We start from the raw sequence: 922,746 nt of genomic DNA, 5'->3' as shown, positions 1-922,746 counted from the left end.
TTTGTCTGGCGACTGTACCAATCGACGGTGATATTCAGGGCGTTTTTCAACAGGCCAATATCCAGACCGATGTCGGTTTGAAGCACCGATTCCCATTTTATATCCTGATTGGCCAATTGAGCCGTCAGGGCATATCCCTTAAAACGGGAGCCATCGGGCAGACCCATGCTGGTAATGGCATTCGTGCCGCCGTAGGAGTTCTGATAGGTGTATTGAGGAATGCTGCTAGTACTTCCCAGTTTTCCGTAGCTGGCACGAAGTTTTAGGTTCGAAACGTAGCTCAGATTCTCCTGAATAAACGCTTCTTCGTTTAGTTTCCAGCCAATTGAGGCAGACGGGAAAACACCGAATTTGTTGGCAGGGCCGAATCGGTCAGAACCATCCCGGCGAACCGTAGCCGTCAGCAGGTATTTGTTGGCGTAGGTGTAGTTGACCCGGCCAAACTGGGAGAGCAACCGGGTCTGGGGGAATTCGCCACCGCTGGCTACGTAGCTGCTGGGGTTAGAGGTCAGACCCAGGTTATACGTAACGTAGGGAAAGCTCTGAGCCTCACCATGTAACGAGCTGAGGTCTGATTTGTAGGCTTCATATCCGGCCAGTATTTTGAAATCGTTCTGACCAATCGTTTTGCCGTAGGTCAGCACAAAGTTGGCCGTCAGGTTCCGCTGGTTATTGACATCGCGACTCAGGAATGCATTATGATTCGCCACCGTGCCGTAGTCGTAGGCTTCCGTGAATTTGTAATTCTTTACGTTATAGATCGAGGCTCCGAATGTGGAGCGAAGGCTGAGCCCGCTAAGAATTTCCCATTCTGCATAGATATTCCCTTCCAGTGCATATTGTTCGTTCAGCATGTGGTTCTGGTATTCCTGCCCGACGAGATTGGGACCGGTAAAAAACGTACCGGTTTTGGCCCAGCCACCATAGGCTGAATTGGTAGGATCATAGATGGGAACAACGGGGGCTGAACGGAACGGAAACGTGCTTGTTTGAACCGGGTTATTGCCGGTTTTCCAGGCATACAACGTTTCGCCGACCTTTAATTTTTTATTGATCTTGAAATCTGCATTCGAACGAAGCCCATACCGATCAAACCAGTTGTCGATCAGGGTTCCTCCTTCGCGCTGGTAGTTGGCCGATAAATAGTAATTGGTTTTGGCCGTAGCACCAGACAGGGAGAGCGAATAGCTCTGATCGGAGCCATTCGTATACAGATCTTTCACCCAGTCGTTATCGGGCAATGTAGTTGGATCGCCCCAGCCGGTAGTACTCACGCCAAATGCTTTCTTGGCCGCAATGTAGTCGGCCGTGTTCAGCATTTTATACAGGTTTCGGGGTTGCCGAACACCGTAATAGGCATTGAAATTGATTTTCATTCGGTCGGTACCGCTTCCCCGCTTGGTAGTTACCAGTACAACCCCGCCAGCCGCCTGAGCACCATAAATGGCGGCAGCACTGGCATCTTTCAGAATCTCAATCGATTCGACATCCTGTAAGTTGAAGTTATTGCCAGCCGACATACGAATCCCATCCACGATATAGAGGGGAGACATACCACCAATGGAGCCCACGCCCCGTATGACAATGTCGGAGCTGGCCCCCGGCGACCCGTCATTCCGGGTTACCTGAACGCCCGCAGCCCGACCTTGCAGGGCTTCGTTTATACTCCGAACCGGCAGGTTTTTTACATCTTCCGCTTTTACGGAGGAGATGGAACCCGTTAAATCTGACCGTTTTTGTGTGCCGTAACCAACGACGACGACTTCGCTCAGGTTTTTGGTGTCGGTGGCTAGTCTGACGGTTACGGCTGTCTGATTTCCTACCGTAACCTCCTGAGACAGGTAGCCAACAAAGCTAAAAACCAGAACATCGTCGCCGGTGAGCAGCGTCATGCGAAACTGGCCGGTGGCATCCGTGGTTGTACCGCGCTGGGTTCCTTTTACAACGACACTTACACCCGGAAGGCCGACACCGGCTTCATCAGTAACCGTTCCTGATAGGGAGCGATCGTTGAACGCTTCATCGTTTGTTCGCGTGGACTCTTCGGGCGCTCTAGGGGCTGCTGGTTCTTGATTCAGGATAATCTGACGCCCTTTAACGTAATAGGTAACTTCAAGCGGTCTTAGCAATTGATCGAGAATTTCACCTAATCTCTGATTGGTAGCGTTTAGTGAAACGTGACTATTCAACTGCTTAAGAGCTGATCGGTAGGCAAAACGTACGTCGGCCTGGCGTCCCAATTGATTGAGCACAGATTTCATCGTCAGGTTATCGGCGCGGAGTGTAATGCGCTGATCCATGACTTGCTGTGCTTCAACCGGGCGGGCCGCAGCCAGACCGGCTACCATAGCCGCTATTAGTAACTGATAGACAGTAAATTTCATAAGTCTACGCAACAGGCTAAGCGGTTGTCGAAGTTCTTTCATACTTTTGCTTGTTTTTTGGCTATTTGAATTTTGGAATGGACAAAGAACCCCCTGCCTCATGTAAAATGAGGGTATCAGACAAGGGTGCTTTTTGAGTCAGTGATGCCGGAATCATCACTGGCTTTTTTTTGTGAATAGGTTGGCTACTGCTTCATAGGCGGGCTGTAAAAAAGTGGGGTTAAAATTCGTATTGCTTCAGGGTTAAAGGTAATTGGACTATTGACTGACTAAGGTAGTTTTGATAACGCTATTGTATTGATTAATAGCTTGATACTTATTTGCAGCCTTTACTGGTAATGACGATCTGCCCATCCAGCACCTCATACGTAGCGCCAATGGTCTGACAAACGACATCGAGTCGTTCAAGCAGGCTTTCAGTCGAAAACGTAAGATTCACCAGGCAAGTTGACAGATCAGCTTCGTTGTAAAGCAGTTTCACGCCATAGGTATGCTCAATGGTTGAAAAAACCTTAGCGACGGGAGCATCCTCGAATATCTGCTCGCGGCTAATCGTTTCGGGCATCAATGCTTTAGGCTTCTCAACCAGTGCCTTCATCAGCTGATTATCGGCCAGATTGTATGTCATTTGTTGATTTGGAGTCAGGATGACGCCCTGAATCTGTCGCAGGCCGGATCGCTGAGCTTTCTCGAAATCCTGTTGCTTAAAAACCGATACCCGTCCAGTTCTTACCGTTACAATTACGGCTTTTTCGTTTTCAAAAGCCCGTACCAAAAAGCTCGTTCCCAGGACTTTAGTGACCGTTTGGTTGGCGTAGATCAGAAACGGTTTAGCGGGGTTTTTGACCACGTCGAAAAAAGCTTCCCCATTCAGGTAAACCGTTCTGTTGCTTGATCCGAACTGTTTGGGGTAACTTAAACGGCTCTTTGGGCGTAGGGTTACAACACTACCATCGCCAAGTACGACATTGACAACCCGATTGCTGTCATTTACTTTTTCCTGGAGCAGAATGCCGGCTGCTTTTGTCAAGTGGGCGTAAGGTGCCGGTTGTGCGTGCTCATACGTATACCGATACAACCAAATCCCTAACCCAACCGTAACGAGAATAGAAGCGGCTGCTGCCCACCGCCACCAGGATTGTTGCCAGATCGATCGCACAAGTGTTTCTACTTCAGCATCCCGACGCTCGGAGGCCCGTTGCATCAACTGGCTGAGTTCGCTATCGATACGGTCTTTCGTTGCATTATCGCGGTATTCATTGGTTAAGGCACGTACAAGTTCCTTCGCCTGCCTGACTACATCGGCCCGATCCGGATTTTCTATCAGCCATTGTTCCCAGAATACAGTAGCCTGGGGAGATGTTCCACCTACCCATTGGCGAAATGACTCGTCGAACAGAAAATCTTCAGCGTTGTAAATCTTGTAGTCCATAGCAGCGCAGAAAGCACACGGTTGCTTCTAACCCTATAGTGCTATTCTTTGCCTGCCAATACTCAAAAAAATGTAAAATTTTTTTCGCCTAGAATACAATTGTTTGTTTGCTACCGTTTTGGGAGGAGTAGCAGCAAAAGCGAAAGGAGCAAATCAGGAGACCAGTGGCTTCTGAGTTCTTTAAAGGTCCGATGCAGAAGGTTGGCAACGCTTTGTCGTTCCATGCCCATAATCTGGGCAATTTCGTGATTATCCAGATTCTGATAGAATCGTAGATAAAGCACTTCCTGCTGACGCTTGGTGAGGCCCGCCATCAATTGATGCAATAGCCGGGCCTGTTCCGTATGCACCTCCTGATCAATTATTTCATCTTCAATTGATACCGAGAACGGGCCAACCTGGTCTGAATCGTCAATATGGATTGGAGATTGATGTGCCCTCGTCTTCAATAATTTATAGCGGAGCGCTTTGAGCAGGTAGGTTTTAACGAAAACGGCATTTCCGACCGTTTCTCGGTGATCCCATAATTCCAGAAAAAGATCCTGAATCGTATCCCAAACCAGTTCGGAGTCGGTGGTTAAACGCAGGCCATAGTTATACAATCCAGGATAATGCTCCCTGGCCAGCTCTCCCAAAGCCCGTTCGTCTCCTGCTTTGAAGCGTTGCCATAGCTCCTGAGGAGATAAATCCCGATAAGTGGCTGCTGTAAAACGTTCCAATGGTTATTGACCCTAGTATACAAACGCTAAAGACGACCCATGTGATTTTATATTGATCAAATCTGGTATTTATTGAACAATTTTCGTCATTAGTCGAAGCTGACCTTTACGAGTATACCAAAAAAGCTGGCTAAGTGTTTTGTGACAACTGACTTAGAGCCGCTCGCGCTTTATTGTCGACACTGTTTTTATACTCGTGGTGCTTGAAACTAAGTGCTTTCTGGAAAAATGACCGCGCCCGAATACGGTCGCCCTTCAGTTGATAGATATACCCTAATTGTAGAGCCGCCGTTGCACCGAAGGATGATTGCTCCCGGCTATCATCGCGGGATTCGCTAAGAACTAATGCCCGGTTAAGATAAGGAAGGGCCGCATCGGCATCGTTTCGGCGCTGGTAGATACGGCCAAGACGGTAATTATATTCGGCTTTCTCGACCGTCAATGAAAAGCTGGCTTCACTGAAAGGACGAAGATAAGCCAGCGCACTATCCGTAAATCCACCGTCGGAGGCAAGCCGGGCTCGCATCAATACTTTCTGATTGGGCGATCCGCCCCGCTTCAGAAACGCTTCGGCGAATTTCTGCGCGGCCTTATCCGATTCAACTGTCGTTCGGCCGACGGTTATCAGTTTTTGTAGAAATAGCCTTGCTTTACTATCAGGCGAATTGGCCAGCCAGTGGCAGAGAAATAACTTATAATATGAATCTTTCAAAAAATTCTGGCCTTTATACGTAGTCAGAAATTGCTGGAAGTGATTGATCGCCGTTGAATTCTGCCCCTTTTGCAGGTAAATATCGCCTAAAATATTTTCGATGACTGGCATTGACGGATAGGCTGACCCAGTAGGACGTGTCAGTAAATAAGTAAGCGCCTGCTCGCTATGGCCATTTTTCTGCTCGATGGTTGCCCCGAAAAAATGCAAAAGCAGATTATCCTGATTGTCGCTTACCAACCGCTGTAAATCCTTACCGTCGGCTTCCGAGAATTTCAGGACGTATGCTTTCACCATCAGCGAAATAAGCTGGGCTTCGAGCCTGAAGGTAGGGTCCTGTTCCGCTTGCTGCAACTCCTGCTGACCCTGTTGAACATTTCCATGTAATCCAAGCAGGTTGGCCACCCAGACGTAGTTGTCCGGCACTGACCCAATCATGATATGCAGTGTTCCCAGCGATTTATAGGTCGGTAGAAAATGGGGAAATTTTTTCTGGTTGGCGGCCAGTAACTTATAGGCCCGGATAACATCCCAGCTCGCACTGAGTTCTTTGCCAAATTTCAACTTTACAAACGCCCAATGGAGCCGGACTTCTGCCTGAATGACACGCTGCCACGGCGAGTTTTCATCTAAGGCATTAAGCGCATCCAGTCGCTCATCTTCGCGGTCGCTCATGTCAGCATAAGCCCGGTCATCGTCGGAGGTGACAAGGGTGAGCATATCTGCGTAATCATCCAGAAAAATGCGGACACCGTTCTGGCTACTTTCTTTCACTAAAGCCTGCCGGGCCGACTGGAGCTTCAGTTTTTGGAGATCCGTATAGGCACGCTGCAAACCTGGTGTCCAGACGAAATCCTGTGCATGAACGCAGCAGGACACTAAAAATAGAGCGGCTGTTAATACCGAAATAGGTCTGACGATCATCAGCATAGCAAACGCAGTATAGCAAAAAAGGTCGCCAGTTAGACGACCTTTTTTGCTAATTAGATTAATCACCTACCGACCCCGGCCAACTGGAGCTGGTTCGGGCACGCCTTCTACATCGGCAAAAATGCGGCCGCAATGTTCGCAAACGATGATTTTTTTCTTGTCTTTAATGTCGGCCTGACGCTGCGGGGGTACTACATTAAAGCAACCACCACAAGCACCCCGTTTCACCATAACGACCGCAAGGCCATTGAGGGCATTGCTCCGGATTTTATTGTAGGAGTTCAATAAGCGCGGTTCGATGGTTGTTGCCTGCTGGTCGCGCTGCTTGATAATCTCCTTTTCTTCTTCCTGGCTTTCCGACGTAATCTGATCCAGTTCCTGCTTCTTTGCCTTCAGATCTTCTTTCCGTTCGTTAAGCGCAGCCTGCGTAGTCTTAATTTCTTCTTCCTTGCCCCGAACCCGAAATTGTGCTTCGTTGATTCGCTTGTCGGCTAGTTCGATTTCGAGCGATTGCAATTCGATTTCCTTGGAGATGGCATCGAATTCGCGGTTGTTGCGCACGTTCATTTGCTGATCTTTGTATTTGGTAATCAGCTTTTCGGCGTCTTTCTTGGCAACCCGGTTGCGCTCAATATCGTCTTCCAACGTCTTGATTTCAGCCTGGAACTTACCTATCCGAGTTTCGAATCCGGCAATATCATCTTCCAGATCACGGACCTCTTCGGGCAGACCACCGCGAATTTTTATGAGTTCGTCTAGTTGAGAGTCAAGGGATTGCAGTTTAAGAAGAGCGTCTAATTTTTGCGCAATCGTCAGTTCCATTCGGAGATTTTTGTTTTAAAGTATAATGCCTAATCTGGACCGCCCATGCGGTTTAATGTATAATGGGGTATATACTAACGAGCTGAAAATTAATCAATTCAGAGTCCTTACATTATACATTATTCATTAGTAATAGCTAACCGGATTAGTGTCAGTTTCTGATAAAATTACCGCAAAAGTAGTGAATTTTTTTGCCAAATGCTGGCTAATTAACTCTTTTGTAAAGACTTCACTTTCATAGTGCCCGATATCGCAGATGACAATGCGTCCGTCGGCATCAAAAAATTCGTGGTATTTATAGTCTGCCGTCACAAAAACATCGGCGTTTGCCCGTATCGCATCGGGCAGCAAAAAGCTTCCGACGCCCCCACATACCGCTACTCGCCTGATTGGGCGGTTGGGTAAGGGTGTATATCGAATCAGATTAAGACGCATTTTGTCTTTCAAATAGCTTAGCCAGGTCTGACCATCCAGTGGCTCCGGCAAATCGCCAACGGCTCCCGAACCAACTTCCTGATTTGTATTGTCTAATGCGGTTAAATAATAAGCGACCTCCTCATAGGGATGTGCCTGTCTAAGAGCCGTCAACAATTGCCCCTGCTGATGCGCCGGAATGATAACCTCGATCCGGTTTTCAGCCTCTTCGTGGTATTCACCTACCTCACCAATTGCTGGTTGTGCGGTTTCGCCCGGCTGGTAGGTACCCATGCCGCTTACGCGAAAACTGCAATTTTTATAATCGCCTATCTGGCCCGCTCCGGCGGCATAAAGTGCGTCCAGAATTCGTTGCGTATCGGCCACAGGAACAAACGTGACCAGTTTGCTCAACACCTGCGATTTAGGTGCCAGTACGTGTACATTCTGTAGGTTCAGTTTTTCAGCAATCTTGAAATTAACCCCACCAACTACGTTATCCAGGTTTGTGTGGGCAGCATAAATCGCTACGTCATTTTTGATGGCCCTGATGACCGTTCGTTCAACATAGTTTTTCCCATTGAGTTTCTTAAGCCCTTTAAAGACAATCGGATGGTGAGCCACAACAAGATTACAACCTTTGGCAATGGCCTCGTCTACAACAGCCTCAGTCGCATCCAGCGTAACCAGAACGCCCGTAATTTCGGCAGTAGGATCGCCAATGATCAGACCGGAGTTATCGTAGGACTCCTGATAAGCAAGCGGTGCTAATGCTTCAAGATAAGTGGTCAGTTCGCGAATTTGCGTCATAACGAATGGATAACAGAATCAACGTATCAATGGCCGAATCTATACTAGCTGACCAGTTATTCCTAAAAATCTGATTTTATAAATGGGTCGATGAAAATCAGGACTTTCGCAAAACCCTGTGCCACGGTTTTTTTATGCATCACCAGCAACAGTGGCACGGGGTTTTGCGAAAGTCTTGGAAAATACATCATCAGGTTATTTTGTGTCATGCGAATCGGTACGGCATCGCTGAGCCAGCGTGGTCGCTTGGAGGCTAAACGTGGTTGAAGCGTAGACGACATCGCTTTTCAGGTCAAGTAAATACGACCTGCTTTTCACGCATGCGAAACCTTCGGGATGAACGAACTGAGGGGAATATCGTTGTTAAACAGATGACTGGTTTGTCTGAAAGAGCCAGACGAAATAGTTCTTTATTTGTCCGCTACCAGACAGGGCATAGTTGGTACTAACCACACAATTCGGTCGAAAATGGGCCGCGTTGTCATTAATAATTGTTAATAAACGGTTGGAGGCTTTCCCCGAAACCAAAAATAGTTGGCAGTAGATGGTATTAGCCCGAACTTTGCAGCAGCCATTAACGCATGAAGGCAATTCGGTACTGACCGTTTTTCGATAACGCATCAGAATGATTCTTAGAACTGAAAATTTAATAAAGAAATACGGGTCGCGGCTGGTCAACAATAACGTGTCGTATCAGGTGGCCCAAGGCGAAATTGTAGGATTGCTTGGCCCAAACGGTGCCGGAAAGACTACCTCGTTCTACATGGCTGTTGGTTTGGTGAAGCCCAATAGTGGTAAGGTTTTTATTGATGATATCGATGTTACAGACCTGCCCATGTATAAACGGGCACGGCTCGGCCTTGGCTATCTGGCGCAGGAAGCATCCGTATTTCGGGATCTATCGGTCGAAGAAAACGTGCTTGCCGTTCTCGAAATGAGCGACTTGCCGAAAAGTCAACGCAAAGAAAAAGTAGAAGAACTGCTCGCTGAGTTTAGCCTGACGCATGTTCGCAAGAGCAAAGGCAAGGTACTTTCCGGGGGCGAACGCCGACGCACTGAAATTGCCCGTGCGCTGGCTGTTGATCCTAAGTTTATTCTGCTCGATGAGCCTTTCGCGGGCGTTGACCCGATTGCCGTAGAAGACATTCAGAGCATTGTCGCCAAATTGAAGCACCGCAACATCGGTATTCTCATTACAGATCACAATGTGAATGAAACGCTCTCGATCACGGACCGGGCCTATCTGCTCTTTGAAGGTAAAATTCTTAAGCAAGGTACTGCCGAAGAGTTAGCCAGTGATGAACAGGTTCGGCGACTTTACCTGGGTCAGCATTTTGAGCTAAAACGGAAAGTTTAAGTACCCATTACGGCAAATAGGAGCTATCCCTGCAAAATTCGGGATGACTCATGTTTTATCGACACTTATTATCCCAGCACTTCCCGTAATACGGGTAACGACTTTACCTCACCGATTGAGTCAATATGAATCTGGTAATACGCCACCAGGGCATCCAGCAACTCGTTACGGGCCGAGCGCGAAATCCGGATTGCCGTTCCATACGGCTGGCGAAGCATGCTATTGAGCGCAGCATCCATCTCATCGTCGGGTAAGAACGGATAGGAGTTTTCCCGGAGCTGGCTCTCGAATTCGCGGGCACTTTCGGGGCCAAATCCCAGAAAAAACGAAAGTTTCAGCAGAAACGTCAGGTGAAAGTTTTCGTAGTTCGTGCGGGCCTCTTCCAGGAATAGTACTGAATCGACCAGAAACCGGAACAGGATCGGGCTGCTCGCTTCTTCTTTCAGCACTTTATTCAGCATTTCCGTTACGAACATGGCAATCGTTGATTTGCTTACCTCAAAAGGCAGGCTCTGAAACGGATGGCTGGTCTTGATCTCCGAAAGCCGGTGTAACTCGCGGTCGTGCTTGTTATAAACAACCATATCCAGCAACGTTAATGGCTGAAACAGGGCGATTTTATTGTTTTTACTCCGGGCTGTCCGAACGCTATTGACAATATAGCTCTGTAAACCAAACTCTTCGGTGTAGACGCGGGCAATTATGGACGTTTCGCGGTAACGAATATAACTAAGGGCAATACCCCGTGTTTTTTGCAGCATTGTTGTCGAACCGCCGATGCGGTAGTAAGCCTACTAAGTTAGTTCTTTTTTGCTGAATTTTTGACTGCATTTCCTGATTTCATGGCGCAGGAACCGATACGTCTGGTAGCTCAGCCGCACGGATTAAAAGATTCGCTGCTCAGCCAATTTTTAACGAAGCAAAGGCCATTCTTAGCTTGTTTCCTTATTTTTGACCGATAACATATGCGATTGATCACCCCATCAATCAATGCATTTCGATAAAGCTAGGACTTTCACTTCAAGCCGTACCACCGCAACCGCGAACGGTGGTTATTACAAGTAGCATCAGTAACCGTGTTACGGCTCTGAGCGAAAGTCCTAAAAGTAAAACGCAGTACAATCGTTCTTTACAAATGGTATTCAATCTTTTCGCATGAAACTCTACAAAACCGGCTCCGGCATCGTTCTTGAATCGAATAATCTGTTTTATACTGTTCCGGCCGACAACTGGGATGATTTAGTCAATCAGGATAATCTGTATGATGTTCTGCTTGAGGTAACCAAATCGGTAGCGCCCGCAGACGATCACCAGCAATGGGCACAAACGGGCTTACTGGCTCCGATCGGTCGGCAGGAAGTCTGGGCATCGGGGGTTACGTATCTGCGTAGCCGCAATGCCCGCATGGAAGAATCGAAGAAGTCGGGAGGAGATAATTTTTATGATCGGGTTTACGATGCCGAACGCCCTGAATTATTCTTCAAATCAACGCCGGAACGTGTAGTAGGACCAGGGGCGAATGTGCGCATTCGGGCCGACTCGACCTGGAATGTACCGGAGCCTGAGTTAACACTATTTATTACATCGTCGGGAAAAATCGTAGGCTACACCTGTGGTAATGATATGAGTTCGCGGAGTATTGAGGGTGAAAATCCGCTCTATCTGCCGCAGGCCAAAAGCTACGACGGTAGCGCGGCTCTTGGCCCATGTCTATACGTTCCAGAGACGCCAATCTCGCCCGATTCGCAGATTAAACTGGAAATCATCCGGGAATTTCAGGCTGCCTTTACCAATAGCATTGCCATCAGCCAGATGAAACGGCAGCATACGGAACTCGTTTCGTTTCTCTTCCGCGAATGCTCATTTCCTTTCGGCTGTTTCCTCATGACAGGTACTGGTATTGTTCCTCCCGACGATTTCACACTTCGATCAGGTGATGAAATTCGAATAACGATCGATGGAATCGGAACGCTGGAAAACGTTGTTGGTTAGTGTAGAGATGTATCGTTTGTGTCTTCAATGAGGTTGTTTTACTGACGCATTTTCGTTCAATATGACTGCTCACCTGATTATGATCAGGTGAGCATGAACTTCCCTTCTTTTCGGCCATGCGATCGCTGAACGGTGCTGACAAACGGGTAATTTATCCGGGTATCGGTGGTCATTACGAAGAATGGATACCTGTTAGACAGGATGTTGACTAAGCAGAATGTCCCAAACCGTACGATGCGGTTTGGGACATTACAGCTATCTTTTTTTGGTTGGTTTGACTGTCTGGCGTAAGCTGTTGACTTCTTTCTTTAATTCGATAATGTAAAGCGTGAGTTCTTCGATCTTTTCCAGCAGTTTAGCATTCATTTGGCCCACATCCATTCCATCCTTCACAACTTCTTCTGCCGAAGGTATGCCGGGCAAATGCTGGTATTGTTGAATGTATCGTTCCACTTCAGCTAACGGGCGCAACTGGTAGGTCTTCCCGAGTACGTGATCGCTCCAGTCGTCCGTATTTTTGATCGCAACTTTAACTTTCTCGGTCAAAATACCTTTAGAAACAAAAAGGTTATAATCGGCCGGTGTCTTGCTAACGCCCTGGCCAATAATAATGGCCTCGCCCTTTACACTTTGCAAAAAACGGCCATTACGTTGCCAAAAGCCATCTTCTGAAGAAGCCGCAGCCCGGCTACCACTGGCGTAGTTTGCCAGATATACATCGCCTTTCGCATTGACAGTCAGAAATTTACTGGCACTTCCAAGGGGCGTCATGGCCGAGGTAAGCTGAGTTAATCGGAGACCGGATTGTCCACTGGAATCAGCTCGGATCTCCAGCTTATTTCCGGGGCTACCAGTACCAATTCCGACATTGGCACCGTTGCCCAGCACGATCGCATTACTAATATCCACTCGTGCATTGTTACCAATAGCCGTAGCATTAGACAGTCCTGCTTTGCCCGCATTGGCCCGGTAGCCCAGAAAGGTATTATTAAGGCCATTCTGATTGCTTCGTCCACTTTCAGAACCAAGGGAGACATTATTGGAGCCGTTCACACCAGCTCCATTCCCCGCATTAGTCCCCAGATATACATTGTTATTTCCTACTTCATTGGCACTGCCCGCGCTATCACCCAAAAAGACGTTGGCTGAGCCAATCGTATTGTTAAGCCCGGCCAGCGTACCCAGAAAGGTATTAAAATTTCCAGTGGTTGTATTTAGCCCCACCTTATACCCAACAAAAGTGTTGGCCTGTCCACTGCTGAAGAAACCCGCCCAACTACCCACAAATGTTGACTGATTGCCGGTCATATTCGAATAACCCGCATTTGGCCCTAATGCGACATTGCCGCAACCTGTCGTATTCGCGTATCCGGCCCCTACACCGACGAAATAATTGCCACAATCAGCCGCTCCGCCTGTTACGGTTACAGAAGTTATGGCCGTGGCCGTCTGGCTCACCGCATCCGTGACAGTAACGCTAAATAGTTGAACGCCCGCCGTCAGACTTGTCACTCTGGCGGTATTACCCGCCGTTGTACTAACACCGGGACCACTGAATGTGTAACTAAACGGAGCCATGCCCCCCACCACTTTTGCGGACAGGTTGGCCAGGCCCGGACTTACGGATGGGCTGGCAACAAGCGTTACGGATACTGGATTGGCTGTTGGTTCAGCGCCATTCAATGCACCGCCAATGCCGCCACTACCCAAACGGGCAGTCAGAAAATCGGCCCGGAAGCTACCGCCATCCCCTGAATTCGCCCAGCCGGTGACCGAAGGTTTGGCGCTATACGTAAAAATTGATGCGCCACTGCCTCCCGGCGACGAAGCTTTTGGAATAGCCGTATGCCCACTGGCCGGATCAGAATTGAACGTGGTCGGCCCATCATTGATCGTGAAGACCTTCAATTGCTGTGGCGTTAACACCTGACCCAGTTTTCCATTAATAGCGTCTACATCAGCCTGCGTATAATAAAACGACACCGCAACGGGATTGCCTGCCGATGGCTCATTGGTCGGTTTCAGCGTATAATAGCGGTTTGCAACAACCCAGCCTGATGGGAGAGTCACGTAATTAGTCGGACTATTGGAGGCTATAACCGATGCGCCAGCAGTACCTTTTAATTGCAGACTGAACGTTCCATCGCCAACACGGCCGATGTTCTGCCCATTTTTGCTGATAGAAAGTAACTTATTAAGTTCGGCATCGGTATAATGCGTCTGGTTATTGCCATCCGTGCACTCGCAGGTTGCGCTACGGGCAATACCGTTAGTAGAAGGAACTGAAAAGCCGTCTCCATCTTTAATAATGGTAAATTGATCCTGAATGGAACCATCTCCGGCAATCAGCTTCGAGACCAGTTTCCCGCCTTCAATTTCAAGGTACATTGATCCCCCGGCATCGTCGTAGGCAACTTCCATGGCATTATGCGGCCATTGAGCCGTTCCCGATAAGATACGCCCGCCCGGCGCTCCGCCGTGACCATTCACTACGTATACCGTGCCTTCATTGGTGGCGGAGTTGCGACTTTTGAAATAATAGCAGGAATTAGGCGATCCATCGAACTTGCCACTTGATTTGGCGTTACTGCCATCAACGGAATTATGCAGCTTACTATCGTACGTAAGGGCATCGCCATAGTGTCCTTTCATAAGCCTCGACCGCTCGTAGACGTGGCTGTGACCGCACATGACCAGATCAACTTTATACTGTTCCAGTACCGGCAATAGATTCATTCGAACATCCCGAAGTTGTTTGTTGGTATCCGAATCGTGCGTGCCCTTGGTATAAGGCGGATGATGCCAGAAGGCAATGATCCATTTTACGTTTGGATTCGCCTGGGCAGCAGCCAGATCCTGTTTGAGCCAGGTAACCTGCGGCTTCGACTCAAGAAACCGAACATCGGAGGCCGCATCGGTATTGTCTTCATAGCGGTCCGAATCCAGGCTGACGAAATGAATGTTACCATAATTAAACGAATAATAGGACTCCGTACCCGAGGGTACTCCTCCCGCTTCGGCGTTGGTTGGATGCGAGACAACACCGTAATAGGGAATGTTCAGATTTACCCGTAGCTCATTGGTCACATAATCGTGATTGCCCGGTGTCGAAAAAATGGGCGTCTGCTTCATGTACCGATCACCCCCATAACCAACGTCCGAACTGAAAACATATGCCTGGTATTCATTATCCAGACCCTGATTGTATGCATTATCGCCCAGCCAGAGCCAGAGATCGATGTATGGATCGCCAATGCTCTTCATATAGTTTTTGAACGCATTTTTTACATTGGCCTGCCGTGCAGAATTGAGGTAGCCGAAATCACCCAATGACCAGATGCGGGTCTTTTTTGGCGTGCCCTCAGCCGGGAAGGTGTAGAAATAATTGGCTCCATCGCCCTGTAATGACCCCGTTGGCGTACCTACCGAATAATAGTATTGTGTATTTGGGGTTAAGCCCGTCACGGTTACTTCATGATCTGTAACCGCCGTTGTCTCACTTACCGACCCGGACAGACTACTGGCTGATGCCCCAAAACGAACTACACCGATCGAAGCGGGGTTGGTACGCCAGCGGAATGTCATACTGGTTGGGGATGCCTTCTGTAAATAGGGGCCTCGCACGAGCGTTTCGCCATCGTTGCGTATAGTAAGTTTGCCCGCTGAGATAGACTGTATTCCAGCGGTCAAATAGAACACCAAAGCACTAATTTTAACCAGCTGGCCTATAGGTAATAATTGTTTCATTTTCAGTTAAAGAGGCATTATGAACAAACAAAGCTATCACCGTAACTTGAAAGCAGTGAGAAATCTACAAATAATTGGCTAACTTTCAATTAATTGGCGCGTAGCAACGCTCATAATCTTAGCATGAAGGCATGCCATTAAACAGGCGGGATAACCTATAATCGGAGTACAGGCCCGGCAAACGTTATGCTTCGGTTACCTTGCAAATAGGTGCCCATTTGCTCTTATTTTTGTCGAAAGCATGGGCGCAACTTTTTCCCTTATGAAACGATCTGTATACCGATCAGCAGTTTTACATGGCTCCGTGGCCTCCCTACTGCTCATACTGGTAGCGGTTCTGGTTCAATCATTTACCCCAATTCAACCGCATAAGGTCGTTAAAACAACGTACCTGACCGATCTTGCCCGGCTCGATTCAGCGGTAAACAAGCTATATAGTACCATTGAGAAACGCCAGCCTGCACCGATCGTTCAGGCAGCGTTCCGCCAGTCGAGACTGGCTTACAAACGGATTGAATTTCTGACTGAATTTTACTTTTCGGGATCGGCCAAATCGCTCAACGGGCCCCCTTTACCCGAAGGTGAACTAGACGATGGCATTGGCATTGTTATTCAGCCTAATGGGTTTCAGGTAACGGAAGAAATGATTTTTCCGTTAGATGCTTCCCGTCGAACCGATTTACTCCGGCAAATGGCTTCCATCAAAACTACGGTCAGCCAGTTACGTCGGGTCGCAACCTATAATGAACTAACAGATAGCCAGATCTTTGACGCGATGCGGCTGGAAGTGATGCGCGTGATTACACTGGGCATTACGGGGTTCGACTCGCCGGTCTCACTGCACTCCCTACCCGAAGGTATTGCGGCTCTCGAAAGTCTGGATCATACCCTGCTGGCTTATCCGATTGCCACCCAACAGGCGACTCTGCTTCACCAAACAATCACGAAAGCCATTCAGGCCATACGTGGGCAAACGTTCAACCAGTTTGACCGACTCGGCTTTATACGACAATATGCTTATCCACTGAGCCGTCTGCTCATGGAAACGCAACTTGCTCTTGGTTACCCGCTGGCAACCGACAAACGGATGCTGCGGCCTACCGCCCGAACGCTTTCGGATACCAACGCTTTCGACCCAACTTTTTTTCTACCCTATAATCATGCCACGCCCACTGCCGATCGGGTTGCACTCGGTAAGATGCTTTTTTTCAATCCCATTCTGTCGGGAAACGGGCAGCGTACCTGCGCAAGTTGCCACCAACCCAATCGCGCCTTTACCGATGGCGAACCGTCGCCATTAACGATTGACGCAAAACATCGCATTGGCAGAAATACACCGACCTTAGTCAATGCGGCCTTTCAGTCGTTCCAGTTTATGGATTCAAGAGTTTTTTTTCTGGAAGATCAAATTACCGATGTCATTCACAATTCGCAGGAAATGGGTGGCTCTCTGACCAGTGCAACCGCAGCTCTACAAAAAGACTCAACATTCCAGAAACAGTTCGCGCAGGCCTACGCCGACGGCCTAACGGAAACAAACCTGAAAAACGCTCTTGCGTCTTATGTACGGTCATTGATCAGTCTGAATACCCGTTCGGATCGTTATCTGCGTGGCGAAAAAGTAGCCCTGACTGCTCAGGAAAAAATGGGCTTTAATGTATTTATGGGTAAAGGGAGATGCGCTACCTGTCATTTTTTTCCACTGTTCAATGGCACGATACCACCGGCTTACGTCAAAACGGAAAGCGAAGTACTCGGCGCTCCTGCCACTGCAACTGAACGACAGCTCGATGCCGACGAAGGTCGCTATCGATCAACCAAGATTGGCATTCATCGCAATGCATTCAAAACGCCCACTATCCGGCAAGCGGCCCTTACGGCTCCCTACATGCACAATGGCGTTTACAAAACACTGGATCAGGTTGTCGAATTCTACGACAAAGGGGGAGGAGTAGGGTTAGGATTTAGGCTGGAGAACCAGACGCTTCCCTTCGATAAACTTAACCTGACAATCACCGAAAAGCGAGCTTTAGTCGCTTTTATGAAGTCTCTTTAAGAGAATCGGCATGTATGTTCAGCGGCCATTTCTCGAGGATAGAACCGATGAATATACATGCAAATACCTGAAAGTCAGGGCTTACGGGCCAGCTCATGCAGATCCAATTGCTGAATCAAAGCTGGATTTTCGGGCGTCAATGTAAAAAATACATCCACGCTGGATTGCTCACCCTCGATCACAAAATGACCACGCAACTGATTTTCGGGAATCAATTCGCCAACACGAATCACTTTGCCAATTTTGGCGAATAATGCCTGCGCCACTTTTCGACGGGCCTCCAACGATTGATCAGGGAAGAAGTTTTCGGCAAAAATCGGGCTCTTGTCTGCATTCGTCCAATTTGGCAGCAAACTGACCAATTCAGCTTTACGCTGGTTGAGAACAGCCGAAACAGGCAACTGGCGGGGCTTCAGTTTAGCCGTTGACAACAGCGTATCCAGTACAGCCCAGTTCACTGTTCCCAGATTGGCATACGTCAGGTTTCCGTAGGCAATAATGCCGATACCATAGTCGGGAAGGATTCGCCATTGGCTACCAAAGCCAGGAAGCCCTCCACTGTGAGCAACATAGTCGCGGCCGTCGCCGTCGCGGCTCCAGCTTAAGCCATACGCATAGTGGTTGATCATTGGGCTAACCCGGCCGCCGGGAAATCGAAATCCCGGATTCAGATCGCGGAATGTTCGCGGTAGCTGCATCTCCCGGACTGAGCTTCGCTTGATCGGCCCTGTTTCGGCATCATTACGTGGAGGCCACGCCGATAGATGAAACGCGACATACCGGCTAAAATCCTCAATGGATGTAATCAGGCCACCCATGGCCCCGTAGATACCATCGTGCAGTAGGGGCTCTTCAACCCATTGTTCGTTAAGCCAACGGTAACCATGCGCCAGTTGATCGGCTGGCACTTTGGTATATTCCCATTCGGTATGCGTCATGCCGAGTGGTTTCAGAATGGTTTCGGTGATGTATTGCTGATACGGCTTGCCCGATACTTTTGTAATAATCCGCCCCAACATGGCAAAAGCAAGGTTGCTGTATTCATAGGCCACACCAGGCACATTGGAGAATGATACATCTTTTTTGAGGAGCGCCAATAGTTCGTCATCGGTATCGGCCAACTGACGGTCACCCCACGGATTATCTTCAGGAAAACCTGCTGAGTGTGTCATCAGGTTACGAACCGTCATAGCTGGCGCATCGGCTGTTAGATACGTAAGTTTAGCCGCTTCCGGAATATAGTTCGAGACAGGCGCATCGAGCAGGAGTTTTCCCTCATCACGCAGTTTTAAAATGGCCATTGCGGTGATGCTCTTGGTCATAGATGCAATGCGAAATGCGGACCTGGGCGTTGCGGGTGTTTTACGTGCTACTTCCGTATAGCCAAATCCACCGGAATGCACCAATTTGCCATCGACCACCAACCCATAAGCAAGACCCGGATAATGATTTTTAGCGGCATAGTCCTGGTAAATTTTGTCGATTACTGGATAAAGCGATTCAATTTTAGCCAGCCGATCGGGGTCCGTAAAGATGGGTGGTCGGTAATTTTTCTGTTGCGACGATGCCGCAATAGAGCTTCCGTTAGGCATTGACTGGCTAAACGCAAACGAAGCCCAGAAGAAGGTGACAAGTAGAGCGATACGGTTCATAAACAGTTCAGGTTGATCGGATAAAGATAGTACTTTCGCGTTGATCGGAGTTATGCTTCTGGTTCAGGATCGGAGCCTTTTAAACGACACCCAGATCAACCATTCATTCCATTCTAAACCCATTCTATTTATGAAAGCAGTTTTGTGTAAACAGTTTGGACCGCCCGAAACACTTGTTGTTGAGGAAATTGAATCGCCCAAAGCCGGTAAAGGGCAGGTTGTCATCAGCGTAAAAGCCTGTGGTGTCAATTTCCCAGATACGCTCATGATTGAAGGCAAATACCAGTTCAAGCCGTCATTCCCCTTTTCGCCGGGTGGCGAGGTGGCCGGTATCGTGAAAGAAGTGGGGGAGGGTGTGACGCATCTGAACGTAGGGGATAATGTTTTTTCACTGACGGGGCATGGAGGGTTTGCTGAAGAAGTTACTGGTAACGCGGCAACGACCTTGCCCATGCCTGCTGGTATGGATTACATCACGGCTGCTTCGACAATGTACACCTATGGCACCTCCTATCATGCCCTAAAAGACCGGGCGAGCCTGAAACCAGGCGAGACATTGCTGGTGCTCGGAGCCGCTGGCGGTGTGGGGCTGGCTGCCGTTCAGTTGGGGGTACTGATGGGGGCAACCGTCATTGCTGCGGCATCGAGCGACGAAAAGCTCCAGGTCTGTCGCCAGATGGGCGCTACCGAAACCATAAACTATACAACCGAAGACCTGCGCGAACGACTCAAGGCTCTCACCAACAGCAATGGTGTCGATGTTGTCTATGATCCGGTTGGTGATCGTTATGCCGAGCCGAGTATCCGGTCGCTGGCCTGGAAAGGCCGGTATCTGGTTGTTGGGTTTGCGGCTGGTTCCATTCCGAACATTCCTCTGAATCTAACGCTCCTGAAAGGAGCTTCCCTCGTAGGTGTGTTCTGGGGAGCGTTCGCGCAACGGGAGCCAAAACTAAGTATGAGCAATTTCGGGCAGATTTTACACTGGATAACCACCGGACAGTTGAAACAGCATATTCACAGTACGTACTCACTCGACGAGTCTCCGCTGGCTCTCCGTGCCCTGATGGATCGAAAAGTTGTAGGTAAAGCCGTACTTGTACTGTAGTGGCTATCAGAACTTTATTTAATCAAAATGTACCGGTTCGGAGCAGGAGGGTACTGGCTTTTTTTGTAAAAAAGTTATTTTAGTTCACTTACACCGTATTTTTACAAACGTTTGGCAATAGAAGGAAAAATAATCTATTGCTGGTTGGCCTTATTGGTACAATTAATGGTCACCCCTTACACCCCCTACTTACGTAACATTCTCTATGCAACTTGACGATTTCAGAGAAGTAGCTGCCAATTATAAAGTAATTTTCTTCGATGCATTTGGCGTTCTGAAAAATTATGAAGGTTTATTGCCCGGTATTGAAAGCACGTTCAACTGGCTTCAGGAAAATGGCAAAGAATTTTACGTACTGACCAACGATGCGTCACGCGGACCGAAAGAATTAGCCGAATCATACCATCGGCAGGGACTTTATGCCATTACGCCTGAACGAATTATTTCGTCGGGAATGCTGGCGCGTGAGTACCTCGATCTAAAAGTAAATCATGGCAGGGTTGCTTATCTGGGCACTGAAAGTTCGGCACATTACATCGAAACGGCTGGCCTCAAAACGCTTCCTATCAGCCAACTGGACTTGTCTGATATTGCCGACATCAATGCCCTCGTTCTGCTCGATGATGAAGGCTTCGACTGGAATACGGACCTGAACAAAACGGTGAATTTGCTTCGAAAACGTAATATTCCGGTCATTGTGGCAAACACGGATGAGACCTACCCCGTGTCGAAAACCCGGATTGCCATTGCCATCGGGGCCGTGGCCGAAATGATCGAAATGATCGTTGGGAAGCAATTTATTCGATTTGGTAAGCCTGATGCCCAGCTGTTTATGTTTGCCTATGAGCGGCTCGAAAATGTGGTTCCCCGTGGCCTGGAAACGCCGGAAGATGGGCATGTCAGCAAGCGTGATGTCCTGATGGTAGGTGATACCTTACGCACCGATATACTCGGCGGGAATAAATTTGGTCTGGATACCGTACTGGTTCTGAGTGGCAACACGCAGGCGCAGGACGTGGAGGTGCAGATTCGCAGCACTGGTATTATTCCTACCTACATCTGTGAGTCTGTATTGATTTCGTAATGGTATATTTTCGGCCTTTGTCATGGGTGCCGTGCCACCGCTCTGGTAGTGCTCGGTCCATTTAAACCTATAAGGTTTTTGAAACCTTATAGGTTTGTAATCAACCAAAAAAATTGGGGAACCGGTAAAACCAGCTCCCCAATCACCATTCTCTTTTACCTTACTACACTTGCGTTGCGGTTACAGGCTCATCGGCAGGTTGTGTTTCCTGGCCAAACGTTGGAGCCAGCAATCGATCATATAATCTCAGCAATTTGCCTCGTTCATGCGCCCATGATAGTTCGTTGGCAACACGTCGATAGCCAAATTCACCCATTTCCGTACGAACGGTCTCATTATCGAGTAAATACGTGATTTTGTCCGCAAAATCGTCGAGATCATTTGGACGAGCGTAAAGCGATGCTTTTTGCGCCGAGAATCGCCCTTCTTTCAGGTCGAACTGAACAATGGGTTTCTTCAGAGCCATATACTCCATGATTTTATTCATGGTCGAAAGGTTGTTCATTTCCGTAGGCCGGTCAGGATTCACGCAGACATCGGCGGTATTGAGCACTTCCAGCAGCAAATCGTCGGGAACGCGACCATAGAAATCGACATAATCCGATACGCCCAGTGTTCCGGCCAATACTTTCATCTCCTCCAGGCTGGTGCCGCCACCGACAATGGCAAACTGCACATCCTGACGTACGGCCGTAATTTTTCGAACGGCTTCGAGCAATAAATCAATGCCTTCACTCTGGGCAATCACACCCAGATAACCAACCAGATAGGTTCGCCCTTTCTTGTAAGCATTGTTGCCGGGAACAATCCGGAGCCGCTCCAGTTTAGGGCCACTCCGGACGATCGTTACATTCTCGGGCTTCATTTTGCCCCGACGAATCGCAATTTCTTTATAGGATTCATTCGTAGCGATACTAACGTTGGCCACCCGGTAAGTAATCCGCTCGAAGAATAGCATCAGTCGATAGAAAAAGTCTTTCTTGTCGAACTTGGCCAGATAGAACTCCGGGTTGATATCGTGGTGATCGAAAACGTATTTAACTCCCAGTAATTTAAATGGCAGTGCTACGGTAAAGATCAGATCCGGCGGATTACAGCCATGAATAACATGAAACCGCTTTTTGGCAAAGATTTTTATCGCATACCAATACCACCAGAAAATCGATGTACCATATTCGACCAGGTAGCCGAGTGCTCCTGATGCTTCAACCGGCAGTGGATGACGATAGATATCGATGCCATCGAGTTGCTCGAATGCATCCGTATAGCCTTTCATCTGGGGGCAGATAATGCTAATTTCAGCACCGGCCTCCCGCAGTGTGGTTGCCTCCTGCCACACCCGACGATCAAATGGAACCGGAAGATTTTCAACAATAATTAGAATATGCTTACCTACTAAATTTTCGAAGCTGGATGTATTCATGAGGGATACGTTTGCGATTTATAGCGCACAGTGGATAGCGCTCTTCTACTAAATCCACGAGCCTATCTGAACGTTAATTGGGCAGGTGACTCGGCCGCGTCCTGCGACCAGTTTATGCCTATATATTGGTTAGCTGGATCTATTTCGGCCTGAATACGAACCAGATCCAGAATGATTTTATTGCTTGCTTCGCCCAGGACCTGAACAAACTCAGCCTCTTTTGTACAAACGACCAGTACATCACTCCATTCGACCAACTCCTCAGCATCCTGTACCATCAGCCGGGAGAGGTGTGGAATGTGCTGGTCTATGTATTCTTTATTGGTACCGGTCAGTTTTGAGGTATGCACATTACGGTCATAAATCTTGAGCGTAAAGCCTTTCCCCAGAAGGGTTTCTGCCAGTTCAACGGCAGGGCTATTCCGTAAATCATCGGTACCGGCTTTGAATCCAATTCCCAGAAAACCGATGTTCCTATGGCTGTGGCGCATCAGTACGGCAATGGCTCGCTGCATCTGAATTTCGTTGGTGCGATGAATGCTGCTGATAACCGGTACCTGTAGATACAGGTCATGAGCCAACGTTTGCAGCCCTTTCAAATCTTTCGGCAGACACGAGCCGCCGTAGGCAAAACCTGGCTTGAAGTAGTATTTGGAGATATTGAGCTGTTTGTCTTTACAGAAAATATCCATCACCTCATGCGAGTCGATACCCAGTGACGAACAGATATTTCCGACTTCATTGGCAAAAGAAATTTTCAGTGCGTGATACGTATTGTTCACATACTTCATGATTTCGGCCGTTTTGGTTTCGGCAATGACTACCTCGGCGGGTAATTCGTCATATAACGTACGGACAATAGAAGCCGCCCGTTCTGACTCGGTACCGATCAACGTGAGTGGTGGGTGATAATAATCATGGACAGCCGTTCCTTCCCGCAAAAATTCAGGGTTACTAACAACGGCAAAGTCTACATCGCGGGTTTTCCCTGTGCGGTCTTCGATCATAGCCGCAATCTTTTCGCAGGTGCCCGGCATGACCGTTGAGCGTAGGGCGATAACATGAAAACCATCTTTCTCCCGAAGCACCTCACCGAAATGCTCAGCTACACTCAGAATATAGGTCAGGTTCAAATGCCCCTGAGCGGTTGAAGGTGTTCCGACCGCTATAATAGAAAGGTCTGTAGCAAGAATGGCCTCCCGAAAATTGGTTGTTGCCCGTATCCTCCCCAGTAAGTGCTGTGTGGCAATGATCGCATCAATGTCTTTTTCAACAATAGTTGCCCGACCATCATTGATCTGATCGACTTTCGTTTTGTTGACATCTACGCCTACGACCTGGTGACCATTCTGGGCAAGGCACCCAAGGCTAACGCATCCTACGTAGCCAAGTCCGAAAATACTAATGTTCATGCTTACAGTCAGGTTGAAATACTATTAATTATCTAAATTCTGCATGTTCTTGAATCCCTTTTTGGCCGCTAGCTGCAAGCCATAATGAGCAACTGCTCATCAGGCATTCAAAAAAATGATTTTAGTTGCTAATGTGTTTATATCAGCTAGAATAGCAGAAAATATAAGTTTACCATTGCAATACCTGTTGCAATATAATAAGCAGTAGTTATTAAATATTATTTTTCAGTAACTATTAGTTAAATTTAATTTTGCGGAAGGAGTTTTTTGTACATATATAGTATTGAACTGTTTTATTCTTAGAGATTGACTGTAAACGAACAATTTGGTATTTATTGGTGTCGCTCAGTCAGCCTGGTCACTTGATATACGAAGGCCAATAACAATATTTTACATAACAATTAGTTACCTATATTGGTATTGATCGAACATAAATAACCAAAATGTTGCCAACAAATGATATTGGTGTATTTTTGTAGATAGCTATTGGAAGTAGGCTGCCAAGAAGCGATGTGGATGTGGTATCGAATTGATGCTCCCAATTAGCCGAAGTCCTGATAACCAGGGATCTGATTAGAGCAACGATTCATTGAGAAGTGGCTGTTTTCTGAGCAACTCATAATCAGAGGTTGTAAACAGCGCAGCAAGAGCGGTGAAGTCAGCGGGTCTGTGCATATCACTACCAATAAAATCGAACAGGCCTTTTTTTAGAAGAAACCGAGCCTGAGCCTGAGCTCGCTCGCCATAACGGCCGGTAAGCGAGGCCCAGTTTAATTGAAACAGACAACCTTTCTCCCGCAGATTCGTGAGTGTGGTTTGGTCTTCATAGTAAAACGAGTAACGTTCCGGATGAGCCAATACAGGTGTGTAACCTCGGGTTTGTATGCGAAAAAGCAAATCGTCCAGCTGCCGGGGAGCAGCTGCCCAGCCTACTTCAAAAAGGAGGTAACGCGACGAACCAAAGGAAAGAAGATCATCAGTAGCCAAAAGTTCGGGAAAAAACTCGTCGAGCAGGTATTCAGCGGCTACTTCGATCTGCAACGGCAGGTTGTTTTCAGCGGCAAGCGCCTGAAGAGTAGCCTGCCCGGCGCGCAGGGTGGCCGATTCGGTAGGATACCAGTCACGGCTCACGTGTGGTGTTGTGATAACTTTCTGGATACCCCAGGATGAAAGTTGTTTCAGGCACGCAACGGCTTGCTCAGGATCTTTGACTCCGTCGTCTATGCCTGGAATTAGATGGGAATGCATGTCGACCCGCCAAAAGCATGGTTCAGTCATGGCTTCCTGTGTTTGAGAAGAGCGCGACGTAATTGTCTGCCGAATAGTTTGCCAGAAACGCATACTAGTAAAGTAGGAGTATACTCATGCTCACTGATTTTGCTGAATGCCCAAAACTAATACGCTTTTTTATGGAAAGCTACCGTAAAATTTAGATTTGAACAATCAGAATGCCACACCTATGTTTATTCTGAAACAATGTCCCTTACCGGATCTTCCAGTGGTTCAACCTGATAAGCATTCCTATCTATGAGAATTTTACTCACAGGTGCAGCTGGTTTTATTGGCTCACATCTAACCGAACATCTGCTTACAATTGGTCACACCGTGATTGGGCTGGATAATTTTGATAACCAGTATGACCCCGGCAGAAAGCAAATAAACCTACGCTTATTTAAAGAGCATACTAATTTCGGATTTGTCCAGGGTGATGTGCGCGACCAGGCCTTGTTGACGGATATACTCCGTCAATATACGTGCGATACGGTTGTGCACCTGGCTGCCCGGACGGGTGTTCGGGATTCGGTTCGCGAACCGGCTTTGTGTATCGATGTCAACGTTAACGGTACGTTATCGCTACTCGAAGCGATGCGGAAAACAAACGTCCGGCGTTTAGTGATGGCCTCCTCCTCATCCGTTTATGGTAACTCCAGTTTTGTACCATTCCGGGAAGACGACGAAGCAAATCGGCCTTTGTCACCCTATGCGATGTCGAAGCGGTCAGCGGAATTATTGGCACATACCTATCATCATCTGCATGGCTTTGATGTAGCCTGCCTCCGATTTTTCACCGTTTACGGTCCTCGTCAGCGCCCCGAAATGGCCATTAGCCGATTTACTGAGAAAATGTATGGAGGACAGCCCATTACGATTTATGGCGATGGGAGTACGTCCCGCAACTATACCTATATATACGATACAGTAATGGGAATTAGTCAGGCCATCAACCATCTGAATGGCTTTGACCTGTTAAATATAGGTGGTGTCGCTTCCGTTAATCTTCGCGATCTGGTTAGTCTGATCGAACAGGCTGTAGGTAAAAAGGCCGTTATTGATTGGCAACCCAATCAGCCTGGCGACGTGACACTGACCTCAGCAGATTTACATCGAGCCAGTAACCGAATAGGTTATCTACCATCGATTCATATCGAAGAAGGTATCAATCGCTTCGTTCGCTGGTATCGGCAAAGCGTGCTTTGTTTGTAAATGCCAATTCAACTGATTCGAATCATGGCCCTGAAACTTACCAGAGTCAGGATTCAGATCAATTCATAATACTGTTTTTCTCCTATCGGAGAATAGCTAATAACGCTCTATCTGGAAACTGTTTTTGCGACTTTATTAAACGAAGGAAAATATATTAGTATGAGGCTTTTCGTTATTACGGGAAGAAGTGTACATTTACCACAACTACTGAAGACCTTCTCCGCACCGCTCCTGTTAATTGTGCTACAATGCCTTAAGCTGGCCCTCCAGAACCGAGTTAGTAGTAGGAATTAGCGTATCATTTCATCACTTACTAACTACTAAGTCCCGATACACTCTTAGTCTTAAGCATTGATTTGCAGTAAGGTTAGACACTTATCAATTGGCTTTTGAGCTAACGTTTCGTACAAATAGGCAAAAAGTCATGTATCTGTTATATGATATCAACAATTTATTTTTTTATGATATTGAAATATGGTTACATAAATTTTATTATGTCAACTTATATATTAAATAGATTCTTTATTATTTTAAATAAATACCAAAAAAAACAATATTATAACTTGTGGATACTATTTTGTTTATGAAAGAGAGAAAAACATACTAAAAAATTAATTAAACGGCCCGTTTAGTCTCCTTCCCAGTATTATATTTACATGTCTATCTCGTTATATACAAGCTTCTTTCCCTATGAAGATTTCAGCACTTAATAGGTTACTCCAGGAAAAAGGTTGGGAAGTTATCCAAAAGCATCAAACCCATAGCCTGTTGGGACACTCGACCAGAAACCATGCTACCTGCTTTATTATTCCTGCTACTGGTTTAGAGCAAGTGCCAACCGGTACGCTTAATGCTACCGTACGGGCAGCCCATAAGTCAGGAGGCACCAGCCATTGGACGACGGTTCTTCGTCACACCAAGGCGTTTAATGTTATTCTGGAAAAGCAAGGAAAATCCATCTGGGGTCGTATAGAAACCCCCTGTCTATTAGCGGCAACTCGCGGTAATAGTGTAGAAAATGTAATAAATACCTTGCGGACGGTTCTTATCGACTGTGCAACCGATGAAAACGTATGCTATCGCTCGACATTTGAGTCGATTATATTCGAGCCCGTGTATGACACAACCGCCGTTTGGGATCTATTTAAACAGCTGAAAGCCAATCACATTGCTGGCCATGCTGGCATTGATATGGAGTCGATTAATCGATTCATGACAGGTTCGAGATTTCCTTCCGTCGAGCAGGCAGAACGGCTGGAGGCCTCAATTCATGAATTAGGTCGCCAATTGCTACAAGTGTCTATTCGCTGATCCACAAATTCAGGCAGGCATTCAGTGCCAGAAACACATAAACTCGATCTGGGTCGGCCTATAACTCGATTAACCCGTTACGTACGGCCTCTATAACCATACCGACCCGGGTTCGAACCCCCATTTTTTGGAAAACAGCCTCGCGGTAGCCATCTACAGTTCGTGGGCTCACACACATACGATCGGCTATTTCGTTGTATGTGAGCTCACTACACGCCAATTTCAGGAAATCATATTCACGACCATTAAGGTTGAAATAGGAAGATGAGCTTCCCGATTCGGGTGTATTTAAACTACGAATAAGTTGTGAAGTCAGGAAATCAGAATAATAAAACCCTTTAGCCATAACCTCATCCAGAGCCTGGCGAAGCTCAGCAGGTCGGCATCCTTTGAGGAGATAACCACGCGCGCCGTTCCGAATCATGCGAACGATATGTTCTTCACGATCAGTCATTGAAAGAGCCAGCACACGTATTGCCGGGTAATGCTGACGAAGTTGTACGGCCGTTTCAAAACCATCCATTTCGGGCATATTCAAATCAACCAGTGCAATGTCTGGTACAGGTCCTTGGTGCAGTCGGTTTAACAGGTCACGACCGTTAGCGGCTACATAGAGGACTTCGTAATTATCATATTTCTGGATTAAGTCGGAAAGGGCCTCGGCCAATAGACGATGATCATCGGCAATAGCAATGGAAGTTGGCATGGGTACGATGGCTGGATGTGGTTTGATCCCTGAAAAGTAGGTAGTTACACCATCGTAGACAATACCCGGATGTAAGTATTTTTAGAAAAACAACCGTTTATATTTTAAACGGTTTACGTACGCGGTAGCTTAATTTCGACGCGTGTACCAGCACCGGGGTGGCTAACGATACTACAGGTTCCTCCTAACAGCCCGGCCCGTCGATAAAGATTGGTCAATCCTACACCAGCTTTATCAAGGGCACGTTTAGCTACATCCTCTAATTCAAATCCACGACCATCATCGGAAATTGAGAGTATAAATAGGGTCGGCTGATAGTCGACTGAAACTGTTATGCTCTGAGCCTGAGCATGTTTGAGCGCATTGTTCAACGATTCCTGAGTCATGCGTAATAACACTGTCTCGGTCTGTTCACCAAGCGAATACGTCTCACCACTCGTCTGAAACTGTATCTGGATACGCCCAGTCCGTTGAATCCGTTCGAGTTCAAGGGTCAGACTAGCCAATAGCCCAAATCGTCGAACCGTATCGTGATCAAGTGTTTTAGCCAGCGCCCGCACATCAGTGATGATCGTTCTGATGATCTCACGGGTCTGCTGTACAGACTGCTGAGCATCTGGGTCGATAACCTCGTCTTCGAGTGTATTTAGCCGCATGAGCGCTACCGTAAGCAGTTGGCCTATGTTATCATGAAGTTCTTCGCCAATCTGTTGAAAAGTCTGATTCTGGATTTCTAATTGAGACTGAAGAAGTTCGCGCTGGTTTAAGTTTTTAATCTCCTCTTTATCAGATAAGTAGCGATGATATTGACGTTGATGCATAAGCACGAATAAAATAGGAGCGACCGTTATTAAGAGCAAAAAAAGAGTTGCTATAATGACGATTCCGATTTCTCCAGCGAAGGCTTGCATTGTAATCCAATGAAAAAATAAATGCACATCACCAGAAAAACAACGTTATGAATTTTCCATATTATACCGATATTGGTATAATGTCTGTTCACTAACGTATTGAATGTCAGAAAGATAAAAAAATTACTGGCGTAGTAAGTAAAGATACCGTTTACGTACCAAAAATTACGAACATGTAAGATGTTTTCTTTAGGCTGTGTAGATAACTGTTTGGTATAGTAGAGTAAGCAATAAAAGGTGATTAACAGGCTAATAATCCCAAAAGAGATGCTATTGAATGTCATCTCAGAAGTAACCTGCTCAATGTTGAACAGCGAATCAACCTGGAATAATACAACAATAAACAGTATAAGTCTGGTTAAAACAGGGGAATTATAAACTTCAATAAAATAGAGTGAAAGGATAAAATAAGACCATGTAAAATTGAGTGAGTAGACAAACAGGTTATCTCTTAAAAGTTCATTCAGGAGATTGGCATAGCCATTGAATATGAACTGACAACAGATGTAATAAAAAACATAGTCCCTCTTTGGCCGAACCATCACGGTTATAGCCAGGATCAGTAACAGCAAAGGAGGGACCGTGTCGAAGTAATCAATGGCTCTTCTAATAACTGGCCACATTATAAGCGAAATCAGGTATCAACATTTCTTTTTTGTAATTACTCGCAGCCAGGAGGCCTTGGGCAACCGCTAATCTCATCGTCACCCAGAGCTTTTCCACCAGCATCCTCGCAAAAGGCGGTCACACGCGCCGGGAATACTTTATTATCACCCGGTGAAAACGCCAGCCGAATAACAACATTGCCGTCAGCAGGGGCTCCCGACGACTGGATCAAGTCGTTTAGTTCTGTCCGTTTGAATACGAATTCTAGCATAATGGTATGAATAAATAGTGGGAAATTTCTATCAGGGCTAAGGTAATTCATATTGAGGTAAATAGAAACATCACTACCGATAAACACCTTATTTGTTTAATGTGTAACTATTTAATAATCAATTATCTAAATTTTAAAATACGGGATTTTACTCTAAAATACGGGAAAATACCTTCCTCTAAAACCGTATATTCCCCGTATAGCTTTGGGTGAATTCCCCCTGAATAAGTAGTTGTTAGTGAGCCAATTTTGTATGGCTGATTTATCCGCATATCCATCCACATGCACCCTTTAAAAGGATCCTTCCGCCGGGACACAAACCCGGCGGTTTTTTTTATGTCATTCAAGCCCCATTAACGTCCCATTACTCACCAGATAACCCACCTTTATTGACGCTTACGTAAAAATCTTTTGCCGGTTTAAATCCAAAGCCCTGCCTACCTGCGTAAGTCTTCACGTCGATCGATCACACAGTTCATTTACAGTAATCATTTTTTTTCAACTGAACTTACGACATGAAAACGTTCAAATTATTTGTTTCTCTAATTACCTTTTTAACGATCGGCCATCTTTCTTTTGCTCAGGAAAATTCCGTTATGGTTGGTGGAGCTCCCATGTATCCTTCGAAAAATATCATCGAAAATGCAGTGAACTCAAAGGATCATACGACACTGGTAGCGGCTGTTAAAGCAGCTGGCCTTGTTGAAACACTGTCTGGTCCTGGCCCATTCACGGTGTTTGCACCAACGAATAAAGCCTTCGACAAACTTCCAAAAGGTACCGTTGAGACATTGGTCAAGCCAGAAAGCAAAGCCATGTTAACCAGCATTCTGACGTACCATGTAGTGGCGGGCAAAATGAGTGCTGCCGATTTGATGAAAGCTATTGCAGATGGTGGTGGAAAGGCAACCCTAACTACGGTTGCCGGTGGTACACTCACAGCCATGCAAAAAGGCAAGAAAATTGAGTTGACAGACGCTAAAGGTGGCGTAGCAACGGTTACGATTCCAGATGTGAATCAGTCAAACGGCGTAATTCACGTTATCGATACAGTATTGATGCCTTAATAATTCGATTCTGGTTAAAAAGCAGATGCCCCAAAGATTTTTCTTCGGGGCATCTGCTTTTTTATTTTTTATAGACTAGTTGATTTTCTACGCATCATAGCTCAACACCGGAGCCAGCCAACGTTCAATCTCTTCTACGGGCATATTCTTCCGTTGCGCATAATCCAGAATCTGGTCTTTATTAATTTTGCCGACCGCAAAATACCTTGATTCGGGGTGTGAGAAATAAAAACCACTCACCGAAGACGCTGGGTACATAGCATAGCTTTCGGTTAGTTCAATATCGATTTTGTTGGCGTCCAGCAGATCGAACAGCTTACCTTTTTCAGTATGGTCAGGACAGGCTGGGTAGCCCGGAGCAGGGCGAATACCCTGATATGCTTCCTTAACCAATTGCTCATTACTCAATTTTTCACCAGCGGCATACGGCCAGAATTCTGTTCGTACGCGTTCGTGCATCCGTTCCGCAAATGCTTCAGCCAACCGATCAGCAATCGCCTTCACCATGATGCTGTTATAGTCGTCATGGTCGCGCTCAAACTTGTCGATCAATGCTTCGATACCGATTCCAGCCGTAACGGCAAACCCGCCGATATAATCTTCCCGACCGCTTTCTAAGGGAGCGATGAAGTCAGACAGGCAGAAATTTGGCAATCCTGGCGCTTTCTGGTTCTGCTGGCGCAGGAAATGAAGCACCGTTTTAGTATCATATATTAATTCCCCTGCCGGACTCACTGCCGTCTGCGACTGAGCTTTGCTGATTTTATACTCGATGTGCCGATGTGAACCATGACGTTCGCAGGGAACATCGCGTACGTTCTCTTCAAAATCGTGCAGCAAGACGTCGTCATCGGCCGAGTTAGCCGGATAGAACCCAACCACAGCTTTGGCTTTCAGCAGCTTATTGTCGATGATTTCCTGCAAGAGCTGATTTGCATCGTCGAACAGCTGACGGGCTTCTTTCCCAACGACAGCATCGTCGAAAATGGCCGGATATTTACCGTGTAATTGCCAGGTCTGGAAAAAAGGCGTCCAATCGATGTAATTGGCTAGTTCTGCAATCGAATAATCATCGAAATAGCGATTGCCCAGGAAAGTTGGTTTGGTCGGCTCGAAGTTCTGCCAATCAATTACGGTACGATTAGCGCGCGCTTTTTCGATTCCCAACAAATTTTTCTCCTTCTGACGCTTGGCATGGTCATCGCGGAGTTTGGCATATTCCGCTTTAATTTGAGTAAAAATCAGCTCGCGAGTAGCATCGGTTTCACTAACAAGCCGACCGGCAACCGGAACGCTCCGGCTGGCATCGAGTACGTGAATGACCGGACCCGAATAATGCGGATCAACTTTAACCGCCGTATGAATACGTGACGTTGTGGCTCCACCAATCAGTAAGGGCAGGGTGAATCCCTGGCGTTCCATTTCCTTAGCCACTCCAACCATCTCGTCTAAAGAGGGCGTAATCAATCCGCTCAGCCCGATAATATCAACGTTATGTTCGCGGGCGGCATCCAGAATTTTCTGCGTTGGGACCATCACGCCAAGGTCAATGATCTCGTAGTTATTACAGCCTAATACGACACCAACAATGTTTTTGCCAATGTCGTGAACATCGCCCTTGACGGTTGCCAGCAGGATTTTTCCGGCCGATGATGAGCCTTCTCCCGATTTTTCGGCTTCGATAAAGGGCGTCAGATAAGCCACGGCCTTTTTCATGACCCGTGCCGATTTTACAACCTGTGGAAGAAACATTTTTCCAGCGCCAAACAGATCGCCCACAACGTTCATCCCATCCATCAATGGGCCTTCAATGACGTGCAATGGACGCTCAACTAGCTGACGTGCTTCCTCTACATCCTGATCGATATAGTCCGTGATTCCTTTTACAAGCGCATGTTTGAGCCGCTCATTGACAGGTTCGAGCCGCCAGCTTTCGTCCTGTATGATCGCTTTGCCCTTTGCTTTTACGGTTTCGGCGAAATCGACTAACCGTTCCGTGGCATCGTCCCGACGGTTTAACAGCACGTCTTCGCAACGTTCCAGCAAATCTTTTGGAATATTGTCATAAACCTCTAATTGCCCGGCATTGACAATACCCATGTCCATCCCTGCCCGAATTGCATGGTACAGAAAGGCCGAGTGCATGGCTTCGCGTACAACATCGTTACCTCGAAAACTGAACGAAATATTCGATACACCCCCGCTGACTTTAGCCAGCGGCAGGTTTTGCTTAATCCAGCGCGTAGCATTGATAAAGTCAACGGCGTAGTTATTGTGCTCCTCAATTCCCGTTGCAACAGTCAGAATATTGGGATCGAAAATAATGTCCTGCGGGGCGAAATGAACTTTATCGACCAGAATTCGATAAGCTCGTTCGCAGATTTCAATACGACGCTCGTACGAATCCGCCTGACCGGTTTCGTCGAATGCCATCACAACCGCAGCTGCACCGTAGCGTTTAACCAATTGGGCCCGTTCAATGAACGCTTCTTCGCCTTCTTTGAGCGAAATAGAGTTTACGATGGCTTTTCCCTGGACGCATTTCAGCCCTGCCTCAATGACCTCCCATTTCGATGAGTCGACCATGATGGGTACACGGGCAATATCAGGCTCGGCAGCAATCAGGTTCAGGAAAGTCTTCATAGCTTCTGCCGAATCCAACATGCCTTCATCCATGTTAATGTCGATCACCTGCGCTCCGCCTTCAACCTGACCACGCGCAATGCTCAGTGCTTCGTCGTAATTACCTTCTTTAATAAGCCGGGCAAATTTCTTAGAACCGGTCACGTTGGTTCGTTCACCAACGTTCAGGAAATTCGTTTGCTCCGTAATTTTGAGCGGCTCCAGGCCGCTCAATTTCTGATAGGGTTCAGGCTCTGGGAGTTGTCGTGGCGGATATTTGGCCGCTACGTTGGCAATGGCCCGAATGTGATCAGGTGTAGAGCCGCAGCAACCGCCAACAATATTGACAAAACTACTTTTAATGAAATCTTCGATTTGCAACGCCATCATGTCCGGCGTTTCGTCGTATTCACCAAATTCGTTGGGCAGGCCCGCGTTCGGATAGGCCGAGGTAAAGAACGGTGCCTCTTTCGAGAGCGTCTGAATATAAGGCCGCATCAATTCGGCCCCCAATGCACAGTTGAGCCCTACACTGAGCAGGGGCAAATGTGAAACTGAATATAAAAAAGCTTCGGTTGTCTGACCCGATAATGTCCGACCACTGGCATCAGTAATGGTGCCGGATATCATGATTGGGCGAACAGGCTGCTGCGGGTTTAAATTGAAATACTTGTCAATGGCGAACATAGCCGCCTTGGCATTCAGTGTATCAAAGATCGTTTCGACCAACAGCAGGTCGGCGCCCCCCTCTACTAAACCACTTACCTGCTCATAGTAGGCATTCACCAGTTCATCGAACGTAACAGCCCGATACGCCGGATTATTTACGTCGGGCGAAAGAGAAGCAGTCCGGTTTGTAGGCCCCATTGCTCCCGCAACAAAGCGCGGTTTATCCGGATTTTGCTTTGTTAATTCCTCAGTTACTTCCTTTGCAATGCGTGCTGACTCATAGTTCAGTTCATAGGCCAGCTTTTCCATGTGGTAATCCGCCATGGCAATGGATGTACCACTGAACGTATTGGTTTCGATAATATCGGCACCTGCCTCCAGATATTGTTTATGGATTTCCTGAATGATCTGCGGCTGCGTGATCGACAGCAAATCATTATTTCCCTTTACATCGTGCGGATAGTCTTTAAAGCGCTCACCCCGATAATCGGCTTCAGTCAGGTTATACCGCTGGATCATCGTTCCCATGGCACCATCGAGAACGAGAATTCTTTGTTTCAGAAGGTCTGTAATCAGTTCCAATTGATACAAAATTTATAGAGTTAAAAGCACGCCAATAGCGGCCTTAAAATAGTATAGCGTAAAAACCGGGGCTTATCAAAACAGGGGAAGGAAGCAGAAACGCTAACTTATCTGTCCCCAAAAAATTGGGGTGGAATGCGGCACCTTTTCCTACTTGTATAGTAAGCGGCTGGTTGCCAAGACATCGTTGGGTCCAATCCCTCCGTCTTTCTTGATAAGCACTTATGCAAAGATACATATTCTACCCATAGTCCCAAAAATAGCTTACTTTTGGGCGAATTTTTGAATGAGCGAATTAATGAATAGGCGACTAGTTTGTGACTAATCCCGTTCACTGGTTCGCTCATTCCCCACTCCGGCGAATTGGTCACTACCTAACTATAGTTGATGAAACTAGCAGCCATCGATATCGGTTCCAATGCAGCTCGTCTGCAGATCTCAACGGTGTTACATAACGACAACGTTGTTAGCTTCAAGCGTGTCGAATACGTACGGTTCCCGCTTCGGCTGGGGCACGATGTATTCAATTTTGGCGAGCTTACTCCTGAAAGTGAAGCCCGAACGGCCAAACTCATGCAGGTTTACAAACTGCTGATGGAACTGCATGAAGTGGAAGATTATATGGCCTGCGCTACATCGGCCATGCGCGAAGCCTCCAATGGGCACGAGGTCGCTAAACGGATCGAAGCCTCAACAGGCATTAAGATTAACATTATTGATGGGAGCAAAGAAGCAGAACTTATTAATAATGTAGTAGTTCAGGCGCTTGATGAACGGCAGTTTCTTCATATTGATGTGGGCGGTGGCAGCACCGAACTGAATCTCTATGAGAATCGCCAGAAAATCAATTCCAAATCGTTCAAAATCGGCTCGGTGCGGCTACTGGAAGGCAAAGAAACCAAAGGGGCCTGGCGAAAAATTGAAGACTGGGTTGAGGATAATATCGATTCGACTAAAGAAATTATTGCTGTCGGCACCGGAGGTAACATCAGTAAATTATTCAACCTGGCGTCTAAAACCTCTGAATTAGAAACAACCCTTTCAGAAATTGAACGGATTCGTGATTACATCGCTGGTTTTGACCAGGAAGACCGTATCAACAAACTCCGTCTGAATGCCGACCGTGCTGATGTGATCGTACCAGCCGCCGGGATTTATATTTCCGTTATGAGATGGGCTGGAGCCGATAAGATTATTGTTCCAGATCTGGGTTTGAAAGATGGTATCATTCAATTAGTATACGCCCAGCTAGGGAAGAAAAAACACGTTCTCTAAACAAATTGCCCGTAGACGCATTAACAAAAAATCCCGGCGAAATAAGATCGCCGGGATTTTTAATTTGACATATTCTCTCTTACAATCGGTGGGCCGAATACTATTTATTGTACGAATAGTAATCGGTACATATTTTGGTTGACAGGTATACATTGAGGATGTTCACCAGAGTGACAATCTTTTTTGTATAACCACCAATGAATTGCGCATCGACTCAGCCCAAAACAAATGTATACTGATTTCGACTTTGTTCCGGTTACTAAGTCACCCTGTTTTAAAGATCATTCCTGTTGCCGATTATTTTATTTTGACTATTTATGATCTAAATAGTATAGCAAAAATCAATATATATTACAGTATTTCAATTATTATCATATAAAAACTACTATAAAGACTACAAAAATTTGAGGTTTTGGAAAAATGTACAATCTGTTTTTTTATTATTCTTGACATTAAAACAGTGTAATATGGTACTACTACAACCTGATATCACTTTATAACCAACCTTTACTTGTCACTCCCGTTTCAATTAAATTTAATTGTTGCCATAGAAATTCGAATCAGCTCAATTAGTTTTGTATTCATTAAAGGTTATTTAATCTACTAAAGTTCAATTGGGCTAAAGGAGCCTATGACAGACTATATTATTATTAGCCAGCAAAACCCACCAACTGCCGACATTTCCGAGTTTTGCCAGCCTGGCTTTTTCTTTAATGAAAGCGAACACTTGAGACAGCAGAAGGGAATGTTTCATCTACTCACGGCTCTTAATCAACGTACTGGCCGGTCTGAAGCCCGATGCGCCTTTTTTGTTGGTACAGAGGGGGCAATTAGTCCTAAAGCTGCTCCATTTGGGTCCGTCGAATTCGCAGAAAATCTGCCAGATACTGTATTAGACGAGTTGCTCCAATCGCTTCAGGAGACAGCTCGTTTCGCGGGGGCTTCTACGCTGCGTCTGGTCAATTATCCGCATTGTTACGCACCTAAACAAGCAGAACGCCTTACAGATACATTAGTCAAGCAGGGGTTCAGAGTGCTCAAAAAAGATCAGAATTTCTTTTTGTCTATTTCCGAAAATTCCTTTGAAGAGAACATTGATGGATCTGAACGCCGACGATTACGAAAATGTAGAGAGGCTGGCTTCCAATTCGCTCATTGGGCAACGCCCAATATTGACAAAGTGGTAACTTTTTTACAGCATATATGGCTTCAAAAAGGGTATAGGCCAAGCTTAAGTCCTGAACGATTAACATGTTTGTTGACCGATTTCTCCAATCAATTCGATGTGTTCACCGTAAAAGACGGTGCTAAACTAGCCGCCCTAACCGTAGCAGTACGAGTACGGCAGGATATTCTTTACAATTTCATGCCCGCATCAGACCCCGATTATCAATCGTTTAGCCCAATGGTTATGCTTATCGATGGGCTATTTACATATTGCCAACAACAGGACATTCAGTTGCTCGATCTGGGTGTCTCACTGGATGCCGATCGTCGGCCAAAACCCAGCCTTATACGGTTCAAGCAAAATCTCGGTGCCCAGTCTTCACCAAAGCTTATCTTTGAGAAAACACTATAACCCCTTTTCTCCATAAAAACCAAGTATTAACAGGTAGGCATCAATCATGAGCTGGTTAATCCTGTATTCCATGTATATAGCCATCTGATGTGGCATTTTTTTCGTTATTTTGTCGAAAAAAGTGGCTCCCGTCTGGTGCCGACCGCATGCTTGAAGCTGGTTTTAATTCTGTAAATCAATTCCTGAGCGAATTCGTCAAATCGCTTCTGTCATTGGTAAAAGTTGTCATTCGTGGCCGCCATATGGCTCGATTACCTATCCGGCAGTTGCCTGTCTGCTCCGTATTGGGAAATGGCCCTTCGTTGAATGAGTCGCTGGCTGACCATTTCGACTTCATCCAACAAACAGAAGTAGTTTGCGTCAATAATTTTGCCCACGCCGATATCTTTCTCCGCCTTCGCCCGCAGGATTACGTCATTTCGGACCCTAATTATTTTGTTTTTACCGAACAAACCACCGACCGCGACGATATCCGCCGAACCTTATCGATCTTTCTGGAACATGTAAACTGGCCAATGTCGCTATACGTGCCGCATTTTGCAAAGGGATCTTATCTGCTTGGGCAAATTGAGCGCGGGAACCCCCAGATTAAGGTCGTCTATTTCAATTATACCGTTGTCAGTGGTTTTCGGTGGCTGACCTACTGGCTCTATTCAAAAGGACTGGGAATGCCTCAGGCACAGACCGTTATTATTGCAGCACTCACCCTGATGATCAATCGCCGGTTTGAGACCATTTATCTTTTTGGAGCCGACACATCCTGGCATGAACAGATCCGGCTAAATGATCAGAATCAGTTACTGATCAAACAGATTCACTTTTATGACAAGCCCAAAGATGTAACCCACCAGCCTGTCTATTCAGATAAGTACCGCCAACGCACGTTTTCGATGGCTTCGCAGTTCTTATCCTTACATAAAGTTTTCAGAGGTTACGAAGTTATCCGTAACTATGCCGATCACAAGGGCGTCACGATTTTGAACGCCAGTGCGAAAAGCTATATCGATGCCTTTGAACGAACACAAATCAAATGGCCTGTAGCGAGCAAATAGAGCATTTTAGGACTAACTATCAGCCGCTTATCATTACCTACTAACAATGCTTGATCTCACAAATAAATCGATTCTCATTACAGGGGGCACGGGCTCTTTCGGCAAGAAATTCATTGAGATGGTATACCAGCGTTATCCGAATATTAAACGGCTGGTCGTGTACTCCCGCGATGAGCTGAAACAGTTTGAGATGTCGCAGTATTATCCGAATTCAACATATAAGTCCATTCGCTTTTTCATTGGCGATGTGCGCGATAGTGAGCGCCTGAAGCGGGCCTGCGAGGGAATCGATATTATCATTCACGCAGCCGCACTCAAGCAGGTACCTGCCGCCGAATACAATCCCATGGAATGCATTAAAACTAATGTTTTTGGGGCGGAGAATGTAATCAATGCGGCTCTGGACAATGGTGTGAAGCGTGTCGTTGCTCTTTCAACGGATAAAGCAGCTGCGCCCATTAACCTGTATGGGGCTACCAAACTGTGCTCCGACAAACTGTTTGTGGCGGCCAACAACATGAAAGGTAGCCGTGACCTTCGGTTCTCGGTTGTTCGCTATGGTAATGTGATCGGGTCACGGGGTTCAGTAGTGCCGTTCTTTCTGGAAAAACGAAAAGATGGTGTGTTACCCATCACGCACCCGGAAATGACACGCTTCAATATTTCGCTGGAAGAAGGCGTAGACATGGTTCTGTATGCATTGGAGCATGCCTGGGGTGGAGAGATTTTTGTGCCTAAGATTCCATCATACCGCATTACCGATGTAGCCACGGCCATCGGTCCAGATTGTGAGCAGAAGTTAGTCGGTATCCGGCCCGGCGAGAAGCTTCACGAGGAAATGATTACTGAAACCGATTCGCTCAACACCGTCGAGACGGATAAATATTACGTCATTACGCCCTCAACACCGACCTGGAGTATGGATGACTACATGAAGGCATTTGATGGTCGGCAAGTAGAGATGGGTTTCAAATACAACTCAGGCACGAATACCGAATGGCTCAACGTCGATCAGTTACGGGATCAGATTCGGGAGCATGTCGATCCAAATTTCAGTGTATAATGAACAGTGAAGGAGGTGGAATGAGGTTTTGCCAGGTAAGGCTCATAATCCATGCTTTATTATCCATTTATCCAGAATGAATCACCCCATTCCATACGGTCGACAGCATATTGCAGACGAGGATATCGCTGCCGTTGCCGACGTACTGCGCGGCCCTTTTCTGACGCAGGGGCCCCATATCGGCGCCTTCGAAACGGCTTTTGCCAGCTATATCGGCAGTCAGTATGCCGTTGCAATCGCCAATGGCACAGCCGCACTGCACCTCTGCTGCATGGCGCTTGGCGTCACTACGGAAACGCGGGTGATTACTACACCCATTACTTTTTCGGCATCGGCCAATTGTGTGCGTTACTGTGGTGGCGAGATCTATTTTGCAGATATTGATCCAAAAACGGCTCTGCTCGATATAAATGCGGTGCGGGCTGTGCTCGAACAGCATCCTAAAGGATACTTTTCTGGAATCATCCCGGTCGATTTTGCGGGTTATCCGGTCGATATGGCTGCTTTTCGTGACCTGGCTGATGATTATGGTTTATGGCTTCTGGAAGATGCCTGCCACGCACCAGGCGGGTCGTTTATGGATCAGCATGGAGTCATCCATCGTTGTGGCGACGGTTCGCTGGCCGATCTGGCCATTTTTAGTTTCCATCCAGTCAAGCACATTGCGGCTGGCGAAGGAGGCATGATAACAACCAATGACGAAGCCTTGTATAAGCACCTGCTCCGGCTCCGTACGCATGGCATTACCAACAAGCCAGCTGAATGGACAGAACCATACGTCGGCGAACCCGAGCGTGGTGGCTGGTATATGGAGTTGCAGGAGTTAGGCTACAATTACCGCCTTACCGATATGCAGGCGGCTTTGGGAACCAGCCAACTACAGCGTGTTGATGCCATGTTTGCTCGTCGGCAGGAAATAGCGAAACGATACGACGAAGCGTTTTCTAACACCAATGTTTCAATTATTATTCCACCCATTAGCGTAAGCCATGCGTATCACTTATACGTGATTCAGGCCGATGATCGAAAAGGGTTATACGATTTTCTGCGAACGAAAAATATTATAGCCCAGGTACATTACATACCGGTGCATCTGATGCCCTACTACCGGCAATTTGGCTGGAAACCGGGCGATTTTCCGAATGCAGAACGATACTACGCCCGTTGCTTAAGTCTCCCCATGTTCCCGACATTAACAACTGATGAGCAGGATTACGTTATTGCATCGGTGAAGGAATTTGTAGGCGCATGAGCAATATAGCCATCATTCCGGCGCGGGGCGGCAGTAAACGCATCCCCCGCAAAAACATCCGGCCTTTTCTGGGCAAACCTATCCTTGCTTATGTAATCGATGCTGCTCTGCAATCTGGTCTGTTCAGCGAGGTAATGGTGTCTACGGATGATGAAGAAATTGCCAGAATTGCCCGGACCTATGGCGCATCTGTACCGTTTATGCGTCAGGCGGAAACGGCAAATGACTTCGCAACCACTGCCGATGTGTTGCGTGAGGTGCTGAATCAATATGCACAGAAGGGATCAGCTTATGACTATGCGTGCTGTCTTTATCCTACTGCACCATTTATAACACCAACTCTGCTTCAGCGGGCGTTTTCAATCCTTACTGATAAGCAGTTCGATACCGTGTATCCGATTCAGCGATTTGGTTTTCCAATTCAGCGGGCGGTGTTGCTAAACGATGAAAAAGTACAATGGTTTCAACCAGAACATGCCCTTACCCGGTCGCAGGACCTGGAACCGGCCTACCACGATGCAGGTCAGTTTTACCTTTTCAACACAAAAACGTTTGAGCAGACTCTACGTCTGATCACTGACCATTCGGGCGGTATTATCGTCCCGGAGATGGAGGCTCATGATATCGACACGGAAGAAGACTGGCAGGTTGCCGAGTTCAAATTTAAACTACGGCTGATGCAGGATGTATAATGTATCCAGTCATTGCTTAGCAAACACCTGATGAAACGACTGCTATTTCGCGCCGACGGCAACGCACAAATTGGGCTGGGACACGTGATGCGTTGTCTGGCCCTGATCGAGATGCTAAAAGGCGAATTTCTGATACGATTCGCCATTGTCGAGCCAACCCCGGATGTTCGTTCATTGATCGGGAAAGCAGATGCCGAAGTTATCAGCTTACCCGAATCGTCGTCTCTTGAGTCATTTCTGAAAGTCATTGAATCGCAGGATATTGTCGTGCTGGACGGTTATTCGTTCGACGAAGCATTTCAGCAAACAGTGCGCTCGCGGGCGAAACGGCTCGTTTACATTGACGATCTGGCGATAGGGCATCAGGTAGCCGATGTTATCATTAATCATGCCGGTGGCATTGTGCCCAATGATTATGAGACTGAATCATATACCCGGTTTTTCCTGGGACCACACTACGCCCTTCTTCGGCCTGAATTTCTTCGGCCAGAAGGCTTTGGCGAAGCTCCCCTCGCCGGACCCATCTTCGTTAGTTTAGGTGGTGCCGATCCTCAGAATATATCGCTAACTGTACTGGAAGCCATTCGACAGGTAGATGCATCGCTACCTGTCCATATCGTTTTAGGGCCATTTCATCCCGACCGATCATCGATTGAGGCTTTCCGTACTCAATTGCCTGAGCTAACAATTCGACAAAACCTCAGCGCTGGTCAGATGACTCGGGAGCTGTATCAATGCAGTCTGGCCATTACAGCCTGTAGTACGATTTCCTATGAAGTCTGTGCCGTAAATCGGGCCTTGATTGCCGTCGTTACTGCCGACAATCAGGCGCGGCTGGCGCAATTTCTTTCGGAAGAGAAACTGGCCTTGTCGGTCAACTTTCCTACCTTGCTGACCCGGTTAACACCCGTTCTTGGTCTGGATCAACTGTTGAAGCTATCCATACAATCGTTTCAGTTCTCGCCCGACACCGTAACCGAGTCGCTGGCCAATCAGCGTCGCTTTTTCGATGGTCGCTCGCCCGAACGGTTTCGCGATTTGTTTCATCAGTTGACGCGTTAACAGGGCAAACCGTTTTCAGCATTACGCCTATGCTTACCTGCCGAAAAGCTAAACCTGCCGATGCCCGGCTTTATTTCGACTGGGCCAATGATCCCGAAACTCGTCGTCAGTCGTTCAATACTACGCCCATTACGCTGGAGACGCATACGACCTGGTTTTCACGCAAACTGGTCAGCCCTGACGCATTGCTCCTGGTTTTTGAGAATGAAAAGAGTCAGGCCGTTGGCCAGGTGCGATTCGAGCGAATTCCCATCGCCGATATGCCCGACGAGATTATTGTTGGGGTATCGGTCGATGTCCGATTCAGAGGTCAGGGATTTGCCAGCCAGATCATCAGTCAGGGGTGTCAAAGCTGTAAAAAGCAGTGGGGAGCCATAACCATTCACGCCTATATCCGACCTGATAATCAGGGCTCCATTCGTTCGTTTACCAAAGCAGGATTCAAATTCTCGCATGAAAGCGGTAAATTTGGCGTTCCAAGTTTCGTTTATAGTAAGACCGTATAAGCCCGAACCGCTATTCAATTACCTAAAAACGGACTTCGGGAGCTATTAAACGATTCATACGGTTTCAACAATTATGACAGCAAATCAACCGATTCAGGTTGCCCAATATACCATTAGCCCAATGCATCGGCCGTTTGTTATTGCTGAGATGTCGGGGAATCATAATCAATCGCTCGATCGGGCGCTCGAAATCGTTGACGCTGTGGCCGACTCTGGCGCTCATGCGCTCAAGCTACAAACCTACACTCCGGACACGATCACGTTCAACGGCGCTTCCGAAGAGTTTTACATTCGGGATACCAAGTCGCTTTGGGCCGATAAAAATTTGTATAAACTCTACGCCGAGGCCTATACGCCCTGGGAATGGCACAAACCGATTTTCGAACATGCCCAAAAAAGGGGCATGATTGCCTTTAGCTCACCATTCGATACAACCGCCGTTGACTTTTTAGAATCGCTCGATGTTCCCTTATATAAGATCGCGTCGTTTGAGAATACGGACCATATCCTGCTGAAAAAGATTGCCCAGACCGGAAAGCCGGTTATCATGAGTACGGGGGTTGCTTCGGTGGCAGACCTCGATGAGTCGGTAAAGGTATTACGCGCAAATGGTTGTAAAGACCTGATCCTGCTCAAGTGCACGAGCACTTACCCGGCTACGCCCGAAACGACAAACCTCGTCACGATTCCGCACATGCGCCAATTGTTTGATGTTCCGGTTGGTCTTTCGGATCACACCATGGGCATTGGCGCAGCGGTAGCAGCGGTGGCTCTAGGAGCGGTTGTGCTTGAAAAACACGTTACGCTACGGCGCGCCGATGGTGGTGTCGATTCTGCATTTTCGCTTGAACCCGACGAACTGAAAAATTTAGTCATCGAAACGGAGCGGGCATTTCTGGCAATGGGCCAGGTCAGCTATACCCTAACCCCTAAAGAGGAGAAAAGCCTGCAATTCAAGCGCTCACTCTATGTCGTGAAGGATGTAAAAGCGGGTGACTCGTTTACGCCCGAAAACGTGCGCAGTATCCGTCCCGCAAACGGTTTACACACGCGCTACTACAACGATGTTCTGGGCAGAACTGCCACGACCGACATTGCTGCCGGAACGGCTCTCCAGTGGAGTTTAATGAGTGAAAGTGTGAAAGAACAAGAGCACGTAGACTAATGCACGGGCCACTCATTCATACTTTTATGCTTTCAACATTCACTACGTGGGTATAATTAAACGACAGACCATTCAGAGTTCGATTTACTCCTATGCTGGGGTAGGGGTCGGCTTTCTGACACAGGGTCTATTTTTTCCGTATCTCTTCAGTAAAGAACAGGTAGGCTTACTGTCTTTGCTTGTCTCGGTGTCGCTCGTTCTGGCTCAGGCATCGAATCTGGGATTAAATAGTGCTGGTGGGCGATATTTTCCGTATTTCCGCAATATCGATCGGCAGCATAACGGCTATCTATTCATCGCGACCCTGACAACCATTCTTGGCTGCTGCCTCTGCGCACTGGTTTTATGGCTGGCCCGTCCGTGGGTAATTGAGCAATATCAGGCTCAGTCAGCGCTGTTTGTCGACTATTATTATCTGCTCATTCCACTGATGCTGTTTACGGTTTTTTTTGCCGTATTCGACAACTACGCCCGACTCCTGTATGACCCCGTTACAGGCACCCTGCTCCAGCAACTAGTACAGCGCGTGCTTATTTTGCTGGCAGGCATTCTCTACTGGTTCGGCTGGGTTACGTTTCCCCAGTTTCTGGGCGTTTGGCTACTGGCCTTTCTGGTACCTATGATATTGATGATTTACAGCGTAGCCCAGGATGAGTCGCTCTTCCTCAACCGCCGTTTCATCGCTGTTGGCCCCGAGCTGCGAAACAATCTGATTCGCTATTCAGCCCTTACTTTAACCACGGCATTATCAACCCAGATCATCTGGACCATCGATAAAGCCATGCTCAGTACCAGTAAAGGGCTCGACGATACGGGTGTATACAGTACGGCTTCCTACTTTGCCAGTGTGATCGCCTTACCCGCCACGGCACTCTACAAAGTATCGGGCACACTTATTGCCGAATCGTGGAAGGCCAACGATATGGACAATATTATGACCATCTACCGCAAAAGCTGCCTTAATCAACTCATTGCGGGCTGTCTTGTCTTTGTTGGTGTTGCGGTCAACTTGCCCACTGTTTTTGCCGTACTACCGGCCGGTTACGAAGCCGGTTATTACGTGATCTTATGGCTGGGTCTGAGCAAACTGATCGATATGGCGACCGGCGTTAATGGTGTAATTTTGGGCACATCACGGTATTATGCCTACGATTCTATCTTTTTCGTATTGCTGATTTTCGTTACTATACTGGCCAATAAACTGCTAATTCCACAATACGGTATGAATGGAGCGGCCGTTGGTGCGGTGCTGGCCACATTCTTGTATAATTTTGCCCGGACAGTGCTGGTGGGCATCAAATTTGGCCTTCAGCCATTTACCTGGCGTAACCCAGCCGTTATTGCACTAGCTGCCCTGGTCTGGTTTCTGGTTGAGCTGGTGCCACATACTACGGGCTCATGGTTGCTATTAGGCATCGATGTTGCAGTACGTTCGTCGGCCATAACCGCGCTGTTTCTGGCAGGCGTTTATGTGTTCAATCTATCACCCGATGCCAGCGAATTGATGAATTCCGTCTGGCAGCGCATCAAAAAATTAAACGCTTAACAAAGCATACCCTCCCGTTATACCATGCGGAAACTCCTTATCCAACTATTCGGACTCGATCTTCTGTATAAAGTTCGTAAATCGCCCGTCGTTAACTTTTTGCCCCGAATCAGACAGGCCAGCCGAAGTTATAATTACCGGTACGGACAAATTTTGCGCTGGGGCGTAACCTCACGAGAGGATACCAACTTCACCTACGAATTAACGGAGGATAACATTCTGTATCTGGCTCATACGGTGGCCGTGGTGGCCAATGTTAAACCAGAAACCGTGTTAACCTATATTCGGGAAGCCCAGACCGATGATGTGCTCCGTCAGTATATTCTGGAAAAAACCAAAACCTCGTCCTATCGTCGGGTGGCCGACCTGCGCGTCGAATTTGGCCGGCGGCTGGGTTGGTATGCACTCGTACGGATTCGCAAGCCCGGTGTCGTGATCGAAACGGGAGTCGACAAAGGATTAGGAGCGGTTTTGCTTTGCTCGGCACTACTTCGTAATCGCGCCGAAGGCAAACCGGGTCGTTACTATGGCACTGACATTGCGCCCAAAGCAGGTTATCTGCTCGATGGACAGTATCGGGAAGTTGGACAGGTGCTTTATGGGGACTCACTCACAAGCCTGAAAGCCTTCAGCGACCCAATTGATCTGTTCATCAACGACAGCGACCATTCGTCGCAGTACGAACACGATGAATACCGGGTTGTATTGCCAAAGCTGAGCCCGACCGGAATTCTTTTAAGCGACAATGCCCACGAAACGGGCGTACTGTCGCGGTTGTCGCTTGAGGTAGGGCGTAAGTTCGTTTATTATCAGGAGGTTCCAAAAGAACACTGGTATCCCGGAGCTGGCATTGGTTTTTCGTATTCCTAGGTATTTATGTGGCTTTTTCGCTATCTCTTCACGAACCTGTACCGAGCGATCCAGACGCCTAACGGACGCCATCTGTTGTGGCTATTTTTTCGGTATGCCGGTCGACCGCGTCACCAGAGCGGTATGATTCCGTTTCTGCATTACCGTTTTCAGGTGCCGGATGCACTTTCATTTGTGTGGCAGTTCAAAGAGATTTTTGCCGACGAATCGTACCGTTTTCAGACAGATTCGGCTGAACCAGTCATTCTGGATTGCGGGGCTAATATTGGCTCAAGCCTGGCTTATTTCCGGCAGAATTACCCCAAAGCCAGGATTATTGCTTTTGAAGCCGATCCCGACATTGGTGCTGTACTCAGCCAGAACTTAACGTCCAATCGGATCGAAGGCATTGAGGTTGTTAATAAGGCGGTTTGGGTCAATGATGAAGGGATCGATTTCGGGAGTGGCGAAGCCGATTCGGCCTCACTATTCTCAGAAACCAATCGTCGACGGGTGCCGTCGGTTCGTCTTCGGGACTACCTGCTGCGGGAACTCCGTGTCGATATGCTGAAAATTGATATTGAAGGAGCCGAGACCGATGTTCTGATGGATTGCCATGATGCATTGGCCCATGTTCGTAATCTGTTCATCGAATATCATGCCTACATCGGGCATCCACAAACCCTCGGGGCGGTTGTGCAGATTCTGGAAGAAAATGGATTCCGTTATTATATAGACAGCAACCAATCGCGCATTCGACCGTTCATCAATCACCGTTACCGCGGCAATGATGTGATGGATCTGCAACTAAATATTTTCGCTTATCGCCCGTGAGAGTTACGCACCTGAGCACCTACCATCTTTTTGGCGGAGCAGCCGTAGCTGCCAACCGGTTGCATCAGGCTTTGTTGAAAGCTGGGCAGTTCGGCGGATCAGTCGAAAGCACGCTACTGGTCGGCACTTCGAACCGTCAGGAAAAACACCGCCCGGCGCCGGGCGTTATGTATCTGGCCAATAATTTCCTGGCTGAACAAACTGCGTTCGGTCGATTTGTGGCCGAACGTTTGTATTTTCTTCCCTACGAACGCGACCACTCGGTTCGGTTTCAGTTCTCACCAGCCGCATTTGGGGCTACTCTGGACTTCCATCAGGCTATTCAGCAAGCGGATATTGTGCATCTGCACTGGATCAACTTTGGCTTTCTGTCCCTCGATGGCCTGCGTGCGCTGATCGATCTGGGTAAACCCATAGTCTGGACGCTTCATGATCAGTGGGCGTTTACGGGTGGGTGCCATTATTCGCGTGGCTGTGATCACTATCTGACGCACTGTCGGCAATGTCCTTATCTTAAAAAACCGGGCGAGCACGATCTGTCGTACAAAATCTTCGAGAAGAAAAACGCGGCTTTCGCTGATGCTAACATCCATTTTACGCCCCCAAGCCGGTGGTTATCAGATGAAGGTATCCGCAGTAAGCTGCTACGATCATTCCCGTTCACGATCATTCCCTACGCAATCGATCAGGAGATCTTTCAGCCTATTGATCGTTCGGTAGCCAATGCCCGGATTGAAATTCCAGATACAGACATACCCCGGCTCTTATTCGGCAGTGCAAACGTAACAGATTCACGCAAGGGATTCCGGTATTTCGCGGAAGCGCTAACCCTGCTTCATCAGCAGCAACCCGACCTGGAACTCGAAGTGCTGATCTTTGGGAAGGGCCGTTCCTATCTGTTCAATGAATTGCCGTTTACGGTACGACACCTCGGCATTCTGACGACTGAAGACGCTATTGTAGCGGCCTATAATGCAGCCGATGCGATGGTTGTACCCTCGCTGGAAGACAACCTACCTAATACCGTTATTGAGGCTTTGTCCTGCGGAACGCCAGTTGTTGGCTTTCGGACTGGGGGCATTCCCGAAATGATCGACCACCAGCAGAACGGCTATCTGGCAGATGTCGGGTCAGCACAACAGCTGGCCGATGGTATGGCTTTTGTTCTGACTCATCAGCACCCGGAAATGTTACGTCAGGCTGCCCGTCAGTCGGCAGAATTACGCTTTTCAGAGGACGTAGTCGCCAGACAGCATATAGAGTTATATAGCCAATTAATGAGTGAATGAGTGAAAGAGCGAATGAGTGTAAAAACGACAAATCTCATTCACTCTTTCACTCTTTCACTCACTCTTTCACTCATTAAAAAATGCCAACCGTTTCCATCATTACCATCACTTACAATGCCGAGCGGTTTCTGGAACGCACAATCCAGAGTATTGTGACGCAAGAGGCAACCGATTATGAATACATTGTGGTTGATGGAGCCTCAAAAGATGGAACTCTGCCCATTATTAAGCGTTATGAGCGTTCTATTACCCAATGGGTATCAGAACCCGACAAAGGGCTTTACGACGCCATGAACAAGGGTTTACACCGTGCTACCGGCGAGTATGTATGGTTCATGAATGCTGGCGATGAATTATATGATGCACAAACACTAGCTAACCTATTGGCACGGATTAGAATCAGTCAGGCAGATGTGTATTACAGCGACGCGCTCTTCGTCCGTGACAATGGTGGACAGCATTCGGGGGCAGCGGTTGGCCTCAGGAGTGAAGTTACACCGCATGCATTACCGAAAAAATTAACCTGGCAGGATATGAGCATGGGTATGAAGGTCTGCCATCAGGCCTTTGTAGCCCGGCGATCCATTGCGCCAGATTACCCGGCCAATAACCTTAGCGCCGACCTGGACTGGGAAATAAACTGTTTGAAAGCGGCCCAAAAAATAGAATTCCTGCCTTTTGTGTTATGTAAGTATTTGGTAGGTGGCTTATCGGTGCAACAACATCGGCAATCACTTCTTGATCGCTTTTCGGTGCTCGTGTCGCATTTCGGGTTATTTCCAACTCTTTTAAATCACGGCCGTATCGTATGGCGCTCTCTGGTTTATAGAGCCAGGCAGACCTGATAAGGGTTTCAGGGTTTTTAAAGGCTTCGGCTCATTTGCCCTCTATTCTATGGTTTTTATGAAAATTACAGGAATGAAAGGGGAAATTGTCAGAAGCATGCCTTTAGATTGTGAAATGCGGATAAATTTGCGGGGTTTATTACAAGAAAACCCTAAGTTCTTGTCCTTTTCCTGTAAAAAATAGACTTGATCAATGAAACGAATTGCTGTTTTTACCTCGGGTGGTGATGCGCCGGGTATGAACGCCTGTATCCGGGCCGTTGTCCGGGGAGCGGTCTATCACGGTCTCGAAGTATTTGGTATCCGCCGGGGGTACAGCGGGATGATAAATGGTGATATTTTTCAGATGTCCTCCCACTCGGTGAGCAACATTGTTCAACGAGGAGGTACCATCCTGAAATCGGCCCGTAGTAAAGAATTTATGACGCCCGAAGGCCGCACCAAGGCCCACGAGCAACTGCAAAAGTTTGGTATCGAAGGATTAGTCGCGATTGGTGGGAATGGTACATTTACCGGAGCCACCATTTTCTACGACGAATACGGTATTCCAACAGTTGGCGCCCCCGGCACCATCGACAATGACCTTTACGGAACAGACTATACGATCGGTTTCGATACGGCTGTGAATACAGCGCTGGAAGCTATTGATAAAATTCGCGATACGGCCGACTCGCACGACCGCATCTTTTTTATTGAAGTAATGGGCCGAGATTCGGGTTACATTGCTATTCAGTCGGGTATTGCGGGTGGTGCCGAGCTAGTGATGGTCCCAGAAGTACTGACGCCTATTTCGGAAGTTGTTGAAACGCTCAAATCGGGCTGGAGCCGCCAGAAATCATCATCCATCATCGTTATTGCTGAAGGTGAAGAGGAAGGAAACGCTACCGAAATTTCCGAGAAGATTCGTGCGCAGGTACAATCGGACATTGATATGCGCGTAACGACGTTGGGGCACATCCAGCGCGGGGGTGTTCCAACCGCCTATGACCGCATTCTGGCTAGTCGTCTGGGTCTTGGTGCCCTGGAGGGTTTAATGAACGGCGAAAAGAACGTTATGGCCGGTATTGTGAATAACGAACTGGTTTACACGCCCTTCCGCGACACGATCCGTTTGCCAAAGCCCATCAACGAAGACTTGCTTCGCATGGTGAAGATACTGAGTGTTTAAATAAGTCAGGACTTTCGTTGAGAAGTGTGCCACGGTTATTTTGGGCTCATAGTAACCGTGGCACGCTTCTTAACGAATGCTCTGCAAGTAATGATGCATGATGCGGGAATAACTGAGTTATGCATTATCCCATTAGATATAGCCGACTACCCAATACATAGAATACCCCACTAGTTCTTTCACTAAAAAGTAAGAATCAGAGAAGGCATCTTCATTGGGGAATAGCCATTCGCTAGGCATAAATGAACGTCGACCGCTCATAAAAGCGCCCGGAAAAGGCAGCACTGGAATGCCTTCTTTCCGAAAACAACCGACTGCCCGGCGCATATGAAAAGCGGATGTTATCAATACATATTGGCTTTTCGGAAATCGTTCGCGTAAAATTTTCGCCGAAAACAGAGCGTTCTCGTGCGTGTTTCTCGATTTGTTTTCTAGTACGATATCTGCTGAGCGAACGCCCGCCAACACAAGAAATTGAGCCGACAGCTGACCTTCATTACTAACGCTTTTCACCTGAAACGGTAAATCGCCCGAACCACCGCTGATCAGAATTTTCTGAACAGCCCCTTTCTTATACAAATACAATGCCTGCCCAAGCCGATCGGCCTCATGACTCAATAGAAATCGATGATCAGGGGTTTCTTTTGAAACGTTGATTATACCCCCTGTCAGCACAACAGCTACTTTTTGGGTTGAATCCAAAGGCACAGTTGCTGGCGAATATTCCCAGCACAATTCCAGTTCATTGATCAGGAAAGCATTACCGAAACAATAAAATACAACAAGCGTAACAACAATCATTCGACGGCGAACGACCGGCTTTTTCGTAACCAATGCCAGCACTAAGGCAGCCAGGAGCCAGCCCGCTGGCGTCAGCAGGTAATAAAGTGTTTTAGAAAAGAAATAAAACATAGACTATTGTTAGCGTGGCAGGCGTTTTGTAGAGGATAAATTCCTGAACTAAATCATGTAAATTTGTCTCTATTCAGCCGCGAAGATACACATCCGCTTGTATGAAAAATCTCCTACTTACCGCTCTGTTTGGCTTGTTTCTCACAACCTGTCTACAGGCGCAATCTACTAACCCTCCGGCTCAATCTGAGGGTTTCAAAATCACAGCCCATGTTCAGGGAATAAAGGATACAACCTGCGTACTGGCTCACTACTTCGGTGCTGGTCAGTATATTCCGAAAGATACTGCCCGCGTCGATGTCAACGGCAATATGGTTTTTGAAGGCAAGAAGCACCTTCCGGAAGGGCTATACATCGCCGTAACACCCAAAAATCGCTACATCGAATTGTTGATGACAAACGATCAGGAATTCTCGTTCGCGACTGATACGGCCAATGTCATCAAAAATATGAAAGTTACCGGCTCCAAAGAGAACGAACTGTTCTACACTTATCAGCAGGGGCTCGGAAGTTTTTATGATGAAGCAAAAGCGCTGGAAGTAGAGAAGAAACTCCGGAATGATGCCACTTCGGCCGCCATGGTAAACCAGAAAATGAGCGATTTGCAGAAAAAGGCGCAGATGTACCGCGAGCAGTTCTTTAAAGAAAATAACAACACGTTTGCCGTTAAACTGATAAAAGCATCGGCCGAACCCGACGTACCACCAGCTCCCAAACTGGCTAACGGTCGGCCCGACTCGGTATGGGTTTTTAATTATTTCAAAAGCCACTTCTGGGATGATTACGATTTTGCCGATGAGCGTTTTGTGCGTACGCCCATTCTACAGAAGAAAATTGACCGCTACCTTAAGGAACTGACTGTACAAACGCCCGATTCGCTCATCAAAGAAGCTGACCTGATGGTAGGAAAGGCAAGAGCAGGCAAGAGTAAGGAAGTACTATCATACACTGTCTGGTATATAACCAGTCAGTATGAACAACCCAAAGTAATGGGCACGGATGGTCTATTTGTCCACATGTTCGAGAAGTACTACGCTACGGGGATCATGCCCGTATCCGATTCGTCAACGATCAAGAACATTGGCGATCGCGTCAAGACGCTGAAACCGTTGTTAGTTGGTAAGATTCTTCCGGCACCGGTGGTCAGCGATACACTACGTCGGCCGGTCGCCTTCCAGAACATCAAGTCTGATTACACCGTCGTTTTCTTTTATGATCCGCATTGTGGCCATTGCCGTGAGAGCGCGCCGAAACTCCAGAAATTCGTTGATACCTATAAAGGCAAGGGCGTAGAAGTTGTCGCCATCGCCATTGATCAAAGCCCGGAAGAATGGAAGAAATTTATCCGCGAATTCAAACTGGGGAATGCCATCAACGGCTATGATTTTGCGTCACGCACGGACTATCGGCATCAATATGATGTCTGGACAACGCCGACAGTGTATGTGCTCGATAAAAATAAGAAGATCATTGCCCGCAAACTCCCTGTTGAGCAAATTGAAGACTTCGTGCTTTTCCACAAACGCCAGCATGCTGCCCAAGGTGCGCCAAAGCCTGCTGTTGCTCCAGCCAACGCAAAGGCAAGCGTAAAAAAATGATTGAGTGATTAATTGATAGAATGATTGAATAGCCTGGATTTACGTTATTCAATCATTCTATCAATTAATCACTCAATCTTCCCGCCGGGTTATTTCATTTTCGTTCGCTTCACCAGATAAGACGTCAGGATCTGATCAAATCCTTCGGCAATATCGGCCTCGATAAAATCGATTTTATACTGCCCACAACGCATTTTCAAATCCTGAAAATACGATTTTACGGCCTGCTGATAGGTTTCGCGAACCTGATTCGGCTGAAGCTTTACTTTCTCGCCTGTTTCGAGGTCAATAAATTCATAGGGACGTTCCTCGAAGGCAAACTCTTCTTCTGTTTTTTTGTCCGTAACGTGGAATAAAAGAACCTCATGGAGGTTATGCCGAAGGTGCTGTAAAGCAGCAAACAACGTATCGGCCTTATCGGCATTTTCAAACATATCACTAAAGATGACCACCAGCGACCGTTTGTTAATTTTTTCGGCAACCTGATGGATGACGTCAGCCGCCGATGTTTTGCGAAGGGGCTTAGGCTGTAACATCAATTGATCCAGTTGCGTAAACAGCTTATGAACGTGCGAAGGTGTCGATTTTACCGGCGTCTGCAAGTCAATCGTATCGGCAAAGGTAGTCAGGCTAACCGCATCCTTCTGTCGCTGAAGCATATACGCCAGGCAGGCAGCGGCCATGACACTGAATGTCATCTTACCATAATTCGACTCTGGGTAGTACATCGACGACGATGTATCGATCAGAAGGTGGCAGCGCAGATTCGTTTCTTCCTCGTAGCGTTTAACGAAAAGTTTTTCGGTTTTTCCGTAGACCTTCCAGTCGATGTGGCGAGTTGTTTCGCCGGTATTATAAAGCCGATGTTCGGCAAATTCGACCGAGAACCCATGGAAAGGCGATTTATGTAGACCGGTAATAAATCCTTCGACTAGCTGACGAGCCAGAAACTCGACGTTGCCAAACGAGCGGACCTGCCCCAGATTAAGCGTTTGTTTCATAATTGTTGTCGTTGATTAGCTAACGAAGCAATAAACTGCCAGCGTGTCTACAAGCTACAAATGATATGCCGGATAACAAAAAAACCGTTCAACGCCCGCGTCAGGAATTGCACGGATGAGCGTTGAACGGTTCGGCAGCAGAATGCGGACCTCAGGTCCGCACCGGATCACAACACAGGCTCCAGCAACGGCTGGAAAGCATCTGGTGTGTTGAAGGGTGATGAAGGCACTAAGGCAGCTAAAGCTTGTCCTTTGCCAACGACACGAAGCGATACATTGGCAACACCTTTAGAAACCATGCCCAGTGCCTGGGCAGCTGCGTGCGTGAGATCGATCACACGGCTTTTTGAAAATGGGCCCCGATCATTGATTCGTACAATTACCGAACGGTGGTTGTCGAGGTTAGTGACCTCGACTAACGTGTTTAATGGTAGTGAACGGTGGGCACCTTCGAGGGCTAACGCGCTAACGCGCTCACCATAAGCGGTCTTACGACCATTGAACTTCTTGGAATAAAAAGACGCTTTGCCTTTCTGTATGAGGCTCGGAAGAGCCTCAGCCGATTTTATATTGCTAAAAAACAACATAAGGGACATGATATAACTCATACAGCTTTTGGTTACGTGAAAAAATAAACGAAGGTCAATCAGTTGTAAATTCCGATCTCCTCCGTCCCCAAAAAGTGCAATTCCTATAAAACAAAGATAGCTCAAATGAACCTAACTACCAAGCATTTAGTCAAAAAACTGTAGAATGGACTCTACAACCTTACCGCTTTTCGGGGCAAAATGACCCCGAAATATATTTACGGCCATTATTTTTGTTCTGCCTTGATTGCCCGTATCTTTAGCCTTTACGATGTACTAAACCTCACTGATTGTGGACGAAAGAGAACGGGAAAAGATCTATTCCAAGCGGGTTCGGGCGGGTAAACGGACGTATTTTTTCGACGTCAAATCGACTCGTGCCAACGATTATTATTTGACCATTACCGAGAGCCGACGACACCCGCAGGGCGATGGATTTGTGTATGAAAAACATAAGATCTTTCTTTATAAAGAAGACTTCGATAAATTTATCGAAGCCCTTCAGGAAACAGTGGAACACGTTAAAAGCGAACTCATGCCCGATGTCGATTTTTCGCAGTTTGCACAACGCGATGAACAGGACGACTTCGCCAGCGAATTGAAGTGGGAATAAATGAATTTTTTATCGACAAACTTTCGTTTATGAATTAACTATACACGCTTACTTTTGACCAGTACCAGGCTCATTACCTGATTCATCAGCCTTGGCTCCGCGCCGAAGGCTTTTTTTGTTGTAATTTTGCAAAAACAATGAGTGAATTGTGAATGAGCGAATGAGTGAAGCCTATACGATAGGATAGTCACTTATTCATTCATTCACTCATTTTTAATTGACTATGGGACTTCAATGTGGTATCGTGGGTTTGCCAAATGTGGGTAAATCAACGCTTTTTAACGCGATTTCGAGTGGGAAGGCCGAAGCCGCCAATTACCCATTCTGTACAATAGAACCAAACGTTGGGGTTGTAACCGTACCCGATGAGCGTTTGGATACGCTCGAAGAACTGGTGAAGCCCCAAAAGGTGGTACCAACCATCATTGAGTTTGTCGACATTGCCGGATTGGTTAAAGGAGCCAGTCAGGGTGCCGGATTAGGCAATAAGTTCCTGGCAAACATTCGGGAGGTTGATGCCATCGTTCATGTTATCCGGTGTTTTGAAGACGACAACATCGTGCACGTGGAAGGTAAGGTTAACCCCATATCGGACAAGGAAATTATTGATGCTGAACTTCAGTTGAAGGATCTGGAATCGGTCGATAAGAAAATCCAGCGGATCGATAAAGCGGCTAGGGTAGGCGATGCCAAAGCAAAAGCCGAACTGGAGATTCTGAAACTGTATAAAACGGCCCTCGAATCGGGCAAAAGTGCCCGGACGGTGCAGGTTTCGCCCGAAGAGCGCGAAACAGCCATTAGCGACATCTCTCTGCTGACGGTGAAACCGGTGATTTATGTTGCCAATGTAGATGAAGGGTCGCTGCCCAACGGTAATGCGTATTCTGACGCGCTACGGGAAGCGGTTAAAGACGAAGGGGCTGAGGTCATTGTGATCAGCGCAGGAATCGAATCGCAGATCGCCGAAATGGAAGATCCCGAAGAACGCGAACTGTTCCTGGGCGAATATGGCTTGACGGAATCGGGTTTGAGTAAACTCATCAAAGCCTCTTATCACCTGCTTGGTCTGATTACGTACTTCACAGCGGGCGTTAAGGAGGTTCGTGCCTGGACGATCCATAAAGGCTGGAAGGCACCACAGGCCGCTGGTGTGATCCACTCCGACTTCGAGAGGAAATTTATACGGGCGCAGGTGATGAAACTCCCCGACTTCAAGCAGTTCAAGACCGAATCGGGTGTTCGCGAAGCGGGCAAGTTAGCCGTTGAAGGCAAAGAGTACATCGTTCAGGACGGCGATATTATGGAATTCCTCCATAGCGCTTAACTGGACAGATAGGGCGGATAGCCACAGCCGTCCGCCCTGCTTTTACTTTCGCTTGTTTACGCCTACTTTCTGATACGAAACCAGTTGATCGGCACGAGATGCGGGCGGACGGTGGTAGACAAATACTTCGTAGTCATTTTCGGTCGACGAAAAGCTCCCTTCAATGTAATTCTCATCGACCTTGGGCTGTCCGGTCGTTGTCTGCACAATGTAATCGTAGTTATATACGCCCTGCTTAAGCAGAATCGAAGCCCGATAAGCGCCCAGAACCGAATCAAACGACATACGATTTCGGTCATTTAACTCCCAGAAATTGAACGCGCCATTGACGTATACATTCACGCCCGGCGCTTCGGGTATGCGTAATGTAAAGACCGTCTCAATGTAGTCGGCACCTGTTTGTCCATTACCCGTTTCGCGGTGATCGATCACGAAAAAGCCATTGAAATCATCACTCTGGATGTAAGGGCCCCGGCTTCGTGGCTGATCGACTTGGACATACGCAACATTGTGGTCAGCATTCCGGTCGATTCGTTCGATATAATTGGCACGAGATAATACGGTTCGCGTATCGAAAAATCGAAATTCATTGCCTCCTGGCATTGTATTACTTAAATCGATCAGACGATACTCGATAACCTGGTCAAAAGCCTGCACATTGGTCGGGCGAAGGCCCCGAATAACCCGATCATCGCGGTAATTCTGGCGAATGACTACTTTAAAATCGTCCTGCGGAGAAATAACCTGATAGCCTTTGTAATTAATGGCCAGATCGATCTGCTGATCAGAAAACTGCCGGGATGGGTCCGTTGAAAATCGAACACTGGCCGCTATGGCTACCCGGTTTTGATAGGTGCAGAATCGACGCGTCAGAATCGTATTATTTCGATTCCGTTCATCATAGATCACCAGCAGATAATTGCCGGGCAGTTTCACTCGGGGGAGGGTGAAGCGATAGTGATAATACGGAATTTTAGTATTCAGCGATACCTGGTAATCGGTGATTGGATTGTCGTTATATTCGTAGGTAAACTCGATGTCATTCAGGACTGACTTTTGCCAGTCGGCATTACAGTGAACAAGGCGGGCACGAAATGACCGGTAATCAGCCGTCAGATCGTCAAATTCCAGTTGCAGGGCTATCTGTTCGTCAAGCGAAATAACGGGAGGATTTAAGGCCAGCGACGGATCGTTTGGGTTTGCACTAACCTGCGGAAACAGTAATACGGTCTGAACTTTAGGGTCATAAATCCGGTCGATTGCCTGGAGTTGTTGTGCGTGGAGAGCCGTAGTCGACATCCAGACAAACAGAATCGAAAGGACTCGTTGAAAAACAGTCATTTAATGAGTTTTTAATGGGACGAACTAGGAATATGAACGATACCATGCCGGAATGATTATGTAAAGATGTCAACCTTAGGCGAATTTAAACGTTGATATTTTTGTCAAAACCTCGTAAGATTGAGGTTTACTCAACCAAACCACTGTATGGTCAACTATAACCCCAAGGATTGGTTCCGGTTCATTATCACCTTCAACCGGGCCGACACTGTGCGTAAACTCCTGCCCGTTTTGATCGGGGTAGGTGTTTACTCGTTCATTATTGTCCATATTCTTGAACTATTCGATTTAAGCGAAAACCCTCACCTTAAGAACCTCTCGCTCATGCACACGTTGCTGAGCTTTGTGATATCGATGCTGCTTGTCTTTCGCACCAATACGGCCTACGACCGCTGGTGGGAGGGGCGGAAATTATGGGGAGGGCTTGTAAATAACAGCCGAAATATGGCGCTCAAGATGGACCAGCTACTCGATACGGACCAGGTCGAAGCGCGTGAGTTTTTCCGGGCAATGATTCCAAACTTTGCTTTTGCGTTAAAAAATCACCTGCGTCAACACGCCATCGAGAAAGAATTTACCGAAACCAGGTCATTCAGTATCAGTAATCTGCATTTGAGCGAACACGTACCTCAGCAACTCGCGCTATCAATTTTTGGAAAGCTTCATGAGCTACAACGACAAGGTGTTTTGCTACCTGAACACCTGATCATCCTCAATCCGGAAATACAGTCTCTGATGGATACGTGCGGAGCCTGCGAACGGATCAAAAACACCCCGATTCCGTTTTCCTACAGTTCATTTATCAAGAAGTTTATTTTTACGTATTGCCTCACCTTACCACTGGGTTATGTGTCAAACCTGCACTACCTGGTTGTTCCACTGGTCGTATTTGTCTTTTATGTACTGGCCAGCCTTGAAATCATTGCCGAAGAAATTGAAAATCCGTTCGGTACCGATGATAATGATCTGCCACTCGACACAATCTGCAAGAACATCCACAAAACGGTAACCCAGTCTTTTGACCATACGGCACTGCTGGCCCAGACCGCTCAAATCAGCGAGAAGCAAAAGGGATTTTCGTATGAAAAATAGTAGCCGGACGGCATAGTAGTTCAATAGATTCAGTACGCTCCGAAGCCATACACTGGCAGGTTACCGCCTGCTGTTTATTTTCCATTGCCTACAGTAAGAGTTCGGATGGTTATTGCGCCATTCATACCGTTTTTTTACCAATCATGGATCGGTACAACCTTTTAGCTAAATAACACAACAATCGGTAGTACACGTTAGTCTTTAGGCCATCGGGCGGGGTAACTCGACTGAAAAATCATCTACAAACGTCAACACTACTGCCATGAGGACATTTACTATTTCCTTATTAGTTGCTTTGGTCGTTAGTTTTTCAGCATTTGCTTCACCAATTCCACAGGCAAAGCAACGCACTCGTCCGACAGAATTGGCGCATTACAAAGTGGGCGCCTATGTGTCGATGGATCAAACAAAGTTGCGCGTTAATGTAGACAAACAGTTGGGCGGGCAGGTCAGTGTGCAGCTCAATGACCTCAAAGGTAATTTACTGTTTGAGCGACTTATGAACCAAACGGATACAACGATGCGGCTCAATATCGATCTGACCGAATTAGCCGATGGTGATTACCAGCTAAAAGTGTCCAATGGTCTCGAAATTATTGTTCGGGACTTAACGATTTCTACCCCAAAAACGATTCCGGCGGTCCGTACTCTAACGCCATTGTAGCCTCCTCTACCAGCCCGTTAACGGGTTTAACAAGCTTTAATTCTACCGTTCATACACTTTCCGCTGCTATCCAGTGGTCTCTATCCACATATAGTATTGTAACTATTATTCTAAAACAACAACTTACCCATGAAAAAACTTTTCTTATTACTCGTGCTGCTTGGCTCGACAGGCTTTGCATATGCACAGGAACGAAGCGTGACGGGGAAAATCACCACAGCGGAAGATGGGAAGGCTCTGCCCGGTGCCAACATCCAGATAAAAGGAACGACTCGGGGGACGAACTCGGATGCCGATGGAAACTACCGTATCAACGTATCTGACGATGCGACGCTTATTTTCAGTTTCATCGGCGTCGAATCGCAGGAAATAGCGGTCGGTTCACAATCAACGATCAATGTATCCCTGAAAGCCGATACCAAACAACTACAGGAAGTAGTCGTAACAGCCCTTGGCGCGCAACGCGAAAAACGAACATTAGGCTACTCGGTTTCCAATCTACAGGGCGATGCCCTTACCCGATCGGGCGAAGCCAATGTAATTCAGGGGCTTGCGGCTAAAACCGCTGGCGTTCTGGTTACCAGTTCGGCCGGTACTCCGGGTGCATCCAGTAAGATTGTACTGCGGGGCCCCTCAACGTTTACGGGTGAACAACAGCCGTTGATTGTTGTCGACGGAGTTCCAATCAATAACGAAACGGTCACTTCGTCGCCACCGGATTATCCATTTAACGCCAATTTGCAGGGCGTCAATAACTCGAACCGGGCGCTGGATCTCAATCCGGACGATATTGCCTCTGTTACGATCCTGAAAGGGCCAGCAGCTTCAGCACTTTACGGGGCAAGAGCCGGAAACGGGGCCATTATTTACACAACCAAAAAAGGACGCAATCAACGCGGTATCGGTGTAACGGTCAGCTATCGTCTGGAGCTTTCTCAGGTTAATAAACTACCCAAACTGCAATCGGATTATGCTCAGGGATCGGGCGGAGTGTACCAAACAGCCGACGCCGGTCCCGACCAGCGCCTGGGTACCGACGACGACGTGGCCGCCGGTACGCCTAATAGCTGGGGGCCGAAAATTTCGGGCGACCCTACCTTGCAGGCCTATGACAATCCGGGGAATTTCTTCAAGACGGCCGTGTCGCACACAACAAACGTTGCGCTGGCCGGTGGCAACGACAGGGCTAATTTCCGCATTTCATTCGGTAACCTGATTCAGAACGGTATTGTGCCGAATACGGACTACAAACGGAACACGATCCGGTTAACGGCGGACGCCAACATGACTGATAATCTGAAGATTGGCGGCACCGTTAGCTACATTAAATCGGGTGGCATCAAAGCGCAGAATGGTAGCAATGTTGCCGGGGTAATGCTAAGCCTGATGCGGGCACCTGCCTCTTATGACCTGCGGAATTATCAGTACGGCAATGGCTATAACCGCAACTATTATGCGTTTTATGACAATCCGTTCTATAGCGTTTACAACAATCCATTTACGGACGATATTAACCGGGTTCTGGGCAACGTTTACCTGAATTACCATCGCTCATCGCATCTGGATCTGACCTATAAAATCGGGGTCGATGCCTATTCGGATGCCCGGCGGCAGGTCTATTCGATCAGCTCCAATGGTGATGACAATCAGCAAACGTATGGCCAGGTAAACTACGATAATATCACCAGCCGCGATGTGTATGCCGATTTACTGCTCCGGGGCGAACACCGATTCAGTGAAAAATTTGGGGTTAATTATACAGTTGGCCATAACATCACGTCATTTAATTTTACCGATAACTTCTCCCGCGGTCGTAACCTCTCGATTCCCGACTTCTACAACCTGGGAAACGCGGCTGAGTTGTACGCATCCAATACGGGCACCCGCCGATTGACAACGGCTGTTTTTGGCCAGGCCGATTTCGACTACGCCAATCAGTTGTACCTCTCCCTAACGGGCCGAAACGAATGGTCATCAACATTTGACAGGACGCAGAAAAATAATTTCTTCTATCCCTCGGCTTCGCTATCGTGGGTATTTACGGAGTCGGTGCTGAAAAATACGCCCGTATCGTTCGGTAAACTACGATTGGCTTATGCCGAATCCGGTATTCCTCCGGTTCCCTATCGGACCCGAACTTACTTCGGGAAACCGTCTTTTACGGATGGCTTCACCAATGGGCTGATTTTTCCGTATGGAGGAGTGAACGGGTTTGCTTATTACAACCAGATTGTCGGTACGCCTAACCTTCGGCCAGAACGCGTTAAGGGACTTGAAGCCGGTTTGAACGTCAAATTTCTCCAGAACAAAATTGATCTGGACGTAACGGTTTATAGTCAGACAACGGTCGATATTCTGCTGCAACGTCCAACGGCTCCGGCATCGGGTTTCACCGCCAGTTACACCAACTCAGGCCAATTGCGTAACCGGGGAGTTGAGGTTATGTTAGGCATCAATGCCATCAAAACACCATCTTTTACCTGGGATGTAAACCTGAACTGGTCCATGAACCGTAGTAAAGTACTCAGGCTAACGGAAGGCGTAACCGAGCTAAGTCTGGAGTCGGCCTTTAACGGTATCGGTGGCTATGCCATTGTTGGCCAACCACTGGGCGTGCTGTACGGAACGAAGTGGGAACGCAACGACCAGGGGCAGCTGATCATCGGAACAAATGGTTTGCCAACCTTGCAGGGAGCCCAGCAAAACATCGGCAACCCATATCCGCAATGGCTTGGCAACCTTCGTAATACGTTCACGTTCAAGGGTATTACATTAACGGCATTGCTTGACGTTCGCCGGGGTGGGTCGATCTGGAATGGAACCTATGCCCGTCTGCAACGGATCGGTCGGACGCAGGAATCTGCCGACCGCGAACATACATATGTCATTCCGGGCGTAATGGCCGACGGAACGGCGAATACAAAAGCCATTTCGGCACTTGACTATTTCGGTCGGTATCTGGGTGATAACGGTGGGGCTGCCGAGCAGTTCGTGGAAAACGTCAACTGGTTCCGTCTACGCGAAGTTGGGCTGAGCTATCGGATCAAGCCGAAAAAATACGTCGATTACGTAGACATATCCTTGACGGGCCGAAATCTATACCTCAACACCAACTACAAAGGCGTCGATCCGGAAACGAGCCTGACCGGTGCAGGATCAAACCTGCAAGGGTTCGATTATTTCAATAACCCTGGCACACGTTCCTACATCTTCGGCATCAACTTCGGCTTCTAATCACCCTAAAGACAGACAAAACATGAAAAAGATATTTCTTGGGGTTCTGGTGTTGATCGTGGCTACCAGCTCCTGCACAAACCAGTTTGATGAGTACGGCGTTAATCCAAACTCGCCGGAAACCGCATCCGCAGCGTTGCTGTTATCGGGCGCTGAAGTGTCGACATTTGCAACCTATGGGGGGCAGCTCGGTCGCATTAGCAGCGTATTGGCCCAGCAGGCAGCCGGAAACCAGTTCCAGTACCAGACCTTTGGGCAGTATGTCATCACCGAGGCAGACATAACCAATGAATGGGCAACGATTTATAATGGCACACTCATTAATACCAGAACCCTGCTCGATAAATATGGTACCGGGAATCCGTATTATTCGGGTATGACGAAGGTACTGATGGCTTTGAGTTTCGGTGTTGCAACGGATTTCTGGGGAGATGTTCCATTTAATGAAGCGGCTACAGGTTTGCAGGGAAATTTCCAGCCCAAATATGATAAGCAGGAAGATGTCATTAAAGGCATTCAGACCCTACTGGATGGGGCCATTACGGACCTGAGTCAACCTCAAACGGCGAACCAGTTTCTGCCCGGTACGGATGACATCATCTTCAAAGGGGATGTAAAAGCCTGGATCAATGCTGCTTACATTATCAAAGCCCGGTATGCCAATCGGCTGAGCCAGCTTGATCCAACGGGTAGCGCCACGCAGGTAATGGCATCGCTGAGCAAAGTATCGGCTGATCAACCCGATATGAATGCCGTCTTTTACGACATTGCCGGTAGCTTCAACCAATGGTACGATTTTCTGTCGAACCGCGCGGGTTACATCAAAATGGGTAAGTTTTTTGTCGATTATTTGAAAACGAATGCCGATCCGCGATTACCCTATCTGGTGGCCAAAGATGAAAACAATGGCTATTCGGGGCTGGCCCCCGAAGAATCGGACAACACGGCGGCCTCTGATCCGGGACCGGCGATCGCATCGGCAGATTCACCTACACCCATCGCGACCTACGCCGAAGCGAAATTCATGGAAGCCGAAGCGCAACTGCGATTAGGAAAAGCGGCCGAAGCAGCAGTGGCTTATAACACAGCCGTTACAGCATCGGTCAAGCGGATCACAGGATCAGATATTTCGGCCGATTTTAAGCAAAAAGCAGCCAGTGAAACGGCCAGTACGATCTCCCTGCAAAAAATTATCAACCAGAAGTATGTGGCCTTATTCACATCGCCGGAAGGCTACAACGACTGGCGCCGAACGGGATTTCCGCAACTGAAAGCGAATCAGGATTCGCAGAAAAAAGCAATTCCTGTGCGGTTACCAACATCGCAGGATGAACGCAATTACAATTTGAATGCAACGGTTGTCGATGATATTTATCAGCCTGTCTGGTGGGATAAATAGCGTCAATTTGGCCACTGGTTCGTTTCGGTTGGGTAGGAGGGAGCGTTAAAGGATAACGTATCCACTATCCAACCGGGACGAACCAATAGCGGTCAACGTAAGTAAACAATAAAGGCGAACGGACTTTTAGCGCTGAAACCTTCCGATTTCCAATCCGTCGGGGTTCATACATTTAAAACGCAAGAAAGATGTACGCTAAAAAATTGTTGTTTTTGCTCGTTGCTCTGTGCACGATGATCTCCGTTGAAAGCATCGCCCAAAATCAGGATCAGGCAGTGGCTCAGGCCGTTGAAAAGCTTCGCAAGCTGATGATCGATCCTGATAAAGCAGGTTTGGACGCTATTGCCGCAACCCAGCTTAGCTATGGGCACTCGAATGGAAAAATTGAAGATAAGGCTGCCTTTATGGAAGCGCTCATCAGCGGTGCATCTGATTTTAAAACAATTGATCTGGCCGATCAGACAATTTCGGTTACGGAGAATACCGCTCTGGTACGTCATAAACTGTCTGGCGAAACCAATAACCAGGGACAGGCCGGACAAGTTAAGCTGGCCGTGCTGTTGGTATGGGTCAAACAGAAAGGCGATTGGAAATTACTGGCCCGGCAAGCTGTAAAAATTTAGTAACTACGATCAGATAGTTCAAGGCAACCTTGAAGGCTCATGATGAGTCTGTTCATGCTATTCAGGCGTCGGTATTTCAACCCATTAGCTGCCTGACATACCAATGTCCCCGGTCTTTCCAAAAGGGAGGCAGGGGACATTGGTATATTATAAGCGCGTAATTTGCCTAATTTATAGGTTCACACGAATTTAAGAAACCAATGTGCCTTAAATCGGCACTTAATTTGCAGTAGGGTTAATCTGGTTTATAAATCACACGACCATGCGCGCCCTGCTCATTCTATTCGTCTATCTGGCAATCGCTACAGTTGGTTACAGTCAGCAGCAAAAAACACCCGTTAAACAGCAAAAGACGTTGTTTACAATTAGTGCTATCGACGGCAAGACGTTGGAAGAGATTCCGGCCAGATTCAAGATACACGCAAAACGGGCGAACCGGAAATTTGACGGGCAAAGTCAGCTCGGTCAGCCTTATGCATTTGTCCTGACTGGCACCGATACGTTGACCGTAATCACAAAAACACAAACACCTGGTTATTATGAATCGGAAGAAGTAATGGTCATCTCGTGCGATACCTGCCCCAATTATGGCTATGCCGTCCGACTTGAAAAGGAAGATCCTAAAGCCGATAGTATATTCAGGGGTTTACAGGTTAATCAGACTTTCCGGCTCGACAATGTTTATTTTGATCAGAGTAGTTATGTACTGAGGTCAGAATCGTATCCACAGTTGAACAAACTGGTAAAAACGCTTATCACGACCCCCAGGCTCGTCATTGAAATCGCGGGGCATACCGACAATGTTGGCGACCGACGCTTAAACGTCTTACTTTCCGAGAACCGGGCGAAAGTTATTCGAAGTTATCTGGCCAGAAAGGGCATTGCCGAAAGCCGCCTGCGAGCCAATGGATATGGTGATACACGACCGGCTGCACCGAACAATTCGGAAGAAAACAAACGACAGAATCGACGGGTGGAGTTTGTTGTTTTAGCCCTATAAACCGCTCAATGACCCGTAGGCACGAGCTCATAAGTCAAAAAAAAAGCCACCGATCGTGTGGTTGGAAACGATCGGTAGGCTATCATCAGGGCAATAATCTCTTCAGAATTTGGCAAACGTTTTTATGCTACGTGGCCTGATTCTACTCCAGCGCGGCTACTCCTGGCAGCACTTTACCTTCCATATACTCCAGAAGCGCACCGCCACCAGTCGATACGTAGCTCACCCGGTCGCCGTAGCCAGCCTGATTAACCGCAGAAGCTGAATCACCACCCCCGATGAGTGAGAACGCACCGTTTTCTTCAGTAGCTTTCACAACAGCTTTGGCGATGGCATCGGTGCCAATGGCGAAATTTGGAAATTCGAATACGCCCATCGGGCCGTTCCAGAGAATGGTTTTCGAATTGAGAACAACGTCCGTAAATAACTTAACGGTCTCAGGACCAATATCCAGTCCTTCCCATCCATCAGGAATAAAGCCAGTAGCTACCGTTTGGCGGTTCGCATCGTTTGAAAAACTATCCGCGCAAACATTGTCGACCGGCATATAAATCTTTACTCCCTTTTCTTCTGCTTTTTTGAGCAATTCAAGCGCCAGATCCTGCTTATCGGCTTCGAGCAGTGATTTGCCGATCTGGCCACCCTGTGCTTTGGTGAAGGTGTAAGTCATACCCCCGCCAATGATGAGATTATCGACATTGTCGAGGAGTTTTTCGATAATCAGGATTTTATCAGAAATCTTGGCTCCGCCCATGATCGCCGTGAAAGGCCGTTCGGCTTCATCCAGAATCTTTTTGGCATTATCCAGTTCTGCCTTCATCACATAACCGGCTATGCGATCTTCGAAAAACTGGCCCATAACCGCCGTACTGGCGTGAGCGCGGTGAGCGGTTCCGAAGGCATCGTTAACCCAGACGTCGCCGAGTTTCGACAGTTTTTCAGCGAATGCAACATCACCTTTTTCTTCCTCTTTATAAAAACGCAGGTTTTCGAGCAGAAGAATTTCGCCAGGTTGAAGGCTGGCCGCCAGATCGGTAGCTGACTGACCAATGCAATCATCCGCAAATTTTACATCGCGACCAAACGCTTCTTTCAGCGCAGGCAACAAATGTTTGAGTGAATATTTTTCTTCAGGGCCACCCTTCGGCCGACCAAGGTGCGACATCAGGATGGCGGACCCACCGTCATTCACAATTTTCAGGACGGTTGGTATGGTCGCTTTAATGCGAGTATCGTCAGTGATGTTGAACTCTTTATCGAGCGGAACGTTGAAGTCTACCCGAACGAGGGCTTTCTTACCAGCGAAGTTATAAGAATCTACGGTTTTCATGCGACTGCGTATGGTCGTTGGTTTGCGGGGCCAAACTTAGCGGTTTTTCGGCAGAAGCGGGCAGGATATATCAATACTTCCCCTCACTTCCTGCTCCGCCAAACGATCCTCCCCCAAATCGAACATCATCATTTGTGTTGTGATGCGTATTGGCCGTGGCCTGAATCGCCGTTAATGCCTCCGTATTGACGAAAAATTCATCCGGTGAATCATCGTCCGGCGCATCGGTAAACCCATGTTTAGGTTGCCGGAAATAACGGATACCAAGCACCGCAAGCCCGATCAGGGTGAGTCCGCCAATTGTTAGGGCCATATTGAGCGGTACAAGCGCAAAATAGTCATGAAACGTCATGACGCCTGCAATCAGGCCCAATACACCCAGAATTAACAACATTCGATCTTTCTTCTGTAATCCCTGCCACAAATACGTGATCGGAATGGCAAAGGTTAGCGTCCAGAACAGGAAAGACAGGTCGATTTCCGGCGCATGGGCTGGACTAGGTTTCAGTAGAAGACCGTTTAATTCACGAACCACGAAGTAATTTCCGCTTGCCGCTAAAACAATCAGCGTAACCCATTGAACCAGATTCTGTGGATCGGCATAATAGGCCTCACGAATGGGCGACTTCGACCATAGTAAGTTTGGGTTTCGGGCCAGAAAATACAATAGCCCAGATACGGTCATCATCACAAAAGGCAGTGCCCCTCTTCCCCAACTGAATTGCAAGAGGCCGTCGAAGACAAAGGTGTAGAAGGTGGCCAGCGTAAAGAATGCAATCAGTGTGTCGCCATAGTACCACAGCACGGTCAGCAGCAAGGGTAAGGTCAGCAAACAATGTGTTGAGATGGATAAGCCATTTGGCAGCAACTGGTTAAAACCAAATGCCAGAAATCCGGCTAATGTAACGACAAAGGCATTATCGATTCCATTTCGATAGAGGGAACGCTTATTGATGAGTTGATGGCCAACAATACCCACCACGACGCCGAAAGCGCTATTGAACAGACCATAAACAGTCTGATTGTTCAGCAACATTGAGAAAAAGCTGGCAGGCAATAAATAACTACCCAAAATGGCAACGGTTGTAAATAAGAACAGCCCGATTTCGATAAAAGCATTTGTCTGGCGGAAATCAACGGGATAGGCCTGTCGAACAGCAGCTATCTGTTTATCAGACAATAAGCGTTTGCGATACCAGCGTTCGGCCTGATCGATTATAGTGCGGTTATAAATCCACGCTTCGTTATAGGCTTTCATGCGTTACTTCGTTTAGGAATCTGACTCATCAGGTAGGCTACCAGCGCAATGCCTGTCAGAATGAAATACCAGTAATATAAACCATCAGACCAGTTTTGGGGGCTGATATAGTGGAAAAATAAATATGTGACGCCAATGTAACCGTATACCGCACTCATGAGCAGAAACACAAACGACTTGGTGCGCCTGGCGTATTGATCGAGGATGATACAGGCTACCGCAAGACCCAACGCAAACCAAAGGCGTAATTCCTCGAAATTGAATAACCCGCCTAACAGAGCAATCAGCAGCAAATTGCCCGCAATAGTCAGATAGGTATAGGCAAAATGAGGTTTAATACGCTGGCGCTCTAAACCAAATGACACCCCGATGAGCACAAGCGCCAGGGCAATCGCCGAGAAGACCGTTTCGCGATCAAAAAAGTTAGTTTTGAAATACAGCTCAAGGGGACGTACCGTAACACCAACCCACGAAACAAGCGCGGCAAGAGCCATGCTTAACACCCCCCGATGATCGAAACGATAAGCCAGTGGCAAAAACAGCAAAGCCGGAAGCAGAGTTACCAATCCATAGCGGGTGCCAAAAATGGTGTATTGATACTGGGCATACCCTTCGAGTGTCAGAAACAACAGACAGGCCAGCAGAAGCGAATAATCGCCATAGGGCGAACGATTTTTTGTCTGGTTCACTGTCCATTCCGGCCTGAATCGCCAGGCAAACAGAAAGCAGGCTGCGCAGGCAATTGCCATAGCTGTGAGCAGTGCACTATGCCCTATCTGGTCGAAGTTGTCATAGACGAGCAGGCCAAGGCCCGAGCTCAGTAACAAAATGCCAACATAAAGCAATGAACGCAATTCCCAGTGCAACGAGAATGGTCGTTTCTGCTCAAAATCACTGATTTTATCTTGCTGCCCGTTTAGCAAAATACCTTGTTTCTCTAACTCGTTAAGAACGTCAGCTGGGGACATAAATGACTGTTTTTTTGTTCTTATAATACGGGTGAAAACCCATGGTATTGACTAATTATTGCGGGTTTCCACGGAAACGTGCATCACCATAAGACAGATGGTTGGACGCCAGAAAGTTATTCTTACGCCCCGGTATTACCTCGACAATTTCCGCTACGTGCTGGATTTTGTCAAACGCCTGTACGGCAGCTTATTAAACGAGGCAGAGTGGGATTTCGTACGGCGGTTTGACGCCTTAAGTATCGATGCCCAGTGCCTTTATGTCCGATTCAGCAACCGCAAAGGACTCTTTTTTCGTATTAACAAGCTACAGTATAACGAAATAAATGACCTACCGGCGGCTGTTGGTGAATTAATAACCGCTGGATTTATCGAACGACTGGCGGCTCATCATAGCAATAGGGGGGAGGCTGTACTGGATGTTTTTACAAAACCCGAGCTGCTTGAGCTTCTACCACTGGAGCCGGAAGAAATTAAGCCACTGGGCAAAGAAAAGAAAGATGGCGTTGTTCGGTATGCCCTGCGCGAGCTCGATTTTGGCGAAATTGTCGGTGGCCTGACTACGCACGAAACGGTCGTTAAGATGAACTTTGAGGCCGAAGGTATGATGTTTAAATACCTGTTTTTTGGCAACCGGAGTGGCAATATGACCGAGTTTGTGGTGCGCGATCTGGGTATGGTCAATTTTGAACGGTATGATGAAAGTAAGCTAACGGCCCGTTTTCGAACTCGTAAAGAAGTTGAAGACAAGCTACTGATCTCACTGACCTACGAAGAGTTTTATGAGCTTAAACAAGCCGAAACGCCCGCAGAAGATATTTATAACTGGTTTCTGAATTGGAATGAAACCAGGCCCGAACTGACCAAAATAGCTATTCCTGGCTATCAGAAGCTCATTGTTCGTGTGGGTGGTTATCTGGAACGGCAGAAATTGCCGGAACAGGCACTCGCTGTTTATGAACTCTCCGACCACGTACCGGCGCGGGAACGACGAGTACGGTTATTATTCAAAAATGGCTCCATTGATGAAGCGCTGGCCCTCTGCGACGAAATTGCCGTCAGCCCACTGAATGCAGAAGAACGCTACTTTGCTACTGATTTTCGCAACAAAATTCTGGGCGTCGGCGAAAAGAAACGTACCCGTAAAGCCACAACTCGTTTTTTGTCCGATGCCGAAAGTGTGAATATCCCGGCTGCTTACCGACATCATGTCGAAGCGGGGGTGATGAATGATTACCTGGAACAGGGCTACGACGCGGCTTTTACCGAAAATTATCCCTGGCGCGGACTATTTGGGCTTGTCTTTTGGGACATCATTTACGATGCCAATGTGCAGGCTATTCACCATCCGCTGCAACGGGCTCCGTCCGATTTTTATCTTCCTGACTTTTACCTCAAGCGGGAGGATCTGCTAAAAAAACGACTCTGGGAGCTCGAAACAAAAGATGACTGGCGACGGCATACGGGCCGGATGTTCAACGCTAAATATGGCATTACCAACGTGTTGGTCGATTGGTCCGATGAACTGATGACGCTCGTCAAACGGATGATCGATTTGCTCGATGTTGATCAGCTAAGACTGATTTTGCTTGAGATGGCCCGTAACGTTCGTGAACATACGCGCGGTTTTCCGGACCTACTGGTCTGGAATGAGCAGGGACAATATGATTTCGTGGAAGTAAAATCACCCACTGACCATCTGGGTCCACAACAGCTTCACTGGCTGGAGTTTTTTCAGACTATTGGTGTACACGGCAAAGTTGTGCGTGTCATTTGGGAGCTGTAGAACCCAATCGGAAGCGTGCCACGGTTCAAAACAGTGGCACGCTTCCGATTGAGAGCGAAAGTCCTAAAAATATTTCCTGATATATTTTTATAAAACCACCCCATCTTTGCGTTCTAAAGCCGCAAACAATTTTCTATCATGCAAAGACGGAGTTTTCTTAAACAGTCTGGTCTGCTCACGGCCGGAGCTTTTGCCTTTACCCAATCTGATTTACTCGCTAGTGCGCCTGCTAAGGCCATCAATCCCTTTGGAGTACAACTTTACAGCGTTCGCGATGTACTGCCTAAAGACCCCAAAGGCGTTATGACCGAGTTAGCGAAAATGGGCTATAAACAGTTCGAGAGCTTCGGTGGAGCGAAGGGTTTTTTGTGGGGAATGGAGCCTAAAGAAATCAAATCGTTTCTTGATGATCTGGGCGTAAAAATGATCAGCACGCACTTTGATTACCGGGGACAGGCCGATAAACCGGATCTACTCAAAAAAAGCATTGAAATGGCCCACGACGCAGGCTTATCTTACCTGCTTTGCCCCTATATCGGCCCCCAGAAATCGTTTGACGACTGGAAAAAAATAGCCGACCAGTTCAATACCGTTGGCGAACAGGTAAACAAGGCCGGTCTGAAATTTGGTTATCATAACCACGATTATTCGTTTAAACCCCTCGATGGCAAACTCCCTCAGGAGTATCTGTTAGCGAACACTGATCCTAAAAACGTCATGTTTGAATTAGACCTGTGCTGGATCGACGTGGCTGGGGTTGACACAACTGATCACCTTAAAAAATACGGCAAACGGTATGAACTCTGCCACATAAAGGATTACAAAAAGGAAGGTGGCAAGCCTGTCCAGAATGACCTTGGCAAGGGGAGTGTTGATTTCAAGACGACATTGCGCGTGGCTATGGATAGCGGTATCAAATACTTCATTGTCGAGCAGGAAGAGTATCCGGAATCGCCGATGGTCAGCATGAAAAACGATGCTGAATACATGAAAAAACTAACGGTATAAAAAGAATAGGCCTTTCGCGGAGAAGTGTGCCACGGTTTTGAACCGTGGCACACTTCTCCGCGAAAGGCCTAAAAGAAATAAGTCCCGGTGAAAACCGGGACTTATTTTGTTAAAGAACAAGTAGATCTAATTAAGAATTAGAAAGTTATTTATGAAAGTAGGCCCAATAGCGGCCCTGCAACGCTGATCCCATTTTTTTTATTCTATACCGAAACGTTATTTCCTGAAAAGGAATACTATACCGGTTCAGTAAGTCCAACAGTTTCGATTCGCTAAGTAACGTTCCATCAACATCCGCAGTGAGAATATTCTTACCATTGCTTTCATCGTCCACTAACCGGGAATTGTAACGGTTTAATTCGAAATCCAGAGCGGTGATTTGGTCATTATGCATTTTTATCAATTGCTATAGTGAACGTATAATAAAGTCGTAACGCGTTGACCGTCGAGGTATTCATTCGGCAATTAAATGAAGAGTAATGGCAATACTGCTCATTAGGCAGCATATAGCTGCACTAATCCGACAGGTAATGGCGCCGGTTGGCATTTCAGGCTCGAAAGGCAGGCAAGGGTAGGCTATTGTAGAGCCGGTTCTCTCAAATATAACTAATAAAGAGAGGTAATCCTAACCTGACCGCTGAGTTAGGGATACGATAAACATGCACCGGAGCTTAGGGGACATTCTGATGGTTTGTTAATAAATGGGTAAGCCTAAAATGTAGATTATTTTAGCCGTTACGAATATAAACTTTCGGCGTTCGTTCTTTTTATAATAACCTTAATTAGGAGAGGTCATCGACAGCCAGCCCCGCCAGTGGAGACTGGTTGTTTTGCTTGTAAGCTAGAACAAGTGAGTCAATAGGTGATTTGGTTATGTTACTGGTCCTCTAGCCGCTCTTTCAATCTTATTAATTTATCTCTGGCAGAACCAGCACTCATTCCGCTGCGCAGATGACTAAACTGAACGGCTATAAAGCCGGGTAGGTCGTTGATAATTTCACTGGCACTCAGTCTAAAGGGAGGCTTTGGTAAGTGCCGATTCTCAAAATAGTTCATTAATTCCAGGTCATCGTCTTGCATGCAATAAAGCTACGCTTTTAGTAATAAGTTGGGGTAGTTTTGTGAAGCTGCTTTGTTTATGAAGTAACTGGTTTTAGGAATGACCCCGGTAATTACCAGGCAAATAACGCCTGATCTGATTTTAGTTGAACCGAATTGCTTTCAGACAATTCACGGTTACAAGTTCAAAATGCATACATTCAACCAAATTTTCACTCATGGCAGCCAACATTTTAGTAATTGTTACCGGATACGGGTCGATCACCCCGAAGCCATGGAAGACCGCTTATTTGAATATTAGCGAGGATAATGCTCGTCAACGATTTCTAAAGGAGCACCCCGGCGTAAGGGATGCAGCTGTTGTCAGCGTCAAATTTGATGATGAGTTTACCATTGGCTCTCATGGAGAAATCTCATCGACTCATTATTAATCATCTTCACTTTAGCTCACGATTTTTATAGTTAACTAATTTGTTGCCCTTCCTTTGGCCAATTGTGCTTCGCGACTACAGATATGCGAACGTTAGGTCAAGTGGGACAGGGACTTCCATCATCATTTGGTCGTGTTCTATCACTACTAGTTGTGCTATTTTGTGGATAGTGGCAACCATCTTTCCTATACGGTCATCTCAACGCCTATTCGTCCATGACAATACTATAATCACAGAATGGACTAAGCCCGACCTTTAACCTATTACCTGGCTTATCCTGAAAACCGCCAACATGTACGATTCATTTGCCGCTAAGCCAAGACTTAGACGGGTTTTCTTTGCCTTATCGGTTCGTAATGCCCCCGACCCAAATTAAAATTTCGGACTTTCATCGTGGGCCATTGACGCAAAAAGCTACTTAATAAGCATAAGCTTACTAGTTGTATTATTTATGGATAGATAAGTGTTTTAGGTAAAAATACTTATAAGTATAATGTATTGTTAAGCAAAACTAAGTAATTGTAGTAAGAAATATAGAAAAACTGAAATGCCTGAAAACAAAATAATATTTTGATTTAATACATTAAAATAGAATTAAAGATCATAATATTAAAATTGTACAAAAAGTTTGTATTGATTTTTTGACTTATATAGATTTGCTCACAGGAATACTTTCTTAACCAAACTAAAATCAGTTATGAGCAAATCTCTATATGTGAGCATGCTATTGGTGTGTTCACTCTGGACCATGGCATGGGCTCAGGAGCGAAGAGTAGTCGGTAAGGTAACATCGGCTGAAGATGGTTCGCCCCTCCCAGGGGTTTCGGTTGTCTTGAAAGGAACAACTAAAGGTACCAGTACCGACGCAGGTGGAATTTTTGACATCTCAGTACCATCAGCCAAAGGGAGTGTATTAGTATTTAGCTTCGTCGGTGTTACCACCCAGGAAATTCCAATTGGGAACCAGTCTGAATTGAACGTGAGTCTCGTGTCTGATTCGCGAATTCTTACCGAAGTCGTTGTAACGGGTAGCGGGGTTGCAACGAGCAAGGCCAAGCTAGGCATTGCCGTTGAAAGTGTGACGGCGAAGAATCTGCCTCAAACTCCCACAGCGTCTATCGATCAGGCATTGATTGGTAAAATACCGGGTGCACAAATTTCCTCGGTCAGTGGTAACCCCGGCGACCCGGTTAATATATTGCTTCGAGGAATCAATTCCGTTCAGGGGGGCACTAAACCGCTGATCATGGTGGATGGTGTTCAGGTGGCGGCAACTGATATTAACTCGCTCGATTTGAGTAATGTCGATCGGGTCGAAGTGGTTCAGGGTGCCGCTTCGGCTTCTATTTATGGAGCGCAGGGTGCCAATGGGGTTATTCAGGTTTTTACCAAAAAAGGCAAGAAAGGCCGGGTTGCGGTCAATTTTTCCAGCAGCTATTCGGCTAACCAATTCATTAACAGTGGCAATGTCCACAAGGCAGAGTTGCATCCTTATCTGACAGATGCAAACAATAATCTGATCGATCCTTCAGGGAAACCATTGGCCTATAATGAGGTTGGCTCGATTGAGGGTATATCCTACAGATATGGTGGGGCAACTCGATATGCCATTCTGGATACCCGAAACGTTGCTGATAAACCCTACGGAGCTAACCTGCAATATTACGACCACTTCAAGCAGGTATTTCAGACGGGAGGAACGACCAACAACAACCTGAATATTTCGGGCGCATCGGAAAAAAGCGATTTCTCCCTGGCGTTTGCCAATAATCATACCGTTTCTTCCATCATGAAAAACGGTTATATCGACCGAAGCAATCTCTCGGCTAATCTGGGTACGGAGCTGTTCAAAGGGTTTACGATACGATCTACGACTCAGTTAGTCTATACCAAAAATACGCTTCATCCAGGATTGGGAGCCGCTGGCGGCTATGATTATGGCAAAGGCAATTCGTTGGGAAATGTTGGCTCGGTTTATAGCTTTTTAAATACATCCCCATTCTTTGATCTGAGGTATAAATTAGCCGATGGTACTTCTCCGCTTTATCAGACAGCTGATTTCCTGAGTGTCAATGCCGGTAACCCATACTATACCCAGGAATATACGACGGGTCTGGACAACAAAATTGACGTTATCCAAAATTTTGACGTCAACTATAACGTCAATAAATTTTTGGAGCTGGATGCCAAATATGGAATCAATTACCGGACCGAAAACGCCAGGTGGACTTACGCCAATCAGTCACAAAATATAAACGCCACGTATTACCCCACCTGGATCAGTAATTTCGCCCCCGACGATAAAGGCGAGATCGATAACTGGCAGTATAACACGACATTCCAGAATTTTTTGGGAACGGCCTATATCCGGACTGATTTTGAAAATGACTTTCATATCAAATTGCCAATTCAAACCAGCACGCAGATATCCTTCGACTATCGAAAGAAGAAATACAATGAATACGATACCTATGGTTTAGGGTTAGGGCTGGCACCGCCTTTCAACATATCGTCTACATCATCGCAGGGGGTTGCTTCCTACAATACGGCCGCCAATCATAACGGTGATTACGTAGAACCCTTTGTAACCTATGGGTATCTGGTTAATCAGAAAATCGATTTTGGCGATTACGGTGGAGTGACAGCCGGTTTTCGAACCGACTGGTCTTCGGCATTCGGGGCTGGTTCTACACCGTTTACCTTTCCGCACTTCGATGGGCACATTTTACCGTTCTCGTTCATGAAAAACAGCGGTGTGGCCAATACAATCTCGTATTTTAAGTTAAGGGCCGCCTATGGCGAAGCCGGTATCCAACCCGGAGCCTTCGATCGTTATCCAGTATTGAGCCAGCAAAATCTGGGCTCGTCGTTAGTATACACGATACCTACCACCAGCAATAATGCGAACTTAAAGGTAGAAGTATCGAAAGAATTTGAAGCGGGTACCGATTTTACGATTAGCGCCAATCAGAATAGCTCGTGGTTTAACTCAATCAATGGTTCGTTTACCTACTGGAGACGGAAGAGCGCCAACGTGATTTATACCGTTAGCGTTCCGCCTTCGCTTGGCTCAACGGGCCAAAAGACCAACGCCATAGATATGTCGTCTAACGGGGTTCAATTCTCCCTGAACCTGCCGGTCTACAGTTCCAAAAATCTGAAATGGGATTTCACCACCAACTTTGGTCACCAGATATCCAGGATCGATAAAATTTCGGGGGGAGCTGATATTATCCTGACATCGGGTGCAGGTGATGCCTCACTGGTCTTGACACCTGGGCAACAGATAGGTCAAATCTATGGCTATAAAGCCTTGACCAGCACGGCATTTACGCGGATGGATGGTGCCCGGTACATAGCAGAAGGCGATGCATCGAAGTATGCGATGGTTGATGGACGTGTTGTCGATAAAACAACGAAAGCGATCCAGTTTACGGATGAAAAATATCCTTTGGCCAACCCCAATCCAAAGTTTAACATGTCGTTCATTAATAGCCTGGGATTCAGGGATTTTCTGACGTTGTCTTTCCAGTTCGACTGGGTATATGGCAGCCACTTATACAACCAGACGAAAGAATGGATGTATCGGGATGGTATCAGTGGCGATTTTGCTAAACCGGTAACCATTGATGGGCAAACCGGTGCTTATTCGGCTTATTACGCCAGTGCTTACTATGCACTTTGGGGCAGTTTGTCGGGAGCCGGAAACAATGCCACTAAAGACTATTTCGTTGAGGATGCTTCCTTTTTACGGCTTCGGAATGTTTCACTGGCCTTTGACCTGGCAAAAGTTGTCAAATTACCCTATCTCAACAGGTGCCAGCTGGTCTTGACTGGCCGAAATATCCTGACGGTCACCAACTATACCGGGCTCGATCCTGAAATCAGTTCAGGGTCGTCTAACTCATCGTTTGACAGAGGTATTGACCACAGTACGTTGCCTAATACAAAGTCGTATCAGGTTGGACTGAATATAGGTTTCTAATTTTTAACTTCTCTTCAAGATGAAACTTATTAAAAAACATAGCTTTCTTTATACGATTTGTTTCACGGCAATTTTGCTTGGAACGGTTTCCTGCAAAGAACAATTGGATGTTGGCAATCCTAACTCGCCGACCGTAACCGCCAATGTGAACACCGAAACGGGTCTTATCTCGCTGGCTCAGGGCGGGGTGTATATCAATGGCTTTCTGAATGGGGATAACTGGCTGGGAAACAGTCACTTTTCACTACCCTGGGGGTATAACGAATTAATGGCCGATGTGCTGGGTGCTGATGCGTCTAACAATCAGATTACAACAATTGGTGTGCCTGATTACATAATTCTGGATGATGGGACAAAACTAACAAACAAGTCCCCGTCGATAGGCATTATCCGGTCGTACAATAACCGTGCATCAACGGGTGCGGGCAATAATGCTATTTACTACCAGTGGCTAAACATGTATGCGATGAATAATGCCTGCAATAACGTGTTGAGTCTGGTCGACGGTGTAAAGTTCACGGGCGATGCAGCGACAAAGGCTAATACGGTTAAAGCCTGGTGTTACTGGTGGAAGGGATATGCCTACGCGTCGATTGGATCGATGTATTATTCGGGTCTTATTATTGATGATGCCAGTGCTACGAACAACAAATATGTGCTGCATGATGAGTTGATCAAACAGTCGAATAATTACCTTACGATGGCCGCTACTACGTTGGGCAGCATTACCAGTCAGACTGATTATCAGGCTGTTTTGGGTCAGCTGATTCCTGCTTTTACGCAGGTGGGCAATGGCGGGGTTCTTACCGTAGAGATGTGGAAACGGAATATCAATACCATGCTGGCCCGGAATATTCTGCTGAATAAACTGGCCCCCTTTGTCAACGGGAACCCAAACGCTACAATCGCCAAGTCTTCTACAACGGCAATGACGGCCGCCGACTGGAACAGTGTATTAACACTGGTGACAAACGGTATTCAGAAAGGCGATTACGTTTTTACAGGAAGAAGTACGGCTTCCAATTATTTCTTTTCGGCTTCGGGTGGAACGGTTACGTCCTTAACGACGGGTGTAAATACGGCCACAACGTTTAAAATCAGTGAACGGTTTATTCAGAACTTTGGGGCTGGAGACAAACGACTGGCCAATAATTTTAACACGGCTACCACCTATAAAAACAACTATACATTTACCACTCGGTATAGCATAACGGATGGTGGTAACGGTATGCCCGGAGTGTACATGTACGGCAGTAAATCGGTTGGCGAATATGAACTCTTTATTGCTGGTAGCTACGAAGAAAACGCGTTAATGCTGGCTGAAGCGAACATCCGCCTGGGTAATATCGAAGCGGGTCTGGCTTCGATCGATGCCGTACGGAATTACATGGGGGCTGGCGTTCCGGCGGTTGCCGGTACTAAACTGACGTTAGCAGGTGCACTTACCGAACTGACAAAAGAAAGACGGGTAGCCCTTATCGGCCGGGGACTGTCATTCTACGATAGTCGGCGATGGGGATGGATCTATGATATCGCCAATGGTGGAGGAAGTTATGGAAATACGGTTGTGACTACAGCTGGTGTCGTCAACAAGAACGTTACGATCAACTATAACTTTCTGGATTACTGGGATGTACCTGCCGATGAATCGGTATTAAACCCATCGACAGGTAGTGTAGCCACCAAAAACCCTAATTTTTAATTTCCTGACGAAGGCTTAAACTAAAAATGGACTGCTATGGCAGTCCATTTTTAGTTTAAAGTATGTGAGATTCAAGCCGTACAGTTGTTGTGATGACTACTCACTTTGATCAGGCTTTGCGGGTAATGGTGAAACTCATGTACTACCTTCGTTGAATAAACTTCCAGGTGTGACTGCTCGAATGCTCTTTTCATAAGCTTCCTGATCGATATGGGTTGAAATTCAGCCATCAATGGGGCCAACGGTAGACATTAGTCGAAAAAGACTTTTTCGTTGGGATTGGATGCTGGCTTTTTTTGCGCAGAACCCGAATCCGCGATAATCGCTAATCAACAGTTTCTACATCGGAGCTGGCAACAACCCTTTACACAACTCGCTATCTATCTTCAACCCTTATTTACCAGAACCTGTCGACGCATGCTTAAACAGTGGTGGAAAGCCTTAACCGTATTTATTTTGGCGTATGTCTTTGTTGCGGGCCTGATCAATCCTGTCCCTAAATTGCCTATTCTACACGAGGCCATCCGCAATACATTCTTTCATCCGCCCCTTTGGATTGCGATGATGGCCATGCTACTTTCATCCGCCATCTTTTCGATTCGCTATCTAAGAAAAGGTAAACCTGATGATGATTTAATCGCGGTAGAGCTGGCTAATACCGCACTTCTTTTTGGCATCTTAGGCTGTATTACCGGGTCGGTATGGGCTTATTTTGCCTGGGGCGATCTGTGGCCAAATGACCCAAAAACCAATGGAGTCGCTGTTGGTATGTTGATGTATCTGGCCTATTTTGTCTTACGCCGATCATTTGATGACGAAATGCGTCGAGCCCGAATTTCGTCGGTTTATAACATCTTTGCCTTTGCCATTTTTATTCCTCTTATTCTCATTCTGCCCCGATTTACCGATTCACTACACCCCGGTAACGGCGGTAATCCTGGATTTAATCAATACGATTCGGACAATTCGATAAAAATGATAATCAGACCCGCCTTTGTGGGATTTACCTTATTGGGATTTTGGATTACCCAGCTTCGGGTCAGATTGCGTCGGTTAGAAATCGATTTAGACGAGCAGGAAGAATCAACGAAATCAGCCAGTACGCACGCCTAAGATCAAAACCATACTTTTAAAAAATTGAAAATGAATCAGTTGACGGAAATTCTTAGGGCGGATGGTAAAATCTGGGTCGTTGTCGTTGTCATTGGGGTGGTTTTGTCAGGCTGGCTCTACTATCTGCTTGGAATAGGAAACCGGGTTCATAAAATTAAACGTAGAGTCAGAACGTAGCTTTTTCTATGATAAGATGATAGGCCTGTTGGACGCTCGCTATGACCAAACGCCCATCTGCAACGGTCGTTTTGGGTGGAAAACAATACCGATCAGACCATTATCTTTACAGTAGTTTCGTTTTTTTAACTCCATCAGCTCCATGAAGAAGTGGCTATACTGCCTGCTTATCCCTGCCTTGTCTTCATTGGTCAGGGCGCAAACAACCCCTGCCGCTAATCACGTTCGCGACAATTACCAGAAAGTTGAGTACAAAATTCCCATGCGCGACGGAACAAAGCTGCATACAACGGTCTATGTTCCTAAGGATGCTTCGCCAACGAATAAATACCCATTTATGATGCAGCGGACGTGCTACAGTGTAGCGCCCTATGGACCCGACACTTACCCGAATCAGGTAGGGCCATCGGGAACCCTGATGCGTGACAAATACATTTTTGTGTACCAGGATGTGCGTGGACGCTGGGCTTCGGAGGGGACCTGGACCAACATGACGCCGACTGTAACCGACCAGCAACCAGCGGTTGAGGCCAATGCAAAGAAGAAAGGAAAAGCGCCCGCCCGTCAGTCGGCGCTGGCGGTTGACGAAAGCTCAGACACCTATGATACGATAGACTGGTTGCTTAAAAACGTGGCTAATAACAACGGACGCGTTGGGCAATGGGGCATTAGTTACCCTGGTTTCTATACCATTGCCGGGGCTGTTGCGGCTCACCCTGCCCTGAAAGCTTCGTCGCCCCAGGCCCCCGTATCGGACTTTTTCTTCGACGATTTTCACCACAATGGTGCGTTTATTCAGGCGTATCTGTTCACCTATCCGGTGTTTGGTATTCAGCACCCACAACCAACAACAGAAGCCTGGTATAACAATGCGTTTATTCAAACAGGCAGCAACGATGGTTTTCAATGGCAATACGATCTTGGCCCGTTGAAAAATGTGGATAAATATTACAAGGATAATTTCTACTGGCAGGAGACCGTTGAGCACCCAAACTACGACGAGTTCTGGCAGAAACGCAGCATTATTCCACACCTCAAAAACGTAAAACACGCCCTGATGACCGTAGGCGGCTGGTTCGATGCCGAAGATTTGTACGGGCCACTGAACATCTACAAGACGGTTGAGAAAAACAATCCCGGCACCTACAATACGCTGGTAATGGGACCATTTGGGCATGGTCGATGGTCGCGGGAAACAGGTCATACACTGCACAGCAATATCTATTTTGGCGATAGCATCGCAACGTTCTATCAGCGGAATATCGAAGCCAAATTCTTCAATCATTTTCTGAAGGGGACAGGCGATGGTAAAACCGGTTTGCCTGAAGCGTACTTGTTCAATACGGGCCGCAATGAGTGGAAAACGTTCGACAAATGGCCTGCTGCCGATGCCCAAACGAAACAATATTACCTGATGTCGGGCGGTCAGCTGGCCACGAATCGGGTTATGGGTTCTACAGATGCGGGCAACGGTTCGACGCTCCGGTTCGCGGAATTTATCAGTGATCCCATAAAGCCCGTTCCGTATACCGAAGACATCACAACGACGCAGGGTTTCACACCCTTCAACTACATGTCGGAAGATCAGCGGTTTGCCAGTCGACGGCCCGACGTACTGACCTTTCAGACGGATGTTTTAACCGAAGACCTGACCCTTGGTGGTGAAATAACTGCCAAACTGAAGGTCAGCACGACCGGCACCGATGCCGACTGGGTAGTGAAACTGATAGATGTTTATCCGCCCAATGAACCGAACCATCCGTATATGCCGAACAAAAATATTACGCTTGGCAACTACCAGCAGATGGTACGTTCAGAAGCCATGCGTGGCCGGTTTCGTAACTCGTTCGAGAAACCTGAACCATTCAAGTCGGGCGAAGTTACTGATGTGACATTCCGTTTGCAGGATGTGCTCCATACCTTCAAAAAAGGCCATCGGATGATGATCCAGGTGCAAAGTACCTGGTTTCCGCTCATCGATCGTAATCCCCAGAAATATGTAGAAAACATCTTTAAAGCGAACGCCGACGATTTTCAGAAGGCCACACACCGGGTCTATGACAACTCGATCATTGAGGTACAGGTATTGAAATAAACACAAATCGTTGGGTGTTACGGTTATAGGCCTTTCGCTTCGAGCCGTGCCACGGTTGCCATATCTCATCCTCAAACCGTGGCACGGCTCGAAGCGAAAGGCCTGAATTATCTAGTTTATAGAAAAGTACGGGCAGTAAATGCCCAGGAACAGGGTTGTTGCCGAAATGCATGACACGGTTTTGGTAATAACCCTGAAGGATTCAACGCTATAACTTCACCACGAATGAAAGCAATCTGGAACGATAAAATCATTGCTGAAAGCGACGATACGGTCGTTGTTGAAAATAATCATTACTTCCCGAAAGGTTCGGTCAATACTGACTTTTTGCTGGATAGTTCAACGCACACCACCTGTCCCTGGAAAGGGCTGGCGTCCTATTATTCGCTGACTGTAGACGGTAAAAACAATACGGATGCGGTTTGGTATTACCCCGATCCGAAACCGGCCGCCAGCCAGATTAAAGACCGGGTGGCATTCTGGAAAGGCGTTCGGGTGGTTGAATGATCGATATAAAAAATCTGACGAAACAGTTTGGATCACATCCGGCGGTTAATGATGTATCACTATCCATTGGACGGGGCGAAAATCTGATTTTACTGGGTACAAGTGGTTGCGGGAAAACGACTACCCTAAAAATGATTAACCGACTGATCGAACCCACAAAGGGCTCGATCAGTGTCGATGGCGTGGATGTGCGGCAACAACCCGGCCCTGAACTCCGTCGACGCATTGGTTATGTCATTCAGGACGGTGGCCTGTTTCCGCATTACACCGTTGCCGAGGCCATTGCTACGGTGCCTAAACTGCTCGGCTGGAATCTGGCTGCAACGCAGCAGCGAGTACGCGAACTGATCGACAAACTTCAATTGCCCGCATCCTTGTTGACCCGGTATCCGGCTGAATTAAGTGGCGGACAGCGACAGCGTGTCGGTTTAGCGCGGGCTCTGGCCGCCCGCCCACCCGTCGTGCTGATGGATGAGCCATTTGGCGCATTGGACCCCTTTACACGAAAGCACGTTCGGCGCGAGCTATTTGGGCTGAATGAGTTACAGGAAACCACTGTCGTTTTGGTTACGCACGACGTACGTGAAGCCCTCGAACTGGCCGATCGCATTGCGCTCATGGATAAAGGGCGCATTGTACAACTTGGAACGCCCGGTGAATTGCTGAACCATCCGGCTACTGATTTCGTCCGTGATTTTATGGAAATATAGACGAAGCCTGCTTTTATCAGGCTGGAACGCCAATCCGGTGCCAACTAATGACCGACTTCTTTGCTTTTATTCGTGACCATGCCGATAAACTGCTGGAGCAAACCCTGACGCATATTGGGCTAACCTTTGTCTCGCTACTGGTTGCCTTGCTCATTGGGGTGCCGTTGGGTATTGTGATTGCCCGTCGGCCGAAGCTGGCAGGTAGTGTATTAGGTATAGCCGGTGTGTTGCAGACCATCCCAAGCGTTGCCCTGCTGGGATTTCTGATTCCATTGCTGGGTATCGGTGTTGGCCCTGCTCTGGTTGCCCTGTTTCTATATGCTCTTCTGCCGATTATTCGGAATACTTATGTAGGCATTATTGAAGTCAATCCATCGGTAAAGGAAGCAGCGCGGGGCGTAGGAATGACCGATAAGCAGGTGCTGAGGAAGGTAGAATTGCCGTTAGCATTGCCCGTTATTTTTGCGGGCGTTCGTACGGCAACCGTGATCAACGTGGGCGTAGCTACGCTGGCTGCTTATGTTGCTGCGGGTGGACTGGGCGAATTTATTTTTAGCGGTATCGCCCTCAGTAACGTCAATATGATGCTGGCGGGTGCCATTCCTGCCGCGCTGCTGGCGGTAGGCTTTGATTCAGGGTTGGCCCGATTACAGCGATTATCAGGGGAGAAACTGCGGGTAGGAACACTAATTTTTCTGATACTGGTTCCTTTCCTGTCGGCGTTTTACCTGGTGCCTGGTCGGCAGGATAAACTGGTTGCTGGTTTTGCGCATGAGTTTTATGGTCGGGCCGATGGCTATCCTGGTCTGACGAAAACATATGGCCTGAACGTGCGCCCCCGGCTGATAGACCAGAACCTGATGTATGAAGCAATTCATCGAAAACAGGTAGACATCATCAGCGGTTACTCGACGGATGGACGGATCAAAGCCTATGATCTGCTCGTGCTCGAGGATAATCATCATGCTTTCCCGCCCTACGATGCGGCTCCAGTTGTGCGGCAAACTACGCTGAATCGCTACCCGGATCTTGGTCCAACGCTTGATCTGTTGACCGGGAAATTGACCGACTCGGTTATGACCGCCCTGAATTATCAGGCCGACTACAAAAAACAGTCACCAGAAGCCATAGCGCGTCAGTTTTTGAAACAAACGGGTTTGGATAAAATGCCTGAATCGGCAGATCGGACAGAGACGATCGTCATGGGATCAAAAGTGTTTACGGAACAATACATTTTGGCTGAGATTTACCGGCAGCTAATTGAAGGACATACGCGGCTTCGTGTTGCGACGCGCACGGGTCTGGGAGGAACACAAATCTGCTTCGACGCCCTACGAACGGGTGCCATTGATTTTTATCCTGAATATACCGGTACGGGTTTGCTGGTTATTCTGCAACCATCGGCCACGCGTCTGAAATCGTTGCCCATGAAGCCGGATTCTGTTTATCAGTTCGTTCAACAGCAGTTTCGTGAGAAATATCAGCTGAATTGGTTAAAACCGCTGGGTTTCAACAATAGCTATTGCCTGATGATGCGTCGCGAGCAGGCTCAGCAGCTGGGTATTCGGTCGATTGAGGATTTGGTGAAATTTCTGGATAAAAAGTAAAGCGGTATCCCTTCGACGAACTGATCGGCCGTTAGTGTAAACTATAGCCTGATCCATACGCCAGGTTGGTTTTTATGTCAATAGATCCCAATCCAGCATCTTTCTGGCAAAAAAATCGCTGGAACCGCCTGTTGCGGCTAGCTGGCTAAGCTCACTTTTTACTGATATACCGATTCCCGCTTACATAAAACCGATACGGCAAATCGGCCCCGCGAGTGAGGCCAATGCGGGTTGTTGTTACCATATCGAAATCATGAAATACCGGTCCGCGAATAAACAGTTCGCCCGTTGTTAGCGAGTAGGAGTTATGCTTCTGCCGATCAATACCCATCGCGATTGTCAGCTTTCCGGGGCCGTTGCAAAGATTACGCTGACCGTTAGCACTTGAGGAGTCTATGGTATTATTTCGGTATCGTTCAAAACCCGTTTTAAACGCGTCATTGCGCCGAAGTCCCATCAGTTCAATGCCTTCGGTAGGTTCTAATGCTCGAATAAGCACCGCTTCGCCAACTCCCACTGGCCCGGTAACGACGTTTATGCAATTGTAGTGATTGTAGATCTGATAGACATACAACGTTCCGGCCGGACCAAACATGGCCGCATTGCGTGTTGTTTGCCGTCGATAAGCATGGCAGGCCGGGTCGTCGGTAAGGTAAGCTTCTGTTTCAACGATAACCCCTGCGGTTATGCCTTCGGGGTTCTCATGCACAAGCTCGCAACCAAGCAGAAGCTGGGCGAGCCTAAGTGTATCGTGGGATTGATAAAAATCCAGGGGCAACTTTTCCAATACTGCTGCGTCGGTTATGTCAATGGTTTTATGCTGTCCCTGACCGTTTTATGGCCAGAAAATCGCTGGTCGGACACTAAAGCTGATAATGCCGAACTAACTGATTATTGTAGGTCATTCACGTCGAGCCGTGCCACGGTTGACCATATCTCATCCTCAAACCGTGGCACGGCTCGACGTGAATGGCCTATATTGATTGCATAACCACTGGTTTCACTTTCTGTTCATTTCTTGTCCGGAGTTGGCGAACTACCCGAACAATCAGCGGGGCTCCAACCAGAGTAGGGGTTAGCCAGACGGCTATGGGCGGTAAAAAATGTACATTGACGACCAGAAACGCCGTCAGAGTAGCGATATAGCCTGCCGACATGCCAATAATGTGCGAATAAAGCCAGTATGCTTTATCGTCGGGCGGGGTTCGAAAACGATCAATTGTCTGCTTCACGCGAATCAGGGCAATACCACCGAACACAATGCCAACAGCGCCAAAATAATAACCATTGATTACCTGCCAGATACCCCAGCTTAACAGCACAACCGCCGTAATGCCCGCTCCGATCTGGATAGCCCAATCCAATCGAACTACCCGGCCATCTATGGATAAACGTTTCCAGCGAAGGGCGCGATAGCCAGAAAGGACCAGATAAAAACTAAAAAAGGCAACCATAAACAGAAAGGTCAAATCTTTCAGGTAAGCGACAACAACCGCCGTTACAAAAACACCCGCCATACTGTACGTGTAATAGCGGCCTGCCCGACGGTGTAATGGTCCACCCTTTTTCGTAAGCATAGCCACAGGACCGGCTAGCAGGGCGACTGTACCCGCTGTAGCGTGTACAATGATGAATAGCTTGATAAATAAGGCAAGAGACATGGCTTTGCGGGCTTTAAGGCTTTAGGTTGAATGACTAGACAAACCTAGAATGATCCGCTTCCCGCTACAATAATGGGTGGTTATAAACTATGCGATACGGTTATAATTTACCCCGGCTTACTACAGAAAGATCACCTGATCGACAAACTGAATGAGCCGGTTACCTGAATTGGTAAATCCAGCGTGAATTTGACCCAGTCAGGCGAGTAATCCATCTTCTCCTCATTGCCAGCTGCCTGCTCATTAGTAATGTCACAATCCAAGCCACTTTGATTGGTCAGTAAATGCTCAATGGTCAGTTGCTGCTTCAGTTCTGACTGATTTTGTAGGATATATTCAGGGGAAAAGGGCAACACCGGCTCATGGCTACATTTTTTGCCTTGTAATCACCCAAAAGTCTTAAGAACAGGGCCATGTTAGCTCTTCTTTTCGAAAACTATCTCAGTCAACTGCTCGGCAAATGGCCTGAAACGGGATGCCAAACCTGTAGGAACGGCAAAAATTTCGTTTTGACGCCCAACTGCCGGATTACATTCGACAAGCTGGCTTTTTCATTGGTCGATAGATAGTGGGCATCGGTCGAAATAAGTTGAAATGCCCCCCTCTGATGCCCCACATTTGTATTGTTCAAACGAAAAAACAAACCAAATCATACACCATGAGCGCCATTGCCATCAAACTCCGCAAACTCCGTGAAATCTACGGCTACCCACAAGAGTACGTTGCCTATCAGATGGGCATAAGCCAGGCAGCCTACAGTAAAAAAGAAAATGGTAAAACTGAATTGTCGCTAACAGTGCTGGAACAATTAGCCAGCCTATATCAGATTTCAATGCTCGATCTGATTGCACTTAGTCTGTCAGACCTGCTCATTATGGCGGTTCAGAAAACCACCAACGCCAGCTCTTAATCTGTCAGTAACGACTCTTGTCAATTATTCACTTATAACCGATCAATTTCCAATGAAAACCAAACAACACATCGGCTCGCTAATGGCCGCTACGCTACTTACCGGCTCAATGGCCATGGCTCAAACGACCGATCAGTACAAAACCGCCATGACTGGGCTGATAACCCGGATGGATACAACCCAAAGCGTAGATGGCAACCTACAAACGGCCAATGCTTTCTCCCGCGTTGCCAACGCCGAAAAAGACAAGTGGTTGCCTTATTACTACAGTGCACTCTGCACGGTTACAGCGGCCTTCAGTGAGCCAAGCATTGAAAAAATAGATCCGCTCTGTCAACAGGCTACACAATTGCTCGATGAGGCCGACCGTATTTCACCCAACAATTCGGAAGTGTATTGTGTCAAAGCCATGATCGTATTGGCCGGAATCAAAGTAAACATGATGCAGCGGGGCATGCAGGGAATCATGAAGGCACAGGCCAATCTTGAAAAAGCCGTTCAACTGGATGCCGAAAACCCCCGCGCATATTATTTAATGGGTCAGCAGTCCTATAACACACCTGAGAAATTTGGCGGTAGCAAGAAAGAAGCACTTGCATTTTTTGAAAAAGCGGTTGAACTGGCCGAAAAACAGAAGGACCGTGCCAATACGATCGACGTGAACTGGGGACGCAAACCAGCCGAACGTCAGGCCGCTAACTGCCGGAAACTTCTTCAGCTTGCAGCTAAGTAATACCCCTTCGACTACTTGTTACGCTTGCCCGAAACGGGCTGTAAACCGATAAAAATACTAATCTTTCCCAAATCCTTTTTCCTTTCTGTTTCATGAAAAAATCTATTGTTCTGGTCACCGGCGGCTCGCGCGGGATTGGCCGCTCTATATGCCTGGCGCTCGCTGAGCGTGGTTGCACCGTTCTCTTCACCTACCTCAGCAATGACGTGAAAGCTGGCGAACTTATCACTGAGATTAATCAGATCGGAACGGGTGGGGCCTATGCCTACCGCTGCGACATGAGCAGCTTGCCCGATGTGCTGGCTTTAGCAAAACGTATACGACAGGACGTTAGCTATCTGGACGCTATTGTCAACAATGCGGGTATCGTTGGTGATGGAAAACCCTTCCTGTTTGCTACCGACGAACACTGGTGGGATGTGATTCGGACGAACGTGGGCAGCGTGACAAATACCTGCCGGGTTCTGCTACCCATGATGATTGCCCGCAAAGCGGGTCGGATTATCAACATCACCTCATTGTCGGGTCAGAAAGGCAACGCAGGCCAGTCGGCTTACTCGGCCTCGAAAGCAGCAGTGGTAACATTTTCCCGGTCGTTAGCCAAAGAAGTAGGGCGGTTCGGCATTACGGTGAACTGCATTTCGCCGGGACTTATCGATACCGATATGACCCGCGACATCAGCAACGAATACGTGGCCAATCGCCTGGTGTGGTCTCCGCTGAAACGCAAAGGTGGCGCTGATGAAGTGGCTAATCTGGTAACCTACATGCTCTGCGATGCGCCCAGTTACATTATCGGTCAGGAACTCACCATCGACGGTGGACTGGGTGTATCCTGAGGTACATCGATCTGATCACTTCATTTTTCCTAAACCCTTACTTTTATGGAACGAGTTGTTGTTACTGGCATTGGCGTATGCTGCTCTATTGGCCAGACAAAAGATGAATTCAAGGATAGTGTCTACAACGGGAGGCTGGGGCTCAAACCCATCGATGCGAAACGCTTCCCAACAGATAGTGCGTGCTATGCCAACAAGCAGGCTTGTGTACTCGACCAGGACCTGTATGCCGATATTGAAGCGTCTGATGAAACCGTGCTAACCTACCTGGGTAATCGCGTTATTGCCGAAGCACTGAATGACGCGAGTCTGGTGCCACAGGAGTTGAATCCTCACCGGGCGGGGCTGTTTGTAGCCACCACAATCGGCGGTTCGTATGCGTTCATGGACTTCACCAAAAAGCGAATCCAGGAAGGTATTGAGGTTGCGGATTATGAACTGCTCTTCAAGGCATCGACCCCCAACATAACGGGCTCCTTTATGCGGGCCTTGGGCTGGCGAGGGCCATCATCGACCATATCAACGGCCTGTGCCGCAGGTACGAACTCAATTGGCCGGGGATTTGATTTTGTGGCTGGAGGTCGGGTAGATGTAGCCGTTGCCGGTGGAATCGACATTTTTACCGAACTGAGTTTTGCAGGGTTCAACTCGCTTCAATCGTTGTCGAAGTCCATTTGTCAGCCTTTCGATAAGAACCGGGACGGCCTGACACTGGGTGATGCGAGCGCCTTTGTCGTGCTCGAAAGCCTGACCCATGCTCAGGAGCGGGGTGCCCGTATCTACTGCGAGCTAAAAGGGTATTCGGCCAATAATGAAGCGCACCATCCAACGGCCCCTACACCCGATGGCAGCACGGCGTTCCTGACCATGAAGCAGGCACTTCAGCATGGCAACATGACCGCCGACGAATTGGATTATATCAATGCACATGGTACGGCAACCGGCGTCAACGACAGCATGGAACTGAACGGTATCGGCCGATTGATGAATGACCGGCCCGTGTATATCAGTTCAACCAAGTCAATGATCGGTCATACGCTGGGAGCGGCCGGGAGCATCGAATTCATCACAACGGCGCTGGGGATCTACCATAGTTTCGTGCCCCCTTCCTGCAACGTTCAAACCACAATGGTCGCCGATGAAGGGCCAATCCGGCTCGTACAGAACCGCGCCATTGACCAGCCAATACGAGCTGCGCTGTCTAATTCCTTTGGCTTTGGCGGCTGTATGGCCTCCATCGCGCTCCGACGCTTCGATAACTGATTACGTACGCCAAGACCCTTTTCCTCATGACTTCAGTAACGCTATTTAATCAGATACAGGTCGATCAGATTCGTCCGCAGGATCTGCTGCCACATCGCCCACCCATGCTGCTCATCGATCGGGTGATCGAGTATTTGCCCGGTGTGTCGGTGCAGGCCGAAACGTTCATAAAGCCCGATACGATGTTTTTTCAGGGGCATTTTCCGGGCGAGCCTATTCTGCCTGGGGTAGTGCTGGTCGAAATGATGTTTCAGGCCTGCGGGATTTTCGGCCGGCTCGAAGCGCTTAACGTCGTGGATGTGAGTTCGATACAAAAAGACTATCGACCCCGTTCCGGGCGGGCGATCAAAATCGATAACATGACGTTCAACAAGCCTGTATTGCCTAATGATACCGTACGCATTCGGGCGGTGTTCGACCACCGGATGCTCAATTTCTCGGTCTTCAAAGCGCGCGTCGACATCGAAGGTCGTGGGCTGGCCGCCAAGGGAATCGTTACGGTACTCATCAACGCTTAACTCCAACCCCGATCATGAAAACCAAACCATCTGTAGTGCTGACCGGGGGCGGAGTCCTGTCCGGTCTGGGTGTTGGCCTGGAGCCATTCTGGGAGGCTCTTCGCCGGAATGAGTCGGCTGTCACGGTGAAAGATACCTGGAATGTTCCCGATCTGGCCACCAATGAAGCCATTTTCTACGCACCCTGCGCTGATTTTACACTGACCGATCACGTCGGTAATTTACGCCCCCCGTTTCCGCTTCGCTATTCGCAACTGGCTATGGTCGGCTGTCGCCTGGCCATCGACAATGCCGGGCTGGATCTGACCGGACTCGTACCTGAGCAACTAGGATTGATCCTGGATACTACGCTCAGCGCCAATGCCGCAGCCGAAGCCTTTTTGTACAAACTCTATACCGACGGCCCGTCGAAGGTAAGCCCCTTCGTATTCACCAAAACAACCACCAACTGTGCTCTCGGCGACGTAGCCCGTGCCTTTAAACTCAAAGGACCAAGCTCGATCCTGCTCGGCGAAAACAGTGTTTGCTATGGGTATGATCTCATTCGGGATGGCAAAGCAGATGTGGTCATCTGTGGTGGTTTCGACGAAATCAGGGAGACTACGCTGCTGGCGAACCTGTACCGGGGCTACCTGCCTTCTGTAACCGACTCGTCGGGCCAGCGCCGGACGTTTGCCGAGAGTCTCCATGATGAACAGGGAGTTATCGTCTACGGCGAAGGGGCTGCGTTTGCGGTACTCGAATCGGCCGAACACGCTCAACGTCGGCAGGCTGCGGTACTGGCCGAAATCGTAAATTACCAGGTGTCGGGCGATACGTCCTACCGGGATTTTATCTACGAACGCAGTGCCGACGACCTGCTCGATCACCTGACCGAATTCTGCCAATACAGCCAGATTGACCCATCGGGCGTCGATTTGTTCGTGGGTGGGGGAGGATTGCCCTGGCATATTCGCGATTACGAAACGCCCGCTATTCAGGATCTCTGGGCCGATAGCACACTACCCGCTTACGCCAATATCAAAGGGCAAACGGGCGAAACTTTCAGTGCTTCGCCGATAATGTCATTGCTGGCCGGAGCCTTGTGTCTGCGCGACAATGTGGTTATTGGAACAGGCTACGAACCGGCGCAGGTTGGATTGCCTACTGCGGCTCCAAAACTCACAACCCATCGGGTTTTTGGCGCTGGCGCAACGGCCTTTGTTCATTCGCTGCATGTGGGCGGTAATGCCGTGACACTGGCAATTCGTAAACCCTAAATCGTCCCTTTGTTATGACCATGCAATCGTCTTTTTGGGAAACCTACGGCACCGCGTTTCGGCAGACCTACGAACGGGCTTATCAGGAGGTAAGCGAACGCGAAAAGCAGAAGAAAAAAGCACACCAGCAAAAAGATCTGCATTTTCTGCGGGCCAATCTGAGCCATTTCTGCCCCGATGTTCCCGCCGAGCGACATGAAGCGATCTACTTCCGACTACTGACGAATCACTGGCTGAGCGCTCGCAGTTTTCGCTACGTCGATTTTGGTTCGCTGGCTCACATGGGTATAAACGGTGATACCGATTTTCTGAAGCCGACCGATTCACCCCGACCGTCGCGCATCTTCTGCACGTATCACCTGGGGGCTATCGGGCCGTGCTGGCCATGCTGCTGAACGCGGGTTACCCGCTCACGCTGGTGATCGATAACCGCACGCTGAAAAGCCAGAAGGACTACATCGAAAACATTTCGGCTCAGCTGAATCAATACAACCAGGCGTCGGCTTCAATCGACATGCTGGATGCCGAAAGTCCGGCCATTGGCCGGCAGATGGCCGGGGCTTTGCATAAAGGCCGATCTATTCTGATTTTTCTGGATGGCAATACGGGCGTTGGGGGCATTTATCAGCGTAATAACCGGCAGCTGCGGGTTTCATTCCTGAACAAGACCATCGTGTCTCGGAGCGGAATTGCTACGCTGGCCCATGCGACCCGAACGCCTATCATTCCGATTATCTCGTATTACAAAACGGTGGATGGTGTCGAGATTCCGTACTATGACTGCCTGCCTGCCATAGCGCCTAAAGCTATTCCGGCCGAGGTGTTTGTACGCGAAACGACCCAGCAACTGTATGATCTGCTGGCCGACTATGTCCGGCGGTATGTCGATCAGTGGGAAAGCTGGTTTTACTTTCACAAATTCCTTGATTTTGATGCCCTGACGGCTACGTCGTCGGACGAAGAACCTGTTGTGGATGCTCCAGTTACGGCCTTCCGATTCAACGAAGAACGGTACAGTCTTTTCAAAATAGACCAGACCGGCTACCTCTTCGACCGACAGACCTATCAGGCCTTTCCGCTGACCGACGATGCGTTTGACTGGTTGCATCAATTGGAACAGTCCAGCGATTCAACCTCCGTCGAGGGTGATTCAGCATCAGATGGTACGTTTATCGATCACTGGTGGAGCCAGGGCGTGCTGCAATCGGCCGAATAAAGCCTAACTCAATCGTACCCATATCCTCTCATCGCTCATGACCTGAACTATGCCTACTCCGAACAAGCCAAAGCTCCTGTCGCCGGTGCTGCTGCGCGTAGCCGGATTGTCTATCGATGTGCTCGACGGGCTGCGAGCACCCGTAATCACCCATCGACTGCATCAGTATGAACATCGGCGTCGGCGGGTGGAAAGCCACAAAGAACCCTTACTGGCCGATTTGTTTTCGGTAATCGAGAAGCATTGTCCGCCCGGAAAACCGCAGCAGCAACTACAGCAATTACGTCGTGATCTGCACAATGATCGGGTAATTCGTCCCAAAGATATAGCGCAGTCCCAACACTGGCTATCCGAATCGTTACTGAATCGATTGGTAACGTATATTGATAACCGTAAGGCGCTGGAACGATACATGAACACAACCGCGAAACTCTATCGTCAGCAGGCGATTCAGGGTCGGCAGCATTTTCAGCAACTCGTCGGAAATGCAGCTTTTCAGCGGGGACTGGCTTTGTCGAGCCTATCATTGCTCCGTCAGGTTGCGGCTTATCAACAGACGAACCCGGCCCGTTTTCGGAAGGATGATTTTCAGATTGAAAACGGGCTGTTGCGCTATCTCTCGAGGGCGGCTACCAAAACCACACCCTACAGCACCTTAACCCACCTGGCCACAATACCCATACATGCCGGCGAAGCGCTGGACTGGAAAGCAGGCTCACCCCGTTCGCATGTGCGGCTGTCGGTTCGATTGTTGGGCGTATTCGACGCTATGCTACGAACCAACCGGCGGTTATACGAACAATGGCCTGTAACGGTGAACCCGAGTGTGCTGATTTCGGGAGAGAGCCTTAGCTACATCCGTCAGACGAATGGTCAGGTAGCCTGCGTTAAAATTTCCCTTAACCCCGTTCTCCGGTGGGTAACGTCAGCACGTCGCCCGACGCGAACGTACAAGGATTGGGTCGACCGGATTCAACAAAAATTTCGATCAACAAGCCTGGAAGCGCATCAATACATAGACAAACTGATCGAACTGGGTCTTTTGCAGCATCCATTGCCTGTGTCGGCGGCAGATGCTGACTGGGCAATACGGTTGCAGGACTGGCTGACTCAGTACCGATGGATGGCACCCAGGTTTGTCGATAGCCAGCTTAGTTTGCTCCATGCCCTGCTGGCCACGGCCACTATGTTGCCAATGGCTACGCCCGGTCAGCGACTTTCGCTGTTATCGAAAGCACAGGGTGTGCTGGCAGAGCATATTGGGCAACTTCCAGCTCCACCAGCGCCTGATTTCTGGCCGCTGCGAGCCGAACAGTTATTTTTTGAAGACGTTACCCGTTCGCTACAGGGGCATTTATCTAAGCCTGATGTAAAACGCCTGATTACCAGTGTTGATCGATTGACGAGGCATATGGTGGAGGTTTGCACACCGCCTGCTTCTTCATTGGTAAATCTGTTCAAAACTACTTATCCGACAACCGAATCGGTACCCGTAACCACGTTCTTTGCGCATTACCTGAGCCAGCCTGAACCGTTCCAAGAGCGCGCAGTAATTACCCCTGATATTCGACAGCAATGGGAGCGCTGGGCCGCTGAAGGGCTACGTGCTGACACGGTTCAGCTACGAAGTGAATGGATTCCGGATTCGTCGGATACACTTCTCAGTCAGGCTGTTTTCTGGCAATCGTGGACCGATAGCCGAGGGCGACTTTGTGCCGCGCTGAATGAATTAGCTGGTGGCTTTGGGCGACTTTATGGGCGATTCCTGCCTTACTTTAACCATAGTCTGACGCATGAACTTGTCAAGACAAACCACAGTGCCACTCCTGCCGATTGTTTGCTGGTAGAAGCTACCGACGACCATTACCATAACGCAAACTTCCATCCTGCATTGGTTGAGGGATCTATTTTGACGCCGGCGGGCCATGTGCCATCCTCATCGGTACAAGCCATTCCGCTCAGCGACTTATCGGTGCGCTTATCGGACGACGGCCAGCGGGTTGATCTCTGGCATGCGCCAGGCTATAAGCGCGTGCAGGTTGTCGACATGGGCTTTCAGGCAGATCGGTCCCGCTTATACACGTTTCTGTGCCAGTTTGCTCCGTTACCGGAGTTGAGTCTGTCCGTGTTCAACTCGGTTATCAATGCGTGGTACGCTGAGCAAAAACCTGCCGGAACGATACGGATAGGACCGCGCATTGTGCTGGACCGCCGGTTGATCATTCAGCGAAAGACGTGGTGGTTACCCGTCGGGGCCGAGGCCACGCTGCCCATCGAAGGGGATTCGTTTTCTTTTTTTCGAGCCGCTCATAGCTGGCAACAACGCTATCAGTTGCCCGATGAAGTATTTGTCAGTTTACCCGATGCCCCCAATCCCGACGACCATAAACCCCAGTACATCCGCTTTGACAATGCGCTGCTGGTGGATCTGTTTCGGCGGTTAGTGCGGAAAGCCGTTGCGGTAGGAGCCCTCCTGAAAGTGGTAGAAATGCGACCGACATCCGATGAACTAATCTGTATCGAAGGGAAACGCTATGCGGTAGAAGCCGTGCCGCAATGGTATGCTCCGAAGCCTGTCAGCTCTGTTGTAGAACCGTTGCCCGGAGCGGCTATCAATCAGCCTTTAGTAACCGTGAATAAGTGAATACAAACGTAACCCTGTTTTATTTTTTAATCCTTTAATCCCTGTTTAGTATGAAAAATGTACTCCTTGCCGCCACCCTGCTGGCTGGCTCATTTGCCGCAAAAGCGCAACATCAGTCCACTGCACACACCGTAACGGTCAACGTGACCGACCTCAAAACGGAGAGTGGAGCCGTGTATGCGTCGCTTCAGGACCCTGGCCAGAAGGCTGTTCAGAAACAGACCGCCCTGGTTCAGAAAAACAACGCCCAACTCGTTTTCCAGAATGTTCCGCCGGGAACCTATGCCGTCCGGTTGTTCCATGATGAGAACGATAACAAGAAAATGGATACGGGTATTTTCGGTATTCCAAAAGAAGGCTGGGGTGTTTCAAACAACGTAAAGGCCTCTTTTGGCCCTCCCAAATTTGACGCTATGCTTTTCACGGTCAATAGCGACAAGTCCATTACCATCCATATCAACTAATTTCACTCCTATGTCTGCTTATTCGCTGACAGACTCTCTGCCAATCTCCCCCCTCATGCCTAATCCCGCTTCGACCAGGAGCGGGCTAGGAGGGGAGACGCTGGCCAACGTGCTGCGAAGGCGACACGAGCGACATCCCGATAAAACGGCTCTTATCGAAGGAAAGCGCAGCCTGACATATGCCGACATGTGGCAGCAGGTTAGCTACCAGCAGCGAATGCTGAAACGGGCTGGTGTTCAGTCCGCCGATGTGGTGGCTATCTGTTCGCCGAACAGCCTCGATATGAGTACGTTGTTTCTGGCTGTTTTGTCGCTGGGGGCGGTGCCGTTCGTGATCAACTATCGAATTGAGGTGCTGGGCGATTTGAGCCAGTTAAACATTGCCTGGTTTGCCGTACCTCGTAGCAGCCTTGCGATCCGAAAGCAACTGGCCAGTGAGTCCTACATGACGCAACGGCCGTTCGACGCGGGATTCGATTTGTTCAGTAATAATTGTGCCACGAGTTCAACGCACGGCGATACGGCCCTGTTAGTGACCAGTTCGGGTAGCAGCGGAGCCGCCAAAGTCGTTCAACTCACCAATGCCGGAACGCTTTTCAACATTCGGGCTAACGTGGATGCGCTCAAGCTACGTTCAGACGACGTAACTGCCATCGCCTTGCCCATGGGGTATTCGTACGGACTTATTGGGCAGTTTTTAAGCCATTTGTACGTTGGGGCGACCATTCTGCTGCTCGATCCGCTGTTTTTTCTGCACCAGATGGTCTGGCTTTTTGGACGCCATCGGGTTACGACCCTGTTCCTGGTCCCACCGATGGTTCGCCAGTTGAATTACCTCCATGACCGGAAACTGTTGCCCGCCGATTTCTCAACCCTGCGATTCGTGGCTGTGGGCGGTAATCGCATCGAAACGACGGCGATCCATAAAGCGATGCAGGTTTTTGGGTGTCCGGTTGTAAAAACGTATGGCCTGGCTGAGGCTGGCCCCCGTGTTGCCACGCATCCTGTTCATCATCCGGCCGACCCGGACGTAGAATCGGTTGGGCGACCCAATCAGGGCGTGCGTGTGCAGATTATTGACGAAGAAGGAGGTGAATTGCTGCCCGGCAACATTGGTACGGTTCGGATTCATAGTCCATCGGTCATGATGGGGTATTTTAATGCACCCGCCTGCCCTTCGCATCGACCCCATTCGACCATTACGACGAAGGACGTGGGTTACCTCGATTCGCAGGGCCGATTGTTTGTGCTGGGCCGAAAAGGCGATCAGTTTCGGGTCAATGAACAAACGTACTGGTTCCGTGAAGTCGAGAATGTGCTGTATGCCCACTTTGCGTTCCTGAAAGTTGCGTTGCGGCATACCGACCAGCAGATTCATATTGGCGCCATTGCCATGCGGGATTATCCCGTTCAGGAAACCGATGTCTATCAACGACTCCGCGACGCTTTTGGGTCACCCTGTGATCAGTTGTTTGTGTTCACGTTAATGCGTACCAACACGCTTTTAAACGAAAAATAAGCTATGCCGTTATCTACTCTCTCTGTCTATTGGGCTGACCTTGCGGCTGAACATCGGTCTGAGGCTGACCTAGCCCGATTACCGGTCCCCGTGCGACCCTATCGCACGGCTCAGTCCCGGCAACTGTCGATGTTGAGTAAGTGGCTATTGCATTACGCGCTTCACCATCACCCGCCCCATCCCGACGAACCGCTGGTCAGTTTACGCTACCATGTGAACGGAAAACCTTATCTGTCGGATAGCCGGTATGCGTTCAGTCTGTCGCATTCGGGGCAATTGGCCGCCTGCGTCATTGCTCCCCGACGAGCCGTAGGCATCGACATTCAAAAACGCGTTCGATTACGGCCTGGGGTCGAAGGATTGTTTCTGTCAATGGCCGAGCGGGAGCTCATGACTGGCGAAGACGTACTGGCTTTATGGTCGCAGAAAGAGGCCGCTTACAAGGCGCTTGGGCATGAACTGGATGCGCGCCTGACCGACTTTCAGTTTGATCATATTCAACAGCTTCGGTGCCGCGATGTCATCATACGACTGATCCCGTTGCTGATTCAACCAAACTACATTGGCTACGTTGCCTACGAAGCCAGCGATACGAACGACCACGTGACCGTACAACTCGAAAGCCTCTGATTTTATACCTCCGTCGATTATGGAAGCCCTTCGTCTGTTCTGCTTTCCGTTTGCGGCTGGCAGCTGCTATTCGTACCAACCCCTGATCCGGCAGGCTCCGCCGGGTATCATATGGATACCGCTTGATTATCCGGGTCGGGGTCGTCGGTTGTTTGAATCCTCGCTAGACACGCTCGATGCGGTAGCCGATGATCTGTTTCAGCGACTCAAAACACAACTGACAGGCCCCTTTGCCTTTTTCGGGCACAGCATGGGCAGTTTAATCGCCTATCGACTCAGCTGTCGGCTTCGGGCCGAAGGAATGACCCCACCCCTGCATCTCTTTCTGTCGGGGCGGGGTGGGGCCAGCATTCCCGAAAAGCAACGAAATGCGAAGAACATGACCCGCCAGGAGATCATCCAGGAAGTACAGGAGATGGACGGTGATGTGTCGGCTTTACTGAAAAACCCTCGATCGTTCGATCTGTACGAAAAAGTGTTGCGGGCCGATATGATGGCGCTTGAAAGCTACGATTATGCACAAACCGGCCCCGCCAGTCTGACCATTCCGGCAACTGTATTTATCGGCGATCACGACATTTATACACCAGTGGAGGCTGCCCGCTGGCAGGAAGAGTTTACCAGACCGATTGATTTGCACATACTGCCCGGCGGCCATTTCTTTCTCTTCGACAATGCGCCGTTCATCCACCTGTGCGTACACGATGTGCTTATCCCTTTTTCACTTTATCCAATCCAGCGACATGAAACCCTTTCTCCTTAGCCTTTGTCTGCTCTATGCCTCGCTCGTGAGCGTTTGTGCCCAGACAATTCAGGGAACGTTGTTTCAGGAACGAACTCAGCGGCCCATTGCCCATGCCGAAGTACTCCTGGCCAACGGTTCAGACCAGCGCGTCTGGTCCGATAGCACCGGCCACTACGTCATGACAGTGCCCGAACCGGGCCGCTATCGGTTGTTGATCAAAGCCGAAGGGCACCATCTTCAATTGATCGATAATGTGCTGGTTACTACTGGCAAGGAAACCGTAGCCGACGTTGTGCTGACCGAATCGACACAGCAGTTAAGTGAGGTAAACGTGCGGGGCAGCCGGCCAGCAACGGCCATTGCAAACGGTTATGTGTCGGTGAGCGGTCAGATAATTGATCTGGAGCAAACGACGCGTTTTGCCGGAAGCCGCAATGATCCATCCCGAATGGCCATGAACTTTGCCGGTGTGGTCGGTAATAATGACACACGAAACGATATTGTCGTCCGGGGAAATGCGCCGAATGGTCTTTTGTGGCGAATCGAAGGTGTCGACGTGCCGAACCCGAATCACTTTGGTGCCATGGGCGCTACAGGTGGGCCCGTTCCTATCCTGAATAGCCAGACACTCAAAACATCGTCGTTCCTGACCGGAGCCTTTCCGGCCGCTTACGGGAATGCCTTATCAGGCGTGTTTGATCTTCAGCTGCGTAATGGAAACGAGCGCAAACGAGAGTATACATTTCAGGCTGGGTTTACGGGCTTTGAAGCTGGTGCCGAAGGACCACTTTCTAAAAAGAACAAGTCGAGTTACCTGGTTCATTACCGGTATAGTGTGCTGGGGCTACTCAGTAAAATCGGGCTTCGGTTCGGAACGGGTGCGTCGGCTCCTCAGTACCAGGACCTGACTTTTAAACTGAATTTTCCGATGGCTAAAGGTCATACAATCAGCATCTTCGGCGTCGGCGGGAAAAACGGAACGGTCTTCGACAATACGGTTAGCGCCTACAGTGATGCGGGCACCTACAATGACTATCGGACGGCAATGGGCGTGATAGGGGCAACCTACAACAGCCAGCTAACCACCCAGACAACGTTCCGTCTGACAACTGCATTGACAGGGACACAAGTCGCGAACCGCTATGATACGCTCGGACGGGATGAAACCCTGCACGCAAACTACCGCGATCGGTCGCACTACACAAAAGCCACTGCTCATGCCCAACTGACGCACCGGTATTCGATACAGAGTAGCCTGCTGGCTGGCGTGATTGCTTCCAACTACTGGTTTTCGTTTCACGACAGCGCCCAGTCGGCGTCGGGCATGAAGCCGCTACGGAACGCCGATGCGTTGGCACAAACCTACCAGGGTTATCTTCAATGGCAGTATACACCTACCGATCGACTGACGCTTAATGTAGGGCTGCATGCCACGCACCTGAGCCTTAATCAGCACGGAGTTGTTGAACCAAGGGCGGGGCTTCAGTATCAACTTACGCCTAAAATAACACTCAGTGCTGGTGTGGGCAACTACAGCCGAATGCAGGATTGGATGCTGTATTTTAACGAACCAACCGCCGATAATCAGGTGGGTCGTTTGCCGAATCAGTCGCTTGGTTTCTCAAAAAGTCGACAGGCTGTGCTAGGCTGGACCCAACGCATAGGCACCGACTGGCTCCTGAAAGCAGAGACGTATTATCAATATTTATACGACATTCCGATTGACCAGAAGCCATCGTATTATTCTGCGCTGAACGAAGGAGCCTCGTTTTTTACAACCAACCGAACGGGCCTGATCAACGCCGGAACCGGACGAAATTATGGCGCTGAGCTGACCGTCGAGAAGCCTTTTAGCAAACAGTATTACGTGCTCTCGACACTATCCATGTTCAACAGTCAATATCGAACCTTGCTGGGTGCATGGAATGCTACAGCTTTTGCCAATCGGTTTGTCTGGAATGCGCTGGGAGGTTATGAATGGACGGTTGGGTCCCGCAATTCGCTGGCTATCGATGTTCGAAATACCCTGGCTGGCGGCCGACGATACACCCCGATCGATCTGACCCGTTCGCAGGATATGAACAGGACCGTTTTTGACGAACAGCGACCTTTTTCCGGACAATTGCCGGTCTACAGTCGAACAGATATCAAGCTTACTTACCGGCGTAACAAGCCTCGGGCCACCTTCGAATGGTCGATTGATGTACAGAATGCATTTAACCATTCGAATGCCTATCAGATGCTCTATAGCAGTCAGTTGAATTCATTGGCGTATTCGCTGCAGATGGGTCGTTATTTTGTTGTTAATCAGCGCATTGTGTTTTGATTTTGCCCGCTGTTATAGCTTATAACCTACGCAATTAAAGCAGTCCATTAGGTTTTTGATTCGGAGCCATTTAGCCGCCAACTTTGTCTCAGTAATTAATTCACAAACAAGCCAAAACATATTGTTTCACCCCTTTAACTCTTTTCAATTATGTCAGCTTTAGCAAACATCCAGGACCGTATCCGTGAAATCGTAATCGACGTATTACAAGCCGATGGTGAGCTTGTCGAACTAACCAACGAAACCCCATTCTTCGGCACTGAAGATCATCCGGGCGTTATTCAGGATTCACTGGCTATTCTGGAGATTGCCTCCCGCCTGGCCGAAGAATTTGGCCTGATGCCTTCTGATTTAGGCGAAGAAGCTTTCCAAAACCTGGATACGCTGAGTGAGCAGGTTGCCCTCAAGGTTCAGGAGAATGCACTGGCAGTCGTTTAGTTGACGCAACCAGTTTATGCCCGAACGGATTTGTCGTATAGAGATACCCGTTCGTTAATCGAAGAACTAAAAAAAGACGCTGTGCACGGCGGAAAGGCAGTCGCGAACCTTTCATTTAGTTACCCATATAGTTTTCATTTTATCACCCTGTTTCTCTTATTTATCATGAGCGCACAAGTTTCTACCCCAGCCCTGTCAATTGTTGAACTCGAAGAGCGTTTCGAAACGACCGTAGCAGCCGCCGATTCAGCCCGTTGCAGCGGCAACACGGTCACTGTTTCAGCAGTTTAGTTCGTGTAGCAGATCTGCCCTGGGAGGCATTCCAAAAACGATCCATGCACAGCCCGCACCACTTAACCAACGCCTAGTCGTGCACTTCGGGACTTGTTTTTCGAATCTGCCAGAAAATGGAATCTGCGTTTCAATGGTCTTTACTCAGTTATCAATCGAACAGTTTCTCCCTAAATCAAACTCTGTCATGAAATCACAACTTTCTACCTCAGCTCTGTCAATCGTTGAACTCGAAGAGCGTTTTGAAACTACGGTTGCCGCTGCTGATAGCGAGCGTTGCAGCAATAACACGGTTAAAGTACCCGTTGTAGCAGCCTAATTGCCAAACGGGTAATTACGCCGGATAGATAGCTATCAGGGGTTCATCCATCAACTGGCCTGGCACTCTCCAACGAACGTAGTGCCACTCTGGACTTGTCTGTTAGACTACATTCTGAGCGAAATAGTACCCCTTTAAGCTATCTCCACTGGATTTTTCGTAAAGAACAAAGCTATGAACACGAAAATCTTTGCCCCGGCTCTCTCGATTGTTGAACTCGAAGAGCGTTTCGAAACGACCGTTGCGGCCGCCGATACCGATCGTTGCAGTGGCAATACCGTTAAGGTAAATGCGCCAGCCCCGCCCGATGGTGTAGTCTACTAAGACAGACTCCCTAATCCATATGATTCATCGGAAAATCATGGAGACTTTGCCCGTTTATCACGACGAATCGCTAACGATTGTTGAGCTCGAAGATCGCTTCGAAATGACCGTTGCCGCACTCGATTCAGCCCGGTGCAGCAACAACAGTGTCCGGTCCCTTTAGGATGTATTTACCTCTATAATTCACTTTTCAATTTTTTTCACTTTTCAAATCAAATCAATCATGAACAACACAGCACCCCAAGCCGAATCATTGACAATTGTTGAACTCGAAGAGCGTTTCGAAACCACTGTAGCAGCCGCTGATTCAGCTCGTTGCAGCGACAACAACGTCCAGGTGTAGGGCTATTGGGTCAACTGATTTTTTAAATCCATTTTTTCACTTTTCAAATTAAAATCAATCATGAACAACACAACTTCTCCAGCCAAATCTCTGACAATCGTTGAACTCGAAGAGCGTTTCGAAACCACAGCTGCTGCTGCCGATGCTGGCCGTTGCAGTGGCAACACGGTCGAAGTATAGCCTAAGGCAATTACCAATTGATTTCCCTTTTTCAACTTTTCACTTTTCAAATCAAACCAGTCATGAATAACACAACTCCAGAAGTACTGACGATCGTTGAACTCGAAGATCGCTTCGAAACTACCGTAGCAGCCGCTGATTCGGCTCGTTGCAGCGACAATAGTGTTAGCGTTTAGTCGATCTCGCTGATGCACATGCCGACGCTCCCGCCCCGTTTGTGGGGGCGTCGGCTTTTTCTCTCCCCATAACTTTCCTAAACCGACTTGACCATGATCGCCTTAGAAACCGACTCGTTCCGAATAGAAGAGATGGAGCGCTCGGACTCCAACCGACAGTTTTTGCTGACCGTAAGTGGGCGGCCTTATAAAGTCGGGGAATTTGTGTACCTTATTTTGGATGGCGTCAGCCGGAAGCTTACCTATCAGCAAATCAGCGAAACACTCAACGCCCGCCAGAGCGAAACGCATTTTGCGGCCGACGATGTGGCCCGGCTGGTAGAGGATAAACTCCGGCCAATGGGTGTTTTCGACGCTCCTCAGGCAGAAACAAGCCAGGCCAGCAATCCGGCCCTTGGCAATATATATGCCCGGTATACACTGCTTCGGTTTAACCAGTATGCCTGGTTGCTTCGCATCATTCAGTACGTTTTTTCGCCCGTATTCTTTGGCATTACGTTCGTGGTGGCGCTGGCCGCGAATACGTACCTGATGCGTGAATTGCTGGCCCTCGATCATTATGTGCAGAACCACAACGCGGCTACCCTGGCTACGGGTGACTGCGACCGGGGGCTGTGGCATATGCTCGTTTTTTATCCCGTCGTACTTGGTATTCTATTAATTCACGAACTGGGCCATGCCGCAGCGGGTTATCGGTTCGGGATCAAACCTAAAGAAATTGGAGCGGGCTTATACCTGATTTTTCCGGTACTCTACACCGATGTTACGGAGGTCTGGCGGCTTGGAAAACTCAAACGAACCATCGTCAATCTGGGGGGTATTTATTTCCAGCTCCTCATCAACCTGATCCTGATCGGTTATCTCGTCAGTCACTTTGGCGATTTCGGCCAGATCAATACAACCCGCTACCTTATTCAGCTCAATGTGGCGACGATCATTATCAACGCCATTCCATTCCTCAAATTCGATGGGTACTGGATCTACAGCGATCTGTTCTCGCTGCCTAATCTGCGTCGTCAGTCAGTTCTATATGTTCGTAATCTGGCTGGTAAAGTGCTTCCGTCACTTCGGAAACCGGCAAAGGCGAACGATCCGGAAGTCGATCTGAAAAATCCGTTTCTGCTGGTATATAGCCTGGGGCGGTTGTGGTTTCTGGCCTATTTTTTCGTGTTCGCTTTCAAAACATTCTTCGAGGTTGTACTGCATTATCCACAGACCACCTATCAGTTCTTCATGGATTTCTCGGTCTGCTCGGCTGAGCCGTTTCTGAAATCGTCACTAACGGTCGGGCTGTTTGCTTACTTCTCGCTGGGATATGCCCGCCAGAGCCGACAAGCTATCCGAACGGCTATCCGTAGTCGATTCGCTCACTAACTAAACTCCATCGCCATGATAACCGACGTTTCTGTTTCGCCCCTGTTGTTAAAGTCGCCTTATCTTGATATCACCCTGTCGAATCAAACGGGTAAAGGCACCATCTTCAACATGATCAGTGGAAAGAGCTACGAAGTTAGCCCGGCCATTGTTTCGATCCTTGATTTCTTTAGACAGCCTGCCACGACCGACGCGCTGTTTGACGAAATGGACATAGAGAATGATCAGCTTGAGCTAGCGATCGCCTATCTGCAACGAAATGGATTGCTGCTCGATCCCAGCACCGAAGGGTGGGAGCGTTTTACGGCCGATGTGATGGCGGTAAAAAACCGAATCTTTGGGGTAGATGCCTACCACGAGCGGGCCGAAGCCGTTATTGTCGGTATTCCGTTTGGCAAGGGAAATGGGAAGTCGATGGGCGGAGCGAAGTTTCCGTTTCACATCCGGGAGTTTAGTCAGAATAATAATCTTCTGCTGAAAGGGGCTGATTTCCTGCTTTTTGATGAGCTGACCGCCACACGTCTTCAGCCCCTGTTTCAGAACAGTAAGCTGGTTGATTACGGCAATCTGTTCGTGAACGCCAATGAGTCGACGGCTTTTGTGTACGCCAAAATTCACCACATGGCGAGCCAGCTGTTTAAAGCCGGTAAAATTCCGGCCTTTATCGGGGGCGATCACTCCATCAGCTATCCACTCATTAAAGCAGCCTCTGAGACCTATCCCAATTTACACGTCATTCATTTCGATGCACACACCGATACCTACGGCTCGCGGTACGACAGCATAAGCCACTGGGGGAAGGTGCATCACTACGGCAACTTCATGACGAAGTGCCTGGAATTGAGCAACGTGCAGCAAGTCTATCAGTTTGGCATTCGCGGGTTTGCCAATGCCGGAACCAGGCCCCGCCCGAAACAACACATTCACTGGTGTCATCAGGTAAGCGAGCAGTTACGGCAGGGCAAACGGTTCGATTTGCCCGACGATGTTCCGTATTACGTGACGTTCGATGTCGATGTTCTGGACCCGACGGTTCTGCCAGGCACCGCAACGCCGATACCAGGAGGCTTTTCGCTGGAGGAGATCAAACAGCTTTTTAGCCAGCTCCTGCCAGGACGTCAACTAGTAGGCTTCGATCTGGTAGAAGCCAATCCCGACTTCGATTCAACGGATCTGACCACGCAGGTGGCTATGGAAATCTTGCTTCGCCTAATGAGCTATCTAACTATTTCGTAAAGACATGAAAACACGTCTACAGACATTCATTTTAGGGCTGCTTCTGAGTAGCCCTGCCTGGAGTCAGGTTGTTGTGCAGGGTAAGGTGTTCAATGCACAGATGAAGCCACTAGCCAGTGCTAATATTGGGATATTGAATTCGTATGCCGGGGCCACCACCGACGCCGATGGCTCCTTTTCGTTCACGACCGATGGACGGGGAACCGTTCAGGTGGTGGCGCAGATGTTGGGTTATGCTCATCTGCCGATGACGGTTACCATCAGCGATACGACACGGCAGATAACGCTGAAGTTCGTGCTCAATGAAGAGTCGATCAATCTGGATGGTGTCACCGTTAAAACCCGGAAAACTGATTTTCTGGGCCGGGGCGGATTGCCCAGCCTGAAAGCGCTGGAGGTTCGGGCCATGGGGGGCAGCAATGCCGATATTGCAAATGGCATTCGGACAATGCCCGGTGTACAGGCCACTTCGGATGCTACCGGGTTGTTTGTCAGGGGCGGCACTAGCGATGAAACAAAGGTGTATGTGGATGGGCTGCTGGCCAATAATTTTTTCTACAACGGTAGCCCTGGTGTGTCGCAGCGAGGCCGGTTTGCGCCAGAGCTATTTTCGGGAAATTTCTTCAGTAGTGGTGGTTATTCGGCCCTGTATGGTCAGGCATTGTCGTCGGCTTTGATTCTGGAAACCAACGATGTGGCCGACCGTTCGTCGATAGGTGGCAACATCAGCACAACGGGTGCAATGTTCGAAATGAACCGCGTTATCCGTCCTGAACGGCTGTCGGCAGGTGGTTCGATCACCTACACGAACATGAGTCCCTACTATCGCGTTGTTCCGCAGCGTCGCACATTTACCGGTGGCCCGGAATACCTCGACGGCCTGTTTCACCTCAAATACCGGGCTGGCGATAAAGGGGTGCTGAAAATTCTTGGAACGGTTGGCCGCAATAACGTCCAGTTTTTGCAGAATACCACCGGCCGAACCGCTCAGTATGGGTTGGTGAGTAGCAATGGATTTGTGAGTGTTTCGTATGCAGGCAGCGTGGGTAAGGAATGGACGATGAATGCCGGATTTGGCGCCAGTTTGTCTAATAACACGGCATCAATTGACTCTTTGCCAATGATCGATGGACAGGTATCGCTGCGTCGGTCGCGCCAGGTTGCCCAGCAGGTTTATAATACGCGGGTTGTCTTTCGGCGGTCGATCGGGAAAGGATCGGATCTGTACCTGGGTATGGACCATGTCATGACCGGAACCGACATGCAACTGGCTCAACAGCATCTAATTGCGCCTGTTCAGCATCTGAACGAACAATATGGAGCTGTTTTTGCTGAAAGTAACGTGTCGCTGAGCCGGACGCTGAGTACCCGGTTGGGGCTTCGGGCCGAGGGGGCATCGGCAATCAGTCGGCTGGCCGTAGCACCGCGTATGTCGCTGACCTATGCGCCGGGAAAGGTTCATAAGTTAACCCTTAGCTATGGACAATTTTACCAGCAACCGACCTACGATTACCTGATCAGCAATACGAACCGCAACTCGCTGCGTTTTCAGGAAGCCACCCACTACATCGCGAGTTATCAGATGGTACGGACCAATCAGCTGCTTCGGGTGGAGTTGTATCAAAAAACATACAACCGGCTGCTTCGGACAAGCCCTGATACCAGTTCGACCGGCAAAGGTTATGCACGTGGGTTTGAGGTACTCTGGAAAGAGGAAAATCGTCTTCCTAATGTAAACTACTGGGTATCGTACTCATACCTGGATACAAAACGGCAATATCTCGACTATCCGATGCTGGTGCAGCCCAGTTTTGCGGCTACGCACACGCTGGCTACCGTTGTCAATGTGCTGATTCCGTCGATACCGCTCAACATCGGCCTGACCTACACCTTTGCATCAGGACGGCCCTATTATAACCCCAACCGGAAAAACGACCAGTTTATGACCGATCATACACCGGCCTATCATAACGTAGGTGCCACGGTGGCTTATTTGACCCGCATCGGTAAGGCTAATTCAACGCTTGCTTTTTCGGCCAACAACTTGCTCGGTAATCAGCAGATATTCGGTTATCAATACAGCTCTCTCACAAACAGGGAAGCTTCGATGCCGCTGGCCAATCGCTTCTATTACCTGGGTCTGTTTATAAACTGGGGAATTGATAAGCGCAGTAAAACTCTTAACGATCTGTTACAGAATTAATTACGGTATATAATTATGCAAAACACGCAAGTTCGACTCATCAACCGGCCGCTTGGTTTGCCTAAAGCAACTGATTTCTCGGTAGAAACGCAGCCTTTTCAGCCACTTGGCGTCCATGAAATACGAGTTCAGAATCGGTACGTATCCATTGATCCGGCCATGCGAAGCTGGATGGCCGGAGGCCGATCTTACATAAATCCCGTACCCGTTGGGGCCGTAATGCGGGCATTGGGAACGGGTATGGTCGTGGAATCGCGCCACCCTGACTACAAAATTGGCGATTACCTCTATACGAATCTCGGCATTCAGGACTATGCCCTGCTCACTGAAGAACACCTCAAGAAACCCGATTACGGAAATAAACCGTATCGGGTCGATCCGGCCGTGGCTCCATTGCCAGCCTACCTTGGTGCCTTAGGACTTCCAGGTATGACTGCCTACTTCGGACTGTTACGGGTGGGCAAGATCCGGGCTGGAGAAACGGTCCTGATTTCGGCCGCTGCGGGTGGTGTGGGAAGCCTGGCCGGACAGATTGCCAAACGGCAGGGGTGCTTCGTTGTGGGAATTACCAGTAGCCCGGAAAAATGCCGGATTGTTGAAAAGGAGTTTGGGTTCGATACCTGCCTGTCGTATAAATCGCCGACCTGGCGCGACGAATTAGCGGCCCTTTGTCCCGACGGCGTTCACGTATTCTTCGACAATGTTGGCGGTGACGTGCTTAATGGAGCATTGCCACTGATGGCCAGAGGAGGCCGGGTGATTTTGTCGGGGGCCGTTTCGCAGTACAATAACATGCAGTTTATGCGTGGGCCAGCCAATTATCTGACCCTCATCTCGACCCGTGCGCGTATGGAGGGCTTTGTCGGCATCGATTTTTACGATGAGTTTGCGGAGGCACGTGCCGAAATAGCGGACTGGATTCGAGAAGGATCAATTCGATCCGATGTTCATCTGGTTTCGGGGCCGGTCGATACATTTGTCACGCTCCTGGGCCAGTTGTTCGGCGGGCAAAATACGGGCAAACTCGTGCTGGAAATTGTTGCAGACTAATTTGACGAGTCATTGAACGGCGGATTCGCCGGTAAAAACGTATACAATTTCTAAATTGCCCAAACTCCCTGGAGCCGGAAATTATCACTTTCCGGCTCCAGGGAGTTTTCGTGTTGGAAACTGGACGGATTAGTTCAGAAGCCTGTTACTTCTATGGCAGGATCGTAGCAGTTGACAAGTTAACGCAATCTGGCTATAGGAGACGTCCTTATTTTTACTGATTAAAATAGTTATAATAAATCAATAAACATAAATAAAATTAAATATTAATGAGAAATTTTGGTAAATCGGTAACAAAATTTCTATGATTTCTGACTAATAAGGCCCTATTTAGCGGTCTGAGAAGTGGGAAGTCTTTAGAGACGAATCCGCTTAAAAACACACCTGTATGGCAATGAGTGACTGGACAGAAAATCTGGAACGACTAGTTTATGTGTCTATCTATTTTTCGGGTCATACTATGGCTAGTCCTGATGGGAACATCCCTGCAAGTACTGGGTGCCCATCAGGTAGGAGGGCAACTGGAAATGCAGGCGATTGGTGATATCCCCGGCCATTATCGGATTGTCCTGACAAATTACTTTGAAGCCGGGCCACGCGCTGATGCCCAGGCAGGTGGCGGATTAGGCGTATTCAGGAAAAGAGACAATGTCATGTTGTTCGCTTTTTACGCGAAACGAACCGGGCCAGGCGAACCGATCGTGTTTAGTAATGAGTTTTGCGCCAAACTCCGAAATCTCAATTTTATTACGGTAAATTTTGAAGCGGAAATTCAACTCGATCCTTCCGAATATAGTGACAGTCAGGGTTATTATATCTCATATCAGGGGCGGAACCGAAACGTTAGCATCAACAACATTAAAAAATCATACGATACGGGATTCACCTATTACCTGGAATTTCCTCCGTTGCAACAGAGTGGCAAGCCGATTAAGTATTCATCGCCCCATTTCCCACCCATGACCGGAGAGTACATCTGTATCGGTGAGCCATTCCGATTTCCCTTTGGCGCAACCGATCCCGATGGCGATCAATTGCTCTACTCACTCGTTACACCCCTCGACCAGAAAATTTATACGCAGGCTATTTCACCCGGCCCTTATCCGGGCGTTGCCTGGGTGCCGGGCTATGGGCCTACCAATGCCATTCATGGCTCACCTCCCCTTGCTATTAATCCAAAAACGGGCGAATTATCAGTAACCGCTACGCAAGCAGGCTTATTTGTGTTTGGGGTTAAAGTCGAGAAATACCGAAATGGCAAGAAGCTCGGTGAAGTCAGACGTGATTTTCAGTTCTTAGTGATCGATTGTGCATCCGAAACTATACCAAGTCCAGTTGTAAAAGCTGAGAATCAACCATCGACAGCACCGGAAGCAACGATCTGTCAGGGAGGGTCACTTGTTCTTCAAACAACAGTTGATTCGAACTGGAACTACCAGTGGTATCGGAATGGCAGCAGCATCCAGGCGGCTAACAAACCCTCACTAACGATCTATGAGCCTGGTAGTTATAATGTTGTCGTTTACTCGAAAAACGAGTGTTTAAAACCCGGAACGTCAACGAATATCACGGTCAAAACCGCCACGCTAACCAGCTCAATAAAGGCAAGCGGATCGCTCTGCGCAGTAGATGGTTCTGTGCGGCTTCAGGCGTCGGCAAACCTGGCTGTGCGCTATCAATGGTATCAGAATGGACAACCGTTGACGCAGCAAACTGCCGACACCGCGCGAGTTAGCCAGGAAGGAACGTATTGGGCAGTATTAACGGATACCGCTTTTGGTTGCGTTTTCAGGACCGATACGCTCTCACTTGCACGCTTGCCAGCCCTACCCGCTTCCATTCGATCGGTCAGCGGCTCACCTCGATTATGCCCGGAAGATTCACTGCTATTGGAGAGTAGTAAGGGGAAAAGTTACACATGGCAACGAGACGGTCAGCCGATTCAGGGCGCAACGGGTGCGCAGTATCAGGCGAGAACGTCGGGAAGTTACGTTGTCAGGATTACGGACGATAGTGGCTGTTCGCACGTTTCAGAACCATTTCTTGTGGAGGCCATTCCTCCGCTGAACGTTCTATTTGATTCGATACCTGCCATTTGTGAAGCCAATGCGACAATAATCACTCTGAACGCCAGCCCACCAGGCGGAACGTTTTCCGGCGATGGTGTTGTCGGAAATGAATTCGATCCACGACTCGCCGGAATTGGTAATCACCGTCTGTCGTATGCAATCAAGCCATCGCCCGAATGCGCCGATGCGGTCGTTACCCGAACTGTTGTTGTCGGGAAATCGCCCAGTATTGAATTGCCCGATAGCATCATCACGAATAAGGGGAATACGATTCTGCTGACACCTTCAATCAGCACTAACGCCGTTTTTTTTCAATGGACGCCAACTACGTATCTGGATAATCCGTCGATTGCGACCCCATTAGCCCTATCGGTCCTGAATGATATTACCTACATCGTTAAGGTATCAGACAGTTTAGGATGCGCTAGCGAAGATTCCGTCCGAATTAAGATCATTGATCAGATCTGGGTGCCCGATGCCTTTACACCCAACGGCGATGGTATGAACGATGTACTGGCACTGCCTGGCATCGAAGCTTTTCCTGATGCAGTCATTACCATTTTTAACCGGTGGGGCGAGGTGATTTATCAATCCGCCAAAGGTTATCCAACCCCCTTCGACGGTACGCTAAATGGCCATGAGTTGCCCATAGGCGTTTATTCCTACAGGTTACAGACGGGCTCCGGCAAGCCACAAAAGGAAGGAAGTATTCTACTACTTAGAGACAAATAGGCATTCTACAGTGGGCAGATTTGGTTAACTGCCTACTGTAGAATGCCTATTGCTTACAAGTTAATACCGGCTGTCGTCGTCTTCCTCGTCTTCATCCTCTCCCCCAAAATTACTGCCGGGGTTGAACATGGAACCTAACAGATCTTTAAATTGCTGACCTGTATCAAGCGCTTTTTTGCCGATCAGTGAATGTTCAGCCAGACCATGAAGCGCGAATTCCATCATGAATAATTTTTCAGGCTTACTGAGTCGCGCGTGGAACAGATCGACTACATCATCCAGGCCGTCAATGGTGCGCAGTCGGGCTTCGTAGTCACGATTGGTTAGATCGCTCAGAATTTCCATGATGTTTCCGTCGCCAAACCAATCGGTGATCTTCTTGTATGGATTGCCGCGTTTGTCTTTCTTGGCTTTTTCCGGATTCGGGAAATATTGCAAAAACTGATTCCGGACCGCTTTGCCAATCAAATTCTGAGCCACAATAACCGGACCTTCCACTTCGCCTTCGTAAACCAGCTCAACTTTACCACAAATGGCGGGTATAACCCCATACAGATCCGCAATGCGGACGTGGGTGTCTTTTTCGCCGTTCAGCAATGCCCGCCGTTCGGCCGAAGACAGGAGATTTTCGTAGGCCGAAATGGTCATCCGGGCCGATACGCCACTCTTCGAATCAACATATTCGCTTTCGCGGGCTTCGAGTGCTATCTGTTCGATAAGGTCGGCAATGAGATCGTTGGTTTTCACCATTCCCTTCTGCTCGGTCTTAACGACGGCTTCCTGCATTGTGATTTTTTTCCCGATTTCAATCGATTTCGGATAGTGTGTCACAATCTGCGAATCAATCCGATCTTTCAAGGGTGTTACGATGCTACCCCGATTGGTATAATCTTCCGGATTGGCCGTAAAGACGAATTGAATATCGAGCGGCAAACGAAGCTTGAAGCCCCGAATCTGGATATCGCCTTCCTGCAAAATATTAAAGAGCGATACCTGAATACGGGCCTGAAGATCAGGTAATTCGTTAATGACGAAAATGCAGCGATGGGAGCGGGGAATCAGACCAAAGTGAATGGTGCGTTCGTCCGAGTATGGTAATTTTAGCGTCGCAGCCTTGATCGGATCTACATCCCCAATAAGGTCGGCCACCGACACGTCGGGCGTAGCGAGTTTTTCGGTGTATCGACCATTCCGATGCATCCAGGCCACGGGTGCCTGATCACCTTTTTCGGCAATGAGGTCCAGGGCAAAACGAGATAGGGGCTGGAGCGGATCGTCGTTGAGTTCAGACCCGGCAACCACCGGAATATACTCATCTAAGAGATTGACCATCAGCCGGGCGATCCGGGTTTTGGCCTGCCCGCGCAACCCCAGTAGGTTTATGTGGTGCATGGACAAAATAGCGCGTTCCACATCCGGAATGACGGTATCTTCATAACCCCAGATACCAGGGAAAACCACTTCTTTATCCCGTATCCGTTCGATCAGATTTTCTCGTAATTCCTGTTTAATAGGTCGGGGAATATACCCTGCGGCTTTCAGTTCGCCGAGTGTAGTAATTTTTAATAAATTTGATGACTTCAGGCTGCGGTAGTTCATTCGCGTTTTTATAGATAACGGATACTGTACAACTAACGATGGATTAGCGATTTATGAGTTTTCAGCTTGCCAAAGCTAGCGTATTTGCTGTACACTATTCCTAACAGGCTTTCGCGAGAAATGGTTTTTAGACACTAAAATTGGCTACTTTTACTACACCGCAACGAATGTTTGCTCCGGGCGAAAGAGCCCTCTGCCAGTTATGAAGTTAGTTTCCGTTGTTTTTGCTTTCCTTTTTTTAGTACTCGGGATATCGGCTTGCCGTGTCAAAAATGCCCCGCCAGAACTAGCGACACTGTTGCCCAAGGAAGCCTATGTTGGTCAGGAGATTACGCTGGGAGGCTATCAGTTCGGCGATGAACCCGTTGTCACCTTTGGGGGAGCCGGTTCGGCGGTTGTTGGTCAGATTCTGGGCTCATCGGAACAAAGCATTCGGGTAACGGTGCCGCTGATAGCGCCGGGTATTACGCAGGTCAGGGTACAAACCAGCGAAGGCACATCAGACCCCCTGCCACTCAATGTGTTGCAGCCACCACCTGTGATCACGTCGATAACGCCAAGTAACGGTTTGCCGGGAACAGAAGTCGTCATAACCGGCAGCTATTTAAACCAGATTCAGTCACTTCGGTTCGAACAGACTCCGCCCATCGTTAAAGACAGTACGGCCAACAAACTGACACTGGTCGTGCCGGAAAAAATACCACATGGGCCACTCAATATTGTTGTTACGACCAAAGGCGGAGAAACCTTCACTGGATTTATTGTAGCCGGGACACCGCAAATCACCAGTATATCAACGAAAAGAGCAAAACCTGGTTCTGAACTTATTATTCAGGGGCAAAACCTCCTGGATGGTCTGGTGCGTATCAATGGATTAACGACCGACCGCAATCAGACAAGTATTAAAGACACCGAAATCCGTACGGTAATCCCAACAAATGCCACATCTGGTAAAGTTACCGTAACGGTATTTGAAAAGCTGGTGGCTACCAGCGCCGATAGCTTACAAATTGTGTTGCAGCCAGCTGTGGCTAACCTGAGCGCACGAGACGGCATTACAGGCGATAAAATTATACTGACCGGGCTTAATTTACGTGATGTATCGAGCGTATTGTTTGGGACCGCATCCGTTCCCTTCCGTGTCATCAGTGATACGCAACTTGAAGCAACGGTGCCGAATCTGGGATCGCCGGGGCAAGTAACGGTTTCAGTGACCAGTGTTGGCGGGAACGCTACCGCAGCCGATCCATTCTTCTTTTACGTGGCTCCGTCAAATCTGGTGATAACCCCAGTCCGCCAGCTGCGTCTGCAACCCATTACGATAACCGGGCAGTATTTGTACAGGACAACAGAAGTTCGGGTTAGTGGACAGGTCGTTTCCATCAATAGTAGTATTGAAGGCTCGCAGATTATTGTCAGCATACCGGCCAATGCGGTTAGCGGTGTGGTTACGGTCACGAACCGGGCCGGAACTGCCACCAGTCAGCCGCTGATAGTGGTGCAAAAAGCGGTTATTACCGACTTTATTCCGGCCAAGGCACGTTCCGGCGAACGCGTCGTTGTGCGGGGCAATTTCCTGCTGAACGCTCAGTTTTACTTTACCGGTACAACAACCCCGGCTGCTGACGGGGGCAAGAATGAAGATACGGAGCGATGGATTCTGGTACCATCGGATGCTCAGACCGGCCCGATTCGAGTGCTCAATGCAACCAATGAGTCTGTACTTACGGATACATTTACCGTTCTTCGACTGGCAACTATTGCCGATTTTACGCCCAAAACGGCTAAAGCAGGTGAAGAAATAACCATTACGGGTCAGAATCTGGCGAACGTGACAGCCGTAAAATTCAATGGCGGTGTTTTACCCGCTACCTTCAAAATTTCGGGTAGGTCTTTAGTCGTAACTGTTCCAACGGGGGCTGTGGCGGGGCAGATTTGCCTGACTACGGAGGCCGGAGCGTCCTGTACGAGTGCGAATTTTACGCCCGAAAAATAAATAAACACCGGGGTAGTATCAATTTTAGAGTCCGACACTACCCCATTCAGTTTTACACGTTCATCAAATCTTTGACCAGCACTTCATTGATTCGGACATAGCTTTCATGCGTCCATCCGGCAATGTGAGGGGTCAGAACGACCCGGTTCGACTGACGCAGGTAATCGAACGAAGCCTGCTGCTCGGAAGTGAGCTTCGCTAATTTTTCATTCTCCAGTACATCTAGGCACGCTCCCCGCACTTTACCACTTTCCAGGCCGCGAACCAGTGCCGACAGGGAGGTGATTTCGCCCCGTGCAATGTTGATGAGGTAAAACGGTTTGGCAAATTGGTCGATGAACGCATCGTTAATCATCATCCGTGTATCGTCGGTTAATGGCACATGAAGACTAAGCACGTCGGCCTCGGCAATAATTTGTTCGAGCGTAGCTTCCTGGACAAACGCATCGCCGTAATTTGTCAGGTATTTGTCATAAGCCAACACCCGGCAACCGAAGCCGCTGAGCCGACGGGCCGTCGCACTTCCATTATTACCATAGCCAACCAGACCAACCGTCAGACTCCCCAGTTCATAACCCCGATTGCCTTCACGGTCCCAGATGCCCTGCCGAACTTCATGGTCTGCTTTCAGAATGTTGGCCAGTAAACCGAGTAGCATACCAACCGTATGTTCGGCCACCGCATCCCGATTTCCGGCACCCGCATGAAACACGCGAATATTCCGGCGTTCAGCTGCATCGAGATCAATTAAATCCAGACCGGCACCTGCCCGGCCAATAAATTGCAGATTCGGAGCCTTACTTAAAATCTCTTCGTCTACCGTTGTTTTACTTCGAATAATGAGTCCATTGAAAGGAGCTAACTGATTAAGTAGCCCTTCTCTCGTGATTTTTGGTTGATAGTCATACATAAAGCCTGCCTCATCGAGCATGGCAAAGAGCGACGGGTGCATTTCGTCGGCAATGAGAATAGAACGCTGATTCTGGGACATCCGTGGGGTTTTCGTAACTTGCGTCAATTACAGACATTGGACGCTGAATCTTAACGAATGGATTGAATGAGTCCAGTAATCAAGATCAAGTTTCCAACGTCCTTTCAAACTAGTTGGCGAAACTAACAAAAGTAGATGGAACAACGCCAATCCGACGATCCAAACGAAGCTCGTACACCCCAATCAACCGGCCCAAAATCGGGTGATCGGCCAGCCAATACCCCCCCATCAGCCAATGCAAAGCCATCGGCCGATCAGCGTGAAACGCCCCAACGTTCAGCAAATCAGCGGGATGCGAATCAGCGTAACCAGAACCAGCGGGAGAATCGCCAGCAAAATGGCCGTACAGGCGGACAGCGGGACGAAAATCCAAAGAACAACCGCAACAATGAGCGGGATGCTGGACCACCAGACCGAGGGCCACGTGATGCGGGATCGCAGGAACGGGTATCGCGCGAGGAAGGCCAAAATCCTCGTAACAATTCTCGCCCAAACGACAGAGACCGTGCCAATGGAAATCGTGACCGAAATGCGTCAGAACCCCGTGAATCAGTGAATCAGGAAAGCCATCAGCCCGAAAATATAGGGCGTACGGACCGGGATGGAGGATTGCAGGATCGTACACCCCGCGATGGGAGTGTCGTCGGCCGTGAGGATCGTCTGGTTATCGGCATCAGCCTGGGAGATTACAATGGCATTGGTCCGGAGGTAATTCTGAAAGCTCTGCAATACAATCGGCTGCAAAAAATCTGTACGCCCGTTATCTACGGGTCGATGCGGGTTTTGAATCGATACCGTAATCTGCTGAATCTGAAAGACTGGAACCTGAACGGAGCACCGACGATTGGGCAAATCAGCCACAAAATGACGAACGTCATTACGTGCTGGCCCGATCAGAATCAGGACATTCAGCCCGGTCAGGTAACGGCCGATGCCGGACAAGCCGCGCTGGCCTGCCTGCAACGCGCCGTCGACGACCTGAAAGATGGTAAGCTGGATGCCCTCGTAACCGCGCCGATCAATAAATACAACATCCAGTCGGAAGAATTTAAATTTCCGGGCCATACTGAATATCTGGCGCAGGAGTTTGGTGTTCAGGACAATCTGATGTTTCTGGTCAGCGAACGGCTTCGGGTCGGTGTTGTAACGGGACACGTTCCCCTTGGTCGTGTTCGGCAGAACGTAACGAGGGAGCGAATTGCGCAAAAGTTAACCCTGATGATGCAATCGCTCAAACAGGATTTTGGCATTGAAAAACCGAAAATTGCGGTACTGGGCCTCAATCCACATGCTGGGGAAGAAGGTTTACTGGGCAATGAAGAACAGGAAGTAATTAAGCCACTTATTGCCGAATGGCGTAATAAAGGCCAGTTGGTGTTTGGCCCCTACCCAGCCGATGGTTTCTTCGGAACAAGGGGCTATACCAAGTTCGACGCCGTATTGGCTATGTATCATGATCAGGGGTTAATTCCGTTCAAGGCTATTGCCTTTGAGGATGGGGTAAACTTTACGGCTGGAATGCCTGTTGTCAGAACCTCCCCCGACCATGGAACCGCCTATGATATTGCGGGTAAAAATCTGGCTGATGAGACATCGATGTTACAGGCTATTTACACGGCTGTTGACGTGGCCCGTCAGCGAAAGGAGTTTGCTGATTTAGAGGAAAATGCACTTAAAAAGCAACCCATAGAAAAATAATCGTTGATTTACGGTAGTTGGTTTACAGGTTTGAATTTACGGTAAACTGGCGCACTACTTATTGCCTGCGTCGGCTTACTGTGAACCGAGGATCGCAAAACTAACTACCGCACGTACTAAACTCTTTTCAAATGCTTAAATCCATGACCGGCTTTGGCAACGCAACAGTAGAAGCTGGTAGCTTATCTGTAACGGCTGAAGTTAAAACACTGAATTCTAAATTTTTAGATATTTATTGCCGCCTTCCCCGGCAGTTCTCCGATAAAGAAATTGACTTGCGGGCCTTGCTGACCCAACAGCTGGAGCGTGGCAAAGTTGAGTTATCGCTTAATCTCACCCGCACGAGCGGATTACGACCGGGTGTGACAATTAACCGGCCATTGGTAACGGCTTACGTTCATGACATAAAAGAAACCGCCAACGGCATGCTGATGAGTGTTTCTGACAGTGATGTGCTTCAATTAGCATTGCAGCAGCCAAATGCTTACATGACCGAGTCGGCCGATCCAACGGCTGATGTATCGGACTGGAATACGGTGCTGGCCGCGGTGCAGGCAGCTATTCGTCGATGCGATGAATTCCGCCGGCAGGATGGCGCTGTGCTGGAAAGTAAATTTCAGGAATACATTCAAACCATTACCGACCGGCTGGACGACATTGAACAGCAGGACGTTCGACGGATTCCGGCAGTACGTGATCGGATGCGTAATTCGGTGAAAGAGCTTCTGGACAGCGAAACATTTGACCATAATCGCTTTGAGCAGGAACTGGTCTACTACGTCGAAAAATTCGATATTTCAGAAGAGAAAGTCCGGCTCAAGAATCACCTTGCTTATTTCCTGGAAGTGCTTTCTACCGAAGAGGCAAACGGCAAAAAATTGAATTTCATTTCGCAGGAAATTGGCCGCGAAATCAACACGATAGGGTCAAAAGCCAATGACGCGGCCATTCAGCGGTTTGTGGTACAGATGAAAGATGAACTGGAAAAGATCAAGGAACAGACGATGAATGTGATCTAGAATAGATCCTTTGTTTGTGAAATTGAACCTGTTTGGTGACCGGTGGCCGATACACCCTACTGCGGGATCAGGGTGTATCGGCCACGGAATAAATGTATCTGGTAGAGGCTGAATACCAGTGGGTTATGATCGAAAAATGATTTCTATTCCCGTTATGGATTATTTAGTTACTTATAGCTATTTTAGCTAGTCTATTTTTATAATAAGCCTAAATTTTGTATCCTTTTTATAGTATTAAGAATTACCTTGCTACTTGGCTACTAATTCTATGGCATTGACTCTGAAATGCTTTATTATTGATGATGAACAACCAGCGCGGGCTGTACTGGAAAAATTTATTCAGCGCGTTCCATTTCTGGAACTGGTTGGCCAAAGTTACAATGCCGTCGATGCGCTCTGGGAAATACAACAGGTGCAACCCGATCTGATCCTGCTCGATGTGGAAATGCCCGAAATGACAGGAATTGAATTTCTCCGATCCCTTAGTTTGCCCCGCCCCCAGGTTATTATGGTAACGGCTTCTCCGCAATATGCGGTAGAAGGTTTTGAGCTTGAGGTGCTGGATTATTTGCTGAAACCCGTTGCTTTCGACCGCTTTTTAAGAGCCATCAACAAAGCCGTAACTAAACTACAGCCCTCGGCCGCACCAATGGTCAGTCTGCCTTCATTGAACCCGCAACCGACCAGCCGAACCACAGAAACAGTTACTAATCAACCGGCACCGGCTAATTTCTTCCTGGTCAAAGAAGATAAAAAGCTGATTAAGGTCTTACCGGAAGAAATTGTGTTTGTAGAGGCCATGAAGGATTATCTTACCATTCACCTGCCCACCCGCACCATTGTCACGCACATGACCATGACAAAAATTGAGGAGATGTTGCCATCTGCCCAGTTTCTGCGTGTAAACCGATCATACATTGTCCGAAAAGGGGCCATTCGGGAAATAGATGGGAATCTGATCACAACAACTGATGGGAAACGCGTACCAATTGGTGTCACCTACCGGGAGTCTGTATGGAAAGCCATGAAAGAGAATCTTATGTGAAAAATCTACTCGACCGGGCGATTGCTACGTTTATTCGACATCAACGCTTTTTTCGTAGCGTCGGTCGAATTCTGATCGTTAGCTTAATTGTTGCCGTTGCCCTGAGTATGGCCTCATTATCAGTCGGTAATGACTGGCCAACGTTCACCTGGTTCAGCGTTAACCTGCTTACGCAGCACCTGCTTATTTACTATTTGATGGGGTACTGGTTGCTACCCCGTCTGCTGTATAAACGTCGCCTGGGGTGGCTGCTACTCTGGATTATGCTGGGTTTCTGGGGGGCTTACCTCATTAATCGGGCTGTTGTTCTTGCTGTTGAGCCAACGCAGCCCAAAGCCATTCATTATGTTAGCCAAATTCGAACATTTCTCGATGGGCGCGGCTGGTTCGGGCCGTTTGTATCCCTACGCGTATTTCTGTGGAATTTTGTTTTTAGTATTTTCTCCCCCTTTATTTTTCTAACGATCAAAGTCATTAAAGACACGATTGTTTTACGGCAACAACAATTCCAGTTGACCCGGAATCGATTATTGCTCGATCGTGATAATGCTGTTCTAAAACAGGATTTTCTGAAAGCGCAGGTGAGTCCCCATTTCCTGTTTAACACACTCAACAGCATTTATTCGCATGTGGTAGGTACTGACGACGGAGCCGCCGATATGGTATTGCGCCTGGCTGAACTTATGCGCTATAACCTCGACACGGCGAGCGCAGCGCAGGTATTGGTACAACAGGAAATCGACTACCTTCAAAGCTATATTGTGCTTGAACAGGCCCGGCATGGCGATCGACTCTTTATAGACGTAGACGTGAGTGGGAATCTGGCAGATTACCTGATTGCTCCATTGCTGCTGGGTACATACGTAGAAAATGCCTTCAAGCATGGAATCCGGTCGGGTACCGAAGGGTCTTACGTACTGGTGAAAGTTGCCTTAGAAGCTGATACGCTACTCTTTATGGTCGAGAACAGCATCAGTCAGGGGCCAACCGTTGTTGTTGCCAGAAAGGCGGGGGGCGTCGGTTTGCCGAATGTTAAGAAACGGCTGGCTTTGTTATATCCGGATCATCATAGCATTGAGCACGATATTACGGATCAGTATTACCGGGTCACCTTACGTATCGATTTGACTCGGGTAGGTGCCCCTCGTAACTTAGCTCAATCAACCGCCCAATGAACAGAGCAGCCGATCGTTCCTGGCTACGCCAGACAGCCCGTCGCGGATTAGTCTGGCTACTTATTTTAGGGCTGACACCAATCATAGAAGCACCAACGTTTAAACCAGCTGAGAAGCCTTATTTCTGGATCATATCCTTATTGACTTCCTGCTTAACCATACTGACCTATGAACTCTATGCGCACTGGCTATTTCCCCGATACCTGTATCGTGGCCGACTGCTATGGCTTACGGGCTTGTCGATCGCTGTTTTCGCACTGATTTACTGCCTGATGTATATAAGCTATCCCCTTATTCAGCAGACAGCCCGAATACCTGAAACTATACTGACAAAAAGCGTATATCCTCAGTTAAACTATTGGTTTTCGATCTATAAGGCCGGTATGGCTGGCTGGCTTCATACGCCCAGGACAATTGCTATCGTTCTGGGGACGCCCTACTTTTTTGCAAGCCCGTTCCTGTTTGTACAATTGATTCGTTACTACCTGAACCAGCGCCAGAACAGCCAGCAAACAGAGTTAGATAATCTGCGTATCAACAATGAAAATAAGCTGCTTGAACTGGAATTACTCAAAGCTCAGCTCAATCCGCATTTTCTATTCAATTCGCTGAATAGCATCTATGTTCGGATTATCGACGTAGACGAAGAAGCTGCCGACCTTGTATTGCGTCTGGCGGAGTTGATGCGCTACAACCTTTATGAGGCCGATGCCCAGATCGTAACGCTGGATCAGGAACTGGAATACATCGAAAATTACCTCCAGCTGGAGCAGACCCGGCATGGAGAGCGCATTGAGATCCTGTTTAGTAGTGAAGGGGATTTTAGTGGGTTGACCATTGCCCCACTGATTTTGCTGGCTTTCGTCGAAAATGCCTTTAAGTACGGAATTGGTGGAACACAGCAAGGTGCCTACGTTTGGGTCGAAGCCCACCTTGACCAGTCGGACACGCTGGTTTTTACAGTACAAAACAGTTTAGTGACGTCTGGTAATCGATCGGCTTTCGATCGTCAGCCAAGTGGTGTAGATCTGCCCAATGTGCGTCAACGGCTTGCGCTTCTTTATCCGGAAGCCCATCGTATCGAAACGGAACAATCAGAAGATAGTTATTCCATTTCGCTCTTTATTCAGCTCGCGCCTGTCCAATACATGTAGGCGATTCACTTCATCCAGTATTCCAGTGAAAAAGCTCCTCAGTATACAATTGAGGAGCTTTTTGTTCGTAAAAGGATTAGTAGTCATGCGGCCCGATCGTAGAAGGTGATCATATCAGGTCCTTCGCCAATTGGGTTAAAGGAGCCAAAAAGATCGTTCGCTGAAACGATCCAGTTGTCGTCGAAAATGCCGTCACTCTCGTCGATAAACAGGAAATCACCAGACCGGGATGCACTATTTTTCTGCTTGTTAAGGATTACTGTTTTCATGGCTATCAGGGGTTTATGTATAGCCAAATTTCGCCCTTATACAGTGTCTGTTCAATAAGCCCCGTGACTAACTCATTCGCTGTCCGAATAATTTAGGAGTCTGTCAACTGGCGCGTTGCGGTTTGTTGTCGTGCTCGTTGCGAATCGTAGAATTTAGCCAGACAATGGTAAAGTACCAGTTCGTACGCCCGTTGTTTGGAAGGAAATAACCGATTGATTGTCATGTGGATCAGGCTTCCGGCCAGTGTCTGAAAATGAGAGCTGGACTGATTCGTCTGACCCAGCGTAACCAGTAAAGGCTGCTGTTGGTCGGCCCAGTCTTCCAGGCCGTTCGCCAGTGGAAATGGGCGGCTCAATGCCTGTTCAAGAAGTGGCTTATATGTTCTATACCGCTCGTTTAGTTGCTGACGTAGATTGGCATCGCCGTTAAATTCCACGAAAAAACGCTCCTTCAAAAGGTTGAGAAGGGAATGACAATCGTCCATTGTGGTATTCATGCCTTTGAGCAGCCGGTCTATTTTGTGAGCGGCAAAAGCAAAGCGCAGATTTTCGTCGAAGCTGTCGCCGGTCTGGCTCATAAACTGAAGCGTGCTCAGACTGTCGTGGTGGAAAACGTGTTCGCATGTAGCAATCGTTTTCATGCCATACCGTTCCAGTTCCCGCTGGTAGGTATCGGTCTGAATTTTATGAACAATACCACTTTGTACGTAAGGTTGTAATGCTTTCTCGATACGCCGGATTACATAATGATAAAACTCAATAAACGGGTTACCGTGGAACCGCAGACGCAGGTGGGGGTCCTGATCTTTATATCGGATAAAAAAGAACTTTGTTACAATTTGCTGCTCAATCAGCTCCTGAATAGCCGGGTAAAGGGCATCAACCAGCAGAATGTCAGACGCTTTTTCACCAGCGTAAATTTTTAGATAGAGCCATTCACTACCCACCGAGAATCGGCGCTGGGGTATGTCGGCCGTTGCCGCATCGATTGGCGCGTAGGGCAATGCCGATGAATTCCGAAAGGGAAGAACCAGTTCATGAGTAAAGGCCTGATTGTCGGAATCGCGTACAGGACAGCTTTCTGGCGTAGTCAAACACTCGACCAGACGCAGTGTAATTCCCCGCCTTAACTCCTGAATTAACAGTTGAACACAGGCGTCCACCCGAAGATCGATACGAAGTTCATTGTCGCCACTGACAATCATAAACTCCTGCGGCAGACCAATATCGTTCAGTTGTTCGCGTAGCCGGTTTGGGTCGTTGAGCGTGAATTGTTTGGCCATTACTTGCCAGGTCGCTCTGCTCAGCACAATGTGGTTATACCGAACGCGGGGCAGGTAAGCCTGTTGTGCCAGCAAGCCCCAGTTCCAGTGCAGATCAAGATACGCGTCCTGGTATTGAAGATTGCACAGAAATTGATAAACTGGCAGCCCACCCTGGTAATTATGAGCGTTAGATAAACGCGGAATGACTCGTTTGTTGAGCCGCTTTGACCGTAGAATCAGCCGGTTATTGCGAACGGATACATAGAGATCCGACAGTGGAATCTGGTGGTCGGCATCAACCGAAGCCCGGCCTAAGTAGGGGATTTCATACTGGTGCAGTGCCGGCCGCACCAGAATATTACCGGCTCTGGATTCGGGGAAGTGCACAATTTCGGCCAGAATTACATCCGGATGATGGTCTTCTTCCTGCCGGGCGCAGTTTCGGATACACTCAGCCAGAGCAGGATCGGACTCACTAAACCGGCTCATTAGATTGACGGCCGATGGGCCTCTAAAACCCGATAAAACAAATAAATAATCGTCGTTATCGATTGCCTGAGCCGAGGAAGCTACCAAAGTACCAAACGCATAACAGCTCGAAGGAAGCGTCTGTTGCCTGTTGCCCTGATCGCCAACTTTCTGGAGGTCAGAGTCGGTTAGTACGATCTCGCCCTGCCCATAACGAAGCACTTCTGTATAACGGGTTAAAACGAATGACTGCCACTCCGTTAACGAGGTAGCCGGATGAACCGCGCTGCCGGGTAACGACAGACTATCGATCATCGGAGCACTGCCTACGCCTAAGGTCGAGCTGTTGCCATAGCCTATTCCCATCTCATGGTCCAGAGCAAGGGCCAGCGGCACTTCTTCTTCCTCGTAACGGGTATAAAAACGATGCCTGAAATCATCGAGATCGTTACTATGAAAGGGCTGGTTTAGAACCAGCAATACATTTAATTGGCGTTGAAGGTTATTGAGCCAGCGTTCGCTTAACTGGTACTGGTCGCCAGCGCAGGCTGTGTCAATCTGAATCAGGTCGCTGCCAGGCTTGTTGATACCCTGCTCGTCGAGGTAATTTAGTAAAGTCGGCAGTTGAAGAGGTCGGGTCGTTAACAGGCTAGTTACTTCCTCGATAACCTGTTGGCTATATAAAACAGAGAGCGACCGGGAAAGCGTAGCTAACCGATTTCGCATCGCAGTCAGGTAGGGATCGCCGGTGAGCGATGGCTCCAGTTCAAAAACAAGAAGCTGACTGTCAATTAGTTCACTCACATAATGTGCCGCATCATCGGGCGTAACCTGGTATCGGGTATTCAGAAAATCGACAATGTCATCACCCGTTACACCCTGCTGAGCAAATGAAAACAGGTCAGCCAGTAAATCATCCCGGCCAACGGCGCTGATAAAGTAAGTACGGCCGGTTGTTTCCAGCTGTTGCTCGATAAAGCGAAAGTAATTGCCAGCCAGATAAAGCGTTGAATTGGTAAAAAGCCGAAGCTGGCGCCTGATATCAGGCTGGTCCAGAAGCCAGTCTTTAATGGATTGTAAATAGTCGATGTCTAAACGAACGTGGGGGGCGATGGTTGCCGATGATCCAGCCTGAAATTGAGTGGTACTACCGATCGAGCCGATTGTGCACCCGGCAAATAAGCCATAGGGCGTACTCCGGGTAGTCATTCTGATTAAATACTTATGGAGCGTATTGATAATTTTTGCTTCGTCGGATAGCGACTCGCCCGCCAGCCATCGCTGAACTCGGGCAAACAATTGGGGAGAAGCTGTTTCTAAAGCTTGCTGCTGAAGCGGAGAGCTAAACCAGTCACGGAGTAGATCGGGTAGAGCAGCGGGATTGTCCCGAAGTAGCTGGTAACGGGAGTGCAGGGAGTCGACAGAAAAAACCGGGCGTCGTAGGACAAAAAAATCTAAACGTTGGATCATATACTAGACGGTCTGGTATTACCCTCTAATATATTTCTTTCTGCTTTAAGAGTTTAATAAAAACGCACTTTGTTAATAAAAAATTAAACTAGTTGGAATTAACTAGTCGCCTGACAATAAGCGGTTAAACATTTGTTGAACTGAGCAAACGAGAAAGGTTCTGTCAGAAAGGCAAAGGGTTGGGTAAACAAATCCGGAAATTGCTGTCTGGGAAATGGCGATGTGATCACCACGCCCTGATGCTGTTTCAGCCGGACGGCTAAGTCATTTTGCACCAACTCTTCGGGCGAGGCCAGATGCAGGAAAATTAAATCTGATTCGGTAACAGGGCTGATTTCCTCTGGGTATGCCATCAGACTGGTTGTCAGGGTTAATTCCTGACAACCAGCCCGACGAATATACTGCTGAAGCAGCGCCTGGCTACCCCCGTCGTAATTGACCAGTGAGCAGCGAATAGTATTGATCATTAGCGAGCCGTGCCAATCGTGAACCAATCGCAGATTTGACCAGATTTGGTCGATGCTGTATTTGTGCCTATCGCATTCAGGTTGACTACGCGTTGCACTTTAACTGACAGGCGGTTGTTTTGAGCTGGAGCTTGCATGACACAAAAAGTTAAAAGTTAGAAATAGATTAGTTAACGGGTTGGCTATCTACCGGCTTGGTTGATGATTCAAATGTAATAGCCTGAAGAGGGGGTAATCAACTAATTTAGACCGGTGGGTTGGCAACCTTCGATGAATGCTCGGTTTTTATAGACGAATAGAAAATAGAAAAATTCAATAGGTGCTTAACCCGTAAAAAGTTCTAGTACAGTATGGCTTTAAATTCCATCGAAGCAACTGGAAAATTGACCGCACTATTAAAATAGGATATTAAAAGGGCAGAAGCAAAAATGCTCTTAGCCGATCCCGATAAATTGGTATTTCACTTGTATTTGTACGTTGAGCGATGGGTATCCCCACCACGGAATCCAGCGAGGCCGCAATTTTTATGATTGAATGAAGCCCCAATAGTGAGTACGTATCAGGAGGGGAGCCTGAACATAACGGAGAACCAATGTTCTTCGATTGGCGGAATTTTGGTAGGAGTTTACGATTTCCAGTATGAAATGAACAGGCTTTAGGACACAACCCCTGGCTCTTTTTTGCCCGATACAGATCGTTCGGGTCCAGTATTATGTCGACAGCTCTGGTTCTTCAGGACTAACGTTTTCCAGTTAATTTACTTTCATGAAGTTAGTTTCTGGTTTGGGGCTGACGCTGGTCGCTGACGGAACCGCCAGGATTTCATGCATATTCCGCTGGATCGTTTGGGCAATCTGGTTAAGCGGTAAATCATTACAGTCCAGGCCAAACGGATCTTCAATTTCATCGCCGATCATTTCGACACCCAGTAGCGCATAGGCCGCCAGGATGGTGGCCACGATAATATAATATTCGTACTTATCGACCAGTACCAGTGGCAACAACAGCAAATAAAGACTGATAAATAATTTGATAAAAAAGCTGTAAGAAAAAGGAATTGGCGTTTTTCTGATCCGCTCACACGACCCCGTTATGTCAAGCAAGGCCTGGTGGTAAAGCCGGACGGTAATCAAATCAACATCACTGACGATGCCTTGTTGTTTCAACACCTGAAACCGACGCATCAGCAAAGCGGCAATTCGGCTCGGAATGTGTGCATACTGTTTCAGGGCATCAGGGTCCTGGTCGTCGGTTTTTGCCAATTCACCCATGTCTACGCCCGTTCGTAAATGCCCTTTGAGTACCAGGGCAAAGTTGGATAAAGTACGGGCAAAGAAGAGCCGGTTTATCTTATCGCTGTCAGGCAGCAACGAATCGAGCAAAACCGCCAGATTGCGACTGGTGTTAACGAGCGCACCCCATTGGCGACGCCCTTCCCAAAAGCGGTCGTAGGCCGTGTTCGTTCGAAAAACTAGCAGCAAGCTTAAAAGGATACCTAATAATGAAAAGAAAATGCCATCGATAGGCACCTCAACGTTGACCACGTATTGATCGACCAGCGTGACAACTACGCCATAGCCGCCAACGTAGGCGACTCGTCGAAGAAGAACCTGAATGACATAACTTGTGTGGAAATGCTTGATTGCCTCACCCCAATCTTTCGCGTCGTAAATAATCATTACCGTTTCAGGAAAAACGAAAGATAATTGCCGAATTTCTGATTACCACTATGGGTTTGCCCAAAAATGTGGTCATACGCCCATAAATGGCTATTGTTGGGCTTCGTAGTCAACTAAATGTAGACGTGAGTTTATTGTATGCCTGGTCAGAATTGACTGTACTTAGCCCGCAGCCGTTAACGCTTTCTTCACCCTTTCGAAAAAGGCCGGCACTTTTACACGTGGATCGCCCTTGCCAAGCGTCTCGATGGGGAGGTAACCTTTGTAGCCCGATTCGCGAACAATTTGCATAATTTTGTTCAGATCGGTTTCCTGTTCCTGACCGTTCACAAACAGTTTTTCCTTGACCTGCCAGGTAGCGGCATAGGGTGCCACAATGGCAATCTGCTGGTAAGGATCACCAATTTTAAAGCTGCCAATGTCCAGGTTTACCGCCAGCCATTCCGAATTAACTCGGCGCACAATATCCAAAACATGATCGGCCGTCTCAATAAAATCGGCATGGTTCTGTAACACGATCATGACGCCCTGAGTAGCGGCATAATCTGTACATTCGCGAATGGCATCAACGACCCAGGTCGTGACTTCCTGCCGATTGTATCCGGTTGGGAGTTCTTTTCCCGTACCCGAAAATATACGTATAACAGGCGCGCCCAGCCGGGCGGCTGCTCCAGTCCATTTTTTGACCAACTCTATCTCCGCTTTTCGGCGGGCCAGATCAGGTAGCGTAAAATCATTGCGTACGCCGGTCCCGCTTATATCGAGCCCCAGCCGAAACGCTTTTCGTTTGATCTGGTAGAGATAACCATCATCGGGTAACGCCGGATATTTGGGGAAGTAATACCCGGTGGGATCGACGGCGTCGAAGCCAAGCTCAGAACAAAATGTCAGTACATCGTCGAGTGTCATCTGGCCGCTCATGAGCGGTTCATTGAACGAATAGAGATTACAGCTTAACCGGATGGGTCCTGATTTACCAGTTTTTTTACCAGCAATTGCTTCCTGTGCCGACGCTATTGTTTGCGCTGTTGCCATGAGGGGTAAACTGGCAACGGCGGTTTTAAGAAAAGTTCTTCGGCCTGGGTTATTCATAGGGGTGAGGAGGTTAGCGTAAAAGCGTGATTTCAAAATATATGATCAAGGTCAATTTATGGTATTGATTTTCTGGATTTTACAGGCGTAAAACAAAGTAAGACTAAAACAACTTTTGCTAATCAGAAGTATTTGTATGGAAAGGCTAACAAATTGAAAGCCATTGGATCTGCTTTTATTGACTAACATAGCCTTCGTAGAAAACATGAAGATAGTACTCAACATATTCCCCATATGGCTAATAACCGTGTTTGCGATGGCTCAAACAAAGCCTGCCTCATCGACATCGCCAGCACCATCTGCCATCGTTTCGACCATTCAGGACATCACGGGCAAACGTTTCCAGCCCGATACGGTCTTCACCGCCCTGTCGGAGGAAGACGAAACCTTGCTGGAGAAGGAGCCCATTGCCAATTGGGGACTGGCTCAGGAATCGGGTCAGAATATGACCTACTATAATCTGGTCATTGGCACACGGTCCTATCAACTGCTTATCACCAAATCGCCCAAGGCTGAGTTCCCAACGGCAACCTTGCTTCGATTTATCACACCAAAATCGAAGCCGGAACCCATTGCCCGAGGTACGCTCAAACCGAAGGAAGAAAAACCTAAATAGACCATCTATTTTCGATTCCTGTTGTTACTTTGGCAAAAGACATCAACTAACCAGAATTACCCCCTTGACATACTATCAGCAGCAATTGGTGAAAATCAAGGAAGCATGCTTTCTTAAGGACTATATCTACGATCAGCTCATTCAGGCAAAGCAATTTATTGACCTGAATTATGCTCAATCGCTCAAACTGACAGATATAGCCGAGAAAGCCTTCCTGTCGAAATACCACTTTGCCCGGCTTTTCAGAAATGCGTATGGCCGAACACCCCATCAGTATCTAACCACTATTCGGATTGAGAAGGCTAAAAAACTTTTGATGACAGATAGTACGGTGATGGACGTTTGCTTTGCAGTTGGTTTCAATAGTGTTAGTTCGTTTACCGGCCTGTTTAAACGAATTACTGGCACTACGCCTGCGGCTTATCAGGCAAAAAAAGCAATTTTGAAGAAGTGACTCCTGAAAGCGTACCGTATTCTTGCATCGATTGGACTATAGGCAAATACGATGAAAATAAAGCTAACCAGTATATTGGTCGATGACCAGGAGAAAGCGTTAACATTTTATACCAATGTGTTGGGCTTCCTTAAAAAGACAGAAATACCAATGGGCGAGCATAAATGGCTCACCGTTGTTTCTGCGGAGGAACAGGATGGGGTTGAAGTAGTTCTGGAACCAATGGGTTTTGAACCGGCTAAAGTCTATCAGCAAGCCCTTTTTAAAGCAGGCATTCCATTAACAGCTTTTCACGTCGACGATGTTCAGCGAGAATATGAACGATTGGTGAATTTAGGAGTCGTTTTTAGCATGAAACCGACGCAAATGGGGCCTGTTACACTGGCTGTCTTTGATGACACCTGTGGTAATAATATTCAGTTGGTACAAGTATAGTCGTCATGATAGCCCGGTATCATGACGACTATAAGGTTAGGAGTAATACGCCTGCTCTATCATCAGGGATGGTCCCGTATAAGCACCAAACGGCCCTGAATCGGCGGCTTACCAGGAATGGGTCGCAGACTGTATGGATAAACACCCGTAGGTAACTCACCGCCATTAAACGTACCATCGAACGGCGTCGCATAGCCATTTCTGGACAAATAGACTACTTCGCCCCAGCGGTTGAAAATGGTTACTACAGCATCAGGAAAGGCTTCAATACCGGGTAAGCGTAAAAAGTCGTTCATACCATCGCCGTTGGGCGTGAAGGCGTCGGGCACGTAAACACGTTCATAAACGGTGATGTGAATGGTGTCTTTTGCCTCGCAGCCACTCTTGTTTTTAACATCGATTGTATACGTTATATCATCCTGAATAGCCGTTATGGTCGGATTGGCAGTAGTATCGTTATCCAGATAGGTAGACGAAACCCATTGGAACTGGTTTGGATTTCCGGTGTAAACCGGGTTGAGATTGAATGTATTCCCTTTATAGGTAATGAGCGAGTCGATGAGCTGGATTGTTGGGATGGGTGCCACAACAGCCATGCGGCTGGCTACAATACCGGTACATTCAGGCGCTGCTTTTACGGTGTAGGTTACGATATGTTCACCAACGCCCGCCGTTCGGGCATCAAATGCGGCTTCGGTTACACCTGGCCCGTTATATTCTCCACCCGGTGGGCTACCCTGTAGGGTAACTACAGGTACATTGGTGCCGCACATATCCGGAATCGTATCCAGCCTGACGGTTATAGGTGGAATCTGTTCAACCACAAAGTTAGCCGATACGCCTGTGCAGCCGTAGGTGTCCGTTGCCGTGAGGCTATAAACACCAGCGGCTATTGCTTTGTAGTTTGGGTCGGTTGTACCCGTAAGAATCTGCCCGTCTTTTTGCCAGCTATAACTAACACCGCCACTGCCCACTAAGGCCAGTGATTCCTGTGGACAGAGCCGGTGGGAACCGGTTGCCGATTGTAGGACAGCCTGCACCGCTGGTGAACGCTCAATAGAAAGCGTATCGGTCCGTGAAATACATCCTAATGGTTGCAGAGTCAGCACGGTCCAGTATTTACCGGGCTGACTTATTACCATTGAGTCGGTAGTTTGACCAGAAAGAGATTGCCCATTTTTATACCATTGGTACGTGACATCCATGCTTCCTGCAACCTGCATTCGGACTGAGCCAGTCGTAGCGCACAAATGCCCGGTTGAGTTTAGTTTGCCATCGGCTCCAGCCACAGTGATAATTACGCTCTCTGAATTTCCCGTTTTGCTACAGGCTGCTTTCTGCGAAACAACAAGGGTATATTCGCCTGCATCCCGCACCGTTATCGATGTGCCGGTTGCATTAGCCAGATTAATTCCATCCCGGCGCCACTGGTAATTCCAGTTTGAATTAGCGGTGGCCTGAATAACCGCCGAATCGCCCCGACAGATGGTAGCATCACGGATTCCCAGGGCCTGGTTTTTGATCTGAACGGCTGGATCGGGTGTTGTGGTAGGCGGGCAATCGATAACCAGAAACTGAAAATCCCGCCGGACCTCACCAATTTTTGTACCGTTGCGGTACTCCTCAACTTTTACGGCAAACACAAACAGCCCCAATTGAGTAGCCGTTACCGAAAGTTGCCCGGTTTGTTCATTAATTGACAACGTCGGGCTGCCCGGTATGGCATTATTGGCATTGAAACCCGATAGCCAGTTTACGTCGGGGTAGGGCGCTGGCGAAACGGCATTCTGGGTATTTCCGGTTCCTTTCTGATTGAGCGGTGTCACGAGCGAGTAGCGGAGATCGTCGCTATCGGGATCGGTTGCGCCAAATGGAAATGTAAAAGGGTCGCCGAGGCAGATGTATTCGCCATTGATGGGCGCAAATCGGGGTGAAGAGTTATCGAAGACTTTCCCGTTCTGTTGTAACGCCGGAAATTCCAGATAAAAGGTAAACCCAGTTTGTGATGGATCATTAATGTTATTGATACCCGCGTTGCGATTGCGGGTTTGATACGAAATATAGTACCCTCCCGCGTCAGAGTAAGCAGACGGTGTTAGTTGAATATCGGCCTCGTATGTAAGCACCACAAATTTCAGGTTACGCAATTCGGCGCAGTATTCATTGCTGAATATAACGGGCTGGCGCGCTGCCGTTTCGCGAACGGTAAAAGTTAGCATCAGCATATTATCCCGCTTCCGGAAAACACCCAGATTGCCCGTATTTGCCTGCCGGGCTATGCCGGGAGTGCCATCTTCGAGATAGTTTGTTACAATGATTCGGTAGTGGCCAGGTACATCGCCAAGGGCCCGCATTTCCAGCTGTCCACCCACCTGATGAGTAGCCCATGCGGTAAACGAATACCCCAATGCCATAAGACTAAGTATAATCCGGAAAGTAGATGTACGCATAAACAAGTTGCTCTAAAATCACCTGCACTCTTACTCGTCACTGCTATGCACGATTAGGGAATTCTACCCGGTCGACATTGGGAATAGGTCATTTATTCTACCCGTTAGACCAGTCTTTATGAATACATGAAATGTGTCTTTTCTATTTGATCTGTATATATAGATCTTTAAAAGATAAAAATACACACTTATCTGACAATCAAACTACTAGTTTTTGATTTTGCTACGAGACCGGTTGCGCTCTATAACAAATTATTGTAAAAAAGCAGTCTGGCTGTCAGCCAATGGCATTGTTATTAGTACAAGTCAAAAAGAGCAAGACCCCGTTCCGGCTACTGTGGTAACTACTTCAATTTTGCTAATAGGGTAATGTTATTAGCCACCATGCCTGTACTTCGGATGTAATGCCCATAACGTAATTCAATGCTCTGCCAGTGACCAATACCAAATAGACCACCAGGAGGGGCCATTCGTAGCCCTGTACCCAGAAATTGGCTGTTGAATCCCGAGATATCGTAGTCGCTGGTAAAATAGCGATCTGTTAGCGCATGCTGGCCGTATGGAGCAAAATACCGCACGGCTGTTTGGTGGCTAAACCGATAAAATGGACTGACCGATACGAACGAGGTTAGCTTGATAGGGGCTTCCAGATTAATGGTATGGGCCTGCATTCCCCAGTCGTCGATATAATAGCGATAGAATGTTCGCAGAATGACCCTGTCTCCGGCAAAATAATGGAGCCGTAGGCCAATAGGTAACTTTAGCCGGGAGCCGGGTAATCGCTCCACCGTTTCGGAACCGTCTTTAAAGTAAATGCGGTGAAACGGAGTGCTCAACAATCCCTGCTGAACAGCCGGTTCGACAGTGAACAGTAGTTGTAAGCGCTTATTGATCACCTGTGATAGCGACAGGCTGAGGTTGTATGAGTTTCGGGGCTTGTGATCAACAGGATCGGTGTCGCCATGTGCGCCGGAACCGTAGCCATCCGGCCGCAGCTCGGCTGGCAGAATCACTGTCCAGGTATCAAAAAACGCGCCCGCTTTGAGGCTTACTTCACGGTTGTTATCCGCTGAGGCTTTAGCCCAGTTCAGGTTTATACCATAGGATTTATAATCGTATTCCGTTGAATAGGCAAACGACATTCCTTTTGTTGTTCGCTTTTCGTCGTTATGGACATTCCAGGATATGGACGGGTAAACATGGGTATCACTTCGGGAAGCCGACGAAACGGTTAATGGATCAATCTTGTCGGAAGAGGCTGATGTATAGTGATCAATGTTAAAATCGAATGCAAGCGTATGTTGCCGGTTTCGGCGGTCTGTGGTTTTCAACACCAGATCGAATGATTGGGCCAGATCGGTTAGCTTTTCAGATCCTATGCCGCCGGTAACGGCCGAATTATTGCCGTCCTGCTGGTAATAGCTTGATACCAGATTAATTTCTTCAACTTTAAGTTTTCGCTTTTCGTAAGCCGGTTTTTCACTGGATTGGGCATAGCCAAACTTCATCAGACTGAGTAGTAATCCAACGGAAAGGCAAATCTTTTTCATGAATTTCGATGATTAATTACAGCCACAGCCACCGCCACTTTTGCCTCCATTGGCCCCAGCCGCTCCTTCGCGGTAGAGATAGAAGTTCTGTTCGAATTTCTCGGATTTGCGCGCCGATAATTCCATTTCGGCATCGTTGATACGGCTTTTCTGATACTCTTTGACCGTAACGCAGGAGGTCATGCCCAGTACTAAGATACTGGCCGATATAATAGCCTTGAATGAGGTTCGTATAGTCATCGATACGGTGATTTACAGTGTAATAGCTTTAGCTGACTATGTCTGGTGAATGCAATCGAATAGTTTTTGAGGTGTAAATCACATCGGCATCGTCGATAATAACGCAGGCAATATTTTTCATTTGATTGATCAAATCGAGCCCTACCCGAACGCCCATTACCATAACCGGGGTAGCGAGTGCATCGGCCAGTTCAGCATTTGGAGCAATGATCGTTACACTCTTGATACCCGATACAGGGTAGCCGGTTTTGGGATCAATCGTGTGCGAATACCGTTTCCCGCCAATTAGAGCATACTTTTCGTAAGTGCCCGAAGTGGCTACAGCCGCATTGCTGATGGTCAGATAAGAAAATGCCTGTCTGGTTCCGGCCAGAAGGTGCGCATCCGGATCAGCAATACCGATCGTCCAGGGATTGCCGGTTGGCTGGTTTCCCCAGGTTGTCAGATCACCCGCTGCGTTTACGATACCACTGTCGACTCCCTGTTCACACAGGAGCTGTTTTGTCCGTTCGGCGGCATATCCTTTTCCAATACCGCCAAAACCAATACGCATTCCTTTTTCTTTCAGGAACACGCTACGATCAGCGGCATTAAGTTGTACGTTCCGATAGTCGATGAGCCTTACCAGTCGACGGGCTGTTTTAGGGTCGGGTAAGGCAGTCAGATTGGTGTCAAAATTCCAGAGCCGTTTATCCATCGACCCGTAGGTAATATCAAATGCACCCTGCGTTAGCTCCGAAAGCCGTAGCGAGCGCTGAATCAGAGCAAATACTTCTGCATCAACCTGAACGGGTCTGATGCCTGCATTCGCATTGATTTGATTGGTCTGACTCCGCTCGTTATAGGTAGTCAGCAATGCCTCAATTCGACTGATTTCCTGAATGGCCTCATCGATTCGAGCGTTGGCCCAGTCTGAATCCTCACCAACAACGCTGATTTCGAAGCGGTTGCCCATCAGCCGCTGGACTCGTTTGTGGATACGCTTGTCTGATTTCATTTGGCCGGAGGTGTCAGGGACTGAATGGTTTCCATAAACGACGACGGTGTCAGCGATTGCGGATAGCCATCCCATTCTTTCAGGACTTTTCCATTGGCGTCGAGCAACAGGGTAAGCGGAAACTTACCCTGCCTATTGTATTTTTCTGCCAGTGCTTCGTTATGAGCGATCTGTTTGGCCTCTAACTGATTCTTCGATAGACGGGGGAAGTCGGCTCGGACGAGTATTAAGCGATTCGTCGCAAACTCCTGAAAAGCGGCTGATTCAAAAATGTCTTTTTTGAGCTTAATACATGGGCCGCACCAATCGGAACCCGAAAAATTAAGCAAAATCAACTTATGACTTTGGCTGGCTTCAGCTTTGGCGTGCTCAAAATCGAGCTGCCAGCCAGTAGTCGAGAGAATAAATGATGTTAGAAGAGTTATGAGCAGCAATTTCATACACATGTTGTTACGAACGGGAGATAATTAACTGTAAACGACAAGGGTTTTGCCATCGGTAGCTACTTTATAAACCGTTAGTCCACGGCTTCCAAAGCTGTTTTTGCCTTTGCCCGTCAGGTCAAAGCGGGCACCATGCTGGGTGCAGTAGAATTCTGTTTTATTGAAGATAATGGCTTTCTTCGGCTCATGGCTACACGTTTGCGTGACAGCAACATAGGTGCCTGCGCTAACCTGAGCCACAACGATTCCGCTCTGCGCCAGGTAACCACCGATGCTCTTCAGCGCCGAAGCTGTCGAACTGGTCAGGTCAATGGTTAACAGACGATTGGTAATTGTGCTCAGGTCGGTTGAGCTGCTGGTTGTACTGGTTACCGGTTGTGTTGTGGAGCCACTGCTGGCTGTCGTGGTTACGGGCGGTGTAACGGCACCGGTTGGCGTAAGCGTCAATGCATTAACGACAGAGTCTCCTTCATGGACACAGGATGTGAGCGCGGCCATCAGCGCTGCCCCTGTGAATCCTATTGATTTCAGAAAATCGTAACGAGTCATAGGTGATAAACTGCAAGTACTGGAGATTACTGACCAATACGCGAACTCGTTCGGAACTGTTGCAGAAATTACTCAAATTGACTGGGCGATTTCCAGACCGTATAACACATCGTTTATTATGAGCGAGTTAGAACTGAGGTCGATGGTAAACCCTGAAAAGCAGTTGATCAGCAATCGACACGATCTACTTACAACCAGCGGACTGTCTACTAAAACTCTTGCATGGGCGATTACGATTGGCGGCTATTTTCAACTCATTTATCCCCGTAGCATCAGCCATTGGTGAGCCTCTTCGTTGCCAACAAAATAGCGGCTGACTAATGTATCATTCTGTCGGGCGGAGGCTCTCAGGATCATATCGGCACCTAACTTCCCGAACTGATTGAGGTCATTGAGAATAATGGCTACCCGGATGTTGTGCGGTAAATAAAGAGTCGCTCGGGGTAGCCATTCCTGTATGAACCACTGTAAATCAATTGGATTAAATAATCGGAGCGCCTGGAGGTCAATCAGCCACCGTTTAGGCTGATGTTTTCTGGCCAGAGCCAGTATGGCCAGAGAGCCATTCTGGAAGCTTTCGCTGGTGGGTAAGCCCGTCCAGGTTTGCTGGATGAAGTGCACTCCACAATCGACAATCACCGTGACGTGCTCATTCCGGTAGGTTTTCATAGTTACTGAAGAGCGGAATCGACTAAAATTTACGGGGAGCTATAACGACTACTTCTTTTTCAGAATAGGCCCGCTGTAATTCGGCTTCAGCAAACCGGTACGCATAGATAAACTTGTCGTTCTCGTTATGAATAATGCCCATATCTTCGAGTTGCACAACGTTATTCCAGATTCGTTGGAGACTACCGTAAAACTCATCTTCTGACTGCGACAGGAGCGCCTGTAGGGCTGGCTGCGGTGTTGGAATTGCCCGATTTACTTCCGATTTCATGAATGTACGTTGCATCTTCTGACTTATTCAGTTTGGCCGCTGTCTCACGGTTTAAGAAGGTAACGTACATCTGGCGCATCTGATATTTGATTTCTGGCCTTTTAACGCGGTTTTTAAGCTCTTTTAACGTCAGTCCAAGGTAGACCTCTGCCTATTGGCTGCAGACCCCATTGCAAGTAGAAAGCCATCGGTAGAGAAAAAAACGAGCTGCTGTGTCCAGAAAAACAATGGGCTTTTACGGGTTCAACCTGGAAGTTATAGCTATAAAACAGGAAGAGTAGTCAGTAGCTAGAGAGTGGTATGTATAGAATTATAAAGGCCAGCAAAATTCTATTTTGCTGGCCTGCTGAATAAAGTTGTAGTCAAAGACCGAAATGCCTGACAGGGAGCTTACAGACTGGACGTCATGTACAGTTGCAATTTCATCGGATCGTTTTGGCGTTGCTGATTACCGAGCGTTACCCGCTGAATCAATTCCCGCAACGTAGGGGTCCCGTTTTGTGGGTTTGGATATGTGGTCAGTAATAGCGCACGATTCGGAATTTTCCGCTTAATGATCTGACCAATGTAATAGGTCAAATCAAAGGTGTACGTATCATCCAGTAACGGTATATATGGATTTAGGAGATACTGGGCGATAGCTTGTGTTGACCCTGATGAGGTACCCGGTACGGTTGCTATAATATCATTCTGACCGTTGACTTCATAAATAGCCAGGTTTAGTACTGGAGCCGCATTATCCAGAATGCTTTGCCGAACCGGTTTTATAACCAGTAAAGCACTGTTCAGATCGACAAACTGGTCAGGGCGCGCAAACTCACCCAGGAAGGGGAATTCGATGCGGGTTTGCAGACCAGCTCCCCAGGATATAGATGTCGTATTGTCGGTTTGGCGGCTGTTTACCGCATCGGAACGGGTCTTTAACGAACTTAAGACTGTGCCACTGCGGTCATTCTGCAATTGGGTAAAATGCAGACTGCTGAGCGGGAACAGCACGTTTGATGCTGTCTGGTTAATATCCGTATCGTGATAATAGAGCCGTAAACCGCTTGTTGAACCCGTTGCAAACGCCAGAAATGTATTATTGGCCGTTGATTGACTCACAAAGGCAAAACCAGGAAAAAACTCTTCTAATGTAGTTGAATTGTTAATTTCACCACTCACAAGCTTTGCGTAGAATGCCTGTGCGATGTCGGCCGGAATCCGCATACGAACGGGCCTTGTACCGGTTACCGGCCTGGGTATAATTGCCTGCTGTAAAAAGGGCTTCGTTTCGTAGCTAGCAGGCGTGGTATTATAAAAGAGTTGAGAAGCCAACGGCCGATTCAGGCGGTACACACTCATATTAAATACTGAAGCAGTATCACCATAGGTATAGGCATAGCCTAATTCAAGCACTAAAGAATCTAAACGCAATGTCGTTTGAGTCGTAAAGGAGTTCGATGCATAGTCAAGTGCCGCGATTCCTCGTGCCGTTAACCGACCCGTTTTTGCATCAGTCCACTGCCCAATCAGAATATTTTGGTCGGGAGACGTTGGGAATGAGTCGGTCTTCAACACCGTTGATGTCTGAATTGTAACAGAATCAATGGATTGAACCAACAACTCCTGCGGGTTGATGACCGATTGCCCCACGTTAAGATCGCCTGATTGACAGGCGAAAAGTACAATACCGGTCAGCAACAGCAAACCGGCGTACCAGAAAGTACGCATCATAAAAACAGATCAGGGAATTGTTACGCCTAACTGGCGCAATTCGTCATGTGTCAGAGTAGGCATTGCCTGTTCCTCCTGTAATTTCTCGACAACCCGCTCACCGACCCGTTGGGCCTGCTCACTGTTGGTAAAGCCTACCACACCAGGTACGCCCGGTATGGTAGGCTGGTGAATAAACGGTTTGCCGTTATCCAGTATATCGTAACCCCAGCCACTTGATGTGTTAAAAACCTGAACCTTGTAGTGAGGCTGCCAACTGTAGAACAGGTAGCCAGTCAGGATTGCAAGGCCCGCCATTACCAGTAACAACCCTTTGCGGATCAGCGCTGGACGGGAACGTCGTTTCTGTGGCTGTATGTTTTTAGTTGGTGTCAAGGTCCTGTGCTATGGTTGGGTCGAACTCCCACAGGTCATCAAAACGAGCTGTACCACTCAGACCTGTTGTAACGTACCCTTTACCGCCGATCGCAAAGCCAATCGCGTAGGTTCTTCCCGAACCTTCAAATGTTCCCAGCGTTGCCCAGATGTCCGTAGCTGGATTGTATTGCCAAACGGTTGTGCTGCTGGCATCACCGGATGTAATATAGCCCAGATTGTTGATGGCGAATCCAACCGCATAGCTCCGGGCAATGGTCGACTGATCGGTCGTAAACTGTGCTTTTTCAACCCATAAATCCTGCGCCGGATCATAAGCATACCAATCTCTCAGGGTGCTTCCGTTGTTGTTGCCCGTTCCAACATAAGCCAGTCCGTTGAGCACAATGGCTACGGCACCAACCCGCTTCGATCCGCTGTAGCTGCTAACTTTTGCCCAAGCATTTTGAGCTGGATCAAAAGACCATATATCTTTCAAATAGTTGCCATCATTACCGGTACCCACGTAGCCTTTGTTACCAAGCGAAAAGGCGACAGCAGCGTAACGGGCTGTACCACCAAAATCAGCCACGGCTTTCCACTTGTTGGTTGCCTGATCGTATTCCCAGAAGTCTTTCAGTTTGTCATTGTTGGCGTTCAGACCGGTTCCGATATAGCCTTTGGTACCAACCGAAAAACCGACAGCATTTGTGCGGGCAACTCCACCAAAATCGGCCAGTTGCACCCATGTATTTTTTGTCTGATCATACGCCCAGAAATCTTTCAGGCGATTGTTGGAAGCATCGTATCCCGTGCCCAGGTAGGCAAAATTACCGATAACGAAACCGGAAGAAGAAGCACGAGCCACACCTTCAAAATCGGAACGGTGTCTCCAGTCGCCTAGTGTTGATGCCGTGTCGGAGCTGGAGCAACCGATAAGTGCGCTGGCCCAGCCTACGCAAACCAGACCTAATGCCCAGTTAATGAGCTGTGACCGGCGGTGATTTTTAGTATCCTGATCTGCTTGTGAGAGAGAAGCCGTTTGGGATATAGATTTCGGCTGGAACCCAGTTGCCGAACGAAATCGGATTGGTAAATTAATCATGAAAGATAGCGTAAACGAAAGAACTGAACCGTAAAGTTATATCAATTTGAGTTAAGACCGATGCTTTTGAGGCTTCCGCCGGGGGAATTAGCCGAGACGAACGATTAACGTATAAGTGGTTAATTTGTCTTTCCTGGCCAGCTCGCGCGGGCTTGAACCTTAAATGCGTTCTGCAAAATTACTTTAAACGGACCTTACTTACTAACGAGGGGTATTCATAAAAATTCTTAATTCTTGCCGACCAGTCAAAACTTCATTTGCCGAAACAGCTAAAAGACCTGTTTAACAAGCGCGCTGGCACCTCTGATTCAGAGGTGCCAGCGCGCTTGTTAAACAGGTCTGTATCTACAGATTGAGGTTTTTTATTGGTCGTACCATCTGGCTACCACCGGCTTTTCGCTGGATCGATGAGCCCAGCGCTTTCAGCGGGTTTTGGGTAGCACCCAGGCGGCTACTGGCTCCCGCACCCGTTATCTGACCGATAGCAGCATTTAAAAGAGCGTCGCGGGTGTCGCCGAGCGGATACAGGGTGATGGGTTCCTCTACTTCAACCGAGGGTGTAAAACCGGTGGCATAGTCGGATTGGCCCAGGCTATTGAAGGACTTGAACACAATCGGCTGCATACCCCACTTAATTTTGCCGGTGTCGTCGGTAATCGTAATGGAACCAACGTTCTTGCCATGCGTAGTCGTACCAATTGTTGTAACCGTCATGTAAGGGCGCAGGCCGTTGATAATCAGTTCACTGGCTGAGGCTGTCCAGTCGGTTGTGAGCACAAATACCCGCGACAGATTGCCACCAATGTTTTGTGCCTTCGTACTGAATTTTTGCAGAAAGAAATCGCTGCCGTATTCTTTTTGTAATTCGGGTGTAATGGTTGCGTTCCATTCTTCCCGGAAGTACAGTTTGCTGGCATCGACACCTTTTCCAATCAGGCTGGCCAGATTCGCCGAAGAGGACGTATAACCGCCCGGATTGTAGCGCAGGTCAAGAACAAGTTCATTAACGCCCTGGGCCTTGAATTTGCTGAAAATTGCATCGACCTGATTGTCATATTCAGTGCCATTGCTGCCGTTTGGCGCCGGTACGAACTGATTATAAACCAGATAGCCAATGGTTTTGCTGCCAATTGTATACACTGAATCCAGAAAGACCGGGTTTTCCTGATAAACAGCCGTTGTTACGGTTTTTGTGACGTCGGTATCCACCAGCGCCTGATTACTGACCTGAGCCATTCCGAACGCATAGGTCGTGGCATCGCCCAATAACAGTGACTGGTAATTGGTAGTAGACAGTGATTGACCGTTTACTTTGCTGATGATGTCACCCCGCTTCAGCCCGGCCTGTTCGGCGGGGGAGTTCGGTAGAACATACAATACTTGGGCAATCACATCGGTGGAGCCGGACGTACGCAGATAAAGTGTAAACTCCATACCGGTTGTTTTGGTCTGACCACTTAATTCGGCTGTCAGATCGGTCGCATTTTCCTCAATCCAGGAAAATCGATCCCCATCGGGTCGTAAGGTTGCATCGAAACTGTATAGGATGGAGTCGAAAAAGTCGGAAGGAGCCAGGGTGGTGTCTGGATTTGCCGGAATTTTATCGTTCCAGTAATACACCTGACGCATGTTCTCCAGAATCCAGTTATCAATCGTTGAGTTTTCACTGGTCGTTCCTGTGGTTTGCGGACTGACGTCGTCGACTTTCTTATTGCATGACGATAAGGTTAGCACGAAACCGGCCATTAGCCACAAAATTGGTTTCTGCCAGATAGGCTGATTGTGAGATGCGTTGGTCATACCGTATTTTCTCATCTTGATCTGTATAGTTGGAAGACTATAGGCCGCCTTCTGTAATTATGTACGTCGATGTCAAATCAAATGTTGCATACGGTATACAACGTATTGGCAGAATCCGGACTGTATTGAGGAAAGAGTACACACTATCAGGTGATTACAGAAAGAGCCTAATCACTTTTTAATCTAAAACAGCTATTGTCTGTAAATTCTCTCAAGTGGTACATAAGCAGAGCGAGTCACCGGGAGAACAGAGAAATACTCCGTTGACTCAGTGACTCGCTCTGGTTACGCTGTAAAAAAACTGGATCGGCTACTTGCTGAACCGTTCAGGAGCAAATGGCTGTAGTGAAAGGCTGGCAGTTCTACCCGTAATGGTCTCGGCAACCAACTGACCAGTTGCCGGGCCAAGGCTAACGCCCATCATGCCATGCCCGGTGGCGAGTGTCAGATTTTGCAGATGCTTCAGGCGACCAATGTAAGGGAGTCCATCGGGGGAGCAGGGACGAAGCCCCCGCCAGACCGTTTCAGTCGCGGGCATTGTAACGGCCAGATCCGGATAATACTGATTGATCGACTGTACGATACCCCGAACCCGATTCGGGTTTACCGACAGATCGGTTCCGGCAATTTCGAGCGTTCCGGCCAACCGGAGCTGACCGTTCATCGGTGTAGCCGTAGCGCGTGCTTCGAGCATAATGGCAGGCACCCGAATGGTTTGATCCTGCTTCGGAAGCATGAAGCTATAGCCCTTTCCGCCCTGTAGGGGTAGCGATAACCCCAGCTTTCGGGTCAATTCAGGCGACCAGGCTCCGGCTGCAACGACCACTTCATCGAATGAATAAGCATTCGTAGTCGTAATAACCTCCTGAACACGAGCGTTTTGGAGTGAAAAATCAATTACTTGCTGATTCTCGAGCATCGTTACGCCTAGTTGTCGCAACCGAATGACGAGTGCCTGAATCAACTGATTGGGGTAGATCTGTGCATCGCCGGGATAATAAACAGCCCCGCGTACTGTGACCCTAGCTGTCGGTTCAAGATCCTGTACCTGCTGACCTGTCAGGATCTGTGCGTCAACACCCGCCCGATTGGCTACATTGGCTTCATCAGCCATTTCGTGCTCGTTGTCGGGAGTCTGATAGAGCATCAGTAAGCCACGTTCCTGCCAGCCGAAGTCGAGATTGCCCGTTGTGGCGAGTTCCTGATAGAGTTTTTTGCTCAAAAAACTCAGATCGCGTAGCACAGGAATCGCCCGTTCTACGTGCTCGGCGGTAGCATGTTTATAAAAAAGCCAGCCCCACTGCAGCAAATCGCGGTTGAGCCGTGGCTTTACGTAAAATGGACTGGTCGACCGGAACATCCACCGAATCCCTTTGGCGATCATGCCCGGTGCCGCGAGTGGAATAATGTGACTGGGCACAATCATACCTGCATTGCCGTGCGAGCAACTATCGGCAAACGTACCGTTTTCCAGGAGGGTCACCTCATGCCCTGCCTGTCGTAAATAATAAGCTGAAAAGAGACCGCTGACGCCCCCGCCGATGATTCCTACGTTCATGATCAAATCACTTGAAATCCGTGCTTATACGGGTCGTCCTCGTCGAGTAAAATCTGATTGAATCCGTGAATAATCGCCCACCCTTCAACGCTGGGAATGATGGCAGGCTGGCCATTAAGCTCCGTTTCGGCCTCAATGCGACCAATGAATTTTGAGCCGATTATGCTTTCGTGGATAAAATCCTGACCGGGTTTTAGTTTGCCTTTGGCATACCATTGTGCTAATCGGGCTGAGGTTCCGGTGCCGCAGGGCGATCGGTCAATTGCCTTGTCGCCGTAGAATACAGCGTTGCGGGCTGTTGACGTAGGGTCAAGCGGTTCACCAGTCCAGAGAATGTGGCTTAGTCCATTAATGGTGGCATTTTCGGGATGTACAAACGTGTACTGCTCGTTCATCCGCTGCCGCATCGTTCGCGCCCACGCAATGAGTTGCTCGGCCTTGAATTGCTCTATCCCTGGGAAATTAGGTTGCGGGTCAACAATGGCATAAAAGTTTCCGCCGTAGGCTACATCGACGGTCAATGTGCCTAAGTCGGGGCATTCAACCGTTAGGTTTTCAGCCGCGAGGTACGATTTGATGTTCGTAATCTTTACCGATTTGACCTTTTTGCCTTCCTGCCGGTACTCAGCCCTAACGAGTCCGGCGGGAACTTCCAGATTCAGCACGCCTGGTGTTTTGGGAGTCACCAGGCCCTGTTCAATGGCAACGGTAACTGTACCAATGGTGCCATGACCGCACATGGGCAAACAGCCCGACGTCTCAATGAACAGAACACCCACATCGTTGGCGGGGTCACTGGGCGGATAGAGTATACTGCCCGACATCATATCGTGGCCGCGTGGCTCAAACATCAGTCCGGTCCGAATCCAGTCGTATTCGCGCAGGAAATGCTGACGTTTTTCGCTCATCGTTGCCCCATGCAAATACGGAATACTACCGCCTGTCACTACCCGAACGGGGTTACCGCAGGTGTGTGCGTCAATGCAAAAAAAAGACTTCATGAACTGGAATATAGAATGGGAAATGAAGAACTGACCGGATCATGTCAACGATCGACACCTCAGTCTACATGAACCAACTCTTCCAGTGCGGGTAGTTTTGGCCGGTTGGCGAGACCTGTGTTTATGACATTCAGGATACGCTCGCGTTCAGAGCCGACGAGCGGTAAGCGGGGAGCGCGTACGTACTCTGTACCTAGCCCAGCGGCTGTTTCGGCTAATTTAATGTACTGCACGAGTTTCGGATGAATGTCCAGTTCCAGCAGGGGCAGAAACCAGCGATAAATGGCACGGGCTTCGTCGTAACGGCCTGCTTTGACGAGTCTGTAGATGGCTACAGTCTCGCGTGGGAACGCACAGACCAGCCCGGCTACCCAGCCGTCGGCACCCATAACCAGTTCTTCCATGGCCAGCGTATCAACCCCGCACAGAATTTTGATCCGGTCGCCAAATCGGTTGCGGAGCCGGGTAACATTCGAGATATCCCGGGTCGATTCTTTAACGGCCTGAATGGTCGGCAATTCAACTAATTCTTCGAACATGTCGAGTGTCACTTCGATTTTATAATCAACCGGGTTGTTATAAATCATGATCGGCAGATCGGTGGCTGCGGCAATGGCCTTAAAGTATGTGCACGTTTCACGTTCATCGGCTTTGTAGCGCATCGGCGGCAATAACATTAACCCACTAACGCCCATCCCGGCAGCACGTTCGGCAATGCGGACGGCTTCCCGAGTGGCTCCCTCTGCAATATTTAACACCACCGGAACCTGTCCGTCAACATAATCAACGGCTGTTTTGACGAGTGTATCTTTCTCGTCATTGGAAAGCGTACTGGCTTCGCCGAGCGAGCCACCCAGAATAATGCCGTCTACGCCAGCGTCGAGCTGTGCTGCCAGATTAGCGCTGAATGCAACCAGATCGAGTTCTTCGTCTGCTGTGAATTTGGTCGTTAAGGCCGGAAACACGCCTTGCCAGTTGATTGCCATAGTTGAGGTTGGTTAAAATTAAAGACTACTCACTAACTTACTCAATACATAATAATTTGCATCCGGGATAAGCGTTACTGCTCCCTTGGCTGCCAACGTTTTCCATTGTGCGGTTGGCGCTAGCTGCTTATACGGCCCCGATTCATCGAGACATACGCGCACGGGCATGTCGAATCCAGCGACGCAATTTGTCCAGCGGTATTGAAGACCGCCCGCAACCGGGCGATATTCGAGTACTGGAATTCGGGTGTCGCGCAAATATTGATCGAAAATAGGTTTGAGATTCAGGCCAGTCTGCTGGATCATATAGTCCTCAATTTGCTGAGTCGTAACGGTCTGATGATAGAACGTCTTGTTCATCCCACGCAGCAGTTGCCGCCATTTCTCGTCGTCGTTGACAAGCTGCCGGATGGTGTGAAGCATGTTGCCTCCCTTGTAATACATGTCGCCGGAGCCGCTATGATTAACATTGTAGATACCGATAATGGGCTTGTCGTTCCGGATGTTACCACGACAGCCGATCACGTATTGTGCTCCGGCATCTTTGCCGTAATAATATTCCGTGAACAGATTTTCGGAGTAGTTCGTAAAACTTTCATGAATCCACATATCGGCTACGTCTTTGTAGGTAATGTTGTTGGCAAACCACTCGTGCCCCGATTCGTGGACAATGATGAAATCCCAGAGCAATCCCCAGCCTGTTTTAGATAAATCGCGGCCCAGATACCCATTCCGAAATTTGTTGCCATACGTGACCGAGCTTTGGTGCTCCATACCCAGATAAGGCGTTTCGACCAGTTTGTAGCCGTCTTCGTAGAACGGATAGGGCCCAAACCAATGCTCAAACGCTTTCATCATCTGGGTAACCTGTTTGAATTGTGAACGAGCAGAATCGACGTCGTCGCGCAGGGCATAGAAGTCGATGGAAAGCGGCCCTTTCTCACCCGCATATTTCTCACTCCAGTGTTCATATTGCCCGATGTTCAAGTTTACACCGTAGTTGTTGATCGGGTTGGTTACGTACCAGTTGAAGGTGCGCGTGTGATCCGGATTCGTTATTACCTGCCGTAGCCGACCATTCGAAACATCGGTTAACCCTTCAGGAACCGTCACGCTGATAGCCATCGAATCCGGCTCGTCGTACATGTGATCTTTGCAGGGCCACCACGCGCTGGCTCCCAGGCCCTGGCAGGCAGTGGCAATGAACCAGTTTCCCGATTTATCCCGCGACCAGACCATGCCGCCATCCCAGGGGGACGTTTGGCAATGCGTGGTTTCCCGGCATAATGCACCGTGATGGATTCCGTCTGGCCGGGTTGTTGCCGCTTGGTCAAGTCAACAAAATACGCGTTGCCATCCTGCCGAAATTTGAGCAATTCACCACCCTGTTCAACTTTTACCACTCGTAACGGCCGCTGGAGATCTACCTGCATGGTTTGCCCCGGCTTCAGAACGCGATACCGGATCATTGTAGAGCCGCTAAGCGTGCTATCCGTAGGCTGAACCCGGACTTTAAGATGATAAAAAGCAAGATCCCACCAGGCCCGTTCGGGCGTGATGGAGCCGCGCAGGGTATCGTCATGGGTAAATTCATACTTTTGGGCTGATACCAGAAGTGGCAATGTAATCAGTAGCAGGACTAATGTCAATCGGGTCATAATCGAAAAGACGCTTAACGAGGGCCCGGAGGGCAGTGTTGAAGCAGATAATTGGTGTACAACGTGTGCAGATGTTGCGATGTGCCCGGTCCTTCCGAAATGCTGTGTGTCCGGTTTGGATAAGGCATTACCTGAAACTGCTTATTGTATTTGATCAACTCATTGATCAGCACTTCAGCATTGTCGTAATGGACATTATCGTCGCCAGTGCCGTGAATATAAAGTAGGTTTCCTTTCAGGTTTTTGGCGTACGTAATGGGTGATCCGGCTACAAAATCCTCGCGATTTTCCTGAGGAAGACCCATATAACGCTCCTGATAGATGTTGTCGTAGAAGAGCTGGTTGCCCACAGCGGCAATGGAAATACCCGTTTTGTAAACATCCGGGTATTGAAACAACAGGTGTAAGGTTGTAGAACCACCGCCACTCCAGCCCCACACCGCCACGCGGCTGGTGTCCATATAGGCATGTTGTGCCAATAATTTCTTAGCCCCCATCGCCTGATCGCGGATGTTGATGCGGCCAATCTGGCGGTAAATAGACTTGCGCCAGGCAGCACCTTTCAGGTTGGGCGTTCCCCGGTTGTCGAGGGCAACGTAGATGTAGCCCGCTTTGGCCATATCGCCCACGAACATGTTGTTGCTCCCCACCGAAAAAACATCGTTGACTGTGCTACCGGCTGGTTCGCCATAGACGTAAAAAACGACCGGGTATTTTTTCGTGCTGTCGAAGTTGGTTGGTTTAGCCATCCACCCATCGACCGTAACCCCATCTTCGGTGGTCAGGTTGAAAAAGCTGACGTTTGATTTCGGAACGGGTTTAACCCGAGCAGCAATACTCTCCGATTCAATGACCGGCTTGTGGTCGGGGAGGGTTATCCATTCGCGCGCTGGGGGGGTCTGGTAGCTTGTAAATGTGTGCGTCGCCAGCCGGCCGTTGGGCGAAATCGTATAGCCGTGCGTACCGGCCAGTCCGGCGGGTGTTACTCGTTCTGCTTTTCCCTTCCCATCCAGACGAGTGCGGTACAGATACCGCTGATTGGTATTTTCAGGAGACGCGATGAAGTAAATTTGATTACTTGCTTCGTCGATGTGGCTAATTGACGAAATATCGTAGGAACCGGGCGTTAGCAAAACCTCCTGTTTGCCATCGGCACTAACGCGGTAAATATGCCGCCAGCCATCTTTTTCGGATACCCAGACGAACGCTTTGCCGCCGTTGAGCCACTCCCAGCCAGCAGGGCCAGCAGGATTCCAGCGGTCTTTGCCATCGATCCAGGCTTTGTCTGTCTCCGTTGCGATGAGATTGGCCGAACCGTTGGTTGGATTGCAAATAAATAACTTACTCTCGTTCTGTTTACGGTTCAATTGCTGGACAATAACAGCGTCCGTATTCGGGAACCACTCCATACGGGTGAGGTAGTGCTGCTGCGGATCGCCGGGAATAGCCAGCCAGCTGGTGGCTCCGCCAGTTGCTGCCACGATCCCAATCCGGGCAGGAGAAGGGTTCTCGCCAACTTTAGGGTATTCAACGGGGACGATGTGCGAATAACTGGAGTCAGTTGTATTCAGCATCAGGTAGTCCCTGATTCGGGTGGCGTCAATTTGCCAATAGGCAATGTGTTTGCTGTCGGGACTCCACCGAAAACCGTCACGGCAATCGAACTCTTCTTCATAGGCCCAGTCGAAGGTTCCATTAATACGCTTGCGTGTGCCATCGGTCGTGAGTTGGGTTCGCTTACCCGTTGCCAAATCGTCTACGAACAGATTGTGATCGCTGACATAGCCTATTTTCTTGCCATCCGGAGAAAATTTCGCGTACATCAACGATTGAGCGGGTAAAGCCGATGCACCGGAACCTGCACCGAGTTGCCGGAGTTGGCCACTTGTCCGGTTCAGCAAGTAGTAATCGCCCCGTGTGTTGTATCGCCAGACCCGTGCGGTGTTCGTAAAAATCAGAAGCTGACTGCTGTCGGGTGTGAACGCAAAATCCGTAATGACCAGCGGTTGATCAGAACCTGACTTACGGAATTTGTCTTTCGTGATTAATGGCGTTTTATGGCCAGTACGAATGTCGGTTTTAACCAGGTCGCCCTGTTCGATTGATGCGTAGGCATTGCCATCCGCTGACCAATGGGTTTGACGACCGGGGATCTGAGCCAGTGAAAGGGATACAGATAAACCAAGCCAGGCTGTCAGCAGGGTTTGGCGAAATGAAAAGGGTGATGAAGTCACGAAAAAAGCAGCTTGTTTCGGTTAGCCAGTAAAGTTACACGAAATTCAGTATGCTGCCAGAAAAGAGGCTCTATTCAACGATAACCGCCGTGCCATTGGCGCTAACCATGAGCATAGCACCGTTGCTACCGATGGTCTGATAATCCAGGTCGACACCAATCACTGCATTGGCTCCAAGCCGGGTGGCCTGATCGATCATTTCCTTGATAGCAATACTTTTTGCTTCGCGGAGCGCCTGTACGTAGGCTCCGGAGTGGCCGCCAACTACATCCCGTATCGTAGTAAAGAAATCCTTGACGAGATTCGCGCCGATAATGGCTTCCCCGTTGACCAGACCGACGTATTGTGTAATTTGTTTGCCTTCGATGTTAGGAGTAGTGGTTATGAGCATTGACAGGAAGCGATGAGTGGTAAAGATCGTAAATATACAGTTGTCTGTTTATTCAACTGCGTGTTTCACGCCAATTAATACATAGACGGTCGTAGTTCAGGCATCAATTGGCGTGAAACGATCAATATCCGGACTGGCTGGCTGGCAAGGTAGTACTATTCCAAGTTATATATTATACGTACTAGTCATGAATGTGGCCAACTTAAACCGATAAAGTTTCAAAAACTTTATCGGTTTAAGTTGGCCGAGCAGTAGTCACAAGTTCAGTATTGGGCAAGTAGGCTGTCACGCTCTAATGGTTTAGTTACCAGTACAATACGATCGGATGACGATGGCTCAATCCGGAATATCTCTGTCTGCTTAGCTGATTGGGTGCTTAGCTCAATAGCATATACGCCATACGGTAAGGTTGACATATCGAACCGGCCGAAAAACTTGTTCTTGGTGACGTAATTATCATACACAATTTCTTTGCTTTTTACGCTAAAAAGCCGAATCCGAAGGGCTTTGGCGTTCTGCTTTTCAACGCGAACATTGATGGCCGATCTGTTTTTATCCGGAATGATTATAGCCCGGAAACTGACTGGATCAGTAGTGAGAAAAGGGTTTCCCGCAAAGGTCTGGGCATAAAGCGAAGGGGAGGCCAGAAGTAAAAGGCCAAAGAGCGCCCGGCCGATGCTGGAATACCAGTATCGGTTTGATGGAAATAGTCTTGTTTTCATGGTGTGGATAGTTTTGAGAATGCTTTGTTTAAGCGTAGCATCCTTATTTAGAATTTATTCTACAGACATTGTCTGGTTTCTTAATGAGTCGCTGTTAGTCAGGACTTTGGCAACAAGCGTAGCAATTAATTTATCTATGTGATCAGGCTAGCTGTAGATCAGTAAGCTATTGCCAATTTAGCCCTGTTGAATGGAGGGAATCGTGAAGCGAACCCACAGCGAAGCCATGCTCATAGACTCCTTAACGTCGGTCGTATTGCGTAATATGGCTGCCTTAACGTTGTGCTGTTGCGGGTTAATACCCTCAGGACTGTGTTCAGTTTAGACCCGTGCCAAGGTTATTAGGGACAACAGTAGAAACCGTGGCACTGGTCTGAACTGAACAACAGCGTATTCGTATTAAATGAAGCGTAGTATAGTTAACGTTCCGAAACAGTACCGGGCGGCACTGTTTCGGAACGTTGAGTTTATTGGTAGGCGAAAAATGAAGGAATCCGGGCGTTAAAATTGAAAATAGATAAACGATCCGCTACTTTTCTGGGTCAGAATAACCAGAATCAACATGGCTGCCCAGCCCAGACTGATTGCCCACCAGGGCAGGCGTTTCGACAACTGTACCAGCGAACTATTGCGCATAAACCAGTGACAGCCAATCAATACCACGGTGATGATACTGACGGTCAGAATGGCCAGATTCGTGAGCATGGTCGCACCATTGGGAATGATGCCAAACATGGCAAGCAGGAGCAACATGGCTCCTTTAAACGTAGGAGCCCTAAAAAATACCCAGGTTATATTGACCAGAAAGAGTGTCAGCAAGGCGAGGCCAAATCGGGTGAATGAATTGGAAATGGCTATTGGTGGAATAACCGAAGCCCGGCTAATCATCGAGCCATCGACCACCAGCTCAGCCACTTTCGCACGTCGGCGGGCCGACCAGTCGCGCCATAACCGTTCGATGCACAGAAACAATCCGTGTAATCCGCCCCACATCACAAATGTCCACGATGCTCCATGCCACAGACCACCGAGTAGCATGGTAATCATCAGGTTAACGTATGTTCTAACCGATCCATGCCGATTGCCACCTAACGGAATGTAGAGGTAATCGCGCAGCCAGGTCGAGAGGGTAATGTGCCACCGGCGCCAGAAATCAGAAAAACCAATGGCTGCGTAGGGATAGCGAAAATTTTCAGGCAAAACAAAACCCAGGCATAGCGATACGCCGATGGCACAGGTCGAATAGCCCGCAAAGTCACAGAATATCTGCCCTGAAAAGGCTAGTACGCCCATCCACGCGTCGAGTGTCTGTACCGGGAACGGCAGCGAGAAAATCAGATCGGCCGTTTCGGCCAGCAGGCCATCGGCTATGGTGACTTTCATAAATAAGCCAAGCGATAGCAGAAATAACCCCCAGCTTAGTTGTTCGGCCGTTGCCCGACGTGGTGTTTTGAACTGAGGAATCAGATCTTCAGGGCGTACAATCGGCCCCGCAACCAGGTGCGGAAAAAAGGTTACGAATAGGGCAAAGTTCAGGAACGAGGGTTCAGGAGCAAACTTACGACGGTAGACATCCAGCGTATAGGAGAGTGTCACAAACGTGTAAAACGAAATGCCGACCGGCAGGATAATATCGGGTTTAGCTGCCTGAAAAACGATACCTACGGCTGCTAATAAGGCCGTAAAATTCTCCAGCAGAAAGCCGCCATATTTAAAATAACTCAGCATGCCCAGATTCAAAACGAGGCTAACCGTTAGCAGGAGTTTCCGGCGAAGAAGACGCTGTTCGAGCGAAATCAGCCGGGCCATGTAGAAATCAACCACGGTCGAGAGCCATAACAGCAAAATGAACGGCGGATTCCAGAGAGCGTAGAACAAATAGCTGGCCAGCAGCAGATTGATCTTTTTTGCCCGCCACGAAAAAGGTAAATTATGCAGCCCTAATAGTACAGCAAAAAAGATAATGAATGTGTAGGAATTAAAGACCATGAGTTGAGTGCGCTATAGAGATGACATATTTTTTTTAGTCGGGTTGAACGAACTTCGGGGGATCGACCAGCTCATTTTTTTCTCAATAATCGGAATCAGATCTTCCGTAAAACGAACAGCATCTTTGGGCGTCAAATGTGACCATTCCGGGCAGTGAAAACCAGTGAGAGCTGGGTAGTCTTCGAAAAAAATGCCGGGTGTCTTTGTGTGAGCCAGGAGTCGATCCCAGTACAATTCACGAGGGAACATCTGTTTTTCGATCTGGCGAAAAGGGCCATCCGACGGTGTTCGGATAAACACAACCTGACCACCACGCGCCCGAATCTGATCGACCGACTGCTTTGTCGAATTGAGTATTTCCAGCAAAGGAGGTCCGGCAATTGCCTGTTTGGGGCTATGTGCTCCAATATCCAGCCAGACCGCCTTTACCTTATTTTGAATCGTTGTATCGGCCACAAATGCATCAGTCATTTTCGTTTGCCGGTCAATATCGATTACTGCAAACTCAGGCGGGAATTTTGGGCCGCCCCAGGCACCGGGTCGGGGTGGAATCGGCAGTAAATTCAGCAGCGGATTCAGGGCTAATCGCTCGGCATCCAGGAACAGGAAATTAGTCTCCAATACACGATTGATCTGAAAACTAATCTGTTGAGACAATGACCATTTAGGATAGGCTGTAACCCGATTAATTGCCTCTTTTTCTGGAAACGAACCGGTTGGCGTAAAAAACAGCCCTTCTGTTACGTCGATTAAGACCGTTCCTTTGAAGTCTTTGTCGTTGCCCAGATCGGTCAGCATGGGGCGAGGTGACGTGCCGACCATCGATAGCTGAATAGGTTTTTGGCCGGTTATTCGTTCCCAGGTGCTCAGATCCAGGTCGAATTTGATGCGCGACGAGCCGATCAAAACAGGCCGTGCCGGACTGCTCTGGTAAATCAGTTTCCGTTTACTGGCCCAAAGACTTTCGTCATCGTTGTAGGATAATACGTAGTTCTCGTGCCGCCAGTACAGTTCCCAGCCTACAATGAAGGCTGATACGAGCAGCAGCGTAAGCCAGGCTGCTTTTGGATAATCGGTTGTTTTCATGAGCATGGTTAATAAATAGAGAATAAAAAATGTCGATAGCGTTAATTGGCCCGACGGGTCTCGTCATCAGAGCCGGTACGCCGTTGACGCTCGCCCTTCAGCTTCTGGTTGCCAAACGAATAGGTCAGGTTCAGCAGGGCAATACGTGTGTCGAATGTCAGAACGCCTGCCTGTCGCCCATTCACCGTTTCGACAGATGGGCGGAAACGATTGGTATGAAACACATCCTGCACACTGAACTTAAGCTTGAGCGATGACGAGACAGTTTTTTGCACGCCAGTATCCATAGCACCAAGCCAGGGTGTGCGCCAGATACCGTTTACAGCGGGCGTACTGATCCATCCATTGAGTTCGGCGGTCCAGCCGTGGCCCAGCGTAAACGCATTGTTGCCGTTCAGCCGCCCTGCTATGTTCTGTACCTGCAGAACGGTTCCTTCGTAGTCATATTCAAAGCGGTTATAATAGCCCAGTACATTGGTTTGTAGCTGCCAGCCTTTCACAACGGTCAATGGCCAGCTCAAGGTCAGGGTGTAGCCCTGGGCACTACCCAGATTTTCCGTTGTGACGTAGGTTTTATTGCCTTCCAGGGCATGAATCGTAAAGAACATCAGGTCGGTTGTGTAGTTGGCTCCCAATGACCCGAACAGGCCGTTTTTTAGACTTAGCTTGCCTTCCAGCGCGTGCGTAAACTGCGGTCTCAGGTAGGCGTTTCCCTGGCTATAGGCGTATGGATCGACATACCCCCGCGCTGGATTCAGGTTCTGGTAGTTAGGCCGGTCGATCCGATAACTATAGGAAAAGGTAAACGTCTGGTTTGCCGACAGGGGCCGTGACACAAACAGACTCGGAAACCACTTTAAGTAATCCCGAACCACAATTTGGTTCAGCGTTAGTGAATTGCCTTCTGAATGGGTGTGCTCGGTTCGTAAACCCATCTGGACATCTGACTTGCCCCACTTCCCCGACACGCTGGCATAAACCGCATTGACACGCTCGGTATACTGAAAATGGTTCGATAGTGTAGGGTCAGGCATCAACACTCCATCTGGGCCGCTGCTCAGGCGGAGATCATTGTCGGTTTGTACCGATGCACTTTTCAGGCCGGTTTCCAGTTTCCATCCTTTCGATAGTGGACGGTTATAGTCAGCCTTCACCGTACGGATGTCCACTGTAGAGGGCTGTGTGATCAACAGCCCGCCCGTTGGTGGATTGACGTCGGTGGTGGCAACAAGTGTTTCGGTTAAGAGGCTGTTCGAATATTGACGATTAAAATGGCCAATATCGAAGTCGGCCGATAGCTGACCGCCCTTTTCGCCGAACGAATGTTGCAGATTGAGATTGCCAATCTGATTTTGCGAAACCGTTGAATACGTTTTTTCGGTCGATGTTTGCAGGTAAATCGGTTGACCATCACCCCGCCGGAAACTTGCCCCCGCCGGTCCATGTTCGTTATGATCGCTCCAGAAACCCGTCCACACCACGCCTATTGTTGTCGTTTTAGACGGCGAAAAATCAAGCCCTGCTTTAGTATTCTGGCCCAGGTCGCGAAAAATCAGGTGCGTATATTGGCTGACCACATTCCGCCGTGCCGGATCAGTCGCACTGGGATCAGGCTGATTGCGATCCAGCTTAAAATCCCAGTAATTACCGCCCCGGTTCAGGCTGTAATTACCAAACAGGTTCAGTTTAGACGTGCGGTGATTGAATTGCAGGCTTCCCCGTTCGCGATCAAATTGGCCCGTGCCGCCAGCCACTGATACCGAGCCATTGGTGCCAACGCTGTTATTCTTTTTGAGCCGAATGTTGATAATGCCCGAATTTCCAGCTGCGTCATACTTCGCCGAAGGATTCGTAATGAGCTCGATTTTCTCAATATTGTCACTCGACATGCTCCGCAGCAGCGCAATGACATCCTGTGTCGAGAGATAGGTCTGTTTTCCATCGACCTGAACAATAACGCCATCTTTTCCCCGTAGCTGGAGCCGCTCGTTTTGATAGTCTACCGTTACACCCGGCGACTTTTCGAGCACTTCGAGCGCTGTACTGCCGCTACCCACAATACTGTTGGCAACGTTGATGACCATGCGATCGAGTTGCTGCTCAACGAATGGCTTTTTGGCCGTTACCTGTACTTCGGCCAGTTTACCCGTAATTTCAGACAAGGCCAGCGTCGGAACATCGGTTGGTGTATTGCCGACTTCCAGGATCACTGAATGCATTTTCTGATAGCCAACGGCTGTAGCCCGCACGATATACCGCCCAATCCGAACATTCTCAAAGGCATATGCTCCCCGCTGATCACTGGCAGTGCCTTTGGCAGTACTCGAATCACGGGCGTTTAGCAAGGCCACACTCGCATAGGGCAGGGGTTTGCCCACACCGTCGCGAATGGCTCCTGTAAGTGTTGTTTGTCCGGATGCCTGGCTAACCAATAAGCTGATTATGGCAAAAGTCCATTGTGCTGATTTCATGATGATTAGGTGTGGATAAACGCTTCCTGTCAGGATGGCGCATGGATTTGTTTACTCCTGAAAACTGTGCGAATGATCAGCTCTACAGTATGTACCAGGCAGGTACTGTATAAAACTGAGATCGTAGAGAGGTCGATCGTGTAGATCAGAATCCTTATGCCGATTTTACCGATCTAAGGATTAATTTCTCGACCCGGCCTTGCTTATAGAGTGGTTTTATTCGCTTGCTCATTTTTACGAGCGATACCTATGTTCAGCGAAGGAAAGTATATGTTCATAATGGTGTGGTTTACGTGTGCTTAATCCATTCAGTAAATGGATTTTTTTGTTTTCTGATGAGTCGTTGAAAATCAGGTTGTTGGTAACACGGCTGTTCCAGCAATGCACAGTAGAGCTACGACAATTTGGCAATTGGCCAAAAGAAAAAAGGAAATGACAGCTACAACGCTACCGGCCAGGCTCAACAAAGAGCTTGGAAAGAGCAATTGGATTAAGTCATTACAAAACAGAAGAGCCTTAGCTCGACAAGGTGTTAGGAGCCTGAATCGTTATTCGCGAAACCAACAACCATTTCAGGTTTTGGAGAAGGTAAAGACCACTCAGCCAACCGGCTACAGCAAGTCTCCAGACAAGAGTAGGCGCCGGCATACTCGTTTAGTTGTAGAATAAAAATAGGTATTTTTACGGATATTTACTGAGTAGTTTGAGCGAACGGTAAGTTCAGTAAACCTATTTATGAAAACCTACCGTTTACTCAATAAATTGGAACTTTGATAACTTAATTATGGATGTTTATTTTTATTAACATACTTATAGTCAGACATTTAATCGGATGATGATCCGATTGCCACGCGAACTAAATCAGCTCAATTTGACGTGTCTTTGTGGGTGATTCACCACCCTGTTATTTCTGAAGCTTACTCATTCAGAGCGGTATCATTACCAATCAATTTCCAGGCGTTGTCGAAGAAACCTGCCTGCTTTATACTTTTACTGCCGGTCTTTAGCATGTCCAGACTGAAAATCATAAAATCAGGGAAACCGCTTGCTCCGGCGAAGTATTGATTCGCGGAAGCTGCTTTCAATCCTTTCAGGCCTGTTCCTCCAATCACGGCCACCGACGCCATGGGCGATCCTTTGATGGGCCAGACAAAATACGTGGCCAGATCGTCGCCTTGCCAACTCTGGTTCCCTGCGCGAATCGAATTGTGCTCGACCTGAATTGGACAGTCATTTAAAAGTAATTTCCAGGCAGCATTTGTGCTGGCGTTACCGAAGACAATAATTCCCCGGTCGGCATATTTCTGGAGCGAAAACTCTTTATCAGCTATAATGTCGACAGCACCATTGCCCCGATAATACCAGGTTTCGGCATCATAGCGGGCTTTTTGGCTGCTCCACTCGTTTTCTTCTTTGGAGCCAAGTGTACTATACACAAAAACCATTCGGTTTGTAAAGGCATCTTTGAACGTTCCATAGCGATGCGGACCTTTTTGAGCTAAATCGGGTTGTTGAGCGATCAGCCATTGACCATTTTCGCGACGCAGAAATAAACTATCGTGTGTGCTTTTCGTCGTATAATCAACGGCAGCCATCCCGTCGAGTGTGAGTTTGATGCGGGTATTTGCGCCAAAATCAGCCAGCTTTAGTTTCAGCAGATGGACGTTCTCAGTCGAACCCGTAATCGTGGCTTTCGTCCGATTGAGTTTTATTCGACTGTATTGCAAGGGCTGATTTTGCTGTTCGATGGAAGCCCAGTAATAAGCGGACGAAATCCCTGGACTGGACGTCATAAAATCAATGGCATTCACCGTCGAATCGACGGGTCGCTGATGCCATTTGAAAAAATCGAATAAGGGTTTCCAGTCTACACTCTGGTCGCCAAACCAGTGTTCGCCGTTAGGATACTCATAATAACTCAGATCTGAATGAAAATTGCCCAATAGCTTCCGCATCTGGCGCGCATACGTTACGGGCACTGTTTTATCGGCATCGCCATGAAGGACATAGATACCCAACGGTTTATAGTTACTAACCAATTTTAGTACATCGCTCTGATTGCCCGCCCGCAACAACATACGCTCCATCGGATTATTGCTGCTATCGGGAATAACACCGTCGGCCGAACCGTATTCTTTTAAGGTCGGATAGCCCGCACAGGGAGCGATACCTGCCCATTTATCAGGGTAAGTCACTCCCAGAAACCAGGTACCATGCCCTCCCATCGAGTGCCCGGTCAGGTAGATGTGTTGTGGATCTGGTTTAAATCTGTTTTTGGCGATCGACAGCACTTCCAGTGCATCCAGTCGTCCCCAATCTTCCCAGTTGAAGCCACGTGGACGCCGGTTCGTAGCCGCCACTAAGGTGCCCCAGTCCTTGGGTTTATAGGCTCTGGCCTGACCAATTGCTTCGACACCAGCGCCATGTACGGAGAGAAACAACGCAGCATTCGTTGTGTTGGTGGAAGACTGTGGTGTAACGGCGTAATATTGCAGACTGCCATCGATTGTACTGATAAAGGTGCTGCTGTATGACTCGCCGGGAGCAACGGCCTCAACAGTCACCTTCGATTCGTCGATGGATTTACCCTTTTTGACCAGCGTAATGGCGCAATCATACTTGCCTTTGGTGCTCACACCACTGCCATCAAACGTAAATGGAACCTTTCGAATCGATAGGGCCGGAATCGATGGGAGGAGCGAGGTAACTTCTTTCCCTGCCAGTTTACTCGTTAGCTGCAAACCTGTTAGGGGCTGATCAGACGTATTGACGACAACCACGCCCCCCTGCAAGTTCGCGTTCTGACCTCCCGGAACGATACTGGGAAGCGTAGGATCATCGGTATTGAACAAAACCGATTTTTCGGGGAACGTCAGACTGGCAACGATCGCCATGCCGCGTACATAAAATTCGTTGAGGCCTTTTTTGAGTTTTACCGGTAAGGCCAGATAGCCCATACTATAGGCATCGCCCATGTGTAGTTCTCCATTGACATACACATTGCTGTTGCCTTTGATATTTAGCAGAGCCGTTTGCTCTTTGGGAGAGGAGTAGGTCAGGTAAATATAACCACCGCCATTTCCAATACCTCCCCGACTATTTCCGGGTATAATTCCTGGCCCGGCGGGACCACCCTGTCCACCTCTAAATCCATTTCGACTCCGAAGCCGATTCAGACTATCGGCTACAATTGGCTGCCATTTTATTTCCTGACCTTGTTCAGTTGTGCCGAATACCGATCCTTCCGTTGGCTGTTTAAGCGTATTTGTATAGAGCTGGTAGGCTAGTGGGTCCATATAAATGGCTTCCCGACCATATCGGCTCCCCGTGTTGGCTAGTAGACCTTTGGTGAACTGATAGACGTTTGGCCCTGATTTTAGCGTAACGGGAACCTGTGCCTGTATGAAGTAAAACGTAGAAAACAGGAGGCCGATGGTGTTTATTAACCTATGCATGTTGAGAAGTATCAATCAATCTCTGAGGTAGATTCTGAACGGTAATACTACAATCAGGGGGAAGATTTTACAAATAAAACCCATTTTGCCGCCGATTTAAGCCAGTCAAAATGCCGATGGCCGCAGTATTTTTGCGGCCATCGGCAAAAAAATAACCCATACAAATGCTTAGCGGTTTCTACAGAAAACGAAAACCTGCCCACTTATTTCTTAGCTACTTCGGGAGCCATTTCCAGTTCAATGATTGTATCGGTGGCATCAGCTGAAGGGCCCGAATTCATGGTTAACACAATGCCTTCGGGCGTTTGAACGACCTTAACCGGGCTCTTGTCGGCAAACAGTTTAGCCGAGCGGATTTTGCCGGATACGGGCGGGAGCGTTAGCTGGCGATCTTCCCAGTTGAGGATATGGACAAAAACGCGGTTGCCTACGGCTGTCGTGACACCCCAATCCCTGGCAGGAACCGGTCCTCCGCGCGTACCATAGATGGTTTCGCCATTCTTCTGCATCCACTGCCCCACTTCGGCCAGCGTTTTGACAAATTCCGACTGAATTCTACCATTGGGCATCGGTCCAACGTTTAGCAGAAAATTGGCATTATGACCGGCGGCCTTCACCAGGTACTGCACCAGATCTTTTGTGCTTTTATACCGGTTGTCTTTGATGTTGAAACCCCAGGCCCCATTCATCGTTTCGCAGGTTTCGAGCGGCAGCTGCCCAATGACTGACTCTCCGCTAAAACCAGTCTTGTTTTGCCCCGGCAGGTCTTTCTCAAACATCTGGAAATCTTCGCCGGGGAACGGGGCAACGTGGTGGTTATTGCCAATTAATGCGGCAGGCTGAAGCTTGTGAATGAGGGAGTAAGTCCGATCGAGTTTCCAGTCGACAACGGTTTTATGCGGATCATTTTTATCATGGGCCGACTGATCCCACCAGCCATCGAACCAGATGCCACCAACAGGACCGTAGTTGGTCAGCAGTTCGGATAGTTGCGTATCCATGTAGGTGAGGTACTTATCGAAATCACCACTTTCGGGGCGGCCTGCTGTTTTACCGGTCTGACCGCGGGGAAGTAGTCAGGATGGTGCCAGTCGAGGTGGGAGTGGTAGAAAAACAGTTTGATGCCCTGCACACGGCACTCATCGGCCAGTGCTTTCAGCACATCTTTTTTGTAGGGTGTTCGGTCAACGATGTCGTAATCAGACACTTTGGAATCATACATCGCAAAGCCATCGTGGTGCTTGCTCGTAATAGTGATGTATTTCATGCCCGCATTTTTAGCCATAGTAACCCATTCTTTGGCGTCGAAGGCAGTGGGGTTAAAAAACGTCGGGAGTTTTTCGTAGTCTTTGATCGGAATCTGCCGCTGGTTCATCACCCATTCTCCATCGCCCAAAATACTATAAACACCCCAGTGAATGAAGAGACCAAATTTATCGTCCTGAAACGCTTTCCGGGCAGCCAGATTGTCGGGCGTTGGTTGATAACTGGTTTGGGCTAATGGCTGGCTGAACAGACCGAAAGACAGAAGTAGAATGAATAAAATACGCATGCGTCAGAAGAATTACAGTTACGTTATACAGAATTTGTTGACTTTAAAAGAAATGGGCTAATGGCTTTTACTATAACAATAACCGCGCAATCAATTCATCCTACTCTTATGACACTTCGTTAATAGGATTTTACGATTCAACCCGATTGCCCCTGTCGATCATCTGTAGCCCCGATACTTTTGTTTCGAAACTGAAAAAAACTCAAGCAGTAGAAACAAATAAACATGATGAAATTAGGTCGTTTACTCACATGGGCATTAGTACTGGCAATGCCACTCTGGTTCGGAAGTTGTAAGAAAGAAAATGGCGGTGGTGATGTCGTGACGCCAAATTCGGTAGAAGGAAGCTGGAAAATTTCCGGCATGAAATTGAAACAGGGCAACCAGACTGAAGATTACCTCGAACTTATTAAGCAATATGTTGGTGCTGACGCGATTACCTGCCTGACCGACAGCAAGATTACGTTCAACAGCAATGGTAAAGTGACGGGCGTTGCCTCACCAAAATGTCAGTCGGGCGATGCCGACGATTTCAATCCGGCAACGGATAACTCAACCTGGAAAGTGACGGGTGATAAATTGACAATTACTGACAGCGACGGTCCACAGGTATATGATTTGACCGTGGGTGGTAACACAATGACCTGGAGCGTTACCGAACAGGATGATCTTGATGGCGACGGGAAAAACGAAACCTACACAACCGTCATCGAATTTAAGCGCGCATAAGGCATATTCTCTCTTTACTGAAAAAAGCAGTCCGTTCTCAAATGGGCTGCTTTTGTGTTTAGTCGGCGGTAGATTCAGACCTTTGACCAGCATCGTTTGCCGTAGCACGAACTGAGGCTAAAGGCCTGAGATCGATTGTGTTGGCCGAATAGAATTTGACGTTGGTTTTCACTTGCCTGAGAATTAAGTTACGTTTGTATCTCATCTTTAGCGATACAGAAAATGGCTGTTGTTTGTGGGAATTCACTTATGAATAGATACAGATTACAGCGCTGGTTTGGTTGTATTCTTGGTCTGTCTGTAATAGGGTGGCTGGGAAGTTGTAGAAAAGATGACGGTGACGTTATAAAAGCTTCATCAATTGAAGGAAACTGGACTATTTCGGCCTATAAGGTAGACCCAGCTGTGGATTTGCTGGGAAATGGGCAAAAAACAGCCGATTTGTTCGTCTATTACGGTGCCTTTTTGGGAGATGATGTAATTAAATGCGTCAAGCAGGCAAAAATTACGTTCAACGCTGGAGGGAAAATAACGACTACACCAATTGCTTCCTGCTCAACCGTAAGAGAAGGACCCATTGAAGATGGCTCTACCTGGACATTGACCGGGCCAAAACTGACAATAACCAATAGCCGTACTACGAAATCGTACGATGCCGTAGTAAGCGGTAATACGCTGAAAATGTCTAAAGCAGAAAGTGATGATTTTGATGGTGATGGGAAACTAGAGCCTGTTGTATTTATTCTGGAACTGATCAGGTTATAAAATCAGGGCTTACGCTGAGAGCTGACAAACGTATAAGCGAAGTACGTTTATAAAACGACTGGTAGCCGGTTTCAGGCCCTATTCCAGGCAGTCGTACAAGGTTGAAATATAGTGTTCGAGATAAACGGGAACAACTTTCGTTTTATACTGTAGAATGTAACGCGGGTGATCGAGCGTAACAATACGGTCGAAGAAATGCTGCTGGTCGTTCAGGCGACGCAGATACGTCTCGTTTTTGCGCCCCAGGCACACGGCTACCCGCCTATCGTAGCCAAAGTTGATCTGCGTTCGAACGGTTTCAGTAATCGCGGGCCAGAGTGCTTCGGTTGTCATTCGGTCATCGTAGAAATTGTAATTTTTCCCTGATTTGGTCAAGGCGAGCGGAAACAGAGAGGTCAGAAAGAAACGGCCATAAAACGCTGTTGCGCCACCAAAGGCTTCGACAACCTGATAAATAAACCGGCTTGAAAGTTCGGGGGTATCGGGCAGGTTGTTGTCAATACCACAATACCGGCGGAGATTCTGGGGTGTTGTGAACGAAATCCCCGTTACACCCGCACCAAATCGGCCAGGATTAATACCCAAAACGAAAATGCGGGGCCTGTTATCATGGAAAAAACGGCTGTAAAATTCGCTGACCAGATGCTGCACTACCGGTTCCTGATACGGATTCATAACGCCAATGTCGGGTGGCAGATTGGTGGGAGCAGCAAGCGAATTGTAATAAGCAATGGCTTTATCGGCGAAGTTGATCATTGGTGGGAATAATAGCTATAACAGATGAACGCGACCTCGCCAATAATTCGCTCCGCTTCTGGTTGGGCGATGCCTTCTACAAATATAGACAGCAAAAACGGCTTAGTCTGATTGCCCGATTTTGCATACACAACACCAACGTCACCCCGGACGTTGGTCAGCGTGCCGGTTTTGTGCGCTACAACCGTTCCTTTTGGCAACAAACTGGGGATCGTCTTCGTATCTTCGTTTTGCTTCAAAATATCGATCATCTGATCGCAGAGTTCGGGCGTTGCGACTTGTTTTCGGTAAATTTTCTCCAGCAACTGACCCATTTCCCGCGCTGTCACGTAATTATCTCGGCCTTGCCGGGCAGCCAGCGTATCCATCATGACCCGGTTAAGCTGGCTTTTGGTAAGACCAAGCTGGCGAATGCGCTGGTTGATAGCATCGCGGCCGAGTTCGTTGATAAAGATGTTGGTTGCCGTGTTGTCGCTAAAAACCATCATGAGCCGGAGCATGTCGCGGTAGCTGACGCGGCTACGGTGTGAATAGGTTTTTAAAACCCCATCGCCACCGGTTTTTTCGGAGTCCGTCAGGATATGAATCTCGTCCAGATCGAGGGTTCCGGCTTTTACCCGCTCCATCGCTTCGATCATGATCGGCAGTTTGATCACGCTGGCAGATGGAACCCGTTCATCGGCTCGCTCATAAAATGACAAACTGCTGTCGGCCAATGATTTAGTGGCGATGCTGATGCGGGCGTTTTTGGGTAATCGATGGATATAGGCAGTCAGCGAGTCGGTTAGAGGTTGGCTAAGTGCATTCGTGACCATACTGAGGAACAAAAACAAAGTCGGGAGGAGTGTCCCGACTTTATTCGATACGGCTGATAGCATACGGCTTATTTGATATTCTTCCGACGGTTTCGCTGAAAATCTTCAAACATCATGTTGCCAAGACCCTGCAAGCCACTGTAGTAAGCCCGTCCGTTGTTAACCTTCGTAAACTCCTGCACAAATTGTTTCAGATACGGATCGGAGGCAATCATAAAGGTCGTGATCGGAATTTCCAGTCGACGGCATTGGGCAGCCAGAGTCAGGGTTTTGCTGACAACCTTGCGGTCAAGGCCAAATGAGTTTTTATAATATTTGATCCCTTCTTTCAGACACGTTGGTTTTCCATCCGTGATCATGAAAATCTGTTTGTTCTTGTTTTTCCGCCGACGCAGCAAATCCATGGCCAGTTCCAGCCCGGCCACGGTGTTTGTATGATACGGGCCAACTTCCAGATAGGGAAGCTCTTTCGCCTGAATCTGCCAGGCATCGTTGCCAAACACAACAATATCCAGCGTGTCTTTCGGGTATTTCTGTTTAACCAGTTCGACCAGCGCAAGGGCTACTTTCTTGGCAGGTGTAATCCGATCTTCGCCATACAGAATCATCGAATGGCTAATGTCGATCATCAATACGGTCGATGTCTGTGTTTTCTGCTCTTTTTCGGTTACCTCCAGGTCGCGTTCCATCAGATGGAACTCTTCGACACCGCTATTGATCTGGGCATTTTTGATCGATTCGGTCATCGAGATTTGCTCAAGCGTATCGCCGAATTGATACGAACGGAGATCGCTGCTGAGTTCATCGCCAGTACCTGTGTAGGGTGTGTTGTGATTCCCGCCCGACTTAGAGCGTTTGAGTTTACCGAAAATTTCTTCCAGCGCACTCCGGCGAATGGTTTGTTCGCTTTTAGGCGTCATCACAATGCGACCTTCTTCATTTTCTTCGGTCAGATACCCTTTTTCTTTCAGGTCATCGAAGAAATTGCCAATCCCGTATTTGTCGTCGGTAAGGCCATATTGCCGATCGAGCTGGCTCATCCACGACATAGCCTGCTCTACATCACCAGAGGTAAGCAGCAACAATTGCTGGAAAATATTGAGCAGTTGGTCGAATTTATTGCCTTCCTTCTGTTCGGGTGGTACGTAATCGGAAAATTGAAAGCCTTTCATCAGTAAAGTCGTTTTGTGTCAGTGAAGAAACGTAAAGTAGTACTTCGCTAACGTATCAGCAAGGTATTGGGTCTCGTTGTTCGCTAAAATTGGTGAGAAGAAGGCCTATTTTAGTACTCAGAGAACAGCGAGGTTCACGAATTTGTTCGCTCGGTTGCCGGGACAATGAGTTTGGTCGATTGGTAAATTCAGAAGCTCCCTTTTATGAAGCTACCGGTTCACTTTTTTACAATCGGCAGGCGTATCTGCGACGGATACTGGGCTGAATGAAACACCTGATTGTGTGCTACTACGCCTTTCGATTCGCTGTAATTATCACCACCGGTGTTCATGTTGCGATCAAAACGGGGAAAATTACTACTCGACACTTCAACCCGAATCCGATGACCCGGTGCGAAATAATTACTTGTAGCCATCGGGCTTAACGTAAGCTTGTACACTTTACCCTTCTCCATCCATGCCTCTTTGTCGAACCCATCCCGATACCGGGCGCGCAGGATTGTTTCGTCCAGGTTATAGGCTTTTCCATCGGGGTAAACGTCGATCAGCTTAATCGTAAAATCCGTGTCTTTGGCATCCGACGAAACGTAGAGCGTTGGTTCAATCGACCCCGTCAGTTCGACTCCATCGGCAAAAGGCTCGGTTGTATAGACCAGAATATCCTGCCGGGTTTCCATCTGGTGCTGGTCAAATGAGCCACCCTGAATGGCTGTGCCCGTACAACAAACGTTGCCGCCATACGAAGGAACCGGATACGCTGGGTCATAGGCGAAAGCATCCGGTTTTTCGTCTTTCCCCAGTGGTTTGGTCGTGAGTTTACCGTCGCCATAGAGGCTATTGGCATGGCCACCTCCAGACAGGAAGTAGGTAGTCATTTCTGTATTGGCGGGAGGCCATGTATCAGAGGTCTGCCATTTGTTAGAACCCATCGTGTAGTATTTGACGCGGGGTGTATTTTTCAGGATATCATTGTTTTCACCCTTCAGCCAATGATCAAACCAGCCGTAGATGAGCGCATCGTAATCCAGTCGTGCATCGCCCACGCTCCGTTCACCAACAACGGTGTTTTCGGTGGCCCGTTTGTAAGCACAGTGCAGTGTCGGCGCAATGACCAGATACTGATTATCGCGAACCTGCGGATCAGTCGCATTTTTGCGAACGTGGTTGAATAAGGCCAGATTCGGTCCGTTCGAGACATCATACCAGGAGACAAACCAGAAACTCGGCACGCCAAAGGGCATATTATCGTGATAAAGTCCGCCCTTGTACCAATCCGGATCGTTCGGTTTGCGAACGATCATCTTTTCGTAAATACCCTTTTGACCATTCACATTCTTGATGATATCCTGAACCGGTAAGTGTTTCAGCCCCTGCGCCCAATCGACTTTAGGCATTTCGGGGGCCAGGTCATAAAACCGGGATACGCGCGTTAAATCATCACTCGTGGCCGTTTTTGGGAAATTCGGGCGGGCAAATGCATCCGTTTGAGTGCCATATAGCCAGGTTGTAAAAAGCATCTGTTGTGCCCCACCCCTGTACCAGTTGCCCTGCTCCATAAATGGGCCAACGCGACCCACTCCAGCCCCAAAACCCATAGGCACCATCGCTGCGTGAGCCGGGTGATCTAAGGCGGCTACGGCCATTTGCCATTCGGCCGTGGAGGAACAACCAAATGTCCCAATTTTACCATTCGACCAGGGCTGTTTTGACATCCATGAAAAAGCATCATAACCATCCGTAGTGGGTGGCCCAAGAATGTCCCAGTCTCCTTCCGAAAAGAATTTACCCCGTTCATTTTGAACGACATAAGCATACCCACGTTTTACGGCGTCGAGCGCTGTCTGATAAGAATTCTGCCGGAGTTCACCATCGCCCCAGGCATTGGCATTGTAAGGGGTTTTTGAGAAGATTATTGGGACCGGTTTGTCGGTTTTAGGTCTATAGATATCGGTTGCCAGCCGAACGCCATCGCGCATCGGCATCATCACTTTTTGCTCGATGATGGCAATTTCCAGGAGCTTTTTTAGGATATCTTCCTGTGCGTGGGCGTAGTGCGTGATGCACAGGGCAAGAAAAAGCACTGTTCGAATGAACGTAGAGGGGTATTTCATTGACGAAGTAGTATGATTAACAGGCGAGGGAGTGAAATAACGTATTTAAGCCCATAAAACAAAAGCAGCATAGTTCTGGGCTACGCTGCTTTTGTTAAGTGCAGGACATCGATCACAGCTCAATCTGGATGCTCAAATCGGGCAGAATGTCTTCACCAGATAAACCGGCGGACGTTCCCTGTTTAATCTCGATGGAGCCGTTTTCGCGATAAATAAAAACCTGCTTCCCATTCCGATCAATGAGCCAGCCTAGTCGGCAACCATTGTCGCGGTATTCTTCCATTTTCTCTTTCAAATCCTTTAAATCATCACTCTTTGAGCGAATTTCAACCACAAAATCCGGGCAAAGCGGGGCGAAACCCTGTCGGTCAGATTCGGGAATTGCCTCCCAACGGTCAAGACTGACCCAGGCTACGTCTGGTGATCGAACAGCAGAATTTGCTAATTTGAACCCAGTCGACGAATCAAATGTGTAGCCTAGTTTGTTACGGCGATTCCAATTCCAAATTTCGCCGGATAAATCGGCGTTATAACGTCCTGTTTGTGTTCCGGCGAGGGGGATAATAATGATATTTCCATGAGCATCCCGCTCCAGCCGGGTCGTTTCATTTGCCTGACATAAGGCGAAGAAAAAATCGTCATCAAATTTCTGGTACCGGGGCGGGTGCAACGTTCGGAGTTCCAGTTCCATTGGCTGTACGCTATTTTATCAACTATAACAAAAAAAGCTGTTAGTGAGGTCTTACAACTGCGCCAGCAAATAGAGCACCGCCATCCGAACCGCAACCCCATTTTCGACCTGATCCAGAATGATCGAATGCGATGAATCGGCGGCATCGGAAGTTAGTTCGACGCCCCGGTTGATGGGGCCAGGGTGCATGAGCACAATGGATCGGTCCAGCTCATCGAGCATTTGCTTTGAGATACCGAAATACAGCGAGTATTCACGCAGGGATGGGAAGTATTTGATCTGTTGCCGCTCCAGTTGAATACGGAGTACATTCGCAACATCGCACCAGGCGAGAGCCTCCCGAACGTCGTGGCCGACCTTTACACCCAGCGCTTCAATGTATTTGGGAATGAGTGTTTTAGGGCCGCAGACCATTACCTCGGCTCCTTGCTTTTGTAAACAGAAAATGTTGGAAAGTGCCACGCGTGAGTGCGTTATGTCGCCGATGATGGCAATGCGCTTCCCCGCAACATCGCCGAGTTTTTCGCGAATAGAGAAAGAGTCGAGCAGCGCTTGTGTGGGGTGTTCGTGCGTACCGTCGCCCGCGTTGACGACGTTGGCTTTGATATGCTTCGTGAGGTAGTGCGGAGCGCCGGGGCTACTGTGGCGCATCACGACCATATCGACCTTCATCGCCAGAATGTTGTTGACCGTATCCAGCAGGGTTTCGCCTTTCTTAACCGAACTGCCCGAAGCCGAAAAATTGACTACATCGGCCGATAATCGTTTCTCGGCCAGTTCAAACGAAAGCCGGGTACGGGTCGAATTTTCAAAAAAAACATTGGCAATCGTCACATCACGCAGCGACGGCACTTTTTTAATGGGGCGATTAATGACGTCTTTAAACTGCCTGGCCGTTTCCAGAATGAGCTGAATGTCAGATTCGGTCAGGTCTTTAATACCCACCAGATGGCGGACGCTGAGAGATTGGGCCATGGAAGCAGTAGAACTATAAATTGGGCAAAGATAGCGTTCCTCGCTGCCGAATGGACAAAAATCAGCCTAGTTTTTTCACTCCTTGCCAAATGGAAAAATAGCCGACTCTACGTGTGAGGCATTCATCAGCTGGGCAAGTTGCTTCGCTTTGTCGGGAAATTGGGCTGCCAGATTACGGGTTTCAGCCGGATCTTTTGTCAGATCATACAATTCAACAGGACCGTTCGGGTCTTTGGCTACCTGCAACCTAACTGCTTTCCAGTTTCCCTGACGAACCGCCTGTTTGCCGCCCCCCTCGTGAAATTCCCAATAGAGATAATCGTGCTTTTTCTGGGTGCCTTTTCCCGTTAGTGAAGGCACGAACGAAAGACCGTCAATTCGGGCGGGCGCCTTGGCTCCGGCTAGTTCGGCAAAGGTGGGCATCAAATCCCAGAAAGCACCAATGTAATCGCTTTTGGTGCCGGGCTTAATGACGCCCGGCCAGCGGGCCACAAACGGTTCGCGGATTCCTCCTTCGTATAAGTCACGTTTTACGCCCCGAAAGCCACCGCTGCTCGTAAAAAACGTTGGATCGCCACCGCCTTCTATGTGTGGACCATTGTCGCTGGAGAAGATCACGAGCGTATTCTGATCGAGACCACTGGCTTTCAGTTTAGCCATGAGCTGACCGACATATAAATCGAGACGGGTTACCATGGCTGCAAAGGCCGCATGTGGATAAGCCTGGGAGGTATAACCGCCGTTTTTGGCATTTGGCCCATAATCAGCTCCTTTGAACGGTTTTTCGGAAAACCTGCCTTTATATTGCGCGAAAATGCTGTCGTTGGGAACGGCCAGTTCGGCATGGGGCAGAATGTAAGGCAGGAATAAAAAGAACGGTTTCGTTTTATCCTGAGCATCCAGGAAATTAAGCGCCTGGTTCTGAATCAGGTCGGGTGCATACTCGTTCGTCTGTTGTAAATTCTGGTTCGATTCCAGTACGATCTTCCGGGCATTATCCCAAAGGTGATTCGGGTAAGCCCGATGAGCCAGTGACTGACAGTTGTAGCCGTAAAATCGGTTGAACCCCTGCTTATTGGGATCGCCTGCTGAGCCAACCGGGCCTAAGCCCCATTTGCCGAAAGCTGCGGTCGTATAGCCAGCCTGTTGCAGAATTTCGGCCACCGTAACCACCGAATCGGCAATTGGCTCTTGGCCTTCCGGGTCTACGCCCTTGTTGCCGCGTATATACGTATGGCCCGTATGTTGCCCCGTCATGAGCGAAGAACGCGAAGGGGCACAGACCGATGTGCCCGCATAGAACTGCGTGAACTGCATTCCTTCTTTCGCCAGGCGGTCTATATGCGGTGTTTTGATGAGCTTCTGTCCATTGATGCCCACATCGCCATAGCCCAGATCATCGGCCAGAATAAAGATAATGTTAGGCCGGTTCTGTCCTTTTGACGACAGACAAAAAACCATAAAGGCAAGAACGTAAAAGAACTGTTTTAGCATGTTTTTTACTAGGTTAAGCGATTTCGAATAGCGTTACTTCACCGCAGTGAATGATAGTTTGGGTTGTTGCATGGCGTTTTCGAGAATCCTGATTTCCAGCTTAAGAATGGCTTCTTCGGCTTTGGCATCAATTTTATCCGGGTCGTCGCTGGGTTTATGGTAATCGGGGTGGCCACCGGTATGAAAGAATAGAACCGGAATCTGCTTGGCGTAGAAAGACGCATTATCCGATCCACCGTTGCCGGGTCGATCGGTAAAAAATTTAATCGTACTGTCGACACCCTTGAACATGGTCGGCCACGCATCACTGGTGCCGTAACCACCAATGCCCACACCCCGCTCCGGGTTATATCGGCCGATCATATCCATGCAAACCATAAAGTTCATTTTTTCTAAAGGCAGCGTTGGGTTGTTCAGAAAATAGCGAGAACCCTGTAAGCCCAATTCTTCTGCACCAAAGGCCATAAACAGGAAATTGTACGGTTCTTTTACCCCGTTTTTAGAAAAATACTGTGCTAATTCCAGCAACCCAGCCACGCCCGATGCATTGTCATCAGCCCCGTTGTGAATCTTTCCCGCTGGCTGCGTTTCCAGAGAGCTTCCCTGCCGACCGATACCCAGGTGATCGTAATGAGCGCCAATAACAATGGTATAAGGCGCACCATTATCCAGAAAGCCAATCACATTCGTTGCCTGCCGGAGACTATCAGGAACCACAACACGACTGATTTTCGCCGTAAAGGGTTGATTGTAGCCATCGGTTCCTAAAGGAGCTAATCCGTATTTTTTGAAGTATCTGGCGATGTAGCTGGCCGCTTTTGCGTTTTCTGGGCTCCCTGTTCCACGTCCATTCATCTTGTCGGATGCCAGTTTTTCAATGTGCCGCTTAACTCGTCCGGCAGATGGCGTCTGACCAAACAGGTAATTCGTAAGAAGGAGCGACAGGAAAATAAAGCGTATCATAAAAGCGTAATCGTACTTGGTCGGCCAAGATAGGCTGACGAACGCATATGCACAAGTGCACGGAAAAGAATGCACTAGCCGCGAAACCTATTACAATCAAATTGTGCACTTTGGATCATACTTTGCCAGATCCGTAGTTTATCGCTACATGATCGGCCTGGTTCCTATCAGGCAAGTTGTGATTACCAGGATTCTAGTTTTTCGTACTGTCCACTCATGGACAGGGATTCGTCCGTTTCTGGACAGTGCACGTAGTAGCTGGTTGGCTTAGCGTATGTTAAAGGCACTTTTTGACTCTGGCATCAGATTTGATTTAAGATATTGTATCTAATTGATTAGCCTGACACGCATATGAAAAAGACCATACTGGGAGAACTGGAAGAACTGGTACTATTAGTGGTGGCTGCCAGCACCGAGGAGGTCTACGGGGTGCCGGTTATGGAGCAACTTCAGGAGCAGACGGGTCGAAGCTTCACGGTTAGCGCCGTGCATACGACCCTGTATCGACTCGAAGAAAAAGGCTTTTTATCGTCCTCTATAGGAGGGGCTACGGCTGAGCGAGGAGGGCGAAGCAAGCGATTGTTTGCCCTGACGGCTGAAGGAGGGAGGGTGTTGCTGGAGATCCAACAGATGCGCACCCGGCTTTGGGAGGCCATTCCTACTGGAAAGCTTCAGCTATTAGGGGTCTTATAAGCAAATTTTTCGCTACCGATGAAGAATAAACCCAACCAGCACCACTTGCCAGGAACTGATTCAGGTGGTTTGCCGCAACCGCCCCGCTGGGCTGACGGGCTTCTCAAGTGGTTTGTGGCCCCGCACCTGCTGGAGTACGTGCAGGGAGATTTGCACGAGGTGTTTTACAAGCGTCTCAAACAGGTAAGCCCAGCCCAGGCTCGACGTGAGTATGTCTGGGCTGTTTTACACTGCCTGACTCCATTCTTTTATAAATCCCTCCGACGTACAGATGCATCAACGGTCTCGCTCCCAAAGGCCGGATCTCGATATGCCAGCCGTCGCGATGACTACCCAAAACCAATGCTAACTGATATGTTACGCAGCTATTTTAAAATCGCTTTTCGCCACCTGGCCAAGAACCGGGTCTATTCCGTTATCAACATTGGTGGTCTGGCTACGGGTATGGCCGTGACTATGCTCATTGGGCTCTGGATTTACGATGAGGTTTCGTTTGATACGTATCATAAAAATTATGATACCATCGCCCAGGTGCGGAGGGTGTACACAGACCCAAATATCCAGAAAACGGACGGAACCGAGGCCATGCAATTCCCCATGAGGGCAGCGCTGAAAAGTAATTACCATCAGTATTTTAAGCACATTTTGATGGCCTGGTGGGTTGGCGATTATACCCTTTCGACTGAGGATAAAAAAATGCCCAAAAAGGGCGAATTTATTGATGCAGGCGCTTTAGAAATGCTTTCGCTAAAAATGCTAAAAGGAAGCTATGCCTCGCTCAATGAACTTCACTCGATTGTGCTGTCGAAATCAGCATCGGAAGCGATTTTTGGCGAAGAAGACCCGATCAATAAACAGCTGAAAATTGATAACCGTATTGATGTAATCGTAACGGGTGTTTATGAAGATATACCCCGAAATACCCGATTTGGGGAAGTGCAGTTTTTTTCGCCCTGGGATTTATGGGTTGCTTCAAATGATTGGATAAAAAAGAATGAAAATGAATGGGGTAACAGCTCATACGGTATTTATGTGCAGTTGAAGCCCAATGTATCGATTGAAACAGCCAACGCCAGCATAAAGGATTTTTATCAGAAAAGCACGCCAAAAGAAGTGGCCGAACGATCAGCAAAATACGCCTACGAAGTTTTTTTATATCCGATGAAAGACTGGCATTTGTATTCGGAATTTAAAAATGGCAGACCGGCTGGCGGGCACATCACGTTTGTCTGGCTATTTGGTATTGTTGGCCTTTTTGTATTGCTGTTGGCTTGTATCAATTTCATGAATTTGAGTACGGCAAGGAGCGAAAAACGAGCTAAGGAAGTGGGTGTTCGGAAAGCCATTGGTTCGTTAGAAAATCAGCTTATTCAGCAGTTTTTGAGTGAATCCTTCCTGGTAGTTATCTTGTCGTTTGTGCTGTCAATTTTGCTGATTTCAGTGTCAATTTCCTGGTTTAATCAAGTGGCAGACAAAGACTTATCCCTGCCATTTTTAAACCCGTTTTTCTGGTTAATCAGTATCGTTTTTATTACTATTACGGCCTTTATGGCCGGGGCTTATCCTGCATTTTATTTATCCGCTTTCCAGCCAGTAAAAGTCCTGAAAGGCACGATTCGGTTGGGACGCTTTGCGGCTTTACCTCGAAAAATTCTGGTGGTCGTTCAATTTGTTGTTTCGGTGGTTTTGATAATCAGCACCATAGTCGTCTATAAACAAATTCAATATGCACAGGACCGACCCGTTGGCTATAATCGGGAAGGGTTGATTACGATTCCGAAAAATGACCCTAATTATTTGGGTAAGCTGGATGTGTTGCGAAGCGAGTTGCTGAATACAGGCGTGGTGGCAGGTATGGAGCTTTCGTCGAGCCCACTGACAGCCATTTGGAACAACATGGGTGGTTTTACCTGGAAAGGCAAAGACCCTGAATTAGCCGACGATTTTTCGATAACCGATGTTTCGTATGGGTTCGGTCAGGTGGTGAATTGGCAGTTGATTGCTGGCCGGGATTTTTCCAAAACATTTGTCACGGACACTACTAAAATGATCATCAATGAATCTGCCGCTAACTATCTTGGTTTTAAAAACCCGATTGGAGAGTTTGTGAAATTTTATGATGGCAAAACATCCCGGCAAATTATTGGCGTGATCAAGGATATGGTCAGAATCTCGCCCTATGAGCCAGAGAAACGTGCCTTTTTCTTTTTAGATGCAACCTATGATGCTGCCAGCCAAATAGATATAAAAATCAAACCGACTGTCAGTGCTAATGAAGCGCTGCCCAAAATCGAAGCAGTTTTCAAGAAAATAGTCCCATCGGCGGCCTTCGATTACAAATTTGTTGATAAAGAATACGCTAAAAAATTCAGTAATGAAGAACGGATCAGTAAGCTGGCTTCGTTTTTTGCAACGCTGGCCATTTTTATCAGTTGCCTGGGCCTGTTCGGACTGGCTTCGTTCGTGGCCGAACAACGAACCAAAGAAATTGGTGTTCGCAAAGTGCTGGGCGCTTCGGTTCTGGATCTATGGGGATTGCTTTCTAAAGACTTCGTGTTTCTGGTTGTCATTGCGCTGGCAATTGCTACCCCAACAGCCTGGTACTTACTGAACGGATGGCTTCAGAAATATCACTACCATACTGAAATTTCCTGGTGGATTTTTGTGGTGTCGGGCGCAGGCGCTCTGTTGATTACGCTGCTGACGGTCAGTTTTCAAAGCATCAAAGCAGCTTTGGTAAATCCCATCAAAAGCCTGCGTTCAGAATAAATTGGTGAAAAGACGATTACTAAAAGCACCGTAATGACACGGTGCTTTTTTTATAACCCAACTCGTGTCATGAAGACAAGCAAGCTGTTTTATCGCCAATAAGCATAGATTTAATTTTGACAATCAGCTAATTGCCTACAACGCTTTCTCCCCGGAAACTGTCTATTCGAATAAATCTTGCAGAGTGGCAGGCATACAGGAAAAACCTCTGAAAGCTGAGTATTTTTCTGCCTCCTTTATCTCGATTACTCAATAGGTTTTAGCTGGCAAATGGCGGTACAGCGCGAGTGTTATCATAGAAAAGTTACGCTTCACACATGATTAGCCAAGCGGTTGAGCATAAATCGTTGATTGGGGTATAATCGGTTGATTATCTGATATTAAAATAAAAAAAAACTAACCAACAAAGTAGGAAGATGAGAAGTCTAGGCGGTTGAAATTTTAGTCATCTGTGTGATAAAACAGTAGTAAAGAATAAAATTAGCTTTTGCAAAGATTAAATAGTTATTTTTCACTACATTTCTCTTGCTTTTCCAAGACAGTATACTAAGCCCATGTTTGTTATGAGAAAGCGATTGGCAAGCACAAGGCAATTAAAACTATATCTCTGGTTCCTGGGTATCAGCCTGGTTTCTGGTTGTGAAAACTGGGATTTGCCGCCTTTACAGGACAGTGTGACGAATGGATTGATTGCCTATTATCCGTTCAGCGGTAACACACTCGATGGAAGTGGTAATAACCTGCGGGGAAATACGGTCAATGGAGCCTCGTTTGGCCCTGATAGAAATGCGTTGCCAAATTCGGCGTTACTTCTGGATGGAATCGATGATTATTTCGAAATACCTGATGATGGTAAACTTCGACCAGCAACTATGGCTATAAGCCTCTGGATCAAGCCGGTACAGGTGCTATCCAGTAGTCATATTTATGAAAAATCGAATTTTAAAGATGATCTGAACCATCAGTACAGCGCTAAAATTAAGCCACACATAACGGGCGATATAAGCGGTGGTTACGATTTTCAGGCAGATGTACATCGCGACAATCTTTGCGACAAATTTGAATCTACGATCCAGTTAACGGCCTATGAACCAACATTTAAGGTGAATCAGTGGCATCATTTGGTTGCCATGTACGACGGGCAGACAGTAAAAATTTACCTAAATGGTGTAGCAAGAGGCCAATCCGAATCGCAGACGAAACCAATCGACAACTGCCCTGGTGGTTCGTTGCGGTTTGGGAGTGCCTGGATGGGTGATATTAACGCCTTTAATGGGTTGATGGATGAGGTGCGAATCTATAATCGTGGTCTTACGGAAACGGAAATTAACGCTTTATACCAGAGATGATAAAACCCGTTTATTGCTCCATTGGGCTCGTTTATTTACTGATAGCCTGTCTGGCTCATAGTCATGTCTATGGACAGTCTTTGGATAATAAAGTAGCTACGGTTTCCGGCATTCGGCTTTCTCTTGACTCCGAACGGGTAAAAGTCCTGTATGATGTCTCGGGTATAACCAGTCGAGATTCGATCTACCTACAAGTCGAAAGCCGTACCAGAGGTTTATTAAATGCATCGACCGTAACAGGTGACGTAGGTAAAGGCGTGCTGCCCGGAAAGAACAAGGTAATTTACTGGGATTACCGGCTGGATGGTCTGACCATCGATGATGCGATTCGGGCAACCGTTCTCGTGAAGCAACCGCCCAAACCGGCTCAACAGAAAGCGATTGGTGGTGGGCCTGCAAATGCGCTTATCTCGGTTTTAGCACCTGGGGTTGGTACTATTTTCGTTCAGCCAAACCACAGGATCGGTCTTCGGCCTTTAATCACAGGTGCCTATGTCGGGCTGTTAGTGTATGGCTTTTGGCAGAATAGCCGCTCGAAGCAACAGTATGATCTGTATGCCAGTCAACTGAACGAATCCGATTATACCGAAGCGAATCGGCTGCATCATAACTATCTGGTTGCTACCCGTCTGGCCCTGGCGCTGCTGATAACGGATGTGGCCTACACTTTTTTGAAAGGAAGAAAGAACGTCAGGCAAAAGCAGGGTACGAGCCAGCGGGTTGTTTTTAACTACGTCGGCAATTCACCAACGATTGGGGTTCAGGTTCATTTCTAACCAATGTGGTCATGAAAATAAGTTTACTTTTTCTCCTGCTACTTCTGTTCGTGTCAGACCCACTGGCCGCTCAGCAGCCCGTAACGATTTCCGCCCGCAGCGATTGGGTTTCCATGCAGAAGGGGCCATCGACTGCACCGACTATAGCCTGGAAAACTCCGCAGCCAAAACAGGTAACCGTGCATACATTAGTCTTTACTGCCACGGTCTTTATTCAATCGGCCGACGCCGTAACCCAGTTGCAGTTTGTTCATAATGGGAACGAATTGGCTGGGCAACAGCGTGGATTTAAGCGATTTAGTGGCAGTCAGGAGGTGTCGGATGTAATTCCATTGGTTGTTGGATCAAACGAAATCTACGTTAAAGCGACCAATGCCATTGGAACGACCATTTCCGAACGGCGCATCATCATTTGTCAACCCGAAATAGCCTCAAAAAGTGTTCCTGTACAAAAACGACTGGCACTGATTGTTGCCAATGGGAATTATACGAAATACCCGCTTAAAAATCCGCCGAACGACGGCCGGGCTGTCAGGCAGCAGTTGGAAAAGCTTGGTTTTACTGTGGTCTATAAAGAAAACCTGCCCTTGCGTGATCTGAAACAAACTTTCGATTCATTTGTGACGGATCTCGGCTCCAATAATGTAGGGCTTTTTTATTATGCCGGACATGGGCTTATGGTCGGCGGAGAGAATTATGTGCAGCCGGTAGATGCCGATCCCAAAGCAGAACCTGATGTTGAATTTGAATGCTATCCTTTACGACAGATTATAAGCCGTATGGCCTATGCTAACCCTAAAGGTGCGAATCTGATTTTTTGGGATGCCTGCCGAAATAACCCGTATCGATCCTGGCGAAGGGGAGCCGGCGAATTGACGTTTGCTCCCGTTCAGCCCGCTGTGGGTACGATGATCGTTTTTGCCACCGAACCCGGAAAACAGGCTTACGATGGCGATCAGGAAAACGGCCTTTTTACGAGTGAACTGGTAAAACATATTAACCAGCCGAATGTCGATATTTTTGAACTGGTCGACCGGATCGATCAGGGCCTTGAGAACCGTGGGTTTAAGCAGCCTCCTTACCTCGAAGGTCGTTTGAGAGGCAAGTTCATGTTCAAAGCCGATTAAGCCATGCCAGCCGTCTTCGCTCTCCGGCAACAAAAACGAATGGCTATGTTCGTCATTGGATTTAGCCTGTTGGCTTTTTATTGTCATGCTCAAACAGTTCATGCCATTTTGGTGGCCGACACCAAAGACCCGTTGCTGTATAAAGCCTGCAAACGGGATGTCGAGATCATGCACCGGCAATTCGTTCAATTGGCGGCCGCCATTCGCTACCAATTGAGCGAACAGGTGATCTGGGATGAGGAGTTTAGCCGCAAGCGATTCGACGACGTATTACGTGATCTATCCCCTGAGCCGAACGATATACTCTTTTTGTATTACACCGGACATGGCTACAATGCCAGTCAGCGTACGGGCCGTTTCCCGGTTTTGCTGCTTGAAAAAGATGAGCAGGCAAGTGAGCAAAATCCTGGCCTGATGGTTGTCCATCAGGCGCTTAAAGCCAAGCATGCACGACTGTGTATTACAATGGGCGATTGCTGCAATAATCTGGTCAATAACATGCGCGGCATGGTGAAAAAAACAATTGCGCCAAAGGCCTTAACGCTCACCGACGAATTGATGAATGAAGCCTATCGAACGCTTTTTCTAAACATGAAAGGCGATGCGCTCATTGCCAGTAGCCAGCCTCCGCAACAGGCCTGTGCTCATCCCGATTCCGGGAGTTTTTATACCCGCTCGTTCGATGAAGCGCTGGAACTGGCCAGTCGTTATAATAAAAACATCAGCTGGTTAACATTGCTTCGGGATGCTCAGACCCGACTGACGCGGCATCAGGCAACACGTGCTAAACAATCCATTTATGAAATAAATGTAGTTGGTATTGCACCAACAGAAACAGCATTGGTCACAACTCCGGCCCCTGATGTGAGCAAGTCCGACAGTTCCGGAAGAATCAGTACAAGTCTTAGCTTCGATCAGATGAACCGTCATCTGAACGAGTTGACGGATAAAACACTGTCTTCTCAGCAGCGATTGACGGCTATGAGTCGCCTGACGGGTTTCTTTTCGAAAAACGCGCGAATCGATATTTACGTAAATTCGACATTGGGCGACGTGCAGCCCATCGAAACGTTTGTTCGGCGATTATACCTGAATGCCGATCGTATTCAGCAAATTAATCTCATTGAGCGACTCTCGGAAGTTGCAGCCGACGGGTTACACTACAAACGGGCAGCGATTCAGGAAGTGTGGTAATGGGATTATTAGTGATTTTTTTTAATCGACTAATCAGAAATCAAAGTAGTAATGGGCAGTTCAATACGATTGATTATGAGTAGGTTAGTGTTTCATTGTTTGGCATTGGCGCTCAGTATTTTTCTGCCTGATCACTCATTGGGGCAGGAGTGCCCATTGCCGCTTGATGACCACCAGATTGTGGTAGAAAGCCAGCTAAGCGATAAGCAACTGCGTGACTTCCGACAGTTGACCGGGCAGAAAGTGTCCGAATTTCAACGCTACTTAACTGTAGTGGCCGACCCCGACCAGCAGGACAACATCCGTGAGCTGGCTATTGAAAATGCCCTGATGCTTTTTTTGCCCGATGCCACCATGCAGGTTGGTTCAAACAAAATAACCAGAGAGTATCCGTTGGCTATTTATTTACGCAGACTGAAGAATCTGGACAAAAAATACTTCGATATCGCCATCACCTTCTATGACCTTGCCTTACTGGGTGACTGGACAGAAACAGATCGGGGCTATCTCACAACGGCTACTTACTTCCAGCAATTTCAGGCCTTTAACCGTAAAGGTCAGCCTGTCTATAAAGCCAAAACAGCGAAACAAATGGATGTAGACCTGCGCAACCGGAAAGATCCTTTCTATGAAGAACATCGCTGGACGGTGCTGCTGGGTAATGTCCGGTTAGCGGAAACAACGCCCAGAAAGGCAATGCACTAAAGCACTCGCTGCGTAATCGTAATCCAGTATCAACGAATAGACTGTATGAAGCCAGTACTTTCCGCAATAACTGCACTCCTTATGTTGGCTGGATTTGTGGCCGGGGCGCAGTCATACACGCAAAACGAACGGGTACTGATTGCTGAAAGCGCCCGTCGACTGGTGAAGGACAAGTACCTGCCGAATCTGGAAATTCTGACGCATTACGAAGCAAACCAGCCTTTTGAAGCGCTGCAAAATCATATCAGAGGATTGGTGAGAGACGCCTTCCGCAGCCGGGAAGTACTGGTCTACAATGAGTACAGAAATCCGGCAAATGCCTATACAACTATCGAGGAGTACGTAAAAGACTGCCGCATATTTGCCGGTGGAAAGCCAGTTGTCAATACAATGGATTTCGGTAAGGCCCGCTACGATATCCAGCAAACAAAAGATGGGCAGCCGTTTATCAATTTGTACCTCAGCAAACAACTACAAGGTACTGATAAACAAGGGCGGCCATTCCAGTTTCAGTATTTGACCGAGTTCCGGGTTATGTTCGTATTTGACCGCCAGTTGGCTATTTATCGTGATTTTCGAATAGCCGGAATCAGTAAAACAGACAAATGGCCGGCAACGGCTTTTACGGCCACTGCCGCCGATGCCGAACAGGCTGCAAGCGAACAGAAAGATCTGCTGACTGTGCTGGCTTCAGTGGCAAATCAACTTAAAGAAAGCCTGCCGGTCAACGGCCAGCAAATCACACTGGAGATGTTTACCTACAAACGGTGTGGCGTGAACAACGCTTTGTCGGACCGGATTTTTGCCACGCTCGGTAGTCTCCTTCAGAAGATTCCGTCGATTGAGGTTCTTTCACCAACGCAACATACAGAACGTTCGCTGCTGGTGGGTGGGTCTTTTCAGGAGGATCTAAACAACCTACTGATTACGGCAGAGCTTTACGATCCTCACACCAATCGGGTCCTGAAAAAGCTGACCAATGCTGACCTGCCACTGGCCTGGCTTAGCCAGCAGAACCTGAAACTAAAGCCAGATAATTATCAACAGATTGTGGCCATACGGGATACCATCCAGCAGAAAATCTCGCCTGAACAAACAACGCTGAGCGTAGCTATTCGGACAGATAGGGGCCGGACAAATGTGGAGTATTGGGAAGGAAGTCAACTACTCGTGGAAGCAAAAACGAATCGCCCCTGTCATTTACGACTGGTGTATTTACTGGCAGACGGCACCAAAACACTGCTCGAAAACGATTTCGAAATTAAGCCTGGGCAGGAGAATCAATACGTCCGTATTGCGCCCGATGTTCCACTTGTCTGTTCGGCACCGTTCGGTATGGAGTATCTGCTTGTTTACGCTGTCGAAGAAGCGTTTTGTGCGCTGCCAACGAAACCCAATTCGGAGTTATATGTCAGAAAAGACAATGGATACACCATTTTTGTCGGTTCAATGCTGAACATGATCGAGGCTGTTACCTGTACGAAAAACCGCAAAGAAATAGCCGAAGACCGAATCCAGATAACGACGCGTGGTCTTCATTGAGGTTAGGTTTGCTAACTAATTTTAAACCCATAGCGCGTAAAACGGGCCATGTCATGGTAGCTGATCCAGCAGAAACCGCCATCGGCCCAGGCTTTCCCAAAACTGTTTATAACCCGGAAAGCCCCGCCATGCCGTTTGTCGTCATAGCCAATTATGCACAGCGCATGCCCTTTGAGTCGCTTATCCTTTGGGTCGTCGCCAGAAGCAGGTTTCCATACTTTACCCGCAAAGAAAAAGGAAGCTGGAACAACCATACCGACCACCACCGGACTACCCGCAGCCAGTGCTTTTTTTAGATTGTAAATTTTTTGAGGCTCCTCATCCTGTACATTGAACAGCCGTTCGTATTCACGGATTCGATAGCGAGAGGCAACCGCATCGACGGGCACGGTTTGTTGACCGCAGGCTGGATAAGGAAAATGCCTGAACGGTACGACTCCGACCTCTTTCAGGATACTAAAAACTTTAGAAAGGTAGACCCCTTCCGTACAGGCGTAATCACGGTCGGACTTGGCTTTTTCGTACAGGTAACCCGGCGAAAAGGCCAGCTTGTTAATATCGGTCGGTGCGGTTATTTGTCTGGATTTTGCTTCCAGAATCGTGCGCAGGTAATAACCACACGCAAATCCGGTGCAGGTACTATAAGCTCCCTGTGCCTGTACTGCTGGGCAAAATGACTCAAATGAAACCTGGCTGGGCAGTTTCTCCTTCGTTACAATTTCCTGGTAAGGTACTTGCTCATACCCAGCATCATCCAGCAGCAAACCTGGCGTAATATCGGTTTGCGCTGATGCCGAAAAAGTCAGCGATGCGACAAGAATACCGGTGAGCCAGCTGATTTTCATGGTCGATCGGGTACGGAAGACCTTAATTGATTAAGCAAACGCCTGGCTTCCTGCTGGTACGGATGGCCGTTCAGCTGGCTAATTTTTTGCAGGCGAATCTCAGCCTCAGTCTGCTGATTATTTTTCAGATAAGCCAGCGCCAGATACCATTGCGCACTGGCGCTCCAATGGCCGGGGTTGCTGGCCGAGAGGGCGGTAAGTTCGCCAATTACTGGCTGAGGATTCACTCGTTGCAACCTTTCGACAAGAGCGTGTAACCGTGCTGAATCCGCTTTCGTCTGGCCATTGTCTGGGGAGGCCGCTACCCGATCCGGATCATCAGCAAGGGGTGGTGCCGATTTGATCTCCACCGTAAAGAAATCATTAAAAATCCGCTCATTCTTCGCCAGTTCATCCTGTTTTTGAGTCTGGTTCCGATAAAGCACCCAACCGATGCCAAGCACAAGGACGACAGAAGCCGCCATGGCCCAGCTTGCCCAGCCATAGCGAAATGATCGTTGTAGAGTTTGTGGGCGCTCCGGAAATGGGGCCAACTTTGTGTCGGGAATTGGCAAGTCTGTTCGGTTTGGCTCACTTGTCCCTGATTGTATTTCGTTGAGCAGGCCACGCTTGTCAAGATCAGCGTGCAGTTGTTTAAACCGATCTTTCTGCGCCAGAAATGATAGTCCCTGTTTCAGTTCCCGCTGAATGGCCACTTCTTGCTGAAGCAAGGGATCAATTGCCAGCCGATCGTCAAACCGGTCTTTTTCCTCGGCCGATAGCTTCCCTGACAGGTAAGCGCCGATTTGTTCAAGAAGCTCATCCGATAACTCCATGACTACTCTAGTTTATACTGAATGTATAAGGTCTTCAGTCGCTGAGCGCACCGAAATCGTTTTACTTTGGCAGAATTTTCCTGCAAACCAATCTGGGCTCCGCACTCACTCAATGATTTTCATCGACATAAAAGCAATGGAGCATTGTGCGACAATCGTCACTTACTTCGGAGAACGCCCGCCCAACAGCCTCCCAATCGACCTCATTATCTTCCCAGATCGCATCGCGATCGGATGATCCGGCTTCGTTTTCACCATCCTGATCCGTATCATCCTGAATGAACAAGCTGAAGGAAGATCTGGAACTTTCAGTATCATCGGGCAAATCACTTTCTTCTGTAGCCGTCTCCTGTGTAATATCGACCTTCTGAATGTGATTTTTTCTCAGGAAACTAACCCATCGGTTTCGGCAAACAGTAAATACATAAGCCGCTACCGGTCTTCCCTGAAAGACATATTTCCTACTTTTCAATTTAAGCGCAAACTCCGCCATTCCCTCCTGAAGAATGTCCAGCGCGTCGTCCGTAGAAATGGCGCTTCGCTGGCGGGCATAAGGCACGAAACTACGGAAGGCGCTCATATACAAGCACTCCCAGGCCTGTTTATAATCGGCTAATAACGCCTGATAAAATTCCAGGCTACCCTGCTCAATGTTTTGGCAAGGGTTATCAATATCCGTGGTCATACTGCCCGGCTTTACAATGACTACCGGAAGGGCATAGGTAATGATTTGATCGCCAAAAAGCAATGAACCCGCTAACTATTAGGCTGGTAGGTCAGTTCATCGTTGGCAGAAAATCGTATGACGCAACCCATCGAAAGGACTACCTAGCCTACGCAATCAGAAACGTTTCAGTGAATGGTTTCGGCTACGCTTCAAATGGCCCATCGTTAATGTTTTGTCCCTGAACTCATCAAACAGGCTATCTGTACGAAAGAAATAAACTGGGCTATAGTGAACCAGGATGCCGTTGTAAGTAAGTGCGTTATGCGTCAGTTTTAGTTTGCCGTACCGGATCGATTCGCACTCAACATAAGGCTCCAGCCAGCTATGATTATGATACGTACAGTTCGCATTTTGCAAGTTCGAGGTCAATTCCAGATAAGTCTGATTTGATAATTCCCGTTCAATTTCGTTCTGAGCCGAATAGGTCTGCCATCGAAGCGATAACCCTATCAATAAGGCAATTGCTACGCAGCCAGTTCCTCCTTGTAGCACAGTACGGATGATATTCGAAATAGTTACGGTCGGGTATTTCATTTGTCGGATAGGAACTTTCGTTCAATAATACTATCCAATAATATGCCAAATAGTGACTTGTTGGTATTCGTAATCTGTCAAATAGTTGAAGAAGTGGTTTAAAACTGATTTTCTTCCAGTATAACAGCCAGGAGGTATTCGGCTAATTGTCGGCCTCTCCTAATCTGGTTATCGCTGTTTTACCGTCTTCGTTATCAATTCATTTCTTTTTTTTCTGCGCTGTTAACCTTGCTCACCCTGCTGCGATACACAGATGAGACAAACTCATAATCAGTTCACCTTAAATCAATCAATCATGAAAAAGCTCATCTTATCGTTACTGACAGCAGCCAGTGTAGGTGCTGTTTGTGCACAGTCGAACACGTTGTCGCTCAGTCAGACGGGTGATGGAAACAGCGCTCCGGTTTCGCAGGGAGGCAGCGGAAACGTAGGAACGATCACAACTACGGGCGACAATAATCAGGTTTCCTTTGCGCAGAATGGACGCGGCAATATCGGGACTCTTTCGACTACGGGTAACCGGAATACAGCATCTCTACAGACCTGGAGCACAGAAAATCAGGTGTCAATGACACAGCTAGGCAATGATAATACGGCAACTATCAACAGCTTTATATCGAATAATAACCAGTTCAGTATCAATCAGAACGGTGAGGGAAACAGTGCCAGTACGGTATCAAGCTGGGGAGGTAATCATCAAGTATCAATCACGCAGACCGGAAATCACAACCAGAGTTCGGTCAGAGCATCTGGATACGATGGGCAGGCCGCTCCATTCGATAGCTACAATAACCAGGTCTCGATTACCCAAACCGGGAATGATAACGTCAGTAATGCGAATATTCAGTACAGTTCAGACAACCAGATTTCAATAAGCCAGACAGGAAATGGTAATAACGCCCGCACAAACCATACTGGCGGGATTAATCCAGGTAATGGAGATTATAACCAGGCGACGATTTCGCAAACCGGCGATGCTAACCAGGCCTTGATTGACCAGCAGGGTAATGAAAATCAGGCCACACTGACTCAGTCAGGCATCAGCAATGAAGCCCGACTTTTACAGGGAAGCTCACAGAATATAGCCACAATTGTGCAGGAGGGCACCAGTAACGTTCTCACGGGGCTGGAGTCAATGTCTACGAGTGCTTTGCAGGTTCAGGGTACGAGTAACTCATTACTACTCAACCAAACCGGCGATGGTAATGTGCTCCGCTTTGGGCAGTTCGGTAGCAATAATACCGCTACAGTTACACAAAGGTCCTATTAAACGGTGAGTATATACGAGGCCATTCTATATCCAGTCACGCTCAATTTTTTATCAATCATGAAAAAACTCATAGTATCGGTATGGGCAATTGCATCACTGAGTGCTGCTCATGCACAACCAAACACCTTGTCACTTAGCCAGTCGGGTAGTGGAAACAATGCGCTGGCGACCCAGCAGGGCCGAACAAATACAGGTACTGTTTCAGTAGCAGGGGATAATAACTACGCATCTTTCGAGCAATCAGGAGACTATCTCAGTGGGGGCATTTCGATTGTTGGCAGTAGAAACAACGCGCTTGTTCAAGCCGATCATTACGTAAATGAAACCACCATTTCGCAAACGGGTAATGACAATATGGGCATTACTTTCTCAACATTTCGCAGCGATCACAACCAGGTTAGGCTAACTCAGGCGGGCGATCGCAATACAGGTCTGGCATATTCAACCGACCATAGTGACGACAATCAGATTGGGTTAACACAAACGGGAAGCGGCAATACGGGCGAGGCTTATTCATCGTATCATAGTACGCATAACCTGATCAGTATCAGCCAGACCGGCGATGCCAATACGGGCACGGCTTATGCCCTGAGCAGTGATCGGAACCAGATCAGCCTTAGCCAGACCGGCGACGGAAATAGAGGGTATGCCACTGCTTCGAGTAGTGATCGAAATCAGATCAGCCTCGCCCAGAGTGGCGATAACAATATCGGCCTGATTTCGTCTAACGATGGCAGTTATAATCGCGGAAGCATAAGCCAGATCGGTTCGAATAACGACGCACAGCTTTCGCAGGTTGGTTCCGTCAATACGGCCTCAGTAATGCAGGAAGGAAACGACAATACGTTGTCCGATCTGGAACGAGATCCTAACGTTCGTTACCGTATCCGCTACTTTGGTGCCCTCCAGCAAGGATATGGAAACTCATTTTCGCTTACTCAAGCCGGCGATGGCAACACGCTCCGCTTTGGGCAGTCGGGCAATAACAACACGGCAACGGTAACACAGACTTCCTATTAAGCTTTGCCCATCCAGTCCGCAAGGTTGATTGCGGACTGGATAACGCATCTTTCCATCCAATCTACAATCGCCATGATACGACTTGTTGTTATGCTGTTAGTTGGTCTGCCACTGGCCACTTCAGCTCAGTCGGAGGTGTATTACCGACAACCCCCGAATGAACGGAATAGAATGGGACTGACTTCCGGCGAAATTGCTCTTGTGCAAACGGGGCAATTGAACCAACTACACTACCAGGAAACGGGGAGAGGCAATGCCGCTAATCTGGTTCAACAAGGCTCCAATAATGTACTGGATGTAGCAATTTCTGGCTCCGACAATCAATATTCCTTCGTTCAACAGGGCGATAATAATGCCGCACAATGGCGGTCGCGGCAAACTAACGGCCAGTTGGAGGTGATTCAGCGGGGTAACAACAACCAATTGATGCAGGAGGGCAATATACCAGCACTGGGGGTGCCGATGCGGATTGAACAGAACGGAGGTATGCAGCTCCTTATCAAAAATAATTTCTAATCATGAAAACGCTATTCGTACTTCTTCTGGCAGTAAGCCCTTTTCTGGCGCGTGCACAAGATCCGGATTCTGGCGACGAGTTTGACCTGGACGGGAAATTGACGGAATGTTCGCTGAGCGAAACTGGCGGTACCAGCCTGATCCTCGATAATTCACGCACCAAGGTCGGCAAGGATTTTTACGATCTGTTCTACAAGTATTGGACCGCGTTGCCAACCCAAGCCGATACGACTCAACAACGCCGATTGACTTCGGTTGTTCCATCCGTCGATGTGGTCATCATGATCGAAGAAATACCTTCACCCGGAACCGCCAACCAGATTCTTATCAGTATCGACGATGAGCCTGTCTGGCAGCAATTTGTGCAGGCCCGCTATGATTTGCTGGAGTCAGATGCTCAGTACGCTCTGAATACTGTGCGGCAATATCTGGTCAGTTATCAGGAAACACAACAGCAGCTTGGCAGTAAAGACCAGAAAGGTTCAGGAGTGCATTAGCAAGTAACAATTCATTATTTGGGCGTAGCTCAGGAAGTCTGTTCAGGCTTTCCGGGCTACGCTTTATTTTTTTGTTAGCTGCTTCTGCGACTGTTAACCTTTCCGATTCTTTGCGATATACAATCAGAACACCTTTTACTTCTGATTGTATATGAAAAAGTTATTCACCATCGGACTGCTGCTTCTGGCAGGGCTAAATCAACTTCGGGCACAGGGGCTTGTCTACCATCCCAATAATCCGGCTTTTGGCGGAAATACATTCAACTACCAGTGGATGCTTAGCTCCGCGCAGGCACAGGATACGCATAAAGACCCTGCGGCCAAAAGCTCCTCATCGGCAAGTGGCCTGAATGGGCTTTCCAACAGCTCGTCGCTCCAGAGTTTTTCGGACAATCTGCAACGGCAGTTGCTTAGCCGATTGTCGCAAAACATTCTCAATAAGCAATTCGGCGAAGACGGACTCAAAGAAGGCAGCTTCACCTTCGGCGATATGAATGTGGTCATCAGCAATGCCGCTGAGGGAGTTATCATTCGAATTACGGATGGCAAAGGCGGAGAAAGCTCCATCACAGTGCCTTATTTATGAATTTCCTCACCTCATCGATCAACCATTAACCTCATTCGCCATGTTTCATTCAGGATTAAGAATTGGTGCCATACTGCTGATAGCCAGTAGTTTTATGTGGCTGCTAGCCGGTTGCAGTGCTTACTTCCACCAGCCAACACGTACTCAATCGGCCCGCTTAGGTGAAGAAACCTCGATTACGGCCGAACTACGAAATCTGCCCGCTCCCCACGAGAAAATAGTAGCCGCCGTTTATAAATTTCGGGATCAGACGGGTCAGTACAAACAGACCGAAACAGGCTCTGGTTTTTCGACAGCTGTCTCGCAGGGAACCACCAATATTTTGCTGAAGGCGCTGGAAGAAAGTGGCTGGTTCGTGCCAATCGAGCGCGAGAACGTCAGCAATCTGCTGAACGAGCGTAAAATTATCCGTTCCAGCCTGTCGCAGTATAAGAGCGAAGCCGAAAATCTGCCTCCCCTGTTGTTTGCGGGGGTTATTCTGGAAGGCGGCATTGTTTCCTACGATGCCAATACGATTACCGGCGGAGCGGGTCTGCGCTTCTTTGGCACCGGCGGTTCCAGCCAGTATCGTCAGGATCGGGTAACGGTTTATTTGCGGGCTGTAGCTACCAAATCGGGTAAGATTCTTAAAACGGTCTATACATCCAAAACCATTCTATCGCAGGCGATTGATGCCGGAACATTCCGGTATGTGAGTTTCAAACGCCTGCTCGAAGTTGAAACCGGCTATGCCACGAACGAACCTGCCCAGATGGCCGTCACGGAAGCCATCGAAAAAGCAGTTCAGTCACTTGTTCTGGAAGGCATCAAGGATAATCTGTGGACGGTTGACGAAAAAGGTGCTGAGCAGGCTCAGAATGCACTGTCGGCTTATGCCCGAGAGAAAACCGAAATGAGCCAAACCGACATCCACGGAGCGCGTAATACCGTTGAACCATCCCGATTGACGGTTCAGCCTTACGCATCGGTCTGGCGGTATTATGGTGATTTTGCCACCCACGGAATCCGGACGGGCTATGGTCTAACCGCCGACGTTTATCTGTCCAACTCCTTTGGTATTCAGGTTAATGCGAGCGTTGGAACGCTCGCCAGTGATCAGAAATTCAGTTGCCCGGTTAGTACCCTCCAGGGCAATCTCATTTATCGATCCCTGCCTTTCCGGCGAATTACGCCACTCGTCTTTGCAGGCATCGGCGTTATCGGATGCCGTACTGGAAGTTCGCCGGTCGATATCGGTGGCAAACAGTACATTTTGCTGAATGGCGGGATCGGCACCGAATATGCCATCAACCACGTATTTGGCCTTCGAACGACGCTGGATTATCAGCAACCCATGACCGATGCGCTGGACGGAATCATGGCTGGAAACCACAGAGACTATTATCTGCGTGGCTCCGTTGGTCTGTCTTTCTACCTCGGGCGCTCCGTTCGGCGTCCTGCTCCTCTTCATCGATAAAAATACTTCTCCGCTAAACTGATCAACCAAAGTCATGAAACGTTTACACAATTTTATTGTCCTGATTCTGCTGCTAACCACTATTTGGGGCTGCAATGAAGAGATTTACGTAGAGCCGCTACAATATGGGTCTATCAGCGGTCAGATCCTGCGCAAGAAGGATGGTAATCCCGTTCATAAAGCATCCGTTCGCCTGAATCCGTCGGGTAGAACCGTACAGACAGACACAACCGGCCGGTTTCGCTTTGATACGGTTCTGGCGGGCAAATACACCTTACAGGCCACCAAAGAGGCATTTCGCGATGAACTAACGACGGTTGAAGTAGGTGGTAATTATGGAACGGCCACGGTAATGTATATCGTGAACGAAAATCCACTTCCTACAGAACCTGCTCTACTTAATCCAACAACAGGGACTAGCTCGGTATCGACCACAACCGTTTTAAAGTGGAAGTCCACCGATCCGAATAAAGATCCACTTACCTACGATGTTGCCATAACGCGTGAAGGAAGTATGGTACCTACGCAAACGGCTACAGGTCTTACTGCCGATTCGCTCGTGCTGAAGGGGCTGGATTATGGAACCACGTATTATTGGCAGGTAACCGTTTCGGATGGGGTGAATTCAGTAACCGGTAAAACGTGGAGTTTTCGGACAAATTCGTTTCCTGATGTCGCCTACGTGTTTGCCCGGCGTGTAGAGGGTCGTTATCAGATTTTTGCTTCTTCAGACGGGATAAGCTGCATTCAGCTTACTCACTCTGGCAGCAACTGGCGACCCGTGGTCAGTCCCAACCGGAAACAGATCGCCTTCATTTCCAATGCCGAGACTGATTTACACCTCTTTGTCATGAATTATGATGGCAGCAACTTACGCCGGGCTACAAGCGTGCCTGTGTCGGGCCTGATGCCCACGGACTTGTCATTCTGCTGGTCGCCCGACGGGACGCAGTTGCTCTACCCAAGCAACAACAAGCTGTACGCGGTGCAGGCCGACGGTTCGGGCAATGGCTTACGACTGGTTTCGCAGGCCCCCGCCGGGCGATTCTTCGCTGGGTGCGACTGGACAATGCAGGGCGACCGAATTATCGCACGAACGACTGGCTCCAGCGTTTATGACAATCGGTTTGTATTGATGGCGGCCTCGGGTAAAGACACCTCAACGGTATGGACTCGGGTAGGCGGCCGCGTCGGAAATCCGGTTTTTTCGATTACCGGTGAAAAGATCCTCTTTTCGTATGACAAAATTCCTTATCAGAATTCGCAGGGGCGTCAATTGAATGCGTTGATCGCTTTGCTGACGCTTGGCGAGAAGCAACCCCAGGATGTGATGGCTTTGGGAACCGATACCAAAACAAACAAACCAGCCGGAACGAATGATCTGGAACCCCATTTCTCGCCAAACGGTGCCAAAATAATATTCACCAATGTTAGCAATACCGGAACCGGTGAAGCGACAGTAACAACGGTCGATTTTAATGGACAAACTGGTCAAAATCGAGCATCACTGATCAATGTCGCAGAAATGCCCTACTGGCGATAATATAGCTCACACGACTAACGTATAGTCTGGGCGTCTGCCTGCTGGCCAAAACCACATTTGGCCAGCAGGCAGACGCCCAGAAATGGGGTCTCAATTACAAGTAATTAGAGCTTAATGAGGTCCGCGGGGTGCGCCTTGCGGACCATGCTCACGTCCACGCGGATTACCGCCATTGGATCGACCCGTCTTATCGTGTTCCGGGCGGGCATTACCGTTACCTCGCCGATTTCCTCGAACCGCCTGATTATGAAGCGGATGGTTGTTGATCACAAAATACTTGGAATCACGACTGTCGCGGATCGGTTGCTGGTCGTAGCGACCCTTAAATGACGCATATTGGGACCGATAAACGGAGTTACGTAAATAAGGCTGTTTGTCATTGATGACAACCTTGTGCAGACGGTATAAATCGTACTGGCTGTAGCGAGGTGGGAGCACAGTCGTGGTAATCCAGCGTCTACCGTCAAAATAAATCCACTGCTGAAGCGGAACGTAATAATAAATATCCAGGTCTGGCAAGTAGTAGTAATTGACATAATCATAGCCAGTAGGACCCCAAAGTGGCTGACTGCCAATATTGATGTTGACATTTACCTGTGCGTAACTGGTCGAATACATACTCGTACCAGCCATCAGGCCCAGCACAAGCAGCAGATTTTTCATAACGGAGATTACTCGTAATTTCTTCATGATTTTACACGGATTTTAATTTATTCACGGCATTATTTTCCCATCTGTACTCAGCCGTTGACACCAGCGTTGCTAAGGCGAGTGTAATTGGCTTTGTTTCTTATCGCCAGCCACCTCCTAGTGCCCGATAGAGGGCAACGGTCGCCTGGAGTTGCTGCAATCGGTCGTTGACGCCGTTGAGTTGAGCCGCCAAAAGGTTCTGCTCGGCGGTTAGCACATCGGTGAAATTGGTGTTCGCGGTGTATGTCAATAATTCTTTCGTGAACGAAACCGCCTTTTGCAGAGCAGCCAATTGTTGCTGTCGGGCATTGGCTTTGTCGACCGCCATCTGGTATGAATACAAGGCGTTGGAGACTTCCTGCCCGGCTTTCAGCAGGGTAGACTCGTTCGTATAAAAGACTTCTGACGGAGCGGCTTCGGCTCGGTTAAGTCGTTGACGGTTAATGCCCTGATTAAAAATAGGTTGTGCCAGTCCGCTAATCAGACTGCCGTAGAACGTTCCGGCAAAGAACCAGGTCAAGGTGTTCGCCGTTGCAAAGCCAGCCGTGCCTGTAATGGTGAGGGCGGGGTAGAAATAGGTACGGGCAACGTTCGTTAGTTCGAAGGTATTCCGGAACGAAAACTCGGCTTCCTGCACATCGGGCCGATTGCCCAGTAGTTTTGTAAATTGGGTAGCATAATTCGTCAAAACCTTCATAACGCGTCCTGCCCTGATGGGCATTAGGTACGCCACAAAAGTCATCGCGGGCCGTTACTTCGGGAAACGAAAGTCTTGGAATCCGGGATTTTTCAGCGTGAATCGGCAATTTTAGCCGCTGAATGACGAAACTATGTAGGTTAAAATTCGATTAATAGTGACTTGATTAGCTTGGTGCTCAAGTTATTTCTCACTTCTCCTTATTAAAAGCTATAATCATAGATTTTACAGAGCGGTTAGGAGCATCTATCTTATTCTCCGTCCGAGTCCAGTAGTAGGCGTGAAATTTTACTCCGTTCGCAATGATATAAGGCTTTTCAAAATGTACCTCAGAAGTCAAGCAAGTCGTAACTGGAGGGGTAACGAATTGTCCTTTATCTTTTAATTTCCAATAAAAATTGATGGGGATGTCAGGCATATTTCTAATTTCTTCCTGTATGATTAAAAAGTGCTCATCAGTTTCAGATTGGAATATGCCATGTTTCTCGCATGAGAAACAAAAAAGAACGGAAATTATAATAACAAAAGCTCTCATTTGTTTAGTTATTTTTACAGCTATTTGAACAACGGAACCGAGACTCAGAGAGGGTAATATAATTGTATGTTATACTGAGTGAATTCAGTTACTTCTCATGATTAAAAGCGATAAGTATTAAGTCTACTTTAAGATTATGCCCAACTAACTTGTTCTGTGTACGAGACCAATAGTATGCATGAAATTTAACGCCGTTTGCAATAATATAGGGATACTCAAAACGGACTTCCTCAGTTGAACAAGAAGTAATTTGATTAGTTTGGAGAGAATCCCATGAAGCAGGCTCCCAATAAAAACTAATTGGAGTTTGTGGCATGCTGGTAATATCCTCTTTTATGATAGAAAAACGTTCATCCGTTTCAGAACGAAAAATATCTTTCTTTTCGCATGAAAAGAAAAAAAAGCAAAAAAAGAAAATAATCACAATTGACCTCATTGTTATGGGAATTTTACAGTAAAATTCGATAAAGTGTCTAAGAAAAATTATTCTCTTAAACACTTTATTCTTTAATTAATACACGCGTAAAATAAACTCTGTGTTGCCAGTGCTAACAGGTGGTTTAAATGCCCCATACTGCCCGTTGTAATCAATTTGTTGCTCGAACACATTGTCATCACCATCTAACCAACTCACCGTAGATTTGCCTCCAATATTCCCAGTGAAACTTAGATTGCTGCCATCTTTTTTGGCAGGTGCTGCTGTAAGGCCAACTGACCAAGTTCTTTCTTCAGTGTGAGTTACATTACCATCTTTTTCTAATACAAACAGTATCGCTTTATTACCATAATCTTCAGCGTCCCAAGTAAATATTTCCGCACCTCTCCAATCTAACCATATTCCACTATTTGCTGATGAACCACGGTTGTCAAACAAAGTATTATTATTTCGATACTCATTAAACTTATCCTGATATGGATTAACAGTATGGCAGCCCCAAAACGTATTGGGTACACAAACGCTACCCCATCCTGATTCGACTTGTTCAGCAAAGCCAGGGACAGTGAACTGTGCAGCTAGCCGCTCGAATGAAATATTTCCAAATGAACGACTTGTGAAAGATTCTGGAACTCGACCAGCGATAAGTACTCGACCAGTCAGTTCTAAGTTACCTTCTGCCCAGTTTTCACTAATGTCCTGTATTTTTCCATCAGTCAAAAATCGCAAAAAACCTATTCGATCTTTCACCGTATAGTCTAGCTGTCCAGGAAAGAGTTCACTCATATTGGTCATTAGTTGACCATTACTATAATAAGTCTTATAATAAGCATATCCACGGGGTGCTTCAGGACGGTAAAGATGAGAGCGATACTCAGGAGAATCTGATCCCACATTAAAATCAATACCTATTGCTTTTAACTTGGCTCTCTTATTAATTTGAGACCGTAGACTTCTTTTCGATTTGTTGAAATTGATACTTTGATAATAATAATACCGACCGTTATCAGTCATTAAATAATCCCATTGAGCCTTTTCAGTATACTTGTTTGAAGACACACGGAGACCACTTGGACTAACATCAGATACTTCAATCCTTTCATTATCTTTAACAACTAGTATTAGTTCGTCAGGATCTCCTTTCGCCTTGATTTTATGGCCCTTTCCTTTGCTATCATAAGCTGTTACATCGTGCCGGTCGTCATTTATATGAAAAAAGGCCACTTTGGGTATGAAATGCTCAGTATCCCATGTTGCCGCTGAATTATAATACCTTTCGTTTAAAAGCTCAGGAATAAGAATAGTCAACTTAGGGAGGCTTTCAGTAATGTCAATAAGATCTTGCTTTGAACTATTGTAGGAAGCGAGGATATCAAAAAAGGTAGTATTATCTGTTACAATCTGGTTTTTCTGAGCGTGAAATAAAATGTCATAATCTTCATCAAACTGTTCTAGGGCTTTAGCTTTTAAAAAATCTCGTAACTCTTTTCTTACAAGTGCCTTTGCTAATATTTGTGCAAAAGCGTCTCTGGCTTCTTTCTCATCCTTTTTGGAGAAAGAGATACGTGCATTTGAGGTATCAGCTACTTCAACTTCTGGGGCATTACAGGCAGCCATTAATGTGACAACCCCGATACTGAGGTAATACGTAATCTTTTTCATTAACTTTACAAAGTTTAGTGTTTGACATTAGACAATTGATGAAAGCCCTACTTTCGGTCGCCAAACTGCTGTTGGGCTTTCTTTTTGTAACAATATTTGCTATGTTGTATATAAATAACAAGCTAGATTTGCTCGTTATTAGAAAATTTATAAATTGTAATCGTAAATAGAATTAATGTTACAATATATAATTGCCTTAAAAGATCAAGCATAATGTATCTTTATGTTCATTTAAGGTACTTATCGTGATGGCTTTCTAAGTGATGTTTTACTATAATATATTAGTAAGTTCTTTAAAAAGAACAATTTAATCTGCTGAACAAATATGGCTATGGTCGCTGAGAATGATAAAGCCTATTCGACCCTCTCGTCAGCCATGCTTCGTTCACAAATGTAATTGTCAGGTATGTGCTCGTTGGTGAGTAGAGCCGTAACGTGAAGGGTATCAAAGCCTTTGGTTTGGAGCCAACTGGCGAGTAGATGAGGTAGCTGCTCATCGAAAAGAAATGTCATGCAGCTAATGACAGTGTACTAAAATGGACCAACTGAACGGCATAGGTCAGGCATTCCTGAATATCGCCGTATTCCAAACCTGGGTAATCTGCCAGAATTTCATCCCATGTCATCCCACTTGCCAGCAGTTCCAGAATGGTTGTGACCAATAACCGGGACCCACGGATAGTGGGTTTGCCGTGGCATACAGTTGGATCAATGGTGATGCGTGTAAGCATTGTGTTGATTTTTGGTAAAGCTAAGCCTGGGAATACGTATTCACAATCGACCTTACTCGACCACAACACAACCATAACCCGGTACTGTAATCCGACCATCGGCGAAGGAGCTACCCGGCAGCGTTTCGAAAACAATACACCGACACCATTCCTCCGTTGGCGAAAATACGACGTCAATGGGTTGGCTGGTCAGGTTGTGAACCACCAAAATACATTTACCATCGGTAGGTTCCTGCCGAATAAAAGCAACGATACCATCCTGGCGAATACCAGCCTGAAGCAGTCGACTAAGATTATTATTCAGAATGGAATGACTATTCCGGTAATGAATCAGGCGTTTGTAATGGTTCAGGAGCGAATACGGATCGGGTTGCTGTTGCGCCACTGCACGAATCGTCCGGCTGGTGCTGTATTTGCCCCGACGCCAGCGCGTCCGTTGGGTATCGTGTTCTCGCGTGTTCCATAGAAATGGTTCGCGTATGTTTTCGTCGGGTTTCTTGCCCAACATTCCGATTTCTTCACCGTAATATAGATACGGTAAACCGGGTAAGGTCAGCAGCAAATTCGCGGCTACCTTTAAATGATCTAGATTGCCGCTGAGCAAACTTCCAATCCGATTCTGATCGTGGTTCGACAGCAACAGTGCGTCAATAAAGTTCGGGTTGATGGCTCCAAAGCTGGCATGTACATACGACAGAAATTCGACCAGATCTTCCGTATCATTTTCATTCCGAACTATTTCCGGAATCATCAATTGAAGATCAAAATTGAAGTTGGCTTTCAGGCCTCGAAAATAAGGCGCAATTCGATCAGGGCGCGTCCAGACCTCGCCAACCGTGTAGGCACCGGGTTTAGCGGCTTCGACCACCCGCCCGAACTCTTCCCAGAACTCATAGTTTTTTGACTCTTCCGACTCGCGGTAAAGATGACGGGCTGCATCGAGCCGGAAACCATCTACTCCCATCTCGTTGAGCCAGTAACGGGCGATCTTGAACACTTCATCGCGTACGGGCTGGTAATCGAAATTAAGGTCGGGCATCCCGCTCCAGAACATCCCATAATATTGTTCAACGTAGGTTGCTCCACGTACTGAATGCCATGGACTGCGTTCGCCTGAGTCGGCTGTAATGTCGCGGGTGGCCAGGTTACGCCGTTTGATTTCGTCGGGACGGAGCCATTTGTAATAGTTTCTGTATGGATTATCGAGGCTTTTGGATGCTTCCTGAAACCAGGGATGGCGGATACTGGTATGATGCAATACCAGATCGATGATAACGGCAATACCCCGTTGATGGGCTTCGGTCACCAGGCGTTTAAAATCATCGATGGTGCCATAATCCGGATCGATTCCGTAATAATCGGTAACGTCGTATTTATGGTAGGTCGGCGACGGGTTGATGGGCATGAGCCAGATTGCCGATATACCAAGATCCTTTAAATAATCGAGGTTATTGGTAACACCGTCGAGATCACCGATACCATCGCCGTTCGAGTCGGCAAACGAGCGAACGAAGATTTCGTAATGAACGCCGGTCCATCCTGTAGGAAGTTTAGGGATTGGAAATAAGCCGGGCTTAATTGGAGCAATTGATCGATTCGATTGAACGGAAGCTGTTGCCGTCATTAGTATGGGTTAAGCAATTTTAGAACAGAACAAGTACGACAGGTGATGAGTTTGGCAAAGAGCATGAAACTTGGATAAATTTGGTTATAGTGTCTGTTGATTTGCACAAGGAATGTCTAGAATTGAATTATTCGTAGTCAGCTGTGACAGAGTTACAACATGGCATCAATGGCTATACGGTTTCAACGCCTGATAAACCCGGTGTGTTGGCAGGCCCATTACAGTATAAAATGAACCTTCCAGCCGTTCAATGCCAACTAACCCAATGAAATCCTGCGCCCCATACGACCCGGCCTTATCGAATGGTTTACAAACTCGAATGTAGTAGGAAATTTCTTCATCGCTGAGTGCCACAAACCGAACCGTTGTTTCGTCCGTAAATGAGTGTACTTCCGGCGTTGTCGAATCGCTCGATGGAGCCAGAATCGCAACACCCGTTCGCACTCGGTGCATTTGTCCCGAAAGAGCACGAAGCATCTGGCGGGCATGTTCTTCGTCCTGGGGTTTGTTCAGAATCTGATTGTCCAGAATTACAACTGTATCGGCGCACAGAATGATTCGATTTCCGGTATCGGCCATAAACTGTTCGGCTTTTTGCCGGGCCAGGTATTCAGCGACCTCGTCGGCAGGCATCGTTTCGGGAAAAGTTTCGTCGGTGGGCCGTGTTTCAATCGTGAACTGAAAACCAGCATCGTTCATGAGCTGTTTTCTGCGGGGTGACCCCGATGCCAGCACGAGTGGGAAGCGTAAGGTTAGCATGTACTGATTTATACGATAGGAGTGTACGATTTACGGGTAAATTTCGGGCTATATTCGTAAATCGCATGTTGTAACCTTTAAATATCACGTCACTTGCCGATCCGAATTGCTACTCTTGCTGATGCAATCCTGCTTTCTGAGCTTGCTTCTACAACTATGCGTGAAGCATTTGGCCCGCCCTACAACACCGCTGAGCTTGTGGAGGAGTATATCCAATCGTCTATATCACCAGCTATCCTTGCAGACGAACTGGCCGATCCCAATTCGATATTCTTCATCGTCGAACAGGTCGATAAAACACCTGTTGGCTACGCAAAACTTCGACGAACGAAGCCACCCCGGCAAATGACTTCAGGGTTCCGGCGAAGTGGCAAGGCGATTGAAATTCAACGTATTTATTTAGTACAAACCCAGGTAGGGCAGGGGCAGGGCCGACAATTAATGGACTATTGTTTAAACTGGGCACGCCAGGCCGGTTATATAGCTGTTTGGCTCGGTGTTTGGGAGCGTAACGAACGCGCTCTGGCCTTTTATCAAAAAATGGGCTTCGAACGGATTGGGTTTCATTATTTCCAGTTTGGCTCCGAACGACAGCGGGATTTTTGGTTGCAGAAACAGTTATAGTCTAATAAATCGTTATAAGGAATGTGTATTGACGCAGCGGAATCGGCGATAATAACGTATTGAAGATAATTCGCATCTTATCTAAACGAATCGCAGTTTTAACACTCTAAGTAAAAAAGTTACGGTGAACCGCTCCTATCTGAACCTGTTACTGCGTATGCCAAGCCATTGGGTGGTATGGTGTGTGGCATTAATGGGAATAGGCGCTTATGGACAGAATGACTCGACGCGCTATGTATCGAAAAAGACGAACGATTCACTGGCGACGAAGATCTCACCAGCAATAATTGACACCGCCCTGATCCAGCGCGATAGTCTGTTTTACAATCGCCTGAAAGCGAAAATGTATAAACATCGGATGACGCGGCAACTGTATGATCTGATTTTTCAGGATGTTTATAACAGCCAGGCAAGAACGGGGGAGGTTAGTCAGATTGAAGTAAATCCATTTAAACCCTTTGAAGGGCGGATCATTGGGGATATTTACATTCGTCGGCTGGGGGTATTTGGGCAATCGGTTTATGATACGCTTCGGCAGCCCGGTAACTGGGTAGAACGAACCGGTAACCGACTGCACACCAACACGCGCGAGAATATTATTCGCCGATCGTATTTACTGTTTAAAGAAGGCGATGCATTAGATCCGACCATATTGCGCGATAATGAGCGGCTGTTGCGTACAACATCAATTTTCCACGATGCTCGTATTTTGGTATTGCCGCGTCCGGGAAGCCGACAATTTGTGGATGTATATGTGATCACACAGGATGTCTGGTCGCTTCTGCCTACCGGCGGTGTTGGGTCGCTGAACCAGTTCAGTCTGGGATTTGAACAGAATAACTTCCGGGGACTCGGTCATCAGCTCCATGCGCAGGTGGCGTATTCCGGGGCCGACCCACGCCAGAAAATAGAATATCAGGGTCGATACACTGTGCCGTTTATTGGCAAAACATTCCTTACGGCTCAGGCAGATTTTATTTATTTACGTGATCTGAAACAGATCGCGTTTCGTCTATACCGCCCCTTTCTGACGCCGGATACCAAATATGCCGGGTCGATTGAAGTAAACCATACGCGGGTAAATAACCGGCTGGTTGCCCGTAATGACAGTGTGCTGCTGGTGCCGCTGAGTTATAACTATTCTGATATCTGGATCGGCCGATCGTTTCGAATTTTCTATAGTCCGAATGACGCCGAAGGGAAGGGCCGATCAAGGCTGGTTTTGGCCATTCGCAATACCAATTATGAGTATTTTGAGCGGCCGACAGTTACTGCCGACACAAATCAGCTTTATCAGGATAGTCGCACAACGCTCTTTACTATAGGGTATTCCCGGCGGAAATACGTTCGTGACGTACTCATTTATGGATTTGGTCGTACGGAAGACGTCCCTGTCGGTGAGGCTATATCGGTTGTCGTTGGGTTCGATAACGCGGAGTTAGGGCCAAGGAAGTATGCCGGTTTGAATTTCTCGCAGGGCAAATACCTCAATAAGTCCGGCTACCTCTATGCGTTGGCCAGCCTGGGGGGGTATACTCGTAATCAACGAATTGAACAGGGTGTGCTCTCGTTGGAAGGAAATTATTTTAGTCCGCTCATGACCACCAAGTGGGGAAACATGCGTCATTTTTTCAATAGCCGATTCACCGTCGGCATTGACCGATTCGATAACGAATACATTACACTGAATAGCAGTAGCGGAAGCGGTATCAATACCGACGGAATAGGAATTAACAATGATGCCCTGCGTGGAACAAATCGCTGGTTGATTAACTATGAAAACATTCTGTTCTCGAAACTGAATCTGATTGGGTTTCGGGTCGCTTTTATTTCATTCGCAAATTTAGGGCTGGTCAGCTTTCAGGATCGATCGCTTCTGAGAGGACCTATTTATCAGGGATATGGAATCGGGTTTCGATTACGAAACGAAAACTTGACATTCAATAGTTTTCAAATTAGATTAGCCTATTATCCAAACATCCCGAATAATGCCTATCCATTCCGATTCGCTTTCGAGGGAATACCTGTTTTACGCTTCAGAGACTTCGATTTATCAGCTCCTCAACTTATTCCCTACCGGTAGGGAACTAATAAAATTGTATATAATGTTGCTACATTAAATGTTGTTGCATTATATTTGCACCATGTCAATAGAAACCGACATCAAACAGACCACGCCGTTTAAGACGCCATATCATCGGGTAATGGTCAACCTGATGTATACCAGTAACTGGGTAGCCGATGCTCAGATGCGCGTGTTAAAACCATTCGGGTTAACCTTGCAACAGTACAATGTCCTGCGAATATTGCGGGGCCAGTATCCTAACCCGGTGAAAGTAAGTGACATTACCGAACGGATGCTCGACAAAATGTCGAACGCATCGCGATTGGTTGACAAACTGGTCGCTAAGAAGTTTGTGTTAAGAACCGAATGCCCGAGCGACCGACGGGCAGTCGATGTTGTCATTACCGACAAAGGACTGGCATTACTCAAACGGTTGGATATCCATCAATCTGATCTGGACGAAAACCATCGTAGTAAGCTTACAGAAGAAGAGGCTGTCTATCTCAGCCAGTTGCTCGATAAATTGCGGGCATAAGTAGCATCACTTTCAATTCAATATACAACCAATAAACAAAACAAGTAGAATGAAAACGCGTCAATTTTTAGTAGGGCTGGTTGCCGTAGCAGTAATGGCTGGAACATCGGCTTTTGTTGGCCCAAAAAAGGTATCTACATTTAAAGTAGATACACAGAAAAGTGTTTTAAACTGGAATGGTAAGAAAGTAACGGGTGAACACTCTGGAACGGTTAAATTAACGGATGGTTCGTTGGCAATAGATGGTGGCAAACTAACGGGCGGAACGTTCACGTTTGATATGAACAGCATCGTTTGTACGGACCTGACCGATGCTGGCTACAATGCCAAATTCATCGGGCACATGAAGTCTGAAGATTTCTTTAACACCGCGAAATTCCCGACGTCAACGTTCAAAATCACGAAAGTAACGCCAAAAGGTGGTGACGCATACGACATTACGGGCAACATGACCATCAAAGGCATTTCTAACGCTGTTACATTCCCGGCAACGGTTAAAACAACCGCCAATGGTATTGAGGCCAGTGGTAAAGCAACGCTCGACCGGACGAAATATGACATTCGTTATGGTTCGAAATCCTTCTTCGAAAACATTGGTGATAAAGCGATCTACGATGATTTCACGGTAGAAATTAAAGTTGTTGCTGCCAAATAAATCCGGCTCGGCATTAGACAGACCCTGTTTAAACTGAACCTCAGTAAAATAAGCTGAAACGGTTAAATCGTAAAAAGTCCCCGACGCTCAATAGTGTCGGGGATTTTTTGTGGCGTTTTGAAACGGAATTGTATCAGGAACCATACGGAAAAGCTGGCGGGTGATGCCCAACAGTTTATACAAACGCCGGAAAATCATCCAGAAACCGGACTTCGGATGTGGTATAATCGATACCGCAGCAGTAATGCGTTAGCCCATTCGTAATCACCAGATAAGGAGCATTGTGAACGTGGTTATACCGGGCAATCTGGTCAAATACGGCCTGGGTCAGTGGAATGTGAGGAGCTTTGCATTCAACGACCAGAAAAGGCTGTCCCTGTCGGTCAAAGGCTACCACATCGGTGCGTTTTTGGGTCATGTTCAACGTCAATCCACCTTCGGTACGAATCAATGCTTTGGGGTAGCTATAATGCGTAAGAAGCAGGTTGACGATATGTTGTCGTACCCATTCTTCGGGCGACAACCGGACATACTTTCGGCGCAACAAATCGAAAATATACGGTTTCCCGTCGACTTGTTTAGTTTTGCAATCAAAATCAGGCAGGTTCAGCGTAACCATGTTCCAAATATAAAAGGCGGAAGAGTGAATGAGTAAAAGATATATTCTTTTTATCATTGCTTTTGCTTCGGCCCGGCGCACCGGTTTCACTCATTCACGTTTACTAGGATGAAGACCAAAGAAGAAATAGTCCAGAACTGGTTGCCACGTTATACGGGCACCCCAATCGAACAATTCGGTGAGTATATTTTGCTGACCAATTTTATCAATTACGTCGATCTGTTTGCCCAGAAATTTAACGTAGAGATATTTGGTATGGGGCGAGCCATGCAAACGGCAACGGCCAATAACATCACGATCATTAATTTCGGGATGGGCAGCCCCATGGCGGCAACGGTTATGGACCTGTTGTCGGCTGTCGAACCGAAGGCCGTTTTGTTTTTAGGAAAATGCGGTGGCCTTAAAAAAACGCAGATTGGCGACCTGATTCTGCCCATTGCCGCCATTCGTGGCGATGGAACCAGCAACGACTACATGCGACCCGAAATTCCGGCATTGCCGTCGTTTCGATTGCAGCGCGCGGTTTCGTCAACCATAAAAAAATACGAACTGGATTACTGGACGGGTACGGTTTATACCACCAACCGGCGTATTTGGGAACACGATGAGGAGTTTAAAAACTACCTCCGCGAAATTCGGACGATGGCTATCGACATGGAAACCGCCACTATTTTCACCGTCGGTTTCGTAAATTCTATCCCGCACGGAGCATTGCTGTTGGTTTCTGACAACCCCCTCGTGCCAGAAGGGGTTAAAACGGAAGAAAGCGATAAACGAGTAACCGGGCAATTCGTTAACAAACACCTCGAAATTGGGATCGATGCCCTGCTTGAACTCGAATCATCCGGCGATTCGGTTAAACATTTAAAGTTTGAATAGAGCCTGATTGGATTGCAATGTCTCAACAAAGAGCCTTGCTGCGTCTCCTGTGCATTAACTCTACTTGCCAGTAGCAGAGCTAATGCACAGGAGACGTTTCGTTTAGGTACTTAGGTGCATCGTAAACCAATTGATCAATCACACCGAAAAAAAAGTTTAGCCATATTGTCCAATTCAGAAAACTCGATTGTCATTGGTGTGTACAAATTGACTTTTCAACGAAATGGAACAGCGACTGAACGTCCACGAAAAAGGGCAAAGTGCCCTGAAAACACTTTATGGTATGGGTGTTTATTTGAAAAAATCACCCCTTGAGCCCGCGCTTAGAGAACTGGTCTATTTCCGGGTATCACAACTGAATGGTTGTGCTTATTGCCTTGATATGCATTATAAAGATGCACGGGCCAAAGGCGAAACCGAACAACGGTTGTATGGTTTAAGCGCCTGGCGCGAAACGCCCTATTACACCGACCGGGAAAGGGCGGCATTAGCCTGGGCAGAAGCTGTAAACCAGTGTCATGTACCTGATGAGGTGTACAGTCAGGCCAACGAACAATTTTCGGAGGAAGAACTGATCGATCTGACGCTTGCTGTTACCAGCATCAACTCCTGGAACCGTTTTAACCTTGCCTTCCCCAATACGCCGGGTACTTATCAAGTCGGGCAATTTGGGTGATTCAACCCTGCTTTTCGAACTCGTCGGTGGCATTGCCCGAATGTTCGACCGAATCTCCGGATTCCCGCCAGATACAGGCATCCTACTTTGGTGTAGCATTAACCGATCGATCACTTATCTAATCCACGCATCGGAACAATCCGGTAAGGAGGCTGGTTATGCCAATCTTTGTGAAGACGTAAACTGATAAAACCGGGTGAATCTATAGTTTGCCGAATCGGCCATAAATTATGCGTTCACCCGGTTTATATCTTTCCTGTTTGATAAGACTTTAATGAATTCCTATCGCTAAAAAAACTTGACATGAACGAATTCTTAATAGTAATCCATAGAGATCTGACCAGTAAAGACGCTACGCCATCACCAGAACAGATGCAAGCTTCCATCAAGCCGTTTCAGGATTGGATCGGTGGAATTGCGGCTCAAAACAAACTGGTTAATCCACCCAAACGCTGGGACCTGGGTGGCCGGGTTATAAAGCAAAATAATACCGTAATAAATGGACCTTATGCTGAAATTAAAGAATCGGTTGGGGGACTGTTATTGATTCGGGCATCGGATTATGACGAAGCGGTCGAAATTGCAAAAGGCTGCCCCGTTTTAAAATGGGGTGCCGTTGTGGAAGTGCGGATGGCAATGCCAACTGCCTAATGGATTGACTTAAACAGACCACTGTCTTTTGTAAAAAGACAGTGGTCAAATAGGTATGGAAGCGAACGAACTGTTGCCCCATTTATTTAGAACAGAGTACCAAAAACTAGTATCTGTGCTCTGCTATTTATTTGGTATTGAACATATTGAGCAAGCTGAAGATATTGTTAGTGATACATTTCTTTCGGCCACTGAATCGTGGAGTCTGAAAGGATTGCCCGAAAACCCGACAGGCTGGCTCTATACTGTGGCAAAAAATAAAACCAGGAATTATCTAAAACGGAATACACTTTTTGAGCAGAAACTTTCTGCCGACCTGAACTATAATGCACCGCAGGGCGAAGAAATTGATCTTGACCTGTCCATTAAAAATATTGCCGACAGCCAATTGGCTATGATCTTTACGGTTTGTAATCCTTGTATTTCCAGTGAGTCACAAATTGCCCTTGCTCTCAATTTACTTTGTGGCTTTGGCATTCAGGAAATAGCTGACGCCTTTTTAACGAGCAAAGATGTTATTTATAAACGCGTAAACCGGGCGAAGGAAAAGCTGAAAGAAAGCCAGATAAAGATTCAGCAACCAACTCTATCTGAAATAAATGACCGACTGGAAACGGTTTTGACAACCTTGTATTTATTGTTCTCCGAAGGCTATTACTCAACGTCTCAAAACATCCCCCTGCGTAAAGATCTGTGCGCAGAAGCCATGCGTTTAACGCAGTTGCTGGTCGAGAATGAAACCACGGCTAAGCCTGCCGTTAATGCATTATTTGCCCTGATGTGTTTTCACGCGTCCCGCTTTGAAGCACGAACCAATGAACAGGGTGAAATTATCCTCTATCAGGATCAGGACGAAACCCTCTGGAATCAGGATCTGATTGACCAGGGCACGTATTATTTAAACCAGGCTTCGATCGGTACAAAACTATCAACGTATCATTTGGAAGCGGGCATTGCTTATTGGCATACTCATAAAGAGGATACCCCTGAAAAGTGGGAAAATATATTGCAGCTCTATAATCACCTACTCATTTTAGAATACTCACCCATTGCAGCCTTAAACCGGACGTTTGCCCTGGCCAAGACCAACGGAAAACAGGAAGCGATACGTGAAGCCGAGAAACTAAAGCTCACGGACAATTATTTTTATTATTCATTGCTGGGAAATCTGTATACCAACCTGGATAATAACAAAGCATTAATACAGTACGAAAAAGCCCTGACGCTCGCCAAATCCTCGGCCGACAAGGCACTTCTACTTAAAACTATTTCTAGCCTAATCGATTCTTGAATTCGGCTGAAAAACAGTTGATATGATGGCCATTTCTTAAAACCTACAGGGCGAGGACGGTTCGCCGATGCGTTTCTCAAAACAGCAGAGGGCAGGTTGAAGAACCTGCCCTCACTCCACTACGCGCTAAACGGTCTCAACTGGTAGCCATGAATTGCAAGGCTTTAGACCGACATTATTTTTTATCGACTCGATATAGCCTGCCCTGGTCTGTAATGGCATACAAGGCGCCATCCTTACCCTGAGTAATATCGCGGAAACGCTGAAAGTCAGCCGATAATAACCGTTCTTCGCCCACTACTTTGTCATTTTTAATGATAAGCCGCAGGATGTGCATCCCGCTCAGGGTCCCAATAAAAAGGTTGTTCTTCCATTCAGGGATGTGGTCGCTATTGTAGAACGTCATACCACTGGGCGATACGACCGGGTCCCAATAATAAACGGGTTGTTCAAGTCCTTCTTTTTGCTGAATGGCATCGCCAACTTTTTCGCCACTGTATTCGATCCCGTAAGTAATGGTCGGCCAGCCATAATTCTTGCCGGGCTTAATGTGATTCAGCTCATCACCTCCTCTTGGACCGAATTCAGCTTCCCACAGGTCGCCCGTTGCTGGATCAAAAGCAAGGCTTTGAACGTTACGATGCCCATAGGAATACAGTTCGGGTCTGGCTCCTGCCTGACCTGCAAATGGATTGCCGGGAGCGGGTTTGCCATCTTTGGTAATTCGGATGACTTTTCCCAGACCCGAATTGAGCGATTGAGCCTGCGGGCGTGTTACTTTATCCGAACGCTCTCCTGTGCTGATCAGCAGATTGCCATCTTTATCGATCAGAATGCGTCCGCCGTAATGCAGATTACCTTTGTAAGCTGGTTTTGCCTGATAAATGACTGTTGCTCCTTCAATCTTTTTTTCATCTGCCGACAATTTTCCTTTGGCAACCGCCGTCAGATTTCCCTCAGGAAGGGGTTCTGAAAACACCCAGTATACCATTCGGTTTGTCTCGAAAGCTGGATCAACCCGAATACCCAGAAGTCCGCCCTGGCCGGAGGGATTAACTTTCGGAATACCGGTAATGGCTTCTCCAACTTTACCCGCTGGTGTGACGATGCGCATCGTGCCTTCCTTTTCTGTAATGAGCAGTCTGCCATCTGGCAGGCTTGTAATACCCCAAGGGCTCTTAAGCGCTTCCGTCAATACCTTCCCTTCGTAATTGGTAGCTGATTTTACCCCTGCAATTCTGGTTTGGCCTGGAAATGCAGATTTATAGGCTGAATTTGGTTCCTTCGTTTCTACGGGAGGAAGAGAATTTCTGGTATCAGTCGTCGTTTGGCCAAAGGATGCTAACGTTAGCGAGGTGCTCGCCAGGGTTAGTAGAATACTAGTTCTCATTTTTTTCGGTTCTTGTGCTTATTTAAGGTGAATTAGGGGTTATCTAGTAATGGACTGGACAAACATACGAAGCCCAACGCCAAATTATAGTAGGCTTATTTAAAACAAAGGGCCAGGATCAATCTCGCTGGAGTACTTCCTCCAGTTTGGCTTTATAGATTCGACCAATGGGAATTTCCTCATTATTGATTCGAATATACGTCGCGCTAACGGCCTGAATATGGTCCAGTGCTACAATAAACGATTTATGAATGCGGGCAAACCGATCCGGAGGCAATTTCTCTTCCAGATAGCTGATTCGCAGATAAGATACCAACGTGCCCGATACGGTGTGAATCTTTACGTAATCCTTGAGTCCTTCGATCCATAAAATATCCTCCAGAAAGAGTTTGACCATCTCTTTGTTAACCTTGAAATACTGATAGTCTTTACTGGCTTTGGTCGGCTCCGGCGATTCTGCAAGCATAGGAACCACTGGCGAAAATCGGTAAATTTTGCCAACTGACTGGAGGAACCGCTCGAACGAAATGGGCTTTACCAGAAAATCCAGCACGTCAAATTCATAGCTGTCGAGCGCATACTCCCGAAAAGCCGTTGTAAAGATCACTTTCGGCCGGTAGCCCAATGGACGCAGTAAATCGAATCCACTCAACCGGGGCATCTGAATGTCCAGAAAAAGCACATCGACCGGCATTTGCTGCAACGTTCGTAAGGCTTGAGTAGGACTGTTGGAAACACCAACCAGTTCCAGATCAGGCAACCGACTGATGTAATCTTTCAATAAATCAGTTGCCAGGGGTTCATCATCCAGCACAAAACAACGAATCGCCATCAGTCTACGTTAAATTTCAGGACAGCCAGAAACTGGCCGTCTTCCTGGAGTGTAACTAATTCATAGTTGTCGGGAAAAAGAATGTCCAGTCTTTTTCTTAGGTTAGTTAAACCTAAACCCGTTGTTACCGGGCTGGACACTCCGTCGGGTATCGAGTTTTCGGCCGAAAAAATCAGGCGCTTACCACTTCGCGAGAGCTGCAATTGAATCCAGCAGGCTTCTTCGGTTTGGGCGGCTCCATGCTTAAAAGCATTCTCCACAAAGGGCAGCAACAGCATCGGCGGAATCATCAGATTCGTCAGATTGGTCAGTTCACTGAAATTCGTCTGTACATCCAGGCGATCTCTGTAACGAATTTGTTCCAGCGAAATATAGTCCGTCAAATACGCCAGTTCTTTGGTGATCGCTACTGTTGGGCGATGGCTTTCATGCAATTGATAGCTGAGTAATCCGGCCAATCGCTGGAGTAAGTTTGGCATCTGGGCCGGTTGATGTAATGAGACCGATATCAGGTTATTGAGCGTATTGAACAAGAAATGGGGCTGAACCTGCGATTGGAGCAGACGGTATTCGGCCGAGAGTTTTTCCCGTCGATAGGTCTCGCTTAACTGCTGCTGGTGAAGCGCGTGCCGGACCAGATTCACCGCCACAAAGAGGGCAACCACTAAATGCAATTGCACGGCTTCCGCCAGAATTTTAGGCCAGTACAAGTAAGGTTTAAGCAAGCCTTCCGGATAATAGACGGGATAGTACCAGGTATAATTGATGGCACGCCGGAACAGGCCGAAAATCAGTAAGCCACCGATCAAACTGATCCAAAAACCAGTCAGGCGATTCGACAACAGAAAGTGACGGACCGTAATTAGAAGATGCCAGTAGCCTGCAACTATTAGCAGCGGTAAATTCAATGTAATGTGACAAAGGCTTTGCTGGAAATTATCCGTATAGGCTCCGGTATTGAGCCATTCGAACAGGAAGTAACCAAGCCAGAAAAGCCCTTGCGCCCCTATTTCCCGGTAAGGCTTAAGCATACTAAAACGGGCCATTATTCATCATGTGTTTCACTGGGAAAGGGTAAATTTACGTTCTCTCCTAATTAGAAACCAGCTAATTAGCTCAACAACGTCCGTAAGCTCCTCAACAGTGGAAGCCTTCGACCAACAACGAATTTTCTCGACCAACTGCGCTGAGTGAACACAAACTGTTATGTGAAGGAACTAGCCGGTCGTACGTCTAAAAAACTGAAGACCTATTGAGCCGATCTATTTATTTGTTGTCAGCAAGGCTCATCGCACTATGATCAACTGAGCTTGCACAGGCCACGGTTCATGAAAAAATACTCAACAGAAATATAGATAGCTATGCCGAAACCCAGAAAATATCCCATCCGGATTTTTGTCAATGGTAGTCCTGTGCAAGTCCGATCGGTAGAAGGAAATTTATTTCAATCAAAAGACAAGTACTACCGAGCTTATTACCATCCTTCCGGGCAGCTAATGGTGATGAAGGAATTTTTCATTGACCAGCCAATCGGAATAAACGCGCTAATCGAATAGTCTGATCATTCCGTGCAAAACAAAGGCTCGATCAACAACGGATTTTCTCGGCCAACTGCGCTGGGTAAGCCTAAGTTCTCATGTGAAGGAGCTTTCGGGTCGTACCCCTAAAATCGCTGACGGAAATAGTCAATTGCTTTGCTACTACTACAACCTTGACTTGTGTGTTTGTTAAACAACTCCCTGCTATGCTACTCCATCGAACCACTTCATGCCAATTGCTTGTTCACTCTGCCTGTTTTGTTTCAGGTTTCAGCCGGACCTGTTTTGCATGGATTCCTGTTTTCATATTGCTGCTGCAAGCCCAGCCCGGACATGCTCAAGTCGACCAGACAACTCCGGAAATCGCTGCCGGAACCGATCCCGACCGAGGTTATTGGCGCCTTAAAACGCAGGCAGCTACCCGAAGCACATTGGTTCAGTTTTTTGGGACGAATAAACAGCTCCTTTATGAAGAAATCCTACCTGAAAAGTGGGTCAAACTCAGCCGGAAAAATCAAAAACAGTTTGACCAGTTATTAGCGCAGCTGCTGGCGAATCAACTCCTGGCCGACCGAATCAAAACCGAACCCATGCCCCCGACACCGGTAGAACCAGTTCCACCCCGAGTAACTGCCCGGTCGAATAGATCTCAATATTATTCGTCGACAATGGCGGCTTATCGAGTCCATGCCTATGTCAATTCGACGGGTAAACTGTACCTTATTGTGGATAATCCCGACCGGTTGCGCTATAAAATCCTGGTGGCTGATCAAAATAATCGGGAGGTCTACGAGGAGTTTACCAATCACAATAAGTACATGCGAAAGCTGGATTTATCCGCCCTCCCTTATGATTCCTATCAACTCATTGTCCAGATTGATAACAAGCCGTTTATCTATAAAATAAGCAGACAGGATACCCGGTTCGTCTATAACATTCAGCCCTCTCCTTTGGTGAATCAGCAGATGGCCAACGAACAGAATCGAGAAGTTAATAAACCCTCGCTGGCACCCATTAAGATCGATTTATAATTTTTAGGCCTTTCGCATAGAGCCGTGCCACGGTTCAAAACCGTGGCACGGCTCTATGCGAAAGGCCTAAAAATATCAGATTCAAAAAGAGTTTGCGCCATTCGCCGTTCGTGTGCGGTACTCACTCACCCTCGATTAATTTGACGATTAATGGTTGAGGACATTTGCTTGAAATCGGTTGCTGCTTTTAGCGATGGCCATTTTTTAATTGAATGACTGTCTGAATTCCAATGGCGAAACATTGGTTTTTATCTTGAATAGTTTGCTGAATGACTGTGAATGTTCAAACCCTAATTCAAAGGCGATTTCGCTAATTGATAAATCGGTGGTAGACAGTTTTTCTTTAGCCTTTTCAATCAGTTTGTCGTGAATGTGCTGCTGCGTGCTTTGCCCCGTTAATACTTTAAGTAGCCCACTTAAATAATTGGGTGAAACATTTAATAGTTCAGCAATATAGTGAACGGTTGGCAAGCCTTTTTGAGCCAATGAATCACTATTGAAATAAGTCGCAAGTATATCTTCCAGGCGATTGAGGATGCTGTGGTTCGTAATTTTCCGTGTTATGAATTGACGATGATAAAATCGCTCCGAATATGAGAGCAATAATTCCAGTTGAGCGATAATGATGTTCTGGCTGAATTTGTCAATAGTTGAATGATATTCCTGCCCTATATTCTGCATAATATCGACAATGATTGTTTCTTCTTTCTCTGAAAGATGTAAGGCTTCGTTGGCCGAATAGTCGAAATATTCGTATTGCTTTATGGCTTTTGCCAAAGGAGTATTCCATAAAAAATCAGGATGGATGAGTAAAATCCATCCTGAATGTTTTGATGCGGACTCTTTATTAACCTCAATGCTAAAAACCTGACCGGGTGATATGAAAAACATAATACCCTCATCGAAGTCATATTCCTGCTGGCCATATTTCATTTTAGCATTGAAATCCCGTTTAAGCGAGATTGAATAAAAATCGAATACCCAGCTTACCGGATTGTTTTCAGGCGAATGTTTGATCGACCCATAATCGATCAAACTGATTAACGGATGTTCGGGTTTGGGTAATTCCCTGAGCCGATGATATTCGCTTATCGTTTTAATCCTGTGAAGTTGTTTGGTTGCCATGTTACAATATACTTATTCCTGCTTAAACGAGGCAGCAAATTCCTTCGCAAAATCCGTCAGCTTTACATTGCCCATAACCGCTGGTTTATTGCAATAATAATCCTCGGTTAATAGACCACTATGCTGGCTTTCAAACATGGCAACCAAACCGGCAGCGATGCGCGGATTCATTCCGGCCGCTTCTAAACCACGCTGCCATTGTTCACCAGGAATAAGTATCCATGTCAAATCAGGCTTCCCGATAGCCGCCCCTAAAATTCGGGCCGTTTCGTTGCCAGTAAGTTCATCGCTTACCACATACCGTACCTTTCTGCCAACCAGTGGTGTTTCGAATTCTTCAGCAATGGCGGCAGCAATATCGATTGGAGAAACCCATACCAGCTCTTCCTCTGCCCCATAATTTGCCATGATAATGCCTTGCTGGTTGATCATCGGCACGAAGCCATACAAATTGTAATAGAAGCCAACGGGCCGCATATGCGTAATCGCTAGGTCAGGTAATTGGTTGTTTAAAATTTGCTCTACATCGTGAGCACCAATTAAAATCCCATTGCCTTTGTCTAAATGAGCCCCAACGCTACTGAGATTAACCACACGCTTTATGCCCGACTGCCCGATAGCTTTTGCATAATTATTGCCGATTCGGTGATAATACGCCGTCAAATCGAGGGTATGATCGAAATAGTTGGCTGGCGGTACCATTGTATAGATGGCATCTGCATTCATAAAAGTAGTTGTAAGAAAATCAACGTCTTCCAGTGAGCCGATGGCTGCTTTGGCTCCCAATGCGTCGATCTCTTTTTGTTTTTCGGGCTTGCTGCTGATAACCGTTACAGCATGTCCTTTTTGAACCAATTCTTCGGTCAGTGGCTTGCTGATGTGCCCTGTCGAACCCGTCACTATGATTTTCATTTTTCGATTTTTTATTTCTGCAAAATTCAGCAGTCACAAAAAAATCGACGTAGCCAAATCTATGGTTGTTGTAGTCAAAAGAACCCACTTTAGCAGGAAATCACGATTTTAGCGGTTCCCATTATAGTAGGCATTACACCCGTTTCAGTGAGCCTAATAAAAAACCGGAAATAATCGGGCTCTTAACAATTGTTGTCGTTTGTCGCGACTAGATGATGGATGTTTGTGTCAATTTATTCAAACCGATAAGTCGTCTTTTGGAGCTGTAGTTGCGTCTGCTACAAGCACTGGATCGATGAACCGATTCCGAGAATTTTATAACCAGGAGCGGAAGAAGTCCGTATCAATTCCTAATAGTCAGGGAGGGGATATGCACGAGCAGGAAAACAGAAATTGTGCCAACTAATAACTGAGAAATTCTGCTCAAGAATTAGGGAGATAAATTAGTTCAAATTACTGATAATGAGTTGATTGTTTACTATATTCGAAGCATTTACTACTTTTACCGCAAACTCCTTACCTGGATGCCAATTTATATGGACCGCCACGATGTCTCCGAGCTGGTAACAGCCGAGCATGTAGCTCAGCTTCATCAGGAAGATTTAAAGATTCAGCATCAGTTTGGGTGTAGAGCTTTAACTTATTGGTTCGATAACCAGCGAAAAACGGCATTTTGTTTAATTGAAGCCCCGGATAAGGCGACTATTGAAAAAATGCATAATAAGGCTCATGGGCAGATTCCCCATAGTATTATTGAAGTCGAAGCAAACATTGTTGAATCATTCCTGGGTAGAATTGAAGATCCACAAAAAGCAAAAGATTCAACCCTGAATATTATTAATGATCCAGCTTTTAGGACCATCATGGTTATCCGGCTGGACTATTTTTCCCTGATAGATCAGCCTGATAGCTTACCCATTAAATCGTTCTTAGCCCAATTCAAGAAGTCGGTCAGTAACCTACTAACTTTGCATGAGGGGAAACTGGCTAAACAACAGGAACCGTACTTCATCATTTCATTTACATCGGTTTCCAGGGCTCTTCAAGCTGCACTAACGATAGAAACCCTGGTTACCGAGGTGAGCCGGTCAAGTGGTCTGAAAAAAGTCCCATTGAAAATAGGGATTAGTACTGGTGTACCGGTAACCGATAAGAATTTAATTTTTGAGGATGCTATTAAACTAGCGCAACGGATGTGTAAAGTTATCCCCGGAGAAATTATTGTTTCGTCGGAAGTTAAGCAACTATTCACTAGCGAAAATTCAACAACTTTACCAGAGGGCGGAAATATCGTGGCCCTCACGCAGGCAAATGAGAAATTTCTAACCTATTTAATGGATTATGCCGACTCCGCCTGGCAAAATTCGACTTTTACCGTCGAGGATTTTAGTAAACATATGGGATACAGCAAAGCGCAATTGTATCGTAAACTAACAGACCTTACCGGTACATCACCGAATGCATTCATCAAGGAATACCGTCTACAAGAGGCCTTGACTTTATTGAATAAACAAACAAGCAATATTTCAGAAGTTGCCTTTGCTACCGGCTTTAGCAGCCCCGCTTACTTTTCTAAATGCTTTCAGAAAAGATACGGCTATTCGCCCTCTGACTATGTGCATTCAAAACTAGCTAATAGCTAAATCAGTTGACAGATTTACTAAGGTAAAACACACCTTTTCCCTTTAACAGCTAGATAGGGGATGAACTGCTCCAGCTCGAAAATGCTCCTTACTGCTGGTTGGTCGATAAATCTGATTGCCCTTAGTTCGCTTCTGGGTTAGCCCAGTGTGTCATATGGCCAGATCAGCTTCCCCATGCCAATCAACCCTTAGCGCTTATCTACTCGATGAGGGCCACAGAAGTCTGCTCATAGAATAGGGTCAACCAGCTTCTGCTAAACACTTATGAATCAAAATTACCAGTATTTGAATGAATTGTTATCGCCTTCCGGGTTACCCGTTGCTACTTTTGCCCTGTAACATACCTGGTTACTAGTTAAACTAAATCCTCATGGCTATACTTCTTTTTGATCGACTTGGTGGCACCGAAGGGATCACGAGCCTGGTTGATGCGGTAGTAGAGGCTCATATGAGCAACCCCGCCATCAATGCCAGATTCTTACCTTACAAAGAGCAGCCGGAAAAATTAGCCCTTATCCGCCGGCATACGATTGATTTTTTTTGTGCCGGCAGTGGTGGACCAGTTACCTACGCGGGAAGAGATATGCCTACCACCCATAACGGGATGAATATCACTCCAGGAGAATATATGCATGTAGTGGATGACATCTTGATGGTGCTGGATAAGCATCAAATTGATGATGAATCGAAAAAAGATGTATTGGCCATTTTGTGGTCATTAAAAGGGATGATCATTGGTCAGTAACTAGTTACCCAATCACCCGCTTCGCATAAAGGGCGGGATTATCGGCGTTACTCAGCCAGAGTTGACTGTCACCCTGATAATGCATCTGCCTTGATTTTCAAATGGGCAGAATTCAGACCATTTGTTTAAAAATATACGGTTGCCTTTCGTAGTCAGCTTACTAGTTGGCTAGCTTCTTTTACTTCTTACAACTTTAAACCCGAACGACTATGCCTAAGTATGTCATTGAACGAGAAATCCCAGGAGCAGGAAACTTAACCCCCGACGAATTGAAAGGGATTTCACAAACCTCTTGTGATGTTCTAAGAGCGATGGGCCCAGAAATTCAGTGGGTAGAAAGCTACGTCACGACGGACAAAATCTATTGTGTTTATAATGCCCCTGACGAAGCTCTCATTCGGGAACATGCAAAACAAGGCGGGTTTCCGGCCAATGTCGTTAGTAAGGTCTCAGCGATTATCGATCCGACAACGGCAGAATAATTCAGTTCATAAATAGCTAACTTGAAACGGGTTGCCACAAACAAGTAAAACGATATTGTCTAACTGGCTGATGCCCCCGGTGATGCACATTACAAGAAGTAACGTTTCCCGGTTTTCACAATCCTACTTCACTGGAAGCTGATAAAACCCCTGGAATGGGCACAAGCGTTAGCCCTTCAAAAGCAGCTTTCATGATTTGTATTGTGTGACAGTGGACCGTAGCCACAGAAGTTATAGAACCGTGTTGGGAAAAAGCCAGTAGTGAACTAGTTTATCACTACTGGCTTTTTTATACGTTGCTATTCATCGCTCTCATCATGCGACTTTGCATTTGCTGATCGTTCCTGATCTGCTTCTAAAGCGTTCTCAGCTTCTGTTTGCTCCCGTGAGAGTTCCTGGAAAAGCTCTTTCTGCTGGTGTTCAAGGTCTTGCTGCTCCTCTGGCCTTGTTTCTTCTTTCCCCTCGTTGTCAGACATAGCTATACAATTTTCGTGTACAATTGACTAAATTAAAACAAACTAATGCACTTACACAGTAGATTAAGTGATAAAATACAATCCTGGGTATTTAAATAGTCCGTTTGTAAGGACTTATCCTTCCGCACAGCATTCGACAAACTGGTTGACTTTCATTGTTAAACGATTTGCCGCCACAGTAGTTTTGTAGTGTAATTAATAGACATCGTTATGAGTACAACAATGCAAAAGCGCAAACTGGGAAATAGCGGTCTGGAGGTATCTGCCCTTGGTTTGGGCTGTATGGGTATGAGCTTTGGCTATGGCCCCGCTAAAGACACTAAAGAAATGATTTCACTGATTCATGCCGCTGTGGAACAAGGCGTTACCTTCTTCGATACGGCTGAAGTCTATGGTCCGTTCACAAACGAACAACTGGTCGGCGAGGCCCTTGAGCCGTTCAAAGGCAACGTAGTGATTGCTACGAAATTCGGCTTTAATTTCCAGGATGGGAAACAGGTTGGATTGAATAGCCGTCCAGAAAATATCAGAGCAGTAGCCGAAGCGTCGATGAAGCGGCTCAGAGTAGACGTGATTGACTTGTTCTACCAACACCGGGTTGACCCGAATGTACCAATCGAGGACGTAGCGGGAACCGTGAAGGACCTAATTCAGGAAGGGAAAGTGAAATACTTCGGCCTATCGGAAGCGGGCGCGCAAACCATCCGTCGGGCGCATGCCGTACAGCCGGTTAGCGCTCTGCAAAGCGAATACTCGCTCTGGACCCGCCAGCATGAAAAGGAGATCATTCCAGCGATCGAGGAATTAGGCATCGGTTTGGTGGCGTATAGCCCGCTTGGAAAGGGCTTTCTGGCCGGTAAAATTGATGAAAGCACCAAATTTTCCGAAGGCGATATTCGTAATGTTCTGCCGAGATATACCGAAGAAGCCCGTATGGCTAATAAAGCCCTGCTGGATTTGCTGTGCAAGTTTGCTGAACGCCGACAGGCTACACCCGCTCAAATTGCCTTAGCCTGGGTGTTGGCGCAGAAACCCTGGATCGTTCCCATTCCGGGCACCACGAAGCTGAACCGCCTGACGGAAAACAACGGAGTCGCTGCGATTCAGCTAACGGCGCAGGAACTTCAGGAGATTGAGGATGCCTCTGCTCAGATTGATGTTGTCGGGTCTCGATACACCGAACAAATGGAGAAATCGACAGGACTGTAAGGTATAGAGTGAAAGTAGTCACGTAAGCATCAACGAAGTTCCTGAAATCGAAGTGCAGAGGGTGGTAAAGTAGAAGGGGTGGGTGAACCGGGATTGCCTGCTTTGGCTCCTGCACGGGCCAACGACATTTTTGCTGCTACGGCTAAGCGTTACCGTAAGATGCACTTTGCGTTTGATGCTGTTTAGAACAATCTGATTCGATCGTTTCTCAATCTTATTTTAATGATTTCTTCAAAAAAATAACCGGAACAACTTCCGGAGCATTGCATGTGCAAGTTGTTTGAAATTCTTAAGTTTTGGTTTGATAATCTTTACCTGCACATGAATGGGCTATGCTAGTTTTGTCCTGGTTTTAACCAAGTACTCAACTAAACGTTAAAGCTGTTACGGTAAACGTAGCCAAACCATAAGTTCTTTATTAACTAACTAATAAGTATGATAGCTGCAAAAAGCTATGCCGCTCAAACTAAAGATACCCCATTGGCCCCCTGGAATTTGGACCGACGCGACGTTGGTCCACAGGATGTTCAATTCGATATTACGCATTGTGGCGTTTGTCATTCTGATCTTCACCAGATACGGGATGAGTGGGGCGGAGGTATTTTTCCGATGGTTCCCGGACATGAGATTGTAGGCAGGGTAGTTGCAGTCGGTAGCCAGGTGACTAAATTTAAAATTGGTGATTTGGCTGGTACTGGCTGCATGGTCGATTCATGCCGCGTCTGCGCTAATTGCCAACACGGATTGGAGCAATATTGCACCAACGGTAATACGCTCACGTATAACAGCCTGGAGCAGGATAAGAAAACGCCTACCTATGGAGGCTACTCGAATACCATTGTGGTACATGAAGATTTCGTTCTCCACATTGCTGAAACCCTGGATCTGGCGGCTACGGCTCCACTGCTTTGTGCGGGTATCACGACTTACTCTCCCCTTCGACACTGGAAGGTAGGCAAAGGGCATAAACTGGCCGTTCTGGGCTTGGGTGGCCTTGGGCACATGGGTATAAAATTCGGCGTGGCATTCGGTGCGGAGGTGACCGTTCTGAGTACCTCACCCAAAAAAGAAGCGGATGCCCGAAAGCTGGGTGCTCACAATTTTATCGTCACCAGCGACCCAGCCCAACTGGAATCTGTAACGGGTTATTTCGATTTTATTCTGGATACTGTTTCAGCTGAGCACGATTATAATCAGTATCTCGCCCTTCTGAAAACCGACGGTGTACACATTTGTGTCGGCGCTCCTCCAACTCCGTTTGCCCTGTTGGCATTCAGCCTGATCCCTGGCCGAAAAAGCATCGCAGGATCGAGTATTGGTGGTATTGCAGAAACACAGGAAATGCTGGATTTCTGCGCTCAAAACAATATCGTATCCGACATTGAACTGATTAACATAAAAGACATACACCCGGCTTACGACCGTATGCTGAAAGGAGATGTCCGATACCGGTTTGTGATCGACATGGCATCGCTGTAAAATCAATAAAAGCTGCTTCACCCGGTGAGGCAGCTTTTATTGATTTTACAGATTAACAAGTTGACAATGAAAAACGTAATTATTCTGGGTGCTAATGGTACGATCGCGAAACAGGTAATTGATCTGTTAGCAAAAAAGGAGGATATCAACCTCACATTGTTTCTACGGAATGCCCGCCGTTTAGGGAGCAGGGATATTTCCCGCTACCGCGTCATTGAAGGCAATGTTCTGGAATATGATCAGCTAAAAAAGGCCATTTCCGGTCAGGATGTCGTGTATGTGAATCTGGCCGGCGATCTGGAAGCAATGGCTAAAAACATCGTAAAGGCCATGAAGGAAGAAGGGGTCAAAAAAGCCATCTTCATCAGCTCGATTGGTATTTATGATATGCCCTTAAGACCCGTTTTGGAACCTTACCGCAAAGGAGCCGATGTGTTTGAAGCCTCAGACCTTGACTATACGATTTTACGCCCAACCTGGTTTATCAGTGCGAATGAAGTAGATTACGAAACCACCCGTAAAGGCGAACCTGAGAAAGGTTCGGTCATTTCCCAAAAAAGCCTCGCAACACTGATCGTCGATATTATTGATCATCCTGAAAGGTATGTTCGTGAAAACCTGGGAGTAAACAAACCCAATTCGTAATCTCGACTGATAGGTTTAATACAGTTCCCCCTACTCATTGCACGATACCACACCCACAAGCAGCCTTACATATATAGCAATTATCACCAAGGATGAATAGGTGGGAGTATGATTGCAAATAGTAACTGACTAGGAATACAATAACGTAAAAGAGAATTATCATCCGGATGCTACTGCGGATTGAATTGGGCAGTTATTAATAGCATCAGGATACTGCCGCGCCACATGGCTTCGTGGTACGCACTTCTGTACCTCACATTCTTATACAGACACCAGCGTATACCTCCGACTGTCGTGATCGGCAGACTGTTGAGGAAAATAATGTAGATAGGCCAAAATGAAGGCTTATCCATATCGATGAATAAGCCTTCAGAGATCAGTTGTAAACTAGCCAGGGTTCGTTGAAGGACGTACGGAGGGAATCCGATGGTTTGTTATCCCGGAACTCTGTTTAAGGACAGGTGGAAAGCAGCGCTTGGCTTCTACTCCTTTGACTAATCTGATCTTGTAGTCCGGCAAACTTTCGGTCTTAATCCGATTTGTAATGGATTTCCGCATAGGGGCTCTGCACTCGGTAACATCAATCCGGCCCGATACCAGTCCATTAATCGCATGAAATTGCTCCACGTAGTGATGCATACGGCTATTGTTTTGAGGATACTAATACGATCAACCGACTCCAGTTAGAATAAAAGATTAAATAATTGTTACAACTAACAATTATTATAGACGAAAATTACGCAAATATAACAAATAAACCAAATTCTTTTTGTTAGATTTGCGTAATTCTTAGGCAACGACTACACCGTTAGTCCGACTCAACCGGTTGCGAGCATGAAAAGTGATCCTGAAATTCGGAGCAGACTGAGGAAAGAATTTAAACGCATCGGCGTTTCCATCGAGGATGTCGCCGTGGCATCGGGTATTGCCAAAGGCACGCTCGATAACATTATGATTGGCCGGGTGGAATCGATGAAAGATGTTCACCTGAAGGCGCTATGGCAGGCTTATCCTATGTTGCGGGTTCAGTATATCCTGACGGGTAGACTGGAAGAACAACTGGCGCCTTCGGTCTACATTTATAAATCGGGGGTTGTCAATGTCGAAATTCGGGGTGAGCATTAACATGTGGTAATCAGCATGGATTACGCTAAGATGCTGACTGACTTGCTGCACAATCATAACTTTCTACTTAATTTTCTGCTTTATTAGTTAAATCGCTGTGATCATCCTTATGAAAAAGCAAGCAGACATTGAGAAAGATCAGTTAGCTAAGCCGATTGGATCGGATAATTCGGGCACACCAGAATCTGATCAAGTACATTATCCTGATCCTAGTGATGGTATTCCCATGCATATCGAAGAGTTGAAAGAGAGCCTGGAGGCAATTAAGGAAGAGACGGGTGTCGACCCGAATCTGCTCCCGGAAATCGATCAGGAACAACCATAGCTGATTTGTTGCAGGAGTATATTGCGGATCAATACCGGGCAAACCGGTGATTTAAGACGCAAAAAAGCCCATCATCCGGATTGGAAATGGGCTTTAGGCATGGTGATAAAGATTGATAATCTCGAGTTGTGGGCCATATATAGGGTTGTAAAGCTACCTTTAAGCAAATATTACCCCAAATATTAGTCTTTCTTAAAAAGATTTTCTCTTTCCTTTCGACCACGTTTCATCGATTAATAGCTACTCTAATTTTATGTTACAAAAAGTGATACAGTAAAACACAAAAAAGCCCCAAATCGTAAGATTTGAGGCTTTTTGCTCCCGAAGCTGGGCTCGAACCAGCGACCCTCTGATTAACAGTCAGATGCTCTAACCGACTGAGCTATTCGGGAATCGTGGTGCAAAAGTAGTGTAGAGAACGACACCACGCAAGAGATTTTTGTAAAAAAATGCGATTTGACGCCAGGAAAATAGACGCCTATGGCGCAACTTAATGACAGTCAGAGTAAAACATTACGTAAAAAAATAGTCGTTAGCGCGTTGGATAACCTCCCTGTGCCGGGCCACCGAATGTGTCAGGACGATTACTGGGAACATTCTGCAAGATCAGATCCTTGATTCGCCGGGCGTCTCCCTTTGTGAAATTCTTAATGACAATCTCGGGACGGGCACGGGGAATAACCCGAACTGTCGCGAAGAACAAGCCATTATCAATCTCTACCCCTGAGATATCAGAATAGAAGACAAAATTGTCAGTGCCGCCTATCAATTTACGCACACGAAATGTTACCCCTTTATCGCTAAATTCAACCTCGTCGCGGTTGATGGGATCTTTAAAACTGCTGCTGTGAAATTTTTCTGCCATAGTGTGTGAACCGGTATTTAGCTGATTAGAGGATTAACTGGATTTTGTAACAAGCTTCCCATGAAAGCAAAATCTGATTAATCCCTGAATCAGTTAAATCCCGGTTATTTTTTAGGGATGTATATTACTTTTTTAGTTTCAAAAAACGGCTCATCAAAATAATCCGAGAGGTCGTAAACCCGGTAACGATCAGGTACTTCCGCAAGCTCTTCTGCTAGATCACCCCCTTTCAGGTACAAAACACCATTGGGGCGGTCGTTGTTGCCCGACTTATGAATTTTGTAGCGCACCCAACCCAGAAATGGTTTTAGCCGTGTTACGGCCCGGCTTACCACAAAGTCGTACGTTGTGGTTAATTGTTCAACGCGGGTTTGTTCGGCTTTGACGTTCGATAGCTCTAAGGCAGTCGATATCTCCTGTACCACTTTTATTTTTTTGCCAATGCTATCTACTAAATGGAAATCGACGAGCGGGAACAAAATGGCTAGCGGTATTCCCGGAAAGCCACCACCGGTTCCAACATCTAAAATCTCGGTTCCTGGTTTGAATTGCACGATTTTGGCAATTCCGAGTGAGTGCAGGATATGCTTTTCATAGAGCGCATCAATGTCTTGCCTGGAAACTACGTTAATTTTGGCATTCCAGTCACGGTAAAGGCCATCCAGAGCCTCAAAGCGTTCTTTCTGTTGGGCCGTTAAACCAGGAAAATACTTCAATAAAAGGTCTATATTCATGCTGTCTGTACTTTGAGCAGTTACTGTCTGGACTACACTACATAAAACAATCTTATGCCCTGACCAGACTGCCTTATCGCCAGTAAATTCGTTTTCTACGCCGTGTAATTAGCGTTTTTACGCCCGCAATGGCAAAATAAATCGCCAATACCAGGTCCATCAAGGGCACAAGACCCCAATGCACTGTGTGGGCCAGCCGGTAACTAATACGTCCGACGATACCCCAGAATGCCAATATCCGAAACGCAAATGCGCCTGTACTGACTAGCAAAAGTAGCCATTCATTGGCTGTAAACGTTGAAGAGCGGCTTACACACCATAAAACGATCAGGCCTATAAATAAGCCAATAATCCAGGCCAATACATGCGAACCTGTCAGTAAACCAAGCCGAAGTTTATTACCCGGTTTATAATAGTTGCCTACGTTGAGATGCCTGCGTTTTTGGAGCCGCCATTCAGCCCATGTCTCTTTTGGCTTCGACCACATAAACGTGGCCGGGTTCAGGCAAACGGCGGTGTTTTGACCAGTTGCTACTTCATTGATGAAGAGGTCATCGTCGCCACCAACCACATTCATGTGCGTGTAGAACCCCCGGTTAGCAAAGAACAGTTGTGTGCGATAGGCCAGATTACGACCTACTCCCATATAAGGTCGGCCGGCCAGCGCTAACGAGAAGTATTGTACGGCGGTAAAGAGGGTTTCGAATCGAATGAGCAGATTTAACAATCCTGGCTGATAATCGTAAGGTGAAAAGCCCAGGACAATCTTTTTCGCTTCGTCTGCCAGCGGAGCCACCATACCCGCCAGCCAGTCTGTTGAAACAGGACGGCAGTCGGCATCGGTTATAAGCACAGTAGAGTAGAGGGCTTTTTTCAATGCAATGGTGAGGGCATATTTTTTGGGCGTTACGTGTTCGTACTCCTTATCAATGCGTATAGACCGCACTCGGCTCAGGTCAATAGCCGCCTGTTCCAGAAATTCGATAGTGCCGTCCGTTGAGCGATCATCCATTACCAGAACTTCAAATGCCGGGTAGTTCTGGTCGTTTAACAGGGGTAATAGTTCAACTAGATTTTCCAGTTCGTTTCGGGCACAAACGATAATTGTGACTCCCTGAAGTTCTGAAAAGCTTGCCGACTCATCAGGGTCATTGCTTTTGCTGAGTGCTGTGCGGGAAAAGACAAAGAGAATATAAATAAGCTGAATACTGACCATGACTAGCCAGAGTATCAGCAACGCAGTGATCACAAAGAAAGGAGAGGTTTACTCGTTAAGTGAATGGTTTTCTGAATCGAAGCGCAAAGATATAGGAGCTGCGAGCAGGGAGCAAGGGTCTGGAGTATATTGTACAATGCCTGTGCACAAAGTCAGCTCCTTGCCCCTTGCTCCCTGCTCGTGTATCTTTGTGGTATGACATTTTCTATTACTGCCCACGATCCGCAGTCGAAAGCCCGTACGGGTACACTCACTACTGATCATGGACCAATTCAGACACCAATTTTTATGCCCGTTGGGACGGCCGGGACGGTGAAAGCCGTTCACCAGCGTGAACTCGAAACCGACATCAATGCCGAAATTATTCTGGGCAATACGTATCACCTTTACCTGCGGCCAGGTCTTGAGGTAGTAGGTCAGGCAGGTGGTTTACATGCGTTCAACGGCTGGCGTCGGCCAATTCTGACTGATTCGGGTGGTTATCAGGTGTATTCGCTGTCGAATACGCGAAAAATTAAGGAAGAAGGAGTTACCTTCAAATCACACATTGACGGTTCGAAACACATATTTACACCCGAGGGTGTAATGGATATTCAACGAACTATCGGAGCCGATATCATGATGGCATTCGACGAGTGTACGCCCTATCCCTGTGAATACACCTACGCCCGGCAGTCGATGGAGATGACACACCGCTGGCTTGACCGATGTATTGACCGTTTTGATACGACTGAAGGGCATTATGGCTATCGGCAAACCCTATTCCCAATCGTTCAGGGGAGTACCTATTCGGATTTGCGAAAGCAGTCGGCTGAAGTGATTGCATCAAAAGAACGCGAGGGAAATGCTATTGGTGGATTGGCGGTAGGAGAGCCCGCCGAAGAGATGTATTCAACTATTGAGCTGGTTAATAGTATCTTACCTATCGATAAGCCCCGATATTTGATGGGAGTTGGAACGCCCGCTAACATTCTGGAGGCAATTGCCTTAGGCGTCGATATGTTCGATTGCGTGATGCCGACTCGGAATGCCCGACACGGAATCTTATTCACGACTGAGGGTATTATCAATATCAAAAATGAAAAATGGAGCCGTGATTTTAGTCCACTAGACTCCGGCCTTGGGGGGTATGCCAGTACATTTTACTCTAAAGCATACCTACGACATCTTTTTAAAGCCGAAGAGTTGCTTAGTGGGCAGATAGCCAGTTTACATAATCTAACCTTCTATCTTTGGCTTGTTCGGCAGGCACGTGCGCATATTGCAGCAGGCGATTTTTTGTCCTGGAAAAACGGCATAATTGCTCGGTTAATGCATCGCCTGTAAATAGAACTGAAACCTGAAAAATCAAGTATTGAGGAGATGCCCGCCTGTGTAAATGAGCGGGCATTTTTATTTTTTATACTTATATGTAGTCAAAAAATTTAATTAAATTTATATGTTTGTGGCCAGATAAGGAAAAAGTTATAAAAATTTAACTTATTAATCTGACTCAAGTGCTGGGTATTTGTTTTAGTCTCTTACGATCTCGTAAAGCCCTATTTTTAATTGGATTTTATATAACGCTCAATGGATCAGCGCAACAGGTAGAAAATCTAACCGACGGACAGATACAGCAGTTTGTCCAACAGGCGCAAAGCACGGGTATGTCGGAAATACAAATCGAGCAAATGGCACGAAGTCGGGGCTTTACGTCAGCTGATATCGATAAAATGCGTCAGCGTATTAGTCAGCTAACGGACGAAATGCCTAAATCAACGACAATTTCTACCGGACATAGTCCTGCCGAAACAAATGTAATTCGTGAACAACCTGCACTTCCCGTGTCCGTTCCGGTTTTAGTTGAATCGCCCGTTTTTGGGGCATCCTTATTTACAAATTCCAGCCTGACGTTTGAGCCAAATTTGCGCATTCCAACACCCCGCAATTATCAGCTTGGCCCTGAAGATGAGCTTATTGTTGATGTATATGGCAATGCGCAACAAACCTACCGTCCTAAGGTAAGCCCCGAAGGAAGTATTCGCATTGAAAACCTGAGCCCTATCTACGTGAATGGGCTGACTGTTGATCAGGCAGAACAGCGAATCGTTGGGCGGCTCCGGACACTTTATCAGGGCTTAAACTCGGCTGGAAGTGGTATTGGGGCTCAGGTTACGCTTGGTAGTATCCGGAGTATCAAAGTAACACTGCTGGGGCAAGTTGTGCGGCCCGGAACATACACATTGTCATCACTGGCAACGGTTTTCAATGCCCTTTACGCCTGTGGAGGGCCTTCGCCCGACCGGGGTTCGTTTCGGACTATTCGGGTCTACCGTGGCAACCGGCTCGTGCGTACCCTCGATGTATATGATTTTCTACTCAGAGCTGACCAGAAGGATAATATTCGACTGCTCGATCAGGATATTGTATTCATTGATCACGTCAGCACCCGAATCGAACTGTCAGGAGAAGTGAAACAGCCTGGCATTTATGAAACCAGGCCAGACGAAACGTTCCGAACCATTCTGAATTTTGCCGGAGGGTATACAGATCGAGCGTATACGGCCTCTATGAGTGTGCGCCGAAATACATCAACTGAGCAGCAACTACTGACGATCGCCGGGAGTGAAATTGGTAGTTTTCTGCCGAAACCGGGCGATCACTACACGATTGGCTCGATTCTAAACCGGGTTGAAAATAAAGTAACGATTACTGGTGCCGTTTTTCGACCAGGGGCGTTTTCGCTGGAAAATAACACGACGCTGCAACAACTTATAAAGAGCGCGGAAGGACTGCGCGAGGATGCTTTTCTGAACCTTGCCGTTATTCGTAGGCTTCGCCCTAACCTCGACCCGGAAGTGATTTCAGTTGATTTGGGGAAAGTGTTACGGGGCGAACAGCCTGATATGGTGCTCCATCGAGAAGACGTTATACAGATTAATTCTATCAGTGAGCTTCGCCAGGAACGAACCGTTTCGATTAAGGGGGCCGTAAATAAAGGGGGAACGTTCCAGTTTGCCGATAGCATGACTGTTGCCAATTTGATTGTTCTGTCGGGTGGTTTTTCAGAAGGTGCTATTTCATCACGCATGGAAATTGCCCGACGTGTCAAAAATGATACGGCCGGATTACCGACCGGGCAGAATATTCGCATCATTGCGCTTGAGATTGACCAGAATCTACGGCTTAGTCCGGCTGATGCCAAACTCATATTAATGCCTTTCGATCAGGTGTTTGTCCGAACATCGCCCCGCTATGAAGTGCAGAAAGGAGCTACCATAAATGGGGAGATACGCTATCCCGGACCTTACGCAATTCGTACCTCTGCCGATCGAATTACGGACCTGATTGAACGTGCTGGTGGCCTAAAGCCTGAGGCCTACTTATTGGCAGCCCGTTTGACACGTAGGGGGGAGATTATATCCATTAATATGCGGACAATCCTTGAAAATCATGCTGATCTGGGGAATCTCTTACTCGACGATGGCGATTCATTAACGATTCCGCGTCGGGTCGAATTGGTTCGAATTCGTGGCGAAGTGCTGAATCCGGCTACTGTAGAATATGATCCGGCAAAATCGTTTCGAGATTACATTGCTGAAGCGGGTAATTTCACGAAAAAGGCCTTACGTCGGAAAACCTATGTAATGGATGCTAACGGCAAAATAAGACCGACTAAATCATTTCTGGGCATTCATCAATTTCCAAAGCCGGAGCGCGGCATGGAAATCATAGTGCCATCCGAACCTGAAAGGGAACAGGGCAAAACGTCACCAGCTGAACGGGTAGCGACACTCAGTGTAATTGCTTCAGCGGCAGCGGTCGTATTGTCAGCCTTACGCATCTTCATGAACTAATCGCCAACGAACTAAAGATGGTAACGCAAGCGCCTGAAAGTGCGAAACAGAAAACTGGTAACTGGCCTGATCTATCGCTCGAAAATAGTATTCGCATTGCCTGGCAAGGACGGCTTCGTCTGGTAATCAGTACAATGCTGTTCGTGACATTGGGCGTATTTATTGCGTTAGTAACGACTCCGGAGTTCGTATCCGATGCCCGAATTATGCCGGAAATGAACAGCGGTACGGGTGGAATATTTAAGCGGTTAGCCTCCGTAGCCGGATTTGCAGGCATGGACTTGTCGGATGCTGAAGGTGTTGATGCTGTTCGTCCTGATTTGTATCCGAATGTACTGCAAAGCACGCCTTTTGTGCTGTATCTGCTCGATCAGGTTGTTGTCCAGACAAATGGAGAACGAACTACGGTCGCCAACCTGTTGATGCCTCCTGGCGACTGGTCGTTCATAAACTGGCTCCAGAGAGATCAGGAAGATAGCGTAGCCCCATTCAAACAGATGGCGGGCAAACCAGTAAAATTGACGAGAAGGCAGGAGAAATTAGTAGAAGAAATTGGTAAACGGGTGAATGCAAAACTGGATACACGCTCTGGCATAATCACCATAACCGCTAAAATGCCCGATGCCAGTGGGGCAGCTACAGTAGCGCAATTATCGATGGATTACCTGACGCAGTATGTGACCAGTTATCGCACCGAAAAAGCCAGGCAAGACTTGCAATTCTATACGCAGCGATTGACTGAAGCTCGTCAACGTTACCAAATGGCACAGTATTCCGTTTTTCACTATAACGATCAACACAAATACTACGTTGTACAGGCGGCAACTATGGAAAAACAGCGTATGGAAGCTGAATTAGCTATTGCCCAGACAGTTTACACCGAATTATCCCGGCAGTTTGAGCAGGCAAAGCTCAAAGTTCAGGAGCAAACACCCGTTTTTAAGGTGCTTGAACCGGCTAAGATACCTCTCATACGCGTATCACCAAAGCGATCTATCCTGGTTTTAGGCTATGCTATTGCCGGATTCCTGTTGGGGATTGTTTATCTGATTACGCAACGAATTAACCTGCTTCACAGGTTGAAAGCAATCGTCAGGGACTGATTAGTCTACTACCAACATCTGCTGTCTACTCTGGAATTTACCTTTAATAAACCTAATTGATATACCTTGTTCAACGTACTTAAACAGAAGGAAAAGCAAATTGCAGTGATCGGTTTAGGGTATGTTGGCCTCCCGATTGCACTTGAATTTGCCAGGCAGTTTCGTGTTATCGGCTTCGACATCAATGAAGATCGTGTTGCGATGATGCAGCGCGGAGAAGATCCTTCGCACGAGATTTCATCGGATGCTTTTTCCCACGCAGACATTACCTTCACCGCCAACCCTGATGATTTGAAATCGGCAAACTTCTTCGTTGTAGCGGTTCCAACACCCGTTGACGATTATAAAGTGCCTGATCTGAAACCACTCCAACGGGCTTCTGAACTAGTTGGTCGGGCATTAAAACCAGGCGATTATGTCATCTATGAATCTACGGTTTATCCGGGATGTACGGAAGATGACTGCGTTCCCGTACTGGAAAAAAACTCCGGCCTAAAGCTGGGGAAGGGCTTCAAAGTCGGTTACTCGCCCGAACGCATCAATCCTGGTGACAAGCACCACACACTGACGACTATCCTGAAAGTTGTATCGGGTAACGATGCCGAAGCATTACGTGAGATTGCGGCTGTTTATGGCGCTATCATTCAGGCCGGAGTTTATCAGGCTCCCTCTATTAAAGTGGCCGAAGCCGCTAAAGTGATCGAAAATGTACAGCGCGATCTCAATATCTCGCTGATGAATGAATTATCGATCATTTTTGATAAAATGGGAATAGATACACATGAGGTACTGAAAGCTGCTGGTACAAAATGGAATTTTCTGCCCTTTACACCCGGGCTGGTGGGCGGTCATTGTATTGGTATTGACCCTTATTATCTGCTCTATAAGGCACGGCAACTGGGATATGATCCACAGGTGATTAATTCGGGGCGTCGCATCAACGATGGGATGCCTGCCTATATCGCTACCAAGTTGCTTCAAATGCTGCTTCAACGGGGAAAGAATCCTCGTCAGACGAAGGTGCTGGTGATGGGGCTGACCTTCAAAGAAAACGTGTCAGATATCCGTAACTCGAAGGTGGCCGATTTGGTGCGCGAATTGATGAAGTACGCGATCAATGTGCACCTGGTCGATCCGCATGCGTCGCCAAATGAAGTTGCTCAGGAATATCGAATGACATTGATGGATACTCCATCAAACCAATATGATGGAATAATTGTGGCAGTAGGCCACGATGAATACAGATCGCTCGATGTGTCATACTTCAAATCGCTCATGAACGGGGCACCGATTCTGATGGATCTGAAAGGCTTATTCAAAATAGCAAAAGGGGATGGAATCGAGTATTGGCGGATGTAAAAGATTTTTTCATGAAGATTAGTCTCATCGGCAGTAGGGCTTTCGATTCACTTGAGTACCACGTAGGTGAATCGTTACGGGTGTTGGGGCATGAAGTTCTACAGTTCGACGTCAGTGATGTATCGTTTTTATCGGCCAGAGCCAATTATTGGGTTTCCCGCTTTAGCGAATCGTATGATCGTCTTATCGGACTACGGTTGGCAGGTAAGGTGATCGCCGAGAGACCCGATCTGGTGTTGGTCGTTTACCGAAACCTGCACCCTATATTGGTTGATGAGATCAAAAAAGGATTACCTGGCGTGTCGATTGTTCAGATAAATCCAGATGCTTTGTCCAATCTTGAGAAACAGCAAATCATTGCGGCCAATTTTGATCATTACTTTTCCAAAGAGCCCTTTATCGTTGAATTTCTCCGGGATAAAGCTGGGATAAACGCCCATTATCTGCCCGAAGGTTTCAATCCACGCGTTCATCAAAGACCAGAAACTGAAAAAGCTGTTGCGGAACGGGAAACGAATATAGATGTACTGGTATTTGGCAGTTTGTATGCCTATCGTGCCCGAATGGTTGATCAGTTGATTCGGGCAGGAGTCAACGTAGCTGTCTATGGAACCACAGGACCGTATCTACTTTCCTCGATCAAATCGGCTTTTCGCGAGCAGTTGCTTATCGGCGAGCGGAAAAATCGCATTCTCTACGGTGCTAAAATTGTGTTCAATAATTTTCACTACGCTGAGGTCACATCCGTAAACCAGAAGTACTTTGAAATCAACGGCATCGGGGCGTTTCAGCTCTGCGACTACAAACCTGCTCTGGACGAATATACCGCCGTTTCAGCCGAACGCGTCACCTATCGGACAATGAACGAAGCGATCGATAAAATACGCTACTATCTGGCCTACCCTTCGGAACGTTACCAAATCGCCGATCAACAATATCTTCATTTTCAGCAAAACCACACTTTTGATCTTCGTATGAAGGAGATGCTTTCTGTAATAGGATACGCTGAATCGATACGAAATTTAGAATCCAGTCAATTACCGTAGGCCATGAATACAGCGTTGACTTCGCTCAAGTTCAGGAATAAACCATTGTCCATATTAATGAGTGGACAGGGCTTGGTCGCGTTGGCTAATCTGATGTATGGCAAAGCAGTTGCACTCTATATTTCGCCAATCGAGTGGGGGAAGTATAGTGTCCTGTTAGCCGTCATGCTATTGTTTCACAGCCTGATGGTAACGCCAACCATTCAGTCTTTTAAGGCTGAGTTGACAAGTTCGGATTACCGGCTGGTTGTAAATTTTTATGGCCGGATATTAGGGGTAATCTACATTGGTGTTTTCGCCTTAATGGCTATTGGTGCCATTATTTATACACAAAACATAATCTGGGTACTGGTGTGGATAGCTTTTGTGGCGCAGGGGCTCTATTCCCTGAGTAACGACTCCCTGAACTTTACTGGCAAACATAAAACCTACTCGTTGCTACTGATCGGTTATGCGTTCTTTAATCTCCTGTTATTTGGTATCGTTGTTTGGGGTTTTGGGCAGAACAAAGCCATAAATCTATGGCAGATACTAGCCTTATTGAATGGCGTATTTGCTGTCGTATCAGTATGGCAGTCTATTCGACTCATTAATGGATTCCGGTTTGATAATCAGGCATTTTCTGACTGGTTTCCTGCTGAACTTCTGCGCAAATACCAGTGCTATATATGGCCTTTGGTAAGCCTGGCTGTCTGGGGTTGGCTCATCAATTATGCAGACCGCTATCTTATCAGCTTTTATATGACTGATGCTGACATTGGTCAGTATACACTGGGCTATGGCATAGGGTCGAAAATGCTGCTAGTTGTAGCTCCCCTGATTGCGCTTCTGACGCCATTGATTTTTCAGTTAAAAGCCGACAGTAAACCGTCAAAAGAGGTGGATAAATTGCTCTGGCATTACCTCAAACGGTATATTCTGATCGCGAGTGGACTGTGTATCGTGTTCTGGGCGACATACAACTGGATTGGTCTGTTGCTCCTGTCGATGACTTACAAACCGGCATTTGTTATAGGGCCGATTATCGCATCAGGTTATCTATTTCTGACTTGTATTCATATTCTGGAAATCAAATGGTATGCATATGGCCTGACCCGGTTTGTTTTATGGCATAACAGTATGGGGGCAGTTATGAATGTGGTTCTGAATATCGTTCTGATTCCTCGTTTGGGGATCGTGGGGGCCGCACTGGCAACATTGCTGGGATTTGCAGGACAGTTCCTGATCGTGTTATGGTTGTTTCAATATGATGCTAAGTCCTGACAATAAGAAATTTATACGGTATACGTGTCTGGCTGGGGGAAGTGCACTGATCTCGCTTTTTCTGCCATCCAATTATCTGCTGGTTTGTACCGGACTTCTGTCGCTCACGGGTGGGCTATATGGTTTTGCGACATTACTGAAATCACCCGAAAGTCGATTCAATTTTTTTGTCGTTGGAGCAGTCGTTATCGTGCTGGGAAGTTCGCTGGGAATGTTGCTCAGTTTTGCCTCGATCTCACTAGTGTCTTCAGATATTTGGGAAATCACAATTGAGTATGCTCATGCTACAACAGCCGATATAGCTCTAGCGCAGACTTATGCCAATGCATTTGCTATTGCGTTTCTGCTGATCGGCAGTCGCTCCCAACTACAAAAAACGATAACGCTCATTAATCAGGATTTTCGTTACTGTCTGCAAGAGCATAAAAAAATTATATATGCATTTGTCGTGACTATTCTTATTTGCCAGATTTATTTGCTGAATACAGGAGTAATAGTATATGGCGGTAAAAGTTTAGCTGATGAAGGTCAACCAACACATCCGTTGTTAGCTATAATTTTGCCAGTGGTTCCTGTTTTACCTATTGTGCTGGCTTATTATTTGCGTGAAAATTTTTTTGCTGGCCAGAAGCTAGTTGTAATACTATGCCTCATTTTTTTATTAAACGAATTAGCATGGTTTTTCCTCTTTGGCAGGCGTAGTGTTATCTACTTCTTTTTGCTGTCATTTGCTGGTATTTTCTTTGATAAATCATTGGGTAAACGATTCTTATTTAGGAATATGATCCCAATTCTTATTTGCTGTTATACAGCTGTTAAGATTGCCGATTTATATCATAAGATGCGTGTAGTTTACAGCTTTGAGCAAGCTCAGCGGATGAGTATGGTTGATGTGATTTTAGGTCTCGAAAGTGCTGATAGTGAGAAGTATAATCAGATTAGGAATATGAATGTTGCCGCTCGTGCGGCTTATAGCTCACTTGCACTTGCTCAATTTGTGAATTTATTCAGAACAACAAATGGCGCCCCGCTCATGGGGCAGGAACTTATTAATAGCATTCTATTTGCGACGCCAAGTAATTTTTTGGTGGATAAGAAAATGATACTGGCTAAGGAAGCACTTTATTCAAAAGCCTATTCATTGGATATTACGGATATAAGTGAAACACTTTATCTGGAATCATTTATTGACTTTAGTTGGAGTGGTTTTTTTATATATCCGCTCTTTATTTTTTTATTATTATCGCTTGTGTATGCTTTACTAATTAGCGTAAGAAATTCCTTATTTTCATTGCTAGTCGCATGCGTATCGTTATCATTGTCACTAATGATGATTGAAGTTGATATGATAATATTCCTGTCGACTATTCGAGCGCTTTTTAGTTGTTTTTTATTGGTAATTATTATCAAAAAAACAGTGTACAATCGGTACAGTAAAGATGTATCGCCCACTATTTCTGACGAAAAAACCGCATGACCATTACCTACCTATTTCGGAGTCTCGGTACTGGTTATAGCATCGAAACTCTATTCGGTGTTGTTCAGCAGGAGGTTGGCAGGTCGTTGCCTGTAAGCCATATTCGATTACCACACATAAGCCAGGGAATTCGATCTGTCAGGAAAAACCTTCGATTTGTGATCCGGCAACGATTCAATGGCATTGTACACATTACCGGGGATGTCCATTATACAGTTCTGGCCTTATCGCCTTCCCGAACAATATTGACTATTCATGACTGCATCACGCTGGAAAAACATAGATATTCGCCCTTACATTATGCGTTCTTTTGGTGTTTTTGGTTTTACCTGCCAGTGCGCCGGGCTGCTGCTGTAACGGTCGTTTCTGAGAAAAGCAGACGGGAGCTGATTCATTACTTAGGACGAATTGCAGAAAAAGCTATCGTTGTACCAAACGCATATCAGCCTGCATTTACGTATCACCCGCGTTCATTCAATAAAGAGCAGCCAACACTTCTGCAGATTGGTACTGCTTCTCACAAGAATCTGCTCCGCTTAATGGCTGCCCTGGATGGGATGGCCTGTAAACTAATTATTGTAGGTCCCTTGCCAGAAACCGTTACTGATGAGCTGATTGCTCGTCAAATAGCGTATGAAAATTACACGGACTTAAGCCAGAGGCAGATTCTACTGATGTACGTCAGATGTGATATCGTACTTTTTGTCTCGACTTATGAAGGGTTTGGGATGCCTATTCTGGAGGCCAATGCAGTCGGTCGGGCGGTTGTTACATCGGATCGATCACCCATGCGAGATGTAGCCGCAAACGCAGCTGTGCTCGTTGATCCAACTGATGTTGCAGCAATTCAAAAGGGTATTCAGCGAGTCATTGACGACGACGATTATCGGCAGGAATTAATTGAAGATGGGTTGCGAAATGCTGCGAATTATACAGCTGACGTTGTAGCTGCCCGCTATTTATCTATTTATCAGAAAATTGGGTGTAAACCCACTTAACAGGAAATCTGATATGCATATCATGATGTCAGCAGACTGGTTTTATCCATCCCAAATGGGCGGTCCAAGCAATGGCATTTACTGGCAGGCAAAAGCGATGAGGCAGGCCGGGCGACAGGTAACGGTGGTGGCTACTTCACAGGATCTGCCACCGACGGTTCCCATTGACCGTTGGCTGGAGATGGATTGTGGCCAGGTTATCTATACAAAAAATCCTCATTTCTATCTTCCGTTCAAACACATCTGGTATGCAATTGGCGCTATCCGTAAGGCCGATATAGCTCATATCAACAGCTTATTCTACCCTAGTTCAGTGCTTCTGGTAATGGCTGCGCAACTATTGGGCAAACGAATTATTTGGGCACCACACGGAGAGCTAAGTCCTAGTGCGCTAATTTATCGACCAAAATTGAAGCAACTCCTGCTTCGTTTGTTTCGGAGCATAAGTAAAGGAATTGTGTTCCATTCCACTTCGTTAGCCGAAACGGATCACATTCGAAAGCACTTTGGCCCGAATGTAGCCATAAATGAAATCGAGAATATGATGGAAATGCCGCCCAAAGTTGAACGGAGGGCACGTAACTATCTGCTTTTTATAGGACGCTTACACCCAATTAAGGCCATTGATCACCTGATTAAAGCACTGAGCGAATCAGTTATTTTTCGGAGGAGCAATTTTGTTTTGACAATTGCCGGACCTGATTCGGATGGCTATCTCCAGCATTTAAAAACACTTGCCAAAAACGTGAATCTAACGGATAAGATAAACTTTGTTGGGCCGGTTTGGGGTACCCAAAAAGAACAATTGTATGCCGATGCACGGATAACCATTCTGCCATCGCATGCCGAAAACTTTGGGAATGTCGTAATCGAATCGTTAGCGCAGGGGACACCTGTTGTGGCCTCGACAGGAACGCCCTGGCAATTGCTTGAAAGCGAACAGGCGGGAAGTTGGGTCGACAATACACCCAATGAGCTACGGCAGGCGATTGAATACTACCTACAAATGCCTTCTGAAACATATCACGTTTATCGTAAACAGGCGACAGAATTAGCGCATAGGAGGTTTAATATTTATGCAAATGTAGCGAAGTGGGAGCGGTTTTATGAGGAGGTAGCCAGATGAATAAACCGCTAGGCCACAGCGGAGAATTTAAGAAATTACTGCGTTTTGCCGGCATTTACGGCTGGCCACGGGCAATTAATAAAGCGATAGCCCGAACTCGCCCTCCGTGGTTACGACCCCTGGTTTTTATCCGTCGAAAACCAGCTATTTCGGTAATTGGATGCGGCCAGTTTGCCTTTAGTTGTGTGTGTTATTATCTGCAAAAACAAATCGGCACTGCCTTTCTGAGCGCATTTGATACCGATTGGCAGCAGGCACAATCGCTGTGTCGGTACTATGGTTTTCGGGAAGTAACAACCACGCCGGATGCCTTACTGAATAATCCGAAGCTGGAGGTTTTGTATGTGGTATCGAACCATGCATCGCATACGGACTATGCTGTAGAAGGATTGACCCGAAACAAAATCGTCTATGTTGAAAAGCCTGTTTCAGTCACCCGACACCAACTGGTTAGGCTTTGCCGGGCGGTGCGGCAATCATCGGGTCAGGTGTTTGCTGGCTATAACCGACCTTACTCGAAAGCAATCCAATTGCTTCGAAAACGTGTGGATTCGTCGCCAGTAGCGGCTGGTTTCAGTATCAGCTGTGTCATTAACGGGCACCGTATCCCGTCCGAACACTGGTATAGAAATCCTGAAGAAGGTACTCGGATCTGCGGCAATCTGGGCCACTGGATTGACCTGACCATTCATTTATTTTCCTGGCGAAGCTTACCTGGCTGGATTGACATTCAGATCGCTTATGCCAATCCGAATGAGCCGGACGACGATTTGACGGTAACGTTTACAACCGATCGTTATGACATTGTTTCGATTCTGTTAACCTCGCGGTCTGAGCCGTTTGAAGGCATTAGCGAATTTATCAATATTCAGTATAACCACATCATCGCCCATATCGATGACTTTCGGCGGTTAACGATCTGGCAGGGATCCATAAAGAAAGTCTGGCGATTCTCGACCAAAGATGTTGGTCACCAACGGGCAGTGATGCAGCCTTTTTTGGAAAAGAACCGAAACTGGTCGGAAGTGGAGTTGTCCACCTTATTGATGCTGTTTATCCGGGACATGGTATTGAAACGGCAAACAGGCTTACGGTTTAATACGCATCAGGAACTAACACGCTTTGAGGCTGACCTTAAGTCAGTTAGCCTATTATACCCACCGTTTACCCATGAAAAAAATTCTTAGCATTGTTGGAGCACGCCCGAATTTTATGAAGGTTGCTCCTTTACATCGCGCTTTTCAGCACCATCCGGCTATTGAGTCGAAAATTATTCATACGGGCCAGCACTACGATGCGCGTATGAGCGATATCTTCTTCAATCAGCTCAACCTGCCTCAGCCTGATTATTACCTGGGCGTTGCAACGGGGACGCATACGCAGCAGACCGCCGAAATCATGCTGAAGTTCGAGGAGGTTATGGGGGTTGAGCAACCAGATTGGGTGCTGGTTGTTGGTGATGTGACCAGTACAATTGCCTGCGCTCTGGTAGCTGTAAGAATGGGCGTTCGAATTGCTCACGTGGAGGCTGGCTTACGTTCCGGCGACCGCCGAATGCCCGAAGAAATCAACCGAATCCTGACTGATTCTATTGCCGATACGCTGTTTGTGACGGAACAGGCAGGTGTCGATAATCTGAAGCGTGAAGGGGTTGCGGACGAAAAAATTCAGTTCGTGGGTAACGTCATGATCGATTCACTGGTGCATTATCGCAAGAAAGCCAATGAGTTAACTAGCATAAAAAGTCTGGGGCTGAGCCCCCAGGGTTACGTACTGATTACGATGCATCGACCGGCCAATGTCGATGCAGAAACGGGACTCCTACGTATGATCGAGATAGTGGCCAATACGGCCCAGTATAAAACGGTCTTATTCCCTATGCACCCACGTACGCGCACTCGCCTGACGGAGTGCGGACTGATGGGCCAGTTAATGGCTATCCCGAATGTTCAGTTGTTGGAACCACAAGGTTACCTGGAATTCCTGAACCTGATGGAACACGCAGTTCTTGTGATCACCGATTCGGGTGGCATTCAGGAAGAAACAACATATCTAAGAGTGCCCTGTCTGACGTTCCGTAATTCAACCGAACGACCTGTAACCGTCGAACTGGGAACCAATCAGTTAGTAGCTGATCTAAATGCGCAAACCGTACGCGAAAAAGTACTGGATGTGCTTAACGGTAGAACTAAGCAGGGCGCCATCCCACCTTTATGGGACGGACAAGCTGCTGGCCGTATTGTTACAAAACTGATGGAAACATAAAAGCAGGAAAGGCTATCCTGTTCAGAACTTGCTCAGGACACATTGTGAAGGTCTCTATTCGCTATTTATTCCCACCGTCATGAAACAACTTATTCAGAATCTTAAAACGGGCGAAACGTTGCTCGAAGAGGTCCCTGCTCCTCAGGTACGTCGAGGACAAGTGTTGATTCAAACGCATCGATCGTTAGTCTCGCTTGGCACGGAGCGAATGCTTGTTGAATTTGGGAAAGCCAATCTGATTGCCAAAGCCCGGCAGCAGCCTGATAAGGTGAAACAGGTGTTGGAGAAAATCCAGAGCGATGGCTTGCGGCCTACCCTCGAAGCCGTATTTCGTAAGCTCGACCAACCCCTGCCACTCGGTTACTGCAACGTCGGAACAGTATTAGCCGTAGGGGAGGGCATTACGGATCTGCAAATTGGTGATCGGGTGGCATCGAATGGTCCTCATGCCGAGCTTGTTTGTGTGCCGCGCAATCTGGTTGCCCACGTTCCCGACGGGGTGAGCGATGATGAAGCGGTATTTACCGTGATTGGCGCTATTGGCTTGCAGAGTATCCGGCTATTGTTGCCCACCTTAGGTGAAACAATAGTCGTTGTTGGCTTAGGGCTTATTGGGCTCCTCACTGCCGAATTACTGCGACTAAATGGATGCCGCGTTATTGGCCTCGATGTAGACGAAGCCAAACTTGAACTGGCCAGGCAACGGGGTCTTATAACGCTGGATCCGGCCAGCATTACCGATCCGGTGAAAGCTGTGCTGTCGATTACAAACAATGTTGGTGCCGATGGGGTGCTGATCACGGCTTCTGCCCGAACGGATGAACTCGTATCGCAGGCTGCTCGTATGAGCCGAAAACGGGGCCGCATTATCTTGGTCGGTGTGGTAGGGCTAAACCTGAATCGTACTGAGTTTTATGAGAAGGAATTGTCGTTCCAGGTGTCTTGTTCCTACGGACCTGGCCGCTACGATGAGGTATATGAACAACAGGGCCACGATTATCCCTTACCCTTTGTCCGTTGGACGGAGAACCGCAATTTTCAGACAATTCTACAATTGATCGCCAGTGGTCAGCTCAATGTAAAACCGCTTATTACAGAGGTTGTTCCCTTTGCTGATTACCATAAAATCTATTGTACGATAGGGCAGGCAAATCGGTCTGGCATCGCATCGGTAATGTGCTACTCCGAATCGGTTAGCCTGAACTCGACAGTAAAGCTTTATGAGGCTAAATACGGGCCGAATGCTGGTACGGTTGGCATTATCGGCGCCGGAAATTTCACCGCTGCAATTCTTCTGCCTGCGCTAAAGTCGGCTGGTGCGACAATCAAAGCGATTGCTAGCGCCGGTGGACTAAGTGCTACATTACTGGCCAGGAAATATGGTGTCAGTGAAAGTACATCGGACTATGGGCAACTTATTAATGACCCTGACATTGACCTCTGTGTTATCACGACCCGGCACAATAGCCATGCCCGTATGACAGTCCAGGCGTTACGGGCTGGCAAGCACGTATTTGTTGAAAAACCACTGGCGATTCACAACGACGAAGTAACACAGATCATTGAAGCCCAGCAACTGGCTGGACGGTTGGTTATGGTTGGTTTCAATCGACGATTTTCGCCCTATTCCCAGAAAATGAAATCGTTGCTGGGTGGGGATCTATCGGGCCAAATCCCGATGAATATTATAGCCACAATGAATGCCGGGGCAATTCCTGCGAATTCGTGGGTTCATGATCGGGCTGTGGGTGGTGGTCGAATTCTGGGAGAAGCCTGTCATTTTGTTGATCTGATTACATTCCTGACAGGTAGCCGAGTGATCAGTGTATGTATGAATGCAATGGGGACGCAGCCTTCCGAAACCAGCGATTCGGCTTCGCTACTATTACGCTATGAAAACGGGTCAATAGGGGTTATTAATTATTTTGCCAATGGGAGCAAAGCCTATGCAAAGGAGCGTATAGAGGTTTATTCGCAGGAACGGACCCTGATACTCGACAACTTTAGTAAGCTGACAGGATTCGGCTTCAAGAATTTTTCAAGTATGTCTGGCCGGCAGGATAAAGGCCATGTTGAGCAGATGAAACGGCTGATTCTGCAACTTCGAAGCGGAAAAGTTAACCCCACAGGAGAGCAGCTTATTCCATTTTCTGAGCTTATTAACACAACCCAAACAACGCTGGCTGCGTTGCAAAGCCTGCGCGAAAAGCGTTGGATAGACGTAAGTCGTATCGAGTTTTTTCAGGAGCATGAGTAAGATTGGCCTTATCTGGCGGACCGTTCGCTATTTGCGCGCCAGGCAGATTGTGTATCAACTCGTCAATCGTCTACGCAAACGACCGAAACTTCGCTTACCGAAACAGGCTCCAAGTGGGCATTTTCTGGCCGTTCCGGCTGTGGATAAACCGGTTTCTTATAGAGATGGAACATTCACATTTTTAAATCAGCCGGTTCTGTTTGCGTCTGCTATTGACTGGAATTATGCGCAGAATGGGAAGCTCTGGACGTATAATCTCAATTATTTCGATTACCTGAATCAAGCCAGTCCCGGTCTGACAGCTAAAGAAGGTCAGCGATTGATTCGCGGTTTTATTACCCATACTGATTCGCTCAACGATGGTTTGGAACCCTACCCAACATCATTGCGAATTATAAACTGGATGCAATTCCTAAGCCGACACCAGATTCAGGATGATGACATAGAAATTCATCTGTTTGCTCAGATTGACTTATTAAATAAGCGTCTGGAATATCATCTTGCTGGCAATCACTTACTCGAAAATGGCTTCGCCCTTCTCCTCGGAGCATTGTATTTTAAGCAGAAACACTGGTTTCGTCGAGCCTCGAAACTAGTTCGGCAAGAGTTAGCCATACAGATACTGGCCGATGGTGCCCATGATGAACGTAGCCCCATGTATCATCAGCTATTGCTCGATCGACTGCTGGATGTGTTGATCGCTTTACAGGTAAATTCATGGCATAACGACGCCAGCCTTGTTGAATTCTTGGCCGGAATAAGCACGAAAATGCTTGACTGGTTGAAGGCGGTCACGTTTGCTAATGGTGATGTGCCCTTGGTTAATGATGCCGCTTTCGGGATTGCACCGACCTCCGCGCAAATTCTGGCAAAGGCACAGAGACTACCATTTCGGGAGAAAAGCAAACGGGCTGAAATGTTAATCTCCTCACTTCCTGCAGGAAGCCAGACCGGCCAGGATAGCGGCTACCTAATGTACCGTTGGCCACATTTTGAGCTTTTTGTAGATGCCGGAGCCGTGGGGCCTGACCATCAACCCGGTCATGCTCACGCTGATACATTTTCGTTTGTACTCCACGTAGATGGGAAACCTGTCATTGTAGATAGCGGCACATCGACCTATCAGATTGGGCCGCGTCGAACCTGGGAGCGGAGCACAGCTGCCCATAACACTGTAGAAATCAGTGGATATGACTCATCAGAAGTTTGGGGCGGTTTTCGGGTTGGACGGCGGGCTTACGTAACAACACGCAGGGAAAGTGACGTGGGAATTTCTGCTCACCATGATGGCTACACTAACATTGGAATAACACATGTCCGGGCCTGGCACACAGAATCACTAAAATTTAGTATCTTGGATCGAATTATAGGTCACAAATCCGATTGTGAAACTAGGCTATCCTATGTTGCCCGTTTGCATTTTCACCCCGATGTGTTAGTGCGATCATATACTGACCATGTCATGGCCGGGCCGATAGCAATAAGGTTTTTATCAGATACAAGGCCGAAGCTCGTGCTAAAGCCTTATTTATTGGCTGATGGCTTCAACAAATTGCGGCCTGGTCATTGCCTGGAAATTACGTTTACGAATTACCTGAATACCATCGTAACCTACAATGAATGAGAATTTTATACCTAACGTATTATTTCGAACCTGATCTCTGCGCTGGCTCATTTCGAAATACGCCTTTAGTGGAAGAACTGGCTAGCCAGCTTTCCTCGAGCGACCTGATCCACGTAGTTACGACGCAGCCGAACCGCTATCAGTCGTTTAAGCTGGCCGCTCCCGACCATGAAGAAAGAGGAGAAAACCATAACTGCCGGGTACGAATCGATCGCGTTGCTGTTCCGACTCATGCCAGTGGATATGCTGACCAGACGCGTTCGTTTCTAACTTATTATAGAACAGCCCATCGACTGACAAAGGAGCAGCAGTATGATTTGGTGGTTGCGTCTTCTTCGCGATTATTTACTGCTTTTCTGGCAGCGCGATTGGCACGCAGTAAATTCCTGCCCTTGGTCCTCGACATTCGGGATCTATTTCGCGAAACAATTCTGGAGATGGTCAAAAATCGTTGGGGTCAATTTGGGCGATTCGGCCTGAACCTGGTCCTGAGCATTGTTGAGCGTTATACATTTGGCTATGCGAGGCACATCAATCTGGTTTCGGAAGGGTTTCAGTCTTATTTTAAACCCTATTCGCAGGCAACATACAGTTATTTTACGAATGGAATCGACGATGAGTTTCTTTCACTTCCCCCATCGGCAGGTCGGATTACCCCGGAAAAATTAATTCTTTATGCCGGTAACCTTGGGGAAGGACAGGGGCTACATAAAATTATTCCGCAAGCAGCCCGACTGTTGGGTGATAACTATCGATTTGTCATCATTGGCGACGGCGGAGCAAAGGCTAAACTAGAGACAATTATTCAGATTGAGGGTGTTCTGAATGTCGAATTACGCAAGCCTGTAAGCCGGAAAGAGCTACTGCGCGAGTATCAAAAGGCTGATTATCTGTTTGTTCACCTTAATGATCTTGATGCGTTTAAACGTGTTCTGCCTTCTAAACTATTTGAATATGGAGCCACAGATAAGCCGGTTATAGCTGGTGTAGCAGGCTATGCCGCCCAATTTGTGCGGGAATACATCGACAACTGCATTCTGTTCGACCCCGGTAATGTGAATAAGCTGGTGAAGCAACTGCGCGAGACTCCTTACCGAACGGCCAATCGCACGGCTTTTGTGGCCAGATTTCAGCGACGGGCAATCATGGCCGCTATGGCGCGCCAGATTCTCAACGTTGTGCCTTCTGTTAATCATTCTGAAACGTCGGTCCTATGACTATTTTGCTGACAGGCGCTTCTGGTTTTCTGGGGAGCCGGATTTTGAACGAACTTGAGTCTAATTACACTGTAACGACACTGGGTCGTCAGACTATTGGCAACCACCATATTGTTTGCGATTTGGCAAAAGAAGCTCCTGATATGACAGGCTATTCCTTTGATTTTGTCGTTAATGCTGCCGGGAAAGCTCATTCCGTACCGCGCAATTCACAGGATATAGCCGATTATGAACAAGTAAACGTGCAGGGAACGGCCCGGTTACTGGCTTCACTTGAAAAACTACCGGTTTTGCCCAAATCTATTGTTCATATCAGTACTGTTCTGGTGTATGGACGCCTGGAAGGGAAGAGCCTCGACGAACAGACACCACTCGATGCCAACGACGCTTATGGCTATAGTAAAGTTAGGGCAGAAGATGTGGTACAGGCATGGGGTAAAACGAATGGTGTTCGGGTAACAATTTTGCGATTGCCGCTCGTAGTAGCTGAACAGTCTACCGGTAATCTGGCTGCTATGGTGAAAGGTATACGCCGAGGCTATTATGTGCGGATCGGCGATGGCTCAGCCTGTCGGAGTATGGTTCGGGCCGATGATGTGGCCGCTGTTATTAGTCGGGCTGCGTGTGTTTCTGGTATCTATAACCTCACCGATGGGCGGCATCCAAGTGTTCGCGAACTCGAAAACGCTATTGCCCATTCCGTTGGCCGAAACTGTATTCTGTCGATTCCACTGGGATTTGCCAAAGCGATTGGTCGCTTTGGTGATGGCATAAATGCGCTTATTGGTCGCCGGTTTCCACTTGACTCCATTGCTCTGCAAAAATTGACGGGCTCGTTAACGTTTTCGGATGTAGCCGCTCGTCAGCACCTGAACTGGAATCCACGTTCTGTACTCGATAGCTTCAAATGACTCTAACTGGTTATGTATTCCTGATTACTTTGCTGGTCGCCAGCGAAGTATCCTACCTACGTTTAGCGCAGTATTTTGGCATTGTCGATAAGCCCAATGAGCGAAGTTCACATACTGGTCAGACGATAATCAGGGGTGGGGGAGTTCTTTTCTGGATTGCTGCCTGGGGTGCGTTCGTCTTTACCTATTTTGACTTTCCCTACTTTTTCGCGGGGCTGTCGTTGGTAGCCGCAATAAGTTTTCTGGATGATCTTCACTCGCTGGCGAATCGATACCGGATCAGTATACACTTCGTCGGGATTGGTTTGATGCTTTACCAGGCAACTGGTTTCGAGGTCGAATTCTGGATAATGGGAGTCCTATTGATAATGGGCGTTGGCATTTTGAATGCATATAACTTCATGGATGGCATCAACGGTATTACAGCTTTTTATAGCCTTGTTGCAGTTGGAACCTTCTGGTATAGCCACATGCAGTACGTGCCGGAAGGGGCTATAAACAACGCACTGCTCCCATTTACCCTCGTTGCATTGCTCATTTTTAGCTATTTCAACGCACGATCCAGGGCCATCTGTTTTGCTGGGGACGTCGGTAGTGTATCCATCGCTTTTATTATCCTATATGCGTTAGTCGTGTTTATAAAGGCTAGTCATACCTATCTGCCAATCCTGTTTTTAGCTGTATATGGTATCGATAGTGTTCTGACCATTACGCACCGGCTCTATTTGAGGCAGAATATTTTTCAGGCTCACCGACTACATCTGTTCCAACTGCTTGTGCATAAAAAACAATGGTCTCACCTGCGCGTGTCTGCTTGGTATGCTCTCGTACAACTAGGAATAAATGGGTTGATATTGGCCACGCTCCATCGGCCTTTAGTCGCTCAGCTAACCCTTACAGCTGTCATTTTAGTGGTACTGACCAGTATGTATGTGATTGTGAAATCGCGATTGATGAAGGTGAATTTAGATACAACAGTCCTAAAAGCCAAAGGGCCGATTTACTAAAATCGGCCCTTTGGCAAATGATAAGTGAAACAGCGTTCTGGTTACTTCACGCTCTTACCAATAGCAATCAGATTTTCAGGAGTTTGAAGCCCAATTACCTTTTTCAGTATTTTACCATTGCTATCAATGAATAATAAAGTTGGATAAGCTTCCAGCGGATAAACCTGCGATAGAGCAGGCCCTTCCCCTTTTTCCATATCCATTTTTACGTTGATAAACTTGGCGTTATAGACTTCACCCACCGCTTTTTTGGTAAATACATTCTTCTGAAGAAGCTTGCAGGGACCGCACCAGCTTGCATAGGCGTCCAGAAAAATTACTTTTTTTTCCGCTTTTGCCTTCTTAAGAATGTCTTTCCACGCAGCATCGGTAAACTGGATTCCCTCACTATCTTCTTTAGGAGCTGGTTTATGATCCCCAGCAGAAATGGCCTGTGTGGCTGAATAACTAAATCCGACGAATAGAATGGTTAATAACCAAATAACTTTTTTCATGCTCGGACCGGTACACCGGTGATTTTTGAGTTTCGGATGAATAACGCACCGGATGGGCATTTTCGTTTCTACCGGTGTTGAATAAGCAAATTAATACGCACTTACTCAAAAGGCAAACAGTGTGCCATTTTCCTTATTCTTTCCGACCTTTGTACTCGTTTCAGCCATCTTTGCTATGCCCGTTAAACAAGCTGAGTTCTTTGTCAGTAATTCTGATCCAGCCAAATGCCCTAAGCCAGACCGGCCCGAGTACGCTTTCATTGGCCGTTCTAATGTAGGGAAATCGTCACTGATTAATATGCTGACGGGCCGCTCATCGCTGGCTAAAATTTCAGGAAAACCAGGTAAGACCCAGTTAATCAATCACTTTTTGATCGACAATGAATGGTATCTGGTCGATTTGCCTGGCTACGGTTATGCACAGGTAAGCAAAACGGAGCGCGAGAAATTTGCGGCTCTGATTGATGGTTATCTGACCAGTCGACCCAATTTGCTGTGTATTTTTGTGCTGGTCGATTCTCGCATTGAACCGCAAAAAATTGACCTCGATTTTATGTATAATCTGGGCGAGAAAGGATTGCCATTTGTGATTGTTTTTACCAAAACAGAAAAACTCGGTCCGACCAAGTTGCAGGCAACGCTGGATACCTATCGGGCTAAATTGCTGGAAACCTGGGAGGAAGCCCCCCAGTTTTTTGTTACCTCTGCTGTTACGGCTGCCGGGCGTGAGGAAATCCTGTCCTTTATCAGGCCGCTGAACCAAGAGTATAGGAAATAGGTAAGTAAGCGAGCTGGACTAGCCAGATTAACTTCATCAATCCGGATTCTTAATTACCATTTAACCTAATTACCCACTAAAAAAGGCAATACGTCGGCCTAAACAGGCGTTACAATTTTACAAAGTATCTATGGAAGCATTAAAACAAATTGCCAACATTGCCGGTCAAAGCGGCCTTTTTCGGATTTTGAAACCTAGCCGAAATGGTGTTATTGTTGAATCGCTGGACGACAAGAAGGCTAAAACAATGATGGGCCCAACGGCTCGGGTGTCGGTTCTGAACGATATTTCGATTTACGTCGATACACCCGATCAGTCGATTCCGCTTGCTGATGTGCTGTTGGCTGTCAATGATAAATACGGTGAAACGCTAACTGTCGATCCAAAAGGATCACCCAGCGAACTAGCCGATTTTATGGCGTCGGTTGTGCCTGATTATGACCGCGAACGAGTTCGTCAGGCCGATATTAAAAAATTAATTGTATGGTTCGGCATTCTGCGCCAATACGCGCCCGAAGTATTCGAAAAACCAGCTGACGAATCGGTAGAGGCAGCTACAGAAGAAACTCCTGCTGAGGCATCAGCCGCCGAAACAGAAGAAGAAAAAGCATAAATGGGTTTATGTTTTTGGGTGATTGGTTTCTGGAAAGTAGGCATCCAAGAACATAAACTAATAAAAATCTCCATTTTCAGTGAGAACGGAAAAGCCGCGATGACCCTTGGTTTCGCGGCTTTTTAGTCGTTAGAGCCAATCCGAAAATTGGCTCTAATTCATTAATCGACAGAACTTAGCTTCACCGTATTGGTTCGGCGAGCCTGTGTGAGTGGCATACTAAGGGTATTGATAAAAATATCGCCGGAAGCCAGCTTGCCCTGGCTAATCAGCGTCTGTTTGATACCTTCTACAGTCTGATCGACCGTCAGCTCAGGGTTTGGCTCGTAAGGTAACACCTGAACACCCCAATACAACCCAAGCGTATTGCGCAGTTGCGGATCGTTGGAGAAGACAAACAAATCGGCTTTAGGCCGGTGGTGCGATAGCCGTACTGCTGTGTAACCCGAATTGGTAATGCCGATAACCGCTTTCGCCTTGGTGTCGCGTGCCAGACGGCAGGCACTCATAACAACGTTGTCATTAATGACATTTTCGGTCGGATGTTCATTAACATAGGCGTGATACCGATAATAAATCTTGTCGGTTGTGTTTTCAACCTGCAAGATTGTATTAGCCATACTCTCGACCGCCAGAATCGGGTATTTACCAGAAGCTGTTTCGGCACTTAGCATCACGGCGTCGGCCCCATCGAGAACCGAATTGGCGATGTCGTTGATTTCGGCGCGGGTTGGGCGGGGAGCATCGATCATACTTTCGAGCATCTGCGTAGCAACAATGACCGGTTTTGCGGCTTTGTTACACTTCTCAACGAGCATTTTCTGAATCATCGGTACTTCCTCGGCGGGCAGTTCGACGCCAAGGTCACCGCGTGCCACCATCAAGCCGTCAGTTGCTGCAATAATGGCATCGATGTTCTGAATGGCTTCAGGCTTTTCGATTTTGGCAATAACGCGGCAGTTTTTACCCTGAGACTTGATGTATTCTTTGATCTCGATAATTTCAGAGGCTTCACGAACAAAAGACAGCGCGATCCATTCGGCATTGTGCTCGAGACCGAACTTGAGGTCTTCCCAGTCTTTGTCGGTTACGGCAGGCATCGATACCCGCGTATTGGGCAGGTTGACGCCTTTTTTAGACTTCATGGATCCACCATAAACAACTTCAGTGACTACGTCGGTGCCTTCGGTACCAATTACCCGAACCTCCAGTTTGCCGTCGTCCATCAGAATACGCTCGCCCGCATGGACATCTTTGTACATGTCTTTGTAGGGGGTACTTACACGCTCCGCTGTACCTAGTACATCATCGTTTGTAAATACCAGTCTGTTGCCAGGCAGAATCATGACGCCGTCTTTATTCTCGACGTTACCGATACGAATCTTCGGCCCCTGCAAATCCTGTAATACGCAGAGGTTTAGGTTATACTCCGCATTGATTTCACGGATACGGTTAAGTCTGATAAGGTGATCGTCGTGGGTGCCGTGGGAAAAATTAAGCCGGAATACGTTTACACCGGCTTTGGCTAATGCCAACAATTGTTCTTTCGTTTCGGAAGCCGGGCCGATAGTGGCCACGATCTTGGTTTTCTTAGACATGAGGGACGGGAAAATTGGGCAAAAACGGCCAAGAGCCGGTGCAAAAATAACCGGCAGGGTTAATAAACAGTTGTGTTTACTGAAATTTTACGACTTATATCGTAACTGTTGGGTCTGAGAATCGGGGCTAGTAGCCAAAATGGGCTTGGCTACTAGCACTTAAGAACTTCTGTATTACGCGAAGATAATCGCTAACGGCTGATTGTTAATGGTGTGTTAAGCCAGGGCAATTTTGTAAATGATTTCCAGAGATTTGATCGTTTTTTCAATCTTCTTTCCCATTTACGAGTTTATTTAAAATACCCGATTTTAAAGGGTAGACCAGGATACATTGTTTTAACCTACTTTCTCTCCCGCTATGGCGATTAAGACCAGTGACCTCGACCAACTTAGTATTAATACGATTCGGCTGTTGTCGGTAGATGCCGTTCAAAAAGCTAATTCCGGCCACCCCGGACTACCACTGGGTGCGGCACCGATGGCCTACGTGCTCTGGTCGCGCTTCTTACGATTCAATCCTAAGGACCCGCATTGGCCCGATCGTGATCGATTCGTTCTGTCGGCAGGCCATGGTTCGGCGCTGCTTTATAGCCTCCTGCATCTCTATGGATACGACCTGACGCTCGATGATCTGAAGAGTTTTCGGCAACTCCATTCCAAAACACCTGGTCACCCCGAATCAAACTTAACGGCAGGAGTTGAAGTAACAACCGGGCCGTTGGGGCAGGGGTTTGCCAATGGAGTGGGTATGGCAATGGCCGAAGCCTTTCTGGCAGCTACCTACAACAAAGAGGAGCATACGGTGGTCGATCATTATACCTATTCGATTGTAAGTGACGGTGATCTGATGGAAGGAATTGCATCGGAAGCGGCTTCGCTGGCGGGGCACCTTAAATTAGGAAAGTTGATTTATCTGTACGATGATAACCTGATTTCGCTGGATGGGCCAACCAATCTGGCCTTTACCGAAGATCGGATGGCTCGATTTGATGCTTATGGCTGGCATACGCAGCAGGTCGCTGACGGAAATGATCTGGATGCCATTGAGGCAGCTATCCGGGCTGCTCAGGCCGAAACAGAGCGCCCATCGATCATTGCTGTCCGAACCATTATCGGGTATGGTAGCCCGCAGGAAGGCACCAGTAAAGTACACGGTAGTGCGCTGGGTGAAGAGAATGTCCGGAAAACCAAGGAGTTTTTCGGATGGGACCCTGATAAGACATTTGTTGTGCCGGAAGAGGTTGTACCTCATTTGCTCGAACCCGGAAAACAGGGCGCTACGTTACAGGCCGACTGGCAAAAACGATTTGACCACTATAAAGCTCAGTTTTCTGCGGAAGCCGACAATTTCAGTCGGTCGTTTGCCGGTAAACTTCCTGAAAACTGGGATGCTGATCTGCCTCAGTTCAAGCCCGAAGATGGTCCTCTGGCAACCCGGCAGGCATCGGGTAAGGCTCTGATTGCGTTAAAACAGCGGGTACCTTATTTATTTGGAGGATCGGCCGATCTGGCGTCATCCAATGAAATGCCAACGAAAGGCGACGTTAGTTTTCAACCTGGCCATTATGGAAATTCGAATATCTGGTTTGGCGTTCGCGAACACGCTATGGGAGCTGCGCTCAATGGTATGGCGCAACACGGTGGCGTGCACCCATATGGTGGAACATTCCTGAACTTTTCTGACTACATGCGTGGAGCCATCCGCCTGACAGCACTCGCCGAATCGTCGGTAACGTTTGTCTTTACACATGATAGTATCGGGTTAGGCGAGGACGGACCTACTCATCAGCCCGTTGAGCAATTTGTTTCGCTCCGGACCATTCCGAATAGCATTGTTATCCGGCCTGCCGATGCCAATGAAACTACAGAAGCCTGGCGGGTGGCTATGACCCAGCCCAAAACACCCGTTATGCTGATTCTAGGCCGTCAAAAACTTCCAGTGCTCGACCAGAGCAAATACGGATCGGCACGTGGTCTGGAAAAAGGGGCTTACATTCTAAGCGAAGCCGAAGGATCTCCTCAATTGATTCTGATCGCTACGGGTTCCGAGGTTTCCTTAGTGTTGGATGCCCAGACCGAACTTAAAAAGGAAGGCATTCAGGCGCGGGTTGTCAGCATGCCTTCCTGGGAGTTGTTTGAAAAGCAGGACCGAACGTATCAACATGAGGTCTTGCCGCCTTCTATTCGGAAGCGACTGGCTGTTGAAGTGGGTTCACCGATTGGCTGGCATAAATATGTAACAGATGAAGGAACAACCATCAGTATGAATCGATTTGGATTATCTGGCCCCGGCGAGGAGGTGATGGCTTATTTCGGGTTTACAGTCGAAAATGTGGTTAAAAAGGCAAAAGCCGTGTTACAGGGACAACCCGAAGACATTGAAAAAAAAGAGATCTTATCCTGATGAATAACATGAGTCACTACGTTTCACACAGAAGTTGGCGGATCTCGAGCCGATTTCAGTGTGAAATGTAGTGACTCAATAACTTGTAATTACGGACCTGTATGTGTACTCGTAAAACTAATTTTCATATGCCACCCAGGCTAATTCTGTACCAACGATCGTAACGTAGTTCGTTCATAGACAGACAGGTTTGCATCACGAACACGCTCCATAATAGGTCGGATTTTACAGGTTTCTTCATCTTCGCAGTCGTCGCAACGGACATAAAAGTTCAGGGAAACGCAGGGTGTGGGAGCAATTGGACCGTCAATTATTCGAACAACCTGGGCCAGATTCACCCGTTCGGGCTCAACCCGGAGCAGGTAGCCTCCTCCTTTCCCTTTCTGACTCTGAAGAATACCATGATTGCGTAATTCCAGTAGAATGGCTTCCAGAAATTTTTTCGGAATGCCTTCCTGAGCTGAAATATAGGAAATCAGCACAGGACCATTTCCGAATTGTTCGGTTAGCACCTTGAGTGCCTTAATGGCATATTTTGCTTTCTTCGAGATCATTTTTACTTGTTCTTATTGGTGAATGGTAGTTTATGAGTCAATGGCGGTAGTGTTCTATACGTCTATAAGCTGTTAATGGGCTAAGTCTCGTCGAATTCTGGCAACTACTCTACAATAGTTATAGCTATTGGGTCTGCATAGCATAAATCGTAACTTTTATAGGCTTTAATCTGAGACTATGCTACCAACTAGTTGTTGCAATTGGCTAAAAAGCAGCATTGCCTTCATTGCCTGGTTCTGATTGCAAAGAACGATTAATAAATTAATACTTCCTACTTAACCTATAGATATTATTCAATTTGGAAGTAGGTTAAGCTTTGTACGCAGGACCAACTTATCCAGGTATAAGCCAGGAAAGACGACAAAAGGTAAATCTACCGCAGCAATAGCTTATTGTGTTAGTCTGTCAAATTTTAGTCAACCATATGCTGAACTGATAAAACCTTGTCTTCTGCTGGAGGAAATTGCTAATATTAGCGATACTGCAGATAGAATTTCTGCCAGTACATAGCGCTGGAAATTAACTGAAAATCAACTGTTTAAAGCGGAAAATCTAATTGGATGAGAAAACACTTTGTGGGGTACCCATGGAGTCGTGCTGACTACGAAATTGAGCCAGTCCTTTAATTTTTCCCCCTGGTAAACTATTAAGTTGTCGAACCACCGGAGTAACACGACGCCGACTTACCGGAAGCCAGATATCGGCAACCAGCACATCCGCCGAGCGATCATTATTCCGGCGAACCTGTACAATGTGAGTCGGATTTACGGCCAGGCTCTTGCTCAGACGAATAAAGCCAGGCAGCATAGTGACACATTTTTTGAGCGTGGTGGAGTTGAGCTCCGGTGATGCGTCAGTCAGAAATATACGGGTGTAGTTTCCCCAACCCATTAAATATAAAATGCGGCAGGTGTTGATAGTCAACTTACTAAATTTCATGTAAATTTTGTGGCGATATGGTAACTATTAGTGATGTAATAAAGATATGAGTAAATTTAAGAATTAATAAAATAAGGCAACCCTAAATGAGAAGCCTTATTAACTATATTTTGAAAAGAAAAGTCAAGGGTATATACGCGAGCGATTGCCGAATGGATTTGTGGAAATGTGGTATAGTCATCAAATCGACAGGGCAATCGCTAAAGTGACTTTCGTACGATAAGCTGAAACGGGTTTTCGATGTGCTCTACACTGGCGTTGAGTACCAATTGAGCTGCTGTGCGGCCCATTTGAGCAAAATCGGTGGACATGACCGTAATACCTTCCAGCAGGAATTCTTTTAGCGGTGTTTCATTGTAGGACAAAATGCCAACCTCCTGACCAACAATGTACGTTGTCATCTTGATTTTCTTGATAAGTTCAACAAGGTCATCTTCCATTAAATTGATGTAGGCTTGTTGCGGATAGATCACCTCCTGTTGAATGTTATCAATCACACGGGTATTAAAATTATGCTCGTAGCAAAACTTATAGAAGCCATTAAGAATTGCTTTCGGGTGATAGGTATATGAGGGAAACAGAATACAAAGTGTCGTGTATTTCTTTAATAAAGGGAGCGCATCGGTCAGGGCCTGATAGAGATCTTTTTCAAAATTCTGAAATACCGCAGCATACGTTCCTGATACCCCTTCCAGAAGCTTATCCAGAATGATTAGCTTATGTTTTGGTAAGCTATTGATCAACTCATTTGCTTTTTCGCCCCCTTCATAAAAATGGCCAATGATCACATAATGAGTATGGTTACGGGCCTGACGCTCAATCAGATCCCGAAATAGCCTGAAATCATTGTTATAGATAAAGAAATCGATCGCAACCCCAGGCCCCAGCAGTTCAACAAATGAGTCGTAAATGATTTTTTTGTGAGCACTCAGTTTGTTGAATAGTAAGAATATTTTCAGGTTCTGGCCAGTCTTGGTATAGTTTATGTAAAATCCTTTTCCTCGAACAGCCTCGATAATTTCTTTTTCCTTGAGGAGCTCGTAGGCTCGCTCAATGGTTCCTTTGGCTACATCGAATTCGGCACATAACTCATGAATGGACGGCAATTTGTCGCCTGGAATTATATCCCGATTTTCAATACCCTCTACAATTGAGTTATAAATCTGCTGATACTTAGGGGTATTCGAATAGTCGTTGATTTTAATATGTCGGAGCATGTTGGATTAATTTAGACTGAACTAGTAGCAGCATCGAACTGGCTGACTAAATTCATTATAGCATGGCTACCAGCAAAAGCGCAGTCCATAGTAACAGGCAATCTGGATAATAAATAATTCCAGAAAAAACGTAAGACGAATTTCTCTATAAAAAGGTCATTTTTCCTAATCCTACTACCCGAATTCAGAATGTTTATGCGGTTAAGCTACGAATGAATAAGTGATATAATAAATAAATTATCATATGTAATATTAGTAATAATTAATCCATTTTTTTCGATCGAATATATTCGAGGAAATCAGATAACGGTTGCCTTGCTCACAGGTAGGATAGCAATAAGGGTGTTAATTAGGTTGGCTTTCCTGTCAGGCTTTTTCAGGCTTTGGCTAAAGGGAAAGTCAGTCCCGGTAAATGATTACTATAAAAACTATAGGAAATGATCTATGGAATCCTTCAATCTACTTTCTGCCCTCATCTACCGGGCAGAAATAATGAATGGTGGCTAATGAGAATTGTAGATTAATTTATTTAAATAATTATGAAAGTGGGTAAGTATGGGAAAGTTGGCGGCACTGAGATGGTAATATTTGGCCATTGAATTGGTTTTTTGAAAGCCAGTTCAGCTAGTTCTTTAATCCTAATCTCTTTTGTTAATCTCATGAAAAGACTCTATCAATTAGCAGTGCTAGGTCTGATAACGGGCAGTTATTCAGGCTACGCACAGGAGGTAATAGTGCAGAAAAGTAATGCAGTCAAAAACGGGCTTTTGATCGCCAGGAATGTTACAATGAAGGATAAGTCGCACATAGTTACCGCTCTGGCAGACATAGCCGTATCGGGTAAGGTGATCGACGAGAAGGGGGCCGCATTGCCGGGCGTGAGTGTCATTGTTAAAGGAACTACCCAGGGAACCAACACCGATGGTACGGGCAGTTTTAAAATTACGGTGCCGAATACCAATGCCACACTGGTTTTTAGTTTTGTGGGCTATGGCCGAAAAGAGGTAGTGGTAGGTAGTCAAACGTCGATAACGGTTACTCTGTCTCCCGACGACCAAACGCTGAACGAAGTGGTAGTTGTGGGCTATGGTAGCCAGTTGAAAAAAGAAATAACCGGGGCTGTTCAAACGGTAAGTGCAGCAGAAATTAAAGATTTACCTGTTTCACAGATTGGCCAGAAATTACAAGGTCGTCTGGCGGGTGTGCAGATCAACCAGGCGACTGGTAAGCCTGGTCAGGGTATTAGTATCCGTATTCGGGGTCAGGTATCGGTTTCGGCTGGTAGTGACCCGCTTTACGTCATCGATGGTTTCCCGATAACGGGGAACATTGCCCAGCTTAACCCGGATGAGATTGAAGATCTTTCGGTTTTGAAAGATGCTGCTTCGACCTCGCTGTATGGTTCTCGGGCGGCAAACGGAGTTGTACTGATAACAACGAAAAAAGGGAAACCTGGCCAGACAAACATTAGCTTCAGCGCGTATGCGGGGGTACAGAAGGTACCTATGCGAGGTCGGGTGAAAATGCTGAACGCCGTTGAGTTCGCCCAGTTCAAGAAAGATTTCTATGAAGATCAGTTGCAGCCCGTACCGGCTGAGTTCCAGAATCCCTCGCAGTATGAAGGAAAAAACAACGACTGGTATGATGCGTTACTGCGGCAGGCCCCCATTCAGAGCTATAATCTGAGCATTTCTAATAATACAGGCAAGGCCAATACGTCGTTGGTAGCCGGTATCTTCAACCAGGATGGGGTAGTCTTGAACAACAAGTACAAACGGTACTCGCTGCGCCTGAACTCAAACTATAACCTGTCGGATAAGGTAACCGTTGGCTTTAACGTAGCACCTTCCTACGTGTTCGACAATACGCCCCGGACAGATGGTGACCGTGGAACCGGGATTTTGTTCAACGCGCTGCACACATGGCCGGTGATGCCCATTTACGATGCCAATGGTGAATTAACCAAATTCAACCAGTTTCCGGCTAGCACAGGTAATATTTTTCAGTATCCGAACTGGCTGCGAGCTGCTAAAGAACTGATTAACGAAACCAAGAATACAAACCTGCTGGCGAATGCCTATGTGCAATACCGACCGATTAATGGGTTAACCCTCCGGTCGACAATGAACATCGAATACCAAAATTCGAAGTTCTTCTTCTTTAATCCGTCGACGGCTACCAGCGCCATTAACGTGCCGATCCCCACCACGGCGGTTTCGATTCGACAGGGATTGGAAAATACATCCTGGCTAAACGAAAACCTGGCGACTTACACCCGTACCTTTAATGATCATAGCTTTGAGTTGCTGGCTGGTTTTACGAACCAATGGTACCGTCAGGAATTCAGCCGTATTCAGGCTGATACGTACGCCGATGACCGACTACCAACGATTCAGGGAGCACTTAATATAAACCGGGGTGGTACGAATAACGGCATAAACCAATGGGCTCTGACCTCTTATCTGTCTCGCCTGACGTATAACTACAAAGGCAAATACCTGTTTACGGCGGCTGTACGGACAGATGGATCGTCACGCTTCGGAGCGAACAATCAGTTTGGTACGTTCCCATCGGCTTCGGTAGGCTGGGTAGTGTCGGATGAAGATTTTCTGAAACCAATCCAACAGATTTCGTTTGCCAAAATTCGGGCTAGTTATGGCGTAATCGGCAATAATAACATTGGTAACTACACATCGTATGCCTTGGTTAACAATACGACCAATGCGGTATTTGGTAGCACGGTTGCTACAGGGGCTGTCGTTACATCGCTGGCTAACCCTAATTTAGGATGGGAAACGACCAAGCAGTTTGATATAGGGCTTGATCTGGGGTTATTGAATGACCGGATTCAGTTCATCTACGATTTTTATACGAAACGTACAACGAACCTGCTCTACGCGGTACAGGTTCCGCAGGAATCGGGTTTCACTAACTTCAATGACAACATTGGTGAAATTAAGTTCTGGGGGCATGAATTCTCGCTGACAACCAAAAACACAACGGGTAAACTGAAATGGACAACTAACGCCAATATCTCCTTTAACCGAAATCTGGTTGTCGCGCTGGCTCCGGGGATCGATCGGGTGTATAGTGGTGTGGGCTTCCACATTACGCAGGTCGGTAAGCCCTTCGGCCAATTCTATGGCTTGGTGAAAGAAGGATATTATAAGACTGCTGAAGAACTCAGGAGTTCACCCGTCATCCCAGGCCGTTCAGCCATCGGTACCATCAAGTTTAAAGACATAAATGGCGATGGGGTTATTACAAACGGTGGTGATGCTGATGACCGGACCATCCTTGGAAGCCCATTCCCGAAATTTACCTACGGGATTACCAACGATTTGAAATACGGCAACTTCGATTTCTCGATAACAGGTTCCGGCTCCTACGGTAACCAACTCTGGGTTCGCCACTTATACAGCACAGCCAACCTGGATGGCGTATTCAACATGGTAGAAGGCGTAAAAGACCGCTTCCGGGTGCAGAATACCATGGTTAATATTAACGGTACTCCTACTGGGGTAGCAACCAATGTAATTACCCAGGGAGCAGGTCAGTTCGGTGCAACGAACAATGGCGGAAACTTTACGGGTATTGAGCGCGACTGGCATAGCTCGCAATTCCTGGCTGATGCGTCATTTTTCACCATCAAAAACATAACGCTGGGCTATAACATAGGGGCTGTCAATAAGCTATTCAAATCAGCCCGGGTTTATGCGTCGGCGCAACAGGTCTATATATTCACGAAATACTGGGGCGGTCCAAATCCGGAAACCAGTGGAAACCAGGCAGGTGATGGGCCGGGCGACAATTTGAGCCAGGGCGTCGATTACTCAAACTACCCAGTTCCACGCACCTTCACGCTAGGCGTTAACCTGAATTTCTAAATCAGACCAGCATTTCTAAATCATATTTTCAACATTCTTATTTTATATATAGAATGAAAACAAAACTTATTGCGACCTGGCTTTTAGGAATTGCCCTAACCGGTTGCCAGAAAGATTTTCTGACTGTAATACCCGAAACGGCGTTGAGTTCGGCAACATTCTTCAAAACCGAAGCCGATTTCCAGCAGGCTGTCAATGGTGCTTATGTACCTTTTCGGCAGATGTATAACGAACGGGCCTGGGTTCTGGAGGAAATGCACTCCGACAATACGTATTATGCCCGCAACACGCTCTATGGGGCTGTTGACCCGACAGAGAACGTGGCTGATTTTGCCGTTCCGACCGCTAATGGCGTTACCGCCAATGATAACGTGCTGGTACAGTATCGGTTGAATTATGTGATTATTGCCCGTGCCAATCAAATTCTGGCGCTTATCGATGGTACCGGAATAACGTTCAGTACGCCCGCAATCAAAGACAATTTGAAGGGCCAGGCACTGTTTCTAAGAGCCTTTGCCTACTTCGACCTGATTCGGTTATTCGGTAAAGTGCCACTGCATTTAACGCCCATTACGGGCCGGGAAGATGCCGCCTTACCACTTTCGACAACGGAACAAGTCTATGCTCAGATAGAAAAAGACGCGACGGATGCTAGTAAGCTTCTGCTGAATAAAGCAAAGCAGGAAGCGGGTCGGGCAACCTCGGGGGCTGCTAAAACGCTGTTAGCGAATCTCTACCTGACTCAGAAAAAATGGGCCCAGGTTGAATCGACAATGAAAGACGTAGTAACCAACGATGGTTATGCGCTGATGCCTGATTACAACAATGCCTTTTCATTTACCAGCACGAACAAGAACAATCAGGAGTCCGTGTTTGAAATTCAGTACATGGAAGGCTCGGCCGGGTATAACGGTAACCAGATTTACCGCTTTCTGCCGTCGCCCATAAGTGCAGCGGAGATCGCGCCAATTACCGGTACATCGAACCCGCAGCCTACCTCTCAGGAGAGTAATAACATTCCGACCCCGGATCTGATTGCGGCCTACGAACCCGGCGATAAGCGGAAAGATATTTCCATTGGAACCGTTGTATTAAGCGGTAGCCTGCGAGCCGACAAAAACTATCCGTATATCAAAAAATACGCCCGGACTCACTCGTTGAACCAAAATACAGGTCAGAACTGGCCCGTTTATCGTTATGCCGAAGTGCTGCTGTTTTTAGCGGAGTCGTTAAACGAGCAGGGTAAAACAGGTGAGGCTGCTACTTACCTCAACCAAGTGCGTACCCGTGCAGGTTTGGCTGCTACAACGGCATCATCTCAGGCCAATATGCGGGAGGCTATTTTCAAAGAACGGCGCGTTGAACTGGCCTTCGAAAACAAACGCTGGTTCGACCTAACCAGAACTGGCCGCGTGAAGGAAATCATTGGCGCGTATGGTGCGAAGGTAAAAGCGAATCCGGCAGCCTATTATTTTCCGGCTGGTGCGGTTCCTCCACCGAATGCATTCACCGTCCTGGATGATTATTATGGTCTGCCTGCTGTCGAGGCTGCTCTGACGCCCAATTTCTGATGAATTACCTGTCGGGGTGTCGGGTTGCAAAGCCCGACACCCCGATATATAAATGAGTGAACGAACAGATATGCATAATGCGAAATATGATTAAAAATCAGCCAAAGCCGTAAGGTAACTGGCGAATTGTTACAACCTGGACAATTGAAAGCCACTCGTTTAGGCTCGGCAAAATCAACGACATTATCAATTATCTCGCCCTTTTCGTTGTCAGCAAAATGTATGATTACCTGATGGGCGAGTAGAAACCAATACGCAACTGAAGCCATGAAATTGGAAAACTGGATGATCACAACTAAAGAAAAAAACTGTTTCCATGCGACCAGTTCGTATCCTGAGTATTCGCCAGTTAAATCAGTAGAATATGCCAGAATATTGCCTCTTATTAACTGACAACAACAAATGTGGTATCGGTTGGGTCTAAATCGAAGGGCATCAACAATATCCATCAAACCTTTATCTACGAATTACTATGTTTTCTCAATTCAACGTGGCCAAACTTGGATTAGCGGTTGCGGCAATCGTTCTGATTGGTACTTCCTGGATCACTATGCAGGGGGCAGAACCCGTCGGAACTGGCCTTGACGATCCAAAAATTGACAAACTGAAGCTACTACCAGGCTTTAAAGCCGAGCATTTATACAGCCCATCCGACAACAAACAGGGGTCGTGGGTTGCAATGACGTTTGATGATAAAGGTCGAATGATCACATCCGATCAGTACGGCTTTTTATATCGCCTTGAGCTACCTCCAATTGGTGCCGGATCGCAACAACCTAAAGTGGAGAAGCTCAATGTTGGCGTCGTTCAGCCCGGTGATACCACCAAAAAAGTGGGGATGGGATACGCGCAGGGCCTGTTGTATGCCTTCAATAGTCTGTACGTGATGGTTAACAACCGAACCAATAAGGACTTTGATAAAGGCAGTGGGCTGTATCGCTTACAGGATACGGATGGCGATGACCAATTCGATAAAGTAACTCTGCTGAGAGCCCTGAAAGGCGAAGGAGAGCATGGCCCGCATAGCATTGTATTGTCGCCAGATAAAAAATCCTTGTATGTAATGTGCGGTAACTTTACCGACGTTCCGAAAATGGATGCTTATCGGTTACCTCCGGTCTGGAAGGAGGATAATTTATTCCCGGCTATTAAAGATCCCCGTGGGCACGCTGTAGACCGGATGGCCCCTGGCGGATGGCTTGCCAAAATTGATCCTGAAGGACAGAAGTGGGAGCTGGTTGGTGCAGGTTTCCGGAATACATTCGACTTCGCATTCAACGATGCCGGTGATATTTTAGGCTATGACTCTGATATGGAGTGGGATTTCGGCCTGCCATGGTACAAACCTACCCGTATCTGCCACATAACCAGTGGAGCCGAATTTGGCTGGCGTACAGCTGCCAGTAACTGGTCGCCAACATTTGCCGATTGTTTACCTGCTGTTTTAAATATGGGGCAAGGATCACCAACAGGTGTTTTTGCTGGTAGAGGTTCCCGTTTTCCGCAAAAATACCAGAAGGCTATTTATGCGTTCGACTGGAGTTTTGGGATTATGTATGCTGTCCATCTACAGCCTAAAGCATCGTCTTACAGCGCAACGGCTGAAGAATTTATTTCGGGTTCACCATTGGCGCTGACCGATGGCCTGGTTGGGCCTGATGGCTCGATGTATTTTCTGACGGGTGGACGTCGACTGGAATCCGATTTGTATCGGATCACGTATACCGGCACGGAGTCAGTTTCACCAGCTACACAGGCTCCTACACTGACGGCCGAACATGATATTAGAACGAAACTGGAGCAATATCATGGCGAGCCCATGGCCGGTGCTGTTGATGCTGCCTGGCCTTACCTGAATCATGCTGATCGCTTCATTCGTTACGCGGCTCGTATTGCTGTTGAACACCAGCCAGTTAGTCAGTGGCAAGACAAAGCACTGGCCGAAACAGATCCGATCCGTGCTACGTATGCAATTATTGCCCTGACTCACCACGGCGATCCAGCCCTGAAGAGCCAGATGCTGAATACGTTGCTGAAGATAAAATTAGACCCGCTTACTGAGGAGCAACAATTGGCTGTCCTTCGGGCCATTGAGTTGGTTTGCACCCGAACAGGAATACCTGAAGGTGCCGACAGAGACAAAGTCATTGCATATCTGAATCCACGTTATCCAGCCAAGTCTGCCGTGTTGAACCGTGCATACAGCAAATTACTGATTTCGCTGGAAGCTCCTGGTGTAGTTGATCGGACCCTTACGTTGCTCGATAAGAAAAACGAAGATGGAACGGGACCAGTAGGTGGCGAAACCGTAACGGCATCCAGTGACCTCATCCTGCGTAATCCGCAATATGGATTAGATATCGCCAAGATGCTGGAAAAACTCCCGCCCGCTCAGCAGACATACTATGCGACTATGCTGAGCAGTGCTAAAAATGGCTGGACACCCGCGCTTCGGGATAAGTATTTTACCTGGTTTGCCAATGCGTTCAAATATCAGGGTGGCCGCAGCTACATTGGCTTTATCGACAAAGCTCGAAAACTGGCACTGGCTCATGTGCCTAAAGAACAGTTTGACCGTTATAATAAACTGTCGGGCGCTGAATTACTAACCGCTTCTGGAAACGACATCGTTAGTAGCTACGTTCCAAAAGGCCCAGGCCGGCCCTGGAAGCTTGATACGGCGGTGGCAATCGTTGATAATGGTCTGGCGGGCCGCGATTTCGAGACTGGCAAAAAAATCTATTCGGCCATTCTGTGTAGCCGATGCCACTCCATGCGGGGTGAAGGTGGAGACATAGGGCCTGATCTGACCCAGCTCGGAACCCGGTTTTCGAACAGGGACATTCTGGAGGCAATCATCCTGCCCAATAAAACAGTTTCCGACCAATATGCGTCTACGATCTTTTACCTGAAAAATGGACAGTCGGTGTTGGGTCGGTTAGTCAATGAAGATAAAACAACTTATTCGATCTCTCAAAATCCATTCGCGCCAGATTTCCTTCGGAAGATACCAAAGAAAGATGTTACGTCTAAGAAGTATTCGACGGAGTCAGTGATGCTACCTGGGCTTATTAATGGGCTTAATCCGAATGAATTGAAAGATTTGATGGCTTACCTGAAATCGGGAGGAAACCAGGATAATGAGATCTACAAAAGCACTCAGGGAACCTCGAAAGGGAAATAAATTTAAGTGCCAAACCGCATGATTACTATGTCGATAACAAAGTTCAAGCTTACTCACGTTGGACTAGTACTGGCCATATTACTGGCTGGTACTAGTGAGATTTCCTGGGGACAAACGAAAAAACAGAAGTCTGGTAAAGATGGCTTTGTCCAGATATTCGACGGTAAATCGCTTAAAGGCTGGGATGGTGATCCCAACTATTGGCGCGTTGAAGATGGGTGTTTAACAGGTGAGATAACGCCCGACAAACTTCTGAAAACCAATTCGTTCATTATCTGGCGGGGCGGAGAGCCCGGCGACTTTGAGTTTACGGGCGAGTTTAAAATCACAGAAGCAGGGAACTCCGGGATCAATTATCGGAGTGATCAGTTAACGGATGTGCCGTTTGCGCTCAGAGGGTATCAGGCCGATATTGATGGGAAGATGCGTTATACCGGTCAGAATTATGAAGAACGGAAACGGACAACCCTGGCCTATCGTGGTCAGAAAACAACCATCGGAACCTACGCGGGAGAAAACACGCCGGAAGCCATTCGAGCCAATGTGAAAAGTAATGCCTGGAATGGGTTGAATGTGACCGGTTCGCTGGGTAGCTCCGATTCGCTGAAGACTTTTATAAAAAGCGAAGACTGGAATACCTTTCATTTAGTTATTAAGGGTAATCGATTACAGCACTATATCAATGATGTGTTGATGAGTGAAGTAACGGATGATGACACTGTTAACCGAAAAGCGAAAGGATTACTTGGCGTGCAGGTACACGTAGGACCACCCATGAAGGTGCAATACCGAAACCTGATGCTGAAACAACTGTAGATCGTAAACCGCCAACCTCCCAAAATGAGCCAATTGTTTTGGGAGGTTCTGACATGAGCTTATTTTGACACTACAACCCTGGCATAATAAAATAGGGAATCCAGCCCAGTTGGGTGGTATTGAAACCGCGGTACTGGATAATGGGGCCGGAAGAGGTACCCGTATTGCCTGGATCAATACCGGAACAGGTCTACGCTATAAAGTGGTCATTGACCGGGCAATGGATATTGCCGATGCATTCTATAACCAGCACAGCCTGGCCTGGCTGAGTCATTCAGGTATCACCCGGCCCGAACCGTTCTCAGATCGGGGAATCGACTGGCTCCGGACCTTTAACGGCGGCCTGCTGACAACCTGCGGACTGACGCATGTGGGCGGACCTGAGCAGGATTCGTATGGTGAGCGCGGTTTGCATGGGCATATCAGCAATATTCCGGCAGAGATTGAATCCATAATTCAGCCCGATCCTGCTATGGGACGGCTTGAGATGAGCATTACGGGCCGGATAACAGAAACCAGAGTATTTGGACCTAGCCTGGAACTACGGCGAACTATATCGGGCACCCTCGGCCATCCCTCCATTCGAATTCATGATGAAGTGATCAATCGGGCCAACACACCGGCTCCGCATATGCTGCTTTATCATGTCAATTTTGGATGGCCTTTGGTCGATGAAGGAACGGATATTATCTGGAAGGGCAACTGGCAAACCCGCGAAGGTGGCATCAATGGCGAGATCTTTTGGGAAGGTAATGATTTTCGGAAGTGTCCGGCACCGCTGGAAACCCATCGAGGTACGGGTGAAGCCGTTGCGATAATTGATATCGTTGCTGATGAATCAGGCCGGTGTAGCGCCGGGTTGTATAACGCTAAACTGGGGGTAGCGCTGGCCCTACGCTTCCGGAAGGAGCAACTTCCCTGGTTAACCAATTGGCAGCATTGGGGAGCAGGTGAGTATGTCACGGGCATCGAACCGGGTACACATCCACCCATTGGACAGGCCAAAGCCAGAGAAGAGGGTTCTCTGCTGTTTATCGCGCCGGGCGAACACCGTGTCTACGATCTGGAAATCGAGGTATTGACCGACCAAACGGCAATTAGTGACTTTGTGAGCAATTAGTAAAAGTCGAGTAACAATAAATCTGTATGCAAACAACCGAAAAAGTAACCGTAGCTGAAAAAGCTTTAGAACAGGGGAAAGGAATTTTGCGGCTAACGCCGACCTGGGTTCCGCGTTCATTCTGCGTACCAGGAAGACGCATAAAACTACACCCAGACGATTATTATGTGCTGGGTGGAGAGCGGGGCGGTATTGATGAGCGTTGGTTCTCATCGACTACACCCGCTAAAAACGGCCCATTGACAGGTGAAAATGAGGGGCTGAGTCACATCGTTTTTCAGGACGAAGACGGTACCGAAACGCTGTTTTTGCTCAAAGATGCCGTTGACGAATTAAAGGGAGAACTGATCGGCGACCGCTTATGGAATGAGTATGGTGCCTGGCCAATGTACTCCAAGTTTTTCGACAATATGGGCCCCTTGCCCCACCATCTTCATCACAACGATGAACAGGCGGCATTGATCGGTCAACTGGGCAAACCTGAAGCCTATTATTTCCCCCCTCAGGTTAATAACCACGGCGGTGATTTCCCGTATACCTTTATTGGTATTGCGCCGGGTACCACGAAAGAGCAGATAAAAGAATGCCTGCAAAACTTCACCAAAGGCGATAACAAAATCACCAATTATTCGTCGGCCTATCGGCTCGAACCTGGAACGGGCTGGGATGTTCCTCCTGGACTGCTTCACGCGCCGGGAAGCCTATGTACTTACGAACCACAGAAAGCGTCTGACGTATTTGCGATGTATCAGTCGCTGGTTAACGAAGCCATAATTCCGGAAGAGTTACTGTGGAATGGTACACCCAAAGACCGGATCGGCGATTACGATCAACTGATGGAAGCCATTGATTGGGACCTGAATACCGATCCGCAAATGATGGCCAATCGGTTCATGAGCCCAAAGCCAGTTAGCGATGTAGACGAAATGAAGGCTAAGGGTTATAGTGAAGTTTGGGTTTGCTACAAATCGGATGCGTTTAGCGCGAAAGAACTCACCGTTTTACCGGGAGCGACCGTAACCATTAAAGATAGTGCGGCCTATGGTCTGATCATGATGCAGGGACATGGTAAATTAGGGGTCTGGAATGTGGAAACACCCGCCCTGATCCGGTACGGACAATTGACCAACGATGAGTTTTTTGTGAGCGAAAAAGCAGCACTGGACGGCGTAACGATTGTAAACCACTCGACCACCGATCCAATTGTCATGCTCAAGCACTTCGGCCCGTCTAACCCAGATCTGACGTTGTAGGGAGTTTTCAGTTTTCGGTTTATAGTTTTCAGTTTGAGCCCGGAGCGTTACTCCGCAAACTGAAAACTGAAAAAAATTAAATCTTAAATTTTCCCTTTTCATGAACGAGAATAACTATCCTAAACTCCACAATGCCATGTGGCCGGGAGTAGTTGGCAAAGGCCCCGGCTCCGAACCCATTATTCCTTTCGATACCATGTTGGAAAAGACCGCTGCCGCTGAGGTAGATGGGGTCAAATTCGATGGCGTCGATCTGGCTCTTTTCGAACACCTCGACATCAATATGTCGGATGACGACATTAAACGATTAGCCGATAAAGTTGGTGGCTATGATCTGAAGATTGGCTCGCTGGTTGCACCCATTTGGGGTGGCCCTGCAATGGGGACAAAAGAAGAGCGTGCTCAGTTTGTCGAAATGGTGCGTAAATCGTGCCATATTGGTCAGAAACTTAGTGAAATTGGTATACGGCCCAGCGGGGTTGTTCGTATCGATTCGGCCAGTTCGCCAACGGCCTGGGATGCTGATCCAGCCGGAAATTCTAAGTTGATCGTACAAACCTTTCAGGAAGCCTGCGACGTAGCCGCTGAATACGGCGAGAAACTGGCAGCCGAGGGCGAAATTTGCTGGGGCGGTATGCACAGCTGGAAAACAATGCTCGAAACGCTGGAAGCCGTTGATCGCCCGAACATGGGTTTCCAGGCCGATATGGCCCATACCTTGTTATACACGATGGGGTATAACCGGGAACAGGATCGCATCCTTCCCGAAAACTTCGATTGGAGCGATCGGAAAACGCTGAATGATGCGCTGAAGACCCTAACGAAAGCGTTGCGACCCTGGACAATCGACTTCCATGTTGCCCAGAATGATGGAACTGTATTCGGTTCCGGCTCCCACGATAAAACAGGCCGCCACTGCCAGGCACTGGACCCAAATGGTAAACTCGACGTTGCCCATGATGCAGGCTACTGGCTGCGGGACGAAAACGGTCAGCTTACCAAAGCATTCAAGCATATTTGCTGGGATGGTTGTATGTTCCCGAATGAGGTGATGACGCGCCCACAAACATGGAACGATATCCTGGCTACCATGATAAAAGTCCGGCAGTTACACGGCTGGTACGAAGCATAAATTAAGTTTTCACGGGGTTGCCCGTGCGTTTTCAACTACAGTCTTCAGTGATTGACACATCGAATCCAGGTGCGTTGATCCTGACAGGAGCTCGTATTGTAAATTGAAAACTGAAAAACTGAAACCTATCTTAATAATGGCAAACAAAAAAGAATTACGCATTGGCTTAATTGGAACTGGTTTTATGGGCCGGACACACTCCAATGGATATAATCGTGTACCTAATTTTTTCCCTGAACTGGCTTATACGCCCGTATTGAAAACAGTCTGTTCACGCAATGCAGAAAAAGTGCAGGCTTTTGCTGACCAATGGGGCTATGAATCCATTGAAACGGACTGGAAAGCTGTCATTGCCCGCGATGATATCGATGCGGTTGATATTTGTACACCAAATGATACCCACGCCGAAATTGCCATTGCGGCTGCAAAGGCAGGTAAAATGATTCTCTGCGAAAAACCGATTGCCCGCAATATTGCTGAAGGTCAAAAAATGGTCGATGCAGCAGAAGAAGCAGGCGTTGCAACAACCGTTTGGTATAACTATCGGCGTATTCCGGCAGTTACACTGGCCAAGCAAATTATCGATTCGGGTAAGCTGGGAAAAATCTTTCATTACCGGGCCAACTTCCTTCAGGACTGGACCATTAGTGCCGACGTACCACAGGGTGGCACCGGCACCTGGCGTATGGATGTCGAGGCTGCTGGTTCGGGTGTAACCGGTGATCTGCTGGCTCACTGTATCGATACGGCTATGTGGCTTAATGGCGGAATCAAGGATGTATCGGCTGTTACAGAAACCTTCGTTAAAGAACGAATGCACCAGCTGACAGGTAAAGTGGAACCCGTCGGCATCGATGATGCCTGTATTTTCCACTGTCATTTTGAAAACGGCTCACTGGGGCTTTTCGAATCAACCCGCTACGCTCGCGGCCATAAAGCTTTATACACGTTCGAAATAAATGGCGAAAATGCGTCCATCCGCTGGGATTTACACGATCTGAACCGGCTGGAGTATTATGATTATGCTGACGATTCGATCGTGCGCGGCTGGCGGTCCATTCACGTTACCGATGGCGACCAACCCTACATGAGTAAATGGTGGGTTCCCGGATTAGGCATTGGTTACGAACATAGCTTTATCCATCAGGTAGCCGATTTCCTCAAAAGTCTGGAAACGGGCGAACCCTGTGCGCCAACGTTTAAAGATGCACTGGAAACACAGAAAGTTTGCGAGGCCGTTCTTGACTCTGCAGCCTCTAAAAGCTGGAAGGAAACCGGCGTTGAGTGGACTATGCCCTAAGTCCATAAACGAATGAGCTTACTTCAGTAGGTTTCAGGTTAGTGTGGTGTTTTTGTGCTGTCAGTCTTTCGAACCTGATAGCGCGAAAACACCACATATTTGTATCAGAACCTATCCCGATTTATCGAATATGAGCCTAGATAATGAGTATATTCTTCAGGTACGTGGGCTGACAAAGACGTTTTCTGGTGTTACAGCGCTGGATAATGTTCAGTTAAACCTCCGAAAAGGAGAGGTTCATGCGCTGATGGGTGAAAATGGAGCTGGGAAATCGACATTCATGAAGATTTTAATCGGCCTGCTAAGGCCGGATTCCGGCGAAATTATCTTTGAAGGCGATCAATTGAGTACTAAAAATGTCAGCGAATCCCTAAAGAAAGGTATTTCGATGATTCATCAGGAAATTCTGATTGTGCCTGAGCTGACGGTTGCCCAAAATATTTTCTTGGGGCGAGAAATGACCCGCCTGATGCCTGGCTGGCTTGATGATCAGCGCATTTATAAACAGGCTGAGGTTATTTTGAGCCAAATGGGTGTTGCTATCAATGCCAGGACGAAAATGAAATACCTGAGTGTGGCCGAAATGCAAATGGTCGAAATCGCTAAGGCCATTTCCAACGACGCCAAGGTAATTATCATGGATGAGCCTACGTCGGCCATTTCGGATAAAGAAGTAGCTACCCTTTTCGCGATCATTAAAGAACTCACCCGAAAAGGCGTTGCCATCATCTACATCTCGCACAAGATGGACGAAATCTTCGCCATATCCGATACCATTACTGTTCTGAGAGACGGCCAGTATATTGCGACAAAAAGTGCATCAGCCATCGATACAAATAGCCTGATAGCCATGATGGTTGGCCGCGAAATCGATAGCTTGTTTCCGGTTACGACCGCCCGGAAAGGGGAGGAGATCTTATCGGTTAAAAATCTTAGCCGGGACGGAAAATTTTCGGGCATCAGTTTTGCCGTTCGGGCCGGGGAAATTCTGGGCATAGCGGGTCTGATGGGAGCGGGCCGAACCGAAATTGCCCGTGCCATTTTTGGCCTCGACAGGCTTGATCATGGTGAAATTCGCGTCAAAGGCGAACTGGTCAATATAAATTCTCCGCAGGATGCCATCCGACAGGGTATCGGCTACGTCAGCGAAGACCGGAAAGGGTTAGGATTCGTGCCGAACTTATCGGTTAAGGATAACATCACATTATCTAGTCTACTGAAACACAGAAAAGGACTATTTATTCAGAAAAAAAGCGAACTTGGGGCCGCATCAGACATGGTCGGGAGTCTGCAAATCAAAACGTCCAGCATCGATCAGAAGGTTGCTAACCTGAGTGGAGGTAATCAGCAAAAAGTAGTCATTGGAAAGGTGCTTCTTTCGTCGCCGGCGGTCATCATTCTCGACGAGCCGACCCGAGGCATTGACATAGGGGCGAAATTCGAGATCTACAAGCTGATCAACCAGTTGGTTGCAAAAGGATTGGCCGTTATTATGATCTCTTCTGAATTGCCCGAATTAGTAGGAATGAGTGATCGAATTCTTGTGCTGTCGATGGGGGAGCAAACGGCTGTTCTGTCGAAAGAAGAAGCTACTCAGGAAGCGATCATGGCTTATGCAATGCCACAATAATATGTTCCAATAATACGGATGAAAAACGGACTAACTAGCTATTTTAATCAGGTTGGGGGCACTTATACACTACGTACGCGAGGCATTGGCCAATACGGCATCATTCTCGCCTTCATTCTCCTGTGCATCATTCTGGCCGTAATCACGCCCAAATTTCTGACGCTATCAAACCTGACCAATATAGTAACCCAGGTGTCCATCAATGCGTTACTGGCTTTTGGGGTCACGTTTGTTATCATAACGGGTGGCATTGATCTGTCGATTGGATCAATGGTTGCGGTTACTGGCGTCGTTGCGGCTTTATTTGCGCATCCCGACGATTATCCGGTGGTGGTCCCCCTGTTGATGGGCTTACTCAGTGGATTGCTACTGGGCGCTTTCAACGGATTCGTCATTACCCGAACCAAGGTTCCTCCCTTCATTGTAACCCTGGGCACAATGACAATAGGAAGGGGGCTGGCGCTCATACTCAGCAAAGGGCGACCGATCTCGAATTTATCGGATTCATTTAATTTCATTGGCGGAGGCAAACTGGTGGGTATACCATCGCCCATTCTGATACTGATCCTTGCGTTTGTGGGTTGCTCCGTCATTTTAAAGAAAACAATATTAGGTCGATACATGTATGCGGTTGGGGGCAACGAGCAGGCGGCTGAAGCCTCTGGTATTCGACTGAACAAGGTAAAAATGGTCGTGTACACGCTATGTGGTGGACTGGCGGCACTGGCTGGAATTTTACTGACGTCCCGCATTACGACGGGGCAGCCAAACGCTGGTGTTGGCTTCGAGCTTGACGCCATTGCGGCTGCGATCATTGGTGGAACCAGCACCTCGGGCGGAGTAGGAACTATAACCGGTACGTTAATTGGTGCGCTATTAATTGGCGTGATCAGTAACGGGCTTGACCTATTGAATGTAACCTCGTATTACCAGCAGGTCGTGATGGGGGTTATCATCATCGGGGCCGTTGTGCTGGATAGTTTGAGTCAAACCAATAAAGCATAATCTAACTGAATAATCGAGTCGAAATGATGCGCATACAATCAACTTTAATGAACTACACGCTTATACTGGCGGTCTTGCTTACGGGCTGTAATCAATCAACTTCCAGCGAGAACGGGCAGGATAATCAGGATAAAAAGCTGGTGGTAGGGGCGACAATGCTCAGTATGCAAAACGAATTTATTGTCAATGTAAACGACGAGATGGCCAAAAAGGCCGAGGATAGCAATGTTGAATTCATTACAGTAGATGCCGAACGATCGGCTCTGAAACAGATTGAACAGGTCGAAAGCTTTATTGCCCAAAAAGTCGATGCGATCATCATGAATCCCTGCGAGGTAGAAGCCAGCTCTCCGGCTGTCACAAAAGCGTTGGCTGCTCATATTCCAATCATCAACGTGAATTCGGCTACCAGCGCAAAACCAACGGCTTTTGTTGGCTCCGATGATGTTGAATCGGGGCGTATTGCCATGAACTACATTGCAAAGCGATTAGGCGGCAAAGGTAACGTGGTTATGATGCATGGCTACATGGGGCAGGCCGCGCAGATACAACGGGAACAGGGAGCCCGCGAAGTGCTTAAACAATACCCTGGCCTGAAGCTGATTGCGCATCAGACTGGCGAATGGGACCGGGCGAAGTCGATGGCGTTGATGGAAAACTGGATTCAGTCATATGGGGCCGAGATCAATGCTGTTTTTGCCCAAAATGATGAGATGGGGATGGGCGCAGTAAAGGCGCTGACGAGCGCAGGCCTAAAAGATAAAGTTGTCGTTGTCAGTATCGATGCGATTCCGGATGCGTTGCAGGCAGTCAAAAACGGCACCTTAGACGCAACTGTCTTTCAGAACGCCGAGCAGCAGGGGGCAAAAGCCATTGAAACCGCCATCAATATCGCTAAAGGCAAGCCATACGAAAAAGAAACGCTGATCCCGTTCGAACTGGTGACCAAGGACAATTTGACTAAGTACATGAAGTAAACGATCCGGGTTGCCAGCGTCCGAAAGTGTGAGATTTGGTTGGTCCACCAAAGTACCTGTTTATTACCGGCTTCCTGTCAAACCAGCCGCTCCTGGCAGTTTATCTTCCATAGTAATACTTCAGACGTAACTGCCTGTGAAGAGGTTGGCTGTATGTCCATAATAATGTCCGCAAGTGAACAGCCATTGTCCAGTTGCGGACATTAATTGTTTTTGGTGCGACTGATAACTGGTTGATAATCAATAATAATATTTATTGGCACAACCTTTGGCTTATGTATGTCGAACAGGTAAACAACTGAACACAACAACTCAATCTCTGGAACACTAAACACAAATACTACTATGTTAACGTTAATGAGCAAATTGGCCGTTTCTATTCTGATGAGTGCAGCTACGCTGGCCAACCCAACAACACCCAAAACAATGTCGTTCGACGCCAGTGCCTTCGTAACCATTGATAACCAGATTCGGGTATCGGTTAGTAAGACCGCTGAGGTGCCGGTCGAAATTGTACTGCGCAATGCGGAGAATCAGGTAATCTTCCGTCAGGATATCAGCAAGAAGGAAGCCAAGTATGCGGTTAAATTGAATGTCAACGAATTGGCCGACGGTAAGTATGAACTGGAAGTTAAATCAAACGAAGGAAGCATTCGGAAGCAGTTGAATCTGTCAACCCGACCTGTAGCACAGACAACCCGTATTGTTGCCATGCAATAGCAGTTAGGTTCTTTCCGTAACCAATGAAGCCTGGCGTGAGCCGGGCTTCATTGGTTTAAGCCAGACAAAAAGCAACCGAAAATTAGTCAGTTTTTAAAATACCTTTCTCTTTTAGAAATTGAATGCTTTTGGCGTGGTTGTCGAAGCATTGTTGCCTGTCAGTAACAGGGAGCAATTCAATGGTCACAAACCGTACGTTTTGCTTCGCCATCAGCTCAACGACTTTATCGACCTCAAGCGGATTGCTGGTAAGCGTTGGTTGAGATTCGCCTTCTTTTAACGTTTTTAAATGAGTGGTCACCCAGCGATTTCCCATCGTTGCCAGAAAGTCGGCTACTTTTTGTGGATCAGCTTTTGCTCTTGATGTATTTCGAAACGGATTGCCTATATCGAATTGTAAACCAGTACCAGTAGTATTCCTGAAAAAGCTATCCAGCCCTAAATAGGCATTGCCATCACTAAAAAAAGGCTCATTGAGGTTTTCAACAATAAATTGAACCCTGTTATTTTTTGCAACGCGAGCACAGCTATCGGCCAGATTACTTAATTGAATCATTTCTGCCTTATTCCATCCTTTTTTGGTGCTATCAAGCTCAAATTCAGATTTTGAAACCAGTGCCCGAAGAATACCTGGACCCGGAAAAAGTAATGTATTGGCTAAACCTCGTTTAAAGACGTCATAATAACCCGTATCAAGGAGATTTTTTTGGATTTCATATATCACATCTAATTTGTTCTTTCTGGCCAGTTCAGCCAATACCTTACATTCGTCCTGAGAAAGACTTGCCTGATCATCACGTAGTTCTATAAAATCATAACCTTCTGTTGATGCATAATCAATAATCTCACTCAGGCTTTCCACATTAACAGGCATGGCCTTTTGGAAATTTTGTGTTGAAAACCCAATTTTTAAGTTTGGATATTTACTGAAGGCTAGTGATTTATTTTCAGTATGTTTTGTGCAGTTAGCAAACGATATGCAAATAAAAAGTAAAGAGAATAACCTCATTTTAAACATAAATTTTTCGGTAAAAATGGTTGCTAGCGTACCAGGAAAACGTTGTAGCTGTGATTAAAAAATAAATCTATTTGTTGAGCTATGTGTTCAAACAGATCATATATGGTAATGTGCTGGCCCAGGATAAACTGGACCGTAGAAAAAAGCATAGTAGATATTCTACTATGCTTTCTATAATCCAACCTATCTAATTAAAAACATTACCACGAAAAAATTTGCTTATTTTTTTAATTTATTCCCCTGAAAAAAGTGATTATGGTACGGAGATTTGTGTTGATTTTTTGCGTTACCTAATTACTTTTTTTGCCTTTATCTGGCGTTGCCTGTAGAATAAATTCAATAAAATCAACACGGGCCGACTCGCTGCCGTTGGCCATGCCTATTAATTTTATTTCGTCACCACTGTTGATTTTAATATTGGGAATGGTTTTTCGTCTCCAGCAGCCTACATCTTCAGTTAATTTCCAGGTAGCTTTTTGTTTGCCACCCACATACAAAGCTAAGTTCCCCTGACCCTCTTTTTCGTCAGCATAAGACACCACAATCGTATATAGTCCCGATGGATTCGCGAATGAAGAAGTTGCCGTTCCTGTGCCGGTTGTCTGTACGCATTGTTCGATCAGAAACTTGTCAGGATTATAGCCTGAAAGGTTCATGCTCTCAACCTCCATGCCCATAATTGGCGTAAATCCAGGAACACCGGCTTCACTGATGCCATTTCGGACAGCACGTAGCAAAGAATAAGGCGAACCGTCGTAATGCTTAACACCGATTCCCTTAGCCCCACCATCAACCGAGATTTTGATACTTGACTTGACAATCGGGACTGTTGTTAACAAACGGGTAGGAACGCCTGGAATAATAGGAACATCGTTACCCATAAAATACTTTGTCGTGGCTATTCTGGATTTTCGATCCGATTTCTGATAGCCATTTTGCTCCGTATGCGTGGATAGGTGAACCGAATTGATATTATTTTTTAACTCTTCAAGTGCTAATCCCGATGTGCGGTCATTGAGGTCATTCAGGCGAAAATCAATTTTAGGATTTTCCTGATGGATTTTATCGGTGACCAGCTTATAGATTTCGGTCGTACACGCTTTTCTGAAATTGCGCCAGTTATCCAGTTGAGGCTGAGCGTACGGATTGTCTTTTAAAACGGGGATTGCTGCTTCCATATCAAATCCCATTGATTTTGCCTTGTGTTTACAGGATTCGCAAAAGCAGGTTCCACCGTGGATGGGATCGTCGGACCGACTGAATAACAGCATGCATGTTTGAATGTAGTCAACGTCATAATTTTTAGCTAGATCGCCATAAAGTGCCAGTAAATATTCCCGTACTTCAGGGTTATTGGTGCAGGGTCGATCAACTGTTTTGTCATTTATATCGCGTTGTTTGTATTCCGGATGATTGGTTAGAACCTCCACCGGAATATACGTATGTGAAACCTCTACCCCGGCTCTAAGGCCGCGTGCATGCGCTTTATCGAGTACTATTTTAAGCCAGTCCGTATTGTTGAGCCAGGGCTGATTTGACATCAGTGGTTTGATGCGTCCGTATAATTCCAGGTGAGGTTTAAAATAGGCCCGGGAATCTTCGGCATCCCATTCTGTTCGAACGGGGTTATGGATAAAATTAAACGTACCCGGTAATTTATCGTTGTTAAAAGGACGATGCTCCTGGTGCATTACGGCAATTAAATAAACCGAATTAATGCCGGCAATACTGGTCATGTTATCGAGTATGAGGTCGATTCCTTCATCATGTACTTCCCAGGGATAAATGCTGCCGGTAACCTCAAAATTTGGAGCCGGTACATTCGATCGTTGTATCGATTGAGCATTCAGATTTACCAGGCAGAGACACGAAATGAATGCCAGAAAACACTCCTTTTTCGTAATGAATAATTTCATGACGTTTACTTTATTAATGGGAAAATTTGATTTCAAATTTTGTTTCTCAGGTACGATTTGTAGTCGCTGATATAGCTTTTCACAGACACCAGTTTTAATTAATTCACTAAAGTTGGTGTCTGTTTTTTCCGTCTGGCAATAACCAGAATAGTAGATGCCAGCGTGACTAACAGGACGGCTAATACAATCAGATAGATATAGCCTCGGGATGCGTCGGGGGCTGCAACCAGTTTTTTGCTGTTGATCATTTCATAAACTGGAATTATCCACTTTACTGCGTAAGCCTGTGCCAGGGTAATAAAACAGATGACAATCAGCATGATGAAACTGTGCTTCACCGTAAAGCGGAAGAGTTGTGATTCCTGCCCAACAAGATCACCGGCAGCCGCTGCCACCGCGATCGATTGCGGGGAAATCATTTTGCCCACAACTCCTCCCGACACATTGGCCGCCACCGTCACCACCGGATCTACACCAATCGATGTTGCTGTAGCATACTGGAGTTTACTGAACAACGCATTCGCCGACGTATCCGAACCTGTAATGAAAACACCCAGCCAGCCGAGTACGGGTGCGAAAAATGGAAATAAATAGCCCGTATTAGCCAGCACTTCGGCCAGGGTTAGGGTTATGCCCGAATCATTGACGATGTAGGCAAAGCCTAGCACGGCAGCTATCGTCAGAATGGGGAATTTTAACTGATTTAACGTGGCCGCAAAAACTTTGGCCCCATCACTATATGTCAGCCCGATCATGGGTATCGCAACCAGGTCGGCAATTAAGATGGCTGTTCCGGCAGCAGATAAATAATTGAATTTGAATATTTTGGGTAGAAGTGCACCGTCCTTATCCTGAATAACGTTATGAAGGCCAGGCACTTCGAACTGAAATAACCCCAATGAATTTAGGGCGTCCTTAATAGGCTGCATTCCCCAGGCAATAACCATAATGGTCAGGACGATAAAGGGCGACCAGGCTCTTACTATTTGCCCACCCGTATACGTAATATCGGTATTGAGCGTAGGGGCGGGTTCGTTGGCAAAGCGCCAGATAGTTTTCGGTTTCCAGAATCGGAGAAAAACCATTAGACAAACAATTGATCCAAGGCCCGCAATGACATCGGGTAGGGAAGGTCCCAGGAAGTTAGAGGAGAGATACTGGAGTAAGGCGAATGAAACTCCCGAAACCAGCACTGCCGGTAAAACTTCCTTTGCCTTTTTAAAACCGGCAATGATGGTTACCAGATAGAAAGGGAGTATGATGGACAGAATGGGAAGTGTACGCCCGACCATTTGCGAAATAGGCATCTCAGGAATGCCCGACACTTGTGAAGCCACCGTGATCGGAATGCCGATCGAACCAAAGGCAACAGGGGCCGTATTGGCAATGAGGCAAATGCCCGATGCATAGAGCGGATTGAAACCCAGCCCGACCAGCATCGCTGCCGTGATGGCGACGGGTGCACCAAAACCCGCCGTTCCTTCCAGAAATGAGCCGAACGAAAACGCGATCAATAATGCCTGCAAACGCCGGTCGGAGGTGATCGACGCCATGAAGTGTTTGATGATTTCGAACTGCCCACTTTTGACGGTTAGATTGAAGAGAAAAACCGACATGATCACCAGCCAGCAAATAGGGAACAGGCCATATAAACTCCCATGTGCAATAGATAAAACGGCCAGTTTTACGGGCATGCCATATACTAAAATAGCAATGACGGTTGCAATGGCTATGGCGATCAAACTGGCCTGATAGCCTTTCATTTTTTTGATGATCAATGCCCAGAATATAAAGATAATGGGCATTGCCGCTATCAGAACGGACAAGGTGATGTTATTAAGTGGATCAATAACCTGTGTCCATTTCATAGTTGTCGAGCGTTTGTGTGTTCAATGGAAAGTAGAGAAACCATGCTTGTCAGAATAACGATAGTGTGTATACGTATTTGATTGAAAAGAGGAAGTCGTGCTTGTCAACAGACTCGAAAAAATGGCAGTCGCCTGATCGATGATTAGTTTTGGGCCACCCACTTTTTATCGGTTTTCTCGCCCATTTCCAGCACCAGTGTGCCGCCATCCATCAGCTCCTGGTGCGAAAAGGACAACGAACTCAGGGGTTTGCCGTTCATACTCGCCGACTGGATGTATTTGTTGGTGCGGGACGAATTATGGGCAATCAGGGTGAACTTCTTGCCATTGGGCAAATCGATCGTCACCTTGCTAAATAGTGGGCTGGTGATGCTGTAACGGGGAATACCGGGTGTAGTGGGGTAGAATCCCATGGCCGAGAAGACCACGAAGGAAGACATCGAGCCGCCATCTTCATCGCCTGGCACACCGAAGATGTTATCCTGGAACCAGGTGTCGAGCAGGAGCCGGGTATACTTCTGGGTTTTCCAGGATGCGTTGGTGAAATTGAAAATGTAAGGGATAAAGAAGGTGACCTGATTGCCCATCGCAAACTGACCGATCATGCCCGTCTGGTTGGGCCATTTTTCCCAAAAAACAGGTTTGCTACGGTCCATTCCTTCGCGGAAAAGCTGGTCGAGATTTCGTTCCATCTTATCGGCTCCGCCCATCAAATCCCGTAATCCTGCAAAGTCCTGCTGTGCATTCCACATATAACTCCAGGCATTGTTTTCATTGTAATAATCGAATCCGTTGTGCCCGCCATCAAATTTTGGGTCGATCTCAATCCAATCGCCTTTCGCATCTTTTGGGATAAACAGATTATACTTTTCATTCCAGAGATTCCTGTAATTTTTTGTTCTTGGTGCATAGCGTTTATAGACGTCCTGATTGCCTAATTCCTTCGCTAGTTCACTCAATGCCCAACTATCGTAGGCATCGCCCAGGGTTATGGCAACGGCAGACCGCTTCTGCCCCGGTTTAAGTGAAGCAAATGCATCGGTTTCTGTTTCGCCGGGATGCAGCGCCGGATAGTAGCCATTCTTGACGTAAAAATCTTCGAGACCTCCTTTAGGACCATTTCTGAACGGAAGCATCGTTGCTTGTTCTGCGTTTTTGAGCATTCCGTCAAAAGCCGTTTTTACATCGAAATTTCGGATTCCTTTCCGGTAGGCATCCAGAAACATGACCGTTGATTTGAAACCAAACATACCCGGCCGATCACCAAAGGGCCGTGGATACTCGGGCATCCAACCGCTTTGCTGGTACATCGTTACGTAGGATTGGAGCATGTCCGCTTCCCGTTTGGGGTCGAGAATTGTCCGGAGGGGATGCAGAGCCAGATAATTGCCCCAGGTATAATCATCGGTGTAAAACGGCCGCTTATCCTCATGCGCCTTTTTGTCATAGCCGCTGAAGTAGGTCCCGTTTTCATTGACATCGATCATCCGAACGTAGCATCGGTAGAGGGCGGTATAAAAGCTACGTTTCTGAGCTTCGGTGCCGCCTTCTACCTTGATCTGGCCGATGGTTTTTTCCCAGGCCGCTTTGCCTTTGGCCTTCAGCTGATCGAAACTAACGGAAGTGAGCTCTTTCTCGAAGTTCTTTTTGGCCTGCTCCCGACTGACGAAGGAAATGGCATACCGAAACTCCACCACCGGGCTATCCTGTTCGCCATAACTCACCCAGGCACGTTCGCCATCCATTTTCTTTGGCTTTTCAGGGGTTCCGCTAACGGTATATTTACCCCAGTCTTTCTCGCCGGTTTTTTTGCCCGTTTGCGGCTTCCCCGTGAAAACGCCATATATATAGGCGACGCCCTGCTGCTCATGAATCGCATCGACAACGAACTCCGTTCCGACCAGTTTATTACCGTCCTGGAATTCATATTGTCCATTTTTATAATAGTGCGACAGCAACAGATTTTTGCTGACACCAGCCGGAAAAGTAAACCGATAAATGCCTGTCTTTTCGCCAGCCGTATATTCAGTTAGAATATCATCGTCAGTCAGTTTTACGGAATAATACCAGGGTTGTGTTACTTCCAGATCGTGATCGTAGGTCAATCGTCGATACCAGGCCGTATCGGTCACCGCACCTTTTGAAGGCTTGATGGAAAAAATCATTTGAGGAGTAATGATATTCTGGGCCAGCATCGGAAAATCGGTAATCTGCATGTCCAGATGATCCTGCCGTTTGGGAAACACCCTGATCATTTGATTCGGCAAATGAACGATTGGCCGATTCGTATTCAGTAAAGGGGCGACATTGCCAATTGTGGGATCAATATACTGGATACCAGAGCCGCCTGCCTTGCTCGTTTGTCCAAAGCTGTATTGACACAAACTGATAGCAGCAACTACCGTAGTTAAAACCGTTTTAAGAAAACTAGTAATGAGCCTGGACATAGTTATGTTGCAATTGATTGAGTCTGACTAAATAAATTCAATCTATTAAGGGTACAGTCTTGCCTAAAAGTACTAATAGGTTATGTCCCATTTTTTGTCGGTTTTCTCGCCCATTTCCAGCACCAGCGTACCACCATCCATCAGCTCCTGGTGCGAAAAGGACAACGAACTCAGGGGTTTGCCGTTCATACTCGCCGACTGGATGTATTTGTTGATTCGGGACGAATTATGGGCAATCAGGGTGAACTTCTTGCCATTGGGCAAGTCGATTGTCACCTTACTAAACAGGGGGCTGGTGATGCTGTAACGGGGAATACCGGGTGTAGTGGGGTAGAATCCCATGGCTGAGAAGACCACGAAGGAAGACATCGAGCCGCCATCTTCATCGCCTGGCACACCGAAGATGTTATCCTGGAACCAGGTGTCGAGCAGGAGCCGGGTGTATTTCTGGGTTTTCCAGGGTGCATTTGTGTAGTTAAACAGGTAGGGGATGAAAAAGGTGACCTGATTGCCCATCGCAAACTGACCGATCATGCCCGTCTGATCCGGAAATTTATCCCAGAATACGTACTTGGGGCGGTCCAGCCCTTCGCGGAAAAGCTGATCGAGGTTTTGCTCCAGTTTATCGGCTCCACCCATCAGTTCCGTAAATCCTTTGATATCCTGCTGAACGTTCCAGCGGTAGCTCCAGCCGTTATTTTCATTGTAATAATCGTTACCGGCATGGCCGCCATCAAATTTTGGGTCGATCTCAATCCAATCCCCTTTCGCATCTTTTGGGATAAAAAAGCCGGATTTGGCATGCCAGAGATTCTTATAGTTTTGCGCTCTTGGCGCATAGCGTTTATAAACGTCCTGATTGTTTAATTCCTTCGCCAGTTCACTCAACGCCCAACTGTCGTAGCTGTTTCCGAGGGTAACGGCTACGGCCGATCGTCGCTGACCATTGCCGCGTAGTTTCGCCACCGAATCGGTTTCGGCTTCACCGGGACGTAACGCCGGATAGTAGCCTTTCGCATAATAAAAATCATCCAGCGCCCCTTTGGGGTCATTCCGATGCGGAAGCATTGTTCGTTTTTCGGCGCTTTTCAGCATACCTTCCAGTGCTTTATTTGAATCAAAATTTCGGATTCCTTTCCGGTAGGCATCCAGAAACATGACCGACGATTTGAAACCGAACATGCCCGCACGATCGCCATAAAATTTAGGGTATTCGGGTATCCAGCCACTTTGCTGGTACATATTTACGTAGGACTGTAAAATATCGGCTTCCCGCTTGGGGTCGAGAATGGTTCGCAGGGGATGCAGAGCCAGATAGTTTCCCCAGGTATAGTCATCGGTGTAAAACGGTCGCTGGTCGTCATGCACCTTTTTGTCGTAGCCGCTGTAATATTTCCCATCTTCGGAAATGTCGACCATGCGGGCGTAGCATCGGTAGAGGGCGGTATAAAAGCTACGTTTCTGAGCTTCGGTGCCGCCTTCGACCTTGATCTGGCCGATGGTTTTTTCCCAGGCGGCTTTGCCCTTGGCCTTCAGTTGATCGAAACTAACGGAAGTGAGCTCTTTCTCGAAGTTCTTTTTGGCCTGCTCCCGACTGACGAAGGAAATGGCGTAGCGAAACTCTACAACCGGACTATCCTGTTCGTTATAGCTGAACCAGGCGCGTTCGCCTTCTACTTTTTTGTGTTTTTCCGGAATGCCTAAGACGGTATAACGCCCCCAATCTTTTTCGCCCTGTTTTTTGCCGCTTTCAGGCTTGCCCGAAATTTTTCCATACAAGTACGCAATACCTTTCTGCTGGTGATTCGCATCATTGACAAACTCCTGGCCAACGAGTGCATTGCCATCCTGGAGTTCATATTGCCCATTTTTGTAATAGTGCGAGAGCAGAATATTTTTTTTGACGCCCGCCGGGAAAGTAAACCGATAGATTCCCGTTCGTTCTCCGGGCGTGAATTCAGTCAGGATATTGTCGTCAGTCAATCGTACCGAATAATACCAGGGCTGAACTGTTTCAAAGTCATGGTCATAGGTTAAGCGTCGATACCAGCCCGTGTCGGCTAAAGCCCCAGCGAACGGTTTGATCCCGAAAATGACCTGGGGTGTAATAATATTTAGAGAGGACATCGGGAAGTCAGTAATCTGCATATCCAGGTGATCCTGACGTTTGGGAAACATCCTGATCATTTGATTGGGCAGATGAACAACTGGCCTGTTGGTGTTATATAAAGGAGCTACATTGCCAATGGTCGGGTCGATGTAGTTGATGCCCGTTGCTGAGCTAGCCGGACTGGAACTCTTTTTTTGCTGAGAATAGCCAATTTGTATTCCTGCAAGCGAAAGAAGGGCCGACAGGGTCAATAGGATACCGATTTTTATTTTCATAATTGAGAGCGGAAATACGACAACAAATTGGGCCATCTGGTTGCTGGATAATCAGACCATTCGCAGCCTGATTATCCAGCAAAGAATAAGAAGAAATTTGTTATTAATTATACCCCGGATTCTGAGGTAATACGGTGGGATTATTGATGATTTGTATTTCAACCAGCGGAATCGGAAACAGCGCCATATAAGGTTTCAGACCCAGGGGTTGCATCACGCTTACCAAACGATCTGTTCTGGCCAGATCAAACCACCGTACACCTTCCATGGAGAGCTCATAAATGCGTTCGTCATAGATTTTGGTCCGCAGCTGATCCTTGGGCAGAGCCGTAAATTTGGGCATGTTCGCGCGGGTGCGTACCTGATTCAGGTAGGTAAGGGCAGCATCCGTTTTGCCATTTTCATTTAAGGCTTCAGCATACATTAACAGAACATCGGCATAGCGAATGACTTTCCAATTTACTTTGCTGTCGTTCAGCGAGTTTGTAATCGCTAAATACTTTTTGGTGAACGTCGCAATCTGCAAAAAGCCCTGGAAAACACCGTTATTGTCCGTATACCCTTTGGCAACGGTAACGTCACGCCGGGGGTCGGTCGGATCGAATGAATCGAACAGCGCAAGGGTAGGGGTATTCTGCTCGCCCGCTCCGCCTTTTATGCCATAAAATGTTTCCGCTAATGAATTGGCTGATTTCGGTAAAAACTTATTAGAGAATCCACTGCCAGCACCGAGGTTACCATCCTGATATTCAATGTCGAAGATATATTCGGCATGGTGCTCATCTTTTGTATAGTCGAACAGGTCTTTATAATTGGGGAGGAGCGAATAACCCAGCGTTGTTACTTCCTGTAATTTAGCTTCGGCTTTTACAAAATCCTTGCGGGTCATATACACTCTGCCCAGTATGGCTTTGGCTGCCCCTTTTGTAGCTCGTCCAACGTCGACACCTGTGTATTTGGCTGGCAATTTTGCCTCTGCATCGAGTAAATCCTTGATGATTACCTCATCATAGATCTTATCGACCTTTTCGCGTGTTTTTGTGTAACCCTCCTCAATTGTTGTTGGCTTTGTATTCAGAGGTACATCTCCAAAGATGCGTACCAGATCAAAATAAGCAAATGCGCGTAAAAATTTAGCTTCGGCAATGTGTCGGTCTTTGTTGGTCACAACAGCCGGATCGGCCGAAGCTATTTTATCTAATATGAGATTGGCCCGACTAATGGCACTGTAATAATTCCGCCAGGTAGATATCATTAAGGCCGCATCGCTATTCATGTTGAATTTATCAACCGATACTAAAAAGGCATCATTACCGAGCGCATGCCACGAATCATCGGCGCGTAAATCGCCAAATATCCAGAAATCCTGATACTGGTTTCGCAGCATACTGTAAATACCGACTACCGCATCCTGAAAATCTTTATCCGTTTTATAGACGGCGTCAACACTAACGGTGGATATGGGATTTAATTCAATAAAATCCTTTTGGCACGACATGGTGAGAAAGGATGCCAAGGCTAGTATGAAGGCTATTTTTTTCATCTTTTTGAGTTTTTTTATTTGTTGCCTTACATTAAAATCCCACATTTAAACCGATTATGATGCTTTTGGGCAATGGATAATCATTAGCCTCTACACCGGGTGTCAAGGGGTTATCCGTCGTGCTGACATCCGGATTAAACGCCGTGTTTTTGGTGAAAATAAACGGGTTCGATGCGTTCACATAAACACGGAGTGAACCAAGCCCGATCTTTTGCACAATGTTGCCCGGTAATACGTAAGCCAGTGATATGTTGTTGATGCGGAGGTAAGATCCCGTATCAAGAAATAACTGGCTTGGCAGGCGCACACCACCTGTAGGGGTATCGTTGGGGCGGGGTGTTTTTCCGTCGCCGGGGTCCTGTTCCGATTTCCAGTAGTTATTGCTAAATGCGTAACCTCTTACACGGGCCCGGCCGCTGTTTCCACCACCCCTTGAGGTGTTATAGACCTGGCTTCCCTGCGAACCCTGTAGCGTGACACTGAGGCTGATATTTTTATAGCTAACCCGGTTCGTCATGCCGTAATAAAAATCCGGATAGGGAGACCCCATGATTGTTTTATCGGCATTGGTAATGACGCCATCGCCGTTGATATCGACGAACCGTATATCGCCCACATGCGAGCGGTCGCTCCCCGTTGGATTGTAAATCGGACCCTTATCCAGTTCGGCCTGGGTCTTAAAAATGCCATCGGTCAGCCATCCATAAAACATACCGATCGGTTGCCCGATCTGCGTGACATTATTGCCCGAGTAAATAGGATCTCCCTGTGGTCCTAACTTAACTACTTTATTCCGATATGTAGACAGGTTAAAGTCAGTCGACCACTTAATTTGTTTGTCGACATTGACGGTGCTTAGTACAAACTCCCAGCCCGTATTTTTCACTTCACCGATATTCTGTAATGCCGTACTAAAACCGGTATTATTTGGAATATTTACGTTCAGTAATAAATCCGTATTCCTCGATTGGAAATGGTCTATCGAAGCGCTGATTCGGTTGTTAAAGAAACTTGCATCGACGCCAAAATTAATGGAGGTCTGTTTTTCCCAGGTTAAGTTGGGGTTGCCGATTCGGCCGGGTGCAATGGCAGTTGCTACTGCGTTACCCAAGCCATAATTTTCGTACGTGATGGTTCCGTATTGATCATAATTGCCAATGTTATTATTGCCTGTTTCGCCGTAACTCGTTCGTAGTTTCAGTTCGCTGATACCGCGTATATTTTTCAGGATATTTTCGTCCGAAATACGCCACGCTAACGCTACAGATGGAAATAGACCGTATTTATTTTGAGTCCCAAAACGAGATGATCCATCCGTCCGAATGGATGTTGTTACGTAATATTTGCTGTTGTAATTGTAGTTAACCCGTGCCAGATACGACAGCAACGACCACTCATAGATATTGGATGTTCCATTCGTGATCAGACCACCAACGGCGCTTAATGTAGGCACTAAATTATTGGGGAATTTATTGCTGCTGATCAGATTCGATTCCCCGCGTTCTTTCTGAACAGTATAACCAGCCAATGCAGAAATAGAATGTTTATTGATGCTTTTAGTGTAATTCAAGGTATACTCAGTCAGCCAGTTCGTAATCAGCGACGCATTATCTGTACCCAATGCCAGTTCATTGGCGAAATAAGGACGTTGCGGTCTGAAGTACATTCCCTTGCCGCTTAACAGGCTGCCGCCAATCAGGACATTGAATTTCAGGTCATTAAGGATTTGGTATTCGAGCCCGATATTCCCCAGCAGGCGCAATCCTTTTTGGGAGGTGATGGTTTCCTGAGCTACGGCTAACGGGTTATAAATGTCGGCCATGTCGGCCAGACCAGCATAATTAAAATAGTTGCCATTGGCGTCTAACAATGGCCGAAAGTTATGAATCTGTAAAGTAGAAGCGACTATTCCCAGCGTACTGGCCGTACCGCCACTGACACCGGTAGATGGTAGTGAACGCTGATCTGTATACGATGGATTGAAGTTTAATTTCAACGAAAACCGTTTTGACAACTGAGCGTCAATGTTGGTTCGTAAGGAATACCGTTTGAAACCGCTATTAATGATAATGCCATCCTGATTGAAATATTCCCCACTGACGGCATAGCGTATATTCTCGGAACCTCCCGTAGCTGATAATTGAATCTGGCGTTGGGGCGCCGTAATCAATACTTTGTCCAGCGAATTTTCGTCGGTCTTGTTCCGACCTTCCAGAACATCCATAATAATGGCCGGTACTGGCGTAAACCATGAAGTTGCTGGTCCCGTTACATCCTTACCTGCATCCAGGTTTTTATTGCGCATGCCATCATAGAAGAAATTTGCCTGTTCTAGCGAATTCTTCATGATGGGCACTTTAGATACCTTTTGCCAGCCGTAGTAGGTATCGAGCGTAACAGTTGCTTTGCCCGATTTTCCCCGCTTGGTATTAATGATTACGACCCCATTTGATCCCCGCGATCCATAAATGGCCGTGGCGGAAGCATCTTTCAAAATATCCAGCGTTTCAATATCATTTGGATTCAGGGTTTGAATGTTATCGGTCGGAAATCCATCGACAACATACAGTGGCCCGGCCCCTGCCGAAATACTGCCGATACCGCGCACTCTGATTTGTGGTGCTGCACCGGGTTCACCCGAAACGGCTTTAACCTGAACCCCGGCCACGCGACCCGCCAATCCTTGTTCAATACGGGTTACTCCCAGGTCTTTTACTTCTTTACTGCTGATGACACCAACTGAACCAGTCAGGTCTTTTTTCTTGACAGTTCCGTATCCCACAACGACAATCTCATCGAGGGTCTTATTATCGGTCTTTAAAGCAACATCGACGATGGTGCGGTTTCCTACATTAACCTCCTGTGGCAGGTAGCCAACAAAACTAAAGATGAGAATGGCTGATTCAGTCGGCACATCCATTTTATAGCGTCCATCTGCATCGGTGGTCGTTCCTTTTTGAGTACCTTTTACAACAATACTTACCCCCGGTAGATTCTCCCCTTTTTCATCGGTTACTGTGCCCTGAACAGCAATATCAGTGCTTTTGTCGATGGTTAAATCTCCTCCGCGATTCAGTAACAATTGCTGATTGTCCAGTTCATTATCAGCTCTGTGAGACAAAACAGTAGCGATAACAGGCATCTGCACGGTGCTGGCCTGTATTCTTTCCGCTGATTCTTTAACGACAACGACATAGCCACCATTCTTTACTTTTTTGTAAAGTAGCCCCAATGGTTTCAGGATCGCATTAAGATTCTGCTCAATGTTCGCATTGAAATTAATGACATCGCCATCTACGGTCAGACCTTCTACGTTCCGATCCAGAAACAGGATATCGACGGAATAGTGATCCTGTAACTTTTTCAGAACATCTTTCAGCTTTTTGGTGGATGTTTTGAGCGTGCCTTCTTTTACGTGTATTGGCTGGACACTGGCTATTAGTTGCGAAAGTCCAGGGCGTACTCCTCCCAGCGCCACTCCAACCAGGAGTAGCACGCGTACAATTTTCTTCATAGTTTGTAGTAGGTTTTGGGGTTAATGAGCTTGGGTTATGATAATCGTATCTCCTTGCTGTCGATAACTCAGATTGGACGCACTCGCCAGGGTCTCCATCAACTCGGCGGCACTGTAGGCCGTGAAGGCCCCCGAAATCGTCCACTGCGTCAACGCTTTATCCGGGATCTGAACCTGGATGCCATAATTGCTGGCAAACAAACCGCTGATCTCGGCCAACGTAGTGCCATCAAAGACAAACCGATGCTCCTTCCAGGAGGTATAGTCCTGCGGTTTAGGGGTTTGCCGGAGGCTGATATGGCCTTTCTGATCGAAGGTGACCAGATTGCCGGGCTTCATGGTCAATTGCTTGCTGGTGGTGCCTTCCTGATACTTCAGCCGGACTTTGCCTTTGTTGAGTACCACTTTGGTGCCTTGCTCGCGGGTGTTGACCAGAAACTGAGTGCCCAGCACCAGTACTTCGAAATTTTTATTGGTCTGTACCACAAAGGGTTGATTGTCAACCAGGTGTTTGATGTCGAAATCAGCCTCGCCCACTAAGGCTACATGGCGGGTTTTGTGGCCAAAGCCAAATCGGGGTACGCGTAAGGAGGAGTTGGCATTGAGCGTGACGTGGCTGCCATCGTCGAGGGTGAGGCTACGGGTTTCCCCGAAATCGGTTCTATGGGTGGCAAACAGGAGGGTATCTTTAAAGAGAAGTCCGCCCAGCAGGAGGAGGACTGCACTCACAGAAGCGGCTATCATCCAGCGAAGCCAGTTAGGATTTAACCGACGTGTTGTGGCAGTATCTTTTGCCAGTAGTTGAGTCGTATCTGTCTGAGCTACAGGTTGAGTCGCCATCCGTTGCCGATGCCGTTTGAAGGCGGCATTGGCATCAGCCATAAATTGTGGATTCTGACTTTCCCAACTAGCCAGGCACTCGAAAAAGAATTCACGATTATTTTCCTCTTTAGCCCACTCATCTATGGCCTGTTTTTGCAAAGCCGTTGCCCGGCCAGCAAAGTAGTTGAAGAGCATTTCTTTCGATACCTGATTTTTCATGTTGAGATCGTTAGTAGCATCATGACGGTTTTATAAGAAAAAATACTTAGTCATGTGGCTAAAAAATAGGTATTCAGCTCAAAAACTGGACAATTAGATATAAAGTGAGTAGCCATTTGTCTTTTAGGGTGTTCTGAATCTGGCGCATGGCCTGATAAATATGGGCTTCGATGGTGCGGAGCGACAGATGCAGCTCATCGGCAATCTCCTGGTATTTCTTCCCTTCAAAACGGTGCATCACATATATCTGACGCCGTTTGAGTGGCATGGCATTGATGGCGTTCTCCACATCGTGGTACAACTCTTCATACTGGGTGATCGAGTCGGGGCTTTGGGTGATGTGGGCGGCAATCGAGTCGGCTTTATCCAGCGAGGTGGTGTGGCGCATCTCAGCCCGAACGTGATCGAAGGCCCGGTTTCGTACGGCCGTAAACAGGTAGGCCCGGTAGGAAATGGTAATGGACTGATAGCGCAGATTGGCATGAAACTCGTAGAAGATATCCGAAACGATATCCTCAGCGATGGCTTTGGAGGAGACATACCGAATAGCATGGCTGCACAAGAGGGCATAATACTGGCGGAACAGGAGGCTAATGCCCGCGTCAGGGTTCTGCTCAAAGGTTTTCCGAAGAAACAATTCGTTGTCCCATCGTGCCTGCTGCTCAGGGTCCTGGCCTGTCTGTTCTCGTGCCAAACCGGATGGTTGTTCTGCTGATTGATGCTGAGTTAGTTGCCAGATTTGTCCCATCTCTGTTGGTGAATGAAGCCGATCGTTCATTTCTGTACCCTCTCTTAGTCAATAACACGGAGTTGTCTATTTCCGAGAGCGGTATTTATTACTTAGAGACTGTAAAGAACACAAAAACACTTAGTCTTTTTTTGATTATTTTTTTGAAAAATTGAATTATAAGTTGGGCGATAAAAATAGTAGCGTTATTGTGCAGGAAGAACGATGCCTCCTAAACAATCAAAATGTCTTTCTAATGAGTTATGATGTCTGTACAACCGTCACTTTCCAGTTGATAGAAACGAATTTCTGAAAATTTTATCCGCTTTTCCTTAATAGGTGTAATTAAATTCAAGCATGGTTATTGCAGTTTCATATGTTGCCCAACTTTTAGTTTAATCTTGGTCAAAATAGACTGTTTTGGCAACTAGTTAAGATTCTTCTTATTGAATTAATAATGTTTATTTTATATGTATAGTGAAAATAAAATATTAACATTTTATGAATTATTTACTTCCTAGATATTAAATATAAGTAAAATATCATTTAATAGTTACTTAAGGTATACATTTCGCGGATTAACACAGTTAACCTCTGAAATATTTAGTAAGCAATATATGCTAGAATGGTACACTTTTATTCTATAGTTCTGATGATTATTTAGTGTGGAGATCGAAAGTTACTGTTAAGGAAATTGCGACTTGTTTATGTGTCTATATAAATAAACTAAAAGCTATACCAAATCATATAATCCATTAGTCATCCATAAACCTCATTATCGATAATTTGTCGCTGACAACTGAATTAAGGCGAGGCTTATCGAGTACAATCGATGAAAGAGTTACGAAAGTCCACGCTTGAGGTGCCAACATTGATAACCATACTGAACCGTCTGATGCTGGAGTTACACATTTACTAGTCGTCAGCAATCATAAGATAGTGACTGTAAATAAGTTACCGAATAATTAATATCAATTCTCATAAATTTAAATAATACGGAATAGGGATATTTTTGTGATATTAATAGTGGCTACTTTTGAATGTGGCTACTGTGAAAGGAAATCAACCACAGTTCAACTTTTAACGATCTCATCCAATGGACAAACAGTTATTGGCCACGGTAGTTTCTGAGGCAAAACCAGAATCTGGCCAACTTCATCGGTCGAGCGGCAATTTCTCGACCGATTCTATCACACCCGGTGCGCTCTACGTAACGTTTGAAGTAGTGGATAGCCCCAATCCCGATGCGATTCATTTTGACGTTATGCGGGATAAAAGTGTTGGTTTTGATCCCATTGAATACAAAAATGCGTACAGCGGTTTTCAAAGTAATAATGTTGAGCCGTTTCGGTCTTTGTACATTGCCAACCCTGAAAATGCTTCAGCACCTTTTACCGTGAATGTTTACAGCATTTCATAGCGAATTTTAGGAAGATTCAGGCTAAGTTTCTATGTGGCCTAAACAGGCAAGGGTGCCGTAAATAAATTTATCATCAAATTTATTTACGGCACCCTTGCCTGTTTAGGCCGTCTCGATAGTCACAACTTATTGGCCTTCAGGAATAGTTGTAGGAAATGACGTACATGGGCCGGTTTATTTTAGTATGATCAGTATGACCTGGCAATTTGATACTTAAGTGAATATATTGTCCGAGTGGGAAATCTAAACTGTCATTTGTCGTAGTATATAAGCCTCTTTAAAACATAGTCGCTATGAAAACCTCTAAAAATAGACAATTTGTTAAACCTGTGCTTGGTCGAAGTCTGGTGGCTCTGGTTTTGCTACTAGCGATGGCCTGTTCCTCTCTGCTCTCTGACCATCTACCGCCTGATTCTCAGGCCGATCGCCGAAGTAATGTTCAAAAAACTGTCGATAGCGTTCGGACAGCCCTGGAAAAAGACCTCCAGAATTCGGTTCCTTCACTAAATGTGTTGATTCAAACACCTACTGAAAAAATACTGGCATCTTCGGTTCCTCCAGGTAACACCCCCGTCCTGGAAACGACTAATTTTCGGTTCGCCAGTAATACAAAAAACTTTACGAGTACTGCCATTCTGAATATGCACGAAGATGGTTGGCTAGATTTTAAGGCACCTATTACCGGCCTTATACCTGGCACCAGCGTGCCTTATGTTCCCAATACACCCGCGTGGGATTTCCCGTATAAAAACTCGATTACCATTGAGCAATTATTGCAACACAGTGCCGGTGTTTTTGATGTCGATAATGACCCCGTTCCTGGATTCAACGGAAAAACATTTACTGAAGCGACTCAACTGGCTGATCCTACACACCAGTTCACAACAGAAGAAATGATTCACCAGTTGATCATTAACAATCTTTCCTATTTTGCGCCGGGCACCGGTTATCATTACAGCAATACGGGCTATGCAATTCTGGGGAAGATTATCGAACGCGTTTATTCAACAAAAAGCGGCAGTGCTAAAACTTATGGCGATTACCTGAAAGATTATGTAGTTGGGCCGAACGCGCCTGTACCCGTTGCCATTCATTTTCCTGTCCGGGCTGATGATACGGTGTTGCCGAGCCCTCGTGTAGAAGGTCTTGAATTGCAACCAGGAAAGGCCATCAAGTACGGTGATTACAACATGAGTGCCCAGGTAGCTGAAGGAAATGGTTACGGTACAATGGCTGCTCTTAATACATATATACGCTCATTGATGAAAGGGCAAAACGTTTTAAAACCCGAAACCGTGACGATCATGCAAACGGATGCGTCGTCGACTAATCCAACCTATAGACTGGGTTGCACGTTGACAAAAAATCTGGGTTATGGTCATAACGGCGCGCGTATCGGTAATTTGGCGCTGATGGCTTACGATCCCCTCACCGACGTATCGATCGTGGTTTATTTGCCATTATGGGATCTTACCAATGGGCTGGATTCATTTACAAAGTGCTTTAATGCTATGTATGACGCGGCCTATGCCGCCAGAGCGACGTTAGGTTATCCAGGCAAACCCTGACCAGGGCACGGTGCTTTAAAAGGTTTATGCGCAAACAAGGGCACTCTACTTGGGTATATACACGAATGGGTAGGACTTAGATTCCTACCCATTCGTGTAAACTGATAAAGCTGAAAGGGAAATAGACCGGGCTACTGGCCGGTGCTCCGATTGACTACCGACCCAATATCGTCCGGTAAAATCCAGGCCAATGACGAGCCTGTTCGGAGGTTAGTTGCAATAATCGCTAATTGCTTTATAAGCGGGATTGTAGCCTAATTCGCCTGCTTTGGAGAGGTCGAGACAGCCACCATTTTCATCGCCAAGGCTATGTCGAATAATGCCGCGCACATAGAACGCTTCGCTGTAACGAGGATTTAGCTTGATCGCATCATTGCAATCGGTGATAGCGCCCCGCTGATCACCCTGGGCCGATTTGATCAATCCCCGCGAGAAATAAGCTTCGGCATAGGTAGGGTTCAATTCAATCGATTTGTTCAGGTCGGCAATGGCTCCCCGCTGATCGCCCTGCTTGTTTTTACTGACACCCCGCGAGAAATAGGCTTCAGACCGTTCCGGAGAAAGCTCGCTGATACGATTCCGCTCCTGAACCAGGTTGCGGAGGTTATCGAGGATGGGGCGGGTAATGCGACCGCTATATACCACCTTTGCGTCGGTATTCGAGTTGTTCATCTCGATGGCCTGCGTGAAATCCTGAAGCGCTCCCTTCTGATCACCAAGTTTGCCACGACAAAATCCGCGACCGTAATAAGCTTTGAAATTATCGGCCTTTAGGGTAATAGATCGGTCGTAGTCGGCCAGCGCGCCTTTAAAGTCTTCCAGCTTTCCTTTTGCGTAGCCCCGATAAAAATAAGCTTCGGCATCTTCCGGGCTTAATTCAATGGCTTTGTTGAGATCAGTAATCGCGCCGTTGAAATCGTTCAGTTCAACTTTCGAGATACCACGCCCTGAAAACGCCTGGGAACGTTTGGGCGTCATTTCAATCACTTTCGTAAAATCGGCCAGACTACCCGAAAAATCATCAAGTTTCTGTTTGGTGATGCCACGGGCATAGTAAACCAGAACGTTGGCAGGGTCAAGCTCGATTGCTTTCGAGAAATCGGCCAAAGCACCCCTGTATTGCTCAATTCGGCTCCGGCTGCTGCCACGGCTATAATACGCCTGAGGGTCGTCGGGGTTTAATTCGATCGATCGGCTGAAGTCCAGAAGGGCGCCCCGATGGTCATCCTGTTTACTTTTACTGGCACCTCGGCTCAGATAGGCCATTGCATCTTTGCCATTCAGTTCAATCGCCCGATCATAGTCCAGAATGGCCCCCCGGTGATCTTTTAGACTTGCTTTGGCAACACCCCGATTATAATAGCTTGCTGCATTTTCGGGGTTCATCGTAATGGCCATACTAAAAGCCTGTAGAGCACCCGTGAAATCGCCGGATTTACTTTTACCAATACCACTTTCGAAAAAATCGACGGCGGTTTGTTGGGCTGATGCCACAAATGGTACACAGAAGCACAGTAGAATAACTAACGGCAGGAAAGGTCGCATCATAAATTAAGGAAAATTAGTACTTGGTGAGTCGATTACTAATTGAGGGCCTAAAATTAGGCTTTCAAAAGAGATAGGCAAAGTAATGATACTGTTAATTTTCTGTAAGTCAGTTCAGTGAATTGTATTGGATTTAATCTTCTTCTTCAATAGAGCAGACATAATGTGCACATTTCGGCAACCATTTATTTTTTATTCTGCCATTTTGTCTTTATTTTCATCGCCATACCCGTCAAATAGTGACAAGATGTCGTAGTTGAGATTGTTTTTTGAATTGGTATGCTGTTTGCCATTAGGAGTATGTGTTCAAACAAGAACGATCCAAACAACAGAAAAAAAAATGGCAACTTTAGTTCGATATAACCGCATTCCAACTTTCTTCAACCCTTTTTACGGTCGCCCTGTCATTGACCGGTATCACAATACAAGCCCAAACGTTCCGGCTGTGAACGTAAAGGAAGTTGAAACAGCCTTCCAGCTTGAACTGGCTGCACCTGGTTTGAAAAAAGAAGATCTGAAAATTAACGTTGAGAACAATACGCTTACGATCGCTTACAAACCTGAAGCAAAAGCTGACGAAACAGGCCCTAAATTTACCCGGCATGAATTTGGCTTTAACGCTTTCGAACGGAGTTTCCGCCTGCCCAAAACAGTAAATGCCGACGAAATTAAGGCTTCTTATACCGACGGTATCCTGACGGTCGAATTACCTAAAATTGAGGTGAAAGAAGAGAAAGTAGTGAAAGAAATTGCCATTGCTTAATTAAGTAATCAGGCAAGTAGAGTCGACAGGGAATTGGTAGCTACCAATTCCCTGTTTTGTTTTTATCCCAACACGATACGAACAAAGGCCTCCAGTTTTTTTTCGTCTAATTGGCCATTTGTCCGGACTCCACTACAAATGTCGAGGCCAAACGGTTGTACGGTTTCGATTGCGTTCCGAACGTTTTCGATAGTGAGTCCACCAGCCAGAAATACGGGTACGGTCGACTGGGCAACAATCTGCCGACTGACTGCCCAATTGTGCACTCGTCCTGTGCCACCCAGCTCTTTTACGGCCAGGTTTGGGTTCCCTGAATCGAGCAGCAGGGCATCGACGCCGTTCTGCACGGCCTGTAGTGCTTCATCAATATTTTTCTCATCGATTACATGAATAACCTGCACCAGTTTAAGGGCGGGTAATGCGTCACGAAGTTGCGCGTATGTTTCGGGTGGTACGGCATCAACGATCTGGATCGTATTGGCACCTACGCGCCGTTGATGCGCAATGATATCGCCGGTATTGGTTTCGCTTGTGAGCATAAACGTAGCGATGGGTGGAGGTGTTGAGTCAACAATCAGGGCGGCTAACTCGTCGCCAACGACACCGGGGCCACTGGGCATTCGACCTACCAGCCCAAGGGCATCGGCACCGAGCCGAATAGCCAGACGAGCCTCTTCGGGACTGCTGATACAGCAAATTTTAATCCGTGTTCTGAACGGAGATTCCATTGGAAATTGCGCTTTTCTTGATTTGATAATTGAAAGTAGGGACAAAAAATAAAATTAATGGGTTAATCAGACAAGCAGCTTTCCAAAATATGGTTACCGACAGTTCCCCGACTGATACCTACGCATCCTTACGCATTCCAGACTTTCGCTATTTTGTAATGAATAGTTTCCTGATGACGGTTACATTATTGATTCAGGAAGTTATTCTAGGCTACGAACTCTATAAAATTACACACGATCCGCTGGCTTTAGGCCTAGTTGGACTGGCTGAAGCCCTGCCTTTTATTGCCATATCGCTTTTTGGTGGCCATCTGGCCGACCGGCGCGATAAAAAGCGGATCCTTCAGTGGAGCTCACTGGTTATCCTGTTTGGTTCAGTGATTTTATACCTTGTTTTTCAGCCGTCGGTTGTGGCGGGGTTGTCGCAGACGGCACGATTAGCCACGATTTATGGTGTACTGATGCTGATTGGTACGGCCAAAGGATTTTATTCGCCTGCCAGTTCGTCGCTAAAACCGTTTTTAGTACCACGGGAATTGTATACCAACTCGGCTACCTGGAGCAGCTCATTCTGGCAGGCAGGAGCAATTGTGGGGCCGGGTGTGGCTGGATTTATTTACAATTGGGTGGGTTTCGATAATACATTGATCGTAGTCATTGGTCTGTTTGCCATTTGTTTAGTCCTCATCAGTTTTATTAAGCCTAAGCCCGTACCCGTTACGAATGTGCCCGCTCAGCGGCTGACCGATAGCCTTAAAGAAGGTTTTCGCTTTGTCTTTAAAACCCAGATTGTTCTGTATGCGATCTCTCTTGATTTGTTTTCTGTCCTTTTTGGGGGCGTTGTGGCCATTTTGCCGGTTTTCGCCGAAGATATTCTAAAAGTTGGCGCTGAAGGGCTAGGGTTTTTGCGGGCGGCTCCTTCTGTTGGAGCGTTACTTACCATGGCCTTTATGACGAAATATCCACCCACGCATAATGCCTGGCGTAATATGCTATTGGCAGTAGCTGGTTTTGGGATTACAACGATTATTTTTTCGGTATCAACAAATTTTTACCTCTCCCTTGTCATGCTGGCGTTGACCGGAGCGTTCGATAGCGTGAGCGTGATTATCCGACAAACGATATTGCAGATATTTCCGCCCGACCACATGCGTGGACGCGTGGCAGCCGTGAATGGTATTTTCGTCAGTTCATCCAACGAAATAGGTGCTTTTGAATCGGGATTGATGGCCCGATTGCTGGGCACAGTGCCTTCAGTAGCATTGGGGGGTGTTGTTACGCTGGCTGTCGTAACGTACGTATATGCCAGATCGAAGGAGTTATTTGCCGTGAGGCTGGGCTAAGTTGCTCTGATAACAGGTTTGACAACAATACAGGCACTCGCCCGGCCACTGGCTGGCTAACGAGTGATCGGGCGAGTGCTGCGCTGATCGTTGTGTTTTAATGCGGGACAGGAGAAGGTATAAAGTCGCGAACAAACGCATTTACATCGATCTGCTTATCGAGAAGAACGCGTTCGTTGAAAATCTCCCAAAAGAGTTCGTCAGAAAGCTGATAATTACGCTGTAACTGGACCATATCGCGGATGCTTTCCTTGAGTTCCCCGACTTGCGGTTGCACCTGAGAAGTGCGGGATTGGTAATTTTCCATGACTTTTGCTTTTAGCGTGCGAGATTCTAAACACCCTCTATTTTATATTGTTTTGCCTTTGCGAGGAGGTGATTGACAAGTGATTAGAATAATTATATTGTTTCCGTTTATTTTAAGTAGTAAACCAAAACTTACCCCGCCATCATACAACTAAAATTTTTTCAATTAATTTAAAACCCTTGATTGTCAAGTTGAATTATGAAAAAAGCGCTACTTTTTTCGATGTCGTTGCTCGTAGGGGCTGGCCTGGTTGCTTTAAGATCTTCTACTGCGCCAAAGCCCATCAAACTGGTAAAAGTTTGGGAAACCGACACAACGCTTCGAACTCCCGAATCCGTCCTTTACGATGGACATAATACACTATATGTGGCCAATATTGACGGAAAATCGGATTCGCTCGATGGCAGCGGTTTTATTTCTAAAGTGTCACTCGATGGTAAGGTAGAAAATCTGCGCTGGACGTCGGGACTCAATGCGCCAAAGGGAATGGGATTGTTCAAAAAAAGACTTTATGTGACGGATGTTTATCGGTTAGTGGCCATTAATACGGAAACAGGACAGGCCGATAAGACCTGGGATGCGGTTGGCAAGGGGGCTTTTCTGAACGATGTAACAGTCGATAAAGATGGAATTGTTTACGTATCAGACAGTCGTGCCGATAAGTTGTATCGCCTGAAAGACGACAAGTGGGAAGTGCTGATGGAAGGCGAACAATTGAATAAACCAAATGGTGTGCTCGCTGTTGGTAAGGATAAACTGATGGTGGGCAGTACTAAAATTGGTGCCTTGCGAACATTGGATCTGAATACCAAATCGTTGACAACCGTAGCCGATGGCATGGCCAATACAGATGGAATTGTTCCAGCAGGAAAGGGAAATTATTTCGTCTCAGACTGGAATGGGCAATTGTTTCATATTAGCTCAGATGGAACAAAACAACAACTGTTGGATACCCGAGCTGATAAAGTTAATGCGGCTGATATTGAGTACGTTGCCAAGAAGAAATTATTGATCGTACCGACTTTTTTCAAAAACAAACTGATTGCCTATCGGGTCGAATAGATCGCAGCACTAATCAACGCCCGACCGCACTGGTCGGGCGTTGCTGGTTAATAGGAAATGTCTTCTTCGTCCAATAGGTTTTTGATATTTATCACACAGTCCTCCATAACCATTACATCATTGGCCCAATCCGTAATGATCCAATCCTGATTGGGGAGAAGAATAATAATTTTCTGAATTTTTGAAAGTACCCATAACACGCGCTCAACGCCAAATGTGAACAGTTCCCGGGTTTTCTCGGAAATGTAAGCCACATCGCTCCCAATCTCGTTCAGGTCAATTTTGATGTCTACTTCCACAACAACCTTGGGCGCTACATCAAAATATTTACCTTTTAATGGGCCTAATTTCGCTTTTTCAAAAATGGCAATGTCAGCGGATAAATTATCACCAACGGCTACATGTAAACCCGATTCATTAGTTGCCGTAATAAACCGCTTCCTGTCTCGATTAATGGTGATATGCGTATTAATTAGCGATACCAGAATCGCCTGTAAATCACTGCTGCCCATGATATCCTCGGGTTTGAGAATGCCTGCTACTACATTGCGATAGTCTTTGTAGTATAGCGGGCGACCATTGAGCGTCTCGTAAATGAGCGCATCGGGAATGGCTTCCGTTTGGACGGTTTCTTTGTCAGAAGATACCATAGTCGTATTAATTTTTAGAAAGTTACAGAATTAACGGCTTCTCCCCAACAGGGTTTCAATGGCGTTCTGGGCCCGATCAACGCCAAAACCAGCAACCGCTTTAGCCATGTGATCGACAATGAGTTCGGTCCCTAAATTGCCAATACTGCCCTCGTGCGTATGGTGCAGGGTGCGAGGAGGGTTATACGTATGTTCGGCAATCTCTTTGCCAACCGTCTGGTAGGCTTCACGAAAAGGTACGCCTTGTAAAACGAGTTCATTTACCCGCTCTACACTGAATAATAGATCATACTTTGAGTCGTCGAGCAGATTTGTTTTCACCTGAATATGCTCCAGCATGAACTCGGTGATATCCAGACAATCCAGGAGTTCATCGAAGGCTGGCATCAGAATTTCTTTCAGCAGTTGCATATCGCGGTGGTAGCCGGAAGGCAGGTTGCTCATCACCAGCGTCACCTCCATCGGCAGGGCTTTCAGTCGGTTCGTTTTAGCCCGCAGCAGCTCGGCTACATCGGGGTTTTTCTTGTGGGGCATTATGCTGCTGCCGGTTGTGAGTGCATCCGGCAAGGTCAGAAAACCGAAATTCTGGCTGTTATAGAGGCAAATATCCATTGCCATACGGGAGATCGTTGCCGCTATTGCTGCCAGTGCGGTCAGGGCGGTTTGTTCTGTTTTTCCCCGGCTCATCTGCGCATAAACAACGTTTACGTGCATTCCCTCAAAACCCAGCAACTCGGTTGTGAGCGTGCGGTTGAGCGGGAATGACGAACCGTAGCCAGCTCCCGAACCAAGCGGATTCCGATTGGAAAGACGGTAGGCTGTCTGTAGCGTCAGCATATCGTCGGCCAGGGCTTCGGCATAGGCACCAAACCAAAGGCCAAATGACGATGGCATGGCAATTTGCAGGTGTGTATAGCCCGGCAGCAGGTCATTTTTATGCTGTTCGGAACGGTCGATGAGTCGATCGAATACACGCTGGGTAGCCTCCGCAACGCGCCAGAGACGATCACGGGTAAAGAGTTTCAGGTCTACCAGTACCTGATCATTGCGTGACCGGCCCGAGTGGATTTTCTTGCCGACGTTGCCCAGGGTGCGTGTTAGCAATAATTCAACCTGAGAATGAACGTCTTCAACGCCCTCTTCAATAACAAAACTGCCTTCCTCAATGTCCTGATATATGGCTTTTAATTCATCGTTTAACAAGCTCAATTCATGGTCGGTGAGCAGGCCAATTGTCTCCAGCATCTGCGCATGGGCCAGGTTACCCAGTACATCGAAAGGAGCGAGGTATAAATCCATTTCGCGGTCTCGCCCGACCGTGAAGCGTTCAATTTGTTCGGCTGTTGTGACGCCTTCTTTTTGCCAGAGTTTCAATTTCTTAACGAGCGAAAGAGTGAATGAGCGAATTGATGAATAGCTAACGCGAACAATATGCACTCATTCGCCATTCACTCTTTCGCTCATTAAATATGGACAAAGTTCGTAAAGAAAGTTGGTTGGAGCGTATGAACTGTCAAAGACTGTTCAGGATTGGGCCAAAACTGTTTCGTTCAGGTAAGATTAAAGATGGAATTAAATGCCGGAAAACAGGCGAATGACGGCAAAACTGAGTCTTAACTACGACTTGGCAACGCCAGCATTCTATCGTCGGAATGACATAAAACGTTCATAGCGCTCTTTTTGAAAAGTATAAACAGCTTCGTAGTTTGTCTTTCTGATTGGTAAGGTTACTTGAATGCGAGATTTAAGTTAGCGTTTAACGAATTGAATAGCGCAGCCACCTCCTTTGGCCAGGTGAAGCGACAGGGTAGTTTTAGAGGTCACCGTTTTCTTTTCAATGAGGTACGTTTCCGGGTTTGTTTGCCAATCCGTGTTGGCTGCATCGCGATAAATCGTTGCTTCATAGATGTTGCCAAGCTCTAAAAAGCTCAGACTGAGCGATAAGTCACGGCTGTTTTCGTCGGTGATAGCTCCGGCAAACCAGCTAGAACTACCTTTGGCTTTACGGGCAATTAGCACATAGTCGCCCGGCTCGGCGGCTACTACTTTGGTATCGTCCCAGTCAACCGGCACATCGCGAATAAACTGAAAAGCGTCCAGGTGCTTTTCGTAGTTCTCGGGCAGATCAGCCACCATCTGGAGCGGACTGTACAGCGTAACATATAAGGCAAGTTGTTTTGCCAATGTTGTACGAACGCGTTGCGTCCGTGTACTATCAAATTGATTCAAACGAAAGCGAAACAAACCGGGCGTAAAGTCCATAGGGCCGCCCAGCAGGCGGGTGAATGGTAGAATGGTGGTGTGCTCAGGTGTAATTCCCAGCGTTGGGGCGTTATTGAATTCACTACCCCGAGCCGCTTCGCTGGCCATCCAGTTGGGGTAGGTACGATGAAGGCCGGTTGGGTGGGCCGATTCATGGGAATCCAGCATAATTTTATACTCAGCCGTCTTTTCGGCAACCCGCTGGTAGTGATTGATCATCCATTGTCCATCATGATGTTCGCCCCTCGGAATAATACGACCGACATAGCCCGTTTTAACGGTGTTGATACCCTTTTTCACCATAAACTGATAGGCCGCATCCATTCGGCGTTCGTAGTTCGTAACCGAGCCCGATGTTTCATGATGCATGATGATTCGAACTCCTTTCTGACGGGCATAGCTGGTGAGCGAATCCAGATTGTAATCCGGGTAGGGGGTAACAAAATCGAAAACGTCTTCTTTCCAGTTTCCAAACCAATCCTCCCAGCCAACATTCCAACCTTCGACCAGCACGCCATCAAAGCCATATTTGGCCGCAAAGTCAATGTATTTCATGACGTTTCGCGTGTTGGCCCCATGCTTACCTCCGGCTTTTTCCCAGGTCGCTTTGCCGATGTGCATTTCCCACCACATACCTATGAATTTCTGGGGTTTGATCCACGATGCATCGCCAATTTTTGATGGCTCGTTGAGATTCAAAATCAGTTTTGACGCCAGTAAATCGGTTGCCTGATCACTGACAATAATAGTTCGCCAGGGTGTTTGGGTGGGCGTTTGAAGATAGGCTTTATTGCCCACCGCATCCGGCACTAGTTGAACTGTGAGGATACGCTTGCTTTTGTCTACCCTCAGATGCATGACCGGGTAGTTTACTAATGCGGCTTCGTAGATGCTGATATACAGGTTGTTGTCTGTTTTGAAAAGTAAAGGAGTTTGAACAGCGTCGGGACCGATTACCGATTTTAAGGCCGTATCTTTTTCCCGATCGGCCGCAGCGACAGCGTCAATTTCGCTCAGTTTGGTCGTGTTATAGAGGTATTCATTCGAGTCATAATCACCCGGCATCCAGAACGTTTTATGGTCAGCTGCCAGAACAAACTGGGTCAGTTCATCGGCCACAATAAAGTGAGTAAGGGTTGTCTGTTCGGGAAACTCATAGCGGAATCCCAACCCATCATTAAACACCCGAAATCGTATGCGCAGCCGGATGTTTGAAGCGGATTTGTCCTGTAATGTGAGCACTAACTCTTTATACTGATTACGGATTCGGTTGGTTTCTCCCCAAACGGGCTGCCAGTTTTCATCGACTGTAGAGGAGTCTGCTGCAATGATGGTAAATCGAGATAGCGATACTTGTGGTTTGCTCAGAATAAATCCCAGGCCAGCGGGTTCAATGACGGCTTTCCCTTTATAGGAGACCTGATAGGAAATATTGCCTTCCGAGGTGTTTCGTATAACAAGGTTAATGGATTGGTTTGGCGAGGTCGTGGAAATCAGTGGCTGGGCATACGATTTCGCCAGCAAAAGGCCAGATAAAATTGTGATTAGTAGATAGTTAGGCATAGCTGTTTCGAAGTTTAGGAAATAGCAGGCAGGACGCGAGTTGAACAAATTTTACCAACTCGCGTGAAGAGATGTGTAGAAGACCGATGTCTACCCGTTTTTGTTATTGAAAAGTATAAAATCGATCAGAAAACACAAGCGAATCAGTAACCGGTCAGTCTTTCTCAACGGAGCAGTTCTATGGCTCCCTTGTTTCTAAACGTTGTCGAAGTAACCAGAAACCGCATGCTCCTACTAAACTTAGTAGCGTAATGGTTAGCCAATGTACAGAAAAACCGAAATGAGCGACCATCTGTGAGCCAAAGGCTGGAGCTGTGGTCTGGGCCAGTGCACCCCCCATCGAGTACAAAGCCAGGTATTGCCCTCGTGTAGCTGGATTGGATCGTTGTACGGTGAATGATTGAATGAAAGGCATCACCAGCATTTCGCTGATCGTAGCGAATATGATAAAAACCAGCGCGATAGCTATTCCTGATAACCCTGCCCAGCCAGTTACAGCCAGGGATAGATAGGAGACCGCCGTCAGAATAACGCCCGTTATGATCAGGTTAATTTTCGATAGTTTACGTTGCTCAAGTTCATAGACCAAGGCCATTTCAATTACGACGATAAACACGCCGTTTAGTGCCATCATCAGCCCGATTGTACTTTCCGTCATCAGGAGCACTCGCTTGAAAAATAACGGGACAATGGAGAACAACTGCATGAATACGGTCAGATATAAGGCCGCACACAGCACGAATGCAATGAATAATGTATCACGGTAGGGTGATGCCGAAGAACATGTCTTCGCTGGTACATCGTTGATAATAACATGGTTAGCCTTCGCGACTAAAGATGTTTCTGGAACAGGCAAGTACAGCCAGAGAACGAAGCCTGCTACCAGGCAGGTCAGGCCGTCGGCCCAGAAAAGAAGGCTGTAATTAATTCCGGCCAGCCAACCACCCACTGCGCCACCAACGGCCCAGCCAAGATTGACGGCTAGCCGGTTGAGCGAGAACGCTCGCGTGCGGGTATCCGGATCAGAATAGTGGGCTATGGCAGCCTGATTAGCTGGCCTGAATGAGTCGCCGAGAAGTGTAAAGGTAAAGACGCTACTACAGAGTAGGTAGAAGCCTGTAACAAACTGAAGTAGCAGCAGAAAAGCTCCGCCGAAGAGCAGGCTGAACAGCTGGACATAATAAAACCCGAACCGGTCGGTTAGCCGACCGCCGATAAACGTGCCAACAAAGGCCCCCATCCCATAAACGGCCATCACAATGCCCGCTTCTGTGACCGAATAATGTAACGACTGGGTAAGATAAAGCGTCAGAAAAGGCAGAACCATTGTGCCACAACGGTTGATCAGCATGACTCCTGCCAACAGCCATACCGATGGTGTCAGGCCCTGATAAGCATTTCTGTAAAGCCGAAGCGTATGCTGAAACATGACGCGAAAGTACGACGAATCGGAACCCTGCGGAATTTCTTATTGAGGTAGCGGAATGATATGTTTACAAAATAGTGGGACTTTTGTTGAAAGCCGTCCTACAGTTCGCCAGGGCAGTGGCTTGCGGCAAAAAATTTTACATAAACTCCCCGTTTTCCTGACGTATAGCCAGGGAGTTTTTTTCGCTTCAATCAATCGAGGATATGCTATCCAGTTTATTACTTAAAATCACTCGTTTTGATCTCAGCCATCGGTTGATCATTGCTTCGATAGCTGCCCTGTTCGCCTACTTCTGGATGACAGATGTAGTCAGTGGCGCAGCTTGTACAACCATTATTTGGGTGGTTTTTGCGCTAACGATGCTGTTTCTGATGTGGCTGACTATTTTTAACGCGCACCCCCGCGAATTACCTCAGCTTTCCCGCCTTGAAGATTCCAGCCGGGTCATGATCCTGATTTTTGTGCTTGTGGCCGCTATCGCCAGCTTATTTGCTGTTATTGTTTTACTGGATTCCATAAGCGATGATAACCGGTCACAGAGCATTATACTGGCCATTCTGGCTGTAGCGAGTTCCTGGACGCTCGTTCATACACTGTTTACGATCCGATATGCTCACCTGTTTTATGGCAATGATCCAAACCAGAAGAAACGGCCCGGTGGGCTGGAATTTCCCAGTGATCCAGAACCAGATTATCTGGATTTTGCCTACTTCGCATTCATCATCGGTATGACAAGTCAGGTATCTGACGTAGCCATCAGTTCGAAACGCATACGCCGAGTGGCTTTAGCGCATGGGGTGCTGTCGTTTCTGTTCAATACGATCATCATTGCGCTAACGGTTGGGGGCCTTTCCGGGAAGCTTTAATGAGAGCGTCCCCGAGTCTGTTTTTTTTCGTCAGACCGAGCCTGTTCTTTCTCGTAATCTTCACGTTGTCGTTTGTCGGAGAGCAGCGTGCGATACAGGCCATTGAGTACATAAATGTCGTCTACTTCGTCGATCAGTCGATGAAGATGTTCGCGGACTTGCGTAATATTCATGTAGATTAATCTGTTGAGCTGGTTTTGCTAATGGTATAACACCGTCAAAGGTGTTTTTGCTCAGTGAAAAAAGAAATATCCTAGTGCAATACCTGCGATAACGCCAACTAAATCGGCAAATAATCCGTAGGGTATGGCATGGCGTGAATTACGGATGCCCACCGAGCCAAAATACAGGGCTACGATGTAAAAAGTGGTATCGGCCGACCCCTGAAAGATGCAAACCAGTCGACCGACGAAAGAATCCGGCCCAAATTGTTTCATGGCATCGATCATCAAAGCCCTTGCGCCGGCGCCACTCAGGGGTTTCATCAGTGCCACGGGGAGCGCATCGGTAAAGTCGGTATTCATGCCCGTTAACGCAAACAGGTATTTCAGACCACCAACCAGATAGTCCATGGCTCCGGCGTTTCGGAAGGCACCAATAGCTACCAGCATTCCCACCAGATAGGGAATGATCTTTACCGTCGTTTCAAACCCGCCTTTCGCTCCTTCAATGAACGTCTCAAAAATGGGAACCTTTTTCCAGATGGCCCCGAGAAGAAACGAAACAATGAGGGTCATCAGAACGACGTTGCCAAACACCTTCGAAAAGGTTTCGATTTCTTCTTTGGGTCGGCCGGCCAACAGCCATAAGGCTCCCCCAATCACCGCTGTAACGCCACCCAGCCAGCCCAGCACAGTTGCATTGATGAGGTTTATCCGCTGCTTAATGGCAACGGCTACCAACGCAACAACTGTGGTTACATAGGTGCCAATGACACAGGGAATAAACACGTCCGATGGATCTGTAGCGCCCAGAATGGCCCGTTGCGCCATGACACTGAGTGGAATGATCTGTAGGCCAGATGTGTGTAATACCAGAAACATAATCTGGGCGTTGGAGGCTGTGTCTTTACTCGGGTTCAGCTCCTGCAAACTAGCCATTGCTTTGAGGCCGAATGGCGTAGCGGCATTGTCGAGGCCAATCATATTCGCCGAGAAGTTCATGATCATCTGGCCGTTTGCCGGGTGATCTTTGGGAACTTCCGGGAACAGTTTATGGAAAAAAGGGCCAATGATTCGGGCCATAAAATTAATGGCTCCCGCTTTTTCGCCGATGTTGAGCAGACCAAGGAAAAAGGTCATAACCCCCGCCAAGGGCAGTGCAATATCCATAACGGCTACTTTCGACGAATCGAAGAGTCCCTCTACAATGATTTTAAAAATTTCGGTATCGCCCAGGAAAATCAGTTTGGCTAGGGCAACCAGAAAAGCAATGACAAAGAAAGCAACCCAAATGTAGTTAAGAGCCATGCGTTGTTAATGAGCGAAAGAGTGAACGAGCGAATTACCTTCGTTTATTCATTCTTTATAGCTTGGTTAGAAATGCTGTAAGTTTACTGGATCGTTTGGCATAAACCAATTTTGACGCAACGTAAGTCGATGAAGATACACATTCCAATTTTTGCAGTTACTTTTTCACTCGTTCATACATTCGCTCTGTCGCTCTTTGCGCAGAGTTTCGAACAGGCAATGGTAAAACAAGGCCTGGTTGATGTGCAAAAAATAGACCCATCCATTCTGGTTGAGCTTAAATACTCAACGACCGACAACTTTGTCGGCAAAGACGTATATGGTGACCTCACGCGGGCGTATATGCAACCCATGGCCGCTAAAAAACTCGCCAGCGCCAGTAAGTATCTTCAGGAACATCATCCCGATTTACGGTTACTGGTTTATGATGCTGCCCGGCCCCGTACAGCCCAGTGGAATCTCTGGAATGCATTGCCTGATATGCCCGAAAACGAACGTCAGAAATACGTGGCTGATCCACGAAAGGGTTCCATTCATAACTACGGATGTGCCGTCGATTTAACCGTTGCTACTCAAGATGGTAAGCCACTCGATATGGGTACGAAATACGATTTTTTCGGTGAACTGGCCTATCCGTCCCGAGAAGACGAATTACTAAAAGCGGGCAAATTGACCCAGAAGCAGATAGATAACCGCCAGATCCTTCGGACGGCCATGCGACAGGGTGGATTTAGTTCGATTGAATTCGAGTGGTGGCATTTCAATGCACTATCGCGTGAGAAGGCAAAAATGGCATTTCGAATTGTGAACTAATCTAGTAATCAATTATTTAACATTTATTTACTTATGATAAATTTACTACAAGTTTATGTTTATATTTATTTAGTTAACTGGCTGATGCGATCACTATAAAGAGGAGGTTAAATTGATCGTGTGAACCCATTATTTAATGATCAGATAAAACCAAAGAGCTGGGTTTAGACTAAATTTACCTCAGTTTTACTAATCCAATTTATATGATGTTTCGATGTTTACGTAAAGTAAGCCAGCTATGGCTGTGGCTTATGGTTTTGCTCTTTGCCCAAGGGGCGAGGGCTCAACTATTGACAGAGGATTTTAGTGCTACAACACTACCTTATTCCCTAACCTCGCAAGGGTGGTCTGCTCACAATGCGGGTGGTACAAATTCTATTATGGCTACTTCGCCAAGCTTAACCTACACGGGTTTAGCGACAACGGGAGGAGCTGCTACTTTAACAACATCGGGAGAAGATATTAACCGAACGTTTACTCAGCAAACCACGGGTTCGGTCTACGCGTCTTTCCTCGTTAATGTTTCGTCTGCCCAGTCGTCGGGAGATTACTTTCTGCATTTTGGGGCGACTTCAATCGGGTCTGTTTTTGGCGGTAGGGTCTGGGTTAAAAGTACAACAGGAGGAATGCAGTTTGGTATTTCTAAAGCGACAGACGCAGCTGGTCCCGTATATAGTCCGACTGTTTATGCGCTCAATACGACGTATTTTCTTGTCCTCAAATACACCATAGTTGCTGGTACGGCTAATGATATTGCGGGTTTATTTATAGAGCCAGTTCTAAATCAACCTGAACCTACAGTAACGGCTACAACATCATCAACAGCAGGTGATGTATCGAATGTCGGTAGCATTGCTCTCCGGCAGGGAGCAGCAGGAAGCGCGGCTAATTTACGCGTCGATTACATTCGGGTGGGTACAGCCTGGGGTGATGTGACGAGTAGCTCAACACCTGTAGCCACCTTATCGACTACACCAACTTCATTAACAGGATATGCTGCCACACAAGGCATCGCTTCATCATCGCAAACGTATACACTGACAGGAAGTACATTGGAATCGTCTCCAGTGTCTGTTTCTGCGACCACCGGTATTGAATTAAGTACCGATAATTCTTCGTTTGGCCCTACCTTATCCATTTCGCCTTCATCGGGGAGTGTATCTCAGGTAGTTTATGCCCGGATAGCTAACACTGCTGCGACGGGCGCATTTAGTGGTACAATTACCAATACGTATGCCGGAACACTAACGGCTTCTGTATCGGTTAGCGGTCAGGTCAATGCGCCCAGTGCGCCAATATTAACGGCGGCTCCGACTACATTAACAGGATTTTCGACTACACAGGGCACGCCATCGGCTGAACAGTCTTATACACTGACAACGGCTAATCTCACGAACGATATTACGGTTACGGCTCCGTCGGGGGTTGAAGTGAGCACAACATCGGGAAGTGGGTTTGGCGCGTCGGTGTTAATTCCGGCCGCTACGGCCTCACCGGTGGTTTATGCCCGACTGACGGCTACTTCGGCCGGCCTGGTAACGGGTACAATTACGAATGTATCGGGCAGCCTTACCGCTACAGTGTCGGTGAATGGAACCGTCAACTCCAACAGCCCATTTACACCCATCTCGATTGCACGGGCTAACATCGGCCAAACCTATACGATTCAGGGTCGGGTAACGGTTACGAACCAACTCGGTGCCCGCCAGATTTACATTCAGGACGCAACGGGTGGTATCGTCGTGTATAGCGGTCCTTCCGGTACTGATCTGACTACACAGGTACAATTGGGTGATTCGGTTCTGGCGCGTGGCCCGATCAGTGTCTTTAATGGCTTTACCGAAATAACCTCGCCTGCTGCTACCAGTTTCACCATTGTTTCAGGAGCTGGCACGGTTATGCCGACGCCTATTGCCATTACACCCGATCAACTGGCCAATTATCAGGGACGACTTGTGTCCATTGCGAATGCTGATATTAGCGGTTCCGGGCCAACGTTTGCCGGTGGCGCAAGCTATACGATAACTGCAGGCGGACAGTCGGGGGTATTACGGATTAGTGCCAATTCGCCATTAGCTGGAGCAGGACGTCCTAGTAACCCTGTCAGCGTAACGGGTATTTCCGATCGTTTCGCATCAGGAGCGACAACGCCCGGTACAAATGGGCTTCAGTTTCAGCCACGTATTTTGGCTGATATTCCGGGTAGTACAGCTGCACAGGATGCACAGTGTGGAGGAACGGAATCGACTACCTTGTCCCGTGACCAGACGCTGGATATTGCCGCCTGGAATATGGAATTCTTTGGTGCAGATGGTGGTACGATCATTTGCCCCAATGGTAACCTGAATTATAATGATATGGGGCCAACCAACGAGGATCTGCAGCAATCGAACGCGGTAACAGTCCTTAGTAAACTGAATGCCGATATCATTGCAACTGAAGAGATCAGCGACATCGATCGGTTTAAGGCAGCCGTTGCCGCAATACCTGGCAGCTATAGCTACGTATGTTCGGATAAGTTTTCGTATTATTTTCAGGATGAATGTACACAAACGCCTACCGGAAATCCTCCCACAGTTTTCGGCCCGACAAAATATGCCCAGAAAGTCTGCGTAATTTATAACAAGGCCACAGTAACACCAGTACTGGCTGAAACAAAGGCTTTGCTATTTGAGTCGTCACCGCTCTATACATACCCAAGCGGTAATGGCTGGTCATCGGGACGTCTGCCGTTTATGTTTGTGGGTGATGTAACGATCAACGGTACAACACGCCGAGTGCACGTTGTTGCGCTTCACGCTAAATCAGGAGATGCAGCCGATGATTTCAACCGTCGGAAGCAGGATTTCACCGATTTGAAGACCCTGCTTGATAATCAATACCCGAACGCGAACGTCGTAATTTTGGGGGATTATAACGACAAGGCAACGACATCGATCTATACAAGCTCACCGGTTTCGTCGTTCAACAATTTCGTAACAGATGGAACGAATTATAACGTTATAACGAAGCCACTCGAACAGCAGAATTGCTCGACCTTTAATTCGTCAGCTAGCTTTATCGATCACATGATTGTTTCGAACGATCTTAGTGCTGGCTATATCGATAATTCGACCTATGTTATTCAGCCGTTCAGTATTCCAAACTACGGGAATACAACATCCGATCACAATCCGATTGGGGCTCGTTTCGATCTGACCAAGTTGTTTGCTCCCAACACGGCACCGTCGGTAGCCAATGCGATTGCTCCTCAATCGGCCACAGTAGGCACTGGTTTTACATTCGTGATTCCAGGCAATACCTTTACCGATGCCGAAACACCAGCCAGCTTAACGCTGGGTGTGAGTGGCCTGCCTGCTGGGTTAAGCTTCACGGCTCCGGCTACCATTTCGGGCACGCCTTCGACGAGTGTGGGTTCACCCTTCACCGTTATCGTAACGGCTACCGATCCGGGTAGTCTGTCGGCCAGCACCAGCTTCCAGCTGACGGTCAATCCGGCAGGAGGAGGCACGCCGGGCAGCTTTACCATCGCATCGGTGACGTCCATCAACTGTGTTACTCTCTCGGCGGGTGAACGGAATGTGACCTTCAATCCGGTCTACAGCGGTGCCAGCGGTTCACCGATTGCCTTCTCGGTGGTCAACGAACGGGCTGAAACCACTGATGCAGGGCCTTACACGCTGCGCTTGTACACCGACAATCCGGTGATCACCCTGAAAGCGGTTCAGGATGGCACTCAGGCTAGCTTCAACTACAACTGGCTGGCGGCCTGTGGCACGACGCCACCTGCCAACACGGCACCGACGGTAGCCAATGCGATTGCTCCTCAATCGGCCACAGTAGGCACTGGTTTTACATTCGTGATTCCAGGCAATACCTTTACCGATGCCGAAACACCAGCCAGCTTAACGCTGGGTGTGAGTGGCCTGCCTGCCGGCTTGAACTTCACGGCTCCGGCTACCATCTCAGGTACACCTTCGACCAGTGTGGGGTCGCCCTTTACCGTGACGGTAACAGCTACCGATCCGGGTAGTCTGTCGGCCAGCACCAGTTTCCTGCTGACGGTCAATCCGGCAGGAGGAGGTACACCGGGCAGCTTTACCATCGCATCGGTGACGTCCATCAACTGTGTTACCCTCTCGGCTGGTGAGCGCAATGTGACCTTCAATCCGGTCTACAGTGGCGCCAGTGGTTCACCGATTACCTTCTCGGTAGTCAACGAACGGGCTGAAACCACTGATGCAGGGCCTTACACGCTGCGCTTGTACACCGACAATCCGGTGATCACTCTGAAAGCGGTTCAGGATGGCACTCAGGCCAGCTTCAGCTACAACTGGCTGGCAGCTTGTGGCACGACGCCACCTGCCAACACGGCACCGACGGTAGCCAATGCGATTGCTCCTCAATCGGCCACGGTGGGTACAGGCTTTAGTCTGGTGATCCCAGGAAATACCTTCACCGATGCCGAAACACCGGGCAGCTTAACGCTGGGTGTGAGTGGCCTGCCTGCCGGCTTGAACTTCACGGCTCCGGCTACCATCTCGGGTACACCTTCGACGAGTGTGGGGTCGCCCTTTACCGTGACGGTAACAGCTACCGATCCGGGTAGCCTGTCGGCCAGCACCAGCTTCCAGTTGACAGTGAGTCCGGCAGGAGGAGGCACACCCGGTTTCGCCATTACGAGTGTCAACACGATCAATTGTGAGACGATCTCGGCTAGTGAGAAGAATGTGACGTTCACTCCGGTGTATAGCGGAGTAACCGGCGATCCGATTACTTTTTCAGTAGTCAACGAACGGATTCCCACCACGAATCCTGGCCCTTACACGTTGCGGTTATATACGGATAACTCGACGATCACCCTGAAGGCCGAGCAGTTGGGCGTAGTATCGACGTTTAGCTATAACTGGCTGTCGGCCTGTAACTCGGGCACTCGAATTGGCGTTAACGAGTCAGGAGAAGCCTTGTCTGTGCAAATATTGGGCAACCCTGTGGCAAACGAATCCGTAGAGGTTGAGATTCGCGGAGCGGCTGGGCAGAAACTACACCTGCAAACGCTTGACAGCCGGGGACGTAGTGTAAATGTGACGACCATTGAGCAGGCTTCTACTATTGAGCGGACTACACTATCGTTAGGCCGGTCGACAGGGGTTTATTTCTTACAGGTAACGAGCCCAACGCAGAAGCAGGTGGTGAAACTAGTTAAGCAGTAAGCTTACCAGAAGACGAATAAATAAAAGAAGGGCCACTCATCTTGGTGGCCCTTCTTTCTGTTTACAAGCTAAAGATTGGAGTAGCTAAGCCAATTTATCCCGAATCAGTCGGTTTCTTAATCTACATACTTAAAACACCAGATTGTCGATTAATCGAACTCTCCCCAGGTGAGCCGCCAGACAGATCGCTGTCTGGCCTGGGGCCAATACTTCGCCAACGGGTTGCATGGTATCCGCGTTGACAACCTCAACGTATTCCAGTCGAAAATTAGGATTACCACTGAAAAAGCCCGTCACGGCAGCTTTCGCCTGGGCTGGGCTCTGGCCTTCTGTCAGTAAGTCGTGGGCGAGGGTAAGCGCCTGAAATAGGGCCGGAGCCTGTTCGCGCTCGTCGGAAGAAAGGTTTCGGTTTCTGGAAGACATAGCCAGACCGTCGGCTTCGCGAATGGTTGGACATCGAATCAGCTCAATGGGAAAGCTCAGATCATGGATCAGGCGCCGGACAACGGCTACCTGTTGCAGATCTTTCTGGCCAAAATAAGCCCGATCGGGTTGAATAATATTAAACAGCTTTCCCACAATAATGCCAACGCCGTTGAAATGACCCGGCCGGAATGCGCCCTCCATCAGCGTTTCCAGATCACCAAAATTTAAGCGCATTGTGGGCGACTCCGGATAAATTTCGTCGACCGAAGGCGTGAAAACGATATCGCAGCCAGCAGCTTCCAGCTTTTGAGTGTCGGTTTCCAGCGTACGCGGGTAGCGGGCCAGGTCGTCGGCATTTGTAAACTGAACCGGATTGACGAAGATGGTGCTGACAACCAGACCATTTTCATGTTTGGCATTTTCAACAAGCCTGATGTGACCTTCATGTAAGGCACCCATCGTGGGCACAAGACCGATTTTGTGCGATGAGCGGAGCGTAGAAAGATGTCGGCGAAGGTCGACAATGGTATCGAAGCGAATCATAACAGTCGGCAAGTTTTTTCGGCTGCAATGATACGGGATTGGTATCTTTTTTGGATAAAATGTATTGAAATACGGGAAAAAATTGTATAATTTTGCAAGTTTTTTGAGAGTCTTAACAACACACCCCGCCCGTTTTTATGAGCAAATTACGCATCCTTTACGTGGCCAGTGAAATCAATCCTTTCCTGAAAACGTCCGACGTTGCCGATTTCGTCCGCAAATTGCCACAGGCTATGCAGGAGCGAGGAATGGAGATCCGAATTTTAGTGCCACGCTTCGGGCTTATTAATGAACGCAAAAATCGGTTGCACGAAGTTGTGCGGCTATCGGGGATCAACATCGCCGTTGGTGATGAAGAAAAACCGTTGATTATTAAAGTTGCGTCAATTCCAACGGCCAAATTACAGGTTTATTTTATTGATAACGAAGACTATTTTCAACGTAAGTATGTCTTCCACGATAAAGAAAATCGATTCTATGACGATAACGACGAGCGGGCCATTTTCTTCTGTAAAGGGGTTCTGGAGACAGTGAAGAAACTCGGTTGGGCACCCGATATCGTTCACTGTAACGACTGGATGACCGCCCTGATTCCTCTTTACCTGAAAACGACCTATAAGAACGATCCGATGTTTAAGGACACAAAGTCGGTTTTTACGGTCTATAATAACTCGTTCGATCACCGTTTTGAGGGCGACATTATCGAAAAAGCCCGCATGATGGATATCGATGATTCCATGTTGGCTGAACTGAAAACCGCCGATTTTCAAGGGTTTATTCGGATCGGTTGTGCTTATGCCGACGCCGTTGTTCGGGCTGAGGAAGAAACAAGCGAGAGTCTGAATGCCATTCTGAATGATCTGCCTGAACACAAGTTCGACGCTACTGAAGACGAAGATGTAACAGAACGGTATTACAATCTGTATACACAACTGGCAGGCTAAATCTAAAACCGCTTCATTTAATGCGCAAAAACGTGTTAAATGACTCGATAAGTTGATAAAACTCATGAACTCAAAAGCCGGACATTCCGGCTTTTGGCGTTACTTTGCCCTAAGTCATTGCTCACCGATAGAAATAAGTCTTTCATTTGGCGTAGTGCCATCGGTCTATTGGGCGGAACTAGTAGCCGTGGCAACCTATCAAATAGAAGTCCTAAAAAGGGATAATACCAAAATCGTAAACAGAACCGAACTATGTGCGGCATTGTGGCATACGTTGGGCACCGTGAAGCGTGTCCATTAGTGATCAAAGGGCTGAAGCGACTCGAATACCGAGGCTACGACAGTGCGGGCGTTGCCCTGATGAATGGAGATGGCCTGCGGGTATACAAGAAAAAGGGGAAAGTAGTGGCCCTAGAGCAGGAATTGGCCGGTAAAGACGTTCACTCGACAATTGGAATGGGCCACACCCGTTGGGCTACTCACGGCGAACCAAACGATATAAACGCTCACCCGCATTACTCCTTCCATCGAAAACTGGCGATTATTCACAACGGTATTATCGAAAACTATGCAGCTATTAAGCAAGCCTTGCTTAAAAAAGGGCATACGTTCACCAGCGAAACCGATACCGAAGTCTTAGGGCAGTTTATTGAAGATATCTGGGAAAATAATGGCGGCACGCTGGAAGATGCCGTACGGCTGGCTTTACAGGAAGTTGTTGGCGCTTATGCCATTGTCATCATGAACGAGGCTGATCCTACTCAGCTCATCGCGGCCCGTAAAGGATCTCCGCTGGTGATCGGCGTGGGAGAGGGCGAATATTTCCTGGCGTCGGATGCAACGCCGATCGTAGAATATACCAAAGACGTCATTTACCTTAACGACTATGAAATCGCAGTTGTCAAAAACGGTGAATTGACCGTTGTAACGCTCGATAATGCGACGACAACGCCTTACGTCCACAAGGTGGAACTGGAACTGGAAGCCATCGAAAAGGGCGGATTTGACCATTTCATGCTCAAGGAAATCTTCGAACAGCCGCGCTCTATTGCCGACTCCATGCGGGGCCGGGTTCAGGCCGACGAAGGGATGCTGCAACTTGGGGGACTTCGCGATTATCTGGATAAACTGGCCAAGTCGAAGCGGATCGTGATCATCGGTTGTGGTACATCCTGGCACGCGGGTTTGGTAGCTGAGTATATTTTTGAAGAACTGGCCCGGATTCCGGTTGAAGTCGAATATGCGTCGGAGTTTCGCTATCGGAATCCGATCATCAAAGAAGGCGATATCGTGATTGCCATCTCGCAATCGGGCGAAACGGCCGATACGCTGGCTGCTATCGAACTGGCTAAATCGAAAGGGGCAACCATTTTCGGGGTCTGTAATGTTGTTGGTTCATCGATTGCACGGGCAACAGACGCAGGTGCTTATACCCACGCAGGACCAGAAATTGGCGTTGCCAGCACGAAGGCGTTTACGGCGCAGGTAACAGTATTGACACTGATGGCCCTGGCCGCTGCTAAACGTAAAGGAACGATCTCCGACTCGCTGTTTCGGCAGTTATTGGCCGAATTGGAAAGTATTCCGGCCAAAGTTGAGCGGGTACTGCAGGCTGCCGATAAGATTAAAGAGATTGCTTACATCTTCACCTACGCCCGAAATTTTATTTACCTCGGCCGGGGCCTGAACTTTCCGGTTGCGCTGGAAGGTGCGCTGAAATTGAAAGAAATCAGCTATATCCATGCTGAAGGGTATCCGGCAGCGGAGATGAAACACGGTCCAATCGCGCTTATCGACGAGGATATGCCCGTGGTAGTGATTGCCACAAAAGATAGCTCCTACGAGAAAGTTGTTTCGAATATTCAGGAAGTAAAGGCTCGCAAAGGCCGCGTCATTGCAATCACGACCGAGGGCGATACACATCTGCCGGGTATGGTCGATTTTACCATCGAAATACCAAAGGTGCACGAGATGCTGATGCCTCTGGTATCGGTGGTTCCTTTGCAACTACTTGCTTACGACATTGCGGTCATGCGTGGGCGCAACGTCGACCAGCCACGTAATCTGGCGAAGTCAGTAACGGTAGAATAAGTAAGCAATTGTAAGTTGAAAAGTTGGAGTTTCGCTCCGAATCGTACGACCGTTCCATGTTTACAGTGTTTATCATCAAAACCGTGGCACGGTCGTACGATTCGGGACAAACGTGTTGAAAATAAAGCGTATAATTTTTAAAGAGTTCACTGTTCCCTTTTTGTAAATACATGAAAAAAATAGTTTTACTTTTCGGATTACTGTGTTTTACGCTTGTTGCGGCAACGGCCCAAACCTTCAGAGGGCTCGACAAATCGCCGATGGATATGGCCTATTATCCCGATGACTACGCCCATGATCGCAAATTTGCACCCGCCAAAATTGGTACTGATAAGGCGATGGTTCGGGTTACCTACACACGGCCTGCCAAAAATAATCGTGAAATTTTCGGCAAATTAGTCCCTTACGGTAAAGTCTGGCGGGCAGGCGCCAATGAAGCGCCCGAAATTAAGTTTTATCAGGATGTTACCATTGGAGGGAAGAAAATTCCCGCTGGTAATTACGCATTGCTCACCATTCCAAATGAAAAAGAGTGGACGATCATTCTCAGTTCCGATCTTGATCAATGGGGTGCCTACAGCTACAACGAAGCGTTGGATGTAGCCCGCGTTAATGTGCCTGTACAGAAAATCGACAATGCACTCGAAAACTTCTCGATTCAGTTTGCCAAGAAAGATGATAAAAATGCCATTATGTATTTGGGTTGGGATACGACAGCCGTAGCGGTCCCCATTTCGTTATAATGGTTTTACCGACCCGTTCGAGTCGGCCAGGGTTCATGAGTCGAAAAGGCGTCTGTCGTTGTAGTTTGAAACCGCAACGGCAGACGCCTTTTCAATGAAATCCTATCGACGAAAAACGCTTCTATCGTTTTTTCTTGCCTGAATACTTGCCCGGAAACGCAGGCTTACCCGTATTTTCATTCTTTGGACTACCCAACAGCCGCTCGACTAAATCGGGACGATTGAGCTTGTTCAGACGATTTCGAATCCAGTTTTTGTATTCAGGTTTATACCAGAAGAAAAAGTTGTTCTGTGCCTGTTTTTCTTCCCGCGTTTTGGCTGTTTTGACTGGCTTCAGCGTATAAGGATGAACACCGGAATAGTAGATGACTTCGGCCACTGTCATGGGCGTAGGCGTAAAGTCCTGCACCTGCTCGAGTTCGAAACCCAGATCTTTCGTTTCTGCCGCCAGATTGGCCATGTCCTGCTCCTCGCAGCCGGGGTGCGACGAAATGAAGTATGGAATGAGCGGTTGCTTAAGATTATGCTTCTCCTGAATCTTGTCGTACTTCTGCTTAAACAACTTGAAATATTTGAACGACGGCTTTCGCATAACCCGCAGCGTATCGTCGGATGTGTGTTCGGGAGCGACCTTCAACCGGCCTGATACGTGGCGCGTAACCAGTTGCTCCATGTATTCGTCGTGATTTCCGTCGGCGTTGTTTTTGTTGAAATCGTCGACGAGCAGATCATAGCGCACCCCTGAGCCAACAAACGCCTTTTTGATGTTTGGATTGGCATCGACCTTGCGGTATAATTCGGTCATGGGTTTGTGCGACGTATCGAGGTTCGAGCAAATGACCGGGTGAATACAGCTTGGGCTTTGGCAACGGGCGCATATCGATTCGTCTTTGCCTTTCATTTTGTACATGTTGGCCGATGGGCCACCCAAATCCGAGATATAACCCTTGAATTCAGGGTGTTTCGTGATTTCATCGACTTCTTTCAGCACCGACTTTTCACTTCGGGATGCAACGAACTTGCCCTGATGGGCCGAAATAGTGCAGAAACTGCAACCGCCAAAACAGCCCCGGTGCATATTGACCGAGAATTTAATCATGTCGTAGGCTGGAATTGGTCCTCGCTTTTTGTATTTCGGATGAGGCATTCGGGTGTATGGCAAATCGAATGACTTGTCGATCTCGGCCTCGTCCATCGTCTTGAAGGGTGGATTAATGACCAATAGCTGATCGTCCACTTTTTGGATAATCCGGTTGGCCTGCCACTTATTCGATTCAACCTCAACAATCTTGAAGTTGGCCGCATATTTAATTTTATCCTTCAGACATTCCTCATGGCTGGCCAATTCGACCGAATTCCAGTTATTATACTCGCGCAGTTCGGTGCTGGCATCGTGCATAAACGCCACCTGATTGATGTTTCGCATCGACGAAAATGGTACACCTTTCTGCGCCAGTTTCAGGATTTCGCGGAGGGGTTGCTCGCCCATACCATATACCAGCATGTCGGCACCCGCATCCACCAGAATGGAGGGCATCAATCTGTCCTGCCAATAGTCATAATGCGTTACCCGGCGCAACGAAGCCTCGATGCCGCCCAGTAGCACCGGCACATCCGGGTAGAGTTCTTTCAGAATTTTGGTATAAACAATCGTGGCGTAGTCGGGGCGGAATCCTGCTTCACCGCCGGGCGTATAGGAGTCATTGGAGCGCAGGCGTTTGTTGGCCGTATAGTGATTGACCATCGAGTCCATGCAACCCGCTGTGACGCCAAAAAAATATTTCGGCTTGCCAAATTTCTTAAAATCGCGCAGATCGTCTTTCCAGTTGGGTTGGGCGATAATAGCTACGCGAAACCCTTCGCTTTCCATGATTCGGCCAATCACAGCGGTTCCAAAAGCTGGGTGGTCTACGTAGGCATCGCCCGACACCAGTATGATGTCAACTTCGTCCCAGCCTCTTTTCTCGACTTCTTTCATCGTCAGAGGCAACCAGTCTGTAAGGGGTCTTTCAATCATGAGTAAATAAGATTGTCTGCGTAAAAAACATCGAATTTACGAAATAATTCAATGAACGATAACGAATTCTGCAAAAGAGACGACTAAAGAGATTGCCGATAACCAGACGGTTACCTGTATCTGGTCAGTAATAATGACAACGAGCGAACTACGAATGGTTTTTTGCGAAAAAGCCAGAATATCCAGCGTTCTGAATATTCTGGCTTTCAAAAATAATTGTTCTTAAGGTTTCCGAGTGGCTGACGTTAGGGCAATTGGTGGTAGCGTCCGGCAAATTGGCACCGCGTTCGTGGCTAATAATGCTACATTTAAATCGGCTGACCCTGGCGTAATGGCACACAACAAAAGCAACAACTGACTTGCGCAAAGATGATCAACAATCAAGTACAGTGTCGATTATAACAAACTACACTGTTCGAAGTTATGGGTACAAACCTTTTGGTTTATAATACTGCCAAGCCGTTTGAATCCGTTAAGCGAAGTCTTCCTGATCTATTATTGTTAGGTTACAATTCCGTCAATTAATTTAGTAGAAACAAACACCATTTATTATGCAAAACGCTGAAAGTAATGATGCCGTCCTGAACAATCAGGGAATGATTCTGGATAACCAGAACATGATTTTGGACAATCAGGATACGATTGTGAAAAACCAGGATTCCCTCCTGAACAACCAAAACACGATTATCAAAAACCAGGATGCTATCCTGAATAACCAGGAAACTATTGTTAAGAACCAGGCAAGCCTGGACGCAATCATCGCTAATCAGGAAACTATGCTCAGTCTGTTAAAAAAGATAGCTGGCGAAGCATAAATTACGCACCATAGTAACTCTTTGGGAAAGGCTGAAACCGCACAGGTGTCAGCCTTTCCTGTGCTCAGCAGCCAGCTTCCATCGATTTGTTTTCATTGGCGTATCCGTTTAAAGTGCTTTGTTAGGCTGCCATGACGAGAGTAACTTTGGTCTATGATTCATCATACTGTTTGGTATCGGGGTGGAAGCTACGCCAGGAGTGCCAGAACTCCTGATACGCTTTCGGAATCGGAATGAGTCGCCGACCCGTCAACGGACCAGCTATACAATGACCGCGCCATGTCCAGACGGAATGCGTTTCAAGATCAGTGAGCCGTTTGTTGGCGAACTGGAAGTTAAGCGTTTGCACACCTACGCGTCGACTCCAGGCGCCAAACGATACGCTATCGGGGGCCATCGCTAGTAATAACGGCTCACCACCCACCACGTCGCTAAGGATACGATTTGTTTGGAGCTGGTTCCAGTCGTAGGCCTGGGTAAAACCAGCCCGCTCGACACCAATTACCCATGATTTTGGTTGCCAGGAGCCCGAATCGCGTCGGGTGAGCTTCCCCTTCGACAGACCACGATCGTAAGTCCTCATACTCTTGAATTCGTCGGCAAAAGCCGGATCGGCCTGTAACACGCGCGTGTTAGGGTGTTCGGCAGCCCACTCGCCAAGTGTCATCTGGCGGGCAGCTAGTTCGAGCATCGTTTGTCCTCGTAAAGGACCCACTACGGCTTCTCCAGTGGCTTGTCGCCACCAGGTTCCAGTCCGCTTGTCTTCGAACATCGCATTGAAATGGTCCATGCCGACTAACCGGAATTCATCGGCTTGCCCCTGTACCATCGGACTAAATACCCGACCCGTGCGACAAACTGTGCAATAAGTTATCATAACGGGCTGGTTACCTACTGTGTCGCGTACCTGGTGATGATAGCCAATTAGCTGCAACGGGTACGCCGTAGCCTGACCAACCGATTCGAAACCCAGCACGAGTTTCTGAAGCGGAATTTTATTCTGACTCATCGGAACCACCCGCTTCGTTGTGGGTTGCTTAAACATTTGGTCAGCCATCATCTCCCTGTTGACCATATACAGCACCACCCCGTAAATTACCAGTAGCCCAACTCCAATGTAGCGGTGCCAGGCCCGATGAGGTCTGGTTAGGAGCCAAAACGCCGGGTAGGCTAATAACAGAAGCCCAACTGCCCGCAGCCAGATGATGTTGTTATGAAGCCAGTAGGCCAATTCAACCCGCGCGAGGGATGCCTGCTCTGTACCGTCCATCGCGAGCCCAAGTTGACTACCCGGAAACGGCATGATGAAATAGACACTCAGGACCTCAACCGCAATAAGCAGTAAAACCGGGAGCAGAAAAAATAGAAAAGAGCGCTTCATAGATAGAAATCAGGTAGTTAATTCGGCAGGTGGCATATAGGCATCGCCCGAAACGTAGCCGCCTTCCACGATTCGTTTGGCCCGATAACGATACAGATCCGGCGCGTCGGGTGCCCAGGTCGCCAGACCATCGACATACCGGTTGAACATACAAAAAGCTGCCGCGATCAGCACCGTATCATGAATGTTTTTGTCGGTGGCTCCCTCAATGCGGGCCGCTTCAACCTGTTCGGCCGTAACGTGTTTGCCGCCCTGCTGAACACTGGCTGCAATGGCCAGTAAGGCTTTTAGTTTGCTGCTGATGGATGTTTGCTGGTAATCGGATTTTACGGCCTTGATCAAACTCCAGTCGTCATCGCCAAGGTGATGACTGGCCACAGCCCCGTGGATGGTCTGACAGAAAAAACAATCATTCAGGGACGACACGTAGGTGGCAATGAGTTCTCGTTCTCCCCAGCTCAATCCTGCCGGATCATCGGGACGAAGCAACGCGTTGGCTAAACCATTGAGTGGATGAGCCGTTTCAGGGCTAAAAGCCATTGGCCCGCGAATGCCGGGCAGTCCTTCGGGTAATTGAATGTGTGCCATATTGATGAGTTCAATGTTTACAATATGTCCCCGGCCGCAACGCAGCCGGGGTATATGTACCTAACCTATGATAAAATCGTTAATAAGCCGCCGAAACGGCTTTTCCAGTGTAGCCCGGAGTTAAATCGGGTTGTAATTCATTAAAAAGAGCATACCCCAAATTAGCTATTTCATAAAAAGTGGGATTCTGTAAGGCTCACCTATGAAGCCAATTGGCTTTTGTGCTGTCTAGGAGGATGCCAGTGCATTTTCTGCTAGTTTGGTCCCATCGATACGGGCACGAATTTTTGCGAATGCAATGTCTCGGGCTGTCGATGTATCGTCTCCAAAAGGCGAAAACCCGCAATCGTCAGTAGTGCCAAGCTGCTCAATTGGAATAATGGCTGCGGCCTCAACGATTAAATCTCTGATTTCTTCGGCTGTTTCTACCCGTGGGTCAAGCACGTTGGTAACGCCCAGAAAGACCTGCTGATTGGGTTTCAGGTTCTCCTTTATGGATTCGAGTACTGCCTTCTTATTGGTCTCGGCTGCATATTCCAGATAAAAGCTATCGGCTTCCAGTTGAAACAGAAAAGGCAATAAATCGCTATAGCTAATGTCGGCGCTGTGGGTCGAATCGTGATCACCACCGGGGCAGGAGTGGACTCCAATCTTCTTTTTTTCGTCGGCGGTAAATCGATTAAGAACCTGATTGTTCAGATCAATAAAAGCCGCCAGTACCTGTTTGCCAGGATCTAATTTGAGGGCGAGCCGTGCTTCTGTAAAATCAATTTGCACTTTATAAGCTCCATTGTTCAAACAGGTTCTGATATCGGCTTCGGCATCGTCGACAAGATCGGCTAAAAATTGCTCCCGTGAATAGCCCTCAATTCCTTCCTGTGGATACAATAAGCTAATGGCCGAACAAGAGATGACGGCTTGCTTTATGGGGAGAGCCGAATATTGCTGTGCTTTCCGAAGATATGAATTGGCAAAGGCCGTGTAGTGAAACGGGCCAGCCGTTAGTTTGGGCAATTGCCGGGTATGCCCATCGGCAAACGGAATAATTACACCATCGGGTGCCAGACTCGATAAGCCTTCAAGCGGGTAGGTAACAAAACTCGGCTTGGCCTGTTCACCGTCTGAAATTACGGGAGAGCCCGTTTTTTCGAGTTCCTGAATGGTTTCCTGCGTTGCCCTTGCAACTAATTTCTCTAATTCGTTTGCTTTAATTTGCCCATTTGCAAAAGCAGCCATAGCCTGTTGCAGGTATAAGGGCCGTGGAATACTGCCAATTGGTTCCGTTGATATTGTCATCGCTTTACAGGAATTTAGAAATTATGAAAGCCTGTTTGACTAAGCACCTGTATCAGTGGGATTTCCAGTCAAACCGGTTAAGATAGATCACCACGGTCGCGTTTCGATCCGCCAATGGTAATCGGCAGAAGCGCTCCTTAAGGCAATAAAGATTCGACAAAGCAGGCTGGCAGACTCTGGTTCCGTGGAATATAAACACAAGAATTCAGGTCAATCAACATCAGCTGATTGTTTGTCGTCGAATGGGGCGTGTTGATGCTCGTTTGGCTTGCGCTTTAGTACTAAAACAACGGTGAACCAGTGCCGCATGAGCAGGCAACTATTGCTTGCGCCTATTCAGCGTTTTCGTCCATCAAAGTGATTATGCTGAAAATTATGGCGCTGTTCAACCAGACCGAAAAAAAAGATCGGCGGGCTGAAATGTAAAGCATAAGCTATACGATTAATGTATCACCATAAGCCAGAGTAAACGAGAAGAACCAACCGCTAGCTAGCTGTTTCTGGAGGGGGCGAGTGAACCGGTAAGGAGCGCAATGGAATAATGAAGGACTGATCGGGTATCTCCACCGCTTCGCGCCAGCCGTAATCCGGGAAATGAAGAACAATTTGGGAGGTAATGGAATATTCTTTTAGCAGAAACTTGAGCCATTGGCTGGCTTTACGATTGGCCGCATCTGAATTGGTGAGGTGATCGTGTAAAAACGTTAGCAGATCGCTTTGCCAAAACGATCGTTTGTTTGTTTCCAGACCAGCAATGAGCAAAGTGTCTCCCTGAATTTGCAGGCTTACCACATCGTAGTAGCGGCCCCGGTAACCAAAACCATTCGTCGTTGCGTCGATCAGGTTTGTCCCGTTCAGTTTATCCTTCAGGGGAATCTGGAATTCAACGATGCTGTCGACAGACCGGTACACAACCAACTGTTTGGACAGGTCATGCTGTTCCTGCCACTGGACACTGATAAATACGAGCACGTATCCCAGTGTGTGGTAAAGTAAAAGCAGGAACAGACCTAAGCCGACAACACGTTTCACGGTTGGTAGAGAAGATAATGACTCAAATGTAATCGTTTTTAGAAAAAATAGTATTGCTGTGTAGGGAAACTATTTTCGTGAGTAATTTACCAATCAGATCAAGGTTAGCAAGCGTAAAGGCCAGCAGTATGTAATCGTATCGTTCCGGGCAGGTAACCAAAATGTTTTTTAAATGCTGCTGAAAAGCTACTGATGTTGTTGTAGCCAATGTGGAAAGAAACCTCCGAAACGTTCATTTGCTCTGAAACCAGCAGTCGCTGTGCGGCCTGCATGCGTAGTGTATGAATATGGCCAAAAACAGTACTGCCGAAAAAATGCTTGTACCCTTTTTTGAGTTTAAACTCGTTGAGCCCAAAACGATAACAAATGCCCGTCAGCGTTAAGGGTTCCAGATAGGTCTGATTGATGAAATCGTGTACGGCCTTCAGACGCTCGCGGTCGGCGCGGCTCCATTGCTCTCTTATTGCATGGCCAGCCCCGGCATTAAGCTGCTCTAGTTGCAGCGCAAATAGTTCGAGCGTTTTCGCTTCAATGAACAGGTATTTGGTCAGTCCCTGAAAGTTACATGTCGCTATAGCATGCAGTAATTCGGCCATACGGGGCTGCAAGGCCATTTTGCCGGGGGGCACCAGCAAGGTTTGACCACGTTCCATGCTGTTCAGAACCTGATCCAGGTAGTGCATACCTGCCGATTGCGCTATGGTTTTAAAATACGTACTGTTGTAACAAAGCGAGAAGGCCTGTAGCTTTTGGTTAAGGATAATGTGTTCGCCCTGAAAATCGGGTGTATACTGAAAGCCATGCGTATTTCCCCAATGACGCACCGAATTTTTGTTCAGGGTGAATTGCGATTCTACCTCACCACTCAAAATAAACGAAGAGCTTATACTTTCTGAATTTTCGGGATCAACCAGTACCAGCTTGCGTTCGGTACTGAAATTGGCATACACTAACTCGATTCCTGGTGTTTGAATGGTCGTGATTTGGGCATGAGCAAGATTCGGCTCGTTGAAGTTTGCCAATACTTCAACGTAACGATCGTTGCGGAACACTTCCTGTTGTGAAATGTCACGGAAAATATTGCCCCAGTTATGATTATCAATTTTATCCATTTTGCCGCAACCAAAATCCGTTTATCCTTAACAGTATCGCCGACTTAAGGTGAAAATTTGCAATACAAAAAACAACATAAATGGACAACATGAACACTATATTTGAACCAGCGGCTAATAAAGTTCGCTTATGGAAATGGACCTCTCTTGTATTTTACCCAATTGGCGTAGTTCGTATCTGGAAAGGTAATCACCGCCTTTGGGTCAGACTACTCTACACAATGGTTGGCCTGCCTTTGTTTCTGCTCATTTTTCTCTTTCTGGCACTTAGCGGATTTGCCTTTTTTCTGCCCCCGCTTGATATGAGTGTTGGCAATCGTAGCGATCGTACCATCATTAACAGCGATGGCAATTACAAATCAACGTTTCTTAAAACCGGCAACGAAACGGGTGGTGCCTACGAACTGATTCAGGTAGAAGTGGAGCCGCATGGCGGAAATGGATGGCACTACCATAAATCCTTTGACGAGTATTTTACTGTTTTAAAAGGTACAGCTCTGGTAGGTAATGGAGGAAAGGAATACAGAATAAAAGAAGGTGGTAATGCCGTTGCGCACAAAGGGGCATTACATTATTTCGCAAACCCAACCGATTCTACAATTCTCCTTTTGGTTAAAGCGATGCCGGCAAGAGGGTTGGAAAAAAGCATCCGAATCGCTTATGGCCTGGCCAACGACGGGCAATTTGAAGGCGAAATCACGAAGAATCCGTGGCATATGGCGCTGTTGCTGGGCTATAGCGGCACTTATCTTCCCGAAATCCCTGGTTTTATACAGGAACCTCTTGTGAACGCACTGGCAAAAATTGCGCAATGGAAAGGGGAGGATAGGGATTTGGAAAAGTATTACCGTTAACTACCGCAATACTAAAAGATAATGCACCAGGCAAACTCCCGCCCGGTGCATTATCTTTTAGTTGCTTACAATGGCTGTTTGCCAACGCGTTTCAGCCAAAATAACCCGCCTAAAACAGAAACAGGTGCAAAAATAAAAATAGCCAACAACTGTGTCCAGTGACTCCCTGTTGCCTTGACCAATGAAAAAGTAGCGAAACCTGTAATAATTAACCCAAGTGCATAGTTTACCGCTAACGTTTTATGCTTTGCAATTATCTGTACGACGAAGCCACTTAAAAAAGAAAAGACAATACCATATAAAGCGGTTATAATCTGAAATCCAGTAGATGCCTGTGCATGTGGCTTTTGACCAGATAGGTTAAAAAGCAAAAGGGATGAGACGACAAAATGGCGTACCCTACGATTACTCCCATTATTCTTTTTGCCATACAACTTTTTAAGATTCGTGGCTACCACTTGAGTTGACTTTATTTGACTATCGAACTGCGTGATTTATAGCCGATAAACAACCCTGGCAAAACTTTCGGACTATAATTTTGTCCCCTGAATTAATATGGATGATGTTATTGATTGTTCTTTAAGATGCAGGAACTTCTTCCGTTCTTCGTCGTGCATGAAGTTTACAAAATCTTGCTCGGAGTCAAATTTTACAAGGTGGATCTCATAGGGTTTATCAATTTGATACGCAATGAAAGAGCTGTCCGAAGGTCTCACCCGTAGCAAAAGTTGTCCATTATATTTTGCGATTGTTGGAATCGCGATGTCTTCAAATTGATGAAATACACGTTCCTGGCCTTCTTTGATGTAGATTAACTGAGTAATGTAAATCATTTCTTTTTATGATTAATTTGGGTTCTATTTGGTAAAGAAACCAACGAGTTGACCATTTACTTTTCCCCCGGATGATAGGTCTTCTCAACATGCTTTTGCACATCTTCCGGATAAAACAACACATCCTTAAATTTCCCTTCACAGTATAGGGGAGCCTGATCCATGAAATGGGTTTCGCCGGGTCGGCTGCTTTGGCCACCTGTAACCACCGAACGGGCTTTTACGCGTTTGCCAAATTCGACAACGGCTACAAAACTATTGCCCACGCTGCCGTACCGTTTTTTAGTGCCGGGATAGGTTCTGGCTGCAAAAGCCGCCAGCGACCCCCAGGCTGATGACGTAAAACCAACCGGAATACTAGCCTTCTGGTCGTCGTAGGTCTCCTGGATTTTTCCCGTTAGCCGCTGGTAGCGATTAATGTCACCCCAGGGCGTTTTCCAGGTCCCGAAATCGCGGGTCAGTTCAGTCAGTACGTCGGCTAAGGCTGTTACTTTTTCCTGTGGGGAGGTTTGGCTGATCGTAAACGCCGTTAGGCCCAGATTATCGAAACGCTGGTCGGTGGCCGCGCGACTACGAGCCAGTTTCTGTATTTTTTCGCCCCAATAAATGGCCAGCGTCTGACCGACAGACTTAACACCATACGATTTGTCCCAGTCTTTCAGGATCTGAACGGCTTCGGCCAGATCTTTCGATTGATTCTGCACATCGCTGGAAACAGTTTGATAGGCGCTCAGCAAGGCAGGCAGCAGTTCGTCAAAAGCGGCCAGATGGGGGTCGTCGGCAGCGGCAATGAGGGTATCCAGAGTGAACATCGATTTTCGGCTCAGAACGCGAACAGCATTGACACCCCGGTAATTTTCGGCATCGGGAGCCATGTAGGCCGGATACTTGTTTTTCTCGGGGCTACTTGTACCCGACACAGTAAACGGAGTGGCATTGCAGTTCTGAATCCAGCCACTGGCCGGGTTCTTTACCTGAACAATGTCATCGACCGAATGCAAACCCTTCCAGTCGGTTTCGGGATTACTACCGTCTACCGGCTGGCTCCAGTCAAATTTGGGATCTCGTTTTGGCATGAAATTGCCATGCCAGTAGGCAATCGTGCCGTCGCGATCCGCAAAAATCGTATTGTTGGACGCATTGCCATTGAGTTTCATGACTTCCTTGAAGCTTGCATACCCGGTTGCCTTCGTGCGTAGATACGACTGTTCCAGCGCATTCAGGGGGGTATTCATCATATCGATCGCAATCCACTTACCCTCTTTTTCGCCAGCAATGGGGCCATGCTGGGTGAAATACATCGTAAAATCTTTGTACTGCACTCCGTTTCCTGCTTTATAGGGTAACCGTACTTTTTGCGTGCGAACGGCCTTGAGGCCATTCCCATGTTTATAAAAAAGGGCGTTATTCTTTTTCTCGATCGTTTCCAGATATTCATCCATCGAATCGGCATAACTGGTTGTGTGCATCCAGCCACAGTTTTCGTTAAAGCCCTGATAGATAAAGAATTGCCCCCAGGTAACGGCCCCATACGCGTTTAAGCCACTCTGACTGACCATGTGTACCTCCGACCGGAAATAAAACGATGTATGTGGATTGATCAGTAACAGCGCGTTTTTCGTAGCACTTTTGGCAGGGGAGATAGCAAACCCGTTCGACCCGACCGATTCACGTTCGTAGTGGTCGAAATTGTTGAGCCACGATGTTGATTTTCGCTGTTCATAAAAAGCCTTCAACCGCTCGGTGGATACTACACTGATGTTGCCACCAATACTGCCTTCACTGAACATAAGCGGCATCCAGGGCTGGAAGCGTTTCAGCAATTTGGGCGTAACGTTGGGATGGGTGTAGAGGTAATAATTGGTGCCATCGGCAAAGGCGTCCAGCAACTGCTTCATCCAGGCCGGGCTTTTTTTGTAGATCGCTATGGCCTGCGTACTATCCATAAAGAGCCTCGCCCGCAGATCATGGTAGAGGGCCGACTCACCTTCTACTTCGGCTAACCGACCCGTCGACGTGATGTAATTCTCTTCAACACGGGCAAAATCATCTTCGCATTGGGTATATAGTAAACCAAAGACTACATCAGCATCGGTTTTGCCGTAAATGTGCGGAACGCCCCAGGTGTCGCGGGTAATCGTGACCTGTTTGGCATGCTGTTGCCAGCGTGTAATTTCGGCCTTGCTGAACGGCTGGCCCTTGACAACAAAGGAAGATAGTGCAACTACAAGAAGTATAAAAAAATGGGTTGTCTGGGAAAGAAAGCGATTCATTGACGAGGAATGTGATGGAGTGAAAAATAGTAATGCGTTAGGTTGATAGAGGGTTTATTTTATTGGCCAAGCGCCATAAATCGCTTTGGGGCGATCCGATGGTGAGTTCCATGTTCATAGGCATACGTCAACCGGATTAAAGTTGGTTCAGCGAACAGACGACCCAAAAATTGAATACCAGCGGGTAAATCGCCGGTCGTGTATCCCATTGGAACGGTAAAAGCGGGCTGGCCGGTAGCGGGAGCAATCAGTTGACTGTTATCCCCTTTATAGCCTTTTGCATCCCCAACCTGAGCGGGCGGATAATTCCAGGTTGGGTAAACAAGGGCATCGACATGCAGCCGATCCATTTCGGCTTCAATCGCTTTGCGAAAAGCAATCCGCAATGGATCGGTAAACGCATCACCACACGGAATTTCGGGATGCCTGGTGCGACCCGAATGCGTTTGTTGGTGGGTTAGCCGGTCGCGCACAATGTCCGAATAACCGCCTATTCGAATGATATCTTCCAGGGTTTTCAGGGAATCCAGTTTAACAAAGGTGCGAAGGTAGTTTTCAATATCGGCTCTAAAGTCGGCGCACCCCTGGTTGGTGCGTAACGAGTCAAAATCAGGAATAGTAACATCAACGACCTGCGCACCCATTCGGGTCAAATCCGCCAGACCCTGGTCGAAAAGCTGCTTGATTTCCGGGTGGATCGATTTGTCGCTTACCTGACGAAGCACCCCAATTCGGGTACCTTTCAAGCCATCGTTGCGTAGAAACTGGGTATAGTTTTTAGGGATTTTGCCCTGGCTGTTTTTAGTAATCGGATCGTTAGGATCGTAGCCCGCCGTAACCTCCAGCAGCCGAACGGCATCTTCGACCGTGCGGCACATCGGCCCACCAACATCGTTGCGGGTATAGAGCGGAATAATACCGTAACGACTGATCAGGCCCAGCGATGTTCGGAAGCCCACCAGTGCGTTATGCGACGACGGCCCCCGGATTGAATTGCCTGTATCGGAGCCTACCCCAACTGCGCCTAAGTTAGCAGCCACGGCTGCTGCGGTACCACCACTCGATCCGGCTGGCACATAGGCCAGATTGTAGGGATTCAGCGTTTCGCCAGCCATTGAACTTTGCGAATGCATGGGCGTAAAAGCCCATTCCGCCATATTGGATTTAGCCAGTACAATGGCCCCGGCTTCCCGCAGTTTACGAACCTGATAGGCATCTTCAGTCGGCACAAATCCTTTCAGTGCTATGGAGCCGCCCGTTGTTTGTAGCCCTTTTGTGTTAAAATTGTCTTTCACGATAACCGGAATACCGTGTAACGGGCGCAGCCTACCCGTTTTTCGAAATTCCGCATCCAGCGCACGGGCAGTATTGATTGCTTCCGGATTGACAATAATAATGGCGTTGAGCTTTGTAGGCTGATCGTAAGTCTGGATACGTTTCAGGTAAGCATTGACCAACTGTTCGCTCGTCAGAGAACCTGTGCGGAAAGCTTTGTGGATGTCGCTGATCGTGGTTTCAATCAGTTCGAACGTATTCGTAGAGGACGTTTTGGGCAGTGGCTGAGCAGACACTGTCCAGGTATAAATCAGCAACCATAACAACGTATAAATCCGTGACGGATGACAGAGACGAAAAGCTCGCGGCATACGATAGTGTATAAACAGTATAATCGTATGGTAAAAATAAGCTTTCCTGATGGTATTCAGCGAATAAAGATGTATTCAGTCGGTATTTGTACTATTTATTGACTAGTTCGCGAAATTAAGTTGAAGATAGTGTACTAATCACAGATAGAATTGGCTCTTAGCGTACGGATACAAAGATGTTACGCCGAATAACTGATAGGAACAGCCATCCGGCGTAACAAATGATTTTAGGCCAGGTTTTTCAGAAAACTGTCCAGACTAACGGGTTCGCGACCCAACAGTTTTTCCAGTGTTGAATCGGGCTGATTAAAGTCATTTTCCTTTATGCCTTCGGCCATTCCTGCGTAGACTTTGGCCACCGGAGCGGGCAAGTGCTTGACGAGTTCGGCTTCGTAGGCACTATTGGGAATATCGATGTAGTCAACGGACTTATCATTATGACTCAACGCCCTGGCAATATCACCGAATGACCAGGCAGTAGGCGCCCCAATGTCATACACCTTATTCTCATGACCTTCGCTGGTCAGCGCAGTAGCGAGGGCTTCGGCAATGTCTGTTCGCAGTACAAAGCTGATTTTTCCATCACCACCCGGATAGTAGAGTTTCCCCGATTGAGCCGCATCGCCAATCAATCCCGGTACTACATCCAGATATAGATTATTGCGGAAGATAGTATACGTCAGACCTGATTCTCTCAACAGGTTTTCGGTCTGGAAATGATCAATAGCTGGCGCAAAGTGTGCTGTTGGGGATGGATTCGGGGCACTGGTATAAAAAATATGCTTCACACCGGCTTCTTTGGCCGCATTGATCACATTGGCGTGCTGGCGAACACGCTCCTCCCCCAGTGCAGAACTGGAGATTAACAGTACTGTACTAACACCTGCCAGACTGGCTACGAGCGAAGCCGGATCACCATAATCTCCCTGACGAACGGTGATTCCTTTGCTGGCCAGATCAGCCACTTTTTCGGGATCTCTGGCAATGGCAACCAGTGAATTGGCATTTGTTTTAGCTAGTAAAAATTCGAGCGTGGCTTTTCCTAGATGGCCAGATGCTCCGGTAATAGCGATCATTAGATTCTTGGTTTTTATTCGTTACTTAGTTACTTTTGGTAACTCAAAGGTATTTAGTAACTGAAACCACCGCAAGAAGGCATTTTTTTGTGCGTCAGGAACATGGACAGAACTATTGTTGATAATCAGCAGGATAGGCTGCAAGAAAAATTGCAGAAAATTTTAGGAACGACAGGTCGTGTGGTAGGAGGGTGCCCAACCCGGAATATTCTGGACCGTTTCAGCGATAAATGGTCGATATTGTCTATTTTTCATTTAGGCAATGCCGGAACCCTTCGATTCAATGAACTCAAGAAACGGATCGATGGCGTTTCTCAGCGAATGCTTACAGTAACGCTGCGCAATCTGGAACGCGATGGTCTGGTTTCGCGACGGGTGTATCCTGAAATCCCGCCAAGGGTCGAATACGAACTGACAGAGCTGGGTTATAGTCTATTGGTGCAAGTCATTGATCTGGGTGAATGGGCCACCGATCACAGCGATCAGATTATGAATGCACGACAACGCTATGATACGCGCGAACACAGCACTATGCTGGTTAATTGAGCCCAAAACCATCTACTATTCAGGCCATTGTTCGAACAGATGATGGCTTTTTTTTTGCCTCAGGCAACCCTTTAGCCAAACACGGCATTTCTGTCATTGAAAACGATCCGAAATCACCAGTCACCAGTATGTCGCAGCAACTTGTTGAACAATGTCAGAAGGGTAATGCGTTTGCCCAGAAACGACTGTTCGATCAGTTTGTTAACCGACTGTTTCGGGTTAGTCTACGCTATGTCCGGAATGAATCAGATGCTGAAGAGGTGTTGATGAACGGTTTCCTGAAAGCTTTTCGCTCGATTGTAGGCTTTACCTATCGGGACGATAATGGTCTGGAAGCTTGGCTTCGGCGTATTGTGGTCAACGAAGCATTGCAACACCTGCGGGCTAATCGAAACCTGCCTCTTTTTCAGGCCGATGAACTCGCCGAGATTCAGCCAGATACCGGGCAACTCCCGGATAGCATGCTCGATGCTGAACGCATTCATCAGCTTATTCTGGAGTTGCCACCTGGCTATCGAACGGTCTTTAACCTATACGCTATTGAAGGATATACACACCGCGAAATTGCCGATCAGTTACGCATCTCCGAAAATACCTCAAAATCGCAGTTAAGCAAGGCGAGGGCTTTATTACAAACCTGGTTGATACAATACGGTTATGAAGCAGAAACTCGACGAATCTCTTGATCGGTGGGTACGGCAGTCACTCAGCCGCATGCCCGATACGCCCCCACCCGGATCTTCGTTTGACGCCGAACGATTGTGGCAACAGATGCGTCCCGAGCTTCAGGTTGATGAACCTCGTCGACGAACTGGCCTGATTGGATGGGCAATGGCAGCCTGTCTGAGTGGGTTGATTTTGGGCTGGTTTGCGTTACATCAATCAACTGACGAACAGACTAAAATTAGCATAGCTCGCGCTAACCGTAAAGGACCTACAACTTCAGAAGCCGGTCGTAAGGCGAGGCTGGTTAACGAGGTTATCGCTCCGAAAATCGTATTTTCTGGAAAAAGACGATCAGCCGTACGACTACAAACGACTAGTCATTCCAGAGAAATTCCGAACCAACTAGCAACGCCAGTCGATCCAGAGCCAATTGCGGTATTACCCCCAATTCCTTCTTTACCAATGGCTGATGAAGTTCTGCCAGTTGTTGATAAACACATCGTATCCGGTAAGCCGACTGTGGCGACGACTACGCCAAAACGAAGATTTCGGGTCGTTCACGAAAACGAACTGCGGGCTGAAGAAGAAACTCGCCCCAAAGTTTACCGTACTGAAAACTTTGTCCGGTTAGGTATCGGGCGGAGTGAAGAATCAGTACCGGAAGAGCGTCGTTCCACCTTAATAATGCCCCTAACGAGTAAACCAAACCAATAAACATGCGTCTATTTTGTTTGATTACTATGCTCATGCTGAGCATAGTCGGGATTGTCATATCTCAACCGACCAACCCACGTTTAGCGAAACAGGAGGCTCGACAGAAGTTTCCGGGTCTTAGCCGTATCGAAATTGATTTAGGTCAGCGAAACAAACTGCTTGTCGCATTCGATCAATATGCACAGGTTCTGGCCCGAAAAAATATTGATTCGGTATTACGCCTGTTCGTGACTGACTATCAGAAAGTGGAGGATACAACGCAAAACCCGACTCGGGCCACCCATGCGCTCTTTCGGCTTGGCGAAACCAGTCAGTCTCTGGCGTTGCGCTACACTCCCCAGCCAACAACTAATTTCCAGTTTCAGGAGGATGACAAGCCGGTTGAGGTAAAAACACAGCAGGATACTCTCCAGATTATATGGACATCACTGGAATCGCAAGATACACCCACTACTTTTAGTGTGTATCTGTTGGTCAATAGCCTAAGCGATATTGAACGCTTGCTGAAGGCAGGAGGAATTAATCAGAAACTGCATCAGGCACTCGAATCGGTGCGCGAATACAAAAACCATGACCTGACCAGCCCAAAAATGGCGTTTACTCTGCTTCAGAGCGCCGACAACAAAGCCAGATTCCTGAATCCGGGTTCGGCAAAAAATCCGTTTCTCGAAATTACGCCCGGTATTGGCGTTGGCCTGATTCGGAACCAATGGGTGCCGTCGCTCAATTTCGATATTCAGTTTATTCCCAGTCAATTTCAGCGGGTAGGGTATGTTGTTGGTTACACGTCTAATTTCTTCTTTGACAGACCCACTGCCACCGATCGATTTTCGATTTTCAGAAACGACTTTCTGAATGTTGGCGTCGTCTTTTATCATAAAAATAAAACGGGTCGGACCACCGATTTCAATCGCCAGATCGCTTCGTTTTATGTTGGCATTCCGGTTTATCGGGAAGGATCGTATTTTGAGTCAAACACGATCCGACTGGGCGGTACAGTTTTTCAGAAAGGGTTGTTTAAGGTGCAGCCTGAGTTGTACATGAATGGGTTTTTTAAGAAAGTGTATCCAGGGTTACGATTCGTAGTTGGCCTCTGAACAAGTACTGGTCTTTCCGTTGCTGTGCCGGATCAGATCAGTAATGATTTTTTGCGTAAACAACCATGGACTGGCCGCTGGATCAACGTAAGTTTGGTCGTAAAATTGATTCGGTAAGTTGTCTGATATTGTTGGCGTTAACGCTTTGTTTTGCGTGTTCTGTTGTGTATATTTACCTCCCCAATTTCCAACAGACAACCATACTAATGATGCCGGTTTGGGGCTATTGAAAAGCAATTGACCGGCAAGCCAACCGCATGAAGCGACGCTCAAATTCGAACCAACTCCAGATCGATTTTCTGGCGGCTTTCCGCCGGATACTCATCAGTCTTGGCAGCCCTGAAAATCTGCCAGTCAACGAAAGCCTGTTTATGCGCATGACCGACCAGTGGGAAAGCACTCGGGTCTTGCCTGCCGATTTATTATTTACCAAAAGCCCCGTTGAAGCGGTCGTTTTCCGGCTACAGAAAACCGACGAAAGACTTCGTTTTCCCACTGAGCTTGTTGCGGGTGAAATTCGCGGGGAGCAGGGATTAACGGGCTTCTCGGCAAAATTCCGCGAACAGGGCTGGGTAATCATGCCTGCCGAACTGTCGGCAATGTATAAAAACCTGTTCCTCAATATTCTGTCAGCATCCATTGGATTGGAGTATTTATATCCATCACGACTGGAATTACTGGCCGAAGCAGAGCGTGTCGCATTGGCGGCTATGCTGCCAGAAGATGAAGTCCGTAAGTTTTTTGGCTTGCGTCTGTCAAAATTTCCCGAAAGCTTCCGGAGCGAAGTGGCTAATTATTTTAACCTGCCCTTTGATTATGTGCTGAAACGTGCCAATCACCTTGGGCTTGTTTCGGAGCAGGTAATTGAAGAAGCACGGAGCAATACGCAGTCGCTTCGTACAACAACGCTACGCCGTCCGCAGAGTAGCCGGGCCGCGTAGGCTGTAAGAAGCCCTATTTCCTGATTTTTTTTGGAATAGACGCTGGAAACTTCATAAACTTTATTTATTATCAGCCGGTTAAGGATGCGAATGTACCTAGCCGGCTTTTTTATGCGTATAATTACTCGGATACTATTTGGCTTGATTGTGCTTTTCGGGCTATTTATGATAGTAATGCACTTTAGGGCAAAGTCTCAGCATGAAGACGAAGAAGCTTACCTGACCACATTACGAAAAAGCATCACTGTTTCCAGCGGTTCATTCCCGCCCAACGGCGATATGCCTGTCAATTGCAGTTGCCGTGGAAGCAGTGTATCACCGGCGCTTGCGTGGGAAAGCAATCAGGCCGATGCGGAGACTTACGTTGTTCTGGTAACTGACTACGATGTGCCAACCCCCACTTTCCCAATATTCAACCTTTCGCACTGGGTATTGTACAATTTACCCGCATCAGTTCGTAGCCTTCCGGAAGCCCTAACTACCGAGCAATTGCAGTTGCTGGGTGGTAAAATTGGGAAAAGCTCGACTGGTAATCTAAAGTTTATCGCCCCTTGCCCACCAGCAGGGCGCCATGCTTATGTATTTCGTGTCTATGCTCTCGATGAAGCGCTTTCCTTTACGGATGTGCCCAATAAACAACAGGTTATAGATGCAATGAAAGGCCACATTCTGGGTTATGGCGAATTGACTGGCTATTTTGAATAGAAACAGGCCTGCTCCGGCCGCTATCTGAAATCAAGATCGTGGTAGAGAAACAGCCTTAGAACGTGCTTGTTCTGAAATTCATTCCCTTCTTCCTGCTGCTGAAACACGTTCATATAACCTGCCTGAAGCCGTAGCTGCTCCGAAAATGGGTAGACGATCCCCAGAAATAACCGGTTCTGATCGAAGTAATTATAAACGATTTCCCCACCTGCGTTAAACCATATTTCGTTCTGGACAAGTACGGACGGGACACCCGGCTTCGCTTCTTTACCCCAGAGTGGCAATTGGGCGGATACCATGATCCGAAATCGAAAATTGAAGCCATAGCCGGGGGCCAATTGCTCATTGACCAGATTCCGGCGAAACCGTTCCTCGATTCGTATCCAGTGATTGGTCTCAAATCGACCCAGTTTACCTTCCCAGTTTATCTGCTGCCACGGGCGGTGCTCTGGCTGAACATCACCCCCTGGTTCAGTGGAGTAAAAACGGGCATAAGCGTATCCAGCCATCAGTCGCGCCTTATCGGATAAGTGATAAACGGCACCAGGTCTGAAAATCTGCGTCGCCCAGCGTCCCAGAAAATCAGTACGTCGCGCGTGCGTGTCGAACCAGATACTCCATTTATCACTTAGCCGGGTTTGATTGTAATAGGCAATCCATACCTGATTAGATGACGTGACATCTTTAAGTACCTGACCCCTGCTCTGGCTACTGATCAGTAACAGACTACAAAGCAGAATGTAGAGTTTCTTCAACGGGTTGTTGCGACTAAATGAAGTTCTTAAGTATAGAAAATCATCAGGTTAAGTATTTTTTCAAGGTGAATGTTTGGAAAAGAGAGGGAAGTGGTTGTTCCTTTGTAAAGTCTATAATATCAATAGATTATAAGTACTAATAGTCTATCCAGTACCGGGAGTATAGGGAGAATACATAGACAACACTAAAATGAACTGGCACGGAAGTACGCGCAACTATTGAGATTTCGTCAATTAAGCAAGGCTAACATCGTGGCATACTAATCACATTTATTACCACAAAATCGGAATGAAACAAGTTTTAAAGTCAATGTTTCTGATAGGGGTTATTCTTTTACCCTTATTCGTATCAGCTCAAAATCCCCCCGTTATCAATTCCACTATTACTGGGAAAGTTATTGATGCCCGCACGAAAGAACTATTAATTGGCGCCACTGTAACAATTAAAGGAACAACCAACGGTGGACCAACGGATCAAAATGGTCAATTCAAGTTACTGACAGCTCAAAAGCTTCCCCTGGCAGTGGTTGTGTCTTTTCTGGGTTATCAGACCAAAGAAGTGGTGGTATCTGATGACAACACAGAAATTCAACTTGAAGAGGGAGCCAATCAATTGGCCGATGTCGTGATAACGTCCCGACGCCGTCAGGAGTCGGCACAGGACGTTCCTATCCCGATCTCGGTTGTCAGTGGTAACCGGGCAGAAGATGCTGGTGCTTTCAACGTGAACCGATTGAAAGAAATGGTACCTACCGTTCAGTTGTATGCCTCCAATGCCCGAAATACAACGCTTAATATTCGTGGCTTAGGCTCTACGTATGGCTTAACGAACGATGGTATTGATCCAGGCGTCGGATTTTATGTAGATGGTGTTTACTACGCCCGTCCAGCGGCTACAGCACTCGATTTCATCGATATTGAACAGGTAGAGGTGTTACGAGGGCCTCAGGGAACGTTGTTTGGTAAAAACACAACAGCTGGAGCCTTCAACATTACCACGCGTCCTGCCGGTTTTACCCCAAGCGGTAGCTTTGAATTAAGTTATGGCAATTACGGGTATATCCAGGCTAAAGGCTCACTCACGGGACCACTGAGTAAAAAGCTTGCCGCGCGGGTATCGTTTACGGGTACACAACGGAACGGGACTTTTTTCAATGTACATACCCAGCTTCCAATCAACGACATTAATAATATTGGTGTGCGGGCGCAACTCCTGTACACGCCAAGCGATAATGTAAGAATTACCATAATCGGGGATGTTTCTGATCAGAAACCGAATGGTTATGGCTGGCCAGTAGCCGGTGTTGTTCCCACCAAGCGGGCTGCCTATCGACAATTTAATGCCATTATTGCTGATTTAAATTACAAACTCCCGTATTCAAGCGCTTTTGAACGGATTGTTGACCTGGATACGCCATCAAAAGCAGATAATCAGCTTGGTGGCGTATCAGTGAACGCCGATATTAAAATAGGAGGTGGTACCCTAACCTCTACAACAGCCTGGCGTCACTGGAAATGGACCCCGCTGAATGACCGCGACTACATCGGTTTACCCGTCTTTACGATTTCGGCAGGTAATTCAGTTCATGACCAGTGGTCGCAGGAAATACGGTATGCGGGTAAAGTTTCATCCCGGTTGAGCGGTGTTGTTGGCTTATTCGGCCTTTGGCAGGATTTGAAATCTGACCCCGTACAGACCGAAGAAGCCGGTTCTGCCCAATGGCGCTTTGCCCAAAGCTCGACAAGTGCCCTCTGGAAAACGCCGGGCCTGTTCGATAACTTCGGTATTCGGACAACCAATAGAATCAAGAGTACGGGCTTGGCGGTATTTGGACAACTTGACTGGGCTTTAACAGATAAAATCCACGTTTTACCAGGTGTCCGGTATAATTACGACAAGAAAGTAGCCAACTATAAACGGGAAACCTACGGAGGTCTGCAAACGACCGATGCGGCTTTGATCGCCTTAAAGAACGGGGTTTATACCAATCAGGCGTTCGATACGGACGTATCAGAGGATAATTTTTCCGGACAGGTTACTCTGCAATACAGAGCAGGAAGTGCGATCAATGCCTTTGCAACCTATGCTATAAGCTACAAACCCGTCGGGATTAATATTGGTGGATTACCAACAGCCAATGGACAGACATTACTTGACCTGGCCAGAGTGAAGCCCGAGCATGTAAACCACGTCGAATTTGGCCTGAAAACAAAACCATCGCCTAACTCGATCCTGAATCTGGTATTCTATAATACAGAGATTAAAGATTATCAGACACAGGTACAAACGCCTGAACCCGGCGTGAACAGAGGCTATCTGGCCAATGCTGAGAAAGTGCGCGTAATGGGTGTGGAGATCGATGGAAATGTACGGATAGCCAATCGGTTAACCCTGAACGCAGCCTTTGCCTATACAGATGGCAAGTATGTGACATTTAAAAATGCGCCAGTGCCGCTTGAAGAAACGGGGGGAGAACAAGCTTTTAAAGATATTTCAGGCGGGGTGTTACCCGGTATCTCAAAATGGTCAGGTTCGGTAGGGGGCGAGGTCACCGCTAAAGGAAAGCTCATCAGTTTAAAAGGAAATTACTTTGTTGGCTTAGATGCTTTTTATCGCTCCTCTTTTTCGTCGAGTCCATCACCGTCTCAGTATTTAAATATTGACGCTTACACCCTGGCAAATGGACGGCTTGGTTTTAGAGCTTCTACCGGAATTTCGATTTTTGTCTGGAGCAGAAACCTGTTCAATACCAATTACTTTGAGCAGTTACTGGCGGCTCCCGGAAGCGCAGGCCATTATGCAGGCATTGTAGGTGACCCACGTACCTATGGCGTTACGTTACGGTATACCTTCTAACGGGGTCAATCAGTTAGTTGGGAATAGAAGAAAGTGGTTCCGACGAAGCTAAATTTGTTTCGTTTCTGACCATTAGTAACCTGGCAGACAGCGTAACGGAAGATGTTAAATGTATCAAAAGCCACCCGCTTGTACCGAATGACATTGCCGTTTAGGGCTACATCTACGACGTTAGAACCGGAAGGTTGATTGAAGTATCGGCGGCCACGGCCGCAGGAGCCATTGCTGAGCACTAGAGCATAAATAGATTGACTTGATTTTAGAAAGCTGACCACGTTAAATTTATTTAACGTGGTCAGCTTTCGTATTTTTGTGTCATTTGTATCCAACTTTAATAAAAAATTACACTTTTAATAACTCAGCTATGAAGAAACTACTTTTACTTGTGATATTTCTGCTGTTCGGCCTGATTGGTGTCCGGGCACAGACAAATATCGAGGGCCGAGTTACTGACGAAAACGATCAGCCTTTAGCGGGCGTGACCATTATTATTCGGGGCACGAATACAGGTACGGTTACGCAGCCAGACGGGCACTTTAGATTACCAACCACAGAATCACTACCACTGACCATTAGTATTTCGTTTATCGGATACCGCCGTCAGGATGTGACGGTAAGAGGAAATAATTTCCGCAGTATTTCAGTAACGCTCACCGAAGAAGCGATCACTGCCGATGAGGTGATAGTATCGGCCAGTCGCGTTCCTGAAGATATTCGAAAAGCTTCCGTAACGGTCGAAAAACTCGGTGCAAGACAGTTTCAGCAGTCGCCAGCAGCCAGCCCGTTTGATGCGTTGCAAAATGTGAAAGGAGTCGATTTGCTGACGCAAAGCCTGACGTTTAAATCGGTTAATCTGCGTGGCTTTGGGGCTAACAACAACAATCGCTTTCTGCAACTGACCGATGGCATGGACAACCGTTCTCCAGGATTAGGGTTTGGCTTTGGCAATGTAGCCGGTATTTCTGATCTGGATGTGGAGAGCATTGAACTAATTCCGGGAGCGTCGTCGGCACTGTATGGGCCTGACGCCTTGCAGGGACTCATGCTAACATCCAGCAAGAATCCATTTACGTATCAGGGCCTGAGCGCTCAGGTAAAAGTAGGCGTCAATAATGTCGGTAAATCAGGGTTTGGGCCAAAAGGGTATGGTGATTTTGCCATCCGATACGCCCAACAGCTCGGAACACGCTTTGCGTTTAAAGTAAATTTCCAGCGATTAAGTGGGACTGATTTCATTGCCGACGACTACAGCGACCGCTCGACCCGTGCGCGGGAGAATTTTTTTGCAACTGATGCCACTCGGGGAAACATTGCCACCGGAATCGGTTTTGTGCCAAACAATGACTCCAATACGAACCTTCAGTACGATGGCGTGAACGTTTATGGTGATGACATCAATGCGGGAGGTGCTTACACATTTCCTGCCAATTATGGCAATTCATCCTTGCAGAACAAGCTGGTAACCCGCACTGGCTATACCGAACTGGCCCTATTGGGTAACAATGGTAAGGTATTTAATAATCGCGCCAACGTATCCCTGCATTATAAACTGTCGAGCACTATTGAAGCCTCGTTGGGTTGGTATTACGGCAATGGCAATTTTATTCGTACGGCCGGTTTCCGGGAGTATTTTCCGGACTACCAGCGACATCAGTTCAAGGCTGAAATCCGGGGCGAAAATTTCTTTCTACGGGCGTATACCACCCAGCAGCGAGCCGAAGGCTGGAACATTGGTCAGACCGCCGTTGCGATTAATAATGCCTGGAAGCCACTGACGCAGTGGGCCACAGAGTTTGGGCAGGTATACGTAGAAAATAAAGTAAGCGCCGGGCTGGCTCGGAATGAGGCTGATCGTGGACGTTATTTGCCCGGTTCAACGAGCTTTAATCTAGTGCGGGATCTGTTTGCTAATGCCTTCAACACCGATACGGTTCCTGGCTATAAAGGTGCGAAAGGGACACGTTTTCGCGATAATTCAGCCCTTTGGCACTACGAAGGTATGTACAACTTCACAAATCTGGTCGAAGTAGCTGAGGTGATTGCAGGGGGCAGTATCCGGCATTATGCCCTGAACACCGGTGGGACCGCCATTACGCTGAAAGCAGATGGTTCAGAATACACCATCAACGAATATGGGGCTTATTTACAGGTTGCCAAAGAAGTAAAGCTTGGCTCGTCGCTAACGATAAAGCCAACAGTGGCCATCCGATACGATAAGAATCAGTATTTCAGTGGTGGTTTTACGCCCAGAGCCTCGGCCGTGATAAGCGCTGGTGTTCATAATTTCCGGGCTTCGTGGCAATCGGCTTTCCGGAACCCATCACCGGGTCAACTGTTTTCCGTTCCGGCGGCTGGCAAAGGGGGCGAAGTCGGTGGGGCACGTCTGGCGGCTGAGTCAGCCGGATTATTTTCCAATCCGGCTTATCTGGATAGCGACGTTAAAGATTTTGCGGCTGGGCGCATTACAGAAGCTCAACTGCGTAGTCGGGCCTATAATCCGGCTAATTTTACGACCGAAAAAATCAAAACCTGGGAAGTTGGCTACAAAACCCTGATTCAGAATAAACTGTATATCGACGCCTTCTATTTTTACAGCAAATACACCGATTTCATTGCCGCTCAGAGCTTTTATCAACCAACCAATGGCCAGATTGCTGATTTTGCGACGAATGCCTACCGGACACTACAGATCAATTTCAACAACTTCAACGAGATATTCGTAACTGGCTCCGGGTTTGGTCTGGAGTATGGACTAGGTCGGGGATTTACGCTCAGTGGTAATTACACCTATCAGGTTGGCACCGTAACGCTTCGCGATGCACAGGGCAACATCATTAAAGACAATGCGGGTCTCGATATCGTAAAGCGGAAAATGAGTAACCCTGAAGTGTCACAGAAAGGTCGAAACTTCTTTATCTCGCCCGAAAATCGCTATAACCTTAGCCTGAACAATGCACGCCTGACCGATCGGATCGGAGCCACGATTACCTATCGCTGGACGGATCGGATGTGGGTTGAGCAGGGAACTACAGCGGGCGACGTCTGGCTTCCATCGTGGAGCAGTGTCGATGCGCAGGTATCGTATAAAGTGCCGGACTATAAATCGACGGTTAAACTCGGTGGTACGAACGTTCTCAACAAATACTACGCTCAGGGCTATGGCCTTGCCCGGATCGGCGGGTTGTATTACGTGAGCGTTACGTTTGATGAGTTGTTTCGATAGTAGACGAGCCGGTATCAAGTCTCGACCCATGGAGTTGGGGCGGGTAAGCAACCGATTATGAATTAATTGTATGATCGATTCTATAAAATCTGTCGCCGTTCGCACTGCCGATCGCGTGGCTGAAATTGCCTGGTTCTGTGATCTTTGCGGGGGAGATACTGAATTTCTGGGCCAACTTGACCCGGACCGTCGCAGTAGTTTTGAGCATTGTCGCGACATCGTACTGACCGCCGAAAAACAGGGCTTCAAGAATATTTTGCTACCGACCTCCTACGTCGTTGGGCAGGAGCCGATTGCGTTTGCATCGGCAGTGGCTCACCTGACGCAGGATATTAGTTTGCTGGTTGCGATTCGTACCGGAGAATTCCATCCACCCATGCTGGCGCGGGCTATCAGTACACTCGACCATCTGCTCGAAGGACGGCTGACAATCAATATTATTAACTCCGACCTTCCCGGTTATAAAGAGGATGGAGCACTTCGTTACCAGCGATGTTCTGAAACCATTGAGATTTTGCGCCAGGGCTGGACTCAAAATCAAATTATACACAATGGACCGGTCTATGGGCAGTTTACGATGGCTACCGATCCCGTTAAGCCCTATCAGCAAAAGGGCGGGCCGCTGTTATATTTTGGTGGAATAGCTGATGGGGCTCGTGAAGTTTGTGCGCAATACTGTGATGTATTTCTGATGTGGCCCGAGAAAGAGGAAAGCCTGTATGCCACCATGCAGGATGTGTCGGCTCGGGCGGCACGCCACGGCCGGACGATTGATTTTGGCCTGAGGATTCACATCGTTGTGCGCGAAACGGAAGCTGAGGCCCGTGCATACACCCGACGATTAATGAGCAAATTTAATGCGCAACAGGCTGAAGCGCTGAAACAACGTACCCAGGACGGTAAATCTCTGGGTGTGTTGCGGCAGGATGAGATGCGGCAGGGAGCCGATGAGGAAGGTTTTGTGGAGCCAATTCTGTGGACGGAAATAGGGCGGGCACGGTCGGGGGCTGGTGGCGCATTGGTTGGAACGCCAGAGCAGATTCTGGCCCAGCTCAGCCGCTACATGGACATGGGTATCCGGTCGTTTATTTTCTCGGGTTATCCACTTATTGAGGAGTGCGAATATGTTGGGAAATTGGTTTTGCCGCATCTGCCAACAGTACGATTGAGCGATGTTCAGGGCCGTCGGCCTACACACGTACCCGAAACACCGTTGACGTTTGGCGCATTGACTTATTCGTAGCGAAAGACCCGGGACTAGCCTGGTTAAAGGTGAGTAGGTTTGCCTGAATCTGGCCTTACCTGATGGATCTCATCTACCGATTTTGTATGCGCTTAGTTAGCAGTAAGGAGCTTATAGCCATTGTTTTTTGCCACATTTGTTTCATCTCCACTATACAGGCGCAGAGTAAGGCGGGCAAGTTTAACGTGATCGCTTTTTATAGGGCCAAAAACGATCAGGCGCACATTAGCTACGTACACGAAGCAAATCGGTGGTTTCCTAAAGAAGCTGCCAGCCATAATTTTAACTACGATTCGACCGACAACTGGACGAATCTGAATGCTGATTTTCTGGCCAATTATCAGGTTGTTTTGTTTTTAGACAGCCGGCCGGAGGAGCCTGCCCAGCGGCAAGCATTCCAGCAGTACATGGAAAAGGGCGGTGCCTGGATGGGTTTTCATTTCGCGGGGTTTGCCTTGACTCCATCCGCTTTTCCGCAGAACTGGGACTGGTATCATAACCAGTTTTTAGGATCAGGTCAATATAAAAGCAATACCTGGCGACCCACCCCGGCTATCTTACGGGTTGAGGATCGGAAACACCCGGCCACCCGGCATTTACCCGAAACATATAAATCGACACCGAATGAATGGTATAGGTGGACGAATGATCTGCGTACGAATCCGGATATTAAAATACTGCTTTCCATTGACTCAACGAGTTACCCATTGGGAACGGGCCCCAAACCGCACGAAATATGGCATAGCGGTTATTATCCGGTAGTCTGGACGAATAGAAAATACAACATGATTTATGCAAACATGGGGCATAATGATATTGATTATGAAAACAAAACCAATAAAGAGCTGTCATTTACATTTACGAGCGAAACGCAGAATAAATTGATTATCGACAGCTTATTGTGGCTGGGCAAAGCGTCAAAAATTAAAGCTAAAAATTAGTCTTTCTTTATTAAATACTGAATGGAAACTACAGTGCATAATTTTCTTGATGCAATCAAATTAGTTTATTCAGAATTATCTACCGATGCCGCTCAGGATTTAATTGATCGTTGTAAAGTTATTCAATATGGGAAAAATAGAATCCTGGTAAAAGAGGGACAATATTCAGATAAAACGTTTTTTATTGCTGAGGGCGCAGCCAGGGCATATTACTTAAAAGGCGGTAAAGAAATTACCGATTGGTTTGCTTTTGAAAACGATTTTATTTCGTCCATTAATAGCTTTTTTCTCGATGTACCAAGCCCTCATTTTATTGAACTAATCGAGCCGTCAATACTAATAGAAGTTTCCCGAGATACGATGCTTGAGTTATGCGATAAGCATCATAGTTTTGAGCGGTTATGCCGGGTTATAGTCACCAAAACGATGTTACAGCTGCAACAACGGATTGTGTCTGTTCAGTTTGAGCCAGCGCACCAGAAACTCGAAAACCTGCTGGCAATCCGCCCCGACATCACGAATCGGGTTCCTCTTGGGCATATTGCTTCTTATTTAGGAATAACGCTGGAGACGTTAAGTCGAATTAGACATCCGAAAAAACGAATTTGATCTGGATCAAATGAAGCCCCTCATTTTAGCCCAACCTTTGTGAAAAAATGAGATCCAATGGACTGGAAGCGAATTCATTACATATCGGGGATAACACTATCAATTTTTATTGGCATTCACCTGGCCAATCATGTTGTCAGCATACTGGGCGAAGAAGCGCATCTAAAGACAATGGCGTTTCTGCGCCATCTATACCGGAATCGTATTGTTGAGTCATTTTTATTACTGGCTGTAGCGGTTCAGATTACGTCAGGTTTGCGCTTGTTTTTTCGTAAACGAAAGGTCGTAAACGGCTTGTTTGATAAGCTACAGGTATGGACTGGCCTCTATCTGGCTTTTTTTCTTCTGGTTCATGTATCGGCCGTTTTGATCGGGCGGCTTGTTCTGCATCTTGATACAAATCTATACTTTGGTGCAGCCGGCATCAATACATTCCCGTTCAACCTGTTTTTTATTCCTTACTACAGTTTCGCTATTATGGCTGTGTGGGGGCACATTGCAGCCGTACACAGAAAGAAAATGACAGCCAGTATAGTTGGTTTATCCCCCCAAATTCAGGCAAAATTACTCGTATATACCGGGTTTATTCTGGCACTTCTGATCCTATACGGATTGACGAATCAGTTTGCCGGGATGACAATTCCTGAAGCGTATAACGTATTAGTCGGTAAATAGAAAATAGTAAGTTTTTTTTGATCGTTGCCTAAACCTGTTTGTAAAAAAATGATTCCGTTGCGAATGATCTTTTAAATAAACGATAAATGGATTAGAAATAGGCACATTTTATTAAGGAAATACATTTGCTTTCCCTGTTTTGATAGAGCTATTTAATTGTCCCGATTGAACCTGTAATAGAGGTTGGCAACCCATTGTCAGAGATAATTGGCGGCAGCGAATGTCGATTGCGCACAAACTGTTTATTTTGTGTCCTTGTCTACATCCCTCAATGCTTTCCCAACTTCAAACCATCGATATTGTCGTTCTGGTGCTTATGCTGGCCATTATGCCGATGGCTGGTATCGTTATTGCCTTACGGAAAAAGAGCGCTGAAGATTATTTTCTGGCTGGCCGCTCTATCCGATGGTGGGCGGTGGCAGGATCGGTTTTTGGTACCAATATCTCGTCGTTTCACCTCATCGGGATGCTTGGTATCGGTTACTCGATTGGCTTTGTACAGGCCCATTACGAAATTGTCTTTCCGGCTATTCTACTGCTGTGTTTTGTCTTTCTGGGTTCATACCGGCGACTCGATGTATTTACGCTTTCACAATATCTGGAGGTTCGTTATAACGATAAAGCCCGGCTGCTTTATACCATTTTACTAATTCTGATTATTCTGGTACAGTTAGTGGGTTCATTTTATGTGGGCAGTATCACGCTGCAATGGCTGTTTGGCGGACCGGGATTCGAGATGTCATATGCCACAGGTCTCCTGCTAATTGGCCTGATTACGTGTAGCTATACAATCTGGGGCGGCATGGAGTCCATTGTCGTTACCGATACCATTCAGACCGTGATGATGCTGGCGGCTGGTACTGCCGTTGCGTATTTCACGCTTAGTCAGCCTGAAATAGGGGGCTTTACAGGCTTGTTACACCTCGATGCCGCACAGCCTCGTACGTTGCAGAAGATGCATCTGTATTTGCCATCAAATCACCCAAATCTGCCCTGGACGGGTATTTTCACGGGGCTGCTGCTCCAGCACTGCTTTAACTTTTCGACAAACCAGTTTCTGGTCCAACGCGTACTGGCCGCTAACTCCGACACTGATGCCCGGCGCGGGGTAATTGCCAGCGGATTTCTGAAACTGACAATTCCTTTCTTCAGCATTTCGGCCGGTGTAGCGGCCTATTACCTGTTTCGGGCCCGCTTTGGAGAAATGGACTTTATCCGAATGTCGGCTCAGTCCGACAATGCCTTTTTGAAACTGGTCGAAACTGTAATACCGCACGGTACGGGTCTGGTCGGTATGATTCTGGCTGGATTGACTGCGGCTACATTTTCGTCGGTGGATTCGATGATGAACGCAGCTACAACCCTGCTGACCGTTGATGTGTACCAGAAATACATAAACCCAAAAGCCAGCGATAAACAAATTGTTGGCTTCGGTCGGTTAATGATCGTGGTGATGGTGCTTGCCAGCATTGGGCTGGCGTTATGGACCTATACCCCCGACCGCACGAACAACTTCATGCTGAAGGTGTCGGCCCAGTTATCCTACTTCACACCGGGCATTATGGTCGCCTTTTTTCTGGGCATTCTCTGGCGTGGCGCTTCGGCGCGGGCAGCTGTGATTGCCATGGCCGCTGCTCCGTTCTATGGCTTATTGGTGGAATTTATCTATAACAATTTCCTGGGTACAAACGCCACTGTTGCCGCCTTTTTTGGTACGAATCTGAATTTTATGCACCGGGTCTTTCTGACATTTGTGCTCAGCCTCACAACACTCATTGCGCTCAGCCGAACGCTATTTCCAAATCGCAACCCTGAAGGCTTCGAACGATTACGCGTCAGCATAAAGGCCGGACAACTGGTGCGGGCAGTTGGTTTATTTCTGGCGTTGCAGAGCATATTTATTGGGTTGATTTTTCTGACTGGCGTCTCACCCAAAAGTGTAGCTGTCTGGGCTGCATTGTCCACGTTTGGCTTATTCTTTCTGCACAAACGGCCCGCTTCTGAACTGGCCACGCTAACTAACGGTCAGAACGCCGTCCGCGCCCGTTTCGGCCTTGACGGTGACCTGCTATGGGCGGGCTTGCTGACGGGGGCAAGTGTATGGGTGCTGTATTATTTTGCGTAAATTGGTTTGTGTCGACTGGGCAACATCTGAATGTTTGATTTGCATAGTAAGTCAAGGCATCATAAACAACTGTAGTTACTTACTGTCGATATAACGATTGATTAGGGGATTCAGGTCGTTTATAGCTATCCTGAAATCAACGACCCCACAAACCCCGGCCGCTCCCGCTTTTCAGAGGCCTGTTCATAGTTATAACCCATTGCTAATAACGCGCCTTCCTGATACGCACCGGCGATGAGTGAGAAACCGACCGGTAAGCCATGAACGGTTCCCATGGGGATGGTCAGGTGAGGGTAGCCAGCCATGGCGGCCGGTGGGCAGAAGTAAAAGCCGGTGTCGTAGTCGCCGTTGATCAGGTCGATGCAACCGGCTGGGCCGATGCTGGTTCCGCCAATCGCATCCAGCTTATTAGTCGCCATCAGCCGGTCGATGCGTTGTTGCCAGTTTCGTGTTTTGGCGAGCGCTTCGGTGTATTCTTTACTGGTCAAATCGCCTTTGGCTTCACTGCTTTCAAGCGTTTCCTGTTTAAAGAAAGGCATGGCTTTTGCCTGATTCTTTTGATTGTAGGCAATCACATCGGCTAAGGTCTTTACCCTGGCATTGGCTGTCGATAAGTAGCGGTTTACGCCATCTTTGAACTCAAATTGCAGCACGGTAAATTCGGCCCCGCCCATGCCCTGAAGCTCTTTCATTAACTCGACTTCCACGATGGTAGCTCCCTGCTTTTTCAGAACGTCAATGGCTTCTTTGTATAGAGCAACAACACCTTCGTGCCCCTTTAGGAACGATTTCTCAATCCCGATCCGTTTGCCTGACAAACCTTCTTTTTTCAGAAACTGTGTGTAATCGGTGGCACTCTTGCCACGGCTTTCGAGCGTCACGGCATCGTCGGGATCGACGCCCACCAGCGCACCCAGCAAAATAGCCGCATCGGTTATGGTGCGGGTCATGGGTCCGGCAGTATCCTGCGTGTGGGAGATGGGAATAATGCCACTGCGACTGACCAGCCCTACCGTTGGCTTGAGGCCAACCAGACCACAATGTGAGGAAGGGGCAATGATAGAGCCATCCGTTTCGGTGCCCACCGCTACGACGCATAAATTTGCAGAAGCTGCTGAGCCGGAGCCCGAACTGGAGCCGCTCGGATTGCGATCCAGAATGTAAGGGTTTCGGGTTTGACCACCTCGACTACTCCAGCCGCTGCTGGAACGGGTCGATCGAAAGTTTGCCCACTCGCTGAGGTTGGTTTTTCCCAGAATGACCGCGCCAGCCTTCCGCAATTGGGCAACAATAAAGGCGTCTTTAGCCGCTTTATGGCCTTCCAGCGCTAAGGCCCCAGCGGTTGTCATCTGTTGATCGCCGGTGTCGATGTTATCCTTGATCAGTACCGGAATACCATGCATGGGCCCACGGAGCTTACCATCCTTTCGTTCCTGATCCATCGTTTTGGCTATGGCCAGGGCGTCGGGGTTGATCTCAATGACGGCGTTCAGGCGGGGACCGTTTTTGTCTATAGCCTCAATACGGTCCAGGTAGAGTTGGGTGATGGCTGCGGAGGTGTATTCTCCCGACTGCATTTTTTTCTGCAGGTCGTTGATGGTAAGTTCATTGAGCGCAAACTCGTCCACAAAAGGGGCGGAGTCGGTTTCGTTACCTGCTGATTTTGGTGATGAGCAGGCTGTCAATGTTGCAGCAGATGCTGAAAAGACTGAACTGGCTTTAACAAAACTCCGTCGGTTCATAAAAAGAGTGGGGCGAATGCTGGACCTATCTGTTAACTAGCCCTGAAGTTAAGCACCCTTTCGCATAAGGCCGTTTAAGAAGCGTTATTTATTACCCCAATCCATTATTCCACAAAATGCCAGCAGACGCCAGCCAGATCAATTAGGTTCACTTCCCGGCCGTAGGGCTGGTCGATTGGTTTACTGAGTCGGATGCCAAACGTTTCAGGGAGCTTTTTCTCCGTTACCTCCCGCCAGAATTTATCGGCGTCGCTGATCCGTACATTCACCATGAGATTTTGAGCAAACTCGACGTTGTCAAATTTCTGTAAAATGAATTTACACCCGTCTCGCTCAAAACCAACATAGTCACCTGCATCCCAATTGATGGTGAACCCTAATTCCAGAAAAAGTTGCTTAGTGCCTTCAAAATTATTCCCTGATGGAATGAAGGGCTCAAGTGATAGAAACTTCATGATAAAAGGCGATTAGTTCGATTTGTAAACTTGGGTAAAATCTCCCCGGCGGTTGCGGTTTCCTAGGCCAGCGCATCCTGAAACAGGCTCAGGCGCTCGCGCATGACGTAGCTGCTGACGTCGGGATTCCAGCCACCACCGCCTTTCAGGGAGTAAATCCGTAATTCCGGCGATAAAGTAGCGTATTTGTCCAGGGCTTTAAACCAGACCGCCCGGTCGCGGTAGGGAGCCAGCAGTACCCGCGCCTGACTCAGGGTGCGGTGTTGTCGGGGCGACCAGATGGTGCGCTGACGATAGGCCGGACCCTGACCGTTGAGCAGGTCGGGGAGGGATACCGCCGGAGCCAGGGGTAGCAATTCGGCCATCATATACAGGCCCAGTTCGACGTTGAGCAGCCGGTTGGCTACCATGCCAGGCAGCGCATGGCGGTAGCGTAGCCGAGTCGCCAGCGGCTCCTGCCAGCGCAAAAGGCTGGACAGGGCCGGGCGGGCTGTGGTGGGATAGGAGGTTAATTGCGCGTTCATTAGTTGATCTTGTTGTTCGTTGTTCATGTCAAAGTTGCAACTAGAAGAACGTAAATTTCTTACGTTGTTCGGCTAGTGCAAAAAAATATTTTTCGCCCCAATCTTACCAGGGTCTTGCAAGCTTTTGAGCAATGGATCGTAACCTCGGCTGATAGGCCCAGCAGAGCAGGCTGGATTGGCAAACCACTGATCCACATACTGCCAGGTAATGCCAATAGAGGTGGCGACTAATCGTTAGCCCCCATAGTAGTAGTCCTATATGCATGCGTAGTGTCCAACAAATCATCATGATTGCACTCCGTACCGCCGGAGCATTTCTTCAATACGTATAGCGACTAAAATGTGGTTTCATCACCCATGAGCATTGCTTCAATGGCTGATTCGAACTGCCACACCACCGATTGCGCCTTTGTTACCTGATCGGCATCATTAGCCAGCTCTTTACCGTTCTCGAATCCGTAGACATGGGCAATGAACTGCTGAGCGTCGGCGCGGGTAAATCATTGCCCGTGAAAGCCATCTCCCGGCAAGTGACGAAAGGTTAGTTTAGGTTTCTGGATCTATTGAATTGATTGATTATCAGTAAAATGGCGGGATTTTTTGAGTGTCTCGGTCTGATTCTGATAGTGCTCAAGATGGGCATTAAACGATAGTGGCTGAATAGGCGTCATGAGTAAAAATCGTTTAAGGTTGAGATAGCTCACCCAATAAAATGGACGAAAAGAACAGGGACGTTTACTCTTGACGGCCGGCGTTTCAGGCCTTGCTTCGTGTTACTGGGGCAATGCCTTGAGCGTGGGAAAGTAGTAGACCCGAAACATACCGTTGTCGTTGATGGCCCAGCCTTCCTGCAAGGCTACTGTAAACAACCAGTTCGATATCTCCGACTGATAGGCCCGGTAGCCCCGATTGCGCAGGAATTGCTTTACAATGAGCGAGCTGGTTGCCCCTTCAGCCAGGATCAACGTAGTGGCTGCCAGACAGACGACAGAGGGTGTTATTTGCTTCAGTGATGCGTTCATGTCAGATCTTAATTTTAACCATGTACCGAACCGTGCATTGAGCCTGGTTGTAAACAATGAACTCGTTTTTCAATAGACTGACCCCACGTTGGGCAAAGACCGAATCGTAGGCTGGATTAATGCGTTTAAGGGTGTCGCTGTCGAGCAGTTGATACCGGGCTTCGTGCTGGCTTACCACCATTTGTTCACCCACATGTACCTCATAAATACCGAGATAGCCTTCTCTTTGCTTCCCATTGGCCCAGACCGAGCCATGCAGGGAAGTATAGTTCAATGATTTGCTGAACTGATCGGCGAAATAGATGCCATAGCCAAACATTTTGCCGGTAATGACTGCATTGGCCGGACGCAGCACAAGGCCCGTTTTTAAAATAGACATCCAGTTTTCGCTGCGGCTTCCGTGCCACAGAAGCTGTGTTTTGGGTTTTTTGGCCTGTTTTATGTGGACGTCGAAAGCGGCCTGAGTTGCCGCCTGCTGAACACTGAAGGCCGCATCGAACTTATCGACATCTGGTCCCATCATCTGCTTGATGAGATTGAGCACGCGTTGGTCAGTGACCGGTTCGACCCTGAGGTTCATTGTTTCCAGCAGGCCCGGCGGAGGTAGGTTACTGTCCGTTTTCGACTGGGCTAGTTCGACCTGTCCACGCATAACGTCGAGCGTATCCTGCTCGCTGGCTAACTGGGTATGCAATGTCTGTAACTCATCCGCCGTTTGAGGGACCTGAGCAACCAAATGCTGACCGACTTTCCCCATTTTTCGGGGAATGACTTTAAAGAGATCGAGCAGTTTGCTGTTGTAGGCCGATATGTCTACGCCCAGCGCAACCAGTTTAGCTAGCTCATCGAGTAGTTGCTGGGCCGTTTCGACTTGTTTACGCGTTACCTGCTGGGCTGTAACAACGTAGTTCTGGTAAATTGACTGGTTTGCGAAGTCCATCAGCCGACTCATCAGGCCGCGCACCAAAGGATCGGCAATGGTACTGGCATCTGAGGTTACCGTCGTATCGGCATAGAGATGAGTCTGATCGACGTAGCCTTTCGCTACTTTCTCGCGAAACTTTTTATTCCATTGCGCTATAGGATAGGTGGCTACACTTTTTGTGCCGCCCACCCGCCCATAGTGAACAGTAAACGTATCATTCTCCTGCTCGTGCATTTCATAGTATTTGTTGTTGTTTTCTGCCGTTACCATGATCAATTTCAACGTGCGGAATGATTTAGTCGGTGGAGGCAGCTGTGTGGGTTGTGATGTTGGACAAGCGGTTGTGGGTTGTAATTTTTTTAGAGATAGTGATGGATCGAAGTAATTCTGGACACGCTGGAGCAGGTTCGTGAGCATAGAGAAAGGGAATTGAAGGCAGGTGAATGGGCAATAAAAGGCCTGTCATCGCGTAAAACAGCAATGCAAGGGATAAAAAAGGGAACCGTCGGTTAGTGGTTAGCTCACAATCTGCTTCAACGTAATAATCCGGTTACGGAAAAAGCCAACCGTCTTTTCGCAGAATCGGCTGCGATCGGTACTGATGTCATAGGCTTGTAACCGGTCGGGGATGGTGGTGTAGGCATCCAGCAACGCTGTCCATACATTGCGTTGCTGAATATGGCTTAGCACAACCCGGCCCCGGTTCAGTAATTTGAGTTGCTTGGGAGTCCAGGTTGGCCGCTCCAGAAACGACGAATCGGTGTCGGTCAGTAAACCCGGCAGGGCATCGGGAGGGGCCGTTGGCAGAAGTTGTGATAACAGAAACAAGCCCAGTTCGATGTCGAGTAGCTGTCCTGCCGACAACGTAGCTCGTTTCGATGGTCGGGGCGTAACGGCTGCCGCTGTCCATTGAGCAGCGGTGTTAAGCGCTGGAAAAAGAGATGGTGCTGAGCTGGCAGCGCGATTCTGATTGGGGCGAAAGAAAGTGTTCATTAGTATGGTTGTTTAAAAATTCACAGAACAAAGTTCTATCGGGTAAAACGTAATCTTTTTACGCCCTTCTTTTTTTGTGAAAATATTTTTCTCTTTTTTGTGCCGGGCTTTGCACCCTGACTGTCTGTCTGGATTTTAATTCTGACAAACGGAGCCGATTTTTCCAGATGATTTATCTCATTCATCATTCGTATGCCTATTACCCGATCAGCCTTTCAGCGTTACCGACTCATCGACGAAATCATCAGCCGATATCCCCGCCAGTTTTCCAAACAGAAACTGTTCGATCTCTGCCGCGACAAGTGCGGGATTCGCTCCATTTCATCCCTGGAGAAAGACATTCAGCGATTGCGCGAAGATCATGATGCGCCCATTGCCTACGACAAACGGCGCAACGGCTATTACTACACCGATCCGCAGTTTCGGTTGCTCCGGCTGATGCTCTCGCCCGACGACATGGAAGCCCTCGATTACGCCCGTGAGGTGCTGACAGCTACACAAGGGGCATCGGTAGCAGGTGAGCTGGCCAACGCCCTGCAGAAAGTGCGGCAAAGCCTGGATATTATTCGAGAGGTAAAAACAGAAGGTCTGACGCGACGCGTTGTGTATGTTGAAGAGCGTGTGCTGGGCGGGAATCGCCATTATGTACCGGTTCTGATTCGGGCCATTAACCAGAACCGGCAGATTACCTTTCGCTATTTAAAACACGAAACGGCAGTCACTATGCCCGATCCATTGGCTGAGGTACCGAAACTACGAACGCTGCACCCCATCTTACTGCGCGAAGTGGCCGATAGCTGGTACGTGATTGGCTATGACGAACCTTCGGGCAAAGAGCGAACCTTTGCGCTTGATCGAATGAGTGATCTGGAAATTGCGGATGATCTTTGCGCTGTTCCACCCGATGTGTTAACGAATGTCAGTGAATTGTTTGAGCATATTTATGGCATTACGGATAGCAGCGGGCCGGTCGAAGAGATTATATTGTCATTTTCTCCCCTGTTTGGTCGCTATGTAACGGCAAAACCGATTCATCAGACGCAGGAGGTTATCCGTGACACGGATGAAGAATGTGTTGTCCGGCTGCGACTGGCACCCAACCGCGATTTGCTGATGCATCTACGCAGCTATGGCGAACACCTGACCGTAATACAGCCTGCCAGTTTAGCTCAGGCTATTAAAGAGTCGCTAATGGCTACACTGGCGCGGTATTGACTTATCGATAACTTGACTATGCCCACGTTTACAACCATTCTTCAGAAGTTTGACAAAAAAGGCGAGAAAACCGGCTGGACATACATCGAACTGCCGATTGATGTGACGGATGTGCTAAAACCCGGACAGAAAACGTCTTTTCGGGTTAAAGGAACGCTGGATAATCTGGAAATTAAACAGGTAGCCCTGATCCCGATGGGGCGATCGGGCGATTCGGAAGGGGCGTTTATTATGCCCGTTAACGCAACCATGCGCCGTAGTATTCGGAAAGAAGAAGGCGCATCGGTGCGGATTACCATTGATGTAGACGATTCGCCGTTACCCTTATCCGCCGACTTTCTGGCGTGTTTGCAGGATGATCCTGATGCATTCAAATTCTTTGAAACGTTGCCCAAAGGCCACCAGAACTACTTCAGCAAATGGATCGAAGACGCCAAAACTACCGAAACCAAAGCCAATCGCATTACCAAAGCCTTGAGGGGATTGTCGATGGGAATGGGGTATGGTGAGATGATTCGATACTTTAAAAATCAGCAGTAATTAGTTGTCCTGCTGACGAAAATTTCCTTCATCAGCAGGACAATTAAGTTACCTGGCTTATTCAGTTAAACGGAATTGTTACTTTCACACACATGTTCCGGCCCATGCCGTATATGCCCAGATGCCCATTGGGCGAATGCGTAAAGTATTCGAAATACTTCAATCGGCTCAGATTGGACTGATAAGCAACATCGAACAAATTATTGACCTGGAACAAAACGCGTAGCGCGGGCCGGTTCTGGCCAATATGAATCGCACCATCGATCCCGGCATTGACGAGCGTATAGGCTGCTGTGGCTGTTTCGGTATTGTTCAGGCCCAGATACCGATCCTGACGGGCATTGTGATCGACATCCGCTTTAACCGTCAGTTCCGAGAGCCACTGACTTTTCGTCGGAATGAGCTGACTAACACCCGTCGAGATGCGCAGCGGAGGAATAAAAGGTAAATATTCACCATGTACGCCCGTTTCTGCAAAACGGCTCCCACGATTGAAACCATAGACAACAGCTATACTATTATCGAAACTGAAGCCCCGCCAGCCGGTTGGATGAATACTGAACTGGGTTTCGAACCCATAAAGTTGTGCCGATGCCTGCTGATACTGAAACGTTTTGTTCCCCGGCACAATGACCACCGGGTTGCCTTGTGCATCAACTAACTGCGCCAGCGATATGTAGTTCTGAATGTAGTTGTTGAATACACTGACCCCCACATTCACATCGGGAAGGGTGAGCGTCAGGCCAATATCTTCCTGTAAGCTGAATTCGGGTTTGAAATTTCGGTTTCCCATATACACAATGTGGGCACCGGGATCGAGCCCATTCGATGCAATTTCGGTAATGCTGGGTGCCCGATAACCCCGTGCAATATTGGCTTTTAGAGCCAGTTTGTCGGAGAACTCATAGGTGAGCCCCACGCTCATTGAAACACCGGTAAAGGACTGATGCAAACGAGGGAATTGTAAGGTTGCCCCGGCTGTATCGGGGAGGGTAACATGCTCATCGAAGCCATCCCGAACATTGGCACGAACGTAAAAATCATCGCCACGTAGCTGACGCTGGTCATAACGAGCACCCCCGCTCAAGGTCAGTTTATCTACCTGCCATTTCAGGAAAACGAACGTGCCGACATCGAAGAGCGTATAGTCTGGAATCGGGAAGTTGGTGCCATTCTTGTTTTTATTGCTCTGATACATACCGTTTACCCCCACTGTAGTCGAAATGTTCGACAGGGTAGGCAGGTTGTAGCGAACACCATAGTTGAGGGTATTCAGGCGTACATATAGCCCCGGCTGATCAGGTTGCGTAGGGTGGTTGTATTCCCGACGTACGTTTTGCTGGAAGGCCAGCAATACATCGATTTCGCCGTTACCGATCTGGTAGTGATTGTTGGTATGGAGCCGGTAGTGCTGAATACGCTGATGTAGCGGGCCAAGCTTATACGGAGACAGATCGCTGGCTGGCACAATAGGCCGATTTTGAATATCATCCAGGCCCGATTCGGCGACCTGCTTCGTAAATTGACGGGTCAGCGAATCACGGCTTCCGTCTGGAATACCCTGCAAATTGTCGTAGAGTGAAGCCCCGAAGCGCGAGTAGCCGCGTTGCCCCGAATAGCCTAGCATTGCCGTCAGCGTTTTTTCCGAAAACCCGGTGTTATAGACGCGCCCGTCGATTTTATTCTGATAATTCGTAGCGGCCCGTAGCGAACCACGCAGATTCCAGGCCCAGCGAGCTCCACCGGATGCTAAACTCATCGACTCACCCAGCAATCGGTTATTCGACTGGTATTCAGTCACAATGCCTACTTTGATTTTCCCTTCTGTGTCTTTCGGATAGTTCGGCATCATACTGACCACACCCGCCAGCGCATCGGAGCCATACATCAGGCTGGCTGGCCCTTTAATGACTTCAGCGCGGTCAATATTGTAATTATCGACCTCAATACCGTGTTCATCACCCCATTGCTGGCCTTCCTGCCGAACGCCATCGTAGAGTGTCAGGACCCGGTTATAGCCTAGTCCCCGAATAAAGGGTTTTGAGATATTAGGCCCGGTTTTAACCGCGTTCAAACCGGGGGCATTCTTAACGAGTACATCGATAATATTACTACTGGCAGTGCCTTCGATTGCCCGGCGCGAAATAGCGAGAACGGCCACTGGATTTTGGCGAAGCAGTGTGCCCCGCGTAACACCCGTAACGACTACCTCATTGAGTGTGTTTGTATTGGGCAGCATGTCGACCGAATACGAATCGGTGCCGGGTTGGATCAGTAACGTATCCGATTGAAAGCCGACGCAGGAAATAACCAGTTTATGAGTTAACGAATCAGCTTTTATCGATAATGAAAATTGGCCTCTGGCATCGGTCAAAGCTCCTTTTGTGCTTCCGATGAGGGTAATTGTACCAAAAGGAATTGGCTTCCGGTTATCGGCATCAATCACCGATCCGCGAATAATTCGATTGGGAGTTGGCTGTGCATATGCAAGCCTTCCCATTAGCCCTATGCTAATGAACAGGAAAAATAATTTCATTCAGGATGTCTTCGTTTGGTTGAGTGCTCTGATGGAATGCAGCAACATGCACCGGTTGAGAAGCCGGTGAGCGCCAATCAGGAAATTACCAAACGATCGGTGGGCCCCGATGCGAGAAACAGTAAAAAGAGGAGACTGTGTGATACGTACGATCAGCAAACCGAAAAACAGCCTGGTGATAGCTTCGTAGTAGAAAAAGAAAAGCAAAAAAAGCACTGACAACAATGGGGAGATGCCCTGCCAAATCAAGCAATAAAATCTCCTGGGCCGTATGGGAATTTGGTAGAATCGGGCCTTTACCAAAGGGCCAGTAAGGGTGAGCATGAACGATCAGCCGCCCATCCGTTAACCGGTGTGCGTGGCGAAACACCACCCCGTTAAGCCACATGGCCAGAAATAGGCCAAGCAGGATACGGGCTACCCGGAATCGATGTATATGAAGCCAATCGATCATCTTCCTTGTACGCTAGTAGCTATGCTTCTGTGCGTCAATTTTCTACCAAATATAAGAAACATACGTTAGTAGACGTCGTTTTATTTATTTTTAGGCTCGTCTAAAAAAAATGTTGACTTCAGTAGAATAATGCCTGTAGTTTTTTGTATTTATAATGGTTCGGGCGGGCTTGTCGACTGACCCCAGTTACTTAATTCGTCTTCTGTCCAGAGTTCTGGAAAGAAAACGATTTGCTGTTGTCTGGGCGGCAGGTACGTTTGCCAGTTCGTTCCGCCCGTAGCACGGATGTCTTCCGGTTGTTTGTGCAGGTATTGCACCGCCGATCGCAAATGGGCCAATTTCCAGCGCACATTTACCCGCCAGTCATATTCACGCAGTGCTGTGACTAATTCAGATGTACTTTGCCCATCATGTTCCAGTTTTTGATAACGATGGAGTACGTTTTTGAATTGATAGTCTTCTGCGAGCCGAATCAGATGCGAGCTATTGTGTTGATCGAACTGTCGGAGGGTAAGCGTTTTTTGCTGAGTTGCCAGCTCAGTAGCTCCCAGTTTCCAGTACATAAACTCATACAGATCCGAAATATACGCTGGTTCCTCAGGAGCAGCGATCAACAGGTTTCGGAAGTCAGTCGATACGATCTCGATCTGCCGGAACTGCACCGACTGAAACCCACTCGATGGCAAAAGCGCCATTCTGAATTTCAGAAACTGGTCGCGTTCCATACCCGTAATCATAACGCTGAACGATTCTTCCAGCAGGGTAAAATAACGGTTCAGTCTCCCCATTCGGGCAACGAAAAAATCAGCGGTCAACGGCTCGGCATGAGCGATCTGGTCAATTTCGTGCAGAATAAGCTTGAAGTATAATTCGGTAATCTGATGATAGGTAACGAAGATCAACTCGTCGGGGTAGGCTGTTTTGGGGTTTTGCAGAGACAGCAGCGTTTCGAGGTGGATGTAGTCCCAATAGGTCAGGTAATCGGCCTGGAGCAACCCTTCGAGGTATGACGCCATATCCTGCCCCATAGCCGCAAATTTCTGCTCGAGCTGATTTAGTTTGTCGGTTAGTGATTCGTGCATGGCGAGTGAGTTTTGTCGATGGCGTAAAGGTCGTAAGCCGATAACTTCTTTGCGAATTTTGTGCGATCTCTTTACGACCTTTGCGCTGGCCGCTACTACGGCTCAACTGAATGCGTATGAACGTCGAAAACAAAACCATTATTATTTCAGGGGCATCGCGGGGTATTGGCCGGGCAACGGCTTTATTGCTGGCCCAGCACGGTGCCAATGTTGTTGCTACCGCCCGTAATGCTGACGATCTTAAACAACTCGAAGTGACGGCGACCGAAGGCTCTGTTCGGGGAAAGATCGTAACAGTTCCGGGCGATGTCGCCAATGAAGCCGATATGGCCGAAGTCGTTAAGGCCGCGCTCGATCAGTTCAGGCGCATTGATGTTGTGATCAACAACGCAGGGTATGGGGTTTTCAAAAACGTCGATGAAATCACGGTCAGTGAGTGGGATGACCTGATGGCTACCAACGTGAAAGGGACGTTTATTCTGACAAAGGCTGCGCTTCCGTCGATGAAAGCACATGGCTCCGGTCATATTGTTGTCGTGGCATCGGATGTAGCCAAGCGGACCTTCGCGGGTGGATCGCTCTACACGGCCAGCAAGTACGCGCAGGAAGCGTTTATGGGGGCGTTGCGTAAGGAAGTCCGGCCGTTTGGTATTAAAGTGACGGGCGTTTATTCGGGCCTGGTCGATTCGCACTTCCACGAAAAAGGTCATGGTCACGAAACGTCACAAAACTGGCTCAAAAACGAAGACATGGCCGAATCGATGCTGTTCATCGTCAGCCGCCCGGCTCACGTTGTGATTGATGAATTTATGGTACATCCGCTGGAGCAGGAGTATTGAGGGATGTAGTGTAAGCTATAAGGTGTATCCTATAGCTTACACTATCTACCATCTATAGTTCAACGTCAGCTATACAAGTTGGCCTTCGAGGGTTGCCCAGGTAGCCTGGTACAACCGCTCAAAGCTCTACTGACTCCAGTCCGTTGGTGTCCGATCCCAGCGATGACCTTTTAGTTCGTGCAGTAACTCCGGCGACAGGCCGCGCCCGTCACTAACGGCCGTGTTTGCCTCTACGTTTCGGAGTTGACGCATGCCCGGAATCGTCGTATGAACATCGGGGTTGCTTAAAATGAACCGCAGCGCCATTTCGGGCATTGTCATATCCGCCGGGATCAGGGGTCGTAACGCATCGGCATGATCGACACTGCTGTTAAGGTTTTCAGGAACGAAATAGGTCGAACGCCAGTCGTTGGCCGGAAAGGTGGTTTCTTTTGTAAATGTGCCGGTAAGCGTACCTTCATCAAAGGGTACGCGGGCAATAATGCCGAGGTTCAGTTGTTTACAGAGGGGAAATAAATGATCTTCCGGATTTTGATCGAAGATGTTGTAGATCACCTGTACGGCGTCGATCAGGCCGGTTCGAAGGGTGTTCAGACTATTGTCTGGCTCCCAGCGATTAACAGATAGGCCCCAGGCCCGCACTTTGCCTTGCTGCGTCAGTTTCGTGATCGCTTCCTGCCAGTCGTCGCGGTCGGCCCAGGCATCTTCCCAGACGTGAAACTGCATCAGGTCGATGGTTTCGACACCAAGGTTTTGCAGGCTTTTTTCGGTATATTCAACAATGTAGTCGGCCGGGAATACATCGTCTAACTGGAAGTCAGGTCTCGAAGGCCAGATGCGATTTTTGGGTGGAATTTTGGTGGCTGTATAGAGAATTTTGTCAGGGTTCCGTTTGAGCAGATCGCCCAGAATCTGTTCGCTCAGACCGGAGCCATAGCCCCAGGCCGTATCGAAAAAATTGCAGCCCCGTTCAACCGCCAGATCGAGTGCTTTTTCGATTTGTGGCCGTTCTGAACCAGTCCAGTCGGCGAGGCCCCACATGCCATAGCCAATTTCAGAGATTTCCCAGCCCGTGCGGCCGAATGTACGATAATTCATTTGTTAGGGGTTATTAAACACAGAGACACAAAGAACACAGAGTTTTTTGATTAACCCAAGATGGTTTACGGTTGAGATTCGAAAACAAGCCACTGGCCATTGAGGTTTTGATCAATCGTCCGTTGGCTGTTTTGATAAACCGGAGCCAGGATCAAATTGATTCGCAATCCTGCTTTCCAGGCGGCTTAATGGCGATAAACCCTACGCTGTCAATTGCTTCGACTTCTGATCAATGGCAGTATCAACGAGCGAATCCGCGAAAAATGACTTATAGATTTTCTTGCCTTTATAAACAACCGGAATTTCAACCTGACGTTCCATCGATCGCTACTAAGTAATTCGTGAGTAAGGCATTCCTTAAAAACACTTTCCAGAAAAAACAGTACAGGCTTGATCGATGCTGAGTTTTGCGATTGCTGTAGCAGGGTTGTTTAACTGAATGGATGTTATAAGTACAGAATAAATACTAAAAAAATATGCTTGTTCGCATTGTTCGCATGACATTTCAGGAAGATAAACTTGCCGATTTTCATGCCATTTTTGATAACTCCAAGTACCTGATCCGGGCCTTTCCCGGAAACCGGCATCTTCAGCTTCTTAGCGATCCCGATCGGCCCGACGTACGAATGACCTACAGCCTCTGGGACTCAGCCGATGCGCTTGACGATTACCGGCAGAGTGAGCTTTTTCGTTCAACATGGGCTGCTACAAAAGTATTGTTTGCCGAACGGGCTATTGCCTTCTCGGGCGAAAACCTGGAAACAGTAACACAGATCGATATGGCTTAAGCGCAAGTAAATCAGTAGCTTTTGAGCCTTTTGGTTTAGGGGATCCGCTCACCATAAAACCCCTGAACTGCCATGTATCGTTGGCTAACTGTCGTTGGGTTGATTGCCTGTCTGACGTTCGGGCTGGTTTCGGGGGCGTATGCACAAATGACCACTACGCTATCCGGCTTTGTGACCGACGCTACGACCGGTAAGCCAATGCCTTTTGCCAATGTATACCTCAACGGTTCTACGCGGGGTTCCATTACCAATGAGCAGGGACACTTTTCATTAACGGGTGTTCCGTTGGGGACAGTAGAGGTTGTGGCTTCTTTTGTCGGCTATCAGCCAGCGCACCAGACATTACGACTCAACGACGACCAGGCGAAGACAATCAATTTTCGACTGAAACCCGGCGGACAATTACTGGCTACCGTAACTGTTCGGGGCAATCTCAAGAAGTGGGAGCGGCATCTTCGTCAGTTTAAAAAGCAACTGCTTGGCGAACCATTTGGCGGGCAGTGCGAAATCATGAACACTGATGTACTCAGTTTTTCCGAAGAAAACGGACATCTGAAAGCCGTTGCTACTGAGCCGCTTGTTATCGAAAACCATGCGTTGGGTTATAAGCTCTGGTATGAACTGGCCTATTTTGATGGGACGTTCCAAAAGGTCTTTTATGCCGGGTCGACGCGCTTCGAAGAGCTAAAAGCAGCCGATGAACGACAGGCTAATCGATTTAAGCGAAATCGGATGCGTGCCTATCTGGGCTCGGTCCGGCATCTGATGGTCACGCTGATCGACAGTACCTATGAGCAGGAAGGCTTTCTGGTCTATCAGGAAGACTTAACTGTACCGATCGCCAGAGGTAAAGATAATCGGGCAACCTTGTATGGTTCAATAAGAGGGCACCTGAAGCCGCTGAGCATAAAAAAACTGATCCAGCCAGGTCGATTACCGTTTGAGCGCCGGCTGGTTTCTGACCGGCAGCTGATCGTTTTTTACACCAATGCGATGTCGCCTTACTCGCCCTATAGCGATGCCAGGTACGCTTATTCGCAAATCAAACTTCCTGCGGGACAAATGCAGATGACCACCGATGGCGTCATTACGCTACCTTATGGATCGGAAATACAGGGTTCACTGGCCGACGATCGCCTATCGACGATGCTTCCTGCCGACTGGAAGCCCGATCAGGAGAAGACAACTACCCCAACAAATGTCCCGGTGGCTGCACAGGGAAAGCTATTGCCACCCGATGCCCGAATGGAGCGAATTGTTACGGCTTTTAAGGAGCGTTTTCATGCGCTGGCACCGGTTCTGTTTGTGCATACCGATAAGCCATTCTACGCGACGGGTGATCGAATCTGGCTAAGTGCCTACCTGCTCGATGCGGCTACCAATCGCCGACCCGTTGGCGAAACGGCAATTCATGTAACCCTGATGACGGCTACCGGGCGGCTCGTTCAGCATCAGTGGCTGAAAATATCGGATGGTCGGGCGGCTGGTGATTTTCGACTGTCGGATTCGCTGGCTTCAGGAACGTATCATTTGAGGGCTTATACCGACGAAGACGATGGGCAACATCGACCTGCTTTTGAACGATCCATTGCCGTATATAATCTGATTCAGTCGCAAAATCAGGCAATAGCGGACACAGCACAAAAACCGCTGGACGTACAACTGTTGCCCGAAGGCGGTCATTGGGTGGTTGGGGTCCGGTCTCGATTTGGAATAAAAGTGGTAGCACCTGATGGCCTTGGTCGGCAGGTGGCAGGCCGAATTATTGATGATGCGGGTGCGGAAGTGGCTCGATTTACAACAAATCCGATGGGGCTTGGCAGTGTGGTGCTGGCGCCGGTTCAAGGCCATACCTACCGGGCACAGGTAACGGCTTTACAACCGGAAGCGAATAACCGGTTGACCGGCTCAGCTCAGCTACCTCCTGCCGAAGCCGATGGATTGCTGCTATCAGCCGATGTTGTTAGTGATAGCAGTCGGCTGATTATCACGATTACGGGAACAAATCGTCCGGCCGTCGATTCGGCTTATGTGTTGATACAGCAACAGGGCCGGGTAGTCGATCAGCGAAAATTTCAATTGCAGAATGGCGTGGCACGGATCAGTTTACCCATTGCCGCTTTGCCACCCGGACTGAATCAACTCACCCTTTATGATGCCTCTGCCCGTCCAAAGGCCGAGCGACTGGTGTTTTTGCCAGAACGATTAGCCGCTGTTCGTGTGCTGATGTCTCTCAACAAAACCCGTTATCAACCGCGCGAACAGGCTATTTTGAGTGTTACGCTGAATGACGATGGGCTTCCTGCTGTTGCCGTATTGTCTGCTTCAATAACCGATGCCGGACAGGTTCCCGACGATACCGCTGCGGCTACCATCCAGACGCATCTGCTGCTGAGCGGTGAATTACGGGGGCGGGTTGAGCAACCCAATGTATACCTTAAAGACAACTCGGCTGAAACACGTCGGGCTTTAGACGATCTGCTGTTGACTCAGGGCTGGCGTCGCGTAAGCGGCACACCCGATAACGAACTGCTGGGAGGGGTGTCGTTGATTGGACGAGTGCTGAACCAGAAAAATGAGCCTATTCCTGGAGCGCAGGTCATGATTGCCTCAATGGCTACGCAGAAGTCATTCCTGAAGTCAGCGGGGGCTGATGAAAAAGGATGGTTTCGATTAGCGGGTTTAGATGTTGCCGATACGATGCAGCTGTTAGCTCAACTGACTAACCGGGAATTGAAGCCGTTTCTGAATGATGAAGCTCATTTTGTGCTGAGTGGACCTGGTCGAACGTGGGATGTAGACACCAGCCGTATACCCTCAAATTGGCAGGCTTTACACATGCAGATAGCTGCAGCGAAAATCCGTCAGGAAGACGATGCCGCTTTTTACCGGGACAAAACCGTTAAACTCCTGAAAGAAGTCATTGTCCGCGCCCGAAAAGTTGAAGAACGTCCGGATGACATTAAACGAAGGAGTTTGCATAGTAATGCTGATGCTACGCTTGTGTTCGACGAAAAATCCCCCCGATTTCCGAACCTGTATGAAATGATTCGCGGGCGGTTTGCCGGAGTAGGTGTCACACAAATGTTGACTGGTGGTTATCAGGTAGTTGTGCGAGGATCGGGGAGTATTATGAGCGGCTCACAGCCCTTGTTTCTGATGGACGGAATGCCCGTTCAGGATATGGATGGAACGGGTTTGTTAAATTTCAATCCCAGTGATATTGAGCGCGTCGAGTTGTTGAAAAATGCTGGGACCGCTGGCATTTATGGCGTTCGGGGTGGAAATGGCGTCATCGCTTTTTACTCGAAAGTGTTTCGGCCCGATAAATCATCGACCAGTAAAAAAACGGGAACAAAGCCCCTGCAATTGATTGGGTATCCATCGGTGCTGCGGGAGTTCTACGTGCCGCGCTATGACAGTAAACCTGATGAAACAACACCTCCCGAAGTTTCGTCGCGGGTTGATCGCCGGGATGTTTTATACTGGAAACCACTGATTCAAACGGATGGGCAGGGACATAGTCAGTTGCAGTTTCCACTGTCGGATGTAGTCAGAACGTTGCGCATAACGGTGCAGGGCATCACCGCCGAAGGTCGGCCGGTGGTTGGTTCAGCGCTGATTCGGGTTCAATAAGGAGCCCACTGACTCCCTTCAAAAGTGTCTTTTGATAGTCAAATCACAAACGAATCGAGTTTGCTATAACTGACTCGCCCATCGTCGAGAAGCGCATAGGCTCGGTAATAGTACGTTCCTTTTGCTGTAAGGGTAATGCCTATTGAGCTGGGTAAAGTCAGATCTTTAGCTTTTGCAAGGGCTGTTGTTCCTGATGCATCGGCCAGCGATGGAGTTTTATTCGTAGTTGAATAACAAACACCCAGCTCTTTGACGGTTACGCGGGGTACCGAGGTTACGTTGAAGGTAAAGGTCACCACAGTACCACGTCCGGTTATCGAAAAATTATCCACGTTCGTAATGGTTACGGTGGGAAGGGTCGACGACGAAGTGGGTGTTATTTCTTTAGGCTCCAGATTCCATTTCGAACACCCGGATATTAACAGGCCGCCAAGTAGGGCAATCATTACACTATAAACTAGCTTGTGCCGGTAAGTTCGCCAGTTAGTCATGTTGTTGAGAATAGTGACTATATAAATAATTGTTGATTTTTTATAAAAATAATGAATCGCTTACTCGGAGTATACGGCTTTTGAGTGAACGGCTATAACCCGGAAATTGAAAATGGGCTGTATGGGTTTGATTTATAGTTTTTTGAGTTTCTGATTCGCCAGCCAGGCTACAATGGCCAGACAAACGGCAAACCACGCAAACGGTAGCCGCAGATCGAGTAGTGACAAAGCCCCAAAGATCAATGTGGTAGCAAAGCTCCCCAATCCCTGCAACGCCTGATTGATACCGAAAACTTCGCCCCGGTCTTCGTCGGTTGTTAGCTGAGCCATTAGCCCTTCGATCAATCCCTGAATTAGCGATAAGGTCAGGCAGTCTATGGTAATCAGGATATACAGCCAAACCAGTGATGAACCAACCAGCCCGTAGCCACCCAGCACGGGGACTCCGATAAATGCCAGCCAGAAAATGGCCCGCTGCTGGTTAATCCGGTCGGCAATGTAGGCGTAAAAGACATAACTGATGACCACGCTCAGAGCGCCGAAGTACATGAAAAAGTAAGAGATAGCCTTCGCATCCATTTTCAGTTCCCCGAAACTGGCGAAGATTACGAAGTAATTGTAATAACCAATGCTGAAAGTTAGCGCTAATTGCATGAGCACTAGTTGTTTCAAGCCCAGGTATTTGCTGTCTTTCGCCGTCAGGCGACTCCAGAGCAAATGCACATTCAGCGATTGAATCAGTTCGTTTTTGAGCGCTGATGTGTCAACGCCGGGCGGGTTTGGGTGAGTTTCGCGAAGCGTCCAGCTCAGGAGCATATTCACGCAAGAGAGCGTGACCGCCATAATCGCTACAACCTTTGCCTGATTGCCCTGAACGACATCAAACGTGGTCAGAAGCAGACCTGATACGGCTGGCCCAAGGACAAAACCAAGCGAGATTATAGCTCCTTCGATGCCGAGGTTTTTGAATAGCTGATCTTTGGGGGAAATGTCGGTTATCGCCGATCGCACCGTTGCATACATGCCGTTGGTTGTGCCGTCGCTGATGCGGTTCGCAAAATAAAAGCCTACCCGAACAGGCAACAGAAAGCAATCGGCCAGAAACGTACCGACCGATGAGAGAATAAAAATAGGTCGTCGGCCGTAGCCATCTGAGAGCTTCCCCAGCAAAGGAGCGGAGAACAATTGCATGCCTAAAAACAAAGCCGTACCAGCAGAAAGCCATAATTGTGGGCGTTGCAGGCCTTTTACGAATTCGGGTAAAATTGGCCCAACGGCTGAACCAACAATGACGTCGATCAGGATAATGGCATAAATCTGAGGCAGTCGAAAGTCACGGACTTTCCGCTGGCGCGGTTGCGTCATGGATGAACTGATTAATTGGAACGCAAAAGTCCTGTTTTATTTGGCCAAAGCTAGTTTTGCCTGGACTTTCCAGGCCGCGATGTCTGATTAAAACGTCATGATGTAAAACTGACAGGTAAACGACTTGCCGAATTCGCTCATATCATGCTGATAAGTAGGCTGAAATCCATATCGTTCGTAAAACTGCATGAGTTTAGGTCGCCCCGCGTCGGTTTCAAGCTGAAGCGTGTAAATACCTCGTTTGAGGCATTCCTCCCGGCTAAACTCCAGAATCAGCGCGAACAGGTTTTGCCCATTAAACGGACGCCTGATCGCTAATTTATGGATAAAGCCCGACGTGTTGGCCGGAATATCGGGCCAGTAATGCGGGTCTTCCCATTGAAGTATGAAGGCTGCTGCTGGTTCTGGTGCTGTTCCGTTACCGCGGTCGGTATACATCACATAGAGCTTATCGCGGGTAAAATCGTCGATGAGGTTGTCGAGTGTCAGGGCGTCAACAGTCCAGAGTTCGCGATCATTGTCAACAAGCCATTGACCGACTTCGCGTAATAGATCAACGGCCACTTCGGGCTGGTCGTTTCGGAAGAAGAATTGCATGGGTTGAATCTATCACTTTTTCCCCAAACCCGATCCATCATCTGTGACTTTACTCAACACGGATACGCCATTTTCGTCGAAGGCTTCGATCGCAAAATAATACGGTACGTCAACGTTTAGCGCCCTAAGTTCGAAGCTATTGGCCTCGTCGTTCCAGAACTGGTAGTTCTGATAAAGTTTGTCGGGGGCAATGCCCCAGCGGATGTTGTAGCCGACAACACCGGGAACCTTACTCCACGACAGGTCGGCATTGCGCTGGTCTTTCTGCCGTTTAGCGGTAAGCGTAGCGGGCGCTGCCGGGGCTTTCCCGAATCCATTGCCAAATATGCGGAATGCATTGATGGCCAGATGCGAACCCGCAACGTAAACGTGCTCGTATCGCACAAACCGCGCCCGAACGGGTTTGTCCAGCTGTACATAGGCGCAGGCCCGGTCGCGTTTGGGTTCTTTCGTGAGATCGGCAACAACATCCCACTTTTTATTGTCGGTTGAGGTCAGGATTTTGAACTGCGTGTACACGGTCGAATCGGAATCATAAACGGTTTGTTTATAGTCGATGTAATCGACCTGAACAGCCCGTATCTCACGTTCCGTTCCTAAGTCAGCGGTTAGGGTTTCACCTGGTTTGTTCTGAGCTGCGACCCAGAATGTGCGCGGATTTTCGTCGGCTACATTTGCTGCAACTCGAACGGTATCGGTGGGGGTCGATAGGGTCGAAGAAGCGACGACCGGTTTTTTGTAGTTGAGAAGCATCCAGCCCGTAAACAGTGCATCACTTTCCGTACCGTTCTGGTTGGGAATTTTTTGGGTAGGTAGGTAATGCGGAAAGTCGCCAAACCGCGTGTTGGCAAACATATGGTCGTCTTTGTCGAAACCTGCCGGATTCATCACAATTCGGCGTTCCATGCCCCAATTGTAGCCAATCCAGGTGGTGCCCGTATTCCAATAGTTACCGAAATTGTCCTGGAACGTATTGCCATGTCCGCAACCGGTAGCGAAACCGCCCGGCTTGTAAGCAACCGGATTATAAGGTGCATACTCAAACGGCCCCAGCGGATCGTTGCTAACATAAGTACCATTGCCATATACGTTATACTCAGTGCCGGGCGCGCCATATTGCAGGTAATATTTGCCCTTATATTTAGTCATCCAGGCGCCCTCCGTAAAGGGTTTGAACGGGTCGGAATGGTTAGGGCCGAAGCGTTCCCAGCCGTGTTTATACGGGTCTAGCCAGAGCATGGCTTTATAAGCCTGGGCTGGATTGTTGCCTGCATAGGTCAGATTGCGGCTCTTATCCAGCTCGGCTCCGAAAATCGGGTATACATTCGATGATCCCCAGTACATATACCATTTGTCGGTATCATCGTCGTGAAACAGAGCCGGGTCCCAGGGGCCAATGTCTTTGGGTAGACGGGGTAGCCAGCGATTATAAAATTTGAGTTTTCCTTTTTCGGGTTCCGTCGAAATAAAAATGGGCCGTTGCTCGAAGGTAGACTGAAACAGATACAGCGTATCGCGGACCGACATGGCCGCCGGAGCACACATGTCCTCCATTGGCCATTTGTCAGGTACGATATAGTTCCAGTTAATTAGGTCTTTGGAGTGCCACCAGCCACCCTGGATGGTGACGAAGAGGTAATATTCCTTCTTGTGGTTAACAATGACGGGATCGGCGCCGGACCGATACGAAATTTTCTCGTTGAGCTGCTCGAAGTTGTACCGATAACTGATGTCCATCGGGTTGCAGTAAGTTCTTTGCTGAGCGACGGACGGATAGGAAGAAATGAACAGAAGAACCAGATAGAGCGATAAACGCATAAAAATCAGTTGTTATTTCAGGGTTAAAGATAATTTGTTATTGTGAAAGTATAATTACCCTTAACTCTGAAATAGCAGTGAACAGTGTCTTGTTCTGGATGCCCATCACAACTGATTATGTACTTATCGCTTTTGGCTAATAGCGCAGCTATCTGGCAACGAAAATGCACCAGGTGACGTCTATGAACAACTAATCCAAAACGCTGGTATGCAGCCGGTGAGCAATATCTTCATCGATCAACTCATGGTTCATCCAGACTCCGGCTTTACCTCCGTTCGTCGCAGCGATCGACACCTGCCGAAAGGGAGTGCTATTATCTCCGGCTGCAAACAAACCTGGTATGCTGGTTTGGCCGAATTCACCGACCTTAATCAGGCCAGATTCGTCGAAATCACACCCAAGTTGGGCTGCCAGATCACTATGTTGCCGAAACGGAATAGGGCTGAAAATGGCGTCCACTTCATGGATCGATCCGTCTGGAAAGCGAAGGTTTTTTAGCTGACCTTGCTGATGCTCGACAGCCGCGATTTCGGTTTCAATAACCGGTATGCCAAGCTGTTGTGTCGTTTGCCATTGCTCAGCTGTTAGGGTGGCAGGGCCGTTTGTAAACAGCGTTAAATCTGAGCTCCAGTGTTGAATAAGCCGCACCATTTTGTGGGCAACATCTCCGTTGGCGATTATGCCAAGTCGTTGACCATGAACTTCATAGCCATGACAATAGGGGCAGTGCAAAACAGATCGTCCCCAGCATTCGGCAAACCCGTCGATTGCTGGCATGATATCGTAAATACCAGTTGCCAATAGCAGTTTGCGCGATCGGACCTGATGCCCGGTTGCGGTTTCCACGGTAAACTCGTTCGACTCGGCTCGGGCTTCTGTTGCCAGATCATTTACGAATGAAACCGTTGGGTAATGCAGCAGTTGCTCTTTGGCGATGGATGCAATCTGGGCGGGCGTTTCACCGTCGCGGGTCAGAAAGCTATGGGAGTGAGGTGTCTGCTGATTGCAGGGCTGGCCACTATCGATGACAAGCACTTTTCTTAACGATCGTCCGAGAAGTAAAGCCGCACTCAAACCAGCATAACTCCCCCCAACAATGACAACGTCGAATGTATCTGTTGTACCCATGATTTCTATATTGTTTTAGCAAAAATACAGCATCGGGTCTACTTATGCAACAATGTTGCATAAGTAGACCCGATGAGCCAACGATTCTGGGTTACTTAAAATAAAAAAAAACGGATTAATTGTATGATTTTCAGTAGTTTAGCTTGTTGTGGCGATCGCCACAAGTATTTGAGATGGTAGTACGAAAACGAATAAAGTTTCTGTTAACGCTTTACAAACCGGGAGTCATTTCCTCGTCAACAGTCTTCGGCTCCGCAGTCAGCCTCTGTCGTTACTTCTGTTTCAAGCGTGGCATGGCCAATGTTACGGTGTAATAATCGATGGCGAACATCAGCCTTAAGAGCCGTTTCGGCACTGTCGGACAGACCGGGTTGTAAGACAAGGTGAGCCGTAAGCGCATTTTCGGTCGTACTCATAGCCCACACATGAACGTGATGCACATCGCGCACACCTGCAACTGTGCGCAGATCGGCCAGCACTGCAGGTAGGTCGATATCGGCCGGAACGCCATCGAGCGAGAGCCGCAAACTATCATTGAGTAGCCCCCAGGTCGAACCCAGAATGACGGCAGCAACAGCCAATCCAATAGCCGGATCGAGCCAGACCCAGCCCGTATAACTGATAACAACACCGGCTATGACCACGCCAAGCGACACCAGCGCGTCGGCTGCCAGATGCAGATAAGCGCCTTTAACGTTCAGATCGTGGTCTTTATCCCGGAAGAACAACAAGGCCGAAGACGCATTGATGAGTATACCAAATCCGGCAACCCAGGCAACGGGTCCACCGGCAACCGGCTCCGGGTGCTTGAAACGCTGGATACTTTCCCACAAAATAGCCCCGATCGTAACCAGCAAAATGACGGCGTTGGTCAATGAAGCCAATACCGTGCTTTTCCGGTATCCATAGGTGAAACTCGGTGTTTGCCGAACACGCGCAAGGCGAAAGGCCAACAGCGAAAGAAGCAAACTGGCTACATCACTCAGATTATGTCCCGCATCAGCAATCAGTGCCAGCGAATTGTAATAGAATCCCATACCGAATTCAACCACTACATAAACCGAATTTAGCACAGCCCCGATAATCAACGCCCGATTAACGGATGTCAGAACCGTAGGGCCGTGGCTATGGCCTGCGTGACTAGGGGCAGAGTCGTGGTGATCGTGAGCCATACTTATAGTTTCAGTTTAATACCTCCGTTGATAATTCGGCCATCGGTTGGCGCATAAATATCCGTTACAAATGTTGGCTGCGTGGGCGTACCACGAACCATCGGTTCAAAACGCGATTGCCGGACATCCAGGAAGTTCTCGAAGTTAATAAAAATGCTCCCAAAGGACCATTTCCGTTCGATCATATAGCCCATCGTCCAGTATGAGCGCGTAATGGAGCCATCCGTGCGTTGTTGCTGACCTGAATAAAATGCTTCAAAGCCGGTTTTCAGCTTATCCGTCTCGTAGAGCGTTGTAAAGTAAAGCCGGTGTTTGGCCGTTAATGGAATCATGCCCGTCAGATTATCGTATCGGCGCTGGGTGTCAATAAATGAATAGCCCAAAAACGCATGAATGTCATGATAGACCAATCGAACATTCGTTTCGAAACCCCGCGTGTTGAGGTGACCTGCGGCCGTACGAAAGGCATAGCCATCGGTCTGGGGACTCAGCACCGTCAGGCGATTCAACTGCGTATAGAAGAACAACTGATTGATCGACAGTGTGGTTTCGTTTCCTAGCTCTGTGCGGTAATTTATATCCCAGTTCAGACCGATGGATGATTCGGTCTGATTGCTCTGGATAGAGCGCAGGTTGACTCCCCGGAACGATAACCGTTCGGCATCTTCCGTAAAAAGGGTTGGGGCTTTGTAGCCCAATCCGCCCCCCAACCGGCTCGACCAGTGTTCTGTAGCGTGGTAGAGCAATGAAAAGCGGGGCAGTAAAAATGCCTTTGGTGAATCTGAATCAGTCGTTCCGCCAACGCGTGTGGTAACAACGTCTCCACGTAGACCCGTTTCCAGGCTCAAGTGTTCCGAGAGCGTCAGCGTATTCTGCACGAACACACCGACAATACTCTGTCGATAGACGGAAGGATCGGCAAAGGTCGACTGAGGGCTGTTGTCGCGAAAACCATCGGTCCAGACATTTAAACCCACGATCCAGTCCGATTTTGGCTGATGTTTGAAGTAACTGAGTTCAGTGAACGATGAATGTTGCAGACCATCGAACCGATAATCGGGCAGAACAATGGCTCGGTTAAAGCTGCTGTAACTGTTTTTTACGGTCAGCACCGCATCATTGGTAAATCGCTTTTCCAGCCGGAATTGCGTCGCTAACCGTCGCGAATCATTGGCCTCCGTATAGCCAGTTGCCGATTCATTCCGGATAGTTGGCAGATAACCACCCGTACGCTGTTCATTTGACCAGATCAGCCCCGCCGATACAGTCATGGTGGCGTTTGGATACCAGAATAGTTTGGGTTGCAGCGTAGTACGGGCCGTTTGGGGCAGATCAGAAAACTGGTCGTGGTTCGGGTCGAAAGCACGTTGCAGATTACGGGTAGCATAAAGCGTAATCCCAATTTTATCGTTTCGCTGGGCATAATACCCATTCAGATCAAGGCCCAGCGCCGACGTGCCGTTGATCAGGAATGACAGGTCGCGTTGACGAGTCGGTTCTTTCGTAACCAGATTGACCAGCCCCGCAATGGCTCCACTGCCATATAACGTAGACTGACAGCCTTTCACCACTTCCACCTGTTTCAGGTTAAGGGGTGGCACCTGCATAAGGCTCAACCCACTCGAAAAACCGCTGTAAAGTGGTAAGCCATCCTGCAACAGTTGCGTGTAGCGACCATCGAGCCCCTGAATCCGGAAGGTTGCATTGGCCGACATAACCGATGTCTGTTGAACCTGAATGCCCGGACTTTCACGTAGAATCACGGCGATGTTGGCCGGTTGCATATTGGCTTTTTCATCGAGTTCTTCGCCGTCAATAACCTCAACGCGAGTTGGTTCGTCGGCTACCGTTCGGCCGCTGCGGGTAGATGAAACGGTAACCTCTTCCAGGGCTTCTTCGGAGGTTTCGAGCGCAAAACGAATTGTATCGCTGATGGGTAAATTAATCGTTTGCGTAACAGACAGGAAACTCACCGCCGATGCCCTGATTTTATAGGAGCCAGCAGTTGGTAGCCGAAGCTGGGCGTTTCCGGCCGTATCGGTAACTGCGCCGTTTGTGGTGCCTATGATCAGGACGGTAGCACCGGGAATCGGTTGGTTTGTGGTCGCGTGGCGTACCGTAATGTGTAATGTATCCTGCCCCTGAGAAGCCGTGGTTCGGAAAACAGCTGCCAGAAGCAATAGGAATAGAAAAACGTTTTTCATGCTGTCGGATGAATACAATGGAACAATTCAGCCAATGGATGATTGGCCGTGATGAAATCCATGAAAAACGGTTATAATTTGGGCGGCTGCCAGACGGATTGAATTACATCCGCATGATTGGGAGACTGATACGCAAAAAACTGACGGATGGGAAAAAGGGTCGTCAGCTTAACCGACAGGCTGTAGCTGAAAATCCGGGGAATGGAAAAGCCAGCGCAGGTGGCGCAGTGGCAAAATGGACTGCAAGGTGCTTTGTGCCCATGATCATGATCGTCGGCCGGATGAGGAACTTCAGTGGTAGACGCGATACGCTCATGCGCATGGCAGTCGGCATCCGGACAGGGGAGACCCGCCAGCAGCAACAGCCAAAACGAAAAAAGGTATACGACCAACTTCATACGCATAAATGTAAAGCATGAGTTAATGCAACAGGTAGTCAAAAACGTTAACAGAAGCAGATAGGGGGCATTATGTTGATTTATTCCTTGTTTTTACCGGGCCAATCCAGTTAGTTTGCCCCAACGTTCTTTGTTTTCCGTCAAACAGGCTATGGTTTTCCTGAGAGCTTCAGGAAATTAAAAAGGAATCGTGTGAGAATCACGAGCAGACGTTGCTACTGTCAGTGACCGTTAGAAAAGGGTTTGCCCTCGATGTCCATTGTTCCAACAGCGGTTCGCCGTTGTGAAGGGATGAGAAGGACGGCAAATACCGTCACAAGCCAGGAGACTTGCCTTAGCCCTGCTGATTGCGCCTACACGCTATTAGGCTTCATCAAGATTGACCGCTTCTTCTTTTCTCTTCTTACGGCGGGGATGGGGGTGGTGTGTCGTGTTGATAAAGTACTGGTAAAGTGATAGGCGTATGGAGTTCGGCAACGAACGCGATCAATCATTTTTATCAATTAACAACATGATCGCACACAATCTCGGCTATCCACGAATCGGTAGCCACCGCGAACTCAAAAGGGCCTGTGAACAGTTGTGGGCTAACAAAATCACGCGTCAGCAATTGCAGGAAATCGGTCGGCAAATCCAACAGACCAACTGGCTGACTCAACAGCAGGCTGGCATTACGCTGGTTCCCTGCAACGACTTCTCGTTCTACGACCAGGTACTGGATATGTCCCTGACCGTAGGAGCCATTCCGAAGCGGTTTCAGCCGCTACTCGACCGGCCCGACGTTGACCGGCTGACGCTTTACTTTGCCATGGCACGCGGGTATCAGCAGGATGGTCTGGACCTGAAAGCGATGGAAATGACCAAGTGGTTCGATACCAATTATCATTACATCGTTCCGGAGTTTACCGCCGATCAGTCGTTTGAACTCTTCTCCAATACGATTTTTACTGACTTTGAAGAAGCGCAACAAACACTCGGCACAACGCCCAAACCCGTATTGATCGGCCCAGTGTCGTACCTGCTTTTGGGTAAAGAAAAAGAATCTGGTTTCGATCGGCTGGATTTGCTGGATCGGTTGTTGCCGGTTTATGAACAGGTATTGACCCACCTTCAGGCGCTGGGAGCTGACTGGATTCAGATCGATGAGCCTTGTCTGTCACTCGATCTGACCGATCGGCAGCGGGAAGCCTTTGCTGTAACGTATAATCGACTGAAAGGCCAGTTTTCCCAACTTAAATTCCTGCTGGCCTCCTACTTCGAATGCTATGGGGCTAATCTGAATCTGGTGGTTCAACTGCCCGTCGATGCCCTGCATCTTGATCTGGTCAGGTGCCCAAGCCAGCTGGAGGACTTATTGAAAACCGATTTCGTCAATCAACAGACCCACCTGTCATTGGGCGTGGTAGATGGGCGCAACATCTGGATCAATGATCTGGAGCGGTCCCTGACTATGATCCAGCGGGCAGCCGCTGTGATAGGAGCAGAGCGCCTGTTACTTGCGCCATCCTGTTCGCTGCTGCATGTTCCCTGTGATCTGAATTCAGAAACCAATGGAAAGAGCCTGACGCCCGAAATAAAGCAGTGGCTGGCCTTCGCCCGGCAAAAGCTGGATGAGGTTTCCACGTTGGTTACACTGTTCCGGGAACCGAATAACGGGCAGGCAACAGAAGCCCTGGCCGCCAATCAGGCCGCTTTGTCTTCCCGCCGACAGTCTCCGCTAATCAACCGCCCAACCGTGCAGGCTCGTCTCGCCTTGATGACAGATCAGGATGCCCGTCGGCATGGAGCGTTCGCCCAGCGCCAGGCTCTGCAACATCATCGACTCAAATTACCATTATACCCAACAACGACGATTGGGTCGTTTCCGCAGACGGATGCGGTCCGGACCAACCGTGCCAAATTCAAAAAAGGCGACAGGACGTTGGAACAGTATGAAGACTTTATTCGAGCCGAAACTGAGCAGGCGATTCGATGGCAGGAAGAAATTGGCCTGGATGTACTGGTTCATGGCGAGTTTGAACGGAACGATATGGTCGAATATTTCGGAGAACTGCTCGATGGATTCGCATTTAGCGAAAACGGATGGGTACAGAGCTATGGGTCACGCTGCGTGAAACCACCTATCATTTACGGAGATGTGTATCGCCCCGCGCCAATGACCGTGCGCTGGTCGCAATATGCCCAATCGCTGACCAATAAGCCGCTTAAAGGAATGCTTACCGGGCCAGTTACCATTCTGCAATGGTCGTTTGTGCGCGACGATCAGCCGCGTCGGGATACCTGTCTACAGATTGCACTGGCGATTCATGATGAGGTTGTCGACTTGGAAGCGGCTGGTATCGGCATTATTCAGATCGACGAACCTGCGCTGCGGGAAGGACTTCCGCTGCGTCGGGAGAACTGGGACGCTTATCTTGCCTGGGCGGTTATGGCTTTTCGGGTGGCGGCTTCGGGTGTTCAGGATCATACGCAGATCCATACGCATATGTGCTATGCCGAGTTCAACGATATTATCGGTGCGATTGCCGGCCTGGATGCTGATGTGATCACCATTGAAACGTCCCGATCGCAGATGGAACTGCTTGACGCGTTCGGGAAATTTGCTTATCCCAACGAAATAGGCCCCGGTGTTTATGACATTCACAGCCCACGTGTGCCAACGGTTGACGAAATGGTTGAGCTTTTACAAAAGGCAACAAATGTCTTACCTGCCCGCAATTTGTGGGTGAATCCAGACTGTGGATTGAAAACACGCCGGTGGTCAGAAACAGCCGATGCGCTGAAAAATATGGTTCAGGCTGCCCAAACAGCCCGCGATTTAGTTACAGAGACAGTGTAACTAGTCATGGCCTTCTGTCCAAACGGGCAGAAGGCCTTAATCGCCCATATTATGGATTTTTGCGGACCATACGACAAACAAGTAGCGAACACCTATCGAGTAACCCAGATCACACCGTTGTGGGGTGGTTGGGAGTTCAGACAGAAGCCAGCGTTATCGACTGGTACAGCGGGTTGGCTGGCGTTGGCGAAAACGTATGATTGGGAGTTGTCAGCTCCAGTCCGTCGTGATTTGATAAGTGGTGAATGGGCCATTGTTATAACGGATACGTCGCAGATTATTCGCTATGTAAATAACCAGTTCGAGCGAATGACGGGTTACAAAAACCACGAAGCAATGGGCCGTCGACCCGATTTTTTGCAGGGAATCAAGACCGATCCCGTGTCGAGGCAGCGGATCAGGAAGGCGATTGACCAGCAGAAGATCGTTGACGAACGAATACTGAATTATCGCAAAGACCAGACAGCATACTGGTGTCATATCATTATCCGTCCCATCGTTAATCGACAGAGACAAGTAGTTAATTTTGTTGCCTTTGAACAGGAAATAGAATCAGATGACCGCTATAGCCATCAATAAACATGAGCATACGACTTGCCCACGCTGTCAACGCTCTTTCGAGTGCCGCGTAGGCAGTATCAACCTGTGTCAGTGTCAGACGCTTACGCTAAGCGATGACCAGCGACAGTATATCAATTCGCTGTATCAGGGGTGTCTGTGCGCAGCTTGTTTGCATGTTCTTCGATCAGAATATAATCAACTTAACCACCAGAAGAAAGTAAATCGACTGCTGCATGGGCATTGACGAAACAACCGCTATTGCGGATCGAATTTCAGCGGCCGAAACGCGCATATTTAAAGCTGTATTTCCCAGTACGACGAACCATTACGACACGCTCTTTGGGGGTACTGCCATGCAATTAATGGATGAAGTTGCCTTTATCACGGCTACACGGTTTGCGCGTAAACGCATGGTTACCGTGTCGTCCGATAAAATCAATTTTACGAAGTCCATCCCGGCGGGTACCATTATTGAACTCGTTGGCCGGGTTGATTATGTCGGCAATACCAGCATCCGAATCGCAGTCGAGATTTATGTCGAAGAGATGTACTCGATGGAACGTCACCAGGCCATTCATGGTACGTTTACTTTCGTTGCGCTGGATGAAGATAAAAAACCAATCCGCATTTTGTAAAACAGGCGATACCGGCAACCGGAGCTTATGAATTATAAAGCCATTACAACCCTCAAGAAAGCGGATACAGAGGGGAGAGTGCCTGAGCACACACTGGATCAATACATCCGAAGCGAACTATCTCAACAGTTAATCAAAGCCCTGACACCCCATTTGCCGATTAATCGCAATGATCATATGCAAGTGCCCAGTGAGAACACGGTCGATTTCAGTACGGAGCTAATTTTTCTGCAACCGCACCAGTGGGAGCAGCTTAAACAATCACTGAACGGTAGTCTGGATTCGTTGTTGCCTGAACAGCAATTCGCGATTCGGCAACTTATCGATGAGGTTGAGAAAGAGTAGACAGGATAGTTTACTGTTCATTATGATGTACTGGATGTCAGCCAGGATGCCGCCAGCATGAGAACCAGGTATTCCCCCTATCAATAGACTGAGTTTCTAGCGCATACTTTAATTTTTCTCCACTTAAAACAGCCAGACCAAAGCGATCATGCTCTATATTTGCTCATCATGAAAAACGTACTGGTCTTTGTACTCCTCGTTGCAACACTGCTGCCAACGGTCAGTCAGTGGGGGACCATTGCGTATTATCATGCCAATAGAGACTATATCGCCCGTGTTTTGTGCGAAAATCGCGATAAGCCCCAACTCCACTGCGATGGCCAATGCTATCTGGCTAAGCAGCTAAAAGCCCAACAGGACAAGCAGGATAAGGAAACCACCGAACGAGTTCAAAATTCGCCCGTTTTGCAGTTGTTCTTTGAGGTTAGTCAACAGTATTCGTTTGGCCCCGTCTGGACGGAGGCTCAGTCAATAAATTTCTTCGAGTATACACGTTCGATTGCTCTGACCCCGTTGATGGGGTTCTTCCGCCCTCCGCGGTTTTAAGTCAAGTCGTTTATCTATCCGTCATTTGGAGCAATTTTTGTCGTGCAGACGCAGGAGCTATTCCTGTCCATGAACTACAAGTGGTTTCTAGTGCGGAAATGATACAAATGGCATCCCTGGGCTTCATCCCAGTAGCCTTCTCCATTTTATTTTCTTGACTTAAACTAGCTTCTCGTGAAAACGTATAAGTTGCTAATAGCCATTGGCATATGGGTTGCGATTGCCTTGGGGGCAACTGCTCAATCCAATCGTCAAGGGCTGATTTTTGACGCACAGACCAAAGAACCCATACCCGGTGTAACCCTGGCGGCTCCCGATGGAAAATCCGGTGTCGTTACGGACGCAAACGGACGGTTCTCACTTACGCCCACTGTTAACGAGGTCATTGTGTCGGCTGTGGGATATCGCCGACAACAAGTGACGTTAACGCCCAATCAGCCCCTACACATCGCTCTTGAACCAGCCGTTGAAGACTTACAGACGGTTGTGGTAACAGGCAATCGGGAAGCCGCGTTGCGTACCGAAACACCGATTGCTATCTCAAAACTGTCGCCCAGACTAATCGAAGAGACAAAGCCGACCAGTATTTATGAGGTGATCAATAAAACACCGGGTGTGCTGATGGTTAACCTGAACAATGAGCAGCACATGATGGCGATTCGGCAGCCGATGACCACCAATGCGTATTTTCTATACCTGGAAGATGGCGTTCCGATTCGGCCAATGGGCGTGTTCAATCACAACGCCTTGCTCGAATTGAATCAGTTTACGGTTAGCTCCATCGAGGTAGTGAAGGGACCAGTATCCTCAATTTATGGGCCAGAGGCAGTGGGCGGAGCCGTAAACTTCATCACCCAACGCCCAACTGCTGTGCCAACTGCCCGAGTGGGCATCCAGTTCGACCAATGGGGATACCAGCGGCTTCAATTTGGTACGGGAGTTCAACAGGGTAAATTTGGTATTTATCTGGGAGGGTTTGTGTCCCAGCAGCGTGATTCCTGGCTGGCCAGCTCTGACTACGACAAGTCTTCTTATTTTGCCCGGCTCGACTATGCGTTTACACCCCGTACGCGCCTGACGGGAACGCTCTCCTACAACGACTACAATTCGCAGACTAGCGGTAGCGTCGATAGTACCGCGTTTTTTGCCCGTCAGTACGTCAGCACAACTGACTTTACCTATCGAAAAACGTTCTCACTCCGTAGTCGCCTGACGCTCGAACAGGATTGGAAAGATGGATCACAATCGTTCATAACGGCCTTTGTGCGGAATAACAGTGTGGGGCAAAACCCCGCCTATGCGATTCGCTGGACAACGGGTTCTTCAACCGCTACGGGGCAAATTAACAGCAACGATTTCAAGAGTTATGGCTTCATTGCCCAGCATACACAAAAGCTAAGTTTTCTGAACAGCAAGCTACTTGTCGGGGCCACACTCGACCTGTCGCCAAATACATATTATGCCTATCAGACCGATATGGCGGCTGAATTACGAGCCGACAAAAAATCAGTTGCGAAATACACGCTGATAAAAGAAAGACCAGACATTCAGCTCGCTAATTATCAGGCCGATATTCACAACATAGCAGCTTATCTGCAATATGATTTCGAGCCATTGCCCAAACTGCGGGTATCGGCGGGGCTCCGCTACGACCGGATGGCCTTCGACTATATTAATGCACTGGATAAGAGTTCAGGCGATAAATCATATAGTCAGGCTACGCCAAAAATCGGGGTCACGTATGATCTGGGAAATGGGAAGGGACCATCCAGTATGGGTCTGTATGCTAATTATTCGAAGGGTTTTTCGCCCCCGGCCCTTACGTCGATTTTCATAAAGCGAACCGTACCAACGGCTTCCGGCGATTTGTTCTACTACAATCTTCAACCAGCCACCTTCGACAATACGGAAATCGGCGGCTGGGCTTCATTGTTCAACAATAAGGTGTACGTTGATGGAGCGCTCTATCAGATGAACGGCAGGAACGAACTGCTCAACATCCGCCAGCCCGATAACTCAACCGACTACCAGTCAGCGGGCCGGACAATGCATCGGGGTGTTGAACTGGGCGTCACGTACCGGCCTTCAAAACAGGTATTCTTCCGGTTTGGAGGGACGCACGTTGTGCATCGGTTTGTGGAATTTACGCTTAGTCAACGGGCATCCGATGCGGTGCAGAACGTTGATGGTAAAGATATGCCTTCGGCTCCTCGCACCCTCTGGAATACGGAGATCAGTTACTATCCGGCCTGGCTGAAAAACTTCCGGATGTCGGTAGAATGGCAGCACGTGTCGAGCTGGTTTCAAAATCAGACCAATACGGTTAGCTATGGTGGCTATGACTTTGCCAATGCACGAATCGGGTATCAATGGAAGGGTATTGAACTGTATTCGAACCTACTCAATGTTACCGATGCGCTATTCGCCACAAATGCAACACGGGGCAATAATGCCACTGATCGAACCACCTATACCCCGGCAGCTCCCCGCACATTTGTGTTCGGCATTCAGTATAGTTTTTCCGGTAAATGACAATGCGGCCGGTTCGCTTGGACTGGCTTCCATAAACCATAAACAACATGACATACTCATTTCTAATCGCTCTTCTTGGTTGGTTGATGGCCTTTGCACCGGCTACCGAAACAACCGTTTCTAATCCACAATTCGTTGGTGCAACCCCTCGTCTGACGACCGATGCGGTCGGAAATCCACTCCTGAGCTGGGTGGAAAAAGACGGGGAAAAAGGAACTGCATTCTACTTTGCTATATCGGCGAATGATCGTGGCGACGGAACGGCCCCCGCATTTGGTCCGAAAATTCGTGTGAAAGCGCCGGCAAACATCGCTGCCCACGCGGAAGGAATGCCTAAAATTGCGGTCAAAGCAGATGGTACGCTCATCGCCATTTTTGAAGTACCGCGCCCTACGTCAGCGTCGCGCTTTGCTGGTGATTTACTGTACACCATGTCAACCGATCAGGGCAAAAACTGGACGGAACCGAAGCCAGTTCATCAGGATGCAACGCCGGGGAAAAGCCATTCGTTTGCGGATATGGCGCGTCTGTCTAACGGTGAAATCGGTGTAGTGTGGCTTGATGAGAAATTGCCCGGTCTGGAAGGCCGTCCGGTCGTATTTGCTCAGACTGCCGAAGGCAAAGGGTTCGGCCCGGCTGTGCTGGTGGATAATAATGCCTGCCAGTGTTGCCGGACGAACGTATTTGTCGATGCCAGGAAAAACATTCATCTGACGTATCGCGACCTGATCCCTGCCACCAGATCGGGTGAGGTTGCTTCCCGCGACATCAGTACGGCTGTTTCGACCGACGGCGGCAAAACGTTCAGCAAACCGCAGCTTGTATTTGCCGATCATTGGCAGGTGAATGCTTGTCCACACGCGGGGCCGGTAGTAACTGAATTGGGCAATGATCTATTGATGACGTGGTTTTCGGGAAAAGAAGACGCGCCAGGACTTCGATTGGCCCGGTTAGGTTCCGAAAAGTTGGTGGCAAGCGTATTGACGAGCCGGGCGAAACATCCGCAGGTAGCAACGGCGAATGGGCGAATCGTTTGGCTCTGGGATGAATCGGTTTCTAAAGACGGCTCTGGCGAAATGGGGTCATTTGTTCAGCGGATCGGGATGCGAACGGTATTGGGAAAGGACGTGGGTTCAACAACGTACCTGACAACCGAAACTGCCGATGCGATGTATCCGGCTGTGCTGGCCACGAAAAGAGGTCTACTTATTGCGTATGAACAGACAACAAATTCGCAGAATACGCTGATAGTGACCCGGTTAGTGGATACACTATAGAATTGGTTCTGGCAGGTTGGTAAACAGGCAACCGATAGTCGAAATACATGCCGGACAATTTCTTCCTGAACGAACTGGTGAACACTAAAAATAGAATAGTAACCGGTTCGTTATTCTTACGTCCCAACGGCTATGCTGCGTCGATTACCGCCCATTATTCAGTTTATTTTCGTTTGTATGATTGGCATCTGCATGGGTACCCTGGCAGGCTTTCTGAACGAATGTACACAACAACCCTTTAGTGCAGCGAATGCGCTTATCTGGCTGTTCCTGATGATCGTTAGCGGGAGTATCGTGACATTAATTATCCTTTATAGCCGCAACGGGTTAAGGTAAATCAACGTATTGCGAGTAAAGTAACCTCGAAACTTGGCGTCATGAAAAATTATTTCCTTTTATCACTGGTGTTGATGGGGACAATTGGATTCGCCGTCTTTTCCTGCGACACAACCAATCCCTATGTTCCCCCTGAACCGATTGGCTCATTATCGCTGACATTCGACAACATTGCAGGTAATCAGGACCTTAAGCTAAACGCCACCACCTATCAGAATGCAGTCGGAGAGTCGTTTGTTGTTACGAAATTCAATTATTTTGTAAGTAACATTCAGCTCAAAAAAGAAGATGGCAGTACGTATACGCTACCGCAGGCAGCCAGCTATTTTCTGGTTGAAGAAGAGAAGCCCGCTTCACTCTCGCTGACGCTGGCAAGCATACCATCCGGAAACTATACGGGAATGACATTTGTGGTGGGTGTAGACAGCCTGCGTAGTCTGGCCGACATTAGCCTGCGAACGGGTGTGCTCGACCCTGCTTTAAACGATGGGATGTACTGGGAATGGAATTCAGGATATATTTTTATGAAACTGGAAGGTACATCGCCACTGGCACCGGCCGCTCAGAATAATACCTTCTTTTACCATATCGGTGGTTTTGGCGGAGGATTCAACGGGAAAAAGACGATTAATAACCTACGTACGATCTCGTTATCGTTTAACGGCGATGTGGTAAAAGTTGACCCTGCTGTCAAACCTAAAGTTCAACTGAAGACCGATGTATTGAAGGTATTTAATGGCTCGACAAAACTGAGTATTGCCCAGAATTCATCAGTTATGTTTGATCCCTATTCGACAAATATTGCCAATAATTACGCAGCCATGTTTAGTTACGACCGGATTCAGGCAAACCAATGACGCGATGTACTTTTCATAGCGCTAAAAAGCTAGGACTGGTCATCAGTCTCTTTTTGTTTGGGCTTGCCGTGGCCTGTCAAACAAAATCGGGCGGTAGTGATGACCCCGCTCCCGATACGACAGATACGGGTGGTGTGCAATTTCATACTACGCCGGTTCCGTTACGGAAACCGGCCAATTTTCCCAGTCCCGTTTACGACCTTAGTCAGAACCAGCTCACGGTTGAGGGCGTAGCTCTAGGAAAGTCGTTATTTTATGACACCCAGCTGTCTCGCGATAGCACGGTCAGTTGTGGATTCTGTCACCAGCAGTTCGCCGGTTTTGCCCACTCCGACCATGCGCTGAGTCATGGAATAGACAATAAATTTGGAACGCGTAACGTGCCCAGTCTGCAAAATGCGGCCTGGGGGCGCGAGTTTTTCTGGGATGGTGGTATCACGGATCTAAACACACTGTTTATTGCCCCGCTCACCAATCCGGTTGAAATGGACATGAAGTTTGCCAATGTCCTGGCGCGGGTGCAGCAAAGTCCCAAATATCCGCAAATGTTTAAGTCCGCCTTTGGTTCAGACACCGTTACGACGGCGCAGTTCCTGAAAGCGATTTCGCAGTTTGTCCTGACGCTCGTTTCCGCTGATTCGCGCTATGATAAATACGTACGGAAAGAATCCGGGGGCGATCTGACAAGTGATGAACTGGCGGGACTGACGCTATTCAAGCAGAAGTGTGCGACCTGTCATGCCACCGATTTATTCACGGATTACAGCTATCGCAATAACGGGCTTCCTGCAAGTAGCATCAACGATCAGGGGCGTTATACAATTACGCTCAATGAAGTCGATCGGCTGAAATTTAAAGTGCCCAGCCTGCGCAATGTTGAACGCACATTTCCTTACATGCACGATGGACGCTTCACAACTTTGGAGCAGGTGCTCAACCACTATTCTACAGGAGTGAAAGACAGTCCTACGCTCGATCCGGCTCTGAAAGCAAGTGGTCAGCTCGGCATTGCATTAACTGCCACCGAACAGCAACAGGTGATCAGCTTCCTGAAAACGCTGACCGATAACACGTTTATAACCAATCGGGCATTCGGGCCGAATTAGTAAGGTCAGAACCGGGATTACGCAGATTTGAGGATTTTCGGGATTTTGCTTTCAGCAAATTGATTAACAAAATCAGATTAATCCTCAAATCTGCGTAATCCCGATTCAGATTAATGAACGTGCTGTAAACGGTGCTGGCGGATGTTGATCAGATGGGTAATCACCAGACCCGCCGACGCTGCATAGCCTATGTATTCAAAGATTGGGCTAACGTCTTCCATCAAAATGGCGATGGTGAACAGGCTTAGAAAGCCCCAGAGTGATTTTTTGACGGCTGGTAGCGCATAATGGCGTGTTGCCGAATAAACGGCAACAATGTTGACGCCGATAAAGAGGTAGTCCAGGCTCAGGTAACCGAAGCGAAGGTGTTCATCCTGAAGCAAAGCAGTGGACATCAATAGAATAGGCGTAATCAGGCAGTGGATAATACACAATACCGACCCGGTAATGCCAATGTAGTCAGCTTTGCGAGAGAGAATATCTGTTTTCATGGGCAAACGCAAAAGTACGATGCTTCGGTCAATCGTACCTTCTCTTAACCGGCTTTTTTGCAACAAAGTTGCGCAAATATAATTTTTTGTTCTACATCTACCAGAGGCCGTACGGAAATAAATTAGTTCACCTTGCTTAACAGCGTGTAACCCATCAGTTTACCATTCTTGTTGTAGGTTTCTGACTTAATGTCCAGCAGCTGATTGTTGGCCCGGTAGCTTACCACACGCATGGTGCCCCGGATAGGAATGCCCATCATGCGGTTCTCAAAATTCATGTCGGACGTGACTTTGTAGGTATCGAACGTACCGGCGGGTGTGGTGACTGATTGCTGACCTTCGACCTGCCGGTTACTCATCGTCATCGACATTGTCATCATCGTATTCCCATTGCTCAGCATATCAGCGTCCATTTGTCCATCTGATAGTTTCTGGCCGACGCTGAGTTTGCCCGGATAAACCAGTTTGTTTGTTTTCAGCTTCATTTCCATATCCTTCATACTACTCTGCATGCCCTGCGCCATGCCCGATAAGTCGGCCACCAGCTCATCGCCCGTGCAGGTATAGTGAATCGGATACGAGGGCCGTTGATTGCCTTTTTCGTCCTGAAACTGAGCCACTATGTCCATAATAGTTGAACTGCCTTCTTTGTGGACATCTTTTACCTGATAGATGATTTTGCCCGTAGGTTTATCTTTACCGCTGAATGTGCTCATTTCAAAGTTCATTCCGGCTTTAAACGTAATGCCCATACAGTCCTGCGACTGGCTACGGCTTATGGTCATGCAAATGGCGAGCAGTGCAAAGGCAAGCGTTTTCATACAAAAGACGAGTTTAGTTGGAATAAGCCTCAGGCAGAATCCGTGCCACGGTTTATTGATCGTCAGGCTTAACCGTAGCACGGATTCTGCACAAAGCCTGATGAAAACAAATGTATATGTAACTAACAATTAATAGTCAGGCTCTTGAGTAAACGGTAGCAGGTAGTTCTCAGCAGGCGGTATTTCGTGAACAACCTGTCTTTATGCCCATACCATGCTTACAACACCCAGAAGCATAATAAGCTTACAGAGGTTGCTCAGGTAGCCGAAGTCACGTCGGGTGTCGGCAAAAACAAGACGGTAGGTGAGCCAGATGAGCGGAATCAGAAGTACTAGGAAGATCAGGCCAAGACGCAGATTACTAAGCGAATCGGCAATAAGAAACATACAGAAAATAAATGACCCGATGAGTACGTAGAGCAGGTATTTGGTTCGGCGCAGGCCCCAGACGATCGGCAATGTGCGGCACCCGAACCGGGCATCCCCCGAACATCCTGCATGTCTTTGATGATTTCACGGACAAGCGAAATGCCGAACGAAAACAGGGCATAAATAAGTAGCATTTCGGCATTCTGACGGTAATAAACCGCCAGAACGATAAGCGACAACGCAGTTAACAGCGAAACAACAATGTTTCCGATGAAAGGCTGTCGCTTTAGCTGGGCTGAATAAAGCCACAAAAGTGATACCGAAATAACATCGGTCAGAAATACCCACTTACTCAGATATAAGCCAATCAGACAGCCGATTATGTTGAGGAGTTGATGCGTGCCAATGGCTACCCGACGCTTCAGATAACGACCTATGACCACGCGGTCGGGCTTATTGACGAGATCAATCTTGATGTCGAAATAGTCGTTGATGATGTAACCCGCTGCTGCAATACAAACGGTCGATAACGAAAGGAGCCAAATGGTTGGGTCGGTCAGAAGCCGGGGCCAGGCTTCGCGAGGGCCAACCAGAACAAGCCGGGCCAGAAATTGCGTCAATACCACAATCAGCAGATTCTGCACTCGGATCAGCCGCAGGAATCCGAATGCGAAGGCCGAAAAGGGGATAGGCTGACGCGTAGACATGGCGTTTTTTTGCAAAAATAAGGGTTTTCGTGATTAGGTAACTACCGGAATCTGGTGATTGGTGTAATTCGGTAATTGATTCACGCAACTGGGCAGAGAACCAATCGGCCAATAATGTATTTACCCGGATTAGGCCAATTACCAAATCCTAGCCTTCGGGATTCTTTTGGTATATGTTTGGTGTTGTTCGAACAAATCGTTCCCAGCCCACAGGGCTTAATACATGAAAATCGGTATTGTATGCTACCCGACTTTTGGGGGCAGTGGCGTTGTCGCCACCGAACTTGGTAAAGCACTGGCTAAAAATGGCCACCAGATTCACTTCATCACCTATCAACAACCACCTCGGCTCGATTTTTTCAACGAAAACGTTTTTTATCACGAAGTAAATATACCATCATATCCGCTCTTTCAGTACGCTCCCTATGAGTCGGCTCTGGCCAGCGAAATGGTTAATGTAGTAACGAACGAAAACGTAGATTTACTACACGTTCACTATGCTATTCCGCACGCATCTGCGGCTTATATGGCTAAAATGATTCTACGCTCGCAGGGGCGGAATGTGCCTGTTGTAACAACACTTCATGGTACTGACATCACACTTGTTGGTAAGGATGCATCGTATGAGCCCGTGGTGACGTTCAGTATCAACGAGTCGGATGGTGTTACGTCGGTTTCCGAAAATCTTCGGCAGGATACGTACGCACATTTTAAGGTTCACCGCGATATTGAAGTCATTCCAAACTTCATTGATCTGGATCGATTCCGGCGTCAGCAGAAAGAGCACTTCAAGAAAGCGATCTGCCCGAACGGTGAAAAGCTGATTGTGCACACGTCAAACTTCCGTCGGGTAAAGCGGATCGACGATGCTGTTATGATGTTTTTTCATATTCAGAAACAGATACCGGCAAAGCTATTGCTGGTTGGCGATGGGCCCGAACGTGCGCGAATAGAGCGGTTGGTGCGCGACCTGGGGATCTACGATCAGGTGCGGTTTCTGGGTAAACTGGATGCGGTCGAAGAAGTGTTGTCGGTAGCCGATTTATTCGTGATGCCTTCTGAAAACGAGAGTTTTGGCCTGGCCGCCCTCGAAGCAATGGCGTGCGAAGTACCGCTGATCACATCAAACGCCGGAGGGCTTCCTGAATTGAACGTGCAGGGCGTAACGGGTTTCCTGAGCCCGGTTGGCGATGTAGATGACATGGTCAAAAACGCACTCTATGTTTTAGACGATGAACATCTGCCTACTTTCAAGGCAAATGCGCTGGCAAGAGCCAAGGAATTCGAGTTATCCCGTATCTTGCCGCTTTATGAAGCTCACTATGAGCGGGTGTTGAAAGAGTCCCGGCTGGCAGTGTAGTGAACAAACAGAGTGGCAGAACGATTTATGAGGGACGGCAGGCCATTTAAATCCCTTTAAATCGTCATAGACCTCTTATAAATCGTAACTCAATCCATGAACCCAAACATACCCCAAACGGATAGGAAGCGCGTTGTTATTGTCGGCGCAGGCTTTGGTGGCTTGAAACTAGCCCGTAAGTTATCCCGAAAAAAAGAATTTCAGGTCGTACTGATCAATAAGCAGAACTACCATGAATTTCAGCCCCTGTATTACCAGGTGGCTACGGCCGGGCTGGAGGCCAATTCTATTCTGTTTCCGCTACGGACGGTGTTTGGCAACTGCAAGAACGTACACATCAGGGTAACTAGCGTAACGGGTGTTCGTACCGTCGACAAAACAGTTGATACCGAACTGGGACCGATTACGTACGATTACCTCGTCATGGCTACCGGTGCCGACACTAATTTTTTTAATCAGCAGAACATTATTGAAAAAGCGCTGTCAATGAAGTCGGTTTCGGAAGCGATTGCGTTACGCAACCGGATGCTGCAAAACTTCGAAGATGCGCTGAGTGTCGAAACCGAGGACGAAAAAGAGGGGCTTATGGATGTGGTCGTCGTTGGGGGAGGGCCAACGGGCGTGGAGCTTTGTGGTACACTGGCCGAAATGCGTCGGACCGTTCTGCCCAAGGATTACCCAGAATTGGACTTTAAGATGATGGATATCTACCTCATCGAGTCGGGCGGGGAGCTATTGGGGCCAATGTCGGTCGAATCACAGGAGCACTCATTGGCCTATCTGAAAGAACTGGGCGTGAATGTTCGGCTGAACACGCGGGTAAAAGATTTTGACGGGAAAATCGTTACCATGAACGATGGGTCGACATTGCGAACGAATAACCTGATCTGGGCAGCTGGCGTTAAGGCGAATCCCCTCGCGGGGCTTCCTGCGGAGGTCATTGGGCGGGGTGGACGCGTGCTGGTCAATCGCTATAACCAGGTTCAGGGCTTTACCGATATATTTGCCATTGGCGACGTGGCGCTGATGACTGAAGAGAAATGGCCGAATGGGCATCCGCAGGTGGCACAACCGGCTATTCAGCAGGGACGCCATCTGGCTAAAAACCTTTTTCATCTGATTCGGAACGAACCGTTAGAGGAGTTTACCTATCATGATCTGGGCACAATGGCTACTATCGGTCGTGGACTGGCTGTAGTCGATTTGCCATTTTTTAAGTTTCAGGGATTTTTTGCGTGGCTAACATGGTTGTTTGTTCACTTAATGTCAATAGTTGGTGTGAAAAACCGTCTGGCTATATTCCTGAACTGGATGTTTAACTATCTGACCTATAGTAATTCACTACGATTAATAATCAAGCCTAAATTGCCTAAGGGAAACCTGATGGCGATGCAGGAAAAACTATCCGACCAGTTGGAGGTTAGCAAAACATGAATTGAGATAGTAAACCAAATTTACTATCTGGGATGACGAACCCAATTTTCGTTGTAATTTTGCACTATTACTTTATTGTCAACGTATCTGCTCTATGGAATCAACTACCGAGAAGTTGCAAACAATGGCCGGCCATGGTAAAACCCGACCAAAAAACAGCGGCACGAAAAAACTATTTGATAACCCAATACTTGAAGCACTTTCGCGTACCCACATCATGGTTCCTATCTCGATGTGGTTGGTTCTGTCCGTCTTTCTAGGTTGGTATGCTTTCACGTATACAGCTATGAGTACGAGCACTATTGCTACGCTATTCATAACGGGTTTACTGGTATTCACCCTGTTTGAATACGTTTTACACCGCTACTTATATCATCTGGCACCTACCACGCCGAAACGCGCTAAAATTCAGTACACATTTCACGGTATCCACCACGAATATCCGAAGGATAAAACCCGGCTGGCCATGCCTCCGGCTCTGGCTATTTTTGTGGCTGGCGCTTTCTTCGGCCTATTTTTCCTGATCATGGGTGAAGCCGCTTATGCGTTCTTCCCTGGTTTTCTGGTAGGTTATTCGGGCTATCTGGCGGTACACTTTATCGTTCATGCCTACGCTCCGCCCAAGAATTTCTTTAAGCAGCTGTGGATCAATCACAGTGTTCACCATTACAAGAATCCTGAAAGCAATTACGGCGTTTCGTCGCCAATGTGGGATTATATTTTCAGGTCGTTTCAGAAGTAATCGTACGAATCAATCACCAAAAAGCCCTGCCGGAACAGTCCGGCAGGGCTTTTTGGTAGCAGGCAATTGGGGCATGACTATATTCCGACTCACTTATCGTCGTCATCATCGTCGGCTTCAGCCACCTGCAAGAAGGCGCCCCGTCTGGGTGCTGGCATAATCGAGTGTTCACCTTTAACCGCCTTCCAGATGATCTCGTTAAACAACCGATCGTCGATTTTGTCGGCAAAACGCAGATCCAGTTTTTCGGACTGGCGCGCCGGCTCAGTCATGGCTGTGTTCTTGGCATCGAGATCAATATTGGCAGGAATGTGTGTATAGGGGGTCAGGGTAGGGGTATTGGTGAAACAGGCAAACATGGGGGTTGCGGCCGCATCGTACTGGCTCATGGGCGGGAGACCTAAAATTAGCTCCATTGTGCGCAGCATTCCTGAGGTTGAGTACATGGTATGTTCTACGTGTTTCCGTTTGGTGTAAGGACTGATTACCAGCGCGGGTGATCGGTGGGCGTCAACATGATCGGCCCCATTCTGGGCGTCGTCTTCGAGCACAAATACGGCCGATTCTTTCCAGATTGGGCTCTTGGACAGGTACTCGATAAAACGGCCTAACGCCAGATCATTATCCGCCACGTGGGCAGCTGGCGTTGGTGCGCCAATTCGGGCACCGCTGGTGTGGTTATTGCCAAGCCGGATGCTGCTGAAGTGCGGAACCGCATTGGCCGCAATCAGTGAGTCAATGTCTTTCTTCCAGACGTCTACCCGGTCGATATCTTTGATTTTCAGATCGTAGTCGGGATAATTTGGTGCAAACCGGCCATCTAATGCTGACCCTTTTCGTTTCGAATAGGCTTCGAACTCACCGTAGCTTCGGTAACGAACACCCGCCCGCTGGCAATAATCCCAGATGAAGCCTTTCTTTGGATACGCGATCGGACGGCTTCCTTCAAAATCGTAAGTGCCACCCCGGCCGCCATAGCTGGTAGGCCAGTTCTTTTCAACATAATCATTGGCATAGGCAGCTGTTGACCAGTTGTGTCCATCGGCGCTCACTTCGGCATCGACGTAGAAATTGTCGAGCAGAATAAACTCGCGGGCCAGCGCATGTTGATTAGGCGTAACTTTCTCCGGAAACAAACACAAGGAAGTGTCGCCATTACCGCCCGGCATATCTCCGAAAACCTGGTCGTAGGTGCGATTCTCCTTGATAATGTAAAAAACGTACTTGATTTGCGCTGATTTTTCGCCCACCCGTTTCGGAATTGGATTATTCTGCTCGCCAGCTGCCAGTTTTTCCTTCTCCTTTGTGTAGGGCGTATTCTGGTAAACCAGCTTAGTCAAGCTTGTCAGTTCGGCGGGTTTGGGTAAATCAAACAAAGACAGCGTGCCTTTAAAAAGACCAGCGATGTATTCCGTTCCACTTTCACGCCGTTTGTAGGGGTTTGGCCCATTCGGATTTGCTTTAGACGAAAATCCTTTGCCATTGGCAACCAGCACCTTTTTGCCAACGACCTTCACGGCCGTCGGGTACCAGCCGGTCGGAATGAATCCGAGTGACCGGCTACGGCCGGGATTTGATACGTCGAATACGGCCAGGCAGTTATTATCGGCGTTGGCAACCAATAATGATTTCTGGTCGCTTGAGAGGGCCAGTCCATTGGGTGTACTACCTGCTGGTGCGTCTGGATAGAGTGCCGTCGTGACGGTTTCCAGAACCTTCCGGGTCTTGACATCAATAACCGAAACCGAGTTTTCATTGGCATTGGCCACAAACAGGAATTTGCCATTTCGGGTAAAAACGAGGTCATTCGGGCGACTGCCGGTGCTAATTTCCCCGGTTATTTTCTGCTGTTTGGGATCGTAAATCAATACTTTGTCGCCACCCCATACCGTAATAAATAGCTCGTCGGATATCGGTGAGCGCAGGCAGGTATACGCTTCGGCAGGCAACTTTATACGGTTTTTAACCTGCTTTGTCGCCAGGTCGCAGACATACAGCATACTGTCATCTTTAGTGACGGCATAGAGCGTTGATCCGGTTTTGTCTGTTTCGATGCCGGCTACCGAAATACGGTTTGGCCAGGGTTTTCCGAGTACAACTGAATCTATTTTAGTAAGCTTGTCGCCCGTTACGTCGTAAATAAGCACGCGGTTATCGTTGCCACCCGACGCGAGCAGTTTTTTGCCATCCGGACTGAACCGCAGGCCAACCCACGACTTCGCAATCTCTACCTCACTCAATACTTTTTCTTCCGATAGATCAATCAGCTGTATGCTCTGCGTGCTTTGTCCATTGTTTGTGACCGCCAGTCGTTTGCTATTTGGTGAAACTGCCAGATTGAGTGGCAAATCACCCAGCGGTATCGATCTACCAACAGGGGTTAGTCCCCACCCATTGGGTAGCGTCAGACGGGAGACCGTCTTGGGCGTTTGGGCAAGGACGAATACATGCGTACTAATGAGAAGAAATGCCGAAAGTAGAATACGCATAACAAAGGATGTTTTTGGCAAAGTTAAGATTGATTCGAATCTGGTATGTTATGGTCTTGTTAAGCAACTATGGTTAATCAACTACTCATCTTTTTTGATTGTATAAATCTTTCAAAATATTTTGAAAGATAAAAAACTTTGACCTACCTTTGGGCATGACATTCGAAGAAGCAAAAGACAAATTTATACACACCTGGGGAACGTTGGCGACCCAGTGGGGTATTAATCGTTCGATGGCGCAACTCCACGCGTTGCTGTTGATCTCGCCCGATCCGCTGGCGACGGAAGATGTCATGGAACAGTTGCAGATCTCGCGGGGTAATGCCAGCATGAACCTGCGCGATCTGATGGATTGGGGGTTAATTTACAAACACCTCAAACCCGGTGAGCGTAGGGAATTTTTTATTGCCGAAAAGGACATCTGGAAAGTAGCGCGTCAGGTGGCTAAAGAACGTCGACGCCGTGAGATTACGCCAGTTGTTGAGGTATTGAATGAGCTTAAATCGATACCGGCCGACACACCCGAAGCACAGGAATTCCAGCGGGTAATGACAGGTTTAAGTAGCGTGGTTGGCTTTGCGGATAACACCCTCAACGCGGTCATTAAAGCAGAAGAAAACTGGCTGATGGGGCAGTTTTTGAAAGTATTCCGATGATTTTTTTGCCCCTATATTTCAATTGTTTTTGAAAATTTAAAAACAATAAGTTATGAATAAACTAATTATCTATGACGGAAGCTGCCCGATGTGTCGACTTTATACGAAAGGCATGGTAGCCGCCGATCAGAGCGGGAGCTTAACCCGACTAAGCAACGACCAACTGGTGCAACATACTATAATCAGTCGGTTAGACCAACAACGGGCCCGTCACGAAATACCCATGGTCGACCTGGATGGCGGAGAGACATTATATGGAGTTGATACCTGGATTTACGCGTTTGGCCGACGGAGCGATCGGATCGAAAAGCTGTTGTCGTTTACATTGGTCAAGGTGATTTTGCAGAAACTATACGCCTTCATTTCCTATAACCGTCGGATTATTATTACATCGGCACCCGGCCGGTGGCAGTTACTGGATCTTCAGCCGGAGTTTCACATTGGGCAACGGCTTGCCTTCATCCTGGTCATCTTTGGCCTTGTTTCCGGCCTTTTCGCTACAGGATATGTCCATGTCTGGCCACCCGCATTTTTAGGATTGGTAGTCGGGCAACTGACTTTAGCCGGGCTATACTTTATCCTTACGCACCGCCATAACCTGCTCGAAACAATGCTGGACTATACAGGCCATTTAGGAATGAGCCTGCTGATAGGAGGAACCATTACTATACTGGGAGCAATAACAGGCTGGGCGATTCTGCCTCTGGTTGGCTTTGCTCTCCTGATTGGCCAGCATTTTATCCGGACCTACCGACTTGGTCTAAGTCCCTGGCTAAGCGTCTGCTTCACGATTTTAAGTCTTTTACTACTGGACAGTTATGGCAGTCCTATGCATTTTTGATGATCGAATGTATCAGCGCTGGGTCTTACTACCCGTGTTGGCTCATATGCTGAGCTGGATGACGGGATTAATGGGTATATTACTCTTCCCCATTCTGGTAACGGTAGCACAATATCTGGTTTTCAGAAGTCACCCGGCCGTTGCCCGACCCGGTCTGTGGTTCATTACGATTCCTGTTACATTTTTATCTGGGTGAAATTGGGACCCTATTTAGTGACCGTAAAACAGCAAACGATCCATAATGGCGTTGTTGCCTATTATGTGGGCCAACTCATTAACACCCTATTCATCCCGCTGATAATCAGAGCGGGAAAGCCAGAATTTTTGCTGAAGTGGATCCTGAGTAATGTGGTTGCTGGTATCGTTTGGATAATCCTGTATGACTTTGCAACGAATTGGTTAGGTCTTCCATACAACATTGAGGGCAATACGGCGCTGTTTATTCTGTATCCGACGATCGCTTTGCTGGCCAATTCTGTAAGTGGATTGTTCTTGATAAATCGTATGATCTATCAATCATGAAACAGCAGATGTGGCTGTTTACCAGGTTGATATAGTAGCAGCCAGTATACAGTTTGAGGGGTTGATCATACGCGTAGATTGCCCGTTTGCTTCTGCGAATTAATCAATAAAAATTCTGATTTAACCAGCAATCAATCAACTGGTTAAATCAGAATTTTCCAACGAAATGTCGAATGAATTTTACTTATCCTCCTTCAATGTCGACAGGAAACTAACCACATCCCGAATTTCCCGCTTTGTCAGTAGGTATTTCATTTCGGGCATGCTCGATGGAGCGGTTGTTCGCTTCGCAACCTGATCTTTACGGATGGCGGTATCTGGCTGATCACCCACTTTTACCTTGATCTCAGTGCTGGTCTCACCCTGCAAAATACCGCTGACTGTTTTGCCATTTTTAAGCTTGAGGTTGACCGTACCAAATCCAGGTGCTAAACGGGCGCTTGGGTTGATCAGGGCTTCGAGCAGTTGTTCACGAGTGAGCCGGCTTGCAACGCCGTTCAGACGAGGACCAGCATTGCCCCCAGGTCATCATAGGCATGACAGCGGATGCACTGCGCTGTTTGGTGACGGAAAAAGATTCGTCGGCCTAAATCGGGTTCACCTCCGAGTAAACTCCCTTTGTAGGATGCGGCCAGAGCATCTGGTGACAGTTTAGACGTGATTGCTTTATAGCGGGCAGCCAATTGAGGAGAATGACTGCTTTCGATTGCCTCTTCTAATTCCAGTTGAAGTTCGGCGGGCATCGTACCTGCGGTCATTTTAGCCAGAAATTGATCGAACGCCTTCTGTGAACTGGCAATTGGAAGTTTTCCCAGCGTAAGCAGAGCTGCCTGCTTTTCTTCGGTTGTACGGGTATTGATCACCTCTGTCAATAAACTCACCATCCTGTCTTTGGGCATGTCGGATTTGGCTAATAAATCTAACCCTGCTACCCGTACGCTTTTTTCGCTGTCGGCCAGGGCTGTTTCAATGGCTTTACTAACTTGTTTATCGTTCATCGAAGCCAACGCCCGCAAAGCAGCGATCCGGACAGCCGCTTCTTTGTCGCCCGTCAACCGGCTGAACAACGGCTCAGAAGCTTCAATCAGGTTTAGCTTCGTGATGGCTTTGATCGCACTCAGCCGTAGCGTCAATTCTGGATGAGTCAACAACTTGATGTAGCTATCGGCAGTTTTCGTTTTGAGCATAGCTGCATCTCGCTCAATGACACCCCGGTAGCGCCCATCAACCCGATCCAGTACGGAGGGTTTAGCCCAGGTACTAAGCGCTTCCAGCGCTTCGGCCCGCATGGCTAGTGGGTTGCCTTCTTTCTGGGAATAGTCAATTAAGGTTTGCATCGCTTCAGGGGTGCCTACCCGCAAATTCGCATTGATGACGCGTCGTAGCAGGGCTTCGTTCGTGAAGGTCGTCTTTTGTAGCACCTTGCCCAACGCAGGCAACGCATCTGGAATAGACAGGTCATCGTTGATGCCCCGAGCGGCTTCGGTCACGACAAACTCATCTTTATCGTCCAGGAAACTGGCGATACCCGGATCGCTCATGCGCCGAAGTGCCACCACGGCAGCAATTCGCACCGCCCGCGACGAATGACTGGCCAAAGCCACAACAGGAGCTGCTTTCCCGATGCGGGCGAGCGCGAGGCTACCCGCATGGCGGATGTACGCGTCTTCGTCGTTGTTAGCCTCCAGCAGTTGAATAATAGGCTGAATGGCAGGCTCATGAGCAATGCGCCCCAGGGCCTCGGCAGCAAAGAAACGGGCCCGGCTGTTGGCATCTTTCAAGAGCGGAATCAGGGCTGCGCCAGCTTCTTTATAACGAACATCGCCTAACCACTTGGCTGCCTGGGCACGAATCTCAGGGTCTTTATCTTCCAGTAAAGGCATCAGTAACTGGCCATATTGCTTATCCTGACGAGTTAGCTGACTAATACCCCAGATACCGTGTACACGGGCCAGCTGATTGTCGGTTTGTTTGATCGCCGTAGAAAAAACAGCAGCGCCATTGGCACCCCGTTTGGCTAATTCAAACTGGGCTTTTTGCCGAACGCGCATATCCGGATTCTTCAGTAATTCACCTAAATCAGTTTCTGATCGCTGACCAAACTTTTCGGCCAGTAAGGCTTTGGTTCGCTGCCGATCAGCCGATGAAGCGCCTGCTTTATCATCCAGTTTCCAGATGCGGCCATAGTCTTTGGCATCCCAGCCATTGATCCAGTCGGCTACATAGAGTGCACCATCAGGGCCGAAATCAATACCAGTCGCCAGTACGTTGCCTAGAATTTTTTTCTGTTCGCCCAACTCAAAGGAGGCTCCTTTCGGTTTCAGCTTAAAGGAATGAATGCCTGAGCGAGCGGGATTGCCCACAAATTCCGCTATGAAGAACGTGTTTTTGTAAGCTGGGCTTAAAGCCGTACCCGGATTGTAGCGCATTCCCGCCGGACCACTCACAAAGTTGGCGATCGTTGGCGTAATGTAAGCGGCCTGACCCTCAAAGCGAGGCTTATACATTTGTTCGTCCATCCAGACTTTATAGGTATTGTTATTCGGGTCGCGGTATTTACCGTACTGCCAGTTGCTGCGCCAGCCCGTATCTGAGCCGTTAACAATGTAAACCAGTCGCTCTTTCTCGCCCGGATGATCGCCGTCATTGTCTTCGCTGATCAGGTTGCCGTATTCATCAAATACGAATTCGTGGGTATTGCGGACACCATGAGCAAATACTTCAAAATCGCTACCATCGGGATTCGATCGCACGATGACGCCACTGTTGGGATACGCCCATTGTTGTCCATCGGGCCCTTTACCATTGAAGCCAATATCACCGATCTGCCAATAGATCTTGCCGTCCGGCCCCATCTCGATACCCGACATGCCATGGCCGCCAAAGCCTACATGAACGCCGTAACCATGTGAAATAGAGGTTTTTGTTTCGGCAATACCGTCGCCGTCTTTGTCTTTCATGCGCCACAAATCGGGAGCTACGGCCACAAACAGATCATCACCATTGCTTAAAACACCACCGGCCACATCGGTTACTTCGTCGTGAAAGTCGTCGACAACCAATTGTGTTAAATCAGCGACGCCATCACCGGATGTGTCTTCGATTCGGTAAATATTTTCCTTCTCGACCGTCATGTCCCGCCAATCGTGGGAGCCGTCGCCGTTAAGGTCTTTTAACCAGTCATTTTTTGCACTGTTTTCGGGCGACAGGACCCGGTGCAGGAAGGCACGTTTATCTTCAATGCTTTGCAGGCGGTTCGATTCGATCTCCCAATCCTGGTGGCTCCGAATATCAAATTCGGAATTCTTCTGTCGATTGGTTCGGGTATAATACAGTCTACCAGTATCGTCAATATCAATGGCAATCGGATCGGCCACTAACGAATCTACGCCCCACAAACGCAACGTCAGCCCCTCGGCTAATTCGGGGGTGACCGTGGCCTCGATCGCTTTTGCCAGCTGAGCGGCTTTTTCGGGAGCCATGCGTTTGATCCGGCGATCTATTGGGTCTTTCTCGACCTGGTAGCCCACTAAGCAGAGCGTGGGGGCCAGCGCGAGGAGCCAGAGCCGTTTCTTGTTTTTCAATAAACTCATGGTACTTTTTCTCATATACTTTCTAATAAATAGGGAATGTCGACAATAAGAAGGCGTTAGCTGCCAACTCTACTTATTTTCTATGGAACTACTGGTAAAAGTAATACCAGATTGCACGTTCCGCATTGACCACCAGATTTATCTATTGACGTGAGTCCCAATGTAAGCAGTACTCCAAACTTTTTTGACGGCGAATCTGACAGATTCTGTAAGTCTCGGTCTGCTACACATCACAGACGCAACCATTTCCCCGTCGTAAAGCTTAAAGGAGGAACAAGTTGCTGAAAAATCAGCGATCGCCAAAATACGGAACGGCCTGAACCTGGAGGATAATCGTGTAGTCGTTTGGGGAGAAGTCAGTATTAAGTATATACGACGACTTTTAGTTGGAAGCCTATTCGTTTCAGTCTGATCAACAAGTTACTTACTTTGGGGCTTCAACTTAAATTCCTGACTTAAACCATGGACTACTTGGACAAGATCCTTTTCGCTTGTTTATTGCCTAAACTTATTTATTCTATTGAACTCAGGACTTTCGCCAAAACCCGTGCCACGGTTAATCATGACGATCTAAAATAACCGTGGCACGGGCTTTGGCGAAAGTCCTGGTTCCAATACTCATTCCTTAACCAAATCATTTGTCATTGATTCGCATGCAACCGGAAAACCATACATCCAGAAGAAATTTTATAAAATCTGCCACTGGACTTATAACCGGACTATCCGGTATTGACATACTGGCTCGACAAACGAGCTTCGATCAAGCCAGTGCTGGCTTTTCGCTGCCGTTGGGTGTTTGTACCTCTTATGACAAGGCCAGTCTGGTAAAGGGTTTGGGGTATTCATTTGTCGAGGAAAGTGTGGGTCGGTTTCTAATACCAGATTTGGGGGATAGTCAATACGAAAAAAATCGGCAGGCGCTGAAAACAGAGAACATTCCGGTTCGATCCTATATCTATTTTTTTCCGGGAACGCTAAAGTCAGTAGGGCCAGAACTGCATCATGAGGCTATTTTACAACGGGCCGAACTGGCTCTCAAACGAGCAAAAGAATGCGGTTCGAAGAATATCGTGTTTGGTAGTGGTGGTTCGCGGGCTATTCCTGATGGGTTTGACCGGGCCACCGCTAAAGCACAACATATCGCTCTGTGTCAGAAGATGGCTCCCATAGCCGAAAAATACGGGGTTACGCTGGCCGTTGAACCCCTGAACCGGGGCGAGACTAATTTTATCAATAGCCTGGCGGAAGGGGTAGAAATTATTCAGGCCGTTAATAATCCCTGGTTCCGGTTGCAATGTGATATCTACCACATGCTCAAAGAAGACGAGAAGCCAGAGGAGATCATAAAATACGGTCAGTACATAGTCCATTGCCATATCGCAGAAAAACAGAGCCGCACACCACCCGGTGTAAAGGGGGATGATTTCAAGCCCTATTTCCGTGCTTTGAAACAAATAAAGTACCAGGGAGGATTGTCCCTGGAATGTGTCTGGGCCGATTTTGACAATGAAGTAAAGCAGGGGTTATCGGTTGTCAAGCAACAGTTGGCCGAAGTTTGAGGACGCTGAACCGTTTCGGGCGAAAGTCCTGCTTATTTTTCTTTCAAAAATGCTACCACCGCTGTGGCGAACTCTGGGGTTCGCATCGCTCCACCATGATCGCCCGGCACGATCACCAGATGCGAACCCGGCACCGCATCGACCAGCGTTTGCGGATCACCGTTATCTTTATCCTTGTCGCCGTTGACAACGAGTAAGGGGACTTTTATTTTCCCTAACTCGGCCCGCGTGGTAACGGGCTGAAACTCCTGTAAACGAGCCAGTACCACCGTGTCGGCTCCAGATTTTTTGGCGTAATCAATAGCTCCCTGCAATTCGGGATGGCTGCCCGGTTTGGTCAGGGCTTCATGGAAATTTTTGCGTCGGTACCAGTTTGGGTCGGAGAAATCGACACTGATGCCCCCCATAACGGCCCGGTGCACCTGCTTATCCATCGTCAGTAATTTTGCCGTTAAAATAGCCCCTCGTGAATAGCCAACCACATCATAGTTTTTTAGGCCGAGGTGGTTCATCAGGGCCATGACATCTTTGAGTTCGGCATTGTCGCGATAGGCTTCGGCCGTGTGGGGTTTGTCAGACAGGCCATTCCCGCGCAAATCGAGCATGACGACTTTGAAACCCGCATCGACCAACGCCTGCCGGACAGGCGCTCGTTTCCAGCTTTCGCTGGTGCTGATGAAGCCGTGCAGCAGCACCACTGGTTTGCCTTCACCCAGAATATCATAATGAATTTTCGTGCCGTCGAAGGATGTAAATAGGGGTTCCCGGCTTGTTTGGGCATCTACTCGACTGCTCAGGAAAAGGAGCGTAATTAACAGTTTATAAATCATCTGCATCAACGGAGCCAAAAGAGATAAGTAGTTAATCTATAAGGCTAACAAGGGTTTATTCTACCGCGTTTGCCGACTTTAGATGACCTGATAAAACTACCGTATAATAAAAGGATTATATTCTTCAATAGAGCTTACTTCCTAACTCTGTACCCTTAGCATGTATTAGTTTATTAGTATTGATATAAAAAAAATACTAAGTAAATATACTTAAAATAATGCGAATCAATTATTTATTTTAAGAAGTTGTAAATAGCTGAAAATTAGTAATATATCATGTGATATAATGTGAAAAATACAACTAAATATTGAAATTACCTTATAATATATTTTGGTAAAATTACTATTGTTAACTGGTAGGTTTACAGCTTCCTGACTGTTTGTCGATACCTGAAAGAAGGCTTTGACTTCAATAAATTATTCATCTATCCTTTACTATGATCATGAAAACACTCCGTAATTCCGCCTATTTACTGCTAGTAAGTATGACACTACTTTTTAACCAGTGTCAGCCTGTAACAAAAGATCTGGCTCCAGTTCAATCGAAAGGAAACGCAAAATCATCAGCCCGTATTGACCCATCTTCCTGTTCATCTGGATTGTCGTCGATAAACGCAACGGTTGGTAATTACAGTGTTACCTTTAAGTCTGTCACCCAGCAAGGGAGTACTTATGTTTGGGAGTATGATATAGCTAAAGTTGGCAATGGTGGTGGACCACTCTATTTAAGTATGGGTTGTGTAACAAAAGACGATTACGATTTTGTAAGCATTGCCGACAACAACCTAAACAGCAGTGAAGAAGGGTTTACACATGGTAAGGATTGTAGTGATAATGATGGTAATTTTTTAAAAGTTGCGGGTCTGAATAGTGCTTTTAATGGCAGTAATCCGCCAACGGTAGTTAGTTTGAAGATTGGTTTAAAGGTTGATGTGGATCAGAATGCAGGCCATGTGTCCAGTATTGCTGTCGGCAGCTGTGATCTTCAGCCTATGGTAACACCAGGATGTTATCACCTGTGCGGAATTGTCAAACAGGCTCAATGTGATGATCTTCCCCCAACATTTGTGGTGGGCGCTACGGTCACAATCACAAATGGTACGAGTAGCTTCACGGCCGTAACAGATGTAGATGGAACCTATTGCTTCTGTGGAATACCAGCCGGTAGTTATATCGTCTCGGTACTTGACCAAACAACGGATGTAACAATCCAGCCAGCGTCGGTAGATGAATTGGTGATTACAATACCCGCCCATTGTAATGCGTGTTCGTTCAGCCAGGGGTATTATTTCCGGTCGCCGGTTGGTACTGCAGCGTCGGTGAGCTACTGGCCATTGAGCATTGGCGGAAAGTCTTATTCACAGGCACAAGGTATTGCCATTTTCAATGCCCGTGCCGGAGGGTATGCTAACATCTCCAATTGTTTCACGCAGGTTGCCGCCATTAAATTAAGTGATGCTATAGGCCACCTGACACTGAGTGGTGCTCTACAGGCAAATGTCACCATTGTTGAGACCTACCTGGCAGGGCTGGGCTATCAATTGGATCCATCCAATAGTCTGGCTTTTCCCTCAAATACGAAACTGCCAAAAACAAGTGGAGGTATCTCGTCGTCTGCTGCCGTAACAGCAGCGGGGGCCATAAGCAATTGGATTGAAGCTAATCATTGCACAGAAGTGCCATTTTGAGATTTTTTCCTGAAATTGTAAAAAAAGCCGACCCATCAGGGTCGGCTTTTTTTTGGCAATAAACTTTCCTTATTTAACCGGGTTATCTCCTAAGCAATCAAAACTCAACGATCATGATAACGCTCTTAAAACCAATGTCCGGCGACGTAGAACTTATCGGTTCACGGCTTGACCGGATCAATCCCGACAATTTTCGGAACCAAAGCAGCAGTGAAGATGCGGATGACGAAGATGAAGTAGTCAACGAGGATGAACTGTATGACGAACCAACTGATGAAGATGGTGATCCAACAGGTGAGCATGATCACCATCAGGACGATAACTATGCATTAGGTGGTCACGTTACGCGCTCAGGTAGTTAGCGCTACAGGCAGATTAAGAATCTTACGGAGTTTCATAACTTATTAATAAAAACGGGATGAATGCTGACAACGATCCAGATGAATATAATGCGGCCGAAGATGACAATCAGGGTGTTGCTCAGTTAATGGCGCAGGGCGAAGAGGCAAATACGGGTGTTCCGCAGGCCGGGTATATGGACCTGGTCAGGGCGCAAGGCCCTGAACCAGAAAAGGCGGAAGTGAATGATTCAGATGTCGATGCCAATGGAATCAATGACGATTTACTAACCGAAGAAGAAGTAGAAGACGGCGATGTGTATGAGGAAGAAGAATAATTCAGTGAAAAATGGGTAGTGAATCAGCCGAATTCTGCTTCTTATAGCAAAAACTTATGCTGAATCGTGCAGGCGATTCATGATTCTTTTCAGTGACGTTATGACCAATAATCAATTAGCTCAGCTCGTAATGCGTATTGGGTTGGGTATCAACATGCTCATGCATGGTCTTGTGCGAATTCCCAAATTGACAACGTTCGTGGCTAAGACCGGAGCTGGATTTTCCAAAACAATTCTTCCTGAAATACTAACGCATGCTTTTCTGTATACCCTTCCTTTTTTAGAGTTCGCCAGTGGAGTCCTGATTCTGATTGGCGGGCAATTTGGTCGATGGGGCTATGTGCTTGGTGGAGCAATTATTAGTATATTAATGTTCGGAACTACGCTTAAAGAAGATTGGGCTAGTGCTGGAAACCAAATGATCTATGTCATAGCTTTTTACCTGGCCTTACGCGGTCTGGATGGCGGTAGCCGCAATCGGTATCGTTGATTTTTTTCGATGATGTTCCAACGCTTCCGTTTACACGGGACTCAGTATGGGAAACAAATCGAGTTAATAATGAAATCAACGTTGTTGTTAGTTTCCGTTCTGACGGGCAGTTTATTTACATTTTCCGCTTGTAATAAAGACGACATTTCATCACAACCAGGTCTTCCTTATCAATCTAACTTGCAGCGCGACCAGGATGGCTGGGTAGCCGACATTGTCGATTATGGCGTAGCGCAGGACACCTCAATGCGGTTTAAATCTGGCTGGAAAAGCCTGCCTTCTCCATTAGATACAACCCGTAAATCGTTGATGCTGGAAAGCATGAATCGCAGCGACGATGCCTTCATGTTCCTGAAAAAGAAGGTTACGGGGTTACAGCCCAATAAAGATTACTCGCTGGTTTTCGATATTGAATTAGCCTCAAAATACCCTACCAATTCAGTTGGTATTGGTGGTTCGCCGGGAGGGAGTGTTTTTCTGAAAGCTGGTGCTTCGGCTGTTGAGCCGGTAAAAGAAAAGAAAAATGATTTCTATTCGCTCAATATCGATAAAGGAACTCAGAATGATAACGGTAAGGATGCCATATTGCTGGGAAATGTTGGCATTGGTGATGATGAGCCAGATGCGTATAAACTCATTACGCGTTCAAATGCCGATAAGCCCTTTACGGCTCGTAGTAATGCCAATGGCGAACTCTGGTTGCTGGTTGGTACCGATTCCGGATTCGAAGGATTGACAACCTTATATTACAGTCAGATTAAAGTAACAGTGAAATAACAATTTTGGAGTTTTTGCTGGTTCGAAGGCGTGCCACGGTTCGTTTGCGTAAGCCTACTAACCGTGGCACACCTTCGAGCCAGAAAAAGCCCTGAACTGATTTACTCAATGAACATGACGAATGCCATTACTCCGTGTGATGGTATTTGTTGTTTTTAGTCTGGGCATTTGGCCATACCGATACCTGTTGTTGCTCGCTGGCAATCTTTGTTTGAAAGATAGAGACAGCAAGAGCCGCTAAACGCAGAAGCGTGGCTGATAGGCCAGATAACAGTTCGATCTTGGCTTGCTTTTTATGGCTGTTGAGGAGGGCATTTTGCTAGTTGAACGACCTTATTCCGATTAAGTTTATGGGTCATTTGCCAGCAATTGTCATATACATCGCTATAGGTAACCTTAATTTGATAGGTACTGTCGATAAGTAAGTTTTCCATCCATTTAATGAATGGACCGCCGTTTTGGCCCTCTTTTTTAAAGGAAAATATCATTCGGTTGTCGCCTTCTTTAACGGCGCTTCCAGCATAGATGACGTCGGCATCTTTCCCGGCCTGAATATAGTCCTGACTAATGCGAATATTCTTATTGGCTTTAAGAAGAGAGTCATACTTCTGTTGAGTTAACTGCTCATCGGGTATTGCCGTTAAATCGACGCTTAGATCGTCCATCGCATCTAGAAGGAATTCAGTATAGCCCGCCAGACTCTTTTTATTATAGGAAGTCGTGATTGATTTGATAAAAGCAGGACCAACCCCTTCATTTTCAAGGAAAACGGTCATTTGATTGTCAACGATCTCGTGCCGGATCTGCAAATAGGGCAATACTGACTTTTGCTGTTGCTCCCGGGCGATCTTGGTTTGGAAAATAGAGACAATTAATGCGGCCAGACTTAGAAAGGTAGCTGAAACACCAAGAAGCAGCTCGATGTTGATCGATTGTTTGGGAGAACGCATTCTGGAGGGAATAGATTAGCTAAATGCCCGAAATAACGGAAAGTTTCCGATATTTGTCCAACCTGCCCGGAACATACCCACCCGGCCTTTTGTTGAAAATATAACGCAACGGTACAACAAACCACGCGGCTAACCGAGACTATGAGCAAGGACGCTGACATTTTAGAAAGCATAACCAACGCCGAATATAAATACGGATTCGAAACACTGATCGAAGCTGATGAAGCCCCCATGGGCCTTGATGAGAGCACGATTCGTTTTATTTCCGCCAAGAAAAATGAACCAGACTGGTTACTCGAAAACCGGCTGAAAGCGTTTCGGTTATGGCAGGAGATGATTGAACCACATTGGCCGAATGTCAAATATCCTAAGATTGACTATCAGGCCATTAAGTACTACTCGGCTCCCAAACAGAAGAAAACGGTTAATTCTCTCGACGAGATAGACCCTGAATTGCTCGATACGTTCAAGCGGCTAGGTATTTCGTTGAACGAACAGAAACGACTGGCTGGTGTTGTCGACGGCGATTCGGGCCAGACGGAACTACCCCGCGTAGCCGTTGATGCGGTAATGGACTCTGTATCAGTGGCCACAACGTTCAAAAAAGACCTTGCTGAGCGCGGTATCATTTTCTGCTCGATTACCGAAGCTGTTCATGAACACCCTGAACTGGTAAAAAAATATCTCGGTTCAGTTGTTCCTGCGAAAGACAACTACTTCGCGGCCCTCAATGCAGCGGTATTTACCGACGGTTCGTTCTGTTACATTCCAAAAGGCGTTCGTTGCCCAATGGAATTATCGACCTATTTCCGTATTAATGCGGCTGGTACGGGCCAGTTCGAACGGACACTGATCATTGCCGACGAAGGTTCGTATGTGAGCTATCTCGAAGGCTGCACAGCGCCCATGCGGGACGAGAATCAGCTCCACGCAGCTGTAGTCGAGTTAATTGCGATGGCCAATGCCGAAATTAAATACTCGACGGTGCAGAACTGGTATCCGGGTGATAAAGAAGGCAAAGGCGGAATTTACAACTTCGTGACAAAGCGGGGTATCTGCGATGGGCCGAATGCCAAGATCTCCTGGACACAGGTTGAAACGGGATCAGCCATCACCTGGAAATACCCTTCAGTAATTCTGAAAGGCGATAATTCAATTGGTGAGTTTTATTCGGTGGCTGTCACGAACAACATGCAACAGGCTGATACAGGCACCAAAATGATTCATATCGGCAAGAACACCAAGAGCCGGATCGTGTCGAAAGGCATATCGGCCGGTAAGAGTCAGAACTCGTACCGCGGCTTGGTGCAGGTGATGAAACGCGCCGAAAATGCCCGTAACTACTCGCAGTGTGATTCGCTGTTGCTCGGCGATAAGTGTGGTGCCCATACCTTCCCGTATCTGGAAGTAAACAATCCCTCAGCCACCGTTGAGCACGAGGCCACAACCTCTAAAATCGGCGAAGATCAATTGTTCTACTGCAACCAGCGCGGTATTCCAACCGAACAGGCCGTAGCGCTGATTATCAACGGTTACGCTAAAGAAGTGCTGAACCAACTGCCCATGGAGTTTGCCGTGGAAGCACAAAAACTGCTGGCAATCAGTCTGGAAGGCAGTGTAGGGTAATTTAAAGAATTCTTTATAGATTAAGCCTCGGCGGAAACGCGGAGGCTTTTTTGCTTGCAGCACCGGGGCTATTTGTAAACATTCTCTGGCCGAAATACTGATTGAAACCAGACAAAACGATTATGTTTATTTGTTAGATTATGGTTGGTGTGAACCTCTTATAAAACATACTATGACAGTAGCCGAAGAAAAAATTAAAGTAATTGAGAAGGTCCTCGAAACGGACGATGCCCATCTGCTCCGTGAAGTCGCGAGTTTACTGAACATTCCTTCATTATCAGACTATCCAGGTCAGCCAATGAGTATGGAGAATTTTTTGGGTAAAATTGAACGTGCTGAAGAAGCTGCTCGCCAGGGAGAAGTGACCGATCATGAAGATGTGAAAAAATTGATTGCTACGTGGAGCAAAAAGTAAGTATTACGTGGACAAATCCTTCTCTAGAGGATTTGCAGTCCATCTTTGATTTTTATGCTGCTTATTCTAATTCACTGGCTGACCGAATTGTTAGTCGAATTGTAGATCGGGTTGATTTATTAAAAAAAGGCTTCCTGGAAATAGGTCAGATTGAGCCGCTACTTTTCGATCATCCGGGCAAACCTCGTTATTTGTTGGAAGGATACCACAAAAGAATCTATCGAATCATTGACTCTCAGCACGTTTTAATACTTACCGTTTTCGATGTTCGGCAAGATCCTGGCCGTCTGACAGAGCGGTTTGAGTAACTATAACCCAAGTAATCGAAGTTCTGCTCATAAAGCACCATACCAAAGAACACTAGTGTATCTTTGTCGTGTTTTTTGAACACGAATGTCATTTACTAAAATATATCTACAGGCCGGGCGCGATGAAGCCGTTCGGCGATTTCATCCCTGGGTCTTTTCACGGGCCATTGGGCGTTACGAAGGAAACCCTGAAGACGGCGATGTGGTTGAAGTATTCGACCGAAAAGGACATTATCTGGCCAGCGGTCATTATCACGACGGTAGTATCGCTATCCGTATTTTCTCGTTCGGGGCTACGACTGGTGGGCCCGTAACGCCTGATGTAGCCTACTGGACTGACAAATTAACCCATATCCGTAGCATTCGGCAGGCAATTGTAACGGGCGACACAAACTGTTACAGGCTCGTTCATGGTGAGGGCGATGGCTGCACGGGCCTGATCCTGGACATGTATAATGGCGTTGTTGTCTTGCAGGCACATTCGATCGGCATGCACCGCGAACGCCAGCTGATTACCGAAGCCTTGAAAAATGTATTTGGGAATGAATTGCAGGCTGTATATGACAAAAGCGCTGATACACTTCCCGACGAATACGGAGCCAGTGTTACAAACGGTTACCTGTATGGTCGAACGCCCGTGCCGCATCCGGTGCAGGAAAATGGAAATACCTTTCTGATTGATTGGATTACAGGGCAAAAAACCGGTTTTTTTCTCGATCAGCGCGACAATCGCCAACTGCTGGCGCAATACGCTCCCGGTAAGAACGTATTGAATGCTTTTTGTTATTCGGGCGGTTTTTCGGTATATGCGCTCAAAGTCGGGGCGAGTCTGGTTCATTCGGTCGATGTTTCGCAGAAGGCCATCGACCTGACGAATCAAAATATTGCCGCTAATTTTGGTGAAACAGATAAGCATGAAGCTTATGCCGAAGATGTCATGCATTACTTGAAAGCCCACGATCATCAGTATGATGTTGTGGTGCTTGATCCACCGGCGTTTGCGAAAAGTTTGTCAGCGAGGCACCGGGCTGTGCAGGGATACAAACGACTGAATGCAGAGGGGCTACGTCGGGTGGCAAAAGGTGGTATCCTGTTTACATTTTCCTGTTCACAGGTTGTGGATCGGGAACTGTTCTATAACACCATCGTGGCAGCTGCCATTGAAGCCGGTCGGCAAGTACGTGTTTTACATCATCTGAGCCAGCCTGCCGACCACCCTGTGAGCTTATTCCATCCAGAGGGTGGTTATCTGAAGGGGCTGGTATTGTGGGTTGAATAGGACTGCTTTTTACGAATGCAACAAATCGGGATTACAGCATTCAGCGCTTAACGAAATGTCTTTATCAATTGTTGATAGAGAAAACTCAGTTCGGCGATACAACATAGAACCCTTTCCGTTAATTTTGGCCCTCAACCGCCCCGGCGGCCCGGCCGGTCTTTTTACAACTCGATATATACCCTAGCTGGATATGGCTGAATTAATCCGAATGCCCAAGATGAGCGACACAATGACCGAAGGCGTCATTGCGGAATGGCACAAAAAAGTGGGCGATAAAGTAAAATCCGGCGACGTGCTGGCTGAAGTCGAAACTGATAAGGCAACGATGGATCTCGAATCCTACGAAGAAGGTACGTTGTTGTACATCGGTGTCGAAAAAGGTGCATCAGTACCTGTCGACGGTGTTTTGGCGATCATTGGTGCCGATGGCGAAGACTACAAAGCATTGCTGAATGGGTCTAGCGGGGGAAGCCAGGAAGCGGCAGCTCCCAAAGAAGAACCTACGCCTGCTCCATCGTCAAATGGAGCGTCTCCAGCGCCGAGCGGGGCAGCCAGTGGCGAAACTGCTACGCAATTACCGACTCCCCAGGCTGTTGCTGCTGCCCCGGCAGAGAATGTTAATGCATCGATCATTCGGATGCCGAAGATGAGCGATACGATGACGGAAGGGACCATCGTAGCCTGGCATAAAAAAGAAGGTGATACCGTTAAGTCGGGTGATATTCTGGCAGAAGTCGAAACTGACAAAGCCACGATGGACCTGGAAGCTTACGAAGAAGGTACACTGCTGTACATTGGTGTGAAAGAAGGCTCAGCAGTAGCTGTAGACGATATCATTGCCGTTGTCGGTGAAAAGGGTGCCAACTTTAAAGTATTGCTGGATGGTGGTGCTGCTCCACAAGCTACTGGCCAGCAGGCCGCTACTGGCGAAGGTGGTTCCCAAACAGCTCAACAGAATCCACAGACCAGCGTAGCTGCTAACGCCGATACCGATCTGTCATACGGTGGTGGAGCAGGTGATGTTTCTGAATCGAACGGACGTCTGAAAGCGTCGCCACTGGCGAAACGGATTGCAGAGGAAAAAGGAATTAATCTGGCTCAGGTTCACGGATCAGGCCCTGAAGGGCGCATCGTGAAAAGCGATGTTGAATCGTTTGTTCCGGGTACGCCAGCGGCTAAGCCGGTTCCTGCTCAACCAGCAACCCCCGCAACGGCACCAGCTCCTGCTGCCCAGGCTGCGCCGGCACCTGTCGCTGCTCCCCAGCCACAAGGCGAATACGAAGATGTGCCGGTCAGTCAGATGCGCAAAACGATAGCCCGTCGGTTGAGTGAAAGTCTGTTTACGGCTCCGCATTTCTACCTGACCATGGAAATCAACATGGACAAGGCGATGGAGTTGCGCGGAACGGTCAACGGTGTCAGCCCTGTAAAGGTGTCGTTCAACGATTTCGTCATAAAGGCAGCCGCACTGGCGCTGAAACAACATCCGAATGTGAACTCATCGTGGTTGGGCGACAAAATCCGGAAGTACAAATACGTTAATATTGGCGTAGCGGTGGCCGTTGATGAAGGCTTATTAGTGCCGGTTGTTCGTAACGCCGACCAGAAAACACTGTCGACGATTTCGGGTGAAGTGAAAGAAATGGCCGCTAAAGCGAAGGACAAGAAGTTACAACCGAAGGATTGGGAGGGAAGTACATTCTCAATTTCAAACCTGGGGATGTTCGGTATCGAAGAATTTACGGCGATTATCAACCCGCCCGATTCGTGCATTCTGGCCGTTGGCGCAATCAAGCAAACCGTGAAAGTAGAAAACGGTGAGATCAAGCCGACCAATGTTATGAAAGTAACGCTCTCCTGCGACCACCGCGTGGTTGACGGCGCTACGGGTTCTTCCTTCCTGCAAACGGTTAAGCAATTGCTCGAAGATCCGATGCGGATGCTGGTTTAAATCGGGTTTTGATTTAAACCAACTAGATCAAGACTTACGTGCCACGGTTATTCGAAGCGAAGTAGAAATCGTGGCACGACATTGTATCGAAGATCTGTAGATATAAGAAAGCCCCGCCTGAGCTTCAGGCGGGGCTTTCTTATATCTATTATTGGGGAATTATACCGTTGTTGGTTCCAGAGCAGCCTGTAATTTCTGCTCAAGGACGTTGCGTGGAACGGCACCGATAACTTTATCGACTAATTGGCCGTTTTTGAACACCATCAACGTCGGAATGCTACGAATGCCAAACTTAGCTGGAATCTGGGCGTTCTGATCAACGTCCATTTTAGCCACAACGGCTCTGCCTTCGTATTCGCCAGCGAGTTGCTCAACAACTGGTCCGATCATTTTACATGGACCGCACCATTCGGCCCAAAAATCTACTAAAACCGGCTTATCGGAATTAATCAGTTCGTTGAAGTTCGCATCGGTCGCTTCGACGGCATGTGATCCTGCTGCCATGAGTGAAATCTGTTTATTTAGTTTAACTTGTTTCTCCCACATAAACCGTTTTCGGGGGGATTAGTTCCGGATTGTGCTATCCATCGGACTTGTTATAGAATATAAGATAAATAGACTAATTCACGATTGGAATTCTTTTTCGCGTGGGGTTAACTCGCCCACGGGCGGGCGATATTTCTGAAATGGAATCGCCAATAGATTGCCAATACGCGAATGTTCACGGGGCTTCAGGTGCGTATCGATACCATACTGAATGTCTTTGCCTTCCATTTTATGGAAAGTGCCAAACAGCCGATCCCAGTACGGAAAAATATTGCCATAGTTCGTATTGGTAACTGGCAAAACATAATGATGATGAACGTGGTGCATGTTAGGTGTCACGATGATCAATCCTAAAAGCCGATCGGCCCAGCGGGGCAACTCAATATTGGCATGATTAAACTGCGACAAAAGCACCGACAGAGCCTGATACAAAAAAACAAGCCACATGGGCGCGCCAGTAACTAGTATAGCCAGCGTTGTGAAGGCGAACCGAATTACGCTTTCGCCGGGATGGTGGCGGTTAGCGGTGGTGGTATCGACGTAGGTATCGGTATGATGAATGAGGTGAAATCGCCACAGAAATTTAACCTTGTGCTGAATCCAGTGAGGCAGCCAGGCGCCAACCAGATCTAACGCCATCAGCCCGACAAGTGCTTCGGCCCAATGTGGCAGAACCAGCCATTGTAACAAACCGACATGATGTTCTACAGCCCAGTCGCTGGTGCGCAACAGGAGAAAAGCCAGGCAGAAATTAACCAGAATTGTTGTAACTGTAAAGAAAATATTAATGCCTGCATGGGCAACCTTCCGGTAGCCGGGCGCGGTCTGCGAAAACTGAAACAGGGGAACTGCACTTTCGATCAGCCAGAAAATAGTGATGCCACCTACCAGAATCAAGCTTCGATGTAGCGACGGAATGTGCTCAAAGTAGTCGACTAAACGCTCCATAGGTTTTGTCTAATTATTTGATGTTATAAGTCAAATATACGATTCCTGCCAGATATATTTTCAGCTTCTCATGTAAGTTCTGGATCACGCGACGGCGGTGATGGATTGGCTACATGAGTTACTTATCGAAAACGAAAACGATACGTGTAGTCCACTGCTTGCTTAACAATTCGATAATATAACAGCACGCGAGTTCTTGTAGAATCCGACGCAAACGAAAACTAGATCGGCAAATCGACTATTTGCCTGTTACTCCAGATAACCAAATACAATTTTGACGCGCCAAATTTTATTTGGTTAAAGAAACACCTTCCTATTAAAATTAGTCCAGATGTTGATGCAATAGTCTTTACAGAATGATTATTCAGTTGATTATGAGTGCGAAACCCCTTCAACTACTTTTGCCATGTCAACAACCAATCGACAATAATGCTTCTCAACACAATTCAAAAAGGCGCACTAATCTTGTTCGTCTCAGTAAGTAGTCTGCTGTCGTCAAGCGCACAGGCTGTTCAGGGAACGCTTGAAATGGCCGTTTTTCCAGCAAAAGCTCCGCTTAAAATTTGGCTCGTAGTAGTAAAGCCAGCAACCGACAAAATCGCCCGTATCGAATTAGTTAATGGGTCTCAACAGGCCTTATACGTTAATAACCTGTCTAAAAAGGAGCAACGGATCAATCAACTCTTTGATTTAAGTGAAGTCGCTGATGGTACGTACACAATTCGGGTGACCACTGGTACTGAAACGGTAGAAAAAACCTTTAAGGTGCAAACGCCTGTTGTAGAGGAACAAATGACAAAGCGTTCGCTAACGTTCGCACAAGAGCCTAAAGTGGCAGTAAGTGGTCTGTAATTAGAATAATCGCTTAGTTCTTTCAGCTATGACTCAACCCCAGCACTAGAATGCTGGGGTATTTTATTTATTGATCGGTGCGGCTGACCCCGCATGAGTTCGTCTGCACCAACTGGCAAAGAAAACCAACTATCTTTACTCGAGTCCCGACCCGGCTCGCCCTGGGACTCTAATCGGGTTGCGCTTTATTGTCCCAAGTTAGTTGCCAATCGCTCGAATTCGCTTTTTTGTATATGAGACGACTACTCCCATTTTGTATTTTACTACTGCTTATTTCATGTACCGCTAAAAGACAAAGTGACAAAATAGAATTTGACGATTTACCTGTCTCGAGGCTCTCCGGTAAAGAACTGTCGATAGCGCATTGCAGCCGGTGCCATGCGTTTGTGAGTCCCGAATTACTGGCAAAAACGAATTGGAGAGATGTGCTTCCCGCTATGGGGCATCGGATGGGCATCTACAGTAACGGATTTCGACCCGACAGTTTGTTTGATCCTGGCCTAAGCGGGTCAATTGTAAGGGATGCCAATATCTTTCCGGAAAGGCCAATTTTGGCAAAAGCTGACTGGCGCAAAATAGAACAGTATTATCTTGAGAATGCCCCGGATACGATCTTGCCTCCCCTTCGCAAAAGTAAGATTCGGATCGGGCTGAAGCATTTCAAATACAGGGAACCGGCCTTTTCTCACCGGCCCTCATTGACCACAATGGTCAAAATTCTTCCTGATCATCGAGGTATTGTATTTAGTGATGGAAAAAGCAGACGCAATATCTTAACATTTCTGAACCCCGATCTTCTGGAGAATTATAGTATGCCTTTAGAGTCAACGCCTGTTCATTTTTACGAAAAAGCCAATGAGCTATACCTGACAACGGTTGGGAAAGGAGTTTTTCCAACTGATGCGCCCAATGGTGCATTGCAACGATTGGTGAAAAACGGCTCGGAACCAGGCTATAAACCAGAGAGCATAGCTATTCCAGATTTACGACGGCCCGTATATATGGCTTATGGTGATTTGAATCAGGACGGGGCTGAGGATGTTGTAGCCTGTGAATTTGGCAACCAAACCGGGCAATTGGCCTGGTACGAAAATAATGGAAAAGGAAGGTATACTAAGCGTATCCTGCGTGAGAAACCCGGTGCGATTACGGCCATTATTAAGGATGCTAACAACGATGGTTTGATAGATATTTATGTGCTCATGGCGCAGGGCGATGAAGGGGTTTTTCTTTATGAAAATCAAGGATCGGGTAAATTTCTGGAAAAACGCCTGCTAACCTTCCTGCCACTGAACGGGTCACAGCATATTGAATTGGCTGATTTTAACAAAGACGGTTTTGATGATATCGTTTACGTTTGTGGAGATAATGCCGATAAAACACCGATTTTAAAGAATTATCACGGGGTATATATTTTTCTGAATGACCGGAAATCCAATTTTAAACAAGCGTATTTCTACCAGTTGAATGGTGCTTATAAGGCGATGGTACGAGATTACGATCTGGATGGTGATCTGGATATAGCTGCCATTTCGTTTTTCCCGGACTATCTTCGCTATCCGGAGGAAAGCTTTATCTATTTGAACAACAAGGGCAAGCTAAAATTTGACGATTATTCATTTCCTGAAGCCTCGAAGGGAAGATGGGTGGTAATGGATGCCGGTGACATGGATGCCGATGGTGATATTGATCTTGTGCTGGGGTCATTTGTGTATTTTATACCAGAAGGTGATACCACCGGACTAGGTAAAAAATGGCTATCGACAGGGCCTTCAGTCATTGTTCTGGAAAACACAATTCGGTAGGCTTACCGATTAAATCACATCATTTTGGGCAACCAACCTGGCTTATGGGCAAGATTTATTCATATCGTGTGCAGAGATGGATACGTAGCTGCACAATTACGTTCCTGACTGATCTGGCGTGGAAATGATTAAAGGTATAGCTCGCCAGATTGACCTATAACTTCATGTTCTTTGCGTTCCGTACTTGCCCATGTCGGTTTTCGGTAGTTGGTTTGCACAAACGCATACCTGTTTATTGATAATAGCTCACGGAAAAAATGCCTCAACCCAAACTTGCCCGCGATTCCATGACGGTTATGACCGAAATGGTACTGCCCAATGACACCAATACGCTGAATAACCTGATGGGCGGGCGATTATTGCACTTCATGGACATTGCTGCGGCAATTGCTGCTCAAAAACACTCCAATCGTATTGTCGTAACGGCTTCTGTTGATAATGTGTCTTTTTCTGAACCGATCCGGCTGGGCAATATTGTAACGATGAAAGCCCAGGTAACCCGTGCCTTCAGTTCGTCGATGGAGGTATTTATTGAAGTCTGGGCCGAAGATATTCCCGCTGGCATACGGGTTAGCACAAACAGTGCATTCTATACGTTTGTGGCTGTTGATCAGAGCGGTAGGCCCATCGAAGTTCCGGCTGTGATACCCGAAACGAATGAGGAGAAAGATCGTTACGAGAGTGCGTTACGCCGACGTCAACTACGGCTGGTGCTCGCTGGTCGAATGAACGCGCAGGACGCAACTGAACTGCGGGAGTATTTAAAGGTATAAGCTAAACCCCATCGATAACGCCGATGGGGTTTAGACTACTGTGCCATCTTGAACGACTGCCACGTTACCATCTGCCATTGCTTGCCATTTCGGACATAGACATCGGTATACTTTAAGTGCGTATTGATCGTCTCTCCGTTATTCAGCGCTTTAACCATGCAAATACCATTGATAATGGCCGTGTTGCCATACACACGTACCTTTTGTTCCTCTACGTTAATGGCGTCGTATTTCGATTTGCCATCGCGGATCGACTGGATGTACGACTGTTTTGTATCGGTGTTGCCGTTTGAATGTGTATAAACCAGATCATTGGCGAGTACCTGATCAAGTACCGCATAATTTTTACTGACCTGGGCCTCAAAACGTTGTTTTTCGGCGGCAATGACCGCTTTTTCGTCGGCCGACTGAGCTCGTACCAGTTGAACAAGGAAGAAAAGGGAGAGAGTAAGGATGTATTTCATGCTGTAAAAAGAAATGAATGCCGGATTCCTACCGTACTTATTTTACCTGCATTTGTGTGATCGCCTGGTAGACCAGTATTTTGAATTTATCGTTCAGATCGCCAAAGCTATTCGGGACTTTCTGGGTGTACAGTAGACCGACAATGCCTTCTTTGGGATCAACCCAGTAGGTTGTGCCGAAGAAACCTCCCCAATCATACGAACCCTGCGATACCGGCAAGCGAGCAGCACTGCTCTCCGAAGTGATAGAAAATCCTAATCCGAATTTATTGGCTCCCTGATTCAGTGTGCCAATCTGATTTGTCGTGATAAGCCGTACTGTTGTCGGGCTGAGAATTCGTTTACCATTGTATTCGCCACCGTTGAGCATCATTTGCAGAAAGATAGCGTAGTCATACAACGTAGAAGTCAGACCAGCTCCTCCAGAATAATATGTACCCATTTTATTTGGATAATCGGCCGATATGCCATTTTGAGACGGCATTTGCAGAACAGACTTCGTAGAGTCTTCGGTATACACTTTTGTTAGACGATTCTGCTTCGGAACGGGCAGATAAAAATAAGTGTCGTTCATGCCCAATGGATCAAACAGCCGTGTTCGCAGAAACTGATCGAGCGACTGGCCCGAGAGTACTTCTATCAGGTAGCCGACGACATCAACGCTGAGACCGTAGCTCCAGCGGTCGCCGGGCTGGTAAATGAGGGGTAAAGTTGCCAGCCGGTTCATGGCATCGGCAAGGGTTCCGTCAGGTGTCCCGATACCGCTCGGAATTTTATTCTTGGCATAAATCGCAACCGCTTCTTTCGTGCCAATACCGGGGTAACTGATGCCCGACGTATGCGTGAGCAAATGCCGGATGGTAATTTCGCGTTTGGCCGGAACGGTCGTATACGTCGTATCTTTCTCGTTATACTTGTCAAGTACTTTCGGGTTTTTAAAAGCCGGAATGTACTTCGAAATGGGGTCATCGAGCAGAAATTTTCCTTCTTCAAACAAAATCATCAACCCGATGCTCGTCAGTGCTTTGGTTTGTGAGGCAATCCGAAAAAGGGCATCCCGTTTGAGGGGCGTTTTCGCCTGAATATCATCCTGTCCGTATGCCTTGTGATAAACGATTTTACCGTTTCGGGCCACCAGTACTGCCACACCCGCCTGACGCCCCTTAGCGATGTAATCGTTGATCACGGCATCCATTCGCTGAAGCCGGTCTGTACTCATACCAACAGTTTCAGCCGGAGCATCCTGCAAAAGAGAAGACCTGGGTGCTCCGTTTGCCGATGCAGCGAGCGTGGTGGTATTCTGCGCGGAGGAAGACAGAAAAAAACCGGCCAGCAGGCCGGTTAAAACGAATGTTTTCATGAAAGAACCGGAGTTAGGAACTGGCACGAAGATAGTTATTTTCGTGAGCCCGTATAGATCTCGGTCTTTCTGATTGAGGAACCGTCTTTCAGCGTTTCCGTCGTTGCCGTAATGGCAATCGCGTTCTTGCCAGATGCCTGATCGACGCCGAAGACGCCCGTTGCTTTATACGTACCCGTGTATGTATTGCTGGGCGGGATAAAAATCTGGCTGCTTGACTTATCGATTACCGTGAAATTAGCGCCATCGAGTTCAGCGGTCACTTTATACGATTGCTGCCCTGATTCAATATACAGTTCTTTAGGATTTGACCCCTTCGTAACGACAATACTCGCTGTTCCATATTCGGGATTGAATGTTACCGCTCCTACAGTAATAATACTTTGGTAACCTTTGTCTCCGCCGTCATACGTTCCTACGTACTGATCGCGTGGATCAACGTCGGAGCCTGAGCTGGATTTCTTACAGGCGGTCGTAAAACAGCCAATAATAGTTACAGCAACAAGCATTGTGCGGAGTGATCGAAAGGCATTTCGATTAGCCATGATTAAATTTAGATATGGGTTATATTTACAAGCTGTCTATCAAACGCCGTGCCGGGTTTGTGAAGTATAGACTACTACAAAAAGAGCAAATTTAGATACGTTTACGATACGGTGTCATTTCAATAAAATTTTTGAGTCACTTCCTGTTCGTCTATACTTCGAGCCTGGCTTATACACTTATTAATAAATATGGCAGTCTAGCATAAAAATTTGATGAGTTGATATTTTATTTTGATTTATTGGTTTATTATAGAATTTTATATATAATAAAAGATAATAAACTAAAATAATATTGCGATACTATTTTGAATAGCCTACTTTTCACCCTTGTTCAATTGCTCCTGTTTAGCAATAGTATTGATCGCTGTCCATTTGGCTAAACAAATCAGTTAGTATAAACCAAAACGCAGGAAAATAAACTTGAATCGAAGAGATTTTATGCACGTAACGGGAAAAGGTATCAGTGCATTAACGCTGACCCAAATTCCTGTTTTTGGTCGTCAGGTATCGCCCGAAGCTCTGCTGAATCCGGGCCTGGATGTATCCGTAAAAAAAAGGCTGGCCGATGCTGCTCTGAATGCCGCCAAGTCGAAAGGGGCAACGTATGCCGATGTCCGCATCGGCCGCTATCTCAATCAATTCGTGGTTACCCGTGAAGATAAGGTTCAGAGCATTACCAATACGGAGTCTTATGGTGTAGGTGTTCGTGTCATTGCCGATGGCTGCTGGGGTTTTGCTGCTATCGGTGATGCGAAGACAGAAGCCGAATTGGCAAAAGCCGCCGAAAAGGCCGTAGCGATGGCAAAAGCCAATGCCATGCTTTCGGAAGAGCCTGTGCAACTGGCTCCTCAGAAAGGCTTTGGCGAACGAAACTGGAAAACGCCGATTCAGAAAAATGCGTTTGAGATTCCCATCAAGGAGAAAGTGGAACTGCTGATGGCGGTCAATGGGGCAGCGTTGAAAAACGGAGCCAACTTTGTGAACTCCCAATTATTTCTGGTTAACGAACAGAAGTATTTTGCCTCCTCCGATGGTACTTATGTCGATCAGGATATTCATCGACTTTGGCCTGGCTTTACCGTAACGGTTATCGATCCCAGGAGCGGTAAGTTTGAAACAAGAGATGCCCTCAGCGCTCCAATGGGAATGGGTTATGAATACCTGCAGGTTAATCCGAACGATAAAATAACGGGCATTACGACCCGGTATAACCAGGGCTACGACATGCTGGAGGATGTTGTAGCGGCTGCCAAACAGGCCAAACAAAAACTCACGGCTAAATCGGTTGAAGCCGGCAAATACGACCTGGTACTCGATCCATCGCACACCTGGCTGACCATCCACGAATCAGTTGGGCACCCCCTCGAACTAGACCGTGTCTTGGGCTACGAAGCCAATTTTGCCGGAACCTCATTTGCCACCCTTGATAAATGGAAAACAAAACGTTTCAATTACGGGAGCGGTCAGGTCAACCTCTTTGCCGATAAAACACAGGTAGGTTCGCTGGGAGCGGTTGGTTATGACGATGAGGGTGTGCAAACAAAGCGTTGGGATCTGGTCAAAGATGGGATTCTGGTTAATTATCAGGCTATTCGCGATCAGGTTCATATGCTGGGCGAGAGCGAGTCGCAGGGGTGCTGTTATGCCGATAGCTGGGGGTCTGTTCAGTTTCAGCGAATGGCCAATGTGTCGCTGGCGGCCGGGAAAGAGCAACTGTCGGTCGATGAATTGATTAAAGATGTTAAACGGGGTATCTATATTATTGGCGACGGTTCGTACTCAATTGATCAGCAGCGGTATAACTTCCAGTTTGGAGGCCAGCTATTCTATGAGATCAAAGATGGTCAGATTGCCGGCATGCTCAAAGATGTGGCCTATCAGTCAAATACGCAGGAATTCTGGAACTCCTGCGTCAAGGTCTGCGATGAACGTGACTATCGGTTGGGCGGGTCATTTTTTGATGGAAAAGGGCAGCCTATCCAAATCAATGCCGTTTCTCACGGTAGCGCAACGGCTCGTTTCAACGGTGTCAATGTGATTAATACCGCCAGAAAAATCTAATCGCTTTCCGGAATGTGGTTTACGATAGGGCTTATTGCGTTGGCTGCTCTAAACCAGATTCCGTAAGACTCAAATCGACAACCATGTCTATAATTCTTCCCGAAGCTGACGTAAAAGCCCTGTTGACTAAAGTGTTAACGTATTCAAAAGCCGATGAATGCGAGGTGAATTTACAGGGCGAGGAATGGAGCAATATTCGGTATGCCCGTAACAAAGTCTCAACCTGTGGCTCATTGGTTTATAAGCGGTTAGCCGTACAGTCGGCTTTTGGTAAAAAAGTTGGAGTGGCCACCATCGATGAATTTGACGATGCCTCGCTGGAAAAGGTTGTGCGTCGATCGGAGGAACTGGCCCGGCTGGCTCCCGAAAATCCCGAATACGTCGAACTGCTGGGGCCTCAGCCCTATTTACCACCAATCGGCTTCTTTGATTCGACGGCTACCATTTCAGCGGAAGCTCGGGCCAAAGCCGTAGCCCAAAGTATTCAGATTGCCCGTTCGAAAAACCAGACGGTAGCCGGTTATCTCGAAGATCGGGTTGGCTACTCAGCCATGATGAATAATAAGGGCCTGTTTGCCTATTACCCCCGAACGATCGTAAACTTCAGTTCGACGATTCGTACCGAAGACGGAACCGGCTCGGGTTTTGCCGCTCAGGGGGTGAGCGATTTTACGAAGCTGAATACCAACTCTGCAACCCAGACTGCCCTTCAGAAAGCCCTTGGCTCCGTAGGAGCACGAGCCATTGAGCCCGGCAAATATACCGTTATTCTGGAACCGCTCGCAGCTGCCGTACTGCTCGAACACCTGTTCCGTAGTCTGGATGCCCGTAGTGCCGACGAAGGCCGATCGTTTCTGAGCAAACCAGGCGGAAAAACGAAACTCGGAGAGCGAATTATGGACGAGCGGGTGACGATTTATTCGGACCCGACTAATCCGGAGTTACCCGCTTCGCCCTGGTCGTCGGATGGTCGGACCCAGGAGAAAATCAACTGGATCGAGAAAGGGGTGGTCAAAAATTTATCGTATTCACGTTTCTGGGCACAGAAAAAAGGCGTAAAGGCGGTTCCACCACCGACCAATTTCATGATGGCAGGAGGGAGCGCTACGCTGGAAGAACTGATCAAAACCACACAACGGGGTATTTTGGTAACCAAGTTCTGGTATATCCGCTCCGTTGATCCGCAATCGCTGTTGGTCACCGGGCTGACTCGTGATGGGACGTTTTACATTGAAAACGGTAAAATAAAGCATCCTGTCAAGAATTTCCGCTTTAACGAAAGTCCGGTTATCATGCTCAACAATCTCGAAACACTCGGGAATGTAGAACGGGTCGTGAGTAGTGAGGGCTCGTTTGCCAATTACCTCATTCCGGCCATGAAAATCAGGGAGTTTACGTTCACATCCCTGTCCGATGCTGTCTAGGCGCACTACGTTAATTTCCTTTCGCTTATAATCATAGGACTTTGGCTTCGAGCCGTAGAGCCGTGCCACCGCAGCCGCGGACGGTGGTTACTAATGCTGCTCCTGATAACCGTGGCACGGCTCTACGGCTCGAAGCCAAAGTCCTAAATCAATGAATTAATAACATGGCAATCAAGAGCCAGAATGAAGTTAAGCCAGGGCACATCGACCGACGCCAGTTATTGAAGTATGGTCTCCACGGCGCAACGCTGAGCGCCTTAGGCACAACCTTGCCTTTAGAGTCGCAGGCGGGTGCTGCATCGTTCATCAAACAGCCTGCGAAAAATGGGAAGATTGTGGTTGTGGGTGCGGGTGCGTTTGGTGGCTGGACGGCTTTGCATTTAGTGCGAAAAGGGTATAAAGTAACGCTCGTTGATCAATTCGGACCGGGTAACAACCAGTCAAGTTCGGGTGGAGAAACCCGCTTGATTCGGGCCTATTACAGTGACCCCATATACGTGGAGATGGCGATGCGCGCCATCAAGCTCTGGAAGGAAAACGAGCCTCGCATGGGGCAGAAGCTTCTGCATCAGAATGGATTGCTACTGTTCAATTATCCATCCAGTAAAGCCGAGTCGGAGGCCGCTGTCGCCATCTATAAAAAGGCTGGCCTGCCTCTCGAGAAAGTAAGCCTTGATGATGCCGTCAAACGATGGCCGCAACTAGGAACAGAAGGGCTGGATCATGTTATGTATGATCCAACAGCGGGTTATCTGGACGCCCGCAAGGGATGCCAGGCAGTGTGTGATTTGTTTGTCAAAGAAGGCGGCACGTTTCTACAACAGCAGGTAAAACATGAATCCATTAAAGGCGGCAAAGCAACGTCGGTGACCCTTGCCAATGGGAATGTGCTGGAAGCCGATCAGTTCCTGTTTGCCTGTGGGCCGTGGTTGACGCGTCTTTTTCCGGAACTGACGAAGAAACTCGCCGTGACCCGAGCGTTAGTTTTCTTTTTTGCAAGCCCGGCGGGTCAATCCGACCTTATGGAAAATAAACTGCCGACCTGGATGGATCGGGATATGACCGGCCCATTCCGCTCCTTTGGCGTGCCGGGAAGTGATTTTCGCGGGTTCAAACTGGGATTAACACCACCAGACAATAACGTTACGGATCGATTTGATACCTACAATCGCTCTATAAAACCGGAAGAACTGGATATGGCATTAAACGTAATTACCAGACGGTTCCCCAAAATAGTTGGCCAGCCCCTAATCGAGCAACGTGTTTGCCAGTATACCAGCACACCCGACACCGATTTTATTCTGGATACACATCCAGAAGCCAATAACCTGTGGGTAATGGGGGGCGATTCTGGCCACGGTTACAAACAGGGGGCTTCGTTTGGCGAAATAGCCGCCAATACCGTTTCCGGAGAGAGGGAGAAATTAGAAAAGTTTGGCCTGAAACGATTGATCGGATAGCTAGTACTTTTTCATAGCCTTTACCAGTTTACGACTAATCAGGTCATATCCTTTATCGGATGGGTGCAGGCCATCATACGTTCTGTCTATCGCGTCAACCGGATACGGATACTCGTCCTTTTCAGGATCAAAGGGAACATCGATGAATTTGGGATACGGATAATTGGTGTAAACACCCGTCTGCGGATTTTTTAGCCGCTTGTACTTAACAAGCTTTTTTAACTTTAATCCATTCAGGTGATACAGGTCAACGACCTCAAATTTTTCGTGACGACCAATGGTGTCGATGGCATTGGCAATGGATTCGAGATATTGCCCGTTTTTGGCTTTATAGGACCCAAAAGCGTTGTTTTTCATGTTTGCCAGATAGACAAAATCCACCCGTTGCATGGGGGTGATCAACAGGATATGCGCTTGCGGATTAAGACTGCGTAGTTTGTCGATAATAATCCGGAACGAGCCATACACCGTCGTGTTTCCCGTATTTCGTTGATAGTCGTCAAAACGACCCAGGGGTCGGCCAGCCCACCAATCGTTGGTACCCAGAAAGACCGAATAAATATCAGCTTTTGTCAAGCCTAACTTCTCAATTTCCTGTGCAATCCGAATAGCAGTCCAGCCATTGTGGCCTTGATTGGTGTAATGAATGTAAGGGAGTTGTTCTGTAACTCGGGTCATGTAGCCTTTCGTAATCCGATTCCCGGTTTCGTCCCGATGCTCATTTAAATACGTGATCGAATCACCTATTGCAACCCAGGTAAGTTCTTTGGGCTTAAAGGAGCTGATTAGACCAATCAGCGCAATGAATATTATCCAATTTCTCATGTCGATTTGATTGCATTTGGCATGGCCATGCCAATAATCCGTTTTTATCTGATTCCTCCTACAAAAAGATGGGTTAATAAACCATTTACTATAGGTTTTGCTAATCTTACTTGCCAACGGTTAAACCGACTAGTATGCTAGAATAGATAAAGTTGGGCTAAGTCAATTCTCTGTCAGGCTTTTACCAAATTCTTTTCAAAAATCCCCACTCTTTGTTACCTGTTGCCCGCGCAGTTTGCCTATTTTTACAGAGGAACGGAATCCCGTAAATCAGGGAAATCGACAAATATCGGCCGCATCGGCGGTCTGATCAGACTATGCAATTCTCTCATCTCCACTGCCATACTCAATACTCGCTGCTCGATGGGCAGGCCGACATTAAAAAGCTGATTAAGAAAGCTAAAAATGACAACATGCCTGCCGTTGCCATCACCGACCACGGCAATATGTTTGGCGTGTTTGAGTTTGTGGCCGAAGCCAGCAAGCAGGGTATCAAACCCATTGTTGGCTGTGAATTCTATGTGGTAGAGGATCACACCATCAAACAGTTTACGAAAGAAAAGAAAGACATTCGATACCACCAGCTTCTGCTTGCCAAAAATGCGCAGGGCTATAAAAATCTGGCAAAGCTCTGCTCACTAGGCTACATTGAAGGGCTCTACGGCAAATATCCCCGCGTTACGAAAGCGCTCATCGATCAGTACAAAGAGGGATTGATTGCTTCTACCTGCTGCATCGGCGCATCGGTGCCGAAAACCATCCTGAAAAAAGGCGAGGAGGCCGGTGAAATAGAGTTTAAATGGTGGCTTGACCGCTTCGGTGAAGACTATTATGTCGAATTACAACGGCATGAAATTCCGGATCAAATCAAGGTCAACGAAGTGCTGGTGCGGTTCGCCCGGAAATATAATGTCAAAATCATTGCCTCGAACGATTCACATTACGTCGATCAGGACGACTGGGTAGCGCATGACATTCTGTTATGTGTGAATACCAACGAAAAGCAAAGTACGCCGTCGATGAAGGAATTCAGTGACGACGAGGTAATGCCCAAAAATACCCGCTTTGCCTTCTTCAGCGACCAGTTCTATTTTAAGAACACGCAGGAGATGACGACGCTGTTTAAAGATCTGCCCGAAGCGATCGATAACACCAACGAGATTGTTGGGAAGGTAGAAACCCTGAAGTTGAAGCGTGACATCATGCTACCCAACTTCCCGATTCCACAGGAGTTTCAGCAGCATACCGACGATGTGCTGAACCAGTGGGAATACCTGCGTCACCTGACCTATACAGGAGCCAAAGAACGCTACGTTGATATACTTCCGCATATTCAGGAACGCCTTGACTTTGAGTTGTTTACGATCAAGACAATGGGCTTCGCGGGGTACTTCCTGATCGTATCTGACTTCATTAAAGCCGGGCGTGATCTGGGCGTGATGATCGGGCCGGGTCGTGGGTCGGCAGCTGGGAGTGCGGTGGCTTATTGCACAGGTATCACCAATATCGACCCCATTAAATACGACCTGCTGTTCGAGCGGTTCCTGAACCCCGACCGGAAGTCGATGCCCGATATCGATACGGACTTCGATGACGAAGGCCGTCAGAAGGTGATTGATTATGTCGTGCAGAAATACGGCAAGCAACAGGTTGCCCAGATCGTCACCTATGGCACAATGGCGTCTAAGTCGTCGATCAAAGACGTTGCTCGTGTCATGGATCTGCCCCTTCAGGATGCCAACGCGGTTGTGAAGCTTGTACCCGACAAGCCGACCTACAATATGACGCTCAAGCGCATTTTTGAGGACCCGATTGACGGGCCGGGCGGCTTAGCGAGCGTTATTCAGCCCGAAGAGGTCGATAATGTGAAGCGAATGCGTGCGCTCGAATCAGGTGACAAGAGTGCGGCTCAGGCTATGCGGATCGTCGACTATGAAAAGGTATCGGCTGTACTTAAACAAGCCCGAAAACTTGAAGGTACGGTTCGTAACACGGGCCTGCACGCGGCTGGAATCATCATCGCGCCTAGTGATTTATCGGACATCGTACCGGTGTCAACCTCGAAGGATACGAACCTCATTATTACCCAATATGAAGGTAAAGTCATTGAGGATGCGGGGGTTATCAAGATGGACTTTCTGGGTCTGCGCAACCTGACGATCATTAAGGAATGCCTTCGGCTCATCAAGCAAAATCATGGCGGTTTTTTCATTAATGGCGTGGAAACCGGCATTGATGATATTCCCTTGGATGACGAAGAAACGTACAAACTCTTCCAGCGGGGCGAAACCAATGCCGTGTTTCAGTTTGAATCCGACGGCATGAAAAAGCACATGAAGGATCTGAAGCCTGACCGCTTTGGCGACCTCATTGCCATGAACGCCCTTTACCGACCGGGGCCGATTGCCTATATCCCGAACTACATCAACCGCAAACATGGGCGCGAAGAAGTTAAGTACGATATGCCAGAAATGGAGGAGTATCTGGCTGATACATATGGCATTACGGTTTATCAGGAGCAATTGATGCTGCTCTCGCAGAAGCTCGGAAACTTCACCAAAGGTGATGCCGACGTACTGCGGAAGGCGATGGGGAAGAAAGACAAAGCCACGCTCGACAAGATGAAAGGGAAGTTTATGGATGGCTGTACGGCCAATAATCTACCCCTGAAAGTCTGTGAAAAGGTCTGGACCGACTGGGAAGCCTTTGCCTCCTACGCGTTCAACAAATCGCACTCGACCTGTTATGCGTTTGTCGCCTATCAGACGGCCTATCTTAAAGCTCACTACCGGGCCGAATACATGGCTGCGGTGTTAACAAGCTGCCTGGGCACAATCGACAAGATCACATTCTTCATGGAAGAATGTAAAAATATCAACATTCCGGTTCTTGGTCCTGACGTAAATGAGTCCGAGCGGTTTTTCGGGGTAAACCAAAAGGGCGAGATTCGATTCGGGCTGGGTGGTATCAAAGGCGCGGGCGACGCGGCCGTAGAAGCCATCATTGAGGAGCGCAAAGCGGGCGGACCATTTAAAGATATTTTCGACTTTGCGATTCGGGTCAACCTTCGAACCGTGAACAAGAAAACGTGGGAATCTCTGGCTTACGCTGGTGCTTTCGACAGTATCGACGAATACCACCGCGCGCAATATTTTGAGATGGCAGATGGCGACACTTCCCCATTTCTTGATAAAATTATACGCTACGCCAACAACTACCACGCCGAGAAAGCGGCCGCTCAACAGTCGCTGTTTGGCGCCATGATGAATGGCGAACCAATGCTAGCCCGACCCAAAGCGCCAACTGTTACGGAATGGAATCAGATCGAAAAGCTGAAATTTGAGAAAGACGTTGTTGGTTTTTACATCACTGGCCACCCACTCGATGAGTTTAAGCTCGAAATGGAGGGGTTCTGTAACTGTACGCTGGGCAATATTTTCGAGACAAAACAACCTGAAATTAAAGTTGGAGGCATTGTATCGGCTGTACAAATGCGCATAACGAAAAGCGGCAATCCGTTCTGTATCTTTAAAATAGAAGATTATAACACGTCCCTTGAAATGGCCCTTTTCGGTGATGACTACGTCCGGCTGGTGCAATACATTGAGGTTGGGCGTTTCCTGCACATTACGGGTAAGACCCAGAATAAATGGGGCTCTGAGCAGTTAGAATTTAAGCCGGTAAGCATCCGGTTGCTGAACGATATGCGCGAAAAGTTCTGCAAGGAACTGCGTGTATCCTTAACGATCGACTCATTGAATGCGCAGGTTGTCGCCAAAATAAATGAGCTTGTCAATGCGCATCCCGGCACTTGTACGCTCTCGCTCAACGTAGTTGATCACGCCGAACGGATCGAGGTCAGTTTGCAGTCGCGTACGCTGAAGGTCTCACCGGCTAACTCGCTGCTCCGATCGCTGGAAGCCATGGAGGGCGTAACCTGTAAGGTGGCGTAGAGGTCAGGGGCAGTTTGTCTTATTCAATACGTATTCATAGCCGCGTGTGGGTTGTTTGAGCACCCATACGCCCTGTTTTTTAACTCGCTCACCTTCATGCCAGGTAATGGCATCAGCTTTGAGATGTAGATCGAGTGTGTAGCGTTGAACGACGCCTTCGCCCGAACGATCCCAATTGACCTCGATCTGATTCCCCTTAATCGTTCCCTGAATAGGCCCGCGTGCCCGATCTTTTTCATAGGGATTAATGTCCAGATAGCCAGTGGCCTTCGTTCCATTCATAATTAACTGAATTGTTGTCGTATCGCGTTTTAGTATCTGTTGAAAACAGAGGGTGTCAGCGGCTACTGCTGTTTCAGCGGAAGAAGTACTTGCTGATTCCTGCGAAGAACGGTCCTGACATCCGAAAAATAGGCCTGTTGAGATAATAAGCAAGGCAATACGCATGGTACGTCAACTAATTTGGACGATTGAGTTTTCTGAATAACGGTGAATATTCCTGATGGTTTATAGGGTAAGAGTGATATAGTAGAAAAAATGATTTAGTTGCGCCATATGAGAGCCCTTAAGCCTACTTTTTGCTTAGTAGACGAAGGGAAATTATAAATTGCTTATTCGTTTAACGCCTGATAAATATTTAAGAACAAAGTCGATAATTAGTCGTTTTTTTGCAGGACGGGCTAAACAATGGTGCCCTGATCCTTTTTTGTACACCAACTCCCAATCAATCATGACTAGTAATCAATACCCGCTCTCCAGGCGAAAGTGGGGTCTGTTATCTGCACTGTTCGTTGCGCTGATTTTTACGTTCTCTGCCTGTAAAAAAAATGATGATAACACACCAACCGTCCCAACGATTTATGATTTAATTAATAATGGCAATGGGACCACGAATCAGTTTACGCTATTCAAAAAAGCCATTACCCGTGCCAATTTGGCTGGTGCTTTGAGACAACCAGGTGCCTACACTGTTTTTGCACCAACTGATGCTGCCTTTAAGTTATTAGGTCCTGCTTACGCCGATACAGTAGCCATTAATAATATTCCTATACTGCAGTTAACAGCAGTTCTTCAGTACCACATACTCAGCACAAAGACGGAGTCTGCGGCTATACCAACGGCACTGCTAACACCCGTTCCCACGCTTGGTGGCTCATCGTTGTATCTATCAAAAGTAGTCTCAACATCGGGGACCTCCAGCAGTATATCTGCCAATGGCGCACGAATCGTTCTGGCAGATCAACAAGCCAGTAACGGTGTAGTGCACGTCATTGATCGGGTATTGGTTCCACCGATTCTGGGCGATCTGGTTGGTACTATTCAGGCTATACCAGGATTATTCCCAACCGTATCATTTACGTTCCTACAGGCGGCTGTAGCCAGAGTAGGGGCGGCTAGTTCCTTAACTGGTACTACACCATTAACTGTATTTGCGCCAACCGATGCCGCCTTTACCGCTGCTATACCCACTATTAAAACAGTAGCAGACATAAATGCGCTACCAGTAGCTACATTAGGCCAGATTCTTCAGTACCATATTGTACCGGGCCGAGTGTTTACACCGCTGATTTCCAGTGGATCAAGTTTGACAACTGCCCAGACCGGTACAATTACTTATACTGCCAGTACAACGGCTATAACCGTAACCGGTAAAGGAAATGGTGGTACGGCATCGAATATTATATTTCCTGACATTCCGGCAACCAATGGCGTAATCAATGTCGTCGATCGATTGTTGCTGCCTCAGTAGATAAGTTAGTATCCTTTTCTTCCTGCACAAGCCGAGCTCATATCAGAGCTCGGCTTGTGCGTTTTTGGCGTTTTAGAGCTGTTTGGGAGGAATCAAAACCCTGCACCAACTGTTTTGTTTATAAGGATAACGCATCAAATTGTTAAGCCGAAATCGCGGGATTGTCCGTAAGACTTTCGACCTTTGGCACCTTGACTTGTGACCTGTATCGAATGGCTAAACCACAAAAAAAACTCTTTCTGTTAGACGCGCTGGCTCTGATCTATCGCGCTCATTTTGCCTTTAATAAATCGCCCCGTATTTCATCGCGGGGCGTGAATACGTCAGCGATCTTTGGGTTCATGAATGCCATGATCGAGGTATTGACCAAGGAAAAACCCACCCACATTGGTGTCGCATTCGATTCATCGAAGAAAACGTTTCGGCACGAACAGTTTCCGATGTATAAGGCCACCCGGCAGTCGCAGCCCGAAGACATCAGTGTGGCTACACCGTATATCAAGCAGATTGTTGAGGCCATGCATATTCCGATCCTGATTCTGGATGGTTACGAGGCCGACGATATAATTGGGACTATCGCCAAAAAAGCGGCTCTGGCTGATTTTGAGGTCTATATGATGACTCCCGATAAGGATTATGGGCAATTGGTTGAAGAGCATGTGCATATCTATAAACCTGCGTTCATGGGAAAGCCTGCCGAAAAACTGGGCGTAAACGAGGTTCTGGAGCGTTGGCAGATTGAGCGCATCGATCAGGTAACAGATATGCTTGGCCTTATGGGCGACTCGGTCGATAACATTCCGGGAATTCCGGGAGTTGGCGAAAAAACAGCACAGAAACTCATTGCTGACTTCGGTTCAGTCGAAAATCTGATTGCCAATGCCGACCAGCTAAAAGGTAAACTTAAAGAAAACGTTGTCAATTTCGCCGATCAGGGCCTCCTGTCAAAGCAATTGGCAACCATCCATCTGGATGTACCGGTTACCTTCGATGAAGAGCATCTGCGCCATACAGAATACGATAAACCCCGGCTGGCCGCCCTGCTGGACGAACTGGAGTTCCGGCAGATGAAAACCCGCTTACTGGGCGGTAATTACGACGAAAAACCACTCCCCGAGGCCTTCAAAAATACGGCACCAGCCCAAATGAATCTGTTCGATTCACCCGGTGGGGACAGTCCTGCGTTTCTGCCTTTCCCCAATATGGGAGCCCTGAAACCATCAGGTGCTGGTGATTTGCCGTTTGATTTTGGCTCTGGTACTGTTGCGCCTACACCAACGGGAAAACCGAAAGAGAAACGGACCAGCGTTAAAGCGCCCGCTGCTTCTGCGTCGGCTGCAACGCCGGATGTCGTAACCGATTCAGCCACGATTGAAGGTGGTGAAAATAGTACATCTGAGCAGGACCAACCCGCTTATCTTGATGTATATCCCGACTATGAGATCGACGAGGTACAGCCTGAGCGCCGGAGGAATATATTGTCAGTAAAGCACGATTATCGCCTGGTCGATACCGCCGAACTACGGGCCAGCTTGGTGCATTATCTGAGCCTTCAGGAAAGCATCTGTTTTGACTCCGAAACGACTGCAATCGATCCGGTGGAGGCTGATCTGGTTGGTCTATCCTTTGCCTATCGCACCGGCGAAGCGTTTTATGTGCCCGTTCCGGAAGGTCGTGACGAGGCTCAGGCCGTGGTCGATCAGTTTAAGCCGGTATTCGAAAATCCGAATATTGGCAAGATCGGGCAGAATCTGAAGTATGATCTGTTGATGCTTAAAAAATACGGTGTCGAAGTGCAGGGCAAGTTGTTCGATACGATGATTGCCCATTACCTCATCGAGCCGGAGATGCGCCATAACATGGATATGATGGCGATGACGTATCTGAACTACCAGCCCGTTGAGATTGAAGAGCTGATCGGCAAGAAAGGTAAAGGCCAGTTGACGATGCGGGAAGTCGATGTGCAGAAAGTGGTCGACTATGCAAGTGAGGATGCCGATATCACCCTTCAGCTAAAAGAAGCCTTTGCACCCCGACTTGAAAAGGATAGTCTCTATAAGCTCTTCGACCAGGTCGAAATGCCGCTTGTTCAGGTACTGACTGACCTTGAATTGGAAGGCGTTACGATCGACACCAACGCTCTGGCTGAATTGTCAGCGACGCTTGAAGTAGACATGCGGCAAGTGCAGCAGGAGATCTTCGACATTGCGGGCGAGTCATTCAATATCGGTTCGCCGAAGCAACTGGGTGAAATTTTGTTCGATAAACTCAAGCTCGATAAGAACGCCAAAAAGACCAAAACCGGCCAATATGCTACCGGCGAGGAGATTCTGTCGAAACTGGAAGCCGAGCATGAAATTGCCCGCAAGATTCTGGATTACCGCGAATTGATCAAACTCAAAAACACGTACGTTGATGTGCTGCCGTTGCTGATCAGTAAACGTACCGGGCGGATTCATACGTCGTTTAATCAGGCTGTTGCATCGACCGGGCGCTTGTCGTCTGTTAATCCTAATTTACAGAATATACCGATCCGGACACCACGCGGGCAGGAAATTCGAAAAGCCTTTGTGCCGCGCGGGCCGGAGTTTGTGATTATGTCGGCCGATTATTCGCAGATCGAATTGCGGATCATGGCGGCCTTCAGTGGCGATCAGACCATGCTGGATGCCTTCAACAACGACGTAGATATTCATACCCAAACGGCCAGTAAAGTCTTTCACGTGCCGATCAGTGAGGTGACGACCGAGATGCGCCGGAAAGCCAAGACCATCAACTTTGGAATTATCTATGGTATTTCGGCCTTTGGGCTGAGCCAGCGCTTAAAAATTCCGCGCAAAGAAGCGGCTCAAATCATTGATGAGTACTTTGCCGAATTTCCGGCTGTAAAATCTTATATGGACCAGAGTGTCGAAAAAGCACGGGGGTTTGGCTATGCCGAAACTATTCTGGGCCGCCGTCGGTATCTGCGCGACATCAACTCACGGAACCAGACTGACCGGATGTTTGCTGAGCGGAATGCGGTCAACGCGCCGATCCAGGGCAGTGCGGCCGATATGCTCAAGATTGCCATGATTCGTATTCATGAATTCATGCAGGCCGAGCGGTTAAAGTCGAAAATGATTCTGACCGTTCATGATGAACTGGTGTTCGATGCGCACCGTGACGAAATCGACCTGCTGCGTGATCGTGTTGCCGACATCATGAGAAATGCGATTCCAATGGCTGTGAAAATGGAAACCGGAATTGGCATTGGTGAAAACTGGTTACTGGCTCACTAACCTGTTTTATGCTATAAGCAACTTTTTTGTGTGTTGGTTAAGCGACACAACCAAACAGGTAATCATACAAAATCCCCAGCCTGACGCAGGCTGGGGATTTTGTTATTACACCACTTCTGATCACGAATTTTCTTCGGGAATGCGAGATAAATGACAAATATTACATACGTTCAGTGTGTTTATATAGAGATTAGGAATTGAATAATACGAAGATTGTACTTTAATGCGTCTATATAGTTTAAAGGATTCTGTCGCTTGTTATTTATCATGGACAGCCATTGTATACCACGCAAAGTAGCCTTATGGGATTGGTCTTATTTAGATAATTTTGCCATCTGGGGCTAAATGAAGGTGCTGCACTTTAGGTAAATAAATACTAACCCTGTTTTATAATCCATTCAATTGCACCTGCTGGCTAATAAATTAGATCATTTGTAGAACTGGGAACGTTTTTGTACTTTTTTTATTTGCCTGAAAGAGTAGTCTTCGCTTTGTGGAGGCTACGGTGCGTTTTAGAGGTAAAACGCACGAGCTGTCAGAAAAAAGTAGCTGCAAATGAAAAAGAGTTTATTGCCTCTCGCCATCGGAGGCTTCGGCATTGGAATGACCGAATTTGTCATGATGGGCATTCTGCCTGATATTGCGAGTGCACTACGCATCTCGATTCCCGTTGCTGGTCATTTAATCTCGGCTTATGCACTTGGTGTCGTGTTAGGCGCTCCGTTGCTGGTTGGGATTGCCGGAAATTATCCCCCTAAAAAGATTCTACTCGGCCTGATGGCCATCTTTACCTTTTGTAATATCCTGTCGGCATTTGCACCCAATTATGAAACCATGATGATAACCCGGTTGTTATCGGGGCTGCCTCATGGTGCGTTCTTCGGGGTTGGTGCCGTAGTGGCGAGCCGATTAGCGGGTAAGGGCAAAGAAGCACAGGCCATTTCGATGATGTTTGCCGGGCTTACCATTGCCAATATTATTGGTGTGCCGCTGGGCACCTACATTGGTCATACCATGAGCTGGCGCATAACATTTGTGGTTATTGCGGCTGTTGGGCTGATCACCATGTTCTGCATCCAGAAACTGCTTCCAGTTATGCCGGTCGTAGGCGAATCCAATCTTCGCAAAGACCTTAAACTGTTCACCCATGTAGAACCCTGGCTGATTCTGGGCATTACGGCAATTGGTACAGGCGGACTATTTGCCTGGTTCAGTTATATTGCTCCCTTATTGACCGAAGTTGCTCATTTTAGCAGCGACCAGATCACCTGGATTCTGGTCCTGGCCGGTTTAGGGATGGCTGTGGGTAACCTGATCGCCGGGCGTATGGCTGACTTTATTTCGCCCATCAAGGCTACGGCCTTATTCCTGTTGCTGATGGTTATCTGTCTGTTGCTTGTCTATGCGGTTGCGCCTTTTAAGGTGCCGCTGCTGATCATGACCTTCATTACGGGAGCCATTGCTTTCTCGTTGGGTGCACCGATTCAGATTCTGATGATCCGCGCTTCCAATGGGTCAGAAATGCTGGCCTCATCGGTTAGTCAGGCGGGTTTCAATATCGGTAACGCGTTGGGCGCTTATCTCGGCGGTATACCAATTGCAGCCGGTTTAGGCTATTCATCTCCTCAATTGGTAGGAGCGATGCTGGCCTTTACCGGGTTTGTGCTGGCTATGATGGCCTACTTCCGGCAGAAGAGTGTCGTTAATTATGAATTAGCGCCCGGCAACTAGGAACTGACCGATCTAACAAATTTTTCATACGTGTATTCGCGGATTCTGTACCTTAACACAGAATCCGCTTTTTTGTGTTTAACCACGTCACTATATGAGCTTTTTAGGCATTTTTGCCGTCCTGGCAATCATTATCATTTATTTGTCCATCGTTATCGTGCAACAGGGTACGGTGGCTGTTGTAACAATTTTCGGGAAATATGCCCGTGTTCTGGGGCCGGGTCTGAATTTTAAAATTCCATTTATTGAGGTTATTTACCGACGTATTTCTATTCAGAATCGCTCCGTCGAACTGGCTTTCCAGGCAATCACGGCCGATCAGGCAAACGTGAATTTTAAAGCAATGCTGGTCTATTCGGTACTGAATCAGGGCGAAGAAACCATCAAAAATGTTGCCTTCAAATTTATCGATGAAGCTTCATTTATGCAGGCGTTGATTCGAACCATCGAAGGATCGATCCGTAGCTTTGTCGCCACCAAACGCCAGTCAGAAATTCTGGCACTACGTTCTGAAATCATCGAACACGTTAAGGCTCAGCTCGATACGCTTCTTGAAAGCTGGGGTTACCACCTCACTGATCTGCAATTGAATGACATTGCCTTCGATGAGGTAATTATGCGGTCGATGGCGCAGGTAGTGGCTTCCTCCAATTTAAGAGCAGCTGCCGAAAACGAAGGCCAGGCCTTGCTTATTACAAAAACGAAAGCCGCTGAAGCTGAAGGGAATGCCATCAAAATCTCGGCTGAGGCCGAAAAAACAGCTTCTCAGTTGCGCGGTCAGGGTGTTGCCCTGTTCCGGGAAGAAGTAGCGAAGGGGATGGCCGAATCGGCTAAGGTCATGACCGAGGCTAATCTGGATGCATCACTGATTCTATTCTCAATCTGGACCGAGGCAATCAAGCATTTTGCCGAAAATGGCAATGGTAACGTCATTTTTCTGGATGGGTCAACTGAAGGCATGGACAAAACCATGAAACAGTTACTGGCTGTCGAGAAAATGAATAGCGGTAGCGGAACAGGCCGGATTATAACCCCACCAGAAGAATTAAAAAAGTAGCCGTGCACTGAAAAAGCAATAAAATTGGCTGATTGTCGGGAACGTTGAGCCTTTCGTTTGTTCATCTAACAAACCCCTGTTCACCGAGTATGACAAACCTGCTTTTTCCTACCGATTTTTCGATAACTTCTGCTTCAGCCCTCAACTGGGCACGGCTATTTGCTCACAAAACTGGTGCAACCATAACGCTGCTGCATGTCAATCAGCCTATGATTCCTGATTCGACCCTGCCAACGATGGGTGAACCTGGTCTGGGGGTGCTGGCTGCACAGGAAGTGGAACAGATTAGCCAACAGCGATTACAGCAACTCGAAACCGATTTAAAACTGGAAGGACTATCGGTGCGAACAGAATGGCGGATCGGCTTAGTCGATGACGAAATACTGGATGTCGCCAAAGAAATTTTGGCCGATCTGATTGTGATGGGTCGAAGCGATTTAAGCACATTTTTCGATCGGCTGGCGGGTAGTGCCGCAACCGACGTCGCCGACGAAGCCATTTGTCCGGTGTTAATTGTGCCGATTCCGCCCGAAGGAGAACCTGTTCGACCGGCTCAGGTACGAACAATTGCCTACGCCATGCAGTCGAAAACCACGCAAAGTACAGTATCTGAACAAACAGACTCGCTGATCAAGGCCTTTGATGCACAGCTTTCGGTTTTAACGGACGATCAACTCGATAACGCACATACTGACCTGATCGTCATGCAGCTATATCCGCAGTCGGGTTTTCTGGATAACCTGCTCCATCCGAATCATACCGCGCGTCTGATCGAAAAATCGACAGTACCCGTACTCATCTATCATAAGTAGGCATTCTTCGGTTTGCGGTTTGCAGTTCTCTGAAGACTGCTTACTGCAAACTGAGTGTCATGAAGTAGAGATCAAGACCCGGAGCCCAGACATTAGGCACGGTATACTGAAGCTGAAAACCTGATTTCTCGAAAAATTGGTACGCGACCTGAGAGGTTCGGCATTCGACAAGCTGACTACCTGATCGCTGGCGAATAAGCCTAAGGTTATGCGCTAATAAGGCTGTCCCAATTCCTAAACCCTTCGCATCCGGATCGGTAAGAATCCAGCAAATCCGGCTAACCTGTCCATCCGAGGTTATATAGTGGCCACAGGCACCAACCACTTGCCCGTCGTGGTCGGCCACGAAATAAGGATCCGTATTTGTTCGGAGAAATTCGGCGTACTCATCCAGTTCATTTACACCAAATGCTGTTGGTATGTTCTTGCGGAACGCAGTTAGCAATTGGTCGGTATCGGTGCTTTTAAAAGTACGGATCAACATTAGTGTACTACAACGATGTCGTTTAGTCAGTTTTGCAGGTTATGCAAATTTACCTAATGTTACTGTTCGCATGATTTACTCTGGAACGTTTATTGCTGATAATAACTCAGATATGGCCATGTTTACGTATTATTGGTCGCAAATTCAGCATTGTAAATGCGTCTGGTCTTCTTCCTCTTTATTCTTATTCCGTTTACTCTGTTTGCCCAGCCTAAAGGCTGGCAGGAGCTTACCATTTCGAATGGTCTGTCGCAGGGAATGATCTTCGATCTGAAACAGGATCAGAAAGGGTTTCTGTGGATAGCCACTAAAGACGGGCTCAATCGCTACGACGGACATAATTTCAAGGCGTTCACTCATGACCCTTATAATGACTATAGTATTTCCGACAACGCCTGTTCGGCTTTATTACTGGATAGACACGGACGGCTTTGGATTGGTACACTAAACAAAGGTCTTAATCTCTACGATGACCGTACCCAGCGATTTTACCACATTACGCTCGGTGATCAATCGCCAACAAAGGCCAACAATTATGAAATTCAATTGCTTGACGAAGATCCCGAAGGTAATATCTGGGTAAGCACTTCTGTAGGAGGGTCGTTCAAAATCCAGTTACCAGCATCGCTTCAGCATGGTTTCCCCGATCAGGCCAACTTTACAAAGCAAATCCAGCTAATTTCCCTTCGCCTGAGTAGCGACCAGATCAATCAACCCCACTTTCATTTCAGTTTTAAAGCCAATGGACAGGGAATAACCGGTGTGGATAATGGCGTGTATGCGTTTAATTGGCGTAAACCTGCTTCATTCTCGAAACTTAATCTGTTTGTCGGCGAGACGCCAACCATTTTTGAGATTTATGAAGATCCCATTCAGGATTTTCTGTTTGTCAGCACCAGCCAGCAAATCAAATGCTGGCATCGGGGCCATTCAAAAACGATTACGTTACCCAACTCGTCCTCCTATGGCGTACGTATCAAACCTATAGATAAAAACACCCTGGCCATCACAACGGTCAGTCACTTGTGGCTATTGTCAGCTTCGCAACTGTTCGCGAAAGATAGCCTGACTATTGGCGATTCGTTTGTGGAGTTTCCCCCGAATTTGTTCGCGATTACTACTGTCCTCCAGGATAGGACGGGTAATATCTGGGCAGGAACCAGTGGCTACGGTCTCCGAAAATTTAATCCTCGCGTAAAACAGTTTCATTCATACCTGCCCAAGACATCCCTGTCGCAGCTGTTTGTCGATCGGCAGGGACGGACGTATGCCCGCTATCAATTCGCCTATGGACAGCTGGATCGGTCAACGGATCGGCTGTTGCCGTTTTTAGATGAGCGCCTTCCGGAGGCCGACAGACGGCAGCGCAATATCATGCAGGATCGACAGGGCATTTTCTGGGTGTCTAATACGCATTTTAAAACCCACGAACATCACCTGTTCAAATTCTCCAGTACGTGGCAACTGCTCAAAAAATATCCGCTGCCTGCCGGAATAGAATTCGGTTTTTGGGTCAATCAAACACTCGAAGACCCATCCGGAAACCTTTGGATCGGAGCCATGAAAGGGAAGTTGCTGCGATTTAATCCACAGACAGAAACGTTTCAGGTATTCAGCTACCTGGCTCAGAATGAAACGGAAACCTACGCCCTGTTGCGGGAGCCCGACGGATCATTCTGGATCGGTACGCAGCAGGGGCTCATTAAAGCCGACCATCTGCTAACAAAACCGACGTATGTATATTATAGAAACTCGACCACGAATCGGCAGAGTTTAAGCAATGACTTTGTATCCAGCCTGGCCAATGATCCCAGCGACCCTGCCCGCTATTTATGGGTGGGTACGAAAGGAGGGGGGCTTGAGCGACTCGATAAGAAGACCGGGCAATTCGAACACTTTACCGAAGTGCAGGGGTTGCCTAATAAAGTGATCTACGGAATTTTAACAGATTCATTTGGCCATCTCTGGCTAAGCACCAACCGGGGGTTATCGCAGTTCAACCCCAGAACAAAACAGTTCCGTAACTATACCCAGAAAGACGGGCTTCAGGACGATGAATTTAATACGGGCTCCTTTTTCAAAACCGCGTCGGGCGAATTACTGTTTGGTGGTGTCAATGGCCTGAACAGTTTTCGACCCTCCGAACTCGCAGGAGCAAGCCAATCAATACCCAATGTGAATATTATTGGGCTGAAGGTAAATAATAAATCCGTTGAGGCCGGAGGATCGGATGACCTGCTGACGCAGGGAATAGAATATGCCCGGCAACTCGACCTGTCGCATGACCAAAACCTGCTTACGTTCGAGTTCGGGCTGATGGATTACACCAATTCTGACAACAATCGGTATCGCTACCGGCTGGAGGGAATCGACAACGATTGGGTGGAGGCTGGAACGAATCGCTTTGCCAATTACGCTCAGCTACCTGGCGGCAAGTACGTGCTGGCGGTGATGGGTTCGGCGGATGGCGAAGTCTGGAGCAAACCCGTTGAACTCCTGATTCGAATTCATCCGCCATTCTATCGAACCTGGTGGGCTTATTTACTGTATGCGATAATAATTGCGATGGTGGGCTGGCAACTCTACCGGTTCCAGACCCAGCGACTATTACTTGAGCAGCAGGTTGTTTTTGAGCAGAAAGAAGCCAGTCGATTGTCGGAGCTGGATGCGCTCAAAACGCAGTTTTTTACCAACATATCCCACGAGTTTCGAACTCCGCTCACGTTGATTCTGGGCCCATTGAGTAATCGAAAAAACAAACTACTCAATGAGCCCGAATTGTCGATGATGGAGCGAAACGGTCATCGGCTGATGACCCTGATCAATCAACTGCTGGATTTGAGCAAACTGGAAGCTCACGAATTGACTGCCGAATCGGAGCCAGGTGACATTGCATCCTTTTTTCGGATTATGGCCAGTTCATTCAGTTCGCTGGCCGATAGCCGTTCCATTCAATTCAGTTTTGCCCAGAGCCGATCCACTTACTGGGTGAATTTTGACCGGGATAAGCTGGAAAAAATTGTGACGAACCTGCTCTCCAACGCCTTTAAATTTACCCCCAATGGGCATACGGTACGCATGGACGTTACGTATCAGAATGAAGGTAAAGCGGGTTTTGTGACGCTACGGATTGAAGATACGGGTATTGGCATCGACTCGGCCAATCTGCCCAAAATCTTTGATCGGTTTTATCAGGTCGATAGTAAGTACAACCGGAACTATGAAGGAACAGGAATCGGCCTGGCGTTGGTCAATGAGTTGGTGAAGGTTCTACAGGGCTCGATCTCGGTAACCAGCACCGAAAGCATGGGAACAACATTTACAGTTCGTTTACCATTGGTGGTACTGGATGAATCAGAACATGCCCCACCTGTTACGACCCCACCCACGGCTAATCTATCCCAACGGGTGCCTGGACCGACAGCATCTGGCACTCCAATACCAACTCTGGTCCAGGAACAGGCGCTGGCTCCTGAAAATGTGTTACTGATCATCGACGATAATGCGGATATAAGGACCTATATACGGCATATTTTTGAGGCAGATTTTCAGGTGATCGAAGCCGAAGATGGACAGGATGGGCTGGAAAAAGCAACGGCCGTAACGCCCACAATTGTTATCTGCGACCTGATGATGCCTCGACTGGATGGATTCGGCTTTTGCCGGATACTGAAAAGCCAGGAAGCTACCAGCCACATTCCGGTGGTGATGCTGACGGCTAAAGCTACCCTCGAAGATCGCCTGGAAGGTTTTGAACTGGGGGCCGACGATTACCTGACGAAGCCCTTCAATGCCGACGAGATCCGGGTACGCGTTCGTAACCTGCTCGATAAACAGGAGCGGTTACGGCACTATTTTAGTCATAACCTCATCCTTTCGAAAACTCCGCCGATCCCTATCCGCTCGCAGGAAGAAACGTTCCTTCAAAAGGTCCGTGAAATAATCGACCGCCATCTGGACGACAGTAGCTTCGGCGTTGACCAATTGAGTCAGCATATGCACCTGAGTTCGTCACAACTACTCCGTAAACTCAAGGCATTGACCAGTCTGACCACCGTAGAATTTTTGCGGCAGTATCGGCTGGAGCGAGCTGCCGTTTTGCTGGCAGAACGGTCAGGGACCGTCTCTGATGTTGCCTATCAGGTAGGGTTCGAGAGCCTGCCCTATTTTACGAAGGTGTTTCAGGAACAGTTTGGCGTACTTCCTTCTGAGTATACTACATAGTGCGTATCAGCGCCCGAAACGACCAAAAATGCCCAATAGAGGCCTTTTTTTGGCTCATGCTGGAAATGAGGAAAAGAATGCTGGATTTGTGCTAACACCTGCACTGACTAACCAATCACATTTGTGGCTGGCTTATTACCAGCCTCTAAAACAAAGCCAGCCCTTTACTATACCATGATGAAATCTGACTAGTCCGTTACCGCCGGTTGACCCATTGACGGCCAGTTGGCACATCAATAGTCTGCACATATAGTAGCGATTTCACTATTCATTGTGTTGATCCAACCATTTTTAGCATAGAAACTTACCTCAATCTTTATGAAACTAAACGTTTACTTTCTCTTTCTCGCACTGAGTTTATGTTTGTCCCACAACCTCTTTGCCGGTAACAAATTCTGGACAGGTAATACCAATACGGATTGGAATACGGCCAATAACTGGAACCCTGTGGGGGTACCCACTGCATCCGACAACGTTTTAATTAGAGATGGAACCGGAAACCCTGTTATTGCAACCGGAACAACCGCTACGGTAACCAGTATACTTATATATCAAAAAACGCTGACAATAAGCTCAGGGGCAACCCTCAATGTGAGGGGTGATGGAACCTTGTATCGGTATGTTGACCTGAATATAAACTCAACACTGATCAATCATGGCACCCTTGCTATGGAATCCGCTGGAGGTGGGCCTGTTGCCGGTGTATTCGGCCCCGGCGATGACCACTCACTCGTAGAAAATTATGGTCTTATACGGATAAATTCGTCTAATAATAATACGGCGGTTGAAATGGGGGGGGTGTTTCAGGAACTCACTCTTCTGCTATAATCAACAATTATGCCTGTGGTCAGTTTATAGTGGTTTCCTATAATATTTTAATGACCGATATTGCTAGATTTAACAACAGTGGCTATACGTTTGTAGGTGGAAGCATTAATGTTTTGAGCGGTGGCGTATTTACCAACAATGGTGTATTAAAGTACGGCTCGGCAGGGACAATAACCAATAACAACGGCTCGGTGATTGTCAATGATAACCCGACTAATAATACCATCTTCACCTATACCGGTACATTTTTGGGAACAGTGAATGGTATTTATAAAAACGCGAATGCCACCGCATCGGCGGGTACATTCACTGCACCCAACACGTTTACACCTTCGGGTCTATCTGCCGGTGAACAAACACTCTACGCCAAAATTACCCCGTCGGGAGGGGGGTGCACCTATATTGTTTCCTTTACCTATACTTATACTGCCCCGCCTAATTTCACAACCAGTCCTACTACAAAAAGTGTTTGTTCGGGCAGTAGTACTACCTTCACCGTTGCGGCATCTAATGCCACAAGCTACCAATGGCAGGTCAATACTGGTGGTGGTTTTACTGATTTGAGTAATACGACTCCTTACTCCGGTGTCACAAACACGACCTTAAACATCAGCAATGTAGCGGGGCTCAATGGTTATCAGTATCGCTGTGTTGCTACGGGCGCTGGCGGCTCCACCAACTCCAATGCGGCTACGTTAACCGTCAATCCGCTACCGACAGCTACTATACTCACTCCTTCAAGCACAACGATTACCTGTAGCACACCGAGTCTGTCATTGACGGCTACGGGGGGCGGTACCTACCGCTGGGATAACAACTCGACCAGTGCCACCCGCACGGTCACCACTGCAGGCACCTACTCCGTAACGGTCACAGCAACTGGTAGCTGCACCGCCGTAGACAGTCAGGTCATCACAAGTAACACCACGGCCCCCACGGCCAACATTCTGGCTCCGGCCAGCACCACCCTGACCTGCACGACCACCTCGATCAGCCTGACAGCTACGGGGGGCGGTACCTATCGCTGGAATGACAACTCGACCAATGCCACCCGCACGGTGACCACGGCGGGCACGTATTCGGTGACAGTGACGGCGCCCAACGGGTGTACGGCGGTAGACAGTCAGGTCATCTCGGGCAACACCACCGCTCCGACGGCCAACATTTTGGCTCCGGCCAGCACCACCCTGACCTGTACGACCACCAGTCTGTCATTGACAGCCACGGGCGGGGGCACCTATCGATGGGATAACAACTCGACCAGTGCCACCCGCACGATCACCACGGCGGGCACGTATTCGGTGACGGTGACTAGTCCCAACGGGTGTACGGCGGTAGATAGCCAGGTCATCTCGGGCAACACCACCGCTCCGACGGCCAACATTCTGGCCCCGGCCAGCACCACCCTCACCTGTACGACTACCGCCATCAGCCTGACAGCTACGGGGGGCGGTACCTATCGCTGGAATGACAACTCGACCAATGCCACCCGCACGGTGACCACAGCCGGCACGTATTCGGTGACGGTGACTAGTCCCAACGGGTGTACGGCGGTAGACAGTCAGGTCATTTCGGGCAACACCACCGCTCCGACGGCCAACATTCTGGCTCCGGCCAGCACCACCCTGACCTGTACGACCACCAGTCTGTCATTGACAGCCACGGGCGGGGGTACCTACCGCTGGGATGACAACTCGACCAGTGCCACCCGCACGATCACCACAGCCGGTACCTATTCCGTAACAGTGACTAGTCCCAACGGGTGTACGGCGGTGGACAGTCAGGTCATCTCGGGCAACACCACCGCTCCGACGGCCAACATTCTGGCCCCGGCCAGCACCACCCTCACCTGTACGACTACCGCCATCAGCCTGACAGCTACGGGGGCGGTACCTATCGGTGGGATGACAACTCGACCAGCGCCACCCGCACGGTGACCACGGCGGGCACGTATTCGGTGACAGCGACTAGTCCCAACGGGTGTACGGCGGTAGACAGTCAGGTCATCTCGGGCAACACCACCGCTCCGACGGCCAACATTCTGGCCCCGGCCAGCACCACCCTGACCTGTACGACCACCTCGATCAGCCTGACAGCCACGGGCGGGGGTACCTACCGCTGGGATGACAACTCGACCAGCGCCACCCGCACGATCACCACAGCCGGTACCTATTCCGTAACAGTGACTAGTCCCAACGGGTGTACGGCGGTGGACAGTCAGGTCATCTCGGGCAACACCACCGCTCCGACGGCCAACATTCTGGCCCCGGCCAGCACCACCCTGACCTGTACGACCACCTCGTTGAGCCTGACAGCTACGGGGGCGGTACCTATCGGTGGGATGACAACTCGACCAGCGCCACCCGCACGGTGACCACGGCGGGCACGTATTCGGTGACAGTGACGGCGCCCAACGGGTGTACGGCGGTAGACAGTCAGGTCATCTCGGGCAACACCACCGCTCCGACGGCCAACATTTTGGCTCCGGCCAGCACCACCCTGACCTGTACGACCACCAGTCTGTCATTGACAGCCACGGGCGGGGGCACCTATCGATGGGATAACAACTCGACCAGTGCCACCCGCACGATCACCACGGCGGGCACGTATTCGGTGACGGTGACTAGTCCCAACGGGTGTACGGCGGTAGATAGCCAGGTCATCTCGGGCAACACCACCGCTCCGACGGCCAACATTCTGGCCCCGGCCAGCACCACCCTCACCTGTACGACTACCGCCATCAGCCTGACAGCTACGGGGGGCGGTACCTATCGCTGGAATGACAACTCGACCAATGCCACCCGCACGGTGACCACAGCCGGCACGTATTCGGTGACGGTGACTAGTCCCAACGGGTGTACGGCGGTAGACAGTCAGGTCATTTCGGGCAACACCACCGCTCCGACGGCCAACATTCTGGCTCCGGCCAGCACCACCCTGACCTGTACGACCACCAGTCTGTCATTGACAGCCACGGGCGGGGGTACCTACCGCTGGGATGACAACTCGACCAGTGCCACCCGCACGATCACCACAGCCGGTACCTATTCCGTAACAGTGACTAGTCCCAACGGGTGTACGGCGGTGGACAGTCAGGTCATCTCGGGCAACACCACCGCTCCGACGGCCAACATTCTGGCCCCGGCCAGCACCACCCTCACCTGTACGACTACCGCCATCAGCCTGACAGCTACGGGGGGCGGTACCTATCGGTGGGATGACAACTCGACCAGCGCCACCCGCACGGTGACCACGGCGGGCACGTATTCGGTGACAGCGACTAGTCCCAACGGGTGTACGGCGGTAGACAGTCAGGTCATCTCGGGCAACACCACCGCTCCGACGGCCAACATTCTGGCCCCGGCCAGCACCACCCTGACCTGTACGACCACCTCGATCAGCCTGACAGCCACGGGCGGGGGTACCTACCGCTGGGATGACAACTCGACCAGCGCCACCCGCACGATCACCACAGCCGGTACCTATTCCGTAACAGTGACTAGTCCCAACGGGTGTACGGCGGTGGACAGTCAGGTCATCTCGGGCAACACCACCGCTCCGACGGCCAACATTCTGGCCCCGGCCAGCACCACCCTGACCTGTACGACCACCTCGTTGAGCCTGACAGCTACGGGGGGCGGTACCTATCGGTGGGATGACAACTCGACCAGTGTCACCCGCACGGTGACCATGGCGGGCACGTATTCGGTGACAGCGACTAGTCCAATTACTGGATGCTCAGGTACGGCCAGCACAACCATATTTAGTACCACGGCTTCGATATCAGTTAATAATCCGATCGTTACCACGGCCACCCTGAGTACAGCCTTCAGTCAAACCTTTACCGCTTCAGGTGGAGTGGCACCCTATAGCTTCAGTCTAGCCAGCGGCAGTTTGCCTACAGGATTAAATCTGAGTCCTGAAGGTGTGTTATCGGGTATTCCTACCCAGAGTGGACCTTTCACGATCACGGTCCGGGCTGCGGATTCCAATGGGTGTTCAGGTGAGGGAGCAAACTATCCGCTGACCGTGCTTGATGCCACGCCGACGATTGCCGACTTGACAGCAAGCCCTGACCCCATTTGTGTAGGGGGCCAGGTGACTTTCAGCGCGAACATTGCCAATATAACAGGAACTTATGCGTACACGCTGACAAACGGCAGTAGTACGACTACCGGAACCAGCTCTAACACCAGCTTCAGTCAGAATTTGACGACCCTGGTGGCTGGCATCCAAGCCTTCACGTTGACAGTGACCAGCAGTGGACAATCGGCTACGGCTACTTATGAACTGACCGTCAATGCTCCTCCTGTGCCAACGCTAACGGCCAGCAATGGTGGTGTGTTGACATGCGCTCAGTCTAGCCTGACGCTGACTGCCGAGGGAGGAGATGACTATACCTTTAGTGGACCCGGTATTCTGAGTCAGAATGCTGAAACAGGTGTCGCGGTAGTCAACGCATCCGGCGTCTACTCAGTAACAGTGACCAATACTGAGACGGGTTGTTACAGTACGACAACGACGACGGTGAGTAGTTCGACGGCAGCCCCTTCGGTGAGTATCACTCCCTCGTCAGCTACGCTAAGTTGTGCCAGTCCAAGTGTGAGTCTGACGGCAGTGGGCGTAGGCAGTGTGTTGTGGAACACAGGCTCGACGAGTCCCATCCTGACGGTGAGTACGGCGGGAACGTATTCGGTGACCTTGACCTCGGGCAGTGGCTGTACGGCCGTGACCAGTGTGGAGGTGAGTGCCGATCAGAGTGCGCCTTCGGTGAGCATTAATCCTTCCTCAGCTACGCTAAGTTGTGCCAGCCCGAGTGTAAGTCTGACGGCGGTGGGCGTGGGCAGTGTGCGGTGGAACACGGGCTCGACGAGTCCCATCCTGACGGTGAGTACGGCGGGGACCTATTCGGTGACCTTGACCTCGGGCAGTGGCTGTACGGCCGTGGCCAGTGTGGAGGTGAGTGCCGATCAGAGTGCGCCTTCAGTGAGCATTAATCCTTTCTCAGCTACCCTAACCTGTGCCAGCCCGAGTGTAAGTCTGACGGCGGTGGGCGTGGGCAGTGTGCGGTGGAACACGGGCTCGACGAGTCCCATCCTGACGGTGAGTACGGCGGGGACGTATTCGGTGACCTTGACCTCGGGCAGTGGCTGTACGGCCGTGACCAGTGTGGAGGTGAGCGCCGATCAGAGTGCGCCTTCAGTGAGTATCAACCCCGGCAGTGCGACCCTGAGCTGTGCCAGTCCAAGTGTGAGTCTGACGGCGGTGGGCGTGGGCAGTGTGTTGTGGAACACGGGCTCGACGAGTCCCATCCTGACGGTGAGTTCAGCGGGGACGTATTCGGTGACCTTGACCTCGGGTAGTGGCTGTACGGCCGTGACCAGTGTGGAGGTGAGCGCCGATCAGAGTGCGCCTTCAGTGAGTATCAACCCCGGCAGTGCGACCCTGAGCTGTGCCAGTCCAAGTGTGAGTCTGACGGCGGTGGGCGTGGGCAGTGTGTTGTGGAACACGGGCTCGACGAGTCCCATCCTGACGGTGAGTTCAGCGGGGACCTATTCGGTGACCTTGACCTCGGGCAGTGGCTGTACGGCCGTGACCAGTGTGGAGGTGAGCGCCGATCAGAGTGCGCCTTCAGTGAGTATCAACCCCGGCAGTGCGACCCTGAGCTGTGCCAGTCCAAGTGTGAGTCTGACGGCGGTGGGCGTGGGCAGTGTGTTGTGGAACACGGGCTCGACGAGTCCCATCCTGACGGTGAGTTCAGCGGGGACCTATTCGGTGACCTTGACCTCGGGCAGTGGCTGTACGGCCGTGACCAGTGTGGAGGTGAGCGCCGATCAGAGTGCGCCTTCGGTGAGCATTAATCCTTCCTCAGCTACGCTAACCTGTGCTACTCCGAGTGTGAGTCTGACGGCGGTGGGTGTGGGCAGTGTGCGGTGGAACACAGGCTCGACGAGTCCCATCCTGACGGTGAGTACGGCGGGGACGTATTCGGTGACCTTGACCTCGGGCAGTGGCTGTACGGCCGTGACCAGTGTGGAGGTGAGCGCCGATCAGAGTGCGCCTTCAGTGAGTATCAACCCCGGCAGTGCGACCCTGAGCTGTGCCAGTCCAAGTGTGAGCCTGACGGCGGTGGGCGTGGGCAGTGTGCGGTGGAACACGGGCTCGACGAGTCCCATCCTGACGGTGAGTACGGCGGGGACCTATTCGGTGACCTTGACCTCGGGTAGCGGCTGTACGGCTGTGGCCAGTGTGGAGGTGAGTGCCGATCAGAGTGCCCCTTCGGTGAGCATCAACCCCAGCAGTGCGACCCTAACCTGTGCCACTCCGAGTGTGAGTCTGACGGCGGTGGGCGTGGGCAGTGTGCGGTGGAACACGGGCTCGACGAGTCCCATCCTGACGGTGAGTTCAGCGGGGACCTATTCGGTGACCTTGACCTCGGGTAGTGGCTGTACGGCCGTGACCAGTGTGGAGGTGAGCGCCGATCAGAGTGCCCCTTCGGTAAGCATCAACCCCAGCAGTGCGACCCTGAGCTGCGCCAGTCCTTCGGTGAGTCTGACGGCAGTGGGCGTGGGCAGTGTGCGGTGGAACACGGGCTCGACGAGTCCCATCCTGACGGTGAGTTCAGCGGGGACCTACTCGGTGACCTTGACCTCGGGTAGTGGCTGTACGGCCGTGACCAGTGTGGAGGTGAGCGCCGATCAGAGTGCGCCTTCGGTGAGCATTAATCCTTCCTCAGCTACGCTAAGTTGTGCCAGCCCAAGTGTGAGTCTGACGGCAGTGGGTGTGGGCAGTGTGCGGTGGAACACGGGCTCGACGAGTCCCATCCTGACGGTGAGTACGGCGGGAACGTATTCGGTGACCTTGACCTCGGGCAGTGGCTGTACGGCTGTGGCCAGTGTGGAGGTGAGTGCCGATCAGAGCGCCCCTTCGGTGAGCATCAACCCCAGCAGTGCGACCCTAACCTGTGCCAGTCCAAGTGTGAGTCTGACAGCAGTGGGCGTGGGCAGTGTGTTGTGGAACACGGGCTCGACGAGTCCCATCCTGACGGTGAGTTCAGCGGGGACGTATTCGGTGACCTTGACCTCGGGCAGCGGCTGTACGGCCGTAACCAGTGTGGAGGTGAGTCAACAACCTGACCAAACCATCGTCTTCACCCAGCAGCCCGCTTCAGCCTCCACGGTTACGGTGGGTGCTAATGTCACCACTGCCATTGCCGTCAGTGGCAATCCTACCGGCTTCCAATGGTTCAAAGACAACCTGAGCAGCCCCGTTGGGGGGCAAACCTCGGCTACGCTGATGCTGACCAATGTCCAGATCGCCGATGCGGGTAGCTATATCGTGGTCGTCAGTGGAGCCTGTAACAGCCTGACCTCGACGGCCTTTGCCCTCACCGTCAATCCCGTGCAGACGGCCCCCTTCGCCATCACGGCCGTGACGACTCTGAGTTGCACACCGATTCTGCCCAACCGCTTCAGTGTCAGCTTTACGCCCCGCTACAGCGGTCTCAACGGTCAGCCCGTGTCTTTCTCGGTGGCCAACGAATTGCTGCCCACCACCGAGTCGGGACCCTATACCCTCCAGCTCTATACCGATAATCCAACGCTCACGCTGAAGGCCATTCAGGGCGGTACGCCACCCGAAGCCAGCTATGTCTACAACTGGCTGGCGGCCTGTCGCACCTCGGAGTCGCCTAATACCCCCCCCGGGTGGTAAGTAGCCTCAGCAGCCAGACGGCCACGGCGGGCACCTATTTCACCTATGTGATTCCTGAAGGCACCTTCACCGACACCGAGACCCCCCTAAGTCTGCGTCTGTCGGCCAGTGGGTTGCCAGCAGGCCTGGGTTTTGTGGGAGCCACCCTGAGTGGAATACCCTCCACGACCGTAGGCTCTCCCTTCACGGTGAGTATTACGGCGACCGATCCGGGTGGACTCTCGGTGAGCACGCCGTTGTTACTTACGGTGCTGCCGGCCACGACGACTCCACCGCCGACTCAGCCTTTCGCTATTACGGGGGTAACTACGATCAGTTGTACACCGGTAGCGGACCGGATCAACATCAACTTTGCCCCTCGGTATGCCGGATTGACCGGTCAGTCGATTGCCTTTGAGGTGGTCAATGAACTGGCTCCCACGACCGATCCGGCTCCCTACTCGCTGACCTTATACCGGGACAATCCGGTGCTGAGCTTAAAAGCGACGCAAACAGGCAGTGTGGAGGTGGCTAGTTTCAGCTACAACTGGTTAGCGGCCTGTGCCAGTGCAGGCCAGGACAACACGCCCCCTCGCCTGAACAGTCCGGTGGGTAATCAGACGGCAGTCGTGGGTCAGGGGTATAGTCTGAATCTGGCTAATACCTTTGCCGATCAGGAAACGCCGAATCAGATCACACTGGTGGCCAGTGGCCTGCCGGCAGGGCTGAGTCTGGTGGGTACCCAGCTATCGGGTACGCCGAACGGGAGTGGAGTCTCGACGGTGGTGCTGACGGCGACCGATCCGGGCAGCCTGAGCGCGAGTACGAGTTTTGACCTGACCGTCTTACCGGCGGTGGTGGGTCCGCTGACGGTGAATCTGACAGCGACTCCAAGCCAGCTAGTGACGAGTGGATCAACGACGTTGACCGCGAGTGTATCGGGTGGGACGGGTCCATACAGTTATGTGTTTACGGGTCCGGGTAGTATCAATCCTGGCGGGAATTCCGCGACGGTGTCGGGATTGAGTGCGGGTGTACAGACCTTTAGGGTGGTGGTGAGTGATGCCACATCGCCGGTGTCGCAGACGGTGGCAGGCACGGTGAGTGTAACGGTAAGCGAACCGAGCAACCCGCCATCCGGATTCAGCATCACAGGTGTGAACACGGTGAGTTGTGAGGTGCTGAGTGTGGGTCAGCGTCGATTGAGCTTTACGCCGATATATGCAGGGGTGAGCGGTCAGCCGATCAGTTTCTCGGTGGTCAATGAGTTGCCGGCGACGACCAACGCGGGTCCCTACAGTCTGAATCTGTATACCGACAATCCAAGCATCACCCTGAAAGCGACCCAGAGTGGGAGTGCCGGTGAAGCAAGCTATGTCTACAACTGGCTGGCGGTGTGCTCTACGGGTGCACGGGTAGGGGTTGAGGCTGTAGCGCCATTGGTTGTAGAGGTGCTGGGCAACCCGGTGGTAAGCGACCGTGCAGATGTTCTGATCAAGGGTTCTGGTAACCAGGAGGTTAAACTTCGGGTCGTGGATGGCCAGGGGAATGTGGTCAGCGAGCGAACAGTCGGTTCAAGCGAGTTGTCTCAGCCTCAGGCAGTGGAGTTAGGTCAGCCCGCGGGTCAATACATCCTACAGGTTAGTACACCTGCTCAGCGTCAGACGGTTAAGATTCTCAAACGGTAATCCTGATGGACTGATACCGGCACCAGCGTGCCCAAATTGATTAATGAAGACTGCTAGTACTGACTTGATCTGGTCAGTACTAGCAGTCTTTTTTTTGCCCTTTTCTCTGGTTGAGCATATAGGAGAAAGGGACTGGTGCAATTTATTCACTAATCATCTCATCATTGGATCATCTACATCCCTTCTATTTTTTCGTATTATTGACTATAAATTGAGCATTTTAAATGCGGGTCCTCTACTTTCTGATTTTACTTCTTCCTGGTGTACTCCCTGCCCAGCACAACGGCTGGCAGGAATTAACTATTTCCGATGGTCTGTCGCAGGGGATGATTTTCGATTTAAAACAGGATCAGAAGGGATTTATCTGGGTAGCTACCAAAGATGGACTAAACCGCTTCGATGGGTATAACTTCAAGGTATTTACCCACGACCCCTATAACGAATACAGCCTTTCGGATAACAACTGCTCAACGATGCTGGTCGATAGCCGGGGGAGGCTGTGGGTGGGTACACTCAATCAGGGACTGAATCTCTTGGATACACGCACCCAGCGGTTTTATCATCTCGATATTCGTGATCAGTCGTCTTCCAATGCAGGAAATTATGCCATTAACTGGCTGTTCGAAGATCCACAGGGTGCTATCTGGGTGATTGCGGAGGAGACTAAATTGATAAAAATCAGTTTAGCTGCTTCGCTTAAAAACAGCTTTCCCAATCACGCTAATTTTGCTGATCAGGTTCAACTCACACAAATTCCGACTGATGAGAAGAAGACTGGTGGCCTTGGGCAAATTAGTTTCCGGCCCGACGGTCAGGCTATGTTGGTATGCAATACGGGTTTACTGTCATTTAACTGGCAATATCCTCAGAAAGGAAGTACGTTCACTCTTTTTACGGATGAATTCCTGGGGGCCTATACTGTATACACGAATATAAATCAGGATGCGTTGTTTGGCCTTAAAGACAACAAAATCCTCTATCGTCATCATGGCAGGCTGAAAACTATTTATCTGCCAAAAAATGAGGATGCCGTCATTAGAGAGATCAATCCGAAAAAAATGTCTATTGCTCAGGGTGGGCTCTTGTGGTTGATTTCGCCTGACGATCTCATGGAGCAGGACAGCCTGACGGCACATAATGCGTTTACCGCCCTGCCCGGCAATCTCTATGCCATTACTACGCTGCTCGAAGATCAGACGGGCAATATCTGGCTGGGAACAAGTGGCTATGGTCTTCGAAAATTCAACCCCAAAATAAAACAGTTCCATTCGTTACTGCCTGCTAAAACCCTTTCTTATCTGTATGCCGACCGGAAGGGCCGGGTTTATGTACGGCATGAGTTTGTGTATGAACTTCTTGATCGGGCTAATAACCGGACACACTCTTTCCTGCCTGATAGGTTGCCGCCCGTTGATAAACGGCAACGCTATATGATGCAGGATCATCGGGGTACGTTCTGGGTATCGAACACGAACTTCCAGACGCACGAAATGTATCTGTTTAAGTTTAGTGCCGATTGGCAACTCCTCAAAAAATATCCTCTGCCCCCCAATACATCATTTGGTTTCTACAACAACCAGACCGTTGAAGATAAATTCGGTAAGCTGTGGATTGGAGCCATCAATGGCAAACTGCTTCAATTCGATCCCCAGACTGAAAAATTTCAGATTTTTTCGTATCAATCCCTGTTGCCGCAGAAAGGAGCCGAAATAGAAACCTATACGCTCTACTTCGATCAGGACGGTACGCTCTGGATCGGTACCCAGCAGGGGCTGGTACGGGCCGATCACCCGCAGACAAGGCCGGTTTTTTCGCTCTATAAAAATAGCCAGACGAACCGTCGGAGTTTGAGCAACGATTTTGTGTTAAGCCTGCTTAACGACCCAAACCAGCCAGCCCGCTACCTCTGGGTGGGCACCAAAGGCAGCGGGCTGGATCGCCTGGATAAACAGACGGGCTACGTCGATCATATCACTGAAAAACAAGGACTGCCCAATAAAGTAGTGTATGGAATACTGGCGGATGAGTTCAGGAATCTCTGGCTAAGTACCAACCGGGGCTTAGCACAGTTCAACCCAAAAACTAAAACGTTTCGCAACTTCACCAAAGCCGACGGCCTACAGGATGATGAGTTCAATACGGGTTCCTTTTTCAAAAGCCAATCGGGTGAGTTGATGTTCGGGGGCATACATGGCTTAACGACGTTTCGGGCCGCCGACATGGTTCGGGCCAATGGCCCAACTTCACGAGCACATTTGATTGGTTTGAAAGTCAACAATGAAACCGTTGACGTGGGCAGCTCCGATGGGATACTGACCGAAGGGATTGAGTACAGGCAACAGCTTGATCTGTCACACACCCAGAACCTGATTACGTTCGAATTCGGGCTGATGGACTTTGCAAACTCAGCCAAAAATCAATATCGCTACCGGCTTAATGGAATTGATCAGGGTTGGGTATCGGCGGGTACCAACCGCTTTGCTAACTATGCTCAATTGCCACCAGGGAACTACACTTTTCGGATGATGGGTTCGGTTGATGGTGAAGTCTGGAGCAAACCTATCGAGCTTCAGGTACGAATTCATCCGCCATTTTATCAAACCTGGTGGGCTTATTTGCTTTATGCGATAATAATCGCGGTGGTGGGCTGGCAGCTTTACCGGGTTCAGACCCAGCGACTATTACTTGAGCAACAAGTTGTTTTTGAGAAAAAGGAAGCGAATCGGTTAGCAGAGCTTGATAGTCTGAAAACCGAGTTTTTTACCAATATCTCTCACGAATTCCGTACACCCCTAACCCTGATTTTAGGTCCACTGGACAACCTGAAAAAACAATTTCCCCATCATCCTGAACTGATGCTGATGGAGCGAAACGGCCATCGGCTGATGACCCTGATCAATCAACTGCTCGATCTGGGGAAACTGGAAGCGGGGGAATTAAAGCCCGAATTGGAGCCGGGTGATATAGCTGCTTTTTTTCGAATGATAGCTGGTTCATTCAGCTCCTTAGCCGAAAGCCGGGGAATTGCGTTTTCATTCGATCAAAATCAAGCGACGTGGTGGGCTCGTTTTGACCGGGATAAACTGGAAAAAATAGTGACGAACCTGCTTTCCAACGCCTTTAAATTTACCCCGGCTGGCAACAACGTCAGCATGGACCTGCATTATCCTGGCGAAGGGGCTGTGAGTCAATTGCTGGTAACGATTCAGGATACCGGTATTGGCATTCCGCCCGAACATGTGCCTAATATTTTCAACCGATTTTATCAGGTCGATGGCAAGCTAAATCGTACGTACGAAGGCACCGGTATTGGGCTGGCACTGGTCAATGAACTGGTCAGGGTGCTGAATGGTACGATCGACGTTGTCAGCGCTGAAGGGCTTGGTACTACCTTTACGGTTGCACTGCCGCTGATGACGATCGATAGGACGCCGACATCCTGGACTGAACTCGCTCTGTCAGCTCCTATTGCATCCGTATCCATACCAGCGGAAACCGGGAATCTGGACCCCTCCGCGCCTGGAACTGCTAACATTCTGCTGATCATCGACGATAACGCAGACATCCGGTCGTATGTACGTAGCATTTTTGAGCAGGATTATCAGATCATAGAAGCCATTGATGGACAGGACGGCCTCGAAAAAGCGACCACTACACTGCCTGACATTGTTATCTGCGACCTGATGATGCCCCGGCTCGATGGATTTGGCTTCTGTGAAGCCCTGAAAATGCAGCCAGCTACCAGTCATATTCCTGTGATCATGCTGACGGCCAAAGCTACTGTCGAAGACCGAATTGCAGGCTTTAAACTAGGAGCCGATGACTACCTGACCAAGCCATTCAACCGGTCTGAAATTCAGGTCAGAGTACGCAATCTGATCGGGCAGCGCGAACGCCTGTACCAATGGTTTTCTTCGAGCCAGCCCACTCCGGATAGCCAGATAAACATTCCGGCTCCATTAACGGCTGAACAGCAGTTTATCGACCGGCTGACGGCGCTTGTTATTCCGCAAATAGATAATACCGGATTTACCGTTGAGGAACTGGCCGATGCAGCCAATCTAAGCCGGGTGCAACTTCACCGTAAACTCAAAGCGTTAACCAACAAACCTGCTACCTCCTTTATCCGGGATATCCGGCTTGCCAGAGCCGCCGAACTACTGACCGAAGGCCAACAGAACGTAACCCAGGTTGCTTATTCAGTTGGTTTCGACAATCTGTCTTACTTTGCCAAAGTGTTTCAGGAGCGTTATGGCGTGTTGCCTTCCCAATATGGCAAGCCCACATCAACGTTGGGTTAAGCCTGTTCACAGAACATAGTTTTGCCATTAAAGCCCGGATTTCCGGGCTTTTTTATTGTCATGTAACATAAGTGCTAATGAATGCAACGAGTGTGTTAGCAGGCCAATCATCAGTGCCGCAACTTGCGGACTTATTGACAGGGTTGATTGATCCATTGAATCGCTTCATGTCTTCTACTGACTCACTTTATAGAATTTTTCTGCCACCATGAAAAAAAAACGTTCAGCCGACAACCAGATAATCGATACGTTTCAGACCAGTTATTCTGACAACAGCTTTGAAGTACTCTATAATCAATATGCCCATAAAGTGTATCGGACCTGCCTGGCTATGACTAATGATTCTGCCGACGCTCAGGACTATACTCAGGACATCTTCATCAAGGTATTTGCCAAGTTGAACTCCTTCCAGAACCGCTCCTCGTTTTCTACCTGGCTGTACGCCATTTCATACCATTATTGTCTGGATCGGCTTCGGTTAAACAAGCAGCTTAAAACCGAGCCCTTGTCCTATGATTTATCGGATACGCTATCGGACGAGGAGCTGATTGATGGCATACCAGGTATACGCCTGAAGGAGGTGGTTGAACGGCGGATACAAGCTCAGGAACTGGCCCTTATGAAATTACCCGACGAGGAGCTAACCTTACTTCGACTTAAGTATGAACAGGGCTTATCAATTCGAGACCTCAGCGAACACTACAAATTGTCGGAAAGTGCGGTAAAGATGCGTCTGAAGAGAACGCGTGATAAACTACAGGCAATACAGACTGGTATAGATTACTAATAACTCAGTCAATATGAATAAAATAGCGAAATGTAACATGAGTGTTAAAGATTGCAACACTTGTGGTAGCAGACGTATATAGATTGACTTTATTTAGCAGCCAATTTCAAGCCCTCAATTTACTCGACGATTCTTTTCAACCTTCCTTTTTTTTGTATGTTATGAAACAGTCGCTCCTACAACCCGGAGACATGCTCAAAATGCACGCCCATAAAACGGGCAAAATTAGCCGTCCGATTGCTGATCTCATGTTTTTACAGGCCACCGGTAACTACAGCTGGCTTCACTGGAAAGATGGGCAACGGATGCTTCTTCCCCGCACCTTAAAATATTACGAACCCCAGTTGCCTAGAGAGTGGTTCATACGGACTCATCGCAACTGCATCATCAACCTCCAGTACATAGCTTATCTGGGACCTGTCCAGCCGGACAATACCGGACTGGTTTATCTGCATTCGGGTGATGTGCTGCCGGTTTCGCGTCGTCGGTGGGCGGCAATTCAAAAAATTTATCGGAAACTGTTTGACAACGATAATGGCTCGACGACCGAGGTGAATGGTATTTCCCTCGATTCGATCGTTCCGGATTAGCTGCTCGTCGATCACTAAAATTTGCTGTCGTTTTATACTTTTTTCAGCCCAAATGAATACAAAATTTACATTTCTTTCTTTTCCTGGATTTAGTCTGTAGCCATACTTATTGGTCGGCCCATTTAAACCGATAAGGTTTTAAAAACCGCACCGGCGGACCAGCTTATCGGTTTCTAATTAACCACATTCATGACTGGTATGTATTCTGGAATGATTATTTTTCTGCGACTCTACAGATGGGTTTATGATAAACCGGGAAATTACAGGAATTGGCAATAAAGCATAATTTGTTGGCCTGATGATGCAACTCGTTGGCTTTGGCAATCATTGATTCGTGGGTGACAAGTACAGCTGGCGAAAGCGTTACTTCACTGAAATGGCCACCACCGTCTGGTGTCTCTATCATTGTTCCTGTTGCCTGATCTGTATAGTCGACAACAACAACGCCTGCTTCGGCACACAAATGCAGGTACCAGAGCATATGGCAGCTTGACAGCGAAGCAACAAGCAATTCTTCCGGATTGTATCGGCTTTTATTACCCCGAAACGACGGGTCCGATGAGGCTGGAATGTCGGGTTTGTTTTCGGCCGATACAATATGATCTCTGTCGTATGCCCGGTAATTCGCGGTTCCCTCGCCTTTATTGCCAGTCCATTGAGTGGTTAACGCGTAGGTGTGTTGCTTTGCCATAATGCATTGGTATTACTTGTCAATCGTAGGTCGTCGGGTAGCCATTACATTGGCCATTTTTTCTGCGTCAGCATTACCTGTCTGACGTAGTTCGGCAATAATAGATTGGTAGTTTTTGTCATCTCGATTTTGACTGAGCTTGGCCGCCCCCTGCATCGTATCAATCGTCATTCTGAAAGCGACCACACCACTCATCTGTTTCCGAACGTAGTCCACGGTCATACTTTCAACGGATACCGGATGTGCTGAATGAGCCTCATAGCGATCTACCTGCTGGCGCAGAAAATCAAGGGTTTCACCGTCGGTCAGCATCGTTGTTCGACCCGTGATTTGCACCGACAGATAATTCCAGGTGGGTACGTTAACATGATCGTACCACGAAGAGGAAATGTAGCTATGCGGTCCCGAAAATACGGCCAGTGCGGGACGATTCTGTCCCAATAATTTCCATTGCGGATTGGCTTTGGCCAGGTGGCCAACTAATTGAAATTGGCCATCGGTATCAGCCAGGAGTTCAATGGGCAGATGAGTGGCTACCGGAATACCATCGTAGCCCGTCGTAACAAGTAATGCAAAGGAGTTATCACGGACGAACTGCAACAGGGTAGGGCGGTCGGTTTCCTGAAAGGCGTGTGGTATATACATTGTCGTGTAGTTGTTGATATCGGCTATTGATTATTGCAGGACTTTCACAAAAAGCCGGACCACGGTTAACTATCGGGATAAATCATACCGTGGCACCGCACGGCGGACCGTGGCTTTTTGTGAAAGTCCAGTATTGTTTATTTCCCTTTGTCGATGGCCATGCGCACAGCCAGCCCTGTCAGAATACTGGCCATAAACCATTTCTGAACCCGAATATAAACCGGACGAGCCTGAAACCAACTGGCCATCCTGGCGGCTGATAGTATGATAACCATATTGACGGATCCACTAATGGTTAGCTGAGTCAGGCCCAACTGAACGTTTTGAGTCAGTAACGAACCGTATTCAGGGTGCGTAAACTGCGGAAAAAATGATAGGTAAAACAGGGCTACTTTCGGATTGAGCGCATTGGTCAGTAGACCCATCCGGAAAAGCTTCCAGTCAGAATCATGCGACAGGTTGCGCGTCTGGAAGGGGGAGGAGCTGCCGGGTTTAACGGCTTCCCAGGCTAGGTAGAGCAGGTAGCCAATACCGAGCCATCGTAGGAGGTCATAAGCCAGTGGAATTGCCAGAAACACAGCTGATAATCCAAAAGAAACCAGAAAAATATGGCCCAGAAACCCAGCCAAAACACCGGCAAGCGACACTAAACCTGCCCGTCGTCCCTGGGTGATGGAGCGGGAAATCAGGTAAATCATGTTCGGGCCAGGGCTGAGTACGAGACCCAGTGCAGCCAGCGCAAAAAGGAGTAATTCGTTGGCAGGAATCATTTGGTGTCAAGCGGTCTGTAAATAATCAGGCAATGGTGTCCCTAGGCTATTTTCGGCTGTAAGCGGGGTTAATCGGACTGTCTGCATTGGAATTACACCCGCCCAGGTTGGCAGGTCTTCATCTTCAGGGTCGTCATTGGGACCACCGGTGCGTATTTTGGCCGACGCTTCGGCCAGCGAAAAAGCCAGCACGGTCGTTTTCCGCATTTCACTGCTGGTCGTTGGGCGAAGATCGTCCCAGCGACCAGGAATCAGGTGATCGGTGATCAGTGCCAGCGCTTCCATGCGTTCGTTCTCGTCGGTTACTTTCTCGGCAGTTGCAAAAATGACCACCGAACGATAATTGACCGAGTGATGAAACGCCGATTTGGCCAGAACAAGTCCATCCGTCAACATCACTGAAATGCAGACCGGCCCGCCCTGTTCGATTGTACGAATGAAGTGGCTGCCAACCGACCCGTGAATATAAACCCGGTCGCCTTTTCGGGCGAATGCGGTTGGAATGGCCATCGGCTGCCCATCGATGGCGAAGCTAACCGTGCAGAAAAGTGCTTCGTCCAGAATTGGGTGAATTGTGGCTTCGTCGTAATGAGCACGCTTGGCTAAACGACTGGGTGTTGTGCGGGCGGTTTGCATCGTTGGTGATTTTTAGGCAGGACGTTCGATACGGATAAGTAGACAACAACTTTCCCAAAATCAGATGCCCTGTTCATTTTCAAAACAAATGTCGTTATTTGCCGGCCTACTTAAGTCGTCCAGTTTTTAGATTTCTGCTAGTCCAGTTATGCCACCATTCAAATCGCTGATTCAGGTTGACAAGACATTGCCAACCCCAGTTTTTCTACAGTTAAGCGAACAACTGGGCCAGCTTATTCGCGCAGGAACGCTCGTGGCGGGCCAGCGATTGCCCGGAACACGTCATCTGGCCGACTTACTTGAGTTGAATCGGCAGACGGTTGTAGCCGCTTATGATGAGGGTTTGGCGCAGGGCTGGCTCGAAAGCCGGGCTGGCAGTGGCACCTATGTGGCCGCTCATTTTCCTGAAATCAAACCGCAAGTATTGGCGAGCAACGATAATACAGCCAGCGTTTTGGGAACGGATAGCACCGGAACACTGCCGGGTTATGCCTTCGATTCGCTCAATTTTCTGATACGGCCTGTGTTGACTAACTCGGCTGGTTTACACCTCGACGATGGGTTCCCAGATATTCGACTGGCTCCAATGGACGAATTAAGCCGGGCTTATCGCTCGTATTTCCGGTGGGGAAATCCACAGACCCATTTCGGTTACGGCGATACGAAAGGGCATCTGCTGTTACGAGAACAGCTTTCTCTTCATCTGAACGAAACCCGAGGGCTGCGGACTACTCCCGAGAACATACTCATTACTCGTGGAAGCATTATGGGTTTGCATCTGACGAGCCAGATTTTACTGCGATCCGGCGACATCGTCGTAACGGGCGAAACGACCTGGGCAGGTGCTACGATGAATTTTCGAAAAACCGGCGCCACGATTCTGACCGTTCCGGTCGATCAACATGGTTTAGATGTTGATGCACTGGCTCGTTTATGTGAGCAAAAGGGCACTATCCGGATGGTATTTGTGACTCCGCATCACCATTATCCAACCACGGTTACACTCCGACCCGATCGGCGTATTCGGCTCCTGCAACTCGCTGAACAATACCGGTTTGCCATTCTGGAAGATGACTATGATTATGATTTTCACTACCTGAGCCGCCCGATTCTCCCACTGGCGAGCGCTGATCGGGAAGGAATGGTTGTTTATGTCGGTTCGTTGACGAAGTCGGTTGCTCCGGCTTTTCGGATCGGCTATGTGGTGGCCCCAACCGCACTGATCGACGAACTGGCCCGGCTACGGCGTATCATTGATCGACAGGGCGATCCCATGCTGGAGTTTGCTATTGGACAGTTATTTAAATCCGGCGATTTGAAACGTCATTTTCGCAAGGCTCTACGCACCTATCACGTTCGTCGGGATCGGTTCTGCGAGTTGTTAACCAGTGAATTGGCCAGTACTGTCCAGTTCACGAAACCCGATGGAGGTATGGCCGTCTGGGCGCGTTTCGATCCGGCGATTGATATGGATGCTTTGGCTACCCGTGCAGGCCAGAAAGGTCTTTTTCTGTCGAGCGGTGTTTTTCATAATCCACCCGGCCATCACTTGAATGGTACTCGGCTGGGTTTTGCGTCGAGCACAGAGGAGGAACTGGAACGAAGCGTGATGGTGCTCAGGAATGTACGTTGAGCTAATGTGTAATTTCCTCGTCGTCAAGTAATTGCTTTATATTCAAAATGCAATCGTCGAGCACTGATATATTCTCTGACCAGTTAACTACGTACCAGGTTGGATCATTGCGGTCAATGACGTAAACCTTTTGGGCACTTGTAATAACCCAAAGAACTTTATCGACCCCAAACTCAATTAATTTCTGTGATTTCTGAATCAAGTACCCATCCAATTTACCCTCGAACTCAGATACATCTGCTTTGATATCAACCTCGATAACAACTTTAGGCGGTATGTCGAAGAATTTACCTTTTAGCTTGCCAACTTTCTCTTTTTCAAAGATGACCAGATCATTGCCGAGATTATCATTATGGGCTAAATGGAGACCGGATTCATTCGAACTGATCAGATATTTCTTACGATTTATAGTATTCCCAATATAAAGACCTAGTAAATACACTAACACTCCCTGTAAATCGGAACACGACATAACTTCTTCAATTGTTTTCTTGCCCGATAAAACGTCTCGATAACCCTGATAATAGACGGGTTTTCCACTCCACATTTCGTAAACGAGGGCAGGGGGAATGTTTCTGGTAGACAGGCGATTGGTCCGACGTTGGGACTTCCCCTCAGCAACAGATGACATACATTTGTTGAATTTGTGACTAGACAAGTTTAATGTAAAAAAATGGTATTGGCAAGTTACTTATCGCTTTCTTTCCAGGCTTTATAGGCTCCTGGTAAACACACGGCGCACGGTCTATAACGTAGTTCAAGTGCTTCGGTTTCATTCCGGAAAAACACTCGGTTTTCGGGCTTCATGCGTTTCCCTGCCCGGCAGTCCAGCCGACCGTAGATCTTACCGGGACGGTTGCCGCCCAACGTAATGAGTCCCTGCTGGATTAAGTCTGTTAGTTTTCGGCGTTGGGCAAATGGAGATGATCCTAAATCTGTATGTCGAATCATGCGGCATCGTGAAAAATAAGCCCCGCATTGACGCGGGTTCCCGTTCGCACTTCACTAACTCCGTGCCGCATGGCCACGCGGTAGTAGCCCCGAGTGCCCTGAGCGGGTCTGTATTTAGTCGTGAACAATAGAACCTGCCCTTGTTCTGGCAGTAATACCGTTGCTTTTGACTGCATCCTTGGGCGCTGTTCGAGCATAACGAACTCCCCGCCCGTGTAATCCTGGCCCGGCTGGCTCAGAAAAAGGACAGCCTGAAACGGGAAATAAAGCACACCATACATATCCTGGTGAAGCGCGTTCCAGTCGCCAGGGCCGTATTTCAGAATCAATGGCGTTGGGCGGGTTTGTCCGGCTGCGTGGCAGGTGGAAAGCCATTCGTCAAGATCGGTCGGGTAGCGCAGGTTAATTCCCAATTTTTCATTCCAGTTGTTGGCAATGGGCGACAATTGAGTGAACAATTCATGCCGAAGCGTATCGACGACTGATGGGAGCGGGTAGCTGAAATATTTGTATTCGCCACTGCCATAGCCGTGATTCTGCATGACAATGCTTTTTCGATAGAGGTTTGGCTCGTCGAACAAGTTTGCCAGCTCACGACATTCTTCGGATGAGAGGAATGAGGGTAGTAGAGTGAACCCGGTTTGGGATAGGTCAGACTGGTAATAGGGCCAGTCAATTGTTTCTTGAGTCATCATATGAGTTACACCAGGAGCCCAACGTAGCGACGGAAATCACAAAATCCTTGACGCTTAATTATGGTATTTTCGTCACTACGTTGGGCTTTCCTTATTCTACAAAATCTTAACTGTCAAGCCGTGCAGCTTCCCAGCCGAGCATGGCCTGTTTGCGTTTCGTTCCCCAGCGATACCCGCCAAACAGCCCCGTTTTTTTGATGACCCGGTGACATGGGATCAGATAACCGACCGGATTACTACCGATGGCCGTGCCGACTGCCCGCGAAGCTGTGGGTTGACCAATGGCTTCGGCAATCTGGTCGTAACTCGCCAGTTTGCCTTCCGGGATTTTCAGTAATGCTTCCCATACTTTTAGCTGAAAGGCAGACCCGCGTACAAGAACAGACAGCGGTTTGTCTGATTTCTGGGGGATGGCTTCCGTGGTCATACCATCGGTTGTCGGAAAAATCTGGTCAGCCAGAAACTGAACAACTGTTGGATCGTGATGCAGCGATGCTTCGGGCCATGCCGATGCCAGAATGCTTTCGGGATCGTTTTCATCGTTCAGGAAATGCAAAAGAGCGATTTTTCCATTGATAGCCCCTAATACATACTCGCCAAATGGACTATCGAACACGCCGTATAACAGATCGAGGCCAGAGCCTGCCTGTTTGAATTGTCCCGGTGTAACGCCTTCGATGGTTACGAATAGATCGTGCAACCGGCCCGTTCCGGAAAGGCCGGAATCATAAGCGACATCTGCCAGAGGATCACCCTTACGAAGCCGGGTTTTGGCATGTTCGAGGGTTAGGTATTGGCTAAATTTCTTGGGGCTTACACCAGCCCATTCTGTGAATAACCGCTGAAAATGAAATTCGCTCATATTCACTTTCTCCGCCAGTTCGCTTAAGGACGGTTGTTCCCGAAAATGGGCCGTCAAGTGTTCGATGGCGCGGGCAATCTGCTGATACGTGTGGGTGCTGTTCGTTGTCATAGTATTTGTGTTTTGACTATACAAAAGTCGCCATAACCCAACGGGTAGCAAACCCGATTCTTGCGGAGTTTTTCGGGTGATTGTTTCACGGAAAAACCAGCTATTTTAGCTACTTTGCTGATCATACCGACTCATAAACAGATGGATATACTCCGGGAGTTTCTTCAGGAAAGTGGATTCGATACCGTGGAGCAATCGACTATTCTTAGCCAGTTTCATCGTCGGGAATTAAGTAAAGGTAATCTCTTTGCCGAGGCTGGCCGCATTTGTGATCAGCTGGCATTTGTCGAAAAGGGATTGTTCCAGTTTTTTGCGGATCGCGATGGCGACGAAATTACAACGTACACGGCTGGTACGGCCGATTTTGTTGTATCGCTGGGTAGCTTTCTGAAACAGCAACCTTCCCGCGAATCCATCCGTGCCCTGACCGATAGTGTGCTTTGGAGCATTAGCCGACACTCGTTCAATCAATTACGGCAGACTATTTCCTCATTTGAACTGTTCTATATGGGCTTGCTCGAAGATCAGATCAACTGCATCGAAGAGAGTCGCTATAATCTGCTGACACTCTCTGCCGAAGAGCGCTATCAGAAACTAATGACCGATGAGCCACATCTGTTGCAGGAAGTGCCTCTTCAATACCTCGCTTCCATTCTTGGTGTTACTCCCCGTCACCTGAGCCGTATCCGTGGTCAGATTCGACAGCTAACGATCAATCATCAGGGCTGGCTCACTGAGCGATCTGGACATTTGTCTAAGAGATTGGCTTATCTCACAGACCACCTTTGTATCGTCAACCAATTAACAAAAAGACGATATGAAATTGCCACTAGCAATCGGGTTATTATTTCTGAGTTATTCCACATTAGCCCAGCGCTTTCCGCGTAATGAATTCAGTATTAACGGCTTTCGGAACCCATCCATTGGGTTGGAATATCGCCGGGGTCCTGTCTCTGCTCATGCGGGCTACTACATAACAAGCTTCACCGCCGGTATCACGACGCAATTTGCCAAAACAGGCCTTACCTATTGGTTTCTGCCGGTTGGTCAACGCGAAAACCCATCCTCGTTTTATGCATCGATGTCGTATCTGCGCGGCCTCAACCGGGACTATGAGCGTCAGAACGCAGCTTCGGCGGAGGTTGGCTTTCGATGGATAGTCTGGCGCGGACTAAATCTGCGCCTGGGTGTAATAGCCTTAGCCAGTGCTGGACAAGACCTTAAAATCAATCCTACACCTGGTATCAGCTATTCTTTTCACTGGTAGTCCGAACAAGCCTTTCCAACATACATAGATGAAAACATCCACAATGCCTGCTAATCGACTCATTGGAAACCGGCTCATTCTAGGCGTTATTCTGGTGATGATTCCCTACACGACGCTAACGATTGTGTTCGATTATCCGGATATTCTTCGCCAGGAACCTGGTATTGTTCTGACACGCTTCCATACTGGGGGAGCCTCCCTTATTGGTGTTTGGTGGCTATTCGCTATCGGCGGATTTCCGTTGCTGCAAGCCTATGTGCTTATTGGGCAGAAATTTGAGAAGCAGGTATATGCCCTGCGATGGGCTACAACTCTGGGCGTCATTTCGGCTATTGTTCAGCTTATAGGTCTTCTTCGCTGGCCGTTTGTCGTGCCCGTTTTAGCGACTCTGTACGTTACTACCACCGATCTGGCTACCCGGCAGGCAATAGTTGTTGTCTTTACTGCTATTCACCAGTATGGCGGTGTGGTTCTGGGCGAACATCTGGGGCAATTGCTGACCATTGCTTACACACTATTGCTCTCCAGAGCTTTTGCGCAGATGACCTTGTTTCCAAAGTGGATAAGCTATTTAGGTTATGTTGCTTCGGGTATTTATTTGCTGGCCCAAGGAGATTTATTCGCTACCGTAATTCCGGGCTTTCCAACCTGGGAACTGGCTGGTTTACTGGGAAGCAGCCTGTGGTTAATCTGGCTACTGGTTGTTGGAGTCTGGTTCCGGCGGTTAGCCGATGCCGCCAATGAATGAGATCAGTCGTATTTCTTGCCAAAATACCTGCATAAAAAATAACGGCGAGTCCATGTTATCATCCATCCATTTTAAAGCCTAAACGAATTAAGGGCCAGTGTTTTACATCAGCTGAGCGGATCTGCGATTCGTTGAACGAGATGAGTTATGCAACCTTGCCCCTGAAAACAGCTATGGTCTGGGCCGATTTGACCGATAATTGTTTAGTAAATAGATCGACTTCAGGGCTTTAGACTGGAAGAGAGCCTTAGCAAACCTGATTCTATATTATTTTATGACTGTCGGACTTTTTATTCCCTGTTACGTAAACCAGTTTTACCCCCAGGCAGCCATAGCAACGCTTCAGTTGTTGCGGAAAGTAGGGGTCGAAGTAGTCTATCCATCCAAACAAACCTGCTGTGGACAGCCGATGGCTAATTCAGGGTTTGAGCACCTGACGCAGGAATGCAATGATCTTTTTCTGGAAAATTTTTCCAGATTCGATTACATCGTAGCCCCTTCAGCGAGTTGTGTACTACACGTTAAGCAACACCTGCATTCGGCTACCGATCCGGCGGAAGCAGACCGTATTCGATCAAATGTGTATGAACTGGTCGAGTTTTTAACCGATGTATTGAAAGTAGAAAACTTGCGGGCCCGATTCCCTCACAAAGTAGGAATTCACCAGAGTTGTCATGGATTGCGTGGTCTTTATCTGGCCCAGATGAGCGAGCTCAATACCCTGCCTTTTTCCAAACCTGTCCACTTGTTGAATATGGTAGAAGGCCTGGAACTGGTTACGCTGGATCGCCCGGATGAATGCTGCGGTTTTGGCGGGACGTTTTGCGTGGCCGAAGAAGCCGTATCGGTAAAAATGGGGAAAGACCGGGTAACCGATCATACCAAAAATGGGGCCGAGTACATTACGTCCGTCGATCTTTCCTGCCTGATGCATCTGGAAGGGATTCTGCACCGGAATAAGAGCGCCATTAAAGCCGTACACATTGCAGAAATATTAAACTCGACCTTGTGATGGAAAAAGGAATGAAAGATCATGCCGCTTTAGCCGAGGCTTTTATCAACGACGAAGAACGGGTCGACTGGCACGACGGAGCCCTCTGGTGGATCAGGCAGAAACGGGACATTGCCTCCAAACAAATTCCGGAGTGGGAGGATTTACGCGAAACCGCATCCCGAATAAAAAACAATGTACTGTCAAATCTGCATGACTACCTGTTGCAGTTTGAAGCCAATGCAACCTTGAATGGGATAAAAGTGCATTGGGCCGCCGATGCCGAAGAACACAACGCAATTGTGTATTCCATCCTGAAAGACAAAGACATTAAACAAATGGTAAAGAGCAAGTCCATGCTCACCGAAGAATGCCATCTGAATGAATACCTGATTGAACGTGGTGTCGATGTCATTAACTCCGATCTGGGCGAATACATTCAGCAACTGGATAATGAGCCACCCAGCCACATTGTGCTGCCCTGCATTCATAAACGAAAAGAGGAAATCGGTGAGATTTTTCATGAACATCTGGGTACAGAGAAAGGCGTGTCGGACCCGACTACGCTGACGCGATTTGCCCGCCGACACCTGCGCGATGTTTTTATCACCCGACGAGCGGCCCTGACTGGAGTCAATTTTGCCGTGGCCGAAACCGGCGAGTATGTTGTCTGCACCAACGAAGGAAACGCCGATATGGGTGCCCATTTATCGGAAGTGCAGATTGCCTCTATGGGGATCGAAAAAATCATTCCTCAAAAGGCCCATCTCGGCGTGTTTTTACGGTTACTCGCCAGAAGTGCTACCGGACAACCCATCACCATCTATTCGAGTCATTTTAAAAAACCACGTGAAGGTCAGGAAATGCACCTGATTCTGGTCGATTTGGGAAGAAGCCGTCAGTTGGGCCGGGTCGATTTTCGGGATTCGTTGAAGTGTATCAAATGCGGAGCTTGTATGAATACTTGCCCCGTTTACCGGAAAAGTGGTGGTCTTAGTTACCACAATACGATTGCCGGACCTATCGGCGCTATTCTGGCTCCTAACCTGGACATGAAAAAGCACGCCGATCTGCCCTTTGCGTCGACGCTCTGCGGTTCCTGCTCGAATGTCTGCCCTGTAAAAATTAACATTCACGATCAGTTGTACCAATGGCGGCAAGTTATTGTTCGGGAGGGTTATGCGGCCAATACGAAGGTGCTGGGTATGAAAGCAATGGCCTGGACGTTATCGTCGCCGACATCGTATTCCACGTTGGGTAAAGCCGGGCGCTGGGTTTTAAATAACATTCCGTTCGCTGTAAATAACAAATTCAATCCCTGGTATAAACAACGTGACATGCCAGACGGACCCAAAGAGTCGTTTGATGTGTGGTATGCTAAAAACAACGGCCATGATAGCGAAAAGGATTAAACTCTCGTAACGGTCTGGGAATATCTCTTTGATAATCAATAGAGTATTGTAATATTTAACTGATAATATCTGAAATGAGCAGCAGAGAAAACATTCTGGCCGCTGTTTTGAAAAATCAGCCTCCCGCCAGCCCTTTGCCCGATATTGGTTTTTTGAAAGGCAACGCGGTGGACGTCGTGGCTCAGTACAGTGGTGTTTTTGCCAGTATTGGCGGGAATGTATTTTTGGTAAAAGACCTGGCAGCCGTTGATGCCCTGATCAGGGAAAACTTCGATGCCACAAAGCGTATTATAACCACGCTGCCAGAACTAGGTAATTCGTTTGAACTGCTTTCTGCCACTGCTGATCCGCATACGTTTGATGATGTGGAGGTAGCCGTGATCGAGGCCCAGTTGGCAGTTGCTGAAAATGGTGCGGTCTGGCTTCCGGAGCAACGCATGGGGCAACGGATTGTCCCCTACATCTGCCAGCATCTGGTGGTGGTGGTAGCGGCCGAAACCATCGTGCCTACGCTGCATGAAGCCTATGGTCAAATTGGGTTGGGGCAATACGGTTTTGGGGCTTTTATTGGAGGACCGTCCAAAACGGCCGACATTGAGCAGGCGCTGGTGATGGGAGCACACGGCCCAATCACGATGACGGTGTTGATTTTGGATCAGGTCGGCTAGGTCTTTATTTGCTGCCCCGTGTTTTAGTGACATAATTATGAATCCTCGTCTAATCCGAAACGAATCACTGTCACTTACAGAATGGAGTCTGTATGAAACCTATGGCCCAGTTGGGTGTAAGCAGTTCATACACTCAGGTTACTGTTCATATTGGCTTTCGACCGTTGAATCATATTTTTTTTGTGTATAGAAGGTAGGATAATTAATTTTGGCCGCAAGTATAAACCCGGGCATTTTTGAACAAGTCATGAGTGTTGTCATCAAACCAACCGTCAGCAATATTATCAATCTATGGTTTGGCGCTGATACGCCGATTCGGCAGTATAGAATTAAATTGAATCCTGATTTATGGGTAGCCTGCCAGAACATCGATCAGGATTTTTGTCCACCCTCAAAGATACAGCAGACGGAGAATTACCGGAAGTCGGATAAAGTAGCGTTCGCTAAGGCAGTGCAGGAACAATTAGGGTATATCGCAGGGTCAAACGATAACTAATCCAACTCTTCAGGTAAGTGAAAAAAGCCAGGATCGAATCCTGGCTTTTTTCAGTTCTGGTCGAATCTACCTGCAATAAGCTGGCAAGACACTAAAATTATTAGTTAATGTAAAGCTTTTTGTAAGCCACAAGTCTGGTATAAGTTACTGACTATCTGACTATTTGCCTTTACTGTGAAACTTGTGTGTTTTGCTATTTATTTTTTTTTTTTTTTCTTTAAAATTTAAAGACTTGCAGAAATCCGCCTGTAGAATATATTCGTATATAGGCGCAGATAACAAAGAGTGTACGCCTATGCAGTACGTATCCGTATTTACGTTATTCGCTCTACCTGTGGCCAAAGGGTTCTCTTCGCTACAGCAAGCGACAGACTATCTTCGAAGAGCCAATGCCGATCAGGACCTTTCACCACTTGGAATCTATGATGCCAAAATGGGTCTGGTAATACCCTATATGAATGACGGTTATTCACTCATTGATACCGATGAAAGCCTGATTATTCGACTGGCTCAGGAGCATATTGAGCATATTGCCTGACAGCAACGATCACTGACCGTAGATTGTCCCTATATGGTGAGTCGATTGATAATCAGATCGGGGTTTTCCCGTTCGTATTCTTCAATGCAGTCCAGTCCAGCGTCGGTTAATTCATAAAACGTCTGCTCTTCATTTCCTTCATTACAGATGTTTAGCAATCCACTGCGAACCAACCCTGTGATAAGGTAGCTAACCAGCGTACGATCAAAATTGGTGTGCTCAGATAATTGAGTTCGGTTCACGCAGTGACGTGTAGCTGTAAGAATGTTGTATTGGCCAAACGTAAGTATCATGGTAGTTGCCAAAGTAATATATAGCGTTAAAAAGGGAGGTTAAGTATCTATCTATAGAATAACTCGACAAAATGCGGGCCAATGTATGCTGTGACGGAGAAAATTATAAAATAAGATCTTTTGCTAACTTTTTTTCAACTGGCTCAGGCTACTGAAGGCACCATTTTAACTTCCTTTTTTCTTGAAGTCTGCTACAATAGGGGTAGCCCATCCTGCAAAATTTGTGCAACTTGCTGATTTACCAATTGCCATTTTTCTGAAAAGTCCATAAAAAAATCTGCCAGGTTTTGGCCTGGCAGATTTAAATAGAATTCTAAAAACAATCACACGTTTTCAGGGGAAGATATAGCTCTTCTCAAACTTACTTAGTGCCGTAGCGCTTGCGGAACTTGTCCACACGACCAGCTGTATCGAGCAACACGTTCTTACCTGTATAGAATGGGTGCGACTGCGAGCTAACTTCAATTTTAACGAGCGGATAGGTTTTTCCTTCAAACTCGATAGTGTCTTTTGTTTGAACCGTCGAACGTGTCAGGAATTTGTAATCGCTCGACAGGTCGTGGAATACCACTTCGCGGTATTCCGGGTGAATGCCCTTTTTCATGATTAATCTCAGTTTCTTGTCATCTTCTCGGTTTCCGACCGAAAAGGATTGCAAAGGTACAGCGTTTCGGGCGGATTGGCAAACAGTTTTAACGGTTCTTTTTGTGTTTGATTATCAACCGGATAGATGTGTCCCGTTGCCTAATAATGGCATAATAAAGGATTGTTACTATTCCTTTTTTTGCTTATCTTTAAGAACGTTTACGCTTCTTCATTCCGACTCGCTTCACTTGCCTTGGGCATGAACCGGTCAGTAAAATCGCTCTTTTATTTTTTTTAGCATAGCTCTCCTACCGGGTATTGTTAAGTCGCTAAGCATTACGGCTTAACAATTTCTTAACCTGTCTGGTAGAGTTGCACGTTTCAATGAATTGCGAAAACACCCGAACCTTCGGGGTTGCTTTTCCGTCTATTTCAATAGAACTTTAAAACTCCGGCCCAATTTAGCCTCGGTTGAACAAAATGGTTTTATGCTCCTGGTTACTTCTGTGTTCTCCTCATTGGAATCATACGTGTCAATCTTAGCTTAAGTGAAACCACTGAGTCGGTGTTTTTAATTGCATTCAACATTTTTTACTATATAAAAACTAACCCAAACGCTCATGTACGTAATCAAACGTGACGGACGCCGGGAGTCGGTCAAGTTCGACAAGATTACCGCCAGGATCGAAAAACTGTGCTACGGCCTTGATCCGGCTTATGTTCAGCCTGTTGAGGTCGCCATGAAAGTGGTTAACGGTCTCTACGATGGTGTAAAAACCACCGAGCTGGACAATTTAGCCGCCGAAACAGCCGCTTCGATGACCACAAAGCACCCCGATTATGCCATTCTGGCCGCTCGGATTGCTATTTCGAACCTGCATAAAGAGACGAACAAATCGTTCTCCGGAACCATCAAACGGCTATATACGTATGAAGACTCTAAAACCGGCGAAAATGCAGCACTGATTTCGAAAGAGGTTTATGAGGTTGTACGCCAACATGCAGCTCTGCTCGACTCAACGATCATCTACGATCGGGATTATGGCTATGATTATTTCGGCTACAAAACCCTCGAAAAATCGTATCTGCTGAAAATCGACGGTCGCATTGCCGAACGTCCGCAGCATATGCTGATGCGCGTAGCTGTGGGTATTCACATGGAGGATATCGATGCGGCTATTGAGACCTATAACCTACTGAGTGAGAAGTGGTTTACGCACGCAACGCCAACGCTGTTCAACGCCGGAACACCAAAGCCACAGATGTCGAGTTGCTTCCTGTTGACGATGAAGGATGATTCCATCGACGGGATCTACGATACATTGAAGCAAACCGCCAAGATTTCGCAGTCGGCGGGTGGTATTGGGTTAAGTATCCATAATGTTCGTGCTACAGGAACGTATATCAAAGGCACTAACGGAACATCCAACGGGATTGTGCCGATGTTGCGCGTATTTAACGATACAGCCCGCTACGTAGATCAGGGGGGCGGCAAACGTAAAGGTTCGTTTGCTGTCTATCTGGAACCCTGGCACGCTGATATTTATGACTTCCTCGATCTGAAAAAGAATTCGGGTAAGGAAGAAAACCGTGCCCGCGACCTGTTCTACGCTCTCTGGACGCCCGATCTGTTTATGAAACGGGTAGAAGACAATGACGTTTGGTCGCTGTTCTGCCCGCACGAGTGCCCCGGTCTGGCCGATTGCTATGGCGACGAATTTGAAGCGTTGTATACGCGCTACGAACGCGAAGGTCGTGCCCGTCGGACAATAAAGGCACAAGATTTGTGGTACAAGATTTTGGAGTCTCAGACCGAGACTGGCACGCCTTATATGCTATACAAGGATGCTGCCAACAAAAAATCGAACCAGAAAAACCTCGGTACCATCAAGTCGTCAAACCTGTGTACCGAAATCATCGAGTACACCGCTCCCGACGAAGTAGCGGTTTGTAATCTGGCGTCGATTGCCCTGCCGAAGTTTATCAAACGTGATCCGGATGGTGTAATGCGGTTCGATCACCAGAAACTATATGAGGTTACGAAAACGGCCACGCGCAATCTCAACAAGATCATCGACATCAACTACTACCCAGTTGAAGAAGCGCGTCGGAGCAACATGCGTCACCGGCCGATTGGGTTGGGCGTACAGGGGTTGGCCGATGCATTCATCATGCTGCGGATGCCGTTTGAGTCGGATGAAGCGCGTCGCCTGAACGAAGACATTTTCGAAACGATCTATTTCGGTGCTATGACTTCTTCGATGGAGCAAGCTAAAGAATACGGTCCGTATGAAACCTGGAAAGGTTCACCGATTTCGCAGGGGCAGTTCCAGTTCGATATGTGGGGTGTAAAACCTAAATCAGGACGCTGGGATTGGGAAAGTCTGCGCAAAGAGGTTGTCGAACATGGTGTTCGGAACTCGCTGCTGCTGGCGCCAATGCCGACCGCATCGACCTCACAGATTCTGGGCAACAACGAGTGCTTCGAACCATATACGAGTAATATCTATACGCGTCGCGTGTTGTCGGGTGAGTTTGTCGTGGTCAACAAGCACCTATTGAAAGATCTCGTGAAACTAGGTCTGTGGAATGATGCGATGAAGAATAACCTGATTCTGGCTAACGGCTCGATCCAGGCTATTCCGAACATACCGCAGCATATCAAAGATCTCTATAAAACGGTTTGGGAGATCAAGCAGAAGCATATCATCGATATGGCTGCCGATCGGGGTGCGTACATTTGCCAGTCACAATCGCTGAACATCCACATTCAGGATTCGAACTTCGGCAAACTGACATCGATGCACTTCTATGCCTGGAAGGCGGGTCTGAAAACGGGTATGTATTACCTGCGGACGAAGGCTGCTGCCGATGCGGTGAAGTTCACGGTTGTTCAACCACAAGCCGAGCCACAACTGGAGCCCGTAATGGCCGAAGCGGTAACCGTCGAAAAACCTCTCGATTACGTACAATACGCTAAAGAGCACGCTCAGAACACAACGCCTACACCCGTACCGATGGTGACGGATCTCGAACAGCAGTATGCGGCCATGACCTGCTCACTGGATGATCCGGAAGGTTGTGAGATGTGTGGCTCATAAGAGTCTGATTTGATAAACTAATAACCTATAGCGCCCGGCTGTGTTCGACATGGCCGGGCGTTTTGGCGATAAATCTTTTTTAAGTCTGATGGAGACCTTTAGCTACTGGTATCAATCAATGGCTATCGATACTATTCCATTAAATCAAGGTGACCTGAACGTCTCATTTTCTAAAGGCTGCCTAATAGCGGCTTAAGATCCAGTTTGTCATTCAGTTGCTGTTGCTGCTGGATGAGTTTCGCTTTCAGTTTCTTCATAATTGGTTGACTGGAGGGAAGCTGGGCGATGTCCTTCCTTTCTTCAGGATCGTCTTTCAGATTGAACAATAGCATTTTCCGGGCAGCCGGATACACAATCAGTTTATACTGTTCTGAGCTTACCATCCGCTGAAGGTCGGTGTAGCATCCATAAATACTTGGATAGTTGCCAGGAGCGGTATCGCTTTTTAGCTGTGGCAGCAGGCTGTTGAAGAAAATCCGTGATTGCTTTTCTATGCCCGCCAACTCTAATGACGTAGCCATGATATCCTGCAAATACACGGCCTGATGTCTTTTTGCGTTCTTTGCGATGGCCGGCCCACTAATAATCAGCGGGGGGCGGACACTATGTTCGAACATATTTTGCTTACCCATCAGGCCGTGGTGTCCTATCGAAAGACCATGATCGGCGGTAAAGAAAATATAGGTATTTTCGAGCTTGCCACTTTTTTCCAGAGCCCCCAGAATCCGCCCTATCTGTTCGTCCATGTATGAAATACTGGCGTAGTATTCCTGGATATGCTTTCTGATGGCATAAGGAGTTCTCGGAAAAGGAGCCAACGCTTCATCCCGTAAGTCCTTTCCGCAGCCTATTGCGTCTTTATACGGATACTCTTCTAGATAACTCGCTGGTAGTTTAATTTGGTCTACGGGGTACTTATCAACCCACCTTTTAGGGGCTTGCCTGGGGTCGTGAGGGGCATTGAAGGCCAGATACATGAAGAAAGGAGCCGACTTTTTTGACGCGCCGTTCAGGAAACCGACTGCATCATCGGCTACTACTTCGCTCCAATGTTTGCCACCTTTCCAGTAGCCGCCGTACTCCTCCTTCCAGGGTGCCCATGTCGTGTCCTGCTTCGACAGAGGGCGGTTATAACCCTGGGGAGTCTGGTTCGGCATACCCGGCCGTTCGTGTGCAACATGGTCGAAAAGTTGGGTTACGTCTGTTTGTACGTGCCATTTCCCGGTCATGTAGGTTTCATAACCGGCCTGTTTCATCTGCTGGGGCCAGAAGCCCTTGGCCTGTTTCAACGGTTCATAATCCTTTTCCTGTTGCTGCGCATCCCAAATCGATAACCCTGTAAGCAGCATGGCCCGGCTCGACACGCAAACGGCTCCCTGCCAGGCACCCATATTATAGGCGTGAGTAAAGGTGGTGCCGTTATTGACAAGCCGATCCAGATTAGGGGTAATGACCTGTTTATCGCCTAAGGCATGAATCGTGTTGTAGCGTTGGTCATCGGCAAAAATGAACAGGATATTTGGTTTTGGTGAAGGAGGATCAAGGGTATTTTTAGAAATTCCTCCCCAAATAACCAGGGACAGCGCCCCCAGTAAAGGTATCTGGCAGTATAGTTTAAGAAAGTTTGGTTTCGAAGCCATAAAAAAGTAAGGTGGGATAAATTACCAACCGGGATTTTGTTTCAAATTGGGATTAAGCGTAAGTTCATCGAGGGGTAGGGGCAGGAAATAGTTTTTAGCCTCGTCGAAGGTGCGGCCGGTGGGCAATGAGGTGGCATAAGGTAAAATGTACCCTTTGTCGTTAAGAAAAATGGATTTGCCCACCACCGCTTTTGGATAGTGTCTCTGAACGAACTTCATCCCAAGTACAGGGTTATTCAGGAGTTTACCAGCCTTCCAGCGAACCAGATCATCGAATCTTAATCCTTCAATAGCCAGTTCAACCCGGCGCTCCCGTCTTATTTCATCGATCAATACGGGGATGTCCGGGAAATCAGACCGCTTGTCTTTGACTAACTGACTTATAATCATGTTCGGCATGCCCACCCTTTTTCTCAGCAGATTAATCGTATTGTCGATTGTTGTCTGAGTCGCTAAGCCCAGTTCTGCGTTGGCCTCGGCGTTGATGAGCAGCACCTCAGCAAAGCGATAAATCGGTGCATCAAGTAGCCCATTTTGAATGCGGACAAATTCGGCCTGGTCAGCTACCCAATACTTCTGCAACTGATAGCCGGAAGGGACTATACCCACTCCGCTAAAGCCCGAACCCGGAATCGCGGCCCCCCCGAAACCCGCCTGGATACCCGTTCCCGGATAAACGACCGTTTGCGTCAGCCGGGGGTCTCGATTTTTCATTTCAACCTGAACACTGTCATCACCCAGATACAACAGACTCTGCGATATTGGCTTCCCGTCGATCGCTAAATACGACTCAATCAATGATTTCGAGACACTGGTGTTGAAATTGTTCAATTGAACATTCCAGGAAGTAGCCGTACCACTAAGACCAGTCATGTAGGCCCGGTAGAACATTATCTCTTTGTTCGTACTCAAATCGAGCGAGTTGAAAAGTGCTGCATAGTCGGCATTGGGATTCCCCGTGGCGTTTAATTGATACCCTTTTTCAGCCATGAGCTGGCCCGAGGCAGCTACTGCCTCCTGTAGAAATTTTTCGCTGCCAGCCAGGTTGCGGTACTTTCTGAACGTTCCTTCGTAAAGACAGATCCGCGCTTTAAGCAGCAGAGCTACATCTTTATTGATGCGCCCTGACTCAGCGATGCTTCTTGGTGGCAGGTTGGCAATAGCGGTATTGATGGTGGCCAGTAACGAATCCATAACGAGAACCCGGCTGTCGCGGGGGGCGTATAACTCAGCGGAATTGGTCGCTAAATCTTTAGAAAGCCAGGGTACATCACCAAAACTTGTCACCTTTTCGAAGTAATCCTTTGCTTTAAAAAAGCGGACTTCACCGGCATACCTGTCTTTGATATCCTGACTTATCGGCGTTCGATTGTATCGGGTCAGAAAATAGTTACAGGTTCTAATTACACTCCAGTCCCAGCCACCACCTGATGCTGGGACTATATTTTTGCCCGCAGCGACCAGGTCAAAATTTAGGGGAACCATATTGTCGCTCTGACTATCGCCTAAAATCAATGGGCTTGGAGATGTGCCAGTGGCATGTCCCACAAAGGTGCGATAGAGGTCGTTGGCATACTGTTTCAATTCATTTTCATTGTGCCAGAAGTTATTCTCTCCGAGCGAATCGGTGGGAGTAAGGTCCAGAAAATTATCTGAACAGGATGAGGATAACAACACAATGGTGGCCAGCAGAAGCCTTGAGACGTATTTTTTCATGAGAAGGAGCACCTTATAGAGACAGTTGAACACCAAACGATACCACTCGCTGCAACGGATAAAATACCCCCACATCACCGGTTCCGGCCCCGCTTCCGGTCACCTCGGGGTCGAAATTTCCTTTCAGCTTCGTCCATTCCCAAATATTTTGTCCGGTTACGTATATACGAGCCTGCGACAGTTTTATCTTCTGAAGTAGCGTTTGGGGTATTGAATAGCCCAGTGAAATATTTTTCAGGCGCAGATAAGCCGAGCTTTGCAGGTAGCGGGTTTGGGGCAATATGTTGTAGGTAGAATTGGAACGGTATATGGGGTAATAGGCATCCGGATTTGCTGACGACCAGGAATTTCGGTACACTTCCTTCGTGCCGACAGCCGCTCCACTATTGATGGCACCCCAGAAATAATTACCCTGGGGAACAAAGTCCCGCTTGCCAACGCCTTGCAGCAGTAGGTTCAAATTGAAATTGTGCCAGGTAAAATTCCCCGTTATACCATACTGATACTTAGGTGTCGTGTTGCCGATAATGCGCTGGTCGCCCGGATTGTTTACGGTATTGGCTCCTCGGGTAATGATTTTATCACCATTTAAATCAGCGTAATGGACATCACCCGCTCCCCATTTGCCTGAGTTGCCAAGCTGGTCCTGATTGGCGGCAGCCGACACTTCACCATTAGCCTGAAACAGACCTGTCGATTCAAACCCCCAGATTTCGCCTACTTTCTGACCCACATAATAGTTGTTGATCAGCAGGCTTGGGTTGTTGTCAAACTTTGAGATAACTGCCTGATAATTGGACAGCACGACGCCAAAGTCGTACCGCAGCGGGTGAGTTGAGCCAACCTGATCGCTCCATTTCAGGCTCAGTTCAAATCCGGTGGTTTTCAACTCGGCACCGTTGCGTTGAGGAGCGGCTGTACCTAAAACGGCCGGAAGTCGGTCTCCAGCAACCAACATCCCTGATGTGATTCGTCGGTACCAGTCAAAGCCGACGTTTAATTTGCCCCATAGGTTGGCATCTGCGCCAAAATCAAGTGTAGATACCTTTTCCCAGGTTAAATCTGGGCTAACCAGGCCCGGAGCCTGAACGCCTGAAGGCAATGTACTACCGATGATGAAAGGCACTTGCAGGTTAATTCCAAAAAGGGAAACATAGGGGAAGTTGTTAGCCAGCAGTTGATTCCCTAAACTACCGTAAGAGGCCCGGAGTTTGAGGTCCTTAAGTCCTCGGCTTAGCGGTTCCATAAATTTCTCTTTGGACAACCGCCACCCTATCGAAACGGACGGGAAGTAGCCAAATCTGCGACCGGTTGGGAAACGGGAAGTGCCATCGTAACGGCTGTTCAATTCAACTAAGTACTTGCTTCGATAGTCGTAGTTGAATCGTGCAAATACACCCCTGATGGCCCATGCTGTCTGTTGATCGGAGGTTGTGATGATACCTGTCGCCAGGTTCAGAACGGGGACGCTTTCGCTGATCAAATCCTGCTTTTTGACAGTGGCAGCTGTCAGATTATACCATTCCTGGTTATAGCCAATCAGCGCAGAAATTAAATGATCCTGCTTTATAGATACCTTGTAGTCTGCAAATAAATTCCCAGCAAAATAACCGGAAGAAGTAAAGTCCCGTTGCACGAATGAGGGAGAGGTGCCAGATATCTGAGGGATCCAGGTATCCCGGATGTAGGGGAATGCCACCTGGGTTTCTTTGATATCCTGCCGCATGGATGTATAAGCGAAATTGCCGCTGATTTTCAATCCATCTGAAACATAGGCGTCAGCATTTACAGCATAAACGCCTGTCGACGAGTTGGTTATTTTACGAGAACCACTTTCCAGAAAGTTAACGAAGTTTTCTGTCGCGATAACTTCACCTACCGGAGAATTAGCAGGTGTTTTAGCCGGAAATAAAACCTGCGGCTCACCCCGAGTCATCTGCTCCCACCAGTCTGACCCCTTATTAGGGTATTTATGTGGTTCATCGTAGGTAGTGGATACATAGTTAGCTTTGGCGCCAACGGTTAGCCAGCTTGTTAGTTCGGTACTGACGCTCGTTGTAAAATTATATCGTTTGAATACATCAGTAGCTGTTTTGAATAAACCATCCTGTTTCAATGAACCGGCCGAAACGTAATACGAGGTTTTTGCATTTCCCCCGTTTATGTTCAATGTGTGGGTTTGTCCAGGTGCCCACGGCTTCACCATTGCCTCGATTACATTATTGGAAGCGTTCCAGAAAATCTTGCCGTTTGGCAGAATGTGATAGGTGGGGTTATTGACCGGATCGCTGCTATAATCCTTTACCCATTTTAACTGATCATCCGTATATTTCTGGGTGCCGTTTAAATTTAGTTGAGCAAGATTCTGCGACTCTATGTATTCCTGAGTACTCAGTAGGTCAGGCAGATAAGTCGGTCGGTTAAATTGCAGGCTGCCTGCATAACTAATAACTGGTTTTTTATCTTTACTCCCCTTTTTCGTCGTTACTAAAATAACCCCAAATGCCCCGCGTGCTCCATATATGGCGGCAGAAGCTGCATCTTTCAACACGGTAATTGTCTCTACATCAGCTGGATTTAACAGGTTCATGTCCATCTGAATGCCATCAACTAACACCAGGGCGCTACCGCCCGACAAGGATGTATTACCCCGCACATTAAAAGCCGGGCTTGCATTGGGATTACCGTCAGGGTTTGTTACGTTCAGGTTTGGGATTAATCCCTGCAATGCCTGCCCAAGTTTTGTGATCGGTCGACTAGTCAGAGCCTCGCTACTAACCTGAGCGATAGCGCCCGTCACGTTTTCTCTCTTTTTTGTTCCGTATCCGACCACAACTACCTCATCGAGTGACTTATTCGTCGTCACCATATGAATATCGACCGTTGTCCGGTTTCCCGTCAATACCTCCTGCGATACATAACCGACAAAGCTGAAAACCAGTGTTACAGTAGTGGCTGCATCGTTACGGCCAGGAATAGTCAGCTTGTACTGTCCGTTGGAATCTGTTGTCGTACCCCGCTGAGTCCCTTTTACCACAACGCTTACGCCTGGCATGGCCTCATTTTTTTCGTCGGTAACGGTACCCGTGATTGTAAGGTCAGCCAGAGCCATGTGTGCTATCGGTACAGGTTGTGGCTGAGCCCCATCCAACTGGTTCAGGGCAGCAATAGTCGTTTGACCAATACCTGGCAAGTCCATATCGGTCGATGCCGAGTAGCGCTTTTTATTAGCACCATTCGACAGAATAACGTAGTTGTTTTTCACTTTCCGATAGTGCAGGCCAAACGGTTGAAGCAGCGTTTGCAAACTGGCTTCGAGTGTTGCCTGTGGACGAGCTGCTTCCGCTGGGACAGTTAGGCTTTTCAGGAAACTTTCTTCGAATAGAATATTGACGTGATACCGTTCTTTCAATTGTTGAATAACATCCGACAGGCGATAGGATTCGGATTGGTAAATAGCCGTACGGTGCGTATTCTGGGCTAACATCTGCGCCATCAGGGGCAGTTTTCCGATCATCAATAAACTCAACAATAAAAAACGAAAGGTTTGGCTATATCCCTGTTTACCACGAAGTTGGTTCATACGATACTGCGATTAGAGGGTGATTGGGAAGCAGTAAACACTATAAAACAAGTATGTTTATAGCTTTACATTTGATAAATAGATACAAATGACGTAACCTACCCTAATGAAAAAGTGTAATTTTTTTGAGAAAAAAAATAATATAAACAGTGAAAAAACAGGGTGTCTTACGGCCGACCTGTCGATGCACGGAAACAACTACTTCGCCAATTACTGGGTGAGTACATATACCGTTTTAGATTGGTCGATATGCAGACCCATCATCAATGACAATGCCTGGAGTAAATCATCGGCAGTCTCGGCCTGGAACGTTCCAGACACATGACGGGCCATCAGGTCGGATTGAGGAATTTGCACCGTCACACCGAAGATGTCATGCAGTTGATTGGCAACATCCGCTAGCGGAGTATCGGCGAAAACGAATCGGTGGTCGTGCCAGGTTACGCGAGTGAGGGTATTGGACGGATGCTGCATTTTCAGATGCCCCTGGGCAGATACGGTTGCCATGTCGCCTGGTGCGAGTACGACTGGACGGACCGTGCGGGGAGTGTTTAATTCAATGCGACCACTTTCCAGGACAATTCGTGTGCTGTTCCGGCGACTGTTGATGACAAAAACGGTACCCAGTACCTCCACGATAGTCTTGTCAGGTGTTCTAACGATGAATCGCTGTCTGTTGGGTCGATGAACGATTCTAAATTCAGCTTCACCATCCAGCCAGACCCGTCTTGCCCCTCGTGAAAAGCCAAACCGGGCGTACTTTACCGAAGAATTAGCCCCTAGCAAAACTCTCGACCCATCTGGAAGCGTTAATGACTGGATTTGTTTATATCCATTGCTCCGAGTCGTGTAATACCAATAGTCGGTAGTGATCAATAAGCTGCTAATAAGTAGGGCGACTGAAGCGGCCACCCACCAGAACCAGTGCGACTGAAGCCAGTGTGTTGGTTTATGAGTGGAAATGGATTTTAAATAAGCTTCATGTCGACTGAGCTCGGTTGGTTCAACCGAAACGGATTGCTCCATAAATTGGGCAAAATGGTGATGAGCTGCATCGATGTCCGGGTAAAACTGCGGATGTAAGCGTTCCCATTCGTCTAAGTATGTATAATACAGCGTATTGCCTTCGTCGGTCTCTAGCCAAGCTTCGATGGCCTGACGTTCTAAAGGAGTGGCCTGCCTGGCAAAGTAAGTGAATACAATGGCTTTGGTTGGCCCTGGTTGAGAATGGTTCATGGCTGTAGAACTTTGCGAAAAAGGACCAGAGCTTTGGTCATATGGGCCTCGACTGTTTTGATTGATATATGAAGTTCGTCGGCAATTTCCTGATTTTTACGACCCTCAAACCGACTCAACAGAAACACCTGTCGAACAGAGGGGCTAAATGCATTAATTACTGCTTCAATCTGAGCATTGAGTTCATCGAACTGAATCTGTTCGTTGGGCAGTGTAGTCAAACCTATTCGATCAGTTTCCGAAATAGATTCCTGCGAGATTATTCGGCCTGCTTCCCGTTTTAGATAAAGTAAACAGTTTTGACGAACGGCCCGATAGAGGTACGCCCTGTATGAGAACGTAATACGCTCGAAAAGCCGCTTCTGCCAGAAAACCTGAAACAGATCGGCCACAATATCTTCGGCCAGCATCTTTGAATAAACGTATCGGACGGCATGACTGCAGAGCGGCTCATAATACCGACGGAATAGCAGATCGCAACCCTGATAAGGATCGCTTTCAAAAGAGCGCCGAATAAGCAGTTCATCGTCTGGACCAACCGATATGTTTTGACTACCCGCATTTGAGTCTACAGAACAAATGGACAAACTGTCCTTCGGCGAAGGATTGGAAGATATCATAGTTCGGCTGTTACGTGGGTTCTCTGAAGATACCATTTAGACGAGTTACCCTAATGGCTCGTAAAAAGTATGGATCAGGCCTACTGTTAAAAAGTGAAACAATAACTGGTAAGCGATTTAGCCGGTACATTGAAACGGATAAAAAGCCACGTTTAGACGATCAAGTGTAGCTATTGGACAACATGATTTTTTGGATACACTTTTGGGGTGGTAGTTATCAGCCACCTGAGCCTGTTATTACCAATGTTTGGGTTAAACTAGACGAGAATACAATGATGGGAACCGCCAGGGCTCGAACGACATATCACTACTTTTTTTGCCAGCTGGCAATAAGTTCGCTACTTCTGGTACAGACTTCAAGTAAGAGTATACGGCTGTAATCTGCTCGCCGAATGATCCGGAAGGTTGTGAGAAGGTTGGTAGTTAACAACTAGTTCTATAAATAAAAAAACCGGCTCCTGAAAAGGAGCCGGTTAGTTGTATTGTTCTATTTATGGTTTAGGGGAAATAAATAGTAGCATTCAGAGAAACGTAATAAAGCTTATTTGGATAAAGCTGAAAAAACATTTAAACGTCCGCCTGTAACGGTTTTTCCACTTAGGGAGGCTGTTGGCACTGCGCTTGACAGAATTGCATTTCTAATCTGAGCTACGGATGCGCCAGGATGCGTTGAGGCATATAGTGCAACTGCTCCTGTTACATGTGGTGTAGCCATAGATGTTCCATTATAAGACGAGTAAGTATCAAATGCCGTTGTTGAATAAATGCCAACGCCAGGTGCGCCGATGTCAACCGTATTAGCCCCGTACTGCGAAAAACTGGCCAGGCCTCCGTTTTGATCAATGGCCGCTACAGCAATAACATTCGGTAAGTTGTAATTCGATGGATAGCTAGGCGATGTATCGTTGTTGGTTCCACTGTTTCCAGCAGCTGCAATAAACATTATACCCGCATCATTGGCCCGGCTAATCGCATCATACAGGGCCTGTGAATAGCCGCCACCACCCCATGAATTGTTACTGGCTACAACGTTAATGCCCCGACTTTTTAAGTTTGTCAGATAATCGACGGCTTTAATGGCGTTGGCTGTGGTGCCTCCCTTACGACCCAAAAACTTAGCCGAAATCAACCTGACGTTCCAATTAACGCCAACCACTCCTATCGTGTTTGCCTTACCACCGATGGTTCCTGACACATGAGTACCATGGTCATCTAACGTGCCTCTGCTACCCCCATCGTAGATTGTGTTATCATTATTGGCAAAGTCCCAGCCATTGGTATCATCCTTATAGCCATTGCCGTCATTATCTACCCCATCTACTCCATCATTTGGATTGACCCAGACCTGGCCGCTCAAATCGGGGTGAGTAAGCTGGATACCTTCATCGATTATCCCGATATGAACAGAAGTAGACCCTGTACTGCCAGCTGCCCAGGCCGCAGCAGCATTACTACCGTATTGGTTGGCAGGAGTGGTCGATGGACCATACATACCCCACAACGACCCATTTGTAAACAGGGGATCTGTTGACGTTGCCGTATGCTCATATATAAAATTGGGTTCCGCGAACTCTACCCCGCTCGTATTTTCTAACTCTGCGATGGCTTCCATCACATTTTTATTGACTTTGATCAATAACACACCCTCATGTTTACCAGCGCGCTCCATGACTTTTGTAAGGATTTTTTCCACTGGCTGGCCTTTCACTTTATCGAATGCTTTTTGCTTTTCGTCATCGGTGGTTCCTTCCACGAACTGAAGAAGTAGTTCGCCATCAACGAAATCTTTATCGGCGGTCAGCCTGGCGTTGGCGTTAGATCCGTTGGCCGAAACAGGAGCTTCCGGTTCTACTGGCTGGCAGCTAGCCAATGCAAGTGAAGCCAGAATCGCCAGAGGTAAAGCCTTTGTTACTAAATACCCGTAGGAGTTTTTCATGTGATTTAATAGTTAGATTTATTGGGCTAATAATAGTAAATTTTCAGTATGATGGCAAATTAATAAATATATTTTTTTCTGATAAGTATATATATGAAAGAATCTAAATTCTGTAAAGATGCCGGAAACCGGATCGTTCGAAACCATATTTTATCGGCTTAGAATAGTTAATAGAACTTGCTGATTCACTTCGCTTTCAACCAGATATTGTGTGAGACCTGAGGTTATCAGATAACAGGTTGTGACCTTATACGAACTAGTTATTGCCGCTACGTAAATACAGAAGTAAGCAAAAGTGATTAATCGCTAGCTTTGATTATTGACACCAGAGTCGGTTTTAAAGGGTCGACATCCTATAAAAACTATTAAAACCTACATGTTATGGAATTGTACCAGATTGATGAAAGAGGTTCTTTATTCATTTCGCCTTCCATCGATAATTGGGAACCAATATCGAAGCTTACTATTGACGTAGTATTTAATCTGGATTATACACTGGATCAGAATATTCCGGAGGAAATGAATAAAACACTTTATATCTTTTTTCCATTCGAAGATAGAGAGTTACCCGATCTCCAGAAATTGCATGGCCTGGCACAATTTGGGGCCAGTCTGATTAATGAGGGCCATCAGGTTTTGTCACACTGTGGTATGGGCCATAATCGTTCTGCTCTATTGGCAGGTCTCATCCTGACATACCTGGGCTTCAGTGGAAAAGATGCCGTTCGTATGATTCAAGCCAGAAGACAAGGTGCTCTGTATAATAAAATGTTTGCCGCTTACCTTGAAACGATACCAGCCTCCGAAACAGAACCTGTTTCAGATCGCCCGATTTCGTTGTTTAATTAACGTATCAGTTTCTCGCAGTTTTCTGTGAATGGTTAGAGGACAGTTTTTAACTAGTCTGCTTGTTAAGTCGGAAATTTGACGGATTATTTGAAATTATATACTGGAAATTGAAAAATTGTTGATATAATATTTGTGTATAATGCCTTTTTGTCTTACTTAGCAGTATTCTTCCTGAAAGATTCCTCCTAAGAATGGCTACCAGACAAAAAGAATCAGCACCCCGACTCATCGTTCATGTAATTACGGCCGCTTTCTGGCTGGGTCTCATCCTGTTACCATCGAGCCTTGTTGCCCAGAAATTAAGTCCCCAAAAACTGGATGCCCTTGTCGATAAACAGATGTGGCTGGCTATTGATGAACTCAGCGAATATGTGTCCTTGCCCAATGATGCCGTCAATCCCGCCGATATTCTTAAAAACATAGTCTGGACTGAAAAGGCGTTGACGAAGCGGGGTTTTCAGACAACGGTGCTTAAAACCAATCAATTGCCCTTGGTTTTAGGAGAGAAAACAGTCCCGAAAGCCACTCAAACGGTTTTGTTCTATTTCCACCTGGATGGCCAGCCTGTTCGAGCCAGCGAGTGGAATCAGAAAGATCCGTTTGTGTCGGTACTTAAAGAAAAAACCAGCACGGGAGAATATAAAGACTTGAGTGGCAACTTGCCCAAAACAGGGGTTAATGACGAGTGGCGCCTGTTTGGCCGCTCTACATCGGATGACAAAGGGCCAATTATTATGATGCTCAATGCGCTCGATATTCTCCAGACTGAAAAGCAAACCCCGCCTTTTAACATCAAAATCATTATTGATACGGAGGAAGAGAAAGGATCGGGTGGGTTGAAAGGAGCGTTGGCCTCCTACAAAAACAAATTGCAGGCCGATTTTATGATTGTGATGGATGGTCCCATGCATTCGTCTAACATACCGACTCTAACGTTTGGTTGCCGGGGTAATGCGGGTTTCACCATAACTACTTATGGGCCGGTTACCCCACAGCACAGCGGGCATTTTGGCAATTATGCACCAAATCCGGCATTTCGGCTGGCCCGGCTGATAACGTCAATGAAAGATGAGCAGGGACGGGTTTTGATTCCAGGATTCTACGATGGCATTACGTTTGACGACGAGACCAAAAAAATCATGGCAGCTGTGCCCGATAATAAACAGGATATCAACAAGGCACTGATGATCGTTGAGGAGGAGAAAGTAGGCAATAACTATCAGGAGTCTCTGCAATATCCATCGCTCAACATCAAGGGAATGAAGGCGGCTGTAGTTGGTAAAGGGTCTGGAACCATCGTGCCCGAAGAAGCTGTTGCGACTTTCGATATTCGCCTGGTGCCCGAAACCGACGGTAAACGGATGGTCGAACTGGTTAAAAAGCACATTGAAAAGCAGGGCTTTACGGTGCTGGATCATGCACCGACGCCCGAAGAACGGCTAAAATATGCTCAGATCGTTTTCTTTGAAGGTAATGCCGGAACGCCCGCTTTTCGCACAAATATCAACGAACCGATGGGCGTTTGGTTACGTAAAGCTGTATCTGATGGATTCGGGAAAGAGCCGGTCATAATTCGGATTATGGGCGGAACGGTGCCTGTTGTGCCATTTATTCAGGCACTTCAGGTTCCTGCTGTCATTGTTCCCTTAGTAAATATGGATAACAATCAGCATAGCCCGAACGAAAACCTAAGGCTTGGCAACCTGCGAACCGGTATAAAAACCTGCCTTTCTATTCTTACTGAACCACTTCAGCAAAGGGCTCATTAATTCAGGATAGTGTTGTCGAAAGATGAATCTTAACGGGCCTGGCTTACCGGAAAAAGAATCGGGTAGGGGCAATGTCGGCCTTAATCGAATCGACCACTGCACCACTTGGCTGGTAGCGTACTACATAACCTGGCTGATTCGCTGAAGGGGTTACGGCTGCATAAACCAACCCATTGGCATCAACACCTAAACCACTAAATAACCGACGAATAAAAGGCGTATTGGCCTGAATAGTTACATCGTTGATTGAAAAGCGATAGGTTTCGCCTTTTAACTTACCGTTGTCGGCCGGATCATTGAAAGAATTGACGAAGAAAAAAATCGTTTTGTCGGCGTTTAAGGTAATCGCACTGGGTGTTTTTGGACCGCTCCCTACTTTAAGCCGGGTCTCGACTAGTTTGCTCGTCGGGTTAATCCGAACCATCTCATTGGTTGATGATGCATAGGCCCACAGTTTTTTATTGGCATCAAAGGCAATCGGGTTGGCATTTACGCCCGCGTCAATGCCCGGCTGAACCACTTCATCCGTATCCGTATTAATAACAGTCAGAACCTGCTCACCCCCGACGCTGCCCACAAAGACCTCTTTGTTGACAAGTACCATACGTTCGGCACCTTTCGTGACTGGGATTTTCTTTACAACGGTCCGGGAACCCAGATTCAGAACCAGAATATAGCCAGATTTGGTATACGTATTTGCCCCGCTGCCGGTTGCATCCCAGCAACTGATATACGCTTTATTGGGACCAGCATAAATAACGAAGCGTGGATTTTCAACATCAGGAGCCTGGAAGGTTGCCAGCGATTTGAACGTGCCTGACTCAACAATTTCAACTTTGTCTTGTCCGGCCGCCATATTATCGACCAGAATGACACCCTTACCATCAATTTCTGTATAATCCCGAACGCTGCCACCCAGCGCTCTGCCATTGGCAGCGTTAAAAATATCTACTGTTGGCGTGGTGGTATTGCGGGCTATGAAGGAAATAGATCCGTTGCTGGCACCAGGAGTGCCTGCATTTACGATATAAACACCTTCTTCATAGGGTAAAGGTGGAGTATCCTCAACTTTGCAGGCTCCGCTTAAAAGCGTTAATAAGGCAACGCTAATACCGCTGAGTAAACGATTAGTACTTGTCATGAAACTGGACAACTGGGCTCTTTTTATTCAACAAAGAACAGATTTATTGAGAATAAACCCTATCTGAAGCCTTTTTTGTTTTTAACTGATCATCCGAAGTCCTGTCAATTCAGTTGCAGATCAGCAAAATAATAGGTCGATGTTATCTGTTCGCCAGTGGCCGTTTTAAACGAATACGTTTTGGTTACCGTACCGACAACCTGTACGTTTATTGGCTCAGCAAAATAGGGAGCCTGATAGACGAAGGTATGGAATTCACCATTTTCTCCGCAGGGATCGACGTTCTGCGGAAGGTCATCGACAAACGACTGATCGAGGATGCGTCCACAAAAGGACTCGTCGAGGTATTGGCTATTGACACTAACAACGATCGTTGAAAAGCCTGCTGCCCAGAATTTGTCGAGCAATTGATGGGATGGAATACGCCAGAGTGGAAAAACTCCGGTCAGGTTCTTACTGGCCAGTTGGGTTTCACGCCACTTTCGTAAGTCCTCCAGAAAGATATCGCCGAAAATCGCATGAGTGACCCCAGCGGCAACAAGCGGTTCCAGTGTGTTGGCCATTCGTTGCTCGTAATCGACCATTGAGCTTTCTTCAGGCAGATAGAGTTTAGTCTGCGGCAAACCCAACTGCTTTGCCTGTGCGTCAAGTAATTGCTCAGGTACACCGTGCATTGAAATGCGTCGGTTAGCTTCGTTTAATGTCGTTAATAGCGTTTCGATCTGATAATTTCCGGCCTGAAGTAGTTGCCACAAGGCGAAGGCCGAATCTTTCCCGCCCGACCAGTTCATGATTGCTTTGGTCATAAAGCAGGTATTTTGACAGGTAGAGGCAACCCACTAACCATGAGCGTAACGGCATCTGCCTGGCTGGCTACATACTGATTCGCCCACCCCTGTAGGTCGGTGAACGCCCGGCCAATAGCCGTTTCGGCGTGTACGCCCATACCTAGCTCATTGGTGACGATAATAAACCGACCCGGTAGCTTTACCAGTTCGTCGACCTCTTTCTGAAAGAGCCGCAATGACTCGGTAACATCGCTTTTTGTATCACCAAAAAAGTTAGTAAGCCAGAGCGTCACACAGTCAATAACGACCGTCTGACCCGAAAGAGGAAGCTGACTAACCTGGCGAAGCTCTTCAAATACGGTCCATTCCGGGCCACGATCCTGCTTGTGGTGCGACACCCGCTCCGCAAACTCATCATCCCAAACCCTGGCTGTTGCTACGTAAACCGGCGTCGGACTCCATTCGCGGGCCAGTTGTTGGGCGTAGCGGCTTTTACCGCTCCGTGCTCCGCCCGTAACCAGATGCAGGTACGCCTGCCGTGGAGGCATATAAGTCATAAACTTTTGATTCTAAAGCAGCCGGTATGGCGAATATATCAGGGTGGAAGCAAGCTGCCAGCAGTTCGATACCATCGACTAGTGTAGCCGGTGAAGGCTGGGTGAATAAGTCATAGTCTGCAATGTAAACCGCTTTGTTGGCTACTGCTCGTAAGCTATGCCAGCCGGACTGTTTCTCAAGTATAGGCAGCTCCTGTAGGGTGCGCTCGGTAGTGAAGCCACACGGAGCAATGACCAGTACTTCCGGATCATACCGGCGTACTTTTTCCCAGGATGTAACGATGCTATCGCCCGATGGATTACCCAGCATATCGATGCCGCCCGCATACGCAATCTGATGTGGAATCCAGTGGCCACAGTTGTAAATGGGCGCCATCCATTCCATAACCATCACCCGTTTGGGCAACACCCGACCTGCCCGTAGTCGGTCGATGACAGCGTCAATTCGGGTGCGTAGCCCGTTCAGATAGGTGTAAGCCGCTTCTTCGTGGCCAAGCGCTGTTGCAATTGTTGTTGCGGTGTCGAATACATCGGTGAGACTCTGCGGAGTCAAAGCCACGACGTTAGGCATGTTGGGCAAGCGGTCGAGTACTGCCTGCGTACATTTCGTATCGATCTGACACACCTCGCAGACATCCTGTGTGAAAATTATATCGGGCGCGATCTGATGCAGCTTCTCTTCGTCAACGTAATAGAGGCTTCTTCCTTCAGCTTTTGAGGCTGAGAAAATCCGGTCGATCTCTTCGCTACTGTAATCGTGGCCTTCGAGGACGCATCGAACCAGAATTTCGTTTTCGGCGCGAGAGGGCTCCGGGCATTCAAACGTAACCCCATACAGCAAATCCTGTAGGCCCATGTCATAGACCATCTGCGTGGCTGCGGGCAGAAAAGAACAAGCTTTCATCTTTATAAAAGAGCGAATTAGTGAATGAGGCTGGAATGTAGCTATGAGCGATGCAATAGCAACTCGCATCCTGCTGTCGTGGTCAACTCTAAGTTCACTCAAAACAACAGGATGCGGGCTATTCCTGAACCATCAGGCTATAGCCAGTTTGGGGTAGCGTGTTTGTAGCCATTCGAATGCACCGAAGAATAAGGCGCTGTAGGCTAACGTACCTGCCAGAAAATTCCGCATGTACGGAAAACCTTGTGTAATGCACTGCAACCAACCGGCGAAGTCTTGTGAGAGGGGTAGGTTGGTGCGCAGATCCAGACCACCAGCCAGCCAAACGCTGGTATCGGCCAGGAGCCAGTGCGACACCGACCCAATCAGAGCCGCTATAAGTACGTTCTTAACCGACACTTTTTGCAGCAAGACCTTTCCGTACCAAACGATCAGGGCAAAAATGCCATAAATCCAGTACCAGCCATTATACATTATGCCGAACTGCCCTTGGTAAAGAACGATATTGATAACCAGATCGCTCAGAAATAACGTCAGCAAAGGGAGTCCGAACGCTTTCCAGTAATTTTTGAAATACGAGCCACCAAAGAGTGCCATCGCGCCAATGGGCGTAAAATTGGCAAGTGGAGAACATTGCGCTGAGTTGGCGATTCGGAGAACAGCCGCCAGCACAATGAACAGCAGCAATACGGTAAAACGAGGGTTAAGTTGTTGCTTCATATGCATTTACTTCTATTCTTTTCTGTAAACAATAAGCCTGATAGTCCTCTGAGTATTTACTTCTCAATGTTTACCAGGTAAAGCGAACGCCAACGCTGGCGTTTCGACGGCGGGTGTTGTAGCCGTAAATATCGTAATACGTTTGGTCAAATACATTACGAACGTCGGCATACAGGCGCAACATGGGGGTAAGTTTCCCTTCTGCATAGAGATCGACCGTTGTATAAGCGGCCAGCGTTATGTTGTCGGTATTGAATGTTTCGCTGTTGTAGAATCGATCGGTACGTTCTCCAATCGACCGAATTGTTGCTGAAACGAACAGTTTCGGAATGAACCGATAACCTGCGGTTAGATTCACCTGCGTTTTCGGACGCCGGAACAGGTTATTATATGTCGTATCGCGACCCGCAACGTTTGTCTTCACCTCACCTGTGAGCAGCATAACGTTCCCTGATAGCGTCAGTTTGTTCAGTTCGGTTTGCGCTTCTACTTCCAAGCCATGATCATGTTGGCGGTCGAAGTTGATGTAGCGGCCATACGGAGCTGAATTCAGCGATTCAAAGAACAGTACGTCTTTGATCTGCCGGTCGAAATAGACGGCACGTATCCAGGCGTTTCGGCTACGGGTAAATAGCTGTACGCCCGCTTCCGTCGACCAGCTATGTTCGGGACGAAGCGCTTTGTTGCCATAGGGCGAAAACAGCTGGTATAACGTCGGAGCCCGGAAACCGGATGACAGATTGACAAATACTTTAATCCGGTCAGAGATCAGGTACGACGGATTGAAGGAATACGTAAATACGTTACCATACAGCGAATTGCGGTTAAACCGGCCACCTAATTCAACGGATAAACCCTGGTAAGGTGTCAGAATCCCCGTAGCATAGACGCCTACCTGCCCGATCCGGGCGGTGTCGGCACCGATAGGGGGCGACTGATACGGCCCAAACGAGCTGATCGACAAGTAGCTTTGATCCGTATTGCTGAACCGATAATCGGCCCCCGTCAGCAATTCGCCCCAGGAACCCAGTTTGAGGTTATGATAGATCTCGGCAAAATGAGCAATGCCGCCATACTCCTGAGATGAATAAAGTTCAGAAGCGCCCGACTCAACTTTTGTTGAATCGTTTTTATACGTTCGACGACTGTCGCTAAGGCCATAATTGATCATCAATCGGCCATGTTTGTGCTTGTATTCCAGACCAGTAGCCAATCGCTTAAACTGGTTCTTGTAGATATAATCTTTTTCGTCGGCGAAAGCACCGTTGTCAATATCAGCCGTATAGCCTGTTGTCATGCCCTGTAATTTCCAGCTCAGACGCGATGTGAGTTGTAGGGTCAGATTGGCCAGTAGCGCATTCTGTTTATAACCGTCGTTGTCGAAATTCTGATTGCCCGTGCGGTCGGTGGCAGCCGAAAACCCGTCTGAAGACAGCCGTGTGTATTGGACGTTATAGGAAAGTCGGCTTGTCTGACCGCTCACGCCAACCGTTCCCCGGAAGGTATTATACGTCCCGTAATTGACCGAAGCCGTAACGCCAACCGGTTTGTTGCCAACGGCATTGTTCCCTGCCCGTTTCGTAAAAATATTGATTACGCCCGCCACCGCATCGGACCCGTAACTGGTTGACTGCGCTCCCCGTAGAATTTCGATCCGGTCGCATTCTCCGACCGTAAGCAGATTCAGGTCGAATGTGTTGGCGGTTCCGGATGGGTCATAAACGGGCAGGCCATCTAACAGAATCAGCGTATTTCCGGCCGAAGCGCCCCGCAGATAAATGTCAGGATTGGTGCCTAATGGCCCATTAGAACCCACAATTTGCAGACCAGCCTGCCGGGAGAGCAGTTCACTGACCGATTGCGTGGCGTAACGTTGTAGCACAGAATCTGACAATACCGTAACGACCTTACCGGTTTGCGAGAGTTTTTGCTCGATCTTGTTGGCCGTTACCGTTACGGCATCCAACTGAAGCGAACGGGTTGTAGACGATGGAGGAATTTCCTGCCCCAATGCAGGCAGACAGGATACGGCCAGACAGGCCGAGAATAAAGTAATGATTTTGCTCATCATTAATCAGCTAAACTGAGATTAAGTAATGAGCTGTCGGAAACTGAAATAAAAGACAAACAGCGCTTTTGGCCCGTTTGTGACCGCATAGGTGATCAGACCACCCAACCGAAACATGTCTTTCATCCCCGGCTTTTTACCCGAAAGCTCGAATCATGAATTCGTTTGAGGCAGGTCTTCTGGCTCGTTCTACCAACAAGGCCTTCCCGTCGAGAGACAGTGGCTTTTGTCTTGCTGGCTGGTCACTAGAACTTACAGCTACGGGAATAGCCCCGGATTTACACCGGTGTTCCCTTTTAATTACCCTTTCTGATCGGGTAAACCTTAAACGCGGGGCAAAGATAGAGAAATTGGATGAAAGTAGGCATTGAGTAGTCTTCAGTGGGCAGTAGGCAGTCTACAGTCACTGCGCTCTGAATAGCTGCCTGCCGTCAACTGCCCACTGAAGACTACTCACTGAAGACTTTCCTAAAATCCGTCGGCTTTTATTTCTTTCTCCGTGATGGTTCCGTATTTTTTTACTTTCTCCCGAATTGTATCGGCTTTGCCAATGAGTACGAATTGAAGGTTTGTTTTAGGGAAATACTGGTCAATGATTTGCCGGGTTTTGGCTACGGTCAGTCCGTCGACGTTCTTCTGGAAGTTGTTGATAAACGACTCATCGAAGCCCAGACTGAACATATCCGTTAGCAGATTCGCTAGCTCACTGGCCGATTCGTAGCGGGGTGGGAAGTCGGCTTTTACGTAGTTTTTCGCCGAAAGGAGTGTTTTTTCGTCAATACCTGTTCGATGTAAACTGTCCAGAACCTGGAGGGCCATGTCGATGGCCTCGGTGGTGGTGCTGACCTTTGTAAACGTCGAAATGGCAAACGTTCCACTGTTGCGGAAGGTGCCGAATCGGCTTCCGGCTCCGTAGGTAAGGCCTGAATTGACGCGCAGTGCGTCGTTTAGCCAGGACGTAAATCGGCCGCCCAGAATGGTGTTGACAACCGTTACCGGAATAAAGTCGGGGTTATTTTGCGTAATGCCTTTACCGCCAATCAGAAACGTTGTTTCGCGGGCATCGTCTTTGTTGACCAGCAACACCCGGTTCTTATCGAAGGCAACCGTCGGTTCGGTTAATTTGGGCGATGTAGCGGCCACTGTTTTCCAGTTGCCGAACAGGTCGGTTATCCGTTTTTTCATCGCTACCGTGTTGAAATCGCCCACGATGGCAATAGCGGCCCGATCGGCAGTATAATTCTTCTGATAAAACTGTCTGGCATCATTAGCCGTAATGGCCGACACGGCCGTTGGCGTTCCCGTAATAGGGTTTGCATATGGATGACCCTCAAATACAAACCGATTGAAGTACGAGTTGATCACTCCTCGCGGGCTCTCTTTCTGCTGGGTTAACTGGAGGAGTTGACGCTGTTTGTATTTGTCAAATTCGGCCTGATCAAACGTAGGTTTCGTAATGACATCCTGAATAATATCGAACAGTAAATCCTGATCTTTTACGGCAAACGAAGCCGTCAGTTTGGCCACTTCCTTACTGCCATACGTATCGACACTGGCTCCAACGTATTCGGTTTTTTCTTCGAGTTGCGCTTTGGTATATTTTGAACTGCCAAACAACAGGGCATCAGCGGTCATATTGGAGAGACCATATCGATTTTCATCCTGAACAGCCCCGGCATCGAATACGGCCGAAACGTTGATGAGTGGCACCTCATGCTGCTCCATCAGGTAGATGGTCAGTCCATTTTTGAGCTTGAATTTCTGGTAGGGCGGCACTTTAAACGTCTGCGCCACCGACGTGCCTACTATCAGCAGGGCTATAAAAATAAAGGCTATGGATCTCATTCGTAAAGTCTTTAGGGTAACACAGTGCAGATCTGGAGCGCAATCTTTCGGTTGAACTCGTTCTGGCTCTGTGTTTAGAAAAATCAATTGTTTTTCGCCGGATTGGCTTTTGGTTCTGGCAATAGATAGCCTACCGTACGATTGCGGGCGGTCAGGTACGTTTTGGCTACGCGCTGCACATCTTCTTTGGTCACTTTTTCGTAAAGGGCCGGAGCTTCGTACAGCTTTTTATAATCACCAAAAAACAGCTCGTAGGTGCCGAGGGAGTTGGCCTTGCCATTGATGCTTTCCATCGTGCGGTAAAACTCCATCAGCTTCTGATTTTTCAGTTTCTGTAATTCAACATCTGTGATACCATCCTTGATAACCTTATCGATCTGGTTAAGCACTGATCGCTCCAGTTGTTCCGCCGAAATGTTGCTGGCGGCAATGGCATAGACCGAAAAGAGGTTCGGATCGAATGATTCACCGAAATTTGAAAACGCCCGCGACGCAATCGTCGAATCCAGAACGAGCGATTTGACCAGACGGGATGAGTTTCCAGAACTCAGGACACCGCTTAGCAGGTCGATTGCGTAATAGTCGGGGTGGCGACTTTCGGGCGTGTGGTAAGCCAGCAGAATATTGGGTGTAGCCACGTCTTTATAGGTCGTGGCACGCCGTTCGCCATTTTGCGGTGGTTCGACGGTGCGCAGACTGTCGGGTAGTTTCTGAGCTGGAATGGGTTCGATGTATTGTTCTGCCAGCTTTTTTACCTGAGCTGCCGTTACATCACCGACCACGACGGCCACCGCGTTATTGGGAGAATAATACGTTTTGAAATACTTCTCCAGATCGGCCTGCGTCCACTTTTTGATGTCGGACTCGAAGCCAATGACCGGAAACATATACGGGTGTTCGGCAAAAGCTACCGACTGAACCAGTTCACTAATGACTCGGTAGTTGCTGTTTTCCAGGCCCGTACTTCGTTCTGACAAAACAACACCCCGTTCGCTCTGTACCATTTTAGGGTCGATGGCCAGATCGCGGATACGGTCTGATTCGAGATCAAAAATTGTTTCGAGTGCACCGCTCTGAAACCAGTCGGTGTAGACCGTTGTGTTTTCGGTGGTATACGCATTGTTCGAGCCGCCATTGGCCTCCATAACCCGGTCGAACTGCTTGGGACCGTATTTTTTAGCCCCATTGAACATCATGTGTTCAAAAAAATGCGATAGGCCCGTAATGCCGTGAACCTCATTTCGGGAGCCTACTTTCCAGAAGGTGTAGAAGTTGGCATTGGGAATAGAATGGTCTTCGAGAACCATGAATTTCATGCCGTTTTTGAGCGTAAACGTCTGCACGTCTTCTGGCTTGGGCTTGTTCTGCGCCAGCGCAACACCCATTAGTAGTGTTAACCCAGCGAGTAGCCCGATTCGTTTGTTTATGAGCATGGTTTTAATTGGTAAATGCTAAAAATAACACCGGTAGGGCGTAATACAAAAGCGGTTACAAAATGCAACCATTAAGTTGTAAGAATTGGCGTAGTTTGGGTGAGTTAGTATGCGTTTATCTAACTTTTCGTACCTTTTAGCCCCTGTTTATCGCAACTGTGCATATCCTCAAAAAATGACAAAAGTTAGCCTTTCGATCCTTTTTCAATTCCTTCTATCACTCTCTTTTGCGCAGCAGAATCTGGTTCCTTATGTGCATCCGTTAATTGGCACAGAAAAGATGGGACATACGTTTCCGGGCGCTACCGTACCGTTCGGAGCTGTTCAGCTAAGCCCAGATTCGGATACGCTGTCTTACGAATTCAACGGCAAGTATAACGGGACTGTTTATAAATACTGCGCGGGCTACAAATACGAAGACAAAACGATTGTTGGGTTCAGTCATACGCATTTTAGTGGTACGGGACACTCTGATCTGGGCGATTTTCTGATTATGCCGACACAGGGCGCTTTGCAGCTCAATCCGGGCGTGGCTTCAGATCCGAAGAGTGGTTATCGGTCTGCATTTTCGCACACCAATGAAGTAGCCGAAGCGGGTTATTATAAAGTCAAACTGGATGACCACGCGATTTTGGCCGAATTAACCGCATCCAGTCGGGTTGGCTTTCATCAGTACACGTTTCCCAAATCCGACCAGTCGCACATCATCCTGGATTTGACCCACGGCATTTATAATTATGAAGATAAAGTTGTGTGGACGTACGTGCGGGTCGTAAACGACACATTGATAACGGGCTACCGCCAAACCAACGGCTGGGCGCGCACCCGAACCGTCTATTTTGCCCTGTCGTTCTCGAAACCATTTAAATCATACGGCCAGAAAAATCTGGATAAAGCGCAGGTATACAAAGGATTCTGGCGGAAGTTCGATCAGACCCGGAATTTTCCGGAAATAGCAGGCAAACGGATACGGATGTATTTTGATTTCGACACGGAAGATGGCGAGAAAGTAAAGTTAAAAATGGCCTTATCGCCGGTAAGTCAGGAAAACGCGCTGGCCAACATGCGGGCTGAGATCCCGCACTGGAACTTTGAAAAGGCAAAAACGACGGCGCAGGCCAACTGGAACCGGGAATTAAACAAAATCCAGATCGATGCGTCGGAAACCGATAAAGTGAATTTCTATACGTCACTCTATCACTCGTTCATTAATCCGACAACCTACATGGACGTAAATGGCCAGTACAAAGGCCTTGATCAGGGCGTTCATCAGGCAACCGGATTTACGAATTACACCACGTTTTCCTTGTGGGATACCTATCGGGCGCTGCATCCTTTTTTCAATCTTATTCAGCCGTCCCGTAACAACGACATGGTACAGTCCATGTTGAGCCATTACGACCAGAGCACGCTCAAAATGTTGCCCATCTGGTCGCACTATGCCAACGATAACTGGTGCATGAGTGGTTATCATAGTGTGTCGGTGCTGGCCGATGCGGTGGTCAAAGGGGCTTTCCGTGGCGATGCGCAGAAAGCACTGGATGCCTGCATTGCGACTTCGAACCATCGCAGTTATGAAGGTATTGGCGAGTACATTGATCGTGGTTACGTACCATCGGCCTCAAGCGGCACCTCTGTATCAAATACGCTCGAATATGCGTATGATGACTGGTGTATTGCCCAGTTAGCCAGGAAACTAAATCGACAGGACGTATACGAAACCTACCTGAAACGCTCAGAAAGCTGGCAAAATGTGTTCGATAAGTCGATTGGCTTCATGCGTCCACGGTTGGCCGATGGTTCGTTTAAGAAGGAATTTGACGTTTATAAAACAGACGGCCAGGGTTTTATTGAAGGAAACTCCTGGAATTTCAGCTTCTTCGTGCCGCAAAATCCAGCCTCGCTGATTCAGTACATGGGCGGCCCTAAAAAATTTGTGGCCCGGCTCGATACGCTTTTTTCGATGCACTTGCCAGACGAGTTTTTCGCCGAAACCGAAGACATTACCCGTGAGGGTATTATTGGTGGCTACATTCATGGGAATGAACCGGCTCACCATATCGCCTACCTGTACAACTGGGCCGGTCAGCCGTGGAAAACGCAGGAACGGGTTCGCATGATTCTCAACATGCAGTATAAATCGACGCCCGATGGCCTGGGTGGCAATGACGATTGTGGCCAGATGAGCGCCTGGTATATGTTTTCGAGCATGGGTTTCTATCCGGTCGCACCCGGCTCGGAAGACTACTCATTAGGTAGCCCATCCGTTAAGAACGCCCGCCTGAATCTGGAAAATGGCAAGACATTTACCATCGAAGCTATTAATCAGGGCGATAAGAATGTGTACGTGCAGAAGGTGCTTCTAAATGGCAAACAGCTTACTCAGCCAACGATCACCCATACTGACATTATGAAAGGCGGTACGTTAACCTTTTATATGACTGCCAAACCGGTGAAGAAATAGACCAAAACCTCAAAGCAGGAAGAGTAACTGGAAAGAGATGTTCCAGCTTCCCAGTTACTCTTCCTGATTGGCAAAAACCTACTCCGTTCGTAAGCTTTTAGCGGGATTCATTAGGGCCGCTTTGAGACTTTGGAAGCTGATCGTTACCAGCGTAATAGCCACGGCTACTAAACCGGCCAGCACAAACACCCACCACTCAATATCGACCTTGTAGGCGAAATCCTGCAACCATTTGTTCATAGCCCACCAGGCAATCGGAGAGGCAATAATCAACGAAATCAAAACCAGTTTCAGGAAGTCCTGAGACAATAGGGCAACAATGCTCGAAACGGATGCGCCCAGTACCTTCCGAACTCCTATTTCTTTGGTGCGCTGTTCGGCCGTGAACGTGGCCAGCCCGAACAAACCCATACAGGAAATCAGGATCGCAATCGCCGTTGCCAGATTGACAAGCTGAGCTGTTTTTTGCTCTTTCTCATAAAGTTTGGCAATGGAGTCATCCAGAAATGAGTAATCAAACTTATTTTCGGGATATACCTCATTCCACTGTTTCTCAATACTCGCCAGTGTCGTTTTTAAATCGTCGATCTGGCGGCCTTTTGTAGCCAGTTTGACCCCAATATTCTGGGCCTGCCGGGGCATATAACTAATAAACACGGCACCAATTTTCTCGTGAAACGATTGCTCGTGAAAATCGGCCACGACACCAACAATTGGATATTGCCTCCCTTGAAAATCAATGAGTTGATTGATGGCGTCGGCTGGTTTTTTGAATCCAAGCGCTTTGGCATACGTGGCATTGATGACCATTTCGCGTAGTGAATCGCTTTTGTGGTAGTTTCGCCCAGCCAGCAGGTGAAGTTGATACAACGGAATGAAATTCTCATCGCCAACCTTCGCCGAAACATCCATCTCCACCTCTTTCTTGCCCCGGTATTTCAGCTTGGTTACCATATAGCTCTGACCCATTGGCGGAAACCATTGCATGGTTACTCGGTCAACATCGGCCAGTTGTTTGATCTTCTGGGCCAGTACCCGACTTTTATCATCGTGGAGTGTATGTACGTCGATGATGGCATCCGTCGAAAAACCGAGGTCTTTATTGCGCATAAAACTAAGCTGACGGCCAACGATCAATGTTCCGATAATGAATGCCAGCGAAACCGTGAACTGAAACACAATCAGACCTTTACGCAGATATCCTTTCTGACCTCCCTTGAGCGCACTTTGTCCTTTTAGAGTCAGAGCGGGCAGGTACGAAGACAGTAACCAGGAGGGATAAAATCCGGCCAGCAACGACGTAATGACAACAAGCCCTGTCAGGAAAAGCAACGTCTGGAGACTGATGAGGTTGAACGTCAAGCCAGTGGGCGTCAGCGACTGCATAACCGAAAGAATAGGCCCGACGATCAGTAACGCAATAAGAACTGCCAAACAGGTTAACAGAGCCGTTTCGCTGAGGAACTGAAAAATCAGGCTCGTTCGGCTACCGCCCATCACTTTCCGAATGCCAATTTCTTTGGCCCGCTGGATGGATTGAGCCGTTGAAAGGTTGATAAAGTTAACGGCAGCAATCAGCAGAATAAACGCAGCCACGGCCATCAGCCCATACAAGGTCGGCAAGTGTGCTTTTCGGGAATAATTATCCTGGTAATTTTCATTGAAATGCAGGTCGGAGAGCGGTTGCAGACCCGGCCAGAATTTCATTTCCTTCGCAAAATGCTGTTTCGAAAATTGCTGGAATAGGGGTTTTAGTTGAGCGGGCGTTGTGCCCTGGGGAAGTTTGACAAAAGCCTGTGACGCCGACCAATTGTCGTTCCATTCGTCGAGATTGATCTCACCCTTTAACTTGCTGGCCCGAATCGTTGCCATCGAAATAAAATCGGTGAATGTGAAATCGGTTGGCTGTTTCCAATCCTTCACGATACCCGCTACACTTACCCGCACCGAGTCCCGATAAATCACGTCCTTGCCCATGATTTGAGCAAGTGGTAAATCACCAAAATATTTACGCGCCTTTAGTTCCGATAACACCACCTTAAGGGGCTCGTTCAGTGCTGTTTTGGGATTGCCAGCCAGCCACTCATAGCTGAAAATATCGAAATACTGGGGGTCTACAACCACAATATCGGCGGTTCCGCCGGTACGTCTTCGGCTTTCGAAATGCTTTGGCTTTTCGTTCCCATCGGGCACAAGAACGTCTGTTTCAATATTGTGAAAAGCGGCTACCGTTTCCAGCCCCGCAATCTCTTTTCGGACAGCAGCCGGAACCGCGTTCGGAATGAAACCAACGGAATGTTTTTCGTCAGTTGCGTTATATTTTACATCACCAACCAGCCTGTAAATTCGCTCCTGGTCAGGATGGAACGAATCATAGCTCAGTTCGTAGTTGGTGATCAGATAAATGACCAGACAGGCCGTTACGCCCAGGGTGAGACCAAATAGGTTGATTAGCGTACTGACTTTATGTTTCGTCAGATTACGGAATGCGATTTTAAAGAAATTGCGTAGCATGACAGGACTTGCGAAAAAAGGTGACGGATATTCATTTGGTTTACGCTTTATAGCAAAAGGCAATCCACGGCGGGGTTTGAGAAAACCCAACACTTCTCTGCCATATTGCCGCCGGGCCGACTGAACTCCAAACAGGCGACAATTCCGCTCAAACCGCTCCTGTAAATCACCTTCCAACTCTTCCAGCAAATGAGGAGCACAGAACCATTCGAGCAGCCGATTGGCCCAGCGGGGCGGTCTGACCGGTCCGTCGGCGCGGTTTGGGGGAATGTTCATAGGAGCGAATGACTAATGGAAAGCAATGGATTGATTGGCAATTCTGAGGGCGCAGCTTTTTAGTCCGACCTCAAAGAAGTAACTGGATTCATTAAGGCGGCTTTGATGCTTTGAAAGCTCACCGTCAGTAGGGTTATGGCAATAGCTACCAAACCGGATACGGCAAAAATCCACCAGGAAATCTCAGCCCGATAGGTATATTTCTGAATCCAGTTACCCATGAAATAGTAAGCAATCGGGATGGCGATAAAAAGCGAAATGAATACTAAGACGACAAAATCTTTTGACAGAAGCCGCCATAAATTAAAAACAGATGCACCCAGTACTTTCCGAATGCCGATTTCTTTGGTGCGTTGTTCGGCAATGAACGACGACAGGCCGAAAAGACCTAAACAACTGATGAAAATGGCCAGTACGGCAAACAGGGAGGCCAGTTTGCCGATTCGGTCCTCGGCGGCAAATTTCAGCGCGTACTCCTGATCCGCAAATTTGTACTCGAAAGGAGCCGTCGGAATTAGCTTTTTAAATACCGCTTCGATTTTAGGTAAAGCTTCGTTTGCACTGGCATTTGGATCGATTTTGATGTGTATCCAGTTCGTTCCTCCGTGTGCTCTGATCATAAAAATAGTAGGGTATATGGGCTCATAAGGCGACTCCATCACCATATCTTTGACGACCCCTAAAATGCGATAATGCATCAGCTCCCGATCCCGAAATTTCCAGCTAACCGCTTCTCCAACTGGATTTTTCAATCCCATGTATTTGGCGGCTGCTTCGTTGATGACCATTCCTGATGAATCCGACCTGAATTCTCTCGAAAAATCGCGCCCTTTTACAAATTGCCAACCTACCGTTTTCCCATATTCAGGTGACACGACCAACGTGCCAAAGCTGTCTTTAAAGGAGGGACTTTTTCCCTTCCACGTAAACCCATCGTTTCCCGACCAAACTTCGGTGACCCTGCCCATCGATTCAGCCATTTCGGCTACAACACCCGTCCGCCTTAACTCACTTCTGAGCAGTTCATGTTTGCCATAAAAATCGCCTGATTTCATTTCTACCATCAACAGGCCATCCCGCGAATAACCGACCGGCCGATTTTTGGCAAACTGAATCTGGCGAAAAACAACGATGGTGCCGATGATCAACGAAACCGAAACAGTAAACTGTAAAACCACCAACACTTTGCGGGGCATAGAGGCAAAACGACCGATGATAACAGTTCCTTTGAGTACGTTAATGGGCTGAAAAGAAGACAGATACAGGGCAGGATAGCTTCCTGCGAGAATCCCTGTGAAACTGATAAAGAGTAAACTAGCTATCCAGAACCATTGGTTGGTCCAGGGGATAGTCATTTGCTTGGCTGCCAGGTCGTTGAACCAGGGCAGGGAAATCGTAGTCAGCAAAAGGGCAAGTAAGAAGGCGAGAATGACCACTAAAAATGACTCGCTAAAAAACTGATTCACCAATTGCATCCGTACCGAGCCGACCGCTTTGCGAATACCGACTTCTTTAGCGCGTTTTTCGGAACGGGCCGTACTCAAATTCATGAAGTTAATGCAGGCCAGCAGCAACACAAAGGCACCGATGATACTGATTAGCCAGACCATTTGCATCGGCCCGTTGTCGAGGGCTCCTCGTTTGTAATTATGCAAATGCCAGTCGCGCATGGGAAGCAGAAAGACTTCCGGGGCTCGTTTGGCTTCTGCCGGAAAATTGACAAGGTTTTTCAGCTCAGCATCTTTGATGTCGGCAGAAACTTTGTCAAAATCAGTGTCTGGATTGATTTCAGCGTAGATTTTAAGAAAATGATTTTGCCAATCCGTCATGGCCCGTTCTTTTATCCAGGGATTATCGGATACCCACAGGTCGAATGGGGCCAGAAATTTGACCTGATTGAATTGCGTATTCAACGGCAAATCCTCATATACACCCGTAACCTTTACGTCGAGTTTATTATTGATTTTCATCAGCTTATTCACGGGGTCAGCATCCCCAAAAAGTGCTTTGGATGTCGATTCAGAAAGCAGGATCGAATGCGGGTCCTGTAAGCCTGATCGAGTGCCGTAAATCATCTTCAGCGTGAGCATTTCGGGTGCAGCTGCATCCATGAATAAGCCTTTTCTGGACACTTGCCTTTCGCCCGCCGAGAGAACATTGTCAACATCCCACGAAGCTTCAACAATGTGTTTAAAGTTGGCTTTATAGTTTCTTTTTAACTCCGAAATCAACGGGTATTGCAACGACGAATTAATCCCGACGCCATTTTCTCCATATTCACGCGATCTTACCTGAGCGATATGGTCGTAATTCTGGTGATACGTGTTGAACGATAGCTCATCCCATATCCAAAGCCCATTCAGCATAGCTACGGCCATGCCGGTTGCCAGACCGAAGATGTTGATGAACGAATAACCTTTGTTTCGGGCGAGGTTTCGCCAGGCGATTGTCATATAGTTGCGTATCATAACAGGGCTGAATAAGGAATAAGAAGAATAGGTATCAACACGGTGAACTGGCTGTTTTCGTTTCAGGAAAAAGGGTAATCCGGCACGCGGTCTGAAAAAACCAATCACCTCCCACCCATATTGTCGCCGGGCCGACTGAACTCCAAACAGCCGACAGTTTCGCTCAAATCGCTCCTGCAAATCGCCCTCCAACTCTTCCAGCAAATGAGGGGCACAGAACCATTCGAGCAGTCGATTGGCCCAGCGAGGTGGTCTGACCGGTCCGTCGGCGCGGTTTCTGGGGGTGTTCATAGGAGCGAATGACTAATGGAAAGCAATGGATTGATTGGCAATTTTGAGGGCGCAGCTTTTAGTCCGAGCGCAGGGAAGTAACCGGATTCATCAGGGCCGCTTTAATGCTTTGGAAGCTCACTGTCAGTAGGGCTGTGCCCAGGGCCAGCAAACCAGCCAGCGCAAATACCCACCACTCAATATCGACCTTATAGGCAAAATCGTGCAGCCATTGGGTCATGCCATACCAGGCGATGGGTGTCGCAATCAGAATGGCAACCAATATCAATTGTAGAAAATCTTTGGAAAGCAAAGCCACAATATTCACCACAGAAGCACCCAACACTTTCCGGACACCGATTTCTTTGGTACGCTGTTCAGCCGAAAAAGCAACCAGTCCAAACAATCCCAAACAGGCAATCACAATGGCAATGAGGGTGAAATACAACACGATGCTGGAGGTGCGTTGTTCTTTTTCGTAGTTCCGTTGAAAATCCTGATCAAGAAAAGAGTACGAAAAAGGCGTATCCGGATTTACCTTTTTCCAGGATTTTTCAATAGTTGCCAGTAATTTGGTGTACTCTTTTGTGTGAACATTGGCAATAAAATAGCGGTGTTTATCGCCAATTGTGGTCGTTAACCCATAAGGTTTGATGGTCTGATGCAGGCTCTGGAAGTTAAAATTTCTGACAACCCCAACGATCTGCATCGGGTGGCGCACATTCTGCCAGTCGAAGTAGATGCTCTTTCCAACAGCTGTTTTAGCATCATAGCCCAATTGGTTGACAGCAACTTCATTGAGTATGATACTCGTTGAGTCGGCCGTGAAGTTTTTTGAGAAAGCCCTGCCATACAGCAGTTTAAAACCCAGCGTTTCGAGATAATCGTTCTCGACTGTAGCGAAATTTATATCAACGGCCTCGTGTACTGATTTCCCTTCCGCATAAAAAAGCAAATCATCAGAAGCTTCCAGGCCAGGGTAGGTTGAACCGCTTGCAGCCGAAACCACTTGCGGGTTCTTAAGTAGCTCATTTTTTAACGTCGTGTAATTGCCGGTCGCCTGGCTGCTTTGAAGAGGTATGACAAGTTGTTGGGTTTTGGTGAAGCCCAGGTTCTGGTTCTGTACAAACGACAATTGTTGCCAGATGACGATGGCTCCCAGGATCAAAACAATTGAAACTGTAAACTGAAAAACCACTAAGCCTTTGCGGAGAGCAGTTGCCGAAATAGTGGTAATAAGCCTTCCTTTGAGTACAGCAATTGGTTTAAAAGACGACAGATAAAAGGCTGGATAAAAGCCTGCCAGCAACCCTGTCAGCAGCGTTATTGCTACGATCCAGCCCAAAAAAGTGGGATTTTGAAAAACACTCAAGTCCTTTTTGGTGAGGTCGTTAAAGACTGGAAGGATCAGCTGCATAAAGGCCAGCGCGAAGCAAAGAGCCAGTATGGACATCAGTAAGGATTCGCCCAGAAACTGACCAATCAATGATGTTTTAAAGGCGCCCATTGCCTTGCGAATACCGACTTCTTTAGCCCTCTTTTCAGAACGTGCCGTGGATAGGTTCATAAAGTTGATGCAGGCGATCAGTAATAGAAATACCGCTATCGAGCCAAAAACATACAAATACGTCGTGCTTCCACCAGACATAAGCTCATTATCCAGATCAGATTTTAGATAGATATCGGTTACGGGCTGAAGAAACAGGCTTTTAGAAACGCCCAACGCTCTTAAATCTGCCGCACCGTGGCGGTTCAAAAAAGCCGGTAATTTTTGTTCAAACGACAGGGCATTTGCGCCCGCACTCAATTTTACGTAGGCGTAGAAAATATTATTTGTTGCCCAGTTGTTTTGTTGATCTACCCAATTACCTACATCACCATTGCGCATTGACAGAAAGAAATGGGCGTCGATGTGAGATTTATGACTTTCTCTAAATACACCTTTGACAGTATAGTTGAAATCACCAAAAGGTAGCCCGAGGTTGATGACTTTGCCGATTGGATTCTCGTCACCGAATAGTTTATTGGACAGGCTTTCAGAAAGAACTAAAGTGTTGGGTTGATTGATGGCATTTTTGGGATTCCCGTATTTGAAGTTGTACGTAAATAGTTCGAAGAACGTGGAATCCACATAATAGCCGTTGGTTTCAAAAAAATGCTTTTGTTCATGGTTATGACCATACTTCAACAGCATTTTTTCCATGTTAGGCATCTTCAGTAGCCGGGTAACCTGTTCGACTTCGGGAAAGTCGTTTTTCAGTCCCCAGGCTGTAGGAGCCGCTGTCGCTGCCCAATTCTCCTGTTTGGTGGCAGTAGCAACACGATAAAGCCGATTCGCACTTTCGTGATGTTTGTCGTAACTAAGCTCATCGAAAACATACAGTGTAATCAACAGGCAAGTGGCCAAACCGACCGCTAATCCAAAAATATTGATGGCAGAATACGCCTTATTATTAATCAGGTTCCGCCAGGCGATTTTAAAATGATTTCTGAGCATAACAGGGCTTAATAAGAATGGGGCAGTCCGGTCGGTTTGCTGGATTGATTCCGGAGATACATAGTCACTAGATTGTCTTTGCAGGGCAAACGATCTGAGAAACCCCAGCACACTAAGCACATAATTTCGATTCGCGCTCGTAATCCCTCGTTGCCCTATATCCCGCTCGAATCGTTCGTGCAAATCACCCTGAACTTCCTCCAGGAGATGTGGGGCGCAGAACCATTCGAGCAGGACGTCAGCCCAGCGGGGTGGACGTTGAGGGCGTTTGGGAGCGTTCATAGACAACCGGAGTTAGTCAATTTTTAAACTTTTTACCGGATTGGTCATCGCGGCTCTTAATGATTGCCAGCCAACGGTTAAAAAAGCGATAGAAATTGAAATGAAAGCCGTCAATAAGAATACGCCAATGCTGATATTGACTCGATAGGGGTAATTTTCGAGCCATTCCTGCATGGCATACCAGGCCGCCGGAAAAGCAAAAATGAACGAAATGGAAACCAGCTTCAGAAAGTCGGTCGAGAGTAGTTGAACAATGCCGGTTACGGATGCACCCAGCACTTTCCGAATGCCAATTTCTTTGGTTCGTCTTTCGGCCGATAGGGTAGCTAAACCGAATAGGCCAATGCAGGAAATAAAAATGGTTAGGATGGCTCCGAAGAGCATCATTTGTTTCCACTTAGCCTCCGACTCATACCGTTTTATGTTTTCCTGATCCAGAAATTTATACGAATAGGGATTGAGCGGGAATAGCCTTTTTACCGTTTTTTCGATGTACTGAAGGCTGGCTGTTTCCGTGTTGGGCTTAATCTTGATAAACACTTTTCCGTAAGGATTACTAGCCTTCATGGTAAATAATTGCGGCTTGATTTCACGGTTCAATGCTTCAAAATGATGATCTTTTACGACACCAATAACATGGTATTTTTCGGGCTTTTCGGACCAGAAAAAATTAACGAGCTGTCCAATTGGTTTTTTCCAGCCCGCCTTTTTGACAAATGTTTCATTGACCAATACCGACTGCGATGAATCAGACGGAAAATCCGGTGAAAAATTTCGACCTTTTAACACTGGTATTTTGAAAAGCGGCAAATAGGTTTCATCGACGGTTTCGTAGGCGAAACTTAATTGCGTTTCACCATTAATTTTAGCAACAGTGCCCCAGAATCCTCCATTTTTTGGTGCCACATCGATAATGTCCGGATTTTTGGCCAGCTCTTCTTTTACTAATTTTGCCTCGCTCCGTTTTAAGTTCGATTTGTCTATAATAATCAGATTTTTATCATCGTATCCGAGATTTTTATTGGTCAAATAATTGAATTGCGAATAAATAGTTAATGACGCGATAATCAGAAAGGACGCAAGCGTGAATTGTAAAACAACTAGTGACTTTTGCAGGTAATTTTTGCCTGAAAGATTGAAGCGACTGTAGAGTGTTTGAACGGGATTGTAGCCTGATAAAACAAGTGCTGGATAAAAGCCAGATAGCAAGCTTGTTATAATAAAGAGAGCGGCATAGCCGGCAACTAATTCAGCATCAAATAAATACGAAAGGGCAAGGGCTTTGTTAGCAAGTTGATTGAACGTCGGTAAGGCTAATTCGATCAGAATAATACCCAGCAGAAAGGCCGCAAAACACAGGATAAACGATTCGCCCAGAAACTGAATAATGAGTTGTGTTCTGGCTCCGCCGACTACTTTTCTGACACCAATTTCTTTCGCTCGTTTCAGTGAGCGGGCTACAGTCAAATTAACAAAATTAATGCAGGCGATCAGCAAAATAAATAGGGCGATTCCCGACAAAATATAGGAAAACGTAGGGTTACTTTCGTCGACAAGCCCATTACTTGCCGGAAGCTCTTTACTGAGATGCATATCGGTAAAAGACTGAAGTGCATATACCGTCCTACCGGTCTCGTTAAATTTTTCGGCCATCTCTTTTATACTTTCCCGCGCATCGGCTACATAAACCCGGTTCATTTTTGACTCTACTGCCTTAACGTTGGCATTGGGTTTGAGAATGACAAACGTATTCATAAAGACACTGAACCAATTCTGGTTTTTTGCCATGTCTTCGCCTTTAATGACTAAGGGCATGAGTACCTCGAATTTGATGGAGGAGTTCTGGGGACATTTCTGCGCTACACCAGTTATGATATATGGCTCAAATTTTTCATTTTCCTTAAATAACATGCTCCGTCCCAGTACGTTTGTTGTACCAAAATTTTTCTCGGCCATTTCTTCTGAAATGACCACCGATTGCGGATTTTGCAAAGCCGTTTTTGGATTGCCACTAAGTAAAGGGAAAGTGAAAACAGAAAAGAAGTTCGTATCCGCAAAATGTACGGTCTGACTCTTTACCTCTGTGCCCAGTTTGAGGTCTTTTCGGTTTTCCTTAAATCGAACGAACGAGGTTATTTCCGGTACACCCGCATGAAATTTCGGACCTGGGAAAATCCCCGTGTAAGGCTGTAGATTTTCTAAAACACCGGCTGCTGTCAGGTGTTTGCTGGTGATTCGATAAATCGATGGGTTGTTGCGATGAAAGCGGTCGTAACTGACTTCATCTTTGGTATAAAGCATAATCAGCATGGCTGCAGCCAGGCCAATGCTCAAACCGATGATGTTAATGGCTGAATACGCCTTGTTTCGGGCCAGATTTCTAAAGGCTATTTTAAGGTAATTTCGGAGCATAGCAGGGCTGAATAAAATAGGTTGAGGATATTCACTGGGTTGTCTTTTCAAGGCAAACGGTCGAAGAAAACTTAGCACTTCTCGTTCATACTGCCGCCGGGCCGATTGCATGCCATATCGCAGGACGTTCCGTTCAAAACGCTCCTGCAAATCACCCTCTACTTCTTCCAGAAGATGAGGGGCACAAAACCATTCCAGCAGGCGGTTGGCCCAGCGAGGTGGCATGGCAGATTTCATATACTGATAGCTGGTAAAGCATTTGGGGCAATGGAACTCCACAACTGATCGCGCGTTGCCCGTATGTCGTGCAGGGTCCGGCTGCCCAGTACCGTAACTGTGAACAGACGCTTGCGTCGGCCACCGCGTTCTGCCGTTGCATCGCCCATTCGCGAGGATAGCATGCCTTTTTCTTCCAGCCGGTGCAAGGCTGCATGAACGGCACTGATGCTTACCGAGCGCCCGGTCTGCCGGTCCAGCTCGTCGGTAATCGCTACACCGTAAGCGCCTTCGCCGAGTACAGCAACAGTCAGTAAAACAACTTCTTCAAACTCACCTAAATAAGATCGTCTCATAAGAAAGAGATATAATCAATTTTTGTAGAACAAATGCCTTGCCAAAACATCAAATCGGCATCTGGAGCTAGATAGGCTGGTTTTCATGGACCGAACTGTACGATTTCGGACAATCAGATTGTCCGAAGCCGAACAGATAAATTTTGTTCTAGGTTGGTTTATCCGGCTATTTGGGTCGGTTACCGGAATCCGCTTAAGCTGTGCAGTCATTGATACCATTCGATTTGTTAGTTTGCAGCATGAACGGTCAACAGGCGATAACTTCAATATTTGTAGAATAAATAAAGCCAGACAACATTCCATTCTTTAGGTCAACCTAATAGAGCGATAAAAATGGAAATTGTTGCATACTCAGAAAAGAAAACGTTTTATGAACCAACCTCTCTGGTCGCTCAGCGGCCAACGTGCCCTAGTTACGGGCGGAACCAAAGGAATTGGTGAGGCCATTGTCCGGCAATTTCTGGATCTTGGAGCCGCCGTATTTATCGTTGCCCGCAACAACGAATTACTTCAGAAGCAGTTGGTCGAATACCGCCAGCAAGGACATACCGTCGAAGGGATTGCTGCCGATGTAAGCCAGCCTGGCGTAGCGGCCCAGGTAATCGAAGCTGTACAAACAAAGTGGAATCGTCTGGATATATTGGTCAACAATGCCGGAACAAACATTCGAAAACCTACCGCCGAGTATAGCCCGACCGAGTATGATTATATTCTGAATACAAACCTGCGTTCGGCTTATGAACTAAGCCAGGCGGGTTATCCGCTGCTGAAAGTGGCAGAAAATGGTTCTTCGGGTCAGAGCAAGATCATTTTTGTTTCGTCGGTATCGGGTCTGACCCATACCAGCAGTGGGTCGCTCTATGGCATGACCAAAGCGGCAATGCTGCAACTGACTCGTAATCTGGCCGTTGAATGGGCTCCCGATGGTATTCGAGTTAACGCGGTTGCGCCCTGGTATATAAAAACGCCTTTGGCTTCGCCGGTTCTTACCAATCCCGAGAAATTAGGCGGTATTCTGAAGCGGACGCCGATGAATCGAGTGGGTGAACCGGAAGAGGTCGCGTCAGTCGTGTCGTTTTTAAGTATGCCCGCATCCGGTTATGTCACCGGTCAGATCATTGCTGTCGATGGCGGATTGATGGCCTGGGGGTATTGAGGTTAGTGGGCTTTTCCGTACGTTTTTTCACCGGCTTCAATAGGCACTGTCAACACGTTGTTTTTGGGTGGAATCGGGCAGGGGTAGCCTTCACTGAAAGCACAATAAGGGTTATAGGCTTTGTTGAAGTCAATAGTCAGCTGCCCGTTTTTGATGTCGCTCATACGAAAGTCGAGATAGCGACCTCCACCATAGGTGGCAAATCCTGACGTAGCATCCTTGAAAGGCAGGAATAGGTAGTCGCGATATTCGGGCATTCGAATTAGGTTCAGGTTGCGGTAAAGAGTCAGCTTCTGCGGTTTACCATACAACACAAACGATACGACGCCATATTCGACGTGTGGCCTGGTCATGCCGTTATACGTGGGCATCTCGAAGGGTTCGGCTTTAGGCGTTAGCTGTATGGTTGCTACGATCCGAAAGGTCGAGTCGGGCTCGTAAAATCGCAGATACGATACATCTTCTTTCGATTTCAGCGGACTTCCCTTTGACGCCATAAAGTCGTTTTTATACGTCTCCCGGTGTTTCGCGATTTCTTCCGTAAAAGGAGTTTGGGCAACGACCACTGTCGATAAAAAACCCGTTAGTAGGAGTAACAGGAAGCGTATAACCATTAGGACGAAGCTGAGTTTATAGAGGTAAACTGATAAGTGGGTAACTGGCTTGATTAACCCGGTTACCATTTACACAATTACTTTTCATTACGGCTTTTATCGTGAACTGCCCTGAACTGGGTTATGTTCTTAATGTACGAAAGAACCACATCAGAACAACAAACGCAATAAAACGATGGATCAGGCTAAAGAATCATTCAACGATATAATTAAAGGCGATAAGCCCGTGCTTGTCGATTTCTACGCCGACTGGTGTGGTCCCTGTAAACAACAGGCTCCCATACTGAAGCAACTCACCGACCGTGCTGGCGATAAAGTCCGGGTCGTAAAAATCAATGTAGATAAGGCGCAGAAAGCCGCCGACCAGTATCAGATTCGGAGTATTCCGACGATGATCCTATTCAAAGAAGGCAAAATTGTCTGGCGGCAGTCGGGCGTTCAGCCGCTCCATACACTGGAAGGTTTAGTGAAGCAATTTAGCTAACTGACAGGTCATGCCTAACAAAAAGCCCACCCGGTCTCAAAACCGGGTGGGCTTTTTGTTACTTCCGATTCTTACTTTGTTTTTTGCGCCAAACCGAAATTTTTCAGGTTCGTGAGTGCAATGACATTAATGATCTTCCATTGACCATTGAGTTTTTCAACTACCCGTGTCTCTTTCGAACTTGTCTTACCATGACTGTCCAGAAGAGTCTGATCGTAGGTAACAAAGGCCATATTGCCGTTCTGATGAATGGTATAATTGGCATTCTGCACCGTTACATTATCCGTTACTTTTGAGCTCTTGAACTGGGTGGAAAATTGTTTTTCCAGATTATCCCAGCCCTTGATCAGCATAAAATCTCCTCCGTACAGATTAGCAGCAAAGTTTACGTAAGGCACATGTGCCCAGGCGCTGGCCCATCTTGCTTTATCTCGTTTGAAAAAGCCTTCGGTCTCATTAAACAGCACGCGCTTGATCGCTTCGTTGTCGGTCTGTGCCAGACTGGTCGAAACAGCGCTCAATACAAGAGCGACTACCAAAAATGACGTTTTCATGGCCGGTAAATGTTGATTTACTGGTCAATGTAGATAACTAAACTGTAATAATCAACTAATTTTTTGCACTTTTAGCAATAGTGTAACTATTGCTATTTCTGTCGTTTCTTTTGCGAATAGTACGTAAGCGATCAATGATTTTCGGCAGGTTCCAACTGTATTCTCAACTTGTTCAATTAGTTTCGCAGAAACCCTGTAACCATGAAAAAAAGAACCTTTCTTAAACTATCTTCAGCCTTAATGGCAACTCCAATCATATCTCCGCTGGCGCATTTGGTCCCTGGCGAAAAGTTGAAAAATTGGGCCGGAAATTACACCTACAGCACCGATCGGCTCTATTCGGCCAAGTCAATAGAACAGGTTAAGGAAATCGTAAAGAAGTACAATAAACTGAAGGTGCTGGGTACGCGTCACTGCTTCAACGGAATCGCCGATAGTACCAATAATTTTATTTCGCTTCGGGAAATGGATAAGGTTTTGTCCCTGAATGCCGCTGCCCATACCGTAACGGTTGATGCGAGCATGCGCTATGGTCAGCTGGCCCCTTATCTCGACAGCAAAGGATACGCCTTGCATAACCTGGCTTCCCTGCCTCACATCTCCATTGCGGGAGCCTGTGCAACGGCTACCCACGGTTCGGGGGTCAAGAATGGTAACCTGTCAACTGCAGTGGCAGCACTGGAAATTGTTACGGCCAATGGCGAAGTACGGACATTATCTCGCGCCAAAGACGGTGATACGTTCCGGGCAGCTGTCGTTAATCTGGGCGCACTGGGCGTGGTCACTAAGGTTACACTCAATCTTCAGCCAACCTTCAAAATGCGTCAGTACGTGTATGAAAACCTGCCGCTGGATCAAGTGAAAGCACATTTTGATGCCATCATGTCGGGTGGTTACAGCGTCAGCCTGTTTACCGATTGGCAGAAGAAACGAATTAACGAAGTCTGGATAAAAGAGCGCGTTGAGGCAGGGAGTAAACAAGCAGCCAAACCGACGTATTTCGGGGCGACTCTGGCGACTAAAAACCTTCACCCAATTGCCGAACTATCCGCCGAAAACTGCACCGAACAGATGGGCGTAGCAGGTCCGTGGTATGAGCGATTACCCCACTTCAAGATGGGCTTTACTCCCAGCAGTGGCAAAGAGCTGCAATCGGAGTATTTTGTGCCCCGAAAGAACGCTGTTGAGGCCATTCTCGCTGTTGAGCGGCTTCGCGATCACATCAGCCCTCATCTGATGATTTCGGAACTACGAACCATCGATGCCGATGATTTCTGGATGAGTACGGCTTACAAACAGCCAAGTCTGGCTATTCACTTTACCTGGAAACAGGACTGGGCATCGGTGAGTAAGGTATTGCCGATGATCGAAAAAGAACTGGAGCCGTTTCGAGCACGACCACACTGGGGTAAGCTGTTTACACTTTCGGCTTCGAAGCTTCAATCCCGGTACGAAAAACTCCCCGATTTTAAGAAACTGGTGAAAGAATATGATCCTCAGGGCAAGTTTCGGAATGCCTTTCTGGACTCGACTATTTATGGTAGTTAAGAGCGAAACAGGTCATTTATAGTACTAGGCCATGACTTGACTAAATGGCCTAGTACTATAAATGACCTGTTTCGCTCTTAGCGCATTGTCTCCAGGAGTAGCCTGGATTCTTCGAGGTCTAATTCATACAAAATAGTTCGAAGCACCTCATCATCCTTTTGCCCCTCCCGACGCAAACGAGTGGCTAGCTCACGCTCGACCCGAATAATCTCAAGCTGAATACGCATTGTTTCCCGAACTTCGGAAGCATTGACGTTTGTGCGACGGCCATTCTGATGTAGCCGGAGCCTGTCGATACGCGTTTCATACTTGTGTTTGAGCAAAGCCAATGCCTCGTCGGACACCTCTTCACTAAGCGAATAATTAGCTTCCAAATGTTCAATGGCCATACTGGCCAGTTGAATCCGCAGGTTGATTTCTTCCTGTTTTGCCCGTTGGTCAGGCGTGATGTTCAGCCATCGAATCAGGTAGGGTAAGGCCAGGCCCTGTAAAACCAGCGTCGAAAAAATGACGCAGTAGGTAAAGAAAATGATCAGATCACGTTGGGGAAATGGCGATCCATTTCGTAGAGTCAGGGGTAAAGCCAGGGCTGTAGCCAGCGATAATACACCGCGCATACCCGTCCAGCCAATAACCGTATTTAACTTTCCGCTGAAAAGAAGGCTGGGTTTAGCTGTTCGATTGGCAACTAAACGGGGGAGATAACCCGCTACAAAAACCCAGATAAATCGGCTTAAAATCACGGCCAGACTGACCAGGGCACCGTAGATAAGTAGTTTACTGGGGGAGTAGCCAGAGGTGGTCAATAAGATCCGGCGCAACTGTAATCCCATGAGCACAAAAACAATACTGTTTAGCAGGAATGTGACAACGTTCCAGACATTAATGGTTTGTAAATGGGCCTGACGGGATAAAAACTCCGACGACCGCAGCGTCAGAAACAACCCTGCCGACAGTACAGCCAATACACCCGAAACGTGCCATTCTTCGGCTATAAGATAGCCCGCAAACGGCGTCAGAAAAGTCAACGTTGTCTCCACAACGGGTGTATCGTCGGTTAGTTGATGAATACTTTTGACGACCCACGCTAAGGCCAGCCCGATCAGTATACCACCCAAAACGACCACAAAGAACTGTTCGCCCGCTTCAATCAGGACAAACTGCCCGGTAGTTACGGCGGCAACCGCATAGCGATATACGATTAGCCCAGTCGCGTCATTCACCAGACTTTCGGCTTCCAGAATAATAACTACCCGGCGGGGGAGTCCCATCTGTTTAATGATCGATGTCCCGGCAATGGGGTCTGTGGTTGATACCGTTGCTCCCATAACAAATGCCAATGGCCACGAAAAACCCGGAACGAACGTGTGCACAACCCAGGCAACGCCCACCGTTGAAAACAGGACCAGGCCCAGCGCCAGAAGCATAATAGGCCGGAAGTTTGCTTTGAAATCGGCCCAGGATGTGTTCCAGGCAGCCGAGTAGATCAGTGGGGGCAGAAAAACCAGAATAACAATATCTGGTCTGAGTACAATGGATGGTAGCCCCGGAATCAGACCAATGGCAATACCCGCCAGCACCAACACGATAGGTGAGGCAATACGGACCCGCTCGGCCAGAGCCGCCAGTGCAGTGACAATGGCTAACAGGGTAATAAGTAAAGCGACACTACTCATACCTTACACAACCGCATGGCTGATCAGTGTGTTTAACGAATCGTGACAGCCTAAAGAGTTTCTCCAGTCTGGTAATGACTGCAAGTCGCAACAATTTTCGATAATATATGAGGATATTTAACTCTTTTTCGGCTTTTCGGGTGAACGCCATTCTGTGTTTGAAAAATATAGATAATTTGCTGGGTAAAGGCATATGTTTTCGAGCACCCTATTTTCGTTTTACCTCTGAAAAACTCACTTTAAAATCACTTTTACTTACCTGTCTATGAAACGTAGAGAAGCCATACAGCAAGCAGCCCTAATGATGGGAGGTTTGTTGTCGGCACCCACACTGGCGGGGGCAATGGGGCGTATCACCAACACTGGCCCTAGTGTAGTTGTAACAGCCGAACAGGAAACCCTGCTGGCTGAAGTAGCTGATGTGATCATCCCGACCACCACAACTCCGGGCGCCAAAGCCGCTGGGGCCGAGAAATTCATCGTTCGTGTCATGCGCGATTGTTATCCCAAGAAAGATCAGGATAGCTTCTATGCCGGTCTGGCTAAACTGGATGCCAGTAGCAAAACCAAGTTTGGGAAAGGATTTACGGAGCTGGACCTGCCTCAGAAAAACGAAATGGTAAAGCAGACCATGACCGACGACAAACCGTTTTTCCTTCGGATGAAGGAACTAACGACGACCGGCTATTTTACATCCGAAATAGGAGCGACTAAAGCACTGGAGTACCTGCCCGTACCTGGTCAGTTCAATGGTTGTATGCCCCTCAAACCCGGCCAGAAAACGTGGGCCCTATAAGTACAATGAATAATTGAGATTGGAAATGACTCCCTGCTGGAACCGTATCCATTTTGCCGCACTGGCGGCCCCGATTATTCACTATTCAATCAAAAAAATATGTCTTATCTCAATATTGATTCCATAAAAGAACAGAGTTACGATGCCATTGTGATCGGATCTGGAATATCTGGCGGCTGGGCCTCCAAAGAACTGACGGAAAAGGGATTACGGGTACTGATGCTCGAGAAAGGGCACCAGCTCGAACACGTATCCGGTTATGAAAACGCGATGAAAGACCCGTGGCAGACCAAATACAACGGTCGGCTGACGGAAGCACAGAAGGAGTCGCATCCAAAACTGGCGCGCGATTACCCCTATAATGAAATGACTGAAAAATACTGGATGAACGATTCGGATTCGCTTTACAAAGAAGTGAAACGTTTCGACTGGTATCGGCCGAATATTGTTGGTGGAAAGTCGATCATGTGGGGGCGGCAGTCGTATCGGCTAAGTGATATTGATTTTGAAGCTAATCTTAAAGACGGTATCGCCGTCGACTGGCCAATTCGCTACAAAGATGTGGCTCCCTGGTATTCATACGTCGAAAAATTCGTCGGAATTTCGGGCGAGAAACTAAACTTACCCCAACTGCCCGACAGCGAGTTTCTGCCGCCAATGGAGATGTATTGTGTGGAGAAAGAAGTTCGTAAACGGATCGAAAAGAACTTCCCCGGTCGTACGATGACCATCGGACGGGTAGCCAACTTGTCGAAAGCGGGTGAGGCCCAATTAGGAGTGGGCCGTGCGCCCTGTCAGTACCGGAACAAGTGTTCGCTGGGTTGCCCCTACGGCGCTTATTTTAGTACGCAGTCGTGTACATTGCCCCCAGCGGCCAAAACAGGCCGGTTGACACTCCGTCCCGATTCGGTCGTTACCGAAATTATTTACGATGATAACCAGAAGCGCGCTACGGGTGTACGCATCGTTGATGCTGTGACGCTCCAGAGCCGGGAATATTTTGCCAAAGTTATTTTCGTTTGCGGTAGCACACTGGGGTCAACATCAGTGCTGTTGAACTCAAAATCGAGCCGCTTCCCGAATGGTCTGGGTAACGATTCGGAGCAACTAGGCCACAACCTGATGGATCACCACTTCCGCATTGGTGCCTCGGGCGATTGGGAAGGTGATCTGGACAAATACTATATCGGTCGTCGGGCCAATGGCATTTACGTACCTCGTTATCGTAACATTGGTGCCGATAAACGCGATTACGTGCGTGGTTTTGGTTATCAGGGTGGAGGTAGCCGGCAGGGCTGGCAGCGCAACATCGCTGAAATGAGTTTCGGGGCCGATTACAAAGAGGAACTGACCAAGCCGGGCCCCTGGACAATGGGTTTAGGTGGATTCGGGGAGACCTTGCCTTATTACGAAAATCGCATGTATCTCGATAAAAACGAGAAAGACAAGTGGGGTATGCCGCTGGTCGTTTTCGACGCAGAACTCAAAGAAAATGAGAAAAAAATGCGCGTCGACATGATAAACGATGCCAAGGAGATGCTGGAATCATCAGGCGTCAAGAACGTTAAAGGATACGACAGAGGGTCTTACCTGGGTATGGCTATCCACGAAATGGGCACCGCCCGTATGGGTCGTGATCCGAAAACGTCGGTTCTGAATGGCAATAACCAGATGCATGCTGTCAAGAACGTCTTTGTTACAGACGGAGCCTGCATGGTTTCTGCGTCGTGCGTAAATCCGTCGCTTACCTACATGGCCCTAACGGCGCGGGCGGCTGACTTTGCCGTGAAAGAGATGAAACGGAAAAGTATCTGATTTCGAAGAATAATACGGAAAAACGGCCGGATCGAAAAATCATCGATCCGGCCGTTTTGTTTTGAGTGATTTGGCACGTTCACCAAATCCTGTGCTCCGGTTAATAAAAGATTCGTCTCAACAGGAATTGCGATTTAGAATAGCCTTCCTAAAAAAATGAGTACAATTGCCCCGCCTACTGCAATCAGCAGGTTCATGACTAAGCCATCGTTGTCGGGGTCATTGCCAAGGCGACGGGCGATAAAACCGCCTATAAATCCGCCAACAATACCGAGGATAATGTTAACCAGGGCTGAATGATGGCTGCCCATAACAACACTGGCCAGATAACCGGCGATTCCGCCAATAAGAATAGAATATAAAAAGCCCATAGGAAAAAAGTTAACGGTTTTAAGTATAGTGTTGTAATGGTACGGGAAATAGAAATACTTTGCTACTAAAGCAGGAGAAAATGATGACAAAATTTAATGGGCAATGGGTATAAACACCTGCTTCGGGCGTTTATATACCAATGGAGTATCACTACTTTTACGTCGTATAATCCAACCCTCTTGCCTGTTTAATTATGAATCCTTTTCGATCGGCTAAGCGATCCCTGCTGTCCCGCCGGGCGATAGCCCTCTCCACTGCTGGTTTAGTAATAGGTGCTGCTTTTGTTGGGGCATACCAGAACCGAAATCTCAATGCCGCTTCGGGAACTTACCTCTCAAAGCTGTTTGCCCAACTCAGTGACGACGATAAACACGATCCTAAATATGCTGTTGGTAGTCTGAATGTTGCGCCGGGTCTGGAAGCTACTCTTTTTGCTGCCGAACCGATGCTGAGCAATCCAACGGATATTGATGTCGATGCCAGAGGTCGCGTATGGGTGTGTGAAGCCTATAACTACCGGCCTGCTATCAACGGTAACCCAACCCGTAAAGAAGGCGACCGGATCATCATTCTGGAAGATCAGAATGGCGATGGTAAAGCCGATATTACGAAAGTGTTTTATCAGGACCCAAGCATCGAATCACCACTGGGTATCTGGGTACAGGGCAACCGGGTAATAGTTGCCGACAGCCCCAACGTATGGGTATTGACAGACGAAAACGGCGATGATAAGGCCGATAAAAAAGAACTACTCTTTACAGGAATCGGTGGTGAGCAGCACGACCACGGCATGCACACGTTTGTGTTTGGTCCTGATGGTAAGTGGTATTTCAACTTCGGCAATGCCGGTGAGCAGCTCCTTGATAAAGATGGAAAACCAGTTGTTGACATCGCAACCGGCAAAACCATCGATAAACAGAATTTTAAGCAGGGCATGGTATTCCGCTGTGATCCTGATGGGAAAAATGTTGAATTGTTAGGCCAGAATTTTCGCAATAATTACGAAGTGGCGGTTGACTCATACGGTACGCTCTGGCAGTCAGACAACGATGATGATGGCAACAAGGGCGTTCGCATCAACTACGTAATGGAGTACGGAAACTACGGCTATACCGACGAAATGACGGGTGCGGGCTGGCAGGCAAACCGTGACAATCTCGAACCCGAAATCCCACGGCGACACTGGCACCTCAACGATCCGGGTGTTGTGCCAAACCTGCTCCAGACCGGTGCTGGCTCACCAACGGGTATTATTGTTTATGAAGGTAAACTTTTGTCCGAAGTGTTTCGGAATCAGGTGATTCACTGCGATGCCGGGCCGAATGTTGTGCGTTCCTATCCCGTACAGAAAGATGGAGCGGGTTATAAAGCCGAGATTGTAAACGTGCTGGAAGGCGCCCGCGATCAGTGGTTTCGGCCGGCCGATATTTGCGTAGCTCCCGATGGGTCGCTTATTATTGCGGATTGGTATGATCCCGGTGTAGGTGGCCACCAGGCTGGCGATCAGAACCGGGGCCGTGTTTATCGCGTAGCTCCGCCAAACTCGCCCTACACCATGCCGAAAGTAGATGTTTCGACCACCGAAGGGGCTATCGAAGCACTCCAAAGTCCGAACATGTCGATACGGTATGCTGGATGGCAAAAACTACGTGAGTTAGGCACCAAGGCCGAAAAACCCTTGGCAAATCTCTATAAAACGTCGACTAATCCCCGGATGCAGGCTCGTGCGCTCTGGCTGCTGAGCAAATTGGATAAAGGGCAAAAATACATCGAAACTGCTCTCAAAAGCGATAATCCGGATTTGCGCATTACGGCGCTACGGGCCGCCCGTGAACTCAAAATAGATATTATTCCCTATGTGAAGCAATTGGTCAACGATCCCGATACGCAGGTTCGCCGGGAGGCTATTATTGCGCTTCGCCGGAACCAGAACGCCGGGCCGTCTTCACCTGAAGCACCGGCTCTGTGGGCGCAACTGGCTAGTAAATACGACGGCAAAGACCGCTGGTATCTGGAAGCGCTTGGTATTGGGGCTGATGGTAGCTGGGACAGTTACTACACGGCCTGGTTGAAGCAACAAAGCGGTGATCCATTAGCCAATGCGAGTGGCCGTGATATCGTATGGCGTGCCCGCACCAAGGAGTCTGTACCGCTGCTGGCGAAACTGGCTGGTGATCAGGGAACAGAGCTGAGCCAGCGGTTGCGTTACTTCCGGGCGTTCGATTTTAATCCCGGTGCTACCGAAAAATCAGCCGCCCTACTGGGTATTTTGCAGGCGAATAGCGCATCGACAGATGTGACGAAACTAGTATTACGCCACCTCGATCCGGCCTATGTCAAAAATTCAGCCGTAGCAACAACTGCGCTGAATAAACTCCTTACTGATGTATATGGAACACCCGAATACATCGAGCTGATAACCCGTTATGAACCTGCATCAGAGAATGCTAAGCTGAGCCAGCTGGCACTGGCCAAGTATAACGATGCCATGGGTCGGGATGCAGCCCGGCAATTGATCAAACAAAATGGTAGCTCATTGATCTTGGCCGTTATCAATGGGTCAAATGCCGATGAAGCGTCGCAAATGGTAACGGCCTTGCTGCGGGTTGGTAACAAAGAATCACTCGATATTCTGAAAACCGTTGTTCTTGATGAGAAGCGTTCACCGGCACTACGGATGACGGCTACACGGGCATTGGGTGGCAGTATGGATGGGGCCGACCAGGTGATTGCTCTGTTGAAATCAGGCGATATCAAAGGCGATTATAAAAAAGCTGCCGTTCAGGGAGTCAGCAATGACTGGCGTAAAAACATCAGGCAACAGGCCGCCAGCTTCTTAGACGGTGTGCAGGGAGCCGAAGGGAAAAAGCTACCCGGTCTGAATGAATTGATGGCCATGAATGGTGAGGCTACAAAGGGTGTAAGCGTATTCAAAAACAACTGCGCCATCTGCCATCAGGTCAATGGAGAGGGGATGGATTTTGGTCCGAAACTCTCCGAAATAGGTTCTAAATTGCCAAAGGAAGGCCAATATCTGGCTATTTTGCATCCAGATGCCGGTATCAGCTTCGGATTCGAAGGCTGGGAGGTGAAGTTTAAAGATGGCAGTACCATGTCGGGGATTGTCTCCAGTAAAACTGAGACTGATTTGCAAATGAAATTTCCAGGTGGTGCCGTACAAAACTACAAAATGGCTGATGTTGTCTCGATGAAAAAAATGGACAGTTCCATGATGCCATCGGGCCTACAGGAAGCCATGAGTACGCAGGATCTGGTTGATCTGGTCGCATATTTAATGAGTTTGAAGAAAAAATAATCCGAACCCGGATTATGCTGATTAACGGATTAACAGGATTTTGTTAGCCACTTCAATAAAGTGGCACATAGCTCAAAATCAAGGTAATCAATTAATCCGTGTAATCCGGGTTCAGAAATTAACCACTATGCAACGACGCAATTTTGTAAAATCGACAGTTGGGTTTGCTGGAGCCGCTGTTTCGGGTGAATCATTCACCACAAACTGGCATTCGCAGCCTAATTTTCTGGCTAAGAACAATTTTAAACTCAAATATGCCCCCCACTTTGGTATGTTTGAAAACAGCGCGGGTAAAGATCCCATCGACCAGTTAAAATTCATGGCCGATATGGGCTTTACGGCTCTGGAAGATAACGGAATGATGGGTCGCGACCCGGCTCTACAAACCAAAATTGGGGAAGAAATGGCCCGGTTGGGTATAACAATGGGGGTGTTCGTTCTAGACAAGGGAGGAAATTCACAGAATTCCCTCGCAACGGGAAAGCCAGAATTCGTTGAGATTTTTCTGAACGGATGTCGGAAGGCAGTCGAAACCGCTAAACGCGTCAATGCCAAATTCACAACGGTTGTTCCCGGAGATTTTGAACGGAATTTGCCAATCGGTATTCAAACGGGTCACGTTATTGATGCCCTGCGCCGAGGGGCCGATATTCTGGCTCCGGCTGGACTGACCATGGTGCTGGAGCCTCTCAGCGATACGCCAAATCTGTTTTTACGGACGTCTGACCAGACCTACGAAATCTGCCGGGCTGTGAATAGTCCTTCCTGCAAGATTCTGTTTGATATTTATCACATGCAGAAAAACGAAGGGCACATTATTCCGCATATTAATTGGTGCTGGAGTGAAATCGGGTATTTTCAGATTGGCGATAATCCGGGTCGCAAAGAGCCGACAACGGGAGAGATTAATTATAAAAATATATTCAAGCACATCTACCAGAAACAGAAAGCCGAAAACAAGGAGTTTATTTTTGGGATGGAGCACGGAAATTCGCAACCAGGAAAAGATGGCGAGGTTGCGCTGATCAAAGCCTATGTTGAATCCGATAGCTTTACAGTGTAGGTAAGCTACTAACCTTAAAAACAGTTAGCCCCGACAGAAAACACTGTCGGGGCTATTTTAGTAATGTCCCTTCATAGGTAGACGAATGGTTGATCTGGCTTACAGAACGACAACCGAATTTTCTTCACCCGCAACGCCACTGGCTACGTATTTGTCAGCGGCCCAGTCATTTGTCCAAATTGTACCGTCCAGAACATAGCGGTACTGATATTCGCTACCAATCGGTAGTTCAACCGTCGTTTTGTACGAACCATCCTTTTGCTTTTTCAGAACCTGGGCAGAACTATCCCAGCTATTGAATTCACCGGCCAGGGCGACCGTTTTTGCACCGTTGACAGCTTCAGCCGGCAACTCAAACGTAACTTTTGCAATAGGCTTGCTTTTGAGGAATTGTTTGGCAACCGCCATAGTAGTTCAATTATTTGGTTTGCAATGCAAAATTATATTGAAAAAAAAGTAATATCATAGTTATCAATTCTTTAAGTGCCAATATTCTTTAAATAATTATGTTCATTGTGTTAAGTTTTATAGTTGAATCTAAAAAATGTACTATTTTTAATTTGTTGGCCGGGAACCATTAAGTAATTTTTCGATGGCCCTTTTGATCGCCTTAAGCCGGTCAGGATAAGAACCGTTAATCACTATGTAATTCAGCCCTCTCTGGTCGAGTTCATCACGAAAGCGAGCCAGCATTTCGGGACGACGATTGCCCTGATCGCGTAAATCGTCGGCAACCCAGGGCACATCGATATCGAGTAAAAAATAGATGTCATAATGGATCTGCAGTTCCAGTTCCCGCAAAACAGGGGGTACTTCCTGCAGGTATAAATTCGAATAAATCTGGGTTGTTATGATGTCAGTATCGCAAAAAAGAAGTCGATTGGCCTGACGTTCGGCAGTTTGCACCGCCTGCGTCTGAGCCTGACCAATACGGATAAAATCATTGATTGTGAACTCGTTGGAGGTAATAAGGCTGCGAGCCATTTCGGGTACAAAAATGGTTTGGTAGTCAATCGCCAACTGTTTGGCCAGCGTTGTTTTGCCAACACTCTCGGGGCCGTATAGGCAAACTTTTTTGACGAAATAGGGTCGGACAACAGCCGGTATATAATCCCAATACTGAAACGGGTGCTGTCGAATCAGGGTAGCCGATACCGGAACCTGCTGTCGGGGCGGATCAAATGAAACATGCTGTAAGCCAGAATGATAGGCTAAGGGGATTGCGTATGCTTCGGATGAAAAAAATACACTCACAGCCGGGAAACGACGTTTAATGAAAGCCGCCCATAATTTTGTGGCTTCCCAGAGTGGTAAGTCTGGATCATGAAAATCGTCGGGCTCAGCCACCACCTCAATGGTAGGGTAGGGCGCTAGTAATTCGGTTAGCCAGCGGAACCGTAGTATAGGCGAAATTGGGTCACCCGGAGTGATACTCATCGATACAATGAGCCGATCACATTGACGACGGGCAAACTCAATAAGGGCCAGGTGCCCATTATGTACGGGCATAAATTTGCCGAAGATTAGCCCTGTAATCATGCTAATCTGGTTTGTTGGTTTTATTCAATTTGTAGCACAAACCCTATTTTTCATTAAAATCCAATTTTTTTAGAACCCCTAAAGAGGGTAAATTATAAGCATCGGCCAGCGCCAGGTCAAAGCTAATCACATAGATGCGAAAGTCCTGTAGCTACGGTATTCCCGCGTCCAGTGCCAGGCTCCAATGGCAGCAATAAAGCAGAAGGCAAAATACTCTACGCCAACAAACTTTACGCCTTTTACAAAATACATATACGTCAGAATGGCATCTACGCCCAACCAGACATACCAGCATTCTACGCGTTTTTCAATCATTAAAAACGTAGCGACAATGCTCATGACGGTTGTGAACGAATCGAGGTATGGGAATGCACTGGGCTTGCTGAATAGGACGGGAAACCATTCGTGCAGGTTGCTGGCAAAAGTGCCAAGCAGCGCGGTCGCTACTACACCCGCCAGTGTCCATATGAGGAATTGTTGGGCAGGCATTCGACTAATACGAAGCTCTTGTTTCGTATCCGCTTCATTTTGTTTCGGGTGGGTCCATCGCCACCAGCCCTGTAGGTTGGTGATGAAGAAAAACACCTGCAAAAACATATCGGGATACAATTGAACCTGATAAAACAGGAAGAAAAACAGGAAAACGCTAGCCGCCCCGATCGGCCAACTCCAGATGTTGGCTCGCGCTGATAACCAGACGGCTACAGCACCACTTACCGCTCCGAAGAACTCAAGATAGCTCATTGAATAGCCCCACAGCGTAAAGAAAATCGTATTGATATCGAAAAAATCAGCCATGAATGGAAGTAATCGGCGGGAAATCTTACCTTTCTGCGAAAGTACGGATTAACCCTTTATCTCAACCCTACTTATGCAACGTATTGCCATGCTCGGTGGTGGCTTCATTGGCCGCTTCTATGCCGAATCCATCCACGGACAACGCAGCCGCGACAGAGTTGTCGCCATTTATGCCCGTCGGGAGGAAACGGCTAAAAAATTTGCAGATGACTATGGGTGCGACTTCGCTTCGACCAATATGGAAGAGGTAATTGCCCATCCTGACGTCGATATGGTTTGTATTGCCCTTCCTAACAACATTCACGAAACGGCTGTAAACCTGTGTGCGAAACACAGGAAATCGGTGGTATGCACAAAGCCGCTTGGCCGGAATGCTGAAGAAGCCTTACGCATGATGCAGACGGCCGAAGAAGCTGGCATTTTCGCGGGCTATCTCGAAGATTTGTGTTACACCCCTAAATTTCTGAAAGCAATAGACAGTGTGAAAAATGGCGCACTGGGCCGGATTCTCTGGGCAAAATCGCGCGAGACCCATCCTGGGCCACATTCCGACTGGTTCTGGGATAAGGAACAGGCGGGGGGCGGTTGTATGCTTGATCTGGGTTGCCACTGCGTTGAAATTGCCCGGAATTTCATCGGTAAAGATGTAAAACCGGTCGAAGTAATGTGCTGGGCTGCCACACAGGTAAAACCCATCGATGCTGAAGACCATGCGATTGCGCTGGTAAAATACGAGAATGGCGCCATTGGTCAGTTTGAAGTAAGCTGGACGTTCCGGGGGGGCATGGATCTTCGCGATGAGGTAATGGGTACCGAAGGAACGATCTGGATTAACAACTTTCTGCGAACGGGTTTCGAAATGTTTACGACCGGTAAAGGGGCTGATTATGTGGCCGAAAAGGCCGAATCGACCACGGGCTGGCTGTTTCCTGTTGGTGATGAAGTTAATGATTTAGGCTATAATCACATGTTTACCGACATGTTTAAATCACGGGAGGAAGGTCGAGAACCCGCCGAAACCTTCTATGATGGTTACGTGGTAAACGCGGTGCTGGATGCTGCCTATAAATCAGCTGAAACAAAGCAGTGGGAAAAAGTCATTCTGCCGGTCTGGCGTGGACAGGAAGGGCTAAAACCGCAGACAACACTGGTCGATTACGACGAGCAGCACTATCTTATTAAAGAAGAAGTAACTCACGACGGTCGCCATAAAGTCATTCTGAAAGACAAGCAGACTGGTAAGATCAGCGAACGTGATCTGGTGAAGTGAAAAAAATAGTTCAGTAATGATCATCGACGATAGTTCATAGACCTAAACCTGTTGATTGCATGAAACCGCTGTATGCAGAGCTATTTCTGGGTGTTGGCCTGGCGATGGCGATAGAAGATGTGAAGGGTCAGTGTATCGTGTCCCAGAATTCGCAGGGGCAGCTAGTGACCACATGTACTGTAACGGAGTCACGCGGTACAACGGTTGTTCAAAAGCTATATCTGGGCAGCGAGTTTCTGAATTTCCCTATCTGGCAATTTGGATCTGTTGATATCGACGGAAATAGCAAAGGACAGCCCTGTGAGATTGCCTTTAATGTGAGTAGAGACGAGGTTTCATACCGGCTTCCGTCCGACACAACGCGAATCATAACAGGACACCCGGTGGCTTTTACAATCAATGGCGCGAAGTTCAGCAGTCAACCGTATAATGTTTTAGGAATAAGGCAACGGATCTATTTTATGCATCTGTATGAAGGAAAAGTGAAATTGCTCCGACATACAAAATGTACATTAAAACAGTCGGCTGATACGAATAATGGCTATAATATTGCCAAACAGGATAGCTATGTCGGTTATTACGAGATGATCGACGAATATTTTATTCAGCAGAAATACAAACCTCTTCAGAAGGTCTCTCTGACCAAAAAGTCGCTGCTTCGTACATTGGGCGATAACGCAAAGAATCTGGAAGAACACATACCCAAGGGTCAACTGACAGTTAATCAGGTCGTTAATTTGCTGGCTCAGTATGATGGATTAACGACACAGTAAGTATCAATTACGTAAAGGAAGTATCTCGAATACTGCCGGAAAATATCCTGTGAGATTATTGAGTTGCCTTGCCGTCTGGGATTTCTCTCATTCGTTTACTAGCAACCAAGCAGGCCTTACGCTTCGGGCCGTGTCACTGTTATCAGGAACCGTGGCACGGCCCGAAGCGTAAGGCCTACCATGGTAAACCCAATCATAGTTACAAAAATGGGTAAGGCTAAATCCTTAAACCAATAGATTTCTGAAAGGGCAAGAAACCGGTATACGTTTTTCATAGAAGCAAATTATATAGGATCTATCGACTGAGAAATAGAAATTAGGCTATATATTGGACGACTAATATATCCATTTGCAAAAAATACTTGCTCTGGATGATACAGAATTTTATTGGGAAACGGAATGTGGCTAGAGTCGAAAAAAATCGTTGTTATCGGAGGCACGACCGGCATGGGCCTGTCAGCTGCACTGGCGTTCGTACGGGAGGGTGCACAGGTTGTCGTGGTAGGACGAAACCCCGAAAGCTGTACAATAGCGGAACAGCAACTCGATGGTAATGGATTGGCCATGTCTGGCGATGCTTCAGACCCACAAACGGCACCCAAAGCCATTGCGCTTTGTCAGCAGATTTTCGGTGGGTTCGATGGACTATATCATGTGGCAGGTGGTAGTGGTCGCCGTTTCGGTGACGGGCCTCTTCATGAACTTACCCTGGACGGCTGGCATTATACGGTCAATCTTAACCTGACATCCCTGATGCTGTCGAATCAGGCCGCTGTTCGTGCATTCAGAGCACAGGGAGAAGGGGGCTCTATCCTGAACATGGGGTCTGTGCTGGGGTCGCGACCATCACCAGCTTACTTCGCTACGCATGCCTATGCCGCAATGAAATCGGGTGTAATTGGCTTTACCAAATCGGTGGCTGCATACTATGCCAACGACAACATTCGCGTCAATGTGATTGCCCCAGCCCTGGTCGAGACGCCAATGGCACAGCGAGCAACCAAAGATGAAACGATCATGGCCTTTACCCGAACCAAACAGCCGCTCGATGGTGGCCGGATCGGACTTCCTCATGATCTGGATGGGGGGGCTGTTTATTTCATGTCCGACTATTCGGCCTTTGCCACAGGGCAGGTTCTGACTATAGATGGGGGCTGGAGTGTGAGTGATGGGCAGCTTTAAATGGTAATTGTGTACCCACTTGCTTTTTGGTGATGACCGGGGAAACCGGGGTACGAATGACCACTAAAAACAGGTTTCTATAAAAAATAGAGTTCGGATAAATGAACGCAATCGGCATTGACCTCGGTGGGACCTGGATTAAAGGCGTGCTGATGGATATAGAAACGGGTGAAATCGTCAAGCAGCTCTACCATCCTACCAACGGCGAGAAAGACTGGAAGCTGGCGGTTGCCGAAACCGTTGCCGACTTAAAGGCGCTTTCATCAGGACCAGTCAAAGCTACGGGCCTGTCTGCTCCCGGATTACCAAACGAAACCAATCAATACATCGCGTTCATGCCCGGACGGTTGAGCGGCCTGGAAGGGTTTCATTGGGGCCATTTTCTGAATGATTCTGTCCATATTGTGAATGATGCTCACGCTGCTCTACTGGCCGAAAACCGCTTTGGTGTCGCCAGAAAGCAACGTAATGTGGTCATGCTGACGTTAGGAACGGGCGTTGGGGGAGGAGTTCTGATTGACGGCCGATTGTATCAGGGGAATTTTCAGAAAGCAGGAAGTCTTGGTCATATCGCGGTCGATAGTGAACGGGATCGGGACATTACCGGAATGCCGGGCAGTCTGGAAGATGCGATTGGAAATGCAACCGTCGAAAAACGATCACTAGGCCGATTCACTTCGACCTATCAATTACTGGAAGCCTATAAACAGGGCGATTATTTCGCGCAGTGGGTCTGGCTATCATCGGTCCGGAAGCTCGCGGTCGGTGTCAGCTCGCTCATTAACTGCTTCTCGCCTGATCTGGTCGTTCTGGGCGGGGGCATTACGCAGGCTGAAGATGATTTACTGTTGCCGCTGGCCGAATTTATGAATCTATACGAATGGCGGCCGGGCGGTCAAACCACACCGATTAAAATTGCTCAGTTTGGCGATATGGCGGGGGCTATTGGAGCCGCAAGTTTCGCTATCCAATCAGAGCCAGGATTCCTTTGATGTTGTAACTACACAATTGACCGAACTAAATAGGCTTAATCCGATGAATCTCAACGGGAAACCCGGTAGTATAGAAATGACACACCAGTATATTGCCAGGTGTCGCCAAATTCTGGATACAATCGAAAGTCAGACTCCTCAGATCCAGCAGGCCGCTAGGTGGTTTGCCGACACGATTCTGGCCGGACGGATGGTTCATGTGTTTGGGTCGGGCCACAGCCGGATTATGGTCGAAGAAATGTGGCCCCGTTATGGCTCTTTTCCCGGCTTTAATCCAATCGTCGAACTCTCCCTGACCTTTCATAATCTTGTGGTCGGGGCAAATGGGCAGAGGCAGGCTATGTTTCTGGAAAATGTACCGGGACTGGCTGACCGTATTCTGCGAAATTATACGCTAACGGATCAGGATGCTGCGCTGATTATTTCGTCATCTGGTTGTAATGTTGTGCCAATTGAAATGGCAGAACTTTTTCAACGACAGGGCGTAAAAGTGGTGGCGCTGATTACGAAAGAGCATTCTGAAAAAAGCACGAGCAAACGGGCAGATGGCAGGAAGCTCAGCGATTTTGCTGACTTGATTCTGGACACAGGTGCACCCATTGGCGATGCCATGTTGGCCATACCCGGATTGGATACGCCCGTGGCACCCGGAAGCACAGTAGGAGGAGCTGTGCTCGTCAATAGTATCAAAGCCGAAATTGCGAAACTGCTAACCGAAGCCGGACGACCGCCCAAAGTTCTCAGCGCGGGCGTTGTGGTGGGAGCTGAGCGCGCTGTCGAACTATTTGAGTCGGCTTACGATGAACATGCCCATCGATTGGCAAAGCTGTACGAAAATGTAGGCATTCCGAGTTACGTTAGCGAACCGAATCAATAGCAAACCAATGATTGAAACCCAGCGCCTTACAATCGTTCCCCTGACGCTCGATCAACTTCGCCTTCATATCGCCGGCCGTTACCAGTTAGAGAATGAATTTGGTCTAAAAAAGGGACATCGGGAAGTGGTTGAGCCCGTGTTGAGCATCATCACTTACTTTGCCATTCCACGCGTGCAGGATCCGGCCAATGATCCACTTTACCATACTATGTGGCTGGCTATCGATCGCCAGAAACAACAGTTTGTTGCGGAGGCAAAATTTAAAGGGGAACCCGATGAAAATGAGACTATTGAGATCGGTTATGGTACCTACCCTGCCTTCCGTCGGAATGGCTATATGAGTGAAATGGTTGGTGGTTTATTGACATGGGCAACAAAACAACCGGGCGTTGGTCGAGTAATAGCGGATACTGAAGCTGAAAATGTAGCCTCCCAGAAAGTGCTGGAAAAAAATAAATTCAGATTGTTCGACCGAGTAGAGGATATGCTTTGGTGGGAGTATAGGGTCTACCGTTAACAAAAAACACGTCATTTTTTACCCCCATATAGTATCATATTTTGGGCTGGTACATCATAATTAATTGGAGAATTTATACCTTTAATCGCATTTAAGTAAAAGGCACTAACACAAAAAATCGCTTCTGTAATTTATTGATAGGCAGCAGGTTTATTTGATGTTGTCATTTGATTTACTTGGCCTCTTTTGAAAATTATTTTGCTATTCAATAATCCTGAAAAAGAAAAAATCATGAAGAACGTCTCCTTAGCTGAGAAAATGAATTTGCCATGGGTCGAATCTCCTTTTTTTAACGATTTATTACAAAAAAAAGAGCTGACACCCGAGCAACATGAAATGGTTACGCATTATAATCGCGAAGGATTTTTGTTGTTGCGCCAACAGGTAAGTCACGAATTGATTGATCGAACTCTACAGCAGATCCAGAACGAATATCCAGCCAAGGTTGGCGAACAGCCTTCCCGTCATCAGGATCTTTGGAAAAAATATTCAACTGTACGCGAGATCGCGAGCGTACCACAGATTTTTGACGTACTACGGCTGCTTTATGAGCGTGAACCAATACCATTTCAGACGCTTAATTTTAAATTCGGCACACAACAGCGGGCCCACTCCGATACCATTCACTTTAGCAGTACACCCGCCCGGTTCATGTGTGGCGTATGGGTAGCGTTAGAAGCAACAAATGCCAATAACGGCCCCTTATTTTACTATCCACGTTCGCAGCGGCAGGAGGAGTTCAATTATTTTGATATCGGTATAGAAGCAGAAGAGAACTACGCTGAATATCCGCATTACGAAGATTTTATGGAGGAATTCATGGAAGCTAAAGGATATCAGCGTCAGGAAATTCATATGGAAAAAGGCGATGTATTGATTTGGTCGTCAAATCTGGTGCATGGTGGTATGCCAATTAAAGGGGGTAATGTGACACGCTGGTCGCAGGTTACGCATTATTATTTTGAAGGGTGCATGTATTACTCGCCCCGTTTTTCAGACATGTTTGCCAATAATCTGAATCTGCGCCATGTCATTAATATTGCTACCGGAAAAGTAGTACAGCACAGCGAGAATGGAAAGCCAATCGAAACCATCAATACGGGTAGCTTTCGTTATGCCGTTAGTCACAATTTTACCTTACCGGTGTTGCTGAAAGAGGTCTTCAAAAAAGTAATCGGTAAAAAGCCATTCTAGCAGAAAATAAAATGAATAATGTGAAATGTAAAAATTGTTGCGAACTTACAACAAGGTTTATAGTACACATTATTCATTGAAAAATGCAGTCAGTTCCTGTTAAAACTACGGTTGTCGGATCGATGCCGTTTCCGGGCTGGCTCGAATTTTCGAGCCAGAATCTAGCTCAGTTTGGCCCTGCCGACATCAACGAAATGATTGAAGACGCCGTAGTAGCGTCTGTTCACGATCAGGTCGCGGCCGGTTTAGACGTTATAACCGATGGCGAACAAACCCGGTTTGATTTTAATCTGTCGTTCTATGGATACATCAATGGGATTCAGAATAACGATACCGAACTACGGCGATTTGGGCCTCCTGCTCACGATCAGCGGGGTAAACACAACATTGTTGAGCCACTTACGGCTCCTAAAGGCCTTGGCGTAGTAGATGAATACCTGCGATTGAAACGATTGGCTCCTGATGGTCAGGGTCTAAAAGTTTCGATCCCCGGCCCTTATACACTCAGCGGACGGTTGCTACCCGGAGGTTTATACAAAGATCGCTGGGAGGTGACTGAAGCCTTATTGCCACTCGTCAATAAGGAGATTGCCGATTTGGTTGCCCTTGGCGTTCCGGAGATCTGCGTCGATGAACCGTCAATGTCCTGCTATGCCTACCGTGAGGATACAAAACGGTTTGTCGATATTTTCAATCGGACAGTTGCGCCGGGGGTTGGCAAAACCCGGCTTTCCATGCACCTCTGTTTCGGAAATTACAAAGGCCGGTCGGTTGGTAAGAAAACGATTGCCCCCATGCTCCCCGATTTTCTGGATATGACCGTAGACGAGCTTCACTCCGAGATGACCATCCTGAATTTTGCCGAAGTTAATCTGTTAGAACGATTTGCCGAGAAATTCGATGTTGCCGTCGGAGTGATTGATGTAAAAAGTTATTACATCGAAACTCCAGACGATGTCGCTGAGCGTATTCGGAAATGTTTACCCTACGTTCCTGCCGAAAAACTGGCCGTTGCGCCCGATTGTGGTCTTAGCCAGACAGCCCGATGGGCAGCAAAACAAAAATTAGCCAACATGGTGGCTGGAGCAAAAATTGTTCGTGCCGAATTGTAGGGTCAACGCCTGCCGGTTCTACAGATTTTTTTTCAGCTCATCGGTGAGCTGACAACGCTCGCCGGTTAGCTGATCAATATTTTCGTTATGTAACATCCGAAGGCGGGCATTATCGAAGTGTTCGCTGTAAGCCGCACGGAGTTCTTTCCGCTTCATCGCTTCCAGAAAACGTCGAACATCGTCGGGTGTTTCGAGCAGGAGAGGGGGTACTTCCGTTGGGCGGTCGAGATCGTCTTTGGCGACCATCGTAAAATAGCTGGTATTCGTATGTTTTACCGTGCCGACTTTTACGTTTTCAGCGATAACTTTTATGCCAACGACCAGCGAAGTCCGACCAACATAATTAACCGATGCCATAAGTGAAACCAGCTCACCAACTTCAACCGGCTGGCGAAAGTTGACGCCATCCACAGAGACCGTTACGCAATACTGTCCGGCATGCTTTGCTGAACAGGCGTAGGCAACTTTATCCATCAGCGATAGCAAGGTGCCACCGTGAATCTTACCGCCAAAGTTGGCATAAGCTGGAATCATTAACTCAGTCAGGGTTGTGCGTGAATGACTGACGGGCTTGGCTTGAAGTGACATGGTAAGGAAAAAGTGGGGTCATAAAAAAACACCGTCATCATACGGACGGTGTTTTTCAAAAGTAGTATCGGAATGTTATACGGCAAAACTTTCGCCACAACCGCAGGTGCGACTGGCGTTCGGATTTTTAAACTGAAATCCTTTGCCATTCAAACCGTCCGAAAAATCAAGCTCAGTGCCGGCCAGATACAACAGACTTTTACGGTCTACCAGAATCTTAATGCCTTTATCTTCAACGACATGGTCGGTTGGCTGCTGTGTTGCATCAAATTGTAGATCATACATCAGACCCGAACAACCTCCGCCCTGCACAGCCACCCGAATGGAGTATTCGTCGGCAAGGCCATCTTTCTGGCGTAGTTCAACAATCTTATTTTTAGCGATTTCTGAAACAGTAACCATAGTCGTAATAGAATCGATTTTGACGCGAATTAATGCTGATCTATTAACTTTCTGCCAATCGGAAAAGTTCTGTTTACCCAGCGTAGTCGCTCAACTTACCAACTAATTGGGCGTCAGTCCAGATAAAAATATGCTCACCAACGTCGAACACATCGGTATTGCTGTCCGCGACATTGCCGCGTCCAATGATTTATTTACAAAGCTTCTAGGCATAGAGCCCTATAAATCCGAAATAGTGGAAACGGAAGGAGTCGCAACGTCTTTCTTCCGAATCAATCAAACCAAAATTGAGCTACTGGAAGCCTTAACTCCGACAAGTCCGATTGCCGGATTTCTGGAAAAGAAAGGGGAAGGCATCCATCATATTGCCTTTGAAGTAGATGATATCTATGCAGAAATGGATCGGCTAAAAGGCGAAGGCTTTACGTTGCTGAGCGAAACACCCAAAACGGGAGCCGACAATAAGCTTGTCTGTTTTTTACATCCGAAAGGAACCAATGGCGTATTAATCGAACTATGTCAGGAGCGCAAAAATAGTGACTAAGCCTTTTCTATGTAGCCATTAGATTAAGAAGGCATTGATCAACTAAACCCTCATGAATACTGTTATAAAACGAAGGGTGTCGTTACTAGCAAAGACATAGAATAAAAACCAAAAATTTTAGGGCCAACTGTTTGGCCGATACGTTACCTTTGCGGGTCAAAACAACGACGCGCCCCCGTCATGGATCAGTACTCATATATCGCCAATTCCGACGCGGCTTACGTAGATCAACTCTATCAGTCTTACAAGCAAGACCCCCAGGCAGTTGACGAAAGCTGGCAGCAATTTTTCAAAGGATTTGAATTCTCATTGACCTATGGCGAAAACGCCAATGGGTCCAATGGTAAAACCAATGGCGCTTCAGCCAATGGAAACGGGCAAACCGCCCATCAGGCTGATGTTTCGGCAAAGCCGGTTGACGCCAGCCACGCCGAAAAAGAAGTTTCGGTCGCTAGTTTAATTAAAGCGTATCGGTCTCGTGGCCATTTGCTGGCCAAGACGAACCCGCTGAAAGCCCGTAAAGACCGCCAGCCTCGGGTCGATCTTCCCGATTATGCGCTGTCTGACGCGGATCTGGACACCGTATTTGAATCGGGTAAATTACTCGGAATCGGACCCGCTACGTTACGGGTCATTATGGATTCGCTTCGGAAGATTTACGCTGGTGAGATCGGTTTCGAGTATATGTACATCCGCGAACTGGATGTCAAGAACTGGCTCCGGAACAAAATTGAGAAGGAAGCACTCGTGTTTATGCCTTCTCTCGATGAGAAAAAACGCATTCTCGAAAAACTGAATGAAGCTACCGTTTTTGAAAACTTCCTGGCCACAAAATATTTGGGTCAGAAGCGGTTTTCGCTCGAAGGTGGTGAGGTAACTATTCCGGCGCTGGATACAATTATCAATCAGGCGGCCGACATGGGCGTTGAGGAAGTGATGATCGGTATGGCCCACCGGGGGCGCCTGAACGTATTGGCGAATATTCTGGGCAAATCATACGAATCAATATTTGATGGGTTCGAAGGAAATGTGCCCGATCAGGTACATGGTGATGGTGACGTTAAATACCATCTTGGCTATTCCAGCCTGATTGAAACCAAATCGGGAAAGCAGATCAGTGTCAAACTGGCTCCGAACCCGTCGCACCTGGAAGCCGTCAATCCGGTAGTTGAAGGGTTTGTGCGGGCACAGGCCGATGAAGAATACAAAGGCGACTTTACCAAAATAATGCCCATCCTGATCCATGGTGATGCTGCCGTGGCCGGGCAGGGTATTGTCTATGAAGTGACACAAATGGCTAAGCTGGCGGGTTACAAAACCGGCGGTACAGTCCATTTTGTGATTAACAACCAGATTGGGTTTACGACTGACTTTGAAGATGCCCGGTCGTCGATTTACTGCTCCGATGTGGCTAAAATTATCGATGCGCCGATTTTTCACGTAAATGGCGATGATCCCGAAGCGGTAATTTTCTGCGCTAAACTGGCGGTTGAGTTTCGTGAGAAGTTCAATCGTGATGTCTTCATCGATATGGTCTGCTATCGTCGCTACGGTCATAATGAAGCCGATGAGCCGAAGTTTACCCAGCCAACGATGTATAACATCATCGATAAGCACGCCAACCCGCGTGAGCTCTACAAAGACCTGCTTATTCAGCGGGGCGATGTAGACGCCGAACTGGCAACGCGCATGGATACGGAGTTTAAAAAGCAATTGCAGGATCGCCTTGATCGGGTGAAACAGAAGGCCGAAATTCCCTATAAACCACTGCGCCTTGACCTTGACTGGGCTGAGCTTCGGTTTAGTGAGCCGAGTGATTTTGATAAGTCGCCCGAAACGAAAATTTCGCCCGAAACGCTGGAATTGGTCGGTAAAGCTCTGGTGAAAATTCCGGAAGGATTTAAGCCGTTGAAGCAAATTGACAAATTGCTGAAAGATCGGCAGACCATGCTCAACGATACGAAAATGGTGAACTGGGGAACGGCTGAATTGCTGGCCTATGGTTCACTGCTGCTCGAAGGAAAGCCCGTTCGGTTGAGTGGTCAGGATGTGCAGCGTGGTACATTCTCGCACCGCCATTCCGTGCTGCATGATGCTGAAACGAATCAATCGTATTCGTCGCTCGATTTCATTCAGGAAGGCCAGCAGAAGTTTCAGGTTTACAACTCGCTGCTGTCGGAATACGGTGTGTTGGGATTTGAATATGGTTATGCCATGGCGAACCCCCACGCATTGGTCATTTGGGAGGCACAATTTGGTGATTTCTCGAATGGTGCCCAGTTGATCATCGACCAGTTTATCGCGGCTGCCGAATCGAAGTGGGGTATCCAGAACGGTTTGGCGCTCCTGCTGCCGCATGGGTACGAGGGTCAGGGACCTGAGCACTCGAATGCCCGTCCAGAACGCTATTTACAGCTCTATGCCGAACACAATATGGTCGTGGCCAACATCACGACGCCAGCCAACTTCTTCCACCTGATGCGTCGGCAACTGGCATGGGCATTCCGTAAACCACTTGTGGTTATGTCGCCTAAGTCGTTGCTACGTCATCCCAAATGCATTTCGCCTGTGGATGAACTGACGCAAGGTAGCTTCCAGGAAGTTCTTGGCGATAGTTATGCACAGGCTAAAAAGGTGAAACGCGTCTTACTTTGCACGGGGAAAGTGTATTATGACCTGTTGGACAAGCAGCAGGCTGATCAGCGTGATGATGTAGCTATCGTTCGGCTGGAACAGCTGGCTCCATTGCCTAAAAAACAGTTGGATGCTGTACTGAGTCAGTACAAAAAAGCGGAGCTATTCTGGGTACAGGAAGAACCAGAAAACATGGGATACTGGTCTTACCTGTTGCGTGTCGGCATGGGTCTGCCGATTATCTCACGGAAGGCTGCGGCTTCGCCAGCAACGGGTTACCCCAAAATACATACCCAGGAACAAGCAGACATCGTTCGCAGAGCGTTTGAATAACAAGGAGTTTTGCCATTTGTGGTTTATCGTTTTAATAGAACGATAAACCACAAACCAAGAACCACAAACTATAGAAAAATGGCCGTTGATATGAAAATTCCTCCAGTGGGGGAATCCATTACCGAAGTTACTGTTGGCACCTGGTATAAGAAAGAAGGTGATCATGTAAAAATGGACGACGTTCTCTGTGGACTCGACTCCGATAAAGCGACGTTTGAATTAACGGCCGAAGCCGACGGAATCCTTCACATTCTGGCACAGGAGGGCGATGTGTTGCCGATCGGCGCCAGCATTTGCACAATTGATAACGGCGGTAGCGCACCAAGTGCGGCCCCGACACCTGAGCCAGCCAAGGCTGAAGTGCCTAAACCTGCAGAACAGGCGGCTCCTGTTGCCGAATCGACTCCGGTTTCACAACCAGTTGCCGAACCTGCAGCGGCACCAGTCGCAGCAGCCACGGGTGGTAGCGTTGTGGAAATGAAAGTCCCTGCTGTTGGTGAATCAGTTACGGAAGTGACTATTGCCTCGTGGAGTAAAAAAGACGGCGATCAGGTTGCTCTCGACGAAGTTTTGTGCGAACTCGAATCTGACAAAGCCACGTTTGAACTCCCTGCCGAAGCGGCCGGAACGCTCCGGATCGTAGCCCAGGCAGGCGAAACGTTGCCCATTGGCGCATTGATTGCGAAGATTGAAACGGGTGCCGCAACTGCCCAGCCAGTAGCCACACCACAACCTGCTCAACCCGCGCCTGCCGCTCAGCCTGCAGCACCTGCTGAAGCCGTCAGTAATGGTCAGAATGGTTATGCCGCTCATTACCCTTCACCGGCTGCCGCTAAAATTCTGGATGAAAAAGGTGTCAGTGCGCAACAAGTGCAGGGAACCGGTGTTGGTGGACGTGTAACCAAAGAAGATGCGCTGAAAGCGTCGCCTGCTCCGGTACAACCCGCAGCACCTGCTGCACAACCTGCACCTCCGGCCCAACCTGCCGTGGCTAAACCCGCAGCACCAGCACCGGTTGTCGCTGGCGAACGTGGTCAGCGCCGGGAGAAAATGACCTCCCTGCGCCGGACAATTGCCCGCCGATTGGTTGCTGTTAAGAATGAAACGGCTATGCTGACTACCTTCAATGAGGTGGATATGAAGCCGATCATGGATCTGCGGAACAAATACAAAGACAAATTCAAAGAGAAACATGGCGTAGGGCTTGGCTTCATGTCCTTCTTTACGAAGGCTATTTGTGCCGCTCTGAAGGAATTCCCGGCCGTAAATGCTCAGATCGACGGAGATAGCATCATTTATAACGATTTCTGTGATGTTTCTATCGCTGTTTCGACGGAGCGCGGGCTTGTTGTACCCGTTATCCGGAATGCTGAAAAGTTAAGCTTTGCGCAAATCGAAAAAGAGATCGGCAGGCTCGCCGGGCTGGCCCGTGACAATAAGCTGACCATTGAGCAGATGACCGGCGGTACGTTCACTATCACCAACGGCGGCACATTTGGTTCAATGCTTTCGACGCCAATTATTAACGCACCCCAGTCAGCTATTCTGGGTATGCATAATATCGTTGAGCGGCCAGTTGTCGTGAATGGTGAAATCGTGATTCGGCCAATCATGTATGTCGCTTTATCGTACGATCACCGCATCATTGATGGGAAAGAATCGGTTAGCTTCCTTGTCCGTGTGAAGCAGATTCTGGAAGATCCCGCCCGTCTTCTGCTGGAGATGTAGTAGAAACGAAAAAAGTATAAAAAAGCCCTGCCAGGATTCCTGGCAGGGCTTTTTGCGAATTGAAGATTACTCCTTGATCAAACTCACTCCCGTCATTTCTGGCGGTTGGGGAATACCCATGAGTTGCAGGATGGTTGGGGCGATATCAGCGAGTTTGCCATTGTTTAGTGCTAGATGATAGTCTTTATCAACCAGGATGCAGGGCACCAGATTGGTCGTATGCGCTGTGTTAGGCGTACCGTCGTCGTTACGCATGTACTCCGCATTACCGTGGTCGGCGATGATGATCGTTGCATAGCCATGTTCCAGCGCAGCTTCTGTAACAGCTTTGGCGCAGGCATCGGCCGTTTCAGCAGCCTTGACTACAGCCTCAAAAACGCCCGTATGACCAACCATATCCGTATTGGCAAAGTTGAGACAAATAAAGTCGGGCTCCTCGCTCATCAACTCCGGAATGATGGCATCGCGGATGTCGAAAGCAGCCATTTCGGGCTTCTGATCGTAGGTTTTTACCGGTATTGTGGTCGGTACGCCTTGTTCGTCGTAGATAACCATCTCTTTAGGGGATGGACAGAGTAGACGCTTTTCGCCAGCAAAAGGCTCCTCGCGACCACCCGAAAAGAAGAACGTTACGTGCGGATATTTTTCCGTCTCGGCAATTCGAATCTGTTTTCGGCCTGCCTCGGCGATCACTTCACCCAGTGTTTTTTCCAGATTGTCTTTATCAAAAATAACTTTTACGCCCACAAATTCGCTGTCGTAATTGGTCATGGTGATATAATCCAGTGCCAATTTCTTCATGCCCTGTTCGGGGAAGTCTTTTTGGGTAAGGGCTTGAGTGATTTCGCGGCCACGGTCGGTGCGGAAGTTGAAGCACAATACCACGTCGCCCTCTTCAATAAGGGCCACCGGAGATCCATCGGCTTTAGCGACAATGATCGGTTTCACGAATTCGTCTGTAACGCCAGCGTCGTAGGAAGCCTGTAACGCACTGATGGCTTCGTTGGTGAGAAGTCCCGTTCCATGAACCATAGCATCATAGGCAACTTTAACGCGTTCCCAGCGATTATCGCGATCCATGGCATAATAGCGGCCAATTACGCTCGCGATTTTTCCCGTTGAGATCGCCATATGCGCCTGCAAATCGGTCAGATAGCCAACTCCACCTTTAGGATCTGTATCGCGCCCATCCGTAAAAGCATGGACGAATACATCCGTCAAGCCATGGGCTTGAGCGATGGAAAGAAGACCTTTTACATGGTCGATGTGTGCATGAACACCACCGTCTGAGACCAATCCGATAAAATGGACTTTCTTGCCCTGTGTTTTGGCATAGGTCAGTGCATCAACCAGTACAGGCTCATGATCAAGGGTATGCTCATCAACGGCTTTATTAACCTTAACGAGATCCTGATAAACGATTCGGCCAGCGCCCAGATTCATGTGACCTACTTCCGAATTGCCCATCTGCCCGGCTGGCAAACCAACCGCCAGTCCTGATGCTTCCAGTGTACTGTTAGGGTACTTCGGATACAGCGAGTTCATGAAAGGCGTACTGGCCGATTCAATGGCCGATACGTCGGGTTTGAGCGGGATACCCCAACCGTCGAGGATGATGAGAATGACTTTTTTGTTCATAAGTTCAATGAGTGATTGAGCGAAAGGGTGAACTAGTAAAAAGTGGACGCTTTATCGTTCACTCATTCGCTAATTCACCCTTTCGTTCACTAAGATTATGCTGTTGAATTAAGTACGTAAGCAGTTGGCGGCAGCAGCGTAACGTGATTTGATAGACTTCTTCGAAAACTTCGGGTCCTTCGTAGTAGGGGTCTGGAACATTCGGTTCGTCGTTGACGTCGGGGTCAAATTCACGTAGCAGAAAAATAGTGTCGTTGGAATACAGTCCTGTACTACGGTAGTTTAGCTTTTCAATGGCTTCCAGATTAGTCTCATCCATCGCCACGAAATAATTGAACAGGGCCAGATCGTCGCCAGTGATGCGCCGGGCGCGGTGGGTGAGTGTCAGACCATGTTCGAGGGCGTTTTCCCGTGTTCGACGATCAGATAGCTGACCAATGTGAAAAGACGCCGTGCCAGCCGAATCACATTGAATAAGTTTGCTTAATTCCTGTTCTTCGACTAACGTCCGGAATACGCCCTCTGCCACTGGCGACCGGCAAATGTTACCATAACAAACGAAGAGAACGTTTATCATAAAGGATGAATGCTGAACGCTACAGAAACATCATGTCGCTTTCAGCATTATTTTTCAATCGGTTCATTTTTCTCGTCAACGATGACGAAAATATCTTCGGTAGGCTTTTTCATCAGGTATTTTTCCCGTGCATACTTTTCCCGAAGCCGGTCATTGCCCAGCACTTCGCGACGTTCGGTTTGGACTTTCTGGATTTGGGTCTGGTAGAAGGTCGCTTCTCCTTCCAGTTCGCGCAATTTCCACCAGTTCCGGATTTGCATCGGAAGGTCATTCGCATCAAAAAACGTCATCCATGCCAGCAGGCTTAAGCCAGAAGCAACATAAAAATTGCGCAGATAATGGAGGAGACGGTTTAGCATAGGGTAGGAGCAAGGGGTGCGGGGCGCAGAGCCGGGTTGTCAGTAACCTCCCGGCTCCGTGCCCCTTGCTCCCTGCTAAAATTTAAGTCCTGGGAAGTACGCAGTTTCGCCCAATTCCTCTTCAATACGAAGCAGTTGATTGTACTTGGCCATCCGGTCAGAACGTGAAGCTGAGCCCGTTTTAATCTGGCCCGTATTCAGCGCCACGGCGAGGTCCGCAATCGTTGCGTCTTCGGTTTCGCCGGAACGGTGCGACATGATGTTTTTGTACGCATTGCGTTTCGCCAGATTTACCGTATCGATTGTTTCGGTCAGTGAACCGATTTGGTTTACTTTCACCAGAATGGCGTTGGCTATACCCTTATCGATACCTTCCTGCAGGCGTGTTACGTTCGTCACGAACAGGTCATCGCCAACAAGTTGAGTTGGAGTGCCTTTCAGCGCATCGGTATGTGCTTTCCAGCCTGACCAGTCGTCTTCGGCCATGCCATCTTCGATCGACAGAATTGGGTATTTGCTAACCCATTCTTTCCAGTAACCCGCCATTTCGGACGAAGTCAGCTTGTCGCCGGTCGATTTTTTGAAATGATAGACGCCTTCAGCTGCATTGTAGAATTCGGAAGAAGCCGCATCCATAGCAATCCAAACGTCTTCGCCTGGGCGATAGCCTGCTTTCTCGATGGCTTGCAGAATCGTCTGGATAGCCTCTTCATTCGACTTGATGTTCGGAGCGAATCCGCCTTCGTCGCCCACATTAGTCGCCAGTCCCATGCCTTTCAGCACTTTTTTGAGCGTGTGGAAGATTTCTGTACCCCAGCGCAGGGCTTCCGAGAAGCTTGGTGCATTGGCGGGCATAACCATGAACTCCTGGAAATCGATGGAGTTATCGGCATGGGAGCCGCCATTGAGGATGTTCATCATAGGCACTGGCAACGTGTTGGCATTAACTCCGCCAACGTACCGGTACAGGGGCAGACCTGCTTCCTGAGCGGCTGCTTTTGCCACGGCCAGAGACACGCCGAGAATGGCGTTGGCACCCAAACGGCCCTTGTTTGACGTACCGTCTAATTCGAGCATAATTTTATCAATCATGCTTTGCTCGTAGACCGAAATTCCAACCAGTTCGGGGAAGATAAGGTCATTTACGTTCGAGACGGCTTTAAGGACACCTTTACCGACGTATATTTTTGGATCGTCGTCGCGGAGTTCGACAGCTTCATGGGAGCCAGTGGATGCGCCCGATGGAACGGCCGCACGACCCAGATATCCGTTTTCTGTCCGAACGTCTACCTCAACGGTCGGGTTGCCTCGCGAATCCAGAATTTGTCGGGCATGAATGCTTTGAATGGTACTCATCGCAGAAAATAAGAAGGGTTAACAACGAAAAAGCCAATTTTTTCAGCCATGACTACCAAGTCGTTAGGCCGATTGGCGAACCGGCAGCAAAGTAACGAAATACAAGGCAAAACTTTTTATGTATGATAGAGGATGTATGATACAGTCTGGCAGAACTACCTACATCCTCTATTATTTTACATAGCCAGGCCCCATGAGGAGCTGACCGGGTCGCTGATTTGTCTGTTTATTGTTTTCAATAACAGGGGTTCCATTAACCAGCACCCACGAAATACCAGTTGTGTAGGCATGAGGCTGGTCGTAAGTGGCCCGGTCAGAAACGGTTTTTTCATCGAACAGAACGATATCGGCCGCATAACCAGGACGAATTAACCCCCGGTCGGTTAATCGGAAACGCTGGGCCGGCAGTGACGTCATACGTCGAATTGCTTCTTCGAGCGGAATAATATGACGCTCGCGGACATAACGGCCTAAAACACGGGCGTTTGTGCCATAAGCACGCGGATGTGGCATGCCTGATCCTAATTTAGCGACCCCCGCGTCCGAGGCTATCATGGTGTTCGGATAACGAAGAATGGTTTCAACGTCGGTCTCCGACATTGTATGATATACCATCTGAATCCGTTTCAGGTTGGCCTTTTCCATCAAATCCATCACAAGATCGGCTTCGGTTTCAGCGGAATTTTTGCGCCCTAACTTCTGGTTAATTTGATTGATACTGAGGCCATTGAACGTTGTATCGGGTTTGTAATTCGCCACGACCGCATATTCGTAATTCTTGCGCAGGTTTTTTTTGAGGCTCTCCAGCATTTCGTTCCGGATTTTGGTTCGGCTGGCTGAATCCCGAAAGCGCGCCAATACGGCTGAATCGCCATCGGCTAGTGCCCACGATGGTATGATGCTTTCCAGCGACGTACTCGAAGCCGTGTAGGGATACTGGTCTACTGTCACATCCAAGCCCTCGCGTCGGGCGGCTTCAACCATAGCCACTGTTTCGGTACTATTGCCCCAGAGCGGTTTGCTGGCCACTTTAAAATGTGAAATTTCGACGGGAATGTGCGCTTCGCGGCTAATCTGAATCGCTTCTTCCACGGCTTGCTTTACATTCTGCCCTTCATTGCGGATGTGTGAAGCATAAACACCGCCATAACGGGAAGCCATTTTTGCCAGGTTGACAACCTCGGGTGTACGGGCATAGGTGCCGGGCGTATAGATCAGCCCGGTTGACAGACCAACCGCTCCGTCTTTCATAGCCTGCTCGACCAGTACTTCCATGTCGGCCTGTTCGCGGGCGGTTGGTTCGCGGAAAGCCATTTTCATCACTTTCATACGGACCGTATTGTGGCCGATCAATGACCCCACATTCACCGAAATGCCCTGCATCCGCAGGGTGTCAAAATACGTGCGCAGGTTTGTACTGGAACCTCCACAATTTCCTGTAATCATGGTTGTAACGCCATCGTAAACGAAATTTGGAGCGCCGGGCTGCGCTTCTAAACTACCTTCTACATGGGTATGAACATCAATAAAGCCAGGCGCTACAATTAGTCCACTGGCGTCGATTGTTCGATTGGCATCGGTTGATGGTATAGTGCCAATCCGCACAATACGCCCATTCTGAACGGCAACGTCGGCATGTATCCACGGATTGCCCGTGCCGTCGACGACACGACCGTTTTTGATAACGAGATCGTAGGGTTGTGCATTGGCAAATAACGAAATCAAAATAGATAGAATTAACGAGAGAAAACAGTGCTTCATAGTTTGGATGAACTTGTTCAAAGAGGTTGATTCACTAATCAATATGCGCGTTTTTTGGGGGAGAACCAAATCGTCTGGATGGCTACCCAGAGCAGATTGATTGATGGGATCGATTAAGCATTATATTTGACTAGTTCAAATCGCATAAGTAGCAGTAACCGTCGATCTTGCCTGTTCGCCAATCCTTTCCCAGTTGCCTGATGAAACACTTCCTGACTTATCTAACTCTATGTGGTGCTGTACTGAATGGGTTTGCTCAGCCAGCAAAGACCATTTTTTCGACACCCCTTAGTCCGCGTCTGGCTAATTATCAGATTGACGTGAAACTGGACCCAATCACGAAAAAACTCGATGGGCAGGAAACCTTAACGTGGCGCAACGCATCCAGCGATGTTATTCGGGAACTGCAGTTTCACCTCTACCTGAATGCCTTTCGCAATGATCGGTCAACGTTTATGCGCGAATCGGGTGGGCAGTTGCGGGGAACCGAAATTGACCTTAGTTCGAAAGAAGATCCGTATGGATCCATCGAGGTTTTATCGATGAAAACCAAAGAAGAGCCGCTGGCCTATAAATACATCCAGCCTGATGACCAAAACGAAGACGATCACACGGTTATTCGTGTACCCTTATCGAAACCCGTTGGGCCGGGCGAGACGATTACGCTCGATATAAAGTTTCGGGCCAAGCTCCCAAAAATATTTGCCCGTACGGGTTTCAGCCGCGACTTTTTTCTGGTTGGTCAGTGGTTTCCTAAAATCGGGGTGTATGAGCCTGCCGGAACGCGTTATGCCACAAAAGGCCAATGGAACTGTCACCAGTTCCATGCTCATTCGGAGTTCTACGCCGATTATGGGGTTTATGACGTAAACATTACAACCCCGAAAGAATATTGGGTTAGTGCTACGGGGCTCTATCAGTCCGAAAAATTATTCTCAAATGGCACCAAAAAGATTCACTACCACGCCGAAGATGTAGTCGATTTTGCATGGACGGCCTCTCCTCATTTTCAGGTGGTGAATGATACCTGGAAACGACCGTCTGGTGGGGAGGTAAAGCTGGAACTGGTTATGCAGCCGGAGCATCGACACCAGGCCGAGCGACATTTGACGGCAGCGAAAGCAGCGCTGGCCTACTTTGATAAGCATTTGGGGAAATATCCGTTTCCCAATTTAACGATCGTTGATCCACCCTTGCACGCCAGTGGGTCGTTTGGCATGGAATACCCAACCTTCATTACGGCCGGCTCGGCCTGGTTTCTACCTGCCGGAGCCCGATTCCCGGAAGAGGTAACGATTCATGAATTTGGTCATCAGTATTTTATGCAACTCATAGCGTCCAACGAGTTTGAGGAAGCCTGGCTGGATGAAGGGTTTAATCAGTACTACGAGGGTCGGATTATGGACGCAACGTATGGAGTCCGGTCATCGCAGTTCGATTTGCTGGACTTTAAAATGGGCGATATGGAAAGTTCACGGTCGAGTTATGTGCATCAGGATAACCCGGCCATTGGCTCGTCGTTTGGTAATACGTGGCAACTTCCGGAGGGGCAATACGGCGTTCTGACTTATTCCAAAACGGCAACCTGGCTGAAAACACTGGAGGGATTGGTTGGTCTGCCGGTGATGGACGAAATCATGCAGACGTATTTTATTCGCTGGAAATTTAAACACCCTGATGCCGATAACTTCATTGCGATTGTGAACGAAATTGTGACGAAGCGACTTGGTACCAAATACGGGGCCGATATGAACTGGTTTTTCGATCAGGCATTATATGGCGACAATGTTGTCGACTATGAACTGAGCTCGCTCAAAAACCGGAAGCGCGATGGCCAGCAACAGGCCATCATAACGGTTCAGCGTAACGGCGATGGAAAAATGCCTGTGGATGTGCTGGTTCATTTTGACAATGGAAAAGAACTCATGTTGTTCTGGGATGGTAAAGCGCGTCAGCGGCAGTTTACGCTCACCGAAAAAGCCAGAGTTTTGTGGGCAAAAGTAGATCCGAAGCAGAAAATCTACATGGATACCGACCTGAACAACAACAGCCTCACGCTTGAACCATCATCGGCCCCGGCGGCTAAATTTGCCACTAAGTTTTTGTTCTGGATTGAAAATTGGATGCAATGGCTGGCCTGGCTGGCCTAATTTTACGCTTTTTAGATAATGACCTTCTCCGAAATAACCAGTACGTTAACTGCCCGGTTTGGTCTGGAACTACAGGCCAATACGCAAAATCTGCAACCCTATCTTACCGTTCCAGTCAGTCAGCTGGTCGAAATCTGTCAGTTTCTGCGCGATGACGACCGACTATTTTTCGATCTCCTGGCCTGTGTTACGGCTATCGACAACGGTTTGGAGGCTGATACGATGGAGGTCATTTACAACCTTACATCAATTCCCTACGAGCATAATCTGATGCTGAAAGTGGTTGTGCCGCGAAAGACGGCTGGTAACCAACTGCCATCTGTGCCGAGTGTTGCGCACATCTGGCGAACTGCCGATTGGCATGAGCGGGAAGCATTCGATCTGGTCGGTATTCAGTTTGAAGGCCATCCTGATCTGCGCCGAATTCTGTTGCCAACCGATTGGGTTGGGTATCCATTGCGCACCGATTATCAGGAGCAGGATCAGTATCACGGCATAAAGACGAAGTAAGAATCTGGCATTTTTTTGCCGAAAGTTGACATTTTGAGGGTTCAGTTAGTTATTGCTTTATCTTGTTCCTCTTGAAGCAATGGAAAACCCTTTTCGGCTCCTGATTAGCCTGCTGTTTACTGCCTGTTATTTGCTCCCAGGTCTGTCTCATGCCCAAACGGATCGCCAGTCTGTAGACTCGGTTATCGTAACGGGTCGAATCCGAAACCTATCGGCACGCCTGTATCGGGAATCCCCGACGGTGCTGGTCAGCCGAAATAATATTTTGCAGGCCAGCCGGGAATTGGTACGTCCGGCACCGTTGAATGTAGATGGTACGTTTCGGGTGTCGATGCCCCTCATCTACACGCAGGAAGAAATGTATTTTACGTATGGGCGTATCTCAACAGCTTTCCTGGCTTCAGCTGGTGCCTTAAGTATTGAACTGGATGCCGATTCGCTATTCACGGTGGCGGTGCCGTTTCGGTTTGGGGGCGTTAATGCGCAGGTAAATCAGCAATTTGCCCGTTATAAGGCCTTTGAAGCCACCTATGCCAATAAGCCGGATGGCCAAAAACTGTCGGCAAGGGTTAATGGAATGGGCGATGAAAACGCATACCGAATTATTTCGAGCGCCTATCATATGCCGTTTCTGGCCTTTGCGGCCAAAGAGAAAACATTTCCTCTCCTGAATCGATGGGTTGGCTTTACGGATCGCTACAATGCGGCCGCATTTATGTACGATAAAGCCACTTATGAAAATGAAGAATTAGATAAAGCATTGAGCGATTCACTCCGGCCAGCCCACGATCAGGTATTGACCGCTGCCCGTGCATCGGCCATGAATCGCTTCGCCAGTTATGTGACGCAACGCATTTCGGCCCAGGTTAGCAACGGCCGCTCAAATGGCCTTACGGTACGGGCTTTGTCGATTTTGCTGGAGCGTTACGGTAAAAACCTGACAGCTGAAGAAAGGCTTCGATTAAACGACTATGCCCTGAATAACTCGGCCCGCGCATCAGACCTTAAGTTTTTCGATGGGCTGGTTAAACGGAATCCTGACACATTACAGCGGCTGGTGAATTACGAGACGCTGATTCAGCGCAGTATTCGGCTGTATGATAGTTCGTCCGTAGATTACCTGGCGGCCTATTGGCTGGCTACTTCGCTGCCCGGTCTGACACTCGACTACGCCCGCTTGCTTTATGATTATGCCCGGCCGCAGGTAAACGAACCCGATCTGGAGCGATCGCTCGATGAATTGTATCGGTTGGAAGTGAAAGACAGTACCCGCATTCGGTCAGCCATGAAAACTTTACGAGATGCCGGCCGTAAGGTAAGCAGCCTGGAGATTTCGCCGGGCGTGTTTGTAACGCGCGACGATTTGGGCAGCGGCTCGTCGTTACTTGATCAGGTTATTAATGCCAACCGGGGTAAAGTTATTTACCTGTTGCTAACATCGCCTTCCGATGAAGCCGGTCGGCAAGCCGCACTCGATGCCCAGCGTTTGCGAAATTCTTATAGTTCCCGAGATTTTGCGCTGGTTTATCTGCCCATGTCGGGTAATGATAAGTCGTTATGGCCAGAGATGGCTACCCGCTATAATCTTTCGGGCGATCACCTGTTGCTGACCGATTCACAGCTTTTCGATGCCGTTGAACGGATGCGCGCCGAGGGCGAACTGTCTGTGACCATCATTAATCGGGTCGGCAAAATCGACAAACGAAACGCGCCATTACCTGGGGCGTTTGATGAAGCACGAAAGGCAATTAATAAAAATTTATAGAACGTGGATTGCTTCGGGAGCTGCAACACAGCCCTCCTAAAAACAAGTTTGGTTAACCAGTTTTTAATGATATTTTAATAATTCAAAACTATTGGAGCGATCTTCGAGTAAGACTACTGTAATTGGTTGATCAGGCCAAAGCCTTGCCAGGAATTACAAGGCGCAGTTCTATGAGCAGATCACAGAATAAAATCAAATCAGGCTTACTACTTACCACCGGGTTCCTGATAGGGCTAGTTCAGCAGTCAGTAGCCCAGAACATAGTCCAGCGGGCGTATAACCGGTTTTTTAATGATACAACTTCGGCGGCAAACCCCCATGTATCGTTCTATCCAACATTTAGTTATGCACCCGAAACTAGTTTTGAATTTGGGGTTTCGGCGCTGTATCTCTATCATGCCAATAACGACGTAACAAATAACCGTCTGAGCGAAATTCAGGCGTTTAGTTTTGTCACACTGCGCGGGCAATACGGACTGAATATCGATCATACTATTTATGGCGACCATGATCGCTGGTTTTTTCTGGGGCGGGGACGACTTCAGCGGTTTCCGTTGTTATACTACGGCATTGGCCCCGATACCAAACCCGACCATCCGGCTACGATCGATGCCTTGTCGATTCAGCTTCGGGAGCGAGCCATGCGCCGAATTGCTCCGAATCTATTTGGCGGTATCGAGATTGATTATCAGCAGCTAAGCCGGGTCGAATTCAAACAGTCGGAGACGATCACACGTGAGCTACCGTTGGGGAGTAATGGAACCACTAATCTTGGGCTGGGGGCGGGGTTTGTTTATGATAGCCGCCCTAATGCGCTGAATGCCCGACGGGGTATTTTCGCTGAACTTGCCTATCTGAATTACGGAAGATCGCGGGGAAGCTCGCTGTCGTTTTCGAATCTATCCATGGATATTCGACTCTTTCGAACCGTTCGACCCGGACAGGTATTGGCCTGGCAGACTTATGGTGTTCTGACCAGCGGCAATGTACCCTTTAACCAGATGGCACTACTGGGTAGTGAGATTATCATGCGAGGATACTATCCGGGGCGCTTTCGGGATAAAATGTACCTGGCAACACAGCTTGAGTATCGCTGGTTGCCGTTTCCATTTAGTCGACGGTTCGGGGCCTCGGTATTTGCGGCTGTAGGTACGGTCGGAGCATCGCCGGGACAGATTCAGCTTGACAAACTGTTGCCTACGGGTGGTGGCGGAGTTCGTTACTTATTGTTCAAAAAGAAAGACGTGTATCTGCGAGCCGACGTTGGCGTGACCCGCGAAGGACTGGGTTTTTATATCCTTACGGGGGAAGCTTTTTAAAAGGAAACCACCTCCCCGAAAGTGCAGAGCCAGCGAGAAGGTAGTTTGTAGGATATTAACCTGGAATCGTTCGATTACAAACCGTATTGATCCAGCAAATAGATTAATGAAGCCATTGACGCGGCTCCCAGTTCAAGTTCACGCTGGCTGACGGTTTCAAAGCGATCGACCATGGTGTGATGGTAATCGAAATAACGCTGCGAATCGGGTTTAAATCCGAACAATACGGTTCCTAGTTGAGCCAGTGGGCCAATGTCGGCACCCCCACTGCCCGCACCGATGTCTGTCAGGCCGTAGGGCGCTAACAGCGGTTTCCAGGGCATTACTTTTTCCCGTTGCGCTGGCGTTCCAACGATGCCAAAGCCGCGTGGTGTAAAGCCGCCATTGTCAGACTCGACGGCAGCAATATGTTTTTCGTTGTTTTTCTTCGCCAGATCGGCATATTGAACACCACCCCGCAAGCCGTTTTCTTCGTTCATGAACATCACGGCCCGGATGGTACGTTTTGGCTTGATCCCCAGTGTTTTCAGTATCCGCAGCACTTCAATAGACTGAACACAGCCAGCTCCATCGTCGTGGGCTCCTTCGGCCAGATCCCATGAGTCGAGGTGTCCGCCAACTACAATAATTTCATCCGGTTTTTCGCTGCCCTTGATTTCGCCAACTACGTTATACGATTTTGCATCGGGCAATGATTCGCAGTTTTGTTTGAAATAAAAGGTAAGGTTCGGATTCTCAGCCAGCGATTTACTCAACAGGTCAGCGCCGTTTGTGCTGATAGCCGCAGTCGGAATCAACGGAACGCCCGTCGCGTAGCGCATACCGCCAACGTGCGGGTAGTCATCGTGACCATTCGTCATCGAGCGGACAATGGCCCCCACGGCTCCGAGTTTGGCAGCTTCGGTGGCACCATTGGCCCGTTGCTCAACGGCTCCACCGTAGGCTTCAAAGGTGTTGATTTTGGTCGGATCCATCGGGCGATTGAAAAACACAATTTTGCCTTTGACCTTTTCGGGACTCATTGCCCGTAGTTCCGGGAAACTTTTGACTTCAATGACACCCGCTTCAACCCCTTTGGGAGCGGTCGCTACTGATCCGCCCAAGGCTGCAATCGGGACCGTGACTTTCTGATTACCGTTATGGATGAAGGCTTCTTCTTTGGCACCACGCACCCAATGCGGCACCATGACATCCTGCAAAAAGACTCGGTCGAACCCTTGCTGTTCCATTACCTGTTTGGTCCAGTCAACGGCTTTTTGCGCGCCCTCCGAACCACTCAGTCGTGGCCCAACCTGCTTGGTCAGATAGCGCAGCCACTCGTAGGATTTGCCATTGGCCAGCGCTTCGTTGTAAATCTTTCGAATGGTAACAGAGTCTGCATTTTGGGCATGGACACAGGCAACAGACAGGCTCAAAAGAGCTGTAAACAATTTCTTCATGGCTGGGCGGTTGTATTGGTTAAGGGAGCAATATACAGAAAAGCCCGGCCGCTTTCCAGCAACCGGGCGTGTTTCCTTCGTTCGCTTAACGCATCACATATTAATGGCCCGGTTGTCGGTAGCGGCAAGGCAGGCTTCTTTAAACGCTTCGGTATAGGTCGGGTGAGCGTGCGACATGCGGGATACGTCTTCGGCTGAGGCCCGGAATTCCATGGCCGTAACCGCTTCAGCAATCATATCGGCGGCACGGGCACCAATCATGTGAACACCCAGGATTTCGTCGGTTTCTTTGTGGGCAAGTACTTTCACCAGCCCGTCGACGTCCATACTGGCCCGCGCGCGGCCCAACGCTTTGAACGGGAATGAACCCACTTTATAAGGAATACCTTCCTGTTTTACTTCTTCTTCCGTATAGCCAACGGAAGCCACTTCAGGCCAGGTATAGACCACGCCGGGAATCAAACGATAATGGATGTGGGGTTTCTGACCGACAATGGTTTCGGCAATGAATGTACCTTCTTCCTCGGCTTTATGGGCCAGCATTGCTCCGCGAATGACATCGCCAAGTGCATAAATGTGCGGAACACTCGTGCGCAGGTGGTCGTCTACTTCTACCCGCCCCCGATTGTCAGCTTTCAGGCCAGCCGCTTCCAGGTTCAGACCATCGGTATAAGGGCGCCGTCCAACCGAAACCAGGCAGTAATCGCCGGTTAGTGTAATCTGTTCACCTTTAGGAGTATCAATGCTGAGAACGACTTCGTCGCCCGTGTTTTCCACTTTCGTGACTTTGTGGCTGAAGTAGAAATCGGCACCGAGTTTTTTGACTACTTTCTGGAGTTCTTTGCCGAGTGTTTTATCCATGGTTGGAATCATGGAGTCGGCAAACTCAACGAACGATACTTTGGCGCCAAGTCGTGCCCAGACCGATCCTAATTCAGCACCGATCACCCCTGCACCAATCACGATCAGATGCTTGGGTACTTCCTGTAGGGTCAGCGCTTCGGTTGACGTAATGACGCGTTTTTTATCGATGGGCATCGATGGGAACGACATGGGTTTCGATCCCGTAGCGATCACAATATTCTTTCCTTTGATGACCTGTTCAGAACCATCGGCTTTGACGATTTTCACCGTATGGGGATCAACAAACGAACCAACGCCATGAATTTCGTCGATTTTATTTTTCTTCATCAGAAAGTTGATGCCTTTGGTCGTCGCATCAACAACTTCCTGCTTGCGCTTAATCATTTGTCCCAGATCGACCTGTAAATCCGACAACTTAATGCCGTGTTCGGTAAATGTATGGGCTGCATTATAAAAGTGTTCCGACGAGTCGAGGAGCGCTTTCGACGGAATGCAACCAACATTTAGACAGGTGCCACCCAGCGAGGGGTATTTTTCGATAATGGCTGTTTTGAGTCCGAGTTGAGCACAACGAATTGCACCTGTATAGCCGCCTGGCCCCGAACCAATGATAATAACATCGTATTCCATGAAGATGATTGTTATGTCTGAATACTGGATGATAGACAATAGACAGTTGACTTAAAACGAAAGCATCCAATGCCTAAAATCTGCTATCCAACATCTATAAGTAAAGCATTATGACTGCAAATTTGGTTCAGAATTTGATTACCCAAACCGTTTTGCAAAAAAAGGTGTTGAGGATGCGATAAGGTGCTCCCCATCCGGTGCCGTTTAGTATAGATTTATGCGTTTCGTTTATTCTTGTTGCCTGTTGTTGACTCTACTGACCAGCAGTTGTACCGACTCTGTTCAACAGAATCAGCCGATAGTGTATTACGACGTTTTAGGCTTCGTCAAACGTCAGATCGCCGAACTTTCGGCTAAAAAACCACTCGTTCATAAAACGGTGGCTGTCAATAAAAAGCAGAGCCAGGAGAACAAGAACGATGTTAACTGGAGCCGCGAACTTGAATTATTTACCCAGGCTGATATAAACAAGCCTGCTCTCCGAAGTAGCTATCAGATTGTTCGGCCCGATTCGCTCACTTACCAGTACACGCTGAAAAATTCGGAGGAGCGCCTGACCGTACGATCATTAAAAGTGCGTCTGGATTCTGTGACACACCAGCCCCGGTTAATCGAAGCTGTTTTGCAGACCGATAACCCACTATATTCGTCGGAACGGCATTTATTGCTCGAAAGTGGTCCGGCTGGAGGGCAGCTATGGCGCGTACAGCACTATAAATTATCGGGCTATCAAAAGCTGCCTTATTTCGATAAAAACGAGTTTCTGGTCGAAGGTCAGGTACAGTAAAGAATCTTTCTTTTGGTCGATATTCGCTTTGTCCGTTCCCCTTCTTATATCTTTTTCTATATTTGTTCAAGGCTATTGTCGAACGAAACCCGCCAGTAGTCCGTTACCTTTTCATCAACCAATACTCAATTGCCTCGGCGATTTTTGCCGGTACAACGGTCCTTGTTATGAGCGACGCTATTAAACACGAGTGCGGAATTGCCCTTATTCGACTCCGCAAACCGTATCAGTATTACATCGATAAATACGGTACGGCTCTCTACGGCGCAAACAAACTGTATCTGCTGATGGAAAAGCAGGTCAACCGGGGCCAGGATGGAGCCGGTATTGCCAACATCAAGATCGACGTACCACCCGGTCACCGCTACATTAGCCGCTACCGATCCGTTGACCAGCGACCTGTAACTGACATCTTTGAGAAGGTAAACAAGAAATTCCGTAAAGCCCTGAAAGGCAATCGGGAAAAAGCAAAAGACGCCAAATGGCTCCAGGAAAATATCGCGTTTACGGGCGAAGTCTGGATGGGACACCTCCGATACGGCACCCACGGAGCTAACGAAATTGAAAACTGCCATCCTATGCTTCGGCAGAGCAACTGGCGGAGCCGGAACCTGGTCATGGCAGGGAATTTTAACATGACCAATGTCGAAAGCCTGTTTGATAAACTCGTTTCGCTTGGCCAGCATCCGAAGGATAAGGTTGATACCGTTACGGTAATGGAAAAAATCGGTCACTTTCTGGATGAAGAAAACCAGCGCGTTTTCGACCGGTTTAAAGGCATCTACGAAAACCCCGATCTGTCGGACATTATCGAAGATAATCTTGATCTTCAGCGCGTTCTGCACCGCTCGTGCCGTGATTTCGACGGAGGATATGCAATGGTCGGTATGACCGGTTTTGGAGCCGCATTCGTTGCCCGGGATCCCGCCGGTATTCGGCCTGCTTATTATTATGCCGACGATGAAGTGGTGGTGGTAGCCTCCGAAAAGCCCGCCATCAAAACCGCTTTCAACGCCGAATACAGCGAAATTAAAGAAGTACAGCCGGGCCACGCGCTCATTATTGACAAATACGGCGAATACAACGAACTCCAGTTTGTAAAGCCGATCGAAAAGCGGTCCTGCAGTTTCGAACGCATTTATTTCTCCCGCGCCACCGATCCCGATATCTACAACGAGCGCAAAACATTAGGTAAGCTCCTCGTTCCGCAGATTCTGAAAGAGATCGATTACGACCTCGAAAATACAGTTTTCTCCTACATCCCGAATACGGCCGAAACAGCATTCTTTGGAATGGTCGAAGGACTGGAAGAATACCTCTATAAACAGCGCAAAAAAGCCATTATGGAGGGGATTCTGTTCGAGGAAGAACTGGATCGGGTGCTTTCATTCCGGCCCAGAGTTGAGAAACTGGTTTCCAAGGACGTGAAAATGCGAACGTTCATTGCCGAAGATTCTCAACGCGATGACATGGTGTCGCATGTGTACGACACTACGTTTGAAGTCATTAAGAAGGGGAAAGATAACGTTGTCGTTGTCGATGACTCTATTGTTCGGGGTACGACGCTGGAGAAAAGTATCCTGCGCATGCTCGATCGGCTTGGCCCTAAAAAGATCATCATTGTGTCGTCGGCCCCGCAGATTCGTTTCCCGGATTGTTATGGTATCGACATGTCGAAATTTAAAGAGTTTGTCGGTTTTCGGGCCGCTCTTGAACTGCTCCGCGAACGTGGACAGGACTACATTGTCGATGAAGTGTATGCGCAGAGTGTAGCAGCCATTGAGTCGGGTAATTCGTCGCAGCAGAATTACGTGAAGGCAATTTTTGAGCCATTCACCCATGAAGAATTGTCGCGGAAGGTGGCCCAGATCGTTACACCTGCTGATCTGAATGCAGAAGTAGCGGTTGTTTATCAAACCGTAGAAAACCTGCACCGTGCCTGCCCCAATCATTCCGGCGACTGGTATTTTACGGGCGATTATCCTACACCCGGCGGTAACAACGTAGTGAATAAAGCATTTGTAAACTTCATGGAAGGTCGTTTAGTGCGGGCCTACTAACTTGTAACTGATTAGTAACTGAAAGAGACGCAATCAACTTGCGTCTCTTTTTTTGTATTATTACAATCTGATACATGCGTTGAGGAGTGGAATCTGTAGCAGCAAAGTCGGCATATGTGCAGGAATGCGGTAGTCGGTGAAGGTTGCCGGTTTTTCCTCGTTGTCAGAAGTGGAACGCATAGCAGTATTCTACAGGCAGCGTTGTCTGGGTAGATAAATCAATGTCTATTCCCGTTACTTTCTCAGCAAAAACAAGGTATGGCCTGAGTTGCCTTCTGGAATAAAATCGCTGTGCACAACTGTAAAGCCCATTGCTGAAAACCAGGATAAATAAGTGCTGGCATCCGTATGGCTCCAATACATTGATGCACCGGGTGCTATCCAGTTTTCGTCAGTGCCTGTCCATTCGTCCGTTCCAACGCTACAGAGCAAATAGCCATTGGGTTTAAGCCAGTTATACAACGATTTTAGTAAGGCTGGCTGTTCTGGTAGCGGAATGTGAATAATTGAATAGAGCGCCACGATACCACTGAACGTCTGATCCGGAAACGAGAGTGCTGTCATGTCGGCTACGGCAAACTGAGCCGCCGGAACGTTCTGCCGGGCTAGCTTAATTTGCACAGGCGACAGATCAATGCCCAGATAATCGAATTGCTGGCTAAGAATGTGGGCAGTTGGTAGCCCATCGGCGCACCCCAGTTCCAGCACTTTACTGGCTGGTGGTAAGAGCAGAGCTAAACTGGCTAACCAATTCGGGTAGTTCGTTTCGTGATCCGATTGATAGTGTTTACGATAAGCGCCGGCCAATCGATCATAACCCTCCCGAACGATGTCTTTTGGCGTTTTCATTCCCATAAAACGACTCTCAAAACTTCTGGCAGCTACTCTTCCCTGACCCAGACAATGAAGTCTGTGATGGGCGCTTCCTTCAACATCGGGCGTATGAGTTGCACTACCTGTCCCCGGTGATAAGCCGCATGATGGCTCATGTGCGTCACAATGTCGATCAGGGTGCTTTGAAATGGTTGGTCTTTAGACGTAACGTAATCAAAAGATTGTAACAATTCCGGTTCGGCAAGAGCGTTGATATAACTGACTATTTTTCGATGTTGACGCTCGGCGGTTTCGCCCATCCAGCTTACCGGAATATCCTCCCAGATGGAAACAAATGTCGTCTCTTTTGTCACTCGGCCAAACCAGACCTGTTGCGCGGATAAAATGTGCCCCATCACGGCAAGTGCCCGCGCTGGTGGATTGTCAATACCTTCTATCGCTTCAATGACACGTTGGTTCGCCCAGAGCTCGTAGTTCAGTAAGTGGATCAGGTAGTTTTTCATTGAATGCCACGTTTAACCGCCCGATATAACGCTTCAACCACGTTGGTTCGCGTGTTCAACTCGCTAATTCGATTATTGTTGCGGGTCGGATAGACGCGATTCGACAGGAAAACGTAGGCCAGATTGTAGGCCGGTTCAACCCAAATGAACGTACCCGTAAAGCCTGAATGCCCAAAACTGTCCTTAGTGGCCGATTGGGGGGCATTACCAGAGTATTTGAACGATGGTTTATCGAACCCAAGTCCGCGCCGATTGCCCAGTTCAGGGAACTGATAACGGGTAAATTCATTCATCGTTTTGGTTGAAATAAATTGCTGACCCGCATAATTGCCTTTCTGCAAATACATCTCTACTAATTTCATCAGGTCATTTGCAGTTCCGAATAAGCCCGCATGGCCCGACAGGCCGTCGAGCATGGCAGCTCCTTCATCATGAACGCGCCCCCAGATCAGTGTTTTGCGAAACAATGAATCATACTCAGTCGGCGCAATGCGATTGAGCGAATAGAAATTTCTGGGATGGTAGGTTAGCGTCGTAGCGCCCAATGGCCGATAGAAATTTGTTTTGAGGTAATCTTCGAAATTCGTTTTCGTTATTCGCTTCACTACCTGTGGATACAGAATGAACGATAGGTCAGAGTAGACATACTCTTTCTTTTCGTTCAGTGGCGAATCTTTAATTTGCTGGTAGATCGTTTTCGGGTATTTCCTGAATTCAAACAGGCTATCCGTCACTTCAATGGGATAGCGGCCGGAGCGCTCGGCTTTGAACGTTTTGGGTTTCCAGGAATCATCTTCATTTTTAGTGTCTTTCCAGAAAGCAATCCAGGCTTTCAACCGGGCCTGATGAGTCAGCACATCGCGCCATCGTAAATCGGCTTTATTCGATTTCTTGAGCCAGGGCAGGTAATCGACCATCTTACCGTCGAGGTTGAACTTACCTTCATCGACCAGCTTCATCAGGGCGGGTGTGGAGGTACTTACTTTCGTTACGGATGCCATATCGAACAGATCGTCTAACTGCGTTGGCTTAGGCTCAGCACCCAGTGATGCATCGTATGTATGTGTACCATACGCTTTGTGAAAAATAACTTTGCCATCTTTAGCCATTTGTACCACACAGCCCGGAAACGCTTTCTGGGCAAGCCCAACATTAACCAGTGAATCAACCTGTTGCATCAGGTAACGGCTATCGATGCCAACCTCTTCCGGAATCGTGTATTTCAGACGGCCAAGTGGTTTGATCGCCAGTCCATCGCCCACACGGAAGCGTTGGTTAACCGTTACGGGGAGTTTGCCCGATGCACCAATCGCGCCGAAAATCAACTGGGCCGAGAGTTCTTCGGCGTAGGTAGTCAATTGATAGGGCATCAAAATGGCCCGAGCCTGCTCGATGTTGCGGCTAGCAAGAACAGTATCGGCCGGAAAGGTCAACTTATCGAGCGCATAAACATTGCCAAAGACTGTAACCACGGCTTTGCCCGTCGCCACTAACTCACTGACCAAACCAGCGGTTTTAGACTGGAGGCCATACTTGACCGCAGGCCGAATGTTATTCAGATGCACATCGACCAGAATCAGATTATAATTTTTGAGCGAATCCCGAACCTGAGCCAGTGTCGAATCGGGGGTTTTGGAGGTAATATTGAAGTGGTCAACCAGTGTGTAGTTGGCGGCCATTTTCTGAAAAGCCGTTACCTTATCGCTTTCGATGGCTACTGATGCAATCCGTAATGTATCCAGCCGTTGCAGGGGCAACAGGTTATTGGTATTTTTCAGAACAGTCAGGCTCGCTTCGGTGAGTTTGCGGTTGAGCAGGTCATCGCTAACCGGATTCAGGTCGCTGACCAGATTATCGAGCACAATGGGTTTATATTGATTCAAACCAACCCACGCCTTCGCGCGCAACACTTTCAGACAGCGGGCGTCCAGCGATTCCTGGGTCATGCGACCGGTGGCTATTGCCTGTTTAATCTGAGCCAGAGCCGCCGGAACATCTTCGGTAAACTCCAGGACATCCATGCCCGCTTCCAGACCAAGCTCATCGGCCTGACCAGACGGGAAATATTTTGTAACGCCCTTCATGTTCATCGCGTCTGAGAAAATCAATCCCTGAAAACCCAGTTCGTTTTTGAGCAGGTTGGTGACGATGGCGGGCGAAAGCGTTGAGGGGCGGTTACGGGTTGTGTCGAGGGAGGGGATGCTCAGGTGAGCGATCATCACACCGGCAGCCCCGGCGTTGATCAACTGTTTGAACGGATACAATTCCAGCGAGTCGAGTTGCGCCCGGCTTTTATTGATCAGGGGTAAATCATAGTGCGAATCGGTACCTGTGTCGCCATGGCCGGGGAAGTGTTTCAGGCTGGTTAACAGATGGTTATCCTGCATGCCCCGCATATAGGCAAGGGCTTTGCGCGCAACCGCATATTTATCTTCTCCAAACGATCGAAAGTTAATAACCGGGTTATTGGGATTATTATTGACATCGACCGAGGGGGCAAAGTTGACATGAACACCTAACCGACGGGCTTGTTTCGCCAGATTGGCCCCCATGGTATAGATGAGTGAATCGTTGCCCTGCATGGCTCCGAGGGTCATCTGATAGGGGTAGCGAACCGTACTATCCAACCGCATGGCCAGACCCCACTCGGCGTCCATCGCAATTAAAAGGGGCACCGTCGAAAGCGCCTGTAAGCGATTGGTGAGTTTTGCCTGCCGGATTGGCCCTCCCTGAAACATGACTACTCCGCCAAGCTTGTAGGTTCTAACCAGATTGACGAGCGAATCTTCATAGGCGGGTTTTCGGTTCGAGTAGCCCGAAACCATGATCAACTGACCGATGCGTTCATCGGGTGTCAGCGTTGCAAAGACCGAGTCGGCCCAGCGGTTCTGACTGGCATTAAGTTGCAGGAAAGAAGGGGTTGTTGACTGCGAAAAAGCCTTTGTGAGAAAAATAACGTTGATGAAAGTAATAATCAGGAGCCGACAATAAGGCATGAGCGAAAAAATTGGGTCGTGAAGGGTCAAAAATACGAAAAGGTATGCTACAACACACTCCTTACGACTTGCTCTATGTGCTGGATTAATTTACTGGATGGTTTAAATCTGTATTTGTATCGCTTCTGTAAACAAAATTGCGCGGGCCAAACGAACGGTTCGACCTACACGATTTATTCACCGGCAACGAATAGCCGGTTTTTGTACCTTCTGATTTCAGGCTTACGTAAAGTGAAGGCCATTACTAGTTGGAAAAATAAAAAAATAACAAAATCTATAGGAGAAGTTTGCTTTTCTGGAAACGAGTCTTTTATCTTTGAGCGATCTTACACTTACTACCTGCAAAGTAGCTGTGGATTTATACCGAAAGGGGGAGAGACAGGCTCTTTGAACCCTTAGCAACTTGCCAGTTGGCGATAGTGCTAACCTGCCTACTTCGATAGGAACTATAAATTTACATTCCATGATTACGCACGCCAAACGCTGCTTTTCTCATTTTCCCGGAACTGTCTGCTTCCCAAATCTCATTTCCTGTTGAGTCGTTCTATTCGGCTGATTTCGCTTTAATCAGAAAATTCTAATTATTGATGAGTCACCATATCGGTATTCACTACTATATTCTATAAATTCTATAGAACAAATAGATAATATGAATTTTGTCATGACTCGATGACCACTTGTATATCTATCTGTTGGCTAGGACTATCGGGTAGGGCCAAAAGTTTCGTGTTCCGATATATCAAATCCAGAAACTAAATACAAAAAAATGCCGCTTCGGAAGATCGCTATGAAAAAGACAATCCAACTCCTGTTTGGCCTGACGGCCCTCTCGCTGATTTCGGTTGCAAACCCGACTCCGCCAAAATCGAAAGAAGTCACGTATAAAGTCGATACCCAACAGAGCAAACTAATCTGGACGGGTAAAAAAGTAACCGGTGAGCATACGGGACTGGCTCCCATCAGTAGCGGTTCGCTGTTGCTGACAGGAGGGAAATTGAAAAGTGGTTCGTTTGAGGTTAACCTGAAGGCGTTGACCGTGACTGATTTAACCGATGCGGATAAGAACGCCAAGTTGGTAGGGCACCTTAAAAATGACGACTTTTTCGCGGTAGAAAAGTATCCGACGGCCCGATTCGTCATCACGTCGGTAACGCAAACGGGCATCGGGAAATACGATGTGGAGGGGAAACTGACCATTAAAGGCATTACGAACGAAATCAAATTTCCGGCTCAGTTTAAAACAGAAAATAACAGGCTGACCGCAACGGCCAACGTAACGGTTGACCGGACAAAATATGGCATCAACTATGGCTCAAAAAGCTTCTTCGAAACTATTGGCGACAAAGCGATTTACGACGACTTCTCACTCGACATAACGCTGGTAGCTATATCGTCGAGTGCAGTCGCGAGTCGGTAAAAACGATAATCAGGTGATTGTTACGTGTCCACTTCATCAACAACTAGAAATCAACTTTCATCAAGCTACACTATGATACCTTCCCAGTTTTTCACCACCGGGCTTGCCTGGTCGTTAGCCCTTGGGCTTACGGCCAGTGCACAGCAAGTTCCGGTCAAGTCAGACTCCCTAACCGATGCGGTCGTGCGTCGGGTGCATAAATACGCCCTAACCATCGATCCGCATCTGGATATTCTTGCTGATTTTAACACCGCCGGTAATGATGCCGGAACGGAAACAAAAGGCCAGTTTGATCTGCCGAAACTGGAAAGGGGCGACCTTGACGTTGCGACGGTGGCCTTGTTTGCCGGTACGGCCAAAAAGACCCCGGAAAATATTGCCACAGCCCGAAAAGAGGTCGATACGAAGTTGGCCGCATTACGTCGGTTTGTGAGCCAGCACCCCGACCGGCTTGAATTTGCCTACACGGCGGCCGATCTGGAACGGATTCCGGCAAAAGGGAAACATGCCATTTTACTAAGCTTTCTGAATGCTTTCTCGCTCGGTAAAGACCTGACTCAGTTGTCATTGCTTCACCGGGAGGGTGTACGGGTGTTTGGTCTGACGCATGCCGGTAACAACGACTGGGCTGATTCATCACGGCCGTCGGTGGGATTTGACGACAAACCCGACGAACTGGGTGGATTATCGGCGTTGGGCAGGCAATCGGTTTCGGACCTGAACCGACTCGGCGCTATTATCGATGTGTCGCAGTTGACACCAGCAGGCGTTTTGCAGACAATTCAGTTGAGTCGTGCACCTGTTATTGCTTCTCATTCGGCGGTGCGGGGGCGGGTCGATGCTACGCGTAACCTCAATAATGACGAACTCAAAGCCATTGCTGCCAATGGGGGTGTGGTGAGTATTGTCGCCTTTTCGGCCTACTTGCACCCATCGGCAGAGCAGTTAGCTAACTACAAAAAGAACGTTTGGGAGCCGTTTGGTCTGCAACCCGGCGACGATGCCAAGTCGAAACTCAATGCAGCCGATTATCAGAAATTTCAGGCTGCCTATCGTGAATTCTCGAGTAGTGGCTACAAATACACCAACCTGGCCGATTACCTGGACGCGGTCGATTACGCCGTTCGACTGATCGGCATCGATCACGTTGGCCTGGCTTCTGACTTCAATCATGGCGGTGGCGTAACCGGCTATGCTCATGTTGGCGAGTTGCCTAATGTGACCCGCGAATTGCTCAAACGCGGTTATTCGGAGGAAGAGATTCGAAAACTCTGGGGCGGAAATTTCCTGCGCGTATTTCGCGAAGTAGAAGCGACAGCAAAGGAATTGCAGCGGGAACATAAACTGGCCGCTAAACAATGAAACGCTTCCTGCATAACCGCTGATCTGATTCATGGGGCAGATAAATGACTATAAGCCAGTAGTAAACGAAAAAGCATTGACCGATCTGGACACGCTAATCAACGACCGATCGGGTGAAAACAGTAGATAGCAGGAAGTAGCCGTTCGAGCAACGTAAACGTCTTGCACATGATAGGTGAGTAGTACCCACTGCGTCAGCCGACCCTTCCCATCGGGGGTCGGACTGACAACAGTATTACTAATGCCGACAATCCAAACACCTGATCGCATTTTTACATCGTGCGAATCAGGATAAGCTAAGTATACATTTTGAGTGCCCAACAAGCCCTACAATTCCGGCCGGCCATTGATCAGGGCTGGCCGGGTAGGCACAAGCAGATTATCCATTCAGTATAAATGGCTGGTTAGTGTCGTCGGGCGTCGGCATCGTCGCCTGGTGCTACGAATATTTTTTTATCTGTAATCAGCGGTCGGTGTTCTTCCAGAAATGCCTTGAATAAACGAATATCCTCCAGTTGCTTATCGATCGGGTGGGTCAGGGTATAACTCTCGACATATGCTTCGGTACGGCCACCTGGCTGAAATTCAGCAATCACGTATTCCATGAGTTTGATCCCTTTGCGCTTAAGGGCGTGGAGGTACAGATTCTGGTGGTTATGAACATAGCGGCCGGGCTGGTAAGAGGCCGTTGTCTTTATATCGACGGCCTTGAATTTTCCGATTAGATCGACATAGCCGTAGAATAACACATCGTCAATCTGCCATTGGCAATAGACCTGCGTTTCGACAATAGGGCGGGGGAGAAGCTTACGGACTTTTCGGAGAATTTCGGCATCAAAACGATCTTCGTCGGTACCTTTTACGACCGCTTCTTCAAAAGAAATACCACGCTCCTGCGCTGCTGTGGTCGGTGTTGGCACACGATTGATCGAGTCGATCAACTCCTGTGCAGAGAGATTCCCTCCGCCCAGATAATGCGAAAATACATTCAGGAGGGAAGGATAGAAACGGTAATTTATCACAGTTCTCGGTTTACGGTTGATGCGCCAGTCTACTGAAATCTGTAAACCGAAAATAGCAGACTTAGTTTTTCACCACCAGTAATACTCCGGCCATGATCAGCACCAGGCCGAGTAATCGCCAGCCGTTGGCGGGGTGGAGTGCAAAGCCCATAAAACCGTAATGATCGAGAATTACAGCGGCCAGTAATTGCCCCGCTACGCTCAGGCTAACGAGGTTAGCCGTACCGATTTTGGGTACGCTGACAATCACTGTGATCATATAAACGGCTCCCATTGCGCCCCCCATCCATTTCCACCAGCTTACTTGTTTGACCGTATCGAGCGGAGGAACCGAGCCACCCGAAGCCAGTAAGAGCAGCACCAGCACGATAAAGCCGGAGCCGAACGAAATGGCTGCTGCCAGAATAGGACTGGCCATTGCCTGCCGCAAATTTGCATTCACACCTGCCTGAACAGTAATGGCTAAACCGACTAGAAAAGCAAAGAGAATATAGATGTAATTCATGACCACAAAGGTAGGCAATAGGTGGCTGTAGCTTTGTCTTTAAGCCTGCTTTTCTGGCAACTTATCGCGTTGTGGTAAAGAGGGCATTTTTGTAGCTTGCCCAGACTCATCCTAAATCCTCTTGTTGGTTATGTTTATTATTACACACTACCCACTGGCCGTAGTTGTCTGTTTTGTTACGATGCTTTGCTGGGGCTCGTGGGCGAACACACAGAAATTAGCAACTCAGTCGGTGCCGACCACGATTTTCTATCGCGATTATACCTATGGTATCCTCTTTCTGAGCCTGTTACTAGCGTTCACGCTTGGTAGCTCGGGCTCGGCCGGTCGGTCTTTCCTGACTGACATAGGGCAGGCCGACAGGCAAAATCTGCTCTATGCCTTGGTGGGCGGTTTTGTGTTTAATATCGCTAATATCCTCATTGTTGTTGGCATCGAACTCGCGGGGTTATCGGTCGCTATGCCTGTAGGCATTGGGCTGGCTTTGATTTTGGGCGTAGTGGTCAACTATATTTTATCACCGATTGGCAATGTCGGGTTGCTGTCGGGTGGCGTATTTGCCATCTTTCTGGCAGTTGTTTTCAGTGCATTGGCCTATCGATCGAAGAGCACCGTTGGGCAAACGGTGAGCACAAACGGGTTGGTGATTTCGCTGGTTGGTGGTTTCCTGATGAGTTTCTTTTTCTACTTCGTGGCACGAGCAATGGCTACCGATTTCGCCAATCCTGCACCGGGGCTACTAACGCCCTATACGGCGCTGGTTTTATTCGGCCTTGGTGTCGTGATCAGCACACCCTTGTTTTTGCCCATTCTGCGTCGCTTTACGGGTAAAGCAGCCAATAGTACAGTGCGATATGGCGAGGTGAGTACTCGTAATCACGGCATTGGCATGCTGGGTGGTATGATCTGGTGTCTGGGAATGGCATCCAGTTTGCTGGCTTCCGGCGAAGCGGGGTATGCGATCAGCTACGGGCTTGGTCAGGGGGCAACCATCATTGCGGTTTTATGGGGTGTATTTATCTGGAATGAGTTCCGGGGTGCACCGGTTACATCCAGTCGCTATCTGACCCTGATGGGCCTGTGTTATGTGCTGGGGCTAGTGCTTATTATTGCGGCCAAGTGAGCAGGTAAAGGCAATCGTTATTTTTCGGGCTAAAGGAGCTGGACTTCTGCTCCTTATCAGCCAATTTCTTAAGATCAGAATCGGATTAAATAACCTGGCGCGGTTAAAAAGACATAAAAATAGCATGAACATTGCAACGGTTTGAGACCGTTGAGGGTAACAGCAGTAGAGCCTTGTTCTGGTTGTGCAGCTCATTCCGGGCTTGGCACGACGTCCTAAGGCGTATTCTTATTTACTGTATTCACCACGTTCCCTCAATTGCCAAACCACTATGCACAAGTCGCTATTTGCTCTTTTTTTTCTTGTATCAACCGTTGTTTCTGCCCAACGTCTGGAGCCTTTTAAATTAAATCTGTCGGTGGGCTACGCGTCTCCTGCCGACCGGTCTGGTAACAAAGATGGAAGCAGCCCAGGGTTTGTCTATAGCATTGAGCCGCAATATGGAATTACGAATCACTTCGATATTGGAATCCGGTTTGAACAGGCTTTTATCCAGCGCCCCGAAGTATTGGGGAATCTCATTTATTTTAACACACAGGCTAAATCAATTATGTCGGGGGCGTTGACGCTCAATTATGTAGTTGGTAAAACCCCTGCCTTTCGCCCTTACATCGGTGCCGGTGCCGGATTTTTTCGGGCCGCACAGAGCGACCAGCAGGTAATGGGCGCAGGCAATACACCACTCTATTATTCGCTGCCTATCACGAATAAATGGGGAGCTCTGGTAAGAGCAGGTGTTAAAATTTTCCAGTTTAACGTCGAAGCAGCTTTCAATTTGCTGGAGGATACAACCGTCACCAACGAATTTACCAATGCTAAGTTGATTGGGAAAAATGAATATTTCAGCGTGAAGGCTGGCTATACACTTGGCGGTAGCCGGCATTAAACGGGCTGGTAACTTATTGACGGAAGGCGTCCTATCGGTAGAGAAAACTCGCCGATAGGACGCCTTTTTTTCTTTCACCCTAACCGTGAGTATAAGTGGATAATCACTCGCCTGAGTAACGAGAAAGGCAATCGGTTGAAAAGGTGACAAGTGCTGTTGTTGACCCAGTTACGGTCTGCCGTCGCGGTCGAAAGCTTACAAAATTACTGTAGGATGCCACTCCGGCCGACCCTTACTAGCCGGTCAAACTCAATTAATAATGCAGCGTAAGTCGGAAACATAAGTCAACAAACAGGTAAACAAATTATCAGTTTGCTCCGGAATAGGTTGGAAACTTTATCGCAATAAAGGGTATTAGAACTAGGATAAGTCTAGTCGATTATTGCTTATGAATCATTCGATTCGCCATTATTTAAAGGCTCTTGGTCAATTTCTGATCTTTGGCAATGCTTATATCGCACTTTGTGCCGTAGTGATGTGCCAGACTACAGCCGACTTATTCGCTATACAACTACCTAACTCGTTTTTACTTTTCATTTTTGCGGGTACACTGGGGAGCTATTCGCTGCACTGGTTTCTGACCGATACGACAGCCTCTACGCAACGAGGGAGATGGAATAAGGAGAATAAACTGACACTGCTCATCTTGTTTATGAGTGCGGTTTTGGTCGGAGTCTGGCAGTTAAGCCACTTGATGCGCTACCTGATCGATCTATTACCGGTTGTCGTGCTTACTTTTTTGTATACCGCCCCTAAAATCAATTGGCCGCCATTTCATGCCTTGCGTCGGATTGCTGTGTTAAAGACGACTTATCTGGCCCTGGTCTGGACTTATGGAACGGTAGCCGTACCTCTATTGATCGTACCACCCGTTGGCGATCCTGACTGGCCCCTGATAAACGTTTTGCTTCTGAATCGATTCCTGTTTATCTACAGTGTTGCCTTATGTTTTGACTATCGTGATCGTGATCAGGATCGTCACTCGAGGTGGCTGACCATTGTGTCGATGCTAACCAACAAGCAGCTACGCTTATTTAGTGTTGCCATTACTCTTTGCTTCTGGCTATCGATTGCCCTATTGTATGTAAATGGCTTTGATTGGCGGCAAGTAACCTGCTTAAGCCTGCCCATGGTGTTGTTAGCACTATCAGCGGGCCGTATCGTCAGGACTGAATCTGATTATAGCTATTACATTTATTTAGATGGCTTGTTGATGTTGCCCGGTATATTATTGAAGTTCCTGCCATAGTGCTTTAGTTGGCGTACCGGATGAGTTCTTATGCAAACGTAATGACAGGCGATTGTCTGTCATTACGTTTGTATTAACCAGAGTGCTTATAGGACAAGTATGGTACGCCAGCCCTATGAAGCCTTTATTCTGTGTATTCCAGCTTTGCTATTTATGCCTATTCTTCTGCTTATCAGCTAAATTTACGGGTCAACTAACGTCCTGTTTCCAGATGCCAGGATAAAACGGATGGTAAGAAAAATATGCTTTAATGATTTATTCAGCCAACGTTATTTCTACGATTAATTTTCCCTTATCGCCATATTTTTTAATTGCCTCTGCTTCAGACAACTTGACCAGGCTATATTTCTTGTCAGATAACTGTATTGTTTCATTTAACTTCATTGGAGTTCCATTAATTACCAGGTAATTTATTTTGTTTATAAATGAAAAGGTACCGCTTCCGCTAAACTTTTGTGAATTGAGGTTGACCTTTACGTGCTTTCCCATGAGGTAAAGCCCATTATTTTCGGCTGACCAAAACAATGTTGAAGCATAAAACGTACCAGACATTTCAGAAGAATCTACTTTGTTATCTGATTTGATTAGTTCTGTTGGTATCGTCGTTTTCGATGCATTATTTTCGATTATTTCCTGATTTTTTACTTGAACGGGTTGCTGGTGTTTGTTCAATACGTTTGTCGAATCAAAAGCCAGTGTCGAGCCTGTAAGGAGCAATGTGGCTAAAGTGTTTACTGTTTTCATCTTCTCGATAGTTTTAGTTTTTTCACTTGATATGATGCCATTACCTGAAAAGGTGGCAGTTGTTGTATCAAAAATTAAAACTTTTTTATCGTGATTCTTTTTTGAATATGCATCGGAAAAACCGCCTGACTGTATAGTAGAATTTTCTAATAGCGCAGGAGCTTTTTCCTTATAAGAATTAAAATGCAGGAACAAAACCACGGCTATATTCACCACAATTGCTAAAGTTGAGATGTCAGTATTTAGGTAGTTTTCCGGGAAAATGGTTGATGACTTGAATTCTGGTAATGAAATTCCACTAAAATCGATTGTATCGATTGGGGCTGTTTTTCGAGGCTGTATCTCGAAGTAATTTAGTTGTCTGGTAAACAAATCATCTATAGACCAAAGCTTATCCGGGATCAAAAGTAATAATGCTAACTTCTGCCTTTTTTTGTCCCCTTTTACCTTCTTCGTAAGAATTTCCCGAATCGACTTTCGGGCTCTTGCCAAATGTGATTTTGACGTTCCCTCACTAATTCCCAATTCGGACCCGATTTGAGCATGCGTGAAATTGTCGAATACGTATAGATTAAAAACGAGTTTATGGTGCTCGGGCAGATGCTCGATCGCTTCCAGGAGCTCAGCCTCAGAGAAGTTTGTTTCCTCATTGCTTTGAATTTCATCCTGAGATTCGGTTGAAGCCATAACGTAGGCAATCCTGTCCAGATGGCTCTTCTGTTTTTTTTGCTCCCGGAGGTATTGCAAGGCTATATTGACCACTATACGCCTTAACCAGGCTTCAAAAGAACCTTTGTTTTCAAAGCTTGACGATTTATCGATAGCTACCAGAAAAGCATCATGAGCTAAGTCTTCTGCGATCTGCCTGTTATAGGTGTATCGATAGCAGACGCCAATCATTTTAGCTATGTTATGCTTATAAATAGTTTCCCAAAAACTCTTCGGTACATCATTCATAGTGACAATGATGCTTTTTTTTCAAATGGTGGCAGTTTAAACAGGCAAATTGTTGATTGGTAAATTCGTCAATAAAGGAATCGATAGGTATGGCTTTGTTAACGATATGGTGTCGGTTTCTTCAAACCGACACAGCGAGGAGGTTATAGCTGTTGCACGGGTTGCCTTCCTCCGGTCGAAACAGATCATACGTCTCGTCTGAGGATTGGCACAGAATGATTACTGGCAAGCACCTGCTGTCTCTGATCGTATTGTGGGGCTGATGAATTAGACACGATTTACATGATCGCGTCGTTGAGCGAATCAGGAAATGAAAAAGCCCCATCTGTTGAACCAGTGGGGCTGAAGAAACGTAACAGATCAAAAACGCCGATTTGACTGGTTTATTGTACACCCTGAAACAGGAAGGGCCTTATTTTTCACTTTTTTCCATTTACTCGGTCGTTTGATTAAGCGCTTTCGCTTCCCGTTTGGGTTGCACAACACTGAGCGAAAGACCTAAGAAGGACGCGTTATCTCAATAATTTCTGTACTATTCTATTGGTTTGGTCGAGTGGCATGGCTCGAAGCCAAAGACCTGAATTTGTGGAGCAGTGTTTTGTGCGTTGAATAATGGTTTATAGCCGGAACTTACAACGGCGCTGCATAAACATTTTCTTATTTTACTGGTCTACTATGTTTTAGCCACATGCCCTATCTTTGATCGATCAGTTTCTAACCACCTGTGTAAGCTATGGCATCTCTGGAGAGGATAGCCTGGCACACGAACTAGCCTACTTTTCTGCCTTGAAACCAGCCGACTTCAGTAATAACTATCTTTTTTTGGCCGGTGGAGGTGAGATGGGAGAACTCACGCGCAATCATGACTGGTCGAAAACGGTCGTTGGTACGCCTGATCAATGGCCCCAAAGCCTGCGGACAACCGTTAGCACCTTACTCTCGTCAAAATTTCCCATGTTTTTATGGTGGGGACCTGAGCTGATTCAATTTTACAATGACGCCTATCGGCCTAGCCTGGGTAATGAAGGTAAACACCCAACCGCTCTCGGACAGCGTGGACAAGACTGCTGGCCTGAAATCTGGCCTACCATTAAGCCCCTGATCGATCAGGTGATGGCCGGTGGTGAATCGACCTGGAGCGAAGATCAACTCATCCCGATTTACCGAAATGGTCGATTGGAGGATGTATACTGGACCTTTAGTTACGGGCCAGTTCGCGATGAAACAGGTAAGGTCGCCGGTGTACAGGTCATCTGTCAGGAAACCACTCAACAGGTCATTGCCCATCAACGATTGTCTGAAAGTCAACGTCAGGTGTTGGCCTATTTTGAGCAATCACCCGTGGCGATTGCCATCATCAGTGATCCAGATCTGACCTTCCGCATGGCAAATCCCTTTTATGGGCAATTAGTAGGTCGTCGACTTGATCAGATCGTTGGCAAACCGCTACTGGAGGCTTTACCCGAACTTGGCGGTCAGGGCTTTGACCAGCTACTCAGAAGTGTGCTGGAAACGGGTGTTCCGTTTATTGCCCCGGAGGTAGCGGCCGATATTGTCCGCAATGATCAGCTGGAAACTATTTATGTCGATCTGGCCTACCAGCCGCTTCGAGAAGCCGATGAGCGTTTTACCGGTATTTTGGTAGTAGCTACCGATGTCACCCAGCAGGTGCGAAGTCGCCAGAAAATAGCCGATCGGGAAGCCCGGTTTCGTTCCCTGATCGAGCAGGCACCCGTGGCCACCGGCTTGTTTGTGGGTCGGAATCTACTTATCGAGCTGGCCAATGAACCGATGCTCCGGTTTTGGGGAAAAGGCCCGGATGTATTTGGCAAACCCTTAGCCAGCATCTTGCCTGAATTGGCCGATCAGCCCTTCCTTCAAATTCTGGATCAGGTATACACCACGGGGCAGGCTTATCAAGCGATGGCAGATCGCTGTGATCTCGTTATCGATGGTGAGCTGCGTACGTTTTACTTTAATTTCACCTACCAGCCAATTGTTGATGAGCAGGGGCAGGTGTATGCGATTCTGAATATGGCGGTCGATGTGACCGAACAGGTACTGGCCCGACAGGCTCTGGAAGATAGTGAGCGGTTTTCGCGCACCGTCTTCTACAATTCACCCGTCGCGAAACTGGTGTATGTAGGACCGGAAATGATCCTGCGCGAAGCCAATGAAAAAATGCTCGCCATCTTTGGACGTGATGCTTCGATCATTGGAAAGCCAGTCATGGAAACCATACCCGAATTGAAACGAACACAACTTTTTGACCAATACCAGCGGGTACTGGCTACCGGCGAGATCCATGTGGCATTGGCAGAGTCCATTGAATTGATCAGACAGGGCGTTTCCAATGGGGGCTATTACGATTATAACTACAAACCGTTGTTTGACCATACAGGTAAAGTCTATGGGGTCATCTGTACGGTTATCGATGTAACCGAACAGGTACTGGCTCGCCAAAAGCTGGAAGAAGCGGAGGCAGGCCTGCGTGGGGCGATCGAACTGGCGCAGCTGGGCACCTGGAGTATTGATGTAACCACCAACAGGCTTACTTACTCTGACCGCTTAATCGAGTGGTTTGGGTATGACCCACAAGGAAAGGACTATCAGGAAATGATTCCGATCCTTCAGCCTGAAGATCAACAGCGGGTGGAATCGGCATTAGCCTGGGCCTTAAATCCTGAATCTGACGGAGTCTACAATGAAATCTATACCGTCATTCATCCCAGAACGGGCCAGAAACGTATCCTGCATACGCACGGTAAGGCTGTATTTGATGCCACCGGTAAAGCCATTCGGTTGAATGGCACCGCTCAGGATATTACCCTCCAGCGGGAGCTTCAGCTGGCCCTCGAAACCGAAGTGCAGCTCCGCACCGAAGAACTGGAGGCCGCCAATGAGGAATTAGCGGCTAGCAATGAGGAATTGGCAGCTAGCAATGAGCAATATTCAGCCATCAATGAAGAATTGGAAGAAACGGTCCAACAACTGAATCGATCCAATGCTAACCTCCAGCAGTTTGCTTACGTAGCCTCTCACGACTTGCAGGAGCCGCTTCGTAAGATTCAGCAGTTCGGCGATTTACTCAAAATGAGACAGACTTCATTATCGGGGGATGAGTTGGTTTATATTGAGCGAATGCAGTCGGCGGCCAGCCGAATGGCTACATTGATCCGGGACCTATTAAATTTTTCACGCATTTCCATGCAGGGTAACACCAGCGTAGCTGTACCACTCAATGGGATTATTGAGCAGGTGTTGACTACCTTGGAACTGACGATTGCGGAAACGAAAGCGGAGGTTAATGTGGAGCCATTACCTACCATTGAGGGAGATTCGTCACAGCTGAACCAGTTATTCCAGAATCTACTAGGTAATGCCCTCAAGTTTCGTCGGCCATCGGTTAACCCGGTGATTCAAATCACCGCCCATACCCTACAGGCGAGTGAGTTACCACCTTCAGTAAAGCCAGCACGAATGGCCAAAAACTACTACCGGATTGATGTAGTGGACAATGGAATTGGGTTCGATGAAAAATATCTGGATCGCATCTTTCAAGTGTTCCAGCGGTTGCATGGCAAAAGCGAATTTGCCGGTACGGGTATTGGTCTGGCTATCTGTGAAAAGGTGGTGGCTAATCATGGCGGAGCCATTACCGCCAGTAGTCAACCAGGTCAGGGCGCCACGTTTAGGATATACTTTCCCGTTTAGAATCGTTTGATGGATGACCCGTTACCGGGTAATAAGGTACCAGTCCCCGGTGACTGAGGAAATCAGACCGACAATTTGCAAAGAAATCACTAGTTTGGCCGCTCAGATAGCCTCCATTGCTCAAGCGCTTACACATTCATGGCAATAGATTTTGGGGCAAATTTTACGTTTTATAAGGAAGTGGAGGGATTTTTTTGATATGTTTACGCATAGTATCCTGAGCGATTGATTGCCTACATCCCATCCCTTATCGCCACGAATGTCCAGTATTAACCCTGCTCACGTTTGGATTGTCGATGACGATACGGACGACCAATACCTCTTCGAGATTGCCCTTCAGCGAGTAAATCCATCAATAGCCATCAAACTGTTGAGTGATGGAGAGGAGTTGTTGCCTGCCCTCCGGCAAAGCGTTACGTTACCTAACCTGATTATTCTGGACTTGAACATGCCACGGGTGAATGGATTTGAGGCTCTGGAACAACTGCGGGCGGATGCTGTCTATCGGGAAATACCGGTCGTTGTTTTGACTACTTCGTCGAGCTATGACGATCAGGAGCGGGCGGGCAGGCTGGGGGCCAACGGTTTTTTGACCAAGCCGCCTTCCATGGACCTGCTGTTGGTCCTGTTTGGCCAACTGGCTCAGCAGTGGGAGCTTCATCAATGAACTTCCCTGAAAGCGCACTCTCTTCTGAAGGCGATTCCCAGTATCAATTGGTCGGTCGCTGGTCACTGATATGATCAGACAGTGCCAGGAAGCTGGTGCTACCTCTCTGCTACTTAAGTCCAATAGTCTGGCTGATCCACCGTGGATCATCGATCAATTCGTGGCTATTGGTTTGAGATGGTGTAATTGCCTGTTGATAACCGACAGTATCCCTTAAAAAGTTAGCTGGTTAACAACTGCTGTAAGCGTTGTGCATTACGCACGGCATGGCCTGCTCCATCGTTGTTAAAGTACACATACACGTCTTTACCCATTGTCGCCCATTCCCGGATTCGGTCTGCCCACCAACCCAAATCTGCATCAGAATAGCTACCTCCATACAGATACTGGAAGTCTGGACCATGCAAGCGTACATACACAAAATCTGCTGTAGTCCGCAGGATGCAGGGCAAGTGAGCGCCACTCATGATACAATAAGCGACCTGGTGTGCTTCCAGTAGACGAAAGATAGCTTCGGTATGCCAGCTGGGGTGCCTAAGTTCAAGCGTTACCCGCATCCAGTTCGGAATCTGGGCTAAGAAATAAGCCAATCGGTCATAATCATACTCCTGTTGAGGGGCCAGCTGGACCAGCAGAACGGCTCTTTTTTGGTGGAGCTGGTGCCAGCAAGCTTTGATTCGTTCCATCCAGATTTCGGGTGCATAGAGCTTTTTGGCATGCGTGAGTCCTCGGGGAGCCTTGACCGACAGGCGGAAATCGGCAGGTAAGCGTTCATACCAGTTGGTGAAGGTGGCCTGTTTAGGCCATCGGTAGAAGCTGCTGTTGAGTTCGACGGTCTGGAATTGTTGGACGTAGTAGCCCAGCCGCTGATGGACAGGGGTGGGGTAGGGGTATAAAACCCCTTGCCAATGATCGTAACTCCAGCCGGAAGTGCCAATGTGGATGCTCATAGGAAAAAGGCTAACAGGAACGAAACCGTGGGAAAAACAATCGGTTAAGAATCGATAAAGAATCTGATTGTAGGGTTACCAAACCTTTTTATCGGTACATACTGGTTCGTATAGCATCATCTGAGCCCCTGGAACAAAGCGTTAAGCAACATTTCTGGCGGGATGACAATCGCAATAAAACACCGCCGACAATTTCTAAGGTTTTTCTAATCGATTCCAGGCCAATCCTTTCCGGGAATATGTCGAAGTTTGCCCTGATCCGTTTGACTACCACCGGATACCAGCCTACTTAAATCAATCTCATTGCCATGTTTGTCAGCTGGGAATTCATCGCTGATCCAGATGCGGGTGTAAATAGCCATTTGTCGATGGCAGGTGGCTATTTTGTTGAGCCTTACCCAGGCCCAGGCGAAACTATGTACAGGCAAATGCCCGTCAATTTCAGAAGATCAACTGTATTGCCGGCTTAATTCATGGAGGAAGCTATCTTTATCTTTCAGACACCCAGTCGAATGGCCAGCACCTGCCTGATTCGAATTGACCGCGAGTTGCAAATCGTGATCGCAACCGAGACGCAGAAAAGAATCAGTATTACAACAACATCTGAATTGATGGCTACCGAACTCGTGAAGCAGTACCAGCTGATGCCCCAACGGCTGCTGTTGATTGAACATTATCCTGAGTCAACAAGACCTCAACTCTATGGCGAATCATACTATCTGGTCACCTTTACCTGGGTGGGGCAACAGGCCAGTAAGGCGATACGACAACCCCTCCCGTTGTCTGAATTTAAGGAAGTATTACAGGCTATAGAGAGCTGAGCCGACAATGCCCTATTCAGGTTTGGTGCACGGCTTCTGATGGGCTCATTCTGGCGAAGTCCTACTCAGTATAAATGGCTTGCAATGAGAAGACTGGTTCTTTATGAAGAAATAGAATTACGCTGGTAGTAACCGAAATTTTCAACCACACGATGACCATGCCACAACGACAGCAACTTAATCAGCAACTACAACTACTCGAAGCCGACATCGCTCGTAGCCGCCAGGCTATCCAGGCTTACAAGAGCCTTTTATTTAGTTATAGTCAGCTCTCTGATCTGGAAGCCGGAAGTCGCTTAATTATTGATATGACAGATCGACTCGTTGCGGAGCGCCAGCAGTATGAAACGATCACTGCCCACCATGATGAGCTACTTCGTCAGCTAGGCAGACTAACCAGTTAAGCAGATTAAATTTTGTAAGTCAACTGTGACTTAATGCGAAACGATATTGATCAGAGCGGGGAGGACGTTTTCTGCCAAAGCAAATAGCTACTGCTTTCCCGATTATGACTAATACGGGAAGGATGTTGAATATAAGTTTGACCAATAGACCAGTGGTTACGAAAGATTAAGTATATGGTGAAACGGTGTAAACCCGGTTAGATAAACGGTTGGCGTATCCATTGCCGGAAGCGCTCCCCGCAACTGCACACCTTTGTGTTCGGCTTTCCCTGGCCCAAAATTGATAGTATCGGAACCAACTGTATATGAGCCCGATTCACCCGATAAAAGGTAAGCATTGTCTTTCTTCGGGTGTTTGATCACACCCGCCAACGTACCACCCGCCCGAAAGATGAGTTCAAAAGCTACAGGTACACCTTCCGTACCTGTAATGTCAATAGCTATCTGGAGCCCATTGGTTGCCTCTTTAACTTTTACCGTCGTATCAAGCTTCTGGACTTCACTCAGTTGGCGGTCGGTCCTTGGCATTTTGTCCCAATCACCCTCAGGGTCGATCTTGTCGGCAGAAATTGGCTGATAATATGGGCTGTCGAGCGATTTCTGCATAACCCACGTATCGCCCTGCTGCTCAATTTTTTCGGTTTGAAACTGCCCTTTCCCGAAGAAGGAAGCCGCAACTCGCATACCTTGTAAAACCGCATTTCCTTTATGAAAGGTGAGCCAGCTGGCATTGTTCGACAGGAGCGTGGTGTCCCAGTTCGTTCGCCGGATACGCACGACACCTGAGTACGGAAAAGCTTTTGCGTAGCTGGTTGGTAAGGGCTTGCTGGCGGGTAGTTCGTTCCAGAGTGCTGGGTCTTCCAGGAAATAATCGAGATAGCCCGCCAGTTGCTCTGAGGGACAAGTCTTCTCAATTAACCGACATATGGCTGCCATTTCACCGTTTTTGTCGAGCAGGGCCATGTAGCGATAGCAGTAGTAATACCTGGCCATAGTGCCGATGGTGCCCTTGTCCTGTCGATTCGAAGCCTCCGTCACGACCTCGCCGTTCGGGTGAACGTAGTAAAGCGTCATCATCAGATTTTTGCGAACCGGTTCATATAGCTCCGGCTTTTTCAGGCCTCGGGCCATGATGATCAGCGATCGATCAACGATGGGCGAATAGGTATTGGTGCTCTTTTCATTGAATTGGCCGTCGGGGTCCAGGTCAATATGCTCGCTCAGCCATTGGTCGATGCGTTTGGTGTACCGGGGATCAGGAAACACCTCGTTTAATTTTGTCAGTGCAGCCGATACCACCCACCGGTGGTTGGGCGTATGGATGCCTCCTACACTGAGGGCGTCACCCGCCTTTGTCAAAAATGTCTTTAGTAATTCGATGGCTGTTTCCGAACCGTTGCTATTGGCTTGCTTCAGAAATTTATACGCCGGAATGATATTCTCCAGCAGGAAAGCGGTGTCGGGCGTTGAATGGAAATTGGTTTCCAGCAAATCAATCGTGCCATCGGTATGCTGCATCTTAAGCAAAGCCCGAGCCGCATCTTCCACCTCTTTTAGAACCTCTCTGGATTGATAATGAGCGGATTCCGGGCAGGCAATCAAAGTGCTTGCCCGCATGATAAACCCACTCGTAGAATGCGGATTCGGCATGTCCATATCGTTCATATACCCCCAACATACCTACTAGCTGGGTCTGTAACCTTTATCGGTTTATAATTGGCTAATTGCTGATCGTTGATTTTTATCCAGTCAAGTAACCAGGCTGGTTTGGCGGGAACTCTATGGATAATCCCCTTAAATCCCAGTGCCGGAATCAGGCAAAGGGATGAAGCACTGAGTGTTACAAAATTCCGTCTGTTCATTGCAGCGTATCGTACATATATCGGACAGCATACCTGCTGTCCAGCCGACAGATTTTCGGTCGTAATGAAGCCATAAAAGAGCCAGCTTTACGGTTGCCAATTACGGCAATGGCTCAACTTTCTGTGGGAAATACATTGCCGTGGACCATTCGCCGGCCTTGCTGTTTCTTGTTTTCAGAAAGTGGGTTGAGTAGTTAATTTACTACTACAACGCCATCTTGACCTGCCAAACGGCATGGTCCCGGTTTTCGGTAGCGATTCTTATGTTCCGCCACAAAATGGATGTTGGGGAGGTATAAATCTTCTCCTTTTGGTAGAAACTGACAGCTATTTTGCAAAAACTGACCATCTCATGGAGTAAATTTTCTGATTATTATCATCTTAGATTATGTAGGGACAGGTGGTCAGTTTGTTACGCAATCCACTGACCAATACCTGTTAAGCCTCCAACTAAATGCGCGAGTTTGCCTTTGACAAAGCTTTAAACCGCTCTGTCAGCCTGATCGGTGAAGGATGATAATTAAGTAGGCTGACAGGCTTTACAAACGTATTCAGGGGTCAATAATTTTTACCATTAATCCATCGTCATGCAATATTTAAAAAGTTTAGCCTTCTTTTTTTTCGTTATACTAATCAAGGGGCACGCCCAAAATGGTTTTCAGGCAAATTACGACGAATCGAAAGTTCCGCCTTACACGTTACCCGACGTTTTAAGAACAACTGGTAACGTAGCTGTTAAAAGCAAGGCGATCTGGGAAAAAGTAAGGCGCCCGGAAATAATTAAACTTTTTGAAGAGAATGTGTATGGCCAAATGCCTAGATCCTATGGACAACTTACTTACTCGATAAAAAATGAAAATGCTGGCGCAATGGGTGGTAAAGCAACCTTGAAAGAAGTACTTATTGAGGTCGTAAATAATAATAAGCCGGTAAAAATAAATCTTGTTCTTTTTGTCCCTAACAAGCAGAAAAAACCAGTTCCGGTTTTCGTGCTGATCAATAATCGGGGTAAAAATAATACGGACCCGACCCGAGCGGAAAAAAGTGACTTCTGGCCGGCAGAAATGGTAATTGACAGCGGGTATGCAATCGCGGCATTTCATGTCAGCGATCTGGCTCCTGATGATACGGCTAAATACGTAGACGGAGTGCTCCAGTTATATCCTGAGCAATTGACTGCAAAAAACGGTATGCGGGCCATTGGTGCCTGGGCTTGGGGTGCTAGTCGCGTACTGGATTATTTTGAAAAAGATGCCGATATAGATGCGAAAAAGGTAGTCGTTGTGGGGCATTCACGGGGTGGCAAAGCGTCTTTATGGGCGGCTGCCGAGGATCAACGTTTTGCAATATGTGTTACTAATTGTTCGGGTAACACAGGTGCTGCTCTATCCCGCAGGCGATTTGGCGAAACAGTTGGTCGAATCAATACCGTTTTCCCGCACTGGTTTACAGGACATTATAAAAAATTCAATAATAACGAGGATTCGTTGCCCATAGATCAGCACATGCTGATTGCCGCTATCGCACCAAGACCGCTTTATGCGACGAACGCTTCGAAAGATCTTTGGGCCGACCCTAAAGGAACATTTTTATCGTTAAAAAATGCCGAGAAAGTGTATGCTTTATTCGGCCTCAAATCAAATCTAAATTCAGATCCTCCTGCTATAAATCAACCCATTATTAACTCACAATTAGGCTACCATATACGAGAAGGAGAACATAACCTGACGGCCTTCGATTGGAGCAATTTTATAAAATTTGCAAACGCTCATTTAAAAAAGTAAGAAGTTGGTTAGTTGTAAGTTCTCTCGTATGTATTAAAATTGTTGAGATAAGAAATAGAACGAAATCTGGCTAAAAAGAGAGAAAAAGAGATTGTCGACGTGCAGTACTGACCAGCATCCTTAATTAATCTGTAAAGCAGCCGATGTGGTGGCGGTTTCACAAAACCGCCACCACATCGGCTGCAACCTTATGAGTTAAGCGCCCACGGCTATTTATAATTTAGCGATGTCGTCGCATCGCACGTTTTGTCCGTTTTAAAGCGAATCCATCTGGCTTGAAAATCTTTCGGAAATTCATAGTCGATCGCTTTTCCGGGTGCGACAGTAAATGACTTATATGTCATCCAGACGCCCGTGCCGACCGGGTCTGCCTCGATGGTAAAGGTTACTGGCTGGTCAGCTTTGTGCGAAAGTTGCAGACTACGTTGGTCGTAAAAGCCGATCAGATAGGGATCAGAGGCTTCATTGGCTTTCACCGATGCGTTTTTCCAGGGGCCACCATGACCCGTTGGTTTGCCCAGTTTCCAGAGGTCATCGATGGTTCCTGCCCAAACGGCCGCCTTTTTATCGTCCGAGACAATAATGTGTTCATTCTTTCCGGCTGCACTCATATCGACACCTGTCATGACCAGTAGCCCACGGTATGACGCATAATCATTGATGCGCAGATTATGAGACGAAACGGGACGCATTTTAGCATAACCATCGGCATTTTCGGCGGGCAATTCATAGAACGTCCCGTGGCAATTGAGCAGGTCGCGTTCTGTCGCTACTTCGCGGCAGATTCGGAGAGCGGCCTGATTTGTCAACGCAGTATAGGCATTATTGCCGAGTGGCAGCCGCCAGCGCCGTCCCTTGTCGTCAACAATCAAAACACTCGATTCGTCAATCGTCACAACGTTCTGAGGAATAGCAAACTTGGTTTTGATAACGTTTACCGTTCCGGCATCCTCTTTCCGAACGAGTTGCATGTTGGCATTCAGTTCATAATAACCAACATCAGTCGATTGCCCCCCTTTGTAAGTCGATGCCGCCATGCCCAATGCCCGCCGATTAGCACCTAATCCATACATCAAACCACCGGATGTATTTGCCGTTGAAACAGTGCTGAGCCCGGCAAACAGTGAACCGGCGGTCGTAGAACGCGTATCGTTCGCTGAATATGAGAAGTGCGCCGATAAATTAGCGGCTTTGTCCGATTTAACCCGAATCCATTCGCCGGGTGTATCTGCGCTAAAGGGTACGTGCGTAGACTTGTGCCCACCAACGGTCACCGTTTGCAGTGAAACCCAGCTACCCTTTCCGGCTTTATCCACCTCGAACGTAATCCGGACATCGGTATCGCTGTTATTTTGAATCCAGGCCGAGCGATTGGTCCAACCGGCAAATAGAAACGGCTCGGAGGTTTCATTGGCTTTAACCGGTTCGTTTAGCCAGACCGCTCCCTCGGCTGTGTTTGGGCCAAGCTGATCGGGTAAGTTCAGGGGGGTGAACCACAGATTTGAGTTCGACTGGCCGGGACCTTCAAGGCTACCTTTAACTTTGCGTTTATTCAGAAATTCTTTTTGAGCAGAATCATCGCATCCGAAAACTAACTGATCGTTCCAGCGAGTGTAATCACCGATCACTTTCAGATACGCTGAGCGGGGTCTGATACCGGCCGTATTCGCTGCAGTGAAACCACCAGGAAACCGCCAGAACATACCGTGCATGGTCATCAGGTAGTCAGGTTGCTGCGTTGTGCCGACATCCCGGATGCGGGGCCACTCGGTATTCCAGCCATGAGCACCATCGTACGAATGACTGGCTTTAGGAAGTCGAAAAAAATGCCAGCCTGTCGCTTTGTCACGCACACCCAGCAGCACGGATTTATGATCCCAGCCGGTAGCCCAGATTGGATCAGTTTCCGGGTTTTTATTCCCGTAAATACCACCCGGACCAGTCACCTCAACAAACTGATTTCGTCGGACTACTTTCCAGTCTTTACCGTTCCATTCCGAGAGTGAGCCCGCATCAATGTCGAACTGGACCAATGCTTTGGCACCTGGCTCGCCATTATTGGAATAGACCATAACGCCCTGACCAGAATAAAACCCCTTGCCGTGTGCACCCGGCAACAACGTGTTTTGCAGATTATTCGATTCATCCGATTCTTTTTTTCGATTGACATTACCATCCTCATAGAGCATAGTCGGAGCCAGGGTATTGACATCTACTTCATAAAAGCCTTCTTCCATCGTTCCGTAATAGATCTTTCCTGTCGGATCGGTCAGATGGCGGGCATTTCCCGTATGACGTCCAGGCATCGTTTTATAGGGAATTACCCGAACGTTTGCCTTGCTGTCGATGGCATAGGGACCAATAAATAGTTGATTACTCTCCGGATGGATCATCCGGTTGGCGGGGGTACCGCCGATGCTTTCTGACCGGACGATCTGCTTTAAATCGGGGGTTATTTCGTATAATTTATCGGACGACCCAAACGGTAAATGCGGGCCGTAGGTTACAACCCAAAGATTACCCGCCCACGGGACAACAGCTCCTGTACCACATTCACCTTCGTTATTATACATGGCTAATTGTGGGTAAATTCCGCTGTAAGACGGCAACTTTTTAGACTGGGCGATGGATAAATCACCTTGTGAAAGCAGCCATCCAATAAGGCAGACAGAAAGAAAATACGTTTTCATTGAATTAATAAAAAGTTGATAATAGAACAGTATCCTGCATTGATCTACTCCCAGCCAGGATTCTGTGTCAGTTTCGGATTGGCCTGAATTTCTTCCAGCGGAATAGGGTAATACCGGTGTTTTGCCAGCGGAGTACGAGTGGGATAAACATCGTTTACCGCTTTAGGAATTACAGTCAGGAAGGTGTTCGTTCTGGTCAGATCGAACCAGCGGTCAGCCTCAGCAAACAGCTCCCACGAACGCTCCTGGAGAACAGCGGCAATAAAAGCGTCTTTGCCAAGGCCGGGAGTCAGGTCTCCCAGCCCCGCCCGTTTTCGAACCGTATTGATGTACCCGTACGCTACGGCTGTCGCTCCATTCTGACGCGCTTCGGCTTCGGCGGCAACCAGGTATACGTCGGCCAGCCGGATAATGGGGAAATTGCAGTTGTTGGCTTCTGCGATGGAGTTCGGATCGCGGTATTTACGAATCAAAACACCTTTTGGCGTTACCGGTGTGATATCTCGCTGCGGAACGATTTTACCTGACACATCCCGATAGGTCGTGTCCAGCAACTGACGTCGTTTGTCGCTGGGCGAAAACGAGTCAAAGAAACCCTGATACGCAAACCACGACCCGAAGGATACTTTGGCATAATCCGGGCCAGAACTGTTTCGGGGCCCGGCAATACCCATGACGGTTAACCAGCGGCTGGGCGTTACCCGATCGGCTTCAACGGCCCACATATTCTCGATACGGGCCGCATCTTCCTTGTCCACATCGAACACGTCAAGCACGTTTGGCATCAGCGCGTATTTGCCCGAGTTGATCGTCGTCTGCGCCATCTGTAATGCTTTTGGCCAGTCTTCGTTGTACAACGCCACTTTAGCATAGAGGCCTAGAATCGCTTCTTTGGAAGGCCGACCTTTCACCAGACTGGCTGAGTAGGAGGGCAATCCGGCAATGGCCTGCTCTAAGTCGCTGTAAATCTGCTTATAGATGTCGGCCCGTGAACTTTTGGTAACGAGCGCTTCAGTTTCGCTGCTACTTGCTCTGGTCTTTACTGGAATCTCGTTAAACGTTTTGGTGAGCGTCCAGTGGTATAATGCCCGCAAGGCATAGGCTTCGGCAACGATTTCCGTCCGGCGCTGGGGATCCATCTGAATGGCAGGAACTTTCTCAATGACCCAGTTGGCATTTTCGATACCCTTGTAGCTAAATCGCCAGACACCCTGTGGGCCCTCGGTTTCATGACGTCCTGAGTTACGCTGGGCTGTGTAGTACGGATCATACGAAAACAGTGTAATGGTATTTCGACCCACAACGGCACGAGGATAAGCCTGATCGGCCGCGAAATCCGACGCGGCCACTAACGGAAAGCCATACAGGTTGATCAGTGAACCAGACACCGACGCGATTCCCGCTTCGGCATCGGAGGCTGTTTTGTAAAAGTTGGTCGTAAAAATGGATGAATACACCGATTCATCCAGTTCGCTGCACGAAATCGTCAGGCCCGACAAAGCCATCAACAGCAGAATTTGTTTCTTCATGATAGAAAAATGAATGAGTGAAAGTGTGAATGAGTGAATGAATGGTTTTGCGGTAGCATTTCATCGCTCTTTCGCACATTCACTCTTTCGCTCTTTATAAAGTGATTTGAAGTCCGCCCAGAAACGAACGGGCAATTGGATACGTACCATTGTCGACAAACTGCGTGGTGGCATTGCCGAAGTTGTTGACTTCCGGATCGAAACCCGAGTACTTCGTGATCGTAAACGCGTTGTTGGCGCTGACATAGATCCGAATCTGGTTGATGCCTTTCATTTTAGGAAGCGTGTAACCCAGCGAAATATTTTTCAGCCGAACAAACGATGCATCTTCCACGTATCGATCTGAAATGGGCAAGCGTCCGCCCTGAAATCCACTGGAATACTCATTGTTAGGGTTCGTCGCCGACCAGCGATTGGCCATTCCCGCCAGCACATTCTGCTGACCAAGCGCCGTTTCGAATGTATACCGGAACAGGTTCATGAGTTTGTTCCCCTGTACGCCCTGGACAAACAGATTCAGGTCAAAGCCCCGGTAGCGGAACGAAGACGAGAAACCAAAGATGTATTTGGGTTGTGAGTTACCCACGATGAGCTGGTCAGCAGCCGTAATCGTGCCATCGCCGTTAATGTCTTTCACCTTCTGGCCACCAAGACGGCCGTCATAGCCGGGTAGAATTGTCTCACCGGTTTGACTAATTCCATCGAAGATGTAGGTCCGGTAAAGTCCCATCGGATAGCCGATCTTGAGCAGCGCGAAAGCCGAGCGGGGCAGTTCATCCAGAATGCCGTCGAGTGCCAGCACCTCGTTTTTATTGAACGTGATATTCGCCGACGCATCCCATTGAAGCCCTCTTCTGCCACCGGGTAAAATCCTGCCATTGACGGCCAGTTCAACGCCCCGGTTTTGTATCGACCCAAAGTTGCCGGTGATGAATGTATAGCCTGACGACATGGGCAATACTTTCTGAAACAAAAGGTTATCAGTCCGTTTGTTGTAATAATCAGCCACAACGGACAGGCGGTTATTGAACAAACTGACGTCGATACCCACATCGACCTGCGTAGAGCGTTCCCATTTCAGATCCGGGTTAGGAATAGCATTCGGATTGATACCCGTAACCGGATTGTGGTTGTAATTGTAATTCAGACCCGATGCCCCAACCGTGGCCAGCGATTGGTAGGGGTCAATAGCACCCGCGTTTCCGGTAATGCCCCAGCTACCACGTAGTTTCAGATCAGAAACAACCGGAATCGACTTCATAAACGGCTCTTCCACTAGCCGCCAGGCTCCGGCGATAGCGGGAAAAAAGCCATATTTGTTGTTCTCACCAAATTTGCTGGACCCATCGGCACGTGCCGTCAAATCGAGGAAATATTTGTCTTTGTAGCCGTAGTTGATCCGCCCCAGATACGAGTCCAGTCTGGATTTGCTTTTGTCGCTGCCAAGGCGCTGATTCACCGCTAATCCCACAGAATTATTTTCGGTTATATCGTTCGGAAAGTTAGAAGCTGTCTGCGTATAACTCTGATTTACATTGGCCTGGGTGGCTAAAACCGCTGTGGCCGCCAGGGTGTGATGCTCCGCCAGGCGGGTTCGGTACGTAAAAATACTTTCGTGCAACAGCGTCCGGCCGTATGACGTAATGTTGGATGCACTACCACCCCCCGATGCTAACTGCGACTGACTCAGGAGCGACAACGGCGAGTAAAATTCCGATAATGTGTTACCCAGATCGACATTGAAACTAGGGCGGTAGGTGAATCCTTTGAACAGAGTAAAGTCGACGTAGATATTGGCCAAAATCCGCTGGCTCGTCTGCCGATTGATGGGCGTGATGAAGTTCAATGGGTTCGTTACTTCCTGATATTGCCCATTCATCTGGTCCTGAAACGGATATACACTGCCATCGGCCCGGTAAGGCACCAGCGTTGGCGGAGCCGCAACGGCTGCCCCCAGCACACCTGCCCGGCTGCTGGTTACGTCAGAACCCGTACCGCCCACACTTACACCATTATTAACAGAATAGCCATAGTATAAACTGGTACCAATCTTCACCCGGTCAGTCAGTCGATGATCGATGTTTGAACGAAACGAGTAGCGATCAAAGCTGGAGTTTTTAATGATACCATCCTGATTGAAGTAATTCAGTGAAAGCGCCAGTTGCGTTTTCTGATTACCGCCCGTAACAGAAAGCTGGTGGCTCTGGATGGGCGCTTTTCGGAAAATCAGATTCTGCCAGTTGGTACCTTCACCCAGACTCGAAGGGTCAGCATAGATCGATCGTTTGTAGACTTCATTTTCGAGCTGGGCAAACTGCCGGGCATTCAGTACGTCCAGCGTTTTGTTCACCTGCTGCACCCCGCCGTAGCCATCGTAGCTAATGCGGGTTGCCCCATCTTTGCCACGCTTGGTCGTGATCAGAACGACGCCGTTTGCGGCTCTTGCTCCATAAATAGCCGTCGATGAGGCATCTTTCAGCACTTCAATCGACTCAATATCATTCGGATTAATCTGTGAAAGCGGACTCACATCGGTGATGCCCCCCGAGTTGGCAATCTGAATGCCGTCAATAACATACAGTGGTTCGGAGCTGCCATTAATTGAGTTTGTTCCACGAATACGAACGCTGACGTTACCTCCCGGCGCACCCGAATTCTGCGTGATCTGTACACCCGCCACCCGCGCCTGTAGCCCCTGCGCTACGTTAGCGACGGGTGTTTGCAACAGGTCGGCGGCTTTGATCGAAGCAATAGCGCCCGTTGTTTCAATTTTCCGCTGTGTTCCATAGCCCACAACAACAACCTCTTCCAGTGCTTTCGTGTCGAGTGCCAGCTGTACGTTAACCGTTGACCGGCTGCCAATAACAATTTCCTGAGTCAGATACCCGACAAAGCTTACAACCAGCGTGGCTCCATCTGGCACCGTTAATTGAAACACGCCTTTTGCATCCGTAACGACACCGCGTTGCCGATTCGCCTGGCCGGTCCCTTTCAGCAGTACACTTACACCCGGAAGCGGTGCTCCTTTTTCATCGGTGACGGTTCCCGTAATAAGTCGCTCATCAACCTGATGTTGATTGATCTTTGTTAAGTGGGATAACTCTTTTCCAGTCCCCTGTTTCGTGCCTTCAACGATGGTGCTGAAAAGACCTTCTGACGTTTTGCCTGGACTATAACCACTCCTTTGCCGACCCGGTGCCAGCAGAGGTGACAGAGACCCGGACAAAACGAGGTAATACAGTAAAAGCTTTTGTCGCATATTATTTAGATATTTATAGATTATAGGAATATTGGTCCCCTACAGTGCTCACATCAAATGCGAGTATACAAAGGTAATTTTGCATTATACGGCGAAAGCATGCTACGCCTGACCATTTTGTTTGACAAAATTCTGGACAAGTTAATTAGTAGATTTACAGACTATTACGCTGAATGATCACGGAGAATGGACAACCCGGCAAGGCCGAAGTTTTCGCTTTTTTAGACATTAGCTGTCGAAGGGTTAGCGAAACGTACGGCAAGCCTGACTGGGACACGTGGACTAACAGTGACTACGTTAGTCTAAGTCATATACTTTTCAGGCAGACCCGCGTACGGATTAGCCCGAATACGCTGAAACGTATTTTTGGTAAGATTAAAACCGATTCCCGGTATTACCCTCAGAAAGCCACCAGGGATGCGCTGGCTGTATACATTGGCCATCCCGACTGGGACCATTTTGTGAAAATGCAGGAATGGACGGCCCGGCATACCGAGCGGATACCCAATGGGTTTATCCGGGACGAGAATCTGCCACAGCCATCAACGCCTGCTGATCGGCCAACTCGTTCTTCCCGGAAAAATACGAAGCGTAACCGGCGATTGCCTTTGCTGATCGGTTGTGCCATTTTACTTGCTGTTCTCCTTTTGGTTATACAGCAGCGAAGCGTGAGTAGCGAATCGGCTCAGCTTATTTGTCGAAACCCCCTGGGCGAAAACCCGCACTCAGCTGTGTTTCAACTCAGGCACTCAGGTTCCAAGGGAGAATCGGGCGCTTATACCATTCTGTTTGGTGATGGCAAACGGGAGCGGCTCAACGCAAATGACAGTCTTGCCACGCACTATTATGAACGGCCGGGCCGCTATTTTGCCATACTACAACGGGATGGTGTAAACTGCGATACGTCGACGGTTTATTTACAGACAAAGGGCTGGACCGTTACCGGCAACATGATGCACGATACCAGCCGGGTTTACCCTATTGAGGTCGCGGATTTGTTTGCTAAAAGACGCCGTAGTGTTAGCGCCCCTGAAGCTGCCCGCGCCGGTATTGACACGAACCGAACGTTCTTTATGGAGTTTATCAATAGCCATCCGACCAGGATTGATGGGGATAACTTTGAGCTAACGACCCATCTAAAAACCTCTCCTGACAGAGCAGGCGTTCGCTGTTCACAGGTCGGAATTACGGTGTGGGGTGAGTCGTCACAACACATGTTTGAAGTGATGAGACCGGGTTGTGCTCACTGGATTTTGCTACAGAATTCAGATATCCAAAAAAGTGGGCTGCGGGATGATTTGAGTTTTATGGGCGCAGATATGCGATTTGGCGGAACATTAACGCTGCGGGTTATCGACAAACAGGCCGTTATCTTTATTAACAATCGACAAGTCTACAAAACGAGTTACACGCAGCCCCTTCATCAGATTTATGGTGTCAAAATCCGTTTTGCCGGAATTGGAACCGTTGATTCTTTTTCGTTGAAAGATCTAAAAACAGGTTCAATGTTCGATGGAAACTTTTAACGTACTGACTAGCAAAGCGCCGTAGAGTTTCAAAAAAAGCAAGATTTAAGGGCGGATACCCAATGCTTGCTATGGGACTGATTTCAATGGGAGCGGGCTGTGTTGGTGAGGATCAGAGCCACTAGTTTATCCAGCCAGGGTTCTGCGATCAGATGACCCATGCCGTCGATGAGTTCAAACTGGGCATTCGGAATGCTGGCTGCCACATTTCGTCCCGCATCAGGTATCACCAGCGGGTCGTCGCTACCATGAATGACAAGGGTAGGAACCCGAATCGTTTGTAGTTCTTGCGCACGACCGGCGTAGAAACCGGCCATTGATGCGGCTCCCTGTCGCTCGTAGCCATCCGGATAAAACGAACGTTGAACATCCGCTTCGACCTGCCTCCGGATTTGCACTGAATCGGCCCTGTATGCCTGACCTCCCAGCGTCCGGAACACCTTGATTTCCCGCTGAATGTAAGCGGTCGTATCTGCAGGTAGCGCTGGTGGGGGAATGCTGGCCATCACGGCCGGCTTGGCAAGAAGTGGAAAATCTGACTTACCACCCCCTGCCATGATACTGACCAACGACAGCACCCGGTTTGGATAGCGGTAGGCTACCCGTTGCGCAATCATGCCGCCCATGGATGCCCCGACAATATGAGCCTTGTCAATGTGCAGATAATCGAGTAGGCCAGCCGCATCGTCGGCCATGTCATCCAGAGTATACAGTAACGGGATTGGCTTTTTGGCCTGTATTGCCTGACCAATTGCCGCCCAGTCCGGGCGAGATGCCTGTGTAAATTTGGTTGACAGGCCGGTATCGCGGTTATCGAAACGAATTACCTGATACCCACCACGTGCCAACTGTTCGCAAAAAGAAACCGGCCAGGCGGTAAGCTGACTATTGGTCCCCGCGATTAACAGGATCGTTTCGTTTTTGGGTAGGCCAAACCGTTCATAAGCGATGGTTATATGATTGGAGCTGGCCAGCCCACTTTGTCGGGTTATGTCCGGGCGACTTATCTGTTGCGCGCTACAGGCCCATAATCCCACTATCAGACAGAAGCATATTACAGTTTTCATCGGCATAACGTTGTTTATTGGTTATTGGTCAAACTCACTAAGCAGTTGCCGCAGCCCTTCAATGGGCCGTTCGAACTGGTTACGGTTCTCCCGCCGGATTGCCCACCCGCACGACAAAAGGGTAAGCACAAAGAGCCAGACCGCTGAGGATATATGTTGCTCAAGGCCGCCAGGCACATATAACTGGAAAAGGAGAGCGATACACAGGGCGGAGCTAGCCGGAATCAGCATATATTCATATCGTTTCTTGAACTGATAGAATGAGACCAGATTCAGATATTGGTACTCGATACGTTTCTGAACCGAATCGTCCGGCACTTTCCGGCCAGGGCTGGCCAGGGCGATCTGCTTAAATTTCTTCAACAGCATCACCGTAAACGGCAGATAGAGAAGTATACCTGCCAGGCAGAGCCACTGGTTACGAGGCTCTCCCCAGGATCGTATCCAGACATGGCTAAACAAGGCATACACGATGATTTGAAGCGTCAAAGCGCCCCAAAAATAGTGCATCGCCCGGCTGACCTGATGGCGGGCTCTCGTCCGGGCAATTTCCGAAAGAGCTGATCGGTCGTAAGTTAGTAGGACTGAAGGCGTGTGATTACCTTCGTTCCATTGGCTCTTCAAATCGTCGATAACTGACATGGTTACATGGTTTTAATTTATTTCTTCAAGCGTATTTCCAATTCCTTTCTGATCCGTACTAATCGTACACTCACGTTCGAGATGGTTATGCCCATAACCGTGGCGATCTCTTCATAACTTAGCCCATCCAGATAGAGGATGATAACCGCTTTGTTGAGGGGTGCCAGACCGGCAATTGCTTCAAAGAGCTGCGAAGAGGTGTCCTCCTTATCGTTGGGTGCCGAGTCTGGTAACTGCTCGTGGGTAGGCATCAGGGCTTCGTGTCGCCATCGTTTCGCGTTGCGGTGGTAGGTAAGGGCGGTGTTGAGACAAACGCTGTACATCCAGGTGGAAAATTTCGATTGTCCGTTGAAAGAAGGATACGCTTTCCATAATTGATAGATCATTTCCTGGACCAGATCAGCCCGCTCGTCAGCATCTGGTTGATAAACACGGCTGATTTTGTGAGCAATCGCCACATGCTGATTAAGTTGCTGAAGAAAAGTGTCTTCCGTGGAGGTACTCATTTCGGTTGTATGGATGCTCTTTTTCAATAAGTAGCAGAAAGGAGCAAAAAACTACAGGCGATCACGAAAATTGTTATAAAAATTGCGGCCATGCGCAATTGAATCCGCCTGCCTGCCGCTCCCGGATCTATTTTTCTCGATCCATACTGAAATGAAAGGAACCGCCTGTAGCTTGGTAATGGCGTGAGGTCAGAATGAAGTACCTGACCTCTGCGGTTTTGAGAAACCGCTTCACATTTTAGGCTGAGTAGCTATTGACTAGTGAAAGCTCTACGACGCACCCATTATGAAAAGTAAATCTACTACGGGTATATTGGCCTTCTTCCTGGCCATTGGCATGCTGTTTACAACGGTTGCCTTCAGGCAAACGCCTTCATCTCGCCCCTATCACAATAGATATACTAACAAACGGCCAGCCGTTTCGACTGTATTAATCTGTGGAAGTCGAAGTGCGTATGCCTATCACCGCTCTGAATGTCATGGCCTCTCACGCTGCCGGTCAGAGGTAAGCAGGGTGAGTGTTAGTGAAGCACGAAATATGGGGTATCGACCCTGTAAGATATGTTATTGAGGCTGGCTCCTCATTTATAAATAACGGGAAAAGACGATCCGGGCGGTTGCTTAACGGCTCGGGTGGAGCCTGTTTCTTTTGCAAAAAGACGAAAGAAAAATGAATCGGGTTTGCCAATTCGCTGCTCAGTGACGTAATATTGGCCGTAATCCCGAAACTCACGCGGAACCACGTGCACATTGATCGAAAAGCTTTGAAGGGCAACCCGTAGTTCTTCTCCTGCGGTAAAGGTCGATACGAACAGGAGTAAAATCGATACAATCTGTCTCCAGAGCGGTAGACCCTTGCTTACGGCATTTTTTGTGGCCAGAAAACTAACAACAAACAGTGCTGCCATCGATGTTTTACTACACCAGTCGTTCCAGATACCAAGACGGACAAACGGAATAAGCAGAAGCAGAGCGTAGGCCAATAGGATAAAGTAGGTCTACCGGCTCGTACTTCTCGACCGAGTCAACAGGAAAACACCAATCGTGGTGATTAACTCTGTTCCTAGAAATAGCAGATATTTAGGGGTAAAACGAGGCAGCCAACTGGCCGTTGGTAACCACTCTACGGGAAAGGTGAATGAATTTGAGGTGATAAACGTGGCTAAAAGAAGGCCCGTAACGATAGACAAGCCCACAGACCAACGATTGAATAGATTCGATTTCTGCTGGCTCGTACCTAGTAATAAATAAAGTACACAAAACGGTATGGCCCCAATTAAGCCAATGGGTGTCCAGATTAAGACCGATACGAAAGCCGGACCCAGGAGTTTGGTTTGACCCGTTTCGGGTACATGCTCTAGCAACAGGGCCATCAATAACCAAACCGGTAGACTATTGTGAGATGACCAGTAGAGTAAACGGGTATTCGAGAGAAATAGAAAAGGAACATCCCATAACTCTGCCCGTTCTGTGGTTGCGTGGAGCCAGGAGTTTGCCCACCAATCTAATCCACCAAATAAACAGAACAAGAACAGAAACAGGCCATACAGGTAGATCTTCGGATAAATCTGTTGCCGTTTAATGTAAAGCAGAGCGTGCAAAACCACTAGTAAAGTGCACCGCCAGGTCCACAAAAAAAGACTGAGCTCGCCTAAAGTCCAGCCCAATAATTTGCCCAAAAGGGCTGCGGGCAGATAATAGCCAATATAATAGACAAAGGGTCTGGATTCCTGATATGTAAATTTATCGCCTAAATACTCGGTGGTAAACCAGATTGGCCAATCATCATAAATCAAATGATAAAACGTCGTGTTGGTCATGTTGGCATCATGATGAATATAGCCGATGCCGCCAATGCCGGATGGCGCTAGCCAGAGAGTGGTGGCCAGTACAGCTATCGTTAATTCAGGAAAATATCGTTTTAGACCATTTATTTTTTGCCTGAATGGCCTGTGCCATTTGAGCAATTGGTGCATCTGAATGCCTAGCCAATAAGCATAAACAATCAGAACCGGAACGGAGATAACAGGTTTGGTAAAGCCCGCAATGAAAATGAGTGCAGGGAGTAGTAAAATAAAGCAGGTGATAAACGGAATACTAGCCATGACCAAACGAATTTCGAGCTTCTGGTTGACGTGATTGAGGGCTTGAAAATCAGTTGGACAATTCGCTTTTACGAAACCTGCCTGTTAGCAGGGGTTGCCTTGAGGCTATATAAAAGTAGAGTTAATTTTAGTCAGGAACTGGTCAAAAACTATCAATTTTGGGTCGTTACTGGCTGATAGTCAGTGCATAAGATTTTATCTGTGTGCGAATGGAGTCCTTTGTAATGAGGGTTCATAAGACCATTTCAAAAAAGACGTTTTAAATGAACGATTATTGGGTTGGCCTGCCCTGAAATCACCCGATCGTGCAGGCAGAATTGAATACTAAGGCCGAGCCAGTGGCAAAGCCGGTTGACTGACTGTTTAGCTCGAATTAGTACAGGTATACATGTTTCGGCATTTCGGGCGCGCTCAATCGATCCCGAAGCCAGCGCAGGCAGGCCTCTCGGTTTGATTCTGTATGAGTTCGCAAACGAATGGCACTATATAAATCCAGCCTGCCTGATACTGACTTGGCATATACGTCGCAGTCAGCCACCAGTGGACATGCTTCGATGACTCGCCGAATATGAGAGAGATGAACGTTCACCCCAGCAATGGAGACGGACTCATCGAAGCGCCCCAAAAGCCGGATGGACCGGTCCGTCACTCGTTCGAGTCGATCAGGAATGTAGTAGGAAGCGCCGGTGTCAGAACGGACGATGGTTGGAGGCTCGTCAGGTAGTAGCGTTATGTAGGGAAATAATGCAAACGGAGCCTCATGATGATAACGATAGGCTATTCCACCTGTATCCGTCGAACCGTAGATTTCCGTCAGGAATACGTCTGCCTGATTGAGTTGATTAAACAGATCAGGTAACATAGTGGCAGTTGATGTTATGCCACGGCAGGAAATCGATGCGCCCTTCCTTAGTGATTGATACAATAACTCCCAGGTGAAGGGCGTACCAATGATCAGGGAATTGGCGCTGATATCAGCCACTGTTACCTCCGCTAGCAACCTCAGGGGACGGCTCCAGAGCGCTGGCAGCAAAATGGTGTAAATGAAACCATAGATGTGATTGGCGCCAACCAGGCTAATAATCTGATCGGGTATGGGTATGAGCTGCGCTAAATAGTGAGCTTCTGCCAGCAACGATATCATACTGTGTCGCACGGGAGCCGCTTGCCCGCTGGTACCCGATGTGCGAAACGTCAGCGTGTCATCGGCCTCCGTACGGGCTCGTAAAATACAGTTCGTCCAGTAGTCTAATCGGGTGCTGGCCAGCAAATAGTTGTCGGCCGAGGTTTCGAAAAGACCAAAAAACTCATTTAGATGGGCCGCCAGTTCCATCCGTTGCAGGGAATTCATGCCCAAATCGCGATACAGGTCCAATGCGGACGAAACTTTTGTTGGTAACCCGGCATGCTGCTGCTGGAGAATTCGACCCGCCATATCGAGAACAATTCGTTGTACATTACCCGAATTCCAGATCATGAGCGTTGGTGAAGGAGATTAACTTTGATTAATGAATCCGTTACGTCGTCAACGTAAACAGTAGACTATAGGGCGGGATTTTCTCGATCATCAGGCTGAACTGCCGTTCGATTAATGCCGAGCCCATTGATGAACCGGATACGGTAAGATTCCCGTTCAATGATCAAGCCTGATTCGAGCTTGGCGCCGATAATGGCCCCTCTGACCGACGGCAGCAAGCCGATAAATGTATCCAGCAGGTTATGGCCAGACAGGCCCGGATGTGTCACCAATGGCCACCGCTTAAAAAGCAGTTGTTGGGCGTTTACTCCCGTCAAGCCACGGCCTTGAGATTAACCAAAAAATATTGATAGCGGCTCGTAGGCGATTTAAGCAGCCGTAAGCGAACCTTAACTGGTTCGCTTACGTAAGTCAGGATATAGTCTAATTCCTCATCCAGTGCAGGTTGGGCAAATTTGGCTGCGATCATCCGATTGTTGGCACAAGGCGCAATCTGTGTAAAATAATACTTACCCAGAGCATATTCCTTCGAAATACCGGTAATATACGACTCCAATTTGCCATAGGCGACCACGATGCCCTCCCGGCTCATGCGAACCAGTCCAAAGGGAGCTTCTTCCACTTGTTCATGGGTTTGCTGTTCCAGCGATTCAAGCAGGTCCTGATCAGAAAAAGTGAGTATTTTGTTCACATTTGGTTGGTTAAGTAGTGGTGCGTATGGCAATGGGATATGCTATGCCGGTGAAATGGGCAGATAGACACTAAAGGTTGCGCCCGCACCGGGTTGGCTGGTGGCCGTCAGGGCACCCCGATGGTTTTCGGCCACCTTCTGACAGATAGCCAGCCCGATTCCTGTACCGGGATATTGATCTTTACCATGTAAACGCTGAAAAACCTGGAATATCCGGTCCAGATATTTTTCGTCAAACCCTATCCCGTTATCAGTAATATTGATTTCGTGAAACAAGTGGGGTGCCCCAGTGTGATTCGTGGAGGGAATGGTCTGAACGACCAGAATGGGTAAGTTCTGTGCATCTACCGTTCGACAGGTAATCTGAATGTTGGGCGACATGCCAGGATGACGGTACTTGATGGCATTTGAGAGCAGGTTATGAAACAGTTGCTCTAACTGCCCTTCATCACCCTGAACAACAGGTAGATCCCCCCATTCAATGCAGGCATTCGACTCCTGCATCGCCCTGGATAGATTACCAGTTACATGGGTTAGCAGATTCGTTAGCTGAATGGATTTTGTCTGAACCTGTTGGGTGGATAAACGGTAATAGGTGAGTAAATGCCGGATCAGCCTGGACATCCGGTTGGCTGATCCCTGCATCCGGGCAATAATATCCAGAGCCGTTTCATCCAATCCCTGGCCGTAATTCGTAGCCAGCATATCACCGAACGATTGAATCTTACGAAGCGGCTCCTGTAAATCGTGGCTGGCCACGTAGGCAAATTTCTGCAGACTCTCATTGCTCCGTCTAAGGTTCTGATTGGTATGCTCCAGTGCCTGCTGCTGACGCTTGAGTTCCGTTACGTCCAGGAACGTAAAGAGCACCTGATTACCGTGACGAACCAGGGACGCCTGAAACCAGCCTCGTATGCCATCACTAAAAAAGGGGAATAACCACTCTTTTGGCTGGCCGGTTTCAGCGACTTCGGCCAGAATGGCAAAGAATTCCTGTCCCTGTTCGCTGGGAAAAAGCTGCTTCATTCGATGGCCGATTAATTCGCTGTCTGACCGGCCGGTCAGCCGACGTTCGGTCTCGTTCACCAGTACATACGTAAAATCAATAATCGGCCCGGGCTGGCCAAAAATGGTTTGCTCTCGAACCGGTTCATATAGAACGATGCCTGCCGGTTGAGCATTGATAACCAGCTGCATCAATTCGGCATGTTGCTTTTGGGCAAGTTGAGCCTGATGCGCTTCGGTGACATCGATATAACTCATCAATACGCCATCACCGACACGGATAAACTGGGTATCAAACCAGCCCCCATTAGGCTCGATGTAGTCAGTGAACATCATCCATTGCGTTAGGCCTGTTTCGACAGTTTTACGTAGGGCTTCTTCCAGTAGACTTCCGCGGAAACGGGGGAAAAGACTGAGCAGATCCTGACCGATCAGCGTTTCTGCCGAATATCCTGTCGTAATAGTGTTCATCTGGTTACTCAATTGGTAGCGGAAATCAATTAGCTGATTCCTATCATCTCGTACGGCTTCCCAGAACACTAAACCCGAAGGGGTGTTATTGATAATGGTTTGAAGCAGCTCGGAATTGGTTTGTAATTGATGAAAAATCTGCTGTTCAGCTGTTTTTTCCTGAATGGTGAGTACCAGGCCATCCCCATATTTCACTGCCGACAAATCGTACCACCCCAATTTATTGCCATAATTAAATTCCGTCTGAGTCCGCAGTGGATAGCCAGTTGTGACGACATCGATATAGCGATCCAGCAACCCTTTTTCCCTGACCTGCGGAAATACCTCCAGCATTGTACGGCCCAGAGTCTGTTCATCGGTGCGTCCTGCCAGCTGCCGCTTGGCTTCATTCTGCAGGACGTAGCGAAAATCGACTATTGCACCATGAGCGTCTCGAACCGCTTCAAAAGCTAGAATGGCGTTTTGTGAACCGCTAAGAACCGAATCAAGCAGTTCCGTCTGGTGCTGCTGGGCATGTTTTAGCGGAGTAATGTTGGTGAAACTGACAATCAGTTGTTCGCCTTTGGGAGCCACTGATAACTGATACCAGCGCGAAGAGGAACAGGTAGTCAATTCCAGCTCAATGACTTGGCTTTTTCCGCTTTCCAGTGCTGACAGGCCACAAATCAGCAAATTTTCTGCATTCGTTTTGGAAAAGAGCCGATCGGTGAACTGACCAACTGTTTGGGAGGCCGCAAGGCCAATCACTTCTTCAAAGAGGGAGTTAACCCGTACCACCTGAAAATATACCTGGCGTTTGCCAACATTGCTTTCATGGGTTACCGGTGTTAGAACGGCTATCCCTACAGGTACCCGCTCTAGCAGATCATCGACCAGATGAGCTTGCTGTCGTGCCTGCTCCTCCGATTTTTTTAGGGCCGTAATGTCAGCATAGCTCACTAATACGCCCTGCTCGACCCGGACGATTTTGACATCCCGCCAAATATCGTATTCGGGGTAATAATGTTCCGATGAAAACAGGACACCTGTTTGCCAAACTTGGACATATCGATCGAAAAGACCATTAATTTTGGTGGCCGGGTACATTTCCCAGAGCGTCTGTCCTATTAATTCCTTACCCAGCGAGCCACTCATTGCCCGGCCCGCCTTATTGAGCATAACGAGCCGAAAATCGCAGGGATGACCGCGTTCGTCCAGCATAACTTCAAAGACGGACAGGCCATTGGCTGATTCATCGAAGGCCTGTTGCAACAGTGTAGAACCGGATTCGGTCGCATCCGCATTGGAAGGTGTTTGGGGCATTTCTGTATATGTTATCAATAGACTGTGTTGGATTGGAACGACCGATACGTCAAAGATGCTAGCCGTGAATTGGCCAGAACGAATGCTGGTGATCTCGAACTGATCCGGTTGGCCGGTATTAATGACATTCCAATAGCGGTCCATGGCTTCACTGTCAGCCAGATGGGGGAAAAATCGAGCGAGTGACTGCCCCAGCACTTCACGGGCCGGACAGTGCAGGTCTTCCTGGGCTGCTGCATTAATGGATGTTAGAAACAGATCGAGTCGTCTGCCTTTGATGCTAAAAATTGGCTGAAGAACCAATACCCCATTTGGTGAGGCCATTAACACGCTCTGCACTAGTTCTGAAGCTTCTACAATAGAATTATCCATGATAGTCTAAGGATTTTCACTGGGCATATTAAATGCCTTATTTTAGTTTACCGTAAGTGGATGGGTAGGTACTCTGATTCAGGCGTTCAATAGCTGTAGTTTTACTTTACCGGCCAAATCTGGTCGATTCTGGAAGATTTCTGTAAAGAGCAGTTAAAGGCTACAGCTCAATCAACCTTTAACTATGTCACGATAATGGAACGTTCACGATAGCCCTGCCACGATTTTTCGTAGATCCTGGCAAGTAGTAGAAATTGACAACGCAGTGCCCGTATTTATCTAATAATTGATTAAATAGGTACTTAACTAAAGAGGGATTCATGTTTGGTTTCATAGCTATATAGTACTATAAAAAAATATGGGTAATTATACTTAAAAAATAGTATTCAATTCATTAATTTCTCGTTAATGTAGTTGATTGATAATTAGACAATTTATAAATAAAGGGATTAATATATTATTTTGTTATATTAGGTAATTATCGCTATATTCTATGCCATTATTTTTAGGCCCGCTTAGCCAGCAATTTATTATGATGCCTACCTGTGTTGCAAAGCCTTCATTAATTACTAAACTTGTTGCAGGAACAGAAGTAGTACTGTGATTGCTCTTAAAACCAAGTGATTAGGCATTTAGCGGTTTATTTGACTGATTCAGTCGGAGAGGCTAAATGTGATTGTACATGATTAGCCATTAATCGGTCGCTCGAAAACCAGAAAGCCCTAATCCTGCTTGTAGTTCAGTTTATGGTAAAACGCCAAAAACAGCTGTATGGGTGAACGGGTCGATTTTGCCGTGTACCGAAAAGGGAATGAGTGGCTTTACGGCCGTAGGATGGTCCGTCAGTGCAACATAGAGGAAAACCATGTAGCTTTCTGTCATGTCTCCTCAAGAAGACTCTCCCTGTAAACCCTTTCCTGTAAATTCCCGGCCTATAAGTTTAGATTGGCAAAAGCATCGGTGAGCCGGTTTAAGATTTGTGCCATACTACAGATTTAAAGCAACATACGGTGTCGTTCCAGAACCCTTGCTCATCTATTCATCGTGCTGTAAGTGACTATAATCTTTTTTTACTTTTGTGTTAATAACGGCTGGGTTGCAGCCAATAACTCTCCTTAACGGGGCTCATCTTACCATCTACCCGGAAACGCCATGCAGACTCGTTGGCAACGCATCCGCAATCGGCTGCATACAATTGTCTTTGAAAATGATACATGGGCTGGACGGCTCTTCGATATAGCTCTATTGCTACTTATTTTGCTAAGCGTTGCCGCTGTTATTGCCGAAAGTGTTCCTGCTTTAGCCAACAAAGAAATCTTCCAGATACTGGAGTGGGCGTTCACGGTTGTGTTCACCCTGGAGTTTATTCTTAGACTGATTGCCGTACGTAACCCACTTCAATATCTATTCAGCTTCTTTGGGCTGGTTGATTTTCTGGCTATTCTGCCCGCCTACCTAAGCCTATTTTTACTCGGTTCCCATGAACTCGTGGTAATCCGAATTCTGCGGCTATTGCGCATTTTTCGTATATTAAAATTGCAGGAATACACCTCGGCGGCTGATCTACTAGCAGCCTCCCTGCGGGAAAGTCGGGCTAAAATCACCGTGTTCTTCGTGGCCATCTTTACCCTGGTCATCACGCTGGGAGCAATGATGTACGTTGTTGAAGGCCACAGTAATGGCTTTAAAAGTATTCCAGCTAGTATTTATTGGGCAATCATAACGATCACCACAGTAGGTTATGGCGATATTGTACCCAGTACCTGGATGGGGAAGCTGATTGCCAGCCTGATCATGCTGTTGGGTTACGTGATTATTGCCGTTCCGACAGGCATCGTTGCCGTCAGCTTAACGGGGATAGCCAATCGGCGGGAAATTAACCCGCAAGCCTGTCCCAATTGTGGCCGTCAGGGGCATGATTCGGATGCTAAATATTGCAAGTACTGTGCTGAAAAGCTATGACATATGACATTGCCTCGGCGATTTTTGCCGGTACAACAAACAGTCATTGATACTGGCTTATGTAAAATTATCCAAACAGAACAAGCTGACATTCAATTGTTTGGCTTTTGGCGATTTCATCGCCGGATTTATGCCGATAGGTAGTCCATATGGTATCCAGATCGGATCACGATTAATTGATTGGCTGGCTTTGCAAAATATTCCACTGCACTTGTCCCGGTAATAACCGATAAACGGGGATCTGAACCTTATACTGTTGGCAGTACCGTTTGATGGCCGAATCGATCTCTTCAGCTGAGTAACGGGAAGAAAAGTGACCCAGAATCAGGGTGTCGATCTTTAGTTGAGCCACTTCCCTTAACACCTCTTCTAAGGTGCTGTGACGATTACGGTTCGGGTCAACTTCTTTGATGTCCTGACGGTTCAGAAAAGTGGCTTCGTGAATTAGGATACCCGTGTGGTTCCATTGTGCCAGCAGGTCTGCCGGAGTGTCGCCCGAATAACCTAATAGATTCAATCGGATCTCCTCTAACATTATTTCCCGGCCGCCCGTCAGAGCCATCTGGGTCAACTGTTCCTGGGGTAGACCTGCCAACTCGGCTTTGAGCTTGTGTTTGAGTTGATAGAGCTGATAGCTTACGCTTTTTATCTGATGCGGTTGGGCATTAGCCACATGGTTGTTGCGGAGAGCCTGCACATACATGTCTTTTTGAATCGCGACGTTTTGCTGATGGGTCAGACCGAGCCAGCTGGTTTGACCGACACGAGCATCAAATTGCTTGGAAAATACCTCCAGCGCCGAAATTGACCGTGCGTCAGTCGGAAAGTAAAGGTGTGGTAACCCTTCTCGGGCAATAAGTTCATTGAGTCGCAACAAACCGGTCAGGTGATCGCGATCGGCGTGCGAGAGAAAAATGTGATCAATTTTACGGGATTTTTGCAATAGGGTAGGGGCCACACCGTCTCCGGCATCGAACAGTAGTCGGAGTTCTTCGATGAAATACCAGGTAGAGAACAGAGCCGTCGAATAGCCTGTGATGGTTAGATTCATAGGTTGACTGAAATACTCCTTTAGTCAGGGTTAGTTCTTTAACTACCGAAAGAGGAGGTTTGTGCCATGACTATGAACAAAAATAGAGCTACAGTTCGACCGTTTTCGGCCGCTCTCAGGAAAGTAGTAGATATGGACATGCTGGCGGCTTCAACGGCATTCATGGTAGGGCCGTAGTAGTTTCTGAATATATTAGTCCGGTGTATTTCGTTGCCAGTCCATATTCTGCCTGATCGTTTTTCGCGACAATTCATCAACCAGGCAGGGCAGTGGGCACACCTGGTGGCAAAAATAGAATCTGATCAGCAATGCCCAGCGTGGCAAACGATTGCTGGAGAACTTCTTTGTTTTCGGTATAGTGCGACCAGCCTTCGTAATGAACGGGAATGATTTTCGATTCAGGAAAGGCGGAAGCTGTATCGAGGGCGTCATTTGTTCCCATCGTAAGATTAAAGGGCCCCCTGGGTTTGGCTGCCCCTGCAAAGATGAATACATACTGCGGCCTGAACTTTTGGGCAACTTCCTGGACGCCATCATAAAAGACCTTGTCGCCGGTCAGGTAAATCTCAATCGGCGTGTTGCCCGAGAGGGACAGTAAAAAACCCGTTACGTCCCCGGTAATTGGCTCAATCCCGGCTGGTCCGTGCCGGGCGGGCGTGCTGGTAATGGTCAGTACATCGCCTTCGGGTGTGGGTAGCACAATGTTTTCCCAGGGAGATAAACCAATGGCAGTCCCTCCTAATCGTTCGGCTGCTATGTTGGTGGTTAGCGTTTTAGGAACTCGTTTCAGTAATTCACGACCCGCCCGATCTAAATTATCGCCATGTTGATCATGACTTAACAAGACCACATCAATTCGACCAACGTCCTGAATTGCCGGTCCGTCCAGTTTCCAGTACATCGGTTTCTCTGGTGTCGGGAATGCTGCGCCTGCCGGATCCAGTGTCGGATCGGTCATAAGCCGTAGTCCACCCACTTCTAGAATGACCGTTGGGCCACCCAGATATGTGGCAGTGATTATATTTTTCATGGTTTCAGGAGTTTAATGGTACTTAATTGTCATTAGTTAACACAGTGTTATCAAATAATTGGTACTAAAAATACCCCGGCCAATAACTTTTACTCACCTACTTAATTGGTCGAAATAAGCCGTTGTTTCTGCCAGAATAGCCTGCATCAGTTCGCCTGCTTTCCGGTGCTTCAGCACAGGTGCAATCTGTCCACCCCAAAACAGGATCATGTCCCATTTCTCCTGATCAATAGCCGCTTTTCGCAGGGAAGACATGAATTGGGTTTGCAACGGAAACGGCAAAAATTGCTTCTCTTTACCGAGCATATCGCTGGCGATCCGGCTGGTTATGCCCCGTCCAAGCCTGCCCGTAAATGCCCGCGTCAGAGAGGTATACCGGGCTGCATCCGAGAACAGCATCTGCCGGTGAATCGGTGTCGCGTTCGATTCTTCGCAAGCCAGAAAGGCAGTTCCGATCTGCGCGGCACTGGCTCCCAATGCCATCGCAGCAGCCACTCCTTTTCCATCCGCAATGCCCCCAGCCGCGATAATGGGCGTCTTTACCTTCTCCCGAATTAACTGGAGTAGCACAAACGTACCCGTAATCGAAGATTCTGACGACGCTAAAAACGAAGGCCGGTGGCCACCCGCTTCAAAACCAGAAGCAATGATCAGATCAACCCCGGCGGCTTCTAAAACCAGAGCCTCATCCAGCGTAGTTGCCGCACCGATCGTTACGATGCCCAGCTTTCGGCATTGATTCAGGATCTCTGGGGAAGGAACGCCGAACATAAAGCTAAAAACCGGCGGATGCAGATGCAGCAGCGCATCGACCTGATTCTCGAATCGGGAAGCAAATGGAGCAGGCTTGTCGGGCAGAGGAATGCCCAGTTCATCGAAGTACGGTTTGAAGAGTTGTTTAGCCTGCTCAAAGTGCTCATCCGCTGTCGTCCCGTTCGGTGCGTCTGTATCTGAAACCCATAAATTGATATTATAAGGCTGATTGGTAGCAGCCTGTATCTGTCTGCCCACACTGATGATTTCTTCTGGACTTAACGTATAAGCTCCGTACCCACCGAGTCCGCCCGCATTCGAGACCGTAGCTACCAGATCGACCGATGACAGATTACCGCCGAATGGTCCCTGCAGTAAAGGATATTGAATACCGAGCCGCTCGGTTGCTTTTGTGTTGTACCACATACCGGTATGGGTTATTCGTTAACGTGCGTAATCATTTTATTGACAATGAGCCAGTAGCCATCCAGCTTATGAAATGACAGGAATTCGTGGTAGTTGAAGTCATACATTTTTACCCTGACTTTGGCCATCGCGATGGAATGGATGACATCAATAGAGGTAATTTCACCTTTAAAGGGCTTCCCGGACACTTTTGGGCTTTGGCGGTTCTTTACTCCATCCAGATATTGATCCAGCAATCTGGCGTAAGGCTGTCCGTTCACATCCCCAAAAAGTAGTGTTCCGGCATTAAACGTACTCCCTAAAAGCACGACATCGCCTTCATAAATGCCGTTAAAATAATTGTTCAGCGTATTCGTAATCGCTGCTATATCCTCTTGATTGGTTTCCATGGTTGTTCCGTTAAGCAGCGATTATTTTTTTCAGATCAGCCTATAGATTGTAAAACAGGTTTGCCGTCACCAGAATGACCTGAAAAAATAGTTGCCAGAAGCGTTTATAAAGAGTCTATTTTTTATCCGCCGTTATCCCATTTTTCCGTAGGATGGATACCTGCTCGCCCGCGTAACCCCAATCATCGAGGTCAATTTCCTGAATAACCACGTGCGTGAGGTGCGGATCTTTATTCAGCACATTCGTGATGAGTTCGGTTACGCCTTTGATCAGCGCCTGTTTTTTCTCCCGCGTAACTCCTTCGCGGGTTACTTCGATCTTTACGTAAGGCATGGCTGTATTGTTAAGCGGGGCGGGTCTCGTGAGCAACGTTCGCAACCAGATTGACGGTCAGATCGATCTGGTTGTAGATAAGCGTATCGCCCAGATCCTTGAAGAAATTACCAGAGCGAAACTTCATCCCGAATTTGGTACGATCAATCACGATCTTGCCAGATGCGCCGACGGTTTCGCTATTGGTCGTGACATCCGCATCAAAATCAATCGGATGTGTAATTCCTTTGATGGTCAGATCGCCCTGAATATGATACGTTGTGTCGGTAGTGCGATCGGTTGACGTAATCTCAAACGTGGCGGTAGGGTATTTTTCGGAGGAGAAAAAATCATCCGAAGCGAGGTGGCCCGCAAATTGAGCATTGGTAGCCGGATCGGCAATGTCCAGTATTTGAATTGAAGTTGTGTCAATACGGAAGGTTCCACCAATAAGCTGGTCGCTTTCGTTCAGAAAAAGCGCCCCTTCTTTAAGCGCAATTGTACCATTGTGCGATCCGGTAACCTTCCGGCCGATCCACTCAATCTGGCTTTGTGCGCTAACTATATCTAACTGTTTCGTTTCCATTTTGTGCTACTTATCGTTAAGTACAGCACAAAGGACGGGGTGAAATTCCAGCTGGTTACGTGATCTACATCACTATTCATAAAGGCTATTTATGAGCCAGGTAAAGCCGGCTCAAGGTTTCTCTGGATACGCCCAGGTAAGCGGCTATCAGGTGTTTAGGCACGATGTCGTATAGCTGAGGATACTGCGCCAGCAATTCTTCATACCTTTTTTGGGTATTCTTGGTCATGAGCGATAAAAGCCGCTTTTGCACCGCGATATAGCCTTTATTGGTTCGCCAGCGAAAGAAGTGTTCCACCTGATGCAGTTCCTGGCAGACTTTTTCCCGATCCTGATTCGAGATGGAGAGTACCTCGGCATCGGTAATACAGTCGATATTTATCGTAGCTCGGGATTGGTTGTACAACGCATCATAGTCCGACGTCCACCAGGTTGGCATGGCGAATTGCAGAATGTACATTTTCACTTCATCGTTAATGAAAAAGGCTTTCAGGCATCCCGATAACACAAAGAATTCATTTTCGACACGTTCACCTTCACTAACAACCACCTGCCCTTTCCGGAAGGAATGGCGTTTAAAGTGCGAAAAAAAATAGTCGAACTGGTCATCGGTTAGGGTAGCTGTTTTAGCAATATGTTGTTTAATGATCGTCTGGGCGTCCATCCTAAAGAACATTTATCGATTACAGATCCTTGAATTAGTCTGACACGGGGGCAAGCCATGCTTAGCTCGCCCCGTCTAAATGTACAGTCAGCATTCCAGCGGTAATTCCGTTTTACCATCAGCCATTTTTGCTTGCGTTGACGCGGGGGATAACTTCCTTACCGATTAGTTCAATCGATTTCATTAGCTGATCATGCGTTAACCCCGCGTTGTCCATTTGAAAGGTAAACCGGTCAACGCCCCCCAATGCCTCACTGTGCCGGAGCAGTTTTTCGGCTACCTGCTCTGGGCCGCCCAGCACCAGCACACCCGTTGGTGACATGAGCGAATCGAACTGAGCCTTTGTAACGGGTGGCCAGCCGCGTTCGCGACCCAGTTTCGTCCATAATTCCGCGTAGCCGGGGTAATATTCGGTAATTGCCTGTTCAGTAGAAGAGGAGACGTAGCCCGGCGAGTGTAAGCCTACAGTCAACTGATCAGGCGTAAACCCGGCTTTCCGGCCAGCCTCCCGATACAGATCGACCAGGGGGCGGAACCGGGCCGTGTGGCCGCCAATAATGGCCACCATCAGCGGCAGGCCCAACTGCCCCGCCCGAATGAATGATTCGGGTGTGCCACCTACGCCGAGCCATATCGGCAGTTTAGGTTGCACGGCTCGCGGATATACCGGCAGATTCGGAATGGCAGGACGGAACCGGCCCGACCAGTTAACGAACTCGTTATCCCGGATTTGTAGCAGTAGGCCCAGTTTCTCCTGAAACAGGGCATCGTAGTCGTTCAGACTAAATCCGAACAGTGGATAAGCTTCTACCGACGAGCCGCGCCCAACGACGAGTTCTGCCCGCCCTTTGGAAATCAGGTCTACGGTGGCGAAATTCTGATAAACCCGCACAGGATCAGCAGTGCTCAGTACGCTTACGGCGCTGGTCAGACGAATGCGTTTTGTCCGACTGGCTGCTGCGGCCAGAATCACCGCCGTTGCCGAATCCAGAAATTCTTTTTTATGATGTTCGCCAATACCGAAGACATGTAGCCCCACCTCGTCAGCCAGACTAATTCGGTCGAGCAGTTGCTCCATGGCGTCCACGCTACTCAGTGAATGGCTTCCGTACAGGGCCGAAGCGAAACTGTCAATTCCTATTTCCATTGTAATTTCCTGATTGAATGCACTTCGACAAGGCCTTCGGAGCAGAATGACCGATTGGCCAACGTTTTAGTACAGGAGGTGACTAATTTGTCCTTTTTTGATTTACTCACATTTATTTCCCATTGATTATATGCTTTTTTAAAATCTACGGATGGGAAACGGGTATAGGCTGCCAATGCCACAACATATACGGCATCAATTCTAAAATTGTTAAACCAGTTCCAATTTGTAAAGCCCAGATACAACCTGTTTGGGGAGTTTGCGAAATGGGCTGCTGGCTTTCGACGTAGAGAAATAAGCGTTTAGGAAGCTTGTTTCTTCGCGACCGAATTCACGACCTTTTTCAGGGTGAGCCCCTGACCAATGATGGAGAAAATAACGATGCAGTAACAACTCGCCAGAATCAGTTCCCGGTAAGGCGAATCGGGGAGCGATAGGGCAAGCGCCACGGATATGCCTCCCCGAAGCCCGGCCCAGGTAAGAATCCGAAGGCTGCCCGGTTTGAGCCTTGACAATTGAAACTGAAGCAGGTAGGGCAGAAGAATGCTTAGACTTCGGGCTACGATAGCCAGCACTACCGTGGCCAGACCAATTAACAAGTAGTTGTTCAGAAATGGCAGTACAACGATTTGCAAGCCGATCATCACAAACAAAATCGTGTTCAGAATCTCATCCATCAAGTGCCAGAACCGATCCAGGTAAAATTTGGGGGAATCGATTTTGTCGGCGCCCGATAATCGACTTCCTAACAGCAACCCAGCCGAAACTTCGGCCAGCGGAACCGACACGTGCAGTGCATTGGCAACTACCGAAAGAATCATAACCAGAGCCAGCGATAGCAGAACAACGGTGTGAAAATCGTCGGAGACCTTGATAAGCCGATAAGCGACAAATCCCATCAGCAGCCCTATTGATATGCCGCCAAATACCTCGCGACAGAACAGAAGGATGGCGTCAGACAGAAAAAAATTAACGCTGGGGTCAGCTACTTCCTGTAGCGAAATAAACAGTACAAGGCCAACGCCATCGTTGAACAGCGATTCGCCGGTAATGATCGTTTCCAGGCGCCGGGGAATGGGCGAGTCCTTTAGTACAGCGCCAACAGCTACCGGGTCAGTGGGCGAAATCAGCGCACCGAACAGAAAGCAGTAGACAAGTGGAACGGGAAAGCCAAAGGCATTCGTCAGAAAATAGAACCCAATGCCGAATAGGGCCGTGGAAAACAGTACGCCCACCGTACTCAAAATCAATACCGGCCGAAATTGCTGCTTCAGATCATCGAGGTCGAAATGCAGGGCAGCCGCAAAGAGCAGAAAACCCAGCATCACATCGAGCAGCGTTTTCGAAAAGTCAATTTGCTCCGTAATACCAATCAGCATTCTGGCAAAACCCGAAGAGACATTGCCAATGATCAGGACTAAAACGATTAAGACCAGCGTCAGTACAACAACCCCGATCGTTCCGGGTAGTCGCACAAATCGGGCATTGACGTATGAGAGCAACGCACTGATTCCAACCAGTGCACTGGCAGCAGTGAAAATATCCATGGAATGAACGGTGTATTCGTCTGGTGGTAAAAACTCAACGACCAGCGATTAATTCGAATTATATCAGAGGTGTCTTCACTAGTAACCGCACATTTCTACCGGGTGTTTTGGTAAATAGCTATGAGCGGTATTATGGAAACTGAATTTTTTGTTCTTTCGTAGCCTGATGTTGCCTCAAGTGTTAGACAGAGTCGGGGCAAAGTTGCAACCGTGGCACGACTCCCGACTCTGTCTAACATCTGTTCTGGCTACTTTTTGGACTTGGGAACTACGTATGAGATACCTATATTGCCTTTCGGGATTGCTTTTCCTGGCCATTATTGGCCTGTTTTCCTGCGAAAAAGACGCAGTGCGTCCGAATATTCTCTTCATTCTGGCCGATGACTGGAGCTATCCATATGCCAGTATTTACGGCGATAAGTCGATCAAAACCCCTAATCTCGATCGTCTGGCTGCCAACGGCACCGTTTTTACCAATGCTTATTGCGCGTCTCCATCCTGCACACCATCGCGGGCGGCTATGTTAACGGGGCGTTACCCGCATAATCTGGGCGAAGGGGTTAACCTGTGCGGCAGACTTGAACACCGGATTCCAACTTACGTACAGTTACTGGAAAAAGCAGGTTACGCCGTTGCTTTCGATCGGAAAGGCTGGGCTCCGGGCGATTTTCATAAAATGGGCTATACCGAAAATCCGGCGGGAAAACCGGCCGTATTTGCCCCTTTTATTGACAGCATACCGAAAGGTCAGCCGTTTTTCTTCTGGTTTGGCACCAATGATCCGCACCGCCCGTTTGACCTGAACAATGGTAAAAAAGCAGGAATTGATCTTCAAAAAATCAATCTGCCAGCCTTTCTGCCGGATGTGCCGGAAATCAGGGGAGACGTTGCCGATTACCTGTCGGAGGTGGAGCGATTTGACCACGAGATCGGTGATTTGCTCAGGAAACTGGAAAGCTCCGGCCAGCTCGAAAATACGATCATTGTGGTGGCATCCGACAATGGAATGCCGTTTCCTCATGCAAAGGCCAACCTGTATGATTATGGAACGCATGTTCCGTTGCTGATCAGTCGCTTTTCGAAAAGCAATAGTTTGCCCAAACGCAACGATTCATTTGTGAACCTGATCGACTTGACACCAACGTTTTTAGATTGGGCAGGAGTTAAACAACGGCCTGAAATGGATGGTATTAGTCTATTGCCAATACTGAATGGCGAGAAAACAGTTCATCGGTCGGAGGTTTTTCTGGAACGCGAGCGGCATTGCCTGTGTCGGGCCGAATTTGAGTACGGAGCCGGTTATCCAATGCGCGCCATTCGAACGAAGGACTATCTGTACATCCGGAACTTCCGGCCTGATCGCATGCCTGCGGGCGATGAAACGATTCCGGGCACACCTTCCGTATTTGGCGACGTCGATGGGGGGCCAACCAAAGTGTATATGATGGATCACCGCAACGACGCAGCCGTGAAACCGTTGTTTACACTTGGCTTCGGCAAACGCCCGGCCGATGAATTGTACATCCTTAAAGATGATCCCTATACGATTCGTAACCAGACAACTAATTCAGAATACGCACAAGTCAAAAAGGATTTGCAGAAACGATTAGACCAATGGATGCAAGCGGAAAATGATCCACGTCGAAACGATGGTGGCGACCAGATAGACAAGTACGAGTCGACAACCCACGCCTGGATAACCCGCACCGGTATTATTTTTCTGGATGAGTGAAAAAGAAGAATGACTCCACCTCGTTTGCAATACACCAAACGAGGTGGAGTCAGTAATATACCTCATAAATCCAAGGAGCCGGAATGGTTTTTATTTGATATCCTTACTCCGAAGATTAAATTTCTTTTCCAACTGATCGATTCGTTTCTGCTGCTCAATGGCATATAAGGTCAGTTCTTCTATTTTCTGGAGCAGTTTTACATTCATTTCTCCCAGATTTATACCGTTGGCTTTGACTTCGTCGGCTGATGGAATGTTTGGTAAATGTTTCTCGGCTTTAATGTACAATTCAACGGTTTCTAACGAAGGCAGTTTATACGCTTTGGCGAAGACGAAATCAGCCCAGCTTCCTGTTTTTACTTCTACCTCACGAGCTCCAATCTTGCCTTCAACCGCTAATTTATAGGTGCCTGGGTCAGTGGTACCGATGCCAATTCTGTTCGCTGCGAAGACAGTCCCATCTGTAGCAATTTGGAAAGGAACTGTGCCACCCGTATGCATGCGAAACGTGTTGTGGTACAAATCCATATACCAGTTTGGGTTCCCGGCTGAGCCTTTCAGCGAAATTTCTCCTCCCTCTCCATTTGTAACATCCTGCGGATTCACGTTTAAATAATCAACTGATGTTTCTCCGCCCCTCACGTCTAATTTTGATACTGGATTTGTGGTCCCTATACCAACATTACCATCTCCTCTCACATACGCTAAAAAACGCTTTGAATTAGCTCCTGTCATTTGCCAGAACGTAAAACCTCCTCCCGATGGATTAGCAATGTTGCTGTTAATGAGCGATAAGTCTGACAGGCCGCCCGTCCAGTTGGCCCCAATTGACAATTGAGCATCCCCAGATAAATTGGCCGAGTTGTTGGGATATATACCATCCGTATTCTGAGAATAAATGCTACTGAATCGGCCAGTTGTTGTTCGGAGGTCACCATATACTTCGAGTTTCGAGGTAGCTGGCGTATTTGTAGATGTACCCACCGCCATATTACCCGAAAAGATGACATCTCCATTGGAGCGGAACTGGGTTTGGGCCCCAAAATCCCAGAACTGTGTGCCTGGGTACCAGGGTGCTATAAATAAGGTTTTACGACTGTCTTCGGGATTGTGAAGTATCCACTTGTTTGTTGGCGAGCCACTATCAATAATAGTGCCCTGGCCCCAGGCTACTGAACTGCTTACGAGGCAGCTTAACAGAACAGGTGTATAGAAATTGAGCAATCGTTTCATTACGGTGGTTGGTAAAATGGTTGTAGATTGATTAATTAATTGCAAGGCCCATTATAAGCCCGGAAGGTAGCCCCCGGCTTAATGGTGAAGCCCGGTTTAAGTTGAATAAGTTGTCCGGCTTTTAACTGTACTGTTGCTTCTGGATTTATCGTAACAGGCTGATTCGCATCCGTCTCCATCCGATTAATGGCGTTGAGTGATACCGGTGTAGACGACGAAAACGTACCCGTTACGATGTAAGGATCGATGCCGGAACAGTTGCTAATTCGGAGTATATATGAAATAGTCGTAACAGACCCGTTACTACCTGTTGCCCGTACATTTATGGTGTATGTATTTCCGATAGCATCGGCTGGTGGTGTGCCGCTTATTGTATTAGCCGTAGCTACCAACCAGCTAGGTAGTCCTGTAGGGTCGATTGTAATTGAAGTAGAATTTTCAGAGGAATAATCAAATAAAGAGTAGGGAGCTGTATAAGAATATTGCTGGCCAACCGTCCCATATTGGCCCGGAATTGTGCCCACAACGGCTGGACCAAATGCGACTGATTTAAAATTGTAAGCATATGTTTTTAAAACATCATTATTATGATCCTGTATTGCTTTAGGTCGTCCCAACTCATCATAGGTATAATTAACCACAGAGTTATCCGAACTGGTTATCTTACTGGGTCCCCAAAGAGGAACATGGTATTCATATTTTTGGATATACTGCTTGGAACCAGACCTATACTTTGTTTCAATTGGAAGGAAATTGTCACTGCCAAAAGTAAACAGAGATGTTCCACCTTCATTTATTTTCTTCGTAGAGGTTGCCAGGCCCCCGTTGTTATACTCATTGATCTGATATTGAATTTTGTAGTTAGCATCTTTACTAAATGAGCATGAGGCATCTGAATTTGAGATAGCAAATGAAGCCGATGGTATTGGAGAACTTAGTTCCAGCGCATATACCGCGCGTAATAATCCTTCTTTGCCGGATATACCATAGTATTGGAAATAGTGCCCTCCAATTACTCGGCCATTCCGTTTATTAACCACCTCAATCGGAACAAGTGCTTTCCGGCTCTGTAAGGCTATTATACCTGCCAGATCTTCGCTGGAAGTAGTAATGCAGGAAGAGCCAGTAAGGTAGTCTAGTGAATATTTTACTAGCTGTTCCGATAGCAAATTGCCAGGATTTGCAGTATTGTAGGTCTTCGCAGCGGTTACCTGCTTATGGAGCGAGCTACCATAAACATAATCAGTAGCAATTTCAATCGGTGCTGCACTGACATTCGATGGATTGAAGGTACGCGCTACGCTCTTAACAAGTCGGATTTCACTTACAGGAGTTTTATATTTTTCAATGTAATATTGGCTATCATCTTCTATATAAGTCGTAGAGAATACGCTCAACCATTGAATAATAAAAGCGGCATAACTCAATGCAAACGAGGCAAAACCTAAAGCCGTAGTAGCAACTGTAAATGCTGGAGCAAAAAGCCCTGTACCTGTTTGGGCATATCCTGAAATAGATGAAGCTGAATTTAGTACTTGTGCAATAGGCTGCGGATTAATACCATTGGTGATTGTACCTATTTTAATGTAAGTAGGGGCCATAAACAAGCCGCCCTCCAACCCTTCACAATCCGTTTTTTCAGTTAGTAAATAATTATAAGTTGTTTCCTGAAGCAATTCGGCCTGACCAGATGAGACGCGGTATATACGCACACTTTTTAGCTTTCCCTGCCAGAAGGCATACCTGGGGGCATTTAAATTAGATGGGACATAGGGGTAAGCTACTGAAGGGGATTTGAAAAATCCAAAAAACTCATCGTCGCAGGCATTGATAGGTAAATTGGAGAATGGATTGTTATAAATCTCTTCCCCACTCTGAATGGAACAAGTATTTACGCTTTGGCTATCGGACCAATTCAAAAATTCATAGTCCGTATAGCCAAGCGTCTCGTTGCTTTCATTGACCATTTCTTCCCGAACGTTCTCATAAGCGATGTAGCTGCCGTATGTGAATCGAGATAGTATAGTTGAGTAGATGTCTGGTTGTACATAATAGTCAGTAGTCCACTGTAAATTGTTATCCAACCTTGAACGCTCTAGTCCATAAAGCGGACATACAGCCAGATAACCCGAAGAAGCTGTGTTACTCTTATTTTTATAAGTGTAAGTGGTTCGGCTTTCCTTACCGCTAATATTTTCAATTGTTCGAACAATTTTCGCCCTTAATCCACCAATCGGCCTGGCGAAGTTATAGCTATCATGTAACTCATATTCATAGCCTTGTTGTCCTCCGGTCGGAAAGCGTATATACTTCAGAACTCCTACTGTGGCAGACGACGCTACTGCATCTAGATTGGCGGATTTTTCAGGGCATGAAGGGCCCGTGTTAGTACTAGTTGTAAAATTATAAAGAGTCCCATTAACGTTGTTTGCATCTTGCCCGTTATAATACCCCCAATGATCTCTGGCTAGTGAGGTTACTTTAGGTAGTGGGCCTGCCTCATAACCAAACGTATAACCTGGCATTAATTCGGTAGTGCCATCACTATTGAATTTAATTGGGTAAATTCCTTTTAAATTTAAGCGGGAGTTTGGCTGAATGTCTGTGGTCGAGTTTGACAGATTGCGCGTATACGAGTCAAAATAATTATGGTGTAAATACATTCCATTTTTTTTGCCACTCGTCAAGTCGTTAATGATAATGTGATTGATGGATTGTGTTGGTGGGCATATAAATGGGTTTGCTATGACTTTATCAGTTACTTTAAAATCAGGTTCTTTAGGGTAACACCAGGTTTTTATCGTTGACGGCAAATTAAGTGGTAGTAAATCATACCGCGCATAGATCGAAAAATCACTACCAGTATTGCCTGAAATTACGGACGAGATGTTTGTCGGTGTTGGAATATTGGTGTCGTTGATAGTGATTTCAGAAAGCGTACCTTTTATTGATATCAAATCACATTTGTAAGCGAAATATTCGTCATCACTCGACGTGATTTTTGGTAAATCCTGGCACGAACTTGATACCGGACTAAATGATTTATTATAAGCACTTAGTTGAATACGCTGGTGTGTTCTTTTATAGGTAAATTTTATAGATTGATATTCTTGTGTATTGTTATTTTTAGGATTAACAATTCTTGATATTCGCCATGTAGTAGGGGTTGTAGACGGGTATATATTTAGTTGTTTTTCCGAAAAGCTATTTCTTCGTAAATCATATTCCTGAAGTTCCAGCTGCTTCTTTGAAAAACTGTATTCCCGCTCATTGGCAGTCTCTCCAAAATAGTATTTTAGGCCATCAGTAGTCGTAACGACAAAACTGGAGAAGCCCCCATACGAACTGCTCTCAGCAGCTTGATGCCCCAGCTCCCAAAAAGCCAGGTCGATCGGTTCATAGCAGTTATCAAACGTACCTTGTGTAGTTTTTACTATTTGTATATCTATATCAACATCATTGTTGAGCAGAACAGCTTTGATCGTATTATCCTGCTGTTTTAGCATGAAGCTGATAACCAGCCCATTTAATGACAGGGTAAATACGTCCGGTTCGAAATCTTTCAGAAAGGCAAAAGCCGAATCGGAAGGATAACCGGATAGGAGATACCCTTTATATATATTCACCGATCCTGCCTGTGGGCTCATTCGTATGTTTCCTTCATCAGCATAGCCACGAACCTGCCTGCTAATGAAGCCGCCCGCATTAAGTTGCCAGTTCAGTCCTACGCCCGAAGCAGCAGCATCTACCGCAATACCGGACCCATCGTAGCTAAGGGTTACAGGAACGCTAAGATTCCCTTCCGTTAGGGTATAAATAGGCATGTTAACACTTAGTCGACCCGTTGACTGATCGACGGTTGCCTGGGCATAAGACGTAGCGCCCCCTAGCTGCCAGAAGGCAGCGATAAATAAAGCAAGAAAGTACTTCATGGGATTGGTTATGGTGTTCTACGGTGGATGACCACTGAACCGGACAGGTAAACCTGCTTATCGACCAAGCTGGTACTGTACCGACAACTGCAGTGAGCGATTCTGAATCTTTTTATAGCCTGGAGGCTCATGATTTAACATATTGCCGAAGCCATATTCATAACGAAGATCAGTACTCCAACGATTATTCAGCTGATACGATAGCCCAGCCATTGCCGAAATATCCCAACTGGAGATATAGAGAAGGCTCCGCAATAAATCAAACGTGATGGTTTTTGTAAGCATGTAATTGACAGCAGGGCCAGCCTTGATACTAAGCTTTGGCACTAGCTGATAGCATAATAGAACGGGTAGCGTCAGACCCAACGTTCGTTCCTGGTGTGACTTGTCTTCGTCATTCAATATGTAATTAAATGAACGGCCTTTGGTGGCAAAATACAACTCGGTGGCCACTGCCATCTTTTTTGATAGCGTGAACTGGTGCCACACGCCAATTTGCAGGCCCGGAACGTTAGAGTTAAACAACCGATAGCTGTAAACCGGGTAACTTTGCCCGTTACCACCCTCTGCCCAACGGGAGAGGTTAAGCCCCGCTTTGAGGCCCGTTTGATGAGTGATGGTGCTTGCCTTCTGCGCAACAGCGTATTGTTGGACCAGCCAGAAAGTAGTGAATAAGGTAAAAAAATAAAACTTTTTCATTGGATATATCGGTGGGTAAAAAGTATTTTAAATTAAGCTGTATTGGCAGGTAATCAACTACTATTAACTCGTATTATCCATCTGGTCTTTCGGTAAATTTGGGTAAACTGTCTCGGTTTTATCGAAGCTAATAAATGCTTTTTCCTTCCCAGAATTTGCATCCTTGAAACGACGGTTACCGGTTTCGAAGGAGAACTTTTTATTAGCCAATTCAGGTGTTTTTTGGTTGCTATACATTGATAATCAAATCCAGTGCCATTATATACTGAAAATTCAATATAATCCGATCATTAATCTATGCTGCCTTATGTTCGCCAATGATTTTCACGACGGCAATGCTAAAGGAATTTCCACAAATTGGGCATCGTAATAAGTGCCTCTGTGTTTTTTTTTTCAATAACAAACCTGGTGCTCCAACATAATCACCTCTCGATATAGCTAATGATTCCCATATATGATTACAGTTGAAGCATATTGTATTGACAGGATAAACATGAATGGAATTGACAAATTGTGCATCAGAATAAGTTCCAGCTAATACGCCAGCATCAAGCTGAAGTAAGTCAGTGGAATCATCCCAAAACAAAATATCAACAACCCAAAACCCTTTGCTGAGCCTAGTAAGAACAATGCGTGTATCTGGACCACTCCGCAAGGCTGTAATAAGTTCACGGCGATCCAGAAAATAATCTTCCACAACATCCCCCTCAAATTCGATTGGAATCTCATCTCTCGACAAGAGATAGCCATAATCCACATTTTCTGCTTTTATTTTTTTCATACATCTTTTATTTGCGAATAACTTTAGCTCGTACTCCATGTTTAATCAGATACTCTCCTTCATTCGCACCAGGTAATGTCTGCTTTAAAGCCTTCCAGCGTCCTACTGTCGTCCTGAACAACTTTCCTCCATTCATATACGATTTTGCTACACCTAAGTTATCAGTCCATGATGTCATACTACGTGGCCCGAATACATCAATTTCTTGCGAGAAAGCCGAATGGGCCTGTACATAAGATGATTCTTCGCCCCACCAGGTAGCTACTTGACGTGCATGAGCAGCACGAGACGCATTCATACCTGCATTAATGGCCTCTATCCTCTGTGATATGTATGAAGATTCAACATAAGCATTTGTTGCAGCATCACTCATAATCATTCCTGTTTCATTGAATGCCCTCAGTTCACTGACTGTACTTGTACCTCTATATAAAGTGATAGTGGATCCTTTCCAAATGTAGCTTCCTACTTTAGCTATTGCCTGACCTGTCAACTCTTGAGCTACCCCAGCACCAGCACCATACATCGCAAAGAACGCTCCACCTCTACTCCCCATGTTAGTTGGATCAGCCATGATTTCTGCTGCCAACTTGTTCTGATTATACGTCCTTTTGCCAAGGCTCCGCTGCTGGGGTGATGATCTATTAGCCCCTATATAAGTCTCCGACATCGTCACCTTTCCAGACGAAGAGCTAATTGTAGGCGTTTGGATACTACCAGCTAATAGGGGTCTGGCTACACTCAACGCAGAGGGGAGCATGGTTAATCCTCTCCCTACTATACCAGGTCCGCTTTTTGCTGTTACATTGACAAAAACATTAAGGGTACCTCCATTTATTGGTCCTTCTCCAAATAGTCCAGTCGGATCGTTAAAACCAGCCGGACTATTAAAGCCAAACATATATGGGTTAATGCCCGGCAACACTCCTGCTAACCCATCTGCCCCGCCAAATCGCCCGATTGTGGGGTCATACTGGCGGAAATCTGTGTCATACTGAAAACTGCCATCGGGGCCAAATGCTTTTTCACTACCGCGGTTAAACTGCCACCAGTCCAGACCACTACTGGGCTGGGTTTCAATATCGGCTAAGTTGAGGCCCCATGGGTCGTAGTGGTTTTCCTGCACCACCGTGCGCTGGTCTTCAATGCCCTTTGTGGGTACCAACTTGCCAGTCTCATCAAACTTCTCTCCGCAATGGCAGGCCGAGCGCAGGTTGCCTAAATGGTCGGTCTGCTGATACTCGTATCTATACTCAACAGAGACTGTATCGGTAACTGGTGGTAAAGCGCGCCCTTCAGCAGTCGGAATAAAACTGATCGCCTGATCGGTATATACAACACCAGACGAATAGTCAATTTGTTTCTGACTGTACTGTTCGGCCTGGATTGGTCCGGCTTGTTCACTTGGTAGGTACGCCCCCTGTTTTTGCAGTTTGTCACCTCCGCTCGTATAAAGGTAATATATTTTGGTTTGATTACCGAACGTAATCGTTTCGGGTAAGCCCAGCACGTTGTAATCAATACTACGGATGTCGCGGTTCAGGTCGCGGATGAGATTACCCGCAGCGTCGTAGGCATAATCGTCGGCGTCCGTAAAGTCAGTGCGGTTCCCATCGTCGGCAGTTTGATTCCGGTCGTTAAAGTAGTGGGCTTTTTTAGGATTTGTTGGGGTCGCCACTCCTGCATCCTGCACGTTCCTAAGCTGGTTCGAGTTAGGCGCGTAGGTATAGCTCAGGTTATCTTCATTCGGGCTATCGCCCAGCGAAGGCGTACTTACCCGGCGGACCATACTCAACAAGTTGCCATTGAGGTCATAATTAATGCCACTAACCGAGAAGTTTTCACTGGCTCCCGTGTAATTAGCACCCTTAAGCCGTCCTATAGGATCATAACTATATTCGTAGCGTCGTTTGGCAGGTAAGGTAGCCCCGGTCCGCAGGTGCGGTACACTACCCCATACCTGAGCAGAGACGTTATCGTCAATGGTATATTCCAGCTTCATCCCGAAGAACTGCTTATTCGCCTTTAGCTGTACCGGGTCCGATGAATTAATGCTCGTCAACCGTCCGCGAATGTCAGTCTGGTAGGTAATCACCTGCATTTTACAGCCCTGCCATTTTTCGGTTACCTCACCCAGTTCGTTGTATGTAAACCGCCCGACCGGTTCCTTTTTACCATCGTTGATACGCTGGCAGGTCATTTTGAGTCGGTTACCCCGATCATAGGTGTTGCGTGTCCATACATGGGTTGTCTTGTTGAAGGCATTCGTTGTCAGCTTGGTCTCTAAAGTGCGTCCAGCAAAGTCGAGCCGTACTGATGAGAGGTCCTCACCGCCCAGATGGTTCTCCTGCCGTGTTTGGACCACCCGGCCATATTGGTCATAGTAGTACGTTGTCAACAGGTCGGTTTTGGCTGTTGCAGCCGCGCCCGATGCTTTCAAAATAGTTTCTTTGGTACCGGTCAACTTGCCAATCAGGGTGATGGGTCCACTTTCGGTTGCCAGTGTACCTAATCCAAACTCAGTAGGCTGATCGGGTGACTTTTTGCCAGTAAAGGCATAGTCATCGTAATAGTTTTTGCTTAACTCCGTAACCCCGCTGGTTGGATAGGCAGCATCGCCAAATTCGGGAACTGGTGAGAAACTGTTCGTTACGGCGGCTTGCTCTACGTCTCGGCTGTTAGCACTGGCATACACGCCTTTGCTAATTATACGGCCCACTTCATCGTACTTGGAATACATCCATTGGCTTTTACTACGGTGCATCCCATTCCGATACAGCACTACCTGATCGTGTAGGTTATAAACCATCTCTTCAAGGGCTGCATCTGGCGTTTTCTTTTCAACAACCCGCCCGCGAGCGTCATAAACGTACCAGAAGATCTGGTCTTTAACCGTGGCTGTGCTGGTGAAATCTACTGATCCATCAGCCTGGCTTTCCAGCTTTTGAGCGGCTTTGGGTGGGAACGTAAAGCGTAGTCGACCGAAGTCATCATAGGCATAGTAAGTCGTCAGCACTTCCGCCCCGCTATATACTTTTTTGCAGATAGTCTGGCCAAATAGGTCGGTAAACTCCTCTACCTTATTATTTGTCGCATCTTTAGTTTCGTTGACAAATAACTGATTAGCAGCATAGCGAGATAAAGTCCAGTTGTTGCCGCTGTAGGCACTGGTTAGCTGGGGTATATTTGTTTCGGTATTGTGTCGGTAAGCCTCTTTAATTACTCCGGTTTTGTTTGCATCAGCACCATTGGGCTGCCAGGCTGCTCCAATGGATCCCTGCTGAGTAAGCCGTTGCAGCGGAGACTGTTCCAATAGCGTTGTTGAGAAAGCCGCTCCGTCTCCCTTCAGGCCCTGATAGAAGCTGGATTGAATACTGACGGCATTAGCCTTAAAGCCTCCTCCTGCTGCATCGGTATAAGGCAGATAGTTTTTGATAGCTCGACCAAATCCATCGTACTCGATAGGTAGCACTATATCTTTTCCAGAAGGACTGGCACTGGTTTGATTGATCTGTATCGGTCTGCCAAATCCATCTAAATAAGTGATCTGTTGCCTAATTTCCGTAGTTCCACCAATTGATGGTGTTGGAGCCAGATAGGTATTTTCTACGATGTTGGCATAATCAGTTCCCGTATTATCGGGGCCGACTGAAATAGTTTCAGATTGCCATTCTGGAGCATCACAGTCCTGACAACTACAGGAATCTGGGATTATTTTTACTAACAGACTGGCACTGATCGTACAACCACTGGGTATGGTAGCCACTACTGTATAAGAGCCAGCCATAGCTGTAGTAGCTTTAGGAACTGTTACCTTTTGGCCTGTACCGGTATAACTGTTCGGACCCGTCCAGTCGTAAACAATTGGCCCAGCCACAGTAGATGACATAGCCGCTGTCAATGTCAGACTTTCACCCTCCCGGTAAATAGCTTGTGGAGAGCTGACTGACAGGCTAGGGGCACCCGTCAGTACTACACTAACCGAACCACTGGTCGTGCAGAAACCCTGCGTAGCCGTCACGGAATAAGTGGCTACACTCGATCCCGATGTTGCTACGGTCGATATGCCCGTTGTTGAGGTATAAGTAGTCGAAACGCCGGCGCTGGTCGTGGCAGATGCCGGAACTGTTGTGAAACTCTGACCACTTTGTGTGAAGGACATCAGACTGTCAGGGCCCGGACCACTCCATGCATATGTAATAGTACCCGCCGTAGCGCTTACTGGCCCACTTGGTGCCACTGACAAGCTAACCGGGCTTCCGCACGAAAGCGATGTTGGTGTAGCACTGCCCACCAGTGAAAACGAACAGGGAAGAATTCCTACCGAGATTCCCACACTGGTTGTACAGGTCGGATTACTACTCCGACTTACTACATAGGTCGTGCTTTTAGCGGGTGTAACAGCAATGGTGTTTCCCGTGAAGGTTTGTCCACCAGGCAATGCTGTCCAGCTCACCACATCCGTTTGGATAGCAGTCGCGGTATTGATGCCTGTTACCAGCTTATAACTATCGGACGATCCTCCCAATGCCGCCGAAAGCGCAGCTGTGCCGGTTGTCTGAGTTTTGTTATCGGCAATCGACTCGAATTGCCAGTAGGAGAGTAATCCTGCTTCCTGACCCGTCAACAGTCGTTTGTAATCGCGGGCGATGTCGGTCGTTGAGCGAGCGGTGTTCCAGAGTCGTACTTCATCGACAGCTCCCCAGTAGCGACCATATTCCCCATCGGGAACCCCTGTGATGTAGTTATAGGGGTAAATAATCTTGTTCTGAGGGGGACTCATGTTGCTCACCTTAGCTATGCCATCGATAAGCAGAGTAGCCACATTATTCTGGAAGACAACAGCCACATGGGTCCAGTCCGTGATGGGCGTACGGTAGTCAAGAATCTGCTGAAGATAATTGGCGGTGTGTCCCACTAGCCGAATACCATCTTTACCTGCGGCTATACCTAGTCCGGCATAAGTTGAGGAGTAGACAGAGCCATCATAGCGGGGATACAGCACATAGCGTTCGTTGGTGTTATCGCCCGAGAGATTAACGTCGGGTTTGATCCAGGCTTCCCAGGTAAACGTTCCGGTCAGGCTTTGCGGTTGGCTGGAAGGCGTAAAAGTAAGCCCCTGATTCGTATAGAGGGCATTACTGCTATTAAAGGGCGTACCTTCGATCCACAATGAAACGGGACTACCAGCTACAATACTATATGAGTTGGCCACAGCTGTCAGATTACACGGCGCCTGAACGACGCTTATCGCTATGGGTACTGAGCAGGCCAGGTCTGACCGGGTCACGGTATACGTTGTACTTTGGGTCGGCGAAACAGAGATAGTATTGCCCGTAAAGGTCTGACTACCGGGCATGGCTGTCCAGGTAACGACACTCGTCTGAGCGGTAAGGTCTGTGTTGACGCCCGGAACCAACGCATGTGTTTCTGGATTGCCTCCTACTGTCGCCGATAAGCCAGAGTTGCCTGTGGCCGGGGTGACACCTGCCTCATCAACGAATTCAAAACGCCAGTAGGCAAGTAATCCTGTTTCCTGCCCACCCAGGACCTGTTTGTAGTCGCGGGCTATCTCGGTCGTTGAACGAGCCGTATTCCACAACCGAACTTCATCGACCGCACCTTTGTAGCGACCAAAATCTCTGGACCAGGGCAAACCGGTGACATAGTTGGAAGGGTACATGATCTTACCCTGAGGAGGAGTCACATTACTGGCTTTAACCTGTCCATTGATCAACAGAGTTGCTACATTATCCTGAAACACAACGGCAATGTGGGTCCAGTCCGTGATGGATATACGGTAATCGAGAATCTGCTGAAGGTAGTTGGCTGTGTGCCCAACCAGACGAATCCCATCTTTCCCGGTGGCAATACCCAGGCCGGCATAAGCTGATGAGTAATTGGCTCCATCAAACCAGGGGTAGAGTACGTAGTTTTCGTTGGTGTTATCGCCCGAGAGGTTGTTGTCGGGTTTAACCCAGGCTTCCCAGGTAAATGTATTGGTAAGCCCCTGTGGTTGACTGGAAGGGCTGAAGGTAGCCCCTTCATTGGTCCAGAGGGCATTGCCGTTGTTGAAAGGAGTTCCTTCTACCCACAATGAGACAGGGCTGCCCGAAGTAGTGCTATACGAACTGGCCCTGGCAGACAAGGCGTCGATACGAATCGATTTTGTAACAAGTCCACAACTAGTCGTTGGCTCTGGAACGTCCTGATTGACTCCCCGCACTGATAAACGGTACTGACCAACCGGTAGATTAGTTAGTGTTGCGGTGCTACTGCTCCACGGGCTAACGACCGAATACGAGTCAGGAGTCTGTTGACTTTCGAGCTGATACTGAACAACGAGCTGATTCGGTTGGCTAAGCGTAGTGCTGACTACGATGCTTCCGATAGCTGTCGTACTGCTTGACGTGCAAATGACCAGTGGTTCACCAATGGTTAGCGAACCGATAGTCGTTAGACTAACTGATGCCGGTAAACTGACGCAGTAAGTAGACTGCTCGCAGGTTGCGCTATAGCTTTGATTGCTGGTAAGCGCCGGAGTAATCAATACCGGTCCACTATCATTGGTAGACCAGCGGACAGTACCCGCCGAACAAGTGGCAGTTAAGGTAACACTTGTTCCTGAGCAAACCTGTGTACCTGAAGTCATTAGCGTAGGCGCCGTTGGGAGCGCATTAATAGTTAACACAGTTGGACTAACTTCGCCTTCAGTTAGTGGATTACTACTGATAACCCGAATCCGATAGCCATTGCCTGGTGGGACACTGGCTGGGAGCGTTGCGCTAATAGGGCTACTAGTGTCGCTGCCTGGTGTGGTTTCGCCGATGGATAGGGGTGAACTAAAGCTGCCACTACTATCTGATAACTGGGCAGTAAATTTATTTCCTGCATCAAAATCACCGGTTGTAGAGAACGGTATACTCAGAATAGATTCAGCGCACACAATGCTGGGAGTGATAGTCTGAGTCTGAATAACAGGGCCGTTTACCGTAATAATTACCTCTGTTGACGGCGAGCAACCCCCTTCAGCATAACTGGCTACGACCGTATAAGAACCGCTCATGTTGGTATTGGCACCAAAAATGCGCAAGTGGGCACCAGTCGACGTGAAGCCGGCTGGGCCATACCAGATGTAGCTTGTAGCATCAGCCGCTGTTGCGGTTAAGGATATTGTCTGGCCGGTCGTATAACTCCGTATGCCGCTCACCGTTGGGCCAGGACGAACCATAATCTGAACCTGATTGGAATTACTACTTTCAGCACAGTCTAGTTGACAGATTGCATAATAGGTGGTTGTAGTTGCTGGATTGAAGGTGATTGATGATCCGGTCATACCATTCGACCATTTGATCGTAGTTCCGCTTTCGCAGCCATTAGCCGAAAGGGTGACGGATTCACCACTGCAAATTGCTAGTGTTGAGGTAGCAACAGTTGGGGCCTGTAGATTTAGAAAATGAACGGTCACTGCGGCCGTATCGCTTTGGCAATTTGCTGCATTGGTGCAACGAGCCCCAAAGGTTGTTGTCTGACTTACATGTACGACTACTGCTGGTCCTGTCGATGTACCCGATGACAACTCCCATTTTACCATATCTGAGCAGCCACTGGCTGTCAGCGTAACACTGCGGGCTGTTGATATGGCACCACAGGACGCTGTGACCACTACTGGTTTTGCCGGTGTGGGTATGATCTGATAGAATAGAGTTATTGAGTCGCCGGTACAATCAATATCCGAATCATACTGGTTATTCCCGTTCGTGTCAACATAGGGAGTGAATGACTCTATGATTGTTCCCTCTATTCCAGTAGTATCTACTGTATAGGGGCCGTGACGTTGATTGAAGATCGATGCCGCCGTGGCAGCATCAAGATCATTCATTGGCCTGGTTGTAGGTAAACCTGCCACGCCATTCGACATGAAATGTTCTATGAGCCGGACGTTTGACGAAGGCCAACTGAGGTCACTTAATGTCAGATAGTCTCCTGAACAGATGATAGCTGTCATATTAGCTGGCCCATTAGTCGTGGAAGCGGCTACAGGAATGAGGTTTGACCCAGCGGCCGAGAATCCAAAAACAGGTCTTTGAATAACTACAACAGTGACCGTCGCCGATGGTGATAAGCACCCCTCTGCATTACAAGTGGCAGTGTAGCTAATCGTTGCCGTTAAATTGCCAGTAATAAGTACATTACCTGTGCCTCCGTTCGACCAGACAACTTCGCCAGCGGTACAGCCAGCTGTTAAGGTGGCGGATTGTCCAGCACAAATAGTAGTGGAAGTAGGCGTTAAAGTAGGTGCATCTGCTCCGAAGAACAACGGATGAGAGGAGAACTCCCAGTTACCGGTTGTATCGGTTACACGCACCTCATGCCGTCCCTGTTCGAAAACTGTTGGAACTGCCCAGTTAAATTCAAACTTGTCGTATGTACCCGTTGCGCCGTGTACCTGATTTATATAAGCCCTAACATCTGGGCGGGGGCCATCAGCCCAAACTGTTGCCTGAAGAACGCCATCAATATAAATTCTTACTTTTTGCGACTGTTCGTCATTATTCACATCCACTAGCCAGCCCCGGATTCGTGTACAGGTTGTTTCATCGACAGTACCTGTCAAGGCACTTGGTTCCTGACAACTTACCGTGATTTGAGTTGTTGCCTGTACCGTGTTAGAACAGCCAGATTTGCCTAATGTAAGCGTGTATTCATACGTCCCGGTCGTAGCTGGAGCAGTTAGTGTTAAACTGGACCCAGCTTGTTCGGTTACTCCCTGCCCCAACCATGTGTAAATGACGTTTCCGCAGTCAATTCCCTGACAATCCCCTGACAAGGTTATTGGTTGACCACAGCTAATTGACTGTGGTGATGCCGAGGCTGTAGCCGTGAGGCTACAGGTTGTTTCTGTACAGGTATCGATGGTGACCCAGGTCTGGGTGTAATCGCAACTCAGGCCGGAGGAGCCGTAACAGAAGGCGGTATAAGTCCCTGCTTGGTCGATTTGTCGGCTGTCATACCCATTTAAGTTGGGGGTATTGTAGGGGCTATCGGCCCAGGCGATGGCGCCCGTGCAGCCGGTCAGGGTCAGCATGACGCTGCCGTTGCAGAGCGTATAGCTGGAAGGGGTGATAGTGATGGGGCTGGCCTTAGGGTCGCTGTTCCGCCACTCATCAGTATAGGTGGGACAATCGAGGTTAGTATTCGTCCATTTTCGTTGGAGTTGTCCCTCTTCACAACGGTAGTCGGAAGTTACCTCCCAAGTGGGGGTACACCCACAGGAAACATTGAGTTGAGCGGTCGCGGTGGCTACATGGGCGCACCCGAGTTTACTAATCGAGAAGGTATAGACGAAAGTCCCGGCCGTATTGGGCGTCAGGGTTAGGTCGGCATTGGTTTCTCCATTGAGGTTGGGACCCTCCCACTGGTGGGACACTCCCCCGCACTCCCCGCTGCAGACTCCCTGCAAAATGGTGGTGGTGTTACAGAGAATGGAGGAATTGGCCGGGTTTACTGAGGCTGAGAAGGCACAGGAATCAGAGGTTGGGGTACAGTTAGATCCATTGGTTATGGTAATAGATTGTGTGGTTGTGTTGCAGGAGCCGATGCAGCCAGCGGTGTAAATGCCTGCACTGACCTGTCTGGGATTGGTGGTAGACGCATCCTCAACCCAGTAAAAATAACCGTTGCAGTTGCTCGCTTGTAGCGTGGCGGTCTCAGTTCCACACAAATCTGTTTTGTTGGCACCCACACGTACCTGCGTTATAGGTCCACTCAATATACTCCCTGGCCGCTCATCTCCATAGGTTGGCGAGCATGGTTTATTATCCCGTTCATACCAGCGGTAGTTATTTAGTGTATCACATTCTTTATAGTGGTTTTCCCAGAGAGGGGTACAATCCTCACAGCTAACCTCGACTGATGTAGTTGTACTTTGGTTATCGCAGCCTGCTTTAGCCATAGTCAGGGTGTAGATGTAAGTACCTGATGCGCCAGGTGTGGTGATCGTGTTGTTAACATTTGATCCCGAGATACCATTTCCCGACCAGCTATAGGTAACTCCGTTACAACCAGCACCTGAACAACTTCCGGTTAGGGTGATGGAGGAGTTACAGAGGGCCGTAGCGGGAGTAGATGCGCCTGAGGTAAAATCGCAGGGATTGGCAGGAGAAGTACAGCTAATGGTAATAGCGACTGAAGTAGCATCTTCGGCCTCGTTGGGGCAGTTGTCTTTAGTCAGCCCAAGCTCATAGTAGAGGGGTTGGTTGGCATTGGGGGCTGTTAAGGTGAGACTGGCCTGTCCCGTAAGGTCGGTCCATCCGGTGGTCGACCACCTGTAGACGACTCCGTCACAGCCGGTACCCTGACAGCCTCCTATGAGGGTGATGGGCTGACCACAAGTAACGGTTTGGGGAGTTGCCGATGCCGTTGGCGCGAAGTCACAGGGGTTGGCGGGTGGCGTACAACTGACATCGAGTTGAGCGGTCGTGGTGGCTACATTATCGCACCCGAGTTTACTAACTGAGAACGTATAGACGAAGATTCCGGCCGTGTTGGGTGTCAGCGTGAGGTCAGCATTGGTTTCTCCATTGAGATTGGGTCCATTCCAGTTGTAGTAGACTCCCGCACATTCTCCTGTGCAGACTCCCTGAAAAGTAGTTGTATTGGAGCACAGGACGGTAGATCGGGCCGGGGATACTGAGGCTGAGAAGGCACAGGGGCCGTTTGTGGGAGTACAGCTATCGATGTTGATCGAGGTTTGGGTGTAATCGCAACTCAGGCCGGAGGAGCCGTAACAGAAGGCGGTATAAGTCCCTGCTTGGTCGATTTGTCGGCTGTCATACCCATTTAAGTTGGGGGTATTGTAGGGGCTATCGGCCCAGGCGATGGCGCCCGTGCAGCCGGTCAGGGTCAGCATGACGCTGCCGTTGCAGAGCGAATAGCTGGAGGGAGTGATGGTAATAGGGTTGGCCGTGGAACGGATGGCTAGCCACTGCTCCTGGTACTGGCCACAGTTGGTGGCAGTTTGTTTCTGCTGAAGCTGATTGTCGGTGCACTGGTAAGTATTGGTCGTTTCCCAGAGGGGGCTACAATCACCACAGGTAACATCCACTGCTGCGGTCGCGGTGTGATTGGATTGGTTGGGGCAATCGGGCTTCGATAAGGTAAGCTCGTAGTAAATGGTCTGGTTGAGTTGGGGGGCTGTGACGTGGATGGTGCTTTGGCCGTTGGGGTCTCTCCAGTCTGTGGTTGTCCATTGGTAGCTGACATCTGCACAACCAGTCCCCTGACAGCCGCCCGACAGGGTGATTGATTGGCCACAACTAACAGACTGCGGGGATGCTGAAGCGGTAGGGGCGAAGTCGCAGGGATTAGAGGTTGGGGTACAGTTAGATCCATTGGTTATGGTAATAGATTGTGTGGTTGTGTTGCAGGAGCCGATGCAGCCAGCGGTGTAAATGCCTGCACTGACTTGCCTGGGATTGGTGGTAGACGCATCCTCAACCCAGTAAAAATAACCGTTGCAGTTGCTCGCTTGTAGCGTGGCGGTCTCAGTTCCACACAAATCTGTTTTATTGGCACCCACACGTACCTGCGTTATAGGTCCACTCAATATACTCCCTGGCCGCTCATCTCCATAGGTTGGCGAGCATAGTTTATTATCCCGTTCATACCAGCGGTAGTTATTTAGTGTATCACATTCTTTATAGTGGTTTTCCCAGAGAGGGGTACAATCCTCACAGCTAACCTCGACTGATGTAGTTGTACTTTGGTTATCGCAGCCTGCTTTAGCCATAGTCAGGGTGTAGATGTAAGTACCTGGAGTGGAGGGCGTAGTTCCAGTCCCATCGGCATTGATGCCATTGCCCGACCAACTGGTGGTGATACCCGTACAGTCGCTACCGGAGCAGCTACTGGTGAGGGTAATTGGAGTACTGCAATTTGCTGTGGCGGGAGTCGATGCGGTCGGAGTAAAGTTGCAAGTGGTAGAATCCGCTGAGCCGGCTGAACACTCATTGCCGGTAATGGTTCTCTGGTTATTGCTAGGATTCATTGAGCCACACGAGCAATAAAATTGATATGTGCCTAAGCTTGGATTATGTATATCTCCAATGTTATCATAAGAAGGGTCATAAGAGCCATTTATATACCATTTTATGAAGATAGAAATTCCGTCAGGATAGCAGTTATCGGCAGATATGATACTTGTTCCTCCATCACAGCGTAAGCCTACGCTCAAATTTGGATCATAGCAGCTTTCGTCATTGTCAGTTGATAGAGACGCGTTTTGAAGAATACTTTTCAGGTGTTTTTTTTGCTTATACCAATAGGGAATTCTTATAGTACAGGTTTTATCAAGAGTATCGCGTATAAAAATGAATCCTGTTGTATTGGATATAGAGAATAGATTGTTTTTTTGGAAATTAATACTATCTAAACTATACTCATATCGTGTGGAATCTTTGATTTTTACGATAATTGAGTTGGTCTCACTAGACCGAAGCCTCTTGGAATTAGTCTTCTTTGTTTGATAAATAATTCCTATCGGCTGGGATTGTAGGACGCAGCCAGTAGCGGTTTTAGCTTTTGCTAAACTAACGGGAGTATTAGGTACGACTTTTATGTAGAGTTGTTGTTTCTTTTCAAACAAATCAGAGCTGCCCGCATCTTTCACTCCACGTAATAAAATAAACGGCTCATTGATAGGTTCTGAGAAATGTCCTTTTATAGTATACTCCTCTTTTTTACTTCTATCAACTGACAATGATCCAGTAAGATAATCATAATAGTTGCCGCCCGTCTGCTCAAACCCGTCTGGCATAAGCACCTTTAAGCTGAATGATCGCTGCGACTCAAAAAAGAACAGTTGATTAGGCAGGATCGGCGGTAATTCGGCAGTGATTGTTATCTCAAGCTCTTCGCCAATGCTCACACTCGTTTTATTGGCCCGCATCGAAAAGTGGATTGGGTCAGGTCCGGCTAGTTTCTGAATCGGAAGAGACGCTGACTTTAGTAAATGCCCAGTTATAGACAGGTTATGAGGTCCATCTGTAATAAGCTTAGCTGGTCCTGCTATTGATATCTGCGTCCCCTTATTCTCCATCGGTTTTCGGAAAACACGCTTAACGCTGGTGCGTAACGTTGGAGGACGAACAGGTAATTTAGCCGTAAGCGGAGGACGGCGCTTCAATTCATCTATAACGTGTATTGTAGAAAACAAAGAAACGCTGCATCCTAAAAGTGTGAACAGAAGTAAAAATTGTTTCATACGGCGGTAAGAAAAGCTGCTTATGCAGAGTTGCTTGACTGAATACGGGCAGAGTATCGTGGCTGTTAGTCATCTGATAGTCCCATCCAATAGGATCGAATACTAGATAAAACAGCTTTATTGAATCTCTAAGTAATCAATTAATGTGTCGAAGTATAATTTTATATATACAAATAGGATATAATATTATATATAAGCTTGTTTGTGTTTGAAAGTAGATCTGTAAGTTTCTTATAAATAGGTACTTAGCAATAAAGGTGGCTATAGTGTTATAGTCACCTTTATTGCTATTGATCGAATTGAAATTTTATATACTTTAGAAAATATTTGTGGTGATTATAAATATATAAAAATGGTATAATTGTTGATAAAATTCCTGAAAGCAAGCTACAATTACCACAAAAAAGAATCCATTTCGTGACTGTGGTAACTACCTGTCCAATAATTGCAAAAACATCTCGGCTGCGTGCCAGCTGTGTGGGAAGGCTAATTTTTGCTTAACAAAGCCTTTGTCCAGGACGGTTAAGCCGGGGTAGTGGGCCTGACTGGCTTTCTGCTCCCAACTGAGCGGATAATCAATTGAGCTGAGCATACCGCGCTTCTCCGGTTTTTCTGTCCGGCTGTAAAAATGATCTTCGGCCCAGATCAGGTACGGATAGTTATTGCTGGATTCCTCGTCGAACTTCTTGCCCGCAACATGTTCGGCTGTAAAATCCCACCAGAAAAGGGAAGAATAACTGTCATACTGTTTGGGTATGACATACGCATCGGAAAGGCCAAGCGATTTTAACCCGTATTTGAGCCATTTGGTCTGAAAAACAGGATGTTCCTCGCCATCGGTTATGCCGATGATAAAATTCTCCCGCTTAAATTGCTTGAGCGAATCCAGGGCCGATTGCACTGCCGGATGGGTTTGATCGGCAACGAGCGATACCAGAAACAGAACCTGGCCGGGATTGTCCGCTTCGGCAATGCCAGCGTTGTTGCGGTCGAATGGATCGCGGATAGACATGATCCAGTCACGAATGAGCCGCAGGTTCCCCGTTTCACGCAGGACCATGGCCATTAGTGCAGCATCGCGATACCACGGTTTTTGATAAACAAAGAGATTCGGAACGGGACGCCCGATCCCATCGGCACCGGTTACGACATTGATGAGTATTTCGTGGTGAAGCACCCGAAGAACGGTGCCAAATGTATGATCGGCAAAACGGGGTAAGTTCAGGACGCTTCGGGTTGCTCCGACGCGTCTGGGTTTAGGTATTTTAGCTACATTTCTGGCTTTGGCCGGGGGTGTTTGTAGTATCCAGACGCCAGTTTCATCTTCCCGAATCTGTACCGTAACACCTTCATCCAGAGTCAGGTGTACCAGGTATTCTGAAGGTACAATGATCTCATTTTTAACCAGCCATTGTTCTTCAATATGACCCGTCAATGCGTTAATGAGTCGTCCGTTTCGGTAAACGTATTTGGTTCTGTCGCCCATGCCAAACAGAAAGAATTTCAGATCTGGAAGGTCGCGATGATTCGTGTATTCCTGCCGAAGCCTTAGTAACGTGCTTCTGTACAATTGTAAAGCTGCTTCCGGATTGGGATAGAGTATCGGTGGTGGTATTGACTGTGCCCAGAGGGTAGGCGTAAGAAGCAGAAGCAGGAAAAGTTGTTTCATTTTTTCAGGTAGAGGATAAAAAAAAGCGCAGCTACCGGAGCTGCGCCTTTAGACCGGTTGCCCGGTAAATTTACTTACACATTGCTTAAGCAGTATCCTGTTATTGGGGTAATTTATTGATTCAGTAAATTAGGGTGATCTTCAATCACTTAAACACTGGTAATCCCAATAGGCTGCTTACTCAACTATAATTTGGACTTTACGGGCTGATCGTTATAGACCAGCAAGTCCGAAATATAAACAACGTGTTCCGGGTCTGGATTCAGGAGCTTAACCCGTACCGTATGTTTGCCTTTGGGTAACTGATATTTCCAGAACAGCTCATGGCGACGATGCGTAAAATCGACGGGAAGTTTTGCTGTTTCGATTTTCTTATCGTCGACATAGAGTTCGGCATTAAACGCGAAAGCGCTTTCATAACCCCAGCTGGATCGATTTTTAGGTTTGGCTTCTCCCTTTAACACAAAGCCAATTCCATCGAATTCCGCCGTATAGTCATTCTCCAGATTCTTACGGACGTGAGTGACCTGTACAGGATAGTGACCCGTAAAAGCTTGTTCGAGCCTGACCGCTTTGGGTGTCTGAACGGCAATGGTTACCTGATCGCCAGTAATTTTGCCGCCGTTTCGTTCAACCACCTGAAGGGCGTGTTTCATGCCCATGGCATACACATCGTTCAGCGACATGGTCGTGTATTTGAAGTCGATATCTTCAGCTTCTTTCAAGCCCTGTTTCCAGTAGGCTGGTATTTTATCGTAACCAAGCATTGTTCCCAGAATACCGCCCGCCGAAGCCGGGTTGCAATCCGAATCCTGGCCGGCGCGGGTGCTGATCTCCATCGTTTTGGTAAAATCACCTCCGCCATAAAGAAGACCAAGCACGATATAGGCCGAATTGATCTTCGCATCGATGTTGAATGCGCGAAATACCCCTTCCGGACAACCGATCTCATCCGACCATTTCTTCTGAATCTCGAACCAGTTGCGTTTCCAGTCAGTAGGATACTGGTCATGCCACTTGATTACGTCGGCGATGCACTGATAAAAGGTACTCTGGGGCGGAATTGTCTTTAAGGCTTCCCTGACAATGTACTTGACATCATTGGAGACAAAGGCGAGTGAATACATGGCACCTACATAAGCGCCACCATACCAGCCATCACCGTAATTCATGATATGGCCAATGGGATCTCCGATCTGAACCGCTGTATTTGGCATTCCGGGAGCCATCAACCCTGAAAAATCGGCCTCAATCTGGAAGTCGATGTCATCGGCATGCGGGTTGTTAAGCCAATGGCCTGACTCGGGCGCTTTCATGCCGTTCAGGATGTTATACCGACCAGCCTGGTTGGCATGCCAGAGCATATAGCTCGCCGTAGCATAGGCTTTGGCATGTTCATCGACGGGTGCATCGAGCCCCTTCTTTTCGAACACGTCTACGAACGTCAGGTCCATATAAATGTCGTCGTAGAGGCCTGGATTGTTAAGCATCGTATGCTTCATATAACCGTCATACCACGGAATGGGCTGATAGTCATTGAGTAATGTGCCATTAAACTGAAACTCGGTTGGCCCGCCAAAGGTGCAGCCAATCAGTTGACCCGCCCAGCCGCCTTTTATTTTATCCTGAATGGCACTTGTTGCCATCGTTACTGATTTCGGTGCTGTTTTCTGCGGCTTAGTCGGTGGAATAGCCGCCGACAATAAAGCCATAGCAATGCCTGATAAAAGTATTTTCTTCATGGTTAACAAAAAGGAATAGATGGTTAGAGTAGGTAGTAGGTAGTGGGCAGTCTTTAGTTCCCGGTTGGCAGTAGGAAATAAGCCGGATTGCACCGCCAAAACTGCTCATTGAAGACTGTCTACTGCCTACTGGGCACTGTAGACTCCATTTCATGTCGATAAGGCACCGATGCCTGAGCGCCCATTCGGGTAACCGAGAGCGATGCCGCTTTACAGGCAAAGGCTACCGCATCGGGTAAGGGCTTGCCTTCCGATAGCGCAACGGCAAGAGCCCCATTAAAACAATCACCGGCGGCCGTTGTATCGACGGCTTTTACGGGGGGCGCTTCAATTACCTGACCTTGTTGCTCATATAGATAGGCTCCTTTAGAGCCGAGCGTAATCACGACGTTTTTAACGCCCATATCACGTAATTTCCAAGCCGCCTGTTCGGCGGTGGCGGAGTCTGTTACACGAATACCGGTCAGTAATTCGGCTTCGGTTTCGTTGGGTGTAATCAGAAAAAGATGCGGAAACAGATCCGCCGGAAGTGGCTGGGCGGGCGCTGGGTTCAGAATGACCCGGCAACCGCGCCGGGCAGCTTCCCGAATGACGTACTCGACAGTTGGCAACGGAATTTCTAACTGGAGCAGCACCAATGCATCGGCCTCCGCAGCCTGTAAAGCCGCTTCGGTTTCGCCCGGTTGCAGGTTTGCGTTGGAACCGGGAGCGACAGTAATGCAATTTTCGCCGGAAGCGTCAACATTGATGAGCGCAACACCCGATGGGTAATCAGCGTCCGTTAATACGTAGGATGTATTAATACCTTCACGCTCGAAACCGCTGAGCGCCTGCCGCCCAAAAATATCGTTGCCGACTTTAGCCACAAATGTTACGGATTTTCCGGCCGATGAATCAACAAGACGGGCGGCTGCAACGGCCTGATTGGCCCCTTTGCCGCCCGGATTCATCAAAAACGTGCCACCAATGACGGTTTCGCCCGGCGCGGGTAATTTTTCGGCCTTGACGACCATATCGGTGTTGGAACTACCAACCACCAGAATCTGACTTGGCATTCGAAAGTAGTGTTAAGGGACAGGTACAAATTTATCCGGTAAAAGGTATATTGCAAGTCCAAGCCTAAACCCTTTTCAGACAAGGCTATTCCTGATCCGGTTTATTGAAAATAGGGTTTTTTGTAGCGACGTTTAGGCTGGTGGCCATTTTTCTGGTCGAAATACTTTGCATAACGGATAAGCCTACCCTAAACCTATGTTTTCAATTGACCAACTTCATACACTCGTTCAGACGCTTACGAAATCAGAAAAACGCTATTTCAAGCTCGTATGTAGTCTACAGGATGGCGATAAGGCCTATTTGCTTTTATTTGATCTCCTGGAGAGTCAGCTAGAGGGAGGAGGAGCTTTATATGAAGTGCTGGAAAAGAAATTCCCTGGCTCATCGATCGAACCCGTTCGGAAGCACCTTTACCGGGTATTGATGAAAGCGCTTCGACTCTATGAATGCGAGAAAACAACGGAGAACAAGCTCGCATCTCTGATGCAGGATGCCCGGATCTTATTTGCTAAAGGGCTTTCGGAGCTGGGCTTCGACCAGATCGAAAAAACGAAACGGCTGGCCATGCGCAACGAAAAACATCTCTATTACCTGATGGCTGCCCGGCTGGAATTACAACAGCTCGTCAGGATTCAATTTTCGGCAGTAGATGAGACGCTGTTGCTCCGTAAACAACAGCAGTGGCAAACGATCATGCAGCGCGAACAGACCAGCCACCAGCATTCGGCACTCTACGAAATTCTGCTGTGCCGGTATTGGAAAAATGGCCTGGTTCGTAACCTCGGCGAACAAACTCGGTTGAATGACCTCTTACTGGAAGAACATCAGATCGTGAGCCGTAGCCAGCAAAAAAACTCGTTCGAAGCACAGCGGCTCCACCTGCATTTTCAATCCGTCTATTTTCTGATGACCAATGATTCGGAGGGGAGCCTGAAGGCGTTTTATGATCTTCATAATCTATTTCAACGCCACCAGGACCTTTGGACCGACACGCCGATTTATTACATCCATCTGCTGGATGGTATCCTAACCGATCTGCGTGGTCTGCAACGATATACCGATATGGACTATTTTCTTGATCAACTGGCCGCGCTGACTATTTTGCCGGAGGGTGTTTCGTTACAGGCGCGATACCTGACGTTACTCCATCGGCTCGCTCGTCTCAATGATACGGGGCAAACAGAGGATGCGCTGCTTCTGATTCAATCGATCACTACCGTTCTTGAGCGCGAACTACCCGGTTTGCCCGCAAATGTGCAGGCGCTGGTTCGGTTAAGCATTGCCAGAACGTACCGTGATGCCGGGAAGCCGACAATGGCGCTTAAGCAGGTTAATGCCGTATTGAATGATAAGATGACCGCCGGGCGAACTACTGTGCAGAGTCAATTATGGTACAATCAGGCCAGGTTGCTGAACCTGATGGTTCATACGGATCTGGGAAACCTGGACTATCTGCGGTATGAACTTCGCTCTGTTGAGCGGAAATTAAAGGCCGACAAAAAGCTATATCGGGTTGAGCGGGCTATGCTGGCCTACCTGAAAGGGTATCTGAATGGAAAGCCTGACGATTCATTTATTCCAACCGTACAGCAACTGGTCGATGAACCTACCGAGCGACAGCTTGTACTGGCCTTGGGATTAACGCGATGGGCCGCCGAAAACTGCCGGAAGGCGGGTATTGAAACGCTCAGTCAGGCTGCTTCGTAGTGTACTCGTAGGTACTAGCCGGACGTTTAGCCTGATAGATTGATAAATCGGTTGAAAGCTGTGTGTTCCTATTCTTAACAAAATGATAAACACCGGTTCTATCACGTCTATACCCTTGATTTATAGCTTCTAAAGTTCGTTAATTCGGTATATTTTCGACGACCCTTTCCGACCGCTCATTGGCGCCATGAGTAAGGAGACTATATTTCTGCTCTTTTCCAGAATCTTCATTTATCAGAACCACGTTATGGTCAAATTCCGCCTACTTACACTCAACTGTCTTTTTACGACCTGTCTGGGGTATTTAACTGCTACTGCTCAACCCATTTTATCGCTCTCCAATTATACCTATTCGCCCGGAAAGACGGTCATTGGCACGCTTCGTGTAACAGGAACAGGAAGCCGATTTAAACTTCGCGGCCCGAATGCTTCATTGTTTTCGCTCGACAAAGCGAACCAATTGTCGATCCAGCCCACCGCAGCCAAAGCACCACAACCCTGGTATGATCTGATCATAGAAGGGCAGACGGCCAGCGGCAGCGTGCGTGATACGTTCCGGATCGTGAAAGACGAGTTTATTCGGAATCAGGTAATAGCGCACCGGGGCGCCTGGAAACAGTCAGGAACGAGTGAAAACTCAATCACCTCCTTACAGAATGCGATCAAACTGGGGTGCATGGGGAGCGAGTTCGACGTGCATATGTCAGCCGATTCGGTATTGGTTGTAAACCATGATGCTGCTATTCAGGGATTGGCTATCGAAAAAACGACAGCAGCTGAACTGGCTAAACTCAAACTCAGCAATGGTGAATCGTTTCCGACTTTAGAAGCCTACCTGACTGAGGGCATGAAGCAAACCCATACCCGGTTAATTCTGGAGATTAAAACGTCCACGATGGGCAAAGAACGGTCAATGGCTCTGACAGAACGCGTCGTAAAATTAGTCCACCGTATGAAAGCCCAGGCCTGGGTCGATTATATCGCTTTCGACTATGACGTTTGCAAAAAAGTAAAAGCGTTAAATCCTGACGCCAAAGTCGCTTATCTGAATGGGGATAAATCACCGGAACAACTGGCTGCCGATCAGCTGTATGGCCTGGATTACCACTTTAACGTACTCAGAAAGAATGAAGCATGGATTAACGACGCGAAGCAACGAAAGCTAACGGTTAATGTCTGGACCGTGAATGACAAGGAGTCGTTAGCGTGGTTTCTGGAACGGCAGGTTGATTTCATTACCACCAACGAACCCGAATTACTATTGACGATGATTACCAACAAATAAAGAGATCGGTCTACTGGTTTGGCAATACCTTGTTCCTTCTATCAGGTAGTATTGCCAAACCAGTAGACCGATCTCTGTTTATGCTACTGCTTTCGTAAGCACGGCCTCGGCTCCAGATTTCAGGAGTGCGTCGAGATAATCGGCTACTGCTTCGGTAAAGCCGGGTAATTCGGTGAGATCTGCCTGCCAGAGTGTTTTATCGGACAGGACGCTTTTCACGAATGCAAAAACGGTGGCAGTGTCTTTTTCCTTTACTGTTTTCCAGTCACCATAAAAGTAACCGGCACGCTCGTCACGGATGGGATAGGTGAGTATACCGCCACCTACGGAAATTTCGCCGAAGAACTGGCCTTCTTCCTGGCGAATTGCTTTCATAAAGAGCAGATAAGCGGCAAAACCCAGGGCGGTAAGTTTCGGAACGGTTTTGAACTGCTCGTAGTAGCGCTGAATCGTTGCTACGTTGCGAGCCTGCATTTTGGCCGTTTCCTGAAGCGAAATATTCAGCAGCAGGTGATCCAGATAAGGATTCCGGAATCGGTCCAGCACGTCAAGGGCAAACTGCTTGACTTCGGCTTTGTCCATGCCCGGAACACCGTAGTCAGGTACCGTCGGCACGATTTCGTTGAGCATCAGCGACTCAATAAATTTGCTCATAGCCGGATGTTTCATTTCATCGGCTACGGTTTCCAGTCCGAGCAGATAACCGAGTGGCATCGTAAGCGTATGCGTTCCGTTCAGCACCCGAAGCTTGCGCTCCTTGTAAAAATTGATGTCCTCGTCAATGATGACTTGTGGTGTGCTGCTATCAGCAAAGCTGAGCGTTTCCCGAACACGGTCATCACCCTCAATAGCCCAAAGATGATACGGTTCCGTAAATGTCAGCAGCTCATCTTCATAACCAAGCTCCTGCTGGAGCGCCTGTTTGGCTTCATCGGTTGGACGTGTGACAATCCGGTCAACCAGCGAATTGCAGAAGCGAACGTGGAATTTAAGCCATTTCGTGAACAGCTTGCCCAGTTCGTTGAATTTTGCCAGTTTCTCAACGGCGTCGCGAAGTTTAAGCCCATTGTCGGTGACAAGTTCGGTTGGAATCACCACCATACCTTTGGCCTTGGAGCCACCAACGCTCCGGAAACGCTCATACAGAAACGCCGTCAGTTTTGCCGGAAAGGACTGAGGTGGATGCTGAAAGATACTTTCTTCCGTGTAATTCAAGCCAACTTCGGTTGTGTTGGAAATGATGATCTGCAGTTTTGGATTTCTGGCCAGTTTCAGAATCTCATTCCATTGAGTCTGGGCAGCCAGGACACGACTAATCGCTGAAACAACCATTGTTTCCGATACGTTTTCGCCCTGCTGAACTCCCCGAACAGCTACCGTATATAAATTATCCTGATCTGAAAATTCATTGGTCTGACTGTCAGTTGATTTAACGACTACAATCGAACCGTTGAATCGGCCTTCGGCGTTGGCTTTCTGCACCAGATAATCGGGCAGGCCACGCAGCAGGACGCCTGTACCGAACTGCAATACCTTTTCGGGAAAAACAGGAGCGGGATGCGTAGAACGGGTAAGTTTAGACATAGTTGGGTGGGTGGCAGTCTGCTCTGCAGTCATCTAAGTATTCGTTTACTATTGCGTAAAAATGAAAATGGATAGTTGATTCTTCATAATCCGGCAATAATACGCACTACATCGCTAACTGTAGCTTCTATTTTATCAAATGCACGATTTGCGAGTACATCTTTAGGAAATAGCTGAGAGCCCATGCCCACAGCTACCGCGCCTGCACCAAACCATTTGGACAAACTTTCCTGATTGGGTTCAACGCCCCCGGTTACCATAGCCGTGGCAAAGGGAAGCGGTCCGCTTAGGCTCCGGATAAAATTTGGCCCCAGCACTTCGCCCGGAAACACCTTCACAATCTCGACACCCCACTCGTGAGCGGTTGTGATTTCAGTCAGTGTGGCACAGCCGGGCATATACGCTACCTTTCGGCGATTACACAGGCGGGCAATTTCCTCGCTGAATGTCGGACCGACGATAAAATCGGCCCCGAGCTGAAGGTAAAGGCCAGCGGTTGGTGCGTCCAGAACAGTACCGGCACCGAGTGCCAGCCCCGGAAACTCTCGTGAACATACTCGGCTGAGGTTGGCAAATCGCTCATGCGCAAAATCACCCCGGTTCGTAAACTCAAATGCCCGAACACCCGCCTTGTAGCAGGCCGACACGACACCAAGACAAATTTCATCGTCGGGGTGATAAAAAACAGGGACAAGGGGCACCTGGCGGATGGTCTGATAAAGTGCCAATCGGGAAATACGGGCCATTATTTTTTAGTTTTATCGTGTGCAATAGACTACTGTAAACGGCACACCTATATTATCGTCTCAATTTTCCAGAACTATCACCGGCCTCCAGTGTTTCGATTTCGGTTACGGTGGCCAGGTTGACGTCGCCGGGAATCGTATGTTTCAGGGCCGATGCTGCTGACCCAAATTCAACCGCCCGTTGCGGGTCATTGAAGGTAAGCAAGCCATAAATTAGTCCGGCCATGTAGGCATCGCCAGTGCCGATTCGATCCACAATAGGCTGAATATCATATACTCTTGACTTATGGACGATGCTGCCATCATACAACTTAGCCGATAGCTGGTTGTGTGATGCGCTCAACGAATTGCGTTTGGTGTCCGTTACATATTTAATCGTTGGAAACCGGCGCATCATTGCCCGTCCTGCTTCAATAAAAGTACTGCCGACAACCCCGTAAAGTTCCGAAAAGAGCGATTTGTTGCCTAAAATCAGCGTACAACCTTCCGTTAATGCGGGCATGATCTCCTGGGGACTTCGACCATATTGCCAAAGATTACTCCGGTAGACAATATCGCCCGAAACCGGCACTCCCAGCCGATTGGCGGTCTGTATGCCCGCTAACAGGCAATCGGCCGCTCCCTGTGAAAGGGCTGGCGTAATACCCGTCCAGTGAAACCAGTCGGCACCGGTCAGGATAGACTCCCAGTCAATATCATTGGCCGTAATGCGCGAAAAGGCGGAGTCGACCCGGTCATAAACAATCTGACTGGCGCGGCTCCCGGCACCGGTTTCGAGAAAATACAAGCCCAGGCGGCCATCGCCATAACGAACATGCTGGGTACCAACGCCATAGCGTCGCAGGTAGCCAGTTGCCGATCGCCCAAGAGCGTGGTCAGGGAAGCGGGTAACGTGGGCCGTTTCGAGGCCTAATTGCGCTAATGAGACGGCTACATTGGCTTCGGTGCCGCCAAAGTGCATGGTCAACGAATCTGTTTGTACAAAACGCTCAACACCCGGTGGACTGAGCCGGAGCATAACTTCGCCGAAAGTGATGACTTTCATGTATGGTAACAGGGAGTTAAAAGAAAATGCAAGTTACTGGCATCCTGTGAAAAATAGTTAGGACTTTCGCGGAGAACCGTACCACGGTTACTAATCATGTGCAAACAAACCGTGGCACGGTTCTCCGCGAAAGTCCTAATTGCGTAGTATTTATTTTGTACTCAATATGCTCCACTTGCCAATTTTTTCAAGTTCTTCAGCTTTTACTGGTTCAAGTTTGGGTAAAATTAAATGGATAAGTACCAGGGCAATCAGGTAGGCGCAACTGGCAACGATAAACATGGGCAAATACCCAAAAGCTGTAATAATGCGTCCCGACAGCAAGGCCAGCAGAATGCCTCCCACAGCGCCGAACATACCACCAATACCCGTTACCGACGCAACGACATTTCTTGGGAACAGGTCTGATGCAAACGTGTACATATTGGCTGCCCAGCCCTGGTGTGCGGCTGTTGCCAGCGAAATCAGGGCGATAGCCACGGTCAGACTATTGGTTTGGGCGGCAAAAAATATCGGAACGACGCACAAAGCGCAGATAAGCATGGTGGTTTTGCGGGCGCGGTTTGCCGACCAGCCAAGGCTCATAAACTGTGTACTGAGCCAGCCGAAAAAAATGCTCCCTGCATCGGAGACGACGTAGATAATCAGGAACGGAACACCAAAGCTTTTAAGGTCAAGTTTCTGATCGAGTGCGTCGTTGGAGTTGAAAAAATCGGGTAGCCAGGTCATGTAAAACCACCAGATCGGGTCGGCCATAAACTTACCAACGGCGAAGGCCCACGTTTGTTTATACCCCAGTAACTGACCCCAGGAAGGTTTTACCGGAACTCGTTTTTCCTCGTCGCTGCGAATGTAAGCCAATTCAACGGGTGAAAGCTTTGGGTTTCGTTCGGGTTTGCTGTAGGTAAACCACCACAATACCGATAACGCAAAGCCCAGTAAACCCGTCACAAAAAATGAACTTCGCCAGCCAAGTTGTAAAATCAGATAAGGGATGAAGAGGGCTGTCAGAATGATTCCGACATTCGTGCCTGCGTTGAACAGACCATTGGCAAACGAGCGCTCGCGCCGGGGAAACCATTCCGATATGGTTTTGACCGCCGAGGGAAAATTGGCCGATTCGCCCAGGCCTAAAATGGCTCGTGTCCAGCGTAGCCCGGCCATATTCTGGACGAATGTCGTTAAGGTAGCCGCAATGCTCCAGACAATGATACCTAATGCGAATCCGCGTTTGGTGCCGATCCGGTCAATCAGCCAGCCGACCAGTAAAAAACCGATCGCATAGGCAAATTTAAAGGCGGCATCAACGTCACTATACAGAATTTTAAATCGGTCAATAGCCTCCTTCGTAAGCTCTTTATCAATGGGTAAATCAAGCATTTCCTTCCTGAATACTTCATCGGTCATTGTGAAGGAAAGTACCTGTCGGTCGATGTAATTTATGGTCGTTGCCAGGAATAAAAGGGCAACTATTCGCCAGCGAAAACGACCTGATTTTGTGAGCGTTTGCAAAACAAATGGTAGCTATTTGGTGAGAAAAGTAGAGGTTCAGGCTTTTTTACCTAAAATTAGTCACTAAATAACATATACACGTTATACTTGCTGACTAATTAACCTGCCAATTTACTGACTCTATAATGCTTGAACAAACCTGGCGATGGTTCGGTCCGAATGACCCTGTATCGCTCAATGACGTACGACAGGCTGGTGCTACCGGGATTGTGACTGCCCTGCATCATATTCCCAACGGCGAGGTCTGGCCGACCGACGAAATCCGGAGCCGAAAAGCACTGATCGAAAGTACAGGACTGACCTGGTCGGTGGTCGAAAGTATACCCGTTCATGAGGGAATTAAGACCCGATCGGGCGATTTCCTTCGGTATATCCAAAACTACAAGGAATCCATTGTTAATCTGGCAGAGGCTGGTATCGACACGGTCTGTTACAATTTTATGCCCGTGCTCGACTGGACCCGAACCGACCTCGATTACCCCATGCCCGATGGCTCGACGGGTCTTCGTTTCGATGCGACCGAGTTTGCTGCCTTTGAATTGTATATTCTGCAACGTCCGGGCGCTGAATACCTCTACAACGACGAACAAAAGCAACGGGCGCGCACCAAGCTGGATTCAATGACCGATGCACAGGTTAAACGCCTGATCCGCACCATTATAGCCGGACTGCCTGGCTCCGAAGAAAGCTATACTGTCGAGCGGTTTCGCGATGCGCTGGACGCTTACAAAGACATCAGTGACCATGATCTTCGCCAGAACCTGTATACGTTCCTGCGTGAGATTGTGCCGGTCGCTGAATCGGCTGGCGTGCGACTCGCGATTCACCCCGACGATCCGCCATATCCGATTCTGGGCCTTCCGAGGGTGGTCAGTACCGAAGCCGATGCCCGGGCACTGCTGGCAGCGGCCAATTCGCCTGCCAATGGCATCTGTTTTTGCACCGGTTCCTATGGCGTCCGGGCCGACAATGATCTGGTAGGAATGGTCGAACGACTGGGTCCCAAGATTCATTTCATACATCTCCGTAGTACAGAGCGTAGCGCTGATGGGAGCTTTCAGGAAGCTAACCACCTTGAGGGCGACGTGCCAATGGCAGGTGTGATGCGGGCATTATTGACGGAACACAAGCGGAGGGAGGCCGAAGGGCGCACCGACTTGCGAATGCCGCTACGTCCTGACCACGGCCACCGGATGCTCGATGACCTGACCTCCGGAAAACGTACCAATCCGGGTTACACGGCTATTGGTCGGCTGCGGGGGCTTGCCGAGTTGCGCGGGCTGATGGTGGGTTTGTCGACTCAATGATCCATATAAAAGCTCTGATCGCTGGTCGAAATTATTTGTTTATCTTGCATTGACGAACGAGTGTAGATTATGGAAACTGTCATGAGCCACATTGATTCGGGGGTGCCGGTTGAGGTATTGCCCAATTGTCAGTTCGTTCCTGATCGAATAGTTGTACCATCAAAAAAATAACAGGAAAGCCGGGAGAAACCGCCCGGTTTTTGCTTTTACCCGCATGAACTCACTCTTGCTCTCCCCAGCGTTTCTGTCTGACGATTTTCTGCTCCAGACCGAAACCGCCCGGCGACTCTATCACGACTATGCCCGGCCAATGCCGATCATCGATTACCATTGCCATCTGCCGCCCGATCAGATTGCCGCTGATAAACAGTTTGAGAACATGACCCAGCTCTGGCTCTATGGCGATCATTACAAGTGGCGGGCTATGCGCACGCACGGGATCAACGAACGCTATTGTACGGGCGATGCGACTGACTGGGAGAAATTTGAGAAATGGGCCGAAACAATTCCGTATACGGTTCGTAACCCGCTGTATCACTGGTCGCATCTGGAGCTTAAAAACCCGTTTGGTGTGACGGATGTGCTTAGCCCAACTACGGCCCGTTCGGTCTATGCTGCCTGTAACGAACAGTTGCCGGGTCTTTCAGCGCGTACCCTGCTTCAGCATTTCGACGTTCGTGTGGTCTGTTCAACGGACGATCCGACCGACTCGCTCGAACACCACCGGGCTATTGCCAGCGATGGTTTTGGTGTAAAAGTTCTCCCAACGTTCCGGCCAGATAAAGCAATGGCTATCGATGATTCGGCGGTGTTCCGGGCTTATGTTCAGAAGGTAGCCACCGTAACCAATAAGGAGATACGGACGCTGTCTGATTATCTGGATGCTCTCAAATCGCGGCATGATTACTTTAACGAGATGGGCTGCCGGTTATCGGACCACGGCCTCGAAACGGTTTATGCCGAACCGTATACGGAAGGGGAGGTGCAGCTTATATTCGATCACCTGTTGCGCGGAACCGCAGTCGACCCGATCAATGTCCTCAAATTCAAGTCGTTTATGCTCGTGCAGTTTGCCGAGTGGGATCATGAGAAAGGCTGGACACAACAGTTTCACCTGGGTGCACTCCGCAACAACAACATTCGCCGATTGCGTGAACTTGGTCCGGATACGGGCTGGGACAGCATTGGCGATTTCCCGCAGGCAGTCGCTTTGTCGCGTTTTCTGGGTGGACTTGATGATCGTGATCAACTGGCCAAAACAATACTTTACAACCTGAATCCGGCCGATAACGAAGTCATTGCGACGATGATCGGCAATTTCAACGACGGTTCGGTACGCGGGAAAGTACAGTTTGGTTCGGGCTGGTGGTTTCTGGATCAGAAAGACGGTATGGAAAAACAGATCAATACCCTGTCGAACATGGGCTTGTTAAGTGCTTTTGTCGGCATGCTGACCGATTCGCGGAGTTTCGTATCCTACAGTCGTCACGAATATTTCCGGCGGATTCTCTGCAATATATTTGGCAATGATGTTGAAAACGGCGAACTGCCAAATGATGTCGACTGGATTGGTCAGATCGTGCAGGACATCTGTTACCGGAATGCCGAGCGGTATTTTGGATTTTAATTAGGAATTGGGCCGTTATGTACACGGGTAATTAAGGCAATTGGCTACTTCAGTTGCTTTAATTACCCGTTTTATACTATTGACCCTTGCCGTGCAATGGAGCATACATTTATTGAAACAGGTGGTTTACGACTGCATGTCGTTCAGACAGGGCCGGTCGATGGGCCGCTTGTGATGCTGTTGCATGGCTTTCCGGAGTTTTGGTATGGATGGCGTCACCAGATGGATAACCTGGCAGACGCTGGTTTCCGGGTCTGGGTACCCGATCAACGGGGCTATAACCTCAGCGATAAGCCAGCGGATATTGGCTCCTATACTATTGATACAATAGCTGCCGATGTGATTGGGCTGATTGAGGCAGCAGGCCGGCAAAAAGCAATTCTTGTCGGCCATGACTGGGGAGCCGCTGTAGCCTGGTGGACCGCCGTTCTCTATCCGGAACGGATTGAACGGCTGGTTGTCATGAATGTTCCACATCCAGTCGTGATGAAGAAATTTGCCCGCCGTGATTTGGGGCAGATGCTACGAAGCTGGTATATCGGATTCTTTCAATTGCCCTGGCTACCTGAACAGATACTTCGGTTTGATAATTGGTATTTTCTGGAACGAACCCTGCGAAGTAGCAGTCGAGCCGGAACGTTCACCGATGAGGAAATTCAGCAGTATAAAGCAGCCTGGTCGCAGCCTGGTGCTGCCAGAGCAATGATTAACTGGTATAGATCTGCTTTGCAAAGCCCAATGTCACGTCAGTCTACCATTGGTGTTACCGTTCCGACGTTACTCATCTGGGGTGTTCAAGATCGATTTCTAAAACGGGAAATGGCCCAGTTGAGTATCGATCTCTGCACGAAGGGTCGTGTCGAATTTCTCGAAAATGCTACACACTGGGTTCAGCATGAAGAAGCGAACCGGGTGAATGAGTTGATAAAAACTGGGTGAGCATCAGGAAAGCAATAAATGCGTCTGATGCTCACCCAATTAATCCTGATTAAGCCTTATTGCTTATAGACCTTCCCGTCTTTCATCACAAACTGGACGGTTTGCAGGGCTTTGATGTTCTGAATTGGGTTTTCACTAACCGCAATGATGTCGGCCATTTTTCCGGTTTCGATGGAGCCAATTTGCGCGTCCATGCCCAGCAACTTAGCGTTGGTCATCAGAGCCGATTTAATCGCTTCTACCGCAGGCATACCCGCTTCAACCATGTATTCAAACTCTTTGGCGTTATAGCCGTGGATATAAACCCCGGCATCGGTACCGAAGGCAATTTTAACGCCCGCTTTATACGCTTTGGCAAATGTAGCCTGAATTTTTGGGCCAATGGCTAACGCTTTTGGAGTTACCAGGGCCGGGTAATAACCGAACATTCGGGCTGAGTCAGCGACTGTCTTACCCGCAATGATGGTTGGAACGTAGTAGGTGCCATGTTTTTTGAACAGCTCAATCGCTTCATCATCCATATACGTGCCATGCTCAATGGTTTGTACACCCGCCCGGATGGCGCGTTTCATCCCTTCAGCACCGTGTGCGTGGGCGGCTACGGCAAATCCATAATCTTTCGCTGCATCGACCACGGCTTTCACTTCTTCTTCGGTAAACTGAGGGCCGGAGCCATCCTTTGCGTTACTCAATACACCACCCGTTGCCGTAATTTTTATTAAGTCAGACCCATCTTTGTAGCGTTGACGAACCGCTTTTCGGGCATCTTCGGGACTGTTAATAACACCCTCTGCCGGTCCTGGATCGCCCATTAAATCCTTACGATAGCCGTTCGTTGGATCAGCGTGGCCACCGGTTGTGGCGATGGATTTGCCAACCGTTAAAATGCGGGGGCCTTCTACCAATCCTGAATTGATGGCGTTACGCAGCGATATATTTACGCCCGATCCCCCCAAATCCCGTACAGTTGTAAAGCCAGCCAAAAGGGTTGTTTTAGCATATCTGGATGCCTGGTAGGCAACATCAGGAACGTTTTTCGTAAAACCATCGATAGCCCCACCCCGCCGGGTCTGGCTTTCGAGGTGAACGTGCATATCGATCAGACCCGGTAGTACGGTTTTAGACTTCAAATCGAGAACAACATCTTTTCCGGCCGGAGCCGTATAACCTTTCTGTACAGCAGTAATCTTATTCCCTTCCACCACAACCGTCATCTGAGGTTGTAGTGAATTTCCGACGCCATCGAAGAGATTTCCGCAGTGAATAAGTGTACGTTGGGCAAAGAGAGGAGCGGCCAGCAGGGATAAACCTGCCAACAGGTATAATTTTTTCATAAAAGATTGTTGGTTGGGTACAAAAAAGGCTGCAACGATTGGTTGCAGCCCTTAAAGTACGAAAAAGACACCGAACAACTTTTATAATTTGGTGACCTGAACGATCGCCGTTCGGGGCTGTTCAAGGTTCGACGACGTTGGGAATGGATTTACTTCCCGCAGAATAACCTTGTAGGTCGCATTGCTAAGCGAAACATTGGTTGAATCCAGTCGCTTGGAATAGCCTTCCTTAACGTCGGGCCCTAATGCTAAACGAACTGTTGTTGAGTCGCTATCTTCCGAAAGTAGTAATTTTACTTTAGCCTGTCCGGCCCAGATGCAGGTAACATCTTTCGGGCAGCGGCTATCCTGAATGGAATCGGCTCGTACTGTAATATCGGCTCCCACTCGGGCTGATTGATGCAAACTAAGTGCGACACGGTCGGTCGGCGTTGTTTCAGATGAATTGCAGGCTGAAAAGAATACGGCTCCAACGATGAGTAAACCAGCAAGCTGCTTTGTGAAATCGAACATAATCCCTGGTATTTTTATACAAGGATTCCTGAGCTGGAATAAAGGTTGGATTGTGCCTTTATTTTTTCACAATTACACCATCGGCCACGAAAGTCAGGGCTTTTTCGGGTTCGGTGATTTTGGCAATTTCTTCCTTCGATTTGCCGGCATCTTCCGCATAATGGCGCAATTCGTCAACGGGCGTTGTTGTGCTTTCGGCGGTGCCTGCAACGACAACTGTTTTACCAACGATGTCTTTAGGAACGAAGAAACCGTAGTCTTTGAACGTCACCCGCATGGACTGTCCATCGCCGGTTTTAACTTTCATCCAACAGCCTTTCACTTTGCAGACCGACTCGACAGTACCTTCCACTTTGGCAGGCATTTTGTCTTTGCCGTTCATTTTGGTCGTTAGTTCCGTGGCCGGAATGGCACCTTTTTCGGTAATTTTTTTGCCGTGATAGCTAAGTTCGCTCTGAGCAAAGGCGCCGAAAGAGGCTCCTATGAGCAAACTGACAATGAACAGTTTTTTCATGATCGTAAAGAATTGAACACAACAATAGACGAAGATACAGAAAGATAATGGGTTTGCCTTGCGTACTTCGTTTCCGGCTAATTACCAAAGTACAGGCCCGGTTTTCAGTATGTTTTTTAATCCTGGCCTTTATCGTTCATATTGGATCACAGATTTAACAATCGACAAACGGGTTATGACACGAACGAATCGGGTTTTGGCTGTTGGCTTGTGCATGCTGGTAGTGACGGCATGCCAGAAAAAGGAAAAAGATGAAACGCCAGCACGCACATCATTTTTTGATAAATCGGGTATGGATACGACGGTTTTGCCGGGGAATGACTTTTTTACCTATGCCAATGGAACCTGGGTAAAGAAAACGAAAATCCCCGACGATCAAACGGGCTGGGGATCATTCTACCTGATTTACGAAGAAAATCAAAAGAAAACCCGATCCATTCTGGAGGAAGCCGCCAAGGCCAATGCCAAATCGGGCAGCGTAGAACAGAAAGTGGGTGATTTCTATGCCAGTGGCATGGATACAGCTACCATTAATAAACTTGGTTATGAGCCGGTAAAAGCTGAACTCGCTAAAATTGCGGCCCTAACCGATTATAAACAAGTCCTGGATTATCTGGCGACTGACGAGACCAATCGGGGAGGGCAGTTCATCGGGCTATACGTTGGTGCGGATGATCGCCAGAGTTCAATCAATCGCATCAATTTTAGTCAGGCCGGTTTATCGTTGCCGGAGAAAGAGTATTATACCCGAACCGACGAGGCAACCAAAAAAGTACGGGCTGCTTTCGTGGCTTATGTCGCCAGACTTTTTACAATGGTCGGCGTTGATCCGGCATCGGCCAAAACCAAAGCCGATGCTATTCTTGAATTCGAAACGGCCCTCGCCAAGTCGCACAAAGCCCCGGTTGAACTGCGCGATCCGGTGGCCAACTATCACAAATTCGCCGTATCGGATCTAACCAAACAAATGCCTAATCTCAACTGGCGCTCATTGCTTAACAAAATGAGTCTGGAGCGGATTGACACGGTACTGGTAGCTCAACCCGGCTACTATCAGGCACTGGACAAAACCCTGCCGACAGCCCCTATCAGTCTCCTGAAAGATCGCCTTGTCTTTGATATGTTAGACCATAATGCCAGCCTTCTCAGCAAGGCGTTTGAGCAGGCTAGCTTCGACTTTAACAGCAAAACACTCTATGGTCAGCCTCAATTGCCCGAACGCTGGAAGCGTATTGCCGACCGTACCGATGGGGCGCTGGGAGAAGCATTAGGACAATTATGGGTCAAAAAATATTTCCCGGCCGAAGCCAAAGAGCGAATGTTGACATTGGTCGACAATCTGCAAAAGGTCTATCGGGAGCGCATTGAAAAACTCGACTGGATGGCCCCCGAAACAAAAAAGGTGGCCCTCACGAAGCTGGATAAATTTGTGAAGAAAATTGGCTATCCTGACAAGTGGAAAGACTATTCTGATGTGGAGGTAAAGCGTGATGATTATTATGGCAATGTTCAGCGGGCGCGGAAACATGCCTACAAGGAAGATTTTGCTAAAATCAACCAACCTGTCGATCGATCCGAATGGGGAATGACACCACCGACTGTAAACGCCTATGCGAATCCAACCAACAACGAAGTCGTTTTTCCAGCCGGGATTTTACAATTCCCTTTCTTCGATAAAGACGCTGATGATGCCATCAATTATGGCGGTATCGCAATGGTAATCGGCCACGAAATGACGCATCTGTTCGACGATCAGGGGCGACAGTACGATGCCAGTGGTAACCTGCGTGACTGGTGGACCAAACAGGATGCTGAGCGATTTAAAACAAAAGTTCAGACGGTTGTCAATCAGTATAGCAACTACACTGTACTCGACAATTTACACCTGAACGGTCAGCTAACACTGGGTGAAAATCTGGCTGATCTGGGTGGTATTACGTTGGCATATCAGGCGTTTAAGCTGACGGACCAGGGAAAAAGTACGGACAAGATCGACGGTTTTACACCCGATCAACGATTCTTTCTGGGTTTTGCCCAGGTCTGGCGCATTAAGGTTCGGGACGAAACCGAGCGGGCCGGTATCTCGACGGACCCGCATTCGCCCGCTAAATTTCGGGTCAATGGGCCACTGACCAACTTCGAGCCGTTTTACCGGGCATTTGACGTAAAGCCGGGGCAGAAATTATATAAACCAGAGGTTGAACAGGCGAAAGTTTGGTAATCCTGGATTGCTCAGACTATCTGAACCCCATACGGGTTTAGATAGTCTGAGACGAAGACTAATTTTTAGAAAACAATCAGGGCAATGCCGGGAATAATCGCCTTCCCGGCATTGCCCTGATTGTTTTAAGTATATAAGCTCAATTACAGGGTCACTGGCAGATTATATCCTATATTGTCCCTACAATTGGGATTGTCTATAACGTCAATCGTTGCTTATCTTTTAACAAAACAGCCTGAAGTTTCTCGTAGGGTAGTTTTTGTGGAGACACCTTGTTGTCAATGGCCAGCACTGCGGCTGTTGCGGCCGATTGTCCCAGAATCATAAACACCGGCTCCATCCGAATCGAACCGAAGGCAATGTGTGAGCTGGATACACAAACGGGAACGAGCACATTTTTGCACTCATTTTCTTTCGGTAAAATAGAGCCATAAGCTATCGAGTACGGTTTGTCGGGATGAACGCCAATGTCCCCTTCGTTCTGTACATAGCCGTCTTTTTTAACGTATCGCTGGGCATTGTGTGCATCCAGCGAGTATGACCCCATTCCAATCGGGTCGGGAACGCTGGTTTTTGCCAGCACATCTTCTTCAGTCATCACAAATTCGCCCAGCATACGCCGGGCTTCCCGAATATAGAGCTGACGCGGCCAGTTGCCGTTCTCCGTAAATTCATCTTTGGCCAGCCCCCATTGCTTCATTTTGGCCTGTACATCATCGGGTACGCGCGGATCGTTCGACAGAAAATACATTAACCCTTTCTGGTATAGTTCATGATCTTTAATGATTTGTTTCCGACGCTGATAGGTGGCTTCGGGGTAGTCGTAGTTTTTGCCGAGATAGTCGGTACTGAAAGGGCCGTGGTTATTGGTGTCCGTTTTTCGGTTCGGAATCGGGTCGAACTTATCGAAAGTTTCGCGCCATCCGGTTGCGAAAACGCGGGCTAAAAGTTCATAGCGATTCGGATTGTAACCTGCTGGTTTGGGAAACGGCACCCGGTTGCCGGGGTGATTGCTCAGGCACATACGAAAGCAGTACGCCTGTATCTTATTGTCACCGTCGCCTTTTTCGCCCGGAGGATTGGGTGATACTTCGGGTAAAAGACCGCTTTTCGGATCGCCTGCCACAACATAGGGGCTAACGTTAGCCTTGAAATAATGACCGTGCTGGAAAACTTCGGTTTCTACACCGTTCCATTTTTCACCATAAACACTGTTTGCTTCGCGGCCTACGTGGTATTTAATGCCGGCAGCTGCCATCAGATCACCTTCGTAGGTAGCGTCGATAAACATTTTGCCTTCATAAACCGTCCCTTTCACGGTACGAAAGGAATGAACAACACCCGCGCTTTTTGTAATTCCGGTCTTGGATCGGTCCAGCCATTCGTCGCGGTAAATTGGAATGTGGTATTCTTTGACAAAGTCTTCAAAAACCTGCTCGGCGGCATGTGGTTCAAAAATCCACATAGTTCTGGAGTTGCCGTCGATGGCGGGCGTGCCTTGCCCTTTATTGCCGTATTCTTCTTTTTTCTGCCATTTCCAAGAGTCAGTTTTCTGGTAGTGTTGGTAAAGTCGTTGGTAAAATTCGCGCGATAAGCCACCAATTACTTCTTTATTGCCCGTATCGGTAAAGCCCAGACCGCCCGACGATAGTCCACCCAAATGAGTATCGGGTGATACCACAATGACTGATTTGCCCATTTTCTGGACCTGAACGGCCGCAATTACTGCCGCTGACGTTCCGCCATAGACAATAACATCGGCTTTTCGGATCAGAGCAGGATTCGTTTTGATAACCGTGTAGCCCGGCAGAAAAGTGAGTAAACAACAAATCGGGAAGAAGAGTAGAAGAGTGGATTTAGACATCAATTTGTGCGTTTATGAAAGCGCCAATGGAGTTCTGATAGCCTTTAGATAAGGCAGTGTGCTGGCGATTTTACCCATTTTTTTGCCCGAAAAACGACCATTTGGCTAAGAATACCAGCTTAATTGACATGTATAATCCACCTCAGTCGGTAATTTTTAAGGGGATTGATACTGAGTTAGTGCACTTCTAGAAACCGATGCTACAGTAATTACTTAAAATTAAGAGCAAATCCTGGCAATAGTTGAAAGGTATTGAGACCACCGAAAATGGTTTTAAACGGGAAAATCGCTATTTTTTGTTACTTTGATGCGTCAGTCAGCCAAAGGTGTAATATATGGCCAGACGCCAAATCAACATATCGCTGTTCTGCGGTGACTCAAATCAACAAGCCTCTAGTTTATGAAACATGTAGTACATGCCGTTGGCCTGCTTCTGGCAGGTAGTTTGTTTTCATTGGTACATGCCCAGGATCGACTGAGCGGTAAGACATTTGCCACGCGCGCGGTGGTGATGGCCCGCCACGGTATGGCCTGCACGTCGCATCCACTCTCGACCCAGGCGGCAATTGACGTATTGCGGTCGGGTGGTAACGCCATTGATGCGGCTATTGCTGCTAACGCCATGGAAGGTCTGGTAGAGCCCCACGTTAATGGCATTGGGGGTGATCTGTTTGCAATCGTCTGGGATGCCAAGACCAAAAAACTGTATGGCCTGAATGCATCCGGACGGTCGCCCTATAGCCTAACACTGGCAGAGTTTCAGAAACGGGGACTAACCCATATTCCGTCGGATGGGCCATTGCCCGTATCAGTGCCTGGTTGCGTTGATGGGTGGTTTGAACTGCATAAGCGATTTGGTCGTACGCCTATGCCTAAGATTCTGTCGCATGCCATCCGGTATGCTCGTGAAGGCTATCCGGTGCATGACGAAGCAGCTTTTTACTGGCCAACCATGCTGAACCGGTTTAGCAAATACCCAAACGTAGAGGAAACCTATGCGCAAAACGGAGCCGCACCTAAACGGGGTGAGTTGTTTAAAAATCCGGCTTTAGCCAGTACGCTGGAGAAAATTGCAACGGGTGGCCGCGATGCATTCTATAAAGGAGACATTGCCCGTACGATTGATGCGTTTATGAAAAAAATGGGTGGTTACCTGAGTGCAAAAGACCTGGCCGATCACACGTCGGAATGGGTAGAGCCTGTATCCACAAATTATCGGGGTTACGATGTCTGGGAATTACCGCCTAACAGCCAGGGCATTGCCACCTTACAAATGCTGAATATTCTGGAAGGGTACGATTTTTCGCAAACGCCCTGGGGAAGCCCTGAGCATATTCACCGGTTTGTAGAGGCCAAAAAACTGGCGTTTGAAGATCGGGCCAAATACTATGCCGATCCGGCATTTGCTAAAATTCCGGTTCAGGAGCTGATCTCTAAAAACTACGCAACCGAACGCCGGAAACTGATCGACCTGAGTCGGGCCGCGAGCCGGGTCGATGCGGGCAATCCGGCGCTCAAACAGGGTGATACCATTTACCTGACCGTTGCCGACGAAGAAGGCAATATGGTTTCGCTGATTCAGAGCAATTACCGTGGTTTTGGCTCCGGTATGGTTCCCGATGGACTTGGATTCATGCTTCAGGATCGGGGTGAACTGTATAGCCTGACCGATGGGCAGAATAATACCTTTGCCCCCCACAAACGTCCTTTTCAAACCATTATTCCGGCTTTTGTCACAAAAGATGGTGAGCCCTTTATGAGCTTTGGCGTCATGGGAGGTAGTTTTCAGCCGTTGGGCCATGTTCAGATCGTTATGAACATGATTGACTTCGGTATGAATCCGCAGGAAGCGGGCGATGCACCCCGTATTGATCACCTGGGTTCGTCGGAGCCAACCGGTGAAAAAATGATCGATTCAGGATTAATAACGCTTGAGTCGGGCTATCCTTACGAAACTATACGGGAGCTAATGCGTCGGGGACACAAAATAGGCTATGGCCTTGGGGCTTATGGTGGATACCAGGCCATTATGTACGACGCGAAAAATAAAGTCTACCACGGCGCTACCGAATCCCGAAAAGACGGGCAGGCCGCTGGGTTTTAGCAAATAACAAGGGCAGACGGCTACGATGTAATCAACGATTTTTACCGTAGCCGTCTGCCCGCTCTGCAAAATCAGGGGCGGGTCAATAACCGATCAATGGGTAGAACTTCGCCGTTCTTGATGACTTGCTCAACATTCAGCGCATCGGTGATCGTGGTTAGCGGATCACCGTTGACGATAACCAGATCCGCCAGTTTTCCCGGCTCGATGGAACCTAAATCCTTACTGACGCCTACGGTTTCAGCCGCCCAGAGCGTCGCTGAACGCAAAGCCTGGTAGGGCGTTAGACCCGCGCCTACAAATGATTGCAGTTCTGTGTGCAGGCTCAATCCGTAGGGCACAAAGGGGCTGTCGGTTCCTGTGGTGACGTGCGCACCAGCGTCGATCAACGCTTTGACCCCTTTCTGAAGGTTCCCAAAATTGGTCAGGTAGCCGGGACTGATTTTCGCATATTGAGCGGCTCCTGCCTGAAGCGCGTTGTTGTATTCTTCGCTGTAGAATGCCCGATATTGCCGGTTTTCGTAGAGCCCCGGATTTTTTGTGCCCAATACTGAAAAGCCGCCCTGTAATGATGCTGTCGGGGTAATGTTCATGCCCGATTTGGCTAATAGCTGAATCACGTCCTGATAACTCCGGTTCATGGCCGTAATCTTGGGCGAATACCCACGCCGACTCGTTCCGCCAATATGTTCGACTGCATCGACGTCATAGCGCATGGCCGGAAAAATCTCGTGAGACGAAACCGGCATTCCGTGGGCGTGAGCAAACGTAGTAATTCGTTGCTGCATGGCGTCGGGCATACGAACATAGGTCTTGATCAAGTCGTATCCCAATCGAACGGAGCGGTTCAGTTCGCGGTCGAGCTGTTCATCGGAGTTGATGCTGGTCGCTGCTCCGTAATAGATCCGCGTTCCATCGGTAAGCCCTCCGGTAAAAAACTGACGTGGACCGGGCCGGGTATTACTCGCCCAGGATTCTTTCCGTTCCAGCGCATCATAGGGATCAGCACCGGGTTCGCGCACGGACGTAATCCCGAACGATAGCCACAGCCGCCCTATTTTTTCGCCAACCATCGAATGCTGGTGCGTGTGCATTTCGAATAAACCCGGTATAACGGTTTTGGTCGATGCATCGATCAGTTTACCAGGACGTCCGGCCCGATGCGGTTCGATAGCCTTAATTCGATGGCCCTCAATCAAAATATCGACATTGTTGCGGTACGTATTGCCTAACCCATCGAACAGACGACCCGCATGAACCACAATCGCGCCGGTAGGCTGGCTGAGTTGCCAGGTCAGTTCCATCGGAATGGTTTCAATATGGCCATCGCCCAGGTAAACCTGTTTGAGCGCATCCGTAGCCAGAAAGAGCAAACTTTTAGAATCACCGGTCCAGGTGGGTGTGTCCGACTGTTCGTTGGTCAGTTTGCGGGGTGAACCAACAATAGAACCGTCTGTTTTTACGTCCGTTACCCAAACTAATCCGTCGAGGATGTACGCCATTTTCGTTCCATCGGGTGACCAGACGGGGCCGTTTTGCCCGCGCGTTGCCAGGCTATGTCCGGGTGCAGGCGTTACATAACGGTCATTTTTACCATCGAACGATAATAGTAAAACTTCGCTGACGCCCTCGCGGTAGCGGGACGAATAGGGGTGAAGCGCCGAAACGGCCAGCGTTTTTCCATCGGGGGACCAACTGGCCTGACTGGGTACAAAGATCGATTCGTGCAATTTCTGGGTTTTGGGTGCTGTTACATCAGCCGTGTAGGTAACATCGGCTGTGTAGAGCGTACTGCGGCCCCAGGCATTTCGGGCATCGCTCTGGTAAAAGGCGATCTTGCTGCCATCGGGCGACCAGTTCGGATAATGCAAATCGTCGGCCATGTCGACCAGCAAGCGATCCTGGCCGGTTTTCAGATCCCGAATCCAGACGTCCATATTACCATTTCGGTCCGAAACGTAGGTCAGCTTTGTTCCGTCCGGCGACCAGCTTGGCTCGACTTCCATCGTTGATCCCTGGGTTAATCGATCGGGTGTCTTTTTCCCCTTCGTCAGTATCCAGATATCACCGAGGGCTGCGAATGCGATTTGTTTGCCATCGGGTGAAATCGTGGTTCCTTTGATACCTTTAACGGCCTGAGGTTTCTGGCTGTCGAAGTCGTATGTTTTCCGTTTATAGGTATTCCTTGGCAGCGCAACTATAGCCTGGAAGGGAATAGTCTGGGCTGTTGTACTGCCAAGTTTTCGGCGTTTCAGCAAGCCATCGGATGTATACAGAAATTCGGTGGCCGAGAGCCAGCTTGCCCGAAATGGGAACACATCTTCAGCGGCTTCGGTCAGGAGCTGAGCCTTGCTGTCGGCCACTGCTGCCCTGGCCAGTCCACTCAGCGAACTGGTCAGAACATTGTAAAATAGATGCGAGCCATCGGGTTGCCAGCTTGGCCCAGCAAATTTTCCGTTGGCGGGCACAATGATCTTTTCCGTATTACCCGTCGTGGATTTGACGGTCGCATCGGCGTCAGAGGTAATGACATAAACACCCGGCGCGTCGGTGCGATCTGAAACGAAGGCAACCTTCGTTCCATCGGGCGAAAAAGCTGGGTTGAAATCATTGCCGGAGTCCTGCGTAAGCTGGATGAGTTTGCCATCGGCCAGCGTTAACTGCCAGATGTCATAGTTGCCACTCCGATCTGAAGCAAATACGATACGCTTACCATCCGGCGACCAGTGTGGTTCGCGATCATCCTGAAGCCCCGACGTCAGTTGTTTGGGTTTACCACCCTTGGCCGAAACAGTCCAGATATGATATCGGCCATCCCAGAAGGCATGGAAGGCAATCAGACTCCCATCGGGCGACCAGCTTGGCTGACGACAGTCTCCCAGATTGTCGGTTATGGGTCTGGCAACACCACCAACGATGGGTACGATCCAGATTGTACCCTGTAAGTCAATCGCAATGCTGGCTTTATCGGGCGACAGATCGGCGGCCATGTTGGTGCCTTCCGTAACCGTTACCCGAATGGAATCAATATTACTTGCTCGTATTTGGGTTATATGGAGAAAAAATAGAATTAAGCCAAAGAGGATTGCTTTCAGGGAGATGAGTGTACGCATAGATTTCATAGAAGGAAGGACAACGTACTGATTACGAGTCGTATGGTCAATTCATGCCATTCAACTTCTGAACCTACACAGCCATTGCTATACTTCCAAGCATTAAGCAGATTTGCACCCCGATGGCAGAAAATCTCCTAAAAAAAACGTACTTATCCTCGAAAAAAGTCAACAGAGCCAATTTTTTACGTTGGGTTATGTGAGGGCAAATTCTATATTTGTGGGCATTCCTATTTCTAGATCCATTTTATAACCTATTAACTAATCGCATGAATTATAGTGTCTATCTGGTTCCCGTGTTGGGTATTGTTGGCCTGATTGTGATGTTTACGAAATTTCTTTGGGTTTCACGGCAAGATGCCGGTGATGCCCGGATGCAGGAAATTGCCGGGTACATTGCCGATGGGGCTATTGCCTTCCTAAAAGCTGAATGGCGAGTTCTTACATACTTCGGCATAATCGTAGCCATTTTGTTGGCTTATATGGGCAGTCTGGTACCGAATTCCAGCCCAGTTATTGGTATTTCATTTATACTTGGCGCGTTTCTGTCGGCGCTGGCAGGCTATATTGGCATGAACATCGCCACTAAAGCGAACGTCCGTACCGCACATGCCGCCCGTACAAGCCTGACCAAAGCCCTGGAGGTCTCCTTCACGGGTGGTTCGGTCATGGGGATTGGTGTTGCCGGCATTGCCGTGCTGGGCCTGGGGAGCCTGTTCATTGTTCTCTATAAATTATATGTTGAGCCATCCGGCGATGTCAATGGCCTTCCGATGGAGAAAGCCCTCGAAGTACTGGCGGGTTTCTCGCTTGGTGCTGAATCCATCGCCCTGTTTGCCCGTGTGGGTGGCGGTATTTATACAAAAGCTGCCGACGTAGGTGCTGACCTGGTTGGTAAAGTAGAGGCTGGTATTCCTGAAGACGATCCGCGCAATCCGGCTACTATTGCCGATAACGTGGGCGACAATGTGGGTGACGTAGCCGGTATGGGTGCCGATTTGTTTGGTTCATACGTAGCCACAATCCTGGCCACTATGGTGCTTGGCCGCGAAATCGTTATTCCGGGTGATCCCATTATTGGACACGCGCCAATCGTACTGCCCATGGTAATTGCTGGTCTGGGACTGATTTTCTCGATCATTGCAACCTATTTTGTTCGCGTTAAAGACGACAACGGCAATGTACAGGGCGCCTTGAATCTTGGTAACTGGGCATCGATCGGGATTACACTGGTTGCGTCTTACTTTCTGGTTAATGCGATGCTACCGACCGGACTGATGAAAATCCGGGGTGTCGAATTCACGCGGATGGATGTCTTCTACGCTATTGTAACCGGCCTTGTCGTGGGTGCGTTGATGAGCATTATCACGGAATATTACACCGCTATGGGGCGCCGTCCTGTACTGTCGATCATTCGGCAGTCGGCAACGGGAGCGGCTACGAACATCATTGGCGGGCTCTCGGTTGGAATGGAATCTACCGTATTGCCAATTCTGGTGCTTGCAGCTGGTATCTATACATCCTACCACTTTGCTGGTCTGTACGGAGTCGCTATCTCGGCGGCTGGAATGATGGCTACTACGGCCATGCAGCTGGCCATTGATGCCTTTGGCCCCATTGCCGATAATGCGGGCGGTATTGCCGAAATGAGTTACCTCCCCGAAGAAGTTCGTGGCCGTACAGATATCCTCGATGCGGTTGGTAACACGACAGCTGCTACGGGTAAAGGGTTTGCCATCGCGTCGGCCGCGTTGACGGCGCTGGCGCTGTTTGCCGCCTTTGTTGGTATTTCCGGGATTTCAGCCATTGATATTTATAAGGCCGATGTACTGGCCGGACTATTTGTGGGAGGGATGATTCCGTACATTTTCTCATCACTCGCCATTGCGGCCGTAGGTCGTGCTGCTATGGCGATGGTGGAGGAAGTGCGCCGTCAGTTCCGTGATATTCCGGGTATTATGGAGGGGACCGGCAAGCCCGAATACGAAAAGTGCGTGGCTATTTCGACCCAGGCCTCAATTCGTGAGATGGTGCTGCCGGGGGCCATTGCGCTGACCGTACCCGTTGTGGTAGGATTCATTTTCGGCCCTGAAGTGCTCGGTGGTTTGCTGGCCGGTGTTACCGTATCAGGCGTGTTGATGGGTATTTTTATGAATAACGCTGGTGGTGCCTGGGACAACGCGAAGAAATCATTTGAGAAAGGGGTACTCATTAACGGACAGATGTTTTACAAAAAATCGGAGCCACACAAAGCCTCGGTTACGGGCGACACAGTAGGTGATCCGTTTAAAGATACATCGGGTCCGTCTATGAACATTCTGATCAAACTGATGTCGATTGTATCGCTCGTTATCGCGCCGTATATCGCCGTACAGTCGTCTGAAACGGCGGGTTATGCCAAAGAAGGTAAAGAAGCCGCAGGAACTGAAGTGCCGCTCGAAGAGTCAACCGCTGCCGACAATCGCGATGTCAATACGCCAAATGCAAAGCTGGGTGAGTTTAGTGTTCAGAAACTAACAAGCGGAATTGAGCTGAACATACCCGAGTTCGGTATTGAAAACAAGCTTTTGTCGTTCATTAAAAGCGACAAACCCGTTGATAAAACGACCTGGTTCGATTTCGACCGACTGACGTTTGAAACGGGTTCGGCTACGCTAAAACCCGAATCGCAGGAGCAATTGAAGAATATTGCCGAAATTCTGAAAGCTTATCCAGCCATTAACGTAAAGCTCGGTGGTTATACAGATAATACGGGCAATGCAGCCAGCAATCTGAAACTTTCTCAGGATCGTGCCAATTCGGTTCGGGCCGAGCTGGAGAAAATGGACGTTGCCAAGGATCGCCTGGAGGCCGAAGGCTATGGCCAGGAGCACCCGGTTGCCTCGAATGACACCGAAGAAGGACGTGCTCAAAATCGCCGGATTTCCATTCGGGTGACGAAGAAATAGGGCGTTTCTACTGAATTAAGACTTACACTCAGAGTCTCGCTCATTAACGTGCCACGGTAATGAGCGAGACTCTCACATTATAAGGGCTTCTGAACTTTTGGGGTAATGATGCCGAGAGCGTAGTTTAATTGTACACCAATAATGAACGCAATGCTTAGGTAGGTATTGATAAAGCAAAGCGAGGCTCCAAGCGCATACAGACTCTGAGCGGTGAAAACCCGGCTACGTATTGCTTTATCGACTGTTTCCTGAGCCTTACCCGACAAAGACAGGAAATTATTTCGACGGGCATATCGCCAGTGTATGTACAGCATATTTCCCATAGCAAAAATGTTTAGCCAGTAAATACCAATGGAAACCTGGTTGTTAATGTGGTTGCTCAGTACGTTTGTTGAAAAAGGAATGAGCGAAACGAAGAGCAAAAAAAACAGTGAATACCAGTTGAGATTCCGGTCATACTTTTCGATATAATTAAATTGCGTAGAATAGCCGGTCCAAAAGATACCCAACGTCATAAAACTCAAAAAATAGGTCAGTAATTGAGGGAGCAGGATTTTTAGGGATACCAGCAGTTCGGCATTCGACTGGATTCGATTGCTGACGGGGTCTTTGAGGTCGAAAACGAGTATGGTCATTGCAATGGAGAAAAGTCCATCGCTCAGGGCTTCGATTCGTTGTATTCGTTGACCCGAAATGGTATTATAGGATGACATGGGTGGTTTTTAAATACGTGTAGATCATTTATTGATGAATGCCGAGTAGAGATTTGCACGCCCGTAGATAGAGGGCCGTTCCTGTAGTTTGTCGACTGAATGAAAACCTGCTTCTTCGAATAAGCGAGTTAACGATTTAAAACTGATTGGATAAGGTACCCAGGGATTTGCCGTTTCGGTATCATATTCGACAAGCAAGAAACCACCCGATTGGTTTAGGTGGCGAATAGCTCGCTGAATAAAAGTCGGTTTATCCTGAACATAATGCAGCGAGTTGGCCATCAGAATGCCATCGAGCTCATAGAAATACCATTCGTCCTGAACAAAATTACTACAAAGAGTTTCGATTGTTACATGCTGATAATCAGTGAGCGTTTCGAGCGCCAGATAGTCTGTATCTATTGCATAAATAATACTACCGGGTGGTTGTAAAGTGGCTAAAGCGCGGGTAAACAGCCCTTTGCCACAGCCCAAATCCGCCCATCTGGACGTTGATGCCGAGTGATATTGACCGCCTTCGATCAGGGCTATTGCCTCGCTCAGTTGCATAGTTTTTAGTTTGCCTGACCCACTTCAAGCCGGATGACCTTATTCTCTTTATTGAGATGGACTTTAAAATACGTGCTGAAATCACCCCATTGGTCTGAATGATACCTTCCATATAAGGTAAGCCCATTATCCTTTACCCGGTCGATACTGGTAAAATGCTCATGGTTTTTCAATACACCATTCGACCATTTTATAAAGTCCTGCTTATTGCCGTCATCGTATAATTCGGCATCAGTTGTAAAGAGCGAGAACCATGCTTCAGGGTCGCCATTGGCTAAGGCGTCAATAACTGCTTTGGCAATTGGATTGGTCAGTTTTACGGAGAGATTATTCATTTGCCAATGGGTGTTGCAGGTAGATGATTAGCAGCGACAATAAAAAGAAGGGTAGTTCAATAGCTACTCCTTTCAGATCCTTGTCTTTCAGGTGAAAAGCAATGATGACAAGGATGCCGGCTGCCGTGATAAAATTCCCCCAGACAAACGTTTTGGGGAATAAAACGAGTATCGCCCCGAGCATGGTAAAAAAGCCGAGTGCCATCAAACCGGTTTTTCCGATGGCCCATTTACTGAACATCTCGGTCATTTCGGGTTTGCCCGTAAACATAGCCCAACCTTGCTTAATACCCATATATAGGGCAAAAAAGATCAGGGCTGCATTGACAAGTTTAAGTGCAATGTTCATGGTAGAAAGGAAGTGAGTGAAGAATTAATCGTCTGAGCGCTTCACGCTTTTACGAGCTGACACTCGCAGGGCTTACCGAAGTGCTATTTCCTGCTGAAGGCCAATATACGATTTACAAATCAATTCTTTTTGTAGACTGGCGTATAGGCTCTGGCAATCTAAACGACTAGTTCAGAGAAACATAATTTGACTAAAACGCCAGGAAGCTTGGGCCCTTATCCTGAAATACCGACAAAGTTGATTCCTAATTACCTTTTTAGTATGGTGAGGTTTTCAGTTTTTTTAATTACTGGTAAAATGATATCAGGACTTTCTCTTAGAAGCGTGCCACGGTTATCAGCTCGTTATTAGTAACCGTGGCACGCTTCTAAGAGAAAGTCCTTGACATAAAAAACAGGAAAGCCCTTCCTGAATGAACAGAAAGAGCTTTGTGTATCTATTAGTTGCTTGTGAAAGCGATATTATTTGGCCGAAACCTGACCACGCAGTGCACGTGGGATTTCAATGCTGGCCACTGGGTTCGACGCTTGCTCGAGCAGTTCGATATTTTTTACCGTAATCTGCCCAACGCGAACTGATTTTCCCAGATCAAGACCTGAAACGTCAACGTCAATAAAATCAGGGATGTTTTCAACAGTCCCTTTTACACGCAGTTTCCGAACGCGGGTCACCAGTTTACCCCCCTTTTGTACACCTGGAGCCGTTCCAATCAACCGAACCGGAACCGCAACCTTAACGGGCTTGCCATCAGTTACCAGCAGGAAATCGGCGTGTAACAATATGTCGCTCACAGGGTGGAATTGTGCTTCCTGAAGCACTGCCCGATACTCAGCACCCTCAATATTGAGCGCTACTTCGTAAATATTGGGCGAATACAGTAACTCACGGAACAGAATAGCAGGCGCATAGAAATGCACTTGTTCCTGACCACCGTACAATACGCACGGAACATTGCCCTCGGCCCGAATCGCTTGTGATTCCGTGCGGCCGAGATTCGCTCGTTGATACCCTACAATCTCGATTTTTTTCATGACTAAATTTAATTTTCGAATGAACGAATGAATGAATTTGTGACTAAGTTAGTGACGAGCGAATTGGTTAGCAGGCCATTTAACTAGTCAAAACGCAATCATTCAATACTTTATAAACAGTGAACTAATAGATTCATGATCCCGAATGCGGCCGATGGCTTTGGCAAAAAGCTCAGCAACCGATAGCACTCTGATTTTTTCATTTGGATGCTTCATCGGCAGCGTATCCGCAACAACTAACTCCTGCAGCACCGAGTTCGAAATGTTCTCGTGTGCCTTGCCCGACATAATTGGGTGCGTACACACCGCCCGAACAGACGCAGCCCCTTTTTCCATGATGATCTGAGCCGCTTTAGCCATCGTGCCACCCGTATCGATCAAGTCGTCGACGAGGACCACATTGGCCCCTTCAACGTCCCCGATCACCTGCATGGAAGCAATTTCATTAGCCCGCTTCCGGTGCTTATCGCAAAGCACAATGTCGGCGTTGAAATGCTTGGCGAAGGTACGGGCCCGGTTTGCTCCACCTACATCGGGCGAGGCAACCACCAGATTCTCCAGATTAAGGCTTTTTATATAGGGTACAAACACCGATGTTCCTTCCAGATGGTCGACCGGGAAGTCAAAAAAGCCCTGAATTTGTCCTGCGTGCAGGTCAATTGTCATCAGTCGATCGGCACCGGATGCCGCCAGCATATTCGCTACTAATTTGGCCGCGATCGATACACGGGGTTTGTCTTTCCGGTCCTGACGGGCATACCCAAAATACGGAATGACAACAGTGACATAGTGAGCTGAAGCGCGCCGGGCGGCATCGACCATCAACAGTAATTCCAGCAGATTGTCGCCGGGAGGAGGTGTCGACTGAATTAAAAATACATCACAACCCCGAACCGACTCTTCAAAACTGGGCGACATCTCGCCGTCGCTGAATCGCCGACAAGTGTAGCCGCCTAAGTCTTTACCGTAATAGTGCGCGATTTTTTCGGCTAAGTAAGTGGATTGACTCCCTGAAAAAATCTTAACCGGATTGAACGAAGCCATTAGTACCTGACAAATTTCCCGCAAAGGTACAAAAAAAATGGGTAGTTCGGTCTTTGCTCTCCATAGTTTATTCGAATAATAAGCTGAAACCAATCGATGACCCGCTAGTGTACCTGTCGATAAGTTACTGAATAGATGGATGTCATGTGCAAAACAATTCGTCGCTCAATGGCTTCTGATAAATATGATAAACACCGCAACGACCACATCATCAAAAACGTCATGGTTGGCTGATACCGGTAAAATGAACGAATTAATCAGCAGACTCGCCGGTAGTGCTGATCAAACAGATGACGATAAAACCTTTCCCGAAGCTGCCTTTGACTGGCTGGCTGAAGCGGGATTGCTGGCGGTGACATTACCGGGTCGGGAGTTAGATGGAAGGTTGCCTGTTATGGTGCAATTGCTGCATTTATTGAAGCGGATCGGAACCGGAAATCTGGCCGTTGGGCGGATTTATGAAGGCCATATCAATGCACTCAACTTAATTGCTTTATACGCCAGACCCGATCAGGAACGAATCTGGAACGACGACGCTCAGGCATACAATAGGTTATTTAGTGTCTGGAATACACAGGCCGACGATGGCGTTCGGATTCATGCCATCGGTGAAGGTCGATATCGACTGGAAGGGGCGAAAACGTTTTGTTCCGGAGCGGGCTGGATTCATCGCCCACTTGTGACGGGTGAACTAGTCGGGGCCGACACTCACGGATGGCAAATGTGTATTATTCCGACGGAACGTGTCAAGCCGATTACGCAGGATAACACTTTCTGGCAGCCACTGGGTATGCGGGCGTCGGTCAGTTATAAACTCGATTTCACTGGTGTCGAAATTGACGAGGCTGATTTGTTGGGTCAGCCCGGTGATTATTTTCGTCAGCCCTATTTTAGTGGCGGAGCTATCCGGTTTGCGGCTGTTCAGCTAGGCGGGGCCGAAGCTTTATTGAATGAAACAAGGACGCTTCTGACGTCGATGAATCGTACCGATGATGTGTTTCAGAAGACACGACTGGCCGAAATGGCTTATCTGGTGGAGTCTGGTAACCAGTGGATTACAATGGCGGGAGCAAAAACGGATGAGTGGCTCGGGTATGAAAAAGAAACCGATCGGATTGTTGCTTACGCCAATATGACCCGAACGGCCATTGAAGAAATCTGTCTGCGTGTGATGCAACTGGCCGAACGTTCCATAGGGGCCAGGGGGCTTATGCGACCACTTCCGTTTGAACGCCTTCACCGGGATCTGACATTCTACCTCCGCCAGCCTGCTCCCGATGCGACGATCGCTGCGATTGGTCATTATGTACTCAACAATCAAGTGAATGCCCATGATCTCTGGCGTTGATAAAGCCCATTTTCTGGAAGGTCTGGCTCTTACCATCGACCCGGCCGAGCTTGGTAATCTGCTAGTGATAGCACCCCATCCCGATGATGAATCACTTGGCTGTGGGGGCACCATTGCCCTACTGCGCCAGCAAGGCTATAGCGTTCATGTTCTGTTTGTGAGCGATGGGACAATGTCGCATCCCAATTCATTGGCTTATCCTGCCGAACGGCTACGCCAGTTACGTGAATCAGAAGCGCGGGATGCCCTTCGTATGCTGCATGTATCGCCGGATAACATCACATTTATGCGTGAGAAAGATACACAGGTTCCCATGCCGGGTAGTGCTGGTTTCAACGAATCGGTTGATTTTGTTTATGAATTGCTTAAACAGGTTAACCCTCAGACGATATTGGTTCCCTGGCGTCGTGACCCACACCGGGATCATCGGGCATCCTGGCAAATTCTGATGGCAGCTTTGGGGCACTTTTCTGACCGTCCCAGAGTGCTGGAATATCTGATCTGGTTGTGGGAGCTGGGCGATGAAAATGATATGCCCAGAGCCGATGAGATGAAGGTATGGTGCATACCCATTGAGGAGGTAATGGATCAGCGTAAACAGGCTATTGCGAGCCACCGTTCGCAGGTTAGCCGGTTGATCAACGATGACCCCACAGCTTTTTACCTTTCGCCTGAATTACTGACGCATTTTGATGCCCCCCGTGAATTATTTCTGGAAGAGATCTAACGAATTACTGAACCATGCCAAGTCTGCCAACCACCTATTTCGATGATGTTTATCGAGCCAGCAATGATCCCTGGTCGTTTGAGACGAGTCCTTATGAAAAGGCCAAGTACGAAGCTACATTGGCTGCTTTATCGAAAAATCACTACAGAAACGCGTTTGAGATTGGCTGTTCCATTGGAGTGTTAAGCGAAATGCTGACACAACGATGTGACAAACTACTGGCTGTTGATGCCAGTGAGCTGCCACTTGAAACTGCCCGAAAGCGACTGGCTGCTTATCCGCAGGTGACAATCAGGCAGATGGCTATTCCGAACGAATTCCCAGATCAACAATTCGACCTTATTTTGCTATCGGAGGTTGGGTATTATCTGGTGCTGGATGATTTAAAACGGGCAAGGCAATTGATGATTGATCATCTGGAAATTGGAGGCCACTTGCTACTGGTGCATTGGACGCCCTTCGTGCATGATTATCCGTTGACTGGCGATCAGGTTCATGAACAATTTATGGAAGCGGCTGGTGAGGGCAAACCGCTAACTCATCTGTCAGGACAACGAACAGATAAATACAGACTGGATCTTTTCAGCAGAGATCAGTAAGAAGTATACGATTTACAAAAGTGGCGCAAGTGCTGAATGGCGGTTGTAATTGGCACCAATGGCCAATGTTTAGCCCAATCGCCCTGAGCCATTTTTTCTTCTATTCGCTCCCACAATTGTCCGAAAAAGCTGTTTCCCCTTATTTCATCATGTAGCCAGTTTACATCTAAACGCAGATCCAGCGCAATCTGGGCTAGGGCATTCATGCATAGCGACTGTTGCCTGTTTTGCCAACACACACGAAGCTTTTGACGGTTTTGAAACTTCGTAATGATTGCGTCGACTGGTTCGACAATTTGCTGCTTTCCAGCCTGATTCAGATCAGCCCAATAGCGCAATTGTTCGGAAAAACCAACCGCTACACGGCCGTCCATACGAGTTGATGTGAATACTTTTACCGCTGGACTTTGCCTGACGCGGGCATCCCTCCGAAGCAGTGCTTTATAGAAAGCTTCGTCTTCCAGAAAAGGCTTTTCCGGTAAGCGACCCGCCTGCTCATACATCCGACAGGTAACCGCAATACTGGCTCCAAAATGCTGAAAATGTCGGGGCCATGGATCGTGGGGAGAAGGATCAAGTAACGCTTCGGTTTTGGCCACCAGTGTCCGATACATCACGTCGCGCAGGTGATAGAGACGTACTTTACCAGGATCAGGATGAGTCAGTATCCGGCCGCCAACAGCGTCATTTCCGTTGGCTATTTCGATCATGATGTAATAAATCCATCGGCTATCGACTACCGTATCACCATCGGTTGACGCAATGATACCAAACGAATGACTGATACTGGTCAGCCGACGGTGTGCTTCATCCATTAGAAGTCGTCGAACTGTACCAATCGTTGCCCTGGCAGCGGGTAGCTCAATTTGGGCAATATGCAATGGGAAATGCGGGTATTTCTGCTGATACCGGTTGGCAACAGTATACGATTGGTCGGTGCAGTTATTGGCCAGGAGCAACACTTCATAAATGGCCGGATTCAATGGAGTGCCCATCGCATCCTGTTGATTACGAAGGGCGTCCAGTGTTTGAGTCAGGTGGTGAGCTTCATTGCGAACCGGAACAATTACACTTAGTTGCAGCAATGGGGAGGGGGGAGCAGGAAATAAAATCGGGTAATCCAGAAGATGATTTACTTCGGTTCGCATATGGCAATGTATACCCTGTGGCCTTAATGAATGAGCCGGGTATCAGCGAAACCGAATCAGAAAATGATTGTTGTATTATTGGATAAAGTGCATCAAAAAGTTTGGCAACGGTAACATTGTCTATGGCTTCAGACTGCATTTCGATGAGTAAACTGACCCTGTATGGTGCGTAGGATAAACACACATAAAGTGGCTGCCAATACACCAATTCCGGCTCCGGTCAGCACATCGAGCGGATAGTGAGCCGCCACATAGATGCGGCTATACGAAACGAAGATGGCCCATAGAAAAATCCATTTTGTCCACGGATATTGCTTGCCAATCAGTAGCCAGAGTCCCGTTGCGAGGGCAAATGTGTTGGCTGCATGTGAAGACGCGAATCCGTATAGACCACCGCATTCCAGTACGGGATGAATTAGCTTTTGCAGAGTGGGAACATGGCAGGGACGTAACCGAAGAGTGAGTGGCTTTAGCAGAGCCGACGCGGTCTGGTCGCTGATCGCTACGGCTGCGGCTAAGGTTAACACCATCCAGATCGCCTGTTTCCGATAGCGGAAGGCGAGCCAGCCGATGAGCAGTGCGTAGAAGGGAAACCACGTGTTTCGCTCCGTTGCAAAGATCATGATCGGATCAAGCCAGGATGCGTAGAGGCCATTCAGCCACAAAAACAGATCAGTGTCGAGTTGGTTAATCGAGTCGCGCAAGGCAGGATCGGTTTACGGTAGTTGATTTGTCGTATATCCAGCAAATCAACTACCGATTTCTATCATAACACTAAGAATTGACTCAGGTAGTTTCGGGCGGTCAGAATAGCCGTGTGCACATCGTCGGCACTGCCTTCAAAGGCTTTATCTTCAACTTCGATGCAAACCGGGCCCCGGTAGCGGACATCGGTCAATGCCGCAAAAAAATTGCGCCAGCGAACATCACCCAGACCGGGGAGTTTGGGCGAGTGGTATTCCAGGGGATTGGCCATAATGCCAACCCGGTTTAATTTGTCGGGATAGAGTTTAACGTCTTTGAGGTGGATGTGATACAGACGATCGCGGTAATCGTAAATAGGTTTTACCTCGTCCATCATTTGCCAGATTAAATGGCTGGGGTCATAATTGAGTCCCAAAGCCCGCGATGGAATGATCTCAAATAGTCGATCCCAAATGGCGGGGGTTGTGGCGAGGTTTTTTCCGCCCGGCCACTCGTCGTCCGTAAACCACATCGGACAGTTTTCAATCCCAATCCGGATGTTGTTTTCTTCGGCCACCTTGATGATTGCGGGCCAGTGTTCGGCATATAGCTTCAGGTTATCGGCTACGCTCAGCGACCAATTGCGACCAATAAATGTATTGACCACAGGTACGTCTAATCTGGCCGCTGCCCGAATGATTTTCTTGATATGTTCCCGATAAAACTCGGCCTGCTCAGGGTTTGGGTCGAGCGAATTCGGATAGTAGCCCAGGCCGGAGATCGATACACCATAGAGCCGCGTTAATGTGTGAATCTGCTCGACATTCAGATTGTCAACATCAATGTGCGTTACGCCCGCGTAGCGACGGGCATCGGCGTTCCCGCTGGGCCAGCACATCAATTCAACGCATTTGAAGTTGTTATCAGACGCAAATTTCAGCACGCCATTCAAATCATAATCGGCCAGAATAGCCGATACAAAGCCGAGGTTTAGCATTTGATTAAAGGGAATAAATAGTCAATGAACGATTCGGGAGCTCAGTAGCCGTTGAGTTCGGTGATTGGCGGAACGGCCATAGAGGGGACAACCATGCCTGACCGCCTATAAGCTTCGTTTATGATAGCCACGGTAGAGGAGGTGCCGATTCGGGAAACGCCCAGTGCTTTGAGCTTCAGTAACTCATCTAACGTGCGGATTCCGCCTGAAGCCTTAACCTGAACGTTTGGCCCGACATGCGTCAGCATCAATCGTAAATCATGCTCGGTAGCCCCTTGATAGTCATATTTGCCATCAGTTCCTTTTACGAAACCAAAGCCCGTTGAGGTCTTAACGAACTCAACGCCGACTTCGGTACAGATCTGGCAAAGCCGGATTTTAAGGGCATCGTCGGATAGAAAGTCGGTCTCGAAAATTACTTTCAGGATGGCCCCATATTCCTGGCAGGTATAAAAAACAGCCCGTATTTCATCGGAAATATACGACCAGTCATTGCTCAGGACCTTACCAATGTTAACAACCATATCAATCTCCACGGCTCCATCCCGGCACGCCTGAACGGTTTCGGCCAGTTTAAGGCTTAACGCGTTGCTGCCATGCGGGAAACCGATTACTGTGCCAACCCGAACGCTGGAACCCACCAGTAATCTGGCAGCTATAGAAACGGCAAAGGGTTTAATACAGACCGACGCCACATTGTAGGCTAATGCCACCTGGCAACCTGCGTGAAGTTCCTCATCAGTCTGAGTTGGATGTAACAGGGCATGATCGATGAGTTTGGCAATGTCATGAATCGGGAATGGGTTCATAAGGACGCTGGAAATGTCGGGGCTAAATTAGGGAATTGTTGGAATAGTGTTCGGCAGGAAGTTCTCATGAGACAAATCCAAAAGCTTTACCTAAGCCTGGATAGGCGCTAATCTTGATACAAATGCGTGGTTTTACGGATGGCAAAAAGGGTGTTTACCCCGTTAATTAATACCGGGAATTGTTGGAAATTTGATTGTAGCGTTTAACCATCGTTCTGGTATTTTACAGTTTATGGTGATTAGTCATTTCGCTCAGCGGTGTACCACGGTTAGTAGCAGAAGGATTAAAAACCGTGGTACACCGCTGAGCGAAAGGCCGACTAAATTCAATCCTACTAAACTTGTTGACATATGACTTTGCAGGAACTAGTTGCTAACGGATTGGGAGTTAATCTCCGCGATTTAGCACTCGACCATGAGCTAGTCGGTGATCTACAGTCGCGACTGATTAAACTAGGCTGTTTAGATCCTCCGATCGATGGCGATTTTGGTCCAGTGTCCGCTCTGGTGTTGCGAACCTACGCCAAACAGGTAGGTATTCTTCTTGAAGAAACGATTAATGTCGATCTGGCCCAATCGCTACTCCAGCACAGTCAAGATACATTTATACCGTTGACATTGGGAGCTGATTTTGCCAGCCGTATTGTGAAGTATATGCAGTTACGTAATTTCTGGTTTGCCAGGCTGCCAAAGTTTCTCACAATAGTTTATGTAGAAGGTGCCGATGAGAGTGGTGAACCAAACGCTGATGTGTTCAATAAATTTAATGACCGCCGGGTTGTTTTAGCGATAGAAAATGGAAAGCCTAAGATTCTACTGAATGTATTGGCAACAACTGAGCCAGGAAAATTTTTCACCGACCACCCCGAAAATCCCGAAGGAGCGGCACGAATTGCATTTGATCAATACAAATCGTGGCGGGTAGGCATTCATAAAGCGGGCACGCCAACGGCTCACGAGGCTTTGGTGCAGGTTGCTAACGTAGCTGTTTTTCGGGATTTAAATCAGGATGGCAAACGTACCGGCGATAAGATTGATGTGGGTAGTGCGTTTGGAATCAATCAGCATTCAGGACACAATGCGAGCCCCGATAATATCGGCAAGGCTAGTGCAGGCTGTCTTGTTGGCCGAGCGACAGACGAACATAAACAGTTTATGAAACTGATAAAGACTGATCCACGCTTTAAAGAAGCCAGCAATGGCTATCGATACATGAGTACGGTCATTGCTGGCGACGATCTGAAGAATAAAATTGGTTAAGGATAGCGTTTGACGCTTTACAAAACCACTAATCCAGTTTTCACCGCCCATAAGGCCAGTCCAACGCGGCTTTTTACCTGTAATCGCTCAAATAGCACTTCCCGATAACCGTCTACGGTGCGTGGACTGACGCACATTTTGTCCGCAATCTGGACATAGGTTAGCTCGGAACAGGCTAATTGGAGAAATTGAAGCTCGCGGTGTTTAAATTTGGGAAAAGCAGGATTAGTACTCGGGAGAGAAGGTAGAGAAATAGTCATTACGGTGTGTGAATACAGCTAACTATGTGTCTAGCTAACTTCTTGTAAATAAGTTAATAATGGGCTATTTTGCAAAATGAAGTGAGTAAACGGTAACACATAGAAAAATAAGTAATACTACTGTGTCATAATGTAAAATTTTAGACACAATTAGGCTGATACTTGTGACTTACTTAGGCGTATGTATAAGGAATCGTCGTATAGGGTTCACCGTAATTAATATTACGTCAATGATTAATAGGCGATCTGTTCCCTTGAGGGGATTAAGGGCACGGCTACATTGAATAATTTATTCTCTTCGGAGATGTAAATGTCGGGTTGATTTAATAACTGGAATTTTAATTTAATATTTTGAAGACCTTTTTTGGTCGACATGAGCCGGTTGACCCGTTTCCGCTGGAGATTATTACGAACATTTAAAAAGCCATCGTTGTCCGTAAAAATTTGAATGACTAATGGGTTACTGGCAGAAACAATGTTGTGTTTCACCGCATTTTCAATCAATAGTTGTAAGGTCAGCGGTGGAATTAAGCACGTTTTGTCGCTATCATCGATGTTGATTTCCAGATTGATTCCCTGATCGTAGCGTGTTTTCAGGAGGTGATAGTACGAATTGATAAACTTAATCTCCGCTGCCAGTGATATAAGTTCCTGATCGGTAGCCTGAAGTAAATAGCGGTAAACATTCGACAGTTCATCAACAAACCGCTCGGCCTTAGTCGGTTCATCAGCAATCAGCGACGATAGGGAGTTAAGACTATTGAACAGAAAGTGAGGACTTAACTGGGCCTGCAAGGCCCGCATTTGCATCTCGGCTACTTCGTGCTCGAGCAACTGAACGGTCTGTTTGGCAACGGTCTGGTCGCGTAGCCTTTGCCTGCGTTCCCGGTTCAGTGCCTGCTCAAAAAGGGCTTTCTTGACTGCATCACGGCGATGGCGATACGCTAAACCGAGTGAGAAAAACACTAATTCCAGTACGATTCCTAGCTGTAGATAGGTAAGGGGGGCTAGCCAGAACCCATCCAGATCATTAGCCGGTCGTATCATTGTGAGAGACATTGCAATCAACGCACCCAACACGAGCATAGCTGACCCCGTAATAAAAAAACGCCCAATGGGGTCTTTGCGCTTATAAACCGTTATGATGATGTAGCCGGATAAAATGACCATTCCGGTTCGGACCAGCGTATGGATAAGCTCATGAACTGGCAGGGCCCAATAATCAGACAAAAAACAGAAACCAACTTCAAGTAAAATATAAGCTGCCAGTCCTGTTTGCGTCATGCGGAACAGGCGTAATAAATTAGGGCGATGTTCCCGAAGATTTAAAAAGGCGATTGTAAAGTCGTAATAAACGATATAGGCGACCATTGGACCCGTAATTCGCACAAAATCGGCAAGATTGTCGGATAAGATACTACTCGATCGTAGTGGGAAATAGCCTAGCCAGATTAACAGGTAAACCGTATAGAGCCCGTAGATTCGTTCTTGATAAAAGCACCACTGTACAATATTATACAATAGTATTGCCGCCATCATACCCAGAAAGAGGAAGAGCCAGGTTTCGTAAACCATAGTCTTTAATAACCGTGGGTTAAAAAGAGTGCCTAAAACTATAAAAGTTGCACCATCGACCGGCAGACTACTTAATCAACGGTTAAAACCCTGTCTTATCGGTTTGAATACGGTTTAAATGTGCCAGCCGGGGCTACTTTTCCGGCGATTAGAAACAGCTATAAAACAAAAAAGCCTCCATTGCTGGGGCTTTTTTGAAACTTATAGAATTGAATCGATTATTTGATCGAATCCTTCTTCGTTGTATCTTTTGCCATCGTCGTGTCAGTTGACATCGTTGATGTTGAATCTGACGACATAGTCGAGCTGGAATCCGTTACTGTCGTAGATGATTCGGTCGACTCGGTTTTGGTGCTTGAACAAGCTGTGGTCAGAGCCAGCAGAGAGAGCAGGAGAAAAGCAGATTTTGCCATGTTTTTCAATGAATTGAGATGAATTCTATGTTTCTAGTTATTAATTCAAATAGATTAGAAAAGTAACCCATCATTTTGCAGAATTGTTAGACTTTTTGACAAGTATGCTGATTCTTTCACCTATTTATTGCTGAACAGGCAGTCATAGAACATTCGCTCAGGGGCAACGACTGGATTTTCTTCGGTTAATTTTTTCTTCGAAACGTTCAGCGTTCGAATCCAGACCAGTATAGCCCCCGTAATGAAAAAGGCCTGTGGAGGACACAGGCCATATACTGCAATTCTTATTCAATTCCTATAAAAACATACCGCCCGAAGCTTCAATCCGTTGGGCGTTTACCCAGCGGGCATCGGTCGAACATAGAAATGCCACAACACCGCCTATATCGTCGGGGAGGCCCATCCGACCAAGCGCTGTTTGTGAGGAAATAAATGCCTCGAGTTCGGGATGGGCCTCTCGAGCTGCTTTGGTGAAGTCCGTTTCAATGATACCCGGTGCTACCAGATTTGCCCTGATACCACGTGAACCCAACTCTTTTGCCAGATATTTGGTGAAGATTTCAACGGCGCCCTTCATGGAGGCATAGGCCGCATAGCCCGGTGTTGTGAATCGGGTCAGCCCAGTCGATACGTTAACAATACTACCTTTGTCGGCGAGAAGTGGTAGGGATTTTTGGGTTAGAAAATAAACTCCTTTGAGGTGAATGTTGAACAGATTATCGAAGTCTTCTTCGGTTGTCTGCGCAAAAGGAGAAGCGGCATCGATCCCGGCATTGTTAATCAGAAAGTCGAAAGTAGATCGGCCCCATTTTTCGTTTAAGGTAGCAGATACCTGTTCCAGAAATGAATTGAAGGTGCTGACTATGCCCGTATCCAGGCGGAGTGCAGCGGCTTTCCTGCCTTTCTGTTCGATTTCCTGAACAACGGCTTCGGCTTCATCCTGTTTGGAGCGATACGTTAAAATAATATCTATACCGTCAGTAGCTAAGCGTAAGGCGATGTTTTTACCCAGACCACGGCTACCACCGGTTACTACTGCAATTTTGTTTTCAGTTGCCATCTTGTTTGTTGTTGATTGACGGCACAAAGTTGCAGGACGCGGCTCGGCACTTTATGGTGACTGTTTCAGATTAAATGGTGATAGCTTCAGTTTTTTCCCATGCTTCCTGCAAAATGGCTTCCCGGTATTGCCTGGGAGTAACACCCTGAAAGCGTTTGAAAAATTTGGTGAAGTTAGATGGATCGAAAGTCAGCGTCATGGCAATATCGGCAATAGTGCGCCGGTTGTCGCGCAGCATAGTTCTGGCAATGGCCATTATCTTATTCTCGAAGAAGTAGCAGGGCGATTGGCCCGTTGTTAGTTTAATGGTATTGCTGAGGTGGGTTGGGTGAATATGCAGCTCATCGGCAATATCCCGAATCTCGTACATGTCAGTAACGCGCCCTTCCAGGAGGTCAGCCAAATGACGATCTATAACGGCCATGAAGTCAGCGGTTATTTCATGCTGCCGGGCAGCAATTTTATGGGGCAGTTTGTAGGTGGTCATGACGTTTGGTATCGGGAATGCTTATCGATTAAACTAACCATTTTTCGGTGTTTTTTGATCGACATGAAAAATGTTAGTTGGCAATTGTGTCTGGTGAGACATTGAAACCTGCCAAACAGCATGGTAAAACACGAGCCTCACCCTACCTTTGCCGACGAATTTTGAGACAGTCTTTTGTCTAACTTCTTATATCTATAGTCTATACATGGAATATCGCATCGAGAAAGACACGATGGGCCAGGTTCAGGTTCCGGCCAACGTCTATTGGGGCGCGCAAACCCAGCGTTCCATCGAGAACTTTAAAATTGCCCAAGATATCAATAAAATGCCGCGCGAGATTATCCGGGCATTTGCGTACCTCAAAAAAGCAGCTGCATTAACCAATCTCGATGCAGGAGTACTGTCGCAGGAAAAAAGTGATCTTATTGGCCAGGCATGTGACGAAATTCTGGCCGGGAAACTCGATGATCAGTTTCCGCTTGTGGTTTGGCAAACGGGTTCAGGCACCCAGTCAAATATGAATGTCAATGAAGTAGTGGCGTATCGGGGGCATGTGTTGCACGGTGGCCAGCTCATTGACGAAAAGAAATTTCTGCATCCCAACGATGATGTGAACAAGTCACAGTCGTCGAACGATACGTTTCCGACGGCGATGCACATTGCTGCCTACAAAATTCTGCTTGACGTTACGATTCCCGGCATCACAAAACTACGCGATACGCTGTCTGCCAAGTCGAAGCAGTTTATGCATATCGTCAAAATTGGGCGGACGCACTTCATGGATGCCACGCCCCTGACAGTTGGTCAGGAGTTTTCTGGCTACGTGTCGCAACTCGATCACGGTTTGCGGGCCATCAATAATTCGCTGGCTCACCTGAGCGAACTGGCACTTGGCGGAACGGCTGTTGGTACGGGTATCAACACGCCCCCGAATTATTCAGAAAACGTAGCGAAACACATTGCCAACGTAACGGGCCTACCGTTCATTACTGCCGAAAACAAGTTCGAAGCACTGGCGGCTCACGATGCAATTGTTGAAGCGCACGGGGCACTAAAAACCGTTGCAGCAAGCCTGATGAAAATCGGTAATGACATTCGGATGTTGTCGAGCGGACCGCGTGCCGGTATTGGTGAATTGCATATTCCCGATAACGAGCCTGGTTCATCTATTATGCCCGGTAAAGTGAACCCAACGCAGTGCGAAGCCATGACCATGGTAGCTGCGCAGGTTATGGGTAACGACGTTGCGATCAACTTTGGTGGTGCTATGGGGCACTTCGAACTGAACGTCTTCAAGCCGGTCATGATTTATAACTTTCTACATTCTGCCAGGCTCATTGGTGATGTATGCGTATCGTTCAATGACAAATGTGCCGAAGGGATCGAACCGATCGAAGCCAACATCAAAAAGCATGTTGACTCATCGTTGATGCTGGTAACGGCCCTGAATACAAAAATTGGCTATTATAAAGCAGCCGAAATCGCACAGACGGCTCACCGAGAAGGATCAACCCTAAAAGAAACGGCTCTGAAACTCGGTTATTTGACCGAAGAGGAGTTTAACGAATGGGTGAAGCCTGAGGATATGGTAGGCGAAATAAAGTAAAATTTTTGACAAATGGTCAGTACCGTAACCCTGTTAGGATCATTCCGATTTTAGCTGGGTTACGGTCATTTAAGGCATGATCCATTGCTTTACGCTATTTTTTTGAGTCTGATTCACGACCCCTCCAGCCCAGCAAAAGGACTGTGTAAAATAGTTTTATGCGAGAGAATAATTGATAGATCTTAATAGCCTAAACACAATAAAAATATCCCCAGCGTATGGCTACAACTGGGGATTCATCGTCCGGTGGGTAGTAATACTAAATTAGGTAAGCGTAATAGGCACTCTTATTGAAACATGAAATTCCACTCTAGAAATTTACGGGTTTCTGAAATTGCTTTTCCTGGTCAGAAATGGCGGTTATACACAGAGCGCGGAGTTTATCCCGGCTTCTCTTTAAGCGCATTTTGATGGAGCTCTCCGAGAGATTATAATACTCACTGATCGTTTTGACCGAAACTCCTTGCTCATACTTGAGCCGCAACATGTCCACCTCATCGTCTGGCAGGCTAGTTAGAAATAGACTTAATGCACGCCATTGGCTTATCACAGTTTCATGAGGTGACAGGTCTTGCTCCGCGACATCCTTCATTACAGCATCCGACAAAGGCTCAGTGCGTTTGCTGGCGCGAATGTGGTCGATGCAGTAATTATGGGAAATGGCATAGAGCCAGGTAGAAAAGGCCGACCGATTTTGAAATGTTTTGAGCTTCATAAAGACTTTAATGAAAATGTCCTGGGTGAAATCTTTAGCCATTTCGGGGTCGTTGGTCATCGTCAGGCACTTATTATAGACTCGATTCACGTAGTGATGGTAGATGTTATCGAAGGTGTCGATAGCCTCTGCGTTTTGAAAGGAAGTCACGGATTGTTGGTCTAGTGCGCGATACTTTGTCATGGTGAGTAGGGAAAAGCAAAAAGAATGAAGAGAATGAAACAATAGTCTATTCGTTACAGAGGAGCTTGGTTAGCCTATATGAAACAGTGTCCAGATCAGATGCGTATAGTTCTACATCCTAATAGCGTAAAGACTTATTGGCGACGGTAGTGTTGCAAAATGAAATGGAGTAGTTTCCGTAGGTATTATTTAGGTATATCATCTATAACCCGCGCTGGTCTATTAGTAAAACGCGAGTGACAAAGGTCTGCAGGCTTAGGTATAAATACCGGTATTTTTATCTCAAATACTGGTACTTACGTACCAATAGAATAAAAATTATGCTAAAAATCGCAGGATAAGTATATTGATAATTGTATTGTGTATATTTTTTTCTTAATTTTTATTAGAAAAGGCGGATGGGGTCATTTGGTACACTTTGCGAAAAGTACGGGTAAAATAAGAGGGATCTTCGAAGCCAACAAGATAGGCAGTCTCAGAAACAGTATGTCCCTGGCGCAATAGTTGGGCAGCTCGTTTCAGGCGATAATTACGGATAAATTCGCCCGTAGACGTACCAGCCAATGCTTTTAACTTACGGTGTAAATTCATACGGCTCAAACCACTTTCTGTGATAAGTTCTTCGGCCCCGAAGCTCGCATCATCGAGATGTTTCTCAACTACATGGGCAAGCTTCTCCAATAACGGATCGGTAGGAGCGGGAGGGTCAGGTAGTGGATCGGGATTGGTAACACTGGCAAGTACCCAGTCGCGTAATTGCTGACGTTGTTTTAACAGGTTTCGGACGCGTAATTCAAGCTCCTGAACATGAAATGGTTTTCCAATATAATCATCGGCTCCCAACGACAAACCTTCAATCCGGTTCTCGACCGACGATTTAGCGGTTAGCAGAATAACGGGAATGTGACTGGTTCGCGGATCTTCTTTTACGTTTTTACAAAGTGTGTACCCATCCATGATTGGCATCAGTACGTCGCTGATCACCAAATCAGGAACAAGCATAAGGGCTTGGTCTAAACCCTCCGCCCCGTTAAGGGCACGGTGAATTTGATAATGTGACGGAAGACTATCGGCAATAAAATCGCCCAGCAACAGATTATCTTCTACTATCAATACAATCGGAGCATCATCAAACTGTTGTTCTTCGTCGGATTCCTGAACTTCTGATTCGACGGTCGTTGGTAGCGACTGAACTATCTCAGAAATAGTAGCAGGACGGTATGGTAAATTGACGGTAAAGATCGAACCACTATTTATTTTACTGAAAACCTGAACAGTTCCTGATTGTACTTCAACTAACTCTTTAACAAGTGCCAGACCAATACCAGTACCTTCCTGTTGGCGAGTGCTGGAATTGTCAACCTGATAGAATCGGTCGAAAATTCGTGGAAGCTGGTCTGCTGGAATGCCAAAACCAGTATCAGTTACGGTTAATTGAAGCCATGAGTTATGGGTAGTTTTAGAATTTCTCTTTTCAGGTGAATCCAGGTGCTGAACAGGCATTAAATCGACGGTTACCTTACCGCCTACTGGTGTGAATTTTAAGGCATTCGCCACCAGATTAGAGACAATACGTTCTAGTTTGCCGGAGTCAAACCAGTAGGCCGAATGTAAATTTTGAACATGCAAATCCAGCTGAATGTCCTTTGTATTGGCTTGGTATTCAAAAGATTGTATTAATTGGGTTATAAGTGCTTCCAGATCGCCTTGGCTTTCGTTTATCTGCAGTGCATGAGCCTCTGCTTTAGAGAGTTCCATTAACTGGTTAATCAGGCCTAGTAGCTGAGTTGCATTTTGATAAATTAAATCAAGCTGATGCCGATCGTCAATATGGCGAAGCCGCTGTTTTAATTTTTCTGCTGGTGCCAGAATTAAGGTTAATGGTGTTCGGAACTCATGGGTGATATTGGTAAAGAAGCGAGCTTTGATCACATCGATTGCCTTGAGCTGCATCGCTTCCTGCTGGGTAACATAAGAACGGACCAGTCCATAAATCACACCTACCAAGGCACCAATATATAGCAGAATAGCCCACCAGGTAGCCCACCAGGGCGGGCGAATAGCTAAGGTCAATACACGAATGTGTTTACTCCATATCCCCGACGTATTGGACGCATTAAGCCTGAGTACATAAGTGCCCCATCGTAAATCAGTATACTCGGCTTTGGGATGGCTGGTTTCAACCCATTCTTTATTTAATCCGACCAACTGGTATCGGTAGCGAATTTTGGGCTGATTATTATATTGTAAAGCGGCAAAATAAACCGTTAAAAAGTTCTGGTTATAAGGTAAATCCAGATGGTTGATTGCCTGTACGGGTAATGAATCGGGTAGTTGTTCAGGTAGAAGCGGCTGATTGTTAATCTGAATATCGGTAATTTGTACAGATGGCTGATAACCATCATCACGTAATTTTTTCGGATAAAAAGACGTAAGCCCACCTAAGCCGCCCAGAATAATTTGATCATCTGGAAGGTGTAGGTAATGAAACCGATTGAATTCATCTTCCAGAATGCCATCTTCGTGTGTATAAATTTTTGTTTTGAATGTACGTCGATCCATTCGACATATACCTTGATTGGTTGCAATCCAGAGAAAACCCTGGTTATCAGTAATAGCGGTATAAATTACATTGTTGGGTAAACCGTTCTGTTTGGTAAATCGGCGGCAGTTGCCCGTTCGTTTGTCGAACCGACATAGACCATTGCCAAAAGTTCCAATCCATAAAATTGCCTTGTCGAATGGGTCATCAAACAGACAAAAGAGTTGATTGCTACTTATTGATCTCAGGTTGGTGGGTTGGTGTTTATATTGTTTGATTCGGCCACTCGCTCGATCGATGCGGTAAAGTCCTTGTATATTAGTTGCTACCCAAATTGCCTTTTCATCGACCACAATTTGCAGCATCTCTCCTTCAATGCCGTTAGTGAGCGTGCTGGCGTTAGTGAATGGCTGATTGCCACGTCGGTTCCCGGATCGAATTGGATGTTGGAATGGGTGCCATTTCCCGTCTTCGTACCACAAGGCAAGCGAATCAGTCATTATCCATATGCGTCCTGCGGGGTCGGTGGCCATTGACGTGACCGGGACCGTCCAGAGGTGTCGCAAGGCCAGTGGAACTGGAAACGGAAACGGAACGGTTGTGAGCTTCTTTGTCTGGAAATCAATCTGATAAAACTGACTATTATCTATGTTGAACCACATTTTTCCTGACTGATCGAATGTGTACCGAAATTTATAGGGGATCGCATCGTTGGGTATGGGAGGTAATTGATCAGTCGGCAGCCCCAAATTCTGAACCAAAAGATCCTGATAAAAGCCATGTTGATAGGGCATTGCTCTAAACAGGTTGGTTTTAAGGTTGTATTTAAGGACACCTTCTTTATTTGTCCCACCCCATAACACATCAGAGCGATCGATAAGCAACCCTCGAAAAGCATTCTGATTGTCTAACCTGGTTACTAAATCAATTCCCTTCCTGTCGTTGAAACGATAGAGCAAATGATAAATATTAAAGTATTCATTGCCCTGGCTATCAGCAACAATACGACTATGGTGCCAAACTGAAGAAACATTAATATGAGCCGGTAACGCAACCGACCTGATCTGGTTCGTTTGGGGATTGACTATCATCACCGAACGGCTTGACAATACGAACAAGTCATTAGTAGCGCGTACGAATATACCTTTGATATCATTGTCGGGCAGTATATAGGGAACGAAACGATCGATACGTTGGTCAAGCCGGTATAAACCTACTCTGTTGGACATCCACATTGTGCCTTGTTTGTCTTGCAGAAAGGCGCTGAATGTTGGGAAATAGCCAGGACGTTTGTAATGCCTGTATTGATTCGTGGCTGGATCGATACAAACAACCTTATTTGAAAGAAAACTAAGCCATAAACGTCCTTGCCTGTCTATATAATGTGCATCGATACGATCACGACCAAACATCTTTTTGAAAGTGGGCTGTTGAGAAAAATTTGTAAATTTTTCACGAACTGGATCAAGAATATCAATGTCGTTCTGATCGCTGAATATCCAGATACGACCTTGCGGATCAAGGCTTAATCCGAAAAGACTAGGTGATGTAATACCAGGCTTTCCGTCGGATCTGGGCTGAAATACTTTAAAATTATTGCCATCGTAGCGACACAGTCCATCGCGGGTGGCCATCCAGATAAAACCCTGGTGGTCTTGTACGATCGATGGAACAAAAGCCTGCGGCAAACCCTGGCGAAAGGTTATTGCCTCAGGTTGTGGCAATACTAGGGCTTGCGCCCAGACAGACACCCTACTAGATATAATAAGGGTCAGTAGAAGCACAAATGATCCCGATAGCCGATGATAAATCAAACCCGATTGCATTGGAACTTTCAAGAAAGGCGATAAGAAAAAAGCCAGTTATAAATAGGATGCCATATCCGTTACTTACCGGTAAGATAGTCGATAGCTTAGTATATACAATGGCTATTCCTATATATTATTTTGTTGGCTACGAATATCGGACCTAATATCATTGTTTTTATTATAATTATTGTATTGTAAAATATAAAATTTCGAGTCTATCTTGACTGAATTACAGGATAAGTATTTTTTATTTTATAATTGGTATATAAAGGCTAGTGTTGCATCTTATAATTAGATACTTTGAGAATTTTCGGCAAATCTGCTTTGTGATAAAGCATTGATAATAAATTATACTACGTAAAATTATTCAATTTTTTGTTATATAATAGATTGGTAATGAAAGCGTTATGGACTATTGTTGGCTGGAATGACAAGACTTATCTAAAGAATAACTAATAAAAATATTCCAGAATTATGGATCGGCTACCTTATTGATTCTTCATTTAAATGTAAAAAAACGCACATAGAAAAGTCATAGTTTCCTTTTGAAATAGTATTATATTGCACATATAAAATAAAATTTGTAGACATTCGCCTTGTGCAACATATAAGCAAGTTTTGTACCTAATGGTGATAGTAGTGTTGATTAATTGAATGTTATTCTGGCATATTATGCCTGGCTTTTACCCTAATTGATTGATTATTAAAAAGATTATATTAATGTCCTACTTATTTAATAGATCGCGGTTTAGCAGTGCATGTTTTGAATAACTTAACGGAATTATTAAACGCATAGAATGGAAGGTAACGAGAAAGATATTGAACTGGCTGGCAAACTTACGCAAGACGTAAATGAAGCCTTAAATCGCCGAATCGAAGAGCGGTTTCGAGCTGCTCTTTTCCTGGTCGATCCGAACCTGGATATGGCGGGCGTAACGATCATTAGCAATGTGGCTAATGATGACGAATTAATAGTTGGCGGAGTCGAAGACGAAACGATTGATAAGGCAATGGCGATCTTTGAATCAGAAAAATAAGACGCCTTTGTAGAGTAAAGTAATTGATAATGAGTTTCTAATTAACAAAAAAAGATCGAGTCGTTTAATTGAAAATTTGTTTACCTTTTAGAAAAGAAGATACAAAAACGCCGAGAGTTACTACGACGGCGTTTTTAATTTTATTTTTTGTATCCACCTAATTTCTATAAGATCAGGTTCGCTTTGTCAACGCATAACACCCATACAAACCTGCTAAAAATATACCTGTTGCAATAAGGATACCCATCACAAGAAAGAAAGCTATAGGAAAATAGAATTACTTCTGGCAAAAGTATTTTCTGGTAATCTAACCTCTGACTATATACGTACGTTGGTATACATTCGTAAAGATGTTATGACAGATCACTTTGATTATATCCGCTTTGAGATTACACGGCGATACATTGAACTTGCTGAGTCTGGGCAAGTCGATGATAAGTATCTTGAACGGGCTCGTCTGATCGTTGATGTTATACAGCAGAACACTAAGCTTAAAAAAGTTCAGGGTACTATTCGTGATGAGTCAGTTGGTAGCCTCATTCGCAGTTAAGCAGGCTAGTGTTTAGTAATTCGCCTGAATTTATTACAAAAACCAGTATTGGGGTATGTCGATTGTCTACAAAAAACGCCGAACGCATCTGGTTCGGCGTTTAGGCAATTATCCACACCATTGTAGGCCACCGCTGTAAAAAGACCTACACTCCCCATTCAGTACGTGGCCTGGCTCCGCTGCGTTGCGGAGCCAATAAAAAAAACGCCCAATTCATGCGTCTGGGCGTTTTTTATTTTACCTGTATTGTCTACATATATAATACTCATTAACAGCACTGGTTGTTATGCCTTTAACCTTCTTTTTAACTGAGGTTTAACGTAATCTATTACTAAACAAACGCCAGGCTCATCATAGGCCCGGCGTTTGCCCACTACTTACATTTACCCAACGACGCGATATGCACGCCATGGTATCTTACAGTACGCGAAGTTGGGTTACAGGGTTGCGTAAGTAGAAAAATGAATAAGACTTTACCCGAATTTTGACAAAAAACGCCGGATTCAAAGCGATCCGGCGTTTCGTCATCACACTCTACTTGAACAAAAACAGGATAAGTGGATGATGTTTTTTGAGACTGTAAAACCGCGTTTGATGATAAAAGAAAAGCATGTTCTTCTCACCAGATACGATGAAAGTTGAACCAGCGTTTCATTTTAATGATAACTTAATTGGATACCGTTTTTCACGAACGTGCCTTCAAACCGGGCTAACGGGTTCATACGGGTACTGAAGTCTGTTTATTAAAACAGACTCGATGTAACTAATTGAATGAGAGATGATTATTCTGAATTAAAAAAGGCTTAGATGATCAGCTTATAGCCAATACCACGAATATTGACAATCTGTATCTGAGGGTCTTCGCGGAGGTGACGCCGAAGTCGCGTAATAAATACATCCAGACTACGGCCATTGAAAAAGGAGTCATCGCCCCAGATCTCCATCAGAACGACAGCTCGTTCCAATACCTGGTTTCGCTGTTCATAGAGCCGTCGGAGTAGCTCAGCTTCCCGGTACGAAAGCAACACTTCATGACTATCTAAGACTAATTTTTGCTTGGGCGGGTCAAACTGATAGCGGCCAATCGGTAAAAAATCAGATACCGGCTGAACGCGCAATTGAGGGACCATTGCCCGTCGAAGTAGAGCATTGATTCGGACGATCAATTCGTCGAGACTAAATGGTTTCTTGAGGTAATCGTTACCACCCAGCTCAAAGCCGCGCACCACATCGGCTGTCTGTGAGCGGGCTGTCAGAAACAGAACCGGTATATCGGTATCAACTTTGCGAATTTGTTCAACTAATGTAAACCCGTCCATTTGAGGCATCATGACATCCGCTACAATGATATCGGGCCGTTCCTGCCGAAACATCGCCAGACCTTCGTCACCATTGGTGGCATAACGTACCGTAAAACCACGTACTTCGAGACTATCGCGGACGATCATGCCAAGAGCGGCCTCATCTTCAATTAACAGAACGGTTGGCATACAATAAGTTTCAGTTTTCAGTTTGTTGTTTATAGTGAAGGCACTTTTGGGCTACCATACCGCTTTTCGTACTGGAAACTATACACTGAAAACTCCGTCAATGATTGGTGAACAATAAGATAAATTCGCTTCCTTTTCCTGGTTCGCTTTGCACCTGAATGTGACCGCCATGTCGCTCAACCACCTGGCGAACATAGGCCAATCCCAGGCCAAATCCTTTGACCGCATGCAAATTGCCGGTCGGCACGCGAAAGAAACGGTCAAAAATAGCTGACTGGTAGGTTTTCAAGATGCCAATGCCATCATCGATAACCGACAGTTGCCAACCGTCTCTATTCTGTCGAAACGCCAGCCGAATATGAACCTGATCGCGCGAGTAATTGATGGCATTATCAATCAGATTATTGAGCGCGTTGCCAAAATGGACACGGTCGACCAGCACTGATGCTTCTGCTGGTATATCGGCAACAAATGCGATCGGTTTGGGTGCACGAAGTTGATGGTTCGTAATCAGATCGTGCGCTAATTCGGCCAGATTGACCAATTCGGGTCGGAGCGTAAGTTCTCGTTTTTCTTCGACGGCCAGATTCAGAACTTTCTCGACAAGGTCAGAAAGTCGTTGAAGGTTATTTTGGGAGATAGCCAGATAGTTTTGTGTCCGTTGCGGATCATTCAGCGCGCCGAAATTCTGGAGTGCTTCAATCGCTGCCGTCACGGTAGCGATGGGCGTTTTCAGTTCGTGCGTCATGTTATTGATGAAGTCGTTTTTTACCTCCGATAACTTTTTTTGTCGCATGATCGTCGACAGCATAAACAGGAAACAGCCCGTTGTAAGCAATAACAGGAGCAGCGAACCACCCAACAGCCAGCCCATTCGGCGCAGAAGGTAAAAACTCGGCGTCGTGAATGACGCCTGTACGAAGAGATTCTGAACGGGATTGATCGGCAATGGTGACGTTTGAAGCCTTTTATCTGGACCCGATTGCTGCCCATCATTTTTAAAGATCAACACATCGCTCTGGCCATGACGCGGATGAATTGTGACAGTATCGAGTTGAAAGTCAGTGTCGATAGAGCGTCGCAGAAGCTCGGTCCGATAGTCATTTTTCAATTTAAACAGATTCAGGTTTTTACCGCCAGCCCAGTTGAGCATAACCAGACTGGAGATTCGTCGGGCCATTGAATCGGCCGGTTGGAGGGGTGAATTTTCGGCTCGTTGTTGATTGGTATTGTATGTAACGATCAGGCGCTTAGTCGGTTGTTTGCCTGCCTTTGGCTTGTTTGACAGGCTTTCTGGCTGATCATAGAAGAATACCCGTGTCTGTTGGCTTTCGGAGCCATACTGGCGTATAATGATACGTGAACTATGACTATCGGCGGGGGCCGTACGACCCCGAAGCTTTTTGCCAAGCAGACGCCGGGCTTCGCCAACCTGCTGCTGTTCCAGTACCTGAAACAAGGCATCCTGAACCGTCTGACTAAATTGCTGACGGTCAATTTGGTAATTTTTCCAAAGCCAGTAGGCCTGGAAGGCATTGATGCCTACAATGCAGGCCGTCATCAGCCAGAATATAGAACGAATGCGCCGATTCATAGACAAATCTACATTCTTCGGACGTCCTTTACTAAGGGTGTTAACACTGTTTAACACTATATAGCAGTGTCTTACAAAGCATCGCCTGAACTTTGATCCGTCAAATCAAACCAGGCAATTACGTATGAAAACGTATTCTATTTTAGCAACTATCCTGTCTCTACTGGCAACGATGTCGCGTCCTGCTTTAGCCCAAACCGTTTCTGCGGCTCAATGGTCAGGACAGATTACCTATGAAGTGGTTCGTAAGGTCGATCCCAACAGCATGCGTATCATAATAAACGGTGAACAGGTTAAACCGGGCGATCCGAATTTCCCTGCTGATATTCCCGATACACGCACGTTCAGCCAAAAATTGCTGGTTGCTGGCAATTTTGCCAAAGTAAACCGCGACGAAGAGGGTATGGTTGTGCGAGTTGGTCTGGGCGGTGGTGGCGCAGCACCGCAGACAACAAATATGGGGCGTCCGTTTGAGGAGCAGGTGTTTTTAGACCTGAATGGGCAGAAAGCAATTACCATACTGACAATTGGCAAAGACAAAGAAGCGAAAAACTATCGGGCCGAAACACCTTTGCAACGGGCAAGTGACTGGCAGCTAACCGATCAGACAAAGAAAATAGCTGGCTTTACCTGCCGAAAAGCAACCATACCGTTTCGCAAGGAAACCTATACGGTCTGGTTCACGACCGAATTGCCGTTTACGTACTCGCCAATTCAGGAACTGACGCCCGAAGCGGGCGCCGTATTGCTCATCGAAAGCAGCCGCGAACAATTTAGAGCTACAAAAGTCAGTACATCTGCTGTGGATGCGAAAGATGTTCAACCAGTTACAACCGCAGAAACAGTTACTGCCGCCCAATTGGCCGACCTTCGTCAGAAAGCAGCCGCTGATTTTCGCCAGCAATTGATGATGGGTGAACGAAATTAATCCTTCCAGACTTCAACGGCACACACGCTATCCATGAAATCCTTCCTATTTGTTGTCGTGCTTTTACTGGGCACGATCGAGGGCGTGTTTGCCCAAAAAAGCGCCGGAGCATTGCGAATTCAAGGTGCGGTAACTGATTCAATAAGCGGAAAACCTTTACGGTCGGCGTCGGTGTCCTTACTGAGCGCTCATGATTCAGCCTATGTTATGGCTACGATTACCGACGGTGATGGGCTGTTTCATTTTCGAAACCTAGCGGCCGGAAATTATCGGGTATTGGTTACATTTCTGGGCTATCGGAACGCATCACGCAGCGTAAGTGTCAATCGCGAGACTCCGGATGCTGACCTGGGAACGCTTATTATGGTCGAACAGTCGAGTACGCTGGGCGAGGTGGTCGTCAAACAGGAGCGAACGCCTGTTGAGGTTAAGGGTGATACGCTGGAGTTTAATGCGGGTTCGTTTAAAACGCAGCCGAATGCACAGGTTGAAGAATTGCTTCGGAAATTACCGGGCGTTGAAGTAAGCCGTGACGGAACCATTCGGGCGCAGGGGCAAACCGTAAACCGGGTTCTGGTCGATGGGAAACCATTTTTCGGGAATGATCCTAAAATGGCAACCCGTAATTTACCTGCCGACATTGTGGATAAAGTGCAGTTGTATGATCAGTCTTCGGATCAATCTCAATTTTCGGGGATTGACGATGGCAATCGGGAGCGGACGATCAACCTGACCATCAAACGAGACAAGCGTAAGGGGTATTTTGGCCAGAATTCGGTGGGTGCGGGTGTTGACCGGGATGGTGGTCCGACGCGGTATCAGGGACGATTGAGCCTGAATCGGTTTAATAATGGGCGTCAGCTTTCCGTTATCGGGCAGGGCAATAACCTGAACCAACAGAATTTTACCCTGGGCGATGGTGCGGCTAGTGGACCTGTAATTGTTGGCGGACCTGGTGGAATTTCACCAGGTGTTAACCAAACACCGACCAATATCATTGAAACAAAAGCCGCGGGTCTGAATTACCGCGACAAATGGGGGAGTCGGGCCGAAGTAGCTACCAGCTACTTTATGAATCAGGCCATCACAACAACTGATCAGCAAAGCCACCGCCAGAGTATTTTACCCGAGCAATCGTTTCTGACCGACCAGCACAATTATTCGCAGAATCGTGTCACAACACATCGTTTCAATGGTCGGCTTGATTGGCAACTCGATTCATTGACGAGCCTTCGTTTAACGCCCAATCTTTCGTGGCAAACTACAGGCTATACGAGTGAGCTGGCCAGTCGATCCGTTTTGCCCGGCATTCCGGGGCGTAATCCGCAATTGCTGAACACGGGAGAAACACAGTATAGCTCTACCGGAAATGGACAAACTGTCTACAACAACCTCCTGCTTATGCGCAAATTCCGGCGAGAAGGCCGGTCGCTTTCGGTCAACCTGAATACGGTTTTAAACAATGGCAGTACAAACGCACTGAATCAATCGGTCAATAGCCTTTATGATTCTACGGGGGCCAATCCGAATGAAATCCGGCTTGATCAGCGCAATAATCAAGGGACTTACGCGCTTCAGAACACGCTGACTGTATCGTTTACGGAGCCATTATCACTGACCCGAAAGCTTGAATTTAGGTATGCCTATGCCAATAGTCGAAACCGTGCTGAACGGGATGTCGCTGACTTCAATGAAGCATCCGGGCTATATGATCGCCCTAATCCGGGGTTAAGCAATCGTTTCGGCAGCGTGTTTGCCACCCATCAGGCGGGGGCTACCCTACAGACGCGCCGACTACGCTATACCTATGCGCTGGGTTTCGATGTGCAGCAGGCCGAACTCCGTGTTGAAAACCGCTCGGTCGATACCAGCCTTAGCCGCCGATACCTGAACGTATTGCCCAGCGCACTGTTTTCCTACACGTTTTCGGGAAATCGTAATATACGCCTTCAATACCGGACCCGATTAACGGCACCATCCATCACGCAGTTGCAACCCATTATCGATAACGCCAATCCGTTGAACGTTCGCATGGGTAATCCGACTCTGCGACCGGAATATTATAATAATGTTACGCTGACCTTTAATAGCTCACGTTCGCAGGGAAGTAAAAGCTTGTTTCTGTTCGCCAGTCTAAATCAGAGCAACAATCGGATTGCTACCACCACAAACGTAAGCAGCGCGGGCGTGCAAACAACCCGGCCTGTTAATGCTGGTGGCTATTGGTCAGCGAATGGGGTTCTATCGCTAAGCCGGAAACTTCAACCTCTTAAAATGAGCATGACGCTGACAACGAATGCCGGTTTTTCACGGGCTGTAAGTTTTGTCAATGAGCAGAGCAATGTGTCGCATAACCGGAGTATTGGGCAGGGCCTTCGGTTGCAGTCGAATTTCAACGGCAAACTTGAGTATGGGGTGAGCGGTAATCTGACTTACCAGACGGCAACTTATTCACTGCTTCCCCGGCAAAATACGTCCTACTGGATCAACTATGCCACCGCCGATATTCACTGGCAGCTGCCGTTTCGCTTCGTGCTGACGAGCGATCTGACCTATACGGCAACATCGGGTCAGTCGGCGGGTTATAACCAGCAGTTTGCGCTCTGGAACGTGACCTTGGCAAAGCAGTTTTTTAAAGGAAATACGGGCGAAGTTCGCATACAGGCGTTTGATCTGCTCAATCAGAACCGGAGCCTGGTTCGAAACACAACCGATACCTATCTGGAAGACGTACAGAGTCGGGTGCTTCGCCAGTATGTGCTGGTAAGCTTCGTATATAATCTGCGAAAGTTTGGCATCTGAGAGTAAGCAATTTTCATACTAGAATAAGTCTGTTTGCTACACGGCTACCTAATCGCAGGACACAAAGAACACAGGGCTTTACTGGCCTAAGACGCTGTGATCTTTGTGTCTCGGAGAAAATAACTCCAGGAAAAGCATAAGAAGAAAGTAAGATGGTATGGATGTTTTCTTTCGTCAGAGAAAATAGCTTGTTATGTGCCGGAATTCACAGACTAAAGTCGTTCTTATACTCTTCTTTTTGTTGCCGTTTTATCCGAGCATTGCTCAGCAACGCTTTGCCGATCTCGGTAGTTTTTCGCTCGAAAACGGCCAGGTTATTCAAAATTGCCAGCTTGGTTACCGAACCTTCGGCCGACTGAATGCCGCTAAATCGAACGCTATTCTGGTGCCTACCTGGTTTGGCGGCACGTCGCAGGGGAAAGCATTTGTGGCTAATCCGGGCGGTATTGCCGATAGCACCAGCTATTTTACGATTGTGGTCGATGCGCTGGGGAATGGGGTATCGTCTTCCCCATCGAATAGCACAGCTCAGGCAGGAGCACAGTTCCCGAAATTCACAATCCGTGATATGGTTCACTCAGAATATGAGCTGGTTACGAAGTCGCTCGGACTGACTCATCTGTATGCTGTTATGGGCATTTCGATGGGTGGAATGCAATCGTTCGAGTGGCTGGTTTCGTATCCTGATTTTATGGATAAAGTCGTTCCCATTGTGGGAACCCCGAAACAGAGCAGTTATGACAGGCTGTTCTGGGGAACACAATTGACGATTCTGGAGCGCGGCAATTTCTCGCCTGAAGCTATGAAGACTGTTGGTGATCTTCATGAGTTGAATTTAACGACGCCCGGCTACTTTATGAGTCATCTGAAGGCGGAAGAAGAACTAGATTTTGTGCAGAAAAAAGAGAATGGCTACGTAAATACAAACCCGTATAATTGGGCATCACAACTGAGAGCCATGATTGGTCATGATATCTACCGGGGCCGGTCAATGGCTGAACTCAAGTCGATGATCAAGGCCAAACTACTGGTTGTCGTGGCAAAACAGGATCACATGGTAACGCCCGGCATGGCTACCGAACTGGCTAAATTTCTGCAAGTGCCCTTTGTAGAGCTTACCAGCGACTGCGGCCATCTGGCCACCTCCTGCGAGGAAGAAACGATCAAGAAGGCAGTCAGACAGTTCTGGGAAAGTAAGTAAAATAGTATTTTCATTAAGAAGCAGAAGCGTCCCACAGTTCATAACCGTGGCACGCTTCTGCTTCTTAGACTATGTCTTTCAAAGGAATCATTTACTGAATTGACGGAATACCTGGTTCAATAAATACCTGTTTTACAATTGGAAACTGTTGCTGAACCGTTGCCCGTATTCGATTGATCGCCTGATTGATCTCGGAGGTCGATAAGGCATCCTGAAAATCGATGACAAGTAATACCAGCACTTCATCGGGACTGAGGTACATGGAGGGCGACTGGATCACGCTCGTCACGGCATTATCCCGTTCGGTCAGGGCTATGATCTGGTTTAAGGTTGCTGGCTCAACACTCTCGCCCATGAGCAGGCTCCTGCTTTCGCGAGCCAGCACGATCGACACCCCGGTCAAAATCAGGCCAATGATGATGGATGCGCCCCCATCGAAGTACGGATTGTTGAACTGATGACCCAGAAAGACGCCCAGAAATGCTACGATCAAGCCGAGCAGATCGGAGGCATCCTCAAAAAGCACCACGAATGTGGACGGATCTTTGCTGCCTTTAACGGCCGACCAGAATGGCTTGTTGCCACGCTGGCGGTTAAATTCTCTGAGGGCGGTGATAAAGGAAAGTCCGTCGAAACAGAATGCTACGCCCAGAACAATGTAATTCCAGAACGGTTTTTGGATCGGTTCTGGATGTTGTAAATGCGTGATGCCTTCATAAAATGAAACACCACCACCCACGCCAAAAATCAAAATCGAGACAATGAACGCCCAGAAATATTGCTCTTTGCCGTAGCCAAAAGGCCTTTTCGTGTCGGCTGGTTTTTTACTTCGGGCAATCCCCAGTAATAATAGAATTTCATTCAGCGTATCGACTAATGAGTGGATTCCTTCAGAAACCATGGCTGAACTGCCCGTAACGCCAGCCGCGATAAATTTAGTAATGGCAATTGCCAGATTAGCGGCTAAAGCACTGTAAATCGGAGTTTTGGACGCTGGCATAGATGATGTGTAGAATTGGTGGAAGGTGAACGGCCTGTAAACGGGCTTTGCTCAGGAACGGTTAGTTGTGGTTGGTAGCTATTAAATAGAAAATCCGTCAAATTAGGTGAATTTGACGGGTTTTCTGGTAGGACGTTTGACTTAGTTTATTCGTCCTCAATGGTTACGTGCTGTTTTTTTGCCGCTTTTTTAATCCGGTCCTTAATTACATCCACTTCGTCGGCATCGTATTTTGCCGCGTTATCCTTGTGATTGATATAACTCCATGCCGCACGGACATGCTCGGGCGTATCAATTGGATACTTCTTGTTGGTTCGGTCAGCAAATTCTACGTCACCGTATTTGTGCTCACCTTCGGTCGGCTTAACATCGTCACGCCGATCAATTTTCGGGTCTTTTGTCATGATCGTTGAGCGGTTTAAAATTTCCAGATGTTCAGTACTGAGCCTGGATAAAGTCTGAAACGATAGGTCATTCTACTGAACACCTGTTCTATAAAATCAACACACTCACCTGGCAAATGTTCGTATTTAGCTTAATAAGTTGACAAAATTACCTCTGGCAATAAGCGGTGTAAATCGACGAATAATAGCAAACTTGAAAACCACGACCCTTTGCTTCGTGTTGCTTAGGCAGACAGGCGTTTCCTGCCCGTGAATCGGGCAGTACAAATACCCTGCTTTACTTTACATTACTCTCTATGTCTGCTCTTTTTTCTCCGATCACCATCCGTAGTATCCAGCTCAAAAATCGAATTGTTGTTTCGCCGATGTGCCAGTATTCCAGCGAAAACGGCTTTGCCAACGACTGGCACCTGGTCCATCTGGGCAGTCGTGCTGTAGGTGGCGCTGCGTTAATTTTTACGGAAGCAACGGCCGTCTCGCCCGAAGGTCGTATTTCGCCACATGATCTGGGTATCTGGAAAGACGACCACATTGCAGGACTGAAACGAATAACCCAGTTCATAAACCAGCATGGGTCTATTGCCGGTATTCAGCTAGCCCATGCCGGACGCAAGGCAAGCCATCATCGACCCTGGGATGGCGGGAAAGCCATTCCGCCTGCCGAAGAGCGAGGCTGGGAAACCGTTGCACCGAGTTCTATTCCTTTCATAGAAGCCGAACCAAGACCGTTAGCGTTAACTAAAGAAGGTATTGAGAACGTGCTGATTGATTTTCAGGATGCTGCTCGCCGGGCCGTGGAAGCTGGCTTTCAGGTTGCCGAAATTCATGCAGCTCATGGTTATCTGCTCCACGAATTCCTGTCGCCCTTGAGTAATCAGCGAACGGATGAATACGGCGGTTCGTTCGATAACCGAATTCGTTTGTTGCTTCAGGTGATTGAACAAGTACAAGCTGTCTGGCCAGAAGAATATCCTCTTTTCGTTCGCATATCGGCAACGGAATGGACTGAAGGCGGCTGGACCGCCGATGACTCCGTAGCGCTGGCATCGGTCCTGAAAACCAAAGGGGTAGATGTTATCGATTGTTCAAGCGGAGGTAATGTTGCCCATGCGAAAATTCCGGTAGGCCCTGGCTATCAGGTAGAATTTGCCGAACGAGTGAAGCAGGAAGCCGGTATTATGACCGCTGCGGTTGGCCTGATTACGCACGTTGACCAGGCCGAGGCCATACTTGCTAATGGGCAGGCCGATTTTGTTCTTTTAGGTCGCGAATTCCTCCGCGATCCGTATTTTCCACTTCATGCTGCCCATGCACTAGGTGATGATATTATCTGGCCGTCGCAGTATGAGCGGGCAAAACCAAAGTAATAAAGTAACGGTGCATAAGTAAAATTAGGATGGGCGTAAGCCAATTTGCTTACTTTGGAGTTATATAAACATCGTAGCCGTTTTTTTACTTAAAATTAATTATCAGCCATGCGTTGGTTAGGACAAAGAGAAAGTGATAACGTCGAAGATCGACGCGGAGGAGGTGGTGGCGGATTGCTGGTGGGCGGTGGTATCGGCACCGTTGTTATTGCCGTTATTGTCATGCTCCTTGGTGGAGATCCGTCGGAAATCCTGAATCAAAGTTCGCCCAGTCAGCAAGCAGCCCAGGCTCCATCTGGTCCGCAGCCCGACGACGATGCAGCCAGTTTTACGCGGAAAGTACTGGGTAGTACGGAAGATATCTGGACGAAATTGTTTGCCGATCAGGGAGCACAGTATCGGAAACCAACGCTGGTAATGTTCCGGCAAATGACCCAATCGGGTTGTGGTACGGCTTCGGAATCATCAGGCCCGTTTTACTGTCCGGGTGACCAGAAGCTTTATATCGATCTGTCATTTTACGATGAGCTCAGTAAACGTTTCGGCGCTCCCGGCGATTTTGCAATGGCTTACGTTGTGGCCCATGAGGTCGGTCACCATGTGCAAAAACAGTTGGGTGTTATGGATAAAGTCGATGCGCTTCGTGAGCGGTTAAGTGAACGGGAGTACAATAAAGTATCCGTTCGGCTTGAGTTACAGGCTGATTTTTTTGCGGGTGTATGGGCGCATCATGCGCAGGGAAAGAGCTTTGATTTTGAGCAGGGTGATGTTGAAGAAGCCTTAACTGCGGCCAACGCCATTGGCGACGACCGCATTCAGGAGCAGACCCAGGGGCGTGTGGTTCCTGATGCCTTTACGCATGGCAGTTCTGCACAGCGTGTATACTGGTTCAAAAAAGGGTTGAAGACCGGAGACATTAATCAGGGCGATACCTTCAACAGCCGTGAAGATGCTAATTTACAATAAGTTAAAGCCTGGTATTTAAGCCATTAAGTTATAGTTAGTATGAGCCGGAGCTACTGAAGTTCCGGCTTTTTTATGCTGGTCTGGGACAATTGACCTGAAGTTCAAAGTGTTCCGGAAAGCCAGGAATACTTCTACTTTCAGTCTCAGGAAGCCTGCCAACTTGCTTATATCGTGACGATTAATTTACTTTCTGACCTAAACCAATAAATTCACTATGGAGTCTCAATCCTATCCTGAACAGCACCACCCTTCTCTAACAGCCGAGCAGATTAAACAGGAGCAGGCTGCTTTCATGACCCAGGTCTATGGCTGGATGACCGTAGCGTTACTGGTTACAGCAACCATTTCGATTTGGGTGGCTAGTTCGCCCGCCGTTCTTGAATTGATTTTCGGTAACCGACTGGTTTTCTATGGGTTACTGATTGGCGAGGTGCTGCTGGTTATGTATCTGTCGGCGGCTGTGCAGCGCGTTTCGGCCCAAATGGCGATGGCTATGTTTCTGGGTTATGCCGTTATGAACGGTTTAACGCTATCGTGTATCTTCCTGCTTTATACGGGTGGTTCGATTGCATCTACCTTCTTCGTGACGGCCGGAACATTTGGGGCAATGAGTGCTTATGGTTATTTCACCAAACGCGATCTGACATCCTGGGGTGGCTTTCTGATGATGGCCCTGATCGGTTTGATCATTGCTTCGGTTGTGAACCTGTTCTGGCAGAACGAAACGCTTTATTGGATTGCTACGTATGCTGGTGTTCTGATCTTCGTTGGGCTGACCGCTTATGACACCCAGAAGATCAAAGAAATGAACATTATTGGCAACGTGGGCACTGACGAAGATCGAAAAGAAGCCATCATGGGGGCGCTGCGGCTCTATCTGGATTTTATCAATATGTTTCTCTACATGCTACGCCTGTTCGGGCGTCGGCGGTAAGTTAATATTGTTATAAAAGCAGAAAAGCACTCCTGAGGGGTGCTTTTTGCTTTCAGATTATAGTTATCTATCAGTTCGTCGCGGTACAATTCTACCCATGCCTGAACTAAGCGAGTAGGCTACTTTGGTAAACTGCCAATAATAATTTCACCACTTTCAATGGCAAACATTGCTTCCTCTCCATTGTATTCAGCATTAAAATGAAGAGGTAAATGGTCTTTAGCATACATGTAAATAATGATGCCAAAGAAGCGACTGATTTCGGGCATAGTTACGGTTGTGTTTTCGCAAAAGTAAACAAAAACGCCCGGCTACCTCTGGGCAGCCGGGCGTTTTGCCCTGGACAATAAACCTACTCTTATAATTCTATTTCCGCGTCCAGATTGGTGAAGGCAATCTCGCCCTCGTGATTCAATTCCATCAGCACAACGGATTCTTTTTTTACTTCACCCGACAGGATTGCTTTCGAAAGTTCGTTGAGCACCCGGCGTTGCAAAACACGCTTCAGTGGTCGGGCACCAAACTGCGGATCGAACCCTTCTTCGGCAAGCTTGTTAAGCGCTTCGTCGGTGGCATCGAGTTGAACACCGTTTTCGGCCAGGCGTTTCCTGATCACGTTGAACTGGATGTCCACAATCTTGCGAATATTCTGCTTCGTTAGGGGCTCGAACATCACGATCTCGTCAATCCGGTTCAGAAACTCAGGCCGGATGGTTTGCCGCAATAAGTCCATAACTGCCGACTTGGCTTCTTCCAGCACCAGTGAGTGATTCCAGCCTTCATCTTCGGCGAATTTCTCCTGAATCAAATGGCTACCAATGTTAGAAGTCATGATGATGATCGTGTTCTTGAAGTTGGCCACGCGACCTTTATTGTCGGTCAGACGACCCTCGTCGAGCACTTGCAACAGAATGTTCCAGACATCAGGATGCGCTTTTTCGATCTCGTCAAGCAATACAACTGAATAGGGTTTCCGACGGACTGCCTCGGTCAGTTGACCACCTTCGTCGTAACCCACGTATCCCGGAGGGGCTCCAATCAACCGGCTTACGGCATGGCGCTCCTGATATTCCGACATATCGATCCGGATCATTGCATTCTCGTCATTGAACAGGTACTCGGCCAGGGTCCGGGCAACTTCCGTCTTACCAACGCCCGTTGTACCGAGGAAGATAAATGAACCGATCGGACGTTTGGGGTCCTGCATACCTGCCCGGCTTCGACGCACCGCGTCGGCAACCACTTCAATAGCTTCGGTCTGACCAGCTACACGCTTTCCGAGTTCTTTTTCGAGACTGAGCAATTTCTCGCGATCGCTTTGCAGCATCTTCGAAACCGGAATGCCTGTCCATTTGGCAACAACTTCGGCAATATCTTCAGCAGTAACTTCTTCCTGCATCATGCGATCCGACGAACCGTTATCTGTGCCCTCTTTAGTGAGCACATTTAGTTTCGTTTCGATCTCAGGAATGCGTCCGTAGCGAATTTCGGCTACTTTACCATAATCGCCTGCACGTTCGGCCTGTTCGGCTTCAAGGCGCAGTTTATCGAGCTGTTCTTTTAACGTACGACTTTCGTTTACCGACGCTTTTTCGGTTTCCCACTTGGCTTTTAGACTGTTACGCTGTTCGCTGAGGTCTTCAATCTGCTTATTGAGCAGCGTTTCTTTCTCTCTGTCGTTTTCACGGCGAATAGCTTCCCGCTCAATTTCCAATTGCATGATGCGCCGATTCAACTCGTCAAGCTCTTCGGGAACAGAGTCCATTTCGAGCCGAAGTTTAGCGGCCGCTTCGTCCATGAGGTCTATGGCTTTGTCGGGCAGAAAACGGTCAGTAATGTAGCGAGTCGAAAGTTCAACGGCAGCAATGACCGCGTCGTCTTTGATCCGAACACCGTGGTGTAGTTCGTATTTTTCCTTGATACCGCGAAGAATAGAAATAGCGTCGGGCATGTCGGGTTCATCGACCAGTACGGCCTGGAACCGTCGTTCGAGTGCTTTGTCTTTCTCGATGTATTTCTGGTATTCTTTGAGCGTTGTTGCCCCAATGGTATGGAGTTCACCACGCGACAGAGCGGGTTTCAGGAGGTTGGCTGCGTCCATAGCGCCTTCTCCACCGGCACCCGCGCCAATGAGCGTATGGATTTCGTCGATGAAGAGAATAATCTGTCCATCTGAGTCGGTTACTTCTTTGATGACGGATTTTAGCCGTTCTTCAAACTCGCCTTTATATTTGGCACCCGCAATAAGCAGACCCATGTCGAGCGAGACGAGTGTTTTCGATTTCAGGTTTTCAGGAACGTCGCCCGATACGATGCGTTGGGCCAACCCTTCAACAATGGCGGTTTTACCGACGCCCGGCTCACCGAGCAGAATCGGGTTGTTTTTGGTCCGGCGGCTCAGAATCTGGAGCACACGCCGGATTTCTTCGTCTCGGCCAATCACCGGATCGATCTTACCCATACGGGCGCGTTCGTTCAGGTTAACGCTGTACCGTTCGAGCGATTGGTACGTTGCCTCGGCGTTTTGATTTTTCACGGAATTTCCTTTTCTAAGTTCGTTAATGGCCGCTTTCGTTTGTTTTTCGCTGAAACCGGCATCTTTCAATAAGGTTGCAATTTGATCCTTCCCTCCCATAAGACCAAGTAACATCAACTCAACGCTCACGAATTCGTCGCCAAATTCTTTGGTGTAGTTGCTGGCTTTGGCCAGTGCCGCAGCTGTGTCATTACTGAGGTACACACTACCATTACCGCCAGAAACTTTAGGATATGTGGTCAGAATGGCCTGTAAGGCACTACTTGTATTGGGTAAATTGATGTCAAGCTTTTTGGCAATGAAACCAATAACGTTTTCGTCTTCTGAAAGAATAGCCTGGAGCAGATGCCCCGTTTCGATGGCTTGCTGACCGTTGCCGAGGGCAATCTCCGATGCCTTCTGAACGACCTCCTGTGCTTTTACGGTGTAATTTTTAAAGTCCATGTCAGTATCAGGTTAGGTTGCTACTGTATGCCTATACGTTAACAAATCACGGGCCGAGGTGTTATTTTCGGACATTTTGGCGGAGAAAACCCTGTTTCTTGCCAATAAAGAGACAAAATGGCAAGAATAGGCCAATAAAACCAAAAGCCGCCCTGTTTTCACAAAGCGGCTTTCCATTCGTTTTTTATTGACTAATCCAGACTTTCTGCTTCTATGGGTTTCATCCGTTCCCGTACAATTTCGGCCTGGTGCGGTTCTGACGTTTCGATCTGTTCCGCAATTACTTCGGCTTCAGCATCGTGAACAACGATTCGACCATAATCATGAAACTTGCCTTTCGGGAGCCAGTACGCTAATAAGCCTACATAAGCGGCTGCGAGGCACGCAGCTGCCCAGCCAACAACTGGTTGTTTGTTCCATTGGCGAGTGGCAATGCCACCGAAACCAGCTACAAATGGTACCATATACCATGGGTCGTTGAGTCGTCTGGCAATGAGGTAACCTGCTCCGGCTGTGGCGCTTAAAATGCCAGCGGCAATTGGTTCATCCCGTTCTTCATCAGGCTTCCATCCGCCGATGGTCAACAATGTATTCGGAGTGCCAACAACCGTAGCCGCTGTCAGCCAGCCTGCATAAAGGCTTACGGGAATACGAAGGTATTTTTCAGGAACAGGTACATCCGTTTTGCCGATCTCCAGACTGTGGTGGAGGGCTAATGCAGCGGGCAAATTGAACTTAGTAATCAGATCGGAGATAACGATGCTTTGCGGATCGTTCTGCGAAAAAAAACGACCGAAAAGGGCATTAAGCGTCCAGCTGGATAACCACCACGGGAGTGCTTTCGTGTAGCGGGGATTATGTTCCTGTGAAGGTAACGCCTGATGAACAAGAAGAGCACCTAATCCTGAATAAATCGTTGACCAGACGACACCAAAAGCCCAGCCTGCCGGAACGATCATATTTTTCTCGAAGACATCCTGATATTCGACCGGAACGTCGTACTCATATTCTGAGCCATCGGGATTATCCTGCTGGCGTTCCCGACTCTGCTGACGGGATTTACTGCTTGATAGTGTTGTGTAAAGAATACTGCCAACCGCGAAGGCGGCAGTGGCAATACGCCAAAACGATGAATTTTTCATAACAGAGTTTTATTAGGAACACAAAGCACAGCAAGCAGTCAGGTTCACAAAACTGATAATTCAGTTGACAGCTTAATTACTTGCGTACCTGACTGCCTGGCGAATTAAAAAAGTGCTGGATTGATCCGGTTAACAGAATTTGTACTCAGAAAGCAGGGAATGCTTCATTGAAACTGCCTAGGGTTTATGCAGCGACCTCATCTTCTACTTCTTCCTCCCTGGGGACAAGTTGTTCTGCCTTTGATCTGGCCGTCTGATAAACATCAACGACGGAGTCTAGAACGGATGACAGGCTATCGGATACCGACGATAATGCATCAGACAAGGCATTGCCCGCAGATTTGGCCTTGTACCGGTAGCGTGCTCTGTCGACGGCGCTTGTATTGTTATAGGCTACTCCTAAAGCAATACCGGCCAGTACTGCTATGCCGAAGCCAATTCCCCAGGCCAAAGCTGATGACTTCTCGTTCTGATTCTCCGGCTGTGGTTTTTGCGACATTTTACCGTGCATGAGCGAAGCAAGGGCTTCCTGAGGAGCAACATAGGCCAGTACCTCATACGATTTGTTTTTCAAGCCACCCGGAACAACTTTAGCTTTACCAGCCATCAATGCTTCATAACCATCTTTGGCCACCATGACAGGGTCCTGCACTTCGTCGGTGACCTTCGTATTTTCAGCACCCGCTTTATGGAAAAAGTCCGTGTCTGTAGCGTTTGGTAACAGAGCCGTAATGGTCACATTCGTGTCTTTTAACTCATTGACCAACGACTGAGTGAAGTTATACACATACGCCTTGGTTCCGGCATAGACGGCCATTAGGGGCGTAGGCGTAATGGATAGGAGCGAAGCAAGGTTCAGAATTTTGCCCTCGTTGCGAGCCAGCATATCGTACAGAAACAACTTGGTCATCTGGGTAAGTGACAGCACGTTGAGGTGAATCATGGCTTTTTCGCGTTCCCAGTCCGTATCCGTAGCAAACAGGCCATACAACCCCACACCGGCATCATTGACCAGCACATTGACCGTTATGCCCTTGGCCTTTACCTGATTGTAGACATCCTGTGCGGCATCTTCTTCAGCCAGGTCTTTTTTAATGACGGTTACTTGTTGGGTACCATAATTGCTTTTGAACACATCTGCCAGCCGATCCAGTGTATCGTCGCTACGAGCGACCAGCACTAAATTATAGCCATCCTGAGCAAAAAGTTTGGCCAATTCCTGGCCGATTCCGCTAGAGGCACCTGTAATCAGAGCAGTTTTTCCTGTTTCTGCATTCATAACGTTTGAATGGTTAGTGAGTAACCTATTGAACTACGGACGCTTAAAGTTGTTTTGATTATTCGGTGTTAAGCTATGGCAATTAGTTATTTGCCAACCCGATTTTGGACGAATTGGAGAGGAGAATTAGCTGCTTTTTGCTGAAACTTCGTTAAGAAGAATTGTTAATGGAAGTAGTACCGCAGAGTACCGTGCTACAGTTAATTCAACTAGTCGTAAAAACGTGTGGCTCGATAGCTTGCGATAATTCTGAATGTAAAAATCCTCTGTTAAAACAGATACGACTATGAAAACGCTCACTGGACTTTTGCTCCTGCTAATTACCCTACTTACGGGTTGTTCATCTTACCGAATTACCCGAAATCAGGCTGATAAAACTGCGACCTGGTCGGCTTATCGAACCTTTGCTTTTGTCGATACCAATCGCATCGATCCTTCACCCCGTGAGGCTTATCAGGCAACGGTCGAGCAGATAAAGCAGGCTGTAGCTGCTGAGCTGGCCAATCGGGGATATCAGCAAACAAAGGATAATCCGGATTTACTCGTAAATATTGGCGCTGTTGTGAAAGAAAAAACACAGACTCGCCAAACGACAATTAACGAGGCTCCACTTTATATTGGTCAACGGCGCTATCAATGGCGAAGTCAGGAGGTACCGGTTGGTACGTATCAGGAGGGAACCGTCAATCTGCATATTGTTGATGCCCAGCGTAATGCGCTTATCTGGGATGTAGCCATATCGAGCGTTTTAAACCGACAGCAGGTAACACCGGTCCAAATTGGAGAAGCCATCAGTAAGGTTTTTTCTAAATTTCCCGGCAATCGGTGATCAATAAATAGCCCTCCCAAGCAACGTGAAGGGCTTTTTATTGATCAATTCAGGTTCCTCAAACCAAAGCCTCTTCTGCTTTGGCTTTTGATGTAGAAACGGCATTCGCCACCGAATCAATGACTGATTTAATAGCGTCTTTGGCCGATCCAACAGCTTGCCCGGCTTTATAGCGATAGCGAACCCGGTCGATGGCATTGCCCAGATTGACACCTTCGGCCCAGCCATTGTGATTTTTATACCGGGAGGCAATGACAATACCGGCAAGGGCGACTGCGGCAATACCGATTCCCAGGACCAGCGTCGACGGTTTTTTCTCCTGTTCGGCTTCGGCTACATATTTCATCTGCGATCGCGCAGCCTGACTAACGACCGAATCGGGTAACACGCGAAAAGCGGCAGCCTGCACCTTGGTCGAGAAGCCGGCAATTGCTTTGTCTTTGCCTTTCATCAGCGCCTGATACCCTTCTTTAGCCACATCGGCCGGGTCCATCGAGCGGGCCTGTTCCTGTGCTACAGTATTCATGGCTCCTGCCTTATTGAAGAAGTCCGTATCGGTTGCAGGGGGCATTAACACCGTAATGGTGATGTCGGTATCGTTTACTTCGTTGCGCAAAGCTTCTGAAAACGAATAGATGAATGATTTTGTAGCTCCGTACACAGCCATAAGCGGATTGGGCATAATTGAGGCAATTGAACCGAGCATCAGAATTTTGCCTTCATTGCGCGCTACCATATCTTTCAGAAACAGCTTCGTCAGGTGAACGAGTGCCGTTAGATTGACCTGAATGACACTTAGTTCTTTCTGTAAATCCGTTTCGGTAGCGAACTTGCCATATTCACCAAAACCTGCATTGTTAACCAGCGCATTAACGGTAATATTCTGGCGATTGACCTCATCGTAAATTTCCTGTGGTGCTTCAGGGTTCGATAGGTCTTTTTCAATGACCGTAATGGATGTTGTGCCGAACTGTTGCCTGAATTTATCAGCTAAATCCTGTAGTTTGTCTTCGCTGCGAGCTACCAATACAAGATTATAGCCATCCTTGGCAAACAAAGCCGCCAATTCTCGGCCGATACCACTTGATGCCCCAGTAATAAGGGCTGTTTTTCCAGTTTCCGTCGTCATAGTTGAGTAAACTAATATAGATTTCTATTAGTCAACCCGACGGTAACAAAGTTGTTTGATGATCCTGGTCAATAGTTATTTGGGCTAATCAGTATAACGATTAAGCTCAATTAACTATCGACATTAGGGACGTTACTTCACAACAACTTTCACATCAATTTTTCGGAGGGCAGGCCGAACTATGCCGGACGTGTCATTCTTAGGTACTCCAGTACCACGGCCAATGGCGTCGATTCGAACGAAATCAATGCCGGATGACATCAGTTGCTGTTTGATTTGATTGACACGCTTGAACGATAAGCTTTTGTTGGTAGTGCCAGTGCCTACCTGTGCATCATTTGCATAACCGACGAGCTGAATTTGCAACTGTGGATATGTTTTCAGCAAGGTTGCCAGCTCGCCTATAGTTGCCTGTGAGCCAGCCGTCAATGATAAGGAACCTGGATAAAAAGATACGCCTGCCAGCGGGAAAATTTTACCCTTTGGCAACGCTGCATTACCGAGGTAGGGCGTCATGAGCTGAGTCAGATTTCCCGCCAGTGCACCCGATTGCGCGGGCGATACGGCTGTCGATGCCATAGGGGGTGTCACTTTAGGTTTCGGTTTCGCAGTCGTATCGATCGGTACGGCTAATGACCGGGTTACCGTATCTGCCTGGATCGTATCGCTCGTGATTGTGGTCACGTCGCTTGCTTCCTCTGATGTTGCCGAATGGTTTTTGGTGTTCTGGAATACATAATAACCCCCAATGCCAAGCGCCACTGCCAGCAGGGCCCCCATTCCCCATTTTGTCAATGCTCCGTTATCAGTGTCTGATTCATCAACTGGGTCGTAACTTACGGAGGGCCGATTAACGGTAGCTGTTGTTCGTGCTGTTGAGCCGGACGAACTCGAAACAGAACGGCCGGGTCCCTCGGTTGCGGTGCGTCGGGCCGGAGTTGCCAGGCCGCTTACAACCTGCTGAAGGCCAACTTTTTCGACGAGCCGGGGCATAAACTCTTCTGGCACTGCATTAACGAATGCTTCCCGCTCTGTGAACAGTGAAGCGGCCAGACCATCGGCATCCAGTTTTCTGTCTTTTACCTGTTTGCCCAATACATGCAAAACAATGGTGCTCGTAAGGCCTAACAGCGAAATTGCCGATGAGTTACGAATACCTGCGTAGCCAGAAATCATACTGCCGATCGAACTTTTCATCGCCGGTAGCAAATGACTGATCACTTCATCTCCCTGCGTGATTAGTGCGTTGGTTTGGCTGGGATCACGTAAAACGGTGGCCAGATTATCGGTTAGAGTACCGTCGTAACGGCCTTTCTGAATATGATTAAAGAGTTGATTAACACCAATTTCGGTTGTGGTCCGTTTCATCAGACCACCAACAATTGTATACACAAGGCCATTGACAGCCTTGTTCGTTTTTTCGGTCGGCTCGTCAACATAGGAGGCAATCCGTGTCAGAACGTCCGAATTCAGTACTTCATTTAACGTGGCAAACAAATTCATATGAAAAGTTTCAATCAGGCAGAAAGTGGGGGCTAATACTTACATCACATCCGAAAACTAGCACAAAAATGCCCCAGGGGATTTTACCCCGGCGATAAAATTAGGGAAGGTTTAGCAAAGGTCGCATAAGACTTCAGGATAAAATTCCTGATTTTATCGCTTAGGCAGCCGTTCAATTACTTCCTGGTACTCTGTTTCGACATCCCGAAGCCGATTTTGACAAAATGTGATCAGTTCGGTCGCTAACCGAATTTTACCGGGTAACTCATCGAGTGGAACCTGGTCATTTTCAATTTCATCAACCAACGTGGCGAGTTGGTCATAAGCTTCCTGATAGGTCATATATCTGGTTTTAGTAGGCAGATTAGTGCTCACTGAGGACTGAAGACTGCTTGCTTACTACGTTAATGCTGCCGTCATTCATCTGTATCTGGAGGGTTTCGCCAGATTGGATGCCTGTACTTTTGGTTAAAATATGGCCGTTGCGTAGAACGAGTGCGTAACCGCGCCGAAGTACATTAGACGGATCGAGATGGCGAATGGTAACTGCTTTTTCCGTCAGATCGGTGTGGCAGTCACGAAAAAAATTATGCATAACAAATCGTAACCGCTCCGTTTCAGCGTCTAATTGTTCGCGGGAAGTTTGCAGAGCCTCACGGGCAACCAGCGCCAAACGCTCCCGAAGGAGCAGGCAGCTTTCTTCAAACTGCCGATTGTGTTCAATCAGAAACGCAGCTGCTTTGGTTGGCGTTTTCACGCTTTCATGGCAGAGCAAATCAGTAATACTCACATTGCGTTCATGACCGATGCCTGCCAGAATTGGAATGCCAAAACCGGCGACCGTTTGCCCCATCAGGTACGTATCAAACGACCCGAAATCCAGTTGTGAGCCGCCACCGCGCACGATCACAACGGAATCATAGTCTATGTTGCTTGTTCGAATGCGTTCCAGTTGGTCGCAAATCGCTTTTTCGGCTCCTTTTCCCTGTACCTGCGTCAGGTATTCGTCGACCCCGAAATCATAACCGAAAGGATTTTGCGCCAACTCATGCCGGAAATCACGCCAGCCGTCGGAGCCGGGAGCCGCAATAAGGGCAATTCGTTGCATTACAGCCGGACGGGGCAGTAATTGGTTGGCGGTAATGTACTGACCCGCTTCGAGCCAGACCAGATCCGGGTGATTCTTGACAAGCGCATCCAGAACAGCCTGACGCTCCCGTTCCAGATTCCCGAGCGTATAGGAAGGGTCAATTTTAAGAATTTCCAGCCGTAGCCCATAAACCGGACTGAAACCCACCGATACAAGGAGCAATAATTGAATATTACGGGCAAAAGCTACGCCCGTAGCACTCTCGAAATCGTTGATCGTGTGGTAATTTCGTCGCCAGATGCAGGCATCGAGTTTAGCAAGTGTTTCCCGACCTGCCGACGTACCCGACGTATCGCGTTCAACCAGCGTCAGAAAGCAATAGCCCCGGTCAGGATAATTTTTGATATCACTCGTCTCGGCAATAACCCATACCGCTTTCTGCCCGAAAGCGTCGTCTATAACGGCTTCGAGAGTAAAGGCTAAGTCAGAAAGACGAATGGGGTTCATATTGAATGCTTGAATGCGTGAATGAGTGAATAAAACGCACATTGGCTATTCACTCATTCACGCATGATTTAGAGTCCTTCAAATTGTCTTAGGAATCGAACGTCGTTTTCGGTGTATAGGCGTAGGTCATTGACTACATACTTCAATTGCGTAATCCGTTCGATACCCATACCGAAAGCAAAACCAGTATATTCTTCCGGGTCGATGCCACAGTTCGCAATTACCTGAGGGTCAACCATACCAGAGCCCGCAATTTCGACCCAGCCCGAGTGTTTGCAGATGTTGCAACCAGAGCCACCACAAATCTGGCAGGAGATGTCAATTTCGGCACTAGGCTCCGTAAAAGGAAAATAGGATGGCCGGAATCGGATCTGTGTGCCGGGCTCGAACATCTCTTTCACGAAATGGTAGAGCGTATCTTTTAAGTCTTTAAAACCTACATTACGGTCAATATAAATACCTTCGACCTGATGGAACATACAATGCGCCCGTGCCGAAATCGTTTCGTTGCGGTAAACGCGACCCGGCATGATCGATCGGATTGGTGGTTTCTGGTGCTCCATCAGCCGGATCTGTACGTTAGACGTATGTGTCCGCAGCAGCATATCGCCCGATGGGTTATTGTCTTTTTTCTCGACAAAAAACGTGTCCTGCATATCACGCGCAGGGTGATTGTCGGGGAAGTTCAGGGCACCGAAGTTATACCAGTCTGATTCGATTTCGGGGCCGTCGGCCACGTTGAAACCGATCCGCTCAAAAATCTGGATAATCCGCTGTTTGACTAAACTTAATGGATGTTGTGTGCCGGTCAGGTTTGGAACGGTTGGCAGCGTTAGATCAACGGGAGGAGCACTATTAGCTGATGCCTGTTGCTCTTCTACCAACTGACTGAACGATTCAAATCGCTCCTGTGCAAAGTTCTTCAGGCCATTCAACTCTTGGCCGACGGCGCGTCGGTCAGTTGCCGGAATATTTTTCAGCCCTTCAAACAACTCAGTTATTACGCCTTTCCGACTGATAAACCGCATTCGAAACAGTTCTAGTTGCTCTTTCGATGCGACGCTATATTGATTAATCTCTTCGTATATGGCTTTAACGTTCTCCAGCATAAGCTACAGGTTGATCAGTCTTTTAGGGGCAAAGGTACGTAAAACCGGGCAGAGCATACGTTTTAGTTGCCTGTCTTAATACTGATTGAGTTTTTAACTGCTCAACAGTGGGGAATCGAGGCTACAAAGGTCGCGAAAAAAATCTGTTAAATTTTGTTGAGTAAGCGGCAAAACCACACTGAAAAATAGTGAATTATAAAACAATATGAAGAAATTATCGTCAGCAGTGCCAAGTAGGTCTGATTGTTGTGACAATACTCAGTAGAATATGCGTTGAAACAACAGCTTTTGCCAACGTGTCGGCGTAGTAAGTACCTGAATTTCAATATTAAAATCGTAATCATCAAACCTCACTTACAGCGGCTATGAAAACATTCGCCAATGACTCAATTTTTGATCCCATGTCTATGCCGTTCCACAAAAGTGTGGAAAAAATTGCCGACTCTACCTGTTTGCAGAAATTACTCATCCCATTTTACGACCGTAAACGCACTGTTTCAGTAGACGAAATCGTACGCCTGGAGGGCTGTGGAAATTACACTAATTTTTTCCTGAAAGATGGTACTAAAATGTTAGTGTCACGCACGCTGAAAGAGTACGAAACTTTGCTCGATGGTCAGGCATTTGTTCGGGTTCATAAATCGTGCATTGTCAATCTTGGTTTCGTACGCAAATTCTTTGTGAAAAAGGAGGGAGAGCTGGAATTGACGGATGGCCAGCAGGTGAAAATCTCACGTCGCCGGGCGCAGATGTTTATGGATCGTATTCGCGATTTTCAACCTGTAGGATTGAACTAAGGTTATCAGGAGGTTATTTCCCCTATCTGTAGCCCGTATGCCTCCCATTTGCTCGACTGCGTAGTTTTACGTATAAAGTTGGGTACATTCACTTAAAGATTTTAACGTATATAATAATAGTGGCTTGATTATCAAACGTTTGCCGATGAAAGGCAGGGTTTGGTAATCAAGCCATTTATTTTGGAACCCATACGAAGACGGTAGTTTTGTTTCATCAATCAAGAGCCAAAACACTGAACCAAAAACATATTCGATATGGAAGCCTCTATTTTCTCATCAGTTCAACCACTCGCTATAGTTCCCCACTTTCCTGCCTCTTATCAGCGGGGTTCACAGCGAATCGCTTTGCCTTATCTGAACCGTACCATTTTTATCTCCGTAGATGATGTTTTGTGTCTGCAGGGAGAAGGAAATTATACATTCCTGTTTACCCGGGATCGCAAAAAATACCTGGTCTCAAAAACACTGAAGGAGTTTGAAAAAACGCTGGATGGGTCGATGTTTCTTCGGATTCATAAATCATACATTGTAAACCTCGCCTACGTACAGCGCAGCGTTTTTAACAAAGAACGCCAGGTGCAACTGGCTGATGGCCGTGAGGTGGCAATATCACGCCGTCGGATGAAAGACATTTCTTTGCAACTGACACAATTCTGGCAAAAACTGCTTAACTAAAGTAACGGCCCATCCTGCTCAATTGAGAGACCGGCCATTTACTGCATAATAATTTAGTGGGTTAATTGAAAGAACAACCGTTGCCGCGGGCTCCTGATAAGAGTGGACGGCAACGGTTCTGTTTTTTTTACAAAACGTGACCCCTTAAACGCAATGAAGCGAAATCACACGATTTCGCTTCATTGCGTTTAAGGGGTCACGTGAGCTTAAAACAACCGATAGGCTAGTGTAAGCTGCCATGAATTCAGCCGTTGACTGAATTTCCCGGCACTGTTTTCAATCTGCGCAATATCGGACAGATTGCCTTCGTATCGGACATCCAGACCAAAGGAGCCGATGTCTAGACCGCCCCCAACCTGGTAACCGTAATAAGCCTGAGACCAGGCATCGTTCAGGGTTCCGCTTGTGTATTGACGTATGGCATCACCTAGTTTCTGATTATCGCTAACCCGGAACGAAATAATCGGGCCTGCCATCACCCGTATTGGGCCACCTTTAATCCCCAGCAAAATAGGGACATCGAAACTGGTGGTTTTAACGGTCACGTTTTCTGTAACGCCATTGCGCACGATGTTGAACGAGCCTGCTTTCGTTGAGTACAACAGTTCGGGCTGTAGAAATAAATTTTTACCGAAACGAGTGTAAATCCCAAACGAGGTGCCCGTTTTGCTATCGAGGCTGGCACTCAGATTATCGCGGAATGTCTGTCCATCAACGCTTGCCGTTGGCGAACCGTTGGCGTTGGTACCGGTTGTGACAAAATTGCCAAAACTGAGCCGGGACAAATTAACTCCCCCTTTAATCCCGATCTGGAAGCCGCCCTGGGCAAATGTCAGAGCCGGAAGCAGCATAAATGCCGCAAAAATCAGGTTCTTTTTCATAGCTGGTTGTAAAATAGATGAACCATTGGGTTTAACGTGAATTGAGCCGGAGCGGTATAAAAAGCCAACTTATTTCGAGTAAACGGCGTTACGTATTAGAGCAGTTACCAGTAAATAGCAGCCAGTTTTGCGGGCGTCGTTACTTGGATGAATAGTCTGCTGCAACGTTTAATGAATCGTTGTTTTTTTGTTGATACTCTATTCCTTGCTCACTGTTAACTGAGAAGATGGCTAAGCTTAAAACCACCTATTTCTGTCAGAATTGTGGCCACCAGTCGGCCAAATGGCTGGGACGATGCCCATCGTGTGGGGAGTGGAATACATTCGTAGAAGAAGTTATTCAGAAAGATGAGCCCGATAAGGGCGGGTGGCGTAGTCCCTCGTCGGGTCCCGGTGGCGTAAAGGTTGCACCCAGGCCAAAGGCACTTCATGCCATCAATTACGAAGAACAGCCCCGAATTGATACCATCGATGCGGAACTGAATCGGGTGTTAGGGGGAGGAATCGTACCGGGATCACTCGTGCTTATTGGTGGAGAGCCGGGTATCGGAAAGTCTACACTATTGTTGCAGATCGCACTTAGCCTGGCCGACATGCGTGTTTTATACGTATCTGGCGAAGAGAGCGAACAACAGATAAAAATGCGGGCCGAACGACTGGATGTTCCAGTGAGCGACTGTCATGTGATGACCGAAACCTCTACGCAGAATATTTTTCGGGTAGTCGAACATTTTGAGCCGGAAATACTGATTATCGACTCCATTCAAACCATGCAGTCGTCGCTGGTAGAATCGGGAGCGGGCAGCGTTTCGCAGGTTCGGGAGTGCACCGCTGAGTTTATGAAATACGCCAAAGAAAGCGGGGTTCCGGTGTTTATGATTGGTCATATCACAAAAGAAGGTTCACTGGCAGGGCCTAAAGTGCTGGAACATATGGTCGATACGGTGTTGACGTTCGAAGGTGATCGCCACACGACGTATAGGATTCTCCGAACCACCAAAAACCGCTTTGGCAGTACCGACGAACTGGGTATTTACGAAATGCTGGGCACTGGACTTCGGCAGGTTACGAACCCATCCGAAATCCTGATTTCGCAACGCGATGAAGCGTTGAGTGGCGTTACGATTGGCTCAATGATGGAAGGCAATCGGCCACTTATGATCGAAACACAGGCGCTGGTCAGTGTAGCCACATATGGAACTCCGCAACGGAGCAGCACAGGTTTTGATGCGAAGCGGTTAAATATGTTACTGGCTGTTCTGGAAAAACGCGGAGGATTTCGATTGGGGCAACAAGATGTCTTTCTCAACATTGCCGGTGGCTTGCGCGTCGAAGATCCAGCCATTGATCTGGCCGTATGCGCGGCTGTTGTGTCGAGCTATGAAGACATTGCTATTCCTCCATCGGTTGCTTTTGCCGCCGAAATTGGACTTGGTGGTGAGGTTCGGGCAGTGAGCCGAATAGAATCCCGCATCGCCGAGGCCGAAAAGCTGGGTTTTAAGCAGATCTTTATTTCAAAATATAACATGAAAGGACTCGATACGAAAGGCTATAAGATCAGTATTAAGCCTGTGTCGCGTCTGGATGAAGTGTTTCAGGGTGTACTGATGTGAACTCTAGTAATTCCGGGGAGAAGTAAACTGTTTTCAGAATAGTAACAGAAAGTGGTTTACTTCTCGGAAATTTAGTTGTAAAAAATAGGCTATGTACTTTTTGAGGATTGTTGGCCGGCATCCCTACCTTACTCATATTCAACCCTGGTATGAGCAATCTTTCCCGATGGAGGAAAGGCGTAGTTTTGATCAACTCCTTCATATTCTCCATTACCCCGATATGCACTTCGTTGCTCTGGTCGATGACGAACAGCCTGTTGGATTTATTGTCTTTTGGCAGTGGGAAAATCTGATCTATGTCGAACATTTTGCCATTGATCCTGACAAGCGTGGGCAGCAAATCGGCCAGAAAGCCTTACAGCTTCTCTTGAAACTGAATGCTTCCTATGTTGCCCTTGAAGTAGAATTACCCACTGATGACCTGAGCAGGCGGAGAATCCATTTTTACGAGCGACAGGGTTTTTCTATGAATGCCTTCGATTACAGACAACCGCCTTATCGATTGGGCGGAACTGAAATTCCGATGAAACTAATGTCGCAGCCTGCTATTCCTGATCAGGAAACATTCAGCCACCTGAGCCAACAACTCAGAGAGAAGGTTTACGAACGCTTCTACTATGCTTTATAAACCCATCGGCTGATCACTCATTCGAATGGCACCACCTACTTGCAGAATGGTAAAGAAATGATGCGCTTCGTGGAGAAGAAAAAACTCGGTCCATCCTTCCAGCGTCATGGGTCCATAGGCTGGATGCAAACCAATACGGGTCAGATTTTCTTCCCGCAGGATGCTCAGAAAGGCATTTAAAGTTGCTCGCTCACCCCGCATCCGCTCGATCAACTCGTCAAACGAAAGCTGTAGCCAACCTGAAAACCCAGGATCATCGTCGGCTACATACCGACTAAATGATGGAACTTCCTGTTCGTTAATTTGCTGAATCCGATCCGTAAAGATTTCCTGATAACGCCCCAGATGAGCCAGATTTTCAAAAATCGACCATTTGCCCGACGGGGGCCGTTGCCGGATTTGCTCTTCAGTCAGGCTCAGTAACAAATGATCCAGTGCATCGGGTTGGCTGGCTAATCGGGTAAGAAGCGATTGTTTCATGCCCTAATGATAAAGCAATCATTAAAAACAACCAAATGGTCCATCTGGGGAAAACTATTTTTTGAACCTATAGTTGAGTAAATGAATAGAGTAAGATATTTTAACTCAACAAGCCATTTTTAACGTTATGAGCTACATCAAAGCAGGAACGGATGCGTCCGGTAATGACATTAAACTTTTCTATCAGGATCTGGGTGGTAGCAATGTTCGTTCAACCGTTGTATTGATTCATGGATGGCCGCTAAGCCACGAAATGTGGGATTATCAATTGGCCGAATTGCCCGCTCACGGCCTTCGTGTTATTGCCTATGATCGGCGAGGTTTTGGCAAATCCACACAAACCTGGGACGGGTATGATTATGATACCCTTGCCGATGACCTGAAGGCTGTGCTTGATACCCTTGATCTGCAAAATGTTACGCTGGTTGGTTTCTCAATGGGCGGAGGTGAGGTGGCCCGTTACATGAGCCGTCATGGTGGAGCTCGTGTGTCAAAAGTGGCGTTTATCAGTTCTGTAACGCCTTATCTACTCAAAACAGACGATAATCCGGATGGAGTAGATCAGAGTGTATTTGACGAAATCACGGAAAATATTCAGAAAGATCGTGCCGATTTCCTACAGACGTTCGGGAAGCAGTTCTACGGCGTAAATCTTATCAGCAAACCCGTTAGTCAGGCTCATCTGGATGGCGATTTCGCGCGGGCCTATGTTGCCTCCCACAAAGCTACGCTCGCTTGTGCCAATTCGTTTGCCACAACAGATTTTCGGAATGACCTGACTCAGATTCATGTTCCGACCCTGATCATTCATGGTGATGCCGACAAAACGGTACCGATCGAATCGTCGGGAGAATTAACCGCGAATGCTTTACCGAATGCTCATTATATCATTTATGACGAGGCTCCTCACGGGCTATTCGTAACGGAAAAAGATCGTCTGAATGATGATTTGCTTGCCTTTATTCAGGAAGGTGTCACAGTCCGCGAATCAGTAGGGACAACGACGCTCTATTAAATCAATAAAGTGTAGATAAAGTTAGTAGTAAAGAATTGGGTGTGTACGAATAAGTATGCACTTAATTCTTTTTTAAGGGTTTTTCAAATTCAATAGATACATCTACAAAACGGGAAATAAATTCAATTGTAAAAACTATCTCGTTAACTAAATTTAGTCTTCAGGTCGCTCCCTGCTTATTTTAACCTCTTTTTCCCTGTTTTGTCATCCTCGAAACGGAGCGAAACAGGAATTGCCGCTTATATGTTTTCATTCACCCCTGACTTTACTGATTAATTATAGAATGGCTTTGGGCAGGACTTTAACTGTTAAAAACAAAAAAACTGATTGATACACTAAAAATTACAATTGCCGATATGTCTTTACATAACCTGATGGCGTCTGCCCGGTTATGTCCTTAAATTGTCGGTTAAAGTTCGATAGCGTTCGAAAACCACTTTCAAAACTAATCTGGGTTACACTCAATTTACCATTGATGAGCAATTTGCAGGCATGACCGATGCGAACTTCGGAGACAAATTCCGAAAATGTTTTATTGGCACGCGCCTTAAAATAGCGACAGAAAGCCGGGGGAGTCATGCCCGCCAGATCAGCAATCGTTTCCAGACTAAGGTCATCTGGAAAATGGCCAAGCACATAATCATGGACCAGCTGCATACGGTCGGTTTCGGTCGGTTTAACCGTGTTTGTGTAGCCAGGACTGGTAAGGTATCGATAATCTGAAGCGTGAGAAAGGTCGTTTAGCAGGGTCAGCAGGCTAATGACCCGATCGAAACCGATTGGCTGTTTGGTCATGTTTTTTAACGCAGCTTCGGCTCGGGCACGGGTCGGACCATTCCATTCAAGTCCCTGCCGGGCATGGTTCAGCAACTGACGCAACAACATCATTTCCTGCTTTCCGAAAAAGTCGTTGCCCAGAAAATCTTCCGAAAAATAAACAACTATACCGCGGGTGGTTAAACCCGACTGTTTGTTAAAGTAAGCCTGATCACTACGCCAGAGATGCGGCAAATTTGGCCCAAGAAATACCAGATCACCGGGACCGAATGGTTTTATCGAATCACCAATAAATCGGGTGCCCGTTCCTTCTTCTACCAGAAAGAGCTGATAATGCGGGTGGAAGTGCCAGTTCGGATCAAAATGAATTTCGATCAATTCCTTTACTATGAATGAAGTCGCAACTGGCTCGAGGTCTTTGCGGAGGGGTTGTTTCATTCAATTATTCCTTTTTTAACGTAAATAATGGCTTGGGTTCCTGTTTTGTGTAAAAAAAGAGTCGGTATTCGCTAATAAAAGCCGCGATTCTCTATTCACTACTCTTTAAATTTGTTTAATTTTTTAGAGACTGAATATGAATAAGCTAGGAATGAATATGTTCGTCTGGACGATGTCGATGGACGAAGACCTTTCAGGCACGCTATTGTTCCTAAAAACGAGCGGCTTTGATTTCGTTGAAATACCGATCAATGATACCGATACGGGCAAATGGAAGCGCATCGGTCAGCAACTGGCCGAATTGGGACTGGAGGTTCAGGCATGTACGCTTTGCGGGCCTGAGTATAGTCTGATCAGTGCCGATGAATCGGTGCGTCGGGCGGGTGTTAACTACCTGAAGAAGATTATTGACTGTGCTTCTCTGGCTGGTGCAACGATTCTGATGGGCCCATTCTATGCTGGTTTCAAAACCTTTACGGGCAAACCCGCCACCATTGACGAGTGGAACTGGTCGGTGGAAGGTATACGCGAAGCGGCTGAGTATGCACAGGCTAAGGGTGTTTTACTGGCAATTGAGTATTTGAATCGGTTCGAAACCTACCTGCTTACCTGTGCTGACGAACTCGTTCGCTACGTAGAAGCGGTTAATCATCCGAATTGCCAGGCTGCTTTTGACACCTTTCATGCTAATATGGAAGAAAAGAACATTGCCGATGCCTTACGGAAAGTAGCGCCCTATCTGGTTCATGTACAGATTTCGGAAAATGATCGCTCAACACCCGGCCAGGGTCATATTAATTTTAATGAGGTTTTCAACGTGCTGCGGGAAGTTGACTACAACGGCCCGATTGCCATTGAAGCCTTCGGGCCCAATCCGCCAGAGCTGGCAGCGGCCACCCATATTTTCCGACCCATGTTTGAATCGCCCGAGCAATTGGCGGTCGATGGATTAAGCTTTATAAAAACAAAGAGTGAACAGGTAAATGAGCGAAAGAGCGAAGCATTCGCGTCTTAACTCATTTACCCGTTCGCTCAATTACTTGTTCTCTCTTTACAAATGATTAACATCGCCATTGTTGGCCTCGGATTTGGGGCCGAATTTATCCCGATTTACCAGCGGCATCCGCACGCAAACATGTACGCTATCTGCCAGCGTAACGTTGAGAAGCTTAATGAGATTGGCAATGCCTATGGTATTGACAAACGTTACAGCAATTACGATGACTTGTTGGCCGATCCGGCTGTTGATGCTGTTCATATCAACTCACCAATTCCAAACCATGCTGAGCAAAGCCTGAAAGCATTGCGGGCGGGTAAGCACGTTGCCTGTACCGTGCCGATGGCTACCACGGTTGAGGAGTGTATGGAGATTGTGAAGGTGACCAAAGAAACCGGCAAGAAATACATGATGATGGAAACAGTGGTCTACAGCCGCGAGTTTCTGTTCGTGAAAGAACTCTACGAAAATGGCGAACTAGGGAAAGTACAATTCCTGAAAGCCAGCCATCAGCAGGATATGGACGGATGGCCCGACTATTGGCCCGGTTTACCGCCCATGCATTATGCGACGCACTGTGTTGGCCCGGTAGCGGGATTGTTGAAACTTGAAGCGGATTATGTATCCTGCTTTGGGTCTGGTACCATTCGGGAAGAGCTGGCAAAAATCCATAACTCGCCATTTGCGGTCGAGTCGGCGCACATCAAATTCAAGAACAGTGATTTATCGGCTTATGTGTATCGGTCGTTATTTGACGTAGCGCGGCAATACCGCGAGAGTTTCGAGGTATATGGCGATAAAAAATCGTTCGAATGGCAGCTCATTGAAGACGAACAGCCCGTGATCCATACGGCCAAGAAGCCAGAGCCCGAGATTCCGGAAAAAGTGACTGTTCCCGATTATGCAAAGCTACTTCCTGAAGAGATTCAGCGCTTCACGACAAAGGGCGTTTACGACGCCGACGAACAGCAGCATTTATCCTTTACCCAGGGTGGTGGACATGGTGGGTCACACCCACATATGGTTCATGAGTTCTTATCCGCGATTGTCGAAGACCGTGATCCGTTCCCCAATGCGGCTCAGTCGGCCAACTGGACGAGCGTAGGTATTCTGGCGCACGAGTCAGCCCTACAGGGTGGGCAGCTTATAAAGTTACCGGATTTTGGAAGTATATAAGGTCAAATGCAGGGGTTGCCGGGCAGTGCACATAAGGTGAATAGCCAGGGTTCATTTTCGTCAACCTTTGTTTCTCAATCGGCCCGCCGATGCGGTTTAAACTATGAAAAAGACAATTCTCTTCCTGTTGACTGTAGGGCTGCTGACTCAGTGTGCCCGCCAGACGGCCAATCAATCCTCTACCCGCCAGACAGCGCTTAAACCGCGTCGAACCGAAATCCTGTTCCTGGGCGATAATGGCCATCACAAGCCAATTGAGCGAGTGCCTCAACTGATGGCTGCGCTGGGAAATAAAGGCATCAACATTACCTATACAGATAAACTGGAAGATATCAATCCCGAAAATCTGAATAAGTATGACGGTCTGCTGATTTTTGCAAACTGGGACAGTATTCCTAAACCTCAGGAAAAAGCACTGCTCGATTATGTCTCGTCGGGGAAAGGAATAATTCCCGTTCATTGTGCATCCTACTGTTTCCGGAACTCAGCCGAATACGTCGATAAAGTTGTTGGCGGGCAGTTCTGGCGTCATCGGATGGATACGATTCAAACCCGGTTTACGCAGCCAAACAATCCCATTGTGGCGGGTCTGCCCTCGTTTAAAGCATACGACGAAACCTATTTACACTCCCATCTTCAGGCCGATAACAACGTGCTTGCTGTTCGGGAAATAAAGGCAGACCAGGAAAAAGACATTGCAGCGTCTAACCGACCTGGAGCCAAAGAAGAACCCTATACCTGGACCCGGCAATACGGTAAAGGTCGGGTATTCTATACAGCCTATGGTCATGACGAACGCACCTGGAGCCAGCCCGGTTTTCAGCAGCTGCTAGAGCGGGGTATCCTGTGGGCAGTTGGCGATGAGGTGAAAAAGCTGCACGACGGCCTGAATCCGCAGGCGTTTGCCTATCACGAAGCCAAACTTCCGAATTATGAAAAACGGCCAGGCGCTCAGTTGGAGCAGGAACCACTTTCGCCGGAAGAGTCGATCAAGCACATTCAGGTACCCGTCGATTTTACGGTTGATCTGTTCGCGCATGAGCCCAATGTGATGCACCCGATTGCTATGACATGGGATGAGCGTGGCCGACTGTATGCGCTCATTACCAAAGACTATCCCAACGAGCGGAAACCAGAAGGCGGCTCCGATTACATCGTTATCTGCGAAGACACCGATAAAGATGGCAAAGCAGACAAGTTTACCAATTTTGCGGAAGGGCTGAGCATTCCAACTGGCATGACATTCGGCAACGGCGGTCTGTACGTGTCACAAGCACCGCATATGCTGTTTTTGCAGGATACAAACGGCGACGATAAGGCCGATGTGAAGAAAGTTGTGTTTACTGGTTTCGGCACCTACGACACCCACGCCGGGCCGAGCAATCTGCACTATGGTTTTGATAACTGGATATGGGGAAGCGTTGGTTATTCGGGCTTCAAAGGCAAAATCGGTGCTGATAGTGTAAAATTCAGTCAGGGCTTTTTCCGGTTCAAACCCGACGGATCGCAACTCGAACATGTAACCAGCACCTCCAATAATACCTGGGGATTAGGCTTTAACGAAACGGGCGATATTTTCGGAAGCACTGCCAACAACTCGCACGGCTGGTACATGGCTATTCCGAATCGATATTTTCACGGAGCACCTCATATTCGTGAGAACGGTAGCCGCAGTACGGATACCCACAAGGACATGAAGCCCATCACCGAGAAAGTACGGCAGGTCGATGTGTTTGGCGGATTTACGGCGGCAGCTGGCCATAATTTTTACACGGCTCGTGCCTTTCCGAAAAAATACTGGAATAAGATCGCCTTTGTCGCGGAACCAACCGGCCATATTCTGCACCAGAATGTGATGCAGAAGAACGGAACTGATTATGAAGATGCCGAAGGATTTAACCTGATGGCTGGCGCCGACGAGTGGTTTGCACCCGTATTTGCCGAAGTTGGCCCCGACGGAGCCGTTTGGGTGGTTGACTGGTATAGCTTCATTATTCAGCACAACCCAACGCCATCTGGCGCTACCAACGGATCGGGTAATGCCTACGAAACACCGCTTCGCGACTTCACACATGGGCGTATATACCGCGTTGGCTACAAAAATGCGCCAGCCTATACGCCGATCGCTCTGAGCAAAGATCGTCCGCAGGAATTGGTTGCTGCCCTGAAAAATACGAACATGTTCTGGCGGACAACGGCCCAGCGGTTGCTGATCGAACGGAACAACAAAGATGTCGTGCCGCAGCTAATTGCCCTTGTCAATGATCAGTCGGTCGATGAAATTGGTATCAATCCATCAGCAATTCATGCCTTATGGACGCTCCACGGGTTGGGTGCACTGGATGGCGATGCGTTGCAGGCAGCTGTCTCTGCGATTAAGCATCCGTGTTCGGGTGTTCGCAAAACTGCCGTGCAGGTATTGCCAAGAAATCAGTTAACGGCAAATACACTCCTTCAGGCCAATTTGTTGAACGATAAAGAGCCCGTCGTTGCGCTGAACACATTACTTGCTTTGTCAGAAATGCCACAGAGCCCGGCTATTCAGAATGCCATTTTAACCCGCCTGGACAAATCGACCGAAGTAAACGACCGCTGGTTACCCGATGCCTTTGCCTGTGTGCTAACAGGGCAGGATGGACAGCTGATGAAGGCATACCTGAAGCAGGTGACACAGAATGGCTCAACTCAGCCGAAAGTAGCACCCGCCCACGATATGAGCACGCATGCCGACAAAGGACATGGTCCGAATGCGCCAACGCCAGCTGTTGCTGCTTCAGGGAGCCAGCCTGATCTGGTAATTGCCGCTATTCGTACTACGCCAGAATCGCCTGCCGTTCGGGAAGGAACGAAGCTCTTTGTGGATGTGATGAATGCTGGCGGTACAGAAATTCCGGCTGGAACGCCCATTCCGTTATCGGTCCGTGTGGAAGGTCCAAAAGGAATGCAGGATGGTGCCAAAATTGATTTTGTGAGTGTGACGCATAATACAGGGATCAAACCGGGCGAAACCGTTACCATCAGCAAAGCCAACAATGGCCCGTGGGTTGGCGATATGGGTGTTTTGTTCGAACGGGCTGGGCAGTATACGATTACAGCCATGCTCGACCGCGAAAATAAGATACCGGAAGGCAATGAGCAGAACAACAATGCAACGCACACCCTAATCTATCGTGCTCCTCAAAGCATGGCCGCTTACGTGCTCGAACGGGCTTCCCGTAGCTACGCATCGGTTGCGCCTGTAGATTCGGTCGTTACGCTGCTTCGGCAAACGCAGAAACTTGAGCCAACCCAGAGCGACGCCATAGTTAAAGGCGTATCGGAAGGTTGGAACGTACGGAAGAAAGCGCAGGTAAATGATACGGATAAAGACTTTCTGGCAAGTCTGACCACTTCAGTTTCGCCCGATAACCGCGAACGTCTGGGGCGCCTTTATGAGGTCTGGGGCATAACAAAAAGCGAACCGGCCGACCCAAACGTAGAGGTTATACGTTTAAAAACGGTTCGTGAAGAAATGCGCTATGACAAGAAGGAATTTACTGTTACGGCTGGAAAACAGGTTGAACTCGTGCTGGAAAATCCGGATGCCATGCAACATAATCTGGTGATTGGTAAGCCCAAAACGATGGATCAGATTGGTGCGGCTGCCGATAAACTGATTACGGCTAAGGATGGTGCCGAGCGAAACTACGTGCCATCGATTCCACAAATCATTGTCGCAACCCCGTTAGTCAATCCAGACCAGACGTACCGACTTAAATTTACCGCTCCGGCAACGCCTGGCGATTACCCATTCGTTTGCACATTTCCAGGCCACTGGCGCATTATGAACGGCGTCATGAAGGTCACAAAGGCTGGAGCTGTCGTTACAGCTAAATAAATAGCTGTAGAATAGGTGATTAAGGTAACTGAGTAATCGAAGGCATGTGATTGTGGATCACAAATCGCCTTAATTACTCAGTTACCTTAATTTTTTTTGGATCAGGCCTACGCTGAACGCTGTCAGCGACGTGCTATGTCTGCAAATGGCTTACCTAATGACCACGGACCACCCGAGTGGTGAGACGGCATTGACGGGGCTGAGCGTAAGCCAGAGTACAAGTCAGTTTATTTGGATGCGGCTTTTTTTGCCTGAATAGGGTCCGTAAAGGCTGGCAATAAAGCCGAAGATGGAATCTGGATAATGAATTCGCTGCCGTGACCCAATTCGCTTTTTACCCAGATAGTCCAGTTGTGGGCCTGAACAATGCGTTGTACATAACTTAAACCTAAACCAAATCCCTTAACACTGGGCTGATTCCGGTCGTGAACTCGAAAAAACGGCTGAAAAATCTGCGGTAGTAGCTTTGGTGAAATACCCACGCCCCGATCACGAACAGTAATCGTCAGCCCCTCGTTATTTGTCTTGGTCAGGAGGGTTATTTCGGGCTTCTCAGAGCTGTATTTTACGGCATTGTCTAACAAATTGTGTAACACATTTGTCAGGTGAAGCCGATCAGCCAGCACGTGTGGCTCTGTTCCGGGTAGGCTTAGCCCTAAGTAATCGCCGTGACGCTCGGCAACTGAATGCAGGAGCTGATGGAGTTGAACTGGTTCCGGATTCAGGATTAATGTTTTACGGTCGGCCCGAGCCAGAGTTAACATAGTTTCGACCTGGTGCTGAAGCCTTTCTGTTTCTTCGCGAATAATACGAACGTATTTCTCCGTACGTTCAGGCTGGTCTCGGGCAATAGGAGAATCCAGAATATCGGCTGCCATTCGAATGGCTGTTATGGGCGTCTGGAATTCATGAACAATCGAGTGCAGCACTTCCGTTTGTACGACCGACCGCTGGCGTCGGCGCAGGAGCCACCAGAGTGAGAAGCCTAAGAGGAGCTGAGAGACCATAGCCAGGACAAATAGAGCCAGCCAACGCAGGGATTGGGCATTTACTAAAGCCGTTTCGGGCAATACAGACCAGTTTGCATAGAGTAATCCAGCCGTAATAATTGACAGCAAAAGTGCAAAAATAAAGAGAGGAGGGGCTGTAGACCGGGGTAGCATAACTCCGTCTGATAAAAGTTAGCAAAGAAAAGGCACTGGACAAATGCTAAGTGGACGTAGCTCGTACGTAAATGTCACAAGAAAATTACCAAAAAAGCAATAGATGAAAACAAAAAAGCCCGCTTTGTGCGGGCGAAAAAGAAAAAGGTATCGAATTTAAATACGTTTATTCGTTTTTGTTTAAATACGTTTATTCATTATCGGCCGAAAGTTCCGTACTGGCGGGAGTGCTGGCAGGCTTGGTGCTCGCCCGGCGGGAAGTCGTAGCTGGTTTAGGAGCTGGTGCCTGTTTACGGTAGGTACGTGCTGGTTTGGGAGCAGCAGCTACAACAGCATCAGCAGCCGTATCAGCTATTTTATTGGCTGCCCGTTTGGCGTTTTTAGCCGCCTTTTCAGCGTTTTTTTTCGCTTTTGCCAGATCCTTTTTTGCCTTCTTCTCAGCGTTCTTGGTAGGCTCCTTTTTCTTTTTCTCGTTCTTGTCAATTAGTTTGGCAAGTTTCTTCGCCAATTTATCTGCCGACTTTTCGATAGACTTCTTCATTTTTTTTGTTGCCTCACCTGCATCGGCTAGTTTGGCTTCAATGGAACTGACGATGTCTGCTGCCAGCGATTTTTGCTTGGTTTTTGCGGTTTTGTTTGCCATTTGGTTCTATAGAAAAAAATTTACAAATAAATACGAAAAAAATAGGACAATCAAAAATCCAATGTTAAGTTTTCGTTATCTTTTTTGAAGAAAATCCCAGCAAACAATCCCGGCAGTAACCGCAATATTTAAGGAATGCTTCGTGCCAAACTGGGGTATTTCGAGGACCAGATCTGACAACTGTACCACTTCATCCCGAACGCCCGTTACCTCATTACCGAACACAAAAGCATATTGTTTGTTTGACTGTGGTCTAAAATCAGTCAGCGAGGTGCTCCCTTCTGCCTGCTCAATGGCTGCCACAATCCAGCCTTCTGCCTGTAATTGCTGAATCAACGCAGTCACATCGTTGGCATACTTCCACGCAACAGATTCCGTAGCACCCAACGCCGTTTTGGTGATGTCGCGGTGGGGTGGCTGGCCTGTAATACCACACAGATACAAGGCTGAAGCCCTGAAGGCATCGGCTGTCCTAAACACCGAACCAACATTGTTGAGGCTGCGGATGTCGTCCAGAATCAGGCAATAAGGGAATTTTTCAGCTTCTTTAAAGTCGACGACCGATAGGCGATTCAGTTCGTCGAGTGAGAGTTTACGCATTAGACTGGTTCAGATTATTCTGTAATAATTGCCTGATATCGCGCAGCGTATCGCGTACTTCCGTAAGAAGGATCTGATCCGGATTAGCTGCTGGCTGACTGGTTCGGGTCGCTATTAATTTTTGCCGCTGTTCGAGAATATGCGTCCGAAAGGACTGAGCGTCGATGATCCCAATCAGCTCCATATTATGCGCCTGATTGGGACTTTGTCCAGCGGTTTCAAATTTTAAAATGCAAAGATCAAAATAACGCAGCAATGGACCGGCGACAAAAGTAACATCCTGAATATTTTCGAGCGGAATTGTTTTCTCAACGTGTACGAGAATACCCTTTTTAAAGCGTAAAGAGCGTTCCGATAATTCACACTCGAGGTTATGAAAATAATGGCCACTCCACCATTGTCCGACGCCCAATAGCCAAATGGGAAGAAGCACAATGCCAATAACCGTGACCAGTAAAATGAAAGCTATATACAGCAGGAAATACGTCCGGATGATGGGGTTGAATTGAACTCTCAGGGGGAGTTCTGGGTCAGTATGAGTCATGGGACAACGGTTGTTTGTGCAGGAATACGTGTCGGTTAAAAGCGAGAAAATAGCCATTTTCTCAGCAAATTTTGGTATTTTTGTTTAAAACAACAGACTCAATTCAGTGAAGACAGCCACCGCAGCAAAGCCTCAGTTAAAGAAAAACGAAACTCCTCTTAACCGCCAATATAATCAGATTAAGGCCAAATATCCCGGTGCACTGCTGCTCTTTCGCGTGGGTGATTTTTACGAAACGTTCGGCGAAGATGCCGTAAGAGCCAGTAAGATACTAGGTATTACGCTCACCAAACGTAATAATGGCGGATCGAACGAGGAATTGGCTGGTTTTCCGCATCATTCTCTGGATACACACCTTCCCAAACTCGTTCGGGCGGGCGAGCGCGTAGCTATCTGTGATCAGTTGGAAGACCCTTCGGTGGCGAAAGGAATCGTTCGGCGGGGTGTTACCGAATTAGTAACACCGGGTGTCTCGTTCAATGATAACGTGCTCGATACCCGACGTAACAATTACCTCGCAGCCGTTCATTTTGGCAAGGGCGGAGCCGGTCATTCAGACGATACATTTGGCATCTCATTTCTGGATATTTCGACGGGCGAGTTTCTGGCATCGCAGGGTAACGCGGCCTATGTTGATAAGCTACTGCAAAGCTTTAATCCGTCGGAGGTATTGTATTGCAAGCGCAATCGTCAGGAATTTGGCGTATTGTTTGGCGATAAATTTCATACCTACACGCTCGAAGACTGGGCGTTTACCTACGATTTTGGCTATAATTTCTTAAAACAGCACTTCCAGACGACCTCACTCAAAGGGTTTGGTATCGAGGGTCTGCCCGATGGCATTATTGCAGCCGGTGTAATTCTGCATTACCTCAACGAAACGGAACACAAAGATCTTCAGCACATTACCCGCGTGACGCGGCTCGAAGAAGATCGTTACGTATGGCTTGATCGGTTCACGATTCGTAACCTCGAACTGACGGCCGCCCAACAGGAAGGGGGCGTTCCGCTCATTCAGATTCTGGATCAGACCGTTACGCCGATGGGAGCCCGATTGCTGCGTAAATGGCTCAATTTGCCGCTTAAAGAAAAGGCATTGATCGAAGAGCGCCTTAGTATGGTTGAGTTATTGACCGATGACGTTGACCTGTCTGAAACAATGGCCAATCACCTGCGCCAGATTGGTGATCTGGAACGATTGGTTTCAAAAGTAGCCGTTCGGCGCATCAATCCTCGTGAGTTATTGCAGCTGAAACGGTCGTTGCAGCATGTGTTGCCAATTAAAGAACTGCTCATTACGGCGTTGAACCAGAATGAGTCGGGTTCATTGAAAAAGTATGCCGACCAGTTGAACCCGGTTTCGTTTTTAATGGACCGAATTGAAACAGAGCTTCGGGAAGATCCACCGACGCTTTCGAATCAGGGTGGTATGATCAAACCCGGAATCAATGCTGAACTGGACGAATTGACCGCTATTGCTTATTCGGGTAAGGATTACCTGCTGCAATTACAGGAGCGAGAAGTACAACGGACGGGCATCAGCTCGCTTAAGGTAGCCTACAACAAAGTATTTGGCTATTATCTGGAAGTGACCCATGCCCATAAAAGCCGGGTGCCGGAAGATTGGATTCGGAAGCAGACACTAGTCAATGCCGAGCGTTACATTACGCCTGAGCTGAAGGAATATGAAGATAAAATTCTGAACGCTGAAGAGCAGATTTTTCAGATCGAAGCGCAGATATTCAATGAAATGGTTCTGGCGGCCGGAGAGTATGTCGGCGCTATTCAGCAGAATGCCCGTACGTTGTCCGTACTGGACGTGCTGGCATCCTTTGCCCGTGTAGCCGTTAAAAACAAGTATGTACGGCCACAGATCACAGAAACCAAAGTTCTCAACATTAAAGATGGCCGGCATCCGGTCATTGAACAGCAACTTCCCCCCGGCGAACATTATATTCCGAACGATATTTTCCTGGATGATGAAACCCAGCAGATCATCATCATTACGGGACCAAACATGGCTGGTAAATCAGCGCTTTTACGCCAAACGGCTTTGATTGTGCTGATGGCACAATCGGGAAGTTTTGTGCCCGCATCGTTAGCTGAAATCGGAATCGTAGACAAGATTTTTACCCGCGTTGGCGCGTCGGATAACCTCTCGCGGGGAGAAAGCACGTTCATGGTCGAAATGACCGAAACTGCCAGTATCCTGAATAACCTCAGCGAGCGAAGCCTGGTGCTGATGGACGAAATTGGTCGCGGAACGAGTACGTATGATGGAGTCTCAATTGCCTGGTCGATTGCCGAATACCTGCATAATAAAACAGATTGTCGCCCTAAAACCCTGTTTGCCACCCACTACCATGAATTGAACGACCTGGCTACTGACAATGTGCGGATAAAAAACTACAATGTGTCGGTTAAGGAGATGGGCAATAAAGTGATTTTTCTGCGTAAGCTGAAAGAGGGCGGCTCAGAGCATAGTTTCGGAATACACGTGGCGCAAATGGCCGGGATGCCTGCTCAGATTGTCAGCCGGGCAAATGAAATTCTGAAACAGCTGGAAGCATCGCACGGACGCGAAGCCAATCGGGAGAAAATTCGGGAAGCCGTGCCCCAGGAGCGGGAACTGGCCCTGCGCATCATCGAATCGGGTGACCCTAAATCCGAAGCCATCAAAGAGAAACTACGCACCATCGACGTAAACAGATTAACGCCCATAGAAGCGTTACTAAAGCTGAATGAGTTGCTGAAAATGGCTGAATAATAAGAATTAATGCGTTGCCAACTGAATTGGGTATACGTGAGAATTCGGGCCAGCTTAACAACTGACGAGGGCTTAACGCATAGATGACTAACTACTAAACAACAAATAAAAATGGACCTAAATGTATTGACCGCCCCACTCACCGTACAGGAAATCGAATGGCGAGTTCAGAGCCAGACCAAAGACGGCCAGAAAATCGTTGTGGTGCCGTATATTACCAATCGTTGTGTGATGCAGCGCTTCGACGATCAGTTTGGCTGGGCCGGTTGGCAAAACGAAATCAAGGAAATAGAAGGTGGTTTTTTGTGCACAATCACGGCCATTTTGCCGGGTGGCGAAATTGTCAGAAAGACCGACGGCGCCAGCCGTACGAGCGTCGAACCGGTGAAGGGTGGTATCAGCGATGCCATGAAACGGTGCGCCGTGCAGTTTGGACTAGGCCGTGCTCTGTATGACTTCCCGAAAGTGCTGATTCAAACCACCGATAAGTACATTCCAGACTGGGCCACGCCTTTGCTTGATAAAATGGTAGAGAAACTCAATGCAGGAGGAGCCGTGCGCGATGTAGTAGTGCTAAAGCCCGAACACGCAAAACCGGCGGCAAAAGCTGCCTAAGTAGTTAGCTATTAAACCTAAAAAGGTCATAACACAACGTTATGACCTTTTTAGGTTTGAAAAGTGCGTTCTGTATCTAAACACTTTCTACCATTTGTTCTTTGTGTTCGATTCGTCGGCGCAGAAGCCGTTTGCCAAACTGTTGGGCCGGTTCTTCAATCAAACGATAGGTAATGGTAGAAACGAAGGCAATTGGTAGTAACAGGATCAGAAACTTCAAATTGAAATTCAGAATGTTTGTCAGCACACTGTGAACCGGAATGATTTCCTGGGGCAATATCTTATTCATCCAGTACAAAATCCCAAAATGCGTTAGATAGGCGCTATAGCTGATTTTACCCATAAACAGCGTGAACCGGTTGACCAGCAGTTTAACCGGCCATTTGGCTAATCCGATGATAAGCAGAGCAAAGCCTATACTACCAAACAAATGAAGTGTATGGGGCAGATTCGGAATAAAATGCTGAACGTAAGTTTTGCTAAAGATCAGGAAAGCAACTGTAAATAGCGCAAAACCGGCTACCAGCGGCTTAACATGGCGGTGGCCTTTAATGACAACGAAGTAGGCAACAATGCCGCACCCGAAAACCGGTAGCTGATAGGGCAGGTAATAATACAGGTATTCGTTAAGGAGCTTGTCGGACTGGATGCCGGTAATTTGCGACAGTATGGACGTAAGAATGAAGCCGAACAGTAACGAACAGGCCGTAAAGAAAATAGCTTTGTTCAGATTCGTGATCCGGGTAAATAAATACGGCACAATGGCATAAAATAGCACTTCAATACCTACCGACCAGCCACCCGGAATAATGCTGTTGATCCAGACAGGGCTTAGCCCATGAAGTAACAGAATATTGGCCAGTATGCCATAAACATGGTAATTGAGCGTCGATGAGATAGGTTGGTGGAAAAAATAAGCATCCTGATACAGGTAGTACAGAATGGCTACGTAGTACATGGGTGCAATCCTGAAAAAACGCCGGATAAAAAAGTTGAACTTACCCGTATCTGTTTTTTTTCGGCGATTCAATGATAAAAAAAGCGTGAAAGCACTAAGCACATAGAATAACTGTACACCCAATGCCGCTGGTGACCCCAGCGTATCCATAATTGAATAAAAAGCGGGATCGCTGAAGTGATACAAGTGGCAATGGAACCAGATGACGCTTAAAATAGCGATACCTCGCAGGGCATCAATGTAGTCTAATTTCATCAGGTATTAATTTCAGTTTATGGGTGAATGCCAACGTGCCATTTACCATCAACCTTGACTTGGTGAGCAAATTGAATTGTTGTGCAAAGATAACAATTGCAGGCGGCACAAAAGGCCACCTGCAATTACCTTACCAACTAATCCGATAGAAAAGAGTATTTTTTATTGAAAGGCTATTTTCCGCCACCAACCGCTGCGGGGCCACCCATACCCTGTGACAATACCAGAAGCTTGTCACTGAGGGTTTGAATGGCTTTTTTGTAGCGCATTTCGAGTTCAGGCAAGTTGGCAGTCGATTTGATAGAGGCTTCGTAGAGAAAACCTGGTAACATCCACGAGGCATAACCACTGTTTGGGTCCGAAGACGCATAGAGCGACCGGTACCAGGCACCAAATGCATTTCCTTTAGGATCAATAAATGAACGTTCCAGCAGTCTCAACTCCCGATTCAGTTCGGCTAATTTATCCGTACGTCCCGTTTTGAGGTAATTTTGCCGCGCAATTTCGCAGGCATCCGCATTCTTTTTTAACTCGGCAACGGTGCTAAGTACTGGATCAATGGAATAAGTAGGCGAATACGCCTGAATGGCTTTTTCGGCCGCTTTCAGGTGAATAGCCAGATCGGCCGGGTAGCGGGCAACATCGTAGGGAACGAGGTCTGCATTAGCGAGCCGCAACGTCATCGTACCGACAACCTGTTCCATCATCGGCCCCATTTTGTAGGTCGGATCAGCAAATTTGTCGTAGAAATAGAGGTCGTCGTACTGCGAGTGATAGAGCGTTGGCCCTTCCATACCGGCACTCAGTGAGGGAATACCGATGTGCATATAGGGGGCGATATGATCCGATCCACCACCGAGATTGCCAATTGTTGGCTCACCCGCCAATACGGCGGGAGCCGATGAACCCGTTACACGGGTTGGGTTTCCCGCTGCCTTATGACCCATCCAGTGCTGATAAACCGTTTTATTGGAATCGGGATACTGAACAGACTGGGTTGCTTCAATAATGAGTTTCTTCATCGATGGCGACGCACTCGCTCCGAAGGTCCGGCCCGAAACGGCGGCATCATAATTCATGTAGGCAACGGCTTTTTGGGTTAGCTCATCGCGGAATTGCTCGCTCCATTCAGCTGAGCCAATAACGCCAGGTTCTTCGGCATCCCAATGGCACACTTTAATCGTGCGACGGGGCCGTTGTCCGGCTTTGGCCAGTTTACCCATCGATTCGGTCATGCTTAGCAGTATAGCTGTACCCGAATTCGGATCGGTCGCTCCGTATGACCAGGCGTCGTAATGGCACCCGGCAATGATCCATTCATCCGGAAATTCTGAACCGGTCAATGTGCCAACGACCTGGTAGATTCGCTGAATGGTTTTTTCCTGTTTCACCATGAGCCGAACCTTTAAAGCCGAACCGCCTTCGAGCCGATACGTATAGGGCAAACCGCCCTGCCAGCCTGCCGGAACCGATTGCAGGCCGGTCATGCGTTTCAGAATTTCGGTAGCCGATCCGTAGGGGAGGGGCGTTACCGGGATTTTGTGTAACCCTACGGCATTCTGATCGAGCCGCTTGGGCGTGTTTTTAGCGTCCATTGGCAAGGCTGCTTCGCCCGGTGTAAGTGGATCGCCGGTATAAGGTGTTGTTAAAAGCGAACCGCGCTGTATTACACTTTCGCTGTAATACGGGCCTTCCGGAAATGTTAAACCGCGCATGTAGCCCGAATCGGCAGGATCGGTAAATATAATGACACCAATTGCACCAGCGGCCTGCGCAAACTGCGCTTTGTAACCCCGGAAGTTACCGCCGTAGCGGGCCAGAACAATCTTGTCTTTTACCGAAATGCCCATTGCCTTCAGTTGCTCAAAATCTTCTTTACGACCATAGTTGGCATAAACAACTTCGGCGGTAACATCACCCGAACCCGACCAGGCATTATAACCGGGTGTCAGACGCGGATCGCTGCTGTACTTATCTTCCTTAAACAGAAACTCACGAATGTTGAGGGGTTGGCGAATCGGCTCAACCAGTTCGACGGCGATTTCGCCGGGACCTTTTGGCAGTAATACATCATGCGGATAGATGTCTACCTGCCAACCGGCTTTGCGCATCGTTTCGGCTATATAATCACGTACCTGCTCGTTTTCTTTGGTGCCCGTTATGTGGGGTACACTGCTCAGCTTTTCGAGGTGTTGTTTGAACGCAGCCGGTGACTGTTTGGTCTTAAATTCGGTTTCCAGTTTAACCTGTGCCGCCTGTCGCGCCGGAATAAATCCAGTGAGAGCCGGGGTTGGGTTCGACTGGGCCTGCGTAGCGAATCCGCTAAACATCAACGCTAGTGCCAGGCTGGTAGTTTTTAGTAGAGGGAGATTATTCATGAGAATCAGATTGTATAATTCTCAAATATCGGAATTAACTCTGGTAAAGAAGATGAATCGTGAATGATTATTGGGTAATAAAAAAGGAGAGTTACAGATATTGCGTTAAGCCGTGCCACGGTTACTAATGACACACAAACAAACCGTGGCTCGGCTCAACGCAATATCTGTAACTCTCCTGAATAGGACAAACAAACCTGAATTACTTAGGCATCGCGAAGATACCAGGGTCTACTTTAGGGTTGAAAACGATGTTCGTCAGTGTCATAGCGAGTGGTCCGGGCATGCCAGGGTTTTCGAGCTCTAACGAGGAGGGAATGGTTAGTCCCTCGATGGTTTTGTAATTACCGTACTTAACTTTTACCTCGCCCGATTGTCCCTGAATACTAACCGTAGTTTTCATGCTGGCCAGTTGAAAAGTAGTCGCATCGACGTAGTAGTTGGCCACGCCTTCGGGTCTGGTTATCTTCAGGTTATAGACATCCTTGTCGTTCACTTTCTCTTTACCGACCAATTCGACCGGATATTTTTTGTCTTTTGCTGTTGCCAGATCAGTCCCTATAACAGAGGCATTACCTTTTAAAATTTTCACCTGTTCGTCGGGAAGGGCTTGTGCGGTGGCTGCACCCGTCATTGGATTGATCGTCCAGCCTTTATCGCCATCAGTAACCTGTACGATTTGCTGACCCATAACCGCAATGTCGTTGCGGTACGATTGGGCAACGACGATGGTTGTTTTGCCGGTCAGTTCCTGCCCCATAATGCTTATATTCTGATCATACTGGAGTGTCTTGACAGCCGCAATTTTGTCAGCACCACCTACCGCAGCAATGTTCTTATCAATGATCTCATCGGCCGTTTGCGCAAAGGTCAACGCCGGAATCGCCACGAAGGCAATAAGGTTAATCAATTGTTTTCTCATGAAAAAGATAGTCAGAAACGTTTTCAAAGATACTACTCGCCTAGCGAAAGACTAGGCGAGTTTCGGTATAGTTAACCAGAAATCTGGTTGCATCCTGCATGATCGGCAACTTTAGCGGGCAATCGGCTTGCAGGGCTGATGACGGTTATATACCTTCATTGGTTCAAACGTTAAACGCAATAAATCTTTCCGATGTTATCGACAACCCGCGTCAAACTTTCCGTCATGATGTTCCTCCAGTTTTTTGTGTGGGGAGCCTGGTACGGTCAGATGAGTAAATACCTGCTGACTCAACTACATTCAACCGGCGATCAGGTTGGCAATGCCTATGCCGCTTTTTCGCTGGCCATGATTATTGCTCCGTTTTTCGTTGGTATGATTGCCGACCGTTATTTCGCGGCACAGAAAGTACTTGGTATTCTCAATCTTCTCGGCGCAGTAGTCTTGTATTTTATTACACAGAACACAAATCCTGATAACTTTTTTTACCTGATTCTGGCCTACTGTATCACGTTCGCGCCAACGCTGGCACTTACCTCTTCCATTGCGATGCAGCAGATGACCAGCCCCGAAAAGGAATTTCCGGGTATTCGCGTACTCGGGACCGTTGCCTGGATTGTGGTGACGAACATCGTAGGTTACTATGGCTTCGGCGATAAGGTGACCATTTTTCAGTTATCAATGTACTCGGCAGTGGTGTTAGGGGTGTTCTCTTTTTTCCTGCCCGATACACCACCTAAAGCCACCACGTCTACATCATTCTCGCAAATACTTGGTTTGGATGCGTTCAAATTATTTAAAGATCGATCATTTGCCATTTTCTTTCTGTCATCGGTGTTGATCTGTATTCCGCTATCGTTCTACTATGCCATGGCAAATCCATCGCTAACGGACGGTGGGATGCAAAATGTTGAGAACAAAATGTCGCTGGGGCAGGCGTCGGAAGTTATTTTTATGCTGCTGATTCCGCTGGCCTATACGCGTTTAGGGGTTAAGAAAATGCTGATCGTTGGACTGGTTGCCTGGATTGTTCGTTTTGTCTGCTTTGGTTATGGCGATGGCGGCTCAGGCGAATGGATGCTCTACCTGGCTATTGTACTACACGGAGTTTGCTACGATTTCTTCTTTGTTACGGGTCAGATTTACACCGACAATAAAGCGGGTGAAAAAATCAAATCGTCGGCGCAGGGACTTATTTCGCTGGCTACTTATGGTATTGGCATGGGCATAGGCTCTAAAATTTCGGGAATTGTACTCGACATGTATACCCGCCCCGATGGCACAAAAGACTGGCTGGCGGTCTGGCTCGTTCCGGCTGGTATTGCCGCTGCAGTATTGATCGTATTCGTGCTGTTATTTAACGACAACAAACGGGTTCGGGCTGCGAAAGACGAACTGGTGCCGGGATCACTTTAATTAAATGCAGAATGAAGCTAGGGTAACGAATTATAAAGGCTTCATTCTGCATTATCCAGGTTTTATGGAAAAGAAACCACGAATTAAGTTTTGCAAAGATCTAAATGGCCCTCACTTAGATCAGGTTCACGAACATGCATTAATGACGCCTGAAGAACGTTGGCTTGCCTTTCTGCGGCTTAAACGTAGACATTATGGTCTGTTTGGAGAACCTCAAAAACGTGAGAAACGAATTACTGTCGAAAAATCCAACATGGATTTAGATGATGATAATTTTATCCGGTTTGTAGTGGCTGCAAATGATAGTAAACTTGAATACATTCTTATTGGTGGGCTGGCACTTATATAAATGGGGGTATTCGTTATACTGAAGATGCGGATGTATGGATGGAGCCTACTAATGAGAACCGTGATCGCCTGATGAGTACGTTACGTGCGCTGGATTTTACTGCAGAGGAATTGGTAGGTCTTACATTAGCCGATTTTACCCAGCCCCAGATAATTCGTTTGGAAGATCAGATTGATATTCTGACACGAGTGCATATTCGACTAAAATACAATAACTGTCGCAGGCGGGCAAAACCATTTACAATGCCGGGTGGTCAGGTTATTTACTTCCTGCATATCAATGACCTGCGGGAAGCTAAAGTGCTTGCCCGTCGTACGAAAGATTTGAATGATATTCTCATGATTGACGAACTCATCGACGAACTTAAAAAGCAAGGTGGTTCAGAAACTAACCAATCTTAAGTGCAACTTATCTCATACAACCTTAACGGTATCCGGGCGGCTATCCGCAACGGACTGACCAACTGGCTCGCTCAGGAGCAGTTCGATATCCTCTGTTTTCAGGAAGTAAAAGCAACTGCCGACGTTGTTGATCTGTCGGTATTTGAACAGTTAGGCTATCAATACCATTGGCACGCGGCCGAAAAGAAAGGCTATTCGGGTGTGGCAACCTTCTCGAAAATTAAACCAACGAACGTAGTCATGGGTTGTGGGCTGGCGGTTTATGACTGCGAAGGCCGCATCCTGCGTACCGATTTCGGTGATCTTACCCTGTTGAACTGTTACTTCCCATCCGGTACGTCGGGTGAGGTGCGGCAAGGTGTCAAGATGGAGTTTTTACGCGATTTTTACGATTATGTGCAGGAGTTGAGGAAATCCCGCCCGAAAATTATTGTCGTTGGCGATTATAACATTGCGCATAATGCCATCGACATTCATGATCCGGTACGCAACAAGAACACAACGGGTTTTCTGCCCGAAGAACGGGCCTGGATGGATCGTTGGTTTGAATCGGGAATAACCGACTCGTTTCGCTACAAACATCCGGACGATGTCGCTTATAGCTGGTGGAGTTATCGGGCCGGTGCCCGGAATAACAATAAAGGCTGGCGTATTGATTATGCGTCAGTAACCAATAATCTGCTTGACCAACTTATCGATTGCCAGATGCTTCCCGACGCTGTTCACGCCGACCACTGTCCTGTTTGGCTATCAATTGCGCCTTAATCTGAAGCTGGCCTTTTCACGAAAAGCCGTGCTACAATCGATTGTAGCACGGCTTTTTCCATTAATTGCTTTTCTTCGCTTTGACAGCCTCGACGTTTTTCTTCCGGTTTTCCAGTTCCGTTAGGGCGTTGGTCTGGTCTACCTTGTTGGTTTCAATATCCTTCTGAAGTTGCTCTAACTCCTTGGCATTATCGTCGATGCGCTTCAGCAGGCGCTCTTTTTCTTTCGCATTTTGCTCGATTGAACGCTGAAGCTGTTCACCTTTTTTTACCATTTTCTGATGATTTTTCTGCGCTTCATCAAAACTGCCTTCAACGAGCCGAACTTCCTGCCCGAACAGGCTTTTATTCGCAAAGTCTTTCAGAATTTGCTCGGCTGCCGAGTAACCCGTACCGCCTGTTTTAACATAATTGCCGCTTCCCAGATCATACGAGACAAAAATTGTAGCCGATGTTTTAGTCGATTTTACGGTACTAACCAGATTGATGGGTTCCGACGAAATAGCCTGAATGTCGGCGTTTGGTATCCGATACGTACCACGTGAAGCCGATAGCCGACCGTAGGTTTTTAATTGTTCCTCCCAATCTTTTTCGATCTGCTTGCCATCGCCCTGTAACGTCAGATACAGTCCGGATAGATTGGCTTTATCGACCGTTGTTTCGCCTGCATAAACGGTTTGCGCATAGGTTTTTCCACTAAAAATAGCCAGAAAGAGAAGCAAGGTAATGCGTGATATCAGTTTCATAGAGATGGATTAGTTTAACTTATGGGGTATTAATCTGTTGGGTGTCGAGTTGTTCACTTTTTCGGGTGATCAATAATCGCTTATCGCCATTTTGTAGCGTTGTGGCAAAAATATAGATATCACCCCCTTCCTGTAAAACCAGCTTTTTACGTAGTTCGGCTACTGATTGGGGGAAATTCCTGACGGTCAGATTGGCTTTCATCGCAGGGATAAGCGATTGTACAATTTTTCGATCCGGCTTGACTACGGCTTCCACCCGAAATGTGCGTCCAGGAAAATCACTTCTCAATTCATTGCTGGTGTATAAATGACTGTTCGGCGCCAGTTTTGACAAATCGAATCGGTTGGCCACCAGACGAAATGCTCCGGCTTTCATGACTGCCGCGTTGGGTTCATAAACATACTGCTGTGGATCGTTGAGTGTAACGCTCGCTGTCGATTCATCGCCTTTAATAAATTGAAAGACAGCATCACCTGTCGCAGTCATATTAATGGCTGTTACTACGACTGCCTCCGCAGCAACTGGTTGTTTCCCGATTACCAGCATTATTTCTTTTACTTCATTCTGCACGGCTACAATATGTACAGCTTCGACCGTAAATAGTTGTCGGACGGTGAAATCCACATCAAGTAACGGTGATGCCTTCACTAAAATTCGTTTTCCCTTTGCTAATAAAGCCGAAAGGGTGCCAGGACTGGAAATGTCGGGTTCGCAATCCTCCAGCCGACTAACTTTTCCTCCCTGTTCATCCCGTCGGTGTGGATCGAGATAAATCCAGTCGGCGGTATCGGGCCAGTGCGCTATAACCTCCAGACCATTCCCTGTTTGGGTATCCACATTCGATGCGTTTAGTAACGGCAGATTATGCGCTGCGAGTTCAACCAGTTCGGGTCTTTGCTCTACATACACTACCCGATTAACCCGTTGCGCAAATGCCCACGTGTCTACGCCCATACCACCTGTAAGATCAAACAGCAACTGCCCACTCACCAGAGAGGCTTTGTAGTGGGCAGTACGTTCAGAAGAGGCCTGCTCAACCGACAACGCCGGTGGAAACACGAGTGCATTGTTGGCATACCAGGTCGGCAGTTTATCGCGGGCTTTTTGGCGGGCGGCAATCTGGGCTATGACTTTTTTGGTGTCAATATCGGCAGGTTGTTTGCGTAAGGCCAATGCCCGAATATCGTCGGCGATATGGTTGCTGACAAAGAGTTTTTCAGCCGTAGAAAGTGTACTCAATAAAATAAGTGTTAATGAGTTTTTAATCTATTTTTAATTTGTTTTTAATTTTGTGCAACGGACTGGATAAGTCCTGCGTTCATCCTGTACAAAACCCACAGAAACTACCTTATTCATGCAACGAGTTAATCCACTCCGTACGCTGTCAACCTACAATCTGAGTCTGCTTCGGCAGGATCTTCCGGCGGGTCTATCCGTATTTCTGGTAGCACTCCCGCTTTGCCTGGGCATTGCGCTTGCATCTGGTGCACCCCTTTTTTCGGGTTTGGTAGCGGGTGTAATCGGCGGCATAGTTATTGGCTTCTTGTCTGGCTCTGAACTTAGCGTCAGCGGACCTGCTGCCGGACTGGCAGTTATTGTGGCTGATGCCATTGCAAAAATAGGCTCTTATGAGGCATTTTTGGTGGCGGTCGTTTTAGCCGGTGTCATGCAATTTGTTTTGGGCATCATTAAAGCAGGCAGATTCAGTAGCTTCTTTCCCGACAGCGTTATAAAAGGAATGCTTGTTGCGATCGGAATCGTCATTATCTTAAAGCAGATTCCGCATGCACTGGGGCGCGACAATGATTATGAAGGTGAGTTTGAGTTTCAGCAACTGGCCGATGGCGAAAATACAATCTCGGAAATTTATCGTGCTATCGAAACGGCAAGCCCCGGTGCTGTCGTAATCAGTCTGATTTCTCTGGTTTTCCTGATCATGTGGGAACGAATAGCCGGGAAGAGTACACGAGCATTTTTTCGAAATTTTCCGGCTGCTCTGGTTGTGGTGCTAATTGGTGTTGGGCTAAATGAGTTTTTCCGAGTGTCTGTTCCGGAATGGTATCTGGGTGATACGGCGCATCAGCACATGGTCCAGATTCCGACCATTTCTCCGGGTAAAAGCTTATTCTCCATTTTCGACTTTCCTGATTTCAGCGTTCTCGGTAACCCAAAGATTTATGGTATTGCCGCTACGATTGCACTGGTCGCCAGTCTGGAAACACTCCTCAATCTGGAAGCGTCAGACCGCCTTGACCCGGCTAAACGGGTTTCTTCAACCAATAAGGAGCTGATTGCTCAGGGTGTAGGTAATGTGCTATCCGGATTAATCGGCGGGTTGCCTGTTACATCGGTGGTTGTGCGGACGTCGGCTAACATCTATAGTGGCTCTAAAACTAGGGTTTCTGCAATTTCACATGGCATTATGCTGCTCATCGCTGTCTTTTTAGGTGGGCCAATGTTAAATCTGATACCGCTGTCGTGTCTGGCTGCCGTACTGATCATGGTCGGTTATAAGTTAGCAAAACCTGCGATTTTTCAGAAAACGTACCGGGATGGCTGGAGCCAGTTTGTGCCGTTTATGGTGACTGTTATCGGTATAGTATTCACCGATCTGCTGGTAGGAATTGCGCTTGGCACGGTCGTCGGAATTATCTATGTTCTGTACACAAATTTCCAGTCCTCGCTCCGGATTGATCGGGATGGCCGCAAGGTGCTTATCGAATTTGAGAAAGATCTCTATTTCCTGAGTAAACCACAGCTTAAGGAAGCTCTGGGAAATCTACAGCCCGGCGATGAAGTCGTGATTGATGGTACGAAAGCCCCCTTTATCGATCACGATATTTTCAACATGCTTCATGACTACCGAGAAACGGCCAAGGTGCAGGGTATTCACTATGAACTGCGTAATGTGGTATTGAATCGACGGAAGCGAATACGGAATCAGGGCGTTAAAGCAACAACGTAACTCCGGCTGATTGATAGTTAGGTTTTCCTGAAAAGGATAAAATCAGGAAGTTCGATCAAGAAAAACAATACACCCCAATGGACTTTATTTATTTCCAGTGGGGTGTATTGTTTTTGTACCAGAAGTTTGTGTTACTCTTCACTATGGGCCGCTGCTGTTACCAGCCCTGAACTTGTGCGTAGTCGCGCTACCCGGATGCCCGATAGCTGCTTGTGCCAGAGCAGATAATCGCTGAGCGGATAAGAGGTAATGACCACGGCTCCCTGGTCGGAGGAGGCATGTAACAGATGAATTCGGCCATCAGGGTGTTTTACAGCGAGCCCCACGTGCTTCATGTCAAGTCCGGGCCGGGCGGCTGTAAGCATAATAATGTCACCTTCGCGAAGTTGCGCTTCTGCCTGCCGAATATTCTTTTTGGGAATAAAATAAAAAGGTTTCTGGCTAATGGTAGCCTCTGCCTGGGCGACTTGTTTCAAAATGACAGGATCGGTCAGCCGAGGATATTTATAGGTAGCGGTTGTCATGTAAGACACCGATTTGGCAACGGATATATTACCGGGTAATTCTCGGGTCACATCGGTTAGAAGCCCTTTGCGTTCATTATCCTGGAGCCAGTCCGAAAAGTAGTGTAAACGACTGGCATACCCATCGATACGACCATCGCGATAGCGGAGTTTGGTGAGAAACTTACGAAACGATTGATCCAGTAAAACCGGGTTCGATCGGTCAGCCAGATCGTGCCATGCCAGCGTCATCGCTACTACTGTTTCGAGATAGGTGGTGCAATCAAATTCCCGGAAGTTAACGACTAACTGTTCCGTTGGGCTTATATCGAGCGTATGCGGAATATATGGACGTCCCAGAAACTGCCTGCCAATGTTAACCGCCGTTTCTGAAGGTGTTTTACCCCCCAGGATGGTTATTGCTTTCAAATCATTGGGTACGGGCTCCTGCGCCAGCAAAACTGTCGAAGTAAAAAGCAGGAAAAATGCTGTAAACAGTTTATGCATATGCTGATGGCTCACCTGATAATAGTATTGACGAAGTTTAGGCCGAAAAGTACCGAGAGGGCATTACTTAATTTCCAGAATCCTGACACTGCGAGGGGGGAGGAGTAAAGGAACACCTTCCAGCCCAACCGTTTCAAGGTCGGTGTTAGTCAGAAAAATATCTGACATCTGGTAAGTGCGGGCAGGGTCGAGGCCCATGACACTAAACGCATGATGCGGAATATGAACGGTTGTTTCGTAGGTCGTTTGGCTCGAAAAATTACAGACAATCAGTAGCTTTTGCCGATCCGTATAGCGCAGGTAGCTAAAGAGCTGATGAGCATCGTAGCCTGCACTCTGGCCGTTATCATTGGCATATTGCAAATCATAGAAGTAACCATTCTGGATCGCGTCAGAACCATTCACCAGGTGATTCAATTGCTGATAAAAGGACCGGAGTCGCTGCTGCTCATCGGATAAGCCACCGCCATCATAGCGCCCCTGGTTGATCCAGCCCTGCCAGTCGGCCAATCCCCAGTAGTCAAAAATGGTTGTGCGACCATCGTCGCCACTAAACCCTTCTACGCCTTCGGCCCGAACGCCCACCTCCTGACCAAAATACAAAAGGTAAGGGCCATTATGCATGGTAGCAGACAGAGTCATACCCGGTATGGCTGCCCAGGGATCATTCGTAAAGAATCGGGAAGCAATACGCTGCTCATCATGCGTCTCCAGAAACCGAAGCATGTGCTGTGCATATTCGCCCGACTGTTGCTGCCAGACGCGGGTGAGTTCATAGCAGGAGCCGTGACCTTCCATTAATGCCCGGACAGCATCGTATAAGCCCACTTTGTCGTACAGATAATCGAAACCACCTTCGAAAATAAACGACCGATACAGGCCCGGATCGTAAATCTCGGCAATGAAAATCAGGCGTGGGTACTGTTGCTTAACGCGACTGATTGCCCACTTCCAGAACTCAACGGGTACCAGATGGGCCATATCACAACGGAATCCATCGACACCCTTTTTCGCCCAGAATAATAACACATCCAGCATCTGGCTCCAGGTTGCCGGAACCGGGCTAAAATGCAGACTACCATCGAAGATGTTGAACCCATAATTCAGTTTAACCGTCTCATACCAGTCGTTCCGATCGGGTGTGGCTGTAATTGATCCACTTCCCGTTACTTTGGCTGGGAACTCATGTAACGTGGGGCTTTTCGCTAAACCATCGCTATTCAGGCTACTGACCGGAGCGACAAATGCCTCGCCGGGTAGGTAGTAAAAATTGTTGTTATGGGCGAATTGTTCCGACGTATCATCCTTTTCGCCCAGATCGACCACGCCAGCAGGCCTGGCATCTGAATGATACTGACGGGCCACATGATTTGGAACAAAATCGATAATCACTTTCAACCCATGAACATGACTCCGCTCGACCAGAGCCTCGAACTCCGCCATTCGGTCAGGAACGCTAACGGCAAGATCAGGATCAACGTCATAATAGTCTTTAACTGCGTAAGGAGAACCGGCACGACCTTTTACAACCGCTGGGTCATCGGGGCGAATACCATACGCCGAATAGTCAGTTTGCGTAGCGTGCTCAACGATACCCGTATACCAGACATGCGATGCGCCCAACCGTTTGATGGAGCGTAGCGCTTCGTCGTTAATGTCATTGAAGGTACCAACGCCGTTTTCCTCGCGGGTACCATACTGTCGGTTGGTGGTATTCTGATTGCCAAATAAGCGCGTAAAAATCTGGTAAATAATCAACTTGTCCATTACTGGAACAACAGAGGTCGTATTCATATGCGCCGGGTACGTGTACGTTACGGGTGTAGCTGAGTTTGGAATACAAAATTATGGCCTTTTTCGGCGAAAAACTTGGGTTATTTTTGCGTTCTTGTTGCATTATTCTTCGATCATGTCGATTGAAACGGCATTTTAAACAGATCTCCGAACTATGAGAAGATTTACTGTCCTGATACTTCTGCTGCTTAATAGCGATCTGGTCGTTGCGCAAAATGCCAAAATTCAACGCGTGAATCCCACGAACTGGTGGGTGGGAATGAAAAATCCAAATCTGCAACTGTTGGTTTACGGCCCCAATGCCGGAACGCTAACCTATACGGTTACTTACCCTGGCGTAAAGCTGGTGAAGGCACATACCGTCGAAAATTCAAACTATGCCTTTCTTGACCTCACAATTGCGCCAACCGCGAAACCCGGTACGCTTCAGCTCGTGGGCAAGCGTGGGGCGCAAACCCTGACGCAACCCTTTGAACTCAAAGCCCGCGACAAATCGCCGAAAGGGCAGGGCGTAACGGCCGCCGATTTTATCTACCTGATCATGCCCGATCGGTTTGCCAACGGCGATCCATCAAATGATAAGTTTGCGGATATGGCGGACCCAAATGTTGACCGGGGGAATCCGTTTTACCGGCATGGGGGCGATCTGGCCGGAGCCGGGCAGCATCTCGATTATTTGAAAGATCTGGGTGTTACTGCCATCTGGTTTACACCGCTTCTGGAAAATGATCAGCCGCTCACGAATGAAGGCGGAGCCATGCGTTCGGCCTATCACGGCTATGGCTTTACCGATCATTATGCCATTGATCGGCGCATGGGTGGTAATGAAGCCTATAAAGCCTATGTCAAAAAAGCCCACTCGGCTGGATTGAAAGTTGTTCAGGATGCCGTGTATAATCACGTGGGCATCAACCACTGGATACTGAAAGATTTGCCCATGAAAAGCTGGCTTCATCAGTGGCCAACCTATACCAATACCTCGTATAAATACCAGCCGATTACGGACCCTCACGGAGCCGAAAGCGATCGCCGGGTAACACTCGACGGCTGGTTTGTTCCATTCCTGCCTGATTTGAATCAAAATAACCCGTTCGTTGCCAATTTCCTGATCCAGCATGCGCTGTGGTCGGTCGAAAATTTTGGTGTTGATGCCTGGCGGGTTGATACCTATATGTATAACGATCAGCCATTTATGAATCGGTGTAATCAGGCCCTTCTTGATGAATATCCTGCGATTCACATTTTTGGCGAATCCTGGGTTAACAACGTCGTCGATCAGGCTTACTATACCCGCAACAAAATTGATTTTCCGTTTAAGTCGAACCAGCCCGGCGGCCTCGACTTTGTACTTTATGCATCCATGCTGGAAGCGCTGAAACAGAAATTTAGCTGGGATGATGGCGTCAACCGATTCTACCAGGCTCTGGCTCAGGATGCGGTCTACCAGGACCCGAATAAGCTGGTAACGTTTCTGGATAATCACGATACCGACCGCTATCTGTCGGTCATTGGCGACGATTTTGAGAAGTATAAAATTGGCCTGACCTGGTTGCTGACTACGCGCGGAATTCCATCCATGTACTATGGCACCGAAATTCTGATGAAAAATTTCAAAGATCCATCGGATGCCGAAGTACGGCGGGATTTTCCGGGTGGATTCTCTGGCGATAAAGAGAATAAGTTCGAAACGGCCGGACGCAGCAATCGCGAAAATGAAGCCTATCAGTTCATTCGAAAACTAGCTACCTATCGGCGGGATAATCCTGTTCTGCACACAGGCAAACTCATGCAGTTTCTGCCGCAGGAAGGCATCTATGTATACTTTCGCTATAACGGGAGTAAAACAGTCATGGTTGCCACCAATACGAGTGATAAAGAAATTTTACTCGATTCGGGCCGATTTGCCGAACGAATTAGCGGATTTACGTCGGCCCGTAACATCCTGACCGATCAGACGATCGCTGATCTTAAAGCAATCAAACTACCCGCTAAAACAGCGTTAGTACTGGAACTGATAAAATAAACGGCAAATGCCCTGACTAATAAGCTGTAATAATGAGCAAAGATAAAACCGCCAATCGTAAATAGACCGGCATTTTCCAACGTTCAGGCACAAAAAGGGATCTTGCCAGAAACCCCTTTTCTGTATGAAACCATTTATTCTACTTTGTACGCTTCTTGCTTTTCTGACTGGCTGTCAGAAAGATACCGCCGATCCTTCTGGCGATGGTGTATTAGCGGGCAGTTTTCGCCTGGAAGTTGATCCCGTACGGTGTGCTCTGCCAACGACCCAACGGGTTACAATTCACCAGGTAAGTGACGATATCTACCGGGTTGAGTATGACCGATTTGGTTCTGGATCGTATAAACTTGCGGGTGTTGTGGCGAAAAAGAACAGCGCAACGGCCTTTGAATTATTCGTGGATGACCAGCCTGTTGGTCAATATGCGTTTGAGGAGTTGCGCACTATAAACGGAAGTCGAAAAACGTGGGTTCTATCGATCCATTACCATGTCGATCAGACAGAAAACCTGGCGTTTATGGGCGTAAAAGAATGAAGTTAGCAGTAGGCAGTCTTCAGTAGACACACAGCCTACTGAAGACTGCTTGCCAATTGTGGAGCTGGCTCATAAGCCCACCCCTAAATAGCTGGTTGATCTCACACTTAAATCAGATAACTGATTATTTGACCAGCTGGGGCTGGTCAAATCTGCCTACATTTGCGCTCATCCCATTGATTACAACCGAATGAGCTCTATTAAAGCGTTTCTTTTTGATCTCGACGGCGTTATTGTCGACACCGCCATTTATCACTACCAGGCCTGGCGTCGGCTGGCCAACGAACTCGGGTTCGATATTTCCGAAGAATTCAATGAGCAATTAAAAGGGGTAAGCCGGATGGAGTCACTGGACATTATTCTGGCTCATGGTGGGTTAACATTGCCAGACGAAAAAAAGGCAGAACTAGCCACGCAGAAAAACCAATGGTATCTCGAACTGGTCAGTCGTATGACATCCGAAGATATTCTGCCGGGCGTAGCTAATTTCTTTTCGCAGGTTAGAAAGGCTAATCTGTTAACTGCCCTTGGGTCGGTCAGTAAAAATGCTCCGCTGATTCTGGAACGCATTGGTATGACCGAGGCTTTTGATGCCATCATCGACGGCACTAAAATCACGAAAGGCAAACCTGATCCGGAAGTATTTACGAAAGGAGCTGCTGAACTTGAGGTCGCTCCTGCCGAGTGTGTTGTATTCGAAGACGCCGTTGCGGGTGTTGAAGCCGGTAAACGGGGCGGAATGTTTGTAGTTGGCCTGGGCTCTCCGGATGTTCTGACTCAGGCCGATTTCATCGCACTCTCACTGGATGCGTTGACAGTAGACGAGGTGTTGACCCGATTTTCGAACTAAGGAATTCTGAGTGCGGGAAACTATTAGAACGCGAGCCAGCCCGATACCTTAATCGCAAATGGAGTCACTGGAATGCCTGTCCGGGTAAGATTATCGCTATAGGTGAGCCGGTGAATCGCATCGACGCGTAGCACTTTAAAAATATTGTCGATTCCATAACCCACCTCGATATAGGGCGTACGGGTTAGAGAACTAAACCCTTCAACGGTGCGCCCCTGCGCATCAGTGCTGGGGATCATGGCCAGATTTGCCGACGAGACACTGCCCACCAATACTTTAGCCGTTACTAGTTCACGCCACTTAAGCCGTCGCAGGAGCGGTAATCGATTAAAGAGCAGGCCACCGAAGTTGTGTTCAAACTGGGCCGTGGCCCAACGGTCAGACACAAATTCAAAGTAATTCATCAGGTTGTAGGCGTTACCGACATAAAATGAAGACTCATTGCCCAATGGCGTGTAGAGCAGGGGATAAGGCACCGTTGAAGGGATTATTCCTGCGCCAATGGTATAATAGGTCCGTCCCAGAATGCCCATTCGGAACGAATGTTTCATGGTCAGCGCAAGGCGGTGATAGGTGAAATCGCCACCCAGTACATCGCGGATACCAAGTGTATACCGCAATGTGAAAATGGGCTTACGGACAGCGCCTGTACTAAACCTGACGTTGTCGTTTTGCAGGATCACTTCGTCGGGAGCAAAGCGAGTCTCCGAAATCAGCTCGGTAACCCGGTAACTGTCCCGAACTGTTTGATCATGATCATTGGCCTGAGGCTGAAACGCAAATGGAAACAATGGTTCAAACGTGCGGTTACGCATGGCCAGTGTCTGCGTAAATCCCCGGCCCATTTCACGCCGGAAATAAACGAGATTTTCTTCCTGAAAATAAGGCCGCCTGATTGTTCCAAAACGGGAGTAAGCCGCAAATAATGAGTTATTGCCAATATTATCGGATGATACACCAACGCGTTCCAGATCATAAGTCCGCCGGACACCGAAGACAGTCCAGGGCTTGCGGTTTATAATGTATTCGATATTGGCGCTGTACTTAAAAGCTTGATCAAGCGTGCCATAGGCCAGGTAACCGCTCACAAGCCATTTGCGGCTGAAACCCGTATTGGTTCGCATACCGATCCGAAACCGATTGCCTTCAACGTTATTACTGGCGTAGGAATACAGAATTGGGCCCAGGTCAATATGTAGTTTATCAATCGGTTTGTAGCCCAGAACGCCGAGCTTAATTAGTTCACCCGCTACTTTTATAAACGGCACATTACGCACGGAATCAACGACCCGCATGGCCCGCCACTCGTTGGGAGAAAGCGAATCAGGACGCACACTCTTCCAGAATAACGCATCGGCTTCTTTATAATCGTCGGCCAGTTCGATCGAGGGATCATAAAAGCTAACCTCTTTAGGGTCATTTTCGATAACATTTCGGGCGGTCGCGAAGAAGCGGATCAAGGCACCGGGGGCACGTGGAGTGGGCTGTTCCGTATCGATCGTAACCTGGGTTTGGGTGGGAAACCGAACACCCGATGAGATCGATTCCCAATTTTGCTCGATATGAAGTTCATCGACAAAGTTGATGTTTGCCCGCTTATCGACCCGTGCATCGATCTGAACGAGAGCCCGCTTGAGGGTGTCGATCCAGACGGTTCCCGTAAAGGCCAGATCGCTGACACGTTTGGGTGTAAATTCGATTTCATAACACACCCCGTCGTTGAGCGCTACTGTGTCTTTTAATCGATAAGTATAGACTGTTTCCCACTGTGCGCCAACGGGTGATGGAATATCTTTGCGGAGCACATAAAGCGAATTACGGTAGAAATTATATTGCTGAAACGAGGCTCCAGTCAACTGGGCGATCAGGCCACCATCGCTAACGCCTACGCCCGTTACGTGTGATTTGAGAACCTTTTCTTTAACTTTCTCGGGATTGGTACGGGCAAAAAAGTTGGAGAACGTTTCGGATATAAAGACCGGAACGGCAGGCTGGCCATTTTCGTCCGTAATGGCGGGAAGTTTGCCGAGAAGCCGACTGATTGGCCCCGGCTTTTTATTCTTTTTACGCTTCTGGCCAAAATTGTTGATATACCCCTCAATCTTGGTGTAACTATCATATTGATAGGCCGATAATTGTGCTGGATTGAATTGGTCCCGTCGGCGCACCGTCTCGCGAATGACCCGGTAGGCTGGGTCGCCCCCCTTGGCATAAACCCGTACCTCCTGCAATTTTGTGGCACTCGAAACTAATTGAGCATCAATCGTCTGGCTGGCAATGGATATCAGGCGATAAGACCGGGTCTGATAACCAAGGCTAAGAACCTGGATAGAATCGGCAAGTTGTTTGGTTTGCAGTTTATAACGGCCTTCGGCATCGGAGGTTGTGCCATTGGTTAATCCCTTTACGGCAATACTGGCAAAAGAAATTCCCTCGCCAGTGGCTGCATCAGTCACACGACCGCTGATTGTATAGATGGTTTGGGCCGTCGTCAGCAACGGCCATCCGACGAGCAGAAGGCTAAATGCAACGAAAGTCCGTACTAAAGAAGTCATTGAACAGTGGTGTAGGGATCGATCATATTCTCTTAACCGAAAGTTAGTCAACAGGGTTTACTAAGTGCCGAAAATTTACATGAAATTGTAAAATCAGACAATAAACGGTAAGTAGGCGGCAGAAAGTACCCTAAAACAGTCAGGAAATACGCTTACTGGTTGGTACGCCAATTTATGCGGCTTCGTTGCACTTTGTCGGTTTGTAGAAGATAGAATGTGGTGAAGTCAAAAGAATTGGTGTGTTATGGGGGTAATCCTGAGGCCAGACACTAGTTGATGGCTTTAGTAGCTGGTGTCACTTTTCGGTTCTGGCGTTTGGCGGATAGCTGGTTTGAATGGCTGCAATCTGCCAGCCATTCTCTTTCCGCTTCAGGACGTGTGTATAGAAGAGTTTTTCGGGTTTGGCAGAAGAGGTCAGTGTACCATAAACCACAATTATGTTGTCGTCAATTGACTCGGCCCGATCAACAGTTGTTTGCAAGGAATCGGTTGTTTTCGGCTTACTGCTTTGATCGAATCCACTCGTAATTTCGCCTGCTTCTGTCCGGATGGGGGCCTTTTTGGCGACAACTGTAGCTAATGAAGCTGTATCGCCAGCACTATAGGCCTGAGCAAAAACAACTTCGGTACTACGAGCAATTGAGTCGATCGCAACCTGGGACAATGGCCCGCCCGATTTAGGTTTGTCGCCCCGGAACAAATTTTTACCAGCATTCGCTAATTTATCGAAGACAGGAAAATCGGCACTAATACCTATCGCAAATACGGATGCAATAACGGCGGGGATAACAAACTCGCGTCGGATGCCACCCGTCCGACGATCTTTCGTATATCCGGTGATAGATGACCAGTTATTGACAATGTGAAATACCGCAGCCGTAACGAATAAAATGCCAAACCAGGCATGTGTATGTTCGACAGGATGGGTACCCTGGCCAAAATAAATTAAAAGACCCGTGGTCGCTAAGACAAAGAATACGACAGCTACCGACAGACTGACTAAGTTCTTGGATTTCATAGTGAGGGGAATATTTGACTGGTAAAGGTAACTAATATGGGAGCCTCAGCGTGCCGTAAGCTGCCGAAACTCAGCATTGACCAAAACAAGGAATCCCTCCAGCAATGCCAGGGGGATTACCACCAACCTATTCTAATTAAGAGCTAAAAACTAAACGTGAGTAGATCATGGTCGCCAGCGACCGGAAAGAAATTTTCTATCTTTAGCCGGCAGCTCTATACTAAGAACTGCCGGCTGAAGATAGATCTATCTATGACCGGGGACGGCCACCGCGACCACCACCACTCGCTGGAGTTGACTGTTGAGGCTGATTTCCGCCATTGTTGTTGTTATCATCACCGCCTTCGCCATTTTTTATGTCATCATTATTGATCGACTTCCGGCTTTTGCGGGGTGCATCAAAACTCATTTTGCCGAGCTTATAGCTGAATGTTAATCGGACACCGGCATTGTAGAAGTTCGTTACAGAGTTTTGCGTCAGGATGGGCGACGACAATTCTGACTTCATCGTGAATGGGTGATTCAGGAAGTTTTCTGCTGCCAGACCCAGGCTTGACTTTTTATCATTGAACTCTTTCCGGATGCCCAGATTATAGAAGTACATGCTGGTTTGATAGCCCTGCAACTGAATTTGCTTACCCCGCATTCCACCAAAAGCCTGGAATGCCCAGCCGTTTGCGAGCGACATACTGGCGTTAACCCGTCCAGAAATTACCCAGCCAGAGTTAGAGGCCGCATAAATTGGGTTAACGTTATTATTTGTCAGGTTTACGTGGTACAGATCGATACCCCCACCGAGTTGTAGTTTTGAAAACAACGTTCCGTTACCAAAGAGGTTCAAGCCGTAGGCATCCTGATGGCCAACGTTCTGATAACTCGTGCGGATCACCTGTTGGAGAACTGGGTTCGTTGGGTCACCAAACGATTGTTGTGATACATCCCGAACCGCCGTGATTTCATTATTGGTACGCCGGGCAAACAACGCTGCATTCAGATACAATCCCTTAATATTGGCGCTGGTACTGAATTCAACGTTATCGGTTAATTCTGGCGACAGGTATGGGTTACCGATCGTAATGTTCGTTGGGTTTGACGCATTAACGTTTGGATTCAGGAACTGAATACCTGGTCGCTGAATCCGGCGGTTATAAGCCAGTTTGATGATTTTTCCGCCACTCAGACTTTTAGAAATATTGATGCTGGGAACGATATTTCCGTAATTGGGAATAGAGGTTGATGGATTCGCGGCTTCATTGCTGAATTTGGCGTTGATGAACGTATATTCGTATCGAGCACCGGCTTTAATCGTGAATTTGCTCTTGGTTGTCAGGGTATAAGACAGATAAGAAGCGGCAATATTCTGATCGTAGAAGAGCGTATTGCCTACACGGCTGGGGTCAATTTGATAATCACTTTCGGCACCGTTAGCCAGATAATACTGATATTGGCTATTGGCCTGACGGAGAATACCCTTCGCCCCAAATTCGAGTAACTGATTTTTCTGGATGGGCGTTTGATAATCGATCTGGAGCGTCGATTCCTGATTGTAGCTGTTGTTATCGTTTTTCTGCCGGGCGGAGATCGTTTCAAAATCAGTACCACTCAAAATGTCGGCTACAAAGTTATTGGTACGGTTATTACGGCTATACAGAGCCATCACGCTGAATTCCTGCTGTGGCTTGTAGATCTTTGTATAGGTAATATTTGCATCAACTGTACCCGACAAGTCGGTTGTTTGTACGTTGCGGTCATTGACAATCGGGAAGTAACCAGTTGGCTGAAACGTCTGAGTCAGCAAATTATATTGATTGGCCGAACCATTCCGGGCTCCATAGCGCAGACTGGCCGTTAGCGAGGTATTCTTGTCAATGTCATAATCCCAGCCCAATTGAAAATTGCCAAACAGCCGACTCGACAATGTGTTGGCTGATTGCAGCGTACGGGTTGTACCCGTGCTTGAAATCGTGCTCTGATCGTTCATAAATGACCCACGGATGTTGTATTCCGCCCGACCAAAACCGCTGAGGCTAAAGCCCATTTTACCCGTCCGCAAATTACCGTTCAGGCCCAGGTTACTTCCCCGGTTTCCACCACCGCCATTTACGTTTAGGGTTGCCCCCTGTAAGTTGTCTTTCTTGGTTACGATATTGATAATACCCGCCGAACCTTCTGCATCATATTTAGCTGAGGGGCTGGTAATTACTTCAACCGTTTTGATCATGTCGGCCGGAATCTGTTTCAGCGCATCGGCTACACTGCTGGCTACGATCGTAGAAGGCTTATTGTTAATCAGCACCGTTACGTTGCTGCTACCACGCAAACTAACGTTACCGTCCATGTCGACCGCAAGCATCGGCACTTTTCGCATAATGTCGGTAGCATCACCTCCTTTGGCTGTAATATCCTTATCGGCATTGTAAACGAGCCGGTCAACCTTTTCCTCGATCATGGCTGCCTGCCCGACCACATTTACCTCTTTAAGTGTCCGAACATCAGCCGAAATTTTTATTGTACCGAGATTGATATCACTACCCCGCTCGATGGTAATGACGTTAGAGCGTTTGTCTTTATAACCAATAAAGGTGTACAGGAGCCGGTATTTGCCCGGAGCAAGTTTCGGAAGCACAAATTTACCCGATGCGTCAGCTGTCGTTCCATCAATGGGTTTGTTGGTAGCTGTGCTGAGCAGGGCAATTGTTGCAAATTCGACGGGTTTGTTGCTCGACGAATCGACCAGAACACCGGTAAGTTTACCATTGCCGCGTGGAAGAGGCTCGGCTTCAGAACCGGTAATGCCTGGTCTTGGCCGTTGATCAACAGGGGCTGCCACATCTTCCTTGGTAGGACTGGCAGGCATGGTGAATGTGTCTGGTGGCGTATTTATGGGTGTGCCTGTCGTACTTCCAGGTGTTGTGCTGGTTGGAGCTGCAAAGGGGTCTGGTACTGTGTTGGCAGGGGCAGGGCTTGTAGGTGAAGTGGGCGTTCCACTGGCTGGTGTTCCAGGTGGAGTCGATACCTGGGCAATAGCGGCAGTTGAACTAATAATAAGTATAGATAGTAATATCGTTTTCATGACATTCGGGATTGACGGTTCAAAGGTGCGCCGATGAATCTGCGGGATGAAATCAATTTGGCCGAATGCCGATTTTTGAGTGCCGAAGCCGGAGATTGAGGGGTGGAAGGGATTAGCTTTACGATGAGTAATTAGGCTTAGATTAGAACATTACTCAATTTTACTAATCCCTGATTAGGATCAATTCGGTTCCTTTACGGCACTCAAAAAACTCTTCGGCACAGGTGCATCAAAACGCATGGCCTCGCCTGTAATTGGGTGTTCAAACGCAAGTACTTCGGCATGTAGACCTAACCGACCAATGGGGTCAGATGTTGCGCCATATTTGGAATCGCCAACTATTGGGTGGCCAATGTCCTGCATATGAACGCGAATCTGATTTTTCCGACCCGTTTCCAATTCAAGTTCCAACAGGGCAAAGTATTGATTGGCTTTCATTACCGTATAATTAGTAACCGACAACTGGCCATTTTCAGGATTCTGGCTCGAATAAACGATCAGTGCCTTGCTTTCGCGCAGATAGGACGTAATTGTAGCTTTGGGCGGTTCGGGAACTCCTTCAACCAGTGCCACATACGTGCGTTCTTTGGTTGTTGCGTTCCAGGACTCCTGCATTAACCGTTGAACTTTTTCACTCTTGGCAAACATCATCACACCGGAGGTTTCGCGGTCGAGCCGGTGGATAATGAAAATACGATTTTTAGGATTCTCTTTCTTGATATAATCACTCAGCATACTGTAAGCCGTCCGATCCCGTTCCTTGTTGGTTGCCATCGAGAGAAGGCCGGCCTGTTTGTTGATCACAATCAGATGAGGATCTTCATAGAGAATAGTGATTCCCCGGTATTGAGTGGTTTGGGAAGCCCGGTTGGCGGCTACGGTCACTAGTTGGCCGACCCGCAAGGGGTGGTTGAACTGCGTATATACCTTACCGTCAATCAGGATTTGCTTATTGCTGAGTAAGGATTTAATATTATTTCGGTTTTTGTGGGGCAGTTTCTCCATCAGGAATGCCATCAACAGAGCGGGTTGCTCGACAGTGAGGTTGACATTCGTACGCTGGCCGCGTTGTCGGCGGGGTTGGTTGGTATTATCCATTGGACAAAGATACGGCTTCGTCGCCTTATCATACAGTTGATCTTGTGTTTGTCTTAATGAATGCGTTAATAAACGTTAGTGAAAGAACTTGATCAGATAGGCCGATACCGCTAATCAAAAGAAAACCTTCTGTGAATTAAATGACTAAATTTTAAAATTATAGTGGGAATTATGTTTTAATGGTAAACTTAATTAATTTCGTTCTGCGTTTTTGGTGTATAAACTTAGCTAATATTTTAATACATATATTTTATCGTATATCATGAAGATAGGCCAATCTAGATTTGCAGATGGCAATTGGGAAATGATTTCTGAAACACCAGGTTTTTTGCCCGAAAAGGCTGACTTAGTGTTGGCCTTTGGCGAGCGCAAACTGCTGGAAGCTGTAAAACCTTATGAGTATCTGCGTCTACTCTATCCCAAAGCGCAAATTATTATCAATTCTACATCAGGAGAAATAATTTCCGATAAAGTTCATGATAATACGGTGGTCGTAACAGCCATCGAATTAGAAAAAACAACCGTTCGAACCGTTCAGATCGATATTGCTGATCATAAAGAAAGTTATCGGGCAGGCGAACAAATCGCTAAATCACTTGATGATAGCGATTTAGCGGCTATTATCCTTATTTCCGATGGCGGAGTCGTTAATGGAAGCGATTTGATTGAGGCCTGCAACCGGAGTCTAAACTGGCCTGTGCCCGTGATTGGCGGCCTTGCTGGCGATGGAGCCCGTTTTGAACGCACCCTGGTAGGGGCTAACCAGAACCCGGATTCCGGAAAAGTAGTTGGAATTGGCCTGTATGGAGCCGATTTGAAAGTAGGGCATGGGTCAATGGGTGGCTGGGACGTATTTGGTCCCGAACGAGAGGTGACTAAGTCCTCTTACAACGAGTTATACCAGATAGATGACCGAATAGCCCTCGATTTATACAAGGATTATCTGGGGAAATATGCCGACGGCCTGCCTGGAACTGCACTGCTTTTCCCACTATCGATCCGGATTACTCCTGACTCTCAACCACTCGTGCGGACAATCCTGTCTATTAACGAAAAAACAAAAAGCATGATCTTCGCAGGTGATATTCCCGAAGGATCTCGTGTTCGTTTCATGCGCGCCAATCTGGATCGCTTAATTGAAGCCTCTGCTACAGCCGCTCAGGCGTCTCTCCAGCAATTGGGCAAAAGCCCCGAACTGGCCTTGCTGATCAGTTGTGTTGGCCGGAAACTGGTTCTGGGGCAGCGTACTGAAGAGGAAGTAGAAGTGGCCCGTGATATTTTTGGCAATCAACCTGTTATGACAGGATTTTATTCCTACGGCGAAATAGCACCCGCAGGACCAGCCACGCCGGGTGAGTTACACAACCAGACCATGACCATAACGATTCTATCTGAACAATAAGCTATGGAGGTGAATTCGCTGCACAAGATATTAAAGCGCCAGATTAACAGGCATTTAACACCAGATTGTTTAGAGCATGAGCGTTTTCAGCAATTTATTCAGGCTGTCAATGAGTCGTATCTTAATTTTGATCGGGACAAAGAATTACTCGAACATTCGGCATCACTGAATGAGCGGGAGTATACGGATATAAACGAGAAATTAAAAGAAGAGGTAAGTCAGCGTCGTCAGTCGGTTGACAAACTGATTGAGTCGATTCATTTGATCGAAGTACCGGAAGGTGAGCCTATTGCTGATTTCGATACGAACAATCTGGTTGGCCTGGTTGGGTTTCTGCAACGCCAGATCGAATACCGGAAAACGATTGAAGACGAGTTGCGGAGCGCAAAAGAAGTTGCCGAAAATGCAACGCAGGCTAAGTCGGATTTTCTGTCGATGATGAGCCACGAAATCCGGACGCCCCTTAATGGAATTGTTGGCATGACCTACCTGATGATGCAGGAAGAAGTGCCGCCTGCATTGACCGAAAACCTTAAAACGCTCCAGTTTTCAATTGAGCACTTACAGGCACTGATCAACGATATTCTGGATTTTAGTAAAATTGAAGCCGGAAAAGTTGAGCTGGAAGAAGTAAACTTCGATCTTAAACACCTGGTTTCGAACATTAAACGGGCTCAGCAGGCCAAAGCTCAGGAAAATGGCAATCGAATTCGATTGATGATCGACGACGATATTCCTGATACGCTTATTGGTGATTCGCTGCGGATCGGGCAGGTGTTAACGAACCTCGTATCTAATGCCATCAAGTTTACGCATAAAGGTACGATTACAATCGAACTGTCGCTGGAGCACCGAACAGAAGAACACGCTTCGATTTATGTTTCCGTTCAGGATACGGGTATTGGCATTGCTCCGGATAAACAGGAGGCAATTTTTACGATGTTTACGCAGGCCAACTCGGCTACAACCCGTAAGTTTGGGGGAACTGGTCTTGGACTGGTCATCACCAAAAAACTACTCGAACTTCACGGTAGCCCCATTCATATTGAGAGCGAAGAAGGAAAGGGAGCAACGTTTTCATTTACACTGAACTTACCAATTAGTCAAAGTATGGCTCCGTTGGTATCAACACCCGATGCCGTTGACAACAAAACGCTGAGGGGGTTAAAGATTTTATTGGTGGAAGATTATCCCGTCAATGTTAAGGTAGCGCTTAAGTTTCTGACTATGTGGGGTATTGAGGTTGATACCGCCGAGAATGGTCTACTCGCCGTTAATAAATGCCATGATAATCAATTTGATCTGGTATTAATGGATTTACAGATGCCGGTTATGGACGGCTATACCGCAGCCCAGGAAATCAGGAAAATCAACGGTGAATTACCAATCATTGCACTGACCGCATCGGCTACGTTTAGCAATAAAGACCGGGCTGTGGAAGTCGGTATGGTTGATTACGTTACAAAGCCGTTTAATCCTAAGGACTTGTTCTCTAAAATTGCCAAATACAGTCAGCGACAGATCAGCGCATAAACGTTGAAACGGCTAGAAATTTCCATTTTCCTTTGGCGAGCAACTTCTCAATTATCCTCATTTTTTACTTTAAATTGGGTGGCGTGTTACTACTGCAACGGAGCCGACTGAAGGTATATTTTCTCCGAAGTCGGCTCCGTTGCAGTAGTATATACTCTTCAACTGTTAGCAGTTACCGTTCGATTTTCACTCCGATGATAGGTGATTCAATCCAATGGGGGCCTACAGATCATACACTCACACTAGCTGCAATAACTAATTAACCGATACAACGACAACACAGGGAGAAGGAGTGCTATACAATATCTTTACTGACGTCTAATCAAGGGAATCTGCAAATTGTCTGGCCTGTTCTCAAGTTTGTCGAAGCCACGGCCATCTACGTGTTTGGCTCCCCAAAACATCATGCCATTCAATACGAAAATCAAGTCGTATTCGGCGTAGGTTTGTCCCTCCACAAGGCCAAAAGGAGCAAATGCTTTTCCCATAACGCTCTGCATACTGTTGACTTCCCATTTGTTGAAACCCTGGCTGGCAACCTGGTTCATAGCATCAGCAAACCCTTGATGCAAGGGCGTAACTTCGTAGCCCTCGTCGGCGATGAAGTCTACTTTTTGGGCACCTGCGACAATCGGATGCTCCCCTTGCCAGACAATATGGCCTTTTATGACAATTTTTACCAGCGGCACCTTGCCAAAAGGGTCGGCTGAATTAATCACGTCCAGCGCAAATTTGTCGCCTGCCGCGTACGTAAAGGCCCGTGTCAGGTAGAATGGTTTCATACTTCCATCAGTATTTTTGCTAATGCTTGGGCGCAACTCGGAAGCAATGCTTACCCAATTGCCCACAATCGATTCTTTAATCTGTTCTACTGTTATTGTTTTACATTTTTGCTGTTGCCGAAACACTCACCGTTCTTCCCAAGGCCAGCAATAAGGTGGTAGAGTTACGAACTTAGATGCCTTTTTGAGAGAATACAAAGTTGTTACCTTTGTCTATTAAGTACCAGTAGTCAATTTTAGACATCATAGTACATTATTTTAGACTAATGGCAAATACGCGAAAAAACAAGGATTTTAATCCCAATAATTGCCCGGTTACACACTGCTTAAATAGAATTGGCGGCAAGTGGAAGATTTTGATAATCTATGCGATCAGTAAAAAATGCAACCGCTTTAGTATGCTACAGCGAGCCATGCCTGACATTAGCAAGCAAATGCTGGTCAATCAACTAAGAGAGCTGGAAGAGGATAAAATTCTTGAGCGAATTATTTATGCGGAAATCCCACCACGGGTAGAATATAAGATCACCGAATACGGCCAGTCGCTGATGCCTGTTATTTACGTGATGCAGGAATGGGGTTTGAACGATTTGAAAAATTAGTAAAGTAAAATAAGAAGTACTGATGTTGACCACTTCATCTAAAAAAGGGCCATAGTAAGTGTACCCGAAACGCAATTGGCGTCGGGCTGATATGCTTATGGAACAAGTTAATGAAACAGGTTGGCTTCGAGGACCATACTTCGTTGGCTTAGAACTACTTCCCCAGCCACTCTTTAAATTCCGTCATTCGATCACCACTGACAAATACTTCGTGTTTTGATTTCGGAGTAAGGTCAAGCTTTAGTTTGCCAGCCGAAAATGTATGAATCGTTTGAATTGCAGGCAGTGATACCAGAAACTGTCGGCTGATGCGGAAAAACTGGCGCGGATTGAGCACCTGGGTGAGCTTGTCCAGGCTATAATCAACTGGAAGGTTCAGGCCGTCTTTGGTGACCAGAAAGACGATTTTTTCTTCGAGATAGAAATAAGCAATGTCGGATGTGCTGATACTCCGGATTTTATTCCCAACCGTAATCATAAACCGATCCTTATAATCGGTATGCTTCGATTTTCCAATTAGATTGAGCAGCGTATCCATGTCCGGAGCGGGGGGGCTGGCCTGACCAAACTGTTTTTTCAGCGCCTTGAATTTCTCGATAGCGGCTACCAATTCGTCGTAATTTATTGGCTTAAGCAGATAATCGATACTATTTACCTTAAAAGCCTGAATCATGTATTCGTCGTAGGCGGTCGTGAAAATGACGGGTGTCGTCAGATCCGCCTGCTCAAAAATCCGAAAACCAAGATCATCTTCCAGGTGAATGTCCATAAACACCAGGTCAATGGCGGGTCGGTCAGTTTGCTCCAGCCATACTACAGTTTCGGCCACCGATGGTAGTCGGGTCAATACATTGATCGTCGGATCGTATTTGTGAAGAAGACTCTCCAGCCGTTTAGCCGTTAGGTTTTCGTCTTCAATGATAACAACGTTCATTTCTTGATGAATAAGTAATAAGCAACGTAGTGAATAAATAGCCAGCCAAAAATCGTATTGGCTGACTTTCTAATTCACTAATCGCTAGGTTAAAAGTGGAATCTTCACAATGAAAGTACCTTCATTTTCGCCAACCCAAACAGGCTGCTCGGTGAGTAGCGCATACCGGGTAATGATATTCTGCAAACCTACACCAGTTGAGGTTTCAGACTGTGGGCGGGGTTGAAGGTTATTTTGAATAAGCAGACAATCGCCCTCAAGCTGAATATGCACGTGTAGCGGCTCTCTGGAGGACATACGGTTGTGCTTCACCGCATTTTCAACCAGCAATTGTAGGGTCAATGGTGCAATGCTATAACGGGTCTGATCGGATTCGGGAACGTTAATAACAACGTCGAATTTGTTTTCAAAGCGAATATTCAGTAAAAATCGATAAGCCTGAATGAACTCCAGTTCGGTTTTGAGAAGCACTCGTTCGTTATCTTTTTGCTCCAGAATATAGCGATATGCTCTTGACAATTGATCAATGAATTTTTCAGACAAGTCGGCATCGGCGTGAACCAAAGACGATAAAATACTTAGGCTATTGAACAGAAAGTGCGGGTTGACCTGACTTTTAAGTGCCGCGAACTGTGCCTGAATATTCTCTTTTTCCAGCCGTTCGGCCCGGACCTGCACATCCTCCAGCCGACTATAGGCCCTACGGTTTGCCGCCAGGTAAAATGCTGATAACATGGCCATTACGGTCATGCCGTTGTTGACGCGCCGGCGTTGATCGCTTCGTTTCCGACGTTCTTCGGAAACGGCCTGGGTAGGTTGAGTGCGCTGAGGGCGAGCTTCCTGTTCGCGAATGATCCCAAAGCCACGCTGTAACGTATCGTCTACACTATGCCAGAGCATATAAAAACCAAAGTTAAAAACAACCGCCAGTGCACTGGCAATGGCCAGTGTTGCCAATTGAGTCGGTATTCTGAATTCAATCAGAAAACCTTCTCCGAAACGATTAAAAAGCCATTTTTGCAGCCACTCCGTTACGTTGATCCACGCATAGAAGAATAGAACGCTCATTATGGTTTCCAATATCCAGAATGGAATATTACGCAGAATGAGAGCCCAGCTAAACGTTGATACATTGATATACAGTCGAATAGGCCAATAAATAACAAATACGCTAATTGCGAGTTGCCATTTTTGTCGATTCGTCAGACGGTAGGTCATGGTGGATTCAGTCATTATACAAAGCTAATGATAGGTATTCCCTGACAAAAAAGAAACCGGCGGAATGCCAGTTTCAGGAATCTGAATGACGCCATTCAGTTTATGAGCGCAAGGCAACTAATTTATGGGCAGGCTGAGATTCAATGACGAATGATTTGACGACCGTTTCCCTACCAATAGCAATTGCCAGTTCATACGTGCCTTCATTGAGTTGAGCAATGTCGAATTTCTGATAGAGTCCATTCTGGAGCCCAACCTTATCGGTGTAGATAACATGCCCATTTTCGTCACGCATGGTAATTGTTGCTGTTGTCTCGTCGCGACCGACAATAAGTTTAAGCTTTTGATCAGTCGTAATGCTCACGCTTGTTTCGGGGGCAATGCCAGGTTGTGTCTGGGCGAATGATACAGTTCCAGCCAGGAGACCTAGTATCAGGATGAATACATTTTTCATTTTTTTGCTGTTTCGTTTGAACAATGCAAAGGTGTAAAACCCAGCTTTTTGCTGAAACTAAACCTATCGGAGTGCCAGTATTTTCTGTACGAGTCTGGTTTTCAATACTCTGAATGCCGTCTGGGGTGAGGTCTTTAGAAACTGATTATTATTGGAAGATTATTAATTATTAGTGATGGCTGAAAAATCCAAAGAGCTATGTGACTCTTCCAGCTCAAACACTTACTTTTACCGCAAAACACCTTTGTTCATGAACCGTCTACTTCTGGGAGTAATGCTGTTGCTGATAGGCTGCGGTCCATCATCGAAAAAAAATGAAACAACCGAAGCTGGCAGACTCGACCCAACCTTCAAACTGCCTTACCAACTGACAGCTCCCGATGAGAACTTTACAATGCCAAAAAAACTGGAAGAAATATCGGGCCTAACCTATTATAAGGACGACCAGTTGCTCTGTGTACAGGACGAAGAAGCGGTTGTATACGTCTATGATACCAAAAAGAAGGATGTTGTCAAGGATTTTGGCTTTGGCGGCTATGGTGATTTTGAAGGCATTGAATACGTAAATGGAGAGATCTACGTCCTGGAAAGCAACGGGAATCTATTTCGGTTCAAACCCGAATCAACCCAGATTGGTCGTACTAAAACCGATTTACCTAAAAAGACGGAAGTTGAAGGGCTGGGGTATGATCCGAAAACAAAGCGGTTGCTGATTGCGGTTAAAAATGGTGGCCCTTCGAGCGATAAAACCGTTTATTCGTTCGATTTGCTAAATAAGGCCGTTTTTAAAGACATGAGCCTGAATGATGATCAACTCAATGGAGCCGGAATTGACCCAAAAACCTACAAGCCTTCAGGAATAGCCGTACATCCGATTACGGGTGAATGGTACATTCTGACATCGGCGGGTAAACGCCTGATCATTACCAATCGGCAGGCTAAAATTATTTACTCCGAACCCCTTGATCCTAAGCAGTTCCGACAGCCCGAAGGTATCTGCTTCGCGCCCAACGGCGATCTGTTTATTGCCAGTGAGGGCGACGGCAAGAAAGGTTATATCCTGAAGTTTAATTATAAGAAATGATCACTATAGTGGGTTGGCGACGGATACATAGACCGTGCCAGCCTGCCGTAGATTATCGTTAAAGTGAGCCTCTACGAATAAGTTTAAAGGGATTTTTCACCTTTTCTGGACGATGTTCGAGCATAAGTTGGGCGGCAGTACGGCCCATCTGCTCGTGATCAGTTGAGACGACAGTAATACCATCGGCCAGGACTTCTTTGAGGGGCGTTTCGTTAAATGACAGAATGCCAACATCGCGGCCAAGCAGGAGATTCTGTCGTTTTGCCTGCCGGACTAGCTCAGCAAGGTCGCTGTCTTCCAGTACGATATACGCAGTTTCAGGCTCAATGATGTGATTGACCGTAGTGTCTAGAATCGTAAAATCCTTACGATGATGTACGGCATAATTTCTGAACCCCCGGACAATCTCGGGTGGGTAGCGCACATCTTTTGGGAAAATCAATAAGAGCTTCTGGTATTTTTCAAGAAGGTCGGCACCCGATTCCAGCGCTTGGTATAAATCCCGGTCAAACTGTTGAAAGACCGCGATATGATTGCCTTTCAGATCGGGCAAATCCTTGTCTAATAACACCAGCTTATCGGATGGAATCTCTGCCAGTAACGTCTGTACATTGGCTGTCTGGGTGGATGTTGGAGCAGCCTGTTCGTAGAAATGAGGCATTACAACATAATAATTGTATTCCCCCTGGCTTTCCCGGATCAACTGGGCAAACTGGGTTGCATCGTGATGGTGTAATCGTAAATCAACCACAGCACCGGCACCCAATTCGTCGAGCAGAGCGTAATAAATTATTTTCTTATAGGCGCTGAGCTTATTCATGATCAACAGGACCCGTAACTGATCGGGCCCTTCACGCCGGATAAAATACCCTTTCCCCCGAACAGCCTGGATGACACCCTCTTTTTTTAGAAACTTATATGCTTTTTCGACGGTATCCCGCGCCAGATAAAACTCTTCGCTCAGTTCGTTAATGGACGGAAGTTGTTCATCGCGATGTAAAGCCCCCGTTTCGATCCCCTGCAGGACAGCATCAACAATCTGCCGATATTTGGGGATGCTGGAACGTTCATTAATGGTCAATTGCATAAAGCAAAAACGGGATTTTGGCCGTAAAGTAGGTGATTTTTAAGTAATAAAACCTATTTGTCAGAAAAGCTATTCGGTTATAAGTTGCAATTAGGATGATCGGACAAATAGATAACACACGATAAACAAAATAGTAGGACTTTCGCTGCTAAGCGTGCCACGGGTACTGATACTGCTCCTAATAACCGTGGCACGCTTAGCAGCGAAAGTCCTAAATAGAAATATACAAGTTACTTAATAATCAATTTACTGAGTAGTTTGGCTTGAGCCCGTGCCACGAATGGCAGGCCATTAAACAAAGTGCTGTGACGTAGCAAAAACGTCAGTACTTTCATCGAATTAACATAAACCAACTCCCGCATTAACTTCTGACTTGCCAATGCCAACCCGTCGTTCACTGCTCAAAACCGCCGTAATCGCCCCGTTTCTTTCAGTAACGGATGGCCAACCAACCACGATCAAACCAGCGCGGATTAAAGCGGGCGATACCGTCGGGCTGATTTGCCCGGCATCACCCGCCTATAGTCGCGAGACGGTGCAAATCACGATTGAATCGTTGCAGGCATTGGGATTGCAGACCAAGGTTTCGTCTCATTTTTATGACCGATACGGTTATCTGGCTGGTCGGGATGCCGACCGGGCGGCCGACCTTAATGCCATGTTTGCCGATCCATCAGTGAAAATGATTATGGCCATGCATGGTGGTTGGGGATGTGCCCGACTGTTGCCACTGATCGATTATGAGTTAATCCGGCAGAATCCCAAAATTCTGGTTGGCTATAGTGACATTACGGCTCTCTTATTGGCTATTTACACGAAAACTGGACTTATTACCATGCATGGCCCCGTTGGTGCAGTTACGTGGAATGCGTTCACAGTTGATTGGTTGCGGCAGGTACTCATGGATGGGCAAGTAGTCACATTTCAGAATCCATCAAAAAAAGATGATAACCTGACCCAGATTAAAGACCGTATCATGACGCTTCGTCCTGGAATCGCTCAGGGTCAGCTCGTTGGTGGAAACCTGACGGTGTTATCACACCTGCTCGGGTCAGCGTACATCCCCGACTGGAAAGGTAAAATTCTGTTTGTGGAAGATACGCATGAAGATATTTACAGCGTAGACCGGATGCTTACACACTTAAAACTGGCCGGTGTTTTGTCGCAGCTTACGGGTTTTGTATTTGGTAAGTGTTCTTCCTGCGAGCCGGGTAGTGGCGGCTATGGTTCGCTGACGTTTGAAGATGTATTGACCGATCATATTATTCCGTTGAATATACCTGCTTTTTCCGGTTCGATGATTGGCCATATCACCGATAAGTTTACGGTGCCTCTCGGTATCAATGCAGAGATAGATGCGGCTAAAGGGACCATTCGATTATTGGAGCACGCAGTTATATAAAGCCATTTGTGCTCAATTTTAGTTTACTCGTAAAGTTAACCATTCACGATACATGGGCTCTGACCTCTCGCGTCCTCATTACCACCAGTTCTCTCACTCATTACTGTCGCTTGCCATCCTGACGGCGGGTATTTATCTAGGGCAGGATATTCTGGTGCCGCTTGCTATGGCAGGGCTTCTGGCCGTTTTGTTACGTCCTGTCGAAGATCGACTTATCCGGTTGGGAATGCATAAAGTCATTGCCATAAGTTTGGCCCTCTTGCTGGCAATTATTGTTATGTCTGGAGTGACCGTGGTATTGTCCATGCAGATTGCCGATTTTACTGACGACATTCCTAAGTTTCGTCAGAACATCAATGATGTTTATCACGATGTTCAGCGGTGGATTCGACGCGAATACAATGTCAGTTATCGGCAACAGAATAACTACATGCAAAAAGCACAGGCACAAACTCTGAATAGTTTGCAAAGCCCTGATGCACTGGGCGTTATTGCCGGGCCGCTTGGTACATTAACACTGGTTCCAATCTACGTTTTTCTGTTGCTTTATTACCGAACAATGCTACTGCATTTTGTGGTTGTTCTCTTTCCCGAAAAACACACCCTACGTGTGCGGGAAGTGCTGGGTGAAATAAAAGGAGTTATCCAAAGCTATATGGTTGGATTGCTGATCGAAACGGTCGTCGTTGCCGTGCTCAATTCGGTCGGATTACTGCTGTTGGGCGTTCAATACGCTGTCTTGCTGGGAATTATGGCCGCCATTCTGAACCTGGTTCCTTATATCGGCGGGCTGGTGGCAACGGCCCTAACGGTATTGATAACGTTTAGTAACCAGCCCGAATTAACGATTCTGTTGGGTGTGGTTGGGGTGTTTCTCTTTGTACAGTTTATTGATAACAACGTACTTGTGCCGTTGATTGTGGCCTCTAAAGTGCGGGTTAATGCGCTCGTGTCTATCGTTGGCGTACTGATCGGTGGCGCAGTGGCGGGTGTTTCAGGAATGTTTCTGTCTATACCGGCAATCGCGATCATGAAAGTTATTTTCGATCGGGTTGAAAGCTTGCGGCCCTGGGGAGTTCTTTTAGGCGATCAGACGCCTGAAGAATCGGGTAGTAACCTGTTCCGGCTACCTAAACGCAGGCGAAAAGTGGCCATTGACCAAACGAGTTCTTAGTAGACAGAACCCAGTCTTTAGCCAACGGCACACTGCCTACTTAAAACTGCCCGAATTTAGCTGTATAGTTTTTTTATAACCTCCTGCTGGGTTCGGATAAAGTGTTGTCGTTCGGCAGGCTGACTTAAGAGGGTGTCGGGCGGATAGATGTTATACTTTGCATAGCTTTCAGCGAAAAGTTCAAATCGTTGACGGGCAAGTAAATTACCCGCTGCCGGACGTTGACGAAACTCCCGTAAGGCCGCCAGGTCAATGTCGGCGTTGGCGACCATGCTCTCGCCATAGCCCGCTTCGGCCAATACAATTCCTTTGGGGTCCACAATTTTAGAGCCAGCGTCCGTCGTACCCATAGGAAGCGGACTGTCGGCTATACCAGCCGAATTAGCTGATACAACATAGGCCATATTTTCAATAGCCCGCGCCATCTTGGCCACTTTTCGTTGCGTAAGCAATGGACTACCAATTTCAGACGTGGAATGCAATAGAACTTCGGCCCCTCTGATGGCTAAACAGCGGGCGACTTCTGGATATAAAATATCTTCTGAGGCAAGGCAGGCCAGATTTCCAATATTGGTTTTAACTACAGGAAACAGCGAATCGTAGCCGTAGGCATCCAGATACAGTTCCCAAACATCATGGGGAGTGGGCGATAACATCGAATTCAGTCGACGATATCGTAGCAATACATCGCCGTTGGGACCGATAATAAAGCTGGTTTGAAAATAAAGCTCCGGGAAAAAAGGGTCTTGTTCGTAAGCGTTTCCCGAAAAGTAAATCTGCTGACGCTGAACCATCGCACTGATGGCTTCGTAAATACGTCCATCAATCTCCAGTGCCGCTTTTTCGCGCCACTGATGAGTGGTTTCGGTTATCGGGAAACCCGTCAGAAAATATTCGGGGACAACAACCAGCAGTGTGTCGCGGCCAATGAAATTAATGGAAGCGGCTAGTTGTTTTTCAAGACGTTCAATGGTCTGAAGCATGACCGCTTCGGCTTCGTCGCGGGTCTGGTAGGCATTTATACTCTGGCAAGTTAGTTGAAGGGCGAGGGCTTTGTAAGACATAAATGAGTTTGAACGGAAAGGGGGTTAGTTAGCTTTTGGGCCTTCTGGTGCTAAAAATAGCCTTTTTCACTGGAAAAATGATTGCCTGCTGTTTTGGGTTGGCGCGAACAAATTTTACCTTACTTTGATTGTAAATGTAACTGGCTATTGATCGTGTCAGTAAAAAGCCAGAATAATTAAATACAAGTTCATGAAAGTAGATGTATTGGCCATTGCGGCTCATCCTGACGATATCGAAATGACTTGCGGGGGTACTATCCTATCGCTGGTGGCACAAGGGAAAACGGTTGCAGGTGTTGATCTGACCCGTGGCGAACTTGGCACCAGAGGAACGCCCGAAATTCGGTTGAAGGAATCGGAGGAGGGAGCTCGAATTATGAATTTAGTCGCCCGCGAGAATATGGGTTTCCGCGATGCCTTTTTTCGGAACGATGAAGAGCATCAGATGGCCCTGATTCCCGTCATTCGTCATTATCAACCCGATATTATCCTCACAAACACCATCGACGATCGCCATCCTGATCATGGCAGGGCAGCCCAACTGGTGGTCGACGCCTGTTTTTATGCTGGTTTACGGCAAATTAAAACTGTAGGAAAAGATGGACAGCCACAACAGGCACACCGGCCTTCATTTATCTATCACTTTATTCAGGATCGTTCGCTCAAGCCTGATTTTGTGGTCGATGTAAGCCCTTACTGGGAAGGTAAACTGGCGGCCATTCGGGCTTATAAAAGTCAATTTTTTGACCCAACCAGTAGCGAGCCTCAGAGTTACATTTCGGGTGAAGCGTTCATGAAATTTCTCGAAGCCCGCACGCGTGAACATGGGCACATGATTGGCGTCGAATTCGGCGAGGGCTTCATCAGTAAGCGGATGCTGGGCGTGAACGATTTATTTCAGTTAATCTAGGAGGCATCAACGAGCTATACGCGATCAGGAAGGCAAAGCCTGCTGGGAAAGCACGGTACGCATGCTGCTCATATAGAGTTTGGGAATGTTGATACGGAACAACGTACCATTATGCTGGATCACTTCCAGATGAGCCTCTAACTGATCACAGAGCGAAACAATCAACTGCTTGCCAAAGGAAGATTTGTTACTACGCTTTTTCCAGGTAGTCATGTCTAAGCCAGGGCCGTTGTCCTGTACTTCCAGGGTAAGCCCATTGCCGTTGAACAGACTAATGCGGAGCATGGGTTCCTGGTTGTTCGAATAGGCATGCTTGAATGCATTCGTTAGCAACTCATTGGCAATCAGGCCAAGCGGCATGGCTATGTCAACATCTAACGTTTTGTATTCGATGTTGAGATAAAGATCGAAATTAGACAGATTGTAACCGTAAGCGCCCATAAGCCCTTTGGCCAGATCTGTCATATATTCGTCCATATTGACCGTGGTAACCTGATTGCTCTGGTAAAGGCGCTGATGAATGAGCGACATGGCTTCAACCCGTTGCTGACCAGCGAGCATTGCCTGAATCGCTTTTTCGTCTTCCAGTCGAACCGACTGTAGTTTGAGTAAACTGGTTACAATAGCAAAGTTGTTTTTTACCCGGTGATGCAGTTCCTGCATCATTAGCGTTAACTGATCAGACTGCTGCCCGATTTTTAATTTTTGCTGAAACAGCAATGCATTGGCTTTCTGTTTTTGCAGATTGATGCGCCAGAGAATGAGTGCAATCAGCAGCAAGATGATCAGGCTAATCAGTAAAATATATTGCCTCACCTGTTGCTGGTAAGCCAGTTGGGCCGCTTCCAGGTCGCGCTGCCGCTCCTGTTCATCAAACGTTATGCTTTGTAGAGACTGTAATTTTTCGGCGCCATAAAGCTTGTCCCTTGTTATCGCTGCCAGTTTATAATACCGAAGTGCTTCGGTCGTATTCCTGGTTTCGTAGATCTCAGCCAGAATACTGCTGGCCATTAAAACTCCTCGTACAAACGATCCTTTCTCGCTCTCAAGCAGACTTTTTTTTGCGTAATAAACGCAGGAATCGGGCTGATTTATTTTCTGATATAGTCGGGCAATGGCCGTATTCGCGAATGCGATGTTGCGAAGATTATATTCCTTCTGCGCTATTGCCAGACTCTGCCGATAATAATGCATCGCCAGGCTCGGATTGCCTCGTTTGGCCTGAATATTCCCCAGAATCCGTAGAGCATAGGGCATGTTATTGACCAAATTAAGGCGAAGCATTTTCTGATAGGCCAGCCGTTCATAGTACCACGCTGAATCGAGTTTATTCATCTGCTCGTAGGTACTGCCAATATTCGATTGCGTAATGGCCAGTCCTGGTTCGTGATGAATAGCCGTATGTTTTTGACGGGCGAGATGATAATACCTGAGTGCGTTGGGAAAATCTTTCAGATCCAGGTAAATGTTCCCAACGATGTTCATGCTGCGGGCAATTTCATAGGCATCATTACTACCTTCAGCTATTTGAATTGCCTTGAATTCTACTCGTAGTGCATTGGGCAGATTCCCAACTTCGCGCATGACAAAACCAATACTTCCTAAAGCATTAGCTTCGCCTTTTATATAATTGATCTGCCTGGCTAGATGAAGGGCTTTCTGGCCATACCAAAACGCTGAATCGGGCTTTGACAGTCGGTATTGTAAACACAGTTCAGATAATACCAGTACTCGGCTCGTATCCTGGTTGGCTAAAACAAGTTCATGTTTTAAGCTATCAGTTAGTTTTGGTTGTGCACTAAGTAAGTATATAGGTAAAGTAGAGAAAATAAGAATTAATACCAAATGAATCGGGGGATTAAGCTTAGCTATGATGAACCAGAAGGCACGTAGTATGCTATATAAAAGTGCCCATATTCTTAAATTCATCTGTTTATCCCGAAATAATTGCCAAAGCGGACTTACTAAATCTGTTGGCTGTTCTGTTTTTTCCATCACCACGTCCAATTGTGGCTACACAGCCCGAAAGTACCAAATTTAATCGAGCACTTGATAGATCAATACGAATCGTGAACACAGGTTAATTATTGAGCGGTAAGATTTGTAAACGGTTCTTGTGATTGGATAAATAAATCGAGTTGCAAGGCTATAAACTAAGTTGCTCACGAACAGCATCGAGCCATAACGATCTGCCCGCACAGTTCCAGTGTGTGTCACCTTTTAGGTAAGGTACCTGGCTGGCCTCTTTGTAAGGTGTATAGATGTTCACCGTTTTTACCCGTAGTTTCGGACTGTTTTGCACCCGCTCGATCAGATGGTTATAAGCACCACGGTTAGGCTCCAGAATAGTTGCTTTATTAGGAATAATGGACAGATAAACATCGTCGAAACCTAACCGCCGATACCGGTCAGCTATCGAGTTGAGACTATCCACCAGTGTGTTCACTTCCGTATCGGGCAGCTTGGCGAATGATGATAACTTCTTACGGGTAGTATCTGTGTCGAAATCCAGAAAAATATTCTTGTGATCCCGCGATAGGCTTACGCCCGTACTCGCCCGGTTAAACCAGCTGAGGGTTAATGCTGCTTTTACTTCTTTGAGCCAGAATGCCCAGTCATGACTGAATAACGTTGATGCCAATCGCTCTTCAACATCACTCCGGTGATAATCCTCTTTTAATCGACGACGCCAGGATACCATGGCAGATGGAGCCTGATTGGTGTCTTTTTCTACGACCAGTTCATTCACTGGCTGAGCAAAGTGTTCGCGGAAGTGCCGTTCCACTGTTTCCAGTAAAAGAACATTCCGTTTGGTCGGGTCAAGTTGGGCACGTTGCGAAAAACCCCATTTAACCCGTTGGTAGTGGCTTACCCGAAAATCGTCCCGGCTAATTCGCTGCTCTTCCGAGAAGCTATCACCGATAATATAGAGGTGGGTAGATGAAGTATCGCTTGCCCGGTTCGATGGTGGGCAAACGGGTTGGTGATCTTTGAATTGCGGTAAAGCTGAGATTCTGTATAGATCTCCATAGCGGTAATCATCGACGATTACACCTACGCTATATAACCAGTGCGAAACGGTTGACGATAGACCACCAGCCCAGAGGACGAGAGCAATTACCAGAACGATATATCTTAGAAAACGCATAGTGATGATTGGCAGTGAATCGGATGTAGAGTCTGGGAAAGTATCTGTCTTCCCGGCTTTTACATCCGGTTTTTACCGAAGTCGAATACTAAATAACTGAACGGCCTGTTTGGCCCCGCTTAAAATGTATAATTCATTTGTTCGTTCGTCAAATTGTAAGGCTATCGGAAAATCGCTCGGAATTGGCCGGTCGCCAATAATTCGGCCATTCAGGTCGTAAAGCGCCGTAAATCCACCGGATTTGACACTGATTAATTCAATACCAGCTCCAAGCCGATAATATCGAACATTATTACGGCCAGACTGCAAAGCTCGCACGTCAAATCGGCGCTGACCCTGCTGATCAAGAATAGTAACTTCGGTATCAGTTGTCCGTAAAAGGAGCCAGTTTGTCTGGGCTTCGTCGGGGAAAAGCCGAAAATCGCCGTTGCGTACGGGTCTGTAGAGTTGAGTTTTGCTGGCAATCAGGCCATTGGCATTTAATGTCAATAGCTGCCCTTCTTCGGTAATGGTCTGAATGGCCGACTGACCAAGTGGTAACAGAGCTGGTCCTGCAAACCGTATTTCCTTCTCATCCTCGGTTGATCGCTCAACCCGGGCCGGATAGTGGGGAAGTTGTGTCCCATTTTCCCGCCATCGGTTAAGCGTTCCGTCGGGTTGCATGGCCAGAACCTCCATACCGGCTCTCGTAGCAATGACCTGAAAAGGCAGTAGGAGAGGCCCTTTGCGGGGAGCCGTCATGATGCGAATGAACGCTTTTCGCTGGCGATCAAGGGCATAAATCTGACCGTCCTGATGAGCAACCAGCGCGACCCAGTTCCGTTGCATACTACCGCGTGGACGGGTCAGATACGTCGGGTCGATACCCGCCGGAAGCCGGATCGTATTTAAATGCACCGATCGCTTTCGGGGATCGGCTATATAAAGCGTCCGGTCGGTCATAAACAGGTATTGCAGATTACCATTGTCCAGAAAATCAACGGCCAGCGTATTGCTCCTGATGGGTCCATCTGTAGTATCCTGAACGATCTTGTCGCCTTCAGGGGTCACTAATACAAACTGTCCGGCATTGTTCTGAGCATAAAACTGGGCTGAACCATCGCTCAGGTTACCCGTTACAACCGGTGCTGAAATCAGCGGGGCGTTAAATTCTACTTTTTTCTGCAATAGCAGCCGGTTCAAAACCGCCTTGCTCGCCCGGCGGGTTGTGCGGCCCAGTACCAGCGTAGACAGAATTTTTTCGTTTCCATAACTGGCCTGATAAGCTATATTCTCGAGGTTAGCAAACCCCGAACTTTGTTCTGCCTTTGCCGGATCATCGAGCAGATTTTGCCAGGCAAGCGGCCAGGTTGATGTTAACAAAGTCTGAGATCGATCAGAATTGACGCGGTTCAGACGAACAAATGCCGTGAAATTAGCTGGACGAAGTGTATTTTTTACCAGATCGACCTGGCGCTCATCCGTTGACCAGACGGCTTTCCGTTGAATTTGCAGCAGGTATTCCTGCATGGCGTCTTCAGCGTTAGCAACAATCAGTGACGAGCCGTGTTGGGTAATCCAACTCCGTTGGAAACCGGTAAATAGACTACTAAATAACGAAGCCGGTAACTCTGGCACGTCGAGCAGCAATGTCTTATGCCCTAAAAAGGTCTTGAGAGGGGCAGGTGTTTTAGCTCCTGCGAGGTAGGCGGCTTGCTGGTAGGCACTTGACAATTCCTTGATGTTAGTCGCATTGAGCACCATTACCTGCTGGCGGGCACCGGATGGTGACTCCATCCGGCATAGGAGTATATCGGAACCCAGCGATCGATACAGCGTTTCGGTAGCAGGCTCGATCTGATCAAACCGGTCGCGCAGGAAGTCGCTGGATGCTGAATTGAGCAAGTTGCTTAATGACCGACCAAAACGAGGGGCGTCGCTGATGCCGATGTGGTAGAGCGTGGCTGTTGTTTGTGGAATCAGATCCGAGCTTTGGATACGGCGGGGTGTTTGGCCCGAAAATAGTGAGGCTACGTCCTGTCGGTCGCCAATTTCATCGGCTGCGTACCCTATCAGGTGCGATTGCGAGGCCGACGGGCGAAACTGCAAATTCAGTTCTTCGGGTAGGAAAAGCCGGACCAGCGAACGGGCATTGCCAAACAGCGATTGGAGTACTTCTGGGCGCATCGATAAGCCTGCCCAATGATCGGCATCTACCTGAAACTCCGGTTCTGCCCGTGGCAACCGGAGGGATTGGTGCATCCGTTTGGCCACATTTTCGATCAGAATGCCAGACGAACTGCCAACCAGAAACCCATCGGTGAGAATAAAAGAACCAACGGGTTCATTAGCCCGTGACACCAGATCCAGAATTTTTTCGCCTTCGAACGTGTGGCGTAGGATGCGGTAATGACGAGGATCGGGATTGGTCAGGCGGTTTAAAAATGCCTGATCAACATCCGTTGTCGGAATGTAAAAGATAAAATCGAGTGTCGTTCTGGAAATCGAGTGGAGCGAGTAGCGGATTTTTTTCCCTTTCGCAAACTGAATGGCTGTTGATGAATCGGTGGCCGCGTATAGAAACCGGTTAAGGCGTTGCCGGGCCTCATCAAAAATGGGTAACTGCTGTAAGGCTATCTGATTTCTTAACGCCTGCGCCGATATCGTATCCTGCAGTCGGTCGCTGGCTAATACAAGCAACTGGCCTGACGGCATCAGCGACCACACTGTGCGGCTCGATGGGTAGATCTGTCGATAACCCAACCACCCGCCGATGGCCAGCAATAGTGCTCCAATGCCAATCCAGACGCTTCGTTTCATTAATAAGTCAATAAGTTGGTAAGTCAGCCGATAAGTTAGTAAGTGCAGACTGCTTACTGACTGGCTGACTTACCAACTTATTCACCGGTTACTATTTGCCCCACATTGCGTTTGCTGTTTCGGGGAAAGGCATCGTTACTTCGGGCACATTGGCCGCTACGCGATTGGCCCATTCGACTCCCTGCATCAGGGAATGATCCTGGTTACTGACTTCGTATTTCCAGGCGCCAAATCGACCTCTTGAATAGATTCCGTATGGCTCCAGTTTTGGCAGAACCGCTTTCAGAATACCATCCCGTTCAACAGACGGTGTCGGATAGCCATAATCAAATGCCATGTGGAATGTTGAAATCACATCGTCGGCCGATTCAATGAGCTGATCTTCCAGTAAGGCCCGAATCGTATCGTTGACCAGGGTCTCCCGGTTAACGGGTTTGGCCGCCGATTCACTGGTTTCAGTCATCAACGACCAGTTCTGGGTGATGTCTGGAACATTGTTGGGGCTATAATTGGAAAACACCGTTACGCGGTAGTAGGGGCTGTTGTATTCAGGAAAATACATCCAGCACATTGTTTTCAGGCTTTCTTTTGGCTTTCCTTTCAATCCAATGCCTACTACGTTGGTCGACGAATGCTTGAGACCCTGGGCCGTTTGTATGGTATCAGAATCCAGCCCTTCAACTCGTTGGGTAAAGAGATCAAGGGGCATTGTGTTCAGCAGGTATTCGTACTGAATTTCTTCTCCGCTGGCCAAAACGATTTTTTTCTCGGGTCCAATAACTTTTTCGACCGTTGCGTTCAGTTTCACGTATTCACGGCCCAGGAGGTCACCGATAGCTTCCCAAATGCCACCTGTTCCACCCTGTTTCGGAAATTTGAAGGTACTGTTCGGTCCCCACGAAAAATCATCCTGATTGAAAATGATATTTTTCGTGACACGTTGCAAATCCGTTACCGCTACCCGTTCGCCTACCCAAACCGCATTCATGTCTTCCGGCGGATATGCCCAGACTTTGAAGTTATAGGGAAACATAAATGTTTCGGCCAGACCGGACCCGAAGGTTGCCAGAATCCATTCCCGGAAATTGGCCGGCTTTTGGTTGGTTGGAAACTTATAGTTGTGAATAATGCCTTCGAGGCATTTCCACATGGTTTCGGGAGAAAGGTATTTGATATTATTCTGGAACGGATACGGAACGAATCGGTTTTCGATCCAGACCCATGATTCCCGCTGGTGACTCAGCCAGCCATCTTCGCCCAGTGCCTTCAGCATCAGATCATCGAAGTATTTGTAGTGCGAAAACTGTACGTGACCACCTACGTCCCACGTAAACCCTTTCTCATCGACAAAACTTTTCGACAACCCGCCGATCCGGTTTTCTTTTTCTAAAATGATGAAGTCGGTAATGCCTAACTCTTTCAGGCGATAGGCAGCTCCGAGACCCGTTGGCCCTGAGCCAATAATAACATATTTATAGTTCATAAGTTGAATCGGAAGTATGGTATAGGATGTAGCATGGTATCGAAATATATATGCTACATCCTACATCCTATATCAATCTAGGCGGCAACTGGTTCTGGCTTTTTGAGCGCTTTGACTTTTCCGCCCAGTTCAAGGCGGAATTTAGCCAGCTCTTTAAAGCTCTGAATACAGACTTTCAGTAATTTCCATTTCAGGATGGATACCGTGCCGGTTTGGCGTTCTTTGTGCGTGATCGGAATATCAAATGTGTTGAATCCTGCTTTTTTTGCCATCACCGCCAGGAAAATATTCGGGGCAAATGGTGTTGGCGTGGGTAGTTGGGCAAGCAGTTTTTTTAGAAAATTACCCCGAATGAGACGGAACGGAATATTGCTGTCCATGATATAGGTTCCGTAGATGAACGCTATGCTCAGTCGCAAAATACGGGTAATAATCAATCGGGCAAATGCATCGAACCGTTCTTCGCGATACCCCAGAATAAATGGTGATTCGCTTCGTTTTGCCCAGAGTTTTGTGAAATCGTCGGTAACAAACTGGTCATCACTGTCCGTCTGAAATACGTATTCAGAATCCAGCGCAACAGCTTGCCGGTAGCCATTCACAACGGCGTTGCCGTGGCCTCCATTAGGCTGATGGACAACCATTAATTTAGGGTACTTACTCTTGATCTGATCCAGAATTGCGCCGGTATTATCACGTGAGCCATCGTTAATAACGATTAACCTGGTGTTTTCGGTTGGAAACTGACGGGTCAGTAAATCAGTCCATTGCTTGACAACGACTTCAATCACTTCTTCTTCGTTGTAAGCGGGCATTACAATTGACAGCAGTATGCTCATGCAGCGTATCTATGGAGTTCGTAATAGGTGGGCCGTTTGGGCCGGTCCACCAAAACGCCGAGCAAATAGGTAGCCGCGACGCAAATGGTGTACAGATCTAAAACCGCGCAAATATAGGTAATTGTTGTGGGTGGTTCTTTAATCTGAATAGGACTTTATTGAGCGGGAAGGTTTATTTCGTATCGATTCATAATTTCTGCTCAATTATTAGTAGTAGTACAGTAACCAAGTAGTTTAGCAAAGGCGATGGGCTACTAAAGTTGCTATCGATTTATTTTAACGGTAGCTTACACAATTACCCGCCCATATGCGTGAGCAATTAGATTAGTTGATTAACAAAATTAGTGTATTAAGCAGTTGTACCGAGGCATGGGGATGCTGTAGATACAGAAACCCATTCCCTGTGCCGGTTTTCGACACCATTCCCATTCGTTAATCGAAAATGTATTATATCAAAAAAAGCAGCCGTTTATAACTGCTGCCTGTGGAATTGTCGGGAGAGGAGCGTTATATTGACTGCTTTACAGATAATATTGGCTACTATATCCGATACTCTAATGCGGTCAAAATTTGCGGGGAAAGCACTTGATTGAACTTGGAGTGTGCCTATTAATAATTTGATATACAGGTTGTTAGTGGGTGATAATCTGAAGGATGACAAATGACGTATTGTACTAAATCGTAATCGTTTGTTTTTTTAGATAATCGTAAGGGGTTTGTGTCGTAGACAATGGTGTTCGTATTTAGTGTCTAAGGCCACTATTTGCGACACAAACCCAATACCTTCTATTCTGATTTAATAAGTTTTCGCGTTTCCCGGAAATCGTCGCCAGTAATGACTATAATGTAGGATCCTTTAACCAGACCATCCAGGCACAGAGTATGTTGCTTCGTGTTTAAATTGAGAATTTGGTTAAGCAAAATTCCACTGGCATTATACACCGTAATTTTTTTAATTGTCTTTTCGGATTGCACCCAACACTCGGTCGTTGCCGGATTTGGATAGATTGTCAGGTTGTTTTGGTTTGGATCTGCTTCGGCCAGTATATTTAGCCGATCGCTGTTTAACCTCGCATTGGGGTTACCTGATTGTGCTGTCTCAAAAACCAGATATGGTCGCCACGCTACTGTACCGCTTTCTTTCGAATAGAATGAAGCATACGTGTCCGAGCCAATTACAGTAGAAATCAGTTTAAGCGACAGAAGGCCATCAGATGGGAGCGTTTGTAACTGACTGGTAACGTCCCATTCAGTATACCCCTGAGCCACCTTGCCGGTTTGGGTGGCAACAAGTGAACTAGCCGCGGGTTTATTATTCCATATAATTCCCGTTTCTGTCCAGCTATTGTCAGTCACTTTGTATAATTGCCATTGTGTGATTGCTGCATCGGTACCTGCGCTTCCATACAGGCGGACTTTCGCGCTGACCACCGGAGCAGAAACACTGCTGACATTGAATTTTAGATATGTTTCCCGTGCATAGGACGCTGCGTCTTTTTTGACAACCAGCCAGTTGGATGCGCCATAATTGGTGGTGACATAGGTTCCATCCTGAACATAAGCATCTGCGCTGGCTACCAAACTGTCTTTAACGGTCGTTACCGGCTCAAAGAGAGCGCTGATCTGTACGGGTTCGCCTTCATAGAGCTGACTGGTTTTCGACAGAGTAACCGAAATGCGCGTAGTATCCGTAGATGGCGTAAGGGTGCAACTGCCATTAGCACGGGGTGGTGTAAACGAATTGGCCTGCAAGCGCCGATTTACTCCAAGTTGAACGGTGTTGTTAGTGTAAAAGCCATTTCGAATATCGCTCACATGAACCGCCAGTCCATCGGTTTTACGCTTAACAAGAACGGCGGCATAGTTTGTCGTTGAAATGGACAAATTATCTGCGCCTAATCCGGATGCTTTGCCGGTGCCTGATCCTGGAAAGAATACACCCGTGTAGCCGTTGTAGCTGGCCGATATGATTCTGGAATCGTTGTAGTTTATATATAAGGATTCCGAATCCTGATTAATGATTTTGTTGGTAAAGAATGTAATCAAATCAGTTTTCGAGACGGCAGGAACAACCACATACCGATACGTCCGGTCGTTCCAGCCAGCACTTGACCCGTGATTGATACTTAACTGAAAAATATTGACACTGACTGGTGCGTTGACATTTCGCTTATCCAATGTGTACCAGTTGCGGTTGCGATTCTCGGCTTTCAGAATGGCACTGGTAGCCAGGCTGGAGGCAGGAATTATGATGTAGCCCGTACTGTCGTGCCAAAACCAGGATGGACTCGTGATTGATAACGCAAGATCGGCACTACTACCCAAGGCGATCGTCTGCTCTGATCCACCGTTGATTTTATACGTGATATCGGTGATACGTTCACACTGGTTGAGCGTTGTGTAGACATCGCCCGAAGCAATATCTGTGTCATTTATCGAATTGCCCAGGCATAATAGTATGTCTTTAAACGCGAAGTAGGATTTAAACGCTTTAGTTTTATGGTAAGCATTCGTCCGGCTCAGGCTGAACATACCAATTGTAGCAGTCCCGTCCGATACACCACCCGCCAGCGTATTGTCACTTTCGTAGCCGATTGTCCATGGAACTAGTGGTAAAGTACCCGTTTTTTGCTTGATGGTAGTACCTGGAATCGCGCGCCAGTTCCAGCCGACGCGGGCGTTGTTGTACTCGATACCGGTTCGATAAATCATAGTTGAACCATCTCCTACATGGAAATTCATCAGGCCATGACCAATGCCCGCATCGGATGATTCGACGCCAACTGTTCGGTTCGAGAGCATTTTTATAGATGCAAAATACCGGGACGAATGATGGAGTATTAAGTTGGAATTCCAGAGATATTTTGTCGAGTCAATATGGGCATTTGGTGTGCTCAATTTATTATTCAATGCGAGAATAGACGCGTACTGGGGGAGTGTGGCGTCGGCATTGCCTAAAAATTCATTGAGTTGACCGGTAATACTTCTACTCAGATTTCCAGTAAGAGAATTATGTCTGCCAACGATGTTATGGGCCGATCTCCCCTTGTAAACCATCCACTGCATACCATTCAGAAGTATGTCGCCCCAGGCTTGTTGTTGGTTGGTCGTCAGCTTCCATTTCGAATTTTTTACCCACCCTGCAAACCGACCCAGATCATTCACCCAGTCGATACCATAGCCAATATTATACGTTTGTGGGCCATGTTGGTGCATTGATCCGTCATACAGAGCGGCAATGACTGGTGAGTTGGGTTTATTGATCTGAAGTGAAAACTGGTTGCCAACCATAATCGACAGCGTATCCAGTGATGTGCTGTCGTTGTTGGCTGCCATAATGCCCGAATACCCGAAGAGTCGGTAACCCAGATTACCCATTCGATGCCAGTCGTCGGTAGGATTGGTACCAAGATTTGGATTGGTCAACGTAGCGATGGTTTTCCCGTTGCTCCAGCTGTAGCGGACAAATCCATTTGAGCGGGTTCGGATATTAGCAATCAGGCTACTGTATGCAGGCGTAGTCTGGTCGGCCTGAAAGTTATCGTATAATTTCAGCAGAATCATACCCAACGCTGTAGGCTGTGCCATGGCCGAACTGGTCCAGGTGAATGCTGGATAATTTGAGAGCCAATAATTTAGTGATTTGTAGAGCTTATCTTTGACCGTTGCATTCTGATAATAAGCAGTTGAGTCAGGGTTTTTGAATACATAGGAAATCTTGAAAATGCTCGAAGTCAGATCCTCGGGTGTAGGAGCCGACATCGAGGTTTTGAAACTACCGTCGGCATTTATGTGCGCCAGAATAGTATCCGTTGGTAGTGCCGAAGCCGGGAGAACGTATTTACTGTTAAAATGATTGCTTGAAATAATGGCTGACCTTACCTTATCAATATTGGTTTGGGAGAAGGCCGAATGGCTGTAAATAAGAATCGCTATGTTCAGCAAATACTGACAATACTTCGTCATAATAGTTGGGGGTTTAGGGTAAAAAGTTACTATTTTGGTTTTTGGGTTAATTTTTATACTTGACTTTTGGGGGTGATGGTTATAGGCCTCAACGTAACCTATATAGAGCTCGTTATTGATAGACTCGCACGTAATCGATGAGGTATTTGCAAGGAAGGATTGTAGTATCTAAACGACCCCCTAACGTTCCTTCACGACCCAGAGCCAGATTTAGCATCAGAAAAAAAATCTTCTGGAAAGGGTTTTCAGAGCCATTCTGCGACTGTGCCGTATTAAAGACAAAGTACTTCAAGTCATCATAGTAGAATTCCATCCGATCGGGGTACCATTCGAGTGCGTACACGTGAAAGCCGTCGTAGGGTGCTCCGACAACTGGTTTTTCTCTCTTGAACCTGTGTATTTGCCTGAAGAATCTGCTTAATGAACTGTGCCATATATCTGCGTAGAATCTTTCCCAACAAATTCCATAATATCAATCTCGCCACAGGCTGGCCATTTCTTCTGCGGGAAATTTTTCCCTTTCATCCAGATGGTTGGCCAGGAGCCGGGACTTTAGCCCGTACTTCAAAGCTCCAGTATTTCCAGGTATGGGGCCCACAGCCACGACTTCATTTAGCGAATTAGCATTGGGCGCAAGACTTACACTAAGGCTGGTTTGTTTGCCCACAGGAATTTCCTGTGTCTGGTAGCCAATAAAACTGACCACCAATAAGCTATTCTCATCGGATACATCGATGTTGAGATCGCCCTGACCGTTCGTAACTACGCCACGAGTCGTGCCCTTGATCGATACATTGGCACCCGGAAAACTCTCACCTTTTTCGTCGGTTACCTTGCCCGTAATCCGAATTGAGGCAGCTGTTTGGACTGGTCGGTTCCTTGCGTGGATCGGCGACGAAAGCGTATTCATCAGAAAGCAGCAGAAAAACAGCATGAAAACTGACTCGCTAATTGTCCTCGATTCGTTAATTTTAGTTTGGCCTGCACTCAGTATTGAAGTAGGCCAAATAGGTTGGGTGACTGTGTCGAAATGGCCACGCATGGTTGAGAGCATAACCTGCTTAGATTTAGTAAAGAACTGCAATACGGTAAATTTTAGGTTCAACAAATGTGGTATACATCACCGGAAGAGTAGGGGGAAAATCGTAAAAGAAGTGGGCGATTATTATAAACGATAGGATTTTGTGAGTAAAATCGACTGATTGTCAGTTTTGCTGTAATTTTCTGTAAGCTATTTATAGTCAGACTATATTCTAGGTAGGGTTCGAAATGCTGCTCACCACCGGAGCAAAATCCTTTTTCTATACAATTTATTCTTATATTCGGATATCGTTAATTGGTATACTATCTGGTTCGCAGAATCATTTTGCTGATATTGAACCAGAGGTTATGCTGAAACAACTACTGAATGGATTATGAAAGTCTCTGTGTGTTATTGCCATGTATACTTGCTTCTGGCTCTATCTGTTCTGGCAGGCCAAACTTGTATTGCACAAAATCTGGCATTCAATCACCTGAGTGTCGATAATGGATTATCGCAGAATTCAGTACTTTCTATCGTACAGGACCGTCGTGGTTTAATGTGGTTCGGCACTCGAAACGGCCTGAATCGCTACGACAGCCGGACATTCAAAGTCTATAAAAACGACCCTGTGGCTTCCGCCAGTGTTTCTGACGACTACATACTGTCTTTATGCGTCGATTCCGACAATACGCTCTGGGTAGGTACGGTGAAGGGGTTAAGTAAGTACAAGTCTGAAACCGATTCATTTGAGCAGGTGCTATCTGGGCCTGAGAAAAAATCAGATATGAGCAGCCGGGCTATCACTTGCATTTTTCAGGACAGTCATAAAAATATCTGGGTTGGTACTGATCATGGGTTGAACCTGCTCACCGACCGATCGACCAATACATTCAGAACGTTCTTCCAGTCGGCAACGGGGCTTGCCGGTAATAACGTGCGAACGATTTTTGAAGATCATGAAGGTAGTCTATGGGTCGGAACATCAACTGGCCTTACTCGTATTCAACGAGAGAAATCTACGTTTCAATTTGTCTCGTTCAGACATAATGCTACTCAGTCAACCAGCCTGAGCGACGATTATGTAACGGCTATTACCGAGGACGGACACCATAAACTTTGGGTTGGTACCAAATACGGCGGGCTTAATGCCTATAACCGGGCTACCCGGACATTCTCCGCTTTTACACATAACAAGTCTGTAAACAGCCTGATCAATAATAATATCCGGAAACTGCTGGTCGATCAATCGAATCGAATTTGGATTGGAACATTGGAAGGACTGAGTATCTATGATGACACTTCGCAAAAATTTACGACTTATCAACATGATCCTGAAAACCGGAAAAGTCTTAGTCAGAATTCCATCTATGAAATTATGCAGGATGCTAACGGCTCCATCTGGGTCGGAACCTATTATGGGGGCGTTAATGTCGTTTATTCGCAGGAGACGCCCTTTGTTCTGTACCAGAATAGACGCCAACCGTTCAGTATCAGCAACGACTTGATTAGTGCCATTGCTGCCGACAGCAAAGATAATCTGTGGGTAGGTACTGAAGGGGGTGGACTTAATTATTTCGACCGAAAGGCCGGTCGATTTACACGCTACCAGAACGAAAACACGGGCGTTTCTGGTTTGCGGTCCAATTTGGTAAAGGCTGTTTCTGCGGATGTCGACGGTCGGGTTTGGATCGGTACGCACCTGGGTGGCCTTAATGTGCTAGATCCAACAACCAATCGAATCAGGCAGTATCTCAGTAACCCTGATAATCCGGTGTCGCTGAGTTCAGATGATATCAGCGCCCTTGCCGATGATGGGCAGGGACATTTGTGGGTGGGAACCGACAGGAGCGGGTTGAATTATTTTGATAAAAAATCCGGCAAGGTAGAACAGTATACAACCAACACATCACCCATAAAATTAACCAGCGATTTTATCCGGATATTGTTCGTCGACTCAAGACGAAGGCTCTGGGTTGGTACTGCACATGGAATTACCGTTATTTCGAGTGAGCGACGATCCATAAAACAGATTATAAATAATAGAGTCACCAAGGGTAGTTTACGAACAAACCAAATCAATTGTATTCAGGAGGATTCAAAAGGTCAGATCTGGGTTGGTAACTATTTTGGCGGATTGAGTCGATACGATGTTCACTTGAAAGACTTGGCGACGTATACCGAAAAAGATGGCCTGCCCAGCGATAATATTCTGGGCATTCTGGAAGACAAACAGGGGTTTCTTTGGCTAAGCACCGATAATGGCCTCTCGAGGTTTGACCCCGATACAAAACGGTTTACGAATTATAACATCAATGATGGATTACCCGGCAATGAGTTTAGCCTTAATTCATTTTATCGGGACAGCGGTGGTGAGTTATTTTTTGGGAGCAATAATGGTCTGGTGCGTTTCCGGCCCGATAAATTTAAAACAAATAGCTATGATCCCACGATTATCCTGACGTCGTTAAAACTGTTTAATCAGCCTGTTGGTATCAACGATCCAACTGGCTTGCTTGAAAAAGACATCAGCCACGCGCCCAGGCTGATGTTTAAACACGATCAGTCCATTTTTACACTGGATTTCGCCCTGTTGAACTACATAAAGGCCAGCAAAAATACTTATGCCTATAAGCTTGATGGATTTGAAGAGAATTGGAACTTCGTCAAAACACCATCTGCGACTTACACCAATCTACCCGCCGGAACGTATACGTTTCTGGTTAGGGGCGCAAACAATGATGGCATTTGGAGTAAGGTACACGCCCGAATTGAGATTGAGGTCATGCCCCCTTTTTGGCGAACCTGGTGGGCATATTTGACCTATGTGATGCTGGTGGCCAGCTTTTTATACTTCATGATTCGGTTCTTCTGGATGCGGGAGTCGCTGAGACGTGATCACGAATTGCAGCAGTTAAAGCTCAATTTCTTCACGAACATATCGCACGAAATACGAACGCATCTGACACTAATTGGCGGGCCCATCGAGAATTTATTGACAACAGCCAGCCAGGATAGTAACAGTTTTACGCAGCTTACGCACGTGAAGAATAATTCGGATCGGTTGTCGAAGCTGGTGAATGAGTTAATGGATTTTCGAAAAGCCGAAACCAATAACCTGATGCTTCAGGTGACAAAAGTCAACCTCATTGCCTTACTTGATGAAATCCGGTTTTACTTTCAGGATCTGGCTACGGCACGGAACATGAAAATCGACTTTCTATATAGCAATAATACTGTTGCCGTGTACGTAGACCGGGCGCAGCTGGAAAAGGTATTTTTTAATTTATTGACCAATGCATTCAAATTTACGCCCGATGGTGGTTTTGTGAGTATTCTGGTTCAGGAACAAAAAGACACAGTCGTTATAAAGGTTGTCGATAATGGAAAGGGGATTGCACCCGAAAATCTCAAAAAAATATTTACCAATTTTTTTCAGGTAAATGACACTGGTGCACAAAATACGGGTTACGGCATTGGGCTAGCCTTGTCGAAAAGCCTGATAGAAGCGCATAAGGGAACCATCGCTGTAGAAAGTAATTTGCAAAATGGTCGAGAAAATAGGCGGACCTGTTTCACTGTCACCCTGAAACGGGGTGCTGATCATTTTGCGACAAATCAGCTTGTGACTGACATGGCTTCAACTCCCGTTTTGGCTCCTGTACTAGAACAATTTTCTCTGGGCGAAGAGGAGAAGCCGATTGATTCTATCCCAAAGCCGACTTTGTTGCTGGTAGAAGATAATGCCGAAGTCAGAGCATTCATCCGTGAATCGCTGATCCGGCAGTATGTTGTTACAGAGGCAATCAATGGCGAAGAAGGCTGGGCACTGGCAATCGAGCATATTCCTGACCTGATCATCAGCGATGTTATGATGGCTGAAATGGACGGCCTGGCACTCTGTCGGAAGTTAAAAACCGACGAACGAACAAGCCATATTCCCATTGTTTTACTAACGGCCAGGGCTACGTTTTCTCAGCAGGTCGAAGGGCTCGAAACTAGGGCCGACAGCTATATGACCAAACCGTTTAGTCTGCGAATGCTTAAACTGAATGTGCGAAATTTGTTGTCATCTCGCGATGCAATGCGCCAGAAGTATAGTCGCCAGATTTCACTCCAACCCCAAAATATAGTCATCAACTCACTGGATGAGCAGTTTTTAAGCAAAATTGTGCGGATCACCGAAAATCATCTTGACGATCCTGCGTTTGGTGTTTCGCAACTGGCCACTCAAATTGGCATGAGTGCGCCCGTCCTGTACAAGAAACTTCGTGCGCTCACCGATATGTCGGTCAATGACTTTGTAAAATCCATTCGCTTAAAAAAAGCGGCCCAGTTGTTGAAGCAGAAACAGCTAACCGTTTACGAGGTGGCCTATTCTGTCGGCTACGATGACCGGAAGTATTTCAGCAAAGAATTTAAGAAACAGTTCGGCAAAACGCCCAGCGATTATGCCAGTGAGCCAGTTTCAAAGAAACAACTGATCAATACGAAAACCGATCCTTCAGATTATTGATCGGTCTCTCAACCAAATACCACGACAGCGTTGCAATCAGCAGGGTTAATGACAGATAGAAGCAGAACGGGAAAAAATAAGAGCTATTTAAAAACGGTAAAATGTCCGTAATACGTCGCCAGGCTCGCAGGGTGAAATGAGTTGGGCGAGTATGATAGACGTTAAACACGAAGTTATGGTATAGATAAAGCCCATAACTGATTTTACCCATGTACTGGCTCACCGGATTTTCGAGCAGCCACTTCATTGGTCCGCCAAAGCCCAGCACCGCCCGACCGATCAGGAAAAAGCCAATGAGTGAGGCTGCCAGTCGTTCCCATACGTCGGACATGATATTATGGTGTCCACTCCATCCCTGTGGATCAGGAATGGCTGGTAAGATTTTCGTATAAATGACCACCGTTGCAAACAGCAGAATACTGATCCAGATCCAGACCGAATTTTGAAATACCTGCTGGAATCGCTCGCGCTGATAAAGCCACCAGAAGGCCATAATCGTACCCAGTCCGAACGAGTCCAGACAGGCAGGCATGGTTACGTAGCCAATAAACCACGGTAGCCGAGCCCGATAGAGCACATAACGCATGGCAACTGCCCCTACAATCATAAGCGTAGCGGTTAACGGAACCCACCGGCGCGGAACGAAAAAGAGCAGCAGGGGGAAAAACAAATAGAACTGCTCTTCCACCGCCAATGACCACAGGTGATCGACAGTGCCCATCCATACCGAATAATAGGCCATATAAAGGTTCGTAGCGTACAGAGCCAGCCAGCCAAACGTCTGGCGAACGGGGGGTTCGTTAACCGCATAGAGTACGAACAGGACCAGGTAGTAAATCGGGAAAATGCGAATGGTTCGGCGGATGTAAAAGATTTTGAGGTATTTACCCAAACCGCCGTTCGGTTTATCTTTCAATTTATCCTTACTCGACAGTAGAATTCGCGTAATCAGGAAGCCACTCAGCACAAAGAAAATCGTGACACCCAAAGCACCGAGCGGTAACTCGATGCGCCCGGCCATCCAGTGATCGAACAGTACCAGTGCGACAGCCAGAAACCGCACGCCATCTAATTGCCGAAGGTGATTCAGGGCCGGTCGGGCAGCGGTAGCGGTCATTGGCGCATTTGTTTGCATGACGTTGGTAATTGGGTAAATGTGGTCATTAGGTGACTGAAGATAGAGTAGAAGTCTATTGGTCCAGTTACCAGTTCTTCTTAATATCCTTCGGCTGACCGGCTGATGTGATAAGCTGATTGGTTGGATACACCTTACACTGATTGCTGGTCGAAATGGTTACGACAAATAATTGATAAGTACCGGCTTCCAGCGCACTTTGCCAGACATCGGCTTTAAATCCGGGCGTAAAGAGATTGCCGGGTAAAAAACGCGCCTTAAGAAGCGACCGTTGGTTCTGCCAGGCCGGAAATAAATACGATCGTTTGGGTGACCGAACCAGCAGATAACTGCCTGCATCGCGCCCGAATGTCTGATCTGAAGGTAAACCTGTTGCTTCGGTGGTACTAGTCTGAACAGCGTACCCATACGGAGCTTTGGTGATCGTTAACGGTATAATCGGCGCCTGTACGGAGTTAAACAGGGTTTTCAGGATTGGATCGTAAAACGCGCGTGCCGGATCGCTATAGTGCTGAGTAACAGGATCGAGTGCTGGAGTTGGGCGATTCGTGGTATAAGTCCAGTTAAACTGGTTCGTCGTTTGCCAGTGCCGAAACCAGATCGAATCGTCCAGAAAAGTAAGGTAGGCAAACCAGTTAAACAGAAAACTTCCGGCTAATCCACCAAATAAAACCCAATTCCGAACCCGCTGATTTATGGCAACGGCGATATAGACGTACAAAAGCGCCAATAACGTTAACGAATAGATTTTATAGCGGCTTGTGATGATCAGGTCGAGTCCAAAGCCGGTTCGGGTCCAGGCAACTACGGCTGCTGTTCCTAATATGAAAAGCGCACTCCCCCAAAAAAACAGTGCACCGGCTGGTATCCCAGCCCCGGAAATAGCAGGTCGTGAACTGAACAGTCCTCGGATTGTCCGACTGATTGCCAGACGATGGGTCAACAACTGCCAACCCATAATCCCGAATGTTGAAATGACCATTAAAGCACCCAGCAAGATACTGGCGCTAAGGGCCGATTTAACGGGTAATGCTTCGGCAGCAGCACCGATGAATGCCAGCCAGCCCTTAATTAAATCGACGGTTGAACCGCGTAATGGAGGATTGCCTTCTGGTTTTTCATAATCGGCGAAATAAAGTCCAAGTACAAGCAAGGCACTGAAAACCCAGATGGCTACCGGTAAGAATGCTCTTTTCTTTGGATAATTTCTGGATTTAAAGTCCGCTGGTTCGCTGGTGCGAAGTAACAGCAAAACCAGCCCAATTGGCCAGACCAGTAAGCCATTGCCACTAGTGAGCGTAGCCAGAATGGCTGAGGCTATTGCCCATCCCCAACGATTGCCGTATGTAATTCCATAAAATGCCAGCACAACCCAAAGCACGACAGAGAAGTTCTGCAGGGCTGCCATCCCCCAGAACATATTTTCCCAGTGAGAGAGGTTGAAAATCAGTAAGGCAACAGGAATGGCATACAAAACAGAGAGACTTTCGCGACGCAGAACGCCGATAAATACGACCAGCAAGCCTACTAAACTCAAATTTCCAATGGCCATCAGATGCCGGAAATTCAGCTTTCCAAATACCTGATAGTCGAGCAGGGCCACGAAGCGGTCAACGACAATCCGATGCTCGTTATGCTGCCGAAAAAGCTGGTATAGCTTACCCGAAATAGTTGTTTCCTGATCGAAATAATACAGGAATGCCCGGAGAGCGTGGTCGTCCCATTTGGGCACGTTAACGGCGTAATAACTCCAGACAGCCAGGAATAAAATAACTGGAATTGCCACACCCACACTACCCAATAACCGGCCGACCGACCGTGGTGGGGCCGATGTCAGGCGGGTTTTCGGGTTGTATTGTAAGGTTGGCAACGGGATTTTGATTTTAGGCGTACTTCATCCGGTTCGTTCTAAGATGCAGCATCCTAAACCGACTACTGTAAATTAGTTTAATTCGTAAACGAAGCCAACTGCCGGGCAATATTGGCTGGATCAAGGCCCGACAATTGCTGATGGTATTTTTGATCCCCATAAAGCCCATTCGGATAGCCCTGGGCTGACAAACTTACAAAATGACTTGGTGCTGCTCCGTCGGTCAGTAATTTAACCGAAAGCTGTTGGGCCAGTCCGCCAATGGAGACATGTTCTTCAACGACCAGCAATGGTTTTCCGGCCCAGCGATGCGCGAGGCCTGAAGGCAGATCGAGTGGCAGGTTGGTAGCCGTATAGACGTCAAACTGACCCACCAGCAACTCATCCTGCAAGGCTGTCAGTACATTGGCGGCAATCGGGCCTAGCGCAACTACATTTCCAATGGAAGCTTTGCTATGTACGATGTGTTTGAAGGTGCCGAGTTTTTCAGCTCCATCGGGGGTTTTAGGACCTGCACCCAGACGTAGATAGGCCGGTCGGCTTTCCGCAATAATCTGATCAAGCATCGGAGCAACCTCGTCAGCGAAGGCTGGAATGTATGTATTTACGTTCTGTAGACTGCTCAGACACGCCAGATCTTCTATCGCGTGATGGGTGCTGCCCATGATGCCATAACCATACCCGCCCCCATTCCCGACAATAAAAACGGGCATGTTGTGCAGGCAGACATCATTGCGAAATTGCTCCAGGCATCGATAAACGGCAAATGGGGCAATACTATAACAAAACACTTTATAGCCTTTGTAAGCCATTCCGGCTGCTACGCCGATCATATTTTGCTCAGCAACACCTGCGTTAATAAAACGGGGGCCTAAGGCTTCTACAACGTTTTCCAGGGCATTATAGCCTAAATCGCCGGTAATAAAAACCACTTTTTCGTCGTCACGCGCAATACGCTCGACAGCGGCTGAGAATTCGTTTCGCATACTATAAAATAACAGCGGACATTAGTTGCTTAGTAAAGCAGTGTTGTATCGGGATTGATTTCCATGTAGAATGAATCCTCCTGATCCAATTGCTTAATCAATGCTAATTGGTTCTCGAACAATGTGATTAACCGATCATTCGAAATATTACCTAAACAGACTCTGATTAACTTACGATGTGTCCTTTTCAAGAGAAAAGAGTTTCTGAAGTCAGTATCCTTAGTAATAACAATGTAATTATTCTGATCGGCCAACTGGCAAATCTCTCCATCAGGCGTAGAAGAACCCTTTGGCACCTGATTGACGTGAACTGATTCGGTTCCATAGGTTGCCAGATACTTAGATAGGCGAATGGATATGTGAACGTCACAGATAAACTTCATTAAGCAGCAGCTGGTATCTGACCTGATAAAAGAATTCGGGCATAATTCAGAGCAGCAATGATATCATCACGTTCCAGCTCAGGGTGATCCTCAAGAATGTTATCAATAGTCATTCCTGAGCCCAGAAGATCAAGAACTACTTCCACGGGCCATCGCATTCCCCTGATGCATGGCTTTCCATGACAGATAGTGGGATCAATTGTTATGCGATTGAGTAATGTCATATCAGTAATGTTGCTTACACAAATTTACTTACTTTTCCGTTGCTCAACCAGCGTACTGATTTCAGCCGCCGTTTTGTAGACCCGCTGGCCCTTACGAACCATTGTACGAATGAACTTCGGTCGTTTTTTCGTTTCCTCAAAAATCTTGCTGATGTATTCACCCAGAAACGAAATGCCCAGCAGATTGATCCCGCCGAAGAACATAACCAGAATGATAACGGTCGATATGCCCGCCGGGGTTTCAGGGAAAAATACGAATTTAGCCAATATCTGCCACAGAATACCCAGAACTGAAAGTCCCGTCAGTACAAATCCGGCGTAGGTCATTAACTCCAGTGGAGCAAAACTGAACGAGAAAATGGCTTTTTTTGCCCACCAGATGTTCTTCGTCCAGTTGTTGGTCGAGACGCCAAACATGCGCTCGGGCCTTACATAATCAACGCCGGTTTGTTTGAAACCCACCCAGGCCCGTAATCCGCGCAGAAACTGTTCGGTTTCGGGCAAATTGACCAGCTCACGAACTACCTTCCGATCGATCATCGAAAAGTCGCCTGCATCAACCGGAATATTGATATAGGCCGTTTTGCGGAACAAACGGTAAAACTGCTTGTAGAAGAAATGAACGTGAGGAGCCATTTCGCGTTGCACTCGAACGCCATAAACCACGTCGAAGCCCTGCTGCCATTTTTCGTAAAACTTCGGAATGACTTCGGGTGGGTCCTGTAAATCACCATCCATGAGCACCACCGAGTCGCCGGTAGCAATTTCCATTCCACTCAGGAAGGCCGATTGCGACCCAAAATTACGCGAGTGCTTAATGGCAATTACGTTCGGATCTTTGGCACAAATTACATCCAGTACTTCGTCGGTGTTGTCGGGTGAATTATCGTTGACGAAAATAATTTCGTAGCGCACCTTCATTTCATTGAAGGTTTTAACCAGCCGTTCATACATAAACGGAATGGCCTGCGCATCTTTATAACAGGCAATAATCGGCGAGATGACCGGATTGAGCGTTGGTGTGTTGAAGGCCGGAATTACCCGACTTTCGTAGTCATGCGAAATCTGCCAGTCGGCAGTTTGACGCAAACCGTCGCTAAGCGAAGTGGATGCTTTCCAGCCAAGATCAGTCTCAGCCGCTGTTGGATCGCCATACCAGTCAGCAAGATCCCAGTTGCGGTTGTTCATACTGCCCCAAACTGGTTCCAGCTTAAGGCTAAAGGTTTGCCGGGCTTCATCGACAAGCTCCCGCATGGTCGTTTTCTGACCCGTAGCAATGTTATACGACCGACCGCTTATGGCCTTATTGACCTGCAATGCAGCTTGAACAAAAGCGTCGACGCAGTCGTCTACATACACGAAATCGCGGCTAATATCGGGCGAAACCAGCGGAGGTAATTTGCCCTGGCGAACTTCTTCGATCAGTCGCGGAATGAGCCGGTCGGGCTCTTCCCAGCCACCATAGATCGAGTAAAGCCGTAAGTTAAGGGTGTTAAGATTGTGAACTTTGGCGTAATATTCGAGCGTATAAGCCGCTGATACTTTCGAAACGGCATAATGGCTGTTAGGTTCTACTGGATCAGTTTCTTTGGGAGCCGTGCAGTTAAATCCATACTCTGAACTACTTCCGGCATGGATATAAACCATGTCGGCCGAGCAGTTTTCCAGAATATTTACCGTACCCAATACATTGGTTTCGTACGTCAGTCCTACATTTTTCTGTTTACTGTAAGCGCCATAAGCCGCCAGATTAAAGATCGTTTTGGGTTTGATTTTTCCAAAGACGTCCTGTACGGAGGTATTTGACAGAATGTCGCAGTGAACAATATTTTCGGCCGGGACATCGAGCAGTTTTAGCCTCCAGGCTTTTGTTGCGTCGTGTGTAAGTGCGAAAACATCTTTACGTACGCGGAATAACTGTTCAAACAGATTCGCGCCAATGAAGCCACTGGCTCCGAAAACAACGATAGGGCCCTGCAGTCGGGCGATTTTTTCTGGTAGCAAAATGGGGGCAGACTGATTCATTCAGGCCGCAATATTACGGCAAAAGGGTGGATGTGTTGTATTGAAACGCAGTTTTATAGCCAACGGCAACGGAACCGGCCACTACTTCAGGCTACCTGAACGGACAAATACCGCTCAGTAACTTCTGCATGAGCCTGTTCATACTGAGCAGGTGTCATGGGTAGATAATGCCATTCGAGCCGGTTTTCCATGTAAGATACGCCTTTGCCTTTTACTGTTTTGGCAATCACAACTTTGGGTTTACCATTTGAAACAGCGGTCAGTTGATCGATGGTTGTCAGGATTGCCTGCACATCATGACCATCTACTTCAACCGTGTCAAATCCCATGGCAGCCCAGGTACGGATATCGGCGGTATCACCCAGCACATTGGCCGTTTGGTCGAATCCCTGCAAACCGTTTTTGTCAATCAGCACCACCAGATTATCCAGGCCACGCTGAACGGCGAAATGGGCGGCTTCCCAGGTTGTGCCTTCGTTGGTTTCACCATCAGACATCAGCACATACACCCGCGAATCTTCACCGAGTAACTTACTTGCCTGAGCAATGCCCGACCCAATGGGCAAACCGTGACCAAGCGAGCCTGTTGCGAACGGAATTCCATCGTGTTTATTAGGAGCCGGGTGAGCAGGGAGCGTTGTCCCGTTTTTGTAATAAGTTGCCAGAACCTCGTCGGAAATCTCGCCGAGGTGGTTCAGACAGGCATAAAGCGAGGCTGCGGCATGGCCTTTCGAAAGCAGAAACGAGTCCTGTTGGCGTTTACGCATGATTAATGCGGCAATCATCAGGTCTACACAGCTCAATGAACAGCCAATATGACCTGCGTGAGCCTGGTTGTAAAGACTCAGAATTTTTAGCCGAAGCTGGCCCTGAAGCGTTTGAAAGTCGGTGGCTTCTGTTGTCAATGTCGTAGTCGGTTGATTCAGGTATTTGCCTACTCGCCGTAGCGATAGGTAGAACCTTTGAAGTCAAAAATAGTAATTTTTTCGCCAGAACGCCCCTTAACTAATACTATACGGTCACGATCGTTCGGATCGATGCGTTGGATATAGGAGGCATCCTTAGGTAAATAAACGTTTACCAACTGGGCATCTAACAAGGCTACGGGCGAGTACGTTCGATCCATTTTCTCGGAAAAAATCTGCCTTTTTTTATTCGGATACAGAATCGTATCGCCTGGTGTATACAACTCTTTTAGTTTTTGAGCCGATGACCAATAAGGATTAGGAATACGGGCTTTGTCAAAATACGTGTATTTAGGCGCTTCGTCGGCGTAAATATCGACCAGAAGCTGAACGATATTGCCTGTCTGGATGAGCAACGCAATGGCAATCGGCAGGCTAAACCACCAACGGAGCGTGACTAGCTGGCGCAGGCCCATCGCTATCAGAATACAAACGTAAGGGAACGAAAATCCAGAGTAACGCTGCGTAATACCGAACGTATGCCCTGATCGCCAGGCCATAAACAACAGAAATAAGGTAGGCACAAAAGCCAGCAGCAGTAAAATCACAACCAGCCGTTTCTGGTCGGCATTCGTACGATCTACAACATACCGGCCAATTAAGTATACGAACGGCACAACAGCTGACAGTACGAGCAGGCGAAGCGGTTCGACGGAATAGAATGGAAGGCCCACCAGAAACAGGAACGGAACCACAGCATATACCCAGACCGGCGGCTTCGATACCGTTATGTACCGGTGAATAATAACCGTTGAAACCGCTCCTAACCCTAGCGCCAGTATCGAATTTCGAATACTGACCAGAACGGCAACCATGCCATTGGTAATGATAAACAGATCGGAAAAAATAGGTACAGCCCGAACGGCAATGTTAGGAATCGTAGCGGGCAGAATAATCCCGAAGCCAGATTTATACGGATTCGTGAGGGCAATGTTCTTGTAGAAACTGGCCTGATAGTTCAGGGTGAAGAATGTGTATTTTCCGCCACCGTAAATAAACCAAAGTGAAACCAGGCCTAATCCAATCGCGCTGGTTAGCCCCAATGTTATCCAGGCTCGTGAATTGCGCAGATATAAAAGTGCGTATAGGCCGTGGCAGAGAAAGACCGTCACGGTTAAATAATGGGATAGAACCGATGTTACGAATACCAGTCCGTAAGCAAGATAGAGGACGGATAACGATGGCGTTTTGCTGCCAGCTGGGGGGCTCGAACGTACCCGCTCCATGATCAGCAGGAACAGGTGAGTACCCAGTAACGTCAGGAAAAACGTCATGGAATAGTTACGGGCAATGTGGCTGTAGGCAACAAAAAACGGCTCAATGGCTGCAATGCCGGCACTAATAAGCGCCAGTGAGTCCGACCGGAAGTGCCGTCGGACAAACACAAAGAGAAGCCAGACGATCAGGGTGCTGAAGATGACGGAAGGCATTCTCAGGGAAGTATCACTCAACCCAAACACTTCCATCCAGAGCCAGAGCACACCATAATAGGCAGGGCTATTGCCAATATCGCCCCGGATGTTGGCTTCGATGAAGTCATTGAAAGTCTTCGGTTTCCAGAATTCGGCCGGAGTGAAATACGTTTTGCTGAAAACATCCTTCTGATTGAAGCCTTCAAGGCAAACGCCCTGGCTAATGAGCAGCGTCGATTTTTCGTCGAAATAAATACCGTATGTACCGACACGGTATAAACGAAGTGCCAATGCCAGTATAAGCAGGGCACTCAGTAAAACTAGCGTTGTACGCGATGATGGGGTGAACATTGCGGCAAAACTAGCGCAAAATCCCAGTTCTCACAGCTTGAGAATCGTGAATTCTACTCGCCGGTTCTGTTTGCGCTTCTCTTCGGTTTCGTTGCTGGCTATTGGTTTGCTGGGTCCCCAGGCCTTCGTCTGGATGCGGGCCTCCGCAATTCCTTTGCCTATCAGGTATTCTTTAACAACCCGGACCCGGTCGGCAGAAAGCTTCATATTTGGTTCCCAATCCCCCTGATTGTCAGTATGCCCTTCGATCAGAATTTCCATCGCTGGGTAGGTGGTCAGCATAGCGGCCATCCGGTCCAGCTCACTGTTAGCGCCCGGTAATAAGTTGAACTGACTCTGTTCAAACAGCACCTCGCGCATGGTTATTTTCTGGCCAGCCTCAATCTTAACCAGTATCAGATTCCGTTTGATATCACGGAATCGCTTGTCTTTACTGAGATCAAGGGTTTCAGTAGTTGGAAAATAACCTTCTTTGATGGCTTTAATCGTATAGATTTTCTGCGTGGGCAGAATCAGTTTGTATTCGCCCGTTTCGGGGTCATAATCGGCTTTTGCCGTTTCTTTGTTTTCGTCGGCCAGACCAGAAATTACTTCCGAAGCTACTGGTTTTCGGCTCTTTGAGTCAAGCACCTGACCCGATATGATGGCAACCGGATCGGGCTTGATGGCAGGATACAGTTTAAGCCGAAAAATATCATCTTCGCCCAAAGAACCCGCCCTTGAACTCAGATAGGCAAAATCGCCGGAAGCAGGAATGGTAAAATAACCGTCCCATTCTGGCGTGTTGATCCCTGACCCCAGATTTTCGGGCTCACTCCAATTGCTCCACGTATCATCGAGTCGGCGTGTTACAAAAATATCACCATTGCCATAGCCCGGATGACCGGCGGACGTAAAATAGAGTGTACGCCCATCGACCGCCAGAAAAGGCGAACTTTCGAAATCGGCTGTGTTCACAACGGGACCCAGTGAGACCGGTTCCGACCAGTTTTTGTCAGCCTGTTGCAGCGCAACGTACAAGTCGCGGTTTCCACGGGTATCTTTGCGCTGCACGGCCAGAATGATCGCCTTGCCGTCGGGAGAGACGCAGAACTCCAGCTGATTTTTTTCGTGCAGATTATAGTTGTTGGCAATTTTACATTCGACGGGCTGCGACCATCCTTGCCGGGTTTTTGTCGATCTGGAGATACCGAACGACAACCCTCCATCAGGACGGTATACATTGATGAGATAGGCCGTACGACCGTCGGGCGAGAGGCCGCTGATGGCATTATCGCCGGTATTATTGATGGGAGCACCAATATTTACCGCTTCACTCCAACCAGGTGGATTTCCCGAAGCGCCTGATTCCAGCGTGGAGAACCACACGTCTTGCCGGTCGGACCCGCCCATATTGGCTTTATTGAAATTTCGGGTAAAATAAAGTGTCCGGCCATCGGGTGCAATGACGGGAGCAACTTCCTGCCCTGGCGAATTGACCGTTTTTCCCAGATTTTCCTTTACTATTTCCTTGGGTATATCTTTCGATACATTTATGCCAACCGCAATTGGTTTCGTATCTTCTGAGATACCGATGGCATCAATCTGGTTTATGCCCGGCACGGTAGAACCATTGAGTACTACCTTTATCTGATCGCCCACAACCGCCGAATCTTTCAGCATAATCCGTAGTAATGGATCTTGGCGGGGAGCTGGATTGTTATTTTTATAAACCTGATGTTCTTTCTTTTGGCTGTCAATGATCAGCACCTGCACAACTGCGCCAGGATTCACATTTTCGCCAATAACGATTTGCCGGATCGTACTTGGCTTCTCAAAGGCAACCTGAATCCACTCATCGGCAGTGCCATCGGCACCCTTAGGTGCCCATGCCGAGGGGCTTTCACCAAGTTGGGGTAGTTTATTGGGTTTCCCCAAAGCCTGCGACGCTCGGTATTGTTCGCCACTCGTCTCTCCTTTCTTTTCGGACGAAAAGCCAACAACACGGCTAGCCCACAGAACCTGAGTTGCGTTCTGGCCCTGAGGTCCGGGCTGGTCGTTGGTACGTCGTTGTGGCTCGGTCGAACGAGGCCCGGCCGGTTGCGCTGGGCTGACCGCACCGGCCATCATTATCAATAAGCCTGATAAGATGCTCCAAACTCGCATAAACTATGAAAAGGTAAGCAGAACATCGTTCGTACGGAGGGTCTATTTCTGACGAACATCAACCCTTTAACTCGAAATTACTAATTTAGATTGTGTGTGGTAAGTTACGAAAACTTAATTGGTTAAAACCTTATAATCCCAGGGTTTGAGCGTAAGGGACATATCCTGTTTCAACTCCATTGGCTGGCGGCTGAATACCTCGGTATAGACGCCTTCGTACCCTTGTCCTGACAGGCGGAATGTTTGCGGTTTGCCGCTCAGATTTATCAAAACAGTTACCCGGTCGTTCTCATGTTGACGAGAAAAGGCGTAAATGGTCTCATCATGATCGGTCACAATTTTCTCGGCCATTCCTCCAGACGTGCCGTTCCAGAGAGCTCTGTTCCGGTGTTTAAGGGTCAGCAACGTTTTAAAGAAATCACTCTTGGCATAAGTACCCCACGAAATGGGGTCTTTTTCGAAGAAAGCCAGCCGTTTATTTAGATTGGATTCCATTCCATTATAAACCAAAGGCATTCCCTCCAGAGTGCTGCTCAGCACGATAAAGGCATCCGCCGATGGGCCAAATGATTCTGCCAGTGTACCATTATTTGTATTTTCGTCGTGATTCTGCGTAAATAGCATCTGATAATACCAGGCAGGGAATCTCTTTTGGTTACTGGCTCGCAGAGTATCAAGACTGCTAGCCGGAAGTTTTCCCTGGGCAATATTTTTCATCATCGCGAACATAGCCCAGCCGTAATTCATGTTGAAGCAGTTTTTAAACTGTTCCGGATCGTCTTCCCATTCAGCCAGCATGAATACAGTCTTGATTTTATCCAGTTCCGGGCGAAGCTGAGCCCAGAAATCATCGGGTACAAAACCGGCCACATCGCAGCGGTATCCATCGATATCACATTCCTTGATCCAGTACTGCATCGCATCGATCATGCCTTTACGCATATCCGGATTATCGTAATTCAGGTCAACAACGTCGGTCCAGTCGGTTGCTTTTCCGGTTTTTGGGTCAACGGGTGTTGTCATTTTTCCCTTTATGAGCGTGTACCAGTCTGGATGTTCTTTCACCCAGACATGATCCCAGCCCGTATGGTTAGGCACCCAGTCTAAGATCACCCGCAGACCAAGTGCATGAGCACGTTTTACCAATGATTTAAAATCGGCCAGTGAGCCGTATTCTGAATTCACGGCTTTGTAATCAGCAACGGCATAGGGACTGCCAAGGGTGCCTTTTTTGTTTTTCTGGCTAATTGGGTATATCGGCATCATCCAGACGATATCGACACCTAATTCTTTTAAGCGGGGAAGTTGTAATTCAATGGCTTTGAATGTGCCGGCGGCAGAAAACTGGCGGGGATTGACTTCGTAAATAGTAGCGTTTCTGGCCCAGTCGGGGGCAGGTGGAGCGACTACAGTTGTGGAATCAGTGGGATTGGAAGCTTCAGTTTGCGATTTTTTAGTTTCGCGGCAGGCCATTGTCAGCAACAGGGTGCTGAGTGAGATGGCCATGTATAATTTCTTCATAAGTACAATCGTGCGGTACGTGTCGGTTAAGTGTTACGGGTAGCCTGGGTTGATCAGGCTATGATGGGTTGATGTCCATCTTTTAATGTCCTGATGGCCTCTAATGGGTCAGGGGCTCCAAAAACCGAACTGCCAGCCACAAGTATATCAGCACCTGCTTCCAGTAAAGCCGGCGCATTTTTCTGGCTCACACCACCGTCAATTTCAATTAGTGCAGAGGAGCGGTTTGCAGCAAGTAATTGCTTTAGTTTTGCTACTTTTCGGATGGTATTGGGGATGAACGACTGCCCCCCGAAACCTGGGTTGACAGACATGATCAGCACAACATCGATTTGTTCCAACACATCTTCAAGGCCAGCAACGGGTGTGTGTGGATTGAGGGCTACTCCCGCCCGACACCCCATCTGCCGGATATGTGTAAGTGTCCGGTGAAGGTGGGTACAGGCTTCGTAATGGACATGAATCACCGATGCACCCCCTTCCGCAAAAGCATCAATGTAACGATCGGGTTGAGTAATCATTAGGTGTACATCCAGTGGCTTCTGGCAGTGCCTGCGAACAGCCTCCAGAATCGGAAAGCCAAACGAGATATTCGGAACAAACACACCGTCCATTACATCGAAATGTAAATAATCGGCTTCGCTGCGATTTATTAGTTCGAGGTCCCTTTGCAAATTAGCAAAGTCGGCGGCTAGTAGCGAAGGTGCAATGAAAGGCTTATTCATAGTTGTCCGGGAACAATAGAAAACCAATCGTTTGAAAAGAAAGGCTTATTCAACGGTTTTCGTAAACGGCTTACTTTTTTATCCTGTAAAACTAAGTTTTTTTGCTTGAACAAGGAAACAAACCCAATATTGGGTGTTCGTTTATTAGGATAATTTAGCAGTTGAGTAGTTGTATCCGTAGAGAATTTGGCTAATTGAGCCTGCTCAGTCGCAAAGAACAAATTATCCGGATAACCCAGTTACATCTATTGCCAAATTACCTTCTTTGCCAAATTGGATTAATCGTCAATTATAACGTATCGTATGACACCCCAGGAGCATATTGCTGAATTAACTGACCGTCTGAACTATTATAACCATCAATACTACCAGAATAGCGTTTCTGCAGTAGACGATTTTACGTTCGATCAATTGCTGGCCGAATTAGCTGCTCTGGAGACCCAGTACCCCGAATACCGTCGGCCAGATTCGCCAACCGCCCGCGTTGGTGGAACCATAAGCAAGGAGTTTTCGACGGTTTATCATCGGTTTCCAATGCTTTCGCTGGGGAACACCTATTCGGAAGAAGATCTTGTTGAATTCGATAATCGCATTCGGAAAGGCCTGAATGGGCGAGAGTACGACTATGTCTGCGAACTGAAATTTGACGGTGTGGCCCTAAGTATGACCTATGAGAATGGAGTTTTAGTGCAGGGCGCAACGCGGGGCGATGGAGTTCGGGGTGATGATATTACCAATAACATTCGCACCATCCGAACCGTACCCCTGCGCGTGCCACGAGGAGGGGGTGAAGGGCAGGGGAGGGTGGATGCTGACCATCCAGTACCTCCGGCTTTATTTGAAGTTCGGGGAGAAGGTTTTTTGCCACTGGCTGAGTTTGAGCGGATCAATAAAGAGCGCGAAGACATTGGGGAACCGTTGCTGGCCAACCCCCGAAATGCAGCCTCAGGTACGTTTAAACAGCAGGATTCAGCAGCTGTGGCCAAACGGCGACTGGACTGTTACCTGTATTCTTTTCTATCGGACTCGGACGTATTCAGAACGCATGAGGAAAGCCTGATTGCCATGAAAAATTGGGGATTCAATGTTTCCCAGACCTGGAGAAAGTGTGCCGATATTAAAGAGGTTATGCTCTATATCAATGAATGGGAAACCAAACGGTTCGACCTGCCATTGGGTACTGATGGGATCGTTATCAAAGTAAACCGATATGATCAGCAGCAGGAACTGGGCTTTACGGCCAAAAGTCCACGCTGGGCTATTGCCTTTAAATACAAAGCTTTAGCGGCCAGTACCGTACTAAATGGTATCCGGTATCAGGTGGGTCGAACGGGAGCCGTTACGCCCGTTGCGCTGTTAACCCCTGTATTGCTGGCCGGAACCATTGTGAAACGGGCATCCCTGCATAACGCCAACGAAATCGAGCGGTTAGGCGTCATGTTGAACGATACCGTTTTTGTAGAAAAGGGGGGCGAAATCATTCCAAAAATTACGGGTGTTGACCTAAATCGGCGTACCGATCAAAGCCACCCTATTGTTTACCCGACTACCTGTCCGGCCTGCAACACACCGTTGGTTCGGAAAGAGGGTGAAGCCAATTTTTATTGCCCCAATGAACAGGGGTGTCCTCCGCAGCGTCAGGCTCGATTTGAGCACTTTATCCAGCGTCGGGCCATGAATATTGAAAGTCTCGGCGAAGGGAAAATCGAATTACTTATCGATCGTGGACTGGTACAAACACCCGCTGACCTATACGCACTGACCTCTGCTGATTTACTGGGTATTGAAAAAGTGTTCGAAGATGAGGAAACCGGTAAGCGCCGGGTCGTTAGTTTCCGGGAAAAGACCGTTGAGAATATTCTGACAGCTATTGAACGCTCAAAAGCGCAGCCATTCAGGAATGTGCTGTTTGCCTTGGGAATTCGCTATGTGGGGAATACAACAGCAGAGAGGCTAGCCGATTATTTCGGCTCGATGGATGCCATTATGAACGCGAGCCAGGAAGCCCTGCTGGCCGTTCCGGATATGGGTCCACGCATTGCCGAGAGCGTTGTCGAGTGGTTTGCCAACGTCGGGAATCAGGGCTTTGTCAATCGATTACGGGCGGCAGGTTTGCAATTGGCTGGTGAGAAAAAAGAGGTCGAGCGTGAAGGCGACACGCTGGAAGGGAAGACATTTCTGTATACTGGCACATTTGCTAACTTCAGCCGGGAAGACCTTGAATCCCGAATTGCAGCCAATGGTGGGAAAGTGCTTAGTGGTATTTCCAAAAAGCTCAATTATCTCATCGTTGGCGAGAATGCCGGGCCGTCGAAAGTGGAGAAGGCGCAAAAACTCAACGTACCCATGATTAGTGAAGATGAGTTTCTGGCGATGCTGACAGTATAAATGCCATTGATAATGAATTTATTACTTTTGTAGATGCAGGTCTTTTACAAGGAATCGAACCTCAAACTGAAAGCCCTGAAACTAATAAACCCACCGAACTATAAGCTATGGAAACAACAACTAATTTTGAGGATATTCGCCAGATTCTACGCGAAGTGGCAGAAAATCAGAAAGAAACAGATCGAATAACGAGGCATAATGCCAAAATGATTGGCGATTTAGGGAACAAGTTTGGTTCGTTTACGGAAGGTATGGCGTTTCCATCAATGGAAAAAGTGCTTCGAAAACAGTTCGGAATAACAACCATTACCACCAATTATAAAACGGAATATGGGTCTGATTCGCTGGAGGTTGATGTGTTAGGTATCGCTAATGGAGATGTCAATACCGTTGTTTTAGTGGAGGTCAAAAGCCATCTGAAAGAACGTGATATTGAGCAGTTGCTTAAAAACCTGGATCGTTTTCGGCGGTTTCACCCCGAATATGCCCGTAAAAAATTATATGGTATTTTAGCCTGCGTGCAGGGGGCTAAAGAGGTAAAAGATAAAGCCATGGATGCAGGACTTTTTGTTGCGTCTATTCACGATGAAGTATTTGAACTCAAAAGTCCTGCTTATTTCATCCCAACGAACTTCTGATTCAATTTAGGAGAATAATCGCGGGACTGCCGTACAATTTCCCGTAACTTTGTGGTAATAAACTTCTGTTTCCGATAATGGACACTAAATTCCACGGCGTCGGCGTCGCCATTGTGACACCCTTCAACGCTGACTATTCAGTCGATTTCGACGGCTTCGGCCGCATCATCCGGCACATTTCCGATGGGGGTGTCCGTTACATCGTCCTGCAGGGCACTACCGGCGAATCGCCAACGGTGACTAAACAGGAAAAGAAACAGTTGTTGCAGTATCTCAAGGAAAATAATGCGAAAAACCTTCCGATAGTATTTGGGGTCGGCGGCAACGTGACAGCCGATGTTGTTTCGGGAATGAAGGATATTGATTTTGAGGGCGTTGACGCGATTCTGTCGGTTTGCCCATACTATAACAAACCCGGCAAACGCGGTGTTATTGAGCACTTTACGCGCGTTGCCGATGCTAGTCCGGTTCCGGTTATCCTGTATAATATTCCGTTCCGGACGGGCATCAATATGAGTGCAGAAACAATCTGCGAACTGGCCCAGCACCCGAACATTATCGGGGTTAAAGAAGCATCATGTGTCATTGAACAATGTATGGAAATTGCCCGCGACAAACCCGATGATTTTCTGCTTATTTCGGGCGATGATGTGCAGGCCGTTCCCATTATCAGCATCGGTGGCGTGGGTGTTATGTCGGTTATTGCCAATGCATTACCGGCCAAATTTACGGCTATGATCGACGCGGCTTTGCAGGGCGATTTTGCGTTTGCTCAAAAAGAACTTGGCCATTTTCTGCGAATCGATCCACTGCTTTACGAAGAGGGTAACCCAGTTGGTGTCAAGAATATTCTGGAGATTATGGGTTTAATTTCAGCCGAAGTCCGGTTGCCCTTGATGAAAGCATCCGATGATCTGAGCGAACGCCAGAAAGCCGTGCTTCAGCGAGATCGGTTGCTGGAACTGGTGGCCTAGATTACATAAGGTTCCATAAAGAAAAAGCCGACTTCAGTGCTGGAGTCGGCTTTTATGTTTGTTAACGGAAGCGATCAGGATCGGCCTCCGCCAAATAACCTCGAGACCAGCCAGATAACGAGACCGATACCGGCAATAACTAATATCACGCCCGTCCAGACACCGGTTTTGAAAATATCACCGATCGCTTCGCAGCTAGTCAGAAACAGGGTCATAAACAGAGCCACCAGGGCAATCGGAAAAAAACGCAGCAAAGTTTTCATAAACGTTGATTGGTTTTGTGTAGTAAACTGATCACCCTGTTTTAGGTGATTGCTCAAATAACCGGCATTTAAACACTTTGTTTTAAAGCCTGTAAATCAGAGGTTCCACCAATAGGTCCATTTGAGAACCAGAGCCCGGTTCTTAACCGAAAGAAAGCCCGGTACATCCTGTCCGATCTGCGCCGAATTGGGTAAATAATTGTCGGTATAAACCAGGAAAAAATCGGATGCGGGCTTGTAACGCCATTGAACGCGTGCATTGACGTTCATGTTTTTTTGCTGTTCGTTGTATTGCACAAATGTGGTTAAGTAGAGCTTGTTAGTGAGCGTCAGGTCGAAACGGGGGCCAACAAGCCAGAAGGTAGTATGACCCCAGGGCTGAGGCAGGCGAATGTCGTTGTAATTCGCACTTGCCGCCAGACTGACGTACGGTTGAAACCGATAGCCTATGTCAGCAGTCAGATTCAGCCGGGTTCCATCGGCATAATAACCACCGTAGCGTGACGAAAACCCGTAGGTGAATACACTTTGTGGTTTCGACACAAACTGAGTTCCCCAGGCTGTCCAGTAATGTTCGGTTCCGGTCGATAGCGTTTGCTGTCCTGAATTTGTCGGATCGAAGGGCTGCAATAAACGGACATAATCGGTTGCAATCCAGCCAGTAAAAACACTTTTGCTACGGAAGGTTACTATATAACTCAAATAATTTTCGTTATCGCTCTGTCGCCCGGCCGGGTCGAAAAAATAAGTCGATGTTAGCGTTGGGCCATGACTAAGTACACCACTCCTAGTTGGCAGGAATGTGTAGCCAATCGTTCCCATTAAACGCTCATAACCCCGGCGAGGCACATAGCCCGCTTCGGCGGTGTAGTTCTTGCCCACAGATTCTACCTGCCCGCCAATGAGCCAACGGCGCGTATTGTATTGCAGGTTGGCCGCATAAACGGCATCGTTACCTGATTGTTCAGGATCATTGGTTTCTGGACTGAACGATTTGACATACAGTGCTTTGCCCGACCAGAAGTTATTTGCCGACGCCAGATTGTACTCCAGGCCAATATTGCGGTTAAAGCGGGTGTAAGTAGGCTTATCAGTGACTGGTGTATGGGCTAGCGACTCTTTGTTAACGAACATAAGCCCTATGTTGGAGCGGGCAAAAATGCGTCGCTGGAGGGCAATTACGGCAAAGTTCTGAGAAGGTAACCCCGTTTCATCGACCCGGCCCGTCTGCATATCCATCAGCCCGATTCGCCAGTCTTTATTGAGTTTGCCGCTCAATCGGGCGCCAAACCGAATGGGAACCCCACCAAGGCCGATCCGGCGACTGAAAAAAGGGCGGATTGTTGAATAGCCAAAGTTGGTAAACTGATCGCCATTTTCCAGGAAGAACTGACGCTTTTCGGGGAAGAATAGTTCATACCGGTCGAGGTTCGTAACCTGCTGGTCAACATCGACCTGCGAAAAATCGGGGTTAACCGTCAGGTCCAGATTCAGCGATGAGGTAACGGCCACCTTCGCATCGAGACCCGCATCAAAGCGACTATGCGTCGGTGTATTTTCCTCATAGTTTCGTGTCAATCCGGTTAAGGCATACGGAATGATTGAAATATTGGGTCCGGGCTGTGGTGGTGGCTGATCCCATACTAAAACGCCGGTTAAAGCCAGAGATGCCGTCGGGAACTGACGCTGGATGGGCGTCCAGGATGATTTTTCGGTCGTTTTCAAATCCTGTCTGCTGAAGTTGATTCCCCAGCGAGAAATTCCCCGTTTATACCGAATCGTTTTGAACGGTATTGCCAGTTCGAGTACGTAACGGTCAGGGTAGTTTCGTACCACTGATGTCCATTTGTTATCCCAACTCAGATTCGCTTTACCGCCTTCATACAATAAACCATCCCATTGGGCTCCGGCTGCGTTAGTCCCGAATGTAAAGCCATTGGTCTGATCATCGAAGGTATCCATGAAGAAGATAAAATTGTCATTCTTGGCAAAGGCCCAGTCGCGCCGGAGCGATTCGACAATGTAAGGACCTTCGATGTTACCGTGATAGCAAACAGCGCTCAGGTAAACATTTTGGGCATCATAAGTCATCCGAACATCCGTGCGAACTTTACAGCGACTCGTATCCATCGGGAGGACCATCCAGAAATCGGTGGCTACTTCGGCTGCCTGCCAGGCCAGTTCATCAACTACTCCATCGACGACAATAGAAGACGTAGCCCGGCTGATGTGCAGTTGGTAGGATTCGTTTTTCTTCTGGGCATGTAGCGACGAAAAGCCCATCAGAAAAAAGATGATCAAGGAAAGGAGTAAAGGTTTCACCAGGAAAATTAAGTTATGGAGGGGCCTAGGGGTGAAAGTAAACAAAGTCGCAATTTATCCTCCTAAAAGTCAAATTGTAACTATACGGGAGTCATTTTTCCGAATTTATGGACAGGAAAGTACGTAGAAATTGATGAGTCCACATGTGAGGTATGCGTTACCGGGCATTTACATCAACATGTTGATTTGCGGAGAGCCAAAACATATTCCATCGCTCCAGTAATCAGCTATCAGAAGACCTCTCCTAAGTTGAAAAATAACCCACTGGAACCATCGAAGCCGAAGCCGTAGTCGACGGAAAGGTTTGTACGGGATATCTTGTTCATTTTCAGGCGCAACCCCGCGCCTACGGCCGGAACAATTTTTTCGAACTGCCCACTGGTCTGCTCCGTTACGGTTTGCGCATTGGCAAAGACAACACCGCCCAACAGTCGGTCATTCGTTATGTGAAACCGATATTCACTTTCGGCATAAAGCAGTTTCTTGCCCCGAAAACGGCCCTGAATAAATCCCCGCCCCACATTGCCACTATTATCCCAACCTGTGCTGGGCAAATCCAGAAATGGAGGATCACCATCCAGCGTCAGTGCATTATAGGACCAGAAAGCTAGAATATTATCTGACCTCGATGGCAGATGAACGTATTTACGGGCCTCAACTAATAATGATTGATAGGTCTCATCGCTGCCCAGGGCACTCATATTAGCCCGGAAAACAGCATTGACATACAAGCCACCACTCGGGTTAATGGCGTTGTGCCGGTTGTCGTATAAGAGATGCAGGGTTGGCCCTGACGATATGGACCGGCCAACAACGCCAAACGGATACCGCGAAATGCGCGTAACTTCCCGGCGACTATTATAGCTGTCGATATTCCAGTGGAGGTCCAGATTGTAGCCAACTCCGGCATAAAAATTTTCGGCAAGCCGTCGTAATAGACTCTGATAAAGTCGATTGTAGGCGTAGTCCATATTGATTACCCGATCCGTGGAGGTGAACATGCCTAATCCGTAAGTCGCCTGAGGGTAATGCATCAATCGCCAGTCATTGGTCCACAGGAAATGGTTATCGGCACTCCATATCGCTGAATTGGCCATCAGAATGACCTGATTGTTTTGCGTATAGGATAGATTGACCGTCATGGATGACATGTTGGCACGAGGTTTTCGGAAAGCTGCGTTAACCACCACAGCTACCAGTCCTCTCGTCTGAAGGGTATAGCCGATTTGTGGAATGATCAGCACAAAATGCTTCCCCTCCTGCAACGATGACGAGTCATGGGGAGTGATCGGTAAACGCGGGAACCAGTGCTTGAAAACATCGGCAATGTCCTGAAGATGAGTTGCCGGTCTGATTTCGTCTATGCCTGTTGTATCCGATAAGAGTCCCTGGGCGGCATAACAATTAGCTCCCGATACACCGATGATCAGCAGGCTAAGTACTAAGCCTGGGATAATAAGGCTATGCCGAACAAGATAATTAGCTAAGAAAGACACTGACTTATAGCAGCTTGGAGTCGTTGAGTCGACGTCCTGTTCATCCAAACGCGAAAAATTACCTGAATGTTGCAAGGCATCACCAGGTAGTTTGGCGCATCGGGTATCCGTCAATTTAAAGCCCTGCTGCAACGGTTATTGGATTATAGGCTGTTATAATAGGTTACTAAAGCCGCCATCCCTGATCGGGTTTTCAGATCAGGTTTTTCTTTTTTTAGGAAGGCTTCTATCTGGTCTTTTTTATCCGCCATTACGTCAAGAAGCGCTTTTTTGCCGGGCGAGAATTTGGCCGCTTTCGTATTCTGGGCAATATACCAGTCCATTTTTTTTATCAGCTCATCATCCTTGGTGCCTGTATTCATGGCCACGTTATAATTGGCTCGCCGGATATATACCGACGGATGCTGGAGAAGCTGTAATTTACCGGCTGTGATCTGCTCGAAAAAACCCGTCAGATTTTCGGCATCTCCTTTATACTCCATGACATTGATGAATCGGCTGGGCGAACCCGTTGCGGTATTCATAACGATGTAGCGAACAGCAGTGGCTTTGACGGCCCGAATGTCTTTTGCTCCAGCTCGTATCTCTACCTCATTGGTGCTCAGATCCAGCCGGACCGGAACACCGGCTAACGAGTCATTCGTCAAGGATACACCCAGCCGATTATAAAATTTTACATTACCTGCCTGCCAGGTGGTATCGAGGTAAGGGTCACCCAGTAATTTACCGGCTGGGCCTTTGATCGTGAACAGGGAATTCGTGATGGGAATCGTAACGGTCGTATAATTGATTCGATCGCGGGTGGTTTGGGTCATGAACTGCTCCTGCTCCTGGGCGAAAGCAGCAGTTTTTACACTAAGAAAAGTGAGTAAAACGAATAAGCGCATAGTTCTGAATAGGGATGATTTCGTCCTCAAAATAACAATTTTTATTTTAACTATAAGCTATCTAAGTTTTACAGGTTTGACAAAATCTTCTTTGGATAAACTGATCGAAGGCACGTTTAATTCTGTATTTTTGGCAGTTAACCCCAATCATCAACCAATCAATCACTTTCATGAGAAGACATTTCCTGACGGCACTTTTTGCGGCTGGTCTGGCCTATTCTGCTGTGGCTCAGACGACCTTCCCCCGCAACGGTGTCTACGATGAACGGCCAGGACTGTATGCGTTCACCAATGCCACCATCGTTGTTGATCCACAAACGACACTGCAAAATGCTACGCTTCTGATTCGCGATGGTCGCGTTGAAGCGGTTGGCAGTAACGTTAGCTTACCTGCCGGAACGGTTGTTGCCGATTTGAAAGGTAAGCGTATTTACCCGGCTCTTATTGACATCGACTCCGACTATGGAATGCCCGAATTGCCGCCCGCCACGGGGCCCGGTGGTCGTGGAGGTGTTCCTCAATTAGAATCAAACAAAAAAGGAGCTTATTACTGGAACCAGGCGGTTCAGCCCGAGAATAATGCGAGTTTATTATTTAAGGCAACACCCGCCAAAGCGGATGAACTCCGAAAACTGGGCTTCGGTGCCGTATTGACGCATCCTCATGATGGTATTGTACGGGGTACGGGTGCTTTAGTGACACTGGCCGATGAGCGTGAAAATACGCTCGTACTGAAGTCTACCGCAACGGCGCATTATTCTTTTAACAAAGGAACATCACGGCAAAATTATCCGAACTCCATGATGGGTGTCGTGGCACTGCTGCGGCAGGCGATGTATGATGCCGACTGGTATAAACGGGGTGGTAGTAAAGAACAGTCCAATCTGTCGCTCGATGCCCTAAATCGTAACCAGTCGTTACCCGCCATTTTTGATGCTGGCGACAAACTAGGCATTCTTCGAGCCGATAAGGTGGGCGATGAGTTTGGTGTTCAATACATTATCAAAGGATCGGGGGATGAATACCAGCGTCTTGACGAAATTAAAGCGACGGGCGCTTCGCTGATCGTACCGGTTAATTTTCCCCAACCGTACGATGTTGAGGACACCTGGGATGCCGACAATGTGGCTTTTTCGGAGCTTAAACACTGGGAAATGGCCCCAATGAATGCCGGACGACTTGCTGGGGCCAACATCCCGTTTGCGTTGACAACGGCCGGACTGAGAACCAAAACCGAGTTTTGGGCTAATCTGCGTAAGGCCATCGAGAATGGACTATCGGAGCAAAAAGCGCTGGAAGCCCTGACCACCGCTCCGGCCCGACTCATGAAAGCCGAAGACCAGGTCGGAAGCCTGCAGAAAGGAAAGGTGGCCAACTTCATTATTACATCGGGCAACCTGTTTAGCGCCGACAATGTAATCTATGAAAACTGGATCAGTGGCAAACAATACATCATTAATCAGAAAGACGCGGCTGATTTGCGCGGGATCTGGCAACTGACTGTAGGTGATCGAAGCAACATCAAACTGACGATAACCGGAAAATCGGCCGATAAGCCAGAGTATCAGATTCAGGTCGATACAACTAAAATTACTCCCAAAGTAGCCGTTAGTGGCGATATTATTTCGATTCAGACCCAGTTGGATCGGCGTCCCGGCTCGGGCACAACCCGGCTGACAGGTTATCGCACGTCGCCGACCACGCTCAAAGGTGATGGAGAAACTCCCGATGGTAAACGGATAACCTGGTCGGCAACGAAAGGGACCGATACGCCACAATCGGCAAGTGCAGTAACGGCCGCACGATCCACATCGGCCACTTCGTCGACAGCGGTGATTTATCCGTTTGTGGGTATGGGCAATTTGCAGAAACCCAAATCGGAGACGGTCATGATTCGTAATGCAACGGTCTGGACCAACGAAAAAGATGGTGTGCTGACCAATGCCGATGTTTTTGTAACGGATGGTAAAATTTCTAAGGTTGGTAAAAACCTGCCCGTTCCGGCCGATATCAAAGTATTCGATGGAACCGGTAAGCACCTCACCAACGGAATCATTGACGAGCATTCACACATTGCCCTATTGACAATCAATGAAGGCGGGCAATCGAGTTCGGCCGAAGTGCGCATGGCCGATGTTATCAACCCAGACGATGTAAACATTTATCGGCAGCTGGCCGGTGGTGTTACGACGTCCCAATTACTGCACGGGTCCGCGAACTCCATCGGTGGTCAGTCGGCCATTGTCAAGTTAAAGTGGGGTGAGTCGCCGGAGAGTATGCTGATAAAAGGTGCCGACGGCTTCATCAAGTTTGCCCTGGGTGAAAACGTTAAACAATCCAATAACCCAAGTTCGGGCGTCCGTTTCCCGCAATCGCGGATGGGAGTGGAGCAGGTCTATATGGATCACTTCACGCGGGCGAAAGAATATGCCAAAGAATGGGCCGCCTATACTAAACTGGGAGCCAAAGAAAAAGCAGCCGCGATTCCTCCCCGCCGTGACATCGAACTGGATGCACTGGCTGAAATTCTGTCGGCTAAGCGATTTATCACCTGCCACTCTTACGTGCAGTCGGAAATTAATATGCTGTTGAAAGTGGCCGACTCGCTGGGCTTCAAAGTCAATACGTTTACGCACATTCTGGAAGGGTATAAACTGGCAGACAAAATGGCGAAACATGGTGTTGGCGGTTCTTCATTTGCTGACTGGTGGGCCTACAAAATGGAAGTTCACGATGCTATTCCGTACAATGCGGCCCTCATGCACCGTCAGGGAGTTACGGTATCAATCAACTCGGATGATGCCGAAATGGCCCGTCGATTGAATCAGGAAGCGGCCAAAACAGTTGAATACGGTGGTGTTTCTGAAGAAGATGCCTGGAAAATGGTGACGCTAAACCCGGCGAAACTCCTTCACCTGGATAACCGGATGGGCAGTATTAAAGTCGGTAAAGATGCTGACCTGGTACTCTGGAACGCACATCCGCTGTCTATTTATGCCCGGCCCGAATTTACGATGATCGAAGGAGCTATTTACTTCAGCCTCAAAGATGAAGACGCCAAACGGGAAGCGATGCAGGCCGAACGTGCCCGGTTGATCCAGAAGACTTTAGCAGCCAAAGCTACCGGAACACCAACGCAGCGGCCCACCTTCCGGCGGTCGCGGATGTGGCATTGTGAAGACATTGAAGGTGTAATGGCCGAAGGTGAAGAAGAAGCACAGAAATAGCAACGACCTAACTGAGAACATGGAGACCTTTCTTGATTTGGTGAAGGGATCTGTGCTTAAAAACACTATGAAGAAAATACTAACATTAATACTAACACTGGGCGTACTCACGAGTTATGCCCAGAACCCTGCTCCAGCTAAGCCACAGGAGCGGGCTATCGCCCTGACCGGGGCTACCATTCACGTCGGGAATGGACAGGTGATTCAAAATGGCGTGGTTGTTTTCGACAAAGGTATTATCACAGCCATTGGCGACGGTAGTACGCCTACGGCTGGTGCGGAAGTAATCAGCGCTGCGGGAAAACACGTTTATCCCGGTTTTATATCTCCAGCCTCAACGGTTGGTTTGCAGGAAATCGGAGCGGTAAAGGCAACCGTCGATAAGCAGGAGATCGGCGATCTGAACCCGAACGTTCGGGCGTTGATTGCCTACAATACAGACTCGGAAATTATCCCGACCATTCGCAATAACGGCGTTTTGCTGACACAGGCCATGCCCCAGGGCGGTACTGTATCGGGGAGTTCGAGTATCATGATGACGGATGGCTGGAACTGGGAAGATGCGGTTCTGAAAAAAGACGATGGGATCTGGCTCAACTGGCCAAGCTATTTCGCACGCGATTTCAATCTGGAAGATTTCTCGCTGACCATTCGGAAAAACGAAAAAAGGACTGCCGCTATGAGTGCGTTGCAGGCCACGTTTGCCGATGCGAAAGCCTATGCTGCTTTGCCAAGTCCGGCTTCGATGAACCTTAAGCTGGAATCGATGCGTGGGTTATTTTCGGGTAAACAGAACCTATATATCCGGGCTGATTATGGCAAAGACATTATCGAATCGGTCATGTTTGCCAAGTCACTTGGTATTCCCAAAATCGTGATCGTTGGGGGCGAAGAGGCACACCGGGTTGTCACGTTTCTGAAAGAAAACAACATTCCGGTCATTCTGAGCGAACTGCATCGGTTGCCAAACCGCGAAGACGAAGATGTCGATTTACCGTATCGTATGCCCGGTATACTGCACAAAGGAGGTGTTCTGGTTGGATTGAGCTACGCTGATGGCTGGTGGCGGACGCGCAATCTGGCGTTTTTAGCAGGAACGGCTTCTGGCTTTGGCATCACTGATAAGGAAGAGGCCTTAAAGTTGATTACCTCAAACAATGCTAAAATTCTGGGGATCGATGCCGTTGCCGGAACGCTCGAAAAAGGCAAACAGGCCACCTTGTTTGTATCGGCCGGAGATGCGCTCGACATGCGGACAAACGTTGTCGAACAGGTGTTTATCCAGGGCCGTAAGGTGAATCTGGACGATCGGCATAAACGCCTGTATAAGACCTATAAGGATAAATACGAGCAGAAGTAGCCAATCGTAGGTGATCTTACTTAGCTAAAAAACGGAGCGGCTTTTTACCGCTCCGTTTTTTTATGAACTTTGCGCGCCGATAAACCGATAACTGCTTCACTCAACTTCATGATCCGTATCTTTCAGCTTGACGAAACGTCCGTTCGCAAAGTCCGCGATATTGAATCTTTTTCGAATACCGAACGGACACTTTGGGTCGATTTGCAAAACCCGACGCCTGCCGAAATCAAGAGTGTAGAGGAAAAATTCGATGTGGATTTTCTGAGTCAGCAGGAGCAGCTGGAGATCGAAAGCAGCTCCCGGTATATTGAGGAAGATGATTTTCTGATCGCCAACTCCAATTTTTTAATTCCTGATAAAGAGCAGCGATACGTGACGGTGCCGGTGAGTTTTCTGTTGAAAGATGACACGCTGTTTACCTATCGTAACGCAGACCTGAAATCATTCGCCGATACAGTTAAGCGAATCAAGTCGCGCCGGGCGGTATTCAGCGATGGGGCCCAGATCCTGATCTCAATTTTTGAATCCCGGATCGATTATGATGCCGATCTGGTCGAATTGGTATCGGGCGAGATTAAAGCTATTAATCGCCTGCTTGATCTGGATGCCAATCTTGACCGGGAAATGCTGCTGAATATCAACGATTACCAGGAGTTGACGATGTCTATTCGGGAAAATGTGGTTGATAAACAGCGCGTTATTTCGTCCATGATCCGTTCCGACGGCTGGTTCAATGAGCTTGAACAGCAACGGCTTCGAACGCTCATTAAAGACATCAATTCGCTGATCGACCATACGAACTTTATTTTTGAGCGACTTGAGTTTCTGCAAAACACCTATCTTGGTTTAATTGACCTGGAGCAAAACCGGGTCGTTAAAATCTTTACGGTTGTTTCGCTGGTATTTCTTCCACCAACCTTGCTGGCAAGTATATGGGGTATGAACTTCGATGAAATGCCCGAAATCCACTGGAAATACGGATACATTTTTGCGCTGGCTATGATGGTTTCCGCGTCGGCCCTGACGGTTTGGATATTTCGGCGAAAAAACTGGCTCTAGTAAGCGGGGAGTGAGAAAACGTAATATACAACTAACCTTTTGGCCAGTTACTTTTACGTTTATTCACGTCAGAGTTTCAAACTAATCCCCATTCATTACTCATGGAACAAGCGCAGACCAATGCCCAACGCATCTACGACCAGGTGCTAACCTTTGCTACGCTCTACGGCGGCCGCATCCTGCTGGCTATTCTGACACTCATTATTGGCCTTTGGGTAATTGGCTGGATAACCAAGCTGTTATCCTCCGTGATGACGAAACGACATGTTGACCGTGATGTACAACCGTTCCTGCTATCATTGGTCAATGCCATCCTGCGCGTGCTGCTGTTACTGAGTATTGCCAGTACACTGGGTGTCGAAACCACATCGTTTGTTGCCATTATTGGCGCGGCCGGTTTAGCCGTTGGGCTGGCTTTGCAGGGTAGTTTGGCCAACTTTGCCGGGGGCGTTCTGATTCTGACATTCAAACCTTTTCGGGTAGGGGATCTTATTTCGGCGCAGGGATTTACGGGGAATGTGGAGGCTATCCGAATTTTCGATACCATTCTGATTACGCTGGATAACAAAACCATCATTCTGCCAAATGGTCCGTTATCGACAGCATCCATTACCAATATCAGCACGAGGGGTACGATTCGGGTCGATCAGGTGTATAGCGTTGGGAGTCAGAATGATTTGGATGCGACGAAAGCATCAATTCAGAAGGCTGTCGATAGCTGTCCCTATGCTCTTAAAGATCGGACGCATGATATCTTGATTGCCAAGCTTAATGCCAACTCGCGTGACTATGATGTGCGGGTATGGACAAAGAGCGAAACTTACTGGGATACCTATTATTACATGCTGGAAAGCATTGCCCGGCAATTTGCCAAAGATGGTATTGAGGCTCCTAAACCAAAAATGTTTATTACAAACGAAGAATAGCCTTTATGATCAGTATCATCACCCGAAACTGTGTTCTGGTTTTCGATAACTATAAACGAGTCGCATCATAGTTAGACGAAGAGCCTTATGGAACAAAAAAAGCCCGATACAATCTGTATCGGGCTTTTTTTGTTCTTTGCATGGTGCGAGGTATAAATAGCTGTTCCTGCACCAGTTTGTAAGGGGTAGGAGATGCTCTAAAATTGCTAACTAAACGGTCCGTATTAGAGTCTGACCAGCTTTAAAGAGACAGCCCAGTCATTGTTCAGCATACCTCGGGCCACATACAACTGACCTAAAGGCTCGATCGCGCGAGCTGCTTCGGCTTTGCCAACATTTTCGGCTTCCCAGCCAAAACTTTCCAGAATTTCAGAAACTGTGGCTTTGGCTTCCTCGTCATTACCCGCAATAAATACCGTGCCTTTCCCGCCCTGAAACGTTGGTTTGTACATTAAGAATGCACCTACATTGTTCAGCGCCTTAACTACTTTAGCGGTTGGCAGTAATTTCTGGATGCTTTCCAGTAAGGATTCATCAGAGGTTGTAAACAATTTGGGAACACCATTGACAGGTGCTTCGGCAGCTAAAGGATTGGTGACATCGATTAAAATCTTGCCCTCGAAATTCGCTGGGCCAGCCTGTTGGAGGCTTTCCAGCGCGGCCGTTCCGGGAACGGCCAATACCACCACTTCACCGAAAGCAGCCGCCTGGGCGGGCGTATCAATGGTCAGCGAAGGGTTTTCATTTTTAAGGGTCACAATATCTTCTTTATTTGGATTTCGAGTACCTAAAATTACGTCATGACCTTCTGATACAAATGCTTTTGCCAGAGACTGCCCTACAGTTCCTGAACCAATTACGCCTACTTTCATACGCCTATTTTTTAGTGTTAAAGTTGAACAGTTGATTTGGAGCAAAAGTAGAATGAAATTACTTAGTATACAGAGATCATAGACGCAAAATAAGCTTAAGGTGTAACTCGAATGCCCACTTGGTCTAGGCCATACGCATACTTCTAAGTGTAGCTGTCCATTTAGTGAGCTCGGTTAGCATATCTTCAGCCGTTTTGGTGAGCGTTTCATCGGCCTGAAATCCATCCTGGTCATCAAGGTATTTAGCAAAGAAAGGGATATTGACCGCTTCTGTAAGAGGAGTCATTTTCAGGCTCGTGAGTACTGGTTTGAGCAGTTGCACGGCCCGCGTACCACCCGCTATACCACCGTAGCTGACAAAGGCCACAGGTTTATAAGCCCACTCTTTAACCAGATAATCCAGCGCGTTCTTTAGCGGGGCCGGAAACCCATGATTGTACTCGGGAGTGACGAAAATGAATGCATCGGCAGCATCAATTGTGGCGCTCCAGTCTTTTGTGTGCTGGTGTTCATATCGCTGTAAACGAGGATGATTGGGCTCATCCATAAAAGGAAGGTTTATCTGGGCTAAATCAAGTAGTTCAACCGTAAATTCCGACCGCTGGCTGGCTAATTCCTGAATCCATGCAGCCATAGCGGGACCTTTTCGGCCTGGGCGGGTGCTGGCAATGATGATTTTAAGCGTAAACATGAGCGTGTAAATGCGATAAAAAGTCAGTTGAAATTAAACTCCGAGGGAGTTGAAAGGTCGCCATTCATGCAATCAATACGATTTTCTTTTGCTATTATTTTTCAAAAATTGCCGGAAGTGGTACTGGCTTTTGGTTCCCTTGCCTGACTAATCGTTATCAACGCATTTAAGTTTCTGGATGTGTTGTTGACCGAAATTCTCATTCTTCAGTGATAGTTTACGAATAAATAATCTCACAAATTACTGGAATGGTCTGAAGAGGGCAGCCCGTAAAGTTGACAATCGGTAGGGGCAATTGCCGGTGCAGAAGCAATCTGTTTCGGGAGACTTCACGTATGTAACTGAGAGTTAGATCAAAATAATTGTCTGGCTGCATAGTCAATACTATAAATATCTGATTATCTTTGCTTCATTGTGGGTAAGAAACTTACTAGTATGTAAGATAGTTACCTTTTATATAGTGGCACTCACCTTCTAATCGCTCTCCACAGTTAGTATTCATTTGTGTCAGCTTTGGTCACCACAACGATGCATAAGCTGCAGATACGCAAGTTAATTAGGCCGGGGTTTTCGTGAATCTGTGGATACCCATCTTTCTCTCTTCCAATTGAGTATTACGTCACTTTTTTAATTCGCTAAATCTATCGAGCACGTTTAAGGTTTTTCTGATTTTAACGCCATAAGCAGGACTGTCTGTAAGCATCTATTTTTTGCTTACCGGCACCAGGGACCTCTTGCAGAAGATTCCCCTGCTTTAGGACTGTCTTAATTTAGTTGATCTCGCTGGTTCGGTGCAGTTTATTACTACCTATCATGAGTAAAAGTAACCGAAGCGAGTTGTCTTCTGATCCAGAATTCCAGTTGATTACTAAAGCGTTAGGGGTGATTTCTGGAAAATGGAGGCTCTACATTATCCTGCTATTGGGTGATCAAACGCTTCGTTATCGTCAGCTCAGTGAGATGCTGCCCGGCGTGAGCGAGAAAGTACTGGCCAGCGAGCTAAAATCTCTAGTGGCGTTAGGTGTTATGAAACGAACGGCGTATGCCGAAATTCCTCCGCGCGTAGAATATTCATTAACGAGAAAAGGCCAATTGGCCTTACCGATTCTAAAGAAAATTCAGGAAATCGGTCAAATCTTTAACTGATTTTATAGGTGTTAACTCAAGTGAAATTTAAAAATACAAACCGCTCACAGTTCTTTGTTACGGTCCGAAAACGGGTCGACACGTATTTTAGTGAGCAGGCTATTTCTCCCCATGCCAATGGTGCCATGTGGGCGAAAGCAATATTCTTTCTGGTAGGCTATGCGTCATTGTATGGCCTGATCATGTCAAATCAATTTGGGCCCTGGGCAATGCTCGGACTGGCTGTTGTGCTGGGTATGTTTGCCGCATTTATTGGCTTCAACGTATCGCATGATGCCCTTCATGGCGCGTTTTCGGCTCACAGCTGGGTAAATCGACTATTAGGGAGCAGTTTCTATCTGCTGGGAGCGAACCCGTATGTGTGGAAAATATCGCACAACATTGTTCACCATACCTATACTAATATCCCAGGCCATGACGAAGACATTGAGTTAGCTCCCGGCCTGGTCCGGCTCGACGCTGGCGATAAGCTTCAGCCCTGGCATCGCTTTCAGCAGTGGTATACGTTTCCGCTTTATTCACTGGCTTCGCTTTCCTGGGTTTTTCGTAAAGACTACGTAAAGTTTTTTAAGAACCAGATCGGCCATTATGATACCTCGTCGCATCCACGGAAGGAGTGCGTCAAGCTATTTGCTTCCAAAGCGCTCTATTATACCTTTTTTCTTATCCTGCCTTTTCTGGTGCTTGATATTACCTGGTGGCAATTGATTATTGGATTTGTGTTAATGCATCTGGCAGAAGGATTGGTACTGGGCCTTGTTTTCCAATTGGCGCATGCTGTTGAAGGAACCGCTTTTCCACTTCCAGATGAACAGGGTGATATACAAAACGCCTGGGCTATTCATCAGATGCAAACCACGGCGAATTTTGCTCCCCAGAGTGCAATGGCTGCTTTTCTTTGTGGAGGCTTAAATCGCCAGATCGAACATCATCTGTTTCCTAAAGTCTGTCATATTCATTATCCCGCCATTACTAACATTGTCAGGCAAACAGCCCATGAGTTTGATCTGCCATATCTGGAGAACAGAAGCTTTGGCTCTGCGCTTTATTCGCACTTTCGACTTTTAGAGAGACTGGGTCGACCCGTGCAGGTCGATTCTGCCCAAAAAGTAAGCATCACGGCCGTTGAGACTGGTTCGGTCGTGCATGAGTTCACTTCAACTGGTAGTTTATAAATTCCTCTTTCAGGCAATGGCATCACAACAGGACCTCGATTTCACATACACGACCATTGATAAAATTTTTCGCCTGAGCATGGGCCAAACCGGCGATTACAGCGGTGCTATGTATAACGGTGATTTTTCATTGACGCTTGAGCAGGCACAGGAGCAGAAACACAAATTCATTGCCGACAGCTTACGAGTGGGGAAGGGATCGCGAGTACTTGATATGGGTTGCGGCTGGGGTCCATTCCTAACCTACATTAAAGGGCGTGGTGCTATTGGACGTGGTGTAACGCTCTCGCGGGGGCAGGCCGAAGCGTGCCGGGCCAATGGTCTTGATGTAGAGATCAAGGATTGCCGACACATTACTCCGGCCGATTATGGCACCTTCGATGGCGTTAGCTGCATTGGAGGCATGGAGCATTTCTGTTCGGTTGAACAATACCAGGCAGGGCAGCAGGACCAGGTATACTCCGATTTTTTTGCTATGCTTAACGATTTGTTGCCTGTAGGTGGCCGGTTCTACATGCAGACAATGGTGTTTGGCAAAAATATGATTCCATTTGAGGAAATCAGTGTGGATGCACCCAAAGATTCACCATCCTATGCACTGGCTCTGATGATTGCGCAGTTTCCGGGTTCCTGGTTGCCCTATGGGCCTGAGCAGGTTATACGAAACGCACAACCTCATTTCAAACTTATTTCCCAAAGCTCCGGGCGGCTCGACTACATCGAAACCATCGGGCAGTGGCGTAAGCGATTCCGGGCGTTCAACCTTAAAAAGTATTTTCTTTATGCGTCGTTGCTGCCAAAGCTATTGACAAATAAAGCGTTCCAGGACTTGATCGCCGTATTTAGGGTTAGTCCAAACCGAGTATGTTTCCAGCAGGAAACAATGGAACACTACCGACTGGTGTTCGAAAAAGTATAACCTGACCAGTAAATCAACTTCATCGCTTCTTATGTCTATCCGCATCGCTATTCTTCATCAAACGCATTACGAATACGATCGGATGGTTTTTCTGTCTCCCCATTTGATTCGGCTCAAGCCAGCCGCTCACTGTCCTGCGTTGATTGAGTCGTATTCACTAACCATCGAACCGGCCAATCATCTTGTACACTGGCAACAGGACCCATTCGGTAATTTTATTGCCCGCATCGATTTTGCAGAGGCTATGCAAATGATGTCGATTAAAGTCGAAATAGTTGCAGAGCTCGTACCGGTTAATCCGTTCGATTTCTTTCTGGATACCTATGCGGAATCCTTTCCTTTTCGATACGATGACCAGCTCCAGAAAGACCTCGCACCCTATCTGGAAATTGCAGAGGAGGAGACTTACCTAAAACAGTGGATAGAGCAGCAGGTCGATCAAACCAAGCAGGGTACAATTGACTTTCTCATTAACCTCAATAAAAAGGTTAATGAGAAAGTCGCTTATAACATCCGCTTACAACCCGGTGTACAAACACCCGAAGAAACATTGGTAACGGCAATCGGCTCCTGTCGCGATTCGGCCTGGCTGCTTGTACAGATTTTGCGCCAGTTCGGTTTAGCGGCTCGCTTTGTGTCTGGTTATCTGGCTCAGGTATTTCCGGATGAAAAGACCTCTGATGATTTGGCCGAACAGCCAGAAAATTCACTCGCTTTACACGCCTGGGCCGAAGTGTATATTCCTGGTGCTGGCTGGATTGGGCTTGATGCTACTTCGGGCATGCTGGCCACGGAAGGGCATATTCCGTTGGCTTGTACCTCTAACCCGGCTAGTGCGGCACCACTAACGGGTACGTCGGGTCTGAGTGAAACAACGCTGACCTATACCAATACGCTGGTTCGTCTTAACTGATTAGTAATTAGGAATATTAACAACTACCTTTACCAGGCTACGATTGGTTAACGAAACAAGTGCTTAATGGTAGAACTATTAATACGCTTTTCCCCGAATATAGCGTTTAGCTAGTATAACCTTGATGTGTGCGTGCTTACAGGCAATAAAATGCCGTTTATTATGATCGACTGCCCCGATGCAGTAAGAAAGAGAGAGCAACTTAATCAAAAGCATATCTCCCCACACTCAGGTCATCAATATCTCTTTCGCTCTCAGGCAGCTTTACGGTCCGTTTTTTTTGACAAGGACCTTTCCCTGTTTTAAAAATGATGGTAAACCAACTATTTAAGTAATACGGCGATTGCTGTAGCTGTGCCTAAACGCTTCCTATAACCTATTCCTGAAGTACTGTAAGACCGCTGCGAAAATGGGACTGGAATAGTCAAGAGGTGAAAACGCTTTCCGGTTTCTTAGTACGCCCAACGATTTGTCAGCTTGCCTCAGTTCACGATTTATTAACGACTAACAGAATGGCTAACAATCAGAAATCGACGAAAAAAGTAGCAACAAAAGCCGGTAAGGTTCATGGAAGCCCTAAGGTACCTAAATATGAGCAGCGTGAAGCGGCTTCGGCCCTGGCATTATCGCCAGCCAAACCTGACGCAAAGGGACGGAAATAAACATTACCGACCCGAAAAATGGTCTCCTGTGTTTAGTTAGGGCGTTTATTTGTAAAATCAAGGCAATTATGACTATTATTTTTAATTATCTCTTTACCAAGTCTGATGATGGTTTCATTTGTCGCGTCCCTGTGCGTATTCTAAACAAAGGGGTGTTACTAAAAGGTGTACGCCTGAATACGGTCAATTCAGAAGGTATTGATATTCAGCAATGGGTGGGTAAAAATCTGGACGTAACGATCAAAGATGGCGTATATTCAATTACAGGATTAGCGAGCTAAATGAACAGTAATAAAGCGTTGATTTAGAAGTAGGTTTCGTTGTTTGGAAATAAATAATTCGTTTCTGTAACATAAACTGATGCAGTAGGGTTAATTAGCTACCTGTTCCTCCTTCATTGGTTCTGCGGTTGTGATTAATCTACATCGGATAGATTTCTTGCTTTTCCAATCGGTTACCTAATAGTTGCAATAAGCATACTTTGTTTAGTAGTCCAGCAGGACGAAATACACCGATTAGATTCTCGACTTTTGCTGAATATCAGCGCAATACATTCTCCTTAAAACAAGCCCAAAGTTATGCAAAATGTTGTTAATCAGATCGCAAAGGGGTTCACTCGGATGATTGAAATTGTGAACTGGAGTGATTTGCTCGAACGCGCATTCCGTCCACTGATCAAATCAAATTCATTGATGGTCCAGCCGATAAGAGCAGGGTGGATTCGCTCAAGGGAAGACCAGTAAAAAAACACGAGTACATATATTATGAAAAGAACAAGTTTTAGCCGTATTGATGGTGCCGTAACAATAGTGGATAGTCTACTTAAACTGCAACATCCATTGGCTGTTTTGCCAACAAAAGGAATCAATCCGCGATTTCGAACCTTTCTGATCGATTGCGGATTGATTCTGATGACGGCTCTGGTATTAATTCTAATCCGCCGATTCAGTGGATTATGGCCAGCCTAAGTAGCTGGTTTTTTTATTCTCAGGCAGGCATACTGAGTAAGTCAGTAAACAACTACCCAATTAACGGGTTCTTGAATTAATTACCAGATCACTCAACGCCTATGTCTGCTAAAAGTACTTCTACCCTGTCGAAATCTCTCGGCAGTGGTCTTGCCGGAGCTGTTGCTCTAAACGTACTGCACGAAACTGTTCGTCAGTTTGTGGCTACTGCACCTCGCGCTGATCTTCTCGGAATGCGAAGTATTGCCAAAGGCTATCGGGCTATCGGTGAACAACCTCCTCGGGGAAATAAACTTTATTCCATGGCTATACTCGGTGATGTTGTTTCTAACGCGCTGTATTATAGTCTGGTAGGTGTTAATAAAGAACAGTCTGTATTGACCGGAGCCGCGCTGGGTGCCTTAGCTGGAGTTGGTGCTGTTACGCTCCCCGGCCGAATAGGATTGGGTGAAAAGCCAACAAATCGTACCACCGCTACCGCTGTTATGACGATTGGCTGGTATTTGTTTGGTGGACTGGTAGCCGGGGCTGTATTCAAGCAGATAAAATCGTAGTAACTCGCACTATAATATCTTTTGGAAGATGGATTAAACGTTTACGGGTCCTGGCAATCTAACCTACGATGGGTTTTGAAACTCAGCACGCAAACGATTTAAATCATGACTATCCTGAAAACGATAAAGCTGCTTGGTCTGGTAATGATACTGGCCTTGAGTCCGTCTTTCTCTCCGGAAACGATGGCGCAGCCAGGTGTCAGCTTTCCGGTCGAGTCTTTCTATGATGAACTGGCTCCTTATGGGCAATGGACACAGTATCCAGGCTACGGAAATGTATGGATTCCAAATGCCGGGCCAGATTTTCAGCCCTACGCCAGTGCCGGCCACTGGGTTGTTACGGAATACGGCAATACATGGGTTTCTGATTACGCCTGGGGGTGGGCACCTTTCCACTATGGCCGCTGGATTTACGATCCGGCCTATGGTGGCTGGATCTGGATTCCGGGCACTGACTGGGGGCCAGCCTGGGTTTCATGGCGTTCGGGTGGTGGTTATTATGGTTGGGCACCTCTGGGCCCAGGCATGAATATCAACATAAATATTAACATCCCGGCTCCTTACTGGACTTTTGTACCTCAGATTTATATCACAAGTCCGCGCGTATACAGCTACTGCGTGCCCCGGCCTAATGTGATCAATATCTATCAGAACACAACAATTATCAACAACTATTACCGGACCAATAACCGGGCTTATGTGTACGGGCCACCACGTGGCGATATTGAGCGTGTTACGCGCCGTAGTGTGCCGGTTTACCGAATCGATAACATGGATCGACCCGGTCGTTCGGTTGTAGGAAATGGATCGGTAGGCTTTTACCGCCCTGAGCATTCGCCCAATTATCGGCAGGATTATGGTCGTAATGGTCGGTTAAATAATGCTCCCCGACCCGATTACAATGGAGATAATGCCTCAGGTCGAGGATCTTATAACGGTGATAATTCTCCCAATCGGGATTATAATGGAAACAATGTCCCAAACCGGGGTGCCTACAACGGGAACGTAACACCGAGTCGGGATTATAATGGCAATGGTGCCCCCGGCAGTCGGGAATATAACGGTAATTTTTCGCCTGATCGACGCGGTTCGTATGCGAACCCTTCGCCGACGCCTAATGTACCTGCCCCTACCAATAATCCGGTACCAAATCGGTCGTTTGAGCCTAATCGGGGAGGTTACCAGCCCGCAGAGCCCGGAAACAGCGCTCCGCAGCGGAGTTTTCCTCAACATCCCAACCGTTCGTTTGAGCGCCCTAACTTTCAAACACCGTCTGGTGGAAGTCAGCCAACGCCGAATGGTCGCGAAGGAGGATTTCAGCGGATGCCCGAAAATAGGGGTGCCCAGCCCCAACTTCAGCCACGTTCATCTGAACCCAGCCAACAGGGCCGGGGTGGATTTCAGGGCGGTGGTCGTGGGCCGCGCTAAGTTTTAGAATGACTTTTTGAGCGAAGCCGCTTACCCAACGGGTGAGCGGCTTCGTCGTTTTGAGCAGTTTGGGCGTATTTTTGTCCGATATGCGTTATTTTATTGAATTATCGTATCGGGGAACAGCCTATCATGGCTGGCAAACTCAGGCAAATGGCAGTAGCGTACAGAGTACGCTGGAAGCCGCATTGACCCAACGACTTCGAAAACCTGTGTTTGTTGTTGGGAGCGGCCGTACCGATGCGGGCGTTCATGCCAGACAACAGTTTGCCCATTTTGATTTAGTAGAGCCGATTCTGTTGTCAGATGCATTGATTTATTCGATCAACTGCATTTTACCGGAAGACATTGCGATTCGAACGATCTTTCCCGTACGCCCGAATGATCATGCCCGATTCTCGGCCGTTTCACGCTATTACCAGTATCACATCACACGGTATAAAAACTCCTTTGAAAACAGCCTGACGTATCATTTCAGACCAGATTTAGAAATTGATCGGATGAACGAAGCCTGTCAGATTTTGCTCAAATACACTGACTTTAAAAGCTTTAGTAAAGCTCGGGCTAATGTCGATCATTTCCGCTGTCGACTCGATTTTGCCTACTGGCAGCGTAGCGAGTCCGACCTGCTGACGTTTCATATAAAAGCCAACCGGTTTTTATGGGGAATGGTCCGCACGATTGTCGGAACCATGCTTGAGATAGGGCAGGACCGAATGAGCCTGGACAAATTCGAGCAGTTGATTGTGGCACAGGATCGTACCATTGCCGGTCGGGCGGCTCCTGCCAACGGTCTCTACCTGGTTGATGTGGGGTATCCTGCGGAATTGCTGGCTCAGCGGGTACTGTTTGGGTAATCTATAAAAACAACAGGCAGCGATGATTTTACGATCGCTGCCTGTTGCCCATTGACTAAGCTGTTCGCTTTGCTTTTACACCTTCACCAATCAATTTGATTGTTTCCCGATTGAAGGCAGGTATATCGTCGGGTTTGCGGCTGGTAATCAGATTACCGTCGACAACCACTTCCTGATCGACCCAGTTAGCGCCTGCATTTTTGAGATCAGTCTGGATAGAAGGGTAGGAGGTCAGTTTTCGGCCATCAATTACATCTGCTTCAATCAGCATCGTTGGGGCATGGCAAATAGCCGAAACCGGTTTTTGGTGGTCAAAAAAATGCCTGATGAACTTAACAGCCTGGATTTCCATGCGGAGTTTGTCTGGGTTCATGACGCCCCCCGGCAGAAGCAAAGCATCGTAATGGGCCGGATCTGCTCCTGCCAGTGGCAGATCAACATCGAATGTATCACCCCATTCGGTTTCATCCCATCCTTTTACGCTTCCGCCTTTTGGAGCAATAATGTGAACCGTTGCGCCAGCTTCCTGAAGCGCCTTCCGGGGCTCGGTCATTTCTACCTGCTCGAACCCATCCGTCATCAAAACTGCAACTTTTTTCCCTTTCAGATTTTGTTGATTTTCCATAATCGTTGAATTGGCATAATGCCGTGTTGTACGATTAAATTAACTCTGTGTTGGTCGTATAGTTATAAGAAAAGGCAATTTTAACCTTCTCTGAAAGCTCCAGAATCAGGTGTCAGATGAATCCCATACACTCAAAGATGCCAACAATCGGTTCCTGCGATGGTTGAATATCCTGTGCGTACAAAACAGCAACAGACAATGAACACCTTACTTAATCATGGATTTTGGTGGACGCTGGCAGGCATCGGAGCGGTGGTTGCAGCAAAAACCTTCCTGAACAAAAAACGAACGATTGACTTTCACGATAAAACAGTTGTCATTACTGGCGGTTCACGCGGATTAGGTCTTGAACTGGCGCGAAAATTTGCGCAGGAAGGTGCTAATGTGGCCATTTGTGCCCGCGATCAGGCTGAGCTGGACCGTGCCCAGTCAGATTTACGAATGCGCGGAAGTGACGTATTTACCTATGCATGCGATCTTACCGACAAAGCCCAGGTAGAGCAATTTATTACAGCGGTTGGGCAGGTGCTGGGGCCAGTGGATGTTTTAGTCAATAATGCCGGAACGATCATTGTAGGGCCGGTCGAGCACATGACCGAAGGTGATTTTCGGGAAGCGATGGAAAGTAATTTCTGGTCAGCGTTTACCATGATCAATGCCGTATTACCGCAGATGCGGGAACGCAAAACGGGTCGTATTGTCAATATTACTTCGTTCGGAGGGAAAGTAGCTGTGCCCCATCTGGCTCCTTATTCGGTTAGCAAATTCGCCTTTGTGGGCTATTCAGAAGGGCTTCGATCAGAACTACTGAAGGACGATATTCTCGTTACGACAATCTGCCCCGGCCTGATCCGCACTGGTAGTCCACGCAATGCGATTTTTAAAGGGCAGAACGAGAAAGAATACACTGTATTCAAGATCAGTGATTCGATCCCCCTGTTCACGATAGCCGCCGATGACTGCGCCCGTCAGGTTATAGATGCCTGTCGTACGGGAGAAGCAGAGCGGATTATTACGCTCCCGGCCAAACTAGCGGCTGCTATTCATGGTTTTGCGCCGGGTCTGGTAACCGACACACTGGCCTGGGCTAATGCGTTTCTGCCAGAACCGGGCGGAATTGGTGACCAACGTACGGTTGGCAAAGCCAGTGAAACCTGGCTCTCAGAATCAATACTAACGCGCCTGACCGATGAAGCGGCCGTGGAAAATAATGAGATGGGTAACTGAATAAAACGCAGTGATACGAAGCCGGTATAATTCAAACTATTGATCCGTGAATTATACCGACTTCGTGTTGCTGTGGTTTGACTTATAGAATTACTTCTTCCCAATGGGCGAGCCTGTCGTTTTATCAAGCCCTGCTTCGGCCAGCAACAAAAGTAATACCCGCTGCATACCCAGGTAGCCCTTGTCATTGAGCCACCACTCGTTCAAGGCATGTTCACCTCCACCTATGCCACCACTACCGATCGTGACGGCGGGTATACCCAGTGCGATTGGCGTATTGGCGTTTGTTGAAGATACTTCGAGACTGGGTTCCGCGTTCAGGTATTTTGAAACCGCCATGGCCCGTTGTACAATAGCGGCTGTCGCTTCTGTTTTTCCGGATGGCCGATCACCGATTTTTTTTACGTCTACGGTCAAATCAGGCCCCTGGCGTTTTATGCTGTTTTCATCTTTCAGGGCTTTCTGGACGGCTGCCTGCAACAATTGATCGACTTCATTGAGCTTCTGGGGACTTTCTGAACGCATATCAATTTCGGCCCAGGATTCGTAAGGAATGGCGTTTACCGACGTTCCACCACCAATAACACTGACACTATAAGTTGTTTTAACCCCTTGCCGTGTTGCCTTGTCGGCATCGGCTGTAAAGTAATAAATGGCTTTCCCTAACGCGCTGTGTGGGTTGACAATCCCAAACGACCCGTATGAGTGACCACCGGGGCCTTTAAATGTAACGCGGTAGCGGTGCGAACCCAGGCCACGGTGCGTGATGGAGCCAATACCATCGCCATCGACGGCAATGTATGAATCGGGTTTGAAACCGCCATCTTTGCGTAATAAGTGCTTAACTCCCCGTAAATCACCCAGACCTTCTTCACCAACGGCGCCTACAAAAAATACGTCAGCGTCTGTTTCAATACCGGCTTTTTCCATGCCTTTTAGAACGGTCAGAACAGCGGTCAAGCCACGCGTATCATCCCCGACGCCGGGTGCGTAGAGGGTGTCGCCTTTCTGCTTGACCTTCACATCGGTTCCTTCGGGAAAGACTGTATCCAAATGCGCTTCAACGATGACCGTTTTTTTGCCGGATTTTCCTTTCCGTTTGGCGATCACGTTGTTAACCTCATCGATCCAGACCGAATCAGCACCCGCTTCTTTCATCATAGCCGCATACTTTTTCGATCTTACCTGCTCTTTAAACGGTGGAGATGGAGTTTCCGTTAAGTTAATCAAGTCCTGTTTGGTTTGCGGTTCCAGATCGATGAACGTCTGAAAAGCTGTTTTCACCGCGGGCTGATCGGCCAGTTTTTTTATTTCGTCCACATAGCGTTTGTCAATAGCCGGTGCCTGCTGGGCCTTGAGAAGTTGGCTAGTAGAGCCGATCAGCAATAGTGATAAGGCGGCCGGAGCGAGTAGTCGATACATAAATGAGGTTGTATGGAAAACGTGTTGAAAAGAATATGAACTTGTACTTTTTGTGGGAGGTTGTTGATTGTTCTGCTTCAAGGCTTAGATTTATAGTAAAAATTTGCTGAAATAACTGTAAAGTTATAGCTTATTCTGTTGACTCCTGCCAAACTGCTCTGTTAACCTACACGATTCGCTCTTACATGAAGAAATTTGTACTGCCTCTATTAGCCTGTTTACTATTCCTGACACAGATAGCCCGCGGGCAATCATTTAAACCGGCACAACTGCGCGAGGCAACCGTAAGCAGCCTGCATGAAGCGATGCAGAATGGCAACCTAACGGCGGTTCAACTGGTCCAGATGTATCTGGATCGGATCGACGCATATGACAAACAGGGACCGTACCTGAACACGATCATAATGGTCAATCCAAAAGCGCTGGCTGAAGCCAACCGGCTGGATTCGATCTATAAAGTGACGGGCAAGATGGTTGGCCCCCTGCATGGTATTCCGGTCATTGTGAAAGATAACTACGATACCTATGACATGCCGACTACCAATGGTACGCTGGCCATGAAAAAGTCAATACCTCCCGACGATGCCTTTGTCGTAAAACGAATTCGCGAAGCCGGAGCTATCATCATTGCGAAATCGAATCTGGCCGAGTTTGCCTCATCTGGCCAGTTTTCCGTCAGTTCTATCTTGCCCGGTTATTCGCGGAATCCGTATGATATGAAGCGCACAACAGCGGGTTCCAGTGGTGGTACGGCCGCTGCCGTAGCTGCTGATTTTGGTGCAATTGGGCTCGGAACCGATACTGGAAGTTCGATTCGAGGTCCTGCTTCTCACCAAAGCCTGGTTGGGTTCCGGCCTACGCTGGGACTCATTAGCCGGGACGGCATCGCACCACTGGCAATGACCAACGATACGGGCGGTCCCATTTGCCGAACCGTTGAAGACGCCGTACGCGTTCTGGAAGTAATTGCGGGCCATGACAAAGCGGATACCGTGACTCGTCAAAGTGAAGGTAAAATCCCGGCAGGTTATCGGCAGTTTCTGGATAAAAATGGACTGAAAGGAGCACGGATTGGTGTATTTCGTCAGTTATGCACGCCGAAAAATTCTGATCCGCAGGTCTATGCACTGTTCAATAAAGCGCTGGATGAACTGCGGGCCGCTGGAGCTATTGTGATCGACTCTGTTCGGGTGCCTGAACTGGATACGATCAACAAATCGTTCGATACCATTCCACAGCTACGGCGTGATTTTAATCTGTATCTCGCTAATCTGGGGCCGAATGCCCCGCATAAAAGCCTGACGTCGATCATTAAATCGAAACAATTTCACCCCTATCTCGAAAAAACGCTGCTGGATGCGAATGCCGATACACTGGCTCCCGAAGCGCACAAGGGCTGGAAAAAGAACCTGGCCTTACGGGCCCGGCTGCGTCAACTGTTACTCCGGGCAATGGATTCGACACAGGTCGATGTGTTGGTTTATCCATCGTTCAGCTATCCACCCCGACTCATTGGCGATTTAAATACACCGTCGGGGACGAATAATAATGCCCTGTCGCCACCAACGGGTTTTCCAGCTTTTTCGGTGCCAATGGGTTTTACTTACGATGGTTTACCGGCTGGTTTACAGTTTTTTGGACGGCCTTATAGTGAGCCAGTACTCATTAAATTGTGTTATGCCTACGAACAGGCTACCCATCACCGGCGACCGCCCGAGAGCACACCACCGCTACCGAAGAAGAAAAATAAAAGCGTAATTGCGCTTCGTTAAATTCGCTACATGAAACCTGTCTCTTTGCCATCTAACGCTTATTTTCTTCGACTGGTCAGTCTGAGCTGGGGCGTAATAAACCTGTTGTCGGGTTCACTTTTTGCTCAGTCTAAAGTCTCGATGCTGACTCCTTATGAGCGCGATACGAACCAGACGGCCACCTATCCTCAGATTATCAGTTGGTATCAGCAGTTAGACAAGCAGTATGAACAAGCGAAACTTGTTGAAGTTGGCAAAACCGATATTGGAAAGCCACTTCATCTGTTTTTGCTGGCGGCCGATAAGCAGTTTACGGCCCGCCCCGACCGTGTCACACTATTGATTAACAACGGCATACATCCTGGCGAACCCGAGGGAATTGATGCCTGTATGATGCTGGCCCGCGATCTGCTGAAGGCCAGTAAGCTGCCCAAAAATGTGCTGTTGGCAATTGTTCCGGTCTACAATGTCGATGGTTCTCTGAATCGGGGTGTATCGAGAGTAAATCAGAATGGTCCTGTATCCTACGGTTTCCGGGGGAATGCCCGAAACCTGAATTTGAACCGCGACTTTATCAAAGCAGAAGCTGAAAATACACGTTCATTTCAACAGATGTATCAGTCGTTGAAACCACAGGTATTGGTTGATAATCATACGAGCGACGGGGCTGACTACCAGCATGTATTGACGTATTTTTCGACGCAGAAAGACAAACTCCATCAGGCTGTGTCGGGCTATATGACGCAAACGTTTCAGCCTGAGTTAGACAAAATGCTGGCGGCTAAAGGCTTTCCCTCCGCGCCCTACGTGAATCACATGGGTGATACACCTGAAAGCGGTCTGATGGGCTACAATGATTCTCCCCGGTATTCAACGGGCTACGCGGCCTTATTCAACTGTTTCGGTTTTACGCTGGAAACGCACATGTGGAAGGCGTATCCAGCGCGTGTAAAGGCATCGTATGTTTTCGACGAGGCCGTTCTGAGACTCTGCGAACGCGATGCGCAAACAATTCTGGCGAATCAGCAGCGGGCCGATAAGGCTGTTCAGCAGCAGACTAGCTTTCCGCTCAGCTACAAATGGGATCGTAGTAAAGTAGATTCCATTACGTTTTTAGGATACGAAGCGGTCTACAAACCCAGCGAGGTGTCGGGCCTGAAGCGACTTTATTATGACCGGACAAAACCATTTACGAAGCGTATTCCGTATCGAAACACTTTTGTCGCTGACGTAGAGGTCGACAAACCGGGTGCTTACATTATTCCGCAGGCCTGGCCTGAAGTAATAATGCTCTTAAAACGAAATGGTGTAAAACTGCAAACGCTATCAAGAGACACGGTGATTACCGTGTCGGCCTACTACATTGCCGATTATAAAAGTCCACAACGACCTTATGAAGGCCATTTTATCCATTCTGGGGTAAAACTGAGGACTGATCAGCAATCGATTCAGTTTTACAAAGGTGATTATCTGGTTAAGACTGATCAGGCAACGAATCGATTTATTGTCGAAACGTTGGAGCCGCAGGGCATCGATTCGTTTTTTGCCTGGAATTTCTTCGACAGTATTCTCGATCAGAAAGAATATTTCTCCGACTATATTTTCGAAGATACCGCTGCTGATTTAGTGAAAAACAATTCGGCCCTGCGCAAACAGTTAGATGAGAAACGGGCTTCTGACAAAGCGTTTGCCGAAAGCGCCGATGCTCAGCTGGACTTCATTTATCGGCAGACACCTTATTACGAAAAAACGCACAACCGCTATCCTGTTTATCGACTGAAGTAATTCAAAACCCAAACCTATAAGGTCTTTGAGACCTTATAGGTTTAGTAGCTATTGCCTATGATCCGTTCGTTGCCTTCTTTTTTTATCTATATGCTGATGCCATTTTATCTGTGTGCACAATCTGGCCCAATGAAGCTTACCCGAGCAACAGATATTTCTGCCATTCGGGCATTGCGAGCGCAATCGAATCGGGCCATTCAGGCTCGCGATCTGGCAGCTTTCGGTCAAACGATGCTACCAGATATTGAAGTAACACGCGGAAGTGGCCCACATGTATCGGGCCGGGATTCGGTGCTGGCGTCGGTTTCGGTACAATTCAAAGATCCTGACTTTCTGGGATATGTCCGCGATAGCGACAGTATTCAGGTCAGCACAGCCACATCATTAGCGGCCGAACATGGACACTGGACAGGTCGTTTTCAGCGACCCGATGGAATTCAAACGCTGACGGGTGTTTACCTGGCAATGTGGCGCAAAACCGACGCAGGCTGGAAGATTCGCTCCGAGCTGTTTGTTAACTTAGGCTGTACAGGGAGCGCGGCTTGTGGGAAGTAAAGGGTACTTATCAGTCTATGGATTTGGCAAATTTTCCAGATCGATTAAATCCTGAGGACGACCGATTGCCCGTAAACATAACACCACTTAAAACTACGTACTCAACGCCATCTTCGTTAAATAGGCTTATTAGATTTAAGTACTTGTCCTCCATTGCTTAAAGGGGGATTGTTGGGATTTGCATAATAAATGGCTTTTGCTCTACAAATTAGCTTCAGTGCAGCCACCAAACGCTCTTCCGGCGTTTTAGACCACCAATATTCTTTGCCGTAAGCCTGGATGTCGTCGGGGTTGCTGGATTTTCGGATGGGAGGCATGGGGAGTTATCGTTAGAACTGATCAAACCAGTCCTTTCTAACGCTTGCATTGAAAGATAATATAAAAACTCAGAAATCCACCTATCCTAACGATGCCTTTACCGTCAATACCTCCATCTCCAGTTTTTCCAGTAACCTCTACCTGAACAAAACCACTTTCACGTAGCAATTAAAGCCTGAACAACTCATTGAACTTTGGTAAAGTAGTATGCTTTTTGGTTTTGGTCATTCGGATTCAGGTTCTTAAAGTATGAATACAAAAATGGTCTTTAGTTGGCAACTACCTGTCTACTGACAGTCATTGCAAATAAAGACCATTTTTATTGGTAGGTATACTCAAAATTTACCCCCGCTTCACCTCTTTCGCCCAACTGTCTTTCAGCGTGACGGTACGGTTGAAGACAGGCCGCTCGTCAGTAGAGTCCTGATCGAGAATGAAATAGCCTTTGCGCATGAACTGGAAATTACTCTGGGCGCCAGAACGGGCTGCTTCCACTAAAGCCGGTTCAACAAAAGCGCGAACGACTTCCAGCGAAGCTGGGTTCAACAACTCCCGGAATTCACGCTCATCGGCCGCTGGGTTCTCAACCGAGAACAGGCGGTCATAGAGCCGAACTTCAGCCTCAACGGCGTGTGGCACCGACACCCAATGGATTGTGCCTTTTACGCTGATGCCCGATGTATCGGAACCACTTCGGCTTTCGGGAATGTAGGAGCAATGCAGTTCGATGATTTCACCGGCGTTGTCTTTTACTACCTCATCGCACTTGATGATGTAGGCACCTTTCAACCGCACCATACCACCGGGAAACAACCGGAAGAACTTCTTGGGAGGATTCTCCATGAAGTCATCGCGCTCGATGTACACCTCGCGGCTGAATGGCACATTACGTTCGCCAGCCGTAGGATCTTCAGGGTTGTTTTCAATGGGCATGACCTCTTCACGGCCAACTTCATAGTTCGTAATGACCAGTTTCAGCGGTTTTTCGTCCAGCACGGCCATCACACGGTGGGTCGTCTTGTTCAGTTCCTCACGGATGCAGAACTCCAGCAGGCCCACGTCGATCAGGTTGTCGCGCTTGGCAATACCAATGCGATCGGCAAACTCACGAATACTGGCAGGCGTGTAGCCACGGCGACGGATACCCGCAATCGTTGGCATACGGGGATCGTCCCAACCGTTAACATGGCCTTCTTCTACCAACTGCTTGAGCTTACGTTTGCTCATGACCGTATAGGTCAGGTTGAGCCGTGCAAACTCGATCTGACGGGATGGAAACAGGTCCAGCTTGTCGATAAACCAGTCGTATAAGGGCCGGTGAACTTCAAATTCCAGCGTACAGAGCGAATGCGTGATGTGCTCGATGGCGTCTGACTGACCGTGTGCGAAGTCGTACATTGGGTAGATGCACCACGTATCGCCCGTACGGTGGTGATGTGCGTGCTTGATCCGGTAAATGATCGGGTCGCGGAGTTGCATGTTCGGTGAGGCCATATCAACCTTAGACCGCAACACTTTGGCACCGTCGGGATATTCACCGGCTTTCATGCGACGGAACAGATCCAGGTTTTCGTCTACGCTCCGGTCGCGATATTGACTCATGCGTCCCGGCTCGGTAGGCGTACCTTTCTGAGCAGCAATCTCTTCCGCGCTCGAATCATCGACATAGGCCAATCCTTTCCTGATCAGCGTTTCTGCCAATGTGTAAAGCTGATCGAAATAATCGGATGCATAAAACTCGTTTTCCCAGTCAAACCCCAGCCAGCGTACGTCGTTCTTGATCGAGTCAACGTACTCGGTATCTTCCGTAACGGGGTTGGTATCGTCGAAACGGAGATTCGTTTGCCCACCATATTTATCGGCCAGGCCAAAATTGAGGCAAATCGATTTAGCGTGGCCAATATGCAGGTAGCCGTTCGGTTCGGGCGGAAAACGCGTATGAACGCGACCTCCGTTTTTACCGGCTGCAATATCTTCTTCGACAAATTGTTCAATAAAATTCAGAGACCGGTCAGCTGTACTGTTCTCCAAAGAGTCTTTCGTTGCTTCCGCCATGGCGCATATGTACTGATAAAGTCCCGAAATTACAGTGATCAAATGGGTTTGGCAAACGAAAAGCAGCATTATAGAGGAAAGCTATCTTATATTTTAGAGTATAAGCGAACAAAATGATACTTGTAAATAGTTGTAGATAGTACACGCCGTTGACTATCTGCCAGGGGCGGTTTAATTGCCCTTCACGATGTTATGAAAAATAGTTTTATTAGCTTCCTCTTAGTATTTGGATGTTTATTGTCCGTCAGAATACAGGCTCAGAAAAGCAACGATTCTCTAGCGAAACAGGCTTATCTTCCAGATTGCATACAATATGCATTAAGCCATCAACCCGTTGTTCGTCAGTCGGTTATTGATCAGGAAGTTGCCGAACGAACTGTTCAAAGCTCCCTGGCCGCCTGGTACCCGCAGATCGCTGCTGGTTATAACTTACAGCACTACCTGAAACTTCCGGTTACGCTCATTCCGAACGCCAATGGTGAGCGTATTCCAACGGCGCTGGGCGCCCAGAACACCTCGACTGTCTCGTTTTCACTGTCTCAGAGTATTTTTAGCCGTGATTTGCTGTTAGCCAGCCAAACCGCTGATGCTTACCGCCTTCAGGCTGCCCAGACAACGGTGAATAACAAAATCAATGTTGTCGTGAATGTGAGTAAGGCGTTTTACGATCTGATTCTGACGCAGCGACAAGTCGATATTCTGAGCGAGGATATTACGCGCCTGCAACGGAGTTTGCAGGATGCAACGAATCAGTATCAGGGTGGTATTGTGGATAAAACGGATCCTCAGCGGGCGAAAATAGCGCTCAACAATTCGATTGCCCAGCGAAAGCAGTACAATGATCTGATTGGGTCAAAATACCAGACGCTAAAGCAACTCATGGGTTATCCGCCTAACTCCCAACTGACCGTTACCTATGATACGTTGCAACTGGCAAACGAAGTGACGCTGGATACGATGCAACTGGTTAATCCGCAAACCCGCATCGAATACCAGCTCTTACAAACGCAGGGACGGTTATTAAACGCTAATGTTCGATATAACCGTTGGGCTTATCTGCCAACTGTATCGGCGTTTGGTAACTACAATCTTCTCTATCAGAACAACGCTTTTGGGCAGTTGTATACGCAGACATTTCCGAACTCATTGATCGGTTTGTCGGTTGCACTACCCATTTTTCAGGGTGGCAGGCGAATCCAGCAACTAAAGATTGCCGAACTACAGGTTCAGCGACTGGATTGGGATTTAGCTTCCCTGACGAGTGCCGTCGATGCAGAATACGCTCAGGCGTTAGCAACGTATAAAGGCAATCTGGCCAACTATCTGGCTTTGCGCGAGAATCAATTGCTTGCCGAGGATGTCTACCGAATTATTAACCTGCAATATCGATCCGGTATAAAAACATACCTTGATGTGACTATTGCTGAGGCAGATCTACGCACGTCACGCCTGAATGTGTTCAATGCATTGTATCAGGTGTTAATCAGCAAACTGGACGTTCAACGGGCATTAGGTGTCATTCGGTTTTAAGTTTTTGGAAGTGATGTCATTGTCTAAACCATGACATCCTGATATATTATAAAATGTTGGGTTTGAGCTGGTAACAGTTGCCCGCCCGACAGCACACAACGTACAATCTACTATGATCAAACGCTTTCTTATTCCAGTTATAGCTGTATTTCTCACTGCTTGTGGGGGCAATAAAAACAATCAGCAACAAGCTCCACCGCCACCAACGGCCGTTACGGCCTTGTCAGTATCGAAGGGGAACGCGACCTATTATGACGAATTCCCGGCTACAGTTACGGCCCTGGTTCTGGTTGACATCCAGCCTCAGGTAGCTGGTAACATTACAGGAATTTTCTTTCAGGATGGGCAGCCTGTCCGGAAAGGGCAGAAGCTATACACGATCGATCCGCAACAATACCGGGCTGGTTATGATCAGGCGGTGGCGAACCTGAACGTGCAGAAAGCAAACATGAACCGTGCTCAGAAAGACGCTGACCGGTATAATACCCTGGCTCAGCAGGACGCTGTTGCCAAGCAACTGGTCGATAATGCAAACGCAACCCTGGAAGCAGCTAAAATGCAGGTTGAGGCTGCTCAGGCGAGTATCCAGCAAGTGGCAACGAACCTGAAATATACGACGATTTTCGCGCCACTTGACGGCACGATTGGTATCTCGCAGGTACGATTAGGCGCGGCCGTTGCACCTGGGTCAACACCTTTGAATACCATTTCGTCGGATAATCCGATTGCCGCTGACGTTCAGGTTGATGAGTCAGAGATTTCGCGCTTTCTGCAACTCCAGAACCAGAAATCAGTCGCCCGCGACTCAACCTTTATTCTGATGCTTCCCGATGGTAGCCGTTACCCATATCCTGGTTCGGTTCGCATTGTCGACCGCGCTGTCGATCCGCAAACGGGCACCATTCGCATTCGAATTGCCTTTCCGAATCCTAAAAAACAGCTTAAAGCCGGTTTATCCGCCAACGTTCGGGTTAAAAACAGCACAGGCAAGCCACAACTGCTGATTCCTTATCAGGCCGTGACCGAGCAGATGAGCGAATATTTCGTCTGGGTAGTTGGCGATAGCAGCAAAGTGACGCAGAAAAAGGTAACCCTTGGGCCACGTATCAATGATAAAGTTGTGGTTCGAAATGGGCTAAACGAAGGCGAAACAATTGTGACGGAAGGAACGCAGAAGGTTCGTGAAGGAGCTGTTGTGAAAGTAACGTCTCCGGGGCAGACAACGGCTGGACCGGGTGGAGCGAAGCCTGAATCGAGTAGCAAGCAGGCTGCAAAATAATAAGTATGGCGTAATCGGCATGGTGATCTATTGAAGTTCCTTTAATCAATCACCCTGTTACCCCTGACGGGACCGTTCACTCAACAATTTAGAAAATTATGTTTGCAGAAAATTTCATTAACCGACCGGTAACTGCCATTGTTATATCCGTCGTGATTGTGGCATTAGGTGTGCTTGCTCTGCTGAGTTTGCCGGTCAGCCAGTACCCCGATATTACCCCCCCGGTTGTACAGGTAACGGGCACCTATACCGGAGCTGATGCGCAGACGGTCGAGCAAACGGTTGCCACGCCCATCGAGACACAGGTGAACGGTACGCCCGGCATGAGCTATGTGCAGACAAATGCCACCAACGACGGCCGGATGACCATGAACGTAACCTTCGACGTGGGCACGGACGTAAACATTGCCGCGCTGGATGTTCAAAACCGCGTTGGTATTGCTCAGCCGCAATTGCCCGAAGAGGTTACCCGCCTGGGTGTAGTAGTTCGGAAAAGGAACCCATCGCTGTTTATGCTGGTGGCCATTTATTCGCCCAAAGGCACGCACAATGTGTCGTTTCTGGATAACTACACAAACATCTACATCCGCGATGCGCTGTTACGCGTACCGGGTGTGGGCGACATTTTTAGCCGGGCCGATGACTTCAGTATGCGGATCTGGCTCAAACCCGACCGGCTGGCACAGCTTGGCCTGACACCTGACGATGTCGTTGGCGCTTTACAGGAACAAAACCTGCAAGTAGCGGGTGGTTCGGTAGGTGCTCCGCCACAACCTGGTTCACAGGCTTTTGAATACACCGTTTTTACGAATAGCCGACTCAGTAAAGAGAGCGAATTCAACAATATTATTGTTCGTAGTGATCCATCACGCGGGTCGTTAGTATACCTGAAAGATGTAGCACGGGTGCAATTGGGTAAATTTTCGTATGCCAGTAATTCGTTTGTCGATGGCAAACGCGCGGCTTATCTGCTTGTTTATCAGTTGCCGGGCAGTAACGCGCTGGAGACGGCAGAGGGTGTCTACGCAGCAATGGACAATCTGAAGAAGACGTTCCCCAAAGATATTGAATACGTAGTGCCGTTTGAGTCTGTATCGGTCATTCAGGTGTCAATTTCTGAAGTGGTCGAGACCTTGCTCGAAGCCCTGGTACTGGTTATTCTGGTCGTATTTCTGTTTCTGCAAAGCTGGCGTGCCACGCTTATTACGCTGCTGGCTATTCCGGTGTCTATTATCGGTACGTTTGCCTTGTTTGTGCCACTTGGGTTCACCATCAACACGTTGACTCTCTTTGCGTTCGTACTCGCGATTGGTATTGTGGTCGATGATGCCATTGTGGTGGTGGAAGCCGTGCAGGTAAATATTGACAAGGGCATGTCGCCGAAAGAAGCGACAGTAGAAGCGATGCGGGAGATTTCGGCCCCGGTTATTGCCATTGCCCTCATTCTGGCGGCTGTGTTTGTACCGGTCGGTTTCATTCCGGGTATTGTTGGGCGATTGTATCAACAGTTCGCCATCACCATCGCCGTTTCGGTATTGATTTCGGCGTTTGTGGCCTTGTCGCTGACCCCCGCTTTATGTACGCTGTTGCTTCGCCCGATGCACATCGACGAAAAGGCAACCGGCTTAAACAAGTTTTTCTACAAATTTAACCAATGGTTTGAGCGGGTTACGAATTCGTACTCAAACGGGGTGCAACGGCTTATTAAAGCCACACCGCTGGTTATTGTGGGCCTGGTTGTCTTATACATCGGAACGGGCATGATGTTTCGCTCGAAACCAACCGGGTTTATTCCAACCGAAGACGAAGGTCGACTGATTGTGACGTATGAAATTCCTGAAGCGGCTTCTACTACCCGCAGTCTGGAGGTACTCAACAAAATCATGGCTATCCTTAAAGATCAGCCTTATGTCGATCACTTTGCGGCTTTGGGTGGCCTGAACGCGGTTACCTTCGCGTCGAAGTCAAACAGTGGGACCGTATTTATGAAACTGAAACCCTGGGACGAGCGTAAAGAGCGCAATATGCAGGCCGACTCGCTGGTGGTGAAGTTGCAGAAAGCATTGGCGGGTTTGAACGATGCCCGACCGCAGGTTTTGCAGCCGCCCGCTATTCCTGGCCTTGGGCAGTCATCGGGTTTTACGTTTGAAATTCAACAGCGCGAAACCAATGATGATGTTCGGGCTTTCGATAATGTGGTTCAGAATTTTCTTGGCGAGTTAAACAAACGGCCAGAAGTTGGCCGTGCTTTTACGTACTTCACGGCCAAAACCCCAGCCTATCGGGTTGAGGTTGACCGCGATAAATGTAAAAAGTTAGGTATTTCGGTTAGCAATGTGTACCGAACCATGCAGACGTTTCTGGGTAGTCAGTACGTCAATGACTTCATTATTTATGGTCGGAAATTCCGGGTGGTAGCCCAGGCCGACACCATGTATCGAGCCGATGTCAAGAACTTGGGGCAATATTATGTTCGAAACCAGGCTGGGCAGCTTGTTCCCATCAGTGCTATTATCAAAACCACCGTCATCGAAAATGCACCTCTGATTTCGCACTTCAATCTGTTCCGGTCGGTTGAGCTAAATGGTTCTGCCAAGGAGGGATATAGTAGTAGCCAGGTCAATGATGCGCTCCGTGAAGTGTCAGCTAAAGTGCTTCCGGCGGGATATGCCTACGATTTCGGAGGGTTGAGCCGTGAAGAAATAAACGCCGGTAGCAGCTCGATTTATATTTTCATGCTGTCGGTGGGGTTTGTGTTTCTATTCCTGGCTGCTCTGTATGAGAGCTGGTCAGTGCCGTTCTCAGTGTTGCTGTCGGTACCGATTGGCGCATTTGGCGCTATTCTGGCCCTGATTCTGTTCCCGTATTTAAGCAATAATGTGTACGCGCAGATTGGGTTGATTACGCTGATAGGTCTGGCTGCCAAGAATGCCATTCTGATCGTAGAGTTTGCCAAAGAGCGCGTTGATAGGGGAGAGGATCTGCTGGAATCGACAATCGAAGCGGTTCGTTTGCGGTTACGCCCGATTCTAATGACCTCGCTGGCGTTCATTCTGGGCGTATTTCCGCTGGCTATTGCCAGTGGTGCAGGCGGTGTTGCGCGGGCTACGATCGGCCGGACAGTACTTGGCGGGATGTTGGCCGCTACCTCGCTGGCCATATTCGTCGTACCAGTGCTTTACGTGGGTATAACACGACTGGCTTATGGTAAAAAAGGTCTGGCGGCCTTAAAAGCAAACGCAAAAAAAGGTGAACAGCCAAGTGAGCCAATGACACCCGCAACGCAACCAGTTTCGGCAAACGGGAAAAGTCGCAACGAAACCAATCATGAAGCTTAACCTTTAACAAGCAGTAAATTTGGTAGGTGGTGCAGGATTTCTCAATCCTGCACCACTTTTTTATGCCGATTGAAGCTTTGTCTTTGTCGGAAAGGTTGCCGATTGAGGACTGGTCAGGTAAAGCATTACTCCAATGACGAACAGCACAGATTCAGTGACTAGCCATTGCGTACCGAAATCTCCCAAAGACCCTTCCGTAAAGATGGTAACTACACGCGACAGCGCATAAAAGCCCCAAAGTAAGCTTAAAAAGGCTAATCCTTTCTGGATGTCGTTGATCATCAGGTAAATGAGGCTGATAAATAATGTTAGGCCCACACCGCCATAAACGCCCCTGATTGAACTAAAGGCATCCGTGTTGTTCAGTTGAACGTGAACAAGGTCCATTACCGATTGTGGACTGGAAAAGGCCATGATGCTGACCGATAAAAGAGCTACTGCTGATAGAAGGATATATCCCTGCGAAAGTCGTTTTAAAATTGCTTGCTTTTTCATTAGGCTTGTTTGCTAGTTGACGGGCAAAGTTGTCGCGCCCTGACTCAAATAATCTTGGTATTTTTCAAGATTTTGGACGTTGCTTTCGTGTATGTATGTGCTGAAATGCACTAAATTTTTCTCATTTATAAAAAGCAGGAGGACAATTTTATGGTAATTTTTTACTTTTGCTGAAACATCAGATGATCCGATGAATGGGGACAAAATTAATCGCCTTAGTTTACCCGACGAGGTAGCTCGTAAACTGCAGGAACAGATTTCATTAGGCAAATGGGGGCCGGGTGAACGATTGCCCACCGAACCAGAACTGATGAGCTATTTTGGTGTTAGCCGCTCCACAATTCGGGAAGCCGTACGCATTTTATCCAACACGGGCTGGATTCGGGTACAACAGGGCGCAGGAACATTTGTTGAAACCAACAAGCCACAGCAGGAGTCCTTAAGTCAACGATTACAACGGGTCAATACGCAGGATCTGGAAGAAGTACGCTTGATGCTTGAGCACAAAATAGCGGGCAAAGCGGCTCTCAATCGTAGCGAGGAAGATATTGAGAGAATGACCTTTTTTCTCAGCGAACGACGGAAATATGCCGACCTAAATCAACCCAAAGACTGTATAGCTGCCGACATTCACTTTCACACCCGGATCGCTCAGGCATCGGGAAACTCCATTCTGGCCGATTTGTACCAGGCCTTTGCCACTCAACTTACGAGTTCGTTTCTGGAAAAGTTTAAAACCACGGACGAATTTAAAGCAACTCAACTATTGCATGAGCAACTGCTCACCAGCATTATCGAACAGAACGCCGAAGCTGCCTGGCATTTTGCTGATAAGATTGTCAACCATTAATTGATTTCTATTTATTGTTAAACATCAGATGATCTGATCTATTATGGGACAAGTAACAGCACCTGCCCAGGCTACACTGACCGTTGAAAAAACGGTGTTTCCGATCTTGTTTGCGATTAGTTTTTCGCATCTGCTGAACGATACTATTCAGGCAATTATACCCGCTATCTATCCTGTCATCAAGCAATCGTTCCGCCTTAATTTTACGCAGGTGGGTCTGATTACGCTTGTTTTCCAGATAACGGCCTCACTTCTTCAACCATTTGTTGGCTTGTTTACCGATCGAAAACCGATGCCTTATTCACTGGCAACGGGCATGAGCATTACGCTGATTGGTTTGCTAAGTTTATCAATAGCAGATTCGTTTCAGTGGTTGCTGGTTTCAGTAGCGCTGATTGGTATGGGTTCGGCTATTTTTCATCCAGAGGCTTCCCGACTGGCCTATCTGGCATCCGGGGGAAAACGGGGTATGGCTCAATCGTTATTTCAGGTGGGAGGCAATGCCGGGAGCGCTATTGGCCCTCTACTGGCTGCCCTGGTGATCGTTAAGCATGGGCAGTCATCGGTTAGCTGGTTTGCTGCCATTCCCTTGCTGGCCATCGGCATACTGGCGCTATTAGGAAATTGGTATAAAAAACATAGCGTTCGACGTCAGACTAAAGGCCAGGGGCTAGAGCTGATGCCTGGCCTGTCTAAGAAACGGGTAATTATATCGATTGCTATTCTGCTGGTGCTGGTCTTTTCCAAATACGTGTATATGGCCAGTATGAGCAGCTATTATACATTCTATCTTATCGAAAAATTTCATTTATCTGTCCGGGAGTCGCAGTTATATCTCTTCGTGTTTTTGTTTTCCGTTGCCGTCGGCACCTTTATCGGTGGGCCTATTGGCGACCGGATCGGACGTCGGTATGTAATCTGGATCTCCATCCTGGGAGCCGCCCCGTTTACCTTGCTCTTACCGCACGTGAATCTGTTCTGGACCAGCATTATCACCGTGTGCATTGGCCTGACGCTCTCTTCTGCATTTTCGGCAATTCTGGTCTACGCTCAGGAACTTGTTCCCGGAAAAGTGGGGATGATCGCAGGGCTATTTTTTGGGTTTTCATTTGGAATGGCAGGCATTGGCTCAGCCGTTTTAGGACGACTGGCCGATGCTACCAGTTTGGCTTACGTCTATAATGTTTGCTCTTTTCTTCCCTTATTGGGCATACTGACTGCCTTTTTGCCCAACCCGCCAAAGGCTAAGTGAGGTATCAGAAAAGACTTGGTAATTAAGGTCTATGTGTTTAATTACTCGATTGTTAATCCGCTCTGATCGGCAATGATTCCCTGTATTCCCCAGCCGCCAAAGGTTTCCGAGACGGCAATCCAGAGTTCATTTTTGCCCTTCTTCAGATCCAGATAGGTGTCATCGAAATAACCAATTGTACCCAGAAAACGATAATCGCGTGACATGAACCCATCTTGTCCGCTGTAGAGCAGTCGGCCATTACAGTAAACTTTAGCCCGATCGCTGAAACCAAACTGAAGTTTCTTGATTTGGGGCTTGTCTGACACCAGAGTCACTTTGGCAAAAACCGTATTGAGGCCCTCGCGTAATTTGCTGATCTGGGAAAGGTTGACAACACCCGTATTTTCGGCCGGGAGGGTATGCCACATTGCCTGTTTAGCCAGATCCTGCGGAATTTCATAGCCGTTGTCGAGCCGCTTTTCATCGAATGTGTTCGAAATGTGCCAGCTCATTATCGTTCCTGGCTTTGCGGGTGCTGCCTGCTTATACGTGCCCAGTAAAGTAGGGTTATCTGTCTTGGTATACTGAAAATTTGCATAGCGGGTAAATACGGGCGCGCCATTATCCAAACTGATCTTTCCTGGCTTTGCTGCCCGTTTTAACTGGTGAATCACCAGAGCAGGCTTACCTTGATCGCCGACATAGACCTCTGCCTGCGTACCCAGAACCACCAATCTGATATGGACCCATTCGTCTAACGGGTATGTCACCGCAGTCGAATAGCCATCGCCATAGTAGAGTTGCCAGGCTTCCTGCCGCTTGAAAACGGGCATATATTGAATGGCATCGGGGTTCCCTAATTGATGGGGCCGCAAATAGATTTGTTCAAAATTTTCCTTGTCCTGAATTCGGAATCCGAAACCTGGGAAATAACGATTCCTGGAAAGGGTCATATCGAATTCAATAATTCCATTCATGAATGTGCTGTCCTTGAGGTAAATAGCACCTCCCATGAGCCGGATGCCCTCTTTCCCCTGAAAGGTTTCTTTTTCCATCTTACCCTCAATAGTCCAGGTAGACGCATCGAAGGGGGCTGTCGTTTGAGCAAGAACGTAATGACCCGTGACCAGCCAAAAGGCCAATAAAAGGAATTTCATTGTTTTGTGGTTTTGATTGATTCGTTGATAAACGGGGAAATGGCTTCCCAAACCGCCAGGAAGTTGCAGTAAAGCACCACATGGCCACAGTTCGGAATGAGTGAGAGTCGCCCGGTATGAAGTAACCGGTAGGTTTCGAGCAGTTTTTCCGTTTTGAAATAAGGATCTTTATCGCCAGCCATGAGCAAAACCGGGCATTTGAACTGCTGAATAGCCTCATCGGTAATGAATGTTGGCTGATTCCATAGCACATCTAACTTATCCAGGAACTCATTCCAGCGGGCAGGTTCGGGCATGAGCTCCTTTCTGGATTTTACGAAATCGGGCGCCATCTTATCCAGCCGTTCTGCTGTCATTTTACCCTCTTCCTGTGTGCTCAATGCCCGATCGGCAGGTCGTCTTGGTGTACCCATAGCGATCAGTTTTCGGACCAATTCGGGGTGTTTTGCGGTAAGGTTGTAACCCGTAATGCCGCCATCGCTAAAACCGACCACGATAACGCTATCCTTAGTTAAACTACGAATTACCTGATAGGCATCGTCGGCCAGTTGTGCGTATGAGAATGCTTTCGTGCCAATCTCCGACCTGGCGTGACCTCGGGTTCCAATCGCGATCACCTGATGGGTTTGGGCCAGTTTAGGAATCAGGAACTCGTATTCGTCGATATAGCCGAACAAACCGCCATGTAGCAACACAACAGGCTTCCCTTTTCCGTAGATCTCATAGTAGATTTTGGCATCGCCCACGTTATAATAGTGACCCGTTTGCGGGTTATTGCCGTAGGGAATTTTGGTTTGTGCATTGGCTGCGTGAGCAGTAACGATAAGCCAATAGACAAAAGCGTATAGCCTGATTATCATGGTTTGTTTCAGTACATTTGGTCGTAGTGAAGCAAACCTGCAAATTCGATGGGAAACGGGCGATTCAACGCCGTTCAACTTGCGTTCAAGTTTGTACAAACTCTCAACTGGTTGATATAGAGGATAAATGGTGACTCAACAGGAAAGCCAGGAGCTCGACCGTTGCCGTAAACTGATTGAAGAAAAAGTAGGGTGGGGTAGTGGTGGAGGCTGGGCAACGCAGGACTTTGAACGACTCAGTGAACTGATCGCCGGGCAAACAGGCGTATCGTTGAGCATAACAACACTCAAGCGGGTATGGGGGCGAGTGAAATACGAATCGGCCCCAACGACAACGACGCTTAATGCATTGGTTCAGTTTGCGGGTTACGAAAACTGGCAGCAATTCAGGAATACATCACAAGTTCAGCCAATAGCACAATTGGTACCTGTTGACAATGTTCCCTCACCAAAGCCAGTTCGTCGGGCCACGAGAAAGCATTGGTGGATTGGCGCGGGTATTCTTATTGGTTTGATTGGTGTATCAGCCTTTTTTCTAAATTATGTAAGGCGTAAATCACTTTCGCCTGAACGTTTTTCGTTCAGCAGCCAACCGGTAACAAAAGGTATTCCCAACTCGGTTGTGTTTCACTACGACGCCACAGCCTCACCAACTGATCAGGTGTTTATTCAGCAATCATGGGACCCCAATCGCCGTCAGCCAGTTCCAAAGAACGGACATGAATACACGTCAATCTATTATCATCCGGGCTATTTTCGGGCGAAGCTGGTTATTGGTGATCAGATCGTTCGGGAGCATAATCTGATGATTCCGTCGGATGGGTGGCACATTGCCGTCATGCAAGAGCCAGTACCCGTTTATTTTCAGGAGAACGATGTGATTAAAAACGGCATGTTGAGCTTATCGGTAGCTGCCATTCAGCAGCATAATATTCAGATGCAGCCTAAGCCACCGACCGTTCGTTATCGCTACGTGCAGGAATTAAAGAACCTTCGTAACGATAATTTTACGCTGGAAACAAGAGTGAAAAGTGATTTTAAGCGGGGTTCCTCAATCTGCCAGAACGTTACTATTATGATTCTGTGCAAGAATGAGTTTTTCTCTATTCCACTGTCAGCAAAAGGATGTGTAGGCAATCTGGATATCTACCTGGCAGGCCATTATGCTGACGCCAGGAACACCGATTTATCTGCTTTTGGAGCCGATTTATCACAATGGGTCGACCTTAAGTGCGAAGTTCGAAATAAACGAGCGCAGGTGTTTATCGGCGGGGAAAAGGCATATGAAGCCCTTATTCCAACAGACGCCAGAGATATTATCGGTATTAGCTACGATTTCGAGGGGACTGGATCAGTAGATTTTACACGCTTTACTCAGTCGAATGGTCAGGTTGCTTTTGAAGACAAGTTTGATGCGCCCCGTAAGGCTACAACTGCTGTGCTAGTTGATAAAAACCTGAAATAAGCGAGCCTACTTCACTGTCGCGACTCATTAGTTTACCATAGAATTCAGGCGTGTTAAGTCAAAAAAAGCGGGCTCAACACGCCTGAAAATTATTGCGCATGTTGTTTCATGTATTCGTCCATAGAAAAACGCCCGGAGCCGATCACCAAAAATGTCAGCAACAAAGCCAGCACGATCAGCGACAGCCAGAGTTCAGAATTTAAGGCAGAAAAGCCCTGAGTGATATTCACGAAAAAAACCGCCCCGATCAGGATTGGAAGCTGCAACAGGATCATCAGGCGGGTAAGGCACCCCATCGCAATCATGAAACCGCCCATTAAATGCGCAAAGGCAACGTAGTGCACCAGAATTACTGGGAATAGCCCAAAATGCAGACCACCCACCAGTTGGGACAGGTAAGTGGTGTCGCTAATAAAACTGATTCCTTTCAGAACCAGTATCATGCCCAGCATAATCCGCAAAGCGTCAGTCCAGGCGGGGTGATGTGTGTCTCCCCAATGCTCAATGCGATGTAACAGATTCATAACTGTAAGCGGTTTAGTGAAAATCAACCGAATATACAGAGCTGGTTATTACAAAGCAAGCTGATTGCCAGAGAGTTATTTTATACCTTTCCTCGCTACAAACGTGTATTCCCTAAAGCCTGGAAGCAAATTCAGGAACCCGTTACCACTTTTATGTCCATAAGACACGAGATTTAAAAGTTATACTCCACTCCTAATTGTACGAAAAAAGCATTAATTGAAAGTTGGGTACCTCTCAGGTGGGAATAAAAAGAAATCTGGCCCTTCAATATAAGGAGTCAAGCAGTCAATGGGCTTCAAACCTTTGTGTAAACACCGAAAAAGGTCATAATCTCGTTGATAGGCTTCATCGATTGCTTTCCATCTGCCACTAGGGCTAGGACTGTCTGGCCCCATCACATAGTGACGATAAACAAGCCACTTACTCGGCACTGACTTTCCGTCTGTATACTGGGGCTTCCACTTCCCATTTTGTTCAACTAACTGCTTCTTTAGGTTTTCATAATAATCCTTAGGAGCATTTGAAGACACAGACAGGGTATCTAAAAAGCCGGTTTCAGTTAGTTTGAATTTAACCGTTACGACAGTAGCACTGTCTTTCTTTTGGCGAAACCCTGCATAAAATGACATGCCAGGATATTTTTTATTCTTCAACTGAGGAGGGCTTGACTGACTCAACGCAGGGAGCATACTAATTCCCAGTGAATAAGTAATCAGCAGATACTTAATTACAGATTTGACCTTGCAGACCATTTTTGTATTGAGAATTAATATAAGCGATTGACCCTGTTACACCTGTATTATTAGCTTGATCGTTTGCGATCATTGTTGCCCAAGCTGTTGTATCACTTAAGCCGCCCCAACTCAATGCCGTCAATTCATTTTGGTTCATAATGAATCCTGCATACAGCAGCGAATTTGCCATAGTCTGTATATAGTTGTTAGCCATTTGGTTGTGGTCAGAGGTATTCTGACCAGAGCCAAGGATCACATGCATTGCCTCATGTATTATCGTAGCTGCAATATAGTCTCGACTCGCATTCGCTAATGCGCCACTATTTAGCGTAATAACCCAAGAGTTATTTGTTTGGCTATTCATTCTCGTGTCAGCATCAACAGCGGAATCTTGTAAGTCTTCCCACAGGAAAGTTATTTGGATATTATTAGCCTGTGACCAACTTTTTAATGCACCAATAATATAATCACCTACCACGGATGAATTAAGGATTTGTCTAACTATATTCTGACTACAGCTTGGTAACGAATTGATATTAAAATTTGGATTAGGAAACTCCGATGGTCCTCCACCTGTGGGCCCTCCTCCCGGAGTATTGGGATTTCCATCTGGTGGACTACCTGCACCACACATTGAAGCATCGTATTCTTCTTCTTGTAAACTATAGCTTTCCCCATTATAGTAAGTAGTACCTCTACATGATGTTGATTGATATTCGGTATACCCTTTGATAACCCACTCGTTGTTATTATTCCAATAATAGCCGCTCGTATAATAACAACGATACGGATTACACTCACTGGCTATATGATATACTTCTGGCGTAAAAGGTGGTTTGGGTGCAGTTATTTTAGGCTTTTGCCCATGTGCTATATCTATTTCTGGTATATAATTACCCTTAAGCCAAAAGAAGCTCTGGTGGTCAATATTTTGAATATCGTGAAGCTGGCTTGAAACTAAAACGTTTCCTAGAAACTTTAACGGAGGCTTAACTTCTGAAATGGCTGGTTGTATGGAATACACTCTTTTTGAATATTCACTATAATCAGGAAGGAATTCCATACAGGTAGCTGAAAAATCAGACCTCTGTTTAAGTTCATGGATTGTTGGTGCAATTGGTAAGGACTTCACCTTTTTTTACCAAAAATCTTCCATGTTGGAATAATTACAGCTACTCCCCAAAAAGGAATAGTAGATTTCTGTGTACCTACATTAGAGATTTCGGGTAAGGATTTCGATAATGGTTGTGAGAAAGTGCTAGTATTAAGCAAAATCAAACTGGCTAATAAATATAGATAGCGATTCATAGCAAGGGGTTTAAATTAAATATTTATCATGTTTTGCTGTAAAAAATTCTGGTCCTGCTTATGAATATGACGTTGCTGAGGCCTATATGTAACTAATAGAGTGATAATTTTATAATAAAATAAAACAGACTAGACAGATGGTGCTTCGATTTTCAGCATCGAAGCATTTGGAAGCGGTCACAGGAATTGTCAGCCCTAGCTTTAAATACAGTCGTTTTGGGAGCCTCATTGCTTCTGATCTGGCAGCTGAAGCTTTACAGTCGTATATATCCATTAAGCGGACTGAATGATCAGCTGTCAAAAGCGTCTTAAATTCCGGTCAGAACTGGCTCGCCGAATGGGTAAGGATACAAGCAGTACGATCATTTCAGTTGGGCATGGTTTTACATGCGCTCACAAACTGTAGTTCATAAACCTTAACTTTTTTTCATAATTAGCTATCTTTGGTTAGTTATGACTACAAAACCATCTTCAAACGCTGTCTTTACCAAGGAGACATTTGATTTTCTTCGCGATCTTGTTCAAAATAACCATCGTGACTGGTTTCATGCCAACCGGGCTCGGTATGATGACGCCAAAAGTGAGCTATGTAGCGTTGTCGAGCGTGTACTGGCTGGCATGAGTCCGTTTGAACCGTTGGCCAATACGGCCGTGAAGGACTGTATTTTCCGGATCAACCGCGACATTCGGTTTTCGAAAGATAAGGCACCTTACAAGTCTAATCTGGCCTTTGCCATTGGCCCTGGGGGACGGCACTCGGGGCGGATCGATTATTACGTACAGATTCAGCCGGGCAACCAGTCGTTTCTGGGCGCTGGCATGTGGCAGCCGACACCCACTAATCTGGCTAAGTTTCGGCAGGAAGTAGACTATAATGTCGATGAGCTAAAGAATATTATTGAAGCCGACGAATTTAAAGCCTACTTCCCTGAAGTGCAGGGCGAAACGCTGAAGGTTATGCCCAAAGGGTATCCTGCCGACCATCCAGAAATCGAATTACTGCGCCGTAAAGAATTATTTTTCGCTCATCGATATACCGACAAAGAAGTTCTGAAACCTAACTTTGCTGATGAAGTGGTGCGTGGCTGCCGTATCATCAAGCCATATTGTGATTTTCTGAATTATCTCTTTTTCGATGAAAAGGAGGAACCCGTTATGCTTTAAACCAACGATATACGAACATGAAAATCCATTTCACTGTGCTGCTGGGCGTTCTACTGGCGTCGTTCGCCCAGGCACAGACAACAACGAAATTCCCGTCCGGCTACCTCTATAAGATTGAGGCAGGAGCTATAGGAAGGCAGGTATATGTCTGCAATCAGCGCCCATTCAATACTAGTGGTGAACTGGTTGGTGTGGGTGACCTAACCGCTCAGACTCAGCAAGTGTTTGAAAATCTGAAAACAGCATTAGGCACTGTTGGTATGACGCTTCGTAACGTAAAACAGGTGACCTATCACGTTAAAGGTCAAACAAGTCAGGTTAATTCGACTATATCGCAACAGGTTAATAGTGTTAGCGCTACGTATTTTACGCAGGGAGCACCGGGCATTGCCGAAATAAAAAGCATCCCCAAAATTGCCAGTGATGATATACTAGTTGAAGTGGAAGTGATTGCTGAAAAGTGAGCGTTTTTATTTTCTGCGTATAAAAAAGTACAGCAGGAGACCAATGATTCCACCAAGAACCCAAAGCCATTTGGAATAGGATTTATCTTCTGAAGGAGCCGGATCTGCGACTATACCATGCGGGTTTTTAGTTGTTGAATCGGCTTCCTCAAAATCCCTTGTGGTTAAAAAAACCTTTATTTTTCGCAACGATTGTAGGTCTGATGATTGGGCGCTATCGGAGTTATGGCTCGTTATAGCCATAAGATGTGGGGCGTGCGCTATGGCTAAAGGAATTCCGACTTTTAGTTGTAACGAATAGTCAAGGGTAGTTTCCGTGATGCCTGCCAGATCCTCAAAAACAGCAGGAGGATTAATGTTCCTGAAGTATTTATTGAGAGACGCATTGTTGCTGGTATTGGGTGTCATACCGCCCGAAATTGCGGGCATTTGTGCGGTGCCATGACAGGACAGGCAGGATGAACTAGGGTTGTCGACTGGTCCATTTAACCGATTTTTATAGCCTGTGTGCATTTTCCAGTCGCCAACCGTAAATAAAGTGACAAACTGAGGATTGATCCAGGTTTCAGTTAAGGGAGCCCCTGAATTGATGCTGGCCGGGTCATTGCCCCATTGGATCCCTACCGGTACTAATCGATCCCAGGGAGTTGCTCCGGGCGCGCTATCATTATAGGCGAAGGTTATCATGACCCAGTCTGTAGTTGTCCCGGCGCGGCTATCCTTAACGGCTATATCCATTTGAAGTAAGCGTAAGGTAGCAGGACCGCGTGTTGTTCCGGATAAGGTGGTATGTATATTCCCCTGCCAGGTAAAACTATTTGCCAGGTACGGTACTTCGGCAATGCTGGCATTCGTAAACAGGAGTTTCGCAGCAACAGTACCGTCGGGGAAAACGGCTTGTGTCGCAGACGGATTATTCGGATCGGCATACACTTTTCCAAGCGTGTAACCGCCTTTGTTATTATAAAAGCCTACCGCCCAGTTCTGCCAGCGGGTGAGTTGTAAAGGGTGTAGTTCTTTAGGCTGACTGTTTCTTTCACGAGTCATTCCATTGATGAACTCCCGACCGTTTGTTCCCCAGATCATGGAGGGAGCATGATACCATTTGCGGGTAGTATTATTCTGCAAAACCCAATCTTTGCTGGTATTGCCCGCTAAAACATAGCTTTTAACCGCGTTAATGTACTGTAAAGGTTGAGTTCGAAAGTCGAAGAGCGTCCAGGGTTTAGCCCCAACGGGTAGGCTGGTTGGGTAGTTTTTGCTAAGCGCGAAGACTTTGCCTGTCCATCCCGCCGGGATCGGATCAAGCGAACTCGACATAACATCCTGACTATAACTAATTGGAGCGCACCAACAAAACAGGGTCATTGATGCGACTAAAAGTAGAGCAGTTTTCATTGAAAAGTTGTTTAGGGTGGAAATAGATGACAAACGATTTTGCGCATAGAACTATCAAAACTGGTTGATAATGAGCCGGAAAGCTCGATACTGGATGCAACGTAACTAATTGAATGTGTCTTTACAATAAAATAAGTTACCGACTTAGTTAACGGTAATCTGAATTGATAAAATTGAGATAGGACTTTCACTAAGATGCGTGCCACGGTTTCGGATAAAGTTCCTAATAACCAAAGCACGCTTCTTAGTGAAAGTCCTATTAGAGTGGATTCAATAAAAAAAGAGCCACTAGTCTAAAGACCAGCGGCTCTTTTAGCCCTTAAGAATAAAACATTATACTTCAGCTAACATCGACACAGCTTTCCCTTCGAGCAATGACTCTCCCATAAGGTAAGTATCAGCAGCACGGGCCGCTTCACGACCTTCAGAAATAGCCCATACAACGAGCGACTGGCCACGGCGCATATCACCAGCAGCGAAAACTTTCGGATTTGTCGTTGTCTGATAATTTGTTGCTCTAACATTTCCCCGTTCATCGTACTCAATGCCCAGATCGTCCAGCAGGCCATTGTGTTGAGGATGCAGGAAGCCAGCGGCCAGCAGAGCCAGCTCGCACGGAATGTCGCGTTCTGAATTGGGAACTTCAACCATCTGCATTCGGCCGTTCTCGTTTTTCCATTCCAGATCAACGATTCGGAGCGCTTTCAGATTACCCGCTTCATCACCTACAAACGTTTTGGTATTAATAGACCAGTAGCGTTCGCAGCCTTCCTCATGCGAGGTACTGGTACGAAGCATCATTGGCCAGTTCGGCCAGGGCGTGCTGGTTGCCCGATCTTTCGGGGGCATTGGCATCAACTCAATTTGCGTTACGCTGGCAGCTCCGTGACGGTTCGAGGTTCCCACACAGTCAGAGCCGGTATCACCACCGCCAATAACAACAACATTTTTATCCGTTGCCCAAAGATCACTGTCTGTGTAGGGAACACCCTGATGATCAACGACCAAGGGACGGTTTGCGTTACGTTTGTTCTGCTGGCTCAGAAACTCCATGGCCGGATAAACGCCTTTCAGGTCGCGGCCAGGAATGGATAGATCGCGTGGAACGGTAGAACCACCCGTAAGCATAATCAGGTCGAACTGATCGAGCAAATCCTGAGCTTTTACGTCTACACCAACATTTACGCCAGGTTTGAACGTTATGCCTTCTGCCTCCATAACAGCCAATCGGCGATCGATGGTCCATTTTTCGAGTTTGAAATCTGGAATACCATACCGCAACAGGCCACCAATCTGATCGGCCCGCTCAAAGACGGTTACCGTATGGCCAGCCTTATTCATCTGAGTGGCTGCGGCCAGACCAGCAGGACCAGAACCAACGACTGCCACTCGCTTCCCTGTACGAACCTTTGGTGGTTTTGGTGTAATATAACCCCGCTCAAAAGCCACTTCAGCTATCGATTTCTCAATAAACTCAATGGCAACGGGTGGCTTGTTGATACCCAGAACGCACGAAGCCTCACAGGGTGCAGGGCAGATCCGGCCTGTAAATTCCGGAAAGTTGTTGGTCGAGCTTAGAATCTCGTAGGCATAGGCCCAATTCTGTTCATAAACTGCGTCGTTAAACTCAGGAATAATGTTGCCAAGGGGACAGCCGCTATGACAGAATGGAGTGCCACAGTCCATACAACGAGCTGCCTGCCGTTGGGAGTCCTGCTCCGAAAACGGCATCTCGATTTCTTTATAGTCGTGAATCCGCTGTTGCGGGTCGCGCTTCTTAGGCAATTCACGCGCGAATTCTAAAAATCCGGTAGGTTTTCCCATAGTACTTCGCAGTTACCCCTGCGTCACATCTACCACTATATCTTGATAAACAACATTTTTGTCCCGAATCTGCTCAGCCAGCGAGATACCACGTCCAGCCAGGGCATTCCGGAAGTCACCCGGCATCACTTTCACAAACCGACCAATCTGTTCGTCCCAGTCCTGAATCAGAGCCAGGGCTACATTACTGGTCGTATACTGGAAGTGCTTGTCGACATATTCTCGAAGGATACCCTGATCTTCGTCAGTCAGGCTTTCGAGATTTACCATTTCTGGGTTCACTTTCGAAGCAAACGTACCATCCTGATCGTATACGTAGGCAACACCACCCGACATACCCGCTGCGAAGTTGCGGCCAGTTTGTCCAAGAATGATAGCCAGCCCACCAGTCATATACTCCAGGCCATGATCACCAACTCCTTCGACAACGACCTTCGCACCGGAGTTACGAACACAGAAGCGCTCCCCTGCCATGCCGCGAATGAACGCTTCGCCAGATGTCGCACCGTAGAACGATACGTTACCAACGATGCTGTTTTCCTCTGGCTTGAACTGAGCTGTTCGATCCGGATAAACAATCAGTTGGGCACCACAGAGACCTTTACCGAAATAATCATTGGCATCCCCTTCCAGCTCAAGTTTGATCCCGCTCGTGCCGAATGCGCCAAAGCTTTGACCAGCCGTACCACGTAATTTGACGTGGATTGTACTTTCCGGCAAACCTGGCCCACCATATACTTTGGAGATTTCGTTGGACAACATCGTTCCGATGCTCCGATCGATGTTCTGTACCGTAAATTCGGCGTATACTGATTCGGATGAGTCCAGTGCTGGTTTGGCAACTTCGATCAGTTTCCGATCAAGTACATCGTCCAGATGGTGATTCTGCTCTTCCTGCTTGTAAAGCGCAACATCCAGATTGGTTGGCTCTTTATAGAGCAGGGCATTGAGGTTAATATTTTTGTATTTCCAGTGTGGCAAATCCTCGCGGAGTTCGAGCATCTGAGCTTGCCCCACCATTTCATTAACCGTACGGAAACCCAGATCGGCCATGATCTCCCGTAGCTCCATCGCCAGGAAGGTAAACATGCTCACCACATGTTCTGGCTTACCAGTAAAGAGGGCACGAAGCTCCTTATTTTGGGTTGCCACCCCAACCGGACATGTATTGAGATGACACTTACGCATCATGATACAACCCGTTGCAACCAGCGCAGCTGTAGCTACGCCAAATTCCTCGGCACCAAGCAAAGCGGCAATGGCCAGATCGCGACCTGTACGCATTTGCCCATCGGTTTGCACCGTTACGCGGCCACGAAGTTTGTTACGAACCAGTGTTTGATGCGCTTCGGCCAATCCTAGCTCCCAGGGCAGACCCGCATGGCGGATTGACGAAAGGGGAGACGCTCCGGTGCCGCCATCGTGTCCGGAAATCAGAATATGATCGGCGTGGGCTTTGGCAACTCCGGCTGCAATTGTACCTACGCCTGCTTCTGATACCAGTTTAACACTGATCCGAGCGGCACGATTGGCATTTTTCAGGTCGGAGATCAACTGAGCCAAATCCTCGATCGAATAGATATCGTGGTGAGGAGGTGGCGAAATCAGTCCAACGCCGGGCGTTGAGTGGCGGGTGCGACCAATCCAGTCATCGACTTTAAAACCTGGCAATTGACCACCTTCGCCGGGTTTTGCACCCTGCGCCATTTTGATCTGCAACTCCTGGGCATTCGTTAAATAATAACTCGTTACGCCAAACCGACCCGAAGCTACCTGTTTAATAGCCGAGTTCATGCTGTCGCCGTTTTCGAGTGGTTTGTAGCGAAGTTCGTCTTCGCCACCTTCGCCCGAGTTGCTTTTGCCGCCAATGCGGTTCATGGCGATGGCCAGTGTTGTGTGCGCTTCCCAAGAGATCGACCCGAACGACATGGCTCCTGTGGCAAACCGCTTGAAGATGCTTTCAATGGGCTCGACCTCATCCAGTGGTACAGGTGTTGCTTTCTTGAATTTCAACAAGCCACGCAACGTAATCGCCTTCTGCGTTTGATCGTTAATGAGTTTCGAATACTTCTTGAAAATAGAGTAGTCGTTCCGCTGTGTAGATTGTTGCAGCAGGTGGATTGTATCGGGGTTAAAAATATGTTTTTCGCCCCGCTGTTTCCACTGATAAATACCCCCTACTTCCAGTCGCGGAGCCGAAACCGGCATATCCGGGAATGCAATACAGTGCCGAATAAGAATTTCGCGGGCAATTTCATCCAGGCCCATTCCGCCAATACGCGAAACGGTGCCGGTGAAATAACGGCTTACAACATCCTGATTCAGGCCAACGCACTCGAAAATCATCGCCCCCTGATACGATTGCAGCGTCGAAATACCCATCTTCGAGAAGATTTTAAGCAATTCGCCGTTTACAGCCTTAACGTAATTTTTGTAGAGCTTATCGAGGTCATAATCAACCTGTAATAAACCCTTTTCTTTCATGTTGGCAATCGTTTCGAATGCCATGTAAGGGTTTACACCCGATGCGCCGTAGCCAATCAGGGTAGCAACGTGGTGTGTTTCCCACACATCGCCGGCTTCAACGACAATCCCCACTTTACCACGCAGCCCCTGACGAATCAGGTGGTGGTGAATGGCTGATGTAGACAACAATGACGGAATGGGCGCATGGCTCGAATCGATCGCCCGATCAGACAGTACCAGAATCGAATAACCATCTTCAATGGCATCTTCAGCGTAGCGGCAAATCCGTTCAAGAGCCCGTTCCAGCGATTTGCCTTCTCCATCGGCTGTAAAGAGACAGTTGAGGGTCTTCGCCTGGAAATTTGGTTTATCGATAAACCGCAGTTTGTCAAACTCCTGCGTCGTTAATACGGGTTGTTCGAGTTCAACCTGACGGCAGTGTTCAGGCGATTCGCTCAGCAGATTATAGGTAGCACCAACGAACGAAATAAGCGACATAATCGACCGCTCCCGAATCGAATCGATCGGCGGGTTCGTTACCTGCGCAAATAACTGTTTGAAGTAATGACTCATGTGCTGGCTCTGCTCCGACAGAATTGCCAGGGGTATGTCGATACCCATCGATCCAAGCGCTTCTTTGCCTGTTTCGACCATTGGAGCCAGAATCATTCGCAAGTCTTCGGACGTGAAGCCAAACGCCTGTTGCATCCGCAACAGTTTCGCCGGATCATACTTGTGGTACGCCCGAACGGGTGCTTCAAGGTCCGAAATCCGTATTTTATTTTCATCCAGCCACTGCTGATAAGGCTTGCGGGTCGAGATCTCTGCCTTGATTTCTTCATCGGCTACAATACGGCCCTGTTCCATATCGACCAGGAACATTTTGCCGGGTTGCAGACGACCTTTTGATACTACTTTAGCAGGGTCGATGTCGAGTACTCCAACTTCGGAGGCCATAATGACCACATCGTCGTTGGTGACCCAGAACCGCGAAGGGCGCAGACCGTTACGGTCAAGTGTAGCACCAACGATGCGGCCGTCGGTAAATGAAATCGATGCCGGACCATCCCAGGGTTCGATCAGAGCCGCATGGTATTCATAGAATGCTTTCCGGACGGGGTCCATATGCTCGTTACCATCCCAGGCTTCGGGAATGAGCATCATCATGACATGCGGTAGAGAACGACCGCTCATCACGAGTAATTCGATGGCATTGTCGAGGTTGGCCGAGTCTGATTGCTTGGGATCGCAGATGGGTAACAGCATATCCATCTCATCCTTTGTGAACTTCGATGTCACAAGCAGACCCTCAGCGGCTTTCATCCAGTTAACGTTACCGCGTACTGTATTGATTTCGCCATTGTGAGCGATATACCGGAACGGTTGGGCCAGTTTCCAGGAAGGGAACGTATTGGTAGAGAACCGTGAATGCACAACACCCAGCGCCGAAACTACTTCTTCCTTTTGAAGATCAGGGAAGTAAGGTTCAAGTTGTAGCGTTGTTAGCTGACCCTTATACGTAATCGTACGGCAGGACAACGACGAGAAGTAGAAATGATCAACTCCGGCAACAGTCTCGTTGATAATACGGGTACTGTAATTACGCAAAATGTAGAGTTTACGCTCAAAATCGTCGGCGTTTGTAATATCGGTTGGGCGTTTAATAAACACCTGTTCCATTTGTGGTTCGGCAGAACGCGAGCCATTTCCTAAATCGCTGTTATTGACTGGTACTACACGATAGCATAGTAATTCCAGCCCGAGCTTTTTCATGTTCCGGTTTAGAATGGCCCGGCACTCTTCGCGAAGCCAGACATCTTTCGGAAAATAAACCATGCCAACGCCATATTCGAACGCTGGAGGCAGGTGAACGCCTAGTTTACGGGTTTCATCCAGAAAAAACTCGTGCGGAATCTGAATCAATAAACCTGCACCATCGCCAGAATTAGGTTCTGCACCGACCGCTCCCCGGTGCTCCATTCGGCGGAGCATCTGAAGGGCATCTGATACGATTTGGTGTGATTTTCGACCTTTAATATGGGCCACAAAGCCGATACCGCAATTGTCGTGTTCGAACTCAGAACGATAGAGTCCTGGACTGGATAGTCCCTGATTGGTGGGGTTCTGTAAGGCTTGATCCTGACAGTCCGCGAATTGGTCAACCTGATCAGACATGGTCGTAACAGCGTTGGGTTATGCTGCCGTTTTTAGCGTCCTGAATATCAGAATCGTAAAAAAAAGCAACTTTTATTGGGAAATTCTAAATTATTTAACGTACCGGCCGGTATTTTTATTCGAAGTTGATGGCCGAGTTGACGGGCGTTTGCGACAAAGTCACGCAATATACTACTAAAAAAATTTGGTAAAAATCAGGATTATCAGAATTTAATAGTAAACGGGGCTAATTGTAAATTTGATTATAGTTCTTCTTGAAAAGAGAATATATAGTGTTATTTTTTTGGTTTAACCTGTGCAAGTTAAACGCAGTTAGGGCTTTGGCTTAGAGTTGTACGGTTGCACGACTCTAAGCCAAAGCCCTGGTAGTAAGGAAAAGAATAACTGGTCTATAAATTAGCTACCAGATGTTGTCCATATCCTTTGGTGCATACGTGTGGTTTCGCTCAACAAAAAGAGAACCCGTTTGGCGACCATTGCGCAAGGACAAAGGATTTCGATTGGCTAACCGATAGAGAAGAGCTATGGGTAGCAGGAAGATAAAAAAAACAATACTCAATAGAATCCGTGAATTAACATATCCTAAACCTTCGGCTAGCTTAAACCAGCCGAAGCTGATCCAGCGAGCCAATGCGGGTATGAGCAGGGTTAGTGCACCTACGCTTAACGAGATGTATAAAAGCCATGCCTTATGTCCGAAAAAGAAATAGAGTGCTAAAAAACCGGTTGAAATGGCCAGATTGGCCTTGTACATGTCGAGATCCGAAATGCGTTTTTGCATAGTTAGGGAAGCGTTTAATCAAACACATGTCGGTCTGGAATAATCAAGCCAGACCGACAAGGTGAAAAACATCAAAATAGGGTGTAAATGAATGGTGCAATTGCAGATCCGCCCCCTACAACCAGAATAATTCCTAACAGCAGCAGAATGATAATCATGGGTGCTAACCACCACTTCTGGCGTTCCTTCAGAAAGAGGAACATGTCTTTAACAAAGTCCATAATTTGAGTAAGCGTTTACAACGTGTGGTTTAAATAGAAAACAAAAATTAAATAATGCAATATTTTTTTAGTACGAGTTAATTCGATTGTGTGAACGGAATTAATCCAGAACAAACTCTTCTTTCCAATTGTCCTTTTCCTGCCAGTCAGGTTGAGCTGTTTTTGCAAACAGGTAATTGCCTACAACCAGGTAATCCATTTCAGTGCGCATAAAGCAGCGATAAGCATCTTCCGGAGTACAGACAATGGGTTCGCCCCGAACATTGAAACTGGTGTTGACAATGACGCCATAGCCAGTCAGCTTTTTAAAGGATTGGATAAGCTCATAATACCTAGGATTCGTTTCCTTGTGAACCGTTTGAATCCGGGCCGAAAAATCGATGTGAGTAATCGAAGGAAGATCGGAGCGTAGGTAGTATAGCTTGTCGCGAAGGGGTAGTTGATGATAATCGGCTGGAAGATCTTTATGACGGCTGGTGGCAACCGGATGTACTAATAGCATATACGGTGAAATGCCGCGATAGTTAAAGTACTGATCGCAGTCTTCGGCCAGTACCGACGGCGCAAATGGTCGAAATGACTCCCGATATTTGATTTTCAGGTTCAGTTTTTTCTGCATTTCCGCGTTGCGGGGGTCACCCAGAATACTTCTCCCACCTAAAGCCCGGGGGCCAAACTCCATCCGACCCTGCACCCAGCCAACAACATTGCCTTCCGCCAGAAGCCGGGCCGTTTCGGTGCATAATTCATGAATATCGTTGAAATAGGTATAAACGCCTTTATAGCGCCGAACAACGAGTTCAACGTCCTGATCTGAAAAGTCAGGGCCGAGATAGGACCCGGTCATTTCGTCCTGACGACCACTAAGTTTTCGTTCCTGCTTAAAATAAATATAGTAAGCGGCCAGGGCTGCTCCCAGTGCTCCGCCTGCATCGCCCGCTGCGGGCTGGATGAAGATGTCGTCGAATACGCCCGACTCCTGTAGTTTACCATTAGCGACGCAATTGAGTGCTACCCCACCCGCTAAACATAAGTAACGTGACCCGCTAAGGCGTTTCGCTTCCTGCGCCATCCGAATGACGATGTCTTCCGTAACGCGCTGAATGGCCAGACCGAGATTACAATGTTGCTCCTGTAATTCATCTTCAGGACGGCGTTGCGGAAATCCGAATAAAGCTTCCCACTTGGCTTCGTGGACCATTCGTAATCCGGTTGCATAGTTGAAATAGTCCTGATTGAGCCAGATCGAACCATCCTCCTTGATGGATACCAGTTCATTTTTTATGATATCGACATACCGCTCAACATCGGCTGAGGCTGGGTTACCGTAGGGGGCCAGGCCCATCAGTTTATATTCGCCTGAATTGACTTTAAAGCCCAGGAAATACGTGAAAGCTGAGTATAGAAGCCCTAATGAATGCGGAAAGCGTAATTCTTTTAGAATGGAAAGTTCCTTGCCTGAGCCTTTGCAGATAGAGGCTGTTGCCCACTCGCCCACTCCATCGATGGTCAGGATGGCGGCTTCTTCAAATGGTGAAGGGTAAAAGGCGCTCGCTGCGTGTGATAAGTGATGTTCAGGGAAAAGTAATTTTATACCAGCCGCTTCATCGCCATATATCTTCTCTAGTTCCTCACGAAGAAGCCGTTTTAAGAACATCTTCTCTTTTATCCAAACTGGAATAGATGTTATAAATGATCGTACGCCCTGTGGCGCAAAGGCATAATATGTTTCGAGCAGCCGCTCAAATTTTAGGAGGGGTTTATCATAAAAGACAACAGCATCAAGGTCTTTTAAATCAAGTCCATTGTAATTCAGACAATATTGAACTGCCTGGGCGGGGAAAGCAGGATCATGTTTACGTCGTGTAAAGCGCTCTTCCTGAGCGGCTGCGATAATCTGTCCATCGACAACCAATGCAGCTGCCGAATCGTGGTAAAAAGCTGAAATGCCAAGAATTTTCATGTAGTTATGTATGACTACCGGGTAAATATACAAATTAATGACTTTATATTGCAAAATACAGTCAGCCGCCGTTCTCTATACGCAATAGTGGAAAACTTATTGAGGACGCTGGCCTTCATGTTTTCGATCATTCCTTTTCCCAGTATATGGAGGAACCTATTATTTTGTGAATAACCTTTTCTATTCTTATGACCATTTTTCAACGTACCCTTATTAGTGTCTTATCTGTATTTCTACTGTTTACTTTTACCTTATTCCGCCCCGAACTATTTGTCAGACATCCATCGGGAGTTTGGCTGTTCAAACTTATAGTCTTCGCACAGTTTTTTCTACTCGTTTTTTTATTTGGGCGTCGCCAAAAAGTATATTTCTGGTCTTTATTGCTGCTGTTGGGAGTGGGCGAACTGGCCATTTGGGCTTATGCTCATCGATTAGCTGATGGCCAGCGTCGGTATGCACGCGGACACCATTTTTTTCACGAAGTAGTGGATGGGTGGGACAAAAACCTGATTCAATATGATCCTGAACTGAGTCGATTCGACTCCGTATTATTTTATACCCTAAAGCCAGGTGTACAGAATGTTACCTTTAAAAGCGGCTTTGAAGTAGATACGCCGATTCGAACGAACAGGCTAGGCGTACGGGATGATGATAACTCGCTGGATAACCCAGTCGTAATTGTCCTTGGCGATTCGTTTACAATGGGATGGGGTGTGCCGGATTCAAGCTGTTTTGCTTCTGTTCTGGAGCGTAAAGTAGGCCGTAAAGTGCTTAATGCAGGTGTTTCTTCGTTTGGGACCGTCCGTGAATATAATCTCTTCAAGCGTACTAAACGCGATTCTTGCCGGGTGCTGGTTATTCAGTACTGTATCAATGATCAGCCAGAGAATAATCAGTTGAGAGCCGGAACCTTTAAGCCTTCTTCCCGGGAGAGCTATTACGAAGCCGTTCGGTACAATGCGCTGACGGCAGATTATTACCCGTTTAAATACCTTCATGCCAGCTTGAAGGCCTATGTGCAGCGTTTATTTGTGTGGTCTTCTCAGGCTGCTGCAAAAAACTCGAAGCCAACGCAGAAAGTAAGCCGGCAATTCCCGTATGAAGACTCTTTTTTCTATGCCGTTCAGCAAATTCGAAAAGAATATAAAGGACCAATTGTTATTACTTGTCTAAATCCCGATACAACCAGTCCCGAAATAATGGATGGATTTAAGGCCTATCTAAACCGCCATTCTCTGTCAGGTATTTATTTAGCGGACGTCTCTGACGTGCTCACCCCCGACGACTACTTTACGCTGGACAACCACATTAATGAAAAAGGGCATCGCAAGGTAGCTGACCGATTGCTTGAAGTAATCAATAAATATAAATTGCTGTAGATAGCCGAATCACAAAAACGCAAAAAGCCGCTTAATTAAGCGGCTTTTTGCGTTTTTGTGATTCGGCTGGGATTCGAACCCAGGACCCATACATTAAAAGTGTATTGCTCTACCAGCTGAGCTACCAAATCATTTCCCCAGTCAGCAAACAGGTCGTTGTCGTTTGGGAATGCAAAAGTAGAGGTTTGATTTCCTAAACGCAAGAAAAATGTCAAAAAAAAGTTAACTGCTGGGTGAGTTTTACCGTTTCAATAGCCTCACGAACGTCATGAACACGTAGGATAGATGCCCCTTTTGTGAGTGCAATCGTATTCAGAACTGTAGTGCCATTGAGAGCTTCATTGGCACTGATGTCCAGTGTTTTCCAGATGGTACTTTTGCGTGATAAACCAACCAGCATTGGTTCGTCAAACAACCCAAAGGATTCAAGTTGATTTAACAGCAAAAAATTTTGCGCTGGTGTCTTCGCGAAGCCAAATCCCGGATCAAGAATGATATCTTTTTGGCCCAAGGCGCGAAGTTCGGTAAGTCGTACCGCCAGTTCATCGATCACATCGGTTACCAGATTTTGATAAGCGGTCATGGATTGCATCGTTGCTGGAGTGCCTCGCATGTGCATCAACACATAAGGAACGTCGAGGGAAGACACTGTTTCGAACATGGCCTGATCGAGCGTGCCACCCGAGACATCGTTGATAATGGCAGCACCTGACTCAACCGTCTGCCGGGCGACCGACGCCCTGAAGGTATCCACTGAAATAAGAGCGTGAGGAAAACTTTTTAAAATCGCTTCAATGACGGGCAATACCCGATCTGCTTCTTCAGTAGGGCTAATGTCGGCCGCGCCGGGTCGGGTCGAGTAACCACCAACATCGAGAAAGGTAGCACCATCGGCCAGCATTTTCTGCGCAATTTCAACCGTTTTTTCGAGAGGGATCCGGCTCCCGGCAAAGAATGAATCAGGGGTGATATTTAGAATGCCCATCACAACAGGCGTTTCCAGCGAAACAAGTCGCCCCCGGCAGTTCAGTGTTTTTTTCGTAACTTTCGGCATAAAAATAGGCGATAGGCGTCAGGCATAAGTGTTCGTTGCAATGAATAAACTCACTGAAAACTGTTGACTATTGACTGAGGACTATGCAAAATACTGAAATCGAATATCGGCACGTCATTCAACGCTGCAAAGATTTGTTTCTAAAAAAAAATAAAGACTATGGCACAGCCTGGCGAATTTTACGTTTGTCCAGTATCACCGATCAGATTTACATCAAGGCCCAGCGTATTCGCACTTTGCAGGAAACGGGCGTAAGTCGTGTTGGCGAAGGCATTGAGCCAGAGTTTGTTGGTATTATCAATTATTGCGTCATGGCGCTGATTCAATTGCAGTTGGTCAATGACCCACGTACCGACATTCCAACTGATGAACTCGAAACACTATACGATGGGCAGATAGGTCGGGTTATTGACCTGTTATTTGCCAAAAACCATGATTATGGCGAAGCCTGGCGTGAGATGCGTATTAGCTCGATGACGGATATCATTCTGATGAAACTGCTCCGCACAAAGCAAATTGAGGATAATCAGGGAAATACATTGGTTTCGGAAGGAGTTGAAGCCAATTATATGGATATGATAAACTACGCCGTTTTTTGTTTGATAAAAAGTAACGCGGATACTCCGTTGTTGCGGTGAAAGCCCGCTATGAAGAGACTGGATTTCGGATCGCCCCATACTGGCGGACTTTCCAACTTACTTGCATGACCACAGCAGCCACTCAACCCAAAGTTAAAACCGGTACACCACCGATGCTTATTGCCGCCCGAATAGCCCGCTTTCTGGTCGGTATCGTTTTTGTGTTTTCGGGATTCATCAAACTGAATGACCCTGTTGGTACGCAGATCAAGTTTGAAGAATATTTTGAAGTTTTCGCGGTCGACGTTCCGTTCCTCCACGATTTCTTCATGGCGCTGGTACCATTCACACTGGCTATGTCGGTGCTGTTCTGTGCGGCCGAAATAATTCTGGGCGTCGCACTGCTGGTTTCTTATAAACCCAAGGTTACAACCTGGTTACTGTTTTTCCTGATCGTATTCTTCACGTTTTTGACATTTTATTCGGCTTATTTCAATCGCGTAACAGATTGTGGTTGCTTTGGCGATGCCATCAAACTAAAACCCTGGACGTCGTTCAGCAAGGACGTTGTGCTGACGATTCTGATTTTGTTCATTATCGGGCATCGTAACCGGATCACTCCCCGGAAAACCGGCTGGGTCGTGGCTTTAACGACCATACTGACGCTTGGTTTGGGCGTTTATGCCATTTCGTTTCTTCCACCAATCGATATGCTGCCTTACGCTGTCGGGAAGAGTATTCCGGCCCAAATGAAGCCATCCGAACCATTACGGTATAAATATGTCATGGAGAAGGACGGGAAAACGAGCGATTTTGATCAGTATCCGACCGATCAGAGCTATAAGTTCAAGGAGATGGTTTTGGTCAATGAGAGTGCGAAACCGAAAATCACCGATTATCGGGTCTGGAATGATGAAGGCGATTTTACGCAGCAGACCTTTGAAGGGGATAAACTGTTCATTATCGTCAAAAACATAAAGGATATTGACGCGGGGAGTCTTCCCGCGATTCGGGCACTGGCCGAAGGATTACAAGGATCAAAGGTGACGCCTTACATACTAACTTCGGCCAGCGACGATGAGATCAAGGCCTTTCGGCAGGAGTTTCAGCTCAATAACGTGTCTTATTACAAGGCCGATGCTACCGTTCTGAAAACAATTATGCGCTCGAATCCGGGCACATGGCTGCTCCATAATGGCGTTGTTCGCGGAAAATGGCATTACAATTCAACCCCGGATGCGGCTGAAGTACAATCTTTGGTTAAATAGTTTTTCGCTTTCCTTTTTAGTTGACTGAGGCCGACAAAGAAACGGTATGCACTGTAAGGGGAAAACGGAAAACGGAAAACTTGTTTGCTTGAAAAATATTTTCCTGATCGGAATGCCGTCCTCTGGCAAGAGTACGCTGGGTAAGCGCGTAGCCGACGCACTTCACTACCGTTTTATCGATACGGATAAACAGATCGTTCGCGACGAAGGACGATCGATTCCTGACATTTTTGCGCAATTCGGCGAAGCCTATTTCCGGGAAGCCGAACGTCGGATTTTACGAACCATCCGACCGGGCGATAGTGCAGTCGTTTCGACGGGTGGTGGAATGCCCTGTTTTCACAACAACATCGAATACATTAATGCGACGGGTATTTCTGTATTTCTGGATGTGCCAGTCGAGATATTAGTCCGGCGAATCCAGGCACATGCTGCCGATGACCGTCCGCTCAATAATCCGAGCGACCCTGAATTGTTCAATACACTGCAACAACGGTATATAACGCGTTTGCCTTTCTACAGTCAGGCAAATATCATTGTTTCAGGGGAGACGAATGAGGACGAAGTGCTCAGGCGGATAGGAGCCTGGATGTAATGGTATCAACGCCAAAGCGGCCATGAATGAAACGTTTCATTCATGGCCGCTTTGGCGTTAAATCGATTTTTTTAGAAAAATACGCCGAACGATAGCATCAGATTGGTATTGCTATTGTTCGTTGCGACGGTTGGCGTATCGGAACTGCTAGGCAGTTGAAATGGCGTAAAGCCCGTTTTGTAGGTGAGATACGAACCCGACAGATCGGCGAAGAAACGCTCGTTTCTGACGCCTAGACCAGCCGACAACAGTAATTTATCCCGGTCTCCCCGCGCTACCCGATCCAGGTCGAGTTTGTAGGCACTTGGCAAATAAGCCACCCCCGCGCGAAGCCGAAGCAAGCCTGCCCGAATTTCGGCACCGGCCCGCAAATTGACTACGTTCTGGTAACTGGTCTGAACAACCTGCTTGACATCGTTCTTGAAATCGGAGTTGTCCTGCGTCGTGTTAAAGTACGAGGTTCGAACCCGCATACCGCCATAACCAACATATTCAGCCGTTGCCGTAATAAACCCGATCTTCCCTTTTCCCAGAAAGTAGGTAGCTCCACCCGATGCCCGCAGCGGTGTTTGCAGGGAATAATCGAAGTTGTCGTAAGGCGAAACGACATCAATTTGGTTTGGCCCATTTAGCTGGATTGTGGATGTGGTGTTAACCGTTAAGGTTTGCGAGAACGCTTCATGCGCGCTACTAAATGTTGGTGATGTTAGTGTAGCACCGACCTGTAAATCATTACTGAGTTTGTAAATCAATCCCAGGGTAGCATTAAATCCATTCCCAGTTACGTCGAAACGGTTGATCTGACTATAATTAACTAAGTCACGCCCATTAATTGGTGCCTCCAGGAAAATATATTCCGATGAATAGCGAAGACGGGTCAAGGCAATCGATCCACCAATGTAGAGCTTATCATCCAGGTTACCGGCGTAGGAAATCGTCCATTGGGAATGTGTACCGGAACGGCTCAATGTGGCTCGCTGATCTTTCGCCGTTGTCGCATCAAGTCGAGTGTATGGGGGGCCTGAGCCATTTGCCCCTAAATCTGTGGGATTAATTAAATAAAGCCGATAGGCTGCGGCCTCCCGGAAACTGACTGTATTTGATGTAGGATCGTAATCATCATTTAAATCGGCTTCACTATAATTGCCTGCATTGGCCGCATTGGCGTATGTCTGGGCAATGGATGAATTGGGGTTTCTGTTTACGCCACGCGCATCAATTTTATCGAAAAAATTGGTCGACTGCGAATATGTCACGCCAAAAGCAGTCCGACGCCAGCGCCGGGTATTATTGGAGCTACCAGCCAGAATAAGACCCAATTGGCCAATATTAAACTTACCACCGTTAATCGTAGTCTCACTACCTAAAAATGTGCTCTTGTTGTTGACCAGATTAAAGGAGGGACTAATGCTTAACTCAGAGCGGTTATAGAATGCTAAACCTGCCGGGTTGCCAGACAGATTACTGGCATCACCGCCAAGGGCTGTCTGATTGCCGCCAAGTCCGCGAAAACGAGCGGTACCACTCTGTGAAAAATCAGAGAATCGAAAGGCATCATCGGCATAATCGGCAGCAGGCCCCTGCCCAAACGCCAGCCCCGTACAACTCAGTAAGATGGCCGAAAGAAAGAACTTTGTATTCATATGCATATGCGATTAAACCAGCGAATGGCACTTTTGTTGTTAGAGTTCCATGGCTGTAGAACGTTTAACCAGGTTGATCAAAAAACTGGTGGTTAATTAGCCAAAGTAACAACGAAAAATCCCGCCGATTGTCTGTCAGCGGGATTTAAAATTTAAGAAATAAATCTTAATTATCTTGGACCACGGCCACCACCGCCACCGCTTGAGTGACTGGCACCACCGCCGGAGAAACCACCGCCCCCAGAACTGGGAGCACTGTAGCTGCGGCTAGGAGCACTATAGCTCGGTTGCGACTGCTGGTAGCTAGGCTGGCTGAAGTTGCCACGGCTTTGGCTCTGGTAAGAAGGCTGTTGGTAGCTCGGCTGCGATTGCTGGAAGCTACCCCGGCCACCACCAGAGTTTGACGGTGTATAGCTACCCCGGCTGTTTGTCCGTGGACGAGCGTAGTAGTCGTTACCACTATTGTATGATGGGGCTGGACTTACCGAAGTACCTGAAGGGTTACTTCCTGCACGACCATTACCACTTGTGCCATTATCATAGTAATAGGTGCCCCGGCTGTTATTCCCTGGGCGAGCATAGTACCCATCGCTGGTTGAGCGGTTACTGGCTGATCCTGCGTTATAGCTACTACGACCTCCATTGGGATTGTAGTTGCGGGGAGAATTATCGAAACCAGATGCGTAGTTGCCAGACGAACGGGATGAACTCCGAACGTAATTCCGATTCCGATAGGGATCAGCTCCAGTCACGACAACGGCTGGGTAGCCACCATAATAACCGCCATATCCGTAAGGAGAGTAGAATGAATTATAGAATCCACCGTACCCACCATAACCATAAGCATAAGGGCTGTAGAACGGATCGCCAAAGCCGCCGTACCCGAAGGGCGAATAGAAGGGGCTGTAGGCAAAAGCACTACCGTAGCCATAACCAAATGGTGAATAGAAGGGACTGCCGAAACCATAGCCGATTGAACCAAGGCCGATGCCAAGTCCTAAACCGCTATAGAAGCCAGTATTGTTGAAGCCCCAGCGGTTCCAGCTGTAAGCCGAGGTCGAAGCAGCATTGTAGCCGTTTACGAAACCAGAGTTATAGCTGTTTGTGCTATTATCGCCCCAGCCCGGATCGGGAGACATGCCCCGATTTAATTTACGGGTGCTTAATTCAGAATAGTATTCGTCGGTATTGCTGGAGTAACCTTGCTGATCATCGTTATAATCAGGGTTCGCGTTGCGAAGCGAGCGTTGTTGTTGACGTTGCTGACGCGAGGTTTGTGGAGCAACCGACGAAACGTCAGATGAGTTGTTGGTATATACGGCAGCATTGCCGGAGTTGCCATACAAATCATCCACTTCACCAGTATTCTGGGCGGTCTGGCGACTGGAGGAACAGCTCCAGAAACCCATCATCGCGGCCAGTGCCAGGTATCGGTACATGCGTTGCGTTATCATTTGGCCAGGGAATTAAAAGTATAAAGGCTCATATTAGTAAGTGCCACTTTAGCCTATAACAAAGGATTGGCACGATTGATTACAAAAATAGAGCAAAAACCTATCTTTGCAAGTTTTCAATATATTAGATTCCATTTTATTCATCAAGGTTTAATCACGTTGGAAAAAAAGATGTAAAAGTTTCGGCAAACAATACACTATGAAAGCCGAAAGGCAGACAAAGGGCTGAAGTACAGGTCTTTCGTCATTACTAGGTCATCGTTTGGCAACCTTCTTTTTCTTCCCTCAGCTCATCATGGCAAAAGCAATTCCGTCCCGCAGTGAAAACTACTCCGAGTGGTACAATGAATTAGTTAAAAAGGCCGACCTGGCCGAAAATTCGGCCGTTCGTGGCTGCATGGTTATTAAACCATACGGTTTTTCGATTTGGGAAAAAATGCAGCGCGCCCTTGACGATATGTTCAAGGAAACCGGTCACTCGAATGCGTATTTCCCGCTTTTTATTCCCAAATCGTTCCTGAGCAAAGAAGCTTCACACGTTGAAGGGTTTGCGAAAGAATGCGCCGTTGTGACGCACTACCGGCTCAAAAATGCGGAAGATGGTTCTGGTGTCATTGTCGATCCCGAAGCTAAACTTGAAGAAGAGCTGATCGTTCGGCCAACCTCCGAAACGGTAATCTGGAGTACCTACAAAAACTGGATTCAATCGTATCGTGATTTGCCCTTGCTGGTAAACCAGTGGGCCAATGTGGTTCGGTGGGAAATGAGAACCCGGATTTTTCTGCGTACATCTGAATTTCTGTGGCAGGAAGGACATACTGCCCATGCAACAGCGGATGAAGCCGAAGCAGAAACCCGCCAGATGCTCGACATCTATGCTACGTTTGCTGAAGAATGGATGGCACTTCCAGTTGTGCGTGGATCGAAAACGGCGAATGAACGCTTTGCCGGTGCTGACGATACGCTGTGTATTGAAGCCATGATGCAGGATGGAAAAGCGCTTCAGGCTGGAACCTCGCACTTTTTGGGGCAAAATTTCGCTAAAGCCTTCGATGTGCAATTCCTGAACAAGCAAAACCAGCTTGACTATGTTTGGGGAACATCCTGGGGAGTTTCAACGCGATTGATGGGTGCTCTGATTATGGCCCACTCCGATGACGACGGTCTGGTATTGCCACCAAAACTGGCTCCAATTCAGGTAGTTATCGTGCCAATTTACCGGACTGAAGAGCAGTTAGAGCAGCTTTCTGCCAAAATAAAACCTTTGGTGCAGGAGTTGCGTAAGGCTGGCGTTTCGGTTAAGTACGACGATTCGGACGCTAACAAACCAGGATGGAAGTTTGCCGAATATGAATTACGGGGCGTTCCGGTCCGGCTGGCGATGGGCGGACGTGATCTTGAAAATGGCACAGTCGAAATCGCCAGGCGTGATCTGAAAACCAAAGAAACGGTTCCATTTGATGGACTGACGGAACGGATTAAAAACCTTCTTGATGACATTCAGCAGACGATCTATAACAAAGCGCTCAAGTTTCGTCAGGAGAACACATTTAAAGTAGATACGCTCGAACAATTTCAGGACCAACTCGACAAAGGAGGCTTCCTGCTAGCTCACTGGGATGGCACATCTGAAACCGAGGAAGCAATCAAGGAAGCGACCAAGGCCACGATTCGTTGTATTCCATTCGATCAGGAGCCTGAAGAAGGCGTCGATATTTTTTCGGGTAAGCCGTCGAAAGGACGGGTAGTTTTTGCCCGTGCCTATTGATTTTATGACTGTTTCTCCGGGACTTAAGCGAACTGCCGTTATCTACTTGCTGCGTAACGGCAGTAACTTTTTGCTATTAAAGCGCCTGAAAGAACCGAACAAAGACCCGTATACGCCCGTTGGCGGAAAACTCGATCCATTCGAGAGTCCGCTACGGGCGGCTTATCGGGAAACCTGGGAAGAAACGGGTATCAAGGCCGAAAAAATGACGTTCTGCGGATTGTTAACCGAGAGTTCACCGACGGCCTACAAATGGACGAGCTATGTCTATGTCGCAGAAATTGATTTTATACCCGCTCCTCCCTGTAATGAGGGCGAGTTGAGGATGATTGGGTTTGCGGATCTTTTAACCGTGCCAACCCCTAAAGTAGATTGATATTTCTACGACTATTTACTGAAAATAAGCCGTTTGCATTTAGTGCTGAATACGATGAACAACTAATCCTGCTTGTTATGCACGATGAACTGGAAGATGTTGTCGTCTATCAGGCATGATCGGTTAATGTTTCCCGCATAGGCACCTGTTGCTGACGCGTATGGTGCAGATACCAACTGATAACCACGAACGTAACACCACACAGGCCAATTAGCCAGGCTACGCCCCATGGGCTTAGGTATGACCAGGTTCGGCGATTCACGGCGTCCATCATGGCCATCAGCATCATGAATAAACTAATGGTCATAATAAAGGCATTGCGCAGGGTAGTCCGATACGCCCGTCGAAGGTCGTAGGCGCCATACGATTTATTCCGAAACTCAAACACAATATCGTCCAGACTGGCCTGTTGAAGCTGTTCGTCGGTCATCGCCAGTTCTGAATTATAAGTATCGCGAAGATGTCGGACAGCTTTCAGATTCGCTTGTTCGAGAACGGTTTTCAACGCTCCGTCAAAGGGCAAACCGATCCACATATAATACTCCACCTCACAGGCAAGGTGATCAAGTAATTCATCAATCAGTGCGTCGGTGGAACCGGTATGGATCAGGTGGTTGTGCAACGTAGCTAGTTGCTGTGGACTGAGTTTTTCCATGGCACTAAAGTTATCTGTTGAGTTGGTTTAGGAATTCGTTAGTGACCGGTAGCCAGGCTGGGCAATGGATCGAGAAGGGCTCGCATTGCTTCCATAAAGCGCTCAAAATCGGAGACTTTCTGTTCGGCAACCTGGGTGCCGGTTGGCGTAAGCGAATAGTATTTTCGCAGCCGTCCCTCCACTTCTTCGGTATCTGTAATGAGAAAACCTTCCTGTTCCAGTTTATGCAGAACAGGATATAAAGCGCCGAACGATAAGGTTATCTCGCCTTTAGTTCGCTCTTTTACGGCCTGCGTAATTTCGTAGCCATACATTCTTCCCTGCCCAGAAGGAGACCGTTCGGCCAGTAACTTCAGGACGATCGTTTTGAGCGTACCTCGAAGAAATTCATTGCCTGTTGTATCCATAATAATAAGCAGAATTAGTTTAACATAAGTTGGCGTAAATATATGTAAGAAACCGATATATACAAGCAAACTTTTTATCAATTTTACGAAGAATAATCAGGTGTTAAGTTGGCGAACGAAACAGTGCACCCAACTTGTTGCGGGATAGAATGCACCCTTGTATTTATGACAACACCATCTTCTATCATTACACCGGAGCTAGTTGCATCGGCGCTCACTTACGATCAATACATTGCTCTTTCTGTTGACTTGCTGGCCAAGGCGAGAACAACGTCGGATTCCCCAAATTATAACACCCCCGAAATTCTGGGTTATGCCAAACTCAATATTCATCGGATGAACCGGTTAGATAAAGTAACCGCTATAAATCCGGAGTTAAAGTCAGTTCTTGACAAGGTATCGGAACCCTGGACCTGGCTCGTTCTGACCGAATCGTGGTGTGGCGATGCAGCCCAGTCGATCCCTGTATTGCATCAGATTGCCGAACAGTCACCCCATATAGCCATCCGGTTTTTGTCGCGGGATAAAAACCCTGATCTGATGAATGCCTATCTGACCAATGGGGGTAGGTCTATTCCTAAACTTATTTGTGTACGTACCTCCGATCTAAACGAATTGGGTACTTGGGGACCGCGCCCAACTGAATTGCAGAAATTATTCTGGGAATGGAAGCCTTTAATGCCTTATGCCGAGGTTACGGAACGGCTTCAGCGATGGTATAACACGGATCGTACCCAATCGATACAGCGCGAATTCGTCGACCTGGTGACCGTGTGGAATCGCACTCGGGCTTAGGTAGGTATGGGTTGTTCGATGTTGGAGCTGGGTGTATCGATCGGCAACCTAGGCCTGTCGGTTAAGCTCGACACTATGAAACGGGTAGTTGCAAACAACACTTCTTATTTATAGTTCATGAGAATTAAGGAGTGCATTGAACGCGATTTTCAGATGGATAAGTTATCCGTAAAACGGGCGAACAAATAAAGGATCGCTCCAAAATATGCGTTTAAAAGCGAACCGTTCCATAACGGTTCTGTACTTTTGAGGGAATATTCACTAAACAGTGGTGTAATTATGGCACAAGCAAAATCCGGCGATACCGTTCAGGTGCACTATACCGGCACTCTAACCGACGGAACCGTATTCGATTCATCAGAGGGGCGTACCCCGCTGGAATTTACGGTTGGTAGTGGTCAGGTCATCAAAGGCTTTGACGAAGGAGTAGCTGGGATGAACCAGGGCGAAAAGAAAACCATCAATATTCCGGTGGAAGATGCCTATGGTCCAGCTAATGAAGAAATGGTTTTTACGTTAGATCGATCCGATATTCCTGCCGACATCCCGCTCGAAGTGGGTATGACGCTTAATATGCACGAAGATGGCAATCCACGCCCTATTCCAGTGATTGTTCGCGACTTGACCGATACGAATGTTACGCTTGATGCGAACCACCCGCTGGCGGGACAGGACCTGGTATTTGAGGTTGAATTGGTTGGGGTAAAATCACCGTCAGGTTTGATTCTATAACCGGCTAATTAGTAAGTAAATACGATAAATGGGTAATTCGTTGATGAGGGCCTTTGCGCCAGCCAACGAATTACCCATTTATCGTATTTACCGGTGAGGTTCTATTCCTGTTCCTCTTTATCCAGTGCCAGTAAATCGCCTAATTCTCTGAGCGCAGTTTGAATTCCCCTAAGATTGGCCCGAGCAACGGATGCTGCCAGAGCGACAGTGATGGCACCGATATTTAGAGCTACTGTAATCGTATGAATATGCTGGAGACCGGCTCTGGCGTCGTCCGTTGCCTGACGAATAGCTGCGGCTATTTCACCCGCCTGATTGAAAGCTGGACGAACGGCCAGGGATTGCAAATCCTGCGCCCGATTGAGCAGGCTATTCTGATAAGCGTTCAGATCGAGCTGTTGTTCGTGGGTAAACGCGGGCCAATGCATCACCTGAAACTCGTTCAGGGCGCGGGCCATTGTTCGGTAGCCGTTTGCGATGCTGACGATTTGCTCAAAGGTGAAGTCTTCCATGAGTATGAGTTAATGGCTCCAGACTGGACCAGAGCTGTTGTCTTGTAAATCTGTACGCGCACAGGCTGGATAATGATGCTTTTCTAAACCATAATTGACAATAATTGACAATTTTCATATAGACTGTTAGACACTACACAGCGATTATTAATTGTGCCTGCCTGAATTAACAAGGCTCGGTATTTAAGTACATTAGCCTTTAGTTGAAAGCATTGACGTGATTCGTTCGGGACATCTCGGAAAAAATCAATTTGACTGAAATTAGCGTAAATGCGGAACGTTTGAGAGCGCCATACTGCACCCATTGCGTATAAATTGGGGTAAATGTTGAAAACAATAGGTTGAATTGGTGTAAGTTTCGGGTTGTTCCGGATGTATTAACGGTTTAGTTGAAACGAAACTGTTTATCCATAAAATAGAGGCAGAAACAAATACTGATAAAATCGTATCATACAAATACTCCACACTGATGCCGTAAAATAAAACGTTGTAAACCGATTGTTACTATAAATCGCTGACTTTTGAACGAACGGTCATTCGCTGAAGGCCGGAATGGGTTAGTTGACGTTATTTCAGGATGATTCTTGCCGACCAGTTGAGTCGTTTTGCCTGCACTAAGTGAAGCTCTCGAGTCAATAAGATGCCGACAAATTACTGGAATGTAACCGGAAATATGATTTTGGTGGCTGAGCCAGGGATTGACCGCAGAGCATGACAGCTTCCAATTTACCTAAACAAAAAAGCCCGCTGTATTCGTAAGAACACAGCGGGCTTGGGGAATTGGGTGTGTAACCAGACTTGTCCGAAAAGTCAGATCACTTGAGTTGTATAAAACGTACTAATCTAGCCAGTGGCTAACCGCGATTACTCATCAGCAACTTAATGCTTAATGTCGACACGGGTCGTAAATTGCTTCTGGTTCGGGCCAACCACGAACGTGTAGGCGCCATCGGGCAAAGCCGACAAATCGAACCGGCGAACTGCACCTTTAAATGAATCTACCTGAACAAGCACGTTCTGTGCATCGTAAATAGCGACATTAGCCTCATCTACATTCTTAGCGGGCAAGTTCACTTCAAACTTGTTCTTTTCGTAAGCCAGAACCGAAGGCTCCATCACCTGTTGCAGGTTACGTTCGTCGATGCTCAGGGCGTTTCCTTTGATGGTCAATCCCTGCGACAACCACCACGAATTGTTACCAGCTGTCAGAAAATACTGACCATCGGGCAAGCCGTTCAAATTGAACGAGGTGGCTCCTTTTTTATTCTTGCTAATAAGACCACGGTAGAGCAGGTTGCCGTCGGCATCGATAATGGCCACGTCAATCGGCGATGCCGTTTGTGTATAAACGCGTACTTTCTTTTGTTCGGACTTCTCAATTTTCACCCCATTCGCTCCTGCACCATTGTCGGCTTTAGCATCTCCCATGCCAGCCAGACCCCATACTGAAAGTAGTACAGCAATTGATAAACGGAACTGTTTCATTTGGTTTGAATTTTTTGTTTTACCGTGACAAAGGTGTGCGCTAAACACTATTTATTGCAAGAGGGGCAGTGTTGATTATCAGGTATTTAAGAAAAATTCATCTAAAAAGACAATCGAATATAGGTATTTTAGGCTGATTATTGGAAAAGTACAACAAGTCCATCTAAATTGCGTATGGTTTGTATTTTTCTAATAATTCTAATTTTTAGGACTATCTATTTTTTGATAACTAATTTTCATATGCATAGTGCAATTATCGCAAAACCAGCCAAATCGATATGCGAATAAACAGGTTGGTTTTACAGACACTGTCGGCTGCTCAGATTCTGTTTCGACATCAAAAGATCTCTTCTATTATGGAAGTATAAGCAGAAATATTTGCTCTGCCTGGTTGCAATTGTCCAGGCGAATCCGATTCGAGATGCTTTCCCCAAACGAATGCATCAAATAAAAAAGGATTGATCTTACTACAGATCAATCCCAAAAACAATGGAATAAAAACGGATCACATCAGAATATTGTCGACCGCCTGTACGCGCTTAGGCAGATCTGTTTCGCCGAGCATGTCGCGCAGATCGATCTCGATGTTTCGACAGATGGCCGTCATGGGAATATCATTGATACTATTTTCAAACGGATTCTCGCTTGTATCACCAACAATTTCCATGGTGTTGAATATCCAGGCGATAACGGTGAAAAAAGGAACCGTCAGCCAAACGTGCCAGCCGCTTACTTTTGCCATTTCGGTTAGTAAACCATAGGGGAGCACTGCAATGAACACCCAGGTAAAAACATAGCTGAAATAGGCATATTGGCGCGGAAACGGGAAGGATTTGATTCGTTCGCAGGCTCCCTGCTGATTGTAAAATTCAACCAGCATTCGCTCCAGATCGACGTGATAATAGTCGGTAAGGTAACCGGCTTCCCGAAGTTCCCGAAGTTGCTCTGACTGCTCCCGAAGCAGAAACGTAGCTGGATTTGGATGCTTTATAATCGCTTCAATATCCACGTCAGACAGGAAGCGGCTTAGTTCCTTATCTAGACTACACTGCCTGAATGCCGCAATGCGTTCGATAACTTCAGAGGCAGGATTATGGTGAAGCTCCCAGACGGGCTTTTGCCGGAGCTGGACTCGTAGCGAAGTTATATAGGCTAGGTGGCGATAAATGAGCGTTTGGTGAATTTGTTTTAATTCACCTTTGGCCAGTGGATCGTTCGCATGTTTGGAATTCAGGTAATCAAGTACCATAATACTCCATGAACGGCTTGCATTGGTAATACTACCCCAAATCCGGCGGGCTTCCCACAACCGATCGTAGGAGGAGTTGTTTTTAAAGCCAACATAAAAGGCAACTGCCGTTCCGATGGTGGCAACCGGCACAAACGGAATGGCAAGAAATCGCCATCCGGCAATGGAATAGAGCAGGCAGATGAGGGTTGAGTACCCTAAAAAAAGGAGAATGGCCCGCCAGGTGAACGGAAAAACAATGTGAAAGGGGACGCGTTTGGTTGTAAACATGATCAGTTGGAATGAGGTAAGATGAGGATGGTAAATTCTGTAATTCTCTAAAATAAGGGGAGAATTGATAAAAAAATGTAAACGGTGGCAACTGGCGCTTGGCAAGCTTAATTTCTTATCTTGCTGCCTGCAAAAAATCTTATTTTCTTCATGGAGAGCGTACTCAAAGGCCAGATTGCCATAATTACCGGAGCCAGTAGCGGCATCGGTGCAGGTGTTGCGAAGTCGCTGGCAGCTGCCGGGGCAACCGTAGTAGTCAATTATCCGGTCGAAGCTACAAAGCCGGCCGCCGATGAGGTGCTGAAAGAAATTACAGATGCAGGCGGCACCGGTATTGTAGCCCAATGTGATGTCAGCAAAGAAGATCAGGTGATCAAGATGTTCGCCGATGTAGTCGCTCAGTTCGGCACCGTCGATATTCTAGTCAATAATGCTGGTCTGCAACGCGATGCCAAGTTTGACGAAATGACACTCGATCAGTGGAATACGGTCATCAATGTTAATCTGACGGGCCAGTTTCTGTGTGCCCGCGAAGCCATCCGCGAGTTCCTTCGTCGGGGGCCACGCCCGGAGGTTTCCGTCGCAACGGGCAAAATTATCTGCATGAGTTCAGTCCATGAGCTGATTCCGTGGGGAGGTCATGTAAATTATGCTACCTCAAAAGGCGGCATTAAAATGCTGATGCAATCGCTGGCTCAGGAATACGGTGATCGCAAGATTCGGGTCAACAGCATTTGTCCCGGCGCTATTCAAACCCCTATCAACCGGGCAGCATGGGAAACACCACAAGCCCTGAATAGCTTAATGACATTGATTCCCTATAATCGCATCGGACAACCACAGGACATTGGGAACCTCGCCGTATTCCTTTCGTCCGATCTATCTGACTACATAACCGGAGCCAGCATTTTCATTGATGGTGGTATGACCGTATTTGAAGGGTTCTCAACCAATGGGTAATAGAAAATTTACGATACAGGCTATACGGTTGCGAGCAATCGTATAGCCTGTATCATAGTTAATATCTCATAGACAATACATTGACCACCGAACAACAACGTTTAGAAGATCCCGCCTGGCGGCAATGGGGTCCCTATGTATCAGATCGCCAGTGGGGTACCGTTCGTGAAGATTACAGTGCCAATGGCGATGCCTGGAATTTTACGACTCACGATATGGCTCGCAGCTATACCTACCGCTGGGGCGAAGAGGGAATTGCTGGCTTTTGTGATGATAAACAACAGTTATGTCTGGCACTCACACTCTGGAATGGCAAAGATCCGATCCTGAAGGAACGCTATTTCGGACTCACCAACGGTGAAGGGAATCATGGTGAAGATGTGAAAGAACTGTATTATTATCTGGATAATACGCCAACGCATTCCTACCAGCGAATGCTCTATAAGTATCCACAGGCAGCCTATCCCTATGAACAGCTGATCGTTGAAAACCGCCACCGGACGCGGCAGGACCCCGAGTTTGAACTGCTCGATACGGGCTTGTTCGACCAGGACCGTTATTTCGATGTGTTTGTAGACTATGCGAAAGCAGGGCCACAGGATATATTAATGACGGTGACTATCCATAACCGTGGCCCTGAAACGGCTAAATTACATGTGTTGCCTACTCTCTGGTTTCGGAATACCTGGATCTGGGGCGATGACTCCGACGGTGTGCCAAGCCTGCACCCTCAACTATCACTTCTGCCAGATGGAACCGTATTAGCCGAGCAAACGCAGTTGGGGCGCTATTTCTTCCATGCCGAAGGACAACCCGACTGGTTATTCTGCGATAACGAAACCAACCTGGCCCGGCTTTATAATACACATATCGGCTCCCGCTATCCGAAGGATGGCATCAACGATCATGTATTATACGGAGCTAATACCGTTAATCCAAAGATGATCGGCACGAAGGTGGCCGCCCAGTATAAGGTAACACTCGCGGCCGGAGCGTCGCAAACCATCCGATTGCGGCTAAAATCCGACGATGCGACCAATCTTCTGGCTGATTTTGACGATATAGTTGCGAAACGCAGGATCGAAGCCGACGAATTTTACGCCCATATTCACCCGACTAAAGCAACGGATGATGAGAAAATGGTGCAGCGACAGGCATTTGCCGGAATGCTCTGGAGCAAGCAGTATTACTACTACGATGTATCGCGCTGGCTGGCTGGTGACCCTAACAGTCCTCCTCCGCCCCCAGAGCGGGACAAAGGGCGAAACCATACCTGGCTTCAGCTCATCAATGCGGGCGTGATTTCGATGCCCGACAAATGGGAATATCCGTGGTATGCGGCCTGGGACTGGGCGTTTCACTGCGTCACGTTCGCGGTTATCGATCCGGGTTTTGCCAAACAGCAACTGATGCTGCTCACCAACGAGTGGTATATGCACCCAAACGGGCAGTTACCTGCCTATGAGTGGTCATTTAGCGATGTAAATCCGCCCGTTCATGCCTGGGCTGCGTGGCGGCTCTACCATATGGAATTGGAGCGAAAGCCACCCGGTGAGGAAGATATTCGATTTTTGCGGGGTATTTTTCATAAGCTGATGCTCAACTTTACGTGGTGGGTGAACCGTAAAGATGAGTCGGGAAACAATATTTTTGAAGGGGGATTTCTGGGCCTGGATAATATCGGGGTCTTTGATCGAAATGCCGTTTTACCGGATGGAAGCCACCTTGAACAGGCCGATGGTACAAGCTGGATGGCTATGTATGCGCTCAACATGATGCGTATAGCGCTCGAACTGGCTCAGCACGACTCGGTATACGATGAATTGGCCACAAAGTTTTTTGACCATTTCCTCTACATTGCGGGTGCTATGACCAACATCGGAGAAGGCAATATGGGGCTTTGGGACGAGCAGGATGGGTTCTTCTACGATCAAATCCGAATGTCCGACGGGAACGTTAAACGAATGCGGGTTCGAACAATGGTCGGGCTAATTCCAATGTTTGCCGTTGAAATTCTGGATGATAAGATCTTGAAATCAAGACCCGCATTTCTGGATCGCATGGAATGGTTCCAGAGCCATCGCCCCGACCTGTATAGCCAGGTTTCGCGTTATACTGAAACCGGGAAGAGCGAAAAACGCTTACTGAGTTTGCTTCGGGGCTTTCGGCTTAAATCATTGCTCAGTAAAATTCTCGATGAAAACGAGTTTCTGAGTCCGCATGGCATACGGGGCGTTTCGAAAGTATATCGTGATCAACCATATGAGTTCACGCTGGACAACACGATTTTTCGACTTGTTTACACGCCTGCCGAAAGTGATAGCGCCATGTTTGGCGGGAATAGCAACTGGCGAGGGCCGGTCTGGATGCCGTTAAACTACCTGATGGTAGAAACGATCCAGCAATTCTACGACTATTTTGGGGATGAGTTCACGGTCGAATATCCGATCGGATCGGGAACACAGATAACCCTGAAGGAAGTCGCCCGTGAGCTGACTAACCGGCTTATAAGCCTGTTTATTTTAGATGAAACGGGCCGGCGGACTACGTTTGGCCAACACCCTAAATACCAGGACCCTCACTTTCGTGATTACGTACTGTTCTACGAATATTTCGATGGCGATAATGGCCGTGGTGTAGGAGCCAGCCACCAAACGGGCTGGACGGGTCTGGTAGCTGAATTGATCGACCGAAAATATGATAGTTTGCAGTAAGCGAAACCGGATAAAATCAGGCGAAAATGATTTTTGATGCTATTGTTGTTGGTTTGGGAGCCGTAGGAAGCGCAACGCTTTATCAACTGGCCAAACAAACACCACATGTGCTGGGATTAGATCAATTTAGTCCTCCTCACACGATGGGCTCTACGCATGGTGATACACGTATTACGCGGCAGGCCATTGGCGAAGGGGCTTATTTTGTGCCACTAGCCTTGCGATCATATGAGATCTGGCAGGAGCTTGAAGAGCTAACGGAGCAGCAATTATTGACGAAAACGGGCGGCCTTTTTATAGGTAAAGAACAGTCTGCTGTCCAGACCCACAATAAACCCGGTTGGTTAACAAACACCATCGAAGCCGCAGAACAGTTCGGAATTACGCACCAGATTCTGGATAAAACGAGCCTTCGGGATCAATACCCACAGTTTCGCTTTCGCGACGATGACATTGGTTATTACGAACCTGATGCGGGTTTTCTTAAGCCGGAATTATGTGTTTCGGCACATTTGGATCAAGCCCGGATAAATGGAGCTTCCATCCGAACGAATGAGCGAATGCTGTCATTTACCGAAACCGCCACTGGGGTTACCGTTCGAACGAATCTTGGAGAATATACGGCTAAAAAACTGGTGCTGACTACCGGTTCCTGGGTAACAGCGTCGCTTTACGATACGCCTTATCGTAATTTACTGACGGTTTATCGACAGGTTCAATACTGGTTTGACGTTCATGAAAACCACGCTGCGTTTACGTCTGATCATTTCCCGGTGTTCATCCTGAGTGATCTGGATGTGTATGGATTTCCGGCCATTGGCAGCCCCAGTGAGGGAATTAAAATTGCTATGGAAACGTATGCTAAATCCACAACGCCCGATGCCGTAAATCGTGTCGTTTCTGAGGCTGAAACAAGATCTATGTATGATCAATACATAGCGCCTAACTTTAGTGGAATTGGCCCTAAATGCATCAAATCCGCCGTTTGCCTGTATACGATGACCCCCAACGGCGATTTTGTGATCGATAATCACCCAAACTATCAACATGTATTGGTTGCCTCCGCCTGCTCGGGTCATGGATTTAAACATTCGGCCGCCGTGGGGCAGGTTCTGGCCGAGCTGGCCTTACAAAATCGAACGGATTTCGATTTAACGTCTTTCAGGCTGGATCGCTTTGCAGTTTGAAAATTACTTTTCGTTTAAGCCAGCAGTACAAAAATTAGTGCTATAAGAGCTGGTAATGCCTGAACGAAGAAGATGGAGCGTTGAGCCGTGGCGGCTCCATAGACACCGGCAACGATAACGCATCCCAGGAAAAAGTAGCTCACGTTTTTGCTCCAGACGGGATCGGTAATCAGTAATGACCAAAATAGGCCAGCTGCCAGAAAACCATTATAAAGTCCCTGATTAGCAGCTAGTGCCTTTGTTGGCTCGAACAAATCGGGTGATAACGATTTAAACGTTTTTCGCCCTCTGGTCGTCCAGGCGAACATCTCAAGCCACAAAATGTAAAGGTGTTCGATGGCTACAAACCCGATTAAAATCTGAGACAGTATGGTCATGGCTGGTGGGTTTAGTCGTTGGGTTATGGGTGTTTTCGTAAATGTGCTGAAATTACCGATAGGCCGCCCTACTGTACTGGTGCTATTTTTTAAACAAGCGGTGTTAACCGCGAGTAGTGAATGGAGTCGTGAAACTGACCTTTGTAGAATTGATTTTCTTTAAAATGGGCTTCTTTTTGAAAACCAGCCTTTTCCAGAACGCTGGCTGAGGCTGTATTCTGAGGATCAACTATGCCTTCAATAGAGTGAAGTTTCATTTGCTGAAAACCGTAATCGACCACGGCCGAGAGCGCTTCCTGCATAATGCCCTGTCCCCGAAAATCCGCGCTTAACAAATAGCCAACTTCAGCCCGATGGTGTTCTTTTGCCATTCTGACATACCCAATTGTGCCAATTACAGTAGGGTTATGATGCAGCGTAATACCCCAGGTTATACTCTCATTTTTTCGGATGCCATCGTTTATGGACTGAATCAGTTGAAAAGCATCAGCGATGGATTGAGCAATTGGGCGGGGGATAAACCGCATGATTTCCGGGTTGGAGCGGAGGGCGAAGAAATCGGTTTCGTCTTCTCGTTTCATCTGCCTTAAGATCAGGCGATTCGTTGTTAATTCCGGGAAAGGAGTAAAGTTGATAGCAAGCATGCCGTTTTCTGACTATTGAACCTGTATGTGCCGTGTTGCGCCGAATATACTAAAAAAGCCTTCCGATAAATCAGAAGGCTTTTTGATTGTTTTTGTGGATTGACTCACGCCCGAACAGGCCTCAATACGGTGAACCGTTGCTGAAGCAGATAATAACCACCAAATAGAACGGCACTAAAAAACAGATCACCCAATAGCCCATTCAGGAAAAAAGATGTACCGTTGTAAAACGCTAATCCGGCGGCATAACAGGTCATCAGACCAGCCGGCGTTTGCGGATAGAATGAACTGCCGTACCATACGGCAAAATTCGTAATCAGAAAAAAGAGAACTGACGAGGTAACCGAAGCGGCAGCAATACGGACCGCAGTGGGCTGACGGAGTGCCCACAGACCAAGTAGCCATGTCAGACCAAAACTGACGTAAACGGCCACCATGTTGCCGTGAAAACCAATTAGGGCATCACTCAGAAACATAGCCACTGCCGGGGCTACCAAACCAAGCCATTTCCGTTCGAAGGTGGCCGCTCCAAAAAGCGCCAGTGCGGCAATGGGCGTAAAGTTAGGCCAGTGTGGCAGCAAACGGAATAAGGCCGTTGCCAGGACAATCAGGCTAAGTGTAATCAGACGAATTTGTAGCGATTTCATGAGAATCTATCAGCGATTAATGAATTGAATCGTGTATGAGGACTCTGTAAGAGTCAGTTTGGTAACCGCGCCATAATCGAGATTAAGACGATAGGCATTTTGCAAAGATAAATCCAGAAACAGACACAGCAAAGCCCTGATTACGCCACCATGTGAGACAATGAACACCGGCTGAACGGTTTGAGTTTGGGCAAGCGGCTGAATTGTATCGCGCCAGAATGATCCAACCCGTTCGAAAACATCATTGAAATTTTCACCATTGGGTGTTCTAACGTTCACGAAATCGGCCATCCAGGGGTCCAGAACATCACGGCCAATATCGGCCCAGGGCGTCATTTCCCAGTCGCCAAAAAAGAATTCCTTGAGCCGGTCGTCAAACTGTACGTTCAGTGGGTGAGGGTCTACCACTCTGGTTTGGCCGGGCGCAGTTTCGATCTGGCTCGTATGGGCAAACACTGACGCCAGATCGTTGGCTAACCGCTGGCAACGGCGCAGGGGCGATGAGAAAATAGCGATAGGATCGTCGGGCAAATTGGCCAGCAGCCGATCGCGTTGTTCTTCATAGGTGTCGGCTAAGTCTACGTCCGACTGGCCGTAAGCAACACTTCGGCCAACGGCAACTTCAGTATGGCGAATCAGATAAACATCCATGAGGTGTATGTTGTAGCACGTAAGAGAGTAGGAGGAAAGCTATGGTGTAGGAAGCTTATCGTCTGGTTAAACCGAAACCCATAAGAGTGACACAAACGACAGATAGACAACAACTTCGGTAATTTGCTGGACGGCTCCTAAACAATCGCCGGTGTAACCACCGAGCCATTCTTTGAAAAACCAGATGAATCGCCAGCGAACCAGCGCCAGCGGAATCAGGAAAAGTAAATAAATCCAGAGTGTCGTGTATAGTACTAAAGCCACTAACGGAACGAGCCCAAAAAAAGCAGCAACCGCCAGTTGTCCAGCTGTAATGCCCTGAGCAATGGGTTTTGCCTTGGCGTCGAGGTCTTCACGGGCATAAGGGAGTGCACGGATAACCGTTGCGGCCGTTAACCGACTCAGGCTATGTGCCGAAATGTATTTCAACGCAACGGCCAAGCCGAATGTTTCGGCACTCAGCATGGATTGCAGGGCAAAAAATTTAACTGCCAGCAGGAGTCCCAGGCCAATGGTTCCATAGGTTCCAAGGCGGCTGTCTTTCATAATCGCCAGGATTTTCTCTTTCGTCCAGCCACCACCAAAACCGTCGCAAACGTCGGCAAAACCATCTTCGTGAAAAGCCCCTGTTATCCAGACAGTTGCGATCATACTGAACAATACGGGCAGGTAAGTCGGCGGAAACAGTGCCGTACCGAGCCAGTACAAGCCAACCCCAATTGCACCCACAATCCAGCCGATAAGTGGAAAAAACACCGTTGACCGATTTAACGCATCGGCTGAATGGTCGATGTTCTTCGGAACCGGCAGGCGGGTATAGAACATGAGGGCAGTAAAGAAGAGTCGCAAGGGGAGGGTGTCGTTTTTGTTGGGCAGTTTGCAGTAGGCAGTACTGGTCAGTTGAACTCTTTCTCAACAAGGCGTGTCAGAGTCCTTTTTTATGTTACGGAAAATCGTGGCATGGTACACCTCGTTGACAAAGTCCTGTTAGTCTAAAATGTCCATCGTTGCCATCTCGTTCAGCATGTTGACAGCAGCCTCTACGATTGGATAAGCGAGTGCGCAGCCCGTACCTTCACCTAACCGCAGATCAAGATTGAGCAACGGCCGAACGCCCAGAAAGCGAAGCATTTGCTGATGCCCGGCTTCGTCGGATTGATGGCAGAAAACACAGTTTTGCAGCACCGCTGGGTTGAGGGTGTGAGCGACCAATAAGGCTGATGTAGCAATGAAACCGTCGACCAGGATAATCATACCGTTTTCCGCGGCCTGTATCATGCCACCCACGATAGAGGCAATTTCCAGGCCACCCATTGCCGCTAAAATTGCCATTGGATCGGCCAACGCTGTATAATGGGAAGCCACTTCCTGCAAAATGGCGAGCTTATGCGCCAGTCCGGCATCGTTCAGTCCGGTACCGCGCCCAACGCATTGTTCGAGTGGTAGACCCGTCAGACGGTGCATAAGTAGGGTAGCGGGAGAAGTATTCCCAATGCCCATTTCGCCAAATCCAACGATGTTGCAGCCGCGATACTGAATCCCGTTCACCAGCGTTTTTCCAGCGTCAATGGCCGCAGCACATTCGTCGGGTGTCATGGCAGGTTCATAACGCATGTTTCGGGTGCCCGGCCGGATCTTGTATTTAACGAAGCTGGGCGTATTCTCGTCAAACGATCCATTTACGCCAACATCACAAACCAGTAACGTCAACCCATTTTGGCGACAAAACACATTGATGGCGGCTCCGCCTGCAATGAAGTTTTTAACCATGCCATAGGTGATATCGGCTGGGTAAGCGCTAACGCCCTCAGCTGCCAGCCCGTGATCGCCGGCGAAAACAAGCAGGTGTGGATTGGTCAGAACAGGAGTCTCTGTTTGCTGAATCAGCGCGATCTGAAGAGCCAGTTCTTCCAGTCGCCCCAGCGCACCCAACGGTTTGGTTTTATTGTCGATACGCCGACGAATCGTTGTTTCGAGCGTCGTGAGTGATGAAGTGAGTGTCATTGTAAAGTAATAAGGCTTGATTCCGGTATTCGGCTTGATCAGCAAATCGAATACCGGAAAATTGTAAATCAAAGGCCGTAGGCTAGGTAAGAATTGTCTCTAAATCGGCAGGTGAGTAGTTGATGCTCTTGAGGGTTTTATGATCGGCATCGCGATAAACCAGGAATTTTCCATCTGATTCGACAAAATGGCAATCGACCCCTTTGGCCTGATACTGGGCTACCGTTGCTTCGGCCTCTTCGACTGTCAGACAGGCTTTGCTCATGTTAGACCGTTGAACTTCGTCAAACAACGCCTTGAATTTATCGCCCAGGCCAAACTCCAGAACAGCTCCTGATAACACATACTGTAAATCGCAGAGGGCGTCGGCTACACCAACGAGGTCGCCTTCGGCAATGGCTTCCCGGAATTCGTCGAGTTCCTCGGCCAGCAGCGACACCCGAAGTTTACAGCGGGCTTCAGATGGAATCTGGGGTGTATCGAGAACGGGAGCATGAAACGTGCGGTGAAATTCCGCAACCTGGGTAAGTGAGTCTGGTGAATTCATTCTGAACTATGATTACGTTGATTAGATGATTTCGCTGACCTGGGCGTTAATGATCAGCTTGATTTAGGAGGAGCTATTGAGTTAGCGACTCGTTTAAACTGGAGGCTTCGGGCACCAAAATTGATTAATAAACCAATTCTGAGGTGATAGGCTTCAAGGTAATTGATAGCCTGGGCGAGATGAACATCCTCCAACTAAGTGACTGCTTTTAATTCGACTGCGAGAAAATTGTTGATCAGAAAGTCTACCCGGCGTGCTCCGATTTGCAACCCTCGATAGAAAATGGGCATATCCACTTCTCTGGCAAATGAGATTTGGGCTTGGCCCAATTCAATGGCTAAAGCTCGCTGGTAAATAACTTCCTGAAAGCCATTGCCTAATTGACGGTGTACTTCCATAGCGCACCCTATTATTCGGCTGGTCAATTCTGAATGTTCGTAACGATTATCGATCATATCACGGTACGATGGTTAATTACTGCAAACTAATCAGTGAAATCAATTGATCAACGTAATCACAGTTCAGATAGCAGGTTCGTTTTAAATAGCTTAATGGCGATTGCCAACAGGATAATGCCGAATATTTTGCGGAGTACGGCCAGGCCGCCCGATCCCAACCGGGTTTCGAGCCATCCTGATGACTTCAGAACGGCATAGATCAGAAACAGATTCAGAATAATACCGACAATGATATTCGCCGTTTGATACTCCGCGCGTAGGGAGATAAGGGTCGTTAGTGTACCGGCACCGGCAATAAGCGGAAACGCAATGGGCACAATATGTGTTGCTCCACCCGTACTGCTTTCATCTGGTTTGAAAATCGTGCGACCCAGAATCATTTCCAGGCCAATCAGAAAAATGATGAGGGCTCCGGCTACGGCAAATGACGCAACGTCAACGCCAAACAGTTTCAGGAGACGTTCGCCAACAAATAAAAATGACACCATCAGGGCGCCCGATACGAACGTTGCCCGTTCTGACTCGATCTTGCCGACTTTTTTTCGGAGATCGATAATGACAGGCAACGAGCCAATCACATCGATAACCGAAAATAAAATAAGCGTGACCGAGGCAATTTCTTTTATATTAAACATGGTATTCTCTAGTCATTCTGAAAACGTTACTGTTGGAATGACAAAAGGAATTGTTTTAAGGTTTCAATCTCATCATCCGTAATGGCCGGGAAGTTGGCAATACGGAACGTCGTTGTTTTCCAGTCACCATACCCGTTGCCAAGGGTGATCCCTGCCTGTTGAGCTGCTTGTTTTACGGCCTTGATAGCCGCTTCCGACCCTTCAACGGCAATGACCGTATCGGATCGCTCGGCCGGATTGTCGATCAATAACCGAAAGGGCGATTTGTTCATTTCCTGCTCAAAAAACGAATACAAGGCCGCACTCCGCTTTTTGGTGACAGCGTCTACCTCAGCAATAGGCGATACTTGTTGTAATACGCGCATCAGCAGGTAGATACCGAGGCCGTTGGGCGTATAGGGCGTCTGGAATTTGGCAAAATTTTCGTGGATGAACAAAAGACTGTTGTAGTGATCGTTCTCGCCGATTTCCTGCGCCCGCTTGAGTGCAGCAGGCGAGTAAACCAGCACGGCCAGCCCGGCTGGCAATCCGAAACATTTTTGTACGGACGCAAACCAGACATCGGCCAGCGTCCAGTCGAATTGGATGCCCGCCATGGATGAAACCGCATCGACGGCAATCAAGGCAGACCCCTCATTACTCGAAAAATCCCGCCGGAACTGAGCGAGTGTTTCCATCGTAACCTGAGTTCCGTTGGACGTTTCATTCTGAACGAGGCAAAGCACATCGGCCTGATTGAGTTCGATCGGCGGTTTAATCTTGTAAGCATATTCAGCCCATTTTTTGCCGAATGCGCCACTGTATGGATGTAAACTAGCCTGAACCGTCAGCGACTGCGCCACAATCTCCCAGCATTCCGTTGCCGAGGATACAAGGGCGATATGGTAATTGGCCGGAATGGCGAGTTTTTCGTGTAAAAGCCGGACCGTTTCTTTCACGATCTCCATAAACCCCGCGCTACGGTGGTTCAGACTAACAATACCTTCGCGTACGGCTTCGGATGCGTAGTCGGCTACCTGCGGATAAACTTTCGACGGTCCAGGATAAAAGGTGATCATTACAGGGAGTAGCTGGCAATCAGTAGCCAACAGGTTTCTACGAGTTATAAATTATTTTGGGCTGTTCGCTGATGGCTGCTCACTGAGAAGATAGCGCACTGCCATTTCATATCCTTTCAAGCCCAGACCAACGATAATTCCTTTGCATTTAGCCGACAGATAGCTGTGATGGCGAAATGATTCGCGGGCATGAACATTGGATATATGGACCTCAATGGCTGGTGCTGTAACCGCAGAAAGCGCATCGGCAAGGGCGATAGACGTATGGGTGTAAGCACCAGCGTTGATCACGATTCCATCGATCGTAAAGCCCAATTCATGGATTTTATCCAGGAGCTCACCCTCATGATTCGACTGAAAATAGCGAAGTTGCACATCGGGAAACATTGCTTCCAGCGTTTTCAGGTAATCCACAAAGGAGCGGTTACCATAAATATCGGGTTCGCGTTTGCCCAGCAGGTTCAGGTTGGGCCCGTTAATAATAAGAATCTGTTTCATAAAAATGTACAATGCATCATAAATAGGAGGTGATTGTGGACTTCATGTCGTGCTACTTTAGCCGCTATTCATTCTACATTGCCTCGTATTCATTCAACCTCTATGTGGCAAAGTTATATAAACGCCTTTAAGAACTACCTTAAACTCGAACGGTCGCTGTCCGAAAACTCAGTTGAGGCTTATCTTCATGATGCCGAGAAGCTCTATCAATACATGTTATTGACCGATCCGGCGGTATCGCCAATGGAGGTAACCGAGAGGCAGTTAATGAACTTTCTGGTCTATCTGGGTGAATTGGGACTTACGGCCCACAGCCAGGCCCGAATACTCTCCGGATTGAAGTCATTTTTTAAATACCTGCTGCTCGAAAATCTGATTCAGCGCGATCCAACCCAGTTGCTGGAAGCACCCAAACTCGGTCGTAAGCTCCCCGATACACTCAGCTTTCCGGAAATTGAAGCCATGCTGGCGGCCATTGACCTCTCGACACCCGGCGGCACCCGCGACCGGGCAATGCTCGAAGTGTTGTATAGTTCGGGTCTGCGCGTATCGGAGTTGCTCAATTTACGGCTGACCAACTGTTATTTCGATGCCGGATTTGTCCGGGTTCTCGGTAAGGGTGATAAAGTGCGGCTGGTTCCGATCGGCGAAGACGCCATGCATTACACGCGCATCTACGTCGAGCATGTGCGCTCGACGCTTGATGTTCAGAAAGGAGATGAGGACACGATCTTCCTGAATCTACGCGGCAAACAGCTTTCGCGGATTTCGGTCTTTACGACGATTAAAAAGCTGGCCGATGAGGTCAATATTAAAAAAAACATTAGTCCCCACACATTTCGGCATTCGTTCGCAACGCACCTGATCGAAGGGGGAGCCGACCTGCGGGCAGTGCAGCAGATGTTAGGCCACGAGTCGATCACAACCACCGAAATTTACACCCACCTCGACCGTGATTATCTAAAACAAACACTCCGAGAGTACCATCCCAGAAGCTCGAAGCGGAGTTGACTGATTTTCAAGACGCTATTTTATGGCGTTCGGTTATGTCCGTTGAGGGACAACGATTGTCCATTTACGGACAAACTTTCTTCACAAAGAACGATAAAAGAGCCATTTTAAGCGGTTTTAGAAACTGTCGACGGTTTGGCCGCAGATTTGTACGATAAAATATAAACTAATAAATCAGACGGTATGCGTCGAACGTATTTAGGCGAATTTGAAGAAGTGGTTTTGATAATGGTAGCTATTCTGGATGGTGAAGGCTATGGGGTTACTGTTAGCCAGGCCCTCGAAGAACATACGGGCCGAATCGTCACCTTCGGTACCGTCCATAATACCCTCATCCGGCTCGAAGAGAAAGGCTTCGTTAAATCGGAACTGGGTGGAGCTACCGCCGAACGGGGTGGACGACGTAAGCGTCTGTTCCGGGTTACGGCCCTGGGAAGCCGGGCGCTACAGGAAATACAACAGCTTCGGCATGAGCTCTGGCAGATGGTTCCACCTCATACGCTTCGGCTGAGTGGCTTATGAACTCCGTTTCTCAACCACCCCGCTGGGCAAGGCGGCTACTGGCCTGGTTGCATCCCTGGGACACCCTGGAGGAAGTCGAGGGCGATCTGGACGAGCTATATACCTATTGGTATAAGCGATCGGGTCCGCAGCAAGCTACCCTGCGTTATCTGCTCAATGTAGTATCGGTATTGCCGCCTTTTGTGCGTCGACGACAGCGTAAAGAAGAGTACAGTCAATTATCAATCCTGAAACCCATCATGATCCGTAATTATCTAAAAATCGCCTGGCGAAACATCGCTCATAATAAATCATTTTCGGCCATCAATATCCTGGGTCTGGCGCTGGGTATGGCGTGTAGTCTGCTCATTTTTCTGTGGATTCAGGACGAATTCAGTGTCGATGCCTATCATGCCAACGGTCCGCAACTCTACAACGTCATGGAACGTCAGTTCTACGATGGAAAAGTTGAAGCCAGCCCAGGAACGCCCGGATTACTGGCCGATGAGTTGAAAAAAGAGTTTCCCGAAATAGCGTATGCCGCTGGTCTGTCATGGGAAGAGGAACGAACCTTTTCGGTGGGGGAGAAACTGAACAAGGAAAAAGGGCGAGCCGCCGGGGCGGATTGGTTTAAGATGTTTAGTCTTCCACTGCTGGCCGGTAGTGCCGAAACTGCATTGAATGCTCCGGCCAATATTGCCATCTCACGGAAATTGGCAACAAACTATTTTGGCAGCCCGCAGGCGGCAATGGGCAAAAGTATCCGGATCGGTAACAAGGAAGATTATCAGGTAAGTGCCGTTTTTGAGGATATACCGAAAAATGGATCGGTAACTTATGATTATCTGCTTAGTTGGTCAGACCTTCTGAGACACAATGAATGGCTGAAGGAATGGGGCACCAACGTACCCGAAACCCGAATTCAACTCCGGGTCGACCGTAATGGTGTGTCGGCCGATCCGGCCCGGCTGGAAGCGAAAATGAAGTCGTTTCTGAAAAGCCGTAATCCAGGCATGGAAAAGCGCGGTTTAGACGTTCAGCTTTTTTTGCAACCCTATCAGGAAGCCTATCTGTATTCCAATTTTAAGAACGGATATCAGAATGGCGGTCGCATCGAATACGTGCGGTTATTTGGTATCGTAGCGGTTTTTATTCTGCTGATTGCCTGCATTAATTTCATGAATCTGGCCACAGCACGTTCCGTCAAACGGGCTCGCGAGGTGGGCGTTCGGAAAGTGGTTGGCGCGGGCCGGAACTGGCTGATCGGGCAATTTATTGGAGAAGCTATGGTCCTGACCGCTCTGGCTTTAGTAATCGCGCTGGGTCTTGTCTGGGTGCTGCTGCCTACCTTCAACAGCCTGACCGAGAAGCACATTACGTTTCAGTTTGCCACTGCCTCATTCTGGTTCATGTTGCTTGGGATGACGCTCGTTACCGGATTGATTGCCGGCAGCTATCCGGCCCTTTTCCTGTCGTCGCTGAACCCGATTCGGGTATTGAAAGGCACCATTCGATTTGGCTCTGGTGCGCGACTTTTCCGACAGGGTCTTGTGGTTTTTCAGTTTGCCCTGTCGATGTTGCTGATTATCGGAACGATCATCGTATACAGGCAAATTGATTTTATCCAGACCAAGAATCTTGGTTTTGATCGGGAGGGGATGCTTTACGTTTCCTCGGAGGGTGAGCTGGCTACTAAATACGGCACCTTCAAGCAGGAACTGTTACGAATGCCTGGCATTCAGGCAGTAACCAAAATGGATGGAACGCCAACCAATGGATTTGGAAGCACGGGCAACGTTCAATGGCCGGGTAAGGATACAACAACCAGTATCCAGTTCCAATTCTCGACGGTCGATTATGATTTCACGAAGACGCTGAAAGTAAACGTTACCGGGCGGGATTTTTCGAGCGATTTTGGTGCCGATTCGGCCAATTTCCTCATTAATGAAACCGCAGCCCGGCGGATTGGCTATAAAGACCCGATTGGTAAGCCCCTGACTATGTGGGGAAAAAGAGGGACAATCATTGGTGTCGTTGCCGACTATCACCAAAGTTCGATGCACACGCCCATTGAACCGTTTATTGCCAAACTGGGCCAGGGGAAAATTATCATTGTTCGCATCAAACCTGGCCAGACCAAGCAGGCACTGGCGAGCCTGGAAACCCTGGCGCGTCAAATGAATCCTAAGTTTCCGCTCACGTATCGGTTTGCCGATGAGGCTTTCCAGAAATTGTACCATAGCGAAACCGTAGTTGGGGCGCTGGTCAATTACTTCGCGTTTCTGGCCATCTTCATTTCCTGTCTGGGGCTGTTCGGGCTGGCGGCTTTTATGGCCGAACAACGGACGAAAGAAATCGGTGTACGCAAAGTGCTGGGCGCTTCGGTGACGAGCATCGTTGCCTTGCTTTCGGAGGATTTTCTCAAGCTGGTATTGGTGGCTATTCTCATTTCATCGCCAGTTGCCTGGTACGGGATGAGCAGCTGGTTGCAGAATTATGCCTACAAGATTGATATTGAGTGGTGGATTTTTGCGCTGGCTGGGCTATTGGCGATTGGAATCGCATTGCTAACGATCAGCTTCCAGAGTATCAAAGCCGCATTGATGAATCCTGTTCGCTCACTACGGTCAGAATGATGACTGGCTAATGGACTATGTACCGCTCGGGCGTTTGCGGATTTAAAACCTGTAGCGATAAATGGCCTTTTCAATGCATTAATCCCTGCACCTTAGCCATTACTCTTTATGAAACCTCGTCCCGTCGAACCGCCCCGCTGGGCTCACTGGTTGCTCACCCGGCTACACCCTAAGGACACTTTGGAGGAAGTGGAGGGGGATCTGGATGAGCTGTATCGGTACTGGTATGAGCGGTCGGGTCAAACGCACGCTACCCTGCGTTATGTGCTCAATGTGGTGTCGGTGCTGCCGCCTTTTGTACGGAGGAGGAAACGACAACCAGAATACGATCATAAACCCTCAAGCCTAACTCCTGACATGATTCGGAACTATTTCAAAATCGCTTTTAGAAACCTGCTGCTCAATAAAGTCTATTCAGTCATCAATATTGCTGGGTTAGCTATTGGCATGATCGGCTGTCTTTCGATCGGTCTGTTTGTATGGGACGAATGGAAATTTGATAAAACGATTCCAGACGGAGAGAACATTTTTCGCATTTATACGAAAAGAACCAAAGATAATACGACCACGAAGCAAGCGGTTGTTGCTCCGGCTTATGCCAGCTTTCTGCAACAGCAATATCCCGAAGTAGATACCTCTACCAGGATATTGATGGCTCCCGACCGGTTTTTGATGGAAACAGGCAGTCAAAAAAACTATGAAGACAAAGGCTGGTTTGTGGAACCGTCGTTTCTACAGGTATTCGCTTTACCATTGGAAAAGGGGACGGTTGCAGGCATTCTTGATATTCCGAAAACAGTTATTCTTTCCAGCGAGCTGGCCAAAAAGTATTTCGGCCGTGAGAATCCCATTGGTAAAACCCTCAAAATAAATACGTTCGATTATACCGTAAAAGGCGTATTGGCACCGTTGCCGGATCATTTTCATTTGGATTTTCATTTCCTGATGTCTTTATCCAGCGTGGGTATACCACCAAGTCGAATGGAAAGATGGACCTGGAACCAGTTTTTTACCTACATAAAAGTAAAGCCCGGAATTGATATTGAACACCTACAAAACAAGTTCCAGGCGTATGTAAAAGCCGAGATTATCAAACCCGGCGACACCGTTATGCTGCCTTTTTTTCAGCGACTCGACGATATTCATCTTGGCTCGGCTGATTTTACATTCGACAATGCCATCCGTGGAAATGAAAGTTATGTAAATGCCTTGATGATCATTGCCCTGTTTGTACTGGTCATTGCCTGTTTCAATTTTATTAACCTGGCTACAGCCGTCTCGTTCAGGAGAGCCAGAGAAATCGGTGTACGGAAAGTAGTTGGCGCAGGACGCAGGCAACTCGTTTTTCAATTTCTGGGCGAAACGATTTTGATATCCATGATCGCTATGCTCATCGCAGTAATCGCTTTGTTTATCGTCGTTCCGGCATTGAATCGCTTCACCGATAAAACGATAGCCTTTAACCCACTTACCAATCCGCAATTAGGCTTGTTACTCCTGGGTACAACCCTGTTGGTGGGTATACTGGCGGGTAGCTATCCGGCCATTGTCGTATCTGGTTTTCAGCCGGTGAAGGTGTTGAAAAACATACAGCTATCCGTCAACGGCAAATCCTGGTTCAGACAGGCCCTGGTCGTTGTTCAGTTTGCCCTTTCTTCATTGCTAATTATTTCGACTATTGTCGTGTTCCGGCAAACCCGGTATATGAACAATAAGGATCTGGGGTTCCATAAAGAACAACTGATCTATTTTCAGGCACAGGGTGAGGTAGCGGGGAAAGGGCTCGAAACGTTTAAGGCCGAACTGAGACGCTCTCCCAATGTGCTTGCGGTTACCTCAGGTTATGGTCTTCCGGGCGACCAGTTTGCCGGAGATGGCGTTACCCTTCCAGGTAAGAATGCAGAAAAGGAATATTCGGTAAACATGTTTATCGGCGATCATGGCTACGTAAAAACACTAGGTCTACAACTAATTGCGGGCAGAGATTTTTCAAAAAACATGTCGACTGATGTGCGGGAAGCCTTTATCATCAACGAAATGGCGGTGAAAGAATTCGGCTTTGGTTCTCCTGAAAAAGCGTTGAGCCAACGGATAAATTGGCATGAATGGGTGCCCGCCGACACGTCAAATCCGATTAAAAAAGGAAGGATAGTAGGGGTAGTTCGGGATTTTCACTATAAAAGCCTTCATGAGAAAGTCACGGCAGCGGTAATCCACATGGTACCGCAGGAGGTATTTAAAGTGGCTGTAAAGGTCAGAGAAGCTGATATACAGCAAACGATAGCCTATATCAATACGGTATGGAGTCAGTTCTCGCCCAACTTCCCTCTGGATTATAAGTTCATGGACGATACCTATGGGAAAATGTATAGCACCGAAGAAAAACTAAGCGAATTGCTCTGGGTGTTTGCCGTCCTTGCCATTACCGTAGGCTATATGGGCTTGTTCGGACTGGCGACCTTTAGTGTAGAACAGCGTGTCAAAGAGATCGGAATTCGGAAAGTATTGGGCGCCAGTGTACTTACCATCATGGGACTAATTTCCAGAAATTTTATCGCGCTGGTTTCCCTGGCTTTTATGATCGCCACACCAGTAGCCTGGTGGACGATGGGCAGTTGGCTGAATGAATTTCCGTATCGGATTGCAATTGACTGGTGGATGTTCGCTCTGGCAGGTGGATTAGCTATAGGAATTGCATTGTTGACGGTGAGTTCCCAGGCAATCAAAGCAGCCCTGATGAACCCGGTCAAAAGCTTACGTAGCGAATAAGCGATGACGGCTGATCAATCTCCGCCCCGCTGGGCCCATTGGCTACTGACCTGGCTACACCCTGGAGGAAGTGGAGGGGGATCTGGATGAGCTGTATCGGTACTGGTATGAGCGGTCGGTCAAACGCACGCTACCCTGCGTTATGTGCTCAATGTGGTGTCGGTGCTGCCACCGTTTGTGCGCCGGAGGAAACGACAACCAGAATACGATCATAAACCGTCAAGCTTAACTCCTGACATGCTTTATAACTTTTTCAAAATTGCCTTTCGCAATCTGAAGCGGTAGAAAGTTTCAACTAGCATCAACGTGATTGGTCTGGCTATCGGATTGGCCACCTGCATATTGATCATGCTGTATGTGCAGGATAATTCATCCTGCGACTGTTATAATCAGAAAGCGGATCGAATTGTACGCGTGAGTATCAATTTACGATTGAACGGCGAAGATATTAACGGCCCAACGCTGGGGCCAAGTGTTGCGCAGAACCTACGTAGTGAGTTTCCCGAAGTCCTGCAAACAACCCGTATCCGGAATCAGGGAGGTGGGTTTGTGAGCTACGGAACAACTTCTTTTAAAGAAGATAATTTGCTGTATGCCGACTCATCTTTTTTCGATGTATTCACCATTCATTTCCTGAAGGGAATTCGAAGCGGGCGTCGACGAGCCAAACACGGTGGTACTGACTCAGGAAACCGCCCGGAAATACTTCGGCAATCAGGACCCGGTTGGGAAGTCTTGTCATTTGGTAGTGAGAAGAGGCTCTATGGGATTACGGGCGTGGTTCGAAATGTACCTACGAACTCCCATTTTGGTTCGATATGCTGGCAACGCTAGTTGGTCAGGATCAAACTATTTATAAACCAAAGCGCACTTGTGTCCAATGGATGCCGACTGTTGATGACCAGGTTACTCCGGGTTTTCTGCCTGCCGCATCCGCGGACTTTTTATGTCCTTTTTGCCCAGCTTATACGAGACCGTAAATCGAAGATTCTGGTTCTGATAACGACTGGTTTGTCGTTGATAGAAGGATTCAGACATGGTTACTTCGTCGATAAAGGTGTAGGGCGTCAGGAACGTTTCCATGCGCAAACTCATGTTAAACCGGTCATTCGTCGATTTTTTACTGAACGTCATGTTGTAAAATTTCCAGCCGGAACGATAACCCTGTAACTGGATCGTAGCCACATCGAAAAAGCCGTAGAAATCGATGCTGTAGCCTTTGGGTAGTTTATAGCTGTAATTCAGAACTAATTGCCTCATCAGGCCGCTGTTACGCAATTGCATAGCCGGACTTTCCAGTTGAACATACTGCATGGTCAGCGTACTTCCCAGACTGATGTTTGGGCTGGGTTTCCAGGTCAGATTTGCTGAAAAACCTAGCCGTTTATTGCGGCCAATATTTTGCCAGGTATTTTCAACAACGCCATCAGACCGTACGGTTCGGATGCTCTCAATACTGTTTTGGTTGTGGTTGTAAAACAGAGCAATGTCAGTAAATAACCGGGCGCCATTCCGGGAAAAGCTAAGCTGGTATCGGCGGGTGATTTCTGGGCGCAGATAAGGATTGCCAAATTGATTAGTGAGGGAATCGCTGTTGTTGATCGTTGGATTCAGATAGGAAAAGTACGGGCGAACCAGCTTCACGGTATACCCCAGCTTTACTGTGCTTTTCTGATTCAGATTTTTGCTGATTAACAGGTTGGGGACCAGATTCTGAAAACCGGGTATTTGCAATAAATTGCCCTTGAAGTTGGCATTCAGATCTGTTTGTTCATAGCGCGTCCCAGCCATAAATTGCCATTTTTTTAGCTGAAAACTAAAGTTGGTATACACCGCATAAATCGTGCTTCGATACGAGAATGCATTTGTCCGGAGCGGGTCGTTATTGTACGAATGAGTGCCAAAATCATAGATCCCAAACCGGCTGTCGCTATTGAGATTTTTTTGCGTGAGTTTTCCGCCGATTTCCCACTTCAGGTTGTTCTGAAACGACTGCGTATAATCTGCCTGAATCATCAGATCGCGGTTTAGGGTTTTACCAGAGAAATTCTCTTTGTTAGGCGTTTGGTCATTATTGATTTGTTCCATGTCGTAACGGCTTGTGCCGTTGAACAGAAAACAGGTACCCAGCAGCGAAATTTCTTTCTGCTTATCCCGCGAGTTTCCTGTGTATCCGGCAGTAAATGCATCCCCATCGTTGGTAATCGGCGTATCGATCTGCCGCCGAAAGGAGGGAAGTACTGTACCATTTTTGGTATAAAAATTATCTGAAATTACATACGTCTGGTAGGGTGACCAGCGATGTCGGTAACCCACATTGAGCGTATTCAGCGAATCGAGGCTATACAGAACATTGGCCCCGCCAAAGAAGTAATCGCCTGATTGTCGGGATTCATTTTTCTGAACGACCTGAACGGGCCCTGTTTTTCGTTCCAGTACCGATCCATTCTGATTCCAGTACGTTTGGTAAAATCCGTCTAGTTTCACCAGCCATTTATCGTATTTGCTTTGCACATTTCCCATCAGGCTTTCACTTCGATTGCCCAGAACGCCACTCACATTACCATTTGTGATATTCGTTCGAATTCGCCGGGTAATGATGTTCACTACCCCGTCGGTGCCTTCTGCATCGTACCGGGCCGATGGATGGGTGATTACCTCAACGTTGACAATGCTTTCGCCAGGAATTGATTTCAATGCATCTGCCAAAGACGAAGCATAGATTTCGGACGGTTTACCATCGATAAAAACCCGGATATTCGAACTTCCCCGCATCGACAGCCCACCGTTCCCATCGACCGACAATAGCGGTACTTTGCGCAGCACATCTGACGCATTGCTACCGGCAATGGCTGGCAGGCTTTCCACGTTGAAGGTAATTCCATCCACCCGTTGTTCAATCAAAGGTTTTTGCCCTCTGACAGTGACGGCTTTCAGGTTTTTTACATCCTGGCCGATGGCAATGGTGCCCAGATCGAAAGCAGGACTTTGGCCATTTATCATCCAGACCGGCGTTTGGAATGCCCGATAACCGACTGCGCTAAACGCAAGAGAATACGTACCATAGGGCAGATTATTTAACGAAAAATGCCCCAGACTGTCTGTAAGTGTACCCTCAGCCAGTTTCTTCTTCGGACCGCCGAGCGATTGAAACAGCTTCACAGTCGCAAATGGAATGGCCTTCCCCGTAATAGAATCTGCAAAAAATCCGCTTGCCGAGCCCAGGCTATCAGTGAGTTGGGCTTTCAGTTGGCATTGGCCAAAAACAGATAAAAAAAGGAAGACGAAGTAACGTTTCATAACGATTGGTTTTGTAACAATCGGGCTGTGAGCTGACATTCAGGGCAATAGCGAAGCCGTCCTCGCCCAACAGAGGATATCATGTTCACGACAACAGGATAGACTTTACTGATTTATGGGATAATTCGGAATGTTTTTTCCGAGGATGATGTGTCGTTCGGCTTTGAACATATTGCCGACATCCTTGAGCTTCAGGATGCCACTACCACCCCGGTTCTCCAACTTCTGCCGCTTTTCGGCAGTGAGCAGCGGGTCGTCATCAAACAGGTACTCATCAATGTAGTATTCGTTGATTCCCGGCTCTTTTAGGGTGATATGAATATGAGCAGGATCAGTACGACCGGGGTAGGGGGCTGGGCGGAGTGTAACAAATTTGTATTCGCCTTTATCATTGGTACGCATCCAGCCGCGTATGGACCCATGCCGTTTCTCCCAGCCTTTGGCGTCTTTTTTTGCGGTATAATGCCCAGTTTCGTCGGTATGGTAGATGTATAAAATGACACCCGGAGCTGGCGTTTTTCCATCTGCCTTATACACAATGCCATTGATGCCCAACGGTTTTTTACCATCCCATGTAGCATCGGGTAGTTTTGTAAGCGCATCCAGCCTGTCGAATGGAACCAGACTCTCATGGATCGCTTCACAGCCTTCGCAAGGGCCGCCTACTTTTTTGTCCTGGGCAGACGCATACAGCGTAACGGCCAGAGTGGCGATAAACAGAATGATTTTTTGGGGTTTCATGATCTATAGTTTTTGCTGTCTGGTTACTGACTGAACAAAGCAACCGAAGCCGTTCATTATTCCAAAAAATAGTAGACCAACGGTCGGAAAAATAGACGAGCCGCATGGGCGAATTCCTTTCCTCTACTTTTTTGGTCGTTGGTCGATATAATTTTCAGGACGTTTTTCTTTTACGTTCATTTACATCGGATTACAAACTGTTTTTCGCATGGACTTTCTGGATAGACGCGTAAAAATTCCGCTTTCCAACCGAACTATCCCAGTCAAGTACGCGCTGGTACATACGGCCTATTGGGTGCTTATAACCGGGTTTTTCCTCTATGAGAAGCGATACCTGATTTATAAGGCCGGTTTGCCTTTTTTTGCGGCCTGTGTGAGTATTCGAATTGTTCTGCTGATTGGCATTGCTTACCTCAATCTACACTATCTGTTACCCCGCTATTTGCTAACCGGGCGTTATCTCCGCTATTTCTCATTGGTATTCCTGTCAATCCTGGGCTATCTGTTCGTACAGACTCTTTATGACTATTTTTTATACGGATTCATCATTGCGCCAACCCTAAACCGGAATTGGTACGAAACGTTATCCTACAATTTCTTTAGCACCTTGTGGTACCTGGGCCTGATGGTTCCCCTGAAACTGAGCATCGACTGGTACGAGCAGCAGCGTATGCTCCAAAAGATTGCGGTTGAAAAATTACAGGCTGAGGTGAATTTTCTGCGGTCGCAGGTGAACCCGCACTTTTTGTTCAATATCCTGAACAACCTCTATGCGCTGACCCTCAAGAAGTCCGATCTGGCCCCGGATATGGTTTTGAAACTATCCGAAATGATGGAGTATATGCTCTATGACAGCGATGATGCACGGGTGCCGCTCGAAAAGGAAATTGGCTATTTAAAGAACTACATTGAGCTGGAAAAAATCCGCTGTGGTGATCATTCCGACATTGCCCTTCAAATCAACGGTAACCCGAACGGGCAGGAAATCGCTCCACTTTTGTTGCTGCCGCTGGTCGAAAATGCGTTTAAGCACGGCGTGGGCAAACAGGCCGAAAAATCCTGGCTTCATGGCACGTTGACTCTGAAGGCAACAGCGATGGAAATGACGGTTGAAAACAACAAACCGACAGCACAGCCTAAGCAACAGAAAGGTGGTATTGGTCTGACCAATCTTCGGAAACGACTGGAATTGCTTTATCCAGGACGCTATACGCTTCAAACGGAAGACAGGCTGGATACCTACAAAGCAGCTTTATACATCTCATTTGCTGACTGATAGGGAAATGTACCTGTGCTTTCGACACTAAACACGAACGAGCCATGGATAGCCTATTTCGTTATCTGCTGATCACCTTTCTACTACCATGGGTGATCAATTCTGAACAGTTGAGCAAGTACACAGATGGACTTGCCCCGATTAGCAAGCCAGACTATAAATGGACAAAAAAACTGGAGGAGGGCCCCTGGAAGAAGAGCTATAATTTCCAGATGTTCAGTCATCGGGATACGCTTTGGGTTTTTCATCCCGATGGCAACTGGTTCTCTATTGATGGCAGGGACTGGAAAAAATCAACTTTGCCCAATGTCATTTCTAACCTGGCATTTCTGGATTACATCCAGTTCAACGACACGATTCTGGGTCTTGGCCACTTTACGGGTAATATCGAACGATATACACTTAGACCCGAAATTTACCAGACTCAGGACTTGAAGCACTGGAATCGTATCGCCGGACAAAGCAATCTGCCCCGGCGATTTTTCTATCACCCCTTTGTTTTTCAGCATAAGATCTGGCTGATCGGTGGAGAAAACAGCCAGACGCAATTCGCCGATATCTGGAATTCGCCAGATGGTGTCCATTGGCAGAACGTAAAAGACAATCTCCCATTTGGTAAGCGAAGTGGTAGCCAGATCGTAACCTTACGGAATAAATTATACCTCCTCAATAACGACGTCTGGTCGTCGGAGGATGGCGTAAACTGGAAGCTGGAAACGCCCGAAATTGCCAAAGGCATACAAATTTTCGGCTACGCGGCTGTGGTGCTGGATGGGCAGATCTGGCTATTGGGCTGTAACCGAAATGGGCAATTCAGCAGTCAGGTTTTAATCAGTTCGGATGGGCGCAACTGGCGCGAACAAAACGCACCCTGGTCACCGCGCGGAGGTATTGCAGCCTGTGTGCATCGGGGAAAAATCTACATGACGGGCGGAAAATATGGTGGGCAGGATATCCGCCATCCTGACTTCGATTACAGCAACGATGTATGGACGCTGGAACGGAAATTACGTGTGAAAAATACAGCCAAATAGACCCTTATTGACTATGAAATTCGCCAAAATCAGTATGCTTGTCCTGCTGGCAATCTGGTTTGTCCAGGCCAGTCGAACATCGTCCGAACCAGCCATTTTTGTGGCCAGCAGCCCCTGCGACATGATTCCGAGAACGATGCTGTCGATTCCAGCCAGTGCAGATTGTGAGTTTATAAAATGGAACGTAGCCCTCCAGCGGGACCCTCGAAATCAAGCGCCTACCGTCTATAAAATTCGGTATACCTACGGCATGACACAACCGAATACAACCGGCTTCCAAAATGGTGGAACCAGCCTGGAGAAGGAAGGGAAATGGGTAATTCTGAAAGATGCCCAAAACAGGGAGATTTATCGATTAAATCCGGATACACCCGAAACGGCCATCTCCTTTGTCAATCTGGAAGGTAATGGCTCAGGGAGTCGGCTGCTCCACTTATTGGATCAGCAGGGCAAACTAATGATTGGTCATGAGGGCTGGAGCTACACTCTGAACAGAAAATAATCGTTGAACGCAATGAAAATCAGAACTATATGCATCTGCCTGATCGGTCTTTTTCTCTGTACCAATCGGGTCAACGCGCAGGATGCCCGCCTGACGAATGTTCCCTCGAAAAAAAACTACCGCTCACCCATCGCCAGTGGACCGGAAGTGGTAGGCGTTTTTGGCGGCAGGTTCCCTTGTTCCGAAATCGCCAAAGACTGGAAAATTTCTGTTAGCCCTGAGTGTTGGAAAGTGAAATGGGGGCTAACGCTCTATCAGGATCCGACTACCCATCAGCCAACGACTTATCGACTATTGGGAACGTTGAATCGCTCGGCGGCTCGGGAAGGAAAATGGGCAATTGTGCACGGTATAAAAACTGATCCAAACGCTATTGTTTATCAGTTGGATTCCGACAAACCTGAGGTTTCCATTTATTTGCTGAAGGGTGATGATGACGTATTGTTTATCCTGGACCAGGAACGCCGATTCAGGGTTGGCGATGAGAATTTAAGTTATACGTTGAACCGGGTTGTCAATTAATAAGCGCGATTTTTGGAAACCACCAGGCCAATGATGCTAAACTGCGTAGTCGTCGATGACGAGGCCCTAGCCCGTGAAGTGCTGGAAGGATACCTGAGCCGATTCGATTTTACCGGGACCGTGCACCCATTCGGCAATGCCCGTGAGGCCCTTTTGTACCTGGAAAATCATGAAGCCGATGTGTTGTTTCTGGACATTGAAATGCCCGGCATGAACGGTATTGATTTTCTGAAATCGTTACCTCGTCCACCCATCACGGTTTTTACTACCGCTTACCGCGACTATGCATTCGAGGGCTTTGAGCTGGGGGTCATCGATTTTTTGCTAAAACCCATTTCCTATCCGCGATTTATACAGGCAATCGAGAAAATCCGCGACTTTTTGGCCCTGAAAGAGCAAAACGCCAATCTGGAAGACGGCCCGGCCGAAACACGCCCCGAGTCAATCTTTGTAAAAAGTGGCCTACAGCGTATCAAGCTGAATTTTGATGATGTGATTTATATTCAGGGACTTAAGGATTACGCCATTATCTATACAACTACCAGCAAAATTGTCATAAAAGGCTCTATCAAAGCCATGCACGAGATTTTTCCTCAAAGCCAGTTCATGCGGGTACACAAGTCGTTCATTGCGGCTGTATCGAGAATTAGTCGAATTGAGCGAAATCGGCTGATCATCGATGGGAGCCAGATTCCAATCGGGCGTAATTATAAAGAAGAGGTTGAGAAAGCTCTCTTCGACCGCCGACAGTAAGAATCACCAGCGACGAATTTGGGAGGTCCAACAAAAAAAAGTCCCCGTTATCGAGCCGATAGCGGGGAGCTTCAAATCTACTAACCCAAAACTACATGAAAAAATATTAGGCTTCGCTAAGGACTTTCTCGCCGACAAACTGCTGATTCTGGTTTTTAAAGAGCAGGTTGAAGGAGGTAAGGCTCCCGTATATTTTTGTGATGTATTGCTGAATATTCACTTTCTCTTCATCGTCCAGATTGCTGGCATTGATACGCTGTTCAAGTACGCGAAGGCGGTCGCGGACCATGACAATTTTATGGAAAAAGCCATCGATCGGCATTTCTTTCGGCGTCAGATCAGTCCGGCCGGGTTTCAATATCAATTTGCCTCCTTTCCACTTATCACCAAGTGGAACGACTTCGGTTTGGTCCGACCAGCGCTGTAGCACCCGCGCTAAAGCCTGTTCGACGTCGAATAAACTAACAAGATCGCCATCTGGCTCAATGGCCTCCAGAATGGTCATGGGTGTGTCGAATTTGAGTACCTTCACGCCATGTTGCAGAAAAGTGATGGTGTAGCCTGTAGCTTTCAGGTTGATTACCACACCATCGCCAAACTCTGTGTGGCTAATTCGGGAACCTATACCCAACAGTGTCGTCATAGAAGTTACGATGTTTAGATTTCATAAGAAAAATAAACAAACCTCGTGCCAGACTAAACTAATTACGAGTTAAATTACGTCATTCATCAATTTAGTATGCTGATAGAGGGAATTACTCCACTTACTACACAGAAAAGCAAGTTTAGTCTGCCTGAGGGAATTCATTACCTGAATTGTGCTACTCGTGCACCCTTAAGCAAATCCGTTGAACAGGCTGGACATGATGCTATCAGTCGCGACGCTAACCCATTTGGCCTTCGCCCCGACGATTTTTTTAGTGGATCGGTTCGTGTTCGTGCGTTATTTTCCGAGCTGATCAATAACCCCGACCCTGACCGGATTGCCATTGTTCCATCAGTTTCCTATGCGATGGCCGTGGTAGCCCGTAACCTGCCCAACAAGCCAGGAATTCGGGCCGGGCAAACCATTGTTCTGCTCGACAGTGAATTTCCGAGCGATGTGTATGCCTGGGATCGTGTCAGTAAGGAATTGGGATTACGGATAAAAACGGTTCCAATGCCCGATGAATTTCCGAGAGGTGCACGCTGGAACGAACAAATACTGGAGGCAATCGGTCCTGACACGGCCTTGGTGCTGGCACCACCTGTGCATTGGATGTATGGTATTCAGTTTGATCTGGAAGCAATCGGTAAGCGGGCCCGAGAAGTAGGAGCGTGGTTTGCCGTGGATGGCACGCAGGCAATTGGTGCATTACCTTTTGATTTGACCGCCTGCCAGCCCGACGTGGTCGTGTGTGCGGGTTACAAATGGCTCATGGGGCCATATTCGCTTGGGTTGGCCTATTTTAGCCCGGCCTTCGATGAGGGCATTCCGCTTGAAGAGGGCTGGATGAACCGCTTGGACAGCAATCAGTTTCACCGCCTGATGGATTATCAGCCGATCTATCGGCCCAAAGCGTATCGCTATAATGTAGGGGAGCAATCGCATTTTATCCAGATGCCGATGCTTGAGGCTTCCCTGACGCAACTACTTGACTGGCAGCCGGAACGAATTCAGTCCTATACCGAAGAACTGACAAAAAACGCCTGGCCCGCTCTGGAACAACTTGGCTGTCAGGTCGAACCGATAAACGGTAGTAAGGGACGAAGTCATCACCTTGTTGGTCTTTGGCTACCCAAATATGCCGATGCACTGGCTGTTCAACAGGCGTTACTAGCTCAAAAAGTAGCTGTCTCGCCCCGCGCCCGCGCCCTGCGTATTGCCCCTCATGTCTATAATACGCCTGCTGATATTGATGCGCTGGTTGGCGTATTGACCGAAGTGCTTTAAGGTCAACAGCTTCACAATACATTTCGTAAACCACATTTGCCGCCGACCATTTTGCGGTTCCTGGCGTTCGTGAAGCCAGGCATATTGGCCAGAGGTCAGGTTCTTCAACCTGACCTCTGGGTTTCTCCAAACCTCGCCGTGCCGGTTTCTTAAAACCGACACTACATCCCTTTTTTTTTCGCCAATTTACGGATTTATAAATCGCACTGGAATCCTTCAGCCGGATGTAGGAAATACGGGTGTGAAATCACCCTATGTCATTATTGAAAATTATTTGGTCATAATCGATAAAATACTGAGTTCTGCCCTTATCAGATAGAAATTACGATGGTATTAACTACTAATAGCAATTGAAATGGGCTGCCAATGACAAAACGAGTGAACAGACTGATTGCTTGTTTATTTAGACTTTACCGGCATTTAAGAACTATTATATCAGCTTAATACTGCTTAGCAAACTCTATCTTTTCTAGAAAAAAACTTCACAAATAGTGTCTTTTATTTTTACTAAAGTATATAAAAGCACTGGGTATTATAGCAATAAAAACAAACTTTCGTAAAATTGTACAAAAAGTGTGATATGCCATATTAATTATTGGATCTTAAGGAATTTTTAATAGAATATATTGATTTTGTCTGGAATATGGTATTTTTGGGGTTTCAATTAAAAAATGGTTAAAACTTTTTACTGGTTACACTTCATGAGAAAACTTTTATTATGCATTTGGTTACTAACTGCGTGCATTTGTCTGCCTGTACTGGCTCAGGAGGTTACTGTGAGCGGTCGAGTTTCGTCTTCAGAAGACGGAACGGCATTGCCGGGAGTGAGTGTGCAATTGAAAGGAACAACCCGCGGCACAACCACCGACGCAGACGGGAACTATCGATTAAGTGCTCCAGCTACTGGTCGATTGGTATTCAGCTTCATTGGGTTTAAGTCGCAGGAAGTTGCGGTGGGCAATCAATCGACGATTACCATTAGTTTGTCGGCAGATGCGGCTAATCTGGATGAAGTCATTGTCACCACATTTGGTACCGCCAAACGGACATCATTTACCGGTTCGGCTGGTACGCTCTCACCCACTCAATTTCAAGACAGAGGAGTAAGCAACATTGGGCAGGCGCTTTCGGGGGCCGTATCAGGCGTTCAGACGACGGCCAGTACGGGCCAGCCCGGTGCCTCTCCTGATATTCGAATCCGGGGGTTTGGGTCAATTTCGTCAGGGAACGATCCACTGTATGTGGTCGATGGAATTCCCTATTCAGGTAATATTTCTAACATTAGTCCCAATGACATTGAGAGTATTTCTGTCCTGAAAGATGCTGCTTCAACGGCTTTGTATGGCTCTCGGGCCGCTAATGGTGTGGTTGTCGTAACGACGAAAAAAGGGCAGAAAGACCGGAGTACGATCAATGTTCGTTATACAAAAGGATTAAGTACACGCGGCTTGCCAGAGTATGACCGTGTTGGCGTAGGTGAATACTATCCGTTAATGTGGGAAACCTACAGGAATAGTATTGCTTACCGCGCAACTAACCCTGTACCATTGGCTACGGCAAACGCAGATGCAACAAGCCGATTGATCAGCCTGGTAGGCTACAACGCTTATAATGTGCCTGATAATCAGGTGGTCGACGTGAATGGCCAAATGAATCCGAATGCTCAGCTTCGGTTTTCGGCAGATGATCTGAACTGGGAAAAGCCGATCATGCGCCAGGGAAATCGGGATGAGCTGAACGTTAGCTTTGCGGGTGGACAGAACAAGTCTGATTATTTCCTGTCCCTGTCGTACCTGAATGATAAAGGGTATTTGATTCGCTCCGATTTCGAACGCATTACGGGCCGACTCAACATTAACTCCCAGATGAAGCCCTGGCTCCGGACGGGCGCTAATTTAGGCGTAACCCTGACAAAGTCGAATCAGGCCGATGCAGGCGGTACGGCTGGTAGCACTACCTTTGTTAACCCGTTCTTTTTCTCCCGCAACATCGGCCCGATTTATCCGGTCTATGCGTACGATCCGAACAATCCGGGCCAGTTTCTGACACTTCCCAATGGAAACAGACGCTGGGACTACGGTAACCTGACTGCTCTGGGATTACCAGCCCGACCTCAGTTTGGTGGCCGCCATTCGGTTGCCGAAACAGTTTTGAATCAGAACTATTTCCGCCGGAATGTACTCAGTGCCCGTGGCTTTGCTGAACTTTCCTTTCTACAGGATTTTAAATTCACCGCCAACATTGGTACCGATATTACCAATTACAACGGCTACACCTACGGAAACCCGGAAATTGGTGACGGAGCCCCGGCTGGTCGTGCTAACCATGAATTTCAAAACATTTCCAGTTATAACCTCAACCAACTGCTGAACTACAACAAGTCGTTCGGGAAAAATAACTTCGATGTTTTATTGGGGCATGAAAATTTCCAGGTGGGCGATAACAATCTGGAAGGGTCGCGCTCACAGCAGATTCTGGACGGTAACTATGAACTGGTTAACTTCACGACAACAACGAACCTGGCTTCGGTAGCCTTCATGCGCCGGGTAGAAGGTTTCTTTTCGCGGATCAATTACGATTACGACCAGAAATACTTTCTTTCAGCTTCGGTCCGGCGCGATGGGTCCAGTAAATTTTATCGGGATACTCGCTGGGGAAATTTCTATTCCGTCAGTGGTGCCTGGCGTTTAGATCAGGAGGATTTCCTGCGGGCAATCCCGACAATCAACGCCATGAAACTGAGAGCCTCCTACGGCCAGACAGGCAACGATGGTGGCGGGAATACAGGACAGAATGCGCAGGATAATACGATCAGTTACTATGCCTGGCAGCCCCTGTATGGTCTGGGATGGAACAATGCATCGGAGGCTGGTATTTTACAAACAAGCCTGGGCAATGCGAATCTGGAGTGGGAGTCAAGTAATGCGTTTGACGTAGCGCTTGAGTTCAGCTTATTTAAAGGCCGGGTGTCGGGTACATTCGAGTATTTCGATCGTCGGTCATCCAACCTGATTTTTGCCGTACCACTGCCTTTGTCCGCGGGTATATCAACCGTTACCCGGAATATTGGTACGATGTATAACCGGGGCATTGAAGTCGAATTGGGACTCGAACCGATCCGTACGAAGAATTTTACCTGGCGTTTGGATCTGAATGCTACCCGGATTAAGAATAACATCACCAAAATGCCGGACGAAAATCCAGAAATTATCGACGGAACCAAAAAACTTGCGGTCGGCCGATCAATCTACGATTACTGGCTGCGCGAATTTAAAGGAGTCAATCCAGCAAATGGTGAGGTTGAGTATCGGGCGGCCAATTTCGTAGCGACCAACTCCCGTATCACGGAAGCGGGTGATACACTCACCAATAGTATCAACAATGCTCGTTTCCATTACAACGGAACTGCTATTCCGGCTTTGTCGGGTGGCTTTACCAACACGTTTCGCTACAAAGGTCTTTCGCTGTCGGCGTTGTTCGTCTACCAGTTAGGCGGCAAAACGTACGATGGAGCGTATGCTGCCCTGATGAGTTCGGGCGGATATGGTAGTGCAAAATCTACCGACATCCTGAGACGGTGGCGCAATCCCGGCGACATTACGGATGTGCCACGTATGGACGCTGGCCGGACCGGTGATTTCGATGCCCAATCGGATCGCTGGCTGATCGACGCCAGTTACATGAACCTTCGTTCGGTAACACTGTCCTATGCGCTGCCCAATACACTGGCCCGTAAATTATTCCTGGAGAATGCTCAGGTTTATGTGAGTGGCGAAAACCTGCTTATCCTGTCGGGTCGGAAGGGGATGAACGTTCAGCAACAATTCAATGGCGTAACCGGTAACGTTTTCAGTCCGGCCAAGACCCTCGTACTGGGTGTTTCCTTTACACTTTAAGCTTCAGACAACTCATGAAAAAAAGATATTTGACGCTGGTATTGGCTCTGGGCCTGCTTACAACAGCGTGTGAAAAAGAATACTTAGAAACATCGCCTACCGGTAGTATCGATGCCGGAGCGGCCTATTCAACCACGAAAAACGCTACGGCGGCTATTAATGGCATATACCGGGCTATGGTCGTACGGTATTTAAGTTCACAGGGGCATTTTGGGCATCCGGCCATGATGATCATCCTGGACGTAATGGGCGAAGATGTCATAATTGCTAATACATCGAACACCTGGCACCTTCCCGAAACACGCTGGCAGGCACACCGCTCCGAAACAGCAGTAGGCAACCAGTTGCCTTACGAACTGTATTACCGACTGATCGGGAATGCCAATATCGCCATTGCGAATATCGATAATGCAGCGGGAGCCCAGTCGGAGAAAAATCAGATTAAGGGCGAAGCGCTGGGATTACGGGCTTTCTCGTATTTCAACCTGGTACAGCTTTTTGGGAAGCGATATAATGCCGCTGCAAAACCGAATAGCCAGCTTGGTGTACCGCTGGTGCTGACACCGACAACTGAAGGGTTGACCCGTGCGACTGTTGAGGACATCTATACGCAGATTAATAAGGATCTGGTCGATGCAGCTGCGCTCCTTACATCGACCCGTAGCTATAAGTCACACATCAACCTTGAGGTAATTAAAGGCTTTCAGGCCCGCGTAGCGCTCACCCAGCAAAACTGGGCAGATGCCGCCAAGTTTGCCGCTGAAGCCCGCAAGGGGTATGCGCCAATGAGTGTAGCCCAGTATCAGGATGGTTTTTCGGATATCAGCAATCCCGAATGGATCTGGGGATTCGATCACCTCGAAGATCAGTCGGAGTTTTTTGGTGCTTTTCACTCCTACATCTCCTGCAATTATAATTCCACAAACATCCGCGTAGATCCCAAACAGATTAACAGTACGCTGTATGATCAGATTCCAGCGACAGATGTGCGCTCGAAAATGTGGGTTAAAACACCTACAGCGACTAATTCGGTAGTACCGACGGGCGGAGTTCGGGTGCCTTACTTAAACCAGAAGTTCCGGTTGCCGGGTACACCATCGACGAGCGCTATGGGCGATATTCCCTATATGCGTTCTGCCGAAATGTACTTGATTGAGGCCGAAGCCCAGGCGCGCCTGGGGAATGCAACGGGTGCTGCCAGCGTATTATTTGATCTGGTTAGCAAACGTGATCCATCCTACAAACTATCGACCAAAACGGGTACTCAACTAATGGATGAGATTCTGTTTAATCGGCGTATTGAGCTGTGGGGTGAAGGGTTTCGGTTTACCGACCTGAAACGCATGAACCTTCCTCTGAACCGGAATGGAGCTAACCTGAGTAGCGCCGTAGTGGTTCTCTTCGACGTACCGGCGGGCGATAATCAGTGGGAGTTTTTGATTCCACGACGGGAAATAAATGCAAATAAGGCAATTGTACAGAACCCACTTTAGGAGTCCTGTCTTTTTATACCAAACGCGCCTGACCGGATAACTGGTCAGGCGCGTTGCTTTTTGGTAAACATAGCGTGTTTTCCTGGAAAGTGTTTAATCTGTTCAGGACTTTGGCTCTTCATACAGTTCCAGTGGCAAGCCGTCTGGATCGGCAAAAAAAGTAAAGCGACGGCCCGTGTGTTCATCAATTCGGACAGGTTCAGTCACTACGCCCTGCTGAGTCAGGTGTGCGATGGCCGTATCGAGATTGTCGACGGCAAAGGCCAGATGTCTCAGGCCAGCAGCTTCGGGTTGGGAAGGGCGTTTGGGCGGACTCGGAAACGAAAACAGCTCAATCAGATACTGGCCATTAAGGGCTAGATCAAGCTTGTACGATTGCCGCTCAGAACGATATACCTCTCCCAGAATCGTTAGTCCTAGTATTTCGGTGTAAAATCGTTTGGACGTTTCGTAGTCCGAGCAAATAATAGCAATATGGTGTACGGCAGCTAAGTTTAGCATGGTCACTAACGGGTAAGTAATGTATCGTCGTCTGTGATAGCGGTGTCAATTGCCGTACCGTCTTTTCCGGCAGGAAAGGCCCGTTCAACTTCCCGGCGCTTGTTCCAGGGTGCAGTTGTCCGGCGGGCCATGTCAATGGCAAACAGAGCTACAATAGCCGTAAAGGCAATGAAGACAATGATAAAAATTCGACGATTGCGGTTCACGTAGTACGTACAATTTTTGATTTACGCTGACTAATTTACGTAAATCGTTTCTCACAAATCTTTTGGAAGCTGCTTGGGAGCTATCTCGAAGCCTATGCTGCCCGTTCGACCCGATACCTCAGCCCAGCTAATGCCATCAAAGGTAACAGCTATTACGGCTCCCTTGCTCATAGAACCAACACTTTGGTGAGTCAGAAATTCGGCGAAGTAAGATACATCAGGATTATGCCCGACAATCATTGACGACAGTGGCCCCTCGGGCAAGGCGTTTATAGCAGCAAGGTACGCTTTAGGACCTCCTTCATATAATTTATCGTCCAACTGGATCTGTGATTGATCAAAGCCAAGCTGCTCGGCAACAACTTTAGCGGTATCTCTGGCGCGTGGCGCTGTGCTGCTGATAATTACTTCGGGGTGAACGCCTTTCGTATGCAGATAACGACCGATACGGGCAGCCGCCATAATACCATCGGAAGTTAATTCACGGCTATGATCGGTCATGAAAAGAGATCGATCCTCGGCTTTGGCGTGCCGAACAATATAAAGTGTAAGGGGCATCGGAAATGTAAATAAAAAACAAGAACTATGACGGACTGACAGAGCCGAAAGTTAGCGAACAGAACGAAATACTGGATGCTGATTAATAAATTACCGGTCACAATATCTTTTATTTTTTGCCAATACCGAGCCTATTGCATCTAGTAAGCGATCGAATACTGAGGGGAGCGATTAAGAGAAAAGAGGACTATAGCGGTAGAAATTGTTCGTTCTGGTGGCAAGGAAACACTCCATTTAAGCTGATTTGAAATCAGAATCGACGTGATAAAAAGTCTTATATTCAAAATAGTAGGTGATTTATACTGCCCAGAAGCCTTATAAACGTTTCTGTTTAATGTTTTTTTGTAATACTTAAACAGAATAGCTCGTAAACTGAAACTAACCGGTAGCTACCCCTATACGCACAAAAAGTCTGTTTTGTTTAACTAAACTTCACCTTATAATTACAGTGGGCTATTCAGCCTACAATCTGTATTTTTGCGGACCGAACACAATCCGGTTGTCGTTTCAGCATGAGTTATTTACCCATTCAGCAAGTTTTAAAAACATTACCCGTTGGCACTGATGTGACCATCAAGGGTTGGGTCCGCACCAAGCGCGAAAGTAAAAACGCCGTATTTATTGCGCTCAACGACGGCTCAACGATTAATAATATACAGGCAGTTGCTGAGGCAGGTCAGCTCTCTGAAGACACGCTGAAACTCATCACAACTGGCGCTTGTATAGCCGTTACTGGTCCGTTAGTTGAGTCGCAGGGAGCAGGGCAGGCTGTTGAGGTCAAAATCGTTACTGTTCAGGTTTATGGCCCGGCCGATCCTGACAAGTACCCATTGCAGCCCAAGCGACACTCGCTGGAGTTTCTGCGAGAAATAGCTCACCTGCGTCCACGCACGAATACTTTTAGTGCGATTCTGCGCATTCGCCATGCGCTGGCTTTTGCCGTGCACAAGTATTT

749 protein-coding genes, 2 tRNA genes, 4 pseudogenes and 4 riboswitches (2 of these 759 cut by a window edge) are annotated in these 922,746 nt (G+C 47.7%); of the genes and pseudogenes, 374 read left to right on the top strand and 381 right to left on the bottom strand.

Going from position 1 to position 922,746, the window contains the following annotated elements; all coding sequences use genetic code 11:
* The 7 genes from G8759_RS29165 to G8759_RS29135 form a co-directional block, all read right to left on the bottom strand.
* Positions 1–2,426, bottom strand: the 5' portion of a protein-coding gene (locus G8759_RS29165; protein ID WP_167216319.1) for a TonB-dependent receptor. Its footprint begins 1,036 nt before the window's first position; 2,426 of the gene's 3,462 nt are visible here — the first part of the coding sequence; its start codon is at positions 2,424–2,426; its stop codon lies beyond the left edge, outside the window.
* Positions 2,427–2,700: 274 nt separating this feature from the next.
* Positions 2,701–3,816 (bottom strand): FecR family protein, encoded by a 1,116-nt coding sequence (locus tag G8759_RS29160; RefSeq protein WP_167216317.1) that lies wholly within the window; start codon positions 3,814–3,816, stop codon positions 2,701–2,703.
* 110 nt (positions 3,817–3,926) lie between these two features.
* On the bottom strand, positions 3,927–4,535 hold the full coding sequence (locus tag G8759_RS29155; protein ID WP_167216315.1) for an RNA polymerase sigma factor: 609 nt from the start codon (positions 4,533–4,535) through the stop codon (positions 3,927–3,929).
* A 130-nt stretch (positions 4,536–4,665) separates the two neighbouring features.
* Positions 4,666–6,171, bottom strand: coding sequence for a tetratricopeptide repeat protein (locus G8759_RS29150; RefSeq protein ID WP_232074324.1), 1,506 nt, complete (start codon positions 6,169–6,171; stop codon positions 4,666–4,668).
* A gap of 72 nt (positions 6,172–6,243) precedes the next feature.
* Complete coding sequence (locus tag G8759_RS29145) at positions 6,244–6,999, bottom strand: zinc ribbon domain-containing protein (RefSeq protein ID WP_162386773.1); 756 nt, start codon at positions 6,997–6,999, stop codon at positions 6,244–6,246.
* A gap of 126 nt (positions 7,000–7,125) precedes the next feature.
* Positions 7,126–8,223, bottom strand: coding sequence for a Nif3-like dinuclear metal center hexameric protein (locus G8759_RS29140; RefSeq protein WP_167216311.1), 1,098 nt, complete (start codon positions 8,221–8,223; stop codon positions 7,126–7,128).
* Between the two features lie 62 nt (positions 8,224–8,285).
* Positions 8,286–8,504, bottom strand: coding sequence for a hypothetical protein (locus G8759_RS29135; protein WP_167216309.1), 219 nt, complete (start codon positions 8,502–8,504; stop codon positions 8,286–8,288).
* Positions 8,505–8,848: 344 nt separating this feature from the next.
* Here G8759_RS29135 and lptB point away from each other — a divergent pair, with 344 nt between their 5' ends.
* Entirely contained in the window at positions 8,849–9,580 is a 732-nt protein-coding gene (gene lptB, locus G8759_RS29130) for an LPS export ABC transporter ATP-binding protein (protein WP_167216307.1), read from the top strand.
* A 68-nt stretch (positions 9,581–9,648) separates the two neighbouring features.
* Here the strand turns inward: lptB and recO are convergent, their stop codons facing one another.
* Positions 9,649–10,341: a DNA repair protein RecO gene (gene recO / locus G8759_RS29125; protein ID WP_167216305.1), complete on the bottom strand. Its 693-nt coding sequence runs from the start codon at positions 10,339–10,341 to the stop codon at positions 9,649–9,651.
* A gap of 394 nt (positions 10,342–10,735) precedes the next feature.
* On the opposite strand from recO, the gene G8759_RS29120 reads away from it, so the two are divergent.
* Positions 10,736–11,572 (top strand): fumarylacetoacetate hydrolase family protein, encoded by an 837-nt coding sequence (locus G8759_RS29120; protein WP_167216303.1) that lies wholly within the window; start codon positions 10,736–10,738, stop codon positions 11,570–11,572.
* Between the two features lie 255 nt (positions 11,573–11,827).
* Here the strand turns inward: G8759_RS29120 and G8759_RS29115 are convergent, their stop codons facing one another.
* A complete protein-coding gene (locus G8759_RS29115; RefSeq protein ID WP_167216301.1) occupies positions 11,828–15,319 on the bottom strand; it encodes a metallophosphoesterase in 3,492 nt (1,163 codons plus the stop codon).
* 262 nt (positions 15,320–15,581) lie between these two features.
* On the opposite strand from G8759_RS29115, the gene G8759_RS29110 reads away from it, so the two are divergent.
* Entirely contained in the window at positions 15,582–17,375 is a 1,794-nt protein-coding gene (locus tag G8759_RS29110) for a cytochrome c peroxidase (protein WP_167216299.1), read from the top strand.
* A 74-nt stretch (positions 17,376–17,449) separates the two neighbouring features.
* Here the strand turns inward: G8759_RS29110 and G8759_RS29105 are convergent, their stop codons facing one another.
* Positions 17,450–19,027, bottom strand: a complete 1,578-nt coding sequence (locus tag G8759_RS29105) for a serine hydrolase domain-containing protein (RefSeq protein ID WP_232073983.1) — start codon at positions 19,025–19,027, stop codon at positions 17,450–17,452.
* A 130-nt stretch (positions 19,028–19,157) separates the two neighbouring features.
* Between G8759_RS29105 and G8759_RS29100 the strand changes: the two genes are divergently transcribed.
* Together G8759_RS29100 and G8759_RS29095 are read left to right on the top strand one after the other, a co-directional pair.
* Entirely contained in the window at positions 19,158–20,132 is a 975-nt protein-coding gene (locus G8759_RS29100) for an NADPH:quinone oxidoreductase family protein (protein ID WP_167216297.1), read from the top strand.
* Between the two features lie 205 nt (positions 20,133–20,337).
* Entirely contained in the window at positions 20,338–21,216 is an 879-nt protein-coding gene (locus tag G8759_RS29095) for an HAD-IIA family hydrolase (protein ID WP_167216295.1), read from the top strand.
* A gap of 163 nt (positions 21,217–21,379) precedes the next feature.
* On the opposite strand, the gene G8759_RS29090 is transcribed toward G8759_RS29095, so the two are convergent.
* The 3 genes from G8759_RS29090 to G8759_RS29080 form a co-directional block, all read right to left on the bottom strand.
* Positions 21,380–22,639 (bottom strand): glycosyltransferase family 4 protein, encoded by a 1,260-nt coding sequence (locus tag G8759_RS29090; protein ID WP_167216293.1) that lies wholly within the window; start codon positions 22,637–22,639, stop codon positions 21,380–21,382.
* 62 nt (positions 22,640–22,701) lie between these two features.
* Positions 22,702–24,051: a nucleotide sugar dehydrogenase gene (locus tag G8759_RS29085; protein WP_167216291.1), complete on the bottom strand. Its 1,350-nt coding sequence runs from the start codon at positions 24,049–24,051 to the stop codon at positions 22,702–22,704.
* A 573-nt stretch (positions 24,052–24,624) separates the two neighbouring features.
* Entirely contained in the window at positions 24,625–25,392 is a 768-nt protein-coding gene (locus G8759_RS29080; protein ID WP_167216289.1) for a tyrosine-protein phosphatase, read from the bottom strand.
* 186 nt (positions 25,393–25,578) lie between these two features.
* Here G8759_RS29080 and G8759_RS29075 point away from each other — a divergent pair, with 186 nt between their 5' ends.
* Positions 25,579–26,535, top strand: a complete 957-nt coding sequence (locus G8759_RS29075) for a GDP-mannose 4,6-dehydratase (protein ID WP_167216287.1) — start codon at positions 25,579–25,581, stop codon at positions 26,533–26,535.
* Between the two features lie 690 nt (positions 26,536–27,225).
* A complete protein-coding gene (locus tag G8759_RS29070; protein ID WP_167216285.1) occupies positions 27,226–27,846 on the top strand; it encodes a hypothetical protein in 621 nt (206 codons plus the stop codon).
* Positions 27,847–27,904: 58 nt separating this feature from the next.
* Here G8759_RS29070 and G8759_RS29065 read toward each other — a convergent pair whose 3' ends face one another.
* From G8759_RS29065 to G8759_RS29055, 3 genes are all read right to left on the bottom strand, one after another.
* A complete protein-coding gene (locus G8759_RS29065) occupies positions 27,905–28,552 on the bottom strand; it encodes a response regulator transcription factor (protein WP_162386757.1) in 648 nt (215 codons plus the stop codon).
* A 113-nt stretch (positions 28,553–28,665) separates the two neighbouring features.
* A complete protein-coding gene (locus G8759_RS29060; protein WP_232073982.1) occupies positions 28,666–29,373 on the bottom strand; it encodes a sensor histidine kinase in 708 nt (235 codons plus the stop codon).
* Positions 29,374–30,124: 751 nt separating this feature from the next.
* A complete protein-coding gene (locus tag G8759_RS29055) occupies positions 30,125–30,340 on the bottom strand; it encodes a hypothetical protein (protein WP_167216281.1) in 216 nt (71 codons plus the stop codon).
* A gap of 515 nt (positions 30,341–30,855) precedes the next feature.
* Here G8759_RS29055 and G8759_RS29050 point away from each other — a divergent pair.
* The gene (locus tag G8759_RS29050) at positions 30,856–31,407 is read left to right on the top strand and encodes a fasciclin domain-containing protein (RefSeq protein ID WP_167216279.1); all 552 of its coding nucleotides are present in this window, start codon (positions 30,856–30,858) and stop codon (positions 31,405–31,407) included.
* 87 nt (positions 31,408–31,494) lie between these two features.
* On the opposite strand, the gene metH is transcribed toward G8759_RS29050, so the two are convergent.
* Entirely contained in the window at positions 31,495–35,226 is a 3,732-nt protein-coding gene (gene metH, locus G8759_RS29045) for a methionine synthase (RefSeq protein ID WP_394353267.1), read from the bottom strand.
* Between the two features lie 158 nt (positions 35,227–35,384).
* A riboswitch (SAM riboswitch) is annotated at positions 35,385–35,501 on the bottom strand.
* Between the two features lie 166 nt (positions 35,502–35,667).
* On the opposite strand from metH, the gene G8759_RS29040 reads away from it, so the two are divergent.
* From G8759_RS29040 to pfkA, 15 genes are all read left to right on the top strand, one after another.
* The gene (locus tag G8759_RS29040) at positions 35,668–36,555 is read left to right on the top strand and encodes a Ppx/GppA phosphatase family protein (RefSeq protein ID WP_167216277.1); all 888 of its coding nucleotides are present in this window, start codon (positions 35,668–35,670) and stop codon (positions 36,553–36,555) included.
* A gap of 631 nt (positions 36,556–37,186) precedes the next feature.
* Positions 37,187–38,134 carry a GNAT family N-acetyltransferase gene (locus G8759_RS29035; protein WP_167216275.1) on the top strand — a complete coding sequence of 316 codons (948 nt, stop codon included), beginning with the start codon at positions 37,187–37,189 and terminating at the stop codon, positions 38,132–38,134.
* Positions 38,135–38,280: 146 nt separating this feature from the next.
* A complete protein-coding gene (locus tag G8759_RS29030; RefSeq protein ID WP_167216273.1) occupies positions 38,281–39,186 on the top strand; it encodes a motility associated factor glycosyltransferase family protein in 906 nt (301 codons plus the stop codon).
* Between the two features lie 46 nt (positions 39,187–39,232).
* Entirely contained in the window at positions 39,233–40,249 is a 1,017-nt protein-coding gene (pseB, locus tag G8759_RS29025) for a UDP-N-acetylglucosamine 4,6-dehydratase (inverting) (protein WP_167216271.1), read from the top strand.
* Between the two features lie 76 nt (positions 40,250–40,325).
* Positions 40,326–41,501, top strand: coding sequence for a UDP-4-amino-4,6-dideoxy-N-acetyl-beta-L-altrosamine transaminase (gene pseC / locus G8759_RS29020; RefSeq protein WP_167216269.1), 1,176 nt, complete (start codon positions 40,326–40,328; stop codon positions 41,499–41,501).
* Complete coding sequence (gene pseF, locus G8759_RS29015) at positions 41,498–42,193, top strand: pseudaminic acid cytidylyltransferase (RefSeq protein WP_167216267.1); 696 nt, start codon at positions 41,498–41,500, stop codon at positions 42,191–42,193. Before pseC ends, pseF begins: the two co-directional genes overlap by 4 nt.
* Before the next feature lie 30 nt (positions 42,194–42,223).
* Complete coding sequence (gene pseG, locus G8759_RS29010) at positions 42,224–43,255, top strand: UDP-2,4-diacetamido-2,4,6-trideoxy-beta-L-altropyranose hydrolase (protein ID WP_167216265.1); 1,032 nt, start codon at positions 42,224–42,226, stop codon at positions 43,253–43,255.
* 29 nt (positions 43,256–43,284) lie between these two features.
* Positions 43,285–43,761, top strand: coding sequence for a GNAT family N-acetyltransferase (locus G8759_RS29005; RefSeq protein WP_167216263.1), 477 nt, complete (start codon positions 43,285–43,287; stop codon positions 43,759–43,761).
* Positions 43,762–43,834: 73 nt separating this feature from the next.
* Positions 43,835–44,926 carry a pseudaminic acid synthase gene (gene pseI / locus G8759_RS29000; RefSeq protein ID WP_167216261.1) on the top strand — a complete coding sequence of 364 codons (1,092 nt, stop codon included), beginning with the start codon at positions 43,835–43,837 and terminating at the stop codon, positions 44,924–44,926.
* 46 nt (positions 44,927–44,972) lie between these two features.
* Entirely contained in the window at positions 44,973–46,472 is a 1,500-nt protein-coding gene (locus G8759_RS28995; protein ID WP_167216260.1) for a lipopolysaccharide biosynthesis protein, read from the top strand.
* A gap of 24 nt (positions 46,473–46,496) precedes the next feature.
* Positions 46,497–47,342, top strand: coding sequence for a class I SAM-dependent methyltransferase (locus tag G8759_RS28990; RefSeq protein ID WP_167216258.1), 846 nt, complete (start codon positions 46,497–46,499; stop codon positions 47,340–47,342).
* 6 nt (positions 47,343–47,348) lie between these two features.
* Entirely contained in the window at positions 47,349–48,155 is an 807-nt protein-coding gene (locus G8759_RS28985; RefSeq protein WP_167216256.1) for an FkbM family methyltransferase, read from the top strand.
* On the top strand, positions 48,152–49,444 hold the full coding sequence (locus tag G8759_RS28980; protein WP_167216254.1) for a glycosyltransferase family 4 protein: 1,293 nt from the start codon (positions 48,152–48,154) through the stop codon (positions 49,442–49,444). Before G8759_RS28985 ends, G8759_RS28980 begins: the two co-directional genes overlap by 4 nt.
* 80 nt (positions 49,445–49,524) lie before the next feature.
* Positions 49,525–50,289 carry a glycosyltransferase family 2 protein gene (locus G8759_RS28975; protein ID WP_167216252.1) on the top strand — a complete coding sequence of 255 codons (765 nt, stop codon included), beginning with the start codon at positions 49,525–49,527 and terminating at the stop codon, positions 50,287–50,289.
* Between the two features lie 193 nt (positions 50,290–50,482).
* On the top strand, positions 50,483–51,457 hold the full coding sequence (pfkA, locus tag G8759_RS28970) for a 6-phosphofructokinase (RefSeq protein ID WP_162386665.1): 975 nt from the start codon (positions 50,483–50,485) through the stop codon (positions 51,455–51,457).
* A 132-nt stretch (positions 51,458–51,589) separates the two neighbouring features.
* On the opposite strand, the gene G8759_RS28965 is transcribed toward pfkA, so the two are convergent.
* Positions 51,590–52,369, bottom strand: a complete 780-nt coding sequence (locus tag G8759_RS28965; protein WP_167216250.1) for a YdcF family protein — start codon at positions 52,367–52,369, stop codon at positions 51,590–51,592.
* A 101-nt stretch (positions 52,370–52,470) separates the two neighbouring features.
* Between G8759_RS28965 and G8759_RS28960 the strand changes: the two genes are divergently transcribed.
* Positions 52,471–53,967 (top strand): thioredoxin-like domain-containing protein, encoded by a 1,497-nt coding sequence (locus G8759_RS28960; protein ID WP_167216248.1) that lies wholly within the window; start codon positions 52,471–52,473, stop codon positions 53,965–53,967.
* A gap of 89 nt (positions 53,968–54,056) precedes the next feature.
* On the opposite strand, the gene G8759_RS28955 is transcribed toward G8759_RS28960, so the two are convergent.
* Positions 54,057–54,968 carry a DUF58 domain-containing protein gene (locus G8759_RS28955; protein ID WP_167216246.1) on the bottom strand — a complete coding sequence of 304 codons (912 nt, stop codon included), beginning with the start codon at positions 54,966–54,968 and terminating at the stop codon, positions 54,057–54,059.
* 167 nt (positions 54,969–55,135) lie between these two features.
* A complete protein-coding gene (locus G8759_RS28950; protein WP_167216244.1) occupies positions 55,136–55,576 on the bottom strand; it encodes a septal ring lytic transglycosylase RlpA family protein in 441 nt (146 codons plus the stop codon).
* Positions 55,577–55,847: 271 nt separating this feature from the next.
* Between G8759_RS28950 and G8759_RS28945 the strand changes: the two genes are divergently transcribed.
* Complete coding sequence (locus G8759_RS28945; protein ID WP_162386660.1) at positions 55,848–56,168, top strand: DUF3276 family protein; 321 nt, start codon at positions 55,848–55,850, stop codon at positions 56,166–56,168.
* A 223-nt stretch (positions 56,169–56,391) separates the two neighbouring features.
* Complete coding sequence (gene ychF, locus G8759_RS28940) at positions 56,392–57,492, top strand: redox-regulated ATPase YchF (protein WP_167216242.1); 1,101 nt, start codon at positions 56,392–56,394, stop codon at positions 57,490–57,492.
* 42 nt (positions 57,493–57,534) lie between these two features.
* Here ychF and G8759_RS28935 read toward each other — a convergent pair whose 3' ends face one another.
* Positions 57,535–58,833 carry a type IX secretion system plug protein gene (locus tag G8759_RS28935; RefSeq protein WP_167216240.1) on the bottom strand — a complete coding sequence of 433 codons (1,299 nt, stop codon included), beginning with the start codon at positions 58,831–58,833 and terminating at the stop codon, positions 57,535–57,537.
* Positions 58,834–58,980: 147 nt separating this feature from the next.
* Between G8759_RS28935 and G8759_RS28930 the strand changes: the two genes are divergently transcribed.
* From G8759_RS28930 to G8759_RS28905, 6 genes are all read left to right on the top strand, one after another.
* Positions 58,981–59,925 carry a bestrophin family protein gene (locus tag G8759_RS28930; RefSeq protein WP_167216238.1) on the top strand — a complete coding sequence of 315 codons (945 nt, stop codon included), beginning with the start codon at positions 58,981–58,983 and terminating at the stop codon, positions 59,923–59,925.
* A 262-nt stretch (positions 59,926–60,187) separates the two neighbouring features.
* Entirely contained in the window at positions 60,188–60,589 is a 402-nt protein-coding gene (locus G8759_RS28925; RefSeq protein ID WP_167216236.1) for a hypothetical protein, read from the top strand.
* A 129-nt stretch (positions 60,590–60,718) separates the two neighbouring features.
* The gene (locus G8759_RS28920) at positions 60,719–63,823 is read left to right on the top strand and encodes a SusC/RagA family TonB-linked outer membrane protein (protein ID WP_167216234.1); all 3,105 of its coding nucleotides are present in this window, start codon (positions 60,719–60,721) and stop codon (positions 63,821–63,823) included.
* A gap of 22 nt (positions 63,824–63,845) precedes the next feature.
* Positions 63,846–65,222 (top strand): SusD/RagB family nutrient-binding outer membrane lipoprotein, encoded by a 1,377-nt coding sequence (locus tag G8759_RS28915; protein ID WP_167216232.1) that lies wholly within the window; start codon positions 63,846–63,848, stop codon positions 65,220–65,222.
* A gap of 188 nt (positions 65,223–65,410) precedes the next feature.
* Positions 65,411–65,845, top strand: a complete 435-nt coding sequence (locus G8759_RS28910) for a nuclear transport factor 2 family protein (RefSeq protein ID WP_167216230.1) — start codon at positions 65,411–65,413, stop codon at positions 65,843–65,845.
* Between the two features lie 262 nt (positions 65,846–66,107).
* Positions 66,108–66,845 carry an OmpA family protein gene (locus tag G8759_RS28905; protein ID WP_167216228.1) on the top strand — a complete coding sequence of 246 codons (738 nt, stop codon included), beginning with the start codon at positions 66,108–66,110 and terminating at the stop codon, positions 66,843–66,845.
* A 142-nt stretch (positions 66,846–66,987) separates the two neighbouring features.
* Here the strand turns inward: G8759_RS28905 and G8759_RS28900 are convergent, their stop codons facing one another.
* The 3 genes from G8759_RS28900 to G8759_RS28890 form a co-directional block, all read right to left on the bottom strand.
* A complete protein-coding gene (locus G8759_RS28900; RefSeq protein ID WP_167216226.1) occupies positions 66,988–68,175 on the bottom strand; it encodes a phosphoglycerate kinase in 1,188 nt (395 codons plus the stop codon).
* 70 nt (positions 68,176–68,245) lie between these two features.
* Entirely contained in the window at positions 68,246–69,433 is a 1,188-nt protein-coding gene (locus G8759_RS28895; protein WP_167216224.1) for a hypothetical protein, read from the bottom strand.
* Positions 69,430–70,401, bottom strand: a complete 972-nt coding sequence (locus tag G8759_RS28890) for a DUF2157 domain-containing protein (protein ID WP_167216222.1) — start codon at positions 70,399–70,401, stop codon at positions 69,430–69,432. The genes G8759_RS28895 and G8759_RS28890 overlap by 4 nt, the downstream gene beginning before the upstream one ends.
* A 97-nt stretch (positions 70,402–70,498) precedes the next feature.
* Here G8759_RS28890 and G8759_RS28885 point away from each other — a divergent pair, with 97 nt between their 5' ends.
* Both G8759_RS28885 and G8759_RS28880 read left to right on the top strand, forming a co-directional pair.
* Positions 70,499–72,187 carry a VRR-NUC domain-containing protein gene (locus G8759_RS28885; protein WP_167216220.1) on the top strand — a complete coding sequence of 563 codons (1,689 nt, stop codon included), beginning with the start codon at positions 70,499–70,501 and terminating at the stop codon, positions 72,185–72,187.
* A gap of 138 nt (positions 72,188–72,325) precedes the next feature.
* On the top strand, positions 72,326–73,195 hold the full coding sequence (locus G8759_RS28880; RefSeq protein WP_167216218.1) for a sugar phosphate isomerase/epimerase family protein: 870 nt from the start codon (positions 72,326–72,328) through the stop codon (positions 73,193–73,195).
* Positions 73,196–73,340: 145 nt separating this feature from the next.
* On the opposite strand, the gene G8759_RS28875 is transcribed toward G8759_RS28880, so the two are convergent.
* Both G8759_RS28875 and G8759_RS36485 read right to left on the bottom strand, forming a co-directional pair.
* Positions 73,341–73,589, bottom strand: coding sequence for a hypothetical protein (locus G8759_RS28875; protein WP_167216216.1), 249 nt, complete (start codon positions 73,587–73,589; stop codon positions 73,341–73,343).
* Between the two features lie 482 nt (positions 73,590–74,071).
* Positions 74,072–74,251, bottom strand: coding sequence for a DUF6965 family protein (locus G8759_RS36485; protein WP_394353335.1), 180 nt, complete (start codon positions 74,249–74,251; stop codon positions 74,072–74,074).
* 221 nt (positions 74,252–74,472) lie between these two features.
* On the opposite strand from G8759_RS36485, the gene G8759_RS28870 reads away from it, so the two are divergent.
* From G8759_RS28870 to G8759_RS28835, 9 genes are all read left to right on the top strand, one after another.
* Positions 74,473–74,685, top strand: a complete 213-nt coding sequence (locus G8759_RS28870) for a hypothetical protein (protein ID WP_167216214.1) — start codon at positions 74,473–74,475, stop codon at positions 74,683–74,685.
* 697 nt (positions 74,686–75,382) lie between these two features.
* Positions 75,383–78,670: a SusC/RagA family TonB-linked outer membrane protein gene (locus G8759_RS28865; protein ID WP_167216212.1), complete on the top strand. Its 3,288-nt coding sequence runs from the start codon at positions 75,383–75,385 to the stop codon at positions 78,668–78,670.
* 19 nt (positions 78,671–78,689) lie between these two features.
* Positions 78,690–80,372, top strand: a complete 1,683-nt coding sequence (locus tag G8759_RS28860) for a RagB/SusD family nutrient uptake outer membrane protein (protein WP_167216210.1) — start codon at positions 78,690–78,692, stop codon at positions 80,370–80,372.
* 417 nt (positions 80,373–80,789) lie between these two features.
* Positions 80,790–81,485, top strand: a complete 696-nt coding sequence (gene ccsA, locus G8759_RS28855) for a cytochrome c biogenesis protein CcsA (RefSeq protein ID WP_167216208.1) — start codon at positions 80,790–80,792, stop codon at positions 81,483–81,485.
* A 30-nt stretch (positions 81,486–81,515) separates the two neighbouring features.
* Positions 81,516–81,662 carry a CcmD family protein gene (locus G8759_RS36480; RefSeq protein WP_232073981.1) on the top strand — a complete coding sequence of 49 codons (147 nt, stop codon included), beginning with the start codon at positions 81,516–81,518 and terminating at the stop codon, positions 81,660–81,662.
* Between the two features lie 142 nt (positions 81,663–81,804).
* Positions 81,805–83,757, top strand: coding sequence for a CocE/NonD family hydrolase (locus G8759_RS28850; protein WP_167216197.1), 1,953 nt, complete (start codon positions 81,805–81,807; stop codon positions 83,755–83,757).
* A gap of 225 nt (positions 83,758–83,982) precedes the next feature.
* Positions 83,983–84,264: a DUF427 domain-containing protein gene (locus tag G8759_RS28845; protein ID WP_167216196.1), complete on the top strand. Its 282-nt coding sequence runs from the start codon at positions 83,983–83,985 to the stop codon at positions 84,262–84,264.
* Positions 84,261–84,974 (top strand): ABC transporter ATP-binding protein, encoded by a 714-nt coding sequence (locus G8759_RS28840; protein ID WP_167216194.1) that lies wholly within the window; start codon positions 84,261–84,263, stop codon positions 84,972–84,974. The genes G8759_RS28845 and G8759_RS28840 overlap by 4 nt, the downstream gene beginning before the upstream one ends.
* 47 nt (positions 84,975–85,021) lie before the next feature.
* Positions 85,022–86,581 (top strand): ABC transporter permease/substrate-binding protein, encoded by a 1,560-nt coding sequence (locus G8759_RS28835; protein WP_167216192.1) that lies wholly within the window; start codon positions 85,022–85,024, stop codon positions 86,579–86,581.
* A gap of 151 nt (positions 86,582–86,732) precedes the next feature.
* On the opposite strand, the gene G8759_RS28830 is transcribed toward G8759_RS28835, so the two are convergent.
* The 3 genes from G8759_RS28830 to G8759_RS28820 all read right to left on the bottom strand — a co-directional run bounded on the left by G8759_RS28830 (position 86,733) and on the right by G8759_RS28820 (position 88,598).
* A complete protein-coding gene (locus tag G8759_RS28830; protein WP_167216182.1) occupies positions 86,733–87,368 on the bottom strand; it encodes a DNA-3-methyladenine glycosylase in 636 nt (211 codons plus the stop codon).
* 187 nt (positions 87,369–87,555) lie between these two features.
* Positions 87,556–88,242, bottom strand: a complete 687-nt coding sequence (locus G8759_RS28825; protein ID WP_167216179.1) for a DUF2306 domain-containing protein — start codon at positions 88,240–88,242, stop codon at positions 87,556–87,558.
* A 131-nt stretch (positions 88,243–88,373) separates the two neighbouring features.
* Entirely contained in the window at positions 88,374–88,598 is a 225-nt protein-coding gene (locus G8759_RS28820) for a hypothetical protein (RefSeq protein ID WP_167216177.1), read from the bottom strand.
* 302 nt (positions 88,599–88,900) lie between these two features.
* Between G8759_RS28820 and G8759_RS28815 the strand changes: the two genes are divergently transcribed.
* The 24 genes from G8759_RS28815 (at position 88,901) to G8759_RS28710 (ending at position 114,043) form a co-directional block, all read left to right on the top strand.
* Positions 88,901–89,152: a helix-turn-helix domain-containing protein gene (locus G8759_RS28815; protein WP_162386631.1), complete on the top strand. Its 252-nt coding sequence runs from the start codon at positions 88,901–88,903 to the stop codon at positions 89,150–89,152.
* A gap of 52 nt (positions 89,153–89,204) precedes the next feature.
* Positions 89,205–89,885: a tetratricopeptide repeat protein gene (locus tag G8759_RS28810; RefSeq protein WP_167216175.1), complete on the top strand. Its 681-nt coding sequence runs from the start codon at positions 89,205–89,207 to the stop codon at positions 89,883–89,885.
* A gap of 92 nt (positions 89,886–89,977) precedes the next feature.
* On the top strand, positions 89,978–90,724 hold the full coding sequence (locus G8759_RS28805) for a 3-oxoacyl-ACP reductase family protein (RefSeq protein WP_167216173.1): 747 nt from the start codon (positions 89,978–89,980) through the stop codon (positions 90,722–90,724).
* A 45-nt stretch (positions 90,725–90,769) separates the two neighbouring features.
* Complete coding sequence (locus G8759_RS28800; RefSeq protein WP_167216171.1) at positions 90,770–91,987, top strand: beta-ketoacyl-[acyl-carrier-protein] synthase family protein; 1,218 nt, start codon at positions 90,770–90,772, stop codon at positions 91,985–91,987.
* A 26-nt stretch (positions 91,988–92,013) separates the two neighbouring features.
* Complete coding sequence (locus tag G8759_RS28795) at positions 92,014–92,505, top strand: 3-hydroxyacyl-ACP dehydratase FabZ family protein (RefSeq protein ID WP_167216169.1); 492 nt, start codon at positions 92,014–92,016, stop codon at positions 92,503–92,505.
* A 14-nt stretch (positions 92,506–92,519) separates the two neighbouring features.
* Positions 92,520–93,764 (top strand): beta-ketoacyl synthase N-terminal-like domain-containing protein, encoded by a 1,245-nt coding sequence (locus G8759_RS28790; protein WP_167216167.1) that lies wholly within the window; start codon positions 92,520–92,522, stop codon positions 93,762–93,764.
* 20 nt (positions 93,765–93,784) lie between these two features.
* A complete protein-coding gene (locus G8759_RS28785) occupies positions 93,785–94,159 on the top strand; it encodes a hypothetical protein (RefSeq protein ID WP_167216165.1) in 375 nt (124 codons plus the stop codon).
* Positions 94,150–94,980 carry a lysophospholipid acyltransferase family protein gene (locus G8759_RS28780; protein WP_167216163.1) on the top strand — a complete coding sequence of 277 codons (831 nt, stop codon included), beginning with the start codon at positions 94,150–94,152 and terminating at the stop codon, positions 94,978–94,980. The genes G8759_RS28785 and G8759_RS28780 overlap by 10 nt, the downstream gene beginning before the upstream one ends.
* 49 nt (positions 94,981–95,029) lie before the next feature.
* Positions 95,030–97,624: a lantibiotic dehydratase gene (locus G8759_RS28775; protein ID WP_167216161.1), complete on the top strand. Its 2,595-nt coding sequence runs from the start codon at positions 95,030–95,032 to the stop codon at positions 97,622–97,624.
* A 50-nt stretch (positions 97,625–97,674) separates the two neighbouring features.
* On the top strand, positions 97,675–98,088 hold the full coding sequence (locus G8759_RS28770) for a DUF2141 domain-containing protein (RefSeq protein ID WP_167216159.1): 414 nt from the start codon (positions 97,675–97,677) through the stop codon (positions 98,086–98,088).
* A 10-nt stretch (positions 98,089–98,098) separates the two neighbouring features.
* Entirely contained in the window at positions 98,099–99,607 is a 1,509-nt protein-coding gene (locus tag G8759_RS28765; RefSeq protein WP_167216156.1) for a class I adenylate-forming enzyme family protein, read from the top strand.
* Between the two features lie 3 nt (positions 99,608–99,610).
* Positions 99,611–100,237 (top strand): 4'-phosphopantetheinyl transferase family protein, encoded by a 627-nt coding sequence (locus tag G8759_RS28760; protein WP_167216154.1) that lies wholly within the window; start codon positions 99,611–99,613, stop codon positions 100,235–100,237.
* Between the two features lie 19 nt (positions 100,238–100,256).
* Positions 100,257–101,000, top strand: coding sequence for a thioesterase II family protein (locus G8759_RS28755; protein ID WP_167216152.1), 744 nt, complete (start codon positions 100,257–100,259; stop codon positions 100,998–101,000).
* The gene (locus G8759_RS28750) at positions 100,981–103,308 is read left to right on the top strand and encodes a TonB-dependent receptor (RefSeq protein ID WP_167216151.1); all 2,328 of its coding nucleotides are present in this window, start codon (positions 100,981–100,983) and stop codon (positions 103,306–103,308) included. Before G8759_RS28755 ends, G8759_RS28750 begins: the two co-directional genes overlap by 20 nt.
* Before the next feature lie 150 nt (positions 103,309–103,458).
* Positions 103,459–103,746, top strand: coding sequence for an acyl carrier protein (locus G8759_RS28745; protein ID WP_167216149.1), 288 nt, complete (start codon positions 103,459–103,461; stop codon positions 103,744–103,746).
* A gap of 165 nt (positions 103,747–103,911) precedes the next feature.
* On the top strand, positions 103,912–104,037 hold the full coding sequence (locus G8759_RS36250) for a hypothetical protein (protein WP_262889785.1): 126 nt from the start codon (positions 103,912–103,914) through the stop codon (positions 104,035–104,037).
* Between the two features lie 187 nt (positions 104,038–104,224).
* Complete coding sequence (locus tag G8759_RS36245) at positions 104,225–104,356, top strand: hypothetical protein (protein ID WP_262890631.1); 132 nt, start codon at positions 104,225–104,227, stop codon at positions 104,354–104,356.
* 174 nt (positions 104,357–104,530) lie between these two features.
* A complete protein-coding gene (locus G8759_RS28740) occupies positions 104,531–104,680 on the top strand; it encodes a hypothetical protein (RefSeq protein ID WP_167216146.1) in 150 nt (49 codons plus the stop codon).
* A gap of 19 nt (positions 104,681–104,699) precedes the next feature.
* Entirely contained in the window at positions 104,700–104,843 is a 144-nt protein-coding gene (locus G8759_RS28735; RefSeq protein WP_167216144.1) for a hypothetical protein, read from the top strand.
* A gap of 629 nt (positions 104,844–105,472) precedes the next feature.
* Positions 105,473–106,753, top strand: coding sequence for a M50 family metallopeptidase (locus G8759_RS28730; protein WP_167216142.1), 1,281 nt, complete (start codon positions 105,473–105,475; stop codon positions 106,751–106,753).
* 15 nt (positions 106,754–106,768) lie between these two features.
* On the top strand, positions 106,769–107,989 hold the full coding sequence (locus G8759_RS28725; protein WP_167216140.1) for an arginase family protein: 1,221 nt from the start codon (positions 106,769–106,771) through the stop codon (positions 107,987–107,989).
* Positions 107,990–107,993: 4 nt separating this feature from the next.
* Positions 107,994–110,192, top strand: coding sequence for a TonB-dependent receptor (locus tag G8759_RS28720; protein ID WP_167216138.1), 2,199 nt, complete (start codon positions 107,994–107,996; stop codon positions 110,190–110,192).
* A gap of 15 nt (positions 110,193–110,207) precedes the next feature.
* Complete coding sequence (locus tag G8759_RS28715; protein ID WP_197933053.1) at positions 110,208–111,242, top strand: NADP-dependent oxidoreductase; 1,035 nt, start codon at positions 110,208–110,210, stop codon at positions 111,240–111,242.
* Between the two features lie 431 nt (positions 111,243–111,673).
* Complete coding sequence (locus tag G8759_RS28710) at positions 111,674–114,043, top strand: gliding motility-associated C-terminal domain-containing protein (RefSeq protein ID WP_167216136.1); 2,370 nt, start codon at positions 111,674–111,676, stop codon at positions 114,041–114,043.
* Between the two features lie 60 nt (positions 114,044–114,103).
* Here G8759_RS28710 and G8759_RS28705 read toward each other — a convergent pair whose 3' ends face one another.
* Positions 114,104–115,642: a P-loop NTPase family protein gene (locus tag G8759_RS28705; RefSeq protein ID WP_167216134.1), complete on the bottom strand. Its 1,539-nt coding sequence runs from the start codon at positions 115,640–115,642 to the stop codon at positions 114,104–114,106.
* A 202-nt stretch (positions 115,643–115,844) separates the two neighbouring features.
* Between G8759_RS28705 and G8759_RS28700 the strand changes: the two genes are divergently transcribed.
* Positions 115,845–117,638 carry an IPT/TIG domain-containing protein gene (locus tag G8759_RS28700; RefSeq protein ID WP_167216132.1) on the top strand — a complete coding sequence of 598 codons (1,794 nt, stop codon included), beginning with the start codon at positions 115,845–115,847 and terminating at the stop codon, positions 117,636–117,638.
* Between the two features lie 52 nt (positions 117,639–117,690).
* On the opposite strand, the gene G8759_RS28695 is transcribed toward G8759_RS28700, so the two are convergent.
* On the bottom strand, positions 117,691–118,629 hold the full coding sequence (locus G8759_RS28695) for a 2-hydroxyacid dehydrogenase (RefSeq protein WP_167216130.1): 939 nt from the start codon (positions 118,627–118,629) through the stop codon (positions 117,691–117,693).
* A gap of 135 nt (positions 118,630–118,764) precedes the next feature.
* Here G8759_RS28695 and pdxA point away from each other — a divergent pair, with 135 nt between their 5' ends.
* The 5 genes from pdxA (at position 118,765) to G8759_RS28670 (ending at position 124,720) form a co-directional block, all read left to right on the top strand.
* The gene (pdxA, locus tag G8759_RS28690; protein WP_167216128.1) at positions 118,765–120,327 is read left to right on the top strand and encodes a 4-hydroxythreonine-4-phosphate dehydrogenase PdxA; all 1,563 of its coding nucleotides are present in this window, start codon (positions 118,765–118,767) and stop codon (positions 120,325–120,327) included.
* 131 nt (positions 120,328–120,458) lie between these two features.
* Positions 120,459–121,346: a YicC/YloC family endoribonuclease gene (locus G8759_RS28685; RefSeq protein WP_167216126.1), complete on the top strand. Its 888-nt coding sequence runs from the start codon at positions 120,459–120,461 to the stop codon at positions 121,344–121,346.
* A gap of 268 nt (positions 121,347–121,614) precedes the next feature.
* On the top strand, positions 121,615–122,391 hold the full coding sequence (locus G8759_RS28680; protein ID WP_167216124.1) for a LytR/AlgR family response regulator transcription factor: 777 nt from the start codon (positions 121,615–121,617) through the stop codon (positions 122,389–122,391).
* On the top strand, positions 122,388–123,566 hold the full coding sequence (locus G8759_RS28675; RefSeq protein WP_167216122.1) for a sensor histidine kinase: 1,179 nt from the start codon (positions 122,388–122,390) through the stop codon (positions 123,564–123,566). Before G8759_RS28680 ends, G8759_RS28675 begins: the two co-directional genes overlap by 4 nt.
* Positions 123,563–124,720 carry a sensor histidine kinase gene (locus G8759_RS28670; RefSeq protein WP_167216120.1) on the top strand — a complete coding sequence of 386 codons (1,158 nt, stop codon included), beginning with the start codon at positions 123,563–123,565 and terminating at the stop codon, positions 124,718–124,720. Before G8759_RS28675 ends, G8759_RS28670 begins: the two co-directional genes overlap by 4 nt.
* 83 nt (positions 124,721–124,803) lie before the next feature.
* On the opposite strand, the gene G8759_RS28665 is transcribed toward G8759_RS28670, so the two are convergent.
* The 6 genes from G8759_RS28665 to G8759_RS28640 all read right to left on the bottom strand — a co-directional run bounded on the left by G8759_RS28665 (position 124,804) and on the right by G8759_RS28640 (position 131,430).
* On the bottom strand, positions 124,804–124,989 hold the full coding sequence (locus tag G8759_RS28665; protein WP_167216118.1) for a hypothetical protein: 186 nt from the start codon (positions 124,987–124,989) through the stop codon (positions 124,804–124,806).
* 92 nt (positions 124,990–125,081) lie between these two features.
* A complete protein-coding gene (locus tag G8759_RS28660) occupies positions 125,082–128,192 on the bottom strand; it encodes a lantibiotic dehydratase (protein WP_167216116.1) in 3,111 nt (1,036 codons plus the stop codon).
* Between the two features lie 98 nt (positions 128,193–128,290).
* On the bottom strand, positions 128,291–128,659 hold the full coding sequence (locus G8759_RS28655; RefSeq protein WP_167216114.1) for a hypothetical protein: 369 nt from the start codon (positions 128,657–128,659) through the stop codon (positions 128,291–128,293).
* Positions 128,659–128,796, bottom strand: coding sequence for a hypothetical protein (locus tag G8759_RS28650; RefSeq protein WP_162386600.1), 138 nt, complete (start codon positions 128,794–128,796; stop codon positions 128,659–128,661). Before G8759_RS28650 ends, G8759_RS28655 begins: the two co-directional genes overlap by 1 nt.
* 615 nt (positions 128,797–129,411) lie before the next feature.
* On the bottom strand, positions 129,412–130,338 hold the full coding sequence (locus G8759_RS28645; protein ID WP_167216112.1) for a bestrophin family protein: 927 nt from the start codon (positions 130,336–130,338) through the stop codon (positions 129,412–129,414).
* 162 nt (positions 130,339–130,500) lie between these two features.
* Entirely contained in the window at positions 130,501–131,430 is a 930-nt protein-coding gene (locus G8759_RS28640; protein ID WP_167216109.1) for a sugar phosphate isomerase/epimerase family protein, read from the bottom strand.
* Between the two features lie 256 nt (positions 131,431–131,686).
* Here G8759_RS28640 and G8759_RS28635 point away from each other — a divergent pair, with 256 nt between their 5' ends.
* From G8759_RS28635 to G8759_RS28625, 3 genes are all read left to right on the top strand, one after another.
* Positions 131,687–132,046 carry a hypothetical protein gene (locus tag G8759_RS28635; protein WP_232073980.1) on the top strand — a complete coding sequence of 120 codons (360 nt, stop codon included), beginning with the start codon at positions 131,687–131,689 and terminating at the stop codon, positions 132,044–132,046.
* Positions 132,047–132,110: 64 nt separating this feature from the next.
* Positions 132,111–132,500, top strand: a complete 390-nt coding sequence (locus tag G8759_RS28630) for a helix-turn-helix domain-containing protein (RefSeq protein WP_167216105.1) — start codon at positions 132,111–132,113, stop codon at positions 132,498–132,500.
* A 51-nt stretch (positions 132,501–132,551) separates the two neighbouring features.
* Entirely contained in the window at positions 132,552–132,935 is a 384-nt protein-coding gene (locus tag G8759_RS28625; protein ID WP_167216103.1) for a VOC family protein, read from the top strand.
* Positions 132,936–132,997: 62 nt separating this feature from the next.
* Here the strand turns inward: G8759_RS28625 and G8759_RS28620 are convergent, their stop codons facing one another.
* The 25 genes and pseudogenes from G8759_RS28620 to G8759_RS36235 form a co-directional block, all read right to left on the bottom strand.
* Complete coding sequence (locus G8759_RS28620; protein WP_167216101.1) at positions 132,998–135,385, bottom strand: gliding motility-associated C-terminal domain-containing protein; 2,388 nt, start codon at positions 135,383–135,385, stop codon at positions 132,998–133,000.
* A 344-nt stretch (positions 135,386–135,729) separates the two neighbouring features.
* Entirely contained in the window at positions 135,730–136,935 is a 1,206-nt protein-coding gene (locus G8759_RS28615) for a DUF3570 domain-containing protein (protein WP_167216099.1), read from the bottom strand.
* A gap of 12 nt (positions 136,936–136,947) precedes the next feature.
* Entirely contained in the window at positions 136,948–137,118 is a 171-nt protein-coding gene (locus G8759_RS28610) for a DUF4266 domain-containing protein (RefSeq protein ID WP_167219326.1), read from the bottom strand.
* Positions 137,119–137,203: 85 nt separating this feature from the next.
* A complete protein-coding gene (locus tag G8759_RS28605) occupies positions 137,204–138,172 on the bottom strand; it encodes an FAD:protein FMN transferase (protein WP_167216097.1) in 969 nt (322 codons plus the stop codon).
* On the bottom strand, positions 138,169–138,612 hold the full coding sequence (locus G8759_RS28600) for a thioredoxin family protein (RefSeq protein WP_167216095.1): 444 nt from the start codon (positions 138,610–138,612) through the stop codon (positions 138,169–138,171). Before G8759_RS28600 ends, G8759_RS28605 begins: the two co-directional genes overlap by 4 nt.
* A gap of 27 nt (positions 138,613–138,639) precedes the next feature.
* Positions 138,640–139,164 carry a Rieske 2Fe-2S domain-containing protein gene (locus G8759_RS28595; RefSeq protein WP_167216093.1) on the bottom strand — a complete coding sequence of 175 codons (525 nt, stop codon included), beginning with the start codon at positions 139,162–139,164 and terminating at the stop codon, positions 138,640–138,642.
* A 258-nt stretch (positions 139,165–139,422) separates the two neighbouring features.
* On the bottom strand, positions 139,423–139,833 hold the full coding sequence (locus G8759_RS28590; RefSeq protein WP_167216091.1) for a hypothetical protein: 411 nt from the start codon (positions 139,831–139,833) through the stop codon (positions 139,423–139,425).
* A gap of 22 nt (positions 139,834–139,855) precedes the next feature.
* Complete coding sequence (locus tag G8759_RS28585; protein ID WP_167216089.1) at positions 139,856–140,119, bottom strand: hypothetical protein; 264 nt, start codon at positions 140,117–140,119, stop codon at positions 139,856–139,858.
* A 375-nt stretch (positions 140,120–140,494) separates the two neighbouring features.
* On the bottom strand, positions 140,495–141,820 hold the full coding sequence (locus G8759_RS28580; RefSeq protein ID WP_232073978.1) for a DUF4270 family protein: 1,326 nt from the start codon (positions 141,818–141,820) through the stop codon (positions 140,495–140,497).
* Positions 141,821–141,829: 9 nt separating this feature from the next.
* Positions 141,830–142,195: a DUF4907 domain-containing protein gene (locus tag G8759_RS28575; protein WP_232073977.1), complete on the bottom strand. Its 366-nt coding sequence runs from the start codon at positions 142,193–142,195 to the stop codon at positions 141,830–141,832.
* Positions 142,182–143,279, bottom strand: coding sequence for a Kelch repeat-containing protein (locus tag G8759_RS28570; protein ID WP_167216087.1), 1,098 nt, complete (start codon positions 143,277–143,279; stop codon positions 142,182–142,184). The genes G8759_RS28575 and G8759_RS28570 overlap by 14 nt, the downstream gene beginning before the upstream one ends.
* A gap of 345 nt (positions 143,280–143,624) precedes the next feature.
* A complete protein-coding gene (locus G8759_RS28565; RefSeq protein ID WP_167219324.1) occupies positions 143,625–145,025 on the bottom strand; it encodes a S41 family peptidase in 1,401 nt (466 codons plus the stop codon).
* Between the two features lie 364 nt (positions 145,026–145,389).
* A complete protein-coding gene (locus tag G8759_RS28560) occupies positions 145,390–146,637 on the bottom strand; it encodes an NAD(P)/FAD-dependent oxidoreductase (protein WP_167216085.1) in 1,248 nt (415 codons plus the stop codon).
* Between the two features lie 2 nt (positions 146,638–146,639).
* The gene (locus G8759_RS28555) at positions 146,640–147,638 is read right to left on the bottom strand and encodes a 4-hydroxyproline epimerase (protein WP_167216083.1); all 999 of its coding nucleotides are present in this window, start codon (positions 147,636–147,638) and stop codon (positions 146,640–146,642) included.
* 59 nt (positions 147,639–147,697) lie between these two features.
* A complete protein-coding gene (locus G8759_RS28550; protein ID WP_167219323.1) occupies positions 147,698–148,618 on the bottom strand; it encodes a dihydrodipicolinate synthase family protein in 921 nt (306 codons plus the stop codon).
* A 24-nt stretch (positions 148,619–148,642) separates the two neighbouring features.
* Positions 148,643–150,282, bottom strand: a pseudogene (locus G8759_RS28545) (M1 family metallopeptidase).
* 14 nt (positions 150,283–150,296) lie between these two features.
* The gene (locus G8759_RS28540) at positions 150,297–152,435 is read right to left on the bottom strand and encodes a S9 family peptidase (RefSeq protein ID WP_167219322.1); all 2,139 of its coding nucleotides are present in this window, start codon (positions 152,433–152,435) and stop codon (positions 150,297–150,299) included.
* Between the two features lie 151 nt (positions 152,436–152,586).
* Positions 152,587–152,907, bottom strand: coding sequence for a heavy metal-binding domain-containing protein (locus G8759_RS28535; RefSeq protein ID WP_167216081.1), 321 nt, complete (start codon positions 152,905–152,907; stop codon positions 152,587–152,589).
* A gap of 263 nt (positions 152,908–153,170) precedes the next feature.
* Complete coding sequence (locus tag G8759_RS28530) at positions 153,171–153,629, bottom strand: hypothetical protein (protein ID WP_167216079.1); 459 nt, start codon at positions 153,627–153,629, stop codon at positions 153,171–153,173.
* Positions 153,630–154,130: 501 nt separating this feature from the next.
* Complete coding sequence (locus tag G8759_RS28525) at positions 154,131–155,618, bottom strand: MBOAT family O-acyltransferase (RefSeq protein ID WP_167216077.1); 1,488 nt, start codon at positions 155,616–155,618, stop codon at positions 154,131–154,133.
* Positions 155,619–155,630: 12 nt separating this feature from the next.
* Positions 155,631–156,704 (bottom strand): hypothetical protein, encoded by a 1,074-nt coding sequence (locus tag G8759_RS28520; protein ID WP_167216075.1) that lies wholly within the window; start codon positions 156,702–156,704, stop codon positions 155,631–155,633.
* Positions 156,705–156,745: 41 nt separating this feature from the next.
* Entirely contained in the window at positions 156,746–159,175 is a 2,430-nt protein-coding gene (locus G8759_RS28515) for an outer membrane beta-barrel protein (protein ID WP_167216073.1), read from the bottom strand.
* Positions 159,176–160,092: 917 nt separating this feature from the next.
* Positions 160,093–162,630, bottom strand: a complete 2,538-nt coding sequence (locus G8759_RS28510) for a carboxylesterase family protein (RefSeq protein WP_167216071.1) — start codon at positions 162,628–162,630, stop codon at positions 160,093–160,095.
* A gap of 203 nt (positions 162,631–162,833) precedes the next feature.
* The gene (locus G8759_RS36240) at positions 162,834–163,631 is read right to left on the bottom strand and encodes an alpha-L-fucosidase (protein ID WP_262890630.1); all 798 of its coding nucleotides are present in this window, start codon (positions 163,629–163,631) and stop codon (positions 162,834–162,836) included.
* Entirely contained in the window at positions 163,604–164,182 is a 579-nt protein-coding gene (locus G8759_RS36235; protein ID WP_262890629.1) for an alpha-L-fucosidase, read from the bottom strand. The genes G8759_RS36240 and G8759_RS36235 overlap by 28 nt, the downstream gene beginning before the upstream one ends.
* 225 nt (positions 164,183–164,407) lie before the next feature.
* Between G8759_RS36235 and G8759_RS28500 the strand changes: the two genes are divergently transcribed.
* Positions 164,408–164,911 carry a lipocalin-like domain-containing protein gene (locus G8759_RS28500; protein WP_167216069.1) on the top strand — a complete coding sequence of 168 codons (504 nt, stop codon included), beginning with the start codon at positions 164,408–164,410 and terminating at the stop codon, positions 164,909–164,911.
* Positions 164,912–165,160: 249 nt separating this feature from the next.
* Positions 165,161–165,676: a lipocalin family protein gene (locus G8759_RS28495; RefSeq protein WP_167216067.1), complete on the top strand. Its 516-nt coding sequence runs from the start codon at positions 165,161–165,163 to the stop codon at positions 165,674–165,676.
* A gap of 78 nt (positions 165,677–165,754) precedes the next feature.
* On the opposite strand, the gene G8759_RS28490 is transcribed toward G8759_RS28495, so the two are convergent.
* The 8 genes from G8759_RS28490 to G8759_RS28455 form a co-directional block, all read right to left on the bottom strand.
* The gene (locus G8759_RS28490; protein WP_167216065.1) at positions 165,755–166,432 is read right to left on the bottom strand and encodes a uracil-DNA glycosylase family protein; all 678 of its coding nucleotides are present in this window, start codon (positions 166,430–166,432) and stop codon (positions 165,755–165,757) included.
* Entirely contained in the window at positions 166,429–167,310 is an 882-nt protein-coding gene (locus G8759_RS28485) for a serine hydrolase (RefSeq protein ID WP_167216063.1), read from the bottom strand. The genes G8759_RS28490 and G8759_RS28485 overlap by 4 nt, the downstream gene beginning before the upstream one ends.
* Positions 167,311–167,315: 5 nt before the next feature.
* Positions 167,316–168,419, bottom strand: coding sequence for a vWA domain-containing protein (locus tag G8759_RS28480; protein WP_167216061.1), 1,104 nt, complete (start codon positions 168,417–168,419; stop codon positions 167,316–167,318).
* Positions 168,420–168,637: 218 nt separating this feature from the next.
* On the bottom strand, positions 168,638–170,530 hold the full coding sequence (locus G8759_RS28475) for a CocE/NonD family hydrolase (protein WP_167216059.1): 1,893 nt from the start codon (positions 170,528–170,530) through the stop codon (positions 168,638–168,640).
* Positions 170,531–170,642: 112 nt separating this feature from the next.
* Complete coding sequence (locus G8759_RS28470) at positions 170,643–171,221, bottom strand: Uma2 family endonuclease (protein ID WP_167216057.1); 579 nt, start codon at positions 171,219–171,221, stop codon at positions 170,643–170,645.
* Between the two features lie 51 nt (positions 171,222–171,272).
* A complete protein-coding gene (locus G8759_RS28465; RefSeq protein ID WP_167216055.1) occupies positions 171,273–172,196 on the bottom strand; it encodes an aspartate carbamoyltransferase catalytic subunit in 924 nt (307 codons plus the stop codon).
* Positions 172,197–172,271: 75 nt separating this feature from the next.
* Positions 172,272–173,690 carry an arylsulfatase gene (locus G8759_RS28460; protein ID WP_167216053.1) on the bottom strand — a complete coding sequence of 473 codons (1,419 nt, stop codon included), beginning with the start codon at positions 173,688–173,690 and terminating at the stop codon, positions 172,272–172,274.
* A gap of 33 nt (positions 173,691–173,723) precedes the next feature.
* Positions 173,724–174,653, bottom strand: coding sequence for a M20/M25/M40 family metallo-hydrolase (locus tag G8759_RS28455; RefSeq protein WP_167216051.1), 930 nt, complete (start codon positions 174,651–174,653; stop codon positions 173,724–173,726).
* 351 nt (positions 174,654–175,004) lie between these two features.
* On the opposite strand from G8759_RS28455, the gene G8759_RS28450 reads away from it, so the two are divergent.
* From G8759_RS28450 to G8759_RS28415, 8 genes are all read left to right on the top strand, one after another.
* Complete coding sequence (locus G8759_RS28450; RefSeq protein WP_162386565.1) at positions 175,005–175,346, top strand: PadR family transcriptional regulator; 342 nt, start codon at positions 175,005–175,007, stop codon at positions 175,344–175,346.
* 18 nt (positions 175,347–175,364) lie between these two features.
* Positions 175,365–178,115, top strand: coding sequence for an ABC transporter permease (locus G8759_RS28445; protein WP_167216049.1), 2,751 nt, complete (start codon positions 175,365–175,367; stop codon positions 178,113–178,115).
* A 563-nt stretch (positions 178,116–178,678) separates the two neighbouring features.
* Complete coding sequence (locus G8759_RS28440; protein ID WP_167216047.1) at positions 178,679–179,464, top strand: LamG domain-containing protein; 786 nt, start codon at positions 178,679–178,681, stop codon at positions 179,462–179,464.
* Positions 179,461–180,240: a hypothetical protein gene (locus G8759_RS28435; protein ID WP_167216045.1), complete on the top strand. Its 780-nt coding sequence runs from the start codon at positions 179,461–179,463 to the stop codon at positions 180,238–180,240. The genes G8759_RS28440 and G8759_RS28435 overlap by 4 nt, the downstream gene beginning before the upstream one ends.
* Before the next feature lie 11 nt (positions 180,241–180,251).
* Entirely contained in the window at positions 180,252–181,367 is a 1,116-nt protein-coding gene (locus tag G8759_RS28430) for a caspase family protein (protein WP_167216043.1), read from the top strand.
* A gap of 3 nt (positions 181,368–181,370) precedes the next feature.
* Entirely contained in the window at positions 181,371–182,561 is a 1,191-nt protein-coding gene (locus G8759_RS28425; RefSeq protein ID WP_167216041.1) for a caspase family protein, read from the top strand.
* A gap of 75 nt (positions 182,562–182,636) precedes the next feature.
* Positions 182,637–183,266: a hypothetical protein gene (locus tag G8759_RS28420; RefSeq protein ID WP_167216039.1), complete on the top strand. Its 630-nt coding sequence runs from the start codon at positions 182,637–182,639 to the stop codon at positions 183,264–183,266.
* Between the two features lie 45 nt (positions 183,267–183,311).
* A complete protein-coding gene (locus G8759_RS28415) occupies positions 183,312–184,808 on the top strand; it encodes a DUF4384 domain-containing protein (protein WP_167216037.1) in 1,497 nt (498 codons plus the stop codon).
* An 11-nt stretch (positions 184,809–184,819) separates the two neighbouring features.
* Here the strand turns inward: G8759_RS28415 and G8759_RS28410 are convergent, their stop codons facing one another.
* The 4 genes from G8759_RS28410 to G8759_RS28395 all read right to left on the bottom strand — a co-directional run bounded on the left by G8759_RS28410 (position 184,820) and on the right by G8759_RS28395 (position 187,729).
* A complete protein-coding gene (locus tag G8759_RS28410) occupies positions 184,820–185,653 on the bottom strand; it encodes a C1 family peptidase (RefSeq protein WP_167216035.1) in 834 nt (277 codons plus the stop codon).
* A complete protein-coding gene (locus G8759_RS28405; RefSeq protein ID WP_167216033.1) occupies positions 185,650–186,468 on the bottom strand; it encodes a hypothetical protein in 819 nt (272 codons plus the stop codon). Before G8759_RS28405 ends, G8759_RS28410 begins: the two co-directional genes overlap by 4 nt.
* 109 nt (positions 186,469–186,577) lie before the next feature.
* Entirely contained in the window at positions 186,578–187,153 is a 576-nt protein-coding gene (locus tag G8759_RS28400; protein WP_167216031.1) for an RNA polymerase sigma factor, read from the bottom strand.
* Positions 187,154–187,309: 156 nt separating this feature from the next.
* Positions 187,310–187,729: a hypothetical protein gene (locus tag G8759_RS28395; RefSeq protein WP_167216029.1), complete on the bottom strand. Its 420-nt coding sequence runs from the start codon at positions 187,727–187,729 to the stop codon at positions 187,310–187,312.
* Between the two features lie 295 nt (positions 187,730–188,024).
* On the opposite strand from G8759_RS28395, the gene G8759_RS28390 reads away from it, so the two are divergent.
* The 7 genes from G8759_RS28390 to G8759_RS28360 all read left to right on the top strand — a co-directional run bounded on the left by G8759_RS28390 (position 188,025) and on the right by G8759_RS28360 (position 194,617).
* Positions 188,025–188,999 (top strand): hypothetical protein, encoded by a 975-nt coding sequence (locus G8759_RS28390; RefSeq protein ID WP_167216027.1) that lies wholly within the window; start codon positions 188,025–188,027, stop codon positions 188,997–188,999.
* 57 nt (positions 189,000–189,056) lie between these two features.
* Entirely contained in the window at positions 189,057–190,019 is a 963-nt protein-coding gene (locus tag G8759_RS28385; RefSeq protein ID WP_167216025.1) for a hypothetical protein, read from the top strand.
* Positions 190,020–190,091: 72 nt separating this feature from the next.
* Positions 190,092–190,535 carry a hypothetical protein gene (locus G8759_RS28380; RefSeq protein WP_167216023.1) on the top strand — a complete coding sequence of 148 codons (444 nt, stop codon included), beginning with the start codon at positions 190,092–190,094 and terminating at the stop codon, positions 190,533–190,535.
* Between the two features lie 2 nt (positions 190,536–190,537).
* Complete coding sequence (locus tag G8759_RS28375) at positions 190,538–191,032, top strand: CsgE family curli-type amyloid fiber assembly protein (protein WP_167216021.1); 495 nt, start codon at positions 190,538–190,540, stop codon at positions 191,030–191,032.
* Positions 191,033–191,183: 151 nt separating this feature from the next.
* Positions 191,184–191,618: a curli production assembly/transport component CsgF gene (locus G8759_RS28370; protein WP_167216019.1), complete on the top strand. Its 435-nt coding sequence runs from the start codon at positions 191,184–191,186 to the stop codon at positions 191,616–191,618.
* A 40-nt stretch (positions 191,619–191,658) separates the two neighbouring features.
* A complete protein-coding gene (locus G8759_RS28365; RefSeq protein WP_167216017.1) occupies positions 191,659–193,074 on the top strand; it encodes a CsgG/HfaB family protein in 1,416 nt (471 codons plus the stop codon).
* A 34-nt stretch (positions 193,075–193,108) separates the two neighbouring features.
* Positions 193,109–194,617 carry a carboxypeptidase regulatory-like domain-containing protein gene (locus G8759_RS28360; RefSeq protein WP_167216015.1) on the top strand — a complete coding sequence of 503 codons (1,509 nt, stop codon included), beginning with the start codon at positions 193,109–193,111 and terminating at the stop codon, positions 194,615–194,617.
* A 111-nt stretch (positions 194,618–194,728) separates the two neighbouring features.
* Here G8759_RS28360 and G8759_RS28355 read toward each other — a convergent pair whose 3' ends face one another.
* The 9 genes from G8759_RS28355 to G8759_RS28315 all read right to left on the bottom strand — a co-directional run bounded on the left by G8759_RS28355 (position 194,729) and on the right by G8759_RS28315 (position 201,751).
* Positions 194,729–195,307: a hypothetical protein gene (locus tag G8759_RS28355; RefSeq protein ID WP_167216013.1), complete on the bottom strand. Its 579-nt coding sequence runs from the start codon at positions 195,305–195,307 to the stop codon at positions 194,729–194,731.
* A gap of 100 nt (positions 195,308–195,407) precedes the next feature.
* Positions 195,408–196,004 carry a TolC family protein gene (locus G8759_RS28350; protein ID WP_167216011.1) on the bottom strand — a complete coding sequence of 199 codons (597 nt, stop codon included), beginning with the start codon at positions 196,002–196,004 and terminating at the stop codon, positions 195,408–195,410.
* 190 nt (positions 196,005–196,194) lie between these two features.
* The gene (locus G8759_RS28345) at positions 196,195–196,539 is read right to left on the bottom strand and encodes a hypothetical protein (RefSeq protein ID WP_167216009.1); all 345 of its coding nucleotides are present in this window, start codon (positions 196,537–196,539) and stop codon (positions 196,195–196,197) included.
* Positions 196,540–196,627: 88 nt separating this feature from the next.
* Positions 196,628–196,975 (bottom strand): hypothetical protein, encoded by a 348-nt coding sequence (locus tag G8759_RS28340; protein WP_167216007.1) that lies wholly within the window; start codon positions 196,973–196,975, stop codon positions 196,628–196,630.
* A 75-nt stretch (positions 196,976–197,050) separates the two neighbouring features.
* Positions 197,051–198,637, bottom strand: coding sequence for a hypothetical protein (locus G8759_RS28335; RefSeq protein ID WP_167216005.1), 1,587 nt, complete (start codon positions 198,635–198,637; stop codon positions 197,051–197,053).
* Between the two features lie 354 nt (positions 198,638–198,991).
* Positions 198,992–199,150 carry a DUF5615 family PIN-like protein gene (locus G8759_RS28330; protein WP_167216003.1) on the bottom strand — a complete coding sequence of 53 codons (159 nt, stop codon included), beginning with the start codon at positions 199,148–199,150 and terminating at the stop codon, positions 198,992–198,994.
* On the bottom strand, positions 199,147–199,368 hold the full coding sequence (locus G8759_RS28325) for a DUF433 domain-containing protein (protein WP_167216001.1): 222 nt from the start codon (positions 199,366–199,368) through the stop codon (positions 199,147–199,149). The genes G8759_RS28330 and G8759_RS28325 overlap by 4 nt, the downstream gene beginning before the upstream one ends.
* 52 nt (positions 199,369–199,420) lie before the next feature.
* Positions 199,421–200,992, bottom strand: coding sequence for an alpha-amylase family glycosyl hydrolase (locus G8759_RS28320; protein ID WP_167215999.1), 1,572 nt, complete (start codon positions 200,990–200,992; stop codon positions 199,421–199,423).
* Positions 200,993–201,157: 165 nt separating this feature from the next.
* The gene (locus G8759_RS28315; RefSeq protein WP_167215997.1) at positions 201,158–201,751 is read right to left on the bottom strand and encodes a Maf family protein; all 594 of its coding nucleotides are present in this window, start codon (positions 201,749–201,751) and stop codon (positions 201,158–201,160) included.
* 156 nt (positions 201,752–201,907) lie between these two features.
* On the opposite strand from G8759_RS28315, the gene G8759_RS28310 reads away from it, so the two are divergent.
* From G8759_RS28310 to G8759_RS28295, 4 genes are all read left to right on the top strand, one after another.
* A complete protein-coding gene (locus G8759_RS28310; RefSeq protein WP_317166735.1) occupies positions 201,908–202,375 on the top strand; it encodes a GNAT family N-acetyltransferase in 468 nt (155 codons plus the stop codon).
* A 193-nt stretch (positions 202,376–202,568) separates the two neighbouring features.
* Complete coding sequence (locus tag G8759_RS28305; protein ID WP_232074323.1) at positions 202,569–204,458, top strand: BamA/TamA family outer membrane protein; 1,890 nt, start codon at positions 202,569–202,571, stop codon at positions 204,456–204,458.
* 61 nt (positions 204,459–204,519) lie between these two features.
* The gene (locus G8759_RS28300; RefSeq protein ID WP_167215993.1) at positions 204,520–204,975 is read left to right on the top strand and encodes a MarR family winged helix-turn-helix transcriptional regulator; all 456 of its coding nucleotides are present in this window, start codon (positions 204,520–204,522) and stop codon (positions 204,973–204,975) included.
* Positions 204,976–205,024: 49 nt separating this feature from the next.
* Entirely contained in the window at positions 205,025–205,630 is a 606-nt protein-coding gene (locus G8759_RS28295; RefSeq protein ID WP_167215991.1) for a YceI family protein, read from the top strand.
* A gap of 175 nt (positions 205,631–205,805) precedes the next feature.
* On the opposite strand, the gene G8759_RS28290 is transcribed toward G8759_RS28295, so the two are convergent.
* The gene (locus G8759_RS28290) at positions 205,806–206,249 is read right to left on the bottom strand and encodes a type I restriction enzyme HsdR N-terminal domain-containing protein (RefSeq protein WP_167215989.1); all 444 of its coding nucleotides are present in this window, start codon (positions 206,247–206,249) and stop codon (positions 205,806–205,808) included.
* Between the two features lie 108 nt (positions 206,250–206,357).
* Here G8759_RS28290 and G8759_RS28285 point away from each other — a divergent pair, with 108 nt between their 5' ends.
* The 4 genes from G8759_RS28285 to G8759_RS28270 all read left to right on the top strand — a co-directional run bounded on the left by G8759_RS28285 (position 206,358) and on the right by G8759_RS28270 (position 209,746).
* The gene (locus G8759_RS28285) at positions 206,358–207,128 is read left to right on the top strand and encodes an AMP nucleosidase (protein ID WP_162386531.1); all 771 of its coding nucleotides are present in this window, start codon (positions 206,358–206,360) and stop codon (positions 207,126–207,128) included.
* Positions 207,129–207,351: 223 nt separating this feature from the next.
* Positions 207,352–207,804, top strand: coding sequence for a carboxymuconolactone decarboxylase family protein (locus G8759_RS28280; RefSeq protein ID WP_167215987.1), 453 nt, complete (start codon positions 207,352–207,354; stop codon positions 207,802–207,804).
* A 303-nt stretch (positions 207,805–208,107) separates the two neighbouring features.
* Positions 208,108–208,455 (top strand): YciI family protein, encoded by a 348-nt coding sequence (locus tag G8759_RS28275; protein WP_167215985.1) that lies wholly within the window; start codon positions 208,108–208,110, stop codon positions 208,453–208,455.
* Positions 208,456–208,570: 115 nt separating this feature from the next.
* Complete coding sequence (locus G8759_RS28270) at positions 208,571–209,746, top strand: RNA polymerase sigma factor (RefSeq protein WP_394353265.1); 1,176 nt, start codon at positions 208,571–208,573, stop codon at positions 209,744–209,746.
* 175 nt (positions 209,747–209,921) lie between these two features.
* On the opposite strand, the gene G8759_RS28265 is transcribed toward G8759_RS28270, so the two are convergent.
* The 3 genes from G8759_RS28265 to G8759_RS28255 form a co-directional block, all read right to left on the bottom strand.
* Complete coding sequence (locus tag G8759_RS28265; RefSeq protein ID WP_167215981.1) at positions 209,922–211,136, bottom strand: PQQ-dependent sugar dehydrogenase; 1,215 nt, start codon at positions 211,134–211,136, stop codon at positions 209,922–209,924.
* A 118-nt stretch (positions 211,137–211,254) separates the two neighbouring features.
* On the bottom strand, positions 211,255–211,968 hold the full coding sequence (locus G8759_RS28260) for a LytR/AlgR family response regulator transcription factor (protein WP_167215979.1): 714 nt from the start codon (positions 211,966–211,968) through the stop codon (positions 211,255–211,257).
* Positions 211,968–212,999, bottom strand: a complete 1,032-nt coding sequence (locus tag G8759_RS28255; RefSeq protein WP_167215977.1) for a sensor histidine kinase — start codon at positions 212,997–212,999, stop codon at positions 211,968–211,970. Before G8759_RS28255 ends, G8759_RS28260 begins: the two co-directional genes overlap by 1 nt.
* Before the next feature lie 713 nt (positions 213,000–213,712).
* Here G8759_RS28255 and G8759_RS28250 point away from each other — a divergent pair.
* Positions 213,713–214,537 carry a hypothetical protein gene (locus G8759_RS28250; RefSeq protein ID WP_167215975.1) on the top strand — a complete coding sequence of 275 codons (825 nt, stop codon included), beginning with the start codon at positions 213,713–213,715 and terminating at the stop codon, positions 214,535–214,537.
* Between the two features lie 204 nt (positions 214,538–214,741).
* Here the strand turns inward: G8759_RS28250 and G8759_RS28245 are convergent, their stop codons facing one another.
* Positions 214,742–215,662 (bottom strand): helix-turn-helix domain-containing protein, encoded by a 921-nt coding sequence (locus G8759_RS28245; RefSeq protein WP_167215973.1) that lies wholly within the window; start codon positions 215,660–215,662, stop codon positions 214,742–214,744.
* Positions 215,663–215,674: 12 nt separating this feature from the next.
* Positions 215,675–216,574 (bottom strand): NmrA family NAD(P)-binding protein, encoded by a 900-nt coding sequence (locus G8759_RS28240; RefSeq protein ID WP_167215971.1) that lies wholly within the window; start codon positions 216,572–216,574, stop codon positions 215,675–215,677.
* Between the two features lie 524 nt (positions 216,575–217,098).
* Here G8759_RS28240 and G8759_RS28235 point away from each other — a divergent pair.
* The 3 genes from G8759_RS28235 to G8759_RS28225 all read left to right on the top strand — a co-directional run bounded on the left by G8759_RS28235 (position 217,099) and on the right by G8759_RS28225 (position 219,444).
* The gene (locus tag G8759_RS28235) at positions 217,099–218,217 is read left to right on the top strand and encodes a nickel-binding protein (RefSeq protein WP_167215969.1); all 1,119 of its coding nucleotides are present in this window, start codon (positions 217,099–217,101) and stop codon (positions 218,215–218,217) included.
* Between the two features lie 370 nt (positions 218,218–218,587).
* Positions 218,588–218,962 (top strand): group I truncated hemoglobin, encoded by a 375-nt coding sequence (locus tag G8759_RS28230; RefSeq protein WP_167215967.1) that lies wholly within the window; start codon positions 218,588–218,590, stop codon positions 218,960–218,962.
* A 209-nt stretch (positions 218,963–219,171) separates the two neighbouring features.
* Positions 219,172–219,444 carry a DUF4242 domain-containing protein gene (locus G8759_RS28225; RefSeq protein ID WP_162386522.1) on the top strand — a complete coding sequence of 91 codons (273 nt, stop codon included), beginning with the start codon at positions 219,172–219,174 and terminating at the stop codon, positions 219,442–219,444.
* Positions 219,445–219,743: 299 nt separating this feature from the next.
* On the opposite strand, the gene G8759_RS28220 is transcribed toward G8759_RS28225, so the two are convergent.
* A complete protein-coding gene (locus G8759_RS28220) occupies positions 219,744–219,920 on the bottom strand; it encodes a hypothetical protein (RefSeq protein WP_167215965.1) in 177 nt (58 codons plus the stop codon).
* A 222-nt stretch (positions 219,921–220,142) separates the two neighbouring features.
* Between G8759_RS28220 and G8759_RS28215 the strand changes: the two genes are divergently transcribed.
* The 5 genes from G8759_RS28215 (at position 220,143) to G8759_RS28195 (ending at position 224,703) form a co-directional block, all read left to right on the top strand.
* The gene (locus G8759_RS28215) at positions 220,143–221,129 is read left to right on the top strand and encodes an aldo/keto reductase (RefSeq protein ID WP_167219320.1); all 987 of its coding nucleotides are present in this window, start codon (positions 220,143–220,145) and stop codon (positions 221,127–221,129) included.
* Between the two features lie 435 nt (positions 221,130–221,564).
* Positions 221,565–222,608, top strand: a complete 1,044-nt coding sequence (locus G8759_RS28210; RefSeq protein WP_167215963.1) for an NAD(P)-dependent alcohol dehydrogenase — start codon at positions 221,565–221,567, stop codon at positions 222,606–222,608.
* Positions 222,609–222,674: 66 nt separating this feature from the next.
* The gene (locus G8759_RS28205; protein ID WP_167215961.1) at positions 222,675–223,253 is read left to right on the top strand and encodes an NAD(P)H-binding protein; all 579 of its coding nucleotides are present in this window, start codon (positions 222,675–222,677) and stop codon (positions 223,251–223,253) included.
* A gap of 834 nt (positions 223,254–224,087) precedes the next feature.
* Entirely contained in the window at positions 224,088–224,378 is a 291-nt protein-coding gene (locus G8759_RS28200) for a hypothetical protein (protein ID WP_162386514.1), read from the top strand.
* A 109-nt stretch (positions 224,379–224,487) separates the two neighbouring features.
* Positions 224,488–224,703, top strand: coding sequence for a hypothetical protein (locus G8759_RS28195; protein ID WP_167215959.1), 216 nt, complete (start codon positions 224,488–224,490; stop codon positions 224,701–224,703).
* A 318-nt stretch (positions 224,704–225,021) separates the two neighbouring features.
* Here G8759_RS28195 and G8759_RS28190 read toward each other — a convergent pair.
* The 4 genes from G8759_RS28190 to G8759_RS28175 all read right to left on the bottom strand — a co-directional run bounded on the left by G8759_RS28190 (position 225,022) and on the right by G8759_RS28175 (position 227,551).
* Positions 225,022–225,095: transfer RNA gene (locus G8759_RS28190), tRNA-Asn, on the bottom strand.
* 140 nt (positions 225,096–225,235) lie between these two features.
* Complete coding sequence (locus G8759_RS28185) at positions 225,236–225,568, bottom strand: PH domain-containing protein (RefSeq protein WP_167215957.1); 333 nt, start codon at positions 225,566–225,568, stop codon at positions 225,236–225,238.
* Between the two features lie 104 nt (positions 225,569–225,672).
* Positions 225,673–226,302 carry a 16S rRNA (guanine(527)-N(7))-methyltransferase RsmG gene (gene rsmG / locus G8759_RS28180; RefSeq protein WP_167215955.1) on the bottom strand — a complete coding sequence of 210 codons (630 nt, stop codon included), beginning with the start codon at positions 226,300–226,302 and terminating at the stop codon, positions 225,673–225,675.
* A 73-nt stretch (positions 226,303–226,375) separates the two neighbouring features.
* The gene (locus G8759_RS28175) at positions 226,376–227,551 is read right to left on the bottom strand and encodes a glycosyltransferase (RefSeq protein WP_232073976.1); all 1,176 of its coding nucleotides are present in this window, start codon (positions 227,549–227,551) and stop codon (positions 226,376–226,378) included.
* 162 nt (positions 227,552–227,713) lie between these two features.
* Here G8759_RS28175 and tgt point away from each other — a divergent pair, with 162 nt between their 5' ends.
* The 16 genes from tgt (at position 227,714) to G8759_RS28095 (ending at position 249,007) form a co-directional block, all read left to right on the top strand.
* Positions 227,714–228,844: a tRNA guanosine(34) transglycosylase Tgt gene (gene tgt, locus G8759_RS28170; protein WP_167215953.1), complete on the top strand. Its 1,131-nt coding sequence runs from the start codon at positions 227,714–227,716 to the stop codon at positions 228,842–228,844.
* 170 nt (positions 228,845–229,014) lie between these two features.
* Complete coding sequence (locus G8759_RS28165; protein WP_232073975.1) at positions 229,015–231,354, top strand: SLBB domain-containing protein; 2,340 nt, start codon at positions 229,015–229,017, stop codon at positions 231,352–231,354.
* Positions 231,355–231,371: 17 nt separating this feature from the next.
* A complete protein-coding gene (locus tag G8759_RS28160) occupies positions 231,372–232,457 on the top strand; it encodes a GumC domain-containing protein (protein ID WP_232073974.1) in 1,086 nt (361 codons plus the stop codon).
* Positions 232,458–232,523: 66 nt separating this feature from the next.
* On the top strand, positions 232,524–233,816 hold the full coding sequence (locus G8759_RS28155; RefSeq protein WP_167215951.1) for a nucleotide sugar dehydrogenase: 1,293 nt from the start codon (positions 232,524–232,526) through the stop codon (positions 233,814–233,816).
* Positions 233,817–233,827: 11 nt separating this feature from the next.
* Positions 233,828–234,862, top strand: coding sequence for a CgeB family protein (locus G8759_RS28150; RefSeq protein ID WP_167215949.1), 1,035 nt, complete (start codon positions 233,828–233,830; stop codon positions 234,860–234,862).
* Positions 234,863–234,865: 3 nt separating this feature from the next.
* Positions 234,866–236,125, top strand: a complete 1,260-nt coding sequence (locus tag G8759_RS28145) for an MATE family efflux transporter (protein ID WP_167215947.1) — start codon at positions 234,866–234,868, stop codon at positions 236,123–236,125.
* On the top strand, positions 236,109–237,602 hold the full coding sequence (locus tag G8759_RS28140) for a hypothetical protein (protein ID WP_167215945.1): 1,494 nt from the start codon (positions 236,109–236,111) through the stop codon (positions 237,600–237,602). The genes G8759_RS28145 and G8759_RS28140 overlap by 17 nt, the downstream gene beginning before the upstream one ends.
* On the top strand, positions 237,599–238,600 hold the full coding sequence (locus G8759_RS28135; RefSeq protein ID WP_167215943.1) for a glycosyltransferase family 4 protein: 1,002 nt from the start codon (positions 237,599–237,601) through the stop codon (positions 238,598–238,600). Before G8759_RS28140 ends, G8759_RS28135 begins: the two co-directional genes overlap by 4 nt.
* Positions 238,601–238,622: 22 nt before the next feature.
* Complete coding sequence (locus G8759_RS28130; protein WP_232073973.1) at positions 238,623–239,726, top strand: glycosyltransferase; 1,104 nt, start codon at positions 238,623–238,625, stop codon at positions 239,724–239,726.
* A complete protein-coding gene (locus tag G8759_RS28125; protein ID WP_167215939.1) occupies positions 239,723–240,913 on the top strand; it encodes a Gfo/Idh/MocA family protein in 1,191 nt (396 codons plus the stop codon). Before G8759_RS28130 ends, G8759_RS28125 begins: the two co-directional genes overlap by 4 nt.
* On the top strand, positions 240,897–241,991 hold the full coding sequence (wecB, locus tag G8759_RS28120; protein ID WP_167215937.1) for a non-hydrolyzing UDP-N-acetylglucosamine 2-epimerase: 1,095 nt from the start codon (positions 240,897–240,899) through the stop codon (positions 241,989–241,991). The genes G8759_RS28125 and wecB overlap by 17 nt, the downstream gene beginning before the upstream one ends.
* Before the next feature lie 79 nt (positions 241,992–242,070).
* A complete protein-coding gene (locus G8759_RS28115) occupies positions 242,071–244,248 on the top strand; it encodes a bi-domain-containing oxidoreductase (RefSeq protein ID WP_167215935.1) in 2,178 nt (725 codons plus the stop codon).
* The gene (locus G8759_RS28110; RefSeq protein WP_167215933.1) at positions 244,241–245,872 is read left to right on the top strand and encodes an alginate lyase family protein; all 1,632 of its coding nucleotides are present in this window, start codon (positions 244,241–244,243) and stop codon (positions 245,870–245,872) included. The genes G8759_RS28115 and G8759_RS28110 overlap by 8 nt, the downstream gene beginning before the upstream one ends.
* Positions 245,869–247,089 carry a glycosyltransferase family 4 protein gene (locus tag G8759_RS28105; protein ID WP_167215931.1) on the top strand — a complete coding sequence of 407 codons (1,221 nt, stop codon included), beginning with the start codon at positions 245,869–245,871 and terminating at the stop codon, positions 247,087–247,089. The genes G8759_RS28110 and G8759_RS28105 overlap by 4 nt, the downstream gene beginning before the upstream one ends.
* The gene (locus G8759_RS28100) at positions 247,086–248,000 is read left to right on the top strand and encodes an NAD-dependent epimerase/dehydratase family protein (RefSeq protein ID WP_167215929.1); all 915 of its coding nucleotides are present in this window, start codon (positions 247,086–247,088) and stop codon (positions 247,998–248,000) included. Before G8759_RS28105 ends, G8759_RS28100 begins: the two co-directional genes overlap by 4 nt.
* Positions 247,997–249,007: an MraY family glycosyltransferase gene (locus G8759_RS28095; RefSeq protein WP_167215927.1), complete on the top strand. Its 1,011-nt coding sequence runs from the start codon at positions 247,997–247,999 to the stop codon at positions 249,005–249,007. Before G8759_RS28100 ends, G8759_RS28095 begins: the two co-directional genes overlap by 4 nt.
* Positions 249,008–249,048: 41 nt before the next feature.
* Here the strand turns inward: G8759_RS28095 and G8759_RS28090 are convergent, their stop codons facing one another.
* Positions 249,049–249,501 (bottom strand): thioredoxin family protein, encoded by a 453-nt coding sequence (locus tag G8759_RS28090; protein WP_162390091.1) that lies wholly within the window; start codon positions 249,499–249,501, stop codon positions 249,049–249,051.
* A gap of 175 nt (positions 249,502–249,676) precedes the next feature.
* On the opposite strand from G8759_RS28090, the gene yihA reads away from it, so the two are divergent.
* Both yihA and G8759_RS28080 read left to right on the top strand, forming a co-directional pair.
* A complete protein-coding gene (yihA, locus tag G8759_RS28085; RefSeq protein WP_167215925.1) occupies positions 249,677–250,279 on the top strand; it encodes a ribosome biogenesis GTP-binding protein YihA/YsxC in 603 nt (200 codons plus the stop codon).
* Positions 250,280–250,409: 130 nt separating this feature from the next.
* Complete coding sequence (locus tag G8759_RS28080) at positions 250,410–250,892, top strand: DUF5606 family protein (RefSeq protein ID WP_167215923.1); 483 nt, start codon at positions 250,410–250,412, stop codon at positions 250,890–250,892.
* Between the two features lie 161 nt (positions 250,893–251,053).
* Here the strand turns inward: G8759_RS28080 and pyk are convergent, their stop codons facing one another.
* Positions 251,054–252,490, bottom strand: a complete 1,437-nt coding sequence (gene pyk / locus G8759_RS28075) for a pyruvate kinase (protein ID WP_167215921.1) — start codon at positions 252,488–252,490, stop codon at positions 251,054–251,056.
* A 358-nt stretch (positions 252,491–252,848) separates the two neighbouring features.
* Here pyk and tkt point away from each other — a divergent pair, with 358 nt between their 5' ends.
* Positions 252,849–254,894 (top strand): transketolase, encoded by a 2,046-nt coding sequence (tkt, locus tag G8759_RS28070; protein ID WP_167215919.1) that lies wholly within the window; start codon positions 252,849–252,851, stop codon positions 254,892–254,894.
* A gap of 140 nt (positions 254,895–255,034) precedes the next feature.
* Here tkt and G8759_RS28065 read toward each other — a convergent pair whose 3' ends face one another.
* From G8759_RS28065 to G8759_RS28055, 3 genes are all read right to left on the bottom strand, one after another.
* Complete coding sequence (locus tag G8759_RS28065; protein WP_167215917.1) at positions 255,035–255,448, bottom strand: RrF2 family transcriptional regulator; 414 nt, start codon at positions 255,446–255,448, stop codon at positions 255,035–255,037.
* Between the two features lie 553 nt (positions 255,449–256,001).
* Positions 256,002–256,388 (bottom strand): LytTR family DNA-binding domain-containing protein, encoded by a 387-nt coding sequence (locus tag G8759_RS28060; protein WP_167215915.1) that lies wholly within the window; start codon positions 256,386–256,388, stop codon positions 256,002–256,004.
* A gap of 200 nt (positions 256,389–256,588) precedes the next feature.
* Positions 256,589–257,605, bottom strand: coding sequence for a GntR family transcriptional regulator (locus tag G8759_RS28055; RefSeq protein WP_167215910.1), 1,017 nt, complete (start codon positions 257,603–257,605; stop codon positions 256,589–256,591).
* A 659-nt stretch (positions 257,606–258,264) separates the two neighbouring features.
* Here G8759_RS28055 and G8759_RS28050 point away from each other — a divergent pair.
* The 12 genes from G8759_RS28050 to G8759_RS27995 all read left to right on the top strand — a co-directional run bounded on the left by G8759_RS28050 (position 258,265) and on the right by G8759_RS27995 (position 276,200).
* On the top strand, positions 258,265–261,492 hold the full coding sequence (locus G8759_RS28050; protein WP_167215908.1) for a SusC/RagA family TonB-linked outer membrane protein: 3,228 nt from the start codon (positions 258,265–258,267) through the stop codon (positions 261,490–261,492).
* 53 nt (positions 261,493–261,545) lie between these two features.
* Entirely contained in the window at positions 261,546–263,063 is a 1,518-nt protein-coding gene (locus tag G8759_RS28045; protein WP_167215906.1) for a RagB/SusD family nutrient uptake outer membrane protein, read from the top strand.
* Positions 263,064–263,535: 472 nt separating this feature from the next.
* A complete protein-coding gene (locus tag G8759_RS28040; RefSeq protein WP_167215904.1) occupies positions 263,536–266,247 on the top strand; it encodes a c-type cytochrome in 2,712 nt (903 codons plus the stop codon).
* Between the two features lie 27 nt (positions 266,248–266,274).
* On the top strand, positions 266,275–267,063 hold the full coding sequence (locus G8759_RS28035; RefSeq protein WP_167215902.1) for a 3-keto-disaccharide hydrolase: 789 nt from the start codon (positions 266,275–266,277) through the stop codon (positions 267,061–267,063).
* A 64-nt stretch (positions 267,064–267,127) separates the two neighbouring features.
* Positions 267,128–268,183, top strand: coding sequence for an aldose 1-epimerase family protein (locus tag G8759_RS28030; RefSeq protein WP_167215899.1), 1,056 nt, complete (start codon positions 267,128–267,130; stop codon positions 268,181–268,183).
* A 26-nt stretch (positions 268,184–268,209) separates the two neighbouring features.
* A complete protein-coding gene (locus G8759_RS28025) occupies positions 268,210–269,436 on the top strand; it encodes a class I mannose-6-phosphate isomerase (protein ID WP_167215897.1) in 1,227 nt (408 codons plus the stop codon).
* Between the two features lie 100 nt (positions 269,437–269,536).
* A complete protein-coding gene (locus G8759_RS28020; protein ID WP_167215895.1) occupies positions 269,537–270,568 on the top strand; it encodes a sugar phosphate isomerase/epimerase family protein in 1,032 nt (343 codons plus the stop codon).
* 136 nt (positions 270,569–270,704) lie between these two features.
* On the top strand, positions 270,705–271,868 hold the full coding sequence (locus G8759_RS28015; RefSeq protein WP_167215893.1) for a Gfo/Idh/MocA family protein: 1,164 nt from the start codon (positions 270,705–270,707) through the stop codon (positions 271,866–271,868).
* Between the two features lie 130 nt (positions 271,869–271,998).
* Positions 271,999–273,498, top strand: coding sequence for a sugar ABC transporter ATP-binding protein (locus tag G8759_RS28010; RefSeq protein ID WP_167215891.1), 1,500 nt, complete (start codon positions 271,999–272,001; stop codon positions 273,496–273,498).
* Positions 273,499–273,516: 18 nt separating this feature from the next.
* The gene (locus tag G8759_RS28005) at positions 273,517–274,503 is read left to right on the top strand and encodes an ABC transporter permease (RefSeq protein WP_167215889.1); all 987 of its coding nucleotides are present in this window, start codon (positions 273,517–273,519) and stop codon (positions 274,501–274,503) included.
* 47 nt (positions 274,504–274,550) lie between these two features.
* On the top strand, positions 274,551–275,480 hold the full coding sequence (locus G8759_RS28000) for a sugar ABC transporter substrate-binding protein (RefSeq protein ID WP_232073972.1): 930 nt from the start codon (positions 274,551–274,553) through the stop codon (positions 275,478–275,480).
* A gap of 345 nt (positions 275,481–275,825) precedes the next feature.
* The gene (locus G8759_RS27995; RefSeq protein ID WP_232073971.1) at positions 275,826–276,200 is read left to right on the top strand and encodes a DUF3244 domain-containing protein; all 375 of its coding nucleotides are present in this window, start codon (positions 275,826–275,828) and stop codon (positions 276,198–276,200) included.
* Positions 276,201–276,282: 82 nt separating this feature from the next.
* On the opposite strand, the gene G8759_RS27990 is transcribed toward G8759_RS27995, so the two are convergent.
* The 9 genes from G8759_RS27990 to G8759_RS27950 all read right to left on the bottom strand — a co-directional run bounded on the left by G8759_RS27990 (position 276,283) and on the right by G8759_RS27950 (position 292,710).
* A complete protein-coding gene (locus G8759_RS27990; RefSeq protein ID WP_167215885.1) occupies positions 276,283–277,209 on the bottom strand; it encodes a hypothetical protein in 927 nt (308 codons plus the stop codon).
* 299 nt (positions 277,210–277,508) lie between these two features.
* Positions 277,509–279,134, bottom strand: coding sequence for a hypothetical protein (locus tag G8759_RS27985; RefSeq protein WP_167215883.1), 1,626 nt, complete (start codon positions 279,132–279,134; stop codon positions 277,509–277,511).
* A gap of 98 nt (positions 279,135–279,232) precedes the next feature.
* A complete protein-coding gene (locus G8759_RS27980) occupies positions 279,233–281,002 on the bottom strand; it encodes an L-lactate permease (protein WP_167215881.1) in 1,770 nt (589 codons plus the stop codon).
* A gap of 143 nt (positions 281,003–281,145) precedes the next feature.
* A complete protein-coding gene (locus G8759_RS27975; protein ID WP_167215879.1) occupies positions 281,146–283,449 on the bottom strand; it encodes a GH92 family glycosyl hydrolase in 2,304 nt (767 codons plus the stop codon).
* A gap of 72 nt (positions 283,450–283,521) precedes the next feature.
* On the bottom strand, positions 283,522–285,834 hold the full coding sequence (locus tag G8759_RS27970; RefSeq protein ID WP_167215877.1) for a GH92 family glycosyl hydrolase: 2,313 nt from the start codon (positions 285,832–285,834) through the stop codon (positions 283,522–283,524).
* A 103-nt stretch (positions 285,835–285,937) separates the two neighbouring features.
* Positions 285,938–287,377 carry a RagB/SusD family nutrient uptake outer membrane protein gene (locus tag G8759_RS27965; protein WP_167215875.1) on the bottom strand — a complete coding sequence of 480 codons (1,440 nt, stop codon included), beginning with the start codon at positions 287,375–287,377 and terminating at the stop codon, positions 285,938–285,940.
* Between the two features lie 31 nt (positions 287,378–287,408).
* Positions 287,409–290,891: a SusC/RagA family TonB-linked outer membrane protein gene (locus G8759_RS27960; protein WP_167215873.1), complete on the bottom strand. Its 3,483-nt coding sequence runs from the start codon at positions 290,889–290,891 to the stop codon at positions 287,409–287,411.
* A gap of 21 nt (positions 290,892–290,912) precedes the next feature.
* On the bottom strand, positions 290,913–291,932 hold the full coding sequence (locus tag G8759_RS27955) for a FecR family protein (RefSeq protein ID WP_167215871.1): 1,020 nt from the start codon (positions 291,930–291,932) through the stop codon (positions 290,913–290,915).
* Between the two features lie 73 nt (positions 291,933–292,005).
* On the bottom strand, positions 292,006–292,710 hold the full coding sequence (locus G8759_RS27950; RefSeq protein WP_167215869.1) for an RNA polymerase sigma-70 factor: 705 nt from the start codon (positions 292,708–292,710) through the stop codon (positions 292,006–292,008).
* A 1,045-nt stretch (positions 292,711–293,755) separates the two neighbouring features.
* Here G8759_RS27950 and G8759_RS27945 point away from each other — a divergent pair.
* Together G8759_RS27945 and G8759_RS27940 are read left to right on the top strand one after the other, a co-directional pair.
* Positions 293,756–294,079, top strand: coding sequence for a DeoR family transcriptional regulator (locus G8759_RS27945; protein WP_167215867.1), 324 nt, complete (start codon positions 293,756–293,758; stop codon positions 294,077–294,079).
* Positions 294,080–294,372: 293 nt separating this feature from the next.
* Entirely contained in the window at positions 294,373–295,647 is a 1,275-nt protein-coding gene (locus G8759_RS27940; protein ID WP_167215865.1) for a serine hydrolase domain-containing protein, read from the top strand.
* 210 nt (positions 295,648–295,857) lie between these two features.
* On the opposite strand, the gene G8759_RS27935 is transcribed toward G8759_RS27940, so the two are convergent.
* Complete coding sequence (locus G8759_RS27935; protein WP_167215863.1) at positions 295,858–297,195, bottom strand: tetratricopeptide repeat protein; 1,338 nt, start codon at positions 297,193–297,195, stop codon at positions 295,858–295,860.
* Between the two features lie 337 nt (positions 297,196–297,532).
* Here G8759_RS27935 and G8759_RS27930 point away from each other — a divergent pair, with 337 nt between their 5' ends.
* Positions 297,533–297,955, top strand: a complete 423-nt coding sequence (locus G8759_RS27930; RefSeq protein WP_167215862.1) for an Hsp20/alpha crystallin family protein — start codon at positions 297,533–297,535, stop codon at positions 297,953–297,955.
* A gap of 62 nt (positions 297,956–298,017) precedes the next feature.
* Here the strand turns inward: G8759_RS27930 and G8759_RS27925 are convergent, their stop codons facing one another.
* The gene (locus G8759_RS27925; RefSeq protein WP_167215860.1) at positions 298,018–298,683 is read right to left on the bottom strand and encodes a phosphoribosylanthranilate isomerase; all 666 of its coding nucleotides are present in this window, start codon (positions 298,681–298,683) and stop codon (positions 298,018–298,020) included.
* A gap of 89 nt (positions 298,684–298,772) precedes the next feature.
* On the opposite strand from G8759_RS27925, the gene G8759_RS27920 reads away from it, so the two are divergent.
* On the top strand, positions 298,773–300,026 hold the full coding sequence (locus tag G8759_RS27920) for an MFS transporter (protein ID WP_167215858.1): 1,254 nt from the start codon (positions 298,773–298,775) through the stop codon (positions 300,024–300,026).
* 97 nt (positions 300,027–300,123) lie between these two features.
* Here G8759_RS27920 and G8759_RS27915 read toward each other — a convergent pair whose 3' ends face one another.
* Positions 300,124–300,303 carry a hypothetical protein gene (locus G8759_RS27915; RefSeq protein WP_232073970.1) on the bottom strand — a complete coding sequence of 60 codons (180 nt, stop codon included), beginning with the start codon at positions 300,301–300,303 and terminating at the stop codon, positions 300,124–300,126.
* 228 nt (positions 300,304–300,531) lie between these two features.
* On the opposite strand from G8759_RS27915, the gene G8759_RS27910 reads away from it, so the two are divergent.
* Positions 300,532–301,395, top strand: coding sequence for an SMP-30/gluconolactonase/LRE family protein (locus G8759_RS27910; protein ID WP_394353264.1), 864 nt, complete (start codon positions 300,532–300,534; stop codon positions 301,393–301,395).
* Between the two features lie 47 nt (positions 301,396–301,442).
* Here the strand turns inward: G8759_RS27910 and G8759_RS27905 are convergent, their stop codons facing one another.
* The 4 genes from G8759_RS27905 to G8759_RS27890 form a co-directional block, all read right to left on the bottom strand.
* A complete protein-coding gene (locus G8759_RS27905) occupies positions 301,443–302,045 on the bottom strand; it encodes a Uma2 family endonuclease (RefSeq protein ID WP_167215854.1) in 603 nt (200 codons plus the stop codon).
* A gap of 30 nt (positions 302,046–302,075) precedes the next feature.
* Positions 302,076–303,419 carry an argininosuccinate lyase gene (argH, locus tag G8759_RS27900; RefSeq protein ID WP_167215852.1) on the bottom strand — a complete coding sequence of 448 codons (1,344 nt, stop codon included), beginning with the start codon at positions 303,417–303,419 and terminating at the stop codon, positions 302,076–302,078.
* Positions 303,420–303,794: 375 nt separating this feature from the next.
* Positions 303,795–305,870 carry a glycoside hydrolase family 97 protein gene (locus G8759_RS27895; protein WP_167215850.1) on the bottom strand — a complete coding sequence of 692 codons (2,076 nt, stop codon included), beginning with the start codon at positions 305,868–305,870 and terminating at the stop codon, positions 303,795–303,797.
* A 178-nt stretch (positions 305,871–306,048) separates the two neighbouring features.
* Positions 306,049–307,299: an MFS transporter gene (locus tag G8759_RS27890; RefSeq protein WP_167215848.1), complete on the bottom strand. Its 1,251-nt coding sequence runs from the start codon at positions 307,297–307,299 to the stop codon at positions 306,049–306,051.
* Between the two features lie 203 nt (positions 307,300–307,502).
* Here G8759_RS27890 and G8759_RS27885 point away from each other — a divergent pair, with 203 nt between their 5' ends.
* Entirely contained in the window at positions 307,503–308,165 is a 663-nt protein-coding gene (locus tag G8759_RS27885) for a DUF1345 domain-containing protein (protein WP_167215846.1), read from the top strand.
* Here the strand turns inward: G8759_RS27885 and G8759_RS27880 are convergent.
* The gene (locus G8759_RS27880) at positions 308,162–308,338 is read right to left on the bottom strand and encodes a hypothetical protein (RefSeq protein WP_167215844.1); all 177 of its coding nucleotides are present in this window, start codon (positions 308,336–308,338) and stop codon (positions 308,162–308,164) included. The two genes, G8759_RS27885 and G8759_RS27880, sit on opposite strands and share 4 nt — an antisense overlap.
* A 60-nt stretch (positions 308,339–308,398) precedes the next feature.
* Positions 308,399–309,634 (bottom strand): nucleoside recognition domain-containing protein, encoded by a 1,236-nt coding sequence (locus G8759_RS27875; RefSeq protein WP_167215841.1) that lies wholly within the window; start codon positions 309,632–309,634, stop codon positions 308,399–308,401.
* 129 nt (positions 309,635–309,763) lie between these two features.
* Between G8759_RS27875 and G8759_RS27870 the strand changes: the two genes are divergently transcribed.
* Together G8759_RS27870 and G8759_RS27865 are read left to right on the top strand one after the other, a co-directional pair.
* Complete coding sequence (locus G8759_RS27870) at positions 309,764–310,447, top strand: M15 family metallopeptidase (protein ID WP_167215839.1); 684 nt, start codon at positions 309,764–309,766, stop codon at positions 310,445–310,447.
* 380 nt (positions 310,448–310,827) lie between these two features.
* Positions 310,828–315,660 carry a putative Ig domain-containing protein gene (locus tag G8759_RS27865; RefSeq protein WP_167215837.1) on the top strand — a complete coding sequence of 1,611 codons (4,833 nt, stop codon included), beginning with the start codon at positions 310,828–310,830 and terminating at the stop codon, positions 315,658–315,660.
* A gap of 129 nt (positions 315,661–315,789) precedes the next feature.
* On the opposite strand, the gene panC is transcribed toward G8759_RS27865, so the two are convergent.
* Positions 315,790–316,629: a pantoate--beta-alanine ligase gene (panC, locus tag G8759_RS27860; protein WP_167215835.1), complete on the bottom strand. Its 840-nt coding sequence runs from the start codon at positions 316,627–316,629 to the stop codon at positions 315,790–315,792.
* A 137-nt stretch (positions 316,630–316,766) separates the two neighbouring features.
* Here panC and G8759_RS27855 point away from each other — a divergent pair, with 137 nt between their 5' ends.
* The 3 genes from G8759_RS27855 (at position 316,767) to G8759_RS27845 (ending at position 320,407) form a co-directional block, all read left to right on the top strand.
* Positions 316,767–317,573, top strand: coding sequence for a glycogen/starch synthase (locus tag G8759_RS27855; RefSeq protein ID WP_167215833.1), 807 nt, complete (start codon positions 316,767–316,769; stop codon positions 317,571–317,573).
* A 252-nt stretch (positions 317,574–317,825) separates the two neighbouring features.
* Positions 317,826–319,664: a glutamine--fructose-6-phosphate transaminase (isomerizing) gene (gene glmS / locus G8759_RS27850; RefSeq protein ID WP_167215831.1), complete on the top strand. Its 1,839-nt coding sequence runs from the start codon at positions 317,826–317,828 to the stop codon at positions 319,662–319,664.
* Positions 319,665–319,834: 170 nt separating this feature from the next.
* Entirely contained in the window at positions 319,835–320,407 is a 573-nt protein-coding gene (locus tag G8759_RS27845; RefSeq protein WP_167215829.1) for a DUF2911 domain-containing protein, read from the top strand.
* Between the two features lie 121 nt (positions 320,408–320,528).
* On the opposite strand, the gene G8759_RS27840 is transcribed toward G8759_RS27845, so the two are convergent.
* Complete coding sequence (locus tag G8759_RS27840) at positions 320,529–322,424, bottom strand: YgiQ family radical SAM protein (protein WP_167215827.1); 1,896 nt, start codon at positions 322,422–322,424, stop codon at positions 320,529–320,531.
* Between the two features lie 48 nt (positions 322,425–322,472).
* A complete protein-coding gene (locus tag G8759_RS27835; protein ID WP_167215825.1) occupies positions 322,473–322,634 on the bottom strand; it encodes a hypothetical protein in 162 nt (53 codons plus the stop codon).
* Positions 322,635–322,975: 341 nt separating this feature from the next.
* Between G8759_RS27835 and G8759_RS27830 the strand changes: the two genes are divergently transcribed.
* Positions 322,976–323,239: a hypothetical protein gene (locus G8759_RS27830; RefSeq protein ID WP_167215823.1), complete on the top strand. Its 264-nt coding sequence runs from the start codon at positions 322,976–322,978 to the stop codon at positions 323,237–323,239.
* Between the two features lie 151 nt (positions 323,240–323,390).
* On the opposite strand, the gene G8759_RS27825 is transcribed toward G8759_RS27830, so the two are convergent.
* The 5 genes from G8759_RS27825 to G8759_RS27805 all read right to left on the bottom strand — a co-directional run bounded on the left by G8759_RS27825 (position 323,391) and on the right by G8759_RS27805 (position 328,648).
* Positions 323,391–324,620 carry a DUF3179 domain-containing (seleno)protein gene (locus G8759_RS27825; RefSeq protein WP_167215821.1) on the bottom strand — a complete coding sequence of 410 codons (1,230 nt, stop codon included), beginning with the start codon at positions 324,618–324,620 and terminating at the stop codon, positions 323,391–323,393.
* 9 nt (positions 324,621–324,629) lie between these two features.
* Entirely contained in the window at positions 324,630–325,208 is a 579-nt protein-coding gene (locus G8759_RS27820; protein WP_167215819.1) for a carboxymuconolactone decarboxylase family protein, read from the bottom strand.
* 228 nt (positions 325,209–325,436) lie between these two features.
* Complete coding sequence (locus tag G8759_RS27815; protein ID WP_167215817.1) at positions 325,437–326,504, bottom strand: cobalamin-independent methionine synthase II family protein; 1,068 nt, start codon at positions 326,502–326,504, stop codon at positions 325,437–325,439.
* Positions 326,505–326,990: 486 nt separating this feature from the next.
* A complete protein-coding gene (locus G8759_RS27810) occupies positions 326,991–327,536 on the bottom strand; it encodes a tudor domain-containing protein (RefSeq protein WP_167215815.1) in 546 nt (181 codons plus the stop codon).
* A 104-nt stretch (positions 327,537–327,640) separates the two neighbouring features.
* The gene (locus G8759_RS27805) at positions 327,641–328,648 is read right to left on the bottom strand and encodes an AraC family transcriptional regulator (protein ID WP_167215813.1); all 1,008 of its coding nucleotides are present in this window, start codon (positions 328,646–328,648) and stop codon (positions 327,641–327,643) included.
* Positions 328,649–328,737: 89 nt separating this feature from the next.
* Here G8759_RS27805 and G8759_RS27800 point away from each other — a divergent pair, with 89 nt between their 5' ends.
* The gene (locus tag G8759_RS27800; protein WP_167215811.1) at positions 328,738–329,502 is read left to right on the top strand and encodes a cupin domain-containing protein; all 765 of its coding nucleotides are present in this window, start codon (positions 328,738–328,740) and stop codon (positions 329,500–329,502) included.
* Between the two features lie 65 nt (positions 329,503–329,567).
* On the opposite strand, the gene G8759_RS27795 is transcribed toward G8759_RS27800, so the two are convergent.
* The 4 genes from G8759_RS27795 to G8759_RS27780 form a co-directional block, all read right to left on the bottom strand.
* Positions 329,568–329,960: a hypothetical protein gene (locus G8759_RS27795; protein ID WP_167215809.1), complete on the bottom strand. Its 393-nt coding sequence runs from the start codon at positions 329,958–329,960 to the stop codon at positions 329,568–329,570.
* A gap of 431 nt (positions 329,961–330,391) precedes the next feature.
* Positions 330,392–332,608, bottom strand: coding sequence for a penicillin acylase family protein (locus G8759_RS27790; protein WP_167215807.1), 2,217 nt, complete (start codon positions 332,606–332,608; stop codon positions 330,392–330,394).
* Between the two features lie 59 nt (positions 332,609–332,667).
* The gene (locus tag G8759_RS27785) at positions 332,668–334,254 is read right to left on the bottom strand and encodes an amidase (protein WP_167215805.1); all 1,587 of its coding nucleotides are present in this window, start codon (positions 334,252–334,254) and stop codon (positions 332,668–332,670) included.
* Positions 334,255–334,481: 227 nt separating this feature from the next.
* Entirely contained in the window at positions 334,482–335,330 is an 849-nt protein-coding gene (locus G8759_RS27780) for an SDR family oxidoreductase (protein WP_167215803.1), read from the bottom strand.
* 102 nt (positions 335,331–335,432) lie between these two features.
* Here G8759_RS27780 and G8759_RS27775 point away from each other — a divergent pair, with 102 nt between their 5' ends.
* From G8759_RS27775 to G8759_RS27750, 6 genes are all read left to right on the top strand, one after another.
* The gene (locus tag G8759_RS27775; protein ID WP_167215801.1) at positions 335,433–335,876 is read left to right on the top strand and encodes a winged helix-turn-helix transcriptional regulator; all 444 of its coding nucleotides are present in this window, start codon (positions 335,433–335,435) and stop codon (positions 335,874–335,876) included.
* Between the two features lie 128 nt (positions 335,877–336,004).
* Complete coding sequence (locus G8759_RS27770; RefSeq protein WP_167215799.1) at positions 336,005–336,562, top strand: RNA polymerase sigma factor; 558 nt, start codon at positions 336,005–336,007, stop codon at positions 336,560–336,562.
* On the top strand, positions 336,534–337,256 hold the full coding sequence (locus tag G8759_RS27765) for a hypothetical protein (RefSeq protein WP_167215797.1): 723 nt from the start codon (positions 336,534–336,536) through the stop codon (positions 337,254–337,256). The genes G8759_RS27770 and G8759_RS27765 overlap by 29 nt, the downstream gene beginning before the upstream one ends.
* A 2-nt stretch (positions 337,257–337,258) precedes the next feature.
* Positions 337,259–338,353, top strand: a complete 1,095-nt coding sequence (locus tag G8759_RS27760) for a hypothetical protein (RefSeq protein ID WP_167215795.1) — start codon at positions 337,259–337,261, stop codon at positions 338,351–338,353.
* 257 nt (positions 338,354–338,610) lie between these two features.
* Positions 338,611–339,294 carry a hypothetical protein gene (locus G8759_RS27755; RefSeq protein WP_167215793.1) on the top strand — a complete coding sequence of 228 codons (684 nt, stop codon included), beginning with the start codon at positions 338,611–338,613 and terminating at the stop codon, positions 339,292–339,294.
* A 111-nt stretch (positions 339,295–339,405) separates the two neighbouring features.
* Positions 339,406–339,999, top strand: coding sequence for a YbhB/YbcL family Raf kinase inhibitor-like protein (locus G8759_RS27750; RefSeq protein ID WP_167215791.1), 594 nt, complete (start codon positions 339,406–339,408; stop codon positions 339,997–339,999).
* A gap of 20 nt (positions 340,000–340,019) precedes the next feature.
* Here the strand turns inward: G8759_RS27750 and G8759_RS27745 are convergent, their stop codons facing one another.
* Entirely contained in the window at positions 340,020–340,754 is a 735-nt protein-coding gene (locus G8759_RS27745; protein WP_167215789.1) for a DUF2490 domain-containing protein, read from the bottom strand.
* Positions 340,755–341,043: 289 nt separating this feature from the next.
* On the opposite strand from G8759_RS27745, the gene G8759_RS27740 reads away from it, so the two are divergent.
* From G8759_RS27740 to G8759_RS27710, 7 genes are all read left to right on the top strand, one after another.
* Positions 341,044–343,611: a TonB-dependent receptor gene (locus G8759_RS27740; RefSeq protein WP_167215787.1), complete on the top strand. Its 2,568-nt coding sequence runs from the start codon at positions 341,044–341,046 to the stop codon at positions 343,609–343,611.
* 364 nt (positions 343,612–343,975) lie between these two features.
* Positions 343,976–346,834, top strand: coding sequence for a TonB-dependent receptor (locus G8759_RS27735; RefSeq protein ID WP_167215785.1), 2,859 nt, complete (start codon positions 343,976–343,978; stop codon positions 346,832–346,834).
* A 70-nt stretch (positions 346,835–346,904) separates the two neighbouring features.
* Positions 346,905–348,077 carry an LLM class flavin-dependent oxidoreductase gene (locus tag G8759_RS27730; protein ID WP_167215783.1) on the top strand — a complete coding sequence of 391 codons (1,173 nt, stop codon included), beginning with the start codon at positions 346,905–346,907 and terminating at the stop codon, positions 348,075–348,077.
* Between the two features lie 86 nt (positions 348,078–348,163).
* Positions 348,164–349,018, top strand: coding sequence for a ThuA domain-containing protein (locus G8759_RS27725; RefSeq protein WP_167215781.1), 855 nt, complete (start codon positions 348,164–348,166; stop codon positions 349,016–349,018).
* Between the two features lie 21 nt (positions 349,019–349,039).
* Complete coding sequence (locus tag G8759_RS27720; protein ID WP_167215779.1) at positions 349,040–349,627, top strand: Crp/Fnr family transcriptional regulator; 588 nt, start codon at positions 349,040–349,042, stop codon at positions 349,625–349,627.
* 57 nt (positions 349,628–349,684) lie between these two features.
* The gene (locus G8759_RS27715) at positions 349,685–350,302 is read left to right on the top strand and encodes a hypothetical protein (protein ID WP_167215777.1); all 618 of its coding nucleotides are present in this window, start codon (positions 349,685–349,687) and stop codon (positions 350,300–350,302) included.
* A 271-nt stretch (positions 350,303–350,573) separates the two neighbouring features.
* The gene (locus G8759_RS27710; RefSeq protein WP_167215775.1) at positions 350,574–352,427 is read left to right on the top strand and encodes an SLC5 family protein; all 1,854 of its coding nucleotides are present in this window, start codon (positions 350,574–350,576) and stop codon (positions 352,425–352,427) included.
* A 125-nt stretch (positions 352,428–352,552) separates the two neighbouring features.
* Here G8759_RS27710 and G8759_RS27705 read toward each other — a convergent pair whose 3' ends face one another.
* The 3 genes from G8759_RS27705 to G8759_RS27695 form a co-directional block, all read right to left on the bottom strand.
* Positions 352,553–354,169, bottom strand: coding sequence for an amidase (locus G8759_RS27705; RefSeq protein WP_167215773.1), 1,617 nt, complete (start codon positions 354,167–354,169; stop codon positions 352,553–352,555).
* Positions 354,170–354,273: 104 nt separating this feature from the next.
* Positions 354,274–354,624 (bottom strand): VOC family protein, encoded by a 351-nt coding sequence (locus tag G8759_RS27700; RefSeq protein ID WP_167215771.1) that lies wholly within the window; start codon positions 354,622–354,624, stop codon positions 354,274–354,276.
* 62 nt (positions 354,625–354,686) lie between these two features.
* Positions 354,687–355,148, bottom strand: coding sequence for a pPIWI_RE_Z domain-containing protein (locus G8759_RS27695; RefSeq protein ID WP_167215769.1), 462 nt, complete (start codon positions 355,146–355,148; stop codon positions 354,687–354,689).
* A 401-nt stretch (positions 355,149–355,549) separates the two neighbouring features.
* Here G8759_RS27695 and G8759_RS27690 point away from each other — a divergent pair, with 401 nt between their 5' ends.
* Complete coding sequence (locus G8759_RS27690; protein WP_167215767.1) at positions 355,550–355,693, top strand: hypothetical protein; 144 nt, start codon at positions 355,550–355,552, stop codon at positions 355,691–355,693.
* Positions 355,694–355,921: 228 nt separating this feature from the next.
* Here G8759_RS27690 and G8759_RS27685 read toward each other — a convergent pair whose 3' ends face one another.
* The 3 genes from G8759_RS27685 to G8759_RS27675 form a co-directional block, all read right to left on the bottom strand.
* Entirely contained in the window at positions 355,922–356,170 is a 249-nt protein-coding gene (locus G8759_RS27685) for a hypothetical protein (RefSeq protein WP_167215765.1), read from the bottom strand.
* Between the two features lies 1 nt (position 356,171).
* Positions 356,172–357,512: a WGR domain-containing protein gene (locus G8759_RS27680; protein ID WP_167215763.1), complete on the bottom strand. Its 1,341-nt coding sequence runs from the start codon at positions 357,510–357,512 to the stop codon at positions 356,172–356,174.
* A gap of 99 nt (positions 357,513–357,611) precedes the next feature.
* A complete protein-coding gene (locus tag G8759_RS27675) occupies positions 357,612–358,088 on the bottom strand; it encodes a pPIWI_RE_Z domain-containing protein (RefSeq protein ID WP_167215761.1) in 477 nt (158 codons plus the stop codon).
* A 192-nt stretch (positions 358,089–358,280) separates the two neighbouring features.
* Here G8759_RS27675 and G8759_RS27670 point away from each other — a divergent pair, with 192 nt between their 5' ends.
* Positions 358,281–359,303: a helix-turn-helix transcriptional regulator gene (locus G8759_RS27670; RefSeq protein ID WP_167215759.1), complete on the top strand. Its 1,023-nt coding sequence runs from the start codon at positions 358,281–358,283 to the stop codon at positions 359,301–359,303.
* An 18-nt stretch (positions 359,304–359,321) separates the two neighbouring features.
* Complete coding sequence (locus G8759_RS27665; RefSeq protein ID WP_167215757.1) at positions 359,322–359,843, top strand: YdeI/OmpD-associated family protein; 522 nt, start codon at positions 359,322–359,324, stop codon at positions 359,841–359,843.
* Between the two features lie 61 nt (positions 359,844–359,904).
* On the opposite strand, the gene G8759_RS27660 is transcribed toward G8759_RS27665, so the two are convergent.
* The 3 genes from G8759_RS27660 to G8759_RS27650 form a co-directional block, all read right to left on the bottom strand.
* Positions 359,905–362,379, bottom strand: a complete 2,475-nt coding sequence (locus G8759_RS27660) for a TonB-dependent receptor (protein WP_167215755.1) — start codon at positions 362,377–362,379, stop codon at positions 359,905–359,907.
* A gap of 85 nt (positions 362,380–362,464) precedes the next feature.
* A complete protein-coding gene (locus tag G8759_RS27655; protein ID WP_167215753.1) occupies positions 362,465–362,833 on the bottom strand; it encodes a hypothetical protein in 369 nt (122 codons plus the stop codon).
* Positions 362,834–362,982: 149 nt separating this feature from the next.
* A complete protein-coding gene (locus G8759_RS27650; RefSeq protein WP_167215751.1) occupies positions 362,983–363,915 on the bottom strand; it encodes a tryptophan 2,3-dioxygenase family protein in 933 nt (310 codons plus the stop codon).
* 116 nt (positions 363,916–364,031) lie between these two features.
* Here G8759_RS27650 and G8759_RS27645 point away from each other — a divergent pair, with 116 nt between their 5' ends.
* The gene (locus tag G8759_RS27645) at positions 364,032–364,754 is read left to right on the top strand and encodes an SDR family oxidoreductase (protein ID WP_167215749.1); all 723 of its coding nucleotides are present in this window, start codon (positions 364,032–364,034) and stop codon (positions 364,752–364,754) included.
* Between the two features lie 126 nt (positions 364,755–364,880).
* On the opposite strand, the gene G8759_RS27640 is transcribed toward G8759_RS27645, so the two are convergent.
* Positions 364,881–365,852, bottom strand: a complete 972-nt coding sequence (locus G8759_RS27640; RefSeq protein WP_167215747.1) for an aldo/keto reductase — start codon at positions 365,850–365,852, stop codon at positions 364,881–364,883.
* A gap of 201 nt (positions 365,853–366,053) precedes the next feature.
* Complete coding sequence (locus G8759_RS36045; RefSeq protein ID WP_232073969.1) at positions 366,054–366,173, bottom strand: GxxExxY protein; 120 nt, start codon at positions 366,171–366,173, stop codon at positions 366,054–366,056.
* 155 nt (positions 366,174–366,328) lie between these two features.
* Between G8759_RS36045 and G8759_RS27635 the strand changes: the two genes are divergently transcribed.
* Together G8759_RS27635 and G8759_RS27630 are read left to right on the top strand one after the other, a co-directional pair.
* Positions 366,329–366,640, top strand: a complete 312-nt coding sequence (locus tag G8759_RS27635) for a putative quinol monooxygenase (protein ID WP_167215745.1) — start codon at positions 366,329–366,331, stop codon at positions 366,638–366,640.
* Positions 366,641–366,712: 72 nt separating this feature from the next.
* The gene (locus G8759_RS27630) at positions 366,713–370,276 is read left to right on the top strand and encodes a carboxypeptidase regulatory-like domain-containing protein (protein WP_167215743.1); all 3,564 of its coding nucleotides are present in this window, start codon (positions 366,713–366,715) and stop codon (positions 370,274–370,276) included.
* Positions 370,277–370,314: 38 nt separating this feature from the next.
* Here the strand turns inward: G8759_RS27630 and G8759_RS27625 are convergent, their stop codons facing one another.
* From G8759_RS27625 to G8759_RS27590, 8 genes are all read right to left on the bottom strand, one after another.
* The gene (locus G8759_RS27625) at positions 370,315–370,767 is read right to left on the bottom strand and encodes a DUF3823 domain-containing protein (RefSeq protein ID WP_167215741.1); all 453 of its coding nucleotides are present in this window, start codon (positions 370,765–370,767) and stop codon (positions 370,315–370,317) included.
* Between the two features lie 132 nt (positions 370,768–370,899).
* Positions 370,900–372,132, bottom strand: a complete 1,233-nt coding sequence (locus tag G8759_RS27620; protein WP_167215739.1) for an MFS transporter — start codon at positions 372,130–372,132, stop codon at positions 370,900–370,902.
* 87 nt (positions 372,133–372,219) lie between these two features.
* Positions 372,220–372,729: a GNAT family N-acetyltransferase gene (locus G8759_RS27615; protein WP_167215737.1), complete on the bottom strand. Its 510-nt coding sequence runs from the start codon at positions 372,727–372,729 to the stop codon at positions 372,220–372,222.
* Between the two features lie 12 nt (positions 372,730–372,741).
* On the bottom strand, positions 372,742–374,547 hold the full coding sequence (locus G8759_RS27610; protein WP_167215735.1) for a family 43 glycosylhydrolase: 1,806 nt from the start codon (positions 374,545–374,547) through the stop codon (positions 372,742–372,744).
* A gap of 190 nt (positions 374,548–374,737) precedes the next feature.
* The gene (locus G8759_RS27605) at positions 374,738–375,676 is read right to left on the bottom strand and encodes an NAD(P)/FAD-dependent oxidoreductase (RefSeq protein WP_167215733.1); all 939 of its coding nucleotides are present in this window, start codon (positions 375,674–375,676) and stop codon (positions 374,738–374,740) included.
* Between the two features lie 236 nt (positions 375,677–375,912).
* Positions 375,913–376,848, bottom strand: a complete 936-nt coding sequence (locus G8759_RS27600) for a cation diffusion facilitator family transporter (protein ID WP_167215731.1) — start codon at positions 376,846–376,848, stop codon at positions 375,913–375,915.
* Between the two features lie 2 nt (positions 376,849–376,850).
* Positions 376,851–379,052, bottom strand: coding sequence for a TonB-dependent receptor (locus G8759_RS27595; RefSeq protein WP_167215729.1), 2,202 nt, complete (start codon positions 379,050–379,052; stop codon positions 376,851–376,853).
* Between the two features lie 71 nt (positions 379,053–379,123).
* On the bottom strand, positions 379,124–379,450 hold the full coding sequence (locus tag G8759_RS27590; protein ID WP_167215727.1) for a DUF6660 family protein: 327 nt from the start codon (positions 379,448–379,450) through the stop codon (positions 379,124–379,126).
* Positions 379,451–379,585: 135 nt separating this feature from the next.
* Positions 379,586–379,801: riboswitch (cobalamin riboswitch) on the top strand.
* Positions 379,802–379,961: 160 nt separating this feature from the next.
* Between G8759_RS27590 and metE the strand changes: the two genes are divergently transcribed.
* The 11 genes from metE (at position 379,962) to G8759_RS27535 (ending at position 390,484) form a co-directional block, all read left to right on the top strand.
* Entirely contained in the window at positions 379,962–382,289 is a 2,328-nt protein-coding gene (gene metE, locus G8759_RS27585) for a 5-methyltetrahydropteroyltriglutamate--homocysteine S-methyltransferase (RefSeq protein ID WP_167215725.1), read from the top strand.
* Between the two features lie 51 nt (positions 382,290–382,340).
* Positions 382,341–382,868, top strand: coding sequence for a PAS domain-containing protein (locus G8759_RS27580; protein WP_167215722.1), 528 nt, complete (start codon positions 382,341–382,343; stop codon positions 382,866–382,868).
* On the top strand, positions 382,846–383,094 hold the full coding sequence (locus tag G8759_RS27575; protein ID WP_232073968.1) for a cysteine-rich CWC family protein: 249 nt from the start codon (positions 382,846–382,848) through the stop codon (positions 383,092–383,094). Before G8759_RS27580 ends, G8759_RS27575 begins: the two co-directional genes overlap by 23 nt.
* Positions 383,084–383,485 (top strand): acyl-CoA thioesterase, encoded by a 402-nt coding sequence (locus tag G8759_RS27570; protein WP_167215719.1) that lies wholly within the window; start codon positions 383,084–383,086, stop codon positions 383,483–383,485. Before G8759_RS27575 ends, G8759_RS27570 begins: the two co-directional genes overlap by 11 nt.
* 27 nt (positions 383,486–383,512) lie before the next feature.
* Positions 383,513–383,830 carry a hypothetical protein gene (locus tag G8759_RS27565; RefSeq protein ID WP_167215716.1) on the top strand — a complete coding sequence of 106 codons (318 nt, stop codon included), beginning with the start codon at positions 383,513–383,515 and terminating at the stop codon, positions 383,828–383,830.
* Between the two features lie 168 nt (positions 383,831–383,998).
* Complete coding sequence (locus G8759_RS27560) at positions 383,999–384,376, top strand: hypothetical protein (RefSeq protein ID WP_232073967.1); 378 nt, start codon at positions 383,999–384,001, stop codon at positions 384,374–384,376.
* Between the two features lie 174 nt (positions 384,377–384,550).
* The gene (locus G8759_RS27555) at positions 384,551–386,908 is read left to right on the top strand and encodes a TonB-dependent receptor (RefSeq protein WP_167215713.1); all 2,358 of its coding nucleotides are present in this window, start codon (positions 384,551–384,553) and stop codon (positions 386,906–386,908) included.
* Between the two features lie 47 nt (positions 386,909–386,955).
* On the top strand, positions 386,956–388,185 hold the full coding sequence (locus G8759_RS27550; RefSeq protein ID WP_167215710.1) for a sialidase family protein: 1,230 nt from the start codon (positions 386,956–386,958) through the stop codon (positions 388,183–388,185).
* Between the two features lie 132 nt (positions 388,186–388,317).
* The gene (locus G8759_RS27545; RefSeq protein WP_167215707.1) at positions 388,318–388,521 is read left to right on the top strand and encodes a hypothetical protein; all 204 of its coding nucleotides are present in this window, start codon (positions 388,318–388,320) and stop codon (positions 388,519–388,521) included.
* 41 nt (positions 388,522–388,562) lie between these two features.
* Complete coding sequence (locus G8759_RS27540) at positions 388,563–389,378, top strand: MbnP family protein (protein WP_167215703.1); 816 nt, start codon at positions 388,563–388,565, stop codon at positions 389,376–389,378.
* Positions 389,375–390,484, top strand: a complete 1,110-nt coding sequence (locus tag G8759_RS27535; RefSeq protein WP_167215700.1) for a cytochrome-c peroxidase — start codon at positions 389,375–389,377, stop codon at positions 390,482–390,484. The genes G8759_RS27540 and G8759_RS27535 overlap by 4 nt, the downstream gene beginning before the upstream one ends.
* A 110-nt stretch (positions 390,485–390,594) precedes the next feature.
* On the opposite strand, the gene G8759_RS27530 is transcribed toward G8759_RS27535, so the two are convergent.
* From G8759_RS27530 to G8759_RS27520, 3 genes and pseudogenes are all read right to left on the bottom strand, one after another.
* Complete coding sequence (locus tag G8759_RS27530) at positions 390,595–390,975, bottom strand: MerC domain-containing protein (RefSeq protein ID WP_167215697.1); 381 nt, start codon at positions 390,973–390,975, stop codon at positions 390,595–390,597.
* A 122-nt stretch (positions 390,976–391,097) separates the two neighbouring features.
* Positions 391,098–391,796 (bottom strand): TapB family protein, encoded by a 699-nt coding sequence (locus tag G8759_RS27525; RefSeq protein ID WP_167215694.1) that lies wholly within the window; start codon positions 391,794–391,796, stop codon positions 391,098–391,100.
* Positions 391,797–391,997: 201 nt separating this feature from the next.
* Positions 391,998–392,872, bottom strand: a pseudogene (locus tag G8759_RS27520) (geranylgeranylglycerol-phosphate geranylgeranyltransferase).
* 223 nt (positions 392,873–393,095) lie between these two features.
* Between G8759_RS27520 and bshA the strand changes: the two are divergent.
* The 3 genes from bshA to G8759_RS27505 all read left to right on the top strand — a co-directional run bounded on the left by bshA (position 393,096) and on the right by G8759_RS27505 (position 396,408).
* Entirely contained in the window at positions 393,096–394,232 is a 1,137-nt protein-coding gene (gene bshA, locus G8759_RS27515) for an N-acetyl-alpha-D-glucosaminyl L-malate synthase BshA (protein WP_167215690.1), read from the top strand.
* A 96-nt stretch (positions 394,233–394,328) separates the two neighbouring features.
* A complete protein-coding gene (locus G8759_RS27510) occupies positions 394,329–395,666 on the top strand; it encodes an NAD(P)/FAD-dependent oxidoreductase (RefSeq protein WP_167215687.1) in 1,338 nt (445 codons plus the stop codon).
* A 94-nt stretch (positions 395,667–395,760) separates the two neighbouring features.
* Positions 395,761–396,408 (top strand): sterol desaturase family protein, encoded by a 648-nt coding sequence (locus tag G8759_RS27505; RefSeq protein WP_162391122.1) that lies wholly within the window; start codon positions 395,761–395,763, stop codon positions 396,406–396,408.
* A gap of 89 nt (positions 396,409–396,497) precedes the next feature.
* On the opposite strand, the gene G8759_RS27500 is transcribed toward G8759_RS27505, so the two are convergent.
* A complete protein-coding gene (locus G8759_RS27500) occupies positions 396,498–398,897 on the bottom strand; it encodes a bifunctional YncE family protein/alkaline phosphatase family protein (RefSeq protein WP_167215684.1) in 2,400 nt (799 codons plus the stop codon).
* Between the two features lie 155 nt (positions 398,898–399,052).
* Between G8759_RS27500 and G8759_RS27495 the strand changes: the two genes are divergently transcribed.
* The 4 genes from G8759_RS27495 to G8759_RS27480 are packed head-to-tail and all read left to right on the top strand — an operon-like array spanning position 399,053 to position 400,916.
* A complete protein-coding gene (locus tag G8759_RS27495) occupies positions 399,053–399,553 on the top strand; it encodes a GbsR/MarR family transcriptional regulator (protein ID WP_167215681.1) in 501 nt (166 codons plus the stop codon).
* Positions 399,554–399,605: 52 nt separating this feature from the next.
* Entirely contained in the window at positions 399,606–400,394 is a 789-nt protein-coding gene (locus G8759_RS27490; protein WP_167215678.1) for a thiol-disulfide oxidoreductase DCC family protein, read from the top strand.
* On the top strand, positions 400,372–400,590 hold the full coding sequence (locus G8759_RS27485) for a hypothetical protein (protein WP_167215675.1): 219 nt from the start codon (positions 400,372–400,374) through the stop codon (positions 400,588–400,590). The genes G8759_RS27490 and G8759_RS27485 overlap by 23 nt, the downstream gene beginning before the upstream one ends.
* Positions 400,591–400,592: 2 nt before the next feature.
* Positions 400,593–400,916 carry a hypothetical protein gene (locus G8759_RS27480; RefSeq protein ID WP_167215672.1) on the top strand — a complete coding sequence of 108 codons (324 nt, stop codon included), beginning with the start codon at positions 400,593–400,595 and terminating at the stop codon, positions 400,914–400,916.
* Positions 400,917–401,096: 180 nt separating this feature from the next.
* Here G8759_RS27480 and G8759_RS27475 read toward each other — a convergent pair.
* Positions 401,097–404,524: pseudogene (locus tag G8759_RS27475) on the bottom strand (HEAT repeat domain-containing protein).
* A gap of 638 nt (positions 404,525–405,162) precedes the next feature.
* Between G8759_RS27475 and G8759_RS27470 the strand changes: the two are divergent.
* Positions 405,163–406,068, top strand: a complete 906-nt coding sequence (locus tag G8759_RS27470; protein ID WP_167215669.1) for a sugar phosphate isomerase/epimerase family protein — start codon at positions 405,163–405,165, stop codon at positions 406,066–406,068.
* A 32-nt stretch (positions 406,069–406,100) separates the two neighbouring features.
* Here the strand turns inward: G8759_RS27470 and G8759_RS27465 are convergent, their stop codons facing one another.
* Positions 406,101–406,898 carry an alpha/beta fold hydrolase gene (locus G8759_RS27465; RefSeq protein WP_167215666.1) on the bottom strand — a complete coding sequence of 266 codons (798 nt, stop codon included), beginning with the start codon at positions 406,896–406,898 and terminating at the stop codon, positions 406,101–406,103.
* Between the two features lie 443 nt (positions 406,899–407,341).
* Here G8759_RS27465 and G8759_RS27460 point away from each other — a divergent pair, with 443 nt between their 5' ends.
* The 5 genes from G8759_RS27460 to G8759_RS27440 all read left to right on the top strand — a co-directional run bounded on the left by G8759_RS27460 (position 407,342) and on the right by G8759_RS27440 (position 410,529).
* Positions 407,342–408,586: a carboxypeptidase-like regulatory domain-containing protein gene (locus G8759_RS27460; protein ID WP_167215663.1), complete on the top strand. Its 1,245-nt coding sequence runs from the start codon at positions 407,342–407,344 to the stop codon at positions 408,584–408,586.
* A 113-nt stretch (positions 408,587–408,699) separates the two neighbouring features.
* Positions 408,700–408,948, top strand: coding sequence for a hypothetical protein (locus tag G8759_RS27455; RefSeq protein ID WP_167215660.1), 249 nt, complete (start codon positions 408,700–408,702; stop codon positions 408,946–408,948).
* 56 nt (positions 408,949–409,004) lie between these two features.
* On the top strand, positions 409,005–409,262 hold the full coding sequence (locus G8759_RS27450; protein WP_167215657.1) for a hypothetical protein: 258 nt from the start codon (positions 409,005–409,007) through the stop codon (positions 409,260–409,262).
* Positions 409,263–409,341: 79 nt separating this feature from the next.
* Positions 409,342–409,752, top strand: coding sequence for a DoxX family protein (locus tag G8759_RS27445; protein ID WP_317166732.1), 411 nt, complete (start codon positions 409,342–409,344; stop codon positions 409,750–409,752).
* Between the two features lie 69 nt (positions 409,753–409,821).
* Positions 409,822–410,529 carry a hypothetical protein gene (locus G8759_RS27440; RefSeq protein WP_167215654.1) on the top strand — a complete coding sequence of 236 codons (708 nt, stop codon included), beginning with the start codon at positions 409,822–409,824 and terminating at the stop codon, positions 410,527–410,529.
* 293 nt (positions 410,530–410,822) lie between these two features.
* On the opposite strand, the gene G8759_RS27435 is transcribed toward G8759_RS27440, so the two are convergent.
* Positions 410,823–411,479, bottom strand: coding sequence for a hypothetical protein (locus tag G8759_RS27435; protein WP_167215651.1), 657 nt, complete (start codon positions 411,477–411,479; stop codon positions 410,823–410,825).
* A gap of 141 nt (positions 411,480–411,620) precedes the next feature.
* Here G8759_RS27435 and sufB point away from each other — a divergent pair, with 141 nt between their 5' ends.
* The 5 genes from sufB to G8759_RS27410 all read left to right on the top strand — a co-directional run bounded on the left by sufB (position 411,621) and on the right by G8759_RS27410 (position 417,058).
* The gene (gene sufB, locus G8759_RS27430; RefSeq protein WP_167215648.1) at positions 411,621–413,105 is read left to right on the top strand and encodes a Fe-S cluster assembly protein SufB; all 1,485 of its coding nucleotides are present in this window, start codon (positions 411,621–411,623) and stop codon (positions 413,103–413,105) included.
* Positions 413,106–413,277: 172 nt separating this feature from the next.
* Entirely contained in the window at positions 413,278–413,520 is a 243-nt protein-coding gene (locus G8759_RS27425; RefSeq protein ID WP_167215645.1) for a hypothetical protein, read from the top strand.
* Between the two features lie 32 nt (positions 413,521–413,552).
* Positions 413,553–413,828, top strand: a complete 276-nt coding sequence (locus G8759_RS27420) for a hypothetical protein (protein WP_167215642.1) — start codon at positions 413,553–413,555, stop codon at positions 413,826–413,828.
* Positions 413,829–413,913: 85 nt separating this feature from the next.
* Positions 413,914–415,107 (top strand): class I SAM-dependent rRNA methyltransferase, encoded by a 1,194-nt coding sequence (locus G8759_RS27415; protein ID WP_167215639.1) that lies wholly within the window; start codon positions 413,914–413,916, stop codon positions 415,105–415,107.
* Positions 415,108–415,297: 190 nt separating this feature from the next.
* On the top strand, positions 415,298–417,058 hold the full coding sequence (locus tag G8759_RS27410) for a pyruvate dehydrogenase complex dihydrolipoamide acetyltransferase (protein ID WP_167215636.1): 1,761 nt from the start codon (positions 415,298–415,300) through the stop codon (positions 417,056–417,058).
* Between the two features lie 159 nt (positions 417,059–417,217).
* Here the strand turns inward: G8759_RS27410 and trxA (G8759_RS27405) are convergent, their stop codons facing one another.
* Together trxA (G8759_RS27405) and G8759_RS27400 are read right to left on the bottom strand one after the other, a co-directional pair.
* Entirely contained in the window at positions 417,218–417,562 is a 345-nt protein-coding gene (trxA, locus tag G8759_RS27405) for a thioredoxin (RefSeq protein WP_162391103.1), read from the bottom strand.
* 120 nt (positions 417,563–417,682) lie between these two features.
* Positions 417,683–418,552 carry a sterol desaturase family protein gene (locus G8759_RS27400; RefSeq protein ID WP_167215633.1) on the bottom strand — a complete coding sequence of 290 codons (870 nt, stop codon included), beginning with the start codon at positions 418,550–418,552 and terminating at the stop codon, positions 417,683–417,685.
* Positions 418,553–418,981: 429 nt separating this feature from the next.
* On the opposite strand from G8759_RS27400, the gene G8759_RS27395 reads away from it, so the two are divergent.
* From G8759_RS27395 to G8759_RS27385, 3 genes are all read left to right on the top strand, one after another.
* A complete protein-coding gene (locus G8759_RS27395; RefSeq protein ID WP_167215630.1) occupies positions 418,982–419,404 on the top strand; it encodes a T9SS type A sorting domain-containing protein in 423 nt (140 codons plus the stop codon).
* 386 nt (positions 419,405–419,790) lie between these two features.
* Positions 419,791–421,209, top strand: coding sequence for an FG-GAP repeat domain-containing protein (locus tag G8759_RS27390; protein WP_232073966.1), 1,419 nt, complete (start codon positions 419,791–419,793; stop codon positions 421,207–421,209).
* A gap of 257 nt (positions 421,210–421,466) precedes the next feature.
* Positions 421,467–421,982 carry an acyl-CoA thioesterase gene (locus tag G8759_RS27385; RefSeq protein WP_162391095.1) on the top strand — a complete coding sequence of 172 codons (516 nt, stop codon included), beginning with the start codon at positions 421,467–421,469 and terminating at the stop codon, positions 421,980–421,982.
* 35 nt (positions 421,983–422,017) lie between these two features.
* Here the strand turns inward: G8759_RS27385 and G8759_RS27380 are convergent, their stop codons facing one another.
* The 3 genes from G8759_RS27380 to G8759_RS27370 are packed head-to-tail and all read right to left on the bottom strand — an operon-like array spanning position 422,018 to position 424,351.
* On the bottom strand, positions 422,018–422,446 hold the full coding sequence (locus tag G8759_RS27380) for a nuclear transport factor 2 family protein (protein ID WP_167215623.1): 429 nt from the start codon (positions 422,444–422,446) through the stop codon (positions 422,018–422,020).
* 37 nt (positions 422,447–422,483) lie between these two features.
* Positions 422,484–423,806, bottom strand: a complete 1,323-nt coding sequence (locus G8759_RS27375; RefSeq protein ID WP_167215620.1) for a serine hydrolase domain-containing protein — start codon at positions 423,804–423,806, stop codon at positions 422,484–422,486.
* 35 nt (positions 423,807–423,841) lie between these two features.
* The gene (locus tag G8759_RS27370; RefSeq protein ID WP_167215617.1) at positions 423,842–424,351 is read right to left on the bottom strand and encodes a hypothetical protein; all 510 of its coding nucleotides are present in this window, start codon (positions 424,349–424,351) and stop codon (positions 423,842–423,844) included.
* Positions 424,352–424,771: 420 nt separating this feature from the next.
* Here G8759_RS27370 and G8759_RS27365 point away from each other — a divergent pair, with 420 nt between their 5' ends.
* The 3 genes from G8759_RS27365 (at position 424,772) to G8759_RS27355 (ending at position 429,296) form a co-directional block, all read left to right on the top strand.
* Positions 424,772–426,412 carry a TldD/PmbA family protein gene (locus tag G8759_RS27365; RefSeq protein ID WP_167215614.1) on the top strand — a complete coding sequence of 547 codons (1,641 nt, stop codon included), beginning with the start codon at positions 424,772–424,774 and terminating at the stop codon, positions 426,410–426,412.
* 83 nt (positions 426,413–426,495) lie between these two features.
* A complete protein-coding gene (locus G8759_RS27360; RefSeq protein WP_167215611.1) occupies positions 426,496–427,836 on the top strand; it encodes a TldD/PmbA family protein in 1,341 nt (446 codons plus the stop codon).
* Positions 427,837–428,000: 164 nt separating this feature from the next.
* The gene (locus tag G8759_RS27355) at positions 428,001–429,296 is read left to right on the top strand and encodes an FAD-dependent oxidoreductase (RefSeq protein ID WP_167215608.1); all 1,296 of its coding nucleotides are present in this window, start codon (positions 428,001–428,003) and stop codon (positions 429,294–429,296) included.
* Here G8759_RS27355 and G8759_RS27350 read toward each other — a convergent pair whose 3' ends face one another.
* On the bottom strand, positions 429,297–430,121 hold the full coding sequence (locus G8759_RS27350) for an SGNH/GDSL hydrolase family protein (RefSeq protein WP_167215605.1): 825 nt from the start codon (positions 430,119–430,121) through the stop codon (positions 429,297–429,299).
* Positions 430,122–430,438: 317 nt separating this feature from the next.
* On the opposite strand from G8759_RS27350, the gene dnaE reads away from it, so the two are divergent.
* Complete coding sequence (dnaE, locus tag G8759_RS27345) at positions 430,439–434,074, top strand: DNA polymerase III subunit alpha (protein ID WP_167215602.1); 3,636 nt, start codon at positions 430,439–430,441, stop codon at positions 434,072–434,074.
* Positions 434,075–434,077: 3 nt separating this feature from the next.
* Here dnaE and G8759_RS27340 read toward each other — a convergent pair whose 3' ends face one another.
* Entirely contained in the window at positions 434,078–434,521 is a 444-nt protein-coding gene (locus G8759_RS27340) for a hypothetical protein (protein ID WP_167215599.1), read from the bottom strand.
* Between the two features lie 283 nt (positions 434,522–434,804).
* Between G8759_RS27340 and G8759_RS27335 the strand changes: the two genes are divergently transcribed.
* The 5 genes from G8759_RS27335 (at position 434,805) to G8759_RS27315 (ending at position 442,705) form a co-directional block, all read left to right on the top strand.
* Positions 434,805–435,824, top strand: a complete 1,020-nt coding sequence (locus G8759_RS27335) for a fasciclin domain-containing protein (protein WP_167215596.1) — start codon at positions 434,805–434,807, stop codon at positions 435,822–435,824.
* Positions 435,825–436,036: 212 nt separating this feature from the next.
* Positions 436,037–439,105, top strand: coding sequence for a DNA polymerase I (polA, locus tag G8759_RS27330; protein WP_167215593.1), 3,069 nt, complete (start codon positions 436,037–436,039; stop codon positions 439,103–439,105).
* 555 nt (positions 439,106–439,660) lie between these two features.
* Positions 439,661–440,836 (top strand): MFS transporter, encoded by a 1,176-nt coding sequence (locus G8759_RS27325; protein ID WP_167215590.1) that lies wholly within the window; start codon positions 439,661–439,663, stop codon positions 440,834–440,836.
* 94 nt (positions 440,837–440,930) lie between these two features.
* Positions 440,931–441,893: an SPFH domain-containing protein gene (locus G8759_RS27320; RefSeq protein ID WP_162391078.1), complete on the top strand. Its 963-nt coding sequence runs from the start codon at positions 440,931–440,933 to the stop codon at positions 441,891–441,893.
* A gap of 89 nt (positions 441,894–441,982) precedes the next feature.
* Positions 441,983–442,705, top strand: coding sequence for a universal stress protein (locus G8759_RS27315; protein WP_167215586.1), 723 nt, complete (start codon positions 441,983–441,985; stop codon positions 442,703–442,705).
* A gap of 40 nt (positions 442,706–442,745) precedes the next feature.
* On the opposite strand, the gene G8759_RS27310 is transcribed toward G8759_RS27315, so the two are convergent.
* Positions 442,746–443,189 (bottom strand): GNAT family N-acetyltransferase, encoded by a 444-nt coding sequence (locus G8759_RS27310; RefSeq protein ID WP_167215583.1) that lies wholly within the window; start codon positions 443,187–443,189, stop codon positions 442,746–442,748.
* 156 nt (positions 443,190–443,345) lie between these two features.
* On the opposite strand from G8759_RS27310, the gene G8759_RS27305 reads away from it, so the two are divergent.
* The 8 genes from G8759_RS27305 (at position 443,346) to G8759_RS27270 (ending at position 463,299) form a co-directional block, all read left to right on the top strand.
* On the top strand, positions 443,346–447,413 hold the full coding sequence (locus G8759_RS27305) for a hybrid sensor histidine kinase/response regulator transcription factor (RefSeq protein ID WP_167215580.1): 4,068 nt from the start codon (positions 443,346–443,348) through the stop codon (positions 447,411–447,413).
* Between the two features lie 318 nt (positions 447,414–447,731).
* Positions 447,732–448,241, top strand: a complete 510-nt coding sequence (locus G8759_RS27300; RefSeq protein WP_167215577.1) for a hypothetical protein — start codon at positions 447,732–447,734, stop codon at positions 448,239–448,241.
* A 50-nt stretch (positions 448,242–448,291) separates the two neighbouring features.
* Positions 448,292–450,178 (top strand): beta strand repeat-containing protein, encoded by a 1,887-nt coding sequence (locus G8759_RS27295; protein ID WP_167215574.1) that lies wholly within the window; start codon positions 448,292–448,294, stop codon positions 450,176–450,178.
* 262 nt (positions 450,179–450,440) lie between these two features.
* Entirely contained in the window at positions 450,441–455,954 is a 5,514-nt protein-coding gene (locus G8759_RS27290) for an immunoglobulin domain-containing family protein (protein WP_167215571.1), read from the top strand.
* Entirely contained in the window at positions 455,948–457,621 is a 1,674-nt protein-coding gene (locus tag G8759_RS27285; protein ID WP_167215568.1) for a putative Ig domain-containing protein, read from the top strand. Before G8759_RS27290 ends, G8759_RS27285 begins: the two co-directional genes overlap by 7 nt.
* Before the next feature lie 224 nt (positions 457,622–457,845).
* Positions 457,846–461,922, top strand: coding sequence for a hybrid sensor histidine kinase/response regulator transcription factor (locus G8759_RS27280; RefSeq protein WP_167215565.1), 4,077 nt, complete (start codon positions 457,846–457,848; stop codon positions 461,920–461,922).
* A gap of 208 nt (positions 461,923–462,130) precedes the next feature.
* The gene (locus G8759_RS27275) at positions 462,131–462,709 is read left to right on the top strand and encodes an RNA polymerase sigma factor (protein ID WP_167215563.1); all 579 of its coding nucleotides are present in this window, start codon (positions 462,131–462,133) and stop codon (positions 462,707–462,709) included.
* Positions 462,710–462,870: 161 nt separating this feature from the next.
* On the top strand, positions 462,871–463,299 hold the full coding sequence (locus tag G8759_RS27270; protein WP_167215560.1) for a LytR/AlgR family response regulator transcription factor: 429 nt from the start codon (positions 462,871–462,873) through the stop codon (positions 463,297–463,299).
* A 214-nt stretch (positions 463,300–463,513) separates the two neighbouring features.
* Here the strand turns inward: G8759_RS27270 and G8759_RS27265 are convergent, their stop codons facing one another.
* The 4 genes from G8759_RS27265 to G8759_RS27250 all read right to left on the bottom strand — a co-directional run bounded on the left by G8759_RS27265 (position 463,514) and on the right by G8759_RS27250 (position 466,041).
* Positions 463,514–463,990, bottom strand: a complete 477-nt coding sequence (locus G8759_RS27265) for an OsmC family protein (protein ID WP_167215557.1) — start codon at positions 463,988–463,990, stop codon at positions 463,514–463,516.
* Between the two features lie 12 nt (positions 463,991–464,002).
* Positions 464,003–464,635: an FMN-binding negative transcriptional regulator gene (locus G8759_RS27260; RefSeq protein ID WP_167215555.1), complete on the bottom strand. Its 633-nt coding sequence runs from the start codon at positions 464,633–464,635 to the stop codon at positions 464,003–464,005.
* A gap of 137 nt (positions 464,636–464,772) precedes the next feature.
* Positions 464,773–465,405 carry a LysE family translocator gene (locus G8759_RS27255; protein WP_167215552.1) on the bottom strand — a complete coding sequence of 211 codons (633 nt, stop codon included), beginning with the start codon at positions 465,403–465,405 and terminating at the stop codon, positions 464,773–464,775.
* Between the two features lie 6 nt (positions 465,406–465,411).
* Positions 465,412–466,041 carry a pyridoxamine 5'-phosphate oxidase family protein gene (locus G8759_RS27250; RefSeq protein WP_167215549.1) on the bottom strand — a complete coding sequence of 210 codons (630 nt, stop codon included), beginning with the start codon at positions 466,039–466,041 and terminating at the stop codon, positions 465,412–465,414.
* A gap of 148 nt (positions 466,042–466,189) precedes the next feature.
* Between G8759_RS27250 and G8759_RS27245 the strand changes: the two genes are divergently transcribed.
* Positions 466,190–467,674 carry an aminotransferase-like domain-containing protein gene (locus G8759_RS27245; RefSeq protein WP_167215546.1) on the top strand — a complete coding sequence of 495 codons (1,485 nt, stop codon included), beginning with the start codon at positions 466,190–466,192 and terminating at the stop codon, positions 467,672–467,674.
* A gap of 1 nt (position 467,675) precedes the next feature.
* Here the strand turns inward: G8759_RS27245 and G8759_RS27240 are convergent, their stop codons facing one another.
* The 4 genes from G8759_RS27240 to G8759_RS27225 all read right to left on the bottom strand — a co-directional run bounded on the left by G8759_RS27240 (position 467,676) and on the right by G8759_RS27225 (position 470,293).
* Positions 467,676–468,305, bottom strand: a complete 630-nt coding sequence (locus tag G8759_RS27240; protein ID WP_167215543.1) for a Uma2 family endonuclease — start codon at positions 468,303–468,305, stop codon at positions 467,676–467,678.
* A gap of 56 nt (positions 468,306–468,361) precedes the next feature.
* Entirely contained in the window at positions 468,362–468,625 is a 264-nt protein-coding gene (locus G8759_RS27235) for an Ada metal-binding domain-containing protein (protein WP_167215540.1), read from the bottom strand.
* Positions 468,622–469,317: a 2OG-Fe(II) oxygenase gene (locus G8759_RS27230; protein WP_167219313.1), complete on the bottom strand. Its 696-nt coding sequence runs from the start codon at positions 469,315–469,317 to the stop codon at positions 468,622–468,624. The genes G8759_RS27235 and G8759_RS27230 overlap by 4 nt, the downstream gene beginning before the upstream one ends.
* A gap of 109 nt (positions 469,318–469,426) precedes the next feature.
* Positions 469,427–470,293 (bottom strand): methylated-DNA--[protein]-cysteine S-methyltransferase, encoded by an 867-nt coding sequence (locus tag G8759_RS27225; RefSeq protein WP_167215537.1) that lies wholly within the window; start codon positions 470,291–470,293, stop codon positions 469,427–469,429.
* Between the two features lie 141 nt (positions 470,294–470,434).
* Between G8759_RS27225 and G8759_RS27220 the strand changes: the two genes are divergently transcribed.
* From G8759_RS27220 to G8759_RS27185, 8 genes are all read left to right on the top strand, one after another.
* A complete protein-coding gene (locus tag G8759_RS27220) occupies positions 470,435–471,181 on the top strand; it encodes a Crp/Fnr family transcriptional regulator (RefSeq protein WP_167215534.1) in 747 nt (248 codons plus the stop codon).
* Positions 471,111–471,560 carry a hypothetical protein gene (locus tag G8759_RS27215; RefSeq protein ID WP_167215531.1) on the top strand — a complete coding sequence of 150 codons (450 nt, stop codon included), beginning with the start codon at positions 471,111–471,113 and terminating at the stop codon, positions 471,558–471,560. Before G8759_RS27220 ends, G8759_RS27215 begins: the two co-directional genes overlap by 71 nt.
* 28 nt (positions 471,561–471,588) lie before the next feature.
* A complete protein-coding gene (locus G8759_RS27210; protein WP_167215528.1) occupies positions 471,589–472,308 on the top strand; it encodes a DUF4386 domain-containing protein in 720 nt (239 codons plus the stop codon).
* Between the two features lie 274 nt (positions 472,309–472,582).
* Positions 472,583–473,320 (top strand): (Fe-S)-binding protein, encoded by a 738-nt coding sequence (locus G8759_RS27205; RefSeq protein WP_167215525.1) that lies wholly within the window; start codon positions 472,583–472,585, stop codon positions 473,318–473,320.
* Entirely contained in the window at positions 473,320–474,711 is a 1,392-nt protein-coding gene (locus tag G8759_RS27200; RefSeq protein WP_167215522.1) for a lactate utilization protein B, read from the top strand. Before G8759_RS27205 ends, G8759_RS27200 begins: the two co-directional genes overlap by 1 nt.
* 74 nt (positions 474,712–474,785) lie before the next feature.
* Positions 474,786–475,379: a LutC/YkgG family protein gene (locus tag G8759_RS27195; RefSeq protein ID WP_167215519.1), complete on the top strand. Its 594-nt coding sequence runs from the start codon at positions 474,786–474,788 to the stop codon at positions 475,377–475,379.
* Positions 475,380–475,626: 247 nt separating this feature from the next.
* Positions 475,627–475,875, top strand: coding sequence for a hypothetical protein (locus G8759_RS27190; RefSeq protein ID WP_162391058.1), 249 nt, complete (start codon positions 475,627–475,629; stop codon positions 475,873–475,875).
* 295 nt (positions 475,876–476,170) lie between these two features.
* Positions 476,171–476,413, top strand: coding sequence for a hypothetical protein (locus G8759_RS27185; protein WP_167215516.1), 243 nt, complete (start codon positions 476,171–476,173; stop codon positions 476,411–476,413).
* A 29-nt stretch (positions 476,414–476,442) separates the two neighbouring features.
* On the opposite strand, the gene G8759_RS27180 is transcribed toward G8759_RS27185, so the two are convergent.
* Together G8759_RS27180 and G8759_RS27175 are read right to left on the bottom strand one after the other, a co-directional pair.
* Entirely contained in the window at positions 476,443–476,706 is a 264-nt protein-coding gene (locus tag G8759_RS27180; protein WP_167215512.1) for a MarR family transcriptional regulator, read from the bottom strand.
* Between the two features lie 361 nt (positions 476,707–477,067).
* Complete coding sequence (locus G8759_RS27175) at positions 477,068–477,310, bottom strand: type B 50S ribosomal protein L31 (RefSeq protein WP_162391055.1); 243 nt, start codon at positions 477,308–477,310, stop codon at positions 477,068–477,070.
* 601 nt (positions 477,311–477,911) lie between these two features.
* On the opposite strand from G8759_RS27175, the gene G8759_RS27170 reads away from it, so the two are divergent.
* Entirely contained in the window at positions 477,912–480,392 is a 2,481-nt protein-coding gene (locus tag G8759_RS27170; RefSeq protein ID WP_167215508.1) for a ribonucleoside-diphosphate reductase subunit alpha, read from the top strand.
* A 170-nt stretch (positions 480,393–480,562) separates the two neighbouring features.
* Here G8759_RS27170 and G8759_RS27165 read toward each other — a convergent pair whose 3' ends face one another.
* From G8759_RS27165 to G8759_RS27140, 6 genes are all read right to left on the bottom strand, one after another.
* Complete coding sequence (locus tag G8759_RS27165) at positions 480,563–482,032, bottom strand: sulfatase-like hydrolase/transferase (RefSeq protein WP_167215505.1); 1,470 nt, start codon at positions 482,030–482,032, stop codon at positions 480,563–480,565.
* Between the two features lie 21 nt (positions 482,033–482,053).
* Positions 482,054–483,748 (bottom strand): RagB/SusD family nutrient uptake outer membrane protein, encoded by a 1,695-nt coding sequence (locus G8759_RS27160; RefSeq protein ID WP_167215502.1) that lies wholly within the window; start codon positions 483,746–483,748, stop codon positions 482,054–482,056.
* Positions 483,749–483,761: 13 nt separating this feature from the next.
* Positions 483,762–487,331: a SusC/RagA family TonB-linked outer membrane protein gene (locus G8759_RS27155; protein WP_167215499.1), complete on the bottom strand. Its 3,570-nt coding sequence runs from the start codon at positions 487,329–487,331 to the stop codon at positions 483,762–483,764.
* A 210-nt stretch (positions 487,332–487,541) separates the two neighbouring features.
* On the bottom strand, positions 487,542–488,567 hold the full coding sequence (locus G8759_RS27150) for a FecR domain-containing protein (RefSeq protein ID WP_167215496.1): 1,026 nt from the start codon (positions 488,565–488,567) through the stop codon (positions 487,542–487,544).
* Positions 488,564–489,187 carry an RNA polymerase sigma-70 factor gene (locus tag G8759_RS27145; RefSeq protein WP_167215493.1) on the bottom strand — a complete coding sequence of 208 codons (624 nt, stop codon included), beginning with the start codon at positions 489,185–489,187 and terminating at the stop codon, positions 488,564–488,566. The genes G8759_RS27150 and G8759_RS27145 overlap by 4 nt, the downstream gene beginning before the upstream one ends.
* A 541-nt stretch (positions 489,188–489,728) precedes the next feature.
* On the bottom strand, positions 489,729–491,123 hold the full coding sequence (locus G8759_RS27140; protein ID WP_167215490.1) for a S8 family peptidase: 1,395 nt from the start codon (positions 491,121–491,123) through the stop codon (positions 489,729–489,731).
* A 381-nt stretch (positions 491,124–491,504) separates the two neighbouring features.
* On the opposite strand from G8759_RS27140, the gene G8759_RS27135 reads away from it, so the two are divergent.
* A complete protein-coding gene (locus tag G8759_RS27135; protein WP_167215487.1) occupies positions 491,505–491,972 on the top strand; it encodes a protein-tyrosine phosphatase family protein in 468 nt (155 codons plus the stop codon).
* Between the two features lie 191 nt (positions 491,973–492,163).
* A complete protein-coding gene (locus tag G8759_RS27130) occupies positions 492,164–493,741 on the top strand; it encodes a M20/M25/M40 family metallo-hydrolase (protein WP_167215484.1) in 1,578 nt (525 codons plus the stop codon).
* Positions 493,742–493,784: 43 nt separating this feature from the next.
* Here the strand turns inward: G8759_RS27130 and G8759_RS27125 are convergent, their stop codons facing one another.
* The 8 genes from G8759_RS27125 to G8759_RS27090 form a co-directional block, all read right to left on the bottom strand.
* Positions 493,785–494,882 (bottom strand): SMP-30/gluconolactonase/LRE family protein, encoded by a 1,098-nt coding sequence (locus G8759_RS27125; protein WP_167215482.1) that lies wholly within the window; start codon positions 494,880–494,882, stop codon positions 493,785–493,787.
* A gap of 104 nt (positions 494,883–494,986) precedes the next feature.
* Positions 494,987–495,688, bottom strand: coding sequence for a Dph6-related ATP pyrophosphatase (locus G8759_RS27120; RefSeq protein ID WP_232073965.1), 702 nt, complete (start codon positions 495,686–495,688; stop codon positions 494,987–494,989).
* The gene (cobU, locus tag G8759_RS27115) at positions 495,685–496,227 is read right to left on the bottom strand and encodes a bifunctional adenosylcobinamide kinase/adenosylcobinamide-phosphate guanylyltransferase (protein ID WP_197933052.1); all 543 of its coding nucleotides are present in this window, start codon (positions 496,225–496,227) and stop codon (positions 495,685–495,687) included. Before cobU ends, G8759_RS27120 begins: the two co-directional genes overlap by 4 nt.
* Positions 496,163–497,131 (bottom strand): ABC transporter substrate-binding protein, encoded by a 969-nt coding sequence (locus G8759_RS27110; protein WP_167215479.1) that lies wholly within the window; start codon positions 497,129–497,131, stop codon positions 496,163–496,165. Before G8759_RS27110 ends, cobU begins: the two co-directional genes overlap by 65 nt.
* Positions 497,132–497,263: 132 nt before the next feature.
* The gene (locus tag G8759_RS27105; RefSeq protein WP_167215476.1) at positions 497,264–497,851 is read right to left on the bottom strand and encodes a DUF6580 family putative transport protein; all 588 of its coding nucleotides are present in this window, start codon (positions 497,849–497,851) and stop codon (positions 497,264–497,266) included.
* 70 nt (positions 497,852–497,921) lie between these two features.
* Positions 497,922–499,922: a TonB-dependent receptor plug domain-containing protein gene (locus G8759_RS27100; protein ID WP_167215473.1), complete on the bottom strand. Its 2,001-nt coding sequence runs from the start codon at positions 499,920–499,922 to the stop codon at positions 497,922–497,924.
* A gap of 149 nt (positions 499,923–500,071) precedes the next feature.
* Positions 500,072–500,261: riboswitch (cobalamin riboswitch) on the bottom strand.
* Between the two features lie 126 nt (positions 500,262–500,387).
* On the bottom strand, positions 500,388–501,764 hold the full coding sequence (locus G8759_RS27095) for a M16 family metallopeptidase (RefSeq protein ID WP_167215470.1): 1,377 nt from the start codon (positions 501,762–501,764) through the stop codon (positions 500,388–500,390).
* Between the two features lie 83 nt (positions 501,765–501,847).
* On the bottom strand, positions 501,848–503,191 hold the full coding sequence (locus G8759_RS27090; RefSeq protein ID WP_167219310.1) for a M16 family metallopeptidase: 1,344 nt from the start codon (positions 503,189–503,191) through the stop codon (positions 501,848–501,850).
* Between the two features lie 181 nt (positions 503,192–503,372).
* Here G8759_RS27090 and G8759_RS27085 point away from each other — a divergent pair, with 181 nt between their 5' ends.
* On the top strand, positions 503,373–505,661 hold the full coding sequence (locus G8759_RS27085; RefSeq protein WP_167215467.1) for a GH92 family glycosyl hydrolase: 2,289 nt from the start codon (positions 503,373–503,375) through the stop codon (positions 505,659–505,661).
* 78 nt (positions 505,662–505,739) lie between these two features.
* Here the strand turns inward: G8759_RS27085 and G8759_RS27080 are convergent, their stop codons facing one another.
* Genes G8759_RS27080 through G8759_RS27060 form a run of 5 tightly spaced genes read right to left on the bottom strand, consistent with a single transcriptional unit; the run spans position 505,740 to position 516,952 of the window.
* A complete protein-coding gene (locus G8759_RS27080) occupies positions 505,740–508,451 on the bottom strand; it encodes a permease prefix domain 2-containing transporter (protein WP_232073964.1) in 2,712 nt (903 codons plus the stop codon).
* A 59-nt stretch (positions 508,452–508,510) separates the two neighbouring features.
* Positions 508,511–511,210 (bottom strand): ABC transporter permease, encoded by a 2,700-nt coding sequence (locus G8759_RS27075; protein WP_167215464.1) that lies wholly within the window; start codon positions 511,208–511,210, stop codon positions 508,511–508,513.
* A 58-nt stretch (positions 511,211–511,268) separates the two neighbouring features.
* Positions 511,269–513,968 carry an ABC transporter permease gene (locus G8759_RS27070; protein WP_232073963.1) on the bottom strand — a complete coding sequence of 900 codons (2,700 nt, stop codon included), beginning with the start codon at positions 513,966–513,968 and terminating at the stop codon, positions 511,269–511,271.
* A 12-nt stretch (positions 513,969–513,980) separates the two neighbouring features.
* Positions 513,981–516,617, bottom strand: coding sequence for an ABC transporter permease (locus G8759_RS27065; RefSeq protein WP_232073962.1), 2,637 nt, complete (start codon positions 516,615–516,617; stop codon positions 513,981–513,983).
* Positions 516,614–516,952: a PadR family transcriptional regulator gene (locus tag G8759_RS27060; RefSeq protein WP_167215461.1), complete on the bottom strand. Its 339-nt coding sequence runs from the start codon at positions 516,950–516,952 to the stop codon at positions 516,614–516,616. Before G8759_RS27060 ends, G8759_RS27065 begins: the two co-directional genes overlap by 4 nt.
* Before the next feature lie 370 nt (positions 516,953–517,322).
* On the opposite strand from G8759_RS27060, the gene G8759_RS27055 reads away from it, so the two are divergent.
* A complete protein-coding gene (locus tag G8759_RS27055; RefSeq protein ID WP_167215458.1) occupies positions 517,323–518,108 on the top strand; it encodes an SDR family oxidoreductase in 786 nt (261 codons plus the stop codon).
* 2 nt (positions 518,109–518,110) lie between these two features.
* On the opposite strand, the gene G8759_RS27050 is transcribed toward G8759_RS27055, so the two are convergent.
* Positions 518,111–518,722 carry a DUF1684 domain-containing protein gene (locus G8759_RS27050; RefSeq protein ID WP_232073961.1) on the bottom strand — a complete coding sequence of 204 codons (612 nt, stop codon included), beginning with the start codon at positions 518,720–518,722 and terminating at the stop codon, positions 518,111–518,113.
* A 175-nt stretch (positions 518,723–518,897) separates the two neighbouring features.
* On the opposite strand from G8759_RS27050, the gene trxA (G8759_RS27045) reads away from it, so the two are divergent.
* Complete coding sequence (trxA, locus tag G8759_RS27045; protein ID WP_162391033.1) at positions 518,898–519,206, top strand: thioredoxin; 309 nt, start codon at positions 518,898–518,900, stop codon at positions 519,204–519,206.
* A gap of 71 nt (positions 519,207–519,277) precedes the next feature.
* On the opposite strand, the gene G8759_RS27040 is transcribed toward trxA (G8759_RS27045), so the two are convergent.
* The gene (locus G8759_RS27040) at positions 519,278–519,760 is read right to left on the bottom strand and encodes a hypothetical protein (RefSeq protein WP_167215455.1); all 483 of its coding nucleotides are present in this window, start codon (positions 519,758–519,760) and stop codon (positions 519,278–519,280) included.
* A 201-nt stretch (positions 519,761–519,961) separates the two neighbouring features.
* Here G8759_RS27040 and G8759_RS27035 point away from each other — a divergent pair, with 201 nt between their 5' ends.
* Complete coding sequence (locus G8759_RS27035; RefSeq protein ID WP_167215452.1) at positions 519,962–521,308, top strand: D-arabinono-1,4-lactone oxidase; 1,347 nt, start codon at positions 519,962–519,964, stop codon at positions 521,306–521,308.
* Positions 521,309–521,385: 77 nt separating this feature from the next.
* Here the strand turns inward: G8759_RS27035 and G8759_RS27030 are convergent, their stop codons facing one another.
* On the bottom strand, positions 521,386–522,984 hold the full coding sequence (locus tag G8759_RS27030) for a Na+/H+ antiporter (protein ID WP_167215449.1): 1,599 nt from the start codon (positions 522,982–522,984) through the stop codon (positions 521,386–521,388).
* 265 nt (positions 522,985–523,249) lie between these two features.
* On the opposite strand from G8759_RS27030, the gene G8759_RS27025 reads away from it, so the two are divergent.
* Positions 523,250–523,780, top strand: coding sequence for a gluconate 2-dehydrogenase subunit 3 family protein (locus G8759_RS27025; protein WP_167215446.1), 531 nt, complete (start codon positions 523,250–523,252; stop codon positions 523,778–523,780).
* Positions 523,781–523,879: 99 nt separating this feature from the next.
* Positions 523,880–525,595, top strand: coding sequence for a GMC oxidoreductase (locus G8759_RS27020; protein ID WP_167215443.1), 1,716 nt, complete (start codon positions 523,880–523,882; stop codon positions 525,593–525,595).
* Positions 525,596–525,729: 134 nt separating this feature from the next.
* Here the strand turns inward: G8759_RS27020 and G8759_RS27015 are convergent, their stop codons facing one another.
* A complete protein-coding gene (locus G8759_RS27015) occupies positions 525,730–525,966 on the bottom strand; it encodes a GlsB/YeaQ/YmgE family stress response membrane protein (RefSeq protein WP_162391027.1) in 237 nt (78 codons plus the stop codon).
* 194 nt (positions 525,967–526,160) lie between these two features.
* On the opposite strand from G8759_RS27015, the gene G8759_RS27010 reads away from it, so the two are divergent.
* The gene (locus G8759_RS27010; RefSeq protein ID WP_167215440.1) at positions 526,161–529,283 is read left to right on the top strand and encodes a PVC-type heme-binding CxxCH protein; all 3,123 of its coding nucleotides are present in this window, start codon (positions 526,161–526,163) and stop codon (positions 529,281–529,283) included.
* Positions 529,284–529,410: 127 nt separating this feature from the next.
* Positions 529,411–530,346: a hydroxypyruvate isomerase family protein gene (locus G8759_RS27005; RefSeq protein ID WP_167215437.1), complete on the top strand. Its 936-nt coding sequence runs from the start codon at positions 529,411–529,413 to the stop codon at positions 530,344–530,346.
* A gap of 99 nt (positions 530,347–530,445) precedes the next feature.
* Here G8759_RS27005 and G8759_RS27000 read toward each other — a convergent pair whose 3' ends face one another.
* The 3 genes from G8759_RS27000 to pnuC all read right to left on the bottom strand — a co-directional run bounded on the left by G8759_RS27000 (position 530,446) and on the right by pnuC (position 532,683).
* Positions 530,446–530,754: an isoamylase early set domain-containing protein gene (locus G8759_RS27000; protein ID WP_162391024.1), complete on the bottom strand. Its 309-nt coding sequence runs from the start codon at positions 530,752–530,754 to the stop codon at positions 530,446–530,448.
* Between the two features lie 147 nt (positions 530,755–530,901).
* Positions 530,902–531,885, bottom strand: coding sequence for an AAA family ATPase (locus G8759_RS26995; RefSeq protein ID WP_167215434.1), 984 nt, complete (start codon positions 531,883–531,885; stop codon positions 530,902–530,904).
* A gap of 126 nt (positions 531,886–532,011) precedes the next feature.
* Positions 532,012–532,683 carry a nicotinamide riboside transporter PnuC gene (gene pnuC, locus G8759_RS26990; RefSeq protein ID WP_167215431.1) on the bottom strand — a complete coding sequence of 224 codons (672 nt, stop codon included), beginning with the start codon at positions 532,681–532,683 and terminating at the stop codon, positions 532,012–532,014.
* Positions 532,684–532,756: 73 nt separating this feature from the next.
* On the opposite strand from pnuC, the gene G8759_RS26985 reads away from it, so the two are divergent.
* Positions 532,757–533,953, top strand: coding sequence for a Gfo/Idh/MocA family protein (locus G8759_RS26985; RefSeq protein ID WP_167215428.1), 1,197 nt, complete (start codon positions 532,757–532,759; stop codon positions 533,951–533,953).
* A 59-nt stretch (positions 533,954–534,012) separates the two neighbouring features.
* Positions 534,013–534,726: a hypothetical protein gene (locus G8759_RS26980; RefSeq protein WP_167215426.1), complete on the top strand. Its 714-nt coding sequence runs from the start codon at positions 534,013–534,015 to the stop codon at positions 534,724–534,726.
* A gap of 116 nt (positions 534,727–534,842) precedes the next feature.
* On the opposite strand, the gene G8759_RS26975 is transcribed toward G8759_RS26980, so the two are convergent.
* Positions 534,843–535,001 carry a hypothetical protein gene (locus tag G8759_RS26975; RefSeq protein ID WP_167215423.1) on the bottom strand — a complete coding sequence of 53 codons (159 nt, stop codon included), beginning with the start codon at positions 534,999–535,001 and terminating at the stop codon, positions 534,843–534,845.
* Between the two features lie 124 nt (positions 535,002–535,125).
* Between G8759_RS26975 and G8759_RS26970 the strand changes: the two genes are divergently transcribed.
* The 6 genes from G8759_RS26970 to G8759_RS26945 all read left to right on the top strand — a co-directional run bounded on the left by G8759_RS26970 (position 535,126) and on the right by G8759_RS26945 (position 540,600).
* Positions 535,126–535,908 carry an SDR family NAD(P)-dependent oxidoreductase gene (locus G8759_RS26970; RefSeq protein ID WP_167215420.1) on the top strand — a complete coding sequence of 261 codons (783 nt, stop codon included), beginning with the start codon at positions 535,126–535,128 and terminating at the stop codon, positions 535,906–535,908.
* A gap of 101 nt (positions 535,909–536,009) precedes the next feature.
* Complete coding sequence (locus tag G8759_RS26965; protein ID WP_167215417.1) at positions 536,010–536,900, top strand: ROK family protein; 891 nt, start codon at positions 536,010–536,012, stop codon at positions 536,898–536,900.
* Positions 536,901–536,943: 43 nt separating this feature from the next.
* Positions 536,944–537,777, top strand: a complete 834-nt coding sequence (locus tag G8759_RS26960) for a sugar isomerase domain-containing protein (protein WP_232073960.1) — start codon at positions 536,944–536,946, stop codon at positions 537,775–537,777.
* Positions 537,778–537,784: 7 nt separating this feature from the next.
* Positions 537,785–538,294, top strand: a complete 510-nt coding sequence (locus G8759_RS26955; RefSeq protein ID WP_167215414.1) for a GNAT family N-acetyltransferase — start codon at positions 537,785–537,787, stop codon at positions 538,292–538,294.
* Between the two features lie 231 nt (positions 538,295–538,525).
* Positions 538,526–539,488: a phytanoyl-CoA dioxygenase family protein gene (locus tag G8759_RS26950; protein WP_167215411.1), complete on the top strand. Its 963-nt coding sequence runs from the start codon at positions 538,526–538,528 to the stop codon at positions 539,486–539,488.
* Between the two features lie 83 nt (positions 539,489–539,571).
* Complete coding sequence (locus tag G8759_RS26945; RefSeq protein WP_167215408.1) at positions 539,572–540,600, top strand: methionine synthase; 1,029 nt, start codon at positions 539,572–539,574, stop codon at positions 540,598–540,600.
* A gap of 18 nt (positions 540,601–540,618) precedes the next feature.
* On the opposite strand, the gene G8759_RS26940 is transcribed toward G8759_RS26945, so the two are convergent.
* Positions 540,619–541,188 (bottom strand): acyl-CoA thioesterase, encoded by a 570-nt coding sequence (locus tag G8759_RS26940; RefSeq protein WP_167215405.1) that lies wholly within the window; start codon positions 541,186–541,188, stop codon positions 540,619–540,621.
* 75 nt (positions 541,189–541,263) lie between these two features.
* A complete protein-coding gene (locus G8759_RS26935) occupies positions 541,264–541,590 on the bottom strand; it encodes a HesB/IscA family protein (protein WP_167215402.1) in 327 nt (108 codons plus the stop codon).
* A 130-nt stretch (positions 541,591–541,720) separates the two neighbouring features.
* Between G8759_RS26935 and mce the strand changes: the two genes are divergently transcribed.
* The 3 genes from mce to odhB all read left to right on the top strand — a co-directional run bounded on the left by mce (position 541,721) and on the right by odhB (position 546,829).
* The gene (gene mce, locus G8759_RS26930) at positions 541,721–542,134 is read left to right on the top strand and encodes a methylmalonyl-CoA epimerase (RefSeq protein WP_167215399.1); all 414 of its coding nucleotides are present in this window, start codon (positions 541,721–541,723) and stop codon (positions 542,132–542,134) included.
* Positions 542,135–542,314: 180 nt separating this feature from the next.
* Positions 542,315–545,101, top strand: coding sequence for a 2-oxoglutarate dehydrogenase E1 component (locus G8759_RS26925; protein ID WP_167215396.1), 2,787 nt, complete (start codon positions 542,315–542,317; stop codon positions 545,099–545,101).
* A 78-nt stretch (positions 545,102–545,179) separates the two neighbouring features.
* On the top strand, positions 545,180–546,829 hold the full coding sequence (gene odhB, locus G8759_RS26920) for a 2-oxoglutarate dehydrogenase complex dihydrolipoyllysine-residue succinyltransferase (protein ID WP_167215393.1): 1,650 nt from the start codon (positions 545,180–545,182) through the stop codon (positions 546,827–546,829).
* A gap of 66 nt (positions 546,830–546,895) precedes the next feature.
* On the opposite strand, the gene gpmI is transcribed toward odhB, so the two are convergent.
* The 5 genes from gpmI to G8759_RS26895 form a co-directional block, all read right to left on the bottom strand.
* Positions 546,896–548,467: a 2,3-bisphosphoglycerate-independent phosphoglycerate mutase gene (gene gpmI / locus G8759_RS26915; protein WP_167215390.1), complete on the bottom strand. Its 1,572-nt coding sequence runs from the start codon at positions 548,465–548,467 to the stop codon at positions 546,896–546,898.
* 58 nt (positions 548,468–548,525) lie between these two features.
* The gene (locus G8759_RS26910; RefSeq protein ID WP_162388005.1) at positions 548,526–549,044 is read right to left on the bottom strand and encodes a low molecular weight protein-tyrosine-phosphatase; all 519 of its coding nucleotides are present in this window, start codon (positions 549,042–549,044) and stop codon (positions 548,526–548,528) included.
* 47 nt (positions 549,045–549,091) lie between these two features.
* A complete protein-coding gene (locus G8759_RS26905; protein ID WP_167215387.1) occupies positions 549,092–549,403 on the bottom strand; it encodes a septum formation initiator family protein in 312 nt (103 codons plus the stop codon).
* Between the two features lie 75 nt (positions 549,404–549,478).
* Positions 549,479–550,759, bottom strand: coding sequence for a phosphopyruvate hydratase (gene eno, locus G8759_RS26900; RefSeq protein ID WP_167215384.1), 1,281 nt, complete (start codon positions 550,757–550,759; stop codon positions 549,479–549,481).
* A gap of 171 nt (positions 550,760–550,930) precedes the next feature.
* Positions 550,931–552,520, bottom strand: coding sequence for an N-acyl-D-amino-acid deacylase family protein (locus tag G8759_RS26895; protein WP_167215381.1), 1,590 nt, complete (start codon positions 552,518–552,520; stop codon positions 550,931–550,933).
* A gap of 200 nt (positions 552,521–552,720) precedes the next feature.
* On the opposite strand from G8759_RS26895, the gene G8759_RS26890 reads away from it, so the two are divergent.
* From G8759_RS26890 to G8759_RS26875, 4 genes are all read left to right on the top strand, one after another.
* Entirely contained in the window at positions 552,721–554,670 is a 1,950-nt protein-coding gene (locus G8759_RS26890) for a M1 family metallopeptidase (protein WP_167215378.1), read from the top strand.
* An 18-nt stretch (positions 554,671–554,688) separates the two neighbouring features.
* Positions 554,689–555,180: an NADH-quinone oxidoreductase subunit C gene (locus tag G8759_RS26885; protein ID WP_167215375.1), complete on the top strand. Its 492-nt coding sequence runs from the start codon at positions 554,689–554,691 to the stop codon at positions 555,178–555,180.
* Between the two features lie 79 nt (positions 555,181–555,259).
* Positions 555,260–556,945 (top strand): hypothetical protein, encoded by a 1,686-nt coding sequence (locus tag G8759_RS26880; RefSeq protein ID WP_167215372.1) that lies wholly within the window; start codon positions 555,260–555,262, stop codon positions 556,943–556,945.
* A 170-nt stretch (positions 556,946–557,115) separates the two neighbouring features.
* Positions 557,116–558,264, top strand: a complete 1,149-nt coding sequence (locus tag G8759_RS26875; RefSeq protein ID WP_167215369.1) for a BamA/TamA family outer membrane protein — start codon at positions 557,116–557,118, stop codon at positions 558,262–558,264.
* A gap of 74 nt (positions 558,265–558,338) precedes the next feature.
* Here G8759_RS26875 and G8759_RS26870 read toward each other — a convergent pair whose 3' ends face one another.
* Both G8759_RS26870 and lpdA read right to left on the bottom strand, forming a co-directional pair.
* Positions 558,339–559,703 carry a M28 family peptidase gene (locus tag G8759_RS26870; RefSeq protein ID WP_167215366.1) on the bottom strand — a complete coding sequence of 455 codons (1,365 nt, stop codon included), beginning with the start codon at positions 559,701–559,703 and terminating at the stop codon, positions 558,339–558,341.
* Between the two features lie 93 nt (positions 559,704–559,796).
* The gene (gene lpdA / locus G8759_RS26865; protein ID WP_167215363.1) at positions 559,797–561,197 is read right to left on the bottom strand and encodes a dihydrolipoyl dehydrogenase; all 1,401 of its coding nucleotides are present in this window, start codon (positions 561,195–561,197) and stop codon (positions 559,797–559,799) included.
* A gap of 217 nt (positions 561,198–561,414) precedes the next feature.
* On the opposite strand from lpdA, the gene G8759_RS26860 reads away from it, so the two are divergent.
* Both G8759_RS26860 and G8759_RS26855 read left to right on the top strand, forming a co-directional pair.
* Positions 561,415–561,984 (top strand): hypothetical protein, encoded by a 570-nt coding sequence (locus G8759_RS26860; RefSeq protein ID WP_167215360.1) that lies wholly within the window; start codon positions 561,415–561,417, stop codon positions 561,982–561,984.
* Positions 561,985–562,151: 167 nt separating this feature from the next.
* Positions 562,152–564,044: an amidophosphoribosyltransferase gene (locus G8759_RS26855; protein ID WP_167215357.1), complete on the top strand. Its 1,893-nt coding sequence runs from the start codon at positions 562,152–562,154 to the stop codon at positions 564,042–564,044.
* Positions 564,045–564,278: 234 nt separating this feature from the next.
* Here G8759_RS26855 and G8759_RS26850 read toward each other — a convergent pair whose 3' ends face one another.
* The 3 genes from G8759_RS26850 to G8759_RS26840 are packed head-to-tail and all read right to left on the bottom strand — an operon-like array spanning position 564,279 to position 568,377.
* The gene (locus tag G8759_RS26850) at positions 564,279–564,893 is read right to left on the bottom strand and encodes a class I SAM-dependent methyltransferase (protein WP_167215354.1); all 615 of its coding nucleotides are present in this window, start codon (positions 564,891–564,893) and stop codon (positions 564,279–564,281) included.
* 32 nt (positions 564,894–564,925) lie between these two features.
* Positions 564,926–565,381, bottom strand: a complete 456-nt coding sequence (locus G8759_RS26845) for a DinB family protein (RefSeq protein ID WP_167215351.1) — start codon at positions 565,379–565,381, stop codon at positions 564,926–564,928.
* Positions 565,378–568,377 (bottom strand): glycoside hydrolase family 3 N-terminal domain-containing protein, encoded by a 3,000-nt coding sequence (locus G8759_RS26840; protein ID WP_167219299.1) that lies wholly within the window; start codon positions 568,375–568,377, stop codon positions 565,378–565,380. Before G8759_RS26840 ends, G8759_RS26845 begins: the two co-directional genes overlap by 4 nt.
* 355 nt (positions 568,378–568,732) lie before the next feature.
* A riboswitch (SAM riboswitch) is annotated at positions 568,733–568,832 on the top strand.
* Positions 568,833–569,164: 332 nt separating this feature from the next.
* Between G8759_RS26840 and G8759_RS26835 the strand changes: the two genes are divergently transcribed.
* Positions 569,165–569,794 (top strand): YceI family protein, encoded by a 630-nt coding sequence (locus tag G8759_RS26835; protein WP_167215348.1) that lies wholly within the window; start codon positions 569,165–569,167, stop codon positions 569,792–569,794.
* Between the two features lie 72 nt (positions 569,795–569,866).
* Complete coding sequence (locus tag G8759_RS26830; protein ID WP_167215345.1) at positions 569,867–571,156, top strand: dipeptidase; 1,290 nt, start codon at positions 569,867–569,869, stop codon at positions 571,154–571,156.
* Between the two features lie 404 nt (positions 571,157–571,560).
* Here the strand turns inward: G8759_RS26830 and G8759_RS26825 are convergent, their stop codons facing one another.
* Both G8759_RS26825 and G8759_RS26820 read right to left on the bottom strand, forming a co-directional pair.
* The gene (locus tag G8759_RS26825; protein WP_167215342.1) at positions 571,561–572,178 is read right to left on the bottom strand and encodes a PD-(D/E)XK nuclease family protein; all 618 of its coding nucleotides are present in this window, start codon (positions 572,176–572,178) and stop codon (positions 571,561–571,563) included.
* 61 nt (positions 572,179–572,239) lie between these two features.
* Complete coding sequence (locus G8759_RS26820) at positions 572,240–572,683, bottom strand: DMT family transporter (RefSeq protein WP_167215339.1); 444 nt, start codon at positions 572,681–572,683, stop codon at positions 572,240–572,242.
* A 130-nt stretch (positions 572,684–572,813) separates the two neighbouring features.
* On the opposite strand from G8759_RS26820, the gene G8759_RS26815 reads away from it, so the two are divergent.
* From G8759_RS26815 to G8759_RS26805, 3 genes are all read left to right on the top strand, one after another.
* Positions 572,814–573,806, top strand: coding sequence for a multidrug DMT transporter permease (locus G8759_RS26815; RefSeq protein WP_167215336.1), 993 nt, complete (start codon positions 572,814–572,816; stop codon positions 573,804–573,806).
* 271 nt (positions 573,807–574,077) lie between these two features.
* Positions 574,078–574,692, top strand: a complete 615-nt coding sequence (locus G8759_RS26810; RefSeq protein ID WP_167215333.1) for an outer membrane beta-barrel protein — start codon at positions 574,078–574,080, stop codon at positions 574,690–574,692.
* A gap of 388 nt (positions 574,693–575,080) precedes the next feature.
* Entirely contained in the window at positions 575,081–575,941 is an 861-nt protein-coding gene (locus G8759_RS26805; protein ID WP_167215330.1) for a UbiA prenyltransferase family protein, read from the top strand.
* Positions 575,942–576,196: 255 nt separating this feature from the next.
* Here G8759_RS26805 and G8759_RS26800 read toward each other — a convergent pair whose 3' ends face one another.
* On the bottom strand, positions 576,197–577,642 hold the full coding sequence (locus G8759_RS26800) for an RNA polymerase sigma factor (RefSeq protein WP_167215327.1): 1,446 nt from the start codon (positions 577,640–577,642) through the stop codon (positions 576,197–576,199).
* Between the two features lie 840 nt (positions 577,643–578,482).
* On the opposite strand from G8759_RS26800, the gene G8759_RS26795 reads away from it, so the two are divergent.
* Both G8759_RS26795 and G8759_RS26790 read left to right on the top strand, forming a co-directional pair.
* Positions 578,483–581,356 (top strand): PAS domain-containing protein, encoded by a 2,874-nt coding sequence (locus tag G8759_RS26795; RefSeq protein WP_197933170.1) that lies wholly within the window; start codon positions 578,483–578,485, stop codon positions 581,354–581,356.
* A 259-nt stretch (positions 581,357–581,615) separates the two neighbouring features.
* The gene (locus tag G8759_RS26790; RefSeq protein WP_167215320.1) at positions 581,616–582,023 is read left to right on the top strand and encodes a response regulator; all 408 of its coding nucleotides are present in this window, start codon (positions 581,616–581,618) and stop codon (positions 582,021–582,023) included.
* Between the two features lie 221 nt (positions 582,024–582,244).
* Here G8759_RS26790 and G8759_RS26785 read toward each other — a convergent pair whose 3' ends face one another.
* Both G8759_RS26785 and G8759_RS26780 read right to left on the bottom strand, forming a co-directional pair.
* Positions 582,245–582,973 carry a DUF72 domain-containing protein gene (locus tag G8759_RS26785; RefSeq protein ID WP_167215317.1) on the bottom strand — a complete coding sequence of 243 codons (729 nt, stop codon included), beginning with the start codon at positions 582,971–582,973 and terminating at the stop codon, positions 582,245–582,247.
* Between the two features lie 206 nt (positions 582,974–583,179).
* Positions 583,180–583,335 carry a hypothetical protein gene (locus G8759_RS26780; RefSeq protein ID WP_167215314.1) on the bottom strand — a complete coding sequence of 52 codons (156 nt, stop codon included), beginning with the start codon at positions 583,333–583,335 and terminating at the stop codon, positions 583,180–583,182.
* Positions 583,336–583,446: 111 nt separating this feature from the next.
* Between G8759_RS26780 and G8759_RS26775 the strand changes: the two genes are divergently transcribed.
* On the top strand, positions 583,447–583,794 hold the full coding sequence (locus G8759_RS26775) for a hypothetical protein (protein ID WP_167215311.1): 348 nt from the start codon (positions 583,447–583,449) through the stop codon (positions 583,792–583,794).
* A gap of 158 nt (positions 583,795–583,952) precedes the next feature.
* Positions 583,953–584,198 (top strand): hypothetical protein, encoded by a 246-nt coding sequence (locus tag G8759_RS26770; protein WP_167215307.1) that lies wholly within the window; start codon positions 583,953–583,955, stop codon positions 584,196–584,198.
* 156 nt (positions 584,199–584,354) lie between these two features.
* On the opposite strand, the gene G8759_RS26765 is transcribed toward G8759_RS26770, so the two are convergent.
* Positions 584,355–585,863 (bottom strand): hypothetical protein, encoded by a 1,509-nt coding sequence (locus G8759_RS26765; RefSeq protein ID WP_317166729.1) that lies wholly within the window; start codon positions 585,861–585,863, stop codon positions 584,355–584,357.
* 784 nt (positions 585,864–586,647) lie between these two features.
* Here G8759_RS26765 and G8759_RS26760 point away from each other — a divergent pair.
* Entirely contained in the window at positions 586,648–587,844 is a 1,197-nt protein-coding gene (locus G8759_RS26760) for a glucuronyl esterase domain-containing protein (protein WP_167215304.1), read from the top strand.
* A 209-nt stretch (positions 587,845–588,053) separates the two neighbouring features.
* Here the strand turns inward: G8759_RS26760 and G8759_RS26755 are convergent, their stop codons facing one another.
* The 3 genes from G8759_RS26755 to G8759_RS26745 form a co-directional block, all read right to left on the bottom strand.
* Entirely contained in the window at positions 588,054–590,534 is a 2,481-nt protein-coding gene (locus tag G8759_RS26755; RefSeq protein WP_167215301.1) for a hypothetical protein, read from the bottom strand.
* A gap of 44 nt (positions 590,535–590,578) precedes the next feature.
* On the bottom strand, positions 590,579–592,063 hold the full coding sequence (locus G8759_RS26750; RefSeq protein ID WP_167215298.1) for a RagB/SusD family nutrient uptake outer membrane protein: 1,485 nt from the start codon (positions 592,061–592,063) through the stop codon (positions 590,579–590,581).
* A gap of 94 nt (positions 592,064–592,157) precedes the next feature.
* Positions 592,158–595,322 (bottom strand): SusC/RagA family TonB-linked outer membrane protein, encoded by a 3,165-nt coding sequence (locus G8759_RS26745; RefSeq protein ID WP_232073959.1) that lies wholly within the window; start codon positions 595,320–595,322, stop codon positions 592,158–592,160.
* 173 nt (positions 595,323–595,495) lie between these two features.
* Here G8759_RS26745 and G8759_RS26740 point away from each other — a divergent pair, with 173 nt between their 5' ends.
* Positions 595,496–596,848, top strand: a complete 1,353-nt coding sequence (locus G8759_RS26740) for a hypothetical protein (protein ID WP_167215296.1) — start codon at positions 595,496–595,498, stop codon at positions 596,846–596,848.
* An 83-nt stretch (positions 596,849–596,931) separates the two neighbouring features.
* On the opposite strand, the gene G8759_RS26735 is transcribed toward G8759_RS26740, so the two are convergent.
* The 10 genes from G8759_RS26735 to G8759_RS26690 form a co-directional block, all read right to left on the bottom strand.
* Entirely contained in the window at positions 596,932–597,915 is a 984-nt protein-coding gene (locus G8759_RS26735) for an alpha/beta fold hydrolase (protein WP_167215292.1), read from the bottom strand.
* Positions 597,916–597,936: 21 nt separating this feature from the next.
* Positions 597,937–598,557, bottom strand: a complete 621-nt coding sequence (locus G8759_RS26730; protein ID WP_167215289.1) for a hypothetical protein — start codon at positions 598,555–598,557, stop codon at positions 597,937–597,939.
* A gap of 17 nt (positions 598,558–598,574) precedes the next feature.
* Positions 598,575–599,063 carry an RNA polymerase sigma factor gene (locus G8759_RS26725; RefSeq protein WP_167215286.1) on the bottom strand — a complete coding sequence of 163 codons (489 nt, stop codon included), beginning with the start codon at positions 599,061–599,063 and terminating at the stop codon, positions 598,575–598,577.
* Positions 599,064–599,644: 581 nt separating this feature from the next.
* Positions 599,645–600,046 (bottom strand): hypothetical protein, encoded by a 402-nt coding sequence (locus G8759_RS26720; protein ID WP_167215283.1) that lies wholly within the window; start codon positions 600,044–600,046, stop codon positions 599,645–599,647.
* A gap of 15 nt (positions 600,047–600,061) precedes the next feature.
* Positions 600,062–601,168: a hypothetical protein gene (locus G8759_RS26715; protein ID WP_167215280.1), complete on the bottom strand. Its 1,107-nt coding sequence runs from the start codon at positions 601,166–601,168 to the stop codon at positions 600,062–600,064.
* Between the two features lie 373 nt (positions 601,169–601,541).
* On the bottom strand, positions 601,542–602,645 hold the full coding sequence (locus G8759_RS26710) for a 4-coumarate--CoA ligase (protein WP_167215277.1): 1,104 nt from the start codon (positions 602,643–602,645) through the stop codon (positions 601,542–601,544).
* 65 nt (positions 602,646–602,710) lie between these two features.
* Positions 602,711–602,962: a hypothetical protein gene (locus G8759_RS26705; RefSeq protein ID WP_167215274.1), complete on the bottom strand. Its 252-nt coding sequence runs from the start codon at positions 602,960–602,962 to the stop codon at positions 602,711–602,713.
* Positions 602,959–603,336 (bottom strand): photoactive yellow protein, encoded by a 378-nt coding sequence (locus G8759_RS26700; RefSeq protein WP_167215271.1) that lies wholly within the window; start codon positions 603,334–603,336, stop codon positions 602,959–602,961. Before G8759_RS26700 ends, G8759_RS26705 begins: the two co-directional genes overlap by 4 nt.
* Before the next feature lie 42 nt (positions 603,337–603,378).
* A complete protein-coding gene (locus G8759_RS26695; RefSeq protein ID WP_167215268.1) occupies positions 603,379–606,486 on the bottom strand; it encodes a PAS domain-containing protein in 3,108 nt (1,035 codons plus the stop codon).
* A 744-nt stretch (positions 606,487–607,230) separates the two neighbouring features.
* Positions 607,231–607,368: a hypothetical protein gene (locus G8759_RS26690; protein ID WP_167215265.1), complete on the bottom strand. Its 138-nt coding sequence runs from the start codon at positions 607,366–607,368 to the stop codon at positions 607,231–607,233.
* Positions 607,369–607,638: 270 nt separating this feature from the next.
* Between G8759_RS26690 and G8759_RS26685 the strand changes: the two genes are divergently transcribed.
* The gene (locus tag G8759_RS26685; protein WP_167215262.1) at positions 607,639–608,448 is read left to right on the top strand and encodes an ion transporter; all 810 of its coding nucleotides are present in this window, start codon (positions 607,639–607,641) and stop codon (positions 608,446–608,448) included.
* A 172-nt stretch (positions 608,449–608,620) separates the two neighbouring features.
* Here G8759_RS26685 and G8759_RS26680 read toward each other — a convergent pair whose 3' ends face one another.
* The 9 genes from G8759_RS26680 to G8759_RS26640 all read right to left on the bottom strand — a co-directional run bounded on the left by G8759_RS26680 (position 608,621) and on the right by G8759_RS26640 (position 616,354).
* Positions 608,621–609,499 (bottom strand): MBL fold metallo-hydrolase, encoded by an 879-nt coding sequence (locus G8759_RS26680; protein ID WP_167215259.1) that lies wholly within the window; start codon positions 609,497–609,499, stop codon positions 608,621–608,623.
* Between the two features lie 253 nt (positions 609,500–609,752).
* Positions 609,753–610,529 (bottom strand): MBL fold metallo-hydrolase, encoded by a 777-nt coding sequence (locus tag G8759_RS26675; protein ID WP_167215256.1) that lies wholly within the window; start codon positions 610,527–610,529, stop codon positions 609,753–609,755.
* A gap of 93 nt (positions 610,530–610,622) precedes the next feature.
* On the bottom strand, positions 610,623–611,708 hold the full coding sequence (locus G8759_RS26670) for an NAD(P)H-dependent flavin oxidoreductase (RefSeq protein ID WP_167215253.1): 1,086 nt from the start codon (positions 611,706–611,708) through the stop codon (positions 610,623–610,625).
* A gap of 11 nt (positions 611,709–611,719) precedes the next feature.
* Entirely contained in the window at positions 611,720–612,097 is a 378-nt protein-coding gene (locus tag G8759_RS26665) for a nuclear transport factor 2 family protein (protein WP_167215250.1), read from the bottom strand.
* A gap of 115 nt (positions 612,098–612,212) precedes the next feature.
* A complete protein-coding gene (locus G8759_RS26660) occupies positions 612,213–612,431 on the bottom strand; it encodes a tautomerase family protein (RefSeq protein WP_167215247.1) in 219 nt (72 codons plus the stop codon).
* 10 nt (positions 612,432–612,441) lie between these two features.
* Positions 612,442–612,996, bottom strand: a complete 555-nt coding sequence (locus G8759_RS26655; protein WP_167215243.1) for a YceI family protein — start codon at positions 612,994–612,996, stop codon at positions 612,442–612,444.
* A gap of 85 nt (positions 612,997–613,081) precedes the next feature.
* The gene (locus G8759_RS26650) at positions 613,082–613,660 is read right to left on the bottom strand and encodes a Crp/Fnr family transcriptional regulator (protein WP_167215240.1); all 579 of its coding nucleotides are present in this window, start codon (positions 613,658–613,660) and stop codon (positions 613,082–613,084) included.
* Between the two features lie 118 nt (positions 613,661–613,778).
* The gene (locus G8759_RS26645; RefSeq protein WP_167215237.1) at positions 613,779–614,807 is read right to left on the bottom strand and encodes an LLM class flavin-dependent oxidoreductase; all 1,029 of its coding nucleotides are present in this window, start codon (positions 614,805–614,807) and stop codon (positions 613,779–613,781) included.
* A 302-nt stretch (positions 614,808–615,109) separates the two neighbouring features.
* A complete protein-coding gene (locus G8759_RS26640; protein ID WP_167215234.1) occupies positions 615,110–616,354 on the bottom strand; it encodes a cation:proton antiporter in 1,245 nt (414 codons plus the stop codon).
* A 274-nt stretch (positions 616,355–616,628) separates the two neighbouring features.
* Here G8759_RS26640 and G8759_RS26635 point away from each other — a divergent pair, with 274 nt between their 5' ends.
* Positions 616,629–618,086 (top strand): sulfatase family protein, encoded by a 1,458-nt coding sequence (locus tag G8759_RS26635; RefSeq protein ID WP_167215231.1) that lies wholly within the window; start codon positions 616,629–616,631, stop codon positions 618,084–618,086.
* Positions 618,087–618,176: 90 nt separating this feature from the next.
* On the opposite strand, the gene G8759_RS26630 is transcribed toward G8759_RS26635, so the two are convergent.
* From G8759_RS26630 to rbsK, 8 genes are all read right to left on the bottom strand, one after another.
* Positions 618,177–619,319, bottom strand: coding sequence for a hypothetical protein (locus G8759_RS26630; protein WP_167215228.1), 1,143 nt, complete (start codon positions 619,317–619,319; stop codon positions 618,177–618,179).
* A gap of 35 nt (positions 619,320–619,354) precedes the next feature.
* Positions 619,355–623,143: an Ig domain-containing protein gene (locus G8759_RS26625; RefSeq protein ID WP_167215225.1), complete on the bottom strand. Its 3,789-nt coding sequence runs from the start codon at positions 623,141–623,143 to the stop codon at positions 619,355–619,357.
* Positions 623,144–623,308: 165 nt separating this feature from the next.
* Positions 623,309–623,950 (bottom strand): porin family protein, encoded by a 642-nt coding sequence (locus G8759_RS26620; protein WP_167215222.1) that lies wholly within the window; start codon positions 623,948–623,950, stop codon positions 623,309–623,311.
* A gap of 295 nt (positions 623,951–624,245) precedes the next feature.
* Complete coding sequence (locus G8759_RS26615) at positions 624,246–624,731, bottom strand: hypothetical protein (protein WP_167215219.1); 486 nt, start codon at positions 624,729–624,731, stop codon at positions 624,246–624,248.
* A gap of 7 nt (positions 624,732–624,738) precedes the next feature.
* Complete coding sequence (locus G8759_RS26610) at positions 624,739–636,780, bottom strand: DUF6443 domain-containing protein (RefSeq protein WP_167215216.1); 12,042 nt, start codon at positions 636,778–636,780, stop codon at positions 624,739–624,741.
* Positions 636,781–638,425: 1,645 nt separating this feature from the next.
* Complete coding sequence (locus G8759_RS26605; RefSeq protein ID WP_167215213.1) at positions 638,426–639,664, bottom strand: hypothetical protein; 1,239 nt, start codon at positions 639,662–639,664, stop codon at positions 638,426–638,428.
* A gap of 185 nt (positions 639,665–639,849) precedes the next feature.
* The gene (locus tag G8759_RS26600) at positions 639,850–641,406 is read right to left on the bottom strand and encodes an ADP-ribosylglycohydrolase family protein (RefSeq protein WP_167215210.1); all 1,557 of its coding nucleotides are present in this window, start codon (positions 641,404–641,406) and stop codon (positions 639,850–639,852) included.
* 119 nt (positions 641,407–641,525) lie between these two features.
* Positions 641,526–642,461 (bottom strand): ribokinase, encoded by a 936-nt coding sequence (gene rbsK, locus G8759_RS26595; RefSeq protein ID WP_167215207.1) that lies wholly within the window; start codon positions 642,459–642,461, stop codon positions 641,526–641,528.
* Between the two features lie 196 nt (positions 642,462–642,657).
* Between rbsK and G8759_RS26590 the strand changes: the two genes are divergently transcribed.
* Both G8759_RS26590 and G8759_RS26585 read left to right on the top strand, forming a co-directional pair.
* Positions 642,658–644,169: a hypothetical protein gene (locus tag G8759_RS26590; RefSeq protein ID WP_167215204.1), complete on the top strand. Its 1,512-nt coding sequence runs from the start codon at positions 642,658–642,660 to the stop codon at positions 644,167–644,169.
* A gap of 247 nt (positions 644,170–644,416) precedes the next feature.
* On the top strand, positions 644,417–645,454 hold the full coding sequence (locus tag G8759_RS26585; RefSeq protein WP_167215201.1) for a glycerophosphodiester phosphodiesterase: 1,038 nt from the start codon (positions 644,417–644,419) through the stop codon (positions 645,452–645,454).
* A 78-nt stretch (positions 645,455–645,532) separates the two neighbouring features.
* On the opposite strand, the gene G8759_RS26580 is transcribed toward G8759_RS26585, so the two are convergent.
* The 4 genes from G8759_RS26580 to G8759_RS26565 all read right to left on the bottom strand — a co-directional run bounded on the left by G8759_RS26580 (position 645,533) and on the right by G8759_RS26565 (position 650,341).
* A complete protein-coding gene (locus G8759_RS26580) occupies positions 645,533–647,038 on the bottom strand; it encodes a tagaturonate reductase (protein ID WP_167215198.1) in 1,506 nt (501 codons plus the stop codon).
* 83 nt (positions 647,039–647,121) lie between these two features.
* Positions 647,122–647,784 carry a bifunctional 4-hydroxy-2-oxoglutarate aldolase/2-dehydro-3-deoxy-phosphogluconate aldolase gene (locus tag G8759_RS26575; RefSeq protein WP_167215195.1) on the bottom strand — a complete coding sequence of 221 codons (663 nt, stop codon included), beginning with the start codon at positions 647,782–647,784 and terminating at the stop codon, positions 647,122–647,124.
* A gap of 52 nt (positions 647,785–647,836) precedes the next feature.
* On the bottom strand, positions 647,837–648,829 hold the full coding sequence (locus G8759_RS26570; protein ID WP_167215191.1) for a sugar kinase: 993 nt from the start codon (positions 648,827–648,829) through the stop codon (positions 647,837–647,839).
* Positions 648,830–648,979: 150 nt separating this feature from the next.
* Entirely contained in the window at positions 648,980–650,341 is a 1,362-nt protein-coding gene (locus tag G8759_RS26565; protein WP_162388064.1) for an MFS transporter, read from the bottom strand.
* A gap of 125 nt (positions 650,342–650,466) precedes the next feature.
* Between G8759_RS26565 and uxuA the strand changes: the two genes are divergently transcribed.
* The 3 genes from uxuA (at position 650,467) to G8759_RS26550 (ending at position 654,214) form a co-directional block, all read left to right on the top strand.
* Positions 650,467–651,648: a mannonate dehydratase gene (gene uxuA / locus G8759_RS26560; RefSeq protein WP_167215188.1), complete on the top strand. Its 1,182-nt coding sequence runs from the start codon at positions 650,467–650,469 to the stop codon at positions 651,646–651,648.
* A 214-nt stretch (positions 651,649–651,862) separates the two neighbouring features.
* The gene (uxaC, locus tag G8759_RS26555) at positions 651,863–653,275 is read left to right on the top strand and encodes a glucuronate isomerase (RefSeq protein ID WP_167215185.1); all 1,413 of its coding nucleotides are present in this window, start codon (positions 651,863–651,865) and stop codon (positions 653,273–653,275) included.
* A gap of 96 nt (positions 653,276–653,371) precedes the next feature.
* Positions 653,372–654,214 (top strand): alpha/beta fold hydrolase, encoded by an 843-nt coding sequence (locus G8759_RS26550; RefSeq protein WP_167215182.1) that lies wholly within the window; start codon positions 653,372–653,374, stop codon positions 654,212–654,214.
* A 56-nt stretch (positions 654,215–654,270) separates the two neighbouring features.
* Here the strand turns inward: G8759_RS26550 and G8759_RS26545 are convergent, their stop codons facing one another.
* The 3 genes from G8759_RS26545 to G8759_RS26535 all read right to left on the bottom strand — a co-directional run bounded on the left by G8759_RS26545 (position 654,271) and on the right by G8759_RS26535 (position 656,575).
* Entirely contained in the window at positions 654,271–655,548 is a 1,278-nt protein-coding gene (locus tag G8759_RS26545) for an amidohydrolase family protein (RefSeq protein ID WP_167215178.1), read from the bottom strand.
* An 81-nt stretch (positions 655,549–655,629) separates the two neighbouring features.
* The gene (locus tag G8759_RS26540) at positions 655,630–656,061 is read right to left on the bottom strand and encodes a hypothetical protein (RefSeq protein ID WP_167215175.1); all 432 of its coding nucleotides are present in this window, start codon (positions 656,059–656,061) and stop codon (positions 655,630–655,632) included.
* Between the two features lie 58 nt (positions 656,062–656,119).
* On the bottom strand, positions 656,120–656,575 hold the full coding sequence (locus G8759_RS26535) for a DUF4920 domain-containing protein (protein ID WP_167215172.1): 456 nt from the start codon (positions 656,573–656,575) through the stop codon (positions 656,120–656,122).
* A 175-nt stretch (positions 656,576–656,750) separates the two neighbouring features.
* On the opposite strand from G8759_RS26535, the gene G8759_RS26530 reads away from it, so the two are divergent.
* Positions 656,751–658,796 (top strand): M13 family metallopeptidase, encoded by a 2,046-nt coding sequence (locus tag G8759_RS26530; protein ID WP_167215169.1) that lies wholly within the window; start codon positions 656,751–656,753, stop codon positions 658,794–658,796.
* A 196-nt stretch (positions 658,797–658,992) separates the two neighbouring features.
* Here the strand turns inward: G8759_RS26530 and G8759_RS26525 are convergent, their stop codons facing one another.
* Positions 658,993–660,660 (bottom strand): FAD-dependent oxidoreductase, encoded by a 1,668-nt coding sequence (locus G8759_RS26525; RefSeq protein ID WP_167215166.1) that lies wholly within the window; start codon positions 660,658–660,660, stop codon positions 658,993–658,995.
* A gap of 400 nt (positions 660,661–661,060) precedes the next feature.
* Between G8759_RS26525 and ggt the strand changes: the two genes are divergently transcribed.
* Positions 661,061–662,764, top strand: a complete 1,704-nt coding sequence (gene ggt, locus G8759_RS26520) for a gamma-glutamyltransferase (RefSeq protein WP_167215163.1) — start codon at positions 661,061–661,063, stop codon at positions 662,762–662,764.
* 71 nt (positions 662,765–662,835) lie between these two features.
* Here ggt and G8759_RS26515 read toward each other — a convergent pair whose 3' ends face one another.
* Positions 662,836–665,877, bottom strand: a complete 3,042-nt coding sequence (locus G8759_RS26515; protein WP_232073958.1) for an amidohydrolase family protein — start codon at positions 665,875–665,877, stop codon at positions 662,836–662,838.
* A gap of 269 nt (positions 665,878–666,146) precedes the next feature.
* On the opposite strand from G8759_RS26515, the gene G8759_RS26510 reads away from it, so the two are divergent.
* Positions 666,147–668,825: a sodium-translocating pyrophosphatase gene (locus G8759_RS26510; protein ID WP_167215157.1), complete on the top strand. Its 2,679-nt coding sequence runs from the start codon at positions 666,147–666,149 to the stop codon at positions 668,823–668,825.
* 77 nt (positions 668,826–668,902) lie between these two features.
* On the opposite strand, the gene G8759_RS26505 is transcribed toward G8759_RS26510, so the two are convergent.
* The 6 genes from G8759_RS26505 to G8759_RS26480 form a co-directional block, all read right to left on the bottom strand.
* Positions 668,903–669,538, bottom strand: a complete 636-nt coding sequence (locus G8759_RS26505) for a TMEM175 family protein (RefSeq protein WP_167215154.1) — start codon at positions 669,536–669,538, stop codon at positions 668,903–668,905.
* A gap of 24 nt (positions 669,539–669,562) precedes the next feature.
* Positions 669,563–670,087 (bottom strand): class I SAM-dependent methyltransferase, encoded by a 525-nt coding sequence (locus G8759_RS26500; RefSeq protein WP_167215151.1) that lies wholly within the window; start codon positions 670,085–670,087, stop codon positions 669,563–669,565.
* A gap of 5 nt (positions 670,088–670,092) precedes the next feature.
* Positions 670,093–670,422 carry a nuclear transport factor 2-like protein gene (locus tag G8759_RS26495; RefSeq protein WP_167215146.1) on the bottom strand — a complete coding sequence of 110 codons (330 nt, stop codon included), beginning with the start codon at positions 670,420–670,422 and terminating at the stop codon, positions 670,093–670,095.
* The gene (locus G8759_RS26490; protein ID WP_232073957.1) at positions 670,415–670,771 is read right to left on the bottom strand and encodes a hypothetical protein; all 357 of its coding nucleotides are present in this window, start codon (positions 670,769–670,771) and stop codon (positions 670,415–670,417) included. Before G8759_RS26490 ends, G8759_RS26495 begins: the two co-directional genes overlap by 8 nt.
* Positions 670,772–671,232: 461 nt before the next feature.
* On the bottom strand, positions 671,233–671,802 hold the full coding sequence (locus G8759_RS26485; RefSeq protein ID WP_167215143.1) for a 50S ribosomal protein L25/general stress protein Ctc: 570 nt from the start codon (positions 671,800–671,802) through the stop codon (positions 671,233–671,235).
* Positions 671,803–671,904: 102 nt separating this feature from the next.
* Positions 671,905–672,846, bottom strand: a complete 942-nt coding sequence (locus G8759_RS26480; protein WP_167215140.1) for a ribose-phosphate pyrophosphokinase — start codon at positions 672,844–672,846, stop codon at positions 671,905–671,907.
* A gap of 244 nt (positions 672,847–673,090) precedes the next feature.
* On the opposite strand from G8759_RS26480, the gene G8759_RS26475 reads away from it, so the two are divergent.
* Genes G8759_RS26475 through G8759_RS26465 form a run of 3 tightly spaced genes read left to right on the top strand, consistent with a single transcriptional unit; the run spans position 673,091 to position 675,520 of the window.
* Positions 673,091–674,194, top strand: a complete 1,104-nt coding sequence (locus G8759_RS26475) for an acyl-CoA dehydrogenase family protein (protein WP_232073956.1) — start codon at positions 673,091–673,093, stop codon at positions 674,192–674,194.
* Entirely contained in the window at positions 674,172–674,921 is a 750-nt protein-coding gene (locus G8759_RS26470; protein ID WP_232073955.1) for a PIG-L deacetylase family protein, read from the top strand. The genes G8759_RS26475 and G8759_RS26470 overlap by 23 nt, the downstream gene beginning before the upstream one ends.
* A gap of 14 nt (positions 674,922–674,935) precedes the next feature.
* Positions 674,936–675,520 carry a class I SAM-dependent DNA methyltransferase gene (locus G8759_RS26465; RefSeq protein ID WP_167215134.1) on the top strand — a complete coding sequence of 195 codons (585 nt, stop codon included), beginning with the start codon at positions 674,936–674,938 and terminating at the stop codon, positions 675,518–675,520.
* Here the strand turns inward: G8759_RS26465 and G8759_RS26460 are convergent.
* From G8759_RS26460 to deoC, 4 genes are all read right to left on the bottom strand, one after another.
* Positions 675,514–676,668 (bottom strand): glycosyltransferase, encoded by a 1,155-nt coding sequence (locus G8759_RS26460; protein ID WP_167215131.1) that lies wholly within the window; start codon positions 676,666–676,668, stop codon positions 675,514–675,516. The genes G8759_RS26465 and G8759_RS26460 overlap by 7 nt on opposite strands.
* Before the next feature lie 128 nt (positions 676,669–676,796).
* Positions 676,797–677,372: a phosphatase PAP2 family protein gene (locus G8759_RS26455; protein ID WP_167215128.1), complete on the bottom strand. Its 576-nt coding sequence runs from the start codon at positions 677,370–677,372 to the stop codon at positions 676,797–676,799.
* 62 nt (positions 677,373–677,434) lie between these two features.
* Positions 677,435–678,349: a sugar phosphate isomerase/epimerase family protein gene (locus G8759_RS26450; RefSeq protein WP_167215124.1), complete on the bottom strand. Its 915-nt coding sequence runs from the start codon at positions 678,347–678,349 to the stop codon at positions 677,435–677,437.
* Positions 678,350–678,390: 41 nt separating this feature from the next.
* Entirely contained in the window at positions 678,391–679,158 is a 768-nt protein-coding gene (gene deoC, locus G8759_RS26445) for a deoxyribose-phosphate aldolase (protein ID WP_167215121.1), read from the bottom strand.
* Between the two features lie 351 nt (positions 679,159–679,509).
* On the opposite strand from deoC, the gene G8759_RS26440 reads away from it, so the two are divergent.
* Entirely contained in the window at positions 679,510–680,418 is a 909-nt protein-coding gene (locus G8759_RS26440) for a peptidoglycan-binding domain-containing protein (protein ID WP_167215117.1), read from the top strand.
* 17 nt (positions 680,419–680,435) lie between these two features.
* On the opposite strand, the gene G8759_RS26435 is transcribed toward G8759_RS26440, so the two are convergent.
* From G8759_RS26435 to G8759_RS26415, 5 genes are all read right to left on the bottom strand, one after another.
* Positions 680,436–680,678, bottom strand: a complete 243-nt coding sequence (locus tag G8759_RS26435; RefSeq protein ID WP_167215114.1) for a response regulator transcription factor — start codon at positions 680,676–680,678, stop codon at positions 680,436–680,438.
* 234 nt (positions 680,679–680,912) lie between these two features.
* Positions 680,913–682,253, bottom strand: coding sequence for a histidine kinase (locus G8759_RS26430; RefSeq protein ID WP_167215111.1), 1,341 nt, complete (start codon positions 682,251–682,253; stop codon positions 680,913–680,915).
* 218 nt (positions 682,254–682,471) lie between these two features.
* A complete protein-coding gene (locus tag G8759_RS26425; RefSeq protein WP_167215108.1) occupies positions 682,472–682,666 on the bottom strand; it encodes a hypothetical protein in 195 nt (64 codons plus the stop codon).
* 295 nt (positions 682,667–682,961) lie between these two features.
* Positions 682,962–683,726: an SDR family NAD(P)-dependent oxidoreductase gene (locus G8759_RS26420; RefSeq protein WP_167215105.1), complete on the bottom strand. Its 765-nt coding sequence runs from the start codon at positions 683,724–683,726 to the stop codon at positions 682,962–682,964.
* Positions 683,727–683,796: 70 nt separating this feature from the next.
* On the bottom strand, positions 683,797–684,213 hold the full coding sequence (locus G8759_RS26415; RefSeq protein ID WP_167215102.1) for a helix-turn-helix domain-containing protein: 417 nt from the start codon (positions 684,211–684,213) through the stop codon (positions 683,797–683,799).
* Between the two features lie 205 nt (positions 684,214–684,418).
* Here G8759_RS26415 and fumC point away from each other — a divergent pair, with 205 nt between their 5' ends.
* Positions 684,419–685,819: a class II fumarate hydratase gene (gene fumC / locus G8759_RS26410; RefSeq protein ID WP_167215099.1), complete on the top strand. Its 1,401-nt coding sequence runs from the start codon at positions 684,419–684,421 to the stop codon at positions 685,817–685,819.
* 310 nt (positions 685,820–686,129) lie between these two features.
* On the opposite strand, the gene G8759_RS26405 is transcribed toward fumC, so the two are convergent.
* Both G8759_RS26405 and G8759_RS26400 read right to left on the bottom strand, forming a co-directional pair.
* The gene (locus G8759_RS26405) at positions 686,130–686,717 is read right to left on the bottom strand and encodes an RNA polymerase sigma factor (protein ID WP_167215095.1); all 588 of its coding nucleotides are present in this window, start codon (positions 686,715–686,717) and stop codon (positions 686,130–686,132) included.
* 375 nt (positions 686,718–687,092) lie between these two features.
* Entirely contained in the window at positions 687,093–690,947 is a 3,855-nt protein-coding gene (locus tag G8759_RS26400; protein ID WP_167215092.1) for a hybrid sensor histidine kinase/response regulator transcription factor, read from the bottom strand.
* A gap of 917 nt (positions 690,948–691,864) precedes the next feature.
* On the opposite strand from G8759_RS26400, the gene G8759_RS26395 reads away from it, so the two are divergent.
* A complete protein-coding gene (locus G8759_RS26395; RefSeq protein ID WP_167215089.1) occupies positions 691,865–692,104 on the top strand; it encodes a hypothetical protein in 240 nt (79 codons plus the stop codon).
* Between the two features lie 1,353 nt (positions 692,105–693,457).
* On the opposite strand, the gene G8759_RS26390 is transcribed toward G8759_RS26395, so the two are convergent.
* Both G8759_RS26390 and G8759_RS26385 read right to left on the bottom strand, forming a co-directional pair.
* The gene (locus tag G8759_RS26390) at positions 693,458–694,144 is read right to left on the bottom strand and encodes a response regulator transcription factor (RefSeq protein ID WP_167215086.1); all 687 of its coding nucleotides are present in this window, start codon (positions 694,142–694,144) and stop codon (positions 693,458–693,460) included.
* A gap of 97 nt (positions 694,145–694,241) precedes the next feature.
* Positions 694,242–695,738: a sensor histidine kinase gene (locus tag G8759_RS26385; RefSeq protein ID WP_167215083.1), complete on the bottom strand. Its 1,497-nt coding sequence runs from the start codon at positions 695,736–695,738 to the stop codon at positions 694,242–694,244.
* Positions 695,739–695,862: 124 nt separating this feature from the next.
* Here G8759_RS26385 and G8759_RS26380 point away from each other — a divergent pair, with 124 nt between their 5' ends.
* The 3 genes from G8759_RS26380 to G8759_RS26370 all read left to right on the top strand — a co-directional run bounded on the left by G8759_RS26380 (position 695,863) and on the right by G8759_RS26370 (position 700,669).
* Positions 695,863–696,666: a GLPGLI family protein gene (locus tag G8759_RS26380; protein WP_167215080.1), complete on the top strand. Its 804-nt coding sequence runs from the start codon at positions 695,863–695,865 to the stop codon at positions 696,664–696,666.
* 33 nt (positions 696,667–696,699) lie between these two features.
* The gene (locus G8759_RS26375) at positions 696,700–699,468 is read left to right on the top strand and encodes a TonB-dependent receptor (RefSeq protein ID WP_167215077.1); all 2,769 of its coding nucleotides are present in this window, start codon (positions 696,700–696,702) and stop codon (positions 699,466–699,468) included.
* A 193-nt stretch (positions 699,469–699,661) separates the two neighbouring features.
* On the top strand, positions 699,662–700,669 hold the full coding sequence (locus G8759_RS26370) for an alpha/beta fold hydrolase (RefSeq protein WP_167215074.1): 1,008 nt from the start codon (positions 699,662–699,664) through the stop codon (positions 700,667–700,669).
* Between the two features lie 91 nt (positions 700,670–700,760).
* Here the strand turns inward: G8759_RS26370 and G8759_RS26365 are convergent, their stop codons facing one another.
* Both G8759_RS26365 and G8759_RS26360 read right to left on the bottom strand, forming a co-directional pair.
* Positions 700,761–701,669, bottom strand: coding sequence for a cation diffusion facilitator family transporter (locus tag G8759_RS26365; RefSeq protein ID WP_167215071.1), 909 nt, complete (start codon positions 701,667–701,669; stop codon positions 700,761–700,763).
* 146 nt (positions 701,670–701,815) lie between these two features.
* Complete coding sequence (locus G8759_RS26360; protein ID WP_167215068.1) at positions 701,816–702,073, bottom strand: DUF6582 domain-containing protein; 258 nt, start codon at positions 702,071–702,073, stop codon at positions 701,816–701,818.
* A 296-nt stretch (positions 702,074–702,369) separates the two neighbouring features.
* Here G8759_RS26360 and namA point away from each other — a divergent pair, with 296 nt between their 5' ends.
* The 3 genes from namA to G8759_RS26345 all read left to right on the top strand — a co-directional run bounded on the left by namA (position 702,370) and on the right by G8759_RS26345 (position 705,340).
* Complete coding sequence (gene namA, locus G8759_RS26355; protein ID WP_167215065.1) at positions 702,370–703,440, top strand: NADPH dehydrogenase NamA; 1,071 nt, start codon at positions 702,370–702,372, stop codon at positions 703,438–703,440.
* Positions 703,441–703,548: 108 nt separating this feature from the next.
* On the top strand, positions 703,549–704,406 hold the full coding sequence (gene ypfJ, locus G8759_RS26350) for a KPN_02809 family neutral zinc metallopeptidase (RefSeq protein ID WP_167215062.1): 858 nt from the start codon (positions 703,549–703,551) through the stop codon (positions 704,404–704,406).
* A 214-nt stretch (positions 704,407–704,620) separates the two neighbouring features.
* The gene (locus tag G8759_RS26345) at positions 704,621–705,340 is read left to right on the top strand and encodes a Bax inhibitor-1/YccA family protein (protein WP_167215059.1); all 720 of its coding nucleotides are present in this window, start codon (positions 704,621–704,623) and stop codon (positions 705,338–705,340) included.
* Between the two features lie 119 nt (positions 705,341–705,459).
* Here the strand turns inward: G8759_RS26345 and G8759_RS36040 are convergent, their stop codons facing one another.
* The 4 genes from G8759_RS36040 to G8759_RS26325 form a co-directional block, all read right to left on the bottom strand.
* Complete coding sequence (locus G8759_RS36040) at positions 705,460–705,609, bottom strand: DUF4160 domain-containing protein (RefSeq protein ID WP_232073954.1); 150 nt, start codon at positions 705,607–705,609, stop codon at positions 705,460–705,462.
* Between the two features lie 89 nt (positions 705,610–705,698).
* On the bottom strand, positions 705,699–708,320 hold the full coding sequence (gene clpB / locus G8759_RS26335) for an ATP-dependent chaperone ClpB (RefSeq protein WP_167215056.1): 2,622 nt from the start codon (positions 708,318–708,320) through the stop codon (positions 705,699–705,701).
* 191 nt (positions 708,321–708,511) lie between these two features.
* The gene (locus tag G8759_RS26330; RefSeq protein WP_167215053.1) at positions 708,512–709,462 is read right to left on the bottom strand and encodes a TspO/MBR family protein; all 951 of its coding nucleotides are present in this window, start codon (positions 709,460–709,462) and stop codon (positions 708,512–708,514) included.
* Positions 709,463–709,646: 184 nt separating this feature from the next.
* Complete coding sequence (locus tag G8759_RS26325; protein WP_167215051.1) at positions 709,647–710,741, bottom strand: SDR family NAD(P)-dependent oxidoreductase; 1,095 nt, start codon at positions 710,739–710,741, stop codon at positions 709,647–709,649.
* A gap of 286 nt (positions 710,742–711,027) precedes the next feature.
* Here G8759_RS26325 and G8759_RS26320 point away from each other — a divergent pair, with 286 nt between their 5' ends.
* Positions 711,028–711,570 carry a DUF4136 domain-containing protein gene (locus G8759_RS26320; RefSeq protein WP_167215048.1) on the top strand — a complete coding sequence of 181 codons (543 nt, stop codon included), beginning with the start codon at positions 711,028–711,030 and terminating at the stop codon, positions 711,568–711,570.
* Between the two features lie 58 nt (positions 711,571–711,628).
* Here the strand turns inward: G8759_RS26320 and G8759_RS26315 are convergent, their stop codons facing one another.
* The 5 genes from G8759_RS26315 to pheS form a co-directional block, all read right to left on the bottom strand.
* Positions 711,629–712,699, bottom strand: a complete 1,071-nt coding sequence (locus G8759_RS26315; RefSeq protein ID WP_167215045.1) for an SDR family NAD(P)-dependent oxidoreductase — start codon at positions 712,697–712,699, stop codon at positions 711,629–711,631.
* Between the two features lie 132 nt (positions 712,700–712,831).
* Entirely contained in the window at positions 712,832–714,202 is a 1,371-nt protein-coding gene (locus G8759_RS26310) for an OmpA family protein (RefSeq protein ID WP_167215042.1), read from the bottom strand.
* Between the two features lie 153 nt (positions 714,203–714,355).
* Positions 714,356–714,544, bottom strand: a complete 189-nt coding sequence (xseB, locus tag G8759_RS26305) for an exodeoxyribonuclease VII small subunit (RefSeq protein WP_162391239.1) — start codon at positions 714,542–714,544, stop codon at positions 714,356–714,358.
* Positions 714,545–714,566: 22 nt separating this feature from the next.
* Positions 714,567–715,799: an exodeoxyribonuclease VII large subunit gene (locus tag G8759_RS26300; protein ID WP_167215039.1), complete on the bottom strand. Its 1,233-nt coding sequence runs from the start codon at positions 715,797–715,799 to the stop codon at positions 714,567–714,569.
* 68 nt (positions 715,800–715,867) lie between these two features.
* Positions 715,868–716,908 carry a phenylalanine--tRNA ligase subunit alpha gene (pheS, locus tag G8759_RS26295; RefSeq protein ID WP_162391241.1) on the bottom strand — a complete coding sequence of 347 codons (1,041 nt, stop codon included), beginning with the start codon at positions 716,906–716,908 and terminating at the stop codon, positions 715,868–715,870.
* A 365-nt stretch (positions 716,909–717,273) separates the two neighbouring features.
* Here pheS and G8759_RS26290 point away from each other — a divergent pair, with 365 nt between their 5' ends.
* Positions 717,274–717,705 (top strand): LytR/AlgR family response regulator transcription factor, encoded by a 432-nt coding sequence (locus tag G8759_RS26290; protein ID WP_162391242.1) that lies wholly within the window; start codon positions 717,274–717,276, stop codon positions 717,703–717,705.
* 255 nt (positions 717,706–717,960) lie between these two features.
* Positions 717,961–718,380 carry a LytR/AlgR family response regulator transcription factor gene (locus tag G8759_RS26285; RefSeq protein WP_167215036.1) on the top strand — a complete coding sequence of 140 codons (420 nt, stop codon included), beginning with the start codon at positions 717,961–717,963 and terminating at the stop codon, positions 718,378–718,380.
* A 206-nt stretch (positions 718,381–718,586) separates the two neighbouring features.
* On the opposite strand, the gene G8759_RS26280 is transcribed toward G8759_RS26285, so the two are convergent.
* Positions 718,587–719,261: a porin family protein gene (locus tag G8759_RS26280; protein ID WP_167215033.1), complete on the bottom strand. Its 675-nt coding sequence runs from the start codon at positions 719,259–719,261 to the stop codon at positions 718,587–718,589.
* Between the two features lie 227 nt (positions 719,262–719,488).
* On the opposite strand from G8759_RS26280, the gene radA reads away from it, so the two are divergent.
* Together radA and G8759_RS26270 are read left to right on the top strand one after the other, a co-directional pair.
* Complete coding sequence (gene radA / locus G8759_RS26275) at positions 719,489–720,874, top strand: DNA repair protein RadA (protein ID WP_167215030.1); 1,386 nt, start codon at positions 719,489–719,491, stop codon at positions 720,872–720,874.
* A 91-nt stretch (positions 720,875–720,965) separates the two neighbouring features.
* Complete coding sequence (locus tag G8759_RS26270; protein ID WP_167215028.1) at positions 720,966–721,502, top strand: GNAT family N-acetyltransferase; 537 nt, start codon at positions 720,966–720,968, stop codon at positions 721,500–721,502.
* On the opposite strand, the gene G8759_RS26265 is transcribed toward G8759_RS26270, so the two are convergent.
* Complete coding sequence (locus G8759_RS26265; RefSeq protein WP_167215025.1) at positions 721,497–721,982, bottom strand: DinB family protein; 486 nt, start codon at positions 721,980–721,982, stop codon at positions 721,497–721,499. The genes G8759_RS26270 and G8759_RS26265 overlap by 6 nt on opposite strands.
* Before the next feature lie 127 nt (positions 721,983–722,109).
* Between G8759_RS26265 and G8759_RS26260 the strand changes: the two genes are divergently transcribed.
* Positions 722,110–722,997: an alpha/beta fold hydrolase gene (locus tag G8759_RS26260; RefSeq protein WP_167215022.1), complete on the top strand. Its 888-nt coding sequence runs from the start codon at positions 722,110–722,112 to the stop codon at positions 722,995–722,997.
* Between the two features lie 342 nt (positions 722,998–723,339).
* Here G8759_RS26260 and G8759_RS26255 read toward each other — a convergent pair whose 3' ends face one another.
* Complete coding sequence (locus G8759_RS26255; RefSeq protein ID WP_167215019.1) at positions 723,340–724,212, bottom strand: AraC family transcriptional regulator; 873 nt, start codon at positions 724,210–724,212, stop codon at positions 723,340–723,342.
* Between the two features lie 136 nt (positions 724,213–724,348).
* Here G8759_RS26255 and G8759_RS26250 point away from each other — a divergent pair, with 136 nt between their 5' ends.
* From G8759_RS26250 to G8759_RS26240, 3 genes are all read left to right on the top strand, one after another.
* Entirely contained in the window at positions 724,349–725,227 is an 879-nt protein-coding gene (locus G8759_RS26250) for a sugar phosphate isomerase/epimerase family protein (RefSeq protein ID WP_167215016.1), read from the top strand.
* A gap of 42 nt (positions 725,228–725,269) precedes the next feature.
* Complete coding sequence (locus tag G8759_RS26245; RefSeq protein WP_167215013.1) at positions 725,270–726,385, top strand: Gfo/Idh/MocA family protein; 1,116 nt, start codon at positions 725,270–725,272, stop codon at positions 726,383–726,385.
* Positions 726,386–726,488: 103 nt separating this feature from the next.
* Entirely contained in the window at positions 726,489–730,262 is a 3,774-nt protein-coding gene (locus G8759_RS26240) for a PVC-type heme-binding CxxCH protein (protein ID WP_167215010.1), read from the top strand.
* 227 nt (positions 730,263–730,489) lie between these two features.
* On the opposite strand, the gene G8759_RS26235 is transcribed toward G8759_RS26240, so the two are convergent.
* The 4 genes from G8759_RS26235 to G8759_RS26220 all read right to left on the bottom strand — a co-directional run bounded on the left by G8759_RS26235 (position 730,490) and on the right by G8759_RS26220 (position 733,212).
* Positions 730,490–731,425 (bottom strand): sensor histidine kinase, encoded by a 936-nt coding sequence (locus G8759_RS26235; RefSeq protein WP_167215007.1) that lies wholly within the window; start codon positions 731,423–731,425, stop codon positions 730,490–730,492.
* Between the two features lie 190 nt (positions 731,426–731,615).
* Positions 731,616–732,068: a hypothetical protein gene (locus tag G8759_RS26230; protein WP_167215005.1), complete on the bottom strand. Its 453-nt coding sequence runs from the start codon at positions 732,066–732,068 to the stop codon at positions 731,616–731,618.
* Between the two features lie 75 nt (positions 732,069–732,143).
* Positions 732,144–732,668 (bottom strand): RNA methyltransferase, encoded by a 525-nt coding sequence (locus G8759_RS26225; RefSeq protein ID WP_167215002.1) that lies wholly within the window; start codon positions 732,666–732,668, stop codon positions 732,144–732,146.
* Positions 732,661–733,212 (bottom strand): PH domain-containing protein, encoded by a 552-nt coding sequence (locus tag G8759_RS26220; RefSeq protein ID WP_167214999.1) that lies wholly within the window; start codon positions 733,210–733,212, stop codon positions 732,661–732,663. The genes G8759_RS26225 and G8759_RS26220 overlap by 8 nt, the downstream gene beginning before the upstream one ends.
* A 106-nt stretch (positions 733,213–733,318) precedes the next feature.
* Between G8759_RS26220 and mutS the strand changes: the two genes are divergently transcribed.
* Both mutS and G8759_RS26210 read left to right on the top strand, forming a co-directional pair.
* Positions 733,319–735,979, top strand: coding sequence for a DNA mismatch repair protein MutS (gene mutS, locus G8759_RS26215; protein WP_167214996.1), 2,661 nt, complete (start codon positions 733,319–733,321; stop codon positions 735,977–735,979).
* A 111-nt stretch (positions 735,980–736,090) separates the two neighbouring features.
* The gene (locus G8759_RS26210) at positions 736,091–736,594 is read left to right on the top strand and encodes a Rad52/Rad22 family DNA repair protein (protein WP_167214993.1); all 504 of its coding nucleotides are present in this window, start codon (positions 736,091–736,093) and stop codon (positions 736,592–736,594) included.
* A 76-nt stretch (positions 736,595–736,670) separates the two neighbouring features.
* Here the strand turns inward: G8759_RS26210 and G8759_RS26205 are convergent, their stop codons facing one another.
* The 3 genes from G8759_RS26205 to G8759_RS26195 form a co-directional block, all read right to left on the bottom strand.
* On the bottom strand, positions 736,671–737,807 hold the full coding sequence (locus G8759_RS26205; protein WP_167214990.1) for an acyltransferase family protein: 1,137 nt from the start codon (positions 737,805–737,807) through the stop codon (positions 736,671–736,673).
* Between the two features lie 173 nt (positions 737,808–737,980).
* Complete coding sequence (locus G8759_RS26200; protein WP_167214987.1) at positions 737,981–740,185, bottom strand: M28 family peptidase; 2,205 nt, start codon at positions 740,183–740,185, stop codon at positions 737,981–737,983.
* A gap of 202 nt (positions 740,186–740,387) precedes the next feature.
* Entirely contained in the window at positions 740,388–741,107 is a 720-nt protein-coding gene (locus tag G8759_RS26195) for a LolA family protein (protein ID WP_167214984.1), read from the bottom strand.
* A gap of 192 nt (positions 741,108–741,299) precedes the next feature.
* On the opposite strand from G8759_RS26195, the gene G8759_RS26190 reads away from it, so the two are divergent.
* The 4 genes from G8759_RS26190 to G8759_RS26180 all read left to right on the top strand — a co-directional run bounded on the left by G8759_RS26190 (position 741,300) and on the right by G8759_RS26180 (position 744,038).
* Positions 741,300–742,523 (top strand): nucleoside permease, encoded by a 1,224-nt coding sequence (locus tag G8759_RS26190; RefSeq protein WP_167214981.1) that lies wholly within the window; start codon positions 741,300–741,302, stop codon positions 742,521–742,523.
* A gap of 64 nt (positions 742,524–742,587) precedes the next feature.
* Positions 742,588–742,872: a hypothetical protein gene (locus G8759_RS36035; RefSeq protein WP_232073953.1), complete on the top strand. Its 285-nt coding sequence runs from the start codon at positions 742,588–742,590 to the stop codon at positions 742,870–742,872.
* A gap of 71 nt (positions 742,873–742,943) precedes the next feature.
* The gene (locus G8759_RS26185) at positions 742,944–743,273 is read left to right on the top strand and encodes a hypothetical protein (protein WP_232073952.1); all 330 of its coding nucleotides are present in this window, start codon (positions 742,944–742,946) and stop codon (positions 743,271–743,273) included.
* Positions 743,274–744,038: an exodeoxyribonuclease III gene (locus tag G8759_RS26180; protein WP_167214978.1), complete on the top strand. Its 765-nt coding sequence runs from the start codon at positions 743,274–743,276 to the stop codon at positions 744,036–744,038.
* Positions 744,039–744,099: 61 nt separating this feature from the next.
* Here G8759_RS26180 and G8759_RS26175 read toward each other — a convergent pair whose 3' ends face one another.
* Positions 744,100–744,783: a hypothetical protein gene (locus G8759_RS26175; protein ID WP_167214975.1), complete on the bottom strand. Its 684-nt coding sequence runs from the start codon at positions 744,781–744,783 to the stop codon at positions 744,100–744,102.
* A gap of 19 nt (positions 744,784–744,802) precedes the next feature.
* Positions 744,803–746,023: a THUMP-like domain-containing protein gene (locus tag G8759_RS26170; RefSeq protein WP_167214972.1), complete on the bottom strand. Its 1,221-nt coding sequence runs from the start codon at positions 746,021–746,023 to the stop codon at positions 744,803–744,805.
* A gap of 115 nt (positions 746,024–746,138) precedes the next feature.
* On the opposite strand from G8759_RS26170, the gene G8759_RS26165 reads away from it, so the two are divergent.
* Positions 746,139–747,749, top strand: coding sequence for a SulP family inorganic anion transporter (locus G8759_RS26165; protein WP_167214969.1), 1,611 nt, complete (start codon positions 746,139–746,141; stop codon positions 747,747–747,749).
* A gap of 131 nt (positions 747,750–747,880) precedes the next feature.
* Here G8759_RS26165 and G8759_RS26160 read toward each other — a convergent pair whose 3' ends face one another.
* Together G8759_RS26160 and G8759_RS26155 are read right to left on the bottom strand one after the other, a co-directional pair.
* Positions 747,881–748,759: an N-acetylmuramoyl-L-alanine amidase-like domain-containing protein gene (locus tag G8759_RS26160; protein ID WP_167214967.1), complete on the bottom strand. Its 879-nt coding sequence runs from the start codon at positions 748,757–748,759 to the stop codon at positions 747,881–747,883.
* A gap of 63 nt (positions 748,760–748,822) precedes the next feature.
* A complete protein-coding gene (locus tag G8759_RS26155; RefSeq protein ID WP_232073951.1) occupies positions 748,823–750,553 on the bottom strand; it encodes an alpha-amylase family glycosyl hydrolase in 1,731 nt (576 codons plus the stop codon).
* A 154-nt stretch (positions 750,554–750,707) separates the two neighbouring features.
* Between G8759_RS26155 and G8759_RS26150 the strand changes: the two genes are divergently transcribed.
* The 3 genes from G8759_RS26150 to pgmB all read left to right on the top strand — a co-directional run bounded on the left by G8759_RS26150 (position 750,708) and on the right by pgmB (position 753,961).
* Positions 750,708–752,576: a glycoside hydrolase family 13 protein gene (locus tag G8759_RS26150; RefSeq protein ID WP_167214964.1), complete on the top strand. Its 1,869-nt coding sequence runs from the start codon at positions 750,708–750,710 to the stop codon at positions 752,574–752,576.
* Positions 752,577–752,700: 124 nt separating this feature from the next.
* Entirely contained in the window at positions 752,701–753,111 is a 411-nt protein-coding gene (locus tag G8759_RS26145; RefSeq protein WP_167214960.1) for a hypothetical protein, read from the top strand.
* 190 nt (positions 753,112–753,301) lie between these two features.
* On the top strand, positions 753,302–753,961 hold the full coding sequence (pgmB, locus tag G8759_RS26140) for a beta-phosphoglucomutase (protein ID WP_167214956.1): 660 nt from the start codon (positions 753,302–753,304) through the stop codon (positions 753,959–753,961).
* A 23-nt stretch (positions 753,962–753,984) separates the two neighbouring features.
* Here pgmB and G8759_RS26135 read toward each other — a convergent pair whose 3' ends face one another.
* From G8759_RS26135 to G8759_RS26120, 4 genes are all read right to left on the bottom strand, one after another.
* Positions 753,985–756,516 carry a DUF5686 and carboxypeptidase-like regulatory domain-containing protein gene (locus G8759_RS26135; RefSeq protein WP_167214951.1) on the bottom strand — a complete coding sequence of 844 codons (2,532 nt, stop codon included), beginning with the start codon at positions 756,514–756,516 and terminating at the stop codon, positions 753,985–753,987.
* 295 nt (positions 756,517–756,811) lie between these two features.
* Positions 756,812–757,534, bottom strand: a complete 723-nt coding sequence (locus G8759_RS26130; RefSeq protein ID WP_167214948.1) for a DUF4405 domain-containing protein — start codon at positions 757,532–757,534, stop codon at positions 756,812–756,814.
* 250 nt (positions 757,535–757,784) lie between these two features.
* A complete protein-coding gene (locus tag G8759_RS26125; protein WP_167214945.1) occupies positions 757,785–760,607 on the bottom strand; it encodes a TonB-dependent receptor domain-containing protein in 2,823 nt (940 codons plus the stop codon).
* 180 nt (positions 760,608–760,787) lie between these two features.
* Positions 760,788–761,705 (bottom strand): RluA family pseudouridine synthase, encoded by a 918-nt coding sequence (locus G8759_RS26120; RefSeq protein ID WP_167214942.1) that lies wholly within the window; start codon positions 761,703–761,705, stop codon positions 760,788–760,790.
* A gap of 262 nt (positions 761,706–761,967) precedes the next feature.
* Between G8759_RS26120 and G8759_RS26115 the strand changes: the two genes are divergently transcribed.
* Together G8759_RS26115 and G8759_RS26110 are read left to right on the top strand one after the other, a co-directional pair.
* Positions 761,968–763,107, top strand: a complete 1,140-nt coding sequence (locus tag G8759_RS26115) for an FIST signal transduction protein (RefSeq protein ID WP_167214939.1) — start codon at positions 761,968–761,970, stop codon at positions 763,105–763,107.
* A gap of 3 nt (positions 763,108–763,110) precedes the next feature.
* Positions 763,111–764,640, top strand: coding sequence for an ATP-binding protein (locus G8759_RS26110; protein WP_167214936.1), 1,530 nt, complete (start codon positions 763,111–763,113; stop codon positions 764,638–764,640).
* Positions 764,641–764,948: 308 nt separating this feature from the next.
* Here the strand turns inward: G8759_RS26110 and G8759_RS26105 are convergent, their stop codons facing one another.
* Positions 764,949–765,422, bottom strand: coding sequence for a hypothetical protein (locus G8759_RS26105; protein ID WP_232073950.1), 474 nt, complete (start codon positions 765,420–765,422; stop codon positions 764,949–764,951).
* A gap of 266 nt (positions 765,423–765,688) precedes the next feature.
* Here G8759_RS26105 and G8759_RS26100 point away from each other — a divergent pair, with 266 nt between their 5' ends.
* Positions 765,689–766,024 (top strand): winged helix-turn-helix transcriptional regulator, encoded by a 336-nt coding sequence (locus tag G8759_RS26100; RefSeq protein WP_167214933.1) that lies wholly within the window; start codon positions 765,689–765,691, stop codon positions 766,022–766,024.
* Positions 766,025–766,178: 154 nt separating this feature from the next.
* Here G8759_RS26100 and G8759_RS26095 read toward each other — a convergent pair whose 3' ends face one another.
* The 3 genes from G8759_RS26095 to G8759_RS26085 form a co-directional block, all read right to left on the bottom strand.
* The gene (locus tag G8759_RS26095) at positions 766,179–766,958 is read right to left on the bottom strand and encodes a LytR/AlgR family response regulator transcription factor (RefSeq protein ID WP_167214930.1); all 780 of its coding nucleotides are present in this window, start codon (positions 766,956–766,958) and stop codon (positions 766,179–766,181) included.
* 84 nt (positions 766,959–767,042) lie between these two features.
* Positions 767,043–768,176, bottom strand: a complete 1,134-nt coding sequence (locus tag G8759_RS26090; protein ID WP_167219287.1) for a sensor histidine kinase — start codon at positions 768,174–768,176, stop codon at positions 767,043–767,045.
* A 100-nt stretch (positions 768,177–768,276) separates the two neighbouring features.
* Positions 768,277–768,630, bottom strand: a complete 354-nt coding sequence (locus tag G8759_RS26085; protein ID WP_167214927.1) for a DUF3244 domain-containing protein — start codon at positions 768,628–768,630, stop codon at positions 768,277–768,279.
* A gap of 250 nt (positions 768,631–768,880) precedes the next feature.
* Here G8759_RS26085 and G8759_RS26080 point away from each other — a divergent pair, with 250 nt between their 5' ends.
* A complete protein-coding gene (locus G8759_RS26080) occupies positions 768,881–769,714 on the top strand; it encodes an SdiA-regulated domain-containing protein (protein WP_167214924.1) in 834 nt (277 codons plus the stop codon).
* 58 nt (positions 769,715–769,772) lie between these two features.
* On the opposite strand, the gene G8759_RS26075 is transcribed toward G8759_RS26080, so the two are convergent.
* Positions 769,773–770,801: a GntR family transcriptional regulator gene (locus G8759_RS26075; protein WP_167214922.1), complete on the bottom strand. Its 1,029-nt coding sequence runs from the start codon at positions 770,799–770,801 to the stop codon at positions 769,773–769,775.
* 379 nt (positions 770,802–771,180) lie between these two features.
* Between G8759_RS26075 and G8759_RS26070 the strand changes: the two genes are divergently transcribed.
* On the top strand, positions 771,181–772,203 hold the full coding sequence (locus G8759_RS26070) for a S66 peptidase family protein (protein WP_167214919.1): 1,023 nt from the start codon (positions 771,181–771,183) through the stop codon (positions 772,201–772,203).
* 52 nt (positions 772,204–772,255) lie between these two features.
* The gene (locus G8759_RS26065; RefSeq protein WP_167214916.1) at positions 772,256–773,377 is read left to right on the top strand and encodes an AI-2E family transporter; all 1,122 of its coding nucleotides are present in this window, start codon (positions 772,256–772,258) and stop codon (positions 773,375–773,377) included.
* A 56-nt stretch (positions 773,378–773,433) separates the two neighbouring features.
* On the opposite strand, the gene G8759_RS26060 is transcribed toward G8759_RS26065, so the two are convergent.
* A complete protein-coding gene (locus G8759_RS26060; protein ID WP_167214913.1) occupies positions 773,434–774,441 on the bottom strand; it encodes a nitrilase-related carbon-nitrogen hydrolase in 1,008 nt (335 codons plus the stop codon).
* 190 nt (positions 774,442–774,631) lie between these two features.
* Between G8759_RS26060 and bshB1 the strand changes: the two genes are divergently transcribed.
* Positions 774,632–775,351 (top strand): bacillithiol biosynthesis deacetylase BshB1, encoded by a 720-nt coding sequence (bshB1, locus tag G8759_RS26055; protein WP_167214910.1) that lies wholly within the window; start codon positions 774,632–774,634, stop codon positions 775,349–775,351.
* Between the two features lie 24 nt (positions 775,352–775,375).
* Here the strand turns inward: bshB1 and G8759_RS26050 are convergent, their stop codons facing one another.
* The 8 genes from G8759_RS26050 to G8759_RS26010 form a co-directional block, all read right to left on the bottom strand.
* The gene (locus G8759_RS26050) at positions 775,376–777,196 is read right to left on the bottom strand and encodes a sensor histidine kinase (protein ID WP_167214907.1); all 1,821 of its coding nucleotides are present in this window, start codon (positions 777,194–777,196) and stop codon (positions 775,376–775,378) included.
* Between the two features lie 301 nt (positions 777,197–777,497).
* Positions 777,498–778,499 (bottom strand): hypothetical protein, encoded by a 1,002-nt coding sequence (locus G8759_RS26045; protein WP_167214904.1) that lies wholly within the window; start codon positions 778,497–778,499, stop codon positions 777,498–777,500.
* A gap of 72 nt (positions 778,500–778,571) precedes the next feature.
* Positions 778,572–781,298, bottom strand: a complete 2,727-nt coding sequence (locus G8759_RS26040; protein WP_167214901.1) for a hypothetical protein — start codon at positions 781,296–781,298, stop codon at positions 778,572–778,574.
* Between the two features lie 91 nt (positions 781,299–781,389).
* Positions 781,390–782,781 (bottom strand): protoporphyrinogen/coproporphyrinogen oxidase, encoded by a 1,392-nt coding sequence (locus G8759_RS26035; protein WP_167214898.1) that lies wholly within the window; start codon positions 782,779–782,781, stop codon positions 781,390–781,392.
* Positions 782,782–782,858: 77 nt separating this feature from the next.
* Entirely contained in the window at positions 782,859–783,620 is a 762-nt protein-coding gene (locus tag G8759_RS26030; protein ID WP_167214895.1) for a glycosyltransferase family 2 protein, read from the bottom strand.
* 786 nt (positions 783,621–784,406) lie between these two features.
* On the bottom strand, positions 784,407–787,586 hold the full coding sequence (locus G8759_RS26025) for a polysaccharide lyase family 8 super-sandwich domain-containing protein (protein WP_167214891.1): 3,180 nt from the start codon (positions 787,584–787,586) through the stop codon (positions 784,407–784,409).
* A 112-nt stretch (positions 787,587–787,698) separates the two neighbouring features.
* The gene (locus G8759_RS36230) at positions 787,699–787,929 is read right to left on the bottom strand and encodes a glycoside hydrolase family 16 protein (protein WP_167214887.1); all 231 of its coding nucleotides are present in this window, start codon (positions 787,927–787,929) and stop codon (positions 787,699–787,701) included.
* 129 nt (positions 787,930–788,058) lie between these two features.
* Positions 788,059–788,496 (bottom strand): carboxypeptidase-like regulatory domain-containing protein, encoded by a 438-nt coding sequence (locus G8759_RS26010; protein WP_232073949.1) that lies wholly within the window; start codon positions 788,494–788,496, stop codon positions 788,059–788,061.
* Between the two features lie 505 nt (positions 788,497–789,001).
* Between G8759_RS26010 and G8759_RS26005 the strand changes: the two genes are divergently transcribed.
* Entirely contained in the window at positions 789,002–793,123 is a 4,122-nt protein-coding gene (locus G8759_RS26005) for a hybrid sensor histidine kinase/response regulator transcription factor (protein WP_167214876.1), read from the top strand.
* On the opposite strand, the gene G8759_RS26000 is transcribed toward G8759_RS26005, so the two are convergent.
* From G8759_RS26000 to rpe, 11 genes are all read right to left on the bottom strand, one after another.
* Positions 793,092–794,258, bottom strand: coding sequence for an acyltransferase family protein (locus G8759_RS26000; RefSeq protein ID WP_167214871.1), 1,167 nt, complete (start codon positions 794,256–794,258; stop codon positions 793,092–793,094). The two genes, G8759_RS26005 and G8759_RS26000, sit on opposite strands and share 32 nt — an antisense overlap.
* Before the next feature lie 67 nt (positions 794,259–794,325).
* Complete coding sequence (locus G8759_RS25995; protein WP_232073948.1) at positions 794,326–796,128, bottom strand: glucosyltransferase domain-containing protein; 1,803 nt, start codon at positions 796,126–796,128, stop codon at positions 794,326–794,328.
* 77 nt (positions 796,129–796,205) lie between these two features.
* Entirely contained in the window at positions 796,206–797,114 is a 909-nt protein-coding gene (locus tag G8759_RS25990) for a transketolase family protein (protein WP_167214867.1), read from the bottom strand.
* A 29-nt stretch (positions 797,115–797,143) separates the two neighbouring features.
* Positions 797,144–797,497: a DUF5615 family PIN-like protein gene (locus G8759_RS25985; RefSeq protein WP_167214864.1), complete on the bottom strand. Its 354-nt coding sequence runs from the start codon at positions 797,495–797,497 to the stop codon at positions 797,144–797,146.
* Entirely contained in the window at positions 797,497–797,721 is a 225-nt protein-coding gene (locus tag G8759_RS25980) for a DUF433 domain-containing protein (RefSeq protein WP_167214861.1), read from the bottom strand. The genes G8759_RS25985 and G8759_RS25980 overlap by 1 nt, the downstream gene beginning before the upstream one ends.
* A gap of 24 nt (positions 797,722–797,745) precedes the next feature.
* Positions 797,746–799,746, bottom strand: a complete 2,001-nt coding sequence (locus G8759_RS25975; protein ID WP_167214858.1) for an NAD-dependent epimerase/dehydratase family protein — start codon at positions 799,744–799,746, stop codon at positions 797,746–797,748.
* 86 nt (positions 799,747–799,832) lie between these two features.
* The gene (locus G8759_RS25970) at positions 799,833–800,651 is read right to left on the bottom strand and encodes a transketolase (protein ID WP_232073947.1); all 819 of its coding nucleotides are present in this window, start codon (positions 800,649–800,651) and stop codon (positions 799,833–799,835) included.
* Positions 800,652–800,680: 29 nt separating this feature from the next.
* Positions 800,681–802,474 (bottom strand): glycosyltransferase family 39 protein, encoded by a 1,794-nt coding sequence (locus G8759_RS25965; RefSeq protein WP_167214855.1) that lies wholly within the window; start codon positions 802,472–802,474, stop codon positions 800,681–800,683.
* A 30-nt stretch (positions 802,475–802,504) separates the two neighbouring features.
* Positions 802,505–804,619 (bottom strand): OmpA family protein, encoded by a 2,115-nt coding sequence (locus G8759_RS25960; protein WP_167214853.1) that lies wholly within the window; start codon positions 804,617–804,619, stop codon positions 802,505–802,507.
* Between the two features lie 114 nt (positions 804,620–804,733).
* Positions 804,734–806,140: an alpha-amylase family glycosyl hydrolase gene (locus G8759_RS25955; RefSeq protein WP_167214850.1), complete on the bottom strand. Its 1,407-nt coding sequence runs from the start codon at positions 806,138–806,140 to the stop codon at positions 804,734–804,736.
* 53 nt (positions 806,141–806,193) lie between these two features.
* On the bottom strand, positions 806,194–806,865 hold the full coding sequence (gene rpe / locus G8759_RS25950; protein WP_167214847.1) for a ribulose-phosphate 3-epimerase: 672 nt from the start codon (positions 806,863–806,865) through the stop codon (positions 806,194–806,196).
* A 303-nt stretch (positions 806,866–807,168) separates the two neighbouring features.
* Between rpe and ligA the strand changes: the two genes are divergently transcribed.
* The 3 genes from ligA to dapA all read left to right on the top strand — a co-directional run bounded on the left by ligA (position 807,169) and on the right by dapA (position 810,865).
* Positions 807,169–809,253 carry an NAD-dependent DNA ligase LigA gene (gene ligA, locus G8759_RS25945; RefSeq protein WP_167214844.1) on the top strand — a complete coding sequence of 695 codons (2,085 nt, stop codon included), beginning with the start codon at positions 807,169–807,171 and terminating at the stop codon, positions 809,251–809,253.
* Positions 809,254–809,360: 107 nt separating this feature from the next.
* Complete coding sequence (locus tag G8759_RS25940; protein ID WP_167214841.1) at positions 809,361–809,891, top strand: DUF3782 domain-containing protein; 531 nt, start codon at positions 809,361–809,363, stop codon at positions 809,889–809,891.
* A gap of 77 nt (positions 809,892–809,968) precedes the next feature.
* Positions 809,969–810,865: a 4-hydroxy-tetrahydrodipicolinate synthase gene (gene dapA, locus G8759_RS25935; RefSeq protein WP_167214838.1), complete on the top strand. Its 897-nt coding sequence runs from the start codon at positions 809,969–809,971 to the stop codon at positions 810,863–810,865.
* Between the two features lie 74 nt (positions 810,866–810,939).
* On the opposite strand, the gene G8759_RS25930 is transcribed toward dapA, so the two are convergent.
* From G8759_RS25930 to G8759_RS25915, 4 genes are all read right to left on the bottom strand, one after another.
* Positions 810,940–811,128 (bottom strand): hypothetical protein, encoded by a 189-nt coding sequence (locus G8759_RS25930; RefSeq protein ID WP_162391319.1) that lies wholly within the window; start codon positions 811,126–811,128, stop codon positions 810,940–810,942.
* Between the two features lie 96 nt (positions 811,129–811,224).
* Positions 811,225–813,411, bottom strand: a complete 2,187-nt coding sequence (locus G8759_RS25925) for a carbohydrate binding family 9 domain-containing protein (protein ID WP_167219281.1) — start codon at positions 813,409–813,411, stop codon at positions 811,225–811,227.
* A gap of 269 nt (positions 813,412–813,680) precedes the next feature.
* Complete coding sequence (locus G8759_RS25920; protein WP_232073946.1) at positions 813,681–814,946, bottom strand: BamA/TamA family outer membrane protein; 1,266 nt, start codon at positions 814,944–814,946, stop codon at positions 813,681–813,683.
* Between the two features lie 143 nt (positions 814,947–815,089).
* Positions 815,090–815,833 carry a hypothetical protein gene (locus G8759_RS25915; protein WP_167214835.1) on the bottom strand — a complete coding sequence of 248 codons (744 nt, stop codon included), beginning with the start codon at positions 815,831–815,833 and terminating at the stop codon, positions 815,090–815,092.
* Positions 815,834–816,003: 170 nt separating this feature from the next.
* Between G8759_RS25915 and G8759_RS25910 the strand changes: the two genes are divergently transcribed.
* From G8759_RS25910 to G8759_RS25895, 4 genes are all read left to right on the top strand, one after another.
* On the top strand, positions 816,004–819,060 hold the full coding sequence (locus G8759_RS25910) for an amidohydrolase family protein (RefSeq protein ID WP_167214831.1): 3,057 nt from the start codon (positions 816,004–816,006) through the stop codon (positions 819,058–819,060).
* 67 nt (positions 819,061–819,127) lie between these two features.
* Positions 819,128–820,420, top strand: coding sequence for an amidohydrolase family protein (locus G8759_RS25905; RefSeq protein WP_167214828.1), 1,293 nt, complete (start codon positions 819,128–819,130; stop codon positions 820,418–820,420).
* Positions 820,421–820,528: 108 nt separating this feature from the next.
* On the top strand, positions 820,529–821,479 hold the full coding sequence (gene corA, locus G8759_RS25900; RefSeq protein ID WP_167214825.1) for a magnesium/cobalt transporter CorA: 951 nt from the start codon (positions 820,529–820,531) through the stop codon (positions 821,477–821,479).
* A 101-nt stretch (positions 821,480–821,580) separates the two neighbouring features.
* Complete coding sequence (locus G8759_RS25895) at positions 821,581–822,405, top strand: mechanosensitive ion channel family protein (protein WP_167214822.1); 825 nt, start codon at positions 821,581–821,583, stop codon at positions 822,403–822,405.
* A gap of 224 nt (positions 822,406–822,629) precedes the next feature.
* On the opposite strand, the gene G8759_RS25890 is transcribed toward G8759_RS25895, so the two are convergent.
* Positions 822,630–823,277 (bottom strand): NADPH-dependent F420 reductase, encoded by a 648-nt coding sequence (locus G8759_RS25890; RefSeq protein WP_167214819.1) that lies wholly within the window; start codon positions 823,275–823,277, stop codon positions 822,630–822,632.
* 124 nt (positions 823,278–823,401) lie between these two features.
* Entirely contained in the window at positions 823,402–823,968 is a 567-nt protein-coding gene (locus tag G8759_RS25885; protein ID WP_167214816.1) for an NADPH-dependent FMN reductase, read from the bottom strand.
* A gap of 813 nt (positions 823,969–824,781) precedes the next feature.
* Between G8759_RS25885 and G8759_RS25880 the strand changes: the two genes are divergently transcribed.
* The 10 genes from G8759_RS25880 (at position 824,782) to truA (ending at position 832,590) form a co-directional block, all read left to right on the top strand.
* Positions 824,782–825,114, top strand: coding sequence for a winged helix-turn-helix transcriptional regulator (locus G8759_RS25880; RefSeq protein WP_167214813.1), 333 nt, complete (start codon positions 824,782–824,784; stop codon positions 825,112–825,114).
* A gap of 8 nt (positions 825,115–825,122) precedes the next feature.
* Positions 825,123–826,289: a fatty acid desaturase family protein gene (locus G8759_RS25875; RefSeq protein ID WP_167214810.1), complete on the top strand. Its 1,167-nt coding sequence runs from the start codon at positions 825,123–825,125 to the stop codon at positions 826,287–826,289.
* 16 nt (positions 826,290–826,305) lie between these two features.
* The gene (locus G8759_RS25870; RefSeq protein WP_167214807.1) at positions 826,306–827,208 is read left to right on the top strand and encodes an SAM-dependent methyltransferase; all 903 of its coding nucleotides are present in this window, start codon (positions 826,306–826,308) and stop codon (positions 827,206–827,208) included.
* Between the two features lie 31 nt (positions 827,209–827,239).
* Complete coding sequence (locus G8759_RS25865; protein WP_167214804.1) at positions 827,240–828,121, top strand: transglutaminase family protein; 882 nt, start codon at positions 827,240–827,242, stop codon at positions 828,119–828,121.
* 512 nt (positions 828,122–828,633) lie between these two features.
* Entirely contained in the window at positions 828,634–828,783 is a 150-nt protein-coding gene (locus tag G8759_RS25860) for a hypothetical protein (RefSeq protein WP_167214801.1), read from the top strand.
* Between the two features lie 68 nt (positions 828,784–828,851).
* A complete protein-coding gene (locus tag G8759_RS25855; protein WP_167214798.1) occupies positions 828,852–829,064 on the top strand; it encodes a hypothetical protein in 213 nt (70 codons plus the stop codon).
* Positions 829,065–829,547: 483 nt separating this feature from the next.
* Entirely contained in the window at positions 829,548–829,751 is a 204-nt protein-coding gene (locus tag G8759_RS25850) for a hypothetical protein (RefSeq protein WP_167214795.1), read from the top strand.
* Between the two features lie 101 nt (positions 829,752–829,852).
* Complete coding sequence (locus G8759_RS25845; protein ID WP_167214792.1) at positions 829,853–830,305, top strand: hypothetical protein; 453 nt, start codon at positions 829,853–829,855, stop codon at positions 830,303–830,305.
* A gap of 105 nt (positions 830,306–830,410) precedes the next feature.
* Complete coding sequence (locus G8759_RS25840) at positions 830,411–831,733, top strand: DUF6600 domain-containing protein (RefSeq protein ID WP_167214789.1); 1,323 nt, start codon at positions 830,411–830,413, stop codon at positions 831,731–831,733.
* 89 nt (positions 831,734–831,822) lie between these two features.
* Entirely contained in the window at positions 831,823–832,590 is a 768-nt protein-coding gene (gene truA / locus G8759_RS25835) for a tRNA pseudouridine(38-40) synthase TruA (RefSeq protein ID WP_167214786.1), read from the top strand.
* A gap of 55 nt (positions 832,591–832,645) precedes the next feature.
* Here truA and G8759_RS25830 read toward each other — a convergent pair whose 3' ends face one another.
* Positions 832,646–833,215, bottom strand: coding sequence for a type 1 glutamine amidotransferase domain-containing protein (locus tag G8759_RS25830; protein WP_167214783.1), 570 nt, complete (start codon positions 833,213–833,215; stop codon positions 832,646–832,648).
* A 198-nt stretch (positions 833,216–833,413) separates the two neighbouring features.
* On the opposite strand from G8759_RS25830, the gene G8759_RS25825 reads away from it, so the two are divergent.
* Positions 833,414–834,442: an SDR family NAD(P)-dependent oxidoreductase gene (locus tag G8759_RS25825; protein ID WP_167214780.1), complete on the top strand. Its 1,029-nt coding sequence runs from the start codon at positions 833,414–833,416 to the stop codon at positions 834,440–834,442.
* Between the two features lie 90 nt (positions 834,443–834,532).
* On the opposite strand, the gene G8759_RS25820 is transcribed toward G8759_RS25825, so the two are convergent.
* Positions 834,533–835,864: a M20/M25/M40 family metallo-hydrolase gene (locus G8759_RS25820; protein ID WP_167214777.1), complete on the bottom strand. Its 1,332-nt coding sequence runs from the start codon at positions 835,862–835,864 to the stop codon at positions 834,533–834,535.
* Between the two features lie 185 nt (positions 835,865–836,049).
* On the opposite strand from G8759_RS25820, the gene G8759_RS25815 reads away from it, so the two are divergent.
* The 3 genes from G8759_RS25815 (at position 836,050) to G8759_RS25805 (ending at position 839,955) form a co-directional block, all read left to right on the top strand.
* Complete coding sequence (locus G8759_RS25815) at positions 836,050–837,636, top strand: amidase family protein (RefSeq protein ID WP_167214774.1); 1,587 nt, start codon at positions 836,050–836,052, stop codon at positions 837,634–837,636.
* A gap of 120 nt (positions 837,637–837,756) precedes the next feature.
* Positions 837,757–839,400, top strand: a complete 1,644-nt coding sequence (locus G8759_RS25810; RefSeq protein WP_232074321.1) for a M14 family metallopeptidase — start codon at positions 837,757–837,759, stop codon at positions 839,398–839,400.
* Positions 839,401–839,457: 57 nt separating this feature from the next.
* The gene (locus G8759_RS25805; RefSeq protein ID WP_232073945.1) at positions 839,458–839,955 is read left to right on the top strand and encodes a YybH family protein; all 498 of its coding nucleotides are present in this window, start codon (positions 839,458–839,460) and stop codon (positions 839,953–839,955) included.
* Positions 839,956–840,071: 116 nt separating this feature from the next.
* On the opposite strand, the gene G8759_RS25800 is transcribed toward G8759_RS25805, so the two are convergent.
* The 3 genes from G8759_RS25800 to G8759_RS25790 all read right to left on the bottom strand — a co-directional run bounded on the left by G8759_RS25800 (position 840,072) and on the right by G8759_RS25790 (position 842,328).
* Positions 840,072–840,272 carry a hypothetical protein gene (locus G8759_RS25800; protein ID WP_167214768.1) on the bottom strand — a complete coding sequence of 67 codons (201 nt, stop codon included), beginning with the start codon at positions 840,270–840,272 and terminating at the stop codon, positions 840,072–840,074.
* A 37-nt stretch (positions 840,273–840,309) separates the two neighbouring features.
* Positions 840,310–840,441, bottom strand: a complete 132-nt coding sequence (locus G8759_RS25795) for a restriction endonuclease (RefSeq protein WP_232073944.1) — start codon at positions 840,439–840,441, stop codon at positions 840,310–840,312.
* 174 nt (positions 840,442–840,615) lie between these two features.
* The gene (locus tag G8759_RS25790) at positions 840,616–842,328 is read right to left on the bottom strand and encodes a glutamine--tRNA ligase/YqeY domain fusion protein (RefSeq protein WP_167214765.1); all 1,713 of its coding nucleotides are present in this window, start codon (positions 842,326–842,328) and stop codon (positions 840,616–840,618) included.
* A gap of 192 nt (positions 842,329–842,520) precedes the next feature.
* Here G8759_RS25790 and G8759_RS25785 point away from each other — a divergent pair, with 192 nt between their 5' ends.
* The 3 genes from G8759_RS25785 (at position 842,521) to G8759_RS25775 (ending at position 848,475) form a co-directional block, all read left to right on the top strand.
* Positions 842,521–843,858, top strand: coding sequence for a TolC family protein (locus G8759_RS25785; protein WP_167214762.1), 1,338 nt, complete (start codon positions 842,521–842,523; stop codon positions 843,856–843,858).
* Between the two features lie 112 nt (positions 843,859–843,970).
* Positions 843,971–845,137, top strand: coding sequence for an efflux RND transporter periplasmic adaptor subunit (locus tag G8759_RS25780; RefSeq protein WP_167214759.1), 1,167 nt, complete (start codon positions 843,971–843,973; stop codon positions 845,135–845,137).
* Positions 845,138–845,235: 98 nt separating this feature from the next.
* A complete protein-coding gene (locus G8759_RS25775; protein ID WP_167214756.1) occupies positions 845,236–848,475 on the top strand; it encodes an efflux RND transporter permease subunit in 3,240 nt (1,079 codons plus the stop codon).
* Positions 848,476–848,535: 60 nt separating this feature from the next.
* Here G8759_RS25775 and G8759_RS25770 read toward each other — a convergent pair whose 3' ends face one another.
* On the bottom strand, positions 848,536–848,970 hold the full coding sequence (locus G8759_RS25770; RefSeq protein ID WP_167214753.1) for a DUF4345 domain-containing protein: 435 nt from the start codon (positions 848,968–848,970) through the stop codon (positions 848,536–848,538).
* A 190-nt stretch (positions 848,971–849,160) separates the two neighbouring features.
* Here G8759_RS25770 and G8759_RS25765 point away from each other — a divergent pair, with 190 nt between their 5' ends.
* Entirely contained in the window at positions 849,161–849,820 is a 660-nt protein-coding gene (locus G8759_RS25765; protein WP_167214749.1) for a FadR/GntR family transcriptional regulator, read from the top strand.
* A 43-nt stretch (positions 849,821–849,863) separates the two neighbouring features.
* Entirely contained in the window at positions 849,864–851,072 is a 1,209-nt protein-coding gene (locus G8759_RS25760; RefSeq protein ID WP_167214746.1) for an MFS transporter, read from the top strand.
* A gap of 41 nt (positions 851,073–851,113) precedes the next feature.
* Here G8759_RS25760 and G8759_RS25755 read toward each other — a convergent pair whose 3' ends face one another.
* The gene (locus G8759_RS25755; protein WP_167214743.1) at positions 851,114–852,211 is read right to left on the bottom strand and encodes a LamG domain-containing protein; all 1,098 of its coding nucleotides are present in this window, start codon (positions 852,209–852,211) and stop codon (positions 851,114–851,116) included.
* Positions 852,208–853,071: an alpha/beta fold hydrolase gene (locus G8759_RS25750; protein WP_167214740.1), complete on the bottom strand. Its 864-nt coding sequence runs from the start codon at positions 853,069–853,071 to the stop codon at positions 852,208–852,210. The genes G8759_RS25755 and G8759_RS25750 overlap by 4 nt, the downstream gene beginning before the upstream one ends.
* 127 nt (positions 853,072–853,198) lie before the next feature.
* On the opposite strand from G8759_RS25750, the gene G8759_RS25745 reads away from it, so the two are divergent.
* On the top strand, positions 853,199–854,536 hold the full coding sequence (locus G8759_RS25745; RefSeq protein ID WP_167214737.1) for a hypothetical protein: 1,338 nt from the start codon (positions 853,199–853,201) through the stop codon (positions 854,534–854,536).
* Between the two features lie 89 nt (positions 854,537–854,625).
* Here the strand turns inward: G8759_RS25745 and G8759_RS25740 are convergent, their stop codons facing one another.
* The 4 genes from G8759_RS25740 to G8759_RS25725 all read right to left on the bottom strand — a co-directional run bounded on the left by G8759_RS25740 (position 854,626) and on the right by G8759_RS25725 (position 857,103).
* Positions 854,626–855,060 carry a DoxX family protein gene (locus G8759_RS25740; protein WP_167214732.1) on the bottom strand — a complete coding sequence of 145 codons (435 nt, stop codon included), beginning with the start codon at positions 855,058–855,060 and terminating at the stop codon, positions 854,626–854,628.
* A gap of 213 nt (positions 855,061–855,273) precedes the next feature.
* Positions 855,274–855,813, bottom strand: coding sequence for a hypothetical protein (locus G8759_RS25735; RefSeq protein WP_167214729.1), 540 nt, complete (start codon positions 855,811–855,813; stop codon positions 855,274–855,276).
* Positions 855,785–856,858, bottom strand: a complete 1,074-nt coding sequence (locus G8759_RS25730) for a hypothetical protein (RefSeq protein ID WP_167214726.1) — start codon at positions 856,856–856,858, stop codon at positions 855,785–855,787. The genes G8759_RS25735 and G8759_RS25730 overlap by 29 nt, the downstream gene beginning before the upstream one ends.
* A gap of 65 nt (positions 856,859–856,923) precedes the next feature.
* Positions 856,924–857,103 carry a hypothetical protein gene (locus tag G8759_RS25725; RefSeq protein ID WP_167214723.1) on the bottom strand — a complete coding sequence of 60 codons (180 nt, stop codon included), beginning with the start codon at positions 857,101–857,103 and terminating at the stop codon, positions 856,924–856,926.
* Between the two features lie 453 nt (positions 857,104–857,556).
* Between G8759_RS25725 and G8759_RS25720 the strand changes: the two genes are divergently transcribed.
* Positions 857,557–858,267, top strand: a complete 711-nt coding sequence (locus G8759_RS25720; RefSeq protein WP_167214720.1) for a DUF2461 domain-containing protein — start codon at positions 857,557–857,559, stop codon at positions 858,265–858,267.
* Positions 858,268–858,284: 17 nt separating this feature from the next.
* Positions 858,285–858,731, top strand: a complete 447-nt coding sequence (locus tag G8759_RS25715) for a RidA family protein (RefSeq protein ID WP_167214717.1) — start codon at positions 858,285–858,287, stop codon at positions 858,729–858,731.
* A 6-nt stretch (positions 858,732–858,737) separates the two neighbouring features.
* Here the strand turns inward: G8759_RS25715 and G8759_RS25710 are convergent, their stop codons facing one another.
* The 6 genes from G8759_RS25710 to G8759_RS25685 form a co-directional block, all read right to left on the bottom strand.
* Positions 858,738–860,129: a hypothetical protein gene (locus G8759_RS25710; RefSeq protein ID WP_167214714.1), complete on the bottom strand. Its 1,392-nt coding sequence runs from the start codon at positions 860,127–860,129 to the stop codon at positions 858,738–858,740.
* Between the two features lie 333 nt (positions 860,130–860,462).
* Positions 860,463–861,953 carry a glutamate synthase subunit beta gene (locus tag G8759_RS25705; protein ID WP_167214710.1) on the bottom strand — a complete coding sequence of 497 codons (1,491 nt, stop codon included), beginning with the start codon at positions 861,951–861,953 and terminating at the stop codon, positions 860,463–860,465.
* Between the two features lie 12 nt (positions 861,954–861,965).
* Entirely contained in the window at positions 861,966–866,594 is a 4,629-nt protein-coding gene (gene gltB / locus G8759_RS25700) for a glutamate synthase large subunit (protein ID WP_167214705.1), read from the bottom strand.
* 400 nt (positions 866,595–866,994) lie between these two features.
* Positions 866,995–867,375: an SxtJ family membrane protein gene (locus G8759_RS25695; protein WP_232073943.1), complete on the bottom strand. Its 381-nt coding sequence runs from the start codon at positions 867,373–867,375 to the stop codon at positions 866,995–866,997.
* A gap of 71 nt (positions 867,376–867,446) precedes the next feature.
* Entirely contained in the window at positions 867,447–867,596 is a 150-nt protein-coding gene (locus G8759_RS25690) for a DUF5989 family protein (protein ID WP_167214700.1), read from the bottom strand.
* A 100-nt stretch (positions 867,597–867,696) separates the two neighbouring features.
* Positions 867,697–869,559, bottom strand: a complete 1,863-nt coding sequence (locus tag G8759_RS25685) for a carbamoyltransferase family protein (protein WP_167214697.1) — start codon at positions 869,557–869,559, stop codon at positions 867,697–867,699.
* 188 nt (positions 869,560–869,747) lie between these two features.
* Between G8759_RS25685 and G8759_RS25680 the strand changes: the two genes are divergently transcribed.
* Entirely contained in the window at positions 869,748–870,938 is a 1,191-nt protein-coding gene (locus G8759_RS25680) for a hypothetical protein (RefSeq protein ID WP_167214694.1), read from the top strand.
* A 58-nt stretch (positions 870,939–870,996) separates the two neighbouring features.
* Here G8759_RS25680 and G8759_RS25675 read toward each other — a convergent pair.
* A tRNA-Lys gene (locus tag G8759_RS25675) sits at positions 870,997–871,069 on the bottom strand.
* Positions 871,070–871,149: 80 nt separating this feature from the next.
* Positions 871,150–871,992, bottom strand: a complete 843-nt coding sequence (gene folP / locus G8759_RS25670; RefSeq protein WP_167214692.1) for a dihydropteroate synthase — start codon at positions 871,990–871,992, stop codon at positions 871,150–871,152.
* 83 nt (positions 871,993–872,075) lie between these two features.
* On the opposite strand from folP, the gene G8759_RS25665 reads away from it, so the two are divergent.
* The 3 genes from G8759_RS25665 (at position 872,076) to G8759_RS25655 (ending at position 874,433) form a co-directional block, all read left to right on the top strand.
* Positions 872,076–872,630, top strand: coding sequence for a DUF1599 domain-containing protein (locus G8759_RS25665; RefSeq protein ID WP_167214689.1), 555 nt, complete (start codon positions 872,076–872,078; stop codon positions 872,628–872,630).
* A 65-nt stretch (positions 872,631–872,695) separates the two neighbouring features.
* Positions 872,696–873,838, top strand: a complete 1,143-nt coding sequence (locus G8759_RS25660) for a BT_3928 family protein (protein ID WP_232073942.1) — start codon at positions 872,696–872,698, stop codon at positions 873,836–873,838.
* A gap of 88 nt (positions 873,839–873,926) precedes the next feature.
* Positions 873,927–874,433, top strand: coding sequence for a shikimate kinase (locus G8759_RS25655; RefSeq protein WP_167214684.1), 507 nt, complete (start codon positions 873,927–873,929; stop codon positions 874,431–874,433).
* A 71-nt stretch (positions 874,434–874,504) separates the two neighbouring features.
* On the opposite strand, the gene G8759_RS25650 is transcribed toward G8759_RS25655, so the two are convergent.
* Together G8759_RS25650 and G8759_RS25645 are read right to left on the bottom strand one after the other, a co-directional pair.
* Positions 874,505–876,076, bottom strand: coding sequence for an OmpP1/FadL family transporter (locus tag G8759_RS25650; protein ID WP_167214681.1), 1,572 nt, complete (start codon positions 876,074–876,076; stop codon positions 874,505–874,507).
* Positions 876,077–876,246: 170 nt separating this feature from the next.
* Positions 876,247–877,530: a pilus assembly protein gene (locus tag G8759_RS25645; protein ID WP_167214677.1), complete on the bottom strand. Its 1,284-nt coding sequence runs from the start codon at positions 877,528–877,530 to the stop codon at positions 876,247–876,249.
* Between the two features lie 295 nt (positions 877,531–877,825).
* Here G8759_RS25645 and proS point away from each other — a divergent pair, with 295 nt between their 5' ends.
* Genes proS through G8759_RS36225 form a run of 3 tightly spaced genes read left to right on the top strand, consistent with a single transcriptional unit; the run spans position 877,826 to position 879,793 of the window.
* The gene (proS, locus tag G8759_RS25640) at positions 877,826–879,298 is read left to right on the top strand and encodes a proline--tRNA ligase (protein ID WP_167214674.1); all 1,473 of its coding nucleotides are present in this window, start codon (positions 877,826–877,828) and stop codon (positions 879,296–879,298) included.
* 4 nt (positions 879,299–879,302) lie between these two features.
* On the top strand, positions 879,303–879,674 hold the full coding sequence (locus tag G8759_RS25635) for an NUDIX domain-containing protein (protein ID WP_232073941.1): 372 nt from the start codon (positions 879,303–879,305) through the stop codon (positions 879,672–879,674).
* Positions 879,671–879,793 carry a hypothetical protein gene (locus G8759_RS36225; protein WP_262890621.1) on the top strand — a complete coding sequence of 41 codons (123 nt, stop codon included), beginning with the start codon at positions 879,671–879,673 and terminating at the stop codon, positions 879,791–879,793. The genes G8759_RS25635 and G8759_RS36225 overlap by 4 nt, the downstream gene beginning before the upstream one ends.
* On the opposite strand, the gene G8759_RS25630 is transcribed toward G8759_RS36225, so the two are convergent.
* The gene (locus G8759_RS25630) at positions 879,784–880,329 is read right to left on the bottom strand and encodes a hypothetical protein (RefSeq protein ID WP_167214671.1); all 546 of its coding nucleotides are present in this window, start codon (positions 880,327–880,329) and stop codon (positions 879,784–879,786) included. The two genes, G8759_RS36225 and G8759_RS25630, sit on opposite strands and share 10 nt — an antisense overlap.
* Before the next feature lie 38 nt (positions 880,330–880,367).
* Complete coding sequence (locus G8759_RS25625) at positions 880,368–880,736, bottom strand: PadR family transcriptional regulator (protein ID WP_197933050.1); 369 nt, start codon at positions 880,734–880,736, stop codon at positions 880,368–880,370.
* Between the two features lie 165 nt (positions 880,737–880,901).
* Between G8759_RS25625 and G8759_RS25620 the strand changes: the two genes are divergently transcribed.
* Entirely contained in the window at positions 880,902–881,531 is a 630-nt protein-coding gene (locus G8759_RS25620; protein WP_167214668.1) for a thioredoxin family protein, read from the top strand.
* A gap of 279 nt (positions 881,532–881,810) precedes the next feature.
* Positions 881,811–882,263 carry an FKBP-type peptidyl-prolyl cis-trans isomerase gene (locus G8759_RS25615; protein WP_167214665.1) on the top strand — a complete coding sequence of 151 codons (453 nt, stop codon included), beginning with the start codon at positions 881,811–881,813 and terminating at the stop codon, positions 882,261–882,263.
* Between the two features lie 101 nt (positions 882,264–882,364).
* On the opposite strand, the gene G8759_RS25610 is transcribed toward G8759_RS25615, so the two are convergent.
* The 3 genes from G8759_RS25610 to G8759_RS25600 form a co-directional block, all read right to left on the bottom strand.
* Positions 882,365–882,775 carry a hypothetical protein gene (locus G8759_RS25610; RefSeq protein WP_167214662.1) on the bottom strand — a complete coding sequence of 137 codons (411 nt, stop codon included), beginning with the start codon at positions 882,773–882,775 and terminating at the stop codon, positions 882,365–882,367.
* A gap of 879 nt (positions 882,776–883,654) precedes the next feature.
* Complete coding sequence (locus G8759_RS25605) at positions 883,655–884,260, bottom strand: T9SS C-terminal target domain-containing protein (RefSeq protein ID WP_167214659.1); 606 nt, start codon at positions 884,258–884,260, stop codon at positions 883,655–883,657.
* 505 nt (positions 884,261–884,765) lie between these two features.
* Positions 884,766–885,779: a bestrophin family protein gene (locus G8759_RS25600; protein ID WP_167214656.1), complete on the bottom strand. Its 1,014-nt coding sequence runs from the start codon at positions 885,777–885,779 to the stop codon at positions 884,766–884,768.
* A 150-nt stretch (positions 885,780–885,929) separates the two neighbouring features.
* Between G8759_RS25600 and G8759_RS25595 the strand changes: the two genes are divergently transcribed.
* The 3 genes from G8759_RS25595 to solA all read left to right on the top strand — a co-directional run bounded on the left by G8759_RS25595 (position 885,930) and on the right by solA (position 890,640).
* Positions 885,930–886,739 (top strand): glucose 1-dehydrogenase, encoded by an 810-nt coding sequence (locus G8759_RS25595; RefSeq protein ID WP_167214653.1) that lies wholly within the window; start codon positions 885,930–885,932, stop codon positions 886,737–886,739.
* 80 nt (positions 886,740–886,819) lie between these two features.
* A complete protein-coding gene (locus G8759_RS25590) occupies positions 886,820–889,453 on the top strand; it encodes an MGH1-like glycoside hydrolase domain-containing protein (protein WP_167214650.1) in 2,634 nt (877 codons plus the stop codon).
* A 26-nt stretch (positions 889,454–889,479) separates the two neighbouring features.
* Positions 889,480–890,640 (top strand): N-methyl-L-tryptophan oxidase, encoded by a 1,161-nt coding sequence (solA, locus tag G8759_RS25585; protein ID WP_167214646.1) that lies wholly within the window; start codon positions 889,480–889,482, stop codon positions 890,638–890,640.
* A 14-nt stretch (positions 890,641–890,654) separates the two neighbouring features.
* Here the strand turns inward: solA and G8759_RS25580 are convergent, their stop codons facing one another.
* The 11 genes and pseudogenes from G8759_RS25580 to aroQ form a co-directional block, all read right to left on the bottom strand.
* The gene (locus G8759_RS25580) at positions 890,655–891,017 is read right to left on the bottom strand and encodes a DUF1304 domain-containing protein (protein ID WP_167214643.1); all 363 of its coding nucleotides are present in this window, start codon (positions 891,015–891,017) and stop codon (positions 890,655–890,657) included.
* A gap of 89 nt (positions 891,018–891,106) precedes the next feature.
* On the bottom strand, positions 891,107–891,661 hold the full coding sequence (locus G8759_RS25575; protein WP_167214640.1) for a GNAT family N-acetyltransferase: 555 nt from the start codon (positions 891,659–891,661) through the stop codon (positions 891,107–891,109).
* A 104-nt stretch (positions 891,662–891,765) separates the two neighbouring features.
* Positions 891,766–892,308, bottom strand: a complete 543-nt coding sequence (locus tag G8759_RS25570) for a DUF6580 family putative transport protein (RefSeq protein WP_167214637.1) — start codon at positions 892,306–892,308, stop codon at positions 891,766–891,768.
* 9 nt (positions 892,309–892,317) lie between these two features.
* Positions 892,318–892,959 carry an alpha-ribazole phosphatase family protein gene (cobC, locus tag G8759_RS25565; protein WP_167214634.1) on the bottom strand — a complete coding sequence of 214 codons (642 nt, stop codon included), beginning with the start codon at positions 892,957–892,959 and terminating at the stop codon, positions 892,318–892,320.
* 66 nt (positions 892,960–893,025) lie between these two features.
* Positions 893,026–893,784, bottom strand: a complete 759-nt coding sequence (locus G8759_RS25560; protein WP_167214631.1) for an adenosylcobinamide-GDP ribazoletransferase — start codon at positions 893,782–893,784, stop codon at positions 893,026–893,028.
* A 162-nt stretch (positions 893,785–893,946) separates the two neighbouring features.
* On the bottom strand, positions 893,947–894,963 hold the full coding sequence (gene cobT, locus G8759_RS25555) for a nicotinate-nucleotide--dimethylbenzimidazole phosphoribosyltransferase (RefSeq protein WP_167219256.1): 1,017 nt from the start codon (positions 894,961–894,963) through the stop codon (positions 893,947–893,949).
* Between the two features lie 82 nt (positions 894,964–895,045).
* A complete protein-coding gene (locus tag G8759_RS25550; RefSeq protein WP_167214628.1) occupies positions 895,046–895,510 on the bottom strand; it encodes a pyrophosphohydrolase domain-containing protein in 465 nt (154 codons plus the stop codon).
* Positions 895,511–895,563: 53 nt separating this feature from the next.
* Positions 895,564–895,965: pseudogene (locus G8759_RS25545) on the bottom strand (GxxExxY protein).
* Positions 895,966–896,024: 59 nt separating this feature from the next.
* Positions 896,025–896,603, bottom strand: a complete 579-nt coding sequence (locus tag G8759_RS25540; RefSeq protein WP_167214624.1) for a MarC family protein — start codon at positions 896,601–896,603, stop codon at positions 896,025–896,027.
* 26 nt (positions 896,604–896,629) lie between these two features.
* The gene (locus tag G8759_RS25535) at positions 896,630–897,661 is read right to left on the bottom strand and encodes an aminotransferase class V-fold PLP-dependent enzyme (RefSeq protein WP_167214621.1); all 1,032 of its coding nucleotides are present in this window, start codon (positions 897,659–897,661) and stop codon (positions 896,630–896,632) included.
* Between the two features lie 51 nt (positions 897,662–897,712).
* Positions 897,713–898,159 carry a type II 3-dehydroquinate dehydratase gene (gene aroQ, locus G8759_RS25530; protein ID WP_167214616.1) on the bottom strand — a complete coding sequence of 149 codons (447 nt, stop codon included), beginning with the start codon at positions 898,157–898,159 and terminating at the stop codon, positions 897,713–897,715.
* Positions 898,160–898,261: 102 nt separating this feature from the next.
* On the opposite strand from aroQ, the gene xerD reads away from it, so the two are divergent.
* The 5 genes from xerD (at position 898,262) to G8759_RS25505 (ending at position 905,910) form a co-directional block, all read left to right on the top strand.
* On the top strand, positions 898,262–899,170 hold the full coding sequence (xerD, locus tag G8759_RS25525) for a site-specific tyrosine recombinase XerD (RefSeq protein ID WP_167214613.1): 909 nt from the start codon (positions 898,262–898,264) through the stop codon (positions 899,168–899,170).
* Positions 899,171–899,353: 183 nt separating this feature from the next.
* Positions 899,354–899,692 carry a PadR family transcriptional regulator gene (locus G8759_RS25520; RefSeq protein WP_167214610.1) on the top strand — a complete coding sequence of 113 codons (339 nt, stop codon included), beginning with the start codon at positions 899,354–899,356 and terminating at the stop codon, positions 899,690–899,692.
* Positions 899,689–902,307: an ABC transporter permease gene (locus G8759_RS25515; protein WP_232073940.1), complete on the top strand. Its 2,619-nt coding sequence runs from the start codon at positions 899,689–899,691 to the stop codon at positions 902,305–902,307. The genes G8759_RS25520 and G8759_RS25515 overlap by 4 nt, the downstream gene beginning before the upstream one ends.
* 108 nt (positions 902,308–902,415) lie before the next feature.
* The gene (locus G8759_RS25510; RefSeq protein ID WP_167214607.1) at positions 902,416–905,076 is read left to right on the top strand and encodes an ABC transporter permease; all 2,661 of its coding nucleotides are present in this window, start codon (positions 902,416–902,418) and stop codon (positions 905,074–905,076) included.
* A gap of 306 nt (positions 905,077–905,382) precedes the next feature.
* The gene (locus G8759_RS25505) at positions 905,383–905,910 is read left to right on the top strand and encodes an ABC transporter permease (protein ID WP_167214603.1); all 528 of its coding nucleotides are present in this window, start codon (positions 905,383–905,385) and stop codon (positions 905,908–905,910) included.
* A 72-nt stretch (positions 905,911–905,982) separates the two neighbouring features.
* On the opposite strand, the gene G8759_RS25500 is transcribed toward G8759_RS25505, so the two are convergent.
* Positions 905,983–908,376 carry a TonB-dependent receptor domain-containing protein gene (locus tag G8759_RS25500; protein ID WP_167214598.1) on the bottom strand — a complete coding sequence of 798 codons (2,394 nt, stop codon included), beginning with the start codon at positions 908,374–908,376 and terminating at the stop codon, positions 905,983–905,985.
* Between the two features lie 105 nt (positions 908,377–908,481).
* Positions 908,482–909,117 (bottom strand): dioxygenase family protein, encoded by a 636-nt coding sequence (locus tag G8759_RS25495; RefSeq protein ID WP_167214593.1) that lies wholly within the window; start codon positions 909,115–909,117, stop codon positions 908,482–908,484.
* Between the two features lie 208 nt (positions 909,118–909,325).
* Here G8759_RS25495 and G8759_RS25490 point away from each other — a divergent pair, with 208 nt between their 5' ends.
* Genes G8759_RS25490 through G8759_RS25470 form a run of 5 tightly spaced genes read left to right on the top strand, consistent with a single transcriptional unit; the run spans position 909,326 to position 913,204 of the window.
* A complete protein-coding gene (locus G8759_RS25490; RefSeq protein ID WP_167214589.1) occupies positions 909,326–910,393 on the top strand; it encodes a sensor histidine kinase in 1,068 nt (355 codons plus the stop codon).
* 44 nt (positions 910,394–910,437) lie between these two features.
* Positions 910,438–911,427, top strand: coding sequence for a Kelch repeat-containing protein (locus G8759_RS25485; RefSeq protein ID WP_167214586.1), 990 nt, complete (start codon positions 910,438–910,440; stop codon positions 911,425–911,427).
* A 13-nt stretch (positions 911,428–911,440) separates the two neighbouring features.
* Positions 911,441–911,929, top strand: a complete 489-nt coding sequence (locus G8759_RS25480; RefSeq protein ID WP_167214583.1) for a copper resistance protein NlpE N-terminal domain-containing protein — start codon at positions 911,441–911,443, stop codon at positions 911,927–911,929.
* Positions 911,930–911,941: 12 nt separating this feature from the next.
* Positions 911,942–912,451, top strand: coding sequence for a copper resistance protein NlpE N-terminal domain-containing protein (locus tag G8759_RS25475; RefSeq protein ID WP_167214580.1), 510 nt, complete (start codon positions 911,942–911,944; stop codon positions 912,449–912,451).
* Between the two features lie 30 nt (positions 912,452–912,481).
* Positions 912,482–913,204 carry a LytR/AlgR family response regulator transcription factor gene (locus tag G8759_RS25470; protein ID WP_232073939.1) on the top strand — a complete coding sequence of 241 codons (723 nt, stop codon included), beginning with the start codon at positions 912,482–912,484 and terminating at the stop codon, positions 913,202–913,204.
* Positions 913,205–913,310: 106 nt separating this feature from the next.
* On the opposite strand, the gene G8759_RS25465 is transcribed toward G8759_RS25470, so the two are convergent.
* The gene (locus G8759_RS25465; RefSeq protein ID WP_167214577.1) at positions 913,311–913,847 is read right to left on the bottom strand and encodes a hypothetical protein; all 537 of its coding nucleotides are present in this window, start codon (positions 913,845–913,847) and stop codon (positions 913,311–913,313) included.
* Between the two features lie 96 nt (positions 913,848–913,943).
* Here G8759_RS25465 and G8759_RS25460 point away from each other — a divergent pair, with 96 nt between their 5' ends.
* From G8759_RS25460 to G8759_RS25450, 3 genes are all read left to right on the top strand, one after another.
* Positions 913,944–915,137 (top strand): aminotransferase class V-fold PLP-dependent enzyme, encoded by a 1,194-nt coding sequence (locus G8759_RS25460; protein ID WP_167214574.1) that lies wholly within the window; start codon positions 913,944–913,946, stop codon positions 915,135–915,137.
* A 701-nt stretch (positions 915,138–915,838) separates the two neighbouring features.
* The gene (locus G8759_RS25455; RefSeq protein WP_167214571.1) at positions 915,839–919,033 is read left to right on the top strand and encodes a SusC/RagA family TonB-linked outer membrane protein; all 3,195 of its coding nucleotides are present in this window, start codon (positions 915,839–915,841) and stop codon (positions 919,031–919,033) included.
* 14 nt (positions 919,034–919,047) lie between these two features.
* Positions 919,048–920,526, top strand: a complete 1,479-nt coding sequence (locus G8759_RS25450) for a RagB/SusD family nutrient uptake outer membrane protein (protein ID WP_167214568.1) — start codon at positions 919,048–919,050, stop codon at positions 920,524–920,526.
* A 102-nt stretch (positions 920,527–920,628) separates the two neighbouring features.
* On the opposite strand, the gene gloA2 is transcribed toward G8759_RS25450, so the two are convergent.
* Genes gloA2 through G8759_RS25435 form a run of 3 tightly spaced genes read right to left on the bottom strand, consistent with a single transcriptional unit; the run spans position 920,629 to position 921,791 of the window.
* On the bottom strand, positions 920,629–921,027 hold the full coding sequence (gene gloA2 / locus G8759_RS25445) for an SMU1112c/YaeR family gloxylase I-like metalloprotein (RefSeq protein ID WP_167214564.1): 399 nt from the start codon (positions 921,025–921,027) through the stop codon (positions 920,629–920,631).
* 5 nt (positions 921,028–921,032) lie between these two features.
* Entirely contained in the window at positions 921,033–921,233 is a 201-nt protein-coding gene (locus G8759_RS25440) for a hypothetical protein (RefSeq protein WP_162388339.1), read from the bottom strand.
* Between the two features lie 51 nt (positions 921,234–921,284).
* A complete protein-coding gene (locus G8759_RS25435; RefSeq protein ID WP_167214561.1) occupies positions 921,285–921,791 on the bottom strand; it encodes a SixA phosphatase family protein in 507 nt (168 codons plus the stop codon).
* A 512-nt stretch (positions 921,792–922,303) separates the two neighbouring features.
* Between G8759_RS25435 and asnS the strand changes: the two genes are divergently transcribed.
* A protein-coding gene (asnS, locus tag G8759_RS25430) for an asparagine--tRNA ligase (RefSeq protein ID WP_167214558.1) crosses the window boundary here: on the top strand, positions 922,304–922,746 show its beginning. Its footprint extends 997 nt past the window's final position; 443 of the gene's 1,440 nt are visible here — the first part of the coding sequence; its start codon is at positions 922,304–922,306; its stop codon lies beyond the right edge, outside the window.

Source organism: Spirosoma aureum, assembly GCF_011604685.1.
Lineage (GTDB): Bacteria > Bacteroidota > Bacteroidia > Cytophagales > Spirosomataceae > Spirosoma > Spirosoma aureum.
Note: the sequence above shows the minus strand (reverse complement) of the source record. Positions and strands in the feature narration are given on the sequence as shown.

Bases quoted from the DNA above. Each gene is read 5' to 3' on its own strand.
- G8759_RS27740 (WP_167215787.1), top strand. From the start codon at position 341,044: ATGAAACAAGTTTTAAAGTCAATGTTTCTGATAGGGGTTATTCTTTTA.
- G8759_RS28625 (WP_167216103.1), top strand. From the start codon at position 132,552: ATGAAAATAAAGCTAACCAGTATATTGGTCGATGACCAGGAGAAAGCG.
- G8759_RS26370 (WP_167215074.1), top strand. From the start codon at position 699,662: ATGTGCCGGAATTCACAGACTAAAGTCGTTCTTATACTCTTCTTTTTG.
- G8759_RS25880 (WP_167214813.1), top strand. From the start codon at position 824,782: ATGAGTAAAAGTAACCGAAGCGAGTTGTCTTCTGATCCAGAATTCCAG.
- G8759_RS27590 (WP_167215727.1), bottom strand. From the start codon at position 379,450: ATGAAGTTGGTCGTATACCTTTTTTCGTTTTGGCTGTTGCTGCTGGCG.
- G8759_RS26425 (WP_167215108.1), bottom strand. From the start codon at position 682,666: ATGGCAAAATCTGCTTTTCTCCTGCTCTCTCTGCTGGCTCTGACCACA.
- G8759_RS29100 (WP_167216297.1), top strand. From the start codon at position 19,158: ATGAAAGCAGTTTTGTGTAAACAGTTTGGACCGCCCGAAACACTTGTT.
- G8759_RS28765 (WP_167216156.1), top strand. From the start codon at position 98,099: ATGTCTGCTTATTCGCTGACAGACTCTCTGCCAATCTCCCCCCTCATG.
- G8759_RS28130 (WP_232073973.1), top strand. From the start codon at position 238,623: ATGATGTCAGCAGACTGGTTTTATCCATCCCAAATGGGCGGTCCAAGC.
- G8759_RS27600 (WP_167215731.1), bottom strand. From the start codon at position 376,848: ATGGCTCACGATCACCACGACTCTGCCCCTAGTCACGCAGGCCATAGC.
- G8759_RS26010 (WP_232073949.1), bottom strand. From the start codon at position 788,496: ATGAATACGCTTTCGTCGCCGATCCACGCAAGGAACCGACCAGTCCAA.
- G8759_RS28495 (WP_167216067.1), top strand. From the start codon at position 165,161: ATGAATAGATACAGATTACAGCGCTGGTTTGGTTGTATTCTTGGTCTG.
- odhB (WP_167215393.1), top strand. From the start codon at position 545,180: ATGGCCGTTGATATGAAAATTCCTCCAGTGGGGGAATCCATTACCGAA.
- G8759_RS26465 (WP_167215134.1), top strand. From the start codon at position 674,936: ATGCCAAGTCTGCCAACCACCTATTTCGATGATGTTTATCGAGCCAGC.
- G8759_RS26070 (WP_167214919.1), top strand. From the start codon at position 771,181: ATGCCAACCCGTCGTTCACTGCTCAAAACCGCCGTAATCGCCCCGTTT.
- G8759_RS28750 (WP_167216151.1), top strand. From the start codon at position 100,981: ATGAAACCCTTTCTCCTTAGCCTTTGTCTGCTCTATGCCTCGCTCGTG.
- G8759_RS26875 (WP_167215369.1), top strand. From the start codon at position 557,116: ATGAGCAGATCACAGAATAAAATCAAATCAGGCTTACTACTTACCACC.
- G8759_RS29095 (WP_167216295.1), top strand. From the start codon at position 20,338: ATGCAACTTGACGATTTCAGAGAAGTAGCTGCCAATTATAAAGTAATT.
- G8759_RS29110 (WP_167216299.1), top strand. From the start codon at position 15,582: ATGAAACGATCTGTATACCGATCAGCAGTTTTACATGGCTCCGTGGCC.
- G8759_RS28905 (WP_167216228.1), top strand. From the start codon at position 66,108: ATGCGCGCCCTGCTCATTCTATTCGTCTATCTGGCAATCGCTACAGTT.
- G8759_RS28475 (WP_167216059.1), bottom strand. From the start codon at position 170,530: ATGAAATACCCCTCTACGTTCATTCGAACAGTGCTTTTTCTTGCCCTG.
- G8759_RS27190 (WP_162391058.1), top strand. From the start codon at position 475,627: ATGAGTGTTGTCATCAAACCAACCGTCAGCAATATTATCAATCTATGG.
- solA (WP_167214646.1), top strand. From the start codon at position 889,480: ATGATTTTTGATGCTATTGTTGTTGGTTTGGGAGCCGTAGGAAGCGCA.
- G8759_RS25620 (WP_167214668.1), top strand. From the start codon at position 880,902: ATGACAACACCATCTTCTATCATTACACCGGAGCTAGTTGCATCGGCG.
- G8759_RS26680 (WP_167215259.1), bottom strand. From the start codon at position 609,499: ATGAATCTAACCATCACAGGCTATTCGACGGCTCTGTTCTCTACCTGG.
- G8759_RS28290 (WP_167215989.1), bottom strand. From the start codon at position 206,249: ATGGTTACGCTGAACCTGCCTGATTTTGATTGCAAAACTAAACAAGTC.
- G8759_RS28210 (WP_167215963.1), top strand. From the start codon at position 221,565: ATGATAGCTGCAAAAAGCTATGCCGCTCAAACTAAAGATACCCCATTG.
- G8759_RS29120 (WP_167216303.1), top strand. From the start codon at position 10,736: ATGAAACTCTACAAAACCGGCTCCGGCATCGTTCTTGAATCGAATAAT.
- G8759_RS28080 (WP_167215923.1), top strand. From the start codon at position 250,410: ATGGAAGCATTAAAACAAATTGCCAACATTGCCGGTCAAAGCGGCCTT.
- G8759_RS26950 (WP_167215411.1), top strand. From the start codon at position 538,526: ATGAAGAACGTCTCCTTAGCTGAGAAAATGAATTTGCCATGGGTCGAA.
- G8759_RS28305 (WP_232074323.1), top strand. From the start codon at position 202,569: ATGGGAATAGGCGCTTATGGACAGAATGACTCGACGCGCTATGTATCG.
- G8759_RS28755 (WP_167216152.1), top strand. From the start codon at position 100,257: ATGGAAGCCCTTCGTCTGTTCTGCTTTCCGTTTGCGGCTGGCAGCTGC.
- G8759_RS26080 (WP_167214924.1), top strand. From the start codon at position 768,881: ATGAACCGTCTACTTCTGGGAGTAATGCTGTTGCTGATAGGCTGCGGT.
- G8759_RS26770 (WP_167215307.1), top strand. From the start codon at position 583,953: ATGCCACAACGACAGCAACTTAATCAGCAACTACAACTACTCGAAGCC.
- G8759_RS26135 (WP_167214951.1), bottom strand. From the start codon at position 756,516: ATGACTTCTTTAGTACGGACTTTCGTTGCATTTAGCCTTCTGCTCGTC.
- G8759_RS27485 (WP_167215675.1), top strand. From the start codon at position 400,372: ATGGCAGTCCTATGCATTTTTGATGATCGAATGTATCAGCGCTGGGTC.
- G8759_RS25915 (WP_167214835.1), bottom strand. From the start codon at position 815,833: ATGCGCTTATTCGTTTTACTCACTTTTCTTAGTGTAAAAACTGCTGCT.
- G8759_RS27595 (WP_167215729.1), bottom strand. From the start codon at position 379,052: ATGAAAAACGTTTTTCTATTCCTATTGCTTCTGGCAGCTGTTTTCCGA.
- G8759_RS26195 (WP_167214984.1), bottom strand. From the start codon at position 741,107: ATGAGAAAACAATTGATTAACCTTATTGCCTTCGTGGCGATTCCGGCG.
- G8759_RS26075 (WP_167214922.1), bottom strand. From the start codon at position 770,801: ATGCAATTGACCATTAATGAACGTTCCAGCATCCCCAAATATCGGCAG.
- gloA2 (WP_167214564.1), bottom strand. From the start codon at position 921,027: ATGCTAAACTTAGCTGCCGTACACCATATTGCTATTATTTGCTCGGAC.
- G8759_RS28840 (WP_167216194.1), top strand. From the start codon at position 84,261: ATGATCGATATAAAAAATCTGACGAAACAGTTTGGATCACATCCGGCG.
- G8759_RS28665 (WP_167216118.1), bottom strand. From the start codon at position 124,989: ATGAAAACAGTAATCCTTAACAAGCAGAAAAATAGTGCATCCCGGTCT.
- G8759_RS25865 (WP_167214804.1), top strand. From the start codon at position 827,240: ATGTCTATCCGCATCGCTATTCTTCATCAAACGCATTACGAATACGAT.
- G8759_RS28100 (WP_167215929.1), top strand. From the start codon at position 247,086: ATGACTATTTTGCTGACAGGCGCTTCTGGTTTTCTGGGGAGCCGGATT.
- G8759_RS28640 (WP_167216109.1), bottom strand. From the start codon at position 131,430: ATGAATAACCCAGGCCGAAGAACTTTTCTTAAAACCGCCGTTGCCAGT.
- uxuA (WP_167215188.1), top strand. From the start codon at position 650,467: ATGCTTGAACAAACCTGGCGATGGTTCGGTCCGAATGACCCTGTATCG.
- G8759_RS28145 (WP_167215947.1), top strand. From the start codon at position 234,866: ATGAATACAGCGTTGACTTCGCTCAAGTTCAGGAATAAACCATTGTCC.
- lpdA (WP_167215363.1), bottom strand. From the start codon at position 561,197: ATGGAATACGATGTTATTATCATTGGTTCGGGGCCAGGCGGCTATACA.
- G8759_RS26760 (WP_167215304.1), top strand. From the start codon at position 586,648: ATGCAATATTTAAAAAGTTTAGCCTTCTTTTTTTTCGTTATACTAATC.
- G8759_RS26160 (WP_167214967.1), bottom strand. From the start codon at position 748,759: ATGCATAAACTGTTTACAGCATTTTTCCTGCTTTTTACTTCGACAGTT.
- G8759_RS27135 (WP_167215487.1), top strand. From the start codon at position 491,505: ATGGAATTGTACCAGATTGATGAAAGAGGTTCTTTATTCATTTCGCCT.
- G8759_RS27275 (WP_167215563.1), top strand. From the start codon at position 462,131: ATGAAAAAAAAACGTTCAGCCGACAACCAGATAATCGATACGTTTCAG.
- G8759_RS27710 (WP_167215775.1), top strand. From the start codon at position 350,574: ATGCTTTCCCAACTTCAAACCATCGATATTGTCGTTCTGGTGCTTATG.
- G8759_RS28010 (WP_167215891.1), top strand. From the start codon at position 271,999: ATGAGCCTAGATAATGAGTATATTCTTCAGGTACGTGGGCTGACAAAG.
- G8759_RS27245 (WP_167215546.1), top strand. From the start codon at position 466,190: ATGCCACCATTCAAATCGCTGATTCAGGTTGACAAGACATTGCCAACC.
- G8759_RS26530 (WP_167215169.1), top strand. From the start codon at position 656,751: ATGACACGAACGAATCGGGTTTTGGCTGTTGGCTTGTGCATGCTGGTA.
- G8759_RS27095 (WP_167215470.1), bottom strand. From the start codon at position 501,764: ATGAGATCCATAGCCTTTATTTTTATAGCCCTGCTGATAGTAGGCACG.
- G8759_RS27715 (WP_167215777.1), top strand. From the start codon at position 349,685: ATGGACTGGAAGCGAATTCATTACATATCGGGGATAACACTATCAATT.
- G8759_RS27670 (WP_167215759.1), top strand. From the start codon at position 358,281: ATGCCTATTACCCGATCAGCCTTTCAGCGTTACCGACTCATCGACGAA.
- G8759_RS26550 (WP_167215182.1), top strand. From the start codon at position 653,372: ATGGAGCATACATTTATTGAAACAGGTGGTTTACGACTGCATGTCGTT.
- radA (WP_167215030.1), top strand. From the start codon at position 719,489: ATGGCTAAGCTTAAAACCACCTATTTCTGTCAGAATTGTGGCCACCAG.
- G8759_RS27415 (WP_167215639.1), top strand. From the start codon at position 413,914: ATGTCATTTACTAAAATATATCTACAGGCCGGGCGCGATGAAGCCGTT.
- G8759_RS27995 (WP_232073971.1), top strand. From the start codon at position 275,826: ATGTTAACGTTAATGAGCAAATTGGCCGTTTCTATTCTGATGAGTGCA.
- G8759_RS25705 (WP_167214710.1), bottom strand. From the start codon at position 861,953: ATGGGAAAACCTACCGGATTTTTAGAATTCGCGCGTGAATTGCCTAAG.
- G8759_RS28430 (WP_167216043.1), top strand. From the start codon at position 180,252: ATGAAAATAAGTTTACTTTTTCTCCTGCTACTTCTGTTCGTGTCAGAC.
- G8759_RS36250 (WP_262889785.1), top strand. From the start codon at position 103,912: ATGAGCGCACAAGTTTCTACCCCAGCCCTGTCAATTGTTGAACTCGAA.
- G8759_RS25755 (WP_167214743.1), bottom strand. From the start codon at position 852,211: ATGAAATTCCTTTTATTGGCCTTTTGGCTGGTCACGGGTCATTACGTT.
- G8759_RS27130 (WP_167215484.1), top strand. From the start codon at position 492,164: ATGGCTACCAGACAAAAAGAATCAGCACCCCGACTCATCGTTCATGTA.
- G8759_RS28555 (WP_167216083.1), bottom strand. From the start codon at position 147,638: ATGAAGTCTTTTTTTTGCATTGACGCACACACCTGCGGTAACCCCGTT.
- G8759_RS27650 (WP_167215751.1), bottom strand. From the start codon at position 363,915: ATGCACGAATCACTAACCGACAAACTAAATCAGCTCGAGCAGAAATTT.
- G8759_RS27770 (WP_167215799.1), top strand. From the start codon at position 336,005: ATGTCGCAGCAACTTGTTGAACAATGTCAGAAGGGTAATGCGTTTGCC.
- G8759_RS28310 (WP_317166735.1), top strand. From the start codon at position 201,908: ATGCGTGAAGCATTTGGCCCGCCCTACAACACCGCTGAGCTTGTGGAG.
- G8759_RS26225 (WP_167215002.1), bottom strand. From the start codon at position 732,668: ATGCGTAAACTCTCACTCGACGAACTGAATCGCCTATCGGTCGTCGAC.
- G8759_RS28990 (WP_167216258.1), top strand. From the start codon at position 46,497: ATGCGGAAACTCCTTATCCAACTATTCGGACTCGATCTTCTGTATAAA.
- G8759_RS29150 (WP_232074324.1), bottom strand. From the start codon at position 6,171: ATGATCGTCAGACCTATTTCGGTATTAACAGCCGCTCTATTTTTAGTG.
- G8759_RS26470 (WP_232073955.1), top strand. From the start codon at position 674,172: ATGCCCATGATCTCTGGCGTTGATAAAGCCCATTTTCTGGAAGGTCTG.
- G8759_RS26655 (WP_167215243.1), bottom strand. From the start codon at position 612,996: ATGGAAACGAAACAGTTAGATATAGTTAGCGCACAAAGCCAGATTGAG.
- G8759_RS29090 (WP_167216293.1), bottom strand. From the start codon at position 22,639: ATGAATACATCCAGCTTCGAAAATTTAGTAGGTAAGCATATTCTAATT.
- G8759_RS26205 (WP_167214990.1), bottom strand. From the start codon at position 737,807: ATGAAATTAGACTACATTGATGCCCTGCGAGGTATCGCTATTTTAAGC.
- G8759_RS26035 (WP_167214898.1), bottom strand. From the start codon at position 782,781: ATGAACTATAAATATGTTATTATTGGCTCAGGGCCAACGGGTCTCGGA.
- G8759_RS28365 (WP_167216017.1), top strand. From the start codon at position 191,659: ATGTTTCATTCAGGATTAAGAATTGGTGCCATACTGCTGATAGCCAGT.
- G8759_RS28205 (WP_167215961.1), top strand. From the start codon at position 222,675: ATGAAAAACGTAATTATTCTGGGTGCTAATGGTACGATCGCGAAACAG.
- G8759_RS27570 (WP_167215719.1), top strand. From the start codon at position 383,084: ATGGGCATTGACGAAACAACCGCTATTGCGGATCGAATTTCAGCGGCC.
- G8759_RS27335 (WP_167215596.1), top strand. From the start codon at position 434,805: ATGACTAGTAATCAATACCCGCTCTCCAGGCGAAAGTGGGGTCTGTTA.
- G8759_RS28435 (WP_167216045.1), top strand. From the start codon at position 179,461: ATGATAAAACCCGTTTATTGCTCCATTGGGCTCGTTTATTTACTGATA.
- G8759_RS27730 (WP_167215783.1), top strand. From the start codon at position 346,905: ATGATCGATTCTATAAAATCTGTCGCCGTTCGCACTGCCGATCGCGTG.
- G8759_RS27950 (WP_167215869.1), bottom strand. From the start codon at position 292,710: ATGAACGATCGGCTTCATTCACCAACAGAGATGGGACAAATCTGGCAA.
- G8759_RS28565 (WP_167219324.1), bottom strand. From the start codon at position 145,025: ATGGCCGGTTTCGTGCTAACCTTATCGTCATGCAATAAGAAAGTCGAC.
- G8759_RS26685 (WP_167215262.1), top strand. From the start codon at position 607,639: ATGCAGACTCGTTGGCAACGCATCCGCAATCGGCTGCATACAATTGTC.
- G8759_RS26750 (WP_167215298.1), bottom strand. From the start codon at position 592,063: ATGAAGAAACAAATTCTGCTGTTGATGGCTTTGTCGGGCCTGACGATT.
- G8759_RS25630 (WP_167214671.1), bottom strand. From the start codon at position 880,329: ATGGAAAAACTCAGTCCACAGCAACTAGCTACGTTGCACAACCACCTG.
- mce (WP_167215399.1), top strand. From the start codon at position 541,721: ATGCTCACCAACGTCGAACACATCGGTATTGCTGTCCGCGACATTGCC.
- G8759_RS28330 (WP_167216003.1), bottom strand. From the start codon at position 199,150: ATGACATTTCTTTTCGATGAGCAGCTACCTCATCTACTCGCCAGTTGG.
- G8759_RS29145 (WP_162386773.1), bottom strand. From the start codon at position 6,999: ATGGAACTGACGATTGCGCAAAAATTAGACGCTCTTCTTAAACTGCAA.
- G8759_RS25455 (WP_167214571.1), top strand. From the start codon at position 915,839: ATGAGAAAACTTTTATTATGCATTTGGTTACTAACTGCGTGCATTTGT.
- G8759_RS25825 (WP_167214780.1), top strand. From the start codon at position 833,414: ATGAACACCTTACTTAATCATGGATTTTGGTGGACGCTGGCAGGCATC.
- G8759_RS26250 (WP_167215016.1), top strand. From the start codon at position 724,349: ATGAATAAGCTAGGAATGAATATGTTCGTCTGGACGATGTCGATGGAC.
- G8759_RS26715 (WP_167215280.1), bottom strand. From the start codon at position 601,168: ATGGCTAGTATTCCGTTTATCACCTGCTTTATTTTACTACTCCCTGCA.
- G8759_RS26725 (WP_167215286.1), bottom strand. From the start codon at position 599,063: ATGAGTACCTCCACGGAAGACACTTTTCTTCAGCAACTTAATCAGCAT.
- G8759_RS28590 (WP_167216091.1), bottom strand. From the start codon at position 139,833: ATGAAAACCTACCGGAATGAGCACGTCACGGTGATTGTCGATTGTGGA.
- panC (WP_167215835.1), bottom strand. From the start codon at position 316,629: ATGATTCGCTTCGATACCATTGTCGACCTTCGCCGACATCTTTCTACG.
- G8759_RS27955 (WP_167215871.1), bottom strand. From the start codon at position 291,932: ATGAAAAATCAGGTATCGAAAGAAATGCTCTTCAACTACTTTGCTGGC.
- G8759_RS25895 (WP_167214822.1), top strand. From the start codon at position 821,581: ATGGAACAAGCGCAGACCAATGCCCAACGCATCTACGACCAGGTGCTA.
- G8759_RS28295 (WP_167215991.1), top strand. From the start codon at position 205,025: ATGAAAACGCGTCAATTTTTAGTAGGGCTGGTTGCCGTAGCAGTAATG.
- G8759_RS26795 (WP_197933170.1), top strand. From the start codon at position 578,483: ATGGGAGAACTCACGCGCAATCATGACTGGTCGAAAACGGTCGTTGGT.
- G8759_RS28800 (WP_167216171.1), top strand. From the start codon at position 90,770: ATGGAACGAGTTGTTGTTACTGGCATTGGCGTATGCTGCTCTATTGGC.
- dnaE (WP_167215602.1), top strand. From the start codon at position 430,439: ATGCAATTCTCTCATCTCCACTGCCATACTCAATACTCGCTGCTCGAT.
- G8759_RS27375 (WP_167215620.1), bottom strand. From the start codon at position 423,806: ATGAAAACATTCGTTTTAACCGGCCTGCTGGCCGGTTTTTTTCTGTCT.
- G8759_RS25625 (WP_197933050.1), bottom strand. From the start codon at position 880,736: ATGGATACAACAGGCAATGAATTTCTTCGAGGTACGCTCAAAACGATC.
- G8759_RS28900 (WP_167216226.1), bottom strand. From the start codon at position 68,175: ATGAAAACCGTAGATTCTTATAACTTCGCTGGTAAGAAAGCCCTCGTT.
- G8759_RS27185 (WP_167215516.1), top strand. From the start codon at position 476,171: ATGCAGTACGTATCCGTATTTACGTTATTCGCTCTACCTGTGGCCAAA.
- G8759_RS29135 (WP_167216309.1), bottom strand. From the start codon at position 8,504: ATGTCGTCTACGCTTCAACCACGTTTAGCCTCCAAGCGACCACGCTGG.
- G8759_RS27780 (WP_167215803.1), bottom strand. From the start codon at position 335,330: ATGATCGCTATTACCGGAGCATCTGGCCATCTAGGAAAAGCCACGCTC.
- G8759_RS36045 (WP_232073969.1), bottom strand. From the start codon at position 366,173: ATGGAACGTCAGGTTGAAATTCCGGTTGTTTATAAAGGCAAGAAAATC.
- G8759_RS28795 (WP_167216169.1), top strand. From the start codon at position 92,014: ATGACTTCAGTAACGCTATTTAATCAGATACAGGTCGATCAGATTCGT.
- G8759_RS28065 (WP_167215917.1), bottom strand. From the start codon at position 255,448: ATGATCTCGAAGAAAGCAAAATATGCCATTAAGGCACTCAAGGTGCTA.
- G8759_RS26885 (WP_167215375.1), top strand. From the start codon at position 554,689: ATGACCTTCTCCGAAATAACCAGTACGTTAACTGCCCGGTTTGGTCTG.
- G8759_RS26230 (WP_167215005.1), bottom strand. From the start codon at position 732,068: ATGGCAAACAAAACCGCAAAAACCAAGCAAAAATCGCTGGCAGCAGAC.
- G8759_RS26960 (WP_232073960.1), top strand. From the start codon at position 536,944: ATGAATCTCAACGGGAAACCCGGTAGTATAGAAATGACACACCAGTAT.
- G8759_RS27880 (WP_167215844.1), bottom strand. From the start codon at position 308,338: ATGAATATTACGCAAGTCCGCGAACATCTTCATCGACTGATCGACGAA.
- G8759_RS27685 (WP_167215765.1), bottom strand. From the start codon at position 356,170: ATGAACGCATCACTGAAGCAAATAACACCCTCTGTCGTCTGTCTGGCA.
- G8759_RS27220 (WP_167215534.1), top strand. From the start codon at position 470,435: ATGGATATACTCCGGGAGTTTCTTCAGGAAAGTGGATTCGATACCGTG.
- G8759_RS26815 (WP_167215336.1), top strand. From the start codon at position 572,814: ATGTTTATTATTACACACTACCCACTGGCCGTAGTTGTCTGTTTTGTT.
- G8759_RS26880 (WP_167215372.1), top strand. From the start codon at position 555,260: ATGGAAAACCCTTTTCGGCTCCTGATTAGCCTGCTGTTTACTGCCTGT.
- G8759_RS27265 (WP_167215557.1), bottom strand. From the start codon at position 463,990: ATGGCAAAGCAACACACCTACGCGTTAACCACTCAATGGACTGGCAAT.
- pseG (WP_167216265.1), top strand. From the start codon at position 42,224: ATGAAACGACTGCTATTTCGCGCCGACGGCAACGCACAAATTGGGCTG.
- G8759_RS28915 (WP_167216232.1), top strand. From the start codon at position 63,846: ATGAAAAAGATATTTCTTGGGGTTCTGGTGTTGATCGTGGCTACCAGC.
- G8759_RS26155 (WP_232073951.1), bottom strand. From the start codon at position 750,553: ATGAATACGACCTCTGTTGTTCCAGTAATGGACAAGTTGATTATTTAC.
- G8759_RS29050 (WP_167216279.1), top strand. From the start codon at position 30,856: ATGAAAACGTTCAAATTATTTGTTTCTCTAATTACCTTTTTAACGATC.
- G8759_RS27315 (WP_167215586.1), top strand. From the start codon at position 441,983: ATGACAAACCTGCTTTTTCCTACCGATTTTTCGATAACTTCTGCTTCA.
- metE (WP_167215725.1), top strand. From the start codon at position 379,962: ATGATCGCACACAATCTCGGCTATCCACGAATCGGTAGCCACCGCGAA.
- G8759_RS27225 (WP_167215537.1), bottom strand. From the start codon at position 470,293: ATGACAACGAACAGCACCCACACGTATCAGCAGATTGCCCGCGCCATC.
- G8759_RS28515 (WP_167216073.1), bottom strand. From the start codon at position 159,175: ATGAAATCAGCACAATGGACTTTTGCCATAATCAGCTTATTGGTTAGC.
- G8759_RS26325 (WP_167215051.1), bottom strand. From the start codon at position 710,741: ATGAATGCAGAAACAGGAAAAACTGCTCTGATTACAGGTGCCTCTAGC.
- G8759_RS26775 (WP_167215311.1), top strand. From the start codon at position 583,447: ATGGAGGAAGCTATCTTTATCTTTCAGACACCCAGTCGAATGGCCAGC.
- G8759_RS26870 (WP_167215366.1), bottom strand. From the start codon at position 559,703: ATGAAGAAATTGTTTACAGCTCTTTTGAGCCTGTCTGTTGCCTGTGTC.
- G8759_RS25580 (WP_167214643.1), bottom strand. From the start codon at position 891,017: ATGACCATACTGTCTCAGATTTTAATCGGGTTTGTAGCCATCGAACAC.
- G8759_RS26505 (WP_167215154.1), bottom strand. From the start codon at position 669,538: ATGTCATCCTATAATACCATTTCGGGTCAACGAATACAACGAATCGAA.
- G8759_RS26525 (WP_167215166.1), bottom strand. From the start codon at position 660,660: ATGTCTAAATCCACTCTTCTACTCTTCTTCCCGATTTGTTGTTTACTC.
- G8759_RS26540 (WP_167215175.1), bottom strand. From the start codon at position 656,061: ATGTTCGATTTCACAAAGCAGCTTGCTGGTTTACTCATCGTTGGAGCC.
- folP (WP_167214692.1), bottom strand. From the start codon at position 871,992: ATGCCGAAAGTTACGAAAAAAACACTGAACTGCCGGGGGCGACTTGTT.
- G8759_RS27160 (WP_167215502.1), bottom strand. From the start codon at position 483,748: ATGAAAAAATACGTCTCAAGGCTTCTGCTGGCCACCATTGTGTTGTTA.
- G8759_RS28150 (WP_167215949.1), top strand. From the start codon at position 233,828: ATGAAGATTAGTCTCATCGGCAGTAGGGCTTTCGATTCACTTGAGTAC.
- tgt (WP_167215953.1), top strand. From the start codon at position 227,714: ATGACATTTTCTATTACTGCCCACGATCCGCAGTCGAAAGCCCGTACG.
- G8759_RS28450 (WP_162386565.1), top strand. From the start codon at position 175,005: ATGAAAAAGACCATACTGGGAGAACTGGAAGAACTGGTACTATTAGTG.
- G8759_RS25980 (WP_167214861.1), bottom strand. From the start codon at position 797,721: ATGACATTACTCAATCGCATAACAATTGATCCCACTATCTGTCATGGA.
- wecB (WP_167215937.1), top strand. From the start codon at position 240,897: ATGAAAAAAATTCTTAGCATTGTTGGAGCACGCCCGAATTTTATGAAG.
- G8759_RS25990 (WP_167214867.1), bottom strand. From the start codon at position 797,114: ATGCGAAACGAATTCTCAGCCGCTGTCGAGCGTATTGCGCGTGACGAC.
- G8759_RS28350 (WP_167216011.1), bottom strand. From the start codon at position 196,004: ATGAAGGTTTTGACGAATTATGCTACCCAATTTACAAAACTACTGGGC.
- G8759_RS26740 (WP_167215296.1), top strand. From the start codon at position 595,496: ATGATCACGGAGAATGGACAACCCGGCAAGGCCGAAGTTTTCGCTTTT.
- G8759_RS25460 (WP_167214574.1), top strand. From the start codon at position 913,944: ATGCTGATAGAGGGAATTACTCCACTTACTACACAGAAAAGCAAGTTT.
- G8759_RS28600 (WP_167216095.1), bottom strand. From the start codon at position 138,612: ATGAAATTGCTGCTCATAACTCTTCTAACATCATTTATTCTCTCGACT.
- glmS (WP_167215831.1), top strand. From the start codon at position 317,826: ATGTGCGGCATTGTGGCATACGTTGGGCACCGTGAAGCGTGTCCATTA.
- G8759_RS25810 (WP_232074321.1), top strand. From the start codon at position 837,757: ATGCTGACTCCTTATGAGCGCGATACGAACCAGACGGCCACCTATCCT.
- G8759_RS27255 (WP_167215552.1), bottom strand. From the start codon at position 465,405: ATGATTCCTGCCAACGAATTACTCCTTTTTGCGCTGGCTGCACTGGGT.
- G8759_RS25510 (WP_167214607.1), top strand. From the start codon at position 902,416: ATGAAACCTCGTCCCGTCGAACCGCCCCGCTGGGCTCACTGGTTGCTC.
- G8759_RS27250 (WP_167215549.1), bottom strand. From the start codon at position 466,041: ATGCAAACCGCCCGCACAACACCCAGTCGTTTAGCCAAGCGTGCTCAT.
- G8759_RS27060 (WP_167215461.1), bottom strand. From the start codon at position 516,952: ATGAGACGATCTTATTTAGGTGAGTTTGAAGAAGTTGTTTTACTGACT.
- trxA (WP_162391033.1), top strand. From the start codon at position 518,898: ATGGATCAGGCTAAAGAATCATTCAACGATATAATTAAAGGCGATAAG.
- G8759_RS28140 (WP_167215945.1), top strand. From the start codon at position 236,109: ATGATGCTAAGTCCTGACAATAAGAAATTTATACGGTATACGTGTCTG.
- G8759_RS26510 (WP_167215157.1), top strand. From the start codon at position 666,147: ATGAATTATAGTGTCTATCTGGTTCCCGTGTTGGGTATTGTTGGCCTG.
- G8759_RS27535 (WP_167215700.1), top strand. From the start codon at position 389,375: ATGACGCGATGTACTTTTCATAGCGCTAAAAAGCTAGGACTGGTCATC.
- G8759_RS26130 (WP_167214948.1), bottom strand. From the start codon at position 757,534: ATGAAATCCAAGAACTTAGTCAGTCTGTCGGTAGCTGTCGTATTCTTT.
- polA (WP_167215593.1), top strand. From the start codon at position 436,037: ATGGCTAAACCACAAAAAAAACTCTTTCTGTTAGACGCGCTGGCTCTG.
- G8759_RS28460 (WP_167216053.1), bottom strand. From the start codon at position 173,690: ATGCTAAAACAGTTCTTTTACGTTCTTGCCTTTATGGTTTTTTGTCTG.
- G8759_RS27765 (WP_167215797.1), top strand. From the start codon at position 336,534: ATGAAGCAGAAACTCGACGAATCTCTTGATCGGTGGGTACGGCAGTCA.
- G8759_RS25905 (WP_167214828.1), top strand. From the start codon at position 819,128: ATGAAGAAAATACTAACATTAATACTAACACTGGGCGTACTCACGAGT.
- G8759_RS26905 (WP_167215387.1), bottom strand. From the start codon at position 549,403: ATGCTAAACCGTCTCCTCCATTATCTGCGCAATTTTTATGTTGCTTCT.
- G8759_RS27815 (WP_167215817.1), bottom strand. From the start codon at position 326,504: ATGACAATATCAACGGAACCAATTGGCAGTATTCCACGGCCCTTATAC.
- G8759_RS26405 (WP_167215095.1), bottom strand. From the start codon at position 686,717: ATGACAAAGTATCGCGCACTAGACCAACAATCCGTGACTTCCTTTCAA.
- G8759_RS28225 (WP_162386522.1), top strand. From the start codon at position 219,172: ATGCCTAAGTATGTCATTGAACGAGAAATCCCAGGAGCAGGAAACTTA.
- G8759_RS26235 (WP_167215007.1), bottom strand. From the start codon at position 731,425: ATGCTACCCCGGTCTACAGCCCCTCCTCTCTTTATTTTTGCACTTTTG.
- G8759_RS29105 (WP_232073983.1), bottom strand. From the start codon at position 19,027: ATGAACCGTATCGCTCTACTTGTCACCTTCTTCTGGGCTTCGTTTGCG.
- G8759_RS27445 (WP_317166732.1), top strand. From the start codon at position 409,342: ATGATTCTTTTCAGTGACGTTATGACCAATAATCAATTAGCTCAGCTC.
- G8759_RS28705 (WP_167216134.1), bottom strand. From the start codon at position 115,642: ATGAACTACCGCAGCCTGAAGTCATCAAATTTATTAAAAATTACTACA.
- G8759_RS27800 (WP_167215811.1), top strand. From the start codon at position 328,738: ATGAACACTATATTTGAACCAGCGGCTAATAAAGTTCGCTTATGGAAA.
- G8759_RS26390 (WP_167215086.1), bottom strand. From the start codon at position 694,144: ATGCCAACCGTTCTGTTAATTGAAGATGAGGCCGCTCTTGGCATGATC.
- gpmI (WP_167215390.1), bottom strand. From the start codon at position 548,467: ATGAACAAAAAAGTCATTCTCATCATCCTCGACGGTTGGGGTATCCCG.
- G8759_RS26975 (WP_167215423.1), bottom strand. From the start codon at position 535,001: ATGAAAAACGTATACCGGTTTCTTGCCCTTTCAGAAATCTATTGGTTT.
- G8759_RS25720 (WP_167214720.1), top strand. From the start codon at position 857,557: ATGACTACAAAACCATCTTCAAACGCTGTCTTTACCAAGGAGACATTT.
- G8759_RS26345 (WP_167215059.1), top strand. From the start codon at position 704,621: ATGGAGTCTCAATCCTATCCTGAACAGCACCACCCTTCTCTAACAGCC.
- G8759_RS26805 (WP_167215330.1), top strand. From the start codon at position 575,081: ATGAATCATTCGATTCGCCATTATTTAAAGGCTCTTGGTCAATTTCTG.
- G8759_RS25790 (WP_167214765.1), bottom strand. From the start codon at position 842,328: ATGGCGGAAGCAACGAAAGACTCTTTGGAGAACAGTACAGCTGACCGG.
- G8759_RS26635 (WP_167215231.1), top strand. From the start codon at position 616,629: ATGAGATACCTATATTGCCTTTCGGGATTGCTTTTCCTGGCCATTATT.
- G8759_RS28870 (WP_167216214.1), top strand. From the start codon at position 74,473: ATGGCAGCCAACATTTTAGTAATTGTTACCGGATACGGGTCGATCACC.
- G8759_RS26280 (WP_167215033.1), bottom strand. From the start codon at position 719,261: ATGAAAAAGAACCTGATTTTTGCGGCATTTATGCTGCTTCCGGCTCTG.
- G8759_RS27930 (WP_167215862.1), top strand. From the start codon at position 297,533: ATGGCAACTTTAGTTCGATATAACCGCATTCCAACTTTCTTCAACCCT.
- G8759_RS26955 (WP_167215414.1), top strand. From the start codon at position 537,785: ATGATTGAAACCCAGCGCCTTACAATCGTTCCCCTGACGCTCGATCAA.
- trxA (WP_162391103.1), bottom strand. From the start codon at position 417,562: ATGGCAGCAGGATCACATGCCGTCGAAGCGACCGATGCGAACTTCAAC.
- G8759_RS26120 (WP_167214942.1), bottom strand. From the start codon at position 761,705: ATGGATAATACCAACCAACCCCGCCGACAACGCGGCCAGCGTACGAAT.
- G8759_RS28725 (WP_167216140.1), top strand. From the start codon at position 106,769: ATGATAACCGACGTTTCTGTTTCGCCCCTGTTGTTAAAGTCGCCTTAT.
- G8759_RS26385 (WP_167215083.1), bottom strand. From the start codon at position 695,738: ATGAATCGGCGCATTCGTTCTATATTCTGGCTGATGACGGCCTGCATT.
- G8759_RS27205 (WP_167215525.1), top strand. From the start codon at position 472,583: ATGACTGTCGGACTTTTTATTCCCTGTTACGTAAACCAGTTTTACCCC.
- G8759_RS28215 (WP_167219320.1), top strand. From the start codon at position 220,143: ATGCAAAAGCGCAAACTGGGAAATAGCGGTCTGGAGGTATCTGCCCTT.
- proS (WP_167214674.1), top strand. From the start codon at position 877,826: ATGGCAAAAGCAATTCCGTCCCGCAGTGAAAACTACTCCGAGTGGTAC.
- G8759_RS27580 (WP_167215722.1), top strand. From the start codon at position 382,341: ATGGATTTTTGCGGACCATACGACAAACAAGTAGCGAACACCTATCGA.
- G8759_RS28405 (WP_167216033.1), bottom strand. From the start codon at position 186,468: ATGGAGTTATCGGATGAGCTTCTTGAACAAATCGGCGCTTACCTGTCA.
- G8759_RS27280 (WP_167215565.1), top strand. From the start codon at position 457,846: ATGCGGGTCCTCTACTTTCTGATTTTACTTCTTCCTGGTGTACTCCCT.
- G8759_RS29055 (WP_167216281.1), bottom strand. From the start codon at position 30,340: ATGCTAGAATTCGTATTCAAACGGACAGAACTAAACGACTTGATCCAG.
- G8759_RS28265 (WP_167215981.1), bottom strand. From the start codon at position 211,136: ATGAGAACTAGTATTCTACTAACCCTGGCGAGCACCTCGCTAACGTTA.
- G8759_RS26365 (WP_167215071.1), bottom strand. From the start codon at position 701,669: ATGCCAGCGTCCAAAACTCCGATTTACAGTGCTTTAGCCGCTAATCTG.
- G8759_RS28045 (WP_167215906.1), top strand. From the start codon at position 261,546: ATGAAAACAAAACTTATTGCGACCTGGCTTTTAGGAATTGCCCTAACC.
- G8759_RS25740 (WP_167214732.1), bottom strand. From the start codon at position 855,060: ATGAATCTGTTACATCGCATTGAGCATTGGGGAGACACACATCACCCC.
- G8759_RS28160 (WP_232073974.1), top strand. From the start codon at position 231,372: ATGGTAACGCAAGCGCCTGAAAGTGCGAAACAGAAAACTGGTAACTGG.
- G8759_RS26025 (WP_167214891.1), bottom strand. From the start codon at position 787,586: ATGACGAAGTATTGTCAGTATTTGCTGAACATAGCGATTCTTATTTAC.
- G8759_RS27100 (WP_167215473.1), bottom strand. From the start codon at position 499,922: ATGATGAGCAAAATCATTACTTTATTCTCGGCCTGTCTGGCCGTATCC.
- G8759_RS26940 (WP_167215405.1), bottom strand. From the start codon at position 541,188: ATGTCACTTCAAGCCAAGCCCGTCAGTCATTCACGCACAACCCTGACT.
- G8759_RS28500 (WP_167216069.1), top strand. From the start codon at position 164,408: ATGATGAAATTAGGTCGTTTACTCACATGGGCATTAGTACTGGCAATG.
- G8759_RS28735 (WP_167216144.1), top strand. From the start codon at position 104,700: ATGATTCATCGGAAAATCATGGAGACTTTGCCCGTTTATCACGACGAA.
- G8759_RS27695 (WP_167215769.1), bottom strand. From the start codon at position 355,148: ATGAACGCGCAATTAACCTCCTATCCCACCACAGCCCGCCCGGCCCTG.
- G8759_RS26535 (WP_167215172.1), bottom strand. From the start codon at position 656,575: ATGAAAAAACTGTTCATTGTCAGTTTGCTCATAGGAGCCTCTTTCGGC.
- G8759_RS26115 (WP_167214939.1), top strand. From the start codon at position 761,968: ATGAAGATAGGCCAATCTAGATTTGCAGATGGCAATTGGGAAATGATT.
- G8759_RS28255 (WP_167215977.1), bottom strand. From the start codon at position 212,999: ATGCTTAAGCCTTACCGGGAAATAGGGGCGCAAGGGCTTTTCTGGCTT.
- G8759_RS28950 (WP_167216244.1), bottom strand. From the start codon at position 55,576: ATGAGTTATATCATGTCCCTTATGTTGTTTTTTAGCAATATAAAATCG.
- G8759_RS27370 (WP_167215617.1), bottom strand. From the start codon at position 424,351: ATGGCTAATCGAAATGCCTTTCGATCACTCCGCACAATGCTTGTTGCT.
- G8759_RS27970 (WP_167215877.1), bottom strand. From the start codon at position 285,834: ATGAAAATAAAAATCGGTATCCTATTGACCCTGTCGGCCCTTCTTTCG.
- G8759_RS26495 (WP_167215146.1), bottom strand. From the start codon at position 670,422: ATGAATAATCTCTCCGTAAAACTGACCAATCCAATTGCCAAAGCAGTT.
- G8759_RS27575 (WP_232073968.1), top strand. From the start codon at position 382,846: ATGACCGCTATAGCCATCAATAAACATGAGCATACGACTTGCCCACGC.
- G8759_RS28335 (WP_167216005.1), bottom strand. From the start codon at position 198,637: ATGAAAAAGATTACGTATTACCTCAGTATCGGGGTTGTCACATTAATG.
- G8759_RS27320 (WP_162391078.1), top strand. From the start codon at position 440,931: ATGAGCTTTTTAGGCATTTTTGCCGTCCTGGCAATCATTATCATTTAT.
- G8759_RS25695 (WP_232073943.1), bottom strand. From the start codon at position 867,375: ATGCAAAAACGCATTTCGGATCTCGACATGTACAAGGCCAATCTGGCC.
- G8759_RS29140 (WP_167216311.1), bottom strand. From the start codon at position 8,223: ATGACGCAAATTCGCGAACTGACCACTTATCTTGAAGCATTAGCACCG.
- G8759_RS28775 (WP_167216161.1), top strand. From the start codon at position 95,030: ATGCCTACTCCGAACAAGCCAAAGCTCCTGTCGCCGGTGCTGCTGCGC.
- G8759_RS27010 (WP_167215440.1), top strand. From the start codon at position 526,161: ATGAATCCTTTTCGATCGGCTAAGCGATCCCTGCTGTCCCGCCGGGCG.
- G8759_RS25925 (WP_167219281.1), bottom strand. From the start codon at position 813,411: ATGGGCTTTTCGTCGCTACATGCCCAGAAGAAAAACGAATCCTACCAA.
- G8759_RS28560 (WP_167216085.1), bottom strand. From the start codon at position 146,637: ATGAACGTAGGAATCATCGGCGGGGGCGTCAGCGGTCTCTTTTCAGCT.
- G8759_RS28610 (WP_167219326.1), bottom strand. From the start codon at position 137,118: ATGACCTCCTGCGTTACGGTCAAAGAGTATCAGAAAAGCCGTATCAAC.
- G8759_RS27440 (WP_167215654.1), top strand. From the start codon at position 409,822: ATGAAATCAACGTTGTTGTTAGTTTCCGTTCTGACGGGCAGTTTATTT.
- G8759_RS25570 (WP_167214637.1), bottom strand. From the start codon at position 892,308: ATGAAATCGCTACAAATTCGTCTGATTACACTTAGCCTGATTGTCCTG.
- G8759_RS28000 (WP_232073972.1), top strand. From the start codon at position 274,551: ATGAACTACACGCTTATACTGGCGGTCTTGCTTACGGGCTGTAATCAA.
- G8759_RS26730 (WP_167215289.1), bottom strand. From the start codon at position 598,557: ATGTCAGTTATCGACGATTTGAAGAGCCAATGGAACGAAGGTAATCAC.
- G8759_RS25685 (WP_167214697.1), bottom strand. From the start codon at position 869,559: ATGAAAATTCTTGGCATTTCAGCTTTTTACCACGATTCGGCAGCTGCA.
- G8759_RS26165 (WP_167214969.1), top strand. From the start codon at position 746,139: ATGCAACGAGTTAATCCACTCCGTACGCTGTCAACCTACAATCTGAGT.
- G8759_RS26570 (WP_167215191.1), bottom strand. From the start codon at position 648,829: ATGAAAGTCATCACTTTCGGCGAAGTTATGCTCCGGCTCAGTCCACCG.
- G8759_RS26100 (WP_167214933.1), top strand. From the start codon at position 765,689: ATGGCAAATACGCGAAAAAACAAGGATTTTAATCCCAATAATTGCCCG.
- G8759_RS27435 (WP_167215651.1), bottom strand. From the start codon at position 411,479: ATGCGTTCTCCCAAACAATCGATCAACATCGAGCTGCTTCTTGGTGTT.
- G8759_RS27825 (WP_167215821.1), bottom strand. From the start codon at position 324,620: ATGAAGCGCTCTTTTCTATTTTTTCTGCTCCCGGTTTTACTGCTTATT.
- G8759_RS28975 (WP_167216252.1), top strand. From the start codon at position 49,525: ATGCCAACCGTTTCCATCATTACCATCACTTACAATGCCGAGCGGTTT.
- G8759_RS25515 (WP_232073940.1), top strand. From the start codon at position 899,689: ATGAACTCCGTTTCTCAACCACCCCGCTGGGCAAGGCGGCTACTGGCC.
- G8759_RS28060 (WP_167215915.1), bottom strand. From the start codon at position 256,388: ATGAAATTTAGTAAGTTGACTATCAACACCTGCCGCATTTTATATTTA.
- G8759_RS28245 (WP_167215973.1), bottom strand. From the start codon at position 215,662: ATGGCAACCAAACAACTTCACAGGATTAAAACGATAAGCGAATATCAT.
- G8759_RS25735 (WP_167214729.1), bottom strand. From the start codon at position 855,813: ATGGTCTGCAAGGTCAAATCTGTAATTAAGTATCTGCTGATTACTTAT.
- G8759_RS27450 (WP_167215657.1), top strand. From the start codon at position 409,005: ATGAATGCTGACAACGATCCAGATGAATATAATGCGGCCGAAGATGAC.
- G8759_RS27510 (WP_167215687.1), top strand. From the start codon at position 394,329: ATGAACCCAAACATACCCCAAACGGATAGGAAGCGCGTTGTTATTGTC.
- G8759_RS28520 (WP_167216075.1), bottom strand. From the start codon at position 156,704: ATGAAAACAACCGATTATCCAAAAGCAGCCTGGCTTACGCTGCTGCTC.
- G8759_RS25850 (WP_167214795.1), top strand. From the start codon at position 829,548: ATGAAAAGAACAAGTTTTAGCCGTATTGATGGTGCCGTAACAATAGTG.
- G8759_RS27870 (WP_167215839.1), top strand. From the start codon at position 309,764: ATGAAGATACACATTCCAATTTTTGCAGTTACTTTTTCACTCGTTCAT.
- G8759_RS26650 (WP_167215240.1), bottom strand. From the start codon at position 613,660: ATGGACGCCCAGACGATCATTAAACAACATATTGCTAAAACAGCTACC.
- G8759_RS26500 (WP_167215151.1), bottom strand. From the start codon at position 670,087: ATGCAACTGAGCGAGGCAATAGCCCTGATCGAAGGCGGTCAATATCAC.
- G8759_RS27050 (WP_232073961.1), bottom strand. From the start codon at position 518,722: ATGGTTATACGCTTCCTGTTACTCCTACTAACGGGTTTTTTATCGACA.
- G8759_RS27645 (WP_167215749.1), top strand. From the start codon at position 364,032: ATGAACGTCGAAAACAAAACCATTATTATTTCAGGGGCATCGCGGGGT.
- G8759_RS27025 (WP_167215446.1), top strand. From the start codon at position 523,250: ATGAAACGTAGAGAAGCCATACAGCAAGCAGCCCTAATGATGGGAGGT.
- G8759_RS28645 (WP_167216112.1), bottom strand. From the start codon at position 130,338: ATGATTATTTACGACGCGAAAGATTGGGGTGAGGCAATCAAGCATTTC.
- G8759_RS27920 (WP_167215858.1), top strand. From the start codon at position 298,773: ATGGTTACCGACAGTTCCCCGACTGATACCTACGCATCCTTACGCATT.
- G8759_RS26995 (WP_167215434.1), bottom strand. From the start codon at position 531,885: ATGATTACAGGGCTAATCTTCGGCAAATTTATGCCCGTACATAATGGG.
- G8759_RS27665 (WP_167215757.1), top strand. From the start codon at position 359,322: ATGCCCACGTTTACAACCATTCTTCAGAAGTTTGACAAAAAAGGCGAG.
- G8759_RS26735 (WP_167215292.1), bottom strand. From the start codon at position 597,915: ATGAAAACTGTAATATGCTTCTGTCTGATAGTGGGATTATGGGCCTGT.
- G8759_RS25660 (WP_232073942.1), top strand. From the start codon at position 872,696: ATGACCACAGCAGCCACTCAACCCAAAGTTAAAACCGGTACACCACCG.
- G8759_RS28745 (WP_167216149.1), top strand. From the start codon at position 103,459: ATGTCAGCTTTAGCAAACATCCAGGACCGTATCCGTGAAATCGTAATC.
- G8759_RS28195 (WP_167215959.1), top strand. From the start codon at position 224,488: ATGAAAAAGCAAGCAGACATTGAGAAAGATCAGTTAGCTAAGCCGATT.
- G8759_RS28865 (WP_167216212.1), top strand. From the start codon at position 75,383: ATGAGCAAATCTCTATATGTGAGCATGCTATTGGTGTGTTCACTCTGG.
- G8759_RS27150 (WP_167215496.1), bottom strand. From the start codon at position 488,567: ATGAACCATTCTCAACCAGGGCCAACCAAAGCCATTGTATTCACTTAC.
- G8759_RS25610 (WP_167214662.1), bottom strand. From the start codon at position 882,775: ATGGAAGACTTCACCTTTGAGCAAATCGTCAGCATCGCAAACGGCTAC.
- G8759_RS25725 (WP_167214723.1), bottom strand. From the start codon at position 857,103: ATGAATCGCTATCTATATTTATTAGCCAGTTTGATTTTGCTTAATACT.
- gltB (WP_167214705.1), bottom strand. From the start codon at position 866,594: ATGTCTGATCAGGTTGACCAATTCGCGGACTGTCAGGATCAAGCCTTA.
- G8759_RS26850 (WP_167215354.1), bottom strand. From the start codon at position 564,893: ATGAAAACGCCAAAAGACATCGTTCGGGAGGGTTATGATCGATTGGCC.
- G8759_RS26610 (WP_167215216.1), bottom strand. From the start codon at position 636,780: ATGAATCCTAGCAATAACCAGAGAACCATTACCGGCAATGAGTGTTCA.
- G8759_RS27070 (WP_232073963.1), bottom strand. From the start codon at position 513,968: ATGAACGCTCCCAAACGCCCTCAACGTCCACCCCGCTGGGCTGACGTC.
- G8759_RS27120 (WP_232073965.1), bottom strand. From the start codon at position 495,688: ATGACCAAAGCAATCATGAACTGGTCGGGCGGGAAAGATTCGGCCTTC.
- G8759_RS26220 (WP_167214999.1), bottom strand. From the start codon at position 733,212: ATGACTCATACTGACCCAGAACTCCCCCTGAGAGTTCAATTCAACCCC.
- G8759_RS29070 (WP_167216285.1), top strand. From the start codon at position 27,226: ATGAAGATTTCAGCACTTAATAGGTTACTCCAGGAAAAAGGTTGGGAA.
- G8759_RS28925 (WP_167216236.1), top strand. From the start codon at position 60,188: ATGAGGACATTTACTATTTCCTTATTAGTTGCTTTGGTCGTTAGTTTT.
- G8759_RS29035 (WP_167216275.1), top strand. From the start codon at position 37,187: ATGACAGACTATATTATTATTAGCCAGCAAAACCCACCAACTGCCGAC.
- G8759_RS27615 (WP_167215737.1), bottom strand. From the start codon at position 372,729: ATGCAATTCTTCTTCCGAAACGACCAGCCCGAAGTGGCCGTTGATCTA.
- G8759_RS28535 (WP_167216081.1), bottom strand. From the start codon at position 152,907: ATGCTCATAACCACTACTCCTAACATCGAAGGCAAACAAATTACACAA.
- G8759_RS27200 (WP_167215522.1), top strand. From the start codon at position 473,320: ATGGAAAAAGGAATGAAAGATCATGCCGCTTTAGCCGAGGCTTTTATC.
- G8759_RS29115 (WP_167216301.1), bottom strand. From the start codon at position 15,319: ATGAAACAATTATTACCTATAGGCCAGCTGGTTAAAATTAGTGCTTTG.
- G8759_RS27355 (WP_167215608.1), top strand. From the start codon at position 428,001: ATGGCAATCAAGAGCCAGAATGAAGTTAAGCCAGGGCACATCGACCGA.
- G8759_RS28040 (WP_167215904.1), top strand. From the start codon at position 263,536: ATGTTTTCTCAATTCAACGTGGCCAAACTTGGATTAGCGGTTGCGGCA.
- G8759_RS25870 (WP_167214807.1), top strand. From the start codon at position 826,306: ATGGCATCACAACAGGACCTCGATTTCACATACACGACCATTGATAAA.
- G8759_RS28680 (WP_167216124.1), top strand. From the start codon at position 121,615: ATGGCATTGACTCTGAAATGCTTTATTATTGATGATGAACAACCAGCG.
- G8759_RS36480 (WP_232073981.1), top strand. From the start codon at position 81,516: ATGAATCAGTTGACGGAAATTCTTAGGGCGGATGGTAAAATCTGGGTC.
- G8759_RS28770 (WP_167216159.1), top strand. From the start codon at position 97,675: ATGAAAAATGTACTCCTTGCCGCCACCCTGCTGGCTGGCTCATTTGCC.
- G8759_RS26675 (WP_167215256.1), bottom strand. From the start codon at position 610,529: ATGAAAAATATAATCACTGCCACATATCTGGGTGGCCCAACGGTCATT.
- G8759_RS27385 (WP_162391095.1), top strand. From the start codon at position 421,467: ATGCCTCAACCCAAACTTGCCCGCGATTCCATGACGGTTATGACCGAA.
- G8759_RS28420 (WP_167216039.1), top strand. From the start codon at position 182,637: ATGAGTAGGTTAGTGTTTCATTGTTTGGCATTGGCGCTCAGTATTTTT.
- G8759_RS27140 (WP_167215490.1), bottom strand. From the start codon at position 491,123: ATGAAAAACTCCTACGGGTATTTAGTAACAAAGGCTTTACCTCTGGCG.
- G8759_RS26820 (WP_167215339.1), bottom strand. From the start codon at position 572,683: ATGAATTACATCTATATTCTCTTTGCTTTTCTAGTCGGTTTAGCCATT.
- G8759_RS26935 (WP_167215402.1), bottom strand. From the start codon at position 541,590: ATGGTTACTGTTTCAGAAATCGCTAAAAATAAGATTGTTGAACTACGC.
- G8759_RS28425 (WP_167216041.1), top strand. From the start codon at position 181,371: ATGCCAGCCGTCTTCGCTCTCCGGCAACAAAAACGAATGGCTATGTTC.
- pheS (WP_162391241.1), bottom strand. From the start codon at position 716,908: ATGCTGGAGAACGTTAAAGCCATATACGAAGAGATTAATCAATATAGC.
- G8759_RS26255 (WP_167215019.1), bottom strand. From the start codon at position 724,212: ATGAAACAACCCCTCCGCAAAGACCTCGAGCCAGTTGCGACTTCATTC.
- G8759_RS25470 (WP_232073939.1), top strand. From the start codon at position 912,482: ATGATGCTAAACTGCGTAGTCGTCGATGACGAGGCCCTAGCCCGTGAA.
- G8759_RS28250 (WP_167215975.1), top strand. From the start codon at position 213,713: ATGCTACTCCATCGAACCACTTCATGCCAATTGCTTGTTCACTCTGCC.
- G8759_RS28095 (WP_167215927.1), top strand. From the start codon at position 247,997: ATGACTCTAACTGGTTATGTATTCCTGATTACTTTGCTGGTCGCCAGC.
- G8759_RS25710 (WP_167214714.1), bottom strand. From the start codon at position 860,129: ATGAAAACTGCTCTACTTTTAGTCGCATCAATGACCCTGTTTTGTTGG.
- G8759_RS26435 (WP_167215114.1), bottom strand. From the start codon at position 680,678: ATGACTATTTCTCTACCTTCTCTCCCGAGTACTAATCCTGCTTTTCCC.
- G8759_RS26005 (WP_167214876.1), top strand. From the start codon at position 789,002: ATGAAAGTCTCTGTGTGTTATTGCCATGTATACTTGCTTCTGGCTCTA.
- G8759_RS29160 (WP_167216317.1), bottom strand. From the start codon at position 3,816: ATGGACTACAAGATTTACAACGCTGAAGATTTTCTGTTCGACGAGTCA.
- G8759_RS27760 (WP_167215795.1), top strand. From the start codon at position 337,259: ATGCGTCTATTTTGTTTGATTACTATGCTCATGCTGAGCATAGTCGGG.
- cobC (WP_167214634.1), bottom strand. From the start codon at position 892,959: ATGGATGTTTATCTGATTCGCCATACTGAAGTTGCCGTTGGCCGAAGT.
- G8759_RS27270 (WP_167215560.1), top strand. From the start codon at position 462,871: ATGAAACAGTCGCTCCTACAACCCGGAGACATGCTCAAAATGCACGCC.
- G8759_RS25450 (WP_167214568.1), top strand. From the start codon at position 919,048: ATGAAAAAAAGATATTTGACGCTGGTATTGGCTCTGGGCCTGCTTACA.
- G8759_RS26830 (WP_167215345.1), top strand. From the start codon at position 569,867: ATGATACCTTCCCAGTTTTTCACCACCGGGCTTGCCTGGTCGTTAGCC.
- G8759_RS27490 (WP_167215678.1), top strand. From the start codon at position 399,606: ATGAATAAACTAATTATCTATGACGGAAGCTGCCCGATGTGTCGACTT.
- G8759_RS25805 (WP_232073945.1), top strand. From the start codon at position 839,458: ATGATCCGTTCGTTGCCTTCTTTTTTTATCTATATGCTGATGCCATTT.
- G8759_RS26640 (WP_167215234.1), bottom strand. From the start codon at position 616,354: ATGGATATTTTCACTGCTGCCAGTGCACTGGTTGGAATCAGTGCGTTG.
- G8759_RS26310 (WP_167215042.1), bottom strand. From the start codon at position 714,202: ATGAATTTGTTTGCCACGTTAAATGAAGTACTGAATTCGGACGTTCTG.
- G8759_RS26460 (WP_167215131.1), bottom strand. From the start codon at position 676,668: ATGCGAACCGAAGTAAATCATCTTCTGGATTACCCGATTTTATTTCCT.
- G8759_RS27565 (WP_167215716.1), top strand. From the start codon at position 383,513: ATGAATTATAAAGCCATTACAACCCTCAAGAAAGCGGATACAGAGGGG.
- G8759_RS26660 (WP_167215247.1), bottom strand. From the start codon at position 612,431: ATGCCTTACGTAAAGATCGAAGTAACCCGCGAAGGAGTTACGCGGGAG.
- G8759_RS27235 (WP_167215540.1), bottom strand. From the start codon at position 468,625: ATGATTCGACATACAGATTTAGGATCATCTCCATTTGCCCAACGCCGA.
- G8759_RS28015 (WP_167215893.1), top strand. From the start codon at position 270,705: ATGGCAAACAAAAAAGAATTACGCATTGGCTTAATTGGAACTGGTTTT.
- G8759_RS25820 (WP_167214777.1), bottom strand. From the start codon at position 835,864: ATGTATCGACTACTCGCTCCGGCCGCCTTATCACTATTGCTGATCGGC.
- G8759_RS26045 (WP_167214904.1), bottom strand. From the start codon at position 778,499: ATGCGTTTTCTAAGATATATCGTTCTGGTAATTGCTCTCGTCCTCTGG.
- G8759_RS26415 (WP_167215102.1), bottom strand. From the start codon at position 684,213: ATGACCACCTACAAACTGCCCCATAAAATTGCTGCCCGGCAGCATGAA.
- G8759_RS27425 (WP_167215645.1), top strand. From the start codon at position 413,278: ATGACAGTAGCCGAAGAAAAAATTAAAGTAATTGAGAAGGTCCTCGAA.
- G8759_RS26780 (WP_167215314.1), bottom strand. From the start codon at position 583,335: ATGGCTATTTACACCCGCATCTGGATCAGCGATGAATTCCCAGCTGAC.
- G8759_RS25435 (WP_167214561.1), bottom strand. From the start codon at position 921,791: ATGCCCCTTACACTTTATATTGTTCGGCACGCCAAAGCCGAGGATCGA.
- G8759_RS28810 (WP_167216175.1), top strand. From the start codon at position 89,205: ATGAAAACCAAACAACACATCGGCTCGCTAATGGCCGCTACGCTACTT.
- G8759_RS28955 (WP_167216246.1), bottom strand. From the start codon at position 54,968: ATGAAACAAACGCTTAATCTGGGGCAGGTCCGCTCGTTTGGCAACGTC.
- ypfJ (WP_167215062.1), top strand. From the start codon at position 703,549: ATGCGTTGGTTAGGACAAAGAGAAAGTGATAACGTCGAAGATCGACGC.
- G8759_RS26910 (WP_162388005.1), bottom strand. From the start codon at position 549,044: ATGATAAACGTTCTCTTCGTTTGTTATGGTAACATTTGCCGGTCGCCA.
- G8759_RS27065 (WP_232073962.1), bottom strand. From the start codon at position 516,617: ATGAAATCTGCCATGCCACCTCGCTGGGCCAACCGCCTGCTGGAATGG.
- G8759_RS27655 (WP_167215753.1), bottom strand. From the start codon at position 362,833: ATGATCGATTGGCTTCATATACATCGATTCCGGGTAGCCCGTATCCTG.
- ychF (WP_167216242.1), top strand. From the start codon at position 56,392: ATGGGACTTCAATGTGGTATCGTGGGTTTGCCAAATGTGGGTAAATCA.
- G8759_RS26860 (WP_167215360.1), top strand. From the start codon at position 561,415: ATGCGTTTCGTTTATTCTTGTTGCCTGTTGTTGACTCTACTGACCAGC.
- G8759_RS27625 (WP_167215741.1), bottom strand. From the start codon at position 370,767: ATGACTAACTGGCGAACTTACCGGCACAAGCTAGTTTATAGTGTAATG.
- G8759_RS25975 (WP_167214858.1), bottom strand. From the start codon at position 799,746: ATGAATCAGTCTGCCCCCATTTTGCTACCAGAAAAAATCGCCCGACTG.
- G8759_RS27230 (WP_167219313.1), bottom strand. From the start codon at position 469,317: ATGACTCAAGAAACAATTGACTGGCCCTATTACCAGTCTGACCTATCC.
- G8759_RS25765 (WP_167214749.1), top strand. From the start codon at position 849,161: ATGAATGGGGACAAAATTAATCGCCTTAGTTTACCCGACGAGGTAGCT.
- G8759_RS28895 (WP_167216224.1), bottom strand. From the start codon at position 69,433: ATGAAAGCCTATAACGAAGCGTGGATTTATAACCGCACTATAATCGAT.
- G8759_RS28395 (WP_167216029.1), bottom strand. From the start codon at position 187,729: ATGAAATACCCGACCGTAACTATTTCGAATATCATCCGTACTGTGCTA.
- G8759_RS27210 (WP_167215528.1), top strand. From the start codon at position 471,589: ATGAAAACATCCACAATGCCTGCTAATCGACTCATTGGAAACCGGCTC.
- G8759_RS27805 (WP_167215813.1), bottom strand. From the start codon at position 328,648: ATGGATAAAATTGATAATCATAACTGGGGCAATATTTTCCGTGACATT.
- G8759_RS29085 (WP_167216291.1), bottom strand. From the start codon at position 24,051: ATGAACATTAGTATTTTCGGACTTGGCTACGTAGGATGCGTTAGCCTT.
- G8759_RS28700 (WP_167216132.1), top strand. From the start codon at position 115,845: ATGAAGTTAGTTTCCGTTGTTTTTGCTTTCCTTTTTTTAGTACTCGGG.
- G8759_RS27410 (WP_167215636.1), top strand. From the start codon at position 415,298: ATGGCTGAATTAATCCGAATGCCCAAGATGAGCGACACAATGACCGAA.
- G8759_RS26125 (WP_167214945.1), bottom strand. From the start codon at position 760,607: ATGAAAACGATATTACTATCTATACTTATTATTAGTTCAACTGCCGCT.
- G8759_RS27030 (WP_167215449.1), bottom strand. From the start codon at position 522,984: ATGAGTAGTGTCGCTTTACTTATTACCCTGTTAGCCATTGTCACTGCA.
- G8759_RS25560 (WP_167214631.1), bottom strand. From the start codon at position 893,784: ATGTTCTATACCCGCCTGCCGGTTCCGAAGAACATCGACCATTCAGCC.
- G8759_RS28880 (WP_167216218.1), top strand. From the start codon at position 72,326: ATGCAAAGACGGAGTTTTCTTAAACAGTCTGGTCTGCTCACGGCCGGA.
- G8759_RS29060 (WP_232073982.1), bottom strand. From the start codon at position 29,373: ATGCATCAACGTCAATATCATCGCTACTTATCTGATAAAGAGGAGATT.
- G8759_RS28035 (WP_167215902.1), top strand. From the start codon at position 266,275: ATGTCGATAACAAAGTTCAAGCTTACTCACGTTGGACTAGTACTGGCC.
- G8759_RS26945 (WP_167215408.1), top strand. From the start codon at position 539,572: ATGCAGTCAGTTCCTGTTAAAACTACGGTTGTCGGATCGATGCCGTTT.
- G8759_RS26985 (WP_167215428.1), top strand. From the start codon at position 532,757: ATGCAACGTATTGCCATGCTCGGTGGTGGCTTCATTGGCCGCTTCTAT.
- G8759_RS28280 (WP_167215987.1), top strand. From the start codon at position 207,352: ATGGAACAGCGACTGAACGTCCACGAAAAAGGGCAAAGTGCCCTGAAA.
- G8759_RS28875 (WP_167216216.1), bottom strand. From the start codon at position 73,589: ATGCATAATGACCAAATCACCGCTCTGGATTTCGAATTAAACCGTTAC.
- G8759_RS28415 (WP_167216037.1), top strand. From the start codon at position 183,312: ATGAAGCCAGTACTTTCCGCAATAACTGCACTCCTTATGTTGGCTGGA.
- G8759_RS28570 (WP_167216087.1), bottom strand. From the start codon at position 143,279: ATGATTAATTTACCAATCCGATTTCGTTCGGCAACTGGGTTCCAGCCG.
- G8759_RS28815 (WP_162386631.1), top strand. From the start codon at position 88,901: ATGAGCGCCATTGCCATCAAACTCCGCAAACTCCGTGAAATCTACGGC.
- G8759_RS26300 (WP_167215039.1), bottom strand. From the start codon at position 715,799: ATGAACCCCATTCGTCTTTCTGACTTAGCCTTTACTCTCGAAGCCGTT.
- pyk (WP_167215921.1), bottom strand. From the start codon at position 252,490: ATGTCTAAGAAAACCAAGATCGTGGCCACTATCGGCCCGGCTTCCGAA.
- G8759_RS28860 (WP_167216210.1), top strand. From the start codon at position 78,690: ATGAAACTTATTAAAAAACATAGCTTTCTTTATACGATTTGTTTCACG.
- G8759_RS26360 (WP_167215068.1), bottom strand. From the start codon at position 702,073: ATGACAAAAGACCCGAAAATTGATCGGCGTGACGATGTTAAGCCGACC.
- G8759_RS28400 (WP_167216031.1), bottom strand. From the start codon at position 187,153: ATGACCACGGATATTGATAACCCTTGCCAAAACATTGAGCAGGGTAGC.
- G8759_RS28935 (WP_167216240.1), bottom strand. From the start codon at position 58,833: ATGACTGTTTTTCAACGAGTCCTTTCGATTCTGTTTGTCTGGATGTCG.
- G8759_RS27380 (WP_167215623.1), bottom strand. From the start codon at position 422,446: ATGAAATACATCCTTACTCTCTCCCTTTTCTTCCTTGTTCAACTGGTA.
- G8759_RS27105 (WP_167215476.1), bottom strand. From the start codon at position 497,851: ATGAAGCAACAACTTAACCCTCGTTTTACCGTATTGCTGCTGTTCATT.
- G8759_RS29080 (WP_167216289.1), bottom strand. From the start codon at position 25,392: ATGCGTTTCTGGCAAACTATTCGGCAGACAATTACGTCGCGCTCTTCT.
- G8759_RS27495 (WP_167215681.1), top strand. From the start codon at position 399,053: ATGACATTCGAAGAAGCAAAAGACAAATTTATACACACCTGGGGAACG.
- G8759_RS26420 (WP_167215105.1), bottom strand. From the start codon at position 683,726: ATGGCAACTGAAAACAAAATTGCAGTAGTAACCGGTGGTAGCCGTGGT.
- G8759_RS28780 (WP_167216163.1), top strand. From the start codon at position 94,150: ATGCTGCTGAACGCGGGTTACCCGCTCACGCTGGTGATCGATAACCGC.
- G8759_RS27080 (WP_232073964.1), bottom strand. From the start codon at position 508,451: ATGAACATTCCCCCAAACCGCGCCGACGGACCGGTCAGACCGCCCCGC.
- G8759_RS26835 (WP_167215348.1), top strand. From the start codon at position 569,165: ATGAAAAAGACAATCCAACTCCTGTTTGGCCTGACGGCCCTCTCGCTG.
- G8759_RS26670 (WP_167215253.1), bottom strand. From the start codon at position 611,708: ATGTGGTACAACACAAAAGCAACCGAGCGGCTCGGTATTCAATATCCT.
- G8759_RS27075 (WP_167215464.1), bottom strand. From the start codon at position 511,210: ATGAACACCCCCAGAAACCGCGCCGACGGACCGGTCAGACCACCTCGC.
- G8759_RS27610 (WP_167215735.1), bottom strand. From the start codon at position 374,547: ATGCGTTTATCGCTCTATCTGGTTCTTCTGTTCATTTCTTCCTATCCG.
- G8759_RS27015 (WP_162391027.1), bottom strand. From the start codon at position 525,966: ATGGGCTTTTTATATTCTATTCTTATTGGCGGAATCGCCGGTTATCTG.
- G8759_RS26810 (WP_167215333.1), top strand. From the start codon at position 574,078: ATGCACAAGTCGCTATTTGCTCTTTTTTTTCTTGTATCAACCGTTGTT.
- G8759_RS28185 (WP_167215957.1), bottom strand. From the start codon at position 225,568: ATGGCAGAAAAATTTCACAGCAGCAGTTTTAAAGATCCCATCAACCGC.
- rsmG (WP_167215955.1), bottom strand. From the start codon at position 226,302: ATGAATATAGACCTTTTATTGAAGTATTTTCCTGGTTTAACGGCCCAA.
- G8759_RS26270 (WP_167215028.1), top strand. From the start codon at position 720,966: ATGTACTTTTTGAGGATTGTTGGCCGGCATCCCTACCTTACTCATATT.
- G8759_RS25520 (WP_167214610.1), top strand. From the start codon at position 899,354: ATGCGTCGAACGTATTTAGGCGAATTTGAAGAAGTGGTTTTGATAATG.
- G8759_RS28380 (WP_167216023.1), top strand. From the start codon at position 190,092: ATGATACGACTTGTTGTTATGCTGTTAGTTGGTCTGCCACTGGCCACT.
- G8759_RS28055 (WP_167215910.1), bottom strand. From the start codon at position 257,605: ATGCTCCGACATATTAAAATCAACGACTATTCGAATACCCCTAAGTAT.
- G8759_RS27700 (WP_167215771.1), bottom strand. From the start codon at position 354,624: ATGAAGTTTCTATCACTTGAGCCCTTCATTCCATCAGGGAATAATTTT.
- G8759_RS25730 (WP_167214726.1), bottom strand. From the start codon at position 856,858: ATGGAATTCCTTCCTGATTATAGTGAATATTCAAAAAGAGTGTATTCC.
- G8759_RS28920 (WP_167216234.1), top strand. From the start codon at position 60,719: ATGAAAAAACTTTTCTTATTACTCGTGCTGCTTGGCTCGACAGGCTTT.
- G8759_RS26040 (WP_167214901.1), bottom strand. From the start codon at position 781,298: ATGAAACGAAGCGTCTGGATTGGCATTGGAGCACTATTGCTGGCCATC.
- G8759_RS27545 (WP_167215707.1), top strand. From the start codon at position 388,318: ATGCTGCGTCGATTACCGCCCATTATTCAGTTTATTTTCGTTTGTATG.
- G8759_RS27125 (WP_167215482.1), bottom strand. From the start codon at position 494,882: ATGACAAGTACTAATCGTTTACTCAGCGGTATTAGCGTTGCCTTATTA.
- G8759_RS28385 (WP_167216025.1), top strand. From the start codon at position 189,057: ATGAAAAAACTCATAGTATCGGTATGGGCAATTGCATCACTGAGTGCT.
- G8759_RS26855 (WP_167215357.1), top strand. From the start codon at position 562,152: ATGAGCGACGCTATTAAACACGAGTGCGGAATTGCCCTTATTCGACTC.
- metH (WP_394353267.1), bottom strand. From the start codon at position 35,226: ATGGGAACGATGATCCAGCGGTATAACCTGACTGAAGCCGATTATCGG.
- G8759_RS28325 (WP_167216001.1), bottom strand. From the start codon at position 199,368: ATGCTTACACGCATCACCATTGATCCAACTGTATGCCACGGCAAACCC.
- G8759_RS25885 (WP_167214816.1), bottom strand. From the start codon at position 823,968: ATGTTTACGCTTAAAATCATCATTGCCAGCACCCGCCCAGGCCGAAAA.
- G8759_RS27620 (WP_167215739.1), bottom strand. From the start codon at position 372,132: ATGACGCAACCGCGCCAGCGGAAAGTCCGTGACTTTCGACTGCCTCAG.
- G8759_RS27985 (WP_167215883.1), bottom strand. From the start codon at position 279,134: ATGAAATTATTCATTACGAAAAAGGAGTGTTTTCTGGCATTCATTTCG.
- G8759_RS25485 (WP_167214586.1), top strand. From the start codon at position 910,438: ATGGATAGCCTATTTCGTTATCTGCTGATCACCTTTCTACTACCATGG.
- tkt (WP_167215919.1), top strand. From the start codon at position 252,849: ATGGCGATTAAGACCAGTGACCTCGACCAACTTAGTATTAATACGATT.
- G8759_RS27990 (WP_167215885.1), bottom strand. From the start codon at position 277,209: ATGAGGTTATTCTCTTTACTTTTTATTTGCATATCGTTTGCTAACTGC.
- G8759_RS26695 (WP_167215268.1), bottom strand. From the start codon at position 606,486: ATGGATAATTCTATTGTAGAAGCTTCAGAACTAGTGCAGAGCGTGTTA.
- G8759_RS25600 (WP_167214656.1), bottom strand. From the start codon at position 885,779: ATGTTTACAACCAAACGCGTCCCCTTTCACATTGTTTTTCCGTTCACC.
- G8759_RS26970 (WP_167215420.1), top strand. From the start codon at position 535,126: ATGTGGCTAGAGTCGAAAAAAATCGTTGTTATCGGAGGCACGACCGGC.
- G8759_RS25840 (WP_167214789.1), top strand. From the start codon at position 830,411: ATGACTATCCTGAAAACGATAAAGCTGCTTGGTCTGGTAATGATACTG.
- bshB1 (WP_167214910.1), top strand. From the start codon at position 774,632: ATGAAAGTAGATGTATTGGCCATTGCGGCTCATCCTGACGATATCGAA.
- G8759_RS28530 (WP_167216079.1), bottom strand. From the start codon at position 153,629: ATGAAAACAAGACTATTTCCATCAAACCGATACTGGTATTCCAGCATC.
- G8759_RS27540 (WP_167215703.1), top strand. From the start codon at position 388,563: ATGAAAAATTATTTCCTTTTATCACTGGTGTTGATGGGGACAATTGGA.
- G8759_RS27635 (WP_167215745.1), top strand. From the start codon at position 366,329: ATGCTTGTTCGCATTGTTCGCATGACATTTCAGGAAGATAAACTTGCC.
- G8759_RS26000 (WP_167214871.1), bottom strand. From the start codon at position 794,258: ATGCAAACAAATGCGCCAATGACCGCTACCGCTGCCCGACCGGCCCTG.
- G8759_RS25830 (WP_167214783.1), bottom strand. From the start codon at position 833,215: ATGGAAAATCAACAAAATCTGAAAGGGAAAAAAGTTGCAGTTTTGATG.
- G8759_RS27165 (WP_167215505.1), bottom strand. From the start codon at position 482,032: ATGGCTTCGAAACCAAACTTTCTTAAACTATACTGCCAGATACCTTTA.
- G8759_RS28455 (WP_167216051.1), bottom strand. From the start codon at position 174,653: ATGATACGCTTTATTTTCCTGTCGCTCCTTCTTACGAATTACCTGTTT.
- G8759_RS28635 (WP_232073980.1), top strand. From the start codon at position 131,687: ATGGCTCAAACAAAGCCTGCCTCATCGACATCGCCAGCACCATCTGCC.
- G8759_RS27005 (WP_167215437.1), top strand. From the start codon at position 529,411: ATGCAACGACGCAATTTTGTAAAATCGACAGTTGGGTTTGCTGGAGCC.
- G8759_RS26665 (WP_167215250.1), bottom strand. From the start codon at position 612,097: ATGGAAACCAATCAAGAGGATATAGCAGCGATTACGAATACGCTGAAC.
- G8759_RS27790 (WP_167215807.1), bottom strand. From the start codon at position 332,608: ATGAATCGCTTTCTTTCCCAGACAACCCATTTTTTTATACTTCTTGTA.
- G8759_RS27295 (WP_167215574.1), top strand. From the start codon at position 448,292: ATGACCGATATTGCTAGATTTAACAACAGTGGCTATACGTTTGTAGGT.
- G8759_RS26260 (WP_167215022.1), top strand. From the start codon at position 722,110: ATGAGCTACATCAAAGCAGGAACGGATGCGTCCGGTAATGACATTAAA.
- G8759_RS28025 (WP_167215897.1), top strand. From the start codon at position 268,210: ATGCAAACAACCGAAAAAGTAACCGTAGCTGAAAAAGCTTTAGAACAG.
- G8759_RS28320 (WP_167215999.1), bottom strand. From the start codon at position 200,992: ATGACGGCAACAGCTTCCGTTCAATCGAATCGATCAATTGCTCCAATT.
- G8759_RS26185 (WP_232073952.1), top strand. From the start codon at position 742,944: ATGAGTACGTTACGTGCGCTGGATTTTACTGCAGAGGAATTGGTAGGT.
- G8759_RS28340 (WP_167216007.1), bottom strand. From the start codon at position 196,975: ATGAGGTCAATTGTGATTATTTTCTTTTTTTGCTTTTTTTTCTTTTCA.
- G8759_RS26490 (WP_232073957.1), bottom strand. From the start codon at position 670,771: ATGAACATTGCACTTAAACTTGTCAATGCAGCCCTGATCTTTTTTGCC.
- G8759_RS25550 (WP_167214628.1), bottom strand. From the start codon at position 895,510: ATGAATTCACCAGACTCACTTACCCAGGTTGCGGAATTTCACCGCACG.
- G8759_RS26765 (WP_317166729.1), bottom strand. From the start codon at position 585,863: ATGAACGATATGGACATGCCGAATCCGCATTCTACGAGTGGGTTTATC.
- G8759_RS28355 (WP_167216013.1), bottom strand. From the start codon at position 195,307: ATGAAGAAATTACGAGTAATCTCCGTTATGAAAAATCTGCTGCTTGTG.
- G8759_RS28440 (WP_167216047.1), top strand. From the start codon at position 178,679: ATGAGAAAGCGATTGGCAAGCACAAGGCAATTAAAACTATATCTCTGG.
- G8759_RS25910 (WP_167214831.1), top strand. From the start codon at position 816,004: ATGAGAAGACATTTCCTGACGGCACTTTTTGCGGCTGGTCTGGCCTAT.
- G8759_RS26265 (WP_167215025.1), bottom strand. From the start codon at position 721,982: ATGAAACAATCGCTTCTTACCCGATTAGCCAGCCAACCCGATGCACTG.
- corA (WP_167214825.1), top strand. From the start codon at position 820,529: ATGATCCGTATCTTTCAGCTTGACGAAACGTCCGTTCGCAAAGTCCGC.
- G8759_RS25940 (WP_167214841.1), top strand. From the start codon at position 809,361: ATGGAAACAACAACTAATTTTGAGGATATTCGCCAGATTCTACGCGAA.
- G8759_RS25475 (WP_167214580.1), top strand. From the start codon at position 911,942: ATGAAAATCAGAACTATATGCATCTGCCTGATCGGTCTTTTTCTCTGT.
- G8759_RS27820 (WP_167215819.1), bottom strand. From the start codon at position 325,208: ATGGCACACATTCAATTACCCGAAGGACTGCCCGGCATTCGCGGGCCA.
- G8759_RS25715 (WP_167214717.1), top strand. From the start codon at position 858,285: ATGAAAATCCATTTCACTGTGCTGCTGGGCGTTCTACTGGCGTCGTTC.
- G8759_RS26145 (WP_167214960.1), top strand. From the start codon at position 752,701: ATGAAACCATTTATTCTACTTTGTACGCTTCTTGCTTTTCTGACTGGC.
- lptB (WP_167216307.1), top strand. From the start codon at position 8,849: ATGATTCTTAGAACTGAAAATTTAATAAAGAAATACGGGTCGCGGCTG.
- G8759_RS25605 (WP_167214659.1), bottom strand. From the start codon at position 884,260: ATGAAACAGTTCCGTTTATCAATTGCTGTACTACTTTCAGTATGGGGT.
- G8759_RS27640 (WP_167215747.1), bottom strand. From the start codon at position 365,852: ATGAATTATCGTACATTCGGCCGCACGGGCTGGGAAATCTCTGAAATT.
- G8759_RS27980 (WP_167215881.1), bottom strand. From the start codon at position 281,002: ATGAAATGGACACAGGTTATTGATCCACTTAATAACATCACCTTGTCC.
- G8759_RS28115 (WP_167215935.1), top strand. From the start codon at position 242,071: ATGAAACAACTTATTCAGAATCTTAAAACGGGCGAAACGTTGCTCGAA.
- G8759_RS27605 (WP_167215733.1), bottom strand. From the start codon at position 375,676: ATGGGTACAACAGATACATTCGACGTTGTCATTGTTGGGGGGAGTTAT.
- G8759_RS29065 (WP_162386757.1), bottom strand. From the start codon at position 28,552: ATGCCAACTTCCATTGCTATTGCCGATGATCATCGTCTATTGGCCGAG.
- G8759_RS27735 (WP_167215785.1), top strand. From the start codon at position 343,976: ATGAAGAAACTACTTTTACTTGTGATATTTCTGCTGTTCGGCCTGATT.
- G8759_RS27400 (WP_167215633.1), bottom strand. From the start codon at position 418,552: ATGGAGCGTTTAGTCGACTACTTTGAGCACATTCCGTCGCTACATCGA.
- G8759_RS27055 (WP_167215458.1), top strand. From the start codon at position 517,323: ATGAACCAACCTCTCTGGTCGCTCAGCGGCCAACGTGCCCTAGTTACG.
- G8759_RS28785 (WP_167216165.1), top strand. From the start codon at position 93,785: ATGCAATCGTCTTTTTGGGAAACCTACGGCACCGCGTTTCGGCAGACC.
- G8759_RS28125 (WP_167215939.1), top strand. From the start codon at position 239,723: ATGAATAAACCGCTAGGCCACAGCGGAGAATTTAAGAAATTACTGCGT.
- G8759_RS26150 (WP_167214964.1), top strand. From the start codon at position 750,708: ATGAGAAGATTTACTGTCCTGATACTTCTGCTGCTTAATAGCGATCTG.
- G8759_RS28005 (WP_167215889.1), top strand. From the start codon at position 273,517: ATGAAAAACGGACTAACTAGCTATTTTAATCAGGTTGGGGGCACTTAT.
- G8759_RS26245 (WP_167215013.1), top strand. From the start codon at position 725,270: ATGATTAACATCGCCATTGTTGGCCTCGGATTTGGGGCCGAATTTATC.
- G8759_RS28525 (WP_167216077.1), bottom strand. From the start codon at position 155,618: ATGGTCTTTAATTCCTACACATTCATTATCTTTTTTGCTGTACTATTA.
- G8759_RS26545 (WP_167215178.1), bottom strand. From the start codon at position 655,548: ATGAAAAAATTATACCTGTTGGCAGGTTTATCCCTGCTGGCCGCTCCT.
- uxaC (WP_167215185.1), top strand. From the start codon at position 651,863: ATGAACTCACTCTTGCTCTCCCCAGCGTTTCTGTCTGACGATTTTCTG.
- pgmB (WP_167214956.1), top strand. From the start codon at position 753,302: ATGAGCTCTATTAAAGCGTTTCTTTTTGATCTCGACGGCGTTATTGTC.
- truA (WP_167214786.1), top strand. From the start codon at position 831,823: ATGCGTTATTTTATTGAATTATCGTATCGGGGAACAGCCTATCATGGC.
- pseI (WP_167216261.1), top strand. From the start codon at position 43,835: ATGACAGCAAATCAACCGATTCAGGTTGCCCAATATACCATTAGCCCA.
- G8759_RS26175 (WP_167214975.1), bottom strand. From the start codon at position 744,783: ATGAAACTGATATCACGCATTACCTTGCTTCTCTTTCTGGCTATTTTT.
- G8759_RS26090 (WP_167219287.1), bottom strand. From the start codon at position 768,176: ATGACCTACCGTCTGACGAATCGACAAAAATGGCAACTCGCAATTAGC.
- G8759_RS26845 (WP_167215351.1), bottom strand. From the start codon at position 565,381: ATGAAAAACTACCTGATCCACTTACTGAACTACGAGCTCTGGGCGAAC.
- G8759_RS28465 (WP_167216055.1), bottom strand. From the start codon at position 172,196: ATGGCCCAATCTCTCAGCGTCCGCCATCTGGTGGGTATTAAAGACCTG.
- G8759_RS28965 (WP_167216250.1), bottom strand. From the start codon at position 52,369: ATGTTTTATTTCTTTTCTAAAACACTTTATTACCTGCTGACGCCAGCG.
- G8759_RS27325 (WP_167215590.1), top strand. From the start codon at position 439,661: ATGAAAAAGAGTTTATTGCCTCTCGCCATCGGAGGCTTCGGCATTGGA.
- G8759_RS27845 (WP_167215829.1), top strand. From the start codon at position 319,835: ATGAAAAAAATAGTTTTACTTTTCGGATTACTGTGTTTTACGCTTGTT.
- G8759_RS28730 (WP_167216142.1), top strand. From the start codon at position 105,473: ATGATCGCCTTAGAAACCGACTCGTTCCGAATAGAAGAGATGGAGCGC.
- G8759_RS28710 (WP_167216136.1), top strand. From the start codon at position 111,674: ATGTGTCTATCTATTTTTCGGGTCATACTATGGCTAGTCCTGATGGGA.
- G8759_RS27755 (WP_167215793.1), top strand. From the start codon at position 338,611: ATGAAGCGACGCTCAAATTCGAACCAACTCCAGATCGATTTTCTGGCG.
- G8759_RS26895 (WP_167215381.1), bottom strand. From the start codon at position 552,520: ATGAAGCACTGTTTTCTCTCGTTAATTCTATCTATTTTGATTTCGTTA.
- G8759_RS28805 (WP_167216173.1), top strand. From the start codon at position 89,978: ATGAAAAAATCTATTGTTCTGGTCACCGGCGGCTCGCGCGGGATTGGC.
- G8759_RS27000 (WP_162391024.1), bottom strand. From the start codon at position 530,754: ATGGCGGTTGCCAAACAATTCCTCAAAAGCAAGCCTATTGCAAAAGTT.
- G8759_RS28790 (WP_167216167.1), top strand. From the start codon at position 92,520: ATGAAAACCAAACCATCTGTAGTGCTGACCGGGGGCGGAGTCCTGTCC.
- G8759_RS25575 (WP_167214640.1), bottom strand. From the start codon at position 891,661: ATGCTTGCTATCAACTTTACTCCTTTCCCGGAATTAACAACGAATCGC.
- G8759_RS27560 (WP_232073967.1), top strand. From the start codon at position 383,999: ATGAAAAACGTACTGGTCTTTGTACTCCTCGTTGCAACACTGCTGCCA.
- G8759_RS27875 (WP_167215841.1), bottom strand. From the start codon at position 309,634: ATGGCTCTTAACTACATTTGGGTTGCTTTCTTTGTCATTGCTTTTCTG.
- G8759_RS27965 (WP_167215875.1), bottom strand. From the start codon at position 287,377: ATGAAAAAAATAGCCTTCATACTAGCCTTGGCATCCTTTCTCACCATG.
- G8759_RS26645 (WP_167215237.1), bottom strand. From the start codon at position 614,807: ATGGAAATAGGAATTGACAGTTTCGCTTCGGCCCTGTACGGAAGCCAT.
- G8759_RS28260 (WP_167215979.1), bottom strand. From the start codon at position 211,968: ATGGCGATTCGTTGTTTTGTGCTGGATGATGAACCCCTGGCAACTGAT.
- G8759_RS28490 (WP_167216065.1), bottom strand. From the start codon at position 166,432: ATGATCAACTTCGCCGATAAAGCCATTGCTTATTACAATTCGCTTGCT.
- G8759_RS27905 (WP_167215854.1), bottom strand. From the start codon at position 302,045: ATGGTATCTTCTGACAAAGAAACCGTCCAAACGGAAGCCATTCCCGAT.
- aroQ (WP_167214616.1), bottom strand. From the start codon at position 898,159: ATGAAACAGATTCTTATTATTAACGGGCCCAACCTGAACCTGCTGGGC.
- G8759_RS27395 (WP_167215630.1), top strand. From the start codon at position 418,982: ATGCTTCTCAACACAATTCAAAAAGGCGCACTAATCTTGTTCGTCTCA.
- G8759_RS28285 (WP_162386531.1), top strand. From the start codon at position 206,358: ATGAAGACCAAAGAAGAAATAGTCCAGAACTGGTTGCCACGTTATACG.
- G8759_RS28410 (WP_167216035.1), bottom strand. From the start codon at position 185,653: ATGAAAATCAGCTGGCTCACCGGTATTCTTGTCGCATCGCTGACTTTT.
- G8759_RS25860 (WP_167214801.1), top strand. From the start codon at position 828,634: ATGGCTAACAATCAGAAATCGACGAAAAAAGTAGCAACAAAAGCCGGT.
- G8759_RS28110 (WP_167215933.1), top strand. From the start codon at position 244,241: ATGAGTAAGATTGGCCTTATCTGGCGGACCGTTCGCTATTTGCGCGCC.
- G8759_RS27215 (WP_167215531.1), top strand. From the start codon at position 471,111: ATGAAATTGCCACTAGCAATCGGGTTATTATTTCTGAGTTATTCCACA.
- pdxA (WP_167216128.1), top strand. From the start codon at position 118,765: ATGGAACAACGCCAATCCGACGATCCAAACGAAGCTCGTACACCCCAA.
- G8759_RS27725 (WP_167215781.1), top strand. From the start codon at position 348,164: ATGCGCTTAGTTAGCAGTAAGGAGCTTATAGCCATTGTTTTTTGCCAC.
- G8759_RS26330 (WP_167215053.1), bottom strand. From the start codon at position 709,462: ATGAAAAATTCATCGTTTTGGCGTATTGCCACTGCCGCCTTCGCGGTT.
- G8759_RS27840 (WP_167215827.1), bottom strand. From the start codon at position 322,424: ATGATTGAAAGACCCCTTACAGACTGGTTGCCTCTGACGATGAAAGAA.
- ccsA (WP_167216208.1), top strand. From the start codon at position 80,790: ATGCTTAAACAGTGGTGGAAAGCCTTAACCGTATTTATTTTGGCGTAT.
- G8759_RS28510 (WP_167216071.1), bottom strand. From the start codon at position 162,630: ATGCATAGGTTAATAAACACCATCGGCCTCCTGTTTTCTACGTTTTAC.
- G8759_RS27630 (WP_167215743.1), top strand. From the start codon at position 366,713: ATGTATCGTTGGCTAACTGTCGTTGGGTTGATTGCCTGTCTGACGTTC.
- G8759_RS28135 (WP_167215943.1), top strand. From the start codon at position 237,599: ATGACCATTACCTACCTATTTCGGAGTCTCGGTACTGGTTATAGCATC.
- G8759_RS27240 (WP_167215543.1), bottom strand. From the start codon at position 468,305: ATGTCATCTGTTGCTGAGGGGAAGTCCCAACGTCGGACCAATCGCCTG.
- G8759_RS27775 (WP_167215801.1), top strand. From the start codon at position 335,433: ATGGACAGAACTATTGTTGATAATCAGCAGGATAGGCTGCAAGAAAAA.
- pseF (WP_167216267.1), top strand. From the start codon at position 41,498: ATGAGCAATATAGCCATCATTCCGGCGCGGGGCGGCAGTAAACGCATC.
- G8759_RS28230 (WP_167215967.1), top strand. From the start codon at position 218,588: ATGGCTATACTTCTTTTTGATCGACTTGGTGGCACCGAAGGGATCACG.
- G8759_RS25785 (WP_167214762.1), top strand. From the start codon at position 842,521: ATGAAAAATAGTTTTATTAGCTTCCTCTTAGTATTTGGATGTTTATTG.
- G8759_RS28235 (WP_167215969.1), top strand. From the start codon at position 217,099: ATGCCAATTTATATGGACCGCCACGATGTCTCCGAGCTGGTAACAGCC.
- G8759_RS27960 (WP_167215873.1), bottom strand. From the start codon at position 290,891: ATGAAGAAAATTGTACGCGTGCTACTCCTGGTTGGAGTGGCGCTGGGA.
- G8759_RS26840 (WP_167219299.1), bottom strand. From the start codon at position 568,377: ATGCCTTATTGTCGGCTCCTGATTATTACTTTCATCAACGTTATTTTT.
- G8759_RS28740 (WP_167216146.1), top strand. From the start codon at position 104,531: ATGAACACGAAAATCTTTGCCCCGGCTCTCTCGATTGTTGAACTCGAA.
- G8759_RS28685 (WP_167216126.1), top strand. From the start codon at position 120,459: ATGCTTAAATCCATGACCGGCTTTGGCAACGCAACAGTAGAAGCTGGT.
- G8759_RS25960 (WP_167214853.1), bottom strand. From the start codon at position 804,619: ATGCGAGTTTGGAGCATCTTATCAGGCTTATTGATAATGATGGCCGGT.
- xerD (WP_167214613.1), top strand. From the start codon at position 898,262: ATGTGGCAAAGTTATATAAACGCCTTTAAGAACTACCTTAAACTCGAA.
- G8759_RS28240 (WP_167215971.1), bottom strand. From the start codon at position 216,574: ATGAAAATCATAGTGACGGGTTCGACAGGGCACATCAGCAAGCCACTG.
- G8759_RS26575 (WP_167215195.1), bottom strand. From the start codon at position 647,784: ATGGCCCGTATTTCCCGATTGGCACTTTATCAGACCATCCGCCAGGTG.
- G8759_RS28650 (WP_162386600.1), bottom strand. From the start codon at position 128,796: ATGCAAGCTCCAGCTCAAAACAACCGCCTGTCAGTTAAAGTGCAACGC.
- pfkA (WP_162386665.1), top strand. From the start codon at position 50,483: ATGAAACGAATTGCTGTTTTTACCTCGGGTGGTGATGCGCCGGGTATG.
- G8759_RS25690 (WP_167214700.1), bottom strand. From the start codon at position 867,596: ATGGACTTTGTTAAAGACATGTTCCTCTTTCTGAAGGAACGCCAGAAG.
- G8759_RS25490 (WP_167214589.1), top strand. From the start codon at position 909,326: ATGGACTTTCTGGATAGACGCGTAAAAATTCCGCTTTCCAACCGAACT.
- rbsK (WP_167215207.1), bottom strand. From the start codon at position 642,461: ATGCCAAGTCAGATTCTGGTGGTTGGTAGTTCCAACACCGATATGGTC.
- yihA (WP_167215925.1), top strand. From the start codon at position 249,677: ATGCCCGTTAAACAAGCTGAGTTCTTTGTCAGTAATTCTGATCCAGCC.
- G8759_RS25595 (WP_167214653.1), top strand. From the start codon at position 885,930: ATGGAGAGCGTACTCAAAGGCCAGATTGCCATAATTACCGGAGCCAGT.
- G8759_RS26065 (WP_167214916.1), top strand. From the start codon at position 772,256: ATGGGCTCTGACCTCTCGCGTCCTCATTACCACCAGTTCTCTCACTCA.
- clpB (WP_167215056.1), bottom strand. From the start codon at position 708,320: ATGGACTTTAAAAATTACACCGTAAAAGCACAGGAGGTCGTTCAGAAG.
- G8759_RS25770 (WP_167214753.1), bottom strand. From the start codon at position 848,970: ATGAAAAAGCAAGCAATTTTAAAACGACTTTCGCAGGGATATATCCTT.
- namA (WP_167215065.1), top strand. From the start codon at position 702,370: ATGTCTGCTCTTTTTTCTCCGATCACCATCCGTAGTATCCAGCTCAAA.
- G8759_RS27020 (WP_167215443.1), top strand. From the start codon at position 523,880: ATGTCTTATCTCAATATTGATTCCATAAAAGAACAGAGTTACGATGCC.
- G8759_RS28835 (WP_167216192.1), top strand. From the start codon at position 85,022: ATGACCGACTTCTTTGCTTTTATTCGTGACCATGCCGATAAACTGCTG.
- G8759_RS27310 (WP_167215583.1), bottom strand. From the start codon at position 443,189: ATGTTGATCCGTACTTTTAAAAGCACCGATACCGACCAATTGCTAACT.
- G8759_RS26755 (WP_167215301.1), bottom strand. From the start codon at position 590,534: ATGAAAACGTATTTTCTTTCTGTCTGCCTTATTGGATGGCTGCTTTCA.
- G8759_RS28200 (WP_162386514.1), top strand. From the start codon at position 224,088: ATGAAAAGTGATCCTGAAATTCGGAGCAGACTGAGGAAAGAATTTAAA.
- G8759_RS27550 (WP_167215710.1), top strand. From the start codon at position 386,956: ATGACATACTCATTTCTAATCGCTCTTCTTGGTTGGTTGATGGCCTTT.
- G8759_RS28655 (WP_167216114.1), bottom strand. From the start codon at position 128,659: ATGATCAATACTATTCGCTGCTCACTGGTCAATTACGACGGGGGTAGC.
- G8759_RS26630 (WP_167215228.1), bottom strand. From the start codon at position 619,319: ATGAAACGATTGCTCAATTTCTATACACCTGTTCTGTTAAGCTGCCTC.
- G8759_RS25965 (WP_167214855.1), bottom strand. From the start codon at position 802,474: ATGTTCACCCCATCATCGCGTACAACGCTAGTTTTACTGAGTGCCCTG.
- G8759_RS28485 (WP_167216063.1), bottom strand. From the start codon at position 167,310: ATGCTATCAGCCGTATCGAATAAAGTCGGGACACTCCTCCCGACTTTG.
- G8759_RS28960 (WP_167216248.1), top strand. From the start codon at position 52,471: ATGAAAAATCTCCTACTTACCGCTCTGTTTGGCTTGTTTCTCACAACC.
- G8759_RS28375 (WP_167216021.1), top strand. From the start codon at position 190,538: ATGAAAACGCTATTCGTACTTCTTCTGGCAGTAAGCCCTTTTCTGGCG.
- G8759_RS27680 (WP_167215763.1), bottom strand. From the start codon at position 357,512: ATGCTCACGAACCTGCTCCAGCGTGTCCAGAATTACTTCGATCCATCA.
- deoC (WP_167215121.1), bottom strand. From the start codon at position 679,158: ATGAACCCATTCCCGATTCATGACATTGCCAAACTCATCGATCATGCC.
- G8759_RS26290 (WP_162391242.1), top strand. From the start codon at position 717,274: ATGAAAACATTCGCCAATGACTCAATTTTTGATCCCATGTCTATGCCG.
- G8759_RS28370 (WP_167216019.1), top strand. From the start codon at position 191,184: ATGAAAAAGTTATTCACCATCGGACTGCTGCTTCTGGCAGGGCTAAAT.
- G8759_RS27885 (WP_167215846.1), top strand. From the start codon at position 307,503: ATGCTATCCAGTTTATTACTTAAAATCACTCGTTTTGATCTCAGCCAT.
- cobU (WP_197933052.1), bottom strand. From the start codon at position 496,227: ATGACTTATATGCCTCCACGGCAGGCGTACCTGCATCTGGTTACGGGC.
- G8759_RS28360 (WP_167216015.1), top strand. From the start codon at position 193,109: ATGAAACGTTTACACAATTTTATTGTCCTGATTCTGCTGCTAACCACT.
- G8759_RS26965 (WP_167215417.1), top strand. From the start codon at position 536,010: ATGAACGCAATCGGCATTGACCTCGGTGGGACCTGGATTAAAGGCGTG.
- G8759_RS27660 (WP_167215755.1), bottom strand. From the start codon at position 362,379: ATGAAATTATTTTTCCTGTTCATTAGCATAGGGCTAATGGGAAGGCTT.
- G8759_RS26320 (WP_167215048.1), top strand. From the start codon at position 711,028: ATGAAAACGCTCACTGGACTTTTGCTCCTGCTAATTACCCTACTTACG.
- G8759_RS25760 (WP_167214746.1), top strand. From the start codon at position 849,864: ATGGGACAAGTAACAGCACCTGCCCAGGCTACACTGACCGTTGAAAAA.
- G8759_RS29040 (WP_167216277.1), top strand. From the start codon at position 35,668: ATGAAACTAGCAGCCATCGATATCGGTTCCAATGCAGCTCGTCTGCAG.
- cobT (WP_167219256.1), bottom strand. From the start codon at position 894,963: ATGACACTCACTTCATCACTCACGACGCTCGAAACAACGATTCGTCGG.
- G8759_RS28390 (WP_167216027.1), top strand. From the start codon at position 188,025: ATGAAAAAGCTCATCTTATCGTTACTGACAGCAGCCAGTGTAGGTGCT.
- G8759_RS27085 (WP_167215467.1), top strand. From the start codon at position 503,373: ATGACAAAAGTTAGCCTTTCGATCCTTTTTCAATTCCTTCTATCACTC.
- G8759_RS26380 (WP_167215080.1), top strand. From the start codon at position 695,863: ATGAAAACGTATTCTATTTTAGCAACTATCCTGTCTCTACTGGCAACG.
- G8759_RS27340 (WP_167215599.1), bottom strand. From the start codon at position 434,521: ATGCGTATTGCCTTGCTTATTATCTCAACAGGCCTATTTTTCGGATGT.
- G8759_RS28275 (WP_167215985.1), top strand. From the start codon at position 208,108: ATGAACGAATTCTTAATAGTAATCCATAGAGATCTGACCAGTAAAGAC.
- G8759_RS26475 (WP_232073956.1), top strand. From the start codon at position 673,091: ATGAACGAATTAATCAGCAGACTCGCCGGTAGTGCTGATCAAACAGAT.
- G8759_RS27975 (WP_167215879.1), bottom strand. From the start codon at position 283,449: ATGTCCAGGCTCATTACTAGTTTTCTTAAAACGGTTTTAACTACGGTA.
- rpe (WP_167214847.1), bottom strand. From the start codon at position 806,865: ATGAATAAGCCTTTCATTGCACCTTCGCTACTAGCCGCCGACTTTGCT.
- G8759_RS27925 (WP_167215860.1), bottom strand. From the start codon at position 298,683: ATGGAATCTCCGTTCAGAACACGGATTAAAATTTGCTGTATCAGCAGT.
- G8759_RS25985 (WP_167214864.1), bottom strand. From the start codon at position 797,497: ATGAAGTTTATCTGTGACGTTCACATATCCATTCGCCTATCTAAGTAT.
- G8759_RS28105 (WP_167215931.1), top strand. From the start codon at position 245,869: ATGAGAATTTTATACCTAACGTATTATTTCGAACCTGATCTCTGCGCT.
- pnuC (WP_167215431.1), bottom strand. From the start codon at position 532,683: ATGGCTGATTTTTTCGATATCAATACGATTTTCTTTACGCTGTGGGGC.
- G8759_RS27895 (WP_167215850.1), bottom strand. From the start codon at position 305,870: ATGCCTAACTATCTACTAATCACAATTTTATCTGGCCTTTTGCTGGCG.
- G8759_RS29075 (WP_167216287.1), top strand. From the start codon at position 25,579: ATGAGAATTTTACTCACAGGTGCAGCTGGTTTTATTGGCTCACATCTA.
- G8759_RS27910 (WP_394353264.1), top strand. From the start codon at position 300,532: ATGAAAAAAGCGCTACTTTTTTCGATGTCGTTGCTCGTAGGGGCTGGC.
- G8759_RS27195 (WP_167215519.1), top strand. From the start codon at position 474,786: ATGAGCAGCAGAGAAAACATTCTGGCCGCTGTTTTGAAAAATCAGCCT.
- G8759_RS25745 (WP_167214737.1), top strand. From the start codon at position 853,199: ATGGTGACTCAACAGGAAAGCCAGGAGCTCGACCGTTGCCGTAAACTG.
- G8759_RS27940 (WP_167215865.1), top strand. From the start codon at position 294,373: ATGAAAACCTCTAAAAATAGACAATTTGTTAAACCTGTGCTTGGTCGA.
- G8759_RS27170 (WP_167215508.1), top strand. From the start codon at position 477,912: ATGTACGTAATCAAACGTGACGGACGCCGGGAGTCGGTCAAGTTCGAC.
- bshA (WP_167215690.1), top strand. From the start codon at position 393,096: ATGAAAATCGGTATTGTATGCTACCCGACTTTTGGGGGCAGTGGCGTT.
- G8759_RS27750 (WP_167215791.1), top strand. From the start codon at position 339,406: ATGCGTATAATTACTCGGATACTATTTGGCTTGATTGTGCTTTTCGGG.
- G8759_RS28985 (WP_167216256.1), top strand. From the start codon at position 47,349: ATGTGGCTTTTTCGCTATCTCTTCACGAACCTGTACCGAGCGATCCAG.
- G8759_RS25855 (WP_167214798.1), top strand. From the start codon at position 828,852: ATGACTATTATTTTTAATTATCTCTTTACCAAGTCTGATGATGGTTTC.
- G8759_RS28760 (WP_167216154.1), top strand. From the start codon at position 99,611: ATGCCGTTATCTACTCTCTCTGTCTATTGGGCTGACCTTGCGGCTGAA.
- G8759_RS29030 (WP_167216273.1), top strand. From the start codon at position 38,281: ATGCTTGAAGCTGGTTTTAATTCTGTAAATCAATTCCTGAGCGAATTC.
- G8759_RS27305 (WP_167215580.1), top strand. From the start codon at position 443,346: ATGCGTCTGGTCTTCTTCCTCTTTATTCTTATTCCGTTTACTCTGTTT.
- G8759_RS26395 (WP_167215089.1), top strand. From the start codon at position 691,865: ATGGAAGGTAACGAGAAAGATATTGAACTGGCTGGCAAACTTACGCAA.
- G8759_RS28910 (WP_167216230.1), top strand. From the start codon at position 65,411: ATGTACGCTAAAAAATTGTTGTTTTTGCTCGTTGCTCTGTGCACGATG.
- G8759_RS27300 (WP_167215577.1), top strand. From the start codon at position 447,732: ATGAAACTAAACGTTTACTTTCTCTTTCTCGCACTGAGTTTATGTTTG.
- G8759_RS26190 (WP_167214981.1), top strand. From the start codon at position 741,300: ATGTTATCGACAACCCGCGTCAAACTTTCCGTCATGATGTTCCTCCAG.
- pseC (WP_167216269.1), top strand. From the start codon at position 40,326: ATGAATCACCCCATTCCATACGGTCGACAGCATATTGCAGACGAGGAT.
- G8759_RS28470 (WP_167216057.1), bottom strand. From the start codon at position 171,221: ATGGAACTGGAACTCCGAACGTTGCACCCGCCCCGGTACCAGAAATTT.
- G8759_RS27945 (WP_167215867.1), top strand. From the start codon at position 293,756: ATGGACAAACAGTTATTGGCCACGGTAGTTTCTGAGGCAAAACCAGAA.
- G8759_RS27720 (WP_167215779.1), top strand. From the start codon at position 349,040: ATGGAAACTACAGTGCATAATTTTCTTGATGCAATCAAATTAGTTTAT.
- G8759_RS27035 (WP_167215452.1), top strand. From the start codon at position 519,962: ATGAAAAAAAGAACCTTTCTTAAACTATCTTCAGCCTTAATGGCAACT.
- G8759_RS26485 (WP_167215143.1), bottom strand. From the start codon at position 671,802: ATGAAAAAAATCGAGATTGTAGGGTATCAACGAGCGAATCTCGGCCGC.
- G8759_RS36235 (WP_262890629.1), bottom strand. From the start codon at position 164,182: ATGCGTATTTTATTCATTCTACTTCTGTCTTTCGGTCTGTTCAGCCAG.
- G8759_RS25650 (WP_167214681.1), bottom strand. From the start codon at position 876,076: ATGAATACAAAGTTCTTTCTTTCGGCCATCTTACTGAGTTGTACGGGG.
- G8759_RS28445 (WP_167216049.1), top strand. From the start codon at position 175,365: ATGAAGAATAAACCCAACCAGCACCACTTGCCAGGAACTGATTCAGGT.
- G8759_RS25890 (WP_167214819.1), bottom strand. From the start codon at position 823,277: ATGAAAGTAGGCGTAATTGGTTCAGGAACTGTAGGGCAGTCTCTGGCA.
- G8759_RS26085 (WP_167214927.1), bottom strand. From the start codon at position 768,630: ATGAAAAATGTATTCATCCTGATACTAGGTCTCCTGGCTGGAACTGTA.
- G8759_RS26105 (WP_232073950.1), bottom strand. From the start codon at position 765,422: ATGAAACCATTCTACCTGACACGGGCCTTTACGTACGCGGCAGGCGAC.
- G8759_RS27505 (WP_162391122.1), top strand. From the start codon at position 395,761: ATGGAATCAACTACCGAGAAGTTGCAAACAATGGCCGGCCATGGTAAA.
- G8759_RS28300 (WP_167215993.1), top strand. From the start codon at position 204,520: ATGTCAATAGAAACCGACATCAAACAGACCACGCCGTTTAAGACGCCA.
- G8759_RS36240 (WP_262890630.1), bottom strand. From the start codon at position 163,631: ATGGATACGCAACTATCCGAACTGCTGACCAACTACGGTCCTGTTGGT.
- G8759_RS27180 (WP_167215512.1), bottom strand. From the start codon at position 476,706: ATGATACTTACGTTTGGCCAATACAACATTCTTACAGCTACACGTCAC.
- G8759_RS26800 (WP_167215327.1), bottom strand. From the start codon at position 577,642: ATGAATGATGTACCGAAGAGTTTTTGGGAAACTATTTATAAGCATAAC.
- G8759_RS27935 (WP_167215863.1), bottom strand. From the start codon at position 297,195: ATGATGCGACCTTTCCTGCCGTTAGTTATTCTACTGTGCTTCTGTGTA.
- G8759_RS27855 (WP_167215833.1), top strand. From the start codon at position 316,767: ATGAGCAAATTACGCATCCTTTACGTGGCCAGTGAAATCAATCCTTTC.
- G8759_RS26315 (WP_167215045.1), bottom strand. From the start codon at position 712,699: ATGACGACGGAAACTGGAAAAACAGCCCTTATTACTGGGGCATCAAGT.
- G8759_RS26790 (WP_167215320.1), top strand. From the start codon at position 581,616: ATGTCCAGTATTAACCCTGCTCACGTTTGGATTGTCGATGACGATACG.
- G8759_RS25615 (WP_167214665.1), top strand. From the start codon at position 881,811: ATGGCACAAGCAAAATCCGGCGATACCGTTCAGGTGCACTATACCGGC.
- G8759_RS26430 (WP_167215111.1), bottom strand. From the start codon at position 682,253: ATGGTTTACGAAACCTGGCTCTTCCTCTTTCTGGGTATGATGGCGGCA.
- G8759_RS25680 (WP_167214694.1), top strand. From the start codon at position 869,748: ATGACCATTTTTCAACGTACCCTTATTAGTGTCTTATCTGTATTTCTA.
- G8759_RS25635 (WP_232073941.1), top strand. From the start codon at position 879,303: ATGACTGTTTCTCCGGGACTTAAGCGAACTGCCGTTATCTACTTGCTG.
- G8759_RS28620 (WP_167216101.1), bottom strand. From the start codon at position 135,385: ATGCGTACATCTACTTTCCGGATTATACTTAGTCTTATGGCATTGGGG.
- G8759_RS26745 (WP_232073959.1), bottom strand. From the start codon at position 595,322: ATGCGACAAAAGCTTTTACTGTATTACCTCGTTTTGTCCGGGTCTCTG.
- G8759_RS27890 (WP_167215848.1), bottom strand. From the start codon at position 307,299: ATGTTTCAGCATACGCTTCGGCTTTACAGAAATGCTTATCAGGGCCTG.
- G8759_RS27460 (WP_167215663.1), top strand. From the start codon at position 407,342: ATGAAAACACTCCGTAATTCCGCCTATTTACTGCTAGTAAGTATGACA.
- G8759_RS27500 (WP_167215684.1), bottom strand. From the start codon at position 398,897: ATGCGTATTCTACTTTCGGCATTTCTTCTCATTAGTACGCATGTATTC.
- G8759_RS26375 (WP_167215077.1), top strand. From the start codon at position 696,700: ATGAAATCCTTCCTATTTGTTGTCGTGCTTTTACTGGGCACGATCGAG.
- G8759_RS27360 (WP_167215611.1), top strand. From the start codon at position 426,496: ATGTCTATAATTCTTCCCGAAGCTGACGTAAAAGCCCTGTTGACTAAA.
- G8759_RS27175 (WP_162391055.1), bottom strand. From the start codon at position 477,310: ATGAAAAAGGGCATTCACCCGGAATACCGCGAAGTGGTATTCCACGAC.
- G8759_RS25845 (WP_167214792.1), top strand. From the start codon at position 829,853: ATGTCTGCTAAAAGTACTTCTACCCTGTCGAAATCTCTCGGCAGTGGT.
- G8759_RS26285 (WP_167215036.1), top strand. From the start codon at position 717,961: ATGGAAGCCTCTATTTTCTCATCAGTTCAACCACTCGCTATAGTTCCC.
- G8759_RS28605 (WP_167216097.1), bottom strand. From the start codon at position 138,172: ATGAAATCAGACAAGCGTATCCACAAACGAGTCCAGCGGCTGATGGGC.
- G8759_RS29005 (WP_167216263.1), top strand. From the start codon at position 43,285: ATGCTTACCTGCCGAAAAGCTAAACCTGCCGATGCCCGGCTTTATTTC.
- G8759_RS28720 (WP_167216138.1), top strand. From the start codon at position 107,994: ATGAAAACACGTCTACAGACATTCATTTTAGGGCTGCTTCTGAGTAGC.
- G8759_RS26980 (WP_167215426.1), top strand. From the start codon at position 534,013: ATGAAACCGCTGTATGCAGAGCTATTTCTGGGTGTTGGCCTGGCGATG.
- G8759_RS28315 (WP_167215997.1), bottom strand. From the start codon at position 201,751: ATGCTAACCTTACGCTTCCCACTCGTGCTGGCATCGGGGTCACCCCGC.
- G8759_RS25750 (WP_167214740.1), bottom strand. From the start codon at position 853,071: ATGATAATCAGGCTATACGCTTTTGTCTATTGGCTTATCGTTACTGCT.
- G8759_RS26785 (WP_167215317.1), bottom strand. From the start codon at position 582,973: ATGAGCATCCACATTGGCACTTCCGGCTGGAGTTACGATCATTGGCAA.
- G8759_RS28220 (WP_167215965.1), bottom strand. From the start codon at position 219,920: ATGTCTGACAACGAGGGGAAAGAAGAAACAAGGCCAGAGGAGCAGCAA.
- G8759_RS28090 (WP_162390091.1), bottom strand. From the start codon at position 249,501: ATGAAAAAAGTTATTTGGTTATTAACCATTCTATTCGTCGGATTTAGT.
- G8759_RS26030 (WP_167214895.1), bottom strand. From the start codon at position 783,620: ATGAGCATACTGCTGTCAATTGTAATGCCCGCTTACAACGAAGAAGAA.
- G8759_RS27260 (WP_167215555.1), bottom strand. From the start codon at position 464,635: ATGTATATACCACACGCCTTTCAGGAAACCGACCGCCCTACCCTGTTG.
- G8759_RS25800 (WP_167214768.1), bottom strand. From the start codon at position 840,272: ATGCCTCCCATCCGAAAATCCAGCAACCCCGACGACATCCAGGCTTAC.
- G8759_RS28695 (WP_167216130.1), bottom strand. From the start codon at position 118,629: ATGTCCCAGAATCAGCGTTCTATTCTCATTGCCGACGAAATGCACCCG.
- G8759_RS36485 (WP_394353335.1), bottom strand. From the start codon at position 74,251: ATGAACTATTTTGAGAATCGGCACTTACCAAAGCCTCCCTTTAGACTG.
- G8759_RS28890 (WP_167216222.1), bottom strand. From the start codon at position 70,401: ATGTCCCCAGCTGACGTTCTTAACGAGTTAGAGAAACAAGGTATTTTG.
- G8759_RS26600 (WP_167215210.1), bottom strand. From the start codon at position 641,406: ATGAAGAAAATACTTTTATCAGGCATTGCTATGGCTTTATTGTCGGCG.
- G8759_RS25930 (WP_162391319.1), bottom strand. From the start codon at position 811,128: ATGAAAACTTTGCTGCGTTTTTTTCCGATTGCCCTGGTGGCTCTGTTT.
- sufB (WP_167215648.1), top strand. From the start codon at position 411,621: ATGAGCAAGGACGCTGACATTTTAGAAAGCATAACCAACGCCGAATAT.
- G8759_RS26095 (WP_167214930.1), bottom strand. From the start codon at position 766,958: ATGAACGTTGTTATCATTGAAGACGAAAACCTAACGGCTAAACGGCTG.
- G8759_RS27040 (WP_167215455.1), bottom strand. From the start codon at position 519,760: ATGAAAACGTCATTTTTGGTAGTCGCTCTTGTATTGAGCGCTGTTTCG.
- G8759_RS27145 (WP_167215493.1), bottom strand. From the start codon at position 489,187: ATGATATCTTCCAATCCTTCGCCGAAGGACAGTTTGTCCATTTGTTCT.
- G8759_RS25465 (WP_167214577.1), bottom strand. From the start codon at position 913,847: ATGACGACACTGTTGGGTATAGGTTCCCGAATTAGCCACACAGAGTTT.
- G8759_RS36040 (WP_232073954.1), bottom strand. From the start codon at position 705,609: ATGCCCGAAATCAGTCGCTTCTTTGGCATCATTATTTACATGTATGCT.
- G8759_RS27350 (WP_167215605.1), bottom strand. From the start codon at position 430,121: ATGAGAAATTGGATAATATTCATTGCGCTGATTGGTCTAATCAGCTCC.
- G8759_RS26710 (WP_167215277.1), bottom strand. From the start codon at position 602,645: ATGATCTGGAATTCGGGTAATGTACAACGAATTGTTCTCGATATGGCG.
- G8759_RS28345 (WP_167216009.1), bottom strand. From the start codon at position 196,539: ATGAGAGCTTTTGTTATTATAATTTCCGTTCTTTTTTGTTTCTCATGC.
- G8759_RS27155 (WP_167215499.1), bottom strand. From the start codon at position 487,331: ATGAACCAACTTCGTGGTAAACAGGGATATAGCCAAACCTTTCGTTTT.
- G8759_RS36035 (WP_232073953.1), top strand. From the start codon at position 742,588: ATGGAAAAGAAACCACGAATTAAGTTTTGCAAAGATCTAAATGGCCCT.
- G8759_RS26580 (WP_167215198.1), bottom strand. From the start codon at position 647,038: ATGTCTAAACTTACCCGTTCTACGCATCCCGCTCCTGTTTTTCCCGAA.
- G8759_RS26890 (WP_167215378.1), top strand. From the start codon at position 552,721: ATGAAACACTTCCTGACTTATCTAACTCTATGTGGTGCTGTACTGAAT.
- G8759_RS26625 (WP_167215225.1), bottom strand. From the start codon at position 623,143: ATGCCTATTTATACCCTAACGGAAGGGAATCTTAGCGTTCCTGTAACC.
- G8759_RS26450 (WP_167215124.1), bottom strand. From the start codon at position 678,349: ATGCTAAACCTCGGCTTTGTATCGGCTATTCTGGCCGATTATGATTTG.
- G8759_RS26110 (WP_167214936.1), top strand. From the start codon at position 763,111: ATGGAGGTGAATTCGCTGCACAAGATATTAAAGCGCCAGATTAACAGG.
- G8759_RS26440 (WP_167215117.1), top strand. From the start codon at position 679,510: ATGACTTTGCAGGAACTAGTTGCTAACGGATTGGGAGTTAATCTCCGC.
- G8759_RS25540 (WP_167214624.1), bottom strand. From the start codon at position 896,603: ATGTTTAATATAAAAGAAATTGCCTCGGTCACGCTTATTTTATTTTCG.
- G8759_RS28670 (WP_167216120.1), top strand. From the start codon at position 123,563: ATGAACAGAGCAGCCGATCGTTCCTGGCTACGCCAGACAGCCCGTCGC.
- G8759_RS27110 (WP_167215479.1), bottom strand. From the start codon at position 497,131: ATGAAAGCTTGTTCTTTTCTGCCCGCAGCCACGCAGATGGTCTATGAC.
- G8759_RS25480 (WP_167214583.1), top strand. From the start codon at position 911,441: ATGAAATTCGCCAAAATCAGTATGCTTGTCCTGCTGGCAATCTGGTTT.
- G8759_RS26060 (WP_167214913.1), bottom strand. From the start codon at position 774,441: ATGTCTTACAAAGCCCTCGCCCTTCAACTAACTTGCCAGAGTATAAAT.
- G8759_RS28825 (WP_167216179.1), bottom strand. From the start codon at position 88,242: ATGTCTCTTGCCTTATTTATCAAGCTATTCATCATTGTACACGCTACA.
- G8759_RS27865 (WP_167215837.1), top strand. From the start codon at position 310,828: ATGGCTACTTCGCCAAGCTTAACCTACACGGGTTTAGCGACAACGGGA.
- ligA (WP_167214844.1), top strand. From the start codon at position 807,169: ATGACACCCCAGGAGCATATTGCTGAATTAACTGACCGTCTGAACTAT.
- G8759_RS28585 (WP_167216089.1), bottom strand. From the start codon at position 140,119: ATGCAACGTACATTCATGAAATCGGAAGTAAATCGGGCAATTCCAACA.
- G8759_RS25645 (WP_167214677.1), bottom strand. From the start codon at position 877,530: ATGATAACGCAACGCATGTACCGATACCTGGCACTGGCCGCGATGATG.
- G8759_RS26925 (WP_167215396.1), top strand. From the start codon at position 542,315: ATGGATCAGTACTCATATATCGCCAATTCCGACGCGGCTTACGTAGAT.
- G8759_RS25955 (WP_167214850.1), bottom strand. From the start codon at position 806,140: ATGAAGAAATTATACATGGCCATCTCACTCAGCACCCTGTTGCTGACA.
- G8759_RS26605 (WP_167215213.1), bottom strand. From the start codon at position 639,664: ATGAAACAACTTTTCCTGCTTCTGCTTCTTACGCCTACCCTCTGGGCA.
- dapA (WP_167214838.1), top strand. From the start codon at position 809,969: ATGGACACTAAATTCCACGGCGTCGGCGTCGCCATTGTGACACCCTTC.
- G8759_RS27465 (WP_167215666.1), bottom strand. From the start codon at position 406,898: ATGATTTATAAACTGTTAATTACGCTCCTTTTCCTGAGCAGTCGAGTA.
- G8759_RS26480 (WP_167215140.1), bottom strand. From the start codon at position 672,846: ATGGCTTCGTTCAATCCGGTTAAGATTTTTTCAGGGAGTCAATCCACT.
- xseB (WP_162391239.1), bottom strand. From the start codon at position 714,544: ATGACCTATCAGGAAGCTTATGACCAACTCGCCACGTTGGTTGATGAA.
- G8759_RS25665 (WP_167214689.1), top strand. From the start codon at position 872,076: ATGCAAAATACTGAAATCGAATATCGGCACGTCATTCAACGCTGCAAA.
- eno (WP_167215384.1), bottom strand. From the start codon at position 550,759: ATGAGTACCATTCAAAGCATTCATGCCCGACAAATTCTGGATTCGCGA.
- G8759_RS28885 (WP_167216220.1), top strand. From the start codon at position 70,499: ATGGTTGGACGCCAGAAAGTTATTCTTACGCCCCGGTATTACCTCGAC.
- G8759_RS26240 (WP_167215010.1), top strand. From the start codon at position 726,489: ATGAAAAAGACAATTCTCTTCCTGTTGACTGTAGGGCTGCTGACTCAG.
- G8759_RS26590 (WP_167215204.1), top strand. From the start codon at position 642,658: ATGTTTTCAATTGACCAACTTCATACACTCGTTCAGACGCTTACGAAA.
- G8759_RS28020 (WP_167215895.1), top strand. From the start codon at position 269,537: ATGAACGAGAATAACTATCCTAAACTCCACAATGCCATGTGGCCGGGA.
- G8759_RS26615 (WP_167215219.1), bottom strand. From the start codon at position 624,731: ATGAAAAAAATAAAAGCAGAAAATGTGGATTATGGCTATCTCTTGTCG.
- G8759_RS26200 (WP_167214987.1), bottom strand. From the start codon at position 740,185: ATGAATAATCTCCCTCTACTAAAAACTACCAGCCTGGCACTAGCGTTG.
- G8759_RS27675 (WP_167215761.1), bottom strand. From the start codon at position 358,088: ATGAACACTTTCTTTCGCCCCAATCAGAATCGCGCTGCCAGCTCAGCA.
- G8759_RS25495 (WP_167214593.1), bottom strand. From the start codon at position 909,117: ATGAAACCCCAAAAAATCATTCTGTTTATCGCCACTCTGGCCGTTACG.
- G8759_RS27525 (WP_167215694.1), bottom strand. From the start codon at position 391,796: ATGAAAACGCTTGCCTTTGCACTGCTCGCCATTTGCATGACCATAAGC.
- G8759_RS28050 (WP_167215908.1), top strand. From the start codon at position 258,265: ATGAAAAGACTCTATCAATTAGCAGTGCTAGGTCTGATAACGGGCAGT.
- G8759_RS26210 (WP_167214993.1), top strand. From the start codon at position 736,091: ATGGACCTAAATGTATTGACCGCCCCACTCACCGTACAGGAAATCGAA.
- ggt (WP_167215163.1), top strand. From the start codon at position 661,061: ATGAAACATGTAGTACATGCCGTTGGCCTGCTTCTGGCAGGTAGTTTG.
- G8759_RS26515 (WP_232073958.1), bottom strand. From the start codon at position 665,877: ATGCGTACACTCATCTCCCTGAAAGCAATCCTCTTTGGCTTAATTCTA.
- G8759_RS25775 (WP_167214756.1), top strand. From the start codon at position 845,236: ATGTTTGCAGAAAATTTCATTAACCGACCGGTAACTGCCATTGTTATA.
- G8759_RS28930 (WP_167216238.1), top strand. From the start codon at position 58,981: ATGGTCAACTATAACCCCAAGGATTGGTTCCGGTTCATTATCACCTTC.
- G8759_RS28595 (WP_167216093.1), bottom strand. From the start codon at position 139,164: ATGACTCGTTACGATTTTCTGAAATCAATAGGATTCACAGGGGCAGCG.
- G8759_RS27830 (WP_167215823.1), top strand. From the start codon at position 322,976: ATGCAAAACGCTGAAAGTAATGATGCCGTCCTGAACAATCAGGGAATG.
- G8759_RS26620 (WP_167215222.1), bottom strand. From the start codon at position 623,950: ATGAAAAAGTTTTATTTTTTTACCTTATTCACTACTTTCTGGCTGGTC.
- pseB (WP_167216271.1), top strand. From the start codon at position 39,233: ATGCTTGATCTCACAAATAAATCGATTCTCATTACAGGGGGCACGGGC.
- G8759_RS28580 (WP_232073978.1), bottom strand. From the start codon at position 141,820: ATGATGCGTACTTTCTGGTACGCCGGTTTGCTGTTGCTGACCGGTATT.
- G8759_RS36245 (WP_262890631.1), top strand. From the start codon at position 104,225: ATGAAATCACAACTTTCTACCTCAGCTCTGTCAATCGTTGAACTCGAA.
- G8759_RS28845 (WP_167216196.1), top strand. From the start codon at position 83,983: ATGAAAGCAATCTGGAACGATAAAATCATTGCTGAAAGCGACGATACG.
- G8759_RS28660 (WP_167216116.1), bottom strand. From the start codon at position 128,192: ATGATCCAACGTTTAGATTTTTTTGTCCTACGACGCCCGGTTTTTTCT.
- G8759_RS25780 (WP_167214759.1), top strand. From the start codon at position 843,971: ATGATCAAACGCTTTCTTATTCCAGTTATAGCTGTATTTCTCACTGCT.
- G8759_RS26690 (WP_167215265.1), bottom strand. From the start codon at position 607,368: ATGACAGAAAGCTACATGGTTTTCCTCTATGTTGCACTGACGGACCAT.
- G8759_RS27705 (WP_167215773.1), bottom strand. From the start codon at position 354,169: ATGAACCGACGGAGTTTTGTTAAAGCCAGTTCAGTCTTTTCAGCATCT.
- G8759_RS26585 (WP_167215201.1), top strand. From the start codon at position 644,417: ATGGTCAAATTCCGCCTACTTACACTCAACTGTCTTTTTACGACCTGT.
- G8759_RS27470 (WP_167215669.1), top strand. From the start codon at position 405,163: ATGCAACCGGAAAACCATACATCCAGAAGAAATTTTATAAAATCTGCC.
- fumC (WP_167215099.1), top strand. From the start codon at position 684,419: ATGGAATATCGCATCGAGAAAGACACGATGGGCCAGGTTCAGGTTCCG.
- G8759_RS27530 (WP_167215697.1), bottom strand. From the start codon at position 390,975: ATGAAAACAGATATTCTCTCTCGCAAAGCTGACTACATTGGCATTACC.
- G8759_RS27455 (WP_167215660.1), top strand. From the start codon at position 408,700: ATGATAACGCTCTTAAAACCAATGTCCGGCGACGTAGAACTTATCGGT.
- G8759_RS28850 (WP_167216197.1), top strand. From the start codon at position 81,805: ATGAAGAAGTGGCTATACTGCCTGCTTATCCCTGCCTTGTCTTCATTG.
- recO (WP_167216305.1), bottom strand. From the start codon at position 10,341: ATGCTGCAAAAAACACGGGGTATTGCCCTTAGTTATATTCGTTACCGC.
- G8759_RS25535 (WP_167214621.1), bottom strand. From the start codon at position 897,661: ATGATCACCTTTTATCCTGGACCGTCGAAAGTTTATCCGCAGGTAGCC.
- G8759_RS25500 (WP_167214598.1), bottom strand. From the start codon at position 908,376: ATGAAACGTTACTTCGTCTTCCTTTTTTTATCTGTTTTTGGCCAATGC.
- G8759_RS28480 (WP_167216061.1), bottom strand. From the start codon at position 168,419: ATGAAAGGCTTTCAATTTTCCGATTACGTACCACCCGAACAGAAGGAA.
- G8759_RS28715 (WP_197933053.1), top strand. From the start codon at position 110,208: ATGCAAAACACGCAAGTTCGACTCATCAACCGGCCGCTTGGTTTGCCT.
- G8759_RS27785 (WP_167215805.1), bottom strand. From the start codon at position 334,254: ATGCCGCGAGCTTTTCGTCTCTGTCATCCGTCACGGATTTATACGTTG.
- G8759_RS25815 (WP_167214774.1), top strand. From the start codon at position 836,050: ATGAAGAAATTTGTACTGCCTCTATTAGCCTGTTTACTATTCCTGACA.
- G8759_RS28615 (WP_167216099.1), bottom strand. From the start codon at position 136,935: ATGAAAAAGATTTGCCTTTCCGTTGGATTACTACTCAGTCTGATGAAG.